The organism is Verminephrobacter aporrectodeae subsp. tuberculatae (genome assembly GCF_026127385.1).
Taxonomy (GTDB): Bacteria; Pseudomonadota; Gammaproteobacteria; order Burkholderiales; family Burkholderiaceae_C; genus Acidovorax; species Acidovorax aporrectodeae.
Genome location: NZ_QZCX01000002.1, coordinates 345,233 through 1,263,230, shown reverse-complemented (window position 1 = coordinate 1,263,230; position 917,998 = coordinate 345,233). Strand labels below are relative to the sequence as shown.

At 65.3% G+C, this 917,998-nt stretch carries 799 protein-coding genes, 13 tRNA genes, 3 rRNA genes, 1 other RNA gene, 42 pseudogenes and 1 riboswitch (2 of these 859 cut by a window edge); of the genes and pseudogenes, 374 read left to right on the top strand and 484 right to left on the bottom strand.

Annotated elements, in window-relative coordinates; genetic code table 11:
- Together secA and D5041_RS13815 are read right to left on the bottom strand one after the other, a co-directional pair.
- Positions 1-1,533: the 5' portion of a preprotein translocase subunit SecA gene (secA, locus tag D5041_RS13820; RefSeq protein WP_265284953.1), read on the bottom strand. Its footprint begins 1,212 nt before the window's first position; the window shows 1,533 of its 2,745 coding nt (coding positions 1-1,533); the start codon lies at positions 1,531-1,533; its stop codon lies off the left edge, out of view.
- A gap of 127 nt (positions 1,534-1,660) precedes the next feature.
- Positions 1,661-2,614 carry a M23 family metallopeptidase gene (locus D5041_RS13815; protein ID WP_265284952.1) on the bottom strand — a complete coding sequence of 318 codons (954 nt, stop codon included), beginning with the start codon at positions 2,612-2,614 and terminating at the stop codon, positions 1,661-1,663.
- Between the two features lie 32 nt (positions 2,615-2,646).
- On the opposite strand from D5041_RS13815, the gene D5041_RS13810 reads away from it, so the two are divergent.
- The gene (locus D5041_RS13810) at positions 2,647-2,946 is read left to right on the top strand and encodes a hypothetical protein (protein WP_010100142.1); all 300 of its coding nucleotides are present in this window, start codon (positions 2,647-2,649) and stop codon (positions 2,944-2,946) included.
- Between the two features lie 51 nt (positions 2,947-2,997).
- Here D5041_RS13810 and D5041_RS13805 read toward each other — a convergent pair.
- From D5041_RS13805 to serB, 12 genes are all read right to left on the bottom strand, one after another.
- A tRNA-Thr gene (locus D5041_RS13805) sits at positions 2,998-3,072 on the bottom strand.
- A gap of 52 nt (positions 3,073-3,124) precedes the next feature.
- Positions 3,125-3,619, bottom strand: coding sequence for a ClpXP protease specificity-enhancing factor (locus D5041_RS13800; protein ID WP_010100143.1), 495 nt, complete (start codon positions 3,617-3,619; stop codon positions 3,125-3,127).
- 29 nt (positions 3,620-3,648) lie between these two features.
- Complete coding sequence (locus D5041_RS13795; protein ID WP_010100144.1) at positions 3,649-4,260, bottom strand: glutathione S-transferase N-terminal domain-containing protein; 612 nt, start codon at positions 4,258-4,260, stop codon at positions 3,649-3,651.
- Between the two features lie 102 nt (positions 4,261-4,362).
- A complete protein-coding gene (locus D5041_RS13790; RefSeq protein WP_265257028.1) occupies positions 4,363-5,124 on the bottom strand; it encodes a cytochrome c1 in 762 nt (253 codons plus the stop codon).
- A gap of 19 nt (positions 5,125-5,143) precedes the next feature.
- Positions 5,144-6,556, bottom strand: a complete 1,413-nt coding sequence (locus D5041_RS13785) for a cytochrome b (protein ID WP_265284951.1) — start codon at positions 6,554-6,556, stop codon at positions 5,144-5,146.
- A gap of 12 nt (positions 6,557-6,568) precedes the next feature.
- Positions 6,569-7,168: a ubiquinol-cytochrome c reductase iron-sulfur subunit gene (petA, locus tag D5041_RS13780; protein ID WP_265284950.1), complete on the bottom strand. Its 600-nt coding sequence runs from the start codon at positions 7,166-7,168 to the stop codon at positions 6,569-6,571.
- Between the two features lie 130 nt (positions 7,169-7,298).
- Complete coding sequence (gene pdxA, locus D5041_RS13775; RefSeq protein ID WP_265284949.1) at positions 7,299-8,348, bottom strand: 4-hydroxythreonine-4-phosphate dehydrogenase PdxA; 1,050 nt, start codon at positions 8,346-8,348, stop codon at positions 7,299-7,301.
- Positions 8,349-8,398: 50 nt separating this feature from the next.
- The gene (gene pyrB, locus D5041_RS13770) at positions 8,399-9,445 is read right to left on the bottom strand and encodes an aspartate carbamoyltransferase (RefSeq protein WP_265284948.1); all 1,047 of its coding nucleotides are present in this window, start codon (positions 9,443-9,445) and stop codon (positions 8,399-8,401) included.
- Positions 9,446-9,507: 62 nt separating this feature from the next.
- Positions 9,508-9,975 (bottom strand): DUF2721 domain-containing protein, encoded by a 468-nt coding sequence (locus D5041_RS13765; RefSeq protein ID WP_010100542.1) that lies wholly within the window; start codon positions 9,973-9,975, stop codon positions 9,508-9,510.
- Positions 9,976-10,016: 41 nt separating this feature from the next.
- On the bottom strand, positions 10,017-10,619 hold the full coding sequence (locus D5041_RS13760; protein WP_010100545.1) for a chromate transporter: 603 nt from the start codon (positions 10,617-10,619) through the stop codon (positions 10,017-10,019).
- Entirely contained in the window at positions 10,616-11,197 is a 582-nt protein-coding gene (locus D5041_RS13755) for a chromate transporter (RefSeq protein ID WP_010100546.1), read from the bottom strand. The genes D5041_RS13760 and D5041_RS13755 overlap by 4 nt, the downstream gene beginning before the upstream one ends.
- A 38-nt stretch (positions 11,198-11,235) precedes the next feature.
- Positions 11,236-11,949 carry a phosphoserine phosphatase SerB gene (serB, locus tag D5041_RS13750; protein ID WP_265284947.1) on the bottom strand — a complete coding sequence of 238 codons (714 nt, stop codon included), beginning with the start codon at positions 11,947-11,949 and terminating at the stop codon, positions 11,236-11,238.
- Between the two features lie 198 nt (positions 11,950-12,147).
- On the opposite strand from serB, the gene D5041_RS13745 reads away from it, so the two are divergent.
- Positions 12,148-12,639, top strand: coding sequence for a DUF192 domain-containing protein (locus D5041_RS13745; RefSeq protein ID WP_010100548.1), 492 nt, complete (start codon positions 12,148-12,150; stop codon positions 12,637-12,639).
- Positions 12,640-12,648: 9 nt separating this feature from the next.
- Here the strand turns inward: D5041_RS13745 and D5041_RS13740 are convergent, their stop codons facing one another.
- The 8 genes from D5041_RS13740 to D5041_RS13705 form a co-directional block, all read right to left on the bottom strand.
- Positions 12,649-13,233, bottom strand: a complete 585-nt coding sequence (locus D5041_RS13740; RefSeq protein WP_265284946.1) for a superoxide dismutase — start codon at positions 13,231-13,233, stop codon at positions 12,649-12,651.
- 148 nt (positions 13,234-13,381) lie between these two features.
- The gene (locus tag D5041_RS13735; protein ID WP_265284945.1) at positions 13,382-13,708 is read right to left on the bottom strand and encodes a type II toxin-antitoxin system HicB family antitoxin; all 327 of its coding nucleotides are present in this window, start codon (positions 13,706-13,708) and stop codon (positions 13,382-13,384) included.
- 61 nt (positions 13,709-13,769) lie between these two features.
- Entirely contained in the window at positions 13,770-14,693 is a 924-nt protein-coding gene (locus D5041_RS13730) for an AraC family transcriptional regulator (protein ID WP_265281095.1), read from the bottom strand.
- A gap of 21 nt (positions 14,694-14,714) precedes the next feature.
- The gene (locus D5041_RS13725; RefSeq protein ID WP_265284944.1) at positions 14,715-15,524 is read right to left on the bottom strand and encodes an L-iditol 2-dehydrogenase; all 810 of its coding nucleotides are present in this window, start codon (positions 15,522-15,524) and stop codon (positions 14,715-14,717) included.
- Positions 15,521-16,945, bottom strand: coding sequence for a D-arabinitol 4-dehydrogenase (gene dalD / locus D5041_RS13720; protein ID WP_265284943.1), 1,425 nt, complete (start codon positions 16,943-16,945; stop codon positions 15,521-15,523). Before dalD ends, D5041_RS13725 begins: the two co-directional genes overlap by 4 nt.
- A 78-nt stretch (positions 16,946-17,023) precedes the next feature.
- Positions 17,024-17,878: a carbohydrate ABC transporter permease gene (locus tag D5041_RS13715; RefSeq protein ID WP_081479858.1), complete on the bottom strand. Its 855-nt coding sequence runs from the start codon at positions 17,876-17,878 to the stop codon at positions 17,024-17,026.
- Between the two features lie 8 nt (positions 17,879-17,886).
- Positions 17,887-18,747 (bottom strand): carbohydrate ABC transporter permease, encoded by an 861-nt coding sequence (locus tag D5041_RS13710; RefSeq protein ID WP_010106088.1) that lies wholly within the window; start codon positions 18,745-18,747, stop codon positions 17,887-17,889.
- 65 nt (positions 18,748-18,812) lie between these two features.
- On the bottom strand, positions 18,813-20,144 hold the full coding sequence (locus tag D5041_RS13705) for an ABC transporter substrate-binding protein (protein WP_265284942.1): 1,332 nt from the start codon (positions 20,142-20,144) through the stop codon (positions 18,813-18,815).
- A gap of 332 nt (positions 20,145-20,476) precedes the next feature.
- On the opposite strand from D5041_RS13705, the gene D5041_RS13700 reads away from it, so the two are divergent.
- Genes D5041_RS13700 through D5041_RS13690 form a run of 3 tightly spaced genes read left to right on the top strand, consistent with a single transcriptional unit; the run spans position 20,477 to position 24,352 of the window.
- Positions 20,477-22,558 carry a PAS domain-containing hybrid sensor histidine kinase/response regulator gene (locus tag D5041_RS13700; RefSeq protein WP_265257038.1) on the top strand — a complete coding sequence of 694 codons (2,082 nt, stop codon included), beginning with the start codon at positions 20,477-20,479 and terminating at the stop codon, positions 22,556-22,558.
- A 36-nt stretch (positions 22,559-22,594) separates the two neighbouring features.
- Entirely contained in the window at positions 22,595-23,359 is a 765-nt protein-coding gene (locus tag D5041_RS13695; protein WP_265284941.1) for an SDR family NAD(P)-dependent oxidoreductase, read from the top strand.
- A gap of 21 nt (positions 23,360-23,380) precedes the next feature.
- Positions 23,381-24,352, top strand: coding sequence for a Bug family tripartite tricarboxylate transporter substrate binding protein (locus D5041_RS13690; protein ID WP_265284940.1), 972 nt, complete (start codon positions 23,381-23,383; stop codon positions 24,350-24,352).
- Between the two features lie 14 nt (positions 24,353-24,366).
- Here the strand turns inward: D5041_RS13690 and D5041_RS13685 are convergent, their stop codons facing one another.
- Entirely contained in the window at positions 24,367-24,891 is a 525-nt protein-coding gene (locus tag D5041_RS13685) for a gamma carbonic anhydrase family protein (protein WP_265284939.1), read from the bottom strand.
- A 90-nt stretch (positions 24,892-24,981) separates the two neighbouring features.
- On the opposite strand from D5041_RS13685, the gene D5041_RS13680 reads away from it, so the two are divergent.
- Positions 24,982-26,334, top strand: a complete 1,353-nt coding sequence (locus D5041_RS13680; RefSeq protein WP_265284938.1) for an AAA family ATPase — start codon at positions 24,982-24,984, stop codon at positions 26,332-26,334.
- A 31-nt stretch (positions 26,335-26,365) separates the two neighbouring features.
- A complete protein-coding gene (locus tag D5041_RS13675) occupies positions 26,366-26,989 on the top strand; it encodes a glutathione S-transferase family protein (protein WP_029554480.1) in 624 nt (207 codons plus the stop codon).
- 94 nt (positions 26,990-27,083) lie between these two features.
- Here D5041_RS13675 and D5041_RS13670 read toward each other — a convergent pair whose 3' ends face one another.
- The 7 genes and pseudogenes from D5041_RS13670 to D5041_RS13640 all read right to left on the bottom strand — a co-directional run.
- Entirely contained in the window at positions 27,084-29,669 is a 2,586-nt protein-coding gene (locus D5041_RS13670; protein WP_265284937.1) for a bifunctional aconitate hydratase 2/2-methylisocitrate dehydratase, read from the bottom strand.
- 52 nt (positions 29,670-29,721) lie between these two features.
- On the bottom strand, positions 29,722-30,297 hold the full coding sequence (locus tag D5041_RS13665; protein ID WP_265285098.1) for a hypothetical protein: 576 nt from the start codon (positions 30,295-30,297) through the stop codon (positions 29,722-29,724).
- A gap of 34 nt (positions 30,298-30,331) precedes the next feature.
- Positions 30,332-31,369, bottom strand: coding sequence for an HpcH/HpaI aldolase/citrate lyase family protein (locus D5041_RS13660; RefSeq protein WP_265284936.1), 1,038 nt, complete (start codon positions 31,367-31,369; stop codon positions 30,332-30,334).
- An 8-nt stretch (positions 31,370-31,377) separates the two neighbouring features.
- Complete coding sequence (locus D5041_RS13655) at positions 31,378-32,364, bottom strand: malate dehydrogenase (RefSeq protein WP_010106066.1); 987 nt, start codon at positions 32,362-32,364, stop codon at positions 31,378-31,380.
- Positions 32,365-32,620: 256 nt separating this feature from the next.
- Positions 32,621-33,040, bottom strand: a complete 420-nt coding sequence (locus D5041_RS13650) for a putative toxin-antitoxin system toxin component, PIN family (protein WP_010106064.1) — start codon at positions 33,038-33,040, stop codon at positions 32,621-32,623.
- The gene (locus tag D5041_RS13645; protein ID WP_265257046.1) at positions 33,040-33,279 is read right to left on the bottom strand and encodes a ribbon-helix-helix domain-containing protein; all 240 of its coding nucleotides are present in this window, start codon (positions 33,277-33,279) and stop codon (positions 33,040-33,042) included. Before D5041_RS13645 ends, D5041_RS13650 begins: the two co-directional genes overlap by 1 nt.
- A 330-nt stretch (positions 33,280-33,609) precedes the next feature.
- A pseudogene (locus D5041_RS13640) lies at positions 33,610-33,819 on the bottom strand (hypothetical protein); the annotation flags it as partial.
- A gap of 67 nt (positions 33,820-33,886) precedes the next feature.
- Between D5041_RS13640 and D5041_RS13635 the strand changes: the two are divergent.
- Both D5041_RS13635 and D5041_RS13630 read left to right on the top strand, forming a co-directional pair.
- Positions 33,887-34,156 (top strand): ribbon-helix-helix domain-containing protein, encoded by a 270-nt coding sequence (locus D5041_RS13635; RefSeq protein ID WP_010101359.1) that lies wholly within the window; start codon positions 33,887-33,889, stop codon positions 34,154-34,156.
- Complete coding sequence (locus tag D5041_RS13630) at positions 34,153-34,458, top strand: type II toxin-antitoxin system RelE/ParE family toxin (RefSeq protein WP_010101361.1); 306 nt, start codon at positions 34,153-34,155, stop codon at positions 34,456-34,458. The genes D5041_RS13635 and D5041_RS13630 overlap by 4 nt, the downstream gene beginning before the upstream one ends.
- Before the next feature lie 150 nt (positions 34,459-34,608).
- On the opposite strand, the gene D5041_RS13625 is transcribed toward D5041_RS13630, so the two are convergent.
- The 6 genes from D5041_RS13625 to aceE form a co-directional block, all read right to left on the bottom strand.
- Positions 34,609-36,069, bottom strand: a complete 1,461-nt coding sequence (locus tag D5041_RS13625; RefSeq protein ID WP_010101363.1) for a DEAD/DEAH box helicase — start codon at positions 36,067-36,069, stop codon at positions 34,609-34,611.
- 72 nt (positions 36,070-36,141) lie between these two features.
- Entirely contained in the window at positions 36,142-36,714 is a 573-nt protein-coding gene (gene dcd, locus D5041_RS13620) for a dCTP deaminase (protein WP_265257047.1), read from the bottom strand.
- Positions 36,715-36,849: 135 nt separating this feature from the next.
- Positions 36,850-37,899: an adenosine deaminase gene (locus D5041_RS13615; protein WP_010101367.1), complete on the bottom strand. Its 1,050-nt coding sequence runs from the start codon at positions 37,897-37,899 to the stop codon at positions 36,850-36,852.
- 73 nt (positions 37,900-37,972) lie between these two features.
- Positions 37,973-39,760, bottom strand: coding sequence for a dihydrolipoyl dehydrogenase (lpdA, locus tag D5041_RS13610; RefSeq protein ID WP_265284935.1), 1,788 nt, complete (start codon positions 39,758-39,760; stop codon positions 37,973-37,975).
- 19 nt (positions 39,761-39,779) lie between these two features.
- A complete protein-coding gene (gene aceF, locus D5041_RS13605) occupies positions 39,780-41,423 on the bottom strand; it encodes a dihydrolipoyllysine-residue acetyltransferase (RefSeq protein WP_265284934.1) in 1,644 nt (547 codons plus the stop codon).
- Between the two features lie 18 nt (positions 41,424-41,441).
- Positions 41,442-44,156 carry a pyruvate dehydrogenase (acetyl-transferring), homodimeric type gene (gene aceE, locus D5041_RS13600; protein WP_265257051.1) on the bottom strand — a complete coding sequence of 905 codons (2,715 nt, stop codon included), beginning with the start codon at positions 44,154-44,156 and terminating at the stop codon, positions 41,442-41,444.
- Positions 44,157-44,318: 162 nt separating this feature from the next.
- Between aceE and D5041_RS13595 the strand changes: the two genes are divergently transcribed.
- The 10 genes from D5041_RS13595 to D5041_RS13550 all read left to right on the top strand — a co-directional run bounded on the left by D5041_RS13595 (position 44,319) and on the right by D5041_RS13550 (position 59,204).
- The gene (locus D5041_RS13595) at positions 44,319-46,874 is read left to right on the top strand and encodes a PAS domain-containing sensor histidine kinase (protein ID WP_010102981.1); all 2,556 of its coding nucleotides are present in this window, start codon (positions 44,319-44,321) and stop codon (positions 46,872-46,874) included.
- Positions 46,871-47,497, top strand: a complete 627-nt coding sequence (locus D5041_RS13590; protein WP_010102979.1) for a response regulator transcription factor — start codon at positions 46,871-46,873, stop codon at positions 47,495-47,497. The genes D5041_RS13595 and D5041_RS13590 overlap by 4 nt, the downstream gene beginning before the upstream one ends.
- A gap of 111 nt (positions 47,498-47,608) precedes the next feature.
- Positions 47,609-48,478, top strand: coding sequence for a bifunctional methylenetetrahydrofolate dehydrogenase/methenyltetrahydrofolate cyclohydrolase FolD (gene folD, locus D5041_RS13585; RefSeq protein ID WP_265284933.1), 870 nt, complete (start codon positions 47,609-47,611; stop codon positions 48,476-48,478).
- A 16-nt stretch (positions 48,479-48,494) separates the two neighbouring features.
- Positions 48,495-50,543 (top strand): M3 family metallopeptidase, encoded by a 2,049-nt coding sequence (locus tag D5041_RS13580; RefSeq protein ID WP_265284932.1) that lies wholly within the window; start codon positions 48,495-48,497, stop codon positions 50,541-50,543.
- 73 nt (positions 50,544-50,616) lie between these two features.
- Positions 50,617-51,282 carry a DUF4124 domain-containing protein gene (locus D5041_RS13575; protein WP_407702269.1) on the top strand — a complete coding sequence of 222 codons (666 nt, stop codon included), beginning with the start codon at positions 50,617-50,619 and terminating at the stop codon, positions 51,280-51,282.
- Between the two features lie 61 nt (positions 51,283-51,343).
- Positions 51,344-52,786, top strand: coding sequence for a Wadjet anti-phage system protein JetA family protein (locus D5041_RS13570; protein ID WP_265284930.1), 1,443 nt, complete (start codon positions 51,344-51,346; stop codon positions 52,784-52,786).
- Positions 52,787-52,791: 5 nt separating this feature from the next.
- Entirely contained in the window at positions 52,792-53,481 is a 690-nt protein-coding gene (locus D5041_RS13565) for a DUF4194 domain-containing protein (RefSeq protein ID WP_265281117.1), read from the top strand.
- On the top strand, positions 53,478-57,164 hold the full coding sequence (locus tag D5041_RS13560) for an SbcC/MukB-like Walker B domain-containing protein (protein WP_265284929.1): 3,687 nt from the start codon (positions 53,478-53,480) through the stop codon (positions 57,162-57,164). Before D5041_RS13565 ends, D5041_RS13560 begins: the two co-directional genes overlap by 4 nt.
- Before the next feature lie 11 nt (positions 57,165-57,175).
- The gene (locus D5041_RS13555; RefSeq protein ID WP_265281120.1) at positions 57,176-58,354 is read left to right on the top strand and encodes a Wadjet anti-phage system protein JetD domain-containing protein; all 1,179 of its coding nucleotides are present in this window, start codon (positions 57,176-57,178) and stop codon (positions 58,352-58,354) included.
- A gap of 205 nt (positions 58,355-58,559) precedes the next feature.
- Positions 58,560-59,204 (top strand): DUF6806 family protein, encoded by a 645-nt coding sequence (locus D5041_RS13550; protein ID WP_265284928.1) that lies wholly within the window; start codon positions 58,560-58,562, stop codon positions 59,202-59,204.
- Positions 59,205-59,240: 36 nt separating this feature from the next.
- Here D5041_RS13550 and murI read toward each other — a convergent pair whose 3' ends face one another.
- The 12 genes and pseudogenes from murI to D5041_RS13490 form a co-directional block, all read right to left on the bottom strand.
- Positions 59,241-60,170 (bottom strand): glutamate racemase, encoded by a 930-nt coding sequence (murI, locus tag D5041_RS13545; protein ID WP_265285097.1) that lies wholly within the window; start codon positions 60,168-60,170, stop codon positions 59,241-59,243.
- A 56-nt stretch (positions 60,171-60,226) separates the two neighbouring features.
- A complete protein-coding gene (locus D5041_RS13540) occupies positions 60,227-60,592 on the bottom strand; it encodes a ComEA family DNA-binding protein (protein WP_265281123.1) in 366 nt (121 codons plus the stop codon).
- Between the two features lie 267 nt (positions 60,593-60,859).
- A pseudogene (locus D5041_RS13535) lies at positions 60,860-61,704 on the bottom strand (IS3-like element ISAzo10 family transposase); the annotation flags it as partial.
- Positions 61,705-62,128: 424 nt separating this feature from the next.
- Positions 62,129-62,545: a hypothetical protein gene (locus D5041_RS13530; RefSeq protein WP_265284927.1), complete on the bottom strand. Its 417-nt coding sequence runs from the start codon at positions 62,543-62,545 to the stop codon at positions 62,129-62,131.
- A gap of 97 nt (positions 62,546-62,642) precedes the next feature.
- Entirely contained in the window at positions 62,643-62,987 is a 345-nt protein-coding gene (locus D5041_RS13525; protein WP_265284926.1) for a hypothetical protein, read from the bottom strand.
- Between the two features lie 168 nt (positions 62,988-63,155).
- Positions 63,156-63,572: a hypothetical protein gene (locus D5041_RS13520; protein WP_265284925.1), complete on the bottom strand. Its 417-nt coding sequence runs from the start codon at positions 63,570-63,572 to the stop codon at positions 63,156-63,158.
- Positions 63,573-63,674: 102 nt separating this feature from the next.
- A complete protein-coding gene (locus D5041_RS13515) occupies positions 63,675-64,061 on the bottom strand; it encodes a hypothetical protein (RefSeq protein WP_265284924.1) in 387 nt (128 codons plus the stop codon).
- 169 nt (positions 64,062-64,230) lie between these two features.
- On the bottom strand, positions 64,231-65,538 hold the full coding sequence (locus D5041_RS13510; RefSeq protein ID WP_265284923.1) for an ISL3 family transposase: 1,308 nt from the start codon (positions 65,536-65,538) through the stop codon (positions 64,231-64,233).
- An 84-nt stretch (positions 65,539-65,622) separates the two neighbouring features.
- Positions 65,623-66,501 carry an RHS repeat domain-containing protein gene (locus D5041_RS13505; RefSeq protein WP_265257058.1) on the bottom strand — a complete coding sequence of 293 codons (879 nt, stop codon included), beginning with the start codon at positions 66,499-66,501 and terminating at the stop codon, positions 65,623-65,625.
- The gene (locus tag D5041_RS13500) at positions 66,498-66,815 is read right to left on the bottom strand and encodes a sugar-binding protein (RefSeq protein ID WP_265284922.1); all 318 of its coding nucleotides are present in this window, start codon (positions 66,813-66,815) and stop codon (positions 66,498-66,500) included. The genes D5041_RS13505 and D5041_RS13500 overlap by 4 nt, the downstream gene beginning before the upstream one ends.
- A 22-nt stretch (positions 66,816-66,837) precedes the next feature.
- Positions 66,838-67,065 carry a hypothetical protein gene (locus tag D5041_RS13495; RefSeq protein WP_265281128.1) on the bottom strand — a complete coding sequence of 76 codons (228 nt, stop codon included), beginning with the start codon at positions 67,063-67,065 and terminating at the stop codon, positions 66,838-66,840.
- A gap of 57 nt (positions 67,066-67,122) precedes the next feature.
- Positions 67,123-67,554 carry a hypothetical protein gene (locus D5041_RS13490; protein WP_265284921.1) on the bottom strand — a complete coding sequence of 144 codons (432 nt, stop codon included), beginning with the start codon at positions 67,552-67,554 and terminating at the stop codon, positions 67,123-67,125.
- Here D5041_RS13490 and D5041_RS13485 point away from each other — a divergent pair.
- Positions 67,538-68,875, top strand: a complete 1,338-nt coding sequence (locus D5041_RS13485) for an IS4 family transposase (RefSeq protein ID WP_456119846.1) — start codon at positions 67,538-67,540, stop codon at positions 68,873-68,875. The two genes, D5041_RS13490 and D5041_RS13485, sit on opposite strands and share 17 nt — an antisense overlap.
- 339 nt (positions 68,876-69,214) lie before the next feature.
- Here the strand turns inward: D5041_RS13485 and D5041_RS13480 are convergent, their stop codons facing one another.
- The 9 genes and pseudogenes from D5041_RS13480 to D5041_RS13440 form a co-directional block, all read right to left on the bottom strand.
- Complete coding sequence (locus D5041_RS13480; RefSeq protein ID WP_265257062.1) at positions 69,215-69,631, bottom strand: hypothetical protein; 417 nt, start codon at positions 69,629-69,631, stop codon at positions 69,215-69,217.
- A gap of 9 nt (positions 69,632-69,640) precedes the next feature.
- Positions 69,641-70,531 carry an RHS repeat-associated core domain-containing protein gene (locus D5041_RS13475; protein ID WP_265257063.1) on the bottom strand — a complete coding sequence of 297 codons (891 nt, stop codon included), beginning with the start codon at positions 70,529-70,531 and terminating at the stop codon, positions 69,641-69,643.
- Positions 70,528-74,001 (bottom strand): RHS repeat domain-containing protein, encoded by a 3,474-nt coding sequence (locus tag D5041_RS13470; RefSeq protein WP_265284920.1) that lies wholly within the window; start codon positions 73,999-74,001, stop codon positions 70,528-70,530. Before D5041_RS13470 ends, D5041_RS13475 begins: the two co-directional genes overlap by 4 nt.
- Positions 74,002-74,263: 262 nt before the next feature.
- On the bottom strand, positions 74,264-75,871 hold the full coding sequence (locus D5041_RS13465; protein WP_265284919.1) for a carboxyl transferase domain-containing protein: 1,608 nt from the start codon (positions 75,869-75,871) through the stop codon (positions 74,264-74,266).
- Positions 75,872-75,924: 53 nt separating this feature from the next.
- Positions 75,925-76,578 (bottom strand): HAD family hydrolase, encoded by a 654-nt coding sequence (locus tag D5041_RS13460; RefSeq protein WP_265257065.1) that lies wholly within the window; start codon positions 76,576-76,578, stop codon positions 75,925-75,927.
- A gap of 29 nt (positions 76,579-76,607) precedes the next feature.
- Positions 76,608-76,817 carry a hypothetical protein gene (locus tag D5041_RS13455; protein ID WP_138927973.1) on the bottom strand — a complete coding sequence of 70 codons (210 nt, stop codon included), beginning with the start codon at positions 76,815-76,817 and terminating at the stop codon, positions 76,608-76,610.
- Complete coding sequence (locus tag D5041_RS13450; protein ID WP_010107760.1) at positions 76,796-77,221, bottom strand: barstar family protein; 426 nt, start codon at positions 77,219-77,221, stop codon at positions 76,796-76,798. The genes D5041_RS13455 and D5041_RS13450 overlap by 22 nt, the downstream gene beginning before the upstream one ends.
- Positions 77,222-77,325: 104 nt before the next feature.
- Positions 77,326-77,526: pseudogene (locus D5041_RS13445) on the bottom strand (ribonuclease domain-containing protein); the annotation flags it as partial.
- Positions 77,527-77,776: 250 nt separating this feature from the next.
- Positions 77,777-80,104 carry an NADP-dependent malic enzyme gene (locus tag D5041_RS13440; RefSeq protein WP_265284918.1) on the bottom strand — a complete coding sequence of 776 codons (2,328 nt, stop codon included), beginning with the start codon at positions 80,102-80,104 and terminating at the stop codon, positions 77,777-77,779.
- 570 nt (positions 80,105-80,674) lie between these two features.
- On the opposite strand from D5041_RS13440, the gene D5041_RS13435 reads away from it, so the two are divergent.
- From D5041_RS13435 to D5041_RS13420, 4 genes are all read left to right on the top strand, one after another.
- Positions 80,675-81,463: a hypothetical protein gene (locus D5041_RS13435; protein ID WP_265284917.1), complete on the top strand. Its 789-nt coding sequence runs from the start codon at positions 80,675-80,677 to the stop codon at positions 81,461-81,463.
- Between the two features lie 155 nt (positions 81,464-81,618).
- Positions 81,619-84,228, top strand: coding sequence for an ATP-dependent chaperone ClpB (clpB, locus tag D5041_RS13430; RefSeq protein ID WP_265257067.1), 2,610 nt, complete (start codon positions 81,619-81,621; stop codon positions 84,226-84,228).
- Between the two features lie 60 nt (positions 84,229-84,288).
- Positions 84,289-84,630, top strand: a complete 342-nt coding sequence (locus tag D5041_RS13425) for a hypothetical protein (RefSeq protein ID WP_265284916.1) — start codon at positions 84,289-84,291, stop codon at positions 84,628-84,630.
- 58 nt (positions 84,631-84,688) lie between these two features.
- Complete coding sequence (locus D5041_RS13420; protein WP_265284915.1) at positions 84,689-85,885, top strand: FAD-dependent monooxygenase; 1,197 nt, start codon at positions 84,689-84,691, stop codon at positions 85,883-85,885.
- A 74-nt stretch (positions 85,886-85,959) separates the two neighbouring features.
- On the opposite strand, the gene lolA is transcribed toward D5041_RS13420, so the two are convergent.
- Both lolA and D5041_RS22015 read right to left on the bottom strand, forming a co-directional pair.
- Positions 85,960-86,592, bottom strand: coding sequence for an outer membrane lipoprotein periplasmic chaperone LolA (gene lolA / locus D5041_RS13415; protein ID WP_265285095.1), 633 nt, complete (start codon positions 86,590-86,592; stop codon positions 85,960-85,962).
- A gap of 40 nt (positions 86,593-86,632) precedes the next feature.
- Positions 86,633-88,972 (bottom strand): DNA translocase FtsK, encoded by a 2,340-nt coding sequence (locus tag D5041_RS22015; protein WP_321162175.1) that lies wholly within the window; start codon positions 88,970-88,972, stop codon positions 86,633-86,635.
- 104 nt (positions 88,973-89,076) lie between these two features.
- On the opposite strand from D5041_RS22015, the gene radA reads away from it, so the two are divergent.
- The 4 genes from radA (at position 89,077) to D5041_RS13385 (ending at position 93,757) form a co-directional block, all read left to right on the top strand.
- Positions 89,077-90,450 carry a DNA repair protein RadA gene (gene radA / locus D5041_RS13400; RefSeq protein WP_265281135.1) on the top strand — a complete coding sequence of 458 codons (1,374 nt, stop codon included), beginning with the start codon at positions 89,077-89,079 and terminating at the stop codon, positions 90,448-90,450.
- A 150-nt stretch (positions 90,451-90,600) separates the two neighbouring features.
- The gene (locus tag D5041_RS13395) at positions 90,601-91,317 is read left to right on the top strand and encodes a Crp/Fnr family transcriptional regulator (protein WP_029554025.1); all 717 of its coding nucleotides are present in this window, start codon (positions 90,601-90,603) and stop codon (positions 91,315-91,317) included.
- Between the two features lie 24 nt (positions 91,318-91,341).
- Positions 91,342-92,427 carry a phosphotransferase gene (locus D5041_RS13390; protein ID WP_265284914.1) on the top strand — a complete coding sequence of 362 codons (1,086 nt, stop codon included), beginning with the start codon at positions 91,342-91,344 and terminating at the stop codon, positions 92,425-92,427.
- Positions 92,428-92,482: 55 nt separating this feature from the next.
- Entirely contained in the window at positions 92,483-93,757 is a 1,275-nt protein-coding gene (locus tag D5041_RS13385) for an acyl-CoA dehydrogenase family protein (protein WP_265281138.1), read from the top strand.
- A gap of 63 nt (positions 93,758-93,820) precedes the next feature.
- Here the strand turns inward: D5041_RS13385 and D5041_RS13380 are convergent, their stop codons facing one another.
- The 3 genes from D5041_RS13380 to D5041_RS13370 form a co-directional block, all read right to left on the bottom strand.
- Positions 93,821-96,313, bottom strand: coding sequence for a penicillin acylase family protein (locus D5041_RS13380; protein WP_265284913.1), 2,493 nt, complete (start codon positions 96,311-96,313; stop codon positions 93,821-93,823).
- 38 nt (positions 96,314-96,351) lie between these two features.
- Positions 96,352-97,332: an LD-carboxypeptidase gene (locus tag D5041_RS13375; RefSeq protein WP_265257077.1), complete on the bottom strand. Its 981-nt coding sequence runs from the start codon at positions 97,330-97,332 to the stop codon at positions 96,352-96,354.
- A 78-nt stretch (positions 97,333-97,410) separates the two neighbouring features.
- Positions 97,411-97,884: an Lrp/AsnC family transcriptional regulator gene (locus tag D5041_RS13370; protein WP_265285094.1), complete on the bottom strand. Its 474-nt coding sequence runs from the start codon at positions 97,882-97,884 to the stop codon at positions 97,411-97,413.
- A 39-nt stretch (positions 97,885-97,923) separates the two neighbouring features.
- On the opposite strand from D5041_RS13370, the gene ehuR reads away from it, so the two are divergent.
- The 30 genes from ehuR (at position 97,924) to D5041_RS13220 (ending at position 123,021) form a co-directional block, all read left to right on the top strand.
- Positions 97,924-99,378 (top strand): MocR-like ectoine utilization transcription factor EhuR, encoded by a 1,455-nt coding sequence (gene ehuR, locus D5041_RS13365; RefSeq protein WP_265284912.1) that lies wholly within the window; start codon positions 97,924-97,926, stop codon positions 99,376-99,378.
- Between the two features lie 168 nt (positions 99,379-99,546).
- The gene (eutB, locus tag D5041_RS13360; protein ID WP_265285093.1) at positions 99,547-100,524 is read left to right on the top strand and encodes a hydroxyectoine utilization dehydratase EutB; all 978 of its coding nucleotides are present in this window, start codon (positions 99,547-99,549) and stop codon (positions 100,522-100,524) included.
- Between the two features lie 8 nt (positions 100,525-100,532).
- On the top strand, positions 100,533-101,549 hold the full coding sequence (gene eutC / locus D5041_RS13355) for an ectoine utilization protein EutC (RefSeq protein WP_265284911.1): 1,017 nt from the start codon (positions 100,533-100,535) through the stop codon (positions 101,547-101,549).
- Entirely contained in the window at positions 101,546-102,724 is a 1,179-nt protein-coding gene (gene doeA / locus D5041_RS13350) for an ectoine hydrolase DoeA (protein ID WP_010103300.1), read from the top strand. The genes eutC and doeA overlap by 4 nt, the downstream gene beginning before the upstream one ends.
- A gap of 3 nt (positions 102,725-102,727) precedes the next feature.
- Positions 102,728-103,744, top strand: coding sequence for a N(2)-acetyl-L-2,4-diaminobutanoate deacetylase DoeB (gene doeB, locus D5041_RS13345; RefSeq protein WP_265284910.1), 1,017 nt, complete (start codon positions 102,728-102,730; stop codon positions 103,742-103,744).
- Positions 103,745-103,874: 130 nt separating this feature from the next.
- Entirely contained in the window at positions 103,875-104,735 is an 861-nt protein-coding gene (gene ehuB, locus D5041_RS13340; RefSeq protein WP_265284909.1) for an ectoine/hydroxyectoine ABC transporter substrate-binding protein EhuB, read from the top strand.
- A gap of 56 nt (positions 104,736-104,791) precedes the next feature.
- Positions 104,792-105,457, top strand: coding sequence for an ectoine/hydroxyectoine ABC transporter permease subunit EhuC (gene ehuC, locus D5041_RS13335; RefSeq protein ID WP_010103294.1), 666 nt, complete (start codon positions 104,792-104,794; stop codon positions 105,455-105,457).
- Positions 105,454-106,146, top strand: coding sequence for an ectoine/hydroxyectoine ABC transporter permease subunit EhuD (ehuD, locus tag D5041_RS13330; RefSeq protein ID WP_265281144.1), 693 nt, complete (start codon positions 105,454-105,456; stop codon positions 106,144-106,146). Before ehuC ends, ehuD begins: the two co-directional genes overlap by 4 nt.
- Entirely contained in the window at positions 106,143-106,925 is a 783-nt protein-coding gene (ehuA, locus tag D5041_RS13325) for an ectoine/hydroxyectoine ABC transporter ATP-binding protein EhuA (RefSeq protein ID WP_265284907.1), read from the top strand. Before ehuD ends, ehuA begins: the two co-directional genes overlap by 4 nt.
- Before the next feature lie 149 nt (positions 106,926-107,074).
- Positions 107,075-107,932, top strand: coding sequence for an Rpn family recombination-promoting nuclease/putative transposase (locus tag D5041_RS13320; RefSeq protein ID WP_010103288.1), 858 nt, complete (start codon positions 107,075-107,077; stop codon positions 107,930-107,932).
- 149 nt (positions 107,933-108,081) lie between these two features.
- Positions 108,082-109,884 carry a chorismate-binding protein gene (locus tag D5041_RS13315; protein WP_265284906.1) on the top strand — a complete coding sequence of 601 codons (1,803 nt, stop codon included), beginning with the start codon at positions 108,082-108,084 and terminating at the stop codon, positions 109,882-109,884.
- Positions 109,885-109,911: 27 nt separating this feature from the next.
- Positions 109,912-110,271: a (2Fe-2S) ferredoxin domain-containing protein gene (locus tag D5041_RS13310; protein WP_010105642.1), complete on the top strand. Its 360-nt coding sequence runs from the start codon at positions 109,912-109,914 to the stop codon at positions 110,269-110,271.
- Positions 110,272-110,341: 70 nt separating this feature from the next.
- Positions 110,342-110,992, top strand: a complete 651-nt coding sequence (locus D5041_RS13305; protein ID WP_265257088.1) for an alpha/beta hydrolase — start codon at positions 110,342-110,344, stop codon at positions 110,990-110,992.
- Between the two features lie 79 nt (positions 110,993-111,071).
- Positions 111,072-112,235 carry a D-alanyl-D-alanine carboxypeptidase family protein gene (locus tag D5041_RS13300; RefSeq protein WP_010104109.1) on the top strand — a complete coding sequence of 388 codons (1,164 nt, stop codon included), beginning with the start codon at positions 111,072-111,074 and terminating at the stop codon, positions 112,233-112,235.
- Between the two features lie 107 nt (positions 112,236-112,342).
- Positions 112,343-112,720: a 30S ribosomal protein S12 gene (gene rpsL / locus D5041_RS13295; RefSeq protein ID WP_010104110.1), complete on the top strand. Its 378-nt coding sequence runs from the start codon at positions 112,343-112,345 to the stop codon at positions 112,718-112,720.
- 166 nt (positions 112,721-112,886) lie between these two features.
- Positions 112,887-113,360: a 30S ribosomal protein S7 gene (gene rpsG, locus D5041_RS13290; RefSeq protein WP_005798541.1), complete on the top strand. Its 474-nt coding sequence runs from the start codon at positions 112,887-112,889 to the stop codon at positions 113,358-113,360.
- Positions 113,361-113,511: 151 nt separating this feature from the next.
- On the top strand, positions 113,512-115,614 hold the full coding sequence (gene fusA / locus D5041_RS13285) for an elongation factor G (RefSeq protein ID WP_265257090.1): 2,103 nt from the start codon (positions 113,512-113,514) through the stop codon (positions 115,612-115,614).
- Between the two features lie 140 nt (positions 115,615-115,754).
- Entirely contained in the window at positions 115,755-116,945 is a 1,191-nt protein-coding gene (tuf, locus tag D5041_RS13280; RefSeq protein ID WP_265257091.1) for an elongation factor Tu, read from the top strand.
- Positions 116,946-116,970: 25 nt separating this feature from the next.
- Positions 116,971-117,285, top strand: coding sequence for a 30S ribosomal protein S10 (gene rpsJ, locus D5041_RS13275; protein ID WP_010104119.1), 315 nt, complete (start codon positions 116,971-116,973; stop codon positions 117,283-117,285).
- 210 nt (positions 117,286-117,495) lie between these two features.
- A complete protein-coding gene (gene rplC / locus D5041_RS13270; protein WP_010104121.1) occupies positions 117,496-118,173 on the top strand; it encodes a 50S ribosomal protein L3 in 678 nt (225 codons plus the stop codon).
- Complete coding sequence (rplD, locus tag D5041_RS13265) at positions 118,173-118,793, top strand: 50S ribosomal protein L4 (protein ID WP_010104124.1); 621 nt, start codon at positions 118,173-118,175, stop codon at positions 118,791-118,793. Before rplC ends, rplD begins: the two co-directional genes overlap by 1 nt.
- Positions 118,790-119,101: a 50S ribosomal protein L23 gene (rplW, locus tag D5041_RS13260; RefSeq protein ID WP_010104125.1), complete on the top strand. Its 312-nt coding sequence runs from the start codon at positions 118,790-118,792 to the stop codon at positions 119,099-119,101. Before rplD ends, rplW begins: the two co-directional genes overlap by 4 nt.
- A 3-nt stretch (positions 119,102-119,104) precedes the next feature.
- On the top strand, positions 119,105-119,929 hold the full coding sequence (gene rplB / locus D5041_RS13255) for a 50S ribosomal protein L2 (protein ID WP_010104127.1): 825 nt from the start codon (positions 119,105-119,107) through the stop codon (positions 119,927-119,929).
- A 9-nt stretch (positions 119,930-119,938) separates the two neighbouring features.
- Positions 119,939-120,217 (top strand): 30S ribosomal protein S19, encoded by a 279-nt coding sequence (gene rpsS / locus D5041_RS13250; RefSeq protein WP_010104129.1) that lies wholly within the window; start codon positions 119,939-119,941, stop codon positions 120,215-120,217.
- 9 nt (positions 120,218-120,226) lie between these two features.
- The gene (rplV, locus tag D5041_RS13245; protein WP_010104131.1) at positions 120,227-120,559 is read left to right on the top strand and encodes a 50S ribosomal protein L22; all 333 of its coding nucleotides are present in this window, start codon (positions 120,227-120,229) and stop codon (positions 120,557-120,559) included.
- A gap of 17 nt (positions 120,560-120,576) precedes the next feature.
- Entirely contained in the window at positions 120,577-121,455 is an 879-nt protein-coding gene (rpsC, locus tag D5041_RS13240; protein WP_010104132.1) for a 30S ribosomal protein S3, read from the top strand.
- Positions 121,456-121,457: 2 nt separating this feature from the next.
- Positions 121,458-121,874 carry a 50S ribosomal protein L16 gene (gene rplP / locus D5041_RS13235; RefSeq protein WP_010104133.1) on the top strand — a complete coding sequence of 139 codons (417 nt, stop codon included), beginning with the start codon at positions 121,458-121,460 and terminating at the stop codon, positions 121,872-121,874.
- Between the two features lie 18 nt (positions 121,875-121,892).
- Entirely contained in the window at positions 121,893-122,102 is a 210-nt protein-coding gene (gene rpmC, locus D5041_RS13230) for a 50S ribosomal protein L29 (protein ID WP_265281163.1), read from the top strand.
- Positions 122,103-122,111: 9 nt separating this feature from the next.
- Entirely contained in the window at positions 122,112-122,381 is a 270-nt protein-coding gene (gene rpsQ, locus D5041_RS13225) for a 30S ribosomal protein S17 (protein WP_010104137.1), read from the top strand.
- Positions 122,382-122,514: 133 nt separating this feature from the next.
- Positions 122,515-123,021 (top strand): peroxiredoxin, encoded by a 507-nt coding sequence (locus tag D5041_RS13220; RefSeq protein WP_265284905.1) that lies wholly within the window; start codon positions 122,515-122,517, stop codon positions 123,019-123,021.
- Between the two features lie 54 nt (positions 123,022-123,075).
- Here D5041_RS13220 and D5041_RS13215 read toward each other — a convergent pair whose 3' ends face one another.
- Positions 123,076-123,567, bottom strand: coding sequence for a GNAT family N-acetyltransferase (locus tag D5041_RS13215; protein WP_010106701.1), 492 nt, complete (start codon positions 123,565-123,567; stop codon positions 123,076-123,078).
- Positions 123,568-123,613: 46 nt separating this feature from the next.
- Positions 123,614-124,291 carry a cytochrome b/b6 domain-containing protein gene (locus D5041_RS13210; RefSeq protein WP_010106703.1) on the bottom strand — a complete coding sequence of 226 codons (678 nt, stop codon included), beginning with the start codon at positions 124,289-124,291 and terminating at the stop codon, positions 123,614-123,616.
- Positions 124,292-124,454: 163 nt separating this feature from the next.
- Between D5041_RS13210 and D5041_RS13205 the strand changes: the two genes are divergently transcribed.
- Positions 124,455-124,910 carry a c-type cytochrome gene (locus tag D5041_RS13205; protein ID WP_010106704.1) on the top strand — a complete coding sequence of 152 codons (456 nt, stop codon included), beginning with the start codon at positions 124,455-124,457 and terminating at the stop codon, positions 124,908-124,910.
- A 93-nt stretch (positions 124,911-125,003) separates the two neighbouring features.
- Positions 125,004-125,900, top strand: coding sequence for a DMT family transporter (locus D5041_RS13200; protein WP_265281170.1), 897 nt, complete (start codon positions 125,004-125,006; stop codon positions 125,898-125,900).
- Positions 125,901-125,903: 3 nt separating this feature from the next.
- On the opposite strand, the gene D5041_RS13195 is transcribed toward D5041_RS13200, so the two are convergent.
- Positions 125,904-126,551 carry a DedA family protein gene (locus tag D5041_RS13195; RefSeq protein ID WP_265257685.1) on the bottom strand — a complete coding sequence of 216 codons (648 nt, stop codon included), beginning with the start codon at positions 126,549-126,551 and terminating at the stop codon, positions 125,904-125,906.
- Positions 126,552-126,680: 129 nt separating this feature from the next.
- Here D5041_RS13195 and mutL point away from each other — a divergent pair, with 129 nt between their 5' ends.
- Both mutL and D5041_RS13185 read left to right on the top strand, forming a co-directional pair.
- Positions 126,681-128,642 (top strand): DNA mismatch repair endonuclease MutL, encoded by a 1,962-nt coding sequence (mutL, locus tag D5041_RS13190; protein WP_265285092.1) that lies wholly within the window; start codon positions 126,681-126,683, stop codon positions 128,640-128,642.
- Positions 128,643-128,774: 132 nt separating this feature from the next.
- Positions 128,775-129,998 carry a HAMP domain-containing sensor histidine kinase gene (locus tag D5041_RS13185; protein ID WP_010101177.1) on the top strand — a complete coding sequence of 408 codons (1,224 nt, stop codon included), beginning with the start codon at positions 128,775-128,777 and terminating at the stop codon, positions 129,996-129,998.
- 2 nt (positions 129,999-130,000) lie between these two features.
- Here D5041_RS13185 and D5041_RS13180 read toward each other — a convergent pair whose 3' ends face one another.
- The 6 genes from D5041_RS13180 to D5041_RS13155 form a co-directional block, all read right to left on the bottom strand.
- Positions 130,001-130,975, bottom strand: coding sequence for a glycosyltransferase (locus D5041_RS13180; RefSeq protein ID WP_010101175.1), 975 nt, complete (start codon positions 130,973-130,975; stop codon positions 130,001-130,003).
- A 180-nt stretch (positions 130,976-131,155) separates the two neighbouring features.
- Positions 131,156-132,406, bottom strand: coding sequence for an O-antigen ligase family protein (locus D5041_RS13175; RefSeq protein WP_265285091.1), 1,251 nt, complete (start codon positions 132,404-132,406; stop codon positions 131,156-131,158).
- Positions 132,406-133,218: a glycosyltransferase family 2 protein gene (locus tag D5041_RS13170; RefSeq protein ID WP_010101172.1), complete on the bottom strand. Its 813-nt coding sequence runs from the start codon at positions 133,216-133,218 to the stop codon at positions 132,406-132,408. The genes D5041_RS13175 and D5041_RS13170 overlap by 1 nt, the downstream gene beginning before the upstream one ends.
- 3 nt (positions 133,219-133,221) lie before the next feature.
- On the bottom strand, positions 133,222-133,428 hold the full coding sequence (locus tag D5041_RS13165; RefSeq protein ID WP_010101171.1) for a zinc-finger domain-containing protein: 207 nt from the start codon (positions 133,426-133,428) through the stop codon (positions 133,222-133,224).
- A 4-nt stretch (positions 133,429-133,432) separates the two neighbouring features.
- Positions 133,433-134,371 carry a branched-chain amino acid transaminase gene (locus D5041_RS13160; protein ID WP_010101170.1) on the bottom strand — a complete coding sequence of 313 codons (939 nt, stop codon included), beginning with the start codon at positions 134,369-134,371 and terminating at the stop codon, positions 133,433-133,435.
- Entirely contained in the window at positions 134,337-134,828 is a 492-nt protein-coding gene (locus D5041_RS13155; protein ID WP_265284904.1) for a hypothetical protein, read from the bottom strand. The genes D5041_RS13160 and D5041_RS13155 overlap by 35 nt, the downstream gene beginning before the upstream one ends.
- A 114-nt stretch (positions 134,829-134,942) precedes the next feature.
- On the opposite strand from D5041_RS13155, the gene D5041_RS13150 reads away from it, so the two are divergent.
- The gene (locus D5041_RS13150; RefSeq protein ID WP_265281925.1) at positions 134,943-135,854 is read left to right on the top strand and encodes an AEC family transporter; all 912 of its coding nucleotides are present in this window, start codon (positions 134,943-134,945) and stop codon (positions 135,852-135,854) included.
- A gap of 28 nt (positions 135,855-135,882) precedes the next feature.
- Here D5041_RS13150 and D5041_RS13145 read toward each other — a convergent pair whose 3' ends face one another.
- From D5041_RS13145 to D5041_RS13120, 6 genes are all read right to left on the bottom strand, one after another.
- Positions 135,883-136,290 (bottom strand): PaaI family thioesterase, encoded by a 408-nt coding sequence (locus D5041_RS13145; RefSeq protein ID WP_010101167.1) that lies wholly within the window; start codon positions 136,288-136,290, stop codon positions 135,883-135,885.
- A gap of 75 nt (positions 136,291-136,365) precedes the next feature.
- A complete protein-coding gene (locus tag D5041_RS13140) occupies positions 136,366-137,835 on the bottom strand; it encodes a DegQ family serine endoprotease (protein WP_010101165.1) in 1,470 nt (489 codons plus the stop codon).
- A gap of 181 nt (positions 137,836-138,016) precedes the next feature.
- Positions 138,017-139,036 carry a MucB/RseB family sigma factor regulatory protein gene (locus D5041_RS13135; RefSeq protein WP_265285090.1) on the bottom strand — a complete coding sequence of 340 codons (1,020 nt, stop codon included), beginning with the start codon at positions 139,034-139,036 and terminating at the stop codon, positions 138,017-138,019.
- Between the two features lie 98 nt (positions 139,037-139,134).
- Entirely contained in the window at positions 139,135-139,797 is a 663-nt protein-coding gene (locus tag D5041_RS13130) for a sigma-E factor negative regulatory protein (protein ID WP_265284903.1), read from the bottom strand.
- Positions 139,798-139,806: 9 nt separating this feature from the next.
- Positions 139,807-140,433, bottom strand: coding sequence for an RNA polymerase sigma factor RpoE (rpoE, locus tag D5041_RS13125; RefSeq protein WP_265257101.1), 627 nt, complete (start codon positions 140,431-140,433; stop codon positions 139,807-139,809).
- Positions 140,434-140,446: 13 nt separating this feature from the next.
- On the bottom strand, positions 140,447-140,956 hold the full coding sequence (locus tag D5041_RS13120) for a hypothetical protein (protein ID WP_010101161.1): 510 nt from the start codon (positions 140,954-140,956) through the stop codon (positions 140,447-140,449).
- 155 nt (positions 140,957-141,111) lie between these two features.
- Between D5041_RS13120 and D5041_RS13115 the strand changes: the two genes are divergently transcribed.
- Positions 141,112-141,185 (top strand) — tRNA-Gly (locus D5041_RS13115).
- Positions 141,186-141,243: 58 nt separating this feature from the next.
- Here D5041_RS13115 and D5041_RS13110 read toward each other — a convergent pair.
- From D5041_RS13110 to yihA, 3 genes are read right to left on the bottom strand one after another with little or no spacing between them, the layout of a single operon-like run.
- Positions 141,244-142,332 carry an AI-2E family transporter gene (locus tag D5041_RS13110; RefSeq protein WP_265284902.1) on the bottom strand — a complete coding sequence of 363 codons (1,089 nt, stop codon included), beginning with the start codon at positions 142,330-142,332 and terminating at the stop codon, positions 141,244-141,246.
- 34 nt (positions 142,333-142,366) lie between these two features.
- The gene (gene purM, locus D5041_RS13105; RefSeq protein ID WP_265284901.1) at positions 142,367-143,410 is read right to left on the bottom strand and encodes a phosphoribosylformylglycinamidine cyclo-ligase; all 1,044 of its coding nucleotides are present in this window, start codon (positions 143,408-143,410) and stop codon (positions 142,367-142,369) included.
- A 50-nt stretch (positions 143,411-143,460) separates the two neighbouring features.
- Positions 143,461-144,150: a ribosome biogenesis GTP-binding protein YihA/YsxC gene (yihA, locus tag D5041_RS13100; protein ID WP_265281178.1), complete on the bottom strand. Its 690-nt coding sequence runs from the start codon at positions 144,148-144,150 to the stop codon at positions 143,461-143,463.
- Between the two features lie 71 nt (positions 144,151-144,221).
- Between yihA and D5041_RS13095 the strand changes: the two genes are divergently transcribed.
- On the top strand, positions 144,222-144,851 hold the full coding sequence (locus D5041_RS13095) for a c-type cytochrome (protein ID WP_029554087.1): 630 nt from the start codon (positions 144,222-144,224) through the stop codon (positions 144,849-144,851).
- A gap of 16 nt (positions 144,852-144,867) precedes the next feature.
- On the opposite strand, the gene D5041_RS13090 is transcribed toward D5041_RS13095, so the two are convergent.
- The 7 genes and pseudogenes from D5041_RS13090 to D5041_RS13055 all read right to left on the bottom strand — a co-directional run.
- Positions 144,868-146,781, bottom strand: coding sequence for a transglutaminase domain-containing protein (locus D5041_RS13090; protein ID WP_265284900.1), 1,914 nt, complete (start codon positions 146,779-146,781; stop codon positions 144,868-144,870).
- Positions 146,782-146,851: 70 nt separating this feature from the next.
- Positions 146,852-147,151, bottom strand: a complete 300-nt coding sequence (locus tag D5041_RS13085) for a hypothetical protein (protein ID WP_265284899.1) — start codon at positions 147,149-147,151, stop codon at positions 146,852-146,854.
- Positions 147,152-147,407: 256 nt separating this feature from the next.
- Positions 147,408-149,687 carry a methyltransferase domain-containing protein gene (locus D5041_RS13075; RefSeq protein ID WP_265284898.1) on the bottom strand — a complete coding sequence of 760 codons (2,280 nt, stop codon included), beginning with the start codon at positions 149,685-149,687 and terminating at the stop codon, positions 147,408-147,410.
- Entirely contained in the window at positions 149,688-150,896 is a 1,209-nt protein-coding gene (locus tag D5041_RS13070) for a tetratricopeptide repeat protein (protein WP_010101020.1), read from the bottom strand.
- Positions 150,893-152,155 (bottom strand): APC family permease, encoded by a 1,263-nt coding sequence (locus tag D5041_RS13065; protein WP_010101021.1) that lies wholly within the window; start codon positions 152,153-152,155, stop codon positions 150,893-150,895. The genes D5041_RS13070 and D5041_RS13065 overlap by 4 nt, the downstream gene beginning before the upstream one ends.
- Positions 152,156-152,366: 211 nt before the next feature.
- The gene (locus tag D5041_RS13060; protein WP_407702281.1) at positions 152,367-152,654 is read right to left on the bottom strand and encodes an IS66 family transposase; all 288 of its coding nucleotides are present in this window, start codon (positions 152,652-152,654) and stop codon (positions 152,367-152,369) included.
- Between the two features lie 11 nt (positions 152,655-152,665).
- Positions 152,666-153,739: pseudogene (locus D5041_RS13055) on the bottom strand (ISL3 family transposase); the annotation flags it as partial.
- Positions 153,740-154,072: 333 nt separating this feature from the next.
- Here D5041_RS13055 and tnpC (D5041_RS22150) point away from each other — a divergent pair.
- A pseudogene (gene tnpC / locus D5041_RS22150) lies at positions 154,073-155,338 on the top strand (IS66 family transposase); the annotation flags it as partial.
- Between the two features lie 87 nt (positions 155,339-155,425).
- On the opposite strand, the gene D5041_RS13045 reads toward tnpC (D5041_RS22150), so the two are convergent.
- Positions 155,426-156,766, bottom strand: a complete 1,341-nt coding sequence (locus D5041_RS13045; RefSeq protein ID WP_265284896.1) for an IS4 family transposase — start codon at positions 156,764-156,766, stop codon at positions 155,426-155,428.
- A gap of 274 nt (positions 156,767-157,040) precedes the next feature.
- Between D5041_RS13045 and resB the strand changes: the two genes are divergently transcribed.
- The 10 genes and pseudogenes from resB (at position 157,041) to mdoH (ending at position 170,046) form a co-directional block, all read left to right on the top strand.
- Complete coding sequence (gene resB, locus D5041_RS13040; protein ID WP_265284895.1) at positions 157,041-159,272, top strand: cytochrome c biogenesis protein ResB; 2,232 nt, start codon at positions 157,041-157,043, stop codon at positions 159,270-159,272.
- Positions 159,236-160,576 carry a c-type cytochrome biogenesis protein CcsB gene (ccsB, locus tag D5041_RS13035; RefSeq protein ID WP_265284894.1) on the top strand — a complete coding sequence of 447 codons (1,341 nt, stop codon included), beginning with the start codon at positions 159,236-159,238 and terminating at the stop codon, positions 160,574-160,576. Before resB ends, ccsB begins: the two co-directional genes overlap by 37 nt.
- Before the next feature lie 182 nt (positions 160,577-160,758).
- The gene (locus D5041_RS13030) at positions 160,759-161,118 is read left to right on the top strand and encodes a hypothetical protein (protein WP_265284893.1); all 360 of its coding nucleotides are present in this window, start codon (positions 160,759-160,761) and stop codon (positions 161,116-161,118) included.
- Between the two features lie 92 nt (positions 161,119-161,210).
- Positions 161,211-162,554 carry a tRNA (N6-isopentenyl adenosine(37)-C2)-methylthiotransferase MiaB gene (miaB, locus tag D5041_RS13025; protein ID WP_265257107.1) on the top strand — a complete coding sequence of 448 codons (1,344 nt, stop codon included), beginning with the start codon at positions 161,211-161,213 and terminating at the stop codon, positions 162,552-162,554.
- 23 nt (positions 162,555-162,577) lie between these two features.
- Positions 162,578-164,032: a sensor histidine kinase gene (locus tag D5041_RS13020; protein WP_029554415.1), complete on the top strand. Its 1,455-nt coding sequence runs from the start codon at positions 162,578-162,580 to the stop codon at positions 164,030-164,032.
- On the top strand, positions 164,025-164,681 hold the full coding sequence (locus D5041_RS13015; RefSeq protein ID WP_265281185.1) for a hypothetical protein: 657 nt from the start codon (positions 164,025-164,027) through the stop codon (positions 164,679-164,681). The genes D5041_RS13020 and D5041_RS13015 overlap by 8 nt, the downstream gene beginning before the upstream one ends.
- Before the next feature lie 18 nt (positions 164,682-164,699).
- On the top strand, positions 164,700-166,091 hold the full coding sequence (locus tag D5041_RS13010) for a sigma 54-interacting transcriptional regulator (RefSeq protein WP_265281186.1): 1,392 nt from the start codon (positions 164,700-164,702) through the stop codon (positions 166,089-166,091).
- A gap of 54 nt (positions 166,092-166,145) precedes the next feature.
- A complete protein-coding gene (locus tag D5041_RS13005) occupies positions 166,146-166,394 on the top strand; it encodes a hypothetical protein (RefSeq protein WP_265281187.1) in 249 nt (82 codons plus the stop codon).
- Between the two features lie 43 nt (positions 166,395-166,437).
- Entirely contained in the window at positions 166,438-168,012 is a 1,575-nt protein-coding gene (locus D5041_RS13000; RefSeq protein WP_236610746.1) for a glucan biosynthesis protein G, read from the top strand.
- A pseudogene (mdoH, locus tag D5041_RS12995) lies at positions 167,985-170,046 on the top strand (glucans biosynthesis glucosyltransferase MdoH). The gene D5041_RS13000 and the pseudogene mdoH overlap by 28 nt, the downstream one beginning before the upstream one ends.
- 21 nt (positions 170,047-170,067) lie before the next feature.
- On the opposite strand, the gene D5041_RS12990 reads toward mdoH, so the two are convergent.
- From D5041_RS12990 to ahpC, 8 genes are all read right to left on the bottom strand, one after another.
- On the bottom strand, positions 170,068-170,871 hold the full coding sequence (locus D5041_RS12990) for a heme ABC transporter ATP-binding protein (RefSeq protein WP_265284892.1): 804 nt from the start codon (positions 170,869-170,871) through the stop codon (positions 170,068-170,070).
- The gene (locus tag D5041_RS12985) at positions 170,868-170,996 is read right to left on the bottom strand and encodes a hypothetical protein (RefSeq protein WP_265284891.1); all 129 of its coding nucleotides are present in this window, start codon (positions 170,994-170,996) and stop codon (positions 170,868-170,870) included. The genes D5041_RS12990 and D5041_RS12985 overlap by 4 nt, the downstream gene beginning before the upstream one ends.
- 2 nt (positions 170,997-170,998) lie before the next feature.
- Positions 170,999-172,075 carry a FecCD family ABC transporter permease gene (locus D5041_RS12980; RefSeq protein WP_265284890.1) on the bottom strand — a complete coding sequence of 359 codons (1,077 nt, stop codon included), beginning with the start codon at positions 172,073-172,075 and terminating at the stop codon, positions 170,999-171,001.
- Positions 172,072-172,980: a heme/hemin ABC transporter substrate-binding protein gene (locus D5041_RS12975; protein ID WP_265257114.1), complete on the bottom strand. Its 909-nt coding sequence runs from the start codon at positions 172,978-172,980 to the stop codon at positions 172,072-172,074. Before D5041_RS12975 ends, D5041_RS12980 begins: the two co-directional genes overlap by 4 nt.
- Complete coding sequence (locus tag D5041_RS12970) at positions 172,970-174,088, bottom strand: hemin-degrading factor (RefSeq protein ID WP_265284889.1); 1,119 nt, start codon at positions 174,086-174,088, stop codon at positions 172,970-172,972. The genes D5041_RS12975 and D5041_RS12970 overlap by 11 nt, the downstream gene beginning before the upstream one ends.
- A gap of 44 nt (positions 174,089-174,132) precedes the next feature.
- Positions 174,133-176,340: a TonB-dependent hemoglobin/transferrin/lactoferrin family receptor gene (locus D5041_RS12965; RefSeq protein WP_265284888.1), complete on the bottom strand. Its 2,208-nt coding sequence runs from the start codon at positions 176,338-176,340 to the stop codon at positions 174,133-174,135.
- A gap of 173 nt (positions 176,341-176,513) precedes the next feature.
- Positions 176,514-178,115, bottom strand: coding sequence for an alkyl hydroperoxide reductase subunit F (gene ahpF / locus D5041_RS12960; RefSeq protein ID WP_265284887.1), 1,602 nt, complete (start codon positions 178,113-178,115; stop codon positions 176,514-176,516).
- Positions 178,116-178,277: 162 nt separating this feature from the next.
- A complete protein-coding gene (gene ahpC / locus D5041_RS12955; RefSeq protein ID WP_265257118.1) occupies positions 178,278-178,853 on the bottom strand; it encodes an alkyl hydroperoxide reductase subunit C in 576 nt (191 codons plus the stop codon).
- Positions 178,854-179,165: 312 nt separating this feature from the next.
- Here ahpC and bfr point away from each other — a divergent pair, with 312 nt between their 5' ends.
- Positions 179,166-179,642, top strand: a complete 477-nt coding sequence (gene bfr, locus D5041_RS12950; protein ID WP_265284886.1) for a bacterioferritin — start codon at positions 179,166-179,168, stop codon at positions 179,640-179,642.
- 145 nt (positions 179,643-179,787) lie between these two features.
- Here the strand turns inward: bfr and D5041_RS12945 are convergent, their stop codons facing one another.
- From D5041_RS12945 to pyrG, 5 genes are all read right to left on the bottom strand, one after another.
- On the bottom strand, positions 179,788-180,066 hold the full coding sequence (locus D5041_RS12945) for a septum formation initiator family protein (RefSeq protein WP_010104553.1): 279 nt from the start codon (positions 180,064-180,066) through the stop codon (positions 179,788-179,790).
- A gap of 84 nt (positions 180,067-180,150) precedes the next feature.
- On the bottom strand, positions 180,151-181,437 hold the full coding sequence (gene eno, locus D5041_RS12940) for a phosphopyruvate hydratase (protein ID WP_265257120.1): 1,287 nt from the start codon (positions 181,435-181,437) through the stop codon (positions 180,151-180,153).
- Positions 181,438-181,485: 48 nt separating this feature from the next.
- Positions 181,486-181,776, bottom strand: coding sequence for a DUF1330 domain-containing protein (locus D5041_RS12935; protein WP_029554345.1), 291 nt, complete (start codon positions 181,774-181,776; stop codon positions 181,486-181,488).
- 4 nt (positions 181,777-181,780) lie between these two features.
- The gene (gene kdsA, locus D5041_RS12930; RefSeq protein WP_265257121.1) at positions 181,781-182,638 is read right to left on the bottom strand and encodes a 3-deoxy-8-phosphooctulonate synthase; all 858 of its coding nucleotides are present in this window, start codon (positions 182,636-182,638) and stop codon (positions 181,781-181,783) included.
- Entirely contained in the window at positions 182,635-184,311 is a 1,677-nt protein-coding gene (gene pyrG / locus D5041_RS12925) for a CTP synthase (protein ID WP_010104551.1), read from the bottom strand. Before pyrG ends, kdsA begins: the two co-directional genes overlap by 4 nt.
- An 85-nt stretch (positions 184,312-184,396) precedes the next feature.
- On the opposite strand from pyrG, the gene coaBC reads away from it, so the two are divergent.
- Both coaBC and dut read left to right on the top strand, forming a co-directional pair.
- A complete protein-coding gene (gene coaBC, locus D5041_RS12920) occupies positions 184,397-185,620 on the top strand; it encodes a bifunctional phosphopantothenoylcysteine decarboxylase/phosphopantothenate--cysteine ligase CoaBC (protein WP_029554344.1) in 1,224 nt (407 codons plus the stop codon).
- Between the two features lie 26 nt (positions 185,621-185,646).
- Positions 185,647-186,093, top strand: a complete 447-nt coding sequence (gene dut / locus D5041_RS12915; protein WP_010104549.1) for a dUTP diphosphatase — start codon at positions 185,647-185,649, stop codon at positions 186,091-186,093.
- A gap of 42 nt (positions 186,094-186,135) precedes the next feature.
- Here dut and D5041_RS12910 read toward each other — a convergent pair whose 3' ends face one another.
- Complete coding sequence (locus D5041_RS12910; RefSeq protein WP_265281199.1) at positions 186,136-186,651, bottom strand: FKBP-type peptidyl-prolyl cis-trans isomerase; 516 nt, start codon at positions 186,649-186,651, stop codon at positions 186,136-186,138.
- A gap of 54 nt (positions 186,652-186,705) precedes the next feature.
- Between D5041_RS12910 and D5041_RS12905 the strand changes: the two genes are divergently transcribed.
- The 5 genes from D5041_RS12905 to D5041_RS12885 all read left to right on the top strand — a co-directional run bounded on the left by D5041_RS12905 (position 186,706) and on the right by D5041_RS12885 (position 189,676).
- A complete protein-coding gene (locus tag D5041_RS12905; protein ID WP_265281201.1) occupies positions 186,706-187,878 on the top strand; it encodes a JmjC domain-containing protein in 1,173 nt (390 codons plus the stop codon).
- An 86-nt stretch (positions 187,879-187,964) separates the two neighbouring features.
- Positions 187,965-188,255 (top strand): CopG family ribbon-helix-helix protein, encoded by a 291-nt coding sequence (locus D5041_RS12900; RefSeq protein ID WP_010104014.1) that lies wholly within the window; start codon positions 187,965-187,967, stop codon positions 188,253-188,255.
- On the top strand, positions 188,252-188,536 hold the full coding sequence (locus tag D5041_RS12895) for a type II toxin-antitoxin system RelE/ParE family toxin (RefSeq protein ID WP_010104013.1): 285 nt from the start codon (positions 188,252-188,254) through the stop codon (positions 188,534-188,536). Before D5041_RS12900 ends, D5041_RS12895 begins: the two co-directional genes overlap by 4 nt.
- A 113-nt stretch (positions 188,537-188,649) precedes the next feature.
- Entirely contained in the window at positions 188,650-189,009 is a 360-nt protein-coding gene (locus D5041_RS12890; RefSeq protein ID WP_040892675.1) for a DUF2946 family protein, read from the top strand.
- A 187-nt stretch (positions 189,010-189,196) separates the two neighbouring features.
- On the top strand, positions 189,197-189,676 hold the full coding sequence (locus D5041_RS12885) for a copper chaperone PCu(A)C (RefSeq protein WP_265257126.1): 480 nt from the start codon (positions 189,197-189,199) through the stop codon (positions 189,674-189,676).
- Positions 189,677-189,740: 64 nt separating this feature from the next.
- On the opposite strand, the gene D5041_RS12880 is transcribed toward D5041_RS12885, so the two are convergent.
- Genes D5041_RS12880 through D5041_RS12870 form a run of 3 tightly spaced genes read right to left on the bottom strand, consistent with a single transcriptional unit; the run spans position 189,741 to position 192,886 of the window.
- On the bottom strand, positions 189,741-190,973 hold the full coding sequence (locus D5041_RS12880) for a CaiB/BaiF CoA transferase family protein (protein ID WP_265281203.1): 1,233 nt from the start codon (positions 190,971-190,973) through the stop codon (positions 189,741-189,743).
- 7 nt (positions 190,974-190,980) lie between these two features.
- Positions 190,981-191,970 (bottom strand): tripartite tricarboxylate transporter substrate binding protein, encoded by a 990-nt coding sequence (locus D5041_RS12875; RefSeq protein ID WP_265281204.1) that lies wholly within the window; start codon positions 191,968-191,970, stop codon positions 190,981-190,983.
- Positions 191,971-192,010: 40 nt separating this feature from the next.
- Positions 192,011-192,886 carry an HpcH/HpaI aldolase/citrate lyase family protein gene (locus D5041_RS12870; protein ID WP_265281205.1) on the bottom strand — a complete coding sequence of 292 codons (876 nt, stop codon included), beginning with the start codon at positions 192,884-192,886 and terminating at the stop codon, positions 192,011-192,013.
- Positions 192,887-192,979: 93 nt separating this feature from the next.
- Here D5041_RS12870 and D5041_RS12865 point away from each other — a divergent pair, with 93 nt between their 5' ends.
- From D5041_RS12865 to D5041_RS12855, 3 genes are read left to right on the top strand one after another with little or no spacing between them, the layout of a single operon-like run.
- Positions 192,980-193,969: a LysR family transcriptional regulator gene (locus D5041_RS12865; RefSeq protein ID WP_265281206.1), complete on the top strand. Its 990-nt coding sequence runs from the start codon at positions 192,980-192,982 to the stop codon at positions 193,967-193,969.
- Positions 193,966-194,604: an ABC transporter ATP-binding protein gene (locus D5041_RS12860; RefSeq protein WP_265281207.1), complete on the top strand. Its 639-nt coding sequence runs from the start codon at positions 193,966-193,968 to the stop codon at positions 194,602-194,604. The genes D5041_RS12865 and D5041_RS12860 overlap by 4 nt, the downstream gene beginning before the upstream one ends.
- A complete protein-coding gene (locus D5041_RS12855; protein ID WP_010104002.1) occupies positions 194,604-195,833 on the top strand; it encodes a hypothetical protein in 1,230 nt (409 codons plus the stop codon). Before D5041_RS12860 ends, D5041_RS12855 begins: the two co-directional genes overlap by 1 nt.
- Here D5041_RS12855 and D5041_RS12850 read toward each other — a convergent pair.
- Positions 195,828-196,058: pseudogene (locus tag D5041_RS12850) on the bottom strand (mandelate racemase); the annotation flags it as partial. The gene D5041_RS12855 and the pseudogene D5041_RS12850 overlap by 6 nt on opposite strands.
- 153 nt (positions 196,059-196,211) lie before the next feature.
- On the opposite strand from D5041_RS12850, the gene D5041_RS12845 reads away from it, so the two are divergent.
- Complete coding sequence (locus tag D5041_RS12845) at positions 196,212-196,904, top strand: GntR family transcriptional regulator (RefSeq protein ID WP_265257131.1); 693 nt, start codon at positions 196,212-196,214, stop codon at positions 196,902-196,904.
- Positions 196,905-196,954: 50 nt separating this feature from the next.
- Positions 196,955-197,848, top strand: coding sequence for a Bug family tripartite tricarboxylate transporter substrate binding protein (locus tag D5041_RS12840; RefSeq protein WP_265284885.1), 894 nt, complete (start codon positions 196,955-196,957; stop codon positions 197,846-197,848).
- Here the strand turns inward: D5041_RS12840 and D5041_RS12835 are convergent.
- Positions 197,840-198,094 (bottom strand): annotated as a pseudogene (locus D5041_RS12835) (DNA methyltransferase); the annotation flags it as partial. The gene D5041_RS12840 and the pseudogene D5041_RS12835 sit on opposite strands and share 9 nt — an antisense overlap.
- 173 nt (positions 198,095-198,267) lie before the next feature.
- On the opposite strand from D5041_RS12835, the pseudogene D5041_RS12830 reads away from it, so the two are divergent.
- The 3 genes and pseudogenes from D5041_RS12830 to D5041_RS12820 all read left to right on the top strand — a co-directional run.
- A pseudogene (locus D5041_RS12830) lies at positions 198,268-198,549 on the top strand (ATP-binding cassette domain-containing protein); the annotation flags it as partial.
- 472 nt (positions 198,550-199,021) lie between these two features.
- Complete coding sequence (locus tag D5041_RS12825) at positions 199,022-200,332, top strand: hypothetical protein (protein WP_265284884.1); 1,311 nt, start codon at positions 199,022-199,024, stop codon at positions 200,330-200,332.
- Between the two features lie 25 nt (positions 200,333-200,357).
- Positions 200,358-201,821, top strand: coding sequence for a ricin-type beta-trefoil lectin domain protein (locus D5041_RS12820; RefSeq protein ID WP_265284883.1), 1,464 nt, complete (start codon positions 200,358-200,360; stop codon positions 201,819-201,821).
- Between the two features lie 77 nt (positions 201,822-201,898).
- On the opposite strand, the pseudogene D5041_RS12815 reads toward D5041_RS12820, so the two are convergent.
- Positions 201,899-202,111 (bottom strand): annotated as a pseudogene (locus tag D5041_RS12815) (IS66 family transposase); the annotation flags it as partial.
- A gap of 114 nt (positions 202,112-202,225) precedes the next feature.
- On the opposite strand from D5041_RS12815, the gene D5041_RS12810 reads away from it, so the two are divergent.
- The 15 genes from D5041_RS12810 to D5041_RS12740 all read left to right on the top strand — a co-directional run bounded on the left by D5041_RS12810 (position 202,226) and on the right by D5041_RS12740 (position 218,055).
- Positions 202,226-203,026, top strand: coding sequence for a 3-hydroxyacyl-CoA dehydrogenase (locus D5041_RS12810; protein ID WP_321162174.1), 801 nt, complete (start codon positions 202,226-202,228; stop codon positions 203,024-203,026).
- Positions 203,027-203,066: 40 nt separating this feature from the next.
- Complete coding sequence (kce, locus tag D5041_RS12805) at positions 203,067-203,999, top strand: 3,5-dioxohexanoate:acetyl-CoA acetone transferase (protein WP_265257136.1); 933 nt, start codon at positions 203,067-203,069, stop codon at positions 203,997-203,999.
- Positions 204,000-204,044: 45 nt separating this feature from the next.
- A complete protein-coding gene (locus D5041_RS12800) occupies positions 204,045-205,526 on the top strand; it encodes a protein adenylyltransferase SelO (protein ID WP_265284882.1) in 1,482 nt (493 codons plus the stop codon).
- Complete coding sequence (gene msrB / locus D5041_RS12795; protein WP_265257138.1) at positions 205,523-205,966, top strand: peptide-methionine (R)-S-oxide reductase MsrB; 444 nt, start codon at positions 205,523-205,525, stop codon at positions 205,964-205,966. Before D5041_RS12800 ends, msrB begins: the two co-directional genes overlap by 4 nt.
- Before the next feature lie 4 nt (positions 205,967-205,970).
- On the top strand, positions 205,971-206,510 hold the full coding sequence (locus D5041_RS12790; RefSeq protein ID WP_010109795.1) for a septation protein A: 540 nt from the start codon (positions 205,971-205,973) through the stop codon (positions 206,508-206,510).
- A gap of 11 nt (positions 206,511-206,521) precedes the next feature.
- Positions 206,522-206,782: a BolA family protein gene (locus tag D5041_RS12785; RefSeq protein WP_010109794.1), complete on the top strand. Its 261-nt coding sequence runs from the start codon at positions 206,522-206,524 to the stop codon at positions 206,780-206,782.
- Positions 206,783-206,847: 65 nt separating this feature from the next.
- Complete coding sequence (locus D5041_RS12780) at positions 206,848-207,633, top strand: peptidylprolyl isomerase (protein WP_010109793.1); 786 nt, start codon at positions 206,848-206,850, stop codon at positions 207,631-207,633.
- A gap of 277 nt (positions 207,634-207,910) precedes the next feature.
- A complete protein-coding gene (recQ, locus tag D5041_RS12775; protein ID WP_265257139.1) occupies positions 207,911-209,776 on the top strand; it encodes a DNA helicase RecQ in 1,866 nt (621 codons plus the stop codon).
- Positions 209,777-210,323: 547 nt separating this feature from the next.
- Complete coding sequence (locus tag D5041_RS12770) at positions 210,324-211,778, top strand: FAD-binding oxidoreductase (protein WP_265284881.1); 1,455 nt, start codon at positions 210,324-210,326, stop codon at positions 211,776-211,778.
- A complete protein-coding gene (locus D5041_RS12765) occupies positions 211,771-212,856 on the top strand; it encodes an ABC transporter substrate-binding protein (RefSeq protein ID WP_265284880.1) in 1,086 nt (361 codons plus the stop codon). Before D5041_RS12770 ends, D5041_RS12765 begins: the two co-directional genes overlap by 8 nt.
- Entirely contained in the window at positions 212,853-213,947 is a 1,095-nt protein-coding gene (locus D5041_RS12760; protein ID WP_265281218.1) for an ABC transporter ATP-binding protein, read from the top strand. Before D5041_RS12765 ends, D5041_RS12760 begins: the two co-directional genes overlap by 4 nt.
- Positions 213,948-213,950: 3 nt before the next feature.
- Complete coding sequence (locus D5041_RS12755; RefSeq protein ID WP_265284879.1) at positions 213,951-215,714, top strand: ABC transporter permease subunit; 1,764 nt, start codon at positions 213,951-213,953, stop codon at positions 215,712-215,714.
- A gap of 40 nt (positions 215,715-215,754) precedes the next feature.
- Positions 215,755-216,675 carry a 4-hydroxy-tetrahydrodipicolinate synthase gene (gene dapA, locus D5041_RS12750; protein WP_265284878.1) on the top strand — a complete coding sequence of 307 codons (921 nt, stop codon included), beginning with the start codon at positions 215,755-215,757 and terminating at the stop codon, positions 216,673-216,675.
- 140 nt (positions 216,676-216,815) lie between these two features.
- Positions 216,816-217,529 (top strand): IclR family transcriptional regulator, encoded by a 714-nt coding sequence (locus tag D5041_RS12745; protein ID WP_010103566.1) that lies wholly within the window; start codon positions 216,816-216,818, stop codon positions 217,527-217,529.
- A gap of 121 nt (positions 217,530-217,650) precedes the next feature.
- Positions 217,651-218,055, top strand: a complete 405-nt coding sequence (locus tag D5041_RS12740; protein ID WP_265284877.1) for a thioredoxin family protein — start codon at positions 217,651-217,653, stop codon at positions 218,053-218,055.
- 30 nt (positions 218,056-218,085) lie between these two features.
- On the opposite strand, the gene clsB is transcribed toward D5041_RS12740, so the two are convergent.
- The gene (gene clsB, locus D5041_RS12735) at positions 218,086-219,318 is read right to left on the bottom strand and encodes a cardiolipin synthase ClsB (RefSeq protein WP_265281221.1); all 1,233 of its coding nucleotides are present in this window, start codon (positions 219,316-219,318) and stop codon (positions 218,086-218,088) included.
- A gap of 4 nt (positions 219,319-219,322) precedes the next feature.
- Positions 219,323-220,060: an endonuclease/exonuclease/phosphatase family protein gene (locus tag D5041_RS12730; RefSeq protein WP_010103571.1), complete on the bottom strand. Its 738-nt coding sequence runs from the start codon at positions 220,058-220,060 to the stop codon at positions 219,323-219,325.
- Between the two features lie 83 nt (positions 220,061-220,143).
- Here D5041_RS12730 and D5041_RS12725 point away from each other — a divergent pair, with 83 nt between their 5' ends.
- The 3 genes from D5041_RS12725 (at position 220,144) to D5041_RS12715 (ending at position 235,291) form a co-directional block, all read left to right on the top strand.
- Positions 220,144-220,410, top strand: coding sequence for an AbrB/MazE/SpoVT family DNA-binding domain-containing protein (locus D5041_RS12725; RefSeq protein ID WP_265284876.1), 267 nt, complete (start codon positions 220,144-220,146; stop codon positions 220,408-220,410).
- Positions 220,407-220,628: a type 2 periplasmic-binding domain-containing protein gene (locus D5041_RS12720; protein ID WP_265281224.1), complete on the top strand. Its 222-nt coding sequence runs from the start codon at positions 220,407-220,409 to the stop codon at positions 220,626-220,628. The genes D5041_RS12725 and D5041_RS12720 overlap by 4 nt, the downstream gene beginning before the upstream one ends.
- A gap of 983 nt (positions 220,629-221,611) precedes the next feature.
- A complete protein-coding gene (locus D5041_RS12715; RefSeq protein WP_265284875.1) occupies positions 221,612-235,291 on the top strand; it encodes a SwmB domain-containing protein in 13,680 nt (4,559 codons plus the stop codon).
- A gap of 158 nt (positions 235,292-235,449) precedes the next feature.
- On the opposite strand, the gene nudB is transcribed toward D5041_RS12715, so the two are convergent.
- From nudB to D5041_RS12675, 8 genes are all read right to left on the bottom strand, one after another.
- Complete coding sequence (nudB, locus tag D5041_RS12710; RefSeq protein ID WP_010108039.1) at positions 235,450-235,914, bottom strand: dihydroneopterin triphosphate diphosphatase; 465 nt, start codon at positions 235,912-235,914, stop codon at positions 235,450-235,452.
- Between the two features lie 12 nt (positions 235,915-235,926).
- Positions 235,927-237,738 carry an aspartate--tRNA ligase gene (gene aspS / locus D5041_RS12705; protein ID WP_010108037.1) on the bottom strand — a complete coding sequence of 604 codons (1,812 nt, stop codon included), beginning with the start codon at positions 237,736-237,738 and terminating at the stop codon, positions 235,927-235,929.
- A 56-nt stretch (positions 237,739-237,794) separates the two neighbouring features.
- The gene (locus D5041_RS12700; RefSeq protein WP_010108036.1) at positions 237,795-238,421 is read right to left on the bottom strand and encodes a DUF502 domain-containing protein; all 627 of its coding nucleotides are present in this window, start codon (positions 238,419-238,421) and stop codon (positions 237,795-237,797) included.
- 15 nt (positions 238,422-238,436) lie between these two features.
- Entirely contained in the window at positions 238,437-238,793 is a 357-nt protein-coding gene (locus D5041_RS12695) for an FmdB family zinc ribbon protein (RefSeq protein WP_265257147.1), read from the bottom strand.
- A gap of 107 nt (positions 238,794-238,900) precedes the next feature.
- Positions 238,901-240,352, bottom strand: coding sequence for a high affinity choline transporter 1 (locus D5041_RS12690; protein WP_010108031.1), 1,452 nt, complete (start codon positions 240,350-240,352; stop codon positions 238,901-238,903).
- A 162-nt stretch (positions 240,353-240,514) separates the two neighbouring features.
- A complete protein-coding gene (gene ubiB / locus D5041_RS12685; protein WP_265284874.1) occupies positions 240,515-242,080 on the bottom strand; it encodes a ubiquinone biosynthesis regulatory protein kinase UbiB in 1,566 nt (521 codons plus the stop codon).
- A complete protein-coding gene (locus D5041_RS12680; RefSeq protein WP_265257150.1) occupies positions 242,077-242,682 on the bottom strand; it encodes a hypothetical protein in 606 nt (201 codons plus the stop codon). Before D5041_RS12680 ends, ubiB begins: the two co-directional genes overlap by 4 nt.
- Before the next feature lie 264 nt (positions 242,683-242,946).
- Complete coding sequence (locus D5041_RS12675; RefSeq protein ID WP_050809571.1) at positions 242,947-243,750, bottom strand: Fic family protein; 804 nt, start codon at positions 243,748-243,750, stop codon at positions 242,947-242,949.
- A 604-nt stretch (positions 243,751-244,354) separates the two neighbouring features.
- Between D5041_RS12675 and D5041_RS12670 the strand changes: the two genes are divergently transcribed.
- From D5041_RS12670 to D5041_RS12660, 3 genes are all read left to right on the top strand, one after another.
- Positions 244,355-245,116, top strand: coding sequence for a hypothetical protein (locus D5041_RS12670; RefSeq protein ID WP_265284873.1), 762 nt, complete (start codon positions 244,355-244,357; stop codon positions 245,114-245,116).
- 342 nt (positions 245,117-245,458) lie between these two features.
- Positions 245,459-246,703, top strand: a complete 1,245-nt coding sequence (locus D5041_RS12665) for an Ig-like domain-containing protein (protein WP_265284872.1) — start codon at positions 245,459-245,461, stop codon at positions 246,701-246,703.
- A 362-nt stretch (positions 246,704-247,065) separates the two neighbouring features.
- Positions 247,066-247,335: a hypothetical protein gene (locus tag D5041_RS12660; RefSeq protein WP_265284871.1), complete on the top strand. Its 270-nt coding sequence runs from the start codon at positions 247,066-247,068 to the stop codon at positions 247,333-247,335.
- 228 nt (positions 247,336-247,563) lie between these two features.
- Here the strand turns inward: D5041_RS12660 and D5041_RS12655 are convergent, their stop codons facing one another.
- The 3 genes from D5041_RS12655 to cysS form a co-directional block, all read right to left on the bottom strand.
- Positions 247,564-248,541 (bottom strand): acetyl-CoA carboxylase carboxyltransferase subunit alpha, encoded by a 978-nt coding sequence (locus D5041_RS12655; protein WP_265257154.1) that lies wholly within the window; start codon positions 248,539-248,541, stop codon positions 247,564-247,566.
- Between the two features lie 150 nt (positions 248,542-248,691).
- A complete protein-coding gene (locus tag D5041_RS12650; RefSeq protein WP_010101518.1) occupies positions 248,692-249,345 on the bottom strand; it encodes a DNA-3-methyladenine glycosylase family protein in 654 nt (217 codons plus the stop codon).
- 78 nt (positions 249,346-249,423) lie between these two features.
- Entirely contained in the window at positions 249,424-250,809 is a 1,386-nt protein-coding gene (gene cysS / locus D5041_RS12645; RefSeq protein ID WP_265257155.1) for a cysteine--tRNA ligase, read from the bottom strand.
- Positions 250,810-250,948: 139 nt separating this feature from the next.
- Here cysS and D5041_RS12640 point away from each other — a divergent pair, with 139 nt between their 5' ends.
- The 6 genes from D5041_RS12640 (at position 250,949) to D5041_RS12615 (ending at position 255,553) form a co-directional block, all read left to right on the top strand.
- Entirely contained in the window at positions 250,949-251,548 is a 600-nt protein-coding gene (locus tag D5041_RS12640) for a tetratricopeptide repeat protein (protein WP_321162173.1), read from the top strand.
- 62 nt (positions 251,549-251,610) lie between these two features.
- Entirely contained in the window at positions 251,611-252,255 is a 645-nt protein-coding gene (locus D5041_RS12635; protein ID WP_010100984.1) for a peptidylprolyl isomerase, read from the top strand.
- Positions 252,256-252,269: 14 nt separating this feature from the next.
- Positions 252,270-252,779, top strand: a complete 510-nt coding sequence (locus D5041_RS12630) for a peptidylprolyl isomerase (RefSeq protein WP_265284870.1) — start codon at positions 252,270-252,272, stop codon at positions 252,777-252,779.
- A gap of 11 nt (positions 252,780-252,790) precedes the next feature.
- Entirely contained in the window at positions 252,791-253,579 is a 789-nt protein-coding gene (locus D5041_RS12625; RefSeq protein ID WP_265257157.1) for a UDP-2,3-diacylglucosamine diphosphatase, read from the top strand.
- Between the two features lie 33 nt (positions 253,580-253,612).
- Positions 253,613-254,452, top strand: a complete 840-nt coding sequence (locus tag D5041_RS12620; protein ID WP_265281231.1) for a M90 family metallopeptidase — start codon at positions 253,613-253,615, stop codon at positions 254,450-254,452.
- A 132-nt stretch (positions 254,453-254,584) separates the two neighbouring features.
- The gene (locus D5041_RS12615) at positions 254,585-255,553 is read left to right on the top strand and encodes a threo-3-hydroxy-L-aspartate ammonia-lyase (RefSeq protein ID WP_010100976.1); all 969 of its coding nucleotides are present in this window, start codon (positions 254,585-254,587) and stop codon (positions 255,551-255,553) included.
- A 52-nt stretch (positions 255,554-255,605) separates the two neighbouring features.
- On the opposite strand, the gene panC is transcribed toward D5041_RS12615, so the two are convergent.
- Positions 255,606-256,448, bottom strand: a complete 843-nt coding sequence (gene panC, locus D5041_RS12610; protein WP_265257158.1) for a pantoate--beta-alanine ligase — start codon at positions 256,446-256,448, stop codon at positions 255,606-255,608.
- A gap of 57 nt (positions 256,449-256,505) precedes the next feature.
- Positions 256,506-262,268, bottom strand: a complete 5,763-nt coding sequence (gene uvrA / locus D5041_RS12605) for an excinuclease ABC subunit UvrA (protein WP_265284869.1) — start codon at positions 262,266-262,268, stop codon at positions 256,506-256,508.
- A 118-nt stretch (positions 262,269-262,386) separates the two neighbouring features.
- On the opposite strand from uvrA, the gene D5041_RS12600 reads away from it, so the two are divergent.
- Together D5041_RS12600 and D5041_RS12595 are read left to right on the top strand one after the other, a co-directional pair.
- Complete coding sequence (locus tag D5041_RS12600; protein WP_010105121.1) at positions 262,387-262,689, top strand: BrnT family toxin; 303 nt, start codon at positions 262,387-262,389, stop codon at positions 262,687-262,689.
- Positions 262,673-262,951: a BrnA antitoxin family protein gene (locus tag D5041_RS12595; RefSeq protein ID WP_029554401.1), complete on the top strand. Its 279-nt coding sequence runs from the start codon at positions 262,673-262,675 to the stop codon at positions 262,949-262,951. The genes D5041_RS12600 and D5041_RS12595 overlap by 17 nt, the downstream gene beginning before the upstream one ends.
- A 50-nt stretch (positions 262,952-263,001) precedes the next feature.
- On the opposite strand, the gene hflC is transcribed toward D5041_RS12595, so the two are convergent.
- The 19 genes from hflC to surE form a co-directional block, all read right to left on the bottom strand.
- Complete coding sequence (hflC, locus tag D5041_RS12590; protein WP_265257160.1) at positions 263,002-263,907, bottom strand: protease modulator HflC; 906 nt, start codon at positions 263,905-263,907, stop codon at positions 263,002-263,004.
- A 9-nt stretch (positions 263,908-263,916) separates the two neighbouring features.
- A complete protein-coding gene (gene hflK, locus D5041_RS12585) occupies positions 263,917-265,281 on the bottom strand; it encodes an FtsH protease activity modulator HflK (protein ID WP_265284868.1) in 1,365 nt (454 codons plus the stop codon).
- 47 nt (positions 265,282-265,328) lie between these two features.
- Entirely contained in the window at positions 265,329-266,504 is a 1,176-nt protein-coding gene (gene hflX, locus D5041_RS12580; protein WP_010105117.1) for a GTPase HflX, read from the bottom strand.
- A gap of 72 nt (positions 266,505-266,576) precedes the next feature.
- A complete protein-coding gene (hfq, locus tag D5041_RS12575) occupies positions 266,577-266,831 on the bottom strand; it encodes an RNA chaperone Hfq (RefSeq protein WP_010105116.1) in 255 nt (84 codons plus the stop codon).
- Between the two features lie 111 nt (positions 266,832-266,942).
- Positions 266,943-268,286, bottom strand: coding sequence for a ribosome biogenesis GTPase Der (gene der / locus D5041_RS12570; protein ID WP_265257162.1), 1,344 nt, complete (start codon positions 268,284-268,286; stop codon positions 266,943-266,945).
- A gap of 9 nt (positions 268,287-268,295) precedes the next feature.
- On the bottom strand, positions 268,296-269,441 hold the full coding sequence (bamB, locus tag D5041_RS12565; RefSeq protein ID WP_265284867.1) for an outer membrane protein assembly factor BamB: 1,146 nt from the start codon (positions 269,439-269,441) through the stop codon (positions 268,296-268,298).
- A gap of 2 nt (positions 269,442-269,443) precedes the next feature.
- On the bottom strand, positions 269,444-270,130 hold the full coding sequence (locus D5041_RS12560) for a YfgM family protein (protein WP_265284866.1): 687 nt from the start codon (positions 270,128-270,130) through the stop codon (positions 269,444-269,446).
- Between the two features lie 16 nt (positions 270,131-270,146).
- Positions 270,147-271,412: a histidine--tRNA ligase gene (gene hisS / locus D5041_RS12555; RefSeq protein ID WP_265285088.1), complete on the bottom strand. Its 1,266-nt coding sequence runs from the start codon at positions 271,410-271,412 to the stop codon at positions 270,147-270,149.
- A 143-nt stretch (positions 271,413-271,555) separates the two neighbouring features.
- The gene (gene ispG, locus D5041_RS12550) at positions 271,556-272,860 is read right to left on the bottom strand and encodes a flavodoxin-dependent (E)-4-hydroxy-3-methylbut-2-enyl-diphosphate synthase (protein ID WP_010105112.1); all 1,305 of its coding nucleotides are present in this window, start codon (positions 272,858-272,860) and stop codon (positions 271,556-271,558) included.
- Positions 272,861-273,736 carry a helix-turn-helix domain-containing protein gene (locus tag D5041_RS12545; RefSeq protein ID WP_265284865.1) on the bottom strand — a complete coding sequence of 292 codons (876 nt, stop codon included), beginning with the start codon at positions 273,734-273,736 and terminating at the stop codon, positions 272,861-272,863. It lies immediately after the preceding gene.
- Between the two features lie 266 nt (positions 273,737-274,002).
- The gene (pilW, locus tag D5041_RS12535) at positions 274,003-274,836 is read right to left on the bottom strand and encodes a type IV pilus biogenesis/stability protein PilW (RefSeq protein WP_265284864.1); all 834 of its coding nucleotides are present in this window, start codon (positions 274,834-274,836) and stop codon (positions 274,003-274,005) included.
- A 34-nt stretch (positions 274,837-274,870) separates the two neighbouring features.
- Positions 274,871-275,983, bottom strand: coding sequence for a dual-specificity RNA methyltransferase RlmN (gene rlmN / locus D5041_RS12530; RefSeq protein ID WP_265284863.1), 1,113 nt, complete (start codon positions 275,981-275,983; stop codon positions 274,871-274,873).
- Between the two features lie 84 nt (positions 275,984-276,067).
- Positions 276,068-276,493 (bottom strand): nucleoside-diphosphate kinase, encoded by a 426-nt coding sequence (gene ndk / locus D5041_RS12525; protein ID WP_265284862.1) that lies wholly within the window; start codon positions 276,491-276,493, stop codon positions 276,068-276,070.
- A 115-nt stretch (positions 276,494-276,608) separates the two neighbouring features.
- Positions 276,609-278,030, bottom strand: coding sequence for a pseudouridine synthase (locus tag D5041_RS12520; RefSeq protein WP_265284861.1), 1,422 nt, complete (start codon positions 278,028-278,030; stop codon positions 276,609-276,611).
- Positions 278,027-278,692, bottom strand: a complete 666-nt coding sequence (gene scpB / locus D5041_RS12515; protein ID WP_010100680.1) for an SMC-Scp complex subunit ScpB — start codon at positions 278,690-278,692, stop codon at positions 278,027-278,029. Before scpB ends, D5041_RS12520 begins: the two co-directional genes overlap by 4 nt.
- A gap of 134 nt (positions 278,693-278,826) precedes the next feature.
- Positions 278,827-279,933: an RluA family pseudouridine synthase gene (locus tag D5041_RS12510; protein ID WP_010100682.1), complete on the bottom strand. Its 1,107-nt coding sequence runs from the start codon at positions 279,931-279,933 to the stop codon at positions 278,827-278,829.
- On the bottom strand, positions 279,890-280,795 hold the full coding sequence (locus tag D5041_RS12505) for a peptidoglycan DD-metalloendopeptidase family protein (RefSeq protein WP_265284860.1): 906 nt from the start codon (positions 280,793-280,795) through the stop codon (positions 279,890-279,892). Before D5041_RS12505 ends, D5041_RS12510 begins: the two co-directional genes overlap by 44 nt.
- Positions 280,796-280,810: 15 nt before the next feature.
- Positions 280,811-281,551 (bottom strand): protein-L-isoaspartate(D-aspartate) O-methyltransferase, encoded by a 741-nt coding sequence (locus D5041_RS12500; RefSeq protein WP_010100686.1) that lies wholly within the window; start codon positions 281,549-281,551, stop codon positions 280,811-280,813.
- A complete protein-coding gene (gene surE, locus D5041_RS12495) occupies positions 281,551-282,342 on the bottom strand; it encodes a 5'/3'-nucleotidase SurE (RefSeq protein WP_010100687.1) in 792 nt (263 codons plus the stop codon). The genes D5041_RS12500 and surE overlap by 1 nt, the downstream gene beginning before the upstream one ends.
- Positions 282,343-282,497: 155 nt before the next feature.
- On the opposite strand from surE, the gene D5041_RS12490 reads away from it, so the two are divergent.
- The 3 genes from D5041_RS12490 (at position 282,498) to D5041_RS12480 (ending at position 288,009) form a co-directional block, all read left to right on the top strand.
- Positions 282,498-283,472 (top strand): NADPH:quinone oxidoreductase family protein, encoded by a 975-nt coding sequence (locus tag D5041_RS12490; protein ID WP_265284859.1) that lies wholly within the window; start codon positions 282,498-282,500, stop codon positions 283,470-283,472.
- Positions 283,473-283,669: 197 nt separating this feature from the next.
- Positions 283,670-286,027 (top strand): DNA topoisomerase IV subunit A, encoded by a 2,358-nt coding sequence (gene parC / locus D5041_RS12485; protein WP_265284858.1) that lies wholly within the window; start codon positions 283,670-283,672, stop codon positions 286,025-286,027.
- Between the two features lie 191 nt (positions 286,028-286,218).
- On the top strand, positions 286,219-288,009 hold the full coding sequence (locus D5041_RS12480; RefSeq protein WP_265284857.1) for a methyl-accepting chemotaxis protein: 1,791 nt from the start codon (positions 286,219-286,221) through the stop codon (positions 288,007-288,009).
- 103 nt (positions 288,010-288,112) lie between these two features.
- Here the strand turns inward: D5041_RS12480 and D5041_RS12475 are convergent, their stop codons facing one another.
- The 10 genes from D5041_RS12475 to folC form a co-directional block, all read right to left on the bottom strand.
- The gene (locus D5041_RS12475; RefSeq protein ID WP_050809431.1) at positions 288,113-288,571 is read right to left on the bottom strand and encodes a RidA family protein; all 459 of its coding nucleotides are present in this window, start codon (positions 288,569-288,571) and stop codon (positions 288,113-288,115) included.
- Between the two features lie 191 nt (positions 288,572-288,762).
- Positions 288,763-290,022 carry a type II toxin-antitoxin system HipA family toxin gene (locus D5041_RS12470; protein WP_010100691.1) on the bottom strand — a complete coding sequence of 420 codons (1,260 nt, stop codon included), beginning with the start codon at positions 290,020-290,022 and terminating at the stop codon, positions 288,763-288,765.
- A complete protein-coding gene (gene relB, locus D5041_RS12465; protein ID WP_010100692.1) occupies positions 290,019-290,351 on the bottom strand; it encodes a type II toxin-antitoxin system RelB family anti-toxin in 333 nt (110 codons plus the stop codon). Before relB (D5041_RS12465) ends, D5041_RS12470 begins: the two co-directional genes overlap by 4 nt.
- Positions 290,352-290,670: 319 nt before the next feature.
- Positions 290,671-290,747: transfer RNA gene (locus D5041_RS12460), tRNA-Asp, on the bottom strand.
- Positions 290,748-290,798: 51 nt separating this feature from the next.
- Positions 290,799-290,874 (bottom strand) — tRNA-Glu (locus D5041_RS12455).
- Positions 290,875-290,904: 30 nt separating this feature from the next.
- A tRNA-Ala gene (locus D5041_RS12450) sits at positions 290,905-290,980 on the bottom strand.
- Between the two features lie 76 nt (positions 290,981-291,056).
- The gene (gltX, locus tag D5041_RS12445) at positions 291,057-292,478 is read right to left on the bottom strand and encodes a glutamate--tRNA ligase (protein WP_265257171.1); all 1,422 of its coding nucleotides are present in this window, start codon (positions 292,476-292,478) and stop codon (positions 291,057-291,059) included.
- A 111-nt stretch (positions 292,479-292,589) separates the two neighbouring features.
- Positions 292,590-294,110 (bottom strand): amidophosphoribosyltransferase, encoded by a 1,521-nt coding sequence (gene purF / locus D5041_RS12440; RefSeq protein ID WP_265257689.1) that lies wholly within the window; start codon positions 294,108-294,110, stop codon positions 292,590-292,592.
- A 100-nt stretch (positions 294,111-294,210) separates the two neighbouring features.
- Positions 294,211-295,011, bottom strand: coding sequence for an SPOR domain-containing protein (locus D5041_RS12435; protein WP_265257172.1), 801 nt, complete (start codon positions 295,009-295,011; stop codon positions 294,211-294,213).
- 9 nt (positions 295,012-295,020) lie between these two features.
- A complete protein-coding gene (folC, locus tag D5041_RS12430; RefSeq protein WP_265257173.1) occupies positions 295,021-296,394 on the bottom strand; it encodes a bifunctional tetrahydrofolate synthase/dihydrofolate synthase in 1,374 nt (457 codons plus the stop codon).
- A 57-nt stretch (positions 296,395-296,451) separates the two neighbouring features.
- Between folC and D5041_RS12425 the strand changes: the two genes are divergently transcribed.
- From D5041_RS12425 to D5041_RS12405, 5 genes are all read left to right on the top strand, one after another.
- Positions 296,452-296,838: an arsenate reductase gene (locus tag D5041_RS12425; RefSeq protein WP_265281305.1), complete on the top strand. Its 387-nt coding sequence runs from the start codon at positions 296,452-296,454 to the stop codon at positions 296,836-296,838.
- Between the two features lie 110 nt (positions 296,839-296,948).
- Positions 296,949-297,590 (top strand): glycine zipper 2TM domain-containing protein, encoded by a 642-nt coding sequence (locus D5041_RS12420; protein WP_265257175.1) that lies wholly within the window; start codon positions 296,949-296,951, stop codon positions 297,588-297,590.
- Positions 297,591-297,838: 248 nt separating this feature from the next.
- On the top strand, positions 297,839-298,741 hold the full coding sequence (locus tag D5041_RS12415; RefSeq protein ID WP_265257176.1) for an HTD2 family dehydratase: 903 nt from the start codon (positions 297,839-297,841) through the stop codon (positions 298,739-298,741).
- 35 nt (positions 298,742-298,776) lie between these two features.
- Positions 298,777-299,940: an acyl-CoA dehydrogenase family protein gene (locus D5041_RS12410; RefSeq protein ID WP_265281307.1), complete on the top strand. Its 1,164-nt coding sequence runs from the start codon at positions 298,777-298,779 to the stop codon at positions 299,938-299,940.
- Between the two features lie 23 nt (positions 299,941-299,963).
- A complete protein-coding gene (locus tag D5041_RS12405; protein ID WP_265284856.1) occupies positions 299,964-301,145 on the top strand; it encodes a CaiB/BaiF CoA transferase family protein in 1,182 nt (393 codons plus the stop codon).
- A gap of 122 nt (positions 301,146-301,267) precedes the next feature.
- Here the strand turns inward: D5041_RS12405 and D5041_RS12400 are convergent, their stop codons facing one another.
- From D5041_RS12400 to D5041_RS12380, 5 genes are all read right to left on the bottom strand, one after another.
- Entirely contained in the window at positions 301,268-301,912 is a 645-nt protein-coding gene (locus tag D5041_RS12400) for a 3-oxoacid CoA-transferase subunit B (protein ID WP_265257179.1), read from the bottom strand.
- A gap of 36 nt (positions 301,913-301,948) precedes the next feature.
- The gene (locus D5041_RS12395; protein WP_010110084.1) at positions 301,949-302,656 is read right to left on the bottom strand and encodes a CoA transferase subunit A; all 708 of its coding nucleotides are present in this window, start codon (positions 302,654-302,656) and stop codon (positions 301,949-301,951) included.
- A gap of 93 nt (positions 302,657-302,749) precedes the next feature.
- Entirely contained in the window at positions 302,750-303,673 is a 924-nt protein-coding gene (locus D5041_RS12390) for an NAD(P)-dependent oxidoreductase (RefSeq protein ID WP_010110085.1), read from the bottom strand.
- A complete protein-coding gene (locus D5041_RS12385; protein WP_010110086.1) occupies positions 303,673-304,359 on the bottom strand; it encodes an RraA family protein in 687 nt (228 codons plus the stop codon). Before D5041_RS12385 ends, D5041_RS12390 begins: the two co-directional genes overlap by 1 nt.
- A 79-nt stretch (positions 304,360-304,438) precedes the next feature.
- Positions 304,439-305,440, bottom strand: coding sequence for a Bug family tripartite tricarboxylate transporter substrate binding protein (locus tag D5041_RS12380; RefSeq protein ID WP_010110087.1), 1,002 nt, complete (start codon positions 305,438-305,440; stop codon positions 304,439-304,441).
- Between the two features lie 173 nt (positions 305,441-305,613).
- Here D5041_RS12380 and D5041_RS12375 point away from each other — a divergent pair, with 173 nt between their 5' ends.
- Together D5041_RS12375 and D5041_RS12370 are read left to right on the top strand one after the other, a co-directional pair.
- Positions 305,614-306,405 (top strand): IclR family transcriptional regulator, encoded by a 792-nt coding sequence (locus D5041_RS12375; RefSeq protein WP_265284855.1) that lies wholly within the window; start codon positions 305,614-305,616, stop codon positions 306,403-306,405.
- A gap of 65 nt (positions 306,406-306,470) precedes the next feature.
- Positions 306,471-306,546 (top strand) — tRNA-Arg (locus tag D5041_RS12370).
- A gap of 84 nt (positions 306,547-306,630) precedes the next feature.
- On the opposite strand, the gene D5041_RS12365 is transcribed toward D5041_RS12370, so the two are convergent.
- From D5041_RS12365 to D5041_RS12330, 8 genes are all read right to left on the bottom strand, one after another.
- Positions 306,631-309,234 (bottom strand): Ig-like domain-containing protein, encoded by a 2,604-nt coding sequence (locus tag D5041_RS12365; protein WP_265284854.1) that lies wholly within the window; start codon positions 309,232-309,234, stop codon positions 306,631-306,633.
- 453 nt (positions 309,235-309,687) lie between these two features.
- Positions 309,688-310,575, bottom strand: a complete 888-nt coding sequence (locus D5041_RS12360) for an aldose 1-epimerase (protein ID WP_265284853.1) — start codon at positions 310,573-310,575, stop codon at positions 309,688-309,690.
- A 2-nt stretch (positions 310,576-310,577) separates the two neighbouring features.
- Positions 310,578-311,360: an SDR family oxidoreductase gene (locus tag D5041_RS12355; protein ID WP_265284852.1), complete on the bottom strand. Its 783-nt coding sequence runs from the start codon at positions 311,358-311,360 to the stop codon at positions 310,578-310,580.
- A 22-nt stretch (positions 311,361-311,382) separates the two neighbouring features.
- Complete coding sequence (locus D5041_RS12350; RefSeq protein WP_010101453.1) at positions 311,383-312,228, bottom strand: ATP-binding cassette domain-containing protein; 846 nt, start codon at positions 312,226-312,228, stop codon at positions 311,383-311,385.
- A complete protein-coding gene (locus D5041_RS12345) occupies positions 312,225-313,193 on the bottom strand; it encodes an ABC transporter permease (RefSeq protein ID WP_265257185.1) in 969 nt (322 codons plus the stop codon). The genes D5041_RS12350 and D5041_RS12345 overlap by 4 nt, the downstream gene beginning before the upstream one ends.
- A 20-nt stretch (positions 313,194-313,213) precedes the next feature.
- Positions 313,214-314,224, bottom strand: a complete 1,011-nt coding sequence (locus D5041_RS12340; protein WP_265284851.1) for a sugar ABC transporter substrate-binding protein — start codon at positions 314,222-314,224, stop codon at positions 313,214-313,216.
- A 39-nt stretch (positions 314,225-314,263) separates the two neighbouring features.
- Positions 314,264-315,466 (bottom strand): mandelate racemase/muconate lactonizing enzyme family protein, encoded by a 1,203-nt coding sequence (locus D5041_RS12335; protein ID WP_010106516.1) that lies wholly within the window; start codon positions 315,464-315,466, stop codon positions 314,264-314,266.
- 10 nt (positions 315,467-315,476) lie between these two features.
- Positions 315,477-316,187 (bottom strand): FadR/GntR family transcriptional regulator, encoded by a 711-nt coding sequence (locus D5041_RS12330; protein WP_010106517.1) that lies wholly within the window; start codon positions 316,185-316,187, stop codon positions 315,477-315,479.
- 170 nt (positions 316,188-316,357) lie between these two features.
- On the opposite strand from D5041_RS12330, the gene D5041_RS12325 reads away from it, so the two are divergent.
- The 3 genes from D5041_RS12325 (at position 316,358) to D5041_RS12315 (ending at position 320,306) form a co-directional block, all read left to right on the top strand.
- Positions 316,358-317,377, top strand: a complete 1,020-nt coding sequence (locus D5041_RS12325; RefSeq protein WP_265257188.1) for a serine/threonine protein kinase — start codon at positions 316,358-316,360, stop codon at positions 317,375-317,377.
- 175 nt (positions 317,378-317,552) lie between these two features.
- Complete coding sequence (locus D5041_RS12320) at positions 317,553-319,238, top strand: acyl-CoA dehydrogenase family protein (protein WP_265284850.1); 1,686 nt, start codon at positions 317,553-317,555, stop codon at positions 319,236-319,238.
- Positions 319,239-319,331: 93 nt separating this feature from the next.
- On the top strand, positions 319,332-320,306 hold the full coding sequence (locus D5041_RS12315) for a Bug family tripartite tricarboxylate transporter substrate binding protein (RefSeq protein WP_265284846.1): 975 nt from the start codon (positions 319,332-319,334) through the stop codon (positions 320,304-320,306).
- Positions 320,307-320,347: 41 nt separating this feature from the next.
- Here D5041_RS12315 and D5041_RS12310 read toward each other — a convergent pair whose 3' ends face one another.
- Entirely contained in the window at positions 320,348-320,545 is a 198-nt protein-coding gene (locus tag D5041_RS12310) for a BrnA antitoxin family protein (RefSeq protein WP_321162581.1), read from the bottom strand.
- A gap of 183 nt (positions 320,546-320,728) precedes the next feature.
- On the opposite strand from D5041_RS12310, the gene D5041_RS12305 reads away from it, so the two are divergent.
- Positions 320,729-320,986, top strand: coding sequence for a hypothetical protein (locus D5041_RS12305; RefSeq protein WP_265284849.1), 258 nt, complete (start codon positions 320,729-320,731; stop codon positions 320,984-320,986).
- A gap of 202 nt (positions 320,987-321,188) precedes the next feature.
- Here D5041_RS12305 and D5041_RS12300 read toward each other — a convergent pair whose 3' ends face one another.
- The 7 genes from D5041_RS12300 to D5041_RS12270 form a co-directional block, all read right to left on the bottom strand.
- Positions 321,189-322,229, bottom strand: a complete 1,041-nt coding sequence (locus tag D5041_RS12300; protein WP_265284848.1) for a ThiF family adenylyltransferase — start codon at positions 322,227-322,229, stop codon at positions 321,189-321,191.
- Positions 322,230-322,349: 120 nt separating this feature from the next.
- A complete protein-coding gene (locus D5041_RS12295) occupies positions 322,350-323,765 on the bottom strand; it encodes an IS701 family transposase (RefSeq protein ID WP_265280744.1) in 1,416 nt (471 codons plus the stop codon).
- A 47-nt stretch (positions 323,766-323,812) separates the two neighbouring features.
- Positions 323,813-325,675, bottom strand: coding sequence for a B12-binding domain-containing radical SAM protein (locus tag D5041_RS12290; RefSeq protein ID WP_265284847.1), 1,863 nt, complete (start codon positions 325,673-325,675; stop codon positions 323,813-323,815).
- Positions 325,672-326,514 carry a GNAT family N-acetyltransferase gene (locus tag D5041_RS12285; protein ID WP_010105543.1) on the bottom strand — a complete coding sequence of 281 codons (843 nt, stop codon included), beginning with the start codon at positions 326,512-326,514 and terminating at the stop codon, positions 325,672-325,674. The genes D5041_RS12290 and D5041_RS12285 overlap by 4 nt, the downstream gene beginning before the upstream one ends.
- 14 nt (positions 326,515-326,528) lie before the next feature.
- On the bottom strand, positions 326,529-327,071 hold the full coding sequence (locus D5041_RS12280) for an MFS transporter (protein WP_265257198.1): 543 nt from the start codon (positions 327,069-327,071) through the stop codon (positions 326,529-326,531).
- Positions 327,072-327,108: 37 nt separating this feature from the next.
- On the bottom strand, positions 327,109-327,816 hold the full coding sequence (locus tag D5041_RS12275) for an MFS transporter (protein WP_010110160.1): 708 nt from the start codon (positions 327,814-327,816) through the stop codon (positions 327,109-327,111).
- Between the two features lie 27 nt (positions 327,817-327,843).
- Complete coding sequence (locus D5041_RS12270; protein WP_010110159.1) at positions 327,844-328,011, bottom strand: hypothetical protein; 168 nt, start codon at positions 328,009-328,011, stop codon at positions 327,844-327,846.
- A 361-nt stretch (positions 328,012-328,372) separates the two neighbouring features.
- On the opposite strand from D5041_RS12270, the gene D5041_RS12265 reads away from it, so the two are divergent.
- Complete coding sequence (locus tag D5041_RS12265) at positions 328,373-329,347, top strand: Bug family tripartite tricarboxylate transporter substrate binding protein (protein ID WP_265284846.1); 975 nt, start codon at positions 328,373-328,375, stop codon at positions 329,345-329,347.
- 41 nt (positions 329,348-329,388) lie between these two features.
- Here the strand turns inward: D5041_RS12265 and D5041_RS12260 are convergent, their stop codons facing one another.
- Entirely contained in the window at positions 329,389-329,610 is a 222-nt protein-coding gene (locus D5041_RS12260) for a BrnA antitoxin family protein (RefSeq protein ID WP_321161742.1), read from the bottom strand.
- Positions 329,603-329,935 carry a BrnT family toxin gene (locus D5041_RS12255; RefSeq protein WP_010108072.1) on the bottom strand — a complete coding sequence of 111 codons (333 nt, stop codon included), beginning with the start codon at positions 329,933-329,935 and terminating at the stop codon, positions 329,603-329,605. Before D5041_RS12255 ends, D5041_RS12260 begins: the two co-directional genes overlap by 8 nt.
- A 193-nt stretch (positions 329,936-330,128) precedes the next feature.
- On the opposite strand from D5041_RS12255, the gene D5041_RS12250 reads away from it, so the two are divergent.
- From D5041_RS12250 to D5041_RS12240, 3 genes are read left to right on the top strand one after another with little or no spacing between them, the layout of a single operon-like run.
- Entirely contained in the window at positions 330,129-331,991 is a 1,863-nt protein-coding gene (locus D5041_RS12250) for an NADH-ubiquinone oxidoreductase-F iron-sulfur binding region domain-containing protein (protein ID WP_265284845.1), read from the top strand.
- Complete coding sequence (gene fdhF, locus D5041_RS12245) at positions 331,988-334,906, top strand: formate dehydrogenase subunit alpha (RefSeq protein WP_265284844.1); 2,919 nt, start codon at positions 331,988-331,990, stop codon at positions 334,904-334,906. Before D5041_RS12250 ends, fdhF begins: the two co-directional genes overlap by 4 nt.
- Positions 334,903-335,244 carry an I78 family peptidase inhibitor gene (locus D5041_RS12240; protein WP_265284843.1) on the top strand — a complete coding sequence of 114 codons (342 nt, stop codon included), beginning with the start codon at positions 334,903-334,905 and terminating at the stop codon, positions 335,242-335,244. Before fdhF ends, D5041_RS12240 begins: the two co-directional genes overlap by 4 nt.
- Positions 335,245-335,269: 25 nt before the next feature.
- Here D5041_RS12240 and hemW read toward each other — a convergent pair whose 3' ends face one another.
- From hemW to D5041_RS12215, 5 genes are all read right to left on the bottom strand, one after another.
- Positions 335,270-336,514: a radical SAM family heme chaperone HemW gene (gene hemW / locus D5041_RS12235; RefSeq protein ID WP_265284842.1), complete on the bottom strand. Its 1,245-nt coding sequence runs from the start codon at positions 336,512-336,514 to the stop codon at positions 335,270-335,272.
- A gap of 20 nt (positions 336,515-336,534) precedes the next feature.
- Entirely contained in the window at positions 336,535-337,155 is a 621-nt protein-coding gene (gene rdgB / locus D5041_RS12230) for an RdgB/HAM1 family non-canonical purine NTP pyrophosphatase (RefSeq protein WP_010105466.1), read from the bottom strand.
- A 23-nt stretch (positions 337,156-337,178) separates the two neighbouring features.
- Complete coding sequence (locus tag D5041_RS12225) at positions 337,179-337,550, bottom strand: glutaredoxin family protein (protein ID WP_265257203.1); 372 nt, start codon at positions 337,548-337,550, stop codon at positions 337,179-337,181.
- A gap of 266 nt (positions 337,551-337,816) precedes the next feature.
- Complete coding sequence (locus D5041_RS12220) at positions 337,817-338,728, bottom strand: PP2C family protein-serine/threonine phosphatase (RefSeq protein ID WP_010105469.1); 912 nt, start codon at positions 338,726-338,728, stop codon at positions 337,817-337,819.
- Positions 338,725-339,741, bottom strand: a complete 1,017-nt coding sequence (locus tag D5041_RS12215) for a serine/threonine protein kinase (protein WP_010105470.1) — start codon at positions 339,739-339,741, stop codon at positions 338,725-338,727. Before D5041_RS12215 ends, D5041_RS12220 begins: the two co-directional genes overlap by 4 nt.
- 72 nt (positions 339,742-339,813) lie before the next feature.
- On the opposite strand from D5041_RS12215, the gene D5041_RS12210 reads away from it, so the two are divergent.
- A complete protein-coding gene (locus D5041_RS12210; RefSeq protein ID WP_010105471.1) occupies positions 339,814-340,740 on the top strand; it encodes a YicC/YloC family endoribonuclease in 927 nt (308 codons plus the stop codon).
- Between the two features lie 75 nt (positions 340,741-340,815).
- Here D5041_RS12210 and D5041_RS12205 read toward each other — a convergent pair whose 3' ends face one another.
- The 5 genes from D5041_RS12205 to D5041_RS12185 form a co-directional block, all read right to left on the bottom strand.
- A complete protein-coding gene (locus D5041_RS12205; protein WP_265284841.1) occupies positions 340,816-342,255 on the bottom strand; it encodes an FAD-binding oxidoreductase in 1,440 nt (479 codons plus the stop codon).
- A gap of 3 nt (positions 342,256-342,258) precedes the next feature.
- Positions 342,259-343,245 carry a Bug family tripartite tricarboxylate transporter substrate binding protein gene (locus D5041_RS12200; RefSeq protein WP_265281321.1) on the bottom strand — a complete coding sequence of 329 codons (987 nt, stop codon included), beginning with the start codon at positions 343,243-343,245 and terminating at the stop codon, positions 342,259-342,261.
- Between the two features lie 71 nt (positions 343,246-343,316).
- Positions 343,317-344,795, bottom strand: coding sequence for an aldehyde dehydrogenase (locus tag D5041_RS12195; RefSeq protein WP_029554428.1), 1,479 nt, complete (start codon positions 344,793-344,795; stop codon positions 343,317-343,319).
- Positions 344,796-344,927: 132 nt separating this feature from the next.
- Complete coding sequence (locus D5041_RS12190) at positions 344,928-345,521, bottom strand: thiamine pyrophosphate-dependent enzyme (RefSeq protein WP_010105476.1); 594 nt, start codon at positions 345,519-345,521, stop codon at positions 344,928-344,930.
- Positions 345,521-346,057 carry a thiamine pyrophosphate-binding protein gene (locus D5041_RS12185; RefSeq protein WP_265284840.1) on the bottom strand — a complete coding sequence of 179 codons (537 nt, stop codon included), beginning with the start codon at positions 346,055-346,057 and terminating at the stop codon, positions 345,521-345,523. Before D5041_RS12185 ends, D5041_RS12190 begins: the two co-directional genes overlap by 1 nt.
- A 116-nt stretch (positions 346,058-346,173) precedes the next feature.
- Here D5041_RS12185 and D5041_RS12180 point away from each other — a divergent pair, with 116 nt between their 5' ends.
- Positions 346,174-347,106, top strand: a complete 933-nt coding sequence (locus tag D5041_RS12180; protein ID WP_010105478.1) for a LysR substrate-binding domain-containing protein — start codon at positions 346,174-346,176, stop codon at positions 347,104-347,106.
- Positions 347,107-347,168: 62 nt separating this feature from the next.
- Here the strand turns inward: D5041_RS12180 and D5041_RS12175 are convergent, their stop codons facing one another.
- The 3 genes from D5041_RS12175 to D5041_RS12165 form a co-directional block, all read right to left on the bottom strand.
- Positions 347,169-348,164 carry a Bug family tripartite tricarboxylate transporter substrate binding protein gene (locus D5041_RS12175; RefSeq protein ID WP_138927910.1) on the bottom strand — a complete coding sequence of 332 codons (996 nt, stop codon included), beginning with the start codon at positions 348,162-348,164 and terminating at the stop codon, positions 347,169-347,171.
- Positions 348,165-348,271: 107 nt separating this feature from the next.
- The gene (locus D5041_RS12170) at positions 348,272-348,868 is read right to left on the bottom strand and encodes a thiamine pyrophosphate-dependent enzyme (RefSeq protein WP_265257208.1); all 597 of its coding nucleotides are present in this window, start codon (positions 348,866-348,868) and stop codon (positions 348,272-348,274) included.
- Between the two features lie 10 nt (positions 348,869-348,878).
- Positions 348,879-349,397 carry a thiamine pyrophosphate-binding protein gene (locus D5041_RS12165; RefSeq protein ID WP_010105481.1) on the bottom strand — a complete coding sequence of 173 codons (519 nt, stop codon included), beginning with the start codon at positions 349,395-349,397 and terminating at the stop codon, positions 348,879-348,881.
- Between the two features lie 144 nt (positions 349,398-349,541).
- Here D5041_RS12165 and D5041_RS12160 point away from each other — a divergent pair.
- The 4 genes and pseudogenes from D5041_RS12160 to D5041_RS12145 all read left to right on the top strand — a co-directional run.
- A pseudogene (locus D5041_RS12160) lies at positions 349,542-349,747 on the top strand (adenine nucleotide alpha hydrolase family protein); the annotation flags it as partial.
- A gap of 259 nt (positions 349,748-350,006) precedes the next feature.
- A complete protein-coding gene (gene gmk / locus D5041_RS12155; RefSeq protein WP_265257209.1) occupies positions 350,007-350,627 on the top strand; it encodes a guanylate kinase in 621 nt (206 codons plus the stop codon).
- Between the two features lie 21 nt (positions 350,628-350,648).
- Positions 350,649-350,852: a DNA-directed RNA polymerase subunit omega gene (gene rpoZ, locus D5041_RS12150; RefSeq protein WP_010105484.1), complete on the top strand. Its 204-nt coding sequence runs from the start codon at positions 350,649-350,651 to the stop codon at positions 350,850-350,852.
- 128 nt (positions 350,853-350,980) lie between these two features.
- The gene (locus D5041_RS12145; protein WP_029554430.1) at positions 350,981-353,230 is read left to right on the top strand and encodes a RelA/SpoT family protein; all 2,250 of its coding nucleotides are present in this window, start codon (positions 350,981-350,983) and stop codon (positions 353,228-353,230) included.
- Between the two features lie 9 nt (positions 353,231-353,239).
- Here D5041_RS12145 and greB read toward each other — a convergent pair whose 3' ends face one another.
- Positions 353,240-353,812, bottom strand: a complete 573-nt coding sequence (gene greB / locus D5041_RS12140) for a transcription elongation factor GreB (protein ID WP_265257210.1) — start codon at positions 353,810-353,812, stop codon at positions 353,240-353,242.
- Positions 353,809-353,943 (bottom strand): hypothetical protein, encoded by a 135-nt coding sequence (locus tag D5041_RS12135; protein WP_265284839.1) that lies wholly within the window; start codon positions 353,941-353,943, stop codon positions 353,809-353,811. The genes greB and D5041_RS12135 overlap by 4 nt, the downstream gene beginning before the upstream one ends.
- A 136-nt stretch (positions 353,944-354,079) precedes the next feature.
- Here D5041_RS12135 and D5041_RS12130 point away from each other — a divergent pair, with 136 nt between their 5' ends.
- Positions 354,080-354,793: a pyridoxamine 5'-phosphate oxidase family protein gene (locus D5041_RS12130; RefSeq protein WP_265284838.1), complete on the top strand. Its 714-nt coding sequence runs from the start codon at positions 354,080-354,082 to the stop codon at positions 354,791-354,793.
- 39 nt (positions 354,794-354,832) lie between these two features.
- Here the strand turns inward: D5041_RS12130 and D5041_RS12125 are convergent, their stop codons facing one another.
- The 4 genes from D5041_RS12125 to D5041_RS12110 all read right to left on the bottom strand — a co-directional run bounded on the left by D5041_RS12125 (position 354,833) and on the right by D5041_RS12110 (position 360,748).
- Positions 354,833-355,447, bottom strand: coding sequence for a hypothetical protein (locus tag D5041_RS12125; protein ID WP_265284837.1), 615 nt, complete (start codon positions 355,445-355,447; stop codon positions 354,833-354,835).
- On the bottom strand, positions 355,444-356,313 hold the full coding sequence (locus D5041_RS12120; RefSeq protein WP_265257214.1) for a nucleotidyl transferase AbiEii/AbiGii toxin family protein: 870 nt from the start codon (positions 356,311-356,313) through the stop codon (positions 355,444-355,446). The genes D5041_RS12125 and D5041_RS12120 overlap by 4 nt, the downstream gene beginning before the upstream one ends.
- A 142-nt stretch (positions 356,314-356,455) precedes the next feature.
- Positions 356,456-360,163 (bottom strand): hydantoinase B/oxoprolinase family protein, encoded by a 3,708-nt coding sequence (locus D5041_RS12115; RefSeq protein ID WP_265284836.1) that lies wholly within the window; start codon positions 360,161-360,163, stop codon positions 356,456-356,458.
- A 54-nt stretch (positions 360,164-360,217) separates the two neighbouring features.
- A complete protein-coding gene (locus tag D5041_RS12110; RefSeq protein ID WP_010103698.1) occupies positions 360,218-360,748 on the bottom strand; it encodes a winged helix DNA-binding protein in 531 nt (176 codons plus the stop codon).
- Positions 360,749-360,925: 177 nt separating this feature from the next.
- On the opposite strand from D5041_RS12110, the gene D5041_RS12105 reads away from it, so the two are divergent.
- Genes D5041_RS12105 through D5041_RS12095 form a run of 3 tightly spaced genes read left to right on the top strand, consistent with a single transcriptional unit; the run spans position 360,926 to position 363,739 of the window.
- Positions 360,926-361,900: a TRAP transporter substrate-binding protein gene (locus D5041_RS12105; RefSeq protein ID WP_265257216.1), complete on the top strand. Its 975-nt coding sequence runs from the start codon at positions 360,926-360,928 to the stop codon at positions 361,898-361,900.
- A 7-nt stretch (positions 361,901-361,907) separates the two neighbouring features.
- A complete protein-coding gene (locus D5041_RS12100) occupies positions 361,908-362,417 on the top strand; it encodes a TRAP transporter small permease (protein WP_010103701.1) in 510 nt (169 codons plus the stop codon).
- Positions 362,418-362,434: 17 nt separating this feature from the next.
- Positions 362,435-363,739, top strand: a complete 1,305-nt coding sequence (locus tag D5041_RS12095) for a TRAP transporter large permease (protein WP_010103702.1) — start codon at positions 362,435-362,437, stop codon at positions 363,737-363,739.
- Positions 363,740-363,771: 32 nt separating this feature from the next.
- Here the strand turns inward: D5041_RS12095 and D5041_RS12090 are convergent, their stop codons facing one another.
- Together D5041_RS12090 and D5041_RS12085 are read right to left on the bottom strand one after the other, a co-directional pair.
- Positions 363,772-364,089 (bottom strand): CcdB family protein, encoded by a 318-nt coding sequence (locus tag D5041_RS12090; protein WP_010103703.1) that lies wholly within the window; start codon positions 364,087-364,089, stop codon positions 363,772-363,774.
- Positions 364,089-364,358: a type II toxin-antitoxin system CcdA family antitoxin gene (locus D5041_RS12085; protein WP_265284835.1), complete on the bottom strand. Its 270-nt coding sequence runs from the start codon at positions 364,356-364,358 to the stop codon at positions 364,089-364,091. The genes D5041_RS12090 and D5041_RS12085 overlap by 1 nt, the downstream gene beginning before the upstream one ends.
- A 193-nt stretch (positions 364,359-364,551) precedes the next feature.
- Between D5041_RS12085 and D5041_RS12080 the strand changes: the two genes are divergently transcribed.
- Positions 364,552-365,448, top strand: a complete 897-nt coding sequence (locus tag D5041_RS12080) for a M23 family metallopeptidase (protein ID WP_265281342.1) — start codon at positions 364,552-364,554, stop codon at positions 365,446-365,448.
- A 32-nt stretch (positions 365,449-365,480) separates the two neighbouring features.
- On the opposite strand, the gene D5041_RS12075 is transcribed toward D5041_RS12080, so the two are convergent.
- A complete protein-coding gene (locus D5041_RS12075) occupies positions 365,481-366,014 on the bottom strand; it encodes a DUF2242 domain-containing protein (protein ID WP_407702279.1) in 534 nt (177 codons plus the stop codon).
- Positions 366,015-366,276: 262 nt separating this feature from the next.
- Between D5041_RS12075 and D5041_RS12070 the strand changes: the two genes are divergently transcribed.
- Both D5041_RS12070 and D5041_RS12065 read left to right on the top strand, forming a co-directional pair.
- Entirely contained in the window at positions 366,277-366,705 is a 429-nt protein-coding gene (locus D5041_RS12070; RefSeq protein ID WP_265257219.1) for a thermonuclease family protein, read from the top strand.
- Between the two features lie 21 nt (positions 366,706-366,726).
- On the top strand, positions 366,727-367,125 hold the full coding sequence (locus tag D5041_RS12065; protein ID WP_265284834.1) for a nuclear transport factor 2 family protein: 399 nt from the start codon (positions 366,727-366,729) through the stop codon (positions 367,123-367,125).
- Positions 367,126-367,146: 21 nt separating this feature from the next.
- On the opposite strand, the gene D5041_RS12060 is transcribed toward D5041_RS12065, so the two are convergent.
- From D5041_RS12060 to gyrA, 8 genes are all read right to left on the bottom strand, one after another.
- A complete protein-coding gene (locus D5041_RS12060) occupies positions 367,147-370,260 on the bottom strand; it encodes a SwmB domain-containing protein (protein WP_265257221.1) in 3,114 nt (1,037 codons plus the stop codon).
- A 651-nt stretch (positions 370,261-370,911) separates the two neighbouring features.
- Complete coding sequence (locus tag D5041_RS12055; protein WP_265257222.1) at positions 370,912-371,301, bottom strand: integration host factor subunit beta; 390 nt, start codon at positions 371,299-371,301, stop codon at positions 370,912-370,914.
- Between the two features lie 133 nt (positions 371,302-371,434).
- Positions 371,435-373,120: a 30S ribosomal protein S1 gene (rpsA, locus tag D5041_RS12050; RefSeq protein WP_010099669.1), complete on the bottom strand. Its 1,686-nt coding sequence runs from the start codon at positions 373,118-373,120 to the stop codon at positions 371,435-371,437.
- Between the two features lie 180 nt (positions 373,121-373,300).
- Entirely contained in the window at positions 373,301-375,340 is a 2,040-nt protein-coding gene (locus D5041_RS12045) for a bifunctional 3-phosphoshikimate 1-carboxyvinyltransferase/cytidylate kinase (RefSeq protein WP_265284833.1), read from the bottom strand.
- Positions 375,341-375,390: 50 nt separating this feature from the next.
- The gene (locus D5041_RS12040) at positions 375,391-376,275 is read right to left on the bottom strand and encodes a prephenate dehydrogenase (protein ID WP_010099670.1); all 885 of its coding nucleotides are present in this window, start codon (positions 376,273-376,275) and stop codon (positions 375,391-375,393) included.
- A gap of 9 nt (positions 376,276-376,284) precedes the next feature.
- On the bottom strand, positions 376,285-377,382 hold the full coding sequence (gene pheA, locus D5041_RS12035) for a prephenate dehydratase (RefSeq protein ID WP_010099671.1): 1,098 nt from the start codon (positions 377,380-377,382) through the stop codon (positions 376,285-376,287).
- 16 nt (positions 377,383-377,398) lie between these two features.
- A complete protein-coding gene (serC, locus tag D5041_RS12030) occupies positions 377,399-378,508 on the bottom strand; it encodes a 3-phosphoserine/phosphohydroxythreonine transaminase (RefSeq protein ID WP_265284832.1) in 1,110 nt (369 codons plus the stop codon).
- 139 nt (positions 378,509-378,647) lie between these two features.
- On the bottom strand, positions 378,648-381,293 hold the full coding sequence (gyrA, locus tag D5041_RS12025) for a DNA gyrase subunit A (protein ID WP_265284831.1): 2,646 nt from the start codon (positions 381,291-381,293) through the stop codon (positions 378,648-378,650).
- A gap of 224 nt (positions 381,294-381,517) precedes the next feature.
- Here gyrA and ompA point away from each other — a divergent pair, with 224 nt between their 5' ends.
- The 6 genes and pseudogenes from ompA to D5041_RS11995 all read left to right on the top strand — a co-directional run.
- Positions 381,518-382,174 (top strand): outer membrane protein OmpA, encoded by a 657-nt coding sequence (gene ompA / locus D5041_RS22010; RefSeq protein ID WP_010099675.1) that lies wholly within the window; start codon positions 381,518-381,520, stop codon positions 382,172-382,174.
- 134 nt (positions 382,175-382,308) lie between these two features.
- Complete coding sequence (ubiG, locus tag D5041_RS12015) at positions 382,309-383,019, top strand: bifunctional 2-polyprenyl-6-hydroxyphenol methylase/3-demethylubiquinol 3-O-methyltransferase UbiG (RefSeq protein ID WP_010099676.1); 711 nt, start codon at positions 382,309-382,311, stop codon at positions 383,017-383,019.
- A 10-nt stretch (positions 383,020-383,029) separates the two neighbouring features.
- Positions 383,030-383,695, top strand: a complete 666-nt coding sequence (locus D5041_RS12010; protein ID WP_265284830.1) for an HAD-IA family hydrolase — start codon at positions 383,030-383,032, stop codon at positions 383,693-383,695.
- 12 nt (positions 383,696-383,707) lie between these two features.
- Positions 383,708-384,093: a transfer-messenger RNA gene (gene ssrA, locus D5041_RS12005) on the top strand.
- 379 nt (positions 384,094-384,472) lie between these two features.
- A complete protein-coding gene (locus D5041_RS12000) occupies positions 384,473-384,943 on the top strand; it encodes a hypothetical protein (RefSeq protein WP_265284829.1) in 471 nt (156 codons plus the stop codon).
- A gap of 398 nt (positions 384,944-385,341) precedes the next feature.
- Positions 385,342-386,331: pseudogene (locus D5041_RS11995) on the top strand (IS1634 family transposase); the annotation flags it as partial.
- Between the two features lie 74 nt (positions 386,332-386,405).
- On the opposite strand, the gene D5041_RS11990 reads toward D5041_RS11995, so the two are convergent.
- Complete coding sequence (locus tag D5041_RS11990; RefSeq protein WP_010099679.1) at positions 386,406-386,573, bottom strand: hypothetical protein; 168 nt, start codon at positions 386,571-386,573, stop codon at positions 386,406-386,408.
- A 763-nt stretch (positions 386,574-387,336) separates the two neighbouring features.
- Between D5041_RS11990 and D5041_RS11985 the strand changes: the two genes are divergently transcribed.
- Both D5041_RS11985 and D5041_RS11980 read left to right on the top strand, forming a co-directional pair.
- Complete coding sequence (locus tag D5041_RS11985; protein ID WP_010099680.1) at positions 387,337-387,627, top strand: CIA30 family protein; 291 nt, start codon at positions 387,337-387,339, stop codon at positions 387,625-387,627.
- The gene (locus tag D5041_RS11980; RefSeq protein ID WP_321162190.1) at positions 387,597-387,833 is read left to right on the top strand and encodes a CIA30 family protein; all 237 of its coding nucleotides are present in this window, start codon (positions 387,597-387,599) and stop codon (positions 387,831-387,833) included. The genes D5041_RS11985 and D5041_RS11980 overlap by 31 nt, the downstream gene beginning before the upstream one ends.
- 53 nt (positions 387,834-387,886) lie before the next feature.
- Here D5041_RS11980 and D5041_RS11975 read toward each other — a convergent pair whose 3' ends face one another.
- From D5041_RS11975 to D5041_RS11960, 4 genes and pseudogenes are all read right to left on the bottom strand, one after another.
- Positions 387,887-388,396, bottom strand: a complete 510-nt coding sequence (locus tag D5041_RS11975; RefSeq protein ID WP_265284827.1) for a RadC family protein — start codon at positions 388,394-388,396, stop codon at positions 387,887-387,889.
- 394 nt (positions 388,397-388,790) lie between these two features.
- Positions 388,791-389,279 (bottom strand): annotated as a pseudogene (locus D5041_RS11970) (IS3 family transposase); the annotation flags it as partial.
- Positions 389,280-389,316: 37 nt separating this feature from the next.
- Positions 389,317-390,333, bottom strand: coding sequence for an aspartate-semialdehyde dehydrogenase (locus D5041_RS11965; RefSeq protein ID WP_010099685.1), 1,017 nt, complete (start codon positions 390,331-390,333; stop codon positions 389,317-389,319).
- Positions 390,334-390,393: 60 nt separating this feature from the next.
- On the bottom strand, positions 390,394-391,809 hold the full coding sequence (locus D5041_RS11960) for an IS701 family transposase (protein ID WP_265284826.1): 1,416 nt from the start codon (positions 391,807-391,809) through the stop codon (positions 390,394-390,396).
- Between the two features lie 67 nt (positions 391,810-391,876).
- Here D5041_RS11960 and D5041_RS11955 point away from each other — a divergent pair, with 67 nt between their 5' ends.
- The 7 genes from D5041_RS11955 to D5041_RS11925 all read left to right on the top strand — a co-directional run bounded on the left by D5041_RS11955 (position 391,877) and on the right by D5041_RS11925 (position 397,854).
- On the top strand, positions 391,877-392,149 hold the full coding sequence (locus D5041_RS11955; protein WP_321162189.1) for an SDR family oxidoreductase: 273 nt from the start codon (positions 391,877-391,879) through the stop codon (positions 392,147-392,149).
- A gap of 287 nt (positions 392,150-392,436) precedes the next feature.
- A complete protein-coding gene (locus D5041_RS11950; RefSeq protein WP_010100726.1) occupies positions 392,437-392,871 on the top strand; it encodes a VOC family protein in 435 nt (144 codons plus the stop codon).
- 345 nt (positions 392,872-393,216) lie between these two features.
- Positions 393,217-394,002, top strand: a complete 786-nt coding sequence (locus D5041_RS11945) for an SDR family NAD(P)-dependent oxidoreductase (RefSeq protein ID WP_010100728.1) — start codon at positions 393,217-393,219, stop codon at positions 394,000-394,002.
- Entirely contained in the window at positions 393,999-394,634 is a 636-nt protein-coding gene (locus D5041_RS11940; RefSeq protein WP_010100730.1) for a LysE family translocator, read from the top strand. The genes D5041_RS11945 and D5041_RS11940 overlap by 4 nt, the downstream gene beginning before the upstream one ends.
- Positions 394,635-395,030: 396 nt before the next feature.
- Positions 395,031-395,312 (top strand): thioesterase II family protein, encoded by a 282-nt coding sequence (locus D5041_RS11935; RefSeq protein ID WP_407702277.1) that lies wholly within the window; start codon positions 395,031-395,033, stop codon positions 395,310-395,312.
- Positions 395,309-397,030: an AMP-binding protein gene (locus D5041_RS11930; protein ID WP_265284825.1), complete on the top strand. Its 1,722-nt coding sequence runs from the start codon at positions 395,309-395,311 to the stop codon at positions 397,028-397,030. Before D5041_RS11935 ends, D5041_RS11930 begins: the two co-directional genes overlap by 4 nt.
- Positions 397,027-397,854 (top strand): cupin domain-containing protein, encoded by an 828-nt coding sequence (locus tag D5041_RS11925; RefSeq protein ID WP_265284824.1) that lies wholly within the window; start codon positions 397,027-397,029, stop codon positions 397,852-397,854. Before D5041_RS11930 ends, D5041_RS11925 begins: the two co-directional genes overlap by 4 nt.
- A gap of 361 nt (positions 397,855-398,215) precedes the next feature.
- On the opposite strand, the pseudogene D5041_RS11915 reads toward D5041_RS11925, so the two are convergent.
- Positions 398,216-398,588: pseudogene (locus tag D5041_RS11915) on the bottom strand (hypothetical protein); the annotation flags it as partial.
- A gap of 177 nt (positions 398,589-398,765) precedes the next feature.
- On the opposite strand from D5041_RS11915, the gene D5041_RS11910 reads away from it, so the two are divergent.
- The 6 genes and pseudogenes from D5041_RS11910 (at position 398,766) to D5041_RS11890 (ending at position 402,569) form a co-directional block, all read left to right on the top strand.
- Entirely contained in the window at positions 398,766-399,419 is a 654-nt protein-coding gene (locus D5041_RS11910; RefSeq protein ID WP_265284823.1) for a glutathione S-transferase, read from the top strand.
- 173 nt (positions 399,420-399,592) lie between these two features.
- Positions 399,593-399,922 (top strand): ferredoxin reductase domain-containing protein, encoded by a 330-nt coding sequence (locus D5041_RS11905; protein WP_265284822.1) that lies wholly within the window; start codon positions 399,593-399,595, stop codon positions 399,920-399,922.
- Between the two features lie 2 nt (positions 399,923-399,924).
- Positions 399,925-400,083 (top strand): annotated as a pseudogene (locus D5041_RS22145) (thioesterase II family protein); the annotation flags it as partial.
- The gene (locus D5041_RS11900; RefSeq protein WP_265284821.1) at positions 400,013-400,774 is read left to right on the top strand and encodes a thioesterase II family protein; all 762 of its coding nucleotides are present in this window, start codon (positions 400,013-400,015) and stop codon (positions 400,772-400,774) included. The pseudogene D5041_RS22145 and the gene D5041_RS11900, both read left to right, overlap by 71 nt.
- Complete coding sequence (locus D5041_RS11895; RefSeq protein ID WP_265284820.1) at positions 400,713-401,885, top strand: cytochrome P450; 1,173 nt, start codon at positions 400,713-400,715, stop codon at positions 401,883-401,885. The genes D5041_RS11900 and D5041_RS11895 overlap by 62 nt, the downstream gene beginning before the upstream one ends.
- Positions 401,886-401,954: 69 nt before the next feature.
- Positions 401,955-402,569 (top strand): antibiotic biosynthesis monooxygenase family protein, encoded by a 615-nt coding sequence (locus D5041_RS11890; RefSeq protein ID WP_265284819.1) that lies wholly within the window; start codon positions 401,955-401,957, stop codon positions 402,567-402,569.
- On the opposite strand, the pseudogene D5041_RS11885 reads toward D5041_RS11890, so the two are convergent.
- Positions 402,559-402,748 (bottom strand): annotated as a pseudogene (locus D5041_RS11885) (LuxR C-terminal-related transcriptional regulator); the annotation flags it as partial. The gene D5041_RS11890 and the pseudogene D5041_RS11885 sit on opposite strands and share 11 nt — an antisense overlap.
- Positions 402,749-402,787: 39 nt before the next feature.
- On the opposite strand from D5041_RS11885, the gene D5041_RS11880 reads away from it, so the two are divergent.
- The 3 genes from D5041_RS11880 (at position 402,788) to D5041_RS11870 (ending at position 404,785) form a co-directional block, all read left to right on the top strand.
- Entirely contained in the window at positions 402,788-403,168 is a 381-nt protein-coding gene (locus D5041_RS11880) for a hypothetical protein (protein WP_265284818.1), read from the top strand.
- A 17-nt stretch (positions 403,169-403,185) separates the two neighbouring features.
- On the top strand, positions 403,186-404,079 hold the full coding sequence (locus D5041_RS11875) for a DMT family transporter (protein WP_265284817.1): 894 nt from the start codon (positions 403,186-403,188) through the stop codon (positions 404,077-404,079).
- A gap of 178 nt (positions 404,080-404,257) precedes the next feature.
- Positions 404,258-404,785, top strand: a complete 528-nt coding sequence (locus D5041_RS11870) for a DUF1697 domain-containing protein (RefSeq protein ID WP_265284816.1) — start codon at positions 404,258-404,260, stop codon at positions 404,783-404,785.
- A 33-nt stretch (positions 404,786-404,818) separates the two neighbouring features.
- Here the strand turns inward: D5041_RS11870 and D5041_RS11865 are convergent.
- Together D5041_RS11865 and D5041_RS11860 are read right to left on the bottom strand one after the other, a co-directional pair.
- A pseudogene (locus D5041_RS11865) lies at positions 404,819-406,263 on the bottom strand (integrase core domain-containing protein).
- 322 nt (positions 406,264-406,585) lie between these two features.
- A pseudogene (locus tag D5041_RS11860) lies at positions 406,586-407,221 on the bottom strand (transposase); the annotation flags it as partial.
- A gap of 324 nt (positions 407,222-407,545) precedes the next feature.
- On the opposite strand from D5041_RS11860, the pseudogene D5041_RS22140 reads away from it, so the two are divergent.
- Positions 407,546-407,935 (top strand): annotated as a pseudogene (locus D5041_RS22140) (EamA family transporter); the annotation flags it as partial.
- 14 nt (positions 407,936-407,949) lie between these two features.
- Here D5041_RS22140 and D5041_RS11850 read toward each other — a convergent pair.
- Positions 407,950-408,171: a hypothetical protein gene (locus tag D5041_RS11850; protein WP_265284814.1), complete on the bottom strand. Its 222-nt coding sequence runs from the start codon at positions 408,169-408,171 to the stop codon at positions 407,950-407,952.
- On the opposite strand from D5041_RS11850, the pseudogene D5041_RS22135 reads away from it, so the two are divergent.
- Positions 408,080-408,364: pseudogene (locus D5041_RS22135) on the top strand (EamA family transporter); the annotation flags it as partial. The gene D5041_RS11850 and the pseudogene D5041_RS22135 sit on opposite strands and share 92 nt — an antisense overlap.
- 114 nt (positions 408,365-408,478) lie before the next feature.
- Here the strand turns inward: D5041_RS22135 and D5041_RS11840 are convergent.
- The gene (locus tag D5041_RS11840; RefSeq protein ID WP_265284258.1) at positions 408,479-409,438 is read right to left on the bottom strand and encodes an IS5 family transposase; all 960 of its coding nucleotides are present in this window, start codon (positions 409,436-409,438) and stop codon (positions 408,479-408,481) included.
- 377 nt (positions 409,439-409,815) lie between these two features.
- Between D5041_RS11840 and D5041_RS11835 the strand changes: the two genes are divergently transcribed.
- From D5041_RS11835 to D5041_RS11800, 8 genes are all read left to right on the top strand, one after another.
- The gene (locus D5041_RS11835; protein WP_265285086.1) at positions 409,816-411,009 is read left to right on the top strand and encodes an MFS transporter; all 1,194 of its coding nucleotides are present in this window, start codon (positions 409,816-409,818) and stop codon (positions 411,007-411,009) included.
- Positions 411,010-411,011: 2 nt separating this feature from the next.
- Positions 411,012-412,538, top strand: a complete 1,527-nt coding sequence (locus D5041_RS11830) for an ATP-binding cassette domain-containing protein (protein ID WP_265284812.1) — start codon at positions 411,012-411,014, stop codon at positions 412,536-412,538.
- Positions 412,539-412,760: 222 nt separating this feature from the next.
- Positions 412,761-414,119, top strand: a complete 1,359-nt coding sequence (locus D5041_RS11825) for an MATE family efflux transporter (RefSeq protein WP_265284811.1) — start codon at positions 412,761-412,763, stop codon at positions 414,117-414,119.
- A 52-nt stretch (positions 414,120-414,171) separates the two neighbouring features.
- A complete protein-coding gene (locus tag D5041_RS11820) occupies positions 414,172-415,563 on the top strand; it encodes an MATE family efflux transporter (protein ID WP_265284810.1) in 1,392 nt (463 codons plus the stop codon).
- A gap of 81 nt (positions 415,564-415,644) precedes the next feature.
- The gene (locus D5041_RS11815) at positions 415,645-416,853 is read left to right on the top strand and encodes a hypothetical protein (RefSeq protein WP_265284809.1); all 1,209 of its coding nucleotides are present in this window, start codon (positions 415,645-415,647) and stop codon (positions 416,851-416,853) included.
- 2 nt (positions 416,854-416,855) lie between these two features.
- Complete coding sequence (locus D5041_RS11810) at positions 416,856-417,581, top strand: ABC transporter ATP-binding protein (protein WP_265284808.1); 726 nt, start codon at positions 416,856-416,858, stop codon at positions 417,579-417,581.
- A 50-nt stretch (positions 417,582-417,631) separates the two neighbouring features.
- Entirely contained in the window at positions 417,632-418,618 is a 987-nt protein-coding gene (locus tag D5041_RS11805; protein WP_265284807.1) for an ABC transporter ATP-binding protein, read from the top strand.
- Positions 418,619-418,629: 11 nt separating this feature from the next.
- On the top strand, positions 418,630-419,391 hold the full coding sequence (locus tag D5041_RS11800) for an ABC transporter permease (protein WP_265284806.1): 762 nt from the start codon (positions 418,630-418,632) through the stop codon (positions 419,389-419,391).
- Between the two features lie 235 nt (positions 419,392-419,626).
- Here D5041_RS11800 and D5041_RS11795 read toward each other — a convergent pair whose 3' ends face one another.
- Positions 419,627-420,751, bottom strand: a complete 1,125-nt coding sequence (locus D5041_RS11795) for an MlaE family ABC transporter permease (RefSeq protein WP_265284805.1) — start codon at positions 420,749-420,751, stop codon at positions 419,627-419,629.
- A 768-nt stretch (positions 420,752-421,519) separates the two neighbouring features.
- Here D5041_RS11795 and trbB point away from each other — a divergent pair.
- The 11 genes from trbB (at position 421,520) to D5041_RS11740 (ending at position 432,607) form a co-directional block, all read left to right on the top strand.
- The gene (trbB, locus tag D5041_RS11790) at positions 421,520-422,506 is read left to right on the top strand and encodes a P-type conjugative transfer ATPase TrbB (RefSeq protein WP_010103414.1); all 987 of its coding nucleotides are present in this window, start codon (positions 421,520-421,522) and stop codon (positions 422,504-422,506) included.
- Between the two features lie 58 nt (positions 422,507-422,564).
- A complete protein-coding gene (locus tag D5041_RS11785) occupies positions 422,565-422,996 on the top strand; it encodes a TrbC/VirB2 family protein (RefSeq protein WP_040892578.1) in 432 nt (143 codons plus the stop codon).
- Positions 422,996-423,310, top strand: a complete 315-nt coding sequence (gene trbD / locus D5041_RS11780) for a conjugal transfer protein TrbD (RefSeq protein WP_010103411.1) — start codon at positions 422,996-422,998, stop codon at positions 423,308-423,310. Before D5041_RS11785 ends, trbD begins: the two co-directional genes overlap by 1 nt.
- Positions 423,311-423,443: 133 nt before the next feature.
- The gene (locus D5041_RS11775; protein ID WP_265284804.1) at positions 423,444-425,951 is read left to right on the top strand and encodes a VirB4 family type IV secretion/conjugal transfer ATPase; all 2,508 of its coding nucleotides are present in this window, start codon (positions 423,444-423,446) and stop codon (positions 425,949-425,951) included.
- Positions 425,920-426,717 (top strand): P-type conjugative transfer protein TrbJ, encoded by a 798-nt coding sequence (gene trbJ / locus D5041_RS11770; RefSeq protein ID WP_265284803.1) that lies wholly within the window; start codon positions 425,920-425,922, stop codon positions 426,715-426,717. The genes D5041_RS11775 and trbJ overlap by 32 nt, the downstream gene beginning before the upstream one ends.
- Positions 426,718-426,838: 121 nt before the next feature.
- Entirely contained in the window at positions 426,839-428,758 is a 1,920-nt protein-coding gene (trbL, locus tag D5041_RS11765) for a P-type conjugative transfer protein TrbL (RefSeq protein WP_265284802.1), read from the top strand.
- The gene (locus D5041_RS11760) at positions 428,755-429,078 is read left to right on the top strand and encodes a hypothetical protein (RefSeq protein ID WP_265284801.1); all 324 of its coding nucleotides are present in this window, start codon (positions 428,755-428,757) and stop codon (positions 429,076-429,078) included. The genes trbL and D5041_RS11760 overlap by 4 nt, the downstream gene beginning before the upstream one ends.
- Before the next feature lie 101 nt (positions 429,079-429,179).
- On the top strand, positions 429,180-429,845 hold the full coding sequence (locus D5041_RS11755; RefSeq protein ID WP_010103400.1) for a VirB8/TrbF family protein: 666 nt from the start codon (positions 429,180-429,182) through the stop codon (positions 429,843-429,845).
- Between the two features lie 23 nt (positions 429,846-429,868).
- Positions 429,869-430,771, top strand: a complete 903-nt coding sequence (gene trbG / locus D5041_RS11750) for a P-type conjugative transfer protein TrbG (protein ID WP_265284800.1) — start codon at positions 429,869-429,871, stop codon at positions 430,769-430,771.
- Complete coding sequence (locus D5041_RS11745; RefSeq protein WP_010103398.1) at positions 430,768-431,238, top strand: conjugal transfer lipoprotein TrbH; 471 nt, start codon at positions 430,768-430,770, stop codon at positions 431,236-431,238. The genes trbG and D5041_RS11745 overlap by 4 nt, the downstream gene beginning before the upstream one ends.
- Positions 431,228-432,607, top strand: a complete 1,380-nt coding sequence (locus D5041_RS11740) for a TrbI/VirB10 family protein (protein ID WP_265257252.1) — start codon at positions 431,228-431,230, stop codon at positions 432,605-432,607. The genes D5041_RS11745 and D5041_RS11740 overlap by 11 nt, the downstream gene beginning before the upstream one ends.
- Before the next feature lie 173 nt (positions 432,608-432,780).
- Here D5041_RS11740 and D5041_RS11735 read toward each other — a convergent pair whose 3' ends face one another.
- The 11 genes from D5041_RS11735 to D5041_RS11685 all read right to left on the bottom strand — a co-directional run bounded on the left by D5041_RS11735 (position 432,781) and on the right by D5041_RS11685 (position 447,204).
- Positions 432,781-433,779 carry an SWIM zinc finger family protein gene (locus D5041_RS11735; RefSeq protein ID WP_265284799.1) on the bottom strand — a complete coding sequence of 333 codons (999 nt, stop codon included), beginning with the start codon at positions 433,777-433,779 and terminating at the stop codon, positions 432,781-432,783.
- Between the two features lie 36 nt (positions 433,780-433,815).
- Positions 433,816-436,560, bottom strand: a complete 2,745-nt coding sequence (locus D5041_RS11730; protein ID WP_265284798.1) for a DEAD/DEAH box helicase — start codon at positions 436,558-436,560, stop codon at positions 433,816-433,818.
- Positions 436,561-436,645: 85 nt separating this feature from the next.
- Positions 436,646-436,758: ribosomal RNA gene (gene rrf, locus D5041_RS11725) — 5S ribosomal RNA — on the bottom strand.
- 133 nt (positions 436,759-436,891) lie between these two features.
- A 23S ribosomal RNA gene (locus tag D5041_RS11720) occupies positions 436,892-439,774 on the bottom strand.
- A gap of 341 nt (positions 439,775-440,115) precedes the next feature.
- A tRNA-Ala gene (locus D5041_RS11715) sits at positions 440,116-440,191 on the bottom strand.
- A 38-nt stretch (positions 440,192-440,229) separates the two neighbouring features.
- Positions 440,230-440,306: transfer RNA gene (locus tag D5041_RS11710), tRNA-Ile, on the bottom strand.
- A gap of 74 nt (positions 440,307-440,380) precedes the next feature.
- Positions 440,381-441,913, bottom strand: a 16S ribosomal RNA gene (locus D5041_RS11705).
- Together the 16S, 23S and 5S rRNA genes with 2 tRNA genes alongside form the textbook arrangement of a ribosomal RNA operon.
- 476 nt (positions 441,914-442,389) lie before the next feature.
- Complete coding sequence (locus tag D5041_RS11700; protein WP_010104665.1) at positions 442,390-443,337, bottom strand: LysR substrate-binding domain-containing protein; 948 nt, start codon at positions 443,335-443,337, stop codon at positions 442,390-442,392.
- A gap of 208 nt (positions 443,338-443,545) precedes the next feature.
- On the bottom strand, positions 443,546-445,834 hold the full coding sequence (locus D5041_RS11695; RefSeq protein WP_265285085.1) for a phosphocholine-specific phospholipase C: 2,289 nt from the start codon (positions 445,832-445,834) through the stop codon (positions 443,546-443,548).
- 32 nt (positions 445,835-445,866) lie between these two features.
- Entirely contained in the window at positions 445,867-446,028 is a 162-nt protein-coding gene (locus D5041_RS11690) for a hypothetical protein (protein WP_265257256.1), read from the bottom strand.
- A gap of 198 nt (positions 446,029-446,226) precedes the next feature.
- On the bottom strand, positions 446,227-447,204 hold the full coding sequence (locus D5041_RS11685; protein ID WP_010104671.1) for a GlxA family transcriptional regulator: 978 nt from the start codon (positions 447,202-447,204) through the stop codon (positions 446,227-446,229).
- Between the two features lie 267 nt (positions 447,205-447,471).
- On the opposite strand from D5041_RS11685, the gene choX reads away from it, so the two are divergent.
- The 7 genes from choX (at position 447,472) to D5041_RS11650 (ending at position 454,093) form a co-directional block, all read left to right on the top strand.
- A complete protein-coding gene (gene choX / locus D5041_RS11680; protein WP_010104673.1) occupies positions 447,472-448,422 on the top strand; it encodes a choline ABC transporter substrate-binding protein in 951 nt (316 codons plus the stop codon).
- Positions 448,423-448,475: 53 nt separating this feature from the next.
- Positions 448,476-449,405, top strand: coding sequence for a 3-dehydrocarnitine:acetyl-CoA trimethylamine transferase CdhC (gene cdhC, locus D5041_RS11675; protein ID WP_010104675.1), 930 nt, complete (start codon positions 448,476-448,478; stop codon positions 449,403-449,405).
- A gap of 55 nt (positions 449,406-449,460) precedes the next feature.
- Positions 449,461-450,426, top strand: a complete 966-nt coding sequence (locus tag D5041_RS11670; RefSeq protein WP_265284797.1) for an L-carnitine dehydrogenase — start codon at positions 449,461-449,463, stop codon at positions 450,424-450,426.
- A 42-nt stretch (positions 450,427-450,468) separates the two neighbouring features.
- The gene (locus D5041_RS11665; protein ID WP_265284796.1) at positions 450,469-450,951 is read left to right on the top strand and encodes a thioesterase family protein; all 483 of its coding nucleotides are present in this window, start codon (positions 450,469-450,471) and stop codon (positions 450,949-450,951) included.
- Positions 450,952-450,983: 32 nt separating this feature from the next.
- A complete protein-coding gene (locus tag D5041_RS11660) occupies positions 450,984-451,925 on the top strand; it encodes an alpha/beta hydrolase (protein WP_265284795.1) in 942 nt (313 codons plus the stop codon).
- Positions 451,926-451,932: 7 nt separating this feature from the next.
- Entirely contained in the window at positions 451,933-452,457 is a 525-nt protein-coding gene (traF, locus tag D5041_RS11655) for a conjugative transfer signal peptidase TraF (RefSeq protein WP_010104263.1), read from the top strand.
- Between the two features lie 205 nt (positions 452,458-452,662).
- Positions 452,663-454,093 carry an L-lactate permease gene (locus tag D5041_RS11650; protein ID WP_265284794.1) on the top strand — a complete coding sequence of 477 codons (1,431 nt, stop codon included), beginning with the start codon at positions 452,663-452,665 and terminating at the stop codon, positions 454,091-454,093.
- A gap of 211 nt (positions 454,094-454,304) precedes the next feature.
- Here the strand turns inward: D5041_RS11650 and D5041_RS11645 are convergent, their stop codons facing one another.
- The 9 genes from D5041_RS11645 to D5041_RS11605 form a co-directional block, all read right to left on the bottom strand.
- Positions 454,305-456,344, bottom strand: a complete 2,040-nt coding sequence (locus D5041_RS11645; RefSeq protein ID WP_265284793.1) for a hypothetical protein — start codon at positions 456,342-456,344, stop codon at positions 454,305-454,307.
- Positions 456,341-457,864 (bottom strand): peptidoglycan-binding domain-containing protein, encoded by a 1,524-nt coding sequence (locus D5041_RS11640; protein ID WP_265284792.1) that lies wholly within the window; start codon positions 457,862-457,864, stop codon positions 456,341-456,343. Before D5041_RS11640 ends, D5041_RS11645 begins: the two co-directional genes overlap by 4 nt.
- Before the next feature lie 434 nt (positions 457,865-458,298).
- Entirely contained in the window at positions 458,299-459,738 is a 1,440-nt protein-coding gene (locus tag D5041_RS11635; RefSeq protein WP_265284791.1) for an ATP-binding protein, read from the bottom strand.
- A 3-nt stretch (positions 459,739-459,741) separates the two neighbouring features.
- Positions 459,742-462,234, bottom strand: a complete 2,493-nt coding sequence (locus D5041_RS11630; protein ID WP_265284790.1) for an Hsp70 family protein — start codon at positions 462,232-462,234, stop codon at positions 459,742-459,744.
- Positions 462,231-462,605, bottom strand: a complete 375-nt coding sequence (locus D5041_RS11625; RefSeq protein WP_265284789.1) for a hypothetical protein — start codon at positions 462,603-462,605, stop codon at positions 462,231-462,233. The genes D5041_RS11630 and D5041_RS11625 overlap by 4 nt, the downstream gene beginning before the upstream one ends.
- Before the next feature lie 100 nt (positions 462,606-462,705).
- Positions 462,706-463,707, bottom strand: a complete 1,002-nt coding sequence (locus tag D5041_RS11620; RefSeq protein WP_236610719.1) for a LacI family DNA-binding transcriptional regulator — start codon at positions 463,705-463,707, stop codon at positions 462,706-462,708.
- Positions 463,708-463,848: 141 nt separating this feature from the next.
- A complete protein-coding gene (locus tag D5041_RS11615; RefSeq protein WP_010104259.1) occupies positions 463,849-464,679 on the bottom strand; it encodes a carbohydrate ABC transporter permease in 831 nt (276 codons plus the stop codon).
- A 5-nt stretch (positions 464,680-464,684) separates the two neighbouring features.
- Positions 464,685-465,602 carry a carbohydrate ABC transporter permease gene (locus D5041_RS11610; RefSeq protein ID WP_265284788.1) on the bottom strand — a complete coding sequence of 306 codons (918 nt, stop codon included), beginning with the start codon at positions 465,600-465,602 and terminating at the stop codon, positions 464,685-464,687.
- Positions 465,603-465,605: 3 nt separating this feature from the next.
- On the bottom strand, positions 465,606-466,874 hold the full coding sequence (locus tag D5041_RS11605; protein WP_265284787.1) for an extracellular solute-binding protein: 1,269 nt from the start codon (positions 466,872-466,874) through the stop codon (positions 465,606-465,608).
- Between the two features lie 271 nt (positions 466,875-467,145).
- Between D5041_RS11605 and D5041_RS11600 the strand changes: the two genes are divergently transcribed.
- From D5041_RS11600 to D5041_RS11575, 6 genes are all read left to right on the top strand, one after another.
- Positions 467,146-468,624, top strand: coding sequence for a glycoside hydrolase family 5 protein (locus D5041_RS11600; protein WP_265284786.1), 1,479 nt, complete (start codon positions 467,146-467,148; stop codon positions 468,622-468,624).
- 48 nt (positions 468,625-468,672) lie between these two features.
- The gene (locus D5041_RS11595) at positions 468,673-471,096 is read left to right on the top strand and encodes a glycoside hydrolase family 3 N-terminal domain-containing protein (protein ID WP_265284785.1); all 2,424 of its coding nucleotides are present in this window, start codon (positions 468,673-468,675) and stop codon (positions 471,094-471,096) included.
- Positions 471,097-471,103: 7 nt separating this feature from the next.
- Entirely contained in the window at positions 471,104-472,276 is a 1,173-nt protein-coding gene (locus tag D5041_RS11590; protein ID WP_265284784.1) for a fumarylacetoacetate hydrolase family protein, read from the top strand.
- Between the two features lie 11 nt (positions 472,277-472,287).
- Positions 472,288-473,049: a D-xylose 1-dehydrogenase gene (xylB, locus tag D5041_RS11585; RefSeq protein ID WP_265284783.1), complete on the top strand. Its 762-nt coding sequence runs from the start codon at positions 472,288-472,290 to the stop codon at positions 473,047-473,049.
- Between the two features lie 247 nt (positions 473,050-473,296).
- Positions 473,297-474,712 (top strand): IS701 family transposase, encoded by a 1,416-nt coding sequence (locus tag D5041_RS11580; RefSeq protein ID WP_265280744.1) that lies wholly within the window; start codon positions 473,297-473,299, stop codon positions 474,710-474,712.
- A 52-nt stretch (positions 474,713-474,764) separates the two neighbouring features.
- Positions 474,765-476,549, top strand: coding sequence for an IlvD/Edd family dehydratase (locus tag D5041_RS11575; RefSeq protein ID WP_265284782.1), 1,785 nt, complete (start codon positions 474,765-474,767; stop codon positions 476,547-476,549).
- Between the two features lie 44 nt (positions 476,550-476,593).
- Here D5041_RS11575 and D5041_RS11570 read toward each other — a convergent pair whose 3' ends face one another.
- A complete protein-coding gene (locus D5041_RS11570; RefSeq protein ID WP_138927863.1) occupies positions 476,594-476,863 on the bottom strand; it encodes a hypothetical protein in 270 nt (89 codons plus the stop codon).
- Here D5041_RS11570 and D5041_RS11565 point away from each other — a divergent pair.
- The 3 genes and pseudogenes from D5041_RS11565 (at position 476,862) to D5041_RS11555 (ending at position 480,356) form a co-directional block, all read left to right on the top strand.
- On the top strand, positions 476,862-478,385 hold the full coding sequence (locus tag D5041_RS11565) for a trypsin-like serine peptidase (RefSeq protein ID WP_265284781.1): 1,524 nt from the start codon (positions 476,862-476,864) through the stop codon (positions 478,383-478,385). The two genes, D5041_RS11570 and D5041_RS11565, sit on opposite strands and share 2 nt — an antisense overlap.
- Positions 478,386-478,500: 115 nt before the next feature.
- Positions 478,501-478,890 (top strand): annotated as a pseudogene (locus D5041_RS11560) (IS701 family transposase); the annotation flags it as partial.
- Positions 478,891-479,027: 137 nt separating this feature from the next.
- A complete protein-coding gene (locus tag D5041_RS11555) occupies positions 479,028-480,356 on the top strand; it encodes a trypsin-like serine peptidase (RefSeq protein WP_265284780.1) in 1,329 nt (442 codons plus the stop codon).
- A 36-nt stretch (positions 480,357-480,392) separates the two neighbouring features.
- Here the strand turns inward: D5041_RS11555 and D5041_RS11550 are convergent, their stop codons facing one another.
- Positions 480,393-480,560: a hypothetical protein gene (locus D5041_RS11550; RefSeq protein WP_265284779.1), complete on the bottom strand. Its 168-nt coding sequence runs from the start codon at positions 480,558-480,560 to the stop codon at positions 480,393-480,395.
- An 85-nt stretch (positions 480,561-480,645) separates the two neighbouring features.
- Positions 480,646-481,542 (bottom strand): hypothetical protein, encoded by an 897-nt coding sequence (locus D5041_RS11545; RefSeq protein WP_265284778.1) that lies wholly within the window; start codon positions 481,540-481,542, stop codon positions 480,646-480,648.
- Between the two features lie 122 nt (positions 481,543-481,664).
- Here D5041_RS11545 and D5041_RS11540 point away from each other — a divergent pair, with 122 nt between their 5' ends.
- Positions 481,665-482,972 (top strand): trypsin-like serine peptidase, encoded by a 1,308-nt coding sequence (locus D5041_RS11540; protein ID WP_265284777.1) that lies wholly within the window; start codon positions 481,665-481,667, stop codon positions 482,970-482,972.
- Positions 482,973-483,020: 48 nt separating this feature from the next.
- On the opposite strand, the gene recG is transcribed toward D5041_RS11540, so the two are convergent.
- Positions 483,021-485,153, bottom strand: a complete 2,133-nt coding sequence (gene recG / locus D5041_RS11535) for an ATP-dependent DNA helicase RecG (protein ID WP_010110319.1) — start codon at positions 485,151-485,153, stop codon at positions 483,021-483,023.
- A 212-nt stretch (positions 485,154-485,365) separates the two neighbouring features.
- Here recG and queA point away from each other — a divergent pair, with 212 nt between their 5' ends.
- A complete protein-coding gene (queA, locus tag D5041_RS11530) occupies positions 485,366-486,496 on the top strand; it encodes a tRNA preQ1(34) S-adenosylmethionine ribosyltransferase-isomerase QueA (RefSeq protein ID WP_265284776.1) in 1,131 nt (376 codons plus the stop codon).
- A gap of 16 nt (positions 486,497-486,512) precedes the next feature.
- Here the strand turns inward: queA and D5041_RS11525 are convergent, their stop codons facing one another.
- The 10 genes from D5041_RS11525 to D5041_RS11480 form a co-directional block, all read right to left on the bottom strand.
- Positions 486,513-487,238 (bottom strand): uracil-DNA glycosylase, encoded by a 726-nt coding sequence (locus tag D5041_RS11525; protein ID WP_029554253.1) that lies wholly within the window; start codon positions 487,236-487,238, stop codon positions 486,513-486,515.
- A gap of 49 nt (positions 487,239-487,287) precedes the next feature.
- Positions 487,288-488,091, bottom strand: coding sequence for an indole-3-glycerol phosphate synthase TrpC (trpC, locus tag D5041_RS11520; RefSeq protein WP_010103646.1), 804 nt, complete (start codon positions 488,089-488,091; stop codon positions 487,288-487,290).
- A complete protein-coding gene (gene trpD / locus D5041_RS11515; RefSeq protein WP_010103644.1) occupies positions 488,088-489,131 on the bottom strand; it encodes an anthranilate phosphoribosyltransferase in 1,044 nt (347 codons plus the stop codon). Before trpD ends, trpC begins: the two co-directional genes overlap by 4 nt.
- 144 nt (positions 489,132-489,275) lie before the next feature.
- Positions 489,276-489,860, bottom strand: coding sequence for an anthranilate synthase component II (locus D5041_RS11510; protein ID WP_265284775.1), 585 nt, complete (start codon positions 489,858-489,860; stop codon positions 489,276-489,278).
- Between the two features lie 40 nt (positions 489,861-489,900).
- Complete coding sequence (gene trpE / locus D5041_RS11505; RefSeq protein ID WP_265284774.1) at positions 489,901-491,400, bottom strand: anthranilate synthase component I; 1,500 nt, start codon at positions 491,398-491,400, stop codon at positions 489,901-489,903.
- Between the two features lie 312 nt (positions 491,401-491,712).
- Positions 491,713-492,096, bottom strand: coding sequence for an EF-hand domain-containing protein (locus D5041_RS11500; protein WP_265284773.1), 384 nt, complete (start codon positions 492,094-492,096; stop codon positions 491,713-491,715).
- 66 nt (positions 492,097-492,162) lie between these two features.
- Complete coding sequence (glmM, locus tag D5041_RS11495) at positions 492,163-493,500, bottom strand: phosphoglucosamine mutase (protein WP_010103639.1); 1,338 nt, start codon at positions 493,498-493,500, stop codon at positions 492,163-492,165.
- Between the two features lie 55 nt (positions 493,501-493,555).
- Complete coding sequence (folP, locus tag D5041_RS11490) at positions 493,556-494,386, bottom strand: dihydropteroate synthase (RefSeq protein ID WP_265284772.1); 831 nt, start codon at positions 494,384-494,386, stop codon at positions 493,556-493,558.
- Between the two features lie 104 nt (positions 494,387-494,490).
- Positions 494,491-496,413, bottom strand: coding sequence for an ATP-dependent zinc metalloprotease FtsH (gene ftsH / locus D5041_RS11485; protein WP_029554251.1), 1,923 nt, complete (start codon positions 496,411-496,413; stop codon positions 494,491-494,493).
- Positions 496,414-496,568: 155 nt separating this feature from the next.
- A complete protein-coding gene (locus D5041_RS11480) occupies positions 496,569-497,258 on the bottom strand; it encodes an RlmE family RNA methyltransferase (RefSeq protein WP_265284771.1) in 690 nt (229 codons plus the stop codon).
- Positions 497,259-497,289: 31 nt separating this feature from the next.
- Here D5041_RS11480 and D5041_RS11475 point away from each other — a divergent pair, with 31 nt between their 5' ends.
- Together D5041_RS11475 and D5041_RS11470 are read left to right on the top strand one after the other, a co-directional pair.
- A complete protein-coding gene (locus D5041_RS11475; RefSeq protein ID WP_265257280.1) occupies positions 497,290-497,766 on the top strand; it encodes a YhbY family RNA-binding protein in 477 nt (158 codons plus the stop codon).
- Positions 497,763-498,512 carry a glycosyltransferase gene (locus D5041_RS11470; protein WP_265284770.1) on the top strand — a complete coding sequence of 250 codons (750 nt, stop codon included), beginning with the start codon at positions 497,763-497,765 and terminating at the stop codon, positions 498,510-498,512. Before D5041_RS11475 ends, D5041_RS11470 begins: the two co-directional genes overlap by 4 nt.
- Positions 498,513-498,547: 35 nt before the next feature.
- On the opposite strand, the gene D5041_RS11465 is transcribed toward D5041_RS11470, so the two are convergent.
- The 4 genes from D5041_RS11465 to carA form a co-directional block, all read right to left on the bottom strand.
- The gene (locus D5041_RS11465) at positions 498,548-499,021 is read right to left on the bottom strand and encodes a DUF4149 domain-containing protein (protein ID WP_265284769.1); all 474 of its coding nucleotides are present in this window, start codon (positions 499,019-499,021) and stop codon (positions 498,548-498,550) included.
- A 7-nt stretch (positions 499,022-499,028) separates the two neighbouring features.
- Complete coding sequence (gene greA / locus D5041_RS11460) at positions 499,029-499,505, bottom strand: transcription elongation factor GreA (RefSeq protein ID WP_010103632.1); 477 nt, start codon at positions 499,503-499,505, stop codon at positions 499,029-499,031.
- 126 nt (positions 499,506-499,631) lie between these two features.
- On the bottom strand, positions 499,632-502,877 hold the full coding sequence (gene carB / locus D5041_RS11455) for a carbamoyl-phosphate synthase large subunit (RefSeq protein ID WP_265284768.1): 3,246 nt from the start codon (positions 502,875-502,877) through the stop codon (positions 499,632-499,634).
- Entirely contained in the window at positions 502,877-504,040 is a 1,164-nt protein-coding gene (carA, locus tag D5041_RS11450; protein ID WP_265257284.1) for a glutamine-hydrolyzing carbamoyl-phosphate synthase small subunit, read from the bottom strand. Before carA ends, carB begins: the two co-directional genes overlap by 1 nt.
- Positions 504,041-504,440: 400 nt before the next feature.
- Between carA and D5041_RS11445 the strand changes: the two genes are divergently transcribed.
- From D5041_RS11445 to D5041_RS11425, 5 genes are read left to right on the top strand one after another with little or no spacing between them, the layout of a single operon-like run.
- On the top strand, positions 504,441-506,558 hold the full coding sequence (locus D5041_RS11445; RefSeq protein ID WP_265284767.1) for an Ig-like domain-containing protein: 2,118 nt from the start codon (positions 504,441-504,443) through the stop codon (positions 506,556-506,558).
- Positions 506,555-507,616 carry a hypothetical protein gene (locus D5041_RS11440; protein ID WP_265284766.1) on the top strand — a complete coding sequence of 354 codons (1,062 nt, stop codon included), beginning with the start codon at positions 506,555-506,557 and terminating at the stop codon, positions 507,614-507,616. Before D5041_RS11445 ends, D5041_RS11440 begins: the two co-directional genes overlap by 4 nt.
- A gap of 41 nt (positions 507,617-507,657) precedes the next feature.
- Positions 507,658-508,368, top strand: coding sequence for a hypothetical protein (locus tag D5041_RS11435; RefSeq protein WP_265284765.1), 711 nt, complete (start codon positions 507,658-507,660; stop codon positions 508,366-508,368).
- Between the two features lie 47 nt (positions 508,369-508,415).
- On the top strand, positions 508,416-509,345 hold the full coding sequence (locus D5041_RS11430; protein ID WP_265284764.1) for a choice-of-anchor U domain-containing protein: 930 nt from the start codon (positions 508,416-508,418) through the stop codon (positions 509,343-509,345).
- 18 nt (positions 509,346-509,363) lie between these two features.
- Complete coding sequence (locus D5041_RS11425; RefSeq protein WP_265257286.1) at positions 509,364-509,777, top strand: hypothetical protein; 414 nt, start codon at positions 509,364-509,366, stop codon at positions 509,775-509,777.
- A gap of 173 nt (positions 509,778-509,950) precedes the next feature.
- On the opposite strand, the gene D5041_RS11420 is transcribed toward D5041_RS11425, so the two are convergent.
- The 16 genes from D5041_RS11420 to rpsB all read right to left on the bottom strand — a co-directional run bounded on the left by D5041_RS11420 (position 509,951) and on the right by rpsB (position 525,228).
- Positions 509,951-510,724: a TrmH family RNA methyltransferase gene (locus D5041_RS11420; RefSeq protein ID WP_265284763.1), complete on the bottom strand. Its 774-nt coding sequence runs from the start codon at positions 510,722-510,724 to the stop codon at positions 509,951-509,953.
- Between the two features lie 21 nt (positions 510,725-510,745).
- Complete coding sequence (rnhB, locus tag D5041_RS11415; RefSeq protein WP_265284762.1) at positions 510,746-511,372, bottom strand: ribonuclease HII; 627 nt, start codon at positions 511,370-511,372, stop codon at positions 510,746-510,748.
- The gene (gene lpxB, locus D5041_RS11410; protein WP_029554396.1) at positions 511,338-512,507 is read right to left on the bottom strand and encodes a lipid-A-disaccharide synthase; all 1,170 of its coding nucleotides are present in this window, start codon (positions 512,505-512,507) and stop codon (positions 511,338-511,340) included. Before lpxB ends, rnhB begins: the two co-directional genes overlap by 35 nt.
- Positions 512,504-513,301 carry an acyl-ACP--UDP-N-acetylglucosamine O-acyltransferase gene (gene lpxA, locus D5041_RS11405; protein WP_010105094.1) on the bottom strand — a complete coding sequence of 266 codons (798 nt, stop codon included), beginning with the start codon at positions 513,299-513,301 and terminating at the stop codon, positions 512,504-512,506. Before lpxA ends, lpxB begins: the two co-directional genes overlap by 4 nt.
- 18 nt (positions 513,302-513,319) lie before the next feature.
- A complete protein-coding gene (fabZ, locus tag D5041_RS11400; protein WP_010105093.1) occupies positions 513,320-513,763 on the bottom strand; it encodes a 3-hydroxyacyl-ACP dehydratase FabZ in 444 nt (147 codons plus the stop codon).
- Positions 513,760-514,761, bottom strand: coding sequence for a UDP-3-O-(3-hydroxymyristoyl)glucosamine N-acyltransferase (gene lpxD, locus D5041_RS11395; protein WP_010105092.1), 1,002 nt, complete (start codon positions 514,759-514,761; stop codon positions 513,760-513,762). Before lpxD ends, fabZ begins: the two co-directional genes overlap by 4 nt.
- Before the next feature lie 24 nt (positions 514,762-514,785).
- Positions 514,786-515,325 carry an OmpH/Skp family outer membrane protein gene (locus tag D5041_RS11390; protein WP_265281399.1) on the bottom strand — a complete coding sequence of 180 codons (540 nt, stop codon included), beginning with the start codon at positions 515,323-515,325 and terminating at the stop codon, positions 514,786-514,788.
- A complete protein-coding gene (bamA, locus tag D5041_RS11385) occupies positions 515,325-517,631 on the bottom strand; it encodes an outer membrane protein assembly factor BamA (protein WP_265257292.1) in 2,307 nt (768 codons plus the stop codon). The genes D5041_RS11390 and bamA overlap by 1 nt, the downstream gene beginning before the upstream one ends.
- Before the next feature lie 40 nt (positions 517,632-517,671).
- Positions 517,672-519,045: an RIP metalloprotease RseP gene (gene rseP / locus D5041_RS11380; protein WP_265257293.1), complete on the bottom strand. Its 1,374-nt coding sequence runs from the start codon at positions 519,043-519,045 to the stop codon at positions 517,672-517,674.
- A gap of 31 nt (positions 519,046-519,076) precedes the next feature.
- On the bottom strand, positions 519,077-520,255 hold the full coding sequence (gene dxr / locus D5041_RS11375) for a 1-deoxy-D-xylulose-5-phosphate reductoisomerase (protein ID WP_265281401.1): 1,179 nt from the start codon (positions 520,253-520,255) through the stop codon (positions 519,077-519,079).
- Entirely contained in the window at positions 520,252-521,109 is an 858-nt protein-coding gene (locus tag D5041_RS11370; RefSeq protein ID WP_010105958.1) for a phosphatidate cytidylyltransferase, read from the bottom strand. The genes dxr and D5041_RS11370 overlap by 4 nt, the downstream gene beginning before the upstream one ends.
- A gap of 196 nt (positions 521,110-521,305) precedes the next feature.
- Positions 521,306-522,028 carry a polyprenyl diphosphate synthase gene (uppS, locus tag D5041_RS11365; protein WP_010105955.1) on the bottom strand — a complete coding sequence of 241 codons (723 nt, stop codon included), beginning with the start codon at positions 522,026-522,028 and terminating at the stop codon, positions 521,306-521,308.
- Positions 522,029-522,065: 37 nt separating this feature from the next.
- A complete protein-coding gene (gene frr / locus D5041_RS11360; RefSeq protein ID WP_010105953.1) occupies positions 522,066-522,626 on the bottom strand; it encodes a ribosome recycling factor in 561 nt (186 codons plus the stop codon).
- Positions 522,627-522,662: 36 nt separating this feature from the next.
- Positions 522,663-523,385, bottom strand: a complete 723-nt coding sequence (pyrH, locus tag D5041_RS11355; protein ID WP_010105951.1) for a UMP kinase — start codon at positions 523,383-523,385, stop codon at positions 522,663-522,665.
- 37 nt (positions 523,386-523,422) lie between these two features.
- Complete coding sequence (tsf, locus tag D5041_RS11350) at positions 523,423-524,358, bottom strand: translation elongation factor Ts (protein WP_029554470.1); 936 nt, start codon at positions 524,356-524,358, stop codon at positions 523,423-523,425.
- A 117-nt stretch (positions 524,359-524,475) separates the two neighbouring features.
- A complete protein-coding gene (gene rpsB / locus D5041_RS11345) occupies positions 524,476-525,228 on the bottom strand; it encodes a 30S ribosomal protein S2 (protein ID WP_010105949.1) in 753 nt (250 codons plus the stop codon).
- A gap of 382 nt (positions 525,229-525,610) precedes the next feature.
- Between rpsB and D5041_RS11340 the strand changes: the two genes are divergently transcribed.
- On the top strand, positions 525,611-527,146 hold the full coding sequence (locus D5041_RS11340) for an NAD(P)H-hydrate dehydratase (protein WP_265285084.1): 1,536 nt from the start codon (positions 525,611-525,613) through the stop codon (positions 527,144-527,146).
- On the opposite strand, the gene rnr is transcribed toward D5041_RS11340, so the two are convergent.
- Positions 527,112-529,439, bottom strand: coding sequence for a ribonuclease R (gene rnr, locus D5041_RS11335; RefSeq protein WP_265284761.1), 2,328 nt, complete (start codon positions 529,437-529,439; stop codon positions 527,112-527,114). The two genes, D5041_RS11340 and rnr, sit on opposite strands and share 35 nt — an antisense overlap.
- Positions 529,440-529,458: 19 nt before the next feature.
- Here rnr and D5041_RS11330 point away from each other — a divergent pair.
- Positions 529,459-529,543: transfer RNA gene (locus D5041_RS11330), tRNA-Leu, on the top strand.
- Positions 529,544-529,722: 179 nt separating this feature from the next.
- Here D5041_RS11330 and rpmG read toward each other — a convergent pair.
- The 3 genes from rpmG to trxB form a co-directional block, all read right to left on the bottom strand.
- Positions 529,723-529,893 (bottom strand): 50S ribosomal protein L33, encoded by a 171-nt coding sequence (gene rpmG / locus D5041_RS11325; protein ID WP_010110212.1) that lies wholly within the window; start codon positions 529,891-529,893, stop codon positions 529,723-529,725.
- Positions 529,894-529,905: 12 nt separating this feature from the next.
- Positions 529,906-530,139: a 50S ribosomal protein L28 gene (gene rpmB / locus D5041_RS11320; RefSeq protein ID WP_010110214.1), complete on the bottom strand. Its 234-nt coding sequence runs from the start codon at positions 530,137-530,139 to the stop codon at positions 529,906-529,908.
- A gap of 185 nt (positions 530,140-530,324) precedes the next feature.
- Positions 530,325-531,278: a thioredoxin-disulfide reductase gene (gene trxB / locus D5041_RS11315; protein WP_265284760.1), complete on the bottom strand. Its 954-nt coding sequence runs from the start codon at positions 531,276-531,278 to the stop codon at positions 530,325-530,327.
- A gap of 289 nt (positions 531,279-531,567) precedes the next feature.
- Between trxB and D5041_RS11310 the strand changes: the two genes are divergently transcribed.
- Positions 531,568-532,329 (top strand): SDR family oxidoreductase, encoded by a 762-nt coding sequence (locus tag D5041_RS11310; RefSeq protein ID WP_265281405.1) that lies wholly within the window; start codon positions 531,568-531,570, stop codon positions 532,327-532,329.
- 54 nt (positions 532,330-532,383) lie between these two features.
- Here the strand turns inward: D5041_RS11310 and ftsY are convergent, their stop codons facing one another.
- Entirely contained in the window at positions 532,384-533,352 is a 969-nt protein-coding gene (ftsY, locus tag D5041_RS11305; protein WP_010110217.1) for a signal recognition particle-docking protein FtsY, read from the bottom strand.
- 29 nt (positions 533,353-533,381) lie between these two features.
- Between ftsY and D5041_RS11300 the strand changes: the two genes are divergently transcribed.
- The 4 genes from D5041_RS11300 to D5041_RS11285 are packed head-to-tail and all read left to right on the top strand — an operon-like array spanning position 533,382 to position 538,578.
- A complete protein-coding gene (locus D5041_RS11300; protein ID WP_265284759.1) occupies positions 533,382-534,827 on the top strand; it encodes a M16 family metallopeptidase in 1,446 nt (481 codons plus the stop codon).
- A gap of 26 nt (positions 534,828-534,853) precedes the next feature.
- Positions 534,854-536,200, top strand: a complete 1,347-nt coding sequence (locus D5041_RS11295) for a M16 family metallopeptidase (protein WP_407702259.1) — start codon at positions 534,854-534,856, stop codon at positions 536,198-536,200.
- The gene (rsmD, locus tag D5041_RS11290) at positions 536,197-536,808 is read left to right on the top strand and encodes a 16S rRNA (guanine(966)-N(2))-methyltransferase RsmD (protein ID WP_265284758.1); all 612 of its coding nucleotides are present in this window, start codon (positions 536,197-536,199) and stop codon (positions 536,806-536,808) included. The genes D5041_RS11295 and rsmD overlap by 4 nt, the downstream gene beginning before the upstream one ends.
- A gap of 24 nt (positions 536,809-536,832) precedes the next feature.
- A complete protein-coding gene (locus tag D5041_RS11285) occupies positions 536,833-538,578 on the top strand; it encodes a M14 family metallopeptidase (protein ID WP_265284757.1) in 1,746 nt (581 codons plus the stop codon).
- A gap of 92 nt (positions 538,579-538,670) precedes the next feature.
- Here D5041_RS11285 and D5041_RS11280 read toward each other — a convergent pair.
- From D5041_RS11280 to D5041_RS11250, 7 genes and pseudogenes are all read right to left on the bottom strand, one after another.
- Positions 538,671-538,746 (bottom strand) — tRNA-Thr (locus D5041_RS11280).
- Between the two features lie 12 nt (positions 538,747-538,758).
- Positions 538,759-539,766 carry a class 1 fructose-bisphosphatase gene (locus D5041_RS11275; protein ID WP_265257303.1) on the bottom strand — a complete coding sequence of 336 codons (1,008 nt, stop codon included), beginning with the start codon at positions 539,764-539,766 and terminating at the stop codon, positions 538,759-538,761.
- A gap of 71 nt (positions 539,767-539,837) precedes the next feature.
- A complete protein-coding gene (pepN, locus tag D5041_RS11270) occupies positions 539,838-542,579 on the bottom strand; it encodes an aminopeptidase N (protein ID WP_265284756.1) in 2,742 nt (913 codons plus the stop codon).
- On the bottom strand, positions 542,563-543,237 hold the full coding sequence (locus tag D5041_RS11265) for an HAD family hydrolase (protein ID WP_010105825.1): 675 nt from the start codon (positions 543,235-543,237) through the stop codon (positions 542,563-542,565). The genes pepN and D5041_RS11265 overlap by 17 nt, the downstream gene beginning before the upstream one ends.
- A protein-coding gene (prfB, locus tag D5041_RS11260; protein WP_265284755.1) for a peptide chain release factor 2 occupies positions 543,237-544,341 on the bottom strand; the annotation gives its coding sequence in 2 pieces (ribosomal slippage) (positions 543,237-544,259 and positions 544,261-544,341; 1,104 coding nt in all). Before prfB ends, D5041_RS11265 begins: the two co-directional genes overlap by 1 nt.
- A 109-nt stretch (positions 544,342-544,450) precedes the next feature.
- Positions 544,451-544,624, bottom strand: a pseudogene (locus D5041_RS11255) (alpha/beta fold hydrolase); the annotation flags it as partial.
- A 4-nt stretch (positions 544,625-544,628) separates the two neighbouring features.
- Complete coding sequence (locus D5041_RS11250) at positions 544,629-545,537, bottom strand: alpha/beta fold hydrolase (protein WP_265281412.1); 909 nt, start codon at positions 545,535-545,537, stop codon at positions 544,629-544,631.
- A 115-nt stretch (positions 545,538-545,652) separates the two neighbouring features.
- Between D5041_RS11250 and D5041_RS11245 the strand changes: the two genes are divergently transcribed.
- Entirely contained in the window at positions 545,653-546,714 is a 1,062-nt protein-coding gene (locus D5041_RS11245; protein WP_265284754.1) for an aldo/keto reductase, read from the top strand.
- A gap of 1 nt (position 546,715) precedes the next feature.
- Here the strand turns inward: D5041_RS11245 and D5041_RS11240 are convergent, their stop codons facing one another.
- From D5041_RS11240 to D5041_RS11220, 5 genes are all read right to left on the bottom strand, one after another.
- On the bottom strand, positions 546,716-547,522 hold the full coding sequence (locus tag D5041_RS11240; protein ID WP_010105816.1) for an ABC transporter ATP-binding protein: 807 nt from the start codon (positions 547,520-547,522) through the stop codon (positions 546,716-546,718).
- Positions 547,519-548,445: a nitrate ABC transporter permease gene (gene ntrB / locus D5041_RS11235; RefSeq protein ID WP_265257307.1), complete on the bottom strand. Its 927-nt coding sequence runs from the start codon at positions 548,443-548,445 to the stop codon at positions 547,519-547,521. The genes D5041_RS11240 and ntrB overlap by 4 nt, the downstream gene beginning before the upstream one ends.
- Positions 548,446-548,478: 33 nt before the next feature.
- Positions 548,479-549,723 carry a CmpA/NrtA family ABC transporter substrate-binding protein gene (locus D5041_RS11230; RefSeq protein ID WP_265284753.1) on the bottom strand — a complete coding sequence of 415 codons (1,245 nt, stop codon included), beginning with the start codon at positions 549,721-549,723 and terminating at the stop codon, positions 548,479-548,481.
- Between the two features lie 398 nt (positions 549,724-550,121).
- The gene (locus tag D5041_RS11225) at positions 550,122-550,748 is read right to left on the bottom strand and encodes an ANTAR domain-containing response regulator (RefSeq protein ID WP_010105810.1); all 627 of its coding nucleotides are present in this window, start codon (positions 550,746-550,748) and stop codon (positions 550,122-550,124) included.
- 69 nt (positions 550,749-550,817) lie between these two features.
- Positions 550,818-551,654 carry an ABC transporter permease gene (locus tag D5041_RS11220; RefSeq protein ID WP_265284752.1) on the bottom strand — a complete coding sequence of 279 codons (837 nt, stop codon included), beginning with the start codon at positions 551,652-551,654 and terminating at the stop codon, positions 550,818-550,820.
- A 162-nt stretch (positions 551,655-551,816) separates the two neighbouring features.
- On the opposite strand from D5041_RS11220, the gene cynS reads away from it, so the two are divergent.
- Positions 551,817-552,260, top strand: a complete 444-nt coding sequence (gene cynS, locus D5041_RS11215) for a cyanase (RefSeq protein WP_010105806.1) — start codon at positions 551,817-551,819, stop codon at positions 552,258-552,260.
- Between the two features lie 231 nt (positions 552,261-552,491).
- On the opposite strand, the gene D5041_RS11210 is transcribed toward cynS, so the two are convergent.
- The 7 genes from D5041_RS11210 to D5041_RS11170 form a co-directional block, all read right to left on the bottom strand.
- Entirely contained in the window at positions 552,492-553,013 is a 522-nt protein-coding gene (locus D5041_RS11210) for a hypothetical protein (RefSeq protein ID WP_265257310.1), read from the bottom strand.
- Positions 553,014-553,333: 320 nt separating this feature from the next.
- Positions 553,334-556,864, bottom strand: coding sequence for an SPM autocatalytic domain-containing protein (locus D5041_RS11205; RefSeq protein ID WP_498063235.1), 3,531 nt, complete (start codon positions 556,862-556,864; stop codon positions 553,334-553,336).
- A gap of 120 nt (positions 556,865-556,984) precedes the next feature.
- Positions 556,985-557,443 carry a hypothetical protein gene (locus tag D5041_RS11195; protein WP_265284749.1) on the bottom strand — a complete coding sequence of 153 codons (459 nt, stop codon included), beginning with the start codon at positions 557,441-557,443 and terminating at the stop codon, positions 556,985-556,987.
- A gap of 192 nt (positions 557,444-557,635) precedes the next feature.
- A complete protein-coding gene (locus D5041_RS11190; protein ID WP_265284748.1) occupies positions 557,636-558,091 on the bottom strand; it encodes a hypothetical protein in 456 nt (151 codons plus the stop codon).
- Positions 558,092-558,119: 28 nt separating this feature from the next.
- Positions 558,120-560,405, bottom strand: coding sequence for a calcium-binding protein (locus D5041_RS22005; RefSeq protein ID WP_321162171.1), 2,286 nt, complete (start codon positions 560,403-560,405; stop codon positions 558,120-558,122).
- A 13-nt stretch (positions 560,406-560,418) separates the two neighbouring features.
- Positions 560,419-561,882 carry an HlyD family type I secretion periplasmic adaptor subunit gene (locus tag D5041_RS11175; protein WP_265284747.1) on the bottom strand — a complete coding sequence of 488 codons (1,464 nt, stop codon included), beginning with the start codon at positions 561,880-561,882 and terminating at the stop codon, positions 560,419-560,421.
- Complete coding sequence (locus D5041_RS11170; protein ID WP_265284746.1) at positions 561,879-564,167, bottom strand: type I secretion system permease/ATPase; 2,289 nt, start codon at positions 564,165-564,167, stop codon at positions 561,879-561,881. The genes D5041_RS11175 and D5041_RS11170 overlap by 4 nt, the downstream gene beginning before the upstream one ends.
- A gap of 369 nt (positions 564,168-564,536) precedes the next feature.
- Between D5041_RS11170 and D5041_RS11165 the strand changes: the two genes are divergently transcribed.
- A complete protein-coding gene (locus D5041_RS11165; protein ID WP_010108190.1) occupies positions 564,537-565,295 on the top strand; it encodes a 3-hydroxyacyl-CoA dehydrogenase in 759 nt (252 codons plus the stop codon).
- Between the two features lie 42 nt (positions 565,296-565,337).
- Here the strand turns inward: D5041_RS11165 and mnmE are convergent, their stop codons facing one another.
- Positions 565,338-566,765 carry a tRNA uridine-5-carboxymethylaminomethyl(34) synthesis GTPase MnmE gene (gene mnmE, locus D5041_RS11160; protein WP_265284745.1) on the bottom strand — a complete coding sequence of 476 codons (1,428 nt, stop codon included), beginning with the start codon at positions 566,763-566,765 and terminating at the stop codon, positions 565,338-565,340.
- 160 nt (positions 566,766-566,925) lie between these two features.
- On the opposite strand from mnmE, the gene D5041_RS11155 reads away from it, so the two are divergent.
- Positions 566,926-567,243, top strand: coding sequence for a DUF3579 domain-containing protein (locus D5041_RS11155; RefSeq protein ID WP_010108186.1), 318 nt, complete (start codon positions 566,926-566,928; stop codon positions 567,241-567,243).
- 14 nt (positions 567,244-567,257) lie between these two features.
- Here the strand turns inward: D5041_RS11155 and D5041_RS11150 are convergent, their stop codons facing one another.
- Positions 567,258-568,346: a DUF6817 domain-containing protein gene (locus tag D5041_RS11150; protein ID WP_010108184.1), complete on the bottom strand. Its 1,089-nt coding sequence runs from the start codon at positions 568,344-568,346 to the stop codon at positions 567,258-567,260.
- 145 nt (positions 568,347-568,491) lie between these two features.
- Between D5041_RS11150 and D5041_RS11145 the strand changes: the two genes are divergently transcribed.
- The gene (locus D5041_RS11145) at positions 568,492-568,662 is read left to right on the top strand and encodes a hypothetical protein (RefSeq protein WP_010108182.1); all 171 of its coding nucleotides are present in this window, start codon (positions 568,492-568,494) and stop codon (positions 568,660-568,662) included.
- Positions 568,663-568,714: 52 nt separating this feature from the next.
- On the opposite strand, the gene D5041_RS11140 is transcribed toward D5041_RS11145, so the two are convergent.
- The 10 genes and pseudogenes from D5041_RS11140 to D5041_RS11095 form a co-directional block, all read right to left on the bottom strand.
- On the bottom strand, positions 568,715-569,776 hold the full coding sequence (locus D5041_RS11140) for an XdhC family protein (protein WP_265284744.1): 1,062 nt from the start codon (positions 569,774-569,776) through the stop codon (positions 568,715-568,717).
- Between the two features lie 27 nt (positions 569,777-569,803).
- On the bottom strand, positions 569,804-570,397 hold the full coding sequence (locus D5041_RS11135) for an SRPBCC family protein (RefSeq protein ID WP_265284743.1): 594 nt from the start codon (positions 570,395-570,397) through the stop codon (positions 569,804-569,806).
- A gap of 61 nt (positions 570,398-570,458) precedes the next feature.
- Positions 570,459-570,638: pseudogene (locus D5041_RS11130) on the bottom strand (SRPBCC family protein); the annotation flags it as partial.
- A 49-nt stretch (positions 570,639-570,687) separates the two neighbouring features.
- A complete protein-coding gene (locus tag D5041_RS11125) occupies positions 570,688-571,917 on the bottom strand; it encodes a vWA domain-containing protein (RefSeq protein ID WP_265284742.1) in 1,230 nt (409 codons plus the stop codon).
- 17 nt (positions 571,918-571,934) lie between these two features.
- Positions 571,935-572,867 (bottom strand): AAA family ATPase, encoded by a 933-nt coding sequence (locus D5041_RS11120; RefSeq protein WP_407702258.1) that lies wholly within the window; start codon positions 572,865-572,867, stop codon positions 571,935-571,937.
- 58 nt (positions 572,868-572,925) lie between these two features.
- Positions 572,926-573,717 (bottom strand): FAD binding domain-containing protein, encoded by a 792-nt coding sequence (locus D5041_RS11115; protein WP_265284740.1) that lies wholly within the window; start codon positions 573,715-573,717, stop codon positions 572,926-572,928.
- 13 nt (positions 573,718-573,730) lie between these two features.
- Positions 573,731-576,118: a xanthine dehydrogenase family protein molybdopterin-binding subunit gene (locus tag D5041_RS11110; protein ID WP_265284739.1), complete on the bottom strand. Its 2,388-nt coding sequence runs from the start codon at positions 576,116-576,118 to the stop codon at positions 573,731-573,733.
- A gap of 35 nt (positions 576,119-576,153) precedes the next feature.
- Positions 576,154-576,624: a (2Fe-2S)-binding protein gene (locus D5041_RS11105; protein WP_010104914.1), complete on the bottom strand. Its 471-nt coding sequence runs from the start codon at positions 576,622-576,624 to the stop codon at positions 576,154-576,156.
- A gap of 71 nt (positions 576,625-576,695) precedes the next feature.
- The gene (locus tag D5041_RS11100) at positions 576,696-577,211 is read right to left on the bottom strand and encodes a GNAT family N-acetyltransferase (RefSeq protein WP_265284738.1); all 516 of its coding nucleotides are present in this window, start codon (positions 577,209-577,211) and stop codon (positions 576,696-576,698) included.
- Complete coding sequence (locus D5041_RS11095) at positions 577,208-577,492, bottom strand: type II toxin-antitoxin system TacA family antitoxin (protein ID WP_265284737.1); 285 nt, start codon at positions 577,490-577,492, stop codon at positions 577,208-577,210. Before D5041_RS11095 ends, D5041_RS11100 begins: the two co-directional genes overlap by 4 nt.
- A gap of 355 nt (positions 577,493-577,847) precedes the next feature.
- Here D5041_RS11095 and D5041_RS11090 point away from each other — a divergent pair, with 355 nt between their 5' ends.
- The 5 genes from D5041_RS11090 (at position 577,848) to metF (ending at position 582,757) form a co-directional block, all read left to right on the top strand.
- Positions 577,848-578,219, top strand: a complete 372-nt coding sequence (locus tag D5041_RS11090) for a DNA-binding protein (RefSeq protein ID WP_265284736.1) — start codon at positions 577,848-577,850, stop codon at positions 578,217-578,219.
- Between the two features lie 150 nt (positions 578,220-578,369).
- On the top strand, positions 578,370-579,437 hold the full coding sequence (locus D5041_RS11085) for a hypothetical protein (RefSeq protein WP_265284735.1): 1,068 nt from the start codon (positions 578,370-578,372) through the stop codon (positions 579,435-579,437).
- Between the two features lie 73 nt (positions 579,438-579,510).
- Positions 579,511-579,601: riboswitch (S-adenosyl-L-homocysteine riboswitch) on the top strand.
- A gap of 68 nt (positions 579,602-579,669) precedes the next feature.
- Positions 579,670-581,103 (top strand): adenosylhomocysteinase, encoded by a 1,434-nt coding sequence (gene ahcY, locus D5041_RS11080; protein WP_265257324.1) that lies wholly within the window; start codon positions 579,670-579,672, stop codon positions 581,101-581,103.
- 20 nt (positions 581,104-581,123) lie between these two features.
- The gene (locus tag D5041_RS11075) at positions 581,124-581,909 is read left to right on the top strand and encodes a TlyA family RNA methyltransferase (protein WP_265284734.1); all 786 of its coding nucleotides are present in this window, start codon (positions 581,124-581,126) and stop codon (positions 581,907-581,909) included.
- Positions 581,906-582,757, top strand: a complete 852-nt coding sequence (metF, locus tag D5041_RS11070; RefSeq protein WP_265284733.1) for a methylenetetrahydrofolate reductase [NAD(P)H] — start codon at positions 581,906-581,908, stop codon at positions 582,755-582,757. Before D5041_RS11075 ends, metF begins: the two co-directional genes overlap by 4 nt.
- A gap of 25 nt (positions 582,758-582,782) precedes the next feature.
- Here metF and D5041_RS11065 read toward each other — a convergent pair whose 3' ends face one another.
- Positions 582,783-583,676, bottom strand: a complete 894-nt coding sequence (locus D5041_RS11065) for a 23S rRNA (adenine(2030)-N(6))-methyltransferase RlmJ (protein ID WP_265257327.1) — start codon at positions 583,674-583,676, stop codon at positions 582,783-582,785.
- A gap of 183 nt (positions 583,677-583,859) precedes the next feature.
- Here D5041_RS11065 and rplM point away from each other — a divergent pair, with 183 nt between their 5' ends.
- The 5 genes from rplM to erpA all read left to right on the top strand — a co-directional run bounded on the left by rplM (position 583,860) and on the right by erpA (position 586,445).
- Entirely contained in the window at positions 583,860-584,303 is a 444-nt protein-coding gene (rplM, locus tag D5041_RS11060) for a 50S ribosomal protein L13 (protein WP_265257328.1), read from the top strand.
- Positions 584,300-584,692: a 30S ribosomal protein S9 gene (gene rpsI, locus D5041_RS11055; protein ID WP_010104898.1), complete on the top strand. Its 393-nt coding sequence runs from the start codon at positions 584,300-584,302 to the stop codon at positions 584,690-584,692. Before rplM ends, rpsI begins: the two co-directional genes overlap by 4 nt.
- A gap of 106 nt (positions 584,693-584,798) precedes the next feature.
- The gene (locus D5041_RS11050; RefSeq protein ID WP_010104896.1) at positions 584,799-585,512 is read left to right on the top strand and encodes a DUF6776 family protein; all 714 of its coding nucleotides are present in this window, start codon (positions 584,799-584,801) and stop codon (positions 585,510-585,512) included.
- A gap of 105 nt (positions 585,513-585,617) precedes the next feature.
- Positions 585,618-586,019 carry a bactofilin family protein gene (locus D5041_RS11045; RefSeq protein ID WP_010104894.1) on the top strand — a complete coding sequence of 134 codons (402 nt, stop codon included), beginning with the start codon at positions 585,618-585,620 and terminating at the stop codon, positions 586,017-586,019.
- Between the two features lie 60 nt (positions 586,020-586,079).
- Positions 586,080-586,445, top strand: coding sequence for an iron-sulfur cluster insertion protein ErpA (gene erpA / locus D5041_RS11040; RefSeq protein WP_010104892.1), 366 nt, complete (start codon positions 586,080-586,082; stop codon positions 586,443-586,445).
- Between the two features lie 72 nt (positions 586,446-586,517).
- On the opposite strand, the gene D5041_RS11035 is transcribed toward erpA, so the two are convergent.
- Both D5041_RS11035 and D5041_RS11030 read right to left on the bottom strand, forming a co-directional pair.
- The gene (locus D5041_RS11035) at positions 586,518-587,624 is read right to left on the bottom strand and encodes an anhydro-N-acetylmuramic acid kinase (RefSeq protein WP_265284732.1); all 1,107 of its coding nucleotides are present in this window, start codon (positions 587,622-587,624) and stop codon (positions 586,518-586,520) included.
- 36 nt (positions 587,625-587,660) lie between these two features.
- Positions 587,661-589,004 carry a M23 family metallopeptidase gene (locus D5041_RS11030; protein ID WP_265284731.1) on the bottom strand — a complete coding sequence of 448 codons (1,344 nt, stop codon included), beginning with the start codon at positions 589,002-589,004 and terminating at the stop codon, positions 587,661-587,663.
- Between the two features lie 192 nt (positions 589,005-589,196).
- On the opposite strand from D5041_RS11030, the gene tyrS reads away from it, so the two are divergent.
- From tyrS to D5041_RS11015, 3 genes are all read left to right on the top strand, one after another.
- Positions 589,197-590,429 (top strand): tyrosine--tRNA ligase, encoded by a 1,233-nt coding sequence (gene tyrS, locus D5041_RS11025; protein ID WP_265284730.1) that lies wholly within the window; start codon positions 589,197-589,199, stop codon positions 590,427-590,429.
- Positions 590,430-590,496: 67 nt separating this feature from the next.
- Positions 590,497-591,924, top strand: a complete 1,428-nt coding sequence (gene glmU / locus D5041_RS11020) for a bifunctional UDP-N-acetylglucosamine diphosphorylase/glucosamine-1-phosphate N-acetyltransferase GlmU (RefSeq protein ID WP_265284729.1) — start codon at positions 590,497-590,499, stop codon at positions 591,922-591,924.
- A complete protein-coding gene (locus tag D5041_RS11015) occupies positions 591,921-592,685 on the top strand; it encodes a sensor histidine kinase (RefSeq protein ID WP_265284728.1) in 765 nt (254 codons plus the stop codon). Before glmU ends, D5041_RS11015 begins: the two co-directional genes overlap by 4 nt.
- A gap of 146 nt (positions 592,686-592,831) precedes the next feature.
- Here the strand turns inward: D5041_RS11015 and D5041_RS11010 are convergent, their stop codons facing one another.
- From D5041_RS11010 to D5041_RS11000, 3 genes are all read right to left on the bottom strand, one after another.
- Positions 592,832-593,830: a Bug family tripartite tricarboxylate transporter substrate binding protein gene (locus D5041_RS11010; RefSeq protein WP_265284727.1), complete on the bottom strand. Its 999-nt coding sequence runs from the start codon at positions 593,828-593,830 to the stop codon at positions 592,832-592,834.
- 89 nt (positions 593,831-593,919) lie between these two features.
- On the bottom strand, positions 593,920-596,265 hold the full coding sequence (locus tag D5041_RS11005) for an arginine/lysine/ornithine decarboxylase (RefSeq protein ID WP_265284726.1): 2,346 nt from the start codon (positions 596,263-596,265) through the stop codon (positions 593,920-593,922).
- Between the two features lie 159 nt (positions 596,266-596,424).
- Positions 596,425-597,192 (bottom strand): tyrosine-protein phosphatase, encoded by a 768-nt coding sequence (locus D5041_RS11000; RefSeq protein WP_010103876.1) that lies wholly within the window; start codon positions 597,190-597,192, stop codon positions 596,425-596,427.
- Positions 597,193-597,395: 203 nt separating this feature from the next.
- On the opposite strand from D5041_RS11000, the gene D5041_RS10995 reads away from it, so the two are divergent.
- Complete coding sequence (locus tag D5041_RS10995) at positions 597,396-598,931, top strand: Wzy polymerase domain-containing protein (RefSeq protein ID WP_265284725.1); 1,536 nt, start codon at positions 597,396-597,398, stop codon at positions 598,929-598,931.
- Here D5041_RS10995 and D5041_RS10990 read toward each other — a convergent pair.
- Genes D5041_RS10990 through D5041_RS10970 form a run of 5 tightly spaced genes read right to left on the bottom strand, consistent with a single transcriptional unit; the run spans position 598,925 to position 604,359 of the window.
- Positions 598,925-599,845: a 2-hydroxyacid dehydrogenase gene (locus D5041_RS10990; RefSeq protein WP_265284724.1), complete on the bottom strand. Its 921-nt coding sequence runs from the start codon at positions 599,843-599,845 to the stop codon at positions 598,925-598,927. The genes D5041_RS10995 and D5041_RS10990 overlap by 7 nt on opposite strands.
- Positions 599,846-599,867: 22 nt before the next feature.
- Positions 599,868-601,142 carry a type II toxin-antitoxin system HipA family toxin gene (locus D5041_RS10985; protein ID WP_265284723.1) on the bottom strand — a complete coding sequence of 425 codons (1,275 nt, stop codon included), beginning with the start codon at positions 601,140-601,142 and terminating at the stop codon, positions 599,868-599,870.
- A 1-nt stretch (position 601,143) separates the two neighbouring features.
- Positions 601,144-601,434, bottom strand: a complete 291-nt coding sequence (locus D5041_RS10980; protein WP_010103880.1) for a helix-turn-helix domain-containing protein — start codon at positions 601,432-601,434, stop codon at positions 601,144-601,146.
- 49 nt (positions 601,435-601,483) lie between these two features.
- Positions 601,484-603,520: an acetyl-CoA carboxylase biotin carboxylase subunit gene (locus D5041_RS10975; RefSeq protein ID WP_265284722.1), complete on the bottom strand. Its 2,037-nt coding sequence runs from the start codon at positions 603,518-603,520 to the stop codon at positions 601,484-601,486.
- Between the two features lie 50 nt (positions 603,521-603,570).
- The gene (locus D5041_RS10970) at positions 603,571-604,359 is read right to left on the bottom strand and encodes an enoyl-CoA hydratase/isomerase family protein (RefSeq protein ID WP_265281458.1); all 789 of its coding nucleotides are present in this window, start codon (positions 604,357-604,359) and stop codon (positions 603,571-603,573) included.
- Between the two features lie 106 nt (positions 604,360-604,465).
- On the opposite strand from D5041_RS10970, the gene D5041_RS10965 reads away from it, so the two are divergent.
- Positions 604,466-605,209 carry an alpha/beta fold hydrolase gene (locus D5041_RS10965; RefSeq protein ID WP_265284721.1) on the top strand — a complete coding sequence of 248 codons (744 nt, stop codon included), beginning with the start codon at positions 604,466-604,468 and terminating at the stop codon, positions 605,207-605,209.
- A gap of 22 nt (positions 605,210-605,231) precedes the next feature.
- Here the strand turns inward: D5041_RS10965 and D5041_RS10960 are convergent, their stop codons facing one another.
- From D5041_RS10960 to D5041_RS10930, 7 genes are all read right to left on the bottom strand, one after another.
- Positions 605,232-605,711: a type IV pilin protein gene (locus D5041_RS10960; protein WP_265257343.1), complete on the bottom strand. Its 480-nt coding sequence runs from the start codon at positions 605,709-605,711 to the stop codon at positions 605,232-605,234.
- Positions 605,708-610,738, bottom strand: coding sequence for a pilus assembly protein (locus D5041_RS10955; protein ID WP_265284720.1), 5,031 nt, complete (start codon positions 610,736-610,738; stop codon positions 605,708-605,710). Before D5041_RS10955 ends, D5041_RS10960 begins: the two co-directional genes overlap by 4 nt.
- A complete protein-coding gene (locus D5041_RS10950) occupies positions 610,735-611,436 on the bottom strand; it encodes a pilus assembly PilX family protein (protein WP_265284719.1) in 702 nt (233 codons plus the stop codon). Before D5041_RS10950 ends, D5041_RS10955 begins: the two co-directional genes overlap by 4 nt.
- Positions 611,437-611,469: 33 nt before the next feature.
- Positions 611,470-612,588, bottom strand: a complete 1,119-nt coding sequence (locus tag D5041_RS10945) for a PilW family protein (RefSeq protein ID WP_265284718.1) — start codon at positions 612,586-612,588, stop codon at positions 611,470-611,472.
- Between the two features lie 5 nt (positions 612,589-612,593).
- Positions 612,594-613,229, bottom strand: coding sequence for a type IV pilus modification protein PilV (pilV, locus tag D5041_RS10940; RefSeq protein WP_265257347.1), 636 nt, complete (start codon positions 613,227-613,229; stop codon positions 612,594-612,596).
- A 9-nt stretch (positions 613,230-613,238) separates the two neighbouring features.
- On the bottom strand, positions 613,239-613,835 hold the full coding sequence (locus D5041_RS10935; protein ID WP_265284717.1) for a GspH/FimT family pseudopilin: 597 nt from the start codon (positions 613,833-613,835) through the stop codon (positions 613,239-613,241).
- A gap of 472 nt (positions 613,836-614,307) precedes the next feature.
- Positions 614,308-614,865: an HNH endonuclease gene (locus D5041_RS10930; RefSeq protein ID WP_265257349.1), complete on the bottom strand. Its 558-nt coding sequence runs from the start codon at positions 614,863-614,865 to the stop codon at positions 614,308-614,310.
- A 164-nt stretch (positions 614,866-615,029) separates the two neighbouring features.
- Between D5041_RS10930 and D5041_RS10925 the strand changes: the two genes are divergently transcribed.
- The 3 genes from D5041_RS10925 (at position 615,030) to lspA (ending at position 619,521) form a co-directional block, all read left to right on the top strand.
- The gene (locus D5041_RS10925; RefSeq protein ID WP_265284716.1) at positions 615,030-616,061 is read left to right on the top strand and encodes a bifunctional riboflavin kinase/FAD synthetase; all 1,032 of its coding nucleotides are present in this window, start codon (positions 615,030-615,032) and stop codon (positions 616,059-616,061) included.
- 104 nt (positions 616,062-616,165) lie between these two features.
- Positions 616,166-619,018, top strand: a complete 2,853-nt coding sequence (ileS, locus tag D5041_RS10920) for an isoleucine--tRNA ligase (protein WP_265284715.1) — start codon at positions 616,166-616,168, stop codon at positions 619,016-619,018.
- A complete protein-coding gene (lspA, locus tag D5041_RS10915) occupies positions 619,018-619,521 on the top strand; it encodes a signal peptidase II (RefSeq protein ID WP_265281469.1) in 504 nt (167 codons plus the stop codon). The genes ileS and lspA overlap by 1 nt, the downstream gene beginning before the upstream one ends.
- Before the next feature lie 15 nt (positions 619,522-619,536).
- On the opposite strand, the pseudogene D5041_RS10910 reads toward lspA, so the two are convergent.
- Positions 619,537-619,872: pseudogene (locus D5041_RS10910) on the bottom strand (NUDIX domain-containing protein); the annotation flags it as partial.
- On the opposite strand from D5041_RS10910, the pseudogene D5041_RS10905 reads away from it, so the two are divergent.
- Positions 619,873-620,010: pseudogene (locus D5041_RS10905) on the top strand (signal peptidase II); the annotation flags it as partial.
- Between the two features lie 5 nt (positions 620,011-620,015).
- Here D5041_RS10905 and D5041_RS10900 read toward each other — a convergent pair.
- Positions 620,016-620,351 (bottom strand): annotated as a pseudogene (locus D5041_RS10900) (NUDIX domain-containing protein); the annotation flags it as partial.
- Here D5041_RS10900 and D5041_RS10895 point away from each other — a divergent pair.
- Positions 620,352-620,489, top strand: a pseudogene (locus D5041_RS10895) (signal peptidase II); the annotation flags it as partial.
- Positions 620,490-620,494: 5 nt separating this feature from the next.
- On the opposite strand, the gene D5041_RS10890 reads toward D5041_RS10895, so the two are convergent.
- The gene (locus D5041_RS10890; RefSeq protein ID WP_265310940.1) at positions 620,495-620,827 is read right to left on the bottom strand and encodes an NUDIX hydrolase; all 333 of its coding nucleotides are present in this window, start codon (positions 620,825-620,827) and stop codon (positions 620,495-620,497) included.
- Here D5041_RS10890 and D5041_RS10885 point away from each other — a divergent pair.
- Positions 620,819-620,959 (top strand): annotated as a pseudogene (locus tag D5041_RS10885) (signal peptidase II); the annotation flags it as partial. The gene D5041_RS10890 and the pseudogene D5041_RS10885 sit on opposite strands and share 9 nt — an antisense overlap.
- Positions 620,960-620,974: 15 nt before the next feature.
- Here D5041_RS10885 and D5041_RS10880 read toward each other — a convergent pair.
- The 3 genes from D5041_RS10880 to D5041_RS10870 form a co-directional block, all read right to left on the bottom strand.
- Positions 620,975-621,793, bottom strand: a complete 819-nt coding sequence (locus tag D5041_RS10880; protein ID WP_265281471.1) for an NUDIX hydrolase — start codon at positions 621,791-621,793, stop codon at positions 620,975-620,977.
- Positions 621,790-622,773, bottom strand: coding sequence for a quinone oxidoreductase family protein (locus D5041_RS10875; protein ID WP_265281472.1), 984 nt, complete (start codon positions 622,771-622,773; stop codon positions 621,790-621,792). The genes D5041_RS10880 and D5041_RS10875 overlap by 4 nt, the downstream gene beginning before the upstream one ends.
- A 76-nt stretch (positions 622,774-622,849) precedes the next feature.
- Entirely contained in the window at positions 622,850-623,680 is an 831-nt protein-coding gene (locus D5041_RS10870; RefSeq protein ID WP_265284714.1) for an SDR family oxidoreductase, read from the bottom strand.
- Between the two features lie 168 nt (positions 623,681-623,848).
- On the opposite strand from D5041_RS10870, the pseudogene D5041_RS22285 reads away from it, so the two are divergent.
- From D5041_RS22285 to D5041_RS10860, 3 genes and pseudogenes are all read left to right on the top strand, one after another.
- Positions 623,849-624,379 (top strand): annotated as a pseudogene (locus tag D5041_RS22285) (ATP-binding cassette domain-containing protein); the annotation flags it as partial.
- A gap of 15 nt (positions 624,380-624,394) precedes the next feature.
- Positions 624,395-624,730, top strand: coding sequence for an ATP-binding cassette domain-containing protein (locus D5041_RS22280; RefSeq protein WP_498063234.1), 336 nt, complete (start codon positions 624,395-624,397; stop codon positions 624,728-624,730).
- 53 nt (positions 624,731-624,783) lie between these two features.
- Positions 624,784-624,933: pseudogene (locus tag D5041_RS10860) on the top strand (ATP-binding cassette domain-containing protein); the annotation flags it as partial.
- 68 nt (positions 624,934-625,001) lie between these two features.
- Here the strand turns inward: D5041_RS10860 and D5041_RS10855 are convergent.
- Positions 625,002-625,229, bottom strand: coding sequence for a hypothetical protein (locus D5041_RS10855; RefSeq protein ID WP_265281475.1), 228 nt, complete (start codon positions 625,227-625,229; stop codon positions 625,002-625,004).
- A 175-nt stretch (positions 625,230-625,404) separates the two neighbouring features.
- Between D5041_RS10855 and D5041_RS10850 the strand changes: the two genes are divergently transcribed.
- Complete coding sequence (locus D5041_RS10850) at positions 625,405-625,659, top strand: type II toxin-antitoxin system Phd/YefM family antitoxin (protein WP_010110235.1); 255 nt, start codon at positions 625,405-625,407, stop codon at positions 625,657-625,659.
- Positions 625,656-626,084 carry a type II toxin-antitoxin system VapC family toxin gene (locus D5041_RS10845; protein ID WP_265281477.1) on the top strand — a complete coding sequence of 143 codons (429 nt, stop codon included), beginning with the start codon at positions 625,656-625,658 and terminating at the stop codon, positions 626,082-626,084. The genes D5041_RS10850 and D5041_RS10845 overlap by 4 nt, the downstream gene beginning before the upstream one ends.
- A gap of 136 nt (positions 626,085-626,220) precedes the next feature.
- Here D5041_RS10845 and D5041_RS10840 read toward each other — a convergent pair whose 3' ends face one another.
- Complete coding sequence (locus D5041_RS10840) at positions 626,221-627,243, bottom strand: LysR substrate-binding domain-containing protein (protein ID WP_265284712.1); 1,023 nt, start codon at positions 627,241-627,243, stop codon at positions 626,221-626,223.
- Between the two features lie 128 nt (positions 627,244-627,371).
- Here D5041_RS10840 and D5041_RS10835 point away from each other — a divergent pair, with 128 nt between their 5' ends.
- The 6 genes from D5041_RS10835 to D5041_RS10810 all read left to right on the top strand — a co-directional run bounded on the left by D5041_RS10835 (position 627,372) and on the right by D5041_RS10810 (position 633,387).
- Positions 627,372-628,124, top strand: a complete 753-nt coding sequence (locus tag D5041_RS10835) for an SDR family NAD(P)-dependent oxidoreductase (RefSeq protein WP_265284711.1) — start codon at positions 627,372-627,374, stop codon at positions 628,122-628,124.
- 96 nt (positions 628,125-628,220) lie between these two features.
- Complete coding sequence (rhmD, locus tag D5041_RS10830; RefSeq protein WP_265284710.1) at positions 628,221-629,426, top strand: L-rhamnonate dehydratase; 1,206 nt, start codon at positions 628,221-628,223, stop codon at positions 629,424-629,426.
- Positions 629,427-629,600: 174 nt separating this feature from the next.
- The gene (gene rhaS, locus D5041_RS10825) at positions 629,601-630,608 is read left to right on the top strand and encodes a rhamnose ABC transporter substrate-binding protein (RefSeq protein WP_265284709.1); all 1,008 of its coding nucleotides are present in this window, start codon (positions 629,601-629,603) and stop codon (positions 630,606-630,608) included.
- A 35-nt stretch (positions 630,609-630,643) separates the two neighbouring features.
- Complete coding sequence (gene lra1, locus D5041_RS10820) at positions 630,644-631,426, top strand: L-rhamnose 1-dehydrogenase Lra1 (RefSeq protein WP_265284708.1); 783 nt, start codon at positions 630,644-630,646, stop codon at positions 631,424-631,426.
- Positions 631,427-631,497: 71 nt separating this feature from the next.
- Positions 631,498-632,394, top strand: coding sequence for an amidohydrolase family protein (locus tag D5041_RS10815; RefSeq protein WP_265284707.1), 897 nt, complete (start codon positions 631,498-631,500; stop codon positions 632,392-632,394).
- Positions 632,395-632,418: 24 nt separating this feature from the next.
- Positions 632,419-633,387 (top strand): substrate-binding domain-containing protein, encoded by a 969-nt coding sequence (locus D5041_RS10810; protein WP_265284706.1) that lies wholly within the window; start codon positions 632,419-632,421, stop codon positions 633,385-633,387.
- Positions 633,388-633,719: 332 nt separating this feature from the next.
- Here the strand turns inward: D5041_RS10810 and D5041_RS10805 are convergent, their stop codons facing one another.
- Complete coding sequence (locus tag D5041_RS10805) at positions 633,720-634,259, bottom strand: hypothetical protein (RefSeq protein ID WP_265284705.1); 540 nt, start codon at positions 634,257-634,259, stop codon at positions 633,720-633,722.
- Positions 634,260-634,361: 102 nt separating this feature from the next.
- Positions 634,362-634,922 (bottom strand): hypothetical protein, encoded by a 561-nt coding sequence (locus tag D5041_RS10800; protein WP_265284704.1) that lies wholly within the window; start codon positions 634,920-634,922, stop codon positions 634,362-634,364.
- A gap of 401 nt (positions 634,923-635,323) precedes the next feature.
- Between D5041_RS10800 and D5041_RS10795 the strand changes: the two genes are divergently transcribed.
- Together D5041_RS10795 and relB (D5041_RS10790) are read left to right on the top strand one after the other, a co-directional pair.
- On the top strand, positions 635,324-635,548 hold the full coding sequence (locus tag D5041_RS10795; protein ID WP_010100018.1) for an iron chelate uptake ABC transporter family permease subunit: 225 nt from the start codon (positions 635,324-635,326) through the stop codon (positions 635,546-635,548).
- Between the two features lie 303 nt (positions 635,549-635,851).
- Complete coding sequence (gene relB / locus D5041_RS10790; protein ID WP_010100017.1) at positions 635,852-636,175, top strand: type II toxin-antitoxin system RelB family anti-toxin transcriptional regulator; 324 nt, start codon at positions 635,852-635,854, stop codon at positions 636,173-636,175.
- Positions 636,176-636,243: 68 nt separating this feature from the next.
- Here the strand turns inward: relB (D5041_RS10790) and D5041_RS10785 are convergent, their stop codons facing one another.
- The 8 genes from D5041_RS10785 to D5041_RS10750 form a co-directional block, all read right to left on the bottom strand.
- Positions 636,244-639,147 (bottom strand): ATP-binding domain-containing protein, encoded by a 2,904-nt coding sequence (locus D5041_RS10785; RefSeq protein ID WP_265284703.1) that lies wholly within the window; start codon positions 639,145-639,147, stop codon positions 636,244-636,246.
- 260 nt (positions 639,148-639,407) lie between these two features.
- On the bottom strand, positions 639,408-640,169 hold the full coding sequence (locus tag D5041_RS10780; protein ID WP_265284702.1) for a hypothetical protein: 762 nt from the start codon (positions 640,167-640,169) through the stop codon (positions 639,408-639,410).
- 102 nt (positions 640,170-640,271) lie between these two features.
- Positions 640,272-640,394 (bottom strand): YHYH domain-containing protein, encoded by a 123-nt coding sequence (locus D5041_RS10775; protein WP_138927746.1) that lies wholly within the window; start codon positions 640,392-640,394, stop codon positions 640,272-640,274.
- 194 nt (positions 640,395-640,588) lie between these two features.
- Positions 640,589-641,584 (bottom strand): Bug family tripartite tricarboxylate transporter substrate binding protein, encoded by a 996-nt coding sequence (locus D5041_RS10770; RefSeq protein WP_265284701.1) that lies wholly within the window; start codon positions 641,582-641,584, stop codon positions 640,589-640,591.
- A 12-nt stretch (positions 641,585-641,596) separates the two neighbouring features.
- Entirely contained in the window at positions 641,597-642,307 is a 711-nt protein-coding gene (locus tag D5041_RS10765) for a ribonuclease activity regulator RraA (RefSeq protein WP_265284700.1), read from the bottom strand.
- Between the two features lie 28 nt (positions 642,308-642,335).
- Positions 642,336-644,078 carry an L-arabinonate dehydratase gene (gene araD, locus D5041_RS10760; RefSeq protein WP_265284699.1) on the bottom strand — a complete coding sequence of 581 codons (1,743 nt, stop codon included), beginning with the start codon at positions 644,076-644,078 and terminating at the stop codon, positions 642,336-642,338.
- A gap of 217 nt (positions 644,079-644,295) precedes the next feature.
- Positions 644,296-645,567, bottom strand: coding sequence for an ATP-grasp domain-containing protein (locus D5041_RS10755; RefSeq protein WP_265284698.1), 1,272 nt, complete (start codon positions 645,565-645,567; stop codon positions 644,296-644,298).
- A complete protein-coding gene (locus D5041_RS10750) occupies positions 645,564-645,881 on the bottom strand; it encodes a hypothetical protein (protein ID WP_265284697.1) in 318 nt (105 codons plus the stop codon). The genes D5041_RS10755 and D5041_RS10750 overlap by 4 nt, the downstream gene beginning before the upstream one ends.
- 87 nt (positions 645,882-645,968) lie before the next feature.
- On the opposite strand from D5041_RS10750, the gene tnpC (D5041_RS10745) reads away from it, so the two are divergent.
- Together tnpC (D5041_RS10745) and D5041_RS10740 are read left to right on the top strand one after the other, a co-directional pair.
- Positions 645,969-647,384 (top strand): IS66 family transposase, encoded by a 1,416-nt coding sequence (gene tnpC, locus D5041_RS10745; protein ID WP_265284696.1) that lies wholly within the window; start codon positions 645,969-645,971, stop codon positions 647,382-647,384.
- A gap of 121 nt (positions 647,385-647,505) precedes the next feature.
- Positions 647,506-647,709, top strand: coding sequence for a hypothetical protein (locus tag D5041_RS10740; protein WP_265284695.1), 204 nt, complete (start codon positions 647,506-647,508; stop codon positions 647,707-647,709).
- Here the strand turns inward: D5041_RS10740 and D5041_RS22125 are convergent.
- A pseudogene (locus D5041_RS22125) lies at positions 647,664-648,011 on the bottom strand (EamA family transporter); the annotation flags it as partial. The gene D5041_RS10740 and the pseudogene D5041_RS22125 sit on opposite strands and share 46 nt — an antisense overlap.
- A gap of 207 nt (positions 648,012-648,218) precedes the next feature.
- The gene (ppsR, locus tag D5041_RS10735; RefSeq protein WP_010100803.1) at positions 648,219-649,040 is read right to left on the bottom strand and encodes a phosphoenolpyruvate synthetase regulatory kinase/phosphorylase PpsR; all 822 of its coding nucleotides are present in this window, start codon (positions 649,038-649,040) and stop codon (positions 648,219-648,221) included.
- A gap of 277 nt (positions 649,041-649,317) precedes the next feature.
- Between ppsR and ppsA the strand changes: the two genes are divergently transcribed.
- The 9 genes from ppsA (at position 649,318) to D5041_RS10690 (ending at position 659,174) form a co-directional block, all read left to right on the top strand.
- Positions 649,318-651,708 carry a phosphoenolpyruvate synthase gene (gene ppsA, locus D5041_RS10730; protein WP_265284694.1) on the top strand — a complete coding sequence of 797 codons (2,391 nt, stop codon included), beginning with the start codon at positions 649,318-649,320 and terminating at the stop codon, positions 651,706-651,708.
- A gap of 16 nt (positions 651,709-651,724) precedes the next feature.
- On the top strand, positions 651,725-652,072 hold the full coding sequence (locus D5041_RS10725) for a DUF4212 domain-containing protein (protein ID WP_407702257.1): 348 nt from the start codon (positions 651,725-651,727) through the stop codon (positions 652,070-652,072).
- Entirely contained in the window at positions 651,993-654,176 is a 2,184-nt protein-coding gene (locus tag D5041_RS10720; RefSeq protein WP_407702256.1) for a VC_2705 family sodium/solute symporter, read from the top strand. The genes D5041_RS10725 and D5041_RS10720 overlap by 80 nt, the downstream gene beginning before the upstream one ends.
- A gap of 103 nt (positions 654,177-654,279) precedes the next feature.
- Positions 654,280-654,765, top strand: coding sequence for a hypothetical protein (locus tag D5041_RS10715; protein WP_265257377.1), 486 nt, complete (start codon positions 654,280-654,282; stop codon positions 654,763-654,765).
- Between the two features lie 53 nt (positions 654,766-654,818).
- On the top strand, positions 654,819-655,403 hold the full coding sequence (gene purN / locus D5041_RS10710; protein ID WP_265284692.1) for a phosphoribosylglycinamide formyltransferase: 585 nt from the start codon (positions 654,819-654,821) through the stop codon (positions 655,401-655,403).
- Between the two features lie 299 nt (positions 655,404-655,702).
- A complete protein-coding gene (gene nuoB, locus D5041_RS10705; protein ID WP_010109888.1) occupies positions 655,703-656,182 on the top strand; it encodes a NuoB/complex I 20 kDa subunit family protein in 480 nt (159 codons plus the stop codon).
- A gap of 89 nt (positions 656,183-656,271) precedes the next feature.
- Complete coding sequence (locus D5041_RS10700) at positions 656,272-657,663, top strand: aminopeptidase P family protein (RefSeq protein WP_265284691.1); 1,392 nt, start codon at positions 656,272-656,274, stop codon at positions 657,661-657,663.
- Between the two features lie 148 nt (positions 657,664-657,811).
- Positions 657,812-658,192, top strand: coding sequence for a hypothetical protein (locus D5041_RS10695; RefSeq protein WP_265284690.1), 381 nt, complete (start codon positions 657,812-657,814; stop codon positions 658,190-658,192).
- Between the two features lie 73 nt (positions 658,193-658,265).
- Positions 658,266-659,174 carry a hypothetical protein gene (locus tag D5041_RS10690; RefSeq protein WP_265284689.1) on the top strand — a complete coding sequence of 303 codons (909 nt, stop codon included), beginning with the start codon at positions 658,266-658,268 and terminating at the stop codon, positions 659,172-659,174.
- A 96-nt stretch (positions 659,175-659,270) separates the two neighbouring features.
- Here D5041_RS10690 and D5041_RS10685 read toward each other — a convergent pair whose 3' ends face one another.
- The 15 genes and pseudogenes from D5041_RS10685 to D5041_RS10610 all read right to left on the bottom strand — a co-directional run bounded on the left by D5041_RS10685 (position 659,271) and on the right by D5041_RS10610 (position 675,112).
- Positions 659,271-659,669 (bottom strand): type II toxin-antitoxin system MqsA family antitoxin, encoded by a 399-nt coding sequence (locus tag D5041_RS10685; RefSeq protein WP_265285081.1) that lies wholly within the window; start codon positions 659,667-659,669, stop codon positions 659,271-659,273.
- 145 nt (positions 659,670-659,814) lie between these two features.
- Positions 659,815-660,702 carry a UTP--glucose-1-phosphate uridylyltransferase GalU gene (galU, locus tag D5041_RS10680; RefSeq protein ID WP_265281511.1) on the bottom strand — a complete coding sequence of 296 codons (888 nt, stop codon included), beginning with the start codon at positions 660,700-660,702 and terminating at the stop codon, positions 659,815-659,817.
- A gap of 48 nt (positions 660,703-660,750) precedes the next feature.
- Entirely contained in the window at positions 660,751-663,648 is a 2,898-nt protein-coding gene (locus D5041_RS10675; RefSeq protein ID WP_265284688.1) for a valine--tRNA ligase, read from the bottom strand.
- A 317-nt stretch (positions 663,649-663,965) separates the two neighbouring features.
- A complete protein-coding gene (locus D5041_RS10670; protein ID WP_265284687.1) occupies positions 663,966-665,375 on the bottom strand; it encodes a hypothetical protein in 1,410 nt (469 codons plus the stop codon).
- A gap of 149 nt (positions 665,376-665,524) precedes the next feature.
- Positions 665,525-666,538, bottom strand: coding sequence for an IS701 family transposase (locus D5041_RS10665; protein WP_265284686.1), 1,014 nt, complete (start codon positions 666,536-666,538; stop codon positions 665,525-665,527).
- Between the two features lie 70 nt (positions 666,539-666,608).
- Positions 666,609-668,159 carry a RelA/SpoT domain-containing protein gene (locus tag D5041_RS10660; RefSeq protein ID WP_265284685.1) on the bottom strand — a complete coding sequence of 517 codons (1,551 nt, stop codon included), beginning with the start codon at positions 668,157-668,159 and terminating at the stop codon, positions 666,609-666,611.
- Between the two features lie 243 nt (positions 668,160-668,402).
- A complete protein-coding gene (locus D5041_RS10655) occupies positions 668,403-669,458 on the bottom strand; it encodes a malate/lactate/ureidoglycolate dehydrogenase (RefSeq protein ID WP_265285080.1) in 1,056 nt (351 codons plus the stop codon).
- 5 nt (positions 669,459-669,463) lie between these two features.
- Entirely contained in the window at positions 669,464-669,769 is a 306-nt protein-coding gene (locus D5041_RS10650) for a hypothetical protein (protein ID WP_407702255.1), read from the bottom strand.
- Between the two features lie 104 nt (positions 669,770-669,873).
- Positions 669,874-671,133, bottom strand: a pseudogene (locus D5041_RS10640) (class I tRNA ligase family protein); the annotation flags it as partial.
- Positions 671,134-671,727: 594 nt separating this feature from the next.
- Positions 671,728-672,114, bottom strand: a complete 387-nt coding sequence (locus tag D5041_RS10635) for a HepT-like ribonuclease domain-containing protein (RefSeq protein WP_010100740.1) — start codon at positions 672,112-672,114, stop codon at positions 671,728-671,730.
- The gene (locus D5041_RS10630) at positions 672,111-672,401 is read right to left on the bottom strand and encodes a nucleotidyltransferase family protein (RefSeq protein WP_265257384.1); all 291 of its coding nucleotides are present in this window, start codon (positions 672,399-672,401) and stop codon (positions 672,111-672,113) included. The genes D5041_RS10635 and D5041_RS10630 overlap by 4 nt, the downstream gene beginning before the upstream one ends.
- Positions 672,402-672,498: 97 nt before the next feature.
- Positions 672,499-672,721 (bottom strand): annotated as a pseudogene (locus D5041_RS10625) (IS3-like element ISAzo10 family transposase); the annotation flags it as partial.
- Between the two features lie 92 nt (positions 672,722-672,813).
- Positions 672,814-673,875: a malate/lactate/ureidoglycolate dehydrogenase gene (locus D5041_RS10620; RefSeq protein ID WP_265284684.1), complete on the bottom strand. Its 1,062-nt coding sequence runs from the start codon at positions 673,873-673,875 to the stop codon at positions 672,814-672,816.
- A gap of 82 nt (positions 673,876-673,957) precedes the next feature.
- Positions 673,958-674,177 (bottom strand): annotated as a pseudogene (locus D5041_RS10615) (Ldh family oxidoreductase); the annotation flags it as partial.
- A complete protein-coding gene (locus D5041_RS10610) occupies positions 674,177-675,112 on the bottom strand; it encodes an SMP-30/gluconolactonase/LRE family protein (protein ID WP_265284683.1) in 936 nt (311 codons plus the stop codon). The gene D5041_RS10610 and the pseudogene D5041_RS10615, both read right to left, overlap by 1 nt.
- Before the next feature lie 318 nt (positions 675,113-675,430).
- Here D5041_RS10610 and D5041_RS10605 point away from each other — a divergent pair, with 318 nt between their 5' ends.
- The 13 genes from D5041_RS10605 (at position 675,431) to D5041_RS10545 (ending at position 686,510) form a co-directional block, all read left to right on the top strand.
- Positions 675,431-676,441 carry a BMP family protein gene (locus tag D5041_RS10605; RefSeq protein ID WP_265284682.1) on the top strand — a complete coding sequence of 337 codons (1,011 nt, stop codon included), beginning with the start codon at positions 675,431-675,433 and terminating at the stop codon, positions 676,439-676,441.
- Between the two features lie 29 nt (positions 676,442-676,470).
- Positions 676,471-678,018 (top strand): ABC transporter ATP-binding protein, encoded by a 1,548-nt coding sequence (locus D5041_RS10600; RefSeq protein WP_265285078.1) that lies wholly within the window; start codon positions 676,471-676,473, stop codon positions 678,016-678,018.
- A 26-nt stretch (positions 678,019-678,044) separates the two neighbouring features.
- On the top strand, positions 678,045-679,106 hold the full coding sequence (locus D5041_RS10595; RefSeq protein WP_010110070.1) for an ABC transporter permease: 1,062 nt from the start codon (positions 678,045-678,047) through the stop codon (positions 679,104-679,106).
- Positions 679,107-679,213: 107 nt separating this feature from the next.
- On the top strand, positions 679,214-679,453 hold the full coding sequence (locus tag D5041_RS10590; RefSeq protein ID WP_265257392.1) for a type II toxin-antitoxin system ParD family antitoxin: 240 nt from the start codon (positions 679,214-679,216) through the stop codon (positions 679,451-679,453).
- 26 nt (positions 679,454-679,479) lie between these two features.
- Positions 679,480-679,773, top strand: coding sequence for a hypothetical protein (locus tag D5041_RS10585; protein WP_265284681.1), 294 nt, complete (start codon positions 679,480-679,482; stop codon positions 679,771-679,773).
- A 6-nt stretch (positions 679,774-679,779) separates the two neighbouring features.
- On the top strand, positions 679,780-680,697 hold the full coding sequence (locus tag D5041_RS10580) for an ABC transporter permease (protein WP_010110073.1): 918 nt from the start codon (positions 679,780-679,782) through the stop codon (positions 680,695-680,697).
- Positions 680,698-680,744: 47 nt separating this feature from the next.
- On the top strand, positions 680,745-682,025 hold the full coding sequence (locus D5041_RS10575) for an amidohydrolase family protein (protein WP_265257395.1): 1,281 nt from the start codon (positions 680,745-680,747) through the stop codon (positions 682,023-682,025).
- 143 nt (positions 682,026-682,168) lie between these two features.
- Positions 682,169-682,396, top strand: coding sequence for a hypothetical protein (locus D5041_RS10570; protein WP_010110074.1), 228 nt, complete (start codon positions 682,169-682,171; stop codon positions 682,394-682,396).
- Positions 682,397-682,399: 3 nt separating this feature from the next.
- Positions 682,400-682,759, top strand: coding sequence for a type II toxin-antitoxin system HicB family antitoxin (locus D5041_RS10565; RefSeq protein ID WP_010110075.1), 360 nt, complete (start codon positions 682,400-682,402; stop codon positions 682,757-682,759).
- Positions 682,760-682,793: 34 nt separating this feature from the next.
- Positions 682,794-683,078, top strand: coding sequence for a HigA family addiction module antitoxin (locus D5041_RS10560; protein WP_265257702.1), 285 nt, complete (start codon positions 682,794-682,796; stop codon positions 683,076-683,078).
- A gap of 70 nt (positions 683,079-683,148) precedes the next feature.
- Positions 683,149-683,352, top strand: a complete 204-nt coding sequence (locus D5041_RS10555) for a hypothetical protein (protein WP_138928029.1) — start codon at positions 683,149-683,151, stop codon at positions 683,350-683,352.
- 69 nt (positions 683,353-683,421) lie between these two features.
- Entirely contained in the window at positions 683,422-684,771 is a 1,350-nt protein-coding gene (locus tag D5041_RS10550; protein WP_265284680.1) for a hypothetical protein, read from the top strand.
- A gap of 113 nt (positions 684,772-684,884) precedes the next feature.
- Complete coding sequence (locus tag D5041_RS10545) at positions 684,885-686,510, top strand: phosphatidylinositol-specific phospholipase C domain-containing protein (RefSeq protein WP_138928030.1); 1,626 nt, start codon at positions 684,885-684,887, stop codon at positions 686,508-686,510.
- Between the two features lie 173 nt (positions 686,511-686,683).
- Here D5041_RS10545 and D5041_RS10540 read toward each other — a convergent pair.
- A pseudogene (locus tag D5041_RS10540) lies at positions 686,684-686,977 on the bottom strand (transposase); the annotation flags it as partial.
- A 65-nt stretch (positions 686,978-687,042) separates the two neighbouring features.
- Between D5041_RS10540 and D5041_RS10535 the strand changes: the two are divergent.
- The 3 genes from D5041_RS10535 to D5041_RS10525 are packed head-to-tail and all read left to right on the top strand — an operon-like array spanning position 687,043 to position 690,289.
- Positions 687,043-688,380, top strand: a complete 1,338-nt coding sequence (locus D5041_RS10535; protein ID WP_265283929.1) for an IS4 family transposase — start codon at positions 687,043-687,045, stop codon at positions 688,378-688,380.
- Positions 688,381-688,430: 50 nt separating this feature from the next.
- On the top strand, positions 688,431-689,939 hold the full coding sequence (locus D5041_RS10530) for a coiled-coil domain-containing protein (RefSeq protein WP_265284679.1): 1,509 nt from the start codon (positions 688,431-688,433) through the stop codon (positions 689,937-689,939).
- A gap of 53 nt (positions 689,940-689,992) precedes the next feature.
- Complete coding sequence (locus tag D5041_RS10525) at positions 689,993-690,289, top strand: type II toxin-antitoxin system HicB family antitoxin (RefSeq protein WP_265284678.1); 297 nt, start codon at positions 689,993-689,995, stop codon at positions 690,287-690,289.
- Here the strand turns inward: D5041_RS10525 and D5041_RS10520 are convergent.
- Positions 690,193-690,885, bottom strand: coding sequence for a 4'-phosphopantetheinyl transferase family protein (locus D5041_RS10520; RefSeq protein ID WP_265284677.1), 693 nt, complete (start codon positions 690,883-690,885; stop codon positions 690,193-690,195). The genes D5041_RS10525 and D5041_RS10520 overlap by 97 nt on opposite strands.
- A 142-nt stretch (positions 690,886-691,027) precedes the next feature.
- Between D5041_RS10520 and add the strand changes: the two genes are divergently transcribed.
- Entirely contained in the window at positions 691,028-692,125 is a 1,098-nt protein-coding gene (add, locus tag D5041_RS10515; RefSeq protein WP_265284676.1) for an adenosine deaminase, read from the top strand.
- 8 nt (positions 692,126-692,133) lie between these two features.
- Positions 692,134-693,129: a Bug family tripartite tricarboxylate transporter substrate binding protein gene (locus D5041_RS10510; RefSeq protein ID WP_265284675.1), complete on the top strand. Its 996-nt coding sequence runs from the start codon at positions 692,134-692,136 to the stop codon at positions 693,127-693,129.
- A gap of 56 nt (positions 693,130-693,185) precedes the next feature.
- Here D5041_RS10510 and D5041_RS10505 read toward each other — a convergent pair whose 3' ends face one another.
- Genes D5041_RS10505 through argH form a run of 4 tightly spaced genes read right to left on the bottom strand, consistent with a single transcriptional unit; the run spans position 693,186 to position 697,138 of the window.
- A complete protein-coding gene (locus tag D5041_RS10505; RefSeq protein WP_265284674.1) occupies positions 693,186-694,010 on the bottom strand; it encodes an ABC transporter substrate-binding protein in 825 nt (274 codons plus the stop codon).
- 28 nt (positions 694,011-694,038) lie between these two features.
- Complete coding sequence (locus D5041_RS10500; protein ID WP_010099814.1) at positions 694,039-694,818, bottom strand: amino acid ABC transporter ATP-binding protein; 780 nt, start codon at positions 694,816-694,818, stop codon at positions 694,039-694,041.
- Positions 694,815-695,690 (bottom strand): amino acid ABC transporter permease, encoded by an 876-nt coding sequence (locus D5041_RS10495; RefSeq protein ID WP_029553967.1) that lies wholly within the window; start codon positions 695,688-695,690, stop codon positions 694,815-694,817. Before D5041_RS10495 ends, D5041_RS10500 begins: the two co-directional genes overlap by 4 nt.
- Complete coding sequence (argH, locus tag D5041_RS10490; RefSeq protein ID WP_265284673.1) at positions 695,684-697,138, bottom strand: argininosuccinate lyase; 1,455 nt, start codon at positions 697,136-697,138, stop codon at positions 695,684-695,686. The genes D5041_RS10495 and argH overlap by 7 nt, the downstream gene beginning before the upstream one ends.
- A 210-nt stretch (positions 697,139-697,348) precedes the next feature.
- Between argH and D5041_RS10485 the strand changes: the two genes are divergently transcribed.
- Complete coding sequence (locus D5041_RS10485) at positions 697,349-698,215, top strand: LysR substrate-binding domain-containing protein (protein ID WP_321162580.1); 867 nt, start codon at positions 697,349-697,351, stop codon at positions 698,213-698,215.
- Between the two features lie 79 nt (positions 698,216-698,294).
- On the opposite strand, the gene D5041_RS10480 is transcribed toward D5041_RS10485, so the two are convergent.
- The 11 genes from D5041_RS10480 to D5041_RS22000 all read right to left on the bottom strand — a co-directional run bounded on the left by D5041_RS10480 (position 698,295) and on the right by D5041_RS22000 (position 712,369).
- Positions 698,295-700,892: an AAA family ATPase gene (locus D5041_RS10480; RefSeq protein WP_265284672.1), complete on the bottom strand. Its 2,598-nt coding sequence runs from the start codon at positions 700,890-700,892 to the stop codon at positions 698,295-698,297.
- A gap of 253 nt (positions 700,893-701,145) precedes the next feature.
- Positions 701,146-703,545, bottom strand: a complete 2,400-nt coding sequence (locus D5041_RS10475) for an aldehyde dehydrogenase family protein (RefSeq protein WP_265284671.1) — start codon at positions 703,543-703,545, stop codon at positions 701,146-701,148.
- A gap of 31 nt (positions 703,546-703,576) precedes the next feature.
- Positions 703,577-704,527 (bottom strand): deoxyribose-phosphate aldolase, encoded by a 951-nt coding sequence (gene deoC / locus D5041_RS10470; protein ID WP_265284670.1) that lies wholly within the window; start codon positions 704,525-704,527, stop codon positions 703,577-703,579.
- Positions 704,528-704,543: 16 nt separating this feature from the next.
- Positions 704,544-705,545 carry an ABC transporter permease gene (locus D5041_RS10465; protein WP_265284669.1) on the bottom strand — a complete coding sequence of 334 codons (1,002 nt, stop codon included), beginning with the start codon at positions 705,543-705,545 and terminating at the stop codon, positions 704,544-704,546.
- Positions 705,542-707,059 carry a sugar ABC transporter ATP-binding protein gene (locus D5041_RS10460; protein ID WP_265281535.1) on the bottom strand — a complete coding sequence of 506 codons (1,518 nt, stop codon included), beginning with the start codon at positions 707,057-707,059 and terminating at the stop codon, positions 705,542-705,544. Before D5041_RS10460 ends, D5041_RS10465 begins: the two co-directional genes overlap by 4 nt.
- The gene (locus D5041_RS10455) at positions 707,056-708,072 is read right to left on the bottom strand and encodes a sugar-binding transcriptional regulator (protein ID WP_265281536.1); all 1,017 of its coding nucleotides are present in this window, start codon (positions 708,070-708,072) and stop codon (positions 707,056-707,058) included. Before D5041_RS10455 ends, D5041_RS10460 begins: the two co-directional genes overlap by 4 nt.
- Positions 708,069-709,574 (bottom strand): FGGY-family carbohydrate kinase, encoded by a 1,506-nt coding sequence (locus tag D5041_RS10450; protein WP_265281537.1) that lies wholly within the window; start codon positions 709,572-709,574, stop codon positions 708,069-708,071. The genes D5041_RS10455 and D5041_RS10450 overlap by 4 nt, the downstream gene beginning before the upstream one ends.
- A gap of 81 nt (positions 709,575-709,655) precedes the next feature.
- The gene (locus D5041_RS10445; protein WP_265284668.1) at positions 709,656-710,675 is read right to left on the bottom strand and encodes a galactitol-1-phosphate 5-dehydrogenase; all 1,020 of its coding nucleotides are present in this window, start codon (positions 710,673-710,675) and stop codon (positions 709,656-709,658) included.
- A 47-nt stretch (positions 710,676-710,722) separates the two neighbouring features.
- On the bottom strand, positions 710,723-711,685 hold the full coding sequence (locus D5041_RS10440) for a substrate-binding domain-containing protein (protein WP_265257417.1): 963 nt from the start codon (positions 711,683-711,685) through the stop codon (positions 710,723-710,725).
- 70 nt (positions 711,686-711,755) lie between these two features.
- Positions 711,756-711,959, bottom strand: a complete 204-nt coding sequence (locus D5041_RS10435) for a hypothetical protein (RefSeq protein WP_265257418.1) — start codon at positions 711,957-711,959, stop codon at positions 711,756-711,758.
- Positions 711,956-712,369: a hypothetical protein gene (locus D5041_RS22000; protein WP_321161744.1), complete on the bottom strand. Its 414-nt coding sequence runs from the start codon at positions 712,367-712,369 to the stop codon at positions 711,956-711,958. Before D5041_RS22000 ends, D5041_RS10435 begins: the two co-directional genes overlap by 4 nt.
- A 52-nt stretch (positions 712,370-712,421) precedes the next feature.
- Here D5041_RS22000 and D5041_RS10425 point away from each other — a divergent pair, with 52 nt between their 5' ends.
- The 3 genes from D5041_RS10425 (at position 712,422) to D5041_RS10415 (ending at position 717,848) form a co-directional block, all read left to right on the top strand.
- Positions 712,422-716,912: a PDDEXK-like endonuclease domain-containing protein gene (locus tag D5041_RS10425; protein WP_265281540.1), complete on the top strand. Its 4,491-nt coding sequence runs from the start codon at positions 712,422-712,424 to the stop codon at positions 716,910-716,912.
- Positions 716,912-717,445, top strand: a complete 534-nt coding sequence (locus D5041_RS10420; RefSeq protein WP_265257420.1) for a hypothetical protein — start codon at positions 716,912-716,914, stop codon at positions 717,443-717,445. The genes D5041_RS10425 and D5041_RS10420 overlap by 1 nt, the downstream gene beginning before the upstream one ends.
- A 229-nt stretch (positions 717,446-717,674) precedes the next feature.
- Positions 717,675-717,848, top strand: a complete 174-nt coding sequence (locus tag D5041_RS10415) for a hypothetical protein (protein ID WP_265284667.1) — start codon at positions 717,675-717,677, stop codon at positions 717,846-717,848.
- Between the two features lie 40 nt (positions 717,849-717,888).
- On the opposite strand, the gene D5041_RS10410 is transcribed toward D5041_RS10415, so the two are convergent.
- Positions 717,889-719,070: a Gfo/Idh/MocA family protein gene (locus tag D5041_RS10410; protein WP_265281541.1), complete on the bottom strand. Its 1,182-nt coding sequence runs from the start codon at positions 719,068-719,070 to the stop codon at positions 717,889-717,891.
- Positions 719,067-720,137: a sugar phosphate isomerase/epimerase family protein gene (locus D5041_RS10405; RefSeq protein ID WP_265257423.1), complete on the bottom strand. Its 1,071-nt coding sequence runs from the start codon at positions 720,135-720,137 to the stop codon at positions 719,067-719,069. The genes D5041_RS10410 and D5041_RS10405 overlap by 4 nt, the downstream gene beginning before the upstream one ends.
- Positions 720,138-720,611: 474 nt before the next feature.
- On the opposite strand from D5041_RS10405, the gene zorA reads away from it, so the two are divergent.
- The 8 genes from zorA (at position 720,612) to D5041_RS10365 (ending at position 731,739) form a co-directional block, all read left to right on the top strand.
- Positions 720,612-722,654 carry an anti-phage ZorAB system protein ZorA gene (zorA, locus tag D5041_RS10400; RefSeq protein WP_265281951.1) on the top strand — a complete coding sequence of 681 codons (2,043 nt, stop codon included), beginning with the start codon at positions 720,612-720,614 and terminating at the stop codon, positions 722,652-722,654.
- A 6-nt stretch (positions 722,655-722,660) separates the two neighbouring features.
- Entirely contained in the window at positions 722,661-723,383 is a 723-nt protein-coding gene (locus D5041_RS10395) for a flagellar motor protein MotB (protein ID WP_265281542.1), read from the top strand.
- Positions 723,362-725,017: an EH signature domain-containing protein gene (locus tag D5041_RS10390; RefSeq protein ID WP_265284666.1), complete on the top strand. Its 1,656-nt coding sequence runs from the start codon at positions 723,362-723,364 to the stop codon at positions 725,015-725,017. Before D5041_RS10395 ends, D5041_RS10390 begins: the two co-directional genes overlap by 22 nt.
- A gap of 3 nt (positions 725,018-725,020) precedes the next feature.
- The gene (locus D5041_RS10385; RefSeq protein WP_265281544.1) at positions 725,021-728,773 is read left to right on the top strand and encodes an SNF2-related protein; all 3,753 of its coding nucleotides are present in this window, start codon (positions 725,021-725,023) and stop codon (positions 728,771-728,773) included.
- Between the two features lie 199 nt (positions 728,774-728,972).
- Complete coding sequence (locus D5041_RS10380) at positions 728,973-730,229, top strand: AAA family ATPase (protein ID WP_265281545.1); 1,257 nt, start codon at positions 728,973-728,975, stop codon at positions 730,227-730,229.
- Positions 730,226-730,687, top strand: coding sequence for a DUF4276 family protein (locus D5041_RS10375; protein ID WP_265281546.1), 462 nt, complete (start codon positions 730,226-730,228; stop codon positions 730,685-730,687). The genes D5041_RS10380 and D5041_RS10375 overlap by 4 nt, the downstream gene beginning before the upstream one ends.
- A gap of 282 nt (positions 730,688-730,969) precedes the next feature.
- Positions 730,970-731,248: a type II toxin-antitoxin system TacA family antitoxin gene (locus tag D5041_RS10370; protein WP_010104814.1), complete on the top strand. Its 279-nt coding sequence runs from the start codon at positions 730,970-730,972 to the stop codon at positions 731,246-731,248.
- On the top strand, positions 731,245-731,739 hold the full coding sequence (locus tag D5041_RS10365) for a GNAT family N-acetyltransferase (RefSeq protein ID WP_265281547.1): 495 nt from the start codon (positions 731,245-731,247) through the stop codon (positions 731,737-731,739). The genes D5041_RS10370 and D5041_RS10365 overlap by 4 nt, the downstream gene beginning before the upstream one ends.
- A 119-nt stretch (positions 731,740-731,858) precedes the next feature.
- Here the strand turns inward: D5041_RS10365 and D5041_RS10360 are convergent, their stop codons facing one another.
- From D5041_RS10360 to argG, 11 genes are all read right to left on the bottom strand, one after another.
- On the bottom strand, positions 731,859-733,109 hold the full coding sequence (locus tag D5041_RS10360; protein WP_265281548.1) for an enolase C-terminal domain-like protein: 1,251 nt from the start codon (positions 733,107-733,109) through the stop codon (positions 731,859-731,861).
- A gap of 27 nt (positions 733,110-733,136) precedes the next feature.
- Positions 733,137-733,904 (bottom strand): SDR family oxidoreductase, encoded by a 768-nt coding sequence (locus tag D5041_RS10355; RefSeq protein WP_265281549.1) that lies wholly within the window; start codon positions 733,902-733,904, stop codon positions 733,137-733,139.
- 23 nt (positions 733,905-733,927) lie between these two features.
- Positions 733,928-734,758 carry a fumarylacetoacetate hydrolase family protein gene (locus D5041_RS10350; RefSeq protein ID WP_265257432.1) on the bottom strand — a complete coding sequence of 277 codons (831 nt, stop codon included), beginning with the start codon at positions 734,756-734,758 and terminating at the stop codon, positions 733,928-733,930.
- Positions 734,759-734,792: 34 nt separating this feature from the next.
- The gene (locus tag D5041_RS10345) at positions 734,793-735,890 is read right to left on the bottom strand and encodes an L-idonate 5-dehydrogenase (RefSeq protein WP_265284665.1); all 1,098 of its coding nucleotides are present in this window, start codon (positions 735,888-735,890) and stop codon (positions 734,793-734,795) included.
- Positions 735,891-735,936: 46 nt separating this feature from the next.
- Positions 735,937-736,914: a 2-hydroxyacid dehydrogenase gene (locus D5041_RS10340; protein WP_265284664.1), complete on the bottom strand. Its 978-nt coding sequence runs from the start codon at positions 736,912-736,914 to the stop codon at positions 735,937-735,939.
- 42 nt (positions 736,915-736,956) lie between these two features.
- Complete coding sequence (locus D5041_RS10335; RefSeq protein ID WP_265284663.1) at positions 736,957-738,144, bottom strand: ABC transporter ATP-binding protein; 1,188 nt, start codon at positions 738,142-738,144, stop codon at positions 736,957-736,959.
- Between the two features lie 23 nt (positions 738,145-738,167).
- Positions 738,168-739,001 carry a carbohydrate ABC transporter permease gene (locus D5041_RS10330; protein WP_010106384.1) on the bottom strand — a complete coding sequence of 278 codons (834 nt, stop codon included), beginning with the start codon at positions 738,999-739,001 and terminating at the stop codon, positions 738,168-738,170.
- The gene (locus D5041_RS10325) at positions 738,998-739,909 is read right to left on the bottom strand and encodes a carbohydrate ABC transporter permease (protein ID WP_265284662.1); all 912 of its coding nucleotides are present in this window, start codon (positions 739,907-739,909) and stop codon (positions 738,998-739,000) included. Before D5041_RS10325 ends, D5041_RS10330 begins: the two co-directional genes overlap by 4 nt.
- A 9-nt stretch (positions 739,910-739,918) precedes the next feature.
- On the bottom strand, positions 739,919-741,184 hold the full coding sequence (locus D5041_RS10320) for an ABC transporter substrate-binding protein (RefSeq protein ID WP_265284661.1): 1,266 nt from the start codon (positions 741,182-741,184) through the stop codon (positions 739,919-739,921).
- Between the two features lie 318 nt (positions 741,185-741,502).
- A complete protein-coding gene (locus D5041_RS10315) occupies positions 741,503-742,282 on the bottom strand; it encodes a GntR family transcriptional regulator (RefSeq protein ID WP_265281555.1) in 780 nt (259 codons plus the stop codon).
- A gap of 26 nt (positions 742,283-742,308) precedes the next feature.
- Positions 742,309-743,670 (bottom strand): argininosuccinate synthase, encoded by a 1,362-nt coding sequence (gene argG / locus D5041_RS10310; RefSeq protein WP_265284660.1) that lies wholly within the window; start codon positions 743,668-743,670, stop codon positions 742,309-742,311.
- Positions 743,671-744,096: 426 nt separating this feature from the next.
- Here argG and D5041_RS10305 point away from each other — a divergent pair, with 426 nt between their 5' ends.
- Both D5041_RS10305 and D5041_RS10300 read left to right on the top strand, forming a co-directional pair.
- Complete coding sequence (locus tag D5041_RS10305; protein ID WP_010106377.1) at positions 744,097-744,363, top strand: hypothetical protein; 267 nt, start codon at positions 744,097-744,099, stop codon at positions 744,361-744,363.
- Positions 744,353-744,487 (top strand): hypothetical protein, encoded by a 135-nt coding sequence (locus tag D5041_RS10300; RefSeq protein ID WP_265284659.1) that lies wholly within the window; start codon positions 744,353-744,355, stop codon positions 744,485-744,487. Before D5041_RS10305 ends, D5041_RS10300 begins: the two co-directional genes overlap by 11 nt.
- Here the strand turns inward: D5041_RS10300 and D5041_RS10295 are convergent.
- From D5041_RS10295 to D5041_RS10265, 7 genes are all read right to left on the bottom strand, one after another.
- Positions 744,465-745,043, bottom strand: a complete 579-nt coding sequence (locus D5041_RS10295; protein ID WP_265284658.1) for a contact-dependent growth inhibition system immunity protein — start codon at positions 745,041-745,043, stop codon at positions 744,465-744,467. The two genes, D5041_RS10300 and D5041_RS10295, sit on opposite strands and share 23 nt — an antisense overlap.
- 243 nt (positions 745,044-745,286) lie before the next feature.
- Positions 745,287-745,859 carry a contact-dependent growth inhibition system immunity protein gene (locus D5041_RS10290; RefSeq protein WP_010106373.1) on the bottom strand — a complete coding sequence of 191 codons (573 nt, stop codon included), beginning with the start codon at positions 745,857-745,859 and terminating at the stop codon, positions 745,287-745,289.
- A gap of 320 nt (positions 745,860-746,179) precedes the next feature.
- On the bottom strand, positions 746,180-746,752 hold the full coding sequence (locus D5041_RS10285) for a contact-dependent growth inhibition system immunity protein (protein WP_138927941.1): 573 nt from the start codon (positions 746,750-746,752) through the stop codon (positions 746,180-746,182).
- A gap of 7 nt (positions 746,753-746,759) precedes the next feature.
- Positions 746,760-747,104, bottom strand: coding sequence for an endonuclease toxin domain-containing protein (locus tag D5041_RS10280; protein WP_265284657.1), 345 nt, complete (start codon positions 747,102-747,104; stop codon positions 746,760-746,762).
- Between the two features lie 175 nt (positions 747,105-747,279).
- Positions 747,280-749,331 carry a hypothetical protein gene (locus D5041_RS10275; RefSeq protein WP_265284656.1) on the bottom strand — a complete coding sequence of 684 codons (2,052 nt, stop codon included), beginning with the start codon at positions 749,329-749,331 and terminating at the stop codon, positions 747,280-747,282.
- A gap of 312 nt (positions 749,332-749,643) precedes the next feature.
- Complete coding sequence (locus D5041_RS10270; RefSeq protein ID WP_265257441.1) at positions 749,644-749,994, bottom strand: endonuclease toxin domain-containing protein; 351 nt, start codon at positions 749,992-749,994, stop codon at positions 749,644-749,646.
- A gap of 30 nt (positions 749,995-750,024) precedes the next feature.
- Entirely contained in the window at positions 750,025-750,597 is a 573-nt protein-coding gene (locus tag D5041_RS10265; RefSeq protein WP_265284655.1) for a contact-dependent growth inhibition system immunity protein, read from the bottom strand.
- Between the two features lie 129 nt (positions 750,598-750,726).
- On the opposite strand from D5041_RS10265, the pseudogene D5041_RS22120 reads away from it, so the two are divergent.
- Positions 750,727-750,906 (top strand): annotated as a pseudogene (locus tag D5041_RS22120) (hypothetical protein); the annotation flags it as partial.
- A gap of 8 nt (positions 750,907-750,914) precedes the next feature.
- Here D5041_RS22120 and D5041_RS10260 read toward each other — a convergent pair.
- The 28 genes from D5041_RS10260 to polA all read right to left on the bottom strand — a co-directional run bounded on the left by D5041_RS10260 (position 750,915) and on the right by polA (position 789,140).
- A complete protein-coding gene (locus D5041_RS10260; RefSeq protein ID WP_265284654.1) occupies positions 750,915-751,484 on the bottom strand; it encodes a contact-dependent growth inhibition system immunity protein in 570 nt (189 codons plus the stop codon).
- Between the two features lie 7 nt (positions 751,485-751,491).
- Positions 751,492-752,373, bottom strand: a complete 882-nt coding sequence (locus D5041_RS10255) for an endonuclease toxin domain-containing protein (protein ID WP_265284653.1) — start codon at positions 752,371-752,373, stop codon at positions 751,492-751,494.
- A 130-nt stretch (positions 752,374-752,503) separates the two neighbouring features.
- The gene (locus tag D5041_RS10250; protein ID WP_265284258.1) at positions 752,504-753,463 is read right to left on the bottom strand and encodes an IS5 family transposase; all 960 of its coding nucleotides are present in this window, start codon (positions 753,461-753,463) and stop codon (positions 752,504-752,506) included.
- Positions 753,464-753,553: 90 nt separating this feature from the next.
- Positions 753,554-756,871, bottom strand: a complete 3,318-nt coding sequence (locus tag D5041_RS10245) for a DUF637 domain-containing protein (RefSeq protein WP_265284652.1) — start codon at positions 756,869-756,871, stop codon at positions 753,554-753,556.
- Positions 756,872-757,072: 201 nt separating this feature from the next.
- On the bottom strand, positions 757,073-757,645 hold the full coding sequence (locus tag D5041_RS10240) for a contact-dependent growth inhibition system immunity protein (RefSeq protein ID WP_265258163.1): 573 nt from the start codon (positions 757,643-757,645) through the stop codon (positions 757,073-757,075).
- Between the two features lie 284 nt (positions 757,646-757,929).
- Positions 757,930-758,484, bottom strand: coding sequence for a contact-dependent growth inhibition system immunity protein (locus D5041_RS10235; protein WP_265258164.1), 555 nt, complete (start codon positions 758,482-758,484; stop codon positions 757,930-757,932).
- A 7-nt stretch (positions 758,485-758,491) separates the two neighbouring features.
- Entirely contained in the window at positions 758,492-764,521 is a 6,030-nt protein-coding gene (locus D5041_RS10230) for a two-partner secretion domain-containing protein (RefSeq protein ID WP_265284651.1), read from the bottom strand.
- Between the two features lie 34 nt (positions 764,522-764,555).
- Entirely contained in the window at positions 764,556-766,262 is a 1,707-nt protein-coding gene (locus D5041_RS10225) for a ShlB/FhaC/HecB family hemolysin secretion/activation protein (RefSeq protein WP_265284650.1), read from the bottom strand.
- A 506-nt stretch (positions 766,263-766,768) separates the two neighbouring features.
- The gene (locus tag D5041_RS10220; protein ID WP_265284649.1) at positions 766,769-767,923 is read right to left on the bottom strand and encodes an N-acetylglucosamine-6-phosphate deacetylase; all 1,155 of its coding nucleotides are present in this window, start codon (positions 767,921-767,923) and stop codon (positions 766,769-766,771) included.
- Positions 767,904-768,140, bottom strand: coding sequence for a hypothetical protein (locus D5041_RS10215; RefSeq protein WP_010105497.1), 237 nt, complete (start codon positions 768,138-768,140; stop codon positions 767,904-767,906). The genes D5041_RS10220 and D5041_RS10215 overlap by 20 nt, the downstream gene beginning before the upstream one ends.
- Complete coding sequence (locus D5041_RS10210; protein ID WP_265284648.1) at positions 768,124-769,434, bottom strand: class II D-tagatose-bisphosphate aldolase non-catalytic subunit; 1,311 nt, start codon at positions 769,432-769,434, stop codon at positions 768,124-768,126. The genes D5041_RS10215 and D5041_RS10210 overlap by 17 nt, the downstream gene beginning before the upstream one ends.
- The gene (locus D5041_RS10205) at positions 769,418-770,350 is read right to left on the bottom strand and encodes an ROK family protein (RefSeq protein ID WP_265257453.1); all 933 of its coding nucleotides are present in this window, start codon (positions 770,348-770,350) and stop codon (positions 769,418-769,420) included. Before D5041_RS10205 ends, D5041_RS10210 begins: the two co-directional genes overlap by 17 nt.
- Positions 770,351-770,367: 17 nt before the next feature.
- Complete coding sequence (locus D5041_RS10200; protein WP_265284647.1) at positions 770,368-771,564, bottom strand: AgaS family sugar isomerase; 1,197 nt, start codon at positions 771,562-771,564, stop codon at positions 770,368-770,370.
- Positions 771,565-771,568: 4 nt separating this feature from the next.
- Positions 771,569-772,444 carry a DeoR/GlpR family DNA-binding transcription regulator gene (locus tag D5041_RS10195; protein ID WP_265284646.1) on the bottom strand — a complete coding sequence of 292 codons (876 nt, stop codon included), beginning with the start codon at positions 772,442-772,444 and terminating at the stop codon, positions 771,569-771,571.
- Positions 772,441-773,535 carry an ABC transporter ATP-binding protein gene (locus D5041_RS10190; RefSeq protein WP_010102989.1) on the bottom strand — a complete coding sequence of 365 codons (1,095 nt, stop codon included), beginning with the start codon at positions 773,533-773,535 and terminating at the stop codon, positions 772,441-772,443. The genes D5041_RS10195 and D5041_RS10190 overlap by 4 nt, the downstream gene beginning before the upstream one ends.
- Positions 773,522-775,612 (bottom strand): DUF5107 domain-containing protein, encoded by a 2,091-nt coding sequence (locus D5041_RS10185; RefSeq protein WP_265284645.1) that lies wholly within the window; start codon positions 775,610-775,612, stop codon positions 773,522-773,524. The genes D5041_RS10190 and D5041_RS10185 overlap by 14 nt, the downstream gene beginning before the upstream one ends.
- Positions 775,609-776,454, bottom strand: a complete 846-nt coding sequence (locus tag D5041_RS10180) for a carbohydrate ABC transporter permease (protein ID WP_010102992.1) — start codon at positions 776,452-776,454, stop codon at positions 775,609-775,611. Before D5041_RS10180 ends, D5041_RS10185 begins: the two co-directional genes overlap by 4 nt.
- A 2-nt stretch (positions 776,455-776,456) precedes the next feature.
- Positions 776,457-777,341: a carbohydrate ABC transporter permease gene (locus D5041_RS10175; RefSeq protein WP_169315378.1), complete on the bottom strand. Its 885-nt coding sequence runs from the start codon at positions 777,339-777,341 to the stop codon at positions 776,457-776,459.
- Positions 777,342-777,384: 43 nt separating this feature from the next.
- The gene (locus tag D5041_RS10170; RefSeq protein ID WP_265257455.1) at positions 777,385-778,665 is read right to left on the bottom strand and encodes an ABC transporter substrate-binding protein; all 1,281 of its coding nucleotides are present in this window, start codon (positions 778,663-778,665) and stop codon (positions 777,385-777,387) included.
- Positions 778,666-778,846: 181 nt separating this feature from the next.
- The gene (locus tag D5041_RS10165) at positions 778,847-779,179 is read right to left on the bottom strand and encodes an AzlD domain-containing protein (protein ID WP_265284644.1); all 333 of its coding nucleotides are present in this window, start codon (positions 779,177-779,179) and stop codon (positions 778,847-778,849) included.
- Positions 779,176-779,862: an AzlC family ABC transporter permease gene (locus tag D5041_RS10160; RefSeq protein ID WP_265284643.1), complete on the bottom strand. Its 687-nt coding sequence runs from the start codon at positions 779,860-779,862 to the stop codon at positions 779,176-779,178. The genes D5041_RS10165 and D5041_RS10160 overlap by 4 nt, the downstream gene beginning before the upstream one ends.
- Before the next feature lie 123 nt (positions 779,863-779,985).
- Positions 779,986-780,061, bottom strand: a tRNA-Gly gene (locus D5041_RS10155).
- A gap of 83 nt (positions 780,062-780,144) precedes the next feature.
- Positions 780,145-782,580, bottom strand: a complete 2,436-nt coding sequence (lon, locus tag D5041_RS10150; protein ID WP_265257458.1) for an endopeptidase La — start codon at positions 782,578-782,580, stop codon at positions 780,145-780,147.
- Positions 782,581-782,661: 81 nt separating this feature from the next.
- Positions 782,662-783,927 (bottom strand): ATP-dependent Clp protease ATP-binding subunit ClpX, encoded by a 1,266-nt coding sequence (gene clpX, locus D5041_RS10145; protein ID WP_010103001.1) that lies wholly within the window; start codon positions 783,925-783,927, stop codon positions 782,662-782,664.
- Positions 783,928-784,041: 114 nt separating this feature from the next.
- Positions 784,042-784,650, bottom strand: a complete 609-nt coding sequence (gene clpP, locus D5041_RS10140) for an ATP-dependent Clp endopeptidase proteolytic subunit ClpP (RefSeq protein ID WP_010103004.1) — start codon at positions 784,648-784,650, stop codon at positions 784,042-784,044.
- A gap of 70 nt (positions 784,651-784,720) precedes the next feature.
- Positions 784,721-786,037: a trigger factor gene (gene tig, locus D5041_RS10135; protein ID WP_265257459.1), complete on the bottom strand. Its 1,317-nt coding sequence runs from the start codon at positions 786,035-786,037 to the stop codon at positions 784,721-784,723.
- Positions 786,038-786,126: 89 nt separating this feature from the next.
- A tRNA-Leu gene (locus D5041_RS10130) sits at positions 786,127-786,213 on the bottom strand.
- Positions 786,214-786,359: 146 nt separating this feature from the next.
- Positions 786,360-789,140, bottom strand: a complete 2,781-nt coding sequence (polA, locus tag D5041_RS10125; protein WP_265284642.1) for a DNA polymerase I — start codon at positions 789,138-789,140, stop codon at positions 786,360-786,362.
- A gap of 92 nt (positions 789,141-789,232) precedes the next feature.
- Here polA and D5041_RS10120 point away from each other — a divergent pair, with 92 nt between their 5' ends.
- From D5041_RS10120 to D5041_RS10085, 8 genes are all read left to right on the top strand, one after another.
- A complete protein-coding gene (locus D5041_RS10120; protein WP_010101652.1) occupies positions 789,233-789,574 on the top strand; it encodes a hypothetical protein in 342 nt (113 codons plus the stop codon).
- A gap of 80 nt (positions 789,575-789,654) precedes the next feature.
- Positions 789,655-790,605 (top strand): homoserine kinase, encoded by a 951-nt coding sequence (locus tag D5041_RS10115; protein WP_265284641.1) that lies wholly within the window; start codon positions 789,655-789,657, stop codon positions 790,603-790,605.
- Between the two features lie 158 nt (positions 790,606-790,763).
- Complete coding sequence (locus D5041_RS10110) at positions 790,764-791,552, top strand: BPSS1780 family membrane protein (RefSeq protein ID WP_265281581.1); 789 nt, start codon at positions 790,764-790,766, stop codon at positions 791,550-791,552.
- Positions 791,553-791,817: 265 nt separating this feature from the next.
- Positions 791,818-792,411, top strand: coding sequence for a DUF4390 domain-containing protein (locus tag D5041_RS10105; RefSeq protein ID WP_265257464.1), 594 nt, complete (start codon positions 791,818-791,820; stop codon positions 792,409-792,411).
- Positions 792,408-794,687, top strand: a complete 2,280-nt coding sequence (locus tag D5041_RS10100; RefSeq protein WP_265284640.1) for a sensor histidine kinase — start codon at positions 792,408-792,410, stop codon at positions 794,685-794,687. The genes D5041_RS10105 and D5041_RS10100 overlap by 4 nt, the downstream gene beginning before the upstream one ends.
- Before the next feature lie 49 nt (positions 794,688-794,736).
- Positions 794,737-795,411 (top strand): response regulator, encoded by a 675-nt coding sequence (locus tag D5041_RS10095; RefSeq protein ID WP_265257466.1) that lies wholly within the window; start codon positions 794,737-794,739, stop codon positions 795,409-795,411.
- Between the two features lie 52 nt (positions 795,412-795,463).
- Positions 795,464-795,539: transfer RNA gene (locus D5041_RS10090), tRNA-Phe, on the top strand.
- Positions 795,540-795,708: 169 nt separating this feature from the next.
- A complete protein-coding gene (locus D5041_RS10085; protein ID WP_265284639.1) occupies positions 795,709-795,993 on the top strand; it encodes an Arm DNA-binding domain-containing protein in 285 nt (94 codons plus the stop codon).
- 131 nt (positions 795,994-796,124) lie between these two features.
- On the opposite strand, the gene D5041_RS10080 is transcribed toward D5041_RS10085, so the two are convergent.
- Positions 796,125-797,084 (bottom strand): glycerophosphodiester phosphodiesterase family protein, encoded by a 960-nt coding sequence (locus D5041_RS10080; RefSeq protein ID WP_265257705.1) that lies wholly within the window; start codon positions 797,082-797,084, stop codon positions 796,125-796,127.
- 411 nt (positions 797,085-797,495) lie between these two features.
- Between D5041_RS10080 and tnpC (D5041_RS10075) the strand changes: the two genes are divergently transcribed.
- On the top strand, positions 797,496-798,965 hold the full coding sequence (gene tnpC / locus D5041_RS10075) for an IS66 family transposase (RefSeq protein WP_265284638.1): 1,470 nt from the start codon (positions 797,496-797,498) through the stop codon (positions 798,963-798,965).
- A 10-nt stretch (positions 798,966-798,975) separates the two neighbouring features.
- Positions 798,976-809,331: a hemagglutinin repeat-containing protein gene (locus D5041_RS10070; protein ID WP_265284637.1), complete on the top strand. Its 10,356-nt coding sequence runs from the start codon at positions 798,976-798,978 to the stop codon at positions 809,329-809,331.
- A 75-nt stretch (positions 809,332-809,406) separates the two neighbouring features.
- Here D5041_RS10070 and D5041_RS10065 read toward each other — a convergent pair whose 3' ends face one another.
- Both D5041_RS10065 and D5041_RS10060 read right to left on the bottom strand, forming a co-directional pair.
- Positions 809,407-809,862 (bottom strand): hypothetical protein, encoded by a 456-nt coding sequence (locus D5041_RS10065; RefSeq protein WP_265281588.1) that lies wholly within the window; start codon positions 809,860-809,862, stop codon positions 809,407-809,409.
- Positions 809,859-811,250, bottom strand: a complete 1,392-nt coding sequence (locus D5041_RS10060; protein ID WP_265281589.1) for an AAA family ATPase — start codon at positions 811,248-811,250, stop codon at positions 809,859-809,861. Before D5041_RS10060 ends, D5041_RS10065 begins: the two co-directional genes overlap by 4 nt.
- Positions 811,251-811,611: 361 nt before the next feature.
- Here D5041_RS10060 and D5041_RS10055 point away from each other — a divergent pair, with 361 nt between their 5' ends.
- Positions 811,612-812,571 (top strand): chemotaxis protein, encoded by a 960-nt coding sequence (locus D5041_RS10055; protein ID WP_265257472.1) that lies wholly within the window; start codon positions 811,612-811,614, stop codon positions 812,569-812,571.
- A gap of 29 nt (positions 812,572-812,600) precedes the next feature.
- On the opposite strand, the gene D5041_RS10050 is transcribed toward D5041_RS10055, so the two are convergent.
- Complete coding sequence (locus tag D5041_RS10050; RefSeq protein WP_265284636.1) at positions 812,601-815,210, bottom strand: bifunctional diguanylate cyclase/phosphodiesterase; 2,610 nt, start codon at positions 815,208-815,210, stop codon at positions 812,601-812,603.
- A 176-nt stretch (positions 815,211-815,386) separates the two neighbouring features.
- Here D5041_RS10050 and D5041_RS10045 point away from each other — a divergent pair, with 176 nt between their 5' ends.
- The 5 genes from D5041_RS10045 (at position 815,387) to D5041_RS10025 (ending at position 820,815) form a co-directional block, all read left to right on the top strand.
- Positions 815,387-816,202, top strand: coding sequence for a GNAT family N-acetyltransferase (locus D5041_RS10045; RefSeq protein ID WP_265284635.1), 816 nt, complete (start codon positions 815,387-815,389; stop codon positions 816,200-816,202).
- Positions 816,202-817,065, top strand: a complete 864-nt coding sequence (locus D5041_RS10040) for a UDP-2,3-diacylglucosamine diphosphatase (protein ID WP_265257475.1) — start codon at positions 816,202-816,204, stop codon at positions 817,063-817,065. Before D5041_RS10045 ends, D5041_RS10040 begins: the two co-directional genes overlap by 1 nt.
- Positions 817,062-818,108 (top strand): glycosyltransferase family 4 protein, encoded by a 1,047-nt coding sequence (locus D5041_RS10035; protein ID WP_029553989.1) that lies wholly within the window; start codon positions 817,062-817,064, stop codon positions 818,106-818,108. Before D5041_RS10040 ends, D5041_RS10035 begins: the two co-directional genes overlap by 4 nt.
- 194 nt (positions 818,109-818,302) lie before the next feature.
- Positions 818,303-820,366, top strand: coding sequence for a polyphosphate kinase 1 (gene ppk1 / locus D5041_RS10030; RefSeq protein WP_040891627.1), 2,064 nt, complete (start codon positions 818,303-818,305; stop codon positions 820,364-820,366).
- Positions 820,363-820,815, top strand: a complete 453-nt coding sequence (locus D5041_RS10025; RefSeq protein ID WP_265281593.1) for a SixA phosphatase family protein — start codon at positions 820,363-820,365, stop codon at positions 820,813-820,815. Before ppk1 ends, D5041_RS10025 begins: the two co-directional genes overlap by 4 nt.
- 14 nt (positions 820,816-820,829) lie before the next feature.
- Here the strand turns inward: D5041_RS10025 and D5041_RS10020 are convergent, their stop codons facing one another.
- Positions 820,830-821,267 carry a hypothetical protein gene (locus D5041_RS10020; protein WP_029553991.1) on the bottom strand — a complete coding sequence of 146 codons (438 nt, stop codon included), beginning with the start codon at positions 821,265-821,267 and terminating at the stop codon, positions 820,830-820,832.
- Positions 821,268-821,381: 114 nt separating this feature from the next.
- Positions 821,382-821,837 carry an SRPBCC family protein gene (locus D5041_RS10015; RefSeq protein WP_265284634.1) on the bottom strand — a complete coding sequence of 152 codons (456 nt, stop codon included), beginning with the start codon at positions 821,835-821,837 and terminating at the stop codon, positions 821,382-821,384.
- Between the two features lie 146 nt (positions 821,838-821,983).
- Here D5041_RS10015 and D5041_RS10010 point away from each other — a divergent pair, with 146 nt between their 5' ends.
- Positions 821,984-822,319: a helix-turn-helix domain-containing protein gene (locus D5041_RS10010; RefSeq protein WP_265284633.1), complete on the top strand. Its 336-nt coding sequence runs from the start codon at positions 821,984-821,986 to the stop codon at positions 822,317-822,319.
- A 9-nt stretch (positions 822,320-822,328) separates the two neighbouring features.
- Here the strand turns inward: D5041_RS10010 and D5041_RS10005 are convergent, their stop codons facing one another.
- Complete coding sequence (locus D5041_RS10005; RefSeq protein ID WP_265257479.1) at positions 822,329-823,807, bottom strand: Ppx/GppA phosphatase family protein; 1,479 nt, start codon at positions 823,805-823,807, stop codon at positions 822,329-822,331.
- 252 nt (positions 823,808-824,059) lie between these two features.
- Between D5041_RS10005 and pstS the strand changes: the two genes are divergently transcribed.
- The 8 genes from pstS to D5041_RS09960 all read left to right on the top strand — a co-directional run bounded on the left by pstS (position 824,060) and on the right by D5041_RS09960 (position 832,900).
- Positions 824,060-825,082, top strand: coding sequence for a phosphate ABC transporter substrate-binding protein PstS (gene pstS, locus D5041_RS10000; protein ID WP_265257480.1), 1,023 nt, complete (start codon positions 824,060-824,062; stop codon positions 825,080-825,082).
- A gap of 138 nt (positions 825,083-825,220) precedes the next feature.
- Positions 825,221-826,210: a phosphate ABC transporter permease subunit PstC gene (gene pstC / locus D5041_RS09995; RefSeq protein WP_236610605.1), complete on the top strand. Its 990-nt coding sequence runs from the start codon at positions 825,221-825,223 to the stop codon at positions 826,208-826,210.
- 48 nt (positions 826,211-826,258) lie between these two features.
- A complete protein-coding gene (gene pstA, locus D5041_RS09990) occupies positions 826,259-827,113 on the top strand; it encodes a phosphate ABC transporter permease PstA (RefSeq protein WP_265257481.1) in 855 nt (284 codons plus the stop codon).
- A 52-nt stretch (positions 827,114-827,165) separates the two neighbouring features.
- Complete coding sequence (gene pstB / locus D5041_RS09985) at positions 827,166-827,948, top strand: phosphate ABC transporter ATP-binding protein PstB (RefSeq protein WP_010099798.1); 783 nt, start codon at positions 827,166-827,168, stop codon at positions 827,946-827,948.
- Between the two features lie 18 nt (positions 827,949-827,966).
- Positions 827,967-828,668, top strand: a complete 702-nt coding sequence (gene phoU, locus D5041_RS09980) for a phosphate signaling complex protein PhoU (protein ID WP_265257482.1) — start codon at positions 827,967-827,969, stop codon at positions 828,666-828,668.
- Positions 828,669-828,702: 34 nt separating this feature from the next.
- Complete coding sequence (gene phoB / locus D5041_RS09975) at positions 828,703-829,410, top strand: phosphate regulon transcriptional regulator PhoB (RefSeq protein ID WP_010106826.1); 708 nt, start codon at positions 828,703-828,705, stop codon at positions 829,408-829,410.
- Between the two features lie 45 nt (positions 829,411-829,455).
- A complete protein-coding gene (gene phoR / locus D5041_RS09970) occupies positions 829,456-830,925 on the top strand; it encodes a phosphate regulon sensor histidine kinase PhoR (protein ID WP_265284632.1) in 1,470 nt (489 codons plus the stop codon).
- A 448-nt stretch (positions 830,926-831,373) separates the two neighbouring features.
- A complete protein-coding gene (locus D5041_RS09960; protein ID WP_265284631.1) occupies positions 831,374-832,900 on the top strand; it encodes a D-arabinonate dehydratase in 1,527 nt (508 codons plus the stop codon).
- A 43-nt stretch (positions 832,901-832,943) separates the two neighbouring features.
- Here D5041_RS09960 and D5041_RS09955 read toward each other — a convergent pair whose 3' ends face one another.
- Entirely contained in the window at positions 832,944-833,672 is a 729-nt protein-coding gene (locus D5041_RS09955; protein WP_265284630.1) for an IclR family transcriptional regulator, read from the bottom strand.
- A 99-nt stretch (positions 833,673-833,771) separates the two neighbouring features.
- Between D5041_RS09955 and D5041_RS09950 the strand changes: the two are divergent.
- The 28 genes and pseudogenes from D5041_RS09950 to apeA form a co-directional block, all read left to right on the top strand.
- Positions 833,772-833,906, top strand: a pseudogene (locus D5041_RS09950) (hydroxymethylglutaryl-CoA lyase); the annotation flags it as partial.
- A 64-nt stretch (positions 833,907-833,970) separates the two neighbouring features.
- A protein-coding gene (locus D5041_RS09945) for an IS5 family transposase (protein WP_407702210.1) occupies positions 833,971-834,740 on the top strand; the annotation gives its coding sequence in 2 pieces (ribosomal slippage) (positions 833,971-834,321 and positions 834,324-834,740; 768 coding nt in all).
- A gap of 6 nt (positions 834,741-834,746) precedes the next feature.
- A pseudogene (locus tag D5041_RS09940) lies at positions 834,747-835,568 on the top strand (hydroxymethylglutaryl-CoA lyase); the annotation flags it as partial.
- 39 nt (positions 835,569-835,607) lie between these two features.
- A complete protein-coding gene (locus D5041_RS09935) occupies positions 835,608-836,798 on the top strand; it encodes a CaiB/BaiF CoA transferase family protein (protein WP_265284629.1) in 1,191 nt (396 codons plus the stop codon).
- A 186-nt stretch (positions 836,799-836,984) separates the two neighbouring features.
- The gene (locus D5041_RS09930; RefSeq protein WP_265284628.1) at positions 836,985-837,929 is read left to right on the top strand and encodes an ABC transporter permease; all 945 of its coding nucleotides are present in this window, start codon (positions 836,985-836,987) and stop codon (positions 837,927-837,929) included.
- A complete protein-coding gene (locus D5041_RS09925; protein WP_265284627.1) occupies positions 837,926-838,792 on the top strand; it encodes an ABC transporter permease in 867 nt (288 codons plus the stop codon). The genes D5041_RS09930 and D5041_RS09925 overlap by 4 nt, the downstream gene beginning before the upstream one ends.
- Positions 838,793-838,797: 5 nt before the next feature.
- Positions 838,798-840,651 carry a dipeptide ABC transporter ATP-binding protein gene (locus D5041_RS09920; RefSeq protein ID WP_265284626.1) on the top strand — a complete coding sequence of 618 codons (1,854 nt, stop codon included), beginning with the start codon at positions 838,798-838,800 and terminating at the stop codon, positions 840,649-840,651.
- A 62-nt stretch (positions 840,652-840,713) separates the two neighbouring features.
- Positions 840,714-842,216, top strand: a complete 1,503-nt coding sequence (locus D5041_RS09915) for an ABC transporter substrate-binding protein (protein ID WP_265284625.1) — start codon at positions 840,714-840,716, stop codon at positions 842,214-842,216.
- A gap of 17 nt (positions 842,217-842,233) precedes the next feature.
- Positions 842,234-844,030 (top strand): gamma-glutamyltransferase family protein, encoded by a 1,797-nt coding sequence (locus D5041_RS09910; RefSeq protein WP_265284624.1) that lies wholly within the window; start codon positions 842,234-842,236, stop codon positions 844,028-844,030.
- A gap of 157 nt (positions 844,031-844,187) precedes the next feature.
- The gene (locus D5041_RS09905) at positions 844,188-844,910 is read left to right on the top strand and encodes a beta-ketoacyl synthase chain length factor (RefSeq protein WP_265284623.1); all 723 of its coding nucleotides are present in this window, start codon (positions 844,188-844,190) and stop codon (positions 844,908-844,910) included.
- An 82-nt stretch (positions 844,911-844,992) separates the two neighbouring features.
- Complete coding sequence (locus tag D5041_RS09900) at positions 844,993-845,934, top strand: lysophospholipid acyltransferase family protein (RefSeq protein ID WP_321162168.1); 942 nt, start codon at positions 844,993-844,995, stop codon at positions 845,932-845,934.
- Positions 845,843-846,115 carry an ApeE family acyl carrier protein gene (gene apeE / locus D5041_RS09895; RefSeq protein WP_265257494.1) on the top strand — a complete coding sequence of 91 codons (273 nt, stop codon included), beginning with the start codon at positions 845,843-845,845 and terminating at the stop codon, positions 846,113-846,115. Before D5041_RS09900 ends, apeE begins: the two co-directional genes overlap by 92 nt.
- A gap of 22 nt (positions 846,116-846,137) precedes the next feature.
- Entirely contained in the window at positions 846,138-846,401 is a 264-nt protein-coding gene (apeF, locus tag D5041_RS09890; RefSeq protein WP_265257495.1) for an ApeF family acyl carrier protein, read from the top strand.
- Positions 846,394-846,951 carry a COG4648 family protein gene (locus D5041_RS09885; RefSeq protein ID WP_265284622.1) on the top strand — a complete coding sequence of 186 codons (558 nt, stop codon included), beginning with the start codon at positions 846,394-846,396 and terminating at the stop codon, positions 846,949-846,951. Before apeF ends, D5041_RS09885 begins: the two co-directional genes overlap by 8 nt.
- Before the next feature lie 8 nt (positions 846,952-846,959).
- Positions 846,960-848,762: an ApeI family dehydratase gene (locus D5041_RS09880; protein ID WP_265284621.1), complete on the top strand. Its 1,803-nt coding sequence runs from the start codon at positions 846,960-846,962 to the stop codon at positions 848,760-848,762.
- Positions 848,755-849,495 carry a glycosyltransferase family 2 protein gene (locus D5041_RS09875; protein ID WP_265281616.1) on the top strand — a complete coding sequence of 247 codons (741 nt, stop codon included), beginning with the start codon at positions 848,755-848,757 and terminating at the stop codon, positions 849,493-849,495. The genes D5041_RS09880 and D5041_RS09875 overlap by 8 nt, the downstream gene beginning before the upstream one ends.
- Complete coding sequence (locus D5041_RS09870; protein WP_265284620.1) at positions 849,495-850,514, top strand: lysophospholipid acyltransferase family protein; 1,020 nt, start codon at positions 849,495-849,497, stop codon at positions 850,512-850,514. Before D5041_RS09875 ends, D5041_RS09870 begins: the two co-directional genes overlap by 1 nt.
- Positions 850,504-852,051 carry an HAL/PAL/TAL family ammonia-lyase gene (locus D5041_RS09865; protein ID WP_265284619.1) on the top strand — a complete coding sequence of 516 codons (1,548 nt, stop codon included), beginning with the start codon at positions 850,504-850,506 and terminating at the stop codon, positions 852,049-852,051. The genes D5041_RS09870 and D5041_RS09865 overlap by 11 nt, the downstream gene beginning before the upstream one ends.
- Complete coding sequence (locus D5041_RS09860) at positions 852,044-852,502, top strand: acyl-CoA thioesterase (protein WP_265257500.1); 459 nt, start codon at positions 852,044-852,046, stop codon at positions 852,500-852,502. The genes D5041_RS09865 and D5041_RS09860 overlap by 8 nt, the downstream gene beginning before the upstream one ends.
- Positions 852,499-853,137, top strand: coding sequence for an ApeL family LolA-like protein (gene apeL / locus D5041_RS09855; RefSeq protein ID WP_265281620.1), 639 nt, complete (start codon positions 852,499-852,501; stop codon positions 853,135-853,137). Before D5041_RS09860 ends, apeL begins: the two co-directional genes overlap by 4 nt.
- Positions 853,134-855,500, top strand: coding sequence for an ApeM family transporter (gene apeM, locus D5041_RS09850; protein ID WP_265284618.1), 2,367 nt, complete (start codon positions 853,134-853,136; stop codon positions 855,498-855,500). Before apeL ends, apeM begins: the two co-directional genes overlap by 4 nt.
- Positions 855,497-856,729 carry an NAD(P)/FAD-dependent oxidoreductase gene (locus D5041_RS09845; protein ID WP_265284617.1) on the top strand — a complete coding sequence of 411 codons (1,233 nt, stop codon included), beginning with the start codon at positions 855,497-855,499 and terminating at the stop codon, positions 856,727-856,729. Before apeM ends, D5041_RS09845 begins: the two co-directional genes overlap by 4 nt.
- Before the next feature lie 23 nt (positions 856,730-856,752).
- Positions 856,753-857,304, top strand: a complete 552-nt coding sequence (gene apeN, locus D5041_RS09840; RefSeq protein ID WP_526024865.1) for an ApeN family LolB-like membrane protein — start codon at positions 856,753-856,755, stop codon at positions 857,302-857,304.
- Positions 857,301-858,485, top strand: a complete 1,185-nt coding sequence (locus D5041_RS09835) for a beta-ketoacyl-ACP synthase (protein WP_265284616.1) — start codon at positions 857,301-857,303, stop codon at positions 858,483-858,485. The genes apeN and D5041_RS09835 overlap by 4 nt, the downstream gene beginning before the upstream one ends.
- Positions 858,486-858,953 carry a hotdog family protein gene (locus D5041_RS09830; protein WP_407702253.1) on the top strand — a complete coding sequence of 156 codons (468 nt, stop codon included), beginning with the start codon at positions 858,486-858,488 and terminating at the stop codon, positions 858,951-858,953.
- Between the two features lie 14 nt (positions 858,954-858,967).
- Positions 858,968-859,699 carry a 3-oxoacyl-ACP reductase FabG gene (gene fabG, locus D5041_RS09825; RefSeq protein ID WP_265281959.1) on the top strand — a complete coding sequence of 244 codons (732 nt, stop codon included), beginning with the start codon at positions 858,968-858,970 and terminating at the stop codon, positions 859,697-859,699.
- Positions 859,696-860,928, top strand: coding sequence for a beta-ketoacyl-ACP synthase (locus D5041_RS09820; protein ID WP_265281626.1), 1,233 nt, complete (start codon positions 859,696-859,698; stop codon positions 860,926-860,928). Before fabG ends, D5041_RS09820 begins: the two co-directional genes overlap by 4 nt.
- Positions 860,929-861,019: 91 nt before the next feature.
- Complete coding sequence (gene apeA / locus D5041_RS09815) at positions 861,020-861,445, top strand: ApeA family protein (RefSeq protein ID WP_265281627.1); 426 nt, start codon at positions 861,020-861,022, stop codon at positions 861,443-861,445.
- A 69-nt stretch (positions 861,446-861,514) separates the two neighbouring features.
- On the opposite strand, the gene D5041_RS09810 is transcribed toward apeA, so the two are convergent.
- The 15 genes from D5041_RS09810 to D5041_RS09740 all read right to left on the bottom strand — a co-directional run bounded on the left by D5041_RS09810 (position 861,515) and on the right by D5041_RS09740 (position 876,163).
- Complete coding sequence (locus D5041_RS09810; RefSeq protein ID WP_265281628.1) at positions 861,515-862,396, bottom strand: nucleotidyl transferase AbiEii/AbiGii toxin family protein; 882 nt, start codon at positions 862,394-862,396, stop codon at positions 861,515-861,517.
- A complete protein-coding gene (locus D5041_RS09805) occupies positions 862,393-862,998 on the bottom strand; it encodes a type IV toxin-antitoxin system AbiEi family antitoxin domain-containing protein (protein ID WP_265281960.1) in 606 nt (201 codons plus the stop codon). Before D5041_RS09805 ends, D5041_RS09810 begins: the two co-directional genes overlap by 4 nt.
- Before the next feature lie 103 nt (positions 862,999-863,101).
- Complete coding sequence (locus tag D5041_RS09800) at positions 863,102-864,211, bottom strand: esterase-like activity of phytase family protein (RefSeq protein ID WP_265284614.1); 1,110 nt, start codon at positions 864,209-864,211, stop codon at positions 863,102-863,104.
- Positions 864,212-864,313: 102 nt separating this feature from the next.
- Entirely contained in the window at positions 864,314-864,604 is a 291-nt protein-coding gene (locus D5041_RS09795; protein ID WP_265284613.1) for a hypothetical protein, read from the bottom strand.
- An 11-nt stretch (positions 864,605-864,615) separates the two neighbouring features.
- The gene (locus D5041_RS09790) at positions 864,616-865,812 is read right to left on the bottom strand and encodes a formate dehydrogenase subunit gamma (RefSeq protein WP_265284612.1); all 1,197 of its coding nucleotides are present in this window, start codon (positions 865,810-865,812) and stop codon (positions 864,616-864,618) included.
- A 14-nt stretch (positions 865,813-865,826) separates the two neighbouring features.
- The gene (locus D5041_RS09785; RefSeq protein WP_265284611.1) at positions 865,827-866,075 is read right to left on the bottom strand and encodes a hypothetical protein; all 249 of its coding nucleotides are present in this window, start codon (positions 866,073-866,075) and stop codon (positions 865,827-865,829) included.
- Entirely contained in the window at positions 866,072-866,701 is a 630-nt protein-coding gene (gene fdh3B / locus D5041_RS09780; protein ID WP_265257513.1) for a formate dehydrogenase FDH3 subunit beta, read from the bottom strand. The genes D5041_RS09785 and fdh3B overlap by 4 nt, the downstream gene beginning before the upstream one ends.
- A gap of 32 nt (positions 866,702-866,733) precedes the next feature.
- Positions 866,734-869,700: a formate dehydrogenase subunit alpha gene (locus D5041_RS09775; RefSeq protein ID WP_265284610.1), complete on the bottom strand. Its 2,967-nt coding sequence runs from the start codon at positions 869,698-869,700 to the stop codon at positions 866,734-866,736.
- 13 nt (positions 869,701-869,713) lie between these two features.
- Positions 869,714-869,941 carry a twin-arginine translocation signal domain-containing protein gene (locus D5041_RS09770; protein ID WP_010105854.1) on the bottom strand — a complete coding sequence of 76 codons (228 nt, stop codon included), beginning with the start codon at positions 869,939-869,941 and terminating at the stop codon, positions 869,714-869,716.
- 145 nt (positions 869,942-870,086) lie between these two features.
- Positions 870,087-870,722 carry a TorD/DmsD family molecular chaperone gene (locus D5041_RS09765; protein ID WP_010105853.1) on the bottom strand — a complete coding sequence of 212 codons (636 nt, stop codon included), beginning with the start codon at positions 870,720-870,722 and terminating at the stop codon, positions 870,087-870,089.
- Positions 870,719-872,785: a 4Fe-4S binding protein gene (locus D5041_RS09760; protein ID WP_265285076.1), complete on the bottom strand. Its 2,067-nt coding sequence runs from the start codon at positions 872,783-872,785 to the stop codon at positions 870,719-870,721. The genes D5041_RS09765 and D5041_RS09760 overlap by 4 nt, the downstream gene beginning before the upstream one ends.
- The gene (locus D5041_RS09755) at positions 872,745-873,401 is read right to left on the bottom strand and encodes a DUF3306 domain-containing protein (protein ID WP_265284609.1); all 657 of its coding nucleotides are present in this window, start codon (positions 873,399-873,401) and stop codon (positions 872,745-872,747) included. Before D5041_RS09755 ends, D5041_RS09760 begins: the two co-directional genes overlap by 41 nt.
- Positions 873,394-873,951 (bottom strand): DUF3305 domain-containing protein, encoded by a 558-nt coding sequence (locus D5041_RS09750; protein WP_265284608.1) that lies wholly within the window; start codon positions 873,949-873,951, stop codon positions 873,394-873,396. Before D5041_RS09750 ends, D5041_RS09755 begins: the two co-directional genes overlap by 8 nt.
- Positions 873,952-874,036: 85 nt before the next feature.
- Entirely contained in the window at positions 874,037-875,110 is a 1,074-nt protein-coding gene (locus tag D5041_RS09745) for an alkene reductase (protein ID WP_265284607.1), read from the bottom strand.
- 156 nt (positions 875,111-875,266) lie between these two features.
- Positions 875,267-876,163 (bottom strand): EamA family transporter, encoded by an 897-nt coding sequence (locus tag D5041_RS09740; protein ID WP_265284605.1) that lies wholly within the window; start codon positions 876,161-876,163, stop codon positions 875,267-875,269.
- A gap of 213 nt (positions 876,164-876,376) precedes the next feature.
- Between D5041_RS09740 and D5041_RS09735 the strand changes: the two genes are divergently transcribed.
- On the top strand, positions 876,377-876,937 hold the full coding sequence (locus D5041_RS09735) for a MarR family winged helix-turn-helix transcriptional regulator (RefSeq protein WP_265284603.1): 561 nt from the start codon (positions 876,377-876,379) through the stop codon (positions 876,935-876,937).
- 40 nt (positions 876,938-876,977) lie between these two features.
- Here D5041_RS09735 and D5041_RS09730 read toward each other — a convergent pair whose 3' ends face one another.
- From D5041_RS09730 to D5041_RS09675, 13 genes and pseudogenes are all read right to left on the bottom strand, one after another.
- A complete protein-coding gene (locus tag D5041_RS09730; protein WP_265284601.1) occupies positions 876,978-877,898 on the bottom strand; it encodes an ABC transporter ATP-binding protein in 921 nt (306 codons plus the stop codon).
- Positions 877,891-878,889, bottom strand: coding sequence for a FecCD family ABC transporter permease (locus tag D5041_RS09725; RefSeq protein WP_265284599.1), 999 nt, complete (start codon positions 878,887-878,889; stop codon positions 877,891-877,893). Before D5041_RS09725 ends, D5041_RS09730 begins: the two co-directional genes overlap by 8 nt.
- Positions 878,890-879,441: 552 nt before the next feature.
- Positions 879,442-879,633 (bottom strand): annotated as a pseudogene (locus D5041_RS09720) (cation:proton antiporter); the annotation flags it as partial.
- Positions 879,623-879,985, bottom strand: a pseudogene (locus D5041_RS22245) (IS701 family transposase); the annotation flags it as partial. The pseudogenes D5041_RS22245 and D5041_RS09720, both read right to left, overlap by 11 nt.
- A 111-nt stretch (positions 879,986-880,096) precedes the next feature.
- Entirely contained in the window at positions 880,097-881,011 is a 915-nt protein-coding gene (locus D5041_RS09715; protein ID WP_265284597.1) for a hypothetical protein, read from the bottom strand.
- A 113-nt stretch (positions 881,012-881,124) separates the two neighbouring features.
- Positions 881,125-882,096 (bottom strand): DMT family transporter, encoded by a 972-nt coding sequence (locus D5041_RS09710; RefSeq protein ID WP_050809563.1) that lies wholly within the window; start codon positions 882,094-882,096, stop codon positions 881,125-881,127.
- A gap of 72 nt (positions 882,097-882,168) precedes the next feature.
- Positions 882,169-883,404, bottom strand: coding sequence for an NAD(P)/FAD-dependent oxidoreductase (locus tag D5041_RS09705; protein ID WP_265257525.1), 1,236 nt, complete (start codon positions 883,402-883,404; stop codon positions 882,169-882,171).
- 87 nt (positions 883,405-883,491) lie between these two features.
- Positions 883,492-883,887, bottom strand: a complete 396-nt coding sequence (locus D5041_RS09700) for a rhodanese-like domain-containing protein (protein ID WP_029554696.1) — start codon at positions 883,885-883,887, stop codon at positions 883,492-883,494.
- A gap of 2 nt (positions 883,888-883,889) precedes the next feature.
- Positions 883,890-885,191, bottom strand: a complete 1,302-nt coding sequence (locus D5041_RS09695; protein ID WP_265284595.1) for an alpha/beta hydrolase fold domain-containing protein — start codon at positions 885,189-885,191, stop codon at positions 883,890-883,892.
- Positions 885,182-885,460, bottom strand: a complete 279-nt coding sequence (locus D5041_RS09690) for an acyl carrier protein (RefSeq protein WP_265284593.1) — start codon at positions 885,458-885,460, stop codon at positions 885,182-885,184. Before D5041_RS09690 ends, D5041_RS09695 begins: the two co-directional genes overlap by 10 nt.
- Before the next feature lie 9 nt (positions 885,461-885,469).
- The gene (locus tag D5041_RS09685; protein WP_265284591.1) at positions 885,470-887,098 is read right to left on the bottom strand and encodes an amino acid adenylation domain-containing protein; all 1,629 of its coding nucleotides are present in this window, start codon (positions 887,096-887,098) and stop codon (positions 885,470-885,472) included.
- On the bottom strand, positions 887,095-887,568 hold the full coding sequence (locus D5041_RS09680; RefSeq protein WP_265284590.1) for a GNAT family N-acetyltransferase: 474 nt from the start codon (positions 887,566-887,568) through the stop codon (positions 887,095-887,097). Before D5041_RS09680 ends, D5041_RS09685 begins: the two co-directional genes overlap by 4 nt.
- On the bottom strand, positions 887,565-888,047 hold the full coding sequence (locus tag D5041_RS09675) for a hypothetical protein (protein WP_265284588.1): 483 nt from the start codon (positions 888,045-888,047) through the stop codon (positions 887,565-887,567). The genes D5041_RS09680 and D5041_RS09675 overlap by 4 nt, the downstream gene beginning before the upstream one ends.
- A 24-nt stretch (positions 888,048-888,071) precedes the next feature.
- Between D5041_RS09675 and D5041_RS09670 the strand changes: the two are divergent.
- From D5041_RS09670 to D5041_RS09665, 3 genes and pseudogenes are all read left to right on the top strand, one after another.
- Positions 888,072-888,260, top strand: a pseudogene (locus tag D5041_RS09670) (IS5/IS1182 family transposase); the annotation flags it as partial.
- Positions 888,218-888,331: pseudogene (locus tag D5041_RS22115) on the top strand (IS5/IS1182 family transposase); the annotation flags it as partial. The pseudogenes D5041_RS09670 and D5041_RS22115, both read left to right, overlap by 43 nt.
- 171 nt (positions 888,332-888,502) lie before the next feature.
- Positions 888,503-889,272 (top strand): IS5 family transposase gene (locus tag D5041_RS09665; RefSeq protein ID WP_407702210.1). Its coding sequence is split into 2 segments (ribosomal slippage): positions 888,503-888,853 and positions 888,856-889,272, totalling 768 coding nucleotides; the frame shifts between segments, so codons are not numbered across the junction.
- A gap of 92 nt (positions 889,273-889,364) precedes the next feature.
- Here the strand turns inward: D5041_RS09665 and D5041_RS09660 are convergent.
- Genes D5041_RS09660 through D5041_RS09645 form a run of 4 tightly spaced genes read right to left on the bottom strand, consistent with a single transcriptional unit; the run spans position 889,365 to position 893,457 of the window.
- Positions 889,365-890,264, bottom strand: coding sequence for an ABC transporter ATP-binding protein (locus tag D5041_RS09660; protein ID WP_265284587.1), 900 nt, complete (start codon positions 890,262-890,264; stop codon positions 889,365-889,367).
- Positions 890,257-891,327, bottom strand: a complete 1,071-nt coding sequence (locus tag D5041_RS09655) for a FecCD family ABC transporter permease (RefSeq protein WP_265284586.1) — start codon at positions 891,325-891,327, stop codon at positions 890,257-890,259. Before D5041_RS09655 ends, D5041_RS09660 begins: the two co-directional genes overlap by 8 nt.
- Positions 891,324-892,250: an alpha/beta hydrolase gene (locus D5041_RS09650; RefSeq protein WP_265284584.1), complete on the bottom strand. Its 927-nt coding sequence runs from the start codon at positions 892,248-892,250 to the stop codon at positions 891,324-891,326. Before D5041_RS09650 ends, D5041_RS09655 begins: the two co-directional genes overlap by 4 nt.
- A gap of 13 nt (positions 892,251-892,263) precedes the next feature.
- A complete protein-coding gene (locus tag D5041_RS09645) occupies positions 892,264-893,457 on the bottom strand; it encodes an ABC transporter substrate-binding protein (protein WP_265284583.1) in 1,194 nt (397 codons plus the stop codon).
- A 167-nt stretch (positions 893,458-893,624) separates the two neighbouring features.
- On the opposite strand from D5041_RS09645, the gene D5041_RS09640 reads away from it, so the two are divergent.
- The 3 genes from D5041_RS09640 (at position 893,625) to D5041_RS09630 (ending at position 897,263) form a co-directional block, all read left to right on the top strand.
- Positions 893,625-894,626, top strand: a complete 1,002-nt coding sequence (locus D5041_RS09640) for a helix-turn-helix transcriptional regulator (protein WP_265284581.1) — start codon at positions 893,625-893,627, stop codon at positions 894,624-894,626.
- A gap of 167 nt (positions 894,627-894,793) precedes the next feature.
- Positions 894,794-896,899, top strand: a complete 2,106-nt coding sequence (locus tag D5041_RS09635; RefSeq protein WP_265284580.1) for a TonB-dependent receptor domain-containing protein — start codon at positions 894,794-894,796, stop codon at positions 896,897-896,899.
- 79 nt (positions 896,900-896,978) lie between these two features.
- Positions 896,979-897,263, top strand: coding sequence for a DUF2218 domain-containing protein (locus tag D5041_RS09630; RefSeq protein ID WP_265281658.1), 285 nt, complete (start codon positions 896,979-896,981; stop codon positions 897,261-897,263).
- Between the two features lie 15 nt (positions 897,264-897,278).
- Here the strand turns inward: D5041_RS09630 and D5041_RS09625 are convergent, their stop codons facing one another.
- The 7 genes from D5041_RS09625 to D5041_RS09595 all read right to left on the bottom strand — a co-directional run bounded on the left by D5041_RS09625 (position 897,279) and on the right by D5041_RS09595 (position 903,992).
- Positions 897,279-898,595, bottom strand: coding sequence for an MGH1-like glycoside hydrolase domain-containing protein (locus tag D5041_RS09625; protein ID WP_265284579.1), 1,317 nt, complete (start codon positions 898,593-898,595; stop codon positions 897,279-897,281).
- Positions 898,596-898,623: 28 nt separating this feature from the next.
- The gene (locus D5041_RS09620) at positions 898,624-899,640 is read right to left on the bottom strand and encodes an ABC transporter ATP-binding protein (protein WP_265284577.1); all 1,017 of its coding nucleotides are present in this window, start codon (positions 899,638-899,640) and stop codon (positions 898,624-898,626) included.
- Between the two features lie 10 nt (positions 899,641-899,650).
- Positions 899,651-900,454, bottom strand: a complete 804-nt coding sequence (locus tag D5041_RS09615; RefSeq protein WP_265284575.1) for a carbohydrate ABC transporter permease — start codon at positions 900,452-900,454, stop codon at positions 899,651-899,653.
- On the bottom strand, positions 900,451-900,732 hold the full coding sequence (locus D5041_RS09610; protein ID WP_265284574.1) for a hypothetical protein: 282 nt from the start codon (positions 900,730-900,732) through the stop codon (positions 900,451-900,453). The genes D5041_RS09615 and D5041_RS09610 overlap by 4 nt, the downstream gene beginning before the upstream one ends.
- Complete coding sequence (locus D5041_RS09605) at positions 900,729-901,577, bottom strand: carbohydrate ABC transporter permease (RefSeq protein WP_265284573.1); 849 nt, start codon at positions 901,575-901,577, stop codon at positions 900,729-900,731. The genes D5041_RS09610 and D5041_RS09605 overlap by 4 nt, the downstream gene beginning before the upstream one ends.
- A 61-nt stretch (positions 901,578-901,638) precedes the next feature.
- On the bottom strand, positions 901,639-902,913 hold the full coding sequence (locus D5041_RS09600) for an ABC transporter substrate-binding protein (protein ID WP_265281664.1): 1,275 nt from the start codon (positions 902,911-902,913) through the stop codon (positions 901,639-901,641).
- 20 nt (positions 902,914-902,933) lie between these two features.
- A complete protein-coding gene (locus tag D5041_RS09595) occupies positions 902,934-903,992 on the bottom strand; it encodes a LacI family DNA-binding transcriptional regulator (protein ID WP_265281666.1) in 1,059 nt (352 codons plus the stop codon).
- Positions 903,993-904,150: 158 nt separating this feature from the next.
- Between D5041_RS09595 and D5041_RS09590 the strand changes: the two genes are divergently transcribed.
- Together D5041_RS09590 and D5041_RS09585 are read left to right on the top strand one after the other, a co-directional pair.
- Positions 904,151-904,375 carry a ribbon-helix-helix domain-containing protein gene (locus D5041_RS09590; protein WP_010103109.1) on the top strand — a complete coding sequence of 75 codons (225 nt, stop codon included), beginning with the start codon at positions 904,151-904,153 and terminating at the stop codon, positions 904,373-904,375.
- Between the two features lie 5 nt (positions 904,376-904,380).
- Entirely contained in the window at positions 904,381-905,280 is a 900-nt protein-coding gene (locus D5041_RS09585) for a DNA-methyltransferase (RefSeq protein WP_010103110.1), read from the top strand.
- On the opposite strand, the gene D5041_RS09580 is transcribed toward D5041_RS09585, so the two are convergent.
- From D5041_RS09580 to D5041_RS09525, 12 genes are all read right to left on the bottom strand, one after another.
- Positions 905,277-906,041, bottom strand: a complete 765-nt coding sequence (locus D5041_RS09580; RefSeq protein WP_265284571.1) for a ScaI family restriction endonuclease — start codon at positions 906,039-906,041, stop codon at positions 905,277-905,279. The genes D5041_RS09585 and D5041_RS09580 overlap by 4 nt on opposite strands.
- A complete protein-coding gene (locus D5041_RS09575) occupies positions 906,011-906,655 on the bottom strand; it encodes a DUF1016 N-terminal domain-containing protein (protein WP_265284569.1) in 645 nt (214 codons plus the stop codon). The genes D5041_RS09580 and D5041_RS09575 overlap by 31 nt, the downstream gene beginning before the upstream one ends.
- Before the next feature lie 15 nt (positions 906,656-906,670).
- On the bottom strand, positions 906,671-907,885 hold the full coding sequence (gene ftsZ, locus D5041_RS09570; protein ID WP_265284568.1) for a cell division protein FtsZ: 1,215 nt from the start codon (positions 907,883-907,885) through the stop codon (positions 906,671-906,673).
- A gap of 136 nt (positions 907,886-908,021) precedes the next feature.
- The gene (gene ftsA, locus D5041_RS09565) at positions 908,022-909,251 is read right to left on the bottom strand and encodes a cell division protein FtsA (RefSeq protein ID WP_010103118.1); all 1,230 of its coding nucleotides are present in this window, start codon (positions 909,249-909,251) and stop codon (positions 908,022-908,024) included.
- Positions 909,252-909,255: 4 nt separating this feature from the next.
- A complete protein-coding gene (locus D5041_RS09560; RefSeq protein ID WP_010103120.1) occupies positions 909,256-910,125 on the bottom strand; it encodes a cell division protein FtsQ/DivIB in 870 nt (289 codons plus the stop codon).
- On the bottom strand, positions 910,122-911,117 hold the full coding sequence (locus D5041_RS09555) for a D-alanine--D-alanine ligase (RefSeq protein WP_265284567.1): 996 nt from the start codon (positions 911,115-911,117) through the stop codon (positions 910,122-910,124). Before D5041_RS09555 ends, D5041_RS09560 begins: the two co-directional genes overlap by 4 nt.
- Positions 911,105-912,547, bottom strand: coding sequence for a UDP-N-acetylmuramate--L-alanine ligase (gene murC / locus D5041_RS09550; RefSeq protein ID WP_010103123.1), 1,443 nt, complete (start codon positions 912,545-912,547; stop codon positions 911,105-911,107). Before murC ends, D5041_RS09555 begins: the two co-directional genes overlap by 13 nt.
- Positions 912,544-913,632, bottom strand: coding sequence for an undecaprenyldiphospho-muramoylpentapeptide beta-N-acetylglucosaminyltransferase (gene murG / locus D5041_RS09545; RefSeq protein WP_010103124.1), 1,089 nt, complete (start codon positions 913,630-913,632; stop codon positions 912,544-912,546). Before murG ends, murC begins: the two co-directional genes overlap by 4 nt.
- Positions 913,629-914,876 (bottom strand): putative lipid II flippase FtsW, encoded by a 1,248-nt coding sequence (gene ftsW / locus D5041_RS09540; RefSeq protein ID WP_010103125.1) that lies wholly within the window; start codon positions 914,874-914,876, stop codon positions 913,629-913,631. The genes murG and ftsW overlap by 4 nt, the downstream gene beginning before the upstream one ends.
- A complete protein-coding gene (gene murD / locus D5041_RS09535; RefSeq protein WP_265284566.1) occupies positions 914,873-916,636 on the bottom strand; it encodes a UDP-N-acetylmuramoyl-L-alanine--D-glutamate ligase in 1,764 nt (587 codons plus the stop codon). Before murD ends, ftsW begins: the two co-directional genes overlap by 4 nt.
- Positions 916,633-917,811 carry a phospho-N-acetylmuramoyl-pentapeptide-transferase gene (gene mraY, locus D5041_RS09530; RefSeq protein WP_265257551.1) on the bottom strand — a complete coding sequence of 393 codons (1,179 nt, stop codon included), beginning with the start codon at positions 917,809-917,811 and terminating at the stop codon, positions 916,633-916,635. The genes murD and mraY overlap by 4 nt, the downstream gene beginning before the upstream one ends.
- 72 nt (positions 917,812-917,883) lie before the next feature.
- A protein-coding gene (locus tag D5041_RS09525) for a UDP-N-acetylmuramoyl-tripeptide--D-alanyl-D-alanine ligase (RefSeq protein ID WP_265284565.1) crosses the window boundary here: on the bottom strand, positions 917,884-917,998 show its final stretch. Its footprint extends 1,295 nt past the window's final position; the window shows 115 of its 1,410 coding nt (coding positions 1,296-1,410); its start codon lies beyond the right edge, outside the window — the gene reads right to left on this strand; the stop codon is at positions 917,884-917,886.

Below are 917,998 nucleotides of genomic sequence, written 5' to 3'. Positions count from 1 at the left end.
GGCCATGTTGGTGGCGATGGTGATCATTGCGGCGCGACCGGCCTGCGCGACGATGTCCGCTTCGCGGGCGTGCTGCTTGGCGTTGAGCACCTGGTGCGGCAGGCCCTCCTTGTTCAGGAGCTGGTCGATGACCTCGGAGTTCTCGATCGACGTGGTTCCCACGAGCACCGGCTGGCCGCGCTCATGGCATTCGCGGATGTCGCTGATCGCCGCAGCGTATTTTTCGCGGGTGGTTTTGTACACGCGGTCGAGTTGGTCGTCGCGCCGGCTCGGGCGGTTCGGGGGAATGACCATGGTTTCCAGGCCGTAGATTTCCTGGAACTCGTAGGCCTCGGTGTCGGCCGTTCCGGTCATTCCGGCGAGCTTGCCGTACAGACGGAAATAGTTCTGGAACGTGATCGACGCCAGCGTCTGGTTTTCGGCCTGGATTTCCACCCCCTCCTTGGCCTCGACCGCCTGGTGCAGGCCCTCGCTCCAGCGGCGGCCCGGCATCAGGCGGCCGGTGAATTCGTCGACGATCACGATCTCGTCGTTTTGCACCACGTAGTGCTGGTCGCGGTGGTACAGGTGCCTGGCGCGCAGCGCCGCGTACAGGTGGTGCATCAGCGCGATGTTCGCCGGGTCGTACACCGACGCGCCCTCGGCGATCAGGCCCTGGCTGGCGAGGATGCGCTCGGCGCTCTCGTGGCCCTGCTCCGTGAGGAACACCTGGTGCGTTTTTTCGTCGAGCGTGAAGTCGCCGGGCTGGGTCACGCCCTCGCCGGTGCGCGGGTCGGCCTCGCCCTCCTGGCGCACGAGCAAGGGAACGACCAGGTTCATGGCGATGTACGTTGCCCGGTGGTCCTCGGCCTGGCCGCTGATGATCAGCGGGGTGCGCGCCTCGTCGATGAGGATCGAGTCCACCTCGTCGACGATGGCGAAATGCAGGCCTTGCTGCACGCGCTCGCGCGCCTCGTAGACCATGTTGTCGCGCAGGTAGTCGAAGCCGTATTCGTTGTTCGTTCCGTAGGTGATGTCGGCGCGGTACGCGGCCTGCTTTTCCTCGCGCGACAGCAGGGGCAGGTTGATCCCCACCTTCAGACCCAGAAATTCGTACAGGCGCCCCATCCACTGCGCGTCGCGCTGGGCCAGGTAGTCGTTCACGGTGACCACGTGCACGCCCTTGCCCGACAGGGCGTTGAGGTACACCGGCAGGGTTGCGGTCAGGGTCTTGCCCTCGCCGGTGCGCATTTCGGCGATCTTGCCGAAATGCAGCGCCATGCCACCGAGCAACTGCACGTCGAAATGCCGCATCTTCATGACGCGCTTGGAGCCCTCGCGCACCACGGCAAAGGCCTCGGCAAGCAGGCTGTCGAGTGCCTCGCCCCGGGCCGCGCGCTCCTTGAACTCCTGCGTCTTCGCGCGCAACTGCGTATCCGACAGCTTTTCGTACTCGGGCTCGAGCGCGTTGATACGGACCACCGTCTTGCGGTATTGCTTGAGCAGCCGGTCGTTGCGGCTGCCGAATATTTTGGTGAGAAGCTGGGTGACCATGCGCGCAGGGCCGCCGGCGTGCTGCCGTCCAGCGCGCCAAACGACCGAAATTCCTTGGATGAAATTGTGGGGTCCGGGTGGGTTTCCGACCGGGATCATCCGGACAGAAAACACCGCGGCGGCGATTTTACCTGCCCGCTGCTGCCGACCGGGCGGCCAACTGCGCGGCGCCGTCCGCGGCGCCGGCGCTGAGGAACTTCTGCGGGTCCTGGAAGACCCCCTGCACCAGAACCTCGAAGTGCAGATGCGGTCCGGTGGAGCGCCCCGTGCTGCCGATCTCGGCGATCTTCTGCCCCCGGCGCACGATGTCGCCCTGCCGGACCAGCGTGCGCGACGCATGCGCGTAGCGCGTGAGCAACTGGTTGCCGTGGTCGATTTCGACCATGTTGCCGTAGGCCGGATGGTATTCCTGCGTGACCACCACGCCACCTGCGGCCGCCAGGATCGGGGTTCCGGCGTCGGCCTGGAAGTCGAGGCCGGTGTGCAGCGCCGACTGGCCGGTGATCGGGTCTATGCGCCAACCAAAACCGGAGCCCGCGGGCCGCCCCGCGACGGGCTCCTGGGTGGGAATCATCTGCTTGCGGATGCGCTGGTCGAGCAGCCGCGATTCGAGCACGGTCATCAGGTCCGAGCGTTGGCCGGCAAGGCGCTCCAGGTCGTCGAGCATGGACCCGAGCTCTTGCAGCGACAGCTGGTGCGCGCCCACCAGCACGCCGCCACGGCCATCGGTTTTCGGGATGTCTGCGGGCGCCATTCCGGCCAGACCCAGAACGCGTTCGCCCAGTGACTCCAGATGCAGCACGCGGGCCTGCATTTCCCCCACGCGGCGCGCCATGGCGTCAAGATTCGCGCGCATGAAGCGGTCGCGCTCGGTCGCCCCGTCGCTCACCGACAGCCGCGCCAGCGGGCCGACGCCGGACCAGTCCGCGCGCGCGCCGCGCGCAAACACCCCGTGGTACACACTCACCGCGAGCAGCACGAGGCCCAGCACCAGCGCCAGACCCGCGAGCAGCAAACGCATGCCCGACAGATGAATGGCCCGGCTACGCGCCAGCCGGGTGTCCATGATAATCAAGTGCACTTGCAACCCTCCCCGCCCGAAGGCACCACACCATGCATCGCCGCCACCACGCCGTCACCTTGCAGCAGGCCAGCGAGGAATCCCCCGCGCTGGCCAAGCTCGCGGCGCTGGCGCGCGACTCCCGTGATCGGCTCAGGGCCATCGAATCGCTGATTCCTGCGGCGCTGCGCCCGGCGATACAGCCGGGCCCGATCGATGCAGACAACTGGTGCCTGCTGGTCAGGGGCAACGCCGCAGCGGCAAAAATGCGCCAGCTGCTGCCCGCCTTGCAGGCGCACCTGCGCAGCCGGGGCTGGGAAGTCAACGCGATTCGTTTGAAAGTCCAAACCTGAAACCCCTGCCGCTTGGCAGCCATCATGAAGGCGGAAAGCGGCGCAGATAAATGGTGCCGGTTGTCGGGATTGAACTGACGACCTACCGCTTACAAGGCGGTTGCTCTACCACTGAGCTAAACCGGCGCAGGCGGGATTCTATCGCGCCCAAATATCGTGCCAAGGATGTCCAAGGGGCTTACTTGACCCGCTTGAGCGCGGGGCGGGTGCCGCCGGGGATCGGGGGAGGTCGGGGGGGATCGTCCCCCTCCGGGTTGTCGTCGCTGGATACCAGATGGACCATGCGGGTCTGCGACGGCAGCGCGTCGGTGGGCGCAGGCCCGGGCGACGCGAAGTCACTGGCCGACCGGTCCGAAGGCGGCGCAAACGCCATTCCCTGGCCGTTCTCGCGCGCGTAGATGGCGACCACGCAGCCCACGGGAACCCGGATCTCGCGCGGCTTGCCGCCGAACCGGGCCTTGAATTCGATGAACTCGTTGCCCAGTTGCAGCGCGCTGGTCGCGTCGTAGCTGACGTTCAGGATGATCTCGCCGTTCTTCACATACTCGTACGGCACGTGCACGGAGTCGTCCACACGCACCGCGACGTAGGGCGTCAAGCCGTTTTCGGTACACCATTCGTACAACGCGCGAATGAGGTAGGGACGCGTGGACGTTGTTTCCTGTGCGGTCATGGTGAATGCGGCAGTGGGGATGGATTGGATTATTTGCGCATGACCTTCTCGGAAGGGGTCAGCGCCTCGATGTACGCCGGGCGCGAGAAGATGCGCTCGGCGTATTTGAGCAGTGGGGCGGCGTTCTTGCTCAGGTCGATTCCGTAGTAGTCGAGGCGCCACAGCAGCGGCGCGATCGCTACGTCGAGCATGGAGAAACTGTCGCCAAGCATGTATTTGTTCTTCAGAAACACCGGTGCCAGCTGCGTCAGACGGTCGCGGATGTGCGAACGCGCTTTGTCCAGCGCTTTTTCATTGCCTTTGGTCGCGCGCGACTCGAGCACGTGCACATGCATGAACAACTCCTTTTCGAAGTTTAGCAGGAACAGGCGCACGCGGGCCCGATCGACCGGGTCACCGGGCATGAGCTGGGGGTGGGGAAAGCGCTCGTCGATGTATTCATTGATGATGTTCGACTCGTACAGGATCAGGTCGCGCTCGACCAGAATCGGCACTTGGGCGTAGGGATTCATCACGCCGATGTCTTCGGGCTTGTTGTACAGATCGACATCGCGAATTTCGAAGTCCATGCCCTTTTCGAACAGCACGAAACGACAGCGGTGGGAAAAGGGACAGGTCGTACCCGAGTAAAGCACCATCATGGTGGGAGGCTCCTAAAAATCAAAAGAGTGGGAGCACGCCCACTCTGTTCATGTCCCCAAACACCCCACGCGATTTCGCGCGAGGTGCCTCGGCGCGTTACGTTACTTGACGTCCTTCCAGTAGGCGGCGTGCAACCTCCAGGTGGTGAGCGTGAGCAGGCCCAGGAAGATCAGCACCCACACGCCCACGCGCCGGCGGGTGTTTTGTCCCGGCTCGCCCATCCATTGCAGGTAGTTCACCAAGTCGGCGATGTTCTCGTCGAACTGCAAGGGCGTCATGCTTCCCGGCGTGGCCTGCTCCCAGCCCTTGAACACCCGGGTCTTGTGGCCGTGGCTTTCATGCTCTTCAAACACGGGGTGGCGCTCGCCCTGCAACTGCCACAGGGCATGCGGCATGCCCACGCTCGGAAACACGAGGTTGTTCCAGCCGGTGGCCTTGGTGTCGTCGCGGTAGAAGCTGCGCAAAAAGGTGTACAGGTAGTCGGCGCCCGTTCCGCCGTGGCCCGCGCGCGAGCGCGCGATCAGGGTCAGGTCGGGCGGGTTGGCGCCAAACCATTCCTTGGCCTGCTTGGGGTCGATCGCGGCCTTCATGGTCTCGCCGACCTTGTCGGTGGTGAACAGCAGGTTGTCCTTGATCTGCTGCTCCGTGAGGCCGATGTCGCGCAGGCGGTTGAAGCGCATGAACGCGGCCGAATGGCAGTTCAGGCAGTAGTTGACGAAGAGCTTGGCGCCGTTCTGCAGCGACGCCAAGTCGGTGGTCTGCTTCGGCGCCCGGTCCCAGGAGATGGCCTCGTCGCCGGCGGCGTGCACGACACCGGCAGCCAAGCCGAATGCGGCGATCAGCGTGCGGATGATTTTTTTCATGGTGCGTGGCTCTCCGGGATCAGTGCGCCACATACCGCACGCGCTCGGGCACGGGCTTGGGCTCGCCGATGCGGCTCCACCAGGGCATCAGCAGGAAGAAGCCGAAGTAAAACAGCGTTCCCAGTTGCGAGACGCGCTCCCCGATGGGCGACGGTGGCTGCACGCCCAGGTAGCCAAGGACCAGGAAATTGATCACGAAGACGCCGTAGAGGTATTTGTGCCAGTCGGGGCGGTAGCGGATCGACCGGACCGGGCTGCGGTCCAGCCAGGGCAGGAAGAACAGGATGAGCACCGAAGCGCCCATCACCACCACGCCCCAGAACTTGGCGTCGATCGACAGCATCAGCGCCACGGCCACCACGGTGGTGCCGACGACTCCTGCCTGCACGACGCCGGGCAGTTTTGCCTTCAGCACGCCCAGGCCGGCGGCGGCCAGAACGCAGGCGATGAGCGCGTACACCATCTCGCTGGTGATGGCGCGCAGCATCGAGTAGTACGGCGTGAAGTACCAGACCGGAGCGATGTGCGCCGGGGTCTGGAGCGGGTCGGCGGGAATGAAGTTGTTGTACTCCAGGAAATAGCCGCCGAATTCGGGCGCAAAGAACACCACGGCGCTGAACGCCATCAGGAACACGCTGAATCCGAAGATGTCGTGCACCGTGTAGTAGGGGTGGAAGGGAACGCCGTCGAGCGGCTTGCCGTTGGCGTCCCGGGGCGCGTTCGGGCCCTTGATTTCCACGCCGTCGGGGTTGTTCGAGCCCACGTCGTGCAGCGCCAAGATGTGCGCCACGACCAGACCCAGCAGCACCAGCGGAACGGCGATCACGTGGAAGCTGAAGAAGCGGTTCAGCGTGGCGTCGCCGACCACGTAGTCGCCGCGGATGAGCAGCGCCAGATCGGGGCCGATGAAGGGGACCGCGGAAAACAGGTTCACGATCACCTGCGCGCCCCAGTACGACATCTGGCCCCAGGGCAGCAGGTAGCCCATGAAGGCCTCGGCCATCAGGCACAGGAAGATCGCGCAGCCGAAAATCCAGACCAGCTCGCGCGGCTTGCGGTGGCTGCCGTAGATCAGGCCGCGAAACATGTGCAGGTAGACCACCACGAAGAACGCCGACGCGCCGGTGGAATGCATGTAGCGGATCAGCGAGCCCCCGGACACGTCGCGCATGATGTACTCGACCGAGGCGAACGCCAGGCTGGCGTCGGGCTTGTAGTGCATGACCAGGAAAATTCCGGTCACGATCTGTATCACCAGCACCGCCAGCGCGAGCGAGCCGAAGATGTACCAGAAGTTGAAATTCTTCGGAGCGTAGTACTCCGATATATGCGTCCGGTAGGCGTCGAACGCGGTCGGGAAGCGGTTTTCCAGCCAGTTCGCGAGCTTCGCTCCCGCCGGGGCGTTGGGGGAGATTTCCTTGAATTCAGCCATGGCGCGTTCCGTTCAGGCCTTCTTTTCTTCACCGATCAGCAGGCGCGTGTCGGAGAGGTACATGTGGGGGGGCACTTCGAGGTTGTCGGGCGAGGGCTTGTTCTTGTAGACGCGGCCAGCCATGTCGAACGTGGAGCCGTGGCAGGGGCACAGGAAGCCGCCCTTCCAGTCGTCGGGCAGCGAGGGCTGGGCGCCGGGCTGGAAGCGCTCCGAGGGCGAGCAACCCAGGTGCGGGCAGATGCCGACGCCGACGAAGATTTCCGGTTTGATCGATCGCGCCTCGTTGCGCGCGTACTCGGGGGTCAGCTCGGCGGGCTTGCGTTTCGATTCGGGGTCGGCAAGCTGGGCGTCGAGCTTGGGCAGTTCGGCGAGTTGCTCGGGCGTGCGCCGGACGATCCAGACCGGCTTGCCGCGCCATTCCACGGTGAGTTTTTCCCCGGGCCTGAGCGCGGAGATGTCCACCTCGACGGCGACACCCGCAGCCTTGGCGCGCTCGGAGGGCTGGAAGCTGCTCACGAACGGAACCGCGGTCGCCACGCCGCCCACCACCCCGGCGCAGCCGGAGGCAATCAGCCATGTCCGTTTTTCGGGGTCGATTGGAATGTCACTCATGGGAAGCCTCGATGAACATCGCTGGGTGGGAGTCAACCGGCAATTGTAGCGGAGTGAAAAGGGGTATTTTCCGGGCCCACGTCCCCTGCACGCCCGGGAGTGGCCTGCTGCTGCGCGCTGCGCGCCGATTTCAGGCGTGCGTGCTGGAGGGCTGCGCCGCCAGCGCGCGCGCCATGCGCACGGCTTCGATCAGGCTGGTGGCGTCCGCCACCCCCTGCCCGGCGATGTCAAAGGCCGTTCCGTGGTCGGGGCTGGTGCGCACCAGGGGCAGCCCCAGCGTCACGTTCACTCCCCTGTCCAGGCCCAGGTACTTCACCGGGATCAGCCCCTGGTCGTGGTACATCGCGATCACCACGTCGAATGCGGCGGCATGCTGCGGCGTTGCGCGCGCGCGCATGAAGACCGTGTCGGGCGCAAACGGCCCCTGCGCGTCCAGACCCTGCGCGCGCGCGGCGGCGATCGCCGGGGCGATGACCTCGATCTCCTCGCGGCCAAACAAGCCGCCCTCGCCCGCGTGGGGGTTGAGTCCCGCCACGGCCATGCGCGGCGCCTTCCCCAGGCTGCGCGACAGCGCGGCGTGCGTGATGTGCAAGGTCTGCAACAGCCTGTCGAAGCTGAGCGCCGCGATGGCGTCGCGCAGCGACACATGGACGCTCAGCAGCACGGTGCGCAGCGCGTCATTCACCAGCATCATGCGCACCGGCATCTGCTCCAGCGCCAGGCCCCGGTGCGTTGCGGCCTCGGCCTGCAGCAGCTCGGTATGCCCCGCAAAGGCCAGGCCCGCCGCTGCCAGCGACTGCTTGTGCAGCGGCGCGGTGACCAGCGCCGCCACCTCGCCGCGCAGCGCAGCGCGTGCCGCCCAGAGCACGCTGGCGGCGGCGGCACGTCCCGCGGCGGCGCCGATCTGCCCCCAGGGCTGGGGGCCCGGGATTCCCGGCAGTTGCAGCACCGGAACGCAGCGCGGCGGCATCTCCAGCGCCCGCTCGGGAGCGCTGATGCGTGCCACGGGAAGCCCCGGAAAACCCGGGTGCCCGATCGTCTGCGCGGCGCGCCGCAGGGTCGCCAGATCGCCTGCAACGAAGCAGCCGCGCAGCGTGTCCGGTGCGTCGCGAAACGCCTTGACCACGACCTCGGGGCCGATTCCGGCGGGGTCGCCCTGGGTGATGGCAATGGTCTGCATGGGAGGCCGGCAGCATACACCGGCGGAAAACCGGCCGTAGTTCGCTTGCGTCATTGAAGCGAATAGAAAGGGGCGTCGTTGGGGCCGATGTATTTCGGTCGATACCAGTCCGCGTCGCGCAATGAGGACCCCACTTGATGGGCTACGCCGAGCACGGAGGCGAACAGCGCCATGCGGGTCGGGATGCCGGCATCAGTCTGCCGAAAGATCGCCAGCCGCACGTCCTGGTCGAGGTCGTTGCTGAGGTCGTTCGCGCCAGCGGTGCTGTCGCGCGGCAGCGGGTGCATGATCACCACTTCCGGTTTGCAGACGCCGTTCACCAATGCGCCGTCGACGCGGAAGTCTGCGCTGTAGTCGAACGCCGTCTCGGTGGAGGTGAACCGTTCCTTCTGGATGCGCGTGGCGTAGACCACGTCCGCGTCCTTCAGACCGACCGGCGCATTGTCCGTCTCCTCGATCCGGTGCCCGCGGCGAGCGGCCCGGTCGAGCAGTTCGCGCGGCATGGGCAAGCTGGGCGGGGACACGCAGACGATGCTCAGCCCTTCGTACAGGCTCAGCAGGCGCAGCAGGGAGTGGACGGTGCGCCCATGGCGCAGGTCGCCGATCAGCGCGATGCGGCTGCCTTTGAGCGATTTGCCCATGCGCGCGAATTCGCTGCGCAGCGTATACAGGTCGAGCAGTGCCTGCGTGGGATGTTCCCCCCCGCCGTTGCCGCCGTTCAGCACGGGGACGTGGGTGGCGCTCGCGATCTCGTGCACGGCTTGTTCGTCCGGATGGCGCACGACCAGGACGTCGAAGTAGCCGCTCACCACCCGGCTGGTGTCGGCCAGCGACTCGCCCTTGGTAATCGACGTGACGGTCACCCCGGTGGTGTCCGACACCGCGCCGCCGAGCCGAAGAAAGGCCGAGTCGAAGCTCAGACGGGTGCGCGTGCTCGCCTCGAAGAACAGACTCCCCAGCACCGCACCCTCGAGGACGCGGCAGACTCTGTGGCCCCGCGCGACCGGTTGCAGCAGGTCGGCCAGGAGGAACAGTTCCTCCAGCATGTCCCTGTCGAAGAGGTCGCAAGACAGGATGTGTTTACCGGTGAGAGACATGGGGGTTCTTTCGATATGGAGGCACCACGCCTGATCCTGAGCCATGAAGAATGCACACGCTCTCAGCGCTTTTCCCGGTCCTTCGCCCCTGCGCGCAGCAGGGGAAAGTTCAGCAGCCGGGTGGCCAGCAGCGTCTCGGCCAGAAAACACACCAGCGCCAGCAAAAACGACAGCACCCCGGCCAGAAAACCGGCCACGGCGAGCCGGCTGCCCTGGAAGTCGGTGGTCTCGCCCAGGAACAGCAGGATGATGGTCACGCCGATCAGGAACGCGCAGAGGGTGAGCAGCCCGATGCAGCCATTCGCCAGCCGCCCGCGCAGCCGCAGTTCGGCGAGTTCGCCGTGCGCGCGGGCCAGGAGCTCCGGATCGGCGCCGGCGCGGTCTTCGACCACACGGGCGCGGTCGATGATGCGCGCCAGCCGGCTGGCCACCGCACCGATCATTCCGGCGACGGCCGTGAGCAGGAACACCGGCGCCACTGCGAGCTGTATGCCGTGGGTGATGGCAGAGGAATCGAGGGTCAGGGCCATGGGGGGTGACGCGGCGCGCCGGTAGCAAGGACAGACACGCTCTACACCCAGCCCAGCGCGCCCAGCAGCGCCCCGGCACCGAGCAGCCACAGCAGGTGCAGCCGGGTGCGCCATACCAGCAGCATGCTCGCGGCGCTCAGCAGCCACAGGGGCCAGTCGGTCGCAGGCACGCCATGCGCGCGCGCGAGCACCCAGGCGGTGGCCAGCAGCAGGCCGATCACCACCGGCGCCATGCCCTGCTTGAAGGCGCGCACGGCCCGCCGTGCGCGGTTGCGCTGGCCCCAGCGGGCGGCGCTCCAGGTCAGCAGGCTGCTGGGCAGCAGCACGCCCAGCATGCACAGGGCCATTCCCAGAGCGCCCAGCAGTCCGCTGGCGATGCCGCCGCCGCCCGCGTTGATCCCGACGTTCCAACCCAGCAGGGCGACGAACAGCACGTTCGGGCCGGGGGCCGCTTGCGCGATGGCGATCGACGCGCTGAATTGCGGGTCGCTCAGCCAAGCCTGCCGCTCGACCAGAAAGCGGTGCATCTCGGGTGCCACGGGGAGCACGCCGCCCACCGTCAGCAGCGAGAGCGACAGGTGGTACAGAAACAGCTGCAACCAGTCGCTTGCGCCGAACGCGGCAAATTGCACGGCGGGGGTCATGGCGCGAGCTTTCTCCAGGTCAGCGCGCAGGCTGCGCCGCCCAGGACCGGCAGGATGCAGAACAGCGGCAGCCGCAGTGCGACCATGGCCACGCTGGTCAGCGCCGCCAGCAGCGCGCAGCATGGACGGCCCAGCGGGTGCTTGCCGAGCGCGACGAAGAGCTTGATTCCCACCCCGGCGATCAGCCCTGCGGCCACGGCGCCCATGCCGCGCAACGCACCGGCGACTGCCGGCTGGCTCGCGAGCCCGGCATACGCCACGGCCAATGTCAGCATCAGTATGAGCGGAAGCGTCAGCATGCCGGCGAACGCGGCGAGCGCGCCGCGCAGACCGAAATAGCGGTCGCCAAGCATGATGCTCAGGTTGACCACGTTGGGCCCGGGCATGATCTGCGCCACCGCCCAGTCCTCGACGAACTCCTCGTTGCTCAGCCAGCGCTTGCGCTCGACCAACTCGCGCTGCACCACGGCGAGAACGCCGCCAAAGCCCTGCAACGCGAGCCAGCTGAAGGACCAGAACAGGTCGGCCGGACCGCGGGGGCGCGGATGATCGGGCGGAGGGTCGGTGGTGGATGCCATGGGCGCCCAAGCGCAGGGAGCAAGACGCAGGGGGCCGCTCAGCGCAGCACCTCGAGCAGGCGGTCGAGCCCGCCCCGGGTGATGGCCACCTTGGCCTGCGCGCGCACGGCGGGCTTGGCGTGGTAGGCCACGGACAGGCCCGCAGCGTCCATCATCGGCAGGTCGTTCGCGCCGTCGCCCACGGCAATCGTCTGCGCCGGCGAAATGCCCATGAGCGACGCCAGTTCCAGCAGCGTGCGGCGCTTTTGCGCGCCGTCGCAAATGTCGCCCCAGACCTGGTCGAGCATGCGGCCGGTGAGTTGGCCGTTTTCCACCTCCAGCACGTTGGAGCGGGCAAAGTCGATCCCCAGGACCGCGCGCACGCGGTCGGCAAAGAAGCTGAAGCCGCCGGACAGCAGCAGCGTGCTCAGGCCCGCGGCCTGCGCGGCGCTGACGAGTTCCCTGGCGCCGGGATTCAAGCGCAGGCGCTCCGCGTACACCTGCTCCAGGTGCTGCACGCGCACGCCCTTGAGCAGGGCCACGCGCTGGCGCAGGCTTTCCTTGTAGTCGGTGATCACGCCCTGCATGGCCGCCTCGGTGATCGCTGCGACCTCGGCCTTGCGGCCCACGGCGTCGGCGATCTCGTCCACGCACTCGATGTTGATGAGGGTGGAATCCATGTCGAAGGCGATGAGCTTGTAGCCGGACAGGGACAGCGGGGGCACGACGCCCTGAACGACGAGGCCGGGGGCGAATTCGGTGGTGTGGGTCATGGCAGGGGCAGCGGCGCCGGGGATCGGGTGCGCAATGGTAGCGCCCCGCCTGCGCTGCGCCGTACTATCGGCAGCAGCGCCACGCGAATCCATCGACGCACCCGCTGACGGCATTCGGCGCTGCTATCGTTGCGCGCCCGGGCCCAGCGCCCGCAGCGCCGTCCATTCCTTGTCCATGCCCATCCGAAAGCCGCGCCCATGACCGCTCTCCCCCCCGCCCCCCTGCCCTCCACGGCCGCCGCCCGCCTCGCACGCCGCGCCGCAGCAGCGCTGACGCTGGTGGCCAGCGTGCTCGCGGCGCAGGAAGGGCCGCAGCTGGATCTGCGCCGGGTCGAACTCAGCGCGGGCCTGCACCGCATCGACGCCCAGGTCGCGCTCGCGCCCCGGGAACGCCAGATCGGGCTCATGCACCGCAAGCAGATGCCGCAGCACGAGGGCATGCTGTTCGTTTTCGAGCAGCCCGCGCGGCAGTGCTTCTGGATGAAGGACACGCTGCTGCCGCTCACGGCCGCATTCGTTGCGGACGACGGCAGCATCGTGAACCTGGAGGACATGCAGCCCCGGGCGCTGGACGAGCACTGCTCTGCCAAGCCCGTGCGCTATGTGCTGGAGATGAACCAGGGCTGGTTTGCCCAAAGGGGGATCCGGGCCGGCGCCAAGCTCGGCGGCGCGCCGTTCCAGCGCCCGTGACCGGCCGGATCAAGCGGCAAAGTTGGCCTGTGCGAACTTCCAGTTCACCAGCTTGTCGAGGAAGGTTTCGACGAATTTGGGACGCAGGTTGCGGTAGTCGATGTAGTACGCATGCTCCCACACGTCCACGGTCAGCAATGCCTTGTCGGCGCTGGTCAGCGGCGTTCCGGCGGCGCCGGTGTTGACGATGTCCAGGCTGCCGTCAACCTTTTTCACGAGCCAGGTCCAGCCCGATCCGAAGTTGCCCACGGCGCTCTTGACGAACGCCTCCCGGAAGGCCGCGTAGCTGCCCCACTTGGCGGTGATGGCGGCGGCCAGCGCGCCCGAGGGCTCACCGCCGCCCTGCGGGGCCATGCAGTTCCAGAAGAACGTGTGGTTCCAGATCTGGGCCGCGTTGTTGTAGATGGCGCCGCTTGACTTCTTGACGATTTCTTCGAGCGCCATGGATGCGAATTCGGTGCCCTTTTGCAGGTTGTTCAGGTTCACCACGTAGGCGTTGTGGTGCTTGCCGTGGTGGTACTCCAGGGTTTCCTGGCTGTAGTGCGGTGCCAGTGCGTCGATGGCGTAGGGAAGCGGGGGCAGGGTGTGTTCCATGGTGGGGGTTCCTCGTGGTTTGAAATTCCATCATGCATTGGCTCCAGGGCCGATGCATGCCGTCGGGCACGGCGCGAGGGGGCATTGTAGGAACATCGGCCGGTCCATGCCGGCCCGGGCTGGCGGCTTGGCACAAGTCGCTTGGGGCTCAGGCTTTCTGAGGGGTGGTGTTCAGGCGCCGGGCCAGTTCAGCCGGACGGATGTCCTGCTGCGCCATTTCGTTGAGCAACAAAACTTTGGCCGACACGCTCGCGGGAAGCTCGACGACAGGCTGTCCACGCCCGGGTTTTGACGGCACAGGGACAGCGCGTTTGTCTTCAAAATAGAACTCCATTGCCGTCTCCAGTGCGTCCTGCGCCATTGCCAGGGCTTGCCCGGCGGTCTCGCCCTGGGTAATGGCTTCAGGGATGTCGGGAAAAGTCACGACAAAGCCACCATCGGCTTCATCCGGGGTCAGGGTGACCGGGAATTTCATGGGCGCCTCTCCTCGTTATTTCAGACCCGGTTGCCTCTTGGTGCCAAGGCAGCAGCAGAGATCATCCCGTGCCAAAGCGCCCCGCGCCCTGCCTGCGGTATTCGCTGGGCGTCATGCCCTTGGTGTCCAGAAAGCGGCGGTTGAAATTGGCCATGTTGTTGTACCCCACGTCGTAGGCGATGTGCGTGATGTAGCGCTCGGTCTCCAGGAGCAGCTGGCAGGCGCGGTTCACGCGCACCAGGTTCACGAAGTTGGTGAAGGTATTGCCCGTGGCGCGGCGGAAGAAGCGCGAGAAGCGGCTCTGCGACATTCCCAGCTCCTGCGCCAGAGCGGCGGCCGGGAGCGGGTCGGCCAGATGGTCGGTGATGCGGCTCACGATGGCGTTGATCTGCTCGAGCTGGGTGTCGCTGTCTGCGCTTTGCAGCTGCGTGTTCGAGAGCAGGCGGTAGTCGGTGCAGCGCAGCAAGTCGCTCATGAAGCCGCAGAACGCGGCGAGCCGCGCCAGCCCCTGGCAGGCCTTGATGCGCTGCCAATGTTGCACCGCCTGCGCGTGCAGGCCGAAGAATTCGATTCCGTGGCGCGCGCGCTCGAGCAACGGCAGCAACTCGCGCAGTTCCGGGATGAACTGGCTGCTGGCGAGAATCGGCGCGTGCTGGAACTGTATGACCAGGTCGCGCTCGGCAACGCCGCCCTCGGGCAGGTCCATGCTGATCCAGTTGTGCGGCAGGCGCGGCCCGGTGAGCACCAGCTGACCGGGTTGGAACTGCCCGATCCAGTCGCCCACGAACACCTTTCCCGAGGTGCTCGTGATGAGGTGCAGTTCGTACTCGTCGTGGTAGTGCCAGCGCGCCAGCGGCGTCGGAAAACCGTGCGCCAGGCAGCGGATGAAGCCCGCCGTCTCGGGGGACTCGTAGCCGAGTTCGGTCGAGCGCGAGCAGTCGTGCTCGAGCTCGGGCCGGGTCTGGCGGGGAAGGGCCTGGGGCATGAGGGCGGACGGTGGCTGGGGTCAGGACATCACGTTGCCGCCGTCCACGTTCAAGGTCTGCGCGGTGACGTAGGCCGCCTCGTCGCTGGCCAGGAAGACCGCGGCGCCGCAGATGTCCGCGGGCGTGCCCATGCGGCCCAGCGGGACGGCCGCGCCGACGCGGCGCTTCTTCTCGCCCGGCGGCAGGTTCTCGTAGCGCGCGAAGAGCGCGTCCACCTGCGTCCACATGGCGGTATCGACGACGCCGGGCGCGATGCCGTTGACGCGGATGCCATGCGGCGCCATGGCCAGCGCCGCGCTTTGCGTGTAGCTGATGAGCGCCGCCTTGCTCGCGCAGTAATGCGCCACCAGCGCCTCGCCGCGGCGCCCGGCCTGCGACGCCATATTGATCACCGCCCCGCCCCGCACGCCGTGCCGCAGCATGTGCGCGAGCACTTTCTGCATGACGAAGAAGGCACCCCTGACGTTCACGGCAAAAATCCTGTCGTACATGGCTTCGTCGCTTTCCAGCAGCGGCGCCATGTCGAAGATCGCGGCGTTGTTGAACAGCGTGCTCACGGGGCCAAAGCGCGCGGCGGCGGCGCCGATCAGCGCGTCGATCTGCGCCGCTTGCGTGACGTCGCTGCGCAGGTAGTGCAGCGCGTCGGGGTGCTGCGCCATCAGCGCGACGAGCTCCGGCGTGGCGTGCGCGCCCAGGTCGGCCACGCTGCAGCGGGCGCCCTGTTGCAGATAGGCCTGCGCCACGGCCAGGCCCATGCCGCCGGCAGCGCCGGTGAGCAGCGCATGCCGGCCCCGCAGGCGCTGCGCGGGGGGGATCGGTGCCCAGGTCATGCGCTGCGCTCCCGGGTCCAGGTGACGACGCGCTGGTACGCGCTGCGCAGCGCGTCGGTCAGGCGCGCGTCACCCGCCAGCTTGCCCCACAACACGCGGTCGGCGGCAAAGGCCGCCACGGGGTCGGGCGCCGCGCAGAGCGCGTGCGCCGCGTGCGCGTCCATGGTCTGGTCCTGGTAGGGGTACGGGATTTGCCCCGCGTGCCAGCGCTGCAAATAGGCCAGGAACAGCGCCGGCAGCATGGCCACGCCGGCAATTCCCGCGCCGCGCGCCAGCCGCTCGCCGATGGTGGGCGCGATGAAGCCGGGGATCTTGCTGAAGCCGTCCATGGCCACGCGCTGGTTGCTGTCTTCGATGGCCGGGTTGGTGAAGCGCTCCAGCACCACGTCGCGGTAGCGGGCCAGGTCCAGCGGGCTGGGACTGAGCGCCGGGATGGCGTCGTCGGTCATGTAGTCGAACGCCATTTGGCGGATCGCGCGGTCCTGCGTGCCCTCGTGGATGAAGCGGTAGCCGGCGAGCGTTCCCGCCCAGGCGATGCAGCAGTGCGTGGCGTTGAGCAGGCGGATCTTCGCCTCCTCATACGGCACCACCGACTCCACCAGTTCCACGCCCACACGCTCCCACGCGGGGCGGCCATGCGCAAAGCGGTCCTCCATGACCCACTGGATAAAGCTCTCGGCCATCAGCGCGGCGGGGTCGTCGCGGCCCGTGGCCTGGCGCACGCGCTGCACCACGTCCGGGGTCGGCCGGGGGGTGATGCGATCGACCATGGCGTTGGGGCTGGTGCTGTGCATGCTGATCCAGTGCGCGAGTTCAGCGTCGCCGAGCGCGAGCACGAATTGCAGCAGGCCGCTGCGCGTGCGATCGCCGTTGTGCCGCAGGTTGTCGCAGCAAAGCAGCGTCACGGCGCCCGCGTTCGCACGCATGCGCGCGCGCAGCATGACGCTGAGCGCGCCGTAGAGGGTGCAGACCACCCCGCCGCCCGCACTGCCGCTGCCCGCGCGCAGCGCCTGCAGGTCTTGCCGCAGTTCGGGCGCGCCGTCCCAGTCGATCTGGTCGCGGCTGTCCAGGTAGTAGCCGGCCTCGGTCACGGTGAACGAGATGATGCGCGTCCCCGGCTGCTGCGCCAGCGCCACCAGAGCGGCCAGGTCGGGGGTGTATGCGAGCACCCTGCGGATCGACTCGACCCGGGTGTAGCTGCGCACGCCCTGCGCGCTGACCGTCTCCAGCGTGTACGCGCCCTGCTGCGCCTGCAGCGCGGCGATGGTCTGCTGCATGTCGGGGCGCAGGTTGCCGCTGGCCAGCACCCAGCGGTGGTCGCCCAGCGCGTGCAATTGCTGCAAATACAGCGCCTGGTGCGCGCGGTGAAACGCGCCCAGTCCGAGGTGCAGGATGGTCAAGGGGGATGGGTCGGTTGTCATGGGAGATGGGGGTCAAGGAAGTGAAAGGGAGCAGGTCGTCCGGTCAGTCCGGTTCTTCTCCATGCCCTGGCCGGCGCCCTACTTCACGGCGCCAAAGGTCAGGCCCTGCACCAGCTGCTTTTGGCTGAACCAGCCAAACACCACGATGGGTGCGATGGCCATCAGCGAGGCGGCGGACAGCTTGGCCCAGAACAGCCCCTCGGGGCTGGAGTACGAGGCGATCAGCGTGGCCAGCGTGCCCGCCTTGGCGGCGCTCAGGTTCAGGCTCCAGAAGGCCTCGTTCCACGACAGCACCAGGCACAGCAGGCCCGTGGACGCCAGAGCGCCCATTCCCAGCGGCAGCAGCACCAGGCGCAGCTCCTGCCACAGCGTGGCGCCGTCCATGCGCGCGGCCTCCAGAATCTCGTGCGGAATGTCCTTGAAGTGCGTGTACAGCATCCAGACCATGATCGGCAGGTTGGACAGCGCGAACACGATGATCAGCACCAGCTGCGTATCGAGCAGTTGGCTCTTTTGCGCCAGCACGTAGACGGGAACCAGCGCGCCCACGGCGGGCATCATCTTGGTCGAGAGCATCCACATCAGGATGTCCCGGGTGTGGCGCACCTTGAAGAACACCATGGCGTAGGCCGCGGGGGCGGCCAGCGCCAGGCCGAGCAGCGTGGACAGCACGCTGGTGACGACCGAGTTCCTGGCGTACAGCAGGTAGTCGCTGCGCTCCTGCACGGCGTACAGGCTCTCGAGCGTGGGCCTGAACCACAGCAGCGGCGGCACCGAGATCGCCTGCAACTCGGTCTTGAAGGCGGTGAGCAGCAGCCAGCCGAGCGGGAAGAACAGCAGCAGCGCGGCCCCCCAGGCCGCCGTGGTGCGCAGCGCCAGCATGCCCAGGGGGCGGCAGGAACGGCGTCGGGTGGTGCCCATGGTGCGGTTCATGGTGCGGCTCACTGGTCGAGGTTCTTGCCGACCATGCGGATCAGGAACACGGCGACGACGTTCGCGAGCAGCACCGCGAACAGCGCGCCGGCCGAGGCCACGCCGGCGTCGAAGTTGAGCAGCGCCTGCTTGAAGATCAGAAAGGTCACGTTGGTGCTTGCGTCGCCCGGACCGCCGCCCGTTGTGGTGTAGATCTCGGCGAAGATGCCGAGCAAGAAGATGAGCTCGATCATCACCACCACCGCCACCGGGCGCGCCAGATGCGGCAGGTACAGGTAGCGCAGCTGTTGCAGCGAGTTGGCGCCGTCCATGCGCGCGGCTTCGAGCTGCTCGTGGCTCATGCTCTGCAGCGCGGTCATGAAGATCAGCGTGGCAAACGGCAGCCATTGCCAGGCCACCATGATGACCACGGACAGCAGCGGGTAATCGGTGAGCCAGTCCACGGGCTGCGCGCCAAAGAACATCCACAGCTGCGCCAGCACCCCGTAGATGGGGTTCATCATCATGTGCTTCCACAGCAGCGCGTTCACGGTGGGCATCACGAAGAAGGGCGCGATCAGCAGCAGCCGCACCAGAGTCCGCCCCGGAAACGGCGCATCGATCAACAGCGCCAGCGCCACGCCCAGCAACACGGTGATGGCGATCACGCTGCCGAGCAGCAGCAGCGTGTTCAGCACCGCCGTACCAAACGATGGGTCGGTGACGAAATACTCGAAGTTCTCCAGCCCCGCAAAGCCCGACTGCTCGGGTTGCAGCAGGTTGTAGCGGATGAACGAGAAATGGATCGTCATCGCCAGCGGAACGCTCATCCAGAGAAAGAGCGTGGCCATGGCCGGCGTCAGCAGCAGGCGGGGGAGCAAGCGGTTCATGGGATTTTCCGAAAAAGGCGCAGCGGGGGTCGGCACTCCAAGAACGCCAGCCAGCGCCGGGCCGCTCACTTGTAGTAGCCGCCCTTTTTCATCTCGCGCTCGGTCAGGATCTGGCTGGCCTGGAGCGCCGCGTCCACCGAGGTCCTTCCCGCGAGCGCCGCGCTCATCTGCTGCCCCACGGCGATGCCTATGGCCTGGAACTCGGGGATGGCGGCAAACTGCACGCCCACATAGGGGCTCTCGGGCAGCGTCGAGTCCGTGGGATTGGCCGAATCGATGGCCAGCTTTTCGGCAGCGGCAAAGCGCGCGGCCTTCTGGAACTCGGGGTTGGCGTAGGTGCTCTTGCGCACTCCGGTGGGCACGTTCGCCCAGCCGTTGGTCTTGGCCACCAGTTGCACGTAGTCCTTGCTCGTGGACCAGATGATGAACTTGTGCGCCGCATCGACCTTCCTGGAGCCCGCAGGAATCGCCAGATTCCACGACCACAGCCAGTTCGCGCCCTTGGGCGTGTACATGATCGGCGCCCGCGCAAAGGCCATTTGCCCGGCCACCTTGGACTGCTTGGGGTCGCTCACGAACGAGGCGGCGCTGGTCGCGTCAACCCACATGCCGCATTTGCCGGAATTCGTCAGCGCCAGAATTTCGTTGAAGCTGTTCGCCGACGAGCCGGGCGGGCCGTAGTTTCTGAGCAGGTCCACGTAGAAGCTGATCGCCTCCTTCCAGGGTTTGCTCAGGAGCTGCGGCTTCCACTGCATGTCGAACCACTGGCCGCCAAAGGTGTTCACCAGCGTGGTCAGAAAGGCCATGTTGTCGCCCCAGCCCGGCTTGCCGCGCAGGCAGATGCCGTACACGCCGTTGCCGGGGTCGTGGAGCTTCTCGGCCAGCGCCCGGACCTGCGGCCAGGTCGGACGCTCGGGCATTTGCGCCCCCTGCTTGTCCAGCAGGTCCTTGCGGTACATGAGCATCGAGCTTTCGCCGTAGAACGGGGCCGCGTACAGCTTGCCGTCGATCGACAGGCCGTTGCGTATGGCGGGCAGCAGGTCGTCCACGTCGTAGGCGGCGTCGGTCTTCAACTCCTGCAGCCAGCCCTTGCGGCCCCAGATGGGCGCCTCGTACATGCCGATGGTCATGACGTCGAACTGCCCACCCCGCGTGGCGATGTCGGTCGTCACGCGCTGGCGCAGCACGCCCTCCTCGAGCGTGACCCATTTGAGCTTGATGTCCGGGTGCGCCTGCTCGAAGTGCCGGCTGAGCTTTTGCATCTCGATCATGTGGCCGTTGTTCACGGTGGCGATCACGAGCTCGGTCTGCGCGCTCGCGCCAGCGCACAGTACCAGGGCCAACGCGGCGGCGGTCCACCGGCGGGGCGCCGCAGCAGCATGGGTGGAATGGGGCATCGGGGTGTCTCCTGCGGAAATGGGTATGGAATCTGCCGTCCAACGCCGGGCGCATGCGCAACATGGACGGCGCCAACGATACCAACGTGGCCATGTCCGATTGGTACGCAAATTGCCATGACAGATACTGATTTGCACCAGATGACCGGGATTTATACCTAGCTGCATCAAGAAGGTATCTGAAAACGGGGGCTGTCCCGTGCCCCCGCGGCGTGCAGGCCCCCGGCATTTGCGGGGCAGTACACTCGCGCCATGCGTCCCGGCCCCCAGCATCGCGCGGCGCGCGCCCTCCCGCGCGCCTGTCCCATGGCTTGCGCTTGGCCGACCCTGCCATGAGCGTCCCGGACCTGTCCTTTCTGGATCCTGCGGCGCACCGCAGCGCCCCGCCAGCGCCAACGCCGGCAGCCCCGTGCGACGCCAGCCTGGTCGCCGAACTGGAGCGCCAGAACAAGGTCCTGCGCTACAGCCAGGCGGTGGCCGAGAGCGCCTGCGAACGCTTCGAGACGCTGTTCGCACGCGTTCCGCTGGCGCTCATGGTGCTCGACGAACACGACATGGTGGTGCAGGCGAACTCGATGGCGCAGCGCTCGTTCCAGCCCGGCGAACGCGACCGGCCGCTCACGGCCCTGATGCCCTTTGTGCGCGCCCAGGACGCGCAGCGCGTGCGCGCAGCCTTTGCCCAGGCCGCAGAGCAGGGCCACAGCGAGGCCAAGGAGGTGGTGTTCCCGATCGGCGAGGGAACCTGGATCACCGGCGACCTGCACATCACGCGCATCGAGGCGCCGCAAAGCGACGGCCCGCCCCGGCCGCAATTCCTCTGCGCGGTCATCGACCAAGGCCCGCTGCTCGCCGAGCGCCAGGCGCTGCGCCAGCGCAACGAGCAACTGCACGCGAGCGAACAGCGGCTCGCAGCCGTCATCGACGCGGCGTTCGACGCCATCCTCTGCGTCGATCGGAACCAGCGCATCACGGTGTTCAACCCCACGGCGGCGGCGCTGTTCGAATGCCCCGCCGGCGACGCGCTGGGCAGCAAGCTGGAGCGCTTTCTGCCCGACGTGGTGCTGGCGCAGCGCGGCCCGCACGAGATGCGCGCGCGCACCGCCGGCGGCAAGGAGCTGAGCGTGGAGGTCGGCGTGGCGTTCGAGCACCACGCGCAGGGCGAGAGCACCACGGTGTTCGCGCGCGACCTGAGCGGGCGCAAGAAGGCCGAGGCGCAGCGCAGCGCGCTCGAGGCGCAACTGCGCGAAGCGCACAAGATGCAGGCCATGGGCACCCTGGCCGGCGGCATTGCGCACGACTTCAACAACATCCTGGGCGCGATCCTGGGGAATCTGGAACTCGCCAAGGCCGACTGCGCGCCGGGTTCACCGGTGCGCGACAGCCTGCTCGAAATCGACCAGGCCGCGCGCCGTGCGCGCGACCTGGTGCGCCAGATCCTGACCTTCAGCCGCAACGACCCCCCGCGCCGCGCGGCCGTTGCGCTGGCCGACGTGGTGCACGACACCGGGCGCCTGCTGCGCGTCAGCCTGCCCCCCGCGATCGCGCTGCACATGCAATTGCCGGCCGGCCTGCCGCCCATTCTGGCGGACGCCACGCAGGCCGAGCAGGCCCTGCTCAACCTGTGCACCAACGCCGTGTACGCAATCGGCGCGCAGCGCGGCAGCATCCACGTCGAGGCCAGCACGGTGCGGCCCGACCAGCGCCTGATCAAGCGCCTGGGTCTGGCGTGCAGCGACTACGTGGCGCTGAGCGTGCGTGACAGCGGCCCCGGAATGGACGCGGCAACGCAGGAGCGCATCTTCGAGCCCTTTTTCACCACCAAGCCCGTGGGCCAGGGAACCGGCCTGGGCCTGGCCGTGGTGCACGGCGTGATGCGCACCCACGAAGGCGCGGTGGACGTGCACAGCGCGCCGGGTCAGGGCAGCCGGTTCACGCTGTACTTTCCGCTCGCGCCCCAGGGCACGCCAGCGGCGCAGCCCCTGCAGACAGCGCCCGAGCCGGTGGCACCATCCGCCCCCGGCGCCGCACTGCACAGGAAGCGCCATGTGATGTACGTGGACGACGACCCGGCCCTGGTCAACCTGATGCAGCGCCTGCTGCGCCGCGAGGGCTACGAGGTCAGCGGCCATACCGACCCGCACGCCGCCACGGCCGCACTGCGCGCCGACCCCTGGGCCTACGACCTGCTCGTCACCGACTACAGCATGCCCGGCTTCTGCGGCGTTGATCTGGTGCGCACGGCGCGCCGCATCCGCCCCGACCTGCCGGTGGCGCTGGCCTCGGGCTACATCACCGCCGAGATCGAGCAGGCGGCCCTGGCCGAGGGCGCGCGCGCGCTGATCCACAAACCCGACGACCTGCAGGAACTCTGCGCCACGGTACGGCGGCTCGTGGGGGGCAACGACACGCCCTGAGCGCGTCCTGAAAACGGAGCACGCTACCATCGCGGCATGCCCCACCACAGCCACCTCCACATCCTCACCGGCGCGTCGCGCGGCCTGGGCCTGGCTCTGGCCCGGCAGCTGCTGCGCAGCGGCAACACCGTGATCTGCATCGCCCGCAGCGCGAACGCCGAACTGGACGCACAGGCCCGGACCGCGGGCGCCACCATCGAACAATGGCAGCACGACTTGGCGCAGGGCGAACGGGCCGCGCAGCGCCTTGCAACCTGGCTTGCGGCCCAAGACCCGGCAAACTTTGCGAGCGCCACGCTGATCAACAACGCCGGCCTGATCCCGCGCATCGCGCCCCTGTCGGGCAGCGACTGCGCCGACCTGGCCCGTGCCCTGCGCGTCGGGCTGGAGGCACCCATGCAGCTCACTGCGGCCTTCCTCGGCGCCACCGACGCCTGGACGCTGCCGCGCAAGGTGCTCAACGTCTCCTCGGGACTGGGGCGCCGCGCCATGGCCTCGCAAGCCGCGTACTGCGCGGCCAAGGCGGGAATGGACCACTTCAGCCGCTGCGTGGCGCTGGACGAGGCCCTCAAGCCCCATGGCGCCAAGATCTGCGCGCTGGCCCCCGGCGTGATCGACACCGGCATGCAGGAGCAGCTGCGCAGCGCCATGCCCGAGGCGTTTCCGGACCACCAGAATTTCACCCGCCTCCAGACCGAGGGCCGGCTCGCATCGCCCGCCGACGCCGCCGCGCGCGTGCTCGCCTGGCTGGAGCGCGCAGACTTCGGCGCGCAGCCGGTCGCCGACGTGCGCGACGCCTGAGAAAACCGGACCTCCCGCACCATGTTGCGCAAACTGCTTTCCTTGTTGGGCGCGTTCGCGCTGACCCTTGGTGCGGCGCAGGCGCAGGCCCCGGCCTACCCCGACAGGCCGATCCGCCTGATCATTCCCTTTCCGCCCGGCGGCGGCACCGACATCCTCGCGCGCCTCGTGGCCAGCCGGCTCGCCGCACAGGCCGGATGGACCGTGGTCGCCGAGAACAAGGCCGGCGCAGGCGGCACCATCGGCATTGGCGAGGCCGTGAAGGCCGCGCCCACGGGCTACGAGCTCGTGATGGGCCAGAAGGACAACCTCGTGATCGGCCCCTGGTTCTACAAGAACCTGCCCTGGGACCCGACCCGCGACTTGGCCGCCGTGGCCCATGTGGCGTACACGCCCGTGCTCATCAGCACCCGCGCGGATTCGCCATTCAAGACCCTGGCCGACGTGGTGGCCGCAGCCAGGGCCGCGCCCGACACCATCAGCTACGGCTCGCCCGGCAACGGCACCTCGATCCACATGGCGGGCCACCTGTTTGCGAAGGCGGCGGGCGTGCAGCTGAATCCCATTCCCTACAAGGGCTCGAACCCCGCGCTGCTCGACGCGCTGGCCGGCAACGTGCACCTGCTGCTGTCGTCGCTGCCCTCGGCCATGGGCCAGATCAGGGCCGGCAAGCTGCGCCCGCTGGCCGTGACCTCGGCCAAGCGCAGTTCGTCGCTGCCCGATGTTCCCACCGTGGCCGAATCGGGCTTCAAGGACTTTGACACCAGCACCTGGTACGGCCTGTTCGCCCCCGCCGGAACGCCCGCGAGCGTGGTGCAGCGCATCAACGCCGAAGTCAACAAGCTGCTCGTCACGGCTGACGTGCAGGCCGCCATCCATGCCCAGGGCGCAGAACCCGAGGCCATGTCGGTGGAGCAGTTCGGGCAGCTGCTCGGAGCCGACTACGCGAAGTGGAAGGACATCGTGCAGGCCTCGGGCGCCAAAATCGATTAGCCCCGGGGCAGCGCTCAGCCGATCTTGCGCAGACCGCTGCGAAAGCGGCGCGCGTTGTCGATGTAGTGCTGCGCGCTCTGGCGCAACACTACGATCTGCTCCGGCGCGAGCGTGCGCACGGCCCGCGCCGGGCTGCCGAGGATCAGCGATCCGTCCGCAAACTCCTTGCCCTCGGTCACCAGCGCACCGGCGCCCACCAGGCAATCGCGGCCGATCCTGGCGCCATTCAGCACCACGGCGCCGATGCCGATCAACGACCCGTCGCCAATGCTGCAACCGTGCAGCATGACCCGGTGGCCCAGCGTCACGCGCGCGCCCACGCGCAGCGGCCTGTCGGCGTCGGCGTGCAGCACGCTCGCGTCCTGGACATTCGAGCCCGCACCGATCCTGATGTCCCCGGAGTCCCCGCGGATCACCGCGCCAAACCAGACGCTGCTGTCTTCGCCAAGGAACACACGGCCCAGCACCTGCGCGCTCTCGGCCACCCAGGCCGATGCCGCGAGTTGCGGCGCCACCCCATCGAGTTCGTAGATCGCCATACAGTCCTTTTGGAAAAGAAGGGACACCTGCGCATTGGCAGGTCCGCGGAAGCTGCCAATACTACAAGGCGTGGCCCTTGGAAAACCGGCGTGGTGCAGGCCACGTCACGGCCCACGGGGAAAGGGGCAAGCATCCACAAAATTCTGTTGGAATTTCACTTTTATCGCATTGAAAATATCTTCCAATCGAATAGAATACAAAAAATTGTTGAAATCACCCAAAGAGTCAATATCATGATGCTGCGATCCTTCACGTTGCAAAACTTTCAATCGTTCAAAGACCCCGTGCGCATCTCTCTGGAACTGAACGGCCACGCACCCGACGACCACCGCTCCTGCGAATCTCCGGCCGGCACGCATCTGTCAAAGGCTATTGCCGTCATCGGTGCCAACGCGAGCGGCAAAACGACGCTGATCAAATCGCTGGTCTTCGTGGATTGGTTCATGAAGCAATCCTTCCGTGCCAAGCCGGGCACCCCTATCCCGCTCGCCCCGCATTTTTCAGCAGCGGTTGATGAGGCCAGCACCTTCGAGCTGGAGTTCGAGTTCGACGACCAGGAGTGGCGCTACCGGCTGGTCGCTTCACGAGATCGGGTCAGGCACGAGTCTCTCTACGCAAAGCCAAAGCACAGCCGCGCCTTTTCGTACGTATTCACCCGCGAATGGCAGCCGCGCAAGGGTTATGCGGTCAAACAGCAGCAGTTTGGAATGCCGCAGAAAGAAGCCGAAAAAGTCCATGAAAACGCTTCACTGATATCGACGGCTGCCCAGTACGAAGTCAAACTGGCTTTGAAGTTGGTTTCGACGATTGTGCTGAGCAATGTACGGCAATTTGGTCGATCAAAGGACAGCGATCTCCCATTCAGCGAGATCCTGCGCGCATCCGATTTCTACGCCAAAAACACCGATATCCGAAACCAGATGGCATCCCTCTTGCGTCAGTGGGATTTGGGCTTGGCGGACGTGCGCATGGAAAAGAGGATAGGGAAACAGGAAAAAAGGGGCGTGCCCAACGAGCTTGAGATTCCCTTCGGCATCCACCGTGTCGGCGACAAAGAGCATTCACTCGCGATCCTGGAAGAATCCAGCGGTACCCAAAGCGCTTTCATCCTGCTCTCGCGCATCCTGCCAGTCCTGCAGTGCGGCGGTGGTCTGGTTGTCATCGACGAACTCGAGGCGGACTTGCATCCCCATATGCTGAGGCCGATCCTGGACCTGTTCTTCTCACCCAAGACCAATCCGGACAATGTACAAATCATTTTCACGTGCCACTCGATGGAGGTACTGAGTCTCCTGCACAAGGCCCAGGTCGTGCTGGTGGAAAAGGACGGCAATTGCGAGAGCGATGCCTGGCGCCTGGACGACGTCAAAGGTGTGCGCTCCGATGACAACCTCTACGCCAAATACATGGCTGGAGCCTATGGCGCCATCCCTCAGCTATAAGGGATTTGTGAACGACAACAGGAGAATCGTGATGATGCGCCTCCTTGGAAAAGCGGAATCCATCAATGTGAGAAAGGTGCTCTGGGCCTTGACGGAAGTGGGGGCTGCCTATGTTCGGGAGGACTGGGGCGTGGGTTATCGATCCACCTCGGAGCCGGAGTTCCTGGCGCTGAATGCCAATGCCATGGTTCCGGTCTTGGTGGATGGCGATTTTGTTCTTTGGGAATCCAACAGCATCTGCCGGTATTTGGCCAATCGCGCGGCAAGAACGGACTTGTTGCCGGCGCAAGCGAGAGCACGCGCGGATGTTGAGAAGTGGATGGACTGGCAGGCCACTGAACTGAACTACTCCTGGCGTTATGCATTTATGGCCATCGTCCGGCATAGTGAGGCCCATCAGGACTCGCAACTCCTCGAAGCAAGCATCAAGTCCTGGAACAACAATATGCAGCTTCTGAACCAGAGGTTGGATCAGACGGGCGCTTATGTGGCTGGGGCCGGTTTCACACTGGCGGATATCGTCCTTGGCCTGTCGGCGTATCGCTGGCAGCAGACGCCTATGGTGCGGCCCTCGCTACCGGCAGTAGACGCCTATCTGACGCGTCTGAAGCCCAGGCAAGGTTTCGATGAGTTTGTGGCTAACGGCATGCCATGACGTCTGCGCATGGCACGCCTACGAGCAGAATCAGGCATGCGTAGCCCACAAGATTGACGACGTTTCTGCTTGCTTCATGCCAGTGCAGAGACCTTCACGCAGCCACCCCATCCGCAACCTCCTTGAACGCAGCGATCCGGTCAAAGTTCATGTACTGGTAGATGCGTTCGCCGTTTTGCTGGACCACGCCCATGTCGGCCAGGTACTCTTGGCGCGAGGGGATGCGGCCGAGTCGGGAGCAGATGGCTGCGAGTTCCGCTGAGCCCAGGTACACCTGGGTGTTCTTGCCCAGGCGGTTGGGGAAGTTGCGCGTGCTCGTGGACATGACGGTCGCGCCTTCCTTGACCTGCGCCTGATTGCCCATGCACAGCGAGCAACCGGGCATTTCCATGCGCGCGCCGGCGCTACCGAATACGCCGTAGTGGCCTTCCTGGGTGAGTTGCTGCGCGTCCATCTTCGTGGGCGGCGCCATCCACAGCTTGACCGGGAGGTCCTTTCTGCCTTCGAGCAGTTTCGACGCGGCGCGGAAATGGCCGATGTTCGTCATGCACGAACCGATGAATACTTCGTCGATCGTCGCGCCGGCCACGTCCGACAGCGTCTTCGCGTCGTCGGGGTCGTTGGGGCAGCAGACGATGGGTTCGTGGATTTCGTTCAGATCGATTTCGATCACGGCGGCGTACTGCGCGTCCGCGTCCGGGGCCAGCAGTTCGGGATTCGCCAGCCAGTTCTGCATGGCCTCGATGCGGCGGGCGATGGTGCGCGCGTCGGCGTAGCCCTGGGCGATCATGTTCTTAAGCAGCACGATGTTCGAGTGGATGTACTCGATCACGGGCTCCTTGTTCAGGCGCACGGTGCAGCCGGCGGCGGAGCGCTCGGCGGACGCGTCGGACAACTCGAACGCCTGCTCGACCTTCAGGTCCGGCAGGCCTTCGATTTCGAGGATGCGGCCCGAGAAGATGTTCTTCTTGCCCTGCTTGGCCACGCTCAGCAGGCCGGTCCGGATGGCGTACAGGGGAATCGCGTGCACGAGGTCGCGCAGCGTCACGCCGGGCTGCATCCGGCCCTTGAAGCGCACCAGCACCGATTCGGGCATGTCCAGCGGCATCACGCCCGTGGCCGCGGCAAACGCCACCAGGCCGGAGCCTGCGGGGAAGCTGATGCCGATGGGAAAGCGGGTGTGCGAATCGCCGCCGGTGCCCACGCTGTCGGGCAGCAGCATGCGGTTCAACCAGCTGTGGATGATGCCGTCGCCGGGCTGGAGCGAGATGCCGCCGCGCGTGCTCATGAAGTCGGGCAGCTCGTGGTGCATTTTCACGTCCACGGGCTTGGGGTACGCGGCCGTGTGGCAGAACGACTGCATCACCAAGTCGGCGCTGAAGCCCAGGCAGGCCAGGTCCTTGAGCTCGTCGCGCGTCATGGGACCCGTGGTGTCCTGCGAGCCCACCGAGGCCATGCGCGGTTCGCAGTAGCTGCCGGGCAGCACGCCCTGGCCCTCGGGCAGGCCGCAGGCGCGGCCCACCATTTTCTGCGCCAGCGTAAAGCCCCGGCCGCTGGCGACGGGCGCCTGGGGCAGGCGAAACAGCGTGGACGCGGGCAGCCCCAGCGCTGCGCGCGCCTTGGCCGTCAGGCCGCGGCCGATGATCAGTGCAATCCGGCCGCCGGCGCGCACCTCGTCGAACAGCACCTCGCTCCTGACCTGGAACTCGGCGATCACGCGGCCGTCTTTCAGGGCCTTGCCCGCGTAGGGCTGGAGTTCGATCTCGTCGCCCATATTCATCTGGCCCACGTCCAGTTCGATGGGCAGCGCGCCCGCGTCTTCCATGGTGTTGTAGAAGATGGGTGCGATCTTCGCCCCCAGGCACACGCCGCCAAAGCGCTTGTTCGGAACGCAGGGGATGTCTTCGCCGGTAAACCACAGCACGCTGTTCGTCGCCGACTTGCGGCTCGAACCGGTTCCCACCACGTCCCCCACGTAGGCGACGATCCGGCCCCTGGCGCGCAGGTCCTGGATGAATTGCACCGGGCCGCGCCGGCCGTCTTCCTCGGGCGTGATGCCGTCGCGCCGGTTCTTGAGCATGGCCAGCGCGTGCAAGGGGATGTCCGGACGGCTCCATGCGTCGGGTGCGGGCGACAGGTCGTCGGTATTCGTTTCGCCGCTGACCTTGAACACGGTGATCCGGATGCTCTGGGGCACTTCGGGGCGGCTCGTGAACCATTCGGCGTCGGCCCAGCTTTGCAGCACGGCCTGCGCGAAGGGATTGCCCTGGTCGGCCTTTGCCTTGACATCGTGGAACTGGTCGAACATCAGCAGCGTCTTTTTGAGCGCTTCGGCGGCCACCGGCGCGATGGCGGCGTCGTCGAGCAGTTCGATCAGCGGCGTGAGGTTGTAGCCACCGAGCATGGTGCCCAGCAGCTGCGTGGCTTTTTCGCGGTCGATCAGCGGGCATTTTTCGCTGCCGTGCGCCACGGCCGCCAGATAGCTGGCCTTGACCTTGGCCGCGTCGTCCACGCCGGCGGGAACGCGGCCGGTGATCAGTTCCACGAGGGCGGTCTCTTCGCCCGCGGGCGGGTTCTTGAGCAGTTCGACCAGTTCGCCGGTTTGCTTGGCGCTCAGCGGCAGCGGGGGGATGCCGAGGGCGGCGCGCTCGGCCACATGCTCACGGTAGGCTTGCAACATCGTTTTTCTCCAGTTGTGCGTTTTATCGGGGTGGGGTGGGGCTGGCCGCGGGTCATTTGGCGGCCTGCAGGGGTTCCAGAAGGTTCACGGGCGGATTGTCCCGGAGCGCCTGCGCCGCCGTGAATTGCTCGGGGCCCATGCATTCATCGGCCAGGCGCTGACCCAGGCGCTGGTTCATGAGCATGGACTTGTTGGCGATTTGCAGCCAGACGGCGCCGTTCCTGACGTCCTCCAGGCGCACGGCGCCGGTGGACGTGAGCACGGGCGACATGTGGTATTTGAAGCCCTTGCCTTCCACGTGAAAGTGGCCCGCCGTGGCGGGATCGGCAGTGACCGTCACGAAAGCGCCCAGCTCGCAGGGTATGCGGCCCACGTGCACACGCTCGGCAATGGCCAGTTCGGCGGGCGAGAGGGCTGCGGCCACGGAGTCGCCGGCATCGGGCAGGGCTGCGGCTGGCGGGGTGCGGCGGCTGGCCTTGGCCGTTCGCAGCCTGGCAGCGGGCGCGATGGCCTTGGCGGACTTTGCCTCGGATTGGACGCTGGACTTGACGACAGTCTGCGCCAGGACGCCGGCCGGAGCCAGCAGCATGAGGGTGGAGGCAAAGGCGATGACGATGGTGGTTTTCATCATGGGCAAGTCCGCGGGAGGTATTCGGGAATCTTCAGACGGGGTCAAACCATTGCCGCGCGGCAGGCGGCAGCGCGCCCCCGGTGCCGTGCGCGCGCTCCAGAACCTGCCAGTAAAAGCGGTAGCTCGCACGGTCGTGCAGCACGCCCCCGAAGTTGATCGGAGCCCAGTCGGCGCGCGCGGCCAGCGCAATGATTTCGGCGCCCGCCGCGACATCTTCCGGCTGCGGCGCGAAGGCCTGCAGGATGGGACGGATCTGCGCCGGGTGAATGCTCCACATGCGGGTGTAGCCCAGCTCGCGCGCGGCGCGGCGTGCGGCGTGCTGCAGGGCGGCGGCGTCGGAGAACTCGGTCACCACGCAGTGCGCGGGCTGCTTGCCGTGGGCGTGGCAGGCGGACGCGATCTCGAGCTTCGCGCGCAGCACCAGCGGGTGGGCAAACTGCCCCTGCGAGCCCATGCCCTGCGCGGGGATGGCGCCGCCATGCGCCGAAACGAAGTCCATGAGGCCAAAGCTCAGGCTTTGCACGCGCGGGTGGGCGGCGATCTCGAACACGTGCTGCAGCGCGGCGGGGGATTCGATCAACGCATGAATCGGCAGCGAGGGGGTGCCGGCGCGCTCGAGTGCGCGCTCAAGCAGCAGCACGTCGTCCACCGATTCCACCTTGGGCAGCATGATGTGGCTGAGTCGGTGGCCCGCTTCGCCCGCGATCGTTGCGACGTCGTTTGCAAACGCCGGGTGTTCCACTGCATGGACCCGGACCGCAACCCGCGCCGCGGGGTCCGCGCCCAGGGCCAGCGCGGCGACGAGCCGGGCGTGCTCGGCCTCCAGGCCCACCGGCGCGCCGTCCTCGCAATCGAGCGTGGCGTCGAAAACGCAGGTGCCGAACTCCTGCGTCATTTCGGCCTGCAATTGCAGGCTCTTGCGCATGCGCGCCTCGACGCCGCTGTAATGGTCGCAGACGGGCAGAAAGCGGGGCCGCGCCTGGGCGCCCAGCAGAACATCGCGTGGATGGGTGGGTGCAGCGCCGCCCTGCCCCTGCGCGCTGCACGCTGCCTGTGGAGTCGGCTGCATCGCGCGGCCTACAGCAGGTGCTTGACGCCGTCCTGCTCACCCTGGAGTTCAGCCAGCGTGATGCGGATGCGCTCTTGCGAGAACGCATCGATTTCCAGACCTTCGACGATTTTGTATGTGCCGTTCTCGCAGGTCACGGGAAAACCGAACAGGGTGTCGCCGGGGATGCCGTACTGCCCGTCCGAAGGAACGCCCATGGTGACCCATTTGCCGTTGCTGCCCAGGGCCCAGTCGCGCATGTGGTCGATGGCCGCGTTCGCCGCCGAGGCCGCCGAAGACAGGCCGCGCGCCTCGATGATCGCCGCGCCGCGCTTGCCCACGGTGGGCAGGAAGACGTTGGCGTTCCACTCCTGGTCGTCGATCATGCGCGCCACGCTTTCGCCGTGGACGGTGGCGAAGCGGTAGTCGGCGTACATCGTGGGCGAGTGGTTGCCCCAGACGACCAGCTTTTCGATGTCCGCCACGGCCTTGCCGGTCTTCGCGGCGATCTGGCTCACGGCGCGGTTGTGGTCCAGACGCAGCATTGCCGTGAAGTTCTTGCGCGGCAGTCCGGGCGCGCTCTTCATGGCGATGTAGGCGTTGGTGTTCGCCGGGTTGCCCACCACCAGCACCTTCACGTCGCGGCTCGCCACGGCGTCCAGCGCCCTGCCCTGCGCGATGAAGATCGCGCCATTGACCGCCAGCAGTTCGGCGCGCTCCATTCCCGGGCCGCGCGGCCGCGAGCCGACGAGCAGCGCGTAGTCGGCGTCCCTGAAGGCCGCCGCCGGGTCGGAGTGCGCCTGCATTCCGGCGAGCAGGGGGAAGGCGCAGTCGTCGAGCTCCATCATCACGCCCTTGAGCGCCTTTTGCGGGCCGTCCGCGGGCACTTCGAGCAGTTGCAGGATGACAGGCTGGTCCTTGCCCAGCATTTCGCCCGAGGCGATGCGAAACAGCAGGGCGTAACCGATTTGGCCGGCGGCGCCGGTGACGGCCACGCGAACAGGCTTCTTGCGCATGTGAAAACTCCAGGAAGTGAAAAAATCAGGGCTCGGGAATCTGCACCGCAGACGCCGGTTGTACAGCGCCTGTTGCCAGCCACTTGGGCCCCGCAAAACAGCCTTGGAGTCTACCGCCGATCTGCACCGCGCGGCGAATTTATCTTATGTCTTATACAAGAGCTACAGTCGTTTTCTGCTCGCCGTCCCGGTGCGTCCGGATAGCGGCCGCAGCGTTCCCGTCGTGTGCTGGACGGGAAGTTGGCCGGTATAGGCGTCAGAGCGCCTCGGCGCAGAAGGCAACCGGGGGGACGATGCGCGCGCGGCCGATGCTGCCGCGTTGCAGCAGCCCGGCGCGGCGATCGCCAGTCACCAGGTAGTTGGCCTCACCGGCCAAGGCCATCGCCAGCAGGAATGCGTCGTTCGGGTCGGCTGTTTCGACGCCTTGCGGCAATGGTGGCAGTGCGTCCAGCACGACGGCGCGCTGCATGTTGTTGAACATCGTGCCGACGCGGTGGGCGGGCAGGATGGTCTTGAGCTTCGGATAGCGGCTCGCTCGCCGTAGTTCGTCGAGCTGCGCCGTTGACGTCACCAGTTTGAAGCGTGCTGCGCGCCAGGCGCGGTAGATCGCGTCGGGCGGGCCGTGCGGCGAGATCAGCGCGCCGAGCAGCACATTGGTGTCGAGGATGACCCGCATCAGGGCTCACGTGCCCATTGCACCGCTTCGTCGATGAGGTCGGTCAGATCGGCATCGCCCATGCCGGCAGCGGCGGCCTTGGCTTGATCGACGGCGCGCTCCAGGAGGTAGGCGCGCACGGCATCCTCGATGAAGCGCGACAGGTCACCCTTGCGGCCGCCGCCCTGCGCGGCGATGAACATGCGCACGGACTGATCCATGTCCGGCGACACGGCAATGTTCCAGCGAATGGTATTCATGGCGTCCTCAGATCGGTGTTTGTGCGCATAGGCGTTTATACGCCCATCAATGATGCGTTGCAATGCTTCGATGAAACGGATCGTTTTATGAAATTGCAGTCTCTCCGCGCGGCCAGAACCCTGCCTTGCAAGGGGGCGCCCCCAAGGCGGCCGGAGTTTTGTCAGCGGTTCAGGGCGCTACGCCGTATCAGGGGTTCCAAGCCGGAACCGCCGAAATTTCCGTCATCCCAACTCCAGCCCTACCACGAGCGCATCCAAGTCGATCATCTTGCCATCGCTCTGGAAGGTGTAAGCCCGTTCAGCAGGATGTGCCACCAGGCCGCTGGCGATAGGCGTGGGATCGGGCACGCTGTCGTCGATGTAAAGCGACAGCAGGCGGCCGACCTGCGGCGTGTCTTGCTGACGGCGCACCTGTTCGGCGACGAAGGACTGTTTTGCGCCGGCGCTGCTTTCGTCCTCCAACTGCTTCATGTGGTAGGCCATCGCATCGACCAGGTTGTCGGAGAACTGCCGATAGCGCACCCAGGCATAGCACAGCAGGTCCGTGAGACTGGACTGCGGCGGAACATTGAAGTAGGATTAAATCCTATTCAAGATTGGAGGCGCCATGCGAACCACACAACAACTGAGCATCACCCTGCCTAACGACATGGCGTATGTGGTGAAAACCAAGGTTCGGTCAGGCGAGTACGCCACCGAAAGCGAGGTGATCCGCGATGGGCTGCGCGCTCTTCTAGCGCGTGATCGAGCCGTCGAAAGCTGGTTACACAACCAGGTCGGCCCGGCCTACGATGCCCTGAAAGCCGATCCATCCCGAGCTGTCACCGTTGACCAGGTGCGTGCCCGTCTTGCTGTCGAGCACGCGAAGGCACGGTGAGCTATCGCGTCATCTTCACCCCCGAGGCCGAGGAACAGCTTGCGGCTCTGTACGGCTACATCGCCGTTGCAGCATCACCCGACATTGCAGCGCGGTACATCGAGGCCATCGTGAGCTACTGCGAGAGCCTGTGCACCTTCCCACATCGCGGCACCATGCGCGATGACGTGCGCGCCGGTCTGCGCATCACCAACTACAAGAAGCGCGCCGTGATCGCCTTCGACGTAGACGACGAGCAGGTGTCCATCATTGGCGTGTTCTACGGCGGCCAGGACTACGAGACGATCCTGACCGATGACTAACGCGGCGGGGCGAAGCCCCTCAAATGTCAATACGGCGGGCATGGGCTACGCCAGCCCCTCAAAGTATCGGCTGACGGAATTTTCGGCGGTTCCGGCTTACAACCCCTATCAGGCCCAGGTTGGCGGCGCGGTAGTTCCCGGGCGGCGGGACTACTGCGTCTCCGGCTGGGAAGCCTTGAGCAGGGCCGCGAGCTTGCGCCGGGGCTTGATGTTGGCGGAGACGCTGCTGCGCGCGGGCTGCCTGGCGGCGGCCTCCCAGGTGGGCGCCGCTGCGTCGGCGCTGTTGGCTTCGTAGGGCTTTTCGAAGAATGGGTCGTGCGCACTCACTGCCGGGCGCGCGCCCCGGTACTGTTCGCGGCGCTCGCTGCGTTCGCGCGGCGCCGGCGGGATGGCGTCGCGCAGGTCGCCGGTTTCGCCCGCATCGCGCCAGGCGCGGCGGCCGTCGTTGATGCGGCCCCTGGGACGGTCTTCGTCGTATTCGATGGCTTCGATGTCGATCTTTTTCTTGATCAGTTGCTCGATGTCGGCGACCAAGCGGGCGTCGCTCGCCGAGACCAGCGTGAACGCCAGGCCCGACGCGCCGGCGCGGCCGGTGCGGCCGATGCGGTGCACGTAGTCTTCGGCGTTGAAGGGCACGTCGAAGTTGAACACGGCGGGAACGTCCTTGATGTCCAGACCCCGCGCGGCCACATCGGTGCACACCAGCAGGTCCACTGCACCGCTTTTGAAGGCTTCCAGCGCCTTCAGACGCTCGTCCTGGCTCTTGTCGCCATGCAGCGCGGTGGTCCTGAGTCCTTCGCGCTCCAGGCTGCGCGCCAGACGCGCGCAGCCGAGCTTGCTGTTCACGAAAATGAACGCCTGCGTGAGCCCGTGCGTGCGCAGCACCTGGTGGATCGCGCGGCGCTTGTCCTCGTCGTTGGCGCTGTAGAAGCGCTGCTCCACCGTCGCGGCCGTCTCGTTCGGGCGCGCCACCTCGATGGTCACGGGGTTGTCCAGATAACTGCCGGCCAGGCGCCGGATCTCGGGTGAGAAGGTGGCGCTGAACAGCAGCGTGGTGCGCTGCTTGGGCAGGTACGAGAGGATGCGCTGCAAATCGGGCAGAAAGCCGATGTCGAGCATGCGGTCGGCCTCGTCGAGCACCACGTACTCGACCTGGTTGAGCACCGTGTTTTTGGCTTCGATATGGTCCAGCAGGCGGCCGGGCGTGGCCACCAGCACCTCCACGCCTTTTTTGAGCTCGATGGTCTGGGGCTTCATGTCCATGCCGCCGAACACCACGGTGCTGCGCAGCCTGGTGTGCTTGGCGTACAGCGCGATCTGCCGGGCCACTTGGTCGGCGAGTTCGCGGGTCGGCAAGAGCACCAGCGCGCGCACCGGGTGGCGCGCGGGGGACGCGGAGCCGCTCTCGTGCTTGAGCAGGCGCTGCAGCAGGGGCAGCGAGAACGCCGCCGTCTTGCCGGTGCCGGTCTGCGCAGCGCCCATGACGTCCTGGCCGCTGAGCACCACCGGGATGGCCTGCGCCTGGATCGGGGTCATGGATTCGTAGCCCATTTCGGCTACGGCGCGCGCCAGCGGTTCAGCCAGCGATAGATTGGAAAAGGAACTGGTCATTGAGCCTGTCATTGTCGCATCGCTGGCCACCCAGCCATTTTTCACACCCCGGGAAAAAGCCGTGCAAGCGGTTCACGCCCTGGGCAGCGTCACGCCCGTTTGGCCCTGGTATTTGCCGCCGCGGTCGCGGTAGCTGACTTCGCACACGTCGTCCTTGTCGCTCTCGAAGAACAGCACTTGCGCGCAACCCTCGCCGGCGTAGATGCGCGCGGGCAGCGGGGTGGTGTTGGAGAATTCCAGCGTCACGTAGCCCTCCCATTCGGGCTCGAAGGGGGTTACGTTCACGATGATTCCGCAGCGCGCGTAGGTGCTTTTGCCCAGGCAGATGGTGAGCACGTTGCGCGGGATGCGGAAGTACTCGACCGTGCGCGCGAGCGCAAAACTGTTGGGCGGGATGATGCAGCTGTCGCCCCGGAAATCGACGAAGCTCTTTTCGTCGAAGTTCTTGGGATCGACCACCGTGCTGTGGATATTCGTGAAGACCTTGAAGTCGGACGCGCAGCGGATGTCGTAGCCGTAGCTGCTGGTGCCGTAGCTGATGACCTTGTGGCCCTGCGCCTCGCGCACCTGCGCGGGCTCGAAGGGCTCGATCATGCCGTGCCCGGTGGCCATGCGGCGGATCCATTGGTCGCTCTTGATGCTCATTGTCTGGTTCTGGTTTCTGCGGTGTTGCGCTTTTCCTGGCGCGCGCAGATTGTCATTGAATATGCAGCCGTGTCCGCGCCCATATCAGCGCAGGCGCGGTATTTTGCTTGAGAACCTCGGGGCGCTGCATATATATCAATCGTGCTCCACGAAGCGCTCGAAGCTTTCCTTGAGCTGGTGCTCCCACGCGCGTTTCTCGGCGGTGCCCGCGAAGCTGGCCTCGAAGCTGTTGAACGCCAGCTGGTAGGCGTGCCGGACCGTGAGCCCGGTGGCCGCGAACACCTGGGTGAAGTTCTCGTTGACGTAGCCGCCAAAGTACGCCGGGTCGTCCGAGTTCACGGTGGCCGCGAGGCCCGCGTCGAGCAGCTGGCGCAGGTTGTGCTGCGCCAACTCGGGGAACACGCGCAGCCTGTGGTTCGACAGGGGGCATACGGTGAGCGCGATGCGCTCTTGCGCGAGGCGGCGCATCAGCGCCGCGTCGTGCACGGCCTGCACGCCGTGGTCGATGCGCTCGACCTTGAGCGCATCGAGCGCGCCCCAGATGTACGCGGGGGGCCCCTCTTCCCCCGCGTGCGCGACCAGGCGCAGGCCCAGTTCGCGGCAGCGCGCAAACACCCGGGCGAATTTCTCGGGCGGGTGGCCCTGCTCGCTCGAATCCAGCCCCACGCCCACGATCCTGTCGCGCAACGGCCCGGCCTGCTCCAGCGTCTCGAACGCCGAAGCTTCGCTCAGATGGCGCAGGAAGCAAAGGATCAGCGCGGCGCTGATTCCCGACTCGGTGCGCGCGTCCGCGCAGGCGCGGTGCAGGCCGTTGACGACCGTCTCCATGGCCACGCCGCGCGCGGTGTGGGTCTGCGGGTCAAAGAAGATTTCGGCGTGCAGCACCTTGTCGCGCGCTGCGCGCGCCAGGTAGGCGCGTGCCAGGTCATAAAAGTCCTGCTCGTGCAGCAGGACGCTGGCGCCCGCGTAGTAGACGTCGAGAAAGCTCTGCAGATTGCTGAACGCGTACGCGCTGCGCAACTCCTGCACGCTGGCGTACGGCAGGCGCAGGCCATTGCGCTGCGCCAGCGCAAAAATCATCTCGGGCTCGAGGGTCCCTTCGATGTGGATGTGCAACTCGGCCTTGGGCATGGCGCGCAGCAGCCCGGGCAGGCGCTCGGCAGAGACGGGGGGGACCTTGAACATCAGCAGGCTCCAAAGGGGATGCCGGCGCAGGGCAAAGGATGCTTTGTCGGCGGCATGCCATTCCCGGGACGGGCTATTTCTTCTGCGGTGGCACGTCCGTGCAACTGCCGTGCGCAATTTCTGCCGCCATGCCGATGCTCTCGCCCAGCGTGGGGTGCGGGTGGATGGTCTTGCCGATGTCCAGCGCGTCGGCGCCCATTTCGATGGCCAGCGCAATCTCGCCGATCATGTCACCGGCGTGCGTTCCCACGATGCCGCCGCCGAGGATCCTGCCGTGGCCATGCGCCTGCGGCGCGTCGTCGAACAGCAGCTTGGTGCAGCCCTCGTCGCGGCCGTTGGCGATGGCGCGGCCGGAGGCCGTCCAGGGGAACAGGCCCTTCCTGACCTTGATTCCCTGGGCCTTGGCCTGGTCCTCGGTCAGGCCGACCCAGGCGACTTCGGGGTCGGTGTAGGCCACGCTGGGGATCACGCGGGCGTCGAAGGCCGTGGACGCCAGCGCCTTGTCGCCCTGCAATTCACCGGCGATGACCTGCGCGGCCACGTGCGCCTCGTGCACCGCCTTGTGCGCGAGCATGGGCTGGCCCACGACGTCGCCAATGGCGAAGATGTGCGCGACGTTGCTGCGCATCTGGACGTCAACCTCGATGAAGCCGCGCTGCGTCACGGTGACACCGGCCTTTTCGGCAGCGATCTTGCGGCCATTGGGCGCGCGGCCCACGGCCTGCAGCACCAGGTCGTAGAGCTGTGCTTCGGGGGCGCTGCCGCCCTCCTGCGCAGCGGCGAACGTGACCTCGATGCCCTCGGGCGTGGCCCGGGCGCCCACGGTCTTCGTCTGCAGCATGATGCGGTCGAAGCGCCCGGCGTTCATCTTCTGCCATATCTTGACCAGGTCGCGGTCGGCGCCCGGCATCAGGCCGTCCTGCATTTCCACCACGTCCAGGCGCGCGCCCAGCGTGCTGTACACGGTCCCCATTTCGAGGCCGATGATCCCGCCACCGAGGATCAGCATGCGCTTGGGGAGGGTGGCGAGCTCGAGCGCGCCGCTGGAGTCGAGCACGCGCGGGTCCTCGGGCATGAACGGCAGGCGCAGGGCCTGGCTACCGGCGGCGATGATGGCCTTCTTGAAGGCAATGCGTTTCTTGTCGCCGGTCCTTTGCTGGCCCGCTCCCGTGGTTTCTTCGACCTCGACGTGGTGGGCATCGACAAAGGCGCCGTAGCCGCGCACGGTGGTGACCTTGCGCATCTTGGCCATCGCGGCGAGGCCGCCGGTGAGCTTTCCGATGATCTTTTCCTTGTGGCCGCGCAGCGCGGCCAGGTCAATCTTGGGCGCGCCAAAATCGACGCCGGCGCGCGCCAGGTGGCGCGCTTCGTCGATCACGGACGCAACGTGCAGCAGCGCCTTGGACGGGATGCAGCCCACGTTCAGGCACACGCCGCCCAGGGTCGCGTAGCGCTCGACGATGACGACCCGAAGGCCCAGGTCGGCGGCGCGAAAGGCGGCCGAGTAACCGCCGGGGCCGCCGCCGAGAACGAGCAGATCGCATTCCAGATCGGCTGCTGCGGCGGTCGATGCCGATGGCGCAGCAGCAGCGGCCACAGCAGGCGCCGGTGCGTCCGCCACCTCCTGCACCTCCAGTGCCAACAGCACCGAGCCCTGTTTGACCTTGTCGCCCAGCTTTACTTTCAGCTCCTTGACCCGGCCGGCGTGGCTCGAAGGAATCTCCATCGACGCCTTGTCGGACTCCACGGTGATCAGGCTTTGCTCGGCCCGGATGCTGTCTCCGGCCTGGACCAGCAGTTCGATGATGCGTACTTCGTCGAAGTCGCCGATATCGGGCAGCTGGATGTCGATGGTGGCCATGTGCGTTGCCCTTTCGTTGTTACATGACGATGCGGCGCAGGTCCGCGAGCAGCGAGGCAAAGTACTGGTTGAAGCGCGCCGCTGCGGCGCCGTCGATCACGCGGTGGTCCCAGCTCAGGCTCAGGGGCAGCATCAGGCGTGGCACGAACTGCTTGCCGTCCCACTGGGGCTCGGTGCGGCTCTTGCACACGCCCATGATCGCGACCTCGGGCGCATTGATGATGGGCGTGAAGTAGCGCCCGCCGATTCCGCCCAGCGACGAGATGCTGAAGCACCCGCCGGTCATGTCCGCCGGGCCGAGCTTGCCGTCGCGCGCCTTCTTGGACAGCTCGCCCATCTCTTGCGCAATCTGGACGATGCCCTTCTGGTCCGCGTCGCGGATCACCGGAACCACCAGGCCGCCCGGCGTGTCCGCGGCAAAGCCGATGTGGAAGTAGTTCTTGAGCACCAGTTGGTCGCCGTCGAGCGAGGCGTTGAACCCGGGGAATTTCCGGAGCGCGGCCACGGCGGCGCGGACCATGAAGGCGAGCATGGTGACCTTGACGCCGCTCTTCTCGTTTTCCTTGTTGAACTGCACGCGGAAGGCCTCGAGCTCGGTAATGTCCGCGTCGTCATGGTTCGTGACGTGCGGAATGAGCACCCAGTTGCGGTGCAGGTTCGCCGCGCTGATCTTCTTGATGCGCGCGAGCTCCTGGCGCTCGACGGGGCCGAACTTGCCGAAGTCCACCTTGGGCCAGGGCAGCAGGTCCAGGCCCGCACCGGAGCCCCCCGCCTGCGCGGCCTGCGCCTTGGTCTGCGTGGCGCCGCGCATGACCTGCCGGGTAAAGGATTGCACGTCGTCCCGGGTGATGCGGCCCTTGGGGCCCGTTCCCGGGACTTCCTCGATGGGCACGCCGAGCTCGCGCGCGAACTTGCGCACCGAGGGCGACGCATGCGGCAGACCGGCCGTTGGCGTCTCCGGCCGGTGCGCGGGCATTGCGGCCGGTGCCGTTGCCGTCGCCGCCACGGCGGGGGGCGGGGCTGCACCACCACCGGCCGCAGCCTCCGCAGCCATGGGCGCCGGCGCGCTGCCTGCCGCGCCCTCGAGCAGGGCCACGAGGTCGCCGATGTTCACGCGGTCGCCGATCCGGACCTTGAGCGCCTGGACCACGCCGGCCGCGGGCGAGGGGATTTCCATCGACGCCTTGTCGGACTCCACGGTAAACAGCGACTGCTCCGGCTTGACGCTGTCGCCAGGCTGGACGAGCAGCTCGATGACGGCCACGTCCTTGAAATCGCCGATGTCGGGCAGCCGCACCTCGATGCGGCCGGTGGCTGCGGGCGCGGCCACCGGGGCTGCGGCGGGAGCCGGTGCGGGCGTGGGTGTCGTCGCGGTCGCGGGCGTGGGTGCGGTCGCGGGCGTGGGTGCGGGAGCCGCCGCGGCGTCAGCCACTTCGAGCCGCAGCAGCACGGAACCTTCCCGGACCTTGTCGCCAAGCTGCACGCGCAGTTCCCGGACCACGCCGGCATGGCTCGAAGGAATCTCCATCGACGCCTTGTCCGACTCCACGGTGACCAGCGACTGCTCGACCCGGACGGTGTCGCCGGGCTGGACCAGCAGTTCGATCACGCCGACCTCGTCGAAGTCGCCGATGTCCGGAACTTTGATGTCTAGCAATGCCATTGCTCGTCTCCGGTTGGGTTATGCGTGCAGCGGATTGCGCTTGTCCGCCTGGATTGCGTACTTGGCAATCGCCTCGGCCACCTTGGCTACGGGCAGCGCGCCGTCCTCGCTCAGCGCCTTGAGCGCGGCCACGGCGATGTAGTGGCGGTTCACCTCGAAATGCTCGCGCAGCTTGCTGCGAAAGTCGCTGCGGCCAAAGCCGTCGGTGCCCAGCACCTTGTAGTTGCGGCCCTTGGGCAGGAACGGACGGATCTGCTCGGCGTAGGCCTTCATGTAATCGGTGGCCGCGACCACCGGGCCGGCGCTGGCGCCCAGCTGCTGCGCAACAAAGGGCAGGCGCGGCGTATCCAGCGGGTGCAGCAGGTTCCAGCGCTCGGCGTCCTGGCCGTCGCGCGTGAGCTCGTTGAAACTGGGGCAGCTCCATACGTCGGCCTGCACCCCCCAGTCGGCGGCGAGCAGGGTCTGCGCCGCGAGCGCCTCGCGCAAGATGCTTCCCGACCCCAGCAGTTGCACGCGCTTGCCGCCTTCGGCGCCGGGCTGGCACAGGTACATGCCCTGGACGATCTGCTCCTGCGTTCCCGCAATGAGCCCGGGCATGGAGTAGTTCTCGTTGAGCAGCGTGATGTAGTAGAAGACGTTCTCCTGCTGCCCGACCATGCGCTCGATGCCGCGGTGCATGATCACCGCCACCTCGTGCGCGAAGCTCGGGTCGTAGCTCACGCAGTTGGGGATGGTGTTCGCCAGGATCTGGCTGTGGCCGTCCTCGTGCTGCAAGCCTTCGCCGTTGAGCGTGGTGCGCCCCGAGGTGCCGCCCAGCAGGAAGCCGCGCGCCTGCATGTCGCCCGCGGCCCAGGCCAGGTCGCCGATGCGCTGGAAGCCGAACATCGAGTAGTACACGTAGAACGGCAGCATGATGCGGTTGTTCGTGCTGTAGCTGGTCGCCGCAGCGATCCAGCTGGACATTCCGCCGGCCTCGTTGATTCCCTCCTGCAGGATCTGGCCGGCCTTGTCCTCCCGGTAGTACATCACCTGGTCGCGGTCCACCGGGGTGTACAGCTGGCCCTTGGGGTTGTAGATGCCGATCTGGCGGAACAGCCCCTCCATGCCGAAGGTGCGCGCCTCGTCAACCAGGATCGGCACGATGCGCGGGCCCAGCGCCGGGTCGCGCAGAAGCTGGGTGATGAAGCGCACGTAGGCCTGCGTGGTGGAGATCTCGCGGCCGGCGGCCGTCGGCTCCAGGATGGCCTTGAAGCTGTCGAGCGCGGGAACGCTGAAATGCTCGTCGGCCTTTACGCGGCGTTTCGGCAGATAGCCGCCCAGCGCCCGGCGGCGCTCGTGCAGGTACTTGCTCTCGGGCGTGTCGTCGGCAGGCTTGTAGTACGGAATTTTGTGCAGTTCGCTGTCCGGGATCGGAATGCTGAAGCGGTCGCGGATATAGCGGATGTCCTCGTCGCTGAGCTTCTTGGTCTGGTGCACGGTGTTGCGGCCCTCGCCCGCCTTGCCCATGCCGTAGCCCTTGATGGTCTTGACCAGCAACACCGTGGGCTGGCCCTTGTGCTGGTTGGCCGCGTGGAAGGCGGCGTAGACCTTGGTCGGCTCGTGGCCGCCGCGGCGCAGCTCGAAGACTTCCTCGTCGCTCATGTGCTCGACGAGCTGGAGCGTCTCGGGGTAGCGGCCAAAGAAGTTCTTGCGCACGAAGGCGCCGTCGTTGGCCTTCATGGCCTGGTAGTCGCCGTCCAGCGTTTCCATCATCAGCTGGCGCAGCCTGCCGCTCTTGTCGCGGGCCAGCAGCGCGTCCCAGCCTGCGCCCCAGAGCAGCTTGATCACGTTCCAGCCGCTGCCGCGGAATTCGCTCTCCAGCTCCTGCACGATCTTGCCGTTGCCGCGCACCGGGCCGTCGAGGCGCTGCAGGTTGCAGTTCACCACGAAGATCAGGTTGTCCAGATTCTCGCGCGCCGCCAGGCCGATTGCGCCCAGCGACTCGGGTTCGTCCATCTCGCCGTCACCGCAGAACACCCACACCTTGCGCTTTTCGGTGTCGGCGATTCCGCGGGCCTGCAGGTACTTCAGAAAGCGCGCCTGGTAGATCGCCAGCAGCGGCCCCAGGCCCATGGACACCGTGGGAAACTGCCAGAACTCGGGCATGAGCTTGGGATGCGGATAACTCGACAGGCCCCGGCCATCGACCTCCTGGCGGAAATTGTCCAGCTGCTCTTCGCTCAGGCGCCCCTCCAGATAGGCGCGCGCGTAGATCCCCGGCGCGCTGTGGCCCTGGATGTAGAGCAGATCCCCGCCGTGGTTCTCGTTCTCGGCGTGCCAGAAATGGTTGAAGCCCGCGCCAAACATGCTCGCCACGGACGCGAAGGAGCCGATGTGGCCGCCGAGGTCGCCGCCGTCGGCAGGGTTGAGGCGGTTCGCGCGCACCACCATGGCCATGGCGTTCCAGCGCATATAGGCGCGCAGACGCTTCTCGATGGCGATGTTGCCGGCGCAGTGCGCTTCCTGCGCGGGTTCGATGGTGTTCACGTAGCCCGTGTTCGCCGAAAACGGCATGTCGATGCTGTTTTGCCGCGCGTGCTCCAGCAGTTGCTCCAGAAGATAGTGCGCGCGTTCGGCGCCTTCCCGGTCGATGACCGCGGACAGCGCGTCCAGCCATTCACGGGTTTCCTGCGCGTCGGTGTCGGCGGCGGGTGCGATGCCGTTTCCGGCCTGGGGGGCGGGCTGAGCTGACATGCTTTGTCTCCTTCGTTGGACAGCAATCCGGTGTGCTGGCGGCTAGTGTCGCATATTCTTCCGCATTTCAAATAGCGTGTTGGCAATTCCACATAATGATAATTCATTCGAAACGCTGATTCTCCCGCTGGCCCCATGCGGCAGTCCCCCTACACTCGGGAGATGGATCCCATGCCCCACGTGCCCTGCGCCGCGACCGTGGTTGCGCCCCTGCGCTGGTGGCGCAAGTGGTGGCGCGGCCTGTCGCCGACCCGGCAGGACCGGTTTGCGGCCCTTGCCCCACTGGCTGCGGTGCTGATGTTTCTGGCCGCCATCGTTGCAGCATTTTGGTATCTGCGCGCCGAAGAGGTGGAGCGCGAACAGGAGGCCCTGCGGCGCGATGTGGAATACGCGCAACAGCGCCTGCGCCTGCGCCTGCTCGAGCGGCAGGAACAGATCATGCGCGTCGCGCGCGACCTGTCCAACCAGGAACTCGGCCGCGCAGAGTTCACCAGCCGTGCCGAGGCCTTGGTCAGCCAGTACCCCGAACTCCAGGCCATCACCTGGATCGACGAGCGCCGCCGCATCCGCGCCAGCCAGGCGGCGCCCACCCTGGCCAGCAGTGAACTGCGCATCGCCGGCGAGGTGCTCAAGCCCGGCGATACGGCGAACACCCTGGGTCTGGCGCGGGATCTGCAGCAGGCGGTGTACGCCCAGCCTGCAAGCACCCCGGACGGCGTGGTCCCGCTGCTGCAATTGCAGGTGCCGCTGACGAACCAGGGCCGGTTCAGCGGCGTGGTGCTGGCCGAATACTCCATCGACAGCCTGCTGCGCTACGGCACGCCCACCGAGGTGCTGGCGCGCTACGCCGTGACGCTGCTCGACGCCCAGGGCCAGGTGCTCGCCGGAACGCCCCTGGCGCCGCGCAACAAGGCCACCCGCCTGCTCTCCTGGAACCCGCACGCCAACGAGTACGAAGTGCCCATCGCCCCCGTGGGCAACGGCCTGGTGCTGCGCGCGCAGGCCTACCGCACCTCCCTGGGCATGGTCGGCAGCAGCTTGTTCTGGCTCGTGGGAACGCTCAGCGCAATGACCGCCTGGATGCTCATCGCCACCTGGCGCCACACGCGCCGCCGCATGCAGGCGCAGGAGGCGCTGGTCGCCGAAACCAACTTCCGCCGGGCGATGGAGAACTCCATGCTCACGGGAATGCGCGCGCTGGATCTGGAAGGCCGCATCCGCTATGTAAACGCCGCGTTCTGCCAGATGACGGGCTGGAGCGCGGAGGAACTGGTGGGCCTGGAGGCCCCTTTCCCCTACTGGCCGGAAGCCGACCACGAGACCTTGCAGGCCAAGCTGCGCGACGAACTGCGCGGCAACACCACGGCTGGCGGATTTCAGGTGCGCGTGAAGCGCAAGAACGCAACGCTGTTCGACGCGCGGCTGTACGTGTCGCCGCTCATCGACGCGCACGGCCAGCAGACCGGCTGGATGACGTCGATGACCGACATCACCGAGCCGAACCGCATCCGCGAGCAGCTCTCGGCGTCGCACGAGCGCTTCACCATCGTGCTGGAATCTCTGGACGCATCGGTGTCGGTGGCCCCGCTGGGCAGCGAAGAGCTGCTGTTTGCGAACAAGCTGTACCGCCAATGGTTTGGCTCGCATACGGGCGGACACCTGCAGTTGGTGGCGCAGGCCGGCGTGCTTCCGATCGCGGGCAAGGAGCACAGCGGGATGGACGAAGAGGACGGCCTGATGGGCCTGCCGACGGACACGCTCACCAGCGCGGGCACAGAGAACGCCGAGATCTACCTGCCCGACCTGGGCAAATGGATCGAGGTGCGCTCGCGCTACCTGAACTGGGTTGACGGGCGCCTCGCGCAGATGGTGATCGCCACGGACATCACCCCGCGGCGCCTGGCCAAGGAACAGGCGGAACGCCAGGCGGAGCGCGCCCAGTCGGTGAGCCGCCTGATCACCATGGGCGAGATGGCGTCCAGCGTGGCGCACGAGCTGAACCAGCCGCTCACCGCCATCAACAACTACTGCAGCGGAATGGTCTCGCGCATCCAGAGCGGACAGCTCAGCGAAGAAGCCCTGCTCGCCGCCCTGCAGAAGACCGCGCACCAGGCCCAGCGCGCGGGCCAGATCATCCAGCACATCCGCTCCTTCGTGAAAAAGAGCGAGCCCAACCGCGCGCTCGCGAGCGTGCACTCCATGGTCAACGAGGCCGTGGAACTCGCGGACATCGAACTGCGCCGGCACAACGTGCGCCTCATGCACTATGTGGCGGCGCGCCTGCCGCCGGTGATGGCGGACACCATCCTGATCGAACAGGTGCTGGTGAACCTCATGAAGAACGGCGCCGAAGCCATCCAGAACGCCAACCGCCCGATGCCCAACCGCAGCGTGGAACTGCGTGTTCTGCCCAAGCGCATCGAGGAGCGCGAGGTGGTCGAGTTCTCGGTGCAGGACACGGGCCAGGGCCTCGCGCCCGAGGTGCTCGAGCGGCTGTTCGAAGCCTTTTTCTCCACCAAGCAAGAGGGCATGGGAATGGGCCTGAACCTATGCCGCAGCATCGTCGAGTCGCACCAGGGAAGGATGCAGGCGCAGAACCTCTACAATGGATCGGAGGTCACAGGCTGTCGGTTTTCCTTCTGGCTACCCCCGGCCGGGACTTCCGACGTCACTACAAATACCGTAGCGAACGAACAAACCCCAAGGACTGCTGCATGAGTTTGATACCGAAAAAGGGCACGGTTTACGTCGTCGACGACGACGAGGCGGTGCGCGATTCGCTGCAATGGCTGCTTGAGGGCAAAGACTACCGGGTACGCTGCTTCGATTCGGCCGAGACCTTTCTCTCGCGCTACGACCCGCGCGAGGTCGCCTGCCTGATCGTCGACATCCGCATGGTCGGAATGACCGGGCTGGAACTGCAAGACCGCCTGCTCGAGCGCAAATCGCCGCTGCCCATCGTCTTCATCACGGGCCACGGCGACGTCCCCATGGCCGTGAACACCATGAAGAAGGGCGCCCAGGACTTCATCCAGAAACCCTTCGACGAGGAGGAACTGGTCTCGCTGGTGGAACGCATGCTGGAACGCGCGCTCGACGCCTTCGCCGGCTACCAGCAGGCGGCAAGCCGCGACGCGCTGCTGTCCAAGCTCACGAGCCGCGAGACGCAGGTGCTCGAACGCATCGTCGCGGGCCGTCTGAACAAGCAGATCGCGGACGACCTGGGAATCAGCATCAAGACGGTGGAAGCGCACCGCGCGAACATCATGGAAAAGCTCAACGCCAACACCGTGGCCGACCTGCTCAAGATCGCGCTGGGGCAGAACGCGGTCAAAAGCTGACGGCCTCAGCCATGGCGCCTCGGACGCGCAGCAAACACCCATGGACGGTCTGATGGCGTGCGGCGCGAGGTCCCAGAGAGCGCGCGCAGGTTTTCCATCCTTATTTTCAGCATGACAGCCCAACGCATCGACGGCAACGCCCTTTCCCGGCAACTGCGCAGCGCGCTGGCACGGCGCGCCGCGCAGCTTGCGGCGCACGGCCAGCAGCCTGCTCTGGCCGTGATCCTGGTGGGCGAAGACCCGGCCTCTGCGGTCTACGTGCGCAACAAGGTCCGGGCCTGCCAGGACAACGGACTGCGTTCGATCCTTGAAAAATACGACGCCAGCCTGGGCGAGGCCGCGCTGCTCGAACGCATCGCAGCGCTGAATGCCGACCCCGGCGTGCACGGCATCCTGGTGCAGATGCCGCTGCCCGGGCACATCGATCCGCACAGGGTCATCGAGGCGATTTCTCCGGCCAAGGACGTGGACGGTTACTCCGCGCTCTGCGCCGGTGCGCTGATGACCGGCCTCGAAGGGTTTCGCCCTTGCACACCCTGCGGCTGCATGAAGCTCATCGAGTCCACCGGCCAACCGCTCGCGGGCCGGCACGCCGTCGTCATCGGGCGCAGCAACACCGTCGGCAAACCCCTGGCGCTGTTGCTGCTCCAGGCCAACGCCACCGTCACGCTCACGCACAGCGCAACGCCCGATCTGGGCCACCACACGCGCCAGGCGGACGTCGTCGTCGCCGCCGTGGGACGGGCCAACACCTTGACGGCCGACATGGTGAAACCGGGCGCCATCGTCATCGACGTAGGAATCAACCGCAGGGTCGATGGCCGGCTCTGCGGCGACGTGGACTTTGACCGCGTCCAAGAGGTCGCCGGCTGGATTACCCCTGTCCCGGGTGGGGTTGGCCCCATGACCATTACCATGCTGCTGGAAAACACCATCCAGGCCGCCGAGCGCCGCGCCGCCGCCCTCCTCCCTTCCTCCTGAATGCATCCGACTTCGCATGAGCAACCCCCTTCTTGATTTCTCCGGACTCCCCGCATTCGACCGCATCCGGCCGCAGCACGTCGAACCCGCGATGGACCTGCTTCTGGAGCGCGCGAACCAGGCGCTGGAGCGCGTCACGGCGGCCGATTTCCCGGCGCGCTGGGACGCCATCGCGCAGGTTCTGGACGTGGCGACGGAACAGCTGCTGCTCGCCTGGGGCGCCGTCGAGCACCTCAACAGCGTGGCGGATACGCCGCCATTGCGCGCCGCCTACAACGCGGCCCTGCCGCGCGTGACGGAGTTCTGGAGCCGCCTGGGCGCCGACACGCGTCTGTACCTGAAGTACCAGGCCATCGACCCCGCGGCGCTGTCGTCCGAACAACGCCAGGCGCATGCCAACGCGCTGCGCAACTTCGTGCTCGGCGGCGCGCAGCTGCACGCCGAGGACAAGGAACGCTTTGCCCGAATCCAGGAACGCGAGGCCGAGCTGAGCCAGAAGTTCAGCGAGAACGCGCTCGACGCAACCGACGCCTTTGCCTGCTACGTCACGGCCGAGGAACTCGACGGCGTCCCCGCCGACGTGCAGCAAGCGGCCCGGGCGGCGGCGCAGGCCGAGGGCCGGGAGGGCTGCAAGCTCACGCTGAAGATGCCCTGCTACCTGCCCGTGATGCAATTTGCCGCGCGCCGGGAACTGCGCGAGGCGCTCTACCGCGCGCACGCCACGCGCGCCTCCGACCAGGCCGAAGGCGACTCCCGGAAATTCGACAACACCGCGCTCATCGGCGAGATCCTCGCGCTGCGCCGCGAGGAAGCCCGATTGCTCGGCTACGCGAATTTCGGCGAACTGTCCATGGTGCCCAAGATGGCGCAATCGCCCGCCGAGGTGATCCGCTTCTTGCGCGATCTGGCGCGCCGTGCGCGCCCCCATGCGCAAAAGGACCTCGCCGACCTGCGCGCGTTTGCGGCCGCGCATCTGGGCCTGAACGATCCGCAGGCCTGGGACTGGTACTACATCGCCGAAAAACTCAAGCAATCGCGGTACGCGTTCAGCGAGCAGGAACTCAGGGAATACTTCACGGCGCCCAAAGTGCTCGCGGGCCTGTTCCGGATCGTCGAGACGCTGTTCGAGGTCTCCATCCGCCGCGACAGCGCCCCCGCATGGGACGCTGCCGTCGAGTTCTACCGCATCGAACGCGACGGCCAACTGCTCGGCCAGTTCTATCTGGACCAACCCGCGCGCACGGGAAAACGGGGCGGCGCCTGGGCGGACGTTGTGCGCACCCGCTGGCTGCGCCCCGACACCGGCGCGCTGCAAACGCCGGTGGCGCACTTGGTGTGCAATTTCGCCGCCGGGGTGGATGGCAGGCCACCGCTGCTGACGCACGACGACGTCATCACCCTGTTCCACGAATTTGGTCATGGACTGCAACAGATGCTGACGCAGGTGAACGAACGCGATGTGTCCGGCATCTTCGGCGTGGAATGGGACGCGGTGGAACTGCCCAGCCAGTTCATGGAAAACTTCTGCTGGCAGTGGAGCGTGCTCGAGCACATGACCGCGCACGTGGACACGGGCGCGCCGCTGCCGCGCGCGCTGTTCGACAGGATGCTTGCGGCCAGGAATTTCCAGAGCGGAATGCAGACCCTGCGCCAGATTGAATTTGCGCTGTTCGACATGCTGCTGCACACCGAACACGACCCGACCCAGGACTGCATGCCCTTGCTCGCGCAGGTGCGCGACGAAGTCTGCGTGCTCGCGCCGCCGCCCTTCAGCCGGCCCGTGCACACGTTCAGTCACATCTTTGCCGGCGGCTACGCCGCAGGCTACTACAGTTATAAATGGGCCGAGGTGCTGAGCGCCGACGCCTACGCCGCTTTCGAAGAAACCGCGGACAGCGATGGCCGACCCAGCGTCGAAACGGGCCGGCGCTACCGCCAGGCGATTCTGGAGACGGGCGGCAGCCGCCCCGCGATGGAATCCTTCAAGGCCTTCCGGGGCCGCGAACCCCGCCTGGATGCGCTGCTGCGCCACCAGGGAATGGCCGAGGAAGGGGTGGGCGCCTGAACCCTGAACCCGCGGCCCCGAACGCATTGCGTACCGCCCGCCCCACGCACTGAAATATATGAGGAGCATGATCATGCACGGACCCCTGTTCACCCCCCCCTTCCTGGCTCCCTGGCTGATGGTTTTGGCCTGCGCCAGCGCCCAGGCGCAGGGCGTCTACCGCATCGTCGGGCCGGACGGCAAGGTGACTTTCTCGGACCGCCCTGCGGCAGATGCCCCCGCGCAGCAGACCATGCGCAGCCTCGCGCCCGCCGACGCCGACCCGTCTGCCAACGCTGCACTGCCCTACGAGCTGCGCCAAATCAGCACCCGCTTTCCCGTGACGCTCTACACCGGAAGCGATTGCACGCCGTGCGACGGCGCGCGCAATATTCTGCTCACACGCGGCGTGCCATTCACCGAGCGCACCGTATCCAGCAACGAAGACATCGAGGCGCTCCAGCGCCTGAGCGGAAGCACCAACCTGCCCTTTGGCACGATTGGCGGGCAGCGCCTGGCGGGCTTCTCTGACGGGGACTGGACGCAGTACCTGGACGCCGCAGGCTACCCCAAGCAATCGCAGCTGCCGGGCAACTACCGCCGGCCCACGCCAAGCCCGCTCGTCGCCGCGAAGCCGGTGGAGCCGGCGTCGGCGGCGGCCAAACCGCCCGCGCAAAGCGCACGCAAAGAGCAGCGCACGCCCCCTCCCGTGAACGAGGCCCCCACGACGCCCAGCAATCCCGCGGGAATCCGGTTCTGAGTCCGGAATCGGGCTTGGCTGGCAAGGTGGATGCCCGACCCGTACCGGCCAGCACGCGCGCATGCAGTTCTTCACACCCCCCCACGAGCATTTCTTCCGTCCGCTCACGCATGACAACCGCGAACTGTGCGCGGCGGTGCTGCGGCAATTGCACGAACGGGTGCACGGCGCGAACGCGGACTACGCCGAAGCGCTGACACGGGACGTGGTGCTCGGGGTGGTCCTGCGCGCACTGGCCGATCCCGCCCTGCGCGCGCTGGCTTTCGACGCCGGACGATCGGTTCCGGCCGAAGAGGAACGCAGCTACGCCAGCGAACTGCTGCGCAAGCTCAGGGAGCACGGCTGGCTGGAAGACTATCGCGACCCGATCGACCTGCGGCCGACGCTCAAGCTCAGCCGCGCGGGAAAGGCTTTCAGCGAAACCTTTGCCCGACTGGACGATTCGCGCACCAAGACGCGCCAGCGCAATATGCGCTCGGCGCGCAAGGCGCTGCTCGCCTTTCTGGATGCCCACGACGCCGACGAATTGCTCGACGCCCATGAATTCGCCAGCCGGGTGGTGCAGGACCTGCAGGACGACGTCGAGTATTTCCGCCAGCTGATCCAGAGCCTCACGCGCGAGGCCCTGGCGCAGAAGGTGGCCTGGAGCGAGTTCAACGAGTTCGTCGAAAAGCGCTTCGCCCGCGAATACGCGGTGCGCCTGGTGGCCGACTCCGCCGAGCGGCACCGCGGAAAAATCACCGAGACGCTGGACGAGGTCCGCGCGCTCGCCGAGGACCTGCGCGCGCAGGTGGACGGCCATCTGTTGCAGCGCGCGCCCTGGCTGGAGCAGGAGGCGCAGGGCCGCAGCCCCATGCTGTGGCTGAGCGACCGCATCGAGAGCATGGTGCACGCGGCGTGCAGCCTGAAGCTGCCGATGCTCCGCTCGGAAATGAACAACTACGTGCGGCGCTTCACCAGCCTGCTGCGCCAGGCGCTGTCGCTGGACTACGGCGCCGAATCCGCGCTGGGCCGCAGCATGGCCTGGCTCAAGGACCGCCCCGCGGCGCAGCGCGAACTGCTGCTCGACGCGCTCGCCGCGCGCCTGGCCACCTGCGAAGTCCGTCTGCCTGGGGGCCTGCTGCGCTGGACGGTGCGCGACCGCGAGGCGCCCGTGGCCGAACCGTCTCCCCTGGTGGTGGACGCCGCAAGCCGCCTGGACGCGGCCCTGCGCCGCGCCGAGGCCGAGGCCTTTGCCTTCAGCGACCAGGACGTGCTGCAAGGCCTTCTGCCCCGCCTCGCGCAGGGCCCGCTCCGGCTGGCCGCACTGCCGGTGGCGACCGCGGAGGACGTCGTGCGCGTGCTGCACGCCGTGGGCGCGGCGCGTTCGACCGAGGGCCGGCACCTGATGCGCGCGCGCAAGTGCGCCGATCGGCTGCGCAACGCTTTTTTCGAGTCCGACGACTACGAACTCGACGCCGCAGTGCAAACCCCCGTGCAGGCCGACGCGCCCGGGCACCGCTGACGGGCATGCTGCAATCGCTCTCCCAGTTCATCGAGCAGCGCCTGAGCACCGAGGGCTCGGGCAACGTCGAGCGAACCCGCTTCGCCGAGTTGGCCGGCCGCCTGCTGGCCAGCGGCGTGCTCTGGCGCGATCATTCGCGCCCCGAAGCCGCGCTGTACGACGACGCGCTGCAGTGCGAACAGCTGCTGCGCGAATGGTTCAACTGCATCGGCTTCGCGCTCGTGCACGACGCCGACGCGCGCCTGCTGCGCCTGTATCCCCCCGGTGAGCGCGGCGCAGAGGAAGAGGAGGACGGAGTCCGCAAGCTGCGCGCCCGCCTGTCGCGCGATTTCGTGGCCGCGGTGATCGCGCTGCGCTTTCTCTACACCGAGGCGCTCACCGGGCGCCGGCCACTGGTCGACGAACGCCTGGCGATCAGCCTCGAAGAGCTGTCGCAGACCGTGGTCTCGCTGCTCGCGCACCGCCTTCCTGCGTCCGCCAGCGAACGCCAGGCGCTGCTGCGCGAGCTGCGCAAGCACCGGGTGCTGCATTTCATCGAAGGCGCCGACGCAGGCGACATGCAGATGGGCTTGGCCGTGCTGCGGCCCGTGATGAGCTTCGTCAGCGACGAGGCGCTGGAGGACGCGCTGCGCCTGGCCGGGAACAAGGCGCCCGCCGCCTCTGCCCCCGCAGCGCAGGAGAGCCGCGCTCCATGAGGATCGCCAAGCTGCTCACCTGGCACTGGGGTTCGCTTGAGGACCGCGAGTGGATCTTCGCCGACACGGTGCTGCTCACGGGCGAATCGGGCTCGGGAAAGTCCACGCTGCTGGACGCCATCCAGACCGTGCTGACCGCCGCCCACCAGCACTTGGTGCAGTTCAACATCGGCCAGGACGAATCCACGCAGAGCCGGCGTGGCGCCAAGGAGCCGCGCACCCTGGCCGCGTATGCGTTGGGCCAGCAGGCCGACGGCGTGTTCCTGCGCGCGCGCTCGACGAGCTACGCCGGCATCGTGTTCGAGGCATCCGGGAGCGCTGGCGAACAGGCCCCGCCGTTCACGGCACTCGTCGGTGTCGAGGCCGTCGAGGATGGGCTGCGCGCCGTGCTCCAGGGGACGCCCCAGTTCCTCATCGTCCGCCGGGCGCTGTCCCTGGAGCACCTGGCCCGACGCAGCGGCGAGGCGCTCACGCGCTCGCCGCTGCCGCTCAGAGAACTCTACGTGCAGTTGCAGCACCGCCTGCAGGCCGCGACGGACACCGTGGTGCAGCGCTTTCCGGACAAGGGCAGCTACCTGCAGCACCTCTACGGCGCGCTCATGGGAAAGACTGCGGTGGGCGAGAACGACGCCGTGCGCGCCGCCAAGTCCATCGTCAGGGCCATGGCTTACAAGGAACTGGGCGACGTCAACGATCTGGTCCGCGACGAGATTCTGGAGCCGCACGACTTCAGCCGCGACCTGGACAAGATGCGCGAGCTGATGCGTTCGATCGCAGCGCTCAAGGCCGAGGCCGATCGGCTGGTGCTGAATCTGCAACGCCTGGACGCTGCCGCAGAAAGCGCGCACAGCGCGCTCGACGAGACGCGCCGTTTCGTCCTCAGCACCATTGCCCACGCCTTGCGCGCGCGCAGCGATACCCGGAGCGAACTGGCCTCGGTGCAGCGCCAGATTGCCGTGCAGGACAAACGGCAAGCGCAGTTGCAGGAGAAGCTGGCGTCTCTGGAGGCGCAGGAAACGCAGTTGCGCGAGCAGCTGAAGCTGGTCGAAAAGCGCCTGGAAGACAGCGACGTGGCGCGCGAGAAGGCCATGCTGGACAACCAGATCCAGTTGCAGGCCGACCAGTTCCGCCTGCACTGGGCGCGCGTGCAAGAGGCGGCACGCGGAATCGGCGGCATGGCAGAGCAGCTCGAACAGCTGCTGGCGCTGGACCTGTCCGCCGTGCCGGCGCTGGCCGCTGCCGTGGAACTTCTGCGCCCGGCGGCCACGGCCGTGCTCGGGCCCTGGCCGGTGATGGCCAGGGCCTACGCGCGCGAAGCCCGACTCGACGTCGAACTGCCCGCCTTGGAACTGGAAACCTTCGATGCGCACCTGGCCAGCTTGCAGCGCAGCGTCCACGAAGGCGAAGGGTCGGTACAAGGCGCCGTGGTGCAGGCGCTGGCCGACGTGGGGATGCGCCTGCAATCGATCGCCGACGACGCCGGGCAGCTCGACGCCGAACTGCGCGTGCTGCAAGCGGGGCGCGGCCTGGGGTTGCCCGCAGCGCGCGAGGCCACGGCCGCCGTGGCGCTGATCGAGCAGGAACTGCCGCAGGCCCACCCGCACCTGCTCGCGCAGTTGGTCGAGCCGCGTCCCGGTACGCGCTGGCAAAACGCCATCGAGGGCTACATGGGGGGCGACCGCTTTGCGCTCATCGTCGAGGCCGGATTCGAGGCGCGCTGCGCGCGCCTGGTCAGGCAGCGCTACCCCGTGCGCTCGCCCAAGGTCGTGCAGGGGCGCAAGGCCATGGAAGACACCGAGGGCCGGCAGCTCGAGGCGCGCGCGGTGCTGCACGAGCTGGTGTGCGAGCACCCCGTGGCCAACGCCTTCCTGATGGCGCAGTACGGGCGCGTGCGCAAGGTGGACAGCGAGGAAGAGTTGGCCCGCACGCCGCAGGGCCTGATGGAACAAGGGCTGGGCAGCCGTGGCTACGGCATGTTCGCCTGCCGGGCGCGCGACGACGAACTGAGCCTTGGCGCAGCCGCCCGCGAGCGGCGCAGGCAGTGGTGCGAGGATGAGTTGGCGCGGCTCGCGCGCGCGACCCAGGACCTCAAGGCACTGCGCCAATCCCTCCATGCCATCGCCCGCATGTTCCACGGGGCAGCGTTCACGCCACTCGCGCCCCTGCTGCTCGCGGTGCTCGAAAGCCAGGTGCAGCACGCCAACGCCGAACAGGCGCTGAAGGCACTGGACCTGTCGTCGATCGACGAGTTGCTCGCAGAGCAGGCCCATCTGAAGCAGCGCATCGAAGCCGTCAGAGTCCAGCACAGCGAAGAGCGCGAGCAAGTCGGCGCGGGCAAATCGGCGTTGGGCGGCCTGCGCCGGCGCGAGGCCGAACTCGGGGCCCGCCTGCCCGAACTCGACAGTGCCTGCAGCAACGCCAGCGTCTGGGCGTCCCGCTTTGCCCGCGCCGTTCCCGAACTGGCCACGCAGGCGCAGTTGCTCGCGCAGGCCGAGGGCATGGCCGAGGACGCCGAAATCACCCTCGACGCCCTGCGCCACCGCGCCCTGGCCCTGCGCGAGAACCTGCCGCGCACGCTGCGCGAGTTGGCGCAGGCCGTAGGAAGCTACCTCTCGGGCGCACGCGACGACGCCGAGCGCTTCGCCTGGACCGACCCGCCACGCAGCGTCGATCGTCTGGACGAACTGCTGCCCCTGGTTGCGCAGACCCAGCGCGCCATCGCCGAGCAGACGCAGCGCCAGCGCGCCATCGGTCTGGCCGAGAACGCCAAATCGCTGCACGAAGCCGAGGCCAGCTTCAACCATGTCTTCACCAGCAGTTTCTGCTTCAAGCTGCGCGACGACGTGAAGCAGGGCGCCGTCACGCTGCAACGGCTCAATCGCTACCTGCAAGACATCCGATTCGGCAACGACAGCTTCAAGCTCGAATGGAGCTGGATCCCCCGCATGCAGAAGGTCTACGAATTCTTCGAGGCGGTCGAGGGCGTCGTCGAAGGGCTGGAGCGCGAACGCGGATCGATCTTCGCGGCGCCGCAGCTGAGCGACGAACAGCGCGCCAGCGCCGAGGACATCCGCCGGCTGCTGCTGGCCAACGACCAGGGCGCGAGCGAACGCGCGCTCAGGGAACTGGCCGACTACCGCAACTACCGGCGCTACGACATCGTGCGCAGCAGCCCGGTCGGGCAGACCCGGCTGTCCACCTGGGGAACCGGATCGGGCGGCGAACTGGAGACGCCGTTCTACGTCGTGCGCTCGGCCGTGCTCGCGCACGCCTTGGGGCATTTCGGCCGCGAGCGGCGCGAGGCCCCCGCGCTGCGGCTGATGCTCAGCGACGAAGCCTTCTCCAAGATGGACGAATCGCGTTCGCGCAGCGTGCTGCGCTTTCTGTCGCAGACGCTGGGCCTGCAACTCGTGGTCGCCATGCCCACCTCCAAGTCGGGCGCCGTGAAACCCGAGTTCGACAAGGAGTTCACCTTCTCCAAGGTCATGGCCCGCCGCGATGGGCGGGAACTATTCATCAGCGAGGCACAGGAGAAGACGCTCAACCGGCAGGCACTGGCCCAGCTGTGGGACGCCCACGCCGCGCAGGCACGCGAGGCCGCGCGGGCCGTGCACGCAGCGCAGCACCAGGCCCCCGGGGACATGCCGCCAGAGGCGGCGCCGGACACGCAGGCCACGGGCTGACCCCTGACCCCATGCCCTTGCCTGCCCACCCCTTCCTGCAACGGCTCGCGAAGGCCTTGCTGCAAAGGGCCGAGCGCTCGGGCAGCCCCGCACGGGTGCGCCTGCCGCTGGATCGCCGATGCGCACCCGAGCTGTACGCGCAAACCGACGCGGAGCAACTGCAACGGTGGCTGATGCTGCTCGACGATCTGTGTGCCACCGGCTGGGTGGCGCTGCTGCTGAACCCGCCGCGGGATTTCGCCGCGTTCACCGAGCGCAACCCGCGGCTCGAACTGCGCGATTTCGATGCGCTCGCCGCCTGGGCCGGCTACCGGCCGCAGGCCCTGCGCTGGCAAAGGCAGTGGCTGGAACACTTGGCCGCGCATTGGGCCGCGCCCGGGTCGCTCGTCCCATGCGAGCCACAGGCCGTGCTCGACTACCTGGCCCGCAGCCCGCTGGCCTGCGTCGAGGATTTGCCGTTGGCGGAAGCGACGCGCAGCCTCGACGCCTTGCGCGCGCTGTGCCTGTCCGGCAGGACACTCCCGCTGCGCGAGGCCTCGGCGCAGGTCTTCCAGGGGCGCTCCAAGGTGCTGGACAGTCGGGAGGAACTGCTGCGCTTGATGGGCGCGGCGCCTGGACAGTTCCAGGAAGCGCCGATCCAGCTTCTCGTGGCACTGCCCGACGTGGACCGCCCCTTCGGCGAGGTGCTGTTCATCGAGAACCTGGTCACCTTCGAGCGCATGGCCGAGCGGCGCGCTCCGGCATGGGCCGCCAGCCTGCTCGTCTACGCCGCAGGGTTCAAGGGCAGCGCCAGGCGTCTGCGTTCGCGCGCAGGCTGCAGGCCGTACGTGCGCACGCCGACCGCAGCCACGGCAACCACGGCGGGCGTCCAGCAGGTCGAGGAATGGCTGTTCGCCGACGCCGCCCGGCCCGTGCGCTTCTTCGGCGACCTCGACTACGCCGGCATGCAGATCCTGGCCAGCCTGCGCGACGTGTTCCCGCACGCGCAGGCCTGGGCGCAGGGCTACGGCGCATTGGCCGGGTTGCTCGAGCGCGGCGGCGGCCACCTGCCGGCGCACGCCGGAAAGGAATTGCAGACCGACCCCGGGCAGACCGGCTGCTGCCACGCCGACGCGTACCTCCTGCCGCTGATGCGCCGGCATGGCCGCTTCATCGACCAGGAAGCCTTCGACCCCGATGCGGCGGCCTGAGCAAGGCGCCAGCAGACCCCGTGAAAAATACGATTTTTGTTTCTTTGTATTGCGCCAATGGGCCACATGAGAAAATCGGGTTATCGTGGCGGCCCAAGAAAACGCCTGCAAAGAGAGCTCCGCCCCCCAAGATCCAAGATCGGCCCCAAAACCAATAAACACGCGGCAATCCGACCCCGCTCCGGGGAACCAGTACGATCCCACCATGCCAAGCTACAACGCTCCCTTTGAAATCCACGTCCACGGACAGGTCCCCCTGCGCGCCGATGCGAGTCTCGACCAGATCCAGGATGCGCTCAAACCCCTGTGGCAGTACGCCGGAGCCCGCTCGCTGGCCGACGGCGCCGCCAGTGCCTACGAGGAAGAGCCCGGCATCCGGTTCGACTCCCAGGAACACCTGCTGCAGATCTGCTGGACGGTGCGCGGCGACGAAGACTTTCGCCAGTCGCTCGATGAGATGTGCATGGCCCTCAACGAGTTGGCCGAGCAGGGCGCAGCCATCGAGGTCACGTTCTACGACGCCGATTTCGATGAAGACGACGACGACGCCGATGAGGACGACGACGTCGAATCGCGTGATGACTTCATCATGCTGTTCGTCGGCCCCACGCCTGCGGCCATCATGCAGGTGCAGCGTGATCTGCTGGTGCAGGACGTGGTGAACATGATGGAGCGCCACTTTGACGGCGCCGAACTGGGCGGCGTGGTGGCCGAGATCGACAAGCTGTTCAGTCAGCGGTTTGACGAGTTGACAAACTCGCTCGAGATCGGTAAGTCGCCGCGCGGCTCCGGCGGTTCCGGAACCGGCCATGGTGGCGCAGGGGGACGCCGCCCGCGCCATCTGCACTGATGCACTGAACGCGCCGGCCGCCCCGGAGAAGGGGAATCAGGGCACGCAGACCGTTTCGCAGCAGCTGGCAGGAAAGTCCAGCCAGCGCTGCGCCGCAGCCTGCAACGCATGCGCCGGGCCGGTGCTCAGCAGGCGCATGGGGGGGACGTCTGCGCAGGCGTCCTTTTCCTGAGCTGCCTGGCCACTGCCCGCCCCGCCCGGCGGTGGATGCAGCAGGCCCGCAGCCTCCAGCAATTTCCCGGTCTGGCGTGCCACGGGCGCGCCGGCCTCGACGAAGCGCACGTCGGGCCCGAGCAGTGCCCGCAGCTCATGGGCCGCGAAGATGTAGTGCGTGCAGCCCAGCACCAGGGTGTCGATCTGCCCGGGGGCCTTGCCGAAGGCTGGCATGGCGTGGATGTAGCGCGCGCACAGGGCGCCGGTCCCGCTGGATTCAGCGGCCGCGTCCGGTGGCTGAACTACGCTGCGCTCGATGGCATGGGCCAAGCCGTCGCATGGTTGCAGAACGAAGTGCGCCTGGTCGGCAAGCGACGCGAGCAGCCTGCGGAACTTGGCGCTGCCGAGCGTTCCCCGGGTGCCGATGACGCCCACATGGCCCGTGCGCGTGAGCGCGATTGCGGGTTTCACCGCGGGCTCCAGGCCGACCAGCGGCAGGTCCGGGTGCATGCTGCGCATTTCATGGATCGCCGCCGCCGTGGCGGTATTGCAGGCGACCACCAGCGCCTTGACGTGCTGGCGTTCGCGCAGGTAGTGCGCGATGGCATGCACGCGCGCGCTCACGTAGGCATCACCCCGCTCGCCGTAAGGTGCGTTGGCGCTATCGGCCAAGTAAACGAAGCGTTCGTGCGGCAGGGCGGCGCGCAACGCCCGCAGCACGCTCAGACCACCCACGCCGCTGTCGAACACGCCAATCGGTTGCAGGGGCGAAGCCGCGCGGGGCTGCGCGGGGGTGACGAATGCCGGGTTCAAGCGATCGGGCAAGCTTGCACGCAGTTTCGTCACCCGCCAGCGCAGCGTTTTCTTGCTTATTTGGTGGCGCTGGCCGCGGCCTTGGGGGACGCAGCCTTTTTCTTGGAGGCCTTTTCATCCGCCTTGGCGCCCGCGGGTTTGGCGTCCTTTGCGTCAGCCTTGAACTTCTTGCCGTTCACGGTCAGGCCCTCGTCAGAGAACTTGGCGGCGGTCTTTCCCCCGACGCCGCCCACGCGCTTGACGAAATCGCCCCAGTCCTTGAACTCGCCGCTCTTGCGTTCCTCGACGATCTTTTCCGAGAGGCTCGGACCGATTCCCTTGATTCCCTCCAGTTCGGCTGCGGAAGATTTGTTCACGTCCGCTGCAGCAAACGCCGCGGCGGCGTACAGCATGGTGATGACGAGCAGTATCTTTTTCAACACGGTGGATTCCTTTCGCTTGGGTTGCAGATCACAAGTTCTGGCAACGGACCGGCCGTGTGCTCACGTCACCGGCCACCCTGCCAGTATTGCGCGGGAGCATGGCGCAGCGGCGGGTCGGGTGGCAAACCGGACACTGCCCGGTCGGCAGGGAACTGAGGCTGACGCATCGACCTTCAGTTGTCCAGGCTCCGGCGGGCATTGTAGCGACCCTGCGTGCGGCACGGGGGTCGGCTGCGTGCATGAGGCGACAACTACCTTGGCGTGCACCGCCTTGGCGCGGCCCCGGTGGGTGTTCTGACCATGCGCGCGCAGCACCCGCGCGAAGCTGGACTCGCTGGCCAGGTAGACGCCTTCGTCGGCGAGCATGGGCACGATGCGTGCCGGGGGCATGTCTGCAAAGCGCGGTTCGTTGGCCACGGCCAGCAGTTGGGCCCGCTCGTGCGGGCTCAAGGCATGGCTGGGCAGGGGGCGCACGGCTTGCGGGCGGCCGTCGCCTGCCGTCAGCCCTGCGTGGGCCTGCCAGCGCTGCAGGGTGCGCAGATCAATGCCGGCAGTCTTGCAGGCCAGGCGCAGCCTCGCGCCTGCGGTATGCGCTGTGTGGATGGACTGGGCCATGGCTTGGCGATCTTCGAGGCTGATCATGCGGCCTCGCCCTTGTTGAAGATCGCCTCGACTTTTTTTGACAACACCAGCAGGGTTGCCGTCTCGGCCAGCGCACGGTCTTTGCGCAGCAGATCGCGTTCGAGCTCCTTGATGCGCCTGGCAGCAGCACGCGTTGTCTGTGGGCTGGCGCGCAGATCTTGGGGATCCGTCAGTGCCGTAGTGCAACTGGCATACCACTTGTCCAATTCGCTGGGGTACACGCCGTACTCGCGGCACCAGGCGCTCTTGCTGACTTCGTTCATCGCCGCCGTGGTGATCACCGCCTCCAGACGAGCGGGCGCAGTCCAGTCCCGCCCTCGGGCGGGGCTGGACTGCGCATCTTTGCGCCAACGATCCAGCGTTTGCGCTGCAACGCCAACTTCCTGCGCAACCGCTTGCAGTGTTGCGCTGTGTGGCGGCAGCAGTCTTGCCACCACCTTGTCCTTGAATGTTTGTCCGTATCGAGCCATTTTTGTCCTTCATCGCCGCCCCCAGTTTTTGGTTCTATGGAGGCGACAACTATTCTGACGCAGGGGGTGGCTTCGACCAAGCATCAAGTTCGCGAACACATTTATATTTCGTTTTTCTAGATTCCGCTGCGGGATCTGAGAGATCTGAGGGATACCGGATTTTAATATCCTGACTTCCGGGAGGACGATGGATATATAGCGTAGGCAAGTTTTTGTTTGCGGATATAAATAATGCAGCGACACTACCATCGGGTAGTATTTTTTTATCATTTGAACCAGCAGTTTTTGGAAGCAAATCAAAATTTGTCATTGCACGGACTCCTCTGCATAGAGATCAGCAGTCATTCCGATCGCACTTCTGCCATCAATCGTTCGCGCACCGTCAAGCACAGCAAAAAACCCAACAGTGTCGCACGCACTGCGGTCAGTTGATTGGATTCATATCATCCGGATCGATAACAATATGCCCGAGTTCAGAAATAATTTTTACGATCATTGGCAATAGCGTCGGTTCGGCATCGATTGGCAGATGTATCCAAGCCAAGGGTCTACCCTCCATGTATTCAAGAAAATTTGCTGCCGACTCCTTGGATTGCATACTATCAGGCAGTCCGCGACTCAAACAAAACTCCTTGAATGAATCTTCTGTTAGATCGCCAGATTGAATGGTCCATTCCAAAATCTTGCAGTGCCTTTCGTTTGGAATTTCGCTTAGACCAATAAACACATCCCTTGGAACTCCTTTCGCCCACAGTTTTTGCTGCAGCACATCTTTTCCATACTCAGGATCCAGCAAATGTCCCGGCTTCGACCAAGCCTCAAGCTCACGAACATATTTCATTTTTCTCAGCCTCACGGGAGATAGCAAATCCAGCGATTACTTCCATTTCTTTCATCCTTTTCATGACGGCCCCGAATAGAGCCTTTTTTTCCATGCGTCAGTTGATTGGAGTCATGTTATCCGGATCAATGACGATATGTCCGAGTTCAGAAATGATTTTTACGATCAATGGCAATAGCGTCGGTTCGGCATCAATTGGCAGATGTATCCAAGCCAATGGTCTACCCCGCATGTATTCAAGAAACTTCGCTGCCGACTCCTTGGATTGCAAGTTGTCAGGTAGCCCGTGGATCAAACAGAATTCCTTGAATGAATCTTCTGTTAACCTACCAGATTGAATGTTTAAATTTAAAATCTCGCAGTGCGTTTCGCTTGGAATTTCGCTTAAACCAATAAATACATCCCTTGGAACTACTTTTTCCCACAATTTCTGCTGCAGCACATCTTTTCCGTACTCAGGATCCAGCAAATGTCCTGGCTTTTACCAAGCATCAAGTTCACGAACGTATTTCATTTTTCTTAGCCTCACGAGAGATAGCGGATCGAGTAATTACTTCCATTTCTTTCATTCTTCTCACGGTGGCCCCGGATGGAGCCTTTTTTCCATTCGTCAGTTTATTGAAGTCATGTCATCCGGGTCAATAACAATATGTCCAAGCTCAGAGATAATTTTTACGATCATTGGCAATAGCGTCGGTTCAGCATCGATTGGCAGATGTATCCAAGCCAAGGCTCTACCCTCCATGTATTCAAGAAAATTTGCTGCCGACTCCTTGGATTGCATACTATCAGGCAGTCCGCGGCTCAAACAAAACTCCTTGAATGAATCTTCTGTTAGCTCGCCAGATTGAATGCTCCATTCCAAAATCTCGCAGTGCCTTTCGCTTGGAATTTTGCTTAACCCAATAAACACATCCTTTGGAACTCCTTTCGCCCACAGTTTTTGCTGCAGCACATCTTTTCCATACTCAGGATCCAGCAAATACCCCGGCTTCGACCAAGCCTCAAGCTCACGAACATATTTCATTTTCTAGCCTTATGGAAGATAGCGGATTTTGATGTTCTAACTTCCGTAAGGACGATTGATGTGTAGCGTTTTCAAGCCCATGACTGACTGATCATGCACTGCTCAGGTTTCGGTATTTTCATCCAGTAACACAGATTCTGCAACGACCTCAAGGCAACCGAAGCTATCGACATATATCATAAAATGACGCATGACCCAGTAGTCGCGCTTATCAGGGGTCGCCGCAGCGCGCAGTTCATCAACCCAGTCTGACCCCTGGATTTCGCACACCGTGTCATACGCGTCCTCAATGTGCCAGACGGTGCAGTAGATCTCCTCGCGTTTGCGGAATGCCCGTGGCTTGATGAATAGAACCCCAAAGCTCCGATTTATCGGGTCGTCATCGCAAACCATGGAGAGAAGCAGACCTCTGCTTTCGTCAACCAAAATAGGATCTCCAATGGCTGAGGTAGAGGCACAGGGCAAAGAGAAGATTGTTTTCTTTTTCATCTGTTTCCTTTGGAACGACGTGCTGTTTCAAATGGACCACCAGGGTTGCGTGTCAGTTGGTCATTAAGCCGCCTCTCATAATCCACTATTCCGGTTTGATTGATCGCGTTCCATTCAGACCTGGCGATCCCTGCTGGTCCTTCGTCGTTTCGTGTGGAACACAACAACCTCATGTGCCCCCAACGGGCGCAAACGGGCTGACAGGCAGATGCTTGAGTTTGGACATGCGCAGGTAGGCGATGGTGATGAAGTTGTCGCTCGTTCGGAACCCACGGGCTGCGCGCTTGGCCTGCTGCAAGAGTCCGTTCATGGCCTCCACGTAGGCGTTGCTGCGATGCCCCAACATGCCGCGCACCACCGCAGCAAAGCGTTCCTTGAGGCTTCTGGCCAGCTTCTTGAACGGCTCCAGCCGGCATCTGAACGCCCAACTCAACCAAGCCCGCAGTTCAACACCCGCCTGCTGTACGCTGTTGTGCTCCTTGGCCCTCGCATACACCGCGCGCAACGCCATCTTCAACCGCCACGCCCGCGCGCTCTTGAGCACGGAACGCTGCAACCAATGCATTGCGTCGGTTTGCTTGGCGCTCCAGCCTTCGGGGTTGCGCCGCATCCCCCACATCAGTTGCTTGAGCGTCTTGTGCTCATCGTTGTCAACTGCCGACTCCAAGGCCACTCGCACCGCCGGGGCGTCCTGTGCCATCTCCGTGCGCCGCACCTGGTCCATCGCATCCATGGCCATCGCCACCACATGGAACCGGTCGTAGCTGATCTGCGCCTGCGGCAACGCCAACCCCACTCCCTTGGCGTAGGCCGCGCTCATGTCCATGCACACATGTTTGACCTGCTCGCTGTCGCCACCATGGGCCTTCAGATCGTCAACAAAATCGAGCACCGTCTTGTGATCGCGTCCCTCGGTGGCGAACAGCAGTCGTTTGGCATCGAGGTCATGCACGACGGTGATGTAGTTCTGCCCTCGGCGCACACTGGTCTCGTCGATGCCCACAATGCGTACATCCGTAAAACGCTCCTGGGCGCGGGCTTGCTCGACGTAAAACTCGATGCGCCGCCACAGTTGCTTGTCAGAACAGCGCAGCAATGTCGCCGTTTGGTTCACCGGCAAGTCACGACACAGGGCCAAGGCGAATGCTTCAAAGGCCACCGTGAAGCCCGAGCCTGGACGGGCCCAGGGCACCAGCATCTGCGTGGTCTTGCCACAGTCACTGCACGCGATGCGCGGCACCTCGCAATGCAGCCAGGTCTCGAACTGGAAGAAGTCCAGATGACGCCAAGAGCGGAGCAGCCGGTCATGAATGGGCTGTGCGGCAGCACCACAGGCCGGGCACGCCAGGCCAGCGCCTTGGCAGCCAATCTCGAAGTCGATCCGGCGGTCGGTGGTGTTGAGCTTGACGTTCTCGACAACCCACGGCGCTTGCAGCCCCAGCGCATTGGTGAACAGCGCTTCCATTTCAACACCCATCAGACACTCCCATGCTCAACATCAACTTGGTGGACCTGTGGACAGGCCCGAGGCGACCTGTCCTCCAGCATCCATTACCAGCGGCTATTGTGCATGTTGGTTTCCACACGAAACGACGAGGAGCCTCCCTGCTGCACTGAGCGCCTGAGCAGAACGCGTGTTCAAGATGATGGTCTTGCCATCTCGAACGATGTAGTCAATCGGAACTTCAGAGGGTTTCAGTGCACCCGAGCGAAGCGCCGCTGCTACATCATCAACGCTCTTGCCAGAAAAATTGCCGTGCTTACTGAACATCGCCCCATAGGTCTTTTGCGCGAATTGAGCATCGGCGCCTATTCCCTTTGCAGCAACCACGGTCCCCCGATAGGCCGCAATCCCTACCGCAGCCCCACCAGGAATCCCGGGCACTGCAATGGCCGCGCCGTCCAAAGCTATACCAGCAACATCCGTCGCCGCACCAGGCCAGTTGCCAACACTAATGTTATCTCTGAGGCTTTGAAAACCTAGGGTCAGACTAAAAGCATCCCATATTGTGTCAGCAAACTTGCCGTCGGGATCCACGTATTTGTTGGGATTATTGTTTGCATACGCATAGCGATTAAAGCTATGCGGCTGCTCTGGTACCAAATCCTTGGGGTCAATTCCGGTAAAACGCCCAGTCAAGGGCATATAGTAACGGGCCCCCATGTACGATAGCCCGGTCTGGGAATCGTATGGCTTGCCTGCAAACCACAGCTTGTTGCCAGCGCTGGTGGTGGTTTCCCGTTGCCGTTGCCCATAGGGCAAATAGCTTTCCTTCCAGACCAAGACACCGCTGGCATTGCTCGCCATCATGGGCGTGCCGGCAATGTCGTTGTGAAAATACGTAATGGTCGCCTGCGCCATTGCGTTGGCCCCAAGGGCCACAGAACCCAGCAGGAGAACTGCGCGGGCCAGAAAACGGTTCAGCATGCTGCGGGTCATTGCGTGGACTCCTTCTGGGCAACGCGCTTGCCGTTCAAATAGATGTACTGAATCAATTTCCCTGGGGATCCCGGGGTGTATTCGGCGAGCAAATTTCCGTGCGCTCCATGGAACTCATGGGTCTTGGTGACGCCTTGGGTGACACTGGTCCGCTTCTGATTCGCGTCGTACGCATACTGCACGCTGCTGGCGGGGGTCGCGCAATTGACGCACTTCAGATTGGGCACTGCGTCGTAGGTGAACGTTCGTCCCCCACCGCTGGCAATATTGCCCAGCGTATCGTACGTATAGGTGGCTGACAGCGTGCTTGGCACGGCACTCAGGCTGCTCAATCGGTTATTCGCATCGTACTGGTAGGTCAGCTGCGTCCCGGGGATGTTCTGTGCCGTGATGTTTCCAGAACCACTGGAAAAGATTTTCGCCGTTAATTTCACTTAACCCAATAAATACATCCCTTGGAACTCCTTTTTCCCACAATTTCTGCTGCAGCACATCTTTGCCGTACTCAGGATCCAACAAATGTCCCGACTTCGACCAAACATCAAACTCACGAACATATTTCATTTTTCCTGGCCTCACGGAAAGTAACGGTGACCCCAGATAGAGCCTTTTTTCTATGCGTCAGTTTATTGGAGTCATGTCATCCGGATCAATAACAATATGTCCAAACTCAGAGATAATTTTTACGATCATTGGCAATAGCGTCGGTTCAGCATCGATTGGTAGATGTATCCAAGCCAAGGCTCTACCCTCCAAATATTCAAGAAACTTTGCCGCCGACTCCTTGGATTGCATGCTGTCAGGTAGTCCGTGGCTCAAACAAAACTCCTTAAATGAATCTTCTGTTAGTTCACCAGATTGAATGGCTAACTTCAAATTCTCACAGTGCGTTTCCTCAGGAATTGCACTTAAGCCAAGAAAAACATCCTCTGGAATACCCTTTTTCCACATCGCCTGCTGTAACACTTTGCCCATCTCTTTATACACAAGCCCCCGAGCATAAGCTATGCTACCTATTTCATAGCGAAAGCACACAATGAACTGGGTAGCCACGGAATTCAAGAGCATGAACCTGGGGGACCCCAGACGCAAACAGCGTGCGATCCACCTGATCGAGAGCTTGAGCGCCAAGCCCACGGCCAGTATCCCCCAAGCCTGCGGCGATTGGGCCGACACCATCGGAGCCTACCGCTTCTTTGGCAATGAGGCGGTCCAGTGGGAAGCCATCCTGGCGCCGCACATCGAAAACTCGGTGGCCCGCATGGCGGCGCACGAGCATGTTTTGTGCATCCAGGACACCACCGAACTGAACTTCAATGGGCAAAAGGCCAAGGGGTTGGGGCCACTGAGCTACGAGGCCCAGCGCGGCATGTACCTGCACCCCACGTACGCCATCTCCACCTCGCGCGAGCCGCTGGGTGTGCTTGATGCGTGGATGTGGGCACGACAGCCGCGCCAGAGCGATGGTAGCCGTCCTGGCGTCAGCGAAAGCCTGCGCTGGATAGAGGGCTACGAACGACTGGCCGAGATGGCCCCGCAGTTGCCCAATACACGACTGGTCTACGTGGCCGACCGCGAGGCTGACATCATGGCCCTGATGGTGCGAGCACGTGACTTGGGCGAGCCAGTGGACTGGTTGCTGCGCAGCAAACACAACCGAGTTCTCGGAGAAGACGACAAACTGTGGAGCCGGGTGACGGCGGGTGATTCGCAGGGAGAGATTCGTTTCACCCTTGCCTCGCGCCAGGGGTCGCGCCCTCGTGAAGTGGTACAGCAAGTGTGGGCGCAAGCGCTGGAGTTGCCCGATGGCCACGGCGGGTTTGTGCAGGCCACATGCATCGTTGCCCGGGAGGAGCCGCTGGCGAATGGCGAAAAGCCCATCGAGTGGAGATTGCTGACGAACTTGCCCGTGGAGACCCTGGAGCAGGCCGCCCGGATGATCGACTGGTACCGGGCGCGCTGGGAGATCGAAATGTTCTTTCATGTGCTCAAGAACGGTTGCCGGATTGAAGCCTTGCAGTTGGGCAGTGTCAGCAAGATAGAACGCGCGGTGGTGTTGTACATGGTGGTGGCGTGGCGCATTGCCCGGCTGATGCGACTGGGGCGTAGTTGCCCGCAACTGGATGCGCAACTGATGTTCGAGCCCGACGAATGGAAAGCGGCGTACATCCTGAACAAGCAAGAGTTGCCCAAGGAGCCGCCCACGCTCAACGAGGTGGTGCGGCTGATTGCCAGGCTGGGGGGCTTTCTTGCGCGAAAGCGCGATGGTGAGCCCGGAGTCAAGACCATCTGGCTGGGAATGCAGCGCATTCTTGACTTTGCCGCTGGCATCAGGTTCTGTCGCGAGCTTCAGGCTCAGGGGAGCTGTGTATAACGAAATGCACTTTGCCGTACGCAGGATGCAGCAAATGTCCCGGCTTTGACCAAGCCTCAAGTTCACGAACGTATTTCATTTTCTCAGTCTCCCTTGGGATATCTAATCTTGATGTTCTTACTTCCGTAAGGACGATTGATATGCAGTGTTTTCAAACCCGTACTTATCGATGTATGCATACCAGCGACGTTAGCATCTGGCAATAACAGTGTCGCACGCACTGTGCTAGCAATCACGCTGCTCACGTGGGCGACCTCCGCATCTTGTGCAATAACGCCGTGTTCCATATGAAGCGGCATAGAGCCGTTGTGTTCCACACGAAACGACGAAGGGCCTGTATCAGTTGATTGGAGTCATATTATCCGGATCAATGACAATATGCCCGAGTTCAGAAATGATTTTTACGATCATTGGCAATAGCGTCGGTTCGGCATCAATTGGCAGATGTATCCAAGCCAATGGTCTACCCCGCATGTATTCAAGAAACTTTGCTGCCGACTCCTTGGAGTGCAAGCTGTCAGGCAGTTCGTGACTCAAACAGAACTTCTTGAATGAATCTTCTGTTAGCCTACCAGATTGAATGGCCAACTCCAAATTTTCGCAGTCTACTATACTGGGAATTTCACTTAGACCAAGAAACACATCCTTTGGAACTCCTTTTTCCCACAATTTCTGCTGCAGTATGTCTTTGCCATACTCAGGATCCAGCAAGTGTCCCGGCTTCGACCAAGCTTCAAGTTCACGAACATATTTCATTTTTTAACCTTACGGGATATAGCGGATTTTGATATTTTGACTTCCGCGAGGACGATTGATATGTAGTGTTTTCAAGCCTGTGCTTGTCGATGTATGTATACCAGCGACGCTGCCATCTGGTAATATTTTTTGACCGTTTGAGCCTACAGTTCCTGGCAGTGAACCGAAATCTTGCTCTGCAGTGGCAACACTGTTAGGTTTGGTGTAATTTCCCTTAGAATTATCCCCTTTGGAGTCAGTCTCTTTATCCAATCCACTAGTCACCCCATCAACAATCGTATCAGTTTCTCCTTTTGGAGTGTCTGCCTTTTCATTGAATACCCAGCCAGATGCTAGTTCAAGCACGTCTTTCGTACGTTGCATGAACTGAGTACCCGCGCGTGCCATTTGCGCCCGTTGCTCGGGCGTCATATGGGTTGTTGCAACTATGCCAGTAATTGCAACCCCAGCCACTACCACCGGAACGATAACGCTTGGAGATCTGCCGTCGAGATCAATATACTTATAAGGATTGTTGTTTGCATACGCATAGCGATTAAAGCTATGCGGCTGCTCTGGTACCAAATCCTTGGGGTCAATTCCGGTAAAACGCCCAGTCAAGGGCATATAGTAACGGGCCCCCATGTACGATAGCCCGGTCTGGGAATCGTATGGCTTGCCTGCAAACCACAGCTTGTTGCCAGCGCTGGTGGTGGTTTCCCGTTGCCGTTGCCCATAGGGCAAATAGCTTTCCTTCCAGACCAAAACACCGCTGGCATTGCTCGCCATCATGGGCGTGCCAGCAATGTCGTTGTGAAAATACGTAATGGTCGCCTGCGCCATGGCGTTGGCCCCAAGGGCCACAGAACCCAGCAGGAGAACTGCGCGGGCCAAGAAACGGTTCAGCATGCTGCGGGTCATTGCGTGGACTCCTTCTGGGCAACGCGCTTGCCGTTCAAATAGATGTACTGAATCAATTTCCCTGGGGATCCCGGGGTGTATTCGGAGAGCAAATTCCCGTGCGCTCCATGGAATTCATGGGTCTTGGTGATGCCTTGGGTGACACTGGTCCGCTTCTGATTCGCGTCGTACGCATACTGCACACTGCTGGCGGGGGTCGCGCAATTTACGCACTTCAGATTGGGCACTGCGTCGTAGGTGAACGTTCGTCCCCCGCCGCTGGCAATATTGCCCAGCGTATCGTACGTATAGGTGGCTGACAGCGTGCTTGGCACGGCGCTCAGACTGCTCAATCGGTTATTCGCATCGTACTGGTAGGTCAGCTGCGTTCCGGGGATGTTCTGTGCCGTGATGTTTCCAGACCCGCTGTAAGAGATGTTCCCCGTTCCTTGCGCAGTCGTCACGCGGCTCAGGCGATCCATGTCGTCATAGCTGAAAGAACGGTTGTACAGGGAATCTCTGTAATCCATGATTCTAGTCAGGTTACCTACCGCATCGTAGCTGAAAGTGAAGTCCCCATAGTATGTTCCGGAGCGCGAGTAGGTAACAAATGTACTGGGCAACAGCCGGGAGTTTTGGCCATATATGGATTGAGTACCATTTGCATACGATATTTCCTTGACCTGCCCGGATGGCCAGTAGCTGACGGCATCGATGTATCCCGGAATCGAAGTCGGTCGCCCGAGGCTGTTCACGCTGTACGTGACTGTATCTCCAGAACGGGGGTACACAATGGATGTCAAATGGTCGTTTTCATTGTAGCCATATTGCGCAGTCCAGGATATACCGCCCGCAGAGAGTTGCTCGCTCTTGAGGTTGCCATTGCCATCGTAAGCAAACTGGCGTGTTGCATCCGAGGATATGCTGCTCAACAACCGATGCGCGCCATCATAGGCGTAGGCCACGGACGGTGTGGATCCAGGGTACACAATGGTTTTCAGCCGGTTCTGCTGGTCATGGGTATACGAGATGATCCCTGCAGAGCCCGTGCTTTTTGACGTCATATTGCCTGCCGCATCGCGGCCGTAGGTGGTGGTCCCCGACTCAGGATGGGTTGCAGAGATCAAATGGCCTGCCGTATTGTATGCATAGCTTCTGCTCATCCTGTCCTGCGTTGCAGAGGTGATCAAGTCCCTGCTGTTGCGGCTGTAGCTGACACTGGCACTGCTCTCGGGAGTGCTTATTCCCATCAGAAATTCCTGGTCGGGATTTCCATAGGCCCTATAGGTGTAGGTTGTGGAATTATTACGCTCGTCGCGGATAGTTTTGGAATTACCGCCGTAGCTGATGGTCTTGGCGGTGTTGTCGGCATTTTGAATCCGGGTCACACGGTGCAGATTGTCGTAGGAATAGGTTCTCCCGGACCGGCTGTTGTCGGGATCAGACTCGAACGTGGTGCGTCCAAGTGCATCGACAGAGTATGTGCTTGAAATCCCGCCACGGTTCAGTTGAATGAGATGACCGTAGTCATTATAGGTACGGGTCTCGGTGAGTGATCCACGCGTTGCGGTGCGGGTATTGGTTCCGTACGCGATGCTTACGCGATTTCCAACAGGCGGCTCGATGGAGGTGATCCGGTTCAAGCCATCGTAGCTGTAGCGGGTGGTGTGGCCGCTGCCGTCGGTTTCAGAAACCACGTTCCCTGCATCGTCGACTTGCCGGGTGATGGAGATGCTCTCGGGTTGGCTTTCGTTTTTTGGAATGCCACGCATATGATTGGAATAGCGATGCGTCAACGACCGGGGAAAGGTGATGCTTTCCACATTCCCTTGCGTGTCATGGCTGAAACTCACAGAGACACCATTTCTGGTTTCCGTGGTCAGATTGCCCTTGCCATCGAACTGCCGGGTGATTGAATTTCCGGAGAAGCTTTCGTTCTGCACCTGTCGGATGATCCACTTCGGGGTGTTGATGTAGTAACTTGCGGTCGTCGTTCTGCTGCCCCCATTCGGACCTGACTCCGAAATTGAACGCGGATTTCCATACTCGTCAAAGTTGCTGTAATCGGTGCGGTAGCTCACGCCATTGCGGGTGATCGTTTTCTGCGTCAAAAGCGGGGCGTTGGTTTGCAGATAGTCGATTTTGAACAAGAATGCGCCTGGACGAAAATAGGTTTCGGATGATATTTTCTGTCCCTCCCATGTGTACTGCTCTGCTTGCGTGTTGCCAATTGTTTTTTCTACCAGCAAACCGACCTTCCAGAGATTTCCTGCACTCGCGTATATCGGCCCGATGTGCTTGTAGGTGCTTGTTCCTGCGGGGCCTGTCACGGTGGTGGTGTCCAGGGATCTCGAATTGCCCGGAGCATAGCTGAAAGTCCAATTTTCACCGGAACCCAGTGACTTTCTGCTGACGACGTCAGACCGGCTGCGAGGGTTTGATTGGGTGTCAAAATAAACATGCTCATACGTGTAGTCGATGGTTCCACCATAGGGGTTTTTTGCAGACCGCATCAGATAGCTGCCAGCTGAAAGACCTTTGTTGCCGTTATAACCATAAACCCAGGTGTTGCCGTCCGGTCTTGTGACGCTGGTCAGTTGATAAATATCGAGGATCCCGGAGGACTGATAATTGTACTGATAGGTTTGTCCGGCGCTGGTAATGCTTCGAATTCTTGCGGACCTGGTTCCCGGGTCGTGGTAGCTGAATGACATTGAACGACCATCGCTGGTCGTGATGTTCCGGATCTCGGGGCTTGATTCACTTGTGTATTGAATGGAGATGTAGTTTCCGTTGCGATCCGTGATCTTTTTTGTATACCACTCATAAACAGGCGATCGGTTGGAGTTTGCACCAGTCGATTGGGACATTTCATAAACGACTCCGTCGGGAGACGTGACGATGAGACCACCCCCTCCCGGGTAGCATTCTGCCTTCCAACGCTGTGCAGTGATTGCCATGGGGGACATACTGCTCGTGAATGTCAGCAGTTGCCGGCTGCCATCCGGAAGTTCCAGGACTGGATTGTCCGCAATGGTTTGGCGGTTCATGTTGATGCAAGGATGGGCGTCGCGCGCTTTCAGGATGCGGCCAAAATGGATCGTCCACCCCCACCCCGCCGTGGTCCTGGGTTGGGCCGGATTGGCGGAGTTGATGTTGCTGCTATTGTAGGAGCGGATGATTTTCAAATCCAGCCCGCCGTTGCCCGGAATGCGGATGTCAACATAGTGGCGCTGCAGAGATCCGGTAAATGGATCGATATTTTCGTGATGGCTTTGATTGACAAAATCGCGACCCGGCTGGATACCGGGTTCTTTGTAGAAATCGGGTATCACTTCCTGCGCATTGGCGACAGCAGCGCTTGCGCACAGGATCAGGCCGAAGCGTTGAATGATTCTCTTTAATATCATATATTCCCCGTGTGATCGATGACCGGATTTCAAGCACCTGAAATTCCCCGCCTTTTGGTGCTCAACGACCATGCTGGTCATGAAGCGCAAAACCGCCACCGTGCAACCGAACGATTCGGTTGGGGATTGGGGTGTGGGCTTGCGCTGCTGGTGCAGCGTGCCATGTAGGCCACTGTTCGGACCGACTTGGCAACGGCAGTACGCTGCACGCAAGCAAGTGTACTATTCAGGTCACAATTCTGCGCATGCATAGAAAAAATTTATGCTTTTGACACAATTGGTTTATTTTGCAATCACGTTGCTTCACGGGCCGGGCGACGCCCATGGGAAATACCGCTTGCCCTTACATGCGGAACAAACCAAAGCGCGTGTCTTCGATCGGCGCATTGCGCGCGGCCGCCAGGCCCAGCGCGAGCACGCGGCGCGTGTCGGCGGGGTCGATTACGCCGTCGTCCCACAGGCGCGCCGTGGCGTAATAGGGGTGGCCCTGGGTTTCGTACTGCTGGCGGATCGGGGCCTTGAAGGCTTCCTCTTCCTCCAGGCTCCATTGGCCGCCCCGGGCCTCGATGCCCTCGCGCTTGACGGTGGCGAGAACGCCCGCAGCCTGCTCGCCGCCCATGACGCCGATGCGCGCGTTGGGCCACATCCACAGAAAGCGCGGCGCGTAGGCCCGGCCGCACATGCCGTAGTTGCCCGCGCCAAAGCTGCCGCCGACGATGACGGTGAACTTGGGAACGCTGGCCGTGGCCACGGCCGTGACCATTTTCGCGCCGTGGCGCGCGATGCCCTCGTTCTCGTACTTGCGGCCGACCATGAAGCCGGTGATGTTCTGCAGAAACACCAGCGGGATCTTGCGCTGGCAGCATAGTTCGATGAAATGCGCGCCCTTGAGCGCGCTTTCGGAAAACAGGATGCCGTTGTTCGCGATGATTCCCACGGCCATTCCCTCAATGCGCGCAAAGCCCGTGAGCAGCGTGGTGCCGTAGCGCGCCTTGAATTCGTCGAACGCGCTGGCGTCGACGATACGGGCGATGATCTCGCGCATGTCAAAGGGCTTGCGCGCGTCCACCGGGATCACGCCGTAGAGTTCTTCGGCGGCAAATCGCGGCGCTGCAGGGGCCATGTCTTGCGGCGCCCGGGGCTTGCTTCGGTTCAGATTGCGCACTGCGTCGCGCGCCAGTTGCAGCGCGTGCAGGTCGTTTTGCGCCAGGTGGTCGGCGACGCCCGACAGGCGCGTGTGCACATCGCCGCCGCCCAGGTCTTCGGCCGTGACGAGTTCGCCCGTGGCGGCCCTGACCAACGCCGGCCCGCCGAGAAAGATGCTGCCCTGGTTCTTCACGATGATCGACTCGTCGCTCATGGCCGGCACGTAGGCGCCGCCCGCCGTGCAACTGCCCATGACCACCGCAATCTGCGCGATGCCCATGGCGCTCATATTCGCCTGGTTGAAGAAAATGCGACCGAAATGCTCGCGGTCGGGGAAGACCTCGTCTTGGTTCGGCAGGTTGGCTCCGCCCGAGTCGACCAAGTAGACGCAGGGCAGCTGGTTCTGCTGCGCCACCTCCTGCGCGCGCAGGTGCTTTTTGACGGTGAGCGGGTAGTAGGTGCCGCCCTTGACCGTGGCGTCGTTGCATACGATTACGCAGTCCACGCCGCTGACGCGGCCGACGCCGGTGATCAGGCCGGCGCCGGGCGCGGCGTTGTCGTACATGCCGAGCGCGGCGAGCGGGGCCAGTTCCAGGAACGGCGTTCCGGGGTCGAGCAGCCGTTGCACACGCTCGCGCGGCAGCAGTTTGCCGCGCGCCACGTGCTTGGCGCGCGCCGCTGCGCCGCCGCCCTGGGCGATCCTGTCGAACTGCCCGCGCAAATCGTCCACCAGCGCGCGCATGGCGGCGACGTTGCGCAGGAAGTTGTCCGACCGGACCTTGACTTGGGTGTCGAGAATGCCCATGCGCAGTTGGGGGAGGGCTTGGCAGCGCTTGCCGGGAGACTGCGCCGCGCGACTCAGCAGCCGAGCAGTCCGGGCAAGTCGGCCATGCTGCGAAACACTTGCGTGGCGCCTGCGGCGCGCAGTGCTGCGCCGTCGTCCTGCGGTGCGTAGGCAAACACCATGGCGCCTGCGGCCACGCCGGCGGTGACGCCCGTCACCGTGTCTTCGACCACCGCACAGCGTGCGGGCGCAATCTGGAGCGCGGCCGCGGCCGCCAGGTAGACGTCGGGGGCGGGCTTGGTCGCCGGCATCTCGTGGCCGCTGAAGACGCGCCCCTCGAAATAGGGCGTGAGTCCTACCTTGGCCAGTTGCATCTCCACCTTGTGCCGGTCGGCTCCGGAGGCGCAGGCAATGCGCCCGCCGTAGTGCGCGTGCACCCGATCGATGGTTCCATGGATATGTTCGATGGCCGTCAGGCGCTGACCCAGTTCGGCGTTGCGCCGCGCATAGAAAGCATCAATCCACACGTCGGTCAGGGGTCGACCCGTGTGGGCCTCGATGCGCGCGGCCTCGTTGCGCACGGCCTTGCCGACGAAAATCTGCATGCATTCGTCGGGGGTCAGGGCCCAGCCGGCTTCCTCCAGCATGTCGCGCAGAACGCCGTTGGCGATGGGTTCGCTGTCGACCAGCACGCCGTCGCAGTCGAACAGGATGGCTTCAAATTTCATGGCAGTGGGGCGCACGCCCGGGGGATTTTTCAGGCGGCACTGAGCCAGTATCCGGTGTTGAAGGGGCTGCTCATGCGCAGCGCCTGGGGGGAGACATCGACAAACTTGTCCGTGGGCATCTTCTCGGCGGTCTCGCTGATGATGTCCACGTCGTCGGTGCCCTTGGCGTCGCTAGCCTCGTTCGCCCGTTCTGCTTGGCTGGTGAATGCAGAACGGGCTACAGAAAAGAATAGAAACATCGGAACGGGACCTTGCGGTCGCCCCAGTAGTCGGCCGTGTCGCGAAAGACGTCGAGCAGTTGCTCGCGCGCTTCCTTGTCGAACTTGCCCGCGGTCGGGATCTGCTCCAACACCACGATGAATCCGGGCTGTGGGCCCGATTTGTGCAGGGGATCCGTCATGCAGTCGTACAGCGCATCGAAATTCTTGCCGAAATGCGACGGGAGGATGAATTGCTCGGCAAGCAGGTCCAGCACGTCCTGCTTGGACTGTGCGGTGGCCAGGTTGGCGTACAGGAAATGGTGCCCCATGGCGGTGGCGGCATCCTGCAGGTCCTGCACGCGGAAGGCGCGAATGGACTGCACGATGTTGGTGCGCACGCCACGCAGTGGCGTTTCCGGGGGTTTACGAGGTGGCGTCTGCATCTGCGCTACTCTTTCTTTACATGGTCCACAAACTTCCGGCGACCCGCAGGATGCGGGTGGGGGATTCAAGAGGATGCGGTTGCCAGGCTGTTTCCGGCCCGTGTTCACCGCATCGGGGGTGGCTCGACGATCTCGCGAAAACTGGCGCAGTGGTCTCGGGTGCCATCGCAGGCGTCCGGAGCGCGGGGCTTGCCGCTGCATACGATGCGCTGGTCATCTCGGTGGTTCGATCCTGGCGTTGCAACGGTGTCTTCACGGTAATAGCCCCGCTCGCGGTTGCCAAAAATCGAGCCGTCCTTGTCCCACGTTGTCCCAAGCAAAGGAGCCGGCTTCACGGGTCAGCGCGCCCCCGGATGGCTACAGCCTTCAGCATCAACGAACCTTTCAGAAACTTACGGGTTTACCCGAAATTTCGAGCCGCAAGTGTGCCGCAACGGCCCCCAAAAAGCAAGCGTCCGCGACCAGGGCCGGGCGCACGCCGTGGGGCCTGGCAAGCCCCCGGAAAGCGGGTGAAAAGATGGGGGAAAAGCAGGCCATTGCTGGCGTTATGAACGCTTAGCGGGCCGCGTTGGCGTCGGCCACCGTGAGCGCTGTCATGTTCACGATGCGCCGCACCGTGGTGCTCGCCGTCAGGATATGTACAGGCTGGGCGGCTCCGAGCAGCATGGGACCGATGGCGATATTGCCGCCAGCTGCCGTTTTCAGCAGGTTGTAGGAAATATTCGCGGCGTCGATGTTGGGCAGCACCAGCAGGTTCGCGTCTCCCACCAATTCGCTGTGCGGCATGGTGGCCGCGCGCGCTTTGCCGTCCAGGGCCACGTCGCCGTGCATTTCGCCGTCCACCTCCAGCCAGGGTGCCTGCACGCGCAGCAATTGCAGCGCCTGGCGCATCTTCAGCGCGCTGGGCTGGTTGCTGCTGCCAAAGTTGGAGTGCGACAAGAGCGCCGCCTTGGGCCGGATGCCAAAGCGCATCATTTCCTCGGCAGCCAGCACGGTGATCTCCGCCAGTTGCTCGGCCGTGGGGTCGTAGTTCACATGCGTGTCCACCAGGAACACCTGGCGCTCGGGCAGCAGCAGGCCGTTCATGCAGGCAAAGTTGTGCACGCCGGCACGCTTGCCGATTACCTGCCCGATGTAATTGAGGTGGTGCGCGGTATGGCCCCAGGTGCCCACGATCAGGCCATCGACCTCGCCCTTGTACAGCAGCATGGCGCCGATCAGGGTCAGGCGGCGGCGCATCTCGATCTTGGCAATCGGCAGCGTCACGCCCTGGCGTTCGGTCATGCGGTGGTAGGTCTGCCAGAACGTGCGGTAGCGGTGGTCTTGCTCCACGTTGACCACGTCGTAGTCGCGCCCCTCCTGCAGGCGCAGGCCGAATTTCTCGGCCCGCTGGGCGATGATCGCCGGGCGGCCGATCAGCGTGGGACGCGCGATGCGCTCGTCGACGACGATCTGTGCGGCGCGCAGCACGCGCTCCTCCTCGCCCTCGGCGTAGGCCACGCGCTTCTTCGCGGCGGCTTTGGCGGCCGTGAAAATGGGCTTCATCATGGTGCCCGAGGCGTAGACGAAGGTCTGCAGGTGATCGCGGTAGGCGTCCATGTCGGCGATGGGGCGCCGGGCCACGCCGCTGTCGGCCGCGGCCTGGGCTACGGCCGGGGCGATCATCATCATCAGCCGCGGGTCGAACGGCTTCGGAATCAGGTACTCGGGGCCAAACGCCAGCGGCTCGCCCGCGTAGGCCGCGGCCACCACCTCGCTCTGCTCGGCCTGGGCCAGCGCGGCAATGGCGTGCACCGCGGCGACCTCCATCTCCGGCGTGATGGTGGTCGCGCCGCTGTCCAGCGCGCCGCGAAAAATATAGGGAAAGCACAGCACGTTGTTCACCTGGTTCGGGTAGTCCGAACGGCCGGTGGCCATGATGGCGTCGTCGCGCACGGCCTTCACCTCCTCGGGCGTAATCTCCGGGTTGGGGTTGGCGAGCGCAAAAATCAGCGGGCGCGGCCCCATCTGGCGCACCATGTCCTGCCGGAGCACGCCGCCGGCGGACAGGCCCAGGAACACATCTGCGCCCTCGATCACCTCGGCCAGCGTGCGTGCGCTGGTTTCTTGGGCAAACACCGCCTTGTCCTCGTCCATGAGTTCCGTGCGGCCTGCATACACCACGCCGGCCAAGTCGGTGACCCAGATGTTTTCACGCGCAATGCCCAGCTTGACCAGCAGCCCCAGACAGGCCAGCGCCGCAGCGCCCGCGCCCGAGGTCACGAGCTTGACCCGGCCCGGGTCCTTGCCGGCCACTTTCAGCCCGTTGAGAATCGCTGCGCCCACCGTGATCGCAGTGCCATGCTGATCGTCATGAAAGACCGGGATCTTCATGCGCTCGCGCAGCTTGCGCTCGACGTAGAAACAGTCGGGCGCCCGGATGTCTTCGAGATTGATGCCACCAAAGGTCGGCTCCAGGCTGGCGATGATCTCCACCAACTTCGCGGGGTCTTTTTCATCGATCTCGATATCGAACACGTCGATTCCCGAGAACTTCTTGAACAGAACGGCCTTGCCCTCCATGACGGGCTTGCCCGCCAGCGGGCCAATATCTCCCAGACCCAGCACGGCCGTGCCGTTGGTCACCACGCCCACCAGATTGCCCCGGCTGGTGTATCTGAACGCGGCATTCGGGTCTTGCACGATCTCCTCGCAGGGAGCCGCGACACCGGGCGAATAGGCCAACGCCAGATCATGCTGGTTCACCATCTGCTTGGTGGCGGCGATGGCGACCTTGCCCGGCTTGGGAAACTCGTGGTATTCGAGCGCGGCGCGGCGCAGCAGTTGGGCGCGCGTGTCCGGACCCTGGTTTGCTGCGTTATGGTCCGGGGTATTTTCGGGCATGCAATGTCTCCAACGCGGGGTGGGGCGAAAACCATGCTGCAGCAGCGCAGACAGGCGGGGTCGCGATTGTAGGGCGCGCCCCACGGGGTATTCTGCCCCGAAAATAGCGGTACAAAATGAAACAGCTGTATCGCGCGTCATGGCAAGGCGCAAACCGCCGTGCGGTCCGGGGCCAGCGTGAAGATTTGCAACGCCACCATGGGTGCGAAGGCACCGGTTCCATGATCCAAGTATTTGCGGGACAGAACATGAGCCCCGGCAGTGCCGGCTGGCCCGCCACAGCCAACGCGCCATGAAAAGCAACGTTCGAGTAACTCGAAGAAAAGAATGAGCAAATGGCGCCGCAAGGCGATCGGCGAAAGCCCGGCTTACAATCGGCGCCGCTGGCCGTTTCGACGCGATGGCCCGACGCGGGCAACACAGCCTCTGTGCGATGGCGGGAATGCGCCTGCCCACGGTGGGATAGTTGCTCAATGTAAGGCACAATGGGCGCTGGTTCCAACTGGGACCTGCGAAAACCCTTGGACAACGCTTTCTTGTTAACTTGTGCGAACGATAATGGAGCAACCCATGCAAAAGCAAATGCCGAAGCAAAAACAAACCTTCCTGGTGGCCCTGGCCATTGCGGCCACAACCCTGCTCACAGCCTGCGGTCCTGGCGGTCCTGGCGGTCCTGATGGTGGCGGCACCGCCGCAACCACCATCAACCCGGCCGACCTCAAAGGGCGCTGGGCGACCCCCAAGGAAGCGACCACGGCCATGACCGCGATCATCATTCCCGACGCCGGAACGGCCAACGTCTGGCTGCTGGCCAACGATTCCAGCCGGCTGGTGAAACTGATGGTGCGCGGTGACGACAGCAGTTCCAACGGCAAATCCTATGCGTTGAGCGCGGACGGCCGCGCCGCCGGGGATGGACAGCCGGTGGTGGGCAAGGCCACCCTGACGGCAACGCCCAAGAGCGTTTCCTTCACGGGAGTGAACGCCACCGTCCTGGCGCTCAACCAAAGCGACGCCTTGGCCGGCCCGGCAGTGCAGGCGGACGTGGCGGGCAGTTGGGACGTGAGCATGAGCAGCGGCAGCAGAAAGGTCCAGTGGTCGCTGGACGCCGCAGGCGCGATCGCATCAACGGATAGCAGTTCGACCACCGGCTGCACCTACACGGGCACCCTGGCCGCAATGACCGACGCCGGCGCGTACAAGGCGCAGTTCAGCGAAGCCTGCCCGGACACGGGTGGAACGAAGACCGTGAATTTCAGCGGAATTGCCACGATCAATCCGGAAAAGAGCCGCCTGACCGTCATCGCGACAAGCGCCGACGACGCCCGGGGCGCAGCGCTGCTCTTCAAGAAGAAGTAAGCGCGCCAGCCAGCCCCAGTGCCCGCCTGCTGCGCAGCAGGCGGGCATGACGCGATCTCCGGTTCATGATGCCCCCTCCCTGCGGCGGCGGGGGCGCTGTCTTGAAATCGGGCAGACGCTGCCCCAAGTGCCCCGCATTCCGGAGGACATGGACCATGCGTCTTGACAAATTCACCACCAAGTTCCAGGAGGCCCTGGGCGACGCCCAGAGCATCGCGCTGGGCAATGACCACGCCTACATCGAGCCCGTGCACCTGCTCGTGGCACTGCTCGGGCAGGACGGTGGCCCCAAGGCGCTGCTGCAGCGCGCCGGCGTGAATGTGCCTGGTTTGCTGGCGGCGGCCGAGGCGGCCGTCAAGCGCCTGCCCCAGGTGCAGGGCAACGAGCAGGTGCAGGGCGGGCCCGAACTGGGCCGCGTGCTGCAGGCGACCGAGAAGGAAGCCATCAAACGCGGCGACCAGTTCATCGCCAGCGAATTGTTCCTGCTGGCCGTGATCGACAGCAAGGGCGAGGCGGCAAAAATCGCCAAGGACCATGGCCTCACGCGCAAGAGCCTGGAGGCCGCGATCGAAGCCGTGCGTGGTGGCCAGAAAATGGACAGCGCCGAGGCCGAAGGCCAGCGCGGCGCGCTGACCAAGTACTGCATGGACCTGACGGAACGCGCACGCCTGGGCAAGCTCGACCCCGTAATCGGCCGCGACGACGAAATCCGCCGCGCGATCCAGGTGCTGCAGCGCCGCACCAAGAACAACCCCGTGCTCATTGGCGAGCCCGGCGTGGGCAAGACGGCCATCGTCGAGGGACTGGCGCAGCGCATCGTCGCCGGCGAGGTGCCCGAGTCGCTCAAGGGCAAGCGCGTGCTGTCGCTCGACATGGCCGCATTGCTGGCGGGCGCCAAGTACCGCGGCGAATTTGAGGAGCGCCTCAAGAGCGTGCTCAACGAACTCGCCAAGGACGAGGGCCAGACCATCGTCTTCATCGACGAACTGCACACCATGGTCGGCGCGGGCAAGGGCGAGGGAGCGATGGACGCGGGCAATATGCTCAAGCCCGCGCTGGCCCGCGGCGAACTGCACTGCGTGGGCGCGACCACGCTCGCCGAGTACCGCAAGTACATCGAAAAAGACGCTGCGCTGGAGCGGCGCTTCCAGAAAATCCTGGTCGGCGAGCCCAGCGTCGAAGCGACCATCGCCATCTTGCGCGGGTTGCAGGAAAAGTACGAGGTGCACCACGGCGTGGACATTACCGACCCGGCGATCGTGGCCGCGGCCGAACTCTCCAACCGCTACATCACGGACCGCTTCCTGCCCGACAAGGCGATCGACCTGATCGACGAGGCCGCGTCCAAGATCAAAATCGAGATGGACTCGAAACCCGAGGCGATGGACCGACTCGACCGCCGCCTGATCCAGTTGCAGATCGAACGCGAAGCCGTGCGCCGCGAAAAGGACGAATCCTCGCAAAAGCGCTTTGCACTGATCGAGCAGGAGATCACCAAGCTGCAAAAGGAAATCGCCGATTACGACGAGATCTGGCAGGCGGAAAAAGCCCAGGCCCAGGGCAGCGCCCAGGTGCGCGAAGCCATTGACAAGCTGCGCTTCCAGATCGAGGAATTCACCCGCAAGGGCGACTTCAACAAGGTCGCCGAACTGCAATACGGCAAGCTGCCCGAACTGGAAAAGCAGCTCAAACAGGCGCAGGCCCAGGAGGCGGGAAAGGACGGCGTGCCCGCCCCCCGCCGCCTGCTGCGCACGCAGGTGGGCGCTGAAGAAATCGCCGAAGTGGTGAGCCGCGCCACGGGAATCCCCGTGGCCAAGATGATGCAGGGCGAGAAAGACAAGCTGCTGCAAATGGAGGCCCGGCTGCACGAGCGCGTGGTCGGTCAGGACGAGGCGATCGCCGCCGTGGCGAACGCCATCCGCCGTTCGCGCTCGGGCCTGTCCGACCCGAGTCGCCCCACGGGATCGTTCCTGTTCCTCGGCCCCACGGGCGTGGGCAAGACCGAACTGTGCAAGGCGCTGGCGGGCTTCCTGTTCGACGGCGAGGACCACCTGATCCGCATCGACATGAGCGAGTTCATGGAAAAGCACTCCGTGGCCCGCCTGATCGGCGCGCCGCCCGGCTACGTGGGCTACGAGGAGGGCGGCCACCTGACCGAGGCCGTGCGCCGCAAGCCCTACAGCGTGCTGCTGCTCGACGAGGTGGAGAAGGCCCACCCCGACGTCTTCAACGTGCTGCTCCAGGTGCTCGACGACGGCCGCCTGACCGACGGCCAGGGCCGCACCGTGGACTTCAAGAACACGGTGATCGTGATGACGAGCAACCTGGGATCGCAGCTCATCCAGGCCATGGTCGGGCAGGACCCGGACGACATCAAGGAGGCCGTCTGGGGCGAACTCAGAGCCCGTTTCCGTCCCGAATTCCTGAACCGGATCGACGAGACGGTGCTGTTCCATGCGCTCGACGCGCAGCACATCGCGTCCATTGCACGCATCCAGTTGCAGGGGCTGCAATCCCGGCTGGCGAAGATGGATCTGGACCTGCAGGTCTCGGACGCGGCCTTGGCGGAATTGGCCAAGGTCGGTTTCGACCCGGTGTTCGGTGCGCGGCCGCTCAAGCGGGCGATCCAGCAACGCATCGAGAACCCGTTGTCCCGGCTGCTGCTGGAAGGGCACTTCCCGCCCAAGAGCGTGATTCCGGTCAGCGTGAACCCGGTGCTCGATCCGGGCGTGTTCCAGTTCGGCAACGCGCCGCAGGGGGGCTGAGCCGGGCCGTGCAGAGAGCCGGGTTAGCCGCGTTCCAGCTTGTTGAAGGAGAGGTGTCGTTTGAAGGCAATCGTTGCGGATCTTTTGCGTGGGGTGGCGGTGCTCATGGGACTGCTCATGGGACTGGTGTTCTTTCTGAGCCTGCTCACGGCCGCCCTGGTGCTGGCTCTGGTGTGGGCGCTGCGCGCCGGGTGGGCGCGGCTCACGGGCCGGCCCGCCACACCCTGGGGGATGCGCGTGGACCCGCGCACGGGGTTCGACAGCGCCTTTCGGGCGACACGGCGCTGGTCCTGGGCTGCGCGCACGGCAGCCGCTGCGCGGGACGAGACCGCAGCGCGCCGCAGCGACGTTCCACCCGAGGCGGGCGGGGTGACGGACGTCGAGCCACGCGAATTGCGCTGACCCGGCACGGCGCAGCCCCCGGCTGGCGCAGTTCCTGACAACGCACCCCACACAGCGCATGAGGAAACAGCTGTTGGTCGCAGGCGGCGGAATTGGCGGCTTGGCTGCGGCCCTGGGCGCATCGCACGCGGGCTGGCAGGTGCGCCTGTACGAGCGCGCCACCGCGTTCAGCGAAGTGGGTGCAGGCGTGCAACTCGGGCCCCATGGGGTGCGCTGTCTGCAGGACTGGGGGTTGGAGCAGCCGCTGCAGGCCGTGGTCTCGCTCCCCGACCGCCTGCAGGTGCGCTGCGCGCTCACGGGCCGGGAACTGGCCGCGCTGCCCCTGGGCCGCACGGCCGCAGAGCGCTACGGCGCCGCCTACGCCACCATCCACCGCGCCGACCTGCACGACCTGCTGCTGACCGCGCTGACCCGCTGCACCGGCGCGCGGCTGCAACTCGGGCAGGCGGTCGAGGACTTTACCGACGCCGATGGCGCCGTCACGCTGCGCACCAACCAGGGCGAGGCCTGGCAGGGTGACGCGCTCATTGGCGCCGACGGCCTGTGGAGCCGCACGCGCGCCCGGCTGCTGGGCGCCGCGCCGCCGCGCGTGACGGGCCACCTGGCGTACCGCGCCCTGGTGCCGCAGTCTGCGCTGCCCGACGCCCTGCGCACCGGCCACGTCAGCGTCTGGCTCGGCCCGCGCCTGCACGCCGTGCAGTACCCGGTGCGCCGGGGCGAACTGCAGAACCTGGTGCTCATCGTGCAAGGTCCCGCGCCGCAAGATCTGGAAAACTGGGACCACGCCGCCAACGCCGCCGGGCTCGAACAGGCCCTGCAAGGCTGCTGCCGTGCGTTGCAGGATCTGGTGCACAGCGTGAGCGCAGCCGGCGGCCCCGGTTGGCGCCTGTGGCCGCTGTGCGACCGCCCCCCGGTGCGCAGCGCCGACGAGATGGCACGCGGACTGGTAGGGCTGCTGGGCGACGCCGCCCACCCCATGCCCCCTTACCTGGCGCAGGGCGCCGGCATGGCGCTCGAAGACGCGCACGCATTGCAGCGCGCGTTGGGCATGCACGCGCTCGACGTTCCGCAGCGCCTGCGCCGCTACGCCCTCAGCCGCTGGCAGCGCAACGCGCGCGTACAGGCCCGCTCGATACGCAACGGCCGCATCTTCCACGCCACCGGCCCCCTGCGCCGGGGACGTGATTTGGCGCTGCGCCTGCTGGGGGAACGGCTGCTGGACATGCCCTGGCTGTACCGGGGCGACGGACCATGAGCGCCTCCATGGACGCGCCCCCGCCCAAGCCCCCACAAGCCCTCGCGCGCCGCTTCCGGGAAGCGAATCCCTTCCTACTGCTGCACCACATCCGCCCCGGCGGGTGGCTTGAACTGGAAGGTATTCGCCGGTAGCGCCACGTTCGCCTGCATGCCGGTGAAGCGGATCACCGAGCGCTGGCCCAGGCCGTCGAGGATGTCGAGCGTCGCCAGTTGCTCGCCGGCAAAGCCCACGCGCACGCTCTTGATCTGGCCGTCCGGGGTTCTGGGGCTGGCCTGCACCCAGTGCAGGCCGTCCTGGTCGGGCACGGCTTCGAGCGTGAATTCGGATTGCAGCGCCGACAGGTCGGGCGCCGAGGCCAGCAGGGCCGCCGGTGTGCTGCCCAGCGCCTGGGCCTGCGCGCGCCGGGTGACCTGGTTCAGGTCCACGTCGTAGATCCACAGGGTCTGCCCGTCGGCGACGATGGTCTGCTCGAAGGGCTTTTTGTAGACGAATTTGAAGCGCCCCGGGCGCTGGAACGCAAAGCTGCCGCTGGAGCTTTGGGTGCGCGCCGTTTGCCCGTCCTTCGCAGGCGAGGTCACGGTCTGGATGAAGTCGGCCCGGCCCCGCTGCGTTCCCTTCATGAAGGATTCCAGACTTTTGAGTCCGTCGGCGCCGGCCGACGCGGCAGCGGTGGCGAGCAGGAGCGTGGTGGCGATGTTTTTCAACAAGGACTCTCTCCCCGGGATGGGCAAGGGGTTGCGGGCCTCATTCCCCGTTGCGCCCCGGAACCAGCACGTCGCGCTGGCCGCCGCTGGTCAGGCCGCTGACCAGACCCGCTTTTTCCATGTCTTCGAGCAGGCGCGCCGAGCGGTTGTAGCCGATGCGCAGCTTGCGCTGCACGTAGGAGATGCTCGCCTTGCGGTCCTTGAGGACGATTTCCACGGCTTGGTCGTACATGGGGTCCTTCTCCCCCCCGCCCTCGCTGCCCCCGTTGCCGGACACGTCCGCTTCGCCGTCCACGCTGGCCCCTTCGAGCACGCCGTCGACATAGTCGGGCTCGCCCTGCTCCTTGATGTAGCTGACGACGCGGTGCACCTCCTCGTCCGAGACGAACGCGCCGTGGACGCGCTGCGGCAGGCCCGTGCCGCTGGCCATGTAGAGCATGTCGCCCATGCCGAGCAAGGCTTCGGCGCCCATCTGGTCGAGGATGGTGCGGCTGTCGATCTTGCTGCTCACCTGGAAGGCGATGCGCGTGGGGATGTTCGCCTTGATCAGACCCGTGATCACGTCCACGCTGGGGCGCTGCGTGGCCAGGATGAGGTGGATTCCGGCGGCGCGCGCCTTTTGGGCGAGGCGCGCGATCAGCTCTTCGATTTTCTTGCCCACGACCATCATCAGGTCGGCGAGTTCGTCGATCACCACCACGATGTACGGCAGACGCTGCAGCGCTTCGGGCGCGTCCGGGGTGAGGCTGAAGGGGTTGTGGATGGATTCCTGGCGTGCCCGGGCGTCGTCGATCTTCTGGTTGTAGCCCGCCAGGTTGCGCACGCCCAGCCGGCTCATGAGCTTGTAGCGCCGCTCCATCTCGGCGACGCACCAGCTCAGGCCATTCGCTGCCTGCTTCATGTCGGTGACCACGGGCGCGAGCAGGTGCGGAATGCCTTCGTAGACCGACATTTCCAGCATCTTGGGGTCGATCATCAACAGGCGCACGTCGCGCGCCTCGGCCTTGTAGAGCAGCGAGAGGATCATGGCGTTGAGCCCCACCGACTTGCCCGAACCGGTGGTTCCGGCGACCAGCACGTGCGGCATCCGGGCCAGGTCCGCGACCACCGGCTTGCCCACGATGTCCTTGCCCAGGCCCATGGTGAGCAGGCTCTTGGCCTCGTGGTAGACCTGCGAGCCGAGAATCTCGGACAGGCGGATCGACTGGCGCCTGGCGTTGGGCAATTCCAGCGCCATGAAGTTCTTGCCCGGAATGGTCTCCACCACGCGGATCGACACCAGACTCAACGAGCGCGCCAGATCCTTGGCCAGGCCCACGATCTGCGCGCCCTTGACGCCGGTGGCCGGTTCGATCTCGTAGCGCGTGATCACGGGGCCGGGCATGGCGGCCACCACGTGCACTTCGACGCCAAAGTCCTTGAGCTTTTTCTCGATCAGCCGGCTGGTCATCTCCAGCGTCTCGGGGGCCACGCTTTCCTGGCGCAGCAGCGGGTCGTCGAGCAGGTCCACCAGGGGCAGCCGGCTGTCGGGCATTTCGCTGAACAGCGGCTTTTGCCGCTCCTTGACCACCCGGCTGCTGGGCAGCACGTTGGCCGGCGGTGGCTCGACGATCTGCACCGGCCGGGGCGGCGGCTCGTCGATCCCGGTACGCTCTTCGAGCGCCACCTCCTCTTCCCGTTCCCGCGCCGCCATGCGGCCCACGGCCAGATCCCGGGCCGCCTCGCGCCGCGCCAGCAGGGACTGCACCAGGGCGTCGATGCCCCTGCCGAGCGACTCCGCCGCGTGGCCCCATGAAAAGCGGAACACCAGCGCGACCCCGAGCACCACCAGCACGATGGCCAGCAGGCCGGAGCCCGTGAACCCCAGCCATTGCACGCTCGCGGGCCCCACGACGGCGCCCAGAACGCCCCCGGCAGGCCCTGGCAGAAAGGACTCCAGGCGGTACAGGCGCGACCATTCCAGCGCCGTGCTGGCACCCGTCAGCAGCGCCAGCCCCGCCCAGAAGGCGCTTTGGTGCAGCGCCCCGGCCGCGGCTTCGCCGCCGCGCATCCAGCGCGCCAGGGACGACAGCCAGGCGCGCGCGCCGGCCGCCACGCACCACCACACGGAAAAGCCCAGCGCGTAGTAGCTGCCGTCGGCCAGCCAGGCGCCGAAACGGCCTGCCCAATTGGCGATCGTGCGGGAATCGTGCGCGCCGGAAGTGGACCAGGCAACGTCCTGCGCCGAATGGCTGGCCAGCGCGATCAGCCAGAAAACCAGCGCCAGCAGGCCCAGCAGCAGGCCGATTTCATGGCCGAAATGGGGGGCGCCCGTGCGCGCAGAAGGTTTCGGCGGCTTGGTTGCAGACGATGCGTTCAGGGTATGCAGGGAATAGGTCATAAGCGTTGCGGGCAAGCTTACTCCATGCGCCGGGCCTGGCGCGGGTGCTGGCCGCTATAGTCTCCCGTCTGCGGCGCCGTTTGCGCCACTGCCTCCCCACCCCCATGGCCAAAACCATTTTTACCTGCACCGAGTGCGCGGGCACCAGCCCCCGTTGGCTCGGCAAATGCCCTGCATGCGGCGCCTGGAACACCCTGATCGAGGCGCAGGCCGACGCCGGGCCGGGCAGGAACCGCTACGCTGCGCCCCGGTTCTCCGGCCTGGCGCAGGGGCAGGCCGTGATGCCGTTGTCGGCCATCAAGGCCAGCGAGGTGCAGCGCAGCCCGAGCGGCATCGGCGAACTCGACCGCGTGCTCGGCGGTGGCATCGTGGCCGGCGGCGTGGTCCTGATCGGGGGCGATCCGGGAATCGGCAAGTCCACCCTGCTGTTGCAGGCGCTCGACGCGCTGCAGCGCGCCAACCTGCCCACGCTGTACGTCACCGGCGAGGAAAGCGGCGCCCAGGTGGCCCTGCGCTCGCGCCGCCTGGGGCTGGAGCACAGCCAGGTCAACGTGCTCGCCGAGATCCAGCTGGAAAAAATCCTGTCCGCCGTGGATTCCATGCGGCCCACGGTCGCGGTGATCGACTCCATCCAGACGGTCTACTCCGAGCAGCTCACGTCCGCACCCGGTTCGGTGGCGCAGGTGCGCGAATGCGCGGCGCATCTCACGCGCGCGGCCAAGGCCCTCGGGGTGGCGATCGTGCTCGTCGGCCACGTGACCAAGGAGGGCGCGTTGGCCGGGCCGCGCGTCCTGGAGCATATGGTGGACACGGTGCTGTACTTCGAGGGCGACACCCACAGCCCGTTCCGGCTGGTGCGCGCCGTGAAGAACCGCTTTGGCGCGGTGAACGAGATCGGCGTGTTCGCCATGACCGAAAAGGGCCTCAAGGGGGTGAGCAACCCGAGTGCCATCTTTCTGAGCCAGCACAGCGAGCCCGTTGCGGGCAGTTGCGTGCTGGTGACGCTCGAAGGCACGCGCCCGCTGCTGGTGGAGATACAGGCGCTGGTGGACAGCGGCGGCCCGAGCCCGCGCCGCCTGAGCGTGGGGCTGGACAGGGACCGGCTGGCGATGCTGCTGGCTGTTTTGCACCGCCACGCGGGCGTGGCCTGCATGGACCAGGACGTGTTCGTCAACGCCGTGGGCGGGGTGCGCATCAGCGAGCCCGCCGCCGACCTGGCCGTGCTCCTGTCCATCACCTCCAGCCTGCGCGGCAAGGCGCTTCCGCGGGGCTTTCTCGCGTTTGGCGAGGTCGGACTGGCGGGAGAGGTCCGGCCTGCGCCGCGGGGCCAGGAGCGCCTCAAGGAAGCCGCCAAGCTGGGCTTTTGCACGGCCGTGGTGCCGCGGGCGAACGCGCCCAAGAAACCGGTGCCGGGGCTGAGCATTCACGCGGTGGAGCGGGTGGAAGAGGCCCTGGACGTGGTGCGTGGTCTGGGCTGATCGCTTCACTGGCAGAGCATCCGCAGATCGCGTCCTTGCACCGGAATGCAGGGCTGCCGTGGTACAAGAGCGGGTGACGCCCCGGGGACGCAGCGCGAAGCATCCCTTACATGACAATTGGCAATTTTCCAGTCACGAAAAAGACAGGCTATGGACGATCCGATTCTTACAATTGACGAACGTGAAGCGATCAATTCAGGTCGCTGGTTTGCATCTCTTTCTGCTTCGCTACGCCACGACATCCTCCGATGTTCACACGTCAAACGCTTTCGGGACGGCGTGCTCATTGCCGCACGCGGGAATCCGCCCGTGGAGTGGGTCGCTTGCGCCAGGGGTGCGGTGCGGGTGTGCTCTACGACCCCCTCGGGCCGGCAGATCACGCTGACATACCTGGAGCCCGGCATCTGGTTCGGCGACGTGGCGATCTTCGACGGGGATCGGCGCACGCACGACGCCTACGCGCAGGGCGATACCTCGCTCCTGTGCGTGCCCAAGGAGGATTTTCGGAAAATCCTGTCCGATCATCCCGAGCTCTACGAGGCCTTGCTGCGCTTGCAAGCAAGGCGCATCCGCCAGCTCTACAGCCTGGTGGAGGACCTCAATACCCTGCCCCTGCGCGCACGTCTGGCCAAGCAGCTCGTGTACCTGACGCGCAGCTACGGCGTACCGATCCTGCCCGAGCGCCGCGAGTTGCGCATCAGCCTGCAATTGGCACAGGAAGATCTGGCCCAGTTGCTGGGTGCATCGCGTCAGCGGGTGAACCAGGAGCTCAAGTTCATGGAGCGCGAGGAGATCCTCCGCATCGAGTGGAGCAGTCTGGTGGTGCGCGATCGCCAAGCCCTGGAGCGCCTTGCCGGAACCAGCTGAGCCCGCGCCGAACCGCTCGCCGCGATGAGCCACTTTGACCATTTCGTCGGCACCCGTCCGGTGGCCGATCGGCATGCTTTCGACGTCGGCGCACTCACGGCCTGGCTCACGCAGAACATGCAGGGGTTCTGCGGCCCGTTGGCGGTGGAGATGTTCAAGGGCGGGCAGTCCAACCCCACCTACAAGCTCATCACCCCCGGCGCGGATTACGTGCTGCGCGCCAAGCCCGCTGCAGCGGCCCAACTCCTGCCCTCGGCGCACGCCATCGAACGCGAATTCACCGTGATGCGCGGCCTGCATGGAACGGACGTTGCGGTGCCGCGCATGCATGTGCTGTGCGAGGACGAATCGGTCATTGGCCGCACCTTCTACGTGATGGAGTGCATGCAGGGCCGCGTGCTCTGGGACCAATCCCTGCCCGGCATGGCGCCGGCGCAGCGCAGCGCCATCTACGACGAGATGAACCGTGTGCTCGCAGCGCTGCACACGGTGAAATTCGCGGACCGGGGCCTGGCCAGCTACGGCAAACCCGGCAACTACTTTGCCCGGCAGATCGGCCGCTGGAGCAAGCAGTACCTGGCTTCCATCACGCAGCCCATCGAAGAGATGGACCGGCTCATGCAATGGCTGCCCGCGCACATGCCCGCCAGCGCGCGCGACGAGAACCAAGTGTCCATCGTGCATGGCGACTTCCGGCTGGACAACCTCATGTTCCACCCCGGCGAGCCGCGCATCATCGCCGTGCTCGACTGGGAACTGTCCACGCTGGGCCACCCGCTGGCCGACTTGGGCTACCACTGCATGGCCTGGCATGTTCCCCCCGCGCTGGGCCGCGGGATCGCGGGGCAGGACCTGGCCGCACTCGGCATCCCCAGTGAAAACGATTACATCCGGCGCTACTGCGAACGCACGAAAATGGCCACGCCCGAGGCACTGCGCGCCGACTGGAACTTCTACCTCGCCTACGGCATGTTCCGCGTCGCCGCCATCTTGCAGGGCATAGCCAAGCGCGTCGAGGCCGGCACCGCATCCAGCGCCCAGGCCAAGGCATCGGGAGAGGGGGCGCGGCCCATGGCGCAACTGGCTTGGTCGTTCGCACAACGCGGCTGACGGTGAGCGCAATCTGCGCACCCCGGCCGCACGGATTTTTTGTTGGAGGCAAGCCATGGACTTTGATTACTCCCCCAAGACCCGGGAACTGCGGGCCCGACTGCTCCAGTTCATGGACGAGCACATCTACCCCGCAGAAGCCACGTACAGCGCCGAACTGGCGGCCAACACCGCAGCCGGCAAGCGCTGGTCGGCGCTGGCCACGATCGAACACCTCAAACCCAAGGCCCGGGCTGCCGACCTGTGGAACCTGTTCCTGCCGATCGACAGCGCCACCGTCTTGGGCTACGAAGGCGCCGGACTCACGAACCAGGAATACGCGCCGCTGGCCGAAATCATGGGCCGTGTGCCCTGGGCCAGCGAGGTTTTCAACTGCTCGGCGCCGGACACGGGAAACATGGAAACCATTGCGCGCTACGGCGACGATGCCAGCAAGGTCCGCTGGCTCGGGCCCCTGCTCGAAGGCCGGATCCGCTCCGCATTCGCCATGACCGAGCCCGAGGTGGCGTCCAGCGACGCAACGAACATCGCCACCCGGATCGAGCGCCAGGGCGACGAGTACGTGATCGACGGCCACAAGTGGTGGATCTCCGGCGCTGCCGACCCGCGCTGCGCGGTGTTCGTGACCATGGGCAGGACGAACCCCGACGCGCCCCGGCATGCGCAGCAGAGCATGCTGCTGGTGCCTGCGGACGCCAAGGGAATCACCATCGTCCGCCCGCTCAACGTGCTGGGCTACGACGACGCACCGCACGGCCATGTGGAAATGCTGTTCGACGGCGTGCGCGTTCCCGTCGGCAACATCCTGCTCGGCGAGGGCTGCGGCTTCGAGATTGCCCAGGGCCGCCTGGGTCCGGGCCGCATCCACCACTGCATGCGCCTGATCGGCATGGCCGAACGCGCGCTGGAACTGATGTGCAAGCGCGCCGCGTCGCGCACCGCCTTTGGCCGGACGGTGGCGCAGCAGACCGTGACGCAGGAGCGCATCGCCGAAGCGCGTTGCAAGATCGACATGGCCCGCCTGCTCACGCTCAAGGCCGCCTGGTTGATGGACGTGGCGGGCAACAAGGCCGCCAAGACCGAAATCGCCATGATCAAGGTGGTCGCACCGAACATGGCCTGCCAGGTCATCGACTGGGCCATCCAGGCGCACGGCGGCGGCGGCATGTGCGACGACTTCCCCCTGGCCTACGCCTACGTGCATGCGCGCACGCTGCGCTTTGCCGATGGTCCGGACGAGGTGCACCGCAACGCGATCGCCAAGTGGGAGCTTGGCCGCTACGGCGCCGATGGCCACGCCGCCGCCGTGCCGGTGACGCGCGGCTGTTGATCGGGGATCGAGGCCGCGGCCGGCGGGCCGCTTGCTTGCGCAGCCGGCATCAGGATGGGTTTGTCACTGCCCAGCCGGCGCCAAGGTCAGCGCGTGCGCCCAGCGCTCCGGCCGGAGTTGCAGCGCGCGGTAGCCCCCCTGGGCCCAGGCGGCGCGCATGTCGCGGTAGCGGGGCGAGAACACCAGCCCGCTCTGGCCACTTTGGTAGATGAAGAGCGAGCGCTCCAGGTCCGCGAGGTCGTAGACCGCGCGCAGCGAGGCCGCGTGGCGGTTGACGAACGGCTGGTCTTGGTCCGCGTCGTACTTTCCCGCGTTCACGGTGTATGCGTCTCCGGGCGAGGGGACGCTCAGGTCGAAAAAGCGCGCCAGCAGCGGCACCTTGTCGAGTGGCCGGTGCACGCTCAGCGCCGGGTGCGCCCTGCCCCAGCGCCACCGGGCCGGGTCGGCGCCGTAGGCCGCCTGCAAGCGCCCGAGCGCGCGGCCCAGCGCGGCGGCGGACTGTTCGGCGCAGGACATGGGCTGGCACCACCAGCGGTCATCGCGCTCCAGAATGCCCTCCAGCGCGGCCCGGTAATCGCGCTTGCCGTAGGTGCTGGCAAAGCGCGCCTGGCCGATGCGCGCGGCGATCACGCCGCGCGCGAGTTCGTCCACCCAGGCAGCAAATACCAGCGGCGCGGCGCGGTCGGCGTCCATCACCCCGTCAAAGCCCTGGAGCTGCGCCTGCGCGGCCGCGGCCAGCGGGTGCGCCGAGCGGGCACGCAGCAGGTGCGGCAGCAGCCGGCGCGTGGCCAACGAGCGCACGTCGTGCTGCATCGCCTGCATGCTCGCGGTGTCGTGCTTTTCGGTGGCCTCGATGAGCTGCACGATGCGCTCGTAGCGGTAGGGCAGCGCCCAGTCCTGCGTGAGGTAGTGCGGAGAGTCCGGCGCCGTCACGCGCTGGTTCGCCGTCGCCACCCAGCCCCGGGCGCCGTCGTCGCGCGGGGTTTGCGCACGCGCCAACCAGCCCTGCCAGTCGTAGCGCGCGTCCCAGCCGGGCGACGGGGCCACGCCGCGGATGTCGTTGCCCGCAGCGCGCAACGGCACCCGGCCCACGGCCTGGAAGCGGATGCGGCCCTGGTCGTCGGCCGCGAGCACGTTCTGCATCGGCGAGTGGTGGTGCTCCAGGGCCTGGAACAGCGCGTCCACGGTTTGCGCCTGGTTGCTTTGCAGGCCCGCGAACACGCTCTGGTTGTCGGCGTCGAGCGCGCTCCAGCGCAGCGCGAGCACGTATTTGTCCAGGTTCAGCAGGTCGGCGTGCGACTTTTGCGCGTCGCTGAGTACCGGGCCATGGCGGGTGCTGCGTACCACGTGCAGCACGTCCGCAGCGCCCTTCACGCGAATCCTCTCGGTGCGCAGCGTGAACCGCGCCCAGCCCTCGGGCGTGCGGTACTGCGTGGCGTCTGCCGGGTTGATTTGCTCCAGATACAGGTCCTGCACGTCGGGGCCGGTGTTGGTAAAGCCCCAGGCGACATGGCCGGTGCGGCCGAGCACCACGAAGGGCAGACCGGGCAAGGTGGCACCGACCACGTCGATGGGGGCGATCGGCGTTCCGTCCGAGGCCCTGCCCGCAGGCGCCCGAAGCGCGGCGAAGTACCAGACGGCGGGCACCGAGAGTTCCAGGTGCGGGTCGTTGGCGAGCAGCGGCTTGCCGCTGACCGTGCGCGTTCCCGCGAGCACCCAGTTGTTGCTGCCCCGGCCCTCGCTGCTGCCGGCGTTGCGCGTGAGTTCGTCGGACCAGGCGAGCATGCCGGCGCCGATCCGCGGGGACGGCGCCGCCGCCTGCGCTTGCAGGCGGCGGGCGTCCTCGGCCTGCGGCGCCGTCTCCCGGTAGACCCCCCACTGGCGGTACAGCGCGGCCAGGTCGGCCGAGGCTGCGGGCCGCTCGCCCGGGTAGGGCGGCATGAGCTGCCACAGGCGCCCGGTGTCCAGCGTCCTGGCAAGTGCCAGGCGCGCAAACTCGTTGCCCCAGTTACCGCCCAGGTCCAGCGCCATCATCAGCGCCCAGCCCACGCTGTCCTCGGGCTCCCAGGCAGCGCCCTGCACGCCCAGGATATGGAACTCGGGCGGCAACGCCTGGGGGCGGTCGCGGTGAAAGGCCCGTATGCCCTGGCTATAGGCTTGCAGCGCCTCCCGGGCGTACAGCGGCAGCCCTTGGTACTGGCGCCGGGCGGCGCCCATGATGTCCAGCGTACGCATGAGCTTGTCCGTCGCGAGCGTCGCCGCGCCGAATATCCCGGACAGCTCGCCGTGCATCACGCGGCGGTTGAATTCCAGCTGCCAGCTGCGCTCCTGCGCGTGCACATAGCCCATGGCGAACCAGGCGTCCTGCGGGGTCTGCGCGCGGATATGCGTCACGTCGGCGGCATCGCGCAGCACCCGCACGGCCGCGCGCAGTCCGGTCACCTGGAGCGTGCCGTCGAGCACCGCGAGGCTGCGCCGCGCATAGACCGCCGCGCCCGACCCCGCGAGCAGCGCCAGCGCCAGCGAAACGACGGCGGTCCATCTGATCCATGCCATGGTGTTCATCTCCTGTCGTCGTTTGTCGTTTCGGCGGCTCAGTGCCGGTGTCCCCAGTGGATCAGCGCGTCGCGCTCCTGCACCGAGAGCGACACCGTGGCGCCGACGGGCAACAGCACCTTGGTCGCCACATGCCCGAACGGCAGGCCGGTGAGCACCGGCGCCTTGATCCGGCTGCGCAACCAGTCGATCACCGATTGCAGCCTGTAGCCCCGGTCATGCGGCGCCAGCCGGAAATCGGTGAACTGCCCCAGCACGACGGCCCTTTGCCGGGCCAGCACACCGGCGTGCAGCAGTTGGGTGAGCAGGCGTTCGATGCGGTAGGGGTGCTCTTGCACGTCCTCCAGAAACAGCACGCCGCCCGACAGGTCCGGCAAGTACGGCGTTCCCAGCAGCGACGCCAGCACGCACAGATTGCCACCCCACAGGGTCGCGCGCTTCAGGTGCAAATTCGGCACCGCGGGCCGGCCGGTGGCGGCGTCGGGCCGGGCGCGCGGCAGGCGCCAGCCGACGCCCTCGCCATGGCCGGCGAGCAGGTCGTCAAAGCAGGCCTGCATGATCTCGTCGGGTTCGTCGGCGACGCCAAAATCGGCGCCCAGCGCCGGCCCGGCCCAGCTGCGGGCGCCGGTCCGCGCGAGCAGCGCCAGCTGGAAGGCCGTGAAATCGCTCAGCCCCACGAAATGCGTTCCCCGGGCGATGGCCCGGGCGACCGCCTTGTAGCGTATTCCCGGCAGGATGCGCGTGAGGCCGTAGCCGCCGCGCGAGATCAGCGCCACGTCGGCGCCGCTGGCCGCGGCGCGGTGGATCGCGGCCAGGCGCGTGGCGTCGTCGCCCGCAAAGCGCGTGTGGCTCGCCAGCGCGTCGGCGTCAATCTCCACCGTGTGGCCCCGGGCCCGCAAGCGGGCGACGCCGCGCCGGAACGCGGCCCTGTCGCGCACCGCGCTGGAGGGGGAGTAGATATAGATGTGCCTGGGAGCGTGCGCATGCCCGCACTGCGAAGGGTCGTGGTGGTCGTGCAAGATGCTCGGGCCCGCGCCGGGCCCGCTCCATTGAACAGCGGTTGTCGCGAAGTATTCCATAGCCCGCGCAGCGCTCCCTCAGTCGCGCTGCGCGGGCACCACGACCTTGGTCACGACGTAGCTGAAATAGCGCTCGATGCCGATCTGCGCGTCGAGCAAGCGGTCGATCAGGCGCTGGTAGCTGCCGATGTCGGGAACCACCACGCGCATGATGTAGTCGATGTCGCCGCCGGTTGCGTCGCAGGCCACGATGCACGGCTCCTGCGCAATGGCTTCTTCAAAGCGGCGGAAGTCGGCCTGCTGGTGGCTCCTGAGGCTGAGCTCGACGATAATCGCCGCGCGTGGTGCGTCGGCCTCCAAGTCGACGATCGCGGTATAGCCCTTGATCACACCTGCGGCCTCGAGTCGCCGCAGGCGCTCCCAGCACGCTGCGGGCGAGAGTGCAACCGTCTCCGCGAGCTTCAATTTGGTCATGCGACCGTCCTGCCGCAGCGCCACGACGATCTTCAGATCGATGGCATCGAGCTTCAATTTCGGCGACTGGGCGGGCATGGTGTCATGAATGACCTGTTTCAGGAACGGGATAATCGCATGCCTCATCGAGCCGATCCGCGCGCTGGCCCCGAGAGCGACCCGGCCCCCGGCAATGGCGCGGCGTGGCGCCCGGCGCTGACCCGGCAAAAAGGCAAGACCAAGCATGCGGCGCTGACGGAGTGGATCATCGCCGATATCGACGCCGGCCGGCTCAAGCCCATGGACCGCATGCCGCCGCACCGTGACTTGGCGCGCGATCTGGGCATCTCGGTGCAGACGGTCAGCCTGGGCTATCAGGAGGCCGAACGCCTGGGCTATCTCAGCGGCGAGGTCGGGCGCGGAACCTTCGTCAGGGCCAGGGTCACGGAACGTGTCGGCCAGATGATGCTCGACCGCAGCCTGGACGAGGTGATCGACCTGTCCATCGTGCGCGGGGTCTATCTGCCGGAGCACGAGGAGGCCTCGCGCGCCGTGCTGGCCACGCTGGCTGCGGGGGAGAATGCGGCCTTCATGCAGCCCTGCCGGCCGATTGCCGGACTCGACCGGCACCGCGAGGTCGCCACCAGCTGGCTCGCCGCGCTCGGGGTCGATGCCCCGCCCGAGCGCATCCTGATCACCAACGGCGCCGCGCATGCGCTGTTCCTGGCGCTGGCCTGCATCATTCGCGCCGGCGACGTCGTGCTCACCGAGAACCTGACCGACCACGGAATCATCGGTCTGGCGAATATCCTCGGCTTCGCGCTCAAGGGCCTGCCGACGGACGAGCAGGGAATCCGCCCCGATGCCTTCGAGGCCGCCTGCGCGGCGGGGGACGTGCGCGCGCTGGTGCTGATTCCGACGCTGAACAACCCGACGGGCCACGTCGCGACCCCGGAACGCCGCCACGCCATCGCCGAGACGGCGCAGCGCCATGGCGTCTTCGTCGTCGAGGACGAGGTCTGCAAGCCCTTGATCGACGCGCCGCTGCCGGCGATCACGCAGTGGCTCCCGGACCTGGGCTTCTTCGCCACCAGTTTTACGAAGGTGGTGCTCACGGGCCTGCGCGTCGGTTATCTGGTGGTTCCGCCGCGCTACTGCATCCGCGCGGAGTCCATCTTGCGCGTGACGAGTTGGAGCGCCACCTGCCTGCCGGCCGAGATTGCCACGCGCTGGGTCGAAGATGGCACGGCGCGCCGCCTGCTCGCCGTGCAGCGCGAGGAGGTGCGGGCGCGCCAGCAGTTGGTCGCGGATGCGCTCGGCCCGCATATCGCGTCGCACCACCCGCTGTCGCTGTGCGCCTGGCTGAAGGTGCCCGCGCATTGGACGGAGGATGGACTCGTGCGCGCGCTCGCCGAGCGCCGTGTGGCGCTGACGCCCTCCGACCCCTTCGTCGCCGGCAGCGGCCATGGGGGCGGCGTGCGCATCTGCATCGGCGGAAAAATGGGCCATGCCACGCTCGCGCTGGCGCTCGATACCGTCCGACAAACCTTTGAGCAATTTCCCCCGGTCTTCGGCGTCGGCGCAATCGGCTGAGTTTCCGGCCGGCGTGCGCCGGCCAGACATTGAATCATGACAATATAGTGATTGACATGATTTTCCCCGGACATTACTCTGACGTAATTGCCAGGAGAAATGATGCTGCACAGCATGTGTCTCGCGAATGCCGAATCGGGCGGCCGTATCCAGCCGGCGGCGGCGCCCATGCCCGCGTGCGACTTGGCCCGGGTCGAATCCGCCGCCGCGCGCATCGCCGGGCACGTGCTGCGCACGCCGCTCGTCGCCTCCGCGGCGCTCACGCGCTGCTGCGGCCTGCCGGTGCATCTGAAACTCGAAACACGCCAGCCGACCGGTGCTTTCAAGCTGCGCGGTGCCATGAACGCGCTGCTCGCGCTCGATGAGGACGCGCGCCGCCGCGGGCTGGTCACCGCGTCCACCGGCAACCACGGCCGCGCCGTCGCCCACGCTGCGCGCGCGGCGGGTGTGCGCGCCGTCGTCTGCATGTCGGCGCTGGTGCCGGCGCACAAGGTTGACGCGGTGCGCGCGCTGGGCACCGAGGTCAGGATCGTCGGACGCTCGCAGGACGACGCGCAGGCCGAGGTCGAGCGGCTCGTCGCCGAACAGGGTCTGACGCCGATCCCGCCCTTCGATCATCCCGACGTCGTCGCCGGGCAGGGCACGATCGGCCTCGAACTGATCGACGACCTGCCGGAGTTGGACCTCGTTCTGGTGCCCCTGTCCGGCGGCGGGCTGGCGGGGGGCATCGCGGTGGCGGTCAGGGCGCTGCGCCCCTGCGCGCGCGTGGTCGGCGTCTCCATGGAACGCGGCGCGGCCATGGCGGCGGCGATCGCCGCGGGCCAGCCGGTCGATGTCGCCGAGCAGGAAACGCTCGCCGACTCGCTCGGCGGCGGGATCGGCCTGAACAACCAGCTCACTTTCCGCCTGTGCCATGCGCTGCTCGACGGCGTCGTGCTGCTGACCGAAAACGAGATTGCCGCAGGCATCCGGCACGCCGCCCGGGAGGAGCACGGCGAGGTCGTCGAGGGCGCCGGCGCAGTCGGCATCGCGGCCTTGCTCTGCGGCAAGATTCGTCCCATGGGACCGACTGCGGTCGTGGTCTCGGGCGGGAATATCGACGCGGCCCTGCACCGGCGCATCGTCGCGGGGGACGCGCCATCATGAGGAGCCGCATGCGAATCCTGACCGAGGCCGATCTGCGCCGCCTCGTCCCGCTCGACATGGGCGTCGTCGCCTGCGTGGAAGCGGCCTTCGCGGCGCTCGCCACGCAGGCCGTCGCCATGCCGCCCATCCTGCGGCTGGACATCCCCGAGCACCGCGGCGAGGTCGACGTCAAGACCGCCTACGTGCCGGGACTCGACGGGTTTGCGGTGAAGATCAGCCCCGGCTTCTTCGACAACCCCCAGCTCGGCCTGCCGAGCCTGAACGGCTTGATGATTCTGTTCAGCGCCAGGACCGGCCTCATCGAGGCGCTGCTTCTGGACAACGGCTACCTCACCAATATGCGCACCGCTGCGGCGGGCGCGGTGGCCGCAAGGCATCTCGCGCGCCCCGACGCCCATTGCGCGGCGATCTTCGGCGCCGGGTTGCAGGCGCGCTTGCAGTTGCAGGCATTGACGCTGGTGCGCCCCATCGACGGGGCACGCATCTGGGCGCGCGATGCGGACAAGGCCCGTGCGCTCGCGCGCAGCTTGTCAGACGCGCTCGGAATACCGGTCACGGCCATCGCCGACCCGCGCGCGGCGGTCGCGGGCGCCGACGTCGTCGTCACCACGACCCCGGCCGAAGCGCCCATCCTGATGGCCGACTGGATCGAGCCGGGCCAGCATGTCACCGCCATGGGGTCCGACGCCGGGCACAAGAACGAGATCGACCCGGCGCTCGTGCTGCGGGCCCGCGATGGCTATTTCGCCGACCGGCTGTCGCAGACGCGCTGTCTCGGAGAACTGCACCACGCAATTCGCGCGGGGCTCGTCGCTCCCGATGCCGACTTCGCCGAGCTCGGCGCCGTCATCGCCGGCAAGGCCGCCGGGCGCTGCAGCGCGGACCAGATCACCTTCGCCGACCTCACCGGAACCGGCGTTCAGGACACCGCCATCGCCCACCTCGCCGCGGCCCGCGCGCGCGACGCGGCGGTCGGCCGCAGCATGGACAGCCACAGCGCAACCGCGGACGCGGACGCAGCATGAGCGCAACCCTGAACTTCTCGCTCGCGGAATACGCCGAGCGCCTGGCCAAGACGCGCCGCGCCATGGAGCCGCGCGGAATCGAACTGCTGATCGTCACCGATCCGTCGAACATGCACTGGCTCACCGGCTACGACGGCTGGTCCTTCTACGTGCACCAGTGTGTGCTGGTGCCGCCGACGGGCGCACCGCTGTGGTACGGGCGCCAGCAGGACGCGCAGGGCGCCAGGCGCACCAGCTACCTCGACCCCGCGAACATCATCGGCTACCCGGACCATTACGTGCAGTCGAACGAGCGCCACCCGATGGACCTGCTGGCGCAGATCATCGCCGACCACGGCTGGGGCCGGCTGCCCATCGCGGTGGAGATGGACAATTACTACTTCTCGGCGGCCGCCTTCGCCTCGCTGCAACGGCATTTGCCCGGCGCCCGATTCCAGGACTCCGCCGGGCTCGTGAATTGGCAGCGCGCGGTCAAGAGCCCGGCCGAGCTCGACTGCATGCGCAAGGCCGCGCGCATCGTCGAGCTCATGCACCAGCGCATCGTCGAGGTCATCGAGCCCGGAATGCGCAAATGCGACCTCGTCGCCGAAATCTACGGCGCCGGAATCCGCGGCACGCCGGCGTTTGGCGGCGACTACCCGGCGATCGTTCCGCTGCTGCCCTCGGGCGCGGACGCCTGCGCCCCGCACCTGACCTGGGACGACAAACCCATGAAGGCGAACGAGGGCACCTTCTTCGAGATCGCCGGCGCCTACAAACGCTACCACTGCCCGCTCTCGCGCACCGTGTTCCTGGGCAAGCCGACGCAGGCCTTTCTCGACGCCGAGAAAGCGACGCTCGAAGGCATGGAGGCGGGCCTTGCGGCGGCCCGGCCCGGCAACCGCTGCGAGGACATCGCGAACGCCTTCTTCGCGGTGCTGCGCAAGCATGGGATCACCAAGGACAACCGGACCGGCTACCCGATCGGCCTGAGCTACCCGCCGGACTGGGGCGAGCGCACCATGAGCCTGCGCCCGGGCGACCGCACCGTGCTGCAAGCGGGAATGGCCTTCCATTTCATGACCGGTCTTTGGCTCGAGGACATGGGGCTGGAGATCACCGAAAGCATCGTGATCACCGAGGTCGGCGTCGAATGCCTGGCGCAGGTTCCGCGACAACTATTCATCAAGGATTGATCGATGCCCATGGCGCTGCCTGGCCCCTCGCCGATCGTGCCCACGGTCGATTTCGCCGCCCAGGGCGTGCAGCACGGTCATCTGCGCCTGCCCCACAGCCGCGACGACAGCGCCTGGGGCTCGATCATGATCCCGGTCTGCGTGATCGCGCAGGGCGAGGGGCCGACCGCGCTGCTCACCGGCGCCAACCACGGCGACGAGTACGAGGGGCCCGCCGCCTTGTACGAGCTGGCGCGCACGCTGTACCCCGCGCAGGTCACGGGGCGCGTGATCATCGCTCCCGCGCTGAACTACCCGGCGTTCCTGGCGGGAACGCGAACCTCCCCGATCGACAAGGGGAATCTGAACCGCAGCTTTCCCGGCCGGCCGGACGGGAGCGTGACGCAGAAGATCGCGGACTACGTGACGCGCGCGCTCGTGCCGCTTGCCGACATCGTTCTCGACCTCCATTCCGGCGGGCGCACGCTCGATTTCCTGCCCTACGCCGCGGCGCACGAACTGCCGGACAAAGCGCAGCAGGCGCGCTGTTTTGCCGCTGTCGCCGCGTTTGCCGCGCCCTACTCCATGAAGATGCTCGAAATCGACGCGGTCGGAATGCTCGACACGGCGGTCGAGAACGCGGGCAAGACCTTCGTCACCACCGAGCTCGGTGGCGCCGGCACCGCGACGGCCCGCTCCATCGCCATCGCCCGGCGCGGCGTGCTGAATGTGCTGCACCACGCGGGAATTCTCTCCGGGCAGCCGCAGACCGGCCCGACGCGCTGGCTCGACATGCCGTCCGCCGCCTGCTTCGTTTGCGCGCAGGACGGCGGGCTGGTCGCATTCGCGCACGACCTCGGCGATGCGCTCCGGCAAGGCGACGTCGTCGCCCGGGTCTACCCGCTTGGCCGCACCGGGTGCGCGCCGATGGAGTACCGCGCAGGCATGGACGGCATCCTGGCCGCCCGGCATGTTCCCGGCCTGCTCCAGGCGGGCGACTGCCTCTGCGTCATCGCGCAGCAGCGCGAGGAGGGTATTTGAAGGCGCTCGAACCCGCGGCGCCGTCCATCCCCACAAAAATCCATGCACCAGCGCGGCGCGCACCCATCCGGTCCAAGCGGCCCGCAATTTGCTTGAAGACCCCCACCAGAAAAACCACAGGAGACAACCCATGTTCCATTCCCGAGTCCTTGGCCTGAGCGCGCTCGCGCTGGCCACCGCCCTGCCCGTACTGCCCGCTGCCCATGCCACGACACCCAAGGAAATCAAGGACCGGGGCTACGTCCGTGCAGCGACCGCGAACGAGGTGCCCTATTCGTATATGAAGGACGATGGCAGTTCCGCCGGCATTGGTCCCGACGTCGCCATGGCGGTGCTGAAGACCATGGGGATCGACGAGGTGGCGTGGTCGGTCACGCCCTTTGGCACGCTCATCCCGGGCCTCAAGGCCAGGCGCTTCGACTTCGTTGCCGCCGAGCAGAACATCTCGCCGGAACGCTGCCGGCAGGTCGCCTTTACCGAGCCCAACTCGTCCTACGGCGAGGGCCTGCTGGTGAAGAAAGGCAATCCGAAGAAGCTCACGACCTACGCCGACATCGCCAGGGACCCGTCGCTCAAGGTCGCCGTGGTCTCCGGCGCGAACAGCATCGACTATCTGCGCGCAGTCGGCGTCCGGGACAGCCAGGTCGTCTTCATCGCGGCCAACGCCGACGCGCTCGCCACCGTGCAGAGCCGCGCCGACGCCTACGCGGCGACCGAGCTCACGGTCGCCAGCCTCGCCCGGGGGCAGGCGCATGTGGAACAGGTCCGGCCCTTCACCGACCCGCTGGTGGACAACAAGCCGGTGCGCAATTTCGGCGGCTTCGCGTTCCGGCCGGAGGACAAGGCGTTCTACGAAGCCTACAACGCCGCGCTCGTCGCGTTCCGCAGAACCGACGCGTATAAAAAAATCCTGGCCCAGTACGGTCTGTCGGACGAGAGCATCCGGGCCGCTGCCGAGCGCAAGGTCGCCGATCTTTGCGCCGGCAAATGAACCGCCGGCGCGGCTGACGGCTCGCGGTGTCATCGCACATGCCAGGACATGGCGCCATGGAGTTCTGGGCCTACGTTCCCTCGCTCGCGCGCGGCGCACTCGTGACCGCCGGGATCACGCTCGCCGCGATCGCCATCGGCGCCGTCAGCGCCTTCGTCGCCGGCATCGCGCGTGTCGAGGGTGGCCGAATCGCCGCGGCGATCGCGCTGTGCTACACCGAGGTCTTCCGTGGCACCTCGCTCCTGGTACAACTCTTCTGGTTCTATTACGCGCTCCCGCTGGTCGGCCTGACCCTCGAGCCCGTGGCGACCGGCGTCACCGTGCTGGCGCTGCACGTGGGCGCGTATGGCTCGGAGATCGTGCGCGGCGCGCTGAACGCCGTCTCGCCGTTGCAGCGCGAAGCGGCGCGGGCGCTGAATTTCGGCCGCGGGCACACGCTCGTGCACGTCGTCCTGCCGCAGGCGGTCGTCGAGATGATGCCGGCCCTTGGCAACCTCGCGATCGAAACGCTCAAGCTCTCCTCACTGGTCTCGCTGATCTCCATCACCGACCTGACGTTCCGCGCGCAGGCCATGCGCAATCTGACGCTGGACAGCACCACGGTCTATGCGCTGACGCTGATCGGCTATTTCGCCATGTCGCTCGTGCTCATGCTGGCCCTGCGCCTGGTCGAGAGGCTCGTGCGCCGCGGCGCGGCCTTTCCGAAGGCGGCGCACGCATGATGTACGGCTTTGCATGGGACAGTTCCACGCCGCTGGCGTATGCGGTGTCCATCCTGCCCATTCTCCTGATCGGGCTGGGCGTCACCTTGAAGGCCGCAGCAGCCGGTTTTGCCATCGCGCTGGCGCTCGGCCTGGTCTTCGCGCTGATGCGCCGCAGCCGCCTGCGGGCGGTTTCCTGGAGCACGGCGGTGCTCGTCGAATTCCTGCGCGACACGCCGCTTCTGGTGCAGCTCTTCTTCCTCTACTACGTGCTGCCCGACTACGGCGTCACGCTGCCGGCCTTCCTCACCGGCGCGGTGGCGCTCGGTCTGCAATATTCGGCCTATACCTCCGAGGTCTACCGCGGCGGAATCGACGCGCTGCCGCGCGGCCAATGGGAGGCCGCGACCGCCGTCAACCTCTCGCGCGCGCAGATCTATCGCGCCATCGTCATCCCCCAGGTCGTCCCGCGCATCCTGCCGACGCTGGGCAATTACCTCGTCGCCATGATCAAGGAGACGCCGGTCCTGTGCGTCGTCACCGTGCTTGAAATGATGGGGCTTGCGAACATGATCGGCGAGCGCAGCTTTGAATACTTGGTCCCGCTGACGCTGGTCGGCCTGATCTTCCTCCTGCTCACGCTGATCTGCTCGGTCGGGCTGCATTGGCTGGAGAAGGCGCTGCCCAAAACAGGAATACCGCTGCGATGACCGAAACCCCCTGCGCCCGCGCTCCCCTCATCGAGTTCCAGGGCGTCACCAAGCGCTTTGGCACGCTCACGGTGCTCGACGACTTCAATTTCTCCGTCGCCGCCGGCGAGAAGGTGGCGCTGATCGGCCCCTCGGGCTCCGGCAAATCGACCGTGCTGCGCATTCTGATGACGCTCGAACCGTTTCAGCAAGGCACGCTCACGCTCGCCGGAACCTCCTACCACCAGACCGGCGGTGCCGGCCCCTTCAAGGCCTCGCAGTGGCATCTGCGCGAGTTGCGCAGCCATGTCGGGATGGTGTTCCAGAGCTTCAACCTGTTCCCGCACATGTCGGTGCTGCGCAATGTGCTCGAAGCCCCGGTCAAGGTCTTGGGCTTGCCGCGCGCCGAGGCCGAATGCCGTGCCGTGGAACTGCTCACCATGGTGGGTCTTGCCAACAAAAAGGACCATTACCCGGCCCAGTTGTCGGGCGGGCAGCAGCAGCGCGTGGCCATTGCCCGGGCGCTGGCCATGCGCCCGCGCGTGCTGCTCTTCGACGAGCCCACCTCGGCCCTGGACCCGCAGCTCGTCGGCGAGGTGCTCGGCGTGATCCGTGGCCTGGCGCACGCGCACGAACTGACCATGCTGCTCGTCACGCACGAAATGCGTTTCGCGCGGGAAGTCTCGGACCGCGTCTGCTTCTTCGACCAGGGCCGCATTCGTGAACAGGGCGATCCCGAGCGCATGTTCAGCGCGCCGCAAGAGCCGCGCACACGGGAGTTCCTCGCGTCGGTGCTGTGATGCATGCACACCCGGCAGGTCCATGCAACGCATGGCCTGCCGCGCTCCTTGGGCCCAACAGGGCATGCAATACACTGCGGCGTCGGGGGCCGTCGGACCAGCTGGCGCATCGCCGACGGCGTGTTCCATGCCAACCGGAGTCCTCGCCCATGAATCTGAGCTACCTCGACCCCAAGATTGATCTGGTCTTCAAGCGCATCTTCTCGCGCGCCGACCTGCTCCTGGATTTTCTCAACGCCGTTCTGCCGCTGGACGCTCCGGTCGAAACGCTGACCTATCTGCCCACCGAACAGGCGCCGCAAATCCCGGGCATGCGCTTTTCCATCGTCGACGTCAAATGCCACGACCAGAGCGGCCAGGTGTTCGTCGTCGAGATGCAGATGCTATGGACCGACGCCTACTTCTCGCGCATCCTGTTCAGCGGCGCGCAGGCCATCGTCAACCAACTCTCCGCGGGTGCGCCCTACCAGTCTCTGTGCCCGGTCTACTCGGTCACGGTGCTCAACGACGTTTTCAAGAAAGACGCGCGCCAGAAAGACTGCTGGCTGCACCACTACAAGATCACCAAACTCGCAGAACCCGACGATATCCTGCAAGGCCTGCAGTTCGTCATCCTGGAACTGCCCAAATTCACACCCCAAACGCAGGTCGAAAAACGAGTGACCGCGCTGTGGCTGCGCTTTCTGCGCGAGGCCGGCGGACCGGACTTTGTCCCCGACGAGAACCTGCTGTCCCACGCGCCGGTCGCCGCCGCGGTCAAGCTCACCGAGTTCGCAGGGTATAGCGCCGTCGAAATCGAGGCCTACCGGAAGTATCAGGATGCGCTGCGCAACGAAAACAGCGTGCTGCTCGATGCCGTGACGAAGGGACGGATTGAAGGGCGGGCCGAGGTTGCGCGCAATCTTTTGCCGCTGCTCGGTGACGAGGCCATCGCGCAGGTCAGCGGCCTGACCTTGTCGGCCGTCAAAAAGCTGCGCGAAGAAGCCGGCCCCCCGCGCACGAACTGATCGTGCATGCTCGTCATGCATGAACCATGCACGCGTTGAACAAGCTGGCCCGTTCGAGCGCCCAACGCGTTGTGCGAAACTTGGCCGATGCATCGATTGCCCTGCTCCGTGGCCGATCGCGGCATGCACTGGAACCACCGGGACAGGTCTTGACTGCCAGTGCGCGCATCGATTTCAGCCAGCCGCTGTCCGCACGGACCGCGCGCCTGCGCCACGCCCTTGGCAGGCCCCGCGAGGTTCTGCTGGCGCATGCGCACGCCCAGGTGCGCGGCGTGCTCGACGCCGTGCACGCGGCCGCGCAGCGCGGCCACTGGTGCCTGGGCCATGTGCGCTACGAGGCGGCGGCGGCGTTCGACGCCGCCCTGCAAACGCACGCGGCGGATGGCCCGCTGGCGTGGTTTGCCGTGCACGACGGGCCCCTGCCCTGGCCGGAGGAAGACACCGGGCAAGGGCCCACGCACGCGGCATGGCTGGAGTGGCAGGACAGCCTCGACCGGGCCGATTTTGACGCCGCGCTGGCGCGCATCCAGCAGGCCATCGCTGCGGGCGAGCTGTACCAGGTGAACTACACCGCCCCGCTCAGGGGCCGCTTGCAGGGCGGAGCCGACGCGCTGTTTGCCGCACTGCAGCGGGCCCAGCCCGGAGGCTACGCGGCGCATATCGACACCGGAGCGCAGCAGATTCTGTCGGTCTCGCCCGAACTGTTCTTTGACTGGCAGGACGCGCCCGGCGGCGGCGCCATCCTCGCGCGCCCCATGAAGGGAACGGCGCCGCGCGGCGCCACGCCCGCGCAGGACGCGGCGCTCGCCGCGCAGCTGCGCAGCGCGCCCAAGGAGCGCGCCGAGAACGTGATGATCGTCGACCTGCTGCGCAACGACCTCGCGCGCATCGCCCTGCCGCACAGCGTGCGCGTGCCCGCGCTGTTTGCCACGCAGGCCCTGCCCACGGTGTGGCAGATGACCTCGGACGTGCGCGCGCGCACGCGGCCCGGAACCACGCTGACCGACATCTTTGCCGCGCTCTTCCCCTGCGGATCGGTCACCGGTGCGCCCAAGGTGCAGGCCATGCGCATGATCCGTGCGCTCGAGCCCGCGCCGCGCGGCGTGTACTGCGGCGCCTTGGGCGTGGTGCGGCCGGCAGGCCCCGCAGGGGCCGACGGGCTGTGCGCCGTGGCGGCCACGTTCAACGTGCCCATCCGCACCGTGGTGCTGCACGCGCAGGGCGAGCAATGGCACGCCAGTTGCGGCATTGGCAGCGGAATCACCGCGGATGCGCAGGCCGACGCCGAATGGAACGAGTGGCAGCACAAGCGTGCCTTCGTGGACCGCGCCAGCGTGCCGTTCGAGCTGCTGGAAACCCTGGCCCTCGATGGCGGGCAGCTGCGCCACCTGCCCGAGCACCTGGCCCGGCTGCAGGACGCTGCGGCGCATTTCGCCATTCCATGCGACGCCGCCGCCATGCAGCGCTGCCTGCGGACGCTGACCGAGAGCCACCCTGCGGGAGCATGGCGCGTGCGCCTGCTGCTCGACGCCACGGGCACGCCCCGGGGCGAGGTCTGCGCGCTGCCACCCACGGCCGAGCCCGTGCGTCTGGCACTCGCCGACAGACCGTTCATGGCGGCGCACAGCGAATTCGTGCGCTACAAGACCACGCGGCGGGCGCATTACGCGGCCCTTGCGCCCACCGCGCCCGGGGTGTTCGACACGCTGCTGTGGAACGCAGCCGGCGAGATCACCGAGAGCACCTTCGGAAATATCGCCGCGCTCGTGGACGGCCGCTGGGTGACGCCGCCGCTCGCGTGCGGCCTGCTGCCCGGCGTGGGCCGCGCCGTGGCGCTGCGCGAGGGGCGCGTCGTGCAGGCCGTGCTGCGCCTGGCCGATATTCCGCGGGTGCGCGGCTGGGCGTTCATCAACAGCCTGCGCGGCTGGCTGGCGGCCACGCTGGAGCGCTGATCGGGGCCGCAAGTCTAGAATGCGCGCATGAGCAACACCTCTTGCGAATCGGCCGCGGCGCCAGGCTATTACCAGCACCACATCTTTTTTTGCCTGAACGAACGCAGCAACGGCGAGGCCTGCTGCGCCCGGCACAACGCCCAGGCGGCATTTGACCGCTGCAAGGCCCAGGTCAGGGCGGCCGGGCTCGCGGGTCCCGGCAAGGTGCGGGTGAACAAGGCGGGTTGCCTGGATCGCTGTTCCGCAGGCCCGGTCGCCGTCGTTTACCCGGAAGGCGTCTGGTACAGCTACGTGGACGCCGACGATATCGACGAGATCGTCGAATCGCACCTCAGGAACGGCCAGGTGGTCGAGCGTCTCGTCACGCCCGCGGAACTGGGACGCTGATCCAGTCTCTCCCTCCCTGCTTTCTGAATCTGAATGACGCCCCGGCAACCAGCCGTCGGGCAACCAAGCCGTGAATTCCCAGACCGAACACCTGACCCTGTCCGGTGCCGCAGGCGCCATCGAGGCCCTGCGCGCTGGCGCCGCGCGCGCGGACGGGGGCACGCCGCGTGGCGTGGCCGTGATCGCGCATCCCCACCCGCTGTTTGGCGGCAGCATGGAGAACAAGGTGGTACAGACCCTGGCGCGCGCCTTTGTGCAGTGCGGCTGGACGGCGGTGCGCTTCAATTTCCGCGGCGTGGGCGCGTCTGACGGCGTGCACGACGAGGGCCGGGGCGAGTTGCAGGACCTGCTTGCCGTGGTCGAGCAGATGGCCCCGCGCAGCCAAGGCCAGCGCATTGCGCTGGCGGGTTTCTCGTTTGGCGCGTTTGTCGCCAGCCACGCGCTGGCCAGCCTCTGGCCCGGGGGGCGGGTCGAGTACGCCGTGCTCGTGGGCACCGCTGCGGGCCGTTTCAGCGTCGCGCCGGTGCCGCCCGAGGCCCATCCGCGCACGCTGGTCGTGCACGGGGAACAGGACGATACCGTGCCGTTGTCCGCCGTGATGGATTGGGCGCGGCCCCAGATACTGCCGATCACGGTCGTTCCCGCAGGCGGCCATTTCTTTCACGGACAATTGCCGCTTTTGAAAAATCTGGTGCTGCGCCACCTGCAATCGGGCGCCTGAGGTCCCGTTGCAGCAAGGTCCCCCACCAGGGTTCCCGCTCTTCCCCGCATCCTTTCGTATCCCTCGCATCCCTCCACCCATGAAACGAATCCTGTCCGCACTGCGCTTCCTGGCCGTTCTGGCTGCGCTCGTCCCTGCCGCCGCCCACGCCCAGGCGCCACAGCCGCCCGAAATCGCCGCGCGCAGCTACCTGTTGTTCGACGTCACGGCGAACCAACTGCTGGCAACCAAGGACATCGACGCGCCGGTCGATCAGGCCTCGCTGACCAAGCTCATGACGGGCTATCTGGTGTTCGACGCGCTGCGCTCGCGGAAGATCTCGCTCGCGCAAAAACTGCCCGTGAGCCCGCGCGCCTGGAAGATGCCCGGCTCGCGCATGTTCATCGACCCCAAGATGCAGGTGCCGGTCGGGGACCTCATCCAGGGCATGGTCGTGCAGTCGGGCAACGACGCCACCATCGCGCTGGCCGAGGGCGTGGGTGGAACGGTCGAGAACTTCGTCCGGCTCATGAACGAGCAGGCCAAGGCGCTGGGCATGAACGCCACGAGCTACAAGAACCCCGAGGGGCTGACCGAGCCCGGCCACACGAGCACGGCGCGCGACCTGAGCGTGCTGGCCACGCGCCTCATGAAGGACTTTCCGGAGTACATGCACTACTACGCCACCAAGCGCTACAGCTACCCCGGAACGCCCACGTCGAACAGCAGCAACCGCAACATGCTCCTGTTCCGTGACCCGACGGTCGATGGCCTCAAGACCGGCCACACCGACGCCGCAGGCTATTGCCTCGTGGCCACGTCCCGGCGCGAGTTCCCCGGCCTGGGCCAGCGCCGCCTGCTGTCCATCGTGCTTGGCGCGGCCAGCGAGAACGCGCGTGCGAACGAGAGCCAGAAACTGCTGAACTGGGGCTATACCGCTTTCGACGCGGTCAAGCTGTTCGACGCCGGCCAGGCGGTGGCGACGCCCGATATCTGGAAGGGCCGGGAAAACCAGCTCAGGATCGGCCGTGAAGAGGCCATCGTCGTGGCCATTCCCGCGGGCAGCGCCGGCAAGATCAGCACCCGGATCGCCCGCCCCGACCCCTTGGTCGCGCCCTACACCAAGGGCCAGTCGATCGGCACCCTGGAGGTGATGCTCGGCGACCAGGCCCTGGGCAAGGTGCCGCTGGTGGCGCTCGAAGGCGTGGAGCAGGCGGGCATGTGGGGCCGCGCCTGGGATGCGCTGCGCCTGTGGATCCGGTGAACCGGCCCTGTCCTGCTATACTCGTGGGCTTTTCGGGATTTCCGAAGGGTTTCACGTTTTCGTTTTCTACGCTCATCCCGTTTAAATCACGTTCAGGGACGCATTGCATGCCAACCATCAACCAATTGGTCCGTCAGGGGCGCGAGGTCGAAAAGATCAAGTCCAAAAGCCCCGCGATGGAAAACTCTCCCCAGCGCCGCGGCGTGTGCACCCGGGTGTACACCACGACGCCCAAGAAGCCCAACTCCGCCTTGCGCAAGGTCGCCAAGGTGCGCCTGACCAACGGCTTCGAGGTCATCTCCTACATCGGCGGTGAAGGCCACAACCTGCAAGAGCACAGCGTGGTGCTGGTGCGCGGCGGTCGTGTCAAGGACCTGCCCGGTGTGCGCTACCACATCGTGCGCGGCTCGCTCGACCTGCAAGGCGTGAAAGACCGCAAGCAGGCGCGCTCCAAGTACGGTGCCAAAAAGCCCAAGGCGAAGTAAACCCCGGGCGCTGAAATGCCCGGCATACCCGGTGCTGCCCCGCATGGCGCGGTGATGCAGCGTAGTGACCCCAGGCGCACGGTTTGCGCGGGTCGAGTAAGTGGGAGTCCTGAATGGCTCTCGCGGTGTCCGCAGGGACGCCAACTGAAGCAAAGAGGAAAAGAAAATGCCACGTCGTCGCGAAGTCCCCAAACGTGAAATCCTGCCGGACCCCAAGTTCGGCAATGTGGAACTGTCCAAATTCATGAACGTGATCATGGAGGGTGGCAAGAAGGCCGTAGCCGAGCGCATCATCTACGGTGCGCTGGAACTGATCGAGAAAAAGCACCCCGACAAAGACCCGCTGGAGGCTTTCACCGTTGCGATCAACAACGTCAAGCCCATGGTCGAAGTCAAGTCGCGCCGCGTGGGCGGCGCCAACTACCAGGTTCCCGTGGAAGTGCGTCCCGTGCGCCGGCTCGCGCTGTCCATGCGCTGGATCAAGGAAGCGGCGCGCAAGCGCGGCGAAAAGTCCATGGCGCAGCGCCTGGCGAACGAACTGCTCGAGGCCACGGAAGGCCGTGGCGGCGCCATGAAGAAGCGTGACGAGGTGCACCGCATGGCCGAAGCCAACAAGGCGTTCAGCCATTTCCGCTTCTGATCCGGCGCAGCGCTCCCTCCTCCGGTCCATTCCTTTGGCCACCTGACAGCCCCAGCCCGGCACCCGGAGCGCCCCGCGCCAAGCACGGGGTTGCGGCGCCGCAGGCCCACACCCTGACCGAACCCAACACGACCCATCCCAAGGATCCACCATGGCTCGCAAGACCCCCCTCGAGCGCTACCGCAACATCGGTATTTCGGCGCATATCGACGCCGGCAAGACAACGACCACCGAGCGCATTCTTTTCTACACCGGCGTGAACCACAAGATTGGTGAGGTACACGACGGCGCGGCCACCATGGACTGGATGGAGCAAGAGCAGGAGCGCGGCATCACGATCACCTCGGCGGCCACCACCTGCTTCTGGAAGGGCATGGACATGTCCTTCCCCGAGCACCGCATCAACATCATCGACACCCCCGGGCACGTGGACTTCACCATCGAGGTGGAGCGCTCCATGCGCGTGCTCGACGGCGCCTGCATGGTGTACTGCGCCGTCGGCGGCGTGCAGCCGCAGTCGGAAACCGTCTGGCGCCAGGCGAACAAATACAAGGTGCCACGCTTGGCCTTCGTGAACAAGATGGACCGCACCGGGGCGAACTTCTTCAAGGTCGTCGAGCAGATGCGGCTGCGCCTGAAGGCCAACCCGGTGCCGATCGTGATCCCGATCGGCGCCGAAGATGGCTTCAAGGGCGTGGTCGATCTGCGCAAGATGAAGGCCATCGTCTGGGACGAGGCCTCGCAGGGAATGAAGTTCAGCTTCGAGGACATCCCGGCCGATCTGCACGCCGCTGCCAAGGAATGGCGCGAGAAGATGGTCGAGGCGGCCGCCGAAGCCACCGAAGAGCTCATGAACAAGTACCTGGAAGAGGGTGACCTGTCGGAGGAGGAGATCACCGCCGGCCTGCGCGCGCGCACCATCGCCGGTGAAATCCAGCCCATGCTGTGCGGCACCGCGTTCAAGAACAAGGGCGTGCAGCGCATGCTCGACGCCGTGATCGAACTCATGCCCTCGCCGCAGGACGTGCCCCCCGTTCCCGGTTTCGACGAAGACGACAAGGAAGTCACCCGCAAGGCGGACGACGCCGAGAAGTTTTCGGCCCTGGCGTTCAAGCTCATGACCGACCCGTTCGTCGGCCAGCTGACCTTCGTGCGCGTGTACTCCGGCGTGCTCGCCAAGGGCGACACCGTGTACAACCCCGTGCGCGGCAAAAAGGAGCGCATCGGCCGCATCGTGCAGATGCACGCCAACGAGCGCCAGGAGGTGGACGAAATCCGCGCCGGCGACATTGCCGCCTGCGTGGGCCTGAAGGACGTGACCACGGGCGAGACCCTGTGCGACCCGGCGGCCATCGTGACGCTCGAACGCATGGTCTTCCCCGAGCCCGTGATTCGCCAGGCCGTGGAGCCGAAGTCCAAGACGGATCAGGAAAAGATGGGAATCGCGCTGTCGCGCCTGGCCGCCGAAGACCCGTCGTTTCGCGTGAGCACCGACGAGGAATCGGGCCAGACCATCATCGGCGGCATGGGCGAGTTGCACCTGGAAATCATCGTTGACCGCATGAAGCGGGAATTTGGCGTCGAGGCCAACGTGGGCAAGCCCCAGGTGGCGTACCGCGAAACCATCCGCAAGACGGTGGAGGAGGCCGAAGGCAAGTTCGTGCGCCAGTCCGGCGGCAAGGGCCAGTACGGTCACGTGGTGCTGAAGATCGAACCCAACGAAGCCGGCAAGGGAATCGAGTTCATCGACGCCATCAAGGGCGGTGTGGTTCCGCGCGAATTCATCCCGGCCGTGGAAAAGGGCGTGAACGAGGCCGTCACGCAGGGCGTGCTCGCCGGCTACCCCGTAGTTGACGTCAAGGTCACGCTGCACTTCGGCTCGTACCACGACGTGGACTCGAACGAACTGGCGTTCAAGATGGCCGCGATCTTCGGCTTCAAGGAAGGCTGCAGGAAGGCCGGCCCCGTGATTTTGGAGCCCATGATGGCGGTGGAGGTCGAGACGCCCGAAGACTACGCCGGCAACGTGATGGGCGACCTGTCGTCGCGCCGCGGCATGGTGCAGGGAATGGACGACATGCTCGGCGGCGGCAAGGCCATCAAGGCCGAGGTGCCGCTGTCCGAAATGTTCGGCTACTCGACCACGCTGCGCTCGATGTCGCAGGGGCGCGCCACCTACACGATGGAATTCAAGCATTACAGCGAGGCGCCGCGCAACGTGTCCGAGGCCATCATGGCCGCGCGCGCCAAGTAAGCAAGCCCGCCCCTGCGACGCTTTCTTCACCGATCCCCGGTCTGCGATCCGGTGCCGTCCCGTTGCCTGTGCGGGGCGATGCAGCAACCGGATGCAGACCTAAAACCACGACACAGGCATCGCTCTTTGGAGAATTGAAAATGGCAAAAGGAAAATTCGAACGCACCAAGCCCCACGTCAACGTGGGGACGATCGGTCACGTGGACCATGGCAAGACGACGCTCACGGCGGCCATCGCCACCGTGCTGTCGACCAAGTTCGGCGGCGAGGCCAAGGCCTACGACCAGATCGACGCAGCCCCCGAGGAAAAGGCCCGCGGCATCACGATCAACACCGCGCACGTGGAATACGAAACGGCCAACCGCCACTACGCGCACGTGGACTGCCCCGGCCACGCGGACTACGTGAAGAACATGATCACCGGCGCCGCGCAGATGGACGGCGCCATCCTGGTGTGCTCGGCCGCCGACGGCCCGATGCCGCAGACGCGCGAGCACATCCTGCTCGCACGCCAGGTCGGCGTTCCCTACATCATCGTGTTCCTGAACAAGTGCGACATGGTCGACGACGAGGAACTGCTCGAACTCGTCGAGATGGAAGTGCGCGAACTGCTCGACAAGTACGACTTCCCCGGCGACTCCACCCCGATCATCCGCGGCTCGGCCAAGCTCGCGCTCGAGGGCGACAAGGGGCCGCAGGGTGAAGAGGCGATCATGAAGCTCGCCGAGGCCCTGGACAGCTACATCCCCACGCCCGAGCGCGCCATCGACGGCAGCTTCCTGATGCCCGTGGAAGACGTGTTCTCGATCTCCGGCCGCGGCACCGTGGTCACCGGGCGCATCGAGCGCGGCGTCATCAAGGTCGGCGAGGAAATCGAAATCGTCGGCATCCGCGACACGCAGAAAACCACCTGTACGGGCGTGGAAATGTTCCGCAAGCTGCTCGACCAGGGCCAGGCCGGGGACAACGTCGGCCTGCTGCTGCGCGGCACCAAGCGCGAGGACGTGGAACGCGGCCAGGTGCTGTGCAAGCCCGGATCGATCAAGCCGCACACCCATTTCACCGCCGAGGTCTACGTTCTGAGCAAGGACGAGGGCGGACGCCACACGCCGTTCTTCAACAACTACCGCCCGCAGTTCTACTTTCGCACGACCGACGTGACCGGCGCCATCGAGTTGCCGGCGGACAAGGAAATGGTCATGCCGGGCGACAACGTCTCGATCACCGTGAAGCTGATCAACCCCATCGCCATGGAAGAAGGCCTGCGCTTCGCAATCCGCGAAGGCGGGCGCACCGTGGGCGCGGGCGTCGTGGCCAAGATCATTGCCTGACCCGGCAGCAGAACAAGGAAGCGCCATGTCCTCGAAGCAAAAAATCCGCATCCGCCTGAAGGCGTTCGACTACAAGCTGATCGACCAGTCCGCGGCCGAGATCGTCGATACCGCCAAGCGCACCGGCGCCATCGTCAAGGGCCCCGTGCCGTTGCCAACGCGCATGAAGCGCTTTGACATCCTGCGCTCGCCGCACGTCAACAAGACCAGTCGCGACCAGTTCGAAATCCGCACGCACCAGCGCCTGATGGACATCGTCGACCCCACCGACAAGACGGTGGACGCATTGATGAAGCTCGACCTGCCCGCTGGCGTGGACGTGGAGATCAAACTGCAGTAACGAAAGACAACGCGGGCTTGCTTGCACGAGCAGTTCGCGCCATAATCGCAGGCTTTTCCCGGATTGCGCCTGAAGGCATCCAAAGACGCCCAGAGACCAGAGAAAAAGGGCGCCTTGCCGGAGAAGTTTCATCAACCCTTCTTTCATGCACATGCAGTGCAAACGCCGCGGCCAATTGAAGTTGCGACGGTGAAAGTTTTGGAGAAATCAATGAGTCTGAGCAACTCCCTGGGGTTGCTGGGTCGCAAGGTGGGCATGATGCGTCTGTTCACCGATGACGGGGACGCAGTCCCCGTCACGGTGGTGGACGTGTCCAACAACCGCGTGACCCAGGTCAAAACCCAAGACAACGATGGCTACGTGGCCTTGCAGCTCACGTTCGGTGCGCGCAAGGCATCGCGCGTGACCCGCCCACAAGCCGGTCACCTGGCCAAGGCAGGTGTCGAGGCCGGCGAAATCATCCGGGAATTCCGTGTCACCGCCGATACCGCGGCCCGCTACCCGGCGGGTGCTTCGGTGGACGTCGCTGCCGTGTTCTCCGTGGGCCAGAAGGTCGACGTGCAGGGCACCTCGATCGGCAAGGGCTACGCCGGAACCATCAAGCGCCACAACATGAGCTCGCAGCGCGCGTCGCACGGCAACAGCCGTTCGCACAACGTTCCCGGCTCCATCGGCATGGCGCAGGATCCGGGCCGCGTATTCCCCGGCAAGCGCATGACGGGCCACTTGGGCGACGTCACCAAGACCACGCAAAACCTCGACCTGATCCGCATCGACGAAGCGCGTCAGCTGCTGCTCATCAAGGGCGCCATCCCGGGCTCCCGGGGCGGGTTCGTGACGGTGCGTCCGGCGATCCGGGTCCCGGCGGCATCCAAGGGAGCAGATTGATGCAACTCGAACTCCTCAATGACCAGGGCCAGGGCGCGTCCCATCTGGACGTTCCCGAGACCGTGTTCGGTCGTGAATACAACGAGGCCCTGGTGCACCAGATCGTGGTCGCCTACCAGGCCAACGCGCGCCAGGGCACACGTGCCCAGAAAGACCGCGAGCAGGTCCGGCACTCGACGCGAAAGCCTTTCAAGCAAAAGACCACGGGCAGGGCACGCGCGGGGATGACCTCCTCGCCGCTGTGGCGTGGGGGCGGGCGGATTTTTCCGAACCTGCCCGAGGAGAACTTCACGCAGAAGATCAACAAGAAGATGTACCGCGCGGGCATGTCTTCCATCCTCTCGCAGCTGGCCCGCGAGGGCCGTCTGGCGGTGCTCGAATCGTTCAAGCTCGACTCGCCCAAAACCAAGGTCTTGGCCGACAGGTTCAAGGCCATGAACCTGCAGTCGGTGATGGTGATCGCCGACGAGGTGGACGAAAACCTGTACCTGGCCTCGCGCAATCTGGTGAACGTGCTCATCGTCGAGCCCCGTTACGCCGACCCCGTGTCGCTGGTACGTTTCAAGAAAGTGCTCGTCACCAAGGGCGCAATCGACAAACTCAAGGAGATGTTCGCATGAGCACACCCAAGTTTGACGAAGGTCGTCTGCTGCAGGTGCTGGTCGCCCCCATCGTGTCCGAAAAGGCCACCATGGTCGGCGAGAAGACCAACACCGTGACCTTCAAGGTGCTGCAGGACGCGACCAAGCCGGAAATCAAGGCGGCCGTGCAATTGCTGTTCAAGGTCGAGGTCAAAGGCGTTTCCGTGCTCAACACCAAGGGCAAGAGCAAGCGTTTCGGCAAGCACATCGGCCGCCGCGACAACGTTCGCAAGGCCTACGTCACGCTGCAGCCTGGTCAGGAGATCAACCTTGCGGAGGGCTCTTAAATCATGGCTGTCATCAAGATGAAACCCACTTCACCCGGCCGCCGTGCCGTGGTGAAGGTCACGCGCGACCACCTGTACAAGGGGGCAGCGTACGCCCCCCTGCTGGAGCCGCAATTCCAGAAGGCCGGCCGCAACAACAACGGCCACATCACCACGCGCCACAAGGGCGGTGGCCACAAGCACCACTACCGGGTGGTGGACTTCCGGCGCAACAAGGACGGTATTCCCGCCAAGGTCGAGCGCATCGAGTACGACCCGAACCGCACGGCGCATATCGCCCTGGTGTGCTATGCCGACGGCGAGCGGCGCTACATCATCGCTCCACGCAACCTGGAGGTGGGCGCCAGCCTGCTGTCCGGCGCCGAGGCCCCGATCCGCGCGGGCAACACGCTGCCCATCCGCAACATCCCCGTGGGCTCGACCATCCACTGCATCGAGCTCAAGCCCGGTGCCGGTGCGCAGATCGCGCGCTCGGCCGGTGCTTCGGCGACGCTGCTGGCGCGCGAAGGCACCTACGCCCAGGTGCGCATGCGCTCGGGGGAAGTGCGCAAGATCCACATCGAATGCCGCGCCACCATTGGCGAGGTGGCGAATGAGGAACACAGCCTGCGCCAACTCGGCAAGGCCGGTGTGAAGCGCTGGATGGGGATTCGTCCCACGGTTCGCGGCGTCGCCATGAACCCGGTGGACCACCCGCACGGCGGCGGCGAAGGCCGCACCGGCGAAGGCCGCCATGCGGTCGATCCCTGGGGCAACCTGACCAAGGGTTATCGCACCCGCAACAACAAGCGCACACAGACGATGATCGTGTCGCGTCGCAAGAAGTAAGGGGAACCGATGACTCGCTCTCTGAAAAAGGGTCCATTTGTCGACCATCACCTGCTGGCCAAGGTCGAAAAGGCCGTCGCCACCAAGGACAAGAAACCCGTCAAGACCTGGTCGCGCCGCTCCATGGTCCTGCCCGATTTCATCGGGCTGACCATCGCCGTGCACAACGGCAAGCAGCATGTGCCGGTCTACATCACCGACCAGATGGTGGGCCACAAGCTGGGTGAATTCGCCCTCACGCGCACCTTCAAGGGTCACCCCGCGGACAAGAAAGTCCAGAAGAAATGAGGAACGACCATGTCTGAAACACGTGCAGTCCTGCGCGGCGTCCGCCTGTCGGTCGACAAGGGCCGGCTGGTCGCCGACCTGATCCGCGGCAAGAAGGTGGACCAGGCGCTGAACATCCTGAACTTCACGCGCAAAAAAGCCGCGGGAATCGTCAGGAAGGTTCTGGAGTCGGCCATCGCCAACGCCGAACACAACGACGGTGCCGACATCGACGAACTGATGGTCAAGACCATCTACGTCGAGCAAGGCACCACCCTCAAGCGCTTCACCGCAAATGCCAAGGGCCGCGGCAACCGCATCAGCAAGCCCACGTGCCATGTGTACGTGACGGTGGGCAACTAAAGGATTCGGGGAAGACCATGGGACAGAAAATCCACCCTACCGGCTTTCGCCTGGCGGTCAGCCGCAACTGGTCCAGCCGCTGGTACGCCAGCGACCGCGAGTTTGCAGGCATGCTCGCCGAAGACATCAAGGTGCGCGAGTACCTCAAGACCAAGCTCAAGAACGCTGCGGTCTCGCGCATCCTCATCGAGCGCCCGGCAAAGAACGCGCGCATCACCATTTACTCGGCCCGCCCGGGTGTGGTGATCGGCAAGAAGGGCGAAGACATCGAGAACCTCAAGAAGGAACTCGCCGCACGCCTGCGCGTTCCCGTGGCGGTGAACATCGAGGAGGTGCGCAAGCCCGAAATCGACGCCAAGCTGGTCGCCGACAGCATCACGCAGCAGCTCGAAAAGCGCATCATGTTCCGCCGCGCCATGAAGCGCGCCATGCAGAACGCCATGCGCCTGGGGGCCCAGGGGATCAAGATCATGTCCTCCGGCCGGCTCAACGGGATCGAGATCGCGCGCTGCGAGTGGTACCGCGAGGGCCGCGTTCCGTTGCACACGCTGCGTGCGGACATCGACTACGGCACTTCCGAGGCCAAGACCACCTACGGCGTGATCGGCGTCAAGGTCTGGGTCTACAAGGGCGACACGCTGGGGCGCAACGACCTGCCCGCCGCGGAGAACCTGCGCTCCGACGAAGAACGCCGGCCACGCGGTCCACGCCGTGACGGTCGCCCGGGGGGCGAGCGCCCGGGTGCCGGCCGGGGTGGCCCGCGCCGCCCGGCAGGCGGCCACGCTGCCGATGGCAGCGACAAGCCGGCCGAAGCCGCCGGCACCGACAACACCGCCGCCAAGCGCGTGCGCAAGGTCGCCGCGCCGGCTACGGCAGCGGACGGCAAAGGAGAATAAGCATGCTGCAACCTGCTCGCCGCAAATACCGCAAGGAGCAAAAAGGCCGCAACACGGGGGTCGCCACGCGGGGTTCGTCCGTCGCCTTCGGTGATTTCGGTTTGAAGTGCACCGACCGTGGTCGCCTCACGGCCCGCCAGATCGAGGCCGCGCGCCGCGCCATCTCGCGCCACGTGAAGCGTGGCGGCCGCATCTGGATCCGCGTGTTCCCGGACAAGCCCATCTCGACCAAGCCCGCCGAAGTGCGCATGGGCAACGGCAAGGGCAACCCCGAGTACTACGTGGCCGAGATCCAGCCCGGCAAGGTCGTTTTCGAGATCATCGGCGTCACCGAGGAACTGGCCCGTGAAGCGTTCCGCCTGGCTGCCGCCAAGCTGCCGCTGCGCACCACCTTCGTCAGCCGCCTGATCGGCGCCTAATAGTCAGGAGAACGAGCAATGAAGACGACCGAACTGCGCCAGAAAGACGCCGCCGCGATCGAGACCGAAATCAAGGCGCTGCAAAGGGCCCACTTCGGCCTGCGCATGCAAAAGGCGCTGCAGCAGCTGAGCAATACCAGCACGCTGCGCACCACGCGCCGCGACATCGCCCGCGCCAAGACCATTCTTGCGCAAAAGCAAAAACAAGCCGCCGCCACCGCCAAGTAAGGAACCCATATGACGGACGCCAAAAAATCCCTCAAGCGCAACCTGGTCGGCAAGGTGGTCAGCGACAAGCGCCAGAAGACGCTGACCGTGCTGGTCGAGCGCCGCGTCAAGCACGCGCTCTACGGCAAGATCGTCGCCAAGTCGAGCAAGTACCACGCGCACGACGAAAGGGGCGAGTACCACCTGGGCGACGTGATCGAAATCACCGAGAGCCGACCGCTGTCCCGGACGAAGAACTGGGTGGCCACCCGCCTGGTGCAAAAGGCCGGTCTGCTGTAAGCGGATCTGCCCGGGAGAAAAACCCCGGGACAACCAAGTCCTGCGCAAACGGCCCACAATGTGGGTCGTTTCATCTTGTGGGCCTCCGGAAGACCCACCCATTTACCCATTCCCCCGTTCCAAGGAGATGATGATGATCAAAGTCGGTGACACCCTGCCCGCAGTCACGCTGATGGAGTATTCGGAAGTCGAAGGCGAAGGCTGTAGCCTGGGCCCGAACCCCGTTCCCGTCGCATTGGCCGCGGCCGGCAAGACGATTGCCCTGTTTGCGCTGCCCGGCGCCTTCACCCCTACCTGTTCAGCCAAGCATGTTCCGGGCTATGTGGCCAAGGCCGCAGAGCTCCGGGCCGCCGGTGCCGATGAAATCTGGTGCCTGAGCGTGAACGACGCCTTCGTGATGGGCGCCTGGGCGCGCGAGCAGGGGACCACCGGCAAGCTGCGCATGCTCGCCGATGGCGACGCCGAATTCGCCCGCGCCACCGGCCTGACGCTGGACCTCAGCGGCAAGGGCCTGGGCCTGCGCAGCAACCGCTATTCGATGCTGGTGCGCGACGGCAAGGTGCTGGAGCTCAACGTGGAAGCCGCTGGCAAGTTTGAGGTCAGCGACGCGGACACGCTGCTGGCCCAACTCAGGGGCTGACGGAACCCATTTCCGCAGACGGGCGGCGGCGGGCGCAAGACGCCAGGAAAGACTTCAGGAAATATCGGCCCTGAGGTAATGCGCACCCGCAATCGGGTTGTGGTAGTAGGGCGGGATCTCTGCAAAGCCCAGGTCGGTGTACAGCGCGCGCGCCGACTCCATATCGTCCAGCGTGTCGATCAATACGCAGGCGTAGCCCGCCTGCCGGGCCCGGTCCAGCATGGCCTGCGCCAGTTCACGCCCCAGACCGAAGCCACGAAACGCCTTGCGCACGTACAGGCGTTTCATTTCGCTGGCGTTCGGGTAGTCGCAGTTGTCCAGCGGCCGCAGCGCGCAGCAGCCCGCGAGCGCGCCCTCCACTTCGGCCAGCAGCAACGCGCCGCGCGGCTCAATGTACTCGCCGGGCAAGTGCGCGAGTTCGCGCTCGAAATCCTGAAAGCCCAGGTCCACACCCAGGCTGTCGGCGTATTCCCGGAAAATGTCGCGCACCATTTCCATCTCGGCAGGCGAGCCGGGGGAGCGCAGGGTGATGCAGGGCTTGTCCAAAACGCAGGGGGTAGAAACGACGCAGGCCGCAGTGTAGCGAGTTCGGTCAAAACCCTGTTACCGCAAGGGATGACACCCACCACGAGAGCGCGCCACTGAGGGCCAGCAACAGCAGCGCCGCAAGCCGGCTGACGGCGTCGTCGCGCGCCGGCTGCGCGGGCGTGCCGAGCAGCTTGTCTCCATCGAACATGGGTTTGACCAATTGTTGCCCGCGCACCCGCACGTAGAACACGATGGCCAGCACGTGCAGGGCCACCAGCCCGAGCAGCAGGTACTGGCCGATGTCCTTGTGGTAGCGCGTTGCCTGGTCGACCAGCGCGTTCGGGACGAAGCGCGTGAGGGAGCCTGAGAAGGCGATCTCGTCATCGCTGAACAAGCCGCTTGCAACCTGCGCCAGCAGCACCGCCAGCAAGGCAAAGACCGACAGGGCACCCAGCGGACTGTGGCCGATTCCGTCCTCGGGATGGGGTTTGCCGCGCAGGTAGCGCAGCAAGCGCGCCGGCGAATACAGGAAGGCCGTGAAGCGCGACCAGCGCCCGCCGACCAAGCCCCAGACGATGCGAAACACCAGCAGGGCCAGCACCGCATGCCCGATGCGCAGGTGCCATACCATGGCGTTGCCGCCCAGCTTGGCCGTGATGACCAGTGCCACGACGCCGGCAACCAGTGCCCAGTGAAAGATGCGGGTCGGAAGATCCCAGATGCGTACAGTGTGCTGCGCCATGGTGCTACAAGGGCGAATGTGCCCGCATTATGCAAGAGACGGGCCCGGAAAAATCGGCCCGCAGCGCAACCACCATCAAATCGCTACACTCCCCCGGCGCGCAAAAGTGTATAAAAAGCGTGCATTCCTGTCCTGTCCATCCCCCACGCAAAAGGAAGTCCCCATGAAAGCATCTATTGCTCTGACCCTGGCTGCCACGACCCTGGTCCTCAGCGCCCCGGCTTCTGCCCAGTTCGCCAAAACCGAGGACGCGATCAAATACCGCCAGGGCGCGCTCTTCGTGATGGGCCAGCATTTTGGTCGCATCGGGGCGATGGTCAACGGACGCATGCCCTTCGACGCCAAGGAGGCGCAAGACAGCGCCGACGTGGTGGCGTATATGGCCAAGCTTCCATGGGTCGCCTTCGGTCCGGGCACCAACAAGGGCGCCCCCACCAAGGCCCGGCCAGGCGTCTGGACCGAGCAGGCCAAGTTCAGGGAACACGCCGAAAAGCTCGGACCCGAAACCGTCAAACTCGCCGCCGCCGCGAAAACGGGTGATCTGGACACCCTCAAGGCCGCGTTTGGCGCCACGGCAGACAGTTGCAAGTCATGCCACGACAGCTTCCTCGCCAAGTAAGGGGGTGCCGCGCACGCCCCGGCGCCGAGCAACTGCTCGACCTGCACCACCGGGCGCACGCGGCCTGCTCGGTCAAGAGCTAGCAGGAAGGCCATGTGGCGCACCCCTTCGTCAAAGACTGCGCTTGCATCCGGCTTTGTCATCCTGTGCTGGGCTTATTCGCCGATCGGCATCCGCATCGGTTTGCAAAGCTATGAGCCAGGGCACCTCGCGCTCCTGCGCTTTCTCATTGCTTCGGCCTTCATGGGCTTGGTTGCCGGAGTGCACCGCATCGCGCTGCCTCGAACCAGGGACCTGCCCTTGCTCGTGGCGCTTGGCTTCTTCGCCGTTGCCTTGCACCATGTGGCGCTGAACCACGGTCAGCGGAGCGTCAGCGCGGGGGCGGCGAGTGTGCTGGCGCAGTCCACCCCCATCTTCAGTGCGCTCATCGCCCGCTGCTTTCTGAACGAAAAAATCACGCTGTGGCGCTGGGGCTGCGTCGCCTTGGGCTTGGCGGGAGCCGTGACCGTCATCGCCGGTGACCGGGTGTTCGGGGGGTTCCAAGCCCGGGGACTTCTGGTTTTGCTGGCGGCGTTCGCATGGAGCGTCTATTTCGTTCTCCAAAAGAGACATGCGGGACGCTACAGTGCCTTGACCATGGTCTGCTACACCGTCTGGTCGGGTACCGCGCTGCTTTGCATTTATCTGCCGGGGCTGGCCGGCGAGGTGGCCCGGGCCCCGATGCGTGTGAATGCGGCCGTCCTGCTGCTCGGTGTCCTTCCCAGCGCCCTCGCCTATCTGGCCTGGGCCTACGTTCTGTCGCGGATCGACGTCAGCCGGGCGTCGATGGCGCTGTACCTGGTCCCGCCGACGGCCATGCTCATGGCCTCGATGGTCCTGGGCGAGAAGACTTCGCCGATGGTGCTGCTCGGCGCTGCGATCGTCATTGCCAGTGTCGTGGCCCTGAACTTTGAGCGGCGCGGCGAACCGTTGCCGTCGCGCAGACCCTGAAGATCAGACCGCCTTGGCCCGCCGCCCGGAACGCCAGGCGCCAAGGATCGCGATCAGGCCGGGGACGAGGAGGAGGACCCAGATGATCTTGTCCAGGTTCTCCCGGACCCAGGCAAGCCTGCCGAAAAAGTAGCCCGCAGTGCACAGGCCCAGCACCCAGAGCAGGGCACCGCAGACGTTGAACAGGCTGAAGCGGGCCCGACCCATCTGCGCCACACCGGCGACAAAAGGTGCAAAGGTGCGAACAAAGGGCATGAAGCGCGCAACGACGATGGTCACGCCGCCGTAACGCGCGTAGAACCCGTGCGCCTGCTCGAACGCACGGCGGTTGAACCAGCGCGAATCCTCCCACCGGAACACCTTGGGCCCCAGGAAGCGGCCGATCGTGTAATTGCACTGATCGCCCAAAATGGCTGCGAGCAGCAGCACCGTGCAGGCCAGCGGAAAATGCAGCATGCCCGCGCCGCACAGCGCGCCGACGACGAAGAGCAGCGAATCGCCCGGCAAGAAGGGCATGAGCAGCACACCGGTTTCCACAAAGACGATCAGGAACAGCAGCGCGTACACCCAGGCACCGTAGGTCTGCACAAAGGTTTCGAGGTAGCTGTCAACGTGCAGGATGAAGTCGAGCAGAAAAGCGGCAAGTTCCATGAACAGACCGGCGCGCAGCCGGGCATTGAAAGAGCAGCGCGCATTATCCCCATCGCCCGCTCGCCACCCTCCCCTGCACCGCCTGCACCCTAGAATCCGCGGGTGAACGACGACACCCTCCCCTGCCTCGTGGCGGCGCAACCCGCCGCCCCCCCCACTGCCACTACCGCCACCGCCCGCCGCCCCATCCGCGACCTGCCCGACGAGCTCATCAGCCAGATCGCCGCCGGCGAGGTGGTCGAGCGCCCGGCGTCGGTGGTGCGCGAGTTGGTGGACAACGCGCTGGACGCGGGGGCCACGCAGATCAGCGTGCGCCTGTCGGCCGGCGGGGTGCGGCTGATCACGGTGGAAGACGATGGCAGCGGCATTCCGCAAGATGAGCTGCACGTGGCGCTGCGCCGCCACGCCACGAGCAAGATCACGAACCTGAACGAGCTCGAGACGGTGGCCACCATGGGCTTTCGCGGCGAGGCCCTGGCGGCCATTGCCGCGGTGTCGGACATGGCGCTGCTCTCGCGCCCGGCGGCGCAGGAGAATGCCTATGCACTCGACGCGCGCAGCGGCGTGCTGCGCCCTGTGGCCCGCAGTCCGGGAACCACGGTGGAGGTCAAGGAACTGTTCTTCTCCACCCCCGCGCGCCGCAAATTCCTCAAAACCGACGCGACCGAGTTGGCGCACTGCATCGAGTCGGTGCGCCGCCACGCGCTGGCGCGGCCCGACGTGGGCTTTGCCGTCTGGCACGAGGGCCGGCTCGTGGAGCAATGGCGCGCCACCTTCGTTCCCGGCCAGGGCGATTCCCGCGACGCGCTGGCGCGCCGCCTGTCCGACGTGCTGGGCGCAGATTTCGTGGCGCAGTCCGTGGCGCTGCAGCACCGCGCGGGCCCGGTCACCGTAACCGGTCGCGCCGGCCTGCCCGACACCGCGCGCGCACGCGCCGACCACCAGTACTGCTACGTGAACGGCCGCTTCGTGCGCGACAAGGTGCTCAGCCACGCGGCACGCAGCGCCTACGAGGACCTGCTGCACGGCCACAAGCAGCCCGTGTACGCGCTGTACGTGGAGATCGACCCGGCCCGCGTGGACGTGAACGTGCACCCCACCAAGATCGAGGTGCGCTTTCGGGACAGCCGCGAAGTGCACCAGGCCGTGCGCCACGCGCTGGAAAACGCGCTGGCCGTGCCGCGCGCCGCGGCACTGGGCGCGGCGGACACCCCGGCAGCAACGCAGCCAGGCGGCGCCGGGAATGTCCCGCCCCGGCGGCCCCCGGTGCAGCCGTGGCAATCGTGGCAAGCACAGACCGCCATTCCATTGGAAGAACGCGGCCACCTGGTGGCGGATATGCAGGCCCTGTGGGGGTCCGGGAAAGATCCCGTGCGCGCTGCGCCGCGCACCTTCGACCCGGCGCCACAGCCCGCACCGGACGCCGCCACGCCCCTCGGGATCCGGGCGACCGCTCCCCCGCCCCCGGCGATCGACCCGGCAGAGCATGCGCCCCAGCAACCCGCCTGGCCGCTGGGGCGCGCGCTGGCCCAACTCCAGGGCGTCTACATCCTGGCCGAAAACGCCCAGGGCCTGGTGATCGTGGACATGCACGCCGCGCACGAGCGCATCGTCTACGAGCGCCTCAAGGCGCAGGTGGACAGCGGCGCAGGCCTTGCCAGCCAGACCCTGCTGGTCCCCGCCACTTTCGCTGCCACGCCGCAGGAAGTGGCCACGGCCGAGGAGTCGGCAGAGGCACTGAGCACGCTGGGCCTGGAGGTGGTTCCCTTCTCGCCCAAGACCCTGGCGGTGCGCGCCGTACCCGGCCCGCTGGCGCAGGGCGACGTGGTGGAACTGGCGCGCAGCGTGCTCGCGGAACTCGCCGCGCACGACGCCAGCAGCGTGGTGCAACGCGCGCGCAACGAGATTCTGGCCAGCATGGCCTGCCATGGCGCGGTGCGCGCCAACCGGCGCCTGACCCTCGACGAAATGAACGCCTTGCTGCGCCAGATGGAAGGCACCGACCGCTCCGACCAGTGCAATCATGGCCGCCCCACTTGGCGGCAGCTGACACTGAAAGAGTTGGACGCGCTGTTCCTGCGCGGGCGTTAGTAGTTGATATCTTGGCGCTCATGGCAAGGCGCGCAAAGGGGCCTGAACTGCTGCCCCGGGCACGAAAGCGTCGGGTGCACTGCGTGCAGCTATTTACCGGCCGGGGCATCATTGGGGAAATCCGTTCAAGCCATGCCACTGCCCAACCCCTTCACCCTCTTTTCGCGCCGCCTGTACCTGCGCATCTGGCTTGCCATGGTCGGCAGCATGGCGCTGCTCATGCTGGCCGCCGCGGGCTTGGTTTGCTGGCGCATTGCGCGCAACGCGCAGCCCTTCGTTCCCCCGGCGCGCGAAGTGCTGCTGCGCGACCCTGCGGGCGAGTTGCTGCTGCGCGGTCAGGCGACACGCCTGCCCGGCGCGCCGGGAGAGGACGTCGCATTCCGCATCGAGTCGGACACGGGCCAGTCTTTCACGCTGCAAATAGCCCCGCGCAGCGAGCACGGTGACCGGCCCGGCGCGCCGAACCGGAGCCCCGCCGCTTTCTGGACGCACTCCTTCGATTTCCTGTGGCCGCTGGGATTCGTCAGCCTGCTCATGGCCGTGGGGGTGTATCCCGTGATCCGCCGCCTGACGCTGCGGCTCGAGGCATTGCAGCGCAGCGTGCAGAAGTTCGGCGAAGGGGACCTGTCCGTGCGCGTGTCCGAGCAGGGACGCGACGAGGTCGCAGACCTCGCGCACCAGTTCAATGCCGCGGCCGAGCGCGTGGAAACGCTCATCGCAGCGCACAAATCGCTGCTCGCCAACGCCTCGCATGAGTTGCGCTCACCCCTGACCCGCATGCGCATCGGTCTGGAACTGATGGGCGGCGAGCGGCCTTCGCCCGCGTTGCGCGAGGAGATCCTGCGCAGCATTTCCGAACTCGATCAGTTGGTCGACGAAATCCTGCTGACCAGCCGCCTGAACGCGCGCGAGGCCGACGTGGGCACCATGGAACCCGTGGACCTGATCGGCCTGACGGCCGAGGAATGCGCGCGCGTGGACGCCCGCCTGGACGCAGCCGACCCGCTGGAAGTACGCGGCATCGCCAAGCTGCTGCGTCGGGCGCTGCGCAACCTGCTGGAGAACGCGCGCCGCTACAGCACCGGCCCGATCACCGTGGTGCTCCAGCGCCACCCGGACTACGCCGAAGTGCGCGTGTGCGACCGGGGCCCGGGCGTTCCCGCGAACCAGCGCGGCCGCATCTTCGAGCCCTTCTACCGCCTGCCGGGCACGAGCGAGCGCGAGGGCGGCGTGGGTCTGGGCCTGGCCCTGGTGCGCTCGATCGCCACGCGCCACAGCGGCGCCGTGCACTGCGAGGCCCACGCAGGCGGTGGCGCCTGCTTTGTCCTGCGCCTGCCGCTGCACCCGAGCGGCTGAGTTCAGTCCATCCAGGGCAGGGCGCGCGCCGGATCCTGGATCACGGGATGCCGCGTGTGGATGCTCTCGCCCGCGAGCACGCGCTCGTACAGACGCAGGTAGTCGCGCGCCATGCGCCGGGCCCCGAAATGCTCGAGCACGTGCGCGTGGCACGCGCGGGGGTCGAAGCGGTTGTCGCGCACGGCCTCGGCGAGCACCCGGGCCTGCGCCGACAGCACACCGCAGTGCAGCGGGACCAGTTCGGGCAGGGAGCCGTAGGGCGTGGAAAACACCGGGCAGCCGAAATACAGGCTTTCGATGACGGCCAGCCCGAACGGCTCATGCCAGCGCACCGGAAGGATCAGCCCGCGCGACATATTCAGCAGGAGCGTCTTCCTGGCGCCGCCCACCATGCCATGAAAGTGCACGCTGCGCGACAGCGTCCAGCGAAAACCGCGGCGAAAGCTGATGCGCGTGCCGCCGAGCACGTCCAGGTCCACTCCGGCGAACCTGGCCACGCGGATCGCCCCGCGCACGTTCTTCACGCCCCATGCGGCCTTGCCCAGGAAGTGATGGCGCGGGCGCGGGCAGTCGAAGTCCACCGGGCCGTAGCTGTCCCAGTCCAGCCCGTTGTAGACGAATTCGGTGGAACCATGGCGCGCCGCATGGTTGCGCGAGAGGAACACCGTGTTCAGCGGCAGCGGCCGCAGCTTGCGCGCGTTGCCATGCTCGGTCATCAGATGCGGCCGCTCGACCCCGGTGCGCGGGTGGAACTGGAAATGCGCGATGTCCACGTCGGCGGGAATCTGCCCGTCCCACGGCGCGTCCGGCCGGATCAGCAGCACCTGCCCAAATTCGCAGTGCGAACCTTGGGGTACCAAGTAGCTCACGCGGTGGCCCAATTGCACCAGCGTCCTGCCCAGGTCCCAGATTACGCGCTCGGTGCCGCCGTAGCCGTAGACCGGAATCGGGGCGTTGTTCACCAGCAGGACGTGCATTGCGAAAGTCTGTCGTCAAAGGGGATCGTGGAGCGTGCTATTACCCAGAAATGACGACACATAAAACTTCGCCTTTCTCACCATGGATGCGTTGCAACTCCTCGCGAAGCATGCAGTATATACACGGTTCATGCCCTGTCATGCATCCAAACGCAAAATTTTCATTTTGTGCCGATACTTTCAGGCAATGACACCCGTCCTGCGGACCTGTCGCCGGTGCAGGGCGGCCAGCAGCAGCGGGCACATGAAGAGGTAGAAGACGTTGCCGCTGTTGTGCGCCAGGAAGACCTGCGTGAGCCCGAAGCCGATGTACGACAGCGGCAGCAGCACCCCTGCGAGGCACAGCGACAGGGATTGCCTGTCCATGTTTCCCGTCGCATCCCGGATGCGCGCGGCCGTGGGCCAGAACAGCGCCAGCGGTACGCCGTAGAACCCCATCAGCACCAGCACACCGAAGAGCCCCCGCTTGACGAACAGGTCCAGGAATTCGTTGTGCGCATGGCCGTAATCGAGCACGGAGGGGGGCGCCAGCCCGGCCGCCACGCGGCGCGCCTTCTCTTGCATGTAGCCTGCCCGGCCCCAGCCGATGAACGGCCGATCCCGGCCCATCTCCCAGGCCAGACGCCAATGCGCCAGCCGTTGCCCGACGGAGTTGCTGCTTTCGCCGCTCTCCTGGTAGGTCTGCACCTCCTGGCGCGCTATGCCCACGCGCTCCTTCACGCCCGGCAGTTGCGTCAGTGCCGCAGCCACGAGCACCAGGGCGCACAGGCCCCCGTACACCCACCGCTGCCCGGTGGTGCGCACCAGCAACCATGCGCCCACCGGCAGCAGCAGCGCGAGCGCCAGCCAGCCTCCGCGCGACTGGGAAAGCAAGGAACCGGCCCCGCCGAGCAGCACTGCGGATACCAGCAACAGACGCTGCCACGGCAGCCAGCGCGGCCATTGCACCCCGAGCACCAAGCCGCTCATGAGCGCGAGCAGCATGCTCAGATTGCCGTACTGGATCGCGTTGGTAAAGCCGTTGGCACGCGGCAGGTCCAGCACCTGGGTCTGGAAAAACCCGAACAGCCCGCTGCCGATGGAACCCAGCGCAACCCCCGTCCACAACCAGCTGGCACGGGGCGCGAAGGCCATCAGATAGAAGATGCAGGGCAGCACCAGCAGGTACTTGGCGGGGCGATCCAGGCTGCCCCAGCCCCAGGCCACGCCCACATCCAGCAGCCACAGCGCGGCCATTGCGCAGAACGCGGCCGCCAGCCAGCATGCGGCGCGCGGCGCGCGGCGGCGGCACCACACCGGGACGCTGACCAGGGCAGCGAGCAGCAGCAGGGCGGCGCCAAAGGAGTAGCCCGAGGGCAGCCACAGCGCCAGCCCGGGCAGCATGCAGGCGCCGCAGTTCGCGCAGCGCCCGAACCAGCGGTGCGCGCGCATCAACGGATCACCCGGCCCGTCAGGTGGTCGCGGTCGTAGCGCAGCGCGGCGTAGCGCAGAAAACCTTCCAGCGCCACGAACAGGCAGTACAGAAACCCCGCCCCGCCGCACAGAAAGCCCAGGCGGAACACGTACAGGCGCAGGAACATGGCCCCTCCCGACGCCAGGCCACGCAGCACGCCGCCGCGCTGGCCCATTTCGGCGCGCTTGGCGGCGCCGAGCATGGCGTACTGGGTGAGCTTCTCCAGACTGCCCCGCACCGTGCTGCGGGAATGGTGCAGCAGCCGCTCCCGGATGCGGCGGCGCGGCACGGCGCCGCCGCCGGGCAGCGGGTGGAGCCGAGCCTGCTCGTGCACCACGCCGGTGTATTCCTTGAGCAGCGCACGCACGAACAGGCGTTCGATCTGCGACTGCGAGCGGAAATACTTCAGTTCGCACCCATACGCCAGCATGCGCCAGCGGATGCTCCACACCGCCTGCTCGCCCGAGCGCACGATGGCCTGCAACTCCTGCGCAAAGGCTGGCGTCATGACTTCATCGGCGTCGAGGAAGAAGACATAGTCGCCGCGCGCGTGCGCGAGCAAGCGGTTGCGTTGCACGGCGAAGCCCTGCCAGTCGGGGTAGCTATGGACCTCGGCCCCCAGGCCACGGGCCATGGCGACGGTGCCGTCCTGGCTGCCGCTGTCAACGACCAGGAGTTGGTCCGCAAACGCGGCGCTGCGCAGGCAGGCTTCGATGCGCTGCGCCTCGTTGTGCGCCAGCACTGCAACGGTCAACGTGGGCAGCGCCGCGCCGTCGGCAACGACGGACATCGGTCAATGACCTGACTGCGCAGGCTCGCCCGCCTTCAGGCGGAACACCGTTGCACAGTAAGGGCACTGGGCCTGGCCCGTGCGCGCAAGGTCCAGATACACCCGGGGGTGGTTGTTCCACAGCGGCATTCCAGCCTCGGGGCGGGGGCAGAAAACACCGCCCTGCGCGTTCAGTTCCCGGGCAGACAGTTCGACGATGGTTTGCGCCATGGCGTCAGACCTTGCTGAGCCAGTGGGCGTATTTTGGATTGCGACCGTTGACGATGTCGAAGAATGCGCTCTGGATTTTTTCGGTGATCGGGCCCCGGCTGCCGCTGCCGATTCCGATGCGATCGAGTTCGCGGATCGGGGTCACCTCGGCCGCCGTGCCGGTGAAGAAGGCTTCGTCGGCGATGTAGACCTCGTCGCGCGTGATGCGCTTTGGGACGATGTCCAGCCCCAGGTCCCGGGCGATGTGGAACACCGTGTCGCGCGTGATGCCATTGAGCGCTCCGGCCGACAGGTCGGGCGTGTAGATCACGCCTTTCTTGACGATGAAGATGTTCTCGCCCGCGCCTTCGGACACGAAGCCGCAGCTGTCGAGCAGCAGCGCCTCGTCGTAGCCATCGTCCAGCGCCTCCATGTTCGCAAGGATGGAATTCGTGTAGTTGCTCACCGCCTTGGCCTGCGTCAGCGTGATGTTCACGTGGTGCCGCGTGTAGCTGCTGGTTTTCACGCGGATGCCGCGTTGCAGGCCCTCCTCGCCCAGGTAGGCGCCCCAGGCCCAGGCCGCCACCATGAGGTGGATCTGGTTGCCCTTGGGGGAGACGCCGAGTTTTTGCGAGCCGATCCAGGTCAGCGGGCGCAGGTAGCACGACTGGAGCTTGTTTGCGCGCACCACGGCCAGCTGCGCCGCGTGCACTTCGTCGTGGGTGAACGGGATCTGCATGCGCAGGATCTTGGCGCTGTTGAAGAGGCGCTCGGTATGCTCCTGCAGGCGGAAGATGGCCGTGCCGTTGACCGTGTCGTAGGCGCGCAGTCCTTCGAAGGCACCGCAACCGTAGTGCAGGGTGTGGGTCAGCACATGGATCTTGGCGTCGCGCCAGTCGAGCATCTGCCCGTCCATCCAAATCTTGCCATCACGATCGGCCATCGAAGGAACTACGGGGCTCATGGGCATCCTTTGCTTGTTGTGGGTTATCAGAGCGGGATTCTACGGGGCTCGGGTCGGACTCTGCTCCGCCCTCGGGGCGGAACAGGGTCCACTGCACCAGCTTGCCGTCGCGGAACGTGCAGGTCACGTGCGACTGGCTGCCGTCGGTCCAGCGGTAGCGCTGCGGTTGCGCGTCCGCGTCCGACAACTGCTCGCCCAGGGCCTGCGTCAGCGCAACCACGTGCATCAGATTCATGCCCTTGGCGAGCCGGGCATTGAGCATGACGGTGCTTCCCACATACCCGATGGGGCGGCGGGCGGCCCTGTGCATCACGCCCACGAGCCGCGTGAAATGCAGCAGGCCCCACATGACGAGCCCTCCGACAACGGCCAGCACCCCCGCCCAGCCAGAGGTCGCAAAACCAAAACCAATCAGCCCCACCGCGCCCAGCGGCACCAGGATATTGCGCAAGTTCATGCGCTATATTGTGTCGCCAGTCAGCATGACCTGTGAGACACATATCAGCTTTCGTAATGACCACCGGGCGGAGAAAGGCACGCTGCACCGGATCGGGCGCGCCGCATGACAAGCATGCTCTTCATTGGCGCCTGTCTGCTCCTGGGCATGCTGCTGGCGCACCGCAGGGCGGTGCCCGAGAACTTCACCGCCAGCCTGAATGCGCTGGCGATCCAGGTGGCGCTTCCCGCGCTCGTGCTGCGCAGTCTGCACGCGCTGCCGCTCGATGGCCGCGTGCTGCTGCCCTTTTGCATGCCTTGGGCCGTCTTCATCATCAGCGCCATCGCCGTGCGTTGCGCCGCAGCCCTCTGGCCGATGGATGGTCCGAGCAGGGCTTGCCTGACCCTGCTCTGCGGCACCGGGAACACGTCGATCATCGGCATTCCACTGGTCGCGACCTATTTGGGGGCGGATGCCATCGGGCTGGCGGTCGTGGCAGACCAATCCAATTTCATCGTGATGTGCACCCTGGGCATGTGGTCCGTGGCAGCGGGTAGCGGCAAGCGCGGGAGCCTGCGCGCGATGGCGCAGCGCATGCTGCACTACCCGCCCCAGCAGGCGATGCTGCTCGCCCTGATTCTGCGCCCCTGGTCGTTTCCGGACTGGCTGGATCAGGGACTGGCCGCCCTCGGGGCCTTGCTGACCCCCATAGCCGTCATCTCGGTGGGCGCCGGCCTCTTGCAGCAACGCACGGATGCACCCCGTAGCGGCCTGTTCGTCCAGGGGATGGTCATCAAACTCCTGCTGGTTCCGGCATGCATCTTCGGTCTCTACGGGTTGCTCGGCTCCTGCGGTTCTCCCGCCTTCCCGGTTTCCGTGTTGCAGTCTGCGATGCCGCCCATGATCGTTGCCGGACTGATTGCCGTGGATCAGAACCTCAATCCCGCGCTCGCCATGCGCCTGCTCGCGCTGGGTATTCCCATATCTTTTATTTCAACTTTTGGCTGGAGCCTGCTGTTGGGAAGCGCCGGGGGAGCCGGACCATGAACGACGCCTTGCGCCCCGAAGAGGGGCGTCAGTTCGCGGGAACAATCGTCCCCTGGGCCAGGGCGCAGAGTTTCTCGACACCCGAGTCCACAGCGAAGACTTCGCATTGGCAGATCGCAAGCCGCTTGCCGGTGCTCCGGGTTTGCGCTCTGGCCACGAGGCGGTCACCCACGCCGGGCCGGAGGTAGTTGATCTTGAACTCCACGGTCAGCGCATTGCCACCGAGCGCCAATCCCCCCGCGAAGGTGATGGCGTTATCCGCCAAGTAGCTGATGACGCCTCCATGGGCGTAGCCATGCTGCTGCTTGTGATGGTCTTTGATGACCAGGGTCAGTTCGGCGGAGTCGCTGGACGACGCGGTCAATTCTGCACCGATGAAGAGGCTGAACGGCTGGCTGTCGAACACTTGGCGAGCAAACTTCTGGGTATCGTTCACGGACGTCCTCTTTCATCGAAAAATGGGGATCGGGTCATGCGCGCCCCATCCCCCTGCACACCGCATGGCCCCGATTCAACGGCCGGGACGGATCAGCGCGTACTGCGCCCATTCCCCGCGCCGGTACAGCAGGTTGATGGGCTTGCTCTTGTCCGCCTTGGCAAGCACGGATTCAAATTCCTTGACCCCCGAAACCTCGGTGTTGGCGATGGACAGGATGATGTCCCCTTCGCGCAGACCGGCACGGGCGGCGGCGTCCGCGGCGCTGGCCACCACCACCCCGCCCTTGAGCTTGAGGTCCTTCTTTTGCGCTTCGGTCAAATCCGCAACCGACAAGCCGATTTGCTGCGCCGCGGCTGAGGCCTTGGGCTTTTCCACGCGTCCGACCACCTTGGCGGAAAGTTTGTCGGGCTCGACTTCTGCAATGGTGATGCTCAGATCGCGCGCAGCACCGCGGCGGAATATCGTCACCGTGCTCTTGCTGCCGGGCTTGGTATTGCCGACCAGCCGCGGCAGGTCCGCCACCTTCTCGATGGGCTTGCCGTCGAAGCGCGTGATGATGTCGCCCGCCTCCATTCCCGCCTTGTCGGCTGGCGATCCGGCTTCCACACTCGAGATCAATGCGCCCTGCGGCTTGCCCAGGCCGATCGACTCTGCCACGTCCCGGGTCACGGGGCCGATCTGTACGCCGATGCGGCCGCGCGTGACACGACCCGACGTGCGCAGCTGCTCGCTCACGCGGATCGCTTCGTCCATGGGAATCGCGAACGAAATGCCCATGAATCCGCCCGAACGCGAATAGATCTGGCTGTTGATGCCCACGACCTCGCCACGCATATTGATCAGCGGCCCCCCGGAGTTGCCCGGGTTGATGGCGACGTCGGTCTGGATGAATGGCAGGTAATCGCCCGTTTCCCGCTGCTTGGCGCTCACGATGCCTGCGGTCACGGTGCTCTCCAGGCCGAATGGCGAGCCAATCGCCATGACCCACTCGCCAACGCGCAGGCGGCTCACATCCCCGACCTTCACGGCAGGCAGGCCGGTCGCATCGATTTTGACCACCGCCACGTCGGTGCGCTTGTCTGCGCCAATGATCTTGGCCTTGAACTCGCGCTTGTCCGCGAGTGTGACGATGACCTCGTCGGCACCCTCGACCACGTGGGCATTGGTCATCAGGAATCCGTCCGGGGTCAGGATGAACCCCGATCCGACGCCCCGCGGCACCTCCTCTTCCTGCTGCTGCGGCTGCTGGGGTCGCGATGGACGCGGCATGCCCGGAATGGGTACGCCAAAGCGCCGGAAGAATTCGAGCATTTCCTCGTCCATGCCGTTGGCATTGGGACGGGTCGAGACTTTTTCCGCCGTGCGGATGTTCACCACCGACGGACCCACCTGGTCCACCAGATCCGTGAAGTCCGGCAGGCCACGCACCGCAGTAGCCGGCTGAGCCAGTGCGGCGTGGGGCATGAGCACTGCGCTCGCGACCCCGGAAAACAAGCACGCGAACGCAACTGAGCGCAGCGCATTCCGATTGAACTTCGGCATTCATCGACCTTTCGTGGGTTGTGAAAAATGGGGGGCATCCATGGTGTGTAGCTGTGAAGGGTATGCCGCCAAATGGTTCCCGCACCGGGCAATCTTTTTATGCCTTTCCATGCACCTTGCGTGCAAGCGCCCGATCATACTGTGCCGAAACACCGCATTGGCGCCGTATCGGGCATGCCGCTCAGCGCGCGCGCTCCAGTTGCCCGACGAAGAGACGCAGTGTTTGCAGCGGGACCTCGCCCACGGCAGTGACCCATGCATCGGGCAGTACCCGCTGGGCCAGGAACTGCGTCGCGCCCCTGCTGGATGCCTGAGGCTGCGCCGGGTGCTGCTGCGGATCAAAGGACTCCAGGAAAAGGGACACGGAGGCCAGGCCATCGGAATAGAGGCACTGCAAAGCGGTTTGCGCAGCGTCCGTCGCAGAGACGGCGTGCCGGCGGCAGCTGACGGGAACGAACCCGGCGACTGGCTGGCGCAGTGTCCAGCCCTCGGCCTCGGCGGTGGTTGGCACCGCCGCCGTCGGTGCAACGACCTGGTAGCCCGCGGTCGCGTCCATCGAGCGCGCCATCTGATCCACCCGAACCAGGGCGTTCAAATCCAGTTCCGAAAACGCTGCCTGCTCCAGGATCTGCCCGTCCGCGCCCAGCGTTTGCCGTTTCACGAGCAAGCCGGTATCGCGCTCGCTCCACAGGCGGTAGCCAAAGCGCAACGCGTCCAGGGGCCTGAACCACACCACGTCCGCGACGAGTCCCGCCACCCGCTCCTGCCCCACCAGGCGCGGCGCGTAAAACCGGGCGATCGACGTGCCGCTGGGCACGGGGGCTCGGGGAAACCTTCCGGATTCTTCCCGGCGGTCGGTGCGCACGGTCCGCGACTGCGGCAGGAATGTCCGCACCTCGCCATTGCGCCGAAAAACGGTGCGCGGCGTGCCGCTCAGGGCATCGACCCGTTCCATCTGCCGCTGCCCGTCGCAGGCATGCCAGATGCGCGCGCTGGACATCGCTCCGGTGGCCGACAGCACGACGAAGGTGCCTGCATACGAGCGGTTGCAGGGGGCACCGCGCACGCGCTCGATCCACTGCGCCATATCGCGCTCGGCTGACACGAGGGCTGGCTCACCCGGGGAGCGCGCAGCGCTGTCGGCCTGCGGGGCCGCCGCCAGGAGCGAGGAAAAACCGAGGCCAGCGGCCGCCAGCAGCATGCGCAGCCCCGCGGAAGATTGCACACAGGCTCTTGTCACGGCGTTCATCACGCAAGACCTCTCAATCAGCCAGGAGTGCGCCCCTCTCTCTCAGCGCCTCAGTGGCCGGAGGTTTCAAACGTTGCATTGCGCAAGAAGTCGGCGGGCATCTGCAATGCCGACATGCTGCCAAACTGCTTGTGCGCGGCAAGCAATTCGTCCAGGCGTGGATCGCGCACCATGAGTTGCTGCCCCTGGGAATCGGCCTGCACCACGGTGGGTTCCTCCTGGACGGACGCTGCGCGCCCGGGCACGAGCGCCAACCGGGCGCCGCCGGATGCGCCCGCTCCCTGCCAACTGACGAGCGCGGCCCAGCCGATCGCCACGGCCGCCGCCAGCGACGCGCAGCCCGCGAGCACCTTCCAGCGGAAAACGGCGGCATTCGCTGCGGATGACAGCGCAGGAGCCAGCACGCCCAGTTGCACAGGATTCTGCGGCCGCGCAGGGGGCGCCTCTTGGGCCAAGCGATTGCGCAGCCGCGACATGAACGCAGGGTTTGCGGGCTGCGCCAAATCTGCGGAGCGCAGCGCGTCGCCCACCAGGTGGTAGAGCGCCCACGTTGCTCGCCCCTCTCCGGTCTCGGCCGCGAATGCCAGGGTCGCCGCGAGTTCTTCCCCTTCGAGTCGCCCATCCGCCAGCGCAGACAGGCACTCGCGCCGATGCCCATCATCCACCATGGCGTCCCCTGCCAACCCGTTGATACCTGTTTCCGCCTTGCTCATTGCATCACCTCACCACCGTTTGCCCGACTGGTATTCGAGCAAGGGGCGCACTTTGGCCGAAATGGCTTCACGCGCCCGGAATATCCGGGACCGCACCGTGCCAATGGGGCAATCCATGGCAAGCGCGATCTCCTCGTAGCTCAGCCCTTCGATTTCACGCAAGCTCACAGCCTGGCGCAGTTCGTCGGACAGGGCCTCCAGGGCCGCGTTCACGGCTTGCGCAATCTCTCGGGCAGCGAGTACGGTTTCGGGGGTTTCGTCGCTGATTGGTTCGTGCCCGGCGCGGGAAGTTTCCTCCTCGTCCTCATTGCCTCGCAGGGCATTCTCGAAGACGAGCGGATTGCGCCGCATGTCCACCAGCGCCTTCTTCGCCGTGTTCACGGCAATGCGGTAGAGCCACGTGTAGAACTGCGCGTCCCCCCGGAACTGGTGGAGCGCGCGGTAGGCCCGGATGAATGTCTCCTGGGCAATGTCCTGGGTGAGATCGGCGTCGCGCACCAGGCGACCAATAAGCCGCTCGATGCGGCGTTGGTACTTGATGACCAATAACTCGTAGGCCCGCTGATCCCCTGCCACCGTGCGCTCGACCAGTTGGAAATCGTCGTCTTCGGAAGGAGGAGGCGGGATGACAGTCATGGATACTCAGGACTCAGGACTCACGCCCCACACGGCTGCCGGCCGCAGCGGTTTCGTCAGCGTTGCCAGCGTCCGGGCTGGCGCGCGAATATACCGCACGGCGCAGGTCCATCCAGCGCTCCGGCTGCCAGGAACGCTCCAGCCAGAGCCAGATGCGAGAGCGCCCCACGGGGGACACGCAGACCCACAGCTGCGTTTGCATGTCCAGCAGGACTTCGGGCGGCCCTTCGAGCGGCCAGGAGCGGCCCCGGGGCGTCAGTTCCTCCAGCGCCCAGGCCTGCCCGTCCCAGCGCATGGCCCCTGAGAATTGGTCGTGCCAGAAATGCCATGCGCCCGCCACGGCCAGCAGCCACAGGCAGCCAGCGGCAAGCGTCAGCCCCCATGAAGACCCGGCCCCCAGAAGGACCCAGCCAGCAAGGACCGCCGCACCGGTCAGCAACGAGAACGCGAGTACCCGGCCCAGGACAGCGCTGCGCTGCAAGGGATACTGCACGGGCGGAGGGCGGCGCGCGAGCCGGGTCATGCCATCTCACTGACTGCGGCCCGTTGCCGCTCCCGGGAAATTTTGCGCAGCATGGGGCCTATTGTGCACAGCGCAGCCGGGGGGTCCTGAGGACGCTGGGGGCCGATCCCATAGAATGGCGGCCATCGGCCCGCGCAATCCAGGGGCCCCGGAATGCGGGTGTAGTTCAATGGCAGAACGGCAGCTTCCCAAGCTGCATACGAGGGTTCGATCCCCTTCACCCGCTCCAATCGGCTGGCATGCGGCGGGCCAAACTTTCCGACTACTCCATGCAGCTTGGCGCAGCCCTACACCAGCTGCGCCGCCATCAGTTCTTTCTTGAAGTAGGCGTAGAACAGCGGCGCCGCCACGAGTCCGGCGGGACCGAAAACGGCCTCGGCCACGAACATCACGCTGAGCAGTTCCCACACCTGCATCTGCGTGCGGCGACCGACCACCCGGGCATTGATCAGGTATTCGGCCTTGTGGATGAGGATCAGAAAACCCAGGCAAACCGCAGCCGCCAAGGGCGCCACCGACAGCCCGACGAGGGTGATCACCGCGTTGCACACCAGATTGCCGACGATGGGCACCAGGCCCGCGACGAAGGTGAACATGACGAGCATGGGCGTATAGGGCAGGCGCAGGCCCCACAGGGGCAAAATGAACAGCAGGAACACCCCCGTGAGCAAGGTGTTGAACGCGGCGATCCAGAACTGCGCCGCGACGATCTGGTGGAAGGCCTCGCCAAACAGGCAGATGCGCCGTTCGATCTGCTGCGTCAGCGGGCCCCGCCGCAGGGCCGGCGGGCGCACGGCGGCGAGCGCACCAATCAGCAGACCCACGTAGGCAAACAACGCGCCGGCGAGCCAGGCACGCCCCGCGATGGCCAGCGCGCCGGCCTTGGCGCCCAGGTAGCTGGCGATGATGCGCTGGATGTCGGCAACGCCTTCGGGCAGGTGGGCGGCAACGTCCGCGGGCAGTTTCAGCCGCAGTTCGAGCACCGTGCGCGCCATGTAGCGAAGCAGTTCCTGGTATTGCTCCGGCGCGTGCACCAGGTAGCCGCGTGATTGCGTCAGGCCCGCGGCCAACAGCGCCAGCGGCAGCAGCATCACCAGGCTGGCCGCGGCAATCTGCGCCGCGCGCACGCTCCGGGGCGAGGCCATGGCCTGGCGCCGCACGCGCGCCAGACCCAGGGCAAACCAGCGCGCGAGCGTGCGCGTGAGCAGGAATCCCAGACACACGCAGAGCAGACCGGGCAGCAGGCCGCGCCACATGACCAGCAGCAGCGTCGCTGCCACCAGCAGGTAGCTGGTCAGGGCGACTCCCCGGCTCGGGGCGTGCGCCGGCTCAGGCCGCGTTGCCCCCGGAGGATCAGGGGAAGGATGCTGGAGCATGCGCCAAGCCAAGGTATGGCGGGAGGGACGCGAATCAGGCCACGCGCACCGCGGCACCCGCGCCGCGCGCGAGCACCGTGCCGATCGCATGCACCTGCTCCCCCGCGGCGCGCAGCGTGGCGGCCGTGGCGTCAGCGTGCGCGGCATCGACGAGCACCACCATGCCGATGCCGTTGTTGAAGGTACGGAGCATCTCGGTGTCGTCGATTCCGGCGGTCTCCTGCAACCAGGAAAACAGCTCGCTGCGGGGCCAACTGCCCCGCTGGAGTTGGACCGCCATGCCCTCGGGCAGCACACGGGGAATGTTCTCCAGCAGGCCGCCGCCGGTGATGTGCGCCAGCGCCCTGATGGGGTGCGCGGCCAGCGCCGCCAGCACGCTCTTCGCATACAGGCGCGTGGGCTCCATGACGGCCTGCCTGAAGGGCTTGCCATCAAGCATTTCAGGAGCGGATGCACCGGCACGCTCGATGCACTTGCGCACCAGGCTGAAACCGTTGGAATGCACGCCGTGGCTGGCCAGTCCCAGCACCTTGTCGCCGGGCTGCACGTTCTGGCCGGTCAGGATCCGGGATTTTTCGACGACGCCCACGGCAAAGCCGGCCAGGTCGTACTCGCCGGCAGGGTACATGCCGGGCATCTCCGCGGTTTCACCGCCGATCAGCGCGCAGCCGCAGAGCGAGCAGCCCCGGGCAATGCCGCCGATCACGGCCGCGGCCGTTTCCACGTCGAGCCGACCACAGGCGAAGTAATCGAGAAAGAACAGCGGCTCGGCACCCTGCACGAGCAGGTCGTTCACGCTCATGGCGACCAGATCGATTCCCACGCCGTCGTGCATGTTCCATTCGAACGCCAGCCGGAGCTTGGTGCCCACGCCGTCGGTGCCCGAGACCAGCACGGGCTCCCGGTAGCGCCGGGGTAGCTCGAACAGCGCGCCAAAACCGCCAATGCCCGCCAGCACCCCCTCGCGCAAGGTCTTTTTGGCCAGAGGCTTGATGCGCTCGACCAAGGCGTCGCCCGCGTCGATGTCAACGCCGGCGTCTTTGTACGAGATCGGGGGAAGGGGGGCCGAGGAACTCATCGGTGCTGTGCTGCGGATAGCCCCGCGCGGCGGACTGGAATCCGGGGATTCTAAGGCGCACCGGGCGCGGCGGACCGCACCGGGTGGGCCCATTGCCACAGCAGCCAGGCGACCTCCTCGACCCCTTGTTTTTTGAGCGCCGAGAACATCATCACCTCGCCGCCGCCGGCTTGCAGCCGCGTGATCGACAACACCTTGGCCTGCTCGGCGCGCGTGAGTTTGTCCGCCTTGGTCAGGACGATGAGGAACTTCAGGCCCTGCTGTACGCGCGGGCGCAGCACGTCGAGCAGGGCCTCGTCCAGCCCGGTCAGGCCCAGGCGGGGGTCGCAGAGCAGCACGATGCCGGTGAGCCCCGGCCGGCTGACCAGGTAATTCACCATCACCTGCTGCCAGCGCAGCTTGTCCGCGCGCGGCACCGCGGCGTAGCCGTAACCGGGCAGGTCGGCCAGCACCGCGTCCGTCACGCCCTGCTTGCCCAGCGAAAACAGATTGATGTGCTGCGTGCGCCCCGGTTTCCTGGACGCGAACGCCAGCTGTTTTTGCTGCGTGAGCACGTTGATGCAGGTGGATTTGCCCGCGTTCGAGCGGCCGACGAAGGCGATTTCGGGAACGCCGACGGACGGCAGCTGATCCAGCTGCGCGGACGTGCTCAGAAACTTGGCGGTGTGCATCCAGCCCAGGGCGATCCTGGCGTCGGCTGCGGAGGGGCCGGCAACGGGTGCGGCGGTGAATGTCGTCATGGAAGGTCCGGATGCGCGGGAGCCGCATTGTAGAATCGCAGAGTTTTGCGCACACAGACAACACCCCCGATATGAAGCTGCTCGCATCCTTGCTGACGGCTGCCGCATTGGCAGCGCCCGTTTTCCCGGCCCTGGCCGCGGGCCCGGCGCCCCAGGCGGCAAAGCCGGATCTCGCCAAGGGCGAGGCCAGCTTTGCGGCAGTGTGCGCGGCCTGCCACGGAGCGGATGGCAACGCGGTGATCGCTGCCAACCCCACGCTGGCGCAGCAGCATCCCGAATACCTGCTCAAACAGTTGCAAGAGTTCAAGTCCGGCAAGCGCAACGAGGCCGTGATGAAGGGCTTCGCCAGCGCCCTGTCGGATGAGGACATGCGCAACATGGCCTACTGGCTGGGCTCCCGGCCCGCCAAGGCGGGTTTCGCAAGGAACAAGGAACTGCTCGCGCTGGGCGAGCGCATCTACCGCGGCGGCATCGCCGAGCGCCAGATCGCGGCCTGCGCCGGCTGCCATAGCCCCAACGGCGCCGGCATCCCGGCGCAGTACCCGCGTCTGTCGGGCCAGCACGCCGACTACACGGCGGCGCAACTGAACCTGTTTCGCAGCGGCGCGCGCGCCAACAACCCCCAGATGGCCCAGGTGGCGGCCAAGCTCAACGACAAGGAAATCAAGGCCGTTGCGGATTACATTGCCGGCCTGCGCTGAATTTTCCGCGCCTTCTTCAATTCCGGGTAAACAGCACGCTGCTGCGCAGATGCCGCCATATTTTTGACAAAGCGGGTTGTCGTGCGGCATGCTCCTGCGGGCTGCAAGTGTGGGTTGCCCGGTCCTGCGCGTAGTCGCGCCATCCCGTTATTTGCTGCCCTTTTGTTTCGAGCATTTGCTCAAAACGAATGCCTTCCGGGGTGCTGATTTTCATTGATCCTGGCGCGCGCAAAATATGAAAATCGTCGGCAAAGCGCAGCGTGAACTCCTCCCTGATGGCATGGGGCGTGCACGCCAGGGCATGCTGGCGCTTGTCAGGACTGACATTGCCCAGATTTGAAAGAATATAGACCCCCACAGAATCCACCGTCGGGTTCGCCGGGATGGCACCGGCCTCGGGATCGGGCAAGAGATCGCGCACATCCGCCGTGATGCGCAAATCCTGCCACCGCCTGTCTGTTTGCAGCGGAGAAAACTGCATTTTGCCTGTTCCACGAACACCGCTTTCATTGAGCCAACGAGCCAGCGTGGCTTCGCGCATGTTTTCCGGAATTTGTCTCAAACGCTCTTGCAACCAGGAAGCCATGTGGCCCCAGGCCTCAATGTTCAGTTGCACCCGGGCCGATCCGTCTTTGAAAATCTGCCAATTGCTCTGTACCAGGGCGCGGTTGTCCTGGGCCTTGAACGAGGGTGTTCGAAGCAACTCGCTCGGGGCTTGCAGGCGTGCAAGCAGAGCCGGTTTGTCGCTGTCCGCATAGGGCAGCGCCCCCAAGGCAATCTGCGTGGCCGTCGTGTCGGTAAAAAGGTCCAATTCCGGAATATACACAATGCAATGATCGAACCAGGGCCCCGGCAAATCCGGCAGATCATGGTCTGCTTGCGATCGCAGCAATACCGGGTGCGCGGCAATGCATGCTGCGCGCAGCAAGGCAATCAGCAAAAGACTTTGGTCCTTGCAATCACCATAGCGGTTTTCCAATATCCAATCCAGATCGTGCGGAACCCAGCCACCCACCCCCAGGTAAACCGCGACATAGCGGATGTTCTGGCGCACCCAGGTGTGCAGTTTCCGCGCCTTGGCCGCAGCTTCCTTTTCATCACCCGTGATTTGAGCAGCCAGGGCCGTGATCCGGGAGTTGTCCACCAAACGCCCGGCAAAAGCCTGCGCAAAGGTTTGCCCGAATTGTTCCCAATGCTTCATGCTGGAAAACATCCAACAGGGGCGCGTCTGCTCGATGTTCAGCGCACCGCCGTCCAGCATGCTGGCCTTGGACGATCCCTTGATTTCCCACACCTGATTTTTCCCGGATTGGAACGACTCCAACGCCAGCTGATGTGCGCCGACCTGAAGGTCAAGTTCCTGCGGCGCCTCCACACGAATATAAATGTGCTCGAAGTTCACCACATGCGAAATCGATTCGCGTACAGCCTGCCAACCCGGTAACGGTGTTTTGAAATTTCTGCCCTTGAGTACCAGGCGCATGCGATCGCCTGCTTGCACATCGGGGAAGGTGATTTGCAATATTTCGCCCTCCGGCCAGCTAAAACCGACACCCGCTGCGGCCATACCTTTTTGCCGCTGTACTCCATCGCTGCGCACGGCGATGCTGCGGCCGTCCGCTTTCAGCGTATAGGCTTCCTGCAACTGCACGTCTTCCAGACCCGCATTGAACACCTGGGAATATTTTCCAATCACCAGCGCACCCTCGTTTGACAGTGCCTGGCGTTCAATCACAAGCTCCCAATCAAATGTCAGATCGGCTCGGATAAAAATCCGCTGCTCGTACTTCAGCACCGTGAAATGTGCAGCCTGGTTAAATCCCTGTGCACTGGACTGCTCTGTGCAAATGAACAGGCTTGACAATCCCATAAAACAGGACGTCAGGACCCGAAGGGACTGGCTGAAAGTATGGTTTGGCATTGGAATCATTTCTGTCTTAAAAAATCAGGTTGCAGTGGCTCCCAAAAGAAATGGGGGCTGCTGCCAGCGCACTTTGCCATCAGTTGACCCATGCTGCAAGCGACAGCCTTGTCCAACGAGGTATGAGTCTGAAGGGGCGGTTGCAGGCCCCCAGCGAGGGTGGATTGATCATCAGGAAATGGTGGTCAACATGGGCGAGACGCGGCTCACGACAATCGCGCAAATTGAACAGTTTTTGGTCGCCAGCGCAGTGGTGCAATTCACCCCCAGCCAAGACGATGAGGAGCGCTACGCGCACATCAGCCGCGTGCTCAAACGCTTCGACTATCCGCGCCTTGGCAAGGCCGACAAAGGGGTACTGCTGCGTTACCTGGGCCACACCAGCGGCTACAGTGATCGGGTGGGCCGTGGGCCCGGGGGGCTGAGTAGTTACCTTGGGCCAAGGTCAAGCAAAAAATCTCGGGCTGCTTGCGCACCTTTGCCGGGGCGCAAAGCTTCTGCACGATCCGCTCCTATCTGGACACTGCTCGCACGCATGGGGTTGGCATGCTTGAGGCTCTACGGGCAGCCTTCAATGGGGCTCCGATGGAGTTCGTCGGTAGCGGCTGAATAGTCACGCGTGACTTTGTATGAGTTCATGTCGCCGACGGTTCGCACTTCGGTGTGCCCACTTGCCAATCGGTGGTAGGCGGCGTGCCATTGAGCACCCAGTCACCGATCGCCCGCTGCTTGAACGCCACAGGGTTGTGACTGGCGACCGTCCTAGAGTTCCGCCAATGTCGGTCGAGATCGCGACTGATACTCGTTGCCGAAGCACCCAGCGCGTCGAACAGGAGGGTCGCCGAGCGGGGTACCAATTCCGAAATGATCACCTGGGCCTGCTCGGAGCGAATTTCCGCCATCATGTTCGCCTCACGATCCTCTGGCGAGTCGCGCCCCGCGACGCCTGTTTCCGAGGCGCGCTGCAGAGCCTCCGCCACCCCGCGGGCGAGAGCCCGTGCCGTGTAGGCCAAAGATGAGATCTCTCCGATGATCGACTGGATGTTGGGATCGTCCTTGGCCAGCGCGGCGGTGCTGTGCGAATAGTTGCGGCTGCGGTTCCGCACAGCCTCCGCGATGTCTCGCTCCACGGCAACCGCGATGCCAGCCTGCACCACCAGCAAGATCCACTGGTAGAGCGCGGTCTGATATTGAATACGGTCCTCCATGGGGCCCACATCGCGGGGGGCGACCCGCGCCCCATCGAGGATCAGTGTGCCCGTGCCCGTCGTGCGCTGGCCGAATCCGTCCCAATCGTCACGAACCGTGACACCCGGCTGATGGACCGCGACGAATCCGGCCACGCCCTGCCCGTCGTAGGTCCCTGACACATCTGCCCAGTCCGCGAAGATCGTCCCGGTCGTGTACTGTTTCTTGCCCGACACGGTCATTTCGTCGCCCGCGCGGATGAAAACTGTATTCTTTTGGCCCTGGACAATCGGGCCCGCCTCTGCCCAGGCGTTGCCCACCATCTCGCCGTCAAGCAGCCGGCGCAGCCATCGGTCGCGGTACTCGCCGGCGGGCCGGTGCACGATGTCCTCCACGAAGGCGATGTGACTGCGGAAGATTTGCACCACATTGGGATCTGCCGCAGCCACCTCGATGAGCACGTCTCCCCAATCGGGGATCGTCAACCCGTCACCCCCGAATTCCTTCGGGATGCGCAGCAGGCTGAAACCGGCATCCATCACGGCACGCACCTGCTCTCGTGGAAGCTCGTGGGCCAGATCCCGCTTGACCGCCCCCTCAGCCAAGCTCCCGGCCGCCGCCATCACACGTTCCCGGGCCGTCGTGTCGGCCATCGGGGGTGCGTCACTTTTTTTTAGGGGTTTCAGCACCACCTGGAGCGAGGAGTTCCCGAAGGCCTCGGTGTCGGTGTTGAGGCTCGCGAACGCCTCGAAGCCCGCAGCGGTCAACTCGGCGAGCAGCAGTTCCGGGGAACGTTCGGCATAGTGCAGCACCTCGAGATCGATCGGCTTGCGCTCGCCGTCGATCGCGACGTAGCGGGTAATGGTACGTCCCGGCACGAGATCGGCGGCGATGGCATCGTAGTCCTTGATGGTGTGAAAGCCGCGACCCCAGTTTGCGGCACAATGGTCGACGACGAAGTAGCCTCCCGGACGGAGCACCTCGAAGACCCGGGCGATGTGACGTGCCCGGTCCTCGGCTCGGTCGAGCATGTGTAACGCACCCATGTTGAGGGCCACATCGAAGGATGCCGGCGGCACATCACGCAGGTAGATGATGTCCTTCTCGATGAATCCGTCGACGGGAAGACCCTCTTCACGTGCCCTTTCACGAGCCTTTCCCAGAGCACTGTGCGATACGTCGAAGGACGTGACGCTACGACCGATCCGGTTCCGCAATAGGTAGAGGCTGTCTCGCCCCTCCCCCGTGCCAAGGTCAACGATGTCGCCGACGAACGCCTCCGGGTATCGTGCGAGGATCTCACGCAGGCTCGCGTTCTCAGAGAACGGCTCCCACGAGGCCGCGCCATACTCGTAAACCTTTGCGTAACGGTCCTCATACCCGAAGTAATAGCCTTTCTCTTTAACATACTTCCGCATTGCTGAGACGATCGGAAAGTCCGCCGGTATCTCGTTCTTCTGCCACTCCACACTGCCGACGCTGATGTACTCCGTCTGCGGGAACATGGCCACGACGATGACTCGTTCGCCCGCCGAAATGCCAATCTTCTCGCCGACACCGAAGACGGCCACCCCCTCCCGCAGTTCCTCCTCGGAATATTCGTCACCTTCAGCGGGCATCCGGTAGAAACCCAACCTTCCCCGCGTGACTGTCAGCAACGCTGGCTCGGGATAGACGAGTTGTACGGCTTTTTCCACGTCCAGATGGACGTTGATCTGGTCGGTCACTTAAGACTCCTTCGTGAGTGAGTGGATATGGGAACTGAGGTGATCGCGCGGTTTGCTGCCGCGCAAACAGTAATCGGCGGCGTCTCGTGTCCAATGAAAGATGCTCTGCTGAAGCTTGCTGCCGCCGACCCGCAACTGCCGTCGCTTCAGGGCGGGGCTCATTGCCCTCACAGCCGTCGCGTAGTCCAGCTGCACGAAGGCGGCGATACCCGAGAACAGCGGCAGGCACACAGAGTGGAAGAAATCCGGTGATTCCCGGGCCCGGCAGGACTCGACCACCTTGTCGAAAAGGCAATAGTCCTCTACCTTGGCAAAGGTCATTGCGGCGTGTAGGTCGTTGAAGATGTAACTGGAGTCCGCCGGGTAGGCCTGCCAGGCCTGCGCCAGCATCCGCCAGCGGGGTGCTAGCATCTTGGAGAGAGCCTCGCCCCCCAATAGATCCAACCGCCACAGCAGTGCAACCGCATCTAGATCCTCCCACGCGCAGACCCGACTTTTGCGCCGCACCTCCAAGTCATAGCAGAGCAAAACCCGATCCAACTCACCCTCGCCGATGAGGCTGATAGCGTAGTGCCACCACATGTGGATACGCATGGGCTCCTCCGGACCCCACCCGTTCGAGTAGCTGGAGATGGTAGCCATGGCCGCCAGATTCTCGTTCAGGCTCTGCAACGCATGCACCTTGGCGTGGAGCGCGTAGACGTCATCATAGTTGGTGCTCAGGGCCCGTTCCGCTGACGCGATGGCCTCAGAATAATACCCGCATTCCTCCAGGGCGAAAGAGAAGAGGCCCTCACTGAGGCCGGCCGCACGGCGGGACATTGTGGGACGCAGCTCGATGAGATCGCAGCCCGTTTTGAGCATTCCCTCCTCGTCGCCTAGATAGAAGTCCGCCATGTGCGCCAGGAATCCGACGAGTAACGCGCGCGCTCCGGTCAAGCCCCTCAGGCTCGTTGCCAGCAGTTCGCGAGCACCCAGCAGATCCCCCCGGGCCCAGGTCAGCATCGCCTCGCGCACGGCACCATACTCGCGATCAAGCGCGGATGGGGACACTGCCTCCAGGATGTTGATGACCTCGCGAAACCGTGGAGCCTCCATATCGATGACTGCCTCCGCGGCAACTACGAAGCCATGCAGCGGATCGGCATTGCGAACGGTACGGTCGAGGCGGAGCGCCACCAGATCTTCGATAACGACATCCAATGTCATGAGATCAGCCCTCTCCGGAAGATTGACCGCAGCCCGAAGTACGCGAACGCAATGAGGAACTGAACGACCAGCATCTTCCCGAAGAATGGCAGCAATGCAACCACAAAAATCCCAGTGATGATGGGCGGCAGCCAGGAGGTCAGTCGCTTGGGGCGAGTCAGACGCACATAAGCGAGGGCGCACAGCCCATAGGTGATGACGGCCGACCCGCCCACTATCATGGCCGCGTCCGAGATCTGCACCCAGCCCAGGTACATCACAAACAGAACGATCGTGTACGCCGCGAGCAGCACGAGCACGCTCGACTGGAAGGATCCTTTGCTGTTACGAATCGCCATCTTCCCGGGCAAGCTGCCGGATCGAGCGAGCGACGCGCCGAGAGATGACGTACCCCATATGATCGCGGTCGCACTTCCCACCACGATCATGATTGCGATCGCCGTGGCGAGCCAGCTCGCCCAAGAGCCGACCGCTAGCCGAAGGACAAGGGCGAGCGGCGCGGTCTGAATGTCCTGCTGACCCGGTGGAACAACGCCGAGGACGGCCGCAGTCGATCCGGCGTAGAGCCCGCCGATGATGACCATGGAAACGACAATGCTGATGATGAAATCACGCTTGGGATTACGAAACTCTTCGGCAATCGACGAAACGTTTTCCCATCCCACGTAAGCCCACATGATGAGGGCGGCGGCCGAGCCAACGGACGACCATCCATGTGGCAGCAACGGCTGGTATGCCTCCGCGTGAACCTTTGGAAAGCTGACAAGTATCGTGGCGAACAGCAGCACGATAATCGCGCCGGTGATCGCGGACTGGGCGTGTGCGGATATGCGCGTGCCGATGATGTTCAATATGCAAGACGAGCACAGTATTACCCACGCTAGAACGTAGGTCGCTGTTCTCGGTAGCCCGAACTCGTAGTGCGCGTACGCGAGACCGGACAGCATGACCGCTGGTTGCCCGAAAGGTATAACCCAGAAGTAGAGCCAACCGGTCAGGTCACCGAGCGTGTCGCCGAATGCGTTGCGTACGAAGGAACTCACGCCGCCGGCGTCTGGGAGAGCGGACGACAGTCGCCCGAACATCAAGGCGATCGGAAGGCAGATGACGGACACCGCGACCCACGCGATTAGGGCGCCCGCGCCCGCGGTCGCGGCCGTCAATCCTGGTAGAACCAAGATTCCACCGCCGAGCACCGACGATACATAAAGGGCTATAGCGGTGCTGACATTGACGTGCTTTTTGTGTTCAGTGACCATAATTCTTCTCCCAAAAACGGCTTCCCTCTTCTTCAGTCCAGATCAAAGGTGTTATCGCTGATGCCGTCACTACCGCTACCCCTTTCTTCGATTGCTTGATGAAAAATAAGTGACTGTTCAGCCGCTACCGACAAACTCATTCCGTTATACATAAGCCATGAAAACCTATACAAATCAACAACTTACAGCTGTTGACCGCCGTGTGAGCGGTTCATGTCGATCCTATACAAATCAAGCACTTACGACACTTCATCGCCAGCGGCATCGGTTGAAAGCGGGCTTGTGTATAACGAAATGCGACAAACTCCATCGGAGCACCATTGAACGCAGCCCATAGTGCCTCAAGCATGCCAATCCCATGCTTGCGAGCAGTGTCCAGATAGGAGCGGATCGTGCAGAAGCTTTGCGCTCCGGCAAAGGTGCGAAAGCTACCCGAGATTTTTTGCTTGACCTTGGGCATCCGGATCGCCCGCTCGGCCAAGTTGTTCGTGAAAGGCACCGACAGGTCGCGCGCAAAGGCTCTTCGTCGTTTCGTGTGGAACACAACTGCAACTCGGCTCCAGCCTGCTGTGCGCTGTTGTGCACCTTGGCCCTCGCATACACCGCGCGCAACGCCATCTTCAACCTCCATGCCCGCGCGCTCTTGAGCAGCGAGCGCTGCAACCAATGCATTGCGTCGGTTTGCTTGGCGCTCCAACTTTCGGGGTTGCGCCGCATCCCCCACATCAGTTGCTTGAGTGTCTTGCGTTCGTCGTTATCGACTGCCGACTCCAAGGCCGCTCGCACCGCCGGGGCATCCTGCGCCATCTCCGTGCGCCGCACCTGATCCATTGCGTCCATGGCCATCGCCACCACATGGAACCGGTCGTAGCTGATCTGCGCCTGCGGCAACGCCAACCCCACTCCCTTGGCGTAGGCCGCGCTCATGTCCATGCACACATGTTCGACCTGTGCGCTGTCGCCACCATGGGCCTTCAGATCGTCAACAAAATCGAGCACCGTCTTGTGCTCGCGTCCCTCGGTGGCAAACAGCAGTCGTTTGGCATCGAGGTCATGCACAACGGTGATGTAGTTCTGCCCCCGGCGCACACTGGTTTCGTCTATGCCCACGATGCGCACATCCGTAAAACTCTCCTTGCTGCGGGCCTGCTCGACATAAAACTCGATGCGCCGCCACAGTTGCTTGTCAGAACAGCGCAGCAATGCTGCCGCCTGGCTCACCGGCAAGTCACGACACAGGGCCAAGGCGAATGCTTCAAAGGCCACCGTGAAGCTCGAGCCTGGACGGGCCCAGGGCACCAGCATCTGCGTGGTCTTGCCACAGTCACTGCACGCAATGCGCGGCACCTCGCAATGCAGCCAGGTCTCGAACTGGAAGAAGTCCAGATGACGCCAAGAGCGGTGCAGCCGGTCATGAATGGGCTGTGCGGCAGCCCCGCAGGTCGGGCACGCCAGGGCGGCGCCTTGGCAGCCAACCTCGAAATCGATCCGGCGGTCGGTGGTGTTGAGCTTGACGTTCTCGACAACCCACGGCGCTTGCAACCCCAGCGCATTGGTGAACAGCGCTTCCATTTCAACACTCATCAGACACTCCCATGCTCAACACCAACCCGACGGACCTGCCGACAAGCCCAAGGCGACCTGCCCATCAGCATCCACTACCAGCGGCTATTGTGCATGTTGGTTTCCACACGAAACGACGAGGAGCCCTTGCGTTTCTCCGCGATGCGCTGTCCATACCCGGATCGACCCAGGGAAATGCGGGAAGCCTGCTGTGCTAAATGTCCCATATCCATACCCCCGTTCCTGTGCGGCAAGATAATAGATTCGCAGGAACTATAAATCCAAACTTCCGCACCTTAGTCTAGGTGATTACCCTTGGGATCTCCAGATTCTCTTGGACATGCGTATCGCGCAGTGCAAGTGGATGCCCTGCGAATCGAAGTCAACGAACTGCAAGCGCGGCTCAATCTGAACAGCCGCAACTCCAGCAAGCCACCCTCGAGCGATGGGCTCAACAAACCCCAACCCAAGTCATTGCGCAAGGCCGGGCAACGGCCGGTCGGCGGACAGAAGGGGCACAAGGGTCATACCCTGTGCCAAGTGGCCGAGCCCAATGTGGTCGTCACCCATGCACCGCCCGAGCATTGCGATGTCTGCCACGGTTCCTTGGGTCAGGCCAGCGTGGTTGAGGCCCGGCAGGTTCACGATCTGCCTGATTTGCGCCACCAAGTCACCGAGCACCGCGTGCTGCAAGCGATCTGCAACTGCGGCAAGACCCACCGTGGCGCATTCCCTGCGGACGTCACCGCCGCGGTGCAATACGGCCCGCGCGCGAAGGCCGCAGCCGTGCACCTGAACCAGTACCAGATGCTGCCACTCAAGCGCACGGGTGAAGTGATGGGCGACCTCTTTGACATGCCCATGTCCGAGGCAACGATTCTGAGTGCCAACGCTGAGGCTGCCCAGGTGCTGGCACCCACAGTCACGGCCATCGCGCAGGAGTTGGTGAACCAGCCCATCGTGCACGCCGACGAGACGGGCCTGCGCGTGAACAAATCGCTGCACTGGCTGCACGCGCTGGTCACCGAGAAGCTGACTTGGCTGGGGCGACATGAGAAACGTGGCATGACAGCGTTCGTCGAGCATGGCTTCCTGCCCCTGTTCAAAGGCACGCTGGTGCACGATGGCTGGGCGTCCTATCGCAGGCTGGGCAGTAGGCACAGCCTGTGCAACGCGCACCATGTACGCGAACTGACGTACGTGCATGAGCAACTCAAGCAGGACTGGGCGGGTCGATCGATTAAGGTGCTGCTGTCCGCCAACAGCCTGATCCATCAACTGCGTGCACAGGGTCAGATCGACTACGCGGCGCCTGAGCATCAGCTGCGAGTGCAGGTTCTGCGCGGTCTGTTCGAGGCAACGTTGGCCGAAGGCGATCTGCTCAATCCACGCGTGCAGGCCAATGGCCAACGCGGTCGCATCAAGCAGAGCAAGGCCGCCAACCTGATCGGCCGGCTACGCGATTACAGCGATGACGTTTGGCGTTTCATGACGGACCCGAACGTGCCTTTCACGAACAACGTGGCCGAGCAGGCTGTGCGCATGCCCAAGGTCAAGCAGAAGATTTCCGGGTGCTTTCGGACAAGCGACGGGGCGGATATCTACTGCATCATCCGCTCTTACTTGGCGACGCTGAACAAGCAAGGAGCCAAGCTGTTTGACGCGCTCATCCAAGCCTTTCTGGGCGCTCCGGTTCAACCCATTTCGTTATACACAAGTCTCCTGAACCTGAAGCTCGCGACAGAACCTGATGCCAGCGGCAAAGTCAAGAATGCGTTGCATTCCCAACCAGATGGTCTTGACTCCGGGCTCACCATCGCGCTTTCGCGCAAGAAAGCCCCCCAGCCTGGCAATCAGCCGCACCACCTCGTTGAGCGTGGGCGGTTCCTTGGGCAACTCTTGCTTGTTCAGGATGTACGCCGCTTTCCATTCGTCGGGCTCGAACATCAGCTGCGCATCCAGTTGCGGGCAGCTACGCCCCAGCCGCATCAGCCGGGCAATGCGCCACGCCACCACCATGTACAGCACCACCGCGCGTTCTATCTTGCTGACACTGCCCAACTGCAAGGCTTCGATCCGGCAACCGTTCTTGAGCACATGAAAGAACATTTCGATCTCCCAGCGCGCCCGGTACCAGTCGATCATCCGGGCGGCCTGCTCCAGGGTCTCCACGGGCAAGTTCGTCAGCAATCTCCATTCGATGGGCTTTTCGCCATTCGCCAGCGCCTCCTCCCGGGCAACGATGCATGTGGCCTGCACGAATCCGCCGTGGCCATCGGGCAACTTCAGCGCTTGCGCCCACACTTGCTGTACCACTTCACGAGGGCGCGACCCCTGGCGCGAGGCAAGTGTGAAACGAATCTCTCCCTGCGACTCGCCCGCCGTCACCCGGTTCCACTGTTTGTCGTCTTCTTCTTCGAGAACCCGGTTGTGTTTGCTGCGCAGCAACCAGTCCACTGGATTGCCCAAGTCACGTGCTCGCACCATCAGGGCCATGATGTCAGCCTCGCGGTCGGCCACGTAGACCAGTCGTGTATTGGGCAACTGCGGGGCCATCTCGGCCAGTCGTTCGTAGCCCTCTATCCAGCGCAGGCTTTCGCTGACGCCAGGACGGCTACCATCGCTGTGGCGCGGCTGTCGTGCCCACATCCACGCATCGAGTACACCCAACGGCTCGCGCGAGGTGGAGATGGCGTACGTGGGGTGCAGGTACATGCCGCGCTGGGCCTCGTAGCTCAGTGGCCCCAACCCCTTGGCCTCTTGCCCATTGAAGTTCAATTCGGTGGTGTCCTGGATGCACAAAACATGCTCGTGCGCCGCCATGCGGGCCACCGAGTTTTCGATGTGCGGCGCCAGGATGTCTTCCCACTGAACCGCCTCATTGCCAAAGAAGCGGTAGGCCCCGATGGTGTCGGCCCAATCGCCGCAGGCTTGGGGAATGCTGGCTGTGGGCTTGGCACTCAAGCTCTCGATCAGGCGGATCGCACGCTCTTTGCGCCTGGGGTCCCCCAGGTTCATGCTCTTGAATTCCGTGACTGTCCAGTTCATTGTATGCTTTCGCTATGAAATGAGTAGCATAGCTCATGCGAGGGGGCTTGTGTATAACGAGATGTGTTCAACCTTGCTTTGGTTGATCGGCTGGGCCGTGGGGCCGGGGGCTGAGTAGTTACCAATAAGCGGGGCATCGAGGCAGTCAATGCGTTCGGTGTTTTGAAGGACTGCGCCGGCGTGCTGGTGCATGACTGCCGGGCGCCAATCACACGGATGTCCTTGCAGGACAATGGATCTTCCTGCGCGCATGGGCTTACACTCCTGGGCCCGCATGCCGCCGATCTCCCGCACCCCGCCGCTTTCATCCATTCATCCCTGTCCGACAGATACCCAGGGCCTGCGCCTGCAGTCCGGCTCCCGGGCCCTGCGCGCCGGGGTCGAGCTGCTGTCCTCAATGCGCTTTGCGATCTCGCTGCTGACGCTGATCTGCATTGCCTCGGTGATCGGCACGGTGCTCCGGCAGCACGAGCCGGCGGTCAACTACGTGAACCAGTTCGGTCCTTTTTGGGCCCGGCTCTTTGCCGCGCTCGGGCTCGACGCGGTGTACGGCGCCTGGTGGTTCTTGCTCATCCTGGCGTTCCTGGTGCTGAGCACCTCGCTATGCATCGCGCGCAACACGCCGAAAATTCTCGTCGACCTGCGGACCTGCAAGGAAAACATCCGCGCGCAAAGCCTCGCGGCCTTTCACCACCGGGCGCAGGCGGATCTGCCCGCGTCTGCCGAGGCGCAGGCGCGCCGCATTGGCGCGCTGCTCGCGGGCGGCGGCTGGAAGGTGCGCCTGCAGCAGCGCGACAGCGCGGCGGGCCCCGCAACGGGCTGGATGGTCGCCGCCAGGGCCGGCGCCGCGAACAAGGTCGGCTATATCGCCGCGCACAGCGCCATCGTGCTGGTGTGTCTGGGCGGGTTGCTCGACGGCGACCTCATGGTGCGCGCCCAGATGCTGCTCGGCGGCAAAACGCCCTACCAGGGCGGCGGCTCGATCGCCGACGTGCCGCCCGGGCATCGCTTGTCCGAGCGCAACCCCAGTTTTCGCGGCAACCTGCTCGTGGCCGAGGGCGCACGTTCGGGCACGGCCGTCCTGAACCAGTCCGACGGCGTGCTCTTGCAGGAGCTGCCGTTTGCCATCGAGCTCAAGAAGTTCATCGTCGAGTACTACTCCACCGGAATGCCCAAGCTATTCGCGAGCGAGATCGTCATCCACGACAAGGCCACGGGGCAGAAGACGCCGGCGCGCGTGGAGGTGAACCATCCTGCAAGCTACGGGGGCGTGGAGATCTACCAGTCGAGTTTTGACGACGGCGGCTCACTTGTGCAGCTGCGCGCCGTGCCCATGGCGGCGGGTGTCCACGCGTTCGAGGTGCAGGGCGTGGTGGGCGGCTCCACGCAGCTCACGCGCCAAGGCAGCGGAGCGGGCAGCGAGTTGCTGACGCTGGAGTTCACGGCGCTGCGCGCGATCAACGTCGAGAACTTTGGCGCGGCAGACTCCGACGGCAATGGCGTGGACGTGCGCGCGGTCGACCTGCGCGCGGCCGTGCAGGCGCGCCTGGGCGCGGCGAACAAGACCGCCACCCGAAAGGAACTGCGCAACGTGGGCCCCAGCGTGGGCTACAAGCTGCGCGATGCGGCGGGCCAGGCGCGTGAATTCCACAACTACATGCTGCCCGTGGACATGGGCGACGGCGTTCCGGTATTCCTGCTGGGGGTGCGCGAATCACCGGCGCAGCCCTTTCGCTACCTGCGTATTCCGGCCGACGGGCAGGGCGCAATGGATGGCTTCGTGCGCCTGCAGGCCGCGCTTGCCGACCCCGACGCGCGCGCGCAGGCCGTGCGCCGCTACGTCGCGCAGGCCGTGGACGCCACGCGCCCCGATCTGGCCGAGCCGCTGCGCCAGTCCGCCTTGCGCGCGCTGGCGCTGTTTGCGGGCCAGAGCCCGGTGGACGGCAAGCCCGGCGGCGGGCTACAGGCCATCTCCGACTTCATGCAGGCGAATGTTCCCGAGGCCGAGCGCGCGCGCACGAGCGAGGTGCTGGTGCGCATTCTCAACGGCTCTTTGTTCGAGTTGGCCCAGTTGTCGCGCGAGCGCGCCGGCCTGCCGCCGCTGCCGCAGGACGAACAGACCCGGGGCTTCATGACGCAGGCCGTGATCGCGCTCAGCGACGCGCAGATCTACCCCGCGCCGATGGCCTTTGAACTCAAGGATTTCACGCAGGTGCAGGCGAGCGTCTTCCAGGTGGCGCGCGCGCCTGGCAGAAACGTCGTCTACCTGGGCTGCGCCTTGCTGATTCTGGGCATTTTTGCCATGCTCTACGTGCGCGAGCGGCGCGTCTGGGTCTGGCTCACCCCCCGGGGCGACGGTTGCCAGGCCAGCATGGCCCTGTCGAGCAACCGCAAAACCATGGACGGCGATCAGGAGTTTGCCCGGCTCGCACAGAAACTGATCGGAGTCCCACCCCACGAAAGCAGCGCATGCATACCGCCACCACGACCACCACGATCACCCTGAACCAAGGTTTCTTCGCCCGGCGCAGCGGGTTTGACTGGCTGTTTGCCGCCATCGTGGCCGCGGGCGGCCTGTACGCGCTGCAGCGCTACGGCGGCTACATGGACGCCTACGAGCAGGGCATCCTGCTCGGGGCCATTCCCGGCGCGCTCTGGCTGGGCTGGTTCTGGCGCCCGCTGCGGGTGCTGATGCTCGTCGTCGCTGCGGCGGCGCTGCTGGCGATCGGCCTGTACCAGCAAGACGGCGCGGGCAGCCTGGCGCGCGCCGAGACGGTGTTCGCCCTGAAATACTTTCTGTCAAGCCAGTCCGCGATCCTGTGGATGAGCATGCTGTTCTTCATGAGCACCGCCTTCTACTGGATCGGCATGTTCGCGCGCGGCGAGGGCCGGGCCATGGGCCTGCTCGGCGCGCGCATCGCCTGGGCGGCGCTGGCCATGGCGCTCATCGGCACGCTGGTGCGCTGGTACGAGAGCTACCTCGTCGGCACGGACGTCGGCCATATCCCGGTGAGCAATCTGTACGAGGTGTTCGTGCTGTTTTGCTGGATGACCACTGCGTTCTACCTGTACTACGAGCAGCAGTACGGCACGCGCGCCTTGGGCGGCTTCGTGATGCTGGTGGTGAGCGCGGCGGTCGGCTTCCTGCTCTGGTACACCGTGGTGCGCGAGGCGCACGAAATCCAGCCGCTGGTTCCCGCGCTCAAGAGCTGGTGGATGAAACTGCACGTTCCGGCGAATTTCATCGGCTACGGCAGCTTTGCGCTGTCCGCCATGGTGGCGTTTGCCTACCTCGTCAAGCGCCAGGCCGCGCAAACCCGCTGGTACCGGCTGGCGCCCCTGTGGCTGCTGGGCGTGGCGCTGTGCTTTGAACCCGTGGTCCTGCGCCAGGGCGCAAGCGAGAACGCGGGCAGCTACTGGACGGTGTACTTTGGCGTCTCGGCCTTGATCGTCGCGGGAATCCTGCTCGGGCGCACGCGCATTGCGCAGCGCCTGCCGGCGTTCGAGGTCCTGGACGACATGATGTACAAATCCATCGCCATGGGCTTTGCGTTCTTCACCGTCGCCACCGTGCTCGGCGCGCTGTGGGCCGCCGAGGCCTGGGGCGGCTACTGGAGTTGGGACCCGAAGGAAACCTGGGCGCTGATCGTCTGGCTGAACTACGCCGCCTGGCTGCACATGCGGCTCATGAAGGGCCTGCGCGGCACCGTATCCGCCTGGTGGGCGCTCACGGGCCTGGCGGTCACCACCTTTGCGTTTCTGGGCGTAAACATGTTTTTGAGCGGGCTGCACAGCTATGGCACGCTCTGAATCTGCCGGAGGCGGGCCACCAGGGGGCGCAACATTTGGCGACCTGCCGCGCCCGGGCATGCCTGCCGATGGCGCCTAGAATCGCGCCTTCAGCCCCTGGATGTAAACCATGAACCGCTGCACCACGACCCCACCCCTTCCGCCCCCCACGCCCCCGCTGGCGCGCATGGTTTGTCTGCGCCTTGCTTGCCACGCTGCTGCCCGCCGCCGCGCAAGCGCAGTCCGCGCCGGGCGCGGGCCGCAGCTTTCCGCAGCGGGCGCTGCGCGGCATACTGACTCTCGTGAGCACCTCCGAGGCCACACTCAACGGCCAGCCGATCCGCCTTGCGCCGGGCCTGCGGCTGTTCAGCCCGCAAAACGCCTTGGTCATGGCGCATCCCCTCATCGGCCGGCCCCTCCGGGTGAATTACCTGATCGAAGTCAGCACGGGCATGCTGCACACCGTCTGGATCCTGACCGAAAACGAGGCCGCGCAGCCCCGCAAGGGCAGCGCAGCGATCATCAGCAACATCGTCACCCACCCGAACGCGGTGTCGAAGTAGCGCGCAATCCGTGCGCGTTGGCGCACCTGCCGGATGCGCAGTCGCCGCGCCACACAGGCAGCGGTGTCCGTTCGCCATTTGGGAAAATTTCCATGGTCAAAAAAGTCTTCATCAAAACCTTTGGCTGCCAGATGAACGAGTACGACTCGGACAAGATGGCCGACGTGCTGCGCGCCGCGCAGGGCTACGAAACCACCCGAAACCTGGACGAGGCCGACCTGATTCTGTTCAACACCTGTTCCGTGCGGGAAAAGGCGCAGGAAAAGGTCTTCAGCGACCTGGGGCGCGTCAAGCACCTCAAGGCCCGGGGGGTCAGGATCGGCGTGGGCGGCTGCGTGGCGAGCCAGGAGGGCGCGCAGATCATCGAGCGCGCGCCCTATGTGGACCTGGTGTTCGGCCCGCAGACCCTGCACCGCCTGCCCGAGATGCTCGAACAGTGCGAGCGCCTGGACCGGGCGCAGGTGGACATCAGCTTTCCCGAGATCGAAAAGTTCGACCACCTGCCACCCGCCCGCGTCGAAGGCGCAAGCGCCTTTGTCTCGGTCATGGAAGGCTGCAGCAAATACTGCAGCTACTGCGTGGTGCCCTACACGCGCGGCGAAGAGGTAAGCCGGCCCTTCGACGATGTGCTGGTGGAGGTGGCGGGCCTGGCCGAACAGGGCGTCAAGGAGGTCACGCTGCTGGGCCAGAACGTGAACGCCTTCCGGGGCCGGATGGGCGACACGGCGGAGCTCGCCGACTTCGCGCTGCTGCTCGAATACGTGGCCGAGATTCCGGGAATCGAACGCATCCGCTTCACCACCAGCCACCCCAACGAGTTCACGCCCCGCCTGATCGGCGCCTACGCCCGCATCCCCAAGCTGGCCAGCCACCTGCACCTGCCCGTGCAGCATGGAAGCGACCGCATCCTGATGGCGATGAAGCGCGGCTACACGGCCATGGAGTACAAAAGCACGGTACGCAAGCTGCGCGCCATCCGCCCCGCCCTGGCGCTGAGCAGCGACTTCATCGTCGGCTTCCCGGGCGAGACGCAGGACGACTTCGACAAGACGATGCGGCTCATCGACGAGATCGGCTTCGACAACAGCTTCAGCTTCCTCTTCAGCCCCCGCCCCGGAACGCCGGCCGCCAGCCTGCACGACGCCACGCCGCACGCGGTGAAGCTGCGCCGCCTGCAGCAGTTGCAGGGGGTCATCGACGCGAACATCCAGTCGCTCAGCGCCGGCCTCGTGGGCACGGTGCAGCGCATTCTGGTGGAGGGCGCATCCCGGCGCGACGCCGCCGAACTCATGGGCCGCACCGAGTGCCGGCGCGCGGTCAACTTTGCCGGCCCGCCCCACCTGGTGGGGCAGATGCTCGACGTGACGATCACCGAGGCCCGGCCCTACACGCTGCGGGGCGCGGTGCCTGCGCCTGCCGCAGCCCGGACCGTCTGAGGTGCAGCGGGACGGACGCGACCATGCCCCCGGAAAGCCCGCACAGCGCGCCCGGGCGGACATCCGGTTCGCATGGACCCTCGTTTCAGCAACTCCTGCTGTTGGCGTTCCTGCTCCTGGCCGGCCTGCTCGGCGCGAGTTCGCTGCGCGCGCTCCACACCCTGGAGCAGCTCATGCTGCAAAGCCGCGATGGCGCTGCGCAGGCCACCGATCTGAGCGCGGCAGCGCAGGCGCTGAGCCAGCGCGGGCAGGCGCTGGAGCGCGCGGCCCGGCAGTCTCTGGTGCTGCACGACCGGCCCTTGCGCCGCAGCTTCGAGAGCATGTCCGTGGAGGCGCAGGCGATTCTCGAACGGCTGCGCGCAGGGGCGCTGCCTGCGGACCAGGCCCGTCAATGGCGCAGGCATCTGGACGCGATCGAGGCGCTGCTGGACGCGCCCCCGGAGCGGGCGCTGGACAACGAGCGCCTGGTGGCCGAGGAGTTCGTGGCGCTGGCCGCGCTGCACGCCGCCATCGTCGCATCGGTGCAGGACATGAATGCCCGGCGCGCCAAGGAATTGCAGGGCCGGATCGAGGCCAGCCAACGCAACGTGACGCACCAGGTGGTGGGCGCGATCGTTCTGGCGCTGGCGCTCGCGCTGGCGCTGGGAATCTGGCTGGCCCGCCCGTTCAAGCGCCTGGAAGGCGCGATCCGCCGGCTCGGCGAGAACCGGCTCGATCAAGCCGTCCTCATCAGCGGCCCCGGCGACGTGCGCCGGGTCGGACAGCAGCTCGAATGGCTGCGCCTGCGCCTGCTGGAACTCGACGCCGACAAGGCGCGTTTTCTGCGCCATGTCTCGCACGAACTCAAGACGCCGCTGGCCGCGCTGCGCGAGGGCGTGGCGCTGCTGCAGGACGGGGTGACCGGCGCGCTGAACACCGGCCAGCGCGAGGTGACGCAGATCCTGCAGCACAACACGCTGGTGCTGCAGCGCGAGATCGAGGCCCTGCTGCGTTTCAACGCGGCCGCTTTCGAGGCGCGCCAGTTGCAGCGCCAGGACACCGACCTGCTCGCGCTGCTCGAAGCCCAGGTCGAGTCCCAGCGCCTGCAATGGCAGGCGAAAGACCTGCGGGTGCAGATCGAAGGGCCTGCGCTGTCCCTGCAAATCGACGCCGACAAGATCGCTGTGGCCGTCGGCAATCTGCTCTCGAATGCGATCCGCTTTTCACCCCAGGGCGCGACGGTGCGGCTGACCCTCTCCTGCCCGCCGGGGTGGGTGCGGCTGGACGTCTCGGACCAGGGCCCCGGCGTCGCCGAGGACGACCGTGAGCGCGTGTTCGAGCCCTTCTACCGCGGGCTGCACCAGCCCGGCGACGCGGTGCGCGGCACCGGAATCGGCCTGTCCATCGTTCGGGAATACGTGGCCGCGCATGGCGGCCAGGTGCGCGTGGTGGACGCTGGCGATCACTCCTTTTTTCGCATGGAGCTGCCGCATGCCTGACCGTCTCGCGCTGCACGCCGGCGCCGCTTTGCGCCGCTTCCTCTCGCCGGGCAGGGCGGCCTTGCTCGGGGCGCTCCTGCTGGCCGGCTGCGGCGCGCCCGACACCCGGCCGGCGCCCACCATGCCTGCCGCCGCCGTGGCGCCCGCCGACGCAGCGTCGTCAACGCCAGGGGACGGGGTCGCACCGCCGGCCCTGGAAGACCCGGTCGCGCAGTGGCTGGCGCAGGCCGCGCGCATCCTGCGCCTGGCGCCGGCCGACCTCACGCAGGAGATCACCCGCCTGGACGCGGCGCAGGAAGCCTCCCGGCAGGCCCCGCTGCTGCTCGCCATGGCGCTCGCACAGACCCGCCAGCCAGCAGACACGGCGCGCGCGCTGGGGCTGGTGCAGCGGGTACTGGGCGACAACGCCCCGGCCGCCCAGACCCTGCACCCCTTGGCGCAGTTGCTCGAGTCGCGCCTGCTGCTGCAGCGCCGGCTGGAAGAGCAACTCGACCGCCAGGCCCAGCAGCTGCGCGATTCCCAGCGCCGCAACGAGCAGCTCAACGAGCAGCTGGAAGCCATGCGCGCCATCGAGCGCAGCCTGACGACCCGCCCCGCAGCGCCGCCCGCATCCGGCAACGGCGGCGCGCGCCCCCGGCCCGCGCAATAACGCCGCGCCGCAACGCCCATGGCCGCCCCCCCCGCGCGCATCCTCATCGTCGATGACGACGCCGACATGCTGCGGCTGCTCGCGCTGCGCCTGAGCGCCGCAGGCTACGCGGTGGTGGCCGCAGAATCGGCCGAGGCCGCGCTGGCGCAACTCGACCTGGTGCACCCGCAGCTCGTGCTCAGCGACGTGCGCCTGCCGGGACGCGACGGCCTGGCCCTGTTCGACGAGGTGCGCGCACGGCACCCCGCGCTGCCGGTCATCCTGCTCACGGCGCACGGCAACATTCCCGACGCGGTGGAGGCGACGGCGCGGGGCGTTTTCACCTACCTCACCAAGCCCTACGACGGCAAGGAGCTGCTCGGGAAAGTCGCGCAGGCCCTGGCGCTCAGCGCTCCATGCGCCCCGCAGGCGCAAGCCAACGAGGACTGGCGCGCGGGGATCGTGAGCCGCTCCAGCCGCATGCACGATCTGCTCACCGAGGCCTACATGGTGGCCCAGTCCGACGCCAGCGTGTTGCTGCTGGGCGACAGCGGCTCGGGCAAGGAGATGCTGGCCCGCGCCATCCACCGCGCCAGCCCGCGTGCGCGCCGCCCCTTCGTGGCCATCAACTGCGCGGCCATCCCCGAGGCGCTGCTCGAATCCGAGCTCTTCGGTCACGTCAAAGGCGCCTTCACTGGCGCACAAGGCCCGAGCAAGGGGCTGTTCCAGGCAGCCGAAGGCGGCACGCTGCTGCTCGACGAGATCGGCGACATGCCGCCCGCGCTGCAAGTCAAGCTGCTGCGCGTGCTGCAAGAGCGCGCGCTGCGTCCCCTGGGCGCGGTCAAGTCGATTCCCATCAACGTGCGCATCGTCTCGGCCACGCACCACGACCTGGAGTCCGCGCTCGCCACGGCCCAGTTCCGCGAAGACCTGTACTACCGCCTGAACGTGGTCACGCTGGTGCTGCCCCCGCTGGCCGAGCGGCGCGAAGACATCGCGCTGCTCGCGAACCATTTCCTGGACCAGCTGGCGCGCAAGTACGACAAGCGCCTCTCGGGCTTTGCGCCCGAGGCGCTCAAGGCGCTGGCGCTCGCCGCCTGGCCCGGCAACGTGCGCCAGCTCTACAACGTGGTCGAGCAGGTGTGCGCGCTGTCCACCACGCCCCTGGTACCGCTGCCGCTGGTGCAGCGCGCGCTGCGCACGCCATCGACCCCGGTGCTCAGCCTTGCGCAGGCCCGCCAGCGCTTTGAACGCGACTACCTGGTGGGCCTGCTCAGGATGACCGACGGCAACGTGACCGACGCGGCGCGCCTGGCGCAGCGCAACCGCACCGAGTTCTACCGCCTGCTGCAAAGGCACGCGCTGGCCCCCGAAAACTTCAAAAACGACCCCGCAGACGACGACACTGTCGCCGCTGGGCGACAAGACTGAACGTCAGTATGTTGACCCGAAAATATCGGCACATGGAACTGCACCTTTCGCGCCATGGCTGCGTTGCAAATTCTCGCTGATATAAAGGGTATCTCTGCGGATTTCGCCCTGCCATGGCGCGAAATGCAACAGTTTTATTTTGTGCCGCTATTTGCGGGGAAAAACACCAGTTTGTACCGGTATTTCCCCGCTTTGGCCTTGTACCCTGTCGCCAGATGGCGACAGATTGCGGCTCCAAAGACGCCAATCCAGGGGCATGTACCCCTGCTTACACGCGCTTCGCGCGCCAAGCCATTGATTTAAAACAGTTTTTCAAAGCTGGCACGGGGTTTGCCCTAGATGTGGCATGCACGCTGTTTTTTCTCCTTCTGCACGCCGCGCAAGGCCGGCGCTGGCGCTCGCCGCCGTGTTGCTCGCAGCTGCGGCGCAGGCGCAGGGCTTTGACTTCGAGAGCCTGACGCGCCTGGCCCGCGACCGCGCGAACGAACCCTATCGCGCGGTCGGCGGCAAGCTTCCCGCCGACCTCGCACAGCTGGGCTACGACCATGTGCGCGACATCCGCTGGCGGCCCGAGCACGCGCTGTGGCGCGCCGAGAAGCTGCCCTTCGAAGCCATGTTCTTCCACCTCGGCCTGTACCAGACCGAGCCGGTGCTGATCAACGAAGTCACGCCCGAGGGCGTGCGCCACATCCGCTACGACCAAGCGGATTTCAACTACGGCAAAAACCAGGTGCAGCCGCAGGCCTGGGGCGACCTGGGCTTTGCCGGTTTTCGTCTGCACCACAACCTGAACTCCAGCGCCTACAAGGACGAGCTGATCGTCTTTCAGGGCGCCAGCTATTTCCGCGCGCTCGGCCAGGGCCAGCAATACGGCCTGTCGGCGCGGGGCCTGGCGATCGACACCGCAGGCGGCGCGGGCGAGGAGTTCCCCCGCTTCACCGAGTTCTGGCTCGTCCGGCCCGAGGCCGAAGCGAAGCAGATCACGGTCTACGCGCTCATGGACTCGCCCCGCGCCACGGGCGCGTACCGCTTCGACATCCAGCCGGGCGCGCAAACCAGCACCACGGTGCACAGCCGGGTGTTCCTGCGCGCCCATGATGGTCGGCCCATTCGGCCCATTCGACCCATTGCCACGCTGGGCATCGCGCCGCTGACCAGCATGTTCCTCTTTGGCGAGAACCAGCCGCGCAAGCAGGACTTTCGCCCCGAAGTGCACGACTCCGACGGCCTGATGATCGCCACCGGCGAAGGCGAATGGCTCTGGCGCCCACTGCAAAACCCCGGGCAGACGCTGGTGACGTCGTTCACCACGCAAAACCCCAAGGGCTTCGGCCTCATGCAGCGCGATCGCCAGTGGGCCAGCTACGAAGACGTGGAGGCCCGCTACGAACGCCGCCCCAGCGTCTGGGTGCGCCCGCTGCACGACTGGGGCGCGGGCCGCGTGGAACTGGTGCAATTGCACGCGCCCGACGAAACGCACGACAACATCGTCGCCTATTGGGTTCCGCAGCAACTGCCCGCTCCCGGCCAGCCGCTGGAGTTTGCCTACACGCTGAGCTGGCAGGGCGACGCGCAGCAGCGCCCGCCCGGCGCATGGGTGGTGCAGTCGCGCCGCGGCATGGGCTTCGTCCAGGCGGGCACCAAGACACTGCCCCAGGAAGTGCAGTACGTGCTCGATTTCGACGGCCCCGCGCTCCGGGCGCTGCCCGCGGACGCGGCCGTCGAGGCCATGGTGAGCAGCGACGCCAACGCCCGGGTGATCGAAGGCAACGCCTACCACAACCCGGTCACCGGGCAATGGCGCATGACCGTACGCGTGCAGCACCTCAGGGCCAATCGCCCGGCCGAGCTGCGCGCCTTTTTGCAACACGACCAACACGCTGTGAGTGAAACATGGACGCATATCCTTCTCCCCGAGTGAGCCCCGTGGACCGCATCGCACCTGCCGCGGTGGCGCAAAGTGGCGCCGGCCTCCAGCCCCCCCCTGCGGTCCGTAGCCGGCGCAGTGCGCTGCGCGCGCAGCGGCACCCGAACGCGGTGACCGCCCCGCCGCTGCACCGCGGATCGATGACCCCGGTGCCCTGGCGCGGATTCTGGAACAGCCTGGGAATGGCCCTGCTGCAGCGCCTGGGCATCCGTACTGCCAGCGGAACCGCCACCGGCCCGGACGCATCCCCCCCCTCCCCCCCCATGGCAGGGCGCCGCACGCCAGCGCCGCCGGACGTTTGTTTTGCTCACCCTGCTGAGCAGCGCGCTGACCAGCCTGCTGTTCGCGAACGTCCAGCCGGACTACGAAAACGCCTGGCTCGGCGCCGGCCAGATCGCGCTGTTCGCAGTCCTTTCCACCTGGCTGGCAAGCGGCTTTCTCACCGGCCTGATGGGCTTTTGGGTGCTGCTGCGCGGCGACCGGCACGCGCTCTCGGTGCGCAGCGTGGCGCAGCACGGGCTCGCGCCCGACGCGCGCACGGCGATCGTCATGCCCATCTGCAACGAAGACGTGGGCACGGTGTTCGCGGGGCTGCGGGCGACCTGCGAATCCGTCGCCGCCACCGGCCACGGCGCGACCTTCGACGTCTTCGTGCTCTCGGACAGCAACGACCCCGCGATCGTCCACGCCGAACGCGCCGCCTGGGAGGAACTGCGCTGCGCGCTCGCGCGGAGCGGCCAGCAAGCGCAGGTGCAAGTGCAGGTCTACTACCGCCTGCGCACCCGCCGCACGCAGCGCAAGGCGGGCAATGTCGCCGACTTCTGCCGCCGCTGGGGCAAGGACTACCGCTACATGGTGGTGCTCGACGCCGACAGCGTGATGAGCGGCGACTGCATCGTCTCGATGGCCAAGCTGATGCAGGCCAACCCCAGCGCCGGGATCATACAAACCGCCACGCAGGCCGTCGGCCACGTCACGCTGCACGCGCGCGCGCAGCAATTCGCGGCGCGCGTCACGGGCCGGCTCTTCACGCTCGGCATGCAGTACTGGCAACTGGGCGAGTCGCACTACTGGGGCCACAACGCGATCATCCGCGTGGCGCCGTTCATGCGCCATTGCGCCCTCGCGCCGATCCGGGGAACGGGCGGGCTCGCGGGCGGAATCATGTCGCACGACTTCGTGGAGGCGGCACTCATGCGCCGCGCGGGCTACCACGTGTGGCTGGTGTCCGACCTGATCGGCAGCTACGAACAGCAGCCCCCCGACCTGCTCGCCGAACTGCAACGCGACCGCCGCTGGTGCCAGGGCAACCTGCAAAACGCACGCCTCCTGGCCGAGCCCGGAATCCACGCGGTGCACCGCTGCATGTTCCTCACCGGCGCCATGGCCTACCTGTCCGCGCCGCTGTGGCTGGCGTTCCTGACGCTGGGCACGGCGCTGTGGTTCTCGGGCGCGCGGCTGGTGGTCGACTGGCGCATCCTGCCCACCGAACTGCTGGCGCTGTGGGCATGGACCCTGTGCATGCTCTTTCTGCCGCGCGTCCTGAGCCTGGCCGCAGTCCTCATGCGGCGCGAGCACAGACAGTACGGCGGTGCAGCGGGCCTGCTCAGGAGCGCCGCGCTGGAGAGCCTGCTGGCCCTCCTGCAGGCCCCCGTGCGCATGCTGGCGCATTCGCTGTTCGTGCTGGCCGCGCTCACCGGGCTGAAGCTGCAATGGCGCTCGCCCCCGCGCCAGGCCCACGCCCTGCCCTGGCGCCACGCCGCGCGACAGCTCGCGCCGATGAGCCTGGTGATCGGGCTGCCGACGCTGGGCGTGGCGCTGATCGACAGCAGCGCGCTGCTCTGGCTCATCCCCGTGGGCCTGCCGCTGGTGCTGGCGGTTCCTCTGGCAGTGCTCAGCAGCCAGATCGTCCTGGGCCAGGCGCTGCGCTCCCGGCGCCTGCTGCTGATTCCCGAGGAGTCGTGGTCCCCCCTGGTGCTGCGCCGCGCCTGGATGCACGCGGGCCGCCGGGCGGTGGCACCTGGCTGAAACCGGCCGGGGCATGCGGCGTCATTGCGCTGTCGTCAGATACTGCAGAACACCGTCCCGCGCGCGCACCCCGGAGCATTCCACCCCCCAGACGCGGGCGATGGCTGCGGCGTCGAGCACCTGCTCCGTGGGACCCACCGCGCACTGCCCGCCGCCCAGCAGCACGGTGTCGTGCGCGTAGCGCAGCGCCAGGTTCAGATCGTGCAGCACGACAAGCACGCCAACGCCCTGCTCCAGCGCCCAGCGGCGCACGAGGCCCAGGCTCTGGTGCTGGTGCGCGAGGTCGAGCGCGGCGGTGGGCTCGTCCAGCAGCAGCCAGCGAGCGCAGCGGTCGGGTCGGGGCTCCCAGATCTGCGCGAGTGCGCGCGCCAGGTGGGTCCGTGCACGTTCGCCGCCCGACAGGGCGTTCAGGCTGCGCTCCGCCAGATGCGCAACGCCCGTGGCCTCCATGGCCTGCACCACGATGGCCGACTCCTGCCGGCTGGGGGCCGCGCGATGGGGAAAGCGCCCCATCTCCACCACCTCCCGCACCGTGAAGTCAAAGGCCACGCTGGCCTCTTGCAGCAGCACCGCGCGGCGGCTGGCCAGTTCCTGCGCGCTGAACCGGCCCAGGGGCTGGCCCTGCATGTGGACGCTGCCCGAGCGCGGCGCACGCGCGCCCGACAGCACCGCCAGCAACGTGGATTTTCCAGCCCCGTTGGGTCCGAGAATCGCGCTCACACGCCCCGCCTGCAGACGGGCATGCACGGTGGCCAGCAGGGGCTGGCCCGGCAAACCCACGCCCAGTCGGTCGCAAACCAGGCCGTCGCATGCGGCCGCGCTCACACCTTGCTCCAAAGCGGGCGCAGCATGACGGGGGCCGCGCGATGGGGGAAGCGCCCCATCACGCTGGCCAGCAAGGGCTGGCCCACGCCCAGTTGGTCGCAGACCAGGCCGTCGCATGCGGCCACGCTCACACCTTGCTCCGAAGCTGGCGCAGCATGAGCAAGAACAAGGGCCCGCCGATGCAGGCGGTGAGCACCCCCAGCGGCAACTCCGCCGGTTTGACCAGCGTGCGCGCCACCGCGTCCGCCGCGAGTACCAAGGCGGCGCCCAGCAGGGCCGATCCCGGCAGCACGACGCGGTGGTCCGGCCCCGCCGCGAGGCGCACCCAGTGCGGCGCCACCAAGCCGATGAAGCCGATGATTCCGCTGGCCGCCGTCACCGCGCCCACGGCCAGCGCTGCCACCAGCACGGCCCTGCGCTTGGTGCGCTCCACCGGAACACCCAGCAGCGCGGCCTGCGCCTCGCCCAGGGCAATGGCATTGAGCGCGCGCGCCAACGCCAGGCCCAGGGCGCAGGCCGCGGCGACTACCGCGCTCACCAGCAGCACGGCGCTCCAGCGCGCACCGCCCAGGCTGCCGAGCAGCCACATCTGCAGGTTGCGCAGTTGCTCGTCGGTAGAAATGAAGCTGAGGTAGCCGAGCCCCGCCAGGGCCAGCGCGTTCACGGCCACACCGGCCAGCAGCATCAGCCCCATGCGCGTGCCCCCGTCGGCCTGCGCCAGCGCGCAGATGAGCGCGGTGACCAGCAGCCCCCCGCCAAAGGCCGTGAGCACCAGGGGCCAACTGCCCAGGGCGCGCGGCAGGTCGGGCAGCCAGCGGCTTCCCAGCACGATGGTCGCGGCGGCCGCCAGCGCGGCGCCGCTGCTCACACCGATCAACCCGGGGTCGGCCAGCGGGTTGCGAAACAACCCCTGCATCAGCGCACCGGCCAATCCCAGGCCCGCGCCCGCGGCCACGCCCATGAGCAGACGCGGCAGGCGGATGTTCATGAACACCAGGTATTCCGGCGCCGGCGATCGGGCCTCGGCAAACGGCTGCAGCAGGGCCTGCCCGAGCACCTGCCACAGCTGCGCGGGGGAGATGGCGTAGGCCCCCTGCATGCTGCTCCCCACGAGGGCCAGCAGCACCATCCCCAGCCCCAGCAGCAAGGCCGTGCGGGGCGACAGCCGGCCCGGGCGCTGCGCTGCGCGTGCCGCAGCGCTCACGCCGCAAACGCCTGCATGCGTGCGTGCAGTTCGCGCACGGCGCCGGGCAGGCGTGGTCCGAAGCCCAGCAGGTAGCTCGCCTCCATGACCACCAGGGCTCTGCGGCGGTACGCCGGGGTCAGCGCCAGTTCGGGGCGCTGCCAGAAAGCCGCCTCGCCGCCGAGCGCCTCGATCCCCTGGGTGCTGTTGAGCAGCACCTCGGGCGCCGCGTCGGCCAGGGCCTCGGCGGTCAGCGGCCGGTAGCCGGAAAATTGGCCCACGGCGTTCGTCCCCCCGGCAAAGCGGATCAGCGCGTCGGCCGCCGTGCTGCTGCCCGCGACCATGGGGCTGCCACCATGCGAGAGGATGAACAGGGCCCGCGGGCGCCGCGCTGTGCCCGCCACGGCCTGCTGCACGCCGGCCCAGCGTGCGTCGAGTTGCGCCTGCAACGCCCGGGCTGCGCGCTCGCGCCCCGTCACGCTCCCCACGGTACGCACCTTGCGCCGCACCTCGTCCCATGAATGGTCGGTCTGCACCAGTTCCACGCGCACGCCGGCGCTGCGCACCTGGTCCAGCACCACGGGCGGGCCGGCCTCGGTGGTCCCGACCACGGCGTCGGGCCGCAGAGAGAGCAGCCCTTCGGCCGAGAGCTGGCGCATATAGCCCACCTTGGGGGTCTTGAGCGCCGCGTCGGGGTAGAGGCTGGTGGTGTCGGTTCCCACCAGCAGGCTCTCGGCGCCCAGCAGGTACACGGCTTCGGTCAGCGCTCCGCCCAGTGTCACGATGCGCGCCGCAGCCGCCGCGGCGGCCGCAGCTCCCGGTCCGCCAAATAGCGGGAATGCGGCCGCGCCGCACAGCAGCTGCCGGCGCCTGGGGCCATGCATCGCGGGAGAAGATTGCGCACAGGTTTGCAGATCACGCGGCATGCGGGCACTCCTGCAACCGGGGCAGCCTGGAGACGAGGTCACGCCAAGCCGGCAACTCGGGATTGCCGGGCTTGCGCGCGCCAAAAAACATGGCCATCAGCGCTCCCGCCGGGTCGAACGCCTCGACCGAGGTCACGATGCCGTCTGCGGTGGGCTTTTCGACCACCCATACGTTGGCCAACATGTCGCTGCGCAGATGCAGGTTGAAGCCGGCGTCGAGCACGTTGATCCAGCGCGCGCCCGGCGTGTCCAGCGGCTGGACGTTGCGCACCACACCGGTGTGGATCTGAATGCAGCCGCCGCTGCCCACGAAAACCATGATCGGCAAGGCGTCCATGGCGGCCTCATCGAGCAGGCGCGCAACCGCCTGCGGCGTGGTGCGCAAGGAGAACCGGCCTTCCACCAGGCGCAAGCCCTGCTGGCGCTCCACACCGAACTTGCGGATGAGTCCGAAGAATTCATGCGTGTCGCGCATCGCCGCCCAGGCCGCGCGCAGGCCGACGGCGTCGATCTCTGCGTCTGGCCGGGGGACCTCAGGCCCGGGCGCGGCGGCAAACGCATGGACCGCATCCGGCTGCGCAAAACGCTGCACGACGGCGTCGAACGCGGCCAGGTCGGTGGCCTCGCGCGTGCACACCTTGTGCACGGCGCAGCCATGGGCGTCGAAGAATTGCAGACTGCGCGCGGGCAGCTGGGCCGGGTCTGCGCGCAACTCAGTGACGGCAAAGCCGGCATGCCAGCGGGAGAGGAACAGCCGCAGGTCGATGTCCCCGCCGAGTACCAGCCCCACAGGGCCCGCGGCCGACACCTGGGTGTAGACGCCGGTTTTCTCGTGCACCGCCCCGGCGTTGCGCGTGAGCGCCATCAGGGGGCCGCAGTCCTGGAGCGACTGCAGCAGTTCCAGCCACGATCCCTGCAACGCAAGGGCCTGGAGCGGGTGTTCATGTTTGCCGGCGTGCGCGGCGACCGCGGCGCCCTCCGACAGACCCAGGCTCTCGGCAGCATCCTTGGCACGCTTGCCGCTGGCGCGCGCGGCAGCGAACTGCGCGCGGACGGCGGGCGCGGCGTATCTGCCGCCGGAATCGGGCGTTTCGGGAACAGGGCGCATGGTGCATCTCCTGGAAAAGGGGTTCATTTTGCCGGGACAGCGCGCTAAAAGTCCGCCACCAGCGAGATCCGCAGGGACCGGCCGGGCTGGCTGTAGGCGTCGATGAAGGCGGCGTTCGCGGCCAGGCCGCGCACGTCGGCCCAGCGCCAATACTTCTGGTTGGTGAGATTGTGGATTGCGGCGTTCAGGCGCAGGTCCCTGCGGATGCGCCACTGGCCCGACAGGTCGAGCACCGTGCAGGAGGGCGTGAGGTACTGCGCGCCGCCGGCGGCCCCGCTCACGTCGCGGGCCTTCTTCGCAGCGCCGTGGGTCGCGTCCAGGCGCAGCATCCAGGCGCTGTGGTCGTAGCGCAGACCGGCCGTCAGGCGCGCGGGGTCCACGGTGTTCACGGGGCGGCCCGTGGCCATGTCGCGCCCGCGCGTGCGGCCGTAGGCAAATGGCGTGCTCAGCGCCCCGCCGGCCCACGTGCCCCAGCGCATGGCGCCGCCGACCTCGAAGCCATCGAGCTTCACCCGGTCGATGTTGACCGACTGGAACACCAGCGGGTTGCCCGGCGTGCCCGCGCCGCCGACGCGGCGCAGGTCCTCGATGAAGTCCTTGTAGCGCCCGGTGAAGGCTGTGGCCCGGAGCGCCAGGGAGTCCATGCGCGCGCGCACGCCCAGCTCGAAGTTGCGGCTCTTTTCCGGGCGCAGTTCCCCATTCGGCACGGTCTTGTAATTGCCCACCGGGTTTTCAAAGAAGGCGTTCACCTGCCCCGCGTTGGGCGCGCGGAAACCGGCAGCCAGGTTGCCGAACACAGTCCAGACGGGGCTTGCCCGGTACGACACGCCGACCTTGGGCGAGGCCGCGCTGCCCGACAGCGAAACCGCCTGCGCCCCGAAGCCGCTCTGCTTGGCCCGGATGCGGAAAGCATCCAGGCGCACGCCGGGCGTGATGCTCCAGGCGCCGCGCACGAATTCGTCCTGCGCGTAGAGCGCCGCGCTGGTCTCGGTGGTGTCCGGAAAACGCTTCAGCGGGAAGGTTTCGCCCGCGGGCGGCGTCACGCCGGTCTGCAAATTGCGCACCTTGGCGACCGCATAGTCCAGGCCGTAGGTGATTTTCTGGGCCCAGTCCGGCCCCATGCGCAGCGCCTTGCTGCCCTGCAGGTTGGCCTGCCAGCTGCGCTCGTCGTAAGTCACGTCGCGCACCCGGTCGGCCGCGGTGTTGCGGTCTTCGGCGATGTATTCGCGCGCGTGCGCGTCCTGGTAGCCCAGGGCGGCCCGGATACCGTCGGCCCAGGCCGTATCCAGGCGCCAAGACCCTTCCCAGGTGGCACGGCTGCGGCGCATCGCGGTCCATGCGTTCGACGACAGCGTGGACGTGGCCGCCAGCGGCGGCTTGGCGCGCGCGCTGAGCAATTCGTGGTCGGAGCGCTTGTCCACCTGTTCGAGCATGAACACATGGCGCTGGCCGCCACCCGGCGTGAGCACGACCTTGCCCAGCAGCGCCCCGCTGTGGTCCTTTTGCGGATTGGGACGTGTGCGGTCGGCGTTCGCCGCATGGTTCTCTCCCATGTTCTCGAGCGCGCGGGCCCGGGTCAGGTTGCCGCCCAGCAGCCATTGCAGCGAATCCCCCGCGCGCCCGGCCACGGTGGCGCCCAGGCGCTTGCCGTGGTCGTCGCCGTCGTACGCGGCATTCACCCGCCCGCCCAGGCGCTTGCCGGCTTCCAGAAACGCGGACGGGTCTGCCGTGATGAAGTGCACCAGCCCCGCCATGCCGTCCGAGCCGTACAGCGCCGAGCTGGCGCCGCGCAGCACCTCGATGCGTTGCAGCAGGCCGATGTCGAGATAGTCGCGCCCGAAGGCGTTGGCCCCGAACGCATAGCTGCGCGGCAGGCGCATGCCGTCCACCAGCATCAGCACGCGGTTGCCATCGAGCCCGCGGATGTTGAAGCCCGCGTTCTGCTCGCGCCCCGTGGATCCGCCGGCCAGCGAGAAGCGCGCGGGCGACCGCGTGACCGACACGTTCGGCAGCCCGCGCGCCGCGTCCCGGATGTCCCGCACCTGGCCCTCTTCGAGCGCCCGGGCGTTGATGACATCGATGCTCATGGGCAGTTCGTCGGGGTCCTGCGCGCTGCGCGAACCGCTGACGACCACCTCGCCGAGAACCGGCTCCGCAGCCGTCGGCTGCGCCTGCGCGCCGCCCATGGCAGCGCAGGCGCACGCCGCCAGCCATGCCTGCGGCCAAGCGTGTATGGGAAATATCGGGTCCATGGATGGAGGTCCTTCTCTGAAACGACAAGGAATACAGAGCTGGCTCCAGGAACGCGGCCTGCATGGGGCGAGCGCTGACGGGTCGCACCAAGGCCTGGGGTGGCTGGCTGTCGGGGGGTGGGATTATATGCGAATGATTCTCAATAAAAATCCGCCTCGCCGCAGCCGGTGCCTCAAGCCGCCACGGCCTCGCGCGCCGCCGGGGCGGGCGCCACCGGCGGCGTGCGGATGAGGTGCTCAAACGCACTCAGCGCCGCCTTGGCCCCGTCGCCCGCGGCGATGACGATCTGCTTGTACGGCACCGTGGTGCAATCGCCCGCGGCAAACACGCCGGGCAGGTTGGTCTGGCCCTTGGCGTCGACCACGATTTCGCCAAACCGGCTGAGCTCCACCGTGCCCTTGAGCCATTCGGTGTTGGGCACCAGGCCGATCTGCACGAACACGCCCTCGAGTGGCAGCAGATGCTCGGCGCCCGTGGCGCGGTCCTTGTACCGGAGGCCGTTCACCTTGCCGTCGGCGCCCGTGATCTCGGTGGTCTGCGCATTCGTGTGGATGCTTACGTTGGGCAGGCTCTGGAGCTTGCGCACCAGCACGGCGTCGGCCTTGAGCTGCTCGGCAAACTCGACGAGCGTGACATGGGCCACGATTCCCGCGAGGTCGATGGCGGCCTCGACGCCGGAATTGCCGCCGCCGATCACCGCCGTGCGCCGGCCCTTGAACAGCGGGCCGTCGCAGTGCGGGCAATAGGCCACGCCCTTGTTCCGATACTCGGCCTCGCCGGGAACGTTCACGTTGCGCCAGCGCGCGCCGGTGGACAGGATCAGCGTCCTGGCCTGGAGCCTGCCGCCATGGGCCAATTGCAGTTCGATCAGGCCGCCGGGCTGCGCGGCCGGGATCAGCCGGTCAGCGCGTTGCAGGTCCATGATGTCCACGCCATAGGCGCGGGTGTGGGTTTGCAGCGCGGCAGCAAACCGGGGGCCGTCGGTGGCAGGCACCGAGATGTAGTTCTCGATCGCCAGCGTGTCATTCACCTGGCCGCCAAAGCGTTCGGCGGCGATGCCGGTGCGTATGCCCTTGCGCGCGGCATACACGGCGGCGGCAGCGCCCGCGGGACCACCGCCCACGATGAGCACGTCATACGGCGCCTTGGCCGACAGCTTGGCCGCATCGCGCGCCGCCGCCCCGGTGTCGAGCTTGGCAAGAATCTCCTCCAGTGCCATGCGGCCCGAGGCGAACGGCTGGCCATTGAGGAACACCGTGGGAACGGCCATGACCTCGCGCTCGGCCACTTCCTGCTGGAAGGCGCCGCCTTCGATGACGGTGGTCCTGATCCCGGGGTTGAGCACGGCCATCAGCGCCAGGGCCTGCACCACGTCCGGGCAGTTGTGGCAGCTCAGTCCCATATAGACCTCGAAGTGGCGGTCCCCGTCCAGGGACTGGATCTGCTCGATCACGTCCTGCCCGACCTTGGGCGGGTGGCCGCCGGTCCACAGCAGGGCCAGTACCAGGGAGCTGAACTCATGGCCCAGCGGCAGGCCGGCAAAGCGCAAGCGGGACGCGCTGCCCGTGCGTTGCAGGCCAAACGAAGGCTTGCGGGCGTCGTCGCCGTCGGTCCGCAGGCGGATCTTGTCGCTCCGCAGCGCCGCGATGGTTTGCAGCAGTTCCTGCATGTCGCGGGACGCTGCGCCGTCGTCCAGCGAGGCCACCAGCTCGAACGGCTGCGTCACGCGCTCCAGATGGGTGGAAAGCTGGGTCCTGAGTTGTTCGTCGAGCATGGTGAGGTCCTTTGAATTCCGGTTTCTTTGTCGATGGCATGGCGCGGCGCCTGGGGATCAGCCGGCCCCGTCGGGGCGAAAAAAAGCCGGACGGCATGGCGCACGCGCCATGACGCTGTCCGGCTCGTGCGAGCGCCCGCGCGCCCTGCCAAGAGGCGGTTTTTAAATCTTGCCCACCAGGTCCAGCGAAGGGGCCAGGGTCTTGGCGCCTTCGTTCCACTTCGCGGGGCAGACTTGGCCAGGGTTCGCGGCGGTGTACTGCGCGGCTTTGAGCTTGCGCACGGTCTCCCTCACGTCCCGCGCGATCTCGTTGGAGTGGACTTCGGCAGTCTTGATCAGGCCATCGGGATTGATGACGAAGGTGCCGCGCAGCGCCAGACCCTCTTCGGGGATGTGCACGCCAAAGGCATGCGTCAGCTGGTGCGTGGGGTCGCCCACCAGCGGGAAGCGGGCCTTGCCGACGGCAGGAGAAGTCTCGTGCCACACCTTGTGCGAGAAATGCGTGTCGGTGGTGACGATGTATACCTCGGCACCGGCCTTCTGGAACTCCGCGTAGTGCTCGGCCGCGTCTTCGACTTCGGTGGGGCAGTTGAAGGTAAAGGCTGCGGGCATGAAGATCAGCACGGACCACTTGCCCTTGAGGCTGGCTTCGGTCACGTCGATGAATTCGCCCTTGCTGCCGCGGTTCACGAAAGCGGTGGCCTTGAAGGGTTGAACGGTGGTGTTGATCAGGGACATTGCGGTTTCCTTGCTGCTTGGGTTGATGAAACAGGGCTGAAGTCTAGGCCCTCGAACGCCATCAATCAAATTGATTGATTCAATTTTGTGGATCGCTTATGGCTATGCACCGCAGAGGCAGCGCCGCATGAACCGCCTGCGGCTGGTGCTCCGGCGGCAACGTGCGAGTCGGGTGTGTCCGGGCAGCGGGCGTGAATGCGAACGCAACTGAACCTCACACGCAGCCAATGCGCGTGCGCAGGGGATTGCCTTGCGCCGGTCGGTTTCGGTCACGACAATGCATGCCGCATCAACACAACAAGGAGTCCCACCATGAAAGCAGACCCGCAAGTTATTGGTCATTTGCAGGCCCAACTCAGAAACGAACTCACCGCGATCAATCAGTACTTCCTGCACTACCGCATGCTCGAGCACTGGGGCTTCGACAAGCTGGCCAAGAAAGAGAAATCCGAGTCGATCGGCGAGATGAAACATGCTGACAGCCTGATGGACCGCATTCTCATACTCGACGGCCTGCCCAACCTGCAAGACCTCGCCAAGATTCAGGTCGGCGAAAACGTGCCGGAGATCCTGGCCTGCGATCTGCGTGCCGAGCAAGGCGCGCAGGCCACCATCAAGGAAGGCATGGCCCATTGCGAAACCGTGCACGACTACGTTTCGCGCGACCTGCTGCAAGAGATTCTGAACGACACGGAAGAGCACATCGACTTCCTCGAAACCCAGATCGATCTGATCGCCAAGGTCGGTCTGCAAAACTACCTGCAATCGCAGATGGGCGACGGGGAGTAAATCTCCCATCGCCATCCGTTTTCCACGGCGCATGGACCGCGGACGCGGCGCGCAAGCCGGCGACACCATGGAGCTGGCCTTGCCGGGCCCCTGGTGTCGCCTCCCTGAGAGGACTCAGCGAAGGCGCCTCAGGGTGTTTCAATAGTTATTGCGCAGTGAACTGCACGTAGACCTCGTTGGGCTTGACCATGCCCAATTCGCTGCGCGCCTTTTCTTCCACCATGTCCAGCCCCTCCTTGAGGTCTTCGACCTCGGAGGCTTGGCGCGCGTTGACTTGCCGCGCCTGCTCGTTGGCCGCGTTCTGCAGGACGATCTGCCGCCGCATCTCGTTGACGCTCGGTACGCTGCCGCGCCCCAGCCAGAGTTGGGCGTGCAGGCCCACCAGCAGCGCCAGCAGGATGACGGGGACGATGCGCGGGCTCATGGGGTGCGTTCAGGCCAGCGATTCCTTCTCCCCTGCACCGCAGGAGCGCAACGGCAGGCAGCGGCCGGGCGTGGGGCGGACATGTCAGCGCAAGTTGCGGAACGCGGCGCGACCGGGGTAGTGAGCGACTTCGCCCAGGTCTTCTTCGATGCGCAGCAGCTGGTTGTACTTGGCGGTGCGGTCGGAGCGGCTCAGCGAGCCGGTCTTGATCTGGCCGGCGTTGGTTCCCACGGCGATGTCGGCGATGGTGCTGTCCTCGGTCTCGCCCGAGCGGTGCGAGATCACGGCGGTATAGCCCGCGCGCTTGGCCATTTCGATGGCGGCAAAGGTTTCGCTCAGCGTGCCGATCTGGTTGATCTTGATCAGGATGGCGTTGGCCACGCGCTTGTCTATGCCTTCCTTGAGGATTTTGGTGTTGGTCACGAACAGGTCGTCGCCCACCAGTTGCACCCTGTCGCCCAGGCGTTCGGTCAAATGCTTCCAGCCGTCCCAGTCGCTCTCGTGCATGCCGTCTTCAATGCTGATGATCGGGTATTTGTCGACCCAGGACGCGAGCATGTCGGTCCACTGCACGGCGCTGAGCGTCAGGCCACCCTCGCCCGCGAGCACGTACATGCCGTCCTTGTAGAACTCGCTCGCGGCGCAGTCCAGGCCCAGGGCAATCTGCTCGCCGGCGCTGTAGCCGGCGGCGGCTATGGCCTGCAGGATCAGGCGGATCGCCGCTTCGTGGTTCTCGACGTTGGGGGCAAAGCCGCCTTCGTCGCCGACGGAGGTGCTCATCCCCTGGTCGTGGATGATTTTCTTGAGCGCGTGGAACACCTCGGCGCCCCAGCGCAGGGCTTCGCGCAGGCTCGGGGCGCCCACGGGGATGATCATGAACTCCTGCAAGTCCAGGTTGTTGTTCGCGTGCGCGCCGCCGTTGATCACGTTCATCATGGGCACCGGCAACTGCACGCTGCCCATGCCGCCCAGGTAGCGGTACAAGGGCAGGCCGGATTCCTCCGCGGCCGCGCGGGCCACGGCCATCGACACGGCGAGTAGCGCGTTCGCGCCCAGGCGGCCCTTGTTCTCGGTGCCGTCCAGGTCGATCAGGGTCCGGTCCAGGAAGGCCTGCTCCGAGGCGTCGAGGCCCAGAACGGCTTCGGAGATTTCGGTGTTGATGTGCTCCACGGCCCGGAGCACGCCCCGGCCCAGGTAGCGGCTCTGGTCGCCGTCGCGCAGCTCGATGGCTTCCCGGCTGCCGGTGGACGCACCCGAGGGCACGGCGGCGCGGCCCATCACGCCCGATTCGAGCAGTACGTCGCATTCGACGGTGGGGTTGCCGCGGCTGTCGAGCACTTCGCGGCCTACGATGTCAACGATGGCACTCATGGTCTTCTCTCAGGTGGTTTGAAACTCTCATGCTGGCGGGCGCTCGGCTTACAAGCCCTCCACGCACACCATGCGCATCACGGCTGCGCCTGCGCGCGCGGCCCTGGCCTTGCGGTATTCGGGGCTGTCGTAGAACGCGCGCGCGGCCTCGACACTCGGGAACTTGAGGACCACGGTGCGGCCGGGGTCCCAGTCGCCTTCGAGCACCTGCACCTTGCCGCCGCGCACGCACACTTCGGCGCCATGGGCCTGCATGGCCAAGCTGCTCCACTTGCGGTATTCCTCGTACTGCGCGGGGTCGGTCACGGTGACGGACGCGATGATGTAGCCACTGCTCATGTTTTCATGCCTCAAAGTCGTTTTCCAGGAAGCCGTTCTTCTTGGTGACGCCGTCGAGCGCCACCAAGGTCTCCAGCAAGGCCCGCATGTGCTTGAGCGGAACGGCGTTGGGGCCGTCCGACAAGGCCTTGTCCGGGTCAGGGTGCGTTTCCATGAACAGGCCGGCAACGCCCGCGGCGACGGCGGCGCGGGCCAGCACCGGGACCATTGCGCGCTCGCCGCCGCTGCTGCTTCCCTGGGCGCCGGGCAGTTGCACCGAATGCGTGGCGTCGAACACCACGGGGGCGCCGCTGGCGCGCATGACGGCCAGGCTGCGCATGTCGCTCACCAGGTTGTTGTAGCCAAAGCTCGCGCCGCGCTCGCAGGCCAGGAAGCGGTCCTCGGACAGACCCGCGTCCCGGGCAGCAGCGCGGGCCTTGGCGATGACGTTGCGCATGTCGTGCGGCGCGAGGAACTGGCCCTTTTTGATGTTCACCGGCCTGCCGGAGCGCGCCGCAGCGTGGATGAAGTCGGTCTGGCGGCACAGGAAGGCGGGCGTTTGCAGCACGTCCACCACCTGGGCGGCTGCGCTGATGTCGTCTTCGGTGTGCACGTCGGTGAGCACGGGAACGCCGAGCTCGCGCCGGACCTTGGCCAGAATCTCCAGGCCCTTTTCCCGGCCCAGGCCGCGAAAGCTGGTGCCGCTGGAGCGGTTCGCCTTGTCGAAGCTGCTCTTGAAGATGAACGGGACGCCCAGGCTGGCCGTGATTTCCTTGAGCCGGCCCGCGACGTCCATTTGCAGTTGCCCGGATTCGATCACGCAGGGGCCGGCAATCAGAAGGAAGCGGTGTTCCAGGCCGACGTCATAGCCGCAGAGTTTCATTGCGCATCCTTCTCGCGCAAGCCGGCCTGGCTGCGCTGGTGCGCTAGCGCGGCCTCGATGAAGGCATTGAACAGCGGGTGACCATTCCAGGGGGTTGACTTGAATTCGGGGTGGAACTGCACGCCGACGAACCAGGGATGCATGCTCTGCGGAAGTTCCACGATTTCGGTGAGCTGCTCGCGCTGCGTGAGCGCCGAAATCACCAGGCCCGCCTTGCGCAGCGGCTCCAGGTAGTTCACGTTGGCTTCGTAGCGGTGGCGGTGGCGCTCGGTCACCACGTCACCGTAGATGCGGTGCGCCAGCGTGTTCGCGGATACGTCGGAGCTCTGCGCGCCCAGGCGCATGGTGCCGCCCAGGTCCGAGTCTGCGTCGCGCTTCTTGACGCTGCCGTCGGCGTCCTGCCACTCGGTGATCAGGGCGATCACGGGGTGCGGCGTGGCGGGGTCGAACTCCGTGCTGTTCGCGTCGGCCAGGCCGGCCACATGGCGGGCGTATTCGATGGTGGCCACCTGCATTCCCAGGCAGATGCCCAGGTAGGGCCGCCTGTGTTCGCGCGCAAAGCGCGCGGTGGCGATCTTGCCTTCCACGCCGCGCGGACCGAAGCCGCCCGGCACCAGGATGGCGTCGTACGGCGCGAGCTTTGCTGCCGCGTCGGCACCGTCGATGGTTTCGGAATCGACGTGCACGATCCGCACGCGCACGTGGTTGCGCATTCCGGCGTGGCGCAGCGCCTCGTTCAGCGACTTGTAGCTGTCCGACAGGTCCACGTATTTGCCGACCATGGCCACGCTGACCTCGCCCTGCGGGTGCTCGGTTTCGTGCACCAGATCGTCCCAGCGCCGCAGGCTGGTGGGCGGAGTGTTCAGGCGCAGCTTGTCGCAGATCAGGCCGTCGAGCCCCTGCTCGTGCAGCATGCGGGGCACCTTGTAGACGGTGTCCACGTCCCACACGCTGATCACGCCCCACGCGGGGACGTTCGTGAACAGCGAGATCTTGGCGCGTTCTTCCTCGGGAATGCGGCGGTCGGCGCGGCACAGCAGCGCGTCGGCCTGGATGCCGATCTCGCGCAGCTTTTGCACCGTGTGCTGCGTGGGCTTGGTCTTGAGCTCGCCTGCCGCGGCGAGCCAGGGCAGGTAGGTCAGGTGCACGAAGGCGGTGTTGTTCGGGCCCATGCGCAGGCTCATCTGGCGCACGGCCTCCAAAAAGGGCAGCGACTCGATGTCGCCCACCGTTCCGCCGATCTCGACGATGGCCACGGCCGCCGCGTCCGGCGTGCCGATGCCGGCGCCGCGCTCGATGAATTCCTGGATTTCGTTGGTCACATGGGGGATGACCTGCACGGTCTGGCCCAGGTAGTCGCCGCGGCGCTCCTTCTCCAGCACCGACTGATAGATCTTGCCGGTGGTGAAGTTGTTCGTCTTTCTCATGCGCGTTTCGATGAAACGCTCGTAATGGCCCAGGTCCAGATCGGTTTCCGCACCGTCGTCGGTCACGAAAACCTCGCCATGCTGGAACGGCGACATGGTTCCCGGATCGACGTTGATGTAGGGATCGAGCTTGATGAGGGTGACTTTGAGGCCCCGCGATTCGAGGATCGCGGCAAGGGATGCGGAGGCAATCCCCTTGCCCAGGGAAGACACCACACCGCCGGTGACGAAGACAAATTTGGCCATGTCTTTTTGGTGGTGGGAAATTGGAATTATAGGGGGCGACCCGCGGGCGGCCGGCGCGCGTGCCCGTCTGTTAAATTCCCCGCCCATGCATGAGCTTGCCGGAAAACACATGGTTCTGGGCCTGAGCGCGGGCGTCGCCTGCTACAAGGCGGCAGAGCTGTGCCGCCGGCTCGTCGAGGAGGGGGCCACCGTCCAGGTGGTGATGACCGAGGCGGCGCAGCAGTTCATCACCCCGCTCACCATGCAGACCCTGTCGGGGCGGCCGGTCTGCGGCTCGCAGTGGGACGCACGCGAGTCGAATGGCATGCCGCATATCAACCTGAGCCGCGGGGCCGACGCGATCCTGATCGCGCCGTGCAGCGCCGACTTCGTGGCGCGCCTGGCGCAAGGCCGGGCGAACGACCTGCTCAGCCTGCTGTGCCTGGCACGCCCCGTGCAGCGCGTGCCGCTGCTGCTGGCGCCGGCGATGAACCGCGAGATGTGGGCCCACCCGGCCACCCGGCGCAATCTGGCGCAGGCGGAGCAGGACGGCGCGCGCGTGCTGGGAGTCGGCAACGGCGAGCAGGCCTGCGGCGAAACCGGCGAAGGGCGCATGCTGGAGCCGGCGCAACTGCTCGAGGAACTGCTCGCCTTCTTCGCCCCCAAGCCGCTGGCCGGGCGCAAGGTGCTGGTGACGGCCGGGCCGACCTACGAAGCGATCGATCCGGTGCGCGGCATCACCAACCTGTCGAGCGGCAAGATGGGCTTTGCCATCGCGCGCGCGGCCCGTGAAGCGGGGGCCGACGCCACGCTGGTCGCAGGGCCCGTGCATCTGCCCACCCCGCGCGGCGTGCACCGTGTGAACGTGCAATCGGCCCGGGACATGCTGGCCGCGGTGGAGCAGCATGTCCAGGATGCTGCGGTTTTCATCGCCACGGCGGCCGTGGCGGACTGGCGGCCCGCTGCGCCGGCCGCGCACAAGATCAAGAAGGACGGCTCGGGGCAGCCGCGCACGCTGGACTGCGTCGAGAACCCCGACATTCTGGCCGCGGTGGCCCAGTCGCCGCGCGCCCTCGGGGGCGATCTGTTCTGCGTGGGCTTTGCGGCAGAAAGCCACGACCTGCTGGCCCAGGCCACGGCCAAGCGCGCGCGCAAGCAGGTTGCGCTGCTGGTGGGCAATATCGGCCCGGCCACCTTCGGGCAGGACGACAATGCCTTGCTGCTGGTCGATTCCCGGGGGCACCGCGAGCTGCCGCGCGCATCCAAGCGCGTGCTGGCCCGGCAACTCATGGCAGAGATCGCAACGCGCTTGCCGGCGCTGCGTTCCTGACGCGGCAGCGCAGAAGAGGAGCAAGCGTGCAGATTGACGTCAAGATTCTCGACCCGCGCATGGCCGATCGGCTGCCCGCCTACGCCACCCCCGGTAGCGCGGGACTGGACCTGCGCGCTTGCCTGGACGCGCCCCTGACCCTGCCGCCAAATGCATGGCAGCTGGTGCCCACCGGGATTGCCCTATTCATCGGAGACCCGGGATACGCCGCGCTGATCCTTCCGCGCTCGGGCCTGGGGCACAAGCACGGCATCGTTCTCGGCAACTTGGTGGGCCTGATCGACAGCGACTACCAGGGGCAGCTCATGGTGAGCGCCTGGAACCGCAGCCATGCGGCCTTCACCCTGGAGCCGATGGAGCGCCTGGCGCAACTGGTCATCGTTCCCGTCGTTCAGGCGCGCTTCAACGTGGTCGCCGAATTCGCCGCAACCGCGCGGGGCGAGGGAGGGTACGGGTCTACCGGCAAGGCGTGAGGCACAGCCCGCGCAGCGCCTTGCACTTGGGCCTGGCCGGGTTCAGTGCCGCAGAGAGCCGCCGGGCTGCACGCGGAAGAATCCCGTCCCGGCGCTGCCGCAGCCAATTTCCTCCGCGCTGGCCGCGCGCACCGCCTGCACGGTCAATTGCAGGCGCAGCCCCATGCCGGCCAGTGGATGGTTGCCGTCGAGCAGCACGTGCTCCGGGTAGACCCCGGCCACGGTGTATACGGCGTGGCGTGGTGCGTCCGGGCTACAGGCCTCGGGCAGGGCCATGCCATCCAGGGCCATGCCCTCCTCGACGTCGGCGGGCAGGAGCGCGCGCGGCGCGAGAAACAGCAATTGCTCGTCGAAGTCGCCAAAGGCATCCTCGGGTTCGAGCTGCAACGCCAGGGTGGCGCCGGCACTGCGACCCTGCAGGGCCTCTTCGATGCGGGGCAGAAGATCGTCGCCACCGACCAGGAATTCCACCGGCTCCTCAAGCAGGTCAAGCACTTCTCCGAGCGAGTCCTTGAGCGTCCAGGTCAGTGCGACCACGCATTGTCGGGTGATTTCCATAGGAGAATTGTCGCAGTTCGACCCACCATCCCGCCACCGGGCGCAGCCCCTCCCATGGATATCCAGCAAACCCTTGCCCTGCTCGGCGGACTGACTCCCGCGCAATTCATGCGCCGCCACTGGCAGAAAAAACCCCTGCTGGTGCGCCAGGCCATCCCCCGGTTTGCCCCGCCCGTGCTGCGGGCCGCGCTGTTCGCGCTGGCCGCGCGCGAGGGCGTGGAGTCGCGTCTGCTGCACTCGACCCCAGGGGCCTGGAAGCTGCGCCATGGGCCTTTCAGCCGCCGCGCGCTGCCCGCCCTGCAGCAGCCCGACTGGACCCTGCTGGTGCAGGGCGTCGATCTGCACGACGACGCGGCCCATGCGCTGCTGCAGCAGTTCCGCTTCGTTCCCGAGGCGCGGCTCGATGACCTCATGATCAGCTACGCCAGCGACGGCGGCGGCGTGGGGCCCCATTTCGACAGCTACGACGTCTTCCTGCTCCAGGCCCACGGCAGGCGCCGCTGGCGCATCGGCCGCCAAAAGGACTTGGCGTTGCGCAGCGACCTCCCGTTGAAGGTGCTGGCGCACTTCGCGCCCGAAGAGGAGTTCGTGCTCGACCCGGGTGACATGCTGTACCTGCCGCCGCGCTACGCCCATGACGGCATCGCCGAGGGGGAGTGCATGACCTATTCCATCGGCTTTCGGGCGCCTGCGCGCGCCGAACTCGCGCGCGAACTGCTGCTGCGCCTGGCGGACGATGTCGGCGACGACCCTTCCCGGCTGTACCGCGACGCGGGCCAGCCGGCCCTGTCGAACCCCGCGGCCATTCCCGCGGAGTTGCAGGCATTCGCCCACGCGGCCCTGTCCCGCGCCCTTGCGCAGCCCTTGGGGCTCGAGCGTGCGCTGGGTGCGTATCTGACCGAGCCCAAGCCCGGCGTGTGGTTCGAGGCCGGGGACGCCAGCGCGCTGCGCAAGGGCCTGCACCTGGACCGCCGCAGCCGCATGCTGTACGACGCGCAGCATGTTTTCATGAACGGCGAGAGCTACCGCGCGGCGGGGCACGACGCCCGCCTGATGCGGCGCCTGGCCGACGAGCGGCAGCTGACGGCGCGCGATCTGGCGCGCGCCAGCGACGCTGCGCTGGAACTGCTCGCGTCGTGGTGCGACGCGGGCTGGGCACATGCCGGGAGCGCCCGATGCACGCCCGGCAACGCCGCCGTTGCGTTCGCTGCGCGGCCTTCTGCATGATGCCCGGGACAGGGCTGCCACCAAAATCACCTTCGCCCTCCGCGTGTTATATTGCACCTCTCTTGTAACATCGTGAGGGTGACGACATGAGCGAAGCGACTTTCACTTTCCGGGTCGACGAGGCCCTGAAAAACGATTTCTCCAGTGCAGCCAAGACCCGCGACCGCAGTGCTGCGCAGATCCTGCGCGACTTCATGCGCGACTTCGTGCGGCAACAGCAGGAAGCGACCGAGCATGACGCCTGGTTCCGTCGCCAAGTGCAAATCGGCCTGGACTCGGCCAACGCCGGCAGGCTGATTCCAGCGGCCGAGGTCGAAGCCAGGTTCACGGCCAAGCGGGCGGCAACGCGCCACCGGCTTGAAGCCCAGACCGAATGATGGAACTGTTCTGGACGCTCGATGCGACCCAAGACCGCGACGAAATCCACGACTACATCGAGGCCGACAACCCGGCCGCCGCGCAGGCCCTCGACGAGTCGTTCGCGCAGAGATCCGGTCGCCTGCTCGATCATCCCGGCCTCGGCCGGCCCGGTCGCGTCGCCGGCACCCGCGAACTGGTAGTGCACCGCAATTACCTCCTGGTCTATGACGTGGCTGGCGACTTGGTGCGCGTGCTGCGCGTCTTGCACACGGCCAGGCAATGGCCGCCGCAGAACTGAGAGCGTGCGGGCCAGCTAATCGCCGCACGGGCAGGTCGGTCCGGTAGGTGCGCCGCGCATGGCCCTTCTGCGGGCGTGTCTACAATGCCCGGCTCTCCATGCTGCTGTCGCCCATGCAAACCATCCGCCACGCGCGCTGGCTCGCCCGCCTCGTACTGGCGTGGTTCGTCCTGTCCATCGGCGTGGCCGTGGCGTCGCCGCTGGTCAAGCCGCGGTCGATGGAACTGATCTGCTCGGGCTCGGGCGCCATCACGCTGCTGACCCAGACCGCCGACGGCACCCAGGAGATATCCAACCACCACACGCTGGACTGCCCCCTGTGCGTCCATGCCGGCGCGCCACCGTCCAGGCCAGCGTCTGGCCAGCCCGTGGTCTACCCGCGCGCGCAGACGCTGCGCCCCCTCCCCGCCGCGCATATCGCCGCGCGCACTGCCGCGCCGCTACCGCCGCGCGGCCCCCCAACCCATTCCTGATCCGCTGCCTGTTCGACGGTTGCCGGCGCTGGTGAAACATGCGCTGGCAAGCGCATGGCGTCAGCCATGGCGCACGCCCGGACTCGCGCCCAAGACCAGCGCACACCCCCGGGCCTGGAGTTTTCCGCAGCGGCTGGCCACAGCGCGCTGCCCCATTTTTCACCCAACCGAAGAGAGAAAGAACATCATGAAAAAACTGCTTCACACCGCTGTCCTGGCCTGCACCCTGACTGCCGCCCTGGCCTGCGCGGACCACGCTCCCGTCGCGGCCGACGGCGCCTGGGCGCGCGCCAGCGTGCAGGGCCAGAAAGGCACGGGCGCTTTCATGCGCCTCACGGCCAAGGACAGCATGCGCCTGGTGCGCGCCGAATCACCCGCTGCGGGAGTCACCGAGCTGCACGAGATGAAAATGGAAGACGGCATCATGAAGATGCGCGCCATTCCCGCGCTGGACCTGCCCGCCGGCAAGACGGTGGAACTCAAGCCGGGCGGCCGCCACATCATGCTGATGGACCTGAAGGCCCCGCTGATGAAGGGCAGCTCGGTGCCGATCAGCCTGGTGTTCCAGGACGCCAAGGGCGAGGAGGTCCGGCTCGACCTGACCGTTCCCGTGCACACCGTGACCCCTGACGGCGCCAGCGGCACTATGGACGGGCACAAACACTGAGCGGGAATTCATGGCCCGTGCAGCCCGAAGCCGACGCGTTTCAGCTTCGCTGTGGGTGGCGGTCTCACTGCGCTCCACGCAGGGTGCCCGCTCCATCATGCGGCGATGGCTTCCCTGTGTTCTGACACGCGTTCCCGCGCTGGCGAAGACGATCTGCTTCGGCGCGCACGGCATCGCCATGCTGGTCGAGAACCGGTGCGGCAAAGGGCGGTGGCCCGGGCGTGCGACCGAACTTCCAGCCGCGCGCAAAGCCCCGGTACGTGCCTGCTGCGGGGTGCTGAAACTTTTGCACCATGTCCCCGGCCAAGACCTGCGGAAAGTCGAACATGTCCTCCACCGAGCGTGCGGCCGCACAAGGCACCTCCTCACCGAACACGGCCTCCCATTCGAGCGCGGTGCGGGCCACCAAAGCCGCATGCAGCCGCGGAACGATCTCGGCGTGGTGCTGCGCGCGCTTGCGCACGGTGTCGTAGCGCTCGCAGAGCAGTTCCTGGAGTCCGGTCCTTGCACACAGTGCTTGCCAGAAGTGCGGTGTGTTGGCGGAGATGTAGATCGCACCGTCGCGTGTGGGGTGGATGCCCGTGACGCCGCCCGAACGCATCTCGCGGCCAACGTCGCGGGGCTCGCCTTCGACCCATACCATGCGCGCCGACTGCATGGCCAATGCCGAGCGCAGCAGCGAAACGCCCACGTACTGGCCCTGTCCGCTTTTCTCCCGTTCATAGAGCGCGGAAGACACCCCCCCGGCCACCAGAGCGGCGGCATAGTAGTCCACGACGGAACCACAGATGATTTCCGGCGGGCCGCCGCGCCGCGCCTGCATCGCGCACATCCCGGTCATGGTTTGCAGAACCTGATCGTAGCCAGCCCGGCCCCTGAGCGGGCCATCCTCGCCATAGCCGGTGACGGCACAGTAGATCAGGCGCGGATTGGATGCGCGCAATTGCTCGTACGCAATGCCCAGCCGCGGCGGTACGGCCGGGCGAAAGTTGTGTACCAGCACGTCGGCCTGGCGCACCAATGCCAGCAGGCGTTCGCGGTCCTCGGCATGCTTCAAGTCCAGCACCACGCCCCGCTTGCTGCGGTTGACACCCAGGAACGCGCGACTTTCCGCGTCCAGCGTGGATGGGTACTTGCGCAGTGTGTCCCCCCCCGGCGGCTCGACCTTCAGGACTTCGGCCCCCTGGTCGGCCAGCAGAGCACAGCCATACGGTCCGGCGATGTAGGCACCGAGGTCCAGTACCCGGACGCCGGTGAGGGGGCCGGTCGTGCAATCCGGTGCGCTGTTCTGGTTCATGGCTGCCTTAGTCCGCGAGGATGTTTTGTTGCTTTGCCAGCTGCTTCCAGCGCCCGATGTCGGCGGCGATGATGGTTCCGAACTGCGCTGGCGTCATCGGCTTGACCTGCGCGCCTTCGCGCAGGAATCGCTCCCTGACCTCGGGCTTGGCGAGCACCTGATTGACTGCGGCATTCAGTTTCTCCACGACGGAGGCCGGTGTGCCGGAGGGCGCCAGCAAGCCCCACCACAGCGAGAAGTCATAGCCGGTGACCGCTGACGAGAACGGAACGAGATCGGGCGCAATCGCGCTGGGCTGCGCGCTCGTGATTCCCACCGCGCGCACCTTGCCCGCGCGCACCATCGGCAGCAGGCTCGGGCCGCTGGCCATCAGCACCTGCGTCTGCCCGCTGATCAAATCCGTCACCGCAGGCCCCATGCCCCGGTATGGGATATGCGTGATGAACAGCCTGCCCGCCTGTGACTTCAGCAGTTCGGTACCGAACTGATTCACGCTGCCCGAGCCCGAAGATGCGTAATTGAACACGCCGGGCCTGGCCCGGATCGCGGCAATCAGTTCCTGGGGATTCCGGGCCGGGAAGCTGTTGTTGACGGCAACGATGAAGGGGCCATCGGCGAACATCGCCACGGGCGTCAGCCCTTTCTCCGGGTCAAAGGACATCTTGGGCTGAACCGCGGCGTTGGTGGTCATGCTCGAGGACACCGCCACCAGCGTGTAGCCGTCGGCCGGCGCGCGCGAAACCGCAGCCGTTCCGGTGGTGCCGCTGGCACCCGGGCGGTTGTCCACGATCACCGGTTGCCTGAGAACGTCCCCCAGTTCCCGGGCGATGGTCCGTGCGAAGACATCGTTGGAGCCTCCGGGAGGATAGGGCACGACCAAGGTGATCGGCTTCGACGGAAAGCTGTCCTGTGCCTGCGCCCCGCCCGCCAGCGCCGCTGCAACCGCGGCGGTGCCCAGAATGAGGCTGTGCACCCCGCTCGACAGACTCTTTTGCATGCTTGTCTCCTTGATTCATGGACGTGCGCAAGCCGGGAACTCAGTCGGCGGCCAGCAAGCCGAGGCCGCGCGCCGTGGCCACGATCGCCTGGGCGCGGCGCAGGAAGGGCCGGTCCACCATGCGGCCATCGACCAGGAATGCGCCGCTGCCGCGCGCCTTCGCGGCAGCGGCAGCTTCGATGACCTGCGTGGCGTGGGCGATCGCAGCGTCCGTCGGCCGGAACGCTTCGTTCGCCAACGCGACCTGACCCGGATGGATGCACGTTTTTCCCGCGAACCCCAGCCGCTGCGCAAGCCGCGCCTCGGCACGGTAGCCCTCGGCGTCGGCGATGTCGGCGAACGCGCCGTCGTAGGCTGGCACGCCGGCCTCGCCCGCTGCCATCCGGACAGCCAGCAGAACCTGTTGCACCGCGGCGACCTCCCGGCGCTCGATGCCCAGGGACTCAAACATGTCCCCCAGACCGACTTGCAGCCCCATCACCCGGGGATCGGCCGCAGCAAGCGCCGCGGCCTCGCGCAGGGATCGGGGCGTCTCGACGTTCACCAGCAACCGGATCCGATCGCGCACACCATGCGCGCGCTCGGCCCGCGCAATGGCCGCGCACGCTGCGCGCACGGCATCAACGCTCCCGGGTTTTGGCAAATTCAGGATGTGCAGGCCGGGCTGGACGACGGCGCGCAGGTCCGCCTCGAAATGCGGCGTGTCCACCGCATTCACGCGCACAATGACGCGCTTGGCGACCTGCGGGTCTGCCAAGCCATTACGCAACCATTCCCCGACCTTGCTGCGCGCCTCGGCCTTGCGATCCTCCACGACCGCATCTTCCAAGTCGATCGAGATGGCATCCGCAGCGCCAGCCATGGCTTTGGCAAAGAGATCGGGACGGGTTCCGGGCACGAACAGCTTGCTTCTCATGCCGGGCAGTGTGCGGCCCTCGCACCCGGCAAGAAAGCGGACCGGGCTTGGGAAAGAAGCAAGAAAATAGTGGGTCTGACGGATTCAAAACAGATGGAGACAGCCTTCCTGCAAACCTTCGCGCTGGTGGCGCAGACGGGCTCGATGGCCGAGGCCGCGCGCAGGCAGGATCTCAGCGCCACGGCGGTGGCGCTGCAACTGCGTGCCCTCGAGCGGGAACTGGGGGCCACGCTGGTGGCGCGCTCCGGACGCACGGTGCGCCCCACGCCGGCAGGGCACCGGCTACTCGATTGCGTCGGGGACATTCTGCGTGCAGTGCGGAGCCTGCACACCGTGGTGCGGGACGACGTGGTCGCGGGCGAGTTGCGTCTCGGCGCGATCAACACGGCGCTGCACACGCTGCTCCCGCACCTGCTGCATCGTGTGGCGACGGCCCACCCGGACGTGACCGTGTTCATTCAATCGGGCGCGTCCCTGCAATTGTTCGAAGCGGTCAGGCAGGGAGAGATCGACGCTGCGGTTTGCCTGCATCCAGAGTTCGCACTCGCCAAATCCATGGCCTGGGAGCCGTTGCGCGAGGAACCCTTGGTCGTTCTGGCACCGCGCGCCCTGGCGCAGCACGCACCCTTGGACCTGCTGCGCAGCCAACCCTTGCTTCGCTACGACCGCTCGGTTGGCGGCGGCAAGCTCGCCGACCGGTACCTGCGCAAGCACTGCATCGCGCCTCTGGAGCGATTCGAGCTGGGCTCACTCCTGGCGATCGCGCTCATGGTGCAAGAAGGCCTTGGCGTCTCGTTGGTACCCGACATCGATTCGCCACTCACGAATGGACTGGACATCGTCCGGCTACCCCTGCCCGATGCATCGGAGCCGCGCCGTCTCGGCGTGATCTGGATGCGCGGGTCGCCGCGCGCCCGGCTTGTCGCCGCCTTTCTTGCGCAAGCGCGCGCCGGGCTGACACCCATGAATCGCCTGGCTGCGCGCAAGAAAGCACGGGATGCAGGCGTCGGCCGGAGCGCACTGCGCGCCACGGTCGAAGCGCGGACCGACGGGCAGGACGCCGCAAGGGGGACGGTCGGATGAGCGGGAACCAGGCCACCTTGGACGTCAACCGGTTGCGCCACTCATACGAGGACCGGGTGATCTTCCACCGCGTGGGATTTTCGTGGACGGGGCCGGGAATCATATGTGTCTGTGGCCCCAACGGCTCCGGCAAGACCACTTTGCTGTCGATGCTTGGCGGCGCCTGTGTCCCCGACGAGGGCGATATCCTGGTGCTCGGGCGCAGCATGCGCATGGTACGTGGGCAAATCTTGCCTTTGCTGAGCTACGTGCCCGACGCATGCCCGGTGTACCCGTTCGTCACTGGCAGGGAGTGGCTCGACTTCGTTCAAGCCGCGCGCCGGCCCGCGATCTCGACGGCACCCGATCTGGTTCGGCGCTTCGGACTGGTGGATTCCCTCGAACTGCGCTTCAGCGCCATGTCGCTGGGCACGGCACGCAAGTTCATGCTCGCCGCCGGGCTGGGCACGCAAGCGCCGATCACCGTGCTCGACGAGCCGACCAACGGCCTTGACGCAGCGGCCCGCGACGTGCTTCGCGAGCAGTTGCTGGCGATCGCGGCATCGCGGCTGGTGGTGATGTGCTGCCACGATGTCGGCGAGCAACGCGCGCTTGGCGCCCGCTGCGTCGAACTGGCATCGCTGGAGACCGCCTGATGCACTCGCGCATGGGTCTGGTCCGCAGCTTGCTCTGGTGGCGCTTGCGGCATGTGGCCGAGGTCGCCTGCCGGCTGCTGGTGCGCCGTTGGCAGGGTGTGCTGTTCATCCTGCTACTGCTGTCGCCGCACGAGATGCCGATCCGGCAACAACTGCGCGTGCTCGCACACCCGGCGCTGGTGCTCACCACACCGGGCCCGGTGGCAACGGTGCTGGTCACCTGGGTGGCGATGCTCGCGCTGGCACATGCATGGGCGCAGGCCCAGGGCGAGGCGCTCACCGGCGGGGCGGCATGGGCCTTCGTGCAAACGCAACCCGTGCCAACGCAATGCCTGCGCAGGGTCGACCTCGCCGTGCTGGCCGTCTGTGATCTGCCACTGTTCTTGCCGTTCGTCGTGGCCCTTGCCGTGCTCCCGCAGGGGTCCCCGGCGCAACGTTGGTGGCAGGGCCTCGCCCTTGCCACGGCCCTGATCATGCTACCGGCCATGCAGTGGGCCCTGCGCTGGCGGCCACGCGAGGCCATGCGCGCAACAGTCGTGCAGTGCGTGGGGCTGTCCTGTCTGGCGCAGGGCTGGTCGCCCGCGCCCTTTGTGCTTGGAAGCGTCGCCACCGCGTGGTGGATGTTTCGGCGGGAAAAGGCCCGCGCACCCGGTGGCGTGCCTGCCGTACCGCGTCCACGCCGGCGCGCATGGGCCCTGCCACCGGGCGCGCCCATGTGCTTGCGCCTGGCTTGGATCGACCTGCGTGGGCTGATCGGTGCGCGGCAATGGTCGCGCCACGCCACGCTGCTGGCCTGGGCCGGACTACCGTGGTTGGTGCACGAATACCTTGGCGCGTACGGCGTAGCGACGCAAACTGTCACCGTAGCCGTCGTGCTCACGGCGATGCCCTTGCTCTTCGCCGTGTCCGGCCTGGCGTTCGATCTGCGGCGCATGCACGAACCCCTGCGCGCGCTCAACGCGAGCCTGGGTCTGGGTCCGTGCTACGTCCATGGCGTGGGTCTGGGCGTGCTGCTGTTCTTGTTCGTGATCCTGGTTCTGCCGCTGACGGTCGCCGCCTGGCTCCGTCGCGCAAGCCCCGTGGTGCTCATGATCCTGCCCATCACGGGCCTGGCACTGCTCGCATGCGCCGCCCTCAATTTCCGCGGCGGGCACGCGGGCTTCGTTCCGAAGTTCCTGGTCTGCGCAGCCGCCACCGGGGTTGTACTCCGGCTTATTTTGCAGTCATGACGCAAGACTTCTCATCTCGGAGATCAGATCTGCCTTTCCTTCGAAGCCAATACCGACCAGTTCGGGCATGGTGATATGACCTTGCTCCACACGAACGCCGTCGGGAAAGCCACCAAAAGGCTGGAAAAGGTCGGGATACGACTCGTTGCCACCAAGGCCCAACCCAGCCGCAATATTGAGAGACATCTGGTGTCCTCCGTGCGGTATGCAACGGCGCCACGACCAAGCAGATTCGTCCAGCATCTGGCTACAGCGTGCGTCCCGACCCAGAAAATGCAGCCCCTGCACAGGCCAGGTGCCATGGAGGCTCCGTGTAATTACCAGTGGCCATTTGCGGCGGCAAACGTATACGATATCCTGCAAACAAAGGACCCCCGCATGCTCCCCTGGCTTGCCGAACCGGCCTCCGACCATCTCTCGACCGTGCGCGACACCCCGCTCGCGAAGCTGGTGCGCGACGACATGCTGGCCATGATTCTGCGGGGTGAACTGCAGCCCGGCGAACGCATCAACGAGCCCGATGTCGCCTCCCGGCTCGGCGTCTCGCGGGTTCCCGTGCGAGAGGCCTTGCGCGAACTCGAAGGCACGGGACTCGTGATCGCGCGCAAGCACGCCGGCGTCTTCGTGCGGGAGCCCACTGCGGGGGAGGTGCGCGACCTGTATGAAATGCGCGGCCTGCTCGATGGCTTTGCCGGGCGCCGCGCGGCACGGCTCGAGGACGCGGCGCGCACCGCCCTCGCCAACCTGCTCGACGCATCGATCACCGCCATGGACACAGCCTCCGACGCGCACGACGTGCAGCGCTACTACCGCGAAAACCTCCGCTTCCACTGGGCCATCGTCGAGGCAGCGGACAACCACGCACTGGCCGAGACCTACCGGACGGTCGTGCAGAAACTGCACTTGTCGCGCCTCAGGAACCTCGCGCAGGACATGGGCATGCGCGCGTCGATCGCCGAGCACACGCGCATCGCCCGCGCGCTGCGCAAGGGTGACGTCGCCCGCTGCGAAGACCTCATGGCGCGCCATGTGAGCGACGCCTACGACCGCCTGCAGCGCCGCCACCGCTGAACGCCCGGTACCAGCCGCTTTCGCTTCAACCACAACCACGGGAGACACGCATGCAACGCCGCGCCTTCACGCTGGCCCTTCCTTCCTGCGCCTTCCCCGGACTGCACAGCCTTGCGCACGCGCAGGACTTTCCGAACAAGCCCATCCGCTACATCGTGCCGGTCGCAGCCGGCGGCGGCAGCGACATGGTGGGCCGCGCCGTCACCGAACGCTGGGGCAAGCTGCTCAAACAGAGCTTCATCGTCGACAACCAGGGCGGTGGCGGCGGCGTGATCGCCTCGCAGAACACGGCGCGCGCAGCGGCAGACGGCTATACGCTGATGCAGGGCTACGTCGCCACGCACGGCACCAGTCCCGCGACGCGCCAACTGCCCTACGACCCCATCAAGGACTTCACGCCCATCGGCATGATCGGCGGCACGCCCAACGTGCTGGTGATCAACACCGACTTGCCGATCAGCGACTTCCGGCAGTTCGTCGAGTACACGCGGGCCAACGCGGGCAAGCTCAGTTACGGCTCGGCGGGAACGGGCTCGCTGACTCACCTGACGATGGAGTTGCTCAAGCAGCAGACCGGCCTGCAGATGACCCACGTGCCCTACCGCGGCGTCGCTCCGGCCTTCACCGACCTGTTGGGCGGGCAGACGCAGGCCATGTTCCCCGGCCTGGCTGCGGCGATGCCGCACATCAAATCAGGCCGCGCGCGTGCGCTGGCGGTGACCGGCAAGACGCGCCATCCGCAGATCAAAGACGTGCCTCTGCTCGAAGAGTTGGGCCTGAAAGGCTTCGATGCAATGCAGTGGTACGGCGTGGTCGGTCCGGCGAACATGCTGCCCGCCGTCATGCGGCGGCTCAACGACACGCTGAGCGCGGCGCTCAAGACGCCCAACCTGAGGGAGAGGCTGGCGCTCGATTTGGTTCTATGGAGGCGACAACTATTCTGACGCAGGGGGCTCGTCGAAGGACTGCCCTGTGGCCAGCAAGGTGACCGGAATGTCGGGATGGTTCTGCTCGAAGCGCCGGACAGCAACGTCCACGTACTGCGGCGCAATCTCGACAGTGCGGCACACACGGCCAGTGCGCTCAGCGGCCAGCATCGTCGTGCCACTGCCGCCAAAGGGCTCAAACACGACATCGTCCGGGTCTGAGTAGGCCTCAATCACAAACTCTGGCAGTGCTACCGGGAACACGGTTCTGATCAACCCACTTTTGCTGGGGGCCTGGAACCACCCCTTCAGACTCATACCACGTTGGACAAGGTCATTCTTTGTAAATATTTATTGCATTCTTAAGATAAGGTAAGTACACTCGCCCCCAGACCATCCCGCCGCGTGCGCGGCCTCACTGAGAAGGCAGGTGTTCAATGCTTGGATCCACGCTGGCGCGCGCGCCTGTCGTCGAAGAAGGCCGCGCGGCGGCGCTGCACCTGCACGCCGTGGGCAAATCGTTCGGGCGGGTGGCGGCGCTGCGCGCGGTCACGCTGGCGGTCGATCCGGGCAAATACCTCACCAACCTGGGCCCCAGCGGCTCGGGCAAGTCGACGCTGCTGCGCCTGATTGCCGGGTTCGACCACCGGCCCGACACCGGCCGGATCGAGGTCCTTGGCCAGGACTTGGCGGGCCGCAGCGTGCACGAACGCGGGGTCACCGGCAACGAGCAGGAGGCGTTGGCGCTGGGCAGCCGCGTGGCCGTTCTCGACCAGGGCGCGCTGGTGCAGATCGATACGCCGCGCCGGCTGTTCGAGCGGCCAGCAAGCAGCCAGGTGGCCCGCTTGCTCAACTGCTTCAACCCGCTGTCCGGACAGGCCGCCGGGGGGCACCTGGCGGGGCCCGCGTTCGATGTGCCCTTGCCCGACGTTGCCGCGCAGTGGCGCGGGGCGGCGCTGTGCATGGTCCGGCGCGACCGGGTGCAGGCCGACGCAGACCCGCTCGGGAATGACGCGGGCGTGGACAGCGACCCCCGCATGGCCCGCATCACGGGCGCGTATCTGGCGAGCGAATACGCCGGCTCGCACGTAGTCGCGATCTTCGAGACCGGCGCCGGCGCGCATTTCGAGGCCGAGTACCACCTGAGTGCTGGCGCCGGGAATGGTCTGGATGCTGCTACCGATGCTCTGCGTGAGCTTCTGGATCCAGACCCCGTTCACGATAGAGCCGACGCTGACGCTGGACAGCTGGCGCGCCTTCTTTGCCACGCCGACCTACGTCGGCGCGCTGTGGACCACGGTCAGCCTGTGGCTCATCACGCTGCTGGTCTGCCTGCTGCTGGGCTACCCGGTGGCGCTGTACATCGGCCTGTGCGTGAAGAACAAGACCGTGCAGACCGCGCTGCTGGCGCTGTGCGTGATCCCGTTCCTGATCCGCGTGCTCGCTTGGCGGCCGATGCTTGGCAGCGAGGGCGCAATCAACCTGATGCCGATGCAGTTCGGGGTCATCAGCGCGCCGCTGCAGATCCTGCTGTTCAGCCCCTTGGCGGTGGTGATCGGCATGGTCCAGATCTACGTGGTCTTCATGGTCGACCCGGTGGCCTTCATGCTCTCGCGCATCGACCCCGACCTGATCGAAGCCGCGCGCGACCTCGGGGCCGGGAGGATTTTGCGCACCATCGTGCTGCTGCTGAGCATGCCCAGCGTGGTATATCTTAAGGATAGGAGTCGAAAAATGTTGAAGTACGCGCGCCGCATCAAGCTTGCTATTATCGTGGGGGCTTTCCTGGTTTCGACCATTGCTTTAGCTAATCCGACCACTCGGGTTTATCGAGGTTCAACGCAGTCGCCCTCTGTCGTTTTCCAGGGGGGGTTTAGTGCTGGTGTTGGTGCTGATGGTAGTGGTGGTGATATCAATCTGATTCACCACGTATGGGGTGAATCATGTAATGATGGAACGAGCGCATGGATAAGCACAAGTAGCGATCAGCGCACTGCAGAAGAGTTTGGTTTACAGTCGCTTGAGCCCCTGCCGTCTGGACCTCAAAATGTAGCATATCTGTATACGATTCGCACGGATGTTACTTTCACAAGCATTCGGGACATATTCGAGATAGCTGCTAACGACACTACCAATTATACCGGAGCGCAGAGGCGGACACTCCAAAATAGAATGGAGGACAGCTATATTGCCAGTGAACATGAATTTATAGTACACTTCATACCTACAAGCAATATTGTTTCTGCGCGGGCCATGTGGTTCGATTCCAATGACATGATTGTCTACGGCCCTACAACACCGAATCCACACTACGTGGATGCGGATACACATGCTGGAAGTCCATCAGCTGAAGACCCATCATTTATAATAACTTCGTATATTCCAGCAGCGGACATACGAGAGGATGATGGCAGCAGTGACAGCTCTTCTTCGACTTGTTCAAATTCTTCTTCTTCTTCTTCTGGTTGTTCACCACCTAAAAGAGCATACTTAGCCCCTTGAAAATCAAATAATTAACGAGGTCATTATGAAACCACCATTCAATATCTTCGGTTCGCGGTTTGCTTCATTTATCATCTCTGGACTATTGTTGTCCCCTGCGGCGAATGCTCAAAACGTCCTTGAACTGCGACCAGCACGTACTAACTCTGCCGTAATGATTTACTCGAAGCAGCTCTCCAGTGCACAAGACGAGCGGCTATGCGTAGATTTGGGAAATAGCGAGTTTAACGGCAGGCTTGTATCGTGGTCTTGTGACTATAGTAAGCCTAACCAAAAATGGATACTGGAAGAATCAGGTCAGATTCGGTCACAAGTCTATCCTGAACGTTGCGTAGTATGGGGCACTGAAGGCGATGCTCTCAGAATAGGAGACTGTCAAGCCACTCCCGATGACAGACAAAAGTTCTTCTTTCTTGATAATGGTCGAGTTACATCTTCCGACAGATCAAGGTGCTTCAACATTAGCAGAAACAGTACTGATAGTGGCGCGGAGATTCTCAGCTATAAATGTCACTCATCGCTGGCTAAAAACGAGACATTCAGTGTTTTGAGTTCGCCTGATGCATACGTTACACTTAATACTCGGGTATTTGCAGCAACTGGGGAATCTCTCAAAAATGGTGATCCGGTGATGATGAAGAGTGGCCCGGCATTGGCTCCGCCTCTTGAAAAACTATGGTTTCTCAAAAAATTGCTCAATGGCAGCAACGCTTATTTTATCCATTCCGCCGTCAATGGAAAATGCTTGGACGCAAATAGTCGCAACGTTGTAATCACCTTTCCGTGCAAGCTTGATAGTGATTCCTATAATCAACGATGGGAAGTTACCAAACAAAGTAATGGATATTACAAAATATTCAATCCTTATAGAAATCGCTGCCTGGCGCGCGTCGCATGGGGAAATGTCACTGTTGCTGCTTGCGATAATCGCGAAGGGGGGCAAAATTGGGAAATTAATACCCCTGCTTTTCAAGCGCTTAACGTTTACCTTGTAAGTGAAAAATCCGGGATTAATTCGTGTATTTACCCAGGCTTTGGCAAAAATATGGACTGGGGCAAAAATATGGATCTGATAATGGTCGACTGCCCTGATCAGAAGTCTCAGCGATTAATCAGTGCTGTAGATATATTGCCTGACCGTACAATTTTCTTTCGCACTACTGGATTCTGCTTAAAAGCAGGGACCAATCTTGCCACTCAATTGAAATGTGTGCAGGATGGTTCTTCAAATAATCAAAAGTGGGAGATAAAAACACTTTCTACTGCTTACCCTGCTACTGCGGAGACGCCGTACAATGCTATCCCAATTTGGCGTAATGTGGGAATACTGAGTAGTGCGAGTGGTGGTAGTGGAGCTCTCCTTAGTTCTTCGTTTACCGGTGGGCGTCTTGTGATCGGGAATAATACAGGAAGCAGAACTGAAAATCTCTGGCGTGTACTCCCTGTCAGTGGTTTTGGTTTTTGTGAGCTCAAAAAATGGCAGCCTTAATACCATTTCGTTATACACAAGCCCGCTTTCAACCGATGCCGCTGGCGATGGTAAGTGCTTGATTTGTAGTGACTTATTCAGCCGCTACCGACGAACTCCATAGGAGCGCCATTGAACGCTGCCCGTAATGCCTCAAGCATGCCAACCCCATGCTTGCGAGCAGTGTCCAGATAGGAGCGGATCGTGCAGAAGCTTTGCGCCCCGGCAAAGGTGCGAAAGCAGCCCGAGATTTTTTGCTTGACCTTGGGCATGCGGATGGCCCGCTCGGCCAAGTTGTTCGTGAAAGGCACCGACAGGTGCATTGCCATCGTCGGCGCCGGGCTGATTGGCCGCGGCTGGAGCATCGTCTTTGCCCGCGCCGGGTGCGGCTCTTCGACTGCGTGCCGCAAGCCCTTGAGCGCTGCATGGCGCAGCTGCCGCAAGATCTGTCCGACCTGCACGCGCACGGCCTGTTGGACGAGACGCCCGCGCAGGTGCTGGCGCGCGTGATCCCTTGCGCCAGCCTGGAGGAGGCGCTGGCCGATGCCACGCTGGTGCAGGAAAACCTGGAGGCCAAGCGCACGATCTTCCGCGCCATGGACCGCAGCACCGCGCCGCAGACCGTGCTCGCCAGTTCCACCTCGTGGATCAAGGCCTCGGACATCACGCAAGGATTGGCGGGCCGCGCGCGCATGCTGGTGGCGCATCCCGTGAACCCGCCGCACCTGGTGCCGCTGGTGGAACTGGCGCCCGCGCCCTGGACGGATGCCGCCGTGGTGCAGCGCGCCCGCCGGATCTACACCCGGGCCGGCCAGACGCCGGTGCTGGTGCGCAAGGAAATCCGGGGCTTTTTGCTCAACCGCATCCAGGGCATGGTGCTCAACGAGGCGCTCAACCTTTACGAGCAGGGCCATGCCAGCGCCGCCGACCTGGACCTGGTGCTCAAGGACGGTCTGGGCCTGCGTTGGGCCTTCATGGGGCCTTTCGAGACCATCGACCTGAATGCCCCCGAGGGCCTGCTGGACTACGCGCGCCGCTACGCTCCGAGCTTGCGCGAACTGGCGCAGCAGAGCAGGCCCAACGACTGGGACGACGCCATGCTCCAGCGCCTGAACGCCGAGCGCCGCGAGGCGCTGCCGGCCGACGGGACGCCAGCACGCGCGCGCTGGCGCGACCGGCGTCTGATGGCGCTGCTGGCGCACCGACGCACGCAGAGCAATACTTGAGCACCCTCTCACCCCCCTTCCCCCCTGAGGAGCAGCACCCATGCCCGCATCCAGCAAAGTCATCATTACCTGCGCCGTCACCGGCTCCATCCATACGCCCAGCATGTCCCCCTACCTGCCGGTCAGCGGCGAGGAAATCGCGCAAGCGGCCATCGGCGCCGCGCAGGCCGGTGCCGCCATCGTGCACCTGCACGCGCGCAAGCCCGAAGACGGCTCCCCCTCGCAGGACCCGGCGCTGTTCGCGGCCTTTCTGCCCAAGATAAAGGCCGAGACCGACGTGGTGCTCAACATCACGACCGGCGGCGCGCCCACCATGCAGGTGGCCGAGCGCTTGCAGCCGGTGCTGCGCTACCAGCCCGAGCTCGCTTCGCTGAACATGGGCTCGATGAACTTCGGCCTCTACGGCATGCTGGAGCGCTTCAAGACGTTCCAGCACCCCTGGGAGCGGACCTATCTGGCGGAAAGCGACGACCGGGTGTTTCGCAACACCTTCAAGGACATCGCCTGCATCCTGCAAAGCTGTGCCAGCTTCGGCACGCGCTTCGAGATCGAGTGCTACGACATCGGCCACCTCTACACCGCCGCGCATTTCATCGGGCGCGGGCTGATCAAGCCGCCTTTTCTGATTCAGTCGGTGTTTGGTCTATTGGGCGGCATCGGTGCGCACCCCGAGGACGTGGCGCACATGAAGCGCACCGCCGACCGGCTGTTCGGCAGCGACTACGTCTGGTCGGTGCTGGGGGCAGGGAGGAACCAGATGCCCGTCGCCACGCAGTCGCTGGTCATGGGCGGCAATGTGCGCGTGGGATTGGAGGATTCGCTGTGGAGCGGCCCCGGCCGGCTCGCCCGCAGCAATGCCGAGCAGGTGCAGCGCGTGCGCGGCCTGATCGAGGGCCTGGGCCTGGAAGTGGCGACGCCCGACGAAGCGCGCGCCATGCTCGCGCTCAAGGGGCGCGAGCAAGTCGCGTTCTGACCCGTGGCGCCGCCGGGTCATCCGCAGTGCGAGACAATCGCTGCCATGAACCTGCGCGCCGAAAGCGACACCCCCGCCGACGTCGGCCTGGACTGGAGTCACGGCTTTGCCGCCCTGGGGCCGGATTTTTTCACCGAGCTGCGCCCTGCCCCGCTGCCCCGCCCGCATTGGGTGGGAACGAGCCCGGACGTGGCGCGCCTGATCGGCCTGGACGCATCCTGGCTGCAAAGTGACGCAGCGTTGCAGGCTTTTACCGGCAACACCCTGCTCGCGGGGTCGCGCCCGCTGGCGAGCGTGTACGGCGGACACCAGTTCGGCGTCTGGGCCGGCCAGTTGGGCGATGGCCGCGCCATCTTGCTCGGCGAAACTGCGGGCGGCATGGAGATTCAGCTCAAGGGCGCGGGCCGCACGCCCTATTCGCGCATGGGCGACGGGCGCGCCGTGCTGCGCTCGAGCATCCGCGAGTTCCTGTGCAGCGAGGCCATGCACGGCCTGGGCATCCCCACCACGCGCGCGCTGTGCCTCAGCGGATCGCCCGCCCCCGTGCACCGCGAGGAACCAGAAACGGCCGCCGTGCTGACCCGCGTGGCGCCCAGTTTCCTGCGCTTCGGCCATTTCGAGCACTTTGCCGCGAACGGCCTGCACGCGCAGCTGCAGGCCCTGGCGGACTACACCGTGGACCGCTACTACCCCGAATGCCGCGCGGCCGCCGAACGGGACCTCCCCCCCTGCGCCGCGCTGCTCCAGGCGGTGAGCGAGCGCACCGCCCGGCTCATGGCCCAATGGCAGGCCGTGGGCTTTTGCCACGGGGTGATGAACACGGACAACATGAGCATCCTGGGCCTGAGCATCGACTATGGCCCGTTCCAGTTTCTGGACGCCTTCGTTCCCGGGCACATCTGCAACCACAGCGACGCGCAAGGCCGTTATGCCTACGACCGCCAGCCCGACGTGGCGTACTGGAACCTGCTGTGCCTGGCGCAGGCCCTGCTGCCGCTGATCGGTGATCCGGACCTTGCCATGCAGGCCCTGGCGTCGTACCAGGCCACGTTCTCGGATGAGTTCATGGCGCGCATGCGCGCCAAGCTGGGCCTGCTGGAGCCCCGGGCAGAGGATGCGCAGTTGATCGACGCAATCCTCCTGCTCCTGGCGCGCAACGCGGTGGACTACCCCATCTTCTGGCGCCGCCTGTCGCATGCGGTGCAGCGGGGCGATTTCCAGCCGGTGCGCGACCTGTTCGCCGATGGCGCCAGCCTGGACCCGTGGTTGCGCTCCTACGCGCAGCGCATGGCATGCGCTGATCCCGCGCCGGCGGCCGATTGGATGCTCGCAAGCAACCCCAAGTACGTGCTGCGCAAGCACCTGGGCGAGCAGGCAATTCGCACAGCGAAACAGGGCGACTTCAGCGAACTCCAAACCCTTCAGCGGCTGCTCGGGCGTCCCTTCGACGAACACCCGGGGGACGACGCCTACGCAGCCTTCCCGCCCGACTGGGCGTCTGCCATCGAAATCAGCTGCTCCTCATGACCCGACCCGTCCAAAAAACCAATGCCCAATGGCAGGCCATCCTGCAAGCCAAGGGCGCAGAGCCAGACGCGCTCGCAGTGACCCGCCACGCGGCCACCGAACGCCCCTTCAGCGGCAAATACCAGGCCCACTGGGCCGATGGCAGCTACCACTGCATCTGCTGCGGCGCCAAATTGTTCGACTCGGTCAGCAAGTTCGACGCCGGTTGCGGCTGGCCCAGCTTTCGCGAAGCCGCCCCGGACGCCATCGAGGACATCGTGGACCGCAGCCACGGCATGCTCCGCACCGAGACCGTGTGTGCACAATGCGGGGCGCACCTGGGCCATGTGTTCGAAGATGGCCCGGCCCCCCGCGGCCTGCGCTACTGCATGAATTCGGCCTCTCTGGAATTCCAATCCGGCAAAAACCCAAGCGACCCCGGCGCCGATCCCCCTTCCTGACCCCATGAAAATTCTGCTCGACTTCTTCCCCATCGCACTGTTCTTCGGGGCCTACAAGCTCTACGGCATTTATGCCGGCACCGCCGTGCTGATGGCGGCCACCGTGCTGCAGATGGCGCTCGTCTACGCGATCGACCGGCGCCTGCAGACCATGCACAAGGTCACCCTGGCGCTCATTCTCTTGTTCGGCACGCTCACGCTGGCGCTGCAGGACGAGCGCTTCATCAAATGGAAGCCCACGGTGCTCTACGGCGCCCTGGCGCTGGCACTCGCCGTGGGGCTGTGGGGGCTGCGCAGGAACTTCCTCGAAATGCTCCTGGGCAACCAGCTGCGCCTGGCCCCCGGCGTGTGGCTGCGCCTGAACATTGCCTGGATCGTGTACTGCGCCCTGATGTCGGCGCTCAACGCCTACGTGGTGCTCAACTTCAGCACCGACGCCTGGGTAGACTTCAAGCTCTGGGGCTACGCCTTCCCGCTGGTCTTCCTGATCGGCCAGGGCGTCTACATCGCACCCCATCTCAAGGACGACGAACCAGCAGCCTGACGGAGCCGCCCATGCCCCCCATCGCACAACAAATGCACCAGCGCCTGACCGACCGCCTCCACCCCACCCGGCTGCAGGTGCTCGACGAAAGCGCCGCCCACGCGGGCCATGCCGGAGCGAACGACACGGGCTCGGGCAGTCATTTCCGGGTGCGCATTGCATCACCCTTCTTTACAGGACAAACCCGGGTAGCGCGGCATCGCCTTGTGTATGATGCGCTGCAAGATTTCATTGCCCAGGGCGTTCACGCACTGGCCATTGAAATTCTCTGACCCCGCTCCCTGTCCCGATGCCGGATTTCATCTGGCATAACCCTCCCTCGTTTTTTGGATCTCGCATGAAGAAACAGCTCTTGCCCAAGCTTGTCGCCGCTGCCATGTTGGGCGCATTGGCCCTGCCCGCTTCCGCCCAGAACCTCGCCACCGTGAATGGCAAGGCCGTTCCGAAGGAGCGCGCCGAGGTGTTCAAGCAGCTACTGGAGCGTTCGGGCCGCACCGTGACGCCGGACCTTGAAAAGCAGATCAAGGCAGAAGTCATTGCCCGCGAAGTCTTCATGCAGGAAGCGCAAAAGCGCGGCCTGGACGGTTCGGAAGACTACAAGACCCAAATGGAACAGGCGCGCCAGACGATTCTGATCAACGAACTGTTTTCCGACTTCCAGAAGGCGAACCCCGTGACCGACGCCGAAATCCAGGCGGAATACGACAAGTTCGTCGCAACCAACAGCGGCAAGGAATACAAGGCCAGCCACATCCTGGTGGAAAAGGAAGCCGAGGCCAAGGCCATCATCGCATCCATCAAGAAGGGCGCGAAATTCGAAGACATCGCCAAGAAGCAGTCCAAGGACCCGGGCTCCGGCGCCAAGGGCGGGGATCTGGATTGGGCCAGCCCCGCCAGCTACGTCAGCGAATTCACCGAAGCGCTCGTCAAGCTCAATCAGGGCAAGATGACCGAGGCCCCCGTGAAGAGCCAGTTCGGCTGGCACGTGATCCGCCTGGACGGCATCCGCGAGGCCAAGCTGCCCACGCTGGAAGAAGTCAAGCCCCAGGTGGCCCAGGAACTGCAAAAGCAAAAGCTGACCAGCTTCCAGACCGAGCTGCGCAACAAGGCCAAGGTGGAGTAAGCCCACGGCGGCCCCCCGGCTCTCCTGGTTTTTCTGAGAACGCGGCTTGGGGCCGCGTTTTTCATGGGCCACATATAAGGATTGGTCCGGACCCGGCCAGCAACAACAGGTCCGCCCGCTTGCACATCTGGTTCGGCAAGGCTTGCCGGTGCGGCGCACAATATGCGCCTTTGGAAACTGTCACCCGTCCTTGCCACACTTGCAGGAACGGTAGCAAACCCGCATGCAGCGCTTGCTTCATAAGCACCGTCTGCTATCAAAAAGAGAGTTATAGAAGTTGTCTCCCGCGCATTCCGTCTTGCACGATGTTTTTGGCTACGAGCAGTTCCGGGGGCCCCAGCAGGCGATTGTCGAGCACGTGATCGGCGGCGGCGATGCGCTGGTGCTGATGCCCACGGGGGGCGGCAAGTCGCTGTGCTACCAGGTGCCGGCGATCGTGCGCCAGCAGCAGGGGCGCGGGGTGGGCATCGTCGTCTCGCCGCTGATCGCGCTGATGCACGACCAGGTCGGCGCGCTGCACGAGGCCGGCGTGGACGCGGCCTTTCTGAACTCGACGCTGAGCTTTGGCGAAGCGCAGGACGTGGAGCGGCAGTTGCAGACCGGCGCCATCACGCTGCTGTACGCCGCACCCGAGCGGCTGAACACGCCGCGCTTTCTGGGCCTGCTCGACGGCCTGTACCAGCGCAGTCAGCTGAGCCTGTTTGCCATCGACGAAGCGCATTGCGTGAGCCAGTGGGGCCATGACTTTCGCCCCGAGTACCGCGCGCTCACGGTGCTGCACCGGCGTTATCCGGGCGTGCCGCGGATTGCGCTCACGGCCACGGCCGATGCACTGACGCGGGCCGACATCATCGAGCGGCTGCAATTGGAAGCCGCGCGCCTGTTCATCAGCAGCTTTGACCGGCCGAATATCCACTACACCATCGTCGAGAAGAAGGACGCCACCGCGCAGTTGCAGCGCTTCATCGCGCGCGAACATGCGGGCGAGGCCGGCGTGGTGTACTGCCAGTCGCGCAAGCGGGTAGAAGAGCTCGCCGCCACGCTCAGCGCTGCGGGCCACACGGCCCTGCCCTACCACGCGGGGCTGGACAGCAAACTGCGCCAGAACCACCAGGATCGCTTCCTGCGCGAGGAGGGCGTCGTCATCGTGGCCACCATCGCCTTCGGCATGGGCATAGACAAGCCCGACGTGCGCTATGTGGCGCATGTGGACATGCCCAAGAACATCGAGGGCTACTACCAGGAAACCGGCCGTGCGGGCCGCGACGGCCTGCGCGCCGAGGCCTGGATGGCGTATGGCCTGAGCGACGTGGTGAACCAGCGCCGCATGATCGACGAAAGCCCGGCCGGCGCAGAGTTCAAGCAGGCGCTGCGCGGCAAGCTCGACGCGCTGCTCGCGCTGGCCGAGGCCACCGACTGCCGCCGCGTGCGACTGCTGGCCTACTTCGGGGAATCATCGACGCCCTGCGGCAACTGCGACAACTGCCTGCACCCGCCAGCGGTGTGGGACGCGACCGAGGCGGCGCGCAAGCTGCTGTCGACCATCTACCGTGTGCAGCAGGCCAGCGGCATCCACTTTGGCGCCAGCCACATCATGGACATCCTGCGCGGCAAGCAGACCGAGAAGATGACGCAGTTCAAGCACGAGACCCTCTCGACCTTCGGCATTGGCGCCGACCTGAGCGAGTTGCAACTGCGCAGCGTGCTGCGCCAGCTGATCGCCGCCGGCTCGCTGGGCCTGCACAGGGTGACGCTGGACAACGGCCACAGCTTTGACACCCTGTGCCTGACCGAAGGATCCCGCGCCGTGCTCCGGGGCGAAGTGCCGGTGCATTTGCGCGCCTCGGTCTCGGGCGCTGCCCCCGCGCGCACGCGCAAGCCGGGCCGGGGCAGCGCCCCGCCCGCGGCCGCCGCCAACCTGGGGTCGGACGCCCAGGTGCGCTTCATCAACCTCAAGGCCTGGCGCGCCGAGGTCGCGCGTGAACACAATCTGCCGGCCTACGTGATCTTCCACGACGCCACGCTGGCCGCAATTGCCGAGCGCAACCCCGGCACGCTGGAAGACTTGCAGGGAATCAACGGCATGGGGGCAAAGAAGCTGCAAGCCTACGGGGACGACGTGCTCAAGGTCTGCCGCCGCTAGCCCGGCATTCAGGCGAGCACGCAATGGTGCGACCGGGACTGGGGTCCAGCGCGTGATCTCTTGCATGAGAAACATGGCTTAACTTGTTGATTCATATGAAATTTATTGCCCTTGCGAGCAATTCATCTTGTTAATCTACAACATGAACTTCCGCCCGCAAGTCGGAAAATTCCTGGCCCATGCAGTCGCTTCATGTCACCAGATGGCCACGACCTGCTGGGGCTGGACGCATGAATGTGTGATGTCTTATCTTAGAAAACATGGTTAACTAATTGATTTATATGGAATTTAGTGCCATTGCAAGCAGTTCATCTTGTTAAGTGACAACATGAACTACCGCCCACAAGTCAGCAAATTCCTTGCCCACGCAGTCGCTTCATGCCGCTAGACGCGAGGCAGAACACGCATGCCCGGCCCCGGCAAACCCTTGCAGGCAGCGGCGCAATATCAATTGCACTTCGATCAATGAAGATTGTATTTAGAACCATTGCAATTTCATGACGATCGACACACAATCCGCCCATCGTTCACGAAAGCGGATGGTTCCATGTCCTTGGTCGCGCAACTCCAGGCCGCGCTTGGCGCAGACGCTGTTCTCATTGCGCAAGCCGACGTCGCCGGCCATGTGCAGGACTGGCGCGGCCGCTACCGTGGGCCGGCGGCCTGCGTGGTGCTGCCGTCCTCGACCCGGCAGGTCGCCGCAGCCGTGCGCATCGCCGGGCAGCTGCGGGTTCCGGTGCTGGCGCAAGGCGGCAACACCAGCCTGTGCGGCGGCGCCGTGCCATGGCCGGACGGCGCAGCGCCCATGCTGCTCAACCTGGCACGCATGCGCAGCGTGCGCTCCATCGACGCTGCGAACAACTCGATGGAGGTGGACGCGGGCTGCGTACTGGCCAGCGTTCAGCAGGCGGCCCGCGAGCGGCAGCGCCTGTACCCTGTGAGCCTGGGGGCCGAAGGCTCCTGCCAGATCGGCGGCACCATCGCCACCAACGCGGGCGGCACGGGCGTTCTGCGCTACGGCACTACGCGCGAAAACGTTCTGGGGCTGGAAGTGGTCTTGCCCGACGGACAAATCTGGAATGGCCTGTACCGGCTGCGCAAGAACAATACCGGGCTGGACCTCAAGCACCTGTTCATAGGCTCCGAGGGCACGCTGGGTGTCATCACCGCAGCCAGCCTGAAGCTGCATCCGTTGCCGACTGCGCAGGCCGTGGCATGGCTGGCCGTGGCCAGTCCCCGCGCCGCGCTGCAAATGCTCGATCTTTGCCAAACGCGCTACGGCGCCAGCCTGGCGGCGTTCGAAATGATGAACGGGCTGCAACTGCGCAACGTGCTCGAGCACGTGCCCGGCCGGCGCCCACCGCTGCCCGCCGCGTACGACTGGCATCTGCTGGTCGAGCTGGCGGACACGCGCGCAGAACCGGCGTTGACCGCAGCGCTGGAGGAAGTGCTGCTCCAGGGCCTGGCGCAGGACCTGGTGCTGGACGCGAGCCTGGCAACGAGCGGCGCGCAGCGTGCGGCGCTCTGGGCCATGCGCCACAGCGTCTCGGAGGCGAACAAGAAGGCCGGCATTGGCTGGACCACCGACTGCGCGGTCCCGGTGTCTGCGGTGCCCGAATTCATTGCGCGCGCGACCCGGGCCGTGCACCGGACCCTTCCCGGACTGCCCATCGCCATCGTCGCGCACCTGGGCGACGGCAATGTCCACTTCATCCCGCTGCTCAGCTTCGGGCAATGGAATGCCCTGGCGCACGGGCAGGCCACGGCCCATGCCGTCCAGCATGCGATCCACGAAGTGGCGCATGCGCTGGGCGGCAGCTTCAGCGCCGAGCACGGCATTGGCCAGTTGCTCACGCAAGAGATGGCGCTGTTCAAGCCCGCGGTCGAAATCGACATGATGCGCGGCATCAAGGGTCTGCTCGACCCGCACCAGCTTTTCAACCCGGGGCGGCTGCTGCCGGCCACCCCGCACCGACCCAAGGGAGTTTCTTCAGATGAATGACCATGCCTGCACCCGTCCTTCACGCCGGAGCGCACTCCGGCAAGCGGCAACCGGCGTGGCGGCGCTCGCCGCTCCGGCCCTGCTGCACTACGCGCGTGCCCAGTCCAAGCGCATCGTCATCCGCGACGATGGCGGCGTCTACAACAAGGCGTACAACGCCGTGTTCTACAAGCCGTTCACCGAGAAGACCGGCATCGAGTGCATGGGCGCGCAGGCGAACGCCGAGCCGATCGCCCAGATCCGCAGCATGGTGGACACGAGGAACTACACCTGGGACATGGCCAAGATCAGCCAGCCCGCGATCTTGCTGCTCACGCAGGGCGACAAGCGGTATCTGGACAAGCACCAGCTGGAAAGCGACCCTGCGGTCCAGACCATTCCCGCGCACTTCATGTCGCCCTACGGCGTGGGAACGAACGTCTACAGCACCGTGCTGGCTTACCGCACCGACGCCTTCAAGGGCCGCAATGCGCCCAAGACCTGGGCGGACTTCTGGAACCTGAAGGACTTTCCCGGCCGCAGGGCCCTGCGCAAGCACCCGTTCGACACGCTGGAAGAATCCCTGATGGCCGCAGGCGTGCCGACCGCGCAGCTGTACCCGCTGGACATCGACCGGTCGCTGGCCCACCTGGACAAGATCAAGTCCGACATCGGTGTCTGGTGGAATTCCGGCGCGCAGGTCGAGCAGATGCTCAAGTCCGGCGAGGTGGACCTGGTCGCCACCTGGGTCTCGCGCCCGCAGGCCGCGATCGCCGCCGGCGCACCGGTGGCCATCGTCTGGAACCAGAACCTGTGGGGACTGGACAGCTGGGCCATCCTCGCGGGAACGCCGAACGCCCAAACCTGCCGCGAGTTCATCCGGTTCGCCTCCGACGCGAGGCGCATGGCCGCGCTGACGGAGCATTTCCCGGCGGGCGTGACGCAGCCCGAGGCTTTCAAGCACATCCCGGCCGACGTCGCCAGGAACTGCCCCAGCCATGCCGAGAACATCGGCAACGGGGTGCAGATCAGCGCCAAATACTGGCTCGATCACCAGGCCACCGCGGCCGAGCGCTTCAACGCCTGGATACTGAGGTGACGGACAAGCTCACGATCACCGGGCTGAGCAAGCGCTACGGCGCGTTCCTGGCGCTTGCGCCCACCGACCTGGCCGTCGCGCAGGGCGAGTTCCTGAGCCTGCTCGGCCCCTCGGGGTCGGGCAAGACCACCTTGCTCAGCCTGATCGCCGGGCTGAGCGCGGCGGACGGTGGACAGCTGCGCATCAACGGCGTCGACGTCACCCACAGCGCGCCCTACGAGCGCGACATCGGCATGGTGTTCCAGAACTACGCGCTGTTTCCGCACATGACGGTCGAGGAGAACATCTGCTTTCCCCTGAAGATGCGCCAGCAGCCCGCGGCCAGCGCGCGCCGGCAGGCGGCGCAAGCCCTGGAGATGGTGCGCCTGCCGCAGCTGGCGCAGCGCTATCCCCGGGAGCTGTCGGGCGGCCAGCAGCAGCGCGTCGCGCTCGCGCGCTGCCTGGTGTACCGCCCGTCGATCATCCTCATGGACGAGCCGCTGGGCGCGCTCGACAAGAAGCTGCGCGACCAGATGCAGTGGGAGATCAAGCGCATCCACCGCGAGCTCGGAACGACCATCGTCTACGTCACGCATGACCAGGAAGAGGCGATGACGATGTCCGACCGGATCTGCCTGATGAACAGCGGCAAGATCGAGCAGCTGGGCAGTCCGTCCGACCTGTACTTTCGGCCCCGCACGCTGTTCGTCGCCGACTTTCTGGGCGAGTCCAACCTGTTTGCGGGCCAGGTCGAGCAAGTGCAGGGCAGCGTGGTCCGGGTGGAGTTGGCGCATGGCGGCCTGCGCGTGGGGGCCGGGTGCAGCAGCGCGCTGCGCGTTGGCAGCAGGGTGCGCGTGATGGTGCGGCCGCAGAACCTGTGCCTGCAAGAGGACCCGGTCGGGCCGACGGTTTCCGCGACTGGCGCGAGCCTGCGCGGCCAGGTGCTCGACAGCATGATCACCGGCAGCCTGACCAAGGTCTACGTGCAAACAGCGGCCGACGCGCCGGTCGTGGTGTCCTATCCCACGGCCTGGCCTGCGCAGCGCCATGCGCCCGGTCAAGCGGTGAGCCTGCACTGGAGCGCCGCCGACGCCGTCGCGGTGCCCGAGTAAGCCATGCGCAGGAAGCGCCCCTGGACCCATCCGCTGCTGCCCGCAGCGCCTCTGGCATTGCTGCTTTTGCTGCTGCTGGTCTACCCGGTCGGCCAGTTGCTGCTGCTCAGCGTTGACAGCGGCGGCGCGTTCACGTGGATGCATTACCGGCAGCTGTTTGCCTCTTCGGTGTACGCCAACGTGATGCTGATCACGCTGAAGATCGCGTTCTGCACCACGGTGCTGAGCGTCGTCGCGGGCTACCCGGTGGCCTACCTGATCGCCGCGCTGCCCCGACGGCGCAAGACCGGCTGGCTGTTCTGGGTGCTGCTGTCTTTCTGGACCAGCTTTCTGGTGCGGGCCTTCGCCTGGATCGTGATGCTCGGCCGCAACGGCGTCGTGAACCAGTTGCTCACGGCCAGCGGTCTGCAAGACGCTCCCGCGAACCTGCTGTACAGCCTCGGTGCGGTGCTGGTGGGCATGGTGCACGCGCTCATGCCGCTGGCGGTGCTGACGCTGCTGTCGGTGATGGAGAACATCGACCGCAGCCTGCCCCGTGCCGCGCTGACGCTCGGCGCCAGGCCCGGCACGGCGTTCTGGCGCGTGTACTTCCCGCTGTCCATGCCCGGCGTCGCGGCGGGCGCGATCATGGTGTTCGTCACCGCCATCGGCTTCTTCATCGTGCCCGCGCTGCTCGGCGGACGCAGGGAGACCATGATCACCCAGCTGATCATCGAGCAGATCCAGCAGACCATGAACTGGGGCTTTGCCGGCGCGATCTCGGTGCTGATGCTCATCGTCGTGCTCGCGGTTTTCGCGCTGTACGACAGGCTGCTGGGGCTCTCGAGCATGGCCGGCGGCAGCGCGGACCCGGGCCGCAACAACACCGGCAGCGCCGGCCTGCTGCACCGCGCAGGCGACGCGGCCCTGGCCACGCTGGGCCGCGCGAGCGACCGGCTGATCGCGCTCTTCCCCCGGTTTTCCAGGCAGGGGCATGACCCTGAACCGGGCCGCTCGCCAATCCTGCGCGCCCTGGTGCTGCTGGTGCTGCTGTTTCTGAGCGTTCCCGCGCTGCTCATGCTCCCGCTGTCCCTGGCCGGCACGTCGGGGTTGAACTGGCCGCCCAGCGGCTTCTCGTTGCAGCACTACCAGGAACTGCTGGCCTCGCCGCTGTGGCTGCGCGCCGGCCTGCGCTCGCTGATCGTCGGCCTGGGAACGGCCAGCCTGGCGCTGCTCGTCGGCACGCCCGCGGCCCTCGTGCTGGTGCGCGCCCGCATGCGCGGCAAGTCGCTGCTGCTGGCCTTCGTGCTGTCTCCGATCATCGTTCCGCGCATGGTCATCGCAGTCGGGCTGTTTTATTTCTTTGCCCGGGTCGGCCTGGTCGGCAGCGCCTGGGCCCTGGTGCTGGGCCACACGGTGATTGCGCTCCCGTACGTGGTGCTGACCATGATGGCCGTCCTGCGCAACTACGACACGCGACTCGACCTGGCCGCGCACAGCCTGGGCGCGCGGCCCTGGCAGACGCTGCGCTACGTGAGCTTGCCGATCCTGGCCACGGGGCTGATGTCCTCCTTTCTGTTCGCGTTCGCCACCTCGTTCGACGAGCTGACGATCTCGCTGTTCGCCTCCGGCGGCATGAACGCCACGCTGCCCAAGCAGTTCTGGGACCAGGTCACGCTGCAAATCTCGCCGGTGATCGCTGCGGTCTCGACCTGCCTGTTCGCCTTCATCGCAGCGCTGATCTGGATCGCCGATCGGCTGCGCCGCAACAGCCTGCCCGCGGCGTAGCGCATGGCGCCCCTTCTACCCACCTCAGGAATCCTGCTCCATGAACGCATCCCGCCTGCGCGGCATCTTCCCCGCGATCCCGACCCCGGTGAACGCCGACGACAGCGTCAACGCCCCGGCCACCGAGGCCCTGATCGCCTACCTGATGCAGCGCGGCATCGACGGTTTGGTGCCGCTCGGCGGCACCGGGGAATACGGCGCGCTGCCGCGCCAGGAGCGGGTGAAGATGGTCCGCCTGTGCGCCCGGGCCGCGGGCGGCAGAATTCCGGTGATTCCCGGCGTCCTCGACCCGGGATTCCACGACGCGCTGCAGGCCGGCAAGGCCTTTGCCGACGCCGGCGCCGACGCGCTGATGCTGCTCACCCCGTACTACACCACCCCGACCCAGGCCGGAATCCGCGATTACTTCATGCGCTATGCCGACGCCGCGCCGGTGCCGATACTGATCTACGAGATCCCCTACCGCACGCGCATTGCGATCGCGCCGCAGGTGCTGCACGAACTGTCGCGCCATGAGCGGATCATCGGCATGAAGGCCTGCAACACCGACATGTACCATTTCCTCCAACTCAGCGCCGGCGTGTCGGAACACTTCGCGCTGCTCAGCGGCGAGGATTCGCTGCTGCCGCTGCACATGGCGGCCGGCGCCAGCGGCGGCATCGTCGTCACGGCAACGCTGCTGCCGCGCACCTGGCGCACGATCTACGCGCTCGCGGCCACGGGCCGGATCACCCAGGCCGTGGAACTGCACCGGCGCCTGATTCCCTTGTTGAACCTGGTTTTTGCCGAAACCAACCCGGGCCCGCTGAAGTCGGTGCTGGACCTGATCGGAGTCACCGCGCCGCGGGTGCTCGCCCCCCTGGTGGCCCCGGCTGCGCAACTCCAGGCGCAGCTGCGCAGCGAACTGCTGCGCTGCCTGGAGGTGGAAGCGGCTTGGGAGCCGGACTTGGCGCATGGATAATTTCGCCGCTCCCTGCGCGCGCGCATCCAAGGAACACCGTGGCCACAACAAAGTCATCCGCAAAAAAACCACACCCCGCCCCGTCCGACCCCAAGGAACGCTCCTCCCTGTTCGTAGGCTCTACCGAAAAGGCCTTTCAGGTGCTCGAGGCCTTCCACGGCCCGCACCGCCATATGTCGATGGCCGAGATAGCGCGCACCGCCGAACTCGACCGCAGCGCCACGCAGCGGCTGGTCTACACGCTGGAGAAGCTCGGCTACCTGCGGCGCATCCCGGACTCCCTGCTGTATGGCCTGAGCTCCAAGGTCTTGCGCCTGTCCTACCACTATTTGCGCTCGCACGACCTGATCGAGCGGGCCTCGCCCTATCTGCTGGACATCAGCCGCAGCCTCGGTGAAACGGTCAACCTGCACGAACTCGACGGGCATGAGGTGGTCTTCCTCGCGCGCTTTCCGGGGCAGCATCTGATGAACGTCGATTTCGCCGTGGGCCACCGGCTGCCTGCGGTCTTTACCGCGTCGGGCCGGGCCATCCTGTCGAGACTCGGCGACGCGCAGCGGCGTGCCGTGATTGCCGCCACGCCGCTGCAAGCCGCCACGGCGCACACCGAAACCGACCCGCAAGCGCTTCTCGCCCGCATCGAGGAGGCGGCGCACGGGGGCTACGCGCTGACGATGAACCAGACCATGGTCGGCGATATCGCGGTAGCGGTCGCGATCACCGATGAACAGGGCCTGCCGGTGGGGGCCATCAATGTGTCGGTCCCGACCACGCGCTGGACGGTGGAGAAGGCGCGCGACCAGCTGGTGGCGCATGTCCAACTCGCTGCGACCTCGATCTCGAAATCCAGATGACCTGCGCCACCAGGCGCAGCGGCGTGGCGCAGCAGCCGGTTGGGCCTGGCTGGGCCCGCGCAGCGCGCAGGGGCTGCTGTACGATTGCCCGCTCCCCCAGCCTGCCCCGGAAGTTGCGCCGATGGAAAGCCCTGCCCTGTTGCCCGACACCTTGTCCGCCCCCTGCCCGCAGGCCGGCGGCGGCCTGTGGTGGGTCATCTGCCTGTGCCCGGACTGGTGCAGCAGCTGCCGCAGCTACCGCCCCTTGTTTGACGCGCTGGCGCGCGCGCATCCCGGCGTGCGCTTTGAATGGGTGGACATCGAGGACGAGGCCGAGCTCATCGGCGACCTGGACCCGCAGACCTTTCCCACGCTGCTCATCGGCCAGGGGACGAACGCCCTATTTCTCGGCCCCCTGACGCCGCAGGCGCCGGTGCTGGCGCGGCTGCTCAGCAGCCTGCAATCCGGCGCGCAGGACGCTGCGCACGCGCAGGCGCAGGACCTGTTCCAGCGTGTGCGCGCAGCGCGCACGCCGTCCACCTCCTGAACGGCCGCGGGCTTGCCCGCGGCCAATCCATCAAAAGTAGCGCCTTCCCGCGACCCACAGGGCAAGGCGCATGAGGCCGAAGGCGATGCGGTCGAGCACGCGCTGGCGCAGGGGACGGCCGGCGTAGCGCGCCGGGTCCATGCGCCGGCCCGCGTGCTGCATGGCATGCACCAGGCGCTCGCGCAGTTCCCTGGCAAAGGCCACGTCCTGCACCACCACGTTGGCTTCGCGCGCCAGCAGCAGGCTCAGGGGGTCGAGGTTGGACGAACCCACGGTGGCCCAGGGACGCTCGCCGAGCGCGTCGATCACGGCCACCTTGGCGTGCAGAAAGCTTGGTGCGTACTCGTGGATCTCCACCCCCGCGTCGAGCAGCGCGCCGTACACGGGCCGGGTCGCATGGTATTGCATGAAATATTCATACCGCCCCTGCAGCAGCAGGCGCACGCGCACCCCCCTGCGCGCGGCCATCACCAGGGCCTGGCGCAGTTTGCCGCCGGGCAGGAAGTAGGCGCTGGCAATGATGATTTCGCGCTGCGCGGCGCCGATCGCGCGGCGGTAGGCCTGCTCGATGCGGCTGCGGTGGCGCACATTGTCACGCAGCACCAGCGCGAGCCGCATGGACGTCCCCGCTGCAGCCACCGCATGCCGGGCGCCCACGGCGCGCAGCGCCTGCAAGGCCTGCGGCAGATGGTGCCGGCGCGCGGAGCGCAGGATCTGCATGCGCCACCACAGCTGCTCCATGGCGTCGCTGGCCAGGGCCACCAGGCTGCCGCTGGCCTGCACCGCAAAGTCCAGGCGCGGCGCGTCGAGCGGGCCATGGTTCGGGTCGTGGAAATCATCGAGCACATTGATTCCGCCGCAAAACAGCAGGCGGCGATCGACCACGCAGAGCTTGCGGTGCAGCCGCCGCCACTGGTGCGGCAGCAGCAGCCCCAAGGGGCCGAGCGGGGAATACACGCAGTACTGCACCCCGGCGGCGCGCAGGCGGGCGATCCAGGCGGGCTGCAGGGCACCGGTGCCCACGCCGTCGACGACGAGCCGGGTGCACACGCCGCGCGCGGCGGCGCGTATCAGCGCCTCGGCCACGGTCGCGCCCGAGCCGGTGCAGTCGAAGATATAGGTTTCAAACTGGATCTCCGAGCGCGCGCCGTCCATGGCCTCGATCAGGGCGGGGAAAAGCTCCTCGGCCCCTTGCAGCAGATGCACCCGGTGCCCGTCGGTGAAGCCATTTGCGCGCGCCAGCAGGGGGGGCGTTTTCTTCACGGCGTCAGAACCGGAATTCAGCGATCAAGGGCAGGTGGTCGGACATGCGCCACCAGACGCGGCCGCAGGGCACGTGCAGCGACAACGGCGTGAGCCCGCGCGCGTACACATGGTCCAGTCGGGCCAGCGGCAGCCGCGCCGGGTAGGTGAAGGCCTGCGGGGCGTCGCACTCGAAGAGCGCAAAGCCGGCCAGCATGCGCCGGATCTGCCGCCCCCAGTCGTTGAAATCCCCGGCCACCACCAGGGGCGCGGTGGGCGGCACCTCGCGCTCGATAAAGCCCTGCAAGCGCTCGATCTGGCGCATGCGGCTCGCCGGGACCAACCCCAGGTGCAGCACGATCACGTGCAGCCGGTGGCCGTGGGCGTCGAGCTGCACGTGCAGCAGGCCGCGCTGCTCGAAGCGGTGGTCCGACATGTCCTCATGCTGGTGCCCGAGAACCGGCCAGCGCGACAGCAGGGCGTTGCCGTGCTCGCCATGCCGGGTCACGGCGTTGGTGCGGTACACGGCCTCGTAGCCCTGCGGCGCGAGGAACTCGGCCTGCGGCAGCTGCGGCCAGTGCCGGAAGTAGCGCGCCTCGCGCCGGTGGAGCTTGCGCACCTCCTGCAGGCAGACGATGTCGGCGTCGAGCTGCTCGACCGCCAAACCCAGGTTGTGGATCTCCAGCCGGCGCACCGGGCCGATGCCCTGCACCCCCTTGTGGATGTTGTAGGTCGCGACCCGCAAAACGCCGTCTTGTTCCATGCGCCGATTGTGTCGCAAGCCGCGCCACGTTCCTGCATCCACTGCGCGTTGGTTGGCTCATCAGCAACCATGGAGGCCTGTCCATGAACACATTGACCGTCACCACGCGGGGCCAAGTGACGTTTCGCAAAGAGGTGTTGCAACACCTCGGGGTCCACCCGGGTGAAAAGATCGAACTGCATTTTCTGCCCGATGGCCGGGCGGAACGGAGGGCTCCGCAGCCCAAGGGGGCGTTCAGCGCGCTTCGGGGCTTGCTGCAGAGCAAGACGAACGGCACCCGGCTGGGCATTGAGGAGATCAACACGGCGATAGCCGAAGCCGGTTCGGCAGCGGGAGCCGGCGACGCATGAAAGTCACCGCAGATACGAATGTTCTGCTGTGTGCCATTGTTGCCGATGATGCGGCGCAAATGACACGATCCATCGAATTGGAACTGGCGTCCCGCCGCCTGCTGCCCGTCGAGGCCCCGCCGCTGCGCACGCCGCTCGCCTACCGCCTGGTCTGTCGCCCGCAGACGCTGGCCGATCCCGCCGCCCGCGCGTTTTGCGACTGGCTGCTGATGCAATAGGCCATGCACGGCGTCCCGCGCCGGGCCTGCGCAGCCTTGGCAAGCAGCGATCACCCCCGGCTCATCTCCCGGGGGCGATAGCCATGAGGAAATAAAAATGCCGGAAAAACATCCCATTGGGTGGGCAGATCGTGCGCAAATTGGTCACCCATGCAACCGACGCATCGCCTGACTGCCCACAACGCAGCCCCCGCCTCGGCCCGCAGCACAGCAGACCGCCCGGCGCAATCCATCCGCAGCGCGCGCGGTGGTCTGCGGCATCGGGCCCACCGGGCATGTCCCGGGCAGCACGCCGATTGGAAGCACCCGTCCACGCCACATGTTGGCGAAGCAAGAAGCACAACGGATGAACGCATAAAAATTAAACAAATATTGGAACGTTCAGGAGAAACGCAAGTTACACTTCTGGCGGTTTAAAGCGTCATTAATTGTTGTGCCGACAGACCCATATCTTCTTGCACAGGCATTGCTCCCGACGCAGCGAAGCAGGCTCTGCCCGGACCGCCGAGGGGGACGGCGCCAGCCGCATCGTCCCGCCCTCTGGCGTTGGATTCAACGCAATCGCCGTCAGCGCCCCGGCGCGCAACGGCGCCGTTCAGGATCAGCGGCCGGCGCGTCGCCGCCACGGGAGGGCCGCCCCCCTGGCGCCCAAGCACGCCGGGGCCAGAAGATGTACCGAGCCGGTGAGGACCTGAGCGCCAGCAGCATCCTGCGCCGCTGGCCCCGGCGACACCCGGGTCCCCTCGCCCGCGGGCGCCGGCAGCCTGCTGCGCAAGCGCGCACGCCAAGACCAAGGACCAAGGCCTCGCGCCCCCGGGCAGGGCCGCCGCCCTGGTGCCGCGCCGCACCGGGGCCAGCGGCGAGACGCCCGGGCACCTGGCGCGCGCGCCGCATCGCCCCCGCCTGAGCCAACGCAAACCAAGGGACCTGTGCACAAGGCACAGAAGCCCGAACCCCCGTCCATCCCCATACAAAGGCACGCCATGACTCACTGGTATTACGATCAAAACCCAAACAAGCTAGTCGACATCACTATTGCAGACAGCACCCTCACAGCCGACGAAACCACCACCGTCACCCTCTACTTCGATCGATATGTGCAGGGCAGCCGCCCAGGGTGGTTTGGCGCGGTGCGTATCGTCCCCATAGGGGTCCTGGAGGTGCCCGCCGGGACGCAGCTCTCCGGCCCGTGGTCACTGAATATGAACCGTGCTTGGGCGTTCACACTGACCCCGCCTGCCGACACTGCCCAGACCCGCCAGATCCTCCGCCTGAAGAGCCTCGACGGCGTGACGGACGGGCTCCGTAAGACCGTAGCCGCCGCTGACTTTCGCATCGAATACACCGTCAACACCCAGCGGCCCACACTGGCTGGCGCCACGGTCGATAGGTTCCAACTGGTACTCAGCTATACCGATGCCGGCAGCCTGGACGCGACCAACAAGGCGGGCGTCGATGCTTTTACGGTGCATGGCGCGGGTGGTTCGACCATCGCCGTCAGCAGCGTGCACGTGGATGCCACGGCCAAAACCGTGACGCTGTTCCTGGCGCGTGCCGTGAGAAACGGTGAGCTCGTGTCCGTCAGCTACACCGATCCCACAAGCGGCAACGACAGCAAGGCGATACAGAACGCCGTCGGCAATGACGCAGCGAGCTTCAGCAACCAAGCGGTAGTCAACAACACGCCAACAGACTCCTCGCGGCCCAGGTTGTCCGTGACCGGCCACACCATCGACGACGACCGGCTCGGCATAGGCCAGACCGCCTACGTCACCATCAAATTCAGCGAGCCCGTGAAGGGCTTTGACGCCTCCGACGTAGTCCTGGCCCCCGGCAGCGGCAGCGTGGGCCAAGTGTCCGCCGCCTGGCAGCCCGGGACCGACGGCAGCAGCGACACCTGGGAGGTGGCGATCGAGGCGCCCGGCGCCTCATCGACGAACAACCCGATCAGCGTGAACCTCGCGGGCGTCAGCACCCGCGATGGCAGCGCCACGGGCCGGGGCACCATGGCCACGGGCCTGCACTACAGCGTAGACACCACCCGGCCCACGCTGCTCGGCACGCGCATCAGCTACGGCGCGGGCGAGACCGACACCATTCTCAAGCGCGGCGAAACCGCGCTGGTGAGCTTCACCTTCTCCGAACCGGTGACCGACTTTGGCCTGAACGACGTGATGTTGGTCAATGGCCTGCGCGATGGCGTGCTGTCGTACTTCACGTCCACTGGCGACGGCAGCGTCTGGACCGCGACCCTGAGCGCGCCGAGTCCCGGCGTCACCTCGTCGAACAACACCTTTCGCGTGATCATGCGCGGCGTGAACGACCGGGCGGGCAACGCGGGCGAGGGGGTGGTTGCCACCGGCGTCAGCTACGACCTCGACACCATCGTCGGGCGCCCCAGCCTGCGCATCACGCTGGCGGACACCGAGCTCAGGGTCGGCGAGAGCACCACCGTCACCTTCCGCTTCAACGAGGCCGTCACCGGCTTTGACGCCAACGCCGTCGTGCTCACGAACGCGAGCGGCACGCTGAGCGATCTGGCCGCCGGCGCAGACGGCAAGACCTGGAGCGCCACCTTCACGCCCACGGCCAGCACCCAGGACGCGAGCAACGCCATCCGCGTGAACCTGGGCGGCGTGAGCAATGGCGCGGGCCTCACGGGCGCGGGCAGCGTCTCCAGCGCCAACTACACCGTGGACACTTGGTCCCCGGATACCGAGGCCCCGGTGCTGGGCGGCGCCATGGTCAACGGCAACCAGTTGGTGCTCAGCTACGCCGAAACCGGCCGCCTGGACGCAGCCGCGCTCGCAGGCAACGCAGGCTTTGCGGTGAGCAGCACCACGGGCACGGCCATCACGGTCAGCAGTGCCGTCGCAGACACGCTGGCCAAGACCGTCACGCTCACGCTAAGCCGCGCCGTGACCCCGGCTGAGACCGTGAAAGTCAGCTACACCAAACCCGAATCCGGCGCCGTGGTGCAGGACGCTGCGGGCAACGACGCAGTGAGCTTCAGCGAGCAGGCCGTGATGAACAACAGCCCGCCAGCAGAGGGAGGCCCCCGGCTCCCCACGCTCGCAGCGAGCAACCCGACCACGATCGACGACGACGATCCGAGCCTTGGCGCGCGCACCACCGCCACCATCCGTTTCGCCGAAGCCAGCGCGGCCGACGAGGCAGGCTCCCGGCTCCCCACGCTCGCAGCGACCAACCCGATCACGATCGATAACGACAATCTGAGCATTGGCGCGAGCACCACCGTCACCATCCGCTTCGCCGAAGCCATCGCGGCCGACAGCTTCAGCACCTCCGACCTGAGCGTGGGCGGTTACGCGAAGCTGTCCAGCCTGCACAGCAGCGACGGCGGCACCACCTGGACGGTCACGCTGACGGCTCCGACCGAGCGGGACATCTATGCGCACTTCCCCTCGAACATCGACAAGTACAACTCAACGGGCAACCAGATCCGCGTCAACCTCGCCGGCGTGAGCACCCCCGAAGGCAACGCCGGTGTGGGCCAGGCCGTCTCCACGGTGACCTACGACATCGACGCCATGGCGCCCAGTGTCATCATCACGCTGGGCGACGACGCCCTGACCGCGGGCGAAACCACCACCGTCATCTTCAGCTTCAACGAGCCCATCACCGGCTTTGACGCCGACGACCTCGACCTGACACAGGCCAACGGCACGCTGGGTCCGCTGACCGCCCTCGCAGGTGACAGGACCTGGACCGCCACCTTCACGCCCACAGCGAACGTCCACACGACCGGCAACAAAATCATCGTCAAATTGGACGGCGTGGCGGACTTCGCGGGCAACAGGCTGAGCGCCAACATCCTCAGCGGCAACTACAGCATCGACACCCGGCCCGGCAGCACGAACCAGACGTCCGACCTGAGCGCCGGCGTCACGCTGACCGATGGTCGCCTGATGACGGGAGAAAAGGCGAGCCTCATCATCGCCTTCAACAAACCCGTCAACAACTTCACGCTCGACGACGTGGACGGGACCCGGGCCAACGGCACGCTCAGCGACCTCACACGCAGCGCCGACGGCAGAACCTGGACGGCCACCTTCACGCCCACGGCGGGCGTCATCGACGAGACCAACACCATCCGCGTGAACCTCGCGGGCGTGAGCGACGCCGCAGGCACGGCCGCAACCGGCAGCGCCACCAGCGGCAACTTCATCGTGAGCACCGCGCTGCCTGCCGCCACGATCACGCTGACCGACACCGCGTTCACCACGGGCGAAACGGCGACCGTTACCTTCACCTTCAACCAACCGGTCCTCGGCTTCACGCTGGATGACGTCGATCTGACGCAGGCCAACGGCACATTGAGCGCACCCGCATACACACCCGGAACCGACAGCAAAACCTGGACCGCCACCTTCACACCGAATACCAACGTCAACGCCGCGAGCAACACCATCCGCGTCAACCTGACCGGCGTCGCCAACATGGCCGGCCGCTCCGGTACCGACGCCGCCATCAGCGAGAACTACACCGTGGACACCCGGCCGCCGGACACCACGGCCCCGGTGTTCAGCAGCGCCGCGGTCACCGGCAACCAACTGGTGATCAGCTACACCGAAACCAACACCCTGGACGCGGCCGCACTCGCGGGCAACGCAGGCTATGTGGTGCGCAGCACCACGAACACGGGCCTGAATTGGATCTATTCCGTGAGCAGCGCCGTGGTGCATGCGACGAACAAGACCGTCACGCTCACACTGAGCCGCGCCGTGACCCCGACTGAGACGGTCAACGTCAGCTACACCAAACCCGCGACCGGCGCCGTGGTGCAGGACGCTACCGGCAACGACGCAGCAAACTTCAGCAACCTGGAGGTGACGAACATCCCCCCCGCGCCAGCGGACACTACGCCCCCGGTGCTGAGCAGCGCCGTGGTCAACGGCAACCAGCTGGTGCTCACGTATGTCGAAGCCACCGGCCTGGACGGGGCCGCGCTCGTGGGCAACGCAGGCTTTACGGTCCACAGCGCCGCAGGCAGGGCCATGACCGTCACCGGCGCCGTGGTGAACAGGGTGGACAAGAGCGTCACGCTGATGCTCAGCCGCACCGTGGTCCGTGGTGAGACGGTAAGCGCCAGCTACGTCAAGCCCGGAGCCGGCAACGTGGTGCAGGACGCCGCCGGCAACGACGCGGTGAACTTCAGCAACTGGGCTGTGACGAACAACACGCCAGAGGCAGCAGCAGACACCACGCCCCCGGTGTTCAGCAGCGCCACGGTCCGCAGCAACCAACTGGTGATCGACTACACCGAACAGAGCGACTTGGACGATGCTGCGCTGGCGCGCAACGCAGGCTTTTCGGTCAAGGGCTACAACAACAAGAGCTCGGTGATCTGGATCATCTCTATTGGCAGCGCCGTCGTGAACGCGACGGCCAAGACCGTGACACTGACACTCTTGGAGCGCATCGCCCACGACGACAGGGTAACCGTCAGCTACTTCAAGCCCTGGTCCGGCAATGGGGTGCAGGACGCGAAGGGCAACAAGGCGGCCAACTTCGAGGCGATGGCAGTGACGAACAACGCGCCAGCAGGAGCAGACACCACGGCCCCGGTGCTGGATAGCGCCACGGTCAACGGGAATCAGCTGCTGCTGACCTACACCGAAGCGGAGAACCTGAGCGGGTGGCCGCTCGCAGGCAACGCAGGCTTTACGGTCCGCAGCGCTGGTGGCACCGCCATCACCGTCACCGGCGCCGTGATGGACGCGACGCGCAACACCGTCACGCTGACGCTCAGCCGCGCCGTGGCCTACGGCGAGACGGTAAGCGTCAGCTACGTCAAGCCCGGAGTCAGCAACGTGGTGCAGGACGCTGCCGGCAACGACACGGCAGACTTCAGCAACCGGGCTGTGACGAACGTCATGCCAGCAGCAGACACCACGCCCCCGGTGTTCAGCGGCGCCGCGATCAACGGCGACCAACTGGTGCTCACGTACATGGAAGCCAACAGCCTGGACGCGGCAGCCCTGGCGGGCAACGCCGGCCATACGGTGAACACCGCCGCTGGCACAACGGCCATCACCGTGAGCCGCGCCGTGGTGAACGCCATGGCCAAGACCGTGACGCTGATACTGAGCCGCGCCGTGGCCAGTGCGGAGACGGTGCTCGTCAGCTACACCAAACCCGCGACCGGCGCCGTGGTGCAGGACGCGGCCGGCAACGACGCAGCAAACTTCCGCAACCTGGAGGTAACGAACACCCCCCCCACGCCAACGGACACTACGCCCCCGGTGCTGAACAGCGCCACGGTCAACGGCGACCAGCTGGTGCTCACGTACATCGAAGCCAGCAGCCTGGACGGGGCCGCGCTCGCGGGCAACGCAGGCTTTACGGTCCGCAGCGCCGCAGGCAGGGCCATGACCGTCACCGGCGCCATGGTGAACGGGGCGGACAGGACCGTCACGCTGACGCTCAGCCGCACCGTGGTCCGTGGTGAGACGGTAAGCGTCAGCTACGTCAAGCCCGGAATCAGCAACGTGGTGCAGGACGCCGCCGGCAACGACGCGGTGAACTTCAGCCACTGGGCTGTGACGAACGACACGCCAGAAGCAGCAGCAGACACCACGCCCCCGGTGTTCAGCAGCGCCACGGTCCGCAGCAACCAACTGGTGATCCACTACACCGAACAGAGCGACTTGGACGATGCTGCGCTGGCGCGCAACGCAGGCTTTTCGGTAAAGGGCTACAACAACAAGAACTCGGTGGTCTGGATCATCTCCGTTGGCAGCGCCGTCGTGAACGCGACGGCCAAGACCGTGACGCTGACGCTCTTGGAGCGCATCGCCCAAGATGACAGGGTAAGCGTCAGCTACTTCAAGCCCTGGTCCGGCAATGTGGTGCAGGACGCGAAGGGCAACAAGGCGGCCAACTTCGAGGCGATGGCAGTGACCAACAACTCGCCAGCAGGAGCAGACACCACGGCCCCGGTGCTGGGTAGCGCCACGGTCAACGGGAATCAGCTGGTGCTGACCTACACCGAAGCGGAGAACCTGAGCGCGAGGCCGCTCGCAGGCAACGCAGGCTTTACGGTCAGCAGCGCTGGTGGCGCCGCCATCACCGTCACCGGCGCTGTGGTGGACGCGACGCGCAACACCGTCACGCTGACGCTCAGCCGCGCCGTGACCTCCAGCGAGACGGTGACCCTCAGCCACACCAGGGCGGGGGTCGAGGACGTTGCCGGCAACGACACGGCAGACTTCAGCAACCGGCCTGTGACGAACGTCACGCCAGCAGCAGACACCACGCCCCCGGTGTTCAGCCACGCCATGGCCAACGACGACCAGCTGGTGATCAGTTACACCGAACAGAACAGCTTGGCCTACGGAGCGCTGTCGGGCGACGGAGGCTTTGCGGTAGACCTCCTCAACAGCAGCGGCGTGGCAACGGAACGCTTGCACATCACGAGCGCCGTGGTGAACGCAATGGCCAAGACCGTGACGCTGACATTCGAAGACCGTACCGTGGGCCACGGTGAGTCGGTGAGCGTCAGCTACACCAAGCCCGAATCCGGCAATGTGGTGCAGGACGCGGCGGGCAACCACGCGGCCAACTTCGAGAAGATGGCCGCGACCAACTACACGCTCGCGCCAGCAGACACCACGCCCCCGGTAATCAGCAGCGCCGTGCTCAACGTCAACCAGCTGGTGCTCACGTACACGGAAGCCAACAGCCTGGACGCGGCAGCGCTCGCGGACAACGCCGGCTTTACGCTCAACACCGCTGCTGGCACAAGGGCCATCATCGTGAGCCGCGCCGTAGTGAACGCCACGGCCAAGACCGTGACGCTGACACTGAGCCGCACCGTGGCCAGTGCGGAGACGGTGACCGTCAGCTACACCAAGCCCGGGTCTGGCGCCGTGGTGCAGGACGTTGCCGGCAACGACGCAGCGAACTTCAGCAACCGGGCGATGAGCAACGACACGCCAGCGCCACCAGACACCACGCCCCCGCAGCTGATCATCACCGGCGACCATCGCCCCAAGGTCACTGGCGACCAACTGGTACTCAGCTTTAGCGACACGGGCAACCTGGATGCGGACCCGGACCACAAGCCGGCGAGCGGAGCCTTTACGGTGCTGGTCAACGGCGTCGCAAACGCCGTCACCCACGTCAGCGTCGAGGCCCAGGCCAAGACCGTCACGCTCACGCTGAGCACCGCGATCAGCCACGGCCAGTCGGTCACCGTCGCCTACGCCGACCCAACGACCGGCAACGACGCCAACGCAATCCAGGACGCTGCCGGCAACGACGCGGCCAGCTTTGCTGCTACCGAGGTGGCCAACAACACGCCAGCGCCAGCAGACACCACGCCCCCGCAGCTGATCATCACCGGCGACCATCGCCCCAAGGTCACTGGCGACCAACTGGTGCTCCGCTTTAGCGACACGGGCAACCTGGACGCGGACCGGGCCCACACACCGGCGAGCGGAGCCTTTACGGTGCTCGTCAACGGCGTCGCCAACACCGTCACCCACGTCAGCGTCGAGCCCCAAGCCAAGACCGTCACGCTCACGCTGAGCACGGCGATCAGCCACGGCCAGTCGGTCACCGTCGCCTACGCCGACCCAACGACCGGCAACGACGCCAACGCCATACAGGACGCTGCCGGCAACGACGCGGCCAGCTTTGCTGCTACCGAGGTGAGCAACAACACGCCAGACACCACGCCCCCGCAGCTGATCATCACCGGCGACACGACGCGCCCCAAGGTCAGCGGCGACCAACTGGTGCTCAGCTTTAGCGACACGGGCAACCTGGACGCGGACCGGGCCCACACACCGGCGAGCGGAGCCTTTACGGTGCTGGTCAACGGCGTCGCCAACGCCGTCACCCACGTCACCGTCGAGCCCCAAGCCAAGACCGTCACGCTCACGCTGAGCACGGCGGTCAACCACGGCCAGTCGGTCACCGTCGCCTACGCCGACCCAACGACCGGCAACGACGCCAACGCAATCCAGGACGCTGCCGGCAACGACGCGGCCAGCTTTGCTGCTACCGCGGTGAGCAACAACACGCCAGACACCACGCCCCCGCAGCTGATCACCACCGGCGACACGACGCGCCCCCAGGTCAACGGCGACCAACTGGTGCTCAGCTTTAGCGACACGGGCAACCTGGACGCGGACGCGAGCCACACACCGGCGAGCGGAGCCTTTACGGTGCTGGTCAACGGCGTCGCCAACGCCGTCACCCACGTCAGCGTCGAGGCCCAAGCCAAGACCGTCACGCTCACGCTGAGCACGGCGGTCAGCCACGGCCAGTCGGTCACCGTCGCCTACGCCGACCCAACGACCGGCAACGACGCCAACGCAATCCAGGACGCCGCCGGCAACGACGCGGCCAGCTTTGCGGCCACCGCGGTGAGCAACAACACGCCAGACACCACGCCCCCGCAGCTGATCACCACCGGCGACACGACGCGCCCCCAGGTCAACGGCGACCAACTGGTGCTCAGCTTTAGCGACACGGGCAACCTGGACGCGGACGCGAGCCACACACCGGCGAGCGGAGCCTTTACGGTGCTGGTCAACGGCGTCGCCAACGCCGTCACCCACGTCAGCGTCGAGGCCCAAGCCAAGACCGTCACGCTCACGCTGAGCACGGCGGTCAGCCACGGCCAGTCGGTCACCGTCGCCTACGCCGACCCAACGACCGGCAACGACGCCAACGCAATCCAGGACGCCGCCGGCAACGACGCGGCCAGCTTTGCTGCTACCGCGGTGAGCAACAACACGCCAGACACCACGCCCCCGCAGCTGATCATCACCGGCGACACGACGCGCCCCCAGGTCAACGGCGACCAACTGGTGCTCAGCTTTAGCGACACGGGCAACCTGGACGCGGACGCGAGCCACACACCGGCGAGCGGAGCCTTTACGGTGCTGGTCAACGGCGTCGCCAACGCCGTCACCCACGTCAGCGTCGAGGCCCAAGCCAAGACCGTCACGCTCACGCTGAGCACGGCGGTCAGCCACGGCCAGTCGGTCACCGTCGCCTACGCCGACCCAACGACCGGCAACGACGCCAACGCAATCCAGGACGCCGCCGGCAACGACGCGGCCAGCTTTGCGGCCACCGCGGTGAGCAACAACACGCCAGACACCACGCCCCCGCAGCTGATCACCACCGGCGACACGACGCGCCCCCAGGTCAACGGCGACCAACTGGTGCTCAGCTTTAGCGACACGGGCAACCTGGACGCGGACGCGAGCCACACACCGGCGAGCGGAGCCTTTACGGTGCTGGTCAACGGCGTCGCCAACGCCGTCACCCACGTCACCGTCGAGGCCCAAGCCAAGACCGTCACGCTCACGCTGAGCACGGCGGTCAGCCACGGCCAGTCGGTCACCGTCGCCTACGCCGACCCAACGACCGGCAACGACGCCAACGCAATCCAGGACGCTGCCGGTAACGACGCGGCCAGCTTTGCTGCTACCGAGGTGGCCAACAACACGCCAGCGCCAGCAGACACCACGCCCCCGCAGCTGATCACCAGCGGCGACACGACGCGCCCCAAGGTCAACGGAGACCAACTGGTGCTCAGCTTCGACGACACCAGCAACCTGGACGCAAACCCGGACCACAAGCCGGCCAATGGGGCCTTTACGGTGCTTGTCAACGGCGTCGCCAACGCCGTCACCCACGTCACCGTCGAGCCCCAAGCCAAAACCGTCACGCTCACGCTGAGCACGGCGGTCAGCCACGGCCAGTCGGTCACCGTCGCCTACGCCGACCCAACGACCGGCAACGACGCCAACGCAATCCAGGACGCTGCCGGCAACGACGCGGCCAGCTTTGCGGCCACCGCGGTGAGCAACAACACGCCAGACACCACGCCCCCGCAGCTGATCACCACCGGCGACACGACGCGCCCCCAGGTCAACGGCGACCAACTGGTGCTCAGCTTCGACGACACCAGCAACCTGGACGCAAACCTGGACCACACACCGGCGAGCGGAGCCTTTACGGTGCTGGTCAACGGCGTCGCAAACGCCGTCACCCACGTCAGCGTCGAGGCCCAAGCCAAGACCGTCACGCTCACGCTGAGCACGGCGATCAGCCACGGCCAGTCGGTCACCGTCGCCTACGCCGACCCCACGACCGACAACGACACCAACGCCATACAGGACACCGCAGGCAACGACGCGGCCAGCTTTGCGGCCACCGCGGTGAGCAACAACACGCCAGACACCACGCCCCCGCAGCTGATCATCACCGGCGACACGACGCGCCCCCAGGTCAACGGCGACCAACTGGTGCTCAGCTTTAGCGACACGGGCAACCTGGACGCGGACGCGAGCCACACACCGGCGAGCGGAGCCTTTACGGTGCTGGTCAACGGCGTCGCAAACGCCGTCACCCACGTCACCGTCGAGCCCCAAGCCAAAACCGTCACGCTCACGCTGAGCACGGCGATCAGCCATGGCCAGTCGGTCACCGTCGCCTACGCCGACCCAACGACCGGCAACGACACCAACGCCATACAGGACGCTGCCGGCAACGACGCGGCCAGCTTTGCGGTCACCGCGGTGAGCAACAACACGCCAGCGCCAGCAGACACCACGCCCCCGGAGTTCCACAGCGCCACGGTCAACGGCGACCAGCTGGTGCTCACGTACACGGAAGCCAACACCCTGGACGCGGCAGCGCTCGCGGGCAACGCAGGCTTTACGGTCAGCACCGCCGCAGGCACGGCGGCCATCACCGTGAGCAGCGCCGTGGTGAACGCCACGGCCAAGACCGTCACGCTGACGCTGAGCCGCGCCGTGGCCCGCACGGAGACGCTGACCGTCAGCTACACCAAGCCCGAATCCGGCGCCGTGGTGCAGGACGCTGCGGGCAACGATGCAGCGAACTTCAGCGACCGGGCGGTGACCCACAGCACGTCGGCGCCACCGGACACCCAGCCCCCCACGCTGGCGGCGACCGACCCGATCACGATCGGCGACGACAAACTGCACCTGGGCGAAAGCACCACCGTCACCATCCGCTTCTCCGAAGACATTGACGCCAACAGCTTCAGCATCGACGACCTGAACGTGGGCGCAGGCGCGCAGCTGACCAACCTGCGCAGCACCGGCGGCGGCACCACCACCTGGGAGGTCACGCTGACGGCCCCGGGCGTGGACCTCACCCCCGTCAGCAGTTCGACGGGCAACAAGATTCGCGTGAACCTGGCCCAAATCACCGACCTTGCGGGCAACGCAGGGGTGGGCACAGCCGTCTCCACGGTCAGCTACGACATCGACGCCGTCCCCCCCCGCATGAGCATCACGCTGGCCGACGACAGCCTGACGAGTGGCGAAACCACGGTGGTCAGCTTCAGCTTCACGGAGGCAGTCCGCGGCTTTGATGCAAGCAAGATAGACCTCTCGAACGCGAACGGCACACTGGGACCTCTGACGGCCAGCGCAGAAGGAAAAACCTGGACCGCGACCTTCACGCCCACGGAGAACGTGAACGACGTGCGCAGCAACACCATCCGCGTGAACATGAGCGGCGTGCGGGATCTGGCGGGCAATGGCGCGACGACGAGCCCGGTCACCAGCGCCCACTACACCGTGAACACCCGGTCCTCCGACGGCGTCGCCGTGCCGACCGCCACGATCACGCTGGCCGACACCAGGCTCAGGGCAGGGGAAACGACGACCGTCACCTTCCGCTTCAGCGAGACCGTCAGCGGGTTCAGTTCCGAGGACATCGTTCTGACGGACGCCAACGGCACGCTGGGCGAACTCAGCGCAGGGGCCGATGGAAGAACCTGGACCGCCACGTTCACGCCCACGGCCGCCGTGGAGGACGCCGGCAACAGCATCGGCGTGAACATGACCGGGGTCAGGGGCGCAGCAACCGGAAGGGCCGGGGTGGGCATCACCCACAGCGCCAACTACAGCATCGACACCAAGCCCCCCACGCTGGCGGCGACCCAGCCGATCACGCTCCGGGACGACCAACTGCACCTGGGCGAAAGCACCAGCGTCACGATCCGCTTCTCCGAAGACATCGACCCCGACAGCTTCAGCACCGCCGACCTGAGCGTGGAGGGAGGCGCGACGCTGTCCAACCTGCGCAGCACCGGCGACGGCACCACCCTCTGGGAGGTCACGCTGACGGCCCCGGAGTCCCCCTCCGCCAGCAGTACGACGGGCAACAAGATAAGAGTGAACCTGGCCCAAATCACCGACCGCGCGGGCAACGCCGGGGTGGGCACGGCGGACTCCACGGTCCGCTACGACATCGACACCGAGCGCCCCCATGTGAGCATCACGCTGGCCGACAGCAGCCTGACGAGTGGCGAAACCACGACCGTCAGCTTTAGCTTCAACGAGGCAGTCAGCGGCTTCGATGCGAGCCGGATAGACCTCTCGAACGCGAACGGCACACTGGGCCCCCTGACGGCCAGCGCAGACGGAAAAACCTGGACCGCGACCTTCACGCCCAGGGCCAACGTAGACGACGCGAGCAACACCATCGGCGTGAACATGAGCGGTGTGCGGGACCAGGCGGGCAATAGCACGACCGGCACGATCACCAGCGCCAACTACACCGTGGACACCCGGCCGGACACCACGGCCCCGGCGCTGATCACCACCGGCGACTCGCGTCCCCAGGTCACTGGCAACCAACTGGTACTCAGCTTTAGCGACACGGGCACCCTGGACGCGAGCCGCAAGCCGGAGAGCGGAGCCTTTACGGTGCTTGTCAACGGCGTCGCGAACGCCGTCACCAACGTCAGCGTCGAGGCCCAAGCCAAAACCGTCACGCTCACGCTGAGCACGGCGGTCACCTCCGACCAGACGGTCACCGTCGCCTACGCCGACCCCACGACCGGCAACGACGCCAACGCCATACAGGACACCGCCGGCAACGACGCGGCCAGCTTTGCGGCTACCGCGGTGACCAACAACACGCCAGCGCCCGCCGCACCTCCACCTGTCGGACCTGTACCCGCCCCACCCCCTCCATCCGGTGGATCCTCTGGCGGCTCCTCCGCGCCTGCACCAGGCCCCTACAGGGAACCGGATACGGACGGCGACAGTGTGCCCGACGCCCAGGAAAACCAGGCCATCGGCCCCACCGGTGCCGCACTCGGCGACGACAACGGAGACAGCGTCCAGGACAGGACACAGGCCGCAGTCGCCTCATACAGCGCCACGACAAGCAGCAGTTCCAGCACCTCGGTCACCTTGGTGGCCGATAGCCAGGAAGGCAAGGTCAACGCCGACAGCACCGTCCGCATCACCAGCCTGGTGCAAAAGGCGACCCCGACCCCGATGCCCCAGGCGCTGGAGACACCGATCGCGCTGACGAGCTTCAAGGCCACGCTGGATGCCACCGGCAGCAGCGAGACCTTCAGCCTGTACGTGGACCCGAAGATCGGCGCCAACGGCTACTGGGCGCAGGACAGCACCGGCATCTGGGTGAACCTGGCGAGCAGCCCTTACGGCGGCAAGATGGCAAGCGATGGCGGGCGGCTGCGGCTGGACTTCGCGATCCAGGATGGCGGGCCGTTCGACGCCGATGGCCAGGCCAACGGTGCCGTCACCGCCTCCGGCGCCGCAGCGCAGATGCCGCTGTCCATCACCGGGCAGGCGTCCGATGTGCCGCGGGAAGGGTTCTGGTTCTGAGCGGCCAGTTCCCTCAGGAAGGCTCATGGGACCTTCCTGGCATGGGGGGTGGAGGCTGCCCGGACGGGCGTTGACCGGGCCGCAGCACCAGCCACAGCGCGATGGCGATCAGTCCGCCCCCATCGCGTGCGCTGGTGGGGCATCGGCAGGCGCGGCGCTCAGGCCCGCGCCGTGAACCGGGGCAGGAGCAGGCAGGCCTCGGCGTTCGACGCCGAAAAGCAGCGCGCCGCCGCACGCTGCCAGGGCAGCCACTCGAAGGCGTCGTGCTCGCGCGGGCTGAGTTGCACGGGCGTTCCCGCGGGCACGCACAGACCGAAGACACGTTCGCGGTTGCACCACACGCCGGGCGCGTAGCGGTGCAACCACTCGGGCCAGATGGCGTAGACGTTTTCCAAAGCCCAGTCGCTCAGCACGCAGCCGGGCGCGCGCGTGTCGATTCCGGTTTCCTCGGCCACTTCGCGCCGGGCCGTGCGTGCCAAGGGCTCGCCTCTGTGCTCCCGGCTTCCGGTGACCGACTGCCAATGCTCCCGGCCACCCCCCGTGCGGCGGATCAGCAGGACATCGAGCGCCGGGGTGTGGACGAGTACCAGCACCGATTCCGGGATTTTCCAGGGCCGCTGCACGGCCTGCCCCGGTCAGGCTTTGGCCGCGTCGGGGTTGCGCAGGCGGATATGCAGCTCGCGCAGCTGCTTTTCATCGACCGGGCCGGGCGCCTGGGTCAGCAGGCATTGCGCGCGCTGGGTCTTGGGAAAGGCGATCACGTCGCGGATCGACTCGGCGCCGGTCATCAGGCTCACGATGCGGTCCAGACCAAAGGCCAGGCCGCCATGCGGCGGCGCGCCGTACTGCAGGGCGTCGAGCAGAAAGCCGAACTTGGAGCGGGCCTCCTCGGGCGTGATCCGCAGCGCGTCAAATACCTTCTGCTGCACGTCGGCGCGGTGGATGCGCACCGATCCGCCGCCCATTTCCCAGCCGTTGAGCACCATGTCGTAGGCCTTGGAGATGCATTTCTCGGGGGCCGTGGCCATCCAGTCCTCGTGGCCGTCCTTGGGCGCCGTGAAGGGGTGGTGCACCGCGGTGTAGCGCCGGGTCTCCTCGTCGAACTCGAACATCGGAAAGTCCACCACCCACAGCGGCGCCCAGCGGTCTTCAAACAGGCCATTGCCCTTGCCGAATGCGCTGTGGCCGATCTTGTTGCGCAGCGCGCCCAGGGCGTCGTTGACGACCTTTTCCCGGTCCGCGCCGAAGAAGATCAGGTCGCCGTCCCGGGCGCCGCTGCGCTCCAGGAGCGCGGCGAGCGCGGCGTCGTGCAGGTTTTTGACGATCGGCGACTGCAGGCCGTCACGCCCCCGGGCCCGTTCGTTGACCTTGATGTAGGCCAGGCCCTTGGCACCGTAGATCTTGACGAACTCGGTGTAGGCGTCGATCTCGCCGCGCGAGAGGCCGCCGGACTCGCGCGCACCGCCCGGCACGAGCAAGCCCGCGACGCGACCACCGGGCATGCTCGCGGCGCCCGCGAACACCTTGAAGTCAACGTCCCGCATCACGTCGGTGAGCTCGGTGAATGCGAGCTTCACGCGCAGGTCCGGCTTGTCCGATCCATAGTGGTGCATGGCGTCCTGGTAGCTCATGACCGGGAACTCGCCCAGGTCCACGCTCAGCGTGTTCTGGAACACCGTCTTGATCATTCCCTGGAACAGGTCGCGGATGTCCTGTTCGTCCAGGAACGAGGTTTCGATGTCGATCTGCGTGAACTCGGGCTGGCGATCGGCGCGCAGGTCCTCGTCGCGAAAGCACTTGGTGATCTGGTAGTAGCGGTCGAACCCGGCGACCATCAGCAGTTGCTTGAACAGCTGGGGCGACTGGGGCAGCGCAAAGAACTGGCCCGCGTGCACGCGGCTCGGAACCAGGTAGTCGCGCGCGCCCTCGGGCGTGCTCTTGGTGAGCATGGGGGTTTCGATGTCGATGAAGCCATGGGCGTCGAGGAAGCGGCGCACCTCCATCGCCACCCGGTAGCGCAGCATCAGGTTGCTTTGCATGCAGGGGCGACGCAGATCCAGCACGCGGTGCGTGAGGCGCGTGGTCTCCGAGAGATTTTCTTCGTCGATCTGGAACGGCGGCGTGACCGAGGGGTTGAGCACGTTCAGCTCATGGCACAGCACCTCGATCTGGCCGCTCTTGAGCCGGTCGTTCGTGGTGCCGTCGGGGCGCATGCGCACCTGGCCCCGGACCTGCACGCAGAATTCGTTGCGCACGCCCTCGGCGGTCCTGAACATCTGCGCCCGGTCGGGGTCGCAGACGACCTGCACCGGGCCTTCGCGGTCGCGCAGGTCGATGAAGATCACGCCGCCGTGGTCGCGGCGGCGGTTCACCCAGCCCGCCAGGGTAACGGTCTGGCCCAGCAGGGCCTCGGTCACGAGACCGCAATAGTGGGAACGCATGGCCATGGCAAAAACTTCCGGCGCCGCGGGGGCGCGTCAAAAGGGTTTCACAAAAGAGGGGTTCACTGCGTCCTGAAAGACGCTGGCACGTGGTCCGCCGGAGCGACCACGCCCATGGAAACGATGTACTTCAGGGCGGTGTCCACGCTCATGTCGAGCTCGACGCAATCGCTCCTGCGCAGCATCACGAAGTAACCCCCGGTGGGGTTCGGCGTGGTCGGAACGTAGACGCTGACGAAGCCGTCGTACAGATACGCCGCCACCTCGCCGCTGGGCGCACCCGTGACGAAGGCCAGGGTCCAGACGCCCTCGCGCGGCCACTGCACGAGAACGGCCTTGCGAAACGCATTCCCGCTTTCGGCAAACAGCGTGTCCGAGACCTGCTTGACGCTGGAGTAGATGGAGCGCACCACCGGAATGCGGTGCACCAGCGCGTCGCCCCATTGCACCAATTTGCGGCCTGCAAAGTTGCTCGCGACGGCGCCCACGATGAGCAGGATGAGCAGCGTGAGCACCACCCCGAAGCCCGGGATGTGAAAGCCCAGCAACTTGTCCGGCTGCCAGGCGTCGGGCAGGATCAGCAGGGTCTGGTCCAGCGTGCCGACGATCCAGTTGAGCACCCCGGCCGTGATGACGCCCGGCACGATCACCAGCAGGCCGGTCAGCAGCCATTTGCGCAGGGAGGCCATGCGCGGACACCCAAGTCAGGCCGACGTTGCCGGGGGTGCACTGCTGCCGGTGCCGCCGGCCGCGCCAGCGCTCGTGGCCGCTTTGGGCGCAGCGTCCGGGCTCGCGGGCGCTGCCGCGTCGGACTTCGCGCCCGACTTCGTATCCGTCTTCTCGTCCGATTTCCCGTCCGTCTTGGCCTGCGCCGTGCCGCCACCGCGGAAATCGGTCACGTACCAGCCAGAGCCCTTGAGCTGAAAGCCTGCCGCAGTGACCTGCTTGGCAAAGGCTGGCGCGCCGCAGGCCGGGCAGTCAGTCAATGGTGCATCGGAGATTTTTTGCAGCACCTCCTTGGCATGGCCGCAGGAGCCGCATTTGTAGGCGTAGATAGGCATGTCGGCGTCGTCGAGGGATTCGATCGGATGGGTGATGCAAAGCCCGCGATTATAGGCGGGCCGGCCTGTTCCCGGATTCCCGCCTGCCCGACCGCACCAGCCGGCACTCAGGCCGTGCTGCCCTCGTAGTGGGTGACCTGGCCCTTGTGGTCGTCTATCCATTGCGGCGCGAGCGAGCCCCCGAGCATTCCCGCGAGCGCGGCGAGCACGCCGGCGAGTTGCTGCGGAAAGGCCTCGGACAGCATCGGGCTGGCGACGAACAGCAGCCACACACCCAGCCCCATGGCCACCGCCAGCAGCGCGCCCTGGGTCGTTGCGCGCTTCCAGTACAGGCCAAAGACCAGCGGCACGAAAGCCCCCACGAGCGGCACCTGGTAGGCGCCGGACACCAGTTCATAGATCGACGTGCCCTGCATGGTGATGGCGTAGCTCAGCACGCAGCCGGTAAAGACCAGCACCGCGATGCGCATCGCCTTGAGCGTCTCCTGGTCGTTCATTCCGGGGCGCAGGTTGTGCAGGATGTTTTCCACGAAGGTCGTCGAAGGCGCGAGCAGCGTGGCCGAGGCCGTGGACATGATGGCCGAGAGCAGGGCGCCGAAAAACGCCACCTGCAGCAGCAGCGGCATGCGCTCCATGACCAGCATGGGCAGCACCTTCTGCGGGTCTTCCTTGAGCAGTTCCTGCACGGTTTCGGGCATGACCAGCACGGCCGCCGTGACCACGAACATGGGAATGAACGCGAACAGCAGGTACAGCAGGCCGCCGATGACCGGGCCCTTGCGCGCCGTGGCCGCGCTGTTCGAGGACATCACGCGCTGGAACACGTCCTGCTGCGGGATGGAGCCAAGCATCATGGTGATTCCGGCGGCGAAAAAGAAGGTCCATTCCCTGACCCCGCCCTCCGGGAAAAAGCGGAACTTGCCCTCGCGCGCAGCAAATTCCACCACCTTGCGCGCGCCGCCCGCCAGGTCGGCCGCGCACCAGGCAATGAGCAACAGGCCCACGCCGATGACGATCATCTGCACGAAATCGGTCATGGCCACGGACCACATGCCGCCGTACAGGGTGTAGATCAGAACCACCAGTATCCCGATGACCATGCCCAGTTGCACGGACACGGCGCCCTGCGTGAGCAGGTTGAAAACCAGGCCGAGTGCGGTGATCTGCGCCGCGACCCAGCCCAGGTAGCTGAAGATGATGATCGCCGAACAGGAGACCTCGATCACCCGCCCGTAGCGCTGGCGGTAGTAGTCCCCGAGCGTGATCAGGTTCTTCTGGTAGAGCTTGCTGGCAAAAAAGAGCCCCACCAGCACCAGACACATGGAGGCGCCAAACGGGTCTTCGACCACCGAGCCCAGGCCGCCGTCGACGAAGCGGGCCGAGACGCCGAGCACGGTCTCCGAGCCAAACCAGGTGGCGAAGGTAGTGGCGATCACCATGGCCAGCGGCAGGTGCCGCCCGGCTACCGCGTAGTCGGCCGTGTTGTGCACGCGCCGGGCGGCGTACAGGCCCACGGCCATCGAGGCCAGCAGATATAGAACGATGAAAGACAGCAACATGGCCGTGCTCCGAAACTCCAAGGGTGGTTGCAAGAAAAACAGGACGCGCGGCGGACGTTTCTCCCGTCCCTGCCGCGGCGCCTGCGGACCATGGGGCAGCAGCCCCGACGACGAAACCCGGAACAAAAATCACAGCCCATCATGCGAGCAACTTGCGTGCCTTCAGAAAACGCGCACCCGCATGAAGAACTGCATGCACAGCAGGCCGAGCACGAAACCCAGGCCGCCATAGATGATGCTTTGCAGCAGGCGGTTGGTGCGCTTTTGCGCGTCGAGCAGTTCGCGCAACACCAGTTGCTCCGGCGGGCGCTGGCGCAGCACGCCATGGACCAGGCGCGGCAACTCGGGCAGCAGCTTGGCGTAGCGCGGCGCCTCGGCGCGCAACTCGCGCCACAGGCGCTGCGGCCCCATCTGCTCGCGCATCCATTTTTCGAGGAAGGGCTTGGCGCTGTTCCACAGGTCCAGTTCCGGATCCAGCTCCCGGCCCAGGCCCTCGATGTTCAACAGGGTTTTTTGCAGCAGCACCAACTGGGGCTGGATTTCGACATGGAAGCGGCGCGAGGTCTGGAACAGGCGCATGAGCACCAGCCCCAGCGAGATTTCCTTGAGCGGCCGATCGAAGTACGGCTCGCACACGGCACGGATCGCCGACTCGAGGTCGTTCGCGCGGGTCTCGGGCGGCACCCAGCCGCTTTCGATGTGCAGTTCGGCGACGCGCTTGTAGTCGCGGCGGAAAAAGGCCACGAAATTCTGCGCAAGGTATTCCTTGTCCGACTCGGTGAGCGTGCCCACGATGCCGAAATCGAGCGAGATATAGCGCCCGAAGGTCTCCGGCTCGAGGCTGACCTGGATATTGCCCGGGTGCATGTCGGCGTGAAAGAAGCCGTCGCGAAACACCTGGGTGAAAAAGATCGTGACGCCGTCGCGCGCGAGCTTCGGGATGTCCACCCGCGCCTCGCGCAGGCGCTCGACCTGACTGATCGGCACACCGTTCATGCGCTGCATGACCATGACCTCGGGGCGGCAGAAGTCCCAGAAAATCTCGGGAACCAGCACCAGATCCAGGCCCTGCATGTTGCGCCGCAGCTGCGCGGCGTTGGCGGCTTCGCGCACCAGGTCGAGCTCGTCGTGCAGGTAGTTGTCGAACTCGGCGACCACCTCGCGCGGCTTCAGGCGCCGGCCGTCGGCAGACAGGCTCTCCACCCAGCCGGCCATCAGGCGCAGCAGACTCAGGTCCTTCTCTATCACCGGCAGCATGCCCGGGCGCAGCACCTTCACGGCCACCTCGCGCTCCACGCCCTGGCGGTCGCGCAGCGTGGCGAAATGCACCTGCGCAATCGAGGCGCTGGCCACCGGCGTGCGCTCGAACCGGGTGAAGACCTGCTCCAGCGGGCGGCGAAACGCGCGCTCGATGGTGGCCACGGCAATCTCCGGATCGAAGGGCGGGACGCGGTCCTGCAGGCGCGCCAGCTCGTCGGCGATGTCCGCGGGCAGCAGGTCACGCCGCGTGGAAAGCACCTGACCAAACTTGACGAAGATCGGCCCCAGGCACTCCAGCGCCTGGCGCAGGCGCTGGCCGCGCGGCGCGTCGAACCTGCGCCCCAGGGACAGGGGGCGCGCAAGCTGCCGCAGCCAGAGCCTGTGCGGCAGGCTGTCGAGCACCAAGCTGTCCAGACCAAAACGCAAAACCACCCACAGGATGGTCGCCCCGCGCAGAAACTGCTTCATGCGCCGGTCCGCTCGGCAGCGCCGGCCGACGGTTCCGGGGGCATGGTCACGCTGGAGGAAAACGTCCCGGGCACCTGCGCCCCGGCAAAGCGGCGCAGCGCCTGCGCCGCAGCGCGGGCGCAACGCGCCAGCACATGCGCCGGCGCGTCGCCGAGCACGCGCGCCAGGTCCTCCTCCAGATCCCAGCGCAGATGCTCGACCAGCCAGTTGATTTCCGCAGCCAGTTGCACGTCGCCCTCGATGCGGATCGCGGGCCTGGCGCCACGCAGCGCCCCGCGGGCCAGCACGAACGCAGAGCTCTCGATCAGTTCCAGCCGCAGATCCGGCACCGCGCCAGCGGGGGCCAAGTTGAACAACCCGGCCGGTGTGACGCGCAGCGCCAGCGACCAGGCGCGCCACTGCACGTGCGCCACGCGGCCCTTTTGCCGCACCAGGCGGTGCATGGCCTCGGCTTCCTGCATCAGCACATGGTTCAGGAGCAGCACGAGGCGCAACTGCGCCTCGTGCACCAGCCACTGCGGCGCCTGCGCGCCGGCGGCCGCACGCCCGACACGTTCGATGAGGCTGTGCAGAAAGGGGAAGGGGAACTGTGGTGTTGCCATGGCTCCCGATTATTCCCCGAACCGGGGCGCCCCCGGAACGAAAAACCGGGTCCTTGCACGGCAGGCGCCTGTGAATGGTCGCTCGGGGGACATGCCGGCCTGCGTTCGGGCTTCCCGCAACGACACCGGCGGCCCGCCTTGTGCGGCCCGAAAATCAGCAATCCCCCGCTGCTTGCCCCGCCTGAGGATCAGGGCCCGCCCGCCATGGGCCACCACGCCGCAGCATGGCAGCCCCCTGGGGCTGCAACGGGCGACGGCAGGAACCTACCCCGGTTTATCTGCTTGCGACACCCGGCACGGCTCGGGATTGGCCGCGTGAATTTGGTCGGCTTCCGGGTGGCAGTCCACCAAAAACTGCATCATTTCCGTTGCATCCTTGCCCAGATAGAAGCGCACCATCTTTTCATTGAACGCGTGGGCTTTGGCGGCCGGTACGCTGATGGCGTCGATGCCATGCGACATCAAAACGCCATTCATCATGAAGCGGGAAGAGCGCTTGTTGCCATCGAAGAAAAATTGCTGCAATGCACCGAACAGAAAAAAAGCAGCTCCTTTTTCAAATGCTTGGCAGGCTTCCAACGCGTTGATACCTTGCTGGAAAATCCGGTTCAGTTCCGGTGCTCCCGGTACTGTCGGCAAAGGTGTATGGCGCCCTTGCTCGCCAAGGCCAACGTCCGGGGTGTAGTTCGTCTCCCTGCCTTCACCACGGAACACGCCCCACTCCAAGGCTTCCCTGCGGACGACGATCCCGTTGATTTCTGCAAACAGTGGTTTGGACAGGGAGAACTTTCCATGCTTCACGATCGAGAGCAGATACTTTGAGCTTTCAGCGAGATTGAGCACTTGCTCTTGGTCAGTAATTCTTCGACCACCAATCGTTACCCCGTCGAGCAGGGTTTTCACCTCCGGGTATGTGAATGGATTTCCCTCAAGGACGCTGGCGTCCCAAACAAACTCTGGAAGCATCCGGTGGAAACGGAAACACACCCGGTCAACCGAGTGCATTGGAATAATGCTTGGGACAGCCGATCTGTCCCAGTGAAAGCCAAGTGAGTCGAATGGTTCCATTCTGGAATCCAGCAGTTTTTGTCCGCAGTATGGAGATGATTCACATTTTTGCGCCCATTCAATTCAGGCTTGGGAGCCGGCGCATGAGGCTGTGGATTATGACCTACGGCGAAGGGATGGGTCCAAGGAGCAGCGCCGCGCCAAGCCAGCGACCAGCATTTTTGGCTCGCCGCCCCTGCGCCCTCGGTCCTCCTGAGCAGCACGGCGCCATGGCTCACGCAACTTTACACCGCGGTCATGCAGAAAGTGATGAGAAGTTACCAAATGAAAAATATCCTGCCATACATTTCGGACTGCAGTGAACAATCAGATTGCTCGAGACCATGTTGGCGCAACGGAAGATCCCCTCGCGATCGGCGAACAACCCGGCTGACCCGGAACGCAGGTCCCACTGTGGTGCGCCTCCATGCCACAGGAAATCGTCTGTCCACAGGGTGGCTTGCCCGGTACCGGTCAGCCAAGCCCATGCCAAACCCCCGCCCCATGCCGCCAGGGACCCCCCACACAACGCCGCGCACCAACCCGCAAAGCAAGGGCCAAGCGCCGGCGCCAAAGCGGATCCATCAATCCATCAATTCATATCAATCCAGAAGGAAAAAACACCATGTCAACCTCAACCATCGACTTCACATCCAATTTGCCCGGGTCGCCCCGCATCACGATCGACAACAGCAGGCCAGCCGACGAACCCGCCATCATCAGCTTCACCTTCGATGAACCGGTGACAAGCGTCGAAGGCCTTACCCTGGGCGGTCCCGCCAGCGGCCCGACGATCAGTCACCTGAACAGCCCCGACGGCGGCCGGACCTGGCTCGGCATACTGCCGGACGCGAACGACACCGCTGCGTCCATGCTGATGCTGACCGGCGCTACCGTTGCCCCTGCGGCCAAGGCCGAGGAGCAGGTGCTGGCCGACGACCAGAGCAGCATCGACTCGAAGACCGAGGAAGACCACGACCTTTCGCTGGCCGACGACCAGAGCAGCGCCGGCTCGGAGAGCAAAGTGGCGCAGGACACGGACGACGACAAGGCGGACGAGGAGCAGGATGACTCCATGGTGCTCAAGAGCAGCACGGAGGCCACCGCTGCCCCTGCGGCCAAGGCCGAGGAGCAGGTGCTGGCCGACGACCAGAGCAGCACCGACTCGAAGGCCGAGGAGCAGGACACGGACGACTACAGCATGGTCTGGGACGACAGCTGGAACGGCGACAAGGGCTACGCCAATGTCGACGACAGGGACGGTAACTATTACAGCGACGATTACAGCAACTGGGATTACAACTGGGACGACGCCAGCGGCGCGGCGGACGTGCAGCCGTTGCTCATCGTCGGACGTCCGTCCGATGCGGATTCGTACTGGTTCTGACCCAGACTGACTTGGGCGGCGCGCTACCCGGAGAGAGATCGGGGAACTGGGCGGCGCGCCGCCCTGCTCTGGCTACTTATTCCTTGGCAGCAGGCTACCGGGCTTCTGCCTTGGTGTCGTTGAACCGGCCGTAGCCTTGCAGGCGCTGGTAGCGACGCTCGAGCAGGTCCCGGGGTTTGATGTCCGCGACCTGGCAAGCCCATGCCAAACCCCCGCCCCATGCCGCCAGGGTCCCCCCCGCGCAGCACCGCGCACCAACCCGCAAAGCAAGGGCCAAGCGCCGGCGCCAAAGCGGATCCATCCAATCCATCAATCCATATCAATCCAGAAGGAAAAAACACCATGTCAACCAAACTCGACCGCACATCCCAGATGCTGCAAATTGATGTCGGCGACCCCGCTCCCAAGGGCGGCAAGCCCGCCATGCTCCACAACAACGCCGTCTACGGGAAGGACTTCAGCGGCCTGACGGGCGCGAACGACAGCGCGGCTCCCAAGGTACCCACGCCGCCCCGCATCACGATCGACGACAGCAAGCTCGCAGCCGGCGAACCCGCTACCGTCACCATCACCTTCGATGAACCGGTGAAAAGCGTCGAAGGCTTTGCCGGGGGTCCCGACGGCACGTTCAGTGAGCTGAGCAGCGCCGACGGTGGTCGGACCTGGACCGGCACGCTGACGGGCGCGAACAACACCGCTGCCCCCATGCCACCCATGCCGTTCCGCATCACGATCGACGACAGCAAGCTCGCAGCCGGCAAACCCGCCACCGTCACCATCACCTTCGATGAACCGGTGAAAAACGTCGCAGGCTTTCCTGAGGGCCTCCTGAACAGTCCCGACGGCACGCTCAGTGACCTGAGCAGCGCCGACGGCGGACGGACCTGGACCGGCACGCTGACGGGCGCAAGCGACAGCGCTGCCCCCAAGGCGCCCACGCCGACCAGCATCTCGATCGACGACAGCCAGCTCGCAGCCGGCGGCCCCGCCACCGTCACCATCACCTTCGACGAACCGGTGGAAAGCGTCAAAGGCTTTGCCAAGGACCTCCTGAGCAGTCCCAACGGCGAGCTCAGCGACCTGAGCAGCGCCGACGGCGGCTGGACCTGGACCGGCACGCTGAACTTGGTCGCCAACACCCCGGACGCGGGCAACGCCGAGGCGACTCTCCCGGACACCGCATACAAGGCGGACAAGGAGCAGGGTGACTCCATGGTGCTCGACGACGCTACTGACGCTCCCGTTGACCCTGCAGCCAAGGCCAAGGAGGCCAAGACGCAGGCGCTGACCGACGACCAGAGCAGCACCGAATCGAAGAGCGAAGCGGCGCAGGACACGGACGACAACAGCGTGGTCTGGGACGACAACAGCGTGGCCGAGGACGACAACTGGAACGGCGCCAAGGCCTACGCCAAGGTCGACGACAGGGACGGTAACTGTTACGGCGACGATTACAGCAACGGGGACTACAACTGGGATTACAACTGGGACGGCAACTGTGACTACGGCGACGCCAGCGACGCGGCGGCGGGCATGCAGTTGCTCATCGTCGGACAGGCGTCCGATGCGGAGTCGTTCTGGTTCTGACCCTGACTGACTTGGGCGGCGCGCAACCCGAAGAGAGATCGGGAAATTGGGCGGCGCGCCGCCCTGCTCTGGCTATGTGGCGCGGATAATTCTGCGCATGCTGATGCTCGACGGCAGGAGAATATGCCCTATGGGTATACCTGAAAGAAATTCCGTGTGCAGCAACCGCACGGCATGGTAACAATAAACTAACTAACCTAAAAGATTAAAAAATGATCTGGAAATTCAACTTGGCTGCTACTGCGGTACTGTCTTGCGCGATACTCATTGCTGGCTGTGCCAATCGGCCAGAATCCATCACACCGTTTTATATTTCCCATTAACGATACACTGACTTTTCATGTGAACGGCTATCAACCACAATGGTTGAAAAGCGTGCCAATCTGGAAACTGCTTCGAGAAATCAAGACGCCAAGGTACATGCGGACGCATGGGGCGTGTTCTTGATTGGCGTTCCGTTCAGCAAGCTATCTGGTGATCATGAAGGTGAGATCGCCACCTTAAAGGGTGAAGTGGAGGCCATCAAGACGGCCCAAATGAAGATGAAGTGTAATTCTATTCAGTTGCTCCCGGAAAACTCCATCGGGAGCACATCAGCAATCGGCAACGACGAACGCAAGACGCTCAAGTAACTGACGTAGGGCATGCGGCGCAACCCCGAAAGCTGAAGCGCCAAACAGATCAATGCGATGCATTACATTGGTTGTAGCGTGCGGGCGTGGCGCTTGAAGATGCAGTTGGTTGTGCACGGTGTATGCGAAAACTAAGGTGGCAACAGGCTGACGCTAAGTTGGAGGCTTGAGTTGGGCGCGCAGATGCCGGTTTGAACCATTCAAGAAACTGGCCTCTATAGCAGCAGGCTACCGGGCTTCTGCCTTGGTGTCGTTGAACCGGCCGTAGCCTTGCAGGCGCTGGTAGCGGCGCTCGAGCAGGTCCCGGGGTTTGAGGTCCGCGACCTGGCGGAACGCGTCGCCCAGGGCGCGCTTGAGGAACGCGGCCATCTGTTTGTGGTCGCGGTGCGCGCCGCCGACCGGTTCGTTCACGATCTTGTCCACCAGACCCAGCGCCTTCAGGCGATGCGCCGTGATGCCGAGCGCGTCGGCCGCTTCCTGCGCCTTGTCGCTGGTTTTCCAGAGAATGGAGGCGCAGCCTTCGGGGCTGATGACGGAGTAGATGGCGTATTGCAGCATCACCACTTGGTCGGCCACGCTGATGGCCAGTGCGCCGCCCGATCCGCCTTCACCAATGATGGTGGTGATGATGGGCACCTCGAGCTGCGCCATCTCGAAGATGTTGCGCCCTATGGCTTCGGACTGGCCGCGCTCCTCGGCGTCGATTCCGGGATAGGCGCCGGGCGTGTCGACGAAGGTGAACACGGGCAGATGGAACTTCTCGGCCGTCAGCATCAGGCGCAGGGCCTTGCGGTAGCCCTCGGGCTTGCTCATGCCGAAGTTGCGCAGCGCGCGCTCCTTCGTGCCGCGGCCCTTCTGGTGGCCGAGCACCATGCAGGCATGGCCGTTGAAACGCGCCAGGCCGCCGACGATGGACAGGTCGTCCGCGTAGTGGCGGTCGCCGTGCAGTTCGACGAAGCCGGTGAAGATGTCGCGCAGGTAGTCGAGCGTGTAGGGGCGCTCGGGGTGGCGCGCGATCTTGGTGATCTTCCAGGGACTCAAGTCGCTGTAGATGTCCTTGGTGAGTTGCTGGCTTTTTTTGCTCAGCAGGTCGATTTCTTCCGAGATGTCCACCGCGCTCTCGGTCTGCACGTAGCGCAGTTCTTCGATTTTGGATTCGAGTTCGGCAATCGGCTGTTCGAAATCCAGAAAGGTTTTTTTCACCACCGTTTTCTCCTTGGGTCGCGCCCCGCAGGGCCGCATCGAACAGCACACGCTCCCCGGCTTGCCCGCATGCGCCCCGGGCCAGCGCCAGCGCGCAGCCCGCCTCCCTGGCGGCGCAGCTTCATGTGCCGATATTGGTTGCGGGAGAGGACATCAGTAGGCAACCGGCAGGGGGTCCAGCGAGCGCCAAATATACCAAGTCGCAACGCTGCACCACGGCCTCCAGGCTTCGGCCACCTCGCGGGCGTCGCTGCGGCTCACGGGGTCGCCCGAGAAGTAACTCCGGCTGATGCCGTTGAGCAGCCCCACGTCGTCCAGCGGCAGCACATTCGGCCGCATCAGGTGGAAGATGAGGAACATCTCGGCCGTCCAGCGGCCGATGCCGCGGATGGCCACCAGTTCCGCAATGATGGCCTCGTCGTCCATCGCCACCCAGTCCTGCACGTGCACCCGGCCTTGCTCGAAATGCAGGGCCAGGGCCAGCAGGTAATCGACCTTGCGCGCCGACAGGCCCGCGGCCCGCATGTCCTCGGCGCGCAGCCCGAGCACGCTCGCGGGCTGCATGCTGCGCAGCAGCGCGGCAAAGCGCTCCCACACGGTCTGCGCCGCCTTCACGGAAATCTGCTGCCCGACGATGCTGCGCGCCAGGGTGGTGAACGCGTCGCCGCGCGTTTGCAGTGCCACGTCCCCGGACTGGGAGATCAGGCGCTTCATCACCCGGTCCTTTTTCATCAGGTGCTTGCAGGCCTCGGCCCAGTAGCCGGGCGTGGCGTGCACGGACGCGGCGTGCGGCGCGTCGGAGGGCATGGGTTTCTTAACCGCCACCACTGCGTGCTCCCTGTGCCCCGCAAGGGCCTTCCATCCACGGCATGAACAGCACGGGGATCACGGCGCGGCTTCCCAGGTGGTTCCCGCCGCGGAGTCCTTGAGCACGATTCCCCGGGCCAGCAGCGCATCGCGGATGCGGTCGGCCTCGGCAAAATTGCGCGCCGCCTTGGCCGCTGCGCGGGCCGCGATCCGGGCCTGGATCTCGTCCGTGTCCACCGCTTCCACACCGGCCTGCAGAAAGGCCTCGGGGTCGCCCTGCAGCAGCCCCAGGATGCCGCCCAGCGCCTTGAGCTGCCCGGCCAAATCGGGCGCGCGGGTCTTGTTTACCGCACCCGCCAGTTCAAACAGCACGGCCACGGCCCCGGGCGTGCCGAAGTCCTCGTCCATGGCCGCCTTGAAACGCGCGGCATGGGGCGCGGCCCAGTCGATGGCCGCCCCGTCGTCCGCCGGGTGCACCAGGCTCAGCGCCGTGTACAGACGCCTGAGGGCCTGGCGCGCGTCGTCCAGATGGGCGTCGCTGTAGTTGAGCGCGCTGCGGTAATGCGTGCGCACGATGAAGAAGCGCACGGTCTCGGCGCCGTAGCGCTGGAGCACGTCGCGGATGGTGAAGAAGTTGCCCAGCGATTTGCTCATCTTCTCGTCGTCCACGCGCACAAAGCCGTTGTGCATCCACAGGCGCGCGAGCGGTTTGCCCGTGGCCCCTTCGCTTTGGGCGATTTCGTTCTCGTGGTGGGGAAACTGCAGGTCCGCACCGCCGCCATGGATGTCGAAGCTCTCGCCCAGGGTGGCGCAGCTCATGGCCGAGCACTCGATATGCCAGCCGGGGCGACCCGTGCCATAGGCGCTGTCCCACCGGGCCTGCGGGGGGTCTTCCGGTTTTGCGGACTTCCACAGCACGAAGTCCAGCGGGTCCTGCTTGCCGTCGGACACTGCCACGCGCTCGCCGGCACGCAGTTCATCCAGCGACTTGCCCGAGAGCTTGCCGTAGCCCGGGAACCTGCGCACCGCGTAGTTCACGTCGCCATTGCTGGCGCGGTACGCCAGGCCCTTGGCCTCGAGTGCGCCGATGAGCGCCAGCATCCGGGGCACATAGTGCGTGGCGCGGGGCTCCTGCGTGGGGGGATCGATGCCCAGGGTCGCCATGTCGGCGTGCATGGCGGCAATCATTTCCTGGGTCAGGGCGGCGATGGTGATGCCGCGCTCGAGCGCACGCCGGATGATCTTGTCGTCGATATCCGTGATGTTGCGCACGTAGGTGACGCGCAGTCCGCTGGCCTGGAGCCAGCGCTGCACCACGTCGAAGGCCATCAGCATGCGCGCGTGGCCGACGTGGCACAGGTTGTCCACGGTCATGCCGCACACGTACATGCGCACATGACCGGGTTCGAGCGGGGAAAACTCCTCCAAGGCACGCGATAGCGTGCTGTAGATGCGCAGACTCATGGGATTGACGGTAACAGGGGGCAATGGAATGGGGCGCCGAAGGGCTTTGCCCAACTGCAGCGGGCGGCCAAGCGGGGGACCCCGGACTACAATCCGTGGCAGTATAAGCCCCGCTCGGCACCCCTTTTGCATATCCTCCATGAAGCAAGTCCTGCGCCTGTTTTCACGTCTGCTGCATCCGCTGGCACTGAGCGCCCTGCTGAGTATGGGTACGGGCGCGGCCCAGGCCGACGACCATGCCGACATCACCCGGTTGCTTCAGGCCGGCAAGGCGCAGCAGGCGCTGGCCGAAACCGAGCAGCGCCTGGCCGCCCAGCCGCGCGACCTGCAGCTGCGCTTTCTGCGCGGCGTGGCCGAAATGGAGTCCGGCAAGCCGGCGCAGGCCATCGCCACCTTCACCGAGCTCACCCAGGATTACCCCGAACTGCCCGAGCCCTACAACAATCTGGCCGTGCTGTACGCCAGCCGGAACCAGCTCGACGAGGCCCGCGCAGCGCTGGAGATGGCGCTGCGCAGCAACCCGGGCTACGCCGCAGCGCAGGAGAACCTGGGCGACATCTACGCCCAGTTGGCCAGCCGGGCCTACGCCGAGGCCCAGCGGCTCGACGCCGGCAGCGCCGCCTCGGTCGCGCCCAAGCTGGCACTCATCCGCAAGCTGTTCCCGGCGCCCGCGGGCAAGGCGGGGCAGCCTGCGCCGGGCGGCGCGGCGTCGGCCACGGGCCGCTCCCCGCCGGCATGAGCGCGTCCAACGCCCGCACCGGGCCTGCATGAACACCGTGTTTTTTTCAAAGGAGTGATTGGATGATTTGCAGAAGAAATTCCACCCTGGCGCTTGCCAGCCTGGCGCTGAACGCGCTGTTCGCAGCAGTACCCGCGCAAGCGCAAGATACCCCCACCAAGGTACTCATTCTTCAGTTTGAAAAAGCAGCAGTACCCGGGCAGACACAGAATGCCCCCAAGGTCCGGCTACTCACCTCCATGGGCGAAATCGTGCTCCAGCTCGACCCCGACAAGGCGCCCAAGACGGTGGAGAACTTCCTCACCTACGTCAAGGCGCGGCACTATGACGGCACCGTGTTCCACCGCGTGATCGACGGCTTCATGATCCAGGGCGGCGGCTACACGGCCGACATGCAGCTCAAGCCCACCCGGTCGCCAATCCCGCTCGAAGCCAGCAACGGCCTGAAGAACCTGCGCTACACCGTCGCCATGGCGCGCACCGGAGAGCCCAACTCGGCCACCTCGCAGTTCTTCATCAACGTGCGGGACAACGCCTCGCTCGACGCCCCCAACCCCGACGGCCACGGCTACGCCGTGTTCGGCAAGGTGCTCAGCGGCACCGAGGTGGTCGACAAGATCCGGGTCGTCCCCACGGGCAACAAGGGCGCGCTCCAGAACGTGCCAATCACCCCCGTGACCATCGACTCCGCCACCCTGGTGAAATGAAAAAATCCTCACCCATGCACAATCCCCAAGTCGAACTGCACATTACCGGCTACGGCGTCATCACCCTGGAACTCGACCCGGCCAAGGCGCCCCAGTCGGTGCAGAACTTCCTGTCCTACGTGGACAAGGGCCATTACGACAACAGCCTGTTTCACCGCGTGATCCCGGGCTTCATGCTGCAAGGCGGTGGCTTCGGGCCCGGCATGCTCCTGCGGCCGACCGATGCGCCAATCCGCAACGAGGCCGACAACGGCCTGAAAAACGCCCCCTACACCGTGGCCATGGCGCGTACGGGCGAGCCGCACTCGGCCACCGCGCAGTTCTTCATCAACGTGGCCGACAACGGCTTCCTGGACCACACCGCGCCGTCGGACAAGGGCTGGGGCTACGCCGTGTTCGGCAAGGTGGTCGCGGGCACCGAGGTGGTGGACCGGATCAGGGCCGTAAAAACCGGTCGCAAGGACTGGCACGACGACGTGCCCAAGGACGATGTCGTGATCGAAAAGGCCACTGTCCTGGGCTGAGAGCGATTCCTGTGCACACGGGCGTTCCCCGGTTCGAGGTGCTCTGCGCGCCTGCGCACTGGCGCAGGGTCGATTTCATTTCCGACCTGCACCTGCAGGCCGGCGCGCCGGACGCCCGCGTGTCCACCCGATCCCTCTGGCAGCACTACCTGCAGACCACGCCGGCCGATGCCCTGTTCATCCTGGGCGACCTGTTCGAGGTCTGGGTGGGTGACGACGCCCTGCACGAGACCGGCAGCTTCGAGGCCCGGGTCTGTGCGGACCTGCAGGCCGCCGCGCGGCGCCTGCCCGTGTGGTTCATGCAGGGCAACCGCGATTTTCTGGCCGGCGCCGCGTTTCTTGGGCACTGCGGCATAGCCGCCCTGGCGGACCCTGCCGTGCTGGTCTTCGGTGGCCAGCGCATCCTGCTCAGCCACGGCGACCTGCTGTGCCTGGAAGATCGGGACTATCAGCGCTTTCGCCTGCAGGTGCGCAGCGCCGCATGGCAGCAGCGCTTTCTGGCGCAGCCCCTGGCCGTGCGCCGGGCGCAGGCACGCAGCATGCGCCAGGAGAGCGAGGCGCGCAAACGCCTGGGCGCGCCCTGCGCCGATGTGGATGCCGCCGCCGCCATCGCCTGGCTGAACGCCGCCGACGCACGCACCCTGGTCCACGGCCACACGCACCAGCCGGCCGAGCACGCCTTGGCGCCCGGCCTGCAACGGCTGGTGCTCAGCGACTGGGACGCGGCGGCGACGCCGGCGCGCGCCGAGGCCCTGCGCCTGTCGGCGGCGGGGTGGCAGCGGCTGGCCGCCCTGCCCTGACCCGGGGATTGCCGCCCCCAAACGGATCTCGCCATGCCGCCCCTTGTGCGCCGACTCTGGCACCGCGTTTGCGCCCGCGTCGCGCCCCGGCCCGAGATCCCTTCCGCGCTGTGGCTGGATACGCTGCAACGCCACCCGTTTCTGGCCGCGCTGCCGCTGCCCGAAAAACGCAGACTGCGCACGCTCAGCGCCCTGTTCCTGCGGCACAAGGAGTTCCACGGCGTGCACGGCCTGGTGGTGAGCGACGCGATGGCCGTGGACATCGCGGCCCAGGCCTGCCTGCCCCTGCTGCACTGGGGCGCGCCGGCCAGGGCGCTGGACTGGTACGGCGATTTCGTGGGCATCGTGCTGCACCCCGACGCGGCGCTGGCGCGGCGCCAGACGGTGGACGCAGCCGGGGTGGTGCACACGCAGCGCCAGGTGCTGCTCGGCGAGGCCATGGAGCGCGGCCCGGTCATGCTCAGTTGGCAGCACAGCGCGCACACGGACGAGAACACGGCGCGCGGCGCCAACCTGGTTCTGCATGAATTCGTGCACAAGCTGGACATGCGCAGCGGCCAACCCGACGGCTGCCCGCCCCTGCCCGCGGGCTTTCTCGGCACGCGCAGCTTCCGCGCCGCACGCCAGGCCTGGTGGGCAGTCTGGGAGCCGGCCTACGCGCAGTTCCGCGAGCGCGTCACCCTCGCCGACCGCTTCGGCGCCGAACGCCCCTGGCTGGACGCCTACGGCGCCGCCGCGCCGGCGGAGTTCTTCGCCGTGAGCTGCGAGGCCTACTTTGTGAACCGGCAGCGGTTTGCGCAGGACTTCCCGACGCTGATTCCGCTGCTGGACGCATTCTTCAAACGCCCGGCCGATGACCCACCGCAGGGGTGAGGCAGCGCGCCATTTTTCGCCAGAAGGTCCCCGATCCGCTGCGCGTCGTTACCCCGGGGGGACACATCAGTTTCATGGCGCAACGCAATGGATAATTACCGAAGCCAAACCGCACTCTACCGAACCCCACCCATGACCACCCTCCCTGCGCCCACCTACGACGACGTCGTGGCCGCCGCGGGCCGCATTGCCGGCCATGCGCACCGCACACCGGTGCTGACTTCGCGCAGCATCGACACGGAGTTGGGCGCCCGGCTGTTCTTCAAATGCGAGAACCTGCAACGCATGGGCGCGTTCAAGTTCCGCGGCGCGTTCAACGCGCTCGCCCGGTTCGACGCGGCGCAGCGCAGGGCGGGCGTGATCGCCTTCTCGTCGGGCAACCATGCGCAGGGCATTGCGCTCGCGGCGCGCGAGCTGGGAATTCCCGCGACCGTCGTCATGCCGCAGGACGCCCCTGCCAGCAAGATCGCCGCCACGCAGGGCTACGGCGCCAGCGTGGTGTTCTACGACCGCTATGCGCAGGACCGCGAGCAGATCACCCGCGCCCTGGCCGAGCGCGATGGCCTGACGCTGATCCCGCCCTACGACCACGCCGATGTGCTCGCGGGCCAGGGCACGGCCGCCAAGGAGTTGTTCGAGGAGGTGGGTCCGCTCGACGCCTTCTTCGTCTGCCTGGGCGGCGGCGGGCTGCTCTCGGGCTGCGCCCTGGCGACGCGCGCGCTCGCGCCCGGTTGCACGCTCTACGGCGTGGAGCCGGCCGCGGGCAACGACGGCCAGCGCTCGTTTCGCAGCGGCTCCATCGTGCATATCGACACCCCGGAAACCATTGCCGACGGCGCGCAGACGCAGCATCTGGGGCAGCTCACCTTCCCCATCATCCGCCGCGACGTGGACGACATCCTCACCGTGACCGACGCGCAGCTGATCGACGGCATGCGCTCCTTCGCCGAACGCATGAAGCTCATCGTCGAGCCCACGGGCTGCCTGGGCTTTGCGGCGGCGCGCGCCATGCGCCAGGAACTCCAGGGCCAACGCGTGGGTGTGCTCATCAGCGGCGGGAATGTGGACCTGGCACGCTTTTGCGCCCTGCTTGCGGCGTAGCACACAGCGGCGCGCGCCACGCCGCATGCAACGGGCGCAGTCCTCCCGCGTCTCAAAACTCCAGGTTGTCGATGAGCCGCGTCCCGCCAAGCCGCGCGGCGCCCAGTGCCACCAGCGTGCCGGGCGCGTCGCCGGCCGTGGCAGTCTGCAGATCGGCGCGGCGGCGCACGCTCAGGTAGTCGGGCTGCCAGCCGCGGGCGCGCAGCGCGTCCAGGGCCTGCTGCTCCAGCGCCGGGCCCTGGGCCGGGGCATCGAGCCAGCGCTGCGCCAGCCGCTGCAGCGCCTGCGGCAGGGCCACGGCCTCGCGGCGCTCGTCCGGGTTCAGGTACGCATTGCGCGAGCTCAGCGCCAGGCCGTCCGCGGCACGGCTGGTCTCGGCTGCAACGATCTCGATGGGCAGCGCGAACTGCTGCACCATCTCGCGGATCACCATGAGCTGCTGGTAGTCCTTCTTGCCGAACACCGCCGTGCCACCCGTTTGGCCGAGCACGCAGGCAAAGAGCTTGAGCACCACCGTGCCCACCCCCCCGAAGAAGCCGGGACGAAATTGCCCCTCCAGCAGGTCCGCCAGCGCCGGGTCGGGTTGCAGTCGGAAGGTCTGGGGCCGGGGGTAGAGTTCGCGCTCGCGCGGGGCAAACAACAGGTCGCAACCGCCGTCGCGCAGCCGGGCGCAGTCGGCCTCCCAGGTGCGCGGATAGCTGTCGAAATCCTCGTGCGGCAGGAACTGCAGGCGGTTCACAAAAATGCTGACCACGGTCACGTCACCCAGCGGCCTGGCCAGCTGCACCAGGGCCAGATGCCCGTCGTGCAGATTGCCCATGGTGGGAACGAAGGCCGGGTGCCGGCAGGACGCAAGGGCCTGGCGCAGCTCGGCGATGGTGTGGACGATGCGCATGGGAATGCAGTGTAGCGGGGCAGGCCCTGCGGCCGCGCCCCGGCGCCGCTCAGCACCTCAGCGCGCGAGCACCGCCGCGAGCGCCTGCCCGGTGTGCGTGCCCTGGCGCACCAGCTCCTGCGGCACCGCCGCGGCGACGATGCGCCCGCCCTGCTGGCCGCCCTCGGGCCCCAGGTCGATGATCCAGTCGGCCTCGGCGATCACGTCCAGGTCGTGCTCTATGACCACCACGCTGTGGCCCGCATCGACCAGGTGGTGCAGCACGCGGATGAGCTTGTCCACGTCGGCCATGTGCAGGCCCACCGTGGGCTCGTCGAGCACATAGAGCGTGTGCGGCGCCTTCCGCCCCCGGCGGCCAATATCGTCGCGCACCTTGCTCAGTTCGCTCACCAGCTTGATGCGCTGTGCCTCTCCGCCCGAGAGCGTGGGCGAGGCCTGGCCCAGCGTCAGGTAGCCCAGGCCCATGTCCCGCAGCAGTTGCAGCGGGTGCGCAATGCCGGGCTGGCTGGCGAAGAACTCCACGGCCTCGTCCACCTCCATGCACAGCACCTCGCCAATGCTTTTGCCACGCCAGGTGACGGCCAGCGTTTCGGGGTTGAAGCGCGCGCCATGGCAGGTCTCGCAGGGCACTTTCACGTCGGGCAGAAAGCTCATCTCGATGGTGCGCAGGCCCGCGCCCTCGCAGCCGGGGCAGCGGCCCGCGCCGATGTTGAAGCTGAAGCGCCCGGCCGTGTAGCCGCGCGCCCTGGCTTCGAGCGTTTCGGCGAACAGTTGGCGGATGCTGTCCCAAAAGCCGATGTAGGTGGCGGGGCAGGAGCGCGGTGTTTTGCCGATCGGCGTCTGGTCCACCTCGAGCACGCGGTCTATGCTCTCGAAGCCCGACAACCCCGTGCAGCCGACCAGCGGCGGCGCCCGGCCCGCGTCCATGGCTTCACGCCCGGCCCGGGTGCTGCGCTGCTGCACCCAGGCCCGCACATTGGCCAGCAGCACGTCGCGCGCGAGCGTGGATTTGCCCGATCCGCTCACGCCCGTGACGGCCACCAGGCGCTGCAGCGGCACGGCGGCGTTCAGGTTCTGCAGGTTGTGCAATTGCGCGCCGTGCACCCTGAGCCAGCGGATCGCCGTGGGCGCGCCGGCCTCGGCACCCACGGCCACAGTCTCGGCCTCGGGCGCCATGCTGCGGCGCGCTTGCAGCGGGTGCCGCATGGCGTGCAGCAGGTAGCGGCCGGTTTGCGAATCGCTGGCCGCGCTGACGTCCGCCACGCTGCCCTGCGCCACCAGCCGCCCGCCGCGCCGGCCCGCGCCCGGGCCAATGTCGATGATGTGCTCGGCGCGGCGGATGGTGTCTTCGTCGTGCTCGACCACCACCAGGGTGTTACCCCTGTCCCCGAGCCGGTGCAGGGCGTCGAGCAGGATGCGGTTGTCGCGCGCGTGCAGGCCGATGGTCGGTTCGTCGAGCACGTAGCACACGCCCTGCAGGTTGCCGCCCAGTTGCGCGGCCAGGCGGATGCGCTGCGCCTCGCCACCGCTGAGCGTGGGCGCGCCCCGCTCCAGCGTGAGGTAGCCCAGGCCGACGGCTTCGAGGAATTCGAGGCGGCTCTGGATCTCGGGCAGCAGGTCGCGGGCGATGTCGGCCTCGCGCCGGGTCATGCCGCCGGCGCTGCGCAGCCCCTCGACCCAGCGGCGCATGTCGCTCACCGGGAGCGCGGCCATGTCGGTGATGGCCACGCCCGCGAAGCGCACGGCGCGCGCGGTCGCGTTCAGGCGCGTGCCGCGGCAGCCAGGGCAGGCGCTGTCGGCCAGGTCCTCGACCTCGGGCTCGGGCTCGGCAAAGCTGCGCTCGCGGCCCTTTTCCCGGTCATCGGGCTGCGTGTCGTCGAACAGCTTGCGCTGCTCCCGGCTCAGCTTCAGGCCCGTTCCCACGCAGTCGGGGCACCAGCCGTGCCGGCTGTTGTAGGAGAAAAGGCGTGGCTCCAGTTCGGCATACGAGGTGGCGCAGACCGGGCAGGCGCGCCGGGTGGAGAACACCTGCAGCGGACCGATTCCCGCCGTGGACCGGCCGCCGGCCATGGCGGCGCGCAGGCCGCCCAGGCTGCCGAGCACATGCACCACACCCTTGCCGTGCGTGAGCGCCTCGGCCAGCGCGCGGTGCAGCAGCGCCTCGTTCCCGGGCGCAGCGTCGAGGCTGGCGACGGGCAACTCGATGGTGTGCTCCTTGAAGCGGTCGATGCGCGGGAAAGGGGTGGTGGGCAGGAATTCGCCGTCCACGCGCAGATGGCTGTGGCCGCGCGCGCGGGCCCAGTCCGCAAGCTCGGTGTATACGCCCTTGCGGTGCAGCACCAGCGGCGCGAGCAGCCCGATGTGCTGGCCGCGAAACTGCGTGAGCAACTGGGCGGCAATGCTCTCGGGCGTCTGCGGCTGCACCGCCGTGCCGTCGCGCACGCAGTGCTGGGTGCCCAGTTTCACGTACAGCAGGCGCAGAAAATGCCAGACCTCGGTGCTCGTTCCCACGGTGGACTTGCGCCCGCCGCGCGAGAGGCGCTGCTCGATGGCCACGGTGGGCGGGATGCCGTACACCGCGTCCACCTCGGGCCGCCCCGCGGGCTGCACGATGCTGCGCGCGTAGGCGTTGAGGCTTTCCAGATAGCGGCGCTGGCCCTCGTTGAACAAAATGTCGAAGGCCAGCGTGGACTTGCCCGATCCGCTCACGCCGGTGATCACGCTGAACCTGCCGTGCGGAATGTCCACGCTCAGGCTCCTGAGGTTGTGCTCCTTGGCGTTCACGATCTGGATCGCGTCTGGCGCAGCCGGCGCCTGCCGCGCAGGCGGCCTGCGCGGCCCGGCCTCCTGCACCACGTGGCCCCCCACGCCCAGGGTCCGCTCGTAGTCGCGCAGCGCCTGGCCGGTGTGCGAGCTGGCGTGCTGGCGCAGCTCCTCGGGCGGGCCTTCGGCGACGATGCGCCCGCCGGCGTCGCCGCCCTCGGGGCCCAGGTCGATGAGCCAGTCGCTGGCGCGAATCACGTCCAGGTTGTGCTCGATCACGACCAGCGAATGCCCCGCGTCAACGAGCTTGCGCAGCGCGCGCATGAGCCGGGCGATGTCGTCGAAATGCAGCCCCGTCGTGGGCTCGTCGAACAGGAACAGCGTGCCCTTGCGCGCCACCGCCTGGCGCGACGGGGCCGCGCTCTTGGCGGCCTCGGCCAGATGGCCTGCGAGTTTGAGGCGCTGCGCCTCGCCGCCCGAGAGGGTGGGGACGGGCTGGCCCAGCGCCAGGTATTCGAGCCCCACGTCGACGATGGGCTGCAGCGCGCGCAGCACCTCGCGGTCGCCGGCAAACAGCGCGCAGGCCTCGGCCACGGTGAGCGCCAGCACCTCGGCCACGTTCAGGCTGCGGCCGCCGCGCTCGATGCGCACCTCCAGAATCTCCGGCCGGTAGCGCCGACCGTCGCAGTCCGGGCAGCGCAGGTAGACGTCGGAGAGGAATTGCATCTCCACATGCTCGAAGCCCGAACCGCCGCAGCCGGGGCAACGCCCGTCGCCGTTGTTGAAGCTGAATTTGCCCGCGCCGTAGCTGCGCTGCAGCGCCAGCGGCGCCGCGGCGTACAGCGCACGGATTCCGTCCCAGGCGCCGACGTAGCTCACGGGGTTGGAGCGCGCGGTCTTGCCGATGGGCGACTGGTCCACGAACACCACGTCCGCGAGCTGCTCCGCGCCGAGCATGCGCTCGTGCGCGCCCGGACTGTCGCTGGCACGGCCAAAGTGGCGCATGAGCGCCGGGGCCAGCACGTCCTGGATCAGGCTGGACTTTCCCGAGCCGCTGACGCCGGTGACGGTGACCAGGCGCTGCAGCGGAAAGCCGACCGATATGCCTTGCAGGTTGTGCTCGCGCGCACCTTCGAGGATCAGGCGCGGCGTGGCCTCGGTCACCAGGCGCCGCAAGCCCGGACCCACCTGCCTGCGCCCGCTCAGGTAGGCGCCCGTCAAGGTGTCGGCGTGGCGCAGATCCGCCATGCTGCCGTCGAAGACGATCTGCCCGCCCTGGCGACCCGGGCCGGGACCCATGTCGATCATGCGGTCCGCCGCGAGCATCACGGCCGGGTCGTGCTCGACGACCACCAGCGTATTGCCCGCGTCGCGCAGGCGCAGCATGGCCTCGGTGATGCGCTGCATGTCGCGCGGGTGCAGGCCGATGCTCGGCTCGTCGAGAACGAATAGCGTGTTCACCAGGCTGGTGCCCAGCGCCGTGGTGAGGTTGATGCGCTGCACCTCGCCGCCGCTCAGGGTGCGGCTTTGCCGATCAAGCGTCAGATAGCCCAGGCCCACGTCGCACAGGTATTTGAGGCGGGTGCCGATTTCCTCAAACAACAGTTTCAGCGCCTGGGCCTCGCCCGCACCGCCCGCGCCAGCATGCTCCGCGCCAGCGATGCGCGCAAAAAAACGCCGCAGCCGCTCGATGGGCAGCCGCATCAGGTCATGCAGGCACAGACCGGGCAGGGCCTCGAGCTGCGCACGGCTCCACTGCACGCCCTCGGGCATGAAGCGCTGGCCAGGGTCGAGCACCGCGTCGGCCGCATCCTGGCTGCCCATGCGCCACAGCAGGCTCTCGGTCTTCAGGCGCGCGCCCGCGCAGACAGGGCAAGTGGTGTAGCTGCGGTACTTGGACAGGAGCACGCGGATGTGCATCTTGTAGGCCTTGCTCTCCAGGTATTCGAAGAAGCGCCCGACGCCGTACCACTGCCGGTTCCACTGCCCGTCCCGGTAGCCGGGCGCGCCGCCGATGACCCATTGCTTCTGTGCCTCGGTGAGCTGGCGCCAGGGCGTGTCGCGCGGGATTCCCGCCGTCTCGGCGTGGCGCATGAGGTCGTCCTGCGACTCTTTCCAGGCCGGGGTCTGGATCGGCTTGATGGCACCGGCGCGCAGCGTCAGCCCGCCGTTCGGGATGACCAGGCCGTAGTCCACCCCGATCACCCGGCCAAAGCCGCGGCAGCACGCGCAGGCGCCTACGGCGGAGTTGAAGGAAAACAGCCCCGCAATCGGCTCGCCGTAGCGCAGCCCGCTGTCCGGGCAATGCAGGCCCGTGGAAAAACGCCACAGCGCGGGCGCGCCCGCTTCGAGCGGGCAGTACACGGTCAGCAACCCGCTGCCGCGCTTGAGCGCGAGCTCGATGGCCTCGATGACCCGGGCCTTTTCGGCGCTGCCCAGGCGCAGGCTGTCGGCCACCACGTCGAGCTGCCTGCGCGGCCCGGTCGGCGTGCTCACTGCGTGCTCGGCCTGCACCCGGGTAAAGCCGCCGGCCGACAGCCATTGCGCGAGCTGCCCGGCCGAGGTATCGGCAGGCAGTTCCACCACAAAGGTCAGCACGATGCGCGGGTCGCCCGCCCGCGCGCAGCGCCGCTGCAACTCGGCATAAATCGTCTCGGGCGAATCGTGGCGCACCGGCTGGCCCGTGTGCTGGTCGAACAGCTGGCCCGCGCGCGCGAACAGCAGCTTCAAATGGTCGTTGAGCTCCGTCATGGTGCCCACGGTGGAGCGGCTCGAACGCACCGGGTTCGTCTGGTCGATGGCGATCGCCGGGGGCACGCCATCGACCCGGTCCACGGCAGGCCGGTCCATGCGCTCGAGAAACTGGCGCGCATAGGCGCTGAAGGTTTCCACATAGCGCCGCTGGCCCTCGGCGTAGAGCGTGTCGAAAACCAGACTGGACTTGCCCGAGCCACTGGGGCCGGTGACCACCGTAAGCTCCCCCGTGCGGATGTCCAAGTCCAGGTTTTTGAGGTTGTTCTGGCGCGCGCCGCGGATGCGGATCAGTCCCTGGGTCATGGAGGCAGTCTTTCGGGGGGTGGGGCGGGGGCATTCTAGGCGCCAAGCCCCAGAGACCTCCGAGCGTCTGAAAAAACCTGGCGCTGCTGCCGCTTGTATACTATGGTAATATACAAAAATGCTTGACCTCAGCAAGATCAGTGGCTTCGACTGGGACGCCGGCAACGCCCGCAAAAGCCAAGACAAGCATGACGTCTCCATGGCAGAGGCGGAACAGGTGTTCTTCAATACACCGCTCCTGCTTCTGGAAGACACGAGCCACAGCCAACGGGAACCTCGCATGCACGCTTTGGGCAAGACCGATGCAGGGCGTGTACTGCACATCACCTTCACGTTGAGGAAGGCGGACCCACTGATTCGCGTGATCTCTGCCAGAGACATGCACCGAAAAGAGCGAGTAATTTATGACCAAGCCCACTAAGACCGCATTGAAGCCGCCTCCTCATTTCGCCAGCGAGCAAGACGAGCGGGCGTACTGGGAGGCCAACGATTCCACCCAACACTTTGACTGGTCCAAGGCCCGGAAGGTGTCGTTGCCCAACTTGAAGCCGACGACCAAGACGATCTCCCTTCGGCTGCCTCAGCACCTGCTGGACTCCATCAAAACGGCGGCCAACGCGCGCGACGTTCCGTACCAATCGCTCATCAAGGTTTGGCTGCAGGAAAAAGTCCATCCCCATTGAACTGGCGCGCGCCGACGCACCAACGACCCGGGCCGGGGCGGGCTCTGTCGCTACTTGCGCGCAGCGGGTGCCTGGCCTGCCGCAGGCCCGCGGAAGGCTTTGAAAAAGTCCGACGACGAGGGATCGAGCACCAGCACATCGCTCTTTTTGTTGAAACTCGACTTATAGGCTTCAAGGCTGCGATAAAACAGTGCGAACTGCGGGTCACGGCCAAAGGCTTCGGCATAGATGCGCGCAGCTTCCGCGTCGCCCTCGCCCTTGACCTTCTGCGCGTCCCGGTATGCATTGGCTATCGCGACCTCACGCTGTCGATCCGCATCGGCCCGGATTTTCTCCCCCTCGGCAGCGCCGGTGGAGCGCAGTTCGTTCGCCACCCGCTTGCGCTCTGCCTCCATGCGGCGGTACACGGATTCGGTAATGGCCTCCACATAGTCCACGCGGGTGATGCGCACGTCCACGACGTCCACGCCCCATGGCTTGGCGCCACGGACGGTGTCGAGAACCTCGCGCTTGACGTCCGCCATCAAGGCCTCCCTCTTGAGCGAGAGAAGTTCCTTGACGGTGCGCCGGTTGATCTCTTCCTGAAAGGCGTTGCGCACCACGCGGTTGAGTTGCATGGCGCCGGCACTCTCGTCCAGGCCCACGTTGCGGATGTATTCCGTGGGCTCGGAGATGCGCCAGCGCACGTACCAGTCGATCACCACCCGCTGCTTTTCGGCGGTCAGCACCGGCTCCGTGTCCATGCTGTCCAACGTCAGCAGGCGTTTGTCGATATACGACACGTTCTGGAACGGCGGGGGCAGCTTGAAGTTCAGGCCCGGCTCGGTGATCACTTCCTTGATCTGGCCCAACGCATAAAGCACGCCGAACTGGCGTTGATCCACCACGAAAAGCATGGAGCTCATCAGGGCAAGCACCACCAGGCAGGCGGAGGCAATGAATCCGACTCTGTTCACGACTTGCTCCTAGCGCGATTCACGGTCCCGGGTGCGGCTGCTGTCGCGCGCCCGGGGGTCATTCGAAAAAGGGGCCGCCGGCGCCGCCGGCGCCGCCGAGGAAGCCGCACCCGCAGCCGAGGAATCGACCGGGGCAGCGCCCCCCGCGGCGCCTTGCATGATCTTGTCGAGCGGCAGGTACAGCAGTTGGGAGCCCTGGCGGGAGTCCACCAGAATCTTGGTCACATTGCCGTAAATCTGCTGCATCGCGTCCAGATATATCCGGTCGCGCGTGACTTGCGGGGCCTTTTGGTACTCCGCCAGAACCGAAGAAAAGCGCTGCGCATCCCCTTGCGCCTGCGCCACGATGCGCGCCTTGTACGCGGAGGCCTCTTGCTCGAGGCGGGACGCGGAACCGGTCGCGCGCGGGATGACGTCATTCGCGTAGGCCTGGGCCTCATTCTTGGCCCGCTCGCGCTCCTGAGCGGCCTTCAACACGTCGTCAAAAGACGCCTTCACCTGCTCCGGCGGGCGCACACCGCCCTGCTGCAGATTGATTCCCACCACTTCGACGCCAACCTTGTAGCGATCGAGAATCGTCTGCATCAAGATACGGACACGGGGCGCAATCTGGTCGCGTTCCTCTGCCAAGGCAGTATCCATGCGCATCTTGCCGACGACTTCGCGCACAGCCGTTTCCGCCGCCTGAACGACGGCTTCCGAGGGATTCTTGCTCTCGAACAACCAAGCCCGGGCATCGTTCAAACGATACTGCACGGAAAATTTGATCTCGACGATGTTCTCGTCCTCCGTGAGCATTGCCGACCCTCTGAGCCCCGTGCTCTTGATGGTCGCGTCGCTGCCCACATCCGTCGAGCGGATCTGGGTCACGAAGACCAATTCATGGCGCTCTATGGGGTACGGCAAGCGCCAGTTGAAACCGGCTCCCACGGTGCCCTTGTATTTTCCAAACTGGGTTATGACGGCCTGCTGCCCCTCCTGGACGATAAAGAAACCCGTGCCCATCCAGATGACGAAGACGATTGCGGCAACCAAGCCGGCGCCCACCCCGGCGCTCTTCATTCCGGGCTCGACCCCGCCGCCGTTGCCCGGCCGCCGGCCACCGCCGTTCCGGCCGCCAAACAAGCCTCCCAGTTTGCGATTCAAGTCCCGCCAGAGTTCGTCGAGATCTGGCGGTTGTCCATTCTTCGGACGCTGACCGCTCCCCCGATTTCCGGGCGGTGGCGGCGGTGCGGGTGGCGGCTCCTCGGGGCGTTCACCTTCTTGCGGCGGCTTGTCTTCCCCTCGACCCCAACGCGGGTCGTTCAGGTTGAGCATGCCCCGGATGCGTTCCGGCAGCCAAGCCCAGCGCAGGGTGGTTTTTTGCAAATTCATGCGCGAAGTCTCTGATTCTCTGGTGGCGTCAATCGATCTGTTTCCGATCAGGGCCGGACATCCGGCAACTCAACGCCGTCGCCCGAAAGCCTGCCGGCTTGCGCGGCAAGCACTTTGTCCGAAAGTGTACGCCGCAGATTATCCAGCCCCTCACCCGTTCGGGCGCTCACGAACAAGCGTGGCAGCAGTTGCCCGGCGACCTCGTAGCGGTCTTGCAGAATCGGGGGGCGTCGCTCGGCCACAAGCGCGTCCAGCTTGTTGAAGACCACTATTTGCGCAACATCAGCGGCCCCGATTTCATGCAAAACACGGTGCACCTGGGCCATTTGCTCAGGGAAATCCGGGCTTGAAGCGTCTACGACGTGAAGCAGCAAATCGGCGTCCACGGCCTCCTGGAGCGTGGCCTGAAAGGCATCCACCAGACCGTGCGGCAAGTCCCGGATAAACCCTACGGTATCGGACAGGGATACGGAACGCTGCGCGTCGGCAAGATACAGTTGGCGGGTCGTGGTGTCCAGGGTCGCAAACAATTGGTCTGCGGCGTAGACACGCGCCTTTACCAAGGCGTTGAAAAGCGTGGATTTGCCCGCGTTGGTGTAGCCCACGAGCGAGATGTTGAAGGTATCGCGCCGCTCACGCCGCCGACGCTGCGTCGATCGTTGCCGCTTGACCTTTTCCAGGCGCTCGCGGGTTCGCTTGATGGCGTCGCCGATCATGCGCCGGTCGAGTTCGATCTGCTTCTCGCCCGGGCCCCCGTGCCCACCAATCCCCCCGCTCTGGCGCTCCAGGTGCGACCAGCGCCGCACCAGGCGCGTGCTCGAATACTGGAGCCTGGCGAGATCGACCTGCAATTTGCCCTCGTGGCTGCGCGCACGCTGGGCGAAGATCTCAAGGATCAAGAGCGTGCGGTCATTCACGGGCAACTCGATGTGGCGCTCCAGATTGCGCTGCTGCGCCGGGCTCAGAGACTGGTCAAACAGCACTTCTGCCGCGCCATGCATCTGCGCCAGGGTCCGGATTTCATCTGCCTTGCCACTGCCCACGAACAACGCCGCATCGGGCGCCTGGCGCTTGCAGGTAATGCGGGCGACGGGGCGCATGCCCGCCGTCTGCGCGAGCAATCCCAATTCCTCGAGATCGCCGTCGAAGTGGGGCAGGCCGAGGTCCACCCCGACCAAGAGCACGGCCGCGCTGTCTTCCTGCGGAGATGTGGCCGAGCTCAAAGCGCGCCGCCCTTTCGTTGCGCCCGACTCAGGAACGAAGATCGCGAAAATCGGCAGCCGGGCGGCAACGACTCAGGCGCTGCTGCCGTCTGCATCAGGGGCATCTGCCGTAGAAAAGTTGACCGCGCGACCCGGAACAATCGTGGAGATCGCGTGCTTGTAGACCATCTGGGTCACTGTATTGCGCAGCAACACCACGTACTGATCAAATGATTCGATCTGCCCTTGCAGTTTGATGCCGTTCACCAAATAAATGGAGACCGGAACATGCTCCCGACGCAAGGTGTTGAGGAAGGGGTCCTGCAAGAGTTGGCCTTTATTGCTCACGATATCCTCCGTGTTCAAAGCGTTGTTGTTAAAACCGCACCTTACCACAAATCCCGCAGTTGTCTTGCGGGCGACAAGACATGGCCCTGCGCAAACACTGCCTTTGCCTCATCAACCCTCGTCCTTGTTGACAAAGGGATTGTGTGAAGTTTTCAGTTCGATCCTCAGCGGCGTTCCCTCCAGATCGAACGCCTTGCGAAAACGCCCTTCCAGAAAACGTTTGTAGGCATCCGTCACATGCTCCAGCGAGTTCCCGTGGATGACGATCACCGGGGGATTCATTCCGCCTTGGTGAGCGTAACGCATTTTGGGACGGAACATGCCTGCCCGCTTGGGACTTTGGAACTGCACGGCTTCCAGCAGCAGCCTGGTCAGCACGGGCGTAGACATCTTGCAATTTGCGGAGCGATACGCCTGGACGATGGAAGCCCACAACGGACCGAGGCCCTGGCGCTTTTGTGCCGAAATGAAATGCAGCGCGGCAAACTTCAGGAACGCCAGCCGACTCTCTATGGACCGTTGCAACAACTGGCGTTGGTAGGCGTCAACAGCGTCCCACTTGTTCACGGCGAGCGTGACGGAGCGCCCGCTCTCCAAAATGTATCCCGCGATATGGGCATCCTGATCCGTGACGCCCTGGGTGGCGTCCAACACCAGCAGCACGACATGCGCAGACTCTATGGCCTGAAGTGTTTTCACGACCGAGAACTTCTCGACCGCCGCAAAGACCTTGCCTTTGCGGCGCAGTCCCGCCGTATCCACCAGTTCAAAGCGCTGACCACTGCGTTCAAAAGGCACCACGATCGCATCCCGGGTGGTTCCGGGCATGTCGAAGACGACGAGCCGTTCCTCACCCAACCATGTATTGATCAACGTGGACTTGCCGACGTTCGGGCGCCCCGCCACGGCGAGCCGGATCGTGCCCTTGTCGGCGTTCGCATCCGGTGCGTCCTGCTCCGGCAAATGCAGGGGGTCGAGGGCCACCTCCACCAAGTCGCGGACCCCCTGCCCATGGGACGCAGATACCGGGTAGACCGTCCCGAGTCCCAGTTCGTAGAACTGCGCCGGTTGCGCGCCCTCGAGCATGCCCTCGGCCTTGTTCGCCACCAGCACGCACGGCCTGCCCGAGCGCCGCAGGTAGTTGGCGATGTCCTGGTCCTGGGCACACACGCCGGCGCGGGCATCGACGACGAAGATGACCACGTCGGCCTCGGCAACCGCCTGCTGCGTCTGCCTGGCCATCTCCCGGTAGATTCCGTCGGACGCATCCGGCTCAAAGCCCCCGGTGTCAATGACGATGTATTCGTACCTGCCCTGCCTGCCGTTGCCGTAATGCCGGTCGCGTGTCAGCCCGGCAAAGTCGGCCACGATGGCGTCGCGGGACTTGGTCAGACGATTGAACAGCGTGGACTTGCCGACATTCGGACGCCCCACGATAGCGATGACTGGCTTCATCGAAGGCAGTCAATCAGGACGGAATCCGTAAATGGCGCCATTGCGGGTAACGAACACCAGCGTGTCGGCGGCCACCACCGGCGCCGCCGCAATACCCGATCCATCCGTGGAGATGCGGTTCAGCGAAGCACCGTCCGTGCGCGACAGCAAATGAACCAGACCCGCATCGTCACCGACCACTACGGAGCGTCCGAGCAGCAAGGGCGCCGTCAGCTTCCGATGCTTGAGCCGGTCACTGGTCCACAAACGCCCGCCGTCGCTGCGGCGCCATGCGACAAGCGTGCCGTTGCTTTCCGTGCCAAAGAGCGCCTGCTCATCGCCGTGAACACCCTCTGCACCACTGGCCGCTTGCGTCCAGGCGACAGTGCCTCTTGCGGTATCCACGCAGCCCACCGCGGCCTGGAAGGATCGCGCGCACACGCTGTCTCCAACCCTGCTGGTGCGGCCGACCAATTCCACCAGGCGCTCCACGTCGTTGGTCCCCCGCGGGTTCGCAAGGGGCGCCTCCCAGCGCACGTTGCCGTTGTCGGGGTTGAATCCCACGAGACGACCAGACAGTCCGACGACCAGGGTGTCGCCCCGCGCCAGAAGAACCCCTGCCTGGCGCAAAACCAGCGGCTCGCCGGGACGCTGCTGGACCCATAGCTGGCGCCCGGTGGCCGCGTCGTAGGCGGACACCGAACGGTCCGCAGCCAGCACGAAAACACGCCCACCGGCGACCAGAGGGGGCGTAAACACTTGGGCGGGCAGGGTCTCCCGCCAGCGCAGGCGACCGGCGTCGATGACGATCAGCGCGTTGTCGCGCGAGACCACGGCCGCCAAACGCCCATCGCTCCCGACACCCGCCGACAATGGATCTCCCAGCGCAATGCGCCAGACGTCACCGCCGGTGCGCGCGTCGATCGCAGCGACCACGCCGTCGGCGGAGGCCAGCGTCGCCACATGGCCCGCAACGGAGACCTCCAGATGCAGCCCGGCAACGCTGCCAACGCGGGAGGTCCATACCTGGTGAACGCCGAGAATGGGGACGTTCGCCCCCAAATCTTCCGGCACGGGGCGGGGGCTGCTGCCCCACGACGAACATCCTGCCAGCGCCGCAGCAAGCAGCGCGCACGCAGCGCCACGCACAAGGAACGGGTAGCCAATCGATGCCATGCTCACTTGGTCTCCGCAGAGGATGCGGCCGCAGCCACGACGGCAGCCTGCGGCGCGACACCCAGGGCGTTCAGCTTGAACTCGATAAGGTGCCGGTATTCCGCACCTTCCTCGAAACCCTGGTAAGCCTTGGTGTACTCGGCAATGGCCTGCGGGCGTTTTTCCTGCAAGACGAGGATGTCCCCCCGACGGTCGGCAACGAGGGGCGCAAACTCAGGCGGGAAACTGCCGGAGAGTTGCTCGAGGGCTTCCTCATGGTTTTTCTGGTCCATCAGCACGCCCGACAGACGCAGCCTGGCCAGGGCCTTGAGCCCCTCGTCGGTGGACTGCTGCGCCACCCAGCCAAGCGCTTGCTTCGCGCCATCGGCGTTGCCCGCATCCTGCATGGCCTTGGCCAGGGCCAGGCCCGCCTGCCCCGCTTGTGCAGTGCCCGGATATTTGGATTTCAGGTCGCCAAAGGCCTGTTCCATGCGCGACCGATCGCCCGTGCGCGCTGCGGCGTCGAGCGCGTCAAAGAGCGCTGCCGCCTGCGTCGCCTGCCGGTTCTGCCAATACTGGTAGCCATTCCACGCGGCCGCGGAACCGGCCACCAGAACCAGCACCGAGCCGATGAGGGTGCCCCAGCGGTTCCAGAAATGCTTGAGTTGGTCCAGTTGTTCTTGTTCTTCGAGGTCGAGGTGATTGGCCATGGGAGGAATAGTCTGTTCAGCAGGCCGATTGTAGGGTGCCCGACCACTGGGCAATGGTGTCCAGCGGGCGCTCGACCTGCGCGCCGACACCATCGCGCAGCGACTTCACGGTCACCATGCCCCGCGAGGACTCCTCTTCGCCAAACACGAGCGCGTACAAGGCCCCGCTGGCGTCCGCCTTCTTGAACTGGGATTTCATGCTGCCCATTCCCTCGCCCCCCGCAGGCGCGGCGTGCATCTGCACGCTCACGCCCTGCTGCCGCAAGCGCTCGATCGTGCGCATGGCCAAGGGCAGAACGGCAACGCAGGGGATGATGGCGTACGCATCGGGCACCAGGCCGGGCGGCGCCCGCCCCTGCTCCCCAAGCAGTTCGAGCACCCGCTCGATGCCCAGCGCCCAACCCACCGCGGGCGCCGCCTTGCCCCCGACCTGCTCGACGAGATAGTCATAGCGCCCCCCACCGCAGATCGTCCCCTGCGAACCCAGGCGATCGGTGACGAACTCGAAAACCGTCAGGTTGTAGTAGTCCATTCCGCGCACGAGCCGGGGATTGACCGTCCATGCCACGCCATTGGCGCTGAGAATGGATTGCACCGCGTCGAGATGCGCCCGGGATGCGTCGCCCAGAAAGTCGAGCAAGCGGGGCGCCGCCTCGACGATGGCCTGCATGGCCGGATTCTTCGTGTCCAGTATCCGCAAAGGATTGCTGTGCAGACGGCGACGCGCTTCCTCGTCCAGGGCGTCGATATGCCGCTCCAGATGGGCAATCAAGGCGGCGCGGTGCGCCCTGCGTTCATGCGGCTCGCCCAGGCTGTTGATCTCGAGCCGGACATCTTGCAGGCCCAGTTCGCGCCACAGCGCATGGGCCAGAAGAATCAACTCCGCATCGACCTCGGCGCCGGGGAAACCCAGGGCCTCCGCTCCGACCTGATGGAACTGACGATAGCGCCCCCTTTGCGGGCGCTCGTGGCGAAACATGGGTCCCATGTAGTAGAGCCGTTTGCCCCCGTCATAGAGCATGGAGTGCTCGACGACCGCGCGCACGACCCCGGCCGTGGCCTCGGGACGCAGGGTCAGGAGTTCTGCGTTGAGACGATCCTCGAACGAATACATCTCCTTCTCGACGATGTCGGTGACCTCGCCCAGGCTGCGCACAAACAGCGGCGTCGGCTCGACGATGGGCGTGCGGATGCTGCGGTACGCGTACCGGGCCATCAATTCATGGACCTTGGCTTCGAGCCACTCCCACCGGGCGGATTCGGGCGGCAGGATGTCGTTCATTCCCTTCACCGCGAGCAGTTTCTCCGGCCTGGGTGAAGCGGTATTTCTTTCTTTGCTCACGGGGGCTTTCCCTGTCCGGCAGGTTTTTTGTCGAGGCCGCCACCGGCTCGCGCCCGAGCGGGTGGCGGCAAGGACGCAAGGGATCAGGCGTGAGCTTCTTCTTCTACGCCAAAGCGCTTTTCGACGTAGTGCTCGACGATCTCATGAAACTCGTTGGCAATATTGTCCCCGCGCAAGGTCGTCGTCTTTTCGCCATCGATGTAGACCGGCGCTGCGGGCGCCTCGCCCGTTCCGGGCAGGCTGATGCCGATATCCGCTTGCTTGCTCTCGCCCGGGCCATTCACGATGCAGCCCATGACGGCGACGCGCAGGTTCTCGACCCCGGGATAGCGCTCGCGCCATACGGGCATCCGGGACCGCAGGAAATCGTCGATCTGCTTGGCCAGATCCTGGAACGTGGTGCTGGTGGTGCGACCACAACCGGGACAGGCCGTGACGCTGGGAGCGAAGGCCCGCATTCCCAGCGACTGCAAAATCTCGCAGGAGACCAGGACTTCCTGCGTCCGGGCCTCCCCGGGCTGAGGGGTCAGGGACACGCGGATGGTGTCGCCAATACCCTCCTGCAGGAGGATCGCGATCGCGGCAGTGGACGCGACGGTCCCCTTGGTCCCCATGCCGGCCTCGGTCAGCCCCAGGTGCAGCGCGTAGTCGCAGCGCTGCGCCAGTTCACGGTACACCGCGATCAAGTCCTGAACGCTGCTGACCTTGCACGAAAGAATGATCTGATCGCCATTCAGGCCCATTTCCTCGGCACGGCGCCCGGACGCGACCGCAGAGCTGACGAGCGCCTCGTACATCACCTGGCGCACCTGCCACGGCGTGCTGCGGCGACTGTTGGTGTCCATCAAATCCGCCAACAACTCCTGATCCAGGCTGCCCCAGTTCACACCGATGCGCACCACCTTGTCCCAGCGCATCGCGGCGTCGATCATCTGGCCGAACTGCAGGTCCCGCTTGTCGCCCCGGCCGACGTTTCCCGGGTTGATCCGGTACTTGGAAAGCGCCTGCGCGCAGTCCGGGAAATCCGTGAGCAGGCGGTGCCCGTTGTAATGGAAGTCCCCCACCAGGGGCACGCTCAGCCCCATCTTGTCGAGTTGTTCGCGGATCGAGGGAACGGCCGCCGCCGCTTCCGGCGTGTTCACCGTGATGCGGACCAATTCCGAGCCCGCCTGGGCCAGTTCCTTGACCTGGATCGCCGTGCCGATGGCGTCCGCCGTGTCGGTGTTGGTCATCGACTGCACCCGCACGGGCGCATCGCCCCCCACGGTCACGACGCACGATTCCCAGGCAATCTTCGCCTGGCGCGAGCGGCGGGGGTGGGGAGATGCGAGCGCAATGGGTTCGAAATCGGTTTGGGTTTGGATTTTGGTTTGGGAGTTTTTCATCATTTATTTCACCTCGAAACGAGCAACGTTTTCACGCGAGACAGGCGCGAGATCAAAGGGCTTGCCACGAACCGTCACGTCCATGGCGTCTGCCCGGCCAATTACAACGTCCAATGGGATCGGCGCGGCAACCGAAACGGACTCTCCGGCGAGCAGATTGCGTTGCAACGCAAATGCACCCGTGGCGTCCCGCACCCGAACCCAGGACAGGCTGCGGGCATGCAATACCAGCACGCCCGAAGACTCGGCCAGCGCCGCAGGAGCCGATGCCGGGCTGGCCGCGCCCGATGCGGGAACAGCCGCGGGAGTGGCGTCCGCAGCCACTGGAACAGAATCCGGAACAAGATCCCCCTGCGCGAGAGCCCCTTCGGCAGGCAGGGCGGTGATCGACGCATCCCCCACCGAATCGGGAGGGGACAGGTCCGGGGCCGGCATGACGGCGCCCTCTTGTTGCAGACGCGGGATGAAAAACAGCAGCGAAGCCCCCCCGAGCAGGAGCAGAACGAGCAGCATCACCAAACGCGACGCGATCTGGGGGGCTGTGTAGGAGAAGGCAGGAAATTTGCCCGCACCGCCCTTCACCGGGGCATTCAGCCCGGCACGGTTTGCCGACATGGGGGGATTCCGGCTTTGCGGAAGCCGTGCCAGAACCGGTGCCGGGTCCACCTTGAGCATCCGGCAGACGCTGGACGCAAGGGCCCGCGCGAACACCATGTCCGGCAATGCCGCATGCTCGTCCGCCTCCAGCGCCTCCAGCTTGCTTGCGGGGACCTTCAGTGTCAGCGCCAATGCCGCAATATGCACGCCTGCTGCCTGGCGCGCCTCCCGCAGCAGGCCACCCGCCGTCACCTCACTTGCCACCGCCTCACTCTCACTCATTGAAAGCCCCGTGTTCGTATGCGCCCTGCTCGCGCGAATCCGGAAACCGCTTGCGCAACTGCTCTGTCCACTGTTTCATAGCCACGGAGCCTCCAGCCAGGGGGCGCTCGATTCTGATCCCCGATCACAAGGACTCGGCGTTGGCCCAATCGCTGTTGTTGATGCGTCGAATATTAAACCCGATTTACGCAATTTTTCTGACTCCAGACTTACGCGTCCTCCGGGAATCGAAGTGACCGGGCCCCATCAGGCCGTCACCCATGCGCTCACTCACTGAAGGCCCCGCGTTCGTATGCGCCCTGCTCGCGCGATTCCGGAAACCGCTTGCGCAGCTGGTCTGCCAACTGCTTCATCGCCACGGAACTCCCCAGCGCGCGCTCGATTTTTATTCCCAGCCACAAGGACTCGGCATTGGCCCAATCGCTGTTGTTGATGCGCCGAATATAAAACTGCGCCCGGGGCAGCTCATTGCGACGCAGCAAAAGAGCGGCGAGGTGGTAGCCCACCACCGGATTCGCTGCATCGAGTTCATACGCCTTGAGCAAGGACTGCTCCGCCTCGGGAAACTGCCCCGCACCTGACTGGCACAGTCCACGCGCCATCAGCGTCTTGCCGCGTGCCGTATAGGCCGGGTTGGCCAACGCCCGGACGAAGTACGGGTCCGCCTGCGCGTATTTGCGCTGCTGGCAGAGCAGCCAGCCGTAGTTGTGCAGCAGGCTGGGGTCGCCACTGCGCAGCGCCAGGGCGCGGTTGAAACTGTCTTCCGCCTGCGGGAAGTCGTTGAGCCGCATGTAGATCAAGCCACGCAGGTTGAACGCATCGGCATACGCGGGGTCTGCCGTGAGCGCCTGCTTGACCTCGTCCAGGGCCACGGTCGTCTGCCCGGTCTCGAAATAGTTGGCCGCAAGTTCCAGCCGGATGCGCGCCCGGCGCCGCACCTCGGGCTCGTCCGAGGGGGTGACCAGCCCGGCGTTCGCGTCGTTGACGGCGTCCGCGTTCTTCGTCGCACAGCCCGGCAGCGCCAGCACGCATGCGACTGCGCCGCATGCCGTGAGCGTCCAGCGGACGAAATACAGCCAGCGTCCAAGCCATTGCACCATGTTGAGTCTCCTCGAAGTGTTCTCGTTGACCCGCTCAAGCCACCGGTTTGAGCTCGATCGTGCGCTGCCTTGCGATGCGCAGCGCGGCCCGGGTGCGGTCCCTGACGTCTCCCGCCAGCTGACCGCAGGCCGCGTCGATATCATCCCCGCGGGTCCTGCGCACCGTGGTGACGATTCCGGCGTCGCTCAGGACCTTGGCAAACGCAAGCAGCTGATTCTGCGTCGAACGCAACAGCCCCGACGCGGGGAATGGGTTGAAAGGAATGAGGTTGAACTTGCAGCGGATTTCGGCGCCCCGCACCAGATCGATCAACTCCCGGGCTTGCGCCAACTGGTCGTTGACGCCATCGAGCATGCAGTACTCGAACGTGATGAAGTCCCGCGGCGCATGCACCAGATAGCGCTTGCACGCCTGCAGCAGCTCGTGGATCGGATACTTGCGATTGAGCGGCACCAGCTTGTCGCGCAGCGGATCGTTCGGGGCATGCAAGGAAACCGCCAGGGCCACGGGGCAATCCTGTGCCAGGCGGTCCAGCATGGGAACGACGCCCGAGGTCGACACGGTCACCCGCCGGCGCGACAGGCCGTAGCCATGGTCGTCGAGCATCACCCGCAGGGCCGGGATCAGCGCGGAATAGTTCTGCAGGGGCTCGCCCATGCCCATCATCACCAGGTTGGTGATCACCCGCTCTGCGGTGCCAAAGCGCTTGCGCAAGGAATGCTCGGCAAACCACAGCTGGGCGACGATCTCGCCCGCCGTCAGATTCCGGCTGAAGCCCTGATGGCCGGTGGAGCAAAAACGGCAGCCCACGGCGCATCCGGCCTGCGAAGAAACGCATAGCGTCCCCCTGTCGTCTTCCGGGATGAACACCGCCTCGACGGCGTTGCCATCGCGCACGTCGAACAGCCACTTCAGCGTACCGTCTGATGCTGCCTGCTCGGAGATGAGCGGCAGAGCCTCCACCCGCGCGCAGCCCTCGAGTTTGCTGCGCAGCGCCTTGGCCAAGTCACTCATGGCGCCAAAGTCGCTCGCGCCGCGCTGGTGAATCCAGCGAAACAGCTGCGTGGCACGGAACCGCTGCTCGCCCAACTGCGCGCAAAAAGCGGCCAACGCGTCGAGGTCAAACTCCAGCAGATTGGTTTTCATGGCAGCCGAACGCCATCGTCCCCATGGCGCGCGCATCCCGCGCTGCTGGCAGGATGCGGCATGGGAAACGACGGCATGGCGGTATCAGCGCGAGTAGATGCTCAGTCCCGGGAAGAAGAACGCGACCTCTGCCCGGGCAGTTTCCGCGGCGTCGGAGCCGTGCACCGCGTTCGCGTCGATGCTGTCGGCGAAGTCGGCGCGGATGGTGCCGGCTTCCGCCTTCCTGGGGTCCGTGGCACCCATGAGTTCGCGGTTCTTGAAAACCGCGTTTTCGCCTTCCAGGACCTGGATCATCACCGGACCGGAGACCATGAAGTCCACCAGATCCTTGAAAAAAGGGCGCTCCTTGTGCACGGCGTAGAACTGCTGCGCTTCCAGATGCGACAGGTGGGTCATGCGTGCTGCGACGATCTTCAGGCCAGCCGCTTCAAAGCGTGCGTAGATTTTTCCGATGACGTTCTTTGCCACTGCGTCGGGCTTGATGATGGAGAGGGTGCGCTCGATGGCCATGTGGGGGTTCCCTGATGATGAATATTGCGATGATGCCAAGTGGATTGCGTTGCGCTCGTCCGCCAAGCAAAGTCTCTGATTCTAACGATGCAGGCCCTGCATTGGACTCCCGGACTCAACGCCCGCCGCCGCGCCGGGGACCGCCGCCGCCACCGGGGCGGCGTTTGTCCTGGCGATGTCTCGACAGGCTGTCCCCGCCGATATAGCCCACGGAGGTTTTCATCGGATCCGGCTGCGCGGCTGCGCGCTGGCGCTCAGCGCCGCCGGCGTTGCCGCTGCGCGCGCCCGGCCCCGCGCCGTTGCGCCACGGCTTCTGGCCGCGGGGGCCGCCGGCGGCCGCGTCCTGCGGCCGGTCGCGCAGCGGCGCAGCGCCCATGCGGGGCCGGTTGCGCTGCTTGTTGGCAGCGCGCGCGCCCGCCCCGGGGCCTGCGCCCGCCAGCCCGGCACCCGCTGCCTGCGCGAGCGCACGAATATCCCCCTCGTCGAGTTCCAGCCAGGCGCCGCGCCTGAGGCCGCGCGGCAGCACCATGGCTCCGTAGCGGATGCGGATCAACCGGCTGACGGCGTGCCCCATCGATTCCAGCATGCGGCGCACCTCCCGGTTGCGTCCTTCGGAAAGGGTGACGCGGTACCAGCAGTTGGCGCCCTCCCCGCCGCCCTCCTCGATGGAACCGAAGCACGCGACGCCGTCGTCCAGGTGCACGCCGTCGAGGAGTTTTTGTTTTTCTTCGTTGCTCAGCGCACCGAGAACGCGCACCGCGTACTCACGCTCCAGCCCGAAGCGCGGGTGCATCAGCCGGTTCGCCAATTCACCGGAACTGGTAAATAGCAGCAAGCCCTCCGTGTTCAGGTCCAGGCGCCCCACGGATTGCCACTTGCCCTGCACCAGGCGCGGCAGCTTGCGAAACACCGTCGGCCGGTTCTGCGGGTCGTCGTGCGTCACCACCTCACCGGCAGGCTTGTGGTAGGCGATCACCCGCGCCGGGGGCGGATCGATGCGGTAGCGGATGGGCTGGCCGTTGACCTTGACCTGGTCTCCGAACTGTATGCGCTGTCCGATATGCGCCGGCTCATTGTTCACGGAGATGCGCCCTTCGAGAATGAGCTGCTCCATCTCGATCCGCGAGCCCAGCCCCGCCTGGGCCAGCACCTTGTGCAGCTTGGGTGTTTCCACCTGGGGCTGCAAGATCCGCTTGGCGGGCGGCACGCTGGGCGCAGCGTCGTCTTCGTCGAAGCGCCCCGACACCACGTCTTCAAACTGGTAGCCGGCAGGAGCCGCCGACCGGTGCGGCTCGCGTCTTGGACCCTCGGGTCGCGGCTTCCTGTCCCGGGGTGCTTGCGCGTCGGCTCGGTGCTCGCGCGGACCGGACCCCGCATCGGCAGGGGGTTCTTCGGCAGCACCATGCCCTGCGGGCGGGTCCATCGTGGTGGCCCGATCAGGCGCCGCAGCGTCCTGCACGGCAATGCGGGTCTCAGGCGGCGCCGCGCTGTCGATCTCTGGCGGCAGCAGCGGAATTTCAGGGGTCGAATCATTCATTGCGGTTTTCCCTGGACGCCTCCCGGGGCATCCACATGCTCGTCGCGGAGATGCGTCTCCGCATTCAGAAAAAAGTCGTCCACCGTCCGGGAACCCGTGCCATCGGCCGATGCGGCGGCAACCAGGGTCTGCAACCCGTGCCCGTCGCCCGGCAGGTCGTCGAGCAGCGGCAGTTGGTCCAGCGATTGCAATCCCAGGTCGTCCAGAAACTGGCGCGTCGTCGCAAACAGCGCGGGATGGCCCACGGTTTCCCTGTGCCCGATGACCTCGATCCAGCCCCGATCTTCCAATTGCTTGACGGTCAGGCTGTTCACCGTGACCCCCCGGATGTCCTCGATATCGCCGCGCGTGACCGGCTGGCGGTAAGCGATGATGGCCAGCGTTTCCATCGTCGCCCGCGTATAGCGCGGGGGCTTTTCGGGATGCAGCCTGTCCAGGTAGATGCGCATTTCGGGGCGGCTCTGAAAACGCCACCCCGTGGCCACCTGAACCAGTTCCACCCCGCGCGCAGTCCATTCGAACTGCAATTCCTGCAACAAGAGCTTGAGCGTATCGGCCCCCAGCGCGTCGTCGAACAGCACGCGCAGCGCGCGCAAGGGCACGGGCTGTTGCGCGCAGATCAACGCAGTTTCGAGGACCCGTTTGGCGTCCACCATGTTCATGGTTCAGCGATTCCTGGAAAGCGGCCACCGCGTTGCAGCGCGGTGGCATATCGACAGCAGGGGCAATCAGTGGCGTGGGTGGCGTGCCATGCAGGGGCGCTGGCACGACGCAGGAGCCCGGCGGGATTCCGTCTTCAGGCGGGGGCCGTTCCGGCCATCAGCGCGGCATTGTAACCTAGCCCCCAGGAGGCCAGAGCTTGCTGCATGTCCTCGGGCAGCGGTGCACGGAACTCCAGCGCCTGCCCCGTCACGGGATGCACGAAGGCCAGCCGCCAGGCGTGCAGCGCCTGGCGTTGCAGCGGCCCCAGGGGCGCTCCGCCGTACAGGCTGTCACCGACGAGGGGGTGCTTCAGAAAGGCCATGTGCACGCGTATCTGGTGCGTTCGCCCGGTGTGCAGGGTGCATTGCAGCCAGCATCCCCGATCCGTTCCATCGAGCCACAGGGCATCGGTGCGCGCGCTCTTTCCCGCATGGATCGCCAAGTCGACGACCGCCATGCGCAGGCGGTTGCGCGGATCGCGTCCGATGGGCGCGTCCACGCTCCGGCTCCCGGGGCCCGTCCAGGCGCCGTGGGCCAACGCCAGGTACTGGCGCTGGACCCTGCGCTGCGCGATCGCAGCGACCAGGGCGTCCATCGTGGCCCGGTCCCGGGCCACCACCATCAGGCCGCTGGTGTCCTTGTCGAGCCGGTGCACGATGCCCGCCCGGGGAAGCAGCAGCGCCCCTGCGTCACGCGCCAGCAGGCCATTGAGCAGGGTTGCGCTCCAGTTGCCGGGGGCGGGATGAACCACCAGACCTGCCGGTTTGTTCACGACCAGGAGTTGCGCATCCTCATACAGCACGTCGATGGCCATGGGTTCCGGCCGGAAGGCCTGGCTGTGCGCAGTGGGCCGCATTTCCAGCAGCACCCGGTCCCCGGCCTCGACGCGGGTGGCGGCTTTGCACACCGGCCTGCCATTGAGGCGGACCAGCCCCTGCGCCAGCAGTTGCTGGAGATAGCTGCGGGAAAACTCGGGAACCAAGTCCACCAGCGCCCGATCCAGGCGCGCACCGTGCTGCTGCGCGCCCAGTTCCATGGCGCGCAGCTCGCTTTCCACGGCGTCCGGCGCCTGCGGCTCGTCGGCGGGCAGGTCGTCATCCTCCGCGTCCGGTAGCCCGGCGTCGGCCTGCCCGCTGGCCGGGCAGGCCCCCCCGGGATCACCGGGCAGGCAGGTAGCGCGACGGATCGACGGGCTTGCCATGCCGGCGGATTTCAAAGTGCAGTTTCACGCGGTCGGCGTCGGTGCGGCCCATCTCGGCGATCTTCTGCCCCTTGCGCACGCTCTGCTCGTCCTTGACCAGCATGGCCTGGTTGTGCGCGTATGCCGTCAGGAACGCGTCGTTGTGCTGGATGACGATCAGGTTGCCGTACCCCCGCAGGCCGGCGCCGGCGTAGACGACCCGCCCGTCGGCGGCGGCCAGTACCGGATCGCCCGCCTTGCCGCCAATGTCATAGCCCTTGTTGCGCGCCTCGTCAAAGCCGGCAATCAGCGTTCCCGATGCGGGCCATGCGAAGGCCATGCCGTTTTCGCCCGCAGACGCAGCGGGTGCGGGAACGGTGGGCGCCACGGCCACCACCGTTCCCGGAGCCGGAGCCGGTGAGGCCGCAGGCTTGGGGGCGGGAGGGCTTGCGGCTGCCGCAGGCACCACGCTCGACGCGGCAACAGGCCGTGTCACCACGCCGGATGCAGATGCGGGTGCGGGTGCGGGTGCGGGCGTGGACGCAGCGGCTGGGGGCGGCACGACGCGCAGCACCTGGTCGACCTCGATCCGATCGGCGTTTTCCAAGTCGTTCCAGCGGGCGATGTCCTTCCAGCCCTGGCCCGACTCCAGACCGATGCGGATCAGGGTGTCGCCCGGTTTCACCGTGTAGTAGCCCGGTTTGCCCGCGTTTTCGGCGCCAGGCAAGGGCTTGGCGGCGGCCAGTTGCGGTGCCGGTGTCGAGGACGAAGCAGTGCCCCGATCTTCCACCGGAGCCTGGGTCAGCCGGGTTCCACAGCCACAGAGCACAAGACCCGCGACTGCCGCGGCGAGCCCCGGAGCGAGAGCACGCGATACGAACATAAGCAATTTCCCGTTTCAAGCGATCCCCGATTTTAGAAGGACGAAATGGACCGGCTCGAGAACGCTTTGTTTCAACCCCTGCGCGGTTTTGTCGATGACGAGCAACATCTGCTGCCTTCCCGTCAAGGCCATCGGGGCCACCAACCGCCCGCCCACCGCGAGTTGCTCGCACCAGGACGGGGGCACGGCGTCGCCGCCCGCAGCGGCAATGATGGCCGCATACGGCGCGCCCCTGGCGTAGCCCAGCATGCCATCGCCAAACAGCAGGTGAACATTCGTGAGGCGAAACGGCCGCAGATTCTCGCGCGCCTTGTCGTACAGGCCATGCAGCCGCTCCAGCGTGTACACCTCGCGCGCCAGCAGACTCAGCACCGCGGCCTGGTAGCCGCAGCCGGTGCCGATTTCGAGCACACGCCCCAACCCGCCCGTGCGGGCCCCTTCGGCGCCGAGCAGCAATTCGCACATGCGCGCGACCGCATACGGCTTGGAGATGGTCTGCCCCAGCCCGATCGGCAGGCTGGTGTCTTCGTAGGCCTGCGTGGCGAGCGCGCCATCAACGAACCGATGGCGCTCCACGGTGCCCATCGCCCGCAACACTGCGGCGGACGCGATGCCGCCGGCCGCGAGCTTTTGCACCATGCGCGCCCTGACCGCCGAGAAATCCAGCCCCGGCCCCACGGGCCTCGGTGCGCGCGGCGCGCCGCCCGGTCCGGGCAGTCCCGCGAGGCGGGCCGGAAACCCGGGTCGGCGCTGCATCACGCCCCGGGGACGGTGGTCGCCCCTGCCGCGAACCGGGACACCGTCCGCGCCCAATCACCGAGCCCGTCGTGATCGGTCAGATCGACCTTCAGCGGCGTGATCGACACATGGCCTTGCGCCGTGGCGTAGAAGTCCGTTCCTTCGGCGCCGTCCTTCGCGGCCCCGGCCCCGCCGATCCAGTACATGGCCTCCCCGCGGGGGTTTTCCTGCACGATCACGCGCTCTGCCGCGTGGCGCCGCCCGAGGCGGCAGAGTTTGATGGAGCCCAGCGCATCCAGCGGCATGTTGGGGATGTTCACATTCAGCAGCCACGGCGTCGTCTCGTTCACGAGATGCTGCACGCGCATCTGCGCCACGATCTCGCGCGCCTTGGCCGCCGCCGCGTCGATTTCGACCCAGCCCTTGTCCACCTGGGAGAAGGCGATCGCGGGGACGCCGAACAGGTAGCCCTCCATGGCCGCGCCCACGGTGCCGGAATAAATGGTGTCGTCGCCCATGTTGGCGCCATTGTTGATTCCCGAGACCACCAGATCGGGCCGGTAGCCCAGCAGGCCCGTGAGCGCGATGTGCACGCAGTCCGCGGGCGTGCCGTTCACATACCGGAAACCGTTGTGCGCCCGGTGCACGGACAGCGGCGAATGCAGGGTCAGCGCGTTCGACTTGGCGCTGTTGTTGTGCTCGGGCGCGACGACATCCACCGCCACCCCCTCCAGGGTCTTGAGCGCAGCGTGCAAGGCCACGATGCCGGGGGCCTGGTAGCCGTCGTCGTTGGAAATCAGGATTTTCATGGGTTGCTGCAAGGATTGCAGCGGATTGTAGGTGCGGCATGCCGACGGCACGCTGCGTCCCGTCGGACAAGCCCGTCGCCCGGGGGACATCGCAGGCCGGGGAAGCGCGCCTATCATGCGGCCCCTCCCTTGGGAACAAAACAGGAGATACCCCCATGCACGCTTGGCTCTGCACCGAACCCACAGGCGTCGAAGCGCTGACCTGGACCGAACTGCCCACGCCCGTGCCCCAGGCCGGCGAGGTGCTGATCGAGATCCGGGCCGCGAGTCTGAATTTCCCCGACCTGCTGATCGTGCAAAACAAGTACCAGATGAAACCGCCCCTGCCTTTTGTTCCGGGATCGGAATACGCCGGCAGGGTCGCGGCGCTGGGCGACGGCGTCACGCAGCTGCGGGTGGGACAGGACGTGGCCTGCCTGACGGGCACCGGTGGGTTTGCCACCCACGCCATCGCCCGTGCGGCCCTGTGCCTGCCTTTGCCGGCCGATTTTCCGCATGCCGACGCCGCCGCGTTCACCATGATCTACGCCACCTCGCACCATGCGCTGGTGGATCGCGCACGGCTCAGGGCGGGCGAGACCGTGCTCGTGCTGGGAGCCGCCGGCGGCGTGGGAACGGCTGCGATCCAGATCGCCAAGGCCATGGGCGCGCGCGTCATCGCCGCGGCCTCCAGCGAGGCCAAATGCACGCTGTGCCGATCCATCGGCGCAGACGCCAGCATCCACTACGGCAAGGAAAACCTGCGCGAGGCCATCGGGGCGCTCACCGACGGCAAGGGCCCCGACGTGGTCTACGACCCCGTCGGCGGCGAGCTTACCGAGCCCGCCTTCCGCTCCATCGCCTGGCGCGGCCGCTACCTGGTGGTGGGCTTTGCCTCCGGCCCGATCCCGTCCCTGCCCTTGAACCTGGCCCTGCTCAAGGGCGCGTCCATCGTGGGCGTTTTCTGGGGCGAGTTCTCCAGGCGCGAACCCCAGGCCAACGCCGCCATGCTCGGCGAGTTGGTGCAGTGGTACGCGCAGGGCCGGATCCGGCCCGTGATCGACCGCAGCATGCCCATGGCGCAACTGCCCGCAGCCTACGCCTGCATGGGTTCGCGCGAGGTGATGGGCAAGCTCGTGATGGTGAATTGAAGAAAACACCCCCCGAGTGCCTGCGGTACTCCCCCCTCAGAAGGGCGACACCCGCAGCCTGACCAGGTAGCGCCCGTTGCGTGCGCCGTGGGTGGCGCGCAGCGCCATGAAAGCATGTGCTACCGTGCCGGGCCTGCGCGCCCAGCCATGCGGCGCAGACCCCGCAACGCAACCCGAATGCAACCGACAACCAACGAATGAGCGCGCAATCCACTCTTGATTTCCCTCCCCCGGGCAACGACGGGGGCGATGGCCTGGGCCTGGCGGACTATGCCCAGCGGGCCTACCTCGAATACGCGCTGTCCGTCGTCAAGGGCCGCGCCTTGCCCGATGTCTGCGACGGCCTCAAGCCCGTGCAGCGGCGCATCCTGTACGCCATGGAGCGCATGGACCTGGGCTACGGCGGCCCCACGCGCAGCACGGCGGCGAAACCCGTCAAAAGCGCCCGCGTGGTGGGCGACGTGCTGGGGCGCTTTCACCCGCACGGCGACCAGTCGGCCTACGACGCGCTGGTGCGCATGGCGCAGGACTTTGCGCAGCGCTACCCGCTGATCGACGGCCAGGGCAACTTCGGCAGCCGCGACGGCGACGGCGCCGCCGCCATGCGCTACACCGAGGCGCGGCTGGCGCGCATCACCGGCCTGCTGCTCGACGAAATCGACGAAGGCACGGTCGACTTCATGCCCAACTACGACGGCAGCACCGAGGAGCCGCGCCAGCTGCCCGCGCGCCTGCCGTTTGTGCTGCTCAATGGCGCCAGCGGCATCGCCGTGGGCCTGGCCACGGAAATCCCGAGCCACAACCTGCGCGAAATCGCGGACGCCTGCATCGCCTTGATCAAGACGCCCGCGCTCGCGCAGGAAGACCTGCTGGCGCTGATTCCCGGCCCGGACTACCCCGGTGGCGGCCAGATCATCAGCAGCGCCGCAGACATTGCCGAGGCCTACCGCAGCGGCCGCGGCAGCCTCAAGGTGCGGGCGCGCTGGCGGATCGAGGAACTCGCGCGCGGCCAATGGCAGTTGGTCGTGGGCGAACTCCCGCCCGGCGTGAGCACGCAGCGTGTGCTCGAAGAAATCGAGGACATCACCAACCCCAAGGTCAAGACCGGCAAGAAAGCACTCAGCCAGGAACAGACCCAGCTCAAGGCAAGCCTGCTGGCCGTTCTCGACTTGGTGCGCGACGAGTCGGGAAAGGACGCCCCGGTGCGTCTGGTGTTCGAGCCCAAGACGGGCAAAACGCCGCAGCAGGAACTGCTCGGCACGCTGCTGGCGCACACCAGCCTGGAGACCTCCGCGCCGATCAACCTCACCATGGTGGGGCTCGACGGCCGACCGGTGCAAAAGTCGCTGCGCCTGATGCTCGAAGAATGGATCACCTTTCGCCAGAGCACCATCACGCGCCGCTCGCAGTACCGCCTGGACAAGGTGCTCGAGCGCATCCACATCCTCGAAGGGCGGCAGACCGTTCTGCTCCACATCGACGAGGTGATCGCCATCATTCGCCAGGCCGACGAGCCCAAGGCCGCGCTGATCGCGCGCTTTCATCTGAGCGAGCGCCAGGCCGAAGACATCCTGGAAATCCGCCTGCGCCAGCTCGCGCGGCTCGAAGCCATCCGCATCGGGCAGGAGCTCACGCAACTGCGCGAAAGCCAGGGCAAGCTCGAAGACATCCTGAACAACCCCGGCGCGCTGCGCCGCAGCATGATCAAGGAAATCGAGGCCGACGCCAAGACCTTTGCCGACCCGCGCCGCACCCTGATCCAGGCTGAAAAAAAGGCCATTGCCGAAGTCCGGGTGGTGGACGAACCGGTGACCGTGGTGGTCTCGCAAAAGGGCTGGGTGCGCGCGCGCAGCGGTCATGGGCACGAGGCCGCCAGCTTTGTCTTCAAGGCCGGCGACGGGCTCTACGGCACGTTCGAATGCCGCACGGTGGACAGCCTGCTGGCCTTTGGCAGCAACGGCCGCGTGTACTCGGTCGCCGTGGCGCTGCTGCCCGGCGCGCGCGGGGATGGTCAGCCCGTGACCACGCTCATCGATCTGGAGGCCGGAACCCGGTTGCTGCACTACTTTGCCGGCCCCGCGCATGCCCTGCTGCTGCTGTCGGGCTCGGGCGGCTACGGCTTTCTGGCGCCGCTGGAGAACCTGCTGTCGCGCCAAAAGGGCGGCAAAGCCTTTCTCACGCTGGGCGAGGGCGAGACGCTGTGCGCGCCCTCGCACGCTGCGGGCAGCACCGGCAGCCAGCCCCTGCCGCCCGCCACGCATGTGGTCTGCGCCTCCACGGGCGGGCGCATCCTGGCGTTCGAGATCGGCGAACTCAAGACCATGGCCAACGGCGGTCGCGGGCTGATGCTCATCGACCTGGACGCCAAGGACAGCCTGGCGGGCGCCGCCGCGTATGCGCGCAGCGTCCGGATCGACGGCCTGGGCCGGGGCGGCAAGCCGCGCACCGAAACGCTGGAACTGCGCTCGCTGAACAACGCCCGCGCCGCACGCGGGCGCAAGGGAAAGGCGGCGGACCTGGGCTTCAAGCCGTCGGCCGTGGCGCGCGTGGAGTAAACACGGGTAACACTTGGGCGCTGCCGCAGGCCGCACCGGACACGCCGTCTCCAAGGGGGCCATGCCCTTGCAGCCCGGACCGGCGCCTGCGCCAGGCCGGGATTGCCCCGGCTGCTGCGTTGTCGGCCGGGTGCGGGCGTGAAAGAATGCACGCCATTTGCACACAGGCACGTTCTGGCAGGAGACACACCATGCACACACGCTTTCGGATGGCGCACAAACTCTGGTTGGCGGTGCTTCTGATCGTGGTCTTGCTGGTCGCCGTGCTGGGTATTTCCGGCTATCGATTGGTCCAGGTGCAGGCCCAAGCCGACGCCGTGGCCAATGACATGACAGCCCGCGTGCAGGCAGCGTTGCGCTGGTCCGGCCTGGTCGAAGTCAATGTCGCACGGACCCGGATCCTGATCGCCAGCCCCGACCCGGCGCTCGAAGCGCAATTCAAGGCGACGATGGTCGCCACCTCGGCGCAGATCACCGAGGTGCAGAAGTCGCTCCAGGCGATGGCGCTGACCGACGCCGACAAAGCGCAGATGGCGAAGATCGCCGAAGTGCGCAAGGTCTCCGTGGGTCTGCGTGACCAGGCCCTCAAGCTCAAAAGCGAGGACCGGTCAGAGCAGGCGCAGACCGTGATCGAGCAGTCCTACAACCCCGCCATCGACATCTATCTGCAGTCGCTGCGGGACTTTGTGCAGCAGCAACAGAAAAACGCGCAGACCCGGCAGCAGGAGATGGCCGCCATGCGCACGCTGACCCTGAAGATCGCCACCGTCGCAGTGGTCTTGCTGCTGCTGACCATCGTCGTCGGTGCCTACTACCTGATCGGCAGCATCCAGCGTCCGCTCGCGCAAGCCAACGGGCTGGTCGAACGCATCGCGGGCGGCGACCTGAGCCTGCAGGAATCCGTGACGCGCGCCGACGAGTTCGGCGACCTGCTGCGCTCGCTCTACGCCATGAGCAACGCCCTGGGCCGCATGGTGCACCAGGTGCGACTGAGCACCGACAGCATTGCGCTCGCCAGCGCCGAGATCGCCACCGGCAATCAGGACCTGTCGCAGCGCACGGAGCAGACTTCGAGCGACCTGCAACAGACGGCTGCCACGATGGAGGAATTCACCAGCACCATCGAGCAAAGCGCAAGCAGTGCGCAGCAGGCCAGCAGCCTGGCCGCCGGAGCCACGGGCGTGGCGCGCAAGGGCGGCGAGGTGGTCACGCAGGTGGTGGCCACGATGGAGGACATCAACCACAGCAGCAAGAAGATTGCGGACATCATCGGCGTCATCGACGGCATTGCGTTCCAGACGAATATCCTGGCGCTGAACGCGGCCGTCGAGGCCGCGCGCGCAGGCGAGCAGGGGCGCGGATTTGCCGTGGTGGCATCCGAAGTGCGCAGCCTTGCGCAGCGCAGCGCCGAGGCGGCCAAAGAGATCAAGCAGCTCATCAGTGCCTCGGTGGAGAAGGTCGAGACCGGCTCCCGGCTGGTATCGGACGCGGGGACCACCATGACCGACATCGTGCAGTCGGTGCAGCGCGTGACCGACATGATCGGCGAAATCACGGCCGCTTCCTCCGAGCAGAGCACGGGCGTGTCGCAGGTGAACAAGGCCATCGGCAACCTCGACCAGATGACACAGCAGAATGCGGCGCTGGTGGAACAAAGCGCCGCCGCCGCGCAGAGTCTGCGCGAGCAGGCGGACCACCTCGCGCGCGAGGTGTCGATGTTCAAGGTAAACGCCGCAAGCTATGGCCCTGCGCAAGCCGCCATCGATGCGGCGCGCGTGACCTCCGCCATGCAATCGCCGCCCCGGCCCGCCAAGCCCGCACCGGGCCTGGCGCCCAAAGCGGCACCGCGGCGCCTGGGCACCGCCACTGCGGCCCCCCCGGGGACGAAGGTGGCCCGCGCGCCAGCCCTGTCGGGAAAGGCCGGCAGCGGCAAACCGGCAACGGTCAAGCAGGGCTCGGAAGAGGAGTGGGAGTCGTTCTGATTGCGCGTCGCGGGCTACTACACACTGGCCACGACCAGCGTGCCGCTTGCCTGCGTGCACCAAACCGCCTCGTTCGATGCCCACCCTCTCCTCTGGCCGGATCTCAGACCAGTTCAGCGATCATCTCGATTTCCACGCAGGCGCCCAAGGGAATCTGCGCGACGCCAAAGGCGCTGCGCGCATGCACGCCCTGGGCGCCAAACACCTGACCGAACAATTCGCTGGCGCCGTTGGTCACGAGGTGCTGCTCCGTGAAGTCGCCCGTGGAATTCACCAGGCTCATGAGCTTGACGATGCGCTTGACGCGGTTCAGATCACCGCCGCAGGCCGCTTGCAGCGTCGCCATCAGGTCGATGGCCACGGCGCGCGCTGCGCTCCGGCCTTCTTCCGTGCCGATGTCGCGGCCAAACTGCGCAACCCAGGGTTTGCCGTCCTTGCGCGCGATATGTCCGGTCAGGAACACCAGATTTCCCGTCTGCACATACGGCACGTACGCTCCCACGGGCGCCGACACGGGCGGCAGGGTGATGTCGAGTTCTTTCAGCTTGTCATACACGTTCATGGTCGTCCTCTACAGGAAGTGGGTCATTGGGAAGTGACGGGGTGCCGACGGCATGCGCCAGCGCCGCGTCCAGGCAAGTGTTGCATAGCTGGCCGCAGCCTTGGCTGCTGCCCACCCTGCTCGCATTCGGGGTTGGGACTCACGGCCCCCCGCAAGGCATGCCGTTCTCCTCTCGTGCAGGCTGCGTTCGCTCATGCCTGATGCAGTTTGCTGGCCAGGATGTGCGCTTCGACCTTGCGTGTCAGGTGCACGGGCACGCCGGCCGCGGCAAAGTGGGCTTGCCATGCGTCCAGCACACGGCGGGCCGTGCTGCGGACTTCGTCCAACAGGTCTTCGCATACCTGGTCATGCAATCCGATGCGGGTGAACAGCGCGGCAAAGGTGTCCAGACCGATCATGTCGAAGCGTTTGACGCCCGCCATGTTGAGGGCAATGGACGTGTCGTGGGTGGTGTAGGCCACCGTTGACACCAGGTCGTAGGCCGGGGCCAAGCGTGGCCGCTTCGGATCGTCGTAGAGGAGCGACCAGTTCTTGATGTGGGCGTCTCCGTTGCCCAGCAGGACGTTGAGCACCAGCCGACGCGTCATCTCCTTGAGGTCTGGCAGACCGCCCGCATAGCGCAGCAGCGTGAGCGCGATCATGTCGTAGTTGACCCGGCCGTACTTCTGCGTGGGGCGCAGGTTGAAGACCTGGGCAAAGTCCTCGACGTGCCTGCGACCGCCTTCGGGTCGGTCGAAGCGCCAGATCGCGTAGAACGGTTCGCCTTGCCGGTAGCCGGACATGTCGGGCAGGCCGTCGATCTGCTGCGGCGACAGCAGCGCCACCTCCGGCACGTCGATGCCGACGGCACGCGCGGTTTCCATCGTCGCTGCCTCGACCTGTGGCAAAGCCTCGAAATCCCCGAACGGCGGCTTCACGATGTAGTTGCCCAGGCTGCCGCCGGTGTTGAGCGTGTAGCGCTTGCCCTGGCGCAGCATGGAAAACTTCATCTGCATGCCGCCGAGCGAGAACTTCAACTCGGCCAGTTCTTCGGCCGCCGATGAGAGCGGCAGGCCGCGTTTCAGGCGCAGATGGTCGGGCGTGTCTGCGGGCACCAGCACCACGGCGCCGGGAAGGTCGTACCCGAGCGCGGCCAGCAGGAGGAACTCACGGTCCTCATGGACCTTGAGCCGCCGGGCGATGCGGCTGCGCAGGCCACCTTCGGGCAGCAGGTTCGAGAAGAAGGGCGGCGCCTTGATCGACGCAGACTTGTGTCGCTCATCGCGCAGCAGCGTCCGTGTCTGCGCCTCGTCACCTGGGCGGGCCATGGACAGCGTGAGGATGGGACGCGAGGAGCCAAGGTCCAGGAAGTCGTCGCTGACGACAAAGACCGTCTTCTCGTCCGGGTAGTGCGTCAGGTAGCCGACCCGCAGATCACCCAGGCGCACTTCCAGAGACTGCACGGTGCTCATTGCGGGTCCCTCAGATGGTCGAATTCGGTCAACAGATCTGACGGCGTTGATTGCGGGGCAGCCGAGATCAGATTGCCGAAAGACGGTCTCGGCTGGAGCAGCGCGGCTTGCCCGAGAGGAAGGAACGCCACTTCGAGGCCCAGCGATGCCGCGTAGGTGAGGAGGGTGTCCAGCGTGACATCAAGGCCGTTCTCAATCTTCGAAACGGTGCCCTGGCGCATGTTTTTCACCCGGCCCTGGGACAGCCCCGCCACCTCGCGGGCACGGCGCAGCTGCTGGCCCAGCAAGGCAAGCGTTTCTGGATTGCGGATGCGCACTGGCGGCTTCATGCGGGGTCGGTGATACGGGATCGCGGTTAATTCCCTTCATTCTATACACAAGTATGGATTTTCTGGACAGGATTAGTCGATATAACGTATAGATTGGCTCGCCAGCAGGATGAGCAAGGACTGCGCATGCCCGGTTCGGTACTCCGCGACCTCGTGGCGGGGAAACGGGGATATCGAGCACCTCAGGGCGCTCCCGTATCAGACGATGGTGGTGGGCTTGCGCTGCGGCTGTTCCCGGGTGGACCGGGTGCGCAACGCAAAACAGCCACCCGAACGTGGCTGTTTTGTCTTTCAAATCAACGACTTGGAAGAAGTCGGATGGCGGAGTGGACGGGACTCGAACCCGCGACCCCCGGCGTGACAGGCCGGTATTCTAACCAACTGAACTACCACTCCTGGCAGGCAGCTTTCGCTTGCATCCCGCGACACAAGCCAAGCGCTACAACTTGGTGACCCTACGGGGATTCGAACCCCGGTACTCACCGTGAAAGGGTGATGTCCTAGGCCTCTAGACGATAGGGTCAAAACCTTGGAACGAACTATTGACAAACCCTGGTGGAGGTAACCGGGATCGAACCGATGACCTCTTGCATGCCATGCAAGCGCTCTCCCAACTGAGCTATACCCCCCAACCAATGAAAAATCCGATGACTTCAAGCGCGTCTGCACCTGTCATCATCAGAGCCGCGTATTGTAGATGGATTTTCAGCGGTTTCGCAAGCGTGCCACAACTTTTTCGCGCCCGACGAGTTCCAGCACGGCGTCGACCGATGGCGTATGCGCCGTACCCACGGTCAGTACCCGCGCAGGCATCGCCAACCGGGGCATCTTCAGATCCTGGGCGGCAAGCACCTGCTTGAATGCGGCGCCAATGGATTGCCGGTCCCAGGCGCATGCGGTCAGCGCGTCGGCCAGGGCGTCGAGCGCGGGAGCGATGTCCTCGGTGACGTGCTGGGCACGCTCTGCCTGCGCCGGCGCGACTTCGCCATAGAACACATGGGCCCAGTTGGCGAGGGCCAGCGTCGTGTCGCAGCGGTCCTTGAACAGGGCGCAGATCCGGGGGAGTCGGCCGTCGGTCAGCGCTTGCGCCGAAACCCCCTGCTGCTGCAACTGCGGTGCAAGCAGCGCGGCCAGCGCATCGTCGGCCATGGCCTTGAGATGCTGGGCGTTGACCCAGCGCAGTTTGGCCTCGTCGAACTGCGCTGCGCTGCGGCCCAGGTGATCGAGGTCGAACCAGCACAGGAGTTGCTCTCGGCTGAAGATCTCGTCGTCACCGTGGCTCCAACCCAGGCGCGCCAGGTAGTTCAGCAGCGCATCGGGCAGATAGCCTTCGTCGCGGTAGTGCGTCACGGGCTTGGCGCCATTGCGCTTGCTCATCTTTTCGCCGTGCTCATCGAGCACCGTGGGCAGGTGGGCGTACACCGGCGGCTCCTTGCCCAGTGCGCGGAAGATGTTGATCTGGCGCGGCGTGTTGTTCACATGGTCGTCGCCGCGGATCACGTGGGTGATGCGCATGTCGATGTCGTCGACCACCACGCAGAAGTTGTAGGTGGGGGTGCCGTCGGGGCGCGCAATCACGAGGTCATCGAGTTCGTCGTTGCGGATCTCGACGCGGCCCTTGACCTTGTCGTCCCACGCCACCACGCCGCCTTGCGGGTTCCTGAAGCGCAGCACGGGCTGCACGCCAGCGGGAACGGGCGGCAGGCTCTTGCCGTCCTCGGGGCGCCAGGTTCCGTCGTAGCGCGGCTTCTCTTTGTCCGCCAACTGCCTTGCGCGCAGCGCGTCGAGTTCTTCCACGCCCATGTAGCAGGGGTACACATGGCCTGCGGCCTGGAGATCCGCGAGCGCGGCCCGGTAGCGGTCCATGCGCTGCATCTGGTAGAACGGGCCTTCGTCCGGCACCATTCCCAGCCACTGCAGGCCGTCCAGAATGACGTCCACGGCCGCCTGGCTGGAGCGCTGCACATCCGTGTCTTCGATGCGCAGGATGAAGTCCCCGCCCGTGGCGCGGGCAAACGCCCAGGGGTAGAGCGCTGAACGGATGTTGCCCAGGTGGATGAATCCCGTGGGCGAGGGAGCGAAGCGGGTGCGCACGCGGCCCGCGCTGGATGAGGTGGTTTCAGTCATGTCAAACCGATGGTGCAGGCGGCTTGCCTTTCGGAGCCGGTTTCAGGATTCATTTTGCCCAAGGGCGTTCGTGGCGCCACCGCCCTGCGGGGGCCATGCGAATGCGGCGCTTCAAGCCTCTTGTTGCACTTCCTGCGCGTTTGCCAGCGCCAGGCGGGAATAGTCTTCCTCGCCCGTTTCGACGCCGATCCGCCCTTCATTCAGGCTGGCGATGTCCTGCGCCGTGATGTCGCCGGTGACGTAGACGCCGTCGAAGCAGGATGCGTCAAACCCGGCAATGCTGCGGTTCAGCGCGCCCACGGCCTTCTTCATTCCGCCCACGTCCTGGTAGATGAGCGCGTCGCAGCCGATGAGCTGGCGAATCTCTTCGACCGTGCGGCCATGCGCGACGAGTTCGCTGCTGGTCGGCATGTCGATGCCGTACACGTTGGGATAGCGCACCGGGGGCGCGGCGCTCGCCAGGTACACCTTGCGCGCGCCGGCATCGCGCGCCATTTGCACGATCTCGCGGCTCGTGGTGCCGCGCACGATCGAGTCATCGACCAACAGCACGTTGCGGCCCTTGAATTCGCTGGCGATCACGTTGAGCTTCTGGCGCACGGATTTCTTGCGCACGCCCTGCCCGGGCATGATGAAGGTGCGACCCACGTAGCGGTTCTTGACAAAGCCTTCGCGGTAGGGGATTCCCAGCAGATGCGCGAGCTGCGTGGCGCTGGGGCGGCTCGACTCGGGGATCGGGATGACGACGTCGATTTCGTTCGGCGGCACCGTGGACACCACGCGCTTGGCCAGGGTCTCGCCCAGGTTCAGGCGCGCCTGGTAGACCGAGATGCCGTCGAGCACCGAGTCGGGCCGCGCCAGGTACACGAACTCGAAGATGCAGGGGTTGAGCTGCGGGTTCTCGGCGCATTGGCGCGCGTGCACTTGGCCGTCGGGCGTGATGAAGACGGCTTCGCCGGGTGCGATGTCGCGCTCGAAGCATTGCGCCGTGCCCTCCAGCGCCACCGATTCGCTGCCCAGCATCACCGTGCCGTCCTGGCTGCGCCCCATGGCCAGCGGGCGGATGCCGTGCGGGTCGCGAAAGGCCAGCAGACCATGGCCGACGATCAGCGCAATCACGGCGTAGGAGCCCTTGACGCGCCCGTGCACGGCGCGCACCGCAGCGAAGACATCCTCGGGCTGGCGCAGCGGCACGCCGCGGGTGGAGCGCTCGAGCTCGTGCGCAAACACGTTCAGCAGGACTTCCGTGTCGCTTTCGGTGTTCGTGTGGCGGTGGTCGGTCAGGAACAGCTCGGTGCGCAGTTCGCGGGCGTTCGTCAGATTGCCGTTGTGCACCAGCACGATGCCGAACGGTGCGTTCACGTAGAACGGCTGCGCCTCTTCCTCGCTGTAAGCATTGCCTGCCGTGGGGTAGCGCACCTGGCCCAGACCAACGTTGCCTTGCAGCGCGCGCATATTGCGCGTGCGAAACACGTCGCGCACCATGCCCTTGGCCTTGTGCATGAAGAACTTGCGGCCCTGCTGGGTGACGATTCCCGCCGCGTCCTGACCGCGGTGCTGCAGGAGCAGCAAGGCGTCGTAGATCAGCTGGTTCACGGGCGTTGGACTGACGACGCCGACGATTCCGCACATAGTTGATTCCATCCATTTGCAGGAACAGCCCCGCGACAAGAACATCCGACAAGCGCAAAGCGCCTGCCGTCCCGCCCATTGCAGCCTGGGCGGCATGGCGTCAAAGCATCAGCACCGCAGCTGGCAGGTCCAGCGCCTTGACGCGCGCTGCCGCCTTGTCCGCTTCGGCACGGCTGGCATACGGCCCGGCGCGCACCCGGGTACGTTTGCCGCCCCTGGTATCGACCACCTGGGCATAGGTCTTGATCCCTGCGCGCTCCACCTTGAGGCGGACTTCGCGCGCTTTTTCCGTATCCGCAAAAGCCCCCACCTGGACGATGAACCGGCTCTCCTTGGCATCCTTGGCAGAGACGGTGGCGGCCGTTTCGACGCTGCGCCCTTCGAGCAAGGCCCTGACCCGCTCGGAGTCGTCGGGACGCAGCGGCCTGGGTTCGTTCTTCGCCTCGGGCTTGGGCGCTGCGGCCACGGCCGGCGCAGGCTTGGAGGCCGCCGGACGGGGAGCCGGCAGCAGTTGTTCTTCGCCGTTCGCAAGACCGGTCACGCTGCGCGACGCGGCCGGATGCACGGGGGCGGATGGCTCGTCAACGGAAGCAACCGGGGCCTGCGCTGCGGATGCGGGCGCCGCCAGGGGCGCGACCTGGTTGCGATCCGGGATCTCGATGGGAATATCCACCGCAATCGGCCGGGGCTGGGTATCGAACAGCTGGGGAAAACCGATGACCCCGAGCAACACCAGCAATGCAGCGCCAATCAGGCGATGCCGGGCGCGGCGGCGCATTTCCTCGACGCTCTCGGCCTGTGGGGTGCGCGGACGCCGGGCCGGTTTTTCGGCCTTTTCGACCTTCTCGTCCGCCTGCTGCGCACTCTGGCTACCAGGCCAGCGAAACTTGAAAAATGCCATGGGAGGGAGTTAGGGACTCGTGCGGATCTGCTCGGAGTGGCTCATACGCTCGGATGCTTCACCCGGATGTTTCGCGTGCAGCCGGGGTGTTCCGTCAATCAGCACCCCGCCCACCGTGTAAAACGATCCAAAGACCACGATTCTATCAGCGGGGTCCGCCGCGGCCTGCGCGGCCCGCAGGGCCTGCATCGGGTCTGCGTGCAGGCTCGTCAGGGCAGCGCGGCGGCCGCCCGCCGCCTGGTGCACGGCGTGCCATATCTGCTGCAGCGCCGCGGCGGTCTGCGCGCGCGGGGTCGGCAGGTCGCTGAAGTACCAGCGGTCGATCAAAGGGTCCACCTTGGTCAGCATGCTCTCCAGGTCCTTGTCGGCCATGGCCCCGAAAACCGCGTGCGTCGCGGGGAAGAAGCCCATGGCGTCCAGGTTCGCAGCGAGCGCGGCCATGGCGTGGGGGTTGTGCGCCACGTCCAGCACCAGCGTGGGTTGCCCCGCAACGATCTGGAAGCGGCCGGGCAGTTCGACCATGGCCAGCCCATTGCGCAACGCCTGCGCCGTGATCGGAAGGCGTTCGTGCAAGGCGTCGAACGCAGCCAGCACAGCCGATGCGTTGAGCAGTTGGTTGGCACCGCGCAACGCAGGCTGGGCCAGTCCGGCGTACCGCCGACTGCGGCCCGTCCAACTCCATTGCTGCTTGTCGCCCGAGAAGCCGAAGTCCCGCCCGAAGCGCCAGAGGTCGGCACCGATCTGCGCCGCATGATCGGCAATGCTTTGGGGCGCCATGGGGTCGCCGACGATCACGGGACGGCCCGCGCGCATGATTCCCGCCTTCTCGCGGCCAATGCTCTCGCGGTCGGGTCCGAGATATTCCGTGTGGTCGATGTCGATGCTGGTGATGACGGCGCAGTCGGCGTCGATGATGTTGGTGGCGTCCAGACGCCCGCCCAGCCCGACCTCCAAAATCGCCACATCCAGCCGCGATTGGCTCATCAGGTGCAAGATTGCCAACGTGGTGAACTCGAAATAGGTGAGCGACACCACCGCTGCGCCAGCGCGCGTTCTGGCCTGCTCCACGGCTTCGAAATGCGCCAGCAGATCCGCCGCGGCGACGACTTCACCCTGGATGCGGCAACGCTCCTCAAAATGCACGAGATGCGGCGAACTGTACACGCCGCTGCGGTACCCGGCCTGCAGCGCCACCGCCTCGAGCATGGCGCAGGTCGACCCCTTGCCATTGGTTCCCGCGACGGTGATCACCGGGCAGTCGAAACGCAGCGCCATGCGGTGCGCGACCTCGCGGATACGGTCCAGGCCCATGTCGATTCCCAGGGGATGAAGCTGCTCGCAATGCTGCAACCAAGCTTCGAGCGTGTGGATTACGGTAGGCATATGGCCGGGGATTGTCGCCGAAGCCGCAGTCCCCATTTTTCGCGCATGATGCGCGGCATGACGAACCCACGCATCACTGTCTACGGCATCACGAACTGCGACAGCGTCAAAAAATCCCGCGCCTGGTTCGTGCAGCAGGGGCTCGAGCACCAGTTCCATGATTTCAAAAAACAGGGTGTCCCGGCGTCCCGACTACCCGGCTGGATGGCCGCCATTGGCTGGGAAAAACTGCTCAATCGCCAGGGCAACACCTGGCGCAAGCTCGGGCCCGACATCCAGGCGGCGATCCAGGGCGAGGAAAGCGCCAGCGCCTTGGTGCAGGAACAGCCCAGCGTCATCAAACGCCCCGTGGTGGAGTGGCAGATCGGGGAACACACGCATGTCTGCGCGGGTTTTGCGCCCGATCAGTGGCGGGCCTGGATCAATCTGGCGTCCGGCGCCTGAAACCGGACACTTGGGATGGAGAAATGACACAGATTGCACAAATCCCCCCTGAGGGACTAAACTTTTCGTCACCCTGATGCGTTATGCATCGACCACAAAGGAGTTGTTCCATGAAAAGGATCATCATTTTTTCCACCATCGCGGCCACCGCCGCCGTGGCCGGCGCGCAGGAAATGGGACGGGTGCTCTCGGTCACGCCCGTCGTACAGTCGGTCGCCATTCCCCGGCAGGTGTGCGGCACCGAGAGCGTATACAACGGCAACCGCACCAGCGGCGCCGGCGCGGTGCTCGGTGCGATTGCGGGCGGCGCCGCGGGCAATGCCGTCGGCAAGGGCACCGGGCGTGCCGCGGCAACCGTCATCGGGGTGCTCGGCGGAGCGGCACTCGGCAACCATATCGAGGGGGGCCGACCCCAGTACCAGGACGTGCAGCGCTGCACGACGGATACGTATTACGAGAACCGTACCGTCGGCTACGACGTGGTCTATGAGTACGCCGGGCAGCAGTACACCACGCGCACGCAGAACGATCCGGGCCGCTGGATTGCCCTGAGCGTGCGGCCCACGGGCCAGTCCTACGCCCCACCGCCGCCGGTGAGCTACGCCCCCCCACCCGTGATCTACAACCAGTCCGGCATGCTGGCCCCGCCCGTGGTCCTGTCCGCCCCGCCCGTCACGGTGATCGAATACGGCTACGACAGCGGGCGGCCCTACTACCCGCACCGCCCCCCCCACAACCCCTACTGGCGCTAAGCCAGCGTTCATCCCGCCCCCTGCCCTGCTCCGGGGCGGCGGGATGAATGGGTCCAGCGCTTGGTCCGTGCGCTGGCCCGCAAATATTGCCCCCCTTTTTCGGGCTGCCCCGATTGCGGCAACGCCGCCAGCAGTTTTTGTGCTGATGGGTCTTGCGCGCCCGACGGCGCGGGCCTTTGCCAAAACCAAAGGCCGGTTTTCAAAAACAGGGATTGCACGCAAACCGGTGTTGCCCGACGATTCCTGTCATGCCATCGAACGCACCCGCACCCGGCAATCCTCCCCCGCGCATCGACGCCGCTTTGCTCGCGCAGTTGCAAACCTGGCAAGGGCGCACCGAAACATGCTGCGATACCTTCCACGACGCCCCGGTGCGCGGCCTGTCGGCGACGCTCGACCGCGATGACCCGGCGCCGCAGGCCGGCGCCCCGCTGGCGCCGCTATGGCACTGGCTGTACTTTCTGCCGCAGCCCAGACACAGCGGGATCGGCCCCGACGGCCATCCACTGCGCGGCGGCTTTCTGCCCCCGGTGCCGTTGCCGCGCCGCATGTGGGCCGGAGGGCGCCTGCACTGGCAGGCCGGCAACCCGCTGCGCGTGGGGGACGTGGTCGAACGCCGCTCGTGCATCGCGTCGGTCACGCACAAGGCGGGACGCACGGGCGATCTGCTCTTCGTGCTGGTGCGCCATGCACTGCACAACGCGGCCGGCTTGGCGCTGACCGAAGAGCACGACATCGTCTACCGCGCTGCCGCCCGCCCCGGCGAGCCGGCACCCGCGCCCCAGGCGGCCCCGCAGGACGCGGCCTGGCAGCGCGTGGTGGTGCCGGACAGCGTCCTGCTGTTTCGCTACTCGGCGCTCACGTTCAACGGCCACCGCATCCACTACGACCGCCACTACGCGACCGCGGCCGAGGGCTACCCCGGCCTCGTCGTGCACGGCCCGCTGATCGCCACGCTCTTGCTCGACCTGCTGCGCCGTGAAATGCCGCACGCCGTTCCCGCGGGCTTTGCCTTCAAGGCCGTGCGGCCGATGTTCGACCTGCACCCGCTGCACCTGCATGCACGCCCTGCGGCCGACGGACGCAGCGTCGATTTGTGGGCCAGCGACCCCGCAGGCGGGCTGACCATGCAGGCCACGGCCACCCTCTGACTGACACCCTTGCCAATGACTGTTCCCCATCCCCCATGATTGCTCCCCCCGATGACAGCTACCAGGACCTGCGCGACGCCGTGCGCGCCCTGTGCGCCGAGTTTCCCGACGAATACCACCGCAAGATCGATGCGCAGCGTGCCTACCCCGAGGCCTTTGTCGATGCGCTGACCCGCGCCGGCTGGATGGCCGCGCTGATCCCGCAGGAATACGGTGGCTCCGGCCTGGGGCTGACCGAAGCCTCGGTGATCATGGAGGAGATCAACCGCAGCGGCGGCAACTCGGGTGCCTGCCACGGCCAGATGTACAACATGGGCACGCTGCTGCGCCATGGGTCCACGGCGCAAAAGGATCTGTACCTGCCGAAAATCGCCCGCGGTGAATGGCGCCTGCAGTCCATGGGCGTGACCGAGCCCGGCACCGGGACCGACACCACCAGGATCCGGACCAGCGCCGTAAAAAAGGGCGCGCACTATGTGATCAATGGCCAGAAGGTCTGGATCTCGCGCGTGCAGCATTCGGACTGGATGATCCTGCTGGCGCGCACCACGCCGCTGGCCGAGGTGCGCAAGAAATCCGAAGGCATGTCGATCTTCATGGTCGATTTGCGCCAGGCCGAGCGCTCGGGAATGACGGTGCGCCCGATCCCGAACATGGTCAACCACGAGACCAACGAGCTGTTCTTCGAGAACCTGGAAATCCCGGCGGAGAACCTGATCGGCGCGGAGGGCCAGGGCTTTCGCTACATCCTCGACGGCCTGAACGCCGAGCGCACGCTGATTGCTGCCGAGTGCATTGGCGACGGCTACTGGTTCATCGACCGCGTCACCCGGTACGCGAAGGAGCGCAATGTGTTCGGCCGCCCCATCGGGCAAAATCAGGGCGTGCAGTTTCCGATTTCCGAAGCCTTCATCGAGCTTGAGGCCGCGAACCTCATGCGCTGGAAAGCCTGTGCGCTATTCGACGCGCACCGGCCCTGCGGCGCCGAGGCGAACATGGCCAAGTACCTCGCGGCCAAGGCCAGCTGGGAGGCGGCGAACGTCTGCATCCAGTACCACGGCGGTTTCGGATTTGCCTGCGAATACGATGTGGAGCGCAAGTTCCGCGAAACCCGCCTGTACCAAGTGGCGCCGATCTCCACGAACCTCATCCACGCCTACGTGGCCGAGCACGTTCTCGGGCTGCCACGTTCGTTCTGACCGTTTCATACCGAGGCTGCCGAATGCGCCGTCCCCTGGAAGACATCACCGTCGTATCGCTTGAGCACGCGATTGCGGCACCGTTTTGCACGCGCCAGCTGGCCGACCTGGGCGCGCGCGTCATCAAGGTCGAGCGCCCGGGAAGCGGCGACTTTGCACGCGCCTACGACGCCCGCGTCAAGGGCCAGTCGTCGCACTTCGTGTGGACCAACCGCTCCAAGGAGAGCCTGGCGCTCGACCTCAAGCACCCCGAGGCGCTGGCCGCGCTGCGCACGCTGCTCGGCCAGGCCGACGTACTGGTACAGAACCTGGCGCCCGGCGCCGCCGCGCGCATGGGCCTGTGCTACGAGGCGCTGCACGCCAGCCACCCGCGCCTGATCGTGTGCGACATCTCGGGCTACGGCGCGGATGGCCCGTACCGCGACAAAAAAGCCTACGACCTGCTGATCCAGAGCGAGGCCGGCTTTCTGTCGGTCACCGGAACACCCGAGGAGCCGAGCAAGGCTGGCAGCTCGGTGGCCGACATTGCTGCGGGAATGTACGCCTACACGAGCATTCTGTCGGCGCTGCTGCTGCGCGGGCACACGGGCGAGGGCAGCCACATCGACGTCTCGATGCTCGAATCGCTGGCCGAGTGGATGGGCTACCCGATGTACTACGCCTTCGATGGCGCCGCCCCCCCCGCGCGCTCGGGCGCGGCCCACGCCAGCATCTACCCCTACGGGCCGTTCGAGGCGGGCGACGGCGGCAGCGTGATGCTGGGCCTGCAAAACGAGCGCGAGTGGCAGACGTTCTGCTCCGGGGTACTGCGCCAGCCGGCGCTGGCCACGGACCCGCGCTTTGCCAGCAACGCCCAGCGCAGCGCCCAGCGCACCGAACTGCGCGCCGTGATCCTGCAAGCCTTTGCCGCGCTGACGACCGACGAATTGCTGCAGCGGCTCGACGCCGCGCAGATCGCCAACGCGCGTGTCAACGACATGGCGGGCCTGTGGGCGCACCCGCAGTTGGCCGCGCGCGGGCGCTGGCAGGACGTGCACACGCCCGCCGGCGAAGTGCCCGCGCTGCTGCCGCCGGGGCGCAGCAACCGCTTCGACTGCCGCATGGACCCGGTTCCCGCCGTGGGCCAGCACACCGAAAGCATTCTGCGCGCGCTGGGCCTGGACGACGCCGCCCTGGCGCGGCTGCGCGCGGACGCGGCGATCTGATCCCCTGCATCGCAGGGCGGTGTGCTCAACGGCTCGGTGTTCCACCCGGTGGCGGCGGCGCTGGCCATTGGCACGGCCGGTCGCGCTCAGGGCGCGTCAGATGCTACTGGCTTGCGCGGGAGTTATTGGCTGATCAGCGCCACGCCGGTCTTGGCTTGCAGGGCTTCAAAGTCCACGCCTGGCGCCAGTTCCACCACCCGGATGCCCTGCGGCGTCACGTCCATGACGGCCAGGTCGGTGATGATGCGATCGACCACGCCCACGCCTGTCAGGGGCAGCGTGCATTCGGGCAGGATCTTCAGGTCTTCGCTGCCGTCCTTCTTGCGCGCCACATGCTCCATGAGAACGATCACGCGCTTGACGCCCGCCACCAAGTCCATGGCGCCCCCCATGCCCTTGACCAGCTTGCCGGGGATCATCCAGTTCGCCAGATCGCCCTTTTCGCTGACCTGCATGGCGCCCAGGATGGACAGGTTGATCTTGCCGCCGCGGATCATGGCAAAGCTCTCGTGGCTGCCAAAGATCGACGATCCCTTGATCGTGGTCACGGTCTGCTTGCCGGCGTTGATCAGGTCGGCGTCAACCTCGTCTTCGATGGGAAACGGACCGATTCCCAGCATGCCGTTTTCGGACTGCAACCACACCTCCTTGTCGGCGGGAACGAAGTTCGCCACCAGCGTGGGAATGCCGATTCCCAGATTCACGTAAAAGCCGTCTTCGAGTTCACGCGCGGCGCGCGCGGCCATTTGGTCTTGACTCCAGGACATAGGTCTTTCTCCGGATGAATGGGTGGGTGGCGCTCTTCAAACGCCCGCCTTTTCCGTGATCGTGCGCTTTTCGATGCGCTTTTCGGGATGCGGGTTGTGCACGATGCGCTGCACGTAGATTCCGGGCAGGTGGACTTGGTCCGGCGCGATGGCACCCGTCTCCACAACTTCTTCGACTTCGACGATGCAGACCTTTCCCGCCATGGCGACTGCGGGGTTGAAGTTGCGCGCCGTGAGACGGAACTGCAAGTTGCCCGCCTTGTCGGCGCGGTGCGCCTTGACCAGCGCCACATCGGGCAGCAGCGCGCGCTCCAGGACATAGGTGACGCCGTCGAATTCGCGCAGTTCCTTGCCCTCGGCGACCATGGTGCCGACACCGGTCCTGGTGAAGAAAGCGGGGATTCCGGCGCCGCCGGCGCGCAGCTTTTCGGCCAGCGTTCCCTGGGGGGTGAATTCGAGCTCCAGTTCGCCCGCCAGGTACTGGCGCTCGAACTCCTTGTTTTCGCCCACGTAGGAGGCGATCATCTTTTTGATCTGGCGGGTTTCGAGCAGCTTGCCCAAGCCAAAGCCATCCACCCCGGCGTTGTTCGAAATCACGCAGAGATTGCGCACGCCCGAATCGCGCAGAGCGTCGATCAGTGCCTCGGGAATGCCGCAGAGGCCGAAGCCGCCCACTGCAATGAGTTGACCGTCAGCCACCACGTCCTCGAGGGCCTCGACCGCACAGGGAAACAACTTGTTCACCACGACCTCCTTGTGAATCCGGACAGGCGGCGATTTCCGTCCCGGGCTTGGTCCGCCGGGATGATAGCCCAACAGGCGCCCCTGACCCGGGATCTACCGCCCCCGGGCGCGCAGCACGCTCAGCAGGTTCTGCGCTGCGCCGACGCCCATGTTCACGTAGGCCTCGTGGGTCACCCCGCCAATGTGCGGACTGAGGATGAAGTTCTTCTCGCCGCGAAACGGATGGCCCGCGACCATGGGCTCGACCGCGAAGCTGTCCAGGCCCGCCATGGCCACCTGGCCGCTGCGCACGGCGGCGAGCAACGCCGCCTCGTCGATCAGGGCGCCGCGCGCGGTGTTGATCACGATCACGCCGCGCCGGCAACGCGCCAGGGTCTGCGCGTCGAGCAGGCCCCGGGTCTCGTCGGTCAGCGGACAGTGCAGCGAGATCGCGTCGGCCTCGCGCCAGATCGTCTCCAGGTCCACTACTTGCACGCCGTCCGGAATTTCCCGGGCAAAAGGATCGTAGCCCAGGACCCGCATTCCGAGCGCGCCGGCCAGCCGCGCAAAGCGCCGGCCAATGGCCCCCAGACCCAGCACGCCGATGCTGCGCCCGCCCAGTTCGAGGCTCTTGTGGACCGCCTTGTCCCAGTGCCCCGCGTGCATGCGCGCGTCCAACGCCACCACCGATTTGGCGCAGGCCAGCAGCAGCGCCAGCGCCTGCTCGGCGACCGCGGCCGCATTCGCGCCCGCCGCGGCCAGCACCCCGATGCCGCGCGCCCCGGCCGCGACCTTGTCGATGCTGTCGGTGCCGCTGCCGTGCTTGGAGATCACCTGGAGCGCCGGCGCGGCGTCCATCGCCGCCGCTCCCACGCTGCCGTAGCGCACGATGATGGCCACGGGGTCGTGCTTGCGGCACAACTGCACCAGGTCCTCCTCGGTCGGCGCCCGGCCGGCGTAGACGATTGCGAAATCCCCGAGCAAGGCCAGCGCCTGCGGCGCGAGATCGGCGCCGGTGACCAGGATGGTCGCGCGCATCACAGCGTCTCTTGCGGCCCGAGCACACCGGCGGCGCGCAGGGCGTCCGGCAGCCATGGCGCCGCGGTCTCGCCGCGCGCGATGGCCGCGATGCGCGCGGCCTCGTCCGCCAGCTTGCTCTGGGCCAGGGCCATCAGCGCCGGGGCCTTGGCGCGCTCGACGACCACCACGCCATCGGCATCGCCCACGACCAGATCGCCCGCATGGACCACCACGCCGCCCGCGCTGACGGGGTGGTTGATGCGGCCGGGAACCCGCTTCGTCGGCCCGGTCGGATTGAAGCCGATGCCAAACACCGGGAAGCCGAGTTCCAGCAGTTCCAGCCTGTCGCGCACGGCGCCGTCGAGCACCACGCCGGCGAGGCCACGCTGCTTGCAGGCGCTCAGCATGAGCATTCCCATGAGCGCCGACGTCAGGTCGCCCTTGCCGTCGATCACGAGCACGTCGCCCGGCTGGGCCAGGGCAATCGCAGCATGGATCATGAGGTTGTCGCCGGGGCGCACCTCCACGGTAAAGGCCGGGCCGGCCATCTTCATGGACGGGTGCACGGGGGCCACGCGGCCGTGCATGGCGCCGCGGCGGCCCGCCACGTCGCAAAGAATGGCCGCCTGGAAGGCAGCGGCTTGCCGTACCACGTCGGCGCCCACGCGCTCGATGCTGCGGATGATTTCAGGGAGTTGGCTCATGGCGCGAAGGGATGAGAAGAAAAAAAGGAAGGGGGTAGAGCGGATGAGAACGAGACGGCGGGCACGCGCGCGCAGCGCCTCAATCCAGACTGGCGCCGGAGGCTTTGACGATCTTGCCCCAGCGCAGCATCTCGGCAGCAAGAAACTGCGCGAACTTCTCGGACGTTCCGCCCAACACGTCACCGCCTTCGGAGCGCAGCTTGTGCGCCACGTCGGGCTGCTGCAAGGCCCGGTTGATGACCTGGTTGAGCTGGTCCACGATGGGCGCCGGCGTGCCGGCGGGCGCCAGAACACCAAACCAGGTGACCGCATCAAAACCCTTGTGGCCGGACTCGGCGAGCGTGGGGGTCTCCGGCAACTGGGCCGAGCGCTGCGCCGAAGTGACCACGATGGCGCGCAGCTTGCCGTTGCGCACCTGCCCGAGCAGGGTGGGAACGGACGACATGTACAGGTCGATCTGCCCGCCCACGAGGTCCGTCATGGCCTGCGCCGCGCCCTTGTAGGGAATGTGGCGCAGCCGGATCCCCGCCGCACTCTGCGCCAGTTCACCCGCCAGGTGCGCCACCGTGCCATTGCCGGAATAGCCCAGCGTCACGCTGTCGGGCCGGGCCTTGGCCGCCGCCACGACGTCGGCAAAGCGCTTGTAGGGCGAGCCCACGGGCGCCGCCATGACGATCGGCGAGGAAGACACCAGCGCCACGGGAACCAGGTCCTTGAGCGGGTTATAGGGCAGCTTGGCGTGGAGCGCGGGATTGATCGCCAGATTGCTGGTCTGGCCCAACACCAGCGTGTAGCCATCGGGCGAGGACTTGGCGGCGGCGTCCATCCCCAGGTTGCCGCCAGCACCCGGGCGGTTGTCGACGATCACGTTCCACTGGTTCTGGTCGGCCATCTTCTGCGCCAGGGTGCGCGCAATCATGTCGGTTCCGCCCCCCGGGGGGAAAGGCACTATGAGGCGGATGGGCTTGTTCGGATACACCGCCTGGGCTTGCACGCCGGCGGCCGGCAGCACGGCGGCTGCCAGACCCAGCACCAGGGCGCACAAGCGCGGGTCGAGGGAACGCAAAAAGGAAATCGGCATAGGTATGGTCCGTGTGAAAGATAGGGAAAGATCGGAAAAAGGCATTGCCTGCGGTTGGCGCCGCCGCCTCGGACGCAACTGTAGGCAGATGTGTCCCTGCCTACAATCGTGTTCCGCACCATGCAACATGCTGGACCATGAGCAATCGCGCCCGAATCCGCCGGCCTGCCGCCATGCCCGCCGATTCCGACCCGGCAACGGGCGCGCTGCACCGCGCGCCCCCGACCGGCGCGGAACCTGCGGACGGCCCTGGCGGCGTGATTGCCGTCACCCGCGCCCTGCAACTGCTGGATGCGTTTGCGCTCGGCGAGTCCTGCCTGTCGCTGGCCGCGCTGAGCCGCCGCTGCGGGCTGCACCGGAGCACGGTACTGCGCCTGGCGCGCACGCTGGCGCGCTCCGGCTTCATGGTGCAGCGCGAGGACGGCGACTGGCGCCTGGGCCCCGCTGCGGGCTGGCTGGGCGCGCGCTACCAGGCGGGCTTCGACGTGCAAAACGTCCTGGAGCCCGCGCTGCGCGAACTGACGCAGACCAGCGGAGAGAGCGCCGCCTTCTACGTGCGCGAAGGCCGGCTGCGCACCTGCCTCGTGCGCGTCGAGGGCCCGCAGGCGCTGCGCCAGCACGCGCGCATGGGCGAAGGGCTGCCGCTGGACAGGGGCTCACCGGGGCGCGTGATCCTCGCCTTCTCGGGGGAATCGGGCGCGGCGTATGAGGATATCCGCCGGCGCGGCTACCACTGGTCCATCGGCGAACGCGAACAGGGCGTGGCCACCGTCTCCGCCCCCGTGTTCGGCAGACACGGGCAATTACTGGGTTCGGTCTGCATCTCGGGGCCGGCTGCGCGCCTGCCCGTAGCCAGACTGCACGCGCTGGCACCCGCATTGATCACCGCCGCAAACCGCCTGTCATACGCGCTTTCGGGCAGCGCCACCGCGCCCACGGTGCGGGCCAGCCACTGGCATCCGTGAAACCGTCCAAGGACCAGGCAGCCGCCCGCCGCGTGCGATAATCCGGCGCTTTCCGGCACGGTCATGCGGCTGTAGCTCAGTGGATAGAGTATTGGCCTCCGAAGCCAAGGGTCGTGGGTTCGATCCCCGCCAGCCGCACCAGATCTTCCATCCAGCCCGGGCACCGCCCCACCGCCACCGGAGAGGCCCCGGTGTCCACGCAGGGCTTGGCGCGCCACAGGTCCGTCAGAACCAGAACCACCCAAACAGCCCCACATCGGACGCATGCCCGACGATGTGCAACGGCATGCGCGCCGCCGCGGCCCCGGAGGCGGTAATGACGCCGTCGGCTTGGCCGTCGGCGTCGTACTCGCCGCCATCGGTGATCTGGAAGTCCAGCCTGAGCCGATCGCCTTCCAGCACCATCTTGCCGCCGTAGGGGCTGCTGGCCAGGTTCACCCAGGTGCCGCTTTGGTTCTGCACCCAGTATCCGTTGACTCCCTGCGCCGGGTCCACGTAGAGGCTGAACTTCTCGGTGCGCGTGCCGGCCCCCAACTCCGCCCGGAATTCGGTCAGCCCGATGGGCATCTCCAGCGCTCCGGAATAGTTCGCGGGGGCGTCCTTCTGCTCCAGGCTGGTAATGCGCGTGCCGTTGTCGGCTTTGAGCTTGCCGTTCTGGCTGCCGGCCACCAGGGTGACGCTGGCGTTCGAGCAGACTGCGGATTGTCCGCTGTCCTTGATCCCGTCTCCGTTGCCGTCGCCGGCCACGGTGGCTGCGCCATGGAAGCGGGCAAGGCCACGGACCTGGTCTTCGACGGCGTTGCTCACGCCGTCGTTGTCCGTGTCCTGCGCCGTGTTGTTGCTCACCGACCGGGCGGCAAAGCTGGCCGCGTCGTTGCCCGCTGCATCCTGCGTGGCGTTGGCGTCGTTGCCGGTCGTCGGGTCGGTGTAGGAAACGGTGACGTTCTGGCTGACGGTCACCGCGGTCGTCAGGGTCAGCGTCACGGTCTTGGCGGTGGCATCGACGGCGGTGGCGGTGACAGCGTTCGCCGTGCCGTCGACGAGCACCGTGAAGGCCCCCTTGTCCGCCTTGTGCGTGGCGTCCAGGGTGGTCGCCTCGGTGTAGCTCAGCACCAGGCGATTGCCGTTGACCGTGGCGCCTCTGAGTACGGGCGACTCGGTGTCGGTGGAGTTGACCTCATAGTTGTTGCTGGTCGGACTGCCCGTGGCGGCGTTGCCGGCCCAGTCTTTCACACCGCTGAGGTTGCTCACGCCGATGGCGTTGCTCGCGTCCGTGGCGTTCGCCGTCGGGGTCAGCGTGCCGGTCCAAGTCTGGCCGCCGTCGGTGCTGCGCAGTTCGCTGAGCGTGCCGTTGGGAACGCTCAGGTGGTTCTTGGTAAAGCCCGTGACCTGTTCGTCGAAGGTGAAGGTGACGGTGGTGGTTTTGCCGGCCGTGAGCTGGCTGTCGCTGACCATGATGCGGGTCAGCGCGGGCGCCTTGGTGTCCACGGCGTAGGGCCAGCTCGTGGAATAGTGGCCGGTGGCGGCGTTGCCGTCCGCGTCCGTCACGCCGCTGAGATTGTTCACGCTGATGACGTTGTAGCGCGCCGTGGTGTCGCTCGCCGGGGTCAGCGTGCCGGTCCAGGTCCGGCCGCCGTCGGCGCTGCTCAGTTCGCTCAACGTGCCATTGGGAACGCTCAGGTGCTCCTTGGTCAGGCCGCTCACCGCTTTGCTGAAGGTGATGGTGACGGTAGCGGTCTCGCCAACCTTGAGGGCGCGGTCGTCGATATCGATGCGCGTCAGCCAGGGCGCCGTGCGGTCGTATGGGTTGCCGGGGTAGTTGGTGGAGGGCGTGTAATTCGTCACCGACCGGGCGGCGAAGCTGGCCGCGTCGTTGCCCGCTGCGTCCTGCGTGGCGTTGACGTCGTTGCCGGTCGTCGGGTCGGTGTAGGAGACGGTGACGCGCTGGCCGGAGGTCACGGCGGTCGTCAGGGTCAGCGTCACGATCTTGGCCGTGGCGTCCACGGTGACAGCGGTGACGGCGTTCGCCGTGCCGTCAACGAGCACCGCAAAGGCCCCCTTGTCCGCCGTGTGCGTGGCGTCCAGGGTGGTCGCTTCGGTGTAGCTCAGCACCAGGCGCTTGCCGTTGACCGTGGCGCCTCTGAGTACGGGCGCCTCGGTGTCGGTGGCGTTGACCTCATAGTTGTTGCTGGTCGGACTGCCCGTGGCGGCGTTGCCGGCCCAGTCTTTCACGCCGCTGAGGTTGTTCACGCTGACGGCGTTGCTCGCGTCCGTGACGTTGGCCGTCGGGGTCAGCGTGCCAGTCCAGGTTCGGCCGCCGTCGATGCTGTACAGGTTGCCGAGCGTGCCGTTGGGAACGCTCAGGTGGTTCTTGTTGAAGCCTGTGACCTGTTCGTCGAAGGTAGCAGTGACGGTGGTGGTTTCGCCGGCCGTCAGGTTGTTGTCGCTGACCGTGATGCGGGTCAGCGTGGGCGCCTGGGTGTCAACGGTGTAGGGCATGCTCGTGAAATAGCGGCCGGTGGCGGTGTTGCCGTCCGCGTCCGTCACACCGCTGAGGTTGTTCACGCTGATGACGTTGTAGTGCGCCGTGGTGTTGCTTGCCGGGGTCAGCGTGCCGGTCCAGGTCTGGCCGCCGTCGGTGCTGCGCAGATCGCTGAGCGTGCCGTTGGGAACGCTCAGGTGCTCCTTGGTCAGGCCACTCACCGCTTCGCTGAAGGTCACGGTGACGGTGGTGGTCTCGCCGGCCTTGAGGGTGCGGTCGTCGATGTCGATGCGTAGCAGCCAGGGCGCCGTGCGGTCTCTGAAAACGTAGGTAGGGGGCATTCTCATGGTGCTTTCTCCTTCTGGGTTGGTTTGGGTTGCTGAACTCCGCCTTGGCACCGCCTATCCCCCATGGACGGGGCGCCGGTGATCTTGAGGTTGAGGGGTTGGCGCGCGCGGTGCTGCCCGGGGGCATGGTCCCGCGCCGCAGCGGGGCCCGCCCGCCGGGTCAGTCGGGTGATTCGTCGAATGCCGGAATGTCCAGCGCTGCGCCAACATGGTCTCGAGCAATTGCTTTGCTTATCGAGACACATTAACACATTCCAAAACCGTTGAAATGTAACAGGAAATCAGCGGCGTCTGCTCACTTTTCCTGCATGGCTGCGGTGCAGCGTCCCATTCCGGCGTTGCCTGGTGTCAAGCCAAGAATCTTTGCCGGGCCGTCGCAACGGGTGTTGCATCAAGTTGCGGATTACGGCCTGCGGCGAGGGGTTGGGTAGTTACCTATCCGGTACACAAAACTCATTCGGCCATGGCGCTGAATCGGCTTGACAGACGCAGGCAATCCCCTTCATTCAGCACGACGAGCCCCGCCTGCGTCGGGGACGCCGTGTTGTGCGCGTCCACGTCGTGCGACACCGGCTCGAAACAGAAGAAATTCGCATCGGCGCCCGGGGAGTAGAAGATGAAGCGGTTCAAGGGGGCGTCGGCGCGCACCTCGAGCGCGACGCCGCGCCGGGGCCAAACGATCTTGGCCTGGCCATTCCAGCCCGTGTAGAGCGTGTTCACGAACTCCGGGGGCAGCGCGCGCAGCGTCCGGAAGCTCCTGGGATCGTCGTCTGCCAAGGCATTCCAGCGGGTCGGCAGATGCAGGGCGTTCCCGGACCACCACCCCTGCGCTGCCGACTCCAATTGCACATCCGGGTCGCGCAGGAACCAGGGGTGGAAGCCGCCGCCGTAGGGCATCGGGTCCTTGCCGCAATGGGTCATTGCCAGCGTGGCGTGCAATGAGGACCCATCGAGACGCCAATCGATCTGCGCGTCGTAGGCAAGGGGCGGGGTCTGGCGCGAGCGCAGTTGCAGCCTGGCGTGCGTGCTGCTCTGTTCGGTGAGCGTCCAGGCCTGCTGCCATGCGTCGCCGTGCAGCGGGAAGGGCTCGTCTGCCACATTGGTTTGCAGCGGGTAACGCCGGCCATTCCACTCGAAGCCACCGTTGCTGATGCGGTTGCTGAACGGCGCCAACAGGAACAGCGCCAAATCGCGCTCATTGCGCAACTCGCCGACGAGGGGGCGAAATACCGGCAGGCGGTTGCCACGCCAGCGCAAATCAAAACTCGCCAGGCCCGCACCGTGCTGCGGCAACACCACGGCGCAAGCCTGGCTGTTTTCGAGAACTACGGGACTTTGCATGCTCACCACCCTCCGTCCAGGGACAGGATTTGACCGGTCAGAAAACCCGACTGCCCGCTTGCCAGGAACGCGACGAGGTCGGCAACGTCCTGCGGCTGGCCGCGGCGCTTGAGCGACTGATTCTCCAGCACCCAATCGTTGTACTCCTGCAGCTTGTCGCCAAACACCCGCTGCTCGGCGTCGGACACGATGGCCCCGGGGCTCACCGCGTTCACGGTGATGCCAAAGGGCCCAAGGGCTCTGGCAAGGGTCTTGGTTTGCCCGAGCATGGCCCCCTTCGACGCCACGTAGGGGACGTACTTTTCCCAGCGCCCGTTGAGCGTCAGGCTGCAGAAGTTGATGATCCGCCCCCAACGCTTGGCTTTCATTCCCGGAGCCAGCGCCTGCGTCAGGGCAAAACCCGCGGTGCTGTTCACCTGCATCACTTCCTCGTATTCGGCGAGCGAAAACTCCTCGAACGGCTTGTGCGTAATCAGCGCGGCGTTATTGATCAGAATGTCGAAGCCTCCCAGCCCACGCCCGAGTTCCGACACCGCCGTTTGCGCGCCAGCCGTATCCCGCAGATCGAGCGCAACAAAGTGCACGCGCCCCATGCGCTCGCCCGCTTCCTGATTCAGCTCTGCGGCAAACGCCTCGCCGCGCGGCGAGGGCAGGTCCAGAATGTGCACGTCGGCGCCGTCGGCACGCAGTCTGCGCGCCTGCGCCTGCCCCAGGCTGCCCAGTCCGCCGGTGAGCAAAACGCGCCGTGACGCAAGGGGTGGGGCGGGAGATGGAGGCGTGTTCATCGGTGCGTCCTGTATTCGGATGTCAGAGCAGATCCTGGACCTCGTCCATGGTGATTGCGTGCACGGGGCGATCGGCGACCACCTGACCGCGCGACATGACCACGATGCGGTCGCAGGTCTGAAAGACATGGTGCAGGTTGTGGCTGATGAAAATGCCGGTCATGTTTTGCGCTGGCAACCCCTTGACGAAGTCGATGACCTTGTTCGTCTCGCGCACGGAGAGGTGATTCGTCGGCTCGTCGAGAATGAGCACCCGGGTCTTGAAATGCATCGCGCGCGCGATCGCCACGCCCTGCCGCTGACCGCCCGAGAGTTCGCCGACCAGCGCATCCGGTGAGCGCAGGTGCAAATCGACGGCGGCGATCGCGGCAACCGCTTCCCGCTCCATGCGCTGCCGGTCCAGCCAGCCGCAGTTGCCGATGCGCCATTTCAGCGGCTCACGACCGAGAAAGATATTCCGGGCAATGCCCATGCACGGAACCATGGAGTTGTACTGGTGGATGGTTTCTATCCCCAGGCGCATGGCGTCTTTCGGGGACCGGATGTTCACCCGCTGGCCCAGGAATTCGATGGTTCCGGCGTCCGGATGGTGCGCGCCGGAAAGGATCTTGATCAGGGTTGACTTGCCGGCGCCGTTGTCGCCGAGCAGGCCGATGACCTGCCGTGGCTGGATGTCCAGGCTGACGTCGCGCAGTGCGTGCACCCCCGAGTACCACTTGTGCAATCCGCAGCAGCGGATGAGCACGTCTGCGCCGGCCCCTTGCGCCGTCTGCGCCCCGGCCTTCCCTTGGCTGTCGGGCGCAGCGCCTTGCGCGGCCCGCTCGACAGGGGTCGAACCGTCGGCGACCTCGAATGAAACGGAGCTCATGTTTCCACCTTCATCTTTCTGGCCATGTCGCGCAGATGGCTGTTGGCAATGACCGCGCAAATGGTCAGCGCGCCGATGGCGAACTTGAACCAGTTGGCATCCACGCCCGAGACCACCATGCCGTTGTCGATGGCGCGAATGAGCAGCACGCCGATGACTGCGCCGAGCACCGTCCCGATCCCTCCGCCAAGGGCGGTTCCCCCGATCACCGCCGCCGCCACGGCCTGCAGTTCCAGGCCGTCGCCCAGGGAGGGCAACGGGGAGCCCAGCCGCATGACCTGCAGCATGCCGGCAAAGCCGGCCAGCACCGCGCAGAGCACGAAGCAGCTGAGCTTCACCCGGTCGGTGCGAATGCCGATGGCTTGCGCGGCTTCCGGCATGCCACCGGTCGCGCGAATCCAGTTGCCGTAGTTCGACACCCCCAGCACCAGCGCGATGAGCGTGCACAGGCCGAGGAACCAGAACATCGACAAGCGCAGCGGTCCGAGCATGTCGGTGAACAACCAGGTCGGGGCGTCGTCGGGAAAGGGCGGCGGGAAGCCACCGGAAATGACGATCGTCAGGCTGCGCACGATGAACAGCATGCCCAGCGTCGTGATGAACGAAGGGATGCGAAAACGCAGCGTCAGCCAACCATTGACGTACCCGATCGCGGCGCAGCACAGCAGCGCCAAGGGCATGGACGCGGCCATCGGCCAACCGCGCGTGGCCAGGACGCAGGAGAGCATGGAGCCGAAGGCGAACACCGAGCCCACCGAGAGGTCGAATTCACCCGCGATCATCAGGACCGCTGCGCCCACCGCGACCAGGCCGATCTCCGGAACGATGCCCATCACGCCGCCCAGGTTGTCCCGCGACAGAAAGGCCCCGCCACTCGTTCCTTGCAGCAGCAGCGCAAGCAGAACCAGCATCAGGCCAGCCGCCAGTTCCGGCTTGGCCAAATAGACTTTGAGTATGCGTTTCATATGGTTGCGCTCGCCGGTTCTCAGCGGTAGCCCTTTTTGGACAGATCGATCACGCTATCGACCTGCTCCGGCAGCAACAAGCCCTTGCCCGTTTCCACGTCCCACGCGGAGAGCTTGTATTTCTTCATGAGATGGGCCTGTATGACCGGCAGGTACCCCTGCAGAAAGGGCTGCTGATCGACTTCCACCTGGATGTAACCGGCCTTCATGCCATTGAGCACGTCGGGAACGATGTCGAAGCCGCCCAGCAAGATCTTGCCCGGTGGAACGCCGCGGTCCTTGAGCACCTTGGCCACGCCGGCGTGCCAAAGCCCGGTGTCGAAATAAGCGGTGGTGTCCGGATTCGCGTTCAGGTACGAGCCCACGCGCTCCGCGGTCACCGCCAAATCGGTCCCGGAGTCGATGCGCTTCCAGGCCACGCTGCGACCGGAGTTGGCCGCCTTGTAATCGGCCAAGAACCGCATGATTCCGGCGCCGCGCTGTTCCGACCAGTTCTGGCCCGGGGCCGAAATACCGACCAGCACATTGATGGGCCCGGTTTTCGGAAACTTTTCCGCAAGTTTCTGCCCGAGCGCGTACCCCGCGGCGTCAAAACCCTGGCCGATGAAGGACTGCCGGACGCTGCCCTTGGCGCCCTGGCTGTGGTCCACGTTCGCGGCGAGGACCGTGATCCCCTTGCTGCGCGCGTCCCGCAGAACGGGTTCGATGGCCTTGTCGTCGACGATGGTGACGACCAGCGCATCGGGTTTGCCGACCATCGCCGCTTGCAGATTGCTCACCAGTTCGGGCACTGCGCCTTCGGTTTGCGTGAAGATCATGCGGCACTGCGCCTGCACCTGGGTGCAGGCCTCGTCCATGCCCTTTTTCACGGCCTGCCAAAAGGGGTTGCTGGCGCTGGAGTGAATGACGTAGCTGATCTTCAGAGGCTGCTCGCTCTGCGCCGCTGCGGGCGCGGCCATGGTGAGTAATCCAATCGAGCCAATCGCCGCCGCGAACGCGCGTACGGTCTTTCCTGTCGTGATGCGATGCATGCTGTCTCCTTGCGGGTTTCTTTGAAAAAAAAATCGAACTCAATGTCCCTTGCTGCTTCTGGCCATGATCGTCAACCGGTCACGGATGTCGGGGCTGAGCTCCAGGCCCAGGCCAGGCCCTGGGGGAGGCGTGATGTGGCCGTTGTGCACCACCGGAAGCGCCGTGACCAAGTCCCGGTACCAGCCCGTATAAAAAGCCCGCACGGACTCCTGCACCAAGGCATTCGGTGCGTTCAGCGACAGGTGCGTGGAGGCCGTCAGGACCACGGGCCCGGTGCAGTCGTGCGGTGCCACCGGCAGGTGCCAGGCCTCGGCCATGCTGGCGATCTTGCGCGCCTCGGACAATCCGCCGCACCAGGAGATGTCCAGCATCACGACACCGGCCGCGTCGGTTTCCAGCAAATCCCGGAACCCCCACCGGGTGGCGAGCGTCTCGGACGCGCAGACCGGCGCCGCGCTGTGGTCCGCATAGCGCTTCAGGGACGCCAGACTGTCCATGCGGATCGGGTCTTCGTGCCAGAAGGTCCCGTACTCGCGCAGTGCCTGTGCAATCTGTATTGCCGGCGGCAGGTTCCAGAGTGAATGGAATTCGACCATCACGTCCATCTTGTCGCCCACGGCTTTGCGAATTTTCTCGAAGGGTTCGAGCGCGCGTTTCAGGTCGCCCTTGGAGATGTAGTAGCCGTCGCTCGCCTCGGCGTAGGGGTCGAATGGCCAGATCTTCATCGCGCTGATGCCGCTGTCCAGCAGATCCAGCGCGAGCTCGTCGGCGCGGTTCAGAAAACCATTCAAATCGTCGTAGCGCGCACTGGCGCTGTCTGCGAGACCCCAGTTCGCCACGGACTGCTGCCGGGCCGTGCGCACGTAATGCGGGCCCGCGCAGGTGTTGTAGGTCCGGATGCTGTCGCGGCATTTGCCCCCGAGCAACTGGTAGATGGGCTGCCCGGTGACTTTTCCGAAGATGTCCCACAGGGCGATGTCCAGCGCGGAGTTGCCGCGCATCTCTGCGCCCGCGCTGCGAAAACCGAGGTAGCCCGACAGGCGTTTCGCATGCCGGTCGATGTGCAGCGGATCCTCGCCCATGAGCCGGGCCGCGGCCCATTCATGGATGTACGCCTCCGCCGAGCAGGCGCCGTAGAACGTCTCTCCCAGCCCGGTGATGCCCTCGTCCGTGTGGACCAGCACCCACAGCAGGTTCGGGAACTCTTCGGAGCGCAGGGTTTCGATTTCGGTGATTTTCAAACCAATTCCCTCAGGTCACGCCGGCAGCAACCAGAGCCTGGACGCTGCTGTCGAAATGGACCGCCATCGCCGCTTGCGCGGCGGCAGCGTCCTGGCGCTCGATCGCGTCGGCGATGGCATCGTGCATGTCGTGTATCGCGCTGCGCTGCGCATCGCTTTGGCGCACGGCCCAGCTGATGGGCGCAGTCTGCCGGATCACCAGACAAAACCCCTCGATGAGCAGCGCGTACAGCGGGTTTCGCGTGGCGCGCGCGATGGCGACGTGAAACGCGATGTCGTCCTCGGTCGGAGATTCGCGGCCCGTTCCGTGCGCGCGCATGGCCTGCGCGGCTTGCCGGATGCTCGCGAGCTCCGCATCGCTGCGGCGCAGCGCCGCCAGGCTGGCGGTGCGCATCTCCAGCGTGCGGCGCAGGTCCAGCGTCTGCTGGATGTTGACCTGCGTCGTCACCACCGCATGGTCCATGAGCAGGGCCAGCACATGGCTCTTGAGCCGGCCCACCCGGGCGCGCTTGCCTGGCGCCAAGTCGAGAATGCCGAGCGCCTGGAGCGCCTTGAACGCTTCGCGCACCACGCCACGCCCTACCCCGAGCTTCTGCGCGAAATCTCCTTCACTGGGCAGGCCCGCGCCAGGCAGCAGCCGGTCCGCGTGGATGCGCCGGATCACCGCGTCCGCGACATTCGACGTCAGGAGCGGCGCCATGTCATCAAAAATGGCGCTCATCCCGCATCCCTGCGCCCTGCCTGGAGCACCAGATATCGCATTTGATTCCCAAATCTTGCATGACGGGAATTATTTGACCTGTCCGACTTGTTTGCAATTTCTATCGTACAAATCAAGGGAAAGTACCGAGAAGAAACGCCCTCGCCTGCGTGGGTAGCGACAATCGGTGCATGACCTGCGCAGAAAAAACCAACGCCCACCCCTACGAATCGCTCATGCCCGAGACGGTGCTGGACGCGCTCGCCACGCTGGGCCTGCACGGCGACGGCCGGCTGATGGCGCTGAACTCCTACGAGAACCGCGTCTACCTCGCGCACCTGGAGGACGGCCGCGCGCTGGTGCTCAAGTTCTACCGGCCAGACCGCTGGAGCGACGCGCAGATCGCCGAAGAACACAGTTTTTCCAACGAGTTGCTCGTGGACGAGGTGCCGGCCGTCGCGCCGCTCGTGCTGCAGGGCGCCACGCTGCACCGCCACGGCGGCTTCGCTTTCAGCGTCAGCCCCTACCGCGGCGGACGCCGGCCGGAGCTGGACGACTTCGAGGTGCTCGAATGGGTCGGGCGCTTTCTCGCGCGCATCCACCAGGTGGGCGCGGCACGGCCCTTTATCGAGCGGCCCGCGCTCGACCTGCACAGCTATGGCCTGGCCGCACGCGACTGGCTGCTCGGGCAGGCGATGATTCCGCCGGGCATGCGGCGCGACTGGGAAAGGGCCTGCGGCGAAGCCTGCGCGCTGGTCGCCGGCACCGCGCTGGGCAGCGCCCCCGGCAGCGCGCTGAAAAAGCTCCGGCTGCACGGCGACCTGCACCCCGGAAACATTCTGTGGACGCCCACCGACCGCCCCGGCGGCGGCCCGCATTTCGTCGACCTGGACGACGCGCGCACGGGCTTTGCGGTGCAGGACCTGTGGATGCTCCTGTCCGGCGACCGCGCCCAGCGCAGCGCCCAACTCGGCGGTCTGCTCGATGGCTACGAGCAGTTGCGCGCCTTCGACCGGCGCGAGCTGGCGCTCATCGAGCCGCTGCGCACCCTGCGCCAAATCCACTACAGCGCCTGGCTCGCGCGGCGCTGGAGCGACCCGATCTTTCCGATCAACTTTCCCTGGTTCGGCTCGGACGACTACTGGCGCGAGCAGGTCCGGATGCTGCAGGCGCAGTGCGAGGCGATGGCGCTGGAGCCGCTGCGCGCCTGAGCGGCTCGGCGCAGGCACGCTTGGGAGCACACGCGGCAGGCGCCGTCGGAGCGCGCCACCCCGTCCCCGCACGGGCGGATCGCCGAATCGCCGGATCGAACGGACCCAAGGGGAATCGATATGTGGACAAAAAACGCCCGGCCCCGAAGAATGTGCCCGGAAAAGGAGACAAGCGATGCGCTGCGCCGCCGCACACCCGGTGCCCGACCGCCATGGGCAAAACCTCTACAGCACCGACGCCGAACTGCTCGCGCTGCTGCCGCTGTACCTGCGGCCCGAACTGCTGGCGCACATGCAGCCGCATTTCGAGCGCCTGGGCGCACTGGCCGGCGGCCCGCTGGACGAACTGGCGCGCACCGCGGACCGCAACCCGCCCACGCTCTCGCTGCGCACGCGCACCGGGAACGACGAATCCAGGGTGATGAAACACCCGGCCTACGTCGAGATGGAGCGCCTGGCGTTCAGCGAATTCGGCCTGGCCGCGATGTCGCACCGCGAGGAGACGCTGGGCTGGAAGGGCAAGATGCCGCCCCTGGTCAAGTACGTGCTGACCTATCTCTTCGTGCAGGCCGAGTTCGGCCTGTGCTGCCCGGTCTCGATGAGCGACTCGCTGGCGCGCACGCTGCGCAGGTTCGGCAGCCCCGCGCTGGTGGCGCACTTTCTGCCCCGCCTGCAGACGCTGGACTTCGACACCCTGGCCCAGGGCGCGATGTTCATGACCGAACAGGCGGCCGGCTCGGACATTGCGGCGACGCTCACCCGCGCCTGGCAGGACGCGGCCGGCGCATGGCGCCTGAGCGGCGACAAATGGTTCTGCTCCAACCCCGACGCCGAGCTTGCGATGGTGCTCGCGCGCCCGGACGGCGCGCCGCCGGGCATGCAGGGCCTGTCGCTGTTCCTGCTGCCGCGCCGCCTGGACGACGGCGCGCTGAACCACTACCGCATCGTCCGGCTCAAGGACAAGCTGGGCACGCGCTCGATGGCCAGCGGCGAGATCCGGCTCGAGGGCGCGCGCGCCCACCTGGTGGGCGAGCCCGGCCGCGGCTTCCAGCAGATGGCCGACATGGTGAACAACTCGCGCCTGTCGAACGGCGTGCGCGCCGCCGGCCTGATGCGCCGCGCGGTCGCCGAGGCCGAGTACGTCGCACGCGAGCGCCTGGCCTTTGGTCAGCGCCTGGAGCAAATGCCGCTGATGCAGCGCCAGTTGCACAAGCTGCGCCTGCGTGCAGAGCAGGCGCGCACGATGGTGTTCCAGACTGCACTGGCGCTGGCACGCGCCGATGACGGCGACGCAGACGCGTATGCGCTGCTGCGCATCCTCACGCCGCTCATCAAGTTCCGCGCCTGCCGCGATGCGCGCAAGGTCACGGGCGACGCGATGGAGGTGCGCGGCGGCTGCGGCTACATCGAGGAGTGGAGCGATGCGCGCCTGGTGCGCGACGCGCACCTGGGTTCGATCTGGGAAGGCACGAGCAATATCGTGGCGCTCGACGTGCTGCGCGCGATCCGGCGCGACGCCTCGCTGCCCGCGCTGCAAGCGCATTTCGGCGCACTGCTGGCCGAGGCCGCCGGCACCCCCGCCATCGCGCCCGCGTTCGCCACCGCGCTGCGCCAGGCGCTGGCACGCGCCGCCAATCTGGCCGACCGGGTCGCCACGCAAAAGGTCGGTGAGCGGCTCGCGCGCCAGGTGGCTTCGGCGCTCTACCACTGCTGCAGCGCGGTGGCGATGGCCTGGGAGGGCGCGCGCACCGGTTCGCTGCAGCGCGTGCACTGGGCGCAGGCCGTGCTGGTGCACCGCGTGCTGCCGCGCGACCCGCTGGCCGAAGAGGCCATGCCGCCCGAATGGGCCGGCGCAACCTGAGCGCACCGCGCAATCCGGACAGGAACATCCCGCACGGCAGGAACGCAGAAACCGCCAGCGTCCGGCATCCGATTCCCACTGGAGACAACGGCCATGCGACGACTCGCCCCCCTGCTTCTTGCCTGCTGCGCCGTGGCCCCCGCGTTGCCGGCCCATGCCGCCGAGGCCTTGCCCGAGAAACCCGTCACGCTGGTCGTTCCCTTCCCGCCCGGCGGTCCCACCGACGCGATGGCGCGCACGCTCGCCGCCGAGATCAAGGAACAGCTGGGCCAGCCGATGATCGTGGAAAACCGCGCCGGCGCCGGCGGCAACATCGGCGCCGCGTTCGTGGCGCGCGCGCCGGCCGACGGCCAGACCCTGCTGTTCGGCACCTCCGGGCCACTCGCCATCAACGCCACGCTCTACCGCAGGATCGGCTACCACCCGGTCAAGAGCTTCGCGCCGGTCATCCTCGTCGGCCAGCTACCGAACATCCTGGTGGTGCACCCCGCGCTGCCCGTGCGGAACGTGCAGGAGCTCATCGCCCATGCCAAGGCGCATCCCGGAGCGCTGAGCTACGCCTCCTCGGGCAACGGCGCCTCCTCGCACCTCGCGGGCGTGCTCTTCAACACGCTGGCGGGAACCTCCTTGCAACACGTTCCCTACAAGGGCACGGGCCCGGCCCTCAACGACCTGCTCGGCGGCCAGGTCAGCATGGGGTTTACCGACCTGCTCACCGCCCTGCCCCATGTCAAGGCAGGCAGGCTGCGCGCCCTGGGAATCGCCAGCGCGGCGCGCTCGCCGGCGCTGCCCGAACTGCCGAGCATCGCCGAGCAGGGCCTCGAGGGCTACGACGTCAGCGTGTTCTTCGGCATCGTGGCACCGGCGGGAACGCCGGCGCAGCGGCTGCACACGCTCAACCGCGCCTTCGCCGAGGCGCTGGCCGCCCCCAGGCTGCGCCAGCAGTTCGCAGCCCAGGGCCTGGAACTGCCGCCCACCACCACGCCCGAACAGTTCGGCGCGTTCATCCTGGCGCAGATGCGGACGTGGGCCACGCTGGTGCAGCAGTCCGGGGCGCAGTTGGACTGATTCGCTCCGGACCCCTGCCCGGGGACCGCAGGGGGTGAGCGTCACCGAGCAAGCGGATGCTCGGTGATGAACTGGCGCAGGGCGGCATCGATCCGGGTTTGCCACCCCTCGCCCGTTGCACGGAATTGCGTCACCACGTCGTGCGACAAACGGATGGTGATGCGCTCCTTGGTGACTTCCGCCTTCGGGCGGCCCATGCGGACCAATGGTTTTACCGCTTCCCATTCCTCGTCGGTCAACGGCATTGCGTCCGGGTCAGACCATGGCGCTGGACGCCAGCGGGTTCGTGCGGCGCGTGCAGTTCTTCGCCGGCAATGCCAGCGAGCCGAGCACCCAACTGAGTGTGCTGAGGTCGGGTAGCTGTTGCATTGAGTTGCGGATTATGGCCTACGGCGAGGGGGGGGCCTGAGTAGTTACGGCATTTGTTCATCAGCGTGCTGGCGTATCACTTCGTGCACATGCTGCGCTCGCAGCTGAAGACCCAAGGGGTCAGCGATAGCTGGAATACGCTGCGCCAGACACTGTCCACGCAGCGCCGGGTCACCGTCACCATGCAGCGGCGCGATGGCCGCACCGTGCATGTGCGCAAGGCCACGCGTCCACAACCGGGGCATCAAACCCTGGGCACCATCCTCAAGCTCGACCCCAATCCCGGTCGCACCCATCGCGTGCTCGTCTGAACCGGCCGTTTGCGTTGGATCATCACCGGGTAGGCAACTGCAAAATGTAGTGCCATACACGCCGGGGAATCTCTCTAAGTTGTTGATTTTATTGGGGTTGAAGGAGGCAAGTGACAAACTTGGGTTGGCGCAATGCGGCCATTGACAAGATCGCAAAGCGCGGCCGACGCGAATGGAAAAAAATAAGCCCGCGTGCGACGTGCTACAAAGCCGTTCGCGGTTCTTCCAAGTGCGAATCTGGCTCGAAGTGGGCGACGCGGATTGGACCCAGCGAGAAGCGCTGCCGCGTCGTCGAAGGCGACGCGATGTCGGCGAGGTGACGGATCGCTAGATCCGCCGCTAAGGCCGCCGCGATCGTGTTACTTGGACCGTACGACCATTCCGACGGCTGGAGAAAGGCGCGCGGAGAAAAGCCCTCGCACGCACTGGCAAGTTGATCCATCCATGCTTCGACGAACGCCTCGCAACGGCGCTCGCCAGGTTCAGGCACGACGAGCGGACCCGCGAAGCCCCCGCTCAGCGAAGCCGCCGCCGCGAGGTAGGCAGTGTCAGTGTCGTCGCAGTAGCCGGCGCACATGCGCTCGATAACGAGGAAGGGACGGTCAGCGGCCACTATGAGCAGATCGGGCCGGAAGCGCTCGGCCAGGCCGAAGAGTCGCTCGCGGCTGTCTACATGCGTTCGAACAACGTCGACATGTGCGCCGGTGTGGCGTTCCAGCACATACTGCGCCGCTACCTCGACTTTCGGGCGGCCCGCATCCGCCGCCCTGAACATGAACTGTCGGTTCATGTTGCTCGGCTCGATACAGTCGTCGTCGATCAGCAGAAATTTCGATATCCCCGCTCCAACAAGATGTTGCAACACCACGCCGCCGATCCCACCCAGGCCGAGCACGCAGACTCGCGCCTCGGCCAGCCGCACTTGGCAGGAAGCCGGTTGAGCGGAATGAGCGGCCAAGAATCCATGCTGCCGGGCCCAGGGGGCATCTCGATCGGCTTGCGCCTCGTTCACTAGCCAGCCGAACTGCAACAGCTTGCGCAGCAGCGTCGCGCCGTGCCCTGTTCGCATACCGTCGAGTAGGGCCATGCGGTCGAGGCCCGCGCGCAGTCGATCGCAAAATGCCACGAGGCCTGGATCCTCGACGACGAGGTAGGCGCGCTCACCCAAAAGGATGCGCGCGCCGTCCTCGCGCGTTGCATCCTGAACGGCAGGCGACAGGAAATGCATGGTGGGATCTGTCATGTCATGCGGCTCCCTGCAGGTCGATGCCCAGCCGTCCCATTGGGCAGTAGCCAATCTTCGGATACCGCGACAGGTACAACGCATCAGTCCTCGTCACCGGTACGACGTGTTCACCTAGTCTTACTGTGTCACAAACGAATTCTCGCGTTTACGCGCAGGCAGCATGGGCAGCGCGGCAGCGTCCTGAGCAAGGCTGCGGCGATACGCAGCCGCAAAGTTGTGATCGACGATCGGACGTGGCGCTGCGTGCGCGGGGCTGCCGCGAGGCTTGTAATGCGTGGGTAGGGCAGGTTCTTCGCTTCGTGCAGAGTTTTTTTTACCCCCACCTTCCGGCTGGCGCAGCTGCTGCGCCATCAAAAAACCGTAGGCAGCGATGGCCAAGCTGGCGTGGTGGTGAAAGCCCCTCCAATTGCGCCCTTCGTAGTGGCCCAGACCCAGGTCTTGCTTGAGGTCCTGGTAGTCGCGCTCAATGCGCCAGCGCATCTTGGCCTCAAACACCATGCGCTCCAGTGTGATGTTCTCTGCCAGCGTGGACAGCCAGTATTTCATTGGCTCTTCATGGCCTTCGGGCCATTCGATGAGCAGCCACTCTTGCGCTCGCTGCTCTGTGCGCAGGTGCTCGCGGTGGGCCGCATGCACGCGCACTCGCGCAAAACGCGAACGCAATGTGAAGTTCGTCCCCTCACGCCACTCGATGCTTTGCCATTGGGTCGGCTCCAACCCCAACGCCACTTCCTTCACGGACAGCGGTCGCTCGTGCCTGGCATCGCCCAAACGCTGGCGGGTGGCCACCACGCCGCGGCCACTGCGCGGCCGCGGCGCCAGCGGGGCATGCCCCGGCGGCCACACCGTCACCTGCCCCGTCACGCCCACCACGTAAGTCAGGCCCATCGCCGTCAGGCCCTCACGAAATGCGGTGACCACCCCGTAGCCTGCATCGGCCAGCACGGTGTGCTTTGGCGCGCCTTGCTCCACCAAGTGCTCGATCTGCGCCTGCGCGATCTGCCACTTGGTGGCGAACGACACATTTTCGGGCACACCGGCCTTCTCGCGCCGCGCCATGTCATCGGCCCATTGCTGGGGCAGGTACAACTGCCAGGCCGTGGGCAGGCTGCCCGCCAAGCAAGCCAGACTGACGCTGACGGCCACTTGGCAGTTGTCCTGCTTACCCAGCATGCCGCAGTACTGTCGGGCCACTCCCACCGAGTGCTCGCCCTGTTTGGGAAAGCCGGTGTCGTCCACGATCCACCAGCCTCCATCTCCAAAGTCCATCGCTGGCACGACCCATTGCGCAACGCGCCGCAGCATCTCTTCGTCCGACCATGACGACTGGGCCACGAAGTGGTGCAGCGACTGGTGACGCGAGCGAGTGGCCTGCGGCGCCAAGTGTGCGGCCATCGGCTCCACGCTCTTGCGCGCAAGCGGCGCCATCAGGCCGATGCAATACCCGCGCAACCCGGCTTGCCGGTCCGCATGGCCCAGTCCGCCTCCCAAATGCTCAAGGTAGCGTTCAAACTCTTGCAGTTCGTCTTTCAAGGCTCATCTCCTGTGTGAGAAGATTCTCTCATAATTCCTTGAATTTACTAACACAGTAAGACTAAGAGCTCCAAAGCTTCGGCGGGCGAGCGTGCGTGGGCGCCAAGCGCGCCGAGCGATGTCAATGGGGATTCGGCCACAGCGCGCAGCAGACTCGCGGCGCGTGTGGGCAGACTTAGCGAGCGTCTGTTCAACGCGTTGAACACTACGAGTGAGCCGTTATTGGCGAGGTGCAAGTCGAGGAATCGCCACGCGACCCTGACACGATTGCCTCGCGTCACCTCGTCTGCCCCTGCGAGTTCTATCGAGATCGGATGCTGCGCGCCGTTGTGGTGGTGGGCGAACGCACGGAACTGGCGATGAATTTCTTCACGCTCCTGGCGTGTCATCGCGGGATCGACCGCATCGAGATGGTTCGAGGCGAACTGAGCCTGCCCACTACCCGTTTCGGCCGGGGCGATCTGGAGCATGAATTTCCCGGGATGGCGGCCGATCTCCGAGGATTTCGTCGCCTCGAACGGAAAGACGGCGACGCTCGCAAAGCAGTCGCTGAGGGAGCGGAAGATTTCGAGCGACTCCAGCGCCTCGGCCGCGGTAGTCGAAGGCAGGTCCGGAATCAGGTTGACCTGCAGCCGGATGCCGGCCTGTCGCGCGGCCTGCAGGAACTCGACGTTGAGCGCCTGAGTGGCGGCCTTCTTCACGAGGCCGAGCACACGGTCAGTCATAGTCTCCATGCCGATGCACAGGTACTCGCATCCCGACTCCGCGATCTCGCGCAGCAGCGCGTCGTCGAAATGGTGATCGACCATCGCGAAGGAGTTCCACGTGCAGCGCACGCCGCGCCGCCGGATTTCATCTGCCACGCGCCGGGCGAAGCCTGGTGGGATCGCTTCCGTGATAAACGTGAAACGGCTTGCGCCGTGCACCTGGACTTGGTGGACCATCTCGTCGACGAAGCGCTCGGCCTTGCGCGTGCGAAAACTGGGACTGCCTTCGTACAACTCCACAAAATCGCAGTACGAGCAACGCCCCCAGTAGCAGCCCCGTGCCTGCACGAGGCCCAATTCCGGTTTGATAAGCCGAGCGAGCAGCGCCCCCTCGTAGCACGGGAATGGCAGGCTCTCCAGGTCGGGGCCAGGCTGCGGAGGCGTCTCAACCACGGCGGCGTCGATGAGCGCGCTGGTGCTGCCAACCTCGTGCGGCGCCCAGCGCCCCAGGCGGTGCTGGCGAACCAATGCCAGCAACGGGATCTCTCCGTCATAGCGCACTAGCGCATCGACCTGCGGGCAGGCCTTCAGCAGAGCGTGCCGGTCGGGCGCCGACATCAGGCTAATCGCCGGCCCGCCCAGCACGATCCGCACCCCACGGCACGCATCCGCCAGCGCGCGCGCCAAAATAAGAGCCGGCGCGAGTTGGGGGCCCATCGGCACCGAAATTCCGATCAGCTTCCCGTCGATGTCCCGTCCTCCCATACGCCCTTGCTGCTCGCAGAATGCCCAGTACTCATCGTGAAGTGGCCATCGCTCCATCGACGTCGCGAACAGGGCCGGCAACTGCTCGTCGATGCGCAGACACGCCGCCAAGTCGTGCAGCAGGTAGCCGAAGCGCGATTGCGCGAAATCGTGTCTTCCCGCATCGTCGAAGAGAAAGGTGCGCAGCTTCTTCAGCAACCGGGCGGCGATGCGAGCTGGATCCGAATCTTCCAGGTGCGAGAACATGCCATCGCCTGCGGCAATTCGCTGGAGGACGTCTGGCTGAAGCAGGTGTACGGCGAAGTCCTCGTTCCAGTCGAACTGCCGGCATGCATGGCCGTGGGCCTGGAGGTATCCGGCCAGTACCGCGGTAGATGGGTAGTACGCGCCGAAGTTCGTATCGACCAGCGGCGGAAAAATCAATACTGCGTCGGTCATGCCTGCCCCTCGCGCGAGAACGCAACCGAATACTCGTGGCTGAACGGCTCGAAGCCGACCCGACGATAAATCCGCTCCGGCGGGGAGTCCGCCTCGGCGACGATCACCAGTTGGTGGCAACGGTCGCGATGCAAGGCATGTGCCGCAACTGCCCGTACAAGCATCTCAGCCAGGCCCTGGCGTCGATGCGCCGGCGCGGTCGTGACGTCCTGGTAGCGCCCGATGCCGGCCTTGTGTATGAGGCCGCAGTGCGCAACGATCCGCCCTTGGCACAGCAGACCGAACCATGTTGCTCGTCCCGTCCGTACCTGCTCCCACTGACGCCCGTACTGCCATTGTGTGAAGTCGGCCGTCGCAACCGATTCGGGATCTTCCGCGTTGCTCTCGGTGGTGAGCACGATGGCTTCGCGGAAGCGCTGCTTCGTGTCAAGCTCGACGAATTCCACGCCCTGTGGCAACGTAAACGCGAGCGCCGCGCGCAGTTGCATCACAGTGAGCGAGGTGAACAGGCCATCGCCACCCATGGTCGCCATCTTGCCCTCGTCGAGCGGGGCCGGCGAGCAACATTCCCACTGATAGACCTCGCGGGGAACGGCGCAGCGGCTGGCGATGCGACGGTGCCATTCGCGATGCAACGCGGGCCAATCGTCCACCGCGGGCAAAGGGCAGCGCGTAATGACGAAGTTGCCGAACCAGAAGTCCTCGCGCTCGGGGCATCGGAGGAAGGCGAAGTCGTCATACGCCTCGACGACGCAACTGTCGGGTAACGCTAACGCAGTCGTGAACGTTCCAGGCATCGTGTCGAGGTTGATCCAGCCGGGTAAAAGCGAGGTGTCCATGGTCGATTGCGCGTTCAGGGGCTTGGCAATGGGGCAGCCTTTAGGGATGCAGTGGTCAACGATCGCGCCAGCGAGACCGCCACTAAGGCGGCCAGGGTAGCCATAACAATAAACACGCAGGACAAACCAAATCGGTCGGCCGCAGCAGCGGCCACTACGCCACCGAGCGGCGCGATGAGGTAGGCACACACGCGGAATGCGGAGACGACCCGGCCGCGCAATGCAGAAGGAACGTCGCGCAGGCGCAGCGTGTTCATGGCGATTTCGTATAGGAAAGCACCAGCGGCGAACGACCCTGCCGCAGCGGCGGCCGTCAGTCCTGCACGAATGCCGATCAACCCGGCCGCGGACGCCAACGCCCAGGACAACGCCATCGCCGCCAGGCCAGTCGCCAGCAGGCGCATCAGGCCGGAACGGGACGACGTTCGGCGCGCGACGAACATCGCCGAGGCAGCACCAGCCGCCTGCATCAGACCATAGAGCGCCGGAGACAGCCGGGCGTGGCCAACGATCTGAACGATAAACAGCGCAACATGGCACTGGATGAGCACTTGCATCGCTACGCCGACTAGGACGAGACGCGCCAGCCCAGGCTCATGCATAAGTCAGTCCTTCGGCCACGTGCGACAGCGTGGCGGTCTTGTGCGAGGTGTGCGCCGGTGCTTCGACTTCGGAGGCCCGACGACGCCAGAGGAAGGCGCCAGATGCCGCGAAACAAATTGCGTTCACGAGCAATACGGTTCCAGCCGAAAATCGCAGCAGGCCTGCTCCAGCGGCCACCGGCCCGACAAGCCCAGCATAGACGCTCGCGCTGGCGATCCATGCGTTCGCCAGCGCGAGTCTTTCGCGAGGCACCACATCAGCCAGCGCGGCCGAGTAGCCTGCCGCCGCCAAGGCATCGCAACATCCACTAGCGAAGGCCAAAGCGATGAAGACGGGCAGCGACAGGTGCGCGTAAAAACTTGCAACAGCGATAGCCACGAAAATGAGAGCGCGAACACCATCCGCGATTGCGACCAAGCGCAAGCGATCGCGACGGTCGGCTAAAGCGCCCGCAACGAGTCCGACGCATGCCTGCGGTGCCACGAGCGCAACCGTAACCACGCCCAACCAAGACACCGACGCACCCGGCATCCCAATGACGAGCAGCGGGATGCAGATGGCACCGGACGCAGTCAAGCATGACGAGGCGAGAAGTCGCTGAAAGTTTGCGAGAGGGCGCAGGCGAATCGGGGCCAGCCGGAAGCCCGCGCGGCTCGTAAGGAGGCCCATCGTGGAACCTAAATGAAAAACCGGGAGCACAGGGCTCTCGGTTCGTAGGTGCGCGAATCAGCTGCGGTGCACAATGTCCATGCACGCGTTGGTTTCGACAGCGTGAAAGCCGGCGCGCTGGCCTTCCTGATCCGACTTCAGCAATTCCTCTGCCTCGTCGAGCACGCGGAGGAGATCGGCGCTGACCAGGGCATCGGCGCGGACTTGTTCTGCGATTTGATCCATTTGTCTTCTCCCAATTGAGGACGGCACCACGCCGACCATTGGCTGATCCTAATCCAAGTTTGTCACTTATGCAGCGCTTGGGCCGCCTCAAACAACGCTTCGCGCGTGCTGCGCAACATTACGAGATCAGCGTCACCACCGATCCCAAGGACCAGCGCATCACCGCCATCACTTGGGACAAACGCACCAAGCCCGGTAGCGCGGCTGCGCACCCTGGCGTGTACTGCCTGCGGACCACCTTGCGCCCGAATGGGCCGGCGCAACCTGAGCGCACCGCGCAATCCGGACAGGAACATCCCGCACGGCAGGAACGCAGAAACCGCCAGCGTCCGGCATCCGATTCCCACTGGAGACAACGGCCATGCGACGACTCGCCCCCCTGCTTCTTGCCTGCTGCGCCGTGGCTCCCGCGTTGCCGGCCCATGCCGCCGAAGCCTTGCCCGAGAAACCCGTCACGCTGGTCGTTCCCTTCCCGCCCGGCGGCCCCACCGACGCGATGGCGCGCACGCTCGCCGCCGAGATCAAGGAACAGCTGGGCCAGCCGATGATCGTGGAAAACCGCGCCGGCGCCGGCGGCAACATCGGCGCCGCGTTCGTGGCGCGCGCGCCGGCCGACGGCCAGACCCTGCTGTTCGGCACCTCCGGGCCACTCGCCATCAACGCCACGCTCTACCGCAGGATCGGCTACCACCCGGTCAAGAGCTTCGCGCCGGTCATCCTCGTCGGCCAGCTACCGAACATCCTGGTGGTGCACCCCGCGCTGCCCGTGCGGAACGTGCAGGAGCTCATCGCCCATGCCAAGGCGCATCCCGGAGCGCTGAGCTACGCCTCCTCGGGCAACGGCGCCTCCTCGCACCTCGCGGGCGTGCTCTTCAACACGCTGGCGGGAACCTCCTTGCAACACGTTCCCTACAAGGGCACGGGCCCGGCCCTCAACGACCTGCTCGGCGGCCAGGTCAGCATGGGGTTTACCGACCTGCTCACCGCCCTGCCCCATGTCAAGGCAGGCAGGCTGCGCGCCCTGGGAATCGCCAGCGCGGCGCGCTCGCCGGCGCTGCCCGAACTGCCGAGCATCGCCGAGCAGGGCCTCGAGGGCTACGACGTCAGCGTGTTCTTCGGCATCGTGGCACCGGCGGGAACGCCGGCGCAGCGGCTGCACACGCTCAACCGCGCCTTCGCCGAGGCGCTGGCCGCCCCCAGGCTGCGCCAGCAGTTCGCAGCCCAGGGCCTGGAACTGCCGCCCACCACCACGCCCGAACAGTTCGGCGCGTTCATCCTGGCGCAGATGCGGACGTGGGCCACGCTGGTGCAGCAGTCCGGGGCGCAGTTGGACTGATTCGCTCCGGACCCCTGCCCGGGGAACGCAGGGGGTGACCGTCACCGAGCAAACGGATGCTCGGTGATGAACTGGCGCAGGGCGGCATCGATCCGGGTTTGCCACCCCTCGCCCGTTGCACGGAATTGCGTCACCACGTCGTGCGACAAACGGATGGTGATGCGCTCCTTGGTGACTTCCGCCTTCGGGCGGCCCATGCGGACCAATGGTTTTACCGCTTCCCATTCCTCGTCGGTCAACGGCATTGCGTCCGGGTCAGACATGGCCGCAGCGGTGATGGCCGCATCTTCCTCTGCGCCAGGAAGAATCGTTCGGGACTTCAGTTTGGGCATAGCGTTTCACCTCTCTCAAATTGGCTTTCCGCAAGCTGACGATGCGGCGGATTCCATTGCGCTCAACAAACACCACATTGAACAAGCGCTCGCCGATGTAGCCCAAACCAATCATGCGGTCTTCATCGTATGCCCTGCGTTGGTCAAGCCAAACCACGGCGCCATCCCACTCGAACGCCTTGGCATCAGCGAGAGACACGCCATCGTGCTTCTCGATGTTCTTGGCGTCCTTGGCAGGGTCGAATGCGACGTCCATGAAACTTATTGTACATACATAAAGTCGATGCACCCAGTATTTCTTGTACCGACGTCAGGTACATGAGGCCAGACAGCCCCGCGCCGCCGAAACACCTTCCATTGCGGTACCGGCCATGCCCCGCCTGCGGAGCTGCGATTTGACAGGCGGGCGACGCTACCGGACACTGCGGCGCATCCCACGACCCCGGCCCATGAAACACTCCCCCGAAGCTCCCCCGGTGAGCGTCCTGTCCGTTGACGACATGCGCGCGCGCATCCGCCGCCAAAGCCACCTCAAAGGCCGCCAGCCCGAAGCTGCGGCGCTGGCCGAGGTGGCGCAGCTGCTCGGCCCGCGCCCGGCGAACGGCTTTCGGCGCGACCTGCTCATCGAATACCTGCACCGGCTCAACGACCACTTCGGCGTGCTGCACGAGCGGCATCTGGTGGCACTGGCAAAACAGCTGAATCGGTCCATGGCCGAGGTCTACGAGGTGGCAAGCTTCTATCACCACTTCGAGGTCGTGCGCGGCGCGGACTCCCGGGCCCCGCGCCTGGTGCTGCGCGTGTGCGACAGCCTGAGTTGCCGCCTGGCCGGCGCACGCGAACTGCTGGCCCGGCTGCCGCAGCGCCTGCGGGCTGCGGGGCTGGGCGACGTGCAGCTGCAGGCCGTACCCTGCGTGGGCCGCTGTGAGCAGGCGCCGGTGGCCGTGCTGCACCAATGCCCGCTGCCGCAGGCCACGGCCGACGGGGTGCTGCAAGCGCTGGCGTCCATGCCGGATCGGGCGCATGCGCTGCATCCCGCGTCGCCGTCCACGGTCCATTTCGACGCCTGCGCGTGGGCCGAGCGCAGCCTGCCCACACAACCACCCGGCACCGTCAGCCCCGCGCACACCGACCTGGCCACCTACCGCGCGCATGGCGGCTATCAGCTGGCCGCAGCGCTGGTGAACGGCGCGATGGACGCCGAGGCGGTGCTCGTGGCGCTGGAGGCATCGGGCCTGCGCGGCCTGGGCGGCGCGGGTTTTGCGGCGGGGCGCAAGTGGCGCATCGTGCGCGCGCAGCCGGCGCCGCGCATGCTGGCGGTGAACATCGACGAGGGCGAGCCCGGCACCTTCAAGGACCGCAGCTACCTGGAGCGCGACCCGCACCGCTTTCTGGAGGGCCTGCTCGTGGCGGCCCAGGTGGTGGGCACCGAAGCCATCTACATCTATCTGCGCGACGAATACCACGGCTGCCGCGCGCTGCTGCACGGCGCGCTGGCGCAATTGCAGGCGGATCCGCCCTGCCCCCTGCCGCAGATCGAGCTGCGGCGCGGCGCGGGCGCGTACATCTGCGGCGAGGAGTCGGCCATGATCGAAAGCCTCGAAGGCCGACGCGGCGAGCCGCGCATGCGCCCGCCGTACATCGCGCAACGGGGCCTGTTCGGCCGCCCCACGCTGGAGCACAACTTCGAGACCCTCTACTGGGTGCGCGACATCGTCGAGAAGGGCGCGCAGTGGTTTGCCGGCTTTGGCCGCCATGGGCGCAAGGGGCTGCGCAGCTTCAGCGTGAGCGGGCGGGTGCGGCAGCCGGGCGTGAAGCTCGCGCCCGCGGGAATCACGCTGCAGGAACTCGTGGACGAATACTGCGGCGGCATGCCCGACGGGCACCGGCTTTACGCCTACCTGCCCGGCGGCGCCTCGGGCGGAATCCTGCCCGCGCACTTGAACCAGATCCCGCTCGACTTCGACACCTTGCAGCCCTACGGCTGCTTTATCGGATCGGCCGCCGTCATCGTGCTCAGCCAGCACGACCGCGCACGCGACGCCGCGCTCGACGTGATGCGCTTTTTCGCGCACGAGAGCTGCGGCCAGTGCACCCCCTGCCGCGTGGGAACGGCCAAGGCGGCCGCGCTGATGCAGGCGCCGCAGTGGGACGCCGACGCGCTCGGCGACCTGGCGCAGGTGATGTCCGACGCGTCCATCTGCGGACTGGGGCAGGCCGCGCCCAACCCGATCCGCTGCATCTACGAATACTTTCCCCACGAGGTGGGCGCGGCGCCGGGTGCACTCTTGCCCAAAGGACAGCCATCATGAACGCCGTGCCATCCTGCGCCACCGCCAGCGCCGCCCTGCCCGAACCGGCGATCGCCTTTGAACTCGACGGCCAGCCCGTGAGCGCCCACCCCGGCGAGACCCTTCTTGCGGCCGCGCAGCGCCACGGCGTGCAGATTCCCCGGCTCTGCCACCAGGACGGCCTGCGCCCCGACGGCAACTGCCGCGCCTGCGTGGTCGAGATTGCGGGCGAGCGCACGCTGGCCCCGAGTTGCTGCCGCACGCCGACCGAGGGCATGCAGGTGCAAAGCGCCAGCGCACGCGCGCGCAAGAGCCAGCAGATGGTGCTGGAGATGCTGCTCTCGGACATGCCCGCGACGGGCTACAAGTGGAACGACGACGACGCACCGCACGCGCAGGCCGCAGGAAATGAAGTCCCCGGCCAGCATGGCGAGCTCAGCGCCTGGGCCGACCGCCTGGGCGTGCGCGTGCGCCCCGCGCTCCAGGCGCTGCGCCGCGCGCAGCCCGCCGCCGACACGAGCCACCCGGCGATGGCCGTCAATCTGGACGCCTGCATACAGTGCAAGCGCTGCCTGCGCGCCTGCCGCGAGGAGCAGGTGAACGACGTGATCGGCTACGCGCTGCGCGGCGCCGGGAGCAAGATCGTCTTCGACCTCGACGACCCCATGGCCGAAAGCAGCTGCGTGGCCTGCGGCGAATGCGTGCAGGCCTGCCCCACGGGCGCGCTCATGCCCAAGACGCAGATCGGCTCGCAGGCGGTGGACCGCAGGGTCGATTCGGTGTGCCCGTTCTGCGGGGTCGGCTGCCTCATTACCTACCAGATCCGGGAAGAAAAAATCGTCAGCGTCCAAGGGCGCGACGGCCCCGCGAACCATGGCCGCCTGTGCGTCAAGGGCCGCTTCGGCTTTGACTACGCGCACCACCCCGAGCGGCTCACGCGGCCGCTGATCCGCAAGCCCGGTGTCCCCAAGGACTGGCAGGGCCAGACGCGCCCCGCGCACTGGCGCGAGCTGTTTCGCGAAGCCAGCTGGGACGAGGCGCTGGACCTGGCTGCGGGCCAGCTCGCAGCGCTGCGCGAGCGGCATGGCCCGAAGGCGCTGGCGGGATTCGGCTCGGCCAAGGGCAGCAACGAAGAGGCCTACCTGTTCCAGAAGCTGGTGCGCACCGGCTTTGGCAGCAACAACGTGGACCATTGCACGCGGCTGTGCCATGCCTCCAGCGTGGCGGCGCTGCTCGAAGGCGTCGGCTCGGGCGCGGTGAGCAACCCGGTGCACGACGTGGAGCACGCGGAGCTGATCTTCGTGATCGGCGCCAATCCCACGGCGAACCACCCGGTGGCCGCGACCTGGATGAAGAACGCCGCCCGGCGCGGCAGCAGAATCGTTCTCGCCGACCCGCGCGTGACCGACATCGGCCGCCACGCCTGGCGCACCCTGCAATTCCGCGCCGACACCGACGTGGCCATGCTGAACGCGCTGATCCACACGGTGATCGAAGAGGACTTGGTCGATATGGCCTTCGTCCGCGCGCGGGTCGACAACTTCGACGCGCTCAAGGCGAACGCAGCGGGCTACAGCCCCGAAGCCGTGGCCCCGGTGTGCGGCATACCGGCGCAAACGCTGCGCGAGGTGGCACGGGCGTTTGCGCGCGCAAGGAGCGCGATGATCCTCTGGGGAATGGGCGTGAGCCAGCACGTGCACGGCACCGACAACGCACGCTGCCTGATCGCGCTGTGCGCCATCACCGGCCAGATCGGCAAGCCCGGATCGGGCCTGCACCCGCTGCGCGGGCAAAACAACGTGCAGGGCGCGAGCGACGCCGGGCTGATCCCCATGATGTTCCCCAACTACCAGCGCGTGGACGACCCCGAGGCGCGCGCCTGGTTCGAGAACTTCTGGGGCCTGCACCCGGCGCCCGCAGGCGGGGGACGGCCCGGCGCGCTCGACGCGACCCCGGGCTACACCGTGGTGGAAATCATGCACAAGGCGCTGGCGCCCGAGAGCGACCCGCACAAGGTGCGCGGCATGTACATCATGGGCGAGAACCCGGCCATGAGCGACCCCGACCTGAACCACGCACGCCATGCGCTCGCCAGCCTGGAGCATCTGGTGGTGCAGGACATCTTCCTGACCGAAACCGCCTGGCTCGCCGACGTGGTGCTGCCCGCCAGCGCCTGGCCCGAAAAGACCGGCACCGCGAGCAATACCGACCGCATGGTGCAGTTGGGCCGGCGCGCGCTGAACGCGCCGGGCAACGCGCGGCCCGACCTGTGGATCATCCAGCAGATCGCGCAGCGCATGGGCCTGGACTGGCGCTACGAAGGCGAGGAATCGGGCGTCGCCGCGGTCTACGAGGAAATGCGCCAGGCCATGCACGCGAGCATTGGCGGCATCAGCTGGGAGCGGCTGGTGCGCGCTTCGAGCGTGACCTACCCCTGCCACAGCGCGGACGACCCGGGCCAGCCCATCGTCTTCACCGAGCGCTTTCCCACGCCCACGGGGCGCCTGAAGCTGGTTCCCGCGCAGACCATCCCTGCGGCCGAGCAGCCCGACGCCGAATACCCGCTGGTGCTGATCACCGGGCGGCAGCTCGAGCACTGGCACACCGGCAGCATGACGCGGCGCAGCAGCGTGCTGGACGCGATCGAACCCATGGCCACCGCGTCCGTGCACGGCGACGAACTCCGGTGCAGGGGCCTGCAGCCGGGCGCGCTGGTGCGTATCCGCTCGCGGCGCGGCGGGGTGCAGTTGCGCCTGCGGCGCGACGACGGCACGCCGCACGGCACGGTGTTCATGCCCTTCGCCTACGGGGAGGCGGCGGCCAACCTGTTGACCCACGCGGCGCTCGACCCGTTCGGCAAGATACCGGAGTTCAAATACTGCGCGGTGGCGATCGAACAGCTGGACGCCGCCCCCTCCAGGAGCCTGTCCCCATGATGAAAACCCCTTGCACCGCTGCGGCCTCGGCCCTCATCGTCGCCAGTTGGACCGCGTGCGTGCTGCTCACGGGATGCAGCCATGCGCAAACCTCCGCAGCGCCTGCGAGTGCCAGCGCAGCACCGGCCCCGCAGGGTCTGTGCAACGCAGGGCCGGCGCAGTTCGTGCTGGGCAAAAGCAGCACGGAGTCGGTGGTCGAGTCCGCACGGCTGCGTTCCGGCGCGCACAAGGCGCGCATCCTGCGGCCCGGACAGCGCATCACCAAGGAGTTCGATACGCAGCGGCTGAACCTCGAGGTGGACGACGGCGGCCGCATCATCGCCGTGGACTGCGGCTGAGAAGCTGCCGCAGCGCAGGCTGGAATCAGTCCGGCAGAAACAGCGCCTGCAGGTCGTTCAGAAAGTCAAAGCCCCGCTGCGTGGGGCGCACGCGCAGCATGTCGCGCTCGATCAGGCCCCGGCGCTCGGCGGCCTCCAGACCCTTGGCCAGGCAGCTCGGCGGCAGGCCGGTTCGGGCGCTGAAGTCCTGCAACGCAAAGCCTTCGCGCAGGCGCAGCGCGTTGAGCATGAACTCGAACGGCAGGTCGGCGCGGCGCACGTCGTGCTCCTGCGCGAGCGCACGCCCGGCCAGGGCACCGTCCATGTAGCGGCGCGGCTCGCGCAGTCGCACCTGGCGCAGCACCCGGTGGGCAAAGCTGAGCTTGCTGTGCGCGCCCGCGCCGATACCCAGGTAGTCGCCAAAGCGCCAGTAGTTGGTGTTGTGCGAGCACTGCTGGCCCGCCCGGGCGTAGGCCGAGACCTCGTAGCGCGCCAGCCCGGCGTGCCCGGTCATCTCCGTGATGCGGTCGAGCATGGCGTAGGCTTGGTCGTCGCCGGGGAGGGCCGGGGGATGCTTGGCGAACCAGGTGTTCGGCTCGATGCTCAGGTGGTAGACGGAGAGATGCGGCGGATCGAGCGCGAGCGCCGTCTGCACGTCCTGCTCGAGTTCCTGCGGGGTCTGGCCCGGCAGCGCGTACATGAGGTCGAGGTTGAAGCAGTCGAAGGCCTGCGCCGCCTCCTGCACCGCCGCCAGGGCCTGGGCGCCGTCGTGCACCCGGCCCAGGGCCTGGAGGTGCCGGTCGTTGAAGCTCTGGACCCCCACCGACAGGCGCGTCACGCCCGCCGTGCGAAAGGCCCGAAAGCGTTCTTTCTCGAACGTTCCGGGATTCGCCTCGAGCGTGATCTCGCAGTCCGGCGCGAGCAGCAGACGAGCGCGGACGCCGCCGATCAGCCGGTCGATGCTCCGGGGTGAGAACAGGCTGGGCGTGCCCCCGCCGATGAAGACGCTGTGCACCATGCGCCCCCAGACGAGCGGCAACGCCGCCTCCAGGTCGGCGAACAGCGCATCGGTGTAGCGCTGCTCGGGCAGATCCCCGGCGCTCCCCGCGTGCCAGGCGTGCGAGTTGAAGTCACAGTAGGGGCATTTCCTGAGGCACCAGGGCAGATGCAGGTACAGCGACAGCGGCGGCAGGCTGGACAGTTGCAGCGTGCCCGCACGCAGATAGTGCTGGATGTCGTGCGCGGGGACAGCCGGGGCCGGAGCCGGAGCCGCGATGGGAATGCGCGCCATGGATCGACGGGGAGCGCGCGTCACGGCCCGACACCGGGGTCCTGCAGCCAGCGCTCGCGCAGCAGCGCCAGCATCTGCCGCGCGGCGTGGCCCCGGTGGCTGTGGGCGTTTTTTACTTCGGCAGGCAATTCGGCAAAGGTTTTGCCGAATTGCGGCAGGAGCATCACCGGATCGAAGCCGAAACCGCCGTCGCCGCGCGGCCCGCGCGTGATCTCCCCGGCCACGCGGCCCACGGCGATCAGGGGTTCGGGGTCTTCGGGGTGGCGCACGGCGACCAGCGTGCTGACCATGGCGGCACGCCGGTCGTCGATTCCCTGGAGCTGCTCGAGCAAGGCGCGCACGTTCGCGGCGTCGCCCTTTTCGTAGCCGAACTGCGTCGCGTAGTCGGCGGTGCCGACACCGGGCAACCCGCGAAACGCGTCCACGCACAGGCCCGCGTCGTCGGCCAGCGCGGGCAGGCCGGTGTGCGCAGCGGCGTAGCGCGCCTTGGCCAGCGCGTTTTCGACGAAGGTGCAAAAAGGCTCGTCGGCCTGGCCCACGCCCAAGTCGGCCTGGCACAGCAGTGCCACGCCCAGGGGTGCGAGCAGGGCTTGCAGTTCGGCCAGCTTGCCGCGGTTGTTGGACGCGAGAACGATCCTCATGGGGTCCGGAACGCCGGGTTTCGTCAACGCCGCCCCCCCTGACTCAGCGCCGCGACGAACGCATCGGAGTCAAAACCGTCCTTCATGTGCTGGCCCTTCACGATCAGGTAGGGCACGCCGCCGACGTCGCCCAGGCTCTGGAATTGCTGCAAGCAGCTGGCGTTCTTTTCTATGTCGCACTCCTGGTACTTGAAGCCATATTGATTCATCCACCCCTTGGCCGCCTTGCAATAGGGACACCAGTCGGTCGAGTAAAGAATCACGTCCGACGCCTGCCCGCTGGCGGCCAGAGCCACCAGTTGCTCCTGCGTCAGGCCGCTGCTGAAAATCGACGGGACGTTCAACCCCCCGCGCTTGTTCCCGGCCTGGTATCCGACGTACAGCGCCCAAGCCACGAACAAGGCGGTAAAAAATTTCCCCCATGGGAAGCCCGCATTCCTGACGACCGGCGCCGCCCGGGGACGCTTTCTTGGCGGGGGGGCTGCCGGAGCCTCTTCGTACGCTTTGGCGTAGGCAACTCCGCAAGCCGGACATTGCCACTCCGGGCCTGGCGTGTTTTCCAGGCGAACGGCGCGGCATTTGGGACAAATGGTCGGCATGCGGGACTTTGCTTAGGGGGCCGGATGCACCATTTTTCAGGCCGTGGCGGGGCGGTGCGGAATCACTCCTTGCGCGCACCGGAACGGCGAATGGCTTCGTTGATCTCGGCGATGGAGCGCTCGACCACCGCGTCGTCCGGATCGTCCGGGTCGTCCAGGCATGCGTCGGATGGGTCGGCCTGTATGGTGGAGATGAACATGTCCTCGCTGGCGCCGCCGGTCGGGAGCTGCATCGGCTCCACGGCGTCGGGCGCATCCCACTCGAGCGCCACCACCGAGACGTTGTCGCTGTTGCTGCCCGCCCTCTGCAGCGCCATCTCGACGAGCTCCGGCACTGCGTGCGACACCATGCCGCGTGCCAGCTGCCGGGTAATGTCTTCGTCGCCGAGCGCGCCCCACAGGCCGTCGGAGCACAGCAGCATGCGGTCGCCCGACTGCAGTTGCATCGGGCCGGCGACATCGTAGATGGGGGTGAAAGGGGCGCCCAGGCAGGTGAACAGCACGTTGCGGTTGATGTTCCCGAATTCGTAGCGCGGCACCGTCTTGCGCAACTCCATGTAGGAGTGGTCGCGCGTGCGGGTCAGCAAGGCGCCATCGCGCACGATGTACAGACGCGAATCCCCGCAATGGATCCAGGTCGCACTGCCCGCCTGCAGCACGGCGGCCACCAGCGTGGTGCGCGGCGTATCGTTCATGCCCCTGCCCATCGCATGGCTCAGGATCTGCTGGTGCGTCGCGAACAGGGCGCTCGCGAGGAACTCCGGCACATCATCGAGCAGCGGCTTCGCCTGGCTCTGGAACAGCGCAGAAATGGTCTGCACCGCAATCTGCGCAGCGACTTCGCCGTCGGGGTGCCCCCCCATGCCATCGGCCACCAGAAACAGGCCCGATTCGCGCGTGTAGCAATAGCCCATGCGGTCCTCGTTCTTCTCGCGGCCGCCGCGGCGGCTGAGCTGGGACACGGAGAACTTCATTTCTGCCTGGCCCCGGCGCCGCTGGCGCCACCCGCTTTTTGCACGGGTTTCTTGGTGTCGCCCATGGTGTTCAGTTGCAGGCGTATCTTCTCGGCCACCGTCAGCTTGGTGTAGTGCCGCTCGCCCTCCCGGCTGAGCTCCTTTTGCAGCGTAAACACCGACTGCGGGCGCGAGAGCGGGTCCAGCGCCATGCACCATTCGACCATTTCGATGAGGTTGTCGGAGTACACCCCGCGCAGCTTGATGAGCGCGAGCGAGAGCCGGTCTTTCTCGATCCGCTGGGGCGCGTCGTTCGGAGGAAACCCCTGCATGCACGCGTAGATGCAGGCGCCGATGGCGTAGATGTCGGTCCAGGGCCCCATCTGCGAATCGCGCCGGTACATCTCGGGCGCAGCAAAGCCGGGGGTGTACATCGGGCGGATGAAATTTCCCTCCTTGGACAGCACCTCGCGCGCGGCGCCGAAGTCGATCATCACCGCCCGGTTGTCGTCGGTGATGAAGATGTTTGCGGGCTTGATGTCCAGGTGCAGCATCTTGTGCTGGTGCACGATGCGCAGACCGCGCAACACCTCGTCGAACAAGGAACGGATGGTGGACTCGCGGAAGACTTTCGGGGTCTTCATGTCCCGCGCGGTGACGATGAAGTCCTGCAGGGTCGCGCCCTCCAGATAATTCATCACCATATAGACTGTTTCGTTCTCGTGGAAGAAATTCAGCACGCTCACCACGGAGGCGTGCGAGATCTGCGCCAGCGAGCGCCCCTCTTCAAAAAAGCTCTTCAGCCCCAGGCGGTACAGGGAGGTTTTTTCGGGGGCCACTTGGGGCAGCAGTTCTCCGGTCGCGCGCGTCGCCAGCGCGGAGGGGAGGTATTCCTTGATCGCAACCTGCTGGCCCTCGGCGTTCAGCGCCAGGTAGACCACGCCAAAGCCGCCGGCGGACAGCCGGCGCACCACGCGATAACCACCCAGTGCGGTATCGGGTGGCAAGGAAGCCGGTTTGTTTTTCGCTGTCATGGTCTGTGGGGATGGCGCGGGGGGCTTGGCGGAACCCGGATAATCACTGCAAGAGCAACCATCGAAAGTACCATGCCAGTCTACAGCATGACCGGATACGCGAGTGCACAAAATGCTGCCTCCGGCACGGGCGCGAGCGCCGAAGAAACCGCCGCCCACGCCCCCCGGCCGCACAGGCTGGGGCTGGAAATCCGCTCGGTCAACAGCCGCTTTCTGGACATCTCGTTTCGCCTGCCCGACGAGCTGCGCGCCCTCGAGCCTGCGCTGCGCAGCCTGCTCACGGCGCGCCTGCGGCGCGGCAAGGTGGAACTGCGCGCGGCACTGGGCAACGAGGGCAGCAGCCCCTTGCAGGACCCGCCCGCAAAGCTGCTGCAACGGCTCAGCTTCCTGCAGGACTGCGTGCGCGCCTGGCTGCCCGACGCCGCTCCCCTGACCGTGGCCGACACCCTGCGCCTGTGCGCCAACGCGCAGGCAGGCGCCGAGGACTGGAGCGCGGCCGTTCCCGCTCTGGCCGAGCAGGCCCTGGACGCCCTCCTGTCCGCCCGCGAACGCGAAGGCACGCGCCTGGCGGCCATGCTGCTGGAGCGGGTCCGGCAACTGCGCGCCCTGGCACGGCAGGCCGTGCCCATGCTGCCCTCGCTGGTGGAGCAGCAGCGCCAGCGCTTCCTGGAACGCTGGCAGGAGGCCATGGCGCTGACAGGCGACGCCGTCCTGTCCGAGACGGCACGCGAGCGCGCGCTGGCAGACGCCACCGCCTACGCGCTGCGCATCGACGTGGCCGAGGAGATCACCCGACTCGATTCGCACCTCGACGAAACCGAGCGCCTGCTCAAAAAGGGCGGCGAAGTGGGCAAGCGCCTGGACTTCCTGATCCAGGAGTTGCACCGTGAAGCCAACACCCTGGGCGCAAAATCCGCCGCACTGGAACTTACCCGCGTCAGCCTGGACATGAAGGTACTCATCGAGCAGATGCGCGAGCAGGTGCAGAACATCGAGTAGGGTTTCAGGGTCACCCCTTTCAAGGTCTTGGAAACCGATTCCGCTCAGCCCAGTCCGCGCGTCAAAGGCGAGCCCTCATCCGGCCCGCAGGATCTTTCCCGGGTTCATCAATCCCTGCGGGTCGAACGCCGCCTTCACCGCCCGCATCATTTGCAGCTCAATGGGCGCCTTGAAGCGCTCCAGCCGCTCCACGTGCATCCTGCCGATGCCGTGTTCGGCGCTGATGCTGCCGTCCAGTTCCACGCTCGCCTCGTGCACGATCAGATTCACCCGTGCGGCGGCCGCCTCGCACTGCTCGGGCGTGGTGTAGAGCGCGCGCGAGAGCACCGCGATGACGTGGATGTTGCCGTCCCCGATATGCCCGGCATGGCATACGCTGGCCCCTTCCACCTGTTGCTCGATGCGCCCGGTCACAAGCGGGATGAACTGCGCCAGCCTGGAAATCGGCACCGACGTATCGTTGGAGACCGTGAAGCCCGCGCGCTTGTTGGATTCGGAGATGTTGTGTCGGAGCGCCCAGATGCGATCGGCCTTGGCCCCGTCGCTAGCCACCACGGCATCGAGCACCAAGCCGCGCTCAAGGGCCACCTCCAGCTTCTGCGCCAGCTCCACGCCCGCGTCCCATTGCGGCGAACTGTCGGCGAGCTCCATCAGCACGTAGAACGGCGCCTCCAGCGCCATCGGCGATTGCCGGCCATGCCCGTGTTCAAGGACGATTTCGATCTGCCTGTGCGACAGAATCTCGAAGGCTTCGATGCGATTGCCCACCTGCCCCTGCATGAAGCGCAGCAGATCCACGGCCTGCTGTACTCCCGACAGCGCCATCATGGCCGTGGCGCAGACCGATAGGCGCGGAAACAGCTTGAGCACCGCAGCCGTCACCACGCCCAGCGTGCCTTCGGCGCCGATGAACAGTTGTTTCAGGTCATAGCCCGCGTTGTCCTTGCGTAAAGCGCGCAACCCGTCCCACACGCTGCCGTCGGGCAGCACCGCCTCAACGCCAAGCACCAGCTCGCGCATGCTGCCGTAGCGCAGCACGCCGGTACCCCCCGCATTCGTGGACACCAGCCCCCCGATTTCGCAACTGCCCACGCTGCCCAGCAACAGCGGAAACTGGCGCTCTTGGGCGTCGGCGGCCTCGCGCACGTTGGCCAGGATGCAGCCCGCTTCGGCGGTGAGCGAGTTGTTGGCGGCATCGATCTCGCGGATGCGGTTCATGCGCGAGAGGTTCAGCAGCACCGCGGGCCGGTCGCCACTGGCAACGGCACCGCCCGTCAGGCCCGTATTGCCGCCTTGTGGAACGATGGCCACGTGCATGGCCGCGCAAGTCTTCACCAGGGTGGCAACCTCCTGCGTGGAGCCGGGCATGAGGACGGCCAGCGCCGCCCCCCGATAGCGGCCGCGCCAGTCCTGTTGATAGGGAGCCACGTCATCGGGCTGCGTGAGCACACGCGATGGACCCACGACCTGGCCAAACTGCGCCAGCAACGTGGCGCTGTCCAAGGATGCATTCATGGATCAATCCCGCTTCAAGCCGCCGATCGATTGAATGACGGCCCGCCACTTTGCGGTCTCCGTCGCCACCAGCGTGGTCAGCGTCTCGGGCGTCGAGCCTACCGGCGTGGCGCTCAGCTCCTTGAGTTTGGCCTGCACATCCGGCAGCGCCGTCACGGCTTGCAGCGCGCCGCTCAACTCGTCCACCATGGGCCGCGGCAACCCTGCGGGACCGAAGATCGCGTTCCACGTCCAAGTCTCGTAGCCGGGAACGCCCGACTCTGCCACGGTGGGAATGTCGGGGAACGAAACCACACGCTCGCGAGTCGTGACCGCCAGGGCGCGCACCGAACCCGCGCGTATATGCGATGCGGCGCCCGAAAGCACATCGAACAGGACAGGGATATGGCCGGCCACCAGATCACCCATGGCTGGCCCGCCACCCTTGTATGGCACGTGAGACATGTCCACGCCGGTCATCGACTTGAACAACTCGCCCGACAGATGCGGCGGCGTACCCACGCCTGAGGAGCCGTAACTGAACTGTCCCGGTTGCGCCTTCATCAAGGCAATGAGTTCCTGCACGTTCCTGGCCTTGACCGAGGAATGTACCAAGAGCACGTTCGCAACCATGGCGATGAGAGATACGGATGTGAAGTCGCGCTGGGCGTTGTAGGGCAGTTGTGCCATCGACAGCGGATTGATCACATGCGTGGCGATCGTGCCCATGAGCAAGGTGTTGCCATCGGGTCCGGCCCGCGCAACCTTGGCCGCGCCGATGGCCCCGCCGCCGCCGCCGACGTTCTCCACCACCACGGTGCGCTGGATGCGCTCGCCGAGCTTTTGCGCCACCAACCGTGAGACCACGTCCGTTGCTCCGCCCACAGCGAAGGGCACGACCAGCGTGATCGGCCCCTTCGGTAGCTCCGCGCGTGCAGACGCGAGAGCCATGGGGTCAACCATCAGTGCGATCGCAAGCTTCATGCAACCGCGTCGATAAAAGTCTTTCATGTCTTGTCTCCTTGGTTATTGAATGGACTTTCCACTTGCTCTGGGTGACCGCCGCAGGCGGCCCTGCCCCGTCACCGCAGAACGAACGGATTGCCCGTGACCGCGCCGCTGTTGATCCACACTGCTTTGGTCTGCAGGTATTCGCGGATGGCGTCCATGCCGTTCTCGCGGCCGATCCCGGAGTCCTTGTATCCCCCGAAGGGCGCCATGAAGCTCACTGCGCGGTAGGTGTTGACCCATACGGTGCCGGCCTGCAGCTTTTCGGACATGCGGATCGCGCGACCGATATCCTTCGTCCATACGGCGGCGGCCAGGCCGAAGCGCACGCCGTTCGCGATGCGCAACGCGTCCTCCTCGTCCTGGAAGCGGATGACGGACAGAACAGGCCCGAAGACCTCCTCCTGCGCGATGCGCATGCCGTTGGTCACGCCCGTGAAAATGGTGGGCTGCACGAACCAACCATTGCCGCACTCGGCCCCCGTGCCCTTTCCTCCCCCCAGCACGGCGGTGGCTCCCTCCGCGCGGGCAATGTCGATGTACTCCAGCACTTTCTGGTACTGCGCTGGCGTGGTTACCGGGCCGACCTGCGTGTCGGGGTGCATGGGGTCGCCCATGCGCGCGCAGCGCGCGACGGCCAGCAGCTTTTCGACAAACGCATCGTGGATGCTGTCCTGCACCAACAGGCGTGAGCCGGCAATGCAGGTCTGCCCCGTTGCGGCGAAGACGCCCGATATGGCGCCGAATACGGCCTGCTCCAGATCCGCATCCTCGAAGACCACGTTGGGTGATTTGCCGCCCAATTCCATGGTCGTGTGCTTCAGCAGGCGAGCGGCCTTCTCGTTGATGAGGCGGCCTGTGGCATCGGAGCCAGTGAAACTGATCTTCGCCACCAACGGGTGCTCTACCAGGGGCATGCCCACCTCGGCGCCGAAGCCCGTCACCACGTTGAACACGCCCGGGGGAAATCCTGCCTCCTCGAAGAGTTGCGCAAACTCCAATGTCGAAGCCGAGGTGAACTCCGAGGGCTTGACCACGATGGTGCAGCCTGCCGCCAGCGCGGGAGCAATCTTCCAGGCCAGAAGCAGCAGCGGCGAGTTCCACGGCGTAATGGCGGCAACCACCCCCACAGGCTCGTGTCGCGTGAAGGCGAAGTAGCCCTTCTTATCCAGCGGCAGCGTACTGCCCTGCACTTTGTCGGCCAAGCCGCCGTAGTAGTAGAACCACTGCGGGATGTAGTTGAGTTGGCCTTGCATCTCGGCCAGCAGCTTGCCGTTGTCGCGCACTTCGGTGGCGGCGAGTCTGGCAGCATCGCGCGCGATCAGATCGCCGAGCTTGCGCAGCAGCGCGCCGCGCTGTGTATGCGTCAGGTCAGCCCAGGGACCGCTGGTCAGGGCCTGGTGGGCGGCCTGTACGGCCATATCAACGTCCTGCGCGTTCCCACGCGGGATCTCGGCCCAGCTTTCGCCCGTAAAAGGATTCTGAGTCTCGAACCAAGCGCCTGCCCTGGAGTCACGAGCCTGTCCGGCGATGCACAACTGGTAGCGTTTCATGTCTGCCTCCTGTACGGTGGAATACGCCTCACGCAAAGCGACGGCCCCTCGGATCACTGCAAAGGCTGGAGAAACCAGCAGTCAATTGAACCGGGGGCTTGGCACGACGGGGGCGGTCCTGACCGGGTGTTGTCAGAACGGCCTGAGGCCCAGTGCCGCGCGAAAGCGGTTCTTGATGAACGGACCGTCACGCGGCGGCAACGCGCGAGGCGGCTCATTCGCCTCGATAAACACTTGCACGAAGGCCGTGCGCTGGCGGGCGTTGATTCCCTGTGCAATCTCGCCGCAGGCGTCGACGCTGCCGACAGTGAATGCATCTGCGATGCCAAAGCCCTTCGCCACCGCGACAAGATCCGTCCCCAGGCTGGAATGGCTGCGCTGCATGCCTGTTTCACCGAAATGGCCGTTGTCCAGAACGATGATGGTCAGATTCCTTGGCAGCTTCGCGCCAATCGTTGCGAGCGTCCCGATCCCCATGAGTTGCTCGCCGTCGCCCGTGATCACAATGACCGCCTCGTCAGGCCGGGCGAGCGCCAGCCCCAGCCCGACGCCGGTAGCCCCACCCATGGCGCCCCACAAGTAGTAGTTCTTGTCACGGTCGCCCGCTGCGAACACGTCGTACGAGGCCGAGCCCAGGCCGGTCACGACGAGCGCTTCGGGCGTGGCTGCGAGAAGTTGTGCGACGAAGGCGCGGCGGTCAGCGCGCTGCTGGTTGCTGTTGCTCATCACGTGCGCTCCCACTTCTTGCGGCCGATCAATTCCTGACCCAGCAGCACGGCGACCTTCTCGCCCGCTTCGAAAGCGGCATCGAAGCCGGCACTGACGACTTCCTCGACCTCCTCGGGCTTTGATGCACGCAGCACGTGGATGCCCATGAGTTCGAGCGCGGCTTGCGTGGCCTTGCCCATGGGCCCCTGCCAGGGATTGAACTCCGCGTATTCGCCGCGCATGGTCACGAGCGTGAAGAAGGGGAAATCCGCAGCCTGCAACAGCGAGAACATGTTCACGCAGTTGCCCACACCGCTGCTTTGCATCAGCAGCACGGCGCGCTGGCCACCGAGCCAGGCCCCGCTGGCGACAGCCACCCCCTCTTCTTCCGTGGTCAGCACGACATCTTCGATGTCGGGATCAGCGATGGCGCTTCGAATGACGCCCGAATGCCCTGCGTCGGGAACATAAGCGATCTGCTTGGTGCCCCCTTCCTTGAGAACTTTGAAGATGGCGTCCTGCCAAGCAGGCGAAGAGATGGGTTGCTGGCTCATTGCGGTACGGGGTGTCACGTTGTTGGCAGAGATGCTGACATCATAGAATTTGATCATTTATTTTATGAAATAGAATTTTGTGATTCTCCTATTACACTTTTGGATATCAAAATTCCATGGATCTCAAGCAACTGAAGGCATTCCTGACCGTCGCCGATACAGGCAATGTGACCAAGGCCGCGGAGATGCTGCATCTCGTACAACCAGCGGTATCGCGTCAGCTCCGTCTGCTCGAAGAGGATCTCGGCCAGATCCTGTTCGAACGGGAACGCCATGGGATGGCGCTGACCGAAGCGGGCAAATCGCTGGTCGGCTATGCCCGCCGCGTCATGCTGGAGTTGGATCGCGCGCGAACAGAAATGACCGGGCGCACGGGAAACATCACTGGACTGGTGACGATCGGCCTGTTGCCGAGCACCATCGACGTGCTGGCCAGTTCCGTGGTTTCCACCATCGCCGCTCGCTACCCCGGGATCCGCCTGCGCATTGCGATGGGATACGCAGGCACGCTGCTCAGCTGGTTGGACAACGGAGAAATCGATGCCGGCTTGCTCTACGGGGTGGAGCGGTCCGTGAATGTGGAGAGCAGGCCTTTGATTGAAGAAGCCTTGTGGGTCATTGGACAGGCGGATGCAGGGTTGCGTCCGAACCGCCCAACTCCGCTTGCCAAGTTGAGCCGTCATCCGCTGGTGCTGCCCAGCCCATCGCACGGTATCCGAACGATCGTGGACCACGCCTGCGCCAAGAACAAGGTGCAATTGAACATCTCCGTTGAGGTCAATGCGCTGAGCGTACAGCGCAGCCTGGTCCATGGTGGCCACGGCTGGACCATCCTCCCCCCCATCGCGGTGGCAGAAGACCTGCGATCAGGTCAACTCACAGGTTCGCCCTTGAGCAAACCGAACCTCGCCCGCACGATCGTCCTCGCATTGCCGACCAATAGAGAAACACCTCCCTACGTCCGACATGCCATCAGCACACTGGAAGAATGCACGAAACAGGCCGTCATGTCCGGCGCTTGGCCGCAGGCCCGGTGGCTCGGAAAGTGACCTGCAGCGATTCCTGTCGGCGCACGCAGTACGGAGTCGTCTGACGTCATCTTCTCGCTGGCCTATTCGGGCTTGATCCCGACTTCCTTGATCAATCGCCCCAGCCGCTCCATGTCGGCCCTCAGGGCGCGCGCCATGTTGACCGGCGGACCTCCGAGGATCACCGCCCCGTCGGCGTCCAGCTTCTCCCCTACGCCCGGATCGCGCAGCGCGGCACCCAGTGCGGCATTCAACCGCTCGACGATGGCAGCTGGCGTATGCGCAGGAGCGACCAGCCCGTACCAGGTCACCAGTTCGAAGCCCGGGACACCGCTCTCCGCGATCGTCGGAACCTTGGGCAGTGCGGGATTGCGCTGCGCCGATGTCACGCCAATCGCGCGGACCTTGCCTCCATCCACGAAACTTCGCATCGTGACCGACGTTCCGATCCACACGTCGAGCCTGCCACCCAGAAGATCGGGCATGCCCTGGGCGATGCCCCGGTAGGGAATGAAGTTGAACTTCACATCAGCGCTTTTCTGCAGCAGGTGAGCGGCCAGCAGCGGAGTGACCGTGGGATGGCCGATGCTGGCCGCTCCAGGCTCCTTCCTTGCCCTCGCCAGCAGCCCGGCGATGCTGTCGATGCTGGACTCCGCACTGACGGTGAACACGTAGGGCGTCGAAACGATCAGCCCCAGCGACGCCAGATCCTTGACGGGGTCGTACGACAGGTTCGGGTGCATCGCCTGACTCAGCGCGATGTGGTCCGTCAGTGTCAAGCCGATCGTGTAGCCGTCCGGAGGCGACGTGGCCACGGCCTGCAGCGCAATGTTGCCATTGGCACCGCCACGATTGTCGATCAGGATCTTCGCGTGCAACGCATCCCCGAGCACGGGCGCGATTGTTCGAGCCAGTTTGTCCCCCCCGCCGCCCGGAGGGAACGGCACGATCAGCCGGATGGGCTTGGAGGGATACTGGTCCTGGGCAAATGCTGGCGAGGCGAGTGAAATCTGAACGAACGCCAGGACGGCCGCGACCCGTGCCATCAAGTATTGATGACCTTGCCTGTTTCTGAACATGCTGTCTCCTTGTGAATATGGGCGAGACGGGGGGTCTGCGACGGATCCGACATCCGCCGGGGTGCCTCGACCGCTTCGGACGCCCGCTCGCGTCCTTGTCCCAGGCGCTATTTGTGCGCGTCGGCGCCCAGGAGGGCTTCGCGAAAGCGGCTGCGCAGGTACGGGCCATCGCGCGGCGGCAACGCCGTCGGCGTCGGCTCCGTGCCGACCTTTACCGTCACCAGCACCGGACCGCTCGTGCCCAGCACCACATCGACCGCCGCCTCCAGTTCCTGCTCGGTGCGCACGACCCGACTCTCGGCAAAGCCCGCCGCCTTCGCTATCGCCGTGATGTCTACCCCGCGGCCCGCGTGCGCCAGCTGCATCCCCGTTTCCGCATAGTGCTCGTTGTCGAGCACCACCACGCTCAGGTTCCTCACCCCATGCACCGCCACCGTCGCGAGCGAGCCCAGCCCCATCATCATCTCGCCGTCTCCCACGAACACGATCACACGGCGCTGCGGCTGCGCCAGCGCCACACCCATGCCCACCATCACGGCGCCACCCATCGCGCCCCACAGGTAGAAGTTCTGCGCGCAGTCGCCCGCGGCCGCCACGTCGAAGGTCGGGTTCCCAAGGCTCGTGATCACCAGGGCATCCCCGCGATCGTGCAGGATGCGCGAGACCACGTCGCGTCGGTTGAGCAGAGATTTTTCGTTCGCCATCGTCTGCTCCTTACTTGTTGAAATTCTTCGTGCCGATGACACGCTGACCGATCAGCACCGCCACCATGCGGCCCGTCTGATACGCGAACTGGGCCCCCGCCTCCACGGTCGGCGGCACCTCTTGCGGACTGTCTGCCCGGTACACGTGCACGCCCGAGTCCTCCAGCACCTGCTGCGTCGACTTGCCCATCGCAACCTGCCACGGGTTGAACTCGCCCCACTCCCCGCGCATCGTCACGATCATGAACAGCGGCATGCGCGTCTCATGCTGCAGCGACAGCATGTTGATGCAGTTGCCCACACCGCTCGACTGCAGCAAAAGCACGCCGCGGTCGCCTCCGATCCAGGCGCCGCCCAGCATCGCCACGCCCTCCTCCTCGGTCGTCAGCGACACCGAGTGGATCTGCGCATCCGCCTCGCACTTGCGAATCAGCTGGCTGTGCCCCGCGTCCGGCACATACGCCACCTGCTTCACACCCAGCTCCTTGAAGCTCTGATAGATCTTCTCGGGCCAATCAATCGTCGACATGGGTTTGCCTTTGATAGGAAAAAAGTTGCATGGATGGAAGGATCACGGGAATCCGGCATCCACGCAATTTGTCAATGAGAAACAGGCCCTTTGCGGCCATCAAAGTACTGCAGCTGAAGCCCTTTCGGTCTCACGAAACCAGTCATTGCCGAACACGACCACACCCGCATCAAACCGGCCACCCTCAACACCGTGGCCACCGCGCAGATCGCTGGCGTGTCGAAGCCCATCGTCGCCGACAGCCCGAGCCTGGCCGAGAACGTTGCAGCGCAGGTCCTCGCGATCGCCAGCAACTACAGCCACATCCTGTTCCCCTCGACCGCCAACGGCAAAACGTCGCACCGCGCGTCTGATCCAGCGTGCCCTCGCTCATGCAAAAACGCCCGACCGCATGGCAGGCCGCTTGCTAAAATCGCGGCGCAGGTTCTGTCCGGGAACACGCAATGCCAGTTCATACCGCGCCATCCGGCCGCGGGTTTATAGGCGGATTCGGAGGAGGTTGCCGCGTGAGGTTCCACAAAAATCAACGACTTGGAGCGCATCTCACGCTTCAGGTGCAGCGCATCGAATGAAGCGCATTCTTTGGCGGTGCGAAGGCGCATGCGAACCATGGACTACCCAGGAAACCTCATCGTAGTAGCCGCCCCGAGCGGCGCCGGCAAGTCGAGTCTGGTCAAGGCCCTGCTGGAGCTCGACTCGCACGTCCAGCCCTCCATTTCGCACACCACCCGCGCGCCGCGCGGCCAAGAGAGGCACGGACGCGAATACTTTTTTGTCTCCGAGTCCGAGTTCGACGCCATGGTCCGGGGCAACGCCTTCGTGGAATGGGCGCACGTGCACGGAAAGCGCTACGGAACCTCCAGAAAGGCCATTGAAGAGCGCATCGCCCAAGGCTCGGACGTGATTCTGGAAATCGACTTCCAGGGCGCGCTGCAGATCCGGCAGGCCTTCGCCAACGCCGTGCTGGTCTTCATCCTGCCGCCGAGCCGGGAAGAACTGCGCGCGCGCCTGGAACGCCGGGGCGAAGACGCGTCCGAGGTCATCGAAATGCGCCTGAGAAACGCCGCCGTCGAGATGGCCCAGGTCAGCCAATTCGACTTCGTTATAATCAACGAGTTATTCGAGCGCGCGCTCTTCGACCTCAAAGCCGTGGTACACGCCCAACGCCTGAAGTACACCGCCCAGCGCCGCGCCCGCGCGAACACTTTCGAGTCGCTGAATATCCCCTGACCCCCACCCCGGAGCACGACGATGGCACGCATCACCGTAGAAGATTGTCTGGAAAAAATCCCCAACCGCTTCCAGCTCGTGCTCGCCGCCACCTACCGTGCGCGCATGCTCACCCAGGGCCACGCGCCGCGCATCGACAGCCGCAACAAACCCGCCGTGACCGCCCTGCGCGAAATCGCCGAAGGCAAGGTCGGTCTGGAGATGCTCAAAAAAGTCCCCGGTTGAGCCGCCCCGGTTGGCTTTTCCTTTCCTCCAAGCCAACAGAAAAGCACCGCCACAGCGGTGCTTTTTCTTGGCTCGGGCGCAGCGCCCGCGCACTACGTCCTGATACGCTCGTGCGCTACATTTGAGACATGAACGCGGTGCCCGACCCAGCTCCTGCAACGCAGCCCCGAACGGCGGCCGTGGCCGCTGCGAATGCCACTGCAGCCAGCTTTGCCGCGCTCACGGACAGCCTGGACTATCTGGACGCGGCGGGCATCGAACAGGTGCGCCAGGCCTACCGCTTTGCCGACGAAGCGCATCTGGGCCAGTTGCGCAACAGCGGCGAGCCCTACATCACGCACCCGATTGCGGTCGCCACGCAATGCGCCGTCTGGAAGCTGGACGCGCAGGCCCTGATGGCGGCCCTGCTGCACGACGCCATGGAAGACTGCGGCGTCACCAAGGCGGACCTGATCGACCGCTTCGGCGCCCCCGTCGCGGAGCTCGTGGACGGCCTCACGAAGCTCGACCGACTGCAGTTTCACACCCGCGAAGAAAACCAGGCCGAGTCCTTTCGCAAAATGCTGCTCGCCATGGCGCGCGACGTGCGCGTGATCCTCGTGAAGCTCGCGGACCGCACGCACAACATGCGCACGCTGTCCGGCGTGCCGCGCAGCAAATGGGGGCGCATCGCTTCGGAAACGCTGGAGATCTACGCCCCCATCGCCCACCGCCTGGGGCTCAACCAGACCTACCGCGAATTGCAGGACCTGGCGTTCAGGCACCTGCACCCCTGGCGCTACGCCACCCTGTCCAAGGCCGTGGACAAATCACGCAACCGCAGGCGCGACCTGGTCCAGCGGGTGCAGGCCGAAGTGGACGCCGCGTTCTCGAGAATCGGCATGCAGGTACGCCTCGCGGGCCGCGAGAAGACGCTGTACGCGATCTATCAGAAGATGGACCTCAAGCACCTGAGCTTCGCCCAGGTCACCGACATCTACGGCTTTCGGGTCATCGTCCCGACCGTGACCGACTGCTACACGGCGCTCGGCGTGCTGCACCAGATGTACAAGCCGGTGCCCGGCAAGTTCAAGGATCACATTGCGATTGCCAAGCTCAACGGCTACCAGTCCCTGCACACCACCCTCGTCGGTCCCTCGGGGGTGAACATCGAGTTTCAGATGCGCACCGAGGAGATGCACGTCGTTGCCGAAGCCGGCGTGGCCGCGCACTGGCTCTACAAGGCGCAGGACGGTGAGGGGACCTCCGCCGAACGCCTGGGAACCAAATGGCTGCAATCGCTGCTCGACATCCAGAACGAAACCCGGGACGCGGCCGAATTCTGGGACCACGTGAAGGTGGACCTGTTTCCTGACGCGGTCTACGTCTTCACACCGAAGAGCCAGATCATGGCGCTGCCGCGCGGGGCCACCGTGGTGGACTTCGCCTACGCGATCCACAGCGACGTGGGCGATCACACCACCGCAGCAAAAATCAACAACGAGCTCGCCCCCCTGCGCACCGAGCTCAGGAACGGCGACGTGGTGGAGGTGATCACGGCCCCCGTCTCCACGCCCAACCCCGCGTGGCTGGGCTTTGTGCGCACCGGCCGGGCGCGCTCGAAGATCCGCCACTATCTGAAGACCCTGGCGCACACCGAGTCGGAGGGTCTGGGAGAGAAACTGCTGACGCAGGCCATCCGGGCCGAGGGCCTGGAACAGTTGCCCCCGGTGGACGCGCAGACCCAGCCCCTGTGGGACAAGCTGCTGCGCTTTACCGGCAACCGCAGCCACAGCGAGTTGCTGACCGACCTGGGGCTGGGCAAGCGCATCGCCGGAATCGTCGCCAAGCGGCTCATGGTGCTGATGGCAGAGCACGGACACCGCCCCAACGCGCTGCTCATGACGCGCGAGCGCTACAGCTCGCACGAGGCCTTGTCGCTGGGGGTGGTGACGCTCGACGGCAGCGAAAATGCATCCGTGCAATACGCGCCCTGCTGCCGCCCGGTGCCCGGGGACAGCATCGTCGGCTACCTCGGCCGCGGCGAAGGGCTGGTGCTGCACCGCGCGCATTGCAGCGTCGCCAAGCGGCTGCAGCACAAGGACAGCGAGCGCTTCATCGCGGTGGACTGGTCCGACGAGCCGACACGCCTGTTCGAGACCGGCGTGCTCGTCACCATCGCCAACGGCAAGGGCGTTCTCGCCCGCGTGGCGGCGGACCTGGCGAATTCCGAAGCCGACATCACCCACGTCGACATGGGCGACGAGGCGGCGCTCGACACCACCGACCTGCGCCTGATCGTTGCCGTGCGCGACCATGCGCATCTGGAAACCGCGCTGCGCAATCTGCGGCGCACCCCCGCGGTCATCCGGGCGGCGCGGATCACACCGCAGGCATGACGCGCGGGCCTACGGCGCGGCATCCGCCGCCGGATAGCGCACCGCGACGACCTCCAGATGGCGCACGCCGCCCGGTGTCGCGAGCCGGACCTCGTCGCCCACGCGGGCCCTGAGCAGCGCACGGGCCACCGGGGAAATCCAGCTCACCTGGGACCGGTGGCTCTCGGCCTCGTCGATTCCCATGATGGTGACCGTGCGCTCGCCGCCCTGGTCGTCCACATAGGTGACGGTGGCGCCAAAGAACACCTGGTCGCTGCCCGCGTGAACGGCGGGATCGACCACTTCGGCGATCTCCAGCCGCTTGGTCAGAAAGCGGATGCGTCGGTCGATCTCGCGCAGGCGCTTTTTGCCGTACAGGTAATCGCCATTTTCCGAACGGTCTCCGTTGCCCGCAGCCCAGTGAACGGTGTCCACCAGCTTGGGCCGCTCGCCGTCGATCAGTTCCAGCAGTTCCGCGCGCAAGCGCGCAAAGCCTGCGGGCGTGATGTAGTTGCGGCTCCCCGCGGGCAGCGCGGGCGAATCCGGATGCGCCGAATCCTCCTCCTCAGCGCCGTCGCTTTCCCTGGTGAATGCCTTGCTCATTGCCGGCTCTCCCCGGAGAACGCCAGGTGCTCGCTGCCAAAGGCGTCGATCTGGCCCGCCACGGCACGCCGGCGCTGGTACGCATCGGCGACACGGGAACCCTTGGCAATGGGGGCACGGACCGCGTACATTTTCCGCATCTTCCCGGCACCCATGCGCCAAGACACCGACCGGCGAGCTGGCACAGCAAGCACCGGGCGCGACCACGACGCGGTCGTCGCACGCCGTGGATTCCCGTTTTTTTCTTTCAAGCATGCAGGAGCACCCATGGAAAACCTTTCAAGTTTCGATACCGCGCCGGAACACCGGGTCCGGCGCAAGGCCCAGCGCGCCGCGTACGACCGGGAGACTGTCTACTCGATTCTTGACGCTGGCTATTTCTGCCACGTCGCCTTTGTTGTCGATGCCCGGCCGGTCGTGGTTCCGATGACGTACTGGCGGGAGGACGATTTTGTTTACTTCCACAGCGCTGCGGCAGGACGGTTCGCGAATGCCTTTTGTTCCGGCGAAGTGTGCATCAGCATTTGCCACTTCGACGGATTGGTGCTTGGGCACAGTGCCATCAACCATTCCATGAACTACCGGTCCGTCGTGGTGCATGGCATCGCTGAAAAAGTCGAGGGGCAGGAACACAAGCGCGCCGCGATGAAGAATTTTTTTACGGGCATATTTCATTCCAGATGGGACCAGTTGCGGCCGCTGCGCGACGCGGAGATCAATGCCGTGAACGTCTTTCGCCTGAAATTGGAACAGGTGGCGGCAAAGATTCGGGACGAGTTGCCGGACCCGGAGCGCTTTATGCCGGACTGGCCGGTGTGGACCGGGGTGATCCCGGCGCACTGCGCGTTCGCCGAACCCGTTGCCGATCCCCGGATGGATTTTCAGCCGCCCCTGCCCGAGGATCTCCAAGCTTTTCGCGGAAAGGACGGACATGTTCCGGGCTGCCTGGGTGCGCCGGGAGCGCCGGATCGGAGCATGTGAACCGCCATCCCCGCGAAGACCAAAAAGGAAGGACACCCCTCAACGCGAAGCGACCGCTTGTTCGAGCAGGGGAGAGCAGGGCAGTCCGAACGCTGCGCAAGCTGCCAGCCAGTCTGCCTCGTCGCTGTCCACGGCCTGATCCCATTCGATGTCATCGGGCCAGAGGCCGCACTGGCCCCATCCCTCCGTGCGCAGCATGTCGGCCAGCGCCCATGCCGGGCGCAGCGTCGGCAGGCCCAAGGCGCGCTCACCCTGGATGCCATTGCCGGCCGACTGAAACCATTTTGGGCCGCGTGCCACGATCTCGAAGGGTTCGACGCTGAATACCCCCTGCTTGGCGTTCACGGCCACGGTGGGGCGGTGCGGCACTTGCGTCGTCCATCCGGCTTGCCGCAGCGCCTCAATCCCGATGGTCACGGCGGAGGGCATCGCGGCCATCACCGCCTTGCCCCAGTCGGGCGTCGGGTTCGTCAGCAGGTTGGCGTACACGTCGCTGTGCCCGCCAAGCCCGCGCACGAGGCCGCGACGCTTCCACAGGTAGATGTACTGGGAAGCAGCCTTGGACGTCCACTGGAACCGGACCGTCAGATCGCTCCCGCGAAACACGGGCGGCAGGCTTTGCAGTCGCACGATGGCTGATGTCTGCTGTCTCATGGCGTCGGGCTTTCGTAGTCGTCGCGGTGCTCGGCCTCGATCTCGCGCATCATGTCGATGCCTTGTTCGATGGCCTGCACCGCTGTCCGGGTCATTTCCTTCGCGCTGGCCTCCGTGAGAGGCCACGACGACGGCAACCAGCGCTTGAGGTCAGTGACGATGGCGTCACCGGCCTCGCGCAATTCCACGCGGCGTGTGAACGCCTTTTCCAGCCATGCCGATGGCGTCTCGTTGGGGTAGGTGGCGAGCCTGACGCGCAGGTCGTCTGCCGAGCACTCGCGCAATCCGCTGTGCGTGCCCAGCCAGTGCAGGTCGAACACGTCTCGCGGCCTGAGGTAGGGCCGCGCCGCGAGGGCGAACACCTTGTCCGCGTAAATTTCCGGCAGATCGGCCGTGGGCACGAAGGCCTGCATCCCGGCCGCTGGCCCACGGGCCAGCTTGACGGGCGCAACCACCGCTTTCACAACGGACAGCGCCGTCTCTTCGGTCTGCCACATCTCCACCCTCACCCGCACGGCACCGATCACGTTGGGGCCTCCAATGGACACGACGAAGGCGTGCGGGTTGTGTCCGTCCTTGGCCTTGCCGACCGTCAGGCGGGTGTCACCGGGAAGCCAAGCCGTGCCTTCAAGACGGGCCTGCATGGCATCTCCGATGGAGCCGAGTTTGAGCGCAGAGTTGACGAGGAAGTCCAAGTCCTCGCTGAACCGGGGCGAACCGTGGGCCAGATGCAAACTGGTGCCGCCTTGGAACACGAGGTCGCCCGGCTCCCAGCGGCGGGATGCCATCAGGGCGTCCAAGGTCGCGACGTGAAGCGCCTGGCGCAGGTCAAAGGCTTGCGTCGCGGTGAGTTGTCGTTTTGCCATGCTGGGTGTCCTCCAATATGGCTGAATTATCTAAAAAACTTTAGGGAAGTTAAAGCAGATACTGCCAGAAGGATGCAGCCGCGTTTGTGGCGGTTCAAGCGCTCGAACACGCACAGCGCAGCGCGCGGGGAGGCTCCGCCGCTCAGGGGTCTTGGGCTGCGCCAAACCCGCCGCCGCCCGGCGTGTGGATTTCAAACACATCGCCCGGCTGCATCTCGACCTGGCCGATATGCCCGAGCTGTTCGATCCTGCCGTCGCTGCGCAGTACGCGGTTGATTCCCACGGCGCCGGGCGCGCCGCCGGCCATGCCGAAGGCGCCGTGGCGGCGGCCGTTGGAGAGGATGCTCGCCGTCATGGGTTCGAGAAAGCGCACGCGGCGCACGCCGCCGTCGCCGCCTGCCCAGCGCCCGGCGCCGCCCGATCCTGCGCGGATTGCGTAGCCCTCGAGCCGCACCGGGAAGCGGAACTCCAGCACCTCGGGGTCCGTGAGGCGTGAGTTCGTCATGTGCGCCTGCACCACGCTGGTTCCCGCAAAGCCGCCGACCAGGGCGCCCGACGCGTCCCACACGCCGCCCGCGCCGCTGCCGCCCGCGATGGTCTCGTAGTACTGGTAGCGCGCGTTGCCAAAGGTGAAGTTGTTCATGGTGCATTGCCCCGCCGCCATCAGGCCGAGCGCACCGTACAGTGCGTTGGTGATGCAGGTGGAGGTTTCCACGTTGCCCGCCACCACCGCAGCCGGCGGGTCGGGGTTGAGCATGCTGCCACGCGGGATGATGACGTTCAGCGGCTTCAGGCAGCCGGCGTTGAGCGGGATCTCGTCGTCGACCAGCGTGCGGAACACGTACAGCACGGCGGCCATGCACACCGCCGTGGGCGCGTTGAAGTTGTTCGGCTGCTGCGCGCTGCTGCCGCCAAAGTCGATGGTCGCGCTGCGGTTCGCTGCGTCCACGCGCAGCGCCACGCGGATCTGCGCGCCGTTGTCCAGCGGCAGCGTGAAGGCGCCGTCCTTCAGGCGCGTGATGGCGCGGCGCACGGATTCCTCGGCGTTGTCCTGCACATGGCGCATATAGGCCTGCACCACGTCCAGGCCAAACTCGGCGACCATGCGGCGCAATTCCTGCTGGCCCTTTTCGTTGGCCGCGATCTGCGCGCGCAGGTCGGCCATGTTTTGCTGCGGGTTGCGGCTCGGGTACGCGCCGCTTTGCAGCAGCGCGATCACCTCGGCCTCGCGCAGCACGCCGCGGTCCACCAGCTTCACGTTGTCGATCTGCACGCCCTCTTCCTCGATGCGCGTGGAGAACGGCGGCATGGATCCGGGCGTGCTGCCGCCGATGTCGGCATGGTGCCCGCGGCTGCCCACGTAGAACCTGGGCGTGCGCTCGTCGGCAATCCACACCGGCGTGATGACGGTGATGTCCGGCAGGTGCGTTCCGCCGTGGTAGGGGTCGTTGAGCAGGTATACGTCGCCGGGCCGCATCCGGCCCGCGTTCTCGTGCAGCACGGTCCGGATGCTCTCGCCCATGCTTCCCAGGTGCACCGGCATGTGCGGCGCGTTGGCGATCAGGTTGCCCGCGGCGTCGAACAGCGCGCAGCTGAAGTCGAGCCGCTCCTTGATGTTCACCGAGTACGCCGTGTTTTGCAGTTGCAGCCCCATCTGCTCGGCGATGTTCATGAACAGGTTGTTGAACAGCTCGAGCAGCACCGGGTCCACCGTGGTGCCCGCGGCATGCTGCACCGCGCGCGCGGCGTGGCGCGTGAGCAGCAGGTGGTCGAGTTCGGTGAGCTGCGCCTGCCAGCCGGGCTCGACGATGGTCGTGGCGTTCTTCTCGGCGATGATCGCCGGGCCGGCAATCGCATCGCCCGGGCGCAGGTCCTCGCGCACCACCAGCGCGGCGTCGTGCCAGGCGGCCACGCCGTCCACGCCGCCGGTGTACATGCGCACGCTGCTGCGGCGCGGCACCGCGCGCGCGGGTTGCAGCGCGTGGCGGGGCTCCACGGGCGCGTCGCCGGGGAGCACGGCCTCAACCGAAACGGCCTCGACCACCAGGCCCTTGCCCTGCATCAGAAAGGCAAAGCGCTGGCGGTAGGCTTGCTCGAATCCCGCGCGGATCGCGGCACCCAGCGCGGCCGCATCGAGGGACGCCGCACCGGCGTCGGGCCAGGGGACGACGAGCGCCGCGTCGCTGCCCTCGTAGCGCACATGCACGCGGCGCCGCAGCAGCACCTGACCGCCGCTGCCCGACTGCTGGCGTTCGAGTTCGCTGCACGCGCTGGCGGCCAGCTGCCCGAGCCTGGCCTCGATTCCCGCCAACGCATCGGGCGTCAACGGGCATTCCACGGTCTGCTCGCGGATCACGTTCTGATCCGCCAGGCCCATTCCGTAGGCGCTGAGCACGCCCGCCAGCGGGTGCACGAATACGCGCGTCATGCCCAGCGCGTCGGCGACCAGGCAGGCGTGCTGCCCGCCCGCGCCGCCAAAGCATTGCAGGGTGTAGCGCGTGACGTCGTAGCCCCGCGCCACGCTGATCTTCTTGATGGCGTTGGCCATCTGCTGCACGGCGATGCGGATGAAGCCATGCGCCACGTCTTCGGCCCGGCGCCCGGTCCGCGCAGCCAGCGCGCAGAACCCTTGCGCCACCACGGCGCCGTCGAGCGCCTCGTCGGCCGCAGGCCCGAACACCTTGGGGAAATGCGCTGGCTGGATCTTGCCCAGCATCAGGTTCGCGTCGGTCACGGTCAGCGGGCCGCCCCGGCGGTAGCTGGCCGGGCCGGGGTCGGCACCCGCGCTCTCGGGGCCGACGCGAAAGCGCGCGCCGTCAAAGCCCAGGATCGAACCGCCCCCCGCGGCCACGGTGTGAATGCCCATCATCGGCGCGCGCATGCGCACGCCGGCGACCTGGGTCTCGAACTCGCGCTCGAACTCGCCCGCGTAATGGCTCACGTCGGTGGAGGTGCCGCCCATGTCGAAGCCGATCACCCGCCCGTGCCCCGCGAGCGCAGCGGTGCGCGCCATGCCCACGATGCCGCCGGCCGGCCCGCTCAGGATCGCGTCCTTCCCCTGGAAGCGCTGCGCGTCGGCGAGCCCGCCCGAGGACTGCATGAAGAACAGCTTCACCCCGGGCATCTCGCTGGCCACCTGATCGACGTAGCGGCGCAGGATCGGCGAGAGGTAGGCATCGACCACCGTGGTGTCGCCCCGGCTCACGAGCTTCATCATCGGGCTGGTGGCGTGCGATGCGCTCACCTGCGCAAAGCCCAGCGCGCGCGCGATGCGCGCCGCCGCCTCTTCGTGCGCGCCGTAGCGGTAGCCGTGCAGGAACACGATGGCCACGCTGCGCAGACCCGCTGCGTGCGCGGCGCGCAACTGCTCGCTCAGGTGCGCCGTGTCGAGCGGCTCGACCACCTCGCCGTGCGCGCCCATGCGCTCGTGCGCCTCGATGACACGGCTGTAGAGCAGCTCGGGCAGCACGATGTGGCGCTGGAACAGGTGCGGGCGGTTCTGGTAGGCGATGCGCAGCGCGTCCCGAAAGCCCCGGGTGGTGACGAGCAGCGTGGGCTCGCCCTTGCGTTCGAGCAGCGCATTCGTGGCCACGGTGGTGCCCATCTTCACGCATTCCACGCGCTGCGGCGTCACCGGCTCACCGGGCGCAAGGCCCAGCAAGTGGCGGATTCCGGCCACGGCGGCGTCCCGGTACTGCCCCGGGTTCTCCGAGAGCAGCTTGTGCGTGAGCAGCGTGTAGCCGCCGTCCGCGTCGGGCCGCCGGCCCACCACGTCGGTAAAGGTGCCTCCGCGGTCGATCCAGAATTGCCAGCGGAGGGCAGGGGCGCGGGGGGAAGTTTGTCTGGACATTTGCTTTTTTCTGCTCGATGCATGGCTCCGTGCGCGGAGCCGTTGGGAAAGGAATCACGCCGCGGCAGCAGAGCGCGCCGCCTGGTCGTACAGGCCCGAGAGCAGGCGCAGCAGGCGGGCCAGTTCGCCGATGTCGCGGTTCAGCGCGTCGCCGGCCTGCAAGGCGTCGATGAGGCAGGACTCGCGGATTTCGCGGTAGCGCTGCACATGGGCGCGGCCCGCATCGGTGGCGGCGTAGGTGACCTCCTTGCCGTTCTTGCGTGCGGCGACCACGCCCAGGGTCTGCAACTTCTTGAGCGCATAGTTCACCAAGTGCGTGTCTTCCACGTTCATGATGAAGCAGATGTCGGCGAGCCGCTTGTCGCGCGCGCGGTGCGTGACGTGGTGCAGCACCAGCACGTCCAGCGCCGTCAGGTCCCTGAGGCCGGCCGCCGCCATGCAGTGCACCACCCAGCGGTGAAACGCATTGCCCGCGACGATGAGGCCGAACTCGAACTCGCTGAGCTCCGCACTGCGCGCGGACACCAGGTGCGCGGACGATACGATGGGTCCGGGTGCACCGGACGCCCGGGCAGCAGATTTCATGAGGGCCTCCACAGGGTGCCACGGCTCGTGCACGCAAGTCATTACTGAAATTACAGACAATCCGATGATAATTCGTCGACAATTTGTCGGTATCAGGCAAACACCTAGGAACCATCCGGCCGGCATCCCATACAGTGGCCTGCCAAGAACAAACACCCCGAGTGGAGCCCGCATCCCATGAAGCGCAGAAGAATCCTCCCCGCCACCGCACTCGCCCTGGCCCTTGCCGCCACCCCGGTTTGGGCCCAGGTCAAATGGGATCTGGCTGCGGCCTACCCGGCGAGCAACTTCCACACCGAGAACATGGCGCAGCTGGCCAGCGAGGTCGACAAGGCCACGGGCGGCCAGCTCAAGATCACCGTGCACGCCAACGCCGCGCTGTTCAAGGCCCCGGAAATCAAGCGCGCGGTGCAAGGCGGCCAAGTGCAGATGGGCGAGATCCTGCTGGGCAACTTCCAGAACGAATGGCAGATCTTTGGCATCGACAGCCTGCCCTTTCTGGCCGACAGCTACGAGGCCGCAAAAAAGCTCTACGCCGCGCAAAAGCCGTTTCTGGAAAAGAAGCTCGCCGAGCAGGGCATGCTGCTGCTCTATTCCGTGGCCTGGCCGCCCCAGGGCATCGGCACGAAGAAGACCCTGCGCAGCGCCGCCGACCTGAGGGGCGTCAAATGGCGCACCTACAGCCCCGCGACGGCGCGCCTTGCGCAATTGCTCGGCGCGCAGCCGGTCACCGTACAGGCCGCGGAGCTCTCGCAGGCGTTGGCCACGGGCGTCGTCGAAGCGACCATGTCCTCAAGCGCGACGGGCATGGACAACAAGATCTACGAGCACCTCAAGTACTACTACGACACCCGGGCCTGGTTGCCCAAGAACGCCGTGCTCGTGAACAAAAAGGCCTTTGACGCGCTCGACAAACCCTTGCAGCAAGCCCTACTCAAGGCCGGCACCGACGCCGATGCACGCGGCTGGAGCACCAGCACCCAGGTGAACACCGACACCACCGCCAAGCTCAAGGCGCATGGCATGAAGATCGTCGAGCCGCCGGCGGCGCTCAGAGCCGACCTGGCCCGGGCGGGCGAGAGCATGCTCAAGGAATGGATCGCCACGACCGGCCCCGAGGGCCAGGCGCTGATCGACGCCTACCGCAGGTAGGCCACCCATGCGCCGCCTGCTTGATTTCCTGTACGACGCCGCCGCAGCCCTGGCGGCGCTGTTCATGTTCGGCCTGCTGTGCATGGTGCTGCTGTCCGTCGTCAGCCGCCAGCTCGATTTCCATGTGCCGGGCACCGACGCCTACGCGGGCTACCTGATGGCTGCCAGCGGCTTTCTGGCGCTGGCGCACACGCTCAGGCGCGGGGAGCATATCCGCGTCACGCTGCTGCTCAACGCCCTGCCGGGCCGCATGCGCAATGCGCTCGAACTCTGGGCGCTGAGCATCGCCACGCTGCTGGCGCTGTTGTTTGCGCTGTACAGCTGCAAGCTCGCCTGGCAGTCGCACGCGTTCCACGACATCTCCACGAGCAACGACGCCACGCCGCTGTGGATTCCCCAGCTCGCCATGGCCTTGGGCACGGTGCTGCTGGCCGTCGCGTTTCTGGACGAACTGCTGCTGCAAGCGCTGGGCCGGCGCAGTGCGGCGAACTCCGGCGCGGCGCTGCGCAATGAATGAACCGGGCGCTGCCTGCCATGGATGATCTCGCAATTACCGGCCTGCTCGTGCTGTCGCTGTTCCTGATCCTGGGCAGCGGCGTATGGATCGGGCTCACGCTCTCGGGCGTCGCCTGGATCGGCATGCAGCTGTTTTCCGCGCGCCCCGCGGGGGAGGCCATGGCCATGACGATCTGGGGCTCGGCGTCGAGCTGGACCCTCACCGCGCTGCCGCTGTTCATCTGGATGGGAGAAATCCTGTTCCGCACCCGGTTGTCGCAGGACATGTTCAAGGGGCTTGCACCCTGGGTGCAGGCGCTGCCGGGCCGCCTGCTGCACACCAACGTGATCGGCTGCACCATCTTTGCTGCCGTCTCGGGGTCGAGCGCCGCGACCTGCGCGACGATCGGCAAGATGACGCTGCCCGAGCTCACGCGCCGCGGCTACCCCGAACACATGGTGGTCGGCACCCTGGCCGGAGCGAGCACGCTGGGCCTGCTGATCCCGCCGTCGATCATCATGATCGTCTACGGCGTGACGGCCGAGGTCTCGATCTCGCAGCTGTTCATTGCCGGCGTGCTGCCCGGCATCCTGCTCGCGGCCCTGTTCTCGGGCTATATCGTGCTGTGGGCGCTGCGCCACCCCGAGCAGGTTCCCGCGGCGGACGAGCGCATGGCGTTCATGCAGAAACTCGCGCAATCGCGCAGCCTGATCCCGGTGCTGCTGCTCATCGCGACCGTGCTCGGATCGATCTACATCGGCTGGGCCACGGCCACCGAGGCCGCAGCGCTCGGGGTGCTGGGCGCGCTCGTGCTGTCTGGCGTGCAGGGCTCGATGGACTGGCGCAGCTTCAGGGCAGCGCTGATGGGCGCCACGCGCCTGTACTGCATGATCGCGCTCATCCTGGCCGGCTCCGCGTTCCTCTCGCTGGCCATGGGCTACATCGGCCTGCCGCGCCACCTCGCGCAATGGATCGCGTCGCTGGAACTGAACCAGGCGCAGCTCATCGCCGCGCTGGCGCTGTTCTTCGTCCTGCTCGGCTGCTTTCTGGACGGCATCTCGATGGTGGTGCTCACCATGGGCGTGCTCATGCCCACGGTGCAGGCCGCGGGAATCGACCCCCTCTGGTTCGGCATCTTCATCGTGCTGGTGGTCGAGATGGCGCAGATCACGCCGCCCGTGGGCTTCAACCTGTTCGTTCTGCAAGGCATGACGGGCCGCCAGCTGCCCTGGATCTCCCGGGTGGCCCTGCCCATGTTCCTGCTCATGTGCGCCGCCGTGGCGCTGATCTATGCGTTCCCCGGCATCGTGACCTGGCTGCCGCAGCAGATGTCCGCGCGCTGACGGCCTTGCGTGGTGTTGCGCTGACAGGACGCTCAGTACCCCTGAAACAAGAAGTCCAGCGCAGCCGTGATGCGCGCCTGCTCCTGGCTCAACGAGGCGACGCAGTCCCTGAGTATCCGCCGGGGAACGGCCGCCATCTTGGGTGTCTCCAGCAGGCAATCCCTGCCCAGAATCGGGAACACCGGCGTCAGGCGAGTGGGCAGTTTCACCTTGGCATAGTGATCCAGGCTACGCAACGGAATCACTACGCAGCTCTCCAGCCCATCGAGCAGATTGCTCTGGACATCGAGCAGGTACGGTGTGGTGCTGGCCAGCGCGCCGGTGTTGACGTACACGTCGAAGCGCGCCATCAGAAGGTTCTCCACTGCTCCAGCGGCAGACCTTCGGCCTCGATGGTGGCGTTGTAGGTGGCAACGAAATCGGTGTGTTCGCTCCGCCAACGGCGTTCCTGTTCTTGCCGCACCAGCTGCCGCAGATAGTCGTCACACACCTGTGACAGGTTGAGATCCAGCGCCTTGGCGGCATTCAACACGTCCGTACTCAAACTCAAATTGGTGGCCCGCTTCAGAGATTGACGCGACCGGACATGGCGTGGGGATGCAGAGGTTTGTACAGGCATGCGGATTCTCAATGTGCGCATAGAGGGATGCGCACAGTCTAACGATTTTTTTGCGCTGCACGCGCTGATAACCGTCCCTGGCCGTGTCCCACCACCATCCTTGTCGCGCCCGAAGGCACCGACGCGGGGCTCGAACACGGGCCGGGCTACACTGCCACCGGCCCCGTTCAAGCACCCTGCCCTCCCCTGCTCCATGCCTGCCCTGCCTCCCCCCTGCACCCCACGTCCGAGCCGCCGCAGCCTCGTGCTTGCCATCCTGGGGGCTGCCGCGGGGCTGCCCGCCGTGCGCGCGCAGTCTGATGCGCCCGATCCGTGGCCGCGCGCGCTGCCGGTGCCCGGTGGCGTGGTGCAGCTGCCGCTGGGAGCGGCTGCCACGCGGCCGGTGGCGCATCTGCGCCAGGGCCAAGAGGACGTGCCGCTGCTGGTGCTCGGCGACGCCAGCGCGTGGACGGCGGTGGTGGGCATTGCGCTGACGGCAGCGCCGGGCACGGCGTACATCACCGTACAGACCGCTGGCTCTGGCACGCGGCGGCTGCCCTACACCGTGGGCCCCAAGCAGTACCAGGAGCAGCACCTCAGGGTGCCGCCGCACACGGTAGACCTGTCGCCCGAAGACCTGGCGCGCCACACGCGCGAGCGCCAGCACCAAGTGCTGGTGATGAACACATTCTCCGAGGTGCCTGCGGGCAGCGCCGGGCAATCGCTGCGCATGCAGGTGCCGGTGCCGGGGCGGCGCTCCAGTTCGTTCGGGCTGCGGCGCGTGTTCAACGGAAAGCCGCGCAATCCGCACACCGGCATGGACATTGCCGCCCCCCTGGGAGAGTCCGTCGTCGCGCCGCTGCCCGCGCGGGTGATCGACACGGGGGAGTATTTCTTCAACGGCGGCACGGTGTGGCTGGACCACGGCCAGGGCCTGCTGAGCCTGATGTGCCACCTCAGCGCCATCGACGTGCAGGTGGGCGACACGCTGCAAACCGGCCAGCACCTGGGCGCCGTGGGCGCCACCGGCCGCGCGACCGGCCCGCACCTGCACTGGGGCGTGCAACTCAACCGCACGATGGTCGACCCGGCGCTGTTCGTTCCTGCGTAAGCGGAGGCAGGCCGGCCCCCGCCCGCCAGGCGTCAGCCGTCCGACTCCTGATCGATCGCGAGGTAGCGTTTCACCAAGTCAAAGAATCTCTCGTAGAACATGTCTTTGGCGATGGTCTCGCTGCCCACCTTGACCAACGATTCGCTCGTGGAGGAAACCGGCAACGACACCGAGCCGATGGCCCCCACGCCCAGGCTGGCGGAATTGTTCGTCTTGCGCAGAACAAAGGTGTCTTGCAGCGCCGTCACAAAGCCCAGGCTGACCTTGCCGTCACCGGTCTCGGGAACGCAGACCACGCGCACCACGATCTGCACGTGCGATTCGGCTTCGGGCTGAAAGCTCTTGGTGCCCTCCACCAAGTCCACCCTGCTGGAGGAAATCACGTAGCCCTGGCTGAGCAGCGCGCGGCGCGAGGCCTCGCAGGTCTTCGCCGGTGTCGCATCGAACATGCGCGAGTACGTGCCCTCGGACCCGAATTTCTCCTGCACCGCAAACGTTTTCACGGTGACGCCGCCCACGCAGCCCGCGAGCGCCAGGACCGTGCAGGCCGCAGCGCCAGCGCGCAGAGCGCGACGCCAGACCGTGTGTCCAGGCAATGTGTTGTGAGTCCATGGGATAGTCAAGACCGGTCCCTCCTTGTGCCTGCTTTTGCGCAAAGCCCCCATTGTTCAGCAAAAGTCCGGGGCCACGGGAAGTCTGATGGTCTGTCCGCCAGGTGGTTCCATGGCTGGACACAAGCCGTTGCATGCGACACCTGCGAATCCTGGCGTGGCCGGCAGGCCACTACACTATCGATAGCTTTCCGCGTGGCCCACCCCATACCGCCCCATGCCCCTTGCCTCCCTGCTTTGCTTGGTCATCGCCGTCAACGACGGTGACACCCTGACCGTGCGCTGCGCTGCGCCAGACGACCGGCAGCCGGTGAGGGTGCGCATTGCCGCCATCGACGCACCGGAGTGGCAGCAGGCCTTTGGCCAGCAGGCGCGCCAGCACCTGGCGCAAATTTGCTTCAGGCAGCAGGCCACCCTGCGTCCGGTGGACCAGGACAGCTACGGCCGCACGGTGGCCGATGTGCGCTGTGGCGACACCGACGCGGCCTCCGCGCAGGTGCGCGCGGGCCTGGCCTGGGTGTACCGGCCCTACGCCCGCGCACACCCCCACCTGCCGCCCCTGGAGCGCCAAGCCCAGGAGCAAGGTCTGGGACTGTGGTCGCAAAAACAGCCGCAGGCCCCGTGGAACTACCGGCACCATCGCTGAATGGGACAGGAGAAACCGCCCATGAACCCGTCCCCCATCGACACCGTGCGCCGCTACCTCGATGCCTTGCAGGCCGGCGATACCGCGGCTCTGGTCGCCTGCTTCGAGGCCGAAGGCTGCGTGCTCTCGCCCTTTCTGGGAACCATGCCCGCGCGCAGCTTCTTCCCGAAACTGGCGCAGGCCTCGGCGCGCAGCGTGATCACGCTCATGGACCTGTTCACGAACGTGCAGCCGGACGCCGAAGTCACCCGCGTGGCCGCCTACTTCCGCTACGACTGGACGCTCCTGGACGGCAGTCTCGTGGCCTTCCACTGCGTGGACATTTTTGACTTCGCGCCCGGCAGCGAGCGCATCGCGCGCATGCACATCGTCTACGACACCCACCCGCTGCGCGCCGCGGTGGGCGACAAGTACGCCTGAATACGCGCCCGCTGGCCCCGCTCAGAACCAGAACCCGTCATGCGCCACGTCCGGCGCCTGCCCCACGATGGACAGCGGCATCTGCGCCGCGGCGCCGGGCGCGGTGATCACACCGTTGGCCTCCCCATCGGCGTCGAACGGTCCGCCGTCCTTGATCTGGAAGTCCAGCCGCAACCGCCCGCCTTCGTTCACCATCTTGCCGCCGTAAGGGCTGCTCGCCAGATTCACCCAGGTGCCCGTGTTGTCCTGCACCCAGTAGCCGTTGGCGCCGATCTTCGGGTCCACGTACAGGCTGAAGGTCTCGCTGCTGCCGACGGTGTTCAGCGCGGCCTGGAAACTCGTCAGCGCGATCGGCGTCTCCAGCGCCTTGGGTGTTTGGGCGGGCACTGCTTTTTGCTCCAGGCTGGTGATGCGGGTGTGGCTGCCGGAGGGGACCTTGCCGTCCTGGCTGTCTGCTACCAAGGTGACCGAGGTGCCGGAACTGCTGCTGGTCTTGGCGCTGAAGGAGGCGACTGCGGCCTGCGCGCTGTCCTGGATGCCGTCGTTGTTGCCGTCTCCGGTGGTGGAGCCCTTGGGGCCGACGGCCTGGTCCTCCTGGGCGCTGGAAATGCCGTCGCTATCGCTGTCTGCGTCGGGCGCCCTGGGAGGGGTGCGTGCGGGTGGGGCGGGCGTGAGGTTGTCCACGGTCGTGGCCGCGAAGCTGGCAGCGTCGTTGTGCGCCGCGTCCTGTATCGCGTTGGCGTCGTCGCCGGACGTGGGGTCGTTGTAGGCAACGCTTACTGACTGGTCCCTGGTGACAGCGGTGCTCAGCGTCAGCGTGACGGTCTTTTCCGTTGCGTTCACGGCGACCGCGGTAACGGCATTCGCGACGCCATCCACGAGCACCGTAAAGGCCCCGGTGGCCGGTTTGTGCGCCGGGTCGGCGTCCAAGTTGCTTGCGTCGCCAAAGCTGAGCACCAACTGGCTGCCGTTGACCTTGGGGCGCGTGGCGCCGGTGGTGATCAGCTGCGGGCTCTCGCGGTCCGGCACGCGGTTGTCCACTGCGGTGGACGGAAAGCTGGTCAAGCGGTTGCCGGCCGTGTCCCGTATGGCGCTGGTGTCGTCGGGCGTGCCGTCGGTGTAGGCGATGCGCACGCTCTGACCATGTCGCACGGGGGTGCTCAGCGTCAGGTAGACGAGCTTGCTGTTTGCACCCACGACGACCGAGGTGACGACATTGGCTGTGCCATCCACAAGCACCGTGAAGTCCCCGCTGAGCGGCTTGCGCGCCTCGGCGGCGTCCAAGTTGCTCGCGTCGCTGAATTCGAGCACCAAGTCGCTGCCAAGGACTCTCGGGCCTGCGGTACCGGTGGTGATCAGCTGCGGGGGCACGGTGTCTGCCGTATTGATCTCCGTGGCCGCGAAACTGGCCAGGCGGTTGCCCGCTGCGTCCTGTATGGCGCTGGTGTCGGTGGCGCTGGGCGTGCTGTCGGTGTAGGCGACGGTCATCGCTTGGCCCGGTGTCACGGCGGTGCTCAGCGTCAGCGTGATGGTCTTGGCCTGGGCGTCCACAGCAACGGCGGTGACGGCGTTCGCGGTAGTCCCCGCGAGCACGGTGAAATCAGCGGCAAGCGGCTTGCGGGCCGGGTCCGCGTTCAGGGGGCTCACGTCGTCAAAGCTGAGCACCAGTTGCTGGCCGTCGGCCTTGGGGCGCGGGGTCCCGGTGGCAATCAGCTGCGGGGGCGTGGTGTCTGCCGTGTTGACATCCGTGGCCGCGAAGCGGGTCAGGTGGTTGCCCGCTGCATCCTGTATGGCGCTGGTGTCGCCCGGCGTGCTGTCGGTGTAGGCGACGGTCAGCGCCTGGCCAGGTGTCACGGTGGTGCTCAACGTCAGCGTGATGGTCTTGGCTTGGGCGTCCACGGCAACGGCGGTGACGGTGTTCGCGGTAGTCCCCGCGAGCACGGTGAAATCACTGGCGACCGGCTTGCGGGTCGGGTCCGCGTTCAGGGAGCTCGCGTCGTCGAAGCTGAGCAGCAGTTGCTGGCCGCTGACCTTGGGGCGCGCGTCACCGGTGGTGATCAGCTGCGGGGGCACGGTGTCTGCCGTGTTGACATCCGTGGCCGCGAAGCGGGTCAGGCGGTTGCTTGCTGCGTCCTGTATGGCGCTGGTGTCTCCCGGCGTGCTGTCGGTGTAGGCGACGGTCATCGCTTGGCCGGGTGTCACGGTGGTGCTCAGCGTCAGCGTGATGGTCTTGGCCTGGGCGTCCACGGCAACGGCGGTGACGGCGTTCGCGGTAGTCCCCGCGAGCACGGTGAAATCACCGGCAACCGGCTTGCGGGTCGGGTCTGCGTTCAGGGGGTCCGTGTCGTCGAAGCTGAGCACCAGTTGCTGGCCGTTGGCCTTGGGGCGCGTGGCGCCGGTGGTAATCAGCTGCGGGGGCACAGTGTTTGTGTTGACATCCGTAACCGGAAAGCTGACCAGGGGGTTGTACGCTGCGTCCTGTATGCCATTGCCATCGGTGTCCGGCGTGCTGTCGTTGTAGGCGACGGTCACCGTCTGACCAGGCGTCACGGCGGTGGTCAGCGTCAGCGCAATGGTCTTGGCCTGGGCGTCCACGGTGACCTCGGTCACGGCATTGGGACTGCTCCCCACGAGCACCGCAAAGTCCCCGGCAACTGGTTTGCGGTCCAGGTCCGTGTTCAGGTTGCTGGCGTCGCTAAAGCTGAGCAGCAGTTGCTTGCCGCTGACCTTGGGGCGCGCGTCACCGGTGGTTATCAGCTGCGGGGGCGTGCGGTCTCGTGAGTTGTTCTTGATCTCCGTGGTCGGAATGCTGGCCAAGCTGTTGTCTTGTGTGTCCCGTATGCCCTTGTCGTCGTCGGGCGTGCTGTCGTTGTAGGCAAGGGTCACTCTTTGGCCAAACTGCACGTAGGTGGACAGTCCCAGCATGATCAGCTTGCCCCCCACGACGACATTGTTGACGGTGCTGCGAACACCATCCACGTATACCGTGAAGTCCTCGCTGGCCGGCTTGCGCGCCGGGTCCGCGTCCAAGTTGTTTTCGTCGTGGAAGCTGAGCGACAGCTGGTTATCGTTGACCGAGGGGTAGTCGCGCGTGCGCTCCAGTTGCGGGGGCGTGGTGTCTGTGGTGATCGTCATGGTGCTTGCGTGGTGAATGTGCGTTGGATGGGGCACGGGCGCCTATCCCTTGCGGGCAGGGGACGCGATGGGGGGTGATTCCGATGGGCTAGAGCCTGTTCGCGGTCTTGTCCGCAGGCGCGCGCGTTGTCCCCCTTCTGGCGGCGTGCGCCAGGCGGCCATCCCCCCGACATGCAGGGGAGCGGCGATGCAGCCCGGACCATGGGCTGGCATGCGCAGCAATCCCCGGGGAAGGCCCCGCGAACGGTTTCTTGGTGCCTTGAACCCCTACCGATCAGATCGGGGGGGGGGGGGGGGGGGGGGGGGGGGGGGGGGGGGTCACACAGGACGCTGCGGGTGCGCATGCCCGGTGTCCTTGCCGGGCGCCGGTGTTTTGGCGCCCGTGGGGACGAACTCAGCAGCCAGCCGTGCCATGGGGCCAGCGGTTTCTACGGGGTGGAGCGGGCGGTTCGGCCTTCGGCACATCGCCAGGCCCCGGAAGGAGGCCTTCCAGGGAGAGATGCTTGCGGCTTGGCAAAACCAGCTGCGCAACGTCCGCTGGGCGGGGTAAGGCACGACTGATCCCCAGCGCCTGCCCATACCGGGGAGGGATGCGCAGGCAAGGACAGGCCGGTTCTGCATGCCGCGCATCATAGCGCGGCATCTGTAGCTTCATTCCGGGCGAGGCGCGGGCAATTGCGCTTCGCCGGACTCGGGGGAGACGACGCTGGTGCTCTCCTGCATTTCGGCTGTGCGCTCGTCCATTGCTTCGCGCAGGGCCTTGCCGGGCCTGAAGTGCGGAACCCGCTTTTCCGGGATGGCCACCGCTTCGCCGCTGCGCGGATTGCGGCCCATGCGGGGCGGGCGGTGGTTGATCGAAAAGCTGCCAAAGCCCCGGATCTCGATGCGGTGCCCACGCACCAGGGCAGCGCCCATGGCGTCAAGAATGGTCTTGACGGCGTATTCGGCGTCGTGGGGCGTCAGCTGACTGAAGCGGGCAGCCAGTTCTTCAACGAGGTCTGAGCGGGTCATGGAGTCCTGGGGAATGGGCTTGATCGGCATGGCTGGCCTGCATTATCAGCGGGCCCCCGCGCTCGACCGAAGCCCCGCCCGGCTGCCGCGTTTCCTGGGCAGCGCGCCCGCGCTCGGGCCTTCGCTGCCCAGGGTTTTCTCTTGGCGGGTTCTCCGGTGCGCTTTACTTTTCCGCGTTGTCCAGCTTGGCGCGCAGCAGGGCGCCGAGGCTGGTCGTTCCGGCGCTCTCGCGCGTGGACTGCTGCGACAGGGTTTGCATGGCTTCCTGCTGGTCAACCATGTCCTTTTGCTTGATCGACAGCTGGATGTTGCGCGTCTTGCGATCCACATTCACCACCACGGCCGTGACCTCGTCGCCTTCCTTGAGCACGTTGCGCGCGTCTTCCACGCGGTCGCGGGAGATTTCCGAGGCGCGCAGGTAGCCCACGATGTCTTCGCCGAGTTCGATTTCGGCGCCCCGGGCGTCCACGCTCTTGACCTTGCCGGTCACCGTCTGGCCCTTGTCGTTCACGGTGACGAAGGTCGTGAACGGGTCGCCGTCGAGTTGCTTGATGCCCAGCGAGATGCGTTCGCGGTCCACGTCCACGGCGAGCACGATGGCCTGCACTTCCTGGCCCTTTTTGTAGTTGCGCACCGCGGCTTCGCCGGGTTCGTTCCACGAGAGGTCGGACAGGTGCACCAGGCCGTCGATGCCGGCAGCCAGGCCGACGAACACGCCAAAGTCGGTGATCGACTTGATGGGACCCTTGACGCGGTCGCCGCGCTTGGTGTCCTGGGCGAATTCCTGCCAGGGGTTGGCCTTGCACTGCTTCATTCCCAGGCTGATGCGGCGCTTGTCTTCGTCGATTTCCAGCACCATGACCTCGACGTCGTCGCCCAGCGCAACCAGCTTGGCGGGGGCGATGTTCTTGTTCGTCCAGTCCATTTCGGAGACGTGCACCAGGCCTTCGATGCCGGGTTCGAGTTCGACGAACGCGCCGTAGTCGGCGATGTTCGTGACCTTGCCGAACAGGCGCGTGCCCTGGGGGTAGCGGCGGCCGACGCCGAGCCAGGGGTCGTCGCCCATTTGCTTGAGGCCCAGGGAGACGCGGTTCTTTTCGGTGTCGAATTTGAGGATCTTGGCGGTGAGTTCCTGGCCCGCCGTGACCACTTCCGATGGGTGGCGCACGCGGCGCCATGCCATGTCGGTGATGTGCAGCAGGCCATCGATTCCGCCCAGGTCGACGAAGGCGCCGTATTCGGTGATGTTCTTCACCACGCCTTGCACGATGCTGCCTTCCTTGAGGGTTTCCATGAGCTTGGCGCGTTCTTCGCCCATCGAGGCCTCGACCACGGCGCGGCGGCTGAGCACCACGTTGTTGCGCTTGCGGTCGAGCTTGATGACCTTGAACTCCAGGGTCTTGTTTTCGTAGGGCGTCAGGTCCTTGATCGGACGGGTATCGATCAGCGAACCGGGCAGGAACGCGCGGATGCCGTTGACCAGAACGGTCAGGCCGCCCTTGACCTTGCCGCTGGTCGTTCCGGTGACGAATTCGCCTGATTCCAGGGCCTTTTCCAGGCTCATCCAGGAAGCCAGGCGCTTGGCGGTGTCGCGCGACAGGATGGTGTCGCCGTAGCCGTTTTCGATGGTGCCAATGGCCACCGAGACGAAGTCGCCCACCTGGACCTCGACCTCGCCCTTGTCGTTCTTGAACTCGTCGAGCGGCACGTAGGCCTCGGACTTGAGGCCGGCGTTGACCACGACGAAGCTGTGTTCCACGCGCACGACCTCGGCGGTGATGACTTCGCCCGGGCGCATTTCCGTGTGCTGCAGGGACTCTTCAAAAAGGGCGGCGAAAGATTCGGACATGTGTTTCCTTGGCCACAAACAGGGTTCCAGCAGCACTATTGCTGCTGTTTTTATCGCTGTCTGCGGTGATTTGTTGCGGGGCTACCGCGGTTCGGGTTAAACGATCCACACAACCGGTGCGCTGCTGCGCGGGAGGGGCTGCGTGGGCCTGTTTGCCAAGGCCTTGCGGCCCGGCATTCCTCAACCTTGCGCAGACACTGCGAAAGGTTGGCGCGCCTGCCACTCGGCCAACACCCGGGCGACGGTTTCATCGATCGTCAAGTCGGAGTTGTCCAGAACCAGGGCGTCCTGCGCGGGCGTGAGGGGCGCGACGCTGCGGGAGCCGTCCCGCGCGTCGCGCGCCTGCAAGGCCGCGCAAAGGTCGCCGATGCTAGCCGAAAAGCCCTTTGAAATCAATTGCTTATGGCGGCGCTCGGCGCGGCGCTCGGCGCTGGCCGTCAAATAAATCTTGAGCGGGGCCTGCGGGAAGATCACCGTCCCCATGTCGCGGCCATCGGCCACCAGCCCCGGCAGGCGCAAAAAGCCGTGTTGCAGCGCCACCAGGGCCGCGCGCACGGCGGGCATGGCGGAGACGCGGGAGGCGTTCGCGCCCGCCTCTTCGGTGCGGATGGCCTGGCTCACGTCGTCGCTGCCGAGCAGCACCCGGTCGCCGGCAAAGCGCACGGGCAGGGTCTGGGCCAGGGCGGCGATGCGCGCTTCGTTGCCGGCGTCAGGCGCCAGCCCCGCGCGCACTGCGGCCAGCGCGGTGACGCGGTAGATCGCGCCCGAATCCAGAAAGTGGTAGCCCAGTTGCCGGGCCAGCGCGGCGGCCACGGTTCCCTTGCCCGAGGCCGTGGGGCCGTCGATGCAGATCACCGGGATGCGCTCGGCCGGCGCCTGCGCGAGCGCGAGCAGGGCCTCGAAGTAGTCCGGGAAGGTCTTGGCCACGCACCCGGGGTCCTGGATGCGCACCGGCAGGCCGGCGGGGTTGAACGCCGCCAGCGAGAAGCACATGGCCACGCGGTGGTCGTCAAAGGTGGGGATGCTCGCGGCTTTCCAGTCCCGGGCCTGCGGCGGGGGCGTGATGCGGATGAAGTCCGCCCCTTCCTCGACGCTGGCGCCAAGCCTGCGCAGCCCGGTTGCCATGGCGGCGATGCGGTCGGTTTCCTTCACGCGCCAGCTCGCGATGTTGCGCAGCGTGCTGCTGCCCTGGGCGTACAGCGCCATGACCGCGAGCGTCATCGCGGCGTCGGGGATGTGGTTGCAGTCCATGTCGATGGCCCTGAGCGGCCATCCCTGTCCGGGCGCTGCGCGCTGGATGTGCAGCCAGTTGGGTCCGCCCGTGACCACGGCGCCCATGGCCCGCGCCGCATCGACGAAGCGGATGTCGCCCTGAATCGAATCCAGCCCCACGCCCCGCAGCGTGATGCCCTTGGGCTCGCAGGCGCTGGAGGCAATGGCGCCCAGTGCCACGAAATAGCTCGCCGACGAGGCGTCGGCCTCGACGTGGATGCTGCCCGGCGACTGGTAGCGGCTGCCCGCTGCGATCGTGAAGCGCTGCCAGTCCTGCTGCCCGACGACGATGCCAAAGCGCGCCAGGAGCGCGAGCGTGATCGCGATGTACGGCTTGGAGATCAGCTCGCCGAGCACTTCGATCACGATGTCCTGCGTGCCAGCGGCCAGCGGCAGCGCCATGAGCAGCGCCGTGAGGAACTGGCTCGATACGTCGCCGCGCACGCGGATGGGCGCGGTCAGCGCCAGGACGCCCGGCGCCTGCACGATGCGCAGCGGCGGGTAGCCGTCGGCTCCCAGGTAGTCGATGCGGCAGCCAATCTGGCGCAGCGCATCGACCAGGTCGCGAATCGGCCTCTCGTGCATGCGCGCGACGCCGCTGAGCTCGAACTCGCCGCCGAGCAGCGCAAGCGCCGCCGTGAGCGGGCGCATCGCGGTTCCAGCGTTGCCCAGAAAAAGTTTTGCGGGCGACCGCGGGGGGCGTCCGCCCAGGCCGGTGATGCGCACGCTGCTGCTGCCCGCCACGTCAACGCTGCAACCGATCTCGCGCAGCGCGTCGAGCATCACGCGGGTGTCGTCGGACGCCAGCAGATCGTGCACGGTGGTGCTTCCGCTGCTGAGCGCGGCCAGCAGCAGCACGCGGTTGGAAATGCTCTTTGAGCCGGGCAAGTGGACCTCGCCCCCTGCGGCGCTTAGCGCGGGGAGGTCGAGAAAGGCGGTGTCGAACATGGATGGGGAATGGGGGAATGGGTGCGGGCTACCGGAACGGGCGCAGCCAGCTAACGCGGCTTTGTCCCTCTCTGAACGCCCATGCGCCAGTGGGTGCGGGTTTTGCTGGCCAGGGTCAGCATGTCCTCCAGGGCCTGCGCGTCGCCCTTTTCCATGGCCTGCTCGATCGCGTGCAGCGCCTGCCGGAACAGCCTGGACTGGGCGATCAGCTCTTCCCGGTTGGACAGCAGGATGTCACGCCACATCTTGGGGTCGCCGGCGGCGATGCGCGTGAAGTCCCGAAAGCCGGGCCCGGCGAGCGAGAGGAAATCGTCGCCGTCCGATTGCCCGGTGATGCTGTTCATCATGGCAAAGGCCAGCACGTGGGGCAGGTGACTGACGGCCGCAAAGGCCATGTCATGCGCCTCGGGCAGCATGCTGGTCACGCGGCAGCCCAGCGCAACCCAGACGTCTTCGGCCTTTTGCAACTGGACCAGGAGGGTGTGTTCGGTCGGGGTCAGGATGACTTGGCGCCCGCTGTAGAGGCTGTCGTCGGCGTGCTCCACGCCAGAGACCTCGCGCCCGGTGATCGGATGCGCCGGAACGAACGAGCCCACCCGGTCGCGCAACGCGCGCTGCGCGGCCTGGACCACGTCCGCCTTGGTCGAACCGACGTCCATGATGAGCATCTGCGGCGTGACCAGGTGCTTGATGGCCTTGAGCGTGGCCTCGGTGGCGGCCACGGGGACGGCGAGCAGCACGATGTCGGCGCCCGAGACCGCGAGCAGGGCCGAGGGCGCTTCGACGTCGATCACGCCCAGTTGGCGCGCCCGGTCGGTGGTGGTGGGGGACTTGCTGTAGCCGACCACGCGCTGCACCAGGCCCGCTTTTTTCGCGGCCAGCGCGAACGATCCCCCCATGAGCCCGCAGCCGATCAGTCCCAATTGTTCGAACATGGCGGCTCCTCAGGGCGCGACCGGGTAGGCGCCCAGGATTTTGTAGAACGCGCACAAGCTGCGCAGCTCTTGCAGCGCCCGCGCCACATGGGGCTGGGTGGGGTGGCCGTCGAGGTCGATGTAGAAGTAGTACTCCCACTGGCCCGTGCGCGCGGGGCGCGATTCGAAGCGCGTCATGGACACGCCGTGGGTCTTGAGCGGAACGAGCAGGTCGTGCACGGCGCCGGGCCGGTTCGGCACCGATACCACGAGGCTGGTGCAGTCCCTGTCCGACGGCGGCGGCGTCGGCAGCGTGTGCGGCAGGCAGATGACGGCAAAGCGCGTGCGGTTGTAGGCGTCGTCCTGAATGGCGTGCGCGACGATGTGCAGGCCGAACTGGGTGGCCGCCCGCTCGCTGGACAGGGCGGCCCATGCCGGGCAGGTGGTCGCCAGGCGCGCGCCTTCGGCGTTGCTCGATACCGGGCGGCGCTCGGCGTGCGGGAGCTGTTTGGCCAACCAGGACTGGCACTGCGCCAGCGCCTGCGGGTGCGCCAGAACGACCTCGATGCCGTCGAGCGAATTCGCCGTGCGCAGCAGGTTGTGCCGCACCAGCAGGCTGACCTCGCCCACGACGTGCGCAGGGGTGTGCAGGAACAGGTCGAGCGAGCGCGTGACCACGCCTTCGGTGGAGTTTTCCACGCCCACCACACCGTACTGCGCGCTGCCCGCGGCCGTGGCGTGGAAGACCTCGTCGAAATTGGCGCAGTACATCAGGTCGGCGGCGCCGCCGAAGAATTCGATCGCCGCCTGCTCGCAGAAGGTGCCTTCGGGCCCCAGCACCGCCACGCGCTGCGGCGCTTCGAGCGCCAGGCAGGCGGACATGATCTCGCGCCAGATGGCCGCAACGTGCGGGCCCTTGAGCGGGCCCGGGTTGGCGGCCTGGATCTTCTCGATGACCTGCGCCACGCGGTCGGGGCGGAAGAAGGACGTGCCTTCGCGCTTCTTGACCTCGCCCACCCGCTCGGCCACCCGGGCGCGCTGGTTCAGCAGCGTGAGCAGTTGCTGATCGAGCGTGTCGATCTGCACGCGCAGACTGGCCAGGTCGGGTGGGCTTGGCGGATGGTTCATGGACGGGGCCCGGTGTTCAGGCGTGTTTTTCTTCGAACTCGCGCATGTAGTCCACCAGCGCCTGCACGCCCGCCAGCGACATGGCGTTGTAGATGCTGGCGCGCATGCCCCCCACGGACTTGTGGCCCTTGAGCTGCAACAGGCCGCGCTCGCGGGCTCCGGCCAGGAAAGCGTCGTTGCGCGTTTCGTCGCGCAGGAAGAAGGGGACGTTCATGCGCGAGCGGCAGTTCGCGGCCACCTTGTTGACGTACAGCTGCGAGGTGTCGATGGCTTCGTAGAGCAGCGCGGCCTTGGCCATGTTGCGCTGCTCCAGGGCCGCCACGCCGCCGAGCGCGCCTTCGCGCTGGCGTCCGATCCACTGCAAGGTCAGGCCCGTCACGTAGATGCCCCAGGTGGGCGGCGTGTTGTACATGGACCGGTTGCGCGCCACGATCTGGTAGTCGAACGCGCTCGGGCAGGCGGGCAGCGCGTGGCCCAGCAGGTCCTCGCGCACCACGACCAACGTGAGGCCGGCGGGGCCGAGGTTCTTCTGCGCGCCGCCAAAGGCCAGCCCGACGCGTGACCAGTCCACCGGCCGCGACGCCACGTGCGACGAAAAGTCGATGACCAATGGGGCGTCGCTGCCGAGCGCCCTGAGGTCGGGCAGTTGGTGGAACTCGATTCCGTGGATGGTCTCGTTGCTGCAAATATGCAGGTAGCTCGCCCCCCGGCTGAGCGTCCAGGTGGCGGGGTCGGGCAGGCGGGTGAAGCCGCTGTCCTCGGCCGAGGCCACCACGTTCACCTCCGATGCGTACTTGCGCGCCTCCTGCTGCGACTTCTGGCTCCAACTGCCCGTGACCACGAAATCGACGGCGCCAGCGCGCGACAGGTTGAGCGGGACGATGGCGTTCTCAGCCAAGCCGCCGCCCTGCATGAACAGGATCTCGAAGTGCGCAGGCACGGCGAGCAAGGCGCGCAGGTCGGCCTGCGCCTGCTCGCAGAGGGACAGGAACTCCCGGCCCCGGTGGCTCATCTCCATCACACCCATGCCGCAGCCATGCCAATCCAGCATCTCGGCCGCAGCCTGTTCCAGGACTTCGGCGGGAATCGCGGCCGGGCCGGCCGAAAAGTTGTAAGGGCGCATCATGACTTATCGGCAGAAAGCATCTTGTGCTTATTGTATGGGCGCAGGCTGCTTGCATGGGCGCAAGCTGCTCCAGCTTTAATAGCGTCGTCGGTGCTGCCCTGGATGGTGTTTGCGTCGCAGGGCGACTCGCGCCGGGGCTTCAGACGTCCGGCGCGTCGCCGTCTGCGCTGCCTTCGCCATCGGTCTGCGCATCGGCCGCATTGGCATCGTTTTCGACGATGCGTTGCAGGCCCCCGAGCTTCGAGCCTTCGTCCAGCGCAATCAGCGTCACCCCCTGCGTGGCGCGGCCCAGCGCGCGGATCTCGGCCACCCGGGTGCGCACCAGAACGCCCTTGTCGGTGATCAGCATGATCTCGTCGTCGGCATGCACCAGCGTGGCTGCGACGACCTTGCCGTTGCGCTCGCTTTGCTGGATTGCGATCATGCCCTTGGTGCCGCGGCCATGGCGTGTGTACTCGACGATGCTGGTGCGCTTGCCGTAGCCGTTTTCCGTGGCGGTGAGCACGCTCTGCGTTTCGTCCTCGGCCACGAGCATGGCGATCACGCTCTGCCCGTCTTCCAGCATCATGCCGCGCACGCCGCGTGCCTGGCGCCCCAGCGGGCGCACGTCGTTCTCGTCAAAGCGCACGGCCTTGCCGCCGTCGCTGAACAGCATCACGTCGTGCCGGCCGTCCGTGAGCGCGGCGCCGATCAGGTAATCGCCCTCGTCCAGGTTCACGGCGATGATTCCGCCCTTGCGCGGGTTGCTGAATTCGTCGAGTGCGGTCTTCTTGACCGTGCCCATGCTGGTCGCCATGAACACGTAGCGGTCCGCCGGGAAACTGCGCATCTCGCCGGTGAGCGGCAGCACCACGTTGATCTTCTCTCCATCCTGGAGCGGAAACATGTTCACGATCGGTCGCCCGCGCGCGCCGCGCAACCCTGCGGGCACCTCCCACACCTTGATCCAATACAGCCGGCCGCGGTTGGAAAAGCACAGGATGAAGTCGTGCGTGTTCGCGATGAAGAGCTGGTCGATCCAGTCGTCCGCCTTCGTCGCCGTGGCCTGCTTGCCGCGCCCACCGCGCTTTTGCGCACGGTACTCGGACAACGGCTGGCTCTTGATGTAGCCCGCGTGGCTGAGCGTGACGACCATGTCGGTGGGCGTGATCAGGTCTTCGGTCGAGATGTCCTGCGCACTGTGCTCGACGACGCTGCGGCGTACGCCCAGCTTGTGCTGGCCGAACTCCTGCCGGATCGCGGCGAGCTCGTCGCCCATGATGAGCGACACGCGCTCGGGCTTGGCCAGGATGTCCAGCAGGTCTTCGATCACCGCCATGATCTCCTTGTACTCGGCGACGATCTTGTCCTGCTCCAGGCCGGTCAGGCGCTGCAGGCGCATCTGCAGGATTTCCTGGGCCTGCGTGTCCGACAGGCGGTACAGGCCGTCCCGACCCATGCCCAGTCCCTGGTCCAGGTCTTCGGGGCGGTAATCGTCGGCGTTGATCGCCGCACCGTCGGCACGGGTGCGCGTGAGCATCTCGCGCACCAGCCCGCTGTCCCAGGGCCGCGCCATCAGGGCGGTCTTGGCCACCGGTGGAGTCGGCGCGTTGCGGATGATGGCGATGAACTCGTCGATGTTCGCCAGCGCCACGGCCAGGCCCTCGAGCACATGGCCCCGGTCGCGCGCCTTGCGCAGTTCGAACGCCGTGCGGCGCGTGACGACTTCGCGGCGGTGCTGCAGGAAAACGTCGATCAAGTCCTTGAGGTTGCACAGCCGGGGCTGACCATCGACCAGCGCCACCATGTTCATGCCGAAGGTGTCTTGCAGCTGCGTCTGCTTGTACAGATTGTTCAGCACCACCTCGGGAACTTCGCCGCGCTTGAGCTCGATCACCAGGCGCATGCCCGACTTGTCGGACTCGTCCTGGATATGGCTGATGCCCTCGAGTTTCTTCTCGTGCACCAGCTCGGCCATGCGCTCCTGCAGCGTCTTCTTGTTCACCTGGTAGGGCAGCTCGTCGACGATGATCGCCTGGCGCTGGCCACGGTCTATGTCCTCGAAGTGGCACTTGGCGCGCATCACGACCTTGCCGCGGCCGGTGCGGTAACCGTCCTTGACGCCCTGGATGCCGTAGATGATTCCGGCCGTGGGGAAATCGGGCGCCGGGATGATCTCCATCAACTCGTCGATCGATGCATCCGGGTTGCGCAGCAGGTGCAGGCAGGCGTCGATCACCTCGTTGAGGTTATGCGGCGGGATATTGGTGGCCATGCCCACGGCAATTCCCGCCGAGCCATTGACCAGCAGATTGGGCAGCCTGCTGGGCAGGACCAGCGGCTCTTTTTCGCTGCCATCGTAGTTGGGGCCGAAATCGACCGTGTCCTTGTCGATGTCGGCCAACATCTCGTGCGCAATCTTGGCCAAGCGGATTTCGGTGTAGCGCATGGCCGCGGCGTTGTCGCCGTCAACCGAGCCGAAATTGCCCTGGCCATCGACCAGCATGTGGCGCAGCGAGAAATCCTGCGCCATGCGCACGATGGTGTCGTAGACCGCAGAATCGCCGTGCGGGTGGTATTTGCCGATCACGTCCCCCACGAGGCGGGCCGACTTCTTGTACGGGCGGTTCCAATCGACGCGCAGCTCGTGCATCGCAAACAATACGCGGCGGTGCACGGGCTTCAAGCCGTCGCGCGCGTCGGGCAGGGCCCGGCCCACGATCACGCTCATCGCGTAGTCGAGGTAGCTGCGCCGCATCTCTTCTTCGAGGCTGATCGGCAGGGTTTCTTTGGCGAACTGGGTCATTGGGACGGCAGAGGACGGCACGGGAGGGCCATTCTAGGGGCAAGACCGTGTAGCAATCGCGCAACATATTGAAGCAATTCAGGATTTGTTCCTACAGGCCGAGCGGCCGTTGCCACGGCTTGCCCCGGTGCGTATGGCACAATTGGCCGACCGCTTCGGGTGGTACTCACCCAAAGCGTCTTGATTCGCAGCGCGGCTGCGGCTTTTTCCCCAAGAGGAGAACCATGAAGAAACTGAACAAAGTAGCGATGCTGTTTGCTTCCGCAGCGCTCGCAACCGCCGCAGGTGCACAGACTGCCAACTGGAACGATGCTTCCGGCCAACTGGCATGGAAGAACGGAACCGGTGAATTCTGCTGGCGCGATTCCAACTGGACGCCTGCCGCCGCCACCCGTGGTTGCGATGGTGCCATCGTCTCCCAGGCTCCGGCCGCTGCTGCGGCTTCGTCGGCACCTGCTCCGGCCGCTGCTGCCCCGGCTCCAGCCCCCGCGCCTGCCCCGATGACTCCAGCGCCCGCTGCGGCGAGCAAGGTAACCTACGCCGCCGACGCCTTCTTCGACTTCGACAAGTCGGTGCTCAAGCCCGAAGGCAAGGCCAAGCTTGACGACCTGATCTCCAAGGTCAAGGACATCAACCTGGAAGTGATCATCGCCGTGGGTCACACCGACTCCGTGGGCTCCGATGCTTACAACCAAAAACTGTCGGTGCGCCGCTCCGAAGCCGTGAAGGCCTACTTGGTCTCCAAGGGCATCGAAAAGAACCGCGTGTACACCGAAGGCAAGGGCGAAAAGCAACCCGTTGCCGACAACAAGACCTCCCAAGGCCGTTCGAAGAACCGCCGCGTGGAAATCGAAGTGGTCGGAACCCGCAGTTCCAAGTAATCATCCCGGCTCAATCCCTGGATGAGCAAAAAGCCCCGGTGACGGGGCTTTTTTACGGGCATGTATGCCGTACAGCGAGGTTTTCTCTGCTTGCGGGGCCCTTCCTCCTTCCCCGCATCGTGGACAATCCGGGCATGCGTGAAACCGTGAATGCCGATCCCGCCGAACTGAACAAGTTTTCGGAACTGGCCCATCGCTGGTGGGACCCCGAGAGCGAGTTTCGCCCCTTGCACCAGATCAACCCCTTGCGGCTCGACTGGATCCATGGGCTGTGCCAGTTGTCCGGCAAGCGTGTGCTGGACGTTGGCTGCGGTGGCGGCATTCTGGCCGACGCCATGGCCCGCAAGGGGGCGGACGTGACGGGGATCGATCTGGCGTCCAAGGCCCTGCGCGTGGCCGAACTGCATGCGCTGGAAGCCCGGACCGCGAATGTCCGGTACCGGGAAATCAGCGTCGAAGCCCTGGCCAAGGAGCAACCTGCGGGCTTTGACGTGGTCAGCTGCATGGAGATGCTCGAGCATGTTCCTTCCCCGGCATCCGTGGTGCATGCCTGCTCGGAACTCGTGAAACCTGGCGGCTGGGTGTTTTTCTCCACCATCAACCGCAATGCCAAGGCCTTCATGCTGGCGATCGTGGGTGCCGAATACCTGCTGAACATGCTGCCCCGCGGAACGCATGAATACGCCCGACTGATCCGGCCCAGTGAACTGGCAGCGAACTGCCGCAGCGCGGGGCTTGACATTCAGAAGACAAAGGGCCTGGAATACAACCCGCTCACGCGGCGCTATTGGCTGAGCGCTGACACCAGCGTGAACTATCTTCTTGCCACCCGGCGCGCCACCTGAAGTCTTACCAATGTTCCATAATATCTGTGCCGTTCTGTTCGACCTGGACGGGACGCTGATCGACAGCGCTCCCGACCTTGGAGCCGCTGCCGACAAGATGCGCACCGACCGGGGCCTGCCCTCCCTGCCGCTGGAACGCTACCGCCCCATGGCAGGCGCCGGTGCCCGCGGCATGCTGGGCGAGGCCTTCGGCATGGCCCCCGACCACCCGGAGTTCATGGGCATGCGTGAGGAGTTCTTCGTGAACTACGCGTCGTGCCTGACGCAACGCACCAACGTCTTTGACGGAATCGCCGAACTCGTCGATCAAATTTTGCGCCGTGGCATGGCCTGGGGCGTGGTCACCAACAAGGGAGCGCGGTTCACCGAGCCCCTGACCCGCGCCATTGCGTTGTTCGGAACTGCCGGGGCCGTGGTGAGCGGAGACACCACGGCCTACGCAAAGCCGCACCCGGCCCCCCTGCTTGAAGCGGCAGAACGATTGCAACTTGCCCCCGGGCAGTGCATCTATGTCGGCGATGATGAACGCGACATCGTGGCCGGTCTGGCCGCCGGCATGGGCACAGTGGCTGCCACCTACGGCTATTTGGGCGCAAAGTCCAATCCGCTGGAATGGGGCGCCCATGCCACAATTAAATCTCCTTCAGAACTCCTGCAGCTGCTCACGAACGCTTAGAATGCAGGGCTTGGGGCTGTCCTGGTTTCGACGTGGGTTCGGAGCCGGTGTGGTGCATGTCGAGCTTGGGTCACGCTCGTAAATCTCGATTCAACAAACTAACTGCAAACGACGAACGTTTCGCACTCGCTGCTTGATTGCGGTGAGCCTTGCAACAGTTGGCCGATGGGCTGGGCAAGGGGGTTCTGAGCAATCAGCGCCTCCCGGCTGCAAGGATAATTACATGGGCTGGCCCCGATCCGGGCACCTTGGATCGGGGTGAGAAAACAGGGTGCTGGCGGCCAACGTAGCGTGCGCCTGCGCGACATTGGTGGCGAGACTCAAATCAGACCGCTAAACATGTAGATCTGCCCGGTAAAGGCTTGCGGACGCGGGTTCAATTCCCGCCAGCTCCACCACAATGCACAATCCCAACCCTTATCCGGTTGGGATTTTTTTACCCCCTCCCCCCGTGTTGGCGCAGTCTCGCACCCTGGCCTCTTGAGCACACCCCTGCCGAAGTAGCCCCTCCAGACGCACATTCCGCCGTTTTTCTCTCTCTGTTCTCTGCTGTCCTCTTGAACATTCAAGACCCGAAGTCGTGTATTGGCGCGGGTTTGCGGGCCCTCGGTTTGCTTCTTCGCTTGCTTGGCCCAAGTTTGTCAACTTTTCGCTGATTTTCCCTCTCCGACTCACGTAAGTCATTGTTTTCATTAGGTTTTTTCTCAGAAGCAAATTGTAGTGCCATAATTTATAACATTACACAAATCCCCCGGCTTTTCGTGCATCATCGCGCTCATGTTTATTCGCCGCACCCAGACTCGCAATCGTCTCTCGGGCGAACCCTACGTGACCCACCGCCTGGTGCACAGCGCCCGGGTCGGTCATGTCATCAAGCAAAGCACCTTGCTCAACTTGGGCAGCCACTTGGACCTGCCCCAAGCCCATTGGCCCGCGTTGGCCAAGCGCATCGACGAACTGTTGCATGGGCAATGTTCCATGCCCGATGCGTCCCTGCCCGAGCAGGCGCAGGTCTTGGCGCAACGCTTCGCAGCCCAGATCATTGCGCGCACGCCCAACCTGGACCTGCCTTGCACAGCGCTGCCCGATGCCCCGGCTGCTGCCCTGCCGGCCAGCAAGTCGCCCACTGAAACTGGCGCCGTCGATCGCTACCAAGAGGTGGACCTGGAATCTTTGGAATTGGTCAACCCGCGCAGTGTGGGCGTCGGAGCACGCTGCGCTGTCGGCGATGCGCCAATGCGGCTTTGAGGACAAGCTCGCACAGTTGGGCCTGAACCGCCCGCAGATCGCTGCGGCTGTTGGCAACGTCGTCGCGCGCATGGCCCTGCCGTGCAGCGAACTGGCAACGCACGCTTGGTTGAAGGACCAATCGGCGCTGGGTGAGTTGCTCGAATTTGACTTCCAGGCGATGGACTTGAACCGCTTGTACCGCGCCTCGGACGCGCTGTACAAGCACCGCGAGGCCTTGCAGGAGCACCTGTTCGGTCGTGCCCGCACGATGTTCGGCCTGGGCCAGACGATCACGCTGTACGACCTGACCAACACCTATTTCGAGGGCGGGGCTGCTGCGGTAAACAAAGCCAAACGCGGCCGCAGCAAGGAGCGCCGCAGCGACTGCCCGCTGGTGACACTGGGACGCCAGCGGGTTCGTGCGGCGCGTGCAGTTCTTCGCCGGCAATGCCAGCGAGCCGAGCACCCTCAAGGACATGCTCACCGGCCTGGACGCGGCCCCAAGTGCCACGGTGGTAATGGACGCGGGCATCTCCACCGAGGCCAACCTGCGATGGCTACGCGATCAGGGCTACCACTACGTGGTCGTCTCCAAACTGCGCCGGCGTCAGTTCGATCCGGCGCTGGCCACCGAGGTGCAATCGGCCGGCGGCGTGACGATCAAACTACAGCGCGTGCTGGACGCCCAAGGCCATGTGCTGCTGTACTGCCATTCGCCCGCACGCGAACAAAAGGATCGCGCCATCGACGAGGCCAAGGCCAGTGGCTTGGAGGCCGCGCTGGCCAGACTGCACGCCAGCCTGAGCAAGTCCAAAGGCCGTCAGGATGCAGCCACCATCATGCAGCGCTTGGGCCGCCTCAAACAACGCTTCGCGCGTGCTGCGCAACACTACGCGATCAGCGTCACCACCGATCCCGAGGACCAGCGCATCACCGCCATCACTTGGGACAAACGCACCAAGCCCGGTAGCGCGGCTGCGCACCCTGGCGTGTACTGCCTGCGGACCACCTTGGTCGAGCAGGACAACGCCGCGCTATGGCGCACCTACTCCATGCTCACCGAACTGGAATCGGTGTTTCGTTCACTCAAGACCGACCTGGGCCTGCGCCCGGTCTTCCACCGGATCGATCGCCGTGTCGAAGGACATTTGTTCATCAGCGTGCTGGCGTATCACTTCGTGCACATGCTGCGCTCGCAACTGAAGGCCCAGGGGGTCAGCGATAGCTGGAATACGCTGCGCCAGACACTGTCCACGCAGCGCCGGGTCACCGTCACCATGCAGCGGCGCGATGGCCGCACCGTGCATGTGCGCAAGGCCACGCGTCCACAACCGGGGCATCAAACGCTGAGCACCATCCTCAAGCTGGACCCCAATCCCGGTCGCACCCATCGCGTGCTCGTCTGAACCGGCCGTTTGCGTTGGCTCATTACCGGGTAGGCAGCTACAAAATGTAGTGCCATACACGCCGGGGAATCTCTCTAAGTTGTTGATTTTATTGGGGTTGACGGAGGGAAGTGACAAACTTGGGCCAGGTACTCGGCCGCGTTCTCGGCCTGCTTGCCGCACAGCGTCCACTGCATCGCGGTGGACTCCTCCTCGCGCGCCTCGCCCGAACCGCGGCGCGTGTTGCTGATCGTGGTCAGCACGGCCTTGGCAATCTTGCCTTCGCGTCCGTTGACGAATTCGAGTTTGACGGCCCCCGGCCAGGTGCGCGTGACGCTGGATGACAGAAACGTTTGCCATGACGATCTCCAATCGAGAGCATCCAGCCGGGCCCCGGTCCGGTTCCCTGAAAACTGATCCTCTCGCTCGGACTCCCTTGCTCCCGCCCACGGGCGGGCGGGGGGTGGGCATCGCCCCTTCCCTCTCGGGAAGGGGTTGGGGATGGGTGGTGTCATCAGCAGCAGAAGCAGTGAGCCGGTTTCCCGGCCCACCGCTTGAAGATCCCCCCACAAGTCCCCCTCGCAATTCGACGGGGGCGCGTGGGGGGAGCGCGGAGGGACGACTGGCGCACAGGCTGCCCCCTCTCCACGGGCGACGCAGCGTCGCGGCCGATGTGCCAGTTCGCCTGGCGCAGCCGTTGCAGCGCAGCCGACCGCACGATCACGAGCAGCGGCGGCTCTGCGGCCGACGTGACACAAAGCGCAGCGACTGGCGCCGCGGTCGAGCCGCTGATCGCTGGCTTGCAGCGGCGCAGCCGCTGCGGGCACTTCTCTGCACCCTGTATTGAGCGGCCCGGCTCCGGGCTTGGCGGGTGACCGGGGTGGCGATCTGGCAGGCGCCGCACCGAGCGCAGCGACCTGCAAGCCGGTCAGTTCGCCAAGCGGGCCTCGTTCACGCGCAGCGTGAAGGACACAGGGCCCACGATCCCCGGCCGCCCTTCCACTTGCCATGCCAGGAGCAGCAAGAATGTCCAAGCCGCTGTTCGACTTCACCGACCCGACCGCGGCGAACACGTGGCACGCCATCGACGCCCGCGTGATGGGCGGCATCTCTCGCAGCAGGCTGCGCAGTGCCCCCACCGGGCACGCCGTCTTCGAAAGCGAAGTCTCGCTGGAGCACAACGGCGGCTTCGCCTCCGTGAGGTCCGGCCCCGGCGATCGAGGCTTTCCCGGTGCCGCAACCTGCCTGATTGAAGTGCGACGCGATCCAAGCAGTTCAAGCTCAGTCTGTTCACCGACGACGGTTTCGACAGCCTGAACTACCAGGCCAGCTTCGCGCCCGCGGGCGCCGTCTGGCAGACCCTGTATCTGCCGCTGGCCGACTTCCGCGCCAGCTTCCACGGACGCGAAGTCACCAATGCACCCGCGCTCGACCCCGCCCGCATCCGCCAGGTCGGCCTGATGATTGCCTCCCGCCAGGTCGGCCCCTTCGCGCTCGATGTCAGGCGGATCAGCCTTGCCTGACCCGGCCGGCGAACGAGAGACAACGAAGGGGCACGCGAGGTGCCCCCAGAGGCTCAAAGCAACCCCAGCTCCGCAAACGAACGGACATCGGCTCCCGTCACCACCAGGTGATCGAGCATCCGCACGTCCACCAGCGCGAGCGCCGTCTTCAGTGTCTGCGTCAGGAACTCGTCGGCACCGCTCGGTTCGGCCGCGCCCGAAGGATGGTTGTGCGCCAGCAAGACTGCCGCCGCGTTGCACCCCAGCGCGGCCTTGACCACCTCGCGCGGATACACCGCGGTCTGCGTGACCGTGCCGCGGAACATCTGCTTCAACTCGATGATCCGGTGCTGCGCATCGACGAACAGCACGCAGAACACCTCGTGCTCCAGCACACCGATCTCCAGGCGCAGGTAGTCCTTCACCGCCTGCGGCGACGACATCGTGGCACCGCGCCGCACCCGTTGCGACAGCACGCGCCGCGCCTGCGACAGCACCTCTTCGGCACGCGCAGGACGGTACTGCCCATCGACATCGCGCACCAGCAGCGCGGCATCAGCGGAAGAAGTGGAAGTCATCGACATGGCGAACTCCGGTCTGTGTCGGGCGGGATTGCCCGAGACCGGAGCACCACGGCGCAGCGCAGCAGTCAGGGTTCGAAGACGGCCGCAGGCCGCAAGCGCTCGCCCCGCGAGCGCGCAGACCTTGACGGCGAGAACGGCGTGGTAGCGTGGATCGAGACGGCAAGCCCTCCGCCAAATGGCTGCTCCCACCTCTTGTTCAATCCTGGAACAGCGGAGCAGGACGACGACTGCCGGATGGCGTAGAGATCCCTGCCTACCGCAGCTCGAACGTGCATCCTCACCGCCACCTGTCGCTATGCGCTACAGGGCACCGGAGGCTCCCGGTCGGGATCCCCTTGCTCATTGCCGCGTGCGGTGCCGAACGGACCAGAACACCCTTCTGACGGACACTGGGCTGCGACCCGCGGTCGGAGTGAATCACCAGGCTGCGATCCCGTTCGGGTTGCCGCGCGTACAACGCCTGCTCCAAGGCATCGAGGACGAAGTCCGTTCGCATCGAACTGCTGACGCGCCAGCCGACGATGCGCCTGGCGAAGACGTCAATGACGAAGGCCACGTACTGCCAGCCCTGCCACGTCGACACGTAGGTGAAGTCCGAGACCCAGAGCTGGTTCGGCCGCTCCGCGCGGAACTGGCGGTTGACCTTGTCCAGCGGGCATGACGCCTTGCTGTCGCTGATCGTCATTCGCACGATCTTGCCTCGCATCACGCCGCGCAGTCCGAGTCGACGCATCAGCCGTTCGACCGTGCATCGCGCCGCCGCCGTCCCTTCGCGAGCAAGTTGACGCCAGACCTTGTCAGCCCCGTAGACCTGCATGTTGGCCTGCCAAACGCGCTCGATCTGAGGAGCCAGAACGTCGTCACGTTGGGCGCGTGCGCTGCGCTCCTGCGATCAGCGGTTTCCGAAGCGGATGTAGGGGCTACTTCTGCAGCAGCAACTCCGCGATCTGGACAGCATTGAGCGCCGCACCCTTTAGCAGTTGGTCCCCGGAAACGAACATCCAGAAACTGCGATTTGTCGGGTCGGTAGTGTCCATGCGCAGACGGCCGACCAGGATGTCATCTTGGCCGCTGGCCTCGACGGGCATCGGAAACTTGTTGCCGGCCCGGTCATCCACGATCCGAACGCCGGGGGCGTTCGACAGGATGCCTCGAACCTCTTCCAGGTCGACCGGCTTCTCGCATTCGACGTGGAGCGACTCGCAGTGCGCTCGCATTACGGGCACTCGCACACACGTGGCGGAGATCCGGAAACCTGGAGCGGAGAAGATCTTCCGCGTCTCCTTCAGCATCTTCGCTTCTTCTTCGTTGTCGCCGTCTTCGATGTCGACCTTCGAGTTGTGGCTGAAGACGTTGAAGGCGTACGAATGGGGGAAGACCTGCGGGGCAAATGCCTCGCCAGCGAGGTGCGCCCGGGTTGAGTGCTCCAGCTCCGCCATCCCGGCTGCGCCCGCACCAGAAGCTGCTTGGTACGTAGAGACCACCACGCGGGAGATCGACAGGCGCTGGTGGATGGGCCACAGCGGGACCAGCGCGATGATGGTTGAGCAGTTAGGGTTGGCGATGATCTTGTCGTCGGGTCCAAGCGCCTGGGGATTGACTTCCGGGACGATCAGCGGCACGCCGTCGGTCATTCGAAAGGCCGAAGAGTTGTCGATGGAGACCGTGCCTGCCTTTGCCGCGATCGGGATGTACTCCCTAGACGTCGAACCACCGGCAGAAAACAGGGCGATGTCCAAACCCTCGAAACTGCGGCTTCCGAGTTCTTCAACGATCAGATCCTGGCCACGAAACGGTAGCCTTTTCCCTGCAGACCGAGCAGATGCGAACAACCTGAGACTTGACAGCGGAAAACCGCGCACCTCAAGGCATTTGATGAGTTGGACGCCGACCGCGCCTGTGGCGCCAACGATGCCGACGGAAGGAAGCTTCTTCATGATTCGATCCAGTAGTAAATTGACCGAAAATACTACCACCGGCTGCAAGCGCAACTAGTCTTACTGTGTCATAAACGAATTCTCGCGTTTACGCGCAGGCAGCATGGGCAGCGCGGCAGCGTCCTGAGCAAGGCTGCGGCGATACGCAGCCGCAAAGTTGTGATCGACGATCGGACGTGGCGCTGCGTGCGCGGGGCTGCCGCGAGGCTTGTAATGCGTGGGTAGGGCAGGTTCTTCGCTTCGTGCAGAGTTTTTCTTACCCCCACCTTCCGGGTGGCGCAGCTGCTGCGCCATCAAAAAACCGTAGGCAGCGATGGCCAAGCTGGCGTGGTGGTGAAAGCCCCTCCAATTGCGCCCTTCGTAGTGCCCCAGACCCAGGTCTTGCTTGAGGTCCTGGTAGTCGCGCTCGATGCGCCAGCGCATCTTGGCCTCAAACACCATGCGCTCCAGTGTGATGTCCTCTGCCAGCGTGGACAGCCAGTATTTCATTGGCTCTTCATGGCCTTCGGGCCATTCGATGAGCAGCCACTCTTGCGCTCGCTGCTCTGTGCGCAGGTGCTCGCGGTGGGCCGCATGCACGCGCACTCGCGCAAAACGCGAACGCAATGTGAAGTTCGTCCCCTCACGCCACTCGATGCTTTGCCATTGGGTCGGCTCCAACCCCAACGCCACTTCCTTCACGGACAGCGGTCGCTCGTGCCTGGCATCGCCCAAACGCTGGCGGGTGGCCACCACGCCGCGGCCACTGCGCGGCCGCGGCGCCAGCGGGGCATGCCCCGGCGGCCACACCGTCACCTGCCCCGTCACGCCCACCACGTAAGTCAGGCCCATCGCCGTCAGGCCCTCACGAAATGCGGTGACCACCCCGTAGCCTGCATCGGCCAGCACGGTGTGCTTTGGCGCGCCTTGCTCCACCAAGTGCTCGATCTGCGCCTGCGCGATCTGCCACTTGGTGGCGAACGACACATTTTCGGGCACACCGGCCTTCTCGCGCCGCGCCATGTCATCGGCCCATTGCTGGGGCAGGTACAACTGCCAGGCCGTGGGCAGGCTGCCCGCCAAGCAAGCCAGACTGACGCTGACGGCCACTTGGCAGTTGTCCTGCTTACCCAGCATGCCGCAGTACTGTCGGGCCACTCCCACCGAGTGCTCGCCCTGTTTGGGAAAGCCGGTGTCGTCCACGATCCACCAGCCTCCATCTCCAAAGTCCATCGCTGGCACGACCCATTGCGCAACGCGCCGCAGCATCTCTTCGTCCGACCATGACGACTGGGCCACGAAGTGGTGCAGCGACTGGTGACGCGAGCGAGTGGCCTGCGGCGCCAAGTGTGCGGCCATCGGCTCCACGCTCTTGCGCGCAAGCGGCGCCATCAGGCCGATGCAATACCCGCGCAACCCGGCTTGCCGGTCCGCATGGCCCAGTCCGCCTCCCAAATGCTCAAGGTAGCGTTCAAACTCTTGCAGTTCGTCTTTCAAGGCTCATCTCCTGTGTGAGAAGATTCTCTCATAATTCCTTGAATTTACTAACACAGTAAGATTAGGGCTGGAGCTGGCCAGCCTGGGCATCCGCTGCAACGTGGTCTCGCCCGGTTCGACCGACACGCCGATGCAGCGCGCGCTGTGGGACGGCGACGACGCGGCGGCAGCGCGCGTGGTGGCCGGATCGTTGGAACAGTTCCGCACCGGCATACCGCTGGGGCGCATCGCCGAGGCGGCCGACATCGCCGCCGCAGTGCTGTTTCTTTGCTCGGACGGCGCGCGCCACATTACAATGCACAATTTGTGTGTCGACGGCGGGGCCGCACTCGGGGCATGATGGCGGAACGGCATGCTATTGCTCCGACCGCTAAGGGCGCGTTCAGGAACAACTTGACCATTTCGCGGGGGACCTCACGAGGAGCCCTGCTGCGCCGAATGTTCAAGTTATTCCGCCACGGGCCCTAAGCATTTTCTGCTTCGTCACCGCGTTGCATGGGTCGGACGTAACCGCCCGCCCCAGATCGTGGCGGGAGGTCATAGAGAGCAATGTTGCATGGTGACTTTAATTTGTATCATGCGTCACTTTGCAGACCCTACACTAACTTTTCAACCAAGGAGAAACAAATGATCACGTATGGAAAACCTGAAGGATTTCACACCGTCACGCCGAACACCATCGTCAGCAACGTGGCCGAAGCGGTGACTTTCTACAAGAAAGTCTTCGGCGCCGAGGAGGTTCTGCGTTTGACCTCGCCAGATGGCAAGGTGGTCCATTGCGAACTGCAAATCGGTGACTCTCGCCTCAACTTGGGCGAAGCGACGGAAGGCTGGCCGGAACAGCCGCTGCTGGCGCAGATATATGTGAGCGATTCGGATGCCACCTTCGCGCTGGCCTTGAAGGTGGGCGCCAAGGAACTGAGCCCGGTGAGAGACATGTTCTTTGGCTCGCGCGAGGGACGAATTATGGATCCGTTCGGCAACACGTGGACCATCGCCACGCACAAGAAGGTCGTGCCGGCAGCCGAAATGCAGCGCCTACTGACTGCCATGTACTCTTGATGCGCCAGACATGATGGTCGCCGCCCAGAAGTAGACGGCCGGTCTCGGACATCGTAGGTTACACGCTGAGGCGTGTAGAGCTACACGCTGTGTAACTACTCAGCCCCTCACCGTAGGCCATAATCCGCAACTCGATGCAACAGCTACCCAACCTCGACGCACTCGTTCCTACCCAGAGGAATGCATGGAGTGAGCAGTTACATGGCCAAATTATCAAAACCGTACCCTCCAGGCCAATGCGCTACTATCTGGTTCGGAGAATGGGTGTGAACTCGGCTGCCTGTTGCACCACCAAAATGCAAAATCCCAACCATTAAAACCAGAGTCAGAGAAGGAAATTCAATCTTGAAAACAGCAGTTATTACAGGAGCAAGCAGTGGCATTGGCGAAGCCTGTGCCCGATTGCTGGCCGGCGGTGGCTGGAAGGTATTTCTTGTGGCGCGCAGACGGGAACGGCTAGAGAACATCGCCAGTGAAATAAATGGGCACGCCATCGTAGTGGATGTAACCAAGGCCCAGGAAATCGATGTTGGGCCTGTCACCCGTTGCGATTTGCTGGTGAACTGCGCGGGCGGAGCACTTGGTTTAGATGCGGTCGGCCAAGCGAATGCTGATGATTGGACAAACATGTTCAACACAAACGTGCTGGGCACTTTGCGCATGATCCAGCTTTTGCTGCCTCGACTCGTCGAATCCCAAGGGTGCATCATGAATATTACTTCCACCGCTGCACTGGCCGGATACGAAGGCGGCGGTGGTTACTGCGCGGCCAAGAGCGCCCAGCGAGCACTCACGCAATCATTGCGCCTCGAGATGAAGGGCGTACCAGTGCGGATCACTGAAGTATTGCCCGGCATGGTGAACACGCCGGAATTTGCCCTGAATCGCCTTCGTGGCGATGCTGAGAGGGCCAGGGCCGTATACGAGAACGTTGATCGACCGCTGGCCGCAAACGATATCGCACAGGTGGTTGTTGGGGTCGCCAACCTCCCAGCTCATGTCAATGTCGATGAAATCGTGGTGCGGCCGGTTGCCCAGCGTGCGCAGCACGCTTTGTTTCGAGGCGATCTTCGCTGGCGTGATAAGCAATCATCTCTCCATTCATCAATTGTCAAGGGAGAATACCAATGATTGCATTCGAGCATATGGCAGGTATGGCCATCATCGCTTTGGGTATGGTACTGACGCCCGGACCGAACATGGTCTATCTAACATCGCGGACAATTTCCCAGGGACGACTGGCAGGGATTATTTCACTAGCGGGCGTAACTCTGGGCTTTTTGTGCTATCTGTTGGCGTCAGGTCTGGGGCTGGCTGCCTTATTCAAAGCAGTACCGATAGCCTATGATGTTGTTAGGATTGCAGGAGCTTTCTACCTGGGTTACCTAGCCTGGAACATGGTCAAGCCCAAGGGGGTGTCGCCTTTCGAGGTACGAGAGTTGCCACCTCACTCGCCTCGGCGACTGTTCACTATGGGTCTGGTGACAAATCTGCTTAACCCTAAAATTGCGCTAATGTACTCGGCGCTGATACCTCAGTTTATCGATCCCTCAACTGGATCGACTTTGCCGCAATTCATCCAACTTGGGATTATCCAGATTGTCATCTCTGTTAGTATCAATGGCATGATTGTCTTAACCGCTTCGACGGTTAGCAAATACCTTGCCAAGCACCCATCCGCCATGCGCGCTCAACGCTGGGTTTCTGGGGCTGTGCTAGGTATCTTCGCAGTTGATATTCTCGTGCGCAAACCGTTTGCTTGATCAACGCTTTGTCCGCTATACGTACACAAACGTTAGCACTGTTTGGCTTCTGTCGTAAGAAGGGTTCTGGGTTCAAGTCCGTATTCCACCACCACTATGCAAAATCCCAACCCTTATCCGGTTGGGATTTTTTTTACCTGATCCCCCCGTGCTGGCGCGGTCTCGCACCCTGGCCTCTTGAGCACACCCCTGTCGAAGTGGCCCCTCCAGGCGCACATTCCGCCGTTTTTCTCTCTCTGTTCTCTGCTGTCCTCTTGAACATTCAAGACCCGAAGTCGTGTATTGGCGCGGGTTTGCGGGCCATCGGTTTGCTTCTTCGCTTGCCCGCGCCGGACTGGTCGAGGCGCTGCGCGGCTATAACGGCACGCCCGCCGAGGTGTTCGAGGACGACGAACTATACTGGACCTGCTGCCGACCTTGAAGGCCGACTTCGACCTCGTGGCCTCGTACAGCTACGGCGGCCGCGCGGCGCTGCCGCTGCTGGTGCTGCACGGCGCCGACGATCCGCACGCAGATGCCGCGCGGGTCGCCGGCTGGGCCGACGAGGCCCAGGGCGGCTGCACCCTGAAACGGCTGCCCGGCGACCACTTCTTCTTCGAATGGCAGGAAGCGCGCATCATCCGACTCTTGGCCGACCAGTTGCTGACGGCCAACTGTGACGAAAGGGCAGCACCATGACCAGCGAAACGAAGGGCGGCGCGCCGGTGACGGCGCCATTGGACGCGCCCACGCATCCCGACCCCTATAACTACTACGCGCAGTTGCACAGCGCGGCGCCGGTGCAGTTTGACGCCGCGCTCAACGCCTGGGTGGTGTCCTCCGCGGCTGCGGTGACGCAGATGCTGGAGAACCCGGTCGCGCGTGTGCGGCCGGCGGCCGAGCCGGTGCCGCCGGGACTGCTCGGCTCGCAGGCCGGGCTCTTGTTCGGGCACCTGGTGCGCATGAACGATGGACCGGTGCACGAACGCCTGAAGTGCCAAGTCGCGCGGTGCCTGGATGCGGTGAGCGACGAGACGCTGTGGGAGGTCGCGCGCGAGGCGGCGCGCCAGTGCGCGACGCTGACCGAACCCGTGCGCCACCCCGACGGGCTGACCTCCTTCTGCTACCAGCTGCCGGCGCAGACCATGGGCCTGCTGCTGGGCCTACCGGCGGCGGCGCTGCCGCCGCGGGCGGTGCGCCTGACCAGCTTGCTGGTGCGCTGCATCAGCCCGGTCAGCAGCACCGCCGACCAATTCAACGCGAGCCGCGAAGCCGCCGGCCTGCTGTGGCAGCTGTTCCCGCGCACCCACGCCGACTACGCCTACAGCATCCGCGCCAGCGCCAACATCTGCCAGCTCGACGCCGACAGCGTCTACTTGGCCGTGCTGCCGGTGGCGCACAACTTCCCGCTCAGCTCGCCGGGCATACTCGGCGTGCTGCACGCCGGCGGCCGTGTGGTGTTCGCCCAGGGTGGCGATCCGGAGCAGGCCTTCGATCTGATCGCCGACGAGCGCGTCACCATCACCGCTCTGGTGCCGCCGCTGGTCTTGATATGGATGGAGCAGGCACCGGCGCTGCGGCCCGACCTGTCCAGCTTGCGCCTGCTGCAGGTCGGCGGCGCCAAACTCAGCGAGGAGGCGGCGCGCCGCGTGGGACCGCTGCTGGGCTGCCGTTTGCAGCAGGTGTTCGGCATGGCCGAGGGCCTGGTCTGCTACACCCGCGCCGAGGACGGCGACGAGGCCATCACCACCACCCAGGGCCAGCCGATCTCGCCGGCCGGCGAGATCCGCATCGTCGACGACGACGTCGCGCTGCCGCTCGGCGCCGTCGGCAATCTGCTGACGCGCGGTCCATACACCATCCGTGGCTACTTCAACGCGCCCAAGCACAACGCCCGCGCCTTCACCAGCGACGGCTTCTACCGCACCGGCGACTTGGCGCGCCAGTTGCCTTCCGGCCACCTGGTGGTCGAGGGTCGTGTCAAGGATCTGATCAACCGGGGCGGCGACAAGGTGGCCGCCGAAGAGGTCGAGAACCTGTTGCTGAGCCATCCGGCGGTGCTCGACGTCGCCCTGGTGGCGATGCCCGACGACTTCCTCGGCGAGCGCAGCTGCGCCTTCGTCATCGCGCGCGGCGCGCCGCCCGCGCTGGCCGAGCTGAGGCGCTTCCTGCGCGATTGCGGCGTGGCCGACTTCAAACTGCCCGACCGACTCGAACTGCTGCCCAGCTTCGCCCAGACCGGCGTCGGCAAAGTCAGCAAGAAGGCGCTGCGCGAAATAATCGCCGCCAAACTGGCCGCCGAACGCGATGCGGCGCCGCTCCACGCGACCCCGGCGAAACCATACGCCCAGCATGCCCAGGCTGTGTCGCGTCCGCCGGCCGCCTCTGCTTCGTCCAGCCCGCAGGTGCAATCATGAGCGGCGCCGATTTGCGCGCCCACGACGTGCACGCCGCCTTGGCCGGGCTGGTGGCCGGCACCGTCAGCAACGCGGATGAGGATGCCGCCGCCTTCCCCCGCCTGGCCGCCTTCAACCAGGGGGCCGTGTATGTCGGCCGTTTCAGCGGTGCCTCGCCGTGGGAATGCCACCCGGACGCCGACGAGTTGCTCTACGTGCTCGACGGCGAAGTCGAGGTGACGTTGTTGTCCGGCCCGAAGCCGGTGCTGACGCTGGCGCGAGCCGGCTGCGTGCTGGTGGTGCCGCGCGGCGTCTGGCACCGCCAGTGGGCCGCGCACTCGGTAACGCTGCTGACCGTCACGCCGGACCGCTCGGAAATCTCCTTCGAGGTCGATCCGCGCACCGATCCCGGTATCTGCGCCACTGATTTGCGCGCCCACGACGTGCACGCCGCCCTGGCCGGGCTGGTGGCCGGCACCGTCAGCAACGCCGATGAGGATGCCGCCGCCTTCCCCCGCCTGGCCACCTTCAACCAGGGGGCCGTGTATGTCGGCCGTTTCAGCGGTGTCTCGCCGTGGGAATGCCACCCGGACGCCGACGAGTTGCTCTACGTGCTCGACGGCGAAGTCGAGGTGACGTTGTTGTCCGGCCCGAAGCCGGTGCTGACGCTGGCGCGAGCCGGCTGCGTGCTGGTGGTGCCGCGCGGCGTCTGGCACCGCCAGTGGGCCGCGCGCTCGGTAACGCTGCTGGCCGTCACGCCGGACCGCTCGGAAATCTCCTTCGAGGCCGATCCGCGCACCGATCCCGGTATCTGCGCTACGGCCAAGGAGGGCGACCAGCCATGAGCATTCCACGCATTGAGGACTACCCCATTCCCACGGTCGGCGCTTGGGCGGCCAACCGCGTCGCCTGGTGGCCCGAACGCCATCACTGCGCCGTGCTGATCCACGACATGCAGCGCTACTTCCTGCAGTTCTATCCGGCCGACGCCTCGTTGCTGCGCGAGATGGTGGCCAACATCGCCGCGCTGCGGCGGCGCTGCCACGCGCTGAACGTGCCGGTGTTCTATTCGCAGGCCGACGACGCGCAGACGCCGGCCGAGCGCGGCTTGGCCACCGATTTCTGGGGACTTGGCATGGACGGCAAGTCCGGCTGCCAGCGCCTCGCGTTGCACCCGCCAAGACGCCGACAACTTGCCACGCAGCAACTGGCTATGAGCTGGCGCTGGGCATGCCAGTCGATCGCCAGGAGGTTTCGCTGGAACCACATCAGGGTCAGCCGACGCGGCTGCTTGCCCGCCATGAACTGCTCGATGATGTCGGGCGCCAGCAGGGTCAGGCGCAGCAGTTCATTGACCACCGAGTGATGCAGTTTTTTTGGCCCGAGCGATGGCCGATCCGCTCTGCATCGCGCCGCTGTCCAATAGGTGCTGCCAGTAGAAGGCGCGTGCCACACCGTCGAGCAAGCTGACGTCGTGGACGCTGCGCTCGTCGGCAGCCATGCGCTGAACGCCCCGGCGGCGAAACGATGGTGTTCCTGTGATCCGGGATGGGAGGGTCGTAACGATAGACGAGAACATTGTGCTCGCGGACGCCCAGCGGCTGGCTGCGCTCGCGTGGCGCAGGTTCGCTATACACTACCCGGAGAAACTCCATGCCTTGCGATGGACTCCTGATTCGATTCCAAATCTGATAGAAACTACGCAATAAGCAGCTTGGGACGTGAACTGTTGAATGATTGAGCACGGGAGACGAAGATGAATCGATTGACGATCTGGGGGCGCCGTGACTCATTCAATGTTCAGAAGGTTTTGTGGCTTCTGGATGAATTAGCCTTAACCTATGATTGGCGGCCGGCTGGTGGTCAATTCGGTGGTCTCGATGATACGACTTTTCGAGCGATGAACCCCCATGGCCGTATCCCGGTAGTGTTGGACGATGGCGAGGCGATCTGGGAATCGCACACGATTCTGCGTTACCTCGCAAACAAATATGGAGGCGAAATCTTCCGGGCATCTGATCCCTTCGCGCGATCGCTTGAAGAACGCTGGATGGACTGGATGTTAACAACATTGCAGCCGGATTTTCTGAAGGGCGTTTTCTGGTCCTATTACCGTACGCCGGAAGATAAGCAGCAATGGGATAGCATCTCTCAAAAAATCGCTAATTGTGCAGACCACATTCGGTTGATTGATCGACAACTTGTTGATCGTCATTTTCTTTGTGGTGACAGGCTGAGTCTGGCAGATATTGCAGTTGGGGTAACCTGTTACCGGTATTACGAACTCGATATCGATCGCCCGTATACTCCACATGTCGAGCGTTGGTATAGCAAGCTCCAACTCCGTGCACCGTACCGGAACAATGTGATGCTGCCTTTTACGCATTTGAAAGGAAGGCTCGATTATTAATATTAGCGTTCCGAAGGCGGGGACGATTTCGGAACATAGTTGACATGAAATGAGGAGCAGAGAGTGGAAATTCGGAGAACACCAATTTCTATCGTAATCGTTGGAGGCGGGTTTAGTGCATTCAATTATACACAAGTCATGAAAACCCATACAAATCAACAACTGTCAGCGAGTTGGCTTACCGCGAGCTGATCACAGAACGCCTGCCCAAGCACGAGTACCTGGGCAACGCCATCGCCGCCGGCCTGCGCTATTACCCCACTGTGTCGCGCGAAGGCTTCCCGCGCTCCGCGCGCATCACCGACCTGATACGCACCGGCCAGCTGTGGCGGAACATGGGCCTGCCGCCGCTTAACCCCAAGGAAGACCGCGCGATGATCTGCGACAGCACCGCAATGCTGAACGAACTGCAGGGCCTGCTCGAAACGCGCGGCTTCAAGGTGTCCGAAGGCGTGGGCCGCGCGGGCGATTTCGTCGTCGAACGCGCCTTCGTGCAGACCTGATCATGAACACCGCCATCATTCCCCTGCTGGACCCCTGGGTCGTGCTGCGCGCCGTGCCGCAGCCGGCGCTGCGGATGTTCTGCTTCCCCTATGCCGGCGCCGGCGCGACCGCCTACGTGCGCTGGGCGGCGGCGCTGCCCGCCGATTGGGAACTGCTGGCGCTGCCGCTGCCGGGCCGCGGCACGCGTTGCGGCGAAGCGCCGCTGCACCGCTTCCAGCACGGCGCAGCACGAGGCCTGGCGCGGCCTGCCGGAGCGCCTGGACCGGCCCAGCCTGTTCGTCGGCCACAGCCTCGGAGCCATCCTCGCGTACGAAGTCGCGCGCCAATGGTGCGCGGTTGCGGGCGCATCGCGGCCGGCGCCGCTGCTTGGGCTGGCGGTGTCGGCATGCGTCGCGCCGCGCCACTGGCCCACCGAGCGCGGCCGCGCGCTGGCGCAGCTGGACCGCGCCGGACTGATCGAGGCGCTGCGCGGCTATAACGGCACGCCCGCCGAGGTGTTCGAGGGCGACGATATACTGGCCCTGCTGCTACCGACCTTGGAGGCCGACTTCGACCTCGTGGCCTCGTACAGCTACGGCGGCCGCGCGGCGCTGCTGGCGCTGCACGGCGCCGACGATCCGCACGCAGATGCCACGCGGGTCGCCGGCTGGGCCGACGAGGCCCCAGGGCGGCTGCACCCTGAAACGGCTGCCCGGCGACCACTTCTTTTTCGAAGTGGCAGGAAGCGCGCATCATCCGACTCTTGGCCGACCAGTTGCTGGCGGCCGGCTGTGACGAAAGGGCAGCACCATGACCAACGAGACAAAGGGCGGCGCGCCGTTGGACGCGCCCACGCATCCCGACCCCTATAACTATTACGCGCAGCTGCACAGCGCGGCGCCGGTGCAGTTTGACGCCGCGCTCAACGCCTGGGTGGTGTCCTCCGCGGCTGCGGTGACGCAGGTGCTGGAGAACCCGGTCGCGCGTGTGCGGCCGGCGACCGAGCCGGTGCCGCCGGGACTGCTCGGCTCGCAGGCCGGGCTCTTGTTCCGGCACCTGGTGCGCATGAACGATGGGCCGGTGCACGAACGCCTGAAGTGCCAAATCGCACGGTGCCTGGATGCGGTGAGCGACGAGACGCTGTGGGAGATCGCGCGCGAGGCGGCGCGCCAGTGCGCGACGCTGACCGAACCCGTGCGCCACCCCGACGGGCTGACCTCCTTCTGCTACCAGCTGCCGGCGCAGACCATGGGCCTGCTGCTGGGCCTACCGGCGGCGCTGCCGCGGGCGGCGCGCCTGACCAGCTTGCTGGTGCGCTGCATCAGCCCGGGCAGCAGCACCGCCGACCAATTAAACGCGAGCCGCGAAGCCGCCGGCCTGCTGTGGCAGCTATTTGACGAACTGCTGGACGACGGCGTGCCCGACGGCCGGCTTGGCCTGCTGTGGACGCTGCAGCACGCGGCGCGGGACGACGGCGGCGGCACCATGCGCGAGGCCGTGATTGCCAACGCGATCGGCTTCATGACGCAGGCTTTCGAGGCTACGGCGGGCCTGATCGGCAACGCGTGGCTCGCGCTGGCCGCGGGTGCGGACGCACCCGACACGCGCGACGCGCAGGCGACGGCGGCCTTTCTGCGCGAAGTGCTGCGCCACGACCCGCCAATCCATAACACACGCCGCTTCGCTGCCGAGGACTTCGAGCTGGACGGCTCCACCGTGCGCGCCGGCGAAAGCCTGCTGCTGTTGCTGGCCGCCGCCAACCGCGATCCGACGCTGCACGCGCAGCCCGAGCGCTTCGATCCGTCGCGCGGCCCCCGCCATGCTGTTCACCTTCGGCCATGGGCGCCACGGCTGTCCGGGCCAGCGCATGGCGTTGGCCATCACCGCCGCGGCGCTGGCGCAACTGAAAGACGAGGGCCTGGATCCGCGCGACGTGCTGCGGCCGGTGCAGTACCGCCGCTCACTGAACGCGCGTGTGCCTGAACTGCGCACGGCACTGGCCTCGTGTCCTGCCCCGCAAATATCAGCACATCACTAGGAGGATTGCCATCGATGTACGCAGTCATCTTCGAGACGCAGCCCAGCAGCCAGCGCTTCTCCGACTATCTGCGCCTGGCCGGCGAGCTGGGTCCCACGCTGCAGGCCATGGACGGCTTCGTAATGAACGAGCGCTTCACGAACGACGGCAACGACGGCCTCTTGCTGTCATTGTCGCTGTGGCGTGACGAGAAGTCGCTGGTGCGCTGGCGCACCCATGGGCAGCACCACGGTGTGCAGTTGCAGGGCCGCGCCGGCGTGCTGGACAACTACCGCATGCGCGTGGGACGCATCGACTTGCAGGTCGATGAGCAGGGCCTACGGCACGGGTCCGCGCTAGCGGCCGACGAGCTGAGCACAGTGTCCGCGCATCCGCTGCTGACGCTAGAGATCGCTTGCACTGCGTTCGACGCCGTGCCGGTCGGCTGCAGTCTCTTCACCGGCGTGCTCAATGCGGCGCGTCATGTGCGCTTGGCCGCGTGGCCGGACGCCGCGGCGGCCGAGTACCACCTGCTGCGCTCGCCGGCCGGCGCCGGCGAGCAGCGCTTTCGCATCTGGGTGCTGCGTGACTACGGCATGGAGGACCGGCGCGAAGCACCGGTGTTCCATGCGCCGCGCGCTACCAGATGAGGCCCAGCAGCGACGCCTTGACCGTGGCGGCGGTCTTGTTGCAGGTGCCGAGTTTGGCCGACGCGTTGTTGAGGTGGAAGTTCACCGTACGCATCGGAGATGCGCAGGATCTTGGCGGTATCAGTCGAGGTCTTGCCGTCGGCCGTCCAGCGCAGCACCTCGATCTCGCGCTCGGCAAGCTCCACCGCTTGGCCCTCCGTCGCTTCTATGACCTGATCTTGGAACAGGTTGACAAGGGTGATTTCATTGCTGGCTCGCTCGCCCAGAACATTGAAATGGAAGGGATGGTCTACCCGCTTTATCGGTACGAAATGAAGTACTGGTCACGGATCGATTCAGCGTTCAGTCACATTGTCAAAGGTGCCTTCGCAGACGAAGCCCACCACGTCGGATTTGGCGAAGCCATGATGCGCTCGTACCTCAAGGGTCTTGACCCCGGTCGGCGGTCACGTTTGCAAAAGATGCTTGAGCCGTTCTCTGGGCTGATCTGGCAGGCGCATGCGCGAGGTCTGCGAGGAGGAGCAGGTCCGCTTGCTGATGGCGGAGATTCATCAAGAGCATGCCGAGCGGTCGATCCGCCTCGCCATCCATTGAGGTGAGAGGGCCAATCGCCATCATGCAAAGCACTCAGACCAGACTGACCTATGTTGCCGCGATTAGCGCGCTGCTGATATGGAGTGGCACTGCAGTGGCCAACAAAATTGCGAATCGCTACCTGGGTGGCTTGTCCGTGGGTGTACTGCGCTCTATGGTGGCCGGCTTCGCCGCACTGCTCGTGGTGCTGGTGCTTGGATACCGACTGCCGTCGAGCGGCAGACAGCGAGGCTTGCTGGTGCTCTCCGGACTTTGCAGTTTTGTCCTTTGGCCGGTCTTCATGAGCGTAGGCATCCAGCATACGACCGTCGGAGATGCGACGGTGATCATGGCACTGATTCCCATCTTGACGGTGCTGGTTGGCAGTGCGGCCCAACGGCGTGCGCCGGCGCTGAGTTGGTGGCTTGGGGCATCGCTTGCGTTCGCAGGCGGCGTGCTCCTGCTCGTGCATCGGGGCCTCTTCCTTCCTGCGGTTGTCGAAGGTGTATCGCTCCGCGGGGATTTGTGGGTGCTGCTCGGTGCCGTGCTGTGCGCGATTGGCTATGCAAGCGGTGCCCGGGTTGCCCAAGAAATCGGGACGATGGCGACCACCTTTCTCGGTCTGACCATCTCGTTGCCGCTTCTGGCGCCAATCTTTCTGTTGTGCACGCCCCTGCGGGGGCTGCAGCGGCTTCCACTGGAGTTCTGGAGCGCGGTAGCGTGGATGGCGTTGATGTCCTCGTTGGTCGGTTATGGCCTGTGGTTTTTCGCGCTGTCGCGAGGAGGGATTGCCCGTATCGCCACGCTGCAGCTTGCCATGCCGGTGTTCGGTCTTGCATTTGCCGCCTTGCTCCTGCAGGAGTCCATCACGGACTACTTGGGGCTGGCGTGTTTGATTATCCTGAGTGGCGTCTACATCGCCCAGCGTAAAGCATGAACATGCTGTAAAATCTGAGAACCGTACGGGCCAGGATCGTCGATGCTGCTGCGAGGACGGGACGTCCTGTCGGCGATGTGTGTTTGCTGGCGGTGTCCAAGAATAGACGAGAAGCGAGAACTGATTCATTCCAGGACTCAGCCCCCGATTGTCAAAGAATAGGATAGATTGTTCGTCTATGCGTTATGCTTGTTTGCTTCGTGGGATAAACGTCAGTGGTCTCCGAAAAATTGCGATGAAGGAATTGGTCGAGGTGTGTAAGGGCATTGGACTGCGGAACGCAAGCAGTCTGCTACAGAGCGGTAACCTCCTGGTTGAATCAAGCCTGAAGGCGCCCCAGGTGGAAACCTTGCTACAGGATGAGATCTGTTTGCGTTTCAGCTACGCGGATGTCGATGTCATTGCTCTCACCGCCAAGGACCTTATGGAGGTGATTTCCGGATTGCCTGAGGACTGGAGGACACACGACAGTTCCAAGCTGCATATCACCTTCTTCAAGAGCATCTTAGTGCAGGCAAGTGCATCCAATGGTGGCTATGCGCCCGACCTCTATGCGCTCAGAGGGAAAGTCGCGTACGTCTACTGCCCGGACGGCTATGGTCGTACCAAGCTCAACACCCGCTTTTTCGAGCGACTCTGCAAGACCCGTGCAACTACGAGGAACTGGAGCACGACGCTCAAGCTTCAGATGCTGGCTGTTGCTTGACAGCGGCGCGTGTCAAGATAGTTGTCGCCTCATTCAAACAGCCATTGGCTGAATATCCTGTGCGCGCGAATGCGTCTTGATGACCGAATCGGGTTCGGGGTTGAGGCTCACGGCCTCAATGTGCGACCAGTTGCGCGTAGCGCCAGACCAGCGTGCCGGGTTGAGGGCGCGAGCACTCATGTACAGCGCCTGCTGAGCGGTCAGGATCACTTTGTCTTGACCTGCATGGCGCTGTGCCGGTAGTCATGGTTGTACCTGCGCACGAACGGGGCCACCCAGGCTCTGGCCTCGTGCAGATCGACGAAGCCCTTGACCGGGAACTCAGGGCGGTACTTGGCCGTGCGAAACAGCGACTCGGCATAGGCGTTGTCATCGCTGGCACGCGGTCGCGAGTACGAGGGCTTGACGCCCAGCCAGTTGAGCATTGCCAGCACTGTCGTGGCCCAGAGCGTGGAGCCGTTGTCGCCGTGCAGCAACGGCTTGGTTTGCAGCACGGCAATGCGTTCAGCCAGCGAGGTGCGTTGTACCAAACGTGCCGCATGGTCACTGTGGTCGGTGTCGTGGACCTCCCAGTCGACGATTTTGCGGCTGTACAGGTCCAGGACCATGCTTGGCACACGGCAGTGGCGATGTGCGTGGTCGGTGGGCGCGTAGCCTTGGGCGCCTTGGCGCGGCCCCGATGGGTGTTCTGACCATGCGCGCGCAGCACCCGCGCGAAGCTGGACTCGCTGGCCAGATAGACGCCTTCGTCGGCGAGCATGGGCACGATGCGTGCCGGGGACATGTCCGCAAAGCGCGGTTCGTTGGCCACGGCCAGCAGTCGGTCGCGCTCGGCCGGGCTCAAGGCATGGCTGGGCAGGGGCGCACGGCTTGCGGGCGGCCGTCGCCGGCCGTCAGCCCTGCGTGGGCCTGCCAGCGCTGCAGGGTGCGCAGATCGATGCCGGCGGTCTTGCAGGCCAGGCGCAGCCTCGCGCCTGCGGCATGCGCTGTGTGGATGGACTGGGCCATGGTTTGGCGGTCTTCGAGGCTGATCATGCGGCCTCGCCCTTGTTGAAGATCGCCTCGACTTTTTTTGACAGCACCAGCAGGGCTGCCGTCTCGGCCAGCGCACGGTCTTTGCGCAGCAGATCGCGTTCGAGCTCCTTGGTGCGCTTGGGCGGAGCACGCGTGGTCTGTGGGCTGGCGCGCAGGTCTTGGGGATCCGTCAGTGCCGTAGTGCAACTGGCATACCACTTGTCCAATTCGCTGGGGTACACGCCGTGCTCGCGGCACCAGGCGCTCTTGCTCACTTCGCTCATCGCCGCCGTGGTGATCACCGCCGCCAGCCGGGCGGGCCTGGACTGCGCATCTTTGCGCCAACGATCCAGCGTTTCCGCTGCAACGCCAACTTCCTGCGCAACCGCTTGCAGTGTTGCGCTGTGCGGCGGCAGCAATCTTGCCACCGCCTTGTCCTTGAATGCTTGTCCGTATCGAGCCATTTTTGTCCTTCATCGCCGCCCCCAGTTCTTGGTTCTATGGAGGCGACAACTATTCTGACGCAGGGGGCGGACAGCACGATTGCCCTGCCCACGAAATAGCCAATACCCCTACTTTTACACTGGTTATTTTTCTTGCTCTGTGCTTAAAAATGAGACTTAAGTGACAATGATTGCGCGAAGCTGACTACGATTGCTTTTCATCCACTCCCCAAAGAGGTTTGACATGGTCCGCACTCTCTCCGATACACGCACCGCCAAGTACCAGCGAGGTCAAGCTATGACCGAAGACCTTTGCGATTTCGTCAATGGCGGCGTTGTGTCAAGTTGTGCCCGGCGTGGCCTGCGGCCAGAGCAGGACACCTTTGCGCGCGGCAATCTGCGCGTGGCACGCTTTGGTGTCGTAGGCGCCATCGCCGCCATCGCCGCCGACGATGTCAATCGGTGTTTCGCACGGAATCTGCTCAAGCAAATCGATCAGGGCCTCGCTGTCGCCCATCTCCTGGTGGGTCATCAGCGCCGCGCAAATCTGGCCGGTCCTTGTGTCCATCGCCAGATGGACCTTGCGCCAAGTGCGGCGCTTGGACCAGCCGTGTGTGCGCACCTTCCATCAGCCCTCGCCGTAGAGCTTGAGGCCCGTGCTGTCAACGGCCAAGTGCAGTGGCTCATCCGGGCGCAGCGCGGGCAAGACGACTTGCAGGCTTTGAGCGAATCCTTGCAGCGCACGCAGCGGCAGATCAAACACCTGCTTGAGACTGAGCAAGCCTTGGATGACGGCGTCCGGGTAGACGATCGGGCGTGCGCGCCTGGAGACATCCGCAGCCGGTGCGGGCGTCAGAAGGTTCTTGTCGATCCACACCGCGATATCTCCTCTGGCAATCAGCCCGACGTTGTACTGCGCCCAGTTCCTGACACGGTAGGTCGCCTTGGGCTCGGCTCGTTGGCTGGTGTCTCTGCGCATGTTCCCTGGCAAATGGTCGGGGATGTACCCGGGCCGTGTCGCGACTGGCAGCAGCGCTTGCATCGCCGTTGTTGTGCGCACAAACATCAGCACACTATGTGGTTCGGGATTTATGCAACAACGCCGGTGCAGGTTGCAAATTTGCCTGGATGATCATATGGAGATGATGCCATGAACATTTCAAAGCTGACACACTGGTTGCGCATCGTGAACCCGCAAACCAGCTTGGGTGCCCATAACTCATATCGATTGACCACAGCCTCACGTCAGGCAATATGAATTAAAGCTATTGGATAAATTTCCCACGTTACATACAGGTTGCATATGCAAATATGGAGAAGAGGCAATACACCGATGTTACATCCAGAAATTATTGGTCATGTTCAGGTAATACTGGCCATGTGCATAGTCGGGAGCTCGGTTGCCGTCGGCAAAGTCGTTAGCGCCGAGGTGCCAGTGTTTTTGGCTTCGTTCATACGGTTTGCGGTCGCCTTGTTATTCATTGTGCCGCTAAACCGTATGTTGGCGGGGTCTTTGCGGTTGCCTCCACGCAAGGTGGCGTTGTTGCTTGGTGCGCAGGCGTTTTTCGGAATATTTTTGTTCTCGGTTTGCTTGTTGCTGGGTTTGAAGCGCACGGCAGCGGTCAATGCCGGTGTGATTTTTGGAATGCTGCCCGCGGTCAATGCCTTGTTGTCGGTGTGGCTGCTGCATGAAAAATTGAATCAGCGCTATGCGATTGGCATCGGTTTGTCGGTATTGGGTGCAGTGTTATTGGAGTTGCGCTCCGCCGACGGCGGCGGCTTCGGTGTGGGCGTGGTGGGTATGCTGCTGATCTTGTGCGCGGTGTTTTGCGAAGCGATGTTTTCGGTGATTGGCAAATTGTCCGGCTTAAGCTTGCCTGCCGTCACCGTCACCTGCTGGGTGATCTTGATCGGGGTAGCGCTGTTCATGCCCGGTGCGCTGTATGAAGCGGCATCATTCGATTTCCGCAGTATATCGCCGAAGGTATGGTGGCTGTTGGCTTATTACGGGGTAGTGGTGACCGTAATCGGCTTCAGCCTGTTTTATGCGGGTCTGTCGAAAATCTCCGCTGTTGCTGCAGGAGTGCACATGGCCTTCGTGCCCTTGTCGGCGATGGCGATCGCCGTGCTGATTCTAGGTGAGGCATTCGGTTTGATCGATGCGTTGTCGTTGCTGTTGGTGTGGCGTTGTTGCATAAATCGACCTTCGAAGATGTACCTCCCCAGGAACACTAATTCAGGTGAGGCGTGCGGACTGCGGGCGAGCCAGAGAGGCCATGCGATTGAGCACGCCCGCACGGATGGCAACCTCGGTGGCCTGCGAGCCAATCGTGCGTGCCCACAGGAAATGGCTGGTCAGCGTCTTCAGACGGTACATCAGGTTCTCCACCAGCGAGCGCTTGTGGTAGCCGCTGGCTTTTTTCCATTCGCGTCGGCTGCTCTTTGCGATCTCGTCAATGGCCGCATTGCGCCAAGTTGCGCCCGGCGTGGCCTGCGGCCAGGGCATGGCGCCTTCGCGCGGGGGAATCGAGGGCGTCGCATCGCGTGCGGCAATCTGCGCGTGGCACGCTTTGGTGTCGTAGGCGCCATCGCCGCCGACGATGCCAATCGGCGTTTCGGACGGAATCTGCTCAAGCAAATCGGTCAGGGCCTCGCTGTCGCCCATCTCTTGGTGGGTCATCAACGCCGCGCAAATCTGGCCGGTCTTTGTGTCCATCGCCAGATGGACCTTGCGCCAGGTGCGGCGCTTGGACCAACCGTGTGTGCGCACCTTCCATTCGCCCTCGCCGTAGAGTTTGAGGCCTGTGCTGTCAACGGCCAAGTGCAGTGGCTCGCTCGGGCGCAGCGCGGGCAAGACGACTTGCAGGCTTTGCGCGCGGCGGCTCAAGGTTGTGTAGTTGGGTACCGGCAGATCCGGGAAGGCAAGCTGGCGCAGGCTTCGAGCGAATCCTTGCAGCGCACGCAGCGGCAGATCAAACACCTGCTTGAGACTGAGCAAGCCTTGGATAACGGCATCCGGGTAGATGATCGGACGTCCGCGCCTGCAGACATCCGCAGCCGGTGCGGGCCTCAGAAGGTTCTTGTCGATCCACACCTCGATATCTCCTCTGGCAATCAGTCCGGCGTTGTACTGCGCCCAGTTCTTGACACGGTAGGTCGCCTTGGGCTCGGTTCGTTGGCTGGTGTCTCTGCGCATGTTCTCTGGCAAAAGGTCGGAAATGTACCTGGTCCGTGTCGCGACTGACAGCAGCGCTTGCTGCTTGCATCGCCGTTGTGCGCACAAACATCAGCACGCTTGTGGTTCGGGATTTATGCAACAACGCCGTTGGTGTTGGTGTTGGTGTTGGTGTTGGTGTTGGTGTTGGTGTTGGTGTTGGCTGCGCTATTTGTGATTGGACTCAAACCCGAGTCACCCGCACAGTCTTTAATCGAGAAGCCGTTGGCTTTCCTCAAGGAGTGGCAGAAATGGTTGAACAAAAATCAATAATCGAACAGTCTTCCGCACAGTATGGCGACCGGCATCGCTGGAAGATCCTGGGTTTAGGCGTTTTGGCAAACGCGAGTTTCGCTGCGGTGTTCCAGGGTTTGCCCACCACATCCGTGCTTATGCGGATGAATTACAACCTGTCGAACGATCAGCTGGGATTGGCACTCGGCCTGCTCGGCTTGGGGATTGCAGTCAGCGAAATACCCTGGGGGCTGCTGACCGACCGCTGGGGAGATAGGCGCGTGCTGCTGATTGGCTTGGGCGCAACATCTCTGATGTTATGCCTGTTCGCCCTATTCGGTTCGCCGACGCCCACCCATGTTCCTGGCCCGTGGCAGTTGGCGCTGGGTTTGTTCATTGTCGGTTTGCTTGGCGGGAGCGTCAACGGATCGAGCGGCCGTGCGGTGATGTCATGGTTCAAGAATAACGAACAGGGTTTTGCCATGAGCATTCGGCAAATTGCCTACCCGTTGGGCGGGGGGATAGGGGCGTTGCTGCTGCCTATTGTCGCGTCGCGGTACGGCTTTGATGCGACGTTCGCGGTGTTGGCGTTCGGGGCCATTGTAGCGGCCGGCCTCACCTGGGTGTGGCTCCACGAGCCGCCCGAGAAACCCGGCCAAGACGCTGGGGTCAAGAGGGAGGCAAGCAGCGTTGGGGGAACTGAGCACCGCGCCGAAGTGGCTCCCAGCCCATTGCGCGACCTGAAGATATGGCGGCTGATCGCCGCAATCGGTCTGTTCAGTGTCCCGCAGTTCGCCGTCATCACGTTCGCATCGATCTTCCTGCACGACGTCTGCAATGCCGGGATCTTCATGACCGCCAGTGTCATGATCGCCATTCAGTCGGGCGCAATCGTGGCGCGAATCTGGAGCGGACGCTGGACTGACAAGCATGGTAACCGGCCGTTCTATCTGATCCGGTGTAGCCTGCTGGTTGCCGTGTCCTTTGCGATCTTGGCGCTGTCCCTGTTCTTCATGGATCTGTTGCCCGTCGACAGTTCGATCAAGCTGGTGATCACTGCCGCGTTGCTCATCGTGTCTGGCATATGCGTATCGGCCTGGACTGGTATCGCGAATGCGGAGCTCGCCGTACAGGTAGGGATCCGTCGCGTCGGCACTGCATTGGGCATGTGCAATACAGCGGTCTACACTGCGTTGTTCGTCGCGCCGTACTTTACGCCAATCATTGCGAAATTGTGGTCGTGGCCTGCTGCGTGGTTAATGGCGAGCCTGTTTGCCCTTTCCGCCAACGTACTGTTCCGTCGTTCGAGAACGAGCTAAATATGAGCATGCTTCTCGTGAGCGACGTCGGATACGGTTACTCCACCTCCCTGTTCGAAGAAGTCAACCTGCGCATTGATCGCGCAGAAAAGGTGGGTATCGTCGGCATCAATGGGGCCGGCAAGTCAACCCTGGTTAAATGTCTGCGCGGCGAACTGGAAGTGACCCGCGGTTCAATAACCATGCAACGAGGCTTGAAGGTCGCGGTCCTGGATCAGCACACACCAGAATATCTCCTCGGGTGCGGATTCAAGGAATGCGTAGCGACGGCGATTCCGCAGGATGAGATGGAAAGCCGCAGCTGGCAGATCAGCTATCTTCTCGATCAGCTCGAAGTTCCTGAGGCCATCCGCGAGCGTCCTATGGCGCAGCTGAGTGGTGGCTGGCAACGGTTCGCACTCCTGGCGCGTGCTTGGCTGGACGAACCTCAGCTTTGGGTTCTCGACGAACCGACAAACTTCCTGGACCTGGAGAAGATGGCAATGCTGGAACGGTGGATCGCCGATGCCGGTCGAGACACGCCGATGCTCATCGTCAGCCATGACCGGCGGTTCTTGGACAACGTCACTGAGCAAACCCTGTTCCTGCGCTCCTCAAACTCTCGGCTCTATCCGCACTCGTATTCCCGGGCCGTACAACTGCTGACAGCAGACGACGCGGCAGCGGAGAGCCGACGAGAACGCGAACAGCAGCAGATCGACAGGTTGAAGCGGAGCGCTCACCACCTCCGACAGATAGGTAACAACAAGCACAGCGACACCGCGCTGAAGCGTTCGATGCAGCTTTCGAAGCGCGTGGAGCAACTGGAGAAGGTCTCGACCCCCATCCATCGTGAGGCAGCCCGAGACATTCGGCTTGCGAACCGCGGCACCCATGCGCAAGTCTTGGTCACCTTCGAGAATGTCGTCATTGCTTCGCCTCGCGGTGACCCGCTCATCCACATTCCCAAATTGGAGATCCGACAGGGCGAGCGCATCGCCGTGCTCGGTCGCAATGGAATTGGCAAGAGCCAGCTCATCGAGCGAATTCATCGAGCAATCTGCGACCGGGAAGAGGGAAAGGCTGGGGGCATTTCAGTCACACCCAGTGTCACGTATGGCTATCTGGACCAGATGCTCACACAGCTTCCTCACGGGTGCAGCGCAGCCAATTACGTAAATAGCTTGTTTGGCTTTCCGCTGAATCGCGTGACTTCGCTGCTGGTCGGCGCCGGATTCAAGCTCGACACCCACGACAGGGAAATCGCGACGTTGAGCGCCGGGCAGCGGGTGCGCTTGTTGCTTCTTGTCCTGCGACTCACGGAGCCGAACTTCTATTTGTTGGATGAACCCACCAATCACGTGGACATCGAAGGGCAGGAGCAGCTGGAGTCGGAAATCATCGAGCACAAAGCCACGTGCGTGCTGGTGTCGCACGACCGGGAGTTCACTGAGCGGGTCGCTAATCGGTTCATCGCCGTTCGCAATCAGAGACTCGTAGAGCTCGAATCTGCGGCGTCTTTCTATCGCGAGATTGGAATCGCAACATGAGGAAGGGGATTTCCATGCAGACTGTCTGCATTCTGACGTACGAACTTCCACTCGATGGTCCGCGGCTGAGCGTTTCGAGCGGAAAGTGGCCCATGGGCGCTCGGCGTACGACGCCCTGCCCACGGGGCGCGGGCGCTAGCTGAGCCGGTTCGCGTGCGGCGGATTGAATCGAATTGAAGAGGATGTCTCTGCCATGATCGCGAATTTTTTGTGAGGCCGTCGATGAAAGCCAAATTCACACAAGGGTCCGTCACGCGACACCTCGTGCACGTGACCCTCACGAATTCGATCAGTCTCTTGTCACTGTACGTGGTGGACATACTCGCTCTGTACTGGCTGGCTCGCGCCGGGGATCCGGATGCGATAGCGGGTGTGGGACTTGTGAGCGTCTGGCAGTTCATCGTGATCTCGCTGTGCCTGGGTCTATCGACCGCGGTGATGACGATCATGTCGCGCCAAGTGGGCGCCGGGCGGCCCGATGCAGCGCGGACGGTCGCCTATGCCGGCGTGATCGGCATGCTCGCACTCACACTGATCGTCTCGCTTCTGTTACTGGCTTTTGCGGATCCGGCTTTGCGTTTTCTCGGTGCCGAGGCCAACGTCCTCGTATCTGCGGCCAAGTACCTGCGGATGCTGGCGCCAGCTTTCGTCGCCATGGCGCTGGGGCAGATCTGCATATACATTCTGCTCGCTCACGGCCAGAACAATCGGGCAATGATCGTAGTGCTCAGTGGCACTGCAGTTGCCATCGACCCGATCCTGATCGGGTACGCCGAGATGGGGCTGGCGGGCGCGGCGAGTTCGTACGCTGTCTCGAGGATGGTGGCTCTCGCCACCGGGATGTACTTCGTACTCATGCTGCAACTGATTCGTGCCGCTCCTGCCGCTGCTGTGCTGAAGCAACTGCGCGGCGCTTTCTTGCTCGCGCTCTCCACCGTACTGAGCAATATCGCACCGGGCGCAGCAGCAGCCTACGTCTTCAGCCGGATGGCGGGATTCGGTCCCGACGTCCTTGCCGGAGCCACCGTGGCTGATCGCGTGCTCCAGCTATCCTTTGGAGCGTACTTCGCGTTGCCCAGCGCCATTGCGCCGATCCTGGGGCAGAACCTGGGGGCGCAACGGAACGACCGCGTGGTGGCAACCATCCGGTCGGGCGCTCTGTTGGTTCTGGCCTTCGGCTTGGTCTCCTCGTCGCTCCTCTACGCGTTTTCCGAGGCCATTGCGTCCGCCTTCCAACTGCAGCCCCCCGGGCATGACTTGGTCGTCCTGTTCTGCACAGTCGGCGGAATCAACTGGACTTTGATCGGACTTCAGTTCGTGGCGCTACCCGTCTTTAACGTCATGGGCAAACCGTTGTTCTCCGCGGTCGCCAATTGGACGCGTGCAAGCGTGGGTACTGTGCCGTTCGTTCTCTTCGGCGCTGCGCAATACGGGGCCAGCGGTGTGCTCGTCGGCCAGCTAGTCGGCAACGCGCTCGTGGCGATCTTGACCTTCGGTCTCTGTATCGGCTTCGCCAGATACCATATGACCGCTTGCTGTGCCTCCTGGCGGCAACGCAAGGGTTCGATCCTTCGGAGCTGATGGATGCTCTTCGGCGCAGCGCCGAGCACTTCAACACGGAACGAGAGGCAGCATGACGACGTCGCCCCGAAAGCTCGACCTCGGCTTGGCGCGCGAAGTGGTGGGCATGTCGCTGCCCCTGATGGGAACAATGGCCGGCAACCTCCTGATGATGCTGGTCGATCGCATCTGCCTCGCGCAGTATTCCAGCGATACCCTGGCGGCATCCGGCCCCGCGGTCTTCACCGCGATGACCGTCATCACCTTCCTTACGACGACCACCAATCTCTCCCGCTCGTGTGTTGCCCAGGCTTTCGGTCGTTCCGGAGAACCGGCCGCACGCGCCGAAGGCGTGCTGGGCATGCTCATCGCCGCAGGCCTCGGGGTGGTCCTGCTGAGCCTCTCACCGCTGCTCGGCATGATTCCCTCGCTGAGCGACCGCCCGCCGGCCATTCGCGCCCTCGAATCGAGCTTCCTGGAGCTCTCCACGCTCTTCGGCGCCGTGATGGTGCTCAACGTGTCGATGTCTGCCTATTTCAACGGCATCGGAAAGACCAAGGTCTCGCTGTACGTTGGCCTGCTCGGCCAAGTCGTCGCCGCGCTGGCCATCTACGGGCTGGTGTTCGGCCGCTTCGGCCTGCCAGAACTCGGCATGCGCGGGTCCGCGCTGGGTACCCTCGTCGGTTCCGCTTCGATGCTGGTGTGCTATGTATGGCAACTGCCGCGCGGTTTCCTCCGGGATGGCCTGAGGCACTGGACGGATGCGGGTAGAGCGGCGCTGCGTGCGCAAGTTGGGCTCCGGCTGCGCCGCGGTTTCGCCTCGGGCATCGCTGCCGGCATGGACGAACTCGGCAACACCAGCTTCGTCTGGCTGGCCGCGGTCCTCGGGCCCATCGCGCTAGCGGCAAACAATGTCAACCTCACGCTGAACTACTTGGCGATCATCCCCATCATCGGGCTGGGCATCGGCTGCAGCGTACTATGCAGCAACGCCATCGGCCGCAACGACTACGACCAGATCCCGCCCATCCTCAAGGTGACGCTGTTCATCGAAGGGGCGTATGTGCTCATCGTGAGCTTGGCGCAAGTGCTCGCGCCCACGATCCTGCTGCAGCCCTTCGGCCTCTCGAGCGATTCGCAGATCCTGAGCAGCGCCGTCGATACCACCCGCGTGCTGTGGACCTATTTCGCGTCCTTCGTCTTCTCCATGACGGGAGCGGCGGTGCTCGAGGGATTCGGAATGACGCGATTCATCCTGGTCACACGCATCGGCCTGATGTGGGGCCTCAGCCTGCCCTTGATCTACCTGGCCACGCACCACAACGCGGGCGATCCCGCATGGCTGCCGCGGATCTGGATTATCGGCTCGGTCTTCGAGTTCGCCATCGGCTGCGTCTATTTCTGGAACATCCGGCAAGCCATCAGAAAGCGCCTCAACTTCCTACAGGTTCAACATGCTACCTGAGACCGGCTCGCCACTGCCCGTTCGGCAATTTCCCGCCGTCACCGTCCTGCGGGATCAAGCAAAATGGGCCGAGGGTGGTCAATGATCTACCAGATCCTGGCCCTGCGCCTGCGTTGGTACGGAGAGGCGACCGCGCAACTGCTGCTGCGTCGATGGCAGGCGGTCCTGCTCCTCGTTGGAGTGCTCGGCGGCTCGCTGCTGGTGGAGTCGTCGCACTGGGTGCTTGTGCTGCTGAATGATCAGCACGGGATGGTCTGGCGCTTGGGCGTGATTGGACTATGGCAAGGCTGCTGGTTCCTGTGGGTGCTAATGCAGTTCGATCAGCTGCGCGGCGGCCGATTTCGCGACTTTGCGCAATCCCTGCCACTGTCGCCGCAGCACTGGCGGACGATTGACCTGCTGGTGCTGCTGGTGTCAGACACTCCCCTATTCCTGCCATTCGTCGCGGCCGCTTTCATTCTGGGAAGTCACCAGGAACTCTCTTGGGATGCCCTGACGGGTGGCTTGTTGATTGTCTTTCTGTTGTCCACGCAATTGGCCTGCCAGCTCGCGGTGCTGGGGGGAAGTACCCGGGCGCTCATCAGCATGGTGTTTGTCGATGGATGGGTTGCATACGCCTTGAGTCTGGACGACCCCATGCGGAGTGGCATGCTGGCGATGGCTGCGATCGCTGGACTGTGGGCTCTGGTGAGTCCGTTGCCAGCGCTTTTGCTGCGGGCTGTCGCGCTACCGAGGCCTGTGCAAGAGATCTGGCTGTTGCTGACTCGGCACCTCTTCTCCAGGCTGCCACCGTTGACCCGTTTGTCGCTAGGGATTCTGTACCGGCAGCATCGCTCCTCCATGTTGGGCAAGCTCTTTAACTGCTTGCTGATTCTCGTCACGGCCGAAGGCTTGATGTCCATCTGGCGCTACGACGGTCGAAGCCTGCCAATGGCGCTGATCGCCGCTGGGCTTGTTGCACTGAGCGCTAGCGGACTGTTCCGTCACCTGAAAATGGCGCACGACGATGCCCTCCCTTTCACTGCGGCGCTGCCCATGCCACGTCGTTGGGCGCTACTGGGTGACACGCTCGCCGTCCTAAGTTTCGGCTTGCCCTTTGTGTTAGCTATGGCATGCACTCTGTGGGATCACGCCGGACTGTCTGCACTACGGATAGTCGGTTTTGTGGCAAGCTTTGCCTTGCTGGTCTTGCTGTTGCACCTGCCACAGTTGCTCTCCAACCGCAACGCCGTCATGAATTCCTCACTGATCGCTACCCTTTGGACCTTCGGGGTGGCAAGCATTCTCTAATCATGAATCCAATGACTCTCCGCTTTCACAATCTCTCAAAGACCTTCGGTTACCAAAAGGTGTTCGATAGGGTGAGCTATGCTTTTGGCACTGGTCTGTACGCGCTGCATGGACCGAATGGGATCGGCAAGTCGACGCTTCTATCCATTCTTGCCGGCATTCTGGAACCAGATGCCGGCGAGATTGAGGTCGCTGGCCATTCACTACACAGTGCACCACTGGAGGCAAAGGCCCGATTATCATACGTCCCGGACAAGTGCCCGATCTACCCGTTCATGACAGGGTGCGAGCTACTGCAGTTCGTGGCACATGCCAAGAGCACCTCGATTTTCCCTGATGTCGAGGCACTGGTGGAAAGCTTTGCGCTAGGGGCCCATCTGGACACCCGCTTTGGCCAGATGTCGCTGGGCACGCAGAAGAAAACCATGCTCGCATCGGCTTGGATTGGCCAGCCTTCCGTAATGCTGATGGACGAACCAAGTAATGGTCTTGATCTCGCTACGCGTGATGTTTTGATAGCGCGCATTCGCCAGATGAGGGAAAAAGCACTGATCCTGATCTCGACCCATGACGCCGAATTTGCGCAGAGTACCGGAGCCGAGGTGCTTCCGTTTTCCAAGCTGCACGGCCCCTTAATGCGTTCACATGAATGCCGACGAGGCCCACCTGCGCATGAACGAGCCGCTGGGCATTGTTGCATAGATCCCGAGAACGGAGCGGTTGAGTAGCCAGAGTAGCCATAATGCGACATTCAAATAAAACCACATGATACGTATCAATGCCCATGGCCACTCATCCAACTGAAACTGGCGGTACCGTTGCTGTAGAAATCGATCAACTAGAGAAAACCTACTCTGGTGGAATCCATGCTTTGCGTGGAATTAATCTCAGCATCGAAAAAGGTTCAATCTTCGCCTTGTTGGGACCAAACGGTGCCGGCAAATCGACGACCATGCGCACACTGGCAACCCTGACCCAAGCGACGGCCGGCACGGCAAAAGTACTTGGCTTCGACACCTCAACTGAATCATCGCAAATAAGGCAAAAGATCGGTTATGTACCGCAGACGAAATGCTCGGATCCATACGCTAGCGTTCGAGACAACCTGCTGTTCCAAGCTCGGGTGTATAGAATCAGACGCGGCGAACGCATGGTACGCATCGATCAACTGATGAGCGATTTTGGACTGATGAATTCGGCCTCGTGCATGGCGTCCCAACTTTCGGGAGGCATGCGTCGCAGGCTGGAAATTGCGATGGGCATAGTGCACAAACCTACGCTCTTGCTCCTGGATGAACCAACGGTCGGCCTTGATCCCGATGCACGGCTGGAACTGTGGGATATGCTGACCAAAGCGGTGGATCGAGATAAGATGACCTTGGTTTTTTCCACCCATTATCTGGACGAAATCGATCAGTATGCCAGCAAGGTTGCAATCATTGATGCAGGTCGGGTAATGGCAGAAGGCTCTCCAGCCGAGTTAAAGCGATGCATTGAAGGCAAGATGTACACGGTGGAACTTGCTCGGCGCAGTGATGGCGACGCCGCTATGGAAATTATCCAGAAAATACCGAGGGTTACACGCGTGTTCCAGATCGGGGTCAAGCTACACATTACCGGTGATGCTGACCATGAATTTTCTCAACAACTTTCCCAACTAATGAAATCAACAAATATTGAGATCCTCAGCCTTCAGGTTGCGCAGGCTTCGCTTGGCGACGTATACACGCGCGTGACCACGAAAGCATTCGACCCATCCGCATAGGAGTTCCTCCCATGATGCATTCGACTCTGGCACTAAGTTCGCGCCTGCTGACCGCAACGATCCGCATGCCCGTATTCGCACTGATCGCGCTAGTGCAGCCTGTTTTCTGGCTGCTGCTGTTTGGCAACCTCTTTGCGCCCATCATGATTCAAGCTCAGGAATCGATCTCATACCAGCAGGTGCTGGTGCCTGGGCTCACGATTATGGCAGCATACTTCTCATCAGCGTATGCTGGCATGTACATCCTGCAGGACTCCGAAAGCGGAATGTTGGCCCGACAAATGGTGGCGCCTGTCGCGCGCGGGAGCATCGTGCTCGCTTACGTTCTCCACGCGACGGTGCTGGTTCTGATTCAATCCGCAATTGTAGTAGTTGCAGCAAGCCTATTTGGTGTCGGCCCGAAGGACTTGGCTCAGGGTTTCGTCCGGACGCTCCTGTCGGCAACCTTGGTCGGCTTTGCCTTTTCTTCGCTCTCCATCGGATTGGCCGTCCTGGCAGGACGACCAGAACCAGTACTAGGCATCATGAACTTCATTGCGCTGCCGATGCTCTTCATTTCGGAAATACTCACTGGAACATCTCCCGTGAACACGATCATGGCTCGACTGACACAGTTCAATTCCGTCAATTGGGCTGTCGTCCACGCACGGGCAGGCTACCTCGACAATGATCCATCCACAAAAAATGCGCAACTTGGCTACTTGGTCGCCTTTGCCGCTTTTGCCCTGCTGCTTGCGCTACAGGCCTTCCGGCGACACAATAGCAAGATGTAAATTCTAGACCTCTGCCTAATTCATTTCGTTATACACAAATTGTGAAATCCATAAAAGTCAACAACTTGCAGATATTGGTCACCGTGTGATTGGTTCATGTTGAACCTATACAAACCAGGCACTTACGGAACTTCATTGCCAGCGACATCGGTTGAAAACGGACTTGTGTATAACGGAATGGCCTGACCCTGCTGCTCTGTGGGCGTGATGTCGCCAAACACACCCACGCCTTTCATCAAATGCCGATGTTCCTGAAAGCCACGGCGAACACTGCGTCCACGATGATGACCATGGTGATCGAGCTGACCACCGAGGCGGTCGTTCCCTCGCCCAGGCTCTGGGTATTGGGTTTTACGCGCAGGCCCCAATGGCAGCCGATGAGCGCGATGCACGCGCCAAACACCACCGACTTGGCCATGGCCAGCCCCAGATTGCCCACCTGGGTGGCTGCGGGCAGCGCCTGGATGAAGTACGCGGGCGATATGTCCATGGTCAGGTCCGCTGCAAGCATGCCGCCCGCCAACGCAGCCAGCGTGGTCCACACGCTGACCAGCGGCATGGCCAGCGCCAACGCCAGCGTGCGCGGCATGACCAGCCGAAAGCCATGCGCAATGCCCATGACGCGCATGGCGTCGAGTTCTTCGGTGACACGCATCACGCCGATCTGCGCCGTGATGGCAGACCCCGAGCGCCCCGCGACCAAGATTGCGGCGAGCATCGGCCCCAGTTCGCGCATGAGCGAAATGCCCAGGATGTTGACGATGAACGACTCGGCGCCGAACTGCCGCAGTTGCAGCGACATCAGGTAGGCCAACACCACGCCGATCAGAAAACCCAGCAACGCCGTGATGGGCAGCGCGGTGGCGCCCATGCGGTACAGATGGCCCGATATATCGCGCCACGGCCCGCGCTGCGGCGCACGCACCAAGCGCACCAAGTCGATAAGCAACTGGCCCAGCAGTTCCAGGATGTGGCGTGCGTGGTCCACGCCGTGCAGCACCAGCACCCCCAAGTGGTCGATCTGCGCGCCCAGGCGCCACGGTTCAGGCGCCGCCGCCGCAGTGGTGAGCGCCGCCACGCGCGCCAGCATGGCGCGCTGCTCATCGGTGCAGATCAGCCGCTGCGGCCAGGCGTGCCGCCAGCGGCTCCACAGCAGCTGCGCACCCACATGGTCCAGCCACTGTAGCTGCCGCAGGTCCCAACCCAGCGCCAGTGCCATCGGGTGGCTGCGCAGTTGCGCAGACAAGGCCTTCCACCGGGCCCTGTTCCCCAACTCAGCCGCCCCCCAGCGCCCGTGCAACTGCGCGCAGGGACCCTGGGGCGTATCGACACGGACGATGCGGGGAGCGTTCTCGGTCATGGGCAAGACGCGGGGAGCGTCGGATAGCGAAGAGGTGGAGCATGGTAGCGGAGCTTGGCGCAATGCCAGCATGCGCCTTCGGCGATAAAACATGCGGCCACAGGCGCAGGCCCCGGCGCATCCCCTGACTTTCGCGACGCCCGGCCGGGTAGCGCGGCAGCAGATGTCAGGGCGCGGGCTTGGACTTGGTGACGATGTGCTTGAAGTTGGGCCACCACCACGGGCCTTCGTCCTTCGCAGTAGTTCGACGCCGAAGGAAATTTCGTCCAGTCGTCGCACCCACAGATCGGGTACCAACCGCGCAAGTCCTGGTTGATCCATTGAGGTTTTCCCTGGTCAAAAAACCGCCCAAATTACCAATCACACTGCCCAACAAATGTATGGATATTTGAATGGTATTGTGCGACTGCACCGATCACCGGGAACCCGGAACTGCGCACCACGAATCCTTGGGAATAGCCGCTCGCCTATCCGGATGCCGTCATTCCTGCCAGGGTCTCAAGCCAAATATTTGCTTTACTGCTACGCGCCATAGGGACTTTCAATTTGTGCAACAATGCCAAGTTTCGCTGCCCGCAGGCGTGCAGACATATTGGCAATGTGTCATAAATAATTCCAGGCAGATAAGATCACTTTTATCTGACGCATCGCATGGTACTTATACCCAAGAGAATTTGGATGTTACAAGGGTAATTCCCTAGAAAATGCGCGGAAGTTTGGATTTATAGTTCCTACCAATCTATTATCTCGCCGCACAGGAATGAGGGTATGGATATAGGACATTCAGCACAGCAGGCTTCCAGCGTTTCCCTGAGCCGGGCCGAGTACGAGCAGCGCATCGCCGAGAAACTCAAGCGCGAGCTGGGATCGGTCATTTGCGAACTGTTGGAAGAGCCGACTGTCATCGAAATCATGCTCAACCCAAACGGTCGACTGTGGGTTGAGCGGTTGGGCGCCCCCATGCAGCAGATAGGGATCATGCCTGCATCGCAGGCGGAGTCCCTCATGGGCACTGTGGCGTCTACGCTGCGCACGCAAATCACGGCCCACAATCCGATTCTGGAGTGCGAATTGCCGCTCGACGGCTCCCGCTTCGAGGCGCTGATTCCACCGGTCGTGTCCGGCCCGACCTTCACCATCCGCAAGAAGGCTATCCGCGTCTTCACACTGGATGACTACGTGGAAAACGGGATCATGACGCAGCAGCAGTGCGCCGCCATCAAGGCCGCGGTGCGCAATCGGCGCAACGTCCTCGTGGTCGGCGGGACTGGAACCGGAAAAACAACGCTCACGAATGCCATTATCAGTTATATGGCCGAGTGCTCGCCGCAGGACCGCATTGCCATCATTGAGGACACGGGCGAACTCCAATGCTCGGCAGAAAATGCGGTGCTGATGCGTGCCGTCGATCACGTAGATATGACCCGGTTGCTCAAGGCCACCATGCGCCTGCGCCCCGACCGCATCCTGGTCGGCGAAGTGCGCGATGGCGCTGCACTGGCCTTGCTCAAGGCCTGGAATACGGGGCACCCCGGCGGGGCGGCCACGGTCCACGCAAATTCAGCGCCTGCGGGCCTTATCCGCATGGAACAGCTTGTGGCAGAAGCCACACAGGCGCCGATGCACACCCTTATCGCAGAAGCGATCGATTTGATCATCTCCATTGAAAAAATCGCCCATGTGGGAAGGCGAATCAAGGAAGTCGTCACGGTCGAAGGGCACGACGGCGTCCACTACATCACCAAACCAATCTGAGGAGTTCAATATGACTACTGCTACGACTTCGGCCTGCTCACCGGCTTCGCCCTCCTTCTTGGCCACCCCCTACTTCTGGCTCGCGGTGCTTGCCTTGCTCCTTCTCCTGGGTACCATCGACCCGGTCCACGCGGCCACTGCGACCGAAAGTAGTGGCGGCCAAGGTCTGCCGTGGGAAGAGCCATTGGCCAAACTTCGCCAATCCATCAGCGGCCCGGTCGCTTTCGCCATCGCACTGCTGGGCATCATCGCGTGCGGCGCGTCGTTGATTTGGGGCGGTGAAATCTCCGATTTCGTTCGCCGCATCGTCTACGTCGTACTCGTCGTGTGCTTGATCGTGTTCTCCAACGCCATGCTGAGCACCATGTTCTCTTCTGGTGCTGCCGTCCCGGCATCAGCGCACATTTCGATGGCCGATCTGACGGCCTGTGCGCAGGCCAAGGCCGGGGGCGCGGCAGCAGCCTCCGTCGAGGGGGCGGGGAGCCACTGATGGAAGGAATGCAACCGCGTCGCCTGACGCCATTTCATCGGGCCTTGCATCGTCCGCAGCAAATCATGGGAGGTGAGCGTGAGCTCATGCTGTTCTCCATGCTGATTGCAGTCGGCCTGATCGTCTCGGCCATGAACTTCGTGGCCACGATCATTGGTCTGATAATCTGGTTCGTTTGCGTCCAAGGGCTGCGAAAAATGGCCAAAGCGGACCCTGAAATGTCCAAAGTCTACATTCGCCAGCTCAAATACAAGCACTACTACGGTCCATTTTCGCGGCCCTTCCGCATGGCCAAGTCGCCACGCATCCACTGAATCATTGATCGGGTATTCAATCCATTTTATGCAACAACACCACCGAGAATGTTCTTGAATCGATTCTGTTCCTGCCAAACAAACTCCATCTGTTTGAAACTGTTCAACATTGCCGAATCAATAAGGAGAGGATATGCTTGCGTTAGCACCATTTCGCAGCAAGGCTGCCGGTCTGCCAGATCTGCTCAACTATGCGGCCCTCGTCGATGAGGGCATCGTATTGGGCAAGGACGGATCGCTGCTGGCCGGGTTCTTTTTTCGGGGTGACGATGCGGCGTCGGCGACGAATTCGGAGCGGAACTATCTGACTGCGTTGCTAAACAACTATCTGGCCCGCTTCGGGTCCGGCTGGGCCATGTGGGTTGATGCGGTCCGCCTGCCGTCGCCCGGCTATCCGGCTCCGCAACTGTCGCACTTCCCTGAACCCATCACGGCGCTGATCGATGCCGAGCGCCGTGAAATGTTCGAAAAGCAGGACACGCATTTCGAGACGGAATATGCACTCATCCTGCAATTTCTCCCACCAACACGCAGGGACTCCAAGCTGGACGAGTTGGTCTATGACGATGATGGCCGCGATGATACCTCGCCCGCCGACCGTCTGTTGGTCAGCTTCAAAAAACGCCTGGTTGATTTGGAAAATGACCTTGGCGATCTGCTGAACATGCGCCGCGTGGGCACGGTCACCATTGGCACGGGTAACGACGCCTATGAAAGTGATGAGTTGATCAACTACCTGCATTTCTCGCTGACCGGCGAAACCCTCGCCCTGCGCATTCCAGACTGCCCGATGTATCTGGATGCATGGCTGGGCTACCCGGAACTATGGCCGGGCGACACGCCGAAACTGGGTGACAAATTCATTGCCTGCGTCGCGATCAATGGTTTCCCTGGCAGTTCCTTCCCCGGTATTCTCGACATGCTTGACGGCCTGCCGTTGTCCTATCGCTGGTCCTCGCGGTTCATCTTCCTGGAACAGCAGGAAGCCGTGGCTGCGCTCAACCGATATCGGCTCAAGTGGCAGCAGAAGATTCGCGGTTTCTTGTCGCAGGTCATGAAATCGCAGAAGGGCATGGTCAACACCGATGCCATCGAAATGGTCAAACAATCGGAAACGGCGATCAACGATACCCATTCCGGGCTTGTGGCCTACGGTTACTACACGCCGGTCGTGGTTCTCATGCACGAGGATCGCCGGTTTCTTGAAGAGCACGCGCACTATGTGCGGCGCGAGATCGAGCACAAGGGCTTCGCGGCCCGCATCGAAACAGTCAACGCGCTCGAAGCATGGCTGGGTTCCCTGCCGGGACAGACGTACCCGAACATCCGCCGCCCCTTGGTGCATACCCTTAACCTCGCTGATCTGCTGCCGTTGGCCGGCGTGTGGCCAGGCCTGCGGGAAAATCCCTGCAACCTGTACCCGGCCAGATCGCCACCGCTCATGCACACGGTGACGACGGGCGCGACGCCGTTTCGCCTGAACCTGCATGTGGGGGACGTGGGGCACACGCTTGTTTTCGGCCCGACTGGCGCTGGTAAATCGACCCTGTTGGCAACACTGCTCGCGCAGTTCCGCCGCTACCATAGCCGCGCGCGCCACGACGGCAAACACATGCCCGCAAACATCGTGGCATTCGACAAGGGCCGCTCGCTCTATGCGCTCTGCAAGGCCACGGGTGGCACGCACTACGATATTGGCAACGATGAAGCGGACACCATGGCGCTGACGCCGTTGGCGAACATCGACAGCGATTCCGAAGCCCTGTGGGCCGAGGAATGGATTGCCACCTGCTTCGAATTGCAGGCGGGCAGGCAACCCAACCCGAACCAGAAAGTCGAAATTCACCGGGCGATGAACCTGCTGCGCGAGGCCCCACGCGCGTTCCGTTCGATGACGGATTACGTCACGACGGTACAGGATGAGGAAGTGCGCGCCACACTCAACCACTACACCATCACCGGGTCCATGGGACACCTGCTCGACGGCAAGGAAAACGCCCTGAACCTGTCCGGCTGGACCGTTTTTGAGATTGACGAACTCATGAAGATGGGAAACGCGAACGCAATCCCGGTGCTGCTGTATCTGTTCCGCCGGTTTGAGCGCTCGCTGGCCGGTCAGCCGTCCATCCTCTCGCTCGATGAGGCCTGGGTGATGCTGGGCCACCCGGTGTTTCGCGAGAAATTGCGTGAATGGCTCAAGGAGTTGCGCAAGAAAAACTGCGCCGTGCTGTTGGCAACGCAGTCGCTTTCCGATGCGGTCAACTCCGGGCTGCTCGACGTGCTGCTCGAACAGTGCCCGACGAAAATCCTGCTACCCAATAAGGAGGCCGATTTGTACGGCACCAAGGAGACGCCGGGACCGGCCGATCTCTACACGATGTTCGGTCTGAACGAACGCGAAATCGCCATTCTAAAAAATGGCCAGTACAAGCGACAATATTACTATAAATCCCCCCTCGGCCGCCGTGTTTTCGAATTGGGCCTGGGCCCGCTCGCATTGTCGTTTGTCGCTGTATCAGACAAGGAGGAACTGGCAGAAATACGCAACTTGATTGCAGAACACGGGGCCGATTGGCCGCTTGCATGGCTTAACCACAAAGGAGTCAATTATGAGCGCTTTTTCTCAAAAACCACTGCGTAACGGAACGTTTTTTGCGATCATCGCCATGTCGCTGATGCTCGGCTCCATCAGCCTGTTGACAATGCCAGCGCAGGCAACCAGTCCAATAACCACCTGCGTAAACTGTTCGACGAGTGTTCAACAATCGACGTCGTACTGGGAACAGATAAAAGAAGCTCTCCGCCAAGCTGGCAAAGATACCGAAATGCTGCTCAATCTTGGACAGCTGATAAAAAATACCGATGAACAAGTCAGGATCATGCGGCAGGGCATAAAATCTCCCCTATTCAGCAGCATCCAAGGACTGATAACAAATGTATTAAGCTCCTATAACGGCACGAATTCCATTGGTCGGAACGATATTCAACAGTTTCAGCAGCAGTTCATCGGCTACGAAAAATATCTGCAATCGCGGGTTGTCGCCTCGTCGGCAATGCCAAGTCACTATAAAAACTGGTCAAATCAGGGTTTGGACAATGCGCGCACAGCGATGCAGGCCGCAGACACCAACGTCAGAACCATATCCAATGATGATGTAATACTGGATCAATTGGTGCAGCGGTCGTTCGAGTCCATCAGTCCCAAGCAGGTAGCTCAGGTGGGCAACGAGATTGTTGCGCAAAATGTTCAGCAACTCCAAAAATTGCGCGATCTGTTGGCAACGCAAATCACCCTGCAGAGCAATTACATGGCACAGCAAACCGAACGCGTAGCCGTCGATGATGCGTTCCGGGAGAAGTTCCATTCCGGCCAAGTCCGCGGGACCGGTGCGAATAAGGAGTATTGATATGCCGATACGAATGCACCGCACCCATCGCGCCGAAGCAACGTGTTGCCGGTGGTGCATTCCGGAAGAATTTCCGTTCCACTGGATTGCATAGCGCCAAGCGTGGTAAGGAGTATTCAAAATGACCCGGCACAGGCTCAATCTCATACTGCTGGGGTTGCTCTTGGTGCTCGCGTCTTTTGTGTTTTCCAACGCCGCGATGGCGCAGCAGTCAGCCAACCTCCATGACCCGAGCGGCTCATTCACGGGCCTGCTTGATCTCGTCAGGAACAACGCGAACCAATGGAACGACCGCCTGACGGGCTACGCCACGACGCTTTTCTGGTTACTCGCCGGCATCCAGTTGATATGGACTTTTTTTCCTTTGGTGTTCCGCCAAGCCGATTTCAGCGAGATTGTCGGCGAGTTGATCCGCTTCATTCTCGTGATCGGCTTCTTCTATGCACTGCTGGAGAACGCCAGCGTTTGGGGGGAGGTCGTCGTGCAAAGTTTCCGGCAAGCAGGCGCGCATGCGGTCGCGACCGATGCGGCCGATCTGAAAACAAGCATCAGGCCGGGCGAGATTTTTGATGTGGCCGTGCAACTGGCCAAAACCATCGGCGACATTGATACGTGGAACCCGCTCGCGGCCTTCATGGTCACGCTGGCCAGCACTCTGGTGCTGCTGTGCTTTGCTTTTATCGCCGCATTCATGGGCCTGACCATTATCGAGTCCTATGTGGTCATCAATGCGGCTGTGCTGTTCACCGGTTTCGGTGGTTCGCAATGGACACGGGATTATGCACTGGCCATCGTCCGCTATGCGCTTGCAGTCAGCGCCAAACTATTCGTGCTGACCCTCCTGATTGGCCACATCATTGATTCGAGCAAGGCGTGGCAAACTGCTTACAAACACGACGATGTCAGCATGTGGACGATGGTCGGCTTGGCCCTCGCGTGCGCCTACATCTGCAAGACACTGCCCGAACTGGTCGCGGGCATGATTTCCAGCACCTCCATGGGCGGCGGCGGTACAACCAGCGGCATGGCGGCCGCCAGCGCAGCGGGTGCAGCGGGCGCAGCGGCTGCGATCGGGAGCATAGCCAATGCGCTCGGTGCGGGCGGGGTCGGCGGTGCCACAAGTGGCGGCCTGTCCGGGCTGATCAACGCGTCTCTCGGAGGTGCATCGGGTGCAGGCAGGGCCGCAAGCAGCGTCGGTCTGTCCGGGCTGATCAACGCATCCCTTGGAGGTGCATCGGGCGCAGGCACATCTGACCGGGGAGCAGCCAACAAGGCTGCAGCGCCCCGTATTGGTGGCGCACCAACCGGCTCCGCGCCAGATGCGCCGGATGGATCCACCGAAGGGGACAGTTCCGGCGCTGACGATCGCATTGCCTCGGACAGGGAAGTGACCAGCAAGGCTGCAACGCCCCGCATAGGTGGTGCAGCGGGTAAGCCAACCGGCTTCGCGCCGGATGCGCCGGATGGATCCAGCGAAGGGGACAGTTCCGGCGCTGACGATCGCATTGCCTCGGGCAGGGAAGTGAGCAGCAAGGCTGCAACGCCCCGCGTAGACGATACGGCAGGTGGACCAACCGGCTCCGCGCCGGATGCGCCGGATAGTTCCAGCGAAGGGGGCAGTTCCGACGCGGACAATCGCCTTGCCTCGGGCAAGGGAACTGCCAGCAAGGCTGCAGCGCCCCGTGCGGACGATATGGCAGGAGGACCAACCGGCTCCACGCCGGAGGCTCCGGATAGTTCCAACGAAGGTGGCAGTTCCGGCGCTGGCGAGCACATTGCCTCGGGCGCACAGCGCACGGCGCATGTCCTGTCGGCGATTTCCGTGCCCGGTATGGAAAACGCAGCCGGACCATCGACGGATGCTCCGCAGCCCGGTCCGGGCGGCCACAACAACCCGCTTTCGGACATGGGGCAAAAAGGTGTGGACAACACCATCCATTCGGCCGAAGTTCCGGACACTGCAAATGACCAGCACGCCAAGTTCCCCGGCGACGCACCGGGCGGTGATGTGCCGACCGATGACAAGGGGGGCACATCATGATGCGCATATTCGCGGACCTGCTCGGCCTCGTCGGCATCATGCTTGCCACGCTCACCGTGGGAATTGCTTGGTGGGCGTTCGGTCAGTGGCTACGCCGCCGGGGCTACGGCAAACGACTCGACCAGTTAGGAGAACGCGCCGACCGCACGCGACGCAGCGTGATTCGCATTATTGGCCCGCTGGGTTCGCTGCTTGTCGGGGCAGGCGTCGCGATCTCTCGAGCGCATCCATTCGGCTCCAAGCGTCAGCGCGAAGTGTGGAGCGATCTGCAGCATCACGCGCGCCAAAATGACCGCAGCAAGAGCGGTGGACAGCAGTAACAGCAGGAGCCAGTATGGGGTCCCTCAAGCCGGCCAACACGGTTCGTCATGGACATGAATGCAGTTTATAGACTATCAAACTACAGCGAAAGAGACACGCCATGCCCGAGAAAAGAACCCCACTCGAAACACCCTATCTCGCCGCGCGGCGGGAATGGAACGAACGCTACGGAAATTTCATAGCGACGGCGAACAACTGGCGGCTTGCCGCGCTCGGCAGCATCACCGTGGCCATTATTGCGGTCAGCGGTCTGGTGTGGGTGTCTGGCCAACACAAGATCGTGCCCTATGCGGTCGAGTTCAACGGCAATGGCGAAGTGGCGCGGGTCGCGCGCGCGGACGTGGCCAGCCAACCAAACAACCGGCAAATGGTCGCGGCGCTGCGCAATTGGATCATCGGCGCCCGGACGGTCTATGTCGATGGCCGGGCCGAAAAGGCCATTGTCGATCAAACCTACGCCATGACCTACCCGGGCAGTGCCTGCTACCAAACGCTGTCCACCTACCACCAGGAAAACAACCCCTATGTGCGCGCGCAAAAGGAAACCGTCGAAGTGACAGTGAACGCGGTCGTACCAGTCAGCAACAGCACGTGGCAAGTGGATTGGACGGAAATCACCAAGCAGCGCTCGGGCAAGGTGATTGACACCAAACAATACCAAGGCAGCATCACCACGGTTATTGCACCACCGACCAGTGACGCGCAAATCATGGTGAATCCGCTCGGTATTTACGCGCAGCAGTGCGCCTGGACAACCCGACTTTAATCAACCCGTTTCAGGTGATGATCATGAAAAATACCAAGTGGATGGCCGGGTTCCTTGCGACCTCGCTGGTTTTTCCGATATTCGCCCAAACCGTTCCGGCTCTTACGCCGGGCGCGCAAGAGCAGTTGCCACCCATACCCACGATTTCCAACGAAAAAATCCAGCTCGATGACAAGGAAATCCATGGCGTCCGTCTGGCCGAAGAGTGGAAGATGAATCCCGACCAGCCGCGCCGCGGCGAAGATGGGAGCGTGAAATATCTCTTTGGCGCCACGCTCCCGACGCTCGTCTGCACACCGCTGCAAGTCTGCTCGATTCGCTTGCAGCCCGGCGAAGTGGTAAACGACGTTCACGCAGGCGATACTACGCGCTGGAAAATCACCCCGGCAACCGAAGGCCGCGACGCGGAAACGACGACGTTGATTATCGTCAAACCGACCAATGCGGGCCTGACTACCAACCTCATCGTGACGACGGATCGTCGCGTCTACACGATCAAGCTGGCCAGCATGCCAAGCGAGTGGATTCCGGTGCTGTCGTTCGACTACCCGGACGACATGCAACGCCAATGGGCGGCCCACCGCGCACAACAGGCCCGCACGACGTTCAACAACACCCTGACTACCGGTCAGAACGTAGCCAATCTCGACTTCAATTTCCACATGGGCGGAGATAGCCCGAGTTGGCGACCACTGCGCGTCTATTCGGACGGATCCAAGACCTATATCCAGTTCCCGTCCTCGAACTTCAACGACGAAGCTCCGGCGCTCGTTGCCTTGGGCAACGATGGCGAGCAACTCGTCAACTACCGCGTGATCGGCGACCGCTACGTTGTGGACAAGGTGCTCGACCGCGCGGCACTGATCGTCGGTGTCGGTCGCAGACAAACCAAGGTCGAAATCAGCCGGGGAGGCCGCCAACCATGAAACCGTTCCGCGTGATCTTGCCCTTGGTTGCCGCGCTTGTCCTGAGCGCCTGCGCCAAGCCTCCACGGCCCACCACGTCCTACGTGGATCCGGAAGTGACGGCCAGCGATGCGCAAACGCTGAGCCGTGACACCGTGCAGCATCTGTCCGAGCCGCTGCCTCCGGCGCACACGACACTCGTCCTCGATCCGCCGCACAGCAGCGACGACATGCTGACTGCGGACATGATCGGGAAACTGCGCGCACGGGGCTACGGCATTGCGCAGACGGACCCACAAACCGGTCCGAAAGTCGGGCAGGGGACGCCGTTGCGCTATCTGGCATCGCCGCTCAACGGGGGCGTGGTGCTGCGCTTGCAATACCTCAGTCGCGAAGCGACAAAGTTCTATCCACGCACCACGGACGGCAGCCTGATGACTGACGCGCCGTTCACGGTCCGCGAGAAAGGTGCAGCCAATGAGCAATGACAAGATCGACCCGCGCCCTGATCCCGCGCGCGGGCCCCAAGAGTCGCGCGATTATCTGGCCAAACCAAAGAAGGGCAAGGGGGTTCGTCGCCTGAACCGTGTCCCGCTGCTGACCGTGGGTGGCATCGTCATGCTGGTTTTTCTCGGAATCTCCTACACGTTCTTTGCCCGGCAGGCGCAGAACACGGCGAAGTTGTCCACCACGGATCCACAGCCGCCCATTTCCACGACAGCGGCCCCACCGGTTCGTCCGAGCGGTCCTGACTACATTTCCGAGCCACCGCAGACTCCGGTCGAAACGCCGGCAACGCCAAACGACACGCAGCCGCAAGGGCAAGCGAGCGTGCCACCGGCCGCACAGTCTGAGGTGTACAAAAATTGGCTGCGGCTGATTCAGCGCATCGAGGAAAAGAAACTCGCCGACCTTGAGACCGCCTTGGTGGCCGATGGCACGGTGCAGAACTTCAAGCGCAACCGGCAAGGTGGACGACGACAGCAGGACGATCAACAGAAAGGCCCTCAGCAGAACAGCACGACGCAGGAGAGCGAAACTGACCAGAAGATGCGGCAGTATTTGGCTGCGATGGGTGGCAACGGTGGCATGGCGGCCGAGAACCAGCAAGACGAGAAACGTGCATTCCTGTCCTCGGGCACGTTGAACGACACCTCCCTCAACGCACGGCGTCGTGCAGCGCTCGCTCCGGCGCAGGAAGTGAAGGCGGGCACAATCATCCCCGGTGTGATGATTTCCGGCCTGAACTCCGATTTGCCGGGTCAGATCATCGCGCAGGTACGCGAGAGCGTGTACGACTCCGCGACTGGTACGCAATTGCTCATTCCGGCCGGAGCGCGCTTGGTCGGCACCTATGACAGCAGCGTGACCCTTGGCCAGGACCGCGTCCTGGTGGGTTGGGAGCGCATCATCTACCCTGACGGATCCTCCATCTCGCTGGCCAAAATGCCGGGCACGGACGTGAGCGGTTACGCCGGATTCAATGACAAGGTGAACAACCACTATTGGCGTATCTTCGGCAACGGTCTGCTGTTGTCGCTGTTCTCTGCCGGTCTCCAATTATCGCAGCCGCCGGCAAGCAACAGCCAAAATAACAGCGGCTCGCAGCAGAACACCCCGCAGCAAACCACCGCAGGCGCGATTGGTCAGCAGATGGGCGAACTCGGGCAGCAAATGGCCAAGCGCAATATGAACATTCAGCCGACGCTCGAAATCCGGCCCGGCTACCGGTTCAACGTGATGGTGACGAAAGACATCATCTTGCCTACGTGGAAAAGCCAACCAACGCCATTGCAGGCTGAGCAAGCACGGGTTCCCCGCGTCATGCTGGAAGATCTTCAACAGCCAGACAATTGATATCCCGACGTATCAATATATGCATGAATAAAGCCTCGTTGAAAAGCTCGGGAATGTACGCGGTCCATTTCGCAGTTGGCAGTTGGCAGAAGTGCCCACCGTCGCTTGCGCGTAAACGTCCGGCGCCATGCGGCCCAGAATTTATGCAACACCGCCCGTGGCGCATCATATCCTCAAACCGCTCGAGCAAGATACGCCACAATCCGCGCTTCGGTCTGTGCTGTCGTCCCGTACACCCCGCGCTGCCCGGTGCGCAGCAAGACACCGCGAGCAATCCAGTTTTGGATCATGTGCCTGGCAACGCCGCGCGCGATCAGGGCGCTGGCTGCCACGGTCCTGCTGCGAGTCGGGCTCGGCGCTGCCGCCTTGCCAGTTCTCGCCAACGGCGCTGGTGGCGCTGCTGCTTTCGCCGCGCGCACACGCTTGCCGGGTGGCGTTGGCGAAGCCACAGACGCGTCGTCGATATCGATGCCAAACAAGGCCGACAAATCGCTGCCGTCCAACGCCGCTTGCGTGTCGGACATCGGCACGGCGGGAATGCTGCCGATTTTTTGGGCCAGTTCCTGCGGATCGACGTGACGCAGTTGGAACAGCAGCTCCGGCTCCTCGTCCAAGCGCGCGCCCACGCCGTACAGTGCTGCCGCGACATGCTTGCACATCGACGCACCGTCCGGGCAACTGCACCGCAGGCTGATTTGCTTGGGCTGCGGGAACAATCCCTCGCCATGGCGCGTTACCGTTTCCATCACCGCCTTGGACAAGCGGCCCTGCAGCAACTCGATCAGCGAGTCGATCTTGCCCGCGCATTCCTTGGTGATCGCGTCCCACCTCGAAGCCACCAATGGCTGCACGCCAATCTCGACCGTGTAGATTTCCGATCCGGACACCAACGCTTTGACCTTTCCGGTCTCGATGCGCAGATCGATGACCGAGCCGTTGCGCACATAGGTCCGTCCGCGCGGCAACCGGTTCGAGTAATCGCTGTAAGCCTCCAGGTTGTCGCACCAGGCCTTGCCCCAGAAACTCTTGGCGATGGCGCGGCCTTCGATCGTGACCGGCTGGCAACTGTAGCCCTGCTTTTTCAGCGCTGCGGCTTTTTGTTTGGCCTGGCGCTGGCGTTGCGCCACCGGGATGTACGGCGCCCAGCCGCCATAGTAATAGCCTCGTCCCATGCTTGTCCTGCTCCTTGTCGTGCGTGACGGTGATTTTTACCCGGTCTTGCCCTCGCCCAGCGCACTGTCGATGTCGAGCGTGACCATGCGCAGCAACTCGTCGTTGCTCAACTCGGTCAACAGGGCCTGGCCGCCGCCCTCGATGATTTGCTCCGACAAACCCAGTTTCGCCTCGACGAGGGCGTCGATTTTCTCTTCCACGGTACCGCGACAGACGAACTTGTGCACCAGCACGTTGCGCCTCTGTCCGATTCGATAGGCGCGGTCGGTCGCCTGATTTTCCACGGCGGGATTCCACCAGCGGTCGAAGTGCACGACATGCGATGCGGCGGTCAGGTTCAGGCCCGTGCCCCCGGCTTTGAGCGAGAGCACAAAAAATGGTGGCCCCTGTTCGCTCTGGAACGCCTGGACCAGCGCCGCGCGCTCCTTCACCGCGGTGCCCCCGTGAAGGAGCAGCCCCGGTCGTCCGAAGACGCCCTGCAGGAACTCCGACAGCGGCGCCGTCATCTCCTGGAACTGCGTAAACACCAGCACCTTCTCCTGGCGTAGCGCGACCGCCTCGGTCAATTCACGCAGGCGGGCGAACTTGCCGCTGTCCTGCGGTCGGTACGCACCATCGCCCAGCCATTGCGAAGGATGGTTGCAGATCTGCTTGAAGCGCATGAGGAAGGCCAGCACCACGCCGCGCCGCGCTATCCCATCCAAGGTCTCGATCTGCATGGCCAGCGCCTCGACCGCCTGCTGATACAGGCTGGCCTGCAGCCGGCTCAGCGCGCAGTACGCTTTGACCTCGGTCTTGTCGGGCAGGTCGGCAATGACCCGCTTGTCACTCTTGAGGCGCCGCAGGATGTAGGGCTGCACGAGGCGGCGCAGCGGCGCGTAGTCGACGTGCGCGTTGTCCGCGAGACGGCGCACGAAGCGGTTGAAAGTCGTGGCCGACCCGAGCAATCCCGGGCAGATGAAGTCGAAGAGCGACCACAGGTCGCCAAGCCGGTTTTCCACGGGTGTTCCGGTCAACGCAATGCGCACACGGCTCTTGAGCGCCTTGATCTTGCGCGTCTGCTGCGCCCCGGGGTTTTTGATCGCCTGCGCTTCGTCCAGCACGATCAGCGACCACTGCACCTCGGCCAACCAGGGCAGGCGGACTGTGCTCGCGTAGCTCGTCACGACGATGTCGACGCCCTCGAGCCGTTGCACGCAAAATGCCGCCAATTCCCTGGATGGAATCGCCGAAGGATGCGCAACCAGCATGCGCAAATGGGGTGCAAAACGCGCCGCCTCCGCCTGCCAATTGGCGATCAGCGACGCCGGTACGACCAGCAGATGCGGCCCCGGGTCACGCTCGCGCTTGAGCAGCGAGAACAGTCCGAGCAACTGAACCGTCTTGCCCAAACCCATGTCGTCGGCAAGACAGCCGCCCAGCCGCAGGCGATTGAGCCACCACAGCCAATGCACGCCCTGGCGCTGGTAGGGTCGCAGCTGCGCCTTGAGCTCGGGATGTGGGTCCGGTCCGTCGCCTGGCTCACGCAGTTGCGCCAGCGTCTTGTGCAACCAGTCGCCCGCCACGACCGTCGACCATTCGGCCGTGGTTTGCGCCAGCTCCGCGGCAGCCTCGCCGTCGAGGGCTGCGCCCGAGAGCAGGCGCATCCCGTCAGACCAGGAAACACCGTCGCGCTCGGCCGACCGCTGTACTTTCTTCCAATGCGCGAGCACGGCGTCGAGCTTTGCGCGATCGACCTCGACCCAGCGCCCTTTGAGCCGGACCAGGCCGTCGCTGGCGGACACCAACTGATTCCATTCCGCATGCGACAGCGGCTCACCGTCGAGCGTGAGTTCAACCTCGAAGTCGAGCATCGTGTCCAGGCCCAGCCCCGATGCCTTCTTCCCCAGATTCACCCGGACCTGCGGGCGCGGTGGGTGCCGCGGCTTCCACCAGTCCGGGATACGCACGACCAGACCGCTGGCTTCGAACACGGGCACATTGCGCAGAAACTGGTACGCCTCGGGTGGTGCCCAGGCCTGCGGATGAAAGAGCTTCCCCGCATCGAGTTGCGCCTTGAGCCACGGGGTTTGCTCGGCCGCCTTGTGCACCGGCAAGAGCAGTTTGAGCATTCCTGCGCGATCCTGGGCGTCGGAATAACCCTGTAGCGCCCGACCCAGCGGCACATGCTGGACGCGCGCATCCTTGGACACATGGCTCGCGCAGGTGGCGAGGAAGGCAAACGGTGCCTGCGCGTTGCCCTTGTTCTCCGCCAAGTGAAAACAGACCCGACCCACGAGGTTCCAACTGGGGTGCTTGCTGCGCAGCCAGGCATCGATGTCACCGCCGCTCGCGGCAACGTCCTCACGCACGGCCTCATGCAGATCCTCCCACCAAGACGCGAGCACCGCAGCATCAAGGTATTCCGCCCCGGTCATCGGTGGCACTGCGGTCGCCAATTCTTGCAATTCCGTGCTTGGGGCAGGGAGTACGAGCGTGGCCCATTGCTCGGGCAGGGCGGCGACGGACGTGAAGCGCGCCATGAACAGATGGGCAAACTCGCGTCCGAAGGACAGAGCGGGGGGCAAGGGACTGCCCAATTCCAGCGCGCCCAATTGCAACAGGCCGTGCGCACCGCTGCGCGCGAAGGCCTTGGCGATGCGCGTTGTTACGGTCGGGGCGTCGGTCCGTCCGGAGGCACTCCCCAGGAAGACCCGGCCGGCGGGCGAGATCGCAAGGTCCTGACCCGAATCGACAAGATCAGCCCGTGATACAGACACAGCAGAATCGGACTCAGCCATGAAGCCGCACTTGCAAAATTATTCATGTTCCATACGAACACAATCCCCCCAGCTTTATGGGCTGGGGGGTTTGAGGGCTGTAATAGCCTGACGATGACCTACTTTCACACGGGAACCCGCACTATCATCGGCGCAAGGTCGTTTCACTGTCCTGTTCGGGATGGGAAGGAGTGGGACCAACCTGCTATGGTCATCAGGCATAACCGGGTGTCACCCTGGCTTCGCGTCAGGGCGACGCATTCATAGAGTCTGGAATCAGATTTTTTGTTTTGACTGCGTCCACATGGCATAACTATCCTGTCCTTGACGGCTCCGAGTCCATCAAAGTTATAGGGTCAAGCCGCACGAGCAATTAGTACAGGTTAGCTCAACGCATTGCTGCGCTTGCACACCCTGCCTATCAACGTCCTGGTCTTGAACGACTCTTCAGGGGGCTCAAGGCCCCGGCAGATCTCATCTTGAAACGAGTTTCCCGCTTAGATGCTTTCAGCGGTTATCTCTTCCACACTTGGCTACTCGGCCATGCCACTGGCGTGACAACCGATACACCAGAGGTGTGTCCACTCCGGTCCTCTCGTACTAGGAGCAGCATTCCTCAAATCTGCAACGCCCACGGAAGATAGGGACCAAACTGTCTCACGACGTTTTAAACCCAGCTCACGTACCTCTTTAAATGGCGAACAGCCATACCCTTGGGACCGGCTACAGCCCCAGGATGAGATGAGCCGACATCGAGGTGCCAAACACCGCCGTCGATATGAACTCTTGGGCGGTATCAGCCTGTTATCCCCAGAGTACCTTTTATCCGTTGAGCGATGGCCCTTCCATTCAGAACCACCGGATCACTATGTCCTGCTTTCGCACCTGCTCGACTTGTCAGTCTCGCAGTCAAGCACGCTTTTGCCATTGCACTATCGTCACGATTTCCGTCCGTAACTAGCGTACCTTCGAACTCCTCCGTTACGCTTTGGGAGGAGACCGCCCCAGTCAAACTGCCTACCATGCACTGTCCCCGATCCAGTTTCATGGACCAAGGTTAGAACCTCAAACACACCAGGGTGGTATTTCAACGTCGGCTCCATACAATCTGACGACTGCACTTCTTCGCCTCCCACCTATCCTACACAGATCTGTTCAAAGTCCAATACAAAGCTACAGTAAAGGTTCATGGGGTCTTTCCGTCTTTCCGCGGGGAGATTGCATCATCACAAACATTTCAACTTCGCTGAGTCTCAGGAGGAGACAGTGTGGCCATCGTTACGCCATTCGTGCAGGTCGGAACTTACCCGACAAGGAATTTCGCTACCTTAGGACCGTTATAGTTACGGCCGCCGTTTACTGGGACTTCAATCAAGAGCTTGCACCCCATCATTTAATCTTCCAGCACCGGGCAGGCGTCACACCCTATACTTCCACTTTCGTGTTTGCAGAGTGCTGTGTTTTTATTAAACAGTCGCAGCCACCGATTTTTTGCAACCCCTTCCGGCTCCCTCTGTTCGAGTTCACCTACTCAGGGCATACCTTCTCCCGAAGTTACGGTATCAATTTGCCGAGTTCCTTCTCCTGAGTTCTCTCAAGCGCCTTAGAATACTCATCTCGCGCACCTGTGTCGGTTTGCGGTACGGTCGCGTGTAGCTGGAGCTTAGTGGCTTTTCCTGGAAGCAGGGTATTACTCGCTTCGTCTGCTTGCAGACTCGTTATCACCCCTCATCTCAGCCCGGCGGATTTGCCTTCCGGGCACGACTACCGGCTTGAACCAACTCTTCCATCCGTTGGCCGAGCTAACCTTCTCCGTCCCCACATCGCACTACACTTCGGTACAGGAATGTTCACCTGTTTCCCATCAGCTACGCATCTCTGCCTCGCCTTAGGGGCCGACTCACTCTACGCCGATGAACGTTGCGTAGAAAACCTTGCGCTTACGGCGAGGGGGCTTTTCACCCCCTTTCACGCTACTCATGTCAGCATTCGCACTTCTGATACCTCCAGCATCCGTCTCCAGACACCTTCTCAGGCCTACAGAACGCTCTCCTACCACTTGCGATTCCTCGCAAATCCGCAGCTTCGGTAACTGGCTTGAGCCCCGTTACATCTTCCGCGCAGGACGACTCGATCAGTGAGCTGTTACGCTTTCTTTAAATGATGGCTGCTTCTAAGCCAACATCCTGACTGTCTTTGCCTTCCCACTTCGTTTCCCACTTAGCCAATTTTAGGGACCTTAGCTGGCGGTCTGGGTTGTTTCCCTCTTGAGTCCGGACGTTAGCACCCGGTGCTCTGTCTCCCAAGCTCTGCTCTGCGGTATTCGGAGTTTGCATAGGTTTGGTAAGTCGCCATGACCCCCTAGCCTAAACAGTGCTCTACCCCCGCAGCCAATACTTGAGGCACTACCTAAATAGTTTTCGGAGAGAACCAGCTATTTCCAAGTTTGATTAGCCTTTCACCCCTATCCACAGCTCATCCCCTAGTTTTGCAACACTAGTGGGTTCGGACCTCCAGTACCTGTTACGGCACCTTCATCCTGGCCATGGATAGATCACTTGGTTTCGGGTCTACACCCAGCGACTTCTTCGCCCTCTTCGGACTCGATTTCTCTTCGGCTTCCCTATTCGGTTAACCTTGCCACTGAATGTAAGTCGCTGACCCATTATACAAAAGGTACGCAGTCACCCCTCTCAGGGCTCCTACTTTTTGTAAGCATGCGGTTTCAGGATCTATTTCACTCCCCTCCCGGGGTTCTTTTCGCCTTTCCCTCACGGTACTTGTTCACTATCGGTCGATTACGAGTATTTAGCCTTGGAGGATGGTCCCCCCATCTTCAGACAGGATTTCTCGTGTCCCGCCCTACTTTTCTCCAGCTCAGTACCACACTCCAGTTTTCGTCTACAGGGCTATCACCTTCTATGGCCGGGCTTTCCATCCCGTTCTTCTAACTGTCTTGCTATCTCTGGAAGGCTCTTCCAATTTCGCTCGCCACTACTCTCGGAATCTCGGTTGATTTCTTTTCCTCGGGCTACTTAGATGTTTCAGTTCGCCCGGTTCGCCTCGCATGCCTATTTATTCAGCATGCGATACCTCTTTCAAGGTGGGTTTCCCCATTCAGATATCTCCGGATCTCAGCTCTTTTGCCAGCTCCCCGAAGCTTTTCGCAGGCTATCACGTCTTTCTTCGCCTGTAATCGCCAAGGCATCCACCACATGCTCTTAGTCACTTGACCCTATAACTTTGACGTCTCTTTCGAGCCGCCTCCGTCTTCTTCAAGGACCTGCCAGGTCTTTCACCTGGCGCGTTATGCCGTAATGCGACTCCGGATCTTTCGATCCTTCATCGTTTACTTGAATTTCAAACCAAGTTTGAATATTCGTTTTGACGCAATCAAAATTTCTCGTCGCCAGCCATCCCGCTTCCACCTCTTACGGCTTCGCGGTCCTCGCCGGCGACTCTGATTTCGACTCTATGAATTTTTAAGGAACAGCCGATTGATCGCTTGATGTCGATCAACAACGAAGCAGCCTCTCTCGAAGCCGCTTCGGTGTTGAATGCCTTTCCCACTGCACTTGGTGGAGGATGACGGGATCGAACCGACGACCCCCTGCTTGCAAAGCAGGTGCTCTCCCAGCTGAGCTAATCCCCCTTCTTTCCGTGCCTGCCTCGGTTGCCCGCTCCGCCTCTTGGTGGGTCTAGTTGGGCTCGAACCAACGACCCCCGCCTTATCAAGACGGTGCTCTGACCAGCTGAGCTACAGACCCCCGTCGGCTCGCGCCAACCTTCCCTCCTACAACCGATGAGTGTGGACGTTCAATCTTGAATGCTTTCTTCCCAGAAAGGAGGTGATCCAGCCGCACCTTCCGATACGGCTACCTTGTTACGACTTCACCCCAGTCACGAACCCTGCCGTGGTAATCGCCCTCCTTGCGGTTAGGCTAACTACTTCTGGCAGAACCCGCTCCCATGGTGTGACGGGCGGTGTGTACAAGACCCGGGAACGTATTCACCGCGACGTTCTGATCCGCGATTACTAGCGATTCCGACTTCACGCAGTCGAGTTGCAGACTGCGATCCGGACTACGACTGGCTTTTTGGGATTGGCTCCCCCTCGCGGGTTGGCTTCCCTCTGTACCAGCCATTGTATGACGTGTGTAGCCCCACCTATAAGGGCCATGAGGACTTGACGTCATCCCCACCTTCCTCCGGCTTGTCACCGGCAGTCTCATTAGAGTGCCCATCTTAATGTAGCAACTAATGACAAGGGTTGCGCTCGTTGCGGGACTTAACCCAACATCTCACGACACGAGCTGACGACAGCCATGCAGCACCTGTGTTACGGCTCTCTTTCGAGCACCTCTCCATCTCTGGAGTCTTCCGTACATGTCAAAGGTGGGTAAGGTTCTTCGCGTTGCATCGAATTAAACCACATCATCCACCGCTTGTGCGGGTCCCCGTCAATTCCTTTGAGTTTCAACCTTGCGGCCGTACTCCCCAGGCGGTCAACTTCACGCGTTAGCTTCGTTACTGAGTCAGTCAAGACCCAACAACCAGTTGACATCGTTTAGGGCGTGGACTACCAGGGTATCTAATCCTGTTTGCTCCCCACGCTTTCGTGCTTGAGCGTCAGTACAGGCCCAGGGGATTGCCTTCGCCATCGGTGTTCCTCCGCATATCTACGCATTTCACTGCTACACGCGGAATTCCATCCCCCTCTGCCGTACTCCAGCCATACAGTCACATATGCAGTTCCCAGGTTGAGCCCAGGGATTTCACATCTGTCTTGCATGACCGCCTGCGCACGCTTTACGCCCAGTAATTCCGATTAACGCTCGCACCCTACGTATTACCGCGGCTGCTGGCACGTAGTTAGCCGGTGCTTATTCTTACGGTACCGTCATCTGCCCCAATTATTCATCAGGACCCTTTCGTTCCGTACAAAAGCAGTTTACAACCCGAAGGCCTTCATCCTGCACGCGGCATGGCTGGATCAGGCTTGCGCCCATTGTCCAAAATTCCCCACTGCTGCCTCCCGTAGGAGTCTGGGCCGTGTCTCAGTCCCAGTGTGGCTGGTCGTCCTCTCAGACCAGCTACAGATCGTCGGCTTGGTAGGCCTTTACCCCACCAACTACCTAATCTGCCATCGGCCGCTCCGTCCGCGCAAGGCCTTGCGGTCCCCTGCTTTCATCCTCAGATCTTATGCGGTATTAGCAAAGCTTTCGCTCCGTTATCCCCCTCGATCGGGCACGTTCCGATGTTTTACTCACCCGTTCGCCACTCGTCAGCGTCCGAAGACCTGTTACCGTTCGACTTGCATGTGTAAGGCATGCCGCCAGCGTTCAATCTGAGCCAGGATCAAACTCTTCAGTTCAATCTCGTCTTCTCTTGCCCTTGCGGGCTACTCAAAAGAATCAAAGTGAATCTTCACTTCTGTCTCATGAGCATTTGCGGCCCCCAGGTTCTCACCCAGGCGCCAGTTCCTTGGAACTTGGCATTCGCCATCAAACGCCCACGCTTATCGGCTGTTTGTTTTTAATGATCCTGCTCGCCAAGGCAGCCCGTGGCCCCCTTCGCTTCCCAACCCGGCCTCGATCAGCCAAGCTGCGCACTATAGCACGGCTTTTTGTGCTCCGTCAAACTTTTCGCCAAAACTCCTCTTCCGCCCTGCCCGGCAGGCCCAGCCCCGCCCGCGGCAGGACGCTTCCTGCCGGGCCCCAGAGGCAGTCCGGGCAAGCGTACGGTGCCCGCCCCCGGATGCCGTGAGCGCAGGGGCCCCAAGCCGAGCAGATCGGCAAGGAGCAACCCCAGCATCGGAGACGCCAACACGCTTCCCGCGCGCGCAGTCCCTCAGCGCGGGCAGGGAGGCACCACCAGCGCACCGTTTTGCAGCGACAGCCCGGAAAAGCGCTTGATCATCCACGAACGGAACGAGGCAATCGCGTCATCCATCAAATCGTCCGAATGCGTCAGCAGATAGTAGCCGTAGCCGTCGTCGACCCAGGCATCGAACGGCTGTACCAGCGCGTTGCGGCGCAACTCGTCCAGGAACAGCAAGGGGTCGAGCAGGGCAACGCCGGTGCCGCTCATCGCATACTGCGCCGCCAAGCTCGCCGTGTCGAACACCAGCCCCCGGTTCACAGACACGTTGTGCAATTCTGCCTGGCGCATAAAGTGTTCCCACAAACGGTGGCGCGGCTGACCTTCCAGCTGCACGTGGACGATATCGTTGTGCGCCAGGAGGTCTTCCAGGTCGCTTGCCTTGCGACGCTCCAGCAGCGACGGGTGGCATAGCGGCGTCAACCGGACATGCCACAGCAAGTCGGCGATCAGATCGTTGACCTCCGGTTTGGAATAGACCACGACAATGTCACCGTTATTTTCCGACATGCCGACCCGGTTGGATATCGTCAGGTCCAGCATGATGTCGGGGAAGGCATCGCGGAATTCGCACAATATCGGCACCGCCAAATTGTGCGCGAAGGTCGGCGGCATTTGCATCTGCAGCACGCGGCGCGGTGCCGCGCCTTCGTCGAGGATGGCCTTGAGCGTCTGTTCGATGCGATCAAACGATTTATTCACTACCGGCAACAACATGCGGCCTGCCTGCGTCAGTTCCAGATGCTGATGCTTGCGTTCGAACAGTTTGATGCCCAGCTGGGCCTCCAGCGCCAAGATATGCCGACTGATTGCGCTCTGCGACACAAACAGGCTATTGGCCGCAGCGGTCACGCTCAGATGCTTCCCGGTCGCTTCAAATGCCCGCAGGGCATTGAGCGGTAAACAGCGCCGATCCATGTCCGGCCTCCTTGCAAGAAAGATAGGTAGAGGTCCTTCTGTGGATGGTACTGTACATCACGCACAGTAACCAGATGCATGGGAAAGGGGCGGCGCTCATGCGATGGCCGCCCCGGTTTGCCGGTGAACAGGCGCACGACCGGCGCGCCGACCACGCCATTTCGTCGATTGCCGATCTACGCCGCGCTGCTGCGGCCGCGCATGCTTCTCAGAGGTCGGCCCGACCCATCGCCGGATCGCTCACCGTGTGCTTGCCAGTTTCCACGCGGCCGGCAAAGCGGCGGAAGTAGCCGGGGTCGGCATCGCAGGTGACGGCGAAGTCGTACCACTGGCCGCTCGCGGCGAGCTCCCAGTGCTGGTCCACGTTGGCACCGCCGTTCACCGTCGCGGTCCACGGGCCGTCGTTGCGATAGGCCTTGGCGTTGATGGTGAACTTGCACGCGGCCTTGCCGTCGTTGCGCATGTTCAGGTAGACATTCCCGTTGGCGATGTCGTAGCACACCCGCACCTCGGGCGTCGCACCGCTGGTGCGCAGCGCGTCGAGATGGCCCTTGAAGTGGCGGTGAAAGCCGTTCGGCCCCAGCACCCACAGGTCGTAGACGCCGCTGTCGTCGGCCACCGCGGCCCAGGTGTCGTCGAGTCCCTTGCCTGCTTCCAGCATGTAGCGGCGCGGCAGGCGGTCGAGGTGGCGCTTGTCGTAGACATGGAACACGGCGGCGGCCTTGCCGGTGTTGAGGAACAGCAGTTGCAGCTTGCCATTCGCCACGTCGGCCTTGGCGCTGGTGTGCAGCTCGTACGGCAGGGCACGCGAGGGGCGGGTGCCGGTGGCCTGCTGCGGCAACGCCTGCGTAGCGGGCAGCGGAATTTGCGAGAGCTTCTCCTGCTCGGTCCGCAGTTGGTCCGCTTCGGCCCGGGTCTTGCGTCCCGCGAGTGTGGGCAGCACTTCGCTGTTCGGCGTTGCAAAGTTGAAGGCGCTGGTCAGGTCGCCGGTGATCGCGCGGCGAAACGGCGAGATGTTCGTTTCCTTCACGCCGAATCGCACTTCGAGGAAGCGCAGCACCGAGGTGTGGTCGAACACCTGCGAGTTGACCCAGCCGCCGCGGCTCCAGGGCGAGATGACGTACATCGGCACGCGCGGGCCGGGGCCGTAGACACGACCGTCCGGCGCCGGAACGCTCGCGGGCGTACCGGGGATCAGCGGGTGGGTGTAGCGCTCGAACGCCACGTCGGCGTCGCTGAGCGTGGTCTTGCCCGCCACGCTCTTGTCCGGGTTGATCGACGGCGCGGCAGGCGATGGCACATGGTCGAAGTAGCCGTCGTTCTCGTCGAAATTGACTATGAACACCGTCTTGCTCCACACATCAGGCGATGCGGTGAGCGCGTCCAGCACCTGCTGGATGTACCACGCGCCTTGCACCGGGCTCGAAGGTCCCGGGTGTTCGGAATACTCGGCCGGGGCCACGATCCACGACACCTGCGCGAGCTTGCCGTTGGCCACGTCCCGCTTGAACGTGCCGAGCAGGCCGCCGTCGCCGGGCATGGTGTTGGCGACGCCCTTGTAGAGCGGGTTGCCCGCATCGTCGCTGGCCGGGTCGTAGGCCGGCAGTGTCACGCCCGCGGGCGGGCCGGCGTTGTCGTCGTAGCGCATGTCGTTCTTGCCGGATGCCCTGTTCGCCACCCGGTATTTCTGGAAGCCCGCCAGCGGGTTGTCGGTGAAGTTTTCGGGCAGGTTCTGGTAGACCATCCAGCTGACCTTGGCGTCCTGCAGGCGCTCTGGATAGGTCGTCCAATTGCAGCCGTAGGTGGTCGAATCGACGCCGGGGTTGGTCACGGGGTCCCATGGAAACCGGAGGTTGTCCCAGGCGTTGTTCACCGAGGAGACACCTGCCAGGCCGCTGCCCGTCTGGCCCGAGGGACCGTTGGTGCCGCTCCAGTGGAACAGGCGGTTCGAGTTGGTGCCGGTGTGCATGCTGCAGTGGTAGGCATCGCACACGGTGAAGGCGTTGGCCAGCGCGTACTGGAATTGCAATTCGGCCTCTTGCAGGTAGCCCATCGACTGCGTGAAGGGCGCCGTGTCGGTGGCTTTGTGCTTCGGCCATTGGCTGAGGCGCCCACCGTCCCATGCGTTCTGTGCGTCGGTCCAGCCGTGCGGCGTGCCGGTGACGCGTTGCGCGTTGCCCTTGGTCTGATCAAGGTGATACGGCAGCACCACCTTGCCGTTGGCGTCGCTCTGTTCCCAGACACGGCGCCCGCCGGCCAGCGGAATGGCGAAGCGGTCACCGAAGCCCCGCACGCCCATGAGCATGCCGAAGTAGTGATCGAAGGAGCGGTTCTCCTGCATCAGGATCACGACGTGCTCGACGTCCATGATCGTGCCGGTCTTGTTGTTCGCAGGAATGGCGAGCGCGCGGCGGATGCTCGGCGGGAATGCGGAGAACGCGAGCGCGGCGGCGCCCGTGGCGGCGGTACCGGTCAGGAATTTGCGGCGCGAGTTCATGGGCTTGGTCTGGTCGTTCATGTCGTTGGCCCTCAGGGTGCGCAGCTCTTCACGGGAGCGACGCCGGTGTCAGGCTGTTGTGGGGTGCTGGGCGAGCCAGCGGCGACGTCGCCGCCACTGTCGCTGCAGGCGCAAAGCGCGCAGGCCACGATCAGCGCGGGCAGGAGCCGCACGCTCAGGGGGGAAAATTTCATGGGTCTATCCTTTGTTGTGCCGTGTTTGTGGAGGAGGCAGGGAGCGCGCGGCGAATGCCTCATTCATCTTGCGTTCCTCTGGTGACAGCGGTTTGACAAGTTCCGCGAACGCCAGCGCCCAAGAAAAATGGGGCCCGAGGGCCCCTTGCGACAGAAAATGAAAAGGAGGAATGCGCTGGTTTCTCCCCTTGGCGTCGTTCACGAAGTTGTGCGTGCGTGCGGCACGCGAGCGGTGGCCCGCGCCGGACTGCGGTCCCTGCGCGGGCTGGTGCCGAATTTCGCGCGGTAGGTGCGCGAGAAATGCGATGGCGACTCGAACCCGCACGCGACGCAGATCGAGGTGACCGTCATATCGGTCTGCTGCAGCAGCTCGCGCGCGCGCTCCAGGCGCAATTGCCGATAGAAATGCTTCGGCGTGTCCTCGAGCGCCGCGCAGAACAGTCGCTCCAACTGCCGGCGCGTGACGCCGACCTCCTGCGCGAGCGCGTCGGGCGCGAGCGGCTCCTCCATGTTCTGCTCCATCGCGCCGATCACCTGGATCAGCTTGCGGTTGTGCACGCCGTAGCGCGCGGCGATCTGCATGCGCTGATGGTCCGAGCGCTGCCGGATGCGGCCCACGACGAACTGCTCGGACACCGCCGCCGCGAGCGCCGCGCCGTGGCTGCGGCCGATCAGGTCGAGCATCATGTCGATCGACGCGGTGCCGCCGGCGCAGGTGATGCGCTTGGCGCCGATCTCGAACAATTCCTGGCTCGCGCGCAGCGCCGGATAGCGCTCGCGGAACGCCGACAACGCCTCCCAATGCAGGGTCAGCCGGTCGGTCGCGCAAAAGAGCCCGGCCTCGGCGAGAACGAAGCTCCCGGTATCGATGCCCCCGAGCGTCGCGCCCGCGCGCGCGAGCCGGCGCAGCCACGCGGCGAGCGCGCGGCTGTAGCAGGCCAGCGGGTCGAAGCCCGCGACGACGAACACGGTGCGCGGATCGGCGGCGTGGAACGCGGCTTCGGCGTTCAGCGAGATGCCGTTGCTCGCCATGACCGATGCGCCGTCCATGCTCAGGATGCGCCAGCGGTACAGGTCGTCGCAAAAGCGGTTCGCGACGCGCAGCGGTTCGGCGGCGGACATGAAGCCGATGGCCGAAAAGCCCGGCAGCAGCAGGAACGAGATGTCTTCGGGCATCGTGCAGCGGGTACGGTGTTGGCTTTCGTGCGGGGTCGGGTGAGCGTAGCAAGCGGTGCCCACGCCCGCAAGGCCCATGGGTACTGGCTTGGCGGCGCGCGCACCATGCTGGTTTTCCCTTGGGGTCGCAAACGGGCAAGAACCGGTCGCTGCCGGTCGCTTTGGTACGGGCACGCCACGGTACCTTCCCCCCACGCCAAGCACTATTGCCCGCGCGGCAGGCGGATGCGCAAGCCGCGCGCAACAGATCCAAGGGGAAGGAGCTCCATGCCACTTGACGCCAAAACCTTGTCCTCCAGCCTGCTGTGCGCCGCAGCGCTGCTGCAGCCGGTTTGCGCGCAGGACCCGGACAGCTGCCGCAAGGTCCGCTTTGCGAATATCGGCTGGACCGACATCACGGCGACCACGGCGCTCGCGTCCACCGTGCTCGAAGGGCTTGGCTACCAGCCGGTGACGACCGTCGCGTCGGTGCCGATCTCGTTCACGGGGCTGAAGAACCGGCAGATCGACGTGTCGCTCGGCTACTGGTGGCCGGGGCAGGAGCGGATGATCACGCCGTTCGTCGAGGCCAAGACGATCCAGGTGCTGGAGCCGCCGAATCTGCCCAACGCAAGGGCGTCGCTCGCAGTGCCGAGCTACGCATACGACGCGGGACTCAAGACCTTCTCCGACATCGCGCGCTACCACACGGAACTCGACGGCAAGATCTACGGCATCGATTCGGGAACCAGCGCAAACGCATCGATCAAGGCGATGATCGACAAGAACCAGTTCGGCATGGGCAGCTTCAAGCTGGTCGAATCGAGCGAGGCGGGAATGCTCATCAGCGTCGAGCGCGCGGTCCGCGACAGGAAGTGGGTGCTGTTCCTCGGGTGGGAACCGCATCCGATGAACATACAGATCGACATGCGCTACCTGACCGGAAGCCAGGGCGCGTTCATCAACGACGGCGTCGCGCGCGTCTATACGCTGACCGCGCCGGACTTCCTCACGCGCTGCCCGAACGCCGGCAGGCTCGTGGGCAATCTGCGCTTCACGGCGCAGATCGAGAACACCGTGATGCAGGACCTGCTGAGCAGAGACCGACCCAAGCCCGCCGACGCAGCGAAGGCGTATCTCAAGAAAAACCCGCAGGTGCTCGACGACTGGCTGGTCGGCGTGAAGACGTACGACGGCAGGGAGGGGCTGCCGGCGGTGAAAGCCCACCTCGGTCTCTGAAGCCGGCACCGGAACGCCCCCTCCCACGTACAAGCACAGGAATGACCCCGCGCATGAACCACGAAGTCATCGTCACCTGCGCCGTGACCGGCGCGGGCGATACGGTCGGCAAGCATCCGGCGATCCCGGTCACGCCCCGGCAGATCGCCGACGCCGCGATCGAAGCCGCGCGGGCCGGCGCCACCGTCGCGCACTGCCATGTGCGCGATCCGCTGACCGGCCGCGGCAGCCGCGACCCGAAGCTGTACCGCGAGGTGCTGGACCGCATCCGCTCGTCGGGTACCGACGTGATCATCAACCTGACCGCGGGCATGGGCGGTGACCTCGAGATCGGCTCCGGCGAAGAGCCGATGCGCTTCGGCGCGGCAACGGACCTCGTCGGCGGGCTGACGCGGCTCGCGCACATCGAGCAACTGCTGCCGGAGATCTGCACGCTCGATTGCGGAACGCTCAATTTCGGCGACGGCGACTGCATCTACGTGTCCACCCCCGCGCAGCTGCGCGCCGGCGCAAAACGCATACAGGAACTCGGCGTGAAACCGGAGCTGGAGGTCTTCGACACCGGGCACCTGTGGTTCGCCAAACAGCTGCTCAAGGAGGGGCTGCTCGATGCGCCGCCGCTGTTCCAGATCTGCCTGGGAATTCCCTGGGGCGCGCCCGCCGACACGGCGACGATGAAGGCCATGGTCGACAACCTGCCGCCGGGCGCGCAGTGGGCCGGCTTCGGCATCGGCCGGATGCAAATGCCAATGCTCGCGCAGGCGCTGCTGCTCGGCGGCCACGTGCGCGTCGGCCTCGAAGACAACCTCTGGCTCGACAAGGGCGTTCCCGCGCGCAACGGGACGCTCGTGCAGCGCGCGCTCGAGATCATCGAGCGGCTCGGCGGCCGCGCGCTCTCGCCCGCCGAGGGTCGCCGCACACTCGGCCTGCCGGCACGTGGCGCGCGACCGCTGGAACGCCGCCCGCCCGAGCCGTTCGCCTGATGAACGGGGCAGCAAGGCATCATTTGCATCATTTTTCGCAAGCATCGGGAGCACCATGCCAGTGATCGTCGATATCAGGACATTTGCCGCCATCGGCGCCGGCGTGATCGGCAGCGGCTGGGTCGCGCGCGCGCTCGCGCACGGCCTTGACGTGCTGGCCTGGGACCCGGCGCCGGGTGCCGAAAAGCAGTTGCGCGAGAACCTTGCGAACGCCTGGCCCGCGCTCGAGCGCGTCGGCCTGCGCGCCGGGGCGTCGCAGGCACGACTGCGCTTCGTGGATACGCTGGCGGCCTGCGTCGCGGACGCGGACTTCATTCAGGAGAGCGCGCCCGAGCGCGCCGAGCTCAAGCGCGCGCTGCACGAACAAATCGGTCTTGCCGCAAGGCCCGATGCGCTCATCAGCTCGTCAACCTCGGGCCTGCTGCCGACGGATTTCTACGCGCGCACCGCGCATCCCGAGCGCTGCATGGTCGGCCATCCATTCAACCCGGTGTACCTGCTGCCGCTCGTCGAGGTGCTCGGCGGCGAGCGCACCGCGCCCGCGGCGCTCGAAGCCGCACAGCAGGTGTACCGCGCGCTCGGCATGCGGCCGCTGCACGTGCGCAAGGAAGTGCCCGGCTTCATCGCCGACCGGCTGCTCGAAGCGCTGTGGCGCGAGGCGCTGCATCTGGTGAATGACGGCGTCGCGACGACCGGCGAGATCGACGACGCAATCCGCTTCGGTGCGGGAATCCGCTGGTCGTTCATGGGAAGCTTCCTCAGCTACACGCTGGCCGGCGGCGACGCGGGAATGCGCCATTTCATGCAGCAGTTCGGCCCCGCGCTCGAACTGCCGTGGACCCGCCTCGTCGCGCCGCAGCTCAGCGCCGAGCTGATCGAGCGCGTGGTCGACGGCAGCACGCAGCAACTCGGCACGCGCTCGATCAGGCAGCTCGAACGCTACCGCGACGACTGCATCACGAGCGTGCTCGCAGCGATCCACGCCGCGAAGGCGCGCCACGGCCTGCGCGCCGACGAGTAGCGCCGCGGGTTTCGGTCCCCTCACCTTCCAAGAGCGCAAGCCATGCCAGAACTGGAGCTCTACCGCGGCACGGTGCGGCCGGAATGGGTCGATTACAACGGCCACCTGCGCGACGCCTACTACATGCTGATCTTCAGCTTCGCGACCGACGCGCTGATCGAGCGCATCGGCCTCGACGCGGCGACCCGCAGCGCACGCAAGCGCTCGCTCTTCACGCTCGAAGCGCACATCAACTACCTGCACGAAACCCGGCTGGGCGCGCAGCTGCGCATCGCTGCGCGGCCCATCGCACACGACGCGAAGCGCCTGCATCTGTACCTCGAAATGTTCGCCGACGCGCGCTCCGATCCGGTCGCGGCGAGCGAGCAGATGCTGCTGCACGTGGACACGGGCGGCCCGCGCGCGGTCGCCTTCGATCCGGACGTCGCCGCGCGCGTGCAGGCCTTCGCGCACGCCTGCGCCGCGCTGCCACCGGCGCAATACGCGGGCCGCACGATCGCGCTGCCGCCCGCGCGGCGCGCATGACGCAAGCACCGCAGCCCAACCCCGCAAACACCATGCTCACACCCGACATCGCCGACTTCGTCGCACGCACCGCCGCCGTGTATCCCGCGCACGCGGCAACGCTGCCGATTGCCGAACAACGCCTGATCTACGACCGCTATGCGGCGTCGTTCACGCCACCGCTGCCCGAAGGGGTGCGCACCGAGGACCGCGTCTTCCACGCTGCGGCCGGACACCGGATCGCACTGCGGCTCTACCGACCGCCGCCCGGCGGCACGCGCGGCTGCGTGCTGTATTTCCACGGCGGCGGCTTCGTCCTCGGCTCGCTCGACAGCCACCAGGTCGTGACCGCGCGCCTGGCCGCGGACACCGGCCTGCGCGTGATCGCGGTCGATTACCGGCTCGCGCCCGAACACCCGGCGCCGGCCGCGCACGAGGACTGCCTCGAGGTCACCCGCGCGGCGCTCGCCGGGCGCCTGCCGGGCGCGACCGACGCGCCGCTGCTGCTCGCCGGCGACAGCGCGGGCGCCAGCGTCGCAGCGGGCATCGCGCTGCGGCTGCGCGATGCCGGTTGCGGAAAAATCGCGGGAATGGCCCTCGTCTACCCGATGCTCGGCGACGAACCGCAGCCCCCCGCGCGCGATACCGAAGCGCATGCGCCCATGCTCACGCTCGCCGACATCCATGCGTTTCGCCGCCACTACTGGGGCGCAGCACGGCCACCGGACTGGATTGCACCGCTCAATGCACAGCGCTTCGACGGCCTGCCGCCCACGCTGGCGATCGGCGTCGAGCACGACCCGCTGCGCGACGACCCGCGCGTGTTCGCCGAACGCATACAGGCGGCCGGCGGAACGGCGCGCTCATGGTGCGGCGTGGGCATGGTGCACGGCTGCTGGCGCGCGCTCGAAGTCAGCGTGAGCGCGCGGCGGCTGCACGACGAGGTCTGCCGTTTCCTGCGCGATAGCGCCAACAACGCTGCGCACCCGACCTGATCGATCCATGCGCCGCACCCGCACACGCATCGTGGCCGGCGTCGCCTGCGCCGGCGTCGCCGTCCTCGCACTGGCCGCCGCCGGTGCCCGCGTGAACACCAGCAAGAGCATCCCGCTCGGCCTGTACTGGGCGAGCAGCGCGCCGGTGGACAAGGGGGTCTACATCCTCTTTTGCCCGCCGCAGCGCAGCGTGTTCGACGACGCCAGGGACAGGGGCTATATCGGCGCCGGCTTCTGCCCCGGCGGTTACGGCTACATGATGAAGCGCGTGGTCGCCACCCGGGACGACACCGTGGCCGTCGCCGACGACGGCGTGCGCGTCAACGGCGAGTTGCTCGCGCACAGCGCACCGATACGGACCGACAGATCCGGCCGGGCGCTGCCGCGCTACCGCTCCGGACGCTACAAGCTCGGCGAGTCCGAACTGCTGCCCATGTCGGACGCAAGCGCCACCTCCTTCGACGCCCGCTACTTCGGCCCCATCGAGCGTGCGCAAATCAGAAGCGTGCTGCGTCCGCTCATCACTTGGTAGAGAGAGCCACGCCCGCCATCGCGTCAACGCGGCGCGGACCACAGTCGCTGGGGCGGGTATACGCCTGCCTATTGATGACGAATCGGGCGTTCGTTTCATTCTTTGACCAACTGAAATCGATCCAACAGAGTCCCTCAGTCGGGAGACAATATGTTCATTCGTCCCTCCGCCGTCGCAGCGGTCCCGACATGACGGAGAGCCATTGATGTATCTCGGAATGCTTCAAATCTCGCCCATCTTGGTCGTCATGTCCATGATCCTGCTCTTGCGGCGACCGCCAGTCCAGGCGTCCGTCGTTGGCGCGGCCCTGGCGATCGCGCTCTGGTTGGGTGGCGCGGCGACTCCCTTCAGCGAATCCATTGCCTCTGCGGTGAGCCAGGACACCCTGATTCTGTTTGCATCGACCGCATTCGTGATGGCGCCGGGTCTTTTATTCGTCATTTTCCTGGAGCGCGGCCAAGTGAATCTGTCGCTTTCGTCCTGGGTGAAGAATCTGGGTCTTTCGCCACGGCTTCAGGTCGTTTTCATTGTTTTCGGGCTCGCACCCCTGCTCGAATCCATGACCGGATTCGGTGTCTCCCTGATTGCCACGGTGCCGCTGCTCGTCGCATTGTTCGACAAGGAGCGCGGTATCCGGGTTGCACTTTGCGGGATGGCGATCATGCCCTGGGGAACGCTCGGCCTCGCAACCGTGATCGGTGCGGCGCTCGCTGGCATTTCAGCCTTCGATCTCGGATCGACCTCTGCCTTCACAAGCGCTCCCGTCTTTGTCGGTCTGGCATGCATCGCCCTGTTCGTAGCCGGCCTTGGATCGGTTGCGTCCGCCAGTCTGCTCGTCTTGGCCGGGACGCTTTTCATCACCGTGCTGCATCTGGTCAGTCTCGCGACAGGACCCGAAATTGCCGGCGTGAGCGCCGCCGCCGTCATCACGATCGCCGTTCTCGCCTTCGCGCGAATCCGCGCCGGCATGCGCACACCCTGGCCGGTTGCGGCATGGCCTTACGGCCTCCTGCTGGCAATCATCGTGGTTCTCAAACTGTTCAATACCGCGACGGGCTTCGCCGACCATTTCATTCTTCAGGGCGATCAGATCCGTTGGAAACCGCTGGCTTCCCCTGGCGTCGCCCTCCTGCTCATGGACCTTTTGCTGCTGCGCAAGTCAAGTGCCGACGGCGTGGTCCAGTCGCTCTTGGTCCGCGCCAAGCGGCCCTTGCTGACCATTTTCTTCTTTCTTCTCATGTCGCAGGTTCTCGTCAAGGCCGGGTTCTTGAAACTCTTCACCGCAACTCTTGGGCAAATCGACCATGTTCCCCTGGTCGGTCTCGTTGCAACGCTCGGTGGATTGGCGGGATATTTGACCGGGTCCAACGTCGGTGGAAACGCGATCGTCATGCCCCAAATCGCGCATCTGGGCCTGTCCCCTGAATATCTCCGGTTATTCGCGGCCATCCAGAACAGCGCTGCGGGCCATGCAGCCCTGGGCTCCCTGCCAATGGTTTCCCTTATCCTGGGCCTGGCCAAGCAATCACTGCCGCAGGAGCAGCAGTTCACGCGCTTTGCGTTCTTTCTGGCTGTGTTCAACGTCGCCATGGTCGCCCTGGCCGGGGCCGTGCTGCTTCTGCTTGCGCGCGGATAGCCGTTCCTGGTGCGTTACGCGGCGACCGGAAGAATGCGCGCCAAGCGCCTTTGAATTCGTCGATCTTAGCTGAGTCGCGCTTGCAGCTCGTTGTTCTGCGCCGTCAGCATCTGCACCCTCGCCCATAGCTCCAGAACCAGTTCATCCCTCTGGGTAGGAATGAGTGAGTTGAGGTCGGGTAGCTGTTGTATCAAGTTGCGGAAGGCGACAGCTATCTTAACATGCGCCACCAGTTCATGATAATCCAGCAGATTAAGCAAAGCGAGATGGCGATGTGCCACTTGTCAAATACTCTGAGTGGCCCTTTCCCCAAGAAGAGATACCCACCGCCGGTTGGAATGACGCGATATCTCGCAATTGGAAATATCGGAACAAAGAAGAACACAAAATAATAGGTCACCATATAAGATCCATTAAACGGATTCTGGTCGGTGCTTCCATACAGAGTGAAGCCGATGCCATTTATCGAGGACAGCTCCGGTGCAGAAGACACTGGTTTCAAATCACCCAGACTATTTAGGTTTCCCTGAACGGTAGCCAGGTTTTCCCGCAGTTTCTGACGCAGCTTGTTGTCCGAAGCGAGCTCCAATGCCTTCTGCAACAATGTCATACAGGGTGCCCACTTCGATGTCTCGTTGCCGTACGAGACCGCGCAGTGCAAAAGCGTCACCGCCATCTGGTTTTGAGCCTCTTGATAGGTCGGAGAGCTCGTCTTGATGAGAGTCGCTTTCAGGATGGCACCACCTTCCTCAAGAACTCGCTGCCCTTCATGATGTGCCAGCGATGGGTTCCTGTCCACACTCGCCGATATGCTTTCGCAGAGCTTACGGATCGGGTCGATCAGCGTCGATTCGTTGCGACGCTGGGCGATGTCATTCAACGCTTGTGCGTCTTCCTCGACTCGATCAACGATGTCCGGAATCTCACTGAAGACCTCCTTGAGCAGACTGGTGAGCCGTTGTGACTGCTTGAGCAAATCGTGCTCATTGAACAAATCGACAGCCAAGCTGCGAACCTTGTAGGCGAGGTCCCTGCTTGCGTCGTGATCCATGCCCCGCGCCTTAAAGCTCACCTGGAGTGGCTGCGCAACCTTGTCCCAATTGCGAATGACGCCGTTGAGACAGTCGATCAGCGGCCGGACTGCCCCCTCACCAGCCTTCGCAGACTCTCGCATCGCACTGATGAGCTTCTCAACATTCTCAGCTTCCTTCTGTAGGAAGCTCTGCGTCTCCACTGCGTAGCTATCGACGATCTCGTCGATCAGCTCTGGCGCGTGTTCGGCTCCGCCGTTGGTGGCACGGTCAACCGTGAGCGTCATCGACTGGACGAGCGCGTCCGGCTGGAGCCTGTTCAACGCGTCCTTGATAGCATTTCTGAAGTACCTCTTTCGCTCGGCTAGCTCAGACTCGACTTGGTCCGTACCTCGCACTTCCGGGAAGCCGGAGACGGCCCTATCCTCGTTCACGGCCTGCAGGACTTCTTCTGCATCAAGTTCATCCACACGAAGGGCCATCTCCTGGATGAATTGGGCAATCTCACCAGGCCGATCCTGTGCATCGACGGCCTCGAAGGCTGCAGCCATGAGATTGCAGTGCGCAAGTGCCGGCAACCCTACCTCGGCGCGAGCGGCCATCGGGTCTGTCAGCAGCGCTTGAGTCAGTGCATGGGCCCGTCTGGGTGACACTCCCGGCAACCAAGCCACTTCTGCGCTGAGTCGCGTTCTAGGGTTCGTGAGGTCGGAGCGGGCCTTTTGACACTTGGCGTGATCGATCTCAAGCGCCTTCTCCTCTGCCAAGTCGACGATCCGCCTGCGATCATCTCGGGGACTTGCGGCCAAGAGGGCGAACGGACTCTCTTGCAACGCTGTACCTTTGACGCCACTTGCCTTGCCAAGAATAGAAGAAGTTACCTTCGCCGAAGAACCTGCGACAGGTGCGGCGCTCCGCTCGGGTGCGTCGCGCGAAGTCTTGACAGGTGCTCCCGCACTACTGTGCGGTGCCGTCGGACGAGCACTTATGCCGGCAAGCGCGGTACGGGCCTTGGCGATCAGACTGTCCGGCGCTGATAACTTTAGATGATGACGAACCTCATGAGCGAAATGGCCCAACTGAGCCTCGGATGAAATGCGGTCCGAGAGCAACACGGACTGCACAAGCTCATCATTTACGCTGGGCGAAGCACCGCACTCGGTGCAGGCGTGAAATGGCCCCGATTTCTCTCGGCCACAATTAAAGCAAATGGCGGTAGTCATCTCAAGGGTCTTATGTCGTACCGATAGCCAAGTTGGCTCATCTCTCTTCGGAGGCAACCGTAGTACTCACCGGGCTCACTGTTGCGTTTGTGGTAACCGCAGACGTTCTCAATGGCTGCCTGCTCTGACGTACTTGTGCGAGACATATCAGGCTTGCCTTGAAAACTGCCGAGCGCAGCCAGCTCTCGACGCAAGCAGCTGTAGTACTCGCCAGGGCCGCTGTTGCGTTTGTGGTAGCTGCAGGCATTCTCAATAGCTGCCTGCTCTGACGTACTTGTGCGAGACATATCAGGCTTGCCTTGAAAACTGCCGAGCGCAGCCAGTTCTCGACGCAAGCAGCTGTAGTACTCGCCAGGACCGCTGTTGCGTTTGTGGTAGCTGCAGGCGTTCTCAATGGTTACCTGCTCTGACGTACTTGTGCGAGACATATCAGGCTTGCCTTGAAAACTGCCGAGCGCAGCCAGCTCTCGACGCAAGCAGCTGTAGTACTCGCCAGGGCCGCTGTTGCGTTTGTGGTAGCTGCAGGCGTTCTCGATGGCTGCCTGCTCTGACGTATTTGTGCGAGACATATCAGGCTTGCCTTGAAAACTGCCGAGCGCAGCCAGTTCTCGACGCAAGCAGCTGTAGTACTCGCCAGGACCGCTGTTGCGTTTGTGGTAGCTGCAGGCGTTCTCAATGGTTGCCTGCTCTGACGCACTTGTGCGAGACATATCAGGCTTGCCTTGAAAACTGCCGAGCGCAGCCAGCTCTCGACGCAAGCAGCTGTAGTAATCGCCAGGGCCGCTGTTTCGTTTGTGGTAGCTGCAGGCGTTCTCGATGGCTGCCTGCTCTGACGTACTTGTGCGAGACAGATCAGGCATTCCCGGCGCAGCTAGAGACGACGGTTCCGACGGTGGCACGATATGAGCATTCGACGGCTGTGGCTCTACGTTCGGTCTCACGCTCCCAGTGGCTTCTGCCGGAGCCGAACGCGACGAAAAATTAGATCCACTCCTTGTGACAGATTCAGAAGATACTTGAGAAGTCGCTTGCCACAGTTGATTTAGTAGCGCAGTCCCAGTGGTTTCGTCTTCTTTGAAACCATTACCTCGTTGAAAGGCCAAGATTGCGGCGCGCGTCTTCCCCCCAAAGAGACCATCAGCGGCTCCAGCGTCGTATCCAAGTTCGTTCAATCGCTCCTGAATCGCTTTCACCATTGGATCTGGGGTCGGTGCTTCGGACACAACCGCCCAGTCCTGTGACGACGCCGACTTGCTTTGCACAAATCTTGCTCGTCCATCGGCCTCCAAGACCGCTCGATAGCGCTCAACCTCTGCCCTGGCACCTTCAAGCGAACCGCTCCGGTATCGAGACTGTCCGCATCGGCTGTTGTAGTCAGCCACTATCCCATTGAAGCGGTCAACGTCCGAATCGTTGTAGTTGTTGGTGACCTCTTTGGCTGCATTCAGACGAATCTCTTCCGCGACGCAATAGCGAAGTTGTTCCGAAGTGAGGACGTTGTTGGTGCCGACTGGCGGCATCTCCTCAGTCGGACGCGTGGGGACCGATGGCGGACTCGACGCAGGCGGCCACGCCGGACTCGGCGATGCAATGGCCGACGAATCGCTGTTCGGTGTATAGACCGGAGACGACGATGACGACTTATCCCATGACTGCGAGACAAGCCAGATCAGACCTACGACCGCCCCAATGCCGAGTAACCATTTGCCCGCATACGACCCTCCGCTCGGCTGCGCTGGCGCTTGGTGCGGTGGTCGACCGGACTCCTCGCTCTCAGAAGATCGTAGGATGACTTCCGGTGGCGGGCTAGACGTTGCAGTTGTGGTCACCCGCGAGTCGCGCGTTGTCTGCTCGACGATGCTGTCCACGTCAGAGACCATGGACGACAGCCCTGCGAAGCCCTTGCTCGAATCCCCTTTTTCTTGATTTTCTCTCTGAGCCACAGGTTCTCCCGTCAGATGAAGCAGATCCTTCGCGGCTGACCACCTTCGCGTTCACGGGCCGGGGCAGATTCCATGGCTGCAAGCAAGCTCTTTTGATCGAGCTTGTCCTTGCCGGATCTCGCCGCAAGACGGGCACCCTCCCGAACCACAAAGGCCACATCAGACAGCGGTCGTCCCGCGAGCTCGCTCGTAAACGGCTTCAGATCTACGTTGTCAGACCTTGGCAAGGTCGAGAGCAACTTCTCCAGCAGCGACAACACCTCGATTTCGCTGGCGAAGTCGACCTTGATCACATAGTCGAACCGCCCTCTGCGCAGAATCGCCGGGTCGATCATGTCGACCCGGTTCGTCATCGCGACGATGAGCACTTCGTTCTTCGTGGCTTCCGGGATTCGTCTTAGGAACTCGGCGACCTCCTCGACACGGTGATGACCCGATCCCATTTCGCGGTCTGCAAAAAAGGCTTCCATCTCATCGATAACCAAGACGGACGGTGCGTTCTGCATCGCCTTGTCGAAAACCTCGGCGACCTTCTTGCTGGTCCCGTGGATGTACGGGCTAGCAACGCTAGACGCATCTATCTGGAAACTCGGCCATCCAAGGAAGTCAACGAGACGGTCAATGGCGAACGTCTTCCCGCATCCCGGCGGCCCATGCAGAACGATCGCCGATGGGAAATCGATTCCCAGCGCCTTGTATCGATCGCGATGCTGAACAATATCGATGACATGTTCATTGAAGAAGGCAGCCAGTTCCGGTCGACCTGCGAGTTCGAAGACTTTCGTGCCATCGTACGCAGCGGGCGGCCCCTTCTGCGGCTCCTGGCGATCCGACTGCACAGCTTCCTGAGTCGCAGGCGCCGTACGAGTTGGCTCTGCAAGCATCACCTCAGCAACCTCAAAGCTTGCGGCCTGGACAACGTCCTTGAGATGCCTCGCACCCAGCCAGCTCATGGTTTGGCGAAGTCTGCGAAACGACTTGGCGGAAACGCTCGCCCCCCCAGTCAACCAGTAGCCCAGAACAACATCGTCATCAGTTCGCGAGCTGATGCTGTAGGTCGGCAGCAATCTACTGATCTTCTCGACGTACAACGCATCCTGCAAGGGAGTCTCGGTATCGATGCTCCTGGTCGCCTTCAAGGCCATTGCGAATGCAAGAGCTTCAGTCTTTGTGTCCGGTGACTTGCCATCCGCGACTGGGCACAAGACCTGGCTCGGGCCGCACGAGATCGCCCACAGACGACGCTCTCCGAAGTCAAACGAGCTGAATGCACCAAGCTCGATCAGGCCCGAATCCATCCATCGCGTCCCAAGGTCATCGTGCGCGACGAGAGCCCGACCGTCGCCTTGTGTTTCCAGAATCTGCCAGTTCCGCCCGCCGAAAAGGGTGACTCGCGACTTTGCACCGTCTGGAAGCTTGAAGCCAATGGGCAGCCACGCATCGAGCGCCATCGATCAACTCCGCACAATATTTGCACCGGCCATCATCTCGTCGTCGCCGCCTGACCCGATCCGGACCGAATCCAATTGCGCGACGACCGCACGGAGTTTGGTCATGTCGTTCGCCTTCAGAGCCTCCGCGCCTCCGCTCATCAGTTGTGCGTGCTCCCTTGCATCTGGGAACAGGTACGTGTCTTTGGCCAACCGCTTGAAGCGATTGATCACGAACCAGTCCTGGCGCCACAAAATCATGAAGTTCTTGCCGCGCAGGTCATCTAAGTGAGCTTCGAAGTCGCCACTGTTGTTGTCAATCGCTCGTTGAGCAGTCTTCGTCAGGTTGTCGAAGGCGTTCGCCTCCGTGGGACGCGCATGCTCCCGAACATACTTGTCGAAGAACCCGACCACCTTGTCGAGCTCGAGTTGGCGGATGTCCTCCAGGTGCTCCTTGCGTGCCAGGGCCAGCAGACGCTTCGCCTCTTGCACGTTGTCCATCGCCTGCTTGGCAAGTTCCGGGTCTGTTTCACCGGACTTGATCGAATCTGCTTGTTTGAGCTTTTCCCTGGCCTGATCCAGGCGCGGGTCGTCAATCTTCAAGGCCATTTCTTCAAGCCTCTGCATCGCATGTTCCGACTGCTCCGCGACCAGCTTGGACGCTTGGCTGTAGTCGATCTGACCTTCCTGTCGGGAGTAGAAGTTTCGGCCACTGTGGAATGAACCTCCGATAGAGGGCACGGAGACCTCCATCGCGATGTTCCCAGAGTCCAGAACTTCGTACTCGAGAATGAGCTCGGCGCCCGCCCCAATCACGCCGTCGTCGAAGTCGGAGCCCTTGATCTCGAACATGCCGATGAAGCGGTTGTCGTTGATCAGGTCTGGAATCTCACCTTCCCAGAGTTTGAACTTGATCGACCCGACGCTGCCTGCCTTCAGGGACTCCGCAGCCTTAAAGACCCGCTTCCCCTTCTTCGGCAGTTGATCACCTTCGCGAACCAAGTAGTCCAAGACCAAGCGCCCCCCGAGCTTCTCGCGTGCTTCGATGCCAATCGAGTGGGACGCCGGAATCGCATCGATGCTGGCAGCAGTGCGGGCAATGATGATCTTGTCTTCTTTCAGGGCAACCGGTCCGCCCTTCGAATCGAACACAAAGATATTGAATGTGTTCTCGCCAGACTTCGCGAGACTCAGTTCCACCGTCGCTCCATCTTTGAGCGCCATCCGTCCAGATGACCAGCCGGTGTCGAGACTGTCGATCTGGAACTCCGTCCCCGACACCGCCGCACCGCCGACCTTTGCCACGACTCGTGCCTTGGAATCCGGGGTTCGCGCGATGTAGTTGAACTGGATGTCGAGCGATCCCCCCGCACTGATGGCTCCGCGCGCACTCTTGCGCCCGCGGCTCTGTGAGGCCCAATCGATTGACTCGGCGAAGACAGCAGCACCCTCTGCAACCGCCGTCATAGGGTTCACATCGGTGGACGAAGCAATACCAAGCTCAAAGGCAACCTTATCGCGCAGGGGTTTGTACTGGGTCGGGCCACCGACGAAGACGACTCGCTCGACATCGTGCGGGGTCAAACCGGCCTTCTCTAGCGTCTCGCGCGCAGACTGAACACCTTCGTTCACCTTCGCGGCAATGAGGTCGTCGAGCTGCTTGCGCTCGAAAGGGATGTCGACATAGATCTCTGAGCCAGATTCATCACTGACCCCCAAATCTGATTCAGTCAAGCTGATGATCGATTCTTCCTTGGACGACAGTTCGATCTTCGCCTTCTCTGCGGCCCAGAGGCACATCCGGAGCAACGACTTGTACTTCGCGTTCGCGCTGAAGTCATCGGGTAGATCGAACTTCGCAAGCAACCAGGGCTTAACGATGTTGTCGAGAATCGAGCGGTCGAAGTCCGTCCCGCCGCACATCGCCACCCCACCATGAGCCAGTAGGCTGACGCGGCCGCTGATGCTTTCAGCAATCGCGATGTCGAGGGTCCCGCCCCCGAGGTCGAAGACAAGAAAGACACCGTCCCCCTTGCGTTGCTTCATGACGCACATGACGGCTGCGACAGGCTCTTGCATGAGCACGACATTGCCGAGCCCTGCCATTTCAGCGGCGGCCAGCGTCGCATCCTTCTGCATCTGATTGAATGCGGCAGGGACGGTGATCACCGTTCCGGTGTTACCGCTGTTTCGGATCTCTTCGGGCAGGTACCCGAAGCAGAGCTTCAGGATCTCCGACGAGCACTCTTCTGGCGTCATGGTGACGTTCACAGCCGAGAGCTTGACGGGCGTGCTGGTGCCCATCATTCGCTTGAACTTCGTGGTAGCGTTGTCCGGGTTCTTGGCTGCGCTGTCGTAAGCGCGCTTGCCCAGATACTTGTTGCCCCGGCGATCGATGAAGATGGCCGAGGGTGTCACGTCGTTTTGATCAGGGCTCTTGTACAGACGCACAGCCTCCCCGTCGTACGAGCAAATCGCACTGTTCGTCGTCCCGAGGTCGATTCCGATGTAGTTCATTCTTGTACCTTCCTGAGCATCACCGTACCTTGCTTGCGCAGCCCCTCGGAGCCCATGATGATCGGCTCGACCATCTGCTCGACGACCAAAACGTCGTCGGGGCCGAAGTCGCCGATGTTGATCGCTGATGCCGCCATGCCCGGCTCGAACTGGTGACCCTCAACGTTGACGAGCTTCAGCCCGCTCGCATCAAGGCTCTCTTCGACCTTCTTCTGAAAGTATCGAATCTGATTCACGTACCGCGATCCCTCGCCAGCGTCCAACTTGTTGACCAAGCGCGCGAAGAGCCGCGAGAACCGCCAGCTCTCGACTGCGATATCGATCAGCGAACGTTCAAGCTGCTCACCGCTGTTTGTCTGCTCAGAAGTCATTTACATTCCCTGCCCAGATATTACCTGAGGTGACTATCCCGCCTCTCAAACATGAATCGGTGATACTCGCCCCATGCTCGCGGGCTGCGCCGGCCCGGGGTCAATCGCGCGGGGCTGCCGTGGACTGCCGCACCATCAGTTCCGTGGGCAGGGTGACGCGCACGCTGTCGGGCGCCAGGCCGGCAATCTGCGAGAGCAAGGTGCTGACTGCGGCGCGCCCGATGCCTTCCATGGGCTGGCGCACGGTGGTGAGCGCGGGGTGTACGTGCAATGCCGCGGGGGCGTCGTCGAAACCCACGACCGACATGTCTTGCGGAATCTTCAGCCCCTGCTCCTGCAACGCCGCCATGGCGCCGAACGCGCTCAGGTCATTCGCGGCAAAGATCGCCGTCGGCCGTTTCCTGAGCGCGAGCAATGCGAGCGCAGCGGCGTGCCCTCCCGCATGGCTGAAATGCCCGGGGACGAGCAGCGCCGGGTCGCGCGCAAGCCCGTGGACGGCGACCGCCTCGTGGTAGGCGCGCAGCCGTTCCTTGGCCGAACCCAGCTTCTCCACCCCGTCGATGAACGCGATGCGCTTGTGCCCCAGGTCCGCGAGGTGCTTCATGGCCGAGCGCGCGCCCCCATAGTCGTCGCACGCCACGCAGGACAGGTCTGCATGGTCGATCGGGCTGTCCACCATGGCCACCGGAAAGCGCCCGCGCGCGAGCGCCTCGACGAAGCCGTCGTGGTAGGGCGGCAGCGCCACCGCGCCGTCGGTGAACTGCTGCAACAGATGCAGCACGCTGCTCGATGGCTGCTTTTCACGCTCGGGGTGCGAGTAGATCAGGACCTCGTTGCCGGCGGCGGCGGCGGCGCGCACGACGCTGCTGACCACGCCGATGATGAACGGGAGTTCCAGCTGCAAGGCAATCACGCCAATGACCCGGCTTTGCCCCGAAGACAGCTTCTGCGCCACCCGGTTGCTCGTATAGCCCTTTTCGGACGCCACTTTGAGAATGATGTCGCGCGTGCGCGGCGATATTCCGGGCTGGTTGTTGAGCGCGCGCGAGACGGTCATCGTCGATACGCCGGCCGCTGCAGCGAGGTCGGCCAGGGTAGGCATGGTTCGGCTCACAAGGTGCTCATGAAATTTTCTTCGGACGGGGCATCATAACGGATCGGTGAAAGCACATCTAACGTTATCGTTATCGGGTATTTTCCCGTGGGAAGCGCTCCGCTGCGCCCGCGCTCCCGGGAACCCCGATCAGCCCTTGAGGGAGCCCGCCATGAGCCCCTTGACGATCCGCTCCTGCCCGAAGGCATAGGCCACGATCAGCGGCAGCGAAGTCAGCGTGACCACGGCGAGCATCGCGGGAATGTTGGACGAGAACTCGCCCTGAAAGTCCCACAGTGCCAGCGGCAATGTGCGATTGCCTGGCGACGCGGTCAGCACGTAGGCGAAGATGAATTCGTTCCAGAGATGGATGCCGTTGTAGATCGCCACCGTCGCGATCCCGGGCCCGGACAGCGGCAGGAAGATCTTGAGAAAGATCATGAGCGGGCCGCAGCCGTCGATTTGCGCGGCCTCTTCCAGTTCGCGCGGGATCTGGCGCATGAATTCGGTCAGGATGAAGATCGATACCGGCAGGCTCGTCGCCACGTAGGGGCCGATGAGCGCAAACGGCGTGTCGTACAGGCCCAGGTCGCGCGTCATCAGATAGATCGGCACCAGGGTGATGTGCAGCGGGACGATCATGGCCGCGACGATCAGCCCGAACAGCGCCCGGTTGAAGCGGAATTTCAGCCGGGACAGCGCGTACGCGGCCATCGCGGAGACGAGCACGATGAGCACCACCGAGACGCCGACGACGAACACGCTGTTGCGCAGGTAGGTGAAGAACCCGCTGTGCAGCACCGTCGCGTAATGGCTCCAGTCCCAGCGGCTCGGCAAGGCCCACACCGGCCTGTCGAACGTGTCCTGCTGCGACTTCAGGCTCGTGAAGACGACGAAGGCCAGCGGCAGCAGCGTCACGGCGAGCCAGCCGAGCGCAAGCGTCCAGAGGACTCCCCGGGTCAGGATTTTGGGGGTGTGCATGGCCCCTACACCTGCGTCTCGAAGCGCTTCGTCAAGCGCATTCCCGCTGCGGCGATCAGGGTCACGACGAGGAACATCGCCAGCGCCACGGTGCTGCCGTAGCCCAGTTGGAACGAGGAGAACACCGTGCGGTACATATAGGTCGCCATGAGTTCGGAAGCCCCCTCGGGGCCGCCTCCGGTCATGACGTAGATCAGGTCGAAGTAGCGCAGCGAGCCGATCACCGCGAGCATGGCCGCGGTGCGCAGCGTGCCCCGCAGGTGCGGCAGCTTGATCTTCCAGAAGATGGTCGCTTCGCTCGCGCCGTCCAGGGTCGCGGCCTCGCGCAGTTCGGACGGAAACGAGGCCAGTCCGGCGAGCAGCAGGATCATGTAGAAGGGAATGTTCTGCCAGCAGACGACGAGCGTGACGGCGACGAGCGCGAAACGGCGGTCACCGAGCCAGTCCTGCGCGAGCGCCGTGGCGCCGACCGCGTTCAGCGCGGTGTTCACCGGCCCGAAGTGCGGGTCGAAGATGTTCTTGAAGACCACGCCCAGCGCGACGCTCGAGAACAGCAGCGGGAGAAAGTACAGGATCTTCAGCGTGCGCGAGCCGCGGCCCGCCTTGTCGAGCAGCAGCGCCAGCGCCAGCGCGATGGGCAGTTGGACCAGCACCGACATCAGTGCGAGCAGCAGGTTATTGCCCAGCGCGTGCCGGAACTGCCCGTCGCGCAGCAGCGCGGACCAGTTGTCGAGACCGACGTAAATGCGGCCCTTGCCCAGTCCGTTCCATTCGAGCAGCGACAGGTGCAGGCTCTCGATCAGCGGGTAGATCAGAAAGGCCGTCAGAAGCGCGATCGCAGGCGCAAGAAACAGGGCCGGTGCCAGCCATTTCGGTGCATGGCGCTGCGGCCGGCCCTGCGCAGCGACGGCCTGGGTGCGCATGGCCTATTTCAGGATTTGCGCTGCCAGCGCTTCCATCTTCTGCGCCGCTTCTTCGGGCGTGATCGACAGCCCGAACAGGGCCTGCACCGTGTCCTTGTGCAGTTCCGCCAGCTGCGGTGGCAGCTCCTGGTCGTACCACAGCTGCACGTTCGGCGCGTCGGCCACCAGTTTCATCATCCGCTGCATCGCGGCGTCGGTGACGGCAAGTTCCTTGAGCGGAACCAGGCGCTTGTCTTGCAGGCGCGCCTGCACCGATTCGTCGTCGAACATCGTCGTGATCAGCTTGTACGCCGCGTCGGGCGTCTTGCAGGCGGTGGATACGCTGTAGAAGTTTTGCCCCACGGAGCCGACGACGTTGCCCGCCTGCCCCTTGCCACGGGCCAAGCCGGGGAACGGGAAGAAGTCCATCTTCTTCGCAAACCCGGGGTTTTCGTTCTTCATGTTCGACGACTCCCAACTGCCCATCAGCTCCATCGCGGCCTTTCCCGAGTACAGCAGCCTGCGCGACGCACCCACGTCGTAGTCCAGGCCGTTGAAACCCTGCGCAAAGGCGCCGGCCCTGACCAGTTCCTGCAGGTATTTTCCGGCCTCGACGAACGCCGGGTCGGCAAAGCTGCCACCCGGCGCGCGCGCCAGGGCCTTGCGAAACGGCTCCGGCCCGCCGACGCGGTCCACGAGGTACATGTAGTACATGGAGCCGGGCCACTTGGCCTTGTTGGCGAGCGCAAACGGGGCGACGTCCCGGGCCCTGAGCGCCTCGACGAGCTTCATCAGTTCCGACCAGGTCTTGGGCGGCGTGAGTCCGAACCGGGCGAAGATCTCGGTGTTGTAGTAAATCACGGCCGCCGTGGTGTTCTCCCCCGGCAGGCCGTAGACCTTGCCCTGCGTGGTCGTGGCAGCGAAGGCGCTGGGCAGGAAACGGTCCCGGAACGCCGGGTCCTGCGCCAAGTAAAAGCTCAGGTCGACGACCTGGCCGGCCCGGACGTACTCGCGCAGCACCCCGCCGCCCCAGCTCGTGAACACGCAGGGCGGCTCGTTCGCCCCCATGGCGATCTTCAGCTTGGTCTTGTAGGCGTCGTTCGGAATCTGCGTGCGCTGCACCTTGAAGCCGGGGTGCGCCCTCTCGAAGCGCGCCTGCGCGTCCTGTATGAGCCGGGCTCCTCCAGGCTGGGTCTGAATGTCCCACTCGGCAATGACCTGGGGTCCTTGGGCGAGGACCGTCGCAGCAAGCCCGAATGCGGTGGCTGCGACGAAGCGTTGTGCGAGGTTCATGGGCTGCGGCATGTCGTTGGTTTTGCAAGATGTTTTATCGTTATGGACAATGGCCATTCGCCCAATAGGTGTAAACCCCCTGTAACTGGTGATACTCTTTATGGAAAACCCGGACAGTCGCCGCAAGCGCAGAGGGTCAGGCCTTTGCAGACGGACTAGGGTAAGCACCATACAGATATTTGAACGTTATCGATACCGTTCAAATATCGGCAGCACTCACTGCGCCGACGCTTGCAGAAGCAAGCCACCCCGAGCAACCCAAAAGAGCGCCATGGATTTCCTGCACACCGAGGGCCAGAACATCGTCGATTCGCGCGGCTGCGCGCTGCGCCTGCGCGGCAGCTGCGCCGGCGGCTGGATGAACATGGAGGACTTCATCACCGGCCATTCGGGCGCAGAACACACGCTGCGCCACGAGATGGCCCAGGTGCTGGGCGCGTCGCGGGCGGAGTTTTTCTTCGAGCGCCTGCTCGCGCATTTCTTCAACGAGAGCGATATCGCGTACCTGCGCAGCCTCGGCGCGACGGTCGTCCGGCTGCCGCTGAACTACCGCCACTTCGAGGACGACAGCGCTCCCTGCGTCTACAAGGAGGCCGGGTTTGCGCGCCTCGATCGCGTGCTCGACTGGTGCGCGCAGCACGGCCTGTACGCCATCTTGGACCTGCACGCGGTCCAAGGCTGGCAAAACGTCCATTGGCATTGCGACAACGCGTCCCGCATCAGCCTGTTCTGGCACGACGCGCACTACCAAGATCGCTTCGTCGCGCTCTGGTGCGAAATCGCCCGGCGCTACCAGGACCGGGCCGTGGTCGCCGGCTACAACCTGATCAACGAGCCCTGCGTGGGCAACCAACGGGGCGACCTGCCCTGGAACGTCTACGACAACTACCAGCCCGGGTGGCCGCTGATCAACGCCGTGTACCGGCGCACCGTGGACGCGATCCGCAAAATCGATCCGCGGCACATCATCTTCCTCGAAGGCGATCGCTATGCGCAGCAGTTCGCCGGCCTGGACGCGCCGTTCGCCGACAACCTGGTCTACAGCAGCCACAACTACACCGCAGCCGGGTTCGGGCCTGGCCGCTACCCGGGCGTCATCGATCTGCCAGGGCCCAGGACCGCCGGCCCCGAACACTGGGACCTGGCGCGGCAGGAGCGGGGCTTCCTGGAGCACGAGGGCAGCCGGTTCAGCGCACGGCACCAGGTTCCGCTGTGGGTCGGCGAGTTCGGCTCGGTCTACAACGGACCGGCCAACGAGGTGCCGGACCGGCTGCGCGCAATGGACGATCAGCTGGGCCTGTTCGAGCGCCACGGCGCGCACTGGACGACCTGGACCTACAAGGACGTCGGCGTGATGGGCTTGGTGACGCTGGACCCGGCGTCGGAGTACCTGCAGCGCGTCGGGCATTTCATCCGCAAAAAGCTGGCCCTGGGAACCGACGACTGGATGCAATGGATGCCGCCGACGCTGGTCAAGGAGGCGGTGGACAGGCTCGCCGGGCAGGTCTGCGAGGTCATCGGCGACGCCAGCATCGACCGCCGCTACGCCAAAGCCTGTTTCAGCCAATCCGCGCTGTGCTTCCTTACCGGTGCGCTGCTGCAGCGAAGCTACGCAAAGCTGTTTCAGCAGCTGAAGGAAAACGACATCGACCGGGTCCTCTCGTCCTTTGCCCGGCAGCGCTGCCTCGTGAACGCGCCGCTCGAAGGGCTGGTGCGCAAGCACGCCGCCGCTGCGCCGCAACCCGCCTGACCCGGTGACCTCTCCCGCCCCGTACCGCCCTCCCTTCATCCATCCACCATGAACGACACGACACCGACACCCGTTTCCGCCCCCCTCTACAAGGACCCCGCGCAGCCCCTGGACGCCCGGGTGCACGACCTGCTCGCGCGCATGAGTCTGGACGAGAAGATCGCGCAGTTGCACGCCTTCTGGCTGATCCTCTCCGAAGACGGGGAGCACCGCGTGCGCCCGGGAACGCTGTTCATCGAGGGCACCGGGCAGCAGTCCTTCGAGCACCGGCTGGCCCACGGCGTGGGGCAGATCACGCGGCCGCTCGGCACGCACAGCGTGGAAGCGGGCAGCGGCCTGCGCGCCCTGAACCGGCTGCAGCGCTTTCTGCGCAACGAGACGCGCCTGGGCATTCCGGCGCTGGCGCACGAGGAATGCCTCGTCGGCCTCATGACCCGTGACGCCACGGCGTTTCCTTCCGCGCTCGCGCTCAGCGCGAGTTGGAACCCGGAGCTCGTCGAATCCGTCGCGCAGCAGATCCGCCACGAGAGCCAGCAACTGGGCTGCCACCAGGGCCTGGCGCCGGTGCTCGACGTGTCGCGCGACGTGCGCTGGGGCCGCACGGAGGAGACCTTCGGCGAAGACCCGTACCTGGTCGGCGTGCTCGCGACGCGCTACGTGCGCGGGCTGCAAGGCCCCCGGCGCGACCTGCTCGCGACCCTGAAGCACTTCGTCGGCCACTCGTTCAGCGAAGGGGCGCGCAACCACGCCCCGGTGCACGTGGGATGGCGCGAGCTGAGCGACGTCTTCCTGCTGCCGTTCGAGATGGCCGTCAAGCAGGCGAACGCGGGCTCGGTGATGCCGGCCTACCACGACATCGACGGCGAGCCCTGCCACGCGTCCAGGCAGCTCCTGACCGACGTGCTGCGCACGCGCTGGGGTTTCGACGGACTGGTGGTCGCCGACTACAGCGGGGTGAGCCTGCTGTACCAGCACCACCGTGTCGCGGCGGACGCGGCGGACGCGGCGGCGCTGTCCTTCAACGCCGGTCTCGACGTGGAATTGCCGGCGGACGACTGCGCCCGGAATCTGCGCCTTGCGCTCGATCGCGGGGCGATCACGCCCGCGCGGATCGACGAGATCGTCGCGCGCGTGCTGAAGGAGAAATTCCGCCTCGGACTCTTCGAGCGCTCCTTCGAAGACCCCGCCGAGCCGCCGCTGCTGCGCAGCCCGGCGAGCGTGGCCGCCGCGCGCGAGGCCGCGCGCCAGTCGATCGTGGTGCTGGAAAACCGCAGCGGCATCCTGCCCCTGGACCCGACCGTCGCGCGGCGCATCGCGGTCATTGGCCCGACGGCGGACGACCCGATGGGCCAGCTCAGTGGCTATAGCTACCACGCCCATTTCATCGACCCCGACGAAGCGCTGGACACGGGCCACATCGTCACCCCGCTGCAGGGGATTGCGCGGGTCTTCGCTGCCGGGCAGTTGCACCACGAGCAGGGCTGCTGGATTCTGGAGCACCGCCGCGCGGGCTCACCGGTATTCCCCGGGGACCTGCACGACGACGCGAATGCGCCCCGCCAGGCTTCGCCGGTGTCGCTACGCACCGACCGCATCCCGGCCGCCGCGCAGGCCGCGCGCACCGCCGACCTGGCCATCGTCTGCGTCGGAGACCTGGCCGGCCTGTTCCAAAGGGGAACGGTCGGCGAGGGCTCGGACACCGACAGCCTGAGCCTGCCCGGGGTGCAGCAGCAGCTCCTCGAGGCCGTCGTCGCCACCGGCACGCCGACCATCGCCGTGCTGTCTGGCGGGCGCCCGTACAACCTGGGCGGCCTGGAGGACCGGCTGGCCGCGTTCGTCATGGCTTTTGCCGGCGGCCAGGAGGGCGGCATTGCATTGGCCGAAGTCCTCGCGGGCCAGGTCGAACCCTCGGGAAGGATGACGCTGTCCACGCCGATCAACGTCGGCGCGATGCCCTGCTACTACAACCACAAGCTCAAGAGCGGCGGCACGCCGATCGCCCTGCATTTCGGCAGCCGCTACCCGTTCGGGCACGGCCTGAGCTACACGCACTTCGACTATCGGAGCCTGCAAGTCGGCGCGCCCAAGGCGCCGACCGAGGACGGCGAGTTCGAGATCAGCTTCGAGATCGCCAACACCGGCAGCCGCCCGGGCGTCGAGGTTGCGCAGCTCTACGTGCGCGACTGCCAGGCCAGCGTGGTGCGTCCGGTGCGCGAGCTCAAGGCGTTCCGGCGCGTGCAGCTCGACCCGGGACAGCGCGCGCGCGTGCGCTTTCACCTGCCGGTGGACATGCTCGGCTTCACCGGCATGGCCGGCCAGCGCATCGTCGAGCCGGGCCTGTTCGACGTTGCCATCGGCGCGTCCAGCGCCGACATTCGGTTGCAGACGCAGGTGGAAGCGGTGGGCGAATCGCGCATACTCGGCCGCACTTGGCGCATGGAGAGTCGCAGCCAAGTGCAACCCATCAAATAGTCCACCCATGAGCACAGACACACACAGCGGCGCCGCGCCGGCGCCGCGCATGCACCCCTGGCAGCAATGCCTGCCCGACGACGCAGCCGCCGCGCTCCTCGTCGGGCGCATGGACTTTGGCGCAGGCCCGACGCCCGTGCTCCTGCACCAGGGCGAGGTGCAGGACCTGAGCGCAGCGGCGGCAACCGTCTCGCAGCTGCTGGAAGCGCTCGATCCCGGCAGCGTTCCCTGCGGCCAGCGCATGGGCGGCATCGGGGAAATCGCTGCGCACCCGCGCACCAGCGTGCTCGCGCCGCTGGACCTGCAGTGCATCAAGGCCAGCGGCGTGACCTTCGCCGTGTCCGCGCTGGAGCGCGTGATCGAAGAGCGCGCCGGCGGCGACGCCCAGCGCGCGGATGCCATCCGCAGGGCGCTGTCCGAGCGGATCGGGGGCGACCTGCGCAGCGTGAAACCGGGCTCCGCACAGGCGCAGCAGCTCAGGACAGCCTTGCAGGCCGACGGCCTGTGGTCGCAGTACCTGGAAGTCGCGATCGGACCGGACGCCGAAATCTTCACCAAGGCGCCCGTGCTGTCTGCCGTGGGCGCCGGGGCGGACGTCGGCATCCGATCGGACTCGGGCTGGAACAACCCCGAACCCGAGGTCGTTCTGGTATGCGACAGCCAGGGCCGGATCCGGGGCGCGACGCTGGGCAACGACGTGAACCTGCGCGACATCGAAGGCCGCAGCGCCCTGCTGCTCGGCAAGGCCAAGGACAACAACGCCTCCTGCGCCGTCGGCCCCTTCATCCGCCTCTTCGACGCAGGCTTCACGCTCGACGACGTGCGCCAGTGCACCGTGCGCCTGGACCTGCTCGGCGCCGACGGATTCACGCTCGACGGCGAGAGCTCGATGCGCCAGATCAGCCGCGACCCGCAGGAGCTGGTCGAGCAGACCATCGGCAAGAACCACCGCTACCCGGACGGTTTTGCGCTCTTTCTGGGGACCATGTTCGCCCCGGTGAAGGACCGGGGCGAACCCGGCAAGGGCTTTACGCACCAGATCGGCGACATCGTGCGCATCGCCAGCCCGCGGCTGGGCCGGCTCGAGAACCGCGTCGTGCACTGCGAACAGGCGCCGCCGTGGTCGTTCGGCGTCGCCGCGCTGATGCGCAACCTCGCTGGCCGCGGCCTGCTTGCGTGATGGACCCGCACATGCGCTCCGCCATCTACCCCAGCCTGGCCGGCAAACGCGTTCTGATCACCGGCGGTGGCAGCGGAATCGGCGCCGCCATGGTCGAGGCCTTCGCGCGCCAGCAGGCGCGCGTCTGGTTCATCGACATCGCCGAAGACGCGTCGCGCGCGCTGCTCGAGCAGCTTGGCGCCGCGAACCTGAGCGCGCATTTCCAGCACTGCGACCTGAGCAATCTCGACGCGCTGTCCACGGGAATCCGGGACATCGCGGCGCAGGCCGGTGGAATGGACGTGCTGGTGAACAACGCGGCCAACGACGACCGGCACCGGATCGAGGACATCACGCCCGCGTACTGGGACCAGCGCATGGCCGTGAACCTGCGCCACCTGCTGTTCAGCAGCCAGGCGGTCCTGCCGGCGATGCAGTCCGCCGGCGGCGGCGCGATCGTGAATCTGGGCTCCATCTCCTGGCACCTGGCGCTGCCCGAACTGGTGTTGTACGAGACCGCGAAGGCCGGAATCGAAGGCATGACCCGCGGGCTCGCGCGCGACCTGGGCGGCTACAACATCCGCGTGAACTGCGTCGTCCCGGGCGGCGTGCGCACACCGCGGCAGACGCGCCTGTGGCACACCCCCGACGAGGAGGCGCGCATGCTCGAGCGCCAATGCCTGAAGGAACGCATCGACCCCGAGCACGTGGCGGCCATGGTGCTGTTCCTCGCTTCGGACGACGCACGCATGTGCACGGCGCAGAACTACTTTGTCGACGCGGGGTGGCGGTGAGAACCCGTTCTGCCAGCGCCTAGTGTTCTGCCCTGCGAATAGCGGCACAAAATGAAACTGATGCATTTCGCGTCATGGCAAGGCGCAAACCGCAGCGATACCCGTAGGTATCGCGAGGATTTGCAACGCCGCCATGGCGTGAAAGGCGCAGTTTCATGTGCCGCTATTCGCAGGGCAGGACACTAGTCTTACTGTGTTAGTAAATTCAAGGAATTATGAGAGAATCTTCTCACACAGGAGATGAGCCTTGAAAGACGAACTGCAAGAGTTTGAACGCTACCTTGAGCATTTGGGAGGCGGACTGGGCCATGCGGACCGGCAAGCCGGGTTGCGCGGGTATTGCATCGGCCTGATGGCGCCGCTTGCGCGCAAGAGCGTGGAGCCGATGGCCGCACACTTGGCGCCGCAGGCCACTCGCTCGCGTCACCAGTCGCTGCACCACTTCGTGGCCCAGTCGTCATGGTCGGACGAAGAGATGCTGCGGCGCGTTGCGCAATGGGTCGTGCCAGCGATGGACTTTGGAGATGGAGGCTGGTGGATCGTGGACGACACCGGCTTTCCCAAACAGGGCGAGCACTCGGTGGGAGTGGCCCGACAGTACTGCGGCATGCTGGGTAAGCAGGACAACTGCCAAGTGGCCGTCAGCGTCAGTCTGGCTTGCTTGGCGGGCAGCCTGCCCACGGCCTGGCAGTTGTACCTGCCCCAGCAATGGGCCGATGACATGGCGCGGCGCGAGAAGGCCGGTGTGCCCGAAAATGTGTCGTTCGCCACCAAGTGGCAGATCGCGCAGGCGCAGATCGAGCACTTGGTGGAGCAAGGCGCGCCAAAGCACACCGTGCTGGCCGATGCAGGCTACGGGGTGGTCACCGCATTTCGTGAGGGCCTGACGGCGATGGGCCTGACTTACGTGGTGGGCGTGACGGGGCAGGTGACGGTGTGGCCGCCGGGGCATGCCCCGCTGGCGCCGCGGCCGCGCAGTGGCCGCGGCGTGGTGGCCACCCGCCAGCGTTTGGGCGATGCCAGGCACGAGCGACCGCTGTCCGTGAAGGAAGTGGCGTTGGGGTTGGAGCCGACCCAATGGCAAAGCATCGAGTGGCGTGAGGGGACGAACTTCACATTGCGTTCGCGTTTTGCGCGAGTGCGCGTGCATGCGGCCCACCGCGAGCACCTGCGCACAGAGCAGCGAGCGCAAGAGTGGCTGCTCATCGAATGGCCCGAAGGCCATGAAGAGCCAATGAAATACTGGCTGTCCACGCTGGCAGAGAACATCACACTGGAGCGCATGGTGTTTGAGGCCAAGATGCGCTGGCGCATTGAGCGCGACTACCAGGACCTCAAGCAAGACCTGGGTCTGGGCCACTACGAAGGGCGCAATTGGAGGGGCTTTCACCACCACGCCAGCTTGGCCATCGCTGCCTACGGTTTTTTGATGGCGCAGCAGCTGCGCCAGCCGGAAGGTGGGGGTAAAAAAAACTCTGCACGAAGCGAAGAACCTGCCCTACCCACGCATTACAAGCCTCGCGGCAGCCCCGCGCACGCAGCGCCACGTCCGATCGTCGATCACAACTTTGCGGCTGCGTATCGCCGCAGCCTTGCTCAGGACGCTGCCGCGCTGCCCATGCTGCCTGCGCGTAAACGCGAGAATTCGTTTGTGACACAGTAAGACTAGCAGCCACCCCGCATTCCAGCCGCTGCCCCCATGGAGTCCCACGCCGATGCCGTCTGAAAAACGCCCCACGAAACCGCTGCGCTCAGCCGACTGGTTCGCCAACGCCGAGCGCATCGACATGACGGCGGTCTATCTGGAGCGCTTCATGAACTACGGGCTGACGCCGGCGGAACTGCGCTCGGGCCGCCCTATCGTCGGCATTGCCCAGAGCGGCAGCGACCTCGCACCGTGCAACCGCATCCACGTCGAACTCGCGCAGCGCGTCCGGGACGGGATTCGGGACGCGGGGGGCATTGCGCTGGAGTTCCCCATGCATCCGATCTTCGAGAACTGCCGGCGGCCCACGGCCGCGCTGGACCGCAACTTGGCGTACCTGGGACTGGTCGAAATCCTGCACGGCTACCCCATCGACGCCGTCGTACTCACCACGGGCTGCGACAAGACCACGCCGGCCGCCGTCATGGCCGCGTGCACCGTTGACCTGCCGGCCATCGTGCTGTCCGGCGGACCGATGCTCGACGGCTGGATGCATGGCGAGCGCGTGGGCTCCGGGACGGTGATCTGGCGCAGCCGCCGCAAGCTCGCGGCGGGCGAGATCGACGCAGAGCAATTCCTGGAAGCCGCAGCCGCGTCGGCGCCCTCGGCCGGCCATTGCAACACGATGGGAACGGCGTCGACGATGAACGCGCTCGCCGAAGTGCTCGGACTTTCGCTGCCGGGCTGCGCCGCGATACCCGCACCGTACCGGGAGCGCGGGCAGATGGCCTACGCCACCGGACGGCGCATCGTCGAGATGGCCTTCGAGGACCTGCGCCCGTCGAAGATCCTGAGCCGGCAATCTTTTCTGAACGCGATCGCCGCCGTGTCCGCGCTCGGCGGATCGTCCAACGCGCAGCCCCACCTGCACGCCATGGCGCGCCACGCGGGCTTCGAACTGGGCGCGCAGGACTGGCGGCAGGCCTTCGACATCCCGCTGCTGGTCAACATGCAGCCTGCGGGCAAGTACCTGGGCGAGAGCTTTCATCGCGCCGGCGGCGTGCCGGCCGTACTCAGCGAACTGCTGCGCGCCGGCCGCATCGACGGCGCTTGCGCAAGCGTCACGGGACAGTCCCTGGCGCACAACGTCGCAGGCCGCAGCAGCAACAACCGCGACGTGATCGCCGCCTACGAAACGCCGCTGATGGACCGGGCGGGCTTTCTGGTCCTGAGCGGAAATCTGTTCGACTTTGCGATCATGAAGACCAGCGTCATCTCGGACGAATTCAGGGCGCGCTACCTGAACCAGCCGGGCCAGGAGGGGATTTTCGAATGCCGCGCCGTCGTCTTCGACGGGCCGGACGACTACCACGCGCGCATCGACGACCCCGCGCTGGAGATCGACGAACACTGCATGCTCGTCATGCGCGGCGCCGGCCCCCTGGGCTTTCCCGGGTCCGCCGAAGTCGTGAACATGCAGCCGCCGCAGGCCCTGATCCAGCGCGGCATCGCCACGCTCCCGACGCTGGGCGACGGCCGCCAATCCGGAACCTCGGACAGCCCGTCGATTCTCAACGCCTCGCCGGAGGCGGCTGCGGGCGGTGGACTGGCCTGGCTGCGAACCGGAGACAGGGTGCGCATCGACACGCAGCGCGGCCGCTGCGACATGCTGGTTCCCGAGGCAGAAATCGCGCTGCGCAAGCAAGCCGGCCCGCCGCCGCCCCCGCCAAGCCAGACCCCCTGGCAGGAGCTCTATCGCGCGACCGTTGGCCAGTTGGCCGATGGTGCCTGCATGGAGCCCGCGCTGAAGTATCGGGGCGTGGCCGCCGCATCGCCACCGCGGCACAACCACTGAGAGCCGGCAGCCTGCCCCGACCCGTTGGACACGCAGCCGCAGGATCACGCCAAATAGCGTGCCGTGCGCCGGCCCTCTTGCAAAAGCTTGCACACAATCAGAAGTGATACATTTGTGCCAGCAACTGTGTCACTCGTCAATTGCTGGCGCGCCAGAGTTTGCTTGGGTTGCTGTTGCACAAATCCTGACCACACCGCGCGCTGACTTGTGGTGTCATTGGGGATATTCATCTTCAAAACAACAACGCGGGGCTGCGCCCGCAAATTCGTCGTGCGCGAGAACGCGCAGTCACTACAAGAAAGGATGGCCTTCATGTTTCGCTTTCCAATCAAGAGCGTCGGCCTGTGCGCCATGCTGGCGTTAACGGCCTGCGGTGGTGAGGGCGGCGACGATAACTCCGCCTCGGCGCAGGCCCCCTCCCCGGCCCCGGCTCCCGCCCAGGTAGCCGGCGACCGCATCGAACCCCTCGACTCGGGGCCGCGCAGGAGCATGGCCAAATCGCAGGTCGAAACAGCGCTCCCGCGCAGCAGCCAGCCCGTGCTGGCAACGGCCGTGCGGCTCGGTCCGCTCGCTGAGGAGCCGAGTCTGAAAAAGAAGATGCAAGCGGCGCCCGAACCAGGAATCCCCCGGCAGATCGGCGTTGCGCGCAGCGTCGCGGCAACGGCCACCGCGCAGAGCACACACGCGCAACTGCGCTGGCAACCTGCCCCGGGCGGCATGCAGCGCGCGGCCATCAGCTTTACCTCGGAGGACGCATGGGGCGTGCGCCCGGGGCTGCTGGTACGCAGTCTGCCGGCAAACACCACGCTGCGCTTCTATGCGCAAGCCGGCACCGAGGTGGTTCAGGTCTCGGGCGCCGAGGTGCTGCGCACGGTGCAGCGCAACCTGGACGCCGGCGATACCAGCGACGCCGCGCGCACCTATTGGGCACCCGACTTTGGCGGCGCCGAAACCACGCTGGAACTGGAACTGCCTGCGAAGGCGAATCTGGCAGAGTTGGACGTCGCCGTCCCCACGCTCTCGCATTTCTTCGTTTCGCCCGCCAAGGCCGACGCGACGCCTATTGCCAAGGATCTGGGGGATGCGGACCGCTGCAACGTCGATGTGTCGTGCAACACCCAGTACAGCAGCGAGAGCCGTGCCGTGGCGCGCATGACCTTCGTGAAGGACGGAGGAAGCAGTTATCTGTGCACGGGCACCTTGCTGAACGACATCCGGTCGAGCCGCACCCCCTATTTCCTGAGCGCCGACCACTGCATTCCCACGCAGACGGTGGCATCCACGCTGACCACCGACTGGTTCTATCGCTCCACGGCCTGCGACAGCAAGGAACCGAACGCGGACACGCAGCACGTCACGGGCGGCGCAACGCTGCTGCACAGCAATATCCTGACGGATACCGCCTTCATGCGCCTGAATGCCTCGGCTCCGCAGGGCAGCGTCTACGCGGGCTCGTACTTTGGCGCCATGAGCAAGAACGCGGACGTCGCCGGAATCCATCACGCCCGGGGTGATATGCAAAAGATCAGCACCGGATCGATCACCCAATTCAGCGATTGCAGTTTCCTCGACGACAACCTGTATTGCCCCATCAGCACCGAGCAGAGCAGCAACTCCTACGAAGTCCGTTGGAAACAGGGCATCACCGAGCAGGGCAGCAGCGGTTCGGGGCTGTTTTATTCGATCGGCAGCACGCGCTATCTGGTGGGGCAGTTGTCTGGCGGAAACTCCCGTTGCCTGCGCTGGGGTGCGCGCACGACGGGGCGGGACAACTACGGACGCTTTGATCTGGTCTTTCGCAGCGCCCTGAAGAACTGGCTCAAGCCCGGGTCCTGAGTACCGGAGCCGGGCGGGACAGCGCCCGGAACTGCGCGCGGCGCAGTTGAATCGGATGACTGCAATACCCCGCCCCGACGCGCACGCGCCCGGCGTCACCCAGACCACGCACCGCCTGGAGCGCATGGTGTTTGAGGCCAAGATGCGCTGGCGCATTGAGCGCGACTACCAGGACCTCAAGCAAGACCTGGGTCTGGGCCACTACGAAGGGCGCAATTGGAGGGGCTTTCACCACCACGCCAGCTTGGCCATCGCTGCGTACGGTTTTTTGATGGCGCAGCAGCTGCGCCAGCCGAAAGGTGGGGGTAAAAAAAACTCTGCACGAAGCGAAGAACCTGCCCTACCCACGCATTACAAGCCTCGCGGCAGCCCCGCGCACGCAGCGCCACGTCCGATCGTCGATCACAACTTTGCGACTGCGTATCGCCGCAGCCTTGCTCAGGACGCTGCCGCGCTGCCCATGCTGCCTGCGCGTAAACGCGAGAATTCGTTTATGACACAGTAAAACTAGCCGCCTGTGGCGGCAGCAATGGTGATCCGGCCCCGACCTCGGCGGCAAGCGTCCGCATCGAACCCCACGACACGGGGCCACGAAGCACCGCCAAATCCACGACCCCAGCGGCGCTCCCGCGCAGCCGTTTTGTGCGGGCGACGAGCGTGCGGCTCGACCCGCTGGATGAAGAGCCAGGCCTGGAAAAGAAGTCGCAAGCGGCGGCTGCCGCACAAGGAATTCCCTGGCAGATTGGCGTTCCGCGCAGCCTCGCTGCAACGGCCACCGCACAGGGCACGCGCGCGCAACTGCGCTGGCAACCCGCCCCGGGCGGCATGCAGCGTGCATCCATCAGCTTTACCTCAGAGGGCGCATGGGGCGTGCGCCCGGGCCTGCTGGTACGCAGTCTGCCGGCAAACACCACGCTGCGTTTCTATGCGCAAGCCGGCACCGACGTGATTCAGGTCTCGGGCGACGAGGTGCTGCGCACGGTGCAGCGCAACCTGGCCGCGGGCGATACCAGCGACGCGGCGCACACCTATTGGGTGCCCGACTTTCGCGGCGCCGAAACCACGCTGGAACTGGAACTGCCTGCCAGGGCGAATCTGGCAGAACTGAATCTCGCCATTCCCACGCTCTCGCATTTCTTCGTATCGCCCTCCAGGACCGACACAGCGTCCGTCGCCAAGGCTCTGGGGGATGGGGCCAGTTGCACCGTCGATGTGACGTGCAATGCCCAGTACCTCGACGAGAGCCGCTCCGTGGCGCTCATGAACTACGTGAGGAACGGAGCCAGTTATCTGTGCACGGGCACCTTGCTGAACGACGTCGATTCAAGCGGTATCCCCTATTTCCTGAGCGCCAACCACTGCATCTCCACGCAGGCGGAGGCGTCCACGCTGACCACCGACTGGTTCCATCACGCCGCGGCCTGCAACAGCGGGACGCTGAACGCGGGCACGCAGCGCGTCACGGGCGGCGCCACGCTGCTGCACAACGATGCCGCCACGGATATTTCCTTCATGCGCCTGAATGCACAACCTCCGGAAGGCAGCGTCTACGCGGGCTCGTACGCTGGCGTCGTGCGCACGTCCTCGAATGTCGCCGGAGTCCACCATCCCAGGGGCGATCTGCAAAAGCTCAGCATCGGCACCATCACGGCATACAACCAGTGCATACCGATGTCATCGTCCTCCTTCTACTGCATCCCCAGCAACGCGCAGAGCGGGAAGTTCTTCTCCATCGCCTGGAATCAGGGCATCACCGAGCCGGGCAGCAGTGGTTCGGGCTTGTTCCATACCATCGACGGCTCCCGCTATCTGGTGGGGCAGTTGTATGGCGGAAGCTCTCGTTGCCGCCCCCCGTCGTCGAGCCCCTTCGAGGAAGCCGCTGCCCCGGCAAGGCCCTCCGGAAAAGACTTCTATGGCCGCTTTGACCTGCCGTTTCACAGCGTCCTGAAGAAATGGATCAATCCCGACTGAGGATTGGAACGCTCTCCAGCCCGGACCGGCTGTGCTTCACGCCTTGAAATAGCTGGTTTTTCCCTCCAGCCAGCGGCCCCCACAACTGGGCGACCCGTTCGCAGTGGCGCAGCGCAGCAGCGCGTGCAGCATGTCGGCGCTGCTGAATCGGGTGGCTGCAATACCAGGCTCGGCCTCGCCCAGGCCACGCACCGCAGCAGTCACCCGATCTGGTCCATCCATATGAGGGAAAATGTAATAGCTTCGCGATCTGTGGGCAGTTTTGCAAAAAATCGCATTACAATAACGTTCAAGTTACTTTTTGCCAAACTCGTTGGCAAAATTCGTCCCGCTGAACAGCCATGCCAAGCAAGCTGGGTGTCGTGGCGGGGCCCATGAACCACGTTTTCTGCAAGTTGTCCGCAATAAGGCGAACGTCTGGATCTGCGCATGCATCCATTGTTCGCAAGAACGCGCATCTGTCGCGAGAAGAAAGAACGCCCGATGTTTCGCTTTCCATTAAAGATATCTGGCCTGCTCGCCATGCTGGCGGTAGCGGCCTGTGGTGGTGGTGGCGGCGGTGGTGGTGACGATGATATGGCCCCGACCTCCGCTCCGGGTCCTGCTCCCGCGCCCACTCCGACTCCTTCCCTGAGTCCTTCTCCAGCGCCCTCACCGTCCCCGACTCCCGCTCCGGCTCCCTCCCCTCCAGCGCCATCTCCCGCTCCCGCCGCTCCAGCGCCGTCTCCCGCTCCCGCCGCTCCAGCGCCATCTCCTGCTCCCGCCACCCCAGCGCCATCTCCTGCTCCTGCCACCCCAGCGCCCTCTCCCGCTCCCGCCGCTCCAGCGCCATCTCCTGCTCCCGCCACTCCAGCGCCATCTCCCGCTCCCGCCACTCCAGCGCCATCTCCTGCTCCCGCCGCTCCAGCGCCCTCTCCCGCTCCCGCCGCTCCAGCGCCATCTCCCGCTCCCGCCACTCCAGCGCCCTCTCCCGCTCCAGCCACTCCAGCGCCATCTCCGGCTCCCTCCCCTCCAGCGCCATCTCCCGCTCCCGCCCCTCCAGCGCCGTCTCCCGCCCCCCCCGCTCCAGCGCCATCTCCCGCTCCCGCCACTCCAGCGCCCTCTTCTCCCGCTCCCGCCACTCCAGCGCCATCTCCCGCTCCCGCCACCCCAGCGCCATCTCCCGCTCCCGCCGCTCCAGCGCCATCTCCCGCTCCCGCCCCGGCAGCCAACGACCGCATCGAGCCCTTCGACCCGGGAGCGCAGGGCACCGCAAGCACCAGGACCGCCAAATCCAAGGCCGCAGCGGAACTGCCGCGCAGCCGTTTGGTGCTGGCAACGGCCGTGCGGCTCGGTCCGCTCGATGAGGATTCGGGCCTGAAAAAGAAAGCACAAGCGGCGTCCGAATCAGGAATACCCCGGAAAATTGGCGTTGCGCGCAGCATCGCTGCAACGGCCACCGCGCGGGGCACGCTCGCGCAACTGCGCTGGCAGTCCGCCCAGGGCGGCGTGCAGCGTGCGGCCCTGAGCTTTACCTCAGAGGACGCATGGGGCGTGCGTCCGGGGTTGCTGGTGCGCAGCCTGCCGGCAAACACCATGCTGCGCTTTTATACGCAAGCTGGCACCGAAGTAATTCAGGTCTCGGGCGACGAGGTGCTGCGCACGGTGCAGCGCAACTTGGCTGCGGGCGATACCAGCGACGCAGCGCGCACCTATTGGGTGCCCGACTTTGGCGGCGCCGAAACCACGGTGGAACTGGAACTGCCTGCCAAAGCGAATTTGGCAGAGCTGGATATCGCCGTCCCCACGCTCTCGCATTTCTTCGTTTCACCCGGAGCCGACGCGGCGCCTGTCACCAAGGCTCTGGGGGATGCGGACAGTTGCCACACCGATGTTTCGTGCGACGCCCAGTACAGCAGCGAGAGCCGCTCCGTGGCACGCATCATCTATGTGAAGGACGACGGAACCAGTTATCTGTGCACAGGCACCTTGCTGAACGACGCCAGTTCGAGCCGCACCCCCTATTTCCTGAGTGCCAATCACTGTATTTCCACGCAGACGCTGGCCTCGACGATGACAACGGATTGGTTTTATCGCTCCACGGCCTGCAACAGCGGGGAACTGAACCCGGACACGCGGCGTGTCACAGGCGGCGCGACGCTGCTGTACAACAGTGCCGACACGGACACATCCTTCATGCGCCTCAATTCCCCTGCTCCGCAAGGCAGCGTCTACGCAGGCTCGTACTTTGGCAACATGAACATAGACATGGTCAGAAGACCGAATATCTCCGGAATCCACCACCCCAAGGGCGATCTGCAAAAGCTCAGCACCGGCGCCATCATGGATTTCAACCGCTGCGTGCCGGGAGAGGATGACGGCACGTTCAACTGCTCCATCAGCAACGCGCAGAACGGGAATTTCTACTCCATCAGGTGGCGGCAGGGCCGCACCGAGAAGGGCAGCAGTGGCTCAGGGCTGCTCTATACGATCGGCAATACACGCTATGTGATGGGGCAGTTATATGGTGGATCCTCCCGTTGCCTTTCCAGATTTTCTACCGGGATGGACACCTACGGACGCTTTGACGTGGCGTTTCGCAATAGCCTGAAGAACTGGCTCAAGCCCGACCACTGAGGACATTATCCCGGCGCAGAGGCGCTCCAGGCCCGGACCCGTCGCGCTTTACGCCTTGAGGTAGTCGGCTCTCCCGCCCAGCCAGCGTGCCACGTGCCGGGCGGCCAGTTCGGGGTGGCGGTCGAGCATCACGGGGGCCAGCGCGCGCGCCCATTCGAGCAGGGGGGAATCGGTGGCGAGGTCGGCGAAACGCAGCAGCGCGTCGCCCGACTGGCGCGCGCCGAGGAATTCGCCGGGACCCCGTATTTGCAGATCGCGCCGGGCGATCTCGAAACCGTCACTGGTTTCGGCCATGGCGCGCAGGCGCTCCCTGGCGCTTCCGCCGACGCGGCCGCTGTCGTTGGTCGCGTAGAGCAGCACGCAGGCAGACGCGGCGGCCCCGCGCCCCACCCGCCCGCGCAGCTGGTGCAACTGGCTGAGCCCGAAGCGCTCGGCGTGCTCGATGACCATGAGCGAGGCGTTGGGCACGTCCACCCCCACCTCGATCACCGTGGTGCTCACGAGCACGCCCATTTGGCCACCGCTGAACAGCGCCATCACCGCCTTTTTCTCGGCGCCGGGCATGCGCGCGTGCAGCAGGCCGACCGTGACGCCGGGCAGGGCGGCGCTCAGCTCGGCGTGGGTGGCGGTGGCGTTCGTCAGATCCAGCGCCTCGCTTTCTTCGATCAGCGGGCACACCCAGTACACCTGCCGCCCCGCCGCCACCTGGGCGCCGATGCGCGCGATCACCTCGCCCTTGCGGCTGTCGGCGATCAGCCGGGTGACGATGGGCGTGCGCCCCGGCGGCAGTTCGTCGATGACCGAGACGTCCAGATCCGCGTAGTAGCTCATGGCCAGCGTGCGCGGGATGGGCGTGGCGCTCATCATGAGCAGGTGCGGCTCGATTCCGTGCTCGGCCAGCTTCTTGCGCAGCGCCAGCCGCTGGGCCACGCCAAAGCGGTGCTGCTCGTCGATGATCGCCAGCGCCAGGTTCCTGAAGCGCACCTGCTCCTGGATCACGGCGTGCGTGCCCACCACCAGCGCGGCCTCGCCGCTTTCGATCAGCGCCAGCATGGCGGCGCGCTCCTTCTTCCTTTGCCCGCCCGCGAGCCGGGCCACGCGGCGCCCGCGCGCGGCGAGCAGGGGTTCGAGCCAGCCCAGCATCCGCGCAAAGTGCTGCTCGGCCAGGATTTCGGTGGGCGCCATCAGCGCGCACTGCCAGCCCGCGTCCATGGCCAGGCAGGCGGCCTGCGCCGCGACCACCGTCTTGCCCGACCCCACGTCGCCCTGCAACAGGCGGTGCATCGGCACCTCGCTCGCGAGGTCGGCGGCGATCTCCCGGCCCACGCGGCGCTGCGCGGCGGTGAGCGCGAACGGCAGCACGGCCAGGAGTTGCTCGTGCAGCGGCGGGCTGCCATCTGCGGCCTGTTGCACGCGCAGCACCGCGGCGCGCAGCAGGCCCCGCTCGCGCCGCGACTGCTGCTGCGACAGTTGCTGCGCCAGCAACTCCTCGGCCTTCACGCGCTGCCAGGCCGGGTGGCTGCGGTCTTGCAGCGTGGAGAGCGTGACGTCGGGCGCGGGGTGGTGCAGGAAGTCGAGCGCCTCGCGCAGGCTGAAGAAATGCTGCCCGCCGTTTTCATGGGCGTGCCGTGCATGCCGCGCACAGGGCGGCTCGGCACCGGGGGGCAGCGTGTCGGACAGGTCCACCCGGTCCAGCGCGCTGCCCACCGCACGGCGCAGGTAGGGCTGCGGCAGACCGGCCGTGCTCGGGTAGACCGGAGTCAGCGCCGCCGGCAGTTCCCCGCCGGCGGCACGAAGCGACGGGTGCAGCATCTGGCGCCCCCGGAACCCGCCCCTGATTTCGCCCCGGATGCGCAGCTGCGCGCCCACGGCCAGGGTTTTCTGGTGCGAGGGGTAGAAGCTGAAGAACCGCAGCTCGCACACGCCCGTGGCGTCCTCCACCCGGACCAGCAGCTGGCGCCGCGGGTGCAGTTGCACCTCGCTGGCCGTGACCGTGGCCTCGATCTGCACCACCTGCCCATCGCGGGCGTCGGCCAGCGCGGTGATGCGGGTTTCGTCCTCGTAGCGCAGCGGCAGGTGCAGCGCCAAATCGATGTCGCGCTCGAGCCCCAGCTTTTGCAGCGCCTTTTGCAGCACGGAGACCCCGCCCTGGACGGTCGTCGCGGCGGCGGATGGGGCCATGGGTTCGGCGGAGGGTGGGGAGTCGGCGGACATATGCGGCGGTGGGCCGGGGCAAGCGTGAAGTGCATGCAGAGCGATTGCGGAGCAAAAAGGCTACCACGATTGCGCCGCTCCAAGCCCCGGAGCCTGCGTGCCAGCCGCTATGGGAGAATCGCGCCCCGGCGTTTTCCCTTCTGCATTTCTTCCTGGCACGGGCCCGGCCCGCGAGCACGATGAGCGACCACTCCCCCGGCGACGGCGCGCGCGCCCACCGGCTCAGCGACTTCGACTTCGCGCTGCCCCCCGAACTCATCGCCCAGCACCCCACCCCCGAGCGCAGCGCCTCGCGCCTGCTCGATGGCCGCGCGCCGCAGCCCGAGGACCGCATCTTCCGCGAACTCCCCGGGCTGCTGCGCGCGGGGGACCTGCTGGTCTTCAACGACACCCGCGTCCTCAAGGCGCGCATCTTTGGCGAGAAGGCCAGCGGCGGCAGGCTGGAGCTGCTCATCGAACGCGTGCTCGGGTCCGCGGTGGACGGCCCGGGCAACGAGGTCGTGGCGCACATGAGGGTCAGCAAGAAGCCGCCGCCAGGCAGCACCGTGCGCATGGCCGGGGGCCGCTGCGCGGGCGGTTTCGACGCCACGCTGCTGGGCCGTTGGCCCGATGCGCACGGCCCCCTGTTCCGCTTTGCGCTGCACGGCCCGGCGCACGAATCGCCCTGGGAACTCATGGAGCGCCATGGCCATATGCCGCTGCCGCCCTACATCGTGCGCCAGCAGGGCAGCGGCCACGACCCCGACGCGGCCCAGGACAGCCAGCGCTACCAGAGCGTGTTCGCGCGCACCCCCGGCGCCGTGGCCGCGCCCACGGCCGCGCTGCACTTCGACGCGCACGTGCTCGCCGCGCTGGCGGCGCGCGGCGTCGAGTGCGCCGGCGTCACCCTGCACGTGGGCGCGGGCACCTTCCAGCCCGTGAAGACCGAGAACCTGGCCGAGCACCAGATGCACAGCGAGTGGTACCAGGTGCCCCCGGCCACGCTGGCCGCGCTCGGGCGCTGCCGCCAGCGCGGCGCCCGCGTGGTCGCCGTAGGCACCACCACCGTGCGCACGCTCGAGTCCTGGGCCCGCACGGGACAGACCACGGGCGACACCAGCATCTTCATCACCCCGGGCTTCCGGTTCCAGGTGGTGGACGTGCTGCTCACCAATTTCCACCTGCCCAGGAGCACGCTGCTGATGCTCGTCAGCGCCTTTGCCGGCCACGCGCAGGTGATGGGGCTTTACCGCCATGCGATCGCGCAGCGCTACCGCTTCTTCAGCTATGGGGACGCCATGCTGCTGGAGCGCCCGCGCGGCGCGCCCTGAGCGGCCGCACAGGCGCTCAGTCCTGCGACCCGTGCCGCAGCCGAAACTCCCGCGCCCGGCCAAAGTGGCCGTTGCCCATGAACGGCACCGGCGGACGCAGCGCCGAGAGCGGCGAGGGGTGGTTGGACATGAGCAGCAGATGCCCGCGGTCTGGCGCGATCCAGCTGCGCTTGGACTGCGCGTGCGCGCCCCAGAGCATGAAGACCACGGGGCGCTGGCCCTGGGCCACATGGCGGATGACCGCGTCGGTCAGATCTTCCCAGCCCTTGCCGGCGTGGCTCGCGGGCTGGCCCTCTTCCACCGTGAGGCCGGTGTTGAGCAGCAGCACGCCGTTCCGGGCCCATTTCACCAGGCTGCCGCCCGGTTCGGGCCAGGCGGGCATGGGCGTTCCCAGGTCGCGCTGCATTTCCTTGAAGATATTGCTCAACGAGGGCGGCAGTGGCACGCCGGGCGCCACGGAGAAGGCCAGCCCCTCGGCCTGGCCGCGGCCGTGGTATGGGTCCTGCCCCAGGATGACCACGCGCACCCGTTCGGGCGGCGTGAGCTCGAGCGCGCGCAGCGGCCGGGGCGGAAAGATCACCGCGCCCGCCTGCAACCGGGCCTGGAGAAACGCCAGCAGCGCCTGCCCGCGCGCGCCGGCAAAGAAGGCGTCGACCAGCGGCTGCCAGCCCGGCGCCACGGGCCAGTCGGCCGGGTCGGCGCGCATCAGCCGGGTTGGAGGAGGTGGAACCATGTCATTCATCGTCGGGGCCTCATGCGCATGCCTTTCTTGCAACCGCCGTCATCGGCTTCTACCCGGCAAACAACTTGGCCAGCGCCAGACCCGGGTCGTCCGCGCGCATGAAGGCTTCGCCGACCAGAAAGACCTGCACGCCCGCGGCGCGCAGGGTCTGCACGTCCTGCGGCGCAATGATTCCCGACTCGGTGACCGGCAGGCGGTCCGGCGGAATGTCACCGAGCAGGTCCAGCGTGGTCCCGATCGTGACCTCGAAGCTGCGCAGGTTGCGGTTGTTGACTCCCATGAGCGGGGTCCGGAGCCTGAGCGCGCGCTCCAGTTCGCGCCGGTCGTGCACCTCCACCAGAACGGCCATGTCCAGGCTGCGGGCGATGGCTTCGAAGTCGGCCAGCTGCGCGTCGTCGAGGCAGGCGGTGATCAGCAGGATCGCGTCCGCGCCCATGGCGCGGGACTCGTACACCTGGTAGGGGTCGATCAGGAAATCCTTGCGCAGCACCGGCAACGGGCAGCTGGCGCGGGCCTGTTTGAGGTAGTCCACGCCGCCCTGGAAGAAGCGGGTGTCCGTCAGCACCGACAGGCAGGCTGCGCTCACCGCGCCGTCGCCCTCGGCGTAGCTTTGCGCGATGTCGGCCGGGACGAAGTCGGCGCGCAGCACGCCCTTGCTCGGGCTGGCCTTCTTGATCTCGGCGATCACCGCCGCTTGATTGCGCGCGATTTTGGCGCGCAACGCGCCTTCGAAGTCGCGCGTGCGCATGCGGCTCTCGGCGTCGGCGCGCATGGCGGCGAGCGGCATGCGCTTTTTGGCGGCGGCCACTTCCTCGTGCTTGGTGGCCAGGATTTGGTTCAGGATGTCATTCATGGGGTGTCAGCGGAGGCGAGCGCGTGCGTGCGCACGACGAGTTGTTCCAACCGGGCGAGCGCGGCGCCCGAATCGATGGCGCTGCGGGCACGCACGATGCCTGCGGCGATGGTATCCACCACATTCGCCGCGTAGAGGGCGGCGCCGGCGTTCAGGCACACGATGTCGCGCGCAGCGCCGGCGTCGCCCCGGAGCACGCCGACCAGCATCGCGCGCGACTGCTCGGGCGTCTCGACCCGGAGCGCACGGTTGCTGAGCATGCCGATCCCGAAGTCCTCGGGGTGGATTTCGTACTCGGTGATCTGGCCGTTCCTGAGTTCGCCCACCAGCGTCGCGGCGCCCAGGCTCACTTCGTCCATGCCGTCGCGGCCATACACCACGAGCGCGTGCTCGGCGCCCAGGCGCTGCAGCGCGCGCACCTGTATGCCGACCAGATCGGGGTGGAAAACGCCCATCAGGATGTTCGGCGCGCTGGCCGGGTTCGTCAGCGGGCCCAGGATGTTGAACAGCGTGCGCACGCCCAGTTCCTGCCGCACCGGGGCCACGTTCTTCATCGCGGGGTGGTGCCTGGGGGCGAACATGAAACCGATCCCCACCTCCGCGATGCACTGGGCGATGGCCTGCGGCGCGAGGTCGATGCGCACGCCCAGCGCCTCCATCACGTCGGCGCTGCCGCAGCGGCTCGAGACGCTGCGCCCGCCATGTTTGCTGACCTTGGCGCCCGCCGCAGCGGCGACGAACATGGCGCAGGTGGAGATGTTGAAGCTGCTGGTCCCGTCGCCACCGGTGCCCACGATGTCCACCAGATGCGTGCGCTCGGGCACCTGCACCTTGGTCGAAAACTCGCGCATCACCTGCGCGGCGGCGGTGATCTCGCCGATGGTCTCCTTCTTCACGCGCAGGCCGGTGACGATGGCGGCGGTCATGACGGGCGAGAGTTCGCCGTGCATGATCATGCGCATCAGTTGCAGCATCTCGTCGTGGAAGATTTCGCGGTGCTCGATCGTGCGCTGCAACGCTTCCTGGGGGGTGATGGACATCTGCCGTCTCCTGAAGTTTTTTTACGCCGCGGGCCACCCGCCTCCGAAGCCCAGGCCAATGAAGCCCATGAATAGGGCGCCGAGCATGGGCAGTCGCTGGGTATCGGGCATGGGGGCTTTCGTCGGTCAGGGGGGTGCACGGGATCACGCGCCGGGGGCCGCGCGCTGCTCCAGAAAGTTCTTCAGCAGGGCGTGGCCATGCTCGGTGAGGATGCTCTCGGGGTGGAACTGCACGCCTTCCACGGCCAGCGTCCTGTGGCGCACGCCCATGATCTCGCCGTCCTCCGTCCAGGCCGTGATCTCCAGCGTGTCCGGGCAACTGGCGCGCTCGATGGCCAGCGAGTGGTAGCGGTTCACCGTGAACTGCGCGGGCAGCCCGGAGAACACGCCCTCTTGTGTGGTGCGAATGACGCTGGTCTTGCCGTGCATGAGCTGCCGGGCGCGCACGATGGTGCCGCCGAACGCGGCGCCTATGCTTTGGTGGCCCAGGCACACGCCCAAAATGGGCAGCTTGCCGGCAAACTGCCTGACCGCGGCGACGCAAATCCCGGCCTCGGCCGGCGAGCAGGGACCGGGCGAGATCACCAGGCGCTCGGGCGCGCGCGCGGCGATGCCATCCAGCGTGATCGCGTCGTTGCGCACCACCTCGACCTCGGCGCCGAGTTCGCCGAGGTACTGGACGATGTTGTAGGTGAAGCTGTCGTAGTTGTCGATCATCAGGAGTTTCATGCGGCGCTCCCCGGGCTTGCTGCTGCGCTGGTGTCACGGCTCATTCCAGGCCCTCCTCGACGAGTTCGGCGGCGCGCAGCAGCGCGCGCGCCTTGTGCTCGGTTTCCCTCCACTCCAGTTCGGGAACCGAATCGGCCACCACGCCTGCGGCCGCCTGCACGTGGAGCGTGCCGTCCTTGATGATTCCGGTGCGGATCGCAATCGCCAAGTCCATGTCGCCCGCGTAGCTCAGATAACCGCAGGCGCCGCCGTACAGACCGCGCTTGCCCGGTTCGAGCCGGTCGATGAGTTCCATGGCGTGCACCTTGGGCGCGCCGGTGAGCGTTCCGGCAGGGAAGCTGGCCCGCAGCACGTCCATGTTCGTCACGCCGTCGCGCAGCAGGCCCTCGACGTTGCTCACGATATGCATCACGTGGCTGTAGCGCTCCACCGCAAAGGCCTCGGTCACTTTCACGCTGCCGGTCTTGGCGATGCGGCCAATGTCGTTGCGCGCCAGATCGATCAGCATCACATGCTCGGCGCGCTCCTTGGGGTCGTTGACGAGCTCGGCCTCGGCGGCCTGGTCCTTCTCGGGGGTGGCGCCGCGCGGGCGGGTTCCGGCCAGGGGGCGGATGGTGAGCTTGGCGCCGTCTGGCGTGCTCTCCTGGCGCACGAGGATCTCGGGGCTCGCGCCGACCACCTGGAATTCGCCAAAGTCGTAGAAGTACATGTACGGCGAGGGATTCAGCGAGCGCAGCGCACGGTACAGCGAGAGCGGGTCTTCGGTGTAGCGCTTGTGGATGCGCTGGCCCAGTTGCACCTGCATGAAGTCGCCCTCGGCGATCAGTTCCTTGGCGCGCTCCACGGCGGCGAGGTAGTCGGCCTTGGCAAAGGTGCGCTGCGCCGGGTGGCTTTCGCTGGCCTTGAGCACCGGGGCGCTCACCGAATACCGGAGTTGCTCCCGGAGATCGCGTAGCCGCTTGCGGCCCCGGGCGTAGGCCTCGGGCTGGGCCGGGTCGGCGTAGACGATGAGGTAGAGCTTGCCCGAGAGGTTGTCGATGACGGCCAGTTCCTCGCATTGCAGCAGCAGGATGTCCGGGCAGCCCAGGGTATCCGGCGGGCAGGTGCTTGCGAGTTTTTTCTCGATATGGCGCACCGTGTCGTAGCCGAAGTACCCCGCGAGCCCGCCGCAGAAACGCGGCAGACCGGGACGCAGCGCGACCTTGAAGCGCTGCTGGTACGCGGCGATGAAGTCCAGCGGGTTGCCCGGCGCGGATTCGACCACCTGGCCGTCGCTCAGCACCTCGGTGCGCGCGTCGGCGCCAAAGCCGCTGGCGCGCAACAGGGTGCGCGCTGGCAGACCGATGAAGCTGTAGCGGCCAAAGCGCTCGCCGCCGACCACGGATTCGAGCAGGAAGCTGTGCCTGCCGGCGTTCTGGGCATGGGCCAGCTTGAGGTACAGGGACAGGGGGGTTTCCAGATCCGCAAAGGCTTCGAGCATCAGCGGAATGCGGTTGTAGCCTTCGCTGGCCAGGCTTTTGAATTCAAGTTCCGTGATCACGCGGAGCACTCCCGGCAGGCAGCAACGCGGGCCCCGGTGTTTGGCACTTCTGGCGGGCGTTGCTGCGGTTCATTCAAACGGCCCCGGCGGGGGGCCACGGGTTCCCGGGCGGACCCGGGTGCCATCAGGCGTTCAAGGCGACGGCCCGGCGCCAGGGCCAGGCTCCCCGGTCGCTGCGACCTGTGATGAACATGCGGTGAATGAACATGGCGCGCAGTGTAGCAAAAAGCTTTGCCGGCCCGGTGGGTGGCGCGCCGCCTGCCCGCTCTCAAGCTCCCTTCGCGCAGCTTCGGGGGCCGTCCAGCAAAACCCTCAGGGCCGGGTCTGCGGTTCCGCTGGCGCCGCCGCCGGGGCCTCCCGCGCGGCCCGGTTGCGCTCCCGTTCTGCACGGTACTTGGCGGCGAACTCCCGGACTTCTGCATACGACACGTAGCCGTCGCCGTCCGTGTCCGCCGCGTCAAAGGCGTTCGCCAGGCGGGGGAAAAGCCTGACTTCCGTGCGGCTGAGCTTGCCGTCGCCGTTCAGGTCCAGCAGCCTGAACTCGCGCATGGTCTTGGCTTCGCCCTGGGTCAGCGGGGCCCGTGATTCGGCGGTGGCGCCGGCCGGGGCTGGCTCCGGGGCGGCCGGCGCCTGGGCCGCGCCATGCACCCACAGGGCCGACAAGACCAGTCCCGCGAATGGTGTTCTCTTGCGCATGGCTGTGCTCCTCATCGCGTGCATGGCGTGGATCGATGCGCAGGCGACTCTCGGGGGGTGCTTCGATCAACCCGCGCGCGCGGCGTCCACGAGCCGCTGCGCGCATGCGCCGGCGTGTTGGGCGTCGCGCGCCTCGACCATCACCCGCAGCAAGGGCTCGGTGCCGCTGGCGCGGATGAGCACCCGGCCCGCCGCGCCGAGTTCCTGTTCCACCGCCCGTGTGGTGTCTGCGAGCACGCGGTTCGACTTCCAGTCCTGCTGCCCCGGGGCCAAACGGACGTTGTGCAGCACCTGGGGATACAGCGTGACGCCGCCGAGCAGCTGCGCCAGCGTGCAGGCGCTGCGCACGCAGGCCTGGAGCACCTGCAAGGCGCTCACCAGACCGTCGCCGGTGGTGTGGCGATCCAGTACCAGCAAATGCCCGGAGCCTTCGCCGCCCAGCACCCAGCGGCGGCGCACCAGTTCTTCGAGCACGTACCGATCCCCCACCTGGGTGCGCACCAGCTGCACGCCCTTGGCCTGCAACGCCGCCTCGACGGCCATGTTCGTCATCAGGGTGCCGACGACGCCGGGCACATGCTCGTCCCGGCCCATGCGGTCGCAGACCATCAGATACAGCAACTCGTCACCGTTGTACAAACGCCCCGTGGCGTCCACGATCTGCACGCGGTCGGCGTCGCCATCGAGCGCAATCCCGTAGTCCGCGCCGTGCTCCCGCACGGCGCGCACCAGGGCGTCGGGATGCATTGCGCCCACCCCGTGGTTGATGTTCAGGCCGTCGGGCGAACAGCCGATCGGGAGCACCTCGGCCCCCAGTTCATGGAACACCTTGGGCGCCACCTGGTAGGCCGCGCCGTGCGCCGCGTCCACCACGATCTTCAGGTCCTTGAGGGTCAGGTCCTGCGGAAAACTGCTTTTGCAAAATTCGATGTAGCGCCCGGCGGCGTCGTCGAGCCGCCGCGCCCGACCCAGGCGGGCCGAGTCGGCCCACACCGGCGGATCGCCCAGGGCCGCTTCCACGGCCTGCTCCCAGGCATCGGAGAGCTTGCTGCCCTGCGCGCCGAAGAATTTGATTCCGTTGTCGGGGTACGGGTTATGGCTCGCACTGATGACCACCCCCAGACTGGCGCGCAGGGCTCGGGTCAGATAGGCCACACCGGGCGTGGGCAGGGGGCCCAGCAGAACGACGTCCACCCCCGCAGAGTTGAACCCGGACTCCAGCGCACTCTCGAGCATGTAGCCGGAAATGCGCGTGTCCTTGCCGATCAGCACCGAGGGGCGCTCCTGCGTCTGGCGCAGCACGTGGCCCACGGCGTGCGCCAGGCGCAGCACGAAATCCGGCGTGATCGGCGGCTGCCCGACCGTGCCGCGAATGCCGTCGGTTCCAAAGTATTGGCGTGTCATGGTGCAGCGTCTCCTGGTGCTTCTTCCGTTGCCCGTCGTCTCTCGTCGTCTGAAATCAGCAGGCCCGCCGCATGGCGCTCCACACCGCCAGCGCAGCCACCGTTGCACGCACGTCGTGCACGCGCACAACGGCCGCGCCGCGCTCCACGGCCAGAACCGCCGCAGCCACGCTGGGCGCCATGCGCTGGTCCACGTCCAGTCCCGTGACCGCGCCCAGGGACGACTTGCGCGACCAGCCCACCAGCAGGGGATAGCCCGCGGCCAGGAGCGCCGACTGCCTTGCCAGCAAAACGAAGTTCTGCTCCGCCGTCTTGCCGAAGCCGATTCCCGGGTCCAGCACGATGCGCGTCTTTTCGACCCCTTGCGCGAGCAAGCCATGCGCCGATCGCTCCAGGAATGACAGCACCCGGGACAACACATCGCCGTCCATGGGCTCCAGTTGCATGCTCTGCGGGTCGCGGTGCATGTGCATCAGGCAGACCCCGCAGCGCGGGTGCGCCGCGACGACGGCCGCGGCCCCTGGCTGGCGCAGCGCCCAGACGTCGTTCACGATGTCGGCGCCCAGATCCAGCACCGCCTGCATGACCTCGGGCTTGCAGGTATCGACGGAGATGGGCACACCCAGGGAAACGGCGTCCCGCACCAGGGGCAGCACGCGCGCCAGTTCCACGTCCAGCGGAACTGCCCGGCTGCCGGGGCGCGTGGATTCCCCCCCGATGTCGAGAATCCGGGCGCCGTCCTCAATGAGTTGCTCGCAATGCCTCAGGGCCGCGGGGGTGGAGTCATGGCGCCCCCCATCGACAAAGGAGTCTGGCGTCACGTTGACGATGCCCATGACCTGGGGCCGGGTCAGGTCAATGGAGAAGCGGGAGGTCTGCCAGATCATCGATGCATCGAAAAACGGCGCCGCGCCGAAGCGGAGCCGGAACGTCGGGGAGAAAAAAACACCGGCCAACGAACGACGAAGGCGAGGGCCCGGGAGCCCCGTGCTCAGGCCGCTGTTGGAGCGGTTCCCGTAGCCACCGCAGGCGTGCCACCGCTGGAGTTGTCGCCCCCCGACGAGGGCGGCGTGCGGGGTACCCAGTCCGTGGGCGGACGGGGCGGCTTGCCTGCCATGATGTCATTGATCTGGTCCGCGTCGATGGTCTCCCACTCGAGCAGGGCCTGGGCCATGGCGTGTATCTTGTCGCGGCTCGCTTCGATCAACCGGCGCGCCAGGTTGTACTGCTCGTCGATGATGCGGCGCACCTCGGCATCGACCTTCTCCATGGTTTGCTCGCTCATGTTGATGGTCTTGGTCACCGAGCGGCCCAGGAAGATTTCGCCTTCGTTTTCGGCGTACACCATGGGGCCCAGGGCCTCGGTCATGCCGTAGCGGGTGACCATGTCGCGCGCGATGTGGGTCGCGCGCTCAAAGTCATTGCTGGCCCCCGTGGTCATCTGGTTCATGAACACTTCTTCGGCGATGCGGCCACCGAAGAGCATGCTGATCCGGTTGAGCATGTACTCGCGGTCGTAGCTGTAGCGGTCCTGCTCGGGCAGGCTCAGCGTCACACCCAGGGCGCGGCCCCGGGGGATGATGGTGACCTTGTGCACCGGGTCGCATTTGGGCAGCAGCTTGCCGATGAGCGCGTGGCCGGACTCGTGGTAGGCCGTGTTGCGCCGCTCCTCCTCGGGCATGACCATGCTCTTGCGCTCGGGGCCCATGAGGATTTTGTCCTGGGCCCTCTCGAAGTCCTGCATCTCCACGGTGCGCGCGTTGCGCCGCGCGGCCATGAGGGCGGCTTCGTTGCACAGGTTGGCCAGATCGGCGCCGCTCATTCCGGGCGTGCCGCGGGCGATGATTCCGGGGGCCACGTCCTGGCCGATCGGGATCTTGCGCATGTGCACGTTCAGGATCTGCTCGCGGCCCCGGATGTCGGGCAGCGTTACGTACACTTGGCGATCGAAACGGCCGGGGCGCAGCAGCGCAGAGTCCAGAATGTCGGGGCGGTTGGTCGCGGCGACCACGATCACGCCCAGGTTGGTCTCGAAGCCGTCCATCTCGACGAGCATCTGGTTGAGCGTTTGCTCGCGCTCGTCGTTGCCGCCGCCCAGGCCGGCGCCGCGCTGGCGGCCCACGGCGTCGATCTCGTCGATGAAGATGATGCAGGGCGCGTTCTTCTTGGCGTTGTCGAACATGTCGCGCACACGGGCCGCGCCCACGCCGACGAACATTTCCACGAAGTCGGAACCCGAGATGCTGAAGAACGGCACCTTGGCCTCGCCCGCAATGGACTTGGCGAGCAGCGTCTTGCCGGTACCGGGCGGGCCGACCAGCAGCAGGCCCCGGGGAATGCGGCCACCGAGCTTCTGGAACTTCTGGGGGTCCTTGAGGAAGTCCACGACCTCCTTGACCTCTTCCTTGGCTTCATCACAGCCGGCCACGTCGGCGAACGTGACCTGGTTGCTGTTCTCGTCGAGCATGCGCGCCTTGCTCTTGCCGAAGCTGAAGGCCCCCCCCTTGCCGCCGCCCTGCATCTGGCGCATGAAGTACACCCACACGCCGATGAGCAGCAGCATCGGCCCCCAGCTGACGAGCAAGGTCATGAACAGGGAGCCTTCCTCACGGGGCCTGACGTCGAACTTGACGTTGTGGTTCAGGAGGTCGCCCACGAGGCCCCGATCGAGCACCGACGCATTCGTGCGGATCTTGCGCTCGTCGGTGGTCGTGGCGACGATCTCGCCGCCACTCAGTCCTTCGGGAATGGTGGCGTTCTTGATGCGGCCGCCGCGCACCTCTTCAAGAAATTCGGAATACCCGATGTGTCCGGAACTGGCCGATCCCCGGGTGTCGAACTGTTTGAACACCGTGAACAGCACCATGGCGATGACCAGCCAAACGGCAATTTTTGAAAACCACTGATTGTTCAAGCGGAGCTCCAGTTGCGGGGGCAGATAGAACGGAAGTGCCGTCACGAACCGTCACGGCAAAGATATGCGGCCCATTTTATGTGTTTCAAGCCGCGAGGTCATGCGGATTGCGCGCGTGACCATGGAAGCAACGTGGACTTTGCACGGCGCTGTTTTCAGGCGCTCCGGGCAAGCTCCGTTGCAGCCGCCCCTTTTCCAGGCCCCAAGCCCCTGCCCACCAGGAAGGTTTCGGCGGACTTGCCGCGCGAGGCCTTGGGTTTGAAGGGCTTGACCCGCTGGAAGGTCTGCTGGAACAGGCTCACCAAATCGCTGTAGCCACTGCCGTGGAAAAGCTTGGCCACCAGCGCCCCTTCCGGTTTCAGGTGCTTGCAGGCGAAGTCCAGCGCCAGTTCCACCAGCTGCGCCATGCGCGCCGCGTCCGCGGACCCGATGCCGGACAGATTCGGCGCCATGTCCGACACCACGACGTCCACCCCCCGGCCGTTCAATGCCTGCTCCAGGCGCTCGCGCATCTCGGGCGCGCGAAAGTCGCCATGCAGATAGGTCACGCCCTCGATGGGCTGCATCGGCAGGATGTCCAGCGCGATGATCGTGCCGTCGAGCGGCCCCGCCGCGCCCGCCGCCATGCGCCTGCGCAGGTACTGGCTCCAGGCGCCGGGCGTGCAGCCGAGATCGACCACGGTGTAGCCGGGTTTGATCAGGCCCAGTTGCTCGTCCATCTCCTGGAGCTTGTAGGCGGCGCGGGCGCGGTAACCCTCTTTCCGGGCCAATTTGACGTAGGGGTCGTTGACGTGCTCATTCAGCCACGCCCTGTCGACCTTCCCGCTTTTGGTTTTGACTTTCATCGCTTCTCGTCCTGCCTCGATAATACGGCGCATGCCCGCCATTCAACTGACTCCCGCAGAGCGCCGGGAACACCGCGCCCAGGCGCACCACCTGGACCCCGTGGTCCTGATCGGCGGCGCCGGCCTGAGCGCCGCCGTCACCCGGGAGGTTGACGCCGCACTGAACGCCCATGGGCTGATCAAGGTGCGCGTCGCGCACGACGACCGCGCGGCCCGCGAGCTGATGTACCAGCAGCTCGCGACCGCGCTCGACGCGGCCCCCATCCAGCACATCGGCAAACTGCTGGTGCTATGGCGCCCCCGGCCGGTCAAGGAGCGTGCACCCGCGCAGGACCGCATGCCCGGCCCGCGCGACGTCAGGCTGCTCAAGTACAGCAAGCGCAGCGGCCAGCGCCCGGAAATCCGGCAATTGCGCGTGCTGGGCAATCAGCGCCTGACCGCGGGCGGGCAGATCAAGCGCGCCAAGCCGAAGCAAAAATCCATCAAGAAGCGCCAGGCGAGTGGATGAGTCCCCAGGCAGCACCGGCGCGCAGCCGCCATGTCCTGTGCATGAAATGGGGCTCGAAATACGGCCCCGAATACGTCAACCGGCTCTACGCCATGGTGCGCAGGCAGCTCACGGGTGACTTCCGCTTCATCTGCCTGACCGACGACAGCCGCGCCATCCGCAGCGAGGTGCAGTGCCTGCCCATCCCCGCGCTCGCGCTGCCTGCGGGCATTCCCGAGAGGGGCTGGACCAAGCTCGTGACCTTCAGCGCCGACCTGCACGGCCTCCAGGGCACGGCCTTGTTCCTCGATCTGGACCTGGTCATCACCGGGAGTCTGGATGCATTCTTCACCCACCCGGGTGCGTTCCTGATCATCCACGACTACAAGCGCCCCTGGCGCATCACCGGCAATTCGTCGGTCTACCGCTTCGAGCTCGGCGCGCACTCCGACGTGCTGGAGCATTTCCGCGCGCATTGCGCCGCGATACGCGCCCGGTTTCGCAACGAGCAGGCCTATCTGTCCGACTTTCTGCACCAGCAGGGCCAGCTGCAATACTGGCCCGCCGCGTGGTGCCCGAGTTTCAAATACCACGGCATACCGCCCTGGCCGACGAACTACTGGCGCCCGCCGTGCATTCCGCCGGGTGCGCGCATCGTGATCTTCCACGGGGAATGCAATCCGCCGGACGCGCTCGCGGGGCGGCGCAATCGCCGCTGGCGCTACATCCGCCCCGCCCCCTGGGTGGCGCAGCACTGGCGCGAATGAAGAACCCTTCTGCGCCCCTGGAGGGGCATCCGGTTTCAGGTGCCGCCGGCTGCGTCCCCCCGCTGCTCGAAACCATCGGGCACCGGAGCCTGGCCCAGAATGCGCCACAGCACGGCCAGAGCGCAGCACCACTGCACCGCGTACATCACCGTGCCCACGCCGTGCCACCAGCGCAGGTCCTGGCGGGCCACGATGCGCGGCGCCACGCCAAACTGGCTCAGCAATGCCAGCAGCATGCCCCCGAGTATGCAGACCATGGCGTCCCGCGCCCATGGATACGGCGCCGCATGCTTTGGCCTGCCAGCGAGCAGCAGCACCAGGCCACAGGCCAGCGTCACCCAGGTTTGCGCAGCGAACAGCTCGGCGGCCATGCCGCCTGCCAGCGCTGGCGTCGGCAGCTTGGCAAACAGCAGGGGAGCCACCAGCAAACCCAGGGTGCTCAGGCTGCCCCACCACAGGGCGGCGGCCAGCGCCGGAAGGCGGCGACGCAGGCCCGGTGCGCGGCGCATGGGCCGCCTACCGGTAGTGGACCGCCACGACCTCGTAGCGGTGGATTCCGCCGGGCGCCTGCACCTCGGCCGTATCGCCCTCTTGCTTGCCGATCAGCGCGCGCGCGATGGGGCTGGAGATATTGATCAGCCCCTGCTTCAGGTCGGCCTCGTCCTCGCCCACGATCTGGTACTTCACCGTATCGCCGGAGGCCTCGTCCTCCAACTCCACCGTGGCGCCAAACACCACCTTGCCGCCCGCGTCGAGCGCGCAGGGGTCGATGATCTGCGCGGCGGACAGCTTGCTTTCGATCTCCTGAATGCGGCCTTCGACAAAACCCTGGCGCTCCTTGGCCGCGTCGTACTCGGCGTTCTCGCCCAGGTCACCCTGCGCGCGCGCCTCGGAAATTGCGCTGATCACCGCGGGACGCTCCACGGTTTTCAGGCGCAGCAACTCCTCCTTGAGCTTTTCGGCGCCGCGCTTGGTGATCGGAATGGTGGCCATGCTTGTCAGTCTCCACGGGTCAGGGCATCCGCAGGGCCTCGCCGGCGGGCTGCAAAAAGGAAACCGCCGCGCGGCGGGCGCGCGGCGGTGTCTGGTCAGGCACGGATTATGCCGTTTTGCCGGCACTCAGGCCAGCAGCTGCGCGTGCAGTTCCTGCAGCGAATACACGCCAAGCCGGTCGAGGTGGCGCATGCCCTCGACGGCGGCTTCGGCGCCGAAGATGGTGGTGAAGGTGGTCACGCGCGCCTGCAGCGACGAGGTGCGGATCGCGCGCGAATCGGCGATTGCGTTGCGCCGCTCTTCCACCGTGTTGATGACCATCACGATCTCGTCGTTCTTGATCATGTCGACGATGTGCGGGCGGCCTTCGGTGACCTTGTGCACCAGTTGGACCGCAACCCCCGCAGCCTCGATGGCCGCTGCCGTTCCCTTGGTCGCAACGAGCTCGAAACCCAGCGCGACCAGTTGCCGCGCGATCTCCACCGCGCGCGGCTTGTCGCCGTTCTTCACGGTGAGGAACACCTTGCCCGCGGTGGGCAGCCGGGTTCCCGCGCCGAGCTGGCTCTTCACGAAGGCTTCGCCAAAGGTCTTGCCCACGCCCATGACTTCGCCGGTGGACTTCATCTCGGGGCCGAGGATGGTGTCCACGCCGGGGAACTTGACGAAGGGGAACACGGCCTCCTTGACGCTGAAGTAAGGCGGCGTGACTTCCCGGGTGATTCCCTGCGAGGCCAGCGACTGGCCCGCCATGCAGCGCGCAGCCACCTTGGCCAGAGGGATTCCCGTGGCCTTGGAGACGAAGGGCACGGTGCGCGACGCGCGCGGGTTGACCTCGAGCACGTAGATCAGATCCTGGCCACCGACCTCCTGGATCGCGAACTGCACGTTCATCAGACCGACCACGTTCAGGCCCGCGGCCAGGGCGGCGGACTGGCGCTTGAGCTCATCGACCGTCTCCTTGGACAGGTAGTAGGGGGGCAGCGAGCAGGCCGAGTCGCCCGAGTGCACACCGGCCTGCTCGATGTGCTCCATCACGCCGCCGATGAAGGTCTGGCCTTGCGCGTCGCGCAGGCAATCGACGTCGCATTCGATGGCGTCGTTCAGGAAGCGGTCGAGCAGCACCGGAGCGTCGTGGCTTACCTGCACGGCCTCGTGCATGTAGCGCTCCAGGTCGCGCTGCTCGTGCACGATCTCCATCGCGCGGCCGCCGAGCACATAGCTGGGACGCACCACCAGGGGGTAGCCCAGCGTGGCCGCTTTCTCGAGCGCCTGCGCCTCGGTGCGGGCCGTGGCGTTGGGTGGCTGGCGCAGGCCCAGTTTGCCGAGCAGCTTCTGGAAGCGTTCGCGGTCTTCGGCCGCGTCGATCATGTCGGGGCTGGTGCCGATGATGGGAACGCCTTCGGCCTCCAGGTCCAGCGCCAGCTTCAGCGGGGTCTGGCCGCCGTACTGCACGATCACGCCGGTGGGCTTTTCCTTTTCGACGATCTCGAGCAGGTCTTCGAGCGTGAGCGGCTCGAAGTACAGGCGGTCGGACATGTCGTAGTCGGTCGATACCGTCTCCGGGTTGCAGTTGACCATGATGGTTTCGTAGCCGTCCTCGCGCATGGCGAGCGCGGCGTGCACGCAGCAGTAGTCGAACTCGATCCCCTGGCCGATGCGGTTCGGGCCACCGCCGAGCACCATGATTTTCTTGTTGCTGCTCGGCGCGGCCTCGCATTCGTCCTCGTAGGTCGAGTACATATACGCCGTGCGGGTAGAAAATTCTGCCGCGCAGGTGTCCACGCGCTTGTACACCGGGCGCAGGTTCAGCGCATGGCGCGCTGCGCGCACGGCCTTTTCGCGGGTCTTGAGGAGCTTCGCCAGGCGGCGGTCGGAAAAGCCTTTCTTCTTCAACGCGCGCAGCGTATCGGCGTCCAGGCTCGCCAATGCGCCTTCGCCCTTTTCCACGGCCAGTCGATCGAGATCCAGCTCGATCTTCACGAGTTCCTCGATCTGCACCAGGAACCATTTGTCGATCCAGGTGAGCGCGTACACCTCATCGACCGACAGGCCCATGGCAAACGCATCGCCCACGTACCAGATGCGCTCGGGGCCGGGCGCGCCGAGTTCCTTTTCGAGCACTTCGCGGTCCTGCGTCTTCTCGTTCATGCCGTCCACGCCCACCTCCAGACCGCGCAGGGCTTTCTGAAACGACTCCTGGAACGTGCGGCCCATGGCCATCACCTCGCCCACGGACTTCATTTGCGTGGTCAGGCGGCTGTCGGCCGTGGGGAATTTTTCAAACGCAAAGCGCGGAATCTTCGTGACCACGTAGTCGATCGAGGGCTCGAACGACGCCGGCGTCACGCCCCCGGTGATGTCGTTCCTGAGCTCGTCGAGCGTGTAGCCCACGGCGAGCCGCGCCGCGACCTTGGCGATCGGAAAGCCCGTGGCCTTGGACGCCAACGCGGACGAGCGCGAGACGCGCGGGTTCATCTCGATGACGACCATGCGCCCGTCCTTCGGGTTCAGCGCGAACTGCACGTTCGAGCCGCCCGTGTCCACGCCGATCTCGCGCAGCACCGCGAGCGAGGCGTTGCGCATGATCTGGTACTCCTTGTCGGTCAGCGTCTGCGCCGGCGCCACGGTGATCGAGTCGCCGGTGTGCACGCCCATGGGGTCGAGGTTCTCGATGGAGCAGACGATGATGCAGTTGTCCGCCTTGTCGCGCACCACCTCCATCTCGTATTCCTTCCAGCCGAGCAGCGATTCTTCGATCAGCAGTTCGCTCGTGGGCGAGGCCTCCAGGCCGCGCTTGCAGATGCTCTCGAACTCTTCGGGGTTGTAGGCGATTCCGCCGCCCGTTCCGCCGAGCGTGAAGCTCGGGCGGACCACGGTGGGAAAGCCCAGGCTCCTTTGCACCGCCCAGGCCTCCTGCATGCTGTGGGCGATTCCCGAGCGCGCCGAGCCCAGGCCGATCCGGGTCATCGCGTCCTTGAACTTCAGCCGGTCCTCGGCCTTGTCGATGGCCTCGGGGCTGGCGCCTATGAGCTCGACCCGGTACTTGTCGAGCACGCCGTTGTGCCACAGGTCGAGCGCGCAGTTGAGCGCGGTCTGGCCGCCCATGGTCGGCAGGATCGCGTCGGGACGCTCGCGCGCGATGATCTTTTCCACCGTCTGCCAGGTGATCGGCTCGATATAGGTCACGTCGGCCGTGGCCGGGTCGGTCATGATCGTCGCCGGGTTGCTGTTGATCAGGATGACCCGGTAGCCCTCCTCGCGCAGCGCCTTGCAGGCCTGCACGCCCGAGTAGTCGAATTCGCAGGCTTGGCCGATGACGATCGGGCCGGCGCCAATGATGAGGATGGACGCGAGGTCGGTGCGCTTGGGCATCAGTTTTTCTCCATCAGCGCGGTGAAGCGGTCAAACAGGTAGGCGATGTCGTGCGGGCCGGGCGACGCCTCGGGGTGGCCCTGGAAGCAGAACGCGGGCCGGTCGGTGCGCTCCAGGCCCTGCAGCGTGCCGTCGAACAGGCTGACATGCGTGGCGCGCAGGCAGGCGGGAAGCGACTCCATGGCCACGGCAAAGCCGTGGTTCTGGCTGGTGATGCTCACGCGGCCGCTGGCCAGGTCCTTCACCGGGTGGTTGGCGCCATGGTGGCCGTGGTCCATCTTGAAGGTCCTGGCGCCCGAGGCCAGAGCCATGATCTGGTGGCCCAGGCAGATGCCGAACACGGGGATGCCGCTGTCCATGATCTGCCGGGTGGCGTCGATGGCGTAGTCGCAGGGTTGCGGGTCGCCGGGGCCGTTGGACAGGAAGACGCCGTCGGGCCGCATGGCGAGCACCTCGGCGGCGGGTGTTCGTGCGGGCACCACCGTCAGCCGGCAGGCGCGCTCGGCGAGCTGGCGCAGGATGTTTTTCTTCACGCCAAAGTCGTAGACCACCACATGCCAGCGCGGCTGCCCGAGTTCGCCATGGCCGCTACCGATTCGCCACGCGGTCTGCGTCCAGTCGTAGCGCACCGCGGTGCTCACCACCTGGGCCAGGTCCTGCCCCTCCATGCCGGGAGCCGCCCGGGCCTGCGCGCTGGCTGCGTCGATGCGTTCCTGCGTGAGCGCCTGCCCCGGGGCCAGGCCCACGATGGCGCCGTTCTGCGCGCCCTTGCTGCGCAGCAAACGGGTCAGCTTGCGGGTATCCACGCCGGCGATGGCAACGGTCTGCTGACGCACCAGGTATTGCGCGAGCGTCTCCGTCGCGCGGAAGTTGCTGGCCAGCAGCGGCAGGTCTTTGATGACCAGGCCCGCGGCATGGATCTTGTCGGCCTCGACGTCTTCGTCGTTGACACCGCAGTTGCCGATGTGCGGGTACGTGAGCGTCACGATCTGCTGGAAGTAGCTCGGGTCGGTGAGGATTTCCTGGTAGCCGGTGAGCGCAGTGTTGAACACCAGCTCTCCGACCGTGCTGCCACTGGCGCCTATCGAATGGCCGATAAAGACCGTGCCGTCTGCAAGCGCCAGGATGGCGGGCGGGGAATTTCCCTGTAGAGACAAAAGCACTGGGTTCTCCGGATGGTTACGGTCGCCCCGCGCCTGCGGTCCACCCGCGCGCGGGTGCCAGCGGCTGTTCTCGAAAGGGTTGTTGCTTGGGCTACAGGTCGGGCGACGCGGTTGCGCGAAAAGCCTTGGATTGTATCCCCTCGCCACGGCCCACCCACCGCCGCACAGGCCATGCGTGTTCGGCGCCGGCCGCCCGGCCACGCCGAAATTTGCCGCCCGCGCACGGCAAGAGCGGACTGCACAAGGCGCGCCAGCGCTGTGTCCCGATGTACATAACTGTGTCAAAACATTCTTTAGCTAAACTTCGCCATCGACAGGAAATGACCCCTGCGCTGCGGCTGCAAACCGCTTCCACGGCGTAATACGGAAATTCAGGTCACAACCCATCAGGAGGATACCCTTGGCAGTTACAGTAAAAAGCATCACTATTTCGGATTCCAACAACGAGGGCTACCTGACCACGAAGGAAATCGATTCCTTGCAGGTCAGGGTCGCATTCACCGAAGCGGTGACTTTCGACAGCATCAATGAAGGGAGCGTGCACGCCACTTTTGGCGAGCTGTTCGACGCGAGCGGATCGGCGCACGACGCCCGGTTGGTCTGGGTTTTCAGCGCCAGGCCCAGGCCGATTCCCGCGCCAAAGAGCCGCGCCGTGGTCACCCTGAACCTGGACCGGATCATCGACAGCGACGGCAACCCGGGCAGCGGACAGGCGAGCAACAGCGACGCCGCAATGGACACCCAGGGCGGTATTTCCACGGTTGACCCCCTGTGGCCGCGGATCGACAGCATCTCCTTCGGAGACCCCAAACTCAAAACCGCCGGGACCACCTCCATCGTCATGCTCCCCGTCACCATGACCTTCAACGAAGTGGTGCCCGGCCTGGACGCGGGGACCTCGCTGGCCGTCTCCGGCGGCACGCTGTCCAACTTTGCAAACCCTGACGGCAGCCTCACCTGGCACGCCACCCTGACCGTGTACTCCGGCAGCGCAGAGATCGACGACATCATTCGCCGGGACTACCTCGGCGCAGTCACCGATCAGGACGGCAACCTGCTCTCGACCCCCACCGTGCCCCAGCTGACCGAAATCAGCTTTCCCGACTCCCATCGCGCAGAGGGGGAGGACACCACCGTCGCCCTGAGCTTCGACAAGGAAGTGACCGGCCTCACACGGCAGACCTCCCTGCCCATGGACGGCGGCGTGCTGACCGGCTTTGAGCGCGTGGACAGCGACGGAACCATCTGGCATGCGATCCTGACCCCGGAGACCGGCAGCGAAGACGACGACAGCCACACCGTGGACATGCACGACGTGAGCGACGACCTGCTCTCGGCCACGCCCCCCGTCAGCGAAGGCAGCAACACCGCCACCACGACCGCCGACGCCCGCCCCGTAGTAGCCGGGGAGGACCGCACTCGGAACGCTGCCGGCAAGGACGCCGCCCGGCCCGTGGACAACGCCGGCTCCAAGGCCATCCACGACAGACCCAATCCCTCCGCAGACCAGCCCCGGGACCCCGCAGCCGCAGGCGGCAACGACACCAAGAGCAGCCAGCGCACCGCCGTGGCCTCCACCCCCCCTGTCGTCAAGCCAAGCACGCACGGCAGCCACGACGGCAAGGGAAGCGGACAAAAGGACAACACCGACGCCGCAGTGGACACCGGGGGCAGCACTTCCACGCGTGCGATCCTGGCCCCGGATAGCAGCAACCAAGACGGCAGCCACACCATCAGCGTGCACAACGTGGCCAACAACCTGCTCTCGGCCACGCCCCCCTCCAGCGGAGGCAACAACACCGCCACCACGCCCGCCGACGCCCGCCCCGTAGTCGGGGGGAACAGCACCCGGAACCCGGCCGGCAAGGACGCCGCCCGGCCCGTGGACAACGCCGGCTCCAAGGCCATCCACGACAGACCCAATCCCGCCGCAGACCAGCCCCGGGACCCCGCAGCCGCAGGCGGCAACGACACCAAGAGCAGCCAGCGCACCGCAGTGGCCTCCACCCCCCCTGTCGTCAAGCCAAGCACGCACGGCAGCCACGACGGCAAGGGAAGCGGACAAAAGGACAACACCGACGCCGCAGTGGACACCGGGGGCAGCACTTCCACGCGTGCGATCCTGGCCCCGGATAGCAGCAACCAAGACGGCAGCCACACCATCAGCGTGCACAACGTGGCCAACAACCTGCTCTCGGCCACGCCCCCCTCCAGCGGAGGCAACAACACCGCCACCACGCCCGCCGACGCCCGCCCCGTAGCCGTGGAGGACCGCACTCGGAACGCTGCCGGCAAGGACGCCGCCCGGCCCGTGGACAACGCCGGCTCCAAGGCCATCCACGACAGACCCAATCCCTCCGCAGACCAGCCCCGGGACCCCGCAGCCGCAGGCGGCAACGACACCAAGAGCAGCCAGCGCACCGCCGTGGCCTCCACCCCCCTGTCGTCAAGCCAAGCACGCACGGCAGCCACGACGGCAAGGGAAGCGGACAAAAGGACAACACCGACGCCGCAGTGAACACCGGGGGCAGCACTTCCACGCGTGCGATCCTGGCCCCGGATAGCAGCAACCAAGACGGCAGCCACACCATCAGCGTGCACAACGTGGCCAACAACCTGCTCTCGGCCACGCCCCCCTCCAGCGGAGGCAGCAACACCGCCACCACGCCCGCCGACACCCGCCCCGTAGCCGGGGAGGACCGCACTCGGAACGCTGCCGGCAAGGACGCCGCCCGGCCCGTGGACAACGCCGGCTCCAAGGCCATCCACGACAGACCCAATCCCTCCGCAGACCAGCCCCGGGACCCCGCAGCCGCAGGCGGCAACGACACCAAGAGCAGCCAGCGCACCGCCGTGGCCTCCACCCCCCCTGTCGTCAAGCCAAGCACGCACGGCAGCCACGACGGCAAGGGAAGCGGACAAAAGGACAACACCGACGCCGCAGTGAACACCGGGGGCAGCACTTCCACGCGTGCGATCCTGGCCCCGGATAGCAGCAACCAAGACGGCAGCCACACCATCAGCGTGCACAACGTGGCCAACAACCTGCTCTCGGCCACGCCCCCCTCCAGCGGAGGCAACAACACCGCCACCACGCCCGCCGACGCCCGCCCCGTAGCCGGGGGGAACAGCACCCGGAACCCGGCCAGCAAGGACGCCGCCCGGCCCGTGGGCAACGCCGGCTCCGAGTCCATCCACAAAGCCGCACCAGACAGACCCAATCCCGCAGCAGACCAGCCCCAGGGCCCCGCAACCGCAAGCACCAAGAGCAGCCAACACTCCGCCGCGGCCTCCGCCCCCCTTGTCGTAAGTCCCCAGGACAGCCCGGGCAGCACGCCGACCACACAGCCCCCCCTGGTGGCCAGCAGCCAGGACGGCAAGGACAGCGGACAGGCGGACAACACCGGCGCCGCAATGGACACCGGAGCGGTACTTCCACGGTCAGCGTCCTGTGGTCGCTGCTCAGCCACGCCCTCTTTGGAGACCCCAAACGCAAAGACCCCGGCCCCGGACCCACCCCCGGAGCCGCGCCAGACACGCCCGCCCCCACCGCGGACCTGCCCCGGGACCTCGTAGCCGCAGGCGACAACGACACCCGGAGCAGCCAACGCACCACCGTGGCCTCCACCCCCCCTGCCGTCAAGCCGACCACGCACGGCAGCCAAGACGACAAGGGGAGCGGACAAAAGGACAACACCGACGCCGCAGTGGACACCGGGGGCAGCACTTCCCCGCGTGCGATCCTGGCTCCGGATAGCAGCAGCCAAGACGACAGCCACACCATCAGCGCGCACAACGTGGCCGGCAACCTGCTCTCGGCCACGCCCCCCGCCAGCGGGGGCAGCAACACCGTCGAGCGCACGCCGCCACGGCGGCTCCCCGACACCGCCACCACGCCCGCCAACGCCCACCCCGCAGCCGGGGAGAACAGCACTCGGGACGCGGCAGGCAAGGACGCCGCCCGGCCCGTGGACAACGCCGGCCCCGGAGCCATCTCCGGAGCCGCGCCAGACACGTCCAATCCCCCCGCAGCCGCAGGCGGCAACGACACCCGAAGCAGCCAACGCACCGCCGTGGCCGACAGCCAGGACGGCAAGGACAGCGGGCAGGCGAGCAACACCGACACCGCAGTAGACACCGGGGGAACAGCACCCGGAACCCGGCCAGCAAGGACGCCGCCCGGCCCGTGGGCAACGCCGGCTCCGAGTCCATCCACAAAGCCGCACCAGACAGACCCAATCCCGCAGCAGACCAGCCCCAGGGCCCCGCAACCGCAAGCACCAAGAGCAGCCAACACTCCGCCGCGGCCTCCGCCCCCCTTGTCGTAAGTCCCCAGGACAGCCCGGGCAGCACGCCGACCACACAGCCCCCCCTGGTGGCCAGCAGCCAGGACGGCAAGGACAGCGGACAGGCGAGCAACACCGACGCCGCAGTGGACACCTGGGGTGGCATGTCCACGGTCAGCACCCTGTGGCCGCTGTTCGGCAGCGTCCTCTTCAGAGACCCAAAACCCAAAGACCCCATCCCCACCGCAGACCAGCCCCAGGATAAAAGCAGCCCGGGCAACGCGCCGACCACGCAGACCACCCCGGTGGCCAGCAGCCAGGACGGCAGCCACACCATCGGCGTGCGCAGCGTGGCCGACAAGCTGCTCCCGACCACGACCGCCGACGCGCCAGACAGACCCCATCCCGCCGCAGACCAGCCCCAGGGTTCCGGAGGAGGAGGAGGCGGCGGCGGCAGCAGCGGTAGCAGCAGCACCAGCACCAAGAGCAGCCAGCGCACCGCCGTGGCCTCGACCACCCTTGTCGTCAGCCCCCAGGGCGAAAGCAGCCCGGGCAGCGCGCCGACCACGCAGACCACCCTGGTGGCCGGCGGCCAGGACGGCCAGCTCAGCGCCGACCACGGCACGCGCATCACCAGCCTGGCGCAGAAGGACGCCCCCGCCGACCTGACCCGGGGACTGGAAATGCCCATCGGGCTCATCAGTTTCCAGGCGGAACTGGCCCCGGGAATCCGCACGGAGACATTCAGCCTCTACGTGGACCCGGCGCTGGACGTCAACGGCTACTGGATGCCGAACCAGGAGGGAGTCTGGGTGAACCTGGCCAGCGAGCTCTACGGCGGAAAGATGGTGCTCGAAGGCGAGCAGTTGCGGCTCGACTTCCGGATCGAGGACGGCGGACGCTTCGACGCGGGCGCGCAGGCCGACGGGAGCATCACCGCAGCCGGTGCGGCGGCGCGTATGCCGCTGTCGCTCCTGGGATATCCGCCCGACTCCGGGTACCAGACCTTCTGGTTCTGATCATTGCGAGCACCCACCATGAAACGACTCATTGCCCTTTGCACCCTGGCATCAAGCCTGAACCTGGCCAGCGCTGGCGAATTCGTGATCGCGAGCTACGGCAACGTCCAGGCGAAGGACGTTCAAGACCTTGTGACAGACGGTTTTACCGCCCGCTTTCCCGCCGACGCGTGGGAGATTTTCATCTACTCCACCGCCTTCACCATGAAACGCCGCGGGCAGGCGATTTGCCATGCCGTCGTGGGAGTCGCTCCCAGGCGCACGTATCAATTCCCCAGACACCACTTCAGCATCACGCGAACCGCGACCATAAAGCTTGAGCAATGGAACGACACCGAGGCGCTGGCCTTCGAGACGGGATGCGTCCGGTCCGCCATCATCAACATGATGGACATCGACCCGAATGATGTCCATCATCCCTATAAATTCTAGTATTTACCCGAAAATAATAGCACAAAATGAAACGCCTGAATTTCGCTTCATGGCAAGGCAAAATCGCAGCGATACCCTTAATTATCGCGAGAATTTGCAACGTATCCATCGCGTGAAAGACGCATATTCATGTGCTGTTATTTTCTGGTCATGAGACCCGGACCGAAGCCATCTCAGCGCCCCGCGCCGCTGGCGTGCAAGCAGATGGCCGCCGCTGCCGCCACGTTCAGCGACTCCTCGCCGCCGGGCTGGGCAATGCGGATGCGCAGGGCGGCCCTGGCCTCCAGCGCGGGTGCGACGCCCTGCCCCTCATGCCCCAGGACCCAGGCGCAGGGCCAGGGCAGGTCGGTGCGGTGCAGCAGGTCGCCGGCGTGCGGGCTGGTCACGAGCAGGGGCAGGTCGAGCCGCAAAATGGCGTCCTGCGCCACGTTCTCGATCAAATCGAGCGCGAAATGCGCCCCCATCCCGGCGCGCAGCACCTTGGGCGACCACAGCGCGGCGCTGCCCTCGACGCTCAGCACCTGGCGGAACCCGAACGCGGCGGCGCTGCGCAGGATCGAGCCCACGTTGCCCGCGTCCTGCACCCGGTCCAGGACCACGCTCGCCACCGCGGGCCGCAGGGCGGCGGGCGCGGGCAGATCCAGGATGAAGCCCATGCGTGCGGGCGATTCCAGCGCGCTGACGTGCGCAAACAGCGCCTGCGCGAGCACGACGGTTTTGTCCGCGGCGTGCGCGAATTCGGCCTGCGCCTGCGGCCAGAAAGGCTCGGAAAACACCGCGACCGCCGCGCGCAGACCCCGCGCCAGCGCTGCGCGGCAGAGATGCTCCCCTTCGAGCCACACCCGGCCCTGCCTGCGGTACGCCGCGCTGTCCCGGGACAGCCTGCGCAGGTCCTTGACGAAGGCGTTGTCCCGGGAGTGGATCGCCGCAACGGACGCGGAGCGCATCGGGGGTCCCGTCGGACCGGTTCAGGCGGCCAGGCTCTGCGCCACCGGGGCGAACGAGCGCCGGTGGTGGACGCTGGCGCCATGCACGCGCAGCGCCGCCAAGTGCATGGCCGTTCCATAGCCCTTGTGCCCGGCAAAGCCGTACTGCGGAAACTGCTGGTGCACCTCGACGCACCAGTGGTCGCGGTGCACCTTGGCGAGGATCGACGCCGCCGAGATCGCGGGCAGCAGCGCGTCCCCCCGGACGATGGCCTCTGCGGGAACGTCCAGCGCCGGCAGTTGCCGGCCGTCAACGAGCACCAGCGCGGGCTTGAGCCGCAGGCCCAGCACGGCGCGGCGCATGGCCAGCAGCGTCGCCTGCAGGATGTTCAGCTGGTCGATCTCCTGCACGCTGGCCTCGGCAACGCTGCAGCACAGCGCCTTGGCCCGGATCTCGTGGTACAGCTTCTCGCGCCGGGCCGGCGTGAGCTTTTTTGAATCTGCCAGGCCCACGATCGGCTGCAATTCGTCCAGGATGACGGCGGCAGCCACCACGGGCCCCGCCAGGGGGCCGCGGCCGGCCTCGTCGATCCCGGCGACGAGGCCCGGCGGGTGCCACGGCAGGCGCGCCTGCTCAGGCGGCGTTGGAGATGATTTTGCAGATCGCATCGGCAGCCAGTTGAGATGTATTGCGTTGCAGGCTTGCGTGCAGCGCGGTAAAGCGCTGCTCCAGGTCCGTGATTTTTTGCGGCGCGCTGCACCGCGCGTCCAGCCATTGCAGCGTCGCAGCGCACAGCGCCTGCGGCGTGGCAGCATTCTGAATCAGTTCCGGAACCACGAAGTCGCGGCAAAGAATGTTCGGCAACCCGACCCAGGGTTGCAGTTGTTTGCGGCGCATGAGCTGCCAGCTCAAGGGGTGCATGCGGTAGCTGATGACCATCGGGCGCTTGAAGAGCGCGGCTTCGAGCGTGGCCGTGCCACTGGCGACGAGCGCGGCGTCGCAGGCCGCGAGCACGCTGTGCGACTGCCCGGAAACGATTTCCAGCGCAGCGCCAGCCAGACCGCAGGACCGCGCCGCGAGCACGATGCGCTCGCGCAGCGCCGGCAGCGCGGGAACGAGCAATTTGATCGCTGGCCGGGTTCTGCGCAGCAGCGCTGCCGCGGCAAAAAAGAGCGGGGCGATGTACTCGATCTCCGACTCCCGGCTGCCGGGCAGGATCGCCAGCACCTCGTCGGCGTCGCGCAGGCCGATCCGCGCCCGGGCCGCAGCACGGTCCGGCTCCATGGGAATCACCCCCGCGAGCGGATGGCCCACGTAGGTGGCGGCGATGCCATGCTGCGCCAGCAGTTCGGGCTCGAACGGAAAGACGCACAGCACATGGTCCGCGCTGCGGCGGATCTTCTCGACCCGGTCGGCGCGCCAGGCCCAGATCGACGGACAGACGAAATGCACCGTCCTGACGCCGGCGGCGCGCAAATCGGCCTCCAGGGACAGGTTGAAATCGGGCGCGTCCACGCCGATGAAGACGTCCGGACGGTCTGCGAGCAGGCGCTCGCGCAGCTGCTTGCGGATTCCCAGCAGCTCGCGCAGCCGGCGCAGCACCTGCAGGCTGTAGCCGTGCACGGCGAGCCTGTCGCTCGGCCACCAGGCGCTGAATCCGCGGCTCTCCATCTGGGGGCCGCCGATACCGTGGGACTGCAGGCCCGGCGAATGCGCCTGCAATCCGTCGAGCAGCAAGGCGGCGAGCAGGTCGCCCGATGCTTCGCCCGCCACCATGGCGACGCGGGGGGGAGGCGCCGTCATCCCCGGGCGCGCACGATGCCGCGCGTGGATGTGCCGAGGAAGTCCCGCATCAGCGCGACGTCGGACGCGGCCTCGGGGTGGCTTGCGGGCAGCTGCGCCAGGGCCTCGCACGCGGCCTCCAGCGTCAGGCCCTCGCGGTACAGCAGGCGGTGCATCTGCTTGATCCCCGCGACGCGCGCGGCCGTGAAGCCGCGCCGGCGCAGACCTTCGAGGTTCAGGCCGTGCAGCGCCAGCGGGTTTCCCGCCACCAGCATGAAGGGCGGCACGTCCTGCGTGACGTGGCTGGCAAAACCGGCCATCGCGTGCGCGCCGACTTTCACGAACTGGTGGACTCCGGTGAGCCCGCCAATGATCGCCTGGTCCGCCACCTGCACGTGCCCGGCCAGCGTGGCGTTGTTCGCGAGGATGGTCTGGTCGCCGACCACGCAGTCGTGCGCGATGTGCACGTAGGCCATGATCCAGTTGTCGTCGCCGATGCGCGTCACCCCCCGGTCCTGCGCGGTGCCGAGGTTGAAGGTGCAGAACTCGCGGATGGTGTTGCGCTGGCCGATGACGAGCCGCGTCGGCTCGCCCGCGTATTTCTTGTCCTGGGGAGGCCCGCCCAGCGAAGCGAACGGCGCGATGCGATTGTCCGCGCCGATCGTGGTGCGCCCCTCGATCACGCAGTGCGCGCCCACGCTGGTCCCGGGGCCGATCACCACCTGCGCGCCGATCACGGCGTAGGGCCCCACGCTGACCGAGGGGTCCAGGCAGGCGCCGTCCGCGACGATGGCGGTGGGATGGATGGTGCTCACGTCCGGCGCAGGCTCGGGTCAGCTTCCCACGCTGCGCATGGTGCACATGAGCTCGGCTTCGCAGGCGACCTCGTCGCCCACGCTGGCCAGGCCCTTGAACTTCCAGATGCCGCCGCGCACGCGGTCGATCGTGATGGCCAGCAGCAGCTGGTCGCCCGGCTCCACCGGGCGCTTGAAGCGCGCGCCGTCGATGCCGACGAAGTAGTAGATGTTGTTCTCGTCGGGCACCTTGCCCATGGCGTCGAACGCGAGCAACCCCGCCGCCTGCGCCAGGGCTTCGAGGATCAGCACGCCGGGCATCACCGGTCGGCCCGGGAAATGGCCCATGAAGTAAGGCTCGTTGAACGTGACGTTCTTGATCGCCTTGATGCGAACGTTGCTCTCGAGCTCGAGCACCTTGTCCACCAGCAAGAACGGGTAGCGGTGAGGCAGTTGCCTGAGGATTGCGTGGATATCCATCATCGGGGGGTTCTTCCGTTCATGCTCCCTTGGAGCGTCTGCTCCAACGCCTTGATACGCTCGCGCAAACGGTGCAGTTGCTTGAGTGTCGCAGCGTTCCTTTCCCAGCGCGCATTGTCGTCGATGGGAAAGAAGCCGGTGTACTGTCCGGGCCGGGTCAGCGAGCGCGTGACGACCGTGGCGGCCGAAATATGCACCCCGTCCGCGAGTTCCAGATGCCCGAGCACGACCGCGCCGCCGCCGACCGTGCAGTGCGCGCCGACGCGCGCGCTACCGGCCACGCCCACACAGCCGGCGAACGCCGAGTGCCGGCCGATGCGCACGTTGTGCCCGATCTGTATCAGGTTGTCGAGCTTCACGCCGTCCTCGACCACGGTGTCCTGCAGGGCGCCGCGGTCGATGCAGGTGTTCGCGCCGATCTCGACGTCGTCGCCGATGCACACCGCGCCCAGTTGCTCGATCTTCACCCACTGCCCCTGCTCGGGCGCGAAGCCAAAGCCGTCGGCGCCGATCACCACGCCGGAATGCACGATGCAGCGCGCGCCGATGCGGCAGTCCTCGCCCACGGTGACGCGCGACTTGAGCCAGCTGTCCGCGCCGACCTGCGCGCCGCGCTCGATCACGCACAGCGGACCGATGCGCGCCGAGGGATGGACCTGCGCGCCGGGATCGACCACCGCGCTGGCGTGCACACCGCCGCGCGGCGCGGGCGCATTGCGCGCGCGCCACAGCTGCGTGGCGCGCGCGTAGTAGACGTAGGGGTCGTGCGCGACGATGCACGCGCCGCGCGCCAGGGCCAGCTCGCGCATGGCCGGCGCCACAATGACGCAGGCCGCCCGGGAGGCGGCCAGCTGCTGGCGGTAGCGGGGATGGCTCAGAAAACTCAGATCCCCCGGGCCGGCAGCGTCCAGTGACGCAATGCGGGCAATCGGGGTGTCACGCGCGCCCCCTTCGAGCGCGCCACCGAGCGCGTCGACGATCTGCCCCAGAAGCAGGCTCACGCGCCACCTGTCCTGCGCCGGAGCTTACTTGGCGCTGGACGCGGCATTGCCGGCAGCGGTATTGTTGAGCGCCTTGATCACCCTGTCGGTGATGTCGTACTTGGGGTTCACGTAGACGGCCTCTTGCAGGATCACGTCGTATTTTTCGGCGTCGGCGACCTGCTTGACCACCTTGTTCGCGCGGTCCAGAACCGAGGACAGTTCCTCGTTCTTGCGCACGCTCAGGTCTTCCTGGAACTCACGGCGCTTGCGCTGAAAATCACGGTCCTGGTCCACCAGTTGGCGCTGCCGCGTCGTGCGCTGGCTCTCGGCCAGGGTGGGCGCTTCGCGTTCGAACTTCTCGGTGGCGTTCTTGAGCGTGTTGCCCAGTTCGACCAACTCCTTCTCCCGGCGGGAGAACTCCTGCTCCAGCTTGGCCTGCGCGGCCTTGGCCGTATTCGCTTCACGGAAAATGCGGTCGGTATTCACGAAACCGACTTTGAATTCTTGTGCCCGGGCCGGGGCCGCAACGACGAGCGCGCCGAGCAACAGGACCAAGGAGATCTGGCGGGAAAGGGAGTTCATTAGAAGGAGGTTCCGATCTGGAATTGCAGTTTCTGGATTCTATCGCCAGCGAACTTACGTACTGGCTGCGCAAACGCCAGACGCAGGGGGCCGAGCGGCGAAATCCAGCTCAGGCCCAGCCCCACGGATGCGCGCAGGTCCTTGAAGGCAATTTTTTCGTTCTCTCCGAACACATTGCCCAGGTCCGCGAAGGTGAAGACGCGCAGGGTCCGGTCGTTTCCGGCGCCCGGGAAGGGCGCGATCAGTTCCGCGTTCAGCGTGAGTTTCTTCGGTCCGCCCAGCGACGCGCCCGTCACGTCGCGCGGACCGAGCGTGCCCTGGTCGAAGCCGCGCACCGACCCCAGGCCGCCCGAGTAGAAGTTCTTGAACACCGGGAAGGGGCGGCCGTTGATTCCCTTGCCAAGGCCGAGCTCGCTGTTGAAGGCCACGGTGAAGCGCTTGTTCAGCGGCACGTACTGCTGGAATTGGTAGTTCGCCCGCAGGTAGCGCGTGTCCCCGGCCACGGACCAATCGGAGTTCAGACGCTGGTAACGCCCCGAATTGGGCACCAGCGCGCTGTCGCGGTCGTCGCGCGACCAGCCCAGCGTCAGAGGGGCCGACAGGCTGCTGTACCCGAAGTGCTCGGCGTAGGAGAGATAGGTTGCGGGAATGTTCGTCCCGGGCCTGATCCGGGTCTGCTCGATCCCCCCCCCGTAGAACACCGTATCTGTTTCGCTGAACGGTACGCCAAAGCGCACCGCACCCCCCATGGTGATCAGTTGGTAGTTGCCGCCCTGGTCTTCGTAGGGCCTGTCCGTGCGGTAGTACAGGTCCAGCGTGCGCGAAATTCCCTCGGGCGTGAAGTACGGGTTGGTGGTGCTGAACACCAGCGTGCGGCGGTACTTGCTGGTGTTGACGTCAACGCCCAGGTAGTTGCCGGAGCCAAAAATGTTCTCCTGGGTGAAGCCCAGCGAGAGCGAGACCTTCTCGGCGGTGGAGAACCCCACGCCCATTTGCAGCGAGCCCGAGGGCTTCTCGACCACGTTGATCACCAGGTCCACCTGGTCCGGGGAACCCGGGACCTCCTGCGTCTCGACGTGCACCTCGGAGAAGAAGCCCAGGCGGTCCACGCGATCGCGCGACAGCCGGATCTTGTCGCCGTCGTACCACGAGGCCTCGTACTGGCGGAATTCGCGCCGGATCACTTCATCGCGCGTGCGGTTGTTTCCGCTCACGTTGATGCGGCGCACGTAGGCCCGGCGCGCCGGATCGGCCTGCACGATGAAGGCCACGCGGTTGTTTTCGCGGTCGATTTCCGGCACCGCCTCGACCCGCGCGAAGGCAAAACCGAAGCGGGCGAAGTACTCGGAAAACGCCTTGGTGGTTTGCGTGACCTGCTCGGCGTTGTAAGGCTCGCCGGGGCGGATCGCCACGAGCGCCTTGAACTCGTCGTCGCGCTCGAGGTAGTCGCCTTCGAGCTTCACCCCCGAGACCACGTAGCGCGCGCCCTCGGTGACGTTCACGGCGATGGAGATGTCCTGCTTGTCCGGCGAAATCGCGACCTGCGTGGAGTCCACCCGGAACTCCAGATAGCCGCGCTCCAGGTAGTACGAGCGCAGGGTTTGCAGGTCGGCGTCGAGCTTGGCGCGTGAATAGCGGTCCGACTTGGTGTACCAACTCAGCCAGCCCCCCGTGTCCTGGTCAAAGAGGCCCTTCAGCGTGGATTCGCTGAACGCCTTGTTGCCCACGACGCGTATCTCCTTGATGCGCGCGGGCTCGCCCTCGACCACCGTGAAGCTCAGGTTCACGCGGTTGCGCTCGACCGGCGTCACCGTCGTCAGCACCTCGGCGCCGTACAGGCTCTTGTTGATGTACTGGCGCTTGAGTTCCTGCTCCGCGCGGTCGGTGAGCGCCTTGTCGTACGGACGGCCCTCCGCCAGACCCACGTCGCGCATGGTCTTCTTGAGCACGTCCTTGTCGAATTCCCGGGTTCCGGCAAAGTCCACGTCGGCAATCGTCGGGCGCTCCTGCACCAGCACGCGCAGCACGTTGCCGCTCGCCTCCAGGCGCACGTCCTTGAACAGGCCGAGCGCGAACAGCGCGCGGATCGCGGCGGCGCCCTTCTCGTCGTCGTAGTCGTCCCCCACGCGCAGCGGCAGCGAGGCAAACACGGTGCCGGGCTCCACCCGCTGCAAGCCTTCCACGCGGATGTCCTGCACCTTGAAAGGCTCCAGCGCCCAGGCCGTGCCGGCGGCAAGAAACAGGGTGAGCAAAGCGGAAGCAGCCGACGCGGCGCGCAGGCCCAGGCGATGAATATGTTGTGTCATGGGTGAAGCAGGCGCCGCTGCGGAGAAGCGCGGCAGGAGTTTAGCCAAAGAGCCGGGTGACGTCGTTGAACAGGGCGACGGACATCATGAGGAGCAGGAGCGCGGCCCCTGCACGCTGCAGCCATTCCATCCAGGCCTGCGATACGCCCTTGCCCGTGACGGCCTCCCAAAGATAATACATCAGGTGTCCCCCATCGAGGACCGGCAGCGGCAGCAGGTTGAGCACGCCCAGGCTCACGCTGAGCAGCGCCAGGAAGCCGATGTACGGCGTGAGCCCCCGGCTCACCGAACGGCCCGCGAAATCGGCAATCGTCAGCGGCCCGCTCAGGTTCTTCAGCGACGCCTCGCCGATCAGCATGCGGCCCAGCATGCGCAGCGTCAGGGCCGAAATGTCCCAGGTCCTGATCAGGCCGGCCCAGGCGCCCTCGAACAGACCGTACTCCACCGTCACCAACTCGGGCGTGGCGCCGACGTAGGCCCCGATGACCCCGATGTGGCCCGGCACCGCGCCCGGTTGCGCCCGGGCTTCGGCAAGTACCTCGATCGTCAGCCGCTGCCCTGCGCGCTCGATGCGCCAGGACTGCACCAGGGGCTCGCTGCCCCGCACGGACTGCCGGATCAGCTCGCGCAACTGCTCGCCATCGACCACGTCGGTGGCGCCCACCCCGAGAACCAGGTCGCCCTGGCGCAGACCCGCGCGCTGCGCCGCACCTTCGGGAAGGATCTCGCCCAGCACGGGGCGCGTCCAGGGCCCGGCGACGCCGATCCTGTGCAACAGCCGGGAATCGACCTCGCCGTTGTCGATCCCGGACAGGTCCAAAAGCATCTCGCGGTGCCCGGCGCCCCGCGAGGCGCTCACTTCCAGGCGCGCGCCCACGCCCTCGAGCGCCCCGCGCGCGAGCAGCCAGCGCAGATCCGTGAACGAGCGCACCGGCTCCAGTTCGTCCGCGCCCAGCGCTGCCCGCTCGACCAGTTCCCCGCCGCGCAGACCCGCAGCGTGCGCCACCGATCCCGCGACCGGGCTGGCGAGCACGGCCCGGGGCTCCTCCACCCCGATCCAGTTGACGGTGGAATACAGCAGCACCGCGAGCAGCAGATTCGCGCCCGGCCCCGCTGCCACGATCGCGGCGCGCGCCCAAAGGGGCCGGGTATTGAAGGCCAGGTGGCGCTCCTGCGGCAGCACGGGGGCTTCGCGCTCGTCGAGCATGCGCACATAGCCTCCGAGCGGAAAAGCGGCCAGCACGAACTCCGTCGGCGACCCCTTGGGCTGCCAGCGCAGCAGGGGCCGGCCCCACCCCACGGAGAACCTCAGCACCTTCACCCCGCAGGCCACGGCGACCCGGTAGTGCCCGTACTCGTGCACCGTGATCAGCAGGCCCAGGGTCACGAGGAAGGCGGCGATGGTCAGCAGCATGGGGATGGGTGCTTTCGGGGGGTGGCAACGATCAGGCGGCCAGCAGGCCGGCGGCATGCTCGGCCGCGCAGCGCGCCTGGGCGTCCAGGCTCAGCAGGGCTTCGAGCGAGTCCGGACTGTAGGGCGAAATCCGGTCCAACGTGGCGAGGTTGACCGCATGGATATGGTCGAAGCGCAGGCGCCCGGACAGGAACGCGGCCACGGCCACCTCGTTCGCCGCGTTGAGCACGGCGGCAGTCCCCTCGGCGGCGTTCAGCGTCTGCCAGGACAGATGCAGGCCGGGAAACCGCACGGCGTCAGCGTCTTCAAACGCCAGCGTGCCCAGGGCCGAGAAATCCAGCCGGCTGGCGCCGCTGGCGATGCGCTCGGGCCATGCCAGCCCGCAGGCGATCGGCACGCGCATGTCGGGCGTTCCCAGTTGGGCCAGGATCGACGCGTCCCGGAACTGCACCATCGAATGGATGATCTGCTGCGGGTGGATCACGACCTTGATCTGCTCGGGCCGCAGGTCGAACAGCCAGCGCGCCTCGATCACCTCGAGCGCCTTGTTCATCATCGTCGCCGAGTCCACCGAGATCTTGCGCCCCATGCTGAAGTTGGGGTGCGCGCAGGCCTGCGCCGGCGTGATCTGCGCCAGCAGCGCCGGGTCGCAGCCGCGCAGCGGCCCCCCCGAGGCCGTGAGCAGAATGCTGTCGACGCGCTGCGGCCAAGTCTCGGGGTCTTCGGGCAGGCACTGGAAAATCGCCGAATGCTCGCTGTCTATGGGCAGCAGCGTGGCGCCGCCTTCGCGCACCGCGCGCATGAACAGGCCGCCGCCCACGACCAGCGCCTCCTTGTTCGCCAGCAGCAGGCGCTTTCCCGCACGTGCGGCGGCCAGGCAGGGCGCGAGGCCCACCGCGCCGACGATGGCCGCCATGACGGCGTCCACCTCGGCGTGCGCGGCAATCATCTCAAGCGCATCCGGCGCCAGGAGAAGCTGCGTCGGCAGGCCGTTGGCCTGCAACTTTTCCGCCAGCAGCCGCGCATGGGCCCCGCTGCTCATCACGGCGAACCGGGGACGGAACTGCGCGCATTGCGCCAGCAGCAGGTCCACCCGGGTGGCCGCGCTGAGCGCGAACACCTCGAAGCGGTCCGGGTGGCGCGCGAGCACGTCCAGCGTGCTCACGCCGATGGAGCCGGTGGAGCCCAAAATGGTGATTCGTTGTTTCATGCTGGTCGCACCAAAGCCGTGAGCATCATCGCCAGCGGCAGCGTGGGCAGCAGCGCGTCCACCCGGTCGAGCACGCCGCCATGCCCCGGCAACAGGGCGCTGCTGTCCTTCACGCCCGCGCTGCGCTTGATGAGCGACTCCAGCAGGTCGCCGGAGACCGCCATGGCGACCATGAACAGCGCCGCGAGCACCAGCCAGAACCAGCCCGGTTGCGCCATGCGGCTGTAGAAACTGGGCACGGCCGCCTGCCAATGCGCGTCCGCGGCGACCCAGACGACAGCCAGCAGCAGCACGCCCGCAAGCCCGCCCCAGACGCCTTCCCAGCTCTTTCCCGGGCTGATCGACGGCGCCAGCCGGCCCTGCGTGAAGCGCAGGCCGAAGGCGCGGCCGGAGAAATAGGCAAAGATGTCCGCCACCCACACCAGCAACAGCACCGAGAGCAGAAAATTCACCCCGACCCCGCGCGCCTGCACCACGGCCAGCCAGGCCAGCCACAGGGCGAGCAGCCCCGCCGCGAGCCGCCCCGCTGCGGGGATGCGCGGCCAACCGGGCACCCCGGCGCGCAGCAGCCAGGCACAGGCGAGCACCCAGAGCCCGCCGCCCACGACCCAGAGCCCGGTCAGCGGGCGCTCCAGCCAACCCAGCGCCCAGGACGCGGCGCACAGGGCGACACACGCGGCGCCCACGGCGCAGGAGCCGGACTGGCCGAGGCCGCTCAGGCGCCCCCACTCCCACGCCGCTGCGGCGATGAGCGCCAGCGCCAGCAGCGCGAACGGCACGCCGGAAGGGAAAAACAGCGCGGGCAGCAGAACGGCCAGCAGGACCAGGGCAGTGATGACGCGCTGTTTGAGCATGGAGCCTTTTTAGCCCGATCAGTGCGCTGCCCCGTAAACAGTTGCACGCAATGAGGTCGGGGCATTCGCGCCCGGGGCGAGGCGCAAATCCCCGCGCTGGCCGGAGCCAGCGCGGGGGAATGCAACGCCACCAGGGGTGCGGAAACGCGGTTTCATATGCAGGTATTTGCGCGACGGCTACACGGAATCAGGGGAATCAGCAGGAGTGCACGGACAGCAGTTGTTCGGAAGTTTTGCCAAAACGGCGCTCGCGTCCCCGGAAGGCCGCAAGCGCTTCGTCCAGCGCCGGTTCGTCGAAGTCCGGCCACAGCCGGTCGCTGAAGAACAGCTCGGAGTATGCGGCCTGCCACAGCAGGAAGTTGCTGATGCGCATCTCGCCCCCGGTGCGGATCAGCAGGTCCGGGTCGGACACGTGCGCCAGCCCCAGCGCGCCGTGCAGGCTGGCCTCGGTAATCGGCTCGCCGCGCGCCGCGAGCGCCGCGGCGGCCTGCGCGATGTCCCAGCGGCCGCCATAGTTGAAACAGACGTTGAGCACCAGGCGGGAGTTTTCCGCCGTCGCCGCCTGCGCCTGCGCCAGACCGGCGCACACCTTGGGCGACAGGCCCTCGCGCTCGCCCACGAAGTACAGACGCACACCGTCGCGCTGGAGTTGCGGCACTTCGCGCGCCAAGGCCTGGACCAGCAGTTCCATGAGGCCGGAGACCTCCTCGGCAGGACGGCCCCAGTTTTCGCAAGAGAAAGCAAACACGGTCAGCACCGCCACGCCGCGCTGCGCGCAGGCACGCGCGCAACGGCGCAGGGTGTCTACCCCCTGCCGGTGTCCCTCCAGGCGCGGCAGAAAGCGGCGCGTGGCCCAGCGGCCATTGCCGTCCATGACGATGGCAATGTGGCGCGGGCCCCCCTGCGGCGGTACGGACATGGAGAACGATGCTTGTCGTGAGAACCGATGAGGGCCTTCAGACGGCCATGATTTCCTGCTCCTTGGCCACCACCAACGCGTCGATCTCGGCGATGTGCCGGTCGGTGAACTTCTGCACGTCGGCCTCGGCGCGCTTTTGCTCGTCCTCCGACGCCAGCTTGTCGCGCACCAGCTTCTTCACGGATTCGTTCGCGTCACGGCGCAGGTTGCGCACGGCGATCTTGGCGCTCTCGCCCTCGGTGCGCGCCAGCCGGGTCATTTCCTTGCGGCGCTCCTCGCTCATGGGCGGCATGGGAACGCGGATCAGATCGCCCACCGAAGCCGGATTCAGGCCCAGCTCGCTCTCCCGGATGGCCTTTTCGATCTTCGCGCCCAGGCCCTTTTCCCAGGGCTGCACGCTGATGGTGCGCGCGTCGATCAGCGCCACGTTCGCGACCTGGCTCAGGGGCACGAGCGCGCCGTAGTACTCGACCTGCACCGTGTCGAGCAACGCCGGGTTGGCGCGGCCCGTGCGGATTTTCTGCAGATTGCTCTTGAACGCCGTGATGGACTGGTCCATCCTGGTTTCCACGGTTTTCTTGATTTCGGCAAGCGTCATTTTTTCTCCTCGGGAACGGCGACCCCATGCAGGTGGTCAGGCGTAGACCAGCGTACCTTCGTCTTCTCCCATCACCACGCGCTGGAAGGCGCCATGTTTGACGATGGAGAACACCCGCACGGGCAGCTTCTGGTCGCGGCACAGAGCGAACGCGGTCGCGTCCATGATGCCCAGATTGCGCGCCATGGCCTCGTCGAAGCTGAGCTTCGTGTAGCGCGTGGCCTTGGGGTCCTTCTGGGGGTCGGCAGTATAAACGCCGTCCACCTTGGTCGCCTTGAGCACCACCTCGGCGCCGATTTCCGCGCCGCGCAGCGCGGCTGCGGTATCGGTGGTGAAAAACGGGTTGCCCGTTCCCGCGGCAAACACGACGACCTTGCCTTCTTCGAGATACTGCAGGGCCTTGGGCCGCACGTAGGGTTCGACCACCTGCTCGATGCCGATGGCCGACATCACCCGCGCCACCAGACCCTGCTTGTCCATCGCGTCGGCCAGCGCCAGCGCGTTCATCACGGTGGCGAGCATGCCCATGTAGTCGGCCGTTGCGCGGTCCATTCCGACCGAGCCCCCGGCCACGCCACGAAAAATATTGCCCCCGCCGATGACCACCGCCAGTTGGACACCCAGGCGCGTGACTTCGGCGATCTCCTCGACCACGCGCACGATGGTCGCGCGGTTGATGCCGAAAGCGTCGTCGCCCATCAGCGCCTCGCCAGACAGCTTGAGCAGGATGCGCTTGTGGACTGGTGCGGCGTGCGGCATGGCAAATTTCTCCGGTGGCGGGACGGGACGGGAACGATCAGGCGGCGGCCTTCGCGGCAGCGACTTGGGCGGCCACTTCGGCGGCGAAATCGTCGACCTTCTTCTCGATGCCCTCGCCCACGACGTAGAGCGTGAAGCCCTTGACCGTGGTGCCGGCGGCCCTGAGCATCTGCGCCACGGTCTGCTTGTCGTTCTTCACGAAAGCCTGCTCGAACAGCGCGACCTCCTTGAGGTACTTCTGCACGCCGCCTTCGATGCGCTTGGCGACGATTTCGTCGGACTGCCCGGGCCGGCCCTCGGCCTCGGCCCGGGCCTTGTCTTCCGCGGCCTTGGCACTTGCCACCGCGCGCTCCTTGTCGATCAGCGCGGCGGGCACCTGCGCGCTGGTCAGGGCCACGGGCTTCATCGCGGCGATATGCATGGCCACGTCCCGGGCGGCGGTTTCATCGCCGTCGAATGCGACCACGACACCGATGCGCGTGCCGTGCAGGTACGAGGTCAGCCGGTCACCGCTGCCAAAGTATTCGAAGCGGCGAAACGACATGTTCTCGCCGATCTTGCCGACGAGGCCCCGGCGCACGTCCTCCAGCGTCGGACCGAACCCGTCCTGCGCGTAGGCCAGCGCGCCGAGCGCGGCGATATCCGCGGGCCGGTGCCGGGCGACCAGTTCGGCTGCGGCCCGGGCCAGCGCAATGAAGCTGTCGTTCTTGCTCACGAAGTCGGTTTCGCTATTCACCTCGATCAGGGCGCCCCGGGTGCCGTCGCCGGCGTCGCTGATATGGCAGGCCACCACACCCTCGGCGGTGATGCGCGACGCCGCCTTGCCCGCCTTGGTGCCGAGCTTGACGCGCAGCAGTTCCTCGGCCTTGAGCATGTCGCCGCCCGCCTCGGTCAGCGCCTTCTTGCATTCCATCATGGGCGCGTCGGTCTTGCCGCGCAGTTCGGCGACCATGCTTGCAGTAATTGCAGCCATCATGTCGTATTCCTTCCTTGTCGGTTGAATCGGACCCGGTCTGGATCCGGGCTGAAAAAAAGGGGGCTCACCAGCCCCACTTTGGTTTGGTTTGCGACGCAGCGCGCAGCCGGGAGATCAGACTGCGGGCTCCTGCACCTCGACGAATTCGTCGGAGTTCTCGGACACGATGGCCTTGACCACTTCGTTGACCGCGTTCGCACGGCCATCGACGATCGCGTCGGCGATCCCGCGCGCGTACAGCGTCACCGCCTTGGCCGAGTCGTCGTTGCCCGGGATCACGTAGTCGATGCCCTCGGGTGAATGGTTGGTATCGACCACGCCGATCATCGGAATGCCGAGCTTCTTGGCTTCGGCCACGGCGATCTTGTGAAAGCCCACGTCGATGATGAAGATGGCGTCGGGCAGCACCGCCATGTCCTGGATTCCGCCAATGTCCTTTTCCAGCTTCTCGATCTCGCGCGAGAACGTCAGCTGCTCCTTCTTGCTCAGGCTGTCGAGGCCGGCCTCCTGCTGCGTCTTCATGTCCTTCAAGCGCTTGATCGAGGTCTTGACGGTCTTGAAATTCGTCAGCATGCCGCCGAGCCAGCGCTGGTCGACGAAGGGCACGCCGGCGCGCTGCGCCTCGGTGGCCAGGATTTCACGCGCCTGGCGCTTCGTTCCCACCATCAGGATGGTGCCGCGGTTGGCGGCCAGTTGCCTGACGAACTTCTGCGCCTCCTGGAACAGCGGCAGCGACTTTTCCAGGTTGATGATGTGGATCTTGTTGCGATGGCCAAAGATGTAGGGGGCCATCTTGGGGTTCCAGAAGCGGGTCTGGTGACCGAAATGGACACCGGCCTCCAGCATTTCGCGCATGGTGACTTGCATAAAAAAACACTCCAAAGGTTGGGTCTGAAATCCAGCCCCAATACTTGCGCTGTCGGTGCTCGGCACGACAGACGCAACACCTTTCCGGGGCTGGTTTGCGATTGGTTTTGCCGCGGCCGCCGCGCATGCACTCGTCCGGGCTCGCGTAGCGCACTGCCCCTCATCGGACATTGCCAGCTTGCACAGCCCCGCCCCCCGCGCTACCCTTGGGGGCATGGGGCAGCATCCAGCAAAACCCGGAGATTCTAGCACGCCCATGCTCCTCCCCGAGCCCGCCCGCGACCGCCAGCGCTGCGCCGGGGGAACTGCCGGTCGGGCCGATACCATCGACACCACCGATACCGCAAAAACAATAGCAGCAAGCCCTCCTCCACGGCCCGCCATGCAGCGCATCAGCCCGCACCAGCCCCATCCCCTGTTCGATACCGCCGCGACACGCCGCATCGAGCATGCGGCCGCAGCCGTGCTGCCCGCGCACACGCTGATGCAGCGCGCAGGCCTTGCGCTCGCGCAGCTGGCGCAGGCACTGGCGCCGCATGCCCGCACGGTATGGATTGCATGCGGCCCCGGAAACAACGGCGGCGACGGCCTGGAGGCGGCCCGGCACCTGCAACGCAATGGGCGCCAGGTGGTACTGACCTGGCTGGGTCGCCCCGACGCGGCCCCTGCCGACGCGCAGGCCGCCTGGCAGCGCGCCCGGGCCACCCCCGCAGTGCAATGGGCCGACGTCGCGCCCGATGGCCTCCGGGCCTGCGACCTGTGCATCGACGCCCTGCTGGGCATTGGCGTCGGCGCGCAGGCGCGCGTTCCCGACGCACGCCTGCGCGCCTGCCTGGACGCGCTGCGCAGCAGCCCCGCGCCCGTGCTGGCAGCAGACCTGCCCAGCGGACTGGACGCGGACACCGGCCAATTTGCACCAGGCTTTGCCCCCGCCGAACCCGGCCCCGCCGCCTGCCACCCGGCCCGGCACACGCTGAGCCTGCTCAGCCTCAAGCCCGGCCTGTTCACCGCCACGGGGCGCGACGCCGCCGGCCAAGTGTGGTTCGACGACCTGGGCGTTGCGCCCGGGACCGAGCCGCCCAGCGCCTGGCTGTCCGGCCCCGCGCCGACAGCGCCGCGCGCGCACGCCAGCCACAAGGGCAGCTACGGCGACCTGGCCGTGGTCGGCGGCGAAGGACTCGCGGCGCGCGGCATGGCCATGGGCGGCGCCGCATTGCTCGCCGCGCGCGCGGCACTGCACAGCGGCGCGGGCCGGGTACTGCTGGCCCTGCTGGACGACGGGCAGTTGCCGTTGGACACGCAGCAGCCCGAGCTCATGTTCCGCCGCTTCGACACCCTGGCACTGGAGCGGCTCAGCGTGGTCTGCGGCTGCGGCGGGGGCCAGGCGGTGGGCCAGGTGCTGCGCGCAGTCATCGCGCGCTCGGCGCGCCTGGTGCTGGACGCCGACGCCCTGAACACCCTCGCCGCCGACGCCGCCCTGCACGCGCTGGTGGCTGCGCGCGGCCGGCAGGGACTGCCCACCGTGCTCACCCCCCACCCGCTGGAGGCCGCCCGGCTGCTCGGGCTGGACACGGCCGCAGTGCAGGCGGACCGGCTGGGCGCGGCCCGGGAACTGGCCGCGCGCTTCGACTGCGTGGCCGTTCTCAAGGGATCAGGAACCGTGATCGCAGCGCCGGGCCATGCGCCTGCGATCAACCCCACGGGCAATGCGCGGCTGGCCACCGCCGGCACGGGCGATGTCCTGGCCGGCATGGTGGGCGCGCGCCTGGCGGCAGGCACGGGCGCGTTGCGCGCGGCCAGCGAGGCGGTCTACGCCCATGGCCTGGCCGCCGACCTGTGGCCCGCCGGGCGGGCGCTCACGGCCAGCGCGCTCGCGCGCCAAGTCAGCTGCGGCGCGGCTTGCGCGCCTTGGCTCTGACGGCCTTCTGCGCGACCACCTTCTCGGCGCCCGCCTTGAGCAAGGCGGCGGGCGCACGCGCGGCGCGCTCGCGCGTGCGCCCCGCGAGCCCGGTGGCCGCTGGCGCCGCGTCCACCTTGTCCGCTTTGCCCGACCTGCGCCCGCCCGCCTTGCGGGCGTTCGCGCCAGCGCCTGCGGAGCCCTTGTCCTTGGACGCACGCTCGGGCAGTTCCTCGCCCTCGCGCACCAGGCGAAAGTCGATCTTGCGGCCGTCCAGGTCCACCCGGCTCACCTGCACGCGCACCCGCGTGCCAATCGCGTAGCGGATTCCCGTGCGCTCGCCGCGCAGTTCCTGGCGCGCCTCGTCAAACTTGAAGTACTCGCCGCCCAGTTCGGTGATGTGCACCAACCCTTCCACGTACATCGCGTCCAGCGTCACGAAGATGCCGAAGCCCGTGGCCGTGCTCACCACACCGCTGAATTCCTCGCCCAGATGCGCGCGCATGTACCGGCACTTGAGCCAGGCCTCGACGTCGCGGCTGGCCTCGTCGGCCCGGCGTTCGTGGGCGCTGCAATGCAGGCCCGCCGCCTCCCAGGCCTGGGTTTCGCGGCTCGGCGGCGGCGCATCCTTGCGCGCCCCGGCGCCCGGCGCGGCCCCGCGCGCCGCCAGCCGCTTGACCAGCTTGGCCTGGGCCTCTCCCGGAGTGGGCAGCACGGGAAGCCGGTACCGGGTCCCGCACAGAATGGCCTTGATGACGCGGTGCACCAGCAGGTCGGGGTAGCGCCGGATCGGGCTCGTGAAATGCGTGTACGCCGTGAACGCCAATCCGAAGTGACCGCTGTTGGTCGGCGTGTAAATCGCCTGCTGCATGGAGCGCAGCAGCATGGTGTGGATCTGCTGGGCGTCGGGCCGGTCCCGGGTGGCCTCGGCGATCGCCTGGAACTCTGCGGGCCTGGGGTCGTCGCCGATCGTCATGCCCACGGCCATCGACTTGAGGTAGCCGCGCAGCATCTCCTGCTTCTCGGGCGTGGGGCCCTCGTGCACGCGGAACAGCCCGGGCTGCCCCCCCTGGGCGATGAAGTCGGCGCTGCACACGTTCGCCGCGAGCATCGCCTCCTCGATGAGCCGGTGCGCGTCATTGCGCGTGCGCGGAACGATTTTTTCGATGCGCCCGTTCTCGTCGCAGACGATCTGCGTCTCGGTGCTTTCAAAGTCCACCGCACCACGCTCACGGCGCGCGAGCAGCAGCGCGCGGTACACGTCGTGCAGGTTCAGCAGGTCCCGGACGCGCTCGCCGCGCCTGCCGGCCTCGGGTCCGCGCGTGTTCGCCAGGATGGCAGCGACCTCGGTGTACGTGAAGCGCGCGTGGCTGTACATCACCGCCGGGTAGAACTGGTACGCGTGCACCTGGCCCTTGGCCGTGACGAGCATGTCGCAGACCATGCACAAACGCTCCACTTCGGGGTTGAGCGAGCACAGTCCGTTGCTCAGCTTCTCGGGCAGCATCGGGATCACGCGCCGCGGAAAGTACACGCTGGTGGCCCGGTCGTAGGCGTCCACGTCGATGGCGCTGCCGGTCTCCACGTAGTGGCTCACGTCGGCAATCGCCACCAGCAGGCGCCAGCCCTTGCTGCGCCCCACCCTGGCCGGTTCGCAGTACACGGCGTCGTCAAAGTCGCGCGCGTCCTCGCCGTCGATGGTCACCAGGGGCACGTCCGTCAGGTCCACGCGGCGCCTCTTGTCCTGCGCGCGCACCTTGTCCGGCAGCTCCTTCGCCTGCGCCAGACAGGCGGCAGAAAACTCGTGCGGCACGCCGTACTTGCGCACCGCGATCTCGACCTCCAACCCCGGATCGTCCACCTCCCCGAGCACCTCGGTGACGCGGCCCACGGGCTGCCCGAACAGCGCGGGCGGCTCGATCAACTCGACGACCACGACCTGCCCGGGCCGCGCAGCACCGGTGGCCCCTTTGGGAACCAAGACGTCCTGGCCATAGCGCTTGTCCTCGGGCGCCACCAGCCAGACGCCGCTTTCCTGCAGCAGGCGGCCGATGATGGGCTGGGGCGGGCGTTCGATGATCTCGAGCACGCGGCCCTCGGGGCGGCCGCGGCGGTCCTGACGCACGATGCGCACGCGCACGCGGTCCTTGTGCAGCACGGCGCGCATTTCGTTCGGGGGGATATAGATGTCGCCCTCGCCATCGTCGCGAACGACGAAACCGTGTCCGTCCCGGTGCCCCTGCGCGCTGCCCTCGATCTCGTCCGAGAAATGCGCGGGCTGCGCACCGGGAGGGGTATTTTTTTTGCTATACAATCTCGGTCTTTCCTGAAATGCCCAGGTGGCGGAATTGGTAGACGCACTAGTTTCAGGTACTAGCGAGTAACATCGTGGAGGTTCGAGTCCTCTCCTGGGCACCAAGTTTAACGAGAACCGGTGGCGGTTTTCGAAGCATTGAACCGCTGGACCGCAGCGGTTTTTTTACGCCCACAAAAAACGACCGGCGAGGCCCGAACCCGCCGGTGCTGGCATCAGGGCCCGATCCCGGACAGGCCCTCTCGCCTGCACTGAGCCGGGCCCCGATCGCCACAGGGCTGAATCACTTCAGCTTCATTTCCTTGTATTCGACGTGCTTGCGCGCCCGGGGATCGAACTTCATGATCGCCATCTTCTCGGGCATGGTCTTCTTGTTCTTGGTCGTGGTGTAGAAGTGGCCGGTACCCGCCGTGGATTCCAGCTTGATCTTGTCGCGTCCACCTTTGCTTGCCATGGTGCTTCTCCTTTAAGCCTGACCCCGTGCGCGCAGGTCTGCGAGCACCGAGTCGATACCGTTCTTGTCGATCAAGCGCAGGGCCGCGCTCGAGACCCGCAGGCGGATCCAGCGGTTCTCGCTCTCGACCCAGAAACGGCGGTATTGCAGGTTCGGCAGGAACCGGCGCCGGGTTTTGTTGTTGGCGTGGGAAACGTTGTTTCCGACCATGGGCTTCTTGCCCGTTACGTCGCAGACGCGTGCCATGAGGACACTCCGATTTTTGAACAGCCCCTCGGCACCTCGGAAACCCGAAGGCAGCGAGTGGCCTCACCTCGCCAGAAAGAAGGGTGGCGGTAACCCCGGGTTGGACCCGATCGATTGCCCTGCCCGGCGCGCCGTGGAAACGACGGGCCAAATTTGGCAAAGCTGCGCAGTATAGCCTGATTCGATCACGCGCCCTGCTCCAGAAAGCGCTGCGCGTCCAGCGCCGCCATGCAGCCCGTTCCTGCGCTGGTGATGGCCTGGCGGTAGACGTGGTCCTGCACGTCGCCGGCAGCGAAGACACCGGGAACGCTGGTCTGCGTGGCAAACCCCTTGAGACCGCCCCGGGTGATGAGGTAGCCGTTTTCCATTTCGATCTGGCCCTGGAAGAGTTCGGTATTCGGGGCATGACCGATCGCGATGAAGCAGCCCTGCAGCGCGATGTCCTGCGTGCTGCCGTCCTGCGTGCTCTTGATGCGCACGCCCGTCACGCCGGTGCCGTCGCCCAGCACCTCGTCGAGCGTGTGGAACAGCCTGAGCTCGATCCTGCCGGCGGCCACCTTCTCGTTGAGCCTGTCCACGAGGATGGGCTCGGCCTTGAACCTGTCGCGGCGGTGCACCAGGGTGACCTTGCTGGCGATGTTCGCCAGGTACAGGGCCTCCTCCACCGCCGTGTTGCCGCCGCCCACCACGCAGACGTCCTGCCCGCGGTAGAAGAATCCGTCGCAGGTCGCGCAGCCGGAGACGCCCTTGCCCATGAAGGCTTGTTCCGAAGGCAGTCCCAGGTACTTGGCCGACGCGCCGGTGGCCAGGATCAGCGCGTCGCAGGTGTAGCTGCCGCTGTCGCCCGCCAGCGTGAATGGGCGCTGGCCGAGGTCGACCTTGTGGATGTGGTCGAAGACGATTTGCGTCTTGAAGCGCTCGGCGTGCTCCAGGAAGCGCTGCATCAGGTCCGGGCCTTGCACGCCATGCACGTCGGCGGGCCAGTTGTCCACGTCGGTGGTGGTCATGAGCTGACCGCCCTGGGCCATTCCGGTGATGAGCACCGGGTTCAGGTTCGCGCGGGCGGCGTACACCGCGGCGGTGTAGCCCGCCGGGCCGGAGCCGAGAATCAGAACTTTCGCGTGTTGGCTGGTGGACATGGATGAGCCTTGTTTGTGCGCCCGGTGCAGAAACGCTGTTGGGAAAAACCGCGGAAGGCGCCGCCCACGCGGGCAGTCCCTTCTCAATCCCGGCGATTGTAAGAAGCTGCGGACCCAAGGACCCGGCGCAGCGACCCCGAAAGGGCGGCCGGGAGTGCGCGCTCACGCGACGCCCGCCCATGGCCTATCATGCGCGGCGATATTTTCCCGCGTGGGCGCACGCCTGCGCGGCAGGCTCCGACGACCCACCTGATTGACACCCGAACCCGAACGATCCACAGAGGCCCCCATGCGCGTACAGCACAAATCCATCATCGTCACCGGCGCCGGCAGCGGCATTGGCGAGGGCATTGCGAAACGCCTGGCCGCCGAAGGCGGCAGGCTCATCGTGAACGACATCGACGAAGCCGGTGGCCGGCGCGTCGCGGCGGAGATCCGCGCCGCAGGCGGTCAGGCCGCTTTCTTCCGGGCCGACGTGACCTGTTCGGCCCAGGTCGAGGCCCTGGTGGACGAGGCCCTGCAGCGGTACGGCCGGCTCGACGTGGTGGTGAACAACGCCGGCTGGACGCACCGCAACCGCCCCCTGCTCGAAGTCGGCGAGGAGGAGTTCGACAGGGTCTACGCCGTCAACGTGAAAAGCCTCTACCTGACGGCGATCCACTCCGTTCCCGTGATGCGCCAGGCCGGCGGCGGCAGCTTCATCAACATCGCCTCCACCGCCGGGCTGCGCCCGCGCCCCGGCCTCACCTGGTACAACGGCTCCAAGGGCGCAGTCATCACCACCAGCAAGTCCATGGCCGCGGAACTGGGGCCGGAAAACATCCGCGTGAACTGCATCAACCCCGTGTTCAACCCCGACACCGGCCTGGCGGCCGAGTTCGCCGGCGGCCCCGTGGACGAGGCCCGCCGCGCCCAGTTCCTCGCGAGCATCCCGCTGGGGCGCTTCTCCAGCGCGCTGGACGTGGCGCACGCCGCGCTGTATCTGGCGAGCGACGAGGCCGCGTTCATCAGCGGCGTGTGCATCGAGGTGGACGGGGCGCGCTGCGTGTGAGCGCCGGACGCGGCGCCCACGCCGCGTGCAGCGATCGGAATTCCTTGCGGACTCTCAACCCAGCAGGGCCTGGGCAAACTCGCGCGCGTCGAAGCGCTCCAGGTCTTCGAGCTTCTCGCCCACGCCGATGAAGTAGACGGGGATGGGCCGCTCCTGCGCGATGGCGGCCAGGACGCCGCCCTTGGCCGTGCCGTCGAGCTTGGTCACGATCAGCCCGGTGAGTTGCAATGCGTCGTCGAATGCGCGCACCTGGGCGAGCGCGTTCTGCCCGGTGTTGCCGTCGATCACCAGCAGCACCTCGTGCGGCGCGCTCGCGTCGGCCTTGGCGAGCACGCGGCGGATTTTTTTCAACTCCTCCATCAGGTGCAGTTGCGTGGGCAGGCGGCCGGCGGTGTCCACCAGCACCACGTCCCTGCCGCGCGCCCGGCCGGCGGTCACGGCGTCGAAGCCCACGGCGGCGGGGTCCCCGCCTTGCTGGCTCACGATCTCGACGGTATTGCGCTCGGCCCAGACGCCCAATTGCTCGCGCGCTGCGGCGCGGAAAGTGTCCGCCGCCGCGAGCAGCACCGCAGCGCCTGCGTCCGACAGATGTTTCGTGAGCTTGCCGATCGACGTGGTCTTGCCCGCGCCGTTGACGCCCGCCACCATGATCACCGTGGGCCTGTGCGCGCCGATGACCAGGTTTTTTTCCAGCGGGCGCAGCAGGTCGGTGAGCGCATCCGCGAGCAGGTCCTTGACGGCGGCGGGGTCGGCGGCCTTGCCCTCCCTGACGCGGCGCCTGAGGTCGGCCAGCAAGCGCGCGGCGGCCGGCACGCCGGTGTCGGCCATGAGCAACGCGGCCTCCAGTTCCTCATACAGCACGTCGTCGATTTGCGTGCCGGTGAATACCGTGGCGATGCTGCTGCCCGTCTTGCGCAGGCCCGCCCTGAGGCGCTCGACCCAGCCGCCGCGCGCTGCCGGTGCGGCGGCGGTCGGCGCGGGTGCCGCAGCCGGTGCGGGCGTTTTTTTGAAGAAGCTGAACATTGGCAGGGCTCTTAGAATGGCGCCATTCTATGAAACACGTTTCTCCCCTCGCGGGCCTGCTGGCCCGCTGCATCTTCAGCGCAGCCTGCACCATGGCGTGCGCAGCTGCGGCAACGCCACCGGTTTCCCGCGCCGACGCCACGGCCACGGACTCCGGTGCACAGCAGTTCACGCTGAGCAACGGCATGCAGTTCATCGTGCAGCCCGACCACCGCGCGCCCACTGCGGTGCACATGCTCTGGGTACGCACCGGCTCCATGGACGAGGTGGACGGCACCACGGGTGTGGCGCATGCGCTCGAGCACATGATGTTCAAGGGCTCCAGGACCTTGCCGCCGGGCGAGTTCTCGCGCCGCGTGGCGGCCCTGGGCGGGAATGAGAACGCCTTCACCAGCCGCGACTACACCGGCTATTACCAGCAGATTCCTTCCGAACACCTGGAGGAAGCGATGCGGCTGGAATCGGACCGCTTCGCGAACAACCACTGGCCCGACGAAGAGTTCCGCAAGGAGATCGAGGTCGTCAAGGAAGAGCGCCGCCTGCGCACCGAGGACCAGCCGCGCGCCGTGCTGGCCGAGCAGCTCTTTGCCACCACCTTCACCGCGGCGCCGTACCGCCACCCCGTCGTCGGCTGGATGAGCGATCTGGACGCCATGACGCCCGAGGACGTGCGCGCCTTCCACCGCCAGTGGTACCAGCCCGGCAACGCCGCCGTGGTGATCGCGGGCGACGTGGACGTGCAGCAGGTGCGCGCGCTGGCGCAGAAGTACTACGGCGCAATCCCCGCGCGCGCGCTGCCCGTGCGCAAGCCGCGCACCGAACCCGTGCAGCGGGGCCTGCGCCGCATTGCCGTGAAGGCGCCGGCCGAGCAGGCCTATGTGGCGCTCGCGTTCCGTGCGCCCTGCCTCGACCAGATGGAGAACCCCGGCGACGCCGACCGCGACGCGCTGGCGCTGCTGGTGCTGTCGGCCGTGCTCGATGGCTACAGCGGCGCCCGGCTCGATCGCGCGCTGACCCAGGGCGAGCAGCGCGTGGCCGACAGCGCCAACAGCGCGGCCATGGTCATGGGGCGGGGGCCCGGTCTGTTCATGCTCAGCGGCGTGCCCGCGGCGGGCCAGACGGCGCAGCAGGTGGAAGACGCGCTGCGCGCCGAAGTCGCCCGCGTGGCCCGCGAGGGGGTTGGCGAGGCAGAACTCGCGCGGGTCAAAACGCAGTGGATCGCCGCCTCCGTGTACGAGCGCGACTCGGTGTTCAGCCAGGCGCAGGAACTGGGCAGCAACTGGGCCCAGGGCTTTCCCCTGGACGCCCGGGAACGCCTGCTCGCCCTGCTGCGCACGGTCACCTCCGCGCAGGTGCAGGCCGTGGCCGCGAAGTACTTTGGTGACGACCAGCTGACCGTGGCCACCCTGCTGCCGCAACCCCTCGACGCCCCGCGCGGGCGCCCCGTGCTCCCCCCCGGTACGACCATCCGTTGAACCCGCCCAGGCCGATCTCCCTTTCTATGCGCAGCACCCAACACATCGCCATGCGCGCCCTGCTCATTGGCGCCGCCTGGTTCTTCTCCTCCCCATGCGCCTGGGCGCTCCTGCCCATCGAGCACTGGACGGAGCCGGGCGGCGCCCGGGTCTGGCTGGTGCACAGCCCGGTGATCCCCATGGTGGACGTGCAGATCGACTTTGACGCGGGCAGCCGCCGCGACCCGGCCGCGCAGGCGGGCCTGGCCGGCGCCGTGGCCACCATGGCCAGCAAGGGCGTGCAGGGCAAGGGCGCCGAGCCGCCGCTGGACGAGAACGCCCTGGGCGAAGCCTGGGCCGACCTGGGCGCGGGCTTCGAGGCCCGGGCCGACAACGACACACTGCACTACTGGCTGCGCACACTGACCGACGCGCCGCTGCTCGAACACGCCGCGCGCCTGGCGGCCCGGCAGATTGCCGAACCCGAATGGAACGAGGCACTCTGGCAGCGCGAGCGCGCGCGCTGGAGCGCGAGCCTGCGCGAGGCCGACACGCACCCCGCAACCGTGGCCGAACAGGCCTTTGCGGCAGCCGTGTACGGCAGCCACCCCTATGGCCAGCGCAGCACGCCGCAGACGCTCGCGCGCATCGGCGTCGCCGACCTGCAGGACTTTCATGCGCGCCACGTCGCCGCCTGCCGCGCGCGCGTGAGCATCGTCGGCGCCGTCTCGCGCGCGCAGGCGCAGACGCTGGTGGCCACGCTGCTCGCGCGCCTGCCCGCGACCCCGGACTGCGCACCGCTGCCGGACGTGGGCGAGGTCGCGGCCCTGACCGCGCCCGCCGAGCAGCGCATCCCGTTCGCGTCGGCCCAGGCCCACGTGCTCATCGGCCAACCCGGTTTCCAGCGGCGCGACCCGGACTTTCTGGCGCTGCTGGTGGGCAACCACATTCTGGGCGGGGGCGGCTTCGTCTCGCGCCTGACGCATGCGCTGCGCGAACAGCGCGGCCTGAGCTACAGCGTCTACAGCTACTTTGCCCCCGGCCTGCACGCGGGGGCCTTCACCGTGGGCCTGCAGACCCGCCCCGACCAGGCCGCCGAGGCCGTCGAGGTTGCGCGCGCGCAACTCGCCCGCTTCATCGCCGAAGGCCCCACCGAGGCCGAGCTGCGCGCCGCCAAGGACAACCTGGTCGGCGGCTTTGCGCTGCGCATCGACAGCAACAAGAAACTGCTCGGCAACGTGGCCAACATCGCCTGGAACGATCTGCCGCTGGACTATCTGGAGCAGTGGAGCCGGAAGGTGCAGGCCCTGACCGTGGACGAGGTGCGCGCGGCCATGGCGCGCAAGCTCCAGCCCGAACGCATGGTGACCGTGGTGGTCGGGGGGCAGCCATGAGCCACCCGGTGCGCGCTGCCCGGAGCGCAAGAAGCCTGGACGCTGCGCCGGCGGGTGCGATCCGCATCATCGGCGGGCAATGGAAGCGCACACGGCTTCCCGTGGCCCGGCACCCCGGCCTGCGCCCCACGCCCGACCGCGTGCGCGAAACCCTGTTCAACTGGCTCGGCCAGGACCTGCGCGGCTGGCGCTGCCTGGACGCCTTTGCCGGCACCGGCGCCCTGGGGCTGGAGGCCGCGTCGCGCGGCGCGGCGGCCGTGCAGTTGGTGGAGCGCGACGCCGCGCTGGTGGAGCGCCTGCACGGACTGCAGCAGCGCCTGCGGGCGGACACCGTGCGCGTGCAGCGCGGCGACGGCATCGCCGCGCTGGAACGGGCGGCGCCTGCGAGCATCGACTTGGTGCTGCTCGATCCACCATTCAACAGCGCACTGTCCGGCCCCGCGCTGCGCTGCGCCACCCGCGCGCTGGCGGCCAGTGGCTTCATCTACCTGGAGGCGCCCGACGCCTGGAGCGACGCGCAACTGGCGCCGTTGGGGCTCGCGCTGCACCGCCATTTGAAGGCCGGCGCCGTGCACGCGCATCTGCTGCGCCACGCACCGGCAGGCTGAGCGCATCCATCGGAAGAATCCACCATGCTCCTGCGCTCCTTTCTGCGCCGCTGCGCACCGCCCCGGCGCCTGTCCTCCTGGCCTGCATCGGCCTGCACCGCGCTCGCAGCAGCGCTGCTGACGGCATGCAGCAGCACGCCGCTGCCCCCGTGGCCCACGGCTCCCGCAGCCCAAACACCTGGCGCGGCGCGGCCCGTCGCCCCACCGCCACCGGTCGCGCCGGCGCCATCCGGCGGAACGCCGCCGTATGGCGCCAGCGTGAGCGCAAAATTTCCCGATCCCCCCACGGTCTACGACACGCCCGGGCTGGCCCCCGGGCGCAGGGCCTTCACCACGAATGCCGAACTGGGCCAGTGGCTGGAGTCCATCGCCGCGCAGGCACGCTCGCCGAACAAGCTCGCCCGGGTGTTCCATGCCGGCAAATCGCAGCGCGGTGCACCCATCCTGGGTCTTTTGCTCACCGGCGATCCGGCAACGGACCGCGCCAGCCCGGACACCAGCGACCGGCCCACGGTGCTGCTCATCGGCGCGCAGCACGGCGACGAACCCGCGAGCACCGAGGCCCTGCTCGTGATCAGCCGGGAACTGGCCCAGGGCATGCTCGAGGGTCTGCTGAAACACATCCAGGTGATCGTGGTGCCGCGCGCGAATCCCGACGGGATCGATGCGGGCACCCGGAACACCGCGAATGGTGTGGACATGAACCACGACCACCTGCTGCTGAACACCCCCGAGGCGCGCGCGCTCGCCCGCTTGGTCAGCGAGTACCGGCCGGTCCTGGTCGTCGAGGCGCACGAGTTCACCGTCGCCGGCCGCTACCTGCAGAAATTCAACGCCGTCCAGCGCTACGACGCGCTGCTGCAATACACCACCACGGCGAACTATCCCGAGTTCCTGACCCGGGCCTCGCAGGAGTGGTACTTCGAGCCCATGACGCAGGCGCTCACCGCGCAGGGTCTGACGAGCGATTGGTACTACACCACCCCGACCGATCCGCAGGACAAGCGCATCTCCATGGGCACGGCGCAGCCCGATACGGGACGCAACGTGAACGGTCTGAAGAACGCCGTGAGCCTGATGATCGCGACGCGCGGCGTGGGCATCGGCCGCATGCATATCCAGCGCCGCGTGCACACGCAGGTCACGGCCATTACCAGCGTCCTGAAAAGCACGGTGAAACGGGCCACCGATCTGAAGCGGGTGCAGTCCTTCGTGGAGCGGGAGGTAAGCACCCAGGCCTGCCGCGATCAGGTGGTGCTCGAAGCCGCGGCCACCCCCGGCCAGCGCAACCTGGACTTCCTGGACCCCGAAACGGGCGCGCAGCGCTCCATCCACGTCGATTGGGACTCCACCTTGGCATTGCGCCCCACCAAGTCGCGCGCGCGCCCCTGCGGCTACTGGCTGGCAGCCAGTTCCACGGCCGCCGTGGAGCGCCTGCGGCTGCTGGGCCTGCAGGTCATGCGCATTGCCGAGTCTGGAACGGCGCTGGCCGAAACCTATCACGAAACGGCACATGAATCCGGCGTGCGCGGCCCGATCGCGGGCGACCCGGAAACCGTGCGCGTGCAGGTGGCCGTGCAGCGCCGTGCCATCGATCTGCCTGCGGGCAGCTTCTACGTGCCACTGAACCAGCCCCGCGCGCATCTGGCCGTGGCAGCGCTCGAACCCGACACGCCGCACAGTTACTTCGCCAACCGGGTGCTCGACGAGCTCGCGCAGACAGCGCGCATCATGGTCCCTGTGTCCCTGGTATTTGAAGACACCGAGTAACGCGAGGCAGTGGCATGGGCCATGGGCATGGGCATGAAAAAAGCCTCCTTGGTCCTGCGCTATCACCTGCGCATCAGGAATTCAGAGGCTTGTGGTGCCGGAGAGAGGAGTCGAACCCCCGACCTTCTCATTACGAATGAGCTGCTCTACCAACTGAGCTACACCGGCGAAAAACGGGCATTATAGCCCGCGGTGGTAGTCCGTCACGCGCTGCACCTCGTTTTTCGATCCGAGGATTACGCTCACGCGCTCGTGCAACTGGGTGGGCTGGATGTCCAGGATGCGCTGCCTGCCGTTGGTCGCCGCGCCGCCGGCCTGCTCGACGATCCAGCCCATGGGGTTGGCCTCGTACATCAGGCGCAGCTTGCCGGGTTTTTCGGGTTCGCGCCGGTCCCAGGGGTACATGAAGATTCCGCCGCGCGTGAGGATGCGGTGCACGTCGGCGACCATGCTGGCGATCCAGCGCATGTTGAAGTCCTTGCCGCGCGGGCCTTCGCGGCCCTGCAGGCATTCGTCGATGTAGCGCTTCACGGGCGCGTCCCAGTGGCGCTGGTTGCTCATGTTGATCGCGAATTCCTGCGTGTCCTCGGGGATGCGCGGGTTTTCCTGCGTGAGCAGGAACGAGCCCTGCTCGCGGTCGAGCGTGAACAGCGCAACGCCCGCGCCCACGGTGAGCACCAGCGTGGTCTGCGGGCCGTAGATGCAGTAGCCGGCGGCGACCTGCTGGCTGCCGGGCTGCAGGAAGTCGCTGCCCGCGACGTCGCGCGCGCCGTCGGGCTTTCGGAGCACGCTGAAGATCGTGCCTATGCTCACGTTCACGTCGATATTGCTCGACCCGTCCAGCGGGTCGAAGAGCAGCAGGTATTCGCCCTGCGGGTAGCGGTTCGGCACCGGGTAGATTCCGGCCATTTCCTCCGACGCCATGGCCGCGAGGTGGCCGCCCCATTCGTTGGCCTCGATCAGCACCTCGTTGGCGATGATGTCGAGCTTTTTCTGAATCTCGCCCTGCACGTTCTCGCTCGCTGCGCTGCCCAGCACGCCCCCCAGGGCGCCCTGGTTCACGGCGTGGCTGATGCTCTTGCAGGCGCGCGCAACGATTTCGAGCAGCAGGCGCAGCTGCGCCGGAATCAGGCCGTCGGCCCGTTGCTGTTCGACGAGGTAGCGGGTCAGGCTGATGCGCTTCGTCATGCTGGTTTTTCCTTGCGGTTTTCCATGATGCTACGCGTCCCCCACGGCCCATGAAACAGGCTCGGGGGTGTTCACTCCAGCGCGCAGTTGAGCACCTCGCGCAGGTCGGGGGAGAGATCGGGTTTCGCAGCGACGCGCGAAATCGCCTCGCGCGCCGCGCTGCGCCAGGGCTCGGCCAGTTTCTTCCAGTGCTCCAGCGCGCGCGCCAGGCGCGCGGCGATCTGGGGGTTGATGGGGTCGATTTCGAGCACGCGCTCGCGCCAGAACACATAGCCCGCCGCGTCCGCGCGATGGAACGCGCCCGGGTTGGCGTTGCAATAGCCAAAGAGCAGGCTGCGCGCGCGGTTCGGATTCTTCAGGTTGAAGTCCGGGTGCTGCATGAGCTGGCGCACGACGGGCAGCACGTTGCCGCCACGGTCGAACGCCGTCGCCTGCAGCGCGAACCATTTGTCGACGACCAGCGGCTCGTCGCGGAACTGCGCATGAAAACGCGCCAGCGCCGGGGCCGCGAGTTCGCTGTCGCAGGACACCAGCGCCACGAGCGCGTTGAAGCGCTCGGTCATGTTCGTCGCGTCCTTGAAGCACTGGTAGGCCTTTGCGGGCCAGAGCGTGTCGCCCGTGCTCCGGGCGGCCAGGCACAGCAAGCTCAGCGCCAGACCGCCGAGCGCGCGGCGGCCGGACGACGCCGGGTCGGGGCAGTAGCCGCCGCGGCTCTGGCTCTGCTCCCAGGCCCAGACCCAGTCGGCGTGCAACGCCAGCGCAAGCTGCTCGCACATGGCTTCGCGCACGGTGTGGACGCGCTGCGGATCGACCACGTCGAGCTGTTCGGCGATGTAGCTCTCCGACGGCATCATGAGCACCAAGTCCTTGAAGGCCGGCTCGAGCGTGGGGTGGCGCAGGACGCCGCGCATCGCCGCGACGAACTCCGCGCAGAGAATCGGCTGCCCGATGCGGCCGTTGGCGCCGCATGCCTTGTCGGCGATCGCCGCCATGGCCCTGCGCAGCGCCAGCCGCTGGCCGGCCTCCCAGCGGTTGAACGGGTCCGTGTCGTGCGCCAGCAGCGTGAGCAGCTGGGAGTCGGTGCAGGCCATGTCCAGCAGCACGGGGGCGCTGAAGTTGCGCAGCAGCGAGGGCACGGGTTCGCCGTCCAGGTCGCTGAAGACCAGCGTCTGCTCGGCTTCGGTGAGCACCACGAGGTGTGTGGCCTCGTCTGACGCCGCAGCGTGCGGGGCCGCGTCCGCCAGGTGCAGCGGCAGGGCGGCGCCGCTGGCGCTGAGCAGTCCCAGTTCCACGGGGATGACGAAGGGCTGTTTGTCGGGCTGGCCGGGCGTGGGCGCGCAGCTTTGCGCCAGGCTGAGCGTGTAGCAGCGCGTGGCCGCGTCGTAGCTGCCCGAGGCGCGCACGCGCGGCGTTCCGGCCTGGCTGTACCAGCGCTTGAACTGGGGCAGCAGGCGCGCCAGCGCGCTCGCCGGGTTGGCGTCGGCAATGGCCTGCGCGAAATCGTCGCAGGTCACGGCCTGGCCGTCGTGGCGCTCGAAGTACAGCCTCAGGCCGCGCGCAAAGCCTTCGCGCCCGACCAGGGTATGCATCATGCGCACCACCTCGGCGCCCTTTTCGTAGACGGTGACGGTGTAGAAGTTGTCGATCTCGACGTAGCTGTCGGGCCGCACCGGGTGCGCCATGGGGCCGGCGTCTTCGGCAAACTGCATGGTGCGCAGCACGCGCACGTCCTTGATGCGCAAGACGGCGCGGGCCGACGCGCTGCCCGCCAGGTCCTGGCTGAACTCCTGGTCGCGAAACACCGTGAGCCCTTCCTTGAGGCTCAGCTGGAACCAGTCGCGGCAGGTCACGCGGTTTCCCGTCCAGTTGTGGAAATACTCGTGGCCGACCACGCTTTCGATGTACGCGTAGTCGGTGTCGGTGGCGGTGGCCTCGCTGGCGAGCACGTACTTGGTGTTGAAGATGTTCAGGCCCTTGTTCTCCATGGCGCCCATGTTGAAGTCGCTGGTCGCGACGATCATGAAGCGCTCCAGGTCGAGCGGCAGGTCGAAGCGCGCCTCGTCCCAGGCCACGCTGTGCATCAGCGCGCGCATCGCGTGCTCGGTCTTGGCCAGGTCACCGGGGCGCACGTACACCTGCAGCAGGTGCTCGCGGCCCGAGAGGCTCCTGATCCGCTGCTCGCGCGCCACCAGCTTGCCCGCGACCAACGCGAACAGGTAGCAGGGTTTTTTGTGCGGATCGACCCAGCGCGCAAAGTGGCGCCCGCCCTCGAGCGCGCCGCTGGCGACCAGGTTGCCGTTGGACAGCAGCACCGGGTACAGGGCCCGGTCGGCACGCAGCGTGACGCTGTAGCTGGCCATCACGTCCGGGCGGTCGAGAAAGTAGGTGATGCGCCGAAAACCCTCGGCCTCGCACTGCGTGAAGAAACTGCCCTGGCTCATGTGCAGGCCCATGAGCTGCGTGTTCTTCACCGGGCAGCAGGTGCTGAAGATCTCCAGCGTGAAGGGCGCGCTGTCCGGCAGCTTTTCCAGCACCAGGCGCTGGCCCTCCATCTTGAACGAGCAACCCTGGCCATCGACGAGCACGCGCGCCAGGTTCAGGTCCTCGCCGTCGAGTCTCAGCGGCTGCGCGGCCAGGTCCGGGTTGCGGCGCAGCGTCATGCGGTTGAGCACGCGCGTCTTCTGGGGGTCCAGGTCGAACGTGAGATCCACGCTGTCGATCCAGAATGCGGGCGCGCAGTAGTCCTCGCGGCGAATGGCGTGCGCCGGGCCTGCGCCGTCGCCACCGGTATCGGCCTCATGCAGTGGCAACATGGATGCGCTCCAGAAAGTCGGTGTTCATGAGTTCGGTGTAGTCGCGCACGGCGGCGAGCACGTGCGGGCCCGCGAGTTCCTGCGCGCTGTGCGTGCTGCAAATGGCCACGGCGCGCATGCCCGCGCGCCGGGCGGCTTCGATGCCGAAGGGAGCGTCTTCGAAGACGATGCAATGCGCGGGCTGCGCCGCGATGCGCCGCGCCGCCTCGAGAAAAATATCCGGCCGGGGCTTGCCGGGCAGCCCCTCGTCGCCACGCACGATGGCCAGGGGCGCAGGCTCCATGCCAAGCTGCGACAGCACGAAGCGCACGCTGTGGATGTCGCCCGCCGTTCCCACGGCGACCTTCAGTCCGCGCTCGGCGACCTCTGCGGCAAAGCGGCGAAAGCCCGCGACCTCGGCGAAGTGCGGCGCGAACAATTCGCGGTAGATGTCTTCCTTCTCGCGCGTGAGCGCGTCCACCTCGTCCTGCACGAGCGCGCGGCCGAGCAGTTCGTGCAGGCATTCGGCGCCGTTGCGGCCCGTGGTGCGGGACATGAAGTCGGGCAGGTCGATCGGCACGGCGCGGCGCCGCGCAAACTCGCCCCAGGCCCGGGAATGCCAGGGCATGGAATCGACCATGGTGCCGTCCATGTCGAAGATGATGGCTTCGGTGCGCATCACAGGCCCTGCTTCAGAGAGGCTTCGATGAAGGCGTCGAGGTCGCCGTCGAGCACCTTTTGCGTGGCCGAGATTTCGACGTTGGTGCGCAGGTCCTTGATGCGGCTGTTGTCCAGCACGTAGCTGCGGATCTGGTGGCCCCAGCCGACGTCGGTCTTGCTGTCTTCGAGCTTTTGCTGCGCTTGCTGGCGCTTGCGCATTTCATGGTCGTACAGGCGCGAGCGCAGGCGCTGCCACGCGATGTCGCGGTTGCCGTGCTGGCTGCGGCCGTCCTGGCATTGCACGACGATTCCCGTGGGAATATGCGTCAGGCGCACGGCCGAGTCGGTCTTGTTGATGTGCTGGCCGCCCGCGCCGCTGGCGCGGAAGGTGTCGGTGCGCACGTCGGCCGGGTTGATGTCGATCTGGATCGAGTCGTCGATCTCGGGGTAGACGAACAGGCTGGCAAAGCTCGTGTGGCGCCCGCCCGAGGAGTCGAACGGGCTCTTGCGCACCAGGCGGTGCACGCCGGTTTCGGTGCGCAGCAGGCCGTAGGCGTATTCCCCCTCGACCTTGATCGTGGCGCTCTTGATTCCCGCCACGTCGCCCGGCGTTTCCTCCTCGACTGCGGCCTTGAAGCCCTTGCGCTCGGCGTAGCGCAGGTACTGGCGCAGCAGCATGCCGGCCCAGTCGCAGGCCTCGGTCCCGCCCGCGCCCGCCTGGATGTCGATGAAGCAGCTCAGCGGATCGGCCTCGTTGCCGAACATGCGGCGGAACTCGAGCGCTTCGATCTCGGGCCTGAGCTTGGCGGTTTCGGCTTCGATCGCCGCCAAGCCGGCGGTGTCGTTTTCTTCCCGGCTCAGCGCGAACAGCTCGGCGTTGTCCGCGAGCTCGCGCACCAGCCTGTCGAGCGTGAGCACCACGCCGTCGAGGGCCTTCTTTTCCTTGCCCAGCTCCTGCGCCTTGCGGGGATCACTCCAGACCGCCGGGTCCTCCAGCGCTGCGTTGACGGTTCTCAGGCGTTCGAATTTGGCATCGAAGTCAAAGATACCTCCGCAACGCCTGCGTTCGCCCGATCAGGTCAGAGAGGGTGTTGCCGATGAGGTTGATACGTTCTGCGTCCATGGTGTCCTGCCGGTTCTGTGGGTTTGTGGGCGCGCGATTTTCTCACGGGACGCTGCCCGGGCGGGATTTGTGAACAACTGGGAACAACGGCGCGGCCCTTCCGGGGCGCTCACGCGGCGTCCAGGAACTGCTCGATGAGCTGCGCGACCTGCCCGGGCTGATCGTGGTGCAGCATGTGGCCGGCGTCGCGCACCACGGCGCTGCGGCAGTCGCGCACATGGCGCAGGCGCTGGTGGTATTCGTCCAGCGTGTACTCGCCGCCCCACCATTGGCCGAGGCTGTTGCGCTCACGCGGCGTCCAGGAACTGCTCGATGAGCTGCGCGACCTGCCCGGGCTGATCGTGGTGCAGCATGTGGCCGGCGTCGCGCACCACGGCGCTGCGGCAGTCGCGCACATGGCGCAGGCGCTGGTGGTATTCGTCCAGCGTGTACTCGCCGCCCCACCATTGGCCGAGGCTGTTGGCGTCGGCCTCGACGGCGAGCACCGGGGCGCTGATGCGCCCGTACATGGCCAGAACCTCGTCCACGCGAAAGAGCTGCGCGCTGGTGATCTTGTGCGCGGGGTCGCCGAGGATTTCCCACTGCCCCCGGGCGTTGGGTCGCGCCCAGTGCTGCGCCAGCCATTCGGCCTTGTCCCGCGCCAGGCGGGGGTTGGTCCGCATGAGGCGGCGCGCCACGCCGTCGGCGCTGTCGTAGGTCTTCAGGGCCATCGCGCCCTGGTGCAGTTGCCGGATCTCGTCGATCCATTGCGCGTAGCGCGCGGGGGCCTGCGCGGGCTGTGTGGCCGGCAGGCCAAAGCCCTCCAGATTGACCAGCCGGCGCACGCGATCGGGCCGCACGCCGGCGTACATCATGGCCACGTTGCCGCCCATGCTGTGCCCCACCAGATCGACGGCCTGACCCGGGGCGCAGTGGTCCAGCAGCAGGTCCAGGTCGGCCAGGTAGTCGGGAAAGAAATAATGGTCCGCCTGCGCGCTCGACGTGCCCCCGAAGCCGCGCCAGTCGGGCGCAATGATGCGCCGCTCCTGCCGCAGCGCGTCCACCGTGAACTGGTACGAGGCGCTCACGTCCATCCAGCCGTGCAGCAGCACCAGCGCGGGCCGGGGGCTGTCCTGCGGCCCCCAGTGGCGCACGTGGTAGTTCAGATGGCGCAGCGCCAGTGTGCTGCTGCGCGAAGCTTGGCGGGGTTGGTACATGGGGGCGGGGCTGTGGAGTCGGCAGGGGTTCGGGCGGGTGCGCACCGCAGGGTGCAGGGCGTGGAAATCCATTATCCTGCGCGCTCGTTCCGCTGCCCGCCGTCCGGTCCCACCCATGCAAAAAATCCAACTTGGCCAGAGCGATTTGCGCGTCACCCCCATTTGCCTGGGAACCATGACCTTCGGCGAACAGGTCGCCGAGGCCGACGCGCACGCCATACTGAGCCGCGCGCTGGAGCGCGGCCTGAACTTCATCGACACCGCCGAGATGTACGCGGTGCCCGCCCGCGCCGAGACCTGCGGCGCCACCGAGCGCATCATCGGCAACTGGTTGGCGAAGAATCCGGGCGCACGCCAGAAGCTGGTGCTCGCGACCAAGGTCGCAGGCCCTGGACGCGGCATGCCCTGGGTGCGCAGCGGCCGGGGCATGACGGCGGCGGACATCGCGGCCTCGTGCGAGGGCAGCCTGCGCCGCCTGCGCACCGACGTCATCGACCTGTACCAAATCCACTGGCCCGAGCGCCACGTGCCCGCGTTCGGCGCGCTGTACTACGACCCGGCCAAGGAGGCATCGAGCACGCCGATCCACGAGCAGCTCCAGGCGCTGGCGCGGCTGGTGCAGGCGGGCAAGGTGCGCTGCATCGGCCTGTCCAACGAGACGCCCTACGGCGTGCACGAGTTCGTGCGCCTGGCCGAGCAGCACGCCCTGCCGCGCGTGGCCACGGTGCAGAACCCGTACTGCCTGATCAACCGCAGCTGGGAAAACGCGCTCGACGAAACCTGCCACCGGCTCGCGGTATCGCTGCTCGCCTATTCGCCGCTGGGCTTTGGCCTGCTCACGGGCAAGTACGACGCGGGCGGCACCACGGGCCCGAGCGCACCCAAGGACGCGCGCATCACCGTCTACGAGTCGATGCGCGGGCAGCGCTGGGGGCGCCCCGAGGCGCTGCAGGCCGCGCGCCGCTACAACGCGCTGGCCCGCGCCAACGGCCTGACGCCCACGCAGATGGCGCTCGCGTTCTGCTACACCAAGTGGCAGGTGGCGAGCAGCATCATCGGCGTGACCTGCGCCGCGCAGCTCGACGAAAACCTGAACGCCTGGGGAACGCGCCTGTCGCCCGAACTGCTGCAGGCCATCGACGCCATCCGCCGGGAAATGCGCGACCCGGCGCAGTGACTCAGTCCACCCGCTCCACATGCGCCTGGCGCGTGTACAGAAAGTCGATCACCGCCTTGCGGCAGCGCAGGTAGCGCGGGTCCTCGGCCAGTTCCACGCGCAGGCGCGGGCGGGGCAGGTCCACGCACAGGATCTCGCCAATGGTTGCGGCCGGCCCATTGCTCAGCATCACGATCCGGTCGGCGAGCAGCACGGCCTCGTCCACGTCGTGCGTGACCATGACCACGGTGCTCTGCGTGCGCGCAACGATTTCCAGCAGTTCGTCCTGCAGCCTGGCGCGGGTCAGCGCGTCGAGTGCGCCGAAGGGCTCGTCCATGAGCAACACCTGCGGCTCCATGGACAGCGCGCGCGCGATTCCCACGCGCTGCTTCATTCCACCGGAGATTTCGCCGGGGCGCTTTTGCCCCGCGTGCGCCAGGCCGACCAGCGCCAGAGCGTCGGCTGTGCGCTGCCTGAGCCGGGCCCGGTCTTCCTTGGCGCCAAAAACGCGCTCCACGGCCAAGTACACATTGTCAAAGCAGCTCAGCCAGGGCAGCAGCGAGTGGTTCTGAAAGACCACCGCGCGCTCCGGCCCGGGGCCCCGGATCTCCTTGTTCGCGCACAGCAGGACGCCGCGCGTGGGCGTGGCCAGCCCGGCAATCAGGTTCAGCAGGCTGGACTTGCCGCAGCCCGAGTGGCCGATGAGCGCGACGAACTCGCCGCGGGCAATCGCCAGATCGATCCCGCGCAGCGCGGGGAACAGGCCCTTGGCCGTCTTGAAGCTTTGTTCCACGCCCTGGACTTCAATGAACCGATTGCCGGCGTTCATGCCCTGACCTCCTCGAACGTGAACGCGCTGGCGAGCCGGATGAGCGCGTATTCGAGCACCATCCCGACGGCGCCGATCACGAAGATGGCAATGAGGATGTTCTTCACGTTCAGGTTGTTCCACTCGTCCCACACCCAAAAGCCTATGCCCACGCCGCCAGTGAGCATCTCGGCCGCGACGATCACGAGCCAGGCGGTGCCCACGGCCAGGCGCACGCCGGTGAGCATGTAGGGCAGGACGGCGGGCAGCAGGATCCGGGTGGCGATCTTCCATTCGGACAGATTCAGCACGCGGGCCACGTTCATGTAGTCCTGCGGAACGCGCTGCACGCCCACGGCGGTGTTGATGATCATGGGCCAGATGGAGCAGATGAAAATGGTCCAGATGGCGGCCGGGTTGGCGCCCTTGAAGACCAGCAGACCCAGCGGCAGCCAGGCCAGCGGGGACACCGGGCGCAGCAGGCTGATGAGCGGGTTGAACATGCGCCCCAGAAAGTCGAAGCGCCCGATCACGAAGCCCGCCGGAATGCCCACCAGCGCCGCCATGCCAAAGCCGATGGCCACGCGCTGCAACGACATCAGCAGGTTCCAGCCCAGGCCCTGGTCGTTCGGGCCGTTGCGGTAGAAGGGGTCGGCGAACACCTTCAGCGCCTGCGTCCAGGTTTCCCGGGGGCCCGGAATGCCGCTGCTCGCGGACACCAGCGCCCACACGCCCACGAGCAGCCCCAGGCCGCACAGCGGCGGCAGCACGCAGAGCCAGAAGCCCTGCGACAGGGTCCGGACCGCCTGGCGTGCGGCCGGGGGATTTGCCGTTGGCGGCGCCGGGCTTGCGGCACGGGCCGCGCCCGCAGCGTCGGCTGCATGCGGCATGGCATTGCGCGCCGGGGCGGAATCGGGCGGGGCGTGAAACACGGCACTGACCATGGTGTTCTCCTGTTCGCGGGTCGGTCAGGAAGTTCAGGCCCTGATCTTGAAACTGTCGGCGTACCGGGCGGGGTCCTTGCCGTCCCAGAGCACACCGTCGATCAGCTTTTGGCTGCGCATTTCGCTCTTGGGCAGCGGTGTCTTGGACGCCGCTGCCGCCTGCTTGTAGACGTCGATGCGGTTCACCGCCCGGGCGACTGCGGCGTAGTCGGGGTGCTCCTTCAGCAGGCCCCAGCGCTTGTGCTGCGTGAGAAACCACATGCCGTCCGACAGGTACGGGAAGTTCACCGCGCCGGCGTTGAAGAACTTCATGTGGTTCGGGTCGTCCCAGGTCTTGCCCATGCCGTCCTGGTAGCGGCCCAGAATGCGCTGGTTGATCCCCTGCACGTCGGTGTTCACATAGGCTTTGCCGGCAATCGTCTCGGCCATGCGGTTCTTGTTCGCCAGACCCTCGTCGATCCAGCGGCTGGCCTCCAGGATGGCGGCGGTCACGGCGCGCGCCGTGTTCGGATTCCGGCGCACGAATTCGGACGTGGTGCCGAGCACCTTTTCCGGATGGTCGCGCCAGATCTCCTGCGTGGTCGTGGCGGTCACGCCGATGCCGTCCATGATCGCGCGGTGGTTCCAGGGCTCGCCCACGCAAAAGCCGTCCATATTGCCCACGCGCATGTTCGCCACCATCTGCGGCGGGGGCACGGTGATCACCTTGGCGTCGCGCACCGGGTCGATGCCGTTCGCAGCGAGCCAGTAGTACAGCCACATGGCGTGCGTTCCGGTGGGGAAGGTCTGGGCAAAGGTGTACTCGCGCTTTTCGGCCGCCATCAGCCGGGCCAGGCCCGCGCCATCGACTGCGCCCTTTTCGGCGAGCTTGCGCGACAGCGTGATCGCCTGGCCGTTGTGGTTCAGGCCCATGAGCACGGCCATGTCCTTCTTCGGTCCGGCAATGCCCAGGTGCACCCCGTAGACCAGACCGTAGAGCACATGGGCAAAGTCGAGTTCGCCGTTCACGAGCTTGTCGCGCACACCGGCCCAGGAAGCCTCCTTGGTGGGGACGATGCTCACGCCGTATTTCTTGTCGATTCCCAGCACCGAGGCCATGACCACGCTGGCGCAGTCGGTCAGCGGAATAAAGCCGATCTTCACTTCCTTTTTCTCCGGGGCGTCCGAGCCCTGCGCGTGCACGAGTGCGCGCAGCGCGGGGCCCGCGCCCACGGCGCCGATACCGGCGGCCTGCAGCACGGTGCGGCGGTCGATGCTGGTTTTCAACCTATTCGTCATGGGGCGTCCCTGGTGGCGTGAAAAACAAGAAAGGCGTCCTCACCACGCGCCCGGTTGCTGCTCTCAGCAAAGCCGGGTGCGGGCGGGGACGCCTTTGTCCATTGCGGAGCCCGGGGCTCCGACACGGACAAGCGCGATCCCGCCATTGGGTCGGTGCTGTCCGTGGTGCGACCTGCATTGGTCTTGCAGGTGCTGGTGCAAGCCGCGTGCCAGCAACGCGGATTCCGGGCGGGCAAGCCATGGGCCATGGGACGCGTGCAGCCCAAGCCCTGGGCCCCGTCTGCCTCCCGATCCCCGCGGACGAATGCGGACCGGGCTCTGCACGCCGCAGCGCACCAGATTTGTGCGCTGCACCATCGCGCACCGGTTTTGCACCGGGAACGCGGGCGCGGGCGCCGTCAGTCCAGCAAGTCCAGCGCATCGAGCATGCGCTGGGCCAGTTCCGCGAGCCTGAGGCTCTTGTCCATGGCGGCCTTGCGCAGCTTCGCGTAGGCCTCCTGTTCGCTCAGACCCTGGCGCTGCATGAGCAGGCCCTTGGCGCGCTCGATGATCTTGCGCTCGCGCAGTTCGGCCCGGGCCCCGGCGAGTTCGGCGCGCAAAGCCTGCTCGTGCCGAAAGCGCGCCAGGGCCACGTCCAGAATGGGGCGGATGCGCTGCGGCGCAAGGCCCGCGACAACATAGGCGCAAACGCCCGCGGCCACCGCGTCCTTGACGTGCGAGGTGTCCTCGTCGTTCGTGAACAGCACGATGGGGCGGCGCGCGTCGCGCGTGGCGAGCACCACGTACTCGAGCGCGTCGCGCGCGTCGCTTTCGGCGTCCACGACGATCAGGTCGGGCTGCAACTGGGCGATGCGCTCGCTCAGAAAGACATCCGCGGGCAGCGTCGCCACCAGGTTGAAGCCGTTCTCCAGCAGCCCGATGCGCAGCGCGCGCGAGCGCCCGGCCAAGCGCACGGCGTGCTCGTCTCCCGGGTCGGCAACGTCCAGATCCGGCGCCACCACCACGATGCGCAAAGCCTCAGTCATACATATCCCTGCGCGCGAGCAATTTCTACGCCACGAACAACGCCGCCGCGGCGCCGCAGAATGCGCACCTCAGGCTCTGAAGCGCCGGCGCGTGAGCGCCAGTGCGATCCAGAACGCCGCCACGGTGGTGCCCCCCAGCGCCAGGCCGTGGCGCAGTGCGTCGGCGGGCCACTGGTTCATGAACAGCGGCCGCACCAGTTCCACCGCATGGGTCAGCGGCAGCCAGTCGGAGATGGCGCGCACCACAGGGGGCAACTGCGCGCGCGGGAAGAACACGCCCGACAGGAACATCATGGGCGTGAGCCCCAGCGTGAAGTAGTAGGTGAAGAAATCGTAGCCCTTGGCGAGCGCGTTGAAGATCAGGGCAATGCTCGAAAACATGATTCCCACGCCCAGCAAAATGGGCCAGGCGAGCAACAGCCTGGGGCTGTGGCTGATTCCCAGGGCAAGCATCACGCACAAAATCGCCGAGACCGTGAACAGCGCCTTGAACGCGGCCCAGAGCATTTCGGCGAGCACCACGTCGTCCAGGCTGATGGGGGCATTCATGATGCCCTCCCAGGTCTTTTGCACATGCATGCGCGAGAACGCCGAATACAGCGCCTCGAAGCTTGCCGCGTTCATGGCGCTCATGCAGACCGAGCCGCTGGCCAGGAACAGGATGTAGGGAACCGTCTGCCCCTCCATCTGGATCTGCCCCACCAGCGCGCCCATTCCGTAGCCAAAGGCGACGAGCCAGATTAGCGGCTCGGCGATATTGCCCACGAGGCTCGGAAACGCCAGCTTGCGCCATACCAGCAGGTTGCGCAGGAACACCGGCCAGGCACGGGCCGAGAGGCTGGGCGGGCGCCATATGGACGGCTGGACTGCGGTGATGCTGGGGGCGGAGGCGGTGGCGCTTGGCATGCGCCTATTGTGCGGTGTAAACCGGCAGGCGCGCTTTTTGCGCAGCACTGCCTGGCCCGGTCTGCCGCTGGTTTCTGCCCCGCTGTTGCAGCGGCGCCAAGGCCACCCCTTCCCTGCTGATCGCAAGCCCGATGCCCCTCAACGCCCGCAAAAGGAAACCCCATGAACCGCAACGACGTCACCGAAAAAATCATCAGCACCAAGGTCGCCAAGGGCCTGCAATGGAGTGCCATCGCCAGCAAGCTTGGCCGGTCCAAGGAATGGACCACCGCGCTGTGCCTGGGCCAAATGAGCGCGTCCGCCGAGCAGGCCCGGTGTCTGGGCGAGATCTTTGGCCTCACGGACGAGGAGCAGAAATGGCTGCAAATCGTTCCCCACAAGGGAACGCTGCAAACGCCCGTGCCCACCGACCCGCTGATCTACCGCTGGTACGAGATCGTGAACGTCTACGGCAGCACCATCAAGGAGCTGATCCACGAAGAGTTCGGCGACGGCATCATGAGTGCCATCGACTTGAGCATGGCCATCACGCGCGAGGCCGACCCCAAGGGCGACCGTGTGAAAGTGGTCCTGTCGGGCAAGTTCCTGCCCTACAAGCAGTATTGAAAAGGCAAAGCGCCGCGCGGTACCCTGCCGTGGCCACACCCCGGCGACAGGTTGGGCCGAGCGCAGCGCTTACCCCCTCTTTGCCAGCAGGCAATTCGCTCCATTGCCCCGCCCGCGCAGGCCCGGTTGCCACAAGGCCTGTCCACACCAGAGCCCCGGCCAAAGACATTCGAGCCGGAGCGCGTCGCCGCGATCTCCGAGGGCGCCATATCCGAAGCGTGACCGGGAAGTCTATTTTGAGATACCGGGATACATCCATGGCATATTCTTCTGAATATCGAAGTACAGCGTATATTTATCCATATCAAGAAGCACAAGTTTTATGGAATTTTTTCGTCTTACGCATCTGCCTTCTCTGAAATCCGATCTGACGTGACCGGCCATCTTGTAGGTCTTGAGAACCTCTTCTTTTGATAGAATAGCAATCCACCAAACATGATCACCTATGTCATCCGATATTCTGCTGTTCAAGAAATCCAATTGATTCTTTGATAAATATGAATCCACTGACTCTGGCGTCACGTATGAAGGAAGAAAGCATACCTGCTCGCCAATCTGAATTATATCTTCAAGTTTCACCTCTTTTTCGGAAGTTAATTTTTCAGCCACCATGGATTCAAAAGCACGATCTTCAAAAGTACTGAGCCAGTTAATCAACCTAAGAAATGGTATTGATAAAAGTAGTATTGTCAACGGCAGTATCAAAAACAGAAAAACAATCCGGAGAAATATTTTTATACCAGCAAAAAGCATAGCAACTCCAAGGGGTTGAGTAATCAGAAACTTGCGTCGGTAAATTCATCATGAATATCTACTGTCCTCCTTGGTAGCCAGCCGTTGCCTCCTGCGTCAGAACAAAAGATATTTCCATGGATATCTCCGATATGGATACTGTCATAATCCAAAATCCAAGATTCAGATGCATCGATCAGCGCTCCCTCAAACTCTCACTCCCCGCCCCTTGGATCGGACTGAGCAGATATTCAATTCCCCGTCTTTGCCAGCAGGCAATTCATTCCATTGCCCCGCCCGCGCACACCCGGTCGCCACAAGGCCTGCGCAGGCAGGGCCCATCAGTTCCAGCCCGCAGCCAGCACCGGGGTCAGAGCCGTCTGGTAATCGGCCGCCAGCGTGGTCTGCCCTGCGGGCGGCGGTGCAAAGGCCGCCATCGCAGACACAAGGGCATTCACCTGGCTGTCCAGCAGCACCTTGCCATCCGCAGTCTGGAAGCGCTCGATATGGTAGGCATTGCCCACATACCAGTTGTTGATCAGGCTCTTGTCCGAGGTGCCGATGATGCTTGCCTCCAGGTCCGCATCCACGCGGCGCAACCACAGCTGATTCGTGTTCACGCCTGCGCCAATGGACAGGCAATCGGTATTGCCTGCGGTGCTGTCGTAGTCGGTGATGTTGTCCACACCAGAGCCCCGGCCAAAAACATAGGTGTCGTTGCCATTGCCGCCGTCCAGGGTGTCGTTGCCTGCTCCGCCATCGAGCGTGTCGGCTCCGTTCCCGCCGGAGAGGGTGTCGCTGTCCGCACCGCCATTGAGCGTGTCGTTGCCATCGCGCCCGTAGATCGTGTCGGCTCCCGCTTGGCCGCTGATGCTGTCGTCCGCAGTGGTACCGACGATGTAATCGGCCGCTGCCGTGCCCGCGAAGGCCTTGTTCTTGAGTTCATTCAGGCCCCAGGTGGTGCCGTCGGCGAACCTGACTTGCTGGATCGGGTTGCCGGCGTTGGCCGGGTCGTCCCTGGAGAAGAAGTCGCAGATGGTCAGCTTGTCTGCGGTGCCCACGATGGACAGCATCAAGGTCGAGCCGGAGCGCGTAGCCGCAATCTCCGAGGGCGCCACACCCGCCTTGAACTGCAGCACGTTGAGTTTGTCTGCCGCCTGCTCGTAGTCCGGACTGATGGTGTCCTGCCCGTCGCCCTTGCCAAACAGATAGGTGTCGTTGCCCGCACCTCCGCTGAGCACGTCATTGCCTGTTCCTCCGTCGAGCGTGTCGGCTCCGTTCTCGCCGTAGAGGCTGTCGTTGTCCGCGCCGCCATCGAGCGTGTCGTTGCCATCGCGCCCGTAGATCGTGTCGGCTCCGGCCTGACCGCTGATGCTGTCGTCTGCCGTGGTGCCGAAGATGAAATCGGCCGCTGCCGTGCCCGCGAATCCCTTGTTCTTGAGCTCATTGAGGCCCCAGGTGGTGCCGTCGGCGAACCTGACTTGCTGGATCGGGTTGTTCGCGTTGGCCGGGCCCTCGCCGGAGAAGAAGTCGCAAATGCTCACCTTGTCTGCGGTGTCCCCGATGGACAGCACCAAGTTCAGGCCGGCGCGTGTCGCCACGATCTCCGAGGGCGCCACACCCGCCTTGAACTGCAGCACATTGAGCTTGTCTGCTGCCAGGTCGTAGTCCGAACTGATGCTGTCCTGTCCATCGCCCTTGCCAAACAGATAAATGTCGTTGCCCGCACCTCCGCTGAGCAGGTCATTGTCTGTTCCTCCGTCGAGCGTGTCGGCTCCGTCCCCGCCGTAGAGGCTGTCATTGCCTGCGCCACCATCAAGCGTATCGGCTCCCGTGCCACCCTGGATCCAATCGATACCATCACCGCCTTTCAAGCGATCATCTCCCGCACCGCCAAACAAAGTGTCGTTGCCTGCACCGCCCAGAGCAATATCGTCACCATTTCCACCGTCTATTGCATCGTTGCCTGCTTTGCCAATCAGCATATCGTTGCCGTCGAAACCCCGGATGTTGTCCTCCCCTGCACCGGCGACAATCAAATCCGGCCGTGAGGTGCTGGTGAGCCTGTCGGTGGACGACGCAGCGAAACGAACTGTCCAACTGCTCAGTTCCTTGCTGAATACTCCCAGATCGGTGGTGGTATCGAGTTGGGTCGCGAGGAATTCGGCGGCGTTCCAGCCGAGTTCCGCCAAGTTTCCGTATCCGTAAGAGCTCACAAACTCGACCAGATCGACAATTCCTTGTTGACTGTTCGATGCGATGCTCTGAATAAAGGCCGATTCAAGCCCGGAGAACGAAAGCGTGTCCGCCTCGAGCGCGGAATCAAACATGCCGGTGTAAGCCTTCAATCGGGTTATCAGAACCAGGGATTCATAAATGTCGGTTTTGAATCGGTCGTACGCCAAGGAAATGTTGGCAATCTGCTCAGCGGCCAGCGTTACCCTGAGCGCGCCCGAGCTGGCATCCAATGGCGTAAACCGGGCCTGCCCGGTGGCACCCCCATAGGTAAAGCCCATGAAGCGCTCGACCACGCCCAGTTTGCGAATGAATTCGTTGTAGTCTGGCGTGCCTGCGGTCAACCCGGCCAAGTTGTAGGTCAACGTCACACCATTGCTTGAGAGGGCATCTGCCTGCGCCTTGAGCGATTTCAAATCGGCTGTATCGGCCCATTTCTCAATGAAACCGTCGAGCTTGTCGATCTGCCCTTGGCGGGTGGTTTGCTGGGTGTAGGTTTGCACCCAATTACCGAGTTCGGTCGAGAGGCTGATGGCTTCAGACAGATCGCGCACACGTCCTGAGCCGCGCAAATTGGGCAATGCCATGGCCTGATCGGTGAGTGTGATCCTGTCGCTGAACTGCCGATAGAAGGTATTGACCAGCAGGTCCAGGTTGGCCGTGGCACTATTGGTTTCCCCCGTCGCTCCCGTAGTACCGCTGGACCGGGTAAAGGTGCCTGCTGCCGTCTGCAGATTGCCATTTCCCAAGTCGGTCCGCACAGCGCTTGAATTCACGCCAATCGCAGTAATGCTGTTGGCGTCCAGTGTGGTCAACTCGTCGGCTTGGCTGATGCCGTCCTGGTTCAAATCACGCCAGATGCGCAAATTGGCAAAACCGCTGTCTGCCGAGTTGATCTTGCCGTCGTTATTCGCGTCCAGGTCCTTGAGCGCGTCAAAGCCGTCGGTGGCCCGTTCACCGTTGCTCTTGAGCGTGTCCACACCAAAGAGTTCGCGGCCCGAATCGATCGTGCCATTGCCATTGCGGTCCAGCACCAGCCAGCCATCGTCGGGTTTCACCCAGCCAGTGCCGGTCTTCACGCCATCGGCGTCGTGATCAAACAAGATGATCGTCCCGTCGCGGGTGCTGGTGGTTTCAATGCCGTCGCCATCCAGGTCGAGGACCAGCGGATCACGGCGCGGTGGGGTTGTGCCAGCAGCGCCAGCGGTACAACCTGTGTTACCCGTGCCACCAGCCGCGCCGCCAGCATCGCTGCTACCACCGCCGGGATTCCTGGAATCACCAGAGCCAGAACCTCCGCTGGGTCGGTTATCCCACCACTGCTTGGGATTAATTGTTCGATCTTGTTGGTTCTTTATCTGGTAATGAACATGCTGTTTAAATTGATTCTCTCCTTCTGGACCACGGCCACCCATCGTGCCAATCGGACAACCTGCATTTACCTTCTCCCCGACCTTCACATTTCGTTCTTGGGTATGGAGGATCTCGTGACTATTTCCATCTGCGTCACGAATCTTGATGGTGCCGTATTGGCCGCCAACAAAAGTTACAGTGCCACTAATGGGAGAGTGAATTGTTGGATGTGTCAGATTGATTCCAGATTGTCCAACATTATAATTAAAAATCAACTCCACCATGTGGCCCCTTGCGATTATGAGTTTCACCATAATTTCCAGTGATGTGTGCCGCGACACCATTCTGACTTGGAAGCATTTTGTTCATTGTATCATTGAAAGGCATGATTGCTCCTTAATAATTCAAAGTGACCAGTCTTCAATACGCACCAAATTCCAACAAGAATTCAGAGAAAAAAAGTAATTTACCAAATGATCAGTGTCATCTTTCGTGAGAGTCAATTTGGCGCGATTCGATTTTATTTCATCGATACGCAAAATCAAATCTCTTTGTTTTCTCTCGACCTCATCAGGAATAACAGGAAAATCGATCTGATTGCGTCGAGATTTTTGCATGACGGGTTTTGGCTCAGGCATCGCGGTCAAATCAAGCCACTGTTCTTTGAGTGGATATTTCGTAAATTTTATTTGTACTTCCTTGCTTTCAGAAAAAACTTTTATGAATTCAGAAAAATCACGGGAAGGACATTTTATTTGCCGGCTGCCAGAAGCCTGTTGGACCGGATGACTTGCATGGTCGAGAGCATATGCTTGACTACAAACAGCAAAAAACAACAAAGAGTATCGCATTTTAATCAACATGATTTTCTCCTTTCCAGAAAATGCTGACCTAACAACTCAGCATGAGCATGCTGTACGATTGCATGTGGTTCTTCGGGTTTTCGATTTCCACCGTGACTCCCAGTGAGATGTGGTGTTCTGCCATTTTGGGCTGGCAATACCGTGTTCGGCACATCATTAAAACGCACGATTTTCTCCTTGGCAGTTCAAAGTTCAATGCGACCAATTTTCAATACGCACCAAACTCCAACAGGAATTCAGAACAAAGAAATAATTAACAACATAACAGGTATCCTCTTTCGTCATGGTCAATTTGGCACGATTCGATTTGATCCAATCAATGCGCAAGCTCAGGTTTTCTTGCTTTCTCTCAATTGCATTATCTATAACAGGAAAGGAGACCTGATCGCGTCGGAATGTTCGCATGACAGGCTTTGCCTCAGGTTCTGCGTCCTCCAGCACTTGGATCTTGAGTGGATATTTGATAAATTTGATCTGCACCTCCTTGCTTTCAGAAAACACTTTCATGAATTCATAAAAATCACGGGAAGGACATTTTATTTCCTTGCTGCCAGACGCTTGCTGGACCGAATGACTCGTATGGTCGAGAGCATATGCCTGACTGCAAACAGCAAAAAACAACAAAAAATAGCGCATTATGATCAACATGATTCTCTCTTTTTCAGAAAATGCTGGCCTAACAAGCGTATCGGCTCCGGCCTGACCGCTGATCGCGTTGTCCTGCGTTGCTATCGATGATGTAATCGGCCGCTGCCGTGCCCGCGGAGACCCTGCCCTTGAGCGCATTGACGCCCCAGATGGTGTCGTCGGCAAACCTGACCTGCTGGATCGGGTTGTAGGAGTTGTCCGGGTCCTCACCGGGGAAGAATTCGCAGATGGTCACCTTGTCTGCGGTACCCACAATGGACAGCACCAAGCTCGTGCCGGCGCGCGTAGCCACGATCTCCGAGGGCGCCACACCCACCTTGAACTGCAGCACGTCGAACTCGGCGAAGCCCGAACTGATGGTGTCCTGCCCGTCGCCCTTGCCAAACAGATAGGTGTCGTTTTCCGCACCACCACGGAGCACGTCGTTGCCTGCGCCACCGTCGAGCGTGTCGGCTCCCGCGCCTCCCTGGATCCAATCGTCACCATCACCGCCTTTCAAGCGATCATCTCCAGCACCGCCAGACAAAGAGTCGTTGCCTGAACCGCCCAGAACGATGTCGTCACCATTTCCACCGTCTATTGCATCGTTGCCTGCTTTGCCAATCAAAATATCGTTGCCGTCGAGACCCCGGATATTGTCATCCCCTGCACTGGCGACAATCAAATCCGGCCGTGAGGTTCCGGTGAACCTGTGCTCGGTGGATGCAGCGAAACGGACTGTCCAACTGCTCAGTTCCTCGCTGAATGCTCCCGGATCGATGGTGGTATCAAGTTGGGTGATGAGAAATTCGATGGCGTCCCAGCCAAGTTCAGCCAAGTTTCCGTATCCGTAAGAACTCACAAACTCGACCAGATCGACAATTCCTTGTTGACCGTTCGATGCGATGCCCTGAATAAAGGTCGATTCAAGCCCGGAGAACCAAGGCGTGTTTGCATCGAGGAGCTCGGAATCAAACATATCGGTGTAAGCTTTCAATCGGGTTATCAGAACCAGAGATTCATAAATGTCCGTTTTGAATCGGTCGTACGCCAAAGAAATGTTGGCGATCTGCTCAGCAGCCAGCGTTACCCTGAGCGTGCCCGAGTTGACATCCAATGGCGTAAACCGGGCCTGCCCGGTGGCACCCCCATAGGTAAAACCCATGAAGCGCTCGACCACGCCCAGCTTGCGAATGAATTCCTTGTAGTCTGGTGTGCCTGCAGTCAACCCGGCCAATTTGTAGGTCAACGTGACCCCATTGCTTGATAGGGCGTCTGCCTGCGCCTTGAGTGGTTTCAAATCGGCTGTATTGGCCCATTTTTCAATGAAACCGTCGAGCTTGTCGAGCTGTCCTTGGCGGGTGGTTAGTTGGGCGTAGGTTTGCACCCAATTGCCGAGTTCGGTCGAGAGGCTGATGGCTTCAGACAGATCACGCACACGCCCTGAGCCGCGCAAATTGGGCAATGCCATGGCCTGATCGGTGAGTGGAATCCTCTCGCTAAACTGCCGATAGAAGGTATGTACCAGCAGGTCCAGGTTGGCCGTTGCGCTATTGGTTTCCCCCGTGGTACCGTTGGACCGGGTAAAGGTGCCCGCTGCTGTCTGCACATTGCCATTTCCCAGGTCGATTCGCCCAGCGCTTGAATTCACGCCTATTGCGGTAATTTTGTTCGCGCTGAGTGTGCTCAACTCCTTGGCCTGGCTGATGCCGTCCTGGTTCAAGTCACGCCAGATGCGCAAATTGGCAAAAACACTGTCCGCCGAGTTGATCTTTCCGTCGTTATTCGCGTCCAGGTCCTTGAGCGCGTCAAAGCCGTCGGTGGCCCGTTGACCGTTTTTCTTGAGCGTGTCCACACCAAAGAGTTCGCGGCCCGAATCGATCGTGCCATTGCCATTGCGGTCCAGCACCAGCCAGCCGTCGTCGGGTTTGACCCAGCCAGTGCCGGTTTTCACGCCATCGGCATCATGATCGAACAAGATGACCGTCCCGTTACGTACCGGGCAGTTTGCTTCCAAGGGAGCGCACGCATCATGACCGAACAAGATGGCCATCCCTTCGCGGGTGCTGGTGGTTTCAATGCCGTCGCCATCGAGGTCGAGGGCCAGCGGATCACGGCGCGAAGGAGTTGTGCCGTCAGCGCCAGCGGCACAACCCGCGCTACCCGCGCCACCAGCCGCACCGCTAGCATCGCCGCCTTCAGAAAAATCACGCGAAGGGCATTTTATTTGCCTGCTGCCGGAAGCTTTCTGAATGGGATGGCTTGCATGGTCAAGAGCATATGCTTGACTACAAACAGCAAAAAACAACGAAACGTAGCGCATTTTAACCAACATGATTCTCTCCTTATCAACGCTCCCTCAAACTCTCACTCCCCGCCCTCTGAATCGGACTGAGCAAATATTCAATCACCCGCCTCTGTCCCGTCTTGATCTCCGCCGTGATATTCATCCCCGGCGCCAGCCGGATGGGTTTTCCATCCACGTCGATATGCGTGCGCCCGAGTTTGAGTATGGCCGGGAAGATCGCGCCGCGTTTCTCGTCGTTCACCGCGTCTTGCGTCACTTTCTCCACCTCCGCAGGCACGGTGCCGTAGCGCGTGAACGGGAAGGTCTCCAGCTTGATGCTCACGTCCTGCCCGGGAACTACAAAGCCGATGTCCTTGTTTTCCAGCGTGACCTCGGCGCTCATGCTCGCGCTTTCGGGGACGATGACCATCAGGGCCTGCGCCTCGGTGACCACGCCGCCTTCGGTGTGCAGGGCCAGTTGCTGCACGGTGCCGCTGACCGGGGCCGTGAGCGTCGCGCGCTGTTCGCGTTGTCTGGCCTTGGTCAGTTCCTGGCCCGTCTGGTGGCGCTTGAGGTCCGCCTGCGCCTGGCGTTCACTCAGCGCGCGCAGGGTTTCTGCGAGGTAGGCGCTGCGGGTTTTTTCGGCCTCGCGCAGCGCCGCTTGCGCTTCGTACAAGCGGGCCTTCTGCGTTGCCAGGTCGCGTTCGAGTTCGATGCGTTCGCGGGTGCGGTCCTGCCGGGCGTGGACCGACATGAAGCCCTGGGCCATCAGGGTCTGGAAGTCCTGTTCGCGCTGGCGGGCGATGGGCACGGTGGATTCGAGCTTGTCGATCATGGCCTGCACGGTGGCCCTCTCGGCCTCGCGGCGCTGCTGTTCTGCGCTCAGGCGGTCCAGGCGCGCGCTGACGTCGTTCCATTCCGCGGCCAGTTGGGCCTGGGCTCTTGCGTGTTCCGCGTCGGTCCAGTCGGCTGCGGCGGCGTTTTCCCGGATGGCTGCGTCCAGCGCCCGGTCCACGGGGGCCCTGTGCTTTCCCGCGCGCAGCATCTGTTGCTGCACGCGGGTGCGCAGCCATTCGGACTGCGCGGCCTTGTGCGTTTCGAGCAGGCTGGCCCGGTCGGCCTGCGCGTCGGTGGGGTCGAGTTCCATGAGGGACTGGCCGGCCTGCACCCGGTCGCCGTCCTGGACGAGGATGCGGCGCACCACGCTGCGCTCCAGCGGTTGGACGGTCTTCGTGCGCTCGCTCACGATGATGCGCCCGGGCGCCACGGCCACGATGTCGATCTTGCCGAAGGTGGTCCACGCCACGGCGCTCAGGAACAGCGCCATCAGCGCGTAGGCGATGCGCCGGGGCGCCGGGTGCACCGGCGTTTCCTGCAGGCTCAGGGCGGCGGGCAGGAAGGCTTGTTCGTCGGCCAGGCGCGCCGGCCCGGCGAGTTCCGCGCGCCGGGCCCATGCGGTTCGCAGCACGGCCCGGTAGCGGGCCAGCAGTTCCAGGGCCGGGTGGCGCGGCGCAGTGGTGTTCATGCCAGTCCCCGGGGCGGGATGGTGGTGCCGCCGGGGGCTGGCGCCGCGGCCCGGCTGTCCTGCATGCGCCACAGGTGCGCGTACAGGCCCTGCTGCCTTTGCAGCAGCGCGTCGTGCGTGCCAGTTTGCACGATGCAGCCCTTGTCCATGACGAGGATTCGGTGCGCGTGCCGCACGGCGCTCAGGCGGTGGGCAATGATGAGCACGGTGCGGCCCGCGCAGATGGGGACCATGTTGTGCTGGATGATGGCTTCGCTTTCGTAGTCGAGCGCGCTCGTGGCTTCGTCGAGGATGAGGATGCGCGGGTTGGTAAAGAGCGCACGCGCGATCGCGATGCGCTGGCGCTGGCCACCCGAGAGGCTGCCGCCCTGCTCGCCGACCAGGGTGTCGTAGCCCTCGGGCAGTTCGCTGATGAAGTCGTGCGCTCCCGCGAGCCGGGCGGCTTGCAGCACGGCCTCTATGGGAGTCGCGGGGTCGGCGATGGCGATGTTCTCGCGCACGCTGCGGTTGAACAGCAGGTTCTCCTGCAGCACCACGCCCACCTGGCGGCGCAGCTGGGCCGCGTCGATGAGGCTGATGTCGATTCCGTCCACGAGGATGCGGCCCTGGCTTGGCGTGTACAGGCGCTGGATCAGTTTGGTGAGCGTGCTCTTGCCCGAGCCCGAGCGGCCCACGATGCCGATGATTTCTCCGGGGTGCAGGTCCAGGCTCACCCCCGCCAGGACGGGCGCGGCCTCGGGCCGGTAGCGAAAGTGGACGCCGTCGAGCGTGATGCGGCCCTCGATCGGGGGTAATTGGGCGGCGCTGCTCGGGGGCACTTCGGTGCGCGTGTCGAGGATGTCACCCAGCCGCGCCATGGAGATGCCGGTCTGCTGGAAGTCCGTCCACAGCTGCGCCATGCGCATGATGGGCTGCGCCACGCGCTGGGCAAACATGTTGAAGGCGATGAACTGGCCGACGGTGAGCGCGTTGTCCATGACCAGGCGCGCGCCGTACCAGAGCGTGGCGGCGTTGACGAGTTTGCCGATCAGGTTGATTCCCTCGTGCGCCCAGCTGGCCAGGTTCTGCGTCCGGAAGCTGGCGCTGACGTAGGCGGCCAGTTGCTTGTCCCAGCGGCGTGCGAAGGAGGGCTCGAGCGCGCCCGCCTTGACGGTCTGGATTGCGCTCACGGTCTCCACCAGCATCGCCTGGTTTTCTGCTCCGCGGGCGAATTTGTGGTCCAGCCGGCGGCGCAGCAGGGGCACGACCGCGAGGCTCAGGCCGAAGTACAGCGGCAGGCTGACGAGCACGATGAGCGTCAGCGGGACGCTGTAGAACAGCATCACCGCGATGAAGACCACCGAGAACAGCACGTCCAGCACAACGGTCAGGGCGTTGCCGGTCAGAAAGCTGCGGATGTTCTCCAACTCGCGCACGCGCGCCACCGAGTCGCCCACGCGCCGCGCCTGAAAGTAGGCCAGCGGCAGCTGCACCAGGTGGCGAAACAGGCGCGCGCCGAGCTCCACGTCGATGCGGTTCGTCGTGTGGCTGAAAACGTAACTGCGCAGTGCGTTCAGAACGCTCTCGAACAGCACCACGATCACGAGGCCGATGACCAGAACGTCCAGCGTGGTCACGCCCCGGTGCACCAGCACCTTGTCCATCACGACCTGGAAGAACAGCGGACTGACCAGCGCAAAGAGTTGCAGCATGAACGAGATCAGCAGCACCTCGCCCAGGAGTTTGCGGTGCTTGACGAGGCTGGGGATGAACCAGGAGAAGTCAAACTTGGCCAGTTCGCCGGCCAAGCTCGCGCGGCTGGTGATGAGGATGAGTTCGCCCGTCCAGCGGGCGGCAAAGACCTCCAGGGGTTCGATCACCGGCTGGCTGCCCGCAGCGGGCGCCGACGGGTCCTGCAAGAGCACCCGTTGCCCGTCGCACTGGGCAAGAACGACCGTGCGCGCCGAACCGGCCGGCCCGCGCAGCAGGGCCAGCGCGGGCAGCGGACTCAGGGAGAGCCGGTCGGTGCCGGTGCGCGAGCGCTTGGCGCGCAGGCCCAGGTGCTTGGCCGCCCGGAGCAGGTCCTCGGTGCTCGCGGGTTCGCTGGGCCGCAAGCCGATTTGGTGGGCCAGCGTGGCCGGGTCGGCTGCGGTTTGGTGCAACCGGGCGACCATGCACAGGGCGGTGAGCGAGTCTGCTGCCGGGTCCTGTTGCGCGCCGGTCTGCGGTGCTGCCGGGGTTGCGTCCGGCGTGCTTGCCGTGGCCACGGGGGGGCTTGTCTCCGTATCCGTATTCTTTTCCGTCATGGTGAAATCCATCCCTTCTCTTGATTTGCCGCAGGGCTTGCGCTCCTGGGCAGAGACTGGTAGGGCCGAAACGGCTGGCTGCCCGTCGGGTTCGACGGAGGGCGCCAGTAGCTCGGAGTAACTTCAGTTCATCGCGGATATTTGTCTCTCATGTTACTCCGCTCGCATCGGGCGAAGGCATACCCGACATGTAAAAGGGGGTATAAAAAATTGTTACTCTCCTGGCGCAGTTCCGGTGCTGGGCCGCTCCCACGCAGCGCCCGTGACCAGCATGCCGGGGGTTTCCGCCGCTGTGCTCTTGCTCCGCGGGCTGCCCGCAGGGGATCCCCCATAATCGGCGCTCACTTCACCCGGCTGGAGACACAGGACATGGAAATCAAGGGCAAGGTATTCATCGTGACCGGCGCGGCGTCGGGTCTGGGCGAGGGGACGGCGCGCATGCTTGCGGCCCAGGGCGGCCAGGTGGTGCTTGCCGACATGCAGGCCGAAAAGGGCGCGGCCGTGGCCCGGGAAATCGGCGCTGCCTTTGTGCCATGCGATGTGGGCAGCGAGGCCGACGGCCAGGCCGTGGTGGCGCAGGCGGTTTCCATGGGCAAGCTCATGGGTCTGGTGAACTGTGCCGGCATTGCCCCCGCCGAAAAGACCGTGGGCCGCAGCGGCGTGCATGCGCTGGAGCTCTTTCGCAAGACCGTCACGGTCAACCTGATCGGCAGCTTCAACATGATCCGCCTGGCCGCGCAGGCCATGTGCGGGAACGATCCCGAGCCCACCGGCGAGCGTGGCGTGCTGATCTCCACCGCCAGCGTCGCCGCCTACGACGGCCAGATCGGCCAGGCGGCGTACTCGGCGTCCAAGGGCGGCGTGGTTGGCATGACGCTGCCCATCGCGCGCGACTTGGCGCGCAACGGCATCCGCAACATGACCATCGCGCCCGGAATCTTCGGCACGCCCATGCTCTTTGGCATGCCCCAGGAAGTGCAGGATGCGCTGGCTGCGAGCGTCCCCTTTCCCAGCCGCCTGGGAACGCCGCAGGACTACGCCAAGCTGGTGCAGCACATCTTTGAAAACGACATGCTCAATGGCGAGGTGATTCGCCTCGATGGCGCGATCCGCCTGGCACCGCGCTAAGCCCCCTCGACTTGGCGCAGCGGCAGGCACCGGCGCGCGCGCCTACTTGCCGATGCAAAAGCGCGAGAAGATCGCGCCCAATAGTTCGTCCGCGCCAAACGCTCCGGTGATCGCGTTCAGCGCGTTCAGCGCCAAGCGCAGTTCTTCGGCCAGCAGGTCCAGCGCCGGGTCCTGGGCCTGCAATTGCTCCGAGGCCTCGTGCAGGTGGGCCGATACCGCCTGCAAGGCCTCGACGTGCCGGGCGCGGGCGATGCAAATGCCTTCGGGGGCCGATTGCCAGCCCGCCACTTCGAGCAGGATGCGCCGCAGGCCGTCCAGCCCCTCGCCGGTGCGGGCGGACAGGCGCACGGCGGGACGCGCAGCGCCCGCGGCCGGGGGCGCCGGCGCCGCCAGAGCGCAGTCGGTCTTGTTCCAGACATCGATCACCGCAACCGCCGGGGACAATTTCTGCGCCAGCGCGTGCTCTATGGCTGCGTCGTCGGCCATGTATTGCGCCGCGCCCGCGCGTGACAGGTCGTGCAGAAACAGCACCGCATCGGCGGCGGCGATCTCGTCCCAGGCACGGGCGATGCCCATGCGCTCCACCGCGTCGGCGCTGCTGCGCAGGCCTGCGGTGTCGATGACGTGCAGGGGCACGCCCTCGATCTGTATGGTCTGCTCTACCTTGTCGCGCGTGGTTCCCGCAACCGGCGTGACGATGGCCAGTTCGGCCCCCGCGAGCGCGTTGAGCAGCGAGCTCTTGCCCGCATTCGGCTGGCCGGCGATGACCACCCGGATGCCCTCGCGCAGCAGCGCGCCCTGGCGCGCACGCTGCATCACGCAGTCCAGGGTGCGCTGCAATGTCGAGAGCTGGCCCCGGGCGTCGGCCTGGCGCAGGAAGTCGATCTCTTCTTCCGGAAAATCGAGCGTGGCCTCGACCAGCGTGCGCAGGTGAATGAGCGCGTCGCGCAGGCTGTGGATCTCGGCAGAAAAGGCGCCGCTCAACGAGCGGCTCGCGCTGCGCGCCGCGGCCTCGGTGCTTGCGTCGATCAGGTCGGCAATCGCCTCGGCCTGGGCCAGGTCGATCTTGTCGTTGAGAAAGGCGCGCTCGGTGAACTCGCCCGGCTGCGCCACACGCAGGCCGGGCAGGCAGGCCCGGCCCGTTGCCGGGTCCACGCTGGCGCCGGCCTCCAGGCAGCGCGCGAGCAGCAACTGCAGCACCACGGGCCCGCCATGGGCCTGCAGTTCCAGCACATCTTCGCCCGTGTAGCTGTGCGGACCGGGAAAGTACAGCGCCAGCCCCTGGTCGATGGCCTGCCCGCGCGCGTCGCGAAACGGCAGATAGCTTGCCTCGCGTGGCCTGAGCGCGCGCGCGCACAGGGCCTGCACCAGGGCGCCGATCGAGTGGCCCGATACCCGCACGATGCCGACCGCCCCGCGCCCCTGGGCGGTGGCGATGGCAACAATGGGGTCGTGGTGGCGGGCCGGCATGGGTGGGGACTTTAGCGGGATCGATGAAGCCTGCGCGGAGTTGCATTCCTTGCGCACGAACATGGCGGCCCACTCTTATATAAGAGTTAGAATGCCGCAGCCCGCGCTAGCGGCAGGCAGTGATCCTGCGCGCACCGCGCCCCCTCCCCCTCGACCCCCGATGGCCTCCCCCTCCTCCCACACAATCTGCATTCGGGGCATCACCCACGAAGGGAAAAGCTTTCGCCCCAGCGACTGGGCCGAGCGGCTGGCCGGTGTGATGAGCCGCTTTCGCCCGGGGGAAGTCCGCCTTGGCAGCCATCTGAGCTATTCGCCCTGGTGCGTTCCGACCACCATCGACGGCGTGAAGTGCGTGCTCGTGCACAGCGACCTGCGCGCGCACGAGCCCATGGCCTGGGATTTCGTCATCCACTTTGCGCGCGACAACGAACTGCAGTTGATCCCGGCCGGCCTGCCGCCCGACGAGCCTGCGGCCTGAAGCGCGGCAGGAATTCAGTCGCGCAGCGCGAGGTTGTTCAGCTTGTCCAGCCGCTCGGGCCAGCTGCCGTCTACCGTGGCGCCCTGCAGCAGGATGCGCGTCCAGGCGATCCAGGCCTCCCATTGCACGCGCTTGTCCCAGGAATTGCCCCAGACGCAGAACAGCTGCAGGGCGCTGCTCGCCGCGGCCCTGGCCTCGTCCCTGCGGCCGGCCGTGAGGTACAGCTGCGCCAGCGTCATTTGCGACTCGCCCACCCAGGGGTTGTGGCGCACGGCGTTCTCGAGCACGCCCGTGGCCACGTCCAGGTCCACCAGGGGCTGGTCCTGCTGGACGACCGCCCAGTACAGCGCGCTGGCGGCCGCCTCGTCGGACGCGGACAGGTTCTGGCTGCAATGCGCGAACACCGGCGGAATGGGCAGCAGGTCCTTCAGTGCCGGGTGCTGCAGCGCCTGCCCCAGCGCGCTGATCTGGTGCAGCATGCGCCCCGTGGGTCGCATGGGGCCGGGCCACAGCGAGGCCGCCCAGTGCGCGGTTTGCGGGCGCTGCTGCACGTCGGGGAAGCGCGAGTAGACATCGTCCTGCCAACTGGACCATTGCTCGATGGTGTCGGCCATGCTGACGATGATGAACACCGCCACCTCGTAGGGCGTGAGCACGTGGCGCTGGCCGTCCTTCTCCAGCACCAGGCTGCCGTCGGCCTCCAGCGCGTGGGCCAGCACCCGCTGCACGAACTGCGTGCGCGACTGGGTGCAAAACAGGTACACCAGATGCTCGGCGGACTCGCCCATCAGGCCCCGCATCCGCGCCCGCTCCTTGGCCGGGTCGAACTTCACGAGGTCCACGAACGCATTGCCGTACACGCTGTGCAGCAGCCCCAGGAGGCGCACGTCGCGCGGTTGCTGCCAGACGCTCAGCGAGCGGGCCACGCCCACGAGGTGGTGGCGGAACGTTCCCGCCTTGTGCCAGTCCTGCCCCACATTGCGCGCCAGCACGGTGGGCAGCATGGGTGCCAGATCGGGGTCACGCGCCAGCCACTCTTCGTCGAGCAGCGACTGTGCACGGGAGAACAGGTCGGGGTCCAGCGGGTGGAAAGGCAGGCTCATGGTTTTTTCGTCTCCAATTGTTCAGTTTGTGAGGGCCGCAGTATCGCTGCTTGCAAGCGACGAATGCAAGCCTTGTGGGCCGTGCAACAGGGCCCGGATGTGGCCTAATGGCGGTTTTATTTTTTCACTCCCGCAGAGAATGACCATGGGCAACAAGATCGTCACCGAAGCAGACCGCAAGCGCACTCCTCCCCCGAAGCCCATGCCCGGCGTAACACTGCGCACCCCCGGCCGCGGCCAGCGTGTGAGCCTGGAGCGCGGCATCACGACGCGCAGCAAGAAGAACCCCGGCAAGCGTTCACGCAAGGGCGGTTGATGCGCCCACGGGGAGCCGCCCGCCCTGCCCTGCCCCAAGGACACAGGGCGTTCTAGCGCGTTGCGCAGACCTGCGCCCCGGGGTCGTTGTGCGCGAGCTCGCGCTCGTTCTTCGCCTGCGCCACTTGCACGTCGCGTGGCAGGCACACGCCGTTTTTGACCGCAAGAATTTCCGCCATCACGCTCACGGCGATCTCGGGCGGGGTCTTGCTGGCTATGTAGATGCCGATGGGGCCGCGCAGCCGCGCCAGGCCCTCACTGGTCTGACCGAAATGCCCGATCATGCGCGCGCGGCGCGCCTCGTTGTTGCGCCGCGAGCCGATGCCGCCGACGTAGAAGGCGTCGCTGCCGAGCGCCTCGAGCAGCGCCAGGTCGTCGAGCTTGGGGTCGTGCGTGAGCGCCACCACGCAGCTGCGGCGGTCCGGTTGGAAGGACTGCACCACGTCGTCGGGCATGCCGCTGACCAGGCGCGCGCCGGGCACGCTCCAGCTCCTGCGGTACTCCTCACGCGGGTCGCAGACAGTCACGGCAAAGCCGTTGAACAGGGCCATGGTCGCGAGGTACTCGGTCAGTTGCCCGGCGCCGATGAGCAGCATGCGGTACTCGGGCCCAAAGGTGTTGCTCAGTTGCTGCGCATCCAGCGCCAGGTCTGCCGCGGCCGGCGCGGCAGACAGGGTGACCGCGCCGTCGGCCAGGCGCACGCTGCGCTGCACCAGGCGTCCGGACCCGAGCAGCGCCAGCAGTTCGGCGAGCCGCAGCGGATCCGGGTCGTATTCCAGCAGCAGTTCCAGCGTGCCGCCGCAGGGCAGACCGAAGCGGTGGGCCTCGTCGGCGCTGACGCCGTACTTCAGGAACGCCGGCGGCCCGCCGGGGATGCCACCCGCCGCCGGGGCCTGCGCGGCATGGGCGCTGCTGTAGCGCGCGATCAGGTCGTCCTCGATGCAGCCGCCCGAGACCGAGCCGACCAGCGCGCCGTCCTCGCACAGCGCCAGGATCGACCCCACCGGCCGGGGCGACGAGCCCCAGGTGCGCACCACCGTCGCGAGCAATGCGCGCTGCCCTGCGGCGCGCCAAGCGTGCAGCGCGCGCAGCACCATCAGGTCCAGATTTTCCATGGCCAGGGTCCTCCGTTCGGGGGCGGCTCAGCTGCGGCTGAACCACCAGAGCAGCAGCACCAGCGCGGCTGCGCCAGCGGCCCATATCCAGCGCGGCACAACGCCGCCGCCCGCGGCCGCAGAGGCTGCATCTGCGGCCTGCGCCGGATCGGCGCGCGGGTGGCGGCGCTGCATTTCTTCGTCGAAGCGCTTGAAGAAGTCTTCGGCCATGCTTTTCGCAGCGCCATCGATGAGCCGCTGGCCCAGCTGGGCGATCTTGCCGCCCACGCTGGCGTGCACGCTGTAGTGCAGTTCGCAGCCCGGCGACCCGGTCGCATCCGCGGGCAGCGGCGCCAGCCTGACCTGCGCATGGCCCTTGGCAAAACCGGCGACACCGCCCGATCCGTCGAAGGCCAGGCGATAGCTCTCGGGCGCGACGATGTCGCTCAGCGTGATTTTTCCCGCGAACTTGGCGGACACGGGGCCGATCCTGAGCGCCATGGCGACGGCGTACTGGTTCATGCCCGTGGGGTCGATCTTTTCACATCCTCCTATGCACAGCTTGAGCACCTCGGGGTCGTTGAGCGCGTCCCAGGCCTGTTGCTGGCTCACGGCAAGGGGGCGGCTGGCTTGCATTTCCATGATGGGGGTTCCTTTTGGGGTGATGGTCTGCGATGGATGCGCTGCATCCTGTCTATTGCCGCAGCATGATTTTTCCCGCGAACTTGGCGGACACGGGGCCGATCCTGAGCGCCATGGCGGCGGCGTACTGGTTCTCGCCCGTGGGGTCGATCCTTTCAAGCTTGAGCACCCCGGGGTCGTTGAGCGCGTCCCAGGCCTGTTGCTGGCTCACGGCAAGGGGGCGGCTGGCTTGCATTTCCATGGGGGTTCCTTTTGGGGTGATGGTCTGCGATGGATGCGCTGCATCCTGTCTATTGCCGCAGCAGGCTGGCCAGGCTCGCGGCCAGATCCTGCAGGCAGCCCAGGTTGTGCACGGCCAGCACGCCGTGCGCCTGGCGCTGCAATTCGGCAGCGCCGCGCGCCGTGGGCGCGTAGCCCGCGAAGCGCAGCAGGGGGTTGAGCCACAACAGCCGGCCGCAGTGGCGGCGCAGCCAGCCCAGTTCCTGCGCCAGCGCCTCGGGAGCGCCGGTATCCAGGCCGTCGCTGATCAGCAGCACCAGCGTGCGCCGCCCGACCAGGTGGCGGGCGTGCCGCAGGCGCAGCCGGGCCAGGCTCTCGCCGATGCGCGTGCCGCCAGCGAAATCGGCGATGGCCTGGTTCGCGGCCAAGAGCATGGCGTCGGTGTCGGCCAGGCGGAACGCGGGCGTGAGATCGCTCAGGCCCGTGCCAAAGGCAAACACGTCGCGGCGCAGCGCGGCGCCGCCGGCGCAACGGGCATGGCGCGGCGCGGTGGCCGCGTGCAGAAAGGCCAGCAGCAGGCGGGCGTAGCGCTCCATGGAGCCCGACACATCGACCAGCACGAGCAGCGGCAGCGGCTGCCGGCGCCGTTGCAGCAGCGGCAGTCGCAGCAGCTCGCCCCCGCTGCGCACCGCGTGCTGCATGGCGCCGGGCCAATGCGGGCGGCTTCCACGTGCCCCGGGGCGCAGCCTGCGCGCGGCGTAGTGCGGCAGCGGCAGGGGGACGTCGCGGGCCAGGCGCTCGGCGAGCAGGTATTCGCTCGCCGAGAGCTGGTTGAAATCGGCCTGCCGCAGCCGCCGCAGCGCGCTGGCCGTCATCGCGGCGTCGAATTGCAGCTTCTCCTCCTCGCGTGCCCCGCTGCGCGCCGCGTGCACCGGGGCCAGCGCCTCGCTCACCCGCGGGCGGCGCTGCGCGCGGGCAGCCCGGGATTCGGCGCCGGGCAGCATCTGCGCGAGCAGCCTTTGCGCCAGTTCGGGGTTGCGGAAATAGGCGTCGAAGAGCTCCCGAAACAGCATGCGGTCCTGCGCGCGGCTGAGCAGCACGGCCTCGAGCGCGGCGCCAAAGTCGTCCCGCCGCAGGCCCACCAGCAGCAGCGCCCGCTGGGCCAGCGCCATGCGCGCCGCGTCCACCGGAACGCCGGCGCGGCGCAGCGCGCGGCCAAAGCCGCTGAGGTTGTCCGCCAGCTTGCCGCTGCGCGCGTCGCCCCAGGGGGTGAGCGCAGGGGATGGGGAGATCGAAGCCATGCGGGCAGCGGCGTCCTTCAGGCCTGCGCCGGCAGCGGCCCGAGCAGTTCCAGCGCCATCTCCCGGGTCAGGGCCGCCACGTCCTCGCGCTGTTTGAACAGGATTCCCGCGGTGTCGGACACCACCTCGGGGTCGATCACGACGGTGTCGAGCGCGACCAGGGCCTTGGCCCATTCCACGCTCTCGGCAATGCCGGGCGCGCGCTGGAAGGCTTCGGCAAAGGGCTGGCTGCGCAGGCGACCAACGAACTCTGCGACCTGCGCGCTCAGCGCCGCACTCGCGCCGGGCGCCTGGGCGCGCACGATGGCGAGTTCGCGCGCGCGCTCGGGGTAGTCGAGCCAGTGGTACAGGCAGCGGCGCTTGACGGCGTCGTGCAGGTCGCGCGTGCGGTTGCTCGTCAGCAGGGTGACCGGCGTGGCCGTGGCACGCACGGTGCCAATCTCGGGAACGCTCACCTGGTACTCGCCCAGGTACTCGAGCAAAAAAGCCTCGAACGGCTCGTCGGCGCGGTCCACCTCGTCGATCAACAGCACCGCGCCGGGCGCGGGCGCCTGCAGGGCCTGCAGCAGGGGGCGGCGGATCAGATAGCGCTCCTGGTAGACCTCGCGCTCCAACTGCCCCATATCGGCGCCACCCCGGCCTTCGGCGGCGCGCATGTGCAGCAACTGGGCCGCGTAGTTCCATTCATAAAGCGCCTCGCGCTGCTCCAGCCCGTCGTAGCACTGCAAACGAATCAGGCTGCGCCCCAGCACCTGGCTCAACGCCTGCGCCAACGCCGTCTTGCCCACACCGGGCGCGCCTTCGAGCAGCAGCGGGCGCTGCAGGCGCAGCGCCAGAAACAGCGCTATGGCCAGGCGCCGGTCGGCAAAATAGCCGGCGTGTTGGAGGGCTTGTAGCAGGGTATCGACGGAGAGTGGATCAGGTGCCGGGGCGGGAGCGTTCATGGCCATTTGATTATCAAAAAAGCCCACGCCATCAATAAACCCATTGCCGAAGCATGCAGACGGATCACCCCACCATCCGCGCCACCGCCCGCTGCGTCTGCACGCTAATCAGCTGCGCGCGGTAAATGGCGCTGGCATGGATATCGGTATTCAGGTCGCTGGCGTCGATTTTTACCGCGGCGGCCGACTCGGGGGTCAAGTTGCGCGTGAGCGCGGCCTCCAGCGCCGTGTGGCGGAATACGCTGCTGGCCGCGCCCGTCACGGCCACGCGCACGCCGTTGTCGGTCTGCGCGACGAATACGCCCACCAGCGCAAAGCGCGATGCGGCCTGCTTGAACTTCAGGTAGGCCGCGCGCTTCGGGATCGGGAAGTGGATGGCCGTGATCAATTCCCCCTCCTGCAGCGCCGTGCTGTACATGCCCAGAAAGAAATCGTCGGCAACGATCTCGCGCCGGTTCGTGAAAATGGTCGCGCCCAGGCCGAGCACCGCGCTGGGGTAGCAGGCGGCGGGGTCGTTGTTCGCCACCGAGCCGCCCAGCGTGCCGCGCGCGCGCACTTGGCGGTCGCCAATATGCGCTGCCAGGTCGGCGAGCGCCGGGATCGCGGCGCGCACCTCGGCGCTGCGCGCAACGTCCATGTGCCGTGCCATGGCGCCAATCGCCAGCGCGTTTCCTGCGCGGCGGATTCCGGCCAGCTCCGCGATGCCGGCGAGGTCGATGAGCTGCTCGGGGTTGGCCAGGCGCAGGCGCATCGAGGGCAGCAGGCTCTGCCCGCCGGCGATCAGCTTGCCGCCCGCAGCGGCCAGTTGCGCGGCGTCGGCCAGGGTCGCGGGGGTTTCGTAGGTGAATGTGTACATGCTGCTTCTCCTCTCAGGCCTTGGCGTTTTGCATCGCTTGCCACACGCGGTGCGGCGATGCGGGCATGTCGAAGTCGCGCACGCCCAGCGGGCGCAGCGCGTCGAGCACGGCGTTGATCACCGCGGGCGGCGCGCCGATGGCCCCGGCCTCGCCGCAGCCCTTGGTGCCCAGCGGGTTGTGCGTGCAGGGCGTGCACACATGGCCCAGCTTGAACAGGGGGAAGTCGTCCGCGCGCGGCATCGCGTAGTCCATGAAGCTGCCGCTGAGCAGTTGGCCGGTTTCGCGGTCGTAGACGCAGTTCTCCAGCAGCGCCTGCCCTATGCCCTGCACCAGGCCGCCGTGCACCTGGCCCTCGACGATCATGGGGTTGATGATGGTGCCGAAGTCGTCCACCGCGGTGAAGCGATCGACCCGCGTGGCGCCGGTGGCGGGGTCGATCTCGACCTCACAGATATAGGTGCCCGCGGGGAAGGTGAAGTTGGTCGGGTCGTAGAAAGCGGTTTCGTTCAGGCCGGGTTCGAGCGTGTCGAGCGGGTAGTTGTGCGGCACATAGGCGGTGAGCGCCACCTGGCCGAAGGGGATTTTCCTGTCCGTTCCCCGGACGCTGAATTCGCCGTTGGCAAAGTCGATGTCGGCGTCGCTGGCTTCCATGAGGTGCGCGGCGATTTTCTTCGCCTTGGCCTCGATCTTGTCCAGCGCCTTCATGATCGCCGTGCCGCCCACGCTGATCGAGCGCGACCCGTAGGTCCCCATGCCGAAGGGCACGCGGCCCGTGTCGCCGTGCACGATGTCCACGTTCTCCACCGGGATTCCCAGGCGCGCCGCGACCACCTGCGCAAAGGTGGTCTCGTGCCCCTGGCCGTGGCTGTGCGAGCCGGTGAAAACGCTCACGCTGCCCGTGGGATGCACGCGCACTTCGCCGCATTCGAACAGGCCGGCGCGCGCGCCCAGCGCGCCGGCGATGTTCGACGGTGCAAGGCCGCAGGCCTCGATGTACGACGAATAGCCGATTCCGCGCAGCAGGCCCTTGGCCGCGCTCGCCGCCTTGCGCGCGTCGAACCCCGCCACGTCGGCCAGCTGCTGCGCCTGCGCCATGCAGGCGTGGTAGTCGCCGGTGTCGTATTGCAGCGCCACCGGCGTCTGGTGGGGGAAGGTGCTGATGAAGTTGCGCCGGCGGATCTCGTCCTGGTCCAGGCCCAGTTCCCAGGCGCAGCGGGTGACCAGGCGCTCGAGCAGATAGGTGGCCTCGGGCCGGCCCGCGCCGCGGTACGCGTCCACCGGCGCCGTGTTGGTAAACCAGGCGTCCACCTGCACGTGGATCAGCGGCGTGGTGTACTGGCCGGCGAGCAGCGTGGCGTACAGGATGGTCGGAACGGCGCTCGCAAAGGTGCTCAGGTACGCGCCCAGGTTGGCGTCGGTGTGCACGCGCAGCGCCAGGAACCTGCCGTCCTTGTCCAGCGCCATCTCGGCGTGGCTGACGTGGTCGCGGCCATGCGCGTCGCACAGAAAGGACTCGCTGCGGTCGGCCACCCATTTGATGCTGCGCGTGAGCTTCTTGCTGGCCCAGGTCAGGCACACGTCTTCGGCGTACAGATAGATCTTCGAGCCGAAACCGCCGCCCACGTCGGGGGCGATCACGCGCACCTTGTGCTCGGGCAGGCCGAGAACGAAGGCCGTCATGAGCAGGCGCTCGACGTGCGGGTTCTGGTTGCTCACGTACAGCGTGTATTCGTCGTTCGCCCGGTTGTAGTTGGCAATCGCCGCGCGCGGCTCGATCGCGTTCGGGATCAGGCGGTTGTTCACGAGGTCGATCCGGGTGACGTGCGCCGCGTTGGCAAACGCCGCGTCCACCGCACCCTGGTCGCCGAGCGCCCATTTGAAGCAGTTGTTGTCCGGGGCGGCGTCGTGCAGGGCGGCGCCGGCGACGGCGCCCGAGGCCGCGTCGCAGACGCTGACCACGGCGGGCAGCACCTCGTAGTCCACGGCAATCAGTTCCGCCGCATCGCGCGCCTGCTGCTGGGTCTGCGCCACCACCATGGCGACGTGGTCGCCCACGTAGCGCACCTTGTCCTGCGCCAGGATGGGGTGCGGCGGCTCCTTCATGGGCTCGCCGTTGGTGCCGGTGATGAGCCAGCCGCAGGGCAGGCCGTTGACCTTGTCGGCCGCCACGTCGGCGCCGGTGAACACCCCCAGCACGCCGGGCGCGGCCCGCGCGGCGTCGGTGTCCACGCGCGCGATCCTGGCGTGCGCATGCGGCGAGCGCAGGAACACGGCGTGGCTTTGCGCGGCCAGCACCACGTCGTCGGTGTACTGCCCGGCGCCGGTCAGAAAGCGGTAGTCTTCCTTGCGCCGCAGCGATTCGCCGATGTACGGCAGTTTGGAAAAATCGGATGCACCCATGGTCCTTGTCTCCTCAGAGTCGTTGTGCGCGGGGGTCAGGCGCAGGCCATGGCTTTTTGGCCGGTCTGCACCGCGCGCACGATGTTCTGGTAGCCGGTGCAGCGGCAGATATTGCCCTCGAGCAGTTCGCGGATCTCTTCTTCGCTCGCGTCGGGATGGTTGCGGCACAGATCGACCGCGCTCAGCACCATGCCGGGCGTGCAAAAGCCGCATTGCAGACCGTGGCATTCCTTGAACGCCGCCTGCATCGGGTGCAGCGTGCCATCGGCTGCGGCCAGGCCCTCGATGGTGGTCACCTCGGCCCCCTGCGCCTGCACCGCGAGCATGGCGCAGGACTTCACCGCGTCGCCGTTCACGAGCACCGTACAGGCCCCGCACTGGCTGGTGTCGCAACCCACATGGGTGCCGGTCAGCGCAAGCTGCTCGCGCAGCGCGTGAACGAGCAAGGTATTCGGTGGAACGTCAACGCTGAGCGCGCGCCCGTTGACCGTGAACTGGACTTGCATCTGGCTGTCTCCTGAAGAGGTATTGGCTGGATTGAGCCCGCACATCTTCTGCTCCAGCCATGCGCCGACCTCTAGGGAACAACCCTTGGTTTTCTGGCAAAACGGCGCGCATCCTTGAGCAGCAAAATTAATTGCCGCTCGTGCATTGGCGTCGACTCGAAGCCAAAACGGCGATAAAACGCATCAGCATCTGCGTCCATGGGGTGTGTCAGCAGAGCCCGGATACCCGCTTGCTCAGCAATCGCAATCGCCCGGCGGATGGCGTCCTGCAACAGGCTGAAACCGAGACCCCGCCCTTGGTAGTCGAGAGCGACGGCAAGTCTCGCCAGAATGACCAGCGGGATCGGGTACTGACCCATCCCGTGGCGAACCCGCTCGGGCGCCTCAAGCGTGTCGATCTGGCCAACAGTCAGGCTGAAGTACCCTGCAACGCGATCCCCATCGCAGACGACGAAAGTTCTCGCCGAACCGCTACCCTGGGCTTGGCGTGCGTGGCGCAGCAGCCAATCGGTGAGGGCCGGTTTTCCGCAGTCAAACGCTTCCAGCCGATGGCGCGTATCGAGTGGCTGCGGCGCACACAGATTCATCCCTCGGTCCAAACCGGATGCCGAGAGAACAGATCGGCCAAGCCAGGATTTTCAGATTCCGGACGATCCAGCATTTCCAGAAATCCTTGGTACTGGCTGCCGGAAACCATCAACAATCGCTGGTCGAGCAAGGTCTGCTCTGCCGCTTGGCACGCGGCATCGAGGATGAAATCCGTCAGTGATTTGTGCACGAGTTCAGCGGCACGACGCAGAACGACTTCCTGTTCCGGTGTGGCACGCAGTCCGAGCCGGGCCGAACGGGTGAGAGCAGCGGCAGGCATGAAAAGCCCCTCCAAATATGAAAAACGGACTGAATGCTAGTCCAAGTGGGACAAAGTGGCGTCAGGTACAGCGCCGTTTGATCGCCATCGTCCTTTGCTCCTTCCCCCACAAGCACCGCCTCTTGCTGCTTGCGTTTGGCCCTCACCCATCACACCCAGTCAGCGGCGTGGAAACAGGTCGACCGCCAACGCCCCCTCGGCACCGGCCACGTCGGTGTTCATGCCGCTGTCGGTGCATGGTCGGGTCGCGTCCGGGGCGCCCTGCTTGCGCGGGTACAGCCTCTTCGAGCAAGCAATCAGGAATGCGAAAAATATGCATAGAATATGCTTTGCTACAACGCTTCGGAGCAACGCCATGACTGCCACTGCCTTTGCGGACATGCTCGAATCGGCGCGGGAGGCTGACAGCCCGCTCTTTTCGGCCGCCAACATCGCCACAACCCTGGGCCTGCAACACCAGGATCTGGCCACGCTGGCAGGAGTGCACCGCAACACACTGCGCACCCACCCCGAGTCCCCGCGGCTCCAGCGCGCGTTGCGTGACCTGATGCGCGTGCTGTCAGCCGCGATGGCCGTGCAACCGGACGCCCAACGCGCCATCTTTTTGGTCAAAAACGAGCCCATCCCCGTCTTTCGCCACAAGACCCTGCTGCAACTGGTTCAGGAAGGACGCACGGAGGATGCGATCGACTACCTGGAGTCGATCAGCGCCGGGTTTGCCGGATGATCCTGTACGATCCGCCGGCCGACCCCGGAACGTATGTGGGGGTCTGCGCCATCTCCCACGCAGCACCACCGGACGACGGCATGGTACTTGCGTCTCTTTGCTTTTTGATTCACCAATATGCGACATTTACTCTCATCCCCGGCTCATGCCATGGCGCCCCGCACCCGCTTACCGTCCTGGCTGTCTGCCTGCTTTCTTGGCCTGACCCTTGCCGCCTGCGGAGGAGGCGGCGGCAGTAACGGCAGCGGCGACTCTGGCTCCGGCAACGGTGCTGACGACACAAGAACCGCCAACCCCTTCATTGCTCCGGCCGGGGCGCTGTGCGCCCAACGCGATGCCAACAGCAATAACTGCATTCAGCCCACCTCGTCCTCCACCGATGAACAGGCGCTGTTCGATGCCATCAGCGACCCCAACGGCTCGGTGATCGACTTCGACGGCCCGGGCTACATGGAGAACGAACTCTTCTCCGTCGGCAAGATATCCATCACCTCCTACGGCATGGCGCGGCGCCGCATCCAGGCCGGGCGCAATGCCTTTACCGTGGATGGCAGGCGCTACGGGGAGGGCAAACGCAGCCAGTCCGGGGAAGATATCCGCTATGTCTACAAAGGTGATCGCGGGAGCAACGTCACCGTCGAACTCATCAAAAGCATGGGCCATCGGAAGGAAACCCTCTGGGGCATCGGACTCCGCGAGGACGAGCGCGCCACCACACCCGACACGACGGGAATCTCCTGGACTACCGTGTTCGGAGTGCTTACCGACCAAGCCGACGCCCCCAAGACCCGGAAAGTGCGCTATGTGGGTACCGTCTGGACATTGACCGGCACGGACGGTCGCATTCTGGAGGTAGAAGACGTTACCTACGAGACCGAGTTGGATACGGTCACAGGCAGGCTCGCCGGGGTCCGCATCGACTACACCAATCCCAAAACCCGGAAGTACATGCAGCTGGAATTGCCCGAGTTGAAGTTCGAGAACTCGCGGCTCGACAGCGCCTCGCGCCAGCAGCGCACCAGTGTCCAGACCGGAATCACCTCATACAACCACAGCTTTACCCTTGATGGTCTGGAAGGCGAGATCCTGGGCAAGCAGGCCGCGAGCATCTACCTCGTGGGCGGGGGCGCCAAGGGCGCTTTGCAAGTGACACTGAGGCGCAAGGACCAGATGGAGAGCGACGCTGTCATCAACGTCCCCTTCTCCGCCACGCCCTGAACCCCGTACCGACCGCGAGCCACGGCTTGCCCACGCCGTCCTTGCGGCGCGCGGGGGACTTTTTATAATCCGCGGCTCCGAGGAGCGTTGCAGCGCCCCCAGCACCGGCGGGGCGTGAGGCTCGGAGTCAGCAGAACCTGTTTGCGCAACGACGCTCATCCACTTTGCGTGCGATGGGGCGCGTCCTCCTCCCGCGCGTAGTGGCTTGGCAAACCTGCTTTGGAGCATCCATATGAACGCACGAGTCGAGGCCCCCGTCCATGCCGATTGCCGCGTCGCCGACATCGGCCTGGCCGGGTGGGGACGCAGGGAAATCCGCATCGCCGAAACCGAGATGCCCGGCCTGATGGCGCTGCGCGAGGAGTTTGCCGCGCGCCAGCCGCTCGCGGGCGCGCGCATCGCCGGCAGCCTGCACATGACGATTCAGACGGCGGTGCTCATCGAGACCCTGCAGGCCCTGGGCGCGCGCGTGCGCTGGGCCTCGTGCAATATCTTCTCGACGCAGGACCACGCCGCGGCCGCGATCGCCGCGACCGGAACGCCGGTATTCGCCGTCAAGGGCGAGACGCTCGCCGACTACTGGGACTACACGCACCGCATCTTTGACTTTGGCGCCGCCGACACCGAGGGCGAGGGGCCTGACATGATCCTGGACGACGGCGGCGACGCCACGCTGCTGATGCATCTGGGCCGGCAGGCCGAGCAGGACCCGTCCGTGCTGGAGCACCCCGCAAGCGCAGAGGAGCGCGCCCTGTTCGCCGCCATCGCGTCCCGGCTGGCCGCCGACCCGGGTTGGTACCGCCGCAAGAGCGCGCGCATCCTCGGCGTGACCGAGGAGACCACCACGGGCGTGCACCGGCTCAAGGAAATGTCGGCGCAGGGCCGGCTCATGTTCCGTGCCATCAACGTGAACGATTCGGTGACCAAGTCCAAATTCGACAACCTCTACGGCTGCCGCGAATCGCTGCTCGACGGAATCAAGCGCGCCACCGACGTGATGATCGCCGGCAAGATCGCCTGCGTGGCCGGCTACGGCGACGTGGGCAAGGGGTCGGCGCAGGCGCTGCGCGCGCTCAGCGCCCAGGTGTGGGTGACCGAGATCGACCCGATCAACGCGCTGCAGGCCGCCATGGAGGGCTACCGGGTCGTGACGCTGGAGTACGCCGCCGACAAGGCCGACATCTTCGTGACCGCCACGGGCAACAGGGACGTGATCCGCCACGAACATATGCGGGCCATGAAGGACCAGGCGATCGTCTGCAACATCGGCCATTTCGACAACGAAATCCAGGTCGCCGCGCTGGAACAGTACCCGTGGGAGGAGGTCAAGCCCCAGGTCGATCACGTGATCTTCCCCGACGGCCGGCGCATCATCCTGCTGGCCAAGGGCCGCCTCGTGAATCTGGGCTGCGCAACGGGTCATCCGAGCTTTGTGATGTCGTCGAGCTTTGCCAACCAGACGCTCGCGCAGATCGAACTGTTCACGCAGCGCGAGCGCTACCAGAGCGGCAAGGTATACGTGCTGCCCCGGCACCTCGATGAAAAGGTCGCGCGCCTGCACCTTCGGAAGGTCGGCGCGGTGCTCACCGAACTCACGCCCGAGCAGGCCGCGTACATCGGGGTTCCCCGGCAGGGGCCGTACAAGCCGGAAACCTACCGCTACTGATGCCTGATGCCTGATGCCCGATGCGCGCAGATGTTTTCTTGCTGCAATCCGGGAATGCCGCGACGCGCTCGCAGGCGCAGCGGCTGATCGCGTCGGGGGTTGAATGGCGCCCGCCTTGCGGGTCGCCGTGGCGCCGGGTGGCGAAGAACGGGGACGAGATTCCGGCCGACGCCGAGTTGCGCCTGCTCGACGGCGCCGAGTCCCGCTACGTCTCGCGCGGGGGGATCAAGCTCGAAGCCGCCTTGCACGCGGCCGGCCCTTGCGTCGCGCAGCGGCACTGTCTGGACGTGGGCCAGGGCACGGGGGGGTTTACCGACTGCCTGTTGCAGCAAGGCGCGGCCCAGGTGCTGGGCGTGGACGTGGGGCATGGCCAATTGCACGCGCGGCTGCGCGGCGATGCGCGCGTGCTCTGCGTCGAGGGCCTGAATGCGCGCGCACTCACGGCAAGCGCTCTGCGGCAGGCGTGCGCGGCGACGCGGCAGGCCACGCCCGCCACCGAAGCCTTTGACATCGTGACCGGTGACCTCTCGTTCATCTCGCTCACGCTGGTGCTGCCCGCGCTGGCGCCGCTGCTGGCCGCCGATGGCGATCTGCTGATGCTGGTCAAGCCACAGTTCGAGTTGCAACCCGGGCAAATCGGCAAAGGCGGTATCGTGCGGGACGCGGCGCTGTACGCGGTGGTGGAGAACCGCATCCGGGGCTGCTGCGCCGACCTTGGCCTCGTGGTCCGGGGCTGGATCGACAGCCCGATCCGCGGGGGCGACGGCAACCGGGAGTTTTTTGTCTACGCAAGGAGGAACGCATGATTGCTGCCAGCGCAGAAGGCACCGGTTTTCCGGTGAGTTTCGAGTTTTTCCCGCCCAAGACGCCGCAGGGCGCGGACCGGCTGCGCGCAGCGCGCCAGGAGTTGTACACGCTGCATCCGGATTTTTGCTCCGTGACCTACGGCGCCGGCGGCTCCACGCAGGCGGGAAGCTTCGCCACCGTGCGCGAAATTCTGGCCGAGGGCATGGGCGCGGCCGCGCATTTTTCCTGCGTCGGCGCCACGCACGAATTGGTCCGCGAGCAGTTGGCCGCGCTCGAGGCCATGGGCGTGAAACGCCTGGTCGCGCTGCGTGGCGACCTGCCCAGCGGCTACGGCCTGGGCGGCGAGTTTCAGCATGCGGGCGATCTGGTGGCCTTTATCCGCGCCGAGACCGGCAACAACTTCCACATCGAAGTGGCCGCCTACCCCGAGACGCATCCCCAGGCCCGCTCGCCCGACGCCGACCTCCAGGCGTATGCGGCCAAGGTGCGCGCCGGGGCGGACTCCGCGATCACGCAGTTTTTCTACAACAGCGACGCGTACCTGCGCTTTCTCGAAGACGCCCAGCGGCTGGGCGCCGAGGTGCCCGTGGTCCCGGGAATCATGCCGATCTCCAGTTCGACCCAGCTGATGCGCTTTGCCGACGCCTGCGGGGCAGAGATTCCGCGCTGGATCCGCCTGCGGCTCCAGGCGTTTGGCGACGACAGCGCCAGCATCCGGGCATTTGGCCTGGACGTGGTGACCGATCTGTGCGATCGGCTATGCGCTGCAGGCGCGCCGGCGCTGCATTTCTACACGCTGAACCAAAGCGCCGCGGCGCTGGAGATCTGCCGCCGGCTGGGGATCTGACGCACGCCCGCGCCCGCGCCGGACCTCAGCCGCCGGATGACTCCAGGGTGTGCGCGGCGTGCCTGTCCTGCGCCAGCAACTGCACCATCTGCGGCAACGCGGCCTGCAGGGCCGCTTTCAGCGTGAAGGGCGGGTTGATCAGGAACATGCCGCTCGCGGGAAGACCGGGGCGCCTGACCTCGCCGTCGGCGCTTGCCGTGATCCGGCTCGACTTGACGGTCAGCGTGGCGTGCAGCCAGCCCCTGCCCGCCTGGTTCGCCAGCGTCCTCAAGCGGCGCGGCAGGCCATGCGCTTCGGGGCGGGGAATGATCGGGTACCAGAACGCATAGGCGCCGGTGGCAAAGCGCGCGAGCGCGTCGGTGGCGAAGTCCAGAACCTTGCCGTAGTCGCTCTTTATCTCGTAGCTCGGGTCGCACAGCACCAGGGCGCGCCGCGCCGGCGGGGGCAGGAATTTCCGCACGCCCGCAAAGCCGTCCTCATGCAGCACGGCGAGTTGGCGGCCCGCCTCCAGTTGCGCCACGTTGCCCGCGAGCGACCGCAGGTCGGTCGGATGCAATTCAAACAGCTTGAGCCTGTCGTGCGCGCGCAGCAGGCGCTGCACGATAAAGGGCGAGCCCGGGTACACCCGGGGGGTGTCGCCGGGGTGGTTGAAGGCGCGCACCAACTCCACGTAGGACTGCAACGCCGGGGCAAGCGCCGGCACCGCGGGGGCGAAGAGACGCGCCACGCCGTGCGTGGCCTCGCCGCTGGTGCGCGCGCAGTCCCCGTCGAGCCGGTACAGGCCCGCGCCCGCATGCGTGTCGAGCACGGTCAGGGCCGCGTCTTTTTCGATGAGGTGCTGCAAGGCGGCGATCAGCACGGTGTGCTTGAGCACATCGGCATGATTGCCCGCGTGGAAGGCGTGGCGATAGCTGAACATGCTCCGATGGTAACGGCGCGGCGCCGCGCTCCCCCGAGAAGTTCGTATAATCGCGGGCTTCGCAGCGTTTTCGTGGTCCCGCGGCGAAGATCGACGTCCACCGGAGAGGCTTCCCAACAAGAGTTGCACCGACCGTGGATGAAAGGACCACCAAACCACCCCACCCTTTCTTGGGAACCCCCCATGCCCACATTCAGCGCAAAACCCGCTGAGGTCGTGCACGAGTGGTTTGTGATTGACGCGACCGACAAGGTCCTCGGACGAGTAGCCAGCGAAGTTGCTCTCCGTTTGCGCGGCAAACACAAGGCCATCTACACGCCTCACGTCGATACCGGTGACTACATCGTCATCGTCAACGCCGCCCGGCTCAAGGTCACCGGCACCAAGTCCCTGGACAAGGTGTACTACCGGCACTCGGGCTACCCCGGCGGAATCAAGGCCACGAACTTCCGCGACATGCAGGCCAAGCACCCCGGCCGCGCGCTGGAAAAAGCGGTCAAGGGCATGCTGCCCAAGGGCCCCTTGGGCTACGCGATGATCAAGAAACTCAAGGTGTACGGTGGTGCCGAGCATCCCCACACCGCCCAGCAGCCCAAGGTGCTGGAAATCCAGGGAGCCTCGAAATGATTGGTGCATGGAACAATGGCACGGGCCGGCGCAAGTCCAGCGTCGCGCGCGTATTTCTGAAAAAAGGCAGCGGCAAGATCACGGTCAACGGCAAGGACATACAGTCCTACTTCGGCCGCGAAACCTCGATCATGATCGCCAAGCAGCCCCTGGCGCTGACGAACCATGCCGAGAGCTTCGACATCCGCATCAACGTGCACGGCGGGGGCGAATCCGGCCAGGCCGGTGCGGCGCGCCACGGCATCACCCGCGCGCTCATCGACTACGACGCTGCGCTCAAGCCCGTCCTGAGCCAGGCCGGTTTCGTGACGCGCGACGCGCGCGAGGTGGAACGCAAGAAGGTCGGCCTGCATTCCGCACGCCGCGCCAAGCAGTTCTCCAAGCGTTGAGCTGGTCCGGACTCCCTTCCCGGCGCGCGGTATCCCCGGCTTGGGGCCCTGTGTCCCTGCCCTGCTCGGCAGAAAACCGCCCAAGGGCGGTTTTCTTCTCATCACCATGCGCTTTCGCCTTCTGCGCCACCGGCTGACCATCAGCGCCCCCCGGGTTGCAGTCCGCAGCGCCCTGCCCTGGCCCTTTCGCTGGCTCGCCCTGGCCGTGCTGCTGGGCCTGTGCGCAGTCGCCGCGTTCCGGGTTTTCGATTCCGGGAAACCCGTCGTCGCCAGGCTGGATGCCGGCACGCGCGCCGAGTGGCTCGCGCTCAGGAGCGAGCTTGCCAGCCTACACGAGCAGGAGCGCCAGCGGCAGGCGGTGGCGCTCACGGCCGAAAGCCTGCTCGCCGCCGAGCGCGCCGCCAAGGAAAGCCTGCTGGCGCAGGTGCGGCAATTGCAAGCGGACAACCAGACGCTGCGCGAGGACCTGGGCTTCTTCGAAAAGCTGATTCCCGCTGCCAAGACGCAGGGGCCGGCGATTCGCGCCCTGCAGGCGGAAGTGCTCGCGGGAATGCAGTTGCGCTGGCAGGTGCTGGTCATTCAGGCCACGCGCAACGCGCCCGACTTCAACGGGAGTCTGGAGCTGATGCTCGCCGGCACCCGCGACGGCAGGCCCTGGACGCAGACCCTGCCGCCGCAGGGGCAGCCGCTGCAGCTCAGGCAATACCGCCGCGTCGAGGGCGTGTTCGACCTGCCGCCGAACACCGTGGTAAAGACTGTTACCGCACGTGTGCTGGAAGGCACGGCAGTGCGTGCCGTGCAGACCATGGCGCTCAAATAGGCCCCGGCTTGCAGATGCGCCAGCCGGGAGTGGGTGTATCGTCGGGCGTTGCCAACCCGCATGCCGGCCGCTTGGCCCAGCCGCATCTCCAGGAGCCCGGATCCTATGTTTTCCCGCAAGAAGCAACCCCCCATCAAAAGCCTGATCGCCCAGGGCAGCAGGATCGAGGGGGAGGTGCATTTTTCCGAGGGTCTGCGCATCGACGGCGAGGTGGTGGGGGACATCTGCGCGCAGCCGGAGCAGCCCAGCATCCTCGTGATCTCCGAGACGGCCCGTGTCGAGGGCACGGTGCACGCTCACCACGTCGTCATTGGCGGCCAGATGATCGGCCCCGTGCATGCGCAGTTCCTGGAGTTGCAACCCAGGGCGCGGGTCACGGGCAGCGTGCATTACGCGGCGCTGGAGATGCACCAGGGGGCCGTGGTTGCCGGGCAACTGGTTCCCGCAGAGGCGGCCGTGCTGGTCGAAGGAAAGCCCCCACTGGAGTTGGCGTCCAGCCACCCGTGATGTGAACCCGAGCGCTTGGCAGTAGTATTGCCCCTTAGCCCCTGAACCCGGAGTATCCCCATGAACGCTGTTGCAGAAAACATCCAGACCGAAATCCCCGAACCCATTCTGTTTACGGACAGCGCGGCGGCCAAGGTGGCGGACCTGATCGCCGAAGAGGGCAACCCCGAGCTGAAGCTGCGCGTCTTCGTGCAGGGCGGCGGTTGCTCGGGATTCCAATACGGTTTCACCTTCGATGAAATCACCAACGAAGACGACACCACCATGACGAAGAACGGTGTCTCGCTGCTCATCGACGCCATGAGCTACCAGTATCTCGTCGGCGCCGAGATCGACTACAAGGAAGACCTGCAGGGCGCGCAATTCGTCATCAAGAACCCGAACGCGACCAGCACCTGCGGCTGCGGTTCGAGCTTCTCCGCGTAAATTGCCGCGCATGAAAACAACCGCCTTCGGGCGGTTTTTTTTCGCCCCCGCGGGGGCGGGGTGCGCGACGGATCAGGCCGGATGCACCGTCCCCAGAACGCGCGCGCCGGCTGCGCCCGTCACGCCGGGCAGGTTGCCCGGTGCACCGCGCAGCGTCTGGCGCGCCAGCCAGGCAAAGGCCGCGGCCTCTACCTGCAGGGCGGGCAGTCCCAGGGCGTCGCTGGCCAGCACCTGGAGCGACGGGCCTGCCGCCACCCGCAGGCGCTCCATCAAATGGGTGTTCAGGGCGCCGCCCCCGCATACGGCGAGGATTTGGCCGGGATAGGCTCTGGCGCTCTGCATGCATGCGCGCGCGGTGAACTCCGTCAACGTGGCCTGAACGTCAACCGCAGCCGCGCCCGCGCAGCAGCGCAGCCGGGCGGAGAGCCAGGCCGGATTGAACAGATCGCGCCCCGTGCTCTTGGGCGGTGGCTGCTGCAGGAAGGGCTCCTGCATCAGCGCGGCCAGCAGCTGCGGCAGCACCTGGCCGCGCGCGGCCCAGGCGCCGTCCCTGTCGAACAGCTCGCCGGTGTGCTGCCGGCACCAGTCGTCCATCAAGGCGTTTCCCGGGCCGCAGTCGAAGCCGATCACGCTGCCGTCCGCCCCGAGCACGCTGAGGTTGGCGATGCCGCCGACGTTCAGCACCAGCACGGTCTCCTGCGCGCGCCCGAAGACGCCCTGGTGGAACGCGGGAACCAGCGGCGCGCCCTGCCCGCCGGCGGCGACGTCACGGCTGCGGAAATCGGCGACCACGGCGATTCCCGTGCGCTCGGCGAGCAGCGCGGGGTTGCCCAGTTGCAGCGTGTAGCCGGTGCCGTCGAACTCCCCGGGGCGGTGCCGCACGGTCTGCCCATGCGCGCCGATCGCGCGGATCGCGCTGGCGGGCTCGCCGCTGCGCTCCAGCAGCGTCCGCACGACCCGGGCATAGGACCGGGACAGCGCATTGCCTGCGAGCGCGGCGCGGTGCAGTTCGTTCTCACCGGGGGTGTTCAGGTCGCGCAGCACGGCGCGCAGTTCGGGTGCGAATGCGGCGCTGGCGTGCTGCGCGACCCGCATGCGCGGGCCGGAGAAATCCGCCAGCACCCCGTCGATGCCGTCGAGCGAGGTGCCCGACATCAGGCCGATGTACAGATCGGACACTGGCGGGCCGGCCCGTTTGCGGTGCGCGCGCAGGAATCAATCGACGCTGGCCTGACCGATCAGGGCCGCAGCCGATAGCTGCACGCGCATATTCGCTGTCAGGCGCGCGAAGGCGGGGCGTGCAGCGGGCGAGACGGGCGCTGCCGCCTCGCTCTGCGCGACGATGGTCATCGGATCCTGGTGCCGGCCGTTCACGCGGAACTCGAAATGCAGGTGCGGACCGGTGGCCCAGCCCGTGGCGCCCACAGCGCCCAGCGTCTGGCCTTGTCTGAGCGCTTGGCCCGTGCGCACGTCGATGCGGCTCAGGTGCGCATAGACCGTGACGTGCTGGTTGCGGTGCTTGACGAAGACCACGTTGCCGTAGCCGTTCTGCACGCCGGCGAACTCCACCGTGCCGTCGCCCACGGTGCGCACGGCCGTGCCGGTGGGCGCGGCGAAATCGGTGCCCAGATGGGCGCGCCAAGTCTTCAGGATGGGATGCAGGCGCATCTTGAAGCCGCTGGTCACGCGCGAGAACTCCACCGGGGAGGTGAGGTAGGCGCGGCGCAGGCTGGTGCCCTCCGGCGTGTAGTACGCGCCCTGGAACCAAACCGCCTGGTGGACCTTGCCGTCGTTCACGAACTCGGCGCTGAGCACGCGGCCGCTGCCCAGCACCTCGCCATCGGCCTCCAGGGTCTCGTACACCACCGAGAAGCGGTCGCCCTTGCGCAGCGAGCGCTGGAAGTCGATGCTGCCCGAGAAGATCTCGGCCAGTTGCACGGCCACGGCGTCCGGGATGCCCGATGCGTCGGTGGCAGCGAACAGCGAGCTGTTCACGACGCCGCCGACGAGGCGGCTGTCGAGCGCCATCTTGGCGTTTTCGACACGCGAGCTGAAGCCATCGCCCGTGCGCTCCACGACCAAGCGGCGGAAGTTGCCGCTGCCGTCGGGCACCCAGCGCGCCGTCAGGCGAATCAGACGGTGGTCGTCGGTGGTCTGCGCCGACACGCTGCGGCCGCTGCGACCCAGCATGTTCTGGTGCACGAACCGGTCACTGCGCAGAAAGGCGGCCGCGGCCGGGTCGGCCACACCCAGGCGCCGCAGCAGGGATTCCGGCGTATCGCTGCTGCGCAGTTGCTCGGAGCGAAACAGCGAGAAGCCGGGGGCTTGCAGCTCGCTGAGCATGCGGTTCTCAGCCAGCGATTCGACGGAATGGCTGAGCATGCGCACCGGCAGTTCGGCCGGATCGGGCGCAAGGGACGCCACGGCGAACGCGCCGCCGCCGCCCGTCAGCAGCAAGGCCGCGACAGCGGCGCCAATGCGTCCGGGATAGCGCTGGATCGTGCGCGACAGTCGGTAGAGAAAAAAAGCGCTGCTGGCGCGGGTCAGGCCGTAAATCAAAGCTGCTATCCCCAGGGTGATCGCGCGAAGCCCCGGCGTTTTCCCGCTGCGGCTACATCAGCTTGGCAGAGCGCACGGGCTTGGGTCAGGGTGAGGGCGGAAACAGCGGGCCCACTTAGAATCCCGCCTTTGCAAAGCAGGCCGGAGTATAGCGGCGACGCAGTCTGTCCGGACATCCCAAAAAACCCCCTTATGCATCCATCAGTCGTTACAACGTCCCCGGTTTCCGAAGCGGTCCGACAGGCCCTGGAAATCTCGCTGCGCGGTGCCCAGGAACTGCTGCCGCAGGACGCCTGGGTCGGGAAGCTGGTGCGCTCCGAGGCCTCGGGCCAGCCGCTGCGCATCAAGCTGGGGCTCGATCCCACGGCGCCGGACATCCACATCGGCCACACGGTGGTACTCAACAAGCTGCGCCAGTTGCAGGACCTGGGTCACCAGGTGATCTTTCTGATCGGCGACTTCACGGGCCTGATCGGCGACCCCTCGGGGCGCAACGACACCCGCCCGCCGCTCACGCCCGGGCAGATCCGGGCGAACGCCGAGACCTACTACCGCCAGGCGAGCCTGGTGCTCGATCCGGCGCGCACCGAGATCCGCTACAACAGCGAATGGAGCGAGCCCCTGGGCGCCGCGGGAATGATCCAGCTCGCCGCCAAGTACACCGTGGCGCGCATGATGGAGCGCGACGATTTCCACAAACGCTTTGCCAGCGGCCAGTCGATTTCGGTGCACGAGTTCCTGTACCCGCTGATGCAGGGCTACGACTCGGTGGCGCTGAAGAGCGATCTGGAGCTCGGCGGCACCGACCAGAAATTCAACCTGCTCATGGGCCGCCATCTGCAGCAGGAGTACGGCCAGGAGCCGCAGTGCGTGCTCACCATGCCGCTGCTCGTCGGGACCGACGGCGTGGAGAAGATGTCGAAGTCGAAAAACAACTACATCGGCATCGCCGAAGACGCCAACACCATGTACGCCAAGGTGTTGTCGATCTCCGACCCGCTGATGTGGAACTGGTACCAACTGCTGTCGTTTCGCTCGCTGACCGAGATCCAGGCGCTCCAGGCCGAGGTCGCGCAGGGCCGCAACCCCAAGGACGCGAAGGTGCTGCTGGCCAAGGAAATCACCACGCGCTTTCACAGCGCGGCGGCGGCGGACGCGGCCGAGCAGGACTTCATGCACCGCAGCCGGGGCGGCGTCCCCGAGCAGATCCCGCAGCTGTCCCTGCCCGGCGCGCCGCTGGGCATTGGCGCCTTGCTCAAGCAGGCCAACTTGGCGCCATCGACCAGCGAGGCGCAGCGCCTGATCGACGGCGGCGGTGTGCGCATCGACGGCAGCGTGGTCAGCGACAAGGGCCTGCGGCTCGGCGCCGGAACCTATGTGCTGCAGGTCGGCAAACGCCGGTTTGCGCGCGTGGTGCTCACGTGAGACACCCCCGGGGTCCATGGCGCATGCGTGCGCTCTGCCCGCGCCGCGCACGGAACCCGGACATTCCATGACCCCGATCGACATCCTCATCCTCGCCGCCGGCAAGGGCACGCGCATGCAAAGCCGCCTGCCCAAGGTGCTGCAGCGCCTGGCCGGGCGCCCGCTGCTGCTGCACGTGCTGGACCAGGCCGTGCAGTTGCAGGCGCGCAGCGCCATCGTCATCACCGGCCACGCTGCGGCGCAGGTCGAGGCCGCCGCCGCAGGCGGTGCGCAGGCCGGCGGCCCGGAGCTGAAGTTCGTGCGCCAGGAACCCCAGCTGGGCACCGGCCACGCCGCGCAGCAGGCCGCGCCGCAGCTGCGCGACGACGCCACGGTGCTCGTGCTCTCGGGCGACGTGCCGCTGACGCACGCCGATACCCTGCGCGCACTGCTCGGCGCCGCAGCAGGCGGCAGGCTGGCGCTGCTGAGCGTGGAGCACCCCGACCCGACGGGCTACGGGCGCATCGTGCGCGGCGCGCAGGGCGCCGTGCAGGGAATCGTCGAACACGGGGACGCGACCGAGGAGCAGCGCGCGATCACCGAGGTGTACAGCGGGATCATGGCCGCTCCCGCGCAGCAGCTGCGCGGCTGGCTCGCGCGCTTGAGCCGCGACAACGCCCAGAGCGAGTACTACCTCACGGACGTCGTGGCGCAGGCCGTGGCCGACGGCGTCCCCGTGGTGGCGCAGCGCATCAGCGACGCGCTGCAGGTGGCCGGTGTGAACAGCCCGCGGCAACTGGCCGATCTGGAGCGCGCGCTGCAACTGCGCCAGGCGCAGGCGCTCATGGAGCAGGGCGTGCGCCTCGCCGACCCCGCGCGCTTCGATCTGCGCGACGACGCCCGCAGCGGCGTGCGCGCCGCGCTGGTCTGCGGGCAGGACGTGGAGATCGACGTGAACTGCGTCTTCGTCGGCCGCGTGGAACTGGGCCCTGGCGTGCAGATCGGCGCGCACTGCTGGATTGCCAATGCGTGCATCGCTGCGCACGCCGTGATCCAGCCCTACACGCACATCGACGGCGAAAACTCCGGCGCCACGGTGGGCGCAGGCGCGCACGTCGGCCCCTTTGCCCGCCTGCGCCCGGGCACCCGACTGGGCCGCGCGGTGCATATCGGCAACTTCGTGGAAGTGAAGAACAGCAGCCTGGCCGACGGCGCCAAGGCAAACCACCTGGCGTATCTGGGGGACGCCACGGTGGGCGAGCGCGTGAACTACGGCGCCGGCAGCATCACCGCGAACTACGACGGCGCGAACAAGCACCGCACCGTGATCGAGGCGGACGTGCACGTCGGCAGCAACTGCGTGCTCGTGGCCCCCGTGACCATTGGCGCCGGGGGCACCGTGGGCGCGGGCAGCAACATCACCAAAAACACCGCCGCCGGCGCGCTCAGCGTGGCGCGCGGCCGGCAGATCAGCATTCCCGGCTGGGCCCGCCCTGCCAAGCGCCCGAAACCATGACGCAGGCCGACGCCGCGCAGCAGCTGGCCGAGATGGCCGCGGCGCAGGAGGAGCTCCTGCGCGCCGTCGCGCACGACCTGCGCGCGCCGCTGCGGCATGTCGGCGCCTACGGCGCGCTGGTGCGCGAGTCGCTGTGCGAACTGCCCCCCGACACGCTGAACGCCCCCGGGACGCAGGAGGCCCTGGGCCTTCTCTCCAGCCTGGAGCAGTCCGCCCGGCGCATGGGACGGATGATCGACGGCCTGCAAGCCCTGCTGTGCGCCAGCCGCGCCCCGCTGCGCGCCGAGCCCATCCCCTTGGCCCGGGCCGTGGCCCAGGCGCGTGCCACGCTCGCGTCCGCCGAGGCCGGCCGCACCGTGCAGTGGCGCGTGGGGGCGCAGCTGCCCACCCTGCGCGCCGATTCGGCGCTGCTGCAGGAACTGCTGGTGCAACTGCTGGGCAATGCCCTCAAGTTCACGCGCCAGAGCGCGCAGCCCTGCATCAGCGTGCACGCCGACGAGGCCGCAGCCGCGGGCCAGGCGGCGTTCACGGTGCAGGACAACGGCGCGGGCTTTGACCCCGCGCACGCGGCGCAGCTGTTCGGCCTGTTCCAGCGCCTGCACCGCGAGAGCGAGTTTGACGGCGTGGGTGCGGGGCTGGCGCTGTGCCGTGCGATTGCCCGGCGGCATTCCGGGACGATCACGGCCAGCGCGGTCCCCGGGGGCGGTTGCACGGTGCGGCTGGAGTGGCCCGCCGCTGCGGCCACGGAATCCTGCGCCTGAGCCGCGGGCCGATCTGTTGCACCGGTTGCTCAAGACGCCGCGCCGGCCGGCATCCGGACCGCAACGACGGCCCTTGGCTGAAAACGCGATCTACCGCTCTCTTGCCCGGCACGTCATCCAAGGACTTTGCGCCATGGGCAGACGACTTAGTCCGGCCTGACCTTGGCGCGCAGCAGCACCCTCTTCCAGCGCGCCTGCTCGGCCGCGATGAACTGCGCAAACTGTGCGGGCGTGCCGCCGATGGCCTCTGCGGCGTCGCCCTGCAGGCGCTCGAGCGCGGCGGGTGCCTTGACGGCCTTCATGGTTTCTGCGGCCAACCGGTCGAGCTGCGCCGGGGGCTGGCTGGCGGGGACCAGCATGCCGTACCACTGGGTCATTTCAAAGCCGGGAAAGCCTTGCTCGGCCACGCTCGCCACGTTGGGCAACTGCGCCAGGCGCTGCGCGGCGCCGCTGGCGATGCAGCGCAGCTTGCCCGAGCGGATGAAGGGCAGCATCGCTGCCGCGCCCACGGCCGCTGCGTCGAGGCGGCCCGCGAGCAGGTCGGTGAGCATCGGGCCGGTGCCACGGTACGGCACGTGCAGCATGAACAGCCCGGCGCTCATCTTCAGATATTCAAACGCCAGGTGCCCCGCGCTGCCGTTGCCTGCCGAGCCGTAGCTGAGCCGGCCCGGGTTTTTGCGCACGTGCGCGACGAACTCGCGCAGGTCGTTTACCGGCAGATCGGGGTGCACCACGTACAGGCTGGGCACCTTGGCCAGCAGGCTCACGGGCTTGAAGTCCTTGTTCGCGTCGTAGGGCAGCTTGTCGAAGATGAAGGGGTTCACCGCCAACGTGCCGATATGGCCCAGGATCAGCGTGTGCTGATCGTCGGCGCGCGCCACTTCGGCCATTGCGATGTTGCCGGCAGCGCCCGGCTTGTTGTCCACGAAAACGCTCTGGCCCAGGGTCTTGCCCAACTCGACGGCGGTGGAGCGGGCGACGATTTCGGAGCTTCCACCCGGCGCAAAGGGAACGACGAAGCGCAGCGCCTTGGCGGGCCACGCGGCCTGCGCCGATGCGGCAGGCAGCAGGCCGCCGAGCGCCAGCGCGCTGCCGGCGCCGAGCCAATGGCGGCGGCCGGGGTGGCCGAGGTGGTTTGCAGGCATGGAGTGCTTTCCGCCGGAGCGTGCATCCGGCATGCAGGTGGAGGGGGCGCAATGCTATCAGCAGCGCTGGCGCTGGCAAGGCGGGTGGCTCAGACCCTGCGCCTGCGCCGGGGGCTGCCGCCCGGTGGCTCGGGGCTGCCGTAGGCTCTTTCGGGGATGAGCACGCAGTCGGCGCAGTAGCGCAGTTGGCCGCTCTCGTCCTCCACCTCGACCAGGCCGTGGATGTCGGTCTCGAAGCCGGGGCAGAGTTGCGCGAACTCGCGCGCGAAGCACAGGTAATCGACGATCTTGCGATTGAACACCTCGCCCGGGATCAGCAGCGGGATGCCCGGCGGGTACGGCGTGACCAGACCCACGGTGATGCGGCCCTCGAGATGGTCGATCTCCACGCGCTCGGTCTGGCGGTGCGCGATGTGCGCGTAGGCGTCCGAGGGCTTCATCGCGGGCGTGAGGTCCGACAGATACATCTCGGTCGTCAGGCGCGCAATGTCGTACTTGGCGTACATCTGGTGCACGTGCTGGCACAGGTCCTTCAGTCCCATGCGCTCGTAGCATTTGTGCTGCTGGCAGAACTCGGGGAGGATGCGCCACATCGGCTGGTTCTTCTCGTAGTCGTCCTTGAACTGCTGCAGCGCGCTCAGCAGCGTGTTCCAGCGGCCCTTGGTGATGCCGATGGTGAACATGATGAAGAAGCTGTACAGGCCGGTCTTCTCCACCACCACGCCGTGCTCTGCAAGGTACTTGGTGACGATGGACGCGGGGATCCCGCTGCGGTCGAACCTGCCGTCCAGACTCAGCCCCGGGGTGACGATGGTGGACTTGATCGGGTCGAGCATGTTGAAGCCGTCGGCCAGCTGGCCAAAGCCGTGCCACTTGCTGGCGCTCCTGCTGCGGCTCGTGGCGTCGCTGCGGATGATCCAGTCTTGCGCGGAGCCTATGCCCTCTTCGACCAGCTTCTCGGGCCCCCAGACCTTGAACCACCAGTCCTTCTTGCCAAACTCGGCTTCGACCTGGCGCATGGCGCGGCGGAAGTCGAGCGCCTCCAGAATGCTCTCCTCCACCAGCGCGGTGCCGCCGGGCGGCTCCATCATCGCCGCGGCCACGTCGCAGCTGGCGATGATGCTGTACTGCGGGCTGGTGCTGGTGTGCATCAGGTAGGCTTCGTTGAACAGGTGCCGGTCGAGTTTGACGAGCTGCGAGTCCTGCACCAGCACATGGCTGGCCTGGCTGATTCCGGCGAGCAGCTTGTGGATCGACTGCGTGGCGTAGGTCACCGAATGCCGGGGCCGCAAGCGCTTCTTGCCCATGGCGTGGTAGCTGCCGTAGAACGGATGGAAGGCCGCGTGCGGCAGCCAGGCTTCGTCGAAATGCAGGTTCTCCACGTAGCCGTCGAGCATGCGCTTGATGGTCTCGGTGTTGTACAGGACGCCGTCGTAGGTGGACTGCGTGAGCGTCAGCACGCGCGGCCGGACCTGGCTCGCGTCCACGCCCTGCAGCAGCGGGTTGGCCGCTATCTTGGCCAAAATCGTTGCCGGCTCGAACTCACTTTGCGGGATCGGGCCGATGATGCCAAAGTGGTTGCGCGTGGGCTTGAGGAACACCGGCACCGCGCCGGTCATGATGATGCTGTGCAGGACCGACTTGTGGCAATTGCGGTCCACCACCACCACGTCGCCGGGCGCCACGGTGTGGTGCCAGACCATCTTGTTCGAGGTGGACGAGCCGTTGGTCACGAAGAAGCAGTGGTCGGCGTTGAAGATGCGCGCGGCGTTGCGCTCGCTCTCGCCGATGGCGCCGGTGTGGTCGAGCAGTTGCCCGAGTTCTTCCACGGCGTTGCAGACGTCGGCGCGCAGCATGTTTTCGCCGTAGAACTGGTGGTACATCTGGCCCACGGGGCTCTTCAGGAACGCCACCCCGCCCGAATGCCCGGGGCAGTGCCAGCTGTACGAGCCGTCTTCCGCGTAGTCGAGCAGCGCCTTGAAGAACGGCGGCTGCACGCTTTCCAGATAGCTCCTGGCCTCGCGCACGATGTGCCGCGCGACGAATTCGGGCGTGTCCTCGAACATGTGGATGAAGCCGTGCAGCTCGCGCAGGATGTCGTTCGGCAGGTGGCGGCTGGTCTTGGTCTCGCCGTGCACGTAGATGGGCACTTCGGCGTTCTTGCGCCGCACTTCACCGATGAAGCTGCGCAGGCTCAGCACGATCGGATCGAGCCCTTCGCCCTGCGTGAACTCCTCGTCGTCTATGGACAGGATGAACGCGCTGGCGCGGCTCTGCTGCTGCGCGAACTGCGACAGGTCGCCATAGCTGGTGACCCCGAGCACCTCGAAGCCCTCGGCCTCCATGGCCTGCGCCAGCGCGCGAATGCCCAGGCCGGAGCTGTTTTCGGAACGGTAGTCCTCATCGATGATGACGATGGGAAAGCGAAACTTCATGCACAGCCTCCGTGCGGGCATGCCCTGCCCGGCGAAAAAACGAAACAGGGCTGAAGTGTAGGGAGCCCGGGCTTGGCCGGCCTTTGAACTGCCACCGCTGCGTCCCGGATTGTGGTGCTTTGGAGACGGTCAACCGCGGTGCGCCGCCACCCTGGCGCATCACGGCGCCCGCAGATAGCGTCCGGCGAGCTCTCTTTGCGCGGCCGAATCGACCCCCAGCGCATCCGCCAGATACGCCGCAACGCCGCCAAAGTCCTGGTCCACGCGGTGCAGCGCGGCGTTCAGAAACTCCTCCTGCACGCGCCAGAGAACGGCCAGCACTTCCTCGGAGGTGTGGCTGCCAACGCCCTTGGGGCGGCGGTAGAGCGCGTTGGTGAGCAGGTAGTCCTGCATCACCAGGTCGCGCGCAACGCCCAGGGCCAGCAGGATGAGGGCGGCGGCAAAGCCGGTGCGGTCCTTGCCTGCGGTGCAGTGGAACACCAGGGGCGTCTGGCGCTCGTCGAGCAGCAGGCGAAACAGCGCGGCAAAGCGCGGGGCGCTGTCGTGCACGAAGCCGCGGTAGGTTTCCTGCATCAGGCCCACGGCGTCTTGCGCGCTGAGCTGCCGGCCGCTGCGTTGCAGTTCGAGCGCGCGCTGCACCACGGTGGGTTCGATGGCCAGCGGGTGGTACGCGACCCCGGGGAATGCGTAGGCAGACGCGGCGCTCTCAGCCTGGCCGCGAAAGTCCACCGCGCGGGCCACGCCCAGCGTGGCGAGCAGGGCCCGGTCTTGCGCGGTGAGGTCTGCCAGGTGGTCTGAACGGAACAGGCAGCGCCATTTCACCACCCGCCCGCCATGGCCCGGGTAGCCGCCGAGATCGCGAAAGTTGCTGGCGCCGGCGAAGGGAAGGGTGCGGGTGTTTTTTGCAGATTCTTCATCAATTCGCATGCGACTTTCTGTCCCGCTGCCTGCGGCACAGCCCGGTTTTTCAAAGCGATTGGCCTTGTGCTGAAGGACCGCACATTGTATGAGCAGCCGCTTGCGCAAACGCCCCCGGCGCGCGCCCAATGTCTGCTCCGTTGTCACCGTGGCGTCTATGATCCGCGGTGCCCGCACCCGCTTTTTTCCGCTCCGACATGCTTTCCTCCGCCATGCGCACGCCGCTGAGATTGCTGGCGCTGGCATGGCCCTTTCTGTTTTGCTTTACCCGGCCGCCGAGCACCAATTTCTGGCCGCTGCTCGCCGCCTGGGGCTGCGCCGCGGTGCTGCTGGCCCTGGCGGACGCGCGCGGGCGGGCGGCGTCCGGCACAGCGCCGTGGTGCGTCGTTTCCGCCAGGGAGTTGGCTGCCGGGCTGCTGTGCGCCGCGCTCGCGGCGAGCGCCATCGGGCTGCTGCAGTACTTTCTGGGAGACCCGGAAATTGCCGGGGTGCAGCCGTCGAGTCCCGGGCAGGCCATCGGCAATCTGCGCCAGCGCAATCAGCAGGCCTCGCTCATCAGCCTGGGCGCACTCGCCGTGCTGTGGCTCTTCGAACAGGCGCCAAGCACCGGCGCTGCGCCAGGAAAACCGCGCACACAGTGGCTGCCCGCCGGGCTCAGCGCTGCCGCGCTGGCGCTGCTGGCCGCCGCCAGCGCTGCCACCGCGTCGCGCACCGGGGCGCTGCAATGGCTGCTCGTGGTGGCCATGGCGGCGCTCTGGCCGGTCGCAGGGGAGCGCAGGTCCCGGGACCTGGCGCTCGCGGCGCTGGTATTCCATGGCCTGGCCGCGTGGGCCCTGCCGGTTGTCCTGCAGGCCTGGACCGGGGTCGTCGCAGAGGATCTGTTCACGCGCTTCGCCGCCGGGTCCGCCGATTGCAACAGCCGCGCCGTGCTCTGGAGCAACGTGCTGCACCTGATCGCGCAAAAGCCCTGGACCGGATGGGGCTGGGGCGAACTGGACTACGCGCACTACGTCACCCTGTTCCCGGGGGAGCGCTTCTGCGCGCTGCTGGACAATGCCCACAACCTGCCCCTGCATCTGGCCGTGGAACTGGGGCTGCCCGCCGCCGCGCTGTTTTGCGCGGCGCTGCTCGTCTGGCTGCTGCGCAGCAAACCCTGGAGCGAGCGCGACCCCGGCCGGCAACTGGCCTGGGGCGTCCTGGCGCTCGTCGGCTTGCACAGCCTGCTGGAATTTCCCCTGTGGTATGGGCCCTTCCAACTGGTCACATGGCTGGCCCTGATGTTGCTGTGCCGCTGGCCGCTGCCGTGCGGGGCCGCTGCTTCGGTCCTGCGGCTGGGCGCCGCCCTGGCGACGGGGGCCGCAGTGGCGCTGGGCGCGTACGCCGGGTGGGACTTCTACCGCGTCAGCCAGCTCTACATGCCCCTGGACGAGCGCGCGCCCTCCTTGCGCAACGACACCGTGCGCAAGGTCGGCACGACGCCGTTTTTCACGGACCAAGTCGATTTTGCGCTGCTGCCGAACGTCCGGCCCACGCAGGACAACGCGGGGCAGGTGTTTGCAGTCGCCAACAAGCTGCTGCACTTCTCCCCCGAGCCCCGCGTGATCGAACCGCTGATCGAAAGTGCCATCTTGCTCGGGCGAGATGACGACGCGGCCTTTCACATGCAGCGCTACCGGGCGGCCTACCCGGCAGACTACGCGCGCTGGCTGGAGGCTCGCGAGCGCACGGCGCCGCTTCGGGCTCAGTAGCCCTGCGCCGGGTCCAGCATCCCGGCCACGGACTCGCCCCGCTGAAGTGCCGCGATCTTGCGCGCAATCTGGGCAATGCTTTCCTCGCGCAGCGTGCGCGCCGCGATATGCGGCGTGGCGGTGATCGCGGGATGGGTTCGGAACGCATGGCCGGCGGGCAGCGGCTCGGTGCGGAACACGTCGAGCGTGGCGCCGGCGACGTGACCGCTGTCGATCAGCGCCAGCAGATCCTCGTCGACCAGGTGCGCGCCGCGCGCGGCGTTGATCACGTAAGCGCCGGGCAGCAGCCGCGAGAGCGTCCCGCGGTGCAGGATTGCCTGCGTGGCGGGAGTCAGCGGCAGCAGGTTCACCAGCACGCGGCTGCACGCCAGAAAGGCGTCGAGGGCCCCGGCCCCGCTGAAACTGCGCACGCCGGCCAGGGCCTTGGGCGAGAGGCTCCAGCCGTTGACCGGAAACTCGAAATGCGCCAGGGCCTGGGCCACGCGCGCGCCCAGCACCCCCAGACCCATGACGCCGACCGGGAAATCGCTGCGCTGGCGCGGCCCGTGGCAGTCCCAGCGCCCGGCCCGCGTATCGGCCGCGCAGGCATCGAGCGCGCGGAAATGGCGGATCACCGCATGGCACACGTACTCGGCCATCTGCACGGCCATTCCCGCATCGTCCAAGCGCACCACGCGCGCGGCGCGCGGCAGACGCAACGGGAGCAGGGCGTCCACCCCCGCGCCGATGTTGAACAGGACCTCGAGGCCCGGCTGCTCGTCCATGAAGCGCTGGGGCGGCTCCCAAACCACGGCGTAGTCGGCCTGCGGCGCGCCGGGTTGCCACAGGCTGACGTCGGCGCCGGGCAGTGCAGCGGCCAAGCCTTGCAGCCAGGGCCCGGACTCGGTGTTGGCGCAGCAAAAGGTGATTTTCATGGGATTCCAGCCTGCCATTCATCTAGGGAGAAACACGATCTTGTCCTGAATCACCGTCAGAATCCGGTGGCACGCCAAATATACCTTGCATCAGCGCTATCTCCGCACCACCAATGCCAAAACGACGCGCCACCTGAGGCCACTTTTTCACCCCGTCAACGACTTCGCCGATGATCTCTTCTGCGCGCGCCGGTTTCAACCCATACCATTCAGCGGTAAGCAACACCGTATCCAGGCTCGGCCGGTTATCACCATCGTCAACGGCAAGAACATGCTCGCTCTTGTCCGGGTTCGGATTGACGTCAAATGCTGGTGCAAGTGCCCAACCACCGGGCCGAAGAAGGAATCCGTGGTTCCGAAGATGATCGTCCCTGTTTGCCACTGCAACGTTGAATGCCACGCGCCGGAACAGTTGCCCAAGCCCTTCCTCGATCAGATGCGCAGCGCCATGCGTTTGCAGAAAATGGGCCATCTCCAAATAGCTGGAGCCTTCGCTTTGCTCCTTTCTGAGCAGCGTCATCGCGGATGAATAGAAGACCCGCTGGTTTGCATTCCGATCAAACCGCTTTACACAGAATGCATGGTGATCGCCGCCGAGCCGGACAGTCTTTGCTTGCGGGACATGAATACCCACGTTCTGCGCCAACGAATGCACGACACCTTCCCATGCACCGACGTCGAGGCTGTCGTCCCGCGCAGGAAACTTTGCGATCCATAACGAACCATCCAGTTCCCGGAAATTCGCCTTTGGCCGCGCGCCTCCAAGCGAGGAACCGGGAGCTACCAGCACGGACAACCATTGCCGCAGCGCATTCAAGTCATCAATCCGCTTATTTGCAAGCTCATATGCGACGGCCTGCAACGCACGAAGGCTGGTGACAGGAGGTGCTGCCAATGGGTGCACGGACGCAAAAGTGTTCTCCCCCTCGCGCCGAAATCTCAAAGCGCCTTGCCGTGTTTCATCTTGAACGCCAACCAGATAGTCCCATGCGTACAAATTGCGCACGGGCCTTTTGGCATCCCTTGCTTCCAGCATTTCACGGCGTTTCATCAACGTCTGCCCCCAGCGGTCCGGTGAGGAATCAAGAAATATGCCGAAGCTACCCGTCTCCGGTTTCGGAAAGAATGGCGCCGCATCCAGCGTCAGGTCCGGATCGAGAGCAAAGCAAACCGGATTTTTCAGCCAGGCATTGGCGTAGGAGAACCAGACCTGCCCACGATCATGGAATAGTGTTCCCACACGTTGCGGCGCTGCCACGAGATCAGCATCCAGCCACACTTCCATCTTGTCCGGCATATTATTTCCCCTTGGCTCGCTTGCGTGCCGGAACCCCCAAATCCTGCAATCTGCGCCCAAGGCGATCATCGGCCGCGAGGGCGTCCATGTCGCCCTCCAAATTGAGAACGACCAAGATCCTCAGATAGACGCCAAGAGAAACCGCTGGCGAACCCTGCTCTGCCCGGCCAAGCGTCATTCTGGAGATACCAACCCTTTCGGCAACCAACTCCGCCGTATAGCCCCGGCGCAACCGGGCAAGCCGGAGACGCTCGCCGAAATCGGCAAGCAGCTTCTTCTCGGCGGGGAACATGGGCAGTGGCTTGCTTGGCATAACGCCACACATTTTGGACGATTTTCGTTTATTTGTCCATCATGTGTGGCGTTATTCTGGGCTCTGCGCTCAGCCTGAGCAACTCCGCCCCTTCGCTGACCTGATCGCCAGGTGCGTAGAGCAGTTCCTGCACCACGCCGTCCAGGGGGGCGACGATCAAGTGCTCCATCTTCATGGCCTCCAGCACCGCCAGCGGCTGGCCCTGGCGCACCTTGTCGCCGGCCCTTACGGCGAACGACAGCAGCTTGCCCGGCATCGGGGCCGTGAGGCGCCCGGCGGGCGCCTCCACTTCGCCCGCGTGGGCCAGCAGGTCGATGGCCACGATCCGCGTGGCGCCCAGCGGGGTGAATACATGCTCGACCTCGCCCTGCGTGTATACGGCGGCGTGCGTGCGCAGGCCGGCAAATTGCAGATCGATGCCCTGCGCCGCCGGGCCAAAGACCAGCGGCCCGGCCTGCTGCGCCGCGCCCTCGCCTACGGTCAGATGCCAGTTGGCGCCGCGCCCATAGGTCAGCCAGGCTGTCGCGCGCGCGTCGCCGAACGCAAACTCGAAGCGGCGCCGCAGCAGGCCGTGGCTGCAGAAACCATCGCGGCGGCTGAACGGGTCCGCGCCTTCGCTCGCCCGCTCGCGCAGCAGGGTCTGCGCCACGGCGGCGGCTGCGGCCAAGGGCAGGCCCAGGTCCTCGCGCTGGAACAGCGCCGCCTGCTCGCGCGCGATCAGGGTCGTATCGAGGCGGGCGCTGGCAAACGAGTCGCTGCGGGCCAAGCGGCGCAGAAACTGCACGTTGCTGTCCAGGCCCACGATGTGCGTGCGGGCCAGCGCCTCGTCGAGCCGCGCCAGCGCCTGCGCACGGGTGGCGCCGTGCACGATGAGTTTGGCCAGCAGGGGGTCGTAGAACGGGCTGATCGCATCGCCCTGGCGCACGCCGGAATCGACGCGCACCGCGCCGTGCTCGAAGGCCGTGCCCTCGGGCAGGCCGCAGACCGCGAGCGTGCCCGTGGCGGGCAAGAAATCCTTTTCCGGGTTTTCCGCACAGATGCGCGCCTCGATCGCATGGCCGTTGATCCGGAGTTGCTCCTGCGTCAAAGGCAGCGGCTCGCCGCAGGCCACGCGCAGCTGCCATTCCACGAGGTCCTGCCCGGTAATGGCTTCGGTCACGGGATGCTCCACCTGCAGGCGGGTGTTCATCTCCATGAAGAAGAAGTCCAGCGTGCCGTCCGCGCGTTGCTCGGCGATGAACTCCACCGTGCCGGCGCCCACATAGTTCACCGCGCGGGCAGCGGCCACGGCGGCCTGCCCCATCCGGGCACGCAGTTCCGGCGCCATGCCGGGCGCAGGGGCCTCTTCGAGCAGTTTCTGGTAGCGGCGCTGCACCGAGCAGTCGCGCTCGAACAGATGCACGCAGTTGCCGTGGCTGTCGCCAAACACCTGGATCTCGATGTGGCGCGGGCGCTGCAGGTACTTCTCGATGAGCACGGCGTCGTCGCCAAAGCTGTTGCGGGCTTCGCGCCGGCAGGCGTCGAGCGCCGCGGCGAAATCCTGGGCCCTGTCCACCGTGCGCATCCCCTTGCCGCCGCCGCCCGCGCTGGCCTTGATGAGCACGGGGTAGCCGATGCGGTCGGCCTCGGCCCGGAGCAGCGCCGGGTCCTGGTCGGCGCCGTGGTAGCCGGGAACCAGCGGCACGCCGGCCTTTTCCATGCGTTGCTTGGAGCCGGCCTTGAACCCCATGTCCCGGATCGCCGAAGGGGGCGGACCGATGAAGACCAGCCCCGCATCGGCGCAGGCTTGGGCGAAGCCTGCGTTCTCGCTCAGAAAGCCGTAGCCGGGGTGTATGGCTTGCGCGCCCGTGGCCTGCGCGGCTTCGATGATGCGCTGCGCGCGCAGATAGCTTTCGCCGGGGGCGCTGCCGCCAATGTGCAGCGCCTCGTCGCAGGCTGCCACGTGCCGGGCGTGCGCGTCGGCGTCGGAATACACCGCGACCGTCTTCACCCCCATGCGGCGCGCAGTGGCCGCCACGCGGCAGGCAATTTCACCGCGGTTTGCAATCAGTATCTTCTGGAACATGCCATGCCTTCTGCCGGAGCGCGTTCATGGGCGACGGGCAAGAACAGGCATCAGGTCCGCAGCCAGGCAGGCTGGCGCTTGTTCAGAAAGGACTGCACGCCCTCCCGGCCCTCGCCGCTGGCCCGGATATCGGCAATGCCCTGCACCGTGGTCGCTATCAGGCGGGCGTCGATCTCGCGCCCGCAGACGTCGCGCAGCAGCTTCTTGCAAGCGCGCACGGCGTCGGGGCCGGTGCCGCGCAGCGCCGCGAGCAGTTCGTCGACCTTGGCGTCGAGCGCCTCGGCGCGCACCACCTCGTGCACGAAGCCGATGCGCAGGGCCTCGGCCGCGCCAAAGCGCTCGGCCGTGAGAAAGTAGCGCTGTGCCACCCGCGCGCCCATGGCGCGCACCACGTAGGGGCTGATGGTCGCGGGGATGAGCCCGAGCTTCACCTCGCTCAGGCAAAAGCCCGCCGTATCCACCGCCACCGCCATGTCGCACGCGGCCACCAGCCCCATTCCGCCGGCGTACACGTCGCCCTGCACGCGGGCGATCGTCGGCTTGGGGCATTCGTGCATCACGCGCAGCATCTCGGCGAGCTTGGCGGCGTCCTGCAGATTCTCCTCGCGCGTGTAGTCGGCCATGCGGCGCATCCAGTTCAGATCGGCGCCGGCGCAGAACGCGGGGCCCTGCGCGGCCAGCACCACGGCGCGCACGTCGGCACGCGCCCCGGCCTCGGCAAAGGCCGCAGTGAGCGCGGCGATGGCTTCCTCGCTGAACGCATTGCGGACTTCCGGCCGCGCGAGCGTGATGCGCAGCACGGCGTTTTCATGGCTGATTTGCAGGTGTTTGCTGCTCATGCTGGGGTCCGGCCATGCGGCCTGGATATCAAAGGTCCGGCATTATGCTGCCCACCCGCCCAGTCCTGCGCCGACCCCGGCCAAGGCCTGATGAGAAAGGAACACGATGCGAAACGATATCCCCCTGGTGATGGTGCACGGCCTGTTCGGACCGCTGCACTGCTTCAACTTGACGGCCCGCATGCCGGAGATCACGGTGCTGACCCCGGATCTGCTCGGCTATGGCAGCCGGGAACCGCAGGCGCAACTGAGCCTGGCGGCGCAGGCCGACGAAGTGGTGCGCATTGTGCGCGCCCTGGGACCGAAGCCCTGCCATTTGCTCGGCCACAGCGTGGGCTGGGCGGTGGTGGTGCTCGCAGCGGCACGCGCCCCCGATTTGGTGAAGAGCATCGTCAGCGCAGAAGGCAACTTCACGCTGGACGACGCCTTCATGTGCCGCCGCATCGCCCCGCTCGGCGCAGACGAATGGGCCAACGAACTGCAACGCATCCAGAGCGATCCAGCGGCTTGGCTATCCCGGAGCGGCATCGCCGCCACCGCCGAGCGGCTGCAAATGGCGCATTGCATCCTGCACAACCAGCCAGCCGCTACGCTGCAGGCCATGGCACGCGCGGTGGTAGAGGAAACCGCCGAACCTGGCTACCTGCAAACCGTGCGCCAACTCATGGCGCGCGGTATTGCCGTCCATCTTCTGGCCGGCAGCCGATCCGCAGCGAGCTGGAACGTGCCCGCGTGGGTTCGGCAAGGCGCGCGCAGCGACACGGTGCTGCCCGGCTGCGGCCACATGATGATGCTGGAGGAGCCGGACAGGTTTTGTCATTCCCTGCTGCGCTCGTGCTTTGCTCAATGAGTTGGGCCGTGGCCACCCATCGTCACTTCCAGCAAGCCTCCATGGCAGCCGATTTGTCGGCAAATCCGGAGTAATTCTTCAGATCTTTTCTCCCCAGATGATCGATGGAAAAATCTCCGCAGCGATCATTGGCCATCACAGAGCCCGCTAGCCGATCAGCCTTTACAGAATATTCGTCACGCTTAATGGAAGTATCCAGGGAAATTTTGTAAACCGGGCTACCCTGACCAGGAACTGGAGAAACACTGAAGCGGGAGGGAAACTGTGATGGATCACTCACGGCCACGCCGGCACTATTTTCATCGTAGCGAAAGTTCTCCGTATAAAACCGCTCCATCCATTGCTGGGCACTGATCAGGATGGTCTTGGCTTCGGCACGCCTGGACTTGGCAATATACTCCCTGTATGAGGGATAGGCCACGGCGGCCAATATGGCGATGATCGCCGTGACGATCATCACCTCGATCAGCGTAAAACCACGCTGCGTCCGCTTATGGTTCATTGATCTGTCCTCAAGCCGGGGATTTCCCGCCATTGCAAGCGGGGCGCAGTGCTGGTGCACAGAACAGCGTCAACGCTGCGCCCGGTGACTCTTTTTGCGCGTTGACCGGGCCCGCAGACAGGGGCCTCTTGCTTGGTGCACTTAGTGCCCACGCAAGTGCAGCCGGATTCTCCGGCCGTACAAGCCTTGGTCGTGGTTTTGAAAGGTTTTTTGGTTCGGTCAGCGACCACACGCACCTTTTGATCGCTAATGTCATTGGCTGCAACCAGCACATCGAGGTTGGACACCATGATGCTGCCCTGAATATTGCGTTCAGCCCGACCAGAAATCGGATCCACGGTATAGAGCGATGATTCGGGGGTTGAAGAACAGTCACTGCTGGCAGCCCCCTTCGGACGAACCGTCACAAAGGTCATGACCCCCGCGTCCAGAGAAGGGTCTGACAAAACCGCCTCCGCAGAGCCTGGCAAATCCATATACCATCCATCGTGGGTAGACCAATTCAAAGTGGTATCGGTCTTGATGGTGACTACGCCATCAGCGTTTCGGGTGTAGCTTCGGGCCGCCAAGGTTTTGATCCCGACGGGCCGAGCGCGTCCCCCCGGCGGGATTCCCAGGCCGGGTCGATCCCAAATACCATAAACCCGCTGCACCACGCCAGTCCTGGGAAAATCTCCGGTTTCAAATGCATTGCCAGTGGCAAAATTGACCATTAATCCGCCCTTTCCCATAAACAAAAGTTGTGGTGCCGTGCTAATCGGCAAAGGTGTCACGTTGCCGGCAGTGTCGACATAGGTGGCAGTGTACAAGGGTTGCGCGGTGGTTCCCGTTTTAAATGCAGAATCCCATTTGGCCGGACTCTTGTCTGCGAGATTGAATTTCCAGACATTGCCTTTCATATCACCTGCATAGGCAACGTCCGCTGTGCCATCGCCGTCAATATCTTCCCAGCGGGGCGCTGACAGTCCATTATCGGGACCGGCATCCACCACAATTTTCTTGTAGCGCCCCGTCCAACTGCCTCCACTGGGGCCATCCACATAAAGAATGAACAACACCGCTTTACCCGTTTGGGATTTATTTCCATTGCCCAGAAGCAGGGCATATTTTCCATTATTCATTTTGGCAACCGGCAGCGCTTGACTGGACGCAGGATGAATCGACACATCACCTGTAATATATCCCAGATCCTCATCGTCATCCGAGGTGAATTGCCACTTGAATATCTTGGAAGCATTGGACTCCGTCAAATCGGCAACCACAGTGGTATCCAAAGCAAAAATACCCTTGCCGCCACGTCCCAAGGTGCCGAAGACATAGGTTTTCCAATCGGCTTCCACTTTGACGTCGGCAGAAAAAGGACTCCCGTCCACATAGGGCCAAACCGTTCCCACAGGTTTTTTTTCATCGCCTGTGACAAAATTCTTTCCACCCAATTTTGTACGCGCACCAGTGCCCCGCTGCAATGGTATCTCCGCCAGTCGGTTGGCCAATACGCCTGGCACATAGGCAAAAACTTCAGCGCCTGTGTCCGAATTGAACGCGTGCAGCATGCCGTCGTTTGCGGCTACCCAAAGCAGTTTGACGCGCTCTTTATGGTCTCCGAAAAACTTGGCATAACCATCTGCCCCAATACCAGCCAGGGTAGAACCGGGACTGCCCTGGACCCAGGGTGCTCCATTCACCACCGGACCGATAAAACCGCCATCACGTTTGCGCAAACCGCTGATCTCTTCCTTTGTTTTATCTCCACGCATATAATCTAGCACCACCTCTGCATTCGCTTCCGACAATTTATTGGTGCTGTCTGTCGTCATCTGTTTTTTATATGCCGCAGGCAAAGATGCCCAGCGGAACTTCACGCCTGCAGACGAACCATTTCCATTGTTGGTAATAATTGATCTATTTTTTCCCGAATCAGTACTGACGCGGGTATCGAGCAATTTCTCCGCCTCCCAGGCGACCGAACTACTGAATTCACCTTCAGAATCAACCTTATAGGCATCCACGGTACCTGACACGGTAGTACTATCAAATTTCACCACATATTTATAGTCATTCCCTGTCAATTGCACTGATGCAACGGCGGGGGCAGCACTCGATGTTTTGGCGACTACATTCAGCGCCTTGTGCAACTGCGCTTCGAGTAACTCCGGGCGTCGCGCAAGAAAATAACCGTCCGGAATACCATCCGAACCATCGTTTCCATCTGCTTTGATACTGTCCCAGTCCAACTGGGTGGAAGGCATGTCCACGGTGCTGTAGGTGCCATCGGCACTTTTGACACTGGACTTGAACGATCCATATTTTCCGGCGTACCAGAGTGGATCCTTGATGAGGGCATCCGCTTCACCAATCATATGGAATGTTTCGTCGTGCAAATAATCCATATTCTTTACTGAGCACTCATTAGCAATGCGACCATATAAATTATCAAACACGGGATCTCCTGTGGTGCCATCACCAGTAACATTACACACGGTCTTCTCGTACGTCACAGTGGTGCCAGCGAGTGTCTTGTTGCGATAATTAGTATCACCACACAAATACTGAGTCACTGGTGGCATATTGGATAGTATCCCTCCGCCATGTTGATGCGTCAGATATCGGCCATTAGCGCTGGTGTGGCTACCATCCCGCTTCTGAACTCCGACGATGCTGAAACCATGCGTTCCCGAGCGACCACCGCACACATTGGGAATATCTGTCCGAATCCTGATGTCCCAACCAGAAGGTGAACTCTTATTTCTGATCAAATCATACCGGATGAAACCCGTGATATCCATGTCGTAGTCAGCAGCCGCAAATATGTCGTTCCAAGTCACGATAAACGCACCATAGAGCGGACCGGAACTGATCGATACAAAGCTCAAGGGTGAGTTTGGTACGCCGGAGTCTTGAACACTTTCAGGCGTGATGGAGACATATTTTTTTGGGCTGGCAGGGGTAAGAGGCGCAGGGGGGGGAGGGGCATCAAGGTCAGCGGGAACAGGAACATCAATGCGCGGCGCCCCACCCGCGAGGGAAGCCGTCATTGTCCTGACCTTCAGCGCATTTTCGACTGTGTTCAGATCTGCGGGAGGGGCGGACAGTGTGCGAATCGGCTTGGTATTGCCGTAGAGCGCTGCCCCCGCAATATGGTAGGAACCTCTCACGGCCGGGGCTTCAGGGCAAATGCCTCTCGCCTCCGAAAGACGATTAATTTGTTTGGCAGAACACGATTTATCATCGTTCCCGGGAACAGAGCCTACGGAGCGGGCGGTGCCAGTGATACCCTCTGCATCACCTATTTTGTTGACGAAGGAGTCAAGACCCGCTTGAGATCCGGGCAGAGTTCCGAATGGAGCGCCCGCCCTCTCATCATAACTGAGCGTGCTGGAAGAAATCGCCAATATATTCAGCGGACGGCAAACTGCATTGCCGTATTTTGCCTTTCGCGCAGGCGAATCCGCGAGTGGATCACTCCATTCGGGAAGCGGCATGCCGACGCTGCTGTCGTTGGGATTGGTAGCGCTGGATGGATTGGTAGATGGTTTGATGTTGGCATAATACTGCAATGCTTGAACAAGCATTTCACCCATGGGGTTGAGCCAGGCCGCATCACTGCTGTAGCCAGTTGGGGCGGGCGCGCGACTATAAAGAAGCATGGAATCAAATGCCTTGATCACGCCAACACCTGTAACTCGACCATCCGGCAAAGTCGTGCAACCAGAGCCAGGGCTGTGGCAAAAAACACCGGTCGTACGGTTCATCTCATCCTCCAGATCACCCATGTTTTTCCGCAATGCCCCTGCTGCCCCTACCACCTGGAGATTATTATTCAGAAGGTCATGGTAGTTGTTATAACCAACATAACCCTGGTGGTAGTTGTCATAACTTCCAGTGATCAACCCAAACTCTGCCCGGGTCGCTTCTCCAATGGCCTTGGGGTAGCCAAATTCCTGAAGCAATCCATAGGGTTTGAAATTAGTCGTAGAGTTAGGTGGAAATGCCTGGCATCGCTCTTCTCCCAATAAATTGGGATCACAAACCTTGACCCGAACATTCAAATCAGGACCGGTACCTGAATAAACAGCGCCATCCGTGGACCTTAGCGGGATGCTTATTTCATGATTGACCCCTCCGTTCCCCGTTTCTGTAGAGGAGTAAAATCGCGCAAGTTTAGGACCAAAAGTCCCAAGTTGCTGCTTGACGCCAGTCCCAAAATTATAATCCTCACGCCATCGGCATGCTATCCACTCTACGGTAGACCAGAATCGTACATTTCCCTTGACCAAGCGCATGATGGGCTGCGATCTCTGGGCCGCTGTGTTCGAAGCCTCATCCCGCGTGCCAGTGATGCAAATACTCAGCCCTGCGTATGCGTTGGCGTTGGGCCCTGCTGCCTTGGTAAGACTTGCCTCACTGAACGGAGTGTATTCTCCAATATCTTTTCCATTGTAGTATTTGACAAATGAGTGCGCGTCCCAAGTTAATCTGGATCCCATTAAAACAGTAGAATCTTTGACATCTACGTCACGATAACCACCGTACAGCATTTTGCGGACAGTATCCAACCGGGTCATTGTTACCCAATTAAGAAAATTGCCACTCCAATAGGATTTTCCAGATGGGCAACTGTATTTTGTCGAAGTCACCGTGCCGACAGTTTTTGTGGTTTGGGTGGCCATGACGCTTGGATTGAATTGTCCGGTTGTATTGTCATAAGAATAGCATTTGATTGAATCAAAATATCCATAATACTCAAAAGTCGGCTTGAAGGTGGTATCAACCACGCCATCATCATCAAGATCTTCAAAATCGGTATAAATGGGACCAAAAAGCAGATGGTCCTTGGATGCCGTCAACATCAGCATGGGTATGTTGGCCGTACTGACGATGTTTGGCGGTATTGTATTTCTCGGTGCAGAGACATCCAAAGGCCCTGCCGACAGATTCACCGTGCTGAACAGCGCGGCAAGCAGCAAACCTGATTTCATATAATCATATATCTTCATGACATGCTCCTGACACTTCTCGACCATCATGGAAAAAACACTGCCTGCAGAACCACCTGGGTTCTCTGCGAATAACCGAAACCCCGGGCCGTGACCCGATACATGGTGGACCACTGGTTGGCTTTCTCGTTCGTCGAAGTCACGCGGGTTTCCTCAAAATTCATTCGTATCTGTTTGCGTCTGAATACTTCGATCAGGTATTCCGGCTGTTTGGCCACGCCGGGGATGGGAGGAACGCCGGTATATGTTCCCAAAGGAACACCTCCCGTGAACGAGGAACAGCGGGCGAGGTTCGCTGAATCTGGTTTTGCATTCGGACCATCATTCCACTTCCCCCCTTTGCTCTTTGGCCACCAAGGCTCCGCATTGCCCGCCGTCTTCCAATCGCTTTTCGCATAATCGGCATCAGCCATAAAACAAAGGCCCTGCTTGCAATCCGCATTGAAATCATTGGGGTTCAGGCCATTGGTATTCGTCGGAGATGCATAGCGCTGGCACAATGCTTTGTCCATCTTGGCCCCCAATGATGCAGTGTCTATGTCCCGCTCAGCGTCCCGCAGGGCTGATTCTGCTGCCTGCTTGGCGGCTTCCTGGTCCATCTGATTGCGCGCCATACCTTCCGCAAGCATTGATTGCCGGGCTGTCCAGACGCTGATTCCGGTGATCGCAACCAGAAATAGCAATACGACCACCAGTGCCACGCCATGCGCTCGCTGTTTTGCTGTCATATGCATTTCTTGTTTGCCCCGCAACTTTGCATTCTAATAATACTGCTTCATGCTATTGCGCAGGCCAAACACCTCAATATGTCGGGTGATGGTGTCTCCAGAGGGTTGATCTTTTGCGGTGTCGCTGCAATCGCGGTATTTGCGCAGAGCACCTGCCTTGTCTGCAATGCGCGTACTGCCCCCCAGGGTGCGCGTCAGCAGACAAACGCGCACAGCCGTCACACGCAGCCAAGGGGGTACGGCCACGCCATTGAGCGTCAGGGTGCCCAAGGCACTGACTTCTGTCGCCGTGTAGAATCGCGATGGGGTCACGGTAGTTTCGCTGTCGTAAACACCATACGTCAATTGGAGATCTTCCAGACCTTCAATGATGGCCTGGTATGTCTCTGCATCAGCTGGTTTTCCATGGGGGCTTTTCCCATTCCCGCTACAGACAAGGCTTTTGGTCTTGATTTCTTGTTGGTCGACTGCGATATTGGTCGCCTTTAACGTAAAACGATTCGATACAAAAACAGGCAGCTGTGGGGGAATGTTTTCATCCGTCTGCGTTGGCGTTGGCGTTGGCGGAGTGCCGTTGGAGTTTTTCTTACGCTCGTCGTTGTGCGGGTCTCCTCCTCCCGCCGTCTCTGGAGCCACATCGCTGCCAGTGCAATCCAGGCGTCGCCCGGTACTGGTTCCCATGTTTTTGGTATCGCTGGTGAAATAGTTGATGACCAGGGTGTCTGCATCGGCATTCACGGTAGCGGGGCAGGTGCTGGTGGCCACGTCGAATACTCCACCGTCGCAGCCATAAATACCCGACTGGAATGCTGCAGGAGGCCAGCCGATCGCGGGATTCTGCCAGTCCGTATCCACTCGTGGATCAGATGGCAGCGGGGGATAGGTGTCGTACATGCCCTTTTGGGCGGGGTCTGGAGGAATCGACACCGATGCGGCAGGATAAAACCCGGCATTCATGATTTCACGTCCCAGCATCTGCATCACGAATGCACCGGTTTCGCGGCTGCTGGAAGTTCTGTCGATAGCACGCTGTGATTCGCGCGTTGCCAGATAAACATAAGCAGCAGCAACCACGATCACCAGGCTGATGCTCATCGCCACCATCAGTTCGACGATGGTCAGGCCCTGTTGGCGTCGCGTGCATGGGAGCATGCGCGTCACGGAATAAAAGAGAAGCGGGCACAGCGAACCCCGACCGGAACAGCGGCAGCCGCCGGGCAGCAAGTTTGCTGGGCCATTCCCTTGTCCGTCGCCGCGACGCAGGTATGTGCAGCGGCCAGAACCAGCACGCCACTCGCCGGCCTCAGTTGCTCCTTGTCAAACCACATCATCGTGACCGTCAACCCGTTCCTTCTATCCCCCGTGATCTGGGCCGCACCCTGCGGCATGCTCTCGCGAACCCGCTGGCGCCAGACGAGCAAATCAAAAGTGGCACGCTCCGAGGCAGTACACACTGTCGTTTCACAGTTCTTCGTCACGACCAGCGTGGCCGACTGCTGGGTCTTCCAGTCGTCATTGATCACGTACGCTGACGCGCTGCTCACCCCTTCGGCGGCAAAACTGGTCCCTGCGACATCCGGATTGATCCGGATCCGTTCCGACAAGTCGGAAAGCAGGGTCGATGTGGACAAGCGCGCCCATGTGTTTATCTTGTATTTGGAACTGGCCGCCTGGAGCCCGGCAATACCCAGCAAACCGATGGACATGACGAGGACCGCCACCATCATTTCAATCAAGGTCACACCGTGTGCGAACGACGGTCCGGCTCTGGATAGCGCATGCAGATGGTTCATATGATTCCATTATTTATAATTTGCACATGTTTTGTCCGGAGGCAGCGTGCGGGTACGCCCCAGGCCATCCATGCAAATGTTGAACGCATATTTTTTTGTCAGTTCATCGCTGGCATCTTTATAAATCATGTTGAATTGATCCAAATCGGCCACACCGGGTGCTCCACGGGCATTGAAAGTCATTTTCTTCTTGCTCGCCTGTGCCTGCAATTTGTAATCTGCTCCGCTTGCCTGGTGAACCAGCAGCATGTTGATGTCATCTTTTGGCGCCGTGGCACCGCTGTCGCAGCTGGGGTTGAGAAAGGCAATCCAACCCACCTCCCAATCCGCCCCCGTCGCCGTGCATTGCGGAGCGGCGTCGCCCGCGCTGCTGCTCATGCACAGGGTGACGCATGTGTTGCGATTGACCGCCTCGTTGCGGGCTTTCAGAACACTGCTTTTGAATTCGTTGCCGAGATTGGTCAGCTTGCTGCGCACGATGAAATCACGCACCGAGGGGGCCGCCAAGCTGCCCAGGGTGACGGCCAGGGCGAGTGTCACCAATAACTCGATCAGCGTGAAGCCCTGCGGCACGCTGCACGGGTGGTGGTCAGATGACTTTGTCATATGCGAATATCTCCAGGCGCAGCCGCCCGTTTGTCTACCCGGATGCCGTCATTCCCAAGGGTTGCTGGAGCCCAAAGCAGCAAATTTCGTCCGACGAGTCCCTGCGCATCGCCTGAATGGGTGTTCACGGGGATATCCATCTTCGAAGATCAATGTGTGCCATACCGCCCGGCTACTATCTCACTGCGCCCCCAGGTCTTGCGGATTTATTGCAACAGCGTGTGGGGATTTGTTGCCATAAACAATTTGCAATGCACCCCAATTAATCGGTGACCTGGACCGATTATCGATACGGCCATGCCGCGGTGGACGGCACCGGGGACGCTCATGGCGCGACCCATTTGCCGGGCTTGCGGCGCAATGGCTGCGTCTTTTTCAGACTGCCAGAGCCGATGGGGGTTTTAAAGGCGGTGGGCTCCGGGCCGCACCGGTTTTTTTCGCGTTGCAGAGAGGCTGAACGCTTACATTCAGCTCAGGCCAGCAGGCGGGACGACTTGGGCACGTGGGCCATCAGAAACTCCATCTGATCGGCCAGGATGCGCCGGTTGCGTAAGATGAAGTCTTCCCACAGGCTGGGCACGTAGGGCGCGTACAGTAGCGGCATATGCGCCTGCTCGGGCGTGCGCGGCCCCTTGCGGTGGTTGCAGGGGCGGCAGGCCGTGACCACGTTCATCCAGTGGTCCTGCCCGTTGCGCGCAAAGGGCACGATGTGCTCGCGCGTCAGGTTCTCTTCGTGGAAATGCCCGCCGCAGTAGGCGCAGACGTTGCGGTCGCGCGCGAAGAGCTTGCCGTTCGTCAGGCCGGGCTTGAGGTTGAAGGGGTTGATCGTGGGAACGCCCTTGGTGCCGATGATGCTGTTCACGTCGATCACCGATTGCTCGCCCGTGACGGCGTTGTAGCCGCCGCGAAAGCGCGTGATCTGGCCGCCCGATTCCCAGCGCACCTCGCCCGCGGCGTAGTGAATCACCGCCTGCTCGAGCGAGATCCACGACTGGGGCAGTCCCTGGGCTGACAGCTTCAAGACCTTCAAAACACGCCTCCTGAAACACGGGGGATACGAGGATCCGGGATACGGATACCGTGCGGGCGGTCGCAGGACCGCCCGTCGGTCACAATATACCTTGTTTTCATGACAAATCGGCGTCCCGTGCTTGGTGCACTTGCGCATGCTGCTATCAAAAATATAACGAACCGATGAAGATCTTTCGTGGATTCCAGCATCCGGGGATTGCCCCTGCGTGCGCGCTGACGATCGGCAACTTCGATGGCGTGCACCGGGGCCACCAGGCGCTGCTGGCGCTGCTCAACAGCGAGGCCGCGCACCGGGGCGTGGAGAGCTGCGTGCTCAGCTTCGAGCCGCATCCGCGCGATTACTTTGCAGGCGCGCACAACCGGCCCGAGCTGGCGCCTGCGCGCATTGGCACGCTGCGCGACAAATTGACCGAACTGGCGCGCTGCGGCGTGCGCCAGACCGTGGTGCTGCCCTTTGGCGCGCGGCTTGCGGCCCAGTCGCCCGAGGGATTCATCGACGCGGTGCTGCTCCAGGGCCTGGGCGCCCGGTACGTGCTGGTGGGCGACGACTTTCGCTTCGGCTGCCAGCGCGCGGGGGACTACGCCATGCTGGATGCGGCCGCGCAGGCGCGGGGCTTCGACGTGGCGCGCATGAACCGCTACGAGGTGCATGGCCTGCGCGTATCGAGCTCCGCCGTGCGCCAGGCGCTGGCCCGGGGCGACATGGCGGCGGCGGCGCGCCTGCTCGGGCGCCCGTACGCCGTCTCCGGCCACGTGGTGCATGGCCGCAAGCTCGGGCGCACGCTGGGCGCGACCGGTTCGGGCGCCGGCTTTCGCACCCTGAACCTGCGCTTTGCGCACTGGAAGCCCGCCGCCAGCGGCATCTTCGCCGTGCTGGTGCACGGGCTCGGCGCGGCGCCGCTGCCGGGTGTGGCGAACCTGGGCGTGCGCCCCTCGCTCGACCCCGACGACGTGAACGGCGGCCGCGTGCTGCTGGAGACGCACTGCCTGCAATGGCCCGCCGACCTGGGCCCCGAAGGGGCTTACGGTAAGATCGTGCGCGTGGAACTGCTGCACAAATTGCACGATGAGCTGAAGTACGCCGGTCTCGACGCCCTGACTGCGGGAATCGCCAAGGACTGCGCCGACGCACGCGCCTACTTTGCCACGGTGCACGCCGGAACCCTGCGCCAGACCACACGCGACCGAATTTGAGAGCGCAGCGCCCACCCGGCGCACGCGGCGGCGACCATCCGCCTTGCGCGCTCCCCATCATGCTGCGGACCCGCCCCGCAGCGCCCAGTCTTCAAGGCCCCCCGATGTCTGATACCGCCCGCCCCGCCCCCGCTGCCACGGATTACCGCAGCACGCTGAACCTGCCCGACACCCCCTTCCCCATGCGCGGCGATCTGCCCAAGCGCGAGCCACTCTGGGTCAGGCAGTGGCAGGAACAGGGGCTCTACCAGCTCCTGCGCGAGGCGCGCCGCGGCGCGCCCAAGTTCATCCTGCACGACGGCCCACCCTACGCCAACGGCCAGATCCACATGGGCCACGCGGTGAACAAGATCCTCAAGGACATGATCACCAAGGCGCGCCAGCTCGAGGGCTTCGACGCGCTCTACGTGCCCGGCTGGGACTGCCACGGCCTGCCGATCGAGAACATGATCGAAAAGAAGCATGGCCGAAAGCTCTCGCGCGACACCATGCAGGCCAGGAGCCGCGCGTACGCCACCGGGCAGATCGCGCAGCAGATGGCCGACTTCCAGCGCCTGGGCGTTCTCGGCGAATGGGACAGGCCCTACAAGACCATGGACTTCGCGAACGAGGCGGGCGTGATCCGTGCGTTCAAGCGCGTGATCGAGCGCGGCTTCGTGTACCGGGGCCTCAAGCCCGTGTACTGGTGCTTTGACTGCGGCAGCTCGCTGGCCGAGTTCGAGATCGAGTACGCCGACAAGCGCAGCGTCGCGCTGGACGTGGCCTTCAAGGCGCACGAGCGCGCCCGGCTGGCGGCGGCGTTCGGCCTGCCGGCGCTGGACAGGGACGCATTTGCCGTCATCTGGACCACCACCGCCTGGACCATTCCCGCGAACCAGGCGCTGAACCTCAACCCCGCGATCGACTACGCGCTGGTCGACGTGGGCGCGCGCATCCTGCTCGTGGCCGAGCCGCTGGTGGCCGCGTGCCTGGCGCGCTATGGCCTGAGCGGCCAAGTGATCGCCACCACGCCGGGCAAGAACCTGGACGCCATCGCCTTCGAGCATCCGCTGTACGACGTGGACGCGGGCTACCGCCGCCTGTCGCCCGTGTACCTGGCCGACTACGCCACGGCCGAGGACGGCACCGGCATCGTGCATTCCGCGCCCGCTTACGGCCTGGACGACTTCAACTCCTGCCGCGCGCACGGCCTGGCGCTGGACGACGTTCTGAACCCCGTGCAGGGCGACGGCTACTACGCGGTGGACTTCCCGCTGTTTGGCGGCCGGCTCATCTGGCCAGCCGTGCCCGCGATCATCAAGGCGCTGCGCAGCGCCGACCGCCTGCTGGCCACGCAGGACCTGCAGCACAGCTACCCCCATTGCTGGCGCCACAAGACGCCCGTGATCTACCGCGCGGCGGCGCAGTGGTTCGTGCGCATGGACGAGGGCGAGGGCGTGTTCACCCGGGACAAGGCGCCCGCAACGCTGCGCCAGAGCGCGCTCGAAGCCATCGAGCGCACCCGCTTCTACCCCGAGAACGGCAAGGCCCGCCTGCACGACATGATCGCCCACCGGCCCGACTGGTGCATCTCGCGCCAGCGTAGCTGGGGCGTGCCGATCCCGTTCTTCCTGCACAAGGACTCGGGCGAGCTGCACCCGCGCACCATGGAAATCCTGGACCAGGCGGCGGCCATCGTCGAGCAGGGCGGAATCGAGGCCTGGAGCCGCATGAGCGCCGAGGACATCCTGGGCGCCGAGGACGCCGCGCACTACGGCAAGAGCAGCGACATCCTGGAGGTGTGGTTCGACTCGGGCTCCACCTTCAGCCACGTGCTGCGCGGCACGCACGCCGAGGGACACCACGACAGCGGCCCCGAGGCCGACCTGTACCTCGAGGGCCACGACCAGCACCGCGGCTGGTTTCACAGCTCGCTGCTGCTGGCCAGCGCCATCGAGGGCCGCGCGCCCTACCGCGACCTGCTCACGCACGGCTTCACCGTAGACAGCCACGGGCGCAAGATGAGCAAGTCGCTGGGCAACGGCATCGACCCGCAGGAGGTCACGCAAAAGCTGGGCGCGGAAATCATCCGCCTGTGGGTGGCCGCGAGCGACTACTCGGGCGACATTGCGGGCGACGAAAAAATCCTCGCGCGCGTGGTCGATGCGTACCGCCGCATCCGCAACACGCTGCGCTTTCTGCTCGCCAACGTGAGCGACTTCGACCCCGCGCACGACGCCGTTGCGTTCGCGCAGATGCTGGAGATCGACCGCTACGCGCTCACGCACGCGGCGCAGTTCCAGGCCCAGGTGCTGGCGCACTACAAGGTCTACGAATTCCACCCCGTGGTCTCCGGGCTGCAACGCTACTGCTCGGAAGACCTGGGCGGCTTCTACCTGGACGTGCTCAAGGACCGCCTGTACACCACGGCGCCCAAGAGCCTGGCGCGCCGCAGCGCGCAGACCGCGCTGCACCAGATCACGCACGCCATGCTGCGCTGGATGGCGCCGTTCCTGTCGTTCACCGCCGAAGAGGCCTGGAAGCTGTTCGGCGGCGGCTCCGCGTCCATCTTCCTGGAAACCTACGGCACCATCGCCGCCGCGGACGAGGGGCTGCTCGCCAAGTGGGCGCGCATCCGCGCGATCCGCAACGCGGTGAACAAGGAGATCGAGGCGCTGCGCGTGCAGGGCCTGGTGGGCTCGTCGCTGCAAACTCTGCTCCGGCTCACCACGGCGCCCGAGGACCACGCGCTGCTCGCCAGCCTGGGCGCGGACCTGCGCTTCGTTTTCATCACCTCGGCGGTGGAACTGGTCGCGGGCAGCAGCTTGCAGATCGACGTGCGCGCCAGCGCCGACACGAAATGCGAACGCTGCTGGCACTACCGCAGCGACGTGGGCCACGACAGCGCGCACCCCGGCCTGTGCGCACGCTGCACGAGCAACCTCTACGGCGCCGGCGAGAGCCGGACGCACGCCTGATGGTGCGCGCAGCCTTGGTCGGGCGCCCCGGCGCGCGCATGCGGCCCTGGTTGGTCTGGGCGCTGCTCGTCCTGCTCGCCGACCAGATCAGCAAGGCGTTCATCGTCGGCTACTACCAGCTGGGCGACGCGCAGACCGTCACCCAGTTCTTCAACATCGTGCGGGTGCACAACACGGGGGCGGCGTTTTCCTTCCTCTCGAACGCCGGCGACTGGCCGCGCTGGCTGTTCACCGGCGTCGGCCTGGTGGCCACGGTCTTCATCGTCTGGCAGCTGCGCGCGCACCCCGGGCAAAAGCTGTTTTGCTTTGCGCTGTCGGGCATCCTCGGCGGCGCCATCGGGAACGTGCTCGACCGGCTGCGGCACGGCCACGTGGTCGATTTCCTGCAGTTCCACCATGCGGGCTGGTATTTCCCTTCGTTCAACCTCGCCGACGCGGCGATCACCCTGGGCGTTGCCTGCCTCATCCTGGACGAGTTGCTGCGGGTGCGGCGCGGGCGCTGACCCCGCGCGCCACGCTCACAGCCCGAGAAACCCCGCGATCACCAGGCTGGCTTCCAGCGTGAACAGCCCCTGCACGAGCCACGCGCGCAGGGTGCTCGGCGGCAGCAGCTCGAAGCGCTGCACCTCGCCGTCCTGGTTGCAGGGCAGCATGCCGTCGGGCAGCCGGGCGCGGAACCAGTCGATGCGCTCGACCATATAGCCCGCGCCGCCGTCACCGCCGCCGCTGCTCGGGTGCTCGAGCAGCACGTGGCCGCCGTGCGCCACGCCGATCAGATCGGCGACGCGCAAGCCCGCCTCTTCCCAGGTCTCGCGCGCCAGTGCCTGCGCCAGCGTGTCCGCGGCGCCGACCATCACGGCCACGTGGTCGATTTCCTGCAGTTCCACCATGCGGGCTGGTATTTCCCTTCGTTCAACCTCGCCGATGCAGCGATCACCCTGGGCGTTGCCTGCCTCATCCTGGACGAGTTGCTGCGGGTGCGGCGCGGGCGCCACGCTCACAGCCCGAGAAACCCCGCGATCACCAAGCCGGCTTCCAGCGTGAACAGCCCCTGCACGAGCCACGCGCGCAGGGTGCTCGGCGGCAGCAGCTCGAAGCGCTGCACCTCGCCGTCCTGGTTGCAGGGCAGCATGCCGTCGGGCAGCCGGGCGCGGAACCAGTCGATGCGCTCGACCATATAGCCCGCGCCGCCGTCACCGCCGCCGCTGCTCGGGTGCTCGAGCAGCACGTGGCCGCCGTGCGCCACGCCGATCAGATCGGCGACGCGCAAGCCCGCCTCTTCCCAGGTCTCGCGCGCCAGTGCCTGCGCCAGCGTGTCCGCGGCGCCGACCATCACGGCCACGTGGTCGATTTCCTGCAGTTCCACCATGCGGGCTGGTATTTCCCTTCGTTCAACCTCGCCGATGCAGCGATCACCCTGGGCGTTGCCTGCCTCATCCTGGACGAGTTGCTGCGGGTGCGGCGCGGGCGCCACGCTCACAGCCCGAGAAACCCCGCGATCACCAAGCCGGCTTCCAGCGTGAACAGCCCCTGCACGAGCCACGCGCGCAGGGTGCTCGGCGGCAGCAGCTCGAAGCGCTGCACCTCGCCGTCCTGGTTGCAGGGCAGCATGCCGTCGGGCAGCCGGGCGCGGAACCAGTCGATGCGCTCGACCATATAGCCCGCGCCGCCGTCACCGCCGCCGCTGCTCGGGTGCTCGAGCAGCACGTGGCCGCCGTGCGCCACGCCGATCAGATCGGCGACGCGCAAGCCCGCCTCTTCCCAGGTCTCGCGCGCCTGCGTGTCCGCGGCGCCGACCATCACGGCCATGTGGTCGATTTCCTGCAGTTCCACCATGCGGGCTGGTATTTCCCTTCGTTCAACCTCGCCGACGCGGCGATCACCCTGGGCGTTGCCTGCCTCATCCTGGACGAGTTGCTGCGGGTGCGGCGCGGGCGCTGACCCCGCGCGCCACGCTCACAGCCCGAGAAACCCCGCGATCACCAGGCTGGCTTCCAGCGTGAACAGCCCCTGCACGAGCCACGCGCGCAGGGTGCTCGGCGGCAGCAGCTCGAAGCGCTGCACCTCGCCGTCCTGGTTGCAGGGCAGCATGCCGTCGGGCAGCCGGGCGCGGAACCAGTCGATGCGCTCGACCATGTAGCCCGCGCCGCCGCCGTCGCTGCTCGGGCGCTCGAGCAGCACGTGGCCGCCGTGCGCCACGCCGACCAGATCGGCGACGCGCAAGCCCGCCTCTTCCCAGGTCTCGCGCGCCAGCGCCTGCGCCAGCGTGTCCGCGGCGCCGACCATGCCGCCCATCAGCGTGTCCCACAGCCCCGGGTCGTTGGGCTTGTCCCGCGCGCGCTGCTGCACCCACATGCGGCCATCGGACGCCAGACCCACGAGGTGCACGGCGCACGTTCCCACACCCAGCACGCGCACGGCGCCGCGCTCCACCGTGGCCAGCCGCTCCCCCTGCGGGTTGCACACGGCCAATTGCTCGTTGCGCCACGGGCCGCACAGCTGCGCGTCGCGCAGCGCCACGGCCAGGGCATTGAGCGCCGCGGTGCGCGCCTCGGGCGCCGCCTCCAGATGCCAGGCCCCGGAATGCTGCCGCAGCCTGCCGCCCTGTTCGGCCAGGCGCGCCAAGTCGATTTGCTGCAAAAACCCCGGGGCCACCGAGCCCACCACCTGCCCCGCGAGCACAAAGGCCTCGCGCGGCCGGGGCGCGGGGCGCTGCGCCATGCGCCGCGCGGCGGCGAGCCAGCGCCCGAACGACGGGTCGTCGGGCGCGCTCACGGCGTGAGGATGGTGCTGCCCGTGGTCTTGCGCGCCTCAAGGTCACGGTGCGCCTGCTGCACCTCGGCGAGCGGGTAGCGCTGGTCGATGTGGACCCTGACCTGGCCGCTGGCCACCACGGCGAACAGATCCTCGGCCATGGCCTGCACGCTCGCGCGCGTGGCAATGTGCGTGAACAGCGTCTGGCGCGTGACGTAGAGCGAGCCCTTGGCGCCCAACAGGCCCGGCGCAAACGGCGCCACCGGGCCCGAGGCATTGCCAAAACTCGCCATCAGGCCCAGCGGGCGCAGGCATTCGAGCGACTTCTCCCAGGTGTCCTTGCCCACCGAGTCGTACACCACCTTCACGCCCTTGCCGCCGGTGATCTCGCGCACCCGGGCAGCGAAGTCTTCGCGGCAGTAGTTGATGGCGTGCGCCGCGCCGTTGTCCAGCGCGAGCCGACATTTGGCGTCGCTGCCCGCCGTGCCGATGAGTTGCAGGCCCAGCGCCTTGGCCCACTGGCAGGCGATCAGCCCGACGCCGCCCGCAGCGGCGTGGAACAGCACATGGTCACCGGCTTGCAGCCCTTCGACGGGCCGGGTCTTCTTGAGCAGATACTGCGCCGTCAGGCCCTTGAGCATCATCGCCGCGCCGGTGTCGAAGCCGATCGCGTCGGGCAGCCGGCACACGCACTGCGCAGGCAGCACGCGCATTTCGCAGTAGCTGCCCGGGGGCATGCTGGCGTACACGGCGCGGTCGCCCGGCGCGAGGTGCGTGACGCCCGCGCCCACGGCCTGCACCACGCCCGCCGCCTCCATGCCGATTCCCGCGGGCAGGCTCAGCGGGTACAGGCCCGTGCGGTGGTACACGTCGATGAAATTCAGGCCGATCGCGTGGTGGCGGATGAGCACCTCGCCCGGGCCGGGCGCGCCCACGGGCAGGTCAACGAGGGCAAGCTCTTCGGGGCCGCCGTGCTGGCGGATCTGGACGGCGAGGCTCATGGAAACGGGCTCCTGTTGCGCTGGAATGCGGTTCGGAATGCGGGCCGCGCGGAATCATCGCACAGCGGCCGCCGCGTCAGAAAACGCCGGGGTACGCGCCGCCATCGGCCAGCAGGTTCTGGCCCGTGACGTAGCCCGCGTGCACGCTGCACAGAAACGCGCAAATCGCGCCGAACTCATCGGCCCGGCCGTAGCGCCCCGCAGGAATCAGCGCCTGCTGCGCCTGGCGCACCGCGTCCACGCTCTTGCCCGACTTGGCCGCGACGGCGTGCACGGTCGCGACCAGCCGGTCGGTGTCGAACCTTCCGGGCAGCAGGTTGTTGATGGTCACGCCCCGGGCGGCGATCGGGCTGCGCGCGACGCCCGCGACAAAGCCCGTGAGGCCGCTGCGCGCGCCGTTGGACAGGCCCAGAACGTCGATGGGCGCCTTCACCGCGCTGGAGGTGATGTTCACGATGCGGCCAAAACCGCGCGCCGCCATGCCGTCGAGCGTGGCCCCGATGAGCTCGATGGGGCTGAGCATGTTCGCGTCCAGCGCCGCAATCCAGGCGGCGCGGTCCCATTCGCGAAAATCCCCCGTGGGCGGACCGCCGGCGTTCGTGACCACGATGTCGAAGTCCCGCCCCGGGCCGCCAGCCACGGAGAGCGCCGCAGCGCGCCCTGCGGCGCTGGTGATGTCCGCGGCGACGCTCAGCACGCGCGCTGGGGCGCCGCCCCGGCCCGCGGCCTTGGCCGCCTCGACCGCCTCAGCCGCCAAACGGCTCGCCGCCGCGTCCAGTGCCCGGGCGCTGCGCGCATTCACCACCACGTGCACGCCCTCGCGCACCAGCGCGTGCGCGCAGCCGTAGCCCAGCCCCTTGCTCGCGCCGCACACCAGCGCCCATTTGCCGGCAATCCCCAAATCCATCACAAGCTCCCTTTGCAGCGCCGCAAGCCGCGGCCCCGGCGAATCATAGGAGCCTGCGTGCGGTCTTTTGCCGAAGGGCGCCCGCGCGGGCCGGACAGAGCACACAATCCGGGCATGACCGCACTCTTTGAAGCATTGCACCTGCGCAAGCGCTATGGCACGGCCACGGCGGTGGACGACGTCTCCTTTGCCATCGCCCCCGGCGAATGCCTGGGCGTCATCGGCCCGAACGGCGCGGGCAAGACCACCACCTTGCGCATCTGCCTGGGCCATGCAGCGCCCGACGGCGGCAGCGTGCATTTCCAACCGCAACCGGCAGACGCGCCGCTGCGCATGCCCCACGACGCGCTGGCGATCAGGGCGCAGCTCGGCGTGGTCGCCCAGTTCGACACGCTCGACCCCGACTTCAGCTGCGCCGAGAACCTGCGCGTGTTCGGCCGCTACTTCGGCCTCAGGGGTCCGGTGATGGACGAGCGCGTCGCGCGCCTGCTCGAATTCGCGGCCCTGACGCACAAGGCCGACGTCCGGCCCGCCACGCTGTCGGGCGGAATGCGGCGGCGCCTGAGCCTGGCGCGCGCCCTCGTCAACGACCCACGCCTGCTGCTGCTCGACGAGCCCACCACGGGCCTCGACCCCCAGGCCCGCCACCTCATGTGGGAGCGCCTGCAGCAGCTATTGCAGCAGGGCAAGTCGATCCTGCTGACGACCCATTTCATGGACGAGGCCGAGCGCCTGTGCTCGCGCCTGCTGGTGCTCGACCACGGGCGCAAGATCGCCGAGGGCCGCCCGCGCGCGCTGATCGCCGAGCACCTGGAGCCCGACGTGGTGGAGGTATTCGGCGTCGGCGCCGCGGCGCTGGCCGAGGACGCCGCGCTGCGCGCGCTCGCCGCGCGCGTGGAAACCAGCGGCGAGACGGTGTTCTTCTACACGCAGAACGCGCAGCCGCTGCTGCAAGCGCTCGCCGCCCACGGCCACCTGCGCACGCTGCACCGCCCGGCGAACCTCGAGGACCTGTTCCTCAAGCTCACGGGGCGGCAGATCAGGGAGTAGTGGGCTACCGCTACGACAGTGTTTCATTCCTGCGCATGAGCCAAGCCAACGGGCTCGAATTCGCGGCCCTGACGTACGGCCCCCGGCCCGCCGCGCTGTCGGGCGGAATGCGGCGGCGCCTGAGCTTGGCGCGCGCCCTGGTCAACGACCCGCGCCTGCTGCTGCTCGACGAGCCCACCCCGGACCTCGACCCCCAGCCCAAGTTTGTCACTTGCCTCTTTCAACCCCAATAAAATCAACAACTTAGATCGATTCCCCGGCGTGTATGGCACTACATTTTTGTAGTTGCCCACCCGGTAATGAGCCGACGCAAGCAGACCGGCTTCGTCGGCCTTGCCGGGGCGCAGGAATAGTCAAAGCGTTTGAGCACCCGGCTGATGTGCACGTAGCGCTCCTCATCGTCCTGGCTGGGGGTGAAATGCACCACCGCGCTGGCGAGCAAAAACTGTTCAATTTGCGCGATCGTCGTGAGCCGCGTCTCGTCCATGTTGAGCACCATTTCCTGATGATCAACCCACCCTTGCTCGGGGCCTGAAACCGCCCCTTCAGACTCATACCTCGTTGGAAATACGGGGCTCCTTCAGACTCATACCACGTTGGACAAGGCTAACGCTTGCGCTTGTTTGCTCATTGTAGTAACGTATCTACATTATTCAAGCATATGGGGTGCCATCATGACCATTACCACCTTATCAAGCCGCGAGTTCAACCAGGGGACAAGCGAGGCAAAACGGGCCGCAAACAATGGACCGGTGTTCATCACAGCCCGGGGCAAACCTGCCCATGTGCTTTTGAGCTTTGACGACTATCAACGGCTCACAAAGCAACGGCGCAACATTGCCGATGCGCTGGCGATGCCGGGTATTGCCGACATCGAGTTTGAGCCGCCGCGTGTGAGCATCGAACCCCGGCCGGTTGATTTCTCATGATGTTTGTTCTCGATACCAACGTGGTGTCCGAACTGCGCAAGGTGCGGCTTGGTAAGGCCGATGCAAACGTGACGACATGGACGGAAAGCGTGGACGCCGCTGACCTCTTTGTTTCGGCCATCACCATCATGGAACTGGAGCTTGGCGTTCTGTCGATTGAGCGTAAGGACGCCACACAAGGGGCCATGCTGCGCTCATGGCTGGAGCAGCACGTATTGCCCGAGTTCTCCGGTCGCACGCTGCCTGTCGATACCGCCGTGGCGCAACGCTGCGCCCGGCTGCATGTACCGGACAAGCGCGACGAGCGCGATGCACTCATCGCGGCAACGGCCCTTGTGCATGGCATGGCGGTGGTTACTCGCAACGTCGCTGATTTCAAGCTCACAGGCGTGACGATCATCAATCCGTGGGAGGTGATGCAATGACCGCTGCCCATCGGGCATCTGCACCAGGGGCGGTACCCGGGCGGTCGCTGCAGGTGACTTTCAGGTGTTTTTGTGGTGATGTTGAGGTGGTTCGGGGCGGCAGATCAGAGAGTAGCGAAGTGCACGCAGGGATGGGCTACCGCTGCGCGCAGTCCCCCGCGTAGCGCCTGAGGTGGTCCACGAACAGGGTGGCAAATTCGGAAAGCGTTTCGTTCTTGCGCGTGAGCAAGCCAAAGGCCCTGAGGTCGCGCCCGATCTCGATCGGCAGCACTTGCAGCAAGCGGGCCCTGACGTGATCGCGCACAACCGATTCGGGCAGCATGGCAATCGCGTCGCTGGACTGCACCAGCTGCAAGGTGGCAAAGATGGAAGTGCACTCGATCATGTTCTGCGGCGCGCCGACGCGCGCACGCGCAAACTCCTCCTCCAGCAGGACGCGCGCCGGCGAGCTGATCAGTTGCAGCACCCAGGGCCAGCGCACCAGCTCGGGCCAGCCGAGCGGCTGGCGCCGGCGCAGCAAGGCGTGCCGGCGCCGCACCACCGCGCACAGGGGCTCGTCCGACAGGGCCGCAAAGTCGAACTTGTTGTGCTCCAGCGGACCGGGCAGGCGGCCCACGGCGAGTTCGATTTCATGGCGCTCCAGCAGGCCGCAGATCTGGTCGCTGGTCTCCCCCAGGATGCGCACGTTGAGCAGCGGCCGTTCGCGTTTGAGGTCCGCCACCGCGCGCGCCACCAGGTCGGGCGCGGCGCCCATGATGGCGCCAAACACCAGATGCCCATGGCCGCCGTGGCGCTTGGTCTCCAGGTCTTCCAGAAACCGCTCCAGCGCGGCCTGCGCCTGCCGCGCGTAGGCCAGCACCTCGCGCCCGAGCGCCGTGACCCGCAGCCCGCGCGCGTGGCGCTCGAACAGTGCGAAGCCAAAGGCGTGTTCGATGTCGGCGAGCATCTTGGTGGCGCCCGGCTGCGTCATGTGGATGCGCGCTGCCGCATGGCGCAGGGTCGAGGCCTCGCCCAGAACGCCCAGCAGCACCCAGTGTTTCAGCCGCAGCCGGTTGACGAGCCGCCGGGACAGCCCCAGGCCATCGCCCGGCGCGACCCCGGCCGCTGCGCTGGCGGTATTCTGGGAACAGGGATCGGCGGGATTCGCGCGGGCTTGCATGATCGATAGCGCATGGGAATCAATGCGCTCAATTATTTGATTGGAAGCTTATCGCCGCAAATCTTACTATTCGCAACTGCATAAAAAGTCAGCAACCAGGCAAAGAAGCACCCACAGGAGACACGGGAATGAATCAACTCGACATGGCCGGGCGGCACGCCATCGTGACCGGCGGCGCCCAGGGCATAGGCTACGCCGTCGCGCAGAGGCTGCTCGATTCCGGCGCCGCCGTGTCCCTGTGGGACGTGAACCAGGACCAACTGGCCGTCGCACGCGAACAATTGGCGGCCCGCGGCCCGGTCAGCGCCGTCGGGGTCGAGCTCACGGACGAGTCCTCGGTGAACGCCGCCATCGCGGCCACGCTGCGCGCGCACGGCAGCGTGCACGCCCTGGTGAACAGCGCCGGAATCACCGGCGGCAACGGGCTCACCTGGGAACTGGAGCCCAAGGTCTGGCGGCAGGTGATCGAGGTCAACCTCATCGGCAGCTACCTCAGCTGCCGTGCCGTCATCCCCGGCATGCTGGCGCAGGGCTACGGCCGCATCGTGAACATTGCCTCGATTGCGGGCAAGGAGGGCAACCCCAACGCTTCGCACTACAGCGCGTCCAAGGCCGGGCTGATCGGCCTGACCAAATCGCTGGGCAAGGAACTGGCCAAGACCGGGGTGCTGGTGAATGCGGTGACGCCGGCCGCCGCGAGGACGCCGATCTTCGACTCGATGAAGCAGGAGCACATCGACTTCATGCTGTCGAAAATTCCGCTGGGCCGCTTCCTCCAGGTCGAAGAAGCCGCGGCCATGATCGTCTGGCTGTGCACCGCGGACTGCGCCTTCAGCACGGGCGCCGTCTTCGACCTGTCGGGCGGGCGCGCCACGTATTGACGGCGGACGGCGGACGACGGCGCGCTCCTGCGGGACGCGGTCCATCCCCCCTCCCCCATTCCCCCATCCCCATCTCCTGCGCAGGAGCGCCCGCCCATGCCCATGCCCACCATCGCGCACATCCGCGCCCTCACGCTGCGCGGCGGCGGGGCCGACTACCACGACCAGGAGGCAGGGCACTGGATCGACGAGCACATCAGCACGCCGATGGCGCGCTACCCCGAGTACCGCAAGAGCCGGAAAAGCTTTGGCCTGGACGTGCTCGGCACGCTGGTCGTGGAACTCGAGGCCAGCGACGGCACGGTGGGCTTTGCGCTGACCACCGGCGGCGACCTGGGCTGCTGGATCGTGGAAAACCACCTGGCGCGCTTCGTCCGGGGCCAGAGGGTCACGGACATCGAAAAAATCTGGGACCAGATGTTCCACGCGACGCTGCACTACGGCCGCAAGGGCATCGTGCTCAACGCCATCTCGGGCGTGGACCTGGCGCTGTGGGACCTGCTCGCGAAGGTGCGCCAGGAGCCGGTGCACGCGCTGCTGGGCGGGCCGGTGCGCGACGAGCTGAGCTTCTACATGACCGGCGCGCGGCCCGATTTCGCGCAGCAGCAAGGCTTTATCGGCGGCAAGCTGCCGCTGCACCACGGCCCCGCCGAGCGCGAGGAAGGGCTGCGCAAGAACCTGCAACTGCTGGCCGACATGCGCCAAAAATGCGGCAAGGACTTCTGGCTCATGTACGACTGCTGGATGAGTCTCGACCTGGAATACGCGACCCGCCTGGCCAAAACAGCGCACGAGGAATTCGGCCTCAAGTGGATCGAAGAAGCGCTGCCGCCCGACGACTACTGGGGCTACGCCGAACTGCGGCGCAACGTGCCGCGCGGCATGCTGGTGGCCACCGGAGAGCACGAGGCCACGCGCTGGGGATTTCGCATGCTGCTCGAAATGGAATGCTGCGACATCCTGCAACCCGACGTGGGCTGGTGCGGCGGGATCACCGAGCTGCTGAAGATCTCCGCGCTCGCCGACGCGCACGGCAAGCTGGTCGTGCCGCACGGCTCGTCGGTCTACAGCTACCACTTCGTCATCACGCGGCACAACAGCCCGTTCGCCGAATTCCTCAACATGTCCCCCGGGGCGGATGAGATCGTGCCGATGTTCCATCCGCAGTTGCTCGACGAACCCGTTCCGGTCAACGGGCGCATACAGGCTTCGGCGCTGGACCGGCCGGGCTTTGGCGTGCGGCTCAATCCGCAGTGCAGGCTGCATCGGCCTTTTTCCTCCGACTCCACCGGCGCGCGGTGAAATGAGAACGAAACCCTCACCACCGCCACCGGGCTGTTGCTGCTGTCCTCGATGCTGCTGCCCAAGCTGGCGGCCCGCTGGCGCGCGTACCGGCTCACACGCCAGCGCCGCGCCGCACACCCGTGAATTCCTCTTTCCCGCAACCTGCAACCTGACTTGAACACGGACCCAAGAATGACATCCCACCCACTGCTGACACGCCGAATCGCCGTCCTCGCGTTCGCCGCCACGGCAACACTGGCCAGCCAGGCCCAAGACCTGAAGCAAGGGCTGAAGATTGCCTTCCTGCCCAAGCAGATCAACAACCCCTACAACGCCATCGCCGGCAGCGGAGTCGAAACGGCGGCCCGGGAGATCAAGGCGAACAGCCAGATGGTCGGCCCGTCCGACGCGGGTGCGTCCTCGCAGGTCGGCTACGTGAATACGCTGGTGACGCAGAAACAGAACGCGATCATCCTCGCGGCGAACGACCCGAACGCGCTCGTGCCGTACCTGAAGAAAGCGCAGGCGCAGGGCACGCGGGTCGTCGCGGTGGACTCGGACGTGGCCGCCGACGGCCGCACGATGTTCATCAACCAGGCAAACAGCGAGGGCATTGGCCGCGCCCAGGTGCAGCTGCTCGCCAGGCTGATCGGCGGCAAGGGCGAATTCGCAATCCTCTCGGCCACGCCGAACGCGACGAATCAGAACACCTGGATCCGGTGGATGCGCGAGGAACTCAGGAAGCCCGGGTACCAGCGCATGCGCCTGGTGAAAGTGGCCTACGGCAACGACGACGACCAAAAGTCCTTCGTCGAGGCGCAGGGTCTGCTCCAGGCCTACCCCAAGCTGAAGGGAATCATTGCGCCGACCACGGTGGGAATCTCCGCCGCCGCACGCTACCTGTCCAGCTCACCGTTCAAGGGCAGGGTGGTGCTCACCGGCCTGGGCACGCCCAACCAGATGCGCGCCTTCGTGCGCAACGGAACGGTCACCGCGTTCCAGCTCTGGAACCCGTCCGACCTGGGCTACCTGGCGACCTACGCCGCAGCCCACCTGGTCAGCGGCAACATCACGGGCAAAGCCGGCGATACCTTCTTGGCCGGCAAGCTCGGCCGGTACGCCGTGGGCAGGCGGGGCGAGGTGATCCTCGGCCCGCCGACGACTTTCGACGCCGGCAACATCGACCAGTTCAACTTCTGAAACCGCAGCGCAAGCGACTTCGCGCTATCCACACCATGCTGCTCAAAGGCAAATCCCTGATCGTCACCGGTGGCTCGCGCGGCATCGGCCGGGCCATCGCCGTGCAAGCGGCGCGCCACGGCGCCGACGTGCTGATCGCGTACCGGCACGAGAGCGACGCCGGCTGCCAGCGCGGCGACGCGGCGCGCGAGGTGCTGGCGGAAATCCGGACGCTGGGCCGGCGCGCGCTGGCGCTCGAGGGCAACGTCGCCGACCCCGACTACGCCAGCGCGCTGGTGGAGTACGCGGTGCAAAGCTTTGGCCGGGTGGACGCGCTGGCGAGCAACGCCGGCGTCTGCCCGTTCCACAGCTTTCTGGACCTGCCGCCGCAGCTGCTGCGCGACACCGTGGACATCAACCTGAACGGCGCCTTTTTCGTCACCCAGGCGGTGGCCCGGCAGATGCAGCGGCAGGGGCAGGGCGGCGCCATCGTCGCCACCAGCTCGATCTCGGCGCTGGTGGGCGACGCCATGCAAACGCACTACACGCCGACCAAGGCCGGCGTCCACTCGCTGATGCAAAGCTGCGCCATCGCGCTCGGACCCTACGGCATCCGCTGCAACTCGGTGCTGCCGGGCGCCATCGCCACGGACTTGAACCGGCAGCACCTGTCCGACGCCGACCAGCGCAGCCATCTTGAAAAGCGCATTCCGCTGGGCCGCCTGGGCCAGCCGGACGACGTGGGCGACTGCGTGGTGTTCCTCGCCAGCGACATGGCGCGCTACGTGACCGGCGCCGCCCTGCTGGTCGATGGCGGCATGTTCGTAAACTTGCAATGACACATACATTCCCACGCCGGCAAAACCCCGGACAGCCGGCACCGTAACCCCCTCAACCGGAGCACCCGCAGATGCACATCATCGACCCGCACGTACACCTCCTGGACCTGGAGGTGCACCGCTATCCCTGGATGGAGAACAGCGCACGGAACTTCCTGGGCGACGCCTCGGCGATCAAAAAAAGCTACCTGCTGCCCGATCTGCTCGCCGACGCCGGCGCGGACCTGCACGTCGAGCAAATCGTGCACGTCGAGGCCAACCATGACCCGGCCGACCCGCTGGCGGAGGCCCGCTGGATCCAGTCGCTCGCCGATGCGCCACAAAACCGCGGCCTGCCGCAGGCCATCGTCGCCGGCGCCGACCTGTCGCAAGAGAACGCGCAGCAGGTGCTCGAAGCGCATCTGGCGCTGCGCAACCTGCGCGGCGTGCGCCAGATCCTGAACGTGCACCCCTCGCCGATGTACGACTTCGTCGGGCGGCACTACATGCGCGAGCCCTTGTGGCGCAAGAACTTCGGCCTGCTGCAACGCTTCGGGCTGGGCTTTGAACTGCAAATCTACCCCGCGCAGATGGTCGAGGCCGCGCAATTGGCGCGCGCGCACCCGGACACCACGCTGATCCTCAACCACGCCGGCATGTTCTGCGACCGCGGCAGCCCCGCCGGCTGGCGCCTCTGGCGCGACGGGCTGCGCGCGCTGGCCGCCTGCCCCAACGTCAGCGTGAAGATCAGCGGCCTCGCGATGCTCGACCACCACTGGACCCTGGAGAGCCTGCGCCCCTACGCCCTGGAGGCGATCGACGCCTTTGGCTGCGAACGCGCCATGTTCGCGTCGAACTTCCCCGTGGACAAACTCTTTTGCAGCTACCGCGCGCTGTGGCAGACCTATGCGCAGATCGTCGCAGACTGCAGCGCATCCGAGCGCGACGCCCTGTTGCGCACGAATGCGCAGCGCATCTACCGGCTCTGACACAGCACCAGGAGAGAGCACAACATGAAGCGTTTATTCCAAACACTCGGCCTGGGCTGGGCCCTGTGCGCGTACTCCCCGGCGCTGCCGGCAAGAGACCTGGTGTTCGGCGTCGTGTACCTGGACTCGCAGGGCTTCTACGCCGGCGTGCGCAACGGCGTGGAGAAAGCGGCTGCGGCCAGCGGCCTGAGGATCCGGTTGATCGACATCAACGTCTCCGGCGATCTGGCCAAGGAAAGCTCCTTCATCCAGATCCTCACTGCGAACCGGGTGGACGCGATCATTCTCTCGGCGATCTCGGCCGATGGCTCGGTGAAAGCCATCCGCCATGCAGCCAGCGCCGGCATCCCGGTGGTTTGCTACAACACCTGCATCAACGAAGCCAGCCTGGGCAAATACGTCACCGCCTTTGTGCTCGGCGACGCCTTGCGCTTCGGTGAAATGCTCGGCGCGGAAGCCGCGATACAGCTGACCCGGCTGGGCGTCCGAAGCCCGCGCGTCGGCGTGTTGAACTGCGAGTTCGTCGAAGTCTGCGTGCAACGCCGCAAGGGTTTTGAAAAAGCGCTGAGGGCCCGGCTGCCCGACAGCCGGGTCGTCGCCAACCAAGAGGCCACGGTTCTCGACAAGGCCCTCTCCGTGGGCCAGGGCATGCTGCTGGCGCAGCCCGAGATCAACGTGCTGTTCGGCGAATCCGGCGGCGCCACGCTCGGCGCGATCAAGGCAGTGCAAAAGTCCGGCCGCAGCGGCAAGGTCCATGTGTTCGGCAGCGACATGACCACGGAACTCGCCCACGAGCTGTTCGACCACCGCGTCCTGAAAGCCACCGTGGACGTCTCCGGAACCGAACTCGGCCGCATGGCCTTTGCCCTGGCGCTGGCCGCCACGCACGGCAAACAGCCGGCGCAGCGCGTGCAACAGGTCCGCATCGGCCTGTACGCCGCGCCCGAGTCCGCGAAAGCCTGGCTCGCCGGGCATCCGGATGGGTTGCCCTGAACTTGCGGGTACCTGAACAGCACAGCAGCAGCGCCATGCATCCCGTCGCCCGCATCGACCGCGTCTCCAAGCGCTACGGCCCCGTGCACGCGCCCACTACCCCGGCCGGGAACCCGTTGCGGCGCGCATTGATATTGCGGGGATATTGAGGAGCTTTTGATGCCGGTGTATGCGGGGGCGGGAGGGGTGAGGGCTGGTCAAGGTTGGGGACTGACCGGCGGGCGGGGCTGGTGGCGGCCCTGGCGTTGTTGCATCGCTGAGATTGAGAAATTCACACGCACTTATCGATATCGAATCGTTCGCCGGGATAGCGATTGCAGGCGGCGATCCGGTCAGCGCTTTACCCGGTATATTGCTTCCGAAGTTACAAAAACCAATTCTGGTATCCCGGGGATTATAGACTTTTCTTTTCCAACACGCAGTAGAATAGTTCCAATCAGATATGGAGATTTCTTTTCCCCCCACGGTCGAGATCCAATTTTCCATACTGTGACTTCATTGACGTCAGAAGATCCATCTTCAGGTTCGCTCAGATGAGCATTTTCTTGCAGAATATCTGCTATTTGTTTTGGATCTATTTTATACAAAGCAGTTACTGAGCAGACGCCTTCCTTTTCGTACTTTGATGCTTGGATAAAATATTTATTCTTGGCGTAGCCGAGCATAAAACTGGATTGCACGGCATCATGTTTTTCCGGATCCTTTATCCCACCTCTCTCAATAACAATTTTCTCTGCGGATGGAAAATCAGCACCAGTTTTCATGCATATCTCATTCAACAGAAAAATCAAGTCATCCGCACTCGCATGCGCACTAACCGATGTCACCAGGAAAGAGATGAAAACCATGACAGGAATGAATATTTTAGACATTTTGCTGCGTGTGTTGAATTATTGTGACTATTCAGCCGTGCGGTGCAATCCGACTGGTCTGTTCACGCAGGCATGCGCCCGCGTCGTCGTTGCACGTAAACGTCAGTACTCTTTCTCGTATAGCGATTTTGGAGTTACAAAAATCAATGACGTTCCCTCGCTTTTTCTCTCTTTCTTTACTACAACACGGAGTAGAATAGCGCCAATTGGAGGTGGATATGTCATTCTTCCATGAGGTTGATACGCGATCTTCCATTCCGTGATTACACTAACGTCAGAATATTCAATTTCCGGCTTGCTCAGAGGATAATTTCTTTGCATAATATCTGATACTTGTTTTGGATCTACTGCATCTGCCAAAGCAATTACTGAACAAGTGTCTTTCTCGTAGACTTGAACAAAATATTTGTTCTTGCCATATCTGAATGAAAAAGTAGATGGCTCAGTACCATCACTTTCCAACTCCTTTGGTTTTATATTCACTCCACCTTTCTCGATAGCAATTTTCTCTACAGATGACAAATCAGCATCAGTATTCACGCACAAATCATTCAACAAGAGAAGCACCTCAGCAGCACTCGCATGCGCACCAACCGGTGTTGCCATGAAAGAAATGGAAATCATTAACAGAATGAATATTTTAGACATTTTTTCGTGCATCATGAGTGTTGAATTATTGCGACTATTCGGTCTCTCGAACATAAATCAGTGATACTCGCCCCATGCCGATCCCCCGACACTTCAACGTTGAGTCACGAGGAGAAGGATGCATTGGTTGAGCAGCTGGTCGCTCGGGTTCAAGAGCTGAGATCATAGCCGCCACTCCAGCATGGCCAGCATTGCCCGCGCCGATCTACGTCCTTCAGGCGCGTCCCGAGGCCGTCAAGAGCCGGTGTACGCAGGGGACTTTGGACCCCTGCGGAGGGCTGAACGCGAACACGGCTGCCTGGCGCCATGCGCGGTGGCGGTTCGGACGACCCCGTTGGCTGACCCGCTGCGCCGTTTCATTGGGGCATGGACGCAGCGACGATCACGCGCAGCATGTCCGCCCGAAGCGACTGGTCGTGCCGCACTTTGCCCGCATGCTGATGGGACCGGATCACCGCGTGCTGCTGCCAGCCTCTGCGCTCGTCGGTGGCGTCTTCATGGTGCTGGTGGGCACGCTGGCACGCAGCCTGACCAGCGCGGAAATCCCGCTGGACGTGATCACGGCGCTGATAGGGGCGCCCGTGTTCGCATGGCTGCTGCGGCGCACCCATGCGCGGGGGTGGGGCCATGATCGAGATTGAGCAACTGTCCGTCCGCGCGGGCGGGCATGGCCGTCCGCTGGTACCGCGCAGCGCCACACCCGATTTTCGACGGCGTGCACGCTCCAGGGATACGCGCGTGATCTGCTGCGCGCAGGTTTCCGCGAGTGTCTCGCAGGAAGGCTGACTTGAGTCGTGCAGTTGTTCAGCGACGGAAAAATAGTAGCCTCATCTTGGCAATGGTTGCACCAGGTGCTAGCATTTGGCACGCGCGAAGAGAGCTTATCTGCAATAACGGACAGATTAATCGACTGCTGAGAGACTAGGAATTCATGGAGATTTGCAATGACGACCAAGCCAAAATTCAAGAGTGATGCTTTTGAAGCAATTCATTCCTCTGCACACGCCCTGTTTAAAGTGGGCGCCATTGATAAAGTGACGTTGCGCAATTTTGACGAATCTTGTTTTATCATTCCGAGAGATATAAGCCATGAAGAAATCAAGGAAATTCGTGAGCACAACCATGTAAGTCAAACTGTTTTTGCCCGTCTCCTGAATACCAGCGAGTCAACTATCCAGAAGTGGGAGACTGGCGTAAAACGTCCGAGCGGAATGGCTCTTAAATTGTTGGCTGTGGTGCAAAAGCATGGCCTAAAAGTCCTTACGTGAAATCGCTATTTACCAAGCCGCTGGCGACAACCCCTTGATTAAATTCTTCTTGGATTTCAACACGGACGTCATGGCTGTCCCACCGAGTCTTGGTATAACATTCGCACGTCAGCCAGTTGTGGGGCCAGCGCCTTGCTACCGGACAACAGTGTCAAACTCTGGCGCGCGCGGGTGATACCCACGTATAGGCGATTGGTGTGCGAGGCGTTACCGAGGTCATAGCGGTCAACATCTGCAAGCAGGACCACGTCAAACTCCAAGCCTTTTGAATTCGCTACGTCGGCGAAATGCCGCACATGTCGCCGAGCCAGATTCACCTTCTCTGAAAGCTCCGCTTCAACCATGCGTTCCCGCAAGCCCTTTTCGAGGCGCTTGTAAGTCTTAGCTGCTGTCGCAGAATCAGAAAACAGCACGGCCACGGTCTGATGGCGTTTGGCCGAGGTCAACGCTTTGACGATGTGTTCATCCATGATGTCATCGGTTTCACACACCAAAATATGGGGGCACCCTCCGCTGGCACCTTCTTTACTCGCTTTTTCTGCCAACGCAGCAGAGGGTTGTTCGCCACCTTGCAAGACCGCACGGAAGCTCGCACTGAACAAGGCCAATCCCGGTGCATCGGCTTGGCGAAGATTCTCCGTCAGCATGACATGCGGCACCGATTGGCCGGGGAAGCAAGCTTTCAAGTCAATGCTGCTGCCATGGTGCAGCTTCTGAGCGATATCGCCCACCACCGTCACTGCGCGGTACTTTGGATTGGACTGTTCGACCATCAAAAACACTTGCTGTTCGGTGAAGTCTTGAACCTCATCGACAAACACCGCTTGATAGAACGTGGGCTCGTGCAGTCGACGCAACCCACCTTGCTTCAAGCCACGTCCCATCAAATGGCTCAGGCACAGTAGCAGGTCAATGTCTTCGTCGGCCAACTTGAACTTGCTCAGTTGCGCATGCAGGCGCTTTGTCAGTTCTGGATCAGGGAACTGAGCCGCAGACTCTTGCATGGCAGCAAGGTACTGATCGGCCACACATGCCAAGGGCTGCAATAGCTTGCGGTGGACGATGCGCCGAAACACGGCATCCGGTGTACTTTTCCGCGGCTGGCCGGGCACGGGCGCCTCCGCCGGTGCGTCGGCTTCGTCGTCTTCCAGTTCTTCATCGCCTTTGCCGTCATCGGTTGGTCGCAGTGGAAGCTTGGCACGGCCCCAACCCAACTCGCACCGCAAACGACGCAACGTGCCGTCCACGGACTCACAGATCCACTCTGTTGCCTCTGGCAGCAGCCGCATAAAAAGGTGGTTTACGTCGGATGCCACCGCGTAGACATTCTTGCCCGATGGTTCACGAACAATCACCTTGCCGGTTGCCATGAGCGCCCGGGTTTCTTCTGACCAAGCCAATGGATCTCCCGTGGTCGTCAGCAACTGCAAAAACGGGTCGATTGGTCCGTTAACGTCGATAAAAACCAGGCGGTGGCCAGAGATGAAATACAGGGCCGCCCTGCGCTCCACAAGTTTGCGCGCCAAGGCATTCTCATCACTTGCAAAGATGGTCTGGTCTTCAATACGCATCCAGATGACCTTGGGGCTCATCACGCGCTTGCGAACGTCCTCTACCTTGTTCAGCAGGCGCATCGCCAACCGATCCAGCGCAAACGCACCCGCGCTGGGGGTAGCCAGTTCAGTCGCAACTTCTTGCAAGTCTTGCTGCAAGTATTCGAGCGCAACTTTGGCAACCCTCACCACCTTGGCACGGGCTTTTAGCTCAAACGGCTCTGCTAACTCTGCTGTGTTGGGAAGAACGTCAATCAATCGCGCAGCAATTTGTCGGGCGATAGCTTGGTCAGCCGCATGCAACCAGTCCATGGCGGTCGCAGCATGCGCTTCGCGTGCTTCCGTCAAACCCACCCACCGGCGGCCCGGTACAGGGCTGCTGGTCAGGCGACGGTAGTCACGCAGCCTAGTTTGCAATTCCTTATATTCATGCACCGGCAGGTTGGGCAGGTCGATGCGACGGCAAGTCTCTTTCAGGTACTGAATCAGTTCACCTGTTCGCACAAAACCGACACAACTTTCTTCCGAGAATTTCCCTGCAAAATCTTTCGACCAGTAATCTTGGTCTTCCCCCACCACATCACGGAAGAGTTGCTCATCGCTCACGCTAGCCGCATTGAATGTGGTCAGCATCTTCGTACGGCCCAACGCAGCCGAAGTCTTGCCGGAGCCTGCAATGCCCTCCACAATCATCACACCCATCGGAGAGCGGGCAATGATCTGGTTTTGCTCGACAGTCTGGTGCGTGAAGAAGCGTTCGCTCAATCCATAATATTCTTCTTGCTTGGCCTGCGGCTCGTCGGGATTCCAGTTTTCGTCAGCGTCAATCTCCAACTCGGTTTCGGCGTCATCAGGGCCATCCACCACGGTGAATTTGGCAATCTGCACCTCGGCGAACGACCGTTTCCCAATGAATGCACGCAGGTCGGAAACGGTATCCTTGCCATCATCGCCCAAAATGCGCATGCGCAAGAAGTTGCGGACATTGCGCTCAAAGTCAGGGCCACCGAAACGGTCAAACGAGCGCACCTCAATGACGCGGTAATCGCCCCACTCCTTGCTATGGCCTTCATAGTCCGGCTGAAAGGCGGCGGAAGCCCGGCCCACCGGCGAGTGGGGAGTGCAATAGCCTGACTCATTGTTGGGGTACATGGCCTCCGTTGGGCTCAGGCGAAGTTCCAAGCGACCCTTCCGCTCGGTGTCGATGACCACCGTTTTGGCGTACGCACAACGGCGAAGTTGCTTGTACAAAGGGGCGCTGGAGTGCGATACGTACCCGCGCGTATCACCCGCAAATCCACCGAGAGGATCGAGGTTCTGACCCTCGCAGATCATCCGGTCGGCATAGTCGATTATGCCCTTCAGAATAGTAACCTCTTTTGCGCTATATTCGAACTTGTCGTTCTCGGTCAAAGCCATGCTTCCCCCTTGGTTTTGCTCTCAGGTGCTATATGGTCAGTTTCTTATCACGCTCGGTGGGATGTCAGTACACAGGCGCTGCCACTCGTGATTCCATCAAAGGCTTCGCACCTGCTTGGCGCCCCATAACTGTTCGATTATGACGGCCAGATTGTCCGATTTTTTGCGAACCCAGGACACCGGCATCTGCGTGGTTTTACCGCAGCCACTGCACACGATGTAACGGGACGTCGCAGTGCAAACCAACCGTGCGGACATATTCAATCGTCAGTGACTTCACGGGAGTAAGTTCGCTGAAGTCTCGTGGGCCATGAATTGAACACCAAAACGCGTCGAAATTGGGATCTCGCCAAATACCTTTTTACACAACGATCAATCATAGCCATACTTTTTATATGGCTATCGACATCATCATGTATCGAGTACGCAAATAGATCCATTGGATCCGATGTTTTATAGGTCTTATCGACCAACTTCTGTTTGATCTTACAAATCTGTGGCATTTGCCATTCGTAGCCTGATGGTGCAAATATTCGCGGCCCACAAACAATGTCATCACCACGAAATACAGTTACACTCGTTTTACATTTATCTGATGAGCTCTCTAAATCCAATTCCCCAATGAAATTATCTGGTTTTTTGAGTAGTTGCTCTTGGATTGATTTCATTATTCGCGTCCGGTCACGTTTACCGGCATCATTGCAAATCGATATGCTCAAGTGAGCATTTTCGCAAGAACAGCGAAGCCTTTCCTGTTCTGTAGGTCCCCACGTTTTAATGGCATCCTTCCAACAATCGAGTGTTGCATGCATGTTTGCCAACCGAGTGTGAGTATTTTCAGAATCAAGCGCGACCAGTTCAACAGCAAGGAGACCAGCACCTTGAACCTGACACTCGATGTCGGGCGCAGGCGGGACTGGGTGTCGAACTGTATTCGGAACCAATATCAGTTTTGCCACTGATGCAAGTTCCTTAAAAATCTTGATTTCTCTCTCCGAATCCGAATCGGTTCGATCAGTCATTTGTATTCATTTTCCAATCATGAATTACTTGTTACGATTTGGCAGCTAGTAGTCTGATGGTCTGAAGAAATTGCGGCGCAAGTCTGGCTTATGGTCTTGCTTTCAATGGCAGTGATAGTCACCAGTTTTGTGATTCCGGTGGCATCCAGAACTGTCGGTGCCACCCGAGTGGGCCTGGGCAAACCCGGCTGCCAACAGGAGGGTGATTGTGATGATGGTTTTCATGGTTGTTTTTCCAGTGTGGCAACCATGGAGATCATGGCCGCTGTTCCAGCATAGCCAATATTTCCCATGCCGATGGCGACCTATGTCCCAATCATGACAATCTCTCAAATACAGTCGTGCATGACCCGTTTGCGCTGGTCTGCATGGTGGCCGGGTGGAGCGGCCTTTTCACGCCGAATCCCCACCCCCAAGCATCACTGCGCCGTCGCCCCGGATTTCCTGACCAACTCAGCCCACCGCAGAATCTCACTCGCCATATGCGCACGCAGTTCCTCCGGCGTGCTGCCCACGATTTCCATTGCCAGCTGCCCGCTGAGCCGGGCCTGAACGTCCGGCTGTCTGAGTGCTTTCACGATCTCGGCGTTCAGGCGCTGCACGATGGGTTTGGGCGTTCCCCTGGGGGCGTAGACGGCTTGCCAGGATGACATCTCGAAGCCCGGAACGCCCGACTCGATCATCGTGGGCAGTTCGGGCAGCAGTTCCATGCGCTTCGCGGAGGTCACGGCCAGTAGCTTGAGCTTTCCGCTCTTGACCAGCGGCAGCGCAGCGCTTACCTGGTCGAACATGAATGGCACCTGGCCCGCGGCCACGTCGGTGAGCGCGGGCGGGGTTCCCTTGTAGGGCACGTGCGTGAGCTTTACTCCGGCGAGGTCCGCGAACATCTCCCCCGCGAGGTGCGCGGACGTGCCCGCTCCGGACGACGCGAATACGCGCCGGGACGCGTCGCTGCGCAGCAGCGCGAGCAGTTCTGCGACCGAGTTCACTCCCAGCTGGCTGTTGACGATCAGCACGTTGGGTAGCCGCGCGACCAGCGCCACCGGCTCGAAGTCCTTGACCGGGTCGTAGGACAGATTCGGGTACAGGCTCGCGTTGATGGCGTGCGTGCTGATGGTGCCGCCAAACAGCGTGTAGCCATCCGGTGCGGCCTTGGCCACGTAGGCGGCGCCAATTCCGCCGGCCTGCCCCGGCCGGTTCTCGACCACGACGGATTGCTTCAGGCTCTCTTGCAGTTTGTTCGCCAGCGTGCGGCCCACGATGTCGGTGGACCCGCCGGGTGTGAAGGGCACGACGTAGATGATCGGTTTGGCCTCGGGCCATGGCGGCGCGGCCGACGCCACATGAGGGACGAGGAGGGCGAGGGGTGCGAGCGCGGCGAGCAGGAGCCCCGCGCGGCGATGCCATGCTTGCATGCGTCGTTCTCCTCAGCGCCCGCGGGCCTGGCGCCAGGCGGCAAAATCCGTGCGGCTGCGTTCTTCGGTGGGCGGGTACAGGCCCAGGATGGATCGGCCCGCGAGCACCTGTTCCTGCACGAAGTCCTCGAACACCGTCATTTCGTGGGCCTCCCGGGCCACTTCTTCGGCGCTGGCCGCGGGGATCACGACCACGCCCTCGGCGTCGCCCACCATGATGTCGCCCGGCCAGACGGCCACGTCGCCGCAGCCTATGGGCACGTCGATGTCGATGGCCTGGTGCAGCGTCAGGTTGGTCGGCGCGCTGGGGCGCTGGTGGTAGGCGCAGAAGTCCAGCCGCGCGATGTCGGGGCTGTCGCGAAAGCCGCCGTCGGTGACCGCGCCCGCGACGCCGCGCTGCATGAGCCGGCACATGAGGATGCCGCCCGCGGACGCGGCGCGCGCGTCCTTGCGGCTGTCCATCACGAGGACCGCGCCCGCGGGGCAGCGCTCGACGGCCTGGCGCTGCGGGTGCCCGTGGTCGTTGAATACGCTGATCGGGTTCAGGTCCTCGCGCGCCGGCATGTAGCGCAGCGTGAAGGCCGGGCCCACCATGTTCGGCCGCGCCGGGTTGAGCGGGTGCACGCCCTGGATGAACTGGTTGCGCAGGCCGCGCTTGAACAGGACGGTGCACAGGGTGGCTGCGCTGACTTGCATGAGCAGCGCGCGGGTTTGGGGGTTCACGGGGAGTCTGCCTCGCAGGGTTCGTTGCTCAAAAAATGTCCGGCTCCGGCACGGCGCGGCCAAAGCTGGTTTCCAGAAAATCGAAGTCGCAGCCCTCGTTCGCCTGAAGAACGTGGCGCCCGAAGATCCAGCCGTAGCCGCGCTCGTAGCGCGCGGGCGGCGCGGTCCACGCGGCCCTGCGGCGCGCCATTTCCGCGTCATCGACCTCCAGGTGGATGCGCCGCGCCGCAACGTCCACGGTGATGTAGTCGCCGCTGCGCACCAGCGCGAGGGGGCCGCCGATCGCCGCTTCGGGCGCGCAGTGCAGCAGGCAGCCGCCGTAGCTGGTGCCGCTCATGCGCGCGTCCGACAAGCGCAGCATGTCGCGCACGCCCTGCCGGAGCAGTTTTGCGGGGATGGGCAGCATGCCCCACTCGGGCATTCCGGCGCCGCGCGGGCCGGCGTTGCGCAGCACCAGGACGTCGTCGGCCGTGACCTCGAGTTCCGGGTCGTCCACGGCTTTCTTCAGGCTCGGGTAGTCGTCGAATACCAGCGCCCGGCCCCGGTGTTGCAGCAGGTGCGGCGCGCAGGCGCTGGGCTTGATGACGACGCCGTCGGGCGCGAGGTTGCCGCGCAGCACGGCGAGCGCGCCTTCGGCGTAGATGGGTTGGTCGAGCGCACGGATGACGTCGTCGTTGTAGACCTGCGCCGCTTCGATGTTCTGCCCGAGCGTGCGGCCGTTCACGGTGCGCGCGTCCACGTGCAGGTGCACGCGGATGCGCTGGAGCAGCGCGCGCAGGCCGCCGGCGTAGAAGAAGTCTTCCATCAGATAGGTGTCGCCGCTGGGGCGGATGTTGGCGATCACCGGAACGCGGCGGCTGGCGGCGTCGAAGTCGTCGAGCGTGAGTGCGTGCCCGGCGCGCCGCGACATCGCGATCAGGTGCACGATCGCGTTCGTGCTGCACCCCATGGCCATCGCGCAGGCGATGCCGTTCTCAAAGCTCGCGCGCGTGAGCATGCGCGCGGGCCGCAGGTCGGCCCATACCATTTCGACGATGCGCCGGCCGCATTCGGCGCTCATGCGCATGTGGCCGGCGTCGGCGGCCGGAATGCTCGAAGCCCCGGGCAGCGTGAAACCGACGGCCTCGGCGATTCCCATCATCGTGGCGGCGGTGCCCATCGTCATGCAGGTGCCGTGGCTGCGCGCGATGCCGGCCTCCATCTCTTGCCAGTCCTGCTCGCTCAGGCGCGCGGCGCGGCGCTCGTCCCAGTATTTGAATGCGTCCGATCCCGAGCCCAGCACCTTTCCCCGCCAGTTGCCGCGCAGCATCGGGCCCGCGGGCAGGTAGATGAAGGGCAGGCCCATGCTGAGCGCGCCCATCGTCAGGCCGGGCGTCGTCTTGTCGCAGCCCCCCATGAGCACCGCGCCGTCCACCGGGTGGCTGCGCAGCAGTTCTTCGGTCTCCATGGCCAGGAAGTTGCGATAGAACATCGTCGTCGGCTTGACCAGGCTTTCGGACAACGAGATGGCCGGCAGTTCCAGCGCAAAGCCGCCCGCCTGGAAGATGCCGCGCCGAACGTCGTCCACCCGCTGCCTGAAGTGCGCGTGGCACTGGTTGGCGTCGCTCCAGGTGTTGACGATGGCGATGACCGGCTTTCCCGCCCAGTCGCTCGGCGCGTAGCCCATTTGCAGCATGCGCGAGCGGTGGCCAAAGGAGCGCAGGTCGTCGGGCGCAAACCAGCGCGCGCTGCGCAGGCTGTCGTAAGAGAGGGGGGCGTCGGCATCGGTCATTGCGCGGGGGGCCAGAGGGTCGAAAAGGTCGAACGGGGGTTTTCCGGGGCCGGCGGATTAGAGCACCAATCGCGTGCTTGCCGCACTGGGGGAAAAGCCTGAGCGCACCAAGAAGACGATGCAGAAGACCGAAGGCACCACGCAGGCCACCCAGACCCAGAAGCAGGGATGCCTGGCCGTGCCCTGCGGCGAACGCAACGCAGCCAGGGCGACCGGCCTATTTGCACGTCACGGGAACATAGTGCTGCAGCCGCTCGAAATCTCGGCGCAGCACTATCCTGTCGTCGTTGTAAAGCGTCAAGATACCAGCATTGTCGACCAAAGAACGGGAATTCACGACCGCCCCGGGCTGGATGTTCCAGACGATCTCGTAGCGGCTTTCTATTTCCGGCTCATTGAGCTGCACCACGGTGCCGTGACCGACGGGGAGCAATGCCGAAACCACGTTGTTTGAGACGATCGGCTGAATGTCGCTCAGCCATGCAGGATCAACGGTGTAGTAGAGGTTCGCGTCGATCAGATTGACGTGGCTGTTTTTTTCATGGAAGGGCACGCCGATTCCACCGGGAACGCGAGCAGCGATCTCGAGAAAGACGATGCTGCCGTCCGCTTCATTGAAGAATAGTTCATGGTGCGTCGAGCCGTTCTCAAAGCCGAGCGCGGTGACGACGTCCTGATTGAATTGGAAAAGACGCTGCCTCAGCGCCTCGGGGATCGCGGGATAGACGGAGAGCGGCTTACCCTGGACGAAATCGAAATTGGAACAGCCGAGTTCCAGGATACCGCTGAAGACGACGATACCGTTGCGCACGAACGAATCGCATTGGTACATGGTGCCGGAAATGAATTCATCCACTTCGTACTCGAAACGGAAGATTTCATCCTCGACGACTTTGCGTGCCACGAAGAAATCTTCGTAGCTTTCAACAACCGTGACGTTGAAGCTGCCGGCCGCTCTGGTCGGCTTGACGACGAGACGTTTGCCGAGCTTCTCGACCAGCGCGTCGTAGTAGGCCTGCGGCTCAGCGGAGAGCCTGTTGCGATCCAGTTTTTCGTAAGCTGGTACGCGCACACCGTGCTTCGCTACGGCCTCTTTCATCTCCAGTTTGTCGCGAAAGCGTTGTACCATGTCCGGGGAGTCGCCCGGAATGTCAAGGGTGACACGGATCGTCGCCGCACCCAGCACGTTGCATTCCTCTTGGCAGAACACGCGAACAGCGTCCGCATTACCAGCTTGCCCGATTTCATGTTCGACCAGAACCAGCATCTCTTCGACGCTCAGTACCGGCCGTACGTTGTCCGTCAGCGCGCCGCCGACACGCACGATGTCGTCCATGTGCCGTGCAATGCGTGCGTTGACCACTTCATCGCGATAGAGTACCAGGACGGTGCGCACCTTGGATCGCACCTTCTCGAGAGCCGCGTCCGAAGCAAAATTCACATACGCCTGTGTGATGAATACAAGGGTCTTGACCATGATCAGCTTCAAGGCTTTGCGCTGGATAGCGCATGATTCGTGGGGCGCATGCTCATCCATGCATTCGAAAACAACACGGCCACACACGTGGCAACAATGAGCGAGGGAACCAGCGGCGACGGCCAACCTACAAAACTTTGCTCGACGAGCAGCGCAAGCGCCGGCACAGACGGCACGATGATGGAGACGCGTGGTGCACCCAGTACGACGATCGCATGCTGCAGCGTAAATACGGGAATCACTACGGACACCAGGGACAGCAGTACCAGCCTGCCCAGGAGCATCAGGTCGATGGCATGCAGAGTCGTGCCAAGCGACTGCGACAAGCCAACGGCTCCCGTGAGCACGATCAGGAGATAAAAGCGATGTAACTACTCAGGCCCCCCTCGCCGTAGGCCATAATCCGCAACTCAATGCAACAGCTACCCGACCTCAGCACACTTAGTTCGACCCAGATGGGTGCACTGGTTCTGGAGCTATGGGCGATGGTGCAGACGCTGATGGCGCAAAACAACGAACTGCAAGCGCGGCTCAATCTGAACAGTCGCAACTCCAGCAAGCCCCCCTCCAGCGATGGGCTCAACAAGCCCCAACCCAAGTCATTGCGCAAAGCCGGGCAACGGCCGGTCGGCGGGCAGAAGGGGCACAAGGGCCATACCCTGAGCCAAGTGGCCGAGCCCAATATGGTCGTCATCCATGCGCCGCCCGAGCATTGCGATGTCTGGGGTCAGGCCAGCCTGGTTGAGGCCCGGCAGGTCCACGATCTGCCCGATTTGCGCTACCAAGTCACCGAGCACCGCGTACTGCAATCGATCTGCAACTGCGGCAAGACCCATCGTGGCGTATTCCCCGCGGAGGTCACCGCAGCAGTGCAATACGGCCCACGTGCGAAGGCTGCGGCCGTGCACCTGAACCAGTACCAGATGCTGCCACTCAAGCGCACGGGTGAAGTGATGGGCGACCTCTTTGACATGCCCATGTCCGAGGCAACGATTCTGAGTGCCAACGCTGAGGCTGCCCAGGTGCTGGCGCCCACAGTCACGGCCATCGCGCAGGAGTTGGTGAACCGGCCAATCGTGCACGCCGACGAGACGGGCCTGCGCGTGAACAAATCGCTGCACTGGTTGCACACGCTGGTCACCGAGAAGTTGACTTGGCTGGGGCGACATGAGAAACGTGGCATGGCAGCGTTCATCGAGCATGGCATCCTGCCCCTGTTCAAAGGCACGCTGGTGCACGACGGCTGGGGGTCCTATCGCATGCTGGGCAGTAGGCACAGCCTGTGCAACGCGCACCATGTACGCGAACTGACGTATGTGCATGAGCAACTCAAGCAGGACTGGGCGGGTCGATCGATTGAGGTGCTGCTGTACGCCAACAGCCTGATCCATCAACTGCGTGCACAGGGTCAGATCGACTACACGGCGCCTGAGCACCTGCAGCGAGTGTGCGATCTGCGCAGTCAGTTCGAGGCAACTTTGGCCGAAGGCGATCTGCTCAATCCGCGCGTGCAGTCCAATGGCCGACGCGGTCGCATCAAGCAGAGCAAGGCCGCCAACCTGATCGGCCGGCTACGCGATTACAGCGATGACGTTTGGCGTTTCATGACGGAGCCGAACGTACCTTTCACGAACAACTTGGCCGAGCAGGCTGTGCGCATGCCCAAGGTCAAGCAGAAGATTTCCGGGTGCTTTCGGACAAGCGACGGAGCGGATATCTACTGCATCATCCGCTCCTACTTGGCGACGCTGAACAAGCAGGGTGCCAAGTTGTTTGACGCGCTCACCCAAGCCTTTCTGGGCTCTCCGGTTCAACCTCGCTTTGGTTGATGGGCTGGGCCGGGGGCCGGGGGGCTGAGTAGTTACAAAGCGATTACAAAGGATATCCAGCGTCTTGCATTGGGTTTTCTTGACGACTTGCGCCGACCAATAGACATAGACCCCGCCAGCTATGCCAGCGATGGTTGCCAGTGCGATACCGGAATACAGCCTGGACATTTCGATTGCGATCACCCCTTCCGTTGCGATGCGAGCGGCGACGAGGCTGAAGAGACACAAGGAAATCAATATGCAGCCCAGCGTGCGCAATGACCAGAAACTCGCTTGTCCAGCAAACAATCCACACACCAGCACGGCAATCGGCACGCATCCCTGATAAATAGCTGACTCGACGGAAGCCTCTATTCTTTGCAACGCCAAAAACATGAAGTACCATGCAGCAACAGTCAGCACGTTCAGGATGACAACTTCCGAAAAATGCTTGCGCAGCAGATCGAATGGCCGCCCCCCTCTCATCAGGTGCGCACCAAGGAAAATGACGTAGGCCGTCAGGAGGGCAATGAAAGTCAGGGTCGACCCGCTGATGTTCGAAAATGCAAACGTCACCCAAACCGCGGAAAGTGCGGTACTGACGCAGTAAACCGCGATTGTCAGATATCCGTTACGTAAGACTTGCATTTCAGACTCCATTGGAAACAGCAACTTCGATTAATTCACGAGGAGACGCCGTTTCGGGGCCGTTGTGCTGTCGGGCGAAAACATCCGGTTCTCAAACAAGGTGTCCGTGTGTCCGCTTGATCCGGGTTTCGTGGGGGTGCTGACCATGTTAAAAGACATGCAATATTCGTGCCGATATATCTTCACAGGCTCTGTCGGCTGTAGCCTTCAGTACCTCAACCGCTCGGGCCACAGCTCCTGCAAGATGGTGGTGGCGATCTCTTCGATGGACTTGGTGGTCGTCGAGAGCCAGCGGATTCCCGCGCGGCGCATCATGGCCTCGGCTTCGGAGACCTCGGTGCGGCAGTTTTCCAGGCTGGCGTAGCGCGATTCGGGGCGGCGCTCGTTGCGGATTTTTGACAGGCGCTCGGGTTGGATCGTCAGGCCAAAGATTTTTTTGCGGTGCGGCTCCAGCGCCGGTGGCAGCTGGCGGCGCTCGAAGTCCTCGGGGATCAGCGGGTAGTTCGCCGTCTTGAGGCCGCACTGCATCGCCAGGTACAGGCTGGTCGGCGTTTTGCCGCTGCGGCTTACGCCGACCAGGATCACGTCGGCGCCCGCCAGGTCGCTGTGGCTCTGGCCGTCGTCGTGCGCCAAGCTGAAGTTGATGGCCTCGATGCGGTTGCTGTATTCCTGGCTGCCGCTCACGTCGCTGAAGCGGCCCACGCGGTGGTGCGACTTGATCCCCAGCTCCTGCTCCAGCGGGCGCACGAAGGTGCCGAACATGTCCAGCAGCATGCCCTTGCAGCCGCTCTGGATGACCTTGAGCACCTCCATGTTCACCAGCGTGGTGAAGACGATGGGTTTCTTGCCCTCCGCGTCCCCCGTGTGGTTGATCTGCCGTACCGCCTGGTGCGCCTTGTCCACGGTATCGACGAAGGGCAGGCGCACGTGGCGCGGCTTCATCTCGAACTGCGCGAGGATGGCGTTGCCAAAGGTTTCTGCGGTGATTCCGGTGCCGTCGGAGACGAAAAATACGGTGCGCGAGTGCATGGGGGCCGACTTCGGGAGTTTCCGGATGGGGGGATTGGAAGGGGACAGCGTGCGCCCGCCGCCCGGGCCGCGGGCCGCCGGCTGACGCAAGCCTACAATTGTGGCCAATATTCGGGGGCGTCCCGTACCGCCCGTCCCAATTTCCACCCCAATTTGCAATGCACCCCTCCGGCCCACAAGCACAAAGAAGATCAGGCCGCTGCCCGTGCATGGCCGCGCACCCCCGCCACGCCGGGGACGCGCGCGCAGACCCGGTTTCAACTTCTGGAGCTTTCCCATGTCTGCACTCTTCCCCCCGACCGCCCTGGTCGTTCCGTTTGAAAACCTGAGGATGACCGACGTCGGGGCCGTCGGCGGCAAGAACGCCAGCCTCGGCGAGATGATCTCGCAGCTGCCGCAGGGCCTGCGCGTTCCCACGGGCTTTGCGACCACGGCGCATGCGTTTCGCGCGTTCCTGCAGCACGACGGGCTGGCGGACCGCATCCGCTCCCGGCTTCAGGGGCTGGACACCGAGGACGTGCGCGCGCTCGCGGCGGCGGGCGCGGAAATCCGCGCCCTGGTGCAGGCGCAGCCCTTCCCGGTGGACCTGAAACGGGCGGTCGCCGACAGGTTCGCCACGCTCTGCGCGGAGCATCCCGGTGCGTCGTTTGCCGTGCGCTCCTCGGCCACTGCCGAGGATCTGCCCGAGGCCTCGTTTGCCGGCCAGCAGGAGAGCTTTCTGAACGTCACGGGCCTGACCGACGTTCTGCTCAAGATCAAGCAGGTGTTTGCCTCGCTGTACAACGACCGCGCGATCTCCTACCGCGTGCACAAGGGCTTCGAGCACGAGGGGGTGGCCCTGTCCGCGGGCGTGCAGCGCATGGTGCGCTCCGACCTGGGCGCGGCCGGCGTGATGTTCACCATCGACACCGAGTCCGGTTTCGCGGACGTGGTCTTCATCACCAGCAGCTACGGCCTGGGCGAGACCGTGGTGCAGGGCGCCGTGAACCCCGACGAGTTCTACGTGCACAAGCCCATGCTGCGCGCCGGCCGGCAGGCGCTGATCCGGCGCACCCTGGGCAGCAAGCTGGTGCAGATGGTGTTCTCCAGCCCCGAGGAGCAGGTGCGCAGCGGCCAGCTGGTGCAGACCGTGGACGTGCCCGCCGCGCAGCGCAACCGCTATTCGCTGAGCGACGCCGAGGTCGCGCAGCTCGCGCACTGCGCGCTGCTCATCGAGCAGCACTATGGCCGCCCCATGGACATCGAATGGGGCAAGGACGGCAGCGACGGCGAGATCTACATCCTTCAGGCGCGTCCCGAGACCGTCAAGAGCCAGCCCCGGGCCCAGACCGAGCTGCGCTACCAGCTCAAGGGCCAGGGCAACGTGCTCGCCGAGGGCCGCGCGATTGGCCAGAGGATCGGCACCGGGCCGGTGCGCCTGGTGCGCAGCGTCACCGAAATGGACCGGGTCCAGCCCGGCGACGTGCTCGTGACCGACATGACCGACCCGAACTGGGAGCCCGTGATGAAGCGCGCCAGCGCCATCGTCACGAACCGCGGCGGCCGCACCTGCCACGCCGCAATCATTGCGCGCGAGCTGAGCATTCCGGCCGTGGTCGGCTGCGGCGACGCGACCGAGCGCCTGAAGGAGGGCACGCTGGTCACCGTGAGCTGCGCCGAGGGCGACACCGGCCGCGTCTACGACGGACTGCTGGAGACCGAGATCAGCGAGGTACAGCGCGGCGCCATGCCGCCGATCGCGACCAAGATCATGATGAACGTGGGCAACCCGCAGCTGGCCTTCGACTTTGCCCAGCTGCCCAACGAGGGCGTGGGCCTGGCGCGGCTGGAGTTCATCATCAACAACAACATCGGCGTGCACCCCAAGGCGATCCTGGACTACCCGCAGATCGACGCCGACCTGAAGCAGGCCGTGGAGTCCGTGGCCCGGGGCCACGCGAGCCCGCGCGCGTTCTACGTTGACAAGGTGGCCGAAGGCGTGGCGACCATCGCCGCGGCGTTCTGGCCGAAGCCGGTGATCGTGCGCCTGTCGGACTTCAAGAGCAACGAATACCGCAAGCTCATCGGCGGCAGCCGCTACGAGCCCGAGGAGGAAAACCCGATGCTCGGCTTTCGCGGCGCCGTGCGCTACCTCAGCGCAGACTTTGGCGCGGCCTTTGCGATGGAGTGCGAGGCGCTGCGGCGCGTGCGCGGCGACATGGGGCTGAGCAACGTGCAGGTGATGGTGCCCTTCGTGCGCACGCTGGGCCAGGCCGAGCGCGTGACCCAGCTGCTGGCCACGCACGGCCTGGAGCGCGGCAAGGACGGGCTGAAGCTGATCATGATGTGCGAGGTGCCGAGCAACGCCATCCTGGCCGAGCGCTTTCTGGCGTTCTTCGACGGCTTTTCGATCGGCTCGAACGACCTGACCCAGCTCACGCTGGGGCTGGACCGCGACTCGGGGCTGGAACTGCTGGCGCAGGACTTCGACGAGCGCGACCCGGCCGTGCTGGCGCTGATCCACCAGGTCATCCGGACCTGTCTGGCGCAGGGCAAGTACATCGGCATCTGCGGCCAGGGCCCGAGCGACCACCCGGACTTTGCGCAGTGGCTGGCGGACGAGGGCATCTCGTCGATCTCGCTCAACCCGGACAGCGTGATCGCCACCTGGCAACGGCTCGCGGGCTGACACGCGCAGGCCCGTGATGCCGCCGATGCCGCCAATGCAGCCGCCCGCACACCGCCCCGCGCACCCGGGCGAGGAGCCCATGGCCGACCCGCCCGCGCCGCAGCTGCACGACGCGCGGCATCTCTGGCCCAAGGCCGGGCTGCTGCTGCTCTGGGCGCTGGTCTCGTTTGGCGCCGCCTACTGCGCGGACGACCTGCAACGGCTGGTGTTCGGTGGCTGGCCCCTGGGCTACTGGATTTCCGCCCAGGGCGCGGTGCTGGTGTTCATCGGCATCGTGGTCGCCGATGGCTGGGCCATGGGCCGCATCGAGCGGCGCGACGCGCGGCGGCCGCGGCACGCGGGTACAGACCGCCACCAGGGCTGACGTGGACGCCGACCGCGCCCAGCTGTGGCGGCTGCACCGCATCCTGGCGCTGTATGCCGCGGGGGTGCTGGGCTTTCTCGCGCTCATGGCCTGGGCCGAGAGCCAGGGCCTCGCGCGGCACTGGATCGGCCCGATCTTCCTGTTCCTCCCGGTGATGGTCTACGCCGGGATCGGCGTGTACCACCGCACCAGCGACCCCGAGGACTATTACGTCGCGCGGCGGCGCATTCCGCCCATGTACAACGGCATGGCCACCGCCGCCGACTGGATGAGCGCCGCGTCGTTCATCAGCCTGTCCGGGGCGCTGTACCTGCAAGGCTTCTCCGGCACACCGGGGCAGGCCGGCGGGCTCGCCTATCTGCTCGGCTGGACGGGGGGCTTCTGCCTGGTCGCGCTGCTCATCGCGCCGCAGCTGCGGGCCATGCAGCTGTACACCGTGCCCGACTTCTTTCATGTGCGCTTTGGCGGGCGCTGGCCGCGCGCCATCGCGGCGCTGGCGGCCGTGCTCTGCTCCTTCACCTACGTGGTGGCGCAGATCTACGGCGTGGGGCTGATCGCGTCGCGCCTGACCGGCGTGCAATTCGAGATCGGGATCATGCTCGGCCTGGGCGGGGTGCTGCTGTGCTCGTTTCTGGGCGGCATGCGCGCCATCACCTGGACGCAGGTGGCGCAATACGTGGTGGTCCTGCTGGCGTTCATGATCCCGGTGTCGTGGCTGGCGTACAAGCAGCTGGGCAATCCCCTCGCGACCCTGGTCTACGGCGCGCAAATCGGCAAGATCGCCGACCTGGAGGCGCAGCTGCGCGCATCCCCCGCCGAACAGCAGGTGCAGCGCGCCTATCTGCAACGCGCCGAAGATTTTGCCGCGCGCCTGCAGGACGTGGACGCCGCGCTGGAGCGCGAGCGCGCGAAGGGCCGTGAGCGCATCCGCGCGCTGCGCGCCCAAAACGCCGACATGCGGCTGATCGTCGCGGCCAGCCGCGAGCTGGCGGCGCTGCCGCACGACGCCGCCAGCGCGCGGGCGCTCTGGCGCCACGAGATGCACGAGAACCACGCGCGCGCCTACCCCCTGGGCGGGCTGCCGCCGCACAGCCGGGCCTACGCGGGCGACCCCCATGGCAGCCCGCAGGAGCAGCAGGACTACACGCTCGCGCGGCGCAACTTTCTGGCGCTGATGTTCTGCCTGATGGTCGGCACCGCGGGCCTGCCGCATCTGCTCACGCGCTACTACACCACGCCCTCGGTGGCGGCGGCGCGCGCGTCCGTGGGCTGGTCGGTATTCTTCATCGCGCTGCTGTACCTGAGCGCGCCCGCGCTGGCCGTGCTGGTGAAGTTTGAAGTCATGCAGAACTTGGTGGGCAGCCATTTCGACGCGCTGCCCAACTGGATGGCGCAATGGGCGCGGGTCGATGGCGCGCTGCTCTCGGTGGAAGACGTGAATGGCGATGGCCTGATCCAGTTTGGCGAAATCCGCTTCGGCGCCGACCTCATCATGCTCGCCACCCCCGAGCTCGGCGGACTGCCCTACGTGGTCTCCGGCCTGGTCGCGGCCGGTGGCCTGGCGGCGGCGCTGTCCACGGCCGACGGCCTGCTGCTGACCATCAGCAACGCGCTGGTGCGCGACCTGTACTTTCAGGGAACGGACCACCAGGCGGGTCGCCAGGCGTCTGCCGAGCAGCGCGTGATCCTGAGCAAGTTCACCCTGCTCGCGGTGGCCCTGTCGGCGGCCTTCGTGGCGACGCTCAAACCCGCGGACATCCTGCCGCTGGTGGCGGCGTCGTTCTCGCTCGCGGCGTCGGCCTTCGTTCCCGCCATGCTGCTCGGCATCTTCTGGCGGGGTACCACGCGGCAGGGTGCCGTGGCGGGAATGCTCGGCGGATTGGCGCTCACGCTGTACTACATGCTCTCGCGCGCGCCGGCGCTCCAGACCCTGCCCCACTGGCCCTGGGCCGACGACGGACTCTGGTTCGGAATCCAACCCGTCTCCGCAGGCGTGTTCGGTGTCCCCTGCGGGCTCTTGCTGACGCTGCTCGTGAGCGCGCTGACGCGCAGCAAAATGCCGCCCCGCGGGGGATTCGCAACAACGGCTCCGCCAGGCGCATGAACGGGCGCAAGCCCCGACATTCAGGCCCAAGACCCCCGGACCTTGGGCGATAATTCGGCCCGGGCGCCACAAGCATTGCCCACTATCCATCACGAGGAAATCCATGGTTCTCGTCAAAACCCTGGCAGGGCGAGAGGCGCTGAAAAGCCGGCACGGCCATTTGAGTTCGCGTCTGCGATCGGCCTTCATTCTTTTTGACGGCCAGCGCACCACGGGTGAAATCCTCGCAGCCACGGCCCCCGTGGGAATCACCCAGAACGATATCCAGGCCATGGTCGCGCAGGGGCTTCTGGCGCCGCTGTCCGGGTCGCCGCAGGCACCGGATGCGGTGGCCGCGCCCTCTGCGGGCGAATTGGAATCGGTGACGACGCTGATGGATGAAACGGACCGCTCGCCCCAGGAGCGCTACCAGACGGCGTACCCCATCGCCGCGGAGCTGACTTCCGGTCTCGGACTGCGGGGGTTTCGGCTGAATCTGGCGGTCGAGGGCACGGGAGGCTACAACGACCTGGTGGCGCTGGCCCCCAGAATCCGCGATGCCGTGGGCGACGCCAAGTTCAGGCGCCTGGAGAAGGCGCTGTTCGGCTGAGCCCGGCGACGCCTCCCGGTATTCGGGGGCGTGCCCGGATAATCCGGGCGCACATGAAGAGAAACATCGTCATCCTGATCTCCGGCGGCGGCTCCAACATGGCCGCCATCGTCCGCACCGCGCAGCAGGAAAACTGGGAGCAGCGCTACGGCGCCCGGGTCGCGGCCGTGCTGAGCAACCAAGCCGACGCCGCAGGGTTGCTGCTCGCGCGCGAACAGGGAATCGCAACCGGGGCGCTGGACCACCGCGCCTTTGCCAGCCGCGAGGCCTTCGACGCCGCACTGGCCGCCACCATCGACCGCCACCAGCCCGCGCTGGTACTGCTCGCCGGGTTCATGCGCATCCTCACGCCGGACTTCGTCGCGCGCTACGCGGGGCGCCTGATCAACATCCACCCCTCGCTGCTGCCCGCGTTCACGGGGCTGCACACGCACCAGCGCGCCATCGACGCAGGCTGCCGCTTTGCCGGCGCCACGGTGCACCAGGTAACGGCCGCGCTCGACGCCGGCCCGATCCTGGACCAGGCCGTAGTCCCGGTACTGCCCGGAGACACCGCGCAAACCCTGGCGGCCCGCGTACTGAGCCAGGAACACCTGCTCTACCCGCGCGCCGTGCGGGCCCTGGTGCGGGCGCTGTAACCGGAGGCCGGCCGATCCCGCAGCGCGGCCCATGGCGCACGCGGGCATCTTGGATGCCTCTGTCATTTTCTCGGCTGACCGCGGCATTCTTTCAAAGCTGTCGGAGTTTGAAAGACACCGCGCTCCAGGTCGTTCACTTGGCCTTCTTGGCCTTGTCGCATGGATGACTGGGAATGGGTTTTCAACGCCCTAGAATCCGCCGGTCCAGCAGGACTTCCGCAAGCATGTGGCCTTGCACCGCAGCAATTTACCAACGACATCCAGTCGGCTTGCGGAGCATTTGAAAGTTGAAAACCAAGATGATGGATGGTGTTTTTAAAAACGGCTTCGCCACGACTTCATACGCCAGCGTGGTCCACTGGGCCCAAACAGGGTCCCTTTGGCCCATGACTTTTGGTCTTGCTTGTTGTGCGGTGGAAATGATTCACTCGGCGAGCGCGCGCTACGACATCGCCCGGTTTGGTGCAGAGGTTTTCCGCGCCAGTCCGCGACAGGCCGATTTGATGATCGTTGCCGGCACCTTGACGAATAAAATGGCCCCCGCTCTGCGCAAGGTCTACGATCAGATGGCGGAGCCGCGCTGGGTATTGTCCATGGGTTCTTGTGCGAATGGCGGTGGTTATTACCACTATGCGTATTCTGTTGTGCGCGGCTGTGATCGCATTGTCCCGGTTGACGTATACGTGCCAGGCTGCCCGCCGACTGCCGAGGCACTCTTGTACGGAATCATTCAGCTGCAACAGAAAATTCGGCGGACAAACGCCATTTCCAGAAATTAGATGCATGCAATGGACCATACCCCCGATCCACGAAAAAGATCGGGCCCCAAACCCCGGATAGCCACAAAAATACCTGAGAACTTGACAGCATGAAACAACCGATTTTAAAAGAACTGGACCTTCCGGACATTTCACTCGCAGAAGATTACGCTGAACTGGGGGCCGATCTTTTTGTTCGGCGCTTTGAATCGCTGCGTGAAAAAATGGAGGAGCGCGCCCTCGATTTTCTGGTGGTCTATGCGGACCGCGAGCATGCTGCCAATTTCAGATACCTGACGAACTTTGATCCACGCTTTGAAGAAGCCATCCTGGTGCTGCCGTCACAATCCAGACCGGTGATTTTTTTGGGCAATGAAAACCAATCGGTAGCAAGCTACTTCACCCGGGTGGAGCACGAGGTGGTGCATTTTCCGTCGCTGAGCCTGCTCGACCAGCCGCGCATTGCAAGAAATACGTTCGAAGAGCGGCTCATGCAGTTGGGAGCCGGAAGGCATACCCGCGTCGGCGTGGTGGGATGGAAATACTTCACCCAGGCAGATGGCGCGGGCATGGAGTCGGCCTTTGAAATCCCCCACTATATTGTTGAAACCCTGCGCTCCATCGTTGGGGACTCCAATATGGAGAATGCAACAGCGCTCCTCATGCACGCCGACCATGGACTGCGCAGTTTCGTGGAACCTGCCCAATTGGCAGAATACGAATATGCCGCCAGTCTGGCCTCCGGATCCATTCTGACCATACTCGACAAGGTGGAACCCGGGCAGACCGAACTGGCCCTGGCACGCCATTTCGAGACCCGGGGAGTTCCTGCATCCTGCCACCCCATGCTTTCGGTCAAGGAAAAAGCGCGCTTGGGGCTTCCAAGCCCATCAACCCAACGCATAGACCGGGGTGATTTCCTGACGGTCGCCCTCGGTCTGCGGGGCGCGCTCAGTTCGCGCGCCGCCTACGTGGCAAGCAGCCAGGACGACATTCCCCTGAACTGCCGAACTTGGGTCCAGGAGGTCGTCCATCCCTACATGGCCGCAGCCTATACATGGATAAAACACCTGAAGGTCGGAATCACAGGGGGTGAAATCTACCAAGCCGTGGAAAAGATCTACCCAAGAAATCGCCATGGCTGGCATCTCAACCCCGGACACCTGATTGCCGATGATGAATGGGTTTCCTCTCCCATCTACGAAGGATCAAGCATCCGCATAAAATCCGGAAGCTATATGCAGTTGGACATCATACCGGGTCCGGCAAGACCCTGGTTTGGTGCGAATATCGAAGATGGCTACTACGTCGCTGACAGCAGCCTGCGCCAGCAACTGGCGGCAAACCACCCCGCGCTGTACGAACGCATGCTGCGCCGCAGAAACTACATGATACAAAAACTGGGTTATTCTCTGAGCGATGACCTGTTGCCGGTCAGCCCCAGCTGCGGGTATTACCGCCCTTACCTTCTGGACAGAAGAAAAGCCTTTGTGTTTGAATAATCGGTGCGCGGCGCCTGGACCCCAGCGTGTACCTGCTTGAGACGGAACAGCCCTTGACCCAGGATTCATTCAACGACGCCCAAAATACCCTTGCGTTATGCAACATTCCAGTAACCGTTACCTTGTAGTCGGCGCTGCGCTCAGTGCCATGGCAGGCATCCTCCATATTGGCTGTATCGTGTTTGGTGCACCTTGGTACCGTTTTCTCGGTGCCGGAGGAGCCATGATACAAATGGTCGAGAGGGGCCATTGGTATCCGCCGGTTTTTACCGCGGCCATTGCTGCAACGCTTTTCGCTTTCTCGGCCTATGCCCTTTCCGCCGCAGGCGCAATCCGCCGTCTCCCGCTGCTTAAATTGGTACTTTGCGCCATTGCTTCCATATACTTGTTGCGTGGATTGTGTTTTTTTATCTTGATCCCGCTATTCCCCGAGAACGGGATACTTTTCTGGATTATCAGTTCAGCCATTTGCCTGGTGCTCGGTCTCGTTCATTTCGTGGGCGTTCGGCAAATGTGGGATCGCTTGTAGCGGGGCCAGCGCGGCATTGGATTGCGCAAATGATGCCAATGACGCTACAGTGCAATCATAACGGAGAAAACACATGGAAATAGCAGTTCAAACAGTTCAGGGGTGGCTGGGTGTCCCCTGGAATATCTGGCCAGGGCTAATTGGTGCTGTCGTTAGTCTTGTCGTGGCGCCCTGTGCCGTAATACTCACGTCGTGGTTGTCAAACAAGAACAGTTTGAAGCTATTGAAGACGCAGCACGACCGTGATAACGACGAGGCAAACCGGCAGCGGGAGCATGATGCGAAGCAGAAGGACGAGGATCGAAAAGGAATCATCCGCCGAGAAGTCTACGCGAGTGCGGTAGAAGAGGCTTATGCGCTGCTGGGATACATTGGTGGCCTGCCGGATCGACCTTTGAACGCTGGCAATGATGGTGACGGCCTCCAATCCTTTCTGAAGGCCAACGCGAAGATCTGGCTGGTTGCAGACGCGGAAGCTGCTCACCTTTCGCAAGACCTTGCAGGTGACTTCTCAGAATTATTTTTCCATCAGGCGCTCGCTTCCCACCCGATTCGAAAGTTAAAGGAGTCGGTCCGTCGTCGGGAAGAGGCGATCGCAAAAAGCGAGGATCGTCGCCTTGATTCTCAACTTGCCGACGCCAGAGCGAGGAATGCGGGACTGGAAGAGCAGAAAAAGTTGATCGCTCTGAAGAAGGAAACCGATGAACACGTGAAGGCGCTTGAACTTGCTCAGCAGCAGGACCGCGACGCTATCGCCTCGTTATACAAGGAAGTCCTGACAGCATTCCTTGACAGGCAGGGTCCCGTCCAGCATACGCTTACCAAGCTGATAAGTGCGCTACGCGAAGAACTGAACTTGCTTCGGGATGATGATAAGTTCATGGAGCGGGACAAGGACACGGAGCAGCGAATGCGGGCAATGCTAAAGGCCCATGGGATTGATCTGCCCGGGCCGATGCCGGAGATCGTCGAGCCCGTCTGACCCTCTGGGAGGTAACGCCGCCACCCCATCACTTGATGCACCACACCTCGCCAATCACGCGCTGACATTTGCGGGACAGCGCACCAAGCGTCGGTACTAATTTACCACTTCGTTAAGCAACTCAGGGTGCCGATCCAGCACCTTGAGCAGTTTCACCAGTGACAGCGGTGGCTTTGTTTTTCCGTTCTTATACCGAGAGAATGCATTGATTCCACCGCCGAAAATTTCCGCCGCTTGCCGTTGGTCAAGATCAAGCTTTTTACGAACCTTGGCGATATAGGCTGGATCGACATACGCTGAATTCACTTGCCGCTGAAACTGCCCCAACAGGTCGCTGTACCGGTCTCCGTGTTCTCGATTCAGGATCACCTCACCACATGCGGGACAAAATTCACCCGTCACTTTGGGTATAACGGTAGCTTCTCCCTTGTAGATATAGTGAATATCACGGGTGTCGGGTATCAGTTCAGCCGCGCTGCAGCATGGGCATTTCACAATCACAACTCCTTGAATGAAACGGATGCATTGCCCGCCATGGCAAGGCAAAAATCCTCGCCATACCCTGGGTATCGCAAGGATTTGCAACGCCACCATGGCGCAAAAGGCGCAGTATATATGCCGCTATTTGCGGGATACCGCACTACAGATCCAACCCCTTGAGATACGCACGAAAGTGCGCCCCCACCTGGGGGTGCTGGAGCGCCAATTCCACCGTGGCTTCCAGAAAACCCTCCTTGCTGCCGCAGTCGTAGCGCTTGCCCTGGTAGTGCAAGGCGTATACGGCTTCGTTTTGCATCAAACGGGCAATGGCGTCGGTGAGTTGGATCTCGCCGCCCACGCCGCGCGGCTGCCTGCGGATTTCGTCGAATACGCCCGGCGTGAGGATGTAGCGGCCGGCCACGCCCATGCGCGACGGGGCCTGGGCGGCCGAGGGCTTTTCGACGATGCGATCGATGCGGATCAGCGGGCCGCCTGCGGGCTCGCCGGCGACGATGCCGTAGCGGTGCACTTGGTCCTCGGGCACTTCCTGCACGGCGATCACCGAGCGGCCTTGCTGGCGAAAGGCGCTCACCATCTGGGCCAGAACGGGCGGGCCGCCCGGGGGGCCGACCATCAGGTCGTCGGCCAGCAGCACGGCAAAGGGCTCGCGGCCCACCAGGGGCTCGGCGCACAGCACCGCGTGGCCCAGGCCGAGTGAGCGCGGCTGGCGCACGAAGGCGCAGTCCATGTCGTCGGGCTGCACGGAGCGCACCAGGGCCAGCAGTTCCTGCTTGCCGGCGGTTTCGAGTTCGGCTTCGAGTTCGTAGACGGTGTCGAAATGGTCTTCGATGGCGCGTTTGCTGCGGCCGGTCACGAAGATCATGTGGCGGATGCCGGCGGCGTAGGCCTCTTCCACGGCGTACTGGATCAGCGGCTTGTCCACCACGGGGAGCATTTCCTTGGGCGAGGCCTTGGTCGCGGGCAAGAAGCGCGTTCCCAGGCCGGCGACGGGAAATACGGCTTTGTGGATGGCGGGATCGGTGGTCATTGGGTCTCCTTCGAGTGACGCAACGGGCCCTACAGTATCGCGCCGTATTCAGCCCAGCCTTGTCAGCTGATCGCGCAAGCGGCCCAGCGTCGCGCCGAAGCCGGCGACCCGTTTTTGCTCCTGCTCGATGACCGCCGGCGGCGCCTTGGCGACGAAGGCCGGGTTGTCCAGCTTGGCGCCGGCCTTCGCGGCCTCGCCTTCGATGCGCGCGATTTCTCTCGCCAGGCGCGCCTTCTCGGCCGCCACGTCGATCTCCATGTGCAGGCATATGCGCGCGTCGCCCACCACGGCCACGGGGGCCGCCTGCGCGGCGCTGGCCCAGGCGGCTTCGTCGTCGAAGACCCGGACTTCGCCGAGTCTGGCCAGCGCTTGCAGCACCGGCGCCACGGCGCGCATGAACCCGGCGTCGCCCACGGCGTACAGGGGCAGACGCGCCGCAGGCGAGAGGTTCATCTCGCCGCGCAGGGCGCGGCACGCGTCCACCAGGGCCTTGACGCGGGCCATGTGGGCGAGCGCGGCCGCGTCGATCTTCTCGGGCCGGGCCTGCGGGTAGTGGGCGATCCCCACGGATTCGCCTGCCAGGCCGGCCACGGGCGCGACCGTTTGCCACAGGGCCTCGGTGATGAACGGGACGATCGGGTGCGCCAGGCGCAGGATGGCTTCGAGCGTGCGGATCAGCGTGCGGCGCGTGGCGCGCTGCGCGGCCTCGCTGCCGTGGTGCAGCTGTACCTTGGCGATTTCCAGGTACCAGTCGCAGTATTCGTTCCAGACGAAGTCGTAGATCGCGTTCGCCACGTTGTCCAGGCGGTATTCGGCAAAGCCCTTTTCCGCATCGGCCGCGGTCCCTTGCAGCAGCGACGCGATCCAGCGGTCGGCCGGGCTGAACGCCAGGTAGCCCTGCGCCGGGCCGCCGCTCTGGCAGTCCTGCGGGGTGTGCTCCTGAAGACCGCAGTCCTGGCCCTCGCAGTGCATCAGCACGAAGCGGCTCGCGTTCCATAGCTTGTTGCAAAAATTGCGGTACCCCTCGCAGCGCTTGCTGTCGAAGTTGATGCTGCGCCCCAGCGTAGCCAGCGCCGCAAAGGTCAGGCGCAGCGCGTCCGCGCCATAGGCAGGAATGCCTTCGGGGAATTCCTTTTGCGTGCTCCGGCGCACCGCGGGTGCGTCCTCGGGCCTGCGCAGGCCGGTGCTGCGCTTGTCCAGCAGGGGCTCCAGCGCGATGCCGTCGATCAGGTCCACGGGGTCGAGCACATTGCCTTCGGACTTGGACATCTTCCTGCCCTGCGCGTCGCGCACCAGGCCGTGGATGTACACCTGCCGGAACGGTACGCGGCCCGTGAAATGCGTGCTCATCATGATCATCCGGGCGACCCAGAAGAAGATGATGTCGTAGCCCGTCACCAGCACGGAGGAGGGCAGGTAGAGGTTGAAGTCGTCGCCCGCAGCGCGGCCCTGCTCGGGCCAGCCCATGGTGCTGAAGGGAACGAGGGCGGCGGAGTACCAGGTGTCGAGCACGTCGGCGTCGCGGCGCAGCGTCCTGCCCGGGGCCTTGGCCTGCGCCTCGGCCTCGCTGCGCGCGACGATCACGCCGCCGTCCTCGTCGTACCAGGCCGGAATCTGGTGCCCCCACCACAGCTGACGGCTGATGCACCAGTCCTGGATGTTGTTCATCCACTGGTTGAAGGTGTTGACCCAATTTTCCGGAACGAAGCGCACCTGCCCGCCGGCCACCGCGTCGATGGCCTTTTGCGCCATGCTCTTGCCGCTGGCGTCTCCCTCGCTCACCCGGTTCATGGCCACGAACCACTGGTCGGTCAGCATGGGCTCGACCACCTGGCCGGTGCGGGTGCAGATGGGCAGCATGTGCCGGTGCTTTTGCACCTCGACCAAGGCGCCGCAGGCTTGCAGATCGGCGACCACGGCCTTGCGCGCGACGAAGCGGTCCATTCCGCGGTACTTCTCCGGCGCGTTCTCGTTGATGCTCGCCTGCAAGGTCAGCACCACCCGCATGGGCAGCCCGTGGCGCTGGCCCACGGCGTAGTCGTTCGGGTCATGCGCGGGCGTGACCTTGACCACGCCGGTGCCGAATTCCGGGTCCACGCAGGCGTCGGCAATCACCGGAATCTGGCGCGCGCACAGGGGCAGATGCACGCTCTGGCCGACGAGGGCGCGGTAGCGCGCGTCCTCGGGGTGCACCATCAGCGCCACGTCGCCGAACAGGGTCTCGGGCCGCGTGGTCGCCACCCGAAGGCTGCCCGAGCCATCGGCCAGCGGATACGCGATATGCCATAGAAAGCCGTCGCGCTCCTCGCTTTCGACCTCCAGATCGGACACCGCCGATTGCAGCTGCGGGTCCCAGTTCACCAAGCGCTTGCCGCGGTAGATCAGGCCCTGCTCGTACAGCCGCACGAAGGTCTCGGTCACCGCGCGGGAGAGCTTCTCGTCCATCGTGAAATACTCGCGGCTCCAGTCCACGCTGTCGCCCATGCGGCGCATTTGCGTGGCAATGGTGTTGCCGGATTTCCTCTTCCACTCCCAGACCTTGGAGACAAAGTTCCTGCGCGCCTCGGCCGGGGTGGGCCCCAGGTCGTGGCGGCTGACGCCCTGCTCCTGCAACTGGCGCTCAACGACGATCTGCGTGGCAATGCCCGCGTGGTCGGTGCCCGGCAGCCACAGGGTGTTGAAGCCGCGCATGCGGTGGTAGCGCGTGAGGCTGTCCATGATCGTCTGGTTGAACGCATGGCCCATGTGCAGCGTGCCCGTCACATTCGGCGGCGGCAGCTGGATGGAGAACGCCCCCTCGCCCGCGCGCGGCGCGCCACTGCCACGAAACCCCGCGACGCCATAGCCGCGGCGCTCCCATTCCGGCCCCCATCGGGCCTCCAGGGCAGCGGGTTCAAAGGACTTGGACAGGCTGTCGAGGCCGGGGCGTTGCAGGGGCGGGAGCATGGGATGGGGCAGTGCAGGAGGCGGCCGGGCGCCTTGGCGGACGGGGGGGAGCGGGGATTTTAAGGGAGCCGACCCGGGCCGCCGGCCGGGGCGAGGCGGCCGCAAGGCTTTTCCTTGACCTTGCTTGGGTTGGTGCTGGGCCGTGGGGGCTCCTGTTTCGTGCGGCATCCAACACGTGCAATAGCCGCTGGTAGTGAATGCCGGCGGGCAGGTCACCTTCGGCCTATCCGCTGATTCACTGGGTTCTGATGGGTGTTGGTATTGAAGTGCCGCTCACCCACATGCCCATGATTTCCTTCCGATCTTGGGATTATTGTTTATTCATCGAGCCCAAGCCGCCTTTGTGCCGATTGTTGATCTGCCGATCGTTGCTCCGATGCAATGTGGCGATCAAGCTGTTGAAGGCATTTTTCCACGAAGTCCTTGACACGGGGGCGCGGATCATTGGGATAGTGTTTCTGCAATTCTTTCTTCTTGGCTCGGTATGCATCCGCATAAGCATAATCGATACGGCCGGTGATCATACCGCTCGGTAGAATGCAATCTTCGACTTTTTTCAAACGGGCATCTTCAGGCGACAGTCGATTCACCACTGCCATGAGCACCGGGAAGATTAAAGGGTTACCGCAATAAATGGGCATGGCACTGAGAATGAAGTTGATATCTTGATCCAAGCCTGTTTCGGCAATACCCATGAATTTCGTGGACCCTTCTTCGGTAAAAGTTGGCAACGCGGCACGCAGCAGGCGTCCGTAAGTAAATCGAAAGAATTGATCGCTTGGGCTATCCCATTTCCGTATCGTGTCAATTATCAAGTCGATATTTTCGGAGAATGGCTTCTTTAGCCAATCAAACGAATAGGGAATCGCCTGGTAGTCTTTGATCTCCTGCTTGTTGGCAAGACGCTGGTGGAAAAAATCCAAAACTGCCTTGAGATCCCGGGTGGCAATGAGCGCGAGGAAATGTTCCGCTTCGTATTCGATTTCTGGCGCCGCCAAAATACCTTCGAGTACAACCGAAATTTGATCCGGAGATAGCTGCGCCACAAAGGTTTCAATGCCCTTTATATACCCATTTTGTCCAATCCAGCGACAATCCTTCGCGGAGATCAGGTGCTGCAATGCGGGAAGGAAAATTTCTTCGATCCAACCAGATGAAGATGCATGCTTCTTGATTGCGAGAGCAATGGATTCAGATATCACAGGTCTGTCATCATTCGCCAACGCCTTATCAAGAAGCATTTTGGCCTGCTCTACAGGTGGGGACTCGAGAACCTGAAAATGTCTGGCAATTGCAAGCAGATACTCACCTTTCTCAAGATAGCTCGCAATCAGCGATTTATATTCGGCGATAGCGCTGCTGTTGAACAGACCATTGAGAACAGGTAACAAAAAATCGAGAAGGTGCTTGTTATTGCTTTTCCTCCAAGCAAGCACGATATCGGGTTTTTCTCTTGCTAATTCGCACAGGAAATCACAGAAAATCAAGGATGCCAGCACCTCCACCTCATTCGACCCTGTTTCCGCGCAACGGATGATAAGGTCGTACCATTCATCCGAATTCTCCATGGAAATCGCAGCGATATATTCCAAATATTCCTTCCGGCGATAGCCTTCATGGTCATCGAAATTTCTATCTTCCCACTGAGGGGGCAAGACACTCTTGAATCCGACCAAGGTCTTGTAGCGGACATAGCGTGTATCTGTGTTGATACGGTCACGCAGCACTTCGATAGATCGACGCAAACTTTCCGCTTCATTCTTGCAATCGAATCCGTCGTTACCGGCTATTCCTCTCGCTCGCCAATAGAGACGCAATATTAGGACTTACGCAGACCAATTTCAGCTAGCGCGCAGCTCGGACTTTTGTAGTCAGTTCAGACGAAGGCCATGAGCACGCTTGGTTGGGTCAACTCCTGTCTCATATAATCCGATAGCATCTTCTTTTTGATATTGTAAATATTCGTTTTCAACTTTCTAGCCAGTGCAGACATATAATTCCATGCCAATATCACACAGCCAATATGATTGCGTTGCGCCTTGGCCGATCTGCACTGGCACTTCTCAATTCCGAGCGTCTGTTTCACTTCGCGATGATACTGCTCAATCTTCCAACGTATGCCACATATCGCTTTTGCATCGTCGGTCGATGTCTGATCAAGATCATTTGTCACAATCCATTCCGTGCGATTCGTTGTAATCGCAACCCGAAATAACTTGACCTTCGTTGCACCTGGAAAACCATGAATCTTGATCAGTTTGCCATGTGCTGCTTCCTGTTGATTCCACTGCAATTTGCTCACGGCCTGATAGGGTTGCTTTCCACCGCTGTCGTCCACCTTGCGGTTGCTCTTGAGTGGGCAGTAAAATATCTTACCCTCGCGGTGCACGTGCAGCATCAGATCCTTGGTGGCGTACCAAGAATCCATCAGCACCACACGGAACGGCAGTTTTTTGATGTTCAGCGCGTCGTCGAACATTTCCTTCATATGGGTGAGCTTGGACTTGGCATCAATGTCCGGCTCATAGACGCGCCAATCTATGATCCAGTAGCGCTTGGTTTGTGGGTCCACGTACAAACAATTGACGATACCGATTCCCTTGATCAGGCGATGCTCGTTACCGCTATATTGCAAGCGCACCAACTCCATCTTGTGCGAATGGTTCTTGTCCGAAACGCTGTCGTCAAACACGAGAAAGCCATCGGGAGAAGTTTCAATCACACCTTTGGCCTGCTTCCAGACATCACCCGGCGTTACATCGTCATTCTGCAAATAGCGATTGATGGCGTCATGCGAAAAATGCTGATGATGATCGGCAAACCAAGTTTGCGTGTAATTCGTCTGCGACGAAATGAGAAATTGACAGTAATCACGGCGTGTTGGCTTCATGTTCATGAAGTGTGGAGTTGAAACCATGCAATTATACATCACAAAACATTACAAAAAACTATTTTCTCGATTATTTATTTTGGTTTGCGTAAGTCCTAAATATTTCGCACTCAATGTGATGGAGTAGTTCATAGGGCTGTTGATCGATCCGCTCTGCAAATAGATCAGTGATTTTTTCGACATCCGAAAGCATCATCGCATAAAGGTCCTTGTGATAATCTTCTGGTTGAACTCGAGGTTCGGACATTGCATTCATCAAATCCGAAACAATCTCCTTCTTCTCGGCAAGCAATCCGGGTTGATCAAACAATGCAATCAATCCATTTATGGATTTTCTCCGAGCCATCTTCAATTCATCGCTGACTCTCACCACACCACGTCTTACAGTTAAAATGACGCCGCTGCCATCAGGGACAAGAGATGTTGATTTTCCTTCCAATGTGATACCCAATGCCTCACACCAGATGATTCTGGCAATCTGTTTCAATGGAGCAGAGTCGACGAAAGGCAATTTCTCGACAAGTTCCGTGAGTAAGCATTGAACGCCTGGTCCGCATTTATTCCAAACATCAATATTGTATCCGGCAAGCTGTTTGACCGCCTTAGATATATCCTTTCGCACCTCGTCGTCCGCCTCATCACGGAGTATTTTGGCGAGGCTATGGAAAGTGATTTCGACATTGAAGTATCGGAGTGTCCTGAGAATATCAACGGCGAGGCTTGTAATTTCCTCTGCGGTGCGACCTTCACTGTAACCCGAAAGATTCTGAAAATTCTCCGGGATCGGCTTCGGCATGGTTTGTCGCGCGACATTGACAGCATTGCACAAAGCTTGAGCCAATTCCGGATAGATCGCCGCTAGATCATCGTAGCTCGAAATATATTCTTTGATCGTCGAGAGTGTACTGTGCCGATCGTTGTTATCACTACTATGTTCCAACGTTTCAAGCATACCGCGATCAAAGAGTTCCTTTCCACGCCTCAACCGTTCAAAATCATGCAACACCTTGTCGAATTCGTGACCGGCAGGTCCAAGATATTGCTGCACGATTTTTCGCATTCGTTTTTTAATGGCTGTAATAGATGCATTACAGAATCCACTCACCTCCGGTTTGTAGATGATTTCGTGCGAGATCTCTGCCCAGACATGACCGAGCATTGTTTGGATTTGAATCTCGCAACGCAAATCCTTGAATCTGGAATATTCAGATCGGGTCAGAATCTCGGGGGTAAGGTGGACGATATAATGATCTGCATCATAGGGTTCATCATCATTTTCGGGGTTCGGATAGTGAATTTTTGTGTGCTTATGCTCCACGAAAAATCTATCAGAAATTAATCTGGATCCGGAAAAATAATTGACGTCTGTATTGGTATAAAATATAATCCTGACGCCTGCGAGATCCTTGATTTCAGTTTCGATCGCTTCAGATGCCAAGAGATTCCGATTTTCCAACTTTAATCTCAAACTTTTCACCGTTTTGGCACGGGATTGAATTGCCTGGGGTCTCTTGACATTCTCGCCCGCAGTCTCGAATGCGGCTTCCAATTCGCATTTTACGGCCTTGGAAAATGCATCATAGGTATCAACAAACTCCTTTTCGTATTCGTCAATGTTCATTTTATCGATCCCCTTTACTATCCCGTTGACATGGTTACCCACTGGCTTGGTGGGCTCCGAGGCCAGCCCACTCTACGCGGCCTTGGAAAACAGCAAACGCCAAAAACATCTGCCAGTCTAAGTCAATCGGCGAGTGCAACAACACAGTCAAGTGTCTGTTGCGCGACCTTGATGCACCGTAGTCCGGGAGCTAAGTAGTTGCTTCGGTTTACTGCCTCGGCCCTTTGCGCAGCCAGCCCTGCGTCACAGAACCACCCCCACCTTGGCCCCGGCAGCGACGATCTCGTCCCAGGTCGCCGCGTCGATCCGGATTCCATCGCGCGCACGCTGCGCGCGGGCACGGCGTTCGGGCTCGCCGGCGATTTGCACTTGGTCAAAGCCCGTGCCCGGCGGGCATTGGCGCAGCCAGTCGATAAAGGCCCGGGTTTCCTGCGCGAAGGGGTCCTGCGTTCCGAGCCGGACGGGGTCGATCAGCACCGTCAGCATTCCATTGAGCACCGTGCGCTCGGTGCCCGCCGGGCGGTGCCAGGTGCCGCCGCCCGTGAGCGCGCCGCCCAGCAGCTCGCAGGCCAGCGCCATGCCGTAGCCCTTGTGCTCGCCAAAGGTCATGAGCGCACCGAACAGGCCCTGGCTCTGCGGCACCACGACGACGCCCGGGTTGTTCGTGGGCGCGCCTTTTTCGTCGATCAGGTAGCCGTCGGGAACCGGCTCGCCCTTGTTGTAGGCCACGCGCATCTTGCCCTGCGCCGCGCGGCTGGTCGCGTAGTCGAGCACAAAGGGTGGCTCGCCCGCGAGCGGAATGCCGATGCAGCAGGGGTTGGTGCCAAAGCGCCCATCGCCGCCGCCCCAGGGCGCGACCACGGGCCGCGAGAGCACGTTCACGAAGTGCATCGCAACCAGCCCCTGCGCCGTGGCCAGTTCCGCGAAATGCCCTATGCGCCCCAGGTGGTGCGCGTGCGCAAGCGTGGCGATGCAGCTGCCGTGCTGCTTGGCCCGCGCAATGCCCAGTTCCAGCGCCTGCACGCCGACGACCTGCCCGTAGCCGTACTGGCCGTCGAGCCCCAGCAGCGTTCCGGTGTCGAGGGTCAGCCGGGCGGCGGCATTCGGCTTCAGGCCCCCCTCGGCCACCGCGTCGATATAGCGCGGCAGCATGCCCACGCCGTGCGAATCGTGGCCGCTGAGGTTCGCGAGCACCAGGTTGGCTGCCACCTGCCGGGCTTCGGCCGGCAGGCTGCCCGCCGCTTCGAGGACGCGCGCGGCGGTCGATTCCAGCCCTTCGGCGGACAGGGTGATGGACATGGGCATCAGAGCACTCCCTTTGCGTTCAAGGTGATGGCGTACAGCGAGGTGCTCGCGCAGATGAACAGCCGGTTGCGCCGGAGCCCGTCAGCCAGGCGGCGGCATTCGGCTTCAGGCCCCCCTCGGCCACTGCGTCGATAGAGCGCGGCAGCATGCCCACGCCGTGCGAATCGTGGCCGCTGAGGTTGGCGAGCACCAGGTTGGCGGCCCACCTGCCGGGCTTCGGCCGGCAAGCTGCCCGCCGCTTCGAGGACGCGCGCGACGGTCGCTTCCAGCCCTTCGGCGGACAGGGTGATGGACATGGTGGGCATCAGAGCACTCCTTTTGCGTTCAAGGTGATGGCGTACAGCGAGGTGCTCGCGCAGATGAACAGCCGGTTGCGCCGGAGTCCGCCAAAGCAGACGTTCGCCACCGGCTCGGGGACCAGGATCTTGCCCAGCAGCGTGCCGTCCGGGTGGTAGGCGTGCACGCCGTCGCCGGCGCTGCTCCACAGGCGGCCTTCGGTGTCCAGCCGGTTCATGGCCACGAACCACTGGTCCGTGAGCATGGGCTCGACGACTTGGCCGGTGCGGGTGCAGATGGGCAGCATGTGCCGGTGCTTTTGCACCTCGACCAAGGTGCCGCAGGCTTGCAGATCGGCGACCACGGCCTTGCGCGCGACGAAGCGGTCCATTCCGCGGTACTTCTCCGGCGCGTTCTCGTTGATGCTCGCCTGCAAGGTCAGCACCACCCGCATGGGCAGCCCGTGGCGCTGGCCCACGGCGTAGTCATTCGGGTCATGCGCGGGCGTGACCTTGACCACGCCGGTGCCGAATTCCGGGTCCACGCAGGCGTCGGCAATCACCGGAATCTGGCGCGCGCACAGGGGCAGATGCACGCTCTGGCCGACGAGGGCGCGGTAGCGCGCGTCCTCGGGGTGCACCATCAGCGCCACGTCGCCGAACAGGGTCTCGGGCCGCGTGGTCGCCACCCGAAGGCTGCCCGATCCATCGGCCAGCGGGTACGCGATATGCCATAGAAAGCCGTCGCGCTCTTCGCTTTCGACCTCCAGATCGGACACCGCCGATTGCAGCTGCGGGTCCCAGTTCACCAGGCGCTTGCCGCGGTAGATCAGGCCCTGCTCGTACAGCCGCACGAAGGTCTCGGTCACCGCGCGGGAGAGCTTCTCGTCCATCGTGAAATACTCGCGGCTCCAGTCCACGCTGTCGCCCATGCGGCGCATTTGCGTGGCAATGGTGTTGCCGGATTTCTTCTTCCACTCCCAGACTTTGGAGACAAAGTTCCTGCGCGCCTCGGCCGGGGTGGGCCCCAGGTCGTGGCGGCTGACGCCCTGCTCCTGCAACTGGCGCTCAACGACGATCTGCGTGGCAATGCCCGCGTGGTCGGTGCCCGGCAGCCACAGGGTGTTGAAGCCGCGCATGCGGTGGTAGCGCGTGAGGCTGTCCATGATCGTCTGGTTGAACGCATGGCCCATGTGCAGCGTGCCCGTCACATTCGGCGGCGGCAGCTGGATGGAGAACGCCCCCTCGCCCGCGCGCGGCGCGCCACTGCCACGAAACCCCGCGACGCCATAGCCGCGGCGCTCCCATTCCGGCCCCCATCGGGCCTCCAGGGCAGCGGGTTCAAAGGACTTGGACAGGCTGTCGAGGCCGGGGCGTTGCAGGGGCGGGAGCATGGGATGGGGCAGTGCAGGAGGCGGCCGGGCGCCTTGGCGGACGGGGGGGAGCGGGGATTTTAAGGGAGCCGACCCGGGCCGCCGGCCGGGGCGAGGCGGCCGCAAGGCTTTTCCTTGACCTTGCTTGGGTTGGTGCTGGGCCGTGGGGGCTCCTGTTTCGTGCGGCATCCAACACGTGCAATAGCCGCTGGTAGTGAATGCCGGCGGGCAGGTCACCTTCGGCCTATCCGCTGATTCACCGGGTTCTGATGGGTGTTGGTATTGAAGTGCCGCTCACCCACATGCCCATGATTTCCTTCCGATCTCGGGATTATTGTTTATTCATCGAGCCCAAGCCGCCTTTGTGCCGATTGTTGATCTGCCGATCGTTGCTCCGATGCAATGTGGCGATCAAGCTGTTGAAGGCATTTTTCCACGAAGTCCTTGACACGGGGGCGCGGATCATTGGGATAGTGTTCCTGCAATTCTTTCTTCTTGGCTCGGTATGCATCCGCATAAGCATAATCGATACGGCCGGTGATTGTTTAAGTCATGCTTGCTGAAATTCACACCACGGTGTGTAGGGACCGAACATCGGCGGCTTGTTGTCGTTGGTCATGGATCCATTCCTCCATGATCATGGTTTTTCGTCAAACTGGCTTGTACTTCTGTAACTTGAGCATGTAGGCCGGGGAGGTCGCTCTGGAGCATATTCCAGATGATTTCAAGATCCACTTTGTCATAGCCATGCGAGACGCGGTTACGCATCGTGTACATGACTTTCCAAGGAATGTCATCGTGCCGTGCGGCGAACTCCGGTGCTACGCGCTGGATGTTGTTCGACGCCTCGCCGAGGATTTCGATATTGCGGATCACGGCGTCCTGTACCAAATCGCTGTTCAGGAATCCAACTTCATCCATGTCCGCCGTGTAGCGGTCGATCCGCTCGATAGCCTTCAGGATGTGCCCGATGTAGTCAAGGGTGCGCAGTACCTTGGTCATACTGGAACTGCCTCCGAGAGAACCCTGCTGCGGAATGTCTCGGGCAAGGCCCTCGGCGTCAGTACATCCACCGACACGCCAAGAAGGCGTTGCAGTTCCACCTGAATGGCAGCCACGTCCATCAGCGTTGTTTCCGGCGTCGGGTCGATGAGGATGTCCAGATCGCTGCTGTCTGTATCTTGCCCGTGGAGGACAGAGCCAAACACCCGCGCATTGCAGGCGCGGTGCGCAGCCACCACGCCCCGAATCGCAGCACGGTTCGAGGCCAAGGCTTCAGAGGGCTTCATTCGTTCTCCCACGATAAAATCCGTTTTCATCTTAGAGCAACATCACCGGGAAAGCAACAACAAAATCCGGCGCGTGTCAAGATAGTTGTCGCCTCGTTCAAACAGCCATCGGTTGAATATCCTGTGCCATCGAATGCGTCTTGATGACCGAATCGCGTTCAGGGTTGAGGTTCACGGCCTCGATGTGCGACCCGTTGCGCGTGGCGCCAGACCAGCGTGCCGGGTTGAGCGCACGAGCGCTGATGTACAGCGCGCGCCAGGATCGCTTTGTCTTGACCTGCATGGCGCTGTGCCGGGCTGACGTAGCGGATGCCGCTGTTCATGGGAACTTGCTCACCAACACCTTGAAAGGGGTGGGGCTGAGTAGTTGCTCCGGTTTACTGCCTCGGCCCTTTGCGCAGCCAGCCCTGCGTCACAGAACCACCCCCACCTTGGCCCCGGCAGCGACGATCTCGTCCCAGGTCGCCGCGTCGATCCGGATTCCATCGCGCGCACGCTGCGCGCGGGCACGGCGTTCGGGCTCGCCGGCGATTTGCACTTGGTCAAAGCCCGTGCCCGGCGGGCATTGGCGCAGCCAGTCGATAAAGGCCCGGGTTTCCTGCGCGAAGGGGTCCTGCGTTCCGAGCCGGACGGGGTCGATCAGCACCGTCAGCATTCCGTTGAGCACCGCGCGCTCGCTGCCCGCCGGGCGGTGCCAGGTACCGCCGCCCGTGAGCGCGCCGCCCAGCAACTCGCAGGCCAGCGCCATGCCGTAGCCCTTGTGCTCGCCAAAGGTCATGAGCGCACCGAACAGGCCCTGGCTCTGCGGCACCACGACGACACCCGGGTTGTTCGTGGGCGCGCCTTTTTCGTCGATCAGGTAGCCGTCGGGAACCGGCTCGCCCTTGTTGTAGGCCACGCGCATCTTGCCCTGCGCCGCGCGGCTGGTCGCGTAGTCGAGCACAAAGGGGGGCTCGCCCGCGAGCGGAATGCCGATGCAGCAGGGGTTGGTGCCAAAGCGCCCGTCGCCGCCGCCCCAGGGCGCGACCACGGGCCGCGAGAGCACGTTCACGAAGTGCATCGCGACCAGCCCCTGCGCCGTGGCCAGTTCCGCGAAATGCCCTATGCGCCCCAGGTGGTGTGCGTGCGCGAGCGTGGCGATGCAGCTGCCGTGCTGCTTGGCCCGCGCAATGCCCAGTTCCAGCGCCTGCACGCCGACGATCTGCCCGTAGCCGTACTGGCCGTCGAGCCCCAGCAGCGTTCCGGTGTCGAGAGTCAGTTTGACGGCGGCATTCGGCTTCAGGCCCCCCTCGGCCACCGCGTCGATATAGCGCGGCAGCATGCCCACGCCGTGCGAATCGTGGCCGCTGAGGTTGGCGAACACCAGGTTGGCTGCCACCTGCCGGGCTTCGGCCGGCAGGCTGCCCGCCGCTTCGAGGACGCGCGCGACGGTCGATTCCAGCCCTTCGGCGGACAGGGTGATGGACGTGGGCATCAGAGCACTCCCTTTGCGTTCAAGGTGATGGCGTACAGCGAGGTGCTCGCGCAGATGAACAGCCAGTTGCGCCGGAGCCCGTCAGCCGGGCGGCGGCATTCGGCTTCAGGTCCCCCTCGGCCACCGCGTCGATATAGCGCGGCAGCATGCCCACGCCGTGCGAATCGTGGCCGCTGAGGTTCGCGAGCACCAGGTTGGCGGCCCACCTGCCGGGCTTCGGCCGGCAGGCTGCCCGCCGCTTCGAGGACGCGCGCGGCGGTCGATTCCAGCCATTCGGTGGACAGGGTGATGGACGTGGGCATCAGAGCACTCCCTTTGCGTTCAAGGTGATGGCGTACAGCGAGGTGCTCGCGCAGATGAACAGCCGGTTGCGCCGGAGCCCGCCAAAGCAGACGTTCGCCACCGGCTCGGGAACCAGGATCTTGCCCAGCAGCGTGCCGTCCGGGTGGTAGGCGTGCACGCCGTCGCCGGCGCTGCTCCACAGGCGGCCTTCGGTGTCCAGCCGAAAGCCGTCGAACAGGCCGTTGCTGCATTCGGCAAATACCTCGCCGCCGCGCAGGCTGCGGCCGTCCGCCCCCAGCTTGAAGCGACGGATGTGACGCGGCGCCCCGTCCTGGTGGCTGGCGCCGGTGTCGGCAACGTAGAGCAGCGACTCGTCGGGCGAGAACGCGAGCCCGTTGGGCTTGACGAAGTCGTCGGCCATGCGCTCGACGGCGCCGCTCGCGGGGTCGATGCGGTAGACGTGGCAGGCGCCGATTTCGCTCTCGGCGCGCAGTCCCTCGTAGTCCGAGAGGATGCCGTAGCTCGGGTCGGTAAACCAGACGCCGCCGTCCGAATGCACCACCAGGTCGTTCGGCGAATTCAGCCGCTTGCCCTGCCAGTGCGAGGCCAGCACGGTGATGCTCCCGTCGTGCTCGGTGCGGGTCACGCAGCGCGTCAGGTGCTCGCAGCTCAGCAGCCGCCCTTGGCGGTCCGCCGTGTGGCCGTTGCTGTGGTTTGCCGGTTCGCGAAAGACGCCGACCGAGCCATTGCGCTCGTCCAGGCGCAGCATGCGGTTGTTCGGAATGTCCGACCACAGCAGCGTGCGGTGCGCGCCAAACCACACCGGGCCCTCGCACCAGCGCCCGCCAGTCCACAGACGCGCTATGCGCTCGGGGCCAGGGATGCAGGGGTCAAAGCGCGGATCAAACCGCTCGAAACCACTGCCTTCCAGGCAGCCGAAGGGAAGGAGGGGCATGGCGGTCGTCCTTTCTTTGCTTGGGATTGATCAGCCCTGAAACCCGCGGTCCGAACTCCCAAATCCCCCGGAAAGCCATAGCTGGAGCGGATTCTGGGTGATGCAGGAGGCCCCCACCCAATGGGCGGCGAGTATGCCAGATTGGCCCTTGCCCGCAATGGTGGCGGACCCGCTGCGCAGGCGCTTGGCGGCTGACGGCGATACGCCGTGTGCACAATTGCGGCAGCGCCTGCCATGCCCCCTGCCGACTCCCCACGGCCTATTGGCGCGCATATTGCATGCCCTTCCCCGGGCCGTTTTCCTTATCCAGCACGCACCATGACCATCCGCCGCATCCTTATCGCACGTCTGCTTGGCATTTCCACCATGACCGCCTTCCTGGGGCTGGCGCCGTCGCTGGCTGCGGCGCAGGCCCGGATCAAGGTTGCGGCGATCTACACGGTGCCTTACGAACAGCAATGGGTTAGCCGCATCCACCAGGCGCTCAAGGCGGCCGAGTCGCGCGGCGAGATCGAATACCGGTCCAGCGAGAACGTTGCCAATGCCGATTACGAGCGGGTGCTGCGCGAATACGCCCTGGGCGGCCAGCAGTTGATCGTGGGCGAGGCTTTTGCCGTGGAGGCTGCGGCCCGCAAGCTGGCCAGGGAATTCCCCCAAACGGCGTTCCTGCTCGGCTCCTCGGGCAAGCCCCAGGCGCCCAACTTCAGCGTGTTCGACAACTACATCCAGGAGCCGGCCTACCTGTCGGGCATGGTGGCCGGCGGGATGACGCGCTCGAACAAGATTGGCCTGGTGGGCGGTTTTCCCATCCCCGAAGTGAACCGCCTGATGCACGCCTTCATGGCCGGCGCGAGGCAGACGAATCCCAAGGTCGAATTCAGCGTCGCCTTCATCAATAGCTGGTTCGACCCGCCGAAGGCCAAGGAGGCGAGCTTTGCCATGATCGACAAGGGCGCCGACGTGCTCTACGCCGAGCGCTTCGGCGTGAGCGACGCCGCCCGGGAGAGGGGCAAGCTCGCGATCGGCAACGTAATCAACACGCAGGCGCAGTACCCGAACACCGTGGTGGTGTCGGCGCTATGGCATATGGAGCCGAGCGTGGACCGGGCCCTGCAACGCGTGCGCGAGGGGCGCTTTGGCGCCGAGGACTACGGCCCGTACTCGATGATGCAGCACAAGGGCTCCGGGCTGGCCCCGCTGGGAACCTTCGAGAACAAGGTGCCTGCCGACGTCGTCGCCCAGGTTCGGGCCCGCGAGGCGGACATCCTGGCCGGCAGGTTCCGCGTGCTGGTGGACGATAGCCAGCCCAAGTCCACCACGGCCCGGTGAGCGCATCCACGCTGCTGCACGGCATGGAAATGGCGGCGCCAAGTCCCCCCGTCCTGCGCTTGTCGGGCATTACCAAGCGCTTTGGCGGGCTGCTCGCGAATGACGGCATCAGCCTCACGCTGCAACGCGGCGAGGTGCTCGCCCTGCTGGGCGAGAACGGCGCGGGCAAGTCCACGCTGATGTCGATTCTGTTCGGGCACTACGTGGCCGACGCGGGGCATATCGAGGCCTTTGGCCAGCCCCTGCCGCCCGGCCAGCCGCGCGCGGCGCTGGCGGCGGGGATCGGCATGGTGCACCAGCATTTCGCGCTGGCCGACAACCTCACGGTGCTGGACAACGTGCTGCTCGGCAGCGAGCCCTTGTGGCAGCCGTTCTCGCGCCGCGGCCGCGCGCGCGCCCGGCTGCTCGCGGTGGCGCAGCGGTTTGGCCTGCCGGTGCGGCCCGACGCGCGCGTGGGCAGTCTCTCGGTCGGCGAGCGCCAGCGCGTCGAGTTGCTCAAGGCGCTGTACCGCGGCGCGTGCATCCTCATCCTGGACGAACCCACGGCCGTGCTCACCCCGCAAGAGAGCGAGACGCTGTGCGCCACGCTGGCGCAGATGGTGGCGCAGGGCCTGGCCATCATCTTCATCAGCCACAAGCTCGGCGAGGTGCTGCGCGTAGCGCACCGCGTGGTCGTGCTGCGCCAGGGCCGGCTCGTGGCCGAGGCGCCCGCGCAGGCAACGACGCAGGGCCAGCTCGCGCAATGGATGGTCGGGCACGCCGTCGAGGCGCCTGTGCGCCAGCCTGCCCGGGCGGTGGGCGCGCCGGTCTGCACGCTGCGCGACGTGAGCACCGCGTCCCCGGGCCGCGACCGCTTGCGGCAGGTCTCGCTCACGCTCCACGCGGGCGAGATCGTCGCCATTGCGGGCGTCTCCGGCAACGGGCAGGCGGCGCTGGCCGATCTGCTGTGCGGCCTGCGCGCCGCCAGCGCGGGCCAGGTCACGTTGCTCGGCGCGCCGCTGCGCGCCCGGCCGGCCTGGCTCGTGCGCCAGGCGGTGGCGCGCATCCCCGAAGACCGCAGCGCCGTGGGCCTGGTGGGCGATCTGCCGGTGTGGGAGAACGCCGTCTCCGAGCACCGCCACTGGTTTGCGCACCCCTGGTTCCGGGCCTTCTGGGTGCGGCGCCGCGCGGCGCGCGGGCACGCCCGGCGCGTGCTCGAGGCGTTCGACGTGCGCGGCGGCGGGCCCGACGCCCCGGCGCGCTCGCTGTCGGGCGGGAATATGCAAAAGCTCATCCTGGGCCGCGCGCTGCTTGCGCCGCACGACGGCGAGGGCAGCGCGCGCACGCCGCGCCTGATCGTCGCGCACCAGCCCAGCTGGGGCCTGGACGTCGGCGCCGTGGGCTTCGTGCAGCGGCAGCTCATCGCCGCGCGCGACGGCGGCGCGGCCGTGCTGCTGATCTCGGACGACCTCGACGAGGTGCTGGCCCTGGGCGACCGCGTGGCGGTGATGCACGGCGGGCAGCTGAGCCCGGCGCGGCGCGCGCGGGACTGGACGCGGGAGGCGATCGGGCTGGCGATGGCGGGCATTGCCGAGTGATGCGGTAACGGAAAGCAGGCTCCTCCATGCGGCTCGAAAAACGCCAGCATCCCTCCGCCGTGGCCTGCATCGCCGCGCCGGTGGGCGCCGTGCTGTTCACACTGCTCGTCAGCAGCCTGCTGGTGCTCTGGGCCGGGGCGCCGCTGGGGCCGACCTATGCGCTGCTGCTGCACGGCGCGCTGGGTTCGGTGTTTGCGCTCACCGAGACGCTCACGCGCGCCACGCCGCTCATCCTGACGGGGCTCGCGGCGGCGCTGGCCTTTCGCGCGCGGCTGTTCAACATCGGTGCCGAGGGGCAGCTCTACGCCGGCGCGCTGGCCGCCGTGGCCGTCGGCGGAATGCATGGTGGAGTGGGGCTGGATTGGCCGCCCGGGCTGCTCTTTCCCGCGCTGCTGCTCGCGTCCGCGGGCGCGGGCGCCTTGCTGCTGCTGGGCCCGGCGCTGCTCAGGGCGCGCCTGGGGGTGGACGAGGTGGTGACCACGCTGCTGCTCAACTTCATCGTCTTGCTGCTGGTGTCGGCCTTGCTCGACGGGCCCATGAAGGACCCGCTCGCCATGGGCTGGCCGCAGAGCGTGGCGCTGCTCCGCGATCTGGAACTCGCCCGGCTCGTGCCCCGCACGCGCCTGCATACGGGGCTGCTGGGGGCCTTGGCGCTGGCGCTCGTGCTGTGGGCGCTGCTGCGGCGCACGCTGCCGGGGTTCGACATCCGCGCAGTGGGCGCGAATGCGCGCGCTGCGGCCTTTGCCGGAGTGCCCGTCACGCGCACCGTGGTGCTGGTCGCGCTGCTCTCGGGCGGTTTGGCGGGGCTGGCGGGCGCCATCGAGGTGGCGGGCCGCACCGGCTATGTGACGCTGGACATGTCGCCCGGCTACGGCTACGGCGGAATCGTGATCGCCATGCTCGCGGGCCTGCACCCGCTGGGCGTGGTCGCTGCGGCAATCTTCGTCGCGGGCGTTCTGGTCGGCGCCGACAGCATGAGCCGCGCCGTGGGCGTTCCCACCTACCTGGCCGACGTGATCGTCGCCACGGCGCTGCTCGCGGTGCTGGTGGCCACGCAGCTCACGCAGTACCGTGTGGTGCGGCAATGAAACACCCCGGAGCGCCCGCACTGGCTCTGGCTGGTTGACAAGCTTTGCCAATTTCGGAGAATTCGCGCATGCACCCGCTCCCACACCCACCCCCAAAGACCCCGACCATGAACGTTTCCTTGACCCATGCGCTGCGCGAAATCGTTGACCAGCGCCTTCGATCCGGCCTCTACGGCAACGCCAGCGAATACGTTCGGGAGCTGATCCGGCGCGACGACGAAGCCACGGGACAACTGCGTGCGCTCTACCAGGCCGGCGTCGACAGCGGTGCTGCGGCTCCGATGGCGGCCGCGGATTGGGACGCACTGCGCGCCGTCGCCCGCTCCCGACCCACCCGCAGTGCATGAAGCCTGTCCACCGCCGTCCCTGTGCCATGGACGACATGATGGTGCAGGTGCTCTACCGCCGGGAAAGGGCAGGCGCAGCCTCGGCGAACATGCTGGTCGATGAGATGCAGCAATGCCTTCAATCCATTGCCGAGGCGCCAGACACCGGCTCGCACCGGATCGGCCAGCTTCTCGGTATCCCGCCGCTTCAATGGAAACGGGTCGGCAAGACCCGGCTGTGGTTCTGGTACGTGCAGGAAGACAGGTTCATCGACGTGGTCCGGCTCGTCAGCACGGATCAACTTCCGCGCCAGGCCATGCTCCCCGATGACCTTCATTGAACCCGCATGACCGATCTGCCCGACATCCTGGCCAACCCCGCGTTCTGGATCGCCACGCTGCGCATGGCCACGCCGCTGATCCTGGGCACCTTGGGCGTGCTGCTGTGCGAGCGCGCCGGGGTGCTGCACCTGGGCATAGAAGGCATCATGGTGGCGGGCGCCTTTACCGGTTGGCTCACGGTGCACGCCGGCCATGGCCTGTGGTCGGGGGTGCTCGTGGCGGCGCTCAGCGGCGCGGTGTTCGGGCTGCTGCACGCCGGGCTGACCGTGGGGCTGGCGTTGTCGCAGCATGTCTCGGGCCTCGGCATCACGCTGCTCGCCACGGCGCTGAGCTACTACGGCTACCGCGTGCACTTTCCCCGGGTGAGCACGCCGCCGACCATCGAGCCCTTTGCGCCCATGCAGGGCCTGCCGATCCTCTCGGCGCAGACGCCGCTCACGCTATTCGCGCTGCTGCTGGTGCCGCTGCTCGCCTGGCTGCTGATGCGCACGCCGCTGGGCCTGGCCCTGCGCATGGTGGGCGAGAACCCGCAGGCGGCCGAGGGCCAGGGAATCCCGGTGGCGGCCACGCGCACCGCGGCCGTCGTCGCCGGTTCGGCGCTGATGGGCGTGGCCGGGTCGTTCCTCACCCTGTCGGCGTTCAATGCGTTCTTTTTCAATATGGTCAACGGGCGCGGCTGGATCTGCGTGGCGCTCGTGGTGTTTGCCTCGTGGCGACCGGGCAAGGCGCTGCTGGGCGCCCTGCTCTTTGCCTTTTTCGACGCGCTGCAACTGCGCCTGCAGCAGGCCGGCGACGCCTGGCTGCCGTACCAGCTGTATCTGATGCTGCCCTACCTGCTGTCCATCCTGGCGCTGGTGCTGGTGGCGCGCAAGGCGGCGTATCCGCAGGCGCTGATGCAGCCCTATCGCCGGGGCGAGCGCTGACTGCGCCGCGCGCGCCCCTCGCCCCCTCCCCTGCCCCGCCACGGACCATGCTCGACCTCCTCGTCACCCACGCCACCCTGCCCGACGGGCGCACCGACGTCTCCATCGCCGTGCAGGACGGCCGCATCGTCGAGCTCAGCGCAGGGCTCCAGGCCCCCGCGCACGAGACGCTGGACGCGGCCGGAATGCTGCTCAGCCCGCCGTTCGTGGACGCGCATTTCCACCTCGATTCGGTGCTCAGCTACGGCCAGCCGCGGGTCAACCAAAGCGGCACGCTGCTCGAAGGCATCGCGCTGTGGGGCGAGCTCAGACCCCGGCTCACGCACGAGGCCCTGGTGCAGCGCGCGCTGCAATATTGCGACTGGGCCGTGGCGCGCGGGCTGCTGGCGATCCGCTCGCACGTGGACACCAGCCACCCCGACCTGCTGCCGGTGCACGCCCTGCTGGAGGTAAAACAGCGCGTCGCGCCGTATCTGGATTTGCAGCTGGTGGCCTTCCCGCAGGACGGCGTGCTGCGCGCACCCGACGGCCTTGCAAACCTGCGGCGCGCGCTGGACATGGGCGTGGACGTGGTCGGCGGCATCCCCCACTTTGAACGCACTGGCGCGCAGGGCAGCGAGAGCGTGAAGCTCCTGTGCGAGCTCGCGGCCGACCGCGCAAAGCGCGTGGACATGCACTGCGACGAGAGCGACGACCCGCAGTCGCGCCACGTGGAGACCCTCGCCTTCGAGACCCGGCGCCTGGGCCTGCAGGGCCGCGTGACGGGATCGCACCTGACCTCCATGCACAGCATGGACGACTACTACGTGAGCAAGCTCATCCCGCTGATGGCCGAGGCGCAGCTCGGCGTGGTGGCGAATCCGCTCATCAACATCACGCTGCAAGGCCGCCACGACGGCTACCCCAAGCGCCGCGGAATGACGCGCGTTCCCGAACTCATGGCCGCGGGCCTGACGGTCGCCTTTGGCCACGACTGCGCGCTCGACCCCTGGTACGCCGGCGGTAGCGCGGACATGCTCGAAGCCGCGCACATGGGCCTGCACGTGGGCCAGATGACCAGCCAGGCCGCCATGCGCGCATGCTTCGACGCCGTGACGCAAAACCCCGCCCGGCTGCTGGGCCTGCAAGACTATGGCCTGGCGCCCGGCTGCCACGCCGACTTCGTGCTGCTGCACGCGCGCAGCCCGGCAGAGGCCATGCGCCTGCGCGCGGCGCGCCTGGCCGTATACCGGCGCGGCAAAAGAATCGCCTCCAGCCCCGCGCCGCTGGCAACGCTGAACCTGGCCGGGCGGCCCGACGGGGTGGACTTTCTGGCGCGCATCGATTGATGCTTGGCGGTCTTCGAGGTGGATCGTGCGGTCGCGACCTTGTTGAGCTCCGGCTTTTTTGCCAGCACCAGCAGGGCGAAAACGCAAAAACGAAAGCCAGGGGCTTGCTCACGGGTGATGTTGCAGGCGATACTATGCGTCCCATGAACACGGCCGCCAAACTGATCGAATCCATGCGTCGCAACCCGCTCGATTGGCGCATCGGGCAGTTCCAAACCGTGGCGCGGCAACACGGCATTGCCTGGCGTCAGGAGGGTACGAGCCACTGCTGCTTCGTACGCACGGATGGCAAGACGCTCTCGGTCCCGGCGCAGCGCCCGATCAAGCCGATCTATGTGAAAAAGTTCTTGGCCTTCGTAAAAGGAGATTGATATATGAGGAACCTCGACGAATATCCCTTTGAGATTCGCCCGCTGACGCCCGAAGAAGGGGGCGGGTTCCTGATTTCCTACCCGGATTTTTCCGAATGCATTTCCGATGGCGAGACCGTGGAAGAGGCCATTGCCAACGGGCGTGAGGCGCTGGAAGGGATGATCGAGGCGCTTGAGTTTTTCGAGCGTCCTGTCCCTTTGCCTTCCAGTGGCGGGGTAGCCTCTGGAAAATTTGTTACCCGTGTGCCCAAAACCACGCATGCGCATCTGACGACCCGCGCAAAGTCCGAGGGCGTTTCTCTCAACACCTTGGTGCTGGCCTTTATCGCGGAAGGGTTGGGACGGCGGGGGCCGCAAGCCTGAACGGCCTGCCAGATCCCCCCGCACAAGAGCCATGATGCACAACCCCCCGCACCCCGGCGAAATGCTGCGCGAGGACGTGATCTCCGCGTTGGGCTTGTCCGTCCAGGAAGCCGCCGACCGGCTGGGCATGTCCCGCGTCGCCCTGTCGCGCGTGCTCAACGCCCACGCCGCGATCAGCCCCACCCTGGCCCTGCGCCTCGAAATGGCTGGCGTCAGCACCGCCCGCGCGTGGCTCGCCATGCAGGCGAACTACGATCTTGCGCAGGCCCGCAAGCTCCCGCAGCCGCCCATCCGCGCATTGCAGGCAATGGACGCCTGAGCAGCGGCGCGTGTCAAGATAGTTGTCGCCTCATTTAAACAGCCACCGACTGAATATCCTGTGCGCTCGAATGCGTCTTGATGCCGAACTGCGTCTCGATGTCAGCGCACCAAAGCTTTCCAGTGAAATCTCCAAGAGCGCAGCAGGTCGCTCGCGCTCGCTCTGGGGAAGATCGAACAAGGTGGACATCTCAGGATTCCCCCAACTCAGGGATGATGGAAAAGTCGCATATGCATCAGGAAGCGAGGTGGATATCACCGGCTCGTCGCTATGATGATCCATCCGCCTTGAAGGCAAGACACCCGCACTGGGTAAAAACATGGCCACGAATGAAAGAATTTCAATGACCAATGCTGATCCAGCCGGATCGACTTGGAAAAAGTGGGATTTGCATGTTCACACACCGTCATCGATCATTCACAACTATCCGGGCACGCCCGACGAGGCATGGGAGAAGTTCCTGTGCGACCTCGAAGCCCTGCCGTCTGAATTCAAAGTCATTGGAATCAACGACTACATCTTCATCGACGGCTATGAGCGGGTTCGCCAGGCCAAGTTGAAGCAAGGTCGGCTCACAAACATCGACCTCATTTTGCCAGTGATCGAACTGCGTCTGGACAAATTCGCCGGAGTGGTCAAAAAGGACAGGGACGGAACCCATTCACAGTCCGACTGGAATCGCATCAACCTCCACATCATCTTTGACGAATTGGACCCAAAACTGATTCAGCAGCAATTCCTCGGCTCGTTGGCCCCCTGCTACAACTTGATTCCAGACATCACGGATTTCAAAGGCAGGTGGAAAGGGGTCATCACCCGAGACAGTTTGACTGAACTCGGTCAAATGATCATTGACAAGGCGCCGCTCGAAAAAAAGGCCGACTATGCTCCACCCCTCGAAGAGGGCTTCAACAACCTGTGCGTGAGCTTGGACAAGATCCTTGAAGCCCTCGACAGGCACTCCCTGTCCGGAAAATATCTGATTGCCGTCGGCAAGACGGAATGGGACAACCTCAAGTGGACCGGTCAGTCAATCGCTGAAAAAAGCAACATCATCAACAAGGCCCACTTGGTGTTCACCGCCTCGGCCAATCCTGCTGCCTACCACACTGCCAAGAGGAAGCTCACCGAGTCCAACGTCACAAACACTTTGCTCGATTGCTCTGACGCCCATGCCCTGAGCGACTCTGAACACAAGGACCGTATTGGCAATTGCTTCACCTGGATCAAGGCCGACGCCACCTTTGAGGGAATTCCGTTATACATAAGTCATAAAACCTATATAAATCAACAACTTACAGGTGCTGACCACCGTGTGAGTGGTTCATATCGACCCTATACAAATCAAACACTTACGACACTTCACTGCCAGCGACATCGATTGAAAGCGGACTTGTGTATAACGAAATGGCCTGAGCCAGGTGCTAACCACTTTGCTGCTGCTACAGGCCGGCTATGCCTACATGCCCTAAGATCACTCGAAAGCGTGCTCGAGCAGAGCAAGGATGCCTACGACTTGGCGCCGCGGCAAACGCAGGCAAGCATCCGTACGTCAGGTTCTGTCGCGAGCTTCAGGCTCAGGGAACTTGTGTATAGCGAAATGGGCTGGCCGGGGTGTCTGGTACGCGTTCGCGTCGTCATCCGATGTGCCACGCAGCAGCCACCAAGAAGAACAAGGAGGACCTTCAGGTGACGGTGATTCGGGAATATGCATGATATTCAAAACTAAGTTACCTCAAAAAACCACTACCATTCGTCATTAAAAAACGGTTCGTCAAATACTTTCAACAAACCATCTTAATCATCATGAATCAGAGAAATAACAAATTCCTTTTGGCGATGGCGGCTGGGCTCGTCATTTCTGGATCAAAGGTGCATGCAAGCTATCAGGCAGATGCTTGGCAACATACCGGTGCGTTTTCTACGAACATCACGGCTTCCGCAGATAATTCCTCTTTCATGAAGGCCCTTGATGGAAACACTCGCATCAATCGCCTTTCGTTGGTTGGAACACATGATTCTGCTGCAATTACTGGGGGTTCCATAGCCTTTACTTCGACCATTGTCGGCCCGCCTGCAGGGTGTGCGAGGGGCGCAGCATTGGCCCCCGTTACTGTCGGAGCTTCTTTGCTATTGTGTGTAATGAGTGCGTTTTCAGGCTCGGTTCTTCAAGATGTTGTGCGCACGCAAACAATGCCGCTCACGGAACAGATGAAAGCAGGTGTCAGATTTTTTGATATACGCGTGAAGCACCGAAATAACAAGTTTCAGCTGCATCATGGCGTCAGCGATTTGGGCGCCGATATGGATGGCGTATTGTCGAAACTCAAAGAATTTCTGAGCAAACATCCAGAAGAATTCATCATGACTCGGTTCAGAAACGAGGATGATGGCGACAGAAATGCATCCATCAATTATGCATCCGGAAACACTCGATATTTCGGAGAAACCTTGCACGGATATATTAAAAAATATGGCGAAAGCTTATTTTGGAATAATAGTGAAGGGGAGTCAAACCCAACACTACGCTCTGTCAGAGGAAAAATTATAATTCTTTCCGATTTCCCGTTTGGTAATGTCTCAGCAATTTCTACCAATGGGTCTTTGGCTGAAAAAGAAATTATCGGACCAACAGGGACATTCAAGTACGGTCTGCCGTATCGTCAGGCCAGAATTCATGATTCTTACAAGCTGGATTCAAACTGGTCTCTTTACGATAAATGGGAAGATGTAAAAAAGTATCTGGTGACCACGAATTCTCAAACACCGTCTTCGGATCTAAATATCGGCTATCTGAGTGGCTCCGTAGGGTCGTTTCCATATTTTGTTGCCGGCGGTCGCACGTATGCCAATACAAGCGCCAGTCATCTCCTGACTGGGGCAACCGAAACCGCGACGGGAATTAATTGGGACAAATGGCCTGATTTTCCGCGTGGTTCATGCACGTGGGGGCCCGGATGGATATGTTCGATCTTCTTTTCTGGCCTAAATGAACTGACGGCGACATGGCTGACAAAGAGCAATCCCCAATACGTAGGAATTTTGGTTGCTGATTTTCCCGGAAATGACCTGATTGACCGAGTCATTAAAATCAATGCGCAATTCAAAAGAATGCTGCAACTGGAAGGACAGGAATGGGTTTCCCTCAGTTCCAATGGCGTAGACCCACAATGTGCCAGCAATGATGGGATTCGCTGTTTGCGTGGAGTTTCGTCTGCCGAGGCGACAAGGGCCACCACCGTATTGGTTTGCGGTCAAGACCACCGGGCCAAGTGGGGATCTACTGGGTACGAAAATAGAAGCCATTGGTGCTCCATAGCTCGCGATAAGGTAACTCGCGATATGGCAGAAAATTCCTCTGCGGAACAGCGCATGCCAAGCATGGGATCCTCGTCGTTTCGTATGGAAACCAACATGCACAATAGCCGCTGATAGTGGATGCTGGAGGACAGGTCGCCTTGGGCTTGTCCACAGGTCCACCAAGTTGATGTTGAGCATGGGAGTGTCTGATGAGTGTTGAAATGGAAGCGCTGTTCACCAATGCGCTGGGGCTGCAAGCGGGCCCTTCGTCGTTTCGTGTGGAACACAACAACCTCATGTGACCCCAACGGGCTGGCAGGCAGATGCTTGAGTTTGGACATGCGCAGGTAGGCGATGGTGATGAAGTTGTCGCTCGTGCGGAATCCACGGGCTGCGCGCTTGGCCTGCTGCAAGAGTCCGTTCATGGCCTCCACGTAGGCATTGCTGCGATGCCCCAACATGCCGCGCACCACCGCAGCAAAGCGTTCCTTGAGGCTTCTGGCCAGCTTCTTGAACGGCTCCAGCCGGCATCTGAACGCCCAACTCAACCAAGCCTGCAGTTCGACACTCGCCTGCTGTTCGCTGTTGTGCTCCTTGGCCCATCTCGTTATACACAAGCCCCCTCGCATGAGCTATGCTACCTATTTCATAGCGAAAGTACACAATGATCTGGGCAGTCAAGGAATTCAAGAGCATGAACCTGGGGGACCCCAGACGCAAACAGCGTGCGATCCACCTGATCGAGAGCTTGAGCGCCAAGCCCACGGCCAGTATCCCCCAAGCCTGCGGCGATTGGGCCGACACCATCGGAGCCTACCGCTTCTTTGGCAATGAGGAGGTCCAGTGGGAAGACATCCTGGCGCCGCACATCGAAAACTCGGTGGCCCGCATGGCGGCGCACGAGCATGTTTTGTGCATCCAGGACACCACCGAACTGAACTTCAATGGGCAAGAGGCCAAGGGGTTGGGGCCACTGAGCTACGAGGCCCAGCGCGGCATGTACCTGCACCCCACGTACGCCATCTCCACCTCGCGCGAGCCGCTGGGTGTGCTCGATGCGTGGATGTGGGCACGACAGCCGCGCCAGAGCGATGGTAGCCGTCCTGGCGTCAGCGAAAGCCTGCGCTGGATAGAGGGCTACGAACGACTGGCCGAGATGGCCCCGCAGTTGCCCAATACACGACTGGTCTACGTGGCCGACCGCGAGGCTGACATCATGGCCCTGATGGTGCGAGCACGTGACTTGGGCGAGCCAGTGGACTGGTTGCTGCGCAGCAAACACAACCGAGTTCTCGGAGAAGACGACAAACTGTGGAGCCGGGTGACGGCGGGTGATTCGCAGGGAGAGATTCGTTTCACCCTTGCCTCGCGCCAGGGGTCGCGCCCTCGTGAAGTGGTACAGCAAGTGTGGGCGCAAGCGCTGGAGTTGCCCGATGGCCACGGCGGGTTTGTGCAGGCCACATGCATCGTTGCCCGGGAGGAGCCGCTGGCGAATGGCGAAAAGCCCATCGAGTGGAGATTGCTGACGAACTTGCCCGTGGAGACCCTGGAGCAAGCCGCGCGGATGATCGACTGGTACCGGGCGCGCTGGGAGATCGAAATGTTCTTTCATGTGCTCAAGAACGGTTGCCGGATTGAAGCCTTGCAGTTGGGCAGTGTCAGCAAGATAGAACGCGCGGTGGTGCTGTACATGGTGGTGGCCTGGCGCATTGCCCGGCTGATGCGACTGGGGCGTAGCTGCCCGCAACTGGATGCGCAACTGATGTTCGAGCCCGACGAATGGAAAGCGGCATACATCCTGAACAAGCAAGAGTTGCCCAAGGAGCCGCCCACGCTCAACGAGGTAGTGCGGCTGATTGCCAGACTGGGGGGCTTTCTTGCGCGAAAGCGCGATGGTGAGCCCGGAGTCAAGACCATCTGGCTGGGAATGCAGCGCATTCTTGACTTTGCCGCTGGCATCAGGTTCTGTCGCGAGCTTCAGGCTCAGGGGACTTATGTATAACGAAATGCTTTGAGGGCCTGCGGCAGGCGCTCACCGAATTCGAGGACCGGGTGTTTGTCGGCGACGCGCCGCCCAAGCGGGAATTGGTCAATGGCAACCGCACCAAATACGTGTCGAAGATTTGCATCAAGCCCAGTCCCACATCGCCCGGCACTTGGTTCAATGTCGAACTGCCGCTGAGCCACGACTTGGTTGCGATCATTGGCAATAAGGGCAGCGGAAAGAGTGCCATGGCTGACATCATAGCGCTGGCCGGAGATACCAAGAACTTCAAGCACTTCTCGTTTTTGAATGACCGGCGCTTTCGCAGCCCACCACACAAGTTCGCCTCCCGATTCGTCGGCGTACTCGGTTGGCATGATGGCACCGAATCCAAGCGGCAACTCGATCAAGACCCGTCCGAAACCAGCGTCGAGCGGGTCAAGTACCTGCCGCAAAGCTATCTGGAAACGCTCTGCAACGAGCTTGGCGAGAACGGTTCATCGACCTTTGACTCCGAACTGCGCAAAATTATCTACACACATGTCCCGCAAGATGATCGCCTTGGCTACAACTCGATGGATGAATTACTCAAATTCAAGGTCACTGAAATCGGGAGAGCACGCGAGCAGCTGCTCAAAGAAATCTCGAAAACCAACACCGAGATTTTGCAGACAGAGCAGCAACTCACCCCCGAGTTCAAGCAGTCTCTGCAAGAGCAGCAAAATGCCAAGGTCGCCGAGTTGGCGGCCATCGCAGCGTCAAGGCCCGTGCAGGTAGAGGACCCCACCGCCTTGGACGTTGCCAAAGAAGAGTCCGAAGCCGCGACGATGAAGATTCAAACCCTGGAGAACAATCTCAGAAATCTGTTCCATGAAGAGCAACAGCTTCGTGACAAGAAGACGGCGCAAGCCAAGCGACGAGCCGTCCTGCTTCAAATTTGGCAAGCTACTGAAAATTACAAAAGAACCCATGAGAAATTCGTCGCCGAACTGGACATGATGTTGAAAGAAATCGATGATGACATAAAGGTATCCGACCTTGTGGATTTGAAAATCGACACGAAGCAAATTTACGAACTCGGCAAGGCGACGAAGGACTCCATCTCGGCCATTGACGCGACCATTACCAGCCAAGAACCGGCGGGACTGAATAAGCGGCGTGAAGTAGCTGAAGCAGGCATCGCCGAAATCAAGAGCAAACTTGGTGAGAAACAACGCTTGTTCCTCAAATTTAAAGAGCAGGTTACCAAGTGGGAGCGTGCCAAGGAGGAATTGATCGGAAGCAAAGACAAACCTCAGTCGATCGAGTGGTTCAAGGCAAAAATCGCGTCGATCAATTCCTTGCCGGACAAACTCGTGGCGTTGAAGGCGCACAGAGTGGAGTTAGCCAAGCAGGTTCACGAGCAGATTTTCAAAACTGTCGAGGAATACCGCCAGCTGTATGGGCCTGTGCAAGAGTTCGTCATGTCCGCAGGCCAGATGAATATGGACCTCCCCTTGAGCTTCGCCGTGCGCATCGACGGATCTGACTTTCAAGAGAAGTTTCTTGCCAAAATCAATCGTCAATCGCGCGGGTAACTACTCAGCCCCCGGCTCGGGGGGGCTGAGTAATTACAAAAGGGGATTGATATATGAGGAACCTCGACGAAGGGGGCGGGTTCCTGATTTCCTACCCGGATTTTTCCGGATGCATTTCCGATGGCGAGAGCGTGGAAGAGGCCACTGCCAACGGGCGTGACGCGCTCACCGGGATGATCGCGGTGCTCGAGTCCTTCGAGCGTCCGGTGCCCCTGCCCCGCAGCGGCGGTGTCGCCTCTGGAAACACGGCCCTTTATGGGAGCGGGTCCGCAGCGTGGTTCCAGCAGGTCCATTCGAGCGGCGGCAGGCCTGCCTCCTCGCACTGCAAGCTGGCCGGCGTGGCCGGGTAGACCGCCAGGGTCAGCGCCGGGTTCTGGCCCACCACGGCGACGCTGTTGGCCGCGTCGCATGCTGCGAAGCGGATCGACTTCATCCGGGGGCGGGGCATGGACGGCGGGACCTGCTTGATCCAGGCTTCCTTCAGCGTCCACTGCGCGTAGAACCGGGCCTGCTGCTCCTGCGGCGTGCTCTCCGCGGGCCGGGCCGAGGGTTCATGGATCCATTCATTCAGGGCTTGAAAATTGCGCCTGCGGTGGCTGCATTCCACGTCCACGCCCACGGGGTGCCGCGCGACCGCACAGGCCAGCCAGTCCCCGCTATGGCTCAGGGAAAAATACCAGTCCCCGCAGGCCATGCGTTCGGGCATGGCCAGGATGTGTGGCGCGGCGTCGTCCGGTGCGGACAGGGCGTAATCCCGCCAATGCCCTCCCGCCCGGGCCGCCAGGCAGTGGCGCGCCAGCCAGTGGCCGGCGATGAACTGGGCGCGGCGGCGCGTTGCCGTCATGGCCGACAAGCGCCCTTGCTCCGCTGGACTGAGCCAGTCCACCCCCAGGCCGCGCAGGCCCGCGTGGACGGCCTGGACGCTCCGGAGTGTGAGGCTGATCATGGTTCATGCCCCTGCCGCCGGGGTAGGCCGGGGAGTATTTCATGGGTCGTCATTTTTCAAGAAGGGGGGCCGGCGATGATATCGGCTTGTCCGACACCGGGGGCCGGGTATCCTGCCCATCGGAAGGACAAGCACCGGAACCATGACGGCCCCCATCAACCATCCCGCCCCTGCATCGCTCGAGGCCATGCTGCGCGCGCTGCCCAAGGTCGAACTGCATTGCCACCTGCTCGGCAGCGTGCGCCACGACACTTTCCGCGGGCTCAACCGGCGCGCCGGCGCGCCGCTGACCGACGCTGCGATCGACGGTTTTTACACGCGCGGCGAGAAGCCGGTCGGCGTGCTGCGCGTGCTGCGTGCGCTCGAAACCCGGCTGCTGCGCTGCGCCGACGATCTGCACCAGATCACCTTCGAGTACCTGCAAGACGCAGCGGCCCACCAGGTGCGCCACGCCGAGTTCTTCTGGAACCCGACCGGAACGCTGCGCGGCAGCGGCATGGCCTACGCGCTGGCGCAGGACGCGATCGTGCGCGCCATCCATGACGCGCAGCGGGAATTCGGCATCGCCGGGCGCCTGATCGCCGCCATCGACCGCGAGGCCAGCCCCGACGCGGCGGTGCAAATGGTCCAGTGGGTCACGGCCCGGCGCTGCGACGAGGTGGTGGGCATAGGCATCGACTACCGCGAGGTGGATCGCCCGCCCGAGCTCTTCGCGCAGGCTTACGCCGACGCGCGCAAGGCGGGGCTCCGGACCACCGCGCATGCGGGCGAGTTCGGCATGCCCTGGACCCACGTGCGCAGCGCGCTGGATCTGCTGCGCGTGGACCGCATCGACCATGGCTATACCGTGGTGGACCAGCCCGATTTCGCGCGCGCATGCGCCGAGCGCGGCGTGGTCTTTACCGTGGTGCCGACGAATTCCTACTACCTGCGCACGCTGCCTCCCGAGCGCTGGGCGCGCGACCACCCGATCCGCCGCATGCCGGGGCTGGGCCTGCGCATCCACCCGAACACCGACGACCCGACATTGCACCAGGTCACGCCCACGCAGGCCTGGCTGATGATGGTGCGCGACTTCGGTTTCAGCATCGACGATCTGCGTGGCTTCATGCACAACGGCCTGCAAGGGGCCTGGATCGACGACACGCAGCGCCGCCAGTGGCGCGCCGAATGGGACCAGAGCTTCGACCTGCTGCGCGCAGGATTGGCGGCCGAACCCCCGCAGATAATCCCCGCATGACCCATACCATGACCCATACCATTCCCCCTACCCGCCGCCGGCTTCTCTTGGCCGCAGCCGTTGGCGCGGCCCTGCCCGCCACCGCCCCGGCGCAATCGGACTGGCCCGGCGCCAGGCCCATTGCGCTCATCGTTCCCTACACCGCAGGCGGCAGCGTGGACGTGAACGCGCGGCTGATCGCCACACGGCTTGGCGAGCGACTCGGGCAGTCGGTCGTGATCGAGAACCTGAGCGGCGCCGGCGGTGCCATCGGCGTGGCCAAGGCGGTGAACGCTGCGCCCGATGGCTACACGCTGGTGGTCGGCCCCGACAGCGCGATCACCATCGGCCGGCTGGTCAACCCCTCGGCCTTTCGCTTTGATCCGCTGAAGGACCTGGCGCCCGTCGGGCTGCTGAACACCGCGCCCATGGTGCTGGTCGCGCGCCCGGGACTGGGTGTGCGCAGCTACGCGGACTTCGTACAACAGGCCAAGGCCAGACCGGGCCAGTACAACTACGCCACTTCGGGCGTGGGCACCGTGCTGCAACTGGCGATGGAATTGCTCAAGCAACGCAGCGGCGTCTTCGTCACGCACGTGCCCTACCGCGGCGGTGCGCAGATCGTCACCGACCTGATGGGCGAACAGATCGATCTCGCGATGCTCGTCAGCACCAGCGCCATCCCGCACGTGAACGGCAAGCGCCTGCTGGCGCTCGGACTGACCGGCAGCCAGCGCCTGCAAGCGCTTCCGCAGGTGCCCACCTTCGCCGAGATGCCCGGCCTCGGGGGCTACGAAATGCTCAGCTGGACCGGCATCTTCGCGCCCGCGCAGACGCCGCCGGCCGTGGTGGATCGCCTGAACCGGGAGCTCAACGCCGTCCTGCAGGAGGACGCCGTGCGCGCCAAGCTGATCGAGCAGGGGGCCCTACCGGGCAGCGGCACGCCGGCGGCCTTTGGCCGCTTCGTGCAGATCGAGTACGAACGCAACCGCAAGATCGTGCACAGCGCGCACATCAAGGAGTAAACCGCTGCGCGCACTCCGCGCGGGACGCCCCGCGCGGGGCCAGTCCCCGTCCGCGATCAGTCCACGCTGTCGATGATCAGTTTGGTCACCGCGTAATCGGTGAGTCCCCATTTGGCGGCGATCTTCGCGTACGAGCCGTCGGCAATCAGCTGGCGCATGGCCGCTGCGAGTTCGTTGCTGAACGCCTCGTCCTTGCGGCCGGTCGCCAGCCCGACGTACTGGGTGGCAAAGGGCTTGCCCACCAAGGTGTAGGTGTTCGGCTCCAGTCCGAAGATGTAGTGCAGCGTTTCGCCGCCCTGCACCGCAGCGTCGATGCGGCCCTGGCGCAGCTGCGCGCGCGCGTCGGCTGATCCGTCGGTGCCGATGACGGTGATGGCGGACTTGCCGGCTTTCTCGCAGTGCTCGGCGCTCCACGCGGCGACCTCGGCCGGAAACGACGTGCGGCGGCTGGTCCCGATCTTCCTGCCGCACAGCGCCTGGGGGCTGGCGAACTCGGCGGCACGGCTGCTGAGCACGTAGAACTGCGGGCCGCTCTTCAGGTAGTCGATGAAGCGCAGCACTTCGCGGCGCGTCGCAAGGTCCGTCATTCCGGAGAGGATGATGTCCACGCGCCCGGTGGCCAGCGAGCTCGTCATCTGGTCGAAGCTGGTTTCCTCCCAGCGGATCGTCGTGCCCAGGCGCGCCGCAAGCGCTTCGCCCAGGTCGATGTCGAAGCCGACCAACTTGCCGCTGGCCGGGTCCTTGTATTCCAGCGGTGGATAGTTCGACACCACGGCCGCCCGGATGGGCGCGCCCTTGGCGCGCGTGGTTTGTGCCTGGGCCGTGGGCAGGCCGAGCGCCATGGCCAGGGTGACGATGCCGATGAACAGGGTGCGTGTCATATGCGTACTCCGGGGTCAAAAAAAGGGATCATTTGCGCACGGCCGCGATGAATTCGCGCGTGCGGGGGTGTCGGGGTTCGAGCAGGACCTGGTCGGGCGTTCCGATCTCGACGATCTGGCCATGGTCCATGAACATCACGCGGCTCGCCACTTCGCGTGCAAAGCCCAGTTCGTGGGTGACGACGAGCATCGTCATTCCCGAACTGGCCAGGTCGCGCATGACCGAGAGCACCTCGCCGACGAGTTCCGGATCGAGCGCCGAGGTGGGCTCGTCGAACAGCATCAGCTGCGGCCGCATCGCCAGCGCGCGCGCAATCGCCACGCGCTGCTGCTGCCCGCCGGACAACTCGATCGCAAACGCAGCGCTCTTGTGCGCCAGGCCGACGCGCGCCAGCAGCGCCTGCGCCTCGGCAATGACCTGCTCGCGCGCGCGGCGCTGCACGCGCAGCGGGCCTTCGATCAGGTTCTCCAGCACCGTCATGTGCGGAAACAGGTTGAAGTGCTGGAACACCATGCCGGTCTTCAGGCGCTGGCGCGCGATTTCGGAATCCGAGAGCGCGTGCAGCCGGTTGCCCACGCGCCGATAACCGACCAGTTCGCCGCCCACCCACAGCGCGCCCTCGGTCACGGTTTCGAGCTGGTTGATGCAGCGCAGGAACGTGCTCTTGCCCGAGCCCGAAGGGCCGATCACGCACAGCACCTCGCCGACCGGGATATCGACCGTGATGCCCTGGAGCGCCTGGAACGCGCCGAAGCGCTTGCCGACGGCGACGGCGCGCACGATGGGGGCCTTGTCGTGCGCGCTCATTGCCGTGCGGCGCGGCGGCCGGCGCCGCGCGCGAAATGGGACTCGACGCGCGACTGCAGCAACGCGAACACGGTGACCACCACGATGTACCAGATGCCGGCGACGATCAGCAGCTCGATCACGCGTGCGTTGGCGTAGTAGATGTTCTGCGCGTTGTGCAGGATCTCGGCGTACTGGATCACGCTGGCCAGCGAGGTGAGCTTGATCATGCCGACGAACTCGTTGCCGATGGGCGGAACGATGACGCGCATGGCCTGCGGCAGGATCACGCGGCGCAGCGCCAGCATGCGCGGCATGCCGATCGACTTGGCGGCCTCGTACTGGCCAACGTCAACCGACAACAGCCCGGCGCGCACCACCTCCGAGGTGTAGGCCCCCTGGTTGATTCCCAGGCCCAGCAGCGCGGCAAGAAAGGGGCTCATCACGTCCACGGTGCGCAGCTCCCACACGCCCGGGATGCCGATGCTCGGAAACACCAGCGCGAGGTTGAACCACAGCAGCAGTTGCAAGATCACCGGCGTTCCGCGAAACAGCCAGACGTAGGCGCGCGCGACCGTGCTGAGCACCGGGTTGCTCGACACCCGCATCACCGCCGTGACCACGCCCAGCACCACGCCCAGCGCCATCGCCAGCACGCTCATGACGACGGTATTGCGCAGGCCGACCAGGATGGCTTTGGCCGTGAGAAAGCGCCCCACGTACTGCCATTCGATCTGGCCGCGCGCGAACGCGTTCACGACGAGCAGCAGCACCGCAAGAATCAGCGCGCTCGCGACGTAGCGGCCCCAGTAGCGCCGCGGCACATGCTGCAAATGGGAGATGTCCGTGGGTGTCCCTGCCTCCACGGTCCGGCCGCTGCCGGCGGCTAGCATCGCGGGCCGGCGTAGGCGCCGTGGATCCATTGGTGCTGCTGCGCCAAATTGGCCTTGGCGCGCGCGATCTGCTCGGCCACCCGCTGCGGCGCAGTGCCGCCACGCCCCGTGCGCGCGGCGACCGCAGCCTCCGGCGTCAGGCGCTGCAACACGGCGGGCGTCAGGCGCGCATCGACCTGCGCCAGCAGGGCCTCGGACACGGCGCCCAATTCGATCCCCCGGGCCTCGCAGGCCCGCACCAGTGCGCCGGTCACCTCATGCGCCTGGCTGAAGGGAACGCCCGTGAGCGCCAGCCAGTCCGCCACCTCGGTCGCGAGCGTGAAGCCCAGCGGCGCCTGGCGCCGCAGCTGCTCGACGTTCACGCGCATCGTCCGGATCATTCCGGTCATCGCCGGCAGCACCAGTTGCAGTGTGTCCACGCTGTCGAAGGCCGCGCTCTTGTCTTCGGCCAGGTCGCGGTTGTAGGCCAGCGGCAGGGACTTGAGCGCCGACAGCAGGCCCACCAGGCGGCCGATCAGGCGGCCCGCCTTGCCGCGGCTGAGCTCCGCGATGTCGGGGTTTTTCTTCTGCGGCATGATCGAACTGCCGGTGCAGTGGCCGTCGTCCAGGTCCACCCACTGGAACTGCCGCGACGCCCACAGCACCACGTCTTCCGAGAGCCGTGACAGCTCGACGGCAAGCATGCTGGTGACGAAGAGGAACTCGCACACATGGTCCCGGGCCGCGACCGCGTCGATCGAGTTCTCGCACGGCGCGTCGTAGCCGAGTTCGGCGGCCGACAGTTCGGGGCTGCGGCAGATCGCCGACCCCGCCAGGGCCGCAGCGCCCAGCGGCGAACGCGCGCTGCGCCGATCCCAGTCGATGAACCGGTCGATATTGCGGCCGATCGCCTGCGCATGCGCCATCAGGTGGTGCGCGAACACGATGGGCTGCGCCGGCTGCAAGTGCGTGAGCCCGGGCGCCAGCGTGCCGATGTGCTGCGCGGCCTGCGCCATCAGCGCGCCTTGCAGCGCATGCACCGCGGCGGCGATGCTGCGGGCCTGGTCGCGCAAATAGAGCTTCAGGTCGTTCGCCGCCTGGTCGTTGCGCGAGCGGCCCGCGCGCAGCTTGCCGCCAACGGAGCCGAGCCGCTCGGTGAGCACGCGTTCGAGGAAGGTATGAACGTCCTCGTCGGCCTCCGAGGGCTCCACCGCGCCGGCCCGGTAGTCTTGCTCCAGCACGTCCATGCCGGTCAGGAGCTCGTGCAACTCGCCGCCGTTCAGGATGCCTGCGCGCAGCAATTCACGCGCATGCGCGCGCGACCCCGCGAGGTCATAGGGCACCAATCGAAAGGCACCGGGTTCCGAGCGCGACAACGCCCTCAATGCGGCCGCTGGTTCTGACTTGAAACGTGCGCCCCACAGACGGTGACGGGGGCTGGGACTGAGGCTGGCTTGCTGAAATTCCATGGTCGGGGATCGTAGTAACTAAATGCATCGACGGAAACTGAAATTCATGCTTCCAAAAGTTGCAAAAAATATCAGCATTTCCGCACCCCTGTGCAAGCAGGGGGCGTGGCCTGAATTTTGCCCGCGTACGGTCCCTTTTCCGAAAATCACGAGAAAAATCGCATGCCCGACCCCGCAAAACGGCCTCCGTCCAAAAGCCGTTTGCCCCCTTTGAATGCCCTGCGTGCCTTTGATGCGATTGCGCGCCATCTGACGGTGGCCAAGGCAGCGGACGAACTGAACGTGACCCCGAGCGCGGTGAGCCACCAGCTGCGCACGCTGGAAGCGGCACTTTGTGTGCAACTTTTTTGTCGCAACAAGACCCGTTTGAAACTCACGCAGCACGGCGAGGCGCTATGGCCCTCGGTGCGCTCGGCGTTTCAGATGATTGCGCACGCGGCCGCGAAACTCGGCGACCCGGCGATGGTCGGCCACCTCGTGGTGTCGGCACCGGAGGGGCTGAGCTCCAGGGTGCTGGCACGCCATATCGGCGAATTCCTGTCGGCGTACCCGGAGGTACGGTTCCGCCTGATCGCATCGAACGAGGACAAGGACGTCTACTCGTGCGCGGTGGACCTGTGCATCCGCTACGGCTCCGGCATCTGGTCGGACCGCCAGGTTCGCCTGCTGACGCACGTGGAGCTCTTTCCGGTCTGCAGCCCCGCGCTGATCGACGACCACCGGAGCATCCGCTGCATCGACGAACTGCGCCACCACCCGCTGCTGTGCGAGGACGGCAGCACCGAATGGACCCGCTGGCTCCTGGGCGCCGACGTGCCGCTCGCCGACTTCCGGATGTGCGCCATGGGCAACGCGCACATCGCCATGGAGGCCGCCGTGCGTGGGCAGGGTGTCGCGCTGGGCAACAGCCTGCTCGTCGGCGACGACCTCGCAGAGGGACGCCTGGTCCGTTTGTTCGAGCGCAGCGTCCCGGCCAAGCACGCCTACTACCTGGTATGCCGCCACGAAACCAGCGAAAGCCCGCTCGTCGCGGCCTTCACCGAATGGATCCTGGCCCGGGTCCGCGGCCATGGCTGAGACGGCCGGGTGTTGCGCTCCAGGAGGTGTGCAACAACCGCCGCGTGGCACGTCTCAATCTTGCTATCAGAACTTTATTTTATTTTTGGATTCGTTCGTTCTTGGCTTTGCGCCAAGTTTCGAGCGCCTCGACATCTATGGAAAGCTCGCTGGGTTCCGGCATGGCGGGGTTTGCTTCCATCGCCCCGTCATGGCCGGTGAAGGTCGAGCACTTGGACATGTTTTGCTCGATGGTCGCAATATCCTCAGGGCTAACGACGACTTTTTTGAGGCGATTGGTCTCGACACTCTTACGGAATCTCATGACCACGCCATTGAAGAGCAACTCCTCGACTGCGCGCTCCCATGACATCCGCAGATGCGAATAGAGGTCGCGGACGACGCGCTGGTATCCCGCGTCATCGTTGTCCTTTCGCAGCTTCTCGCATTCGACCTGCAATTGACGGAGTTGCCCGACGCGATCTTTCGTAGAGGCGCCTTCGAATGGGAGGGTGAGATCGGCCACGCCAAATCCTTGGGAGCCGCGCCTCAACGTGAGGCAAGTGGGCTCAGCTTCCAACTTCCGCGACTCCTGCATCAGGACGTTGAGAAAATATAGGTCATGGGTCAACACGATGACTTGACGGTTCTGTGCTTCCTGGGCCAATCTGCTGGCGACGCGTTCGCGCCGTGCGTGGTCGAGCGAAGAGACTGGATCGTCGAGAACAATTCCGCCTCGGCCTTTACCAAGCTTCAACTCGGCCAAGAACGATGCGATGGCGATGGCGCGTTGTTCGCCTTCGCTCAGGATGGCCGAGGGATTATCGCCTCCGCGTGGCAATTCCAAGGCAAGCTTGAACTGCATTTTTCCGCCAGGCGACGCTGGCCTCATCGCGACTTGCAACTGATGGGCATTGAGGCATTGCAACTCCGCATTGAGAGCATCAGCGACCTCCTGAGTCGCCATGGTCTTGGAGAGCTCCGTGGACTTTCGGGATATGCCCGTGGTCGAAATCGAGTCGGCGCACGCTTTGAGCTTGCCGCACAGGACAAACTTGGCGATTGCATTGAGGACCAAGGATTTGATTTCTGCGAGGCGTCGTCGCGCATCCAGTTCCGCCTGTTCTTGGACCATGGCGGCTTTGGCCTTGTCGTCCATCGAATCGTGCAACGCCTTGGCATCGGCCTGAAGTTTGGTTGAAACAGCGTTCAATGTTTCGCTTGGGTCGGTGGGCAGCGCTGCGATATCTTCCCAGTCAACCTTCCCGGCCGCAGCCTTCAATACAGTGGCTTGGCGATCAGTCAGCGCCGTTTGCATTGCGACGCAGGCGGTGGCCAAGTCGGCCCGCATGTCGGCTAATTCTTTGGACAGAGCATCGTCGATCACCAAGTCGAGCTTGGCTTGTTCTATGGCCTTGTATGCGACGGCGGCAGTGGCACGAGCCGATTTGGCCAGCTTCTCGGCCTCTTGCTGGATGAAAGCGTCGAAGGCCGCGATTCGGGTGGAGCCGTCATCGCCTAAGGTGTTCTGGCATAGAGGGCAGACCGAGTCCGCTGGAAGATGGGGAAAGGTATGCGCAGCATGAGACTCCTCCGCGTAGGTCCGGGCTGTTTCAAACAAGGCTTGCCAAGCCTCGCCGCCAGTGCCCGGCAGCAGCCCAGGCGTTTTCTTGAACGCCTCCGCGGCGAGCAGTGCGGCCTTCTTTGCCACATTGGATTTTTCGATCAGCACCCGCAACGCCGCAAACTTCGCGTCATCGACCAGGGCGATGGCGGTTCCGATGCGGGTTGCCAAGCTGGTGAAGCGCGACGCCCGCAGCCTGAGGGTTTGGGCCTTCTGTTTCGGATCAGTCTCGGTCAAGGCCCTGTTGAGCATTGCGAGCCGGTCGGTGTCGGCATCCGTCAGCGTGGCCAAAGCCTCCACGTTGGCTGGGCTGGTTCTTGCGGAGAGTCCAACGAGCATGGCGCCGACTTTGGTGCCGGTTCTGGACAGCGCTGCGAATGGTTCCGTGTTGGGCTTGTTATCAGCCAGCTCTTTTGTGGCCCTACCTTTGACGGTGACGCAAGTCTTAACCAGTCCTTCAAGGATGTCCAAACCGTATGGAACGTATGCGAAATCCCCCTCGTTGTCGACATAGGCGCGGGCGCAGTGCGCGTCGAAGATAGCGATCTCCGAAAGTTGCTCCGGGGCCTCCTGCCCATGCGTCCATCGGAGATCGATCACAGTCCCATTGATCATCACCTCGAAGATGGCGGTGGCGACAGCGGGTTGGCCAGGGGGCTTGCGCATGTCGGCGAGGATGGGCTCTCCCCGGACCCGAGCCCGACAGGCTTGTTTGAGCACTCGCGAATAGCCGGATTTCCCCGCGCCATTCTCACCGTAGATGATCGTCAGGCCGGAAGCGGAAATCGGAAGTCGATGGCCCTCGACCAAGGCGTTCACATTTTGGAGATTCTTGATCGCGCTGATCTGGACCACCCGATTGGGAACGGCTGGAGCGGCGAACTGCGCGGCCGCCAGCGTGGAGGTAACGCGTTTCTCAGAGTCTTCAATCCCATGCTCGGCCTTCGCCAGGGCGAAGAGGTCTTCCATATCTGCCGAAGCAAGCGAGCGATCGGCGTATAGACGGGCAATGGCTTCCTGTTGCCATGGTTGCAACGTTTGCGACCATTGGCGGATTTCCTGAATGATGCTCATCAGCGCTTCTCCTGAAAGGCGGCGGCGTTCGTTGGAATCGATTATTGTAACTATTCAGCCCCCTGCGTCAGAATGGTTGTCGCCTCCATGGAACCAAGAACCGGGGCGGCGCTGAAGGACAAAAATGGCTCGATACGAACAAGCATTCAAGGACAAGGCGGTGGTCCAATTTGCGACCGATGCCGTCCGTTTTTAGGTGTCCAGTAGCAGACCGTCCATGTCAAAGACGACGTGCAGCACCAGGACTGCCGCCCTACTCCCCGTAAGGGATCCAGATGTTTTTCACCTGGCAGGCATGGCGCAAGTATTCGCCGCCTTGGGCCTGTTCGGGGGCAGTCCAGTCGGTGTGCCGGCTTTGTGCCCAGACGGATTTCAGGTTGCCGGCGGAGGCTGCGCGCATCCGAGCTGCGCCGGTGGCTGGCCCGAAGTACCACAGCGCGGCGACGTCGTCGTGCAGCGCGAGCACCTCGGCCAGGTCGTCGCTGTCGCCGAACACGATGTTCAGCGCGCCGTCAGGCACGTCGCTGGTGTCCAGCACCTGGGACAGGTCGGCAAACATCAGCGCGGTGTGCGCTGGGGGAATCAGCACCACGCGGTTGCCCACGGCCAGCAGGGGCAGGGTCAGCGAGAGCGCGCTGAGCAGCGCGGACTGCGCCGGACTGCGCAGGCCGACCACGCCAAAGGGTTCGTTCATGGCCAGGGTGACGTGCGCCGTGAGCGTGGCGTGCGCGCTGCCGTCGTTCTTGTCGGCGATGGCCGCGTAATGGAATACGCGCTCGAGCACCTGTTCGAATTGCCGGGTCGCGGCGGCTTCGCTGATTGCGTCCATGGCCCGCAGATGGGCCACCAGGCAGTCGGCACGCGCCGCCAGGTTTTCGGCAAAGCAGTACAGCACCTGCGCCCTGGCGTGGCCACTGGCCTTGGCCCAGCCAGACGCCTTGTGCGCGGCTTCGACCGCGTTGCGTACGTCCTTGCGGCTGCCCAGGCCGGCGTGGCCCAGCAGCGCGCCGCCATGGGAGTGCACAGCAAAGCTGTACCCCGAATCCGCCCGGGTGTGCTGGCCGCCGATGTAGAACTTGGCGCTGCGGTCTATGGGCTGCGCCGCAAGCGCTGCCGTGGGTTCGGGGTGCGCGCTCGGATGCAGCCGCGCAGATTCCGGTTCTTCCAGCGCGCTGGCCGTGCGCAGCCACTTGGGGACCAGGTATTCGTGCATGCCTTCGCGTCCGCCTTCGCGGCCAAAGCCACTCTCGCGGTAGCCGCCAAAGCCGGCGGCAGCGTCGAACAGGTTCGCGCCGTTGATCCAGACCACACCGGCGCGCAGTTCGGCGGCCACGGTCAGACAGACGTTGACGTTCTCGGACCAGACCGATGCCGCCAGGCCGTAGCGGCTGTTATTCGCCAGCGCCACGGCTTCGTCGAGCGTGCGAAAGCCCATGGAGACGACGACCGGGCCGAAGATTTCCTCCTGCGCCAGGGGATGCGCGGCGGGCACGTTTTCCAGGAAGGTGGGCGGAAAAAAGTGACCGCAGGCCGGCGGCTCCAGCGCGCCCTGCCAGCAAGCAAGGCCCTCGGCGCGGCCGGCGGCGACCATCTGGCCGATGCGCTGCAGTTGCACGCCATCGACGATCGCGCCCATGTCGCTCGACTTGTCCAGCGGGTTGCCCACGCGCAGCCTCTGCATGCGCGCGCGCAGTTTTGCGCCAAAGCGTTCGGCGATGCTTTCCTGCACCAGAATGCGCGAGCCGGCGCAGCACACCTGGCCCTGGTTGAACCAGATCGAATCGACCACGCCTTCGACGGCGGCGTCGATGTCGGCGTCGCCGAAGACGATGAAGGGCGACTTGCCGCCCAGCTCCAGCGACAGCTTCTTGTCGCTGTCGGCGCTGGCTTTGCGGATCGTGCGGCCCACTTCGGTGGAGCCGGTGAAGGCGATCTTGTGCACCTCCGGGTGCCGGACCAGGTGGGCGCCGGTGTCGCCGTCGCCGGTGACGATGTTGACCACGCCCGCAGGCAGACCGACCCCAACGCACAGCTGGGCAAAGGCGATGGCCGTCAAGGGGGTGAGCTCGGCGGGCTTGAGCACCACGGTGCAGCCCGCGGCCAGCGCCGGGGCCAGCTTCCATGCGAGCATCAGCAGCGGAAAGTTCCAGGGAACGATTTGCCCGCACACCCCCACGGCTTCATGCGCCGGGAATTCGCTGGCGAGCAACTGGGCCCAACCAGCGTGGTGGTAGAAGTGGCGCACGGCCAGCGGCAGATCGACGTCGCGCGACTCGCGGATGGTCTTGCCGTTGTCCATGCTCTCCAGCACGGCAAGAAAGCGCGCATGTTTTTGCAGGTGGCGCGCGATCGCGTAGAGATGGCGTGCCCGCTGGTGGCCGCCGAGCGCCGCCCAAGCCGGCAGCGCCTGGCGCGCCGCGGCCACGGCCTGGTCCACGTCGTGCGCACCGCCCTGCGCCACCAGGGCCAGGCGCTCTTCGGTCGCGGGGTTGAACACGCCAAAGTACTCGCCCGCTGCGGGGGCGACGAACTGGCCACCGATGAAGTGCCCGAAGCGCATCCCGTGGGCGCTGAGCCACTGGTTCACCGGGGCGGGGGATTCGGGTGACGGACCGTAGTCCATGGTGCGGAGGATGTCGCTCACAGAGGTCATGGTGGGTGGTCGTTGCCGTGCGGGTATTTCTTCAGACCATGGCGTGCTGGTGCAGCGCGCCATAGCGGCCCGTTACGTGGTGCTCGAGCTGGCGTTCGATGTCGCCCAGCAGCGCGCTGGCGCCGATGCGCAGCAGGTCGGGTTCGAGCCAGTCGCGGCCCAGTTCTTCGTTCATCAGCGTGAGCCAGTGCAGCGCGTCCCGGGCGCTGCGGATACCCCCTGCGGGCTTGAACCCGATGGCGTAGCCCGTGGCGTCGCGGTAGTCGCGGATGGCCCGGCACATCACCAGGCTCACCGGCAGCGTGGCGTTGACCTCCTCCTTGCCGGTGGAGGTCTTGATGACGTCGGCGCCGGCCATCATCGCGACCATGCTGGCCTTGTAGACGTTGCGCAGGGTCTTCAGCTCGCCGGTGGCCAGGATGGCCTTCATCTGCGCCGCGCCGCAGCGCACGCGCATGGCTTGGACTTCCTCGTACAACGCGCCCCAGTGCTGGCCCAGCGCATGCGAGCGGGTGATGACGACGTCGATTTCGCGCGCGCCTTCGCCGAGCGCATGGTCAATCTCGGCCAGCCGCTCGCGCATCGGCGTCAGCCCCGCCGGGAAGCCCGTGGCGACCGAGGCCACCGGAATGCCCGAGCCTTGCAGCGCGCGCACGGCCGCGGGCACCATGCTCGGGTAGACGCACACGGCGGCCACCTTCGGGGGCGCTGCCTCCAGCCCCAAGCCGGCGACGAGGTCGCGCCGCAGCGGGTTGCGCGCCTTGGCGCACAGGCGCGCCACGCGCTGCGGCGTGTCGTCGCCGGCCAGGGTGGTCAGGTCGATGCAGGCCATGGCCTTGACCAGCCAGGCCGCCTGCCACTGCTGCTTGAGCGCGCGGCGGGTGCTCAGCGATTCGGCGCGGCGCAGCGCAGCGGGGGTGTTCACCTGCGCGTGCTCGAACAGGGTCGGGTCGAGCGCGATTCCGGGGTTGCGGATGGTCATGGGGAGGGGAGCGGGCTCAGCTGCGCCCGCTATGGTGGTCCAACAGCCGGTTCAACAAGATCGCGGCAACGATGATCACGCCGGTCATGGTCATCTGGTAGAACGATCCCAGGCCCAGCAGGTTGAAGATGTTGCGCAGCACCTGCAGCAGCATGACCGCGACGGCGGTGCCGAGCACGCCACCGCGGCCACCGAACAAGCTGGTGCCGCCGAGCACCACGGCGGCAATCGCGTCGAGTTCCAGGCCCTGCGCCGCCGTGGGCTGGCCGATGTTCAGGCGCGAGGTCAGCAGCACGCCGCCCAGCGTGGCGAGCAGGCCGGAGAGGGCAAACACGGCCGTGACGACCGGCCTGATCGGCACGCCGGACAGGCGCGCGGCCTCGGCGTTGCCGCCGCAGGCGCGCAGGTATTCGCCAAACACGGTTCTGCGCAGCACCCAGGCGGCGGCGCAGGCGATGGCGATGAAGGCCAGCCCCATGGCCGGGAACGGCAGGTCGAGCCCGGGAACCAGGTTCAGCATCAGCGAGCCGAACCGGCCGAACGCTTGCGGCAGGCCGCCCAGCGGCGTGCCGTCCGAGATCAGATAGGTCAGGCCGCGAAAGCTCACCAAAGCGGCCAGCGTGATGATGAAGCTCGGAACCCGGGCGTAGATCGACAGCGCGCCGATGCCGGCGCCGATCAGCGCACCGCTGGCCAGCGTGAGCGCTACGGCCAGCGCAATGGGCAGGCCCTGCGTGAGCAAGGTGGCCACCAGCATGCCGCCAAAGGCGACCAGGCTGCCCACGGACAAATCGATGTTCGCGGTGAGGATCACGAAGGTCATGCCGACCGCGACGATGCCGACGATGGCGGCCTGCTGGAACAGGTTGGCGATGTTGTGCCAGGTCAGGAAGTTGTCCGACAGCCGGGTCGCGATCAGCACCACGAGCGCGAAGATGGCCAGGAAGTTGTAGCGCAGCACCCCCTCGCGCCAGGACAGGCGCGGGGCCGGGGCCGCCGCAAGGGTATTCGTGCTCATGCTTTCTGCCCCAGGATGGTGGTGTGCAAGACCTGTTCGCGGCGCGTGGTTTTCGGGTCGAAGCAGGCCACGTTGCGGCCCTCGTGCATGACCCAGATGCGGTCGCAATGGGCGTACAGCTCGTCGAGCTCGCTGCTCGCCACCACGATCGCTGCGCCCTGCTCGTCGGCCAACTGCCTGGCCAGCGCGTAGAGGTCGGCCTTGGCACCCATGTCCAGACCGCGGCCGGGCTCGTCGAGCAGCAAGAGGCGGCTGCCGGCGATGAGCCACTTGGCAAACACCACTTTCTGCTGGTTGCCGCCGGACAGCTGGCGCACGGGCTGCTCCACGTGCGACAGGCAGGTGCCCAGGTTTTTCAGGACCCGGGCGGCGCGCTCCTTCAGGGCGCTGCGTTGCAGCAGCGTTTTGCGGCGCAGAAAGGGCAGGCAGGCGTTGATGAAAACCGGCGCGTCGAGCACCAGGCCCTGGGTCTTGCGGCTTTCGGGCACCAGGCCCACGCCGCGGGCAATCGCCTCGCGGGGCGAGCGCGGCGCGTAGGGCCTGCCGTGCAGCGTGACCCGGCCGCGAAACCGGCCGTCGCCAAACAGGGTGCGCAGCAGGCTGCTGCGCCCGGAACCGTTCAAGCCGGTCAGGCCGACGATCTCGCCCTGGTGCACGCGCAGGTCCTCGATGGCCAGGCCATTCGGACCATCGAGGGTGTGCACGTGCAGCGCCACCGCGCCCTGCGCTCTGGAGCCCGGGTCCGGGGCCCGCTCGGGCAGCGTGCGCTGCGCGCCCACCACGGCCGCGACCAGCGTGCGCTCGTCCACGTCGGCCAGGCGCCAGGTGGCCACCGTGCGGCCGCCGCGCAGCACCGTGGCGCGCTCGCAGAGGCTGCGGATTTCATGCAGGCGGTGGCTCACGTACAGCACCGCAACGTCGTTGCGTGCCAGGTCGCGGATGACCTCGAACACCTTGGCGACTTCGCGTTCGTTCAGCGCGGCGGAGGGCTCGTCCATGACGATCAGCCGCGCCCGGGTGGTCAGGGCCCGGGCGATCGCGGTCAGCTGCTGCTGGGCCACGGACAGGTTCTCGACCCGGGTTTGCGGGCCAAAGCCGGCCCCCACGCGCTCCAGCGCCCGGAGCGCCAGCGCGCGCCGGGCCGGGGCGTCGATCAGCCCGCGGCGCCGGGGCGCATGGCCGAGCAGCAGGTTTTCTTCGACGCTCAGCTGCGGCACCAGATCCAGCTCCTGGTAGATCATCGCGATGCCCGCGCGCCGGGCGTCCTGCGGGCTGCGCAGCCGCAGCGCGCGGCCATCGAGCACGATCTCCCCGGCGTCGGGCGGGTGGGCGCCGGCAATGATTTTCATCAAGGTGCTCTTGCCCGCGCCATTCGCGCCGAGCAGGCCGTGCACCTCGCCGCTGCGGATGGTCAGCGAGGCGTCGCTCAGCGCCACCGCATTCGGCGCGAAGGTCTTGGCCAGATGGCGCACGCTGAGCACCTCCGGTCGCAGGGGATGGGCGTCGGTCCTCATGTCTTCTCCAGCAAGAATTCGGCGCTGGCCTCATCCGTCACCAGCACGTTGATGTAGCGCGCGAGCAGGCAGGCTTTCACCGCCCGGTGCTTGGCCCGGCCGACACCCACGCCGATCGCGTGCGCCTTGTCGCGCAGCAGCTGGGGCGCCAGCCCGATGGTGCGGGCGTCCAGGTCGGGGCTGATGATGTGGCCCTCTGCGTCGATGAAACGGCCCAGGATGTCGCCCACGGCACCGGCATCGAGCAGGGTCTGCAGCAGGCCGGAATCGATGTAGCCGGACTGCACCAGCACCGAGTTCTCCGACAAGGAACCAATCCCCACGCAGGCCACGGAGGCCTCGCGCCCCAGGCGCATCACCTCGCCGATGACCGGGTCTTCTTCGAGCACCTGGCGGGTCTTGGAACTGCCCACGATCGCCGGCACCGGCAGCAGCGTGGCCAGGCCCTTGGCCGCCTGCGCAAAGCGTTCGGCGACGCCGTGCACCGGGCCGCCATGCTCACGGATGTTCGCCACGCCATTGAGCAGCACCACGTGCACGCCCCGGTTCCAGCCCACGGGCAGCCAGCGGGCCATCGCGCTCATCGTGTGCCCCCAGGAGACGCCCACCAGCGACGGCCTGGGGCTCAGGCTGGCCAGGTAGCGCCCGGCCTCTTGCGCCGCGGTGCTGAGCGTTGCCGCGTCCTCCGCGCTGCTCTGCAGCACCAGCGCTTCGCGCAGGCCGTAGCGCTGTTGCAGCGCGTTTTCCAGCGCCAGGCGCCGGGTCGGGCGCGGGATGATTTCCACGCGCACGATGCCGGCCTCGCGCGCCTCGCGCAGCAGGCGCCCGACCTGCCAGCGGGTCAGCCCCAGCGTGTCGGCGATATCGGCCTGGGTGTGCTCCAGGTGGTAGTAGCGCTTGGCGATCTGCACCATGATCTGCTCGCGCCGCTCCTGCGAGCCCATGCGCACGGACAACTGCTCATCGGCGTGCACCGTGGCGCTGCGCCCGGTCTCGCACCGCCTGCGGGTCATGGCGCGCTCCCGCCGCGGCCGGCAAACAAGGGCTGCACGGCCTCGGTGGCCGCACGGTAGCGCGCGAGCATCCGGGAATAGCGCGCGTGCATTCCGGGGTCGGGCAGGAGGCGCCGGAACGGCTGCGCGTGCTTGTGCACCCCGGCGACCAGGCTGGCCGACTCGCCCAGCGCATTCAGCGCCGAGATCGCGGCGCCGATGAGCGTGAGGTTCTCCTGGTCGGCCACGTCGAAGGGCATGCCGCAGGCATCGACGGTGGCTTGCAGCCACAGGGGATTCTTCTGGATTCCGCCGGCGGCGACGACGCGCGCAATGGGCACGCCGGACTGCTCGAGCACGCGCACCACGTTCGCCGACCCCAGCGCCACGGCGTCCACTGCGGCGCGGTAGATTTGCGCGCGCTCGTGCGAGAGCGTCAGGCCCAGCACCGCGCCGCGCAAATCGGGCGCGCGGTAGGGCGTGCGGTTGCCCATCCAGTAGTCCAGCACCAGCAGCCCGCTGGCGCCGGGCAGCTCGCGCGCCGCCTCGGCCATGAGCTGGCGCTGACCGGCGGCGTCCAGGCCGAATATCTTGCCGGCCAGCCAGTCCATCACCGACCCGGCCGATACTTGGCCGCCTTCGATCAGCCAGGAGTTGGCGATCAATGCATCCGGGTAAGGGCCCCACATGCCGGGCGCGGCGATGCGGTTTTCCGTGTGGATCAAATGGACGATGGAGGTGCCGCCGATGAACAGCAACTGCGCGGGCGCGATGGTGCCGGCGCCGAGCATGGCCATGTGCGCGTCTATGCCGCCCTGCGCCACCAGCACCTGCCCGCGCAACCCCAGGTGTTCCCGGGCCGCGGCAGACAGATGGCCGGCGACCCCGCCCACCGGAACCACCTGCGTTGGCAGCTTGTCGAGCAGACCGGGGGCGCCGAGCGCGGCAAACAGCTCGGGAAAGAATTTTTGCTGCAGCGGGTCGTAATTCCATTTGCAGCAGGCGTTCAGGCGGGACGCGGTCCAGGCCCCGGTGAGCTGGAAGTTGATGAAGTCCTGCGCCTCGCAGATGCGCTCCGCCCGGGAATACACGCCAGGCTCATGGCGTGCCAGCCAGGCCGCCTTGGGAACCAGCCATTCGACGGCGTTCGCGCCGCCACTGAAAGCCATGACCGGATGCGGCGGGTCCGGCACCCGCGCGGCCTCCTGGCTGGCGCGGCAGTCCATCCACAACAAGGCCGGGCGCAGCGGCGTACCCGCTGCATCGCTCACCACCACGGTTGACGACGTGGTACAGACGCACAGCGCCGACACCCGGGGCCGGCCGTGCCGGGCCATCAGCGCCTGGCTGGCCCGGCCCAGGGCCGCCCACCAATCGAGCGGCGACTGCTCGGCCCAGCCCGACCGGGGGTGGCGCGTGTCGTAGCCGGCCTGCTCAAAGCCAATCAGCGCACCGCACGCGCTGTCGTACAGACCCGCGCGCACGCTGCCGGTGCCGAAATCCAGACCCATGACGACTGCCACTGCATGTCTCCTGTGCCCCCGGTTGGCAAACACCGGCTGGGCGTTGATTCGATGGCCACGCGCTGCTGTCCGACCTCCCCCTCAGTGGGGGCGGAACAGCACCTTCGCAGCAGCCTCTTTTTTCTGGGCAAAACTCTGGAAAAGGGACTTCAGCGCTGCCAACGGCAGGTCATGCGTGACCATGAATCTCCACTGCAACTCGCCGCTGGCCAGCTTGGCCAAAGATACCACCCACTCCTGCCCGGGGAAGGGCGTGCCAAACGAGTTCCAGGCGCCGGTCAGCGTGATTTCCTGGCGCAGCAGGTGGTTGAAACTCGCGCCTTCCAACGCCACGTCGCCCGCGGGAATGCCTATGCACACCACCATGCCGCCGGGCGCTGCCATGCGGATGGCCTGGTTGATCGCCGTGGGCTGGCCTGCGGCCTCGACGACCAGGTCGCACGGGGGCAGGCCGTCGATCGGCTCGCCGCTGCGCACGGTATGCGTGGCACCGGCCTGGCGCGCCAAGGTCAGCTTCTTCGGGTCGATGTCCACGCCGATGACGTCCCGGGCGCCGAGCAGCCTCATCCACTGGATGGCGAACAGGCCAATCGGTCCGCAGCCGACCACGGCGCCGACGTGACCCAGCGTGAACCGGCTCTTCCAGATCGCGTGCAGCGCCACGGCGGCCGGGTCGGTCAGCGCCGCAGCCGCCGGGTCCATGCCCTCGGGGCACTTGAACAGGTTCTTTTGCGGCACATTCACGTATTCGGCGTAGGCGCCGTCGCGGCGGCTACCAAAATAGTCGTAATCGCTGCAACGCGAGGGAAAGCCGCGCGCGCACTGCGCGCATGCACCGCAGGGCAGCAGCGGCGGCACGGTGACCAAGTCGCCAACGGCAAAGCCTTGCACACCCGGGCCCAGGGCCTCGACGTGGCCGGAGAATTCATGCCCGCAAATCAGCGGCATCCGGTGCGCGCCCTTGTGGAGCATGCGCGCAATGTCCGAGCCGCACACCCCGCAGACCGCCACCTTGACCAGCGCGTGGCCGGCCTGCACCTCGGGCTTGGGTTTGTTTTCCAGCCGGATATCGCCCGGCTGGTGCATCACGGCTGCACGCATGGTGCGGGGGCGGCGGCTGGCGTTCATGGGATGGCAGCTACCGGGCATCACTTGAAGACCGCGGGACGGTATTCGGCAAACAAACCGGCGCGCTTGAACTCGGCCACATTCGCCCGGGTCACGGCCCGGGTGCCGGCATCGACAAAGGCAGGGACTTTCTTGCCGGCGCTGATTTCGCGCGCCGTCTGCACCGCCATATCGCCCAGGTAACGCGGATCGTTCAACGCGGTGGCCAGGTACTGCCCGCCGCTGGACATGCTCGCCAGGGCCTCCGAGAGGCCATCGACTCCGGCCACGTACACGTCCTTCTTGCCGGCCTCGGTGAGCACCTTCAGCGCCCCCATGGCCATGTCGTCGTTGTGCGCGTAGACCAGATTCACGTCGGGGTGCGCCTGCAACAAGTCCTGCATCGCGGTCACGGCGTTGGCGCGGGTGTATTCGGCGTAGGGACCGGCAACGATCTTGAAGCCCGAATTCTTCAGCGCCGCATGAAAACCGTCGCGCCGCGCCGCCATCACGGTGCCGCCGGCGTCGCCCTGGATCTCGATGACCTTGCCCCGGCTCAGGCCCTTTTTCTTCAGCTCGGCGAGCACCGCCTCCCCCACGACCCGGCCCATTTTCAGATTGTCGCGGCCCAGGTGCGCGGTCGGGCCACCCCCGTTGACGCTGCGGTCCACAGTAATGACCGGAACACCATTCTTTTTGGCAGCGGCCAGCGCGGGCCTGACGGCGTCCGGGTTCACCGGATTGATGATCAGCACGTCCACCTTGCGCGTCAGCAGATCCTGGATGTCGTTGTTCTGTTTGTTCACGTCACCATTCGCATCAAGCAATATCAGCTCATCCCCACCGGCCCTGGCCGCCGCCTCGGCACCCTCCTTGAGTTGCACATAGAACGGCGACTGCAACGTCACTTGGCTAAAGCCAATTTTCAAACCCGCAGCCTGGACCACCGGGGCCAGTACGGTCATACCGGCTGCGGCGACGGCAGTGCCTAGAAAGGTGCGCATAGCGGGGGCGATTCGGATTCGATGCATCATGTGGGTGGTTCTCCAATAAATTCCAGGCAGTTTGGTTTGTTCAGATGGTCAGCGTGTGCTCGTCTTTTGCAGATTGTGGGGAACATCGGGGGGTTTCGGGAGAATGAAAAGCGTTTTCAGGGAATATCATGAGGGCGCAAAATATGCTTTTTTGCACATATGAGCAAAAATGGGATTTGCACTGACTTTGGGAGGTTGCGTCGTCGGCCTTGGCCAGCTCTTCGGTCAAGCGCAGTTCCGTCATTGAGTTCCTGTGTCAGAGAGGTGGCGCCGGAAATCGAGCCGGATGCGGCGCCCCGGTGCCGCCGCGCTGTGCGTCGCGGTCAGTGCGCGCCTCCTGCGAGCCGAGCATGCGCTGCTACCGCCGACGAAGTCGTCGAACGCCTTTTCTGTCCCGCGGATGACGTGGCGGCGGATGAACTCCACGCCCTCGGCCGCGCCGGCGTCAGGCTCCGCGCCTGCATGCGCAGGCATGCGTCGCTGTCCGGCGCTGAGCAAGAGCAGTTGGAAATAGCCAGCACCTTGCTCCTGCGCCCCAGGGCCGCCCTGATCGACGCGCCTTCGATCGACCTGTCGCTGATGTGGCAATTTGGACTTGACCACGGACTGAAATGAATTCCCAATGGATTCGTATCTGACAAAAAAATAAATCAACAGAGCAGTAACCTCCCAGCAACAATAGCGCCATGAAAGGGCACTCTTTTTTATGAATTCGCAAGCTGCGCGTGTTATCGACCTGCTCACCTACATTGAGGAAGTAGAAAAACTGAAGCGCAAACCTGTGTATGTTGTTCCCAGTGATTTTTTTGCATCCCACCAAGCCGAGCTTGCGACATTGCCGGAGTTGCAGCTGAACATGCTCGAGTCCAATGGAGAGGTGTGGCTCCGCATACCGCGCATGCAAGAAATTCCGGCTCCGGTGATGCCCCCCAAGTTGATGCCTTGGGTGACTATCTCCAAGATCCATGACAAGCCTCCTGTGCTGAATGGCACGCGGCAGATAATGAAAGAGGATGTCAATGCAAGCCCCGAGCAGTTGGAAAATCATCCTGACATTCCACCATTGTTTGACTGGTATCTCTCGTTCCAGTGGATGCCATGGCGCACGGCAGAGAAGACTCGCCGCAAGACCATCGCGCTCTACAACAGACTGTTCTCGCTGTCGCGGATGCTCTCTACCGATGGGGTGGAGAACTCTATGGAACTCGTCTGGGGACTGGGAATGGCGTCCTGGGAAAAACCGGGCAGTGCGTCCAAGGTTGAGCACCCGCTGATCACGCAGGCGTGCGAACTGCGCCTAAACGAGAAAACATTTGCTCTGGAAATTTCTCCACGCCGCCAAGTGAACGCCAAAATGGAGCTCGATTGTTATGTCGATATGGGGCTCGGTGCAGTGACGGTGCTTGAGAACGTTTGGAAGGGAATTCAGCAGTCCGAGCATGCATCTCCTGTGAATCCTTTTCTTCCGGACACCTTTGAGGAGGTGCTGAAGACGGCTGTTGCCCAATTGGACTCCACGGGTCGATACGAGTCGTACTCAGGGGACTACTCTTTGCCAACTCCTGGCGCGAACCTCGTTGTTTCCCGTGCATGGGTCGTGTTTGCGCGCAAGCGTTCTGTTGACATCTTTCTCGAAGATGTGCGTCGGCTCAAATCCGTGCTCGAAGGCGGTGCGGAAGTACCCGCTGTCATCAAGGAATTTGTGACCGAGGGGGACTCGGTGGTGCGCGCCCCGCCCGAAGTGGCTTTCCGGGGGCTCTCGAGCAGTGCATCAGGGCAAGATGTGCGCGACCTGTACTTCCCCATGCCTTACAACGATGAGCAGGTGTCTATCGCCTCCAAGTTGGAGAACAACAGCGGTGTGGTGGTCCAGGGACCACCCGGGACAGGCAAGACCCACACCATTGCAAACATCATTTGCCACTTCTTGGCACAAGGCAAACGGGTGCTGGTGACCTCCAAGGGCGACACGGCCCTGTCCGTGCTTCAGGAAAAACTCCCCGAGCGCATCCGCGCGTTGAGTGTGGGACTCCTTTCGAATGAGCGAGACGGGATGCGCCAGTTCGAGCATTCGATCGCCAAAATTGCAACGGAGGTCTCAGGCATTCAACCCGGGGAAATCCAGGCGAAAATTACGGCTTGTGAAGAACAACTGAACGAGTTGCATGCACGCATTTCAGCCGTTGATCACGCCATCAACCAAGACGCTTCCGAGAATATGCAGAAGTACCAGATCCATGGGAAGGAATTCACACCAGGAGAATTGGCCAAGCTGGTCATGGAACAGATGGACGACCACCAATGGTTTGAAGATGTTCCTCCGGCCGGTACTGCGGATAACCCGCCCATATCGGAAACCGATGTCCAATTGCTTCGCCACGCACGTGCGCAGTGCAAGACCGATTTGCACTGCGTAGGCGTTACCCTCCCCGCCCTGTCCGCATTGCCAACCTGGGAAATTCTGAGCGATTTGCATCGCGATATCATTCGCGCGAAGACCATCGAAAAAGATGTGGAAACTGGGGAAATATTCCCCCTCAAGGATTCCTCCGTTGAAACCTTTGCCGCAGCGTCAGCACTTTCCCCCACGCTGACCAAGTACATCGATGTGCTGCGTAGCGTGAAAGCACATCCCCTTGGAGCGAACTTGCTTCCAAGGTTGAGGAAAATGCCGCAAGACGATGTCTTGATCATGGAACTCATCGAGTTCAATAAACGTTTTCGGAAACTCGATGACGAGCGCAAGCGGTTCGTTGCGAAAGCAATTGACGCCCCGGTGGATTCCGAAAAGAACCCGGATTTTCTGGATGCCTTGGGGCGCCTCGAAGAGGGCAAGAGCGCCTTTGCCTTTCCCTTCGGGAAGGGTGATGCACGCAAGCAAATACACGAGATTACCGTCGCCGGCGTGAAACCAGCTGATGCTGCGCAGTGGAAGCTGGTACGGTCCGCCATGGAATGGCGCTTGGCCGCCAACCAAGAACTGGCTCGCTATGGTGCAATTGGCGTCGAGTTCGGTTTGGATTCTGTGTCCCGTCAAGACCTGTACGCTGGTGTGCGCAGCGCGGCCAAACAGTTGGGCATTGTCGAAGCCGCCCACGACGTGGTCTTCGGCGTGGAGTGCGGGCTATTCGCTGGCATAGAGCGTGTATTTGGTGCGCGGGTGGCTACCCATCTGGACGGCGACCGTGAGGAGGCCAGCCTTCTTGCCGTGGTTGACAGCCTGGATTCTCATCTCGAGAAAGGGCGGCTTGGCTACGCCATGGGCAAAGTTGCCGAATATGCGGGGCTTGTAAACCGCGCTCACGGGGTGTTTCCGTGCCAATTGGGAAATTTTCTCCAGGAGCGCCTGGGATCGCCCTCCGAAGATGACGCTATTTTGCGAACAGACTGGATGTCGCTCCTGGATGAACTCAAGAGGCTGACCGTGCTCAAGCCCCAACTGGACATTATCGAAACCACTTGCAATGTTCTCAGGACAGGAGGGGCTCCGGTGTGGGCGGCCAAGCTCCGCACCGTCGCGCCGACGTCAGACTTCGACCCGCACCTGCCCACCAATTGGCGTGATGCGTGGATGTGGCGTATCGCCCATAGTTTGCTGGAGCGAATCGACGTCCATTTCAAACTGCGCTCCCGATTTGACGAGCGCCGGAAACTCACCGCGCAGTTGGCCAAAACCTACCAAGATTTGGTCGCCGACCGCGCTTGGCTGGGCGTGTACAACAACTCTCCCGCAAGCATCCGCCAAGCCCTGCAGGAGTATCTGACCGCTATCCGGGCGATAGGCGCTGGCACGGGTGTCCGGGCAGAGCGCCATCGGCGAAACGCCCAAGCTGCGATGCAGCGCGCCCACGCGGCGGTTCCTTGCTGGATTCTTCCCCAGTGGCGCGTGTCTGAAACCATGCCTGCCACGTTGGGACTATTCGATCTGGTGATTGTGGATGAGGCATCCCAGTCCGACATTTGGGCGTTTCCCGCACTCCTGCGCGGTCGCAAGCTCTTGGTTGTCGGCGATCACAAGCAGGTGTCACCCTCGGTCGTAGGAATGACCGAGAAAGGGTTTGTGGACCTTGGGGCTCGATGCCTGAAATCCCAGCCCCACGGCAGCAACATGACACCGGACAAATCCATCTACGACTTGGCGTGCGTGGTGTTCGCAGGCAATTCGGTCATGCTCAAGGAGCACTTCCGATGTGTTTCTCCCATCATCGAATACTCAAACCGCGAGTTCTACAACGGCGAAATCCGACCATTGCGGGTACCAAAATCCACAGAGCGACTCGACCCTCCCTTGATTGATGTATTCGTCAAAGGTGGCCAGCGCAAGGGAGACCGAAATCCCCTGGAGGCGAAGGCCATCGTGGACGAAATCATGGCCATCCTGGCTGACGATTCCCTTGCTGGCCGCACTATCGGAGTCGTCACTCTGGTGGGTATCGACCAGGCAAAGCTGATTCACGAGTTGATCACCCGGGAAATTCCGCCCGAAGCGGTGATTGATCGCAAGATTACGGTGGGTCCTCCCCCGTCGTTCCAAGGCCGGGAGCGGGACATCATGATGGTGTCTACGGTGCTGCAACCTGGCGACAGGTCTGCGGCCAACTCACTGGGCCAGCAACAGCGCTTCAATGTGGCGCTCTCGCGCGCAAGGGACCGGACATATCTCTTTCGCTCGGTGGAAGATGGCGCTTTTCCCCCGGATAGCCTTACCGGTCGATTGCTTCGGCATTTCCGTCAGCCCTTCATGCAAGACCCGAAAGTCACTTCCGTCGCGCGAGACTTGTGCGAATCCGGTTTTGAGCGGGATATGTTCGACGCCCTGACCCGCCCGGGCTTTCGGGTCCGGCCGCAAGTTCCTTGCGGAGGCTTCCGAATCGACTTCGTAGTGGAAGGCAGTGACGGGCGCCGCTTGGCGGTCGAATGCGATGGCGACCAGTTCCACGGCCCGGGACAATGGAGCGCGGACATGGCGCGGCAGCGTGTGTTGGAGCGGGCGGGGTGGGTCTTTTGGCGATGCTTCGCCTCAAGCTTTGTGCGCCGCCGACAAGAGGTGCTGGGTGATTTGTTCGGCACGCTCCATCAACTGGGTATTGAGCCCCTCGGTGACACTCCGCAAGATAACTCCGTTTGGGTCATGTCAAGGACGGTAGATCTCCAGGGTCTTGATGCTGCTGAAGAAATAACGGAAGAGAGCGTTTGATGTCCCGGCCGTACCACCACCATGCATTGGAGCAACTGCAAGTCTTGTACGAGTCCAATTTGGACAGCCTGGAGATTCTCGAAACTCTGGAAATTGAGCTGAACCTTCGGGCAACGAAGGCATCCGTGGCTTTGCAGGATCGGATTCTGAAGCAGTTGGACAAGCTCACACAGAGCGGGGACTCACGCTCACCCCCCTCGGTGCCATCCCCCATTGCGTTGCCGCCGGCAGCAACCGTAGCACCCCCGAAACTGGCGACAACAACGGCGGCTACCGCGTGGTCAGCCACCCCTCCCGCAGTTGCCGAACCTGCGGCAACCATGGCGCTGCAGGACGCAGAGCGCATCCTTGGCGTCCGAAATGACGCGCCATGGGCAACTGTTGAATCGGCACGGTTCACAAAAGTAGCTCCATCAAGCCCCGACGCCCTGGCTGGGCTGAAAAAAACCGAGGCGGCGAAAAGAGTCGCTGATGCCAAGGCGGCAAACGCCGCGTACCTGACCCTTCTGAGTTTGCGTTGTCTGGTGTTTTAGTCGGCGTTGTTGTATAAAAATCTGCCTGCCAGCCCCTTCACACCCGTTGAGATCACGTGAGGTTGTTGTGTCCCACACGAAACGATGAAGAGCGCCTTCCAGAGTACCCCCCAGTTTGAAACCAATGAAAAATCCAGTCCTTCTTCCAGCACTATTGAATTCCGTCATGATATTTGTCGGATATTTACTGGGGCTAAGCATACAGCGTCTGCTTCTAATAGCCGGAATCATGTTGCTGAACCTGATCGTATTGCACGCAAAAACCGATTCTGTTTTCTTCGAAAGATTGACAAATTGGTTTGGCCTATCCCCTGAAAAAACCAGAAACGTCGTCGATTTTGTGGGCCACACATGCTTGGTGCTGCTCGTGATCAGCGGCTCTTCGGCCAACGCCTCCAGGTGATTCAAAAAACATACCCCAAGGAACCCGGTGCGCCGCCGTCTCAAAGGGCCTCGTCCACCCCCACCCCCACCCACTCGCCGCCCTGGCGTGATGAGCGCATGGCCGCTTCGATAAAGGCCATGCCGTGCACGCCGTCCGTGATGTCCGGAAAGCTCAGTTCCTTCGGCACTGCGGCGCCGTTGCGTGCGGCGCGCAGCGCCTGGGCGATCTCGGTGTAGACGCTGGCAAAGCCCTCCAGGTAGCCCTCGGGGTGGCCTGCGGGCAGGCGCGTCACGCGGGCCGCGTCGGCATTCGCTGCGGCCGTGCCGCGCTCGATTTTCTGCGTCGGCTGGCCGAACGGTGACCAGTGCAGTTGGTTGGGCAGTTCCTGGCTCCATTCGATTCCGCCCTTGCTGCCGTATACGCGCAGCCGCAGTTCGTTCGCGTTGCCCGGCGCGACCTGGCTGGCCCACAGCATGCCGCGCGCGCCGCCGACGTAGCGCAGCAGGATCTGCGCGTCGTCGTCGAGCGCACGGTTTGGCACGAAGCGGCTCAGTTCGGCGCACAGCGAATGCGTTTTCAGTCCGGTGACGAAGGCGGCGAGTTGGTAGGCGTGCGTTCCGATGTCGCCGATGCAGCCGCCCGCGCCGGCGCGCGCCGGGTCGGTGCGCCAGAGCGCCTGCTTCTGCCCGGTTTCTTCGAGCGCCTCGGTGAGCCAATCCTGCAGGTACTCCACGTGCACCATGCGCAGCGTTCCCAGCGCACCGTCGCGCAGCATGCGCCGCGCGTGGCGCACCATCGGGTAGCCGCTGTAGTTGTAGGTCACGGCCAGGATGCGGCCGCGTGCGCGCGCCAACTCTTGCAGCCGCAGGGCCTGCGCCAGCGTGGTGCTCACCGGCTTGTCGCAGATCACGTGCATTCCCGCCGCAAGAAAGGCTTCGGCCACGGGCGCATGCTGGTCGTTGGGCGTGACGATGGCCACGGCCTCGATTCCGTCCGCGCGCGCCGCCTCCGCGCGCGCCATCGTCGCGTAGTCCGGGTAGGCGCGCGCCAGACCCAGGGCCTGCGCCGAGCGCAGCGCTTTCTCGGGGCTTGCGCTGAGCGCGCCGGCGAGCAGTTCGTATTCGTCGTCGAGCCGCGCGGCGATGCGGTGCACGGCACCGATGAAGGCGCCCTCGCCACCGCCCACCATGCCGAGCCGGATGCGGCGCCCCGGCGGCGCCGCGCCGTGCGCCGCGCTCATTGCGCGCCCTCGTGCAGGCCGAGCATGCGCTGCAACTGCCGCGCGTCGCTGCTGCCGCCGGCGAAGTCGTCGAACGCCTTTTCGGTCACGCGGATGATGTGGCGGCGGATGAACTCCGCGCCCTCGGCCGCGCCGGCCTCGGGGTGCTTGAGGCAGCATTCCCATTCCAGGACCGCCCAGCTGTCGTAGCCGTATTGCGCCATCTTGGAGAAGATGGCGCCAAAGTCCACCTGGCCGTCGCCCAGCGAACGGAAGCGCCCCGCGCGCCCGACCCAGGGTTGGAAACCCGAGTACACGCCCTGTCGGCCGGTGGGGCGGAACTCCGCGTCCTTGACGTGCAGCGCCTGGATGCGCTCGTGGTAGATGTCGATGAACTGCAGGTAGTCGAGCTGCTGCAGCAGGAAGTGCGACGGGTCGTAGTTGATGCAGCAGCGTGGGTGCTGCTGCACGCGCTCCAGGAACATCTCGAAAGTGGCGCCGTCGAACAGGTCCTCGCCGGGGTGCAGTTCGAAGCAGACGTTGCAGTCGGCGGCGTCGAAGGCGTCGAAGATGGGCCGCCAGCGGCGCGCGAGTTCGTCGAACGCGGTGTCGATCAGGCCGGCCGGGCGCTGCGGCCAGGGGTACAGGAAGGGCCAGGCCAGCGCGCCCGAGAAGCTCACGGTGTTCCTCAGCCCCAGCCGCTGCGAAGCCTTGGCCGCGAGCAGCATCTGCTGCACGGCCCAGGCCTGGCGCGCCCGGGGATTGCCGCGCACGGCCTCGGGAGCAAAGCTGTCGAAGGCCTCGTCGTAGGCCGGATGCACGGCCACCAGCTGGCCCTGCAGGTGGGTGCCCAGCTCGGTGATCTCGACGCCGTTGGCGCGCGCCACGCCGCGCAACTCGTCGCAATAGGTCTGCGACGCGGCGGCCTGCTCCAGGTCAAAGACACGCCGATCCCAGGAGGGGAGTTGCACGCCCTTGAAGCCCAGGCTCGCGGCCCAGCGCGTGATCGATTCCCAGGAGTCAAACGGTGCGTTGTCGCCCGTGAATTGCGCCAGATAAATTCCCGGGCCCTTGATGTTGCTCGCCATGGGTGTTCCTGCGGGTGCTCAGAGATTTTTGCGAAGTGGGTCAGGGTTCGGGGGGCTCCGCGACCTGGGCTCAGGCCGCACCAGCAACGGCCTGGGCCGCTGCAATGCCGCAAATTCTGGGGCACACATCTGGTTTCATTCCCTCATGAAAACCCTATCAAACCCGTGCGTTCCATGGTCCCGGCCTGTGGCGTTGGCCGCAACGAAAAAGAATCAGCGCCTGGCCGGTACGGGCTTTGGAACGTTCGCGACGGGGATTGGCTAATTCCCTATGAATCCCGTGGTATCTTCGATCGATATCGTTACATTTTGACGCGCCATGCATCGGCGCATGCGCTTGGGCGATTCCGGGCGTGCCGATCCGCCAAGGCGCAAACCGATTTTCCGTACAACTGCCGCCGCCCTGCGCAAGGGATTCGTTGAGGGCGTGGCGTTCGTTTTGTCCCCCACAAAGCGATCATTTTTTTGTGGGAGATGCGGGTGGACGCAACTGTCTTTGCGGGTCCTTGGGTCGGGCTCTTGGCCGAGTACTGGCACATAGCCGCCGTAGCACTGCTCTTGCTCTTGATCGGCATCGGTTTTGTCTTTCGGTTCGTGGTTCCGGCTTGGCAGCTTGGCGGGAAGCTCTCGGCGGCCATCAGCGCCTTGCGCGACATCAACGCACGGCGTGATGGCAACGTTGTCGATCTCGAAGAGATCGGGGCCAAGGCCATGTCTGATCCGGCCTTGTCCCACCTGTGGAGGGAATACGCCAAAACGCTGCATCCCCAGCGCAAGGATGGAGACAACGGGCTCAGCCGCATCGTCCGCTGGCGCGCCACCGCCCTGGCCGACAGCTTCTTCTCCGAGCAGGCCGTCGTCGATGCGCGCCTGAGAACCGAGTATTACAAGCATGTGCCAGGCATCCTGACGGGCATCGGGATCATCGGCACGTTCTCCGGTCTGATCATCGGCCTGAGCCGCTTCAAGGTGCCCAAGGACCTGACCCTGATCCAGGAGCAACTCGGGCAGCTCATGAACTCGGTCCGCCACGCGTTCTATGCGTCAGCGGCGGCCATCGGGCTGGCGATGCTGTTCACCTGGGCCGAAAAGTCGCTGGTCGCCGCGCGCTATCGGCAGGTCGAGTCGTTGCGCGAACTCGTGGACAGCATGTTCGAGGGTGGCGCCGGGGAGGAGTACCTCGAGCGGGTGGCCACGGCGGCCGAGATGTCGGCCACGCAGGCGGCACAACTCAAGGACTCCCTGGTCGGCGACCTGAAGGAAATACTGACCGCGCAGATGACCCGGCAGATTGACGCCCAGGCCGCGCACAGCAGCCAACTGGCGGGCGCTGTGGGCGAGGCCATCTCCAAGGGCCTTGGTCCGCCAATGGGGGAACTCGCCAATGTCGTGCGGGACGTCCGCGGGGACCAGGGCGAGGCCGTCAACAAGATGCTCACCGACGTGTTGGCGAGCTTCGCGTCTCAGATGCGCGAGATGTTTGGCGGCCAGATGACGGGCATGTCCGAGCTCATGCGCAAGGCCAGCGAGTCCATGCAGGCCACCGCCATCCAGTTTGGGCAGCTCGCGACCAATATGGGCGCGGCCGGGACCAACACGGTGAACGCCATGGGCGAGCGGCTGGGCAAGGCCTTGGACGCCATGGACACCCGCCAAGCCGCGATGAACGCGCAAATGGGAGCGTTCGTCGAGCAGATCAGGGCTTTGGTGTCGGAGTCGCAGACCGAGTCGTCGCAGAAGCTCAAAGACACGCTGGCGGCGGTGGGCGACCAAGTCGCCGGGGTGGTCGAGCAGCTCAGGAAGCAGGCCGAGCAAGCGGCAGAGTCCCAAGGCAAGCGCCACGACCGCTTCGAGGAGGCCACGGACCAGGCCATCGGGTCGCTTTCCGGCCAAGTCGAGCAGTTGCTCCGCCAGTCGATGGCGACCAACGAGTCGCTGCAGGGCGCGGTGGCGAGTCTCGCGCAGGCCACCGACCAGGCGATCAAGGGCATGAACTCCGGCGCCGAAACGCTCTACCTAGCAGCCACCGACTTTGCCAAGGCGGGGCAGGGTGTGTCGGAAACCATGCACGCCTCGACCACCGCTACCGAGGCCATCAAGGCGGCTTCGATCCAACTCACCATGTCCACCGACGGCGCGCGAGCAATCTTCGCCGACTACGCCAAGACCCGCGACACCTTCGCGAACATGGTCACCGACTTGAAGCAGACCGTCGAAAACGCCAAACGGGATGCGTCCATGACCTCCGGGATCATCGAGCAGATTCAGGCGGCAGCGACCCAGTTGGGCGTGGCCAGCAGGCAGTCCGAGGAATACCTGCGCGACCTCAGTGCCGTACTGGGCGAGGCTCACGGAAAGTTTACGGGGAGCGTCGAGCAGACGCTGCACGATAGCAACCGCGCGTTCCACGGTCACCTCGCGAGCGCGGTCGGGTTGTTGTCGGGCGCCATCACGGACTTGTCGGACGCCATCGAGGACCTCGGCGATGCGCTCGACGAACTCCCGCCCCGGAGATAACAGGCCATGATGGGAATCAGGGCTTTGCGGCGCAAGGCGGGCAAGGAGGATGCGGAAAAGCCGTTCTGGATTTCCTTTTCCGACCTGATGACGGCGCTGATGGTGCTGTTTCTGGTGGCGATGGCCGTGGCCCTGATAGCAGTCACGCATGGATTGGCGACCATCAACAAGGACAAGGAGGAGCGCCAGCAGACCATCGCGGCCTGCATTGCCGACGTGAAGGCGCTCACTGACCGGTCGGAATTCCAAGGCGTTTCGGTACACGGCCATTCCATAGACTTCGGCACGCTGGTGCTGTTCGGCAACGACAGGCATCGCTTCGAGAACCCCACGCACGAGCACTTCGTGCGCCAGTTCGTCCCGCGCGTGCTCGACTTGGCGCGCAGCAAGCAATGCGAGCAATGGCTCAAGCGCGTGGTGGTTGAGGGCTTTGCCAGCCAGACTGGCAACTATCTCTACAACCTGAATCTGAGCTATCTGCGCTCGCAGCGCGTGCTATGCGTGCTGCTCGATGCCCAGGCGGCGAACGCCCTGGTAGCGACGGACCGCCAATTCATCCAGAGCCTGTTTCTGGTCGGTGGATCGTCGTTCAACACGGCCGCCGGCGAGGCGGCCCGGATGCGGCGGGTCGAACTCAGACTGGAATTCCGCGACCTGGGGAGCGCGCGCGACCAGCACACCGACATCCCCCTGGACCCCGGCGTCAAATGCCCAAACGATTTGCACTGAACGACCCCCTCGACACGCTTCGCAAAGAGCTTGAACCTTTCGCCTCGGGGCTGCGCTCGCCCGAGACGTTTTCCGACCCCGACGATGGCATGAAAAAGGCCTGGGAGAGGGTCGAGCGCGAGCATGGTGGCGCGGGCACCGGGGCCCCCACGGACTCCATCGTGACCGTGATTCGTATCTTTCGCGAAACGGGCGAGATCAAGACTCGGCGCGATTTGAAATATGTCTGTTTCGGCCTCTCGATCCCCATTGGCGGCTGGTGCGTCCTTGTCGATGTCCGGCTGCTCCGCTACGTCTTCGAGCGGGTCCGGGACCTGCCGAAGATGCGGCGGCGCATCCGCGGTTTTCGGGCCCTGCTGTCGAGCTACTGGGGCTTCCCCCTGCATGCTGGGCAGACCCGCGACGAGGCCAGGGTCGGTTGGGGCGTACTGCGCTCCTGGCTGTGTGCCGAACACGAACGCATTGCCCAATCCCCGGAGCCCAAGCGGCCGTGGTTCGCGGTGCTGACCCGGCACACGATGTTGTTGAGCGACAACCCCTGCGAGCAGTTCGGTGCCGACCTGCTGCGCGGCGACAGCACGGGACTGCGCGATGCGATCGAGGGTCTGGCAATCCCGGTGAACTCCTGGGTCCAGGAAGAGGCCGTCGTCGCCCAGATGGACGCGGGATGCCTTCTGAAAGACCGGGCTTTCCAGCAGACCTTGCCCGCTCTCCTGCGCATCGGAGTCGGGTGCGGCGGGGTCGAATTGGGCGAGACGCTGCGCCGGCGCTGCGTGGAGACGTTGGTGTTTCGTTATGCCCGGTGCAGCGAGCGGCCCGAGCACATGGCCCTGCGCGACGCCGCTGTCTCCCACATCGGCAATCCCTGGCTGTACCGCTCACGCTGGCGCGACGACCCGAGTCGCGAGATGGTCAGCGCTTGGCTCAAGCACCGCTTGATCAGCGACTTCTTCGAGTTGCTCAGCGCTGATGGCATGGGCGACCGCCGCCGCATGGACTACTGGCTGCGTTTCGCGCCAGCCATCGAAGACATGTGGTTTGCGCTGGGCGTGAACGCGCAGCATCGGCACAGCGAGCCATTCGACGAATTCAGGCTCCGTGCACAAGGGCGGCTGCTCGCGCTGGACGCTACGACGCACGACAACAACGCCTTCGTCATGCAGGTCGGACGCTATCTGCTGGTCGAGTTCGGCGCCAAGGGCAACGCGATGTTTGTCTTTGCCCGGGATTCGCTCGATCAGCCTTTGCTCAACGCTTTGCACAGCAGGGCGCGGGCGTCGGTCAGCGTCCACCAACTCAAGGACAGCCGGCACATTCACCGGATGATCCACAGCGACTCGTCCGGGCAAACCTGGGAACAGAAGTTCGACGACGACCTCGTGCCCCGCATTGGTTGGCGTCCAAGCGTCGCGCCGCGGGGCATCGGTGGACCGGTTCGGCGTCCGCGCCCGCAGGTGTTTTCGCCGGGCACATGGCGTTCCTTTGCGCGAAGCCATGGCCTGCGTGTGCAGGACAACCGCAGCAAACAAGGCGCGCTTTGGGTGCTCGGCGTCGAGCAAGCCGGCGCCGTCGCCGCCCAACTCGATGCCTGGGGTTTCCGGTGCAGGGCGCCCAAAGGTTGGTACAAGGAGTAGTCGATGCGCAGAGCCCCGTTTTTTTCATCCCCATCCGGGGGCAACCCGGGCAGCCCATCGGGGTCGGGCATTGCCGTTTCGTGGAGCCGCGATGGCGTTGAATACCGACCCGATCCAGCGCGCGAAGACTGGCTCTGCGACGCTGGCCGCTTTGGCGCCGACGCCGAACTGGTGCGGCTGCTGGGCCAGTTGGAGGAGGAGGGTTTCGCGCGGCAGGACGCGGCCCGTCTGAAGCTGGGCTGGCCGGACTTTTATCGCCTCGCGACCTCGCCGGAGTACGGGGGCGACGTTGCGGCCATGAAACTGCCGCCCATGCAGGCCTGGCGCCCGGTGCTGTCGAGCAAGGGGACGCTGATCGACCAGGGCTTCGCCGTGTCCATTGCCGGATGGATCGCCCCCGACGGGCAGCGCCCGCAAGGCAATGCCACCATCGCGGGCGCGGTGATCCAACTGGGCCAGCGCGTAGCGCTGCTGCCGGAGGGCGCGTGGCGCGTGGTCGAATCCGTGGCCCGGTTCTGGGCCAGACCTGCCGGCGAGCGCGACGCGGACTCGAACCGCCGCGCCTGGTCGGACATCCGCTCCCAGGCCGTGAGCGCCGGCGCCGACATGGCGGACTTTCTGCGCAACACCATCGTGCTGACTCCGGAAAAGCTGCGCATCGGCCTGCGCAAGGGCGACGTCGGCAACGCCATGGTCGAGGTGCTGCCGGAATTTGACGGCGCGCCGGCGCGGTGGCTGGAAACTTTCGACAGCCGTCAGGAAGTGCCCGAGCGCTACGACATCCCCGACGGCAAGGGCATCGTGCAGGTGATGCTTGCGCCGCCCGTGCGGACCGTGCTGCGCGAGATTCGCCGCATGCCGGGTCGGCGCATCGCGGGCGAGCGCGCCAAGTCGTTTCTGCGCAATCCCTTTGCCGTTCTGGGCCCTGATGCGGCCCTGGTGATCGACCCGCAGCAGTTCGAGCAGGCGCGCGACGACGCGGGCGTGTCATTCGCCCGCTTTACCGCCCGCGTGCTGCGCGACGACAAGGGCTACCCATACGACTGCACTTTGCTGGTCGAGGAGACGGTGCATGGCGCAGCAGTCCATTCCACCGAACTGCGCTTTGCAGAAGCGCAGGACCTGGAAGGGTTCGTCACCCTGCTCGATGCCCGTATCGCGGCGTCGGCGCCATGCTGCCATTGGCAGGGCTACGACCTGGAAATCCTGGGCGACACACCCGATCAAGCCAAACTCCTGCGCGCGGCGCTGCGCGACATGTCGGCGTCCAGCCGTCCGCGGGCCGCGGAGATTTTTGACCTGTCGCGGTATTCCGACCGCATAGGGGTAATCGGTGTCGAGAAGCCCTACTACTCGCCCTTCATCACCCGCAAGAGCGACGACGAAGGATGGGTCCCCGAGAACGTCGATATCGGCATTTTCTACACGCCCGAGGAGGGTGGCGAGACGATCGCTGTCGTGCTGGGCGAGAAATCCCTGGCGGTGTTCCGTGCGGTAGTCGAGGATGCCCGGATAAACCAGCGCGAGACATTCACCTTTCCCTCCTGCCCCCAACCCCTTCCGCTCCCATGGGCCATCGATGCACTCAAGACGCTGGACAAGACCATCGAGCATGTGGGCAGGGGCAAGTTCAGTCCCCCAAAGCCTGAGCCCCGGGACGAACGCAGGGGCCTGGTGATCAAGCCCAATGTGGACCAACTCGATTACGAGGAACGCCGAGGCGCACTGACCCCGACCAACGCACCACCCCGGCTCCCCACCGTGCTGCGGCCCGACGTCGCGCTCAAGGAGCATCAACTGAGCGGCGTGGCCTGGCTTCAACACCTGTGGCGCCTCTCGCCAGAGGCCTGCCGTGGCGCGCTGCTGGCAGACGACATGGGCCTGGGCAAGACGATCCAACTGTTGGCGTTCATCGCTGCGGCCATCGAAGAGCAGGCCGACATCGATCCATTCCTGATCGTGGCGCCGGTTTCGCTGTTGGACAACTGGAAGGAAGAGATTGCCAAGTTCCTTGTCCCAGGCGCGATGCGCGTCCTGACGCTGTATGGGAAATCGCTGGCCGAAAAGCGCGTTCCCCGGCACGAGCTCGAGGAGGAACTCGTTCAAGGGGGCGTGACGCGGCTTTTGAAGCCTGGTTGGCTCGGTGGCGCCCAAGTCGTTCTGACCACCTATGAAACACTGCGCGACCTCGAGTTCTCGTTGGCCGCGCAGCCTTGGTCGGCGATGATTTGCGACGAGGCGCAGAAGATCAAGAACCCCAACGCCTTGATTACGCGCGCGGCCAAGAAGCAGAACGCCCGGTTCAAGATTGCCTGCACGGGAACGCCGGTGGAGAACACGCTGACCGACATCTGGAGCCTGTTCGACTTTGTACAGCCGGGTTTGTTGGGTGCGCTGAAGGAGTTTGGCGAGCGCTACCGCAGGCCCATCGAAGCCGAGAGCGACGAGGAGAAGCAGCGCGTCGAAGAATTGCGGACCTTGATCGAACCACAGAAACTGCGCCGGACCAAGGCCGAGGTCGCCAAGGATCTGCCCAAGAAGATCGAGGTGCTCACCTGCCGGACTCTGCCCTTGTCAGACTGCCAGCGTGCGCACTACGCCAACGCTGTCGCGCAGTTTCGTCAACGGGAGTCGGGCGGATTCACCGGTCTGCAATCGCCCTTGGGCCTGCTGCTATACCTGCGCAGGCTGTGCTCGGACCCGCAGCAGCCAGGGCAGATCACGACCGGCTCCAAGCCACTCGCCGAGATCGAGCGCGACTCGCCCAAGATGAAATGGCTTTTGGCCGAATTGCGCGCAATCGAGACCAGGGACGAGAAAGTCATTGTCTTTTGCGAATTCAAGGACCTCCAGCGAACGCTGAAGCGCGCCATTGGTGAGCGGTTCGGCGTCGAGCCCGACGTGATCAACGGCGACACGTCGGCGGACTCTGCCCATGCCGGAAACCGGCAGCGGCGGATCAGAAAATTCCAGGACCAGCCCGGATTTGGCGTGATCGTCCTCTCGCCCCTGGCGGTGGGTTTTGGCGTGAACATCCAGGCGGCCAACCATGTCGTGCACTTCACCCGGACATGGAACCCGGCCAAGGAGGACCAGGCGACCGACCGGGCCTACCGCATAGGGCAGACCCGGGATGTCCATGTGTATTACCCGATCGTGGTGGCCCAAGACTTCCTGACCTTCGACGCCAAACTCGACCAGTTGCTCGATTGGAAGCGGGGCCTCGCCACCGACATGCTCAACGGCGCAGGCGGCATGGGTCCGGCCGACTTCAACGACCTGCAGGCGCCCGACGGTGGGGATGCCTTTGGCAACGAGCCGATCAGCGCCGACGACATCGGGCGACTGGATGCCGACGCCTTCGAAGCGTTTTGCGCCTTGCTGTGGAGCAAGCGCGGCTACCCGCAAGTGATCAGGACCCCGCGTACAGGCGACGGCGGCGTCGATGTCCTGGCGATCCGTGGCGCCGAGGGCGTGGCCATACAGTGCAAGAGTTCCGGCATCGAAGGACGAGCGCTCGGGTGGGAGGCTGTCAGGGATGTCGTTGCAGGGGTTCACGCCTATGCGCAGCGCCATCCCGGCGTGCAGTTCACGCCGGTGGCGGTCACCAACCAGCGCTTCAACGACACCGCCAAGCACCAGGCCCGGGTATCGAATGTGGCGTTGGTCGAGGGCGACGAGCTTGTGCGTTTGATTACGCAGTACCCCATGAAACGCGGTGAGCTTCAACGATTCCTGGGTTCGGCTTGGGGGTAGCCTGCGACGCGGCATGGACCGGGCGCGCGATCGCGTTCACCCGGCACAGGCTCGGTTCGTCCGCCTGTGCGCTGGAGGGCGCTTCGTCCATGCTCCCGCCAGGGGCGGCCGAGCCCTCGCACCGCCCGGGTGCTCCGGCGGCCTTGGTGGCGCGGTGGCCGATCGCGGCACAATGCCCGGATATTGAGGGGATCACCCAGTGCAAATCGAATCCATCCGACTGAAGAATTTCAAGGTCTTTCGCGACGTACACCTGAAGGACATCCCGGCCTTCTTGGTGGTGGTTGGCGCCAATGGGTCTGGCAAGAGCACGTTCTTTGATGTGTTTGGTTTTTTGCACGATTGCCTGAAAAACAATGTGCGGCAGGCGCTGGATTCGCGCGGCCGGTTTCGGGAAGTCCTCAGCCGTGACGCCACGGAAGAAACCATAAGGATCGAAATCCAGTACCGCATGCCGATCAGCGGGATTGATCGCCTGGTCACTTACTCGCTCGAAATAGCCGAGCGGGATGGTGCCCCGTTCATCCGGCGGGAAATACTCCGCTACAAACGGGGCCGCCACGGCAGCCCGTTTCACTTCCTGGACTTCACGAACGGCGCGGGTTTTGCGATCACGAACGAAGAAGATTTTCAAAAACCCGATGAGGCGCTGGACCGTGAAGAACAGAAAGTGGCTCCCGATACGTTGGCCGTCAAAGGCCTGGGGCAGTTTGAGCGCTTCAAGGCCGCGTCCGCTTTTCGCCAATTGATCGAGTCCTGGCATGTGTCGGACTTTCACATCCATGCCGCACGTGGCCGCAAGGAGGCTGTGGGAGAGACGGAGCATCTCACGGAGACCGGAGACAATCTGCCGCTGGTCGCACGCCATCTTTACGAACAGCATCCCGAGGTGTTTCAGAAGATTCTGGCCACCCTTGCGCAGCGTGTGCCGGGAATCGCAGGGGTGGAGCCTCAGCTGATGGACGATGGGTACCTGACATTGCGCTTTCGCGACGGCTCGTTCAAGACGCCTTTCCTCGACCGCTATGTGTCTGATGGCACGATCAAGATGTTTTCCTACCTGGTCCTGCTGCATGACCCCAAGCCGCATCCCTTGCTGTGCGTGGAAGAACCCGAAAATCAGCTCTACCCCAAGCTGATGGCCGAATTGGCCGAAGAGTTTCGGCTCTACGCGCAACGACGCGGCGGGCAGGTCTTTGGCGAAGGCCGTAGGCGGCAAGGTGATTTTTTTCAGATCTACGCGCAACGCGGCGGGCAGGTCTTTGTCTCCACCCATTCACCCGATTTCCTGAACGCCGCCATGCTGGACGAGGTCTGCTGGCTGGTGAAAAGAAATGGCGCCACCGAGATCCGCCGCGCCCGTGACGATGCCCAGATTCGTGCCTATATGGCAGAGGGTGATCAGATGGGCTACCTTTGGAAGCAGGGGTTCTTTGAAGGCGCCGATCCGGTATGAGGGAACTCGTATTTTTGCTCGAAGAGGCGTCCGCCAAGGCGCTGCTCGAAGGATTGCTGCCGCGCATACTGGACCACAGGATTCTCCCGCGCTTGATCGCGTTCGATGGGAAGCAGGATCTGGAAAAGCAATTGGTGCGCCGCCTGCGCAGCTACCTCAATCCCGACGCCCGCTTTCTGGTGCTGCGTGACCAAGATAGCGCACCGGACTGCATCAAGGTCAAGAAAAAGCTGACGGGACTTTGCGCAACCGCAGGTCGTCAGGCTGTTTCTCTGGTGCGCATTGCATGCCGCGAGCTTGAAAGCATGTACTTGGCGGATCTGCGAGCGGTCGAAATTGCGTTGGCTGTCCCCGGGCTGGTCAAACGCCAAAGTAGCGCCAAATTCAGGCACCCGGATCGACTCGAAAGTCCTGGCCGCGAACTGGCGAAACTGACAACGGGGAGTATCAGAAAGTAAGCGGTTCCCGCTTGCTTGGGAGACATCTCGACACGGCAAATGAGCGCTCGGCAAGCTTCAGGAATCTGGTGCGTGGCATCCGCCGTCTGGAAACCGAACTTCTGGAAATTCCGTAAGGCCCCCCTCCCCCGCCTCAGGGCGTCTGCAGCGCCCCATCCATCAGAAGACGGGTCTGGGTCCAGGTCGTGACGCTGGCGCTCCTATGGAGTTTGTCGGTAGCGGCTGAATAGTTACGATTTTTCCGGCAATTTGCCGTACGATGTCCGGCAGGAGGATGCCCCTATGACCGCCGTTTCTACCGCCCGACTCGAAGCCCGGATCAGCCCGGACCTGCAGAAGATGCTCAAGCGTGCCGCCGAGATTCAAGGCCGCACCCTCACCGACTTCGTGGTGGCCGCCGTCCAGGACGCGGCCCAGCGCGCCATCGAGCAGGCCGAAGTCATCCGCTTGTCGCTGGCCGACCAGCAACGCTTTGCCGAGGTGCTGCTGTCGCCGCCCGAACCGACGCCGGCGCTTAAACGCGCGATGGCCCGCCACGACGAGTTGCTGCGCACTGAATGACGCACGCGCCGTTCCTGATCGCGGCGCTGGATGCTGCTGCCCATGACCGAAGCCAGTTTGACAGCGGCACGCTCGCGCTGGATCGCTATCTGCGCGAGCAGGTGTCGCAGGACATTCGCCGCCGCGTCGCAGCGTGCTTTGTCGCACTCACCGATGAGCGGCGCGTCGCCGGCTACTACACCTTGGCGACGGCCAGCGTGCCGCTGGCCGATCTGCCCGACGGGCTGCGGCGCAAGCTGCCGCGCTATGGCTCCGTGCCGGCCATCCGCATGGGCCGGTTGGCCGTCGATGCGGCTTTCAAGGGGCAGGGCCTGGGCGGCGCCCTGCTGGTCAACGCGCTGCGGCGCGCGGCCAGTTCCGAGATTCCGGCTGTGGTCCTGATCGTGGATGCCAAGGACGATCAAGCCGCGGCGTTCTACCGGCACCACGCATCTACCCCTTTGGCGGACTCTCCGCTGACCCTGTTCCTGCCGCTGGCATCCGTGCGTTGAAGAAAGACCATCATGCACACACACGCCCCAATCTCGAAGAGGCGTCCGCCAAGGCGCTGCTCGAATGGACCTGCACGGGCGCCCCGTTGCGGGCTTGCCCTCTCCCCCCTCCCCTGCCTTCAGGGCGTCTGCAACGCACCATCCACCAGAAGACGGGTCTGGGTCCAGGTCGTGACGCTGTTCTCGCATGGGTATTTGGCCGCCTCGGCTTCGTCGAGGTCCACGCCCAGGCCTGGCTTGTCGTTCGCGTAGACATGGCCTTGGCGGAACTCGGGCAGTCCCGGGAATACGTCGAGCAGCGCCTCCTTGGGTCCCCTGAGGTCCTGGATCACGCTGTTCGGGGGCTCGGTGCCGGACCATTCCTGTACGCCGAAGTTGCGCGCTGCCAGGTCGATGTGGATGTTCGCCGCGTGCGCCAGCGGCGACATGTCGCCCGGGCCATGCCAGGCGGTGCGCACGCCGTATTGCTCGGCAAACAGTTGCAGCTTGCGCCCCGGCGTGATGCCGCCGACCTGGCTCAGGTGCACGCGGACGTAGTCGATCAGGCGCTCGGCGATCAGCGGGCGCCACTCGAACGGGTGGTTGAACAATTCGCCCTGCGCCAGCGGCGTGGTGGTCTTGGCGCGCAGCTGGCGCAGCCAGTCGCCGTCCTCGAGTGCTATCGCGTCTTCCAGGAAGAACAGCGCGTAGGGTTCGAGCGCGCAGGCAAAGCGGATCGCGTCGGCGGGCTTGAGGCGCTCGTGCACGTCGTGGCATAGCTCGACGCCAAAGCCCAGGCGGCTGCGCAGCGCGTCGAACATCTCGAGCGTGTCGCGCATGTATTCGCGGCTGTCCAGGTAGACCCCGGCGAGCGCGCCCCGGGGTGCGGCCGCGGGTGCGGCGCCGAAACGGCCGCCGCCGTAGCCGCCGCTCTGGCAGCGGATATGCGTGATGCCCTGCGCGCGGTACTTCAGGATGCAGTCGCCCAGTTCCTCCAGGTCGCGGCCGTCGGCGTGGCGGTAGATGGGCACGCCTTCCCGGCATTTGCCGCCGAACAGCTGGTACAGCGGCATGTTCGCCTGCTTGCCCTTGATGTCCCACAGCGCCATGTCGATTCCGGAGATGGCGTTGTTCTCTATCGGCCCGTTGCGCCAGTAGGCGTTCTGGTGCATCAGCTGCCACAGTTCCTCGATGGCCTCGGCGTTGCGGCCGACGAGCAGCGGCCGCAGGTATTCCCCGATCAGGCATTCGACCGCCCGGTGGCGGTAGGCAAAGGTGGCGCAACCGAGGCCGACCAGGCCGGGCTGGTTGGTCTCGACTTGGACCACGAGCAGGTTGATGCCTTCCGGCGCGGTGGCGGTGGTTTTGATGTCGGTGATGAGCGTGGTCATGAAGTCGCAAATGAAGTGATCGAGCCGTTACAGCACCGCGAGCCAGCCGCCATCGACGTAGATGATCTGGCCATTCACGTAGTCCGAGGCGCGCGCGGACAGGAACACCGCCGCGCCGATCAGTTCCTCGGGTTGGCCCCAGCGCTTGGCCGGGTTGCTGGCCTTGACCCAGGCGTCGAAATCGGGGTTGTTCATCAGCGCGGTGTTCATCTCGGTCTGTATGTAGCCCGGCCCGATCGCGTTCACCTGGATGCCGAACTGCGCCCATTCGGCCGCCATCGCGCGCGCGAGCATCTTGATCCCGCCCTTGGCTGCGGTGTACGGCGCGACCGTCGCGCGCGCGGCCTCGCTGGTCAGCGAGCCGATGTGGATGATCTTGCCCCCGCGGCCGCGCGCGATCATGCGCTTGGCGGCCTGCTTGCCGACGATGAAGGCGCTGGTGAGGTTGGTGTCGATCACGCGCTGCCAGTCCCGGAGTTCGAGGTCGACCAGGGGCATGCGGTGCTGTATGCCGGCGTTGTTGATCAGGATGTCGATCGCGATGCCGCGCTGGTCCAGCGCGTCGAAGGCCGCGGCGACCGCCGCCTCGTCGGTCACGTCGAACGGCAGCGCCTGCGCGTCGTGGCCCCGGGCGCGCAGTTGCTCGGCCGCCAACGCAAGCTGCGCGGTGCTGCGGGCGTTGACGATGACGCGCGCGCCGGCCTCGGCCAGGCCCTGCGCAAAGGCCAGGCCCAGGCCGCGCGCAGCCCCGGTGATGAGCGCCGTGCGTCCGCTCAGATCGAACAATGGGGACATGGGGTTCTTCCGCTCGGAGGGAGTCAATGGGCTTGCGCCGTGGAGGCATCGGGCGCGGCGTGCACCCGCCCCGCGCGCAGGCCCACCTCGCCCAGGCCGGGGAAGCGGACCAGGATGTCGGTGTCCGCCGGCATCGGTAGCGCGCCGACCCAGGATCCCGTGGTGACCACGGTGTGCGCGGGCACCGTGCGAGCGCCGCGCGTGGCATGGCGCAGCCAGATCGGCAGCAGCCACAGCGGGTCGCCCAGCGAGTAGGCGCCGGTGTTTTCGATGGCGGGCGCGGCACCCGGCGCCGCACCAAAGCGGACCTCGCAGCGCTGGCCTGCCCAGTCATGCCCTCGGTGGTTGGGGAGCCAGCCACCCAGGAGCAGCGCGCCGTGCGAGCCCTGATCGGCGAGGCGCAGCGCAGCCGGTGCCTGCAAGCCTTCTTGCCAGCGCGAATCGGCGATCTCGATCGCGACGGCCACTGCGTCCACCAAGTACGGCGCGTCGGCATGGGTGAGCTGCTGCGCCTGTGCGGGCGTCACGTCCCGCGCCAGGCGCAGGGCAATCTCGGCCTCGACGGCCGGCTGGTGCCAGCGCAGGTCCGCCAGGGATTGCCCCGCCGTGCGCACGCCCGCGGCCGGCAGCGCCGCGTGCGTCAGCGCCGCGGTCCGCGCTGCGCCGCCCGACTTCCAGTGGCGCGGCGGGCCGCCGTCAAACCATCCCAGCGCCTGGGCCACGGCGTCCTGGATCGCGTAGGCCTGGTCGTCGCTGCGGAGCACGTGCGCCAGGTCCGAGGCCGGGGCCGGTTGGCCGGAACGCCGCGCAGCGATCAGCGCGGCAGCAACGCAGGGGTGTGGGCAGGGGGTCATGGTCGGAGGAAGAATGGATGGGACAGCGACGGCATCATGCCGGGTCACCGGCCTGCGCTGCGGTTCGGGCCCCGGCCCCGGCCTCGGCCTCGAAATCGATCAACACCTTCATCGCCCGCTTGCGGTCGCTGGCCAGTGCAAAGGCCTGGACCGCCTGGTCCATGGCGAACGCGCGGGTGATGACCGGCGACAGATCGACGCGCCGGGCGTTGATGAGTTGCACCGCGAGCGCGAACTCGGCGTGGAAGCGGAAGGAGCCCATCACGAGCAGTTCCTTGGCCACGATGAGGTTCTGCGGCACGCTGACGTCCCCGCCCAGCCCCAGTTGGACCAGCACGCCGCGCGGGCGCATGGTCTCCAGCCCGCTGCGCAGCGCGCGCTCGTTGCCCGAGCATTCGAACATCACGTCGATCTGCCCCTTTTCGGCGGCGTAGCGCTGCGTCCAGTCTGCCGCCGTTGCGACGTTGATCGTCGTATCGGCCCCCATGGCCCGGACCACCGCCAGCGGTTCGTCAACCACGTCGGTGGCGATGATTTCGGCCGCGCCGTGCAGGCGCGCAGCGGCGACGACCATTGCGCCGATCGGGCCACAGCCGGACACCAGCACCCGCTTGCCGAGCAGCGAGCCCGCGCGCGCCACCGCGTGCAGCGCCACCGAGAAGGGCTCGGCGAGCGCGGCCAGGGACAGGGAAATGCCGGGCGCGACCTTGGCGCATTGCCGCGCCTCGCAGACCAGCAGCTTGCGGAACGCCCCCTGGACATGGGGGTTGCGCATTGCGCTGCCGAAGTAGCGCATGTCCAGGCATTGGTTCGGCCAGCCTTCGAGGCAGTAGCGGCAACTCCCGCAGGGCAGACTGGGGTTCACCGCCACGCGGTCGCCCACCTGCACCGCGTCCACGTCGGGCGCCACGGCGGCCACCGTGCCGGCCACCTCGTGCCCCAGCGCCATGGGCTCGCGGATGCGGATGGCGCCAAAGCCCCCCTGGTGGAAGTAGTGCAGATCGGAGCCGCAGATGCCGCCCATTCCCACGCGCACCAGCACCTGCCCGGGGCCGATGCCTTCGAGCTCTCGCACCTCCAGGCGCAGGTCGGTGGGTGCGTGCAGCACCAGGGCCAGATAGCGTTCGGTCATGTCGTCCTCCGGGAATCAGGATGAAGAATGCGCGGGCGGGGCCACGTCACACCCGGTTCATGAGCGGCGCGCCGTCGATCCAGCGCCGGATGTTTTCGGCGATGGTTTCCTGGCGCCGGCGCACGGTGCCGGTGGTCCAGCCGGACATGTGCGGGGTCATGAGCAGGTTCGGCAGCGACGCAAAGTCCAGGCCCGGGGACGACGGCGTGCACTCGGCTTGCCCGGGCGTCGGGTAGCGGTACCAAGTGTCGATGATGGCGCCGCCGATGCGCCGCTGCGACAGGGCGTCGAACAGCGCCTGCTCGTCGATCACCGGGCCCCGCCCGACGTTCAGGATCAGCGCCCCGGGCCGCATCGCGGCCAAGGCTTCGGCCCCGACGATGCCGGTGGTCTGCGCCGTCAACGGCAGCGAGACCACGATGGCGTCGGCCGAGGCCATGAAGGCCGGCAGCTGCTCCAGCGTGAACGCCTGCGCCACGCGCTCGTCGGCGACGGGGCTGCGGTTGGCCACCGTGGTGCGCATGCCGAAGGCCTTGGCCCGGGCCAGGATGGCCTGGGCAATGTGGCCAAAGCCCAGCAGCCCCAGCGTCTGCGTCCCGAGTTCGCTGCGCAGGGCGCTGGGCCGGCCGGCCCACCAGGTCCAGCGCTGCTGGCGCAGATCGGCATCGGCCTGCGCCAGCGGGACGTGGCGCTGCAACAGCGCCGCCATCACGTATTCGGCGATGGCCTGCTCGTGGCCAAAGCAGTTGCACAGCACCGCGCCGGACGGCAGCAGGGCCGTGTCTATGGCGTCGGTACCGGCAGCCGGGGCATGGAACAGGCGCACGTTGCGCGGCGTCGGCAACCCGCGGTTGAGCGCGACGCCGACGATGACCTCGGCACTCGCGTAATGCGCGCGCTCGCCGGGGGCGTCCAGGGCGTCGCTCAGATCGACGATGTGGTGCTGCGGGTCGATCAGGGTCTCGAAACCCTGGCGGAAGTTGGCGGCGTTCGCGCCGTGGAATGCGATCTTGATGGTTCTCATGGCGGGGATCCGGGTCGGAGGATGTGTGGTCAATGGCAGGGATCAGCTCGCGCGGATGCGCTGGCCGTCGCGCGCGAACAGCACGGCCTCGGCGAGGTCGGGCACCAGGTGCACGGACTGGCCGGCGCACAGCTCGCTGTAGCCCTGGAGCACGGCCATCACTTCGGCGCTGCCGTCGCCGCCGCCGCCGTCGCTGTCCTCGCCGTGGTGCGCCGTGCGGGCATGGTCGAGGCGCACGCTGACGATGGACTCGGCGCCGACGTGCTCGACGAGCACCACCTGGCCCGCGAGCGCGCCGCTGCCCTGGCCCTGGCTCAGCCCCAGCGCATGCGGGCGGATGCCGAGCAGCACGTCGCACGCGGCCCGGGGCGCCAGCGCGGCCAGCTGCGCGGGCAGCGGCAGCACCAGCGGGCCCAGCAGCAGGCCGCGCTGCGGATCGATGCGCGCCTCGATCAGGTTCATCGGCGGCGTGCCGATGAAGCGGGCCACGAAGGTATTCGCCGGGTCGGTGTAGATGTCGCGCGGCGTGCCGAACTGCTGCACCACGCCGTCGCGCATGAGCGCGATGCGCGTGCCCATGGTCATGGCCTCGATCTGGTCATGCGTCACGTAGACGAAGGTGCCGCCCACTTCGCGGTGCAGCTTGATGATCTCGGCGCGCATCGAGCTGCGCAGCTTGGCGTCGAGGTTGGACAGCGGTTCGTCCATGAGGAACACGTCGGGCTGGCGCACCATGGCGCGCCCGAGCGCCACGCGCTGGCGCTGCCCGCCCGACAGGGTGCGCGGGTACTGCTCCAGCATCTCGGTCAGCGCCAGCGTCTTGGCCGTGCGCTCGACCAGCGCGCGCACCGCCGGCTGCTGCTCGATGCGCCGCTTGGCCAGGCCGCCGATGAGCGGCAGGTGGAACCACCAGCGGTGCGCGCGCATGATCAGCGGAAAGGTGATGTTGCGCCGCACCGTCATATGCGGGTACAGCGCGTAGGACTGGAACACGAAGGCCATGTCGCGCGCGCTCGGCGGCAGGGTATCGACGCGCCGCGCGCCGACGTGGATTTCGCCGCTCGTGACCTGCTCCAGACCCGCGAGCATGCGCAGCAGCGTGGACTTGCCGCAGCCCGAGGGGCCGAGCAGCACCAGGAATTCGCGGTCGGCGACGTCGAGCGTGATCCGGTCGGCGACTTTTTTGCCGCCGAATAGCTTGGTCACGCCCTGAAGGGAGATGGATGCCATGGTGCGAGGTGTCCGCGAAAGGGTCAGCCCTTGACGCTGCCGGCGGTCATTCCGGAGACGACGTAGCGCTGCACGAAAAGGTAGAAAACGACCGCGGGCAGCGTGTACATCAGCCCGATGGCCATCACGGTGTGCATGGGGGTGCTGAGCTCGCCGACGAAGCCGGCCAGGCCGACCGACGCCGTCTGCAAACCCTGGTCGCTGATCAGCGTCTGGGCGAACACGTATTCGTTCCAGCCGTGGAAGAACGCGATCACGGCCGCCGCCGCCAGGCTCGGCGCGACCAGCGGCAGCACCACGCTGAGCACGACGCCGAAGCGCGAGCAGCCGTCGATGGTCGCAGCCTCCTCGATGTCCATGGGCACGCCATCGACCGCGCCCTTGAGGATCAGCGTGATCACCGGCACGGTGAACGCGGTGTTCGCCAGGATCAGGCCGCTCAGGCTGTCGAGCAGGCCCAGCTGGCCGAAGATCGCGTACAGCGGAACCACCAGCATGGCCTCGGGCAGCATCTGCGTGACGAACAACGCCACCCCCAGGATGGCCACCGCCCGCAGGCGGTAGCGCGAGAGCACGTACGCCGGAAAGATCGCCAGCGCAATGCTCAGCGCCGCCGTGCCGAACGCGACGATGGCGCTGTTCTTCAGCCAGGTCGCGACCGCCGTGGTCTCGAACGCATGGCCGTAGACCAACCACTGCGCCCCGTCCGGCAGCAGCTGCGGCCGGTCCGCGAACAGGTCCGGCGACGCGGTCAGCGAGGTGACCAGCATCCAGTACAGCGGGAACGCGGCCAGGCCCAGCAGTGCCAGCACCAGCAGCATGCGCAGCGCGTGGCTCCAGGACAGTGTGCGGCTCATCGCTGCCCCTTGGCGCGTTCGGCGCGCTGTGTGTAGCGGAAATAGACCACGGTAATCAGCAGCGCCATGGACAGCCCCACCATGCCGACCGCCGCGCCCTGCCCCAGGTCGCGGTAGACGAAGGCGCGCCGGTACAACTCGATCACCAGGGTGTTCGTCGAGCCGATCGGGCCGCCCTGCGTCATCAGCCAGATCAGGTCGAAGCGGCGCAGCGACCAAATGCTCAGGAACAGCGCGAGCAGCGCCACCGAGGGTTGTATGGTCGGCCAGACCACGGCGCGAAACACGCTCAAGCGGTCGGCACCGTCGATGACCGCGGCCTCGCGCAATTCCGGCGAAACACCCTGCAACGCGGCGAGGATCACCACGGCGGCGAACGGGAAGATCTGCCAGACGGTCGTGAGCAGCACCGCAGGCAGGGCGCGCGCCGGGCTGTCGAGCCAGCTCTCCAGGCCGGCTGCGCCGCCGAGCGCGCCCAGCAGGTGGTTGAAGATGCCGTACTGGCCGTTGTAGATCCAGACGAAGATCAGCGCCACGGCCACCGGCGGCGCGGCCCATGGAATCGTCACCAGCGCCCGCGCCAGGCCGCGACCGCGAAACGGCGCGTCGAGCAGCAGCGCCGCGCCCAGGCCCAGCGCGATCGCCGCGACCACGCAGACCAGCGTGTAGGTCGCGGTGGTCAGCAGGACCTGGTGGAAGTCCTCCTGCGTGAACAGGTCGGCGTAGTTTTGCAGCCCGACGAACGTGTGCTGGTCGGGCGCGAGCAGGGCCGTCGAGGTGAAGCTCAGATACAGCTCCTGCACCAGCGGATAGCCCTGGAACAGCAGCAAGTAGAGGGCCACCGGCGCGGCGAACCAGTAGGGCGTCCAGTCCCGCCCGGCCGTGGGGGACGATGAGGCAACGCGCATGGGAGGGTCTTACTTGCTGCGCAGCACGCGCGACGAGACCAGACGCTGCGCGTCGTCCATGGCCTTCTTCGGGTCCATGCCGCCCTGCAAGACCTTGAGCACCTGCCCGAGCACGATCTGCTGGATCTCCGGCGTCTTCGCCTCCAGGCCCGCGACCACGTGCGGGATGCCGTGCGGGGCCTGCTCGTCGAACACCTTCAGCCAAGGCTTGCGCGCCAGATCCTCCGGGCTGCGCTCGACGACGGTGGCCACGCTGCTGGCGCCCAGCAGGTCTTGCAGTTCCTTCTGGTTTTCGGGTTGCAGCGTCCATTGGACGAAGGCCTCTGCGGCCGCCTTGTTGCGGGTGTTGGCGTTGATCGTGAGCGCCGTCAGCACCATGCCCTGCGCCCGGGTCGGAAACGGCGCCGGCGCGGCGGCAAACACCAACTCCGGCGCCTGCTGGTTGAAGATGCCCGCCACGCCGCCGTTGTCCACCTCCATCGCCAGCTTGCGCTCCCAGAACATGCGGCGGTACGTGGCGGCGTCCGTCCCCTTGGGGATCACGCCCGCGTCGTAGACCTTCTTGTACGCGGCCACGCCCTCGATCACCTTGGGGTCGTTCAGCGTCAGCTGGCCCTGCGCGTTGCTCCAGCGGCCGCCAAAGCCGTAGACGAAGCTGCACAGGTCCTGCCAGAAGCCCGTGCCCTCGGCCATCGTGGCGCGGTACGCGTAGCCGTAGACGCCGTTGCCGGTAGCGGCCTTGGCGCTGGCGAGGAATTCGTCGAAATTCGCCGGCGGCTTGCCGCCCCTGAGCAGCGCCGGGTTGTACAGCAGCACGTAGTTGCTGATCTCGAACGGCACGCCGTACCGCTTGCCGCCAATGGTCATGTACTTGTCCGACTCCGTGAACCGGTAGTTCCCCCCTTTGATCAGTTCGTCGAGCGCGAGGACACGCCGGGCCTGCACCGCCGCGTAGTAGTCGATCACGTCCATGCGCACCAGATCCGGCCCCGCGCCGCCGCCCATTTGCGTGAACACCGTCTTCGCAAAGCTCCCGAAGGGGATGGAGATCGGCTGGATTTCGACCGCCGTCTGGCTCTGGTTGAACTTCCCGACCCAGGCCCTCAGGCGCTCGCCCCGGCCGGCCTCGCTGAACGTGACGGCGGCAAAGCTGAGCGTCTGCCGGGCCTGCGCCCGGGCCACCCCGGGCGGGCCCGCCGCGAGCAGTGCCGCAGCGGCGGCGGCGAGGGTCCAGGTCAGCGCATGGCGACGGGACGGGATGGGGCGGGTATGCATGGGCAGGTCTCCTGAGCTTAAGTTCTGTCTGCGCCGCGAGCTGGCATGGGCCGGTGACTTGGGCGCCCTGTCGGCCCGGCCGTCCGGCAACGGGTCCGGATGCACGTAGTATGTCGTGGTATTTCAGAAAAAACGACTAGGGATTTCCTCCATTCCCGGTGAAAAATCCGCTTTCTTGGAATGAACGTTCAAGACCGCAGGCGCAGTGAGGTCTCTGACATATCACGGTTTTCCGGCGCGCTGCACGCGGCCCCCGGCGCGTGCAACGGGCGCGGCCCGAGCCGGTGTGGGCGCGCCGAAGATGCCTCGGAAGAAGCTTCAGAGGCCGTCGAAATCGCCCAGGCTGCAATCGAGGAGCACCGGATCGATCTCGCGCTCGAGCACGTCGAACATGCTGTCCACGAAGCCGATGAGCTCGTCCGACGCCCTGAGCGCCTGCTCCACGTGGCAGTTCGCGACGGCGTCGATCAGCGCGAGGTGCACGTCCACGGTCTTGGTCACGCTGCTGCCGGACGCAACCTTGCTGTGGTACAGCCAGCCGATCCGGCGAAAAATGGTGTGCAAGGGCCGCAGGGTGTTCTCGACGAAGGGCTCCCCGGCGGCGGCCAGGAACAGGCGGTCGAGGCGCCGGTCGATCACGTTGAAGGCGTCGATCGTCATTCCCGCCTGGTTCTCGCGCAGATGGCGCTTGATGTGCAGCATCTGGTTGCGGTGCGACGAGCCCGACTTCTCGGCCGCGAGCCGGATCACGAACCGCTCCATGTCGCGGCGCAAGCGCAGCAGGGCGCGCTCGCGCGCAAGGTCGATCGGCGCCACCTGCAAACCACGGCGCGGATGCACGCGCAAGAGCGTGTCCTCGGCCAGGCGCGTGACCGCCTGGTGCACGGGGGTGCGGCCGAGTTGCACCAGGTCCCTGAGCTCCTGCGTTGCCAAGTGGCGGCCGGGCTGCAACTCGCAGGTCACCAGGCAGGCCTCGATGGCCTCATGCGCGCGCGCATACAGGTTGCGCGGGGTGCGCCCTGCGTCTGCGGGCGGTGGCTCGGGCCGGGCTGCGGAAACTTCGACCAGCCGGGGGCGTGGGTGGGCAGTGCGGGGCACGGTGATCTCCAGGCGCGGCCGCCGTCTCAGGCGGACCCCGGCGGCGGCCCTTGCAGGCGGTCGCCGTCCAACTGGGCCAAGGCGGCATGGCCGCCCAGCGACAACAGACCGGCGCGCGCGTACACGCCGAGTTTCTCGCGGGTGTCCGCAATGTCCAGATTGCGCATGGTCAGCTGGCCGATGCGGTCCAGCGGCGAGAACGGCGCGTCCTGCACCTTTTCCATCGACAGGCGCTCGGGCGCGTAGCTCAGGTTGGGGCCTTCGGTGTCGAGCAGCGAGTAATCGTTGCCCCGGCGCAGTTCCAGCGTCACGGTGCCGGTGACGGCGCTCGCCACCCAGCGCTGCGCGGCCTCGCGCAGCATGATCGCCTGCGGGTCGAACCAGCGGCCCTGGTAGAGCAGGCGGCCGAGCTTCAGGCCGTTCATGCGGTATTGCTCGATGCTGTCTTCGTTGTGGATTCCGGTCACCAGGCGCTCGTAGGCGATGTGCAGCAGCGCCAGCCCCGGGGCCTCGTAGATGCCGCGGCTCTTGGCCTCGATGATGCGGTTCTCGATCTGATCGCTCATTCCCAGGCCATGGCGGCCGCCGATGCGGTTGGCTTGCAGAATCAATTCCACGGGGTCGCTGAACTCCACGCCGTTCAGCGCCACGGGCCGGCCCGCGTCAAAGCGCACCGACACTTCCTCGCGCCGGACCTCGACCTCGTCCTTCCAGAACGCCACCCCCATGATCGGATTGACGATGCGGATGCCGCTGCTCAGGAACTCCAGATCCTTGGCCTCGTGCGTGGCGCCCAGCAGGTTGCTGTCGGTGCTATAGGCTTTTTCGGCGCTCATCTTGTAGCCGAAACCGGCCTGCGCCATGAACGCCGACATTTCCGCGCGGCCGCCGAGTTCGGCGATGAACAGCGGGTCCAGCCAGGGCTTGTATATCTTGAGCGCCGGGTTGGTCAGCAGACCGTAGCGGTAGAAGCGCTCGATGTCGTTGCCCTTGAAGGTCGAACCGTCGCCCCAGATGCCGACCCCGTCCTGCTGCATCGCGGCCACGAGCATGGTGCCCGTGACGGCACGCCCCAGCGGCGTGGTGTTGAAGTAGGTCAGGCCCGCGGTGGAGATATGGAAGGCGCCGGCTTGCAGCGCGGCAAGGCCTTCGTAGGCCAGCTGCGTGCGGCAATCGACCAGGCGGGCCTTTTCCGCGCCGTATTCCATCGCCTTGCGCGGGATCGCGTCGTAGTCGGTCTCGTCGGGCTGACCCAGGTTCGCGGTATAGGCATAGGGCAGAGCGCCCTTGCGCTTCATCCAGTGCAGGGCGGCGCTGGTATCGAGGCCGCCGGAGAAGGCGATACCGACTTTCTCGCCGGTGGGCAGGTTTTGGACAATGGTGGCCATGGGAGGAACGTGGGTTGCGGTGGGCTGAAATGACAAATGCAGGGAGCCGGCCCGGGCTGCGCGCAAGGGCGCGTGCTGGGGCGCTTGCCGGGCAGGCGCCATTGTGCATCCGCCGCGCGCGGGCGATCGCCGTTGTCCAACGGGGGGGCGAGTCTGAGCTGCCGCCGTGGTGAATCAGTCAGTCTGTGGAGAGGAAGGCTCTGGTCGCCAACGCAAGACGGCGACGAAACCGGCCTCGATAAAGCAGGAAGTCCGCTTTGAGCCCAGCCAGATCGGGCAGGCCAGCCCCGCAAGGCGGGTCACGCGGCCGACTGCGTGGCGCGGACAGTCAGAGGCATGTGATCATCAAGGAAAATACAGGCGGCACAAGAGTACCCGGCAAGAGGCACTGGAGGCCGCAAACCAGCAACGATTGGAGGCAGTCGCATGACCACCACCGCAACCCACTACGAGAACGCCAACTTCCTGCGCGAGTTGGCCGAAGCCCTGCCGCGCATTCTGCCCAGCAGCAATCAGGCCAAGGCTGAGCTGTTGCAGCGCTTTGCCAATGAGGAGCTGGCCCAGGCCGAGTACGACGACTGGGTGAGGGCGAGGGTGGCGGCATCCCGTGCCGACAAGCAACCCGGCATGAGCACGGAGCAGTTGCGGCAGATCTTGCAGGCCCGCTACCAGGAATTGCGCGATGCCCCATGAGATCGACTGGCGGCCCAGCGCCATCGAGGACTTGCGGGAACTGTTCGAGTATTTGGCCGAGCATGCCTCGCGCAACGGGTCACATATCGAGGTCGTGAGCCTCAATCCCGAACGAAATACATGACTCGCTCAGGTGGCGGCCGGGCGTTTCGTACCCCGGCATCGAGTGCCGTCCTTGCGGTTTTCCCCAGCATTTCGTGGCTGGCGGGTTGCTCGACGATAAACTTGCGGTAGTCGGGGAAATGGCGGGGAATCTCGAAAAACACAGTCGGCTTATCCAGGCTGCTATTGAAGAAGGCATACACATCCTTGGTGCGGCGGCTGCTGGATTTTCTGGCGTCCTTATAGAGTTCCTCCAGGTTTTTGCAACCCGTCCTTTCCAACGCCTTGCGTTTCCACAGGACCAATTTTTTCTTCCACTCGCGAATTGCTGCCTTTGCCGCTTCTCCCTTGGGCAGGATGTCAAAGTCCACGAACCGGGTAGCGTCGTGGCAACGGCGGATGGCCGTACCGAATTCGGCATCGCTGACGGTTGTGGGCAGAAATTCGTCCAAACCATGGTCCAGGTCCTTGCTGGACCGGCCCGATGCGTATCTGCAACTGGTCAATCGATAGAAAATGCCAAAGCGGTAAATTTCGATGTCACCCGTGACATCTTTGATGGACCATTCAAAAGACATAATGTCCTCACTTTGATTCAACAGGTTTGACGCCACGCGCAACAGGTCACATATCGAGGCCGTGAGCCTCAATCCCGAACGTGATACGTGACTCGTTCAGGCGGCGGCTGGGCATTTCGTACCCCGGCATCGAGTGCCGCCCTTGCAGCTTGCCCCAGCATTTCGTCGCTGGCGGGTTCTCACTTTACTGTTCGCATTCGCGCGCTGGATATTCAGCCGATAACTATTTGAATGAGGCGACGACTATATTGACCCGCGCCGCACGCGCGGTGGCGGCAAGGCGTTTCGTACCCCGGCATCGAGTGCCATTCTTGCGGCTTGCCCCAGCATTTCGTCGCTGGCGGGTTGCTTGACGATAAACTCGCGGTAGTCGGAAAAATGGCCGGGAATCAAGGAGAATTCAGTTGGCTTATCCCGGCTGCTATTGAGGAAGGCATACATGTCCTTGGTGCGGCTGCTGCTGGAATAGCGGGCGTCCTCATAGAGTTCGTCCAGGTTTTTGCAACCCGTCATTTCCAGTGCCTTGTGTTTCCACAGGATCAATTTTTTCTTCCACTCGCGGATTTCTGCCTTTGCCGCGTCTCCCATGGGCAGTGTGTTCCAGTCCTCGAACCGGGTGGCATCGTGGCAGCGGCGGATGGCCGCACCGAATTCGGCATCGCTGATGGTTGTGGGCAGGAATTCGTCCAGGCCATGGTCCAGGTCCGTGTTTTGCAGGCCCGATGCATACATGACACTGGTCAATCGATAGAAAGTGCCAAAGCGGTAAATTTCGATTTCACCCGTGACATCGGTGGGGAGAAACTTGAAAGACATGATGACCTCACTTTACTGTTACAACAATATTTACCTGCCCCTCGGGGCGATCCCATTCTACAACCTTGTCCAATTTTTCGCGCACATAGGCCAGGGTTCCGTCCGGGATGGCCAATTCAATGGATCGTGATCAAAACGATCCTGACCGCTCGGCACACGCCGTACATGAGCGCTCGCGCGCGCAAGCCGGCACGCTGGTCAGGCGCCACACGCAACGGGTCAGACATCAAGGTCGTGAGACTCCATCCTGAACGCGATTCGGTCAGACACATTTGCGCGCACGGGATGTTCAACCAATGGATGTTTGAATGAGGCGACAACTATTCTGACCCGCGCCGCACGCGCGGTGGCGGCATGGCGTTTCGTACCCCGGCATCGAGTGCCGCCCTTGCGGCTTGTCCCAGCATTTCGTCGCTGGCGGATTGCTTGACGATAAACTCACGGCAGTCGGGGAAATGGTCTGGAATATCGAAAAACTCGGTCGGATTATCCAGGCTGCTATTGAAAAAGACATACACGCCCTTGGTGCGGCGGCTGTTGGAGTAACGGGCGTCCTCATAGAGTGCTTCCAAGTTTTGGCAAGCCGTCATTTCCAGCGCCTTATGTTTCCACAGGACCAATTTTTTCTTCCACTCGCGGCTTGCTGCCTTTGCCGCTTCTCCCCTGGGCAGGGTGTTCCAATCCTCGAACCGGGTGGCGTCGTGGCAACGGCGGATGGCTGCACCAAATTCGGCATCGCTGACGGTTGTGGGCAGGAATTCGTCCAGGCCATGGTTCAGATCCGTGCCGGACAGGCCCAATGCGTACATGCAACTGGTCAATCGATAGAAAGTGCCAAAACGGTAAATTTCGATCCTGCCCGTGACATCTCTGGGGAGACATTTGAAAGACATGATGACCTCACTTCATTATTACACTAATACTCACCCGAACCCCCTGGACAAGACCCTCTCTTGCAACCTTGTCCAATGCCTCGCGCACTTTGATAGAGGTTCCTCCCGGGATGGCCAATTCAATGAATCGTAATTGGATATCTGCTTTTTCGATTCCATACGATTGACCTGCTTTCTTATAATCCACCACCTTCGCGACGTAACGCCGCAAATAGCCCGCCGCCCTCCCTGGCAACATGGGCTTGCTTCCTGACAGTCCCAGGGTGTCCATGGTCTTGATGCTTACCGCCCGACCCATGGTCGGGTCATAGTAGTCGAAGGTCTTGTGATTGTGTTGTATTCCATCAAGCATATCATTGCCATTTTTTGAGAATTGGGTGTTTCCAAGTATTTTTCAAAAGACTTTCCGCGCAGCAGTTTGGTGGGCGCCCCAGTTTACGGCTTTCGGAGCAGTAATAATAACCTTGACGGCCTGCACTTGGCCAGTGCTCAGCACCACGCCGATGACCTCGCCCCCACCTTTGAGCTTAGCCCATGCTGCTGAGTTGGCTGGCGACGCCGGTGTGCGTGTCCAGGAGGATATCGCCGATGGCCGTGATGGCGATGTCGCCGGATTCCTCCGTGCTGCTCTTGTTGCCGTTGGTGCGGATGCGCGCGGCGTCGGTCTGCACGGTCTCGGCCTGGATGAGCTGCCTTGCAGTGATGCCGCTGCGCGCGGGGCTGGCCACGCCGTCAAGGGTGTTGGTGCCCGCCGTGATGAAGACCATGTCGTTGGCCAGCAAACGGACTTGCCCGCCCGCGTTCAGACCGGAGGCCACCACGTCTACCCGGCCGCTCGTGTCGCCCGCAACGCTGGCCAGCGTGATGTCTTCGCGGGCGGCAAGTTCGCTGCTCACGGTCTGGACGTTGCTGCCGATGTAGGCGGTGGTGCTCGCCAAGTACCGGCGCAAGCGATGCTTTTGCGCGGCCTCCAAGTTGATATGCCCCGAGGCTTGCAGGCTGGCTTTGCCGTTGGCGGCATGGACGGAGGTGGCACTCAGGGTCAGGTTGCCCCCTTGCACGCCGATGTTGACCCCGGTGCTGCCATCGATGATGCTTGGCCGGAGGAATTTTTCATCCTCGAACCAGCCGTCCGGACGGGACCGGTTGTCCTCTGTCTTGCTGAGAAAGCCCGCCTCGGTCTTTGACGCCCGCAGCGCGGTGGCCGTGATGTTGCCCGTGTTCGCGGTAAGGTTCAGGGTTCCGTGTGCTGCTTGCAGATAGCTGCCTTCCAGCAGGATGTTGTTCGCCACCAGGGTGAGGTCGCCGTTGACGTACGCGACCACACGCCGGGAACTGCCCATACCGGAGGTGCCTGCACTGCCCGTGAGGTTGATGTTGCCGTTGCGCGTGATCATCGTCAGGTTGTGGCTCGCGGTGGCTATGAGGGGGCCGATGTTGAAGTCGCCCAGGCCCTTGATCATGGACAGGTCGGTTCTGCTCGCGAGCAGGGAGTGGGCATCGATCTCCATGGTGCCGCCCGATTCCACACTGATCTGGCCGCTGACGGCGTCCAGCCCCGACGCGCCCGACGTGCCAGTGGCGTGCACGCTGGTGCCGTTCAAGGCCAAGTGGCCGGTTTGGTTGAAGATCGTCGCCGCGCCGCTGCTGTAGCGGCCATTGGTGTGCGTTTGCGCGTCCTTGCTGCTCAGGCTGAGCAGGTCGCGGGCCACCAGGCTCGCGCCGGTGCCGTTGATCTGGCCCGTGGCGCTGGTGCCCGAGAGGTTTCCGCCCGCATTCACCTGGGTCTGCGCGAACGTCAGGTGGCGGTTCGCATGCAGGGCGACGTTACCCGTGCTGTTGAGCTGGCTGGCGACGCCGGTGTGCGTGTCCAGAAGGATGTCGCCAGTGGCCGTGATGCGGATGTCGCCGGATTTCTCCGGGCTGCTCTTGTTGCCATTGGCGCGGATGCGCGCGGCGTCGGTCTGCACGGTCTCGGCCTGTATGAGCACACTGCCTCCAGTGATGCCGCTGGTCGCGGGGCTGACCACGCCTTCGATGGTGTTGGTGTCCGCCGAGATGAAGACCATGTCGTCGGCCAGCAAACGGACTTGCCCGCCCGCGTTCAGACCGGAGGACACCACTTCTACCTGGCCGCTCGTGCCGCCCGCGACGCTGGCCAGCGTGATGCCTTCGCTGGCGGTGAGCTCGCTGCTTACGGCCACGACGTTGCTGCCCATGTAGGCGGTGCTGCTGGCCACGCGGGTGGTGCCCGTGCTTGCCAGGCTGATGTTGCGCCCGTTGGCTTGCAGGCCCGTGGCGAACAGGCTGCCCTTGAAGGCGGAGACCTTCAAGTCATCGCCCGCACTGAGGGTGATTCTGTCCACGCTGGCGCCTGCGGCGTTGGACAGCGCGTTCAGGCTGACGGAGCCATCGTTGGCCTCGATAGTGAGGTTTTTCCCGGCGCTCAAATTGGAGCCCGTGGCCATGACGCTGCCGCCCGAGACCAGCATGTTGCCGCCGGCGCTCAGGCGCACTTTCTCGCCATTCGTGGCCGTGCGGCCGCTGTTCGCTCGCAGGGTCAGGGCGGTGCCTGCCATAAGCGATCCTGACCGCTCGGCACGTGCTGTACATGAGCGCTCGCGCGCGTAACCCGACACGCGGGTCAGGCGCCGCGCGCAACCGGTCACGCATTCAGGCCGTGAGTTTCAACCCCGAACGCAATGGGTCATCAAGACGCATTCGAGCGCAGGATATTTAGCCGATGGCTATTTGAATGAGACGACAACTATTTTGACCCGCGCCGGCCCGATGCGTATCTGCTACTGATCAATCGATAGAAAGTACCAAAGCGGTAAATTCCGATGTCACCCGTGGCATCTTTGGGAAGAGATTTGAAAGACATGATGATCTCACTTTACTGCCACCACACTAATAATCACCTGGACCCCCTGGACGAGAGCATCTCTTGCAACTTCGTTCAATTTATCATGCACTTTGATCGGGGTTCCTTCCGGGATGGCCAATTCAATGGTTTTTGATTGGATAGAATTTTCTGGGACTCCATTCGTTTGATGCACTGATTTCCCATAATCTACCACCTCCTGGACGTACCGCCGCAAATAGCCCGCTGCCCCCTCTGGCGTCATGGGCTTGCTTCCTGACAGTCCCAGGGTGTCCATGGTCTTGACACTTACCGCATGGCCCGTGGTCGGGTTAAAGAAGTTGAAGGTCTTGTGGTTTGGTTGTCTTTTGTCAAACATAACATAGCCATTTTTTGAATGAGACGACAACTATTTTGACCCGCGCCGCACGCGCGGTGGCGGCAGGGCGTTTCGTACCCCGGCATCGAGTGCCGCCCTTGCGGCTTGTCCCAGCATTTCGTCGCTGGCGGGTTGCTCAACGATAAACTCGCGGTAGTCGGGGAAAATGCTGGGAATCGAGGAGAATTCCGTCGGCTTATCCCGACTGTTATTGAGGAAGACATACACGTCCTTGGTGCGGGTGCTGCTGGAGTAGCGGGCGTCCTCATAGAGTTCTTCCAGGTTTTTGCAACCCGTCATTTCCAGCGCCTTGCGTTTCCACAGGACCAATTTTTTCTTCCACTCGCGGTGTGCTGCCTTTGCCGCTTCTCCCGTGGGCAGGGCGTCCACGTCCTCGAACCGGGTGGCGTCGTGGCAGCGGCGGATGGCCGCACCAAATTCGGAATCGCTGACCGTTGTGGGCAGGAATTCGTCCAGGCCATGGTCCAAGTCCGTGCCGGACAGGCCCGATTCGCACGTGCAACTGGTCAATCGATAGAAAGTACCAAAGCGGTAAATTTCGATTTTACCCGTGACATCGCTGAAGAGACATTTGAAAGACATGATGACCTCACCTTACTGTTATAGTGATATTCACCTGAACACCCTTTGGGCGACCTCATATTGCTGCACTGTCCAATGCATCACGCACTTTGACCGGGACGATGGCCAATTCAATGGATCGTGATCAAAGCGATCCTGACCGCTCGGCACGCGCTGTACATGAGCGCTCGCGCGCGTAACCCGGCACGCTGGTCTGGCGCCACGCGCAACGGGTCACACATCGCAGCCGTAAGCTTCAACCCCGAACGCAATTGGTCATCAAGACACATTCGCGCACACAGGATATTCAGCCGATGGCTGTTTGAATGAGGCGACAACTATATTGACCCGCGCACGCGCGGTGGCCGCAGGGCGTTTCGTACCCCGGCATCGAGTGCCGCCCTTGCGGTTTGCCCCAGTATTTCGTCACTGGCGGGTTGCTCAACGATAAACTCGCGGTAGTCGGGAAAAATGCTGGGAATCGAGGAGAATTCAGTCGGCTTATTTCGACTGTTATTGAAGAAGACATACACGTCCTTGGTGCGGATGCTGCGGGAGTAGCGGGCATCCTCATAGAGTTCGTCCAGGTTTTTGCAACCCGTCATTTTCAGCGCCTTGCGTTTCCACAGGACCAATTTTTTCTTCCACTCGCGGTTTGCTGCCTTTGCCGCTTCTCCACTGGGCAGAGCGTCCCAGTCCTCGAACCGGGTGGCATCGTGGTAGCGGCGGATGGCCGCACCAAATTCGGAATCGCTGACCGTTGTGGGCAGGAATTCGTCCAGACCATGGTCCAAGTCCGTTCCGGACAGGCCCGATGCATACATGCGACTGGTCAATCGATAGAAAGTGCCAAAGCGGTAAATTTCGATTTCACCCGTGACATCTTTGGAGAAACATTTGAAAGACATGATGACCTCACTTTACTACTACACTGATATTCACTACAACCCCCTTAGCGAGAGCCTTTTTTGCAACCTCGTCCAATGCCTCACGCACTTTGAACGGGGTTCCTTCCGGGATGGCCAATTCAATGCCTCGTGATTGGATTCGTTCTTCGTAGATTCCATTCGGTTGACCTACTCTCTCATAACTCCTCACCTTCTCGACGTAATCCCGCAAATAGCCGGCCGCCCTCCATGGCGGCATGGGATTGCTTCCTGACAGTCCCAGGGTGTCCATGGTCTTGATGCTTACCGCATGCTCCGTGGTCGGGTTATAGGAGTCGAAGGTCTTGTGGTTTGGTTGCCTTTCATTAAGATTAATATAGCCATTTTCTTTGGAGTATTTGGTTTTTTCCAAGTGTTTTTCAAAGGACTCCCCGCGCAGATTTTTGTCGGGCGTAAACCAGTTTACAGCGCCCCGAGTGGTAATGTCAGGCGTCGTCCAGTTTACGACTTTTGGAGCGGTAATAATAGTCTTGACGGCCCGCACTTGGCCACGGGTCAGCACTACGGTGGTGACCTCGCCCCCACCTTTGAGCCTATCGCGCGTGACTTGGCTCAGGCTGTTCCATTGGGTGCTGACCACCCGACCGGTCTTTTCATCGGTGTAGGTGACCATGGCATCGATGGTCTCCCCCACCCCGCTCAGGAAGTCGAGCATAGCCGTCGTTTCCTGAGGGAATTCGGCCATGGACAGCGTCACTGCCTTCTCTGTGACCGAGGCGAGGGCCTCGCTCAAGGGATCTTTGCCCTGGCCGATGATTTCCAGGCCCGCCATAGGATTGCCGTCACCGACCACGGTGGTGTAGACCGCAGCGGCCGTGGCGGCGGCCAGCAGATAGGCCAGCGGGGACATGAGACTATTGTTCTCAACCGCCACCTCCGCCGTAGTAATGGCAGTCTGTGCATTCCCCCCCGCGTACGCACTCGCCGGGCGTTGTTGCATAAATCGACCTTCGAAGATGTACCTCCCCAGGAACACTAATTCAGGTGAGGCGTGCGGACTGCGGGCGAGCCAGAGAGGCCATGCGATTGAGCACGCCCGCACGGATGGCAACCTCGGTGGCCTGCGAGCCAATCGTGCGTGCCCACAGGAAATGGCTGGTCAGCGTCTTCAGACGGTACATCAGGTTCTCCACCAGCGAGCGCTTGTGGTAGCCGCTGGCTTTTTTCCATTCGCGTCGGCTGCTCTTTGCGATCTCGTCAATGGCCGCATTGCGCCAAGTTGCGCCCGGCGTGGCCTGCGGCCAGGGCATGGCGCCTTCGCGCGGGGGAATCGAGGGCGTCGCATCGCGTGCGGCAATCTGCGCGTGGCACGCTTTGGTGTCGTAGGCGCCATCGCCGCCGACGATGCCAATCGGCGTTTCGGACGGAATCTGCTCAAGCAAATCGGTCAGGGCCTCGCTGTCGCCCATCTCTTGGTGGGTCATCAACGCCGCGCAAATCTGGCCGGTCTTTGTGTCCATCGCCAGATGGACCTTGCGCCAGGTGCGGCGCTTGGACCAACCGTGTGTGCGCACCTTCCATTCGCCCTCGCCGTAGAGTTTGAGGCCTGTGCTGTCAACGGCCAAGTGCAGTGGCTCGCTCGGGCGCAGCGCGGGCAAGACGACTTGCAGGCTTTGCGCGCGGCGGCTCAAGGTTGTGTAGTTGGGTACCGGCAGATCCGGGAAGGCAAGCTGGCGCAGGCTTCGAGCGAATCCTTGCAGCGCACGCAGCGGCAGATCAAACACCTGCTTGAGACTGAGCAAGCCTTGGATAACGGCATCCGGGTAGATGATCGGACGTCCGCGCCTGCAGACATCCGCAGCCGGTGCGGGCCTCAGAAGGTTCTTGTCGATCCACACCTCGATATCTCCTCTGGCAATCAGTCCGGCGTTGTACTGCGCCCAGTTCTTGACACGGTAGGTCGCCTTGGGCTCGGTTCGTTGGCTGGTGTCTCTGCGCATGTTCTCTGGCAAAAGGTCGGAAATGTACCTGGTCCGTGTCGCGACTGACAGCAGCGCTTGCTGCTTGCATCGCCGTTGTGCGCACAAACATCAGCACGCTTGTGGTTCGGGATTTATGCAACAACGCCCACTCGCCGCCCCGGCCACCAGCTTGCTATACGCCAGCACATTGGCTTTCTCGGTCTCGGTGTAGAACATGCCGTTGGCCGGTTTGAACATGCTCGCGACCACCTCGCCTATGGCGCTGCCTATGGCGCCGTCCTTGCACCTGCCCCCCGCCGCCGCCCCAGCCACGCAGCCGGCCAGCGCATGCGCCAGTTTGTGCGCCAGGTACTCGGCTTCCAGGCCCTTGATCTGGCTGGCCGCCTGGCCGTGCGCCGTGTCCACCAGGCCGCTGACGAGCGCGACCTTTAGCGCGTCCTCCAGATTGCCTCCGGTGATGGCCGTGGTGGTCAGGGCCCTTCCGGTGGCGTTGATGAGGTTGTAGGTCAGCTTTTCCGAGAAGCCGGTCCTGCTCGACAGGTCCGTCATGGTGCTGGTGGCGCCGAGCTTGTCCAGCACCCCGGCGGTCAGCGCCGCCGCGATCGTGGCCTTGACCGTCTGGCTTGATCCCAGCGTCCTGAGGGCCTCGCCCAGGTCGCCCTTGCTGTTGATGAGCGCGATGGCCGCCTGGCTGGCCAGACTGCTCAGCACGGCGTTGCCCATCATGCCCATCGTCGTGGTGGCGCTGCTGATGAGGCCCGCTCCCGCCGGACCCAGCGCCCAGGCCACGGCCACCGCGACCAGCGCCGCACCCGCTTGCGTCAGGCCCTCCTGCTTGTAGTTCCATGTGTTGAACGCCAGCTTGACCGGTTGCCAGTTCACGTCCGTGCGGTTCACCAGGGTGTTCAGGTAGTCCATGCCCGGCTGCTGGCTCAGCGTCTGAATCTGCCGCCTGAAGTCGCCATCGGGAATCTGGACCACCAGACCCCCCGGTGCGTTGAACACGGGAGCGCTTGGCCCCGTAAAGCTGGGCAGCACCCCCGTCTGTGTCGTGGTGCCCGAATTGATCTTGCTTTGCCAGACGACGTAGTTGGCGTCCTGGGTGCGGGTCTGGGTGACGGTGTTCGTCAGGAGCTGATAAATGATCTGCGCGTCGGCTCTGGCCCTCTCGCCCACACCGGGGTTAAAGGCGGCCGTACCGCCGTAGCGCACCTGCGTGCCTTGCAGCAGTTGGTTGCCTCCGGAGTTCGAGAGGATGTCATTCTGGCTTTGCAGTTGGGTCGGCTGGCCCGCGAGGAGTTGGGTGCTGTTGATCGTGGTGCTGCGATCCCAAGTCAGTATGTTCCAGAAACTCCGTTCCCGGTGGGTGGTTTCCGAGATGTATTGCTGGTCCCCGACCGCGTAGTAGTGGATCTCGTCCCCCGCTTGCACCGTCAGATTGCGGCTGGCACGGAATTGTGTGCCATAGGTGTTCAGGTCGTTGCCTGCCTTGACCTCAATGTCCTGCGCCGTCACGGTCACGGGCGAGTTGGTCAGGGATTCGTGGTGGCGATGGGTGGTCTCGGTAATGTCGTTGCAGACGGTCCTCAACAATATGCACGTCTCGTAGTTGCGCTCACTCTTGGACCGGAACAAGACATACTTTTGCGCCGCCTTCAGCTCGATATGCCCCGAGGCTTGCAAGCTGGCTTTGCCGCTGGTGACGTTGACGGAGGTGGCGTTCAGCGTCAGGTTGCCCCCTTGCGCGCCGATGTTGACCCCGGTGTAGCCCTTGATGGTGCTTGGCCAGAGGATTAATTCATCCTGGAACCAGCCGCCCGGATAGGCTCGGTTGTCCACTGTCCAGCGGACATGCTTGCCCGCAATGGTGGTGTCGCCCCCGGACTGTATGTTCACGCTTTCATGGCTGCGCACGTCCACGCCATCCATGTCAATGTGGCCCGCAGCGCGAATGTTCACCTCCCTGCCGCCCAGCAGTTGCACGTAATCCCAGTAGTGGTTGAGAAAACCCGCCTCGGTCTTCGACGCCCGCAGCGCGGTGGCCGTGATGTTGCCCGTGGTCGCTGTGAGGTTCAGGGCCCCGTTTGCTGTTCGCAGGTAGCTGCCTTCCAGCAGGATGTTGTTGGCCACCAGGGTGAGGTCGCCGTTGACGTACGCAACCACCCTCCGGGAACTGCCCATACCGGAGGTGCCTGCGCTGCCCGTGAGGTTGATGTTGCCGTTGCGCGTGATCATCGTCAGGTTGTGGCTCGCGGTGGCTATGAGAGGGCCAATGTTGAAGTCGCCCAGGCCCTTGATCATGGACAGGTCGGTTCTGCTCGCGAGCAGGGAGTGGGCGTCGATCTCCATGGTGCCGCCCGATTCCACGCTGATCTGGCCGCTGACGTCGTCCAGCCCCGACGCGCCCGACGTGCCAGTGGCGTGCACGCTGGTGCCGTTCAAGGCCAAGTGGCCGGTTTGGTTGAAGATCGTCGCCGCGCCGCTGCTGTAGCGGCCATTGGTGTGCGTTTGCGCGTCCTTGCTGCTCAGGCTGAGCAGGTCGCGGGCTACCAGGCTCGCGCCGGTGCCGTTGATCTGGCCCGTGGCGCTGGTGCCCGAGAGGTTTCCTCCCGCATTCACTTGGGTCTGCGCGAACGTCAGGTGGCGGTTCGCATGCAGGGCGATGTTGCCCGTGCTGTTGAGCTGGCTGGCGACGCCGGTGTGCGTGTCCAGCAGGATGTCGCCGGTGGCCGTGATGGCGATGTCGCCGGATTTCTCCGGGCTGCTCTTGTTGCCATTGGCGCGGATGCGCGCGGCGTCGGTCTGCACGGTCTCGGCCTGTATGAGCACACTGCCTCCAGTGATGCCGCTGGTCGCTGGGCTGACCACGCCTTCGATGGTGTTGGTGTCCGCCGAGATGAAGACCATGTCGTCGGCCAGCAAACGAACTTGCCCGCCCGCGTTCAGACCGGAGGACACCACTTCTACCTGGCCGCTCGTGCCGCCCGCGACGCTGGCCAGCGTGATGCCTTCGCGGGCGACGAGCTCGCTGCTTACGGCCACGATACTGCTGCCCATGTAGGCGGTGGTGCTGGCCACGCGGGTGGTGCCCGTGCTCGCCAGGCTGATGTTGCGCCCATTGGCTTGCAGGCCCGTGGCGAACAGGCTGCCCTTGAAGGCGGAGACCTTCAAGTCATCGCCCGCACTGAGGGTGATTCTGTCCACGCTGGCGCCTGCGGCGTTGGACAGCGCGTTCAGGCTGACGGAGCCATCGTTGGCCTCGATAGTGAGGTTTTTCCCGGCGCTCAAATTGGAGCCCGTGGCCATGACGCTGCCGCCCGAGACCAGCATGTTGCCGCCGGCGCTCAGGCGCACTTTCTCGCCATTCGTGGCCGTGCGGCCGCTGTTCGCTCGCAGGGTCAGGGCGGTGCCTGCCATGACGCTCATGTGCAGGCCTGCGGTGATCTGCCCGCTCGGCACATGCTGTACATGAGCGCTCGCGCGCTCAACCCGGCACGCTAGTCAGGTGCCACGCGCAACGGGTCACACATCCAGGCCGTGAGTTTCAACCCCGAACGCGATTCAGTCATCAAGACACATTCGCGTGCACGGGATATTCAACCGATGACTGTTTGAATGAGGCGACAACTATATTGACCCGCGCCGCACGCGCGGTGGTGGCAGGGCGTTTCGTACCCCGGCATCGAGTGCCGCCCTTGCGGCTTGCCCCAGCATTTCGTCGCTGGCGGGTTGCTTGACGATAAACTCGCGGTAGTCGGGGAAATGGCCGGGAATCGAGGAGAATTCAGTCGGCTTATCCCGACTGCTATTGGAGAAGGCATACATGTCCTTGGTGCGGCTGCTGCTGGAATAGCGGGCGTCCTCATAGAGTTCGTCCAGGTTTTTACAACCCGTCATCTCCAGCGCCTTGTGTTTCCACAGGACCAATTTTTTCTTCCACTCGCGGATTTCTGCCTTTGCCGCGTCTCCCATGGGCAGGGTGTCCCAGTCCTCGAACCGGGTGGCGTCGTGGCAGCGGCGGATGGCCACACCGAATTCGGCATCGCTGATGGTTGTAGGCAGGAATTCGTCCAGACCATGGTCCAGGTCCGTGTTTTGCAGGCCCGATGCATACATGACACTGGTCAATCGATAGAAAGCACCAAAGCGGTAGATTTCGATTTCACCCGTGATATCGTTGGGGAGAGATTTGAAAGACATGATGGCCTCACTTTACTACTACACTGATATTCACCACCCCCCTGGGCGAGAGTCTCTTTTGCAACCTCGTCCAATTTCTTATACATATTGACCGGGATTCCGTCCGGGATGGCCAATTCAATGGTTCGTGATTTTGTCGTAGCGACTCAGCCCCCGTCTCACGGCTCAGCCCATCAACCAAAACATGAACGCTCACGCGCGCAACCCGGCACGCTGGTCTGACGCCACGCGCAACGGGTCACATATCGAGGCCGTGAGTCTCAATCCAGAACGCGATGCAGGACTCAATCAGGTGGTGGCCGAGCGTTTCGTACCCCGGCATCGAGTGCCGCCCTTGCGGTTTGCCCCAGCATTTCATCGCTGGCGGGTTGATTGACGATAAACTCGCGATAGTCTGGGAAATGGCTGGGAATCGAGAAAAAACCAAACGGCTTTCTCCGACTGCTATTGGAGAAGAAATACACGCCCTTGGTGCGGCGGCTGCTGGAATGGCGGACGTCCTCATAAAGTTCTTCCAAGTTTTTGCAGTCCGTTATTTCCAGCGCCTTGCGTCTCCACAGGGTCAATTTTTTCTTCCACTCGCGGGTTTCTGCCTTTGCCGCTTCTTCCCCGGATAGTATGTCCCAGTCATCGAACCGGGTGGCGTCGTAGCAGCGGCGAATGGCCGCACCGAATTCGGCATCGCTGACGGTTATAGGCAGAAATTCATCCAAACCCTGGTCCAGGTCCAGGCCGGCCAAGCTCGATGCGTATCTGCAACTGGTCAATCGATAGAAAGTGCCAAAGCGGTAAACTTCGATTCTACCCGTGACATCATCGACGGAACATTTAAAAGACATGGCATCCTCAATTTGATGTTACACTGATAATTACCTGAACACCCTGGCTGCGACCCCATTCTACAGCTTCGTTCAATTTATTACGCACATCGACCGGGGTTCCAGCCGGGATGGCCACTTCAACGGATCGTGATTTGACCTTTTCTGTTTCGATTGCCTTCGGTTGAATATCAACATCTTTCTTATAATCCCTGGCGTCCTTGATGGCATCCATCAAAGTATTCTTTGCATTTCTTGGCGACATGGGCTTTCCACCGCGTGACAGTCCCAGGGTGTCTATGGTCTTGGCGCTTATCGCATGGCCCGTGATCGGATGATGGAGGTCAAATGCCTTGTGGCTGGGTTGCCTTTTATCGAGCACATCATAGTCAGGGTGTTTTTTCGCTTGGTATTCTTCCCAAGCCTTCCCGCGCCGCTTGATCGTCCAGTCTACGACGTTCATGATGACAACGTCAGGCGTCACCACGTCCACGGGCTTCGGAGCAGCACCGTCAGGCGTCACCGCATCCACGGGTTTCGGAGTGGCAGCGTCAGGCGTCGCCGCGCCTACGGGTTTCCGAACGGTAGCGTCGGGCGTTAGCACGCCTACGGCTCTTGGAGTGGAAATAATGGTCTTGATGGCCCGCACATGGCTAACACCCAGCACCACGCTAAGGACCTTGCCCCCACCTTTGAGCGTATCGCGCGTGGCCGGGCTCAGGCTGTTCCATTGGGTGCTGACCACCCGACCGGTCCTGTCATCGGCGTAGGTGACCGTGGCATCAATGGTCTTCCCCACCCCGCTCAGGAAGTCGAGCACGGCCGTCGTTTCCTTGGGGTAGGCGTCCATGGACAGCGACACTGTCTTCTCTGTGCCCCAGGCGAGGGCCTGGCTCAAGGGATCCTTGCCCTGGCCGATGCTTTGCAGGCCCGCCACAGGATCGCCGCCACCGACCCCGATGGTGTAGCCCGCAGCGACGGCCAGCACATAGACCAGCGGCACCACGAAGAGAATATTGTTCTCAACCGCCACTTCCGCCGTAGTAATGGCCGTCTGTGCATTCCCCCCCGCGTACGCACTCGCCGCCCCGGCCACCAGCTTGCTATACGCCAGCACATTGGCTTTTTCGGTCGCGGTATAGAACATGCCGTTGGCCGGTTTGAACATGCCCGCGACCACCTCGCCTATCGCACTGCCTATGGCACCGTCCTTGCACCTGCCCCCCGCCGCCGCCCCAGCCACGCAGCCGGCCAGCGCATGCGCCAGTTTGTGCGCCAGGTACTCGGCCTCCAGGCCCTTGATCTGGCTGGCCGCTTGGCCGTGCGCCGTGTCCACCAGGCCGCTGATCAGGGCGGCCTTTAGCGCGTCCTCCAGATTGCCTCCGGTGATGGCCGTGGTCGTCAGCGCCCTTCCGGTGGCGTTGATGAGGTTGTAGGTCAGCTTTTCCGAGAAGCCGGTCCTGCTCGACAGGTCCGTCATGGTGCTGGTGGCGCCGAGCTTGTCCAGCACCCCGGCGGTCAGCGCCGCCGCGATCGTGGCCTTGACCGTCTGGCTTGATCCCAGCGTCCTGAGGGCCTCGCCCAGGTCGCCCTTGCTGTTGATGAGCGCAATGGCCGCCTGGCTGGCCAGGCTGCTCAGGACGGCGTTGCCCATCATGCCCATCGTGGTGGTGGCGCTGCTGATCAGGCCCGCTCCCGCCGGCCCCAGCGCCCAGGCCACGGCCACCGCGACCAGCGCCGCACCCGCTTGCGTCAGGCCCTCCTGCTTGTAGTTCCATGTGTTGAACGCCAGCTTGACCGGTTGCCAGTTCACGTCCGTGCGGTTCACCAGGGTGTTCAGGTAGTCCATGCCCGGCTGCTGGCTCAGCGTCTGAATCTGCCGCCTGAAGTCGCCATCGGGAATCTGGACCACCAGACCCCCCGGTGCGTTGAACACGGGAGCGCTTGGCCCCGTAAAGCTGGGCAGCACCCCCGTCTGTGTCGTGCTGCCCGAATTGATCTTGCTTTGCCAGACGACGTAGTTGGCGTCCTGCGTGCGGGTCTGGGTGACGGTGTTCGTCAGGAGCTCCAGAATGATCTGCGCGTCGGCTCTGGCCCTCTCGCCCACACCGGGGTTAAAGGCCGCCCTCCCGCCGTAGCGCACCTGCGTGCCTTGCAGCAGTTGGTTGCCTCCGGAGTTCGAGAGGATGTCGTTCTGGCTTTGCAGCTGGGTCGGCTGGCCCGCGAGGAGCTGGGTGCTGTTGATCGTGGTGTTGCGATCCCAAGTCCAGCCCAAAAAACTCTGTTCCTGGTAGGTGGTGTCCGAGATGTATTGCTGGTCCCAGACCGCGTAGTAGCGGATGCCGTCCCCCGCTTGCAGCGCCAGATTGCGGCTGGCATGGAATTGTGTGCCGTAGGTGGTCAGGTCGTTGCCTGCCTTGACCTCAATGTCCTGCGCCGTCACGGTCACGGGCGAGTTGGTCAGGTATTCGTGGTGGCGATGGGTGGTCTCGTCAACGTCGTTGCAGAAGACCCATATGCACGTCTCGTAGCTGCGCTCACTCCTGGACCGGTGCAAGCGATGCTTTTGCGCCGCCTCCAGCTTGATATGCCCCGAGGCTTGCAGGCTGGCTTTGCCGCTGGCTGCATTGATGGAGGTGGCGTTCAGAGTCAGGTTGCCCCCTTGCGCGCCGATGTTGACCCCGGTGTTGCCTTTGATGTCACTTGGCCAGAGGAGTACTTCATCCTGGAACCAGCCGCCCGGATAGGCTCGGTTGTCCACTGTCCAGCGGCCATGCTTGCCCGCAATGGTGGTGTCGCCCCCGGACTGTATGTTCACGCTGTCATGGCTGTGCACGAACACGCCATCCATGTCAATGTGGCCCGCAGCGCGAACGTTCACCCCCCGGCCGCCCAGCAGTTGCACGTAATCCCAGTAGTGGTTGAGAAAACCCGCTTCGGTCTTTGACGCCCGCAGCGCGGTGGCCGTGATGTTTCCCGTGGTGGCGGTAAGGTTCAGGGTCCCGTGTACTGCTCGCAGGTAGCTGCCTTCCAGCAGGATGTTGTTGGCCACCAGGGTGAGGTCGCCGTTGGCGTACGCAACCACCCTCGGGGAACTGCCCACACCGGCGGTGCCTGCACTGCCCGTGAGGTTGATGTTGCCGTTGCGCGTGATCATCGTCAGGCTGTGGCTCGAGTTGGCCGTGAGGGGGCCTATGTTGAAGTCCCCCAGGCCCTTGATCATGGACAGGTCGGTTCTGCTCGCGAGCAGGGAGTGGGCATCGATCTCCATGGTGCCGCCCGATTCCACGCTGATCTGGCCGCTGACGTCGTCCAGCCCCGACGCGCCCGACGTGCCAGTGGCGTGCACGCTGGTGCCGTTCAAGGCCAAGTGGCCGGTTTGGTTGAAGATCGTCGCCGCGCCGCTGCTGTAGCGGCCATTGGTGTGCGTTTGCGCGTCCTTGCTGCTCAGGCTGAGCAGGTCGCGGGCCACCAGGCTCGCGCCGGTGCCGTTGATCTGGCCCGTGGCGCTGGTGCCCGAGAGGTTTCCTCCCGCATTCACTTGGGTCTGCGCGAACGTCAGGTGGCGGTTCGCATGCAGGGCGATGTTGCCCGTGCTGTTGAGTTGGCTGGCGACGCCGGTGTGCGTGTCCAGCAGGATGTCGCCGGTGGCCGTGATGGCGATGTCGCCGGATTTCTCCGGGCTGCTCTTGTTGCCATTGGCGCGGATGCGCGCGGCGTCGGTCTGCACGGTCTCGGCCTGTATGAGCACACTGCCTCCAGTGATGCCGCTGGTCGCGGGGCTGACCACGCCTTCGATGGTGTTGGTGTCCGCCGAGATGAAGACCATGTCGTCGGCCAACAAACGGACTTGCCCGCCCGCGTTCAGACCGGAGGACACCACTTCTACCTGGCCGCTCGTGCCGCCCGCGACGCTGGCCAGCGTGATGCCTTCGCTGGCGCTGAGCTCGCTGCTTACGGCCACGACGTTGCTGCCGACGTAGGCGGTGCTGCTGGCCACGCGGGTGGTGCCCGTGCTCGCCAGGCTGATGTTGCGCCCGTTGGCTTGCAGGCCCGTGGCGAACAGGCTGCCCTTGAAGGCGGAGACCTTCAAGTCATCGCCCGCACTGAGGGTGATTCTGTCCACGCTGGCGCCTGCGGCGTTGGACAGCGCGTTCAGGCTGACGGAGCCATCGTTGGCCTCGATAGTGAGGTTTTTCCCGGCGCTCAAACTCGAGCCCGTGGCCGTGACGCTGCCGCCCGAGACCAGCATGTTGCCGCCGGCGCTCAGGCGCACTTTCTCGCCATTCGTGGCCGTGCGGCCGCTGTTCGCATGCAGGGTCAGGGCGGTGCCTGCCATCACGCTCATGTGCTGGCCTGCGGCGATGGTACTGGCTGCGGCAATGTCCACCGCCCGAGCCGCCTGGATGTGTACGTTGCCGTCACTGCTGACCGCTGTGCTGCCGGGGCTGGAGACGCGAATGTCCCCGGTGGCCAGCGCCGTGGTTTGGGTTTGCCCACGGACATTGCCGCCCGTGATCCATATGTTGGCTGCGCTGTCCCTGAACTCGGCCCCGGTTTCCAGATGGACTTGCTGGCCCGTGACCGTGCTGTCGTCCAAGGCAATGCCCGTGCCCGACAGGATCGAGACGTTGCCGCTGCGCGACGTGACGCTGGCATTGTGGCGGGCCACCACAAGGGCATCGCTGCGCAGTTGCACATCCTTGTCGGCTGCCACGGATGTACCGGGGTCAAGGTCGATGTTGCGTCCGGCGCTGATGCTCACTTGTCCGCCACCAGCGGTGCTGCTTACTTGGGCAGCACCGTAGTTGGTGTCGTTGACAAGCTTGACCTCCCCCTTGGCGCTGATGACCACGGCACTGCCTGCGGTTTGCTGGGCAAGGCCTGCACCATACAGGTAGGTATCTCCTTCTGAAGCGGTGACAACGCTCCGTGTGCCCTGGACGGAGCCGGTATTGTGAATATGCCCCTTGGCGGCAACCAAGCTGACCGCGCCGGCTGCAATCGTGCCCCGGTTTTCCAGCTGACCATGGGTCGTGACGGCGATCTGTCCACCGCGGGCCTGCCAGGTGCCATAGTTTTGCAGCCGACCATCGACCGTGACGGCGATCTGCCCACCGTTAGCTTGCCAGATGCCCCAGTTGCGCACGCCCAAACCCGCTTGGGTGACCAGGATGCTGATGTTGTTGGCGTGCATGCCGCCCAAGGGGAAGCTGTCCATCACATAGTAAGAGGGCGGATCGCTGCTATCCTGGTTGCTGATGAGCCCCGTGTCATACGCCACGGTTTGCGCGCCTATGGTGATCCCGAGGTTTTGCGCCTGGAGCCTGCCTGATAGTTGGAAGGCACGGCTCATGATGTCGGTGTAGGGGGTGGCGCTGTTGTCCAGGCCGCCCGCATAGATGGCGACCACTCCGGCGCTGCGCATGTTGAAGCCGGTCAAGGCTCCGTTGGCCACCTGCGCCGTGCCGGTGGTCAGGGTGAGCCGGCTGGCGTTGACAAAGCTGCCCCCGTCGATGGAGATACCGCGGGGGTTGGCCACGATGACCTGCGCCGCCGCGCCGTTGACCGTGACGGCCCCGTTGATGCGGCTATGGCTATGGTCGGTGGAGTTGACTTCGTTGAGGATGGTCTTGGCCAGGACGCCGTTGTAGAGCCAGGGGTTGCTGCTCGAGTTATTGAGCACGATGCCGCTGGCGGGCACGTCAAACTGTGCGTACGTGTTGCGGCTCAGCCCCGCTGCGCTGGGGGTCTGGATGTTGACCAGCGGACGGGTGCCGTCGCTGAGCACGGTAGGGCGCTGGTTGGCGGGTGCCGCCGGGTCCGCAATGATTTGTGCCCAGGCCATGGGCATGGGCAAGGCCCCCAGGGCCAGCCATAGGGCCAGGGCCACCGGGCGGCAATGTCCTCCTGCTGGCAAGGAGGGCGCCTGTCCGCTGCCCGCCCCTGCCCCACCCTCTCCTGCGGCGCTCTTGCCACTGCCTTGCGCAGTTTCGGCAACGGCCATGCGTTCACCCCGGCGTTTGTTGAAGACAATGCGGTAACGGTTACGATTCATGAAGTTTCCTGCGGTGGTTTTGTTTGAACGGGTTTCAGAATTCGACGCGCAGGCTGAAACCCGCAGTGCGTTTGGTCGTGGCGATTTCTTCGGGGCGGGACAGGGGCTTGCCCAGGAAAACCTCCCATTGCACCGAGTAGGGCACCGGGTCAGCGTCTGCCACCTTGTGCTGGCCGCGCAATCCCAATGCCATGCCCGACAGGCGATGGGCTCTGTCCTGCTCCGGTGTCGTGCTGCGCCCGGCATCCAGGGCGGCGTACACCTGCACGCCACGGGCAAGATCCAGCGCCGCGGGCAGACCGGTGGTCAGCTCCTGCCGCCACAGCTGCCCCCGGTCGCCGCACACCGTCTGCTGCCCGTCAAAACCGCGCACCGTGGCACGGCTACCCAGGCAGAAACGGTCCTGCGGCGTCAAGCGGTTGCGTGTCCACTGCCCTTGCAGCTGGGTGCTGTATTGCCAGGGGTGGCCTTCGGTGTTCAGGGGCATGACCCAGTGCAGCAAACCGGTCGTCAGCCCCATGCGGGCCGTGCCCCGCCCGGTGAATTCTTCCGGGGCGGGCTGCGCATGGAATGCCCCGGTACCCCGGCGATACGCCAGCTGCGCCATCAAGGTGCCCGCTTGCAGGTACTGCAAGTGCTGGATCTCGGACTCCCATCCGGCGCTGCGGCGGCGCTGCACCCGCACCTCCAAGTCGGCTATGTAGTTGTTTGACTGGCGCATAAAGCCCTTGAAACTGGCCGTGGTTTTGCTGCGCCTGCCCCGTTGCAGCACCCGGGACAGGGAGAACTCCTTTTGGCCTGACGTGCCGCTGTACAGGTAGGACTCGTACGGGCCGTACACCGTCTGCCCGAACCGGTTGTCGCTGAACGTGGCCCCCACCAGCCAGTAGCCCCAGGGCAGGCTGTAGCGCACGATCTGGTTGCGGCTGCCGCGGGGGCCGCTGTCCTTCTGGCCCAAGTCCCGGCCCTTGGCGATGGACAAGGTGTCGCCCAGACCCAGCGGGTCGTCCCAGGCCAAGGTGGCGTTGCCTTGCAGCTTGCCTGTGGTTCTGAGGCCGTCATCGTCCATGGACAGGCCCAGACGCCAGGGACGGCCCGGCTGCATGTCCACGACCAAGTCGCTGGTGCCCGGTGCTTCGCCCGGTTCGATCCGGATTCCGGTTCTGAGGCTGGGCAGGCGCTGGAGGTTTTCGGCAGACTGCTCGACGTTGCGCAAATTGAGGATGTCTCCCTCCCGAACGGCCCATACCCAACTGGGCAGGGAAACATCCGCTGATTCGGCACGGATGCGCGCCACGCGGCCTTCGTTGATCTGAAGCAGCAACTCGCCTGAATTCAGGTCCTGCTCCGGCACGTGCACGTGGCTGGTGACGTAGCCCTGCTCGACCAGCGCCTGCTGCACCCGCTGAATGAGCAGGGTGACGCCCTGGCTGCCCAGACACCTTCCGTAAGGCGGGTCATCGGCATTGATGCCGCTCAGGGCCGATTGCAGTTCCTCGGAAAACAAAACACCCTGAATGAGCACCCGGTGAATCAAGGCGCATGGTTGCTCGTCGGGCAATCGTTGGTGCACCGGGGTTTTGGTGAGCGGGCCCGGCGCGGACTGTGCAGGCGCCTCCTCCATCTGCTGGCGAAGCTCCTTGCGCTGGCGGTCCTGCCGCTGGAGTTCCGGGGATGGATCAGGAATGCCCGTTTGCGCATGCACGGACGCGCCGAGACAGCATGCCAGCGCAACGGTCAAGCGCCGCTGCATGCAGCCGCCGCGAGGGTTCGTCGTCGTTTCGCGTGGAAACCAGCATGCACATATGGAAACCATTCATGCACAATAGCTGTTGGCGGCTGCTGGCGGGTAGCTTGCCTTGGACCTGTCCGCGGGTCCACCGGGTGGGTGTTGAGCATGGGAGTGTCTGGTGTCGAGTGCAGTGTGGGTGCGCGAAATTTGCACAAAATATAACCCAATTTACTTTTGACTGCTTGTTCACTATGCTGCGGTTCTGAAGGGACGGTTTCAGGCCCCCCAGCGAGGGTGGATTGATCTTCAGGAAATGGGGCTCGCCCTGGATGGGACGCGGCGCACGGTGATCGTGCACATCGAGCCATGCATGCATTGCGCAATTTCTGGCCGCGCGCGCGGTGATGCAGTTCGCCCCCGGTCAGGACGAGGGGGCGCGTTCCACGTGCATCGGCCGCGCGTGCTCGGACGCTCTGGCTATCCGCGCCGCCGCCAGACCCATGGCTACATGGAAGTCAGAACTGGGCGGCCAAGCCCCAGTCGGCGTCAAACAGGACCATGCGGGCGGGCATTGCGGGGCGCAGCTGGCCCACTGCATGCGCCAGGCCCATGAGCTGCGCCGGGTTGTGCGTGGCCATGCGCAGCGCCTGTGCGGGATCGATCCCGACCCGGGTGATCAGCCCTTGCACGGAACTGGCCAGGTCGATATGGGCACCGGCCAGGGAGCCGGCCTGGTTCACGAGCCTGCCCTGCACCACGCGGATGGTTTCGCCATACAGATCGAACTGCGGGGGGCCATGGGTGGTGGCCATGGCGTCGGACACCAGCACCATGCGGTCTGCCACGGGCCGGGAACGGATTGCCACGCGCAGCACGGCGTCGGCCACGTGGTGGCCGTCGGCGATCACGCCGCACCAGGCGGGGCTGTCGAGCGCAGCGCCGACCACGCCGGGCTCGCGCGCGCCCATCGGCGCCATGCCGTTGAACAAGTGGGTGAAGCAGCTGGCTCCCTCGGCCAAGGCGCTGTGGACCTGCGCCGCGTTGGCCGCGGTATGGCCCAGGGACACGGTGACCCCCATGGCGCAGAGCCGGGCAATGCTGCCCCGGGCTTGCTGCTCGGGCGCCAGCGTGAGCAGTACCGGAATCTGCTTGGCGCGCAAGCGCGCGAGCAGGTCCAGCGTGGCGTCGTCGAGCGGGCGGATGTGCTGCTCCAGATGCGCGCCGCGTCGCTGCACGCTGATGTGGGGGCCCTCGAAATGCACCCCCACCACCCCCTGGCTGCCATGCACGGCCTCTATGGCCCGCGCGGCCTGCGCCATGCGCGGCGCGCTGTCGGTGATGAAGGTCGGCAGCCAGGCCGTCGTGCCGGCGCGCGCCAGGGCCGCGCCGATGTGGCGCAGGGTGTCGGCGTCGGGCGTGTTGTTGAACATGCGCCCGGCTCCGCCGTTCACCTGGATGTCGAACAGACCCGGCGCCAGCGTGCCCTGCCCTCGCCACACGGGCAGGCCCTGGTTGACCGGGTCATCGACCGCCCCCACGGCTGCAATGCGCCCATGCACCACCGTTACAGCCTGCTCCGGCCGCAGCACGTGGCCGTCGAACACCTGCTGCGCATGCAGGCACCAGGCCGCCGTGCGGCGCCAGTCAAAGTCAGGGGCCTGGGACGGCATGGGCTGCGTCCTGCACCAGGGCCTGCGCCCAGTCAAACCCGTGGCGCTCGAACGGGCCCGGCGCCAGCGTGCCCTGCCCTCGCCGCCACACGGGCAGGCCCTGGGTGATCGGGTCCTGGGCCTGCTCCGGCCGCAGCGCGTGGCCGTCGAACACCTGCTGCGCATGCAGGCACCAAGCCGCCGTGCGGCGCCCGTCGAACTCAGGGGCCTGGGGCATGGGCGGCATCCTGCACCAGCCAATAGGGCTGCAAGGCGGCTTGCACCTGCGCCAGCACCAGGGCCTGCGCCCAGTCAAAACCTTGGCCTTGCAGCGTTTGCGCGAGCGCCTGCACGGGGTCGGAGAAATGCTGTTCCAGCAGCGGCGCCAAGGGCCGGGGCTGCTCCGCGAGCCACTGCATCAGCTGCGCGACGGCCTGGCTGGCGGCAGGCTGCGCCCAGTAGTAGCGCACGCGGTCCGCGTAGCTGAAGTGGCGCAGCAGTCGCAGCGTCTGCGCGTCGCCGCCGTAGTGCCGGCGCCAGTGCTGCGGGTCGGCCAGCATCAGCTGCTCCATTACCTGCGCCAGCGCTGCCCGCGGGCCTGGGGGTGCGAGCCAGGCGGCGAGCGCGTCCAGGGCGTAGACCGCTTGCCGATAGGCAAAGGTCAGCGCCGGCCCCACTTTGAGCACGGTGAAATGGCGCCGGGCCAGCGCGGCAAACACGGGCGGTTTCTGGTAGTCGGTGGAATGGGCTTCAAACGCCAGCTGCGGGTGCGGCGTGAGCACCGGCGAGAGCAGGTCGGGCGCTTGCAGGTCGAAGTGCTGCACGTGGTCGGGACCGAACTCCAGCCCGGGCTGCACCACCAGGCCGGCCACGCGCGCCCAGGCCGGCTCCAGGCCCCGCTGCGCAAACGCCTGCTGGTGCGCGGCCAGGGTCTCGCGGGCACTGTGCGCCGAGGTCGCGAGCGCGTGCACGGGGCCGTCCTCGGCGCGCGCGCCACCGGGCGGCGGCACTTCGGTGCCGATCACATAGCTCAGGCTCTGCGGGTCCGGCGCTGCCTGCTCGCACACCTGCGCCAGCTGCGCGGCGCGCTCGGCGCTGAGCGCGTCGCCCACCTGCGCGGCCTCACCGGCGCAGCCCTCGGAGCAGTCCAGGTGAATTTTTCCAAAGCCCGCCTGCACGTAGGACGCGACCAGGGCCTGCGCGTGCGCCATGGCGCGCGCTGCGTCTTGGTCACGCCAGACCTGCGGACCCAGGTGGTCGCCGCCAAACAGCACCAGGCTGCGGTCCACGCCGTGGGCCTGGCAAATGCGATGCACGTGGGCGATGAAGTCCGCCGCCTGCATTCCGGTGTAGCCGCCAAACTGGTTGACTTGGTTGCTCGTGGCCTCGACCAACAGGGGGCGTTGCCGGGCCTGGGCGCATAGCAGGGACGCCAACAGCACCTGGGGATGGGCCGAACATACCGACGGCGTGCTCGCCAGGCTGGCACGGTCGGCGCGGTTGCGTTGGTTCAGATCACGCAGGTATTGCACGGTAGTTTTCCTGAAGTCGCTGCGCCAAAATGGCCGCACCGCGCACGCCGCTGCTGTCGCCAAACTGCGCGCTCGCAAAGCGCGGCGCGCGCAGACCCGGGAGCTGGTGCGCGGGAAAGGCCTGGGCCACCTGCTCGGGCAGGCCGGGAATGCGCGAGAGCCCGCCACCGAACACCACGCAGTCCGGGTCGATGGCCAATTGCATGGTGTGCAGCAGCTCGCACAGCAGCCACAGCCATACGCGGTACACGGTTTGCAGCTGCGCGTCGCCGCGGGCGTGCCCCTGCGCGATGTCTTGCGCGCCCAAGGCCCGGCCCGTCAGGTGCTGGCACAGCCGCGCCATGCCCGGGCCGGACACATAGGTTTCGTAGCAGCCGGTGCGCCCGCAACCGCAGCGCAGCACGGGCAGGCGCCACTGCTCGGTGCAGTGCACGGGCAGGGCCACGTGGCCCACCTCGCCGCTGATTCCGAGGTGGTGCAGCATCAGCTCGCCCTGGCGGCACAGGCCCCCACCGACGCCGGTGCCGAGGATCAGACCGAACACCAGCGCCTGCCCTGCGCCGGCGCCACCCTGCGCCTCGGACAGGGCAAAGCATTTGCAGTCGTTCTCCACGGCGATCGGGCGCCCCAGGCGGGCGCTCAGATCGGCCTGCAGCGGCTGGCCCATGGCGGACAAATTGGCGGTCGTCGAGAGACCGGTCTGGCGGTCGATCAGCCCCGGAATGCCCATGCCGATGGGCAGGTGCGCGTCGCCCGCGCAGCCTTGCAGCCACAGGCATTGCTGCTCGATCGCGTCGAGCAGCCCGGCGTACGCGCCCTGCGGCGTGGCCACGCGCTGGCGCTGCACGGGTTGCAGCTGCGCGTCGTACAAGCAGGCCTCGATCTTCGTGCCCCCCAAATCAATGGCGCCCCACATCGTGCGTGCTCCCGGGGTCAGTCCGCCGGCACGGGGTACAGCGTCACGCCGCTGACCACCCGGGTCAGGTTGCCGCTGGCAAACGGGTTGTCCACGTTCAGCCCCATCGCGTGGGACCAGTGCATGGCCATGTACTGCGCGAACAGCGCGTACAACACCAGGCTCCAGCCGGCATGCTCCGCCGTCGGCAGCACCACGTCGCACTGCGCCGCGGCCGGGCCGATGGTGCACACCGCAGCCGCGCCAAACTGGCGGCGAATCTCCTGCGCCACGTCCAGGTCGTAGCGCCGGGTGTGCGGGTCCGCCGAGACCAGCACGTGCACCCGGGTGTGGGCGTTCACGAAGGCTTTCGGGCCGTGGCGAAAGCCCAGCGTGGAGTCCCACTGCGTCGCCACCGCGCCGGCGCTGAGTTCGAGCACCTTCAGCGCCGATTCGCGGGCAATGCCGAGCAAGGGGCCGCTGCCCAAGAACACGGCGCGCTCGGGGCGGCCCTGGTCGGGCCGGTCGGCCCAGGCCGGCAGGGCTTGCAAGACGTTCGCTGCCGCGTCGGCCAGCCGGGGCAGCAGCTGCGCCAGGGGCTGCGGCGGCGCGGTGTCGAAGCAGGCCAAGGCGCTCAGGAGCATGGTGGTGAAGCTGGAGGTCATCGCAAAGCCGGCGTCGTCGGTCTGCGCGGGCAGGACCAGCGTGCGCAATCCGCCCGGCCCGGGCACAGCGCGCAGCGCCAGGGCGCCGGCTGCGTTGCAGGTGATGTGCAAGCGGTCGGCGTCGGGGGCCAATGCGTCCAGCGCGTCCAACGTGCCCAGGCTCTCGGAGCTGTTGCCGCTGCGCCCGAACGACACCACCAGGAGGGGGCCGGGCAGGTCTGCGGGCAGAAAATGCCGGGGCTGCGCCACCAGGTCGGTCGTCGCCAGCGCACGGTAGCGCGCGGTCGCAGCCCCCGCGCGGCCGCACGGTGTGGCGCTGCGCGCGTTCAGATGGCTGGCCAGGGCCTCGCCGATGAAGGCCGAACTGCCAGCACCGCAGAACCACACGGCCGCGTGCCGTGCCTGCTGCAACCAGGCCTGCAGCGCGGACAGCTGCTGCGCCAGCCGGGGTTCCCAGGCGCGCCAGACCGCGGGCTGCGCATGGATTTCACGCCAGGTGTGCCACTGCCGTAGCGCGGTGTGCGCCTCTGCGGCGCAGCTGCCGTCAGGGGTGGGGGGGGTAGGGGTCATGGATTCAGGCGGGGGTTGATGCAGGGTCGGCGCGAATCACCCGGGTTCCGCGCGCGCTCAATGCGTTGGCAATGTCCAGCGGCAAGCCGGTATCGGTGACGATGGTGTGGATGCGGTCGAGCACGCAAATGCGGTGCAGCGCGGGCGAGGTGAATTTGCTCGAATCGGCCAGCACCACCACGCGCGTGCAGGCGCCCATCATCGCAGCGCCCTGGTGCGCCTCGGCCTCGTTGAAGGTGCTCAGCCCGGCGTCGGGGTCGATGCTGTCCGCGCCAAAGTAACCCGTGTCAAAGCGCATGTTCTGCAACGTGGTTTCCACCATGCGCCCGCTCAGGGATTTGGACTCGACGCGCAAGGTCCCTGCGGGCAGCATCAGGGTGTGCTGCGTGGCCCCCCAGAGCGCTTCGACGACGTTCAAGCCGGTGGTCAAAATGGTGCGCCCGGCGACCTCGCGCAGCTGGCGCGCAAAGATCGCGGTGGTCGATCCCGAGTCCAGGATGATGGCCCGGTCCTGCTCCAGCAACGGCAGCGCCGCCTTGCCGATGGCGTGCTTCAGATCGCGGTTGACCACGGCTTTGTCGGCCAGGTTGGGCTCTACGAAGAGGGGACCCTCCGCGGGGGCCTTGGCCCGGTTGACCAGCGACATGGCCAAGGCAATGCGGAATTCAGGGATTCCCTTGTAGCCAAAGTGGCGGCTGTAGCGCAGCACCGTGGGCTCGCTGACCTGGGCTGCGGCGGCTATTTCCTGGATCGACTTGTGCATGAAGTCCGCGGGCGCTTGCAGCAGGTAGCGGCTGATGCGCTTGAACGCGGTGCTGATGTTGCCCTGCTCGGCGCTGATGGTCTCCATCAGGGAGCGGGTCGGGGTTAGCGGCGTCATGCGGGTTTCTCGAGCGGGGCCAGGTTGCGCCCCTGCGCGTCGAACAAGATCACGCGCTCGGCCACGAGCGAAACGCCCACCTGCTGCCCCAGCTTGAACCGGGCTTGGCCTGGCAGGCGCAGCGTCATGCGCTGGCCATCGACCAAGTGCCCATGCACCATGGTGTCGCTGCCCAGTTGCTCGACGACTTCGATCCGCAGGTCCAACGCCTGCGCGTCGCAGCTGAGCCGGCAGTCCTCCGGGCGCACCCCCACTTCCAGTGCCTGCGCTGCGCCGGGGTTGACGCGCGCGTCCAGGTCCAGGCAAGAGTCCCCGGCGAACAACAAGCGGCTGCGCCCGGCGGTGCAGTCGCTGGTTTGCACGCGGATGAAATTCATCGTCGGCTGGCCCAGGAATCCTGCGACGAAGCGGGTCGCGGGCCGGTTGAACAGTTCCAGCGGCGTTCCGACCTGCTCGACCACACCGGCCTGCATCACGACCATGCGCGTGGCCAGGGTCATGGCCTCGACCTGGTCGTGGGTCACGTAGATCATGGTGTTGCCCAGCTCCTGGTGCAGCTTGGCCAGTTCCACGCGCATTTCGGCGCGCAGCGCCGCGTCCAGGTTCGACAGGGGTTCGTCAAACAAGAAGATGCGTGGCTTACGCGCCAGCGCCCGGCCAATCGCCACCCGCTGGCGCTGTCCGCCTGAAAGGGCCTTGGGCTTGCGCTCGAGCAATGCGTCCAGGTGCAGGAGGGCGGCGACTTCGCGCACCCGGGCGGCAATCGCCTCCTTGCGTTCCCCGGCAATCTTCAAACCGAAGCCGATGTTTTGCGCCACCGTCATATGGGGGTACAGCGCGTAGGACTGAAACACCATGGCCACGCCCCGCTCGACCGGGGCGGCGTGGGTCAGGTCCTCGCCGTCCACCAGCAGCCGGCCGCCGCTCACCGGCTCCAGCCCTGCGATGCAGCGCAGCAGCGTGGACTTGCCGCAGCCCGATGGCCCCACCAGGACGATGAACTCGCCCTCGTGCACTTGCAGATTGCAGGACTTGATGATGTCCACGCTGCCATACGCCTTGTGGATGTTTTGCAGTTCAACGCTGGCCATGAAGGGAGTGCTCCGCGTTTGAATCGGTTGCAGGCTGCGCGCCCTGGCCCTGGCCCTGCATGCGAAAGTCCAAGTGCGCGGGCAGCGGGTGGCGCGCTTGCCACTGCTGCCAGGCGGCCTCGCTCCAGCGCTCGGCCAACTCGGCCTTGCACAGGCCTTGCTGCAAGCAGGTCCAGAGCGTGTCGAGCAGGCTCTCGCCCTCGCGCACGGTGGCAAAGGGGCGCTCGAGCCAGTGCGCGAGCAGCGGCCAGTCCTGCGTCTCGGCCGCCAGCCGGGCCTGCGCGAGACGGACGCGATCGAGCGCCTGCACGGCGGACGTCAGGCCGCCGAGAAACGCATGGGCCGCGCGCACGCGGCCCGTGTCGAGCATGTCGTTGGCGATCTCCACCGCCAGGACCAGGGGGACCCCGGGCGAGTGCCAGGCCGCGTCGTAGGCGATCTCCCGCGCACCCACGTTGGTTTCCACCAGGGCCCTCTGGCGATACCCCAGCCAGGTCGGCCGCAGGTTCAACGAACGCTGGTAGCCCTTGCGCGCCTGCGCGAGATCGCCCCGGTCGTGGGCCGCCATTCCCAGAGCCAGCGCGTGCAACCAAGTATCGCCATGCCGATCCGCGCTGCGCTCCAGCGCGGCGCACCAGCGGGGCGACGTGACCCAGGTCTGCGGCATGCGCTCCAGGCTGGCGGCGCTGAAGCGGCCGCTGTGCAGCAGTTCATCCCACGGGTCCGGGTCTTGCTGGCCTTGCGGACCTTGCTGGCCCTGCAAGGGGCAAGCAAAGTCCAGCCCCGGCGCCAGCGCCTGCCCGGTCAGCTGCTCGTGGCGCATGCCCCAGGCCGACCCCGCGTGCAGGCGCTCGGTCACTGCCTGCGCCGACACGCCGCGCAGGAAGGCATCGACCTCGGCGAGGTCCTCCGCGTCCACGCGCGCCTGGACCGCCTGGGCGACGGCGCGGGTCGCCGTTTGGTAGTCGCTGTGGTGCGCCAGTTCGGGCGCCACCTGCACACCGGCGTAGGCCTCGGTCCAGTGCAGCTCGCCGTGCGCGGGCAGCGCGAAGCGCTGGTTTTGCGTGGGCGTGATGCCGCTTTGAATCTCGACGTAATGCCCGCGGCCGGGCTGGGACAGGAAGTCCATCCAGTGCTGGCCGCCCCGGCCCGTGCCAAAGTAAAAAAACTTGCGCCCCTGCATCTGCGCACTGGCCACGTGCGCCAGGCCCCTGCCCTGCGCGTCCAACGCCGCGATCCACAGCGGTTGCGGCGTTTCGGTGCGGAAAAACACCGAGCAGGCGTCGGTCCAATTCCCGGGGTAGGAGCCGTCGAACCGCGCGGGGTCCGGAAAGTCGAAGCGCTCGAGCTGGTTGCCCGGCAGCACGTGCTCGATCGCGTAATCGGCCGGGCTCAGAACGCGCATCCCCGGGCTCGCGGGAACGGCGATGTTCGTCCACCAGTAGGCCTGCTTTTCCCAGGCGTCGGCGTTCACGATGCGGCCGTGGACGAACAAGCGGTCCTGGCCCTCGGGCAGAAACAGGTCGATCTGCCAGGTGGCCTCGACGATGCGGTCGAATTCATACAAGCGCAGCACCGGGCCCCGCGCGCTGTGCACCACGCCGGCAAACACGGCGCAGCAGCTCACCGGCGTGTGGCCGGGTATCAGCCCATTCCACTCGACCCCGCCGGAGAACCAGGCGTTGAGCGAACCCAGGTTCGCGGGCTGGAACACCGGGTTGGCAAACAGCAGTTCCCGGTCCGCGGCCTGATCGCGCAAACTGAGCAGGCGCCCGCCCAGATGCGGGGCGAGCAGCGCCGTCAGGCGGCCATTGCTGAACTCCAGCACCGGCATCTCGCCCGGCGCTTGCGCGCGGTCGTATTCGCCCAGCACCTGGTACGGCAAGATCGAGTCCGCCCCCCAGGCAAAGCCCCGGGCGGACTCCTGCGCGTTCAGCCCCCGGTTCGGCGGGGTCGGCTTGCTGCGTATCGGCTGCTGGTGCGCAAAATACGGCAAGGGGTCGGGCGCCCCCAGGTGGGACATGGGCATGGCCCGGGTCGTCCAACGCACCGTGGTGGTGGCGGTTGCGCTCGTCATTTCACTCCTCCCATGGTGATGCCGCTGATCATGCGTTCGGACATGAGCACGAACAGGATGATGGTCGGAACCATCACGATGGTGATGCCGGCGAACAGGCCCGGCCAGTCGCCGCCCGAGTACTGCATCGAAGAAATCAGCGCGTAAATGCCCAGCGACAGCGTGCGGTTCCCGGGGCTGTTGATGAGCACCAGCGAGAGCTGGTATTCGTTCCACAGGCCGACGAAATTCAATATGGCAACGGTGGCGATGCCGGGCATGGCCAGGGGCATCATCACGTGCCAGAAGGTTTGAAAATCCGAGCAGCCGTCAATGGTTGCGGCCGACTCGATCTCGCGCGGCAGCGAGGCAAAAAACCCCGTGAGCACATAGATCGTGAACGGCACGGACAGGGCCACGTACACCAGCGACAGACCCGACAAGCTGTCGCCCAGGCGCAGCGCCGTGATGATCACCACCAAGGGCACGAACAACAGCGGAATGGGCACGCCCATGCCAAGAATGAAGAAGTTGGTCAAGGCCTCGCGCCCCCGAAAGCGCGCACGCGCCAGCACGTACGCGGCCGGCACGCAGACCACCAAGAGCATCAGCACCGAGACGGACACCACCCACAGGCTGTTCAGAAAATAGTCACCAAAATGGCTGCTGACCCAGGTTTTCACATAGTTGCCCCACGCCGGGTCGCGCGGCAGGCTCCAGGGTTGGCCAAACAGGTCGCGTGTTTTCTTCAGCGACGCCAAACAGATCCAGACCACGAAGAACACGGTCGCCAGGGACCAGGCGCCCACCACGGCGTAGGCCAGGGCACGGCCCAGGCCGCGCTTGAGCTTGCGCTGCGCCATGCTCAAAACTCCAGCGGTTCGCGCTGCAGGCCGGCGCGCAGCACCAGCACCGCGCCAATGGTCACGGCCAGCATGGCCACGCCGATCGCGGTGGCGTAGCCCAGCGCGTAGACCGGTTCGCGCTGACCAAAACCCATGATGTAGAGGTAGATCGCGGGCGTGTACAGGTCCTGCGAAATATTCGGTCCACCAAAGGCGTAAGGGAACTCCATGATCTTGATCGCCTGTATGCACCACAGCACCATGGTGATCACGATCACGTCCCAGATCATGGGCACGGTGACGTATCTGAAAATCTGCCACTGGTTTGCGCCTTCGAGGCGCGCCGCCTCGAACAGGTCGGCGGGCACCTTGTCTGCGCCCGCCAAAATCAGGATCGTGAAAAAGCCGCTGCAAACCCACACCAGCCCCACCAGCATGGCCCAAAACACATTTTCCGGCGCGGTCCAGGAGACGCTGGCCCAGCGCTCCAGGCCCAGGCCTTTGAGCACGTTCGTCAGCAAGCCATAGCGCGGCATGAAGACGAACGACCAGAAGGTGGTGATGGCGGTGACCGCAATCACGTTCGGCATGAAAATCAGCGCGCGAAACAGCTTCTTGCCCCACAGGCCGGAGCTCAGCAGCATGGTGAATACAAAGGCCAGGCCGAATACGCAGGCGCCGCCGACCACGAGGATCAACAGCATATTCGTCAGCGACAGCCAAAACACCCTGTCGTTCCACAGCGCGACGTAGTTGGCCAGGCCCACCCACTGCATGCTGTCGGAAAACCCCGAGGTCTTGAACAGGCTGATGTAGAAAGCCTGCCCTGCGGGAAACACCAGCAAGCCGAGATACAGCAGCAGGGCCGGTGCCAGAAACGCCGTCACCATGCGCGCTCTGATCACGAAGCCCCCTCGAATGCCAAGCCGCAGCGGACTCTGGCGTGTTTCACTTTTTCCCGGCCCAAAACTCCCTGGTTTTGGTCGCCAAGGTATTCACCAGCTGCTGCGGCGTGCCTTCGCCGAGGAACATTTTGTTGAACTCCGGTGCCAGCACCGTGGCCGTGAAATCGGGGTAGAGCATCTTCAAGCCGCCCCCGAAATTCGACAGGGCCGTCGCTTCGCGGGCTGATTTTTCCGCGTCGGCCAAGGCCGCGGGCCAAGCCACCGCCCGGCGCGTAGCCCCCACCTGGCCCTCGGTGACCAGGATTTTCTGGGCCTGTTCACCGACGACGAACTTGATGAAGTCCACGGCCTCCCGGGGATTGGGCGCCGTCTTGAGCACCATCATCGAGAGCAAGGCCACTTGCAAATCGGTTTGCTGGCCCTTGCCGTTTTTCACGGCGGGGAAGTTGAACGCGCCCCATGGGAAATCCTTGCCCGCGCTCTCGCTCAGTTCCGTAGGCAACCAGGAGCCCACGAGCGCGCCCATGCTGTCGCCCAGGGCAATGGTTTGCTGGCCCGCAGGGTACTGAAAACCCCGCGCGTCCTTCGGAATACACCCCCTGTCCCACAGCGCACGCGCCATTTGGACGGCTTGCAAAACGCCAGGCTGCGTCCAGCCATTGCCGGTTTTGTCTTCAAACAGCCGGACCATGCTGTTCGCGCCATAAATACGCTCCAACAGGTGCGAGAAATACAGCATGTTGTAGTCCGACACATTGCCCTCGATCACCAAGGCACTCTTGCCGACCTTCTGCACGGCGGAGCACAGGCCGAGCAACTCATCCCAGGTCTTGGGCACGCTGGCCCCGGCCTTTTGCATGAGTTCGCGGTTGTACCAAAAGTTGACGGTGTTGTAGACGTAGGGCACGGAGTAGACCCTGCCGTTGCGCGCGTAAATGTCCAGCGCGCCGGGCAGCAGGCTGTCTTTGAACGCCGGGTCCATGTCCTGGGTGATCTCCAGCCCGGCGCCTGCGGCCTGCAGGCCGCCAAAGAGCTGGTCGCCGTCCTGGTCCATGAAGTCCACCTTGGCGCCCGCCTGCAATGCGCTGCGCAGCTTGGTCTGGTTCTGCCGACCGTTCCACACGACTTTGAACGTCACGTCGGGGTGCGCCCGGGTATAGGCCGCCATGACCGAGCGCAGGGCCTTGGCCTGGGGTTCCGGCTCATTCCACATCGACCAAAAGCTCAGTTCCTTGGCCGACAGCCCCATGGCGGCAGCGCCCAGCAGCGTGGAAAGCAGCAGTTTTCTCGTCAGCGACCACCGCAGTGGCGTCCTTTTCGTCATGGATATCTCCTGAGGGGCATGGGGAAGACCCGCTTGCACGGGGGTGGGCGGTGCTTGCTGGTTCGATCGATAAGTTGCGTAATTTTATGGATATTTTTCGGTGTGATCCCAGGGGAAACCCTTGAATCATGTTCTTTTTACAAAATCCATGAACCCATGAGGGGCACGTGGCCAAGGAAGATCAGATCCATGCTTTTACCAGGCCATAAACTGCGGCACCCGACAGCGCTGGCAAGGCCACGCCAGAAAATACACGCTGGCTCCCCCACGTCGTGAGCAGCCCGGTGAAAACGGCTGCGAGTTGCTGGGTACCTGCTTGAACGATCATCGGCCAAAGCATTACCACCATCAACGACGCGACCGCAGCAGACCCGCTTGCCCGTGAGAGCCGACTTAGAAGTTCCGCATGGCGCGTTTCACTGCGCTGCTGCCACAACATGGGGAGCAGCCTCATCCCAAATGTTCCAGCCCCACAGACCAGGATCGTCAAGATCCTTGCATCGAATTCGATCATTTGCCCCTCCGCGACCAACACCCTGCGATGGCCCCTGCTGCGATTCCCAGGGGGATCGCAGCAGCCGCTGGTATGCACAGAAGCAGGCCCGCTGTTGCGAGCGCCCCCACAATGGTTGGTGAGCACAGGACGCGTCCTTTCATGCTCAGGAGCAATGCAAAGAAAAATGCCGGCAGCACAAATGACAAGCCATCGCCCAGCGCAGGAAAGCGCACGAGAACTTCTGCGCCAATCGTGGCGCCCAGAATCGTTCCTGCAACCCAGGACAGGTAGGCCCCCAGTTGCAGGCCAACGTACCAATGCTCCCGGTCGTCAGCCGCGATTCCCTCCATTCGTGAAACAACGGTCGCGAACACTTCATCCGTCATGCCGAAGGCCAGAAGAACCGGCGAAACGGACCGTTTGCCGGTTCCCAGAAGATCGGCAATCGGGCGCCCATACAACAAATGCCGGGCGTTCATCAATAGCACAGTCGGCGCGACCGTCAGGACCGTGCCCCCCGCCGCAAGCAAGCTGACCAAGACGAACTGAGACCCGCCTGCGAACACAATGCCCGATATCAGCGTTGCCAGCCCGGGGGTCAGGCCCGCCTGAACTGCGGCGACGCCGAAGGCGAAGGCAATGGGCAGGTAGCCTGCGACGATTGGCAGGCTGTCCCACAATCCGCTTTTGATTCCTTTCATGACAGGAAATGCGTTTTGCTTGGCCAGCCCGGATGCCAGTGGAAGTGAATGAAAACAGGGCCCTCGGAGGGGCCCTGTTTTCAACGACTTGCAGACCTCCGTGGATGTCTGCAGATCAACTATTGGAGCGGGAAAAGAGTCTCGAACTCTCGACCTCAACCTTGGCAAGGTTGCGCTCTACCAACTGAGCTATTCCCGCATGTTGCCGCTTGGCCTGGACGGTGCCGGCTGCGACAGGCGCGAATTGTAGCGCCTTTCTTCTGGCCCGCGCAAGAAGTGGCTTCAATGTTTCAAACCATCGGCCGCAACCGACGCGCTGACGGGCTTGTCTGCCGCAGCGGCGGCAACCACCACGGCCACTTCCTCGTCGATCAGCGGCACGGGCTTGCTTGCCAGGGCCACTTCCAGAGCCTTGTCGATCCAGCGCACGGGGACGATCTCCAGGCCGCTCTTGACGTTGTCCGGAATCTCCTGCAGGTCTTTGACGTTCTCCTCGGGGATCAGCACGGTCCGGATGCCGCCGCGCAGTGCGGCCAGCAGCTTCTCCTTCAGGCCGCCAATGGCCGTGACCTCGCCGCGCAGCGTGATTTCACCGGTCATGGCCACGTTGCCGCGCACGGGGATTCCCGTGAGGGCCGAGACGAACGCGGTGATCATTGCCACGCCCGCGCTCGGGCCGTCCTTGGGCGTGGCACCGTCGGGCACGTGGATGTGGATGTCGCGCTTCTCGAATGCCTCGTCCTTGATGCCGAGCATGCGCGCGCGGCTGCGCACCACGGTGCGCGCGGCTTCCACGGATTCCTTCATCACGTCGCCCAGAGAGCCGGTGCGCGTGATCACGCCCTTGCCGGGCATGGTGGCGGCTTCGATGGTCAGCAGATCGCCGCCCACTTCGGTCCAGGCCAGGCCCACCACCTGCCCGATCTGGTTCTGCAGTTCGGCCCGGCCGTAGGAGTACTTGCGCACGCCCAGGAACTCGGGAAGCTTGTCCTCCGTCACCACCACCTGCGGCTCGAACTGCTTGAGTTGCAGGCCCTTGACCACCTTGCGGCAGATCTTGGACAGCTCGCGCTCGAGCGAGCGCACGCCGGCCTCGCGGGTGTAGTAGCGCACCATGTCGCGCACGCAGGGCTCGGTGATGTTCAGTTCCTCGTCCTTCACGCCGTTGTTCTTGAGCTGCTTGGGCAGCAGATACTTCATGGCGATGCTGACTTTCTCGTCCTCGGTGTAGCCCGACAGGCGGATGACCTCCATGCGGTCGAGCAGCGCGGGCTGGATGTTCATCGAGTTCGAGGTGGCGACGAACATGACGTCGCTCAGGTCGAAGTCGACCTCCACGTAGTGGTCGCTGAACGTATGGTTCTGCTCAGGGTCGAGCACCTCCAGCAGCGCGCTCGAGGGGTCGCCGCGGAAGTCGGTTCCGAGCTTGTCGATCTCGTCGAGCAGGAACAGCGGGTTGCGCGCGCCGACCTTGGTGAGGCTCTGCAGCACCTTGCCCGGCAGCGCGCCGATGTAGGTGCGGCGGTGCCCGCGGATTTCGGCCTCGTCGCGCATGCCGCCCAGCGCCATGCGCACGTATTTGCGGCCCGTGGCCCGGGCGATGGACTGGCCCAGCGAGGTCTTGCCCACGCCCGGGGGGCCCACCAAGCACAGGATGGGCGCCTTGACCTTGTCCACGCGCTGCTGCACCGCAAGGTGCTCGAGGATGCGGTCCTTGACCTTGTCGAGGCCGAAGTGGTCCTCGTTGAGCACGCCCTCGGCATTCACCAGGTCGTGCTTGATCTTGGTCTTCTTGCTCCAGGGCAGGTTGCTGAGCACGTCGATGTAGTTGCGCACCACGGTCGCCTCGGCGGACATGGGCGACATGAGCTTGAGCTTCTTGAGCTCGTTTTCGGCCTTCTTGCGCGCTTCGGTGGGCATCTTGGCGAGCTTGATCTTTTTTTCGATCTCCTCGATGTCGGCGCCTTCGTCGCCTTCGCCCAGTTCCTTCTGGATGGCCTTGACCTGCTCGTTCAGGTAGAAGTCGCGCTGGTTTTTTTCCATCTGGCGCTTCACGCGCCCGCGGATTTTCTTGTCGACGTTCAGGATGTCAACCTCGCGGTCGAGCTGCCCGAACAGGTTTTCCAGGCGCGCCTTCACGTCGGAGAGGTCGAGCACCGCCTGCTTGTTCTCGAGCTTGAGCGGCAGGTGCGCGGCGATGGTGTCGGCCAGGCGGCCGGGGTCGTCGATGCTGGAGATCGAGGTCAGTATCTCGGGGGGAATCTTCTTGTTGAGTTTGACGTATTGGTCGAACTGCTGCATCACGGCGCGGCGCAGGGCCTCGATCTCGCTCGGCTTGCTGGCGTCGGGCGTGGCCTCGACGGGCGTCACGGTGGCCACGAAATGGGTTTCCGCGTCGCCGATGCACGCCACCTGGGCACGTTGCTGGCCTTCGACCAAAACCTTCACGGTGCCGTCGGGCAGTTTCAGCATCTGCAAGATGGTGGAGACGCAACCGACGTCGAACATGTCCGACACCGAGGGCTCGTCCTTGGCCGCGGTCTTTTGGGCGACGAGCATGATGCGGCGCTCGGCCACCATGGCCATCTCGAGCGCCTTGATGCTCTTCGGGCGGCCCACGAACAGCGGGATGACCATGTGGGGAAACACCACCACATCGCGCAGCGGCAACAGCGGCAGATCGATGGAGATGGCTGGCAGGGGGGTGTGTCCGGGCATGGAAATCCTCAAGGTATTGCTGCGGAATATGGTCCAGATACAGCGATTTTCAACCCTTGCGCGCTGTCCGCTGCAGGCATTTCAGGCCGTCCTCGCCGCTTCGCGGTAAACGAGCAACGGCGGTTTGTTTTCCTCGATGGTGGACTCGTCCACCACCACCTTTTCGACGTTGCTGGTATTGGGCAGGTCGAACATCGTCGTGTTCAGTGATTGCTCCAGGATCGAGCGCAGACCCCGCGCGCCCGTCTTGCGCGCCAGCGCCTTGCGCGCGATGGCGCGCAGGGCGGCGGGGCGGATCTCCAGATCCACGCCTTCCATGGCCAGGAGCTTGCCGTACTGCTTGACCAGCGCATTCCTGGGCTCGGTCAGGATCTGCACCAGCGCAGCTTCGCTGAGCTCGGTCAGCGCCGTCACCACGGGCATGCGGCCCACCAGTTCGGGGATCAGGCCGTACTTGATGAGGTCTTCCGGTTCGATCTCGGCGAACACCTCGGTCAGCGAGCGCTGCAGCCGGCTCTTGACCGAAGCGCCAAACCCGATTCCCGAGGCTTCGGTGCGGTTTTCGATGATCTTCTCCAACCCGGCAAACGCGCCCCCGCAGATGAACAGGATGTTGGTGGTGTCGATCTGCAGGAAGTCCTGGTTCGGATGCTTGCGCCCGCCCTGCGGCGGCACGCTGGCCATGGTGCCTTCGATGAGCTTGAGCAGCGCCTGCTGCACGCCCTCGCCCGAGACGTCGCGGGTGATGCTGGGGTTGTCCGACTTGCGCGAGATTTTGTCGATCTCGTCGATGTAGACGATTCCGCGCTGGGCGCGTTCGACTTCGTAGTTGCAGCTTTGCAGCAGTTTCTGGACGATGTTCTCCACGTCCTCGCCCACGTAGCCGGCCTCGGTCAGCGTGGTGGCGTCGGCCATCACGAAGGGCACGTTCAGCATGCGCGCCAGGGTCTGCGCGAGCAGCGTCTTGCCCGAGCCCGTGGGCCCTATCAGCAGGATGTTGCTCTTGGACAGTTCCACGTCGTCCTTGCGCGCCCTGTCCTTGTGGCGCAGGCGCTTGTAGTGGTTGTACACCGCAACGGCCAAGGTGCGCTTGGCCATGTCCTGGCCAATCACGTAGTTGTCGAGGTTGTGCTTGAGCTCCACCGGCGTCGGCAGATCGCTGCGCGCTTCGCGCACCGGGCCCCCGACGGGGATTTCGTCGCGGATGATTTCATTGCACAGGTCGATGCACTCGTCGCAGATGAAAACCGACGGGCCGGCGATCAGTTTCTTCACTTCGTGCTGGCTTTTGTTGCAGAAAGTGCAGTGAAGGGGTTTCTCGTTGGAAGCGCCTTTTTTCTCGGTCATGGAGCGGTGCCTTTTTACGGAAAGTTGTCAGAGTTGATAACCCAAGTGGGGAACGGCGTTTGTCCCCCAGGGGAAAACGCCGCCGTGTGAACCTGCTGCCATCCTAGGCTAAAGCTAGGCACGTTTGCTGATTACCTGATCGACCAGGCCGTATTCCCTGGACTCGTCGGCCGACAGGAAATAGTCGCGCTCGGTGTCGCGCTGAATCTTCTCCAGCGGCTGGCCCGTGCGCTCGGCCAGGATCTTGTTGAGCTGCTCGCGGGTCTTGAGGATTTCGCGCGCGTGGATCTCGATCTCGGTCGCCTGGCCCTGCATTCCGCCCAGCGGCTGGTGGATCATGACCTTGGAGTTGGGCAGCGCAAAGCGCTTGCCCTGGGCGCCAGCCGCGAGCAGGAAGGCGCCCATGCTCGCGGCCATTCCCGTGCACAGGGTCGAGACGTCGGGCTTGATGAAGTTCATGGTGTCGAAGATCGCCATGCCGGAGCTCACCGAGCCGCCGGGGGAGTTGATGTAGAACGAGATGTCCTTGTCCGGATTTTCGCTCTCGAGGAACAGCAGCTGCGCCACCACGAGGTTCGCAGTCTGGTCGTTCACCGGACCGACCAGGAAGATCACGCGCTCTTTGAGCAGGCGCGAATAAATGTCGTAGGACCGCTCGCCGCGGCCCGACTGCTCGATGACCATGGGGATCAAACCCAGGCCCTGTGTGTCCAATGCGCTCATGTTTTTTTTCCAATCAAGCGGAGATGCCGTACCCGGCCCCGTGTTCGCCGGAGCCGACCGCGCGGGCCGATCAGCCCTTTTGCGCCATCAGTTCGTCGAACGCTATGGCCTTCTCGACCACCTGGGCCTTGGTGAATACGAATTCGGCGACGTTGTTTTCCGTCACCAGCGCCGCGAGGTTGGCCAGCCGCTGCCGGTCGTCGAGGTGCCAGCGCACCACCTCTTCGGGCTTCTCGTAGCTGGCGGCCAATTCCTCGACAACGGCCCTGAGTTGCTCGGGCCCGGGGTGCAGCCCGTTGACACGCGCCAATTCGGCAACGATCAGGCTCAGGCGCACACCGCGCTCTGCCTGGGAACGGAACAGGGTTTCGGGAAATGCGGTCTTCTCCATGATCCTGATGCCGGTGCGTTGCCTGAATTCGGCCTGGGCGGTTTCCTGCAGGCGGGCGATTTCGGCCTGCACGCTGGCCGTGGGCAGATCGAGCTCGGCGCGCACCAGCAGGGCCTCCATCACGGCCTGCCGGTTGCGCACCTGCAGGCGGAGTTTGACTTCGCGCTCCAGGTTCTTCCTGACGTTGGCGCGCAGGCCCTCCATGGAACCGTCGGCGACGCCCAGCGACTTGATCAGGGCTTCGTTCACTTCGGGCTGGTGAACGGATTCGATCTTCTTGACCGTCACCAGGAAGTCTGCCGTCTTGCCGGCCACGTCCTGACCCCGGTAGTCGGCGGGGAAGGTCTGCGGGAAGGTCCTGCTCTCGCCCGACTTCATGCCCCGCACCGCGTCTTCGAACTCCTTGGACATCCGGCTTTCGCCGATCAGAAACTGGAAGTCCTCGGCCTTGCCGCCCTCAAAGGGCTCGCCGTCGATCTTGCCCTGGAAATCGACCGTCACGCGGTCGCCATCCTGCGCGGCTGCGTCGAGCGCGCGCTGGGCGAAGCTGCGGCGCAGCTTGCGCAGGACCTCGATGGTCTTGTCGATGGCCGCATCGGGCACGTCGGCGGACAGCTTTTCGATTTGCGCGTCCGCCAGATCGGCGATCCGGACTTCGGGAAACACTTCGAAGAAGGCATCGAACGTGACTTCGTCTTCGGGAGCCCCTTCCTTTTCGGAGATGCGCAGATGGCCGGCAATGCGCAAATTGGCTTCATTCGCGGCCACGGAAAAGGCTTCACGGACCTTGTCGCCGAGCACTTCGGAATGCACCGAGATGCCATAGCGCTGGGCGACCACGCTCATGGGCACCTTGCCGGGACGGAAACCGTCCATCCTGACGGTGCGCGCCAGGCGCTTGAGGCGCGTGTCGACCTCGGTCTGGATCAGGGTCCGGGACAGGCTCAGCGTCATCTTGCGCTCGAGCTTGTCAAGGGTTTCAACAGTAACGGCCATGGTTATTCCTTTAATGAAGGTGGATCGTGCCGCCCACCCGTACGGCGGCGCCGTGCTCCGCAAAGTCTTCTTGCAGGCGCAGGGGGAGGTGGTGCGCGAGGGGGGACTCGAACCCCCACACCATTGCTGGCGTCAGGACCTAAACCTGGTGCGTCTACCCATTTCGCCACCCGCGCGGTTGCTGCAAACAAGCAGGTGGCAAGCCCCAAGGAAACCTGCTTGCCACCTGTGTGAAATCGGACAGCCGGTGATTTTACCCTGATGCAGGCAGGCTGGGCCCTTGGAGCCCTTGTCCTTTCCAGGAGCCATTCAGGCATTCGGCTCAGTGCGCCTTTTCCCAATTCGGCCCCACCCCCACCTCGGCGAGCAGCGGCACCTTGAGGGCGGCGACCTCGGCCATGAGGCGCGGGATCTCGGTTCTGACCCAGTCCACCGCGCTCTCGGGCAGTTCAAACACCAGTTCGTCGTGCACCTGCATGATCATCTGGACGTCGGGCTGCTGCGCGTCCAGTTCCTTTTGCACGGCCACCATGGCCATCTTGATCAGGTCGGCCGCCGTTCCCTGCATGGGCGCGTTGATCGCGGCGCGTTCGGCGCCGCTGCGCCGCGGGCCATTGGGCGAGTTGATCTCGGGCAGGTACAGGCGCCGACCGAACACCGTCTCCACATAGCCCATGGACCTGGCGGCCACCTTGGTGTCGTCCATGTACTGCTTCACGCCGGGATAGCGCTGGAAGTAACGGTCGATGTAGGCCGCTGCGGCCTTGGTCTCGATTCCCAGGTTCTTCGCCAGGCCGAAGCTGCCCATGCCGTAGATGAGGCCGAAGTTGATGACCTTGGCGTAGCGGCGCTGCTCGGTGCTGACCTGGTCCACGGACACGCCAAACACCTCGGCGGCGGTGGCGCGGTGCACGTCCTGCCCGGCGTGGAAGGCTTGCAGCAGCGCAGCGTCGGCGCTCAAGTGGGCCATGATGCGCAGTTCGATCTGCGAGTAATCGGCGCTCGCGATCACGCGGCCTGCGGGGGCCACGAAGGCCTCGCGCACGCGGCGGCCTTCGGGCGTGCGGATGGGGATGTTCTGCAGATTCGGGTCGTTGCTCGACAGGCGCCCCGTGACCGCCACGGCCTGTGCATAGTGCGTGTGCACACGGCCCGTGCGCGGCAGCGCGAGCTGCGCGAGCTTGTCGGTGTAGGTGCCCTTGAGTTTGACGAGACCGCGGTGTTCCAGCAGCTTGGCGGGCAGCGGGTAGTTTTCGGCCAGCTTCTCCAGCACCTCCTCGTCGGTGCTGCGCGCGCCGGTGGCGGTCTTTTTGACCACGGGCAGGCCGAGCTTGTCGAAGAAGATTTCGCCCAGTTGCTTGGGGCTGCTCAGGTTGAAGGGCTGGCCCGCGAGCGCATACGCCTCGGTTTCCAGTTGCAGGATGCGCTGGCCCAGTTCATGGCTTTGACCGGCGAGCGTGGGTGCGTCGATCAGCACCCCGTTGCGCTCGATGCGGTACAGCGCCTCGCTGCTGGCGATTTCCAGCGCGTAGACGAAGCGCAGCTTGTCGTTCGCCTGCAGCAGCGGCCACAGCGCCTGGTGCACGTCCAGGGTCTGGTCGGAGTCCTCGCAGGAATAGGCCGCCGCCTTGTCCAGCGGCACCTGGGCAAACGGAATCTGGTGCACGCCCTTGCCGCACAGCGCTTCGTAGCTGATGCCTTGGCGGCCCGTGTGGCGTTCGGCCAGGCTGCCCAGGTTGTGCGGCTTGTGCACTTCGAGCACGTAGCTTTGCAGCATGGTGTCGTGCACATAGCCCTGCACCTCGATGCCGTGGTTCGCAAACACATGGCGGTCGTACTTGACGTGCTGGCCCAGCTTGTGGCGCTGGCCGTCCTGCAGCCAGGGCCTGAGCCGCGCCAGCACCGCGTCCATGGGCAGCTGCGCGGGCGCATCCGGCCCTTCGTGGCGCAGCGGGATGTAGGCCGCCTCGCCCGGCTGCACGCTGAACGAGATGCCGACGATGCGCGCGCGCATCTCGTCGAGCGAATCGGTCTCGGTGTCCAGTGCCACCAGCTGTGCTTGCTGCAGCCGCTCCAGCCATGATTCAAAGTCGGCCCAGTCCAGGATGGTGGTGTAGGCCACCGGGCGCTGCGGGGCGGCCTCGGCAACCCCGCTGGCGCCGTGCCCGGCAAACAGGTCGTCGCCGTCCGCGCCGGAACTGGCGGGCGCAGCCGGGGCCTCGGCCGAAACCGTGCGCGCCAGGCTCTTGAAGCCATATTTTTCATAGAAGGCGCGCAGTCCGCCGGTTTGCGCATCGGCCACGGTGAGCGCGTCGAGCACGGGCAGGTCGGGCAGGTCCGCGGACAGGTCGCAGTCGGTCTTGATGGTCAGGAGCCGGCGGCCCGTGGGCAGCCAGTCCCGCGTGTTGCGCAGGTTCTCGCCGGCCGCGCCCTTGATCTCGCTGGCGCGCGCCAGCAGCGCGTCGAGCGATCCGTATTCCTGCAGCCACTTGGCGGCGGTCTTGGGGCCGACCTTGGGAACGCCGGGAACGTTGTCCACGGAGTCGCCGACCAGGGTCTGGTAGTCCACCATGAGGCGCGGCGGAACGCCGAACTCGGCGCTCACGCCCGCGACGTCGCGTTTCTTGCCGCTCATGGTGTCGATGATGGTGATGTGCTCGTTCACGAGTTGCGACAAATCCTTGTCGCCGCTGGAGACGATCACCTCGATTCCCTGCGCCGCAGCCGTCACCGCCAGCGTGCCGATGACGTCGTCGGCCTCGACGCCGCCGACGGCCAGCACCGTCCAGCCCAGCAGGCGCACCACCTCGTGGATGGGGCCGATCTGCGCGCGCAGGTCGTCCGGCATGGGCGCGCGCTGCGCCTTGTATTCGGGGTAGATGGCGTCGCGGAACGTGGGGCCGGAGGCGTCGAAGATGCAGGCTGCGTAATCCGCCTGCACCTCCTTGCGCAGCGCCTGCAGCATGTTGATCATGCCGCGGATGGCGCCCGTGGCAGCGCTGCCCGAATCGCCCGGAATCGCCCGCAGGTCGGGCATGGCATGGTAGGCGCGGTAGATGTAGCTGGAGCCATCAACCAGCACCAGGGTCTTGTTGGCGGTCATGCGCGGATTGTGCACGGCCCGGCCCCCTGTCCGCCGATCGCGCGCGCCGGGCGGGCGCTGCGCGCACGGCCGGCCCTACAATCCCCGGCCATATGCGCGCTGTTCCCCTCCTCCTCCTTCTTCTGCTCGGCATGGTCTGCACCGCCGCCCCGGCCCAAACTTCCGACCTCGCCTCCGACGACACCGCGCGGGGCACGGCGCCCGCGAGCGCAGCGCCGCCCGCGGGGCGCACCAGCCAGCGCACCGAGCGCATCCAGATCGAAGACGCCGGCAGCCGGGTCGATGAGCTGCGCGTGGGCGGCCAGACACAGCGCATTTCCGTGCAGCCCAAGGCCGGCGGCCTGCCCGGCTACGAAGTGCAGTCCTCCGATGGCACGCGCAACCGCTTCGGGGCCGGCACCGGCCCGCGCGTCTGGAACCTGCTGACCTTCTGACTCCCGCGCGCGGCGCCCCTGCCGCAGCGCTCCCGCGTGCCGTTTCCCGGTTGCCCCACCCTTCTTCGACCCCCCAAGCGATGGCCGTTTTCACCGAGGTCCCGCCCCAGGATGCGCGCGCGCTGCTGTGCCATCTGCAATTGGGCGAATTGCTCGAACTGCGCGGCATCGAGGGCGGAATCGAGAACACGAATTATTTTCTGACCAGCGACCAGGGCGAGTTCGTGCTGACGCTGTTCGAGCGCCTCAGCGCCGGGCAACTGCCGTTCTACCTGTACCTGATGAAGCATCTGGCGCTGGGCGGCGTTCCCGTTCCCGACCCGCGCGCCGACAGGAACGGCGACCTTCTGCACAGCGTCTGCGGCAAGCCGGCCGCGGTCGTGAACAAGCTGCGCGGCAAGAGCCAGCTCGCGCCGCAGGGCGCGCATTGCGCCGCCATGGGCGCCCTGCTGGCCCGCATGCACCTGGTCGGACGCAGCTTCGACCGCCACCAGCCGAACCTGCGCGGCCTGCCGTGGTGGAACGCGACCGCGCCCCTGGTGCTGGCGCACGTCGGTGCGCCCCAGGTGGCGCTGCTGCGCTCGGAACTCGCCTACCAGAACCATGTGGCCGCCAGCCCGGCGTACGCCGCCCTGCCCCGGGGGCCGGTGCACGCCGATCTGTTCCGGGACAACGTGATGTTCGATGGCGAGGAACTCACGGGGGTTTTCGACTTTTACTTTGCGGGCGTGGACGCCTGGCTGTTCGACCTCGCGGTGTGCCTGAACGACTGGTGCACCGACCCGGCGAGCGGCGCCCACGACGCCGCCCGCGCGTCGCGCATGCTCGGCGCCTACCAGGCCGTGCGCCCCCTGAGCGCCGCCGAGCGCGCTCTGCTGCCGGCCATGCTGCGGGCGGGCGCACTCCGGTTCTGGATCTCGCGCCTGTGGGACTTCCACCTGCCGCGCGAGGCCTCGATGCTCACGCCGCACGACCCCGCCCATTTCGAGCGTGTGCTGCGCGAGCGCGTTGCGCGCCCGGTGCGGGTCTGAGCGCCTTGGGCGCGCATGGATGTGGTGCCGCGCCCACCGCCCTGCTGCGCGCCCCGCCCGCCGGACGCGCGCACTGGTAAATTCGACGCCATTGCCCCGCGCACCCCTGCGTCCATGGCCCTCCAGGGCGCGGCCCCTCCTGCCTCTCCAACGCACACATGAAGCTCCACATCGTCCCCGCACGCACCGGCATGGCCTGGGTGAAGCTTGGCCTGCGGGTGTTCTGGCGGCAGCCCATGGCGCTGACGGCGCTGTTTTTCCTGACCATGGTCTGCCTCTCGCTGGTCGCGGAGATCCCGCTCGCAGGGCCGGTCATCACGCAGGCACTGCTGCCGTTGGCCACGCTGGCCATGATGGTGGCCGCGGCAGAGGCCGAGCAAGGGCACTTCCCGACCCCGGCCTTGCTGCTGCGGGTGCTTCGCGCCAGCCGCCAGCGGCTGCGCGCCATGCTGCTGCTCGGTGCGCTGTATGCCGTGGGGCTGCTCGGCATCGTGGCCCTGGTGGACTTGCTCGACAGCGGACAGTTTTCCCGGGTCACCCTGGGTGGGGCGCTGACCCCGCAGGACGTGCTCGAAAACCCGGCCATGTGGCTCGCCATGCTGCTGTACTTGGTGCTGTCGCTGCTGTTCTGGCACGCGCCAGGGCTGGTGCACTGGCACGGCGTGCCACCGGTCAAGGCGCTGTTCTTCAGCATCGTGGCCTGCCTGCACAACTTCCGCGCCTTCCTGGTCTACGGCCTCGGCTGGATCGGTGTCTTCCTGCTCGGCACCCTCGGGGGGAGCCTGGCCGTGTCGCTGCTGGTGTCCGCGGGGCTTTCCAAATCCGTCGCCGGCGGCATCATGGTGGGGGTGGCCATGACCATGGTCGCCATGTTCCTCACCTCGGTGGTGTTCACCTTCCGTGACTGCTTCGAGCCCCCGCACGACCGCGCACAAGGCGCCCGATGACGCAGCGCCGCCGCCCGCATCGCCCCGCGGACCGCTCTGCCGCGCAGCCCGGTCTGCCGGCGGGGACGCGCCCGGCGCAGGGGCGCCCCCGCGGGGCAAACGTTTCTTGCACACAACACTGGCGCGCAGGCGCCGCCTTCGCCGGGCATTTTCATTCCCGGCAAGGCGGACAAAGGCCGGGCTGTCCCGGAGAATCTGGCCGGTGATCACGACGGACTCTCTTACACACAGTTGCAAAAATCGCCGCCATTGGCCCCGCAGGGCCTTGGTTTGCGCGTGCCTGTGGCTGCTGGGCTGCTGCCTTGCGGCCCCGCATGCCGCGGTGGCGCAGACGGCGGCCGCCGAAGTCGGCGAACTCCAGTTGGAGCGCACCGAGGACGGCCTCTACCTGGGCACCACCTTGCAGTTCGATCTGCCCGATCTGGTCGAAGACGCCCTGTACAAGGGCATTCCCATGGTCTTCGTGGCCGACGCGCAGGTGCTGCGTGACCGCTGGTACTGGTCTGGCCGCCTGGTCGCCGAAGCCACGCGGTACCTGCGTCTGAGCTACCAACCCCTGACGCGCCGCTGGCGCCTGAGCATCTCTGCCGTGCCATTCAGCAACAGCGGCCTGGGCGTGATGCTGGTCCAGAAGTTTGACGACTATGCGGATGCGCTGTCGGCCATTCAGCGCTTTGCACGCTGGAAAATCGCAGAACCCGACGCGATCAAGGCCGACGCCGTGCACACGGTCGATTTCCGGTTTCGCCTGGACATGTCCCAACTCCCGCGCCCCCTGCAGATCGGCGCCGTCGGCAGTGCGAGCTGGAATCTGCTGGTCTCCCGCAGCCAGCGCCTGCCCGCGGAGCCTGCCAAGTGAGCGCAGAGCCTCCCACTCCGGCGTCGCCCCAGGCCACGCTGCGCCAGTCGCGCACCCTGCGCTGGGCCATCGGCGTGGGGGTCGCGATCATGTCGGCCATCGGCATGGTGCTGCTGTTCCTGCTCACGCTGGCCACGAACAACCGCGCACTGTACGAGCGCAACTACGCCTGGCTCTTTGGCGTGAACGTGCTCGTGGCGCTGCTGCTGCTGGCGGTGCTGGTGTGGGTCGCCGTGCGCCTGGGCGTGCGCCTGCGCAAGGGCCGCTTCGGCAGCCGGCTGCTGGTCAAACTGGCGGCCATATTCGGGCTGGTCGGACTGCTTCCGGGCCTGCTGATCTACGTGGTGTCCTACCAGTTCGTCACGCGCTCCATCGAAAGCTGGTTCGACGTGAAGGTCGAGGGCGCCTTGTCGGCCGGTGTGAACCTGGCCCGCGTGTCGCTCGACTCCCTGGCCGCAGACATGGCAACGCAAACGCGCAACGCCGGCGCGCAGCTGACCCAGGTGCCCGACGCAGCGGCCGGGCTGGTGCTCGAACGGATCCGCGACCAATTGGGCGCCACGGACGTGCTGCTCTGGAACGCCTCAGGCCAGGCCCTGGCCAGCGCCGGGCAGTCGCGCTTCAACCTGAACCCCGAGCGGCCCGGCGCCGCGCTGCTGCGCAGCGTGCGGCAGGAGCGTGCCACGGCGCAGATCGAAGGGCTGGACGAGGTCTCCGACCCGGCCACCGCGCAGAACGCGCGCGTCAAGGTGCTCGCGCTCATCAGCAGCCCCAGCGTGGACCTGCTGGTGGAGTCGCGCTACCTGCAGGCCACGCTGCCCCTGCCCCCCGCGCTGGTGGCCAACGCAATCACCGTGCAAGAGGCGAACCGCGAATACCAGGAGCGCGCCCTGGCGCGCGGCGGCCTGCGCCGCATGTACGTGGGCACGCTCACGCTCAGCCTGTTCCTCGCGGTTTTCGGCGCCGTGCTGCTCGCCGTGCTGCTGGGCAACCAACTCGCGCGGCCCCTGCTGGTGCTGGCCAAGGGGGTGAGCGAGGTGGCCGCGGGCAACCTCGGCCCGAAGGCTTCGTTGCAGGGCAAGGACGAACTCGGCGGGCTGACGCGCTCTTTCGCGCTCATGACCGAGCAACTCGCCGACGCCCGCCAAGCCGTGGAGCAGAGCATGGGCGCGGTGGATGCGGCGCGCGCCAACCTGCAAACCATTCTGGACAACCTCACCGCCGGAGTCATCGTGCTCGACGCGCAGGGGCTGATCCGCTCGTCCAACCCCGGCGCCACGCGCATCCTGCGCGCGCCCATGGCGGCTCATGCGGGACGCGCCCTGTCCGAGGTACCCGGCCTGGCCGAATTCGCCGCAGCGGTTCAAGGGCATTTCGACGCCTTTCTGGGAAACCAGGAACGCCATGGACTGGGCCACTGGCAGCAGCCGTTTGAACTGCATGCGTCCTCGGTCGGCGCCGGGCAGCACGCCACCAGCCTGGTCGCCCGCGGCGCCGAACTGCCCGACGCGACCCGATTGCTGGTTTTTGACGACATCTCGGAAATCGTCTCGGCGCAGCGGGCACAGGCCTGGGCCGAGGTGGCCCGGCGCCTGGCGCACGAGATCAGGAACCCGCTGACCCCCATCCAACTGTCCGCCGAGCGGCTCGAAATGAAACTCTCGGGCCGGCTGCCCGCCCCCGATCAGGCCATCCTGGCCAAGTCCGTGAAGACCATCGTGGACCAGGTTGACGCCATGAAACGGCTGGTCAACGAGTTCCGCGACTACGCACGCCTCCCCGCCGCAGAACTGCATGCGCTGAACCTCAATACCCTGGTCGCGGAACTGCTCCACCTGTATGGCGAAGAAAACGCCCAGGTCCCTGTGGAAGCCGAACTGGACCCCCGCTGCCCCGCGATTGCCGGCGACGCGCAGCAACTGCGCCAGGTGATTCACAACCTCCTGCAAAACGCGCAGGACGCCACCGAGCAAGCCTGCACCGACGCCGCGGAGCCCATGCCGCCGGTGCGCATCAGCACCCGCTGGAGCGCGTCCTCGCGTCGCGTGCGGCTGACGGTTTCGGACTGCGGCGGCGGGTTTCCGGCGCACATTCTGCAACGCGCCTTTGAGCCCTACGTCACCACCAAGCCCCGGGGGACCGGCCTGGGATTGGCCGTGGTGAAAAAAATCGCAGATGAACACGGCGCCCGTATCGATCTGTCGAATCGCACACAAGATGACGTGGTGTGCGGGGCACAAGTGTCGTTATCATTCGCCCCTGCATCAGCGGCGTGACGGCATCGGGCATCGCGACTGCAGTACCCCCCAAAGCGCTTCAACACACATGGCAAACATTCTGGTGGTCGACGATGAGCGCGGCATCCGTGACCTGTTGTCGGAAATCCTGAACGACGAAGGTCACAGCGTGGACCTCGCAGAAAACGCGGCCCAGGCGCGCACGGCCCGGGCAGGCAATGGCTATGACCTCGTACTGCTCGACATCTGGATGCCCGACACCGACGGCGTCTCGCTGCTCAAGGAATGGGCCGCCGCCGGAACGCTGACCATGCCCGTGATCATGATGAGCGGCCACGCCACCATCGACACGGCCGTCGAAGCCACGCGCATCGGTGCCCTCGCGTTCCTGGAAAAGCCCATCACCCTCCAAAAGCTGCTCAAGGCCGTGGAGCAGGGCCTGGCGCGCAACGCCGCCCGCCAGGCGGCACCCCCGATATCCGTGATCCAGCCGCCCTCAGACCCCGTGTTCTCGCAACTTCCTGCGGTGCTGAGCGCGATGGCGGACGCCGGCCCCCACGCGCACCAGGGCTTTGACCTGGACCGTCCCCTGCGTGAGGCGCGCGATGGTTTCGAAAAAGCCTATTTCGAATTCCACCTCGCACGCGAAGGGGGGTCGATGACCCGCGTCGCAGAAAAGACGGGCCTCGAGCGCACCCACCTGTACCGCAAGCTGCGCCAACTGGGCGTGGACCTGGGCCGCAGCAAGCGGGGGTTTCAATAAGTCCTGCCCACTTTTCCGAAAGCCCGTTTTCTGCCTATAATGGCGGGCTTGAGGCCCGGTAGCTCAGTCGGTAGAGCAGAGGACTGAAAATCCTTGTGTCGGTGGTTCGATTCCGCCCCAGGCCACCATCTTTCTTTCTCAGTAGATCCCAAGTCAGCTCAAAAGTCCTTGCGCATCAAGGACTTAGCTTGAAAAGGCGGCTCAAGCGGTGTCTCTGGATCTCACAACGTCCGATCTTTGCGTGTACCCCTATGTACCCCAGACTGTTTTCCAACTGCAGTTTTTCGGGGGTACACCGTGGGACAACTCAACGACCTGTTGATCAAGGCGGCGCAGCCGCGCGAATCCGAATATTTCCTGGCGGACGGTGAGGGGCTCTACCTTCGCGTGCGTCCGGCTGGTAAGGTTTGGATCTATCGCTACAAGTACATGGGGCGGACGACCAAGCTGAGCTTGGGGGCCTATCCAACGGTCTCGCTCAGCGCGGCCCGTAAGAAGGCGCGCGAAGAGGCCGGTAGGCGTCAAGAGGGGGTCGATCCGCGCGCCGCGAGGCGCAAGAGCGTCAGCGCGTTGCGCGGCTGAACAGCTTCGAACTTATGGCGCGTACTTGGCATGTGCAGGCGCAGAAGGACAGGATGTGGTCGGCCAACTATCAGCACGCCTATGCAGTTCGAGATTTATGCAACAACGCCCGCACACGGACTCGACGTCCATTACCGAAGACAGGATGGGGCGCGCTGGCCCCATAGGGCTCGGATCTTGGCGAACTGGGCAGGCGAGTCGACCAGCACCGCGTCGATGCCCAGGCAGGCCGCCGCGCGATAGTCGTCCTCGTTGTTGATCGAGATCGCAAGGATCTTCACGCGCGAGCGGGCACGAAAGCATGCGAGCGTCGCAGGCGTCCACAGCGTGGCGTTCACATTCGATGTGCCCTCGCCGAGCGTGAACTTCTCAATCACGCTCACTGTGCGGTGCATCTCGAAGCCGCTCCACACAGGCATCGTCGGCGCGCCCAGGCAGCCTTCGTTGAGCAGTACCTTGGCCAGTCTGTCGCGTGTCGCATCGCGCGACTCGAAGACCCGCGCCCCACGCACGCCGGCGAAGGCCTGCTGGAACTGTGCATCGGTCGAATAGATCAGCGTGCGCGACCAAGCGTTTTCTTCGTCCAGCACCTGTGCGACAGCCTTGGTCAGCGGCTCGGCGGGCAACGCCTTCATGTCCAGCATCAGCGGCATGCCCGATGGTAGCGAGTGCAACGCCTGGCGCAGCGTTGGGATCGCAGCCGGATGCTCGCGGTACGGATAGCGCCCATCGACGCTTCTGAAGTTCCACCCTGCATTGATACGAGCGAGTTCGCGCGCCGTGTGTGCGGCGACGGGGCCGCTCGCATTCGTGAGCGCGGACAGGTCAGCCGGGCGGTACAGAACCGGCACCCCGTCCTTGCTCAGTTGCACTGACAACCACATGGCATCGGCGCCGTTGGCAACCGATCGCGCGATCGCCTCGAGCGTGTTCTCCGGCGCGTCCGCCGTGCCACCGCGGTGCGCGACGACCAGCGGCAGCGAGGCCACCTCGCCAGGCGTTTGTCCGCCCGTCGAGACACACGCCTGCAACGCGAGCGCGCCAGCGATGATCAAGGCCCCACGTCTTAAAGTTCCCACGCAGGAGAGTATCTTCATTGCATCGAGTCTATGCATACGGATCTTGGCAAGTCACGTTTTGGAGGATTGAGGAGCGTGCGAGAGAGATATTGAGATCATCGCTTCGCGTCTTGTATCTCATTTTTTTGCTTGTTGTAGCCGAGACAACGCGTAGATAGAGGATCGAGCATAGATGGACGTTCATGCGAGTTCTGCGATTGGTGGGTATTTCGGCGAGCGTGACCGCCCATTTCGGCATCGTGACCGATTTGAGCGCTGGGTCTGGGGTTACGCGGTTGGGATTGTAGAGGGGGGTATGGATTGACTGGTTGATGTCTCCTTGTCGGGTGTTGCAGGCCACGATACCTGAGTATCGTTCGGGTTTTTTCTTGTGTTTTTCGTGACTGTTCAGTCTTTCGAACACGAATCGGTGATACTTGCTCCATGCTAACACTTTCCGACACTTCAACGCTGAGTCACGAGGAGAAGGATGCATTGCTCCAAGAGAAGGACGCTTTGCTTGAGCACAAGGATGCATTGATTGGACAGTTGGTCACCCGGGTCCAAGAGTTGCTCGCCCGGGTCCAAGAGTTGGAATCGCGTCTGTCCAAGAACAGCCGCAACTCAAGCAAACCCCCATCGTCTGATGGTCTGAAGAAGACGCAGTCATTGCGTCGCAAGTCTGGCAAACGCCCAGGTGGGCAAGTCGGTCATACCGGCAAAACGCTGCGCCAAGCGGCGGTTGCAGATCACGTCATCGAGCAAGAACTGCCTGAGCATTGCGATGTCTGTCACGCAGCATTGCCTGTAGCCCAAGCGCAAGTACGGGAGCGCCGTCAGGTGCTCGATATCCCCGTTCCCCGCCATGAGGTCACGGAGTACCGAACGCTGAGCCTGGTCTGTCAGTGCGGCAAATTGCACGAGAGCCGCTTTCCCGAGAAGGTGACCGAGCATGTGCAATACGGCCCCAACATACGTGCCGTAGCAGTGCACTTCACACAAGGTCAGCTGCTGCCCTATGCGCGCGCCAGCGAGTTGATGGCTGACCTGTACCAGTTGGACATCTCACCGGGCACGCTGCATGGCTGGACGCGCGAGGCCGACGCGTTGCTCAGCCCCTCGGTCCAAGCCATAGCGCAGCAGGTGAGCCAATCGCCCGTGGTCCATGTCGATGAATCGGGTCTGCGCGTACAGGCCAAGTTGCAGTGGCTGCACACCAGCGTCACCCCGACGCACACTTGGTATGGCGTACATCCCAAGCGGGGCATCGAGGCAGTCAATGCGTTCGGTGTTCTGAAGGACTACGTTGGTGTGCTGGTGCATGACTGCTGGGCGCCATACTGGTTGATCCAATGCGTGCATGCGTTGTGCAATGCGCACCTGCTGCGCGAGCTGACCTTCTTGGCCCAGAGCAGTGGTCAAGCTTGGCCGCAACGCATGATGGACATGCTGCTGGCAGCGCATCGAGGCTGCGAACGGGCCTGCACACAGGGAATCACAGCGGTGCCGTCACGCCAAGTGCTGCGTTGGATAAGACGCTACCGTGCCCTGTTGGATGAGGGGCAAGCGCTCAACCCGCAGCGCGTCAAGGAGCAGGGCAAACGCGGACGGGCCAAGCAGTCGGATGCGTTCAATTTGCTGCGACGCCTGCGCGATCATGAGTCGGTGCCTTTCACGAACAACTTGGCCGAGCGGGCCATCCGGATGCCCAAGGTCAAGCAAAAAATCTCCGGTTGCTTTCGCACCTTTGCCGGGGCACAAAGCTTCTGCACGATCCGCTCCTATCCGGACACTGCGCGCAAGCATGGGGTGGGCAGGCTTGATGCATTACGGGCGGCGTTCAATGACGCTCCTATGGAGTTTGTCGGTAGCGGCCGAATAGTTACCGGCTTTCGTCTCTCCGCGTCACTTTGAGATCGGTGCCATGAACCATATCTATAGAGTCCTCTGGAACGCTGCGTCTGGCGCTTGGATGGCCGTCTCGGAAATCGCGCACGGGAAGGGCAAGGGAAGTAAATCCGCCGCTCACCATCGCAGCAGCGGTCTGTTCGGCGCGCTGGTGCTGGTCCCGCCTTTCGTGCTCGCGCAGGTGTCCTCCGTGGTGGTGGCGCCGGGGAGCAACCTCAATGCCTATGTGGCACCCAACGGTGTCACAGTGGTCAACATCAATGCAGCCAATGCGGCTGGCCTGTCCCACAACCAATACCAGAGCTTCAACGTCAATCCGAGCGGCCTGGTGCTCAACAATACGACCGCTGCACAGATTGCCTGGCAGTCACAACTGGCGGGGCAGGTGACGGCTAACTTCAATCAGGCCAACGCGGCGCGCGCGATCCTGAATGAAGTGGTGTCGAACAACCGAAGCAAGCTCGCTGGTTTCACCGAAGTGCTGGGCGGCAGGGCTGATGTGGTGCTTGCCAATCCCTACGGCATCACCTGCTCGGGTTGCGGCTTCATCAACACCGATCGCGTGACGCTGACGACCGGCAACCCTTTCCTGGCCTCCAATGGTGGCCTGGGTGGTTTCAGTGTGGGGCAAGGCGATATCCTGATCACCGGCACGGGGCTGAACGCCACGGCGCAACAGGTGCTCGATCTGGTGACGCGCTCGGTGCGCGTCGACGCGCCTGTCAACGGGAAGGATGTGAGCGTCGTCGCCGGCACCAGCCGCTGGAGCCATGACACGCGTGCGGTCACCGGCGTGGCCACCGCCACGGATGGCGCACCGACTTATTCGATCGATACCTCGGCGCTGGGTGGCATGTACGCCAACCGCATCCGTCTGACGTCGACCGAGGCCGGCGCCGGTGTGCGCATGCTCGGCGAGGCGGCGGCCAGTGCGGGCGACTTCACGCTGACAGCGGCCGGAAGAGTCGAGTTGCGCAACCGCGTCTCGGCCTCGAGCGACGTGAGCGTGAGCACCGCCAGCACTGACGTCGACGCGCTCGCGCTGACCGATGCAAGTCTCACGTCCACCGGCAAGACCACGCTCGCGGCCCTGGGCGGCGTCTCGATGACCGGCAGTGCGCTGGTGGCAGGCACCGACTTGGCGGTGAGTGCGGCCAGCCTTCTCGATACGGCCAGCGCTTCGGGCAATGCCAACAACAACCTGCGCCATGCAGGGGGGGAGTTGACGCTGGCCGTGAGCAACGGTGCGTCGCTCGGTGCGACCGAGTGGAGCGCAAACGGTGCCTGGAAGGGCCACTTCGGCAACCTCGTCACAACCGGCGCAACCAGGCTTTACAGCGGTGGCGGCACGCTCATTGCCAGTGCCGACCAGGGCGACCTTGCGCTCGGCCTGGCGATGCTGCAATCGGGGGGCAATATGAGTTTGTCGGCCGCCGGCAAGATCAGCACGATGACGGGCGCGGTGGTGCAAACCCTGCGCGGCAATCTGCTGCTGACGGCTGGCAACGGCATTTCGAATGCGGGCACGATGACAGCGGACAAGGGCGCGCTGAGCGCGCGCGCCAACGGCGAGATCGACAACAGCGGCCGGATCCACGCCGCAGGGAGTCTGGACATCGCCGACCGTTTCGGCAAAGCGAGCGTCAATCTGTCCAACAGCGGAACGCTGCAGACCGAGCAGGCATTGACGCTCCAGGCCGACAAGGTGCGCAACAGCGCAACCGCACGCATCCAGGCACAGGCCGGCAGCACCGTCAACGCAGCTAATATTGACAACGCGGGCGCGTGGCTGCTGTCACAGCAGGCTGGTGCGAGCGACAAGCTCGAGGTGAGAGGCTCGTTTGCCAACAACGGCACCTTGCAAGGCGCTGGCTCGGTGACGATCGAGGCAGGCAATGTTGCGAACAGCGGCACACTCATCGCTGCCGAAAATCTGAGCACATCCACCACGGGCGACAGCGTCAACAGCGGCACCGTGCAAGCCGGTGGTGCCATCAGCATGGCCAGCGGTGGTGCAATCTCCAACAGCGGCAGCGGCGTGCTGCAGGCCGCGAGTCTGGAGTTCAAGGCCGGCAACGGTTTGAGCAATGCCGGCATCGCCACGGCCCAAAGCGGCAACGCCACGCTGCGCGTGGACGGCACGCTGGACAACAGCGGCCAGTTGCATGCCAAGCGCAATATCGATATCGCTGACGGCAGTGGCACCGCGAGGCAAACCGTCATCAACAGTGGCAAGCTGCTGGCCGAACAGGCACTGTCGCTGAAGGCGGCGTCTTTCAGCAACGAGGCCACCGGCTGGACGCAGGCGGCCACAGGCAGCACGGTCGCTGTGGACTCACTGGACAACGCGGGCACTTGGCTGTTGTCGCAGTCCGCGGGCGCGAAAGACCAGATCACCGTGTCGGGCGCGACCAACAACAGCGGTACGCTGCAAAGTGCTGGCGACCTGGACCTGAGCGCCGCGAGCCTCATCAACAGCGGCGCGATGCTGGCGCAGGGCAAGCTCGATGCCACAACCGCCGGCGATCTGCGCAACGCCGATGGTGGCGTGATGCAAGCTGGCGCCGCGCTCACACTGACAGGGGCAGGCGTGCTGAGCAATGCCGCCGCCTCCCTGAAAGGCCGGACCGTGCAGCTCGACGCGGCGAGTGGCCTGATCAATGCCGGCGCCATCGAGGCTGGCGAGGGCGCCGTCACGCTGCGCGTGGATGGCACATTGAACAACAGCGGCACGGTGTACGCCGCGACCGATATCGACATTGCCGGGCGCAGCGGCGCTTGGGCGCAGACCGTCACCAACAGCGGCACGCTGCTGGCCGAAGGGGCCTTCACCCTCAAGGCGGCGAACATGACCAACGCGGCCACTGGCCACGTGCAGGCTAATACCGGGACGGCCGTCGCGGTGAATAGCCTGGACAATCAGGGCGCCTGGCTGCTGTCGCGGCAGTCGGGCGGTGCCGGTCGCATCGCCGTGAGCGGCACGCTGACCAACAGCGGGACGCTGCAAAGCGCGGGCGACATGATTGTCGGCGCCAGCCAACTGAACAACAGTGGCGAGCTGATCGCCGCCCATCGGTTCACGGCCAACGTCACGACCGGCTTCAGCAACAGCGGAGCGACCGCCGTGGTCCAAGCGGATCGGCAACTGGAAGTCAAAGGCGCGGGCGCCACGCTCAACACCGCTGGCGGCAGCAGGATGCTTGGCGACGGGCTGGACATTAGGGTGGCCAGTATCGACAACGGAGGCACGATCCAGGCAGGCACGCGCAGTGACAGCAAGGTGTCGGCGTCGGGCAGGCTGAACAACCGAGCCGGCGGCGTGATCGACGCGGCGACCTCGTCGGCTGGTGCTGCCACGGTGTCGGCTGAAACGGTGGTCAATGCCGGCACCATTCAGTCTGCGGGCGCCCTGACGATCGGGGTGGGCACAGGGGGCCTGGTCAGCGGCGGCACGGTCATTGCCGAGGGCGACCTTGCGTTGCAAAGCCGTACGGCCAACGCCGACTACACCGTCAGGGTCAATGGCCTCATGCAAAGCCGCAGCGGCGCGCTGGTGGTCAACGGCACCGACCACAGCGCGCTGAACATTGGCACGCGTGGCACCGTCGTCGGCCAGCGGCTTGCTGCGACGCTGGGAACCGTTGCTCTTGCGGACGGCGCCACCCTGTCGTCCGAGCGCGACATGACGCTGTCGTTGGGCACGCTGTCCACTGACGGTGCCAAAGCGGCCGTGTTGGGTTCGACCGACCAGAGTGCGCCCGCTGGCTCGCCTTGGCACACGCGTATCACAACCTCCAGGGCGTTGATCAACCATGGCCTGCTGTTCTCGGGCAATGACCTGACATTGAGCGCACCCTCGGTCGTCAACGGGCTGACCGGCGGGATCTCGGCGCTGCATGACCTGAGCGTTACCGCCACAAGCGGCAACCTGACGAACCAGGGCACGCTCTATGCCGGCAATGCGCTCAAGGCGTCGGCCGAGTCGGGCACGCTGACCAACGCGGCCACCTTGAGTGCCTACCAGGGGGCCATCAGCGCGGGCAAGTCGGTCGATCTGCGCGCCGACACCCTCGTCAACAACAGCACCATCGACAGCAGTGGCTCGATCACGATCACCGCGCGTGAGCTGCGAAACGAGGTGGCCGCTGGTGACACGCGTGTGTACGGCGCGGACTCGGCCAAGGTCAAGATCGAAACGGGTCATGACGACGAGTACTCCTTTCCGAATCAACATGCGTATTGGTACTACTCCGAGACCTGGCATAAGGATCAGGTTTACGCGGGCGGCACGCCCACGATCAAACCGCAGATCACGGGTGCGGGGGCGGTGAAGCTGAGCTTCAACATCGGCAAGAACCTCGGGGGGGTGATCTCGGGCGACGTGGTGACTTTCACCGGCACGGGGGCCGGCGCACGCTTCGTTAACGACGACCTGGCGCTGCAGTCCATGGCCTACAAGCGCACCTGGACCGAGCACACCAAGTACATAGCGCTGGGTCTCGCCACTTACTACGATCGCAACGTCGAGAAGGAAACGACCACCCATGCCGCCAGCGAGCTCAGCAATCTGGGCGCGGGCGTCTATGCGCGCACCCTATTGGGCAGCAACTTCGCACTGATCAACAACGGTTCGACTGCGCCGGTGGCCTCCATGGACAAAGGCGATCCGAAGAGCGCTGACGTCAAGCCGCGCCTGGGCGGTGACGTGGTCAAGGCCACGGTCGGCGAAGTGGCCAGCGGCATTACCGGCGTCAGGAGTGCCGGTATCGCCCGGATCACGACGCGCGACGCGCGCTCCGCGATATCGTTCGTATCAGTGAATGCGGCCAATGGTGTCAATGGCACCTCGTTCGGCGGGATCAACATTCCGTTGCCCCCCAACCCCAACGGTCTTTACGTGATCGTCAAGGAGCCGAACACCAGGTACCTTGTCGAAAACAATCCGCGCTACCAGATAGGCTCGTCGACCCTGGGCTCCGACTATCTGGCCGAGCGGCTTGGCTACGACGCCGACACGCTTGGGCGTCGTTTGGGGGACTCGAACTACGAGGCCCACCTGATCAAACAACAACTGATCGCGCAGACCGGCGATGCGCTGCTCGCGGGCGTGAAAGACGCGGCTGGGCAGATAAAGGGCCTGATGGACTCGGCGGCCGGCGAGAGCACGGCGTTGGGTTTGGTCTACGGCCAGGCACTCACCCCCGAGCAGCAATCGAAGCTCACACGCGACATCGTGTGGATGGTGCAGACCGAGGTCGACGGCCAGGTCGTGTTGGCTCCCGTGGTCTACCTGTCCCAGAAGACCAAGGCGGGCATCATGCAAGGCGCTGTCATCACGGCTGACACGGCCAGCCTGAGCCTCGCTTCGTTGACCAACACCGGTGGCACCATCGCTGGCGCGAAGTCGCTCAGCGTGCGGTCGACCGGCGACGTGCGCAACACCTCAGGAACGATCAAAGGCGGCAACGTGGCCGTCACATCCACGCAGGGCAGCGTCATCAACCAGACGGCGTCCAGTGGCTCGGGCGACGACCAGCGCTATGTGAGCGATATTGGCAAGACGGCGTCTATCCAATCGACGGGTACCCTGTCCCTGGATGCGGCCAAAGACATCGCCGTCACAGGCGCTACCGTGGTCGCGGGCGGTGATGCGCGCTTGAAAGCAGGCGGCAACGTCACCTTTGACACTTTAGAGAACAAGAGCACCGACACCACGCATGAGGTGTTCAGGGACGGCGGCACCGGAGAAATGACGGCGACGGCGGCCGCTGCGCAAGGAAAATCAGGCGTTGCCGCCGACGACAAGCAGAACGGCCCCACCGGTAGAACGACGACAACGACGACGAGCATCGTGCAAGTCAAATCGGGCCTCACCACCAACGGCAACCTGTCGATCGACGCGGGCAAGGACATCACGCTGGCGGGCACCGACACCAAGGCCGCAGGGAATGCGAACCTCAAGGCCGGTGGCGACCTGAACATCGTTGCGCGCGAAAACTCCATGGTTTCGCACTCCGAGAGCGAGGTCAGTGGCTTTGGTGTGAACAACTCATTGTTCGGATCCACCAAGGTGACCACCGATTCGAAATCGGTGCGCAATGTGGGCAGCACGCTTGAAGTGGGGGGAGATGCGTCTTTGATGGCCAAGAAAGATGTCACGATTCAAGGCTCGGATGTTGAAGTCGAGGGCGATGGCCAGATCAAGGCCGGCAAGAACGTGAATGTGCTGGCAGGCCGCGATTATGACGAAACGCGCACGACAGTGGAACGCATCGGATTTTTACAGGGTAGTGCGTCGGGAAGCGCATCCGCGAATGCGAATGCGAAGGTCGCACCGGGTAATGGAGCGAGCGAGGGAAAACTCTCCGCTGCGGGCAGCATCGAAGCCAAGGCGAGCGCATCGGGATCGGCGGGCCTTGCCTTGATGAACAAAACCAAGACGCAAACCGAGGCTACGGATTTGCGCCATGTCGGATCAAATCTGAAGTTCGGTGGTGATCTGCGCGTCGATGCCTCGCGAGATGTCAATCTGCAAGGCTCGACGATGAGCGCTGCCGGTGATGTCAAGGTCGATGCACTGAATGTGAATCTGCTGGCGGCCGAAGACAAGAAAACGTCGACAACGCAGGAGGAGAGCCTGTCGATCGGGTTGATGGCCAGTTCAGAGAATACGGTGCAAGCACGGGCCAGCGCCGAAGCTGGCGGGGGGGCTGCGAACAATACCAACCCGAATGGCAAGGTTGGAGTTTCGGGCCAGGTCTCGGCCAGTTCTGAAAATCACATCGATGTGATGCAGTACACCACCAGCACCGAATCGACATCGGAGACGTCGCACAAAGGGTCGTCCATCACAGCGGGTCGAGACCTCAGTGTGAAGGCTCGCCAGAAGTTGGTGTTGGAGGCGGGACAATTGAATGCGCAGCGCGACGTTGATCTGGACGCGAGTCAGATGGAATTCAAGGCTGTCCGCGATACCAGCGAAAAGAAATCGAGCAGCAGCAAGACAACGGCCGGCTTGTACGTCAGCGCCAATGCCAGTGCAAGCGTCGATGCGGGTGCAGGTATTGGCGTGGGTGTACAGGCCAGCGCAACCGCTCAAGCCCAGGCCAGGGTCGAAGTGGGCGTGCGTGCGTCCAACACACGCACCACGAGTGCCGAAGGCTCAACAACTGCAGTCACTTCGGGCATCTCGGCAGGCAGAAACATCAAGCGAGAGGCGCGTGAAAGCATCACCGATGTTGGCACCCAGATCGAGGCGGAAGGAGACCTGACGCAGTCGGCCAAGACAATCAAGAGCTTGGCGGCAGCGAGTACCAAATACAGTTCATCAAGCAGTGCGAGCGACACCGTCAAGATCGGCGTATACGCAGAAGCGACGGCGAACTCCTCGGTCGGTCTGACGCGCTCTGAGAGCAGCGCCAATGCCGCAGCCGGAGTTACCGCGTCCTACAAGCATGAGGGAACTGACTCCCAGGAAATGAGCAGCCAGGCCGTGGCGTCGAACATCAAGGTGGGCGGCAACGTGCGCAGTACGTCCACGCAGAAAACCGAGTTGGAGGGCACGACGATCGATGCGAAGAAGGATGTAAGCCTTCAGGCCGACGCCTTGGACTATCGTGCAGCGCGCAACACTTCGAGCAAAAGCGAGAACACCACCAACGTTGGTGGATCTGTCGATGTCGCCCTCGTTGGGGGAGTGGGGGCGAACATCAGTGCGACCTACAACGGCTCGGAGCAAGTTGAATCGAGCAGCAAGGCTGTGGCCGGTACGATCAACGCGGGGGGGAATCTGTCGATCCGCACAAAGGGCGATGCGCGCTATGAGGGAAGCAACCTCAACGCCGGAGGAAAGGGTGATCTGGTGGCGGGGGGCAAGATCACGTTCGATGCGGCGACCAACCATGAAGAATCCCGCAGTCGCAGCGTTGGCGTCAATGCGGGCATTTCCTTGGGGAAAAGCGGCAACGGAGTTGATCTTGGGGTGCAAGTTCAGACTGCCAAAAGCAGTCGCGACCAGGAAGTCGGCGGCAGCGTCAAGAGCGCAACCGGGCCCCTCAACATCCAAAGCGGAAAGGATGCGTCCTTTACCGGCGTAACGTTTGACGCCGGCAAGAACGATGTAACGATCGCATCTGCAGGGGATCTGAGCTTCAAGGCGGCGCACGATCGCAAGGAAAGTTTGTCGGTAGGTGCCAGCGCAGGGATTTCTGGCTCCAGTGGCAAGAACAAGGGTGCGAGCAAGTTTGCTGGGATATCGAAGAACAATTCCGAGACGGGAGCTCCCAACGCGGCGGTGAATGTGGAAAGCGCAAGCAGCGACACCGTCACGGGGACTGATATCCGCAGCACAGGCAAGGTTGTATTGGCGGCGGGGAAGAGCGCGAGTCTCGAGAACGTGCAGGTTGTGGGTAGCAACGATGTGCAAGAAACCGCAGGCGGCAAGCTCGAGAAGTCAACACTGCAAAGCACCAGCGACGGCTTTGGCGTGGTGGGGTACGCGCCAGAAATAAGAATTCCAAGCAAGGGGGGCAAAGGCGGTGCTGGCGCGAAATCGTCGTCGAGCGAATCCGGTGACAGTCCACATCCCAAAGCAGCAGCGCCTTTAGCCTCGCACGGCCCCGGCCAATCGGAAGGCACACCGGCAGAAAAGACAACGCAGCACTCGCAAAGTACGCACGAAAGGCCTGAGCCTGCTGGTGAGGGGCCTGCGTCGTCCGCGAGGAACGCGCTGCCCCGACGTTTCAATCCGCCCAAGGATCTGGACGATGGCCGCTTCGGTTATCTGTTGAGCCCAACAAAGCCGGTGGCAGGCGAGAAGATCGGAACGCTAGGGGCGGACGGCAGCCCATCGCAATCGACGGCATCGAATGCGGTACAAGGCTCAAGCATTGGCGATGCGACGCCGCATTTGGCTCAGGAAATGCATGCGGCCGGAATGCCGACGCCTGTAGCCGAAGGCGGTCTCGACCGAAAATCGTCCGCGAGGAACGCGCTGCCCCGACGTTTCAATCCGCCCAAGGATCTGGGCGATGGCCGCTTCGGTTATCTGTTGGGCCCAAAAAAGCCGGTGGCAGTCGAGAAGGTCGGAACGCTAGGGGCGGACGGCAGCCCATCGCAATCGACGGCATCGAATGCGGCACAAGGCTCAAGCATTGGCGGTGCGACGCCGCATTTGGCTCAGGAAATGCATGCGGCCGGAATGCCGACGCCTGTAGCCGAAGGCGGTCTCGACCGAAAAAAGAATCCGAAGGTCGCTCACAGCAAATCGAAAGGTAGGACCGAGACGAATGAGAGGCTGCCTAAGCCGCTCGACGCGTTCTCCGATGTTTCAGTTAGCCCCGATGTTGATCCTGGAATGGCCAAGGCCCACTTCGAAGACCTGATCCAGCGGTTGCCGCTCGGCATGGAAGGGACCGCCAATCCGAGGTTTGTTGATTCGGTGCGCACACAAAAGCTCCACCTCGCTGACAGCCTGCTACCGGCCCCAACAGATCAACACGCGGCGGTATGGGAGAAACATAGGAAGAATTTGCTCGGTTCTGAAGTCAACTCTTATTTACGTTCAGGAGTCGTGCCGAAGGGTAAGACGGAACAACAACTGCAGGCCGACGCAAAGGTATTCGATGAGCTGTTTCAAATCAGAACCAGTCCGTTTATCCATACTTCTTACCGGCAGCAATACGATGGCGGGGAAAATTTTGGTACCAAAATCAAAGCTGGCGACACCATCATGGATTCAGGCTATCTGTTTACCAGCGTGGACACCAAGAACAACGACGGGTTCTTAGAAAGAGACGGGGGCTCAGGGGCTGTATATTTTCGTGTCGATGGGAAAGGTTCTATAACGCCTAAGGGGAGCAAGTTCGGCGAGATTGACTACCGTCCAAACACACCAATGAAAGTGAAGGCCCTTGCGAAGGGCAAGAATGGCGAGGGGACGTTCGTCTGGCTTGCAGAGCAACGAGTGCTGCCAAGTGGGACGCTAGTGAAGGACATCTTTACTGGGGATCTGCGCCCTGTAATTAATTATGGAACGGATACCCCTTTCATGCGTTCTCCTGGCGACGTACCGTCTGCTAGCGCGTCTGGCGAGTCGGGTGCTGCGCCGGTGAGACTTCAGACGACGATCGATATGAAGAAAGATGCAAGCCTTCAAGCTGAGGGGCGCGTCGCGCGCGAAGACCGGGCCGGCCCGACATTTCAATCCCCCCAAGGATCTGGGCAATCGCCGCAAGGGCTATCTGCTGAGCCCGGACAAGCTGGTGGCGGGCGAGAAGATCGGAAAGCTCGGAGCGAACGGCAGGCCATCGCAATCGACGCCGTCGAACGTGAGGCAAGACGCGGAGTCGACCTCCCAGCAGATTCGGAATGAAGGCCCAATTGCCCAAATTGATCCTGTTAGAGGCGCGCAGAAAGTATCGTCGCTGGCATGGGTCCGGGCCGGCCGTTATCCGGAACGATCAAAGCTTTGCAGATGGTTATCCAGACTCCAGATCAAAACCCTGCTCATCGGGTATTTGATGCACAGCTGTTCCCATTCTTTCTGGATCGACAAATCACCCATACCAACTTTCTTCATCGCGCTGTCCGGGAAATCCAGCAACCACTCGGATAAATCCTCATGGCTTGGAAAGTTCATGGGTTTCCATGGAGCGCTGCCATTCAGCGCACCTCGCACTGCTTCCACAAAATTTTCTGCCGCTTGTCGTCGCAAGTGTCCGTTACTCACATGTGCGATGTGATTGCCGGTTTCAATGATTGCGGCCAGAGGGATAAACAGGCAGTCGTTGTCTTCGAACCGCCGTTTAAAATCGCCAAAAACTTTTTCTCGTCGTTGATTGCGCCCAGGCACATTCAGCACATTGAGCAAGATGGTGGTATCGACCAACACAATGCTGCTCATTGCCCTGTCGCTTTCAAAGAGGCAAGCCAAGTCAGTGCCTTTTCCTTGCGGGCTTGCGGATCTTGGCGATTTTTGACGAAGCGATCCAATGCACCACTGGTCATCAGGTGCCCCAGGGTGTCCGGGATCAGCAAGTCCGGCGCATCCGGCAAACTGCCCAGCCGCACCAGGCGGCTGTCGCCAAGTTTCGGATCCCGGTAGCAGAAAACGACATCCGGCACAGCCCTGTCCGGCAGGGCATCGAGCATTGCGGGGTTGTGGGTGGATAGCAGCACGCGCAGTTTGCGTTCCTCGGCCACGGTCTGAATGCGTTCCAGCAAATGCCGGGCGCGGCCGGGATGCACCCCGTTGTCAATCTCTTCAATCACGACCAAGCTGCCTTTCGGGGCCGACAACATGGCCGCCGCAATGGCCAGAACGCGCAGCGTTCCATCGGAGAGCAATGCGGCCTCGCATGCCCGCGGGACGCCACCGAAACTCTCAACGAGTTGCACCATTACATCGTTGCGCGGCCCATGCAGGAACGAAATATCCTGAATATCTTGCTCCGGCAAGCTTTGGATGAAGGAGAGTATTTCCTGACGTTCTCCGGACAGGTCAGGCATCGGAATGGTTGGTGATCCATCCTCGTTTCTGAGGCTATTCAATTTCTCCATGGCATAGTGTATTTCGGCTCTTTCGCCTCCATACCAAAGCCTGAACAACACGCTGGAAAGATTCGCACCATCACTACCCAACTGCTTGTCTTCCTGAAAGCTGTAGTCCCGCATCCTGGTCGGAATGGGATCAAGAAACAGGATATTGGAAAGACCGCTCTGGTAGTACTTGCAGGCTTGCGGAATTTTCCGTTGTGCATTTTTGTGCCTGGCATCAAAGCTGGCCGGGCTTTCCAGTTGGGCAAACACCGCCATCTGGTCACTCACCGGGATATGGGGCTTTTTCCCACCCTTGGAAAAGTTATTGTAGGCCACACGGGCCTCTGTGCTATGCCCTTTGGACGCTTGGTCCATATCGTACAAAGGAATCCCGCTGTCATCCCCCATGCGTTCGGCCACAATGTGCAATTCACCGGCGCGCAGTTCCAGTTCCATGTCCAGCTTGCTGGCCCCTGGCATACCTTCCATGGTGCAGCCCAGGCCAAACCGGGGTTTATCTTTCTGGAAAATATCTGAAATGCGACCGCGCACCAGTTGGTCCGTCTGGTTCACAGCATGCTGTATGGCACCCAATTTATTGCCTTGGGCCAACCAGGAGAGCAAACGCAGGCCCTCCAAGACATTGCTTTTTCCCGCGGCATTGGCGCCAATCAACACCGTCAGCGAGGCCAAGGGCAATACGGCGTCTTGCTGGAAGCTCTTGAAATTTCTCAGATGGAATGAGGTCAGCATGTTCCAGTTCCTGGGTGATTTCTGTTGATGGATGCCAAGCCCCCGGCGCATGGCCGGCATGGACGCGGCAACTGCGTCGGAGCTCCCCCGGAGTGTAGGGTTCCCGCGCCGGCGCCCGCCACGCTTTGGCACATCTGTTGCCGGCATGCCGGGTCAAGCCGCAGTAGCATGGCACGGGCTTGGTCGCCGGCGTGGAAGCGGTGGCAAGCGCCCTGCACGACCCACTCCTGCCATGGGGACCACACCCCGCGGCCGGCATGGCATTCGGGGATTGCCAGAGGATTTACCGCAGCGCGCTTGCCGTTCTGATCCTGGATTTTGTCAATGTGCGTAACGCATCTTTTGCTTGAAGGGACCCACCATGGCAGCCGTGCAACAGGATATCGACGAGCGGACCAACCTCACCAGCACGAACAAGTTCGAGCTGCTGCTGTTTCGCCTGGGCACCGACAGCGCCCTGGGCAAGTCCGAGTTGTTTGGCATCAACGTCTTCAAGGTCCGCGAGATCGTCGCCATGCCCAGCATCACGCCGATTGCCGGCACTGCGGCGCATTCCCTGGGGGTCGTGAATCTGCGCGGGCAGGTGATTCCGGTGCTCGACCTGCCGTCCATCGCGGGCTGCAAGCCGCAGACGGGCCTGAACATCCTGCTCGTGACCGAGTACGCACGCACCACGCAGGCGTTCGCCGTGGAGTCGGTCGAGGACATCGTGCGGCTGGACTGGAAGCAGGTGCTTTCGGCGGAAACCAGCGGCGCCTCGGGCAAGCTGGTGACGAGCATTGCCCGCCTCGATGGCAATACCGATGAATCCCGCCTGGCCCAGGTACTGGACGTAGAGGCCATCTTGCAGATGGTGTCGCCTTCCGCCGGCGATGAAGTCACGCAAGAGAAGGTGGGCGCCAAGCTCAAGCTCGAGCCCGGAACCATCATCCTGGCCGCAGACGATTCGTTCGTCGCGCGCTCGCTCATCGAGCAAGAACTCAAGGCGCTGCAGGCCCCGTATGAAATGGTCAAGTCCGGCAAGGAAGCCTGGGACCGGCTCAACGCCATTGCCGCGAGCGCCGAGGCCGAGGGCAAGACCGTGCTCGACCGCGTGGCCATGGTGCTGACCGACCTGGAAATGCCGGAAATGGACGGCTTCACCCTGACGCGCAACATCAAGCAGGACGTGCGCTTTCAAGGGCTGCCGGTGCTCATTCACTCGTCCCTCTCGGGCTCGGCGAACGAGGACCACGTGCGCAGCGTGGGCGCCGATGGCTACGTGGCCAAGTTCGCGGCCAAGGACCTGGCGGAGACGATCCGCCACGTATTGCCCAAGTAAACCCGGCCGGCACGGCCTGATCACGAAGCTCAGCTCCCGACGTGCTCCGCCGTGGCCTGGTTGTCCCGGTGCGTGCGCAGATAGGCCTCGAACGCGTCCGCGGGCAGGGGGCGGCCAAAGAGGTAGCCCTGGCCCGCGTCGCAGCCCTGTTCCCGCAGGAATTCGAGCTGGCCCTCGGTCTCCACGCCTTCGGCGGTGGTCTGCATGCCGAGCGCCTGCGCCATGCGGATGATGGCGCTCACGATGGCCCGGTCGTTTGCGTCCGCGTCCAGATCGCGCACGAACGACTGGTCTATCTTCAGCTTGTGGATCTGAAAGCGCTTGAGCGCGCTCAGCGAGGAGTAGCCGGTGCCAAAGTCGTCCATCGACAGGCGCACCCCCCGTCCATGCAACTGCTCCATCATGGCGAGCGCGGCCGCCGGGTCGTCGATGGCGGCGCTCTCGGTGAGTTCCAGTTCCAGCCGACGCGCGGGCAGCCCGGCCTGCCGCAGGCAGCGTGCCACCATCTCGGGCAGTTGGGGGTGGCGGCATTGCACGGCGGAGAGATTCACCGATATCGCCGGCAGCGGCAGGTGCATGTCGAGCCAGCGCTTGGCGTCGTGCACGGCGGTGCGCAGCACCCATTCGCCGATCGCCAGGATCATGCCGCTGTTTTCTGCCACGGGAATGAACTCGGCGGGTGAGACTTGGCCCAGTTCGGGGTGGCGCCAGCGCAGCAGGGCCTCGGCGCCCACGATCTGGCGCGTGGCCAGCGAGACCTGGGGTTGGTAGTGCAGTTCCAGCTGCCCGCGCTCCAGCGCGCGGCGCAGTGCGTTTTCAATCTGCAGGGTGCGGACGCTGCGCGCCTGCAGGTCGGCGGTGAAGAAACCATGGCGGTTGCGCCCGCCGCGCTTGGCCTGGTACATGGCGGCGTCCGCGCGCTGGCACAGGGTGTCGAACGAATCCCCGTCGGCCGGGTACAGCGCAATGCCCACGGACGCGGTGGTGCTGAGTTCGTAGGGCTCGACCTGAAAAGGCTGCGCCATGGCGCTCAGGATCCGGGTGGCGACTTCGCCGGCGTGCGCCGCATGGCTTGACGGCAACAGCAGCAGGAATTCGTCGCCTCCCAGGCGCGAGAGGGTGTCTTGCGGGCGCAGCAGGGATTCCAGCCGCCGTGCCACGGCCACGAGGAGGATGTCGCCGACGCGGTGCCCCAGCGAATCGTTCACGTTCTTGAAATGGTCCAGATCGAGGAACAGCGTCGCCAGCTGCTCCCCCCGGGCCTGCGCGTCGGCGATGTGGCGCCGGGCGCGCTCGGCGAGCAGGGTGCGGTTGGGCAGATCGGTGAGGGGGTCGAAATGCGCCAGGTGCTGGACGCGCTCCTGCGCTTCGCGCTGCTGGGTGATGTCGCGCGCCAGCAGGATGAGGCGCGGTCTGGCGTCGGCGCCATCGGGCTTGCGCGCCGCGGACAGCTCGAACCAGGTGCTCCCCAGGCGCGGCAGGTCGAGCATGATCTGCCGCCCGGTGGACCAGCCCCGGGACTGCGCTTCGTGCAGCACCTCGAGCACCGACTGTGCGGCCAGCGCGGGCAGCACCTGCGTCACGTTGCGGCCGACCAGCGCGTCGGCCGGCGCCACGAGCAGTTCCGCGCGCTGGCTGTGCACGCTGCAGCAGCGGCCGTCCAGGTCGATTTCGAACAGCGGATCGGGGACGGCGTCGATGATGGCACGCAGCTGCTGCTGGGTCGCCTGAATCTCCGCGGTGCGCTGGGCCACCTGGTGCGCCAGCCCGCGTTCGTGCGCCTTCAATGCGACGAGCAGGTGGGCCAGGTAGGCCATCAGCAGCGCAAACAGCAGGCCCACGGCGCAGCGCAGCGCGAGCACGCCCGGAGCGCCCCAGCCTGCGGCCGGGATCAGGCTCAGCGTCCATTGCCCGTTGGGCAGGGTCAGCACCCGGCTCACGGCGTCGGCAGAGGCCGCGGGCGTGGACGCGGCGATGGTCTGCTCGTGGCCCGTGTCCGGCCGTATCCGCCACAGGCGGTAGCGGCAACCCCGCTCGATGAGCTGCGGCAGGCGCGCGGCGGCGAGCACTTCGGACAGGCGGATGGTGACGTAGGTGAAGCCCCAGAAACTGCGCTGCCCCAGGTCGTCCTCCAGATACACCGGCTGGCGCCCGACGACGCCCAAACCGCCCTGCACGAGTTCCATGGGACCGGCCAGCGTGAGCTGGCCCGATTCGCGGGCGCGTTCCGACTCCGCGCCCTGCCGGGGGTCGTTGAGCTGGTCAAAGCCGATGGTGCCCGCGTTGCCCTGCCGGGGCACCACCTGCCGCACCACGCCGCCGGGCGACAGGCCCATGGCGGCGATTCCCGGGTAGAACGGCAGCATCTGCGTGCCGATCTCTTCAAATTGGGTGACCGTTCCCTGGCCCTCCCGCACCAAGGCCACCAACGCATTGTTCGCCGACAGGGCGAGCCCGATGGCGCGTTGCAGCGCGTTCGCATGGTCCCCGGCGATGTCCGCCACCTGGGCACGCAGCTGCGCGCGGTCCTGGCGCTCCAGCGTCCAGACCATGGCCGCCGCGCAGGCGGCCGCCAGGGCAAACACCGCCAACGGAACGGCCAGGAGGCGACGCGGTGGGCGGGGAGCGGCGACGGACACGGTGCGGTTTCCTGGAATCGATTATGCGGGCCACCCACCCTGCGGCGCGGGGCTTCGGGGCGGATGGCGCGCACCGTTTCGACATGCAACATCATTCGACATGTATCTGACACACTGGAGTCATAAACCGATTTCACACTTCGGCTCCAGGAAAACCCTGAAGGAAACGCTGCACCATGAACGAGCTGTCCAATCCAACGCTGTCCCCCGACGCCAGGCGCCGCCCCGGCGCCGTTGCCGGCGCGCTGCGCTCCGGTGCGCAGCACGCGGCCATCGGCGTCACGTGGGCGCGGCATCTGGACGAGGTGCGCGAGGCGCAGCGGCTCCGGTACACGGTTTTCGTGGCAGAAATGGGCGCGCGCCTGACGACCCTGGTCCCCGGCCACGACGTGGACCTGTTCGACGACTACTGCGAGCACCTGCTGGTGCGCGACGTCCAGAGCCGGCAGGTCATCGGAACCTACCGCGTGCTGACGCCCGCGCAGGCCCGGCGGGTGGGCAGCACCTACAGCGACACCGAGTTCGACCTGACGCGCCTGCGCTCGCTGCGCGCGCGCATGCTGGAACTCGGCCGCAGCTGCGTGCACCCCGGGTACCGCCACGGCGCAGTGATCATGACCCTGTGGAGCGCGCTGGCGGACTTCATGCTGCGCAACCAGCTCGACACGATGATTGGCTGCGCCAGCATTCCCATGCTGCACAACGGCATGGTCAGCGGGGACATCGCGGCGAGCATCTGGGAGCAACTGCGCAAGACGCATCTCGCGCCCATCGAATACCACGTGCTCCCGCGCTTGCCGCTGCCCGTGGAGCGGCTCGACAGTTCCCTCGCCGTGGAGCCGCCGGCGCTCATCAGAGGCTACCTGCGCCTGGGCACGCGCGTGCTCGGCCCCCCCGCCTGGGACCCGGACTTCAACACCGCAGACCTGCCCATGCTGATGCGGCTGGAGAATCTGCATCCGCGCTATCGCAGGCATTTTCTGGGGGCCTGATGCGCGCGGCCTTCGATGCGCTCAACCCCTGGATGGGCCGTCCCGTGGGGCCGCAGGATGCCGCACCCGACACGCAGGCGCCGTCCGCGGGGCAGCGCCGCTTCCGCGCGCTCTTCATCTCCGACCTGCACCTCGGGACGCCGGGCTGCCAGGCCGCCGCCTTGCTGGACTTTCTTCGGCAGCACCCGAGCGAGTACCTGTATCTGGTGGGGGACATCGTCGACGGCTGGCAGCTGCGCCGCAAGTGGTTCTGGCCGCAGGCGCACAACGACGTGGTGCAGAAACTGCTGCGCCGCGCGCGCAAGGGCTGCCGGGTGGTGTTCGTTCCGGGCAACCACGATGAGTTTGCCCGCGCCTTCGTCGGGCATTCCTTCGGCGGCATCGAGGTCGTCGCGGACGCGGTACACACCACCGCCGACGGCCGCAGCCTGTGGGTCACGCACGGGGACCATTTCGACGGCGTAATCCAATGCGCCAAGTGGCTCGCGTACCTGGGCGACAACCTGTACGAGTTCACGCTCAATCTCAACCGCCACCTGAACACCCTGCGCGCGCGCCTGGGGCGGCCCTACTGGTCGCTTTCGGCGTACCTCAAGGGCAAGGTGAAGACTGCTCTCAACTACGTGAACGACTTCGAGGCCGCCGTGGCCGGCGAGGCGCGCCGGCGCGGGCACGACGGCGTGGTCTGCGGCCACATCCACCGCGCCGTGATGCGCGAGATCGGCGGCACCCTGTACTGCAACGACGGCGACTGGGTGGAGAGCCGCACGGCGCTGGTGGAGCATCTCGACGGCCGGCTGGAACTCCTGCAATGGTCGGCCACCCCGGCGGCGCGCACGGCCAGCGCCATGGCGGACGCATGAAAATCGCTTTGCTCACCGACGCCTGGCTGCCGCAGGTCAACGGCGTGGTCACCACCTTGCAGGAGCTGGTGCAGCAACTGCAAGCCTGCGGCCATGCGGTGCAGGTGCTGCACCCCGGCCAGTTTGCCACCCGGCCCTGTCCGGGTTACGCCGGAATCGACCTGGCCATGCGGCCCGGCAAGCGGGTGGCCGAGATGCTCGACGCGCTGCGGCCCGACGCCATCCACCTGGCCACCGAGGGGCCCCTGGGCTGGGCCGGGCGCCGCTACTGCCTGCGCCGCAATCTGGCGTTCACGACGGCGTTCCATACCCGGTTTCCGGAAATCCTCGACGCCGCGCTGCGCGTCCCCCTGGCCTGGGGGTACGCGGTGCTGCGGCATTTCCACCGGCCGTCGTCGGCCGTCATGGTGCCCACCCACGGCGTTTTGCAGATGCTCGCGCAGCGCGGCTTTCGCAATCTGCGCCAGTGGACCCATGGCGTGGATACCCAGGCTTTCGTGTTCCATGGCGAGATCCGTCCGGGCCCGCTGACCGACGCGCTCGCCCACCCCGTGTCCCTGTTCGTGGGGCGCGTTTCCTACGAGAAGAACATCGAAGCCTTTCTGCGGCTGGACCTGCCCGGAACCAAGGTGGTGTGCGGCGTGGGGCCCCTGCAGGCACGGCTGTCGGCGAAGTACCCGCAGGTGCGCTGGCTGGGAATCCTCGACCGCGCGGCCCTGGCGCAGGTGTACGCGGCGGCGGACGTGTTCGTCTTCCCCAGCCGCTCGGAAACCTTTGGCCTCGTAATGCTCGAAGCCATGGCCTGCGGAACCCCGGTGGCGGCGTTTCCGGAGGACGGCCCCATGGAGGTGCTCGGGGCCCACACCGGGCAGGCACCGCGCGGGGGCGCGCTGCACGAGGACCTGCTGACCGCGAGCCGCGAGGCGCTGGCCATTCCCCGATCCGAGGCGCGCAACCGTGCGCTGGATTTCACCTGGGCGCGGACGGCGCGGCTGTTCCAGGAATACCTGGTCCCGGCTCGCGCTGCGCACGACACCCCCTGAACATCCGCTGCATCACTATCATCCGGGATCACCGACTGAAGCGCATCCCGCACCCGATGCGTCCGTTTGCCATGCTGCCCCTGCCCCCTGCCGACGTCGAGCCGTCGCTGTACGCACTCTCCCAGCCCGCGCCGCCCCCCTTGCACGGCCGTGGCGCCACACCGGATTCCCTGGCGCTTGGCATGGCGCAGCAGATGTTCCTGGACCGGGACCACAGCATCCTGGCCTTCAACGAACGGGTGTTCGATTGGGCGGTGCGCGCCGACATTCCCTTGCTCGAACGCCTGCGCTACCTGTGCATCGTGTCCTCCAACCTGGACGAGTTCTTCGAGGTGCGCGCCGCGCCGCACATCACCGCTGCGCAGAAGGGGGAAACCAAGGGCCCCTATACGGTGGCCTCGTTCGAGGCCTTGTCGGCCAAGGTTCACGACCTGGTGGCGCGGCAGTACACGCTGTACAACGAGACCCTGGTCCCGGCGTTCGGCAAGCACGGCGTGCGCATCGTCTCGCATGGCGACCGGTCCCCCGAACAGAAACGCTGGGTGCACGCGTACTTCACCCGGGAAGTCCGCCCGCTGCTGATTCCCGTGGGGCTGGACCCGGCGCACCCGTTCCCCCAGGTCGCGAACAAGTCGCTGAACTTCATCGTCCGGCTCAAGGGACGCGACACCTTTGGCCGCGAGAACGAAATCGCCATCGTGAAGGTGCCGCGCGCCCTGCCCCGGCTGGTCCGCATGCCGATCAGGGCTGCGCCCCGCGAGGCTTTGTTCGTGAGCCTTTCGAGCATCGTGCGCGCGCATCTGGAGGACCTCTTTCCCGGGCGCGAGGTGACCGAATTCTCGCAATTTCGCGTCACCCGCCATTCCGATCTGGCGCTCGACGAGGAAGACGTGCGCAACCTGCGCACCGCCCTGCGGCAGGGGCTGCAGCACCGCCACTACGGGCAGGCGGTGCGGCTGGAGGTGTCCGCGGACTGCTCCGCGTTTCTCTCGGACTTTCTGCTCGGGCAGTTTGGCCTGCCCGCCGCCGCCCTGTACCGGGTGCACGGCCCCGTGAACCTGGTGCGCCTGAACCAGCTCGTGGACCTGGTGAACGACCCTGCCCTGCTGTTTGCACCCTGGAACTGCGCGTGGCCGCGGCAATTGCAGCCCGGCGTCCCCATCATGGAACAGCTGCGCCTGCGCGATATCCTGATCCACCAGCCGTTCGAGAGCTTCGACGGGCTGCTGGCCTTTCTGCGCGAGGCCGTGAACGACCCGCAGGTGCTGGTCATCAAGCAGACGATCTACCGCACGGGCGCAGACTCGAAGTTCATGGACCTGCTCACCGAGGCCGTGCGCCGGGGCAAGGAGGTCATGGCGGTCGTCGAGCTCAAGGCGCGCTTCGACGAGGAAGCGAACATCAACTGGGCGGAGGCGCTGGAATCCATCGGCGCCCAGGTGGTGTATGGGGTCGTGGGGCTCAAGACGCACGCCAAGATGCTGCTCGTCACGCGCCGGGAAGGGCGGCAGCTCAGGCGCTATGGGCACCTGTCCACCGGCAACTACAACGTGCGCACGGCCCGGCTCTACACCGACCTGGGCTACCTCACCGCCGACGCGCAGACCACCGCCGACATGGACGACGTGTTCAACCACCTGGCGAGCCAGAACCGCCCCCCCAAATTGCGCAAACTCATGCTCGCACCCTTTCATTTGCAGCGCCGCATGCTCGAAAAAATCGAGCAGATCGGCCTGGCCGCAGGCCGGGGCGAGGACGCGCGGATCGTCGCCAAGATGAACGCGCTCACGGACGAGGCGCTGATGCGCGCCCTGATCCTCGCCGGCCAGCGCGGCGCGCGCATCGACCTCATCGTGCGCGGCGCCTGCATGCTCGCGGCGCAGGTCCCCGGGGTCACCGAGAACATTCGCGTGCGCTCGGTGATCGGTCGCTTTCTGGAGCACACGCGCGTGTTCTACTTTCGCGCGGGTGCGCAGGAGGACCTGTACCTGTCGAGCGCCGACTGGATGAACCGCAACATGATGCGCCGCGTGGAACTGGCCTGGCCCGTGACCGACCCCGGCCTGCGCCAGCAGATCGTCGACGAATGCCTGGTGGCGTATCTGCACGATGACCGGGACGCCTGGACGTTGAATGCGGACGGCACCTATGACCGCGCGCCGCGCCCGGAAAATGGCCTGGGCGCGCAAGCTGCCCTGATGCTGCGCTACGGGCCCGTCCCCGCGGTTGCGCGCATCGAACCGGGGGCGCAGCCATGATGGACCTGATCCTGTGGCGGCACGCCGAGGCGCAAGAGGCCGAGGACGGCCACGATGACCTGACCCGGCCCCTGACCGCGCGCGGCGAGAAACAGGCCGCGCGCATGGCCGCGTGGCTGGACCGGCAACTGCCCGAGGGCTTGCGCGTGCTCGCCAGCCCTGCGCGCCGCACCGAGCAGACCGCCAGCGCGCTCGGGCGCAAATTCAAGCTGCGCGCGGAACTGCTGCCCGGAGGCCGCCCCGAGGACCTGCTCGCGCTCGCCCAGTGGCCGCACGCCAAGGGCGCGGTGCTCATCGTCGGGCATCAGCCCGTGCTCGGGCAAACCATTGCCCGGCTTCTGGGGCTGCGGGCAACCGAATGCCCGGTGCGCAAAGCCTGCGTGTGGTGGCTGCGCCAAAGGCAGGAGCAGCCGGTGCTGATGGCCGTGCAGTCGCCCGAGTTTCTCTGATCCCGCGCGGCCGCCTACTTGCGCGCCGCGCCGGCCTTGGTGCGCGCAGCGGGGGCAGTTTCTGCGGCGTCGGCCCTGGGACGCCCGGTCTTGATCGAGGGGACGGCCCGCAGCGCGCCGCCCAGCGCGTTGTCGGACATGCCGGCCAGCGCCTTGAGTCCGGCGCGCAAAAGCTCGCTTTTCTTCACCGGCTGCGCGAGCGCGCTCGCGCGCTGCTTGAGCGTCTCGACGATCGTGTACTCGTCCTTGGGAATGGTGTAGCTGTCGCGCACCAGCTTGGGCTTCTTGGCCTTGGCATCCTTGGCCGCGGCGGGGGCTGCGGCCTTGGGAGCCGCAGGAGCCTTCTTCACCGCTGCCTTGTTTTCTGCTGTTTTTGCCCTTTGGGCGGGCGCGCGCCTGGAGGTCCTGGCCGGCTTCGAGGCAGCGGACGGCGTGACGGAAGAGGGGGTCATGGTGCTACTCGCATGAAACGAATGGATAAACAGTATAAACGGTTTATACCGTTTGCTCCCGATGCCATGACGGATCAGGGATATGTCTCCGATTGGTCAGGGGGCTTCCACGGCTCATGCGGCTGGGTCCTTGGTCCTGTCAACGGCACGCGCTCGCGCCGCCAACTCCATCATGGCAGGGCGCAAATGCTGTTTGATGTTGCGCCCGATCAGGAAGCCGAACACCGGAGCAAGCAGGCCGTGGAACTCAACGGTGTGCGTGATCCGGGCGCTGTCCGCCGGACCCCGCGCCGGCGTGTAGAAGTGCCCAAAATCCAGCGTGGTGAGTGGCAAACGCGCCCGGTCCATGAAGCTCTCATGGGGCCTCACCTGAATCAATTCAAACGATATCCTGGGCCCCTTCTTGGGCTTCATCTCCCCCTTTGCACCCTCGACGAAGCCGCCTGACAGAGTGACCCATTCCAGTTCGACGTCCCATGCGGGCCAAGTTTCAGGGGCTGACCACATGGCCCAGATTTGGCTTGCGTCAGCCTGTACCTCGACCGTTTCGCTGTGCTTCCAGGTAAACATTTTCTTTTCCTATCCATCAGTTGATCAAATTTCCCGGGTAACTCTACCGACAAACTCCATCAGAGCACCATGGAAGAACGCTGCCCGTATGGACATCATTCGTGCCAGACTGAGGGTTGCCGAGGTGCTGGCAAGGAAGCTACGACATGACAAAACGCATGATTGAAGACATGGAGATCGAAACCAGTTCGGGCAATGTCTTCGCAGACCTGGGTTTGCCCGATGCCGAAAAACTCAAGATCAAGTCCGGCTTGGTGATCGAGATCACCCGTGCCGTGCGTCGCCTCGGCCTGACCCAGGAGGAGGCCGGTCGGCGCATGGGCATCTCGCAGCCCAAGGTGTCCGGCATGCTGCGCGGTGACTTCACCAACCTTTCCGAGCACAAGCTGATGGAGTGCCTGAATCGCCTCGGGTACGACATCGAGATCAGGGTGCGTCCGGCAGCCGAGCCGATCGGGCATCTGAAGCTCGCTATTGCTTGAGATACCAATCTACGGCAGGTCGAGGAGCAGCTCCCAAGGCGTTTTCTGCCAGGCCTGCAACTCTTCGCGCAGCAGATGCGCCGACTGCGGGTAGGCAGCGGCCCAGCCGGGGCGGGTGCCGAGATGAAAGCGCTGCTTTTCGCAGCGCAGGGACAGCCCCCCGGTGTCCGGATCACGCCGTGCGTGGCACAGCGCCACGGCCAAACGCAGGCTCAGCAGTTGCAGCACGAAGACGGGGTCTTGCAGGTCGGCTTCGAGCTTGCGCACCTTGCCGCGCTGCCCTTGCACCAGCACACCCAGGCGATGCAGTTCGGGAATCGCAAAGCCCGCAGCGTCGGTGTTGTCGAGGATGTAGGCGCCGTGGCGGTGGGAGTCACTGTGCGAGATGCGGCAGCCGATTTCGTGCAGCCGCGCCGCCCAGTCGAGCTTGCACGAGGCACGCTCGCTGCCCGCCGGTGCGGCCTGGTCGAACAGCATGCACGCCGTGCGCGCCACCCGCTGCGCGTGCTCCAGGTCCACGCCAAAGCGCTGCATGAGGCCGTCCACGGTGCCCGCGCGCAGGTCGGTGCCGGGTTGCTCGCGGCTCAGCAGGTCGTAGAGCGCGCCCTGGCGCAGGGCGCCCTGCGCCACGCGCATCCGGTCGATTTCCAGCAGGTCGAAGACCGCGCGCAGCACGCTGACGCCGCCCCCGATGACGGCGCGCCGCTCGTCCTTGAGTCCGTCCATGCGCAGGCGGTACGCATTCTGTGCGCGCAGCATCCGGTCGCACAGCCAGTTCAGGTCGGCGCGGGTGATGCTGCCCCCAGTGCCCCCCGCAGCGGCGAGCATGTCGCCCACCGCACCGACCGTTCCCGAGGACCCGTACGCCACCTCCCAGGCACCGGGCCGGAAGGTCCCCAGCGCTTCGTCGAGCACGGCCTTGGCCGCGACCTCCGCAGCCAGAAACGCCTGCGCGCTGAACTCGCCGTTTGCGAAATAGCGCTGTGACCATGCGACGCTGCCGACGCGAAACGAGGCCACGGCGTGCGAGCTGAGCTGCTGGCCCAAAATCAGCTCGGTGGAGCGCCCCCCGATGTCGACCACGAGCCGGCGCTCGTCCGACTGGGGCAGCAACCGGGCCACGCCCTGGTAGATCAGCCGCGCTTCTTCGAGGCCGGACACCACGTCGATGGGATAGCCCAGAACCTGGCTGCCGCGCGCCAGGAAGTCCTCCCGGTTGCTCGCCTCGCGCAGGGTCTGCGTGGCCACTGCGCGCACCTGCGCCCGGGGAAAGCCGGCCAGGCGTTCGCCAAAGCGGGCCAGGCAGGCCCAGCCGCGCTCCATCGCTTCCCGGGTCAGGTTGCGCTCCTCGTCCAGGCCGGTGCCCAGGCGCACGGTTTCCTTCAGATACTCCACCCGCTGGATGTGACCGAACTCGTAGCTCCCGATTTCCAGGCGAAAACTGTTGGAGCCGAGGTCGACCGCGGCCAGACGGGTGCCGTTGTGCATGTCATTTCTGGATGGAATTCGGGTGGGCAGTGTAGCCTGCGCCCCGTGCGTGGACGGGCTACTCGGGCCAGCGCCAGGACGGTCAATCGTGTGGGTCTGTTTCCGTTGCATGCCAAGGGGCATGGCCGCGTGAGACGGCAGCCAAGCGCTGTGTAGCAGTTGGAAGAATTCCGTTCGGCCTGTCACTGAACTGTCATCGTTTTGTCCTAAAGTCGGCGATCCTCCTGTCAACCCCCGCCGAAAGGTACATAAATGAAACGAACATTCCTGAAAACCGTTGCACTCACGCTGGCCAGCATGGCCGTCGGCACTGCCTTCGCGGCAGACATCACCGGCGCAGGCGCCACCTTCCCCTTTCCCATGTACGCCAAGTGGGCCGATGCCTACAAGAAGGAAACGGGAACGGGCCTGAACTACCAGTCCATCGGCTCGTCCGGTGGCATTCGCCAGATTCGCGCGAAGACCGTCGTCTTTGGCGCCACGGATGCGCCGCTGTCCGGCGCCGACCTGGAAAAGGACGGCCTGGTGCAGTTCCCCGCGATCATTGGCGGCACCGTTGCGGTGGTCAATCTCGATGGTTTCAAGCCCGGCGAGCTGCGCGCCACCGGTCCGGTGCTCGCGGAAATGTTCCTGGGCAAAATTACCAAGTGGAACGACCCCAAGATCGCCGCCCTGAATCCCGGCAAGACCCTGCCCGACCAGAGCATCACCATCGTGCACCGCGCCGACGGTTCCGGAACCACGTTCAACTGGACCGACTATCTGACCTCCGTGAGCAAGGATTGGGCGGACACCGTGGGCAAGGGGCCCGCAGTGAAATGGCCCGCGCCCTCCTCGGTGGGCGGCAAGGGCAACGAGGGCGTGGCCGCGAACGTGACGCGCGTCAAGGGCGCCGTGGGCTACGTCGAGTACGCGTATGTGAAGAAAAACAAAATGAACTTCCTGCAATTGCAGAACGCCGAAGGCAAGTTCGTGAGCCCCGACGACAAGACCTTCGCCGCGGCCGCGGCCAGCGCCGACTGGTTCAGCGTTCCCGGAATGGGGATCTCGATGGTGAACGCCAAGGGCGCGGACAGCTGGCCGGTGAGCACGGCGTCGTTCATCCTCATGTACAAGGACCCGGAAGACAAGGCGCAGTCGGCGCAAGTGCTCAAGTTCTTTGACTGGGCCTTCAAGAGCGGCAAGGACATGGCGGCGGAGCTGGACTACGTCCCCCTGCCCGACAGCCTGACCACCGAGATTCGCTCCAAGGTCTGGACACAGATCAAAAAGTAAGCCTGCGTTTCCGTTTCGTTTGGGCGCCCGGGCCGGCCCCATAGAATACCCGCCCACCAGTCCCGCTCGGCCGGTGGATGCCGGTGTTCGTGAGGGGCCTGCACGGGTCAGAGGGGAGTCAACAACATGAGCGCGACCATGATTTCGCAACCCGTGCCCGTCAAGACGACGGGTGCCCCCACCACGACCATGGTGTCGATTGCCAGGCGGCAGCGCCTGCAGGACATGGTCTTCCACCGGCTGACCCAGAGCCTCTCGCTGCTGGTGCTGGTGGCGTTGCTGGGAATCATCGTCTCGCTCTTCATCTACGCTTGGCCGACCTTCCACAAGTTCGGCATCCAGTTCATCTGGCGCGCGGAGTGGGACATCATCAATGAGGAATTCGGCGCCGCGATCGCCATCGTCGGCACCTTGGCGAGCGCGGGAATCGCGTTGCTGATTGCGGTACCGCTGGCGTTCGGCATCGCCCTTTTCCTGACCGAAACCTGCCCGGTGTGGCTGCGCCGCCCGCTGGGAACGGCCGTGGAACTGCTCGCTGCGGTGCCGTCCATCATCTACGGCATGTTCGGGCTGTTCGTGTTCGCACCGCTGTTTGCCGACTACTTTCAGATGCCCGTGCAAAAGCTGTTCGGCTCCATGCCGCTGCTGAGCGCCTTCTTCGGCGGCAGCACCAACGGCTTCGGCATCCTGGCCGCGGGCATCGTGCTCGCTTTCATGGTGCTGCCCTTCATCGCCGCCGTGATGCGCGACGTATTCGAGATCGTTCCCCCGATTCTGCGCGAGTCCGCCTACGGCCTGGGTTGCACGACCTGGGAGGTGGTGCGCCGCGTGGTGCTGCCCTACACCCAGAAGGGGGTCGTCGGCGGGATCATGCTGGGCCTGGGCCGGGCGCTCGGGGAAACCATGGCGGTGACCTTTGTGATCGGCAACGCGAACCGCATGCCGACCTCGCTGTTCTCCCCGGGAACGTCCATCGCATCCACCTTGGCCAACGAGTTTGGCGAGGCCGCGGACACCCATCTGTCCACGCTGTTCGCGCTGGGCTTCCTGCTTTTCGTGATCACCTTCGTCGTGCTTTCGGCCGCCAAGCTCATGATGCGGCGCACCGAAAAGGTCAAGGGCCTTTAGAGCGCGCACGCACCACCCCGAGCAGAAAACTCCTTCGAGACCCGTCCCATGGACTTCAACCAACGCCTGTACAAAAAGCGCCAGCGCTCCAACACCATCGGGCTGACCCTGTCCCTGGGGGCCATGGTGCTGGGCCTGTTCGTGTTGCTCTGGATCCTCGGCGTCCTGCTGTTCAACGGGTTTGCCGCGCTCGACTGGAACATGTTCACGCATTCCACCCCGGCGCCGGGGTCCGAGGGCGGCGGCCTGGCGAACGCCATCGTCGGCAGCCTGATGATGGTGGGCTGCACCGTGCTGGTATCGACCCCGGTGGGCGTGCTCGCCGGCGTGTACCTCGCGGAATACGGCGACCAGAGCAAGACGGCGGAGCTCACGCGCTTCGTGACCGACATCATGCTCTCCGCCCCCTCGATCGTTCTCGGGCTCTTCGTCTACGCGATTGCCGTGGCCACGGTGGGCAACTTCTCGGGGTGGGCGGGCAGCTTGGTCCTGTCGCTGATCGCCGTGCCGGTGGTCGTGCGTACCACGGAGAACATGCTGCGCCTGGTCCCCGGCAGCCTGCGCGAGGCCGCGTTCGCGCTCGGTGCGCCGCATTGGAAGGTGTCGCTCATGGTCACCCTGCGCGCGGCGCGCAGCGGGGTGATGACGGGCCTGCTGCTCGCCGTGGCGCGCATCAGCGGCGAGACCGCGCCGCTGCTGTTCACCGCGCTGAACAACCAGTTCTTCAGCACGAACATGAGCGCGCCCCTGGCGAATCTGCCGGTGGTGATTTTCCAGTTTGCCCTCAGCCCGTATGAAAACTGGGTGCGCCTGGCCTGGGGCGGCGCGCTGCTCATCACGTTCTCGGTGCTGATTTTGAACGTCGTGGCACGGGTTTTCCTGCGCGAGAAGCATCGCGTCTGAGCCCCGCCGCCCCAGTGCGCACCCGCCGACCGCCCCATTTCCAGGATCGACCATGAACCCCACCCCGGCCGCCCCCCCCGGCAAGAATGCGCTGGAGTTGCGCAATCTGAGTTTCTTCTACGGCAAATTCCAGGGGCTGCGCAACGTCAGCCTGGACATTGCCGAGTACAAGGTCACGGCCTTCATCGGTCCTTCGGGTTGCGGCAAGTCCACCCTGCTGCGCACGTTCAACCGCATGTACAGCCTGTACCCCGGGCAGCGCGCCGAGGGCTCGATCTGCTTCTACGGGCAGGACATCCTCGACCCCCGGCAGGACATCAACCTGCTGCGCGCGCGCATCGGCATGGTGTTCCAGAAGCCCACGCCGTTTCCCATGTCCATCTACGACAACGTCGCCTTTGGCGTGAAACTCTACGAGACGCTGGGCAAGAACGAGATGGACGAGCGCGTCGAGTGGGCGCTGTCCAAGGCCGCGCTGTGGTCCGAGGTCAAGGACAAGCTCAGCCAGAGCGGCCTGTCGCTGTCCGGCGGCCAGCAGCAGCGCCTGTGCATCGCGCGCTGCGTGGCCGTCCGGCCCGCGGTGCTGCTGCTCGACGAGCCCACGTCCGCGCTCGACCCGCTGTCCACGGCGAAGATCGAGGAGTTGATCGACGAGCTCAAGCACGACTACACGATCGCCATCGTCACGCACAACATGCAGCAGGCCGCGCGCTGCAGCGACTACACCGCCTACATGTACCTGGGTGAGATGATCGAGTTCGGCGCCACCGAGCAGATCTTCTTCAAACCCGAGCGCAAGGAAACCGAAGACTACATTACCGGCCGTTTCGGCTAAGGAACAAGGAAAGCACAGATGGCCGACAAACACCTTTCTTCGCAGTTCGACAGCGAACTCAACAGCGTCTCCGCGCGCGTCATGGAAATGGGCGGACTCGTCGAGTCGCAGATCCGCCAGGCGGTGTACGCCCTGTCGCAGTTCAGCCAGGAGGCCGTGGAAACCGTTGCCGCAATGGAAATCCGGGTGAACGCGATGGAGGTCGAGATCGACCAGGAACTGTCCTCGATCATCGCCCGCAGGCAGCCTACGGCGCGGGACCTGCGCCTGCTGCTCGCCATCTCCAAGGCCACGGCGAACCTGGAGCGCATGGGCGACGAGGCCAGCAAGATGGCGCGCATGGTGCGCTCCATCATCGAAAGCGGCGCCCCGCGCTCGCTGCCGTCGAGCGACCTGCGCGTGGCCGCCGATCTGGCCTCGGGCCTGCTGCGCAAGGCGCTCGACGCCTTCGCCCGCCTGGACACCAAGACCGCGCTCGCGATCCTCAAGGAGGACGACCTCATCGACAAGGAGTTCGACGGTTTCGTGCGCAAGCTCGTCACCTACATGATGGAAGACCCGCGCACCATCTCGCCGAGTCTGGACCTGCTGTTCCTGGCCAAGGCCATCGAGCGCATCGGAGACCATTCCAAGAACGTCGCCGAACTGATCATCTACCTGGTCATGGGCAAGGACGTGCGCCACACCGCGCTCGACGAGATCGAGTCGGTCGTCTTGTAAGCCACACAGACCCACAAAGGGCTTGGACAGATTTATGAGAAAGCTCCCACGTGTCCTGATCGTCGAGGACGAACCCGCGATTGCCGAACTCATCGCCGTGAACCTGCGGCACAACGGGTTCCAGCCTTTCTGGGCTGAGGACGGTGACTCTGCCCAGCGCGAGCTCGACGCCGTTTTGCCCGACGTGATCCTGCTCGACTGGATGCTGCCCGGGCAAAGCGGTTTGCTCCTGGCCCGCAAATGGCGTGCCGACAGCCGCACCAAGCCGATCCCCATCCTCATGCTCACCGCGCGCGGCGACGAGCCCGACAAGGTCGCCGGGCTCGACGCCGGCGCCGACGACTACATCACCAAGCCGTTTTCCACGCAGGAACTGCTGGCCCGCATCCGCGCGGTGCTGCGCCGCCGCGCGCCGGAGCAGGTCTGCGACAGCGTGGCCATCAGCGATCTGCTGCTCGACGCCGGAACCTACCGGGTGTCCTTTCAGGGGCAGTTGCTCAAGATCGGACCCACCGAGTTCAAACTGCTGCATTTCCTGATGAAGCACGCCGAGCGGGTGCACAGCCGCTCGCAGCTGCTGGACAAGGTCTGGGGCGACCATGTCTTCATCGAAGAGCGCACGGTGGACGTGCACGTCAAGCGGCTGCGCGAGGCCCTGGGCGCCGCGTCCACCATGGTGGAGACCGTGCGCGGCGCGGGCTATCGACTGACCGCGCAGCCGCAGGTCCCGGCGCAGGCCTGATTGCGGGCCGCGATGTCCCTGACCTGAGAAGGCTCTGCAATCCGCATGCTCTGGGGTATTTCGTGCTTCTTGCTCTGGCAGTTGGCCGGGGGTGGCCTGGGGTGGTGGCAGGGCGGTTCCTGGGGCGCCGCGTTGGGCGTGGCCGCAGCCACCTGGGCCTGGTTCTTCTGGGATCTGTTGCGCGGCGCGCGCGTGCGCCACTGGCTGCGTACCGGCGAACTCGCCGACACGCCGATCGTGCGCGGCGTGTGGGGCGAGGCAGCGGACCGTGTGCGGCGCCTGCTGCGCACGCAGGAGGCCCAAATCCGCACCAGCCAGAACCAGTTGCAGGAAATCCTCGCGGCGCTGCATGCCTCGCCCAACGGCGTCGTGCTGCTCGACGCGCAGGGGCGCATCGAGTGGTGCAACCAGATGGCGGCGAATCAATTCGGCCTCGACGCCCAGCGCGACGTCATGCAGTCGATCGGCAACCTGCTGCGCAACCCCGAATTCACCGCGTATTTTGCCGCCAAGGACTTCTCCGGCGACGTGGTCATCGAGGGGCATTCGAGCACGCCGTCGCGGCCGGTGCGCATCTCCGTGCACCTGCATCCCTACGGCGACGGATGCACCTTGCTGCTCTCGCGCGACGTGACGGCGCTGGAGCAGGCCGACGCCATGCGGCGCGACTTCGTGGCCAACGTGTCGCACGAAATCCGCACACCGCTGACCGTGCTCACCGGCTTTGTCGAGACCTTGCAGACCCTGCCGCTGAGCACCGACGAGCGCGCGCGCTACCTGGGCATGATGGCGCAGCAGGCGCAGCGCATGCAGAGCGTGGTGCAGGACCTGCTGACGCTCTCGCGCCTGGAGGGCAGCCCGCCACCCGGCATGGCCGAATGGACGCCCGTGCAAACGCTCATGCAGCGCTGCGAGGAAGAGGCGCGCGCGCTGTCCTGCCTGCTCACGCAACACCAGCCGCGCCCGCACGCGCTGCGCTTCCCCCCCGCGGAGGTCTTGTGCACTGCGGGGGAGATCGCCGGGGTTCCCGCCGAGTTGCAGAGCGCGTTGTCCAACCTGATCAGCAACGCCGTGCGCTACACGCCAGCGGGCAGTTCCATCAGCGTGCGCTGGGAACGCAAGGAGGACGACAGCGCAGTCTTCTCGGTGCACGACACGGGTCCGGGAATCGCCCCCGAGCACATCCCCCGCCTGACCGAGCGTTTCTACCGCGTTGACCGCAGCCGGTCGCGCGAGACCGGGGGCACGGGTCTGGGGCTGGCCATCGTCAAGCACGTGCTGCAACGCCACGGCGCCACCCTCGGCATCACCAGCACCCTGGGCAAGGGCTCGGTGTTTTCCGTGAGTTTCCCCGCGAACCGGCTGCGCAGCCTGGCCCGGCCAGCGCACCAGAGCATGGTGGCGGCGCTCCACGGCACGGCGCCCAAAGGGATGGGGATGGGCGTGGGTGCGGGCGAGGGGAGCCTGGCCCATGCGCTGCTGCCCAGGCCGCAGCCCCTTGGCGAGGTGCAGTAAGCGTAGCCCCGATCGGAGCTCAACGCCCGGGCACGGCATCGACCCGGTCGGAAACTCGGGTTTTGCCCGATGGGTGAAGCGGGCGCAGCGCCTTACCCTCGCCGGGCTTTGGCGTATGCATGGACGGCCTTGCCGTTGCCGCGCAAGCCAGCGCACCCGATCCCCGGCACGACAACGGCCCCCCGATGAGCAGAAAACGAAGCACCCTGCGGGCACTCAGCGCCTGCGCACTGTCATCGCCTTCGCCGAGGTCTACTTGGCGCTGCTGCACCCGCCAATGGGCATGCTGCTCTTCGTGCTGGCGCGCGTCCCGGGGGACTGAGCATGGAGCGCACGACCGTGGCCATCCTGCCCTGGTTGCTGCCGTTGCTGCCGAGCCCGGGCCTGATCCCCGGCACGCCAAAGCCCGTGCTCCGGATTCCCAAGACGTTCTACTGAGCCTGCGACCATGACGCCCCACATCCGACTCCACAGCGCCGACGACGTCGTCATCGCGCGCACCCAACTGCTTGGCGGCAGCGCCGTCGAGCAGGTCACCGTGCGCGGCCTGATCCCGCCGGGCCACAAGGTCGCGATGCGCGCCATCGCCCCGGGCGAACCGGTGCGCCGCTACAACCAGATCATCGGTTTCGCGAGCCGCCCCATCGCGGCCGGCGAACACGTGCACACGCACAACCTCGACATGGGCCCGAACAAGGGCGACTTTGCCCGCGACTACGCCTTTGGCGCCGACGTCAAACCCGCGCCCGCAAGGCGCGAGGCCACGTTCATGGGAATCCGGCGCGCCGACGGCCGCGTGGCCACGCGCAACTACATCGCCGTGCTCACCAGCGTGAACTGCTCGGCCACCGCCGCGCGCGCGATCGCCGAGCATTTCTCGCGCCAGACCAACCCGCAGGCGCTCGCGGCGTTTGCGAACATCGACGGCGTGGTCGCACTGACCCACGGCACGGGCTGCGGAATGGACACGCAGGGCCTGGGAATGCAGATCCTCGAACGCACGCTCACCGGCTACGCCACGCACCCGAACTTTGCCGCCGTGCTGGTCGTCGGGCTCGGCTGCGAGGCCAACCAGATCGACCGCTGGCTCGCCGCAGGCCATCTGACCGAAGGCGAAACCCTGCGCACCTTCAACATCCAGGACACGGGCGGAACGCGCAAGACCATCGCCAAGGGCGTGGCGCTGATCGGGCACATGCTGCCGCAGGCCAACGCCGTCCGGCGCGAACCCTGCAGCGCCGCGCACATCACGATCGGGCTGCAATGCGGCGGCTCCGACGGCTATTCGGGAATCAGCGCCAACCCGGCGCTGGGCGCCGCGGTGGACCTGCTGGTGGCGCACGGCGGCACCGCCATCCTCAGCGAAACGCCCGAGGTCTACGGCGCCGAGCACCTGCTCACGCGCCGCGCCGTAAAACGCGAAGTGGGGCAGAAACTGGTCGAGCGCATCAAGTGGTGGGAGCATTACACGGCCATCAACCAGGGCGAGATGAACAACAACCCCTCGCCCGGGAACAAGGCCGGCGGGCTCAGCACCATCCTGGAAAAGTCCCTGGGCGCAGTCGCCAAGGGCGGCACAAGCAACCTGGAGGCGGTATACGAATACGCCGAGCCGGTCACGGCGCATGGTTTCGTCTACATGGACACGCCGGGCTACGACCCGGTCAGCGCCACGGGCCAGGTGGCCGGCGGGGCGAACCTGATCTGCTTTACCACCGGCCGCGGCTCCGCCTACGGCTGCGCGCCCTCGCCCGCACTCAAGCTCGCAACCAACTCGGCGCTATGGCAGCGGCAGGAGGAAGACATGGACATCAACTGCGGCGAAATCGTCGACGGCAAGGCCACGATCGAGGAAATGGGCCAGCGCATTTTCGACCTGGTCCTCGCAACCGCCTCGGGCGCGCACTCCAAGAGCGAGCAGCATGGCTACGGGCAAAACGAGTTTGTTCCGTGGCAGGTGGGGGCGGTGATGTAATGCGCGGCCTGCGCACCGGCAGGACCTCTGCCTGGCAAGGCACTCAATCAACCTGCCCATGCAATTCGCGAGCCGCCTGCACAACGGCTCCAATATGGCGTTCATCGTAGCGGTGCGCCGGGCAGCTCAAGGTAATCGCCGCGACCACGGTCCCTTCGGCGTTTAGTACCGGGGCAGAGATTCCGGCGAGCTCGGCCAGCCGATCCCCCACTGCGGCATAAAAGCCGTCGGCGCGGATGCGCGCGTAGAGCCGTCGGTCGCGCCCTGCAGCCTTGCCCTGCACGGGATCGAATGCGCACAGCACCCTGCCGCCCGTGCCCTTGTCCAATGGGAGCAGGTCTCCCGCACGGATATGGTCGCGCACCGGATGCGGCGAATCGACGCGATACAGACACAGCCGCGCGTCGCCCCTGCGCACGTGGTAGGCGGCGCTCTCCCGGGTGGCGTGCACCAGTGCCTGCAGCACCGGCAGTACCAGCCGATCGAGGGAGAACGAGGCGGTGTAGATCGCATGCACCCGCATGGCCTCCCGGCCAATGGCGTAGCGGCCGTCGGCCAGGCGCTGCACCCATCCGGCATGCTCCAGCGATGCCAGCAGGCGCAGCGCCGTGCTCTTGTACAGGCGCGTGCGCTGCGCCAGATCCGCCAACGCCAATGCCGCGTCCCCTGCGCGGAAAGCGGCCAGCAGACTCAGCGCGCGGTCCACGGCGGCCACGCCGCCATGCGCAGCGTCAGCGTCGGCAATCGATTCCCGGGCAGCTTTTCGGGGCATGTTCGCAGGGGGCAGTCAGTGCTTGACAAGCAGGGGGCAGTTCGGCGAGCATTTTAATGCAAGGAACTTCATTCCAACTGTCAGAACGACGAGCGCCCCATGCCACCCCCATCCGGGACGACCACGCCCCCTCCTGCCGAGGTTCTGATCAGCGAGGTCGGCCCCCGCGACGGCCTGCAATCGGTCAAGACCACGATGCCCACCGCAGACAAATGCGCGTGGCTGGACGCACTAGGGCCTGTCATCAATTGAAGTCACTCCGGCGCTAAACTCGGAACACGATGACAAAGGAAGGCTGATGAACCACAGGTACGCGCTGAGGCAAGACCAATGGGAGCGCATCAAAGACATGCTGCCGGGGCGCGAGGGGCACGTTGGGGCGACGGCACGCGATAACCGCTTGTTCGTTGAGGCGGTGTTGTACCGATACCGTGCGGGCATCCCGTGGCGCGACCTGCCCGAGCGGTTCGGAGATTTTCGGGTAGTACATCTGCGCCATTCGCGATGGAGCAAAACGGATGTCTGGCAGCGCATCTTCAAGACTTTGTCGCAAGACCGGGACAACGAGTACGTGATGATCGATTCGACCATTGTTAGAGCCCATCAGCACAGCGCAGGGGCAAAAAAAAAAGAGGGAGGACGCCAGAAAACCAAGCCATAGGTCGCAGTCGTGGGGGAGCAAGTACCAAGATCCACGCCACGGTCGATGCGCTTGGCAATCCCACAGGCTTTCTCCTGACGCCTGGCCAGGCGCACGACCTCCAAGGAGCTGACGTTTTGCTCAAAGACATACAAGCAGATGCAATCTTGGCCGATAAGGCCTATGACGCCCAGGATCGGGTGATCGAGCCACTGCTCAAGGCAGGCAAGACCGTCGTGATCCCGCCACGCAGTAAGCGCAACGACCAACGTGACTACGACCGGCATTTGTACAAAGCACGCCATCTGATCGAGAACTTCTTTGCCAAGCTCAAGCAATACCGCTGCATCGCCACTCGCTATGACAAAACTGCACGCAATTTCCTCGGCGCTGTTCATCTCGCCGCTTCGGTCGTCTGGCTCAATTGATGACAGGCCCTAGTCGCTGCGGGCCTGCGCGAAATCGAGGTGGCTTCCTTCGTTCCTGCAAAGCGCCTGCCCCAGATGGCCGACGCGGCGCACGTGGTGCGCCATGCGCGCCGGCATCCGGGCCTGACGGTGGTGGCACTGGTGCCCAACCTGCGCGGGGCGCAGGACGCTCTGCGGGCGGGGGCGCACAAGCTGACGCTCCCCGTTTCCGCGAGCGCGGCGCACGCGCTGGCGAACACCCGCAAGACACCCGCGGGGATGGTCGAGGAAGTCCGCGCCATTGCGCGACTCAGGGATGAACTGTCCCCCGGCACCCGGCTGGAGGTGGGGATCTCCACGGCCTTCGGCTGTAGCTTGCAAGGGCCGGTGCCGCCGGACGACGTCATCCGCCTGGCGGCCGAATGCATCGCGGCCGGCGCCGATGAATCCGGCCTCTCCGACACCGTGGGCTACGCGCATCCGGCGCAGGTGCGCAGCCTGTTTCGCCGCCTGCGCGCAGAACTCGGGGAGCACACGGGCGCAGCCCATATGCACAACACGCGCGGTCTGGGCCTGGCGAATTGCTTCGCAGCCTGGGACGCGGGCGTGCGCACTTTTGACGCGTCGCTGGGCGGACTCGGTGGCTGCCCGCATGCGCCGGGAGCCTCCGGGAACGTGGTCACCGAGGATCTGGTTTTCATGTTCCAAGCCATGGGAATACGCACCGGCATTCACTTGGAAAAACTGTTTGCCGCGCGCCAGGCGCTGGCTGCGGGTCTGCCCGGCGAGCCCCTGTACGGCATGACGCCGCAAGCCGGTTTGCCCAAGGGATTCGGGCAGCGGCCGTAGCGCCGCCCCGCTCCCTGCTGCCTATTTTTGGAACGACACATGACGGAAAACAGCGCACGGCCCCTGCCATACGAAGGCATCCGGGTCATCGAGTTCGCCCACATGGTGATGGGCCCCAGCTGCGGCATGCTGCTGGGGGACCTGGGGGCCGAGGTGATCAAGATCGAGCCCGTCGGCGGGGACCGCACGCGCAGCCTGCCGGGCTCTGGTGCCGGCTTCTTCCCGATGTTCAATCGCAACAAGAAGAGCGTTGCACTGGATCTGAAACAGCCCGAGGGCGTGGCGGCCGCGCTGCGCCTGATCGATTCGGCAGACGTCGTGAGCGAGAACTTCAGTGCCGGCGTGATGGACCAGCTGGGGCTCGGATACGCCGCACTGCGCCAGCGCAATCCCAGGCTCATCCATGTGAGCCACAAGGGTTTTCTGCCCGGGCCTTATGCGCACCGGACGGCCTTGGACGAGGTGGTGCAAATGATGGGGGGGCTGGCGTATATGACCGGGCGTGCCGGCGACCCATTGCGTGCCGGCAGCAGCGTGAACGACATCATGGGCGGCATGTTCGGGGCCATTGGCGTCATGGCCGCATTGGCGCAGCGCGAGAGGACTGGTCAGGGGAGCGCGGTGCAGTCCGCCCTGTTCGAGAACAACGTATTCCTCGTTGGCCAGCACATGCTGCAATTCGCGGTGACGGGGCAGCCCGCGGCGCCGATGCCGAGCCGGGTCGCCGCCTGGGCCATCTACGACGTTTTCACCGTCCAGGACGGCGAGCAGATTTTTCTCGCCGTGGTCAGCGACAAGCAATGGGCGCTCTTTTGCCACGCATTCGACCTCGGGGACCTGCTGGCCGACCCCCGGTTGGCAAGCAACCAGGACCGCGTCCTGGCCCGCGACTGGCTAATGCCCCGCTTGCGCTCGCACTTGGCGCCGTTCAGCGCAGCGCAACTCGCGGCCCGCTTCGAGGCCCGGGGGCTCGCGTTTGCCCCCATCACGCGCCCGGATGAATTGCTCGATGACCCGCATCTGCAAGCCACCGGAGGACTGGCGCCCATCGTTCTGGACGACGGGCGGCCAGCCCGCGTCCCCCTGATGCCCTTCATGCTCGACGGAAAACAACCTGGCCTGCGCCTGAATCCGCCCCGGGTCGGCGAGCACACCGATGCGCTCTTGCGGGCAGCGGGTTATAGCCCGTCCGAGATCCAGGATCTCAGGCAGCGGGCCATTGCCCGGTGAGTCGAATAACGTAAGCAACCCATCCACCAAAGCAAGGTGGTTGCAGTGCGGTGAGAGACCACCGTTCGGCCCAGGGAATACCCCTAGATGAAGCGCCGCAACCAGGGCCGTTAGCGGATTACGCCATGACACAATTCACATCTGGTCACGGGCGGTTTGACGCGCTTGTTCTGTCGTTTCCCTTCCATGCTCAGACTCATCTTCCGCCGTGTGCTCGTCGCGATTCCGACACTGATGCTGGTGTCGATGCTCGTCTTCATGTTGCAAAAGATTCTTCCCGGAGACCCGGTGCTGACGCTGGCCGGTGAGGAGCGTGATCCGGCCGTGCTGGACTATCTGCGCGAAAAATACCGCCTCAACGATCCCTTGCCCATGCAATACGGGGCCTGGGGCTTGCAGGTGCTGCGGGGCGATCTCGGCAAGTCGCTGCGCACGGACGTTCCGGTGACTGCGCTGATCGCCCAGAAACTGCCCGTCACGCTGCAGCTGGCCGCCATGAGCATGTTCTTCGCATTGTTGGTGGGCATCCCGATGGGCATCGTCGCCGCCGTGCGCAAGGGCTCCTGGGTCGAAGCGGGGGCGAACATGGTGGCGCTCTCGGGCATGTCGATCCCCAATTTCTGGCTGGGCATCCTTCTGATCATGGTGGTGTCGGTGCAATGGAAGCTGTTGCCGGCCTCGGGGTACGTGTCGCCCTTCGAGGACTTCTGGCTCTCGATCCGGACGATGCTGATGCCGTCTCTCGTGTTGTCCACCGCCATCGCGGCCTACCTGATGCGCCACACCCGTTCCGCGATGCTGGAGGCCTTGTCGGCCGACTACGTGCGCACTGCGCGCGCCAAGGGCGTCGCGCCGCGGCACGTGGTGCTGCTGCACGCGCTGCGCAATGCGCTGATACCGATCGTGACCTTGGTGACGCTGCTCTTTGGCGAATTGCTCGCCGGTGCGGTGCTGACCGAGCAGGTGTTCACGATTCCGGGTTTTGGCAAGCTGATCGTGGACGCCGTGTTCACCCGCGACTACGCCGTGGTGCAAGGCGTGGTGCTGTGCGTGGCCGGGGGCTTCATTGCTTTGAACCTGCTCGCCGATGTTCTGTATGTCTGGGTGAATCCCCGTTTGAGGCACGCATGAGCGCCGTGCTTGCAACGACCGCTGCGCCGCTGCGCAGCCGCGCCTGGGGGAAGTTCCGGCGCAACCATGCGGCGCTGCTCGGCCTGGGGATCGTGCTGTTTTTCGTTTTGCTGGCCTTGCTCGCGCCGCTGCTTGCCACCGCGGACCCGCTACAGACCCACTTCACGGCCATCCGCAAGGGACCTTCGGCGGCGTTCTGGCTGGGCACGGATGAGTTGGGCCGCGACATCTTCAGCCGCATGGCGTACGGCGCGCGTGCGTCGCTGATGGCTGGCCTGGTGTCGGTCTGCATTGCGCTCATCGCCGGCCTGCCGTTTGGTCTGGTCGCCGGCTACTTCGGCGGCTGGATCGACAGCCTGGTTTCGCGTGCCACCGAGGCCCTGCTGGCCATTCCGTTCCTGATCCTTGCCATCGCGTTGGCGGCCTTCCTGGGTCCGAGCCTGATGAACGCGATGATCGCCATCGGGGTCTCCGCCGCGCCCAAGTTCGTGCGCCTGACACGCGCGCAGGTGCTCGCGGTGAAAAGCGAAGACTACGTGCACAGTGCGCGCGCGCTGGGCGCATCGGATGCGCGCATCATTGCGCGGCACCTCTTGCCCAACGTGATGCCGCCCTTGATCGTGCAGGCGACCATCACCATCGCGACCGCCATCATTGCCGAGGCCAGCCTGTCGTTCCTGGGTCTGGGTTTGCAGCCGCCCGACCCGTCGTGGGGCTCGATGCTCAACACGGCGAAGAACTTCATGAGCCAGGCGCCCTGGATGTCGATCTTCCCCGGTTCGGCCATTTTCCTCGTGGTGCTCGGGTTCAATCTGCTGGGCGACGGCTTGCGCGACGCGCTCGATCCGCGCCAGGACAGGTGACGGCGATGGCCGCGCCGGACTCCCGCCGCACGCTGCAGGTCGAAGGCCTGAGCGTGCGGTTTTCGACTCCCGAGCGCAGCGTCGACGCCGTGCGCGACGTCTCCTTTCATGTGGACCGCGGAGAAACGCTGGCCATCGTGGGCGAGTCCGGTTCCGGCAAGTCGGTCACGGCGCTGGCGCTGATGCGGTTGGTGGAATACGGTGGCGGCAGGATCGTCCGCGGCGCGCTGCGGCTGCGCCGGCGCAACGGCGACGTGCTGGACCTGATGCATGCATCGGAGCGCACGCTGCAAGGCGTGCGCGGCGCCGACGTGGCCATGATCTTCCAGGAGCCGATGACCTCGTTGAACCCCAGCTTCACCGCCGGCAGGCAGATTGGCGAAGCGCTGCAACTGCACCAGGGGCTGGGCGCGGCGGCGGCGCGCGCCGAGACGCTGCGCATGCTCGAGCGCGTGCGCATCCCGCAGGCCCGCGCCATCCTGGACCGCTACCCGCATCAGCTCTCGGGCGGCATGCGCCAGCGGGTGATGATCGCGATGGCGCTGTGCTGCAGGCCGCAGTTGCTGATTGCCGATGAGCCCACCACGGCGTTGGACGTCACCATCCAGGCGCAAATCCTGTTGCTGATCCGCCAGTTGCAGGAAGAAATGGACATGGGGGTGATCTTCATCACCCACGACATGGGCGTTGTCGCCGAGGTCGCGGACCATGTGCTGGTCATGTACCGGGGGGAGAAGGTGGAGGAAGGGGCCTGCGAGGAATTGTTCGCCACGCCGTGCCAAGCGTACACGCGCGCCTTGCTGTCCGCGGTGCCGCGACTGGGCGCGATGCGCGGCACCCACCAGCCCGCGCCGTTTGCGCTCCTGCATGGGCAAGAAGCCGCCGGACCGCCCATCGACGGGCCGGACACCGTGCGCCGCGAGAACGGCCCGGTGCTGAGGGTCCGGGATCTCGTGACCCGTTTCGACATCGCGGGGGGTATTTTGGGCCGGGTCCGGGCGCGTGTGCACGCGGTGGAGAAAGTCAGTTTCGACCTGTTCCCCGGCGAGACGCTGGCGCTCGTGGGGGAGTCGGGATGCGGCAAGACCACCACCGGCCGCTCGCTCGTGCAACTGGTCAGGAGCCAGGGCGGCCGCATCGAGCTCGACGGCCAGGATATCGGCAGCTTGCGCGGCGCCGCGATGCAGACGCTGCGCCGGCATATTCAGTTCATTTTTCAGGATCCGTTCGCGTCCCTGAACCCGCGCATGACCGTGGGCGACTCGATCATGGAGCCGCTGCTGATCCACGGCGTGGCGCGCGGCCGCGCGGCCCGGGACCGGGTGCGCTGGCTGATGGACAAATGCGGGCTGTTGCCCGAGATGGGTGCGCGCTACCCGCATGAATTCTCCGGCGGCCAGCGCCAGCGCATCTGCATTGCGCGCGCGCTGGCATTGAACCCCAAGGTCGTCATCGCCGACGAGTCCGTGTCCGCGCTGGACGTATCCATCCAGGCGCAGATCGTGAATTTGCTGCTGAGCCTGCAGCGCGAACTGGGCCTGTCCTACCTGTTCATCTCGCACGACATGGCGGTGGTCGAACGCATCAGCCACCGCGTGGCCGTGATGTATCTGGGGCAAATCGTCGAGATCGGCCCGCGCCGGTCGATTTTTGAAAATCCCCAGCACGCCTACACCAGAAAGCTCATCGCGGCCGTGCCCAGCGCCGACCCGAGGCGGCGCCAGCGCCAGCAGTCCCTGCTGGCCGACGAGATCCCCAGTCCGGTGCGCACGGCAGGCGACGAGGCCATCGTCGTCGCGCCCTTGGTGCAAGTCAGCGCGGGCCATTTCGTGGCCCGGCATGCGGTGGGTCCCTACTGACGGGAACGGGCACAACGGCGCGCACACCATCACCAGACCCTTGAACCCCAGGAGACCTCTTCATGCGTCCATTTTGTTTCGCCATGGCCACCGCGGGAATGCTCGTGAGCAGCATGGCCTGCGCACAGTCCACCTTGCGCATCGGCTTGCAGGACGACCCGGACACGCTCGATCCGGTCCGCTCCCGTACGTTCGTCGGCCGCATCGTGCTCGCCTCGCTGTGCAACAAGCTCGTTGAAATAACCCCCGACCTGAAGATCGTGCCCCAGTTGGCGCAGTCCTGGGCTTGGTCCGGCGAGAACAAGACGCTGACGTTCAAACTGCGCGGGGATGCGCTGTTTCATGACGGCACGCCGGTCACCGCAGCGGCGGTGAAGGCGAACCTGGACCGCGCGCGCACCCTGCCCGACAGCAATCGCAAGAGCGAGCTGGCCACCGTGGCCAGCGTTCAGGCACCGAACGCCAACACCGTGGTCCTGCAACTGTCCGAGCCCGACGCCTCCTTGCTGTCGCAGCTGTCCGACCGTGCCGGCATGATGCTCTCGCCCGCCACGTTCGCCAAGGATCCGGGGAGCAGGCCGGTGTGTTCCGGCCCCTACCAATTCAAGGAGCGCGTGCAGAACGATCGCATCGTCCTGGAGAAATTTTCCAAGCACTGGGACGCAGCGAACTACCATTTCGCACGCCTGATCTTCACGCCGATTCCCGACGCCACGGTGCGCCTGAGCAACCTGCGCGCGGGGGATCTGGACATCATCGAACGCGTGGCCCCCATGGACACGAAGACCGTCCGGGACGACAAGAGCCTGAATCTGCTGCCGGTCACCGGCCTGGGGTTCCAGGCCATTTCGGTGAACCTGGGCAACGGTGCGGGCGCCAACAACCCGCTGGCCAAGGACAAGCGCGTGCGCCAGGCGCTGGACCTGGTGATCGATCGCGAAGCGATCAATCAGATCGTTGGCGAGGGCATGCTCCAGCCCGCGCACCAGCCTTTCCCGCCCGAAAGCTTTGCCTACAACAAGGCCTTTGAGCACACGGGCCGCGACCCGAAGAAGGCGCGCGCCCTGCTCAAGGAAGCCGGCTTTGACCGCGTGAAACTGGAAATCACCTACGGCAACAACACCACCATGCAACAGGTGTGCGAGCTGATCCAGGCGATGGGCGCCGAGGCGGGGTTCGACATCAGCCTGCGTCCGGCCGAGTTCGCGTCCCTGCAATCGGCTCTGGCGCGCGGCGACTTCGTCGTGGGCCAGAGCGGCTGGTCTGGCCGCGTTGACCCCAGCGGCAACGTCCACCAGTACGTCAGCTGCAAGGGCAGCCTGAACGACGGCAGATTCTGCAACGCGGACGTGGATGCCGCGCTCAACAGCGCACGCGCCGAACCGGACGAGGCCAAGCGCCGCGCCCTGTACGACAAGGTGCTCGCGACCCTGCAAGCCGAACGCCCCATCATCTATCTGTTCTACCAACCCTGGATCTTCGGCGTGCAGAAGAAACTCACCGGGTTCGTTCCCCACCCGGACGGCATGATCCGGCTCCGGGCCGTGTCGTTCACCAAGAAATAACTGAAAGGTATCGCACCATGTTTACCACGCGCCCGGAAATTCTCGGCACCTTCGGGGTCGTCACCTCGACCCACTGGCTGGCCAGCGCCGCCGGCATGGCCATGCTCGAGCGGGGCGGCAACGCCTTTGACGCTTGCGTGGCATCGGCTTTCGTTCTGCAGGTCGTAGAGCCCCATCTGGTCGGGCCAGCGGGCGAAGTGCCGGTCGTGTTCCATTCGGCACGCACCGGTCTGGAAGTCCTGTGCGGACAGGGCACGGCGCCAAAAGCCGCGACCCTGGAACGCTACCGCCGCGAGGGCCTGGACCTGATCCCGGGCAACGGCCTGCTGGCCACCGTGATCCCCGGCTCCTTCTCCGCCTGGATGCTGCTGCTGCGCGACCACGGCAGCATGCGCCTGCGCGACGTGTTGGAGCCGGCCATCTACTACGCTGAGCAGGGCCACCCCCTGCTGCCGCGTGTCGCCGACACCATTGCCGGGTTGAAAGATTTCTTTCAGGCGCACTGGCCCGGCAGCGCAGCGACCTACCTGCCAGGGGGCCATGCACCGCAGGCACGCAAGTTGTTTCGCAACCCCGTGCTGGCCCGAACCTGGAGCCGTGTGCTCGATGAGGCCGAGCGCGCCAGCAGCGACCGGGAGCGCCAGATAGCGCGCGCGTGCGACGCTTTTTATCGGGGCTTCGTCGCCGAGGCGATAGACCGTTTCGTGCGCCAGACCGAGGCCATGGACGAGAGCGGAACGCCGCATCGCGGCGTCCTCAGCGGCCAGGACATGGCGGGCTGGTCGGCGAGCTACGAAAAGGCGCTCAGCTGCGACTACCACGGCTACACCGTGGCCAAGGCCGGTGCCTGGAGCCAGGGCCCGGTTTTCCTGCAAACCTTGGCCTTGCTCAAGGGCATGGACCTGGGCCGCCTGGGGCCCTGCAGCGCCGAGTTCGTGCACCGGGTCACCGAGGCCATGAAGCTGGCCTTCGCGGACCGCGAGGTCTACTACGGTGACCCAGCGTTCGTGGACGTGCCCTTGGCGCAACTGCTCTCGGACGACTACAACGCCGCACGCCGGGCGCTGATCGGCGCGCACGCCTCGCAGGAGTTGTTGCCCGGCCGCATCCCCGGTTTCGAGGACCAGGCAGAGCGCGTCATGGAGACGCTGTCGCGCCTGTCCAAGGTGAGCGCGGCGGGCAGCGCGACGTCCGAGCCCACGATGGCGGATATGCAGGCCTCGGTGAAACGCGGCGACACCACCCACGTGGATGTCATCGACCGCTGGGGCAATATGGTCTCGGCCACCCCGTCGGGCGGTTGGCTTCAGTCCTCGCCGGTGATTCCCGAACTGGGTTTTTGTCTGAACACGCGCGCCCAGATGTTCTGGCTGCAAGAGGGCTTGCCGGGCACGTTGGAGCCGGGAAAGCGCCCGCGCACGACATTGACGCCTGCGCTTGCGCTGCGCGATGGCAAACCCTGCTTGGCGTTCGGCACCCCGGGTGGCGACCAGCAGGAGCAATGGCAATTGCTGTTCTTCCTGCGCCATGTGCACCACGGCTTGAATCTGCAGGAAGCCATCGACCTGCCGATGTCGCACACGCTGCATTTTCCCTCGTCATTCTCCCCGCGCGGGCGCCGGCCCGGGCATCTGGCCGTGGAAAGGAGTTTCGGACCCGAGGTCATCGAGGACCTGCGTCGCCGCGGCCACCAGATTGAAGAAATGCCCCCATGGTCCGTGGGCCGTTTGACGGCGGCCTCGCGGGATGCCGACGGCATATTGCACGCGGCCGCTACGCCGCGCCTTATGCAGGCGTACGCGGCGGGGCGCTAAGCCCGGTTTGTCACGGCGAACCCCTCCGGAGTCAGTTACATATATGCCACACCGCGCGTCCGATCCATGCCGGGAAAGGGATCGACAATATCGCCCGGGTGGCGTGCCCGGAGCCCATGGAGCAAGCCATCCGCCAACGAAGCCACTTTGCAGTCCGATGCCATTCGAACTCACCATTCTGGAATGGTCGGCGTATGCCGACGGCCTGAGCCAGCGCGCTGATTGGCTCCAGTGGGCCGCGGGCTCTGCGCCACTTCCCCGGCCGATCGCGAACACCGTACCCGCGTTGGCTGAAATGCCCGCCATGATGCGCCGCCGCGTGAACCGCCTGGGGCGCCTGGCCTGCCAAGTCGCTTACTGGTGTCCGCCCGCAGCCGGAGCACCGATGGTGTTTGCATCACGGTATGGCGATGCGGACCGATCCCTGGCGCTCTTGGGCGATCTGGTACAGGGGCAGCCCGTGTCGCCCACCGGGTTTGGCCTTTCCGTACACAACGCCATCTCCGCCCTGTATTCAATCGCACAGGGGCACTGTGCCAATACGGTGGTCGTCGCAGCGGGCCGCGCCAGCGCCGCAGCCGCATTGACCGAGGCCGCTGCGCTGCTCGCGGACGGCGCCGCCGAGGTATTGGTGGTTTATTACGAAGCGCCTCTGCCCCGTATCTATGCTGAATTCGAAGACCAGCCGGGCTGCGAATACGCATGGGCTTGGCGCGTGGCGCTCCCGCGCCACGGCGATCCGGAGGCGCCGACGGTCAGGCTCAGCGCGGACGAAATAAAAAGTGTTACCGACACCACCGCGGAGCTATGGCCCACCGGCTTGGCGATGCTACACTACGCACTTCGAAAATTTGCTTCCATGCGGTGCTCTGCCCCGTAAATAGTGGCACGAGATGAAACGACTGCATTCGGGGTCATGCTAGGGCGCAAGCTCCCGCCGTACCCTTAGGAATTGCACAGGCATGCAACGGCGCGAAAGACGCCGCTTCATGTGCCGCCTTTTCAAGGCAGCACACCGGTTCCCACAGCGTATTTCCAACTTGTTCATGTATAAGTGTTTGAATTACATTTGGCGCCTCTGCGCCACGGCGCTGAGTTACATATGCTTCGGACTGGGCGGCTTGGTGCTGTGGATCGTCGTTTTCCCGGCCCTGTCCTTATTCGTCCGCGATCGCCAGCGCCTGTCGATCGCGGCCCGTTGGGTCATCCGCCAGACCTTTCGCGCATTCGTCGGCCTCATGCACAGACTAGGGATTTTTACCTATGAAACGCATGGACTGGACAGGCTGAATCGGCATGGCTTGCTGATTCTGGCCAACCACCCCACGCTGATCGACGTGGTTTTTTTGATATCTTTCACGGCCCGGGCCGATTGCGTCGTCAAGGCCGGGCTGGCGACGAATCCGTTCACGCGCGGACCTGTCACAGCGGCCGGCTTCATTCACAACAACGCGGGGCCGGAACTGGTCAGCGACAGCGTTGCATCGCTGCGCGCGGGAAACAATCTGATTATTTTCCCCGAGGGGACGCGCACCCCCATGGACGGCACTTTGGCAAAACTCCAGCGGGGCGCATCCAATGTGGCAGTACGGGGAGAAGTGGACGTTACACCGGTGCTGATCCAGTGCAATCCTTTGATGCTGGTCAAAGGTGTGCCGTGGTGGAAAATTCCGGGGAACCGTCCGCATTTTCGCATCGAAGTGCGGGAGGACCTGCCCATCGCTTCCCTGACGGGCCCTTGTGCCAGCGATGCCTTGGCTGTGCGTCGGCTGACGGAGCGGCTGACCGATTATTTCATCACGGAGATTCATAGTGGTTCAGGACACACAAACGCTCGAACAAGAAATCAAGGAACTCATCATCAGTTCCCTTGCGTTGGAGAACATAACGGTCAACGACATTGACACGTCGGAAGCCCTGTTCGTAAATGGCCTGGGCCTTGATTCCATTGACGCGCTGGAGCTCGGACTGGCCCTGCAGCGCCGCTACGGAGTGAGCGTCTCGGCAGATTCCGAGGAGACGCGCAGCTATTTTTCAAGCGTGCAGGCGTTGGCGGCGTTCGTCAGCGCGCAGCGCACGCGTTGACGCCATTGGCAAGGACCCCATCGTGACCAAAGACGACATATTCCAACGCATCGTGACCATTCTGGTCGAAACCTTCGACATCGAAGCCGGGCGGATCACGCCCGAGGCCCGGCTTCGGGAGGATCTGGATATCGACAGCATCGATGCCGTCGACCTGATGGTGCAGCTCAAACCATTGGTCGGGCAACGGTTGCAGCCCGAGGCTTTCAAGACGGTGCAGACCGTCAGCGACGTCGTCAATGCCCTGCACGGACTGGCAGCGGAGTGCGAGATCACCAATGCATGACTGGCGCATCGGCGGCGGCTTGCTGGCGCTTGTCACGCTGGCCTATCCGCTGATTGTCTATTTCAGCCTGGACCGCTTCGAGCCGCGCTGGCTCGCATTGCTGCTCTTCGGTCTGGCACTGCTGCGCCTGGCGGCAAGTCGCACGGCGCTTGCCTGGGGTTGCGCCGGCGGCGCTCTCTTGTTCGCCCTGTTCAGCTGGTTCGGGAATGCATGGATGCCGCTCAAGCTGTACCCCGTGGGCGTGAATGCCATCCTGCTGGTGATTTTTGCTGCCAGCCTGGTGTACCCACCGAGCGCCATCGAGCGGCTGGCGCGTTTGCGCGAGCCCGACCTGCCGCCCGCCGCCGTGGCCTATACCCGGCGTGTGACGCAGCTGTGGTGCGTCTTTTTTGTCCTGAACGGTGCGGTGGCGTGTGTCACGGCGCTCTGGGCCAGCAACGCGGTCTGGACGCTCTACAACGGCTTTATCTCGTATTGCCTGACCGGCGTGTTGATGGCCGCCGAGTGGCTGGTCCGCCGCCGGGTGCGTGCGCGCAACGGCTTGGCATGAGGTGACCCATGGCCGAATGGTGGTCCCTGAGCAGCTTGGCGTGCCGTCCGCCCGACGCCGCGCGCACCGTGGCGTGGCAGAGCGACGCGCAGCATCTGTCCCATGCCGACCTGCTGATCCGCACGGGATGCTGGCAGCGCGCGCTGGCGCAGCAGCCGCAGTCCCACTGCGCCCTCTACCTGAACGACCCGTTCGAGTTTGCTGCGGCCTTGCTCGCTGCATGGCACGCGGGAAAAACCGTAGTCATCCCCGGGGACGACCGACCCGACACCGTCCATGCCCTGCGCGCTGCGGGCCATCTCCTGGTCGGTGACTTGCCCGCTGCCCTGCAGGCCTGCCCCGACGACGCGGGCGCCACGGCATGGAATCGCCAAGCGCTGAATCCTTCGGTGGCACGCATGCGGCTGTACACCTCGGGCTCGCAAGGCCGACCCGAGGCGATCGACAAGCGATTGGACCAGCTGACGTCCGAGCTGGACGCGCTGGAAGAGGCGTTCGGAAAGGTCCTGGCCGGTCCGGCGGCGGAGAATGCCCGGCCCATCGTATGGACGACGGTTTCGCACCAGCATATTTATGGACTGCTTTTCCTGGTGCTCTGGCCGCTGGCAGCCGGACGTCCTTTCGGGTTGCGCAGGCTGCTGTATCCGCAGGACCTGGCGGCCTGCCTCGGGGCGTGCGCGTCGGTGCTGGTGTCCACCCCGGCGCACCTCAGGCGCCTGAGCAACCCGCCCGATTGGACGCAGGCCCGGCAGCACCTGCGTGGCGTATTTTCTTCGGGCGGCCCCCTGCCGTTCGAGGTTTCCCGTTTGGCGTCCACGGTCCTGGGCCAGACGCCCATTGAAGTCTTCGGCAGCTCGGAAACCGGTGGCATCGCCTGGCGCCAATGCACCAGCGCGCAGGATCCCTGGCAACTGTTTTCCGACGTGCAGTGGCGACTCGACGGCACCTGTCTCGCCGTGCGTTCGCCGCGGCTGCCCGACGCGCAATGGTGGACCACCAGCGACCGCGCCGAGCCCGCCGGACCCCATGGCTTTCGCCTGCTGGGCCGCGCCGACCGCATCGTCAAAATCGAAGAAAAACGCGTGTCGCTCAGCACCATCGAGCAACAACTCCTGAAAACGCCGTGGGTGCAAGAAGCCAAGGCACTGGTCGTCGATACCCCCGTCGGCGCACGCGTAGGCGTGGTGGCGGTGCTCACGCCAGCCGGGCGCGCGCAGCAGGCGAGCCGCAGCCGGCGCGTTTGGCTTGATTTGCTGCGCCATGCCCTGGCCCACAGCGTGCAGGCCGTGGCCCTGCCAAAACGCTGGCGGTTCGTCGATGCACTGCCTGTGAATGCACAGGGCAAGTCGCCCGAATCGCTGCTCAGGGTGCTGTTCACCGCCCAGACCGCGGACCGCACGCGGGCCCCGGAGCGGCCCGAAATGCCCGCCGTGCACTGGTTGCAGCGCAGCGCGACCGAGTCCCTGGCCACGCTCGACATCCATTCGGGCTTGACGGTATTCGACGGCCATTTCGAGGTGGTGCCGATTTTGCCGGGTGTCGCCCAGTTGGACTGGGCGCTGACCCTGGGGCGCGAATGTTTTGCCATACCGCCCCGGTTCGTGCGCCTGGAAGCCCTGAAGTTTTTTCGTCCGGTACAGCCGGGAACCGTCTTGTACCTGGCGCTGCAATTCAGGCCCCACTTGGCCGACGCCGCGTTGTGCAGCCTGGGCTTTCGCTTGTACTCGCATGACGCCACCACGCAGAGCGAACGCGAACACGCCAGCGGCCGTTCGATTTGGTCCCATGCACCCGGAGCCGTCCATGCATAAGGTGGTGGCCGTGATTCCTTGCTACGACCATGCGCAAACCATTGGGCGCATGGTGGACGCGGTGCGCGCGCACCAGCTCGACGCCATCGTGGTCGACGATGGCAGCCACGCCGCCTGCGCCGAGGTGCTCGACGGGCTGGCCAGGCTGCACGGCGCTTCGATGACCTTGCTGCGCCTGGCGCACAACCAGGGAAAGGGCGGCGCGATGATGGCGGGCCTGCAACGGGCGCTGGCGCTGGGTTACACGCATGCGCTGCAAATCGACGCCGACGGCCAGCATGACGTGGCGGACATCCCGAAGTTTCTCGCGCTCTCGGGCGAACAACCGGACGCTGTGGTCTACGGCGCTGCGCTCTACGACGATTGCGTTCCCAAAGCGCGACTTTATGGGCGCTACGCCACCCATGTCTGGGTATGGATCAACACCTTGTCGCTGGACATCCGCGACTCCATGTGCGGCTTTCGCGTGTACCCGCTGGCGCCCGTGGTCCGGCTGATTCAGCAAACCCGCCTCGGCCGGCGCATGGACTTCGACACCGAGTTGCTCGTCCGCCTGCATTGGCAAGGCCTGCGCCTGACCTGCCAGCCGACGCGCGTGCGCTACCCGGCCGACGGTGTATCGCATTTCAAACTGGTGTTGGACAACGTCCTGATTTCCCGCATGCACGCGCGCATGTTGGCCGGCATGCTGCTGCGCCTGCCGCGGCTGCTGTGGCGCAAAGTGGCCCCGTGATGCAGACCGCCAGCACCCCTTCGGAATCGAACGCGCCCCCTGCGCCCGCGCCGCATTGGGCCAGCCTCGGTGAGCGCACGTTTGTCGCCGGCATCCGCTTGCTGTTCTGGATCTACCGGGTGCTGGGCCGCCTGCCCTTTCGCCTGTGCCTGTACCCCGTGGTGGCTTACTACTGGGCCACGTGCGGCGTGGCCCGCCGTTCGTCCCTGGACTACCTGCAGAAACTGCAGGCGTTCCAAGGCAGTCTGGGGCATGCCCCCGGATGGCGCGACAGCCTGCGGCATTTCCTGGCATTTGCCGAAACCATCCTGGACAAACTGCTGGCCATCCGCGGAGACACACCGGCAAACGCCTTGCGCGCCGAGGGCGAGGAGGGCCTGCTGGCCCTGCACGCGAAGGGGCGCGGCGCCGTGATCGTCACCGGCCACGTCGGCTGCATGGAGATGTGCCGTATCAGCGCGCAACGCCACCGCGGCGTGCGGCTCAACGTGCTGGTGCACACGGAGCACGCGGAGCGCTTCAACCGCATATTGCAGCGTCTGCAGCCGGACTGCGCAGTGCGCTTCATCCAGGTCAGCGAGGTCAACCCGGCCACCGCCATGCTGCTCGCGGACAAGGTGGCGCAAGGCGAATACGTCGCCATCACCGGGGACCGGGTTCCAGTCCGGCAAAGCATGGTGGTGTCGGCGGACTTCCTGGGCCACCCGGCGCAGTGGCCGGTGGGCCCGTATGTGCTCGCCGCCCTGCTGAAATGCCCGCTGTATGCCATGGGCTGCGTGCGCGACGACGCCGCGCATGGCGGCGGCTACGTGCTGCGGGTGCACTGCCTGGCCGAGCAGGTGACGCTGCCGCGCAATGCCCGCCGCGAAGCGCTGGCGGCCCACGCCCGGCAATTCGCCGCCTGGCTTGAGGGCCTGCTCGACCACGCACCGCTCGCCTGGTTGAATTTTTTTCCTTTCTGGGCGCAGGAAGCGGCCCCTCCACGCACCCCACAAGCGGACCGCGACCATGCAGGCTGAGCGTTTTCCCCCCCTGATTTTCGACGGCCAAGACCTGCGCGTGGACGACGTCGTCGCCCTGGCCGCAGGCACGCGCACCGCGGCGCTGGGCCAGGCGCCGGCCTTTCGCGACAGGATTCAGCGGGGCGCTGCGTTTCTCGATCGCCTGCTGCGGGAAGACGGGGTGATCTACGGCGTCACCACGGGCTACGGCGACTCCTGCACCGTTCGCATCCCGCCCGAACTCATCGCCGAATTGCCGCAGCACCTCTACACCTTCCATGGCATAGGCGCAGGCCGCTGGCTGACGCCGCAGGAAACGCGCGCCGTGCTCGCCGCGCGCCTAGCATCGCTCTGCCAGGGAGTCTCCGGCGTGAGCTGGGGCCTGCTGCTGCAACTCGAACAATTGCTGGTGCACGACGTGCTGCCGCTGATTCCTGCCGAAGGTTCCGTCGGCGCCAGCGGCGATCTGACGCCGCTCTCGTACGTGGCCGCGGTGCTGTGCGGCGAACGGGATGTCTGGTTTCAGGACCGGCGCCAGCCAGCGGCCGATGCGCTCGGCCGCGTCGGCCTTGCGCCGCTGCGCCTGAGACCGAAGGAAGCGCTGGCGCTGATGAACGGCACTGCCGTCATGACCGGACTCGCATGCCTGGCGTGGCAGCGTGCCGACGCGGTCGCCCGCCTGGCCACCCGCCTGACGGCCTGCAACGTCTGGGCCAGCAACGGCAATGCGCACCATTTTGACCAGACCCTGTTTGCCGCCAAACCACACCCGGGTCCGCAGCAGGTGGCGCAGCGGCTGCGTGCCGACCTGGTGTCCGACACGCACCCTGCGCGCAACGAAAACCGCCTGCAGGATCGCTATTCCCTGCGCTGCGCACCACATGTCATCGGGGTGCTGGAAGACGCCTTGCCCTGGTTGCGCCAGCTCATTGAAAACGAGCTCAACAGCGCGAATGACAACCCGCTGATCGACCCGGACGAAGAGCGCGTACTGCACGGCGGCCATTTCTACGGAGGCCATATCGCGCTGGCCATGGACACGCTCAAAACCGTCGTGGCGAACGTGGCCGACCTGCTCGACCGCCAGTTGGCGCTGCTCGTGGACACCCGTTTCAACCACGGCTTGCCGGCCAATCTGTCGGCGGCCACCGGCCCGCGGGCGGCCATCAACCACGGACTGAAGGCCTTGCAAATCAGCGTCTCGGCCTGGACCGCCGAGGCGTTGAAGCAGACCATGCCGGCCTCGGTGTTCTCCCGCTCGACCGAATGCCACAACCAGGACAAGGTCAGCATGGGCACCATCGCCGCGCGCGATGCCCTGCGGGTACTCGAATTGACCGAGCAGGTGCTCGCCGCCATGCTGATCGCCGCCCGGCAGGCCCTGGCCCTGCGGCTGTCATTGGGCAAACTGCCATTGCCCGCGCCGCTCGCCGCATTCCTGGAGCGCCTGTCTGCGGAGATTGCGTTGGTGGAAGAAGACCGCTGCCTGGACGCCGACCTGCAACGCCTGCTGACCGGCATGCGCGCAGGCCAGTGGGACCCCTACCATGCCTGAAACATCCCCCCTCAGCGCCGCCCCGGGCGGCCCCGACCTGATCCATGAGATAGAACTCAGCCCGGCCTTTCACGACCTCGATCCGATGGACGTCGTCTGGCACGGCAACTACGTCAAGTACCTGGAATTGGCGCGCAATGCGCTCATGGCCAAATTCGATTACGACTATCCGCAGATGCGCGCATCCGGCTACGCTTGGCCAATCGTCGACCTGCGTCTGAAATACGTGGGCTCAGTGCAGTACGACCGCCGCATCCGGATCCGCGCACGCATCATCGAGTGGGAGTACCGCCTGAAGATCGACTACCTCATCCTGTGCGCCAAAACGAACGCCAAGCTGAACAAGGCCAGCACCGTCCAGGTCGCACTCGACCTGAGCACCTGCAAGATGTGCTGGGTCTGCCCGCCCGTGCTGTGGGAGCGCCTGGGCGTGAACGGGCCGTGCGCATGAAGCGCCGCGATGTCCTGCGGGCCGGGCTCGCTGCGTTCTCGGGCGGCCTGGCCAGCGCCGGCGGGCCGGCGCGTGCCCAGGCAGTGCCCGACGAACTGGCCGAAATCGACCGCAGGCTCGAGAATCCCGCCGTGCTGCGCGGCGAGTTCGAGCAGACGAAATCCATCCAGGGTTTCAAGCGGCCGCTGGTCTCGCGCGGCAGCTTCGTCATGGCGCGCGGCCGCGGGGTGCAATGGATCACCGCGCAACCCTTTGCGTCCACCTTGGTGGTCACGCGGGAACGCCTTCTGACGCTGGGCGAGGCCGGTGTGAGCCAGCAAATCGACGCCCGCCAGGAGCCTGGCTTGCGTGCGCTGAATGAAATGCTGATGGCCTTGCTCGCCGGGGACGTCCAGGCCCTGGCCGCACGGTTCACCGCGCAAGTGACCCTGCAGGGCGCGCACGGCTGGCGCTTGGCGCTGACGCCGCGCGACGCCGCGCTGGCCGGCTTCATTTCCCGGATCGAACTCGAAGGTGCGCGCCACGTGAACGCGGTGCGCCTGCACGAGACCTCTGGCGACGCCAGCCACATCCGCTTCCTCAACCCCGCAGCGTCCGCGCTGAGTCCGGCCGAAGCCGAACGCTTCGGGCCATGAAACCTCCCGCGCGCCCGGGCACACCGCAGTGGCTGGCACTGGCCTGGCTGCTGGTCGTGGCCGCCATCGGCTGGCACCAATGGCAGTTCTGGCAAGCGCCCAGGCTGGATACCGACGTCTTCGCGCTGCTGCCGCAGGACGAACAGGCCTCCGTGGCCCAGCGCGCCATACGGCAGTTGGGCGAGCAAGGCGAACGCCGGGTCGTGATCATGCTGGGCGCGGCCGATTGGCGCGCCGCGCACACGGCGGCAGCCGCATTTGATCAGTCCCTGGCGGCATCCCGGGCAGGCCTGCGCCGCACAGCGGACGGCGCCGTGGCCGCGCAGGCGCTGGAGTTCTACCGCCCCTGGCGCGACGCCCTGCTCACCGACGCCCAGCGCCAGGCCCTGCGCAATGCCGACGTACCGGCGCTGACTGCCAGGGCGCTGGAGCGCCTGCATGGCCTGAACACCGGCCAGCCCACGGCGTGGCTGGCCGACCCGCTGGGCCTGTGGCCCGCCTGGTGGTCGCAGCACGCGGGGCTGACCGCGGCCAGGCCGCGTGATGGCCTGCTCTGGGTGCCCGACCCCGACGGCCAGCGCGACTGGGCGGTGCTGCTGTACGAAACGCAAGGGCCGGCTTTTCGCTTCGATGGCGCGCGCCGCTGGGCAGATGCGCTCGACGAAGCCGGCCGGATGGCGCAGACCCGCGTGGACGCAGACGGCGCTGCGGCACCGATCACGGTGCTCAGAGCCGGTGTCCCTTTGCACGCCGAGGCTGGTGCAGTGCAGGGCCAGCGCGAAATGAACACCATCGGCTGGGGTTCGCTGGTGGCCGTGATCGCCCTGGTCTGGTGGACCTTCCGGGCGCTGCGGCCCGTGGCGTTGATCGCCGTGTCGCTGCTCGTCGGCTGCGCCGCGGCGCTGTCGGTCACGGTGTGGGTGTTCGGCCAGGTCCATTTGCTGACGCTGGTGTTTGGCGCCAGCTTGATCGGCGTGGCCGAAGACTTTGGCATTCACTACTTCACGTCCCGGCTGGCCTCGCCCGACACCCCGCGTTGGCCGCTCATGAAGCACCTCCTGCCCGGCCTGCTGCTGGCGCTGCTGACCAGCGTGCTGGGCTATCTCGTGCTGGCCGTGGTGCCATTTCCCGGCCTGCGGCAGATGGCGGTGTTTTCGTCCGTGGGATTGATCGCTGCGTTTCTCACCGCAGTGTGCTGGTTTCCCGCGCTCGACGGGGGCTCCCTGCCCGGCAGTCGCATGGGCCGTGCGGTCGCGGCCAGCCTGGCCCGCTGGCCTGTGCTCGAAGGGCGCCGACTCTGGGCCCTGCTGGCCCTGCTCGGCATTCTTTGCGCCTGGGGCGCCTCCCGCCTTCGGGTGAACGACGACCTGCGCCAGCTGCAGTCCTCGCCACCCGGGTTGATCCAGGCGCAGATCGACGTCGGCCGCCTCTTGCAAATGCCCAGCCCGACCCAGTTCTTTGTGGTGCAGGGCGCAACGCCCGAGGCCGTGCTGCAACGGGAAGAGGCCCTCAGGGCCCGACTGCAAGCCGCCAAGCTGGGCCCCCTGACCCTGAGCGCGGTCTCCGACTGGGTGCCTTCCCGCGCGCGCCAGGCGGAAAATCGGCAGATGACGGCGCATGTCGAGCAGCAGGTGCTGGACCAGATCGGCCATGCGCTGGGCGAAGACCTGCGCCGCCCCGCGTTCCATCCGGGGCCGCTCGAACTGCCAACTTGGCTCGCCAGCCCGGCTTGCGCTGCGGCGTGCTCCCAATGGCTGGGGCCGCTGGGCGACAACGGCTATGCCAGCGTGGTGCTGATCCGGGGCCTGGCGACCCGCGCGCAAGCCGAGGCGCTGCGTGTGCTCGGGTTGACGCAGGCCGAAGGGGTCCACTGGGTGGACCGCGCGAGTGACATGTCGGAACTGCTGGGGCGTTTTCGCGGCACGATGGCCTGGATCCTGGTAGCCGGGCACCTGCTCGTGTGGGCGGCCATGGCCCTGCGCTTCGGTCGCACCGCCTGGCGTGCCTGGCTGCCCACCGTCCTCGCGTCACTGGGCTGTCTGGCAGTGCTCGGCGCGCTCGGCGAGCCCTTCCAGTTGTTCCATTTGCTGGCGCTGATGCTGTTGCTGGGAATGGGCGTGGACTACGGCATTTTCCTGCTCGAACACCAGGGCAAGGGCCAGGGCCACGCCTGGCTGGCCGTGCTGCTGGGCGCCCTGAGCACCGGCTTGTCCTTTGGCCTGCTGGCCTTGTCCGCGACACCGGCGCTGCATGCCTTCGGGCTGACTTTGCTGCTCGGCCTGGCACTGGTGTGCCTGCTGGCCCCCCTTTTCCGTCAACGCCAACACCTCTTCGGCTCCCTTCCCACCCCCCAACAGACATGACACAAGAACAAGCCGACATCCTGATCATCGGTGCCGGACCCGCCGGCGCCGTGGCCGCGGGCCTCCTGCGCAAGCAGGGTCGCCAGGTATTGATCCTCGAGCGCGAGCAGTTTCCCCGGTTTTCCATCGGCGAGAGCCTGCTGCCGCAAAGCATGGAGTTCATCGAAGCCGCGGGCATGTTGCAGGCCGTCGTCGAGGCCGGGTTTCAGTACAAGAACGGGGCTGCCTTTGCCTGCGGCGAGCAGCACACCCAGTTTGACTTCCGCGACAAATATTCGCCCGGCTGGGGCACCACCTACCAAGTGCAGCGCGCCCGGTTTGACCAAGTGCTTGCCATGCAAGCGGCCCGCATGGGCGCCGAAGTCCGCTACCGCCACGAGGTCCTGGCGGTTGACGTGGCGGGCCAACGGCCAAGCGTCGAAGTGCGTGACCAGGATGGCCACACCCATGGCGTCAGCGCCAACTTCCTGCTCGACGCGAGCGGCTTCGGGCGCGTCCTGCCGCGTTTGCTGGACCTGGAATACCCGTCCGCCTTCCCCCAGCGCAGCGCCCTCTTCACCCATGTGCAGGACAACATTCCTGCCGGCTCGGGCTTTGACCGGGACAAAATCCTCATCACCGTGCACCCGCAGCACTGCGACGTCTGGTACTGGACCATTCCGTTTTCCGATGGCCGCTGTTCACAAGGCGTCGTGGCGCGCCCCGAGTTTCTCGCGCAGTACCCGGGCTGCGACACGCAGCGCTTGCGGGCCTTGGTCGGCGAAGCCCCGGGCCTGCGCCGCCTGCTGGAAGCGTCGGCCTGGGACACCCCGGTGCGCAGCATCACGGGCTACTCGGCGAACGTCAAATCGCTGTGGGGCAAGGGCTTCGCCTTGCTGGGCAATGCCGGCGAGTTCCTCGACCCGGTTTTCTCCAGCGGCGTGACCATCGCCTTCAAATCAGCCAGCCTGGCAGCCAACTGCCTGCAACGCCAGGCGCAAGGCGCGCCGGTGGACTGGGAGAGCGACTATGCGCGCCCCCTCCAGGCCGGCGTCAACACCTTTCGCGTATTCGTCGAATCCTGGTACGCCGGGGGGTTCCAGAAGGTCATCTTTCATGCCAAGTCCAGCCCGGAAATTCGCCGCATGATTGCGTCCATCCTGGCGGGCTATGTGTGGGACACAGGCAACCCCTACGTTGCCGAGCCCAGGCGACGGCTGTCCGTGCTGGAGCAATTGTGTTGCGGCTGATCCGTCTGGCGCGCCTTTGCGGGATGCTCGCCGCCCTGGCGGCACTGGCGGGTTGCGCCCCGCTGTCCCCGTCGCCCCCATTGCCTGCGATGCCCGCGATGCCCCTGCTGCGCCTGGCGCCGTCATCGCTCGGGCGCGAATGGGCGGTGGTGCAGCAGCTCGACGTCCAGGCCGGGGGGCAAAAGCGCTCCTTCGAGGTTGCGCTCGAGGTGGACGCGCGCTCGGTCCGCGTGGCGTGCATGCAGTGGGGACACACCGTGGCACGCCTGGACTGGGACGGACGGCAACTCGACCAGAGCCTGGCGCCAGGCTGGCCCGATGCGGTCAGCGCAGAGCGCGTGCTCAGCGACCTGCAACTCGTCTGGTGGCCGGCGGCGGCCGTGCGCGCGGCCCTCGCGCCGGGCTGGCTCCTCACGGAATCGGCGCAGACGCGCGAGCTGAGCTACGGGGGCCGCACGGTCGCATCGGTGCGCATGTTGGCGCCCGGTCACATCGAATTGCGCCAGCACGCACAAGGCTATACCGTGCAGGTGCACACCCGCGGCGACGCCGCACCCGTTTTCTCCACGCCATGAGCGCGATCTACCTTCACCCTCCCGGCCTGGTCTGCGCACTGGGCCAGGGCATCAGCCAAGTGCGGCGGACGCTGTGGGGCGCCGCAGGCCCCGCCGGTTTGCTGCCGACCGAGCGCTACTCGCCCGGCCGCAGCCTGCATCTGGGCGAAGTCCGAACGGCCTTGCCCGGCCTGGCGCACGTCGCGCCCGAATTTCGCATCCGCAATAACGCCATCGCCTTGCTCGCGCTGGCCGAGATACGTCCGGCGGTCGAGGCCGCGATGGCCCGTTTCGGGGCGGATCGGGTCGCCATCGTGGTGGGCACCAGCACCTCGGGACTGCCCGAGGGCGAAGCCGCCCGCGAGGCGCTGGAGCGCACCGGACTATGGCCCCAGGGGTTCAGCTACGCCCAGCAGGAACTGGGGAACCTGGCCGGCTTCCTGGCGGCCGAACTCGGTACCACGGGCGTGGCGCACGTCATCTCCACCGCCTGTTCGGCGGGGGCCAAGTCTCTGGCGAGCGGCGCACGCCTGCTCCACGCCGCCATCGCCGACGCCGTCGTGGTCGGCGGCTGCGACACCCTCGGTGCGTTCACCGTCGCCGGGTTCTCCGCGCTGGACGCGGTCTCGGCCACGCGCTGCAATCCGATGTCGGTAAACCGGTGCGGCATCAACCTGGGCGAAGGCGCGGCGCTCTTTCTGATGACGCGCGAGGAAGGGCCCGTCCGCCTCGCAGGCTGTGGCGAAAGCTCTGACGCACACCATATGTCGGCACCGGACCCGAGCGGACGCGGCGCCATACGCGCCATGCAGTCGGCCCTGCAGCGCGCCGGCGTGCCAGCCGGTGCCGTGGACTACGTGAACCTGCACGGCACGGCAACGCAGCACAACGACGCCATGGAAAGCCTGGCCGTGGCCGAGGTTCTGGGTGCCAACGTGCCCGTCAGTTCCACCAAGCCGATGACCGGCCATACGCTCGCCGCGGCGGGCGCCATCGAGGCGGCTTTCGGCTGGCTGACTTTGGTGGACAACCCGCAAGGCATGTTGCCGCCGCATTGGTGGGACGGTCAGCCAGACCCGGCCCTGGCGCCCTTGCGTTTGGTGGCTCCCCATGAGCGCCTGGGCCGCGCGCCGCGCTACGTGCTGAGCAACTCATTCGCTTTTGGCGGCAGCAACGCCTGCGTCCTGCTGGGGAGCGCCTGAATGAACCGCCCGGAGCCCCCCCTCCCTTGTGTCGCGGATCTGGTTCCCCATAGCGGCACCATGCGCTGGCTGGACCGTGTCATCCGCGTGAATGCAGAGCGTGCGGTGGCCGAGGCCGATATCCGCGGGACCAGCCTGTTCGTGCGCGCTGGACGACTCGATGCATGGATCGGCATCGAATACATGGCCCAGACCATCTCGGTGTGGGCCGGTCACCGTGCACTCCAGGAAGGGCGCTCGATTGCGCTGGGCTTCCTGGTCGGAACCCGTCGCTACGACGTGCACCGCCAGTCGTTCCAAGTCGGCGAGTGCCTGCGCATGGAGGCGGACTGCGAGTTGATGGGCAGCGATGGCTTGGGCATGTTTGCGTGCCGGATCCTGGTCGGCGACGAGGTTGCGGCCCGGGCGAATCTGTCCGTGTTCGAGCCGCGCGCGGACGCGGAATTCCTGAATCTGAATCTTCCATAAGGCGCGCCATGACCATGATGAACCACCGTGTGCTGGTCACGGGATCGAGCCGGGGCATCGGGCGCGCCATCGCCTTGCGCCTGGGCAAGGACGGGTTTGACGTGGTCGTGCATTGCCGCGAACAGCGCGCGCAGGCCGAGGAAGTCAGCCGGTCCATCGTGGCCATGGGCCGTGCGGCGCACGTCCTGTCGTTCGACGTGGCGGACCGTGCCCGGGCCGCCAGCGCACTGCTGGCCGACATCGAAACCCATGGCGCCTACTACGGCGTCGTTTGCAACGCGGGCATTGCGCGTGACAATGCCTTTGCCGCCATGAGCGGCGAAGACTGGGACCAAGTCATCCACACCAACCTCGACGCTTTCTACAACGTGCTCAATCCCATTCTCATGCCCATGGTGCGCAGGCGGGCGCCGGGGCGCATCGTGACGCTCTCCTCCGTCTCCGGCCTGATGGGCAACCGGGGGCAAACCAACTACAGCGCGGCCAAGGCCGGAATCATCGGCGCCACCAAGGCCCTGGCCGTGGAACTGGCGAAGCGCGAAATTACCGTGAACTGCGTGGCCCCGGGCCTGATCGACACCGACATGGTGGAGCCCCGGGTGCTCGAAGAAGCCCTGCGCATGATTCCTGCCCGCCGCATGGGGCGCCCCGAGGAAGTCGCCGCTGCCGTGTCCTTTCTGCTGTCGCCGGACGCGGCCTACATTACCCGGCAGGTCATTTCAGTGAATGGGGGGATGCTCGGATGAAGCGCGTCGTCATCACCGGCGTGGGCGCACTCAGCCCGCTTGGCCACGACTGGCCCACGGTTCGCGCCCGCCTGCGCGCAGAGCGCAACGCGGTCGAGTACCTGCGCGAGTGGGACGAATACGAGGGCCTGAACACGCGGCTGGGCGCCCGCGTCGCGCCCTTTGACATACCCGCGCGCTACAACCGCAAGGTCACGCGCAGCATGGGCCGGGTCGCCATCATGGCCACGCTGACCGGCGAGATGGCCCTGGCCGACGCAGGATTGACCGGCGACGCACTCGTGACCAGCGGCAACATGGGAATCTCCTACGGTTCCTCGCTCGGCTCGCCCGCCGCCATGGGCGACTTCAGCAACATGATTGCGCGCAAGACCACGGAAGGCATCAACGCCAACACCTACATCCGCCTGATGTCGCATTCGGCCGCAGTCAACATGGGCGTATTCCTGGGCGTCACCGGGCGCATCATCCCGACCTCCAGCGCCTGCACGGCCGGCAGCCAGGGCGTGGGTTACGCCTTCGAGGCCATACAGAGCGGCCGGCAGATCGCCATGCTGGCGGGCGGGGCGGAGGAACTCGACGCCACCGACGCTGCGGTGTTCGATACCCTGTTCGCGACCAGCGTGAACAACGACAAGCCGCAGCTGAGCCCGCGCCCCTTCGACGCCGAGCGCGACGGGCTGGTGCTGGGAGAGGGCGCCTGCACCCTGGTGCTGGAGGAGTTGGCGCATGCGCGCGCGCGCGGCGCGCGCATCCTGGCCGAGATCATCGGCTTTGGCACGAACAGCGACGGCACGCATGTCACCCAGCCCAACCCCCGCACCATGGCGCAAGCCATGCGCCTGGCTCTGGCGAACGCCGGGCTGCCACCCGAGGCCATCGGCTACATCAACGCGCACGGCACCGCCACCGCGCACGGCGACGTCGCCGAAAGCCAAGGCACGCACGAAGTATTCGGCGACCGCACCCCCATCAGCTCGCTCAAAAGCTATATGGGCCATACCTTGGGCGCCTGCGGCGCGCTGGAAGTCTGGATGAGCCTGGAGATGATGCGCGACGACTGGTTCGCACCCACCATCAACCTGCGCCACGTGGACCCGAACTGCTGCGCACTGGACTATGTGCGCGAAGGGGGACGCACGCTCCAGACAGACATCGTCATGAGCAATAACTTTGCGTTCGGCGGGATCAACACCTCGCTGATCATGCGGCGCTGGTCCGAATCCTGAAACCACGCTATATCATTGCGCAGGAATGAAAAACCGCCGCTCACACGAGCCGGCATCCTCGTCGTCAACCCTTCTTCAAAAAGGACAACCCATGTCATCAAAATCTCTCGCCAGCCTGCTGCTTGCCTTGGCATCCTGCGCGTTCATCGCCGGCCCGGCCCATGCGCGTTCGCTCGTACCCATCGTGAATCAGTCCGACGTCGCCGTCGTCACCAGCAGCGGCAAGGCGCCCGGCAAGGAGCAAGTCAAGCAGATCATCATGACCGGCGCCGCAGCAAGGGGCTGGACCGTTGCCGAGCAAGCGGACGGCAAACTGCTGGCGACGGTGATGGTGCGCGGCAAGCACAGCATCTCGGTGTTGATGGACTATGCGCCTGGAAAATACTCCCTGGCCTACCACAACAGCATGGGCATGAACTACGACCAGCAGGGCGGCCAGCCGGTCATCCATCCCAAGTACAACACCTGGGTGCAGAACCTCCAGGAAGCCATCCGCGCCGCAGCGCTCAAGCGCTGACCCGTTGCCGGGGCAGGCGTTGTGTCCCATGCCTGCGAGCCCATCCTGTGGATTGACAACGGAGATGGACTACGAAGGCGCCGCGGCTCGGTTCAACGCAGGTGCCAGGTCGGATCGCAGCTGATCGACGGTGGCAGGCAGGGGCTTTGGGGGAAGCTTGTTCTTCTTGAGAAACGCCAGCCAAAGCGCCTGCCGCGAGGAATCTTGTGCGAACTCGTCCGACAGCCCAATCGGCAGCGCGTCGGGCACGGCCACGCCACGCCGCTCAAAGGTAGCCTTGATCGCTTGGGTCAGCAAATCGGTCTCCAGGGTTTCTCGTTCCAGCAGCACCGACAGATCGAAGTAGTCCTTCAGGCGGCTATTGGTCATGCCCAGCAGGGCGATGGCGTGGAGTTTCTCCGCGATGACCGTGTACGTCGGATAGGCCCACAGCCGGGGTGCGGGAAGATCGTCCAGCAGTACCGGATAGACGGAATCCACTGGCGCAGGCGTGACGGCATCTCCGAAGCAGACGTCGATTTGCGTTTTGCAGCGCGCCCTGGCCAGTTCCCCAGCGATGATCACGCGGACACCACCATAGCCAGCCTCCTTGCGAATTTCCTCTACCGTGACCGAGGCTGGGTCGAACGCGATGCCGTCGTCAACAGCCACGGCGGCGATATTGCGGAAGGTTTCAGCGACCGAAGCCAGATCGCTCGCACCGAAGCCGAGCAAGTCGGCGTCGCGCGTGGCCCGGTGCGGCATGTCGTACCAGAGCGTGAACAGCAGCGCGCCCTTGAGCAGAAAACGATCCGCGTGCGGCGATTGGGTCAGGCGGTAGAGGATGCGCTCCAGCGCGAAGCGCACCAGCACCTGATTGAAATCGACGCCCTGCGTCTTGGCGACGTTGAGCAGGCGCGCGCGGACGGAGGCGGCGACGTTCGCCCGATCCGGTGGACGCGCCGGGCTCATCCGATGCTCTCCAGATAGGGCCGCATCACGTTGGCGACGCGGCAGACCTTGGCGTAGCGCCAGATGTCATCGACCGATGCCTTGTTTCGCGCCCGGGCGTCCTTCAGCGCTTCCAGCGCCACGTCCAGGCCGATCTTGTTGCGGTGCTTGAAGCAGTCCGCCACGGTCTTGGCCACAGCGTACACCCGGAGCTTGACGCCATCGCGTTCCACTTCCTCGATGCCTGCCGTGTAGGCATCCCCCGTGAACTGCACCATCTTGAGCGGCGGGTAGTCGATCCGGGGCGCATGACTGCCGCGCGGCATGGCGATCCAGATCTGGCGCGGCAGTTGCGTCGTCAGTTCGTGGAATTGCAGCGCGGTCAGCAGGCAGAACACGGCCTGCGGCACCTTGGTAGCGACGGCCACGAGGCTTTCATGTTCCGACCCCGGCACGTCGAACAGGCGATAGAGGCCTCGCCCCATCTTTTCCAGCAGGCCGGCGGCGGTCAGGCGCGTCAGGACGACCCGGGGCGCATCGATGGCGTCCAGGTCGCTGGCGCGCAGCAGCCCCTTCTGGCCGACCAGATCAAGGACGCGCTGGGTGTGGGTGCTCGCGAGCATGGCCGGAGTATGTTCCATTCATGCGTCGAATGCAATTTATCGAAGCGATATTGGAACATTCCCATCTGGGCCGCAAAGTGATGCAGCCCCGGCATGACGGCCTTCAATCATCCGCCGTAAACACCTCGAACACGATGAACTGAGTCGTCTGGGTGTCCGAGAAGTTGTTGTCGGAAGCCAGGACGATGGTGTCGTGCCCGTTGGGCAGGGTCTTGCCCCAGCTGATGGCCTCGATGTTGTCCAGTTTCAGCCCCTGGTACTGGGCCGGCATTTCCAGCAGCAGCCTGCGCGTCATGGGTGTGTACGTGGCCCCGGCCAGGCTGGCGAGGCCGCTCACGTCGGTGGTGGCGTCCGTGATTTCGGTGCATACCAGGCGGATGGTGTTGCCCACGCCGAAAGCAAACGCGCGCTCCACCGCGATGAACTGGCGGCCGGTCATGTCCACGGCGAGCATGTCCGACAGGCCGTTGTCCGGGCTGAACGCGGCGCCGGGCGTTCCGTCCACGGGTATCTTGGGCAGTTCGTATGCGTACTGCGCCATGGCTTTTCCGGTGACGGGGTCCAGGGCAGTCACGCGCAGCACGCTGCCCGCCTGCAAGCTCGCGGGCGGACCGTCCTGGATCAGCGCGTCCTCATTCGCCACGTACACCGTGCCATTCGGCGCCACGGCAAGGGATTCGAACACCTTGTTGCTGCGCGCGCCCTGTGTGGCGTTGTCCACGTAGTGGTAGATCGACGGAATGGAAAAATCGCGCACGAACCCGCCCTGCGTCGTCATCTCCCGCACAAAGGGCTGGAACCGGCTCGCAGCCGCCGCATTCCAGTTGCCTTCGGACGCCCAGTAAAGCTGCCCGTTGCGCGCCACGCGGATGGCTTCCGGGTCCACGGTGCGCGCGGAGGAGGGAAACGCCGTGCCGTCCTCGCGCAGCATATGGATCTGCCGGTCGATCTTCACGTCCACGTGGCCGCTGGCGTCGTAGTCGATGCTGAGCTTGTAGAAGCGCGGGGTCCCGCGTTCGCCCCGGTCGTCCGATATGGCCCAGTAGCTGTTGCCCGCGTCCCAGTCCAGCCCCGAGATGCCGCCAAACTCCACCCCCTCGAACAGGGTGCCTGTGGGGATGGATGCGGAACCGAGCAGACGCAACGACGTGATCGACGGGTCGATGTAGTACGCGGGACAACCCGTGAGCAGCAGCGCCAGCGACGCGGCCATGCACCTCCATGAATGCGCAAACGCCATGTGATTTTCTCCCGCGATGGATTCGAGGGAACGGAGCCTAGCCGCCCGGTATTTCCCGGGTATGACAGCCGTTGATCAGGGCTTGGGCGCGGCCGTGTGAACGAACGGACCCGGGTCGGTGCAGCCCGGACCGGTGGCCCGGGCGGGCGCGGCGGACGGCGTGGTTTTGCGGTAGTGGGCCGCGACCCGGTCCTGCGCCAGGCACAGCTGGTAGTTGCCGACCTTGCCGGTCCAGGCCGCCTTGGCGCTGGCTTCGGCGGCTTTGGCTGCGGCCTCGGGAGACGCCGCGGGCAGCTTGGCTGACGCCAGCTGGCAGACGCTGGCCGCGCACAGCGCCAGCACCGGGGGACGAAGGAATGGCGTCATGCCGTACGACCTCATACCTGCGCGGGCTGGCCCGCGGATGGCGTTGCGCCAGCCGCAGCGCCCGCGGGGGGACTGGCGCTGCGCTGCCGGGGGATTTTGCCGGCCTGGACGTCGGCGTACCAGAGCGCGTGGTGCTCGCGGGCCCAGCCCTCGCTCACGTAACCGGTCTTCATGGCCCGGTAGGCGCCGCGCATGCCGACGGTTCCCATGTAGATATGGCCGCAGATCAGCGCCATCATCCAGAGGGCGAGGGTGGCGTGGAGCATGTGCGCGACGTGCATCTCGCCGCGCACGTCGCCCCAGCCGGGGATCAGCCTGTCGAGCACCAGGCCCGTAAGCACGACGACGATTCCGGGGAGGGTGACACCCCACCAGAACAGGCCCTTCTCCCCCGCGTTGAAGCGGTGCGAGGGAACTTCCTGGTCGCCGCCACCGAGCATGCCGCCGCCCTTGGACAACCACAGCCAGTCGGCCCGGTTGGCGATGTTGTCCTTCACGAAGGTGAGTACGACGACGAGCAGCGACACGGCAAACAGCGGGCCCATGAAGTTGTGCACGTTCTTGAGCGCGTAGGCCAGCCAGCCGAACAGCGTTGCGCCCAGGATGGGCAGGAGGAGGAACTTGCCGAACGCCATGGTGATTCCGGAGACCGCGAGCGCGCAGAACGCGATCGCGTTCGCCCAGTGCGCCGCACGCTCGAAGGGGGTGAAGCGCTCGATGCCGCGCGCACCGGTCTCGGCGTGGTCGCGGCCCAATGGGCCCTTCGTGCAATAGAAGATGAGCAGCGCCAGCAGCACGATGGCGAGCAGCGCCGCGCCGTAGGGAATGATCCAGTCGTTGCGCACCTGGCGCCAGGCCTGCCCGGCGTTCGTCACGCGGGACCCGGGGTATTGCACGGTGGGCTGGATCAGGTTTCCGGCTTCGGGCGCCTGGCTCTTGGGCAGGCTGCTGTAGCCCGTCACGCCCTGCCCCACCTGGCGCCACAGGGGCGCGTTGTTGCCGGGCTGCACCCGCGCGCGCTCGGCCTGGGTCTGCGCGGCGTACCCGGGGTCCGTCTCCGCGTCCGGCCCGAGTTGGAAGATGTTCTGGCTCTGGACGCCAACGGGCGCCTGCGGGGCGGCCGCTGCGGCGTCGGAAGCGGCCACCGCCGCAGGCCCCCACCAAGCCAGGGCCGCCACCAGGGTCAGGAAGCGCATGCGCTGTTTCATGGCAGACCTCCTCCTCACCGCGTGCGGCTGTATTCGTTCTGGCCGTACTGCTGGCGCGCCCTGAGCTGCGCCGCCCAAGCGGCCTGGTCCCCGGCCTTCCAGCCAGGCTGCATGAAGGGGCTGCCGGTTCCTGCGTAGGCCGGGGCGTCGCTGCGGATGCCTGCGCCGGTCTGCGGCTTTTCTCCGCAGGCGCCCAACCCGAGCAGGGCCGCGGCGGCAAGGGCAAGAGGGGCGAGGGGGGCGAGGAGAGGGAGACGCTTCATGGCTTGCCTCCCGCGGGTGGGGCCGTCCGATCCGTTCCCTGCGCCGTGCCGTAGGCCGTGCCCCAGCCCCATACCTCGGCGCCCTTGCCGCGCTGTACCACGCGGGTGCGGAAGATGTCCGCGAGCACGTCGCCATCGCCGGCGAGCAGGGCCTTGGTGGAGCACATTTCGGCGCAGACGGGGAGCTTGCCCTCGGCCAGGCGGTTGCGGCCGTATTTCTCGAACTCGGCCTGGCTGCCATGTTCCTCCGGTCCGCCCGCGCAGAAGGTGCATTTGTCCATCTTGCCGCGCACGCCAAAGCTGCCGTTTGACGGGAACTGCGGCGCACCAAACGGGCAGGCGTAGCTGCAGTAGCCGCAGCCAATGCAGATGTCCTTGTCGTGCAGCACCACGCCTTCTTCGGTGCGGTAGAAGCAGTTCACGGGGCAGACGGCCATGCAGGGCGCGTCGCTGCAATGCATGCAGGCCACCGAGATGGACTTCTCGCCGGGCACACCGTCGTTGAGCGTGACCACGCGGCGGCGGTTCACGCCCCACGGGACCTCGTGCTCGTTCTTGCAGGCGGTCACGCAGCCGTTGCACTCGATGCAGCGCTCTGCGTCGCAGATGAATTTCATTCTTGCCATGCTGGTTTCTCCCGGTCAGCGCAGGCGGGCGCTCATGCCCGCTCCACGTTGCAGATCGTGCTCTTGGTTTCCTGCATCATGGTCACGCAGTCGTAGCCGTAGGTGGTCGCCGTGTTCACCGCCTCGCCACGCACCAAGGGCGCAGCGCCCTTGGGGTAGTAGGCCAGCATGTCGGCGCCCTGCCAGTGGCCGGAGAAGTGGAACGGCATCCACACCGTGTCCGGCGCCACGCGCTCCGTCACCAGGGCCTGCACGTTGAGCCGGGCGCCCGTGGGCGAGCTGAGCCACACGCGCTCGCCGTTGCGGATTCCGCGCTCGGACGCGGTTTGGGGGTGGATCTCGACGAACGATTCCTGCTGCAATTCGGCCAGCCAGGGGTTGGAGCGGGTCTCCTCGCCGCCGCCCTCGTATTCGACCAGGCGGCCCGAACTCAGGATGAGCGGGAACTTCTCGTGCAGTTTGTCGGCGAGGTTTTTGTCTTGCAGGCTTTTGTAGAGCGTGGGCAGGCGCCAGAAGGCTTTCTTGTCTTCGTACGTGGGGTACTTGGCGATCAGCTCGGGCCGGGTTCCGTACAGCGGCTCGCGGTGCTGCGGAATCGCGTCGGGGAAATTCCAGACCAGCGCGCGCGCCTTGGCGTTGCCAAACGGATGGCAGCCATGCGCCATGGCCACCCGGATGATCGCGCCCGTGGGGTCGGTCTTCCAGTTCCGGCCTTCGGCCTTGGCCTTCTCGGCGTCGCTGAGGTCGTCCCACCAGCCGAGCTTCTTGAGCAGCACGTGGTCGAACTCGGGGTAGCCGGTGGTGATTTCGCAGCCCAGCGAGTGCGAACCGTCTTCGGCCAGCAGGTTCTGTCCCTCGCGCTCCACGCCAAAGTTGGCGCGAAAGTTGCCACCCCCCTGCATCACGTGTTTCGAGGTGTCGTACAGATTCGGCGAACCAGGGTGCTTGAGTTCGGGCGTTCCGTAGCAGGGCCATGGCAGGCCAAAGTAGTCCCCGCCGAGGTCGTAGCCGCTTTCCGGGTCCTTGCCGCCGCGCGATTGCAGCGTCTTCACGTCGAACAGGTGCATGTTGCGCATATGCGCCTTCAGGCGCTCGGGGCTCTGGCCCGTGTAGCCTATGGTCCAGACGCTGCGGTTGATCTCCCGCAGGATGTCCTCGGGAACGGGCTCGTCCAGGCCCTTGACCTTCTGCATCCCGTAGTTCTTCGAGAGCTTGTCGGCAAAGCCCAGTTTCTCGGCGAGCTGGTGCATGATCATGTGGTCCGAGCGGCTCTCCCACAGCGGGTCGATGACCTTCTCGCGCCACTGGATCGAGCGGTTCGACGCCGTGCACGAGCCGCTGGTCTCGAACTGCGTGGCCGCGGGCAGCAGGTAGACCGCGCGCTCGGGGTTCAGGTCCTCGGTCCTTCCGGGCATGGCCGCCATGGCCGCCGTGGCGGAGGGATAGGGGTCCACCACCACCAGCAGGTCGAGCCGGTCGAGCGCGCGCTTCATCTCCAGGCCGCGCGTCTGCGAGTTCGGCGCATGGCCCCAGAAGAACAGGCCGCGCAGGTTCGAGTCCTGGTCGATCAAGGCATTGTCTTCGAGCACGCCGTCGATCCAGCGCGAAACGGTGATTCCGTTCTTGCCCATCATCGCGGGCGACGCGTAGCGGCCCTTGATCCATTCGAGGTCCACGCCCCAGGCGGCCGCGAAATGCTTCCACGAACCCTCGGCCAGGCCGTAGTAGCCGGGCAGCGAGTCGGGGTTCGGGCCCACGTCGGTCGCGCCTTGCACGTTGTCGTGGCCGCGGAAGATGTTCGCGCCGCCGCCGGACTTGCCCACATTGCCGAGCGCCAGTTGCAGGATGCACGACGCGCGCACCATGGCGTTGCCGATGGTGTGCTGCGTCTGGCCCATGCACCACACGATGGTTCCGGGGCGGTTGGCGTTGAGCATGCCGGCGACCTTGCGCATCTGCTCCTCCTGGACCCCGCAGGCTTCCTCCACCTTGTCGGGAGTCCATTTGGCGAGCACGTCCGCGCGCACCTGCTCCATCCCGTAGACACGGTCGTGGATGTACTTCTTGTCTTCCCAGCCGTTCTTGAAGATGTGGTAGAGCAGGCCGAACAGAAAGGGGATGTCGGCTCCCGAGCGGATGCGCACGTACTCGTCGGCCTTGGCCGCGGTGCGCGTGAAGCGCGGGTCGACGACGATCATCTTGCAGCCGCTTTCCTTGGCGTGCAGCATGTGCAGCATGCTCACCGGGTGCGCCTCGGCCGCGTTGGAGCCGATGTACAGCGCGACCCGGCTGTTTTGCATGTCGTTGTACGAATTCGTCATCGCACCGTAGCCCCAGGTGTTGGCCACGCCGGCCACCGTGGTCGAGTGGCAGATGCGCGCCTGGTGGTCGCAGTTGTTGCTGCCCCAGAAGCTCACGAACTTGCGCAGCAGATAGGCCTGTTCGTTGTTGTGCTTGGACGAGCCCACGAAGTACAGGCTGTCCGGGCCGCTGGCTTGGCGCAGCGCCTGCATCCGGGCGCTGATCTCGGTCAGCGCCTGCTCCCAGCTGATGCGTTCGTACTTGCCATCGAGCAGCTTCATGGGGTAGCGCAGGCGGTACTCGCCATGGCCGTGCTCGCGCAGCGCCGCACCCTTGGCGCAGTGCGCACCCAGGTTGATGGGCGAGTCGAACACCGGCTCCTGGCGCAGCCACACGCCGTTCTCGACCACGGCGTCCACGGCGCAGCCGACCGAGCAGTGGGTGCACACGGTGCGGCGCACTTCGATTTTGCCGTCGCCGACGCCGGCCTTGGTGCCCGCGGCGTGGGACTTTTCGAGCAGCGTGATCTGCGCCGCAGCGACGCCCACCCCCACGCCCAGACCGGAGCGGCGCAGGAACGCGCGCCGGTCCATGGTCGGCAGGGCCTGCGCCAGGCCACGGCGCAGGCTGTGCACAAGGGGGGACGCAGATGTGGATGCCCCCTGCGCGGCGGGGGAGGATTTCCTGGTCAGCAACATGGCGTGCCCGCTGTCAGACCCGGGTGGTTTCGTAGTACTGCCGGACGTGCGCCGACAGGTGGTAGCCCCCGCCGCCCTCCGGCGCCCCGCGCGCGGGTTCGGACGGCGTCGCGTCCGGTGAAGGGACGGCGTGCGGGAGCGCCACCACGGCGGCTGCCGCAGCCCCTGCGGTGGCGGCGCCGCGCAGGAAGCTGCGGCGCGCGGGAGATGGGTGGTGATCGGGGGGCTGGCGGTTCTGCATGGTGACTCCGGCAATGGCTGGCAGCTATGTAACGTTGTGCATACGAAGTCTATGCGATGGGCACAAGACTCTGCAAACCCGGGTTTGTATCCACCCACCACCGCGCCCCTCTTCTCCCCGTCTCTCCGCGCGCGCAGCCGTTCTTTCAGGCCCCGTCGAACATCTCGAAGCCCTGCGTTTCCACGGCCATGAAGGCCCGCGTGAACCGGGCCAGCGCGCAGTAGAAATGCGCCAGCGGGTGCGCCTGCAGCGCGTCGCACAAGGGCCGGACCCAGGGCTGCAGATGCGTTGTAAAAAAGTTGCGTTGCGCCCCCAGGGTGCAGACCGCCGGGTCGTCGCCTGCGATCAGGTAGCGCATCGCCTCGCACAGGCAGGCGATATGGTCCTCGGTTTCGGGAATCGCTTCGGCGCGCGCCAGCCCCATCCGGTCCAGGTCGCCGCGCAGGCGGGCGAGCGGCTTCTCGTTGAGAAAGCCGCTCAGGTAGTGCGATCCGTACAGGTACAGCGCGGGCTTGCCCACGCCGCCAAACAGGTGCTCGAACTCCTGCGCGATCGCGGCGTCGCTGAGCGCGCGGGCCGCGTCCACCAACTGCTGCCAGGGCTCCTGCAAGCAGTCCCCGGCCTGCGGCGCCCCGGTCGGCGCACCGCGCAGCGCGGACAGCAGCGCGGCGCCGGGTGCGGCGTAGTACAGCTGCGCCAGCAGGCCGTAGAGCTCGGCGCGCGCGGCCTCCTCGTCCAGGGCCGCGCTGCTCGGCGGTAGCGGGAAGGCGCTGGTGCTCACAGGTCGGTCGCTTTCGTTTCGTGGGGAGAGGAATACAAGTCGATCACGCGGCAATCGCTGCACATCTTGATCCGCTCGCGCGCCGCGCCCTGGAACATGGCGTGGCCCGAGAGCCTGTCCAGCATGGCCTCGATGGCCTGCACGGTGCCAAACGGCTTGCCGCAGCGCACGCAGGCCCAGGGGCTGGCCTCGTTGAGCACCCGCGGCTGCGCGCGCCCGGGCGCCAGCAGCAGGCGGGGTTGCAGCCGGATCGCGTCCTCGGGGCAGGTGCTGGCGCACAGGCCGCACTGCACGCAGTTTGCTTCGATGAAGCGCAGCTGCGGCAGCTGCGGGTTGTCCTGCAGGGCGCCGGCCGGGCAGGCGCCCACGCAGCTCAGGCACAGGGTGCAGCGGTCCTTGTTCACCTCGATGCTGCCCAGCGGCGAACCCGCGGCGGGCAGCGCAATCGCCTGGGGCCGCTGCGCTGCGGGCAGGGGCGCGTGTTCGATCAGCTGCTCCAGCGCCAGCGCCAGCGTGCTGCGCTTCTCCTGCGCCACGGCAAAGCGCGCCGCCACGGCGGGGCTGCGCGCCGTCCGTCCCAGCGCCTGCAGCGCCGTGTCCAGATCGGCGGCGCTCGTGGCCCGCAGCCACTGCACGGGGGTGCCGGCGTGGCCCAGCCCGCGCCAAATGTCCTGGGCCACGTCCATCTGCGCCTGCAGGCCGTCGAGGTATTGCGGCGCCTCTTCGTGCGTGCTCAGCAGCACCAGCTGCGCCGCGCCATAGGCCAGCGCGCTGAGCCACAGGTCCAGCCCCGCGCTCGCCGTGTGCCACAGCGCCACCGGAATCACGTGGGCCGGGACACCGTGCGCCAGACCAAGCCGCGCGGCGCGGCCCAGCTCGCCCACCAGCGCCTGCCCACGGTCCTGGCTGTGCAGCAGCAGCACCGCGTCCCTGCCGCCCGCAGCGGCGTAGGTCGAGAGCAAGGTCCTGAACCGGGCCCCCAGCTGCGTGGCATCGGGGTAGGCGTACGCGAGCGCCCCCGTGGGGCACACCGTGGTGCAGGCGCCGCAGCCCACGCACAGATGCGGGTTCACCTGAATCTGCTGGTGGCTCTTGTCGCTGGCAATCGCCTCGGCCGAGCAGATGTCCACGCAGGCCTTGCAGCCCACGCTTGCGTTGCGGCTGTGCGCGCAAAGCCTTTGCTGGTAGACGAAGAACCGCGGCTTCTCGAACGCGCCCACCAACTCGCGCAGCTTGAACAGCGTGGCGCTGTCGCGGCCGTCCCAGCGGAAATACCCCTGCGGCAAGGCGTGCTGCACGAAGCCGGGCCCGGCGCCGACCGCGCGCAAGTCCAGCACCAGGTCAAAGCGCTCCTGCTGCGCGCTGGCTGCGCGCTGGAAATCGATGGCCCCTGCGGCCTGGCACTGCTGCACGCAGCTGCGGTGCGCGCGGCAGGCGGACAGGTCGATCTGGTAGTCGAGCCCGATGGCGTTCTCCGGGCAGGCGGCCACGCAGGCGTTGCAGCGCGTGCACAGGTCCAGGTCGATGGGGTTGTCGGCCTGCCACTGCAAATCAAAGGCCCCGAGCCAGCCCGTCAGCCCCGTGATGCGCCCGCCGAGCACCGGATGCCGCCGTGCCTGCGCGCCGCCTGCGCTTCCCGGACCCTGCGTGAACAGGGTCACGTCGAGCACGTCGCACAGCAGGGCCGCTGCCTGTTCGGCGGCGTCCAGCGGGCCGATGATCAGCAGCCGGCCCGTGCTCTGGTAGCTCACCGTGGGAACGGGGGGCGGGTCGGGCAATCGGGCCGCAGCGAGCAGGGCCGCGATCTTCGGGCTGGCCTGCGCGGCGTCGCGGCTCCAGCCGCCGGTTTCGCGGATATTCACGAAGCGGATCGGCGCCACCGCCCCTTCGGTCTGCAAGCCCAGTTCGGCAAACAGGCGCTGCTCCTGCGTGCAGGCCACGAGCACCTCCTGGTCGCAGCGGATGGCCTTCTGGAACGCCCCCGCGTCGCGCCGGCACAGCGTGGAATGCAGGCTCAGGTCCTCATGCAATGCCCGGCCCAAGGCCTTCGCGTCGAGGGGCATCGTCCGGTTGCAGTCGCAGATCAGTGTGGTCATGTTCGGATTGGCTCGCTGGCGTGGCCACCGCACCGGTGGGGGCGGCGGCCAAGTCGGGCTTGCTGGTGGGTAGGGGAGTGGGAATGGCCTTGCACGGGGGAGGCCGTGCCCTGTCCGGGGTCGTCGCCTCCTGCGCACCGTCCCGGGTCGGGGGGAGCGCAGGGGCCATTGCGTTGCCGTCCGTCCCTCCCCCGAAGAAGCCCATGGCCCGGGCGCTGGCCATCTTGCGCAGCATGCCCTCGGGCAGCGGGTCGGGCTGGGTGTAGTCGCCGACGTAGATGTCGAGCCCGTCCATCACGTTGAAATGCGGATCGGCAAACAGCTTTTTCAGCGCCAGATTGCGCACCTCGGGCGAGACCGCGCGCGCCAGAAAGGGCTTGAAGTCGGACGCGGGCGTCAGCGCCTGCGCGTCGGCCAGCGAGGGGGGTGGCGGCGGGGCCTCGAGCACCTGCGGCGGCGGTTCCCTCTGCTCCTCCGGGGCCTGCGCTGCGGGCATGGCCACGGGCGCCGGCTCCTGCACCGGCCTGCCGGCGCGCACGTCCTGCTTGCGGCGCGACCAGCGCCCCAGGAATCCGTCAAGCATGGTCATCACCGCCCGCACCACCGCCCTGCCCTTGCGTGGGCACCGGGGCGGAGTTGCCAAACCGGTCGTGCAGCGCGCGGAAGCTGTCGGGGCGCTTGCGGCGCCTGGGTTCGGGCCGGTAATGCGCGGCCACGAAGGCGCGCAGGACCTGCAGCACCTCGGGCGCCGCGGGCAGTTGCTCCACGGTTTCCTGCGCGTCCAGCCAGCGGCCCGCGTCGTGGTAGCTCAGGCTCACCTGCACGGGGCGGGCGAGCGCGACCCCGTCCGCGCCCGGGTCCTCATCCGGGCGCCACAGAACGAACCAGCACGGGGCCGGGGAGCAGAGGTTCAGGTAATAGCCTTCGGCGTCGTCGCGAAACAGTTCCACGAGAAAACCCGGGAACAGCCAGCGCTGCCCGCGCGCGTCGTCCGGGAGCCGGCGCGGCTGCGTGCCAAACGCCGGGTCATGCTGCAACACCTCGGCCAGCGACCAGCGCCAGACCTGCCAGCGATGGTCGATGCGCTCGCAGCGCATGATCACGGCAACGTCGGTATGCGGGCGCTCGGTCATGGGCCAAGACTTTACTCCGCAACCGCCTCGATCACCGCGATAGCGCATGTGCCCCGAGCGCGCGCCCGGGGCCGTTTGCCGAGCGCTACTCCTGCAAGACCGGGTAGTCCGTATATCCCCTGTCTCCCCCTGCATAGTAGGTATCGGGATCAGCGGCATTGAGCGGTGCGGGGCGGCGCAGCCGGCTGACCAGATCGGGGTTGGCCAGGAACAGCGCGCCAAGACTCACGGCGTCTGCCAGGCCCTCGCGCAGCACCGGCTCGATGCTCTGCGGGGCGACGGGCCAGCTGTTTGCGTCCGCATGCGGGTTGAGTATCAGGGCGCCACTCCAGTGCCTGCGGATGTCCTGGGTCTGCGCCCTGTTCCCCGCCTCCATGACGTGCAAGTAGGCCAGGGCTGGCAGTTGGGGCACGAGTGCACGGTAGAGCAACTCGGTGTCGCCTTCCTGGATGTCGTTGTAAGGGTTTCCCGGCGAGATGCGCACACCCGTGCGGTCGGCGCCGATGGCCGCGCTCACCGCGTGCAGCACGTCCAGGGTGAAGCGCACCCGGTTGGCGACACTGCCGCCGTATCCGTCCTCGCGCGTATTGCAGTTTTGCGCCATGAACTGGTGGAGCAGGAACCCATTGCCCGCGTGGACCTCTACGCCGTCGAAGCCCGCGTCGCGGGCGTTGACGGCCGCTTGGGCAAAGTCGCGGCAAGTCTGCTCGATCTCGGCCAGGCTGAGCGCACGCGGAACCGGGTAGGGCTGGGGACCACTGGGCGTATGCGCCTGACCAGCGGGAGCCAGCGCCGAGGGCCCTACGGACTGGTGCGCAGTCGCATACAGCGACGGATGGCCGACCCGCCCCGCATGCATCAGCTGCGCGACGATTCTTCCCCCCGCCAAGTGCACCGCCTGCGTCACCTCGCGCCACGCAGCCACCTGCCGGGGCGTGTGCAGGCCGGGCGTGTTCATGAAGCCCTGTCCGACCTGGCTGGGCTGGGTTCCTTCCGAGATGATCATCCCGGCACTCGCGCGCTGGGCGTAGTAGCGCGCCATGGAAGGAGATGCCTCGCCGCTTGGCGTCGCGCGGTTACGGGTCATCGGCGCCATCACCAGGCGGTTTGCAAGGGGAATGGCACCCAAGGTCGTGGGTTCAAAAGTGCGATCGGTCATGTGCAGGTTTCCTTTTCAATAGTTTGTTGGCGGTACTTGGCATGGGCGGCTGCCAGCAGACCGCCCGTCTCGGCCGTGCTGATCCGCACGGCCTGCCTGGTGTGCGCGGTGTGGTGCGCGCGGTGCGGCCACCCGTGGCCGTGTCCACCGCGCGCATCAGGAACTTGGATCAGATGCCGCGGTCGCAGCATCCCGGGCCTGTGCCAGCACGACCGCGCCGACGACGCAAGCCGCACCCAGCAGCTGGGTCGGGCCCAGGCCTTGGCCCAGGTACACAAGGCCCAGCAGCGCTGCCGATAGCGGGCTCAGCAGCGAGAGGAAGGACAGCGACAACGCCGGCATGCGCTCGATGCCCCGAAACCACAAGGCATAGGCCAGAAGCGCACCGATCACCGACAGGTATCCGAAGCCCATCCAGTTCGCCGCGCTGAGGCCGGCCGGCAGCCCCTCACCAAGCAGCATCACGGGCAACAGCACGGCGCCGCCGATGCCGAGCTGCCACCCGGTGTAGGTCATGACGCCCACACCGGAAGGACGTCCCCAGCGCTTGGACAGCACCAGCCCCAGGGCCATCGACAGCGCCCCCGCGCCCCCCGCCGCAATGCCCACGCCATCGAAGCGTGCGCCAGGCTGTAACGCCACCAGGCCCACGCCCGCGACGGCGAGCACACAGGCCAGCAACTGCACCGGAACAAAGGCCCGGCCCAACAGCAGGGTCCCCAGAATGAGCACGATCACGGGCTGAGAGGACAGGATCAGCGCCGCAACCCCGCCGGGCAGGTGATACGCAGCCACGAACAGCAAATAGAAGAAGGCACCGATGTTGAGCACCCCCAGCACCGCCATGCGCCACCACCACGCGCCCCGGGGCAGGCGTCCGCCCAGCGCCACGAGCAGCAGACCGGCGGGCAAGGCGCGCATCACTGCGGCAAGCAGCGGACGGTCCGCGGGCAACAACTCGGTGGTCACCAGGTACGTGCTGCCCCAGACGATGGGCGCCATTGCCGTGAGCAGCAGGTCGATCCAGGAAACACGCGGTGGATCGCAGCTCATGCTGGCCTCCGGGGAGTGGTGCGAAAAGTCATTCCTTCGGCGCACGCCATGCAGTAGTTGATCAGCATACGGTTTTCCTTGCGGTTTCATGAGAAGCGCGATGACGTTCGCCCCATGGGCGCCGCCACTCGCAGCCAGAAGGCTGGACATGCATTTATCTTGATGTCAAGATAGAGCACATTGTGTAGAAAAACTATCTTGAAGTCAAGACATATGCGAACCCGGACCACCGACCGACTGCCAGACGCAGTGGATGCCATCCTCGACCAATGGGCGCGCGAGCGCCCCGACCTCGACGTCAGCCCCATGGGGCCGATCGGGCGCCTCAAGCGATGCGCCGCGCTGCTCGGACACCACCTGGAGGCTTGTTTCGCGGACTTCGGCCTGAGCCTGTGGGAATTCGACATGCTCGCCACGCTGCGGCGCTCCGGTGCGCCCTACCGCCTCTCGCCAACGGAGCTGTTTTCAACGCTGATGGTGACCTCCGGAACGATGACGCACCGGCTCAAACGCCTGGAGACCAACGGACTCGTGCAGCGGGTGCCCAGCGCGCTGGACGCACGCAGCATGCTCGTTCAGCTGACTCGCAAGGGGCTGCGCTTGATCAATCGCGCGGTCGAGGCGCACGTGGAGAACGAGCGCCGCCTTCTCTCCGCGTTGCCCGCCACGGTACGGGCCGATCTCGACCACCACCTGTCCGTGCTGCTCTCGACTTTGGAGCAAAGCAGCAGCGCTCACGAAGACCCCCGCGGGGAGGCAGAGGGAGGCGCGTGAGCCAGTAGCCCTGCCATGCCCCGCAAGGAAACTGCGCCCCTCAAACGCTGCGGCGAGCGCGAAGGGAGGGCGCGTCCACCCGGTGGGTCCCGGCGCCCGCCCATTGCGGCAGCGGCAGCGCCCGCTCCACCAACACCACGCAGGCTTGCCCGGCGGTGCGTTCGACGCGGGCCTCGATGCCGTAGGCCGCGCGCAGCAGTTCCGGCCGCAGCACCGCATCCGGCGCGCCCTCGGCCAGCAGGCCGCCCGTGCACGCAAACCCAGGCGGCCCCGCCACGGCGCCCGCCCCCCGTTGCGGACGAGCCGTCCCGGGGGCGCCCAGAAGCACCAGGCGATCGCAGTGGCGCGCGGCGAGATTCAGGTCGTGCATGGCCACGCAGACGATCGCGCCGCGCTCACGTGCCGCCTGGCGCAGCGCCTGCAAGGTGAGCATCTGCCAGCGCAGATCCAGTGCGCTGGTCGGTTCGTCGAGCAGCATGAGCGGCGTGCGGCGCACCAGCGCCTGCGCCAAGCCGACCATTTGGCGCTGCCCGCCGGAGAGTTGGTCGAGCCGCCGCAGCGCCAGCGGCAGCAACTGGAGTTCGGTGAGCACAGCTTGCAGCCGGGCCTCGCGTTCGCCGCCCCGCAGATCGGGGCGGGTCGCCCGCAGCGCGCCGGCAATGCTCTCCAGCACCCGCAGCGTGGAGGCTTGCGGCAGCACTTGCGGCAGATAGGCCACGTGGCGCAGATGTTGGTCGCGCGGGCAACGCAGCAAGTCCAGGCTGCCCAAGCGCACCTCGCCCTGGACCGGCAGCAGGCGTGCACAGGCGCGCAGCACAGTGGACTTGCCCGCGCCGTTCGGCCCCAGCAGGCCGATCATGCTGCCGGGCGCGGCCGGCGCCAGCGACAGCTGCGACAGCACGCGGCGGCTGCCGTAGCCCGCATCCAGCGCATGGATGCAGAAGCCGGCGCCGTCATTCATGGGCCGACGCACTGCGGCGCAACAGCAGCAGCATGAACATCGGCACGCCGATCAGCGCCGTGACGATGCCGATCGGCAGCACCACCCCCGGCACGACGCTCTTGCTGAGCACCGAGGCGCCGCAGACCATCAGCGCCCCGGACAGCGCGGCGGCGGGCAGGTAGTGCCGGTGGTCCTCGCCGACCAGCAGGCGCGCGACGTGCGGAGCCACCAGGCCCACGAAGCCGATGGTGCCGACAAAGGACAGCGCGGTGGCCGTGACCAGGCTGATGCGCAGCAACACCAGCACGCGCAGGCGTTCCACCGGCAGACCCAGGCTGCGCGCCTGCTCGTCCCCGCCGCGCAACACGGTCAGGGTCCAGGCGTCGCGCGCGGCCCATGGGCCGGCCAGCGCCAGCACGGCGGCCAGCAGCGCGACCTTGGTGCCGCTGGTGCGGCCCAGGCTGCCCATGGTCCAGAACACGATCTGCTGCAGCGCGTCGTTGTCGGCGATGTACTGCAGCAGCCACAGCAGCGACTCCAGGCTGAACATCAGGGCGATGCCGAACAGCACCACGGTCCCGGTGCCGGCGCCCTGGCGCCAAGCCAGCCAGACGATCAGCAAGGTGGCGAGCAGCGCGCCGGCAAAGGCGCCGACCGTCAGCGCGAGGTTTTCACTCCACAGCGTCCAGGTCCAGCCACTGATCGCCACCGCAGAGGCGCCCACACTGGCCGCTGCCGACAGCCCCAGTGTGAAAGGACTGGCCAGCGGATTGTTCAGCACCGTCTGCATCTCGGCCCCCGCCAGCCCCAGCGCCGCGCCCACCAGCACCGCCAGCAGCGCGCTGGGCAGACGCACCTGCCACAGGATCACGCGCTGTTCCAGCGGCAGTGCCCCGGGCTGCCACAGACCCGTCAGCAGCTGCGTCCAGGGAAAGCGCGCCGGGCCGGTGGAAATGTCCAGCGCCAGCAGCGAGAGCAGCACCAGCAGCAGCCCGGCCAGAGCAGCCAAGCGCCGCCGCACCAGGCGCCGGTTTGGCGCCGCTCGCGTTGGCGGCGCTCGCGCCCCGGGTCCGCCAGGGGCTTGGCAGCGCCTTCCTCCAGGCTGCCGGCCGTGAGCAGCAGACGCCGGCCGTCATCGCCGCCGCCCGCAGGGCGCTGCAGGAAGCGGTCGCGGTGCACCAGGATGGCTCGATCGCCCCACCAGATCGAAGGGCTGGCAGCGCAGTAGCGTTGGAACAGCGCCGGGGTCGGCTGAACAGCGCGTCAGCAGCCCACCGAACGAGTGGCCGAACAGCGTTTGCTACGTGGCGTTGATTGGCAGTTGGTGCGCAAGCCAAGTCTGCGTATGACCGACTTGCCCACCCGGGTGACCAATTCTTGGACCCGAACGACCAACTGTCCAATCAATGCATCCTTGTGCTCAAGCAATGCGTCCTTCTCTTGGAGCAATACATCCTTCTCCTCGTGACTCAACGCTGAAGTTTCTGGGCGACATGGGGCAAGTATTACGCATCACCGATTCATATGCCGGATGCCGGGCAGTTACAATTAAAGAAGGTCATTATTTTGACTTGGAAATTAGCGATTTCATTCGTTGCAGCTTCGGATATGTTACCGGCACTGCTAACATAGTACTGACAACTGCCATTAATAAAAGCGCAGTAAATGTTTCATTGGTGATGATATTTTTGCCCAGTAAAACATTAACGAAAATAATCATAATTAGAGCTTTTGTCTGTAGCAACCATCCAATCTATGATCCAGTAGCGCTTGGTTTGTGGGTTCACGTACAAACAATTGACGACACCGATTCCCTTGATCAGGCGATGCTCGTTACCGCTATATTGCAAGCGCACCAACCCCATCTTGTGCGAATGGTTCTTGTCCGAAACGCTGTCGTCAAACACAAGAAAGCCATCGGGAGAAAATTCAATCACACCTTTGACCTGCTCCCAGACATCATCCGGCGTTACATTGTCATTCTGCAAATAGCGATTGATGGCGTCATGCGAAAAATGCTGATGATGATCGGCAAACCAAGTTTGCGTGTAATTCGTCTGCGACGAAATGAGAAATTGACAGTAATCACGGCGTATTGGCTTCATGTTCATGAAGTGTGAAGTTGAAACCACGCAAGTATACATCACAAAACATCACAAATAACTATTTTATTGATTATTTATTTTAGTTTGCGTAAGTCCTATTATGGATAAATCCTAATTGTCAATCAATGATGACAAATGCAATTCGTTCGAAAAAATTTCCTGTCCAAGTGCACAAATCTTGTCTTTGTTCACTCGCCCGGAAGCCGCACTGATGGTCAGCAGATCGCGCAGGCGTCCTGCTTTTTGTGAGATTTCCAATGCCAGCGTGTGCGCCATTTCACTATCCTTTCGCAGCTGAAGAAATTGAGCAAAACACAGCCGTGAACCGTAAATCAGCGCGAAAACATTGGCGAGTCGCGTGAGACGGGTATCCGCGTCGGTCAGCGCTTCGAGATCACCAAGTACTTTAAAAGAATCCGAGCGCGTCTTGCGGCTTTCGGTAAATAGCGAGTTGAATCGATCCACATCGACGTTGTGCGGCACCTCGATCTGCTGGAAAGACCGGAAGCATCGATCGATGCCGCCGTCGTAAATGGTCTTCAGGAACGAACTCGGGAATTCGCAATGCATCAGTACGCCGGATGCCTGGTCGTCGATGGCGGCCCAGATGTCCGTATCGGCGTCGTATTTCTTCAACGTGTTGAAATGAAGAACACTCGATTTTCCAAAATATTCCGGCCGATGGGGAATATATAACAGATTGCAGGACATCAGAACGAAACTATCCCGTTCGATATACTCAAGCAACTGAGGCTTGGCCTCCTGGAAAGTGTCGCACTTCGTTTCCGTACGCACGATGCCGACATGCCGGAAATCTTCGTCGGTTAAACCGTTATATAGAAAATCGAATCGCGGGATATCCTTGACAAAAGAATGTTCCCGGAAAAGATCGGTTTCAACCTGCGCGTTGTAAAACAGAAGATCGACCGGGTAGCCCATGTCTTTCAATACGACAATGCTTTGACGCTGTGCGCAGTTCAAGAAATTCCGGTTATAAACCTGCTTGTCATATTCATAATCGATCATCTGACGTTACCTTTTTTCTTCGCTGGTGGCGCAGCGTCCGTACCGTGAAAGGACATCGAGGCGCCTTCCGTCCGGAAGGCGCCCCTGTTTAGTTAATAAAACATGCGTTTCGATTAGACGCGCTGCGATAAGCCGTCGTTACTCGCACCTACCCGCGTCAGGCGAAAATCCTGCAACTTTTCGCGGTTCATCCAGTAGTTCGCGAGAATGAGCGCGAAGCAGGTCGTCACGATCAGCACCGGAATCCAGATCGACGGCCAGCCTTTCAGCATCTGCTCCAGCGCAAGCGCAATAGCGGGAACCAGCGGGGTAATAATCGAGGTTTTCGAGGCGCCCAAGGTTTGAACCGAATACTGAAGCGCAAACATCGGAATTACGACCGACACGCAGGCCAGCATCACGAGACGCGGCAGGATCATCGGTTCCGCAGCGGTCGCATTGACAATACCGCCGAGGCCGAGGAAGCCGGTCACGAGCAGCAGCAGGAAAAACCGGTTGCACAGGATTTCCAGCGTGGTGCAATTGGCCTTCGCATACAGTTTGCCGGAGTGAAACACATACACACCCGCCGATGCACCACCGACGGCGGCCATCGCGACGCCAGTCCAGATTTCTTGCGGCGTGTGCGCGAACATCGCCGCGCCGTTCACGAGCCGCAAAACGAACAAACCAACCAGGTTAGCCGCGATCAGGAAAATGCCGAGTGAGCGTAAGCTGAAGCCCTTTGCCTTGCCTGTGATCAGATCGCAAAACAGCACGGCGATTGGCAACGACCCCTGAAAAATCGCACATTCGATCGACGGTTCGATTTTGTAAAGCGCCATGAAGGCGAATAGCCAGCTGAACAGCGTCAAAAAATTGAGGATCAGGATATCGCCAAAAAATTTGCGCGTTAGCCAGAACACATCTTTCCTGATGCGGAACTGGAGAACGACAAACACGCAGAAGGCAAAAAACAGCGAGAAAAAGGTGACCGAATAGGCGCTCAGCCCGGAAAAAGAGAAGGAAATCCATACTGCTGCCAACGCAGTACATAGACAGTACGTAATAATCGATATTGTCGGATAAAGGCGCTGGGTTGTCATACTCGATTCCATTTGAAGGGTGCTTGCCCGATGATGGACGGGCAACCAGAAAGTGCGTGACGCATGCTGTCTTTAGAGACTGACACTGCTGCGCCGGCGTGCGACCGATAGTAAATAGCTTTTCTGGAATTGCGCCGGCGTGATAAGACGGGCTGTCAATACCAGATAACGGCGTTGCAATTGTTCGTCGGCCAGAATATAGCGATAGGTTTCACCCACTGCCCTATCTGTTTTGGCCACGCGCGAGTCGGCAATAATGCCGTCGCAATGTGCCGGGAAAAACTGTTGATGTGACGCAGCATAAGCATCCAGCGCTTCTGTAGGCGACCCGGGTTGAGCCAGTATCGCGTCGGCCAGTAGCCGGGCGGATTTCAGCGCAAAAGAGCAACCGACCCCGCTCATCGGATCGATCGAGATCGACGCGTCGCCCACGAAGGCCATCTGCGCCGTGACGGGCGGGCGCAATTGATTGTCGTATTTCTTATAGCCGTATACACGACCGTCGAGCGTGGCGTTGGAGAAATCCACGTCGGGGAGGTGGGTCTTCATTTGTTCCAGGATGAAGGCGAACATGTCGCCGTCCTGTCCGATCTGCGCCAGTCGTTCATGTTTGACGTAAATCGACAGCAGCGTGCGTCCTTCAATCTGCGGGTAAAGAAAGGCCATTTCATTGCCGTGCAGCGCAAAGATCGATTTGTTGTCGCGCGGCGCGTCGATCCCGGTGCAATAGCAGAAATAGGCTGCGCGATCGTTCGGATGACTTTGTACCGGCGCTCCCAGCAAACGGCCTAACGCCGACGCGCGGCCGTCCGCCGCCACCGCGAAGCGGCAGGTTAAACGGGTGGTGTCGTCGTACGCACTCACGATCTCGGCGCTGAAGCCGTCGGGTGTTTTCTGAAGCGCGCGCACGCTCGAGTTCATCGCCAGCGTGACGCCGCAGGCGAGCGCCTCGCGCCTCAGTTCGGGATCGAAGACACGCCGTTCGATATTGTGAGCGTAGGCCGTGACCGGGTCGTCGCCATAGCCGCCGTCGGTATCGATCGAGCCGCCCGGCACCAGGAAGGCCGCCTTGGTTCTGACGCTATAGGCAGGTTCGAGCAGCCGGGACAGGCCGAGATCAGCAAAGACCGAGTTCGCCACCGGTTGCACGAAATGAGTACACAGGGACTTGTAGTCCTCAATATCGTTGCACCGGTCGAGGAGAACGACGGACAGACCACCTTTAGCCAGCAGGATGGCTGTGGCGGTGCCGGCAACGCCTGCGCCGGCAACCAGCACGTCTACGGTAGAGGGAAGAGTCTCGGTCATGGTTGTCTCTTATAAATCGGCAAAGTTGCCGGTATTCCGAAGAGGGGTGGGCGCTCAGCAGCGCCTCATCAGCCGTTCAGCCGCCGATCAGCAACCGCATACGATTTCAGTCCCGGCCTGGGCCTTGACGCCGTCCGTCTGATAGCCGTCGCGTCTCCACCAGTCGAGTCCGCCGATCAGTTCGCGAACCTGAAAGCCGAGCGTGAGCAGCTTGAGCGCGGTCTTGGTCGACGCGTTGCAGCCGATGCCGTCGCAATAGCAGACGTAGATCTTCGACTTGTCGAGCGATTCGGTCGTGTTGAAGCAGAGGGCCTTGTGCCACAGGTTGACCGCACCCGGAATGTGCTCCTGCTGATAGGCCTCGGCCGAGCGGCCATCCACGATGACGATGGGGTCGCCGTTTTTCAACGCGACGTACACGTCCCACGAATCCATTTCAAAAGCCAGCTTGCTTTGGTAATGCACCATTTGTTCGATAGACATGTTTATCTCCTTGAGTGGGTTAGAGCGGTAACGATTCTGTTCAAACCGGTTTGAGCTGAAGCGATCCTGTTTGCGTACAGACAGAAATCATGCGGCAGATCGGCGCAATGCAGATGCTGCACGTTGGTGCGTTTCGCAAACTGCGTGGCTTCGTCAGCGAGGACATCGCAACCGGCGGAAATGAGGTCGATGGGAATGTCCGCCAGCGTGTCGGCGGCCAACGATATCGGATCGAAGCCGCGCGCGGCGAAGTAGGGCGCGACGAGCGCACGAAACCAGCGCATCGCGCTTGCATCGAGCAGGAAGCCCTGGCCGTACGCTTCGTAGGACGCGTGATAGTCGTGCAGCGAAAGGACCGGATAGATCAACACGATCTGACTGACCGTGCCGGGCGGCAACCGGGTCGCCGCGAAAAGCGCCAGCAGCCCGCCGATGCTGTCGCCGGCGAGGACAACCTGACCTTCCTCTTCGACGCATTGGGCAATGCGCACGAGCAGGGCGTCGATGGACTGCTGCGCCGGCGTTTCCGGCAACCTGTCGTAGCTGAGCGCGACGATCTTCATGCCGGTGAGGGCCGCAAGATGCGTCATGAAGGGCTGGAATACGTCGAGGTCATAATAGACCATGCCACCGCCGTGAATATAGACCAGCGTGCGGCCCGAGTCCGTCTTCGGCCGGTAGGTCCGTCGCAGCGGATCGGCAGACGGCGTGACGTCGATCTCGGCGACAGGCGCGCCCGAATAGGCCGCGACCCAGCGCGCGGCACTCGCACGGCCATAGTCGTTCGTTTGCGCGTCTGCGCGCAGCATGATCTTGCGGGCCGTGAGCACGCTCGCGAAATCTCGCGCCAAAGGCACGCGCGGCGTCTGCTCGTGCAGGTTCACCGCGACGTTTCCGTGCGCGTCACACAGCCAGAGTTGCAGCGGGCTGGACGGCGGCGCGACGAATACGCTCGCCTGCAACGGATCGAAAGCAAGATCACTCAGGATCGCCCGAACCTCGTCGGGCGTCGTGCCGCCGGCCACGATCAGTCTATGGCTGGAAACCGCTTCATCGCGCAGCGCCGTCAAGCGCCGCCGGAGGTCCGCGGCATCGGAAAACAGCACCTCGACTTCCGCGCGTTTGCCCACTGGCGCGGATTGCTCGACGCGGTCCACGAGGCGCGCCAGGGTGGCCCCCTGCGCGCTCTGCACGGTCGCCGCAGCGAGCCGCCAGCCCATCGTCATCACGACGCGGGCAAGCGGCGCGAGGTCGGGCGTATCCGCGTCGACCGGTTCAGGCGGCGCAGACAGGCTCACGTGCATGACGATGACGCTTTGCCATCGGCAAACAGGCCGGCGATCCGGCACAGATCGCCCACGGTCGCGGGCGTTTCGATCTCGTCGAAATAATCTTCGAGATCGACATCGGCCGTTTCTGCGAGGCTGACCATCAGGTTGACGGTCGTCAACGAATCGACGCCGAGTGCCGAGAGCGAGGTTTCCGGCATGACGGTGCTCGAATCGACGAAATTGTCGGTCAGCTTCGCGATCAGCATTCGCACCTCGGCAAGATAGTTTGCAGACTGGGTCATCGCAGTTTCCTAGATCATGAGGACAGGGTCGCAGCCCGGCGCATAGCGTTCGTCGAGCCGGGTCAACAAGCTTGCATCGTTGGTCTTGCCGGACCGGCTCAGCACGTTGGCGTCGGTCAGCGCCCAGATAGCGGGCTGCATGTACGCGGGCAGCGTTTCGCCGACCCGGCGCTGAGCGGCCTCGACCACCGCAGGCCCCGCGCCGACGATGATCGCGGCGATCAGTTGCCGCTCGCCGCGCCGGATCACGCCGACCACCGCGCGCTCCGCACCGGGAACGGCCAGGCAGCAGTTCTGAATCTCGCCGAGATGGATGCGCCGCCCTAAAATCTTGACCTCGGCATCGTTACGGCCGACGAAGTGGATGTCGCCGTTGACGTCGCGGCGGCAGATATCGCCCGAGCGATAAAAGCGGATGCCGTCGCGCACGAAAATGCGTTTGGCGGTTTCTTCTGGCTGGTTCGCATAGCCCGTCATGACCTGCGTTCCACCGAGGCAGAGTTCACCCTCGATACCCGGTTCGGTGACGTCGCATCCTTCGTGATCGAGCAGCAGCGCCGTCACGCCCTCGAGCGGACGACCGATCGGATAAGGCTCGGTCCGATCGAAGTCCGCCGCCGCGATTTCGTGGCACACACACACGATCGTCACTTCGGTCGGGCCATAGGCGTTGATTACCCGGGCATGCGGCAGGCGCTGCTTCCACAGGCTGATCACGCGGGGCGAGCAAAGCTCCGCGCCCGTCATGATCATTTCCATTTGCGGGAAGGTGTCGGCGGTGATGAGCGATTCTTTCTCCGACATCATCGTGAGCAGGGTCGACACGGCGATCAGATGCGTGATCTGTTCGGCCACCAGCGCCTTGCGCATGATGTCGCCGGTAATCGGCCGGTTGAACTGGTAGACATATCCGCCGAGCGACAAAGGCAGCAGCGTATCCTCGATCGACACGTCGAAATGAAACGCGGCGAGGCTGAAGATCCGTGCGTTCGGGTGATAGCGCAGCACAGCGTTATGCGCCGAGAAATAGCATTTCAGCGATTCCACCGAAATCTCGACGCCCTTCGGCACTCCGGTCGAACCGGAGGTGTGGATCATATAAGCGATGTCCTCGGGCCGATGGCGGTAGCTGCTTTCCCGCCACGGCGTGTCGGGCGTGGCGGTCAAGGTTTCGACGTCGACCGTGGCCCGTTCCAGTTCCGGTGCGGCGCCGATGGTGATCACCACCTTGGGCGCGGTGCGCGCGGCCATCGCGGCGAGACGCTGCGGTGGGGCTTCGGCATCGACCGGCATATAAACCGCGCCGAGCTTCCAGATGGCCACGGCCAGCGGCGGCACGCGGCAGGATTTGCGCACGACCACCATGACCCGGTCGCCGGATACGACGTTATGCCCCTGTTGCAACGCAGCCGCCATCGAGCACGCCAGACTTTCGAGCGTCGCATAGTCGTAAGCGTCGCGCCGGTCCGCCAAAGCGATCTTGTCCGGACTATGCACGCAGCCATAGGCGAACAGGTCGCCCAGCGGCACATCCATTCGGGTCACGGTTTCGCCTTCGGCTTGCGGCGGCCACGTCCACATAGGCGTCCATCCAGGCACGGTTAGAGGCGTGAGCTCGTGCAGCGCGACTTCGCTCATTGCGCCTTCTCCGAACCCGAGTCTTCGACGGGCCATGTGAAGCGCGCCTTGGTGCGCTCCACCGCACCGGGCAGCTTGCGATAAAAGCCCAGTCCGAGGTCGTTATGCGGTGGCGTCTGCCACTGGATTTCCGGGCAGCCATGAGCGGCGGCGAAATTCGCGAGCGTTGTCATCAGGTGCTTGCCGTTGCCGTTTCGACGGGCTTCGGGCAGCAGATAGAGGCAATCGAGATATGCAAATGGACGCGCATTCCAGGTGGAAAAATCGATCGTCGCGGTCATGTAGCCGTACAGGCGTCCGTCCTCTTCGCACACCCAGCCGTACAGGTGGGGGCGACCGGAGAAAAAAGCCTCGCCCCAGCGCGCGACCTGGCCGTTTTCTTCAAAGGGCAACTGTTCATAGGCGGCATGGTCGCGGCAAAGATCGAGCATGGGCGTCAGGTCGCCGGGAGCAACGGGGCGGACGATCATATGTTGCCCTCGCAGAAGGTCGACAGATAGCGCTGCGCGGCCTGCTCCGTCACGGTCTCGGGTCCGGGACGCAATACCGCGTCGATCCACGCATCGGCTTCGAACATCATCACGCGCAATTCCCACACACAGGAGACGATCCACGGGTCCGCCAGCGGCGTGGCGACGATGCCGTCATCGTTGAATCTGATTTCGCGCACGCGATGACGCAGATTGTTTGCGTCGTTCCAGCGGGACAGCAGCAGGTACCAGCCGTCGTCGGCGAAATGGATGATGGCGAAACCCAGCGCGTGATCGGCCGGGTTGGTGCCCCACGCTGCAAACTCCGTTTCGAGTGCCGCCGCCAGCACCTCGCGGGACGGCGTAGGCGTCTGCGCGTTGCGCGCCGAGCGGACGATATAGAGCTTGCAGGAAATGCCCGGCAGGCTGAAGACGCCTTCCGGTTTGCAAGCGCGCGGCGTATAGGCCAAAGGGTTCATGCCGGTAATTCCCTCTGCAGTAACATGCGCAGAGACACCAGCCAACGAACCGAGCCCAAGGCGACCTACCGTGTCAAGAACTGGGCGCAGTACAACACCGGGCTGATTGCCAGAGGAGATATCACGGTGTGGATTGACAAGAGCCTTCTGACGCCCGCACCGGCTGCGAATGTCTCCAGGCGCGGACGCCCGATCCAATTGTCTCGCAGGTTATCAATGTCGCCATCCGTGCGAGCGTGCTCAATCGCATGGCCGTCTTGGCCCGCCCGCAGCTCGTGCGCATCACCTGGGTTGGTGTTCTTAGGGAAGTGCATCTTCGAAGGCTGATTTGTACAACAACGCTGATCTATGAACACAGAGATACCTCAAAGTTGTCTGAACGTGTGAACTAGGGCCTGTCATCAATTGAAGTCACTCCGGCGCTAAACTCGGAACACGATGACAAAGGAAGGCTGATGAACCACAGGTACGCGCTGAGGCAAGACCAATGGGAGCGCATCAAAGACATGCTGCCGGGGCGCGAGGGGCACGTTGGGGCGACGGCACGCGATAACCGCTTGTTCGTTGAGGCGGTGTTGTACCGATACCGTGCGGGCATCCCGTGGCGCGACCTGCCCGAGCGGTTCGGAGATTTTCGGGTAGTACATCTGCGCCATTCGCGATGGAGCAAAACGGATGTCTGGCAGCGCATCTTCAAGACTTTGTCGCAAGACCGGGACAACGAGTACGTGATGATCGATTCGACCATTGTTAGAGCCCATCAGCACAGCGCAGGGGCAAAAAAAAAAGAGGGAGGACGCCAGAAAACCAAGCCATAGGTCGCAGTCGTGGGGGAGCAAGTACCAAGATCCACGCCACGGTCGATGCGCTTGGCAATCCCACAGGCTTTCTCCTGACGCCTGGCCAGGCGCACGACCTCCAAGGAGCTGACGTTTTGCTCAAAGACATACAAGCAGATGCAATCTTGGCCGATAAGGCCTATGACGCCCAGGATCGGGTGATCGAGCCACTGCTCAAGGCAGGCAAGACCGTCGTGATCCCGCCACGCAGTAAGCGCAACGACCAACGTGACTACGACCGGCATTTGTACAAAGCACGCCATCTGATCGAGAACTTCTTTGCCAAGCTCAAGCAATACCGCTGCATCGCCACTCGCTATGACAAAACTGCACGCAATTTCCTCGGCGCTGTTCATCTCGCCGCTTCGGTCGTCTGGCTCAATTGATGACAGGCCCTAGTCACATTGAACGGAAATTTGAAAATTTGTGCAGCAGGACTTACCCCAATGTATTTACCCAAAAGTTATGGAATATAATGTTACCCCAACTTACATACAGGGATTCCGGCGCCCGCCCACTCCGGCAGCGGCAGCGCCCGCTCCACCAACACCACCACGCAGGCTTGCCCGGCGCTGCGTTCGACGCGGGCCTCGATGCCGTAGGCCGCGCGCAGCAGCTCCGGCCGCAGCACCGCATCCGGCGCGCCCTCGGCCAGCAGGCCGCCCGTGCACGCAAACCCAGGCGGCCCCGCCACGGCGCCCGCCCCCCGTTGCAAACAAGCCGTCCCGGGGGCGCCCAGAAGCACCAGGCGATCGCAGTGGCGCGCGGCGAGATTCAGGTCGTGCAGGGCCACGCAGACGATCGCGCCGCGCTCGCGTGCCGCCTGGCGCAGCGCCTGCAAGGTGAGCATCTGCCAGCGCAGATCCAGTGCGCTGGTCGGTTCGTCGAGCAGCATGAGCGGCGCGCGGCGCACCAGCGCCTGCGCCAAGCCGACCATTTGGCGCTGCCCGCCGGAGAGTTGGTCGAGTCGCCGCAGCGCCAGCGGCAGCAACTGGAGTTCGGTGAGCACGGCTTGCAGCCGGGCCTCGCGTTCGCCGCCCCGCAGATCGGGGCGGGTCGCCCGCAGCGCGCCGGCAATGCTCTCCAGCACCCGCAGCGTGGAGGCTTGCGGCAGCACTTGCGGCAGATAGGCCACGTGGCGCAGATGTTGGTCGCGCGGGCAACGCAGCAAGTCCAGACTGCCCAAGCGCACCTCGCCTTGGACCGGCAGCAGGCGTGCGCAGGCGCGCAGCACAGTGGACTTGCCCGCGCCGTTGGGACCCAGCAGGCCGATCATGCTGCCGGGCGTGGCTGGCGCGAGCGACAGCTGCGACAGCACGCGGCGGCTGCCGTAGCCCGCATCCAGCGCATGGATGCAGAAGCCGGCGCCGTCATTCATGGGCCGACGCACTGCGGCGCACCAGCAGCAGCATGAACATCGGCACGCCGATCAGCGCCGTGACGATGCCGATCGGCAGCACCACCCCCGGCACGACGCTCTTGCTGAGCACCGAGGCGCCGCAGACCATCAGCGCCCCGGACAGCGCGGCGGCGGGCAGGTAGTGCCGGTGGTCCTCGCCGACCAGCAGGCGCGCGACGTGCGGACCCACCAGGCCCACGAAGCCGATGGTGCCGACAAAGGACAGCGCGGTGGCCGTGACCAGGCTGATGCGCAGCAACACCAGCACGCGCAGGCGTTCCACCGGCAGACCCAGGCTGCGCGCCTGCTCGTCCCCGCCGCGCAACACGGTCAGGGTCCAGGCGTCGCGGGCGGCCCACGGGCCGGCCAGCGCCAGCACAGCGGCCAGCAGCGCGATCTTGGTGCCGCTGGCTCGGCCCAGGCTGCCCATGGTCCAGAACACGATCTGCTGCAGCGCGTCGTTGTCGGCGATGTACTGCAGCAGCCACAGCAGCGACTCCAAGCTGAACATCAAGGCGATGCCGAACAGCACCACGGTCCCGGTGCCCGCGCCCTGGCGCCAAGCCAGCCAGACGATCAGCAAAGTGGCTACCAGCGCGCCGGCAAAGGCGCCGATCGTCAGCGCGAGGTTTTCACTCCACAGCGTCCAGGTCCAGCCACTGATCGCCACCGCAGAGGCGCCCACGCTGGCCGCTGCCGACAGCCCCAGTGTGAAAGGACTGGCCAGCGGATTGTTCAGCACCGTCTGCATCTCGGCCCCCGCCAGCCCCAGCGCCGCGCCCACCAGCACCGCCAGCAGCGCGCTGGGCAGACGCACCTGCCACAGGATCACGCGCTGTTCCAGCGGCAGTGCCCCGGGCTGCCACAGACCCGTCAGCAGCTGCGTCCAGGGAAAGCGCGCCGGGCCGGTGGAAATGTCCAGCGCCAGCAGCGAGAGCAGCACCAGCAGCAGCCCGGCCAGAGCAGCCAAGCGCCGCCGCACCAGGCGCCGGTAGCCGCGGCGCAGGTCTTCAAAGGGGGCGATGCCGGGGTCGAGACTCATGTCGGAGCAGTGGCCAAATCCAGCGCGAGCGCCGAGCTGGGCAACACCAAGCTGCCGTGGTCCTGCCCATCGAGCAATCGGAATTCGGCGCGCAAACCCGGTGCGCCAGCGAGGCTGGCCACCAGCTCGCGTGCCGAACCGACTTGGCGCCGCTCGCGTTGGCGGCGCTCGCGCCCGGGGTCCGCCAGGGGCTTGGTCGCGCCTTCCTCCAGACTGCCGGCCGTGAGCAGCAGACGCCGGCCGTCATCGCCGCCGCCCGCGGGGCGCTGCAGGAAGCGGTCGCGGTGCACCAGGATGGCTCGATCGCCCCACCAGATCGAAGGACTGGCGGCGAAGTAGCGTTGGAACAGCGCCGGTCGGCTGAACAGCGCATAAAGCGTCAGCAGCCCACCGAACGAGTGGCCGAACAGCGTTTGCTGCGTGGCGTTGATTGGCAGTTGGTGCGCAAGCCAAGCCTGCAATTGCGCCAAGCAATCCAAAAGGCGATCCGCCTGTCCCGCCGCCGGACCTGGCGGCGGCGTGTAGTCCTCGGCGCGCGCCGTTTGCTCATAGGCCGCCTCGCCGGGGTGGCCCAGACCAACGATCACCGGCAGTGCGACTCGCATGTCCGCCGGCCGCGCCGAGCGCTGCCACAGCAGGGCCGACATCAGGGGGAAGAGGGCGTTGCCGTCCAGCGTCCACAGCACGGGGTGGCCGCGATGCGGCACGGGGCCCTGGGGCAGTGCGACGAAGAGCCGGCGGGGCCGGCCGGCGGCTTCGGCCAAGTCGATCCGGTGCGTGCGCGCCAGGCGCACCCCCGGGCTGCCGACCAGCGGCGGCACCGGGCTGCTCATCGCTGGCGCCGCGGCCAGCGCTGCGCCGGGCGCGCACAGCGCGAGGCCCGTACCCAGCAGCCGGCGCCGGCTTGTCCACGGGGGCAGCAAAGTGGCATGTCGTTCAGGGCTCGACACTGATCCAGTACTCCCCCCGCAGTGCGATGGGCTGAAAGCGCCGGTACATCTCCTGCAGCGTCTGGCGCGGATCAAGATCGGCGAACAGGGCGGGATGCAGCCACTGGGCCATCGCCTGCACGGCAACCACGTTGAACGGCGAGTTGTAGAAGTGGTGCCAGATCGCATGCGCCCGGCCCTGCTGAACCGCCTGCAAGGGGCTGATCAGCGGTCTCCGCAGGCTGCCGCGCAACGATGCGCGCGCCATCTCCGGCGTGGCACCGGCGCCCAGCACGATGCGCTGCGAGGCCTGTTGTTGCCGTTGTTGCTGCGGCGTTTGCGGCACCGAGCCGATGGCGGTGCCGATGTACACCGCCGGCTGGCGCGCGAGCAGCAGTTCGGGGTTGAGCATGCCCTGCTCGCCCGGCAGCAGTCCGCGCGCGACGTTGCGTCCGCCCGCGGCATCAAGCAACCGACCCATCATGCCCACCATGGTGTCGCAGCATTCGCTCATGAGGCCGACCCGGCTTTCCAGAAACACCGTTGGCGCAGCGGGCTTGCGCTCGGCCAGCCGCTGCCGCACCCGCTGCAACTGCTGCTGCCAATAGGCGTTGAATGCCGCCGCACGCTCGCTCTGGCCCAGCACCTGGCCAAGCACGCGGATGCTGCGTGGCGTATTGCCCAGCGGGTCGTGGCGGAAATCGACGAAGACGACGGCCACCCCCGCGGCCTCCAGGCGCGCCAAGGCTTCGCGGTCGCGCTCGCCCGGGCCGTGGCCGCCGCCCAGGCCGAAGATCGCCACCTGCGGGCGCAACTGCAGCGCGCGCTCGTCGCTGAAGCTGCCGGCCTGGGAGCGGCCGACGCGCGGCACCGCGTCCAGTTTGGGAAAGCGCTCGCGCCATTGGGCGTAGCCGGCGGCGTCGAGCTGTTCGAAATCGCCCATCATGCCGGCCAGCCGCGCACTCGGGTCCCCCGGCTCCAGGATCGCCAGCGCCGGCAGCAGCCGCCCCTCGCCCAGCAGGATGCGCTCCACCCGGGCCGGAATGCGCACGCTGCGCCCGGCCAAGTCGGTCACGGTGACCGGGCCATTGGCCGACGCGGGCAACGCCGTCAGCAGGGCAATGAGCCGCAAGAGCCGGAAAAAGAGCCCGACGCTGGCACGCGGCTGAGGCAGAAAGGCACAGAAATTTTGCACCGGCATGGGCATGGAACAGATACGCCACATAATGAGAACGATTCCTGTTTGCATGGCAAAAGTCTAGCAGCGGCACCGTGCCCGCACTGCGGTTTTCCGTTTGCGCCAGCCACGTTCTGCTTTGCCGCAGCCCTGTCCGCATGCCAACCCGAACCCCAAGGAAGTCCGCACCCATGAGCCAGCGACGATCCAGCCCTCCCCCGCAGTCCGGCCCTGCGGCGCCCGCTGAGCATGCGTGGCTGGCCGCGCACGCGGCCCGCGTGCGCGTGCTCCAGCCGGGGCTGCGCGTGCATGCCGACGACGCCATCGACGCGCTCGACGCCACCGTGCAGGGCCATTGCGCGCCCGGGCTGCACCTGGTGTTTCTGCTGGAGGGCGGATTGGACATTGCTTACGGAGAGCGACGCGTGCTCATGCGCACCGCGGCCGACGACGGCTGCGTCCAGGCCGCGCACGGCGGCGCCCGCAGAGCCGGCGGTCAGCCGCGCTGCGTGATGGTGAATGCCACCGAGCCGGAATCCTTCAGCCGCCGCATCCGCCACGGTGGCTACGCGCGGCGACTCAGTCTTTGCGTGTCGCACGACTGGCTGCATCAATTGCAGGCGGCCAGCGGCACGCGCATGCCGGCGGCACTGGAGGCGCTGCTCAGCGGCCACCTCGCCTTGCGCGACTGGCAGCCCTCGGCGCGCGCCGTGGCCTTGGCCGAGCAGGTGCTGCACCCGCCGGCCTGCGCGCCGATGATGGAATTGCTGTATCAGGACAGCCGGCTGCTCGACCTGCTGGCCGAGGCGCTGGCGCCGCTGCAAGCCGGCGAGCCGGCCGGCCAGCCAGCACCGGCCCCGAATGCGGCGCTGGCCAGGCGGCTGCGCGACCTGCGCGAATTTCTGGGCAGCGCGGCCGCCGACACGCTCTCGCTCGACGACATCACCCGCCACGCCGGCATGAACGCCAACACGCTGCAACGCCATTTCCGCCGCGCCTATGGCACGACGGTGTTTGATTTCATGCGCGAGAGCCGCCTGCAACGCGCCCGCACCGCGCTCGAGCGCGACGGCATCAGCATCAAGCAGGCCGCTGCACTGGCGGGCTATGGCAGCGCCGCCAATTTCGCCACGGCCTTTGGGCGCCGCTTTGATATGGCGCCCAAGGAGGCACGCCGCGCGGCACAGCGCTGAAGCGGGGCACAGCGCCGGCCGGGCATCGATTGCAGCCGAAGCCTCCATGCAACCCCTCTGTGGCGGGTACCGCCAACTGACGCAAACACCTTTGTGCGCCGCACAAACGTTCTGCCGTCGGAATGCTTAAAAATCAAATACGAATCGTTTCTATTTGGAGAGCGGACATGCACAGAAGAAATGCGCCCGGCCGCGCCCCCGTTTCCTTGCCGCATTCCCTGGTGATCGCGGCGGGGCTGCTGGGCGCAGGCGCTTCCTCCTTGGCCCAGGAGCCTGCGGCCGAAACGAGCCTGGCGCCCATTGCCGTCACCGCCAGCCAGCGCGAGCAGGCGGTGCGCGCCGCGCCGGCCAGCGTCACCGTGATCGAGCGCAAGGAAATCGAGTCCAGGCCGGAGAGCACCGTGATGGACCTGCTGCGCTCGGTGGAGGGCGTGGGCATCGTCGGCGCGAACCCCAACGACCAGGACATTTCACTGCGCGGCATGCCCGGCGAATACACCCTGATCCTGGTCGATGGCCGACGCCAGAACACCCGCGAGACGATGAACCGCGGCAGCGGCGGGGTGCAATCCCATCTGCTGCCGCCGCTGGCTGCCATCGAGCGCATCGAGGTGATTCGTGGCCCGATGTCCTCGCTCTACGGCGCCGACGCGATGGGCGGCGCGGTGAACATCATCACGCGCGCTCAGCCAGCGCGCTGGGGCGCCTCGCTCGCCGCGCATGCCGTGCAGCAGGCGCACCATGAACTGGGCGATTCGCGTGGCATGGCGTTCTGGCTCGGCGGTCCGCTGGTGGACGAGCGGCTGAGTCTGCGCATTTTCGGCGCCACGAGCCGACGCGGCGAGGACGGCGTCTACTTCCCGCTGAACGCCACCAGCGGCGCCCACGGCCAGCGCGATGAAAACGTGGGGCTGCAGTTCAGCGCACGCCTGACGCCCGGCCAGGACCTGAGCTTCCACCTCGGCCATGAATCCCTCAGCTACCTGCTGACGCCGGGCCTGAGCATCGCCGATGCGACCACGCCGGCGACGATCCTGAGATCGGGGCACAGCCGGGAGTCCTGGGGCTTGACGCACGAAGGCCGCGGCAACTGGGGGCGCAGCTTCCTGTCGCTCTATGGCGAAACCGGCACGCAGACGCAGTGGTTGCCGGCGGGGCGGTCCCCGGTGGAGCCCGAGCTGCGCAACGGCGCGCTGGAGGGCCGCGTCATCTTGCCCTGGGCCAAGGACGCCAACACCCTGACGCTGGGCATGCAATACATCCGGCAAAGCCTGGGCGGCGTGGCCAGGCAGGCGGTGGTCGCCGGCTTGGCCGCGAATCCGGACACCATCCAGCGCGATTCCTGGGCCCTCTCCGCCGAGAACGACTTCGCCATCGGGCGCGACTTCGTGCTGACCGCCGGCACCCGCCTGGACCATGACGCGGCCTATGGCAGCCAAGTCAGCCCGCGGCTGTATGGCGTCTACACGCTGGACGAAAACTGGACCCTGCGCGGCGGTGTGGCCCGTGGCTTCAAGGCGCCCACATTGCGCCAGAGCGCGGCGGGCTACTGCATGACCACGGGCGGCGGCGGCGCTGCGGGCGCCGTGGCCGGCACGCTGTGCGGCAACCAGGACCTCAGGCCGGAGACCAGCGTCAACGGCGAAATCGGTTTGCGCCGGGATTCTGGCGGCAACTTCGCCAGCCTGACGGTTTTCCACAACCAGTTCAAGAACCGCGTCGCCAGCTACGACACCGGCGTTGCCGACCCGCGTGTGCGAGGCCGCAATATCTACGTCTACGACAACATGGCGCGCGCGGACATCACCGGCCTGGAACTGGGGGCGGGCACCCGGCTCGCCAAAGACTGGCGCCTGAGCGGCAGCTACACGCTGACTGATTCGCGCCGCCGCGGCGGCGAGAGCGCCTTCAACGGCGACTCCCTGGCCGGCTACCCGCTGGACAAGACGCCCAGGAACCAAGCCCATTGGCGACTCGAATGGCAAGCGCTGAGCCGGCTCACGCTGCAAGCGGCGGCCCACTACATCGGCAAGCAGTATTGGGCCGCCTTCCGCAACAGCGCACTGGGCGTGCGCGAGCGCGAGGCCTCCACGACCTGGGACCTGGGTGCGCGCGGTGCGCTGGCGCCCGGCGTGGACCTGAAGTTCACGGTGATGAACGCCACCGACGAACGCATCGACGTGGACGCCCGCGCCCGCACCCAGGGTCTCCATGGCAACTGGATGCTCGACGAGGGGCGCCGCTACGCCCTCACGCTGCTTGCCCGGTTTTGAGTTGGTCGCACCGCCCGGCTTGACGGCCGGCCTGGGCTCTCTTTGTCTTTCGTCTTCCTTCCCGAATCGGGTTTCCGCCATGCCAACCAGTACCGCCAGCATCACCGTGCCGCAGGCCGACCGGGTGCTCTTCAGGATGTGCAAACACTTCGCCATCAAGGTGCCGGTGACGTTCGACAGCGAACACGCCGACATCGACTTTCTCTTTGGCCGTTGCCGCGCGCAGCGCACGGGCGACACGCTGAGCCTGCACTGCGCAGCCAACAGCGTGGAGTTGCTCCAGCGCGTGCAGCACGTGATCGGCGCGCACCTGGGCCTGATGGCGCGCGACAAGCAACTCGCCGTCGCCTGGCAGAGCGCTTGATGCATCAGAAAAAATTCAGGCACCCCCCGCTTGCTTCTTCATCGCGCCGTCGGTCCAGTGCAGACAAGTCGCCGCCGCCCAGGAGAAGGCCCTGCCGCCCAGGCCGCGCCCCGTCAGCGGGTCGTAGTACTCGTGAAATCCCGATGCATCGAACAACGCCGCCGAGCACGCCTGGATGGCCTGCGCCAAATGGGCATGGCCCTGGCGTTGCAGGCCATCGGCGATCAGCATGTTGACGTGCTGCCAGACCGGGCCGCGCCAGTAGCGCAGCGGCTCGAAGCCGGGGAAGCCGCTGCGCGTGGACGGCAGCGCATACGGGGTCTCCGCCAGCCACGCGGCCACGGTGGGGCCCAGGTCGTGGCGAAAGCCGGCGTAGGCGCCGAGCAGGCCGGAGGACGTGGGCACGTCCAGCAACTCGCCGGTGATGGCGTCGCGCGAGACGTATTGATTCCAGCGGGTGGACCACAGCGCCTCTACCGCGTTGTGCGTGCGCGCCAGCGCCGCGTGCAGATCCTGCACGTCGCCGTCCCAGGCACACGCAGCGCACAGCGCGAGCAGGTCGATGCCCGCGCGCTGCAGGATGCTGATGATGCCGACGTCCTGCACCCGGTACGGGCAGGACGCGAGGATCTTCACGGGGTCGAAATCCTGCGCGCGGTTGAAGTCCATCAGGTACACCACGCGGTCGTAGAAACTTTGCGGCGGACGCATCGATGCATCCACATGACCGAGGTCGTGCCGGGTGTAGGGCCGGGTGGTTTGCGGCACGCGGGCCAGCGGCACGTCCCAGGCGGGCGAGTTGTCCATGCCGGTTTCCCAGGGGTGGATGTTGAGCACCAGGCCGCTCCGGTCCGGATCGCGCGCGCGGTACCACCAGCGGTGATGCGCCAGCAGGCCGGGCAGCAAGCCCCGAACCTGCTCGGCGGCTTCGGCCGCTGCTTGCGGCGAAATGGCCTGGGCGCGGTGCCACATCCAGCGCACCATGGTCGCGTGCAGCGGCGGCTGGCTGATGCTGCTGGTGCGGGTGCGGAGGGCCTCGGTGCCGGGCGCGCCGTCGGTGCCCCATTCGTCGGCTCCGGGGAAATAACTGTCGCTCGGCGCATGGAAGGCGATGTGCGCCAGGAAGCCGTCGTTCGGCCCGCCCTGCCACTGGCCCTTGAACAACCAACGCATCTCCTCCCAGGCACGCGCCGGCGCAAAACACATCCAGCCCAGCGCGGTGACGCTGGCGTCCCAGTTCCATTGAAAGGGATAGAGGCCGTCGGTCGGCAGGGTGTAGCCGCCGCGGTCGTTGCCGGTCAGGATCGCGCGGGCTTGTTGGTTCAGGCTCATGTTCGTCGAGGTCGGGGGGTTGAAGGGTTCATGCCGCCAGGCGGCCTTCGGCGTCGTACCAGCGCGCGGCGCCGGGCCGGGCCCGGACGCGCACGCGCTGCTGCGCCGCGATGGCGGGCAGCGCCGAGGTGCTGATGCGCAATAGTTCGTCGTTCACGCGCGCATTCACCTGCTGCGACGCGCCCAGCATCTCCACCACCTTGGCCGACACCTCGAGCCCGCCCTGCTCCACCAGGTCCAGGTCTTCGGGTCGGATGCCGAGCACCGTGGCGCCGTGCGGCGCGCGCACGCCGAGCGCGGCATGGCTCGCCACCGAGCTCAGAAAGTTCATCGGCGGGTTGCCGATGAAGCCGCCGACGAAGGTGGTCGCCGGGCGCACGTAGACGGTGGACGGCGCGTCGTATTGCACGATCTCGCCGCCGTGCATCACGGCGATGCGGTCGGCCAGGCTCATGGCCTCGGTCTGGTCGTGCGTCACGTAGAGCGTGGTGGTCCTGATGTCGCGCAGCAGGCCCTTGAGTTCGCTGCGCATCTCCAGGCGCAGCAGGGCGTCGAGGTTGCTCAGCGGCTCGTCCATCAACAGCACGTCGGGCTCCACCGCCAGCGCCCGGGCCACGGCCACGCGCTGGCGCTGGCCGCCCGATATCTGCCCGGCGAAGCGCTCGAGCAGGTGCTCGATGTGCATCAGCGCGGCGGCGCGCAGCACCTGCGTGCGGACCTTCTCTTCGCCGACCTTCTGCATGCGCAGGCCGAAGCCGATGTTCTCGGCGATCGTCATGTGCGGAAACACCGCGTAGTTCTGGAACACCATGGCGATGTTGCGTTTGCGCGGTGGCAGGCCGTTCATGCGTTTGCCGTTGATCAGGACGTCGCCGGCGGTCTGCGTCTCGAGCCCGGCAATGATGCGCATCAGCGTGGTCTTGCCGCAGCCCGACGGGCCGAGCAGCACGCAGAACTCCTGGTCCCGGACTTCCAGGTCGATGGCTTTGAGCGCCTGGTGGCCCTTGAATTCCTTGCGCACGGATCGGATGGAAATGGCGGACATGGCGCAGGCCTCAGCGGTTGGAGATGCCCCACATGGCGAACAAGTACTTGCGCACCATGAAGATGAAAACGAGCGAGGGCAGGATCAGGAAGAAGCCGCCGGCAAAGCGGAAATGCAGCGGGCTTTCCTCCAGGCTGGCGAACAGGAAGGCCGTGAGCGTGCGCTGGTTCAGCGTGAGCACGCTGGCCGCGAACACCTCGTTCCACGAGATCACGAAACTGAAGATCATGGTGGCGGCCATGCCCGGCAGCGCCAGCGGCAGCACGATCTTCGCGAAGGCCTGCACCCGCGTGCAGCCCAGCGTCCAGGCCGCCTCCTCGAACTCGCGCGGTATGCCCATGAACAGGCTGGACGACACCAGGATGGAGAACGGCAGCGCCAGCGCGGTGTGCACCAGGGCCACGCCCAGCGGCGTGTCGTACAGGCCCACGGCGATGAACCGCGTGGCCAGCGGCAGCGCCAGGATCGCCAGCGGAAAGGCCCGGGTCATGACGATCAGCAGCCGGTAGACGTTCTGGCCGACGAAGTCGTAGCGCGCCAGCGCATACCCGGCGGGCGCGCCCAGCAGCACGGCGAACAGCATGCTCAGCAGCGCCACGATGACGCTGTTGAGCACCGCCGTCCACACCCCCGTGTAGTGCACGAAGAAGCTCAGCGTGTCCAGCGAGAGCGTGCCCGGCCACAGGCTCTTCGGCCAGGCGCTCACCGCCTCGCGCGGCGTCAGCGCGCTCAGGCCGATGAGGTAGATCGGCACCAGCCAGCAAATCGCCAGCACGCTGGCCATCGCGTAGAGGAAGCGCGCGTTCGACTTCACGACAAGGTCTCCCGGTTCACCTTCAGCGCCTTCAGGTAGAACAGCGTGACGCCGATGGACAGCAGCAAAATGAACATTGCATCGGCAGAGGCCACATGGGTGTTCTGGTAGGCGCCCTGCCAGTTGTACGCCTCGCCGACCAGGATCGGCAGGTTCGGCCAGGCGCTTACCGCCTCGCGCGGCGTCCGCGCGCTCAGGCCGATGAGGTAGATCGGCACCAGCCAGCAAATCGCCAGCACGCTGGCCATCGCGTAGAGGAAGCGCGTGTTCGACTTCACGACAAGGTCTCCCGGTTCACCTTCAGCGCCTTCAGGTAGAACAGCGTGACGCCGATGGACAGCAGCAAGATGAACATTGCATAGGCCGAGGCCACGTGGGTGTTCTGGTAGGCGCCCTGCCAGTTGTATGCCTCGCCGACCAGGATGGGCAGGTCGCGCCCGGCGAGCGCGTAGACCACCGCGAACACCTCGAAGGCCAGCACCGTGCGCAGGATCAGCGCGCTCTGCAGGCTGGGCCTGAGCAGCGGCAGCGTGATCTTCACGAAACGCGTCCACGGGCCGGCGCCGAACACCTCGGCCGCTTCGTCGTATTCCTTGGGGATGAGTTGCACGCCGGCCAGCAGGATCACCAGCACGATGGCGGTGGCGCGCCAGAGCTCGGCGACGATCACGCAGGCGAACAGCACCGCCGGGTTCTGGTAGCTGAGCCAGGACACCGGTCCGCTGACCAGGCCGACGCCGCTCAGCACGGTGTTGAAGTAGCCGCGGTCGGTAAAGATGGCGAGCCAGGCCAGGCCCGCGGCCAGGTCGCTCACGCCCAGCGGGATCGTCCACACATAGAGAAAGCCCATGCGGCCGCGCTGCATCTTCTGCAGCATCATCGCCATGCCGAGGGCCAGCACCATCTGCAGCGGCACGACGGCGAGCACCAGGATGAGGGTGTTTCTCAGCGCCACCTTGAAGTTCAGGTCGCCGAACATCTTGGCGACGTATGCGCCGGTCCACACCTGTTCAGGGGTGCGAAAGGCCATCAGGGCCGTCTCGGCCAAGGGCCAGATGAACAGCACCAGCAGGAAGAGCACGCTGGGTGCGATCAGCAGATAGGGGGTCCGTTGGGCGGGCATGGCAAGGGACGGCCGCAGCCGCTGCACGGTACTCGAATGGATGGACGCCGGTGCCGCGCGCTTACTGCACGGAACAGACCTGGGCGCCACTGCTCGCATCGGGCGCCCAGCAGGGTGCGCCGACCTCCTTGAGCAACGCGTCCATCAGCTTGCCCTGTTCGTCCAGCACGGTCCGGATGTCTTCCTTGCGCAGAACGATGCGGGTGAACGTATCGACATAGATCTTGTTGAACTCACCGCCCTTGGCGCCAAGTTGCACCGGCAGCAGCGAGGCCCGGCCGTCCTTGGCCGCGAATACCGCCGCCATGCCGTTGGAGGCCAGCTGCACGCCCGGCGACAGCTGCGACAAATCGGCCCGGGCGACGGGGAAGAAGCCAACTTCGCGCAAGATGGCGGCTTGCGCGGCGGGCCGGGTCAGGTAGTCGATCACGCGCTCGGCAGCGGCCTTGTCGGGCGCGTTCTTCGGCACCGCCATGCCGACGATGACCGGCATGAAGCCGCGGCCCTTGGCGCCGGCAGGCGCGGGGAACACCAGGAAATCGTTGGGCCTTTCGACCAGCGCCGACAGCAGCCGCGCGGTGTGGTCGAAGGCCACCCAGACCTCACCGCTCTTGAGCGGCTCTTCCATGAAGCCATAGCTGGTGGAGCGCGGGTTCACGTAGGCCCACATCTCCCGGAAATCGGCCCAGGCCTTTTGCGCGTCAGCGTTCCTGAAGGTGCGCACGATGCCGCCGGTGTGGCTGGGGTAGAAGGACGCCTGGAAGAAGCGCCACCACAGGCCCTTGGGCCCGGCGGGAAAGCCCAGCTTGCTCTCGCCGGTGGCGTCCTTCATGGCCTTTGCCCAGTCGCGCAGCTGCGCATAGCTGAGGCTGTTGACGTTGGCGCCGGCGGGCAGGTACGGCAGCGCCTTCTTGTTCGCCGCCATCTGGAAGGTGTTGGTCATCAGCGGAATGAAGCGCTGGTGCTCGCCGCCCATCTTGCCCAGGGCCATGATCGATGCCGAGATCTCGCGGCTACCGGCAAGGCGCTTGGCCAGATCGTCCAGGTCGCTCAGGCCGCCCATCTGGTTCACCGGTGCGAGCTCGCCGTCGAGCGCGATGGCCATGCTCACCCTGCCCTGCGCCGCACCGAGCTCGGCCTTCATGCGCGTGAAAAAGGTGTTGCCGTCCTCGGGGACGAAGTTCACCGCATCGGGAAAGCCCTTGAGGATCACGTTGCGCACCTTCTCTGCCTCTTCCACCGGCCGCATCTGGGTCGAGACGATGGTGGTGGTCTGGGCGTTGGCCCATGTGGCCAGCAGCAGGCAGGCGGTGGCAGCCAGGGATCGCAAAGGCATGGAGTATCTCCTGTCGTGTTCTAAGGGCTCGTCGGGGTGTGCGGGCAGGGGCCGTCGGACTGGCGCACGATCAGCGAGACTGCGGCCAGGTGGCTGCGGTGCGACGCCGCGGGAGCGCCGCCCTGCAACTGCTCGAGCAGCAACTGCGCGAGGTGATGGCCGTTCTCGACCAGGGCGTGGTCGATGGTGGACAGCGGTGGTTCGGCGTAAAGCCCGGCCTCGGAATTGCCGTAGCCCATCACCGAGATGGCCCGCCCGACCACCAGGCCCGCGGCGCGGATGGCGGCCATCGCGCCCAGCGCCATGGCGTCGGTGGCGCAGAGCATGGCCGTGACCGGCCCGGCCGCATGGCCTTGGCGGGCATGGTTTTCCGCGATCAGCTCGGATGCGATGCGCAAGCCATCCGCCGCAGTGGGCTCGCCGTGCCGCACCGGACAGGCCGCCGGGTCCAGCCCGAAGGCGTGCATGGCGCTGGCAAAACCCTGTTCGCGCAGGACCGCGAAAGTCATCTGCGGCTGGCCGTTGATCAGCGCAATGCGCCGATGGCCCAGGCCGGCCAGGCGCTCGGTGGCCAGGAAGAAGGCCCGTACATTGTCCGCGTCCACCCAGGCATGGGGCGCGTTGCCCTGGGTCCGCCCATGGGTGATGAAGGGCAGGCCGCGCTGCTGCAACAGCGACACCCGCGGATCTTCGATGCGGGTGCGCGCCAGGATCACGCCATCGACCAGCCGACCGGCCAGCAGCCGCTCCAGTTCGGGAAGCTCGTCATCGCCGGTAGGCAACACCAGTGACAACGCGAAATAACCGCGCGGGCGCAGCGCCTCGGATACGCCGGCGAGCAAGGCGGAAAAAGTCGCGTCCAGGTAATTCCCGGAGCGCAGCGACGACACCAGCGCGATCGCCCCGGTGCGCCCTGTTGCCAGCCGGTGCGCAACCGGATGCGGCTGATACCCGATGGCCTTGGCCGCCGCCTCGACCCGCTCCCGGGTCCTTGCGCTGACGTCGGTGTAGCCGTTCAGCGCACGCGACACCGTGGAGATGGACAGCCCGAGGGATTCGGCAAGGCTGGAAATGGACATGGGGCAGGCGACGGGGCAAAAGCGCTTTTGACCGCCGATTATCAAAACAAAAGCGGTTTTGGAGCCTGGTGATTACCCGGATGGCTCAAGCAAACTTGCATCAAAGTGGTGTAGTCTGATGCAGACACCTGCTGCACCCATACCGACCCCTTACAGCAATGGCCAATCGACGCATCCAGTCCTACACCGCCCCGGCGGAACGCACCGTGCGGGCTTCGGTCAGCTTCCCCGAAGACCAGTACGCCGAGCTTGAGCGCATCGCGCTTGACCAGCGCGTGTCGCTGGCTTGGGTGGTGCGGGAGGCGGTGCAAAGCTACCTCGTGACGCGGTGGCCGCTGCTGGAGGGCGGCGCCGCCAAGACCGAAACCAGCAAAGGAAAATAGACGCAATGGATCAGGCCGTCATCGCCCCGTCGTTCGTCGAACCCGCCACCCGACCCGTCAATGTGGGCGCTCAGGCCCGCTTTGAAACGCTGCTGGCCGCGCTGGGGAAGCCCGCCTCTCGCGGCGCGCGCCACGCCATCTACAACGGCGACTGCCGCGAGCTGCTGACCCGCGTTCCCGCTGGAAGCCTTGACCTGACCTTCACATCCCCGCCGTACAACATCGGCAAGGAGTACGAGACAGTGCGCCCGATGGAGGAATTCATCGACTGGTGCGCGGACTGGATCAACAGAATCTACCGGGCCACCACCGCCGATGGGGCGCTGCTGCTGAACGTGGGATACGTGTCGCTGCCCGACCGCGCCAAGTCCATCCCCATCCCGTACCTGCTGTGGAACCGGGTGCCGTTCTTCCTCCAGCAAGAGATTGTCTGGAACTACGGGGCGGGCGTTGCGGCCAAGAAGTTCCTGTCGCCCCGCAATGAGAAGCTGCTTTGGTACGTCAAGAACTCCGAGCGTTACTGCTTCAACCTGGACGACATCCGCGACCCCGACGTGGCGTACCCGAATCAAAAGAAGAAGGGCAAGCTGCGCTGCAACACCATCGGCAAGAACCCGTCCGACGTGTGGCAAATCGCCAAGGTCACTTCCGGCGAGGGCCGCGCCTCCAAGGAGCGTACCCCGCACCCGGCGCAGTTTCCGCTTGACCTGTGCGAGCGCTCCATCAAGGGCTTTTCGCCCGCTGACGGCATCGTACTTGACCCCTTCCTGGGCTCAGGCTCGACGATTGACGCCTGTCTGCGGTGGGAACGGTACTCCATCGGCTTTGAAATCCGCGAGGACTACTGCGCCATTGCAGCTGAACGAATCGCCGACGCCCAGCGCCAAACCGCGTCGCTGTTTTAGTACAACCCCTTGTACCGTTCGCGCGCTGCGGCTTGCAGCTTCGCGTACTGGGCGGGGACAGTCTTCGTGCTTACCAGCTGGCCGATGGTGGTCAACCCCGCCGCCGTCAGTTCCGCCGCTGCCTTCGGCCCCGCGCCATCCACAAGCTGTACCGGCCCGTTGAGGATGTAAGGGCCGGGGATGGTCATCAGCTTGTGCCTGTACACGGTATCGTCCAGTCCGGCCATTTGCCCGGTGGCGGACTTCTGCGCCTGCCAGTCGTCAGCGTCAATCCAGCCGAACCGAAGCATCGTCAGCGTTTGGCCATGGAAGTTGATCGTGATGTAGTAGCCCGATTTGTCCTTCTCCTTCTCCTTCTTCGCGGCGTCGGCGTTCTCCACCTGTTGGCCGTAGCTACGGTTGCCGTACACCTTGTAGCCCAGTTGCCCGGATGCCTTCATCTCTACCGATAGCGCGTCGTTGGTCAGGCAGTGCAAGTCTTTCTCCGACCCCTTACCACCGCGCCACACGGCAGGAAAGCGCGCCGCAAGCTCCTTTGCAAACAGCTTCTCGAAGAAGTAACCCACGACAGTAGCAGGCGGGTCAGCCTCTGCAAACGGGAAGCCCAACGCCGCATCGCCCACCGTGGTACTCCACAGTCGCGCCCAAGCTGCTTGCGCCGCGTCGTGGATGACGGGCAGTGTGAGCGGGTGCGCCTGCACCAAGGCACGGGTAACGTCTGCCCATTGCGTTACGGGCTTGCCAGCGTAAGGGGATGCCATCGAGGGAGAACCGTTCTTGTTGTCGAGAAACAGATTCTCTCAAAGGCTCCTCGTCGTCTCGTGTGAACGCACAACAACCTCATGTGCCCCCATCGGACGCGAAGGGACTGATCGCCCGTGCATCGCAAGCAGAGGTAGTCGTCCAGGAAAACGTTGGACAAGCCAGCCGTTTTCAGCCACTTGCAGGCAGAACCCGCGTTCAAGTCAGCCGCTGCGGCGTGCGCTGAGGATTTCCGACGCGGTGCGTCGGAAATCCTCTCTGGCACCGCCTCGGCCAACAACTGCGGATACTCCCGATAGAAGCGTCGGAACAACTCCAGATTGTCCACCCCGTAGCCTGCGCCGAAATCGGTGCGCAGGCGCTCGGCCAGTTCGCCCAATAGCGCCGTGCCATAGCCCGCGCGACGCCGGCCCCGCTGCTCTTCTTCGACAATTTCGCGCCCGATCAGCCAATTGGCCATCACTTGGGTGGTGTTCACGGTCCGGGCAATGCCCGTGCGCGCCGCGGCCAGGATCTCGCGCACACGGCCATACAGTGCCGGCTTGCCGATGCCTGCCTTCGGGTCCGTCTTGGGCGCCGGCATGTCCCACCTGTGGTTCAGCGCGATGCGCAAACGCGGTACCTCCCATCAATCCGCCTGCTTGCGCAAAAACGCCGGAATCTCCAGGTCGTCCATTCCGCCGGAGGACAGCGCGTCCACCCGGGCTGCGGCCTGGCTGCGGTTCGTGCGCCAGACGCTGGGCACCGCCATGTTGCCGTAGTCGGTCTGCTGCGCGCTGCTGCCCGGCATGTTGACTGCTGTGGGCAGTTGATGCACGCGGTTGTCCGTTCCCGTGCGCAGGCCGCCCTGCACGACCGTGATCGGCTGGCGACGCGCGGCGGTCGGGCGCGACAGGCCGGTGGCCACCACGGTCACGCGGAGTTCCTCGCCCAGGCTGTCGTCGTAGGCCGCGCCGTAGATCACGTGCGCGTCGGGCGAGGAGTAGGCGTTGATGGTGCTCATCGCCAGGCGCGATTCGGACAGCTTCAGGCTGCCCTTGGCCGCGGTCACCAGCACCAGCACGCCGCGCGCGCCGGACAGGTCGATGCCTTCGAGCAACGGACAGGCGACGGCCTGTTCGGCGGCGATGCGCGCGCGATCGGGGCCGCTGGCGGTGGCCGTTCCCATCATGGCCTTGCCGGGTTCACCCATCACGGTGCGCACGTCTTCGAAGTCGACGTTCACATGGCCGTACTCGTTGATGATTTCGGCGATTCCGCCGACGGCGTTCTTGAGCACGTCGTTGGCGTGCGCGAAGGCCTCGTCCTGGGTGATGTCCTGGCCGAGCACTTCGAGCAGCTTTTCGTTGAGCACGACGATCAGCGAGTCCACGTTGGCTTCGAGTTCGCTCAGGCCGTTGTCGGCGTTCGCCATGCGGCGCCCGCCCTCCCAGTCGAAGGGCTTGGTGACCACGCCCACGGTGAGGATGCCCATTTCCTTGGCCACGCGGGCGATCACGGGCGCGGCGCCGGTGCCCGTTCCGCCGCCCATGCCGGCGGTGATGAACAGCATGTGCGCGCCGTCGATGGCGCTGCGGATGTCGTCCTCGGCGGTCTGCGCGGCGTCGCGGCCTTTTTCGGGCTTGCTGCCGGCGCCCAGACCGCTTTCGCCGAGCTGGATCAAGCGGTGCGCAGAACTGCGGCCGAGCGCCTGCGCGTCGGTGTTCGCGCAGACGAATTCCACGCCCTGCACGCCGCGCGCGATCATGTGCTCGACGGCGTTGCTGCCGCCGCCACCCACGCCAATCACCTTGATTTGCGTGCCCTGGTTGAAGTGTGCGGTTTCGATCATTTCGATGCTCATTTTGAAACTCCTGGTTCTGAATTCGGATGCTGTGGTCCAACGGGGAACGGGAACGCGGGGGGGCCGGTACATCGCCAGCGGCCGCGCGGTATTCGGCGGGGACTGCCGCGCGCCAGATGAAACAGGTATTGCATGGTCAGAAATTCCCTACGATGAAGTCTTTGATGCGCCCGAACGCGGTCTTCATGGAGCCGCTTTTCTGCGCCACCTTGAAGCCGCGCAGGCGCGCCAGGCGCGCCTCCTCGAGCAGGCCCATGACGGTCGCGGCGCGTGGCTGCGCGACCATGTCGGACAGGGCGTTGGAATACTTCGGTGCGCCCCGGCGCACGGGTTTGAGAAAGATGTCCTCGCCGAGCTCGAGCATTCCGGGAAGCATCGCGCTGCCGCCCGTGAGGACGATTCCCGAGGACAGCAGTTCCTCGTAGCCGGACTCGCGCACCACCTGCTGCACGAGCGCGAAGATTTCTTCCACGCGCGGTTCGATCACGCCCGCCAGCGCCTGCCGGCTGAGCATGCGCGGGCCCCGGTCGCCCAGGCCCGGCACTTCGATCTTGGCCTCGGGGTCGGCGAGCAATTGCTTGGCGTAGCCGCTCTCGACCTTGATGTCCTCAGCGTCCCGGGTCGGCGTGTGCAGCGCCATGGCGATGTCGCTCGTGATCAGGTCGCCCGCGATCGGGATCACCGCCGTGTGGCGGATCGCGCCGCCGGTGAAGATCGCCACGTCGGTCGTTCCCGCGCCGATGTCCACCACCGCCACGCCGAGTTCACGTTCGTCGTCGGTGAGCACGGCCAGGCTTGCCGCGAGCGGGTTGAGCATGAGCTGCTCGACTTCCAGCCCGCAGCGGCGCACGCATTTCACGATGTTCTCGGCCGCGCTCTGCGCGCCGGTCACGATGTGGATCTTGGCTTCCAGGCGGATTCCGCTCATGCCGATGGGCTCTTTCACGTCCTGCCCGTCGATGGCGAATTCCTGCGGCTCCACGAGCAGCAGACGCTGGTCGCTGGAGATGTTGATGGCCTTGGCCGTCTCCATCACGCGCGCCACGTCGGCCGAGGTGACCTCCTTGTCCTTGACGGCCACCATGCCGCTCGAATTCAGGCCGCGGATATGGCTGCCCGTGATTCCGGTGTAGACGCGCTGGATTTTGCAGTCGGCCATCAGCTCGGCCTCCTTGAGCGCCTGCTGGATGCTCTGCACGGTGGCGTCGATGTTCACCACCACGCCGCGCTTGAGGCCATTTCCCGAGGCCACGCCCAGGCCCACGAGCTTGAGGGTGCCGCTGGGCAGCACCTCGGCGACCACGGCCATGACCTTGGATGTGCCGATGTCCAGCCCGACCACGACGTCTTTGTATTCTCTTGCCATATATCTAGTCCCTGCCCCTGTCTGTTGCGTGCTGTCGGGTCGGCCGTGCGTTGCGGCCCGCGCTGCCTGCGCCCGGTATCGACTGCCGTTGCGCGCTCGCGCCCTGCGCGCCCACGGTGCTGACCCCGCGCAGACGCAGTGCGTAGCCCCCCGCGTGGCGCAGGTCCGCAAATTCCAGGGCCTGCACGCGCCGTCCGTATTTCGTCGCCACCGGCGCCAGCGTGCGCACGAAGCGCTGCGCGCGCTGCAGCACCTCCTGCTGCGTTCCGCCGCCCAGTTCGACCACCGCGGCGTCGCCCAGCGTGGCGCGCCAGCCGCCCCGGCCGGTGAGCTCCAGCACGCGCAGGTCCAGTTCCAGGGCCGCGAAGGCGCTCTGCAACAGGCCATGCATGCGCAGCACCTCGGGCGCACTGCCTGCCGGGCCCAGCAGGTGCGGCAGGCCCTCCTGCTCGATGTCGCCCAGGTTCGCCTCGAACACCTCGCCCTGGCGGTTGACCAGCGCCGAGCCGCTCTCCGGCCCCCAGTACGCGAGCGCCTCGTGCTCCTGCAACTGCACCAGCAGGCTGCCGGGGTACGCGCGCCGCAGCTGCGCACGGCGCACCCAGGGCACCTGCTCGAAGGCCGCGCGCGCGGCGTGCAGGTCGAGCGTGAAAAAATTGCCCACCAGATGCGGCACCACGTTGGCGCGCAGGGTCACGGCGTTGTTGTGCACGAGGTCCCCCTGGACCACGATGCGCGCCATGGCCAGCCCCGGGTGGCGCAGCAGCCACCACACGCCCGCCACGAGCACGAGCGCGGCGCAGCCCGTGAACAGGAGCGACGCGCTCAGGTTCATGAGCCTCACGTCCAGCGGCAGGGACAGCTTGTCGGTCATGCGCTGCTGGCTCCCGAGGGGGCGCCCGACGGCGGGGGCTGGTCGAGCGCGGCGGCGGCGAGCACCCCCAGGCACAGGTCTTCGTAGCTGATTCCCGCGGCACGCGCCGACAGGGGGAGCAGCGAGTGGCTGGTCATTCCCGGAGCCGTGTTGATCTCCAGCAGAAAGGGCTGGTGGTCGCTGGCGCGCAGCATGATGTCCGCGCGCGCCCAGCCGCGGCAGTCCAGCGCGCGAAAAGCCTGCAGCACGAGGCGCTGGATCTCCTGCTCCTCCTGCCCGGGCAGGCCGCTCGGGCAGTGGTACTGCGTGGCGTCGCCGAAGTACTTGTTCTGGTAGTCGTAGTTGCCTTCGGGCGCGACGATGCGGACCACGGGCAGCGCCTGCGCGCTGGCGCCCGCGCCGAGCACCGGGCAGGTGGTCTCGTCGCCCGCGATGAACTGTTCGCACAGCACCTCGGGGTCGTAGCGCGCGGCCAACTGGTACGCCGGCGCGCACTGCCCGGGCGCGCTGACCTTGCTCAGGCCTATGGTCGATCCCTCGCGCGCGGGCTTCACGATCATCGGCGCGCCCAGCGCCTGCAGCGCCTGCGCGGTCTCGGCGGCGTCCGACACCAGGCGCCAGTCGGGCGTGGGCAGCCCCTGCGCACGCCAGATGCGCTTGGTCATGGTCTTGTCCATGGCGATGCTCGAGGCCATGACGCCGGGGCCGGTGTACGGAATGCCGAGCAGTTCGAGCGCGCCCTGCACCGTGCCGTCCTCGCCATGGCGGCCATGCAGGGCGATGAAGCAGCGCGCGTAGCCGTCGCGCCGCAGCGCGCCCAGGTCGCCCTGCGCGGGGTCGAAGGCATGCGCGTCCACGCCGCGCGCACGCAGCGCCTGCAGCACGCCGCCGCCGGACATCAGCGAGACCTCGCGCTCGGCAGAACTGCCGCCCATGAGCACCGCCACCTTGCCCAGCGCGCGCGCGTCCACGGCGCAATTCAGAAGGCCCATGGCGCGCTCCCTTCCGGCGTTTCGGAAGCACTGCCTTGCAGCAGTGCGTGCAGCCTGCCGGCCACGGCGCCGATGGTTCCCGCGCCCATGCACAGCACCACGTCGCCGTCGCGCGCGCTGTCGGCGATGGCCTGCGGCATGTCGGCCACGTCGTCCACGAACACCGGCTCGATGCGGCCCGCAACGCGCAGCGCGCGCGCCAGCGAACGGCCGTCGGCCGCGACCACGGGCGCCTCGCCTGCGGCGTAGACCTCGGTCAGCAGCACCGCGTCGGCGCTGCCGATGGTCTTCACGAAGTCCTCGAAACAGTCGCGCGTGCGCGTGTAGCGGTGCGGCTCGAAGGCCAGCATCAGACGCCGGCCGGGGAACGCGCCGCGGGCTGCGGCCAGCGTCGCGGCCATCTCCACGGGGTGGTGGCCGTAGTCGTCGATCAGCGTGAAGTGGCCACCGTCGCGCGCGCGCAGTTCGCCGTAGCTCTGGAAGCGCCGACCCACGCCCTTGAAGCCGGCGAGCGCACGCAGCACGGCCGCGTCGGGGATGTTCAGTTCCACCGCCACGGCGATCGCCGACAGCGCATTGCGCACGTTGTGCTCGCCCGCGAGGTTGAGTTGCACGGCCAGGTCGGGCAGCGTGACGCCGTTTCTGCGCTGCACCGTGAAGCACATCTGCCGGCCCTCGGCGCGCACGTCCACGGCGCGCACCTGCGCGTCCGGCGCAAGGCCGTAGCTGGTCACGGGGCAGGTCACGCCGGGCAGGATGTCGCGCACCGCCGGGCTGTCCACGCACAGCACCGCCGTGCCGTAGAACGGCATGCGGTGCAGGAAGTCAACGAACGCACCCTTGAGCCGGCCGAAGTCGTGCCCATAGGTTTCCATGTGGTCGGCGTCGATGTTCGTCACCACCGCCATCACCGGCAGCAGGTTCAGAAACGACGCGTCGGACTCGTCGGCCTCGACCACGATGTAGTCGCCGCTGCCCAAGCGGGCGTTCACGCCCGCGCTGTTCAGGCGCCCGCCGATGACGAAGGTCGGGTCCAGCCCGGCCTCGGCGAGCACGCTGGTCACGAGGCTGGTGGTGGTGGTCTTGCCATGCGTTCCCGCGATGGCGATTCCCTGCTTCAGGCGCATCAGTTCGGCGAGCATCAGCGCGCGCGGAACCACGGGAATTTTCTTCGCGCGCGCGGCCAGTACCTCGGGGTTGTCGTTCGTCACCGCGGTGGACGTGACCACCGCGTCCGCGTCCCCGACGTGCTCCGCCGCGTGCCCCAGGCGGGTCTCGATCCCCAGCCCCTGGAGGCGGCGCAGCGTGGCGCTATCGACCAGGTCGGAACCCGTGATGCGGTAGCCCAGGTTGAACAGCACCTCGGCGATGCCGCTCATGCCGGCGCCGCCCAGGCCGACGAAATGGATCTGGCGGATGGCGTGCTTCATGCGGCAAACTCCTCGCAAGCGGCCAGCAGCGCGCGCGTGGCCTCCGTTTTTTCCAGGCTCTTGGCCTTCAGCGCTCTGTCCAGCAGCGCCGGGCGCTGCATGTCCGACAGCATGCGCGCGAGCCCCTGCGGCGACAGATCGCGTTGCTGCACCAGCCAGCCGCCGCCCGCGTCCACGAGAAAGCGCGCGTTGTGGCTCTGGTGGTCGTCCACCGCCGAGGGAAAGGGAACGAACAGCGCGGCAGCGCCCACGGCGGCGATTTCCGTCACGGTGCCCGCGCCCGCGCGGCAGACGATGAGGTCGGCCGCGGCAAACGCGCTGGCGGCGTCGTCGATGAACGGCGTGAGTTCCGCCTGCACCCCGGCGGCGGCGTAATGGGCGCGCAGCGCGTCGATCTGCGTGGCGCCGCTCTGGTGCACGACCACGGGGCGCTGCTGCGCCGGCAGCAGCGCCAACGCCTGCGGAACGATCTCGTTGAGCGCGCGCGCGCCCAGGCTGCCGCCCACGACCAGCAGCCGCAGCGGGCCGGTGCGACCGGCAAAGCGCTCGGCGGGCCCCGGCTGCCGCGTGAACTCCGCGCGCAGCGGGTTGCCGACCCACTGGGCGTTCTTCGCCCCCTTGCCGAACACGCCCGGGAACGCGGTGAACACCCGGTCGGCAATCCGCGCGAGCACCCGGTTGGACAGACCCGCGACGGCGTTTTGCTCGTGCAGCAGCAGCGGCCTGCCGCACAGCACGCCCATCATCGCGCCCGGAAAGGCGATGTAGCCGCCCAGGCCCAGCAACACGTCGGGCCGCACGCGGCGCAGCACCCGCAGCGCCTGCCAGAACGCGCGCAGCAGGCGCAGCGGCAACAGCGCCAGCGTGACCAGGCCCTTGCCGCGCACGCCGGAAAAGTGGACCGGCTCCAGCGCAAAGCCCTGCTGCGCAGCGATGCGCGCCTCCATGCTGTCGGGCGCGCCGAGCCAATGCACGCGCCAGCCGCCCGCGCGCAGCGCCTGGGCCACGGCCAGACCCGGGAAGATATGGCCGCCCGTGCCGCCGGCCATGATCAGCGCGGTCTTGGTACGGTGCATGCTCCTCATGTGCGGCCTCCGCGCATCAGGAGCTTGTTCTCGTAGTCCACCCGCAGGACGACGGCCAGCGCAATCAGGTTCATCAGGATTGCCGACCCGCCAAAGCTCATCAGCGGCAGCGTGAGCCCCTTGGTCGGCAGCGCGCCCAGGTTCACGCCCATGTTGATGAACGCCTGAAAGCCGATCCAGATCGCCACCCCCTGCGCGACCAGGCCCGAGAACACGCGGTCCAGCGCGATGGCCTGGCGGCCGATGAGCATGATGCGGCGCGTCACCCACAGGAACAGCAGGATGAGCACGAGAACGCCCACGAGGCCGAATTCCTCGCCGATGACCGCGAGCAGGAAGTCGGTGTGCGCCTCGGGAAGCCAGTGCAGCTTCTCCACGCTGCCGCCCAGACCGACGCCGAAAATCTCGCCGCGCCCGATGGCGATCAGCGCGTGCGAGAGCTGGTAGCCCTTGCCCAGCGCGTGCTCCTCGCTGAACGGGTCGAGGTAGGCGAACACGCGCTCGCGCCGCCAGGACGAGCTGGCGATCATCAGCGCAAAGGCCGCCACGAGCACGCCCGCGATGAGGAAGAACATGCGCGCGTTGACGCCGCCCAGAAACAGGATTCCCATGGCGATCACGGCGATCACCAGAAAGGCGCCCATGTCCGGTTCGGCGAGCAGCAGCACGCCCATGATGGCGACGGCCGCGCCCATCGGCAGCACGGCGCGGAAGAACCGTTCCTTGACCTCCATCCTGCGCACCATGTAGCCGGCCGCGTAGACGAGCACGGAAAACTTCGCGAGCTCGGACGGCTGGAAGCCTATGGGCCCGGCGGCGAGCCAGCGGCGCGCGCCATTCACCATCTTGCCCAGCCCGGGAATCAGCACCGCCGCGAGCAGCAGCAGCGCCGCGACGAACAACCAGGGCGCAACACGCTCCCACAGCGCCATCGGCGCCTGCACGGTGAGCAGCGCCGCAATGAAGCCGGCGCCCATGTACAGGGCGTGGCGCGTGAAGAAATGGGTCGGCGCGTAGTGCGCGAAACGCGGGTTGTCCGGCATGGCGATGGACGCCGAATACACCATCACCAGCCCCCAGGAGAGCAGCGCCACCAGCACCCACAGCAGCGCCTGGTCGAAGGGCACGCTCACCGGCGCCGGGCGCGCGTACTGCGCGCTGCCCGCGTGCGCGGCGTGGCCGACCCGATCCGGCAGGCCGCCGAACCAGCCTGCCGCACGCTGCAGCAGCCTGGGCGCGCTCATGACCCGCCCTCCGGCGGCTGCGCCGCGCCGTCCGCGAGGCGGTGCACGGCGGCGACGAAGACCTGTGCGCGGTGTTCGTAGCTCTGGAACATGTCGAAGCTGGCGCAGGCCGGCGACATCAGCACCGCGTCGCCCGCGTGCGCGCGCTGCGCCGCGCGTTCCACCGCCTGGGGCAGCGTCTGCGCGTCGAGCAGCGGCACGGCGGCGTCCTTCAGGGCCGCGCGAATCAGCGGCGCGTCGCGGCCGATGAGCAGCACCGCGCGCGCGTGGCGCGCCACGGGTGCGGCCAGCGGCGCAAAGTCCTGCCCCTTGCCGTCGCCGCCCAGAATCACCACCAGGCGGCGCTCGGCCCCGAGCCCGGTGAGCGCCGCCACCGTGGCGCCGACGTTCGTTCCCTTGCTGTCGTCGAAATACTCCACGCCATCGACGACGGCCACCGACTCCACGCGGTGCGGCTCGCCGCGGTACGCGCGCAGACCGTAGAGCATGGGCGCCAGCGGGCAACCGGCGGCCGAGGCCAGCGCCAGCGCGGCGAGCGCGTTCACGGCGTTGTGCCGGCCGCGGATGCGCAGCGCGTCCGCGGGCAGCAGGCGCTGGATGTGCAGTTCCTCCTCGGTGGCGCGCGCGCGCTGCTGCGTCTCGTGCGCCGCCATGGCGCGCACCAGCCAGGTCATTGCGCCGACGGTCTGGAGGCCGAAGTCGCCGGGGCGCGTGGGCAGGTCGCCGCCAAACAGGGTGTGCGCGCGCTGCGGGGGCGGCTTGGTGCGCGCTGCCGGGGAGGGTCGCGGCGCCGGCGCCGGCAGCATGCGCAGCACCGCCGCGTCCTCGCGGTTCAGGACCATGTGGCCGGTCTGGCCCAGGATGCGCGCCTTCGCGGCCGCGTAGGCGTGCATGTCGCCATGCCAGTCGAGGTGGTCCTGCGTGAGGTTGAGCACCACCGCGGCCGTGGGGTCAAAGTCCGCGACGCCGTCGAGTTGGAAGCTCGACAGCTCGAGCACCCAGACGTCGGGCAGGGTGTCGGCGTCGATATGCCCGGCCAGCGTGTCGAGCAGGCTCGGGCCGATGTTTCCGGCCAGCGCCACGCGCCGGCCCGCGCGCGCGACCAACTCGGCGGTGAGCGCGCTCACGGTGGTCTTGCCGTTGGTTCCGGTGACGGCGAGAACCGCGGGCGCGTAGCCATGCGCTGCGCGCAGCGCCGCCAGCGCCATCGTGTACAGCTCCAATTCCCCACCCACGCGCACGCCGCTGGCGCCGGCCGCCGCGCATACCGAAGCCAGCGTCTGCGGGCTCAGGCCCGGGGAGCGGTACAGCGCGTGCAGGTCCTGCCCTTCGACCAGGCGCGCGTCGAAGGCGCCGGACACGAAGCGGACCTGGGGCAGTTCGTGTTGCAGCGCGGGCAGCTGCGGCGGCGCGGCGCGCGTGTCGGCGACGCTGACCCGCGCGCCGCAGCGCGTGCACCAGCGCGCCATGGCCAGGCCCGAGATGCCCAGGCCCAGGATCAGGATGTTCTGCCCGCGCAGCAGCGCCATGTCTGCGCCGGGCCGGCCGACCGACTCGGGGGCCGGCTGCGCGGCGCGCGCCGTCTCCTCTGCGGCGCCCGGGGGATCGGTGGCGGCAGCGGCGGTGGCCTCGGGCGCGGACATTTCGGCAAAGATCTGCGCCACGAAATCGGCGGCGGCCTGCGCCGCGCTGCATGCGGCGGGCGCAGCCGGCGTGGCCTGGCCGGGGACGGTGGCGGGGGCGTTCGGGGCGTCGTTCATCGCAGTTTCAGCGTGGACAGGCCGACCAGGCACAGCAGCATGGTGATGATCCAGAAACGCACGACCACCTGCGTTTCCTTCCAGCCGCTTTTTTCAAAGTGGTGGTGCAGCGGTGCCATCTTCAGCAGGCGCCGGCCCTCGCCGTAGCGCTTTCGGGTGTACTTGAACCAGCCGACCTGGAGCATCACCGACAGGGCCTCGACGACGAAGATCCCGCCCATGATGGCGAGGACGATTTCCTGGCGCACGATGACGGCGATGGTGCCCAGCGCGGCGCCGAGCGCGAGCGCGCCCACGTCGCCCATGAACAGCTGCGCGGGATGCGTGTTGAACCACAGAAAGGCCAGCCCCGCGCCGGCCATCGCGGCGCAGAAGATCAGCAGTTCGCCCGCGCCGGGGATGTGCGGGAAAAACAGGTAGCGGGAGTACACCGCGTTGCCCGAGACGTAGGCGAACACGCCCAGCGCCGAGCCGACCATGACGACCGGCATGATCGCCAGGCCGTCGAGGCCGTCGGTCAGGTTCACGGCGTTGCTCGAGCCGACGATCACGAGGTAGGTCAGGAACACGAAGCCGAGCACGCCCAGCGGGTAGCTCACCGCCTTGAGGAAGGGCAGCTGCAAACCGGCCTTGGGCGGCAGGTCGAGCGCGAAGCCCGAGCGCACCCAGCCCACGAACAGTTCCAGCACCCGGGTGTTCGAGTTCTCCGAGATGCTGAACACCAGGTACAGCGCCGCCAGCAGGCCGACCAGCGATTGCCAGAGATACTTCTCGCGCGAGCGCATGCCCTCCGGGTCCCGGCGCACCACCTTGCGCCAGTCGTCCACCCAGCCGATGGCGCCAAAGCCCAGCGTGACGATGAGCACGATCCAGACGAAGCGGTTCGACAGGTCGAACCACAGCAGCGTGGCGACCGCGATCGCCAGCAGGATCAGCACCCCCCCCATGGTCGGGGTGCCGCTTTTGGACAGGTGCGTCTGCATCGCGTAGCCGCGCACGGGCTGGCCGATTTTCAGCCCGGTGAGCGCGCGGATCACCCCGGGCCCCGCCACCAGGCCGATGAGCAGCGCCGTCACCGCGGCCATCACGGCGCGGAAGGTGATGTACTGGAACACCCGGAAGAAGCCGAACTCGGGCGACAGCGCCTGCAGCCATTGCGCGAGCAGCATCAGCATGCGCAGCCTCCGCCGGCCGGGGCCTGGAACGACAGCCGTGGCGCCGCCCCGGTGCGCTGCGCGCGCGCGGTTTCAATGCGTTGCGCCATGGCTTTCCTCCGGGTCCGGGTTCTGCGGCGCAGCGCAGGCAATCGCCTGCACCACCTGTTTCATCTGCATGAAGCGCGAGCCCTTGACCAACACGCTG

Excerpts from the sequence above, each read along its gene's own strand:
- D5041_RS13810 (WP_010100142.1), top strand. The coding sequence starts at position 2,647 with ATGCATCGCCGCCACCACGCCGTCACCTTGCAGCAGGCCAGCGAGGAA.
- D5041_RS13800 (WP_010100143.1), bottom strand. The coding sequence starts at position 3,619 with ATGACCGCACAGGAAACAACGTCCACGCGTCCCTACCTCATTCGCGCG.
- D5041_RS13795 (WP_010100144.1), bottom strand. The coding sequence starts at position 4,260 with ATGATGGTGCTTTACTCGGGTACGACCTGTCCCTTTTCCCACCGCTGT.
- D5041_RS13790 (WP_265257028.1), bottom strand. The coding sequence starts at position 5,124 with ATGAAAAAAATCATCCGCACGCTGATCGCCGCATTCGGCTTGGCTGCC.
- D5041_RS13785 (WP_265284951.1), bottom strand. The coding sequence starts at position 6,556 with ATGGCTGAATTCAAGGAAATCTCCCCCAACGCCCCGGCGGGAGCGAAG.
- petA (WP_265284950.1), bottom strand. The coding sequence starts at position 7,168 with ATGAGTGACATTCCAATCGACCCCGAAAAACGGACATGGCTGATTGCC.
- pdxA (WP_265284949.1), bottom strand. The coding sequence starts at position 8,348 with ATGCAGACCATTGCCATCACCCAGGGCGACCCCGCCGGAATCGGCCCC.
- pyrB (WP_265284948.1), bottom strand. The coding sequence starts at position 9,445 with ATGTCTCTCACCGGTAAACACATCCTGTCTTGCGACCTCTTCGACAGG.
- D5041_RS13765 (WP_010100542.1), bottom strand. The coding sequence starts at position 9,975 with ATGGCCCTGACCCTCGATTCCTCTGCCATCACCCACGGCATACAGCTC.
- D5041_RS13760 (WP_010100545.1), bottom strand. The coding sequence starts at position 10,619 with ATGACCCCCGCCGTGCAATTTGCCGCGTTCGGCGCAAGCGACTGGTTG.
- D5041_RS13755 (WP_010100546.1), bottom strand. The coding sequence starts at position 11,197 with ATGGCATCCACCACCGACCCTCCGCCCGATCATCCGCGCCCCCGCGGT.
- serB (WP_265284947.1), bottom strand. The coding sequence starts at position 11,949 with ATGACCCACACCACCGAATTCGCCCCCGGCCTCGTCGTTCAGGGCGTC.
- D5041_RS13745 (WP_010100548.1), top strand. The coding sequence starts at position 12,148 with ATGACCGCTCTCCCCCCCGCCCCCCTGCCCTCCACGGCCGCCGCCCGC.
- D5041_RS13740 (WP_265284946.1), bottom strand. The coding sequence starts at position 13,233 with ATGGAACACACCCTGCCCCCGCTTCCCTACGCCATCGACGCACTGGCA.
- D5041_RS13735 (WP_265284945.1), bottom strand. The coding sequence starts at position 13,708 with ATGAAATTCCCGGTCACCCTGACCCCGGATGAAGCCGATGGTGGCTTT.
- D5041_RS13730 (WP_265281095.1), bottom strand. The coding sequence starts at position 14,693 with ATGCCCCAGGCCCTTCCCCGCCAGACCCGGCCCGAGCTCGAGCACGAC.
- D5041_RS13725 (WP_265284944.1), bottom strand. The coding sequence starts at position 15,524 with ATGACCTGGGCACCGATCCCCCCCGCGCAGCGCCTGCGGGGCCGGCAT.
- dalD (WP_265284943.1), bottom strand. The coding sequence starts at position 16,945 with ATGACAACCGACCCATCCCCCTTGACCATCCTGCACCTCGGACTGGGC.
- D5041_RS13715 (WP_081479858.1), bottom strand. The coding sequence starts at position 17,878 with ATGAACCGCACCATGGGCACCACCCGACGCCGTTCCTGCCGCCCCCTG.
- D5041_RS13710 (WP_010106088.1), bottom strand. The coding sequence starts at position 18,747 with ATGAACCGCTTGCTCCCCCGCCTGCTGCTGACGCCGGCCATGGCCACG.
- D5041_RS13705 (WP_265284942.1), bottom strand. The coding sequence starts at position 20,144 with ATGCCCCATTCCACCCATGCTGCTGCGGCGCCCCGCCGGTGGACCGCC.
- D5041_RS13700 (WP_265257038.1), top strand. The coding sequence starts at position 20,477 with ATGAGCGTCCCGGACCTGTCCTTTCTGGATCCTGCGGCGCACCGCAGC.
- D5041_RS13695 (WP_265284941.1), top strand. The coding sequence starts at position 22,595 with ATGCCCCACCACAGCCACCTCCACATCCTCACCGGCGCGTCGCGCGGC.
- D5041_RS13690 (WP_265284940.1), top strand. The coding sequence starts at position 23,381 with ATGTTGCGCAAACTGCTTTCCTTGTTGGGCGCGTTCGCGCTGACCCTT.
- D5041_RS13685 (WP_265284939.1), bottom strand. The coding sequence starts at position 24,891 with ATGGCGATCTACGAACTCGATGGGGTGGCGCCGCAACTCGCGGCATCG.
- D5041_RS13675 (WP_029554480.1), top strand. The coding sequence starts at position 26,366 with ATGATGCGCCTCCTTGGAAAAGCGGAATCCATCAATGTGAGAAAGGTG.
- D5041_RS13670 (WP_265284937.1), bottom strand. The coding sequence starts at position 29,669 with ATGTTGCAAGCCTACCGTGAGCATGTGGCCGAGCGCGCCGCCCTCGGC.
- D5041_RS13665 (WP_265285098.1), bottom strand. The coding sequence starts at position 30,297 with ATGAAAACCACCATCGTCATCGCCTTTGCCTCCACCCTCATGCTGCTG.
- D5041_RS13660 (WP_265284936.1), bottom strand. The coding sequence starts at position 31,369 with ATGCAGCCGACTCCACAGGCAGCGTGCAGCGCGCAGGGGCAGGGCGGC.
- D5041_RS13655 (WP_010106066.1), bottom strand. The coding sequence starts at position 32,364 with ATGCGCAAGAAGCCTGTTCGCGTGGCCGTCACCGGCGCCGCCGGCCAA.
- D5041_RS13650 (WP_010106064.1), bottom strand. The coding sequence starts at position 33,040 with ATGCGGGTCATCCTCGACACCAATGTGCTGCTCGGCGCGCTGATCTCG.
- D5041_RS13645 (WP_265257046.1), bottom strand. The coding sequence starts at position 33,279 with ATGAATACCATTCGCTGGAACATTGCCGTGTCGCCGGACATGGATCAG.
- D5041_RS13635 (WP_010101359.1), top strand. The coding sequence starts at position 33,887 with ATGCGAACCACACAACAACTGAGCATCACCCTGCCTAACGACATGGCG.
- D5041_RS13625 (WP_010101363.1), bottom strand. The coding sequence starts at position 36,069 with ATGACCAGTTCCTTTTCCAATCTATCGCTGGCTGAACCGCTGGCGCGC.
- dcd (WP_265257047.1), bottom strand. The coding sequence starts at position 36,714 with ATGAGCATCAAGAGCGACCAATGGATCCGCCGCATGGCCACCGGGCAC.
- D5041_RS13615 (WP_010101367.1), bottom strand. The coding sequence starts at position 37,899 with ATGTTCAAGGTCCCCCCCGTCTCTGCCGAGCGCCTGCCCGGGCTGCTG.
- lpdA (WP_265284935.1), bottom strand. The coding sequence starts at position 39,760 with ATGGCCACCATCGACATCCAGCTGCCCGATATCGGCGACTTCGACGAA.
- aceF (WP_265284934.1), bottom strand. The coding sequence starts at position 41,423 with ATGGCATTGCTAGACATCAAAGTTCCGGACATCGGCGACTTCGACGAG.
- aceE (WP_265257051.1), bottom strand. The coding sequence starts at position 44,156 with ATGTCAGCTCAGCCCGCCCCCCAGGCCGGAAACGGCATCGCACCCGCC.
- D5041_RS13595 (WP_010102981.1), top strand. The coding sequence starts at position 44,319 with ATGGATCCCATGCCCCACGTGCCCTGCGCCGCGACCGTGGTTGCGCCC.
- D5041_RS13590 (WP_010102979.1), top strand. The coding sequence starts at position 46,871 with ATGAGTTTGATACCGAAAAAGGGCACGGTTTACGTCGTCGACGACGAC.
- folD (WP_265284933.1), top strand. The coding sequence starts at position 47,609 with ATGACAGCCCAACGCATCGACGGCAACGCCCTTTCCCGGCAACTGCGC.
- D5041_RS13580 (WP_265284932.1), top strand. The coding sequence starts at position 48,495 with ATGAGCAACCCCCTTCTTGATTTCTCCGGACTCCCCGCATTCGACCGC.
- D5041_RS13575 (WP_407702269.1), top strand. The coding sequence starts at position 50,617 with ATGCACGGACCCCTGTTCACCCCCCCCTTCCTGGCTCCCTGGCTGATG.
- D5041_RS13570 (WP_265284930.1), top strand. The coding sequence starts at position 51,344 with ATGCAGTTCTTCACACCCCCCCACGAGCATTTCTTCCGTCCGCTCACG.
- D5041_RS13565 (WP_265281117.1), top strand. The coding sequence starts at position 52,792 with ATGCTGCAATCGCTCTCCCAGTTCATCGAGCAGCGCCTGAGCACCGAG.
- D5041_RS13560 (WP_265284929.1), top strand. The coding sequence starts at position 53,478 with ATGAGGATCGCCAAGCTGCTCACCTGGCACTGGGGTTCGCTTGAGGAC.
- D5041_RS13555 (WP_265281120.1), top strand. The coding sequence starts at position 57,176 with ATGCCCTTGCCTGCCCACCCCTTCCTGCAACGGCTCGCGAAGGCCTTG.
- D5041_RS13550 (WP_265284928.1), top strand. The coding sequence starts at position 58,560 with ATGCCAAGCTACAACGCTCCCTTTGAAATCCACGTCCACGGACAGGTC.
- D5041_RS13530 (WP_265284927.1), bottom strand. The coding sequence starts at position 62,545 with ATGAAATATGTTCGTGAGCTTGAGGCTTGGTCGAAGCCGGGACATTTG.
- D5041_RS13520 (WP_265284925.1), bottom strand. The coding sequence starts at position 63,572 with ATGAAATATGTTCGTGAGCTTGAGGCTTGGTCGAAGCCGGGGTATTTG.
- D5041_RS13515 (WP_265284924.1), bottom strand. The coding sequence starts at position 64,061 with ATGAAAAAGAAAACAATCTTCTCTTTGCCCTGTGCCTCTACCTCAGCC.
- D5041_RS13510 (WP_265284923.1), bottom strand. The coding sequence starts at position 65,538 with ATGGGTGTTGAAATGGAAGCGCTGTTCACCAATGCGCTGGGGCTGCAA.
- D5041_RS13505 (WP_265257058.1), bottom strand. The coding sequence starts at position 66,501 with ATGACCCGCAGCATGCTGAACCGTTTTCTGGCCCGCGCAGTTCTCCTG.
- D5041_RS13495 (WP_265281128.1), bottom strand. The coding sequence starts at position 67,065 with ATGAAATATGTTCGTGAGTTTGATGTTTGGTCGAAGTCGGGACATTTG.
- D5041_RS13485 (WP_456119846.1), top strand. The coding sequence starts at position 67,538 with ATGAACTGGGTAGCCACGGAATTCAAGAGCATGAACCTGGGGGACCCC.
- D5041_RS13480 (WP_265257062.1), bottom strand. The coding sequence starts at position 69,631 with ATGAAATATGTTCGTGAACTTGAAGCTTGGTCGAAGCCGGGACACTTG.
- D5041_RS13475 (WP_265257063.1), bottom strand. The coding sequence starts at position 70,531 with ATGACCCGCAGCATGCTGAACCGTTTCTTGGCCCGCGCAGTTCTCCTG.
- D5041_RS13470 (WP_265284920.1), bottom strand. The coding sequence starts at position 74,001 with ATGACCAGCATGGTCGTTGAGCACCAAAAGGCGGGGAATTTCAGGTGC.
- D5041_RS13465 (WP_265284919.1), bottom strand. The coding sequence starts at position 75,871 with ATGGGCATTCTCGACACCCAAGTCAAGGTCCGGTCGGACAACTTCCTG.
- D5041_RS13460 (WP_265257065.1), bottom strand. The coding sequence starts at position 76,578 with ATGAAATTTGAAGCCATCCTGTTCGACTGCGACGGCGTGCTGGTCGAC.
- D5041_RS13455 (WP_138927973.1), bottom strand. The coding sequence starts at position 76,817 with ATGTTTCTATTCTTTTCTGTAGCCCGTTCTGCATTCACCAGCCAAGCA.
- D5041_RS13450 (WP_010107760.1), bottom strand. The coding sequence starts at position 77,221 with ATGCAGACGCCACCTCGTAAACCCCCGGAAACGCCACTGCGTGGCGTG.
- D5041_RS13440 (WP_265284918.1), bottom strand. The coding sequence starts at position 80,104 with ATGCCCGAAAATACCCCGGACCATAACGCAGCAAACCAGGGTCCGGAC.
- D5041_RS13435 (WP_265284917.1), top strand. The coding sequence starts at position 80,675 with ATGCAAAAGCAAATGCCGAAGCAAAAACAAACCTTCCTGGTGGCCCTG.
- clpB (WP_265257067.1), top strand. The coding sequence starts at position 81,619 with ATGCGTCTTGACAAATTCACCACCAAGTTCCAGGAGGCCCTGGGCGAC.
- D5041_RS13420 (WP_265284915.1), top strand. The coding sequence starts at position 84,689 with ATGAGGAAACAGCTGTTGGTCGCAGGCGGCGGAATTGGCGGCTTGGCT.
- D5041_RS22015 (WP_321162175.1), bottom strand. The coding sequence starts at position 88,972 with ATGACCTATTCCCTGCATACCCTGAACGCATCGTCTGCAACCAAGCCG.
- radA (WP_265281135.1), top strand. The coding sequence starts at position 89,077 with ATGGCCAAAACCATTTTTACCTGCACCGAGTGCGCGGGCACCAGCCCC.
- D5041_RS13395 (WP_029554025.1), top strand. The coding sequence starts at position 90,601 with ATGGACGATCCGATTCTTACAATTGACGAACGTGAAGCGATCAATTCA.
- D5041_RS13390 (WP_265284914.1), top strand. The coding sequence starts at position 91,342 with ATGAGCCACTTTGACCATTTCGTCGGCACCCGTCCGGTGGCCGATCGG.
- D5041_RS13385 (WP_265281138.1), top strand. The coding sequence starts at position 92,483 with ATGGACTTTGATTACTCCCCCAAGACCCGGGAACTGCGGGCCCGACTG.
- D5041_RS13380 (WP_265284913.1), bottom strand. The coding sequence starts at position 96,313 with ATGGCATGGATCAGATGGACCGCCGTCGTTTCGCTGGCGCTGGCGCTG.
- D5041_RS13370 (WP_265285094.1), bottom strand. The coding sequence starts at position 97,884 with ATGCCCGCCCAGTCGCCGAAATTGAAGCTCGATGCCATCGATCTGAAG.
- ehuR (WP_265284912.1), top strand. The coding sequence starts at position 97,924 with ATGCCTCATCGAGCCGATCCGCGCGCTGGCCCCGAGAGCGACCCGGCC.
- eutB (WP_265285093.1), top strand. The coding sequence starts at position 99,547 with ATGCCCGCGTGCGACTTGGCCCGGGTCGAATCCGCCGCCGCGCGCATC.
- eutC (WP_265284911.1), top strand. The coding sequence starts at position 100,533 with ATGCGAATCCTGACCGAGGCCGATCTGCGCCGCCTCGTCCCGCTCGAC.
- doeA (WP_010103300.1), top strand. The coding sequence starts at position 101,546 with ATGAGCGCAACCCTGAACTTCTCGCTCGCGGAATACGCCGAGCGCCTG.
- doeB (WP_265284910.1), top strand. The coding sequence starts at position 102,728 with ATGCCCATGGCGCTGCCTGGCCCCTCGCCGATCGTGCCCACGGTCGAT.
- ehuB (WP_265284909.1), top strand. The coding sequence starts at position 103,875 with ATGTTCCATTCCCGAGTCCTTGGCCTGAGCGCGCTCGCGCTGGCCACC.
- ehuC (WP_010103294.1), top strand. The coding sequence starts at position 104,792 with ATGGAGTTCTGGGCCTACGTTCCCTCGCTCGCGCGCGGCGCACTCGTG.
- ehuD (WP_265281144.1), top strand. The coding sequence starts at position 105,454 with ATGATGTACGGCTTTGCATGGGACAGTTCCACGCCGCTGGCGTATGCG.
- ehuA (WP_265284907.1), top strand. The coding sequence starts at position 106,143 with ATGACCGAAACCCCCTGCGCCCGCGCTCCCCTCATCGAGTTCCAGGGC.
- D5041_RS13320 (WP_010103288.1), top strand. The coding sequence starts at position 107,075 with ATGAATCTGAGCTACCTCGACCCCAAGATTGATCTGGTCTTCAAGCGC.
- D5041_RS13310 (WP_010105642.1), top strand. The coding sequence starts at position 109,912 with ATGAGCAACACCTCTTGCGAATCGGCCGCGGCGCCAGGCTATTACCAG.
- D5041_RS13300 (WP_010104109.1), top strand. The coding sequence starts at position 111,072 with ATGAAACGAATCCTGTCCGCACTGCGCTTCCTGGCCGTTCTGGCTGCG.
- rpsL (WP_010104110.1), top strand. The coding sequence starts at position 112,343 with ATGCCAACCATCAACCAATTGGTCCGTCAGGGGCGCGAGGTCGAAAAG.
- rpsG (WP_005798541.1), top strand. The coding sequence starts at position 112,887 with ATGCCACGTCGTCGCGAAGTCCCCAAACGTGAAATCCTGCCGGACCCC.
- fusA (WP_265257090.1), top strand. The coding sequence starts at position 113,512 with ATGGCTCGCAAGACCCCCCTCGAGCGCTACCGCAACATCGGTATTTCG.
- tuf (WP_265257091.1), top strand. The coding sequence starts at position 115,755 with ATGGCAAAAGGAAAATTCGAACGCACCAAGCCCCACGTCAACGTGGGG.
- rpsJ (WP_010104119.1), top strand. The coding sequence starts at position 116,971 with ATGTCCTCGAAGCAAAAAATCCGCATCCGCCTGAAGGCGTTCGACTAC.
- rplC (WP_010104121.1), top strand. The coding sequence starts at position 117,496 with ATGAGTCTGAGCAACTCCCTGGGGTTGCTGGGTCGCAAGGTGGGCATG.
- rplD (WP_010104124.1), top strand. The coding sequence starts at position 118,173 with ATGCAACTCGAACTCCTCAATGACCAGGGCCAGGGCGCGTCCCATCTG.
- rplW (WP_010104125.1), top strand. The coding sequence starts at position 118,790 with ATGAGCACACCCAAGTTTGACGAAGGTCGTCTGCTGCAGGTGCTGGTC.
- rplB (WP_010104127.1), top strand. The coding sequence starts at position 119,105 with ATGGCTGTCATCAAGATGAAACCCACTTCACCCGGCCGCCGTGCCGTG.
- rpsS (WP_010104129.1), top strand. The coding sequence starts at position 119,939 with ATGACTCGCTCTCTGAAAAAGGGTCCATTTGTCGACCATCACCTGCTG.
- rplV (WP_010104131.1), top strand. The coding sequence starts at position 120,227 with ATGTCTGAAACACGTGCAGTCCTGCGCGGCGTCCGCCTGTCGGTCGAC.
- rpsC (WP_010104132.1), top strand. The coding sequence starts at position 120,577 with ATGGGACAGAAAATCCACCCTACCGGCTTTCGCCTGGCGGTCAGCCGC.
- rplP (WP_010104133.1), top strand. The coding sequence starts at position 121,458 with ATGCTGCAACCTGCTCGCCGCAAATACCGCAAGGAGCAAAAAGGCCGC.
- rpmC (WP_265281163.1), top strand. The coding sequence starts at position 121,893 with ATGAAGACGACCGAACTGCGCCAGAAAGACGCCGCCGCGATCGAGACC.
- rpsQ (WP_010104137.1), top strand. The coding sequence starts at position 122,112 with ATGACGGACGCCAAAAAATCCCTCAAGCGCAACCTGGTCGGCAAGGTG.
- D5041_RS13220 (WP_265284905.1), top strand. The coding sequence starts at position 122,515 with ATGATCAAAGTCGGTGACACCCTGCCCGCAGTCACGCTGATGGAGTAT.
- D5041_RS13210 (WP_010106703.1), bottom strand. The coding sequence starts at position 124,291 with ATGGCGCAGCACACTGTACGCATCTGGGATCTTCCGACCCGCATCTTT.
- D5041_RS13205 (WP_010106704.1), top strand. The coding sequence starts at position 124,455 with ATGAAAGCATCTATTGCTCTGACCCTGGCTGCCACGACCCTGGTCCTC.
- D5041_RS13200 (WP_265281170.1), top strand. The coding sequence starts at position 125,004 with ATGTGGCGCACCCCTTCGTCAAAGACTGCGCTTGCATCCGGCTTTGTC.
- D5041_RS13195 (WP_265257685.1), bottom strand. The coding sequence starts at position 126,551 with ATGGAACTTGCCGCTTTTCTGCTCGACTTCATCCTGCACGTTGACAGC.
- D5041_RS13185 (WP_010101177.1), top strand. The coding sequence starts at position 128,775 with ATGCCACTGCCCAACCCCTTCACCCTCTTTTCGCGCCGCCTGTACCTG.
- D5041_RS13180 (WP_010101175.1), bottom strand. The coding sequence starts at position 130,975 with ATGCACGTCCTGCTGGTGAACAACGCCCCGATTCCGGTCTACGGCTAC.
- D5041_RS13175 (WP_265285091.1), bottom strand. The coding sequence starts at position 132,406 with ATGCGCGCGCACCGCTGGTTCGGGCGCTGCGCGAACTGCGGCGCCTGC.
- D5041_RS13170 (WP_010101172.1), bottom strand. The coding sequence starts at position 133,218 with ATGTCCGTCGTTGCCGACGGCGCGGCGCTGCCCACGTTGACCGTTGCA.
- D5041_RS13165 (WP_010101171.1), bottom strand. The coding sequence starts at position 133,428 with ATGGCGCAAACCATCGTCGAACTGTCTGCCCGGGAACTGAACGCGCAG.
- D5041_RS13160 (WP_010101170.1), bottom strand. The coding sequence starts at position 134,371 with ATGAGCCCCGTAGTTCCTTCGATGGCCGATCGTGATGGCAAGATTTGG.
- D5041_RS13155 (WP_265284904.1), bottom strand. The coding sequence starts at position 134,828 with ATGAACTTGCGCAATATCCTGGTGCCGCTGGGCGCGGTGGGGCTGATT.
- D5041_RS13150 (WP_265281925.1), top strand. The coding sequence starts at position 134,943 with ATGCTCTTCATTGGCGCCTGTCTGCTCCTGGGCATGCTGCTGGCGCAC.
- D5041_RS13140 (WP_010101165.1), bottom strand. The coding sequence starts at position 137,835 with ATGCCGAAGTTCAATCGGAATGCGCTGCGCTCAGTTGCGTTCGCGTGC.
- D5041_RS13135 (WP_265285090.1), bottom strand. The coding sequence starts at position 139,036 with ATGCTGCTGGCGGCCGCTGGCCTCGGTTTTTCCTCGCTCCTGGCGGCG.
- D5041_RS13130 (WP_265284903.1), bottom strand. The coding sequence starts at position 139,797 with ATGAGCAAGGCGGAAACAGGTATCAACGGGTTGGCAGGGGACGCCATG.
- rpoE (WP_265257101.1), bottom strand. The coding sequence starts at position 140,433 with ATGACTGTCATCCCGCCTCCTCCTTCCGAAGACGACGATTTCCAACTG.
- D5041_RS13120 (WP_010101161.1), bottom strand. The coding sequence starts at position 140,956 with ATGACCCGGCTCGCGCGCCGCCCTCCGCCCGTGCAGTATCCCTTGCAG.
- D5041_RS13110 (WP_265284902.1), bottom strand. The coding sequence starts at position 142,332 with ATGCTCCAGCATCCTTCCCCTGATCCTCCGGGGGCAACGCGGCCTGAG.
- purM (WP_265284901.1), bottom strand. The coding sequence starts at position 143,410 with ATGAGTTCCTCGGCCCCCCTTCCCCCGATCTCGTACAAAGACGCCGGC.
- yihA (WP_265281178.1), bottom strand. The coding sequence starts at position 144,150 with ATGACGACATTCACCGCCGCACCCGTTGCCGGCCCCTCCGCAGCCGAC.
- D5041_RS13095 (WP_029554087.1), top strand. The coding sequence starts at position 144,222 with ATGAAGCTGCTCGCATCCTTGCTGACGGCTGCCGCATTGGCAGCGCCC.
- D5041_RS13090 (WP_265284900.1), bottom strand. The coding sequence starts at position 146,781 with ATGATTCCAATGCCAAACCATACTTTCAGCCAGTCCCTTCGGGTCCTG.
- D5041_RS13070 (WP_010101020.1), bottom strand. The coding sequence starts at position 150,896 with ATGACATTGGATGTCGTTATCGAAGATCTGGTGGCGCTCCGCCTCGAC.
- D5041_RS13065 (WP_010101021.1), bottom strand. The coding sequence starts at position 152,155 with ATGGTCACTGAACACAAAAAGCACGTCAATGTCAGCACCGCTATAGCC.
- D5041_RS13045 (WP_265284896.1), bottom strand. The coding sequence starts at position 156,766 with ATGAACTGGACAGTCACGGAATTCAAGAGCATGAACCTGGGGGACCCC.
- resB (WP_265284895.1), top strand. The coding sequence starts at position 157,041 with ATGCCGCCGATCTCCCGCACCCCGCCGCTTTCATCCATTCATCCCTGT.
- ccsB (WP_265284894.1), top strand. The coding sequence starts at position 159,236 with ATGCATACCGCCACCACGACCACCACGATCACCCTGAACCAAGGTTTC.
- miaB (WP_265257107.1), top strand. The coding sequence starts at position 161,211 with ATGGTCAAAAAAGTCTTCATCAAAACCTTTGGCTGCCAGATGAACGAG.
- D5041_RS13020 (WP_029554415.1), top strand. The coding sequence starts at position 162,578 with ATGCCCCCGGAAAGCCCGCACAGCGCGCCCGGGCGGACATCCGGTTCG.
- D5041_RS13015 (WP_265281185.1), top strand. The coding sequence starts at position 164,025 with ATGCCTGACCGTCTCGCGCTGCACGCCGGCGCCGCTTTGCGCCGCTTC.
- D5041_RS13010 (WP_265281186.1), top strand. The coding sequence starts at position 164,700 with ATGGCCGCCCCCCCCGCGCGCATCCTCATCGTCGATGACGACGCCGAC.
- D5041_RS13005 (WP_265281187.1), top strand. The coding sequence starts at position 166,146 with ATGGCTGCGTTGCAAATTCTCGCTGATATAAAGGGTATCTCTGCGGAT.
- D5041_RS13000 (WP_236610746.1), top strand. The coding sequence starts at position 166,438 with ATGCACGCTGTTTTTTCTCCTTCTGCACGCCGCGCAAGGCCGGCGCTG.
- D5041_RS12975 (WP_265257114.1), bottom strand. The coding sequence starts at position 172,980 with ATGCCGCGTGATCTGCAAACCTGTGCGCAATCTTCTCCCGCGATGCAT.
- D5041_RS12970 (WP_265284889.1), bottom strand. The coding sequence starts at position 174,088 with ATGCGCCCTGTTCCCGAAACGCCCGATTCCGGCGGCAGATACGCCGCG.
- D5041_RS12965 (WP_265284888.1), bottom strand. The coding sequence starts at position 176,340 with ATGGACCCGATATTTCCCATACACGCTTGGCCGCAGGCATGGCTGGCG.
- ahpF (WP_265284887.1), bottom strand. The coding sequence starts at position 178,115 with ATGCTCGACGAACAACTCAGGACCCAGCTTTCCACCCATCTGGAGCGC.
- ahpC (WP_265257118.1), bottom strand. The coding sequence starts at position 178,853 with ATGTCCCTGATCAACACCACCGTTCAACCCTTCAAGGCCACCGCTTTC.
- bfr (WP_265284886.1), top strand. The coding sequence starts at position 179,166 with ATGAAAGCAGACCCGCAAGTTATTGGTCATTTGCAGGCCCAACTCAGA.
- D5041_RS12945 (WP_010104553.1), bottom strand. The coding sequence starts at position 180,066 with ATGAGCCCGCGCATCGTCCCCGTCATCCTGCTGGCGCTGCTGGTGGGC.
- eno (WP_265257120.1), bottom strand. The coding sequence starts at position 181,437 with ATGAGTGCCATCGTTGACATCGTAGGCCGCGAAGTGCTCGACAGCCGC.
- D5041_RS12935 (WP_029554345.1), bottom strand. The coding sequence starts at position 181,776 with ATGAGCAGTGGCTACATCATCGCGTCCGTCACCGTGACCGACCCCGCG.
- kdsA (WP_265257121.1), bottom strand. The coding sequence starts at position 182,638 with ATGAAACTCTGCGGCTATGACGTCGGCCTGGAACACCGCTTCCTTCTG.
- pyrG (WP_010104551.1), bottom strand. The coding sequence starts at position 184,311 with ATGGCCAAATTTGTCTTCGTCACCGGCGGTGTGGTGTCTTCCCTGGGC.
- coaBC (WP_029554344.1), top strand. The coding sequence starts at position 184,397 with ATGCATGAGCTTGCCGGAAAACACATGGTTCTGGGCCTGAGCGCGGGC.
- D5041_RS12910 (WP_265281199.1), bottom strand. The coding sequence starts at position 186,651 with ATGGAAATCACCCGACAATGCGTGGTCGCACTGACCTGGACGCTCAAG.
- D5041_RS12905 (WP_265281201.1), top strand. The coding sequence starts at position 186,706 with ATGGATATCCAGCAAACCCTTGCCCTGCTCGGCGGACTGACTCCCGCG.
- D5041_RS12900 (WP_010104014.1), top strand. The coding sequence starts at position 187,965 with ATGAGCGAAGCGACTTTCACTTTCCGGGTCGACGAGGCCCTGAAAAAC.
- D5041_RS12895 (WP_010104013.1), top strand. The coding sequence starts at position 188,252 with ATGATGGAACTGTTCTGGACGCTCGATGCGACCCAAGACCGCGACGAA.
- D5041_RS12890 (WP_040892675.1), top strand. The coding sequence starts at position 188,650 with ATGCAAACCATCCGCCACGCGCGCTGGCTCGCCCGCCTCGTACTGGCG.
- D5041_RS12885 (WP_265257126.1), top strand. The coding sequence starts at position 189,197 with ATGAAAAAACTGCTTCACACCGCTGTCCTGGCCTGCACCCTGACTGCC.
- D5041_RS12880 (WP_265281203.1), bottom strand. The coding sequence starts at position 190,973 with ATGAACCAGAACAGCGCACCGGATTGCACGACCGGCCCCCTCACCGGC.
- D5041_RS12875 (WP_265281204.1), bottom strand. The coding sequence starts at position 191,970 with ATGCAAAAGAGTCTGTCGAGCGGGGTGCACAGCCTCATTCTGGGCACC.
- D5041_RS12870 (WP_265281205.1), bottom strand. The coding sequence starts at position 192,886 with ATGAGAAGCAAGCTGTTCGTGCCCGGAACCCGTCCCGATCTCTTTGCC.
- D5041_RS12865 (WP_265281206.1), top strand. The coding sequence starts at position 192,980 with ATGGAGACAGCCTTCCTGCAAACCTTCGCGCTGGTGGCGCAGACGGGC.
- D5041_RS12860 (WP_265281207.1), top strand. The coding sequence starts at position 193,966 with ATGAGCGGGAACCAGGCCACCTTGGACGTCAACCGGTTGCGCCACTCA.
- D5041_RS12855 (WP_010104002.1), top strand. The coding sequence starts at position 194,604 with ATGCACTCGCGCATGGGTCTGGTCCGCAGCTTGCTCTGGTGGCGCTTG.
- D5041_RS12845 (WP_265257131.1), top strand. The coding sequence starts at position 196,212 with ATGCTCCCCTGGCTTGCCGAACCGGCCTCCGACCATCTCTCGACCGTG.
- D5041_RS12840 (WP_265284885.1), top strand. The coding sequence starts at position 196,955 with ATGCAACGCCGCGCCTTCACGCTGGCCCTTCCTTCCTGCGCCTTCCCC.
- D5041_RS12820 (WP_265284883.1), top strand. The coding sequence starts at position 200,358 with ATGAAACCACCATTCAATATCTTCGGTTCGCGGTTTGCTTCATTTATC.
- D5041_RS12810 (WP_321162174.1), top strand. The coding sequence starts at position 202,226 with ATGGCGCAGCTGCCGCAAGATCTGTCCGACCTGCACGCGCACGGCCTG.
- kce (WP_265257136.1), top strand. The coding sequence starts at position 203,067 with ATGCCCGCATCCAGCAAAGTCATCATTACCTGCGCCGTCACCGGCTCC.
- D5041_RS12800 (WP_265284882.1), top strand. The coding sequence starts at position 204,045 with ATGAACCTGCGCGCCGAAAGCGACACCCCCGCCGACGTCGGCCTGGAC.
- msrB (WP_265257138.1), top strand. The coding sequence starts at position 205,523 with ATGACCCGACCCGTCCAAAAAACCAATGCCCAATGGCAGGCCATCCTG.
- D5041_RS12790 (WP_010109795.1), top strand. The coding sequence starts at position 205,971 with ATGAAAATTCTGCTCGACTTCTTCCCCATCGCACTGTTCTTCGGGGCC.
- D5041_RS12785 (WP_010109794.1), top strand. The coding sequence starts at position 206,522 with ATGCCCCCCATCGCACAACAAATGCACCAGCGCCTGACCGACCGCCTC.
- D5041_RS12780 (WP_010109793.1), top strand. The coding sequence starts at position 206,848 with ATGAAGAAACAGCTCTTGCCCAAGCTTGTCGCCGCTGCCATGTTGGGC.
- D5041_RS12770 (WP_265284881.1), top strand. The coding sequence starts at position 210,324 with ATGTCCTTGGTCGCGCAACTCCAGGCCGCGCTTGGCGCAGACGCTGTT.
- D5041_RS12765 (WP_265284880.1), top strand. The coding sequence starts at position 211,771 with ATGAATGACCATGCCTGCACCCGTCCTTCACGCCGGAGCGCACTCCGG.
- D5041_RS12755 (WP_265284879.1), top strand. The coding sequence starts at position 213,951 with ATGCGCAGGAAGCGCCCCTGGACCCATCCGCTGCTGCCCGCAGCGCCT.
- dapA (WP_265284878.1), top strand. The coding sequence starts at position 215,755 with ATGAACGCATCCCGCCTGCGCGGCATCTTCCCCGCGATCCCGACCCCG.
- D5041_RS12740 (WP_265284877.1), top strand. The coding sequence starts at position 217,651 with ATGGAAAGCCCTGCCCTGTTGCCCGACACCTTGTCCGCCCCCTGCCCG.
- D5041_RS12730 (WP_010103571.1), bottom strand. The coding sequence starts at position 220,060 with ATGGAACAAGACGGCGTTTTGCGGGTCGCGACCTACAACATCCACAAG.
- D5041_RS12725 (WP_265284876.1), top strand. The coding sequence starts at position 220,144 with ATGAACACATTGACCGTCACCACGCGGGGCCAAGTGACGTTTCGCAAA.
- D5041_RS12720 (WP_265281224.1), top strand. The coding sequence starts at position 220,407 with ATGAAAGTCACCGCAGATACGAATGTTCTGCTGTGTGCCATTGTTGCC.
- D5041_RS12715 (WP_265284875.1), top strand. The coding sequence starts at position 221,612 with ATGACTCACTGGTATTACGATCAAAACCCAAACAAGCTAGTCGACATC.
- aspS (WP_010108037.1), bottom strand. The coding sequence starts at position 237,738 with ATGGCCATGCGTTCCCACTATTGCGGTCTCGTGACCGAGGCCCTGCTG.
- D5041_RS12700 (WP_010108036.1), bottom strand. The coding sequence starts at position 238,421 with ATGGCCTCCCTGCGCAAATGGCTGCTGACCGGCCTGCTGGTGATCGTG.
- D5041_RS12695 (WP_265257147.1), bottom strand. The coding sequence starts at position 238,793 with ATGCCTATCTACGCCTACAAATGCGGCTCCTGCGGCCATGCCAAGGAG.
- D5041_RS12690 (WP_010108031.1), bottom strand. The coding sequence starts at position 240,352 with ATGTTGCTGTCTTTCATCGTTCTATATCTGCTGGCCTCGATGGCCGTG.
- ubiB (WP_265284874.1), bottom strand. The coding sequence starts at position 242,080 with ATGAAGCAGTTTCTGCGCGGGGCGACCATCCTGTGGGTGGTTTTGCGT.
- D5041_RS12680 (WP_265257150.1), bottom strand. The coding sequence starts at position 242,682 with ATGGCAACACCACAGTTCCCCTTCCCCTTTCTGCACAGCCTCATCGAA.
- D5041_RS12675 (WP_050809571.1), bottom strand. The coding sequence starts at position 243,750 with ATGGAACCATTCGACTCACTTGGCTTTCACTGGGACAGATCGGCTGTC.
- D5041_RS12670 (WP_265284873.1), top strand. The coding sequence starts at position 244,355 with ATGTCAACCTCAACCATCGACTTCACATCCAATTTGCCCGGGTCGCCC.
- D5041_RS12665 (WP_265284872.1), top strand. The coding sequence starts at position 245,459 with ATGTCAACCAAACTCGACCGCACATCCCAGATGCTGCAAATTGATGTC.
- D5041_RS12660 (WP_265284871.1), top strand. The coding sequence starts at position 247,066 with ATGGTTGAAAAGCGTGCCAATCTGGAAACTGCTTCGAGAAATCAAGAC.
- D5041_RS12650 (WP_010101518.1), bottom strand. The coding sequence starts at position 249,345 with ATGCCCTCCGACGCGCCGCACGCCGCGTCCGTGCACGCCACGCCCGGC.
- cysS (WP_265257155.1), bottom strand. The coding sequence starts at position 250,809 with ATGAGTCTGCGCATCTACAGCACGCTATCGCGTGCCTTGGAGGAGTTT.
- D5041_RS12640 (WP_321162173.1), top strand. The coding sequence starts at position 250,949 with ATGAAGCAAGTCCTGCGCCTGTTTTCACGTCTGCTGCATCCGCTGGCA.
- D5041_RS12635 (WP_010100984.1), top strand. The coding sequence starts at position 251,611 with ATGATTTGCAGAAGAAATTCCACCCTGGCGCTTGCCAGCCTGGCGCTG.
- D5041_RS12630 (WP_265284870.1), top strand. The coding sequence starts at position 252,270 with ATGCACAATCCCCAAGTCGAACTGCACATTACCGGCTACGGCGTCATC.
- D5041_RS12620 (WP_265281231.1), top strand. The coding sequence starts at position 253,613 with ATGCCGCCCCTTGTGCGCCGACTCTGGCACCGCGTTTGCGCCCGCGTC.
- D5041_RS12615 (WP_010100976.1), top strand. The coding sequence starts at position 254,585 with ATGACCACCCTCCCTGCGCCCACCTACGACGACGTCGTGGCCGCCGCG.
- panC (WP_265257158.1), bottom strand. The coding sequence starts at position 256,448 with ATGCGCATCGTCCACACCATCGCCGAGCTGCGCCAGGCCCTTGCGTCC.
- uvrA (WP_265284869.1), bottom strand. The coding sequence starts at position 262,268 with ATGACCCAGGGACTGATCCGCATCCGCGGCGCGCGCCAGAACAACCTC.
- D5041_RS12600 (WP_010105121.1), top strand. The coding sequence starts at position 262,387 with ATGCTTGACCTCAGCAAGATCAGTGGCTTCGACTGGGACGCCGGCAAC.
- D5041_RS12595 (WP_029554401.1), top strand. The coding sequence starts at position 262,673 with ATGACCAAGCCCACTAAGACCGCATTGAAGCCGCCTCCTCATTTCGCC.
- hflK (WP_265284868.1), bottom strand. The coding sequence starts at position 265,281 with ATGAATTTGCAAAAAACCACCCTGCGCTGGGCTTGGCTGCCGGAACGC.
- der (WP_265257162.1), bottom strand. The coding sequence starts at position 268,286 with ATGAAGCCAGTCATCGCTATCGTGGGGCGTCCGAATGTCGGCAAGTCC.
- bamB (WP_265284867.1), bottom strand. The coding sequence starts at position 269,441 with ATGGCATCGATTGGCTACCCGTTCCTTGTGCGTGGCGCTGCGTGCGCG.
- D5041_RS12560 (WP_265284866.1), bottom strand. The coding sequence starts at position 270,130 with ATGGCCAATCACCTCGACCTCGAAGAACAAGAACAACTGGACCAACTC.
- hisS (WP_265285088.1), bottom strand. The coding sequence starts at position 271,412 with ATGAACGACATCCTGCCGCCCGAATCCGCCCGGTGGGAGTGGCTCGAA.
- ispG (WP_010105112.1), bottom strand. The coding sequence starts at position 272,860 with ATGATGAAAAACTCCCAAACCAAAATCCAAACCCAAACCGATTTCGAA.
- D5041_RS12545 (WP_265284865.1), bottom strand. The coding sequence starts at position 273,736 with ATGAGTGAGAGTGAGGCGGTGGCAAGTGAGGTGACGGCGGGTGGCCTG.
- pilW (WP_265284864.1), bottom strand. The coding sequence starts at position 274,836 with ATGGTGCAATGGCTTGGACGCTGGCTGTATTTCGTCCGCTGGACGCTC.
- rlmN (WP_265284863.1), bottom strand. The coding sequence starts at position 275,983 with ATGAAAACCAATCTGCTGGAGTTTGACCTCGACGCGTTGGCCGCTTTT.
- ndk (WP_265284862.1), bottom strand. The coding sequence starts at position 276,493 with ATGGCCATCGAGCGCACCCTCTCCATCATCAAGCCCGACGCAGTGGCA.
- D5041_RS12520 (WP_265284861.1), bottom strand. The coding sequence starts at position 278,030 with ATGAATGATTCGACCCCTGAAATTCCGCTGCTGCCGCCAGAGATCGAC.
- scpB (WP_010100680.1), bottom strand. The coding sequence starts at position 278,692 with ATGAACATGGTGGACGCCAAACGGGTCCTCGAAACTGCGTTGATCTGC.
- D5041_RS12510 (WP_010100682.1), bottom strand. The coding sequence starts at position 279,933 with ATGGCAAGCCCGTCGATCCGTCGCGCTACCTGCCTGCCCGGTGATCCC.
- D5041_RS12505 (WP_265284860.1), bottom strand. The coding sequence starts at position 280,795 with ATGTTCGTATCGCGTGCTCTCGCTCCGGGGCTCGCCGCGGCAGTCGCG.
- D5041_RS12500 (WP_010100686.1), bottom strand. The coding sequence starts at position 281,551 with ATGCAGCGCCGACCCGGGTTTCCGGCCCGCCTCGCGGGACTGCCCGGA.
- surE (WP_010100687.1), bottom strand. The coding sequence starts at position 282,342 with ATGAAAATCCTGATTTCCAACGACGACGGCTACCAGGCCCCCGGCATC.
- D5041_RS12490 (WP_265284859.1), top strand. The coding sequence starts at position 282,498 with ATGCACGCTTGGCTCTGCACCGAACCCACAGGCGTCGAAGCGCTGACC.
- parC (WP_265284858.1), top strand. The coding sequence starts at position 283,670 with ATGAGCGCGCAATCCACTCTTGATTTCCCTCCCCCGGGCAACGACGGG.
- D5041_RS12480 (WP_265284857.1), top strand. The coding sequence starts at position 286,219 with ATGCACACACGCTTTCGGATGGCGCACAAACTCTGGTTGGCGGTGCTT.
- D5041_RS12475 (WP_050809431.1), bottom strand. The coding sequence starts at position 288,571 with ATGAACGTGTATGACAAGCTGAAAGAACTCGACATCACCCTGCCGCCC.
- D5041_RS12470 (WP_010100691.1), bottom strand. The coding sequence starts at position 290,022 with ATGAGCACCGTGCAGTCTCTGGAAGTGCGCCTGGGTGATCTGCGGGTC.
- relB (WP_010100692.1), bottom strand. The coding sequence starts at position 290,351 with ATGAAGCCGCCAGTGCGCATCCGCAATCCAGAAACGCTTGCCTTGCTG.
- gltX (WP_265257171.1), bottom strand. The coding sequence starts at position 292,478 with ATGACTGAAACCACCTCATCCAGCGCGGGCCGCGTGCGCACCCGCTTC.
- purF (WP_265257689.1), bottom strand. The coding sequence starts at position 294,110 with ATGTGCGGAATCGTCGGCGTCGTCAGTCCAACGCCCGTGAACCAGCTG.
- D5041_RS12435 (WP_265257172.1), bottom strand. The coding sequence starts at position 295,011 with ATGGCATTTTTCAAGTTTCGCTGGCCTGGTAGCCAGAGTGCGCAGCAG.
- folC (WP_265257173.1), bottom strand. The coding sequence starts at position 296,394 with ATGCCTACCGTAATCCACACGCTCGAAGCTTGGTTGCAGCATTGCGAG.
- D5041_RS12425 (WP_265281305.1), top strand. The coding sequence starts at position 296,452 with ATGACGAACCCACGCATCACTGTCTACGGCATCACGAACTGCGACAGC.
- D5041_RS12420 (WP_265257175.1), top strand. The coding sequence starts at position 296,949 with ATGAAAAGGATCATCATTTTTTCCACCATCGCGGCCACCGCCGCCGTG.
- D5041_RS12415 (WP_265257176.1), top strand. The coding sequence starts at position 297,839 with ATGCCATCGAACGCACCCGCACCCGGCAATCCTCCCCCGCGCATCGAC.
- D5041_RS12410 (WP_265281307.1), top strand. The coding sequence starts at position 298,777 with ATGATTGCTCCCCCCGATGACAGCTACCAGGACCTGCGCGACGCCGTG.
- D5041_RS12405 (WP_265284856.1), top strand. The coding sequence starts at position 299,964 with ATGCGCCGTCCCCTGGAAGACATCACCGTCGTATCGCTTGAGCACGCG.
- D5041_RS12400 (WP_265257179.1), bottom strand. The coding sequence starts at position 301,912 with ATGTCCTGGAGTCAAGACCAAATGGCCGCGCGCGCCGCGCGTGAACTC.
- D5041_RS12390 (WP_010110085.1), bottom strand. The coding sequence starts at position 303,673 with ATGCGCGCGACCATCCTGGTCACCGGCGCCGATCTCGCGCCGCAGGCG.
- D5041_RS12385 (WP_010110086.1), bottom strand. The coding sequence starts at position 304,359 with ATGAGCCAACTCCCTGAAATCATCCGCAGCATCGAGCGCGTGGGCGCC.
- D5041_RS12380 (WP_010110087.1), bottom strand. The coding sequence starts at position 305,440 with ATGCCGATTTCCTTTTTGCGTTCCCTCGACCCGCGCTTGTGCGCCCTG.
- D5041_RS12375 (WP_265284855.1), top strand. The coding sequence starts at position 305,614 with ATGCCCGCCGATTCCGACCCGGCAACGGGCGCGCTGCACCGCGCGCCC.
- D5041_RS12365 (WP_265284854.1), bottom strand. The coding sequence starts at position 309,234 with ATGAGAATGCCCCCTACCTACGTTTTCAGAGACCGCACGGCGCCCTGG.
- D5041_RS12360 (WP_265284853.1), bottom strand. The coding sequence starts at position 310,575 with ATGCAAAGTCCCGTAGTTCTCGAAAACAGCCAGGCTTGCGCCGTGGTG.
- D5041_RS12355 (WP_265284852.1), bottom strand. The coding sequence starts at position 311,360 with ATGAACACGCCTCCATCTCCCGCCCCACCCCTTGCGTCACGGCGCGTT.
- D5041_RS12350 (WP_010101453.1), bottom strand. The coding sequence starts at position 312,228 with ATGAGCTCCGTTTCATTCGAGGTCGCCGACGGTTCGACCCCTGTCGAG.
- D5041_RS12345 (WP_265257185.1), bottom strand. The coding sequence starts at position 313,193 with ATGAAACGCATACTCAAAGTCTATTTGGCCAAGCCGGAACTGGCGGCT.
- D5041_RS12340 (WP_265284851.1), bottom strand. The coding sequence starts at position 314,224 with ATGCATCGCATCACGACAGGAAAGACCGTACGCGCGTTCGCGGCGGCG.
- D5041_RS12330 (WP_010106517.1), bottom strand. The coding sequence starts at position 316,187 with ATGAGCGCCATTTTTGATGACATGGCGCCGCTCCTGACGTCGAATGTC.
- D5041_RS12325 (WP_265257188.1), top strand. The coding sequence starts at position 316,358 with ATGACCTGCGCAGAAAAAACCAACGCCCACCCCTACGAATCGCTCATG.
- D5041_RS12320 (WP_265284850.1), top strand. The coding sequence starts at position 317,553 with ATGCGCTGCGCCGCCGCACACCCGGTGCCCGACCGCCATGGGCAAAAC.
- D5041_RS12315 (WP_265284846.1), top strand. The coding sequence starts at position 319,332 with ATGCGACGACTCGCCCCCCTGCTTCTTGCCTGCTGCGCCGTGGCCCCC.
- D5041_RS12300 (WP_265284848.1), bottom strand. The coding sequence starts at position 322,229 with ATGACAGATCCCACCATGCATTTCCTGTCGCCTGCCGTTCAGGATGCA.
- D5041_RS12290 (WP_265284847.1), bottom strand. The coding sequence starts at position 325,675 with ATGACCGACGCAGTATTGATTTTTCCGCCGCTGGTCGATACGAACTTC.
- D5041_RS12285 (WP_010105543.1), bottom strand. The coding sequence starts at position 326,514 with ATGGACACCTCGCTTTTACCCGGCTGGATCAACCTCGACACGATGCCT.
- D5041_RS12280 (WP_265257198.1), bottom strand. The coding sequence starts at position 327,071 with ATGCAAGTGCTCATCCAGTGCCATGTTGCGCTGTTTATCGTTCAGATC.
- D5041_RS12270 (WP_010110159.1), bottom strand. The coding sequence starts at position 328,011 with ATGGATCAAATCGCAGAACAAGTCCGCGCCGATGCCCTGGTCAGCGCC.
- D5041_RS12265 (WP_265284846.1), top strand. The coding sequence starts at position 328,373 with ATGCGACGACTCGCCCCCCTGCTTCTTGCCTGCTGCGCCGTGGCTCCC.
- D5041_RS12260 (WP_321161742.1), bottom strand. The coding sequence starts at position 329,610 with ATGTCTGACCCGGACGCAATGCCGTTGACCGACGAGGAATGGGAAGCG.
- D5041_RS12255 (WP_010108072.1), bottom strand. The coding sequence starts at position 329,935 with ATGGACGTCGCATTCGACCCTGCCAAGGACGCCAAGAACATCGAGAAG.
- D5041_RS12250 (WP_265284845.1), top strand. The coding sequence starts at position 330,129 with ATGAAACACTCCCCCGAAGCTCCCCCGGTGAGCGTCCTGTCCGTTGAC.
- fdhF (WP_265284844.1), top strand. The coding sequence starts at position 331,988 with ATGAACGCCGTGCCATCCTGCGCCACCGCCAGCGCCGCCCTGCCCGAA.
- D5041_RS12240 (WP_265284843.1), top strand. The coding sequence starts at position 334,903 with ATGATGAAAACCCCTTGCACCGCTGCGGCCTCGGCCCTCATCGTCGCC.
- hemW (WP_265284842.1), bottom strand. The coding sequence starts at position 336,514 with ATGGCGCGCATTCCCATCGCGGCTCCGGCTCCGGCCCCGGCTGTCCCC.
- rdgB (WP_010105466.1), bottom strand. The coding sequence starts at position 337,155 with ATGAGGATCGTTCTCGCGTCCAACAACCGCGGCAAGCTGGCCGAACTG.
- D5041_RS12220 (WP_010105469.1), bottom strand. The coding sequence starts at position 338,728 with ATGAAGTTCTCCGTGTCCCAGCTCAGCCGCCGCGGCGGCCGCGAGAAG.
- D5041_RS12215 (WP_010105470.1), bottom strand. The coding sequence starts at position 339,741 with ATGACAGCGAAAAACAAACCGGCTTCCTTGCCACCCGATACCGCACTG.
- D5041_RS12210 (WP_010105471.1), top strand. The coding sequence starts at position 339,814 with ATGCCAGTCTACAGCATGACCGGATACGCGAGTGCACAAAATGCTGCC.
- D5041_RS12205 (WP_265284841.1), bottom strand. The coding sequence starts at position 342,255 with ATGAATGCATCCTTGGACAGCGCCACGTTGCTGGCGCAGTTTGGCCAG.
- D5041_RS12200 (WP_265281321.1), bottom strand. The coding sequence starts at position 343,245 with ATGAAAGACTTTTATCGACGCGGTTGCATGAAGCTTGCGATCGCACTG.
- D5041_RS12195 (WP_029554428.1), bottom strand. The coding sequence starts at position 344,795 with ATGAAACGCTACCAGTTGTGCATCGCCGGACAGGCTCGTGACTCCAGG.
- D5041_RS12190 (WP_010105476.1), bottom strand. The coding sequence starts at position 345,521 with ATGAGCAACAGCAACCAGCAGCGCGCTGACCGCCGCGCCTTCGTCGCA.
- D5041_RS12185 (WP_265284840.1), bottom strand. The coding sequence starts at position 346,057 with ATGAGCCAGCAACCCATCTCTTCGCCTGCTTGGCAGGACGCCATCTTC.
- D5041_RS12180 (WP_010105478.1), top strand. The coding sequence starts at position 346,174 with ATGGATCTCAAGCAACTGAAGGCATTCCTGACCGTCGCCGATACAGGC.
- D5041_RS12175 (WP_138927910.1), bottom strand. The coding sequence starts at position 348,164 with ATGTTCAGAAACAGGCAAGGTCATCAATACTTGATGGCACGGGTCGCG.
- D5041_RS12170 (WP_265257208.1), bottom strand. The coding sequence starts at position 348,868 with ATGGCGAACGAAAAATCTCTGCTCAACCGACGCGACGTGGTCTCGCGC.
- D5041_RS12165 (WP_010105481.1), bottom strand. The coding sequence starts at position 349,397 with ATGTCGACGATTGATTGGCCCGAGAAGATCTATCAGAGCTTCAAGGAG.
- gmk (WP_265257209.1), top strand. The coding sequence starts at position 350,007 with ATGGACTACCCAGGAAACCTCATCGTAGTAGCCGCCCCGAGCGGCGCC.
- rpoZ (WP_010105484.1), top strand. The coding sequence starts at position 350,649 with ATGGCACGCATCACCGTAGAAGATTGTCTGGAAAAAATCCCCAACCGC.
- D5041_RS12145 (WP_029554430.1), top strand. The coding sequence starts at position 350,981 with ATGAACGCGGTGCCCGACCCAGCTCCTGCAACGCAGCCCCGAACGGCG.
- greB (WP_265257210.1), bottom strand. The coding sequence starts at position 353,812 with ATGAGCAAGGCATTCACCAGGGAAAGCGACGGCGCTGAGGAGGAGGAT.
- D5041_RS12135 (WP_265284839.1), bottom strand. The coding sequence starts at position 353,943 with ATGTACGCGGTCCGTGCCCCCATTGCCAAGGGTTCCCGTGTCGCCGAT.
- D5041_RS12130 (WP_265284838.1), top strand. The coding sequence starts at position 354,080 with ATGGAAAACCTTTCAAGTTTCGATACCGCGCCGGAACACCGGGTCCGG.
- D5041_RS12125 (WP_265284837.1), bottom strand. The coding sequence starts at position 355,447 with ATGAGACAGCAGACATCAGCCATCGTGCGACTGCAAAGCCTGCCGCCC.
- D5041_RS12120 (WP_265257214.1), bottom strand. The coding sequence starts at position 356,313 with ATGGCAAAACGACAACTCACCGCGACGCAAGCCTTTGACCTGCGCCAG.
- D5041_RS12115 (WP_265284836.1), bottom strand. The coding sequence starts at position 360,163 with ATGTCCAGACAAACTTCCCCCCGCGCCCCTGCCCTCCGCTGGCAATTC.
- D5041_RS12110 (WP_010103698.1), bottom strand. The coding sequence starts at position 360,748 with ATGAAATCTGCTGCCCGGGCGTCCGGTGCACCCGGACCCATCGTATCG.
- D5041_RS12105 (WP_265257216.1), top strand. The coding sequence starts at position 360,926 with ATGAAGCGCAGAAGAATCCTCCCCGCCACCGCACTCGCCCTGGCCCTT.
- D5041_RS12100 (WP_010103701.1), top strand. The coding sequence starts at position 361,908 with ATGCGCCGCCTGCTTGATTTCCTGTACGACGCCGCCGCAGCCCTGGCG.
- D5041_RS12095 (WP_010103702.1), top strand. The coding sequence starts at position 362,435 with ATGGATGATCTCGCAATTACCGGCCTGCTCGTGCTGTCGCTGTTCCTG.
- D5041_RS12090 (WP_010103703.1), bottom strand. The coding sequence starts at position 364,089 with ATGGCGCGCTTCGACGTGTACGTCAACACCGGCGCGCTGGCCAGCACC.
- D5041_RS12085 (WP_265284835.1), bottom strand. The coding sequence starts at position 364,358 with ATGCCTGTACAAACCTCTGCATCCCCACGCCATGTCCGGTCGCGTCAA.
- D5041_RS12080 (WP_265281342.1), top strand. The coding sequence starts at position 364,552 with ATGCCTGCCCTGCCTCCCCCCTGCACCCCACGTCCGAGCCGCCGCAGC.
- D5041_RS12070 (WP_265257219.1), top strand. The coding sequence starts at position 366,277 with ATGCCCCTTGCCTCCCTGCTTTGCTTGGTCATCGCCGTCAACGACGGT.
- D5041_RS12065 (WP_265284834.1), top strand. The coding sequence starts at position 366,727 with ATGAACCCGTCCCCCATCGACACCGTGCGCCGCTACCTCGATGCCTTG.
- D5041_RS12060 (WP_265257221.1), bottom strand. The coding sequence starts at position 370,260 with ATGACGATCACCACAGACACCACGCCCCCGCAACTGGAGCGCACGCGC.
- D5041_RS12055 (WP_265257222.1), bottom strand. The coding sequence starts at position 371,301 with ATGCCGATCAAGCCCATTCCCCAGGACTCCATGACCCGCTCAGACCTC.
- rpsA (WP_010099669.1), bottom strand. The coding sequence starts at position 373,120 with ATGTCCGAATCTTTCGCCGCCCTTTTTGAAGAGTCCCTGCAGCACACG.
- D5041_RS12045 (WP_265284833.1), bottom strand. The coding sequence starts at position 375,340 with ATGTTCGACACCGCCTTTCTCGACCTCCCCGCGCTAAGCGCCGCAGGG.
- D5041_RS12040 (WP_010099670.1), bottom strand. The coding sequence starts at position 376,275 with ATGTTCGAACAATTGGGACTGATCGGCTGCGGGCTCATGGGGGGATCG.
- pheA (WP_010099671.1), bottom strand. The coding sequence starts at position 377,382 with ATGAACCATCCGCCAAGCCCACCCGACCTGGCCAGTCTGCGCGTGCAG.
- serC (WP_265284832.1), bottom strand. The coding sequence starts at position 378,508 with ATGATGCGCCCTTACAACTTTTCGGCCGGCCCGGCCGCGATTCCCGCC.
- gyrA (WP_265284831.1), bottom strand. The coding sequence starts at position 381,293 with ATGACCCAGTTCGCCAAAGAAACCCTGCCGATCAGCCTCGAAGAAGAG.
- ompA (WP_010099675.1), top strand. The coding sequence starts at position 381,518 with ATGAAGAAACTGAACAAAGTAGCGATGCTGTTTGCTTCCGCAGCGCTC.
- ubiG (WP_010099676.1), top strand. The coding sequence starts at position 382,309 with ATGCGTGAAACCGTGAATGCCGATCCCGCCGAACTGAACAAGTTTTCG.
- D5041_RS12010 (WP_265284830.1), top strand. The coding sequence starts at position 383,030 with ATGTTCCATAATATCTGTGCCGTTCTGTTCGACCTGGACGGGACGCTG.
- D5041_RS12000 (WP_265284829.1), top strand. The coding sequence starts at position 384,473 with ATGTTTATTCGCCGCACCCAGACTCGCAATCGTCTCTCGGGCGAACCC.
- D5041_RS11985 (WP_010099680.1), top strand. The coding sequence starts at position 387,337 with ATGTCCAAGCCGCTGTTCGACTTCACCGACCCGACCGCGGCGAACACG.
- D5041_RS11975 (WP_265284827.1), bottom strand. The coding sequence starts at position 388,396 with ATGTCGATGACTTCCACTTCTTCCGCTGATGCCGCGCTGCTGGTGCGC.
- D5041_RS11965 (WP_010099685.1), bottom strand. The coding sequence starts at position 390,333 with ATGAAGAAGCTTCCTTCCGTCGGCATCGTTGGCGCCACAGGCGCGGTC.
- D5041_RS11950 (WP_010100726.1), top strand. The coding sequence starts at position 392,437 with ATGATCACGTATGGAAAACCTGAAGGATTTCACACCGTCACGCCGAAC.
- D5041_RS11940 (WP_010100730.1), top strand. The coding sequence starts at position 393,999 with ATGATTGCATTCGAGCATATGGCAGGTATGGCCATCATCGCTTTGGGT.
- D5041_RS11930 (WP_265284825.1), top strand. The coding sequence starts at position 395,309 with ATGACCAGCGAAACGAAGGGCGGCGCGCCGGTGACGGCGCCATTGGAC.
- D5041_RS11925 (WP_265284824.1), top strand. The coding sequence starts at position 397,027 with ATGAGCGGCGCCGATTTGCGCGCCCACGACGTGCACGCCGCCTTGGCC.
- D5041_RS11910 (WP_265284823.1), top strand. The coding sequence starts at position 398,766 with ATGAATCGATTGACGATCTGGGGGCGCCGTGACTCATTCAATGTTCAG.
- D5041_RS11900 (WP_265284821.1), top strand. The coding sequence starts at position 400,013 with ATGCCGGCGCCGGCGCGACCGCCTACGTGCGCTGGGCGGCGGCGCTGC.
- D5041_RS11895 (WP_265284820.1), top strand. The coding sequence starts at position 400,713 with ATGACCAACGAGACAAAGGGCGGCGCGCCGTTGGACGCGCCCACGCAT.
- D5041_RS11890 (WP_265284819.1), top strand. The coding sequence starts at position 401,955 with ATGTACGCAGTCATCTTCGAGACGCAGCCCAGCAGCCAGCGCTTCTCC.
- D5041_RS11875 (WP_265284817.1), top strand. The coding sequence starts at position 403,186 with ATGCAAAGCACTCAGACCAGACTGACCTATGTTGCCGCGATTAGCGCG.
- D5041_RS11870 (WP_265284816.1), top strand. The coding sequence starts at position 404,258 with ATGCGTTATGCTTGTTTGCTTCGTGGGATAAACGTCAGTGGTCTCCGA.
- D5041_RS11850 (WP_265284814.1), bottom strand. The coding sequence starts at position 408,171 with ATGAACAGCGCTACCCCGATCAAGATCACCCAGCAGGTGACGGTGACG.
- D5041_RS11840 (WP_265284258.1), bottom strand. The coding sequence starts at position 409,438 with ATGCGCAGAGACACCAGCCAACGAACCGAGCCCAAGGCGACCTACCGT.
- D5041_RS11830 (WP_265284812.1), top strand. The coding sequence starts at position 411,012 with ATGAGCATGCTTCTCGTGAGCGACGTCGGATACGGTTACTCCACCTCC.
- D5041_RS11825 (WP_265284811.1), top strand. The coding sequence starts at position 412,761 with ATGAAAGCCAAATTCACACAAGGGTCCGTCACGCGACACCTCGTGCAC.
- D5041_RS11820 (WP_265284810.1), top strand. The coding sequence starts at position 414,172 with ATGACGACGTCGCCCCGAAAGCTCGACCTCGGCTTGGCGCGCGAAGTG.
- D5041_RS11815 (WP_265284809.1), top strand. The coding sequence starts at position 415,645 with ATGATCTACCAGATCCTGGCCCTGCGCCTGCGTTGGTACGGAGAGGCG.
- D5041_RS11810 (WP_265284808.1), top strand. The coding sequence starts at position 416,856 with ATGAATCCAATGACTCTCCGCTTTCACAATCTCTCAAAGACCTTCGGT.
- D5041_RS11805 (WP_265284807.1), top strand. The coding sequence starts at position 417,632 with ATGCCCATGGCCACTCATCCAACTGAAACTGGCGGTACCGTTGCTGTA.
- D5041_RS11800 (WP_265284806.1), top strand. The coding sequence starts at position 418,630 with ATGATGCATTCGACTCTGGCACTAAGTTCGCGCCTGCTGACCGCAACG.
- D5041_RS11795 (WP_265284805.1), bottom strand. The coding sequence starts at position 420,751 with ATGACCGAGAACGCTCCCCGCATCGTCCGTGTCGATACGCCCCAGGGT.
- trbB (WP_010103414.1), top strand. The coding sequence starts at position 421,520 with ATGGATATAGGACATTCAGCACAGCAGGCTTCCAGCGTTTCCCTGAGC.
- trbD (WP_010103411.1), top strand. The coding sequence starts at position 422,996 with ATGGAAGGAATGCAACCGCGTCGCCTGACGCCATTTCATCGGGCCTTG.
- D5041_RS11775 (WP_265284804.1), top strand. The coding sequence starts at position 423,444 with ATGCTTGCGTTAGCACCATTTCGCAGCAAGGCTGCCGGTCTGCCAGAT.
- trbJ (WP_265284803.1), top strand. The coding sequence starts at position 425,920 with ATGAGCGCTTTTTCTCAAAAACCACTGCGTAACGGAACGTTTTTTGCG.
- trbL (WP_265284802.1), top strand. The coding sequence starts at position 426,839 with ATGACCCGGCACAGGCTCAATCTCATACTGCTGGGGTTGCTCTTGGTG.
- D5041_RS11760 (WP_265284801.1), top strand. The coding sequence starts at position 428,755 with ATGATGCGCATATTCGCGGACCTGCTCGGCCTCGTCGGCATCATGCTT.
- D5041_RS11755 (WP_010103400.1), top strand. The coding sequence starts at position 429,180 with ATGCCCGAGAAAAGAACCCCACTCGAAACACCCTATCTCGCCGCGCGG.
- trbG (WP_265284800.1), top strand. The coding sequence starts at position 429,869 with ATGAAAAATACCAAGTGGATGGCCGGGTTCCTTGCGACCTCGCTGGTT.
- D5041_RS11745 (WP_010103398.1), top strand. The coding sequence starts at position 430,768 with ATGAAACCGTTCCGCGTGATCTTGCCCTTGGTTGCCGCGCTTGTCCTG.
- D5041_RS11740 (WP_265257252.1), top strand. The coding sequence starts at position 431,228 with ATGAGCAATGACAAGATCGACCCGCGCCCTGATCCCGCGCGCGGGCCC.
- D5041_RS11735 (WP_265284799.1), bottom strand. The coding sequence starts at position 433,779 with ATGGGACGAGGCTATTACTATGGCGGCTGGGCGCCGTACATCCCGGTG.
- D5041_RS11730 (WP_265284798.1), bottom strand. The coding sequence starts at position 436,560 with ATGGCTGAGTCCGATTCTGCTGTGTCTGTATCACGGGCTGATCTTGTC.
- D5041_RS11700 (WP_010104665.1), bottom strand. The coding sequence starts at position 443,337 with ATGGATCGGCGCTGTTTACCGCTCAATGCCCTGCGGGCATTTGAAGCG.
- D5041_RS11695 (WP_265285085.1), bottom strand. The coding sequence starts at position 445,834 with ATGAACTCGCGCCGCAAATTCCTGACCGGTACCGCCGCCACGGGCGCC.
- D5041_RS11690 (WP_265257256.1), bottom strand. The coding sequence starts at position 446,028 with ATGAAATTTTCCCCCCTGAGCGTGCGGCTCCTGCCCGCGCTGATCGTG.
- D5041_RS11685 (WP_010104671.1), bottom strand. The coding sequence starts at position 447,204 with ATGCCCGAAGACATCTCGTTCCTGCTGCTGCCGGGCTTTTCGGCCATC.
- choX (WP_010104673.1), top strand. The coding sequence starts at position 447,472 with ATGCCACTTGACGCCAAAACCTTGTCCTCCAGCCTGCTGTGCGCCGCA.
- cdhC (WP_010104675.1), top strand. The coding sequence starts at position 448,476 with ATGAACCACGAAGTCATCGTCACCTGCGCCGTGACCGGCGCGGGCGAT.
- D5041_RS11670 (WP_265284797.1), top strand. The coding sequence starts at position 449,461 with ATGCCAGTGATCGTCGATATCAGGACATTTGCCGCCATCGGCGCCGGC.
- D5041_RS11665 (WP_265284796.1), top strand. The coding sequence starts at position 450,469 with ATGCCAGAACTGGAGCTCTACCGCGGCACGGTGCGGCCGGAATGGGTC.
- D5041_RS11660 (WP_265284795.1), top strand. The coding sequence starts at position 450,984 with ATGCTCACACCCGACATCGCCGACTTCGTCGCACGCACCGCCGCCGTG.
- traF (WP_010104263.1), top strand. The coding sequence starts at position 451,933 with ATGCGCCGCACCCGCACACGCATCGTGGCCGGCGTCGCCTGCGCCGGC.
- D5041_RS11650 (WP_265284794.1), top strand. The coding sequence starts at position 452,663 with ATGTATCTCGGAATGCTTCAAATCTCGCCCATCTTGGTCGTCATGTCC.
- D5041_RS11645 (WP_265284793.1), bottom strand. The coding sequence starts at position 456,344 with ATGACTACCGCCATTTGCTTTAATTGTGGCCGAGAGAAATCGGGGCCA.
- D5041_RS11640 (WP_265284792.1), bottom strand. The coding sequence starts at position 457,864 with ATGCCGCCAGTCGGCACCAACAACGTCCTCACTTCGGAACAACTTCGC.
- D5041_RS11635 (WP_265284791.1), bottom strand. The coding sequence starts at position 459,738 with ATGGCGCTCGATGCGTGGCTGCCCATTGGCTTCAAGCTTCCAGACGGT.
- D5041_RS11630 (WP_265284790.1), bottom strand. The coding sequence starts at position 462,234 with ATGAACTACATCGGAATCGACCTCGGGACGACGAACAGTGCGATTTGC.
- D5041_RS11625 (WP_265284789.1), bottom strand. The coding sequence starts at position 462,605 with ATGACTTCTGAGCAGACAAACAGCGGTGAGCAGCTTGAACGTTCGCTG.
- D5041_RS11620 (WP_236610719.1), bottom strand. The coding sequence starts at position 463,707 with ATGCCTACCCTGGCCGACCTCGCTGCAGCGGCCGGCGTATCGACGATG.
- D5041_RS11615 (WP_010104259.1), bottom strand. The coding sequence starts at position 464,679 with ATGCACACCCCCAAAATCCTGACCCGGGGAGTCCTCTGGACGCTTGCG.
- D5041_RS11610 (WP_265284788.1), bottom strand. The coding sequence starts at position 465,602 with ATGCGCACCCAGGCCGTCGCTGCGCAGGGCCGGCCGCAGCGCCATGCA.
- D5041_RS11605 (WP_265284787.1), bottom strand. The coding sequence starts at position 466,874 with ATGAACCTCGCACAACGCTTCGTCGCAGCCACCGCATTCGGGCTTGCT.
- D5041_RS11600 (WP_265284786.1), top strand. The coding sequence starts at position 467,146 with ATGGATTTCCTGCACACCGAGGGCCAGAACATCGTCGATTCGCGCGGC.
- D5041_RS11595 (WP_265284785.1), top strand. The coding sequence starts at position 468,673 with ATGAACGACACGACACCGACACCCGTTTCCGCCCCCCTCTACAAGGAC.
- D5041_RS11590 (WP_265284784.1), top strand. The coding sequence starts at position 471,104 with ATGAGCACAGACACACACAGCGGCGCCGCGCCGGCGCCGCGCATGCAC.
- xylB (WP_265284783.1), top strand. The coding sequence starts at position 472,288 with ATGCGCTCCGCCATCTACCCCAGCCTGGCCGGCAAACGCGTTCTGATC.
- D5041_RS11575 (WP_265284782.1), top strand. The coding sequence starts at position 474,765 with ATGCCGTCTGAAAAACGCCCCACGAAACCGCTGCGCTCAGCCGACTGG.
- D5041_RS11565 (WP_265284781.1), top strand. The coding sequence starts at position 476,862 with ATGTTTCGCTTTCCAATCAAGAGCGTCGGCCTGTGCGCCATGCTGGCG.
- D5041_RS11570 (WP_138927863.1), bottom strand. The coding sequence starts at position 476,863 with ATGAAGGCCATCCTTTCTTGTAGTGACTGCGCGTTCTCGCGCACGACG.
- D5041_RS11545 (WP_265284778.1), bottom strand. The coding sequence starts at position 481,542 with ATGGCGCTGGAGCGGCGGGAGCGGGAGATGGCGCTGGGGTGGCGGGAG.
- recG (WP_010110319.1), bottom strand. The coding sequence starts at position 485,153 with ATGGCCCCATCCGCCGCCGCGACGACCGTCCAGGGCGGGGTCTCCGTG.
- queA (WP_265284776.1), top strand. The coding sequence starts at position 485,366 with ATGAGCGACCACTCCCCCGGCGACGGCGCGCGCGCCCACCGGCTCAGC.
- D5041_RS11525 (WP_029554253.1), bottom strand. The coding sequence starts at position 487,238 with ATGAATGACATGGTTCCACCTCCTCCAACCCGGCTGATGCGCGCCGAC.
- trpC (WP_010103646.1), bottom strand. The coding sequence starts at position 488,091 with ATGAATGACATCCTGAACCAAATCCTGGCCACCAAGCACGAGGAAGTG.
- trpD (WP_010103644.1), bottom strand. The coding sequence starts at position 489,131 with ATGTCCATCACCCCCCAGGAAGCGTTGCAGCGCACGATCGAGCACCGC.
- D5041_RS11510 (WP_265284775.1), bottom strand. The coding sequence starts at position 489,860 with ATGAAACTCCTGATGATCGACAACTACGACAGCTTCACCTACAACATC.
- D5041_RS11500 (WP_265284773.1), bottom strand. The coding sequence starts at position 492,096 with ATGCGCAAGAGAACACCATTCGCGGGACTGGTCTTGTCGGCCCTGTGG.
- glmM (WP_010103639.1), bottom strand. The coding sequence starts at position 493,500 with ATGACACGCCAATACTTTGGAACCGACGGCATTCGCGGCACGGTCGGG.
- folP (WP_265284772.1), bottom strand. The coding sequence starts at position 494,386 with ATGATCTGGCAGACCTCCCGCTTCTCCATTGACCTGACCCGGCCCCAG.
- D5041_RS11480 (WP_265284771.1), bottom strand. The coding sequence starts at position 497,258 with ATGAAAGTCAAAACCAAAAGCGGGAAGGTCGACAGGGCGTGGCTGAAT.
- D5041_RS11475 (WP_265257280.1), top strand. The coding sequence starts at position 497,290 with ATGCCCGCCATTCAACTGACTCCCGCAGAGCGCCGGGAACACCGCGCC.
- D5041_RS11470 (WP_265284770.1), top strand. The coding sequence starts at position 497,763 with ATGAGTCCCCAGGCAGCACCGGCGCGCAGCCGCCATGTCCTGTGCATG.
- D5041_RS11465 (WP_265284769.1), bottom strand. The coding sequence starts at position 499,021 with ATGCGCCGCGCACCGGGCCTGCGTCGCCGCCTTCCGGCGCTGGCCGCC.
- greA (WP_010103632.1), bottom strand. The coding sequence starts at position 499,505 with ATGGCCACCATTCCGATCACCAAGCGCGGCGCCGAAAAGCTCAAGGAG.
- carB (WP_265284768.1), bottom strand. The coding sequence starts at position 502,877 with ATGCCCAAGCGCACCGACCTCGCGTCCATCCTCATCATTGGCGCCGGC.
- D5041_RS11425 (WP_265257286.1), top strand. The coding sequence starts at position 509,364 with ATGAAACGACTCATTGCCCTTTGCACCCTGGCATCAAGCCTGAACCTG.
- D5041_RS11420 (WP_265284763.1), bottom strand. The coding sequence starts at position 510,724 with ATGCGCTCCGCGTCCGTTGCGGCGATCCACTCCCGGGACAACGCCTTC.
- rnhB (WP_265284762.1), bottom strand. The coding sequence starts at position 511,372 with ATGCGATCTGCAAAATCATCTCCAACGCCGCCTGAGCAGGCGCGCCTG.
- lpxB (WP_029554396.1), bottom strand. The coding sequence starts at position 512,507 with ATGACGGCGCCTCCCCCCCGCGTCGCCATGGTGGCGGGCGAAGCATCG.
- fabZ (WP_010105093.1), bottom strand. The coding sequence starts at position 513,763 with ATGATGGATATCCACGCAATCCTCAGGCAACTGCCTCACCGCTACCCG.
- D5041_RS11390 (WP_265281399.1), bottom strand. The coding sequence starts at position 515,325 with ATGAACTCCCTTTCCCGCCAGATCTCCTTGGTCCTGTTGCTCGGCGCG.
- bamA (WP_265257292.1), bottom strand. The coding sequence starts at position 517,631 with ATGACACAACATATTCATCGCCTGGGCCTGCGCGCCGCGTCGGCTGCT.
- rseP (WP_265257293.1), bottom strand. The coding sequence starts at position 519,045 with ATGCTGCTGACCATCGCCGCCTTCCTCGTGACCCTGGGCCTGCTGATC.
- dxr (WP_265281401.1), bottom strand. The coding sequence starts at position 520,255 with ATGAAACAACGAATCACCATTTTGGGCTCCACCGGCTCCATCGGCGTG.
- D5041_RS11370 (WP_010105958.1), bottom strand. The coding sequence starts at position 521,109 with ATGCTCAAACAGCGCGTCATCACTGCCCTGGTCCTGCTGGCCGTTCTG.
- uppS (WP_010105955.1), bottom strand. The coding sequence starts at position 522,028 with ATGTCCGTACCGCCGCAGGGGGGCCCGCGCCACATTGCCATCGTCATG.
- frr (WP_010105953.1), bottom strand. The coding sequence starts at position 522,626 with ATGACGCTTGCCGAAATCAAGAAAACCGTGGAAACCAGGATGGACCAG.
- pyrH (WP_010105951.1), bottom strand. The coding sequence starts at position 523,385 with ATGCCGCACGCCGCACCAGTCCACAAGCGCATCCTGCTCAAGCTGTCT.
- tsf (WP_029554470.1), bottom strand. The coding sequence starts at position 524,358 with ATGGCTGCAATTACTGCAAGCATGGTCGCCGAACTGCGCGGCAAGACC.
- rpsB (WP_010105949.1), bottom strand. The coding sequence starts at position 525,228 with ATGCAAGTCACCATGCGCGAAATGCTGGAGGCCGGTGTCCATTTCGGT.
- D5041_RS11340 (WP_265285084.1), top strand. The coding sequence starts at position 525,611 with ATGCAGCGCATCAGCCCGCACCAGCCCCATCCCCTGTTCGATACCGCC.
- rpmG (WP_010110212.1), bottom strand. The coding sequence starts at position 529,893 with ATGGCAAGCAAAGGTGGACGCGACAAGATCAAGCTGGAATCCACGGCG.
- rpmB (WP_010110214.1), bottom strand. The coding sequence starts at position 530,139 with ATGGCACGCGTCTGCGACGTAACGGGCAAGAAGCCCATGGTCGGAAAC.
- trxB (WP_265284760.1), bottom strand. The coding sequence starts at position 531,278 with ATGTCCACCAGCCAACACGCGAAAGTTCTGATTCTCGGCTCCGGCCCG.
- D5041_RS11310 (WP_265281405.1), top strand. The coding sequence starts at position 531,568 with ATGCGCGTACAGCACAAATCCATCATCGTCACCGGCGCCGGCAGCGGC.
- ftsY (WP_010110217.1), bottom strand. The coding sequence starts at position 533,352 with ATGTTCAGCTTCTTCAAAAAAACGCCCGCACCGGCTGCGGCACCCGCG.
- D5041_RS11300 (WP_265284759.1), top strand. The coding sequence starts at position 533,382 with ATGAAACACGTTTCTCCCCTCGCGGGCCTGCTGGCCCGCTGCATCTTC.
- D5041_RS11295 (WP_407702259.1), top strand. The coding sequence starts at position 534,854 with ATGCGCAGCACCCAACACATCGCCATGCGCGCCCTGCTCATTGGCGCC.
- rsmD (WP_265284758.1), top strand. The coding sequence starts at position 536,197 with ATGAGCCACCCGGTGCGCGCTGCCCGGAGCGCAAGAAGCCTGGACGCT.
- D5041_RS11285 (WP_265284757.1), top strand. The coding sequence starts at position 536,833 with ATGCTCCTGCGCTCCTTTCTGCGCCGCTGCGCACCGCCCCGGCGCCTG.
- D5041_RS11275 (WP_265257303.1), bottom strand. The coding sequence starts at position 539,766 with ATGACGAAGCGCATCAGCCTGACCCGCTACCTCGTCGAACAGCAACGG.
- pepN (WP_265284756.1), bottom strand. The coding sequence starts at position 542,579 with ATGTTGCCACTGCATGAGGCCGATACCGGTGGCGACGGCGCAGGCCCG.
- D5041_RS11265 (WP_010105825.1), bottom strand. The coding sequence starts at position 543,237 with ATGCGCACCGAAGCCATCATCTTCGACATGGACGGCACCATGGTCGAT.
- D5041_RS11250 (WP_265281412.1), bottom strand. The coding sequence starts at position 545,537 with ATGTACCAACCCCGCCAAGCTTCGCGCAGCAGCACACTGGCGCTGCGC.
- D5041_RS11245 (WP_265284754.1), top strand. The coding sequence starts at position 545,653 with ATGCAAAAAATCCAACTTGGCCAGAGCGATTTGCGCGTCACCCCCATT.
- D5041_RS11240 (WP_010105816.1), bottom strand. The coding sequence starts at position 547,522 with ATGAACGCCGGCAATCGGTTCATTGAAGTCCAGGGCGTGGAACAAAGC.
- ntrB (WP_265257307.1), bottom strand. The coding sequence starts at position 548,445 with ATGGTCAGTGCCGTGTTTCACGCCCCGCCCGATTCCGCCCCGGCGCGC.
- D5041_RS11230 (WP_265284753.1), bottom strand. The coding sequence starts at position 549,723 with ATGACGAATAGGTTGAAAACCAGCATCGACCGCCGCACCGTGCTGCAG.
- D5041_RS11225 (WP_010105810.1), bottom strand. The coding sequence starts at position 550,748 with ATGACTGAGGCTTTGCGCATCGTGGTGGTGGCGCCGGATCTGGACGTT.
- D5041_RS11220 (WP_265284752.1), bottom strand. The coding sequence starts at position 551,654 with ATGCCAAGCGCCACCGCCTCCGCCCCCAGCATCACCGCAGTCCAGCCG.
- cynS (WP_010105806.1), top strand. The coding sequence starts at position 551,817 with ATGAACCGCAACGACGTCACCGAAAAAATCATCAGCACCAAGGTCGCC.
- D5041_RS11210 (WP_265257310.1), bottom strand. The coding sequence starts at position 553,013 with ATGCTTTTTGCTGGTATAAAAATATTTCTCCGGATTGTTTTTCTGTTT.
- D5041_RS11205 (WP_498063235.1), bottom strand. The coding sequence starts at position 556,864 with ATGGTGGAGTTGATTTTTAATTATAATGTTGGACAATCTGGAATCAAT.
- D5041_RS11195 (WP_265284749.1), bottom strand. The coding sequence starts at position 557,443 with ATGTTGATTAAAATGCGATACTCTTTGTTGTTTTTTGCTGTTTGTAGT.
- D5041_RS11190 (WP_265284748.1), bottom strand. The coding sequence starts at position 558,091 with ATGTTGATCATAATGCGCTATTTTTTGTTGTTTTTTGCTGTTTGCAGT.
- D5041_RS22005 (WP_321162171.1), bottom strand. The coding sequence starts at position 560,405 with ATGTTGGTTAAAATGCGCTACGTTTCGTTGTTTTTTGCTGTTTGTAGT.
- D5041_RS11175 (WP_265284747.1), bottom strand. The coding sequence starts at position 561,882 with ATGAACACCACTGCGCCGCGCCACCCGGCCCTGGAACTGCTGGCCCGC.
- D5041_RS11170 (WP_265284746.1), bottom strand. The coding sequence starts at position 564,167 with ATGACGGAAAAGAATACGGATACGGAGACAAGCCCCCCCGTGGCCACG.
- D5041_RS11165 (WP_010108190.1), top strand. The coding sequence starts at position 564,537 with ATGGAAATCAAGGGCAAGGTATTCATCGTGACCGGCGCGGCGTCGGGT.
- mnmE (WP_265284745.1), bottom strand. The coding sequence starts at position 566,765 with ATGCCGGCCCGCCACCACGACCCCATTGTTGCCATCGCCACCGCCCAG.
- D5041_RS11155 (WP_010108186.1), top strand. The coding sequence starts at position 566,926 with ATGGCCTCCCCCTCCTCCCACACAATCTGCATTCGGGGCATCACCCAC.
- D5041_RS11150 (WP_010108184.1), bottom strand. The coding sequence starts at position 568,346 with ATGAGCCTGCCTTTCCACCCGCTGGACCCCGACCTGTTCTCCCGTGCA.
- D5041_RS11145 (WP_010108182.1), top strand. The coding sequence starts at position 568,492 with ATGGGCAACAAGATCGTCACCGAAGCAGACCGCAAGCGCACTCCTCCC.
- D5041_RS11140 (WP_265284744.1), bottom strand. The coding sequence starts at position 569,776 with ATGGAAAATCTGGACCTGATGGTGCTGCGCGCGCTGCACGCTTGGCGC.
- D5041_RS11135 (WP_265284743.1), bottom strand. The coding sequence starts at position 570,397 with ATGGAAATGCAAGCCAGCCGCCCCCTTGCCGTGAGCCAGCAACAGGCC.
- D5041_RS11125 (WP_265284742.1), bottom strand. The coding sequence starts at position 571,917 with ATGGCTTCGATCTCCCCATCCCCTGCGCTCACCCCCTGGGGCGACGCG.
- D5041_RS11120 (WP_407702258.1), bottom strand. The coding sequence starts at position 572,867 with ATGGCCATGAACGCTCCCGCCCCGGCACCTGATCCACTCTCCGTCGAT.
- D5041_RS11115 (WP_265284740.1), bottom strand. The coding sequence starts at position 573,717 with ATGTACACATTCACCTACGAAACCCCCGCGACCCTGGCCGACGCCGCG.
- D5041_RS11110 (WP_265284739.1), bottom strand. The coding sequence starts at position 576,118 with ATGGGTGCATCCGATTTTTCCAAACTGCCGTACATCGGCGAATCGCTG.
- D5041_RS11105 (WP_010104914.1), bottom strand. The coding sequence starts at position 576,624 with ATGCAAGTCCAGTTCACGGTCAACGGGCGCGCGCTCAGCGTTGACGTT.
- D5041_RS11100 (WP_265284738.1), bottom strand. The coding sequence starts at position 577,211 with ATGAATCTGTGTGCGCCGCAGCCACTCGATACGCGCCATCGGCTGGAA.
- D5041_RS11095 (WP_265284737.1), bottom strand. The coding sequence starts at position 577,492 with ATGCCTGCCGCTGCTCTCACCCGTTCGGCCCGGCTCGGACTGCGTGCC.
- D5041_RS11090 (WP_265284736.1), top strand. The coding sequence starts at position 577,848 with ATGACTGCCACTGCCTTTGCGGACATGCTCGAATCGGCGCGGGAGGCT.
- D5041_RS11085 (WP_265284735.1), top strand. The coding sequence starts at position 578,370 with ATGGCGCCCCGCACCCGCTTACCGTCCTGGCTGTCTGCCTGCTTTCTT.
- ahcY (WP_265257324.1), top strand. The coding sequence starts at position 579,670 with ATGAACGCACGAGTCGAGGCCCCCGTCCATGCCGATTGCCGCGTCGCC.
- D5041_RS11075 (WP_265284734.1), top strand. The coding sequence starts at position 581,124 with ATGCGCGCAGATGTTTTCTTGCTGCAATCCGGGAATGCCGCGACGCGC.
- metF (WP_265284733.1), top strand. The coding sequence starts at position 581,906 with ATGATTGCTGCCAGCGCAGAAGGCACCGGTTTTCCGGTGAGTTTCGAG.
- D5041_RS11065 (WP_265257327.1), bottom strand. The coding sequence starts at position 583,676 with ATGTTCAGCTATCGCCACGCCTTCCACGCGGGCAATCATGCCGATGTG.
- rplM (WP_265257328.1), top strand. The coding sequence starts at position 583,860 with ATGCCCACATTCAGCGCAAAACCCGCTGAGGTCGTGCACGAGTGGTTT.
- rpsI (WP_010104898.1), top strand. The coding sequence starts at position 584,300 with ATGATTGGTGCATGGAACAATGGCACGGGCCGGCGCAAGTCCAGCGTC.
- D5041_RS11050 (WP_010104896.1), top strand. The coding sequence starts at position 584,799 with ATGCGCTTTCGCCTTCTGCGCCACCGGCTGACCATCAGCGCCCCCCGG.
- D5041_RS11045 (WP_010104894.1), top strand. The coding sequence starts at position 585,618 with ATGTTTTCCCGCAAGAAGCAACCCCCCATCAAAAGCCTGATCGCCCAG.
- erpA (WP_010104892.1), top strand. The coding sequence starts at position 586,080 with ATGAACGCTGTTGCAGAAAACATCCAGACCGAAATCCCCGAACCCATT.
- tyrS (WP_265284730.1), top strand. The coding sequence starts at position 589,197 with ATGCATCCATCAGTCGTTACAACGTCCCCGGTTTCCGAAGCGGTCCGA.
- glmU (WP_265284729.1), top strand. The coding sequence starts at position 590,497 with ATGACCCCGATCGACATCCTCATCCTCGCCGCCGGCAAGGGCACGCGC.
- D5041_RS11015 (WP_265284728.1), top strand. The coding sequence starts at position 591,921 with ATGACGCAGGCCGACGCCGCGCAGCAGCTGGCCGAGATGGCCGCGGCG.
- D5041_RS11010 (WP_265284727.1), bottom strand. The coding sequence starts at position 593,830 with ATGCCTGCAAACCACCTCGGCCACCCCGGCCGCCGCCATTGGCTCGGC.
- D5041_RS11005 (WP_265284726.1), bottom strand. The coding sequence starts at position 596,265 with ATGAAGTTTCGCTTTCCCATCGTCATCATCGATGAGGACTACCGTTCC.
- D5041_RS11000 (WP_010103876.1), bottom strand. The coding sequence starts at position 597,192 with ATGCGAATTGATGAAGAATCTGCAAAAAACACCCGCACCCTTCCCTTC.
- D5041_RS10995 (WP_265284725.1), top strand. The coding sequence starts at position 597,396 with ATGCGCACGCCGCTGAGATTGCTGGCGCTGGCATGGCCCTTTCTGTTT.
- D5041_RS10990 (WP_265284724.1), bottom strand. The coding sequence starts at position 599,845 with ATGAAAATCACCTTTTGCTGCGCCAACACCGAGTCCGGGCCCTGGCTG.
- D5041_RS10985 (WP_265284723.1), bottom strand. The coding sequence starts at position 601,142 with ATGCCGGACAAGATGGAAGTGTGGCTGGATGCTGATCTCGTGGCAGCG.
- D5041_RS10980 (WP_010103880.1), bottom strand. The coding sequence starts at position 601,434 with ATGTTCCCCGCCGAGAAGAAGCTGCTTGCCGATTTCGGCGAGCGTCTC.
- D5041_RS10975 (WP_265284722.1), bottom strand. The coding sequence starts at position 603,520 with ATGTTCCAGAAGATACTGATTGCAAACCGCGGTGAAATTGCCTGCCGC.
- D5041_RS10970 (WP_265281458.1), bottom strand. The coding sequence starts at position 604,359 with ATGAGCAGCAAACACCTGCAAATCAGCCATGAAAACGCCGTGCTGCGC.
- D5041_RS10965 (WP_265284721.1), top strand. The coding sequence starts at position 604,466 with ATGCGAAACGATATCCCCCTGGTGATGGTGCACGGCCTGTTCGGACCG.
- D5041_RS10960 (WP_265257343.1), bottom strand. The coding sequence starts at position 605,711 with ATGAACCATAAGCGGACGCAGCGTGGTTTTACGCTGATCGAGGTGATG.
- D5041_RS10955 (WP_265284720.1), bottom strand. The coding sequence starts at position 610,738 with ATGATGGTCGAGAAGTGTCAGGAGCATGTCATGAAGATATATGATTAT.
- D5041_RS10950 (WP_265284719.1), bottom strand. The coding sequence starts at position 611,436 with ATGACAGCAAAACAGCGAGCGCATGGCGTGGCACTGGTGGTCGTATTG.
- D5041_RS10945 (WP_265284718.1), bottom strand. The coding sequence starts at position 612,588 with ATGCTCCCATGCACGCGACGCCAACAGGGCCTGACCATCGTCGAACTG.
- pilV (WP_265257347.1), bottom strand. The coding sequence starts at position 613,229 with ATGAACCATCTGCATGCGCTATCCAGAGCCGGACCGTCGTTCGCACAC.
- D5041_RS10935 (WP_265284717.1), bottom strand. The coding sequence starts at position 613,835 with ATGACAAAGTCATCTGACCACCACCCGTGCAGCGTGCCGCAGGGCTTC.
- D5041_RS10925 (WP_265284716.1), top strand. The coding sequence starts at position 615,030 with ATGAAGATCTTTCGTGGATTCCAGCATCCGGGGATTGCCCCTGCGTGC.
- ileS (WP_265284715.1), top strand. The coding sequence starts at position 616,166 with ATGTCTGATACCGCCCGCCCCGCCCCCGCTGCCACGGATTACCGCAGC.
- lspA (WP_265281469.1), top strand. The coding sequence starts at position 619,018 with ATGGTGCGCGCAGCCTTGGTCGGGCGCCCCGGCGCGCGCATGCGGCCC.
- D5041_RS10890 (WP_265310940.1), bottom strand. The coding sequence starts at position 620,827 with ATGGCCGTGATGGTCGGCGCCGCGGACACGCAGGCGCGCGAGACCTGG.
- D5041_RS10875 (WP_265281472.1), bottom strand. The coding sequence starts at position 622,773 with ATGAGCCTCGCCGTCCAGATCCGCCAGCACGGCGGCCCCGAAGAGCTT.
- D5041_RS10870 (WP_265284714.1), bottom strand. The coding sequence starts at position 623,680 with ATGGATTTGGGGATTGCCGGCAAATGGGCGCTGGTGTGCGGCGCGAGC.
- D5041_RS22280 (WP_498063234.1), top strand. The coding sequence starts at position 624,395 with ATGGACGAGGCCGAGCGCCTGTGCTCGCGCCTGCTGGTGCTCGACCAC.
- D5041_RS10855 (WP_265281475.1), bottom strand. The coding sequence starts at position 625,229 with ATGGTGCTCAACATGGACGAGACGCGGCTCACGACGATCGCGCAAATT.
- D5041_RS10850 (WP_010110235.1), top strand. The coding sequence starts at position 625,405 with ATGACCATTACCACCTTATCAAGCCGCGAGTTCAACCAGGGGACAAGC.
- D5041_RS10845 (WP_265281477.1), top strand. The coding sequence starts at position 625,656 with ATGATGTTTGTTCTCGATACCAACGTGGTGTCCGAACTGCGCAAGGTG.
- D5041_RS10840 (WP_265284712.1), bottom strand. The coding sequence starts at position 627,243 with ATGCAAGCCCGCGCGAATCCCGCCGATCCCTGTTCCCAGAATACCGCC.
- D5041_RS10835 (WP_265284711.1), top strand. The coding sequence starts at position 627,372 with ATGAATCAACTCGACATGGCCGGGCGGCACGCCATCGTGACCGGCGGC.
- rhmD (WP_265284710.1), top strand. The coding sequence starts at position 628,221 with ATGCCCATGCCCACCATCGCGCACATCCGCGCCCTCACGCTGCGCGGC.
- rhaS (WP_265284709.1), top strand. The coding sequence starts at position 629,601 with ATGACATCCCACCCACTGCTGACACGCCGAATCGCCGTCCTCGCGTTC.
- lra1 (WP_265284708.1), top strand. The coding sequence starts at position 630,644 with ATGCTGCTCAAAGGCAAATCCCTGATCGTCACCGGTGGCTCGCGCGGC.
- D5041_RS10815 (WP_265284707.1), top strand. The coding sequence starts at position 631,498 with ATGCACATCATCGACCCGCACGTACACCTCCTGGACCTGGAGGTGCAC.
- D5041_RS10810 (WP_265284706.1), top strand. The coding sequence starts at position 632,419 with ATGAAGCGTTTATTCCAAACACTCGGCCTGGGCTGGGCCCTGTGCGCG.
- D5041_RS10805 (WP_265284705.1), bottom strand. The coding sequence starts at position 634,259 with ATGTCTAAAATATTCATTCCTGTCATGGTTTTCATCTCTTTCCTGGTG.
- D5041_RS10800 (WP_265284704.1), bottom strand. The coding sequence starts at position 634,922 with ATGATGCACGAAAAAATGTCTAAAATATTCATTCTGTTAATGATTTCC.
- relB (WP_010100017.1), top strand. The coding sequence starts at position 635,852 with ATGACGACCAAGCCAAAATTCAAGAGTGATGCTTTTGAAGCAATTCAT.
- D5041_RS10785 (WP_265284703.1), bottom strand. The coding sequence starts at position 639,147 with ATGGCTTTGACCGAGAACGACAAGTTCGAATATAGCGCAAAAGAGGTT.
- D5041_RS10780 (WP_265284702.1), bottom strand. The coding sequence starts at position 640,169 with ATGACTGATCGAACCGATTCGGATTCGGAGAGAGAAATCAAGATTTTT.
- D5041_RS10775 (WP_138927746.1), bottom strand. The coding sequence starts at position 640,394 with ATGAAAACCATCATCACAATCACCCTCCTGTTGGCAGCCGGGTTTGCC.
- D5041_RS10770 (WP_265284701.1), bottom strand. The coding sequence starts at position 641,584 with ATGCAAGCATGGCATCGCCGCGCGGGGCTCCTGCTCGCCGCGCTCGCA.
- araD (WP_265284699.1), bottom strand. The coding sequence starts at position 644,078 with ATGACCGATGCCGACGCCCCCCTCTCTTACGACAGCCTGCGCAGCGCG.
- tnpC (WP_265284696.1), top strand. The coding sequence starts at position 645,969 with ATGCAACAGCTACCCGACCTCAGCACACTTAGTTCGACCCAGATGGGT.
- D5041_RS10740 (WP_265284695.1), top strand. The coding sequence starts at position 647,506 with ATGCCAGCGATGGTTGCCAGTGCGATACCGGAATACAGCCTGGACATT.
- ppsR (WP_010100803.1), bottom strand. The coding sequence starts at position 649,040 with ATGCACTCGCGCACCGTATTTTTCGTCTCCGACGGCACCGGAATCACC.
- ppsA (WP_265284694.1), top strand. The coding sequence starts at position 649,318 with ATGTCTGCACTCTTCCCCCCGACCGCCCTGGTCGTTCCGTTTGAAAAC.
- D5041_RS10725 (WP_407702257.1), top strand. The coding sequence starts at position 651,725 with ATGCCGCCGATGCCGCCAATGCAGCCGCCCGCACACCGCCCCGCGCAC.
- D5041_RS10720 (WP_407702256.1), top strand. The coding sequence starts at position 651,993 with ATGGCTGGGCCATGGGCCGCATCGAGCGGCGCGACGCGCGGCGGCCGC.
- D5041_RS10715 (WP_265257377.1), top strand. The coding sequence starts at position 654,280 with ATGGTTCTCGTCAAAACCCTGGCAGGGCGAGAGGCGCTGAAAAGCCGG.
- purN (WP_265284692.1), top strand. The coding sequence starts at position 654,819 with ATGAAGAGAAACATCGTCATCCTGATCTCCGGCGGCGGCTCCAACATG.
- nuoB (WP_010109888.1), top strand. The coding sequence starts at position 655,703 with ATGATGGATGGTGTTTTTAAAAACGGCTTCGCCACGACTTCATACGCC.
- D5041_RS10700 (WP_265284691.1), top strand. The coding sequence starts at position 656,272 with ATGAAACAACCGATTTTAAAAGAACTGGACCTTCCGGACATTTCACTC.
- D5041_RS10695 (WP_265284690.1), top strand. The coding sequence starts at position 657,812 with ATGGCAGGCATCCTCCATATTGGCTGTATCGTGTTTGGTGCACCTTGG.
- D5041_RS10690 (WP_265284689.1), top strand. The coding sequence starts at position 658,266 with ATGGAAATAGCAGTTCAAACAGTTCAGGGGTGGCTGGGTGTCCCCTGG.
- galU (WP_265281511.1), bottom strand. The coding sequence starts at position 660,702 with ATGACCACCGATCCCGCCATCCACAAAGCCGTATTTCCCGTCGCCGGC.
- D5041_RS10675 (WP_265284688.1), bottom strand. The coding sequence starts at position 663,648 with ATGCTCCCGCCCCTGCAACGCCCCGGCCTCGACAGCCTGTCCAAGTCC.
- D5041_RS10665 (WP_265284686.1), bottom strand. The coding sequence starts at position 666,538 with ATGAAGCCAACACGCCGTGATTACTGTCAATTTCTCATTTCGTCGCAG.
- D5041_RS10660 (WP_265284685.1), bottom strand. The coding sequence starts at position 668,159 with ATGAACATTGACGAATACGAAAAGGAGTTTGTTGATACCTATGATGCA.
- D5041_RS10655 (WP_265285080.1), bottom strand. The coding sequence starts at position 669,458 with ATGTCCATCACCCTGTCCGCCGAAGGGCTGGAATCGACCGCCGCGCGC.
- D5041_RS10650 (WP_407702255.1), bottom strand. The coding sequence starts at position 669,769 with ATGCCCACCATGTCCATCACCCTGTCCGCCGAAGGGCTGGAAGCGACC.
- D5041_RS10635 (WP_010100740.1), bottom strand. The coding sequence starts at position 672,114 with ATGACCAAGGTACTGCGCACCCTTGACTACATCGGGCACATCCTGAAG.
- D5041_RS10630 (WP_265257384.1), bottom strand. The coding sequence starts at position 672,401 with ATGAAGCCCTCTGAAGCCTTGGCCTCGAACCGTGCTGCGATTCGGGGC.
- D5041_RS10620 (WP_265284684.1), bottom strand. The coding sequence starts at position 673,875 with ATGCCCACGTCCATCACCCTGTCCGCCGAAGGGCTGGAATCGACCGTC.
- D5041_RS10610 (WP_265284683.1), bottom strand. The coding sequence starts at position 675,112 with ATGCCCCTCCTTCCCTTCGGCTGCCTGGAAGGCAGTGGTTTCGAGCGG.
- D5041_RS10605 (WP_265284682.1), top strand. The coding sequence starts at position 675,431 with ATGACCATCCGCCGCATCCTTATCGCACGTCTGCTTGGCATTTCCACC.
- D5041_RS10600 (WP_265285078.1), top strand. The coding sequence starts at position 676,471 with ATGGCGGCGCCAAGTCCCCCCGTCCTGCGCTTGTCGGGCATTACCAAG.
- D5041_RS10595 (WP_010110070.1), top strand. The coding sequence starts at position 678,045 with ATGCGGCTCGAAAAACGCCAGCATCCCTCCGCCGTGGCCTGCATCGCC.
- D5041_RS10590 (WP_265257392.1), top strand. The coding sequence starts at position 679,214 with ATGAACGTTTCCTTGACCCATGCGCTGCGCGAAATCGTTGACCAGCGC.
- D5041_RS10585 (WP_265284681.1), top strand. The coding sequence starts at position 679,480 with ATGGACGACATGATGGTGCAGGTGCTCTACCGCCGGGAAAGGGCAGGC.
- D5041_RS10580 (WP_010110073.1), top strand. The coding sequence starts at position 679,780 with ATGACCGATCTGCCCGACATCCTGGCCAACCCCGCGTTCTGGATCGCC.
- D5041_RS10575 (WP_265257395.1), top strand. The coding sequence starts at position 680,745 with ATGCTCGACCTCCTCGTCACCCACGCCACCCTGCCCGACGGGCGCACC.
- D5041_RS10570 (WP_010110074.1), top strand. The coding sequence starts at position 682,169 with ATGAACACGGCCGCCAAACTGATCGAATCCATGCGTCGCAACCCGCTC.
- D5041_RS10565 (WP_010110075.1), top strand. The coding sequence starts at position 682,400 with ATGAGGAACCTCGACGAATATCCCTTTGAGATTCGCCCGCTGACGCCC.
- D5041_RS10560 (WP_265257702.1), top strand. The coding sequence starts at position 682,794 with ATGCACAACCCCCCGCACCCCGGCGAAATGCTGCGCGAGGACGTGATC.
- D5041_RS10555 (WP_138928029.1), top strand. The coding sequence starts at position 683,149 with ATGCGTCTTGATGCCGAACTGCGTCTCGATGTCAGCGCACCAAAGCTT.
- D5041_RS10550 (WP_265284680.1), top strand. The coding sequence starts at position 683,422 with ATGACCAATGCTGATCCAGCCGGATCGACTTGGAAAAAGTGGGATTTG.
- D5041_RS10545 (WP_138928030.1), top strand. The coding sequence starts at position 684,885 with ATGAATCAGAGAAATAACAAATTCCTTTTGGCGATGGCGGCTGGGCTC.
- D5041_RS10535 (WP_265283929.1), top strand. The coding sequence starts at position 687,043 with ATGATCTGGGCAGTCAAGGAATTCAAGAGCATGAACCTGGGGGACCCC.
- D5041_RS10525 (WP_265284678.1), top strand. The coding sequence starts at position 689,993 with ATGAGGAACCTCGACGAAGGGGGCGGGTTCCTGATTTCCTACCCGGAT.
- D5041_RS10520 (WP_265284677.1), bottom strand. The coding sequence starts at position 690,885 with ATGATCAGCCTCACACTCCGGAGCGTCCAGGCCGTCCACGCGGGCCTG.
- add (WP_265284676.1), top strand. The coding sequence starts at position 691,028 with ATGACGGCCCCCATCAACCATCCCGCCCCTGCATCGCTCGAGGCCATG.
- D5041_RS10510 (WP_265284675.1), top strand. The coding sequence starts at position 692,134 with ATGACCCATACCATTCCCCCTACCCGCCGCCGGCTTCTCTTGGCCGCA.
- D5041_RS10505 (WP_265284674.1), bottom strand. The coding sequence starts at position 694,010 with ATGACACGCACCCTGTTCATCGGCATCGTCACCCTGGCCATGGCGCTC.
- D5041_RS10500 (WP_010099814.1), bottom strand. The coding sequence starts at position 694,818 with ATGAGCGCGCACGACAAGGCCCCCATCGTGCGCGCCGTCGCCGTCGGC.
- D5041_RS10495 (WP_029553967.1), bottom strand. The coding sequence starts at position 695,690 with ATGCTAGCCGCCGGCAGCGGCCGGACCGTGGAGGCAGGGACACCCACG.
- argH (WP_265284673.1), bottom strand. The coding sequence starts at position 697,138 with ATGGAATTTCAGCAAGCCAGCCTCAGTCCCAGCCCCCGTCACCGTCTG.
- D5041_RS10480 (WP_265284672.1), bottom strand. The coding sequence starts at position 700,892 with ATGAGCATCATTCAGGAAATCCGCCAATGGTCGCAAACGTTGCAACCA.
- D5041_RS10475 (WP_265284671.1), bottom strand. The coding sequence starts at position 703,545 with ATGACCTCTGTGAGCGACATCCTCCGCACCATGGACTACGGTCCGTCA.
- deoC (WP_265284670.1), bottom strand. The coding sequence starts at position 704,527 with ATGACCATCCGCAACCCCGGAATCGCGCTCGACCCGACCCTGTTCGAG.
- D5041_RS10465 (WP_265284669.1), bottom strand. The coding sequence starts at position 705,545 with ATGAGCACGAATACCCTTGCGGCGGCCCCGGCCCCGCGCCTGTCCTGG.
- D5041_RS10460 (WP_265281535.1), bottom strand. The coding sequence starts at position 707,059 with ATGAGGACCGACGCCCATCCCCTGCGACCGGAGGTGCTCAGCGTGCGC.
- D5041_RS10455 (WP_265281536.1), bottom strand. The coding sequence starts at position 708,072 with ATGACCCGCAGGCGGTGCGAGACCGGGCGCAGCGCCACGGTGCACGCC.
- D5041_RS10445 (WP_265284668.1), bottom strand. The coding sequence starts at position 710,675 with ATGCGTGCAGCCGTGATGCACCAGCCGGGCGATATCCGGCTGGAAAAC.
- D5041_RS10440 (WP_265257417.1), bottom strand. The coding sequence starts at position 711,685 with ATGCGCACCTTTCTAGGCACTGCCGTCGCCGCAGCCGGTATGACCGTA.
- D5041_RS10435 (WP_265257418.1), bottom strand. The coding sequence starts at position 711,959 with ATGACGGAACTGCGCTTGACCGAAGAGCTGGCCAAGGCCGACGACGCA.
- D5041_RS10425 (WP_265281540.1), top strand. The coding sequence starts at position 712,422 with ATGAATTCGCAAGCTGCGCGTGTTATCGACCTGCTCACCTACATTGAG.
- D5041_RS10420 (WP_265257420.1), top strand. The coding sequence starts at position 716,912 with ATGTCCCGGCCGTACCACCACCATGCATTGGAGCAACTGCAAGTCTTG.
- D5041_RS10415 (WP_265284667.1), top strand. The coding sequence starts at position 717,675 with ATGTTGCTGAACCTGATCGTATTGCACGCAAAAACCGATTCTGTTTTC.
- D5041_RS10410 (WP_265281541.1), bottom strand. The coding sequence starts at position 719,070 with ATGAGCGCGGCGCACGGCGCGGCGCCGCCGGGGCGCCGCATCCGGCTC.
- D5041_RS10405 (WP_265257423.1), bottom strand. The coding sequence starts at position 720,137 with ATGGCGAGCAACATCAAGGGCCCGGGAATTTATCTGGCGCAATTCACG.
- zorA (WP_265281951.1), top strand. The coding sequence starts at position 720,612 with ATGCGGGTGGACGCAACTGTCTTTGCGGGTCCTTGGGTCGGGCTCTTG.
- D5041_RS10395 (WP_265281542.1), top strand. The coding sequence starts at position 722,661 with ATGATGGGAATCAGGGCTTTGCGGCGCAAGGCGGGCAAGGAGGATGCG.
- D5041_RS10390 (WP_265284666.1), top strand. The coding sequence starts at position 723,362 with ATGCCCAAACGATTTGCACTGAACGACCCCCTCGACACGCTTCGCAAA.
- D5041_RS10385 (WP_265281544.1), top strand. The coding sequence starts at position 725,021 with ATGCGCAGAGCCCCGTTTTTTTCATCCCCATCCGGGGGCAACCCGGGC.
- D5041_RS10375 (WP_265281546.1), top strand. The coding sequence starts at position 730,226 with ATGAGGGAACTCGTATTTTTGCTCGAAGAGGCGTCCGCCAAGGCGCTG.
- D5041_RS10370 (WP_010104814.1), top strand. The coding sequence starts at position 730,970 with ATGACCGCCGTTTCTACCGCCCGACTCGAAGCCCGGATCAGCCCGGAC.
- D5041_RS10365 (WP_265281547.1), top strand. The coding sequence starts at position 731,245 with ATGACGCACGCGCCGTTCCTGATCGCGGCGCTGGATGCTGCTGCCCAT.
- D5041_RS10360 (WP_265281548.1), bottom strand. The coding sequence starts at position 733,109 with ATGACCACGCTCATCACCGACATCAAAACCACCGCCACCGCGCCGGAA.
- D5041_RS10355 (WP_265281549.1), bottom strand. The coding sequence starts at position 733,904 with ATGTCCCCATTGTTCGATCTGAGCGGACGCACGGCGCTCATCACCGGG.
- D5041_RS10350 (WP_265257432.1), bottom strand. The coding sequence starts at position 734,758 with ATGACCCCCTGCCCACACCCCTGCGTTGCTGCCGCGCTGATCGCTGCG.
- D5041_RS10345 (WP_265284665.1), bottom strand. The coding sequence starts at position 735,890 with ATGACCGAACGCTATCTGGCCCTGGTGCTGCACGCACCCACCGACCTG.
- D5041_RS10340 (WP_265284664.1), bottom strand. The coding sequence starts at position 736,914 with ATGAGAACCATCAAGATCGCATTCCACGGCGCGAACGCCGCCAACTTC.
- D5041_RS10335 (WP_265284663.1), bottom strand. The coding sequence starts at position 738,144 with ATGGCATCCATCTCCCTTCAGGGCGTGACCAAGCTATTCGGCGGCAAA.
- D5041_RS10330 (WP_010106384.1), bottom strand. The coding sequence starts at position 739,001 with ATGAGCCGCACACTGTCCTGGAGCCACGCGCTGCGCATGCTGCTGGTG.
- D5041_RS10325 (WP_265284662.1), bottom strand. The coding sequence starts at position 739,909 with ATGCGCGTTGCCTCATCGTCCCCCACGGCCGGGCGGGACTGGACGCCC.
- D5041_RS10320 (WP_265284661.1), bottom strand. The coding sequence starts at position 741,184 with ATGCATACCCGCCCCATCCCGTCCCGTCGCCATGCGCTGACCTGGACC.
- argG (WP_265284660.1), bottom strand. The coding sequence starts at position 743,670 with ATGGCCACCATTGTCCAAAACCTGCCCACCGGCGAGAAAGTCGGTATC.
- D5041_RS10305 (WP_010106377.1), top strand. The coding sequence starts at position 744,097 with ATGACCACCACCGCAACCCACTACGAGAACGCCAACTTCCTGCGCGAG.
- D5041_RS10300 (WP_265284659.1), top strand. The coding sequence starts at position 744,353 with ATGCCCCATGAGATCGACTGGCGGCCCAGCGCCATCGAGGACTTGCGG.
- D5041_RS10295 (WP_265284658.1), bottom strand. The coding sequence starts at position 745,043 with ATGTCTTTTGAATGGTCCATCAAAGATGTCACGGGTGACATCGAAATT.
- D5041_RS10290 (WP_010106373.1), bottom strand. The coding sequence starts at position 745,859 with ATGTCTTTCAAGTTTCTCCCCACCGATGTCACGGGTGAAATCGAAATT.
- D5041_RS10285 (WP_138927941.1), bottom strand. The coding sequence starts at position 746,752 with ATGTCTTTCAAATGTCTCCCCAGAGATGTCACGGGCAGGATCGAAATT.
- D5041_RS10280 (WP_265284657.1), bottom strand. The coding sequence starts at position 747,104 with ATGCTTGATGGAATACAACACAATCACAAGACCTTCGACTACTATGAC.
- D5041_RS10275 (WP_265284656.1), bottom strand. The coding sequence starts at position 749,331 with ATGGCAGGCACCGCCCTGACCCTGCGAGCGAACAGCGGCCGCACGGCC.
- D5041_RS10270 (WP_265257441.1), bottom strand. The coding sequence starts at position 749,994 with ATGTTTGACAAAAGACAACCAAACCACAAGACCTTCAACTTCTTTAAC.
- D5041_RS10265 (WP_265284655.1), bottom strand. The coding sequence starts at position 750,597 with ATGTCTTTCAAATGTCTCTTCAGCGATGTCACGGGTAAAATCGAAATT.
- D5041_RS10260 (WP_265284654.1), bottom strand. The coding sequence starts at position 751,484 with ATGTCTTTCAAATGTTTCTCCAAAGATGTCACGGGTGAAATCGAAATT.
- D5041_RS10255 (WP_265284653.1), bottom strand. The coding sequence starts at position 752,373 with ATGTCCCCGCTGGCCTATCTGCTGGCCGCCGCCACGGCCGCTGCGGTC.
- D5041_RS10250 (WP_265284258.1), bottom strand. The coding sequence starts at position 753,463 with ATGCGCAGAGACACCAGCCAACGAACCGAGCCCAAGGCGACCTACCGT.
- D5041_RS10245 (WP_265284652.1), bottom strand. The coding sequence starts at position 756,871 with ATGAGCGTCATGGCAGGCACCGCCCTGACCCTGCGAGCGAACAGCGGC.
- D5041_RS10240 (WP_265258163.1), bottom strand. The coding sequence starts at position 757,645 with ATGTCTTTCAAATCTCTCCCCAACGATATCACGGGTGAAATCGAAATC.
- D5041_RS10235 (WP_265258164.1), bottom strand. The coding sequence starts at position 758,484 with ATGTCTTTTAAATGTTCCGTCGATGATGTCACGGGTAGAATCGAAGTT.
- D5041_RS10230 (WP_265284651.1), bottom strand. The coding sequence starts at position 764,521 with ATGAATCGTAACCGTTACCGCATTGTCTTCAACAAACGCCGGGGTGAA.
- D5041_RS10220 (WP_265284649.1), bottom strand. The coding sequence starts at position 767,923 with ATGCCGTCCCAGGCCCCTGACTTTGACTGGCGCCGCACGGCGGCCTGG.
- D5041_RS10215 (WP_010105497.1), bottom strand. The coding sequence starts at position 768,140 with ATGCCCCAGGCCCCTGAGTTCGACGGGCGCCGCACGGCGGCTTGGTGC.
- D5041_RS10205 (WP_265257453.1), bottom strand. The coding sequence starts at position 770,350 with ATGTGGGGCGCCATTGATTTGGGGGGCACGAAGATCGAGGCCTGCTTG.
- D5041_RS10200 (WP_265284647.1), bottom strand. The coding sequence starts at position 771,564 with ATGACCCCTACCCCCCCCACCCCTGACGGCAGCTGCGCCGCAGAGGCG.
- D5041_RS10195 (WP_265284646.1), bottom strand. The coding sequence starts at position 772,444 with ATGACGCCGCTAACCCCGACCCGCTCCCTGATGGAGACCATCAGCGCC.
- D5041_RS10190 (WP_010102989.1), bottom strand. The coding sequence starts at position 773,535 with ATGGCCAGCGTTGAACTGCAAAACATCCACAAGGCGTATGGCAGCGTG.
- D5041_RS10185 (WP_265284645.1), bottom strand. The coding sequence starts at position 775,612 with ATGACGAGCGCAACCGCCACCACCACGGTGCGTTGGACGACCCGGGCC.
- D5041_RS10180 (WP_010102992.1), bottom strand. The coding sequence starts at position 776,454 with ATGGCGCAGCGCAAGCTCAAGCGCGGCCTGGGCCGTGCCCTGGCCTAC.
- D5041_RS10170 (WP_265257455.1), bottom strand. The coding sequence starts at position 778,665 with ATGACGAAAAGGACGCCACTGCGGTGGTCGCTGACGAGAAAACTGCTG.
- D5041_RS10165 (WP_265284644.1), bottom strand. The coding sequence starts at position 779,179 with ATGATCGAATTCGATGCAAGGATCTTGACGATCCTGGTCTGTGGGGCT.
- D5041_RS10160 (WP_265284643.1), bottom strand. The coding sequence starts at position 779,862 with ATGAAAGGAATCAAAAGCGGATTGTGGGACAGCCTGCCAATCGTCGCA.
- lon (WP_265257458.1), bottom strand. The coding sequence starts at position 782,580 with ATGCCCGGACACACCCCCCTGCCAGCCATCTCCATCGATCTGCCGCTG.
- clpX (WP_010103001.1), bottom strand. The coding sequence starts at position 783,927 with ATGACCGAGAAAAAAGGCGCTTCCAACGAGAAACCCCTTCACTGCACT.
- clpP (WP_010103004.1), bottom strand. The coding sequence starts at position 784,650 with ATGAGCGCATTGGACACACAGGGCCTGGGTTTGATCCCCATGGTCATC.
- tig (WP_265257459.1), bottom strand. The coding sequence starts at position 786,037 with ATGGCCGTTACTGTTGAAACCCTTGACAAGCTCGAGCGCAAGATGACG.
- polA (WP_265284642.1), bottom strand. The coding sequence starts at position 789,140 with ATGACCGCCAACAAGACCCTGGTGCTGGTTGATGGCTCCAGCTACATC.
- D5041_RS10120 (WP_010101652.1), top strand. The coding sequence starts at position 789,233 with ATGCGCGCTGTTCCCCTCCTCCTCCTTCTTCTGCTCGGCATGGTCTGC.
- D5041_RS10115 (WP_265284641.1), top strand. The coding sequence starts at position 789,655 with ATGGCCGTTTTCACCGAGGTCCCGCCCCAGGATGCGCGCGCGCTGCTG.
- D5041_RS10110 (WP_265281581.1), top strand. The coding sequence starts at position 790,764 with ATGAAGCTCCACATCGTCCCCGCACGCACCGGCATGGCCTGGGTGAAG.
- D5041_RS10095 (WP_265257466.1), top strand. The coding sequence starts at position 794,737 with ATGGCAAACATTCTGGTGGTCGACGATGAGCGCGGCATCCGTGACCTG.
- tnpC (WP_265284638.1), top strand. The coding sequence starts at position 797,496 with ATGCTAACACTTTCCGACACTTCAACGCTGAGTCACGAGGAGAAGGAT.
- D5041_RS10070 (WP_265284637.1), top strand. The coding sequence starts at position 798,976 with ATGAACCATATCTATAGAGTCCTCTGGAACGCTGCGTCTGGCGCTTGG.
- D5041_RS10065 (WP_265281588.1), bottom strand. The coding sequence starts at position 809,862 with ATGAGCAGCATTGTGTTGGTCGATACCACCATCTTGCTCAATGTGCTG.
- D5041_RS10060 (WP_265281589.1), bottom strand. The coding sequence starts at position 811,250 with ATGCTGACCTCATTCCATCTGAGAAATTTCAAGAGCTTCCAGCAAGAC.
- D5041_RS10055 (WP_265257472.1), top strand. The coding sequence starts at position 811,612 with ATGGCAGCCGTGCAACAGGATATCGACGAGCGGACCAACCTCACCAGC.
- D5041_RS10045 (WP_265284635.1), top strand. The coding sequence starts at position 815,387 with ATGAACGAGCTGTCCAATCCAACGCTGTCCCCCGACGCCAGGCGCCGC.
- D5041_RS10040 (WP_265257475.1), top strand. The coding sequence starts at position 816,202 with ATGCGCGCGGCCTTCGATGCGCTCAACCCCTGGATGGGCCGTCCCGTG.
- D5041_RS10035 (WP_029553989.1), top strand. The coding sequence starts at position 817,062 with ATGAAAATCGCTTTGCTCACCGACGCCTGGCTGCCGCAGGTCAACGGC.
- ppk1 (WP_040891627.1), top strand. The coding sequence starts at position 818,303 with ATGTTCCTGGACCGGGACCACAGCATCCTGGCCTTCAACGAACGGGTG.
- D5041_RS10025 (WP_265281593.1), top strand. The coding sequence starts at position 820,363 with ATGATGGACCTGATCCTGTGGCGGCACGCCGAGGCGCAAGAGGCCGAG.
- D5041_RS10020 (WP_029553991.1), bottom strand. The coding sequence starts at position 821,267 with ATGACCCCCTCTTCCGTCACGCCGTCCGCTGCCTCGAAGCCGGCCAGG.
- D5041_RS10015 (WP_265284634.1), bottom strand. The coding sequence starts at position 821,837 with ATGTTTACCTGGAAGCACAGCGAAACGGTCGAGGTACAGGCTGACGCA.
- D5041_RS10010 (WP_265284633.1), top strand. The coding sequence starts at position 821,984 with ATGACAAAACGCATGATTGAAGACATGGAGATCGAAACCAGTTCGGGC.
- D5041_RS10005 (WP_265257479.1), bottom strand. The coding sequence starts at position 823,807 with ATGCACAACGGCACCCGTCTGGCCGCGGTCGACCTCGGCTCCAACAGT.
- pstS (WP_265257480.1), top strand. The coding sequence starts at position 824,060 with ATGAAACGAACATTCCTGAAAACCGTTGCACTCACGCTGGCCAGCATG.
- pstC (WP_236610605.1), top strand. The coding sequence starts at position 825,221 with ATGATTTCGCAACCCGTGCCCGTCAAGACGACGGGTGCCCCCACCACG.
- pstA (WP_265257481.1), top strand. The coding sequence starts at position 826,259 with ATGGACTTCAACCAACGCCTGTACAAAAAGCGCCAGCGCTCCAACACC.
- pstB (WP_010099798.1), top strand. The coding sequence starts at position 827,166 with ATGAACCCCACCCCGGCCGCCCCCCCCGGCAAGAATGCGCTGGAGTTG.
- phoU (WP_265257482.1), top strand. The coding sequence starts at position 827,967 with ATGGCCGACAAACACCTTTCTTCGCAGTTCGACAGCGAACTCAACAGC.
- phoB (WP_010106826.1), top strand. The coding sequence starts at position 828,703 with ATGAGAAAGCTCCCACGTGTCCTGATCGTCGAGGACGAACCCGCGATT.
- phoR (WP_265284632.1), top strand. The coding sequence starts at position 829,456 with ATGCTCTGGGGTATTTCGTGCTTCTTGCTCTGGCAGTTGGCCGGGGGT.
- D5041_RS09960 (WP_265284631.1), top strand. The coding sequence starts at position 831,374 with ATGACGCCCCACATCCGACTCCACAGCGCCGACGACGTCGTCATCGCG.
- D5041_RS09955 (WP_265284630.1), bottom strand. The coding sequence starts at position 833,672 with ATGCCCCGAAAAGCTGCCCGGGAATCGATTGCCGACGCTGACGCTGCG.
- D5041_RS09935 (WP_265284629.1), top strand. The coding sequence starts at position 835,608 with ATGACGGAAAACAGCGCACGGCCCCTGCCATACGAAGGCATCCGGGTC.
- D5041_RS09930 (WP_265284628.1), top strand. The coding sequence starts at position 836,985 with ATGCTCAGACTCATCTTCCGCCGTGTGCTCGTCGCGATTCCGACACTG.
- D5041_RS09925 (WP_265284627.1), top strand. The coding sequence starts at position 837,926 with ATGAGCGCCGTGCTTGCAACGACCGCTGCGCCGCTGCGCAGCCGCGCC.
- D5041_RS09920 (WP_265284626.1), top strand. The coding sequence starts at position 838,798 with ATGGCCGCGCCGGACTCCCGCCGCACGCTGCAGGTCGAAGGCCTGAGC.
- D5041_RS09915 (WP_265284625.1), top strand. The coding sequence starts at position 840,714 with ATGCGTCCATTTTGTTTCGCCATGGCCACCGCGGGAATGCTCGTGAGC.
- D5041_RS09910 (WP_265284624.1), top strand. The coding sequence starts at position 842,234 with ATGTTTACCACGCGCCCGGAAATTCTCGGCACCTTCGGGGTCGTCACC.
- D5041_RS09905 (WP_265284623.1), top strand. The coding sequence starts at position 844,188 with ATGCCATTCGAACTCACCATTCTGGAATGGTCGGCGTATGCCGACGGC.
- D5041_RS09900 (WP_321162168.1), top strand. The coding sequence starts at position 844,993 with ATGCAACGGCGCGAAAGACGCCGCTTCATGTGCCGCCTTTTCAAGGCA.
- D5041_RS09885 (WP_265284622.1), top strand. The coding sequence starts at position 846,394 with ATGCATGACTGGCGCATCGGCGGCGGCTTGCTGGCGCTTGTCACGCTG.
- D5041_RS09880 (WP_265284621.1), top strand. The coding sequence starts at position 846,960 with ATGGCCGAATGGTGGTCCCTGAGCAGCTTGGCGTGCCGTCCGCCCGAC.
- D5041_RS09875 (WP_265281616.1), top strand. The coding sequence starts at position 848,755 with ATGCATAAGGTGGTGGCCGTGATTCCTTGCTACGACCATGCGCAAACC.
- D5041_RS09870 (WP_265284620.1), top strand. The coding sequence starts at position 849,495 with ATGCAGACCGCCAGCACCCCTTCGGAATCGAACGCGCCCCCTGCGCCC.
- D5041_RS09865 (WP_265284619.1), top strand. The coding sequence starts at position 850,504 with ATGCAGGCTGAGCGTTTTCCCCCCCTGATTTTCGACGGCCAAGACCTG.
- D5041_RS09860 (WP_265257500.1), top strand. The coding sequence starts at position 852,044 with ATGCCTGAAACATCCCCCCTCAGCGCCGCCCCGGGCGGCCCCGACCTG.
- apeL (WP_265281620.1), top strand. The coding sequence starts at position 852,499 with ATGAAGCGCCGCGATGTCCTGCGGGCCGGGCTCGCTGCGTTCTCGGGC.
- apeM (WP_265284618.1), top strand. The coding sequence starts at position 853,134 with ATGAAACCTCCCGCGCGCCCGGGCACACCGCAGTGGCTGGCACTGGCC.
- D5041_RS09845 (WP_265284617.1), top strand. The coding sequence starts at position 855,497 with ATGACACAAGAACAAGCCGACATCCTGATCATCGGTGCCGGACCCGCC.
- apeN (WP_526024865.1), top strand. The coding sequence starts at position 856,753 with ATGCTCGCCGCCCTGGCGGCACTGGCGGGTTGCGCCCCGCTGTCCCCG.
- D5041_RS09835 (WP_265284616.1), top strand. The coding sequence starts at position 857,301 with ATGAGCGCGATCTACCTTCACCCTCCCGGCCTGGTCTGCGCACTGGGC.
- D5041_RS09830 (WP_407702253.1), top strand. The coding sequence starts at position 858,486 with ATGAACCGCCCGGAGCCCCCCCTCCCTTGTGTCGCGGATCTGGTTCCC.
- fabG (WP_265281959.1), top strand. The coding sequence starts at position 858,968 with ATGATGAACCACCGTGTGCTGGTCACGGGATCGAGCCGGGGCATCGGG.
- D5041_RS09820 (WP_265281626.1), top strand. The coding sequence starts at position 859,696 with ATGAAGCGCGTCGTCATCACCGGCGTGGGCGCACTCAGCCCGCTTGGC.
- apeA (WP_265281627.1), top strand. The coding sequence starts at position 861,020 with ATGTCATCAAAATCTCTCGCCAGCCTGCTGCTTGCCTTGGCATCCTGC.
- D5041_RS09810 (WP_265281628.1), bottom strand. The coding sequence starts at position 862,396 with ATGAGCCCGGCGCGTCCACCGGATCGGGCGAACGTCGCCGCCTCCGTC.
- D5041_RS09805 (WP_265281960.1), bottom strand. The coding sequence starts at position 862,998 with ATGCTCGCGAGCACCCACACCCAGCGCGTCCTTGATCTGGTCGGCCAG.
- D5041_RS09800 (WP_265284614.1), bottom strand. The coding sequence starts at position 864,211 with ATGGCCGCGTCGCTGGCGCTGCTGCTCACGGGTTGTCCCGCGTACTAC.
- D5041_RS09795 (WP_265284613.1), bottom strand. The coding sequence starts at position 864,604 with ATGACGCCATTCCTTCGTCCCCCGGTGCTGGCGCTGTGCGCGGCCAGC.
- D5041_RS09790 (WP_265284612.1), bottom strand. The coding sequence starts at position 865,812 with ATGAAACAGCGCATGCGCTTCCTGACCCTGGTGGCGGCCCTGGCTTGG.
- D5041_RS09785 (WP_265284611.1), bottom strand. The coding sequence starts at position 866,075 with ATGAAGCGTCTCCCTCTCCTCGCCCCCCTCGCCCCTCTTGCCCTTGCC.
- fdh3B (WP_265257513.1), bottom strand. The coding sequence starts at position 866,701 with ATGGCAAGAATGAAATTCATCTGCGACGCAGAGCGCTGCATCGAGTGC.
- D5041_RS09775 (WP_265284610.1), bottom strand. The coding sequence starts at position 869,700 with ATGTTGCTGACCAGGAAATCCTCCCCCGCCGCGCAGGGGGCATCCACA.
- D5041_RS09770 (WP_010105854.1), bottom strand. The coding sequence starts at position 869,941 with ATGCAGAACCGCCAGCCCCCCGATCACCACCCATCTCCCGCGCGCCGC.
- D5041_RS09760 (WP_265285076.1), bottom strand. The coding sequence starts at position 872,785 with ATGCCCCTCGACGCGAAGGCCTTGGGCCGGGCATTGCATGAGGACCTG.
- D5041_RS09755 (WP_265284609.1), bottom strand. The coding sequence starts at position 873,401 with ATGCTTGACGGATTCCTGGGGCGCTGGTCGCGCCGCAAGCAGGACGTG.
- D5041_RS09750 (WP_265284608.1), bottom strand. The coding sequence starts at position 873,951 with ATGACCGAGCGCCCGCATACCGACGTTGCCGTGATCATGCGCTGCGAG.
- D5041_RS09745 (WP_265284607.1), bottom strand. The coding sequence starts at position 875,110 with ATGACCGATCGCACTTTTGAACCCACGACCTTGGGTGCCATTCCCCTT.
- D5041_RS09740 (WP_265284605.1), bottom strand. The coding sequence starts at position 876,163 with ATGAGCTGCGATCCACCGCGTGTTTCCTGGATCGACCTGCTGCTCACG.
- D5041_RS09735 (WP_265284603.1), top strand. The coding sequence starts at position 876,377 with ATGCGAACCCGGACCACCGACCGACTGCCAGACGCAGTGGATGCCATC.
- D5041_RS09730 (WP_265284601.1), bottom strand. The coding sequence starts at position 877,898 with ATGAATGACGGCGCCGGCTTCTGCATCCATGCGCTGGATGCGGGCTAC.
- D5041_RS09715 (WP_265284597.1), bottom strand. The coding sequence starts at position 881,011 with ATGATCGATTATGAATATGACAAGCAGGTTTATAACCGGAATTTCTTG.
- D5041_RS09710 (WP_050809563.1), bottom strand. The coding sequence starts at position 882,096 with ATGACAACCCAGCGCCTTTATCCGACAATATCGATTATTACGTACTGT.
- D5041_RS09705 (WP_265257525.1), bottom strand. The coding sequence starts at position 883,404 with ATGACCGAGACTCTTCCCTCTACCGTAGACGTGCTGGTTGCCGGCGCA.
- D5041_RS09700 (WP_029554696.1), bottom strand. The coding sequence starts at position 883,887 with ATGTCTATCGAACAAATGGTGCATTACCAAAGCAAGCTGGCTTTTGAA.
- D5041_RS09695 (WP_265284595.1), bottom strand. The coding sequence starts at position 885,191 with ATGCACGTGAGCCTGTCTGCGCCGCCTGAACCGGTCGACGCGGATACG.
- D5041_RS09690 (WP_265284593.1), bottom strand. The coding sequence starts at position 885,460 with ATGACCCAGTCTGCAAACTATCTTGCCGAGGTGCGAATGCTGATCGCG.
- D5041_RS09685 (WP_265284591.1), bottom strand. The coding sequence starts at position 887,098 with ATGAGCGAAGTCGCGCTGCACGAGCTCACGCCTCTAACCGTGCCTGGA.
- D5041_RS09680 (WP_265284590.1), bottom strand. The coding sequence starts at position 887,568 with ATGATCGTCCGCCCCGTTGCTCCCGGCGACCTGACGCCCATGCTCGAT.
- D5041_RS09675 (WP_265284588.1), bottom strand. The coding sequence starts at position 888,047 with ATGAACCCTTTGGCCTATACGCCGCGCGCTTGCAAACCGGAAGGCGTC.
- D5041_RS09660 (WP_265284587.1), bottom strand. The coding sequence starts at position 890,264 with ATGAATGACGGCGCCGGCTTCTGCATCCATGCGCTGGATGCGGGCTAC.
- D5041_RS09655 (WP_265284586.1), bottom strand. The coding sequence starts at position 891,327 with ATGAGTCTCGACCCCGGCATCGCCCCCTTTGAAGACCTGCGCCGCGGC.
- D5041_RS09645 (WP_265284583.1), bottom strand. The coding sequence starts at position 893,457 with ATGCCGGTGCAAAATTTCTGTGCCTTTCTGCCTCAGCCGCGTGCCAGC.
- D5041_RS09640 (WP_265284581.1), top strand. The coding sequence starts at position 893,625 with ATGAGCCAGCGACGATCCAGCCCTCCCCCGCAGTCCGGCCCTGCGGCG.
- D5041_RS09635 (WP_265284580.1), top strand. The coding sequence starts at position 894,794 with ATGCACAGAAGAAATGCGCCCGGCCGCGCCCCCGTTTCCTTGCCGCAT.
- D5041_RS09630 (WP_265281658.1), top strand. The coding sequence starts at position 896,979 with ATGCCAACCAGTACCGCCAGCATCACCGTGCCGCAGGCCGACCGGGTG.
- D5041_RS09625 (WP_265284579.1), bottom strand. The coding sequence starts at position 898,595 with ATGAGCCTGAACCAACAAGCCCGCGCGATCCTGACCGGCAACGACCGC.
- D5041_RS09620 (WP_265284577.1), bottom strand. The coding sequence starts at position 899,640 with ATGTCCGCCATTTCCATCCGATCCGTGCGCAAGGAATTCAAGGGCCAC.
- D5041_RS09605 (WP_265284573.1), bottom strand. The coding sequence starts at position 901,577 with ATGCCCGCCCAACGGACCCCCTATCTGCTGATCGCACCCAGCGTGCTC.
- D5041_RS09600 (WP_265281664.1), bottom strand. The coding sequence starts at position 902,913 with ATGCCTTTGCGATCCCTGGCTGCCACCGCCTGCCTGCTGCTGGCCACA.
- D5041_RS09595 (WP_265281666.1), bottom strand. The coding sequence starts at position 903,992 with ATGTCCATTTCCAGCCTTGCCGAATCCCTCGGGCTGTCCATCTCCACG.
- D5041_RS09590 (WP_010103109.1), top strand. The coding sequence starts at position 904,151 with ATGGCCAATCGACGCATCCAGTCCTACACCGCCCCGGCGGAACGCACC.
- D5041_RS09585 (WP_010103110.1), top strand. The coding sequence starts at position 904,381 with ATGGATCAGGCCGTCATCGCCCCGTCGTTCGTCGAACCCGCCACCCGA.
- D5041_RS09580 (WP_265284571.1), bottom strand. The coding sequence starts at position 906,041 with ATGGCATCCCCTTACGCTGGCAAGCCCGTAACGCAATGGGCAGACGTT.
- ftsZ (WP_265284568.1), bottom strand. The coding sequence starts at position 907,885 with ATGAGCATCGAAATGATCGAAACCGCACACTTCAACCAGGGCACGCAA.
- ftsA (WP_010103118.1), bottom strand. The coding sequence starts at position 909,251 with ATGGCAAGAGAATACAAAGACGTCGTGGTCGGGCTGGACATCGGCACA.
- D5041_RS09560 (WP_010103120.1), bottom strand. The coding sequence starts at position 910,125 with ATGACCGACAAGCTGTCCCTGCCGCTGGACGTGAGGCTCATGAACCTG.
- D5041_RS09555 (WP_265284567.1), bottom strand. The coding sequence starts at position 911,117 with ATGGGCCTTCTGAATTGCGCCGTGGACGCGCGCGCGCTGGGCAAGGTG.
- murC (WP_010103123.1), bottom strand. The coding sequence starts at position 912,547 with ATGAAGCACGCCATCCGCCAGATCCATTTCGTCGGCCTGGGCGGCGCC.
- murG (WP_010103124.1), bottom strand. The coding sequence starts at position 913,632 with ATGAGGAGCATGCACCGTACCAAGACCGCGCTGATCATGGCCGGCGGC.
- ftsW (WP_010103125.1), bottom strand. The coding sequence starts at position 914,876 with ATGAGCGCGCCCAGGCTGCTGCAGCGTGCGGCAGGCTGGTTCGGCGGC.
- murD (WP_265284566.1), bottom strand. The coding sequence starts at position 916,636 with ATGAACGACGCCCCGAACGCCCCCGCCACCGTCCCCGGCCAGGCCACG.
- mraY (WP_265257551.1), bottom strand. The coding sequence starts at position 917,811 with ATGCTGATGCTGCTCGCGCAATGGCTGCAGGCGCTGTCGCCCGAGTTC.